Origin of the sequence: Achromobacter sp. ACM03, assembly GCF_014851665.1 — a bacterium.
Classification (GTDB): Bacteria; Pseudomonadota; Gammaproteobacteria; order Burkholderiales; family Burkholderiaceae_B; genus Achromobacter; species Achromobacter aegrifaciens.
Genome location: NZ_JACVAD010000002.1, coordinates 224007 through 1146752, shown reverse-complemented (window position 1 = coordinate 1146752; position 922746 = coordinate 224007). Strand labels below are relative to the sequence as shown.

General features: G+C 66.3%; 818 protein-coding genes, 5 tRNA genes, 2 pseudogenes and 3 riboswitches (2 of these 828 running past the window's edge). Of the genes and pseudogenes, 404 read left to right on the top strand and 421 right to left on the bottom strand.

Annotated features, from left to right (window positions below):
• A protein-coding gene (locus IB257_RS13435; RefSeq protein WP_192492423.1) for a hypothetical protein crosses the window boundary here: on the top strand, positions 1-587 show its 3' portion. Its footprint begins 43 nt before the window's first position; 587 of the gene's 630 nt are visible here — the last part of the coding sequence; its start codon lies off the left edge, out of view; the stop codon is at positions 585-587.
• A gap of 6 nt (positions 588-593) precedes the next feature.
• Here IB257_RS13435 and IB257_RS13430 read toward each other — a convergent pair whose 3' ends face one another.
• Positions 594-995 (bottom strand): hypothetical protein, encoded by a 402-nt coding sequence (locus IB257_RS13430; protein ID WP_054451707.1) that lies wholly within the window; start codon positions 993-995, stop codon positions 594-596.
• Between the two features lie 146 nt (positions 996-1141).
• Here IB257_RS13430 and IB257_RS13425 point away from each other — a divergent pair, with 146 nt between their 5' ends.
• Together IB257_RS13425 and IB257_RS13420 are read left to right on the top strand one after the other, a co-directional pair.
• On the top strand, positions 1142-1723 hold the full coding sequence (locus IB257_RS13425) for a hypothetical protein (RefSeq protein WP_054451708.1): 582 nt from the start codon (positions 1142-1144) through the stop codon (positions 1721-1723).
• A gap of 107 nt (positions 1724-1830) precedes the next feature.
• A complete protein-coding gene (locus IB257_RS13420; protein WP_192492422.1) occupies positions 1831-2874 on the top strand; it encodes a histone deacetylase family protein in 1044 nt (347 codons plus the stop codon).
• A gap of 13 nt (positions 2875-2887) precedes the next feature.
• On the opposite strand, the gene IB257_RS13415 is transcribed toward IB257_RS13420, so the two are convergent.
• Positions 2888-4210, bottom strand: a complete 1323-nt coding sequence (locus IB257_RS13415) for an MFS transporter (protein WP_054451710.1) — start codon at positions 4208-4210, stop codon at positions 2888-2890.
• Between the two features lie 211 nt (positions 4211-4421).
• Here IB257_RS13415 and cyoA point away from each other — a divergent pair, with 211 nt between their 5' ends.
• The 8 genes from cyoA (at position 4422) to IB257_RS13375 (ending at position 12434) form a co-directional block, all read left to right on the top strand.
• A complete protein-coding gene (gene cyoA, locus IB257_RS13410; RefSeq protein ID WP_054452277.1) occupies positions 4422-5462 on the top strand; it encodes a ubiquinol oxidase subunit II in 1041 nt (346 codons plus the stop codon).
• Positions 5463-5517: 55 nt separating this feature from the next.
• Positions 5518-7521: a cytochrome o ubiquinol oxidase subunit I gene (gene cyoB / locus IB257_RS13405; protein WP_054451711.1), complete on the top strand. Its 2004-nt coding sequence runs from the start codon at positions 5518-5520 to the stop codon at positions 7519-7521.
• On the top strand, positions 7514-8155 hold the full coding sequence (cyoC, locus tag IB257_RS13400) for a cytochrome o ubiquinol oxidase subunit III (protein ID WP_054451712.1): 642 nt from the start codon (positions 7514-7516) through the stop codon (positions 8153-8155). The genes cyoB and cyoC overlap by 8 nt, the downstream gene beginning before the upstream one ends.
• Positions 8152-8556 (top strand): cytochrome o ubiquinol oxidase subunit IV, encoded by a 405-nt coding sequence (gene cyoD / locus IB257_RS13395; protein ID WP_054451713.1) that lies wholly within the window; start codon positions 8152-8154, stop codon positions 8554-8556. Before cyoC ends, cyoD begins: the two co-directional genes overlap by 4 nt.
• On the top strand, positions 8556-9335 hold the full coding sequence (locus tag IB257_RS13390; RefSeq protein ID WP_119449462.1) for an SURF1 family protein: 780 nt from the start codon (positions 8556-8558) through the stop codon (positions 9333-9335). Before cyoD ends, IB257_RS13390 begins: the two co-directional genes overlap by 1 nt.
• 113 nt (positions 9336-9448) lie before the next feature.
• Positions 9449-10555, top strand: coding sequence for a porin (locus tag IB257_RS13385; RefSeq protein WP_119449463.1), 1107 nt, complete (start codon positions 9449-9451; stop codon positions 10553-10555).
• A gap of 134 nt (positions 10556-10689) precedes the next feature.
• A complete protein-coding gene (locus IB257_RS13380; RefSeq protein WP_054451716.1) occupies positions 10690-11073 on the top strand; it encodes a hypothetical protein in 384 nt (127 codons plus the stop codon).
• A gap of 35 nt (positions 11074-11108) precedes the next feature.
• A complete protein-coding gene (locus tag IB257_RS13375; RefSeq protein WP_192492421.1) occupies positions 11109-12434 on the top strand; it encodes a ParB/Srx family N-terminal domain-containing protein in 1326 nt (441 codons plus the stop codon).
• Positions 12435-12457: 23 nt separating this feature from the next.
• Here the strand turns inward: IB257_RS13375 and IB257_RS13370 are convergent, their stop codons facing one another.
• Positions 12458-13063 (bottom strand): glutathione S-transferase family protein, encoded by a 606-nt coding sequence (locus IB257_RS13370; RefSeq protein WP_054451718.1) that lies wholly within the window; start codon positions 13061-13063, stop codon positions 12458-12460.
• Between the two features lie 118 nt (positions 13064-13181).
• On the opposite strand from IB257_RS13370, the gene IB257_RS13365 reads away from it, so the two are divergent.
• The 4 genes from IB257_RS13365 (at position 13182) to IB257_RS13350 (ending at position 16234) form a co-directional block, all read left to right on the top strand.
• Complete coding sequence (locus IB257_RS13365; protein ID WP_125471217.1) at positions 13182-14165, top strand: YafY family protein; 984 nt, start codon at positions 13182-13184, stop codon at positions 14163-14165.
• Positions 14166-14264: 99 nt separating this feature from the next.
• Positions 14265-14681 carry a gas vesicle accessory protein GvpU gene (gvpU, locus tag IB257_RS13360; RefSeq protein WP_175160217.1) on the top strand — a complete coding sequence of 139 codons (417 nt, stop codon included), beginning with the start codon at positions 14265-14267 and terminating at the stop codon, positions 14679-14681.
• A 167-nt stretch (positions 14682-14848) separates the two neighbouring features.
• Positions 14849-15499 (top strand): response regulator, encoded by a 651-nt coding sequence (locus IB257_RS13355; RefSeq protein ID WP_054451720.1) that lies wholly within the window; start codon positions 14849-14851, stop codon positions 15497-15499.
• Positions 15500-15538: 39 nt separating this feature from the next.
• Complete coding sequence (locus IB257_RS13350) at positions 15539-16234, top strand: pentapeptide repeat-containing protein (RefSeq protein ID WP_175180701.1); 696 nt, start codon at positions 15539-15541, stop codon at positions 16232-16234.
• Here the strand turns inward: IB257_RS13350 and IB257_RS13345 are convergent.
• From IB257_RS13345 to IB257_RS13335, 3 genes are all read right to left on the bottom strand, one after another.
• Positions 16202-17209: a helix-turn-helix domain-containing GNAT family N-acetyltransferase gene (locus IB257_RS13345; RefSeq protein WP_054451724.1), complete on the bottom strand. Its 1008-nt coding sequence runs from the start codon at positions 17207-17209 to the stop codon at positions 16202-16204. The genes IB257_RS13350 and IB257_RS13345 overlap by 33 nt on opposite strands.
• An 87-nt stretch (positions 17210-17296) precedes the next feature.
• Positions 17297-17941, bottom strand: a complete 645-nt coding sequence (locus IB257_RS13340) for a DNA-3-methyladenine glycosylase I (protein ID WP_054451725.1) — start codon at positions 17939-17941, stop codon at positions 17297-17299.
• A gap of 8 nt (positions 17942-17949) precedes the next feature.
• On the bottom strand, positions 17950-18360 hold the full coding sequence (locus IB257_RS13335) for a lysozyme inhibitor LprI family protein (RefSeq protein ID WP_119449469.1): 411 nt from the start codon (positions 18358-18360) through the stop codon (positions 17950-17952).
• 99 nt (positions 18361-18459) lie between these two features.
• Here IB257_RS13335 and IB257_RS13330 point away from each other — a divergent pair, with 99 nt between their 5' ends.
• Positions 18460-19278, top strand: a complete 819-nt coding sequence (locus IB257_RS13330; RefSeq protein WP_192492420.1) for a metallophosphoesterase — start codon at positions 18460-18462, stop codon at positions 19276-19278.
• Here the strand turns inward: IB257_RS13330 and IB257_RS13325 are convergent.
• The 3 genes from IB257_RS13325 to IB257_RS13315 all read right to left on the bottom strand — a co-directional run bounded on the left by IB257_RS13325 (position 19268) and on the right by IB257_RS13315 (position 23239).
• Positions 19268-21457 carry a TonB-dependent receptor gene (locus tag IB257_RS13325; protein ID WP_192492419.1) on the bottom strand — a complete coding sequence of 730 codons (2190 nt, stop codon included), beginning with the start codon at positions 21455-21457 and terminating at the stop codon, positions 19268-19270. The genes IB257_RS13330 and IB257_RS13325 overlap by 11 nt on opposite strands.
• A gap of 110 nt (positions 21458-21567) precedes the next feature.
• A complete protein-coding gene (locus IB257_RS13320; protein ID WP_054451730.1) occupies positions 21568-21999 on the bottom strand; it encodes a YciI family protein in 432 nt (143 codons plus the stop codon).
• 190 nt (positions 22000-22189) lie between these two features.
• On the bottom strand, positions 22190-23239 hold the full coding sequence (locus IB257_RS13315) for an NADP(H)-dependent aldo-keto reductase (protein ID WP_192492418.1): 1050 nt from the start codon (positions 23237-23239) through the stop codon (positions 22190-22192).
• A 160-nt stretch (positions 23240-23399) separates the two neighbouring features.
• Here IB257_RS13315 and IB257_RS13310 point away from each other — a divergent pair, with 160 nt between their 5' ends.
• Complete coding sequence (locus IB257_RS13310; protein WP_175180698.1) at positions 23400-24176, top strand: hypothetical protein; 777 nt, start codon at positions 23400-23402, stop codon at positions 24174-24176.
• A 35-nt stretch (positions 24177-24211) separates the two neighbouring features.
• Here IB257_RS13310 and fhuE read toward each other — a convergent pair whose 3' ends face one another.
• The 6 genes from fhuE to IB257_RS13280 all read right to left on the bottom strand — a co-directional run bounded on the left by fhuE (position 24212) and on the right by IB257_RS13280 (position 30549).
• Positions 24212-26407, bottom strand: coding sequence for a ferric-rhodotorulic acid/ferric-coprogen receptor FhuE (fhuE, locus tag IB257_RS13305; protein ID WP_192492417.1), 2196 nt, complete (start codon positions 26405-26407; stop codon positions 24212-24214).
• 264 nt (positions 26408-26671) lie between these two features.
• Entirely contained in the window at positions 26672-27682 is a 1011-nt protein-coding gene (locus IB257_RS13300; protein WP_054451736.1) for a Dyp-type peroxidase, read from the bottom strand.
• Between the two features lie 90 nt (positions 27683-27772).
• Positions 27773-28561 (bottom strand): alpha/beta fold hydrolase, encoded by a 789-nt coding sequence (locus IB257_RS13295; protein ID WP_054451738.1) that lies wholly within the window; start codon positions 28559-28561, stop codon positions 27773-27775.
• Positions 28562-28632: 71 nt separating this feature from the next.
• Complete coding sequence (locus IB257_RS13290) at positions 28633-28941, bottom strand: DUF1634 domain-containing protein (protein ID WP_054451740.1); 309 nt, start codon at positions 28939-28941, stop codon at positions 28633-28635.
• Positions 28938-29795, bottom strand: a complete 858-nt coding sequence (locus tag IB257_RS13285) for a sulfite exporter TauE/SafE family protein (RefSeq protein WP_192492416.1) — start codon at positions 29793-29795, stop codon at positions 28938-28940. Before IB257_RS13285 ends, IB257_RS13290 begins: the two co-directional genes overlap by 4 nt.
• A gap of 10 nt (positions 29796-29805) precedes the next feature.
• Positions 29806-30549: a GntR family transcriptional regulator gene (locus IB257_RS13280; protein WP_192492415.1), complete on the bottom strand. Its 744-nt coding sequence runs from the start codon at positions 30547-30549 to the stop codon at positions 29806-29808.
• 137 nt (positions 30550-30686) lie between these two features.
• Between IB257_RS13280 and IB257_RS13275 the strand changes: the two genes are divergently transcribed.
• Positions 30687-31196: a DUF1993 family protein gene (locus IB257_RS13275; protein ID WP_054451745.1), complete on the top strand. Its 510-nt coding sequence runs from the start codon at positions 30687-30689 to the stop codon at positions 31194-31196.
• Between the two features lie 44 nt (positions 31197-31240).
• Here IB257_RS13275 and IB257_RS13270 read toward each other — a convergent pair whose 3' ends face one another.
• The 5 genes from IB257_RS13270 to IB257_RS13250 form a co-directional block, all read right to left on the bottom strand.
• The gene (locus IB257_RS13270) at positions 31241-32002 is read right to left on the bottom strand and encodes a class II aldolase/adducin family protein (RefSeq protein ID WP_054451747.1); all 762 of its coding nucleotides are present in this window, start codon (positions 32000-32002) and stop codon (positions 31241-31243) included.
• A 173-nt stretch (positions 32003-32175) separates the two neighbouring features.
• Positions 32176-33168 (bottom strand): tripartite tricarboxylate transporter substrate binding protein, encoded by a 993-nt coding sequence (locus IB257_RS13265; RefSeq protein WP_192492414.1) that lies wholly within the window; start codon positions 33166-33168, stop codon positions 32176-32178.
• Positions 33169-33282: 114 nt separating this feature from the next.
• Entirely contained in the window at positions 33283-34194 is a 912-nt protein-coding gene (locus IB257_RS13260) for a LysR family transcriptional regulator (RefSeq protein ID WP_192492413.1), read from the bottom strand.
• 39 nt (positions 34195-34233) lie between these two features.
• Positions 34234-35370 carry a CaiB/BaiF CoA-transferase family protein gene (locus IB257_RS13255; RefSeq protein WP_175212522.1) on the bottom strand — a complete coding sequence of 379 codons (1137 nt, stop codon included), beginning with the start codon at positions 35368-35370 and terminating at the stop codon, positions 34234-34236.
• Positions 35370-36164, bottom strand: a complete 795-nt coding sequence (locus tag IB257_RS13250) for an enoyl-CoA hydratase (RefSeq protein ID WP_175212523.1) — start codon at positions 36162-36164, stop codon at positions 35370-35372. Before IB257_RS13250 ends, IB257_RS13255 begins: the two co-directional genes overlap by 1 nt.
• Positions 36165-36314: 150 nt before the next feature.
• Here IB257_RS13250 and IB257_RS13245 point away from each other — a divergent pair, with 150 nt between their 5' ends.
• The 11 genes from IB257_RS13245 (at position 36315) to IB257_RS13195 (ending at position 46031) form a co-directional block, all read left to right on the top strand.
• Positions 36315-37247, top strand: coding sequence for a LysR family transcriptional regulator (locus tag IB257_RS13245; protein ID WP_192353981.1), 933 nt, complete (start codon positions 36315-36317; stop codon positions 37245-37247).
• Between the two features lie 153 nt (positions 37248-37400).
• A complete protein-coding gene (locus tag IB257_RS13240) occupies positions 37401-38363 on the top strand; it encodes a tripartite tricarboxylate transporter substrate binding protein (protein ID WP_192492412.1) in 963 nt (320 codons plus the stop codon).
• A complete protein-coding gene (locus IB257_RS13235; protein WP_013396006.1) occupies positions 38356-38730 on the top strand; it encodes a Zn-ribbon domain-containing OB-fold protein in 375 nt (124 codons plus the stop codon). Before IB257_RS13240 ends, IB257_RS13235 begins: the two co-directional genes overlap by 8 nt.
• Complete coding sequence (locus tag IB257_RS13230; protein WP_192353979.1) at positions 38727-39893, top strand: acetyl-CoA acetyltransferase; 1167 nt, start codon at positions 38727-38729, stop codon at positions 39891-39893. The genes IB257_RS13235 and IB257_RS13230 overlap by 4 nt, the downstream gene beginning before the upstream one ends.
• 12 nt (positions 39894-39905) lie before the next feature.
• Positions 39906-40811, top strand: a complete 906-nt coding sequence (locus IB257_RS13225) for an SDR family NAD(P)-dependent oxidoreductase (RefSeq protein ID WP_192352696.1) — start codon at positions 39906-39908, stop codon at positions 40809-40811.
• 7 nt (positions 40812-40818) lie between these two features.
• Positions 40819-41694 (top strand): MaoC/PaaZ C-terminal domain-containing protein, encoded by an 876-nt coding sequence (locus IB257_RS13220; protein ID WP_192352697.1) that lies wholly within the window; start codon positions 40819-40821, stop codon positions 41692-41694.
• Positions 41691-42359: a 3-oxoacid CoA-transferase subunit A gene (locus IB257_RS13215; protein WP_192492411.1), complete on the top strand. Its 669-nt coding sequence runs from the start codon at positions 41691-41693 to the stop codon at positions 42357-42359. The genes IB257_RS13220 and IB257_RS13215 overlap by 4 nt, the downstream gene beginning before the upstream one ends.
• Positions 42356-43024: a CoA-transferase gene (locus tag IB257_RS13210; RefSeq protein WP_192492410.1), complete on the top strand. Its 669-nt coding sequence runs from the start codon at positions 42356-42358 to the stop codon at positions 43022-43024. Before IB257_RS13215 ends, IB257_RS13210 begins: the two co-directional genes overlap by 4 nt.
• 12 nt (positions 43025-43036) lie before the next feature.
• Positions 43037-44212 (top strand): acyl-CoA dehydrogenase family protein, encoded by a 1176-nt coding sequence (locus IB257_RS13205; RefSeq protein ID WP_192352699.1) that lies wholly within the window; start codon positions 43037-43039, stop codon positions 44210-44212.
• Positions 44205-45161, top strand: a complete 957-nt coding sequence (locus IB257_RS13200) for an acyl-CoA dehydrogenase family protein (RefSeq protein WP_192492409.1) — start codon at positions 44205-44207, stop codon at positions 45159-45161. Before IB257_RS13205 ends, IB257_RS13200 begins: the two co-directional genes overlap by 8 nt.
• A 129-nt stretch (positions 45162-45290) precedes the next feature.
• Entirely contained in the window at positions 45291-46031 is a 741-nt protein-coding gene (locus IB257_RS13195; RefSeq protein ID WP_192492408.1) for a hypothetical protein, read from the top strand.
• 24 nt (positions 46032-46055) lie between these two features.
• On the opposite strand, the gene IB257_RS13190 is transcribed toward IB257_RS13195, so the two are convergent.
• Together IB257_RS13190 and IB257_RS13185 are read right to left on the bottom strand one after the other, a co-directional pair.
• On the bottom strand, positions 46056-46664 hold the full coding sequence (locus IB257_RS13190) for a LysE family translocator (RefSeq protein WP_119449475.1): 609 nt from the start codon (positions 46662-46664) through the stop codon (positions 46056-46058).
• A gap of 135 nt (positions 46665-46799) precedes the next feature.
• Positions 46800-49271, bottom strand: coding sequence for a carbohydrate-binding family V/XII (locus tag IB257_RS13185; protein ID WP_225588899.1), 2472 nt, complete (start codon positions 49269-49271; stop codon positions 46800-46802).
• 511 nt (positions 49272-49782) lie between these two features.
• Between IB257_RS13185 and IB257_RS13180 the strand changes: the two genes are divergently transcribed.
• From IB257_RS13180 to IB257_RS13165, 4 genes are all read left to right on the top strand, one after another.
• Positions 49783-50961 (top strand): phage tail sheath subtilisin-like domain-containing protein, encoded by a 1179-nt coding sequence (locus IB257_RS13180; protein ID WP_192352703.1) that lies wholly within the window; start codon positions 49783-49785, stop codon positions 50959-50961.
• A complete protein-coding gene (locus IB257_RS13175; protein ID WP_192492406.1) occupies positions 50958-51545 on the top strand; it encodes an ATP-binding protein in 588 nt (195 codons plus the stop codon). Before IB257_RS13180 ends, IB257_RS13175 begins: the two co-directional genes overlap by 4 nt.
• Entirely contained in the window at positions 51542-51757 is a 216-nt protein-coding gene (locus IB257_RS13170; RefSeq protein ID WP_147400236.1) for a hypothetical protein, read from the top strand. The genes IB257_RS13175 and IB257_RS13170 overlap by 4 nt, the downstream gene beginning before the upstream one ends.
• A 241-nt stretch (positions 51758-51998) precedes the next feature.
• Entirely contained in the window at positions 51999-52457 is a 459-nt protein-coding gene (locus IB257_RS13165; RefSeq protein WP_225588898.1) for a hypothetical protein, read from the top strand.
• 30 nt (positions 52458-52487) lie between these two features.
• On the opposite strand, the gene IB257_RS13160 is transcribed toward IB257_RS13165, so the two are convergent.
• The gene (locus IB257_RS13160) at positions 52488-53345 is read right to left on the bottom strand and encodes an IclR family transcriptional regulator (RefSeq protein WP_054451768.1); all 858 of its coding nucleotides are present in this window, start codon (positions 53343-53345) and stop codon (positions 52488-52490) included.
• A gap of 327 nt (positions 53346-53672) precedes the next feature.
• Here IB257_RS13160 and IB257_RS13155 point away from each other — a divergent pair, with 327 nt between their 5' ends.
• Genes IB257_RS13155 through IB257_RS13135 form a run of 5 tightly spaced genes read left to right on the top strand, consistent with a single transcriptional unit; the run spans position 53673 to position 58476 of the window.
• The gene (locus IB257_RS13155; RefSeq protein ID WP_125471231.1) at positions 53673-54428 is read left to right on the top strand and encodes an ABC transporter substrate-binding protein; all 756 of its coding nucleotides are present in this window, start codon (positions 53673-53675) and stop codon (positions 54426-54428) included.
• A gap of 54 nt (positions 54429-54482) precedes the next feature.
• The gene (locus IB257_RS13150) at positions 54483-55142 is read left to right on the top strand and encodes an amino acid ABC transporter permease (protein WP_192492405.1); all 660 of its coding nucleotides are present in this window, start codon (positions 54483-54485) and stop codon (positions 55140-55142) included.
• Positions 55139-55870 (top strand): amino acid ABC transporter ATP-binding protein, encoded by a 732-nt coding sequence (locus IB257_RS13145; protein WP_175160240.1) that lies wholly within the window; start codon positions 55139-55141, stop codon positions 55868-55870. The genes IB257_RS13150 and IB257_RS13145 overlap by 4 nt, the downstream gene beginning before the upstream one ends.
• 10 nt (positions 55871-55880) lie before the next feature.
• Positions 55881-57179: an FAD-binding oxidoreductase gene (locus IB257_RS13140; RefSeq protein ID WP_175160243.1), complete on the top strand. Its 1299-nt coding sequence runs from the start codon at positions 55881-55883 to the stop codon at positions 57177-57179.
• A 28-nt stretch (positions 57180-57207) separates the two neighbouring features.
• Positions 57208-58476, top strand: a complete 1269-nt coding sequence (locus IB257_RS13135; RefSeq protein WP_175160245.1) for an FAD-binding oxidoreductase — start codon at positions 57208-57210, stop codon at positions 58474-58476.
• Between the two features lie 43 nt (positions 58477-58519).
• On the opposite strand, the gene trpA is transcribed toward IB257_RS13135, so the two are convergent.
• Positions 58520-59305, bottom strand: coding sequence for a tryptophan synthase subunit alpha (trpA, locus tag IB257_RS13130; protein ID WP_192492404.1), 786 nt, complete (start codon positions 59303-59305; stop codon positions 58520-58522).
• Positions 59302-60510, bottom strand: coding sequence for a tryptophan synthase subunit beta (trpB, locus tag IB257_RS13125; protein ID WP_192492403.1), 1209 nt, complete (start codon positions 60508-60510; stop codon positions 59302-59304). The genes trpA and trpB overlap by 4 nt, the downstream gene beginning before the upstream one ends.
• Positions 60511-60620: 110 nt before the next feature.
• Between trpB and IB257_RS13120 the strand changes: the two genes are divergently transcribed.
• The 7 genes from IB257_RS13120 (at position 60621) to IB257_RS13090 (ending at position 69592) form a co-directional block, all read left to right on the top strand.
• Positions 60621-61499: a LysR substrate-binding domain-containing protein gene (locus IB257_RS13120; RefSeq protein WP_125471236.1), complete on the top strand. Its 879-nt coding sequence runs from the start codon at positions 60621-60623 to the stop codon at positions 61497-61499.
• 67 nt (positions 61500-61566) lie between these two features.
• Positions 61567-62304, top strand: coding sequence for a hypothetical protein (locus tag IB257_RS13115; protein ID WP_192353968.1), 738 nt, complete (start codon positions 61567-61569; stop codon positions 62302-62304).
• Between the two features lie 141 nt (positions 62305-62445).
• Positions 62446-64527: a PIG-L family deacetylase gene (locus IB257_RS13110; RefSeq protein WP_054451785.1), complete on the top strand. Its 2082-nt coding sequence runs from the start codon at positions 62446-62448 to the stop codon at positions 64525-64527.
• A gap of 109 nt (positions 64528-64636) precedes the next feature.
• Entirely contained in the window at positions 64637-65554 is a 918-nt protein-coding gene (locus IB257_RS13105; RefSeq protein WP_233564540.1) for a GAF domain-containing DNA-binding protein, read from the top strand.
• A 138-nt stretch (positions 65555-65692) separates the two neighbouring features.
• Positions 65693-66838 (top strand): D-alanyl-D-alanine-carboxypeptidase/endopeptidase AmpH, encoded by a 1146-nt coding sequence (ampH, locus tag IB257_RS13100; protein WP_054451787.1) that lies wholly within the window; start codon positions 65693-65695, stop codon positions 66836-66838.
• Complete coding sequence (locus IB257_RS13095) at positions 66835-68007, top strand: hypothetical protein (protein ID WP_346546744.1); 1173 nt, start codon at positions 66835-66837, stop codon at positions 68005-68007. The genes ampH and IB257_RS13095 overlap by 4 nt, the downstream gene beginning before the upstream one ends.
• 7 nt (positions 68008-68014) lie before the next feature.
• Positions 68015-69592 (top strand): serine hydrolase, encoded by a 1578-nt coding sequence (locus IB257_RS13090; protein ID WP_192492402.1) that lies wholly within the window; start codon positions 68015-68017, stop codon positions 69590-69592.
• Positions 69593-69617: 25 nt separating this feature from the next.
• Here the strand turns inward: IB257_RS13090 and IB257_RS13085 are convergent, their stop codons facing one another.
• Together IB257_RS13085 and IB257_RS13080 are read right to left on the bottom strand one after the other, a co-directional pair.
• Complete coding sequence (locus tag IB257_RS13085; RefSeq protein WP_192492401.1) at positions 69618-75791, bottom strand: autotransporter outer membrane beta-barrel domain-containing protein; 6174 nt, start codon at positions 75789-75791, stop codon at positions 69618-69620.
• Between the two features lie 113 nt (positions 75792-75904).
• Positions 75905-76324, bottom strand: a complete 420-nt coding sequence (locus IB257_RS13080; RefSeq protein WP_125471240.1) for a RidA family protein — start codon at positions 76322-76324, stop codon at positions 75905-75907.
• Positions 76325-76392: 68 nt separating this feature from the next.
• On the opposite strand from IB257_RS13080, the gene IB257_RS13075 reads away from it, so the two are divergent.
• The 5 genes from IB257_RS13075 (at position 76393) to IB257_RS13055 (ending at position 83318) form a co-directional block, all read left to right on the top strand.
• The gene (locus IB257_RS13075; protein ID WP_119451909.1) at positions 76393-77004 is read left to right on the top strand and encodes a class I SAM-dependent methyltransferase; all 612 of its coding nucleotides are present in this window, start codon (positions 76393-76395) and stop codon (positions 77002-77004) included.
• 153 nt (positions 77005-77157) lie between these two features.
• Positions 77158-78039: a ribose-phosphate pyrophosphokinase gene (locus tag IB257_RS13070; protein ID WP_192492400.1), complete on the top strand. Its 882-nt coding sequence runs from the start codon at positions 77158-77160 to the stop codon at positions 78037-78039.
• A 25-nt stretch (positions 78040-78064) separates the two neighbouring features.
• Entirely contained in the window at positions 78065-80419 is a 2355-nt protein-coding gene (locus tag IB257_RS13065; RefSeq protein WP_192492399.1) for a xylulose 5-phosphate 3-epimerase, read from the top strand.
• A 26-nt stretch (positions 80420-80445) separates the two neighbouring features.
• Positions 80446-81804: an MBL fold metallo-hydrolase RNA specificity domain-containing protein gene (locus IB257_RS13060; RefSeq protein ID WP_054452288.1), complete on the top strand. Its 1359-nt coding sequence runs from the start codon at positions 80446-80448 to the stop codon at positions 81802-81804.
• Positions 81801-83318, top strand: a complete 1518-nt coding sequence (locus tag IB257_RS13055; protein ID WP_370540106.1) for a thymidine phosphorylase family protein — start codon at positions 81801-81803, stop codon at positions 83316-83318. Before IB257_RS13060 ends, IB257_RS13055 begins: the two co-directional genes overlap by 4 nt.
• Positions 83319-83355: 37 nt before the next feature.
• Here the strand turns inward: IB257_RS13055 and IB257_RS13050 are convergent, their stop codons facing one another.
• From IB257_RS13050 to IB257_RS13020, 7 genes are all read right to left on the bottom strand, one after another.
• Complete coding sequence (locus IB257_RS13050) at positions 83356-85563, bottom strand: TonB-dependent siderophore receptor (RefSeq protein ID WP_054451801.1); 2208 nt, start codon at positions 85561-85563, stop codon at positions 83356-83358.
• Positions 85564-85663: 100 nt separating this feature from the next.
• The gene (locus IB257_RS13045) at positions 85664-86668 is read right to left on the bottom strand and encodes a siderophore ABC transporter substrate-binding protein (RefSeq protein ID WP_192492398.1); all 1005 of its coding nucleotides are present in this window, start codon (positions 86666-86668) and stop codon (positions 85664-85666) included.
• Positions 86665-87441, bottom strand: coding sequence for an ABC transporter ATP-binding protein (locus tag IB257_RS13040; protein WP_192492397.1), 777 nt, complete (start codon positions 87439-87441; stop codon positions 86665-86667). The genes IB257_RS13045 and IB257_RS13040 overlap by 4 nt, the downstream gene beginning before the upstream one ends.
• Positions 87438-88385: an iron chelate uptake ABC transporter family permease subunit gene (locus IB257_RS13035; RefSeq protein ID WP_192352718.1), complete on the bottom strand. Its 948-nt coding sequence runs from the start codon at positions 88383-88385 to the stop codon at positions 87438-87440. The genes IB257_RS13040 and IB257_RS13035 overlap by 4 nt, the downstream gene beginning before the upstream one ends.
• The gene (locus IB257_RS13030; RefSeq protein WP_054451809.1) at positions 88385-89326 is read right to left on the bottom strand and encodes an ABC transporter permease; all 942 of its coding nucleotides are present in this window, start codon (positions 89324-89326) and stop codon (positions 88385-88387) included. The genes IB257_RS13035 and IB257_RS13030 overlap by 1 nt, the downstream gene beginning before the upstream one ends.
• Complete coding sequence (locus tag IB257_RS13025; protein ID WP_192492396.1) at positions 89326-91080, bottom strand: ABC transporter ATP-binding protein; 1755 nt, start codon at positions 91078-91080, stop codon at positions 89326-89328. The genes IB257_RS13030 and IB257_RS13025 overlap by 1 nt, the downstream gene beginning before the upstream one ends.
• On the bottom strand, positions 91074-92876 hold the full coding sequence (locus IB257_RS13020) for an ABC transporter ATP-binding protein (RefSeq protein WP_192492395.1): 1803 nt from the start codon (positions 92874-92876) through the stop codon (positions 91074-91076). Before IB257_RS13020 ends, IB257_RS13025 begins: the two co-directional genes overlap by 7 nt.
• A 142-nt stretch (positions 92877-93018) precedes the next feature.
• Between IB257_RS13020 and IB257_RS13015 the strand changes: the two genes are divergently transcribed.
• Entirely contained in the window at positions 93019-93696 is a 678-nt protein-coding gene (locus IB257_RS13015) for a TetR/AcrR family transcriptional regulator (protein WP_175180674.1), read from the top strand.
• 39 nt (positions 93697-93735) lie between these two features.
• On the opposite strand, the gene IB257_RS13010 is transcribed toward IB257_RS13015, so the two are convergent.
• Positions 93736-95178, bottom strand: a complete 1443-nt coding sequence (locus IB257_RS13010) for a M81 family metallopeptidase (RefSeq protein ID WP_175160268.1) — start codon at positions 95176-95178, stop codon at positions 93736-93738.
• A 447-nt stretch (positions 95179-95625) separates the two neighbouring features.
• Between IB257_RS13010 and IB257_RS13005 the strand changes: the two genes are divergently transcribed.
• The 7 genes from IB257_RS13005 to IB257_RS12975 are packed head-to-tail and all read left to right on the top strand — an operon-like array spanning position 95626 to position 104055.
• Positions 95626-97065 (top strand): M81 family metallopeptidase, encoded by a 1440-nt coding sequence (locus IB257_RS13005; protein WP_192492547.1) that lies wholly within the window; start codon positions 95626-95628, stop codon positions 97063-97065.
• Positions 97066-97122: 57 nt separating this feature from the next.
• On the top strand, positions 97123-98706 hold the full coding sequence (locus IB257_RS13000) for an ABC transporter substrate-binding protein (protein WP_175212543.1): 1584 nt from the start codon (positions 97123-97125) through the stop codon (positions 98704-98706).
• Between the two features lie 34 nt (positions 98707-98740).
• Entirely contained in the window at positions 98741-99676 is a 936-nt protein-coding gene (locus tag IB257_RS12995) for an ABC transporter permease (RefSeq protein WP_054451821.1), read from the top strand.
• Positions 99677-99695: 19 nt separating this feature from the next.
• Positions 99696-100589 (top strand): ABC transporter permease, encoded by an 894-nt coding sequence (locus tag IB257_RS12990; protein ID WP_054451823.1) that lies wholly within the window; start codon positions 99696-99698, stop codon positions 100587-100589.
• Between the two features lie 9 nt (positions 100590-100598).
• On the top strand, positions 100599-101669 hold the full coding sequence (locus IB257_RS12985) for an ABC transporter ATP-binding protein (protein ID WP_054451825.1): 1071 nt from the start codon (positions 100599-100601) through the stop codon (positions 101667-101669).
• Positions 101666-102673: an ABC transporter ATP-binding protein gene (locus IB257_RS12980; RefSeq protein ID WP_119451898.1), complete on the top strand. Its 1008-nt coding sequence runs from the start codon at positions 101666-101668 to the stop codon at positions 102671-102673. The genes IB257_RS12985 and IB257_RS12980 overlap by 4 nt, the downstream gene beginning before the upstream one ends.
• Positions 102670-104055 (top strand): amidase, encoded by a 1386-nt coding sequence (locus tag IB257_RS12975; protein WP_175212544.1) that lies wholly within the window; start codon positions 102670-102672, stop codon positions 104053-104055. The genes IB257_RS12980 and IB257_RS12975 overlap by 4 nt, the downstream gene beginning before the upstream one ends.
• 31 nt (positions 104056-104086) lie before the next feature.
• On the opposite strand, the gene IB257_RS12970 is transcribed toward IB257_RS12975, so the two are convergent.
• Complete coding sequence (locus IB257_RS12970; protein WP_054451830.1) at positions 104087-104962, bottom strand: LysR substrate-binding domain-containing protein; 876 nt, start codon at positions 104960-104962, stop codon at positions 104087-104089.
• A 119-nt stretch (positions 104963-105081) separates the two neighbouring features.
• Between IB257_RS12970 and IB257_RS12965 the strand changes: the two genes are divergently transcribed.
• The 3 genes from IB257_RS12965 to IB257_RS12955 all read left to right on the top strand — a co-directional run bounded on the left by IB257_RS12965 (position 105082) and on the right by IB257_RS12955 (position 108033).
• Positions 105082-105705, top strand: coding sequence for a glutathione S-transferase family protein (locus IB257_RS12965; RefSeq protein ID WP_192492394.1), 624 nt, complete (start codon positions 105082-105084; stop codon positions 105703-105705).
• 98 nt (positions 105706-105803) lie between these two features.
• Positions 105804-106763 (top strand): LLM class oxidoreductase, encoded by a 960-nt coding sequence (locus IB257_RS12960; protein WP_225588960.1) that lies wholly within the window; start codon positions 105804-105806, stop codon positions 106761-106763.
• 52 nt (positions 106764-106815) lie between these two features.
• Positions 106816-108033, top strand: coding sequence for a hypothetical protein (locus IB257_RS12955; protein ID WP_192352725.1), 1218 nt, complete (start codon positions 106816-106818; stop codon positions 108031-108033).
• Positions 108034-108045: 12 nt separating this feature from the next.
• On the opposite strand, the gene IB257_RS12950 is transcribed toward IB257_RS12955, so the two are convergent.
• Together IB257_RS12950 and IB257_RS12945 are read right to left on the bottom strand one after the other, a co-directional pair.
• Positions 108046-109266, bottom strand: a complete 1221-nt coding sequence (locus tag IB257_RS12950) for a hypothetical protein (protein ID WP_192492392.1) — start codon at positions 109264-109266, stop codon at positions 108046-108048.
• A gap of 198 nt (positions 109267-109464) precedes the next feature.
• On the bottom strand, positions 109465-110514 hold the full coding sequence (locus IB257_RS12945) for a hypothetical protein (protein ID WP_175212549.1): 1050 nt from the start codon (positions 110512-110514) through the stop codon (positions 109465-109467).
• A gap of 325 nt (positions 110515-110839) precedes the next feature.
• On the opposite strand from IB257_RS12945, the gene IB257_RS12940 reads away from it, so the two are divergent.
• On the top strand, positions 110840-111499 hold the full coding sequence (locus tag IB257_RS12940; RefSeq protein ID WP_192492391.1) for a glutathione S-transferase family protein: 660 nt from the start codon (positions 110840-110842) through the stop codon (positions 111497-111499).
• Between the two features lie 19 nt (positions 111500-111518).
• Here IB257_RS12940 and IB257_RS12935 read toward each other — a convergent pair whose 3' ends face one another.
• From IB257_RS12935 to IB257_RS12905, 7 genes are read right to left on the bottom strand one after another with little or no spacing between them, the layout of a single operon-like run.
• Positions 111519-112265, bottom strand: a complete 747-nt coding sequence (locus IB257_RS12935; RefSeq protein ID WP_054451836.1) for a citryl-CoA lyase — start codon at positions 112263-112265, stop codon at positions 111519-111521.
• 52 nt (positions 112266-112317) lie between these two features.
• A complete protein-coding gene (locus IB257_RS12930) occupies positions 112318-114453 on the bottom strand; it encodes an acetate--CoA ligase family protein (RefSeq protein WP_192492390.1) in 2136 nt (711 codons plus the stop codon).
• A complete protein-coding gene (locus IB257_RS12925) occupies positions 114450-114947 on the bottom strand; it encodes a MaoC/PaaZ C-terminal domain-containing protein (protein ID WP_054451838.1) in 498 nt (165 codons plus the stop codon). Before IB257_RS12925 ends, IB257_RS12930 begins: the two co-directional genes overlap by 4 nt.
• Complete coding sequence (locus IB257_RS12920; protein ID WP_054452294.1) at positions 114944-115693, bottom strand: SDR family NAD(P)-dependent oxidoreductase; 750 nt, start codon at positions 115691-115693, stop codon at positions 114944-114946. Before IB257_RS12920 ends, IB257_RS12925 begins: the two co-directional genes overlap by 4 nt.
• A gap of 60 nt (positions 115694-115753) precedes the next feature.
• The gene (locus tag IB257_RS12915) at positions 115754-116719 is read right to left on the bottom strand and encodes a tripartite tricarboxylate transporter substrate binding protein (RefSeq protein WP_192492389.1); all 966 of its coding nucleotides are present in this window, start codon (positions 116717-116719) and stop codon (positions 115754-115756) included.
• A gap of 22 nt (positions 116720-116741) precedes the next feature.
• On the bottom strand, positions 116742-118205 hold the full coding sequence (locus IB257_RS12910; RefSeq protein WP_175160293.1) for an aldehyde dehydrogenase: 1464 nt from the start codon (positions 118203-118205) through the stop codon (positions 116742-116744).
• Between the two features lie 11 nt (positions 118206-118216).
• Positions 118217-119410 carry an iron-containing alcohol dehydrogenase family protein gene (locus IB257_RS12905; RefSeq protein WP_192492388.1) on the bottom strand — a complete coding sequence of 398 codons (1194 nt, stop codon included), beginning with the start codon at positions 119408-119410 and terminating at the stop codon, positions 118217-118219.
• Between the two features lie 80 nt (positions 119411-119490).
• Between IB257_RS12905 and IB257_RS12900 the strand changes: the two genes are divergently transcribed.
• The 4 genes from IB257_RS12900 (at position 119491) to IB257_RS12885 (ending at position 123713) form a co-directional block, all read left to right on the top strand.
• Positions 119491-120312, top strand: a complete 822-nt coding sequence (locus IB257_RS12900; protein ID WP_054451842.1) for an IclR family transcriptional regulator — start codon at positions 119491-119493, stop codon at positions 120310-120312.
• Complete coding sequence (locus IB257_RS12895; RefSeq protein WP_082400790.1) at positions 120309-121328, top strand: nitronate monooxygenase family protein; 1020 nt, start codon at positions 120309-120311, stop codon at positions 121326-121328. The genes IB257_RS12900 and IB257_RS12895 overlap by 4 nt, the downstream gene beginning before the upstream one ends.
• A 257-nt stretch (positions 121329-121585) precedes the next feature.
• The gene (locus tag IB257_RS12890) at positions 121586-122557 is read left to right on the top strand and encodes a tripartite tricarboxylate transporter substrate binding protein (protein WP_054451843.1); all 972 of its coding nucleotides are present in this window, start codon (positions 121586-121588) and stop codon (positions 122555-122557) included.
• Between the two features lie 4 nt (positions 122558-122561).
• A complete protein-coding gene (locus IB257_RS12885; RefSeq protein WP_192492387.1) occupies positions 122562-123713 on the top strand; it encodes an acyl-CoA dehydrogenase family protein in 1152 nt (383 codons plus the stop codon).
• An 18-nt stretch (positions 123714-123731) separates the two neighbouring features.
• Here the strand turns inward: IB257_RS12885 and IB257_RS12880 are convergent, their stop codons facing one another.
• The 4 genes from IB257_RS12880 to IB257_RS12865 all read right to left on the bottom strand — a co-directional run bounded on the left by IB257_RS12880 (position 123732) and on the right by IB257_RS12865 (position 127730).
• Positions 123732-124670, bottom strand: a complete 939-nt coding sequence (locus tag IB257_RS12880; protein ID WP_225588897.1) for a VOC family protein — start codon at positions 124668-124670, stop codon at positions 123732-123734.
• Positions 124671-124717: 47 nt separating this feature from the next.
• Positions 124718-125704 (bottom strand): tripartite tricarboxylate transporter substrate binding protein, encoded by a 987-nt coding sequence (locus tag IB257_RS12875; protein ID WP_082400792.1) that lies wholly within the window; start codon positions 125702-125704, stop codon positions 124718-124720.
• 69 nt (positions 125705-125773) lie between these two features.
• Entirely contained in the window at positions 125774-126760 is a 987-nt protein-coding gene (locus IB257_RS12870; RefSeq protein WP_158598586.1) for a tripartite tricarboxylate transporter substrate binding protein, read from the bottom strand.
• A 115-nt stretch (positions 126761-126875) separates the two neighbouring features.
• Positions 126876-127730, bottom strand: coding sequence for a fumarylacetoacetate hydrolase family protein (locus IB257_RS12865; protein WP_054451848.1), 855 nt, complete (start codon positions 127728-127730; stop codon positions 126876-126878).
• A 114-nt stretch (positions 127731-127844) separates the two neighbouring features.
• Between IB257_RS12865 and IB257_RS12860 the strand changes: the two genes are divergently transcribed.
• From IB257_RS12860 to IB257_RS12850, 3 genes are all read left to right on the top strand, one after another.
• Entirely contained in the window at positions 127845-128552 is a 708-nt protein-coding gene (locus tag IB257_RS12860) for a GntR family transcriptional regulator (RefSeq protein WP_054451849.1), read from the top strand.
• Between the two features lie 129 nt (positions 128553-128681).
• Complete coding sequence (locus IB257_RS12855) at positions 128682-129305, top strand: NAD(P)H-dependent oxidoreductase (protein WP_119451884.1); 624 nt, start codon at positions 128682-128684, stop codon at positions 129303-129305.
• Positions 129302-129913: a TetR/AcrR family transcriptional regulator gene (locus tag IB257_RS12850; RefSeq protein WP_192492385.1), complete on the top strand. Its 612-nt coding sequence runs from the start codon at positions 129302-129304 to the stop codon at positions 129911-129913. The genes IB257_RS12855 and IB257_RS12850 overlap by 4 nt, the downstream gene beginning before the upstream one ends.
• A 1-nt stretch (position 129914) precedes the next feature.
• Here the strand turns inward: IB257_RS12850 and IB257_RS12845 are convergent, their stop codons facing one another.
• The 4 genes from IB257_RS12845 to IB257_RS12830 form a co-directional block, all read right to left on the bottom strand.
• Positions 129915-130928, bottom strand: coding sequence for a cyclase family protein (locus tag IB257_RS12845; protein ID WP_175212559.1), 1014 nt, complete (start codon positions 130926-130928; stop codon positions 129915-129917).
• Between the two features lie 85 nt (positions 130929-131013).
• On the bottom strand, positions 131014-131694 hold the full coding sequence (locus IB257_RS12840; protein ID WP_225588896.1) for a DsbA family protein: 681 nt from the start codon (positions 131692-131694) through the stop codon (positions 131014-131016).
• An 80-nt stretch (positions 131695-131774) separates the two neighbouring features.
• Positions 131775-132683 (bottom strand): LysR family transcriptional regulator, encoded by a 909-nt coding sequence (locus IB257_RS12835; RefSeq protein ID WP_192492384.1) that lies wholly within the window; start codon positions 132681-132683, stop codon positions 131775-131777.
• 6 nt (positions 132684-132689) lie between these two features.
• On the bottom strand, positions 132690-133154 hold the full coding sequence (locus IB257_RS12830; protein WP_054451854.1) for a MarR family winged helix-turn-helix transcriptional regulator: 465 nt from the start codon (positions 133152-133154) through the stop codon (positions 132690-132692).
• Between the two features lie 189 nt (positions 133155-133343).
• Between IB257_RS12830 and IB257_RS12825 the strand changes: the two genes are divergently transcribed.
• The 3 genes from IB257_RS12825 to IB257_RS12820 are packed head-to-tail and all read left to right on the top strand — an operon-like array spanning position 133344 to position 135692.
• Entirely contained in the window at positions 133344-133796 is a 453-nt protein-coding gene (locus IB257_RS12825) for an Ohr family peroxiredoxin (protein ID WP_175212561.1), read from the top strand.
• Positions 133797-133808: 12 nt separating this feature from the next.
• Positions 133809-133940: a hypothetical protein gene (locus IB257_RS31715; protein ID WP_255423697.1), complete on the top strand. Its 132-nt coding sequence runs from the start codon at positions 133809-133811 to the stop codon at positions 133938-133940.
• A 39-nt stretch (positions 133941-133979) separates the two neighbouring features.
• Positions 133980-135692 (top strand): cytochrome c biogenesis protein CcdA, encoded by a 1713-nt coding sequence (locus IB257_RS12820; RefSeq protein WP_192492383.1) that lies wholly within the window; start codon positions 133980-133982, stop codon positions 135690-135692.
• Here IB257_RS12820 and IB257_RS12815 read toward each other — a convergent pair.
• Complete coding sequence (locus IB257_RS12815) at positions 135679-136599, bottom strand: LysR family transcriptional regulator (RefSeq protein ID WP_175180652.1); 921 nt, start codon at positions 136597-136599, stop codon at positions 135679-135681. The two genes, IB257_RS12820 and IB257_RS12815, sit on opposite strands and share 14 nt — an antisense overlap.
• A 92-nt stretch (positions 136600-136691) precedes the next feature.
• Entirely contained in the window at positions 136692-137441 is a 750-nt protein-coding gene (locus IB257_RS12810) for an SDR family oxidoreductase (RefSeq protein WP_054451858.1), read from the bottom strand.
• A 179-nt stretch (positions 137442-137620) separates the two neighbouring features.
• On the opposite strand from IB257_RS12810, the gene IB257_RS12805 reads away from it, so the two are divergent.
• A complete protein-coding gene (locus IB257_RS12805; RefSeq protein WP_054451859.1) occupies positions 137621-139228 on the top strand; it encodes a winged helix-turn-helix domain-containing tetratricopeptide repeat protein in 1608 nt (535 codons plus the stop codon).
• Positions 139229-139252: 24 nt separating this feature from the next.
• Here IB257_RS12805 and IB257_RS12800 read toward each other — a convergent pair whose 3' ends face one another.
• Genes IB257_RS12800 through IB257_RS12790 form a run of 3 tightly spaced genes read right to left on the bottom strand, consistent with a single transcriptional unit; the run spans position 139253 to position 143313 of the window.
• Positions 139253-140287: an HlyD family secretion protein gene (locus IB257_RS12800; RefSeq protein WP_054451860.1), complete on the bottom strand. Its 1035-nt coding sequence runs from the start codon at positions 140285-140287 to the stop codon at positions 139253-139255.
• 6 nt (positions 140288-140293) lie between these two features.
• On the bottom strand, positions 140294-141856 hold the full coding sequence (locus tag IB257_RS12795; RefSeq protein WP_225588895.1) for an MFS transporter: 1563 nt from the start codon (positions 141854-141856) through the stop codon (positions 140294-140296).
• On the bottom strand, positions 141853-143313 hold the full coding sequence (locus IB257_RS12790) for an efflux transporter outer membrane subunit (protein ID WP_175212564.1): 1461 nt from the start codon (positions 143311-143313) through the stop codon (positions 141853-141855). The genes IB257_RS12795 and IB257_RS12790 overlap by 4 nt, the downstream gene beginning before the upstream one ends.
• Positions 143314-143681: 368 nt before the next feature.
• Here IB257_RS12790 and IB257_RS12785 point away from each other — a divergent pair, with 368 nt between their 5' ends.
• Genes IB257_RS12785 through IB257_RS12770 form a run of 4 tightly spaced genes read left to right on the top strand, consistent with a single transcriptional unit; the run spans position 143682 to position 148221 of the window.
• Entirely contained in the window at positions 143682-144203 is a 522-nt protein-coding gene (locus IB257_RS12785; RefSeq protein ID WP_054451863.1) for a spore coat U domain-containing protein, read from the top strand.
• 12 nt (positions 144204-144215) lie between these two features.
• Positions 144216-144944: a molecular chaperone gene (locus tag IB257_RS12780; RefSeq protein ID WP_192492382.1), complete on the top strand. Its 729-nt coding sequence runs from the start codon at positions 144216-144218 to the stop codon at positions 144942-144944.
• 32 nt (positions 144945-144976) lie between these two features.
• A complete protein-coding gene (locus IB257_RS12775) occupies positions 144977-147256 on the top strand; it encodes a fimbria/pilus outer membrane usher protein (RefSeq protein ID WP_192492545.1) in 2280 nt (759 codons plus the stop codon).
• On the top strand, positions 147253-148221 hold the full coding sequence (locus IB257_RS12770) for a spore coat U domain-containing protein (RefSeq protein WP_158598584.1): 969 nt from the start codon (positions 147253-147255) through the stop codon (positions 148219-148221). The genes IB257_RS12775 and IB257_RS12770 overlap by 4 nt, the downstream gene beginning before the upstream one ends.
• A gap of 3 nt (positions 148222-148224) precedes the next feature.
• On the opposite strand, the gene IB257_RS12765 is transcribed toward IB257_RS12770, so the two are convergent.
• Entirely contained in the window at positions 148225-148458 is a 234-nt protein-coding gene (locus IB257_RS12765; protein WP_192492381.1) for a hypothetical protein, read from the bottom strand.
• Between the two features lie 230 nt (positions 148459-148688).
• On the opposite strand from IB257_RS12765, the gene IB257_RS12760 reads away from it, so the two are divergent.
• On the top strand, positions 148689-151052 hold the full coding sequence (locus IB257_RS12760) for a mechanosensitive ion channel domain-containing protein (protein ID WP_192352742.1): 2364 nt from the start codon (positions 148689-148691) through the stop codon (positions 151050-151052).
• Positions 151053-151261: 209 nt separating this feature from the next.
• The gene (locus tag IB257_RS12755; protein ID WP_054451868.1) at positions 151262-151906 is read left to right on the top strand and encodes a response regulator transcription factor; all 645 of its coding nucleotides are present in this window, start codon (positions 151262-151264) and stop codon (positions 151904-151906) included.
• An 8-nt stretch (positions 151907-151914) separates the two neighbouring features.
• Here the strand turns inward: IB257_RS12755 and tssA (IB257_RS12750) are convergent, their stop codons facing one another.
• From tssA (IB257_RS12750) to IB257_RS12645, 22 genes are all read right to left on the bottom strand, one after another.
• Positions 151915-153069 carry a type VI secretion system protein TssA gene (tssA, locus tag IB257_RS12750; RefSeq protein WP_225588893.1) on the bottom strand — a complete coding sequence of 385 codons (1155 nt, stop codon included), beginning with the start codon at positions 153067-153069 and terminating at the stop codon, positions 151915-151917.
• Positions 153066-157196: a type VI secretion system protein gene (locus IB257_RS12745; protein WP_192492380.1), complete on the bottom strand. Its 4131-nt coding sequence runs from the start codon at positions 157194-157196 to the stop codon at positions 153066-153068. Before IB257_RS12745 ends, tssA (IB257_RS12750) begins: the two co-directional genes overlap by 4 nt.
• A 42-nt stretch (positions 157197-157238) precedes the next feature.
• The gene (locus IB257_RS12740; protein ID WP_054452301.1) at positions 157239-157982 is read right to left on the bottom strand and encodes a DotU family type IV/VI secretion system protein; all 744 of its coding nucleotides are present in this window, start codon (positions 157980-157982) and stop codon (positions 157239-157241) included.
• A 22-nt stretch (positions 157983-158004) separates the two neighbouring features.
• On the bottom strand, positions 158005-159336 hold the full coding sequence (tssK, locus tag IB257_RS12735; RefSeq protein WP_119451871.1) for a type VI secretion system baseplate subunit TssK: 1332 nt from the start codon (positions 159334-159336) through the stop codon (positions 158005-158007).
• 58 nt (positions 159337-159394) lie between these two features.
• Positions 159395-159835 (bottom strand): hypothetical protein, encoded by a 441-nt coding sequence (locus IB257_RS12730; RefSeq protein ID WP_175212569.1) that lies wholly within the window; start codon positions 159833-159835, stop codon positions 159395-159397.
• A 47-nt stretch (positions 159836-159882) separates the two neighbouring features.
• Complete coding sequence (locus IB257_RS12725) at positions 159883-161310, bottom strand: dicarboxylate/amino acid:cation symporter (RefSeq protein WP_192492379.1); 1428 nt, start codon at positions 161308-161310, stop codon at positions 159883-159885.
• Positions 161307-162005 carry an aspartate/glutamate racemase family protein gene (locus IB257_RS12720; protein WP_175180644.1) on the bottom strand — a complete coding sequence of 233 codons (699 nt, stop codon included), beginning with the start codon at positions 162003-162005 and terminating at the stop codon, positions 161307-161309. Before IB257_RS12720 ends, IB257_RS12725 begins: the two co-directional genes overlap by 4 nt.
• A gap of 9 nt (positions 162006-162014) precedes the next feature.
• A complete protein-coding gene (locus IB257_RS12715) occupies positions 162015-163289 on the bottom strand; it encodes a dicarboxylate/amino acid:cation symporter (RefSeq protein ID WP_054451875.1) in 1275 nt (424 codons plus the stop codon).
• A 22-nt stretch (positions 163290-163311) separates the two neighbouring features.
• Positions 163312-164184, bottom strand: coding sequence for an ABC transporter substrate-binding protein (locus IB257_RS12710; protein WP_225588892.1), 873 nt, complete (start codon positions 164182-164184; stop codon positions 163312-163314).
• Positions 164185-164229: 45 nt separating this feature from the next.
• Positions 164230-164430 (bottom strand): hypothetical protein, encoded by a 201-nt coding sequence (locus tag IB257_RS12705; protein WP_119451867.1) that lies wholly within the window; start codon positions 164428-164430, stop codon positions 164230-164232.
• Between the two features lie 12 nt (positions 164431-164442).
• Entirely contained in the window at positions 164443-164829 is a 387-nt protein-coding gene (locus IB257_RS12700; RefSeq protein WP_054451876.1) for a DUF4280 domain-containing protein, read from the bottom strand.
• A gap of 2 nt (positions 164830-164831) precedes the next feature.
• Positions 164832-165521 (bottom strand): toxin-antitoxin system YwqK family antitoxin, encoded by a 690-nt coding sequence (locus tag IB257_RS12695; RefSeq protein ID WP_119451865.1) that lies wholly within the window; start codon positions 165519-165521, stop codon positions 164832-164834.
• 8 nt (positions 165522-165529) lie between these two features.
• Positions 165530-167404 (bottom strand): type VI secretion system Vgr family protein, encoded by a 1875-nt coding sequence (locus IB257_RS12690; RefSeq protein ID WP_125472447.1) that lies wholly within the window; start codon positions 167402-167404, stop codon positions 165530-165532.
• A gap of 4 nt (positions 167405-167408) precedes the next feature.
• Complete coding sequence (tssH, locus tag IB257_RS12685; RefSeq protein ID WP_192492378.1) at positions 167409-170105, bottom strand: type VI secretion system ATPase TssH; 2697 nt, start codon at positions 170103-170105, stop codon at positions 167409-167411.
• Positions 170106-170117: 12 nt separating this feature from the next.
• Positions 170118-171143, bottom strand: coding sequence for a type VI secretion system baseplate subunit TssG (gene tssG, locus IB257_RS12680; RefSeq protein ID WP_225588891.1), 1026 nt, complete (start codon positions 171141-171143; stop codon positions 170118-170120).
• Positions 171140-172903, bottom strand: a complete 1764-nt coding sequence (tssF, locus tag IB257_RS12675) for a type VI secretion system baseplate subunit TssF (RefSeq protein WP_225588890.1) — start codon at positions 172901-172903, stop codon at positions 171140-171142. The genes tssG (IB257_RS12680) and tssF (IB257_RS12675) overlap by 4 nt, the downstream gene beginning before the upstream one ends.
• Positions 172900-173343: a type VI secretion system baseplate subunit TssE gene (gene tssE, locus IB257_RS12670; protein ID WP_054451881.1), complete on the bottom strand. Its 444-nt coding sequence runs from the start codon at positions 173341-173343 to the stop codon at positions 172900-172902. The genes tssF (IB257_RS12675) and tssE (IB257_RS12670) overlap by 4 nt, the downstream gene beginning before the upstream one ends.
• A gap of 63 nt (positions 173344-173406) precedes the next feature.
• A complete protein-coding gene (locus tag IB257_RS12665) occupies positions 173407-173901 on the bottom strand; it encodes a type VI secretion system tube protein Hcp (RefSeq protein ID WP_054451882.1) in 495 nt (164 codons plus the stop codon).
• Between the two features lie 67 nt (positions 173902-173968).
• A complete protein-coding gene (tssC, locus tag IB257_RS12660; RefSeq protein ID WP_054451883.1) occupies positions 173969-175480 on the bottom strand; it encodes a type VI secretion system contractile sheath large subunit in 1512 nt (503 codons plus the stop codon).
• Positions 175481-175563: 83 nt separating this feature from the next.
• Entirely contained in the window at positions 175564-176106 is a 543-nt protein-coding gene (gene tssB / locus IB257_RS12655) for a type VI secretion system contractile sheath small subunit (RefSeq protein ID WP_054451884.1), read from the bottom strand.
• A 190-nt stretch (positions 176107-176296) separates the two neighbouring features.
• On the bottom strand, positions 176297-176926 hold the full coding sequence (locus IB257_RS12650) for a hypothetical protein (RefSeq protein ID WP_119451862.1): 630 nt from the start codon (positions 176924-176926) through the stop codon (positions 176297-176299).
• Positions 176927-177088: 162 nt separating this feature from the next.
• Positions 177089-177793 (bottom strand): glutathione S-transferase family protein, encoded by a 705-nt coding sequence (locus tag IB257_RS12645; protein WP_054451886.1) that lies wholly within the window; start codon positions 177791-177793, stop codon positions 177089-177091.
• A 104-nt stretch (positions 177794-177897) separates the two neighbouring features.
• On the opposite strand from IB257_RS12645, the gene IB257_RS12640 reads away from it, so the two are divergent.
• On the top strand, positions 177898-178227 hold the full coding sequence (locus tag IB257_RS12640; protein WP_054451887.1) for a helix-turn-helix domain-containing protein: 330 nt from the start codon (positions 177898-177900) through the stop codon (positions 178225-178227).
• A gap of 27 nt (positions 178228-178254) precedes the next feature.
• On the opposite strand, the gene fes is transcribed toward IB257_RS12640, so the two are convergent.
• The 5 genes from fes to IB257_RS12615 form a co-directional block, all read right to left on the bottom strand.
• Positions 178255-179850, bottom strand: coding sequence for an enterochelin esterase (gene fes, locus IB257_RS12635; protein WP_225588889.1), 1596 nt, complete (start codon positions 179848-179850; stop codon positions 178255-178257).
• A 42-nt stretch (positions 179851-179892) separates the two neighbouring features.
• A complete protein-coding gene (locus IB257_RS12630) occupies positions 179893-181521 on the bottom strand; it encodes a PepSY domain-containing protein (RefSeq protein WP_192492377.1) in 1629 nt (542 codons plus the stop codon).
• Between the two features lie 15 nt (positions 181522-181536).
• A complete protein-coding gene (locus IB257_RS12625; protein WP_054451890.1) occupies positions 181537-181827 on the bottom strand; it encodes a hypothetical protein in 291 nt (96 codons plus the stop codon).
• Positions 181814-182101 carry a hypothetical protein gene (locus IB257_RS12620; protein WP_054451891.1) on the bottom strand — a complete coding sequence of 96 codons (288 nt, stop codon included), beginning with the start codon at positions 182099-182101 and terminating at the stop codon, positions 181814-181816. The genes IB257_RS12625 and IB257_RS12620 overlap by 14 nt, the downstream gene beginning before the upstream one ends.
• Positions 182102-182192: 91 nt before the next feature.
• Positions 182193-184367, bottom strand: a complete 2175-nt coding sequence (locus IB257_RS12615) for a TonB-dependent siderophore receptor (protein ID WP_175180635.1) — start codon at positions 184365-184367, stop codon at positions 182193-182195.
• Positions 184368-184700: 333 nt separating this feature from the next.
• On the opposite strand from IB257_RS12615, the gene IB257_RS12610 reads away from it, so the two are divergent.
• Positions 184701-185372, top strand: coding sequence for a lysozyme inhibitor LprI family protein (locus tag IB257_RS12610; protein WP_175160400.1), 672 nt, complete (start codon positions 184701-184703; stop codon positions 185370-185372).
• A 61-nt stretch (positions 185373-185433) separates the two neighbouring features.
• Here IB257_RS12610 and IB257_RS12605 read toward each other — a convergent pair whose 3' ends face one another.
• Positions 185434-186333: an arginase family protein gene (locus tag IB257_RS12605; protein ID WP_192492376.1), complete on the bottom strand. Its 900-nt coding sequence runs from the start codon at positions 186331-186333 to the stop codon at positions 185434-185436.
• 147 nt (positions 186334-186480) lie between these two features.
• On the bottom strand, positions 186481-187656 hold the full coding sequence (locus IB257_RS12600; protein ID WP_192492375.1) for an MFS transporter: 1176 nt from the start codon (positions 187654-187656) through the stop codon (positions 186481-186483).
• 331 nt (positions 187657-187987) lie between these two features.
• Between IB257_RS12600 and IB257_RS12595 the strand changes: the two genes are divergently transcribed.
• A complete protein-coding gene (locus tag IB257_RS12595; RefSeq protein ID WP_192492374.1) occupies positions 187988-189196 on the top strand; it encodes a GGDEF domain-containing protein in 1209 nt (402 codons plus the stop codon).
• A 71-nt stretch (positions 189197-189267) separates the two neighbouring features.
• Here the strand turns inward: IB257_RS12595 and IB257_RS12590 are convergent, their stop codons facing one another.
• The 6 genes from IB257_RS12590 to IB257_RS12565 all read right to left on the bottom strand — a co-directional run bounded on the left by IB257_RS12590 (position 189268) and on the right by IB257_RS12565 (position 194225).
• Positions 189268-190284: a hypothetical protein gene (locus tag IB257_RS12590; RefSeq protein ID WP_192492373.1), complete on the bottom strand. Its 1017-nt coding sequence runs from the start codon at positions 190282-190284 to the stop codon at positions 189268-189270.
• Between the two features lies 1 nt (position 190285).
• Positions 190286-190867 (bottom strand): SMI1/KNR4 family protein, encoded by a 582-nt coding sequence (locus IB257_RS12585; protein ID WP_125472459.1) that lies wholly within the window; start codon positions 190865-190867, stop codon positions 190286-190288.
• Between the two features lie 142 nt (positions 190868-191009).
• The gene (locus tag IB257_RS12580; RefSeq protein ID WP_192329320.1) at positions 191010-191618 is read right to left on the bottom strand and encodes a hypothetical protein; all 609 of its coding nucleotides are present in this window, start codon (positions 191616-191618) and stop codon (positions 191010-191012) included.
• A gap of 137 nt (positions 191619-191755) precedes the next feature.
• Positions 191756-192154, bottom strand: a complete 399-nt coding sequence (locus IB257_RS12575) for a hypothetical protein (protein ID WP_054451899.1) — start codon at positions 192152-192154, stop codon at positions 191756-191758.
• 11 nt (positions 192155-192165) lie between these two features.
• On the bottom strand, positions 192166-193095 hold the full coding sequence (locus IB257_RS12570) for a DMT family transporter (protein ID WP_225588888.1): 930 nt from the start codon (positions 193093-193095) through the stop codon (positions 192166-192168).
• A 152-nt stretch (positions 193096-193247) separates the two neighbouring features.
• Positions 193248-194225 (bottom strand): alpha/beta fold hydrolase, encoded by a 978-nt coding sequence (locus tag IB257_RS12565; RefSeq protein WP_175160358.1) that lies wholly within the window; start codon positions 194223-194225, stop codon positions 193248-193250.
• A 71-nt stretch (positions 194226-194296) separates the two neighbouring features.
• Here IB257_RS12565 and IB257_RS12560 point away from each other — a divergent pair, with 71 nt between their 5' ends.
• Positions 194297-194722 (top strand): Rrf2 family transcriptional regulator, encoded by a 426-nt coding sequence (locus tag IB257_RS12560; RefSeq protein WP_054451902.1) that lies wholly within the window; start codon positions 194297-194299, stop codon positions 194720-194722.
• Positions 194723-194773: 51 nt separating this feature from the next.
• On the opposite strand, the gene IB257_RS12555 is transcribed toward IB257_RS12560, so the two are convergent.
• The gene (locus IB257_RS12555) at positions 194774-195757 is read right to left on the bottom strand and encodes a tripartite tricarboxylate transporter substrate-binding protein (protein WP_192492372.1); all 984 of its coding nucleotides are present in this window, start codon (positions 195755-195757) and stop codon (positions 194774-194776) included.
• Between the two features lie 182 nt (positions 195758-195939).
• Positions 195940-196290: a hypothetical protein gene (locus IB257_RS12550; RefSeq protein ID WP_054451904.1), complete on the bottom strand. Its 351-nt coding sequence runs from the start codon at positions 196288-196290 to the stop codon at positions 195940-195942.
• 369 nt (positions 196291-196659) lie between these two features.
• Here IB257_RS12550 and groES point away from each other — a divergent pair, with 369 nt between their 5' ends.
• The 3 genes from groES to IB257_RS12535 all read left to right on the top strand — a co-directional run bounded on the left by groES (position 196660) and on the right by IB257_RS12535 (position 199743).
• The gene (gene groES, locus IB257_RS12545) at positions 196660-196947 is read left to right on the top strand and encodes a co-chaperone GroES (protein ID WP_006221616.1); all 288 of its coding nucleotides are present in this window, start codon (positions 196660-196662) and stop codon (positions 196945-196947) included.
• Between the two features lie 37 nt (positions 196948-196984).
• Positions 196985-198625, top strand: a complete 1641-nt coding sequence (groL, locus tag IB257_RS12540) for a chaperonin GroEL (RefSeq protein WP_054451905.1) — start codon at positions 196985-196987, stop codon at positions 198623-198625.
• Between the two features lie 200 nt (positions 198626-198825).
• Positions 198826-199743: a YihY/virulence factor BrkB family protein gene (locus IB257_RS12535; RefSeq protein WP_192492371.1), complete on the top strand. Its 918-nt coding sequence runs from the start codon at positions 198826-198828 to the stop codon at positions 199741-199743.
• A gap of 11 nt (positions 199744-199754) precedes the next feature.
• Here IB257_RS12535 and IB257_RS12530 read toward each other — a convergent pair whose 3' ends face one another.
• Together IB257_RS12530 and IB257_RS12525 are read right to left on the bottom strand one after the other, a co-directional pair.
• Complete coding sequence (locus IB257_RS12530) at positions 199755-200246, bottom strand: MarR family winged helix-turn-helix transcriptional regulator (RefSeq protein WP_192329326.1); 492 nt, start codon at positions 200244-200246, stop codon at positions 199755-199757.
• Between the two features lie 82 nt (positions 200247-200328).
• On the bottom strand, positions 200329-201165 hold the full coding sequence (locus IB257_RS12525) for an AraC family transcriptional regulator (protein WP_175212584.1): 837 nt from the start codon (positions 201163-201165) through the stop codon (positions 200329-200331).
• A gap of 148 nt (positions 201166-201313) precedes the next feature.
• Here IB257_RS12525 and IB257_RS12520 point away from each other — a divergent pair, with 148 nt between their 5' ends.
• From IB257_RS12520 to IB257_RS12495, 6 genes are all read left to right on the top strand, one after another.
• Entirely contained in the window at positions 201314-201868 is a 555-nt protein-coding gene (locus IB257_RS12520; RefSeq protein WP_225588886.1) for a GNAT family N-acetyltransferase, read from the top strand.
• A gap of 78 nt (positions 201869-201946) precedes the next feature.
• A complete protein-coding gene (locus IB257_RS12515; RefSeq protein WP_192353927.1) occupies positions 201947-203404 on the top strand; it encodes a 2-hydroxymuconic semialdehyde dehydrogenase in 1458 nt (485 codons plus the stop codon).
• Positions 203405-203428: 24 nt separating this feature from the next.
• Positions 203429-203866, top strand: a complete 438-nt coding sequence (locus IB257_RS12510) for a RidA family protein (RefSeq protein ID WP_054451909.1) — start codon at positions 203429-203431, stop codon at positions 203864-203866.
• Between the two features lie 6 nt (positions 203867-203872).
• A complete protein-coding gene (locus IB257_RS12505) occupies positions 203873-204841 on the top strand; it encodes a LysR substrate-binding domain-containing protein (protein ID WP_054451910.1) in 969 nt (322 codons plus the stop codon).
• A 139-nt stretch (positions 204842-204980) separates the two neighbouring features.
• Positions 204981-205532 (top strand): 3-hydroxyanthranilate 3,4-dioxygenase, encoded by a 552-nt coding sequence (locus tag IB257_RS12500; protein WP_119452003.1) that lies wholly within the window; start codon positions 204981-204983, stop codon positions 205530-205532.
• Between the two features lie 68 nt (positions 205533-205600).
• On the top strand, positions 205601-206602 hold the full coding sequence (locus IB257_RS12495) for an amidohydrolase family protein (RefSeq protein ID WP_119452002.1): 1002 nt from the start codon (positions 205601-205603) through the stop codon (positions 206600-206602).
• A 28-nt stretch (positions 206603-206630) separates the two neighbouring features.
• Here the strand turns inward: IB257_RS12495 and IB257_RS12490 are convergent, their stop codons facing one another.
• The 11 genes from IB257_RS12490 to IB257_RS12440 form a co-directional block, all read right to left on the bottom strand.
• Positions 206631-207695: an Ldh family oxidoreductase gene (locus IB257_RS12490; RefSeq protein ID WP_192353926.1), complete on the bottom strand. Its 1065-nt coding sequence runs from the start codon at positions 207693-207695 to the stop codon at positions 206631-206633.
• Between the two features lie 42 nt (positions 207696-207737).
• Positions 207738-209300, bottom strand: a complete 1563-nt coding sequence (locus IB257_RS12485; protein ID WP_192329332.1) for a mannitol dehydrogenase family protein — start codon at positions 209298-209300, stop codon at positions 207738-207740.
• A gap of 3 nt (positions 209301-209303) precedes the next feature.
• Positions 209304-210515 carry a D-mannonate dehydratase ManD gene (gene manD / locus IB257_RS12480; RefSeq protein ID WP_088142648.1) on the bottom strand — a complete coding sequence of 404 codons (1212 nt, stop codon included), beginning with the start codon at positions 210513-210515 and terminating at the stop codon, positions 209304-209306.
• 46 nt (positions 210516-210561) lie between these two features.
• Positions 210562-212097, bottom strand: coding sequence for a UxaA family hydrolase (locus IB257_RS12475; RefSeq protein WP_119451998.1), 1536 nt, complete (start codon positions 212095-212097; stop codon positions 210562-210564).
• Between the two features lie 26 nt (positions 212098-212123).
• A complete protein-coding gene (locus tag IB257_RS12470) occupies positions 212124-212990 on the bottom strand; it encodes a fumarylacetoacetate hydrolase family protein (protein WP_192353924.1) in 867 nt (288 codons plus the stop codon).
• 29 nt (positions 212991-213019) lie between these two features.
• Positions 213020-213766, bottom strand: coding sequence for an SDR family oxidoreductase (locus IB257_RS12465; protein WP_192353923.1), 747 nt, complete (start codon positions 213764-213766; stop codon positions 213020-213022).
• A 13-nt stretch (positions 213767-213779) separates the two neighbouring features.
• Positions 213780-215186 carry a TRAP transporter large permease gene (locus tag IB257_RS12460; protein ID WP_125472474.1) on the bottom strand — a complete coding sequence of 469 codons (1407 nt, stop codon included), beginning with the start codon at positions 215184-215186 and terminating at the stop codon, positions 213780-213782.
• Between the two features lie 44 nt (positions 215187-215230).
• A complete protein-coding gene (locus IB257_RS12455; RefSeq protein ID WP_119451997.1) occupies positions 215231-215857 on the bottom strand; it encodes a TRAP transporter small permease in 627 nt (208 codons plus the stop codon).
• Positions 215858-215920: 63 nt separating this feature from the next.
• The gene (locus IB257_RS12450; RefSeq protein WP_054451920.1) at positions 215921-216895 is read right to left on the bottom strand and encodes a sialic acid TRAP transporter substrate-binding protein SiaP; all 975 of its coding nucleotides are present in this window, start codon (positions 216893-216895) and stop codon (positions 215921-215923) included.
• Positions 216896-216957: 62 nt separating this feature from the next.
• Positions 216958-218028 carry an L-idonate 5-dehydrogenase gene (locus tag IB257_RS12445; protein ID WP_370540105.1) on the bottom strand — a complete coding sequence of 357 codons (1071 nt, stop codon included), beginning with the start codon at positions 218026-218028 and terminating at the stop codon, positions 216958-216960.
• Positions 218029-218041: 13 nt separating this feature from the next.
• Positions 218042-218779, bottom strand: coding sequence for a FadR/GntR family transcriptional regulator (locus IB257_RS12440; protein WP_175160383.1), 738 nt, complete (start codon positions 218777-218779; stop codon positions 218042-218044).
• Between the two features lie 182 nt (positions 218780-218961).
• On the opposite strand from IB257_RS12440, the gene IB257_RS12435 reads away from it, so the two are divergent.
• Genes IB257_RS12435 through pyrF form a run of 3 tightly spaced genes read left to right on the top strand, consistent with a single transcriptional unit; the run spans position 218962 to position 221554 of the window.
• Entirely contained in the window at positions 218962-219360 is a 399-nt protein-coding gene (locus IB257_RS12435; protein WP_054451923.1) for a diacylglycerol kinase, read from the top strand.
• A gap of 49 nt (positions 219361-219409) precedes the next feature.
• Complete coding sequence (locus IB257_RS12430; RefSeq protein WP_054451924.1) at positions 219410-220729, top strand: NAD(P)/FAD-dependent oxidoreductase; 1320 nt, start codon at positions 219410-219412, stop codon at positions 220727-220729.
• A gap of 6 nt (positions 220730-220735) precedes the next feature.
• Positions 220736-221554, top strand: a complete 819-nt coding sequence (gene pyrF / locus IB257_RS12425) for an orotidine-5'-phosphate decarboxylase (protein ID WP_054451925.1) — start codon at positions 220736-220738, stop codon at positions 221552-221554.
• A gap of 45 nt (positions 221555-221599) precedes the next feature.
• Here pyrF and IB257_RS12420 read toward each other — a convergent pair whose 3' ends face one another.
• From IB257_RS12420 to ribBA, 6 genes are all read right to left on the bottom strand, one after another.
• Positions 221600-222166 (bottom strand): CinA family protein, encoded by a 567-nt coding sequence (locus IB257_RS12420; RefSeq protein WP_054451926.1) that lies wholly within the window; start codon positions 222164-222166, stop codon positions 221600-221602.
• Entirely contained in the window at positions 222163-222669 is a 507-nt protein-coding gene (locus IB257_RS12415) for a phosphatidylglycerophosphatase A (RefSeq protein WP_054452311.1), read from the bottom strand. The genes IB257_RS12420 and IB257_RS12415 overlap by 4 nt, the downstream gene beginning before the upstream one ends.
• A 56-nt stretch (positions 222670-222725) precedes the next feature.
• On the bottom strand, positions 222726-223691 hold the full coding sequence (gene thiL / locus IB257_RS12410; protein WP_175212593.1) for a thiamine-phosphate kinase: 966 nt from the start codon (positions 223689-223691) through the stop codon (positions 222726-222728).
• A 227-nt stretch (positions 223692-223918) separates the two neighbouring features.
• Positions 223919-224413: a transcription antitermination factor NusB gene (gene nusB, locus IB257_RS12405; RefSeq protein ID WP_054451928.1), complete on the bottom strand. Its 495-nt coding sequence runs from the start codon at positions 224411-224413 to the stop codon at positions 223919-223921.
• Positions 224382-224912, bottom strand: coding sequence for a 6,7-dimethyl-8-ribityllumazine synthase (gene ribH / locus IB257_RS12400; protein WP_006391339.1), 531 nt, complete (start codon positions 224910-224912; stop codon positions 224382-224384). The genes nusB and ribH overlap by 32 nt, the downstream gene beginning before the upstream one ends.
• A 10-nt stretch (positions 224913-224922) precedes the next feature.
• Positions 224923-226098: a bifunctional 3,4-dihydroxy-2-butanone-4-phosphate synthase/GTP cyclohydrolase II gene (gene ribBA, locus IB257_RS12395; protein WP_054451929.1), complete on the bottom strand. Its 1176-nt coding sequence runs from the start codon at positions 226096-226098 to the stop codon at positions 224923-224925.
• Between the two features lie 151 nt (positions 226099-226249).
• Between ribBA and IB257_RS12390 the strand changes: the two genes are divergently transcribed.
• From IB257_RS12390 to phnE (IB257_RS12365), 6 genes are all read left to right on the top strand, one after another.
• Complete coding sequence (locus IB257_RS12390) at positions 226250-227065, top strand: HAD-IIB family hydrolase (protein ID WP_054451930.1); 816 nt, start codon at positions 226250-226252, stop codon at positions 227063-227065.
• 12 nt (positions 227066-227077) lie between these two features.
• Complete coding sequence (locus IB257_RS12385) at positions 227078-227896, top strand: IclR family transcriptional regulator (RefSeq protein WP_054451931.1); 819 nt, start codon at positions 227078-227080, stop codon at positions 227894-227896.
• Between the two features lie 165 nt (positions 227897-228061).
• The gene (phnD, locus tag IB257_RS12380; protein WP_054451932.1) at positions 228062-229060 is read left to right on the top strand and encodes a phosphate/phosphite/phosphonate ABC transporter substrate-binding protein; all 999 of its coding nucleotides are present in this window, start codon (positions 228062-228064) and stop codon (positions 229058-229060) included.
• Between the two features lie 6 nt (positions 229061-229066).
• Positions 229067-229837, top strand: coding sequence for a phosphonate ABC transporter ATP-binding protein (gene phnC, locus IB257_RS12375; protein ID WP_054451933.1), 771 nt, complete (start codon positions 229067-229069; stop codon positions 229835-229837).
• Positions 229834-230718: a phosphonate ABC transporter, permease protein PhnE gene (gene phnE, locus IB257_RS12370; RefSeq protein ID WP_054451934.1), complete on the top strand. Its 885-nt coding sequence runs from the start codon at positions 229834-229836 to the stop codon at positions 230716-230718. The genes phnC and phnE (IB257_RS12370) overlap by 4 nt, the downstream gene beginning before the upstream one ends.
• Entirely contained in the window at positions 230715-231539 is an 825-nt protein-coding gene (gene phnE / locus IB257_RS12365) for a phosphonate ABC transporter, permease protein PhnE (RefSeq protein ID WP_119449618.1), read from the top strand. The genes phnE (IB257_RS12370) and phnE (IB257_RS12365) overlap by 4 nt, the downstream gene beginning before the upstream one ends.
• Before the next feature lie 72 nt (positions 231540-231611).
• Here the strand turns inward: phnE (IB257_RS12365) and IB257_RS31545 are convergent, their stop codons facing one another.
• A complete protein-coding gene (locus IB257_RS31545) occupies positions 231612-237563 on the bottom strand; it encodes an autotransporter domain-containing protein (protein WP_225588885.1) in 5952 nt (1983 codons plus the stop codon).
• Positions 237564-237903: 340 nt separating this feature from the next.
• On the opposite strand from IB257_RS31545, the gene IB257_RS12325 reads away from it, so the two are divergent.
• Positions 237904-239562 carry a CYTH and CHAD domain-containing protein gene (locus IB257_RS12325; RefSeq protein ID WP_119449619.1) on the top strand — a complete coding sequence of 553 codons (1659 nt, stop codon included), beginning with the start codon at positions 237904-237906 and terminating at the stop codon, positions 239560-239562.
• A 78-nt stretch (positions 239563-239640) separates the two neighbouring features.
• Here the strand turns inward: IB257_RS12325 and ftsY are convergent, their stop codons facing one another.
• Entirely contained in the window at positions 239641-240747 is a 1107-nt protein-coding gene (ftsY, locus tag IB257_RS12320; RefSeq protein ID WP_370540104.1) for a signal recognition particle-docking protein FtsY, read from the bottom strand.
• A gap of 325 nt (positions 240748-241072) precedes the next feature.
• Here ftsY and rsmD point away from each other — a divergent pair, with 325 nt between their 5' ends.
• The 4 genes from rsmD (at position 241073) to IB257_RS12300 (ending at position 243798) form a co-directional block, all read left to right on the top strand.
• Entirely contained in the window at positions 241073-241639 is a 567-nt protein-coding gene (gene rsmD / locus IB257_RS12315; RefSeq protein ID WP_054451938.1) for a 16S rRNA (guanine(966)-N(2))-methyltransferase RsmD, read from the top strand.
• Positions 241640-241697: 58 nt separating this feature from the next.
• Entirely contained in the window at positions 241698-242201 is a 504-nt protein-coding gene (coaD, locus tag IB257_RS12310) for a pantetheine-phosphate adenylyltransferase (protein WP_013396175.1), read from the top strand.
• A gap of 125 nt (positions 242202-242326) precedes the next feature.
• Positions 242327-242578, top strand: coding sequence for a YfhL family 4Fe-4S dicluster ferredoxin (locus IB257_RS12305; RefSeq protein ID WP_042795127.1), 252 nt, complete (start codon positions 242327-242329; stop codon positions 242576-242578).
• Positions 242575-243798, top strand: coding sequence for a benzoate/H(+) symporter BenE family transporter (locus tag IB257_RS12300; RefSeq protein WP_175161370.1), 1224 nt, complete (start codon positions 242575-242577; stop codon positions 243796-243798). Before IB257_RS12305 ends, IB257_RS12300 begins: the two co-directional genes overlap by 4 nt.
• A 22-nt stretch (positions 243799-243820) precedes the next feature.
• On the opposite strand, the gene IB257_RS12295 is transcribed toward IB257_RS12300, so the two are convergent.
• Entirely contained in the window at positions 243821-244207 is a 387-nt protein-coding gene (locus IB257_RS12295) for an MOSC N-terminal beta barrel domain-containing protein (RefSeq protein ID WP_054451940.1), read from the bottom strand.
• Complete coding sequence (locus tag IB257_RS12290) at positions 244204-246723, bottom strand: AsmA family protein (RefSeq protein ID WP_192492369.1); 2520 nt, start codon at positions 246721-246723, stop codon at positions 244204-244206. The genes IB257_RS12295 and IB257_RS12290 overlap by 4 nt, the downstream gene beginning before the upstream one ends.
• A gap of 393 nt (positions 246724-247116) precedes the next feature.
• Here IB257_RS12290 and IB257_RS12285 point away from each other — a divergent pair, with 393 nt between their 5' ends.
• The 4 genes from IB257_RS12285 (at position 247117) to IB257_RS12270 (ending at position 250450) form a co-directional block, all read left to right on the top strand.
• Positions 247117-248715, top strand: coding sequence for an MDR family MFS transporter (locus IB257_RS12285; protein WP_175161366.1), 1599 nt, complete (start codon positions 247117-247119; stop codon positions 248713-248715).
• Between the two features lie 3 nt (positions 248716-248718).
• Complete coding sequence (locus tag IB257_RS12280; protein WP_175212598.1) at positions 248719-249162, top strand: MarR family winged helix-turn-helix transcriptional regulator; 444 nt, start codon at positions 248719-248721, stop codon at positions 249160-249162.
• Between the two features lie 118 nt (positions 249163-249280).
• Positions 249281-250036, top strand: coding sequence for a sulfite exporter TauE/SafE family protein (locus tag IB257_RS12275; RefSeq protein ID WP_175161364.1), 756 nt, complete (start codon positions 249281-249283; stop codon positions 250034-250036).
• Between the two features lie 30 nt (positions 250037-250066).
• Positions 250067-250450, top strand: coding sequence for a ligand-binding protein SH3 (locus IB257_RS12270; protein WP_225588884.1), 384 nt, complete (start codon positions 250067-250069; stop codon positions 250448-250450).
• A gap of 192 nt (positions 250451-250642) precedes the next feature.
• Here the strand turns inward: IB257_RS12270 and ychF are convergent, their stop codons facing one another.
• The 9 genes from ychF to IB257_RS12225 all read right to left on the bottom strand — a co-directional run bounded on the left by ychF (position 250643) and on the right by IB257_RS12225 (position 258713).
• Positions 250643-251734, bottom strand: coding sequence for a redox-regulated ATPase YchF (ychF, locus tag IB257_RS12265; RefSeq protein WP_192492368.1), 1092 nt, complete (start codon positions 251732-251734; stop codon positions 250643-250645).
• A 97-nt stretch (positions 251735-251831) separates the two neighbouring features.
• Positions 251832-252617 carry a type II CAAX prenyl endopeptidase Rce1 family protein gene (locus IB257_RS12260; protein WP_192492367.1) on the bottom strand — a complete coding sequence of 262 codons (786 nt, stop codon included), beginning with the start codon at positions 252615-252617 and terminating at the stop codon, positions 251832-251834.
• Positions 252617-253213, bottom strand: a complete 597-nt coding sequence (pth, locus tag IB257_RS12255) for an aminoacyl-tRNA hydrolase (protein ID WP_054451950.1) — start codon at positions 253211-253213, stop codon at positions 252617-252619. Before pth ends, IB257_RS12260 begins: the two co-directional genes overlap by 1 nt.
• A 98-nt stretch (positions 253214-253311) precedes the next feature.
• Positions 253312-253926: a 50S ribosomal protein L25/general stress protein Ctc gene (locus tag IB257_RS12250; RefSeq protein WP_042797362.1), complete on the bottom strand. Its 615-nt coding sequence runs from the start codon at positions 253924-253926 to the stop codon at positions 253312-253314.
• A gap of 147 nt (positions 253927-254073) precedes the next feature.
• The gene (locus IB257_RS12245) at positions 254074-255024 is read right to left on the bottom strand and encodes a ribose-phosphate pyrophosphokinase (RefSeq protein ID WP_006227587.1); all 951 of its coding nucleotides are present in this window, start codon (positions 255022-255024) and stop codon (positions 254074-254076) included.
• A 140-nt stretch (positions 255025-255164) separates the two neighbouring features.
• A tRNA-Gln gene (locus IB257_RS12240) sits at positions 255165-255241 on the bottom strand.
• Position 255242: 1 nt separating this feature from the next.
• Positions 255243-256154 (bottom strand): 4-(cytidine 5'-diphospho)-2-C-methyl-D-erythritol kinase, encoded by a 912-nt coding sequence (gene ispE / locus IB257_RS12235; protein ID WP_082400801.1) that lies wholly within the window; start codon positions 256152-256154, stop codon positions 255243-255245.
• Between the two features lie 76 nt (positions 256155-256230).
• A complete protein-coding gene (gene lolB / locus IB257_RS12230) occupies positions 256231-256773 on the bottom strand; it encodes a lipoprotein insertase outer membrane protein LolB (RefSeq protein ID WP_192352867.1) in 543 nt (180 codons plus the stop codon).
• A 53-nt stretch (positions 256774-256826) separates the two neighbouring features.
• A complete protein-coding gene (locus tag IB257_RS12225; RefSeq protein WP_054451952.1) occupies positions 256827-258713 on the bottom strand; it encodes a lipopolysaccharide assembly protein LapB in 1887 nt (628 codons plus the stop codon).
• Between IB257_RS12225 and mutM the strand changes: the two genes are divergently transcribed.
• From mutM to IB257_RS12205, 4 genes are all read left to right on the top strand, one after another.
• A complete protein-coding gene (gene mutM / locus IB257_RS12220; protein WP_192492366.1) occupies positions 258712-259539 on the top strand; it encodes a bifunctional DNA-formamidopyrimidine glycosylase/DNA-(apurinic or apyrimidinic site) lyase in 828 nt (275 codons plus the stop codon). The two genes, IB257_RS12225 and mutM, sit on opposite strands and share 2 nt — an antisense overlap.
• A gap of 139 nt (positions 259540-259678) precedes the next feature.
• A complete protein-coding gene (locus tag IB257_RS12215) occupies positions 259679-260632 on the top strand; it encodes an MBL fold metallo-hydrolase (RefSeq protein WP_119449627.1) in 954 nt (317 codons plus the stop codon).
• A gap of 109 nt (positions 260633-260741) precedes the next feature.
• The gene (locus tag IB257_RS12210; RefSeq protein ID WP_192329345.1) at positions 260742-262412 is read left to right on the top strand and encodes an FAD-dependent oxidoreductase; all 1671 of its coding nucleotides are present in this window, start codon (positions 260742-260744) and stop codon (positions 262410-262412) included.
• A gap of 19 nt (positions 262413-262431) precedes the next feature.
• Complete coding sequence (locus IB257_RS12205; RefSeq protein WP_054451956.1) at positions 262432-262626, top strand: DUF2783 domain-containing protein; 195 nt, start codon at positions 262432-262434, stop codon at positions 262624-262626.
• A 6-nt stretch (positions 262627-262632) separates the two neighbouring features.
• Here the strand turns inward: IB257_RS12205 and IB257_RS12200 are convergent, their stop codons facing one another.
• Positions 262633-263541 carry a LysR family transcriptional regulator gene (locus IB257_RS12200; protein ID WP_054451957.1) on the bottom strand — a complete coding sequence of 303 codons (909 nt, stop codon included), beginning with the start codon at positions 263539-263541 and terminating at the stop codon, positions 262633-262635.
• A 165-nt stretch (positions 263542-263706) separates the two neighbouring features.
• Between IB257_RS12200 and hmgA the strand changes: the two genes are divergently transcribed.
• Both hmgA and fahA read left to right on the top strand, forming a co-directional pair.
• Positions 263707-265005, top strand: coding sequence for a homogentisate 1,2-dioxygenase (hmgA, locus tag IB257_RS12195; RefSeq protein WP_054451958.1), 1299 nt, complete (start codon positions 263707-263709; stop codon positions 265003-265005).
• A 124-nt stretch (positions 265006-265129) separates the two neighbouring features.
• Positions 265130-266446 carry a fumarylacetoacetase gene (gene fahA, locus IB257_RS12190; RefSeq protein WP_125472697.1) on the top strand — a complete coding sequence of 439 codons (1317 nt, stop codon included), beginning with the start codon at positions 265130-265132 and terminating at the stop codon, positions 266444-266446.
• A gap of 7 nt (positions 266447-266453) precedes the next feature.
• Here the strand turns inward: fahA and IB257_RS12185 are convergent, their stop codons facing one another.
• From IB257_RS12185 to IB257_RS12150, 8 genes are all read right to left on the bottom strand, one after another.
• Positions 266454-267371: an acyltransferase gene (locus tag IB257_RS12185; RefSeq protein ID WP_225588954.1), complete on the bottom strand. Its 918-nt coding sequence runs from the start codon at positions 267369-267371 to the stop codon at positions 266454-266456.
• A 533-nt stretch (positions 267372-267904) separates the two neighbouring features.
• Entirely contained in the window at positions 267905-269800 is a 1896-nt protein-coding gene (locus tag IB257_RS12180; protein WP_192492365.1) for an LTA synthase family protein, read from the bottom strand.
• A gap of 144 nt (positions 269801-269944) precedes the next feature.
• The gene (locus tag IB257_RS12175) at positions 269945-270673 is read right to left on the bottom strand and encodes a FadR/GntR family transcriptional regulator (protein ID WP_054451961.1); all 729 of its coding nucleotides are present in this window, start codon (positions 270671-270673) and stop codon (positions 269945-269947) included.
• A gap of 155 nt (positions 270674-270828) precedes the next feature.
• Positions 270829-271563 carry a phosphatase PAP2 family protein gene (locus tag IB257_RS12170; protein WP_119450303.1) on the bottom strand — a complete coding sequence of 245 codons (735 nt, stop codon included), beginning with the start codon at positions 271561-271563 and terminating at the stop codon, positions 270829-270831.
• A gap of 62 nt (positions 271564-271625) precedes the next feature.
• Positions 271626-272996: a HAMP domain-containing sensor histidine kinase gene (locus IB257_RS12165; protein WP_175161351.1), complete on the bottom strand. Its 1371-nt coding sequence runs from the start codon at positions 272994-272996 to the stop codon at positions 271626-271628.
• The gene (locus IB257_RS12160; protein WP_119450305.1) at positions 272993-273709 is read right to left on the bottom strand and encodes a response regulator transcription factor; all 717 of its coding nucleotides are present in this window, start codon (positions 273707-273709) and stop codon (positions 272993-272995) included. The genes IB257_RS12165 and IB257_RS12160 overlap by 4 nt, the downstream gene beginning before the upstream one ends.
• Before the next feature lie 29 nt (positions 273710-273738).
• Positions 273739-275154 (bottom strand): FAD-binding oxidoreductase, encoded by a 1416-nt coding sequence (locus tag IB257_RS12155; RefSeq protein ID WP_125470097.1) that lies wholly within the window; start codon positions 275152-275154, stop codon positions 273739-273741.
• A 116-nt stretch (positions 275155-275270) separates the two neighbouring features.
• Entirely contained in the window at positions 275271-275900 is a 630-nt protein-coding gene (locus IB257_RS12150) for a BPTD_3102 family carboxylase-like protein (RefSeq protein WP_119450307.1), read from the bottom strand.
• Positions 275901-276232: 332 nt separating this feature from the next.
• Here IB257_RS12150 and IB257_RS12145 point away from each other — a divergent pair, with 332 nt between their 5' ends.
• Both IB257_RS12145 and pgi read left to right on the top strand, forming a co-directional pair.
• Positions 276233-277624, top strand: a complete 1392-nt coding sequence (locus IB257_RS12145) for a phosphomannomutase/phosphoglucomutase (RefSeq protein ID WP_054451967.1) — start codon at positions 276233-276235, stop codon at positions 277622-277624.
• Between the two features lie 8 nt (positions 277625-277632).
• Complete coding sequence (gene pgi / locus IB257_RS12140) at positions 277633-279186, top strand: glucose-6-phosphate isomerase (RefSeq protein ID WP_175180601.1); 1554 nt, start codon at positions 277633-277635, stop codon at positions 279184-279186.
• 38 nt (positions 279187-279224) lie between these two features.
• On the opposite strand, the gene IB257_RS12135 is transcribed toward pgi, so the two are convergent.
• From IB257_RS12135 to coq7, 10 genes are all read right to left on the bottom strand, one after another.
• On the bottom strand, positions 279225-280358 hold the full coding sequence (locus tag IB257_RS12135) for a glycosyltransferase family 4 protein (protein ID WP_175212604.1): 1134 nt from the start codon (positions 280356-280358) through the stop codon (positions 279225-279227).
• Complete coding sequence (locus tag IB257_RS12130) at positions 280355-281512, bottom strand: glycosyltransferase (protein ID WP_175161342.1); 1158 nt, start codon at positions 281510-281512, stop codon at positions 280355-280357. The genes IB257_RS12135 and IB257_RS12130 overlap by 4 nt, the downstream gene beginning before the upstream one ends.
• Positions 281509-282624: a glycosyltransferase family 4 protein gene (locus IB257_RS12125; protein ID WP_175212605.1), complete on the bottom strand. Its 1116-nt coding sequence runs from the start codon at positions 282622-282624 to the stop codon at positions 281509-281511. The genes IB257_RS12130 and IB257_RS12125 overlap by 4 nt, the downstream gene beginning before the upstream one ends.
• A gap of 3 nt (positions 282625-282627) precedes the next feature.
• Entirely contained in the window at positions 282628-284559 is a 1932-nt protein-coding gene (asnB, locus tag IB257_RS12120; protein WP_192329358.1) for an asparagine synthase (glutamine-hydrolyzing), read from the bottom strand.
• Between the two features lie 45 nt (positions 284560-284604).
• The gene (locus IB257_RS12115) at positions 284605-285747 is read right to left on the bottom strand and encodes a glycosyltransferase family 4 protein (RefSeq protein WP_192353916.1); all 1143 of its coding nucleotides are present in this window, start codon (positions 285745-285747) and stop codon (positions 284605-284607) included.
• On the bottom strand, positions 285748-287097 hold the full coding sequence (murJ, locus tag IB257_RS12110) for a murein biosynthesis integral membrane protein MurJ (RefSeq protein WP_192353915.1): 1350 nt from the start codon (positions 287095-287097) through the stop codon (positions 285748-285750). It lies immediately after the preceding gene.
• Between the two features lies 1 nt (position 287098).
• Positions 287099-288124, bottom strand: coding sequence for an SDR family oxidoreductase (locus tag IB257_RS12105; RefSeq protein ID WP_125470104.1), 1026 nt, complete (start codon positions 288122-288124; stop codon positions 287099-287101).
• Positions 288125-288133: 9 nt separating this feature from the next.
• The gene (tviB, locus tag IB257_RS12100) at positions 288134-289411 is read right to left on the bottom strand and encodes a Vi polysaccharide biosynthesis UDP-N-acetylglucosamine C-6 dehydrogenase TviB (protein ID WP_054451976.1); all 1278 of its coding nucleotides are present in this window, start codon (positions 289409-289411) and stop codon (positions 288134-288136) included.
• Positions 289412-289513: 102 nt separating this feature from the next.
• Positions 289514-290620, bottom strand: a complete 1107-nt coding sequence (locus IB257_RS12095) for a glycosyltransferase (protein ID WP_125470105.1) — start codon at positions 290618-290620, stop codon at positions 289514-289516.
• Between the two features lie 779 nt (positions 290621-291399).
• Positions 291400-292077 carry a 2-polyprenyl-3-methyl-6-methoxy-1,4-benzoquinone monooxygenase gene (coq7, locus tag IB257_RS12090; protein WP_013396216.1) on the bottom strand — a complete coding sequence of 226 codons (678 nt, stop codon included), beginning with the start codon at positions 292075-292077 and terminating at the stop codon, positions 291400-291402.
• A gap of 124 nt (positions 292078-292201) precedes the next feature.
• Between coq7 and IB257_RS12085 the strand changes: the two genes are divergently transcribed.
• The 4 genes from IB257_RS12085 (at position 292202) to IB257_RS12070 (ending at position 296720) form a co-directional block, all read left to right on the top strand.
• The gene (locus IB257_RS12085; RefSeq protein WP_119450316.1) at positions 292202-292645 is read left to right on the top strand and encodes an OsmC family protein; all 444 of its coding nucleotides are present in this window, start codon (positions 292202-292204) and stop codon (positions 292643-292645) included.
• A gap of 110 nt (positions 292646-292755) precedes the next feature.
• On the top strand, positions 292756-293727 hold the full coding sequence (locus tag IB257_RS12080; RefSeq protein WP_054451978.1) for a thymidylate synthase: 972 nt from the start codon (positions 292756-292758) through the stop codon (positions 293725-293727).
• Between the two features lie 359 nt (positions 293728-294086).
• On the top strand, positions 294087-296150 hold the full coding sequence (locus IB257_RS12075) for a bifunctional diguanylate cyclase/phosphodiesterase (protein WP_054451979.1): 2064 nt from the start codon (positions 294087-294089) through the stop codon (positions 296148-296150).
• Positions 296151-296234: 84 nt separating this feature from the next.
• Entirely contained in the window at positions 296235-296720 is a 486-nt protein-coding gene (locus IB257_RS12070) for a dihydrofolate reductase (protein ID WP_054451980.1), read from the top strand.
• 1 nt (position 296721) lies between these two features.
• Here IB257_RS12070 and IB257_RS12065 read toward each other — a convergent pair whose 3' ends face one another.
• Entirely contained in the window at positions 296722-298143 is a 1422-nt protein-coding gene (locus tag IB257_RS12065) for a PLP-dependent aminotransferase family protein (RefSeq protein ID WP_054451981.1), read from the bottom strand.
• A gap of 161 nt (positions 298144-298304) precedes the next feature.
• Here IB257_RS12065 and IB257_RS12060 point away from each other — a divergent pair, with 161 nt between their 5' ends.
• From IB257_RS12060 to IB257_RS12015, 10 genes are all read left to right on the top strand, one after another.
• On the top strand, positions 298305-299630 hold the full coding sequence (locus IB257_RS12060; protein WP_175180591.1) for an aspartate aminotransferase family protein: 1326 nt from the start codon (positions 298305-298307) through the stop codon (positions 299628-299630).
• A gap of 91 nt (positions 299631-299721) precedes the next feature.
• Positions 299722-301215 carry a CoA-acylating methylmalonate-semialdehyde dehydrogenase gene (locus IB257_RS12055; protein ID WP_054451983.1) on the top strand — a complete coding sequence of 498 codons (1494 nt, stop codon included), beginning with the start codon at positions 299722-299724 and terminating at the stop codon, positions 301213-301215.
• Positions 301216-301417: 202 nt separating this feature from the next.
• On the top strand, positions 301418-302926 hold the full coding sequence (locus IB257_RS12050) for a M81 family metallopeptidase (protein ID WP_119450318.1): 1509 nt from the start codon (positions 301418-301420) through the stop codon (positions 302924-302926).
• 82 nt (positions 302927-303008) lie between these two features.
• On the top strand, positions 303009-304574 hold the full coding sequence (locus IB257_RS12045) for an ABC transporter substrate-binding protein (protein WP_054451985.1): 1566 nt from the start codon (positions 303009-303011) through the stop codon (positions 304572-304574).
• A gap of 26 nt (positions 304575-304600) precedes the next feature.
• Complete coding sequence (locus tag IB257_RS12040; RefSeq protein WP_054451986.1) at positions 304601-305542, top strand: ABC transporter permease; 942 nt, start codon at positions 304601-304603, stop codon at positions 305540-305542.
• A 4-nt stretch (positions 305543-305546) separates the two neighbouring features.
• Entirely contained in the window at positions 305547-306452 is a 906-nt protein-coding gene (locus IB257_RS12035; protein WP_054451987.1) for an ABC transporter permease, read from the top strand.
• A 5-nt stretch (positions 306453-306457) separates the two neighbouring features.
• Positions 306458-308149 (top strand): ABC transporter ATP-binding protein, encoded by a 1692-nt coding sequence (locus IB257_RS12030; RefSeq protein WP_192353913.1) that lies wholly within the window; start codon positions 306458-306460, stop codon positions 308147-308149.
• Positions 308150-308181: 32 nt separating this feature from the next.
• The gene (locus IB257_RS12025) at positions 308182-309591 is read left to right on the top strand and encodes an amidase (protein WP_054451989.1); all 1410 of its coding nucleotides are present in this window, start codon (positions 308182-308184) and stop codon (positions 309589-309591) included.
• 33 nt (positions 309592-309624) lie between these two features.
• A complete protein-coding gene (locus IB257_RS12020; RefSeq protein ID WP_119450320.1) occupies positions 309625-311100 on the top strand; it encodes a M81 family metallopeptidase in 1476 nt (491 codons plus the stop codon).
• Between the two features lie 238 nt (positions 311101-311338).
• A complete protein-coding gene (locus tag IB257_RS12015) occupies positions 311339-313312 on the top strand; it encodes a DUF945 family protein (RefSeq protein WP_175180589.1) in 1974 nt (657 codons plus the stop codon).
• A gap of 96 nt (positions 313313-313408) precedes the next feature.
• Here IB257_RS12015 and gcvP read toward each other — a convergent pair whose 3' ends face one another.
• The 8 genes from gcvP to IB257_RS11975 form a co-directional block, all read right to left on the bottom strand.
• Complete coding sequence (gcvP, locus tag IB257_RS12010; protein WP_054451992.1) at positions 313409-316282, bottom strand: aminomethyl-transferring glycine dehydrogenase; 2874 nt, start codon at positions 316280-316282, stop codon at positions 313409-313411.
• Positions 316283-316385: 103 nt separating this feature from the next.
• On the bottom strand, positions 316386-316763 hold the full coding sequence (gcvH, locus tag IB257_RS12005; protein WP_042795177.1) for a glycine cleavage system protein GcvH: 378 nt from the start codon (positions 316761-316763) through the stop codon (positions 316386-316388).
• Positions 316764-316861: 98 nt separating this feature from the next.
• A complete protein-coding gene (gcvT, locus tag IB257_RS12000) occupies positions 316862-317962 on the bottom strand; it encodes a glycine cleavage system aminomethyltransferase GcvT (RefSeq protein ID WP_119450323.1) in 1101 nt (366 codons plus the stop codon).
• Between the two features lie 86 nt (positions 317963-318048).
• A riboswitch (glycine riboswitch) is annotated at positions 318049-318171 on the bottom strand.
• Between the two features lie 35 nt (positions 318172-318206).
• Positions 318207-318302: riboswitch (glycine riboswitch) on the bottom strand.
• Positions 318303-318356: 54 nt separating this feature from the next.
• A complete protein-coding gene (locus IB257_RS11995; protein WP_054451994.1) occupies positions 318357-319250 on the bottom strand; it encodes a ZIP family metal transporter in 894 nt (297 codons plus the stop codon).
• A gap of 30 nt (positions 319251-319280) precedes the next feature.
• Positions 319281-319895 (bottom strand): superoxide dismutase, encoded by a 615-nt coding sequence (locus tag IB257_RS11990; RefSeq protein ID WP_175180588.1) that lies wholly within the window; start codon positions 319893-319895, stop codon positions 319281-319283.
• Positions 319896-320045: 150 nt separating this feature from the next.
• Entirely contained in the window at positions 320046-321248 is a 1203-nt protein-coding gene (locus IB257_RS11985) for an NAD(P)/FAD-dependent oxidoreductase (RefSeq protein ID WP_088154258.1), read from the bottom strand.
• Positions 321248-323509 (bottom strand): arginine/lysine/ornithine decarboxylase, encoded by a 2262-nt coding sequence (locus IB257_RS11980; RefSeq protein ID WP_054451997.1) that lies wholly within the window; start codon positions 323507-323509, stop codon positions 321248-321250. Before IB257_RS11980 ends, IB257_RS11985 begins: the two co-directional genes overlap by 1 nt.
• A 265-nt stretch (positions 323510-323774) precedes the next feature.
• Positions 323775-324227: a hypothetical protein gene (locus tag IB257_RS11975; RefSeq protein ID WP_054451998.1), complete on the bottom strand. Its 453-nt coding sequence runs from the start codon at positions 324225-324227 to the stop codon at positions 323775-323777.
• Positions 324228-324340: 113 nt separating this feature from the next.
• On the opposite strand from IB257_RS11975, the gene IB257_RS11970 reads away from it, so the two are divergent.
• The gene (locus IB257_RS11970) at positions 324341-324859 is read left to right on the top strand and encodes a GNAT family N-acetyltransferase (RefSeq protein ID WP_054452319.1); all 519 of its coding nucleotides are present in this window, start codon (positions 324341-324343) and stop codon (positions 324857-324859) included.
• Between the two features lie 10 nt (positions 324860-324869).
• On the opposite strand, the gene IB257_RS11965 is transcribed toward IB257_RS11970, so the two are convergent.
• Positions 324870-326111, bottom strand: a complete 1242-nt coding sequence (locus IB257_RS11965; RefSeq protein ID WP_054451999.1) for a diguanylate cyclase — start codon at positions 326109-326111, stop codon at positions 324870-324872.
• A gap of 164 nt (positions 326112-326275) precedes the next feature.
• Here IB257_RS11965 and IB257_RS11960 point away from each other — a divergent pair, with 164 nt between their 5' ends.
• On the top strand, positions 326276-327127 hold the full coding sequence (locus IB257_RS11960) for a GNAT family N-acetyltransferase (protein WP_175161313.1): 852 nt from the start codon (positions 326276-326278) through the stop codon (positions 327125-327127).
• 4 nt (positions 327128-327131) lie between these two features.
• Here IB257_RS11960 and dcd read toward each other — a convergent pair whose 3' ends face one another.
• From dcd to apbC, 4 genes are all read right to left on the bottom strand, one after another.
• Positions 327132-327695: a dCTP deaminase gene (gene dcd / locus IB257_RS11955; RefSeq protein WP_041654363.1), complete on the bottom strand. Its 564-nt coding sequence runs from the start codon at positions 327693-327695 to the stop codon at positions 327132-327134.
• 101 nt (positions 327696-327796) lie between these two features.
• Complete coding sequence (locus IB257_RS11950; RefSeq protein ID WP_370540103.1) at positions 327797-331489, bottom strand: translocation/assembly module TamB domain-containing protein; 3693 nt, start codon at positions 331487-331489, stop codon at positions 327797-327799.
• Positions 331486-333378 carry an autotransporter assembly complex family protein gene (locus tag IB257_RS11945; protein WP_119450329.1) on the bottom strand — a complete coding sequence of 631 codons (1893 nt, stop codon included), beginning with the start codon at positions 333376-333378 and terminating at the stop codon, positions 331486-331488. Before IB257_RS11945 ends, IB257_RS11950 begins: the two co-directional genes overlap by 4 nt.
• A gap of 3 nt (positions 333379-333381) precedes the next feature.
• Positions 333382-334470 carry an iron-sulfur cluster carrier protein ApbC gene (gene apbC, locus IB257_RS11940; RefSeq protein WP_054452002.1) on the bottom strand — a complete coding sequence of 363 codons (1089 nt, stop codon included), beginning with the start codon at positions 334468-334470 and terminating at the stop codon, positions 333382-333384.
• 101 nt (positions 334471-334571) lie between these two features.
• Here apbC and IB257_RS11935 point away from each other — a divergent pair, with 101 nt between their 5' ends.
• Both IB257_RS11935 and metG read left to right on the top strand, forming a co-directional pair.
• A complete protein-coding gene (locus tag IB257_RS11935) occupies positions 334572-334847 on the top strand; it encodes a hypothetical protein (RefSeq protein WP_006226181.1) in 276 nt (91 codons plus the stop codon).
• Between the two features lie 237 nt (positions 334848-335084).
• Entirely contained in the window at positions 335085-337151 is a 2067-nt protein-coding gene (gene metG, locus IB257_RS11930) for a methionine--tRNA ligase (RefSeq protein ID WP_054452003.1), read from the top strand.
• A gap of 73 nt (positions 337152-337224) precedes the next feature.
• Here the strand turns inward: metG and IB257_RS11925 are convergent, their stop codons facing one another.
• The 3 genes from IB257_RS11925 to IB257_RS11915 all read right to left on the bottom strand — a co-directional run bounded on the left by IB257_RS11925 (position 337225) and on the right by IB257_RS11915 (position 339505).
• Positions 337225-337962, bottom strand: coding sequence for a sulfurtransferase (locus IB257_RS11925; RefSeq protein ID WP_192492364.1), 738 nt, complete (start codon positions 337960-337962; stop codon positions 337225-337227).
• An 85-nt stretch (positions 337963-338047) separates the two neighbouring features.
• Positions 338048-338845 (bottom strand): META and DUF4377 domain-containing protein, encoded by a 798-nt coding sequence (locus tag IB257_RS11920; RefSeq protein WP_175180584.1) that lies wholly within the window; start codon positions 338843-338845, stop codon positions 338048-338050.
• A 129-nt stretch (positions 338846-338974) separates the two neighbouring features.
• Positions 338975-339505, bottom strand: a complete 531-nt coding sequence (locus IB257_RS11915; RefSeq protein WP_054452006.1) for an META domain-containing protein — start codon at positions 339503-339505, stop codon at positions 338975-338977.
• Positions 339506-339812: 307 nt separating this feature from the next.
• Between IB257_RS11915 and IB257_RS11910 the strand changes: the two genes are divergently transcribed.
• Complete coding sequence (locus IB257_RS11910; RefSeq protein WP_119450331.1) at positions 339813-340961, top strand: acyltransferase; 1149 nt, start codon at positions 339813-339815, stop codon at positions 340959-340961.
• Here IB257_RS11910 and IB257_RS11905 read toward each other — a convergent pair.
• Entirely contained in the window at positions 340942-341337 is a 396-nt protein-coding gene (locus tag IB257_RS11905) for a helix-turn-helix domain-containing protein (RefSeq protein ID WP_119450332.1), read from the bottom strand. The two genes, IB257_RS11910 and IB257_RS11905, sit on opposite strands and share 20 nt — an antisense overlap.
• A 663-nt stretch (positions 341338-342000) precedes the next feature.
• Here IB257_RS11905 and IB257_RS11900 point away from each other — a divergent pair.
• Complete coding sequence (locus IB257_RS11900) at positions 342001-342816, top strand: response regulator transcription factor (protein ID WP_119450333.1); 816 nt, start codon at positions 342001-342003, stop codon at positions 342814-342816.
• Positions 342817-343247: 431 nt separating this feature from the next.
• Complete coding sequence (gene kch, locus IB257_RS11895; protein ID WP_054452010.1) at positions 343248-344459, top strand: voltage-gated potassium channel protein; 1212 nt, start codon at positions 343248-343250, stop codon at positions 344457-344459.
• 3 nt (positions 344460-344462) lie between these two features.
• On the opposite strand, the gene IB257_RS11890 is transcribed toward kch, so the two are convergent.
• Together IB257_RS11890 and IB257_RS11885 are read right to left on the bottom strand one after the other, a co-directional pair.
• Positions 344463-346037, bottom strand: a complete 1575-nt coding sequence (locus IB257_RS11890; RefSeq protein WP_192492363.1) for a cyclic diguanylate phosphodiesterase — start codon at positions 346035-346037, stop codon at positions 344463-344465.
• Between the two features lie 97 nt (positions 346038-346134).
• A complete protein-coding gene (locus tag IB257_RS11885) occupies positions 346135-346752 on the bottom strand; it encodes a TetR/AcrR family transcriptional regulator (RefSeq protein ID WP_054452012.1) in 618 nt (205 codons plus the stop codon).
• Between the two features lie 194 nt (positions 346753-346946).
• On the opposite strand from IB257_RS11885, the gene IB257_RS11880 reads away from it, so the two are divergent.
• Genes IB257_RS11880 through phbB form a run of 6 tightly spaced genes read left to right on the top strand, consistent with a single transcriptional unit; the run spans position 346947 to position 354635 of the window.
• Positions 346947-348425, top strand: coding sequence for an efflux transporter outer membrane subunit (locus IB257_RS11880; protein WP_175180582.1), 1479 nt, complete (start codon positions 346947-346949; stop codon positions 348423-348425).
• 21 nt (positions 348426-348446) lie between these two features.
• A complete protein-coding gene (locus IB257_RS11875) occupies positions 348447-349514 on the top strand; it encodes an HlyD family secretion protein (protein WP_192352778.1) in 1068 nt (355 codons plus the stop codon).
• Positions 349514-352258, top strand: coding sequence for a ribosome-associated ATPase/putative transporter RbbA (gene rbbA / locus IB257_RS11870; RefSeq protein ID WP_119450336.1), 2745 nt, complete (start codon positions 349514-349516; stop codon positions 352256-352258). Before IB257_RS11875 ends, rbbA begins: the two co-directional genes overlap by 1 nt.
• Before the next feature lies 1 nt (position 352259).
• Positions 352260-353384, top strand: a complete 1125-nt coding sequence (locus IB257_RS11865) for an ABC transporter permease (protein ID WP_059371289.1) — start codon at positions 352260-352262, stop codon at positions 353382-353384.
• Positions 353385-353431: 47 nt separating this feature from the next.
• Positions 353432-353899: a hypothetical protein gene (locus IB257_RS11860; protein WP_082400836.1), complete on the top strand. Its 468-nt coding sequence runs from the start codon at positions 353432-353434 to the stop codon at positions 353897-353899.
• Positions 353889-354635, top strand: coding sequence for an acetoacetyl-CoA reductase (gene phbB / locus IB257_RS11855; RefSeq protein ID WP_119450337.1), 747 nt, complete (start codon positions 353889-353891; stop codon positions 354633-354635). The genes IB257_RS11860 and phbB overlap by 11 nt, the downstream gene beginning before the upstream one ends.
• A gap of 22 nt (positions 354636-354657) precedes the next feature.
• Here phbB and IB257_RS11850 read toward each other — a convergent pair whose 3' ends face one another.
• A complete protein-coding gene (locus IB257_RS11850) occupies positions 354658-355554 on the bottom strand; it encodes a LysR family transcriptional regulator (RefSeq protein WP_192492362.1) in 897 nt (298 codons plus the stop codon).
• Positions 355555-355692: 138 nt separating this feature from the next.
• Here IB257_RS11850 and IB257_RS11845 point away from each other — a divergent pair, with 138 nt between their 5' ends.
• The 7 genes from IB257_RS11845 (at position 355693) to IB257_RS11815 (ending at position 362323) form a co-directional block, all read left to right on the top strand.
• A complete protein-coding gene (locus IB257_RS11845) occupies positions 355693-356310 on the top strand; it encodes a nitroreductase family protein (RefSeq protein WP_192352779.1) in 618 nt (205 codons plus the stop codon).
• Positions 356311-356328: 18 nt separating this feature from the next.
• Positions 356329-357207: an EamA family transporter gene (locus IB257_RS11840; RefSeq protein WP_175212619.1), complete on the top strand. Its 879-nt coding sequence runs from the start codon at positions 356329-356331 to the stop codon at positions 357205-357207.
• Between the two features lie 87 nt (positions 357208-357294).
• Positions 357295-357990, top strand: coding sequence for an alpha/beta hydrolase (locus tag IB257_RS11835; RefSeq protein WP_119450340.1), 696 nt, complete (start codon positions 357295-357297; stop codon positions 357988-357990).
• 300 nt (positions 357991-358290) lie between these two features.
• Entirely contained in the window at positions 358291-359727 is a 1437-nt protein-coding gene (locus tag IB257_RS11830) for a cytochrome ubiquinol oxidase subunit I (protein ID WP_054452023.1), read from the top strand.
• 4 nt (positions 359728-359731) lie between these two features.
• The gene (cydB, locus tag IB257_RS11825; RefSeq protein ID WP_125470129.1) at positions 359732-360739 is read left to right on the top strand and encodes a cytochrome d ubiquinol oxidase subunit II; all 1008 of its coding nucleotides are present in this window, start codon (positions 359732-359734) and stop codon (positions 360737-360739) included.
• The gene (locus IB257_RS11820) at positions 360739-360882 is read left to right on the top strand and encodes a DUF2474 domain-containing protein (RefSeq protein ID WP_082400805.1); all 144 of its coding nucleotides are present in this window, start codon (positions 360739-360741) and stop codon (positions 360880-360882) included. Before cydB ends, IB257_RS11820 begins: the two co-directional genes overlap by 1 nt.
• A 28-nt stretch (positions 360883-360910) precedes the next feature.
• Entirely contained in the window at positions 360911-362323 is a 1413-nt protein-coding gene (locus tag IB257_RS11815; protein ID WP_054452025.1) for a PLP-dependent aminotransferase family protein, read from the top strand.
• Positions 362324-362337: 14 nt separating this feature from the next.
• Here IB257_RS11815 and IB257_RS11810 read toward each other — a convergent pair whose 3' ends face one another.
• The 18 genes from IB257_RS11810 to IB257_RS11725 form a co-directional block, all read right to left on the bottom strand.
• Positions 362338-362901, bottom strand: a complete 564-nt coding sequence (locus tag IB257_RS11810; protein ID WP_192492361.1) for a hypothetical protein — start codon at positions 362899-362901, stop codon at positions 362338-362340.
• A gap of 40 nt (positions 362902-362941) precedes the next feature.
• Positions 362942-363916, bottom strand: coding sequence for a tripartite tricarboxylate transporter substrate binding protein (locus IB257_RS11805; RefSeq protein ID WP_192492360.1), 975 nt, complete (start codon positions 363914-363916; stop codon positions 362942-362944).
• 74 nt (positions 363917-363990) lie between these two features.
• Positions 363991-365220 carry a tricarballylate utilization 4Fe-4S protein TcuB gene (gene tcuB, locus IB257_RS11800; protein ID WP_304503454.1) on the bottom strand — a complete coding sequence of 410 codons (1230 nt, stop codon included), beginning with the start codon at positions 365218-365220 and terminating at the stop codon, positions 363991-363993.
• A complete protein-coding gene (gene tcuA / locus IB257_RS11795) occupies positions 365207-366622 on the bottom strand; it encodes an FAD-dependent tricarballylate dehydrogenase TcuA (RefSeq protein WP_125470132.1) in 1416 nt (471 codons plus the stop codon). Before tcuA ends, tcuB begins: the two co-directional genes overlap by 14 nt.
• A gap of 77 nt (positions 366623-366699) precedes the next feature.
• On the bottom strand, positions 366700-367626 hold the full coding sequence (locus IB257_RS11790) for a LysR family transcriptional regulator (RefSeq protein ID WP_175180575.1): 927 nt from the start codon (positions 367624-367626) through the stop codon (positions 366700-366702).
• 63 nt (positions 367627-367689) lie between these two features.
• Positions 367690-368388, bottom strand: a complete 699-nt coding sequence (locus IB257_RS11785) for a glutathione S-transferase N-terminal domain-containing protein (RefSeq protein WP_119450347.1) — start codon at positions 368386-368388, stop codon at positions 367690-367692.
• An 80-nt stretch (positions 368389-368468) separates the two neighbouring features.
• Entirely contained in the window at positions 368469-369380 is a 912-nt protein-coding gene (locus IB257_RS11780; protein WP_225588882.1) for a DUF6708 domain-containing protein, read from the bottom strand.
• 17 nt (positions 369381-369397) lie between these two features.
• Positions 369398-372034, bottom strand: a complete 2637-nt coding sequence (locus IB257_RS11775) for a T6SS effector BTH_I2691 family protein (protein WP_054452035.1) — start codon at positions 372032-372034, stop codon at positions 369398-369400.
• Entirely contained in the window at positions 372024-372869 is an 846-nt protein-coding gene (locus tag IB257_RS11770; RefSeq protein WP_192492359.1) for a DUF4123 domain-containing protein, read from the bottom strand. Before IB257_RS11770 ends, IB257_RS11775 begins: the two co-directional genes overlap by 11 nt.
• A 17-nt stretch (positions 372870-372886) precedes the next feature.
• Positions 372887-375589: a type VI secretion system Vgr family protein gene (locus IB257_RS11765; RefSeq protein ID WP_192492358.1), complete on the bottom strand. Its 2703-nt coding sequence runs from the start codon at positions 375587-375589 to the stop codon at positions 372887-372889.
• A gap of 14 nt (positions 375590-375603) precedes the next feature.
• Positions 375604-378303 (bottom strand): type VI secretion system ATPase TssH, encoded by a 2700-nt coding sequence (tssH, locus tag IB257_RS11760; protein ID WP_119450353.1) that lies wholly within the window; start codon positions 378301-378303, stop codon positions 375604-375606.
• An 18-nt stretch (positions 378304-378321) separates the two neighbouring features.
• A complete protein-coding gene (tssG, locus tag IB257_RS11755; RefSeq protein ID WP_175161300.1) occupies positions 378322-379413 on the bottom strand; it encodes a type VI secretion system baseplate subunit TssG in 1092 nt (363 codons plus the stop codon).
• A complete protein-coding gene (gene tssF, locus IB257_RS11750) occupies positions 379377-381215 on the bottom strand; it encodes a type VI secretion system baseplate subunit TssF (RefSeq protein ID WP_192492536.1) in 1839 nt (612 codons plus the stop codon). Before tssF (IB257_RS11750) ends, tssG (IB257_RS11755) begins: the two co-directional genes overlap by 37 nt.
• A gap of 54 nt (positions 381216-381269) precedes the next feature.
• Complete coding sequence (gene tssE / locus IB257_RS11745; RefSeq protein ID WP_054452040.1) at positions 381270-381755, bottom strand: type VI secretion system baseplate subunit TssE; 486 nt, start codon at positions 381753-381755, stop codon at positions 381270-381272.
• 62 nt (positions 381756-381817) lie between these two features.
• Entirely contained in the window at positions 381818-382321 is a 504-nt protein-coding gene (locus IB257_RS11740) for a type VI secretion system tube protein Hcp (protein WP_006395404.1), read from the bottom strand.
• Between the two features lie 41 nt (positions 382322-382362).
• Positions 382363-383856 carry a type VI secretion system contractile sheath large subunit gene (tssC, locus tag IB257_RS11735; RefSeq protein WP_059371264.1) on the bottom strand — a complete coding sequence of 498 codons (1494 nt, stop codon included), beginning with the start codon at positions 383854-383856 and terminating at the stop codon, positions 382363-382365.
• The gene (gene tssB / locus IB257_RS11730; protein ID WP_013396290.1) at positions 383849-384373 is read right to left on the bottom strand and encodes a type VI secretion system contractile sheath small subunit; all 525 of its coding nucleotides are present in this window, start codon (positions 384371-384373) and stop codon (positions 383849-383851) included. The genes tssC (IB257_RS11735) and tssB (IB257_RS11730) overlap by 8 nt, the downstream gene beginning before the upstream one ends.
• Before the next feature lie 45 nt (positions 384374-384418).
• Positions 384419-385084 (bottom strand): hypothetical protein, encoded by a 666-nt coding sequence (locus IB257_RS11725; RefSeq protein WP_192492357.1) that lies wholly within the window; start codon positions 385082-385084, stop codon positions 384419-384421.
• Between the two features lie 189 nt (positions 385085-385273).
• Here IB257_RS11725 and tssJ point away from each other — a divergent pair, with 189 nt between their 5' ends.
• The 5 genes from tssJ to IB257_RS11700 all read left to right on the top strand — a co-directional run bounded on the left by tssJ (position 385274) and on the right by IB257_RS11700 (position 393929).
• Positions 385274-385891 (top strand): type VI secretion system lipoprotein TssJ, encoded by a 618-nt coding sequence (tssJ, locus tag IB257_RS11720; protein ID WP_225588881.1) that lies wholly within the window; start codon positions 385274-385276, stop codon positions 385889-385891.
• A 65-nt stretch (positions 385892-385956) separates the two neighbouring features.
• Positions 385957-387303, top strand: a complete 1347-nt coding sequence (tssK, locus tag IB257_RS11715; RefSeq protein ID WP_054452043.1) for a type VI secretion system baseplate subunit TssK — start codon at positions 385957-385959, stop codon at positions 387301-387303.
• Positions 387304-387336: 33 nt separating this feature from the next.
• Positions 387337-388092, top strand: coding sequence for a type IVB secretion system protein IcmH/DotU (gene icmH, locus IB257_RS11710; protein ID WP_223283522.1), 756 nt, complete (start codon positions 387337-387339; stop codon positions 388090-388092).
• A 25-nt stretch (positions 388093-388117) separates the two neighbouring features.
• Positions 388118-393322 (top strand): type VI secretion system tip protein TssI/VgrG, encoded by a 5205-nt coding sequence (gene tssI, locus IB257_RS11705; RefSeq protein WP_192492356.1) that lies wholly within the window; start codon positions 388118-388120, stop codon positions 393320-393322.
• Complete coding sequence (locus tag IB257_RS11700) at positions 393303-393929, top strand: hypothetical protein (protein ID WP_192492355.1); 627 nt, start codon at positions 393303-393305, stop codon at positions 393927-393929. Before tssI ends, IB257_RS11700 begins: the two co-directional genes overlap by 20 nt.
• 10 nt (positions 393930-393939) lie before the next feature.
• On the opposite strand, the gene IB257_RS11695 is transcribed toward IB257_RS11700, so the two are convergent.
• The 8 genes from IB257_RS11695 to IB257_RS11660 form a co-directional block, all read right to left on the bottom strand.
• Entirely contained in the window at positions 393940-394299 is a 360-nt protein-coding gene (locus IB257_RS11695) for a hypothetical protein (RefSeq protein WP_175164330.1), read from the bottom strand.
• A gap of 20 nt (positions 394300-394319) precedes the next feature.
• A complete protein-coding gene (locus tag IB257_RS11690) occupies positions 394320-394673 on the bottom strand; it encodes a hypothetical protein (protein ID WP_192492354.1) in 354 nt (117 codons plus the stop codon).
• Between the two features lie 75 nt (positions 394674-394748).
• Entirely contained in the window at positions 394749-395279 is a 531-nt protein-coding gene (locus tag IB257_RS11685; protein WP_147400242.1) for a hypothetical protein, read from the bottom strand.
• Positions 395280-395469: 190 nt separating this feature from the next.
• Positions 395470-397788 (bottom strand): DUF2235 domain-containing protein, encoded by a 2319-nt coding sequence (locus tag IB257_RS11680; protein WP_192492353.1) that lies wholly within the window; start codon positions 397786-397788, stop codon positions 395470-395472.
• Complete coding sequence (locus IB257_RS11675) at positions 397781-398560, bottom strand: DUF3304 domain-containing protein (RefSeq protein ID WP_054452049.1); 780 nt, start codon at positions 398558-398560, stop codon at positions 397781-397783. The genes IB257_RS11680 and IB257_RS11675 overlap by 8 nt, the downstream gene beginning before the upstream one ends.
• Positions 398553-399512: a DUF4123 domain-containing protein gene (locus tag IB257_RS11670; RefSeq protein WP_175180566.1), complete on the bottom strand. Its 960-nt coding sequence runs from the start codon at positions 399510-399512 to the stop codon at positions 398553-398555. Before IB257_RS11670 ends, IB257_RS11675 begins: the two co-directional genes overlap by 8 nt.
• 13 nt (positions 399513-399525) lie before the next feature.
• Entirely contained in the window at positions 399526-402399 is a 2874-nt protein-coding gene (locus IB257_RS11665) for a type VI secretion system Vgr family protein (protein ID WP_192492352.1), read from the bottom strand.
• A 26-nt stretch (positions 402400-402425) separates the two neighbouring features.
• Entirely contained in the window at positions 402426-403175 is a 750-nt protein-coding gene (locus IB257_RS11660) for a hypothetical protein (protein WP_054452052.1), read from the bottom strand.
• A 310-nt stretch (positions 403176-403485) separates the two neighbouring features.
• On the opposite strand from IB257_RS11660, the gene IB257_RS11655 reads away from it, so the two are divergent.
• From IB257_RS11655 to IB257_RS11635, 5 genes are all read left to right on the top strand, one after another.
• On the top strand, positions 403486-404337 hold the full coding sequence (locus IB257_RS11655) for a M15 family metallopeptidase (RefSeq protein WP_054452053.1): 852 nt from the start codon (positions 403486-403488) through the stop codon (positions 404335-404337).
• A gap of 28 nt (positions 404338-404365) precedes the next feature.
• The gene (locus IB257_RS11650) at positions 404366-405754 is read left to right on the top strand and encodes a hypothetical protein (RefSeq protein ID WP_192492351.1); all 1389 of its coding nucleotides are present in this window, start codon (positions 404366-404368) and stop codon (positions 405752-405754) included.
• Between the two features lie 119 nt (positions 405755-405873).
• On the top strand, positions 405874-409578 hold the full coding sequence (gene tssM / locus IB257_RS11645; protein WP_225588949.1) for a type VI secretion system membrane subunit TssM: 3705 nt from the start codon (positions 405874-405876) through the stop codon (positions 409576-409578).
• Positions 409575-410558, top strand: coding sequence for a type VI secretion system-associated protein TagF (tagF, locus tag IB257_RS11640; protein WP_054452055.1), 984 nt, complete (start codon positions 409575-409577; stop codon positions 410556-410558). The genes tssM and tagF overlap by 4 nt, the downstream gene beginning before the upstream one ends.
• Positions 410559-410560: 2 nt before the next feature.
• Positions 410561-411355: an OmpA family protein gene (locus tag IB257_RS11635; protein WP_192492349.1), complete on the top strand. Its 795-nt coding sequence runs from the start codon at positions 410561-410563 to the stop codon at positions 411353-411355.
• 57 nt (positions 411356-411412) lie between these two features.
• Here IB257_RS11635 and tssA (IB257_RS11630) read toward each other — a convergent pair whose 3' ends face one another.
• Positions 411413-412513, bottom strand: a complete 1101-nt coding sequence (gene tssA / locus IB257_RS11630) for a type VI secretion system protein TssA (RefSeq protein ID WP_054452331.1) — start codon at positions 412511-412513, stop codon at positions 411413-411415.
• Between the two features lie 172 nt (positions 412514-412685).
• Here tssA (IB257_RS11630) and IB257_RS11625 point away from each other — a divergent pair, with 172 nt between their 5' ends.
• Together IB257_RS11625 and IB257_RS11620 are read left to right on the top strand one after the other, a co-directional pair.
• On the top strand, positions 412686-412937 hold the full coding sequence (locus IB257_RS11625; RefSeq protein WP_054452057.1) for a hypothetical protein: 252 nt from the start codon (positions 412686-412688) through the stop codon (positions 412935-412937).
• 36 nt (positions 412938-412973) lie between these two features.
• Positions 412974-413243, top strand: coding sequence for a PAAR domain-containing protein (locus IB257_RS11620; RefSeq protein ID WP_192492348.1), 270 nt, complete (start codon positions 412974-412976; stop codon positions 413241-413243).
• Here IB257_RS11620 and IB257_RS11615 read toward each other — a convergent pair.
• Positions 413240-413686: a hypothetical protein gene (locus tag IB257_RS11615; protein ID WP_225588880.1), complete on the bottom strand. Its 447-nt coding sequence runs from the start codon at positions 413684-413686 to the stop codon at positions 413240-413242. The two genes, IB257_RS11620 and IB257_RS11615, sit on opposite strands and share 4 nt — an antisense overlap.
• A gap of 181 nt (positions 413687-413867) precedes the next feature.
• On the opposite strand from IB257_RS11615, the gene IB257_RS11610 reads away from it, so the two are divergent.
• Both IB257_RS11610 and IB257_RS11605 read left to right on the top strand, forming a co-directional pair.
• Positions 413868-415259: a tetratricopeptide repeat protein gene (locus IB257_RS11610; RefSeq protein WP_225588879.1), complete on the top strand. Its 1392-nt coding sequence runs from the start codon at positions 413868-413870 to the stop codon at positions 415257-415259.
• Positions 415260-415315: 56 nt separating this feature from the next.
• Positions 415316-415480, top strand: coding sequence for a hypothetical protein (locus IB257_RS11605; RefSeq protein WP_166738255.1), 165 nt, complete (start codon positions 415316-415318; stop codon positions 415478-415480).
• A gap of 12 nt (positions 415481-415492) precedes the next feature.
• Here IB257_RS11605 and IB257_RS11600 read toward each other — a convergent pair whose 3' ends face one another.
• On the bottom strand, positions 415493-416245 hold the full coding sequence (locus IB257_RS11600; RefSeq protein WP_192352795.1) for a 5'-methylthioadenosine/adenosylhomocysteine nucleosidase: 753 nt from the start codon (positions 416243-416245) through the stop codon (positions 415493-415495).
• Positions 416246-416586: 341 nt separating this feature from the next.
• Here IB257_RS11600 and IB257_RS11595 point away from each other — a divergent pair, with 341 nt between their 5' ends.
• Together IB257_RS11595 and IB257_RS11590 are read left to right on the top strand one after the other, a co-directional pair.
• Entirely contained in the window at positions 416587-417627 is a 1041-nt protein-coding gene (locus IB257_RS11595) for a DUF2235 domain-containing protein (RefSeq protein ID WP_175212641.1), read from the top strand.
• 197 nt (positions 417628-417824) lie between these two features.
• The gene (locus IB257_RS11590) at positions 417825-419591 is read left to right on the top strand and encodes a diguanylate cyclase (protein WP_119450366.1); all 1767 of its coding nucleotides are present in this window, start codon (positions 417825-417827) and stop codon (positions 419589-419591) included.
• A 13-nt stretch (positions 419592-419604) separates the two neighbouring features.
• On the opposite strand, the gene IB257_RS11585 is transcribed toward IB257_RS11590, so the two are convergent.
• Positions 419605-423147 (bottom strand): indolepyruvate ferredoxin oxidoreductase family protein, encoded by a 3543-nt coding sequence (locus tag IB257_RS11585; RefSeq protein WP_192492347.1) that lies wholly within the window; start codon positions 423145-423147, stop codon positions 419605-419607.
• 102 nt (positions 423148-423249) lie between these two features.
• On the opposite strand from IB257_RS11585, the gene IB257_RS11580 reads away from it, so the two are divergent.
• A complete protein-coding gene (locus IB257_RS11580) occupies positions 423250-424155 on the top strand; it encodes a LysR substrate-binding domain-containing protein (protein WP_192492346.1) in 906 nt (301 codons plus the stop codon).
• 20 nt (positions 424156-424175) lie between these two features.
• Here IB257_RS11580 and IB257_RS11575 read toward each other — a convergent pair whose 3' ends face one another.
• Positions 424176-425084: a LysR family transcriptional regulator gene (locus tag IB257_RS11575; protein WP_175159912.1), complete on the bottom strand. Its 909-nt coding sequence runs from the start codon at positions 425082-425084 to the stop codon at positions 424176-424178.
• Positions 425085-425210: 126 nt separating this feature from the next.
• Between IB257_RS11575 and IB257_RS11570 the strand changes: the two genes are divergently transcribed.
• The 8 genes from IB257_RS11570 (at position 425211) to prpF (ending at position 436307) form a co-directional block, all read left to right on the top strand.
• Positions 425211-425804 carry an amino acid synthesis family protein gene (locus tag IB257_RS11570; protein WP_054452076.1) on the top strand — a complete coding sequence of 198 codons (594 nt, stop codon included), beginning with the start codon at positions 425211-425213 and terminating at the stop codon, positions 425802-425804.
• Positions 425801-426589 carry an alpha/beta fold hydrolase gene (locus IB257_RS11565; RefSeq protein ID WP_192492345.1) on the top strand — a complete coding sequence of 263 codons (789 nt, stop codon included), beginning with the start codon at positions 425801-425803 and terminating at the stop codon, positions 426587-426589. The genes IB257_RS11570 and IB257_RS11565 overlap by 4 nt, the downstream gene beginning before the upstream one ends.
• A 31-nt stretch (positions 426590-426620) precedes the next feature.
• Positions 426621-427592 (top strand): tripartite tricarboxylate transporter substrate binding protein, encoded by a 972-nt coding sequence (locus tag IB257_RS11560; RefSeq protein WP_175180557.1) that lies wholly within the window; start codon positions 426621-426623, stop codon positions 427590-427592.
• Positions 427593-427699: 107 nt separating this feature from the next.
• Complete coding sequence (locus IB257_RS11555) at positions 427700-429592, top strand: sigma-54-dependent Fis family transcriptional regulator (RefSeq protein WP_192492344.1); 1893 nt, start codon at positions 427700-427702, stop codon at positions 429590-429592.
• 218 nt (positions 429593-429810) lie between these two features.
• Positions 429811-431613, top strand: a complete 1803-nt coding sequence (locus IB257_RS11550) for an NAD(P)/FAD-dependent oxidoreductase (protein ID WP_175159904.1) — start codon at positions 429811-429813, stop codon at positions 431611-431613.
• Positions 431614-431743: 130 nt separating this feature from the next.
• The gene (locus tag IB257_RS11545) at positions 431744-432454 is read left to right on the top strand and encodes a GntR family transcriptional regulator (protein ID WP_054452081.1); all 711 of its coding nucleotides are present in this window, start codon (positions 431744-431746) and stop codon (positions 432452-432454) included.
• Positions 432451-435060 carry a Fe/S-dependent 2-methylisocitrate dehydratase AcnD gene (gene acnD, locus IB257_RS11540; RefSeq protein WP_192492343.1) on the top strand — a complete coding sequence of 870 codons (2610 nt, stop codon included), beginning with the start codon at positions 432451-432453 and terminating at the stop codon, positions 435058-435060. The genes IB257_RS11545 and acnD overlap by 4 nt, the downstream gene beginning before the upstream one ends.
• 62 nt (positions 435061-435122) lie before the next feature.
• On the top strand, positions 435123-436307 hold the full coding sequence (gene prpF / locus IB257_RS11535) for a 2-methylaconitate cis-trans isomerase PrpF (protein ID WP_192492342.1): 1185 nt from the start codon (positions 435123-435125) through the stop codon (positions 436305-436307).
• A 69-nt stretch (positions 436308-436376) separates the two neighbouring features.
• On the opposite strand, the gene IB257_RS11530 is transcribed toward prpF, so the two are convergent.
• Positions 436377-437048: an ankyrin repeat domain-containing protein gene (locus tag IB257_RS11530; RefSeq protein ID WP_192492341.1), complete on the bottom strand. Its 672-nt coding sequence runs from the start codon at positions 437046-437048 to the stop codon at positions 436377-436379.
• A gap of 129 nt (positions 437049-437177) precedes the next feature.
• On the opposite strand from IB257_RS11530, the gene IB257_RS11525 reads away from it, so the two are divergent.
• Entirely contained in the window at positions 437178-438050 is an 873-nt protein-coding gene (locus IB257_RS11525) for a LysR family transcriptional regulator (protein ID WP_192492340.1), read from the top strand.
• Here the strand turns inward: IB257_RS11525 and IB257_RS11520 are convergent.
• Positions 438034-439236, bottom strand: coding sequence for an amidohydrolase family protein (locus IB257_RS11520; protein WP_192492339.1), 1203 nt, complete (start codon positions 439234-439236; stop codon positions 438034-438036). The genes IB257_RS11525 and IB257_RS11520 overlap by 17 nt on opposite strands.
• 612 nt (positions 439237-439848) lie before the next feature.
• Here IB257_RS11520 and IB257_RS11515 point away from each other — a divergent pair.
• A complete protein-coding gene (locus tag IB257_RS11515; protein ID WP_192353884.1) occupies positions 439849-441540 on the top strand; it encodes a sodium:solute symporter family protein in 1692 nt (563 codons plus the stop codon).
• 28 nt (positions 441541-441568) lie between these two features.
• Positions 441569-441691: a putative transporter small subunit gene (locus IB257_RS31540; RefSeq protein WP_225588878.1), complete on the top strand. Its 123-nt coding sequence runs from the start codon at positions 441569-441571 to the stop codon at positions 441689-441691.
• A gap of 25 nt (positions 441692-441716) precedes the next feature.
• On the opposite strand, the gene IB257_RS11510 is transcribed toward IB257_RS31540, so the two are convergent.
• Positions 441717-442859 carry a glycosyltransferase gene (locus tag IB257_RS11510; protein ID WP_192492338.1) on the bottom strand — a complete coding sequence of 381 codons (1143 nt, stop codon included), beginning with the start codon at positions 442857-442859 and terminating at the stop codon, positions 441717-441719.
• A gap of 286 nt (positions 442860-443145) precedes the next feature.
• Here IB257_RS11510 and IB257_RS11505 point away from each other — a divergent pair, with 286 nt between their 5' ends.
• The 6 genes from IB257_RS11505 to IB257_RS11480 all read left to right on the top strand — a co-directional run bounded on the left by IB257_RS11505 (position 443146) and on the right by IB257_RS11480 (position 451367).
• Entirely contained in the window at positions 443146-443820 is a 675-nt protein-coding gene (locus IB257_RS11505; RefSeq protein ID WP_119450383.1) for a heavy metal response regulator transcription factor, read from the top strand.
• Positions 443817-445199 carry a heavy metal sensor histidine kinase gene (locus IB257_RS11500; protein ID WP_192492337.1) on the top strand — a complete coding sequence of 461 codons (1383 nt, stop codon included), beginning with the start codon at positions 443817-443819 and terminating at the stop codon, positions 445197-445199. Before IB257_RS11505 ends, IB257_RS11500 begins: the two co-directional genes overlap by 4 nt.
• A gap of 78 nt (positions 445200-445277) precedes the next feature.
• Positions 445278-445769: a plastocyanin/azurin family copper-binding protein gene (locus IB257_RS11495; protein ID WP_042795260.1), complete on the top strand. Its 492-nt coding sequence runs from the start codon at positions 445278-445280 to the stop codon at positions 445767-445769.
• 42 nt (positions 445770-445811) lie between these two features.
• Positions 445812-447647, top strand: coding sequence for a copper resistance system multicopper oxidase (locus IB257_RS11490; RefSeq protein ID WP_192492336.1), 1836 nt, complete (start codon positions 445812-445814; stop codon positions 447645-447647).
• A 29-nt stretch (positions 447648-447676) separates the two neighbouring features.
• Positions 447677-448699, top strand: a complete 1023-nt coding sequence (locus tag IB257_RS11485) for a copper resistance protein B (protein ID WP_370540102.1) — start codon at positions 447677-447679, stop codon at positions 448697-448699.
• Between the two features lie 187 nt (positions 448700-448886).
• Positions 448887-451367, top strand: coding sequence for a heavy metal translocating P-type ATPase (locus IB257_RS11480; RefSeq protein WP_192492334.1), 2481 nt, complete (start codon positions 448887-448889; stop codon positions 451365-451367).
• A 45-nt stretch (positions 451368-451412) separates the two neighbouring features.
• On the opposite strand, the gene IB257_RS11475 is transcribed toward IB257_RS11480, so the two are convergent.
• Positions 451413-452939, bottom strand: coding sequence for an argininosuccinate lyase (locus IB257_RS11475; protein WP_175159882.1), 1527 nt, complete (start codon positions 452937-452939; stop codon positions 451413-451415).
• A 135-nt stretch (positions 452940-453074) separates the two neighbouring features.
• On the opposite strand from IB257_RS11475, the gene IB257_RS11470 reads away from it, so the two are divergent.
• Positions 453075-453983 (top strand): LysR family transcriptional regulator, encoded by a 909-nt coding sequence (locus tag IB257_RS11470; protein ID WP_054452101.1) that lies wholly within the window; start codon positions 453075-453077, stop codon positions 453981-453983.
• A gap of 16 nt (positions 453984-453999) precedes the next feature.
• On the opposite strand, the gene IB257_RS11465 is transcribed toward IB257_RS11470, so the two are convergent.
• On the bottom strand, positions 454000-455538 hold the full coding sequence (locus tag IB257_RS11465; RefSeq protein WP_192492333.1) for a class I adenylate-forming enzyme family protein: 1539 nt from the start codon (positions 455536-455538) through the stop codon (positions 454000-454002).
• A gap of 297 nt (positions 455539-455835) precedes the next feature.
• On the opposite strand from IB257_RS11465, the gene IB257_RS11460 reads away from it, so the two are divergent.
• From IB257_RS11460 to IB257_RS11430, 7 genes are all read left to right on the top strand, one after another.
• A complete protein-coding gene (locus IB257_RS11460) occupies positions 455836-456594 on the top strand; it encodes a class II aldolase/adducin family protein (RefSeq protein WP_054452103.1) in 759 nt (252 codons plus the stop codon).
• A gap of 48 nt (positions 456595-456642) precedes the next feature.
• The gene (locus IB257_RS11455; RefSeq protein WP_192492332.1) at positions 456643-457635 is read left to right on the top strand and encodes a ketopantoate reductase family protein; all 993 of its coding nucleotides are present in this window, start codon (positions 456643-456645) and stop codon (positions 457633-457635) included.
• Positions 457636-457669: 34 nt separating this feature from the next.
• Complete coding sequence (locus IB257_RS11450; protein WP_054452105.1) at positions 457670-458635, top strand: tripartite tricarboxylate transporter substrate binding protein; 966 nt, start codon at positions 457670-457672, stop codon at positions 458633-458635.
• A 43-nt stretch (positions 458636-458678) separates the two neighbouring features.
• On the top strand, positions 458679-460676 hold the full coding sequence (locus IB257_RS11445; RefSeq protein ID WP_192492331.1) for an NAD(P)/FAD-dependent oxidoreductase: 1998 nt from the start codon (positions 458679-458681) through the stop codon (positions 460674-460676).
• Positions 460677-461537 carry a patatin-like phospholipase family protein gene (locus tag IB257_RS11440; protein WP_192492330.1) on the top strand — a complete coding sequence of 287 codons (861 nt, stop codon included), beginning with the start codon at positions 460677-460679 and terminating at the stop codon, positions 461535-461537.
• Between the two features lie 157 nt (positions 461538-461694).
• Positions 461695-462894 (top strand): benzoate/H(+) symporter BenE family transporter, encoded by a 1200-nt coding sequence (locus IB257_RS11435; protein ID WP_192492329.1) that lies wholly within the window; start codon positions 461695-461697, stop codon positions 462892-462894.
• Positions 462895-462933: 39 nt separating this feature from the next.
• On the top strand, positions 462934-464232 hold the full coding sequence (locus IB257_RS11430) for a serine hydroxymethyltransferase (RefSeq protein WP_166738380.1): 1299 nt from the start codon (positions 462934-462936) through the stop codon (positions 464230-464232).
• 6 nt (positions 464233-464238) lie between these two features.
• On the opposite strand, the gene IB257_RS11425 is transcribed toward IB257_RS11430, so the two are convergent.
• Positions 464239-465732 carry a PLP-dependent aminotransferase family protein gene (locus IB257_RS11425; protein WP_192353872.1) on the bottom strand — a complete coding sequence of 498 codons (1494 nt, stop codon included), beginning with the start codon at positions 465730-465732 and terminating at the stop codon, positions 464239-464241.
• 131 nt (positions 465733-465863) lie between these two features.
• Between IB257_RS11425 and serC the strand changes: the two genes are divergently transcribed.
• Both serC and IB257_RS11415 read left to right on the top strand, forming a co-directional pair.
• Positions 465864-466946: a 3-phosphoserine/phosphohydroxythreonine transaminase gene (serC, locus tag IB257_RS11420; protein WP_192492328.1), complete on the top strand. Its 1083-nt coding sequence runs from the start codon at positions 465864-465866 to the stop codon at positions 466944-466946.
• Between the two features lie 40 nt (positions 466947-466986).
• Positions 466987-467892 carry a LysR family transcriptional regulator gene (locus IB257_RS11415; RefSeq protein ID WP_192329442.1) on the top strand — a complete coding sequence of 302 codons (906 nt, stop codon included), beginning with the start codon at positions 466987-466989 and terminating at the stop codon, positions 467890-467892.
• Positions 467893-467904: 12 nt separating this feature from the next.
• Here the strand turns inward: IB257_RS11415 and IB257_RS11410 are convergent, their stop codons facing one another.
• The gene (locus tag IB257_RS11410) at positions 467905-468870 is read right to left on the bottom strand and encodes a tripartite tricarboxylate transporter substrate binding protein (protein WP_192492327.1); all 966 of its coding nucleotides are present in this window, start codon (positions 468868-468870) and stop codon (positions 467905-467907) included.
• Complete coding sequence (locus tag IB257_RS11405) at positions 468867-469748, bottom strand: dihydrodipicolinate synthase family protein (protein WP_192492326.1); 882 nt, start codon at positions 469746-469748, stop codon at positions 468867-468869. Before IB257_RS11405 ends, IB257_RS11410 begins: the two co-directional genes overlap by 4 nt.
• A 173-nt stretch (positions 469749-469921) precedes the next feature.
• Between IB257_RS11405 and IB257_RS11400 the strand changes: the two genes are divergently transcribed.
• From IB257_RS11400 to IB257_RS11385, 4 genes are all read left to right on the top strand, one after another.
• Positions 469922-470368 carry a cupin domain-containing protein gene (locus IB257_RS11400; RefSeq protein WP_054452115.1) on the top strand — a complete coding sequence of 149 codons (447 nt, stop codon included), beginning with the start codon at positions 469922-469924 and terminating at the stop codon, positions 470366-470368.
• Positions 470369-470473: 105 nt separating this feature from the next.
• The gene (locus IB257_RS11395) at positions 470474-471439 is read left to right on the top strand and encodes a tripartite tricarboxylate transporter substrate binding protein (protein ID WP_192492325.1); all 966 of its coding nucleotides are present in this window, start codon (positions 470474-470476) and stop codon (positions 471437-471439) included.
• Positions 471440-471484: 45 nt separating this feature from the next.
• Positions 471485-472228 (top strand): GntR family transcriptional regulator, encoded by a 744-nt coding sequence (locus IB257_RS11390; RefSeq protein WP_125472257.1) that lies wholly within the window; start codon positions 471485-471487, stop codon positions 472226-472228.
• Between the two features lie 144 nt (positions 472229-472372).
• Positions 472373-473050: a GntR family transcriptional regulator gene (locus IB257_RS11385; RefSeq protein WP_119450402.1), complete on the top strand. Its 678-nt coding sequence runs from the start codon at positions 472373-472375 to the stop codon at positions 473048-473050.
• On the opposite strand, the gene IB257_RS11380 is transcribed toward IB257_RS11385, so the two are convergent.
• From IB257_RS11380 to IB257_RS11355, 6 genes are all read right to left on the bottom strand, one after another.
• Positions 473022-474368 carry an MFS transporter gene (locus IB257_RS11380; protein WP_225588876.1) on the bottom strand — a complete coding sequence of 449 codons (1347 nt, stop codon included), beginning with the start codon at positions 474366-474368 and terminating at the stop codon, positions 473022-473024. The two genes, IB257_RS11385 and IB257_RS11380, sit on opposite strands and share 29 nt — an antisense overlap.
• 33 nt (positions 474369-474401) lie before the next feature.
• Positions 474402-474887, bottom strand: a complete 486-nt coding sequence (locus IB257_RS11375) for a cupin domain-containing protein (protein WP_054452119.1) — start codon at positions 474885-474887, stop codon at positions 474402-474404.
• A gap of 261 nt (positions 474888-475148) precedes the next feature.
• Complete coding sequence (locus IB257_RS11370; protein ID WP_054452120.1) at positions 475149-475844, bottom strand: glutamine amidotransferase; 696 nt, start codon at positions 475842-475844, stop codon at positions 475149-475151.
• An 11-nt stretch (positions 475845-475855) separates the two neighbouring features.
• Positions 475856-476128 (bottom strand): hypothetical protein, encoded by a 273-nt coding sequence (locus IB257_RS11365; protein ID WP_054452121.1) that lies wholly within the window; start codon positions 476126-476128, stop codon positions 475856-475858.
• A 5-nt stretch (positions 476129-476133) separates the two neighbouring features.
• A complete protein-coding gene (locus tag IB257_RS11360; protein ID WP_054452122.1) occupies positions 476134-476976 on the bottom strand; it encodes a YggS family pyridoxal phosphate-dependent enzyme in 843 nt (280 codons plus the stop codon).
• Positions 476977-477083: 107 nt separating this feature from the next.
• Positions 477084-477950, bottom strand: coding sequence for an AraC family transcriptional regulator (locus IB257_RS11355; protein WP_192492324.1), 867 nt, complete (start codon positions 477948-477950; stop codon positions 477084-477086).
• Between the two features lie 122 nt (positions 477951-478072).
• On the opposite strand from IB257_RS11355, the gene IB257_RS11350 reads away from it, so the two are divergent.
• Together IB257_RS11350 and IB257_RS11345 are read left to right on the top strand one after the other, a co-directional pair.
• A complete protein-coding gene (locus IB257_RS11350) occupies positions 478073-478618 on the top strand; it encodes a carboxymuconolactone decarboxylase family protein (RefSeq protein ID WP_175159855.1) in 546 nt (181 codons plus the stop codon).
• 61 nt (positions 478619-478679) lie between these two features.
• Positions 478680-479252 carry a redoxin domain-containing protein gene (locus IB257_RS11345; RefSeq protein ID WP_125472261.1) on the top strand — a complete coding sequence of 191 codons (573 nt, stop codon included), beginning with the start codon at positions 478680-478682 and terminating at the stop codon, positions 479250-479252.
• A gap of 23 nt (positions 479253-479275) precedes the next feature.
• Here IB257_RS11345 and hisC read toward each other — a convergent pair whose 3' ends face one another.
• Positions 479276-480358: a histidinol-phosphate transaminase gene (gene hisC / locus IB257_RS11340; protein ID WP_192492323.1), complete on the bottom strand. Its 1083-nt coding sequence runs from the start codon at positions 480356-480358 to the stop codon at positions 479276-479278.
• 119 nt (positions 480359-480477) lie between these two features.
• On the opposite strand from hisC, the gene asd reads away from it, so the two are divergent.
• Positions 480478-481323: an archaetidylserine decarboxylase gene (gene asd, locus IB257_RS11335; protein ID WP_192492322.1), complete on the top strand. Its 846-nt coding sequence runs from the start codon at positions 480478-480480 to the stop codon at positions 481321-481323.
• A gap of 12 nt (positions 481324-481335) precedes the next feature.
• Here the strand turns inward: asd and ptsJ are convergent, their stop codons facing one another.
• A complete protein-coding gene (gene ptsJ, locus IB257_RS11330; RefSeq protein ID WP_192492321.1) occupies positions 481336-482631 on the bottom strand; it encodes a transcriptional regulator PtsJ in 1296 nt (431 codons plus the stop codon).
• 95 nt (positions 482632-482726) lie between these two features.
• A complete protein-coding gene (locus tag IB257_RS11325; RefSeq protein WP_192492320.1) occupies positions 482727-484991 on the bottom strand; it encodes an Orn/Lys/Arg decarboxylase N-terminal domain-containing protein in 2265 nt (754 codons plus the stop codon).
• Between the two features lie 82 nt (positions 484992-485073).
• Between IB257_RS11325 and IB257_RS11320 the strand changes: the two genes are divergently transcribed.
• Positions 485074-485148 (top strand) — tRNA-Cys (locus IB257_RS11320).
• A 26-nt stretch (positions 485149-485174) separates the two neighbouring features.
• On the opposite strand, the gene IB257_RS11315 is transcribed toward IB257_RS11320, so the two are convergent.
• Entirely contained in the window at positions 485175-486059 is an 885-nt protein-coding gene (locus IB257_RS11315; protein WP_158598560.1) for a LysR family transcriptional regulator, read from the bottom strand.
• Positions 486060-486169: 110 nt separating this feature from the next.
• Between IB257_RS11315 and IB257_RS11310 the strand changes: the two genes are divergently transcribed.
• From IB257_RS11310 to IB257_RS11285, 6 genes are read left to right on the top strand one after another with little or no spacing between them, the layout of a single operon-like run.
• Positions 486170-487330: a Xaa-Pro peptidase family protein gene (locus IB257_RS11310; RefSeq protein ID WP_192492319.1), complete on the top strand. Its 1161-nt coding sequence runs from the start codon at positions 486170-486172 to the stop codon at positions 487328-487330.
• A gap of 39 nt (positions 487331-487369) precedes the next feature.
• Positions 487370-488140: an ABC transporter permease gene (locus tag IB257_RS11305; RefSeq protein WP_082400822.1), complete on the top strand. Its 771-nt coding sequence runs from the start codon at positions 487370-487372 to the stop codon at positions 488138-488140.
• 23 nt (positions 488141-488163) lie between these two features.
• A complete protein-coding gene (locus IB257_RS11300) occupies positions 488164-489141 on the top strand; it encodes an ABC transporter substrate-binding protein (RefSeq protein ID WP_054452133.1) in 978 nt (325 codons plus the stop codon).
• Between the two features lie 2 nt (positions 489142-489143).
• On the top strand, positions 489144-489947 hold the full coding sequence (locus IB257_RS11295) for an ABC transporter ATP-binding protein (RefSeq protein ID WP_119450411.1): 804 nt from the start codon (positions 489144-489146) through the stop codon (positions 489945-489947).
• Entirely contained in the window at positions 489944-490684 is a 741-nt protein-coding gene (locus tag IB257_RS11290) for an arylmalonate decarboxylase (RefSeq protein WP_192492318.1), read from the top strand. The genes IB257_RS11295 and IB257_RS11290 overlap by 4 nt, the downstream gene beginning before the upstream one ends.
• A gap of 14 nt (positions 490685-490698) precedes the next feature.
• A complete protein-coding gene (locus tag IB257_RS11285) occupies positions 490699-491118 on the top strand; it encodes an Lrp/AsnC family transcriptional regulator (RefSeq protein WP_054452136.1) in 420 nt (139 codons plus the stop codon).
• Positions 491119-491128: 10 nt separating this feature from the next.
• On the opposite strand, the gene IB257_RS11280 is transcribed toward IB257_RS11285, so the two are convergent.
• Complete coding sequence (locus IB257_RS11280; protein WP_054452137.1) at positions 491129-492208, bottom strand: sensor histidine kinase; 1080 nt, start codon at positions 492206-492208, stop codon at positions 491129-491131.
• A gap of 113 nt (positions 492209-492321) precedes the next feature.
• Between IB257_RS11280 and IB257_RS11275 the strand changes: the two genes are divergently transcribed.
• Positions 492322-493008, top strand: a complete 687-nt coding sequence (locus tag IB257_RS11275) for a LytTR family DNA-binding domain-containing protein (RefSeq protein WP_054452138.1) — start codon at positions 492322-492324, stop codon at positions 493006-493008.
• Between the two features lie 160 nt (positions 493009-493168).
• On the opposite strand, the gene IB257_RS11270 is transcribed toward IB257_RS11275, so the two are convergent.
• A complete protein-coding gene (locus tag IB257_RS11270) occupies positions 493169-494773 on the bottom strand; it encodes a gamma-glutamyltransferase family protein (protein WP_217482916.1) in 1605 nt (534 codons plus the stop codon).
• 66 nt (positions 494774-494839) lie between these two features.
• Positions 494840-495859 carry a tripartite tricarboxylate transporter substrate binding protein gene (locus tag IB257_RS11265; RefSeq protein WP_192492317.1) on the bottom strand — a complete coding sequence of 340 codons (1020 nt, stop codon included), beginning with the start codon at positions 495857-495859 and terminating at the stop codon, positions 494840-494842.
• Positions 495860-495997: 138 nt separating this feature from the next.
• On the opposite strand from IB257_RS11265, the gene IB257_RS11260 reads away from it, so the two are divergent.
• Both IB257_RS11260 and IB257_RS11255 read left to right on the top strand, forming a co-directional pair.
• Positions 495998-496912, top strand: coding sequence for a LysR family transcriptional regulator (locus tag IB257_RS11260; RefSeq protein WP_192492316.1), 915 nt, complete (start codon positions 495998-496000; stop codon positions 496910-496912).
• A 123-nt stretch (positions 496913-497035) separates the two neighbouring features.
• Complete coding sequence (locus tag IB257_RS11255; RefSeq protein WP_225588875.1) at positions 497036-498607, top strand: sensor domain-containing diguanylate cyclase; 1572 nt, start codon at positions 497036-497038, stop codon at positions 498605-498607.
• Here IB257_RS11255 and IB257_RS11250 read toward each other — a convergent pair.
• Entirely contained in the window at positions 498604-499389 is a 786-nt protein-coding gene (locus IB257_RS11250) for an IclR family transcriptional regulator (RefSeq protein ID WP_119450418.1), read from the bottom strand. The two genes, IB257_RS11255 and IB257_RS11250, sit on opposite strands and share 4 nt — an antisense overlap.
• 199 nt (positions 499390-499588) lie before the next feature.
• Between IB257_RS11250 and IB257_RS11245 the strand changes: the two genes are divergently transcribed.
• From IB257_RS11245 to IB257_RS11180, 14 genes are all read left to right on the top strand, one after another.
• A complete protein-coding gene (locus tag IB257_RS11245) occupies positions 499589-500731 on the top strand; it encodes an ABC transporter substrate-binding protein (protein WP_054452142.1) in 1143 nt (380 codons plus the stop codon).
• Between the two features lie 28 nt (positions 500732-500759).
• A complete protein-coding gene (locus IB257_RS11240; RefSeq protein WP_054452143.1) occupies positions 500760-501635 on the top strand; it encodes a branched-chain amino acid ABC transporter permease in 876 nt (291 codons plus the stop codon).
• 2 nt (positions 501636-501637) lie between these two features.
• Positions 501638-502618, top strand: coding sequence for a branched-chain amino acid ABC transporter permease (locus IB257_RS11235; RefSeq protein ID WP_192492314.1), 981 nt, complete (start codon positions 501638-501640; stop codon positions 502616-502618).
• The gene (locus tag IB257_RS11230; protein ID WP_054452145.1) at positions 502615-503394 is read left to right on the top strand and encodes an ABC transporter ATP-binding protein; all 780 of its coding nucleotides are present in this window, start codon (positions 502615-502617) and stop codon (positions 503392-503394) included. Before IB257_RS11235 ends, IB257_RS11230 begins: the two co-directional genes overlap by 4 nt.
• Complete coding sequence (locus IB257_RS11225) at positions 503381-504076, top strand: ABC transporter ATP-binding protein (RefSeq protein ID WP_054452146.1); 696 nt, start codon at positions 503381-503383, stop codon at positions 504074-504076. The genes IB257_RS11230 and IB257_RS11225 overlap by 14 nt, the downstream gene beginning before the upstream one ends.
• A gap of 19 nt (positions 504077-504095) precedes the next feature.
• Positions 504096-505424, top strand: a complete 1329-nt coding sequence (locus IB257_RS11220) for an aspartate aminotransferase family protein (protein WP_192352834.1) — start codon at positions 504096-504098, stop codon at positions 505422-505424.
• Entirely contained in the window at positions 505421-507439 is a 2019-nt protein-coding gene (locus IB257_RS11215; RefSeq protein ID WP_119450421.1) for a hydantoinase/oxoprolinase family protein, read from the top strand. The genes IB257_RS11220 and IB257_RS11215 overlap by 4 nt, the downstream gene beginning before the upstream one ends.
• Before the next feature lie 15 nt (positions 507440-507454).
• The gene (locus IB257_RS11210; RefSeq protein ID WP_054452149.1) at positions 507455-509095 is read left to right on the top strand and encodes a hydantoinase B/oxoprolinase family protein; all 1641 of its coding nucleotides are present in this window, start codon (positions 507455-507457) and stop codon (positions 509093-509095) included.
• Between the two features lie 176 nt (positions 509096-509271).
• On the top strand, positions 509272-510255 hold the full coding sequence (locus IB257_RS11205) for a tripartite tricarboxylate transporter substrate binding protein (RefSeq protein ID WP_175159828.1): 984 nt from the start codon (positions 509272-509274) through the stop codon (positions 510253-510255).
• A 47-nt stretch (positions 510256-510302) separates the two neighbouring features.
• Positions 510303-511214: a fumarylacetoacetate hydrolase family protein gene (locus IB257_RS11200; protein WP_054452151.1), complete on the top strand. Its 912-nt coding sequence runs from the start codon at positions 510303-510305 to the stop codon at positions 511212-511214.
• A 44-nt stretch (positions 511215-511258) separates the two neighbouring features.
• Positions 511259-512461: an amino acid aminotransferase gene (locus IB257_RS11195; RefSeq protein ID WP_175180522.1), complete on the top strand. Its 1203-nt coding sequence runs from the start codon at positions 511259-511261 to the stop codon at positions 512459-512461.
• A 54-nt stretch (positions 512462-512515) separates the two neighbouring features.
• Positions 512516-513847, top strand: coding sequence for an amidohydrolase (locus tag IB257_RS11190; protein WP_313387423.1), 1332 nt, complete (start codon positions 512516-512518; stop codon positions 513845-513847).
• 419 nt (positions 513848-514266) lie between these two features.
• Positions 514267-515283, top strand: coding sequence for a cyclase family protein (locus IB257_RS11185; protein WP_125471767.1), 1017 nt, complete (start codon positions 514267-514269; stop codon positions 515281-515283).
• A gap of 53 nt (positions 515284-515336) precedes the next feature.
• On the top strand, positions 515337-516311 hold the full coding sequence (locus IB257_RS11180; protein ID WP_192352836.1) for a tripartite tricarboxylate transporter substrate binding protein: 975 nt from the start codon (positions 515337-515339) through the stop codon (positions 516309-516311).
• A gap of 21 nt (positions 516312-516332) precedes the next feature.
• On the opposite strand, the gene IB257_RS11175 is transcribed toward IB257_RS11180, so the two are convergent.
• The 6 genes from IB257_RS11175 to IB257_RS11150 are packed head-to-tail and all read right to left on the bottom strand — an operon-like array spanning position 516333 to position 521383.
• Positions 516333-517412, bottom strand: coding sequence for an NAD-dependent epimerase/dehydratase family protein (locus IB257_RS11175; RefSeq protein WP_192492313.1), 1080 nt, complete (start codon positions 517410-517412; stop codon positions 516333-516335).
• A complete protein-coding gene (locus tag IB257_RS11170) occupies positions 517409-518278 on the bottom strand; it encodes a MaoC/PaaZ C-terminal domain-containing protein (protein WP_192492312.1) in 870 nt (289 codons plus the stop codon). The genes IB257_RS11175 and IB257_RS11170 overlap by 4 nt, the downstream gene beginning before the upstream one ends.
• Before the next feature lie 7 nt (positions 518279-518285).
• On the bottom strand, positions 518286-519437 hold the full coding sequence (locus tag IB257_RS11165) for a thiolase (protein ID WP_192492311.1): 1152 nt from the start codon (positions 519435-519437) through the stop codon (positions 518286-518288).
• Entirely contained in the window at positions 519434-519760 is a 327-nt protein-coding gene (locus tag IB257_RS11160) for a Zn-ribbon domain-containing OB-fold protein (RefSeq protein WP_233564553.1), read from the bottom strand. The genes IB257_RS11165 and IB257_RS11160 overlap by 4 nt, the downstream gene beginning before the upstream one ends.
• A gap of 60 nt (positions 519761-519820) precedes the next feature.
• Positions 519821-520603, bottom strand: a complete 783-nt coding sequence (locus IB257_RS11155; protein WP_054452160.1) for a crotonase/enoyl-CoA hydratase family protein — start codon at positions 520601-520603, stop codon at positions 519821-519823.
• Positions 520604-520621: 18 nt separating this feature from the next.
• The gene (locus tag IB257_RS11150; protein WP_054452349.1) at positions 520622-521383 is read right to left on the bottom strand and encodes an SDR family NAD(P)-dependent oxidoreductase; all 762 of its coding nucleotides are present in this window, start codon (positions 521381-521383) and stop codon (positions 520622-520624) included.
• Between the two features lie 306 nt (positions 521384-521689).
• Here IB257_RS11150 and IB257_RS11145 point away from each other — a divergent pair, with 306 nt between their 5' ends.
• From IB257_RS11145 to IB257_RS11100, 10 genes are read left to right on the top strand one after another with little or no spacing between them, the layout of a single operon-like run.
• The gene (locus tag IB257_RS11145; protein WP_225588874.1) at positions 521690-522847 is read left to right on the top strand and encodes an ABC transporter substrate-binding protein; all 1158 of its coding nucleotides are present in this window, start codon (positions 521690-521692) and stop codon (positions 522845-522847) included.
• Positions 522844-523602 (top strand): ABC transporter ATP-binding protein, encoded by a 759-nt coding sequence (locus IB257_RS11140; protein ID WP_054452162.1) that lies wholly within the window; start codon positions 522844-522846, stop codon positions 523600-523602. The genes IB257_RS11145 and IB257_RS11140 overlap by 4 nt, the downstream gene beginning before the upstream one ends.
• On the top strand, positions 523599-524339 hold the full coding sequence (locus tag IB257_RS11135) for an ABC transporter ATP-binding protein (RefSeq protein WP_225588873.1): 741 nt from the start codon (positions 523599-523601) through the stop codon (positions 524337-524339). The genes IB257_RS11140 and IB257_RS11135 overlap by 4 nt, the downstream gene beginning before the upstream one ends.
• Complete coding sequence (locus tag IB257_RS11130; RefSeq protein WP_054452164.1) at positions 524336-525208, top strand: branched-chain amino acid ABC transporter permease; 873 nt, start codon at positions 524336-524338, stop codon at positions 525206-525208. The genes IB257_RS11135 and IB257_RS11130 overlap by 4 nt, the downstream gene beginning before the upstream one ends.
• Positions 525208-526191: a branched-chain amino acid ABC transporter permease gene (locus tag IB257_RS11125; RefSeq protein ID WP_192492310.1), complete on the top strand. Its 984-nt coding sequence runs from the start codon at positions 525208-525210 to the stop codon at positions 526189-526191. Before IB257_RS11130 ends, IB257_RS11125 begins: the two co-directional genes overlap by 1 nt.
• Positions 526188-527351 (top strand): acyl-CoA dehydrogenase family protein, encoded by a 1164-nt coding sequence (locus IB257_RS11120; protein ID WP_054452166.1) that lies wholly within the window; start codon positions 526188-526190, stop codon positions 527349-527351. The genes IB257_RS11125 and IB257_RS11120 overlap by 4 nt, the downstream gene beginning before the upstream one ends.
• Positions 527352-527374: 23 nt before the next feature.
• A complete protein-coding gene (locus IB257_RS11115) occupies positions 527375-528058 on the top strand; it encodes a TetR/AcrR family transcriptional regulator (protein ID WP_054452167.1) in 684 nt (227 codons plus the stop codon).
• Positions 528012-529346: a phenylacetate--CoA ligase family protein gene (locus IB257_RS11110; protein WP_054452168.1), complete on the top strand. Its 1335-nt coding sequence runs from the start codon at positions 528012-528014 to the stop codon at positions 529344-529346. The genes IB257_RS11115 and IB257_RS11110 overlap by 47 nt, the downstream gene beginning before the upstream one ends.
• Positions 529339-530424 (top strand): CoA transferase, encoded by a 1086-nt coding sequence (locus tag IB257_RS11105; RefSeq protein ID WP_119450433.1) that lies wholly within the window; start codon positions 529339-529341, stop codon positions 530422-530424. Before IB257_RS11110 ends, IB257_RS11105 begins: the two co-directional genes overlap by 8 nt.
• Before the next feature lie 23 nt (positions 530425-530447).
• Complete coding sequence (locus IB257_RS11100; RefSeq protein WP_082400839.1) at positions 530448-531260, top strand: SDR family NAD(P)-dependent oxidoreductase; 813 nt, start codon at positions 530448-530450, stop codon at positions 531258-531260.
• A 47-nt stretch (positions 531261-531307) separates the two neighbouring features.
• Here IB257_RS11100 and IB257_RS11095 read toward each other — a convergent pair whose 3' ends face one another.
• The 7 genes from IB257_RS11095 to IB257_RS11065 form a co-directional block, all read right to left on the bottom strand.
• Positions 531308-532093, bottom strand: coding sequence for a crotonase/enoyl-CoA hydratase family protein (locus IB257_RS11095; protein ID WP_192492309.1), 786 nt, complete (start codon positions 532091-532093; stop codon positions 531308-531310).
• Between the two features lie 24 nt (positions 532094-532117).
• Positions 532118-533125 (bottom strand): acyl-CoA dehydrogenase family protein, encoded by a 1008-nt coding sequence (locus IB257_RS11090; protein WP_192492308.1) that lies wholly within the window; start codon positions 533123-533125, stop codon positions 532118-532120.
• A gap of 11 nt (positions 533126-533136) precedes the next feature.
• On the bottom strand, positions 533137-534300 hold the full coding sequence (locus IB257_RS11085; protein WP_192492307.1) for an acyl-CoA dehydrogenase family protein: 1164 nt from the start codon (positions 534298-534300) through the stop codon (positions 533137-533139).
• A complete protein-coding gene (locus IB257_RS11080; protein WP_175159804.1) occupies positions 534297-535544 on the bottom strand; it encodes a CaiB/BaiF CoA-transferase family protein in 1248 nt (415 codons plus the stop codon). Before IB257_RS11080 ends, IB257_RS11085 begins: the two co-directional genes overlap by 4 nt.
• A complete protein-coding gene (locus tag IB257_RS11075) occupies positions 535541-536521 on the bottom strand; it encodes a tripartite tricarboxylate transporter substrate binding protein (protein ID WP_054452179.1) in 981 nt (326 codons plus the stop codon). Before IB257_RS11075 ends, IB257_RS11080 begins: the two co-directional genes overlap by 4 nt.
• Before the next feature lie 176 nt (positions 536522-536697).
• The gene (locus IB257_RS11070; RefSeq protein WP_054452181.1) at positions 536698-537681 is read right to left on the bottom strand and encodes a tripartite tricarboxylate transporter substrate binding protein; all 984 of its coding nucleotides are present in this window, start codon (positions 537679-537681) and stop codon (positions 536698-536700) included.
• A 27-nt stretch (positions 537682-537708) separates the two neighbouring features.
• Complete coding sequence (locus IB257_RS11065; RefSeq protein ID WP_192492306.1) at positions 537709-538494, bottom strand: alpha/beta fold hydrolase; 786 nt, start codon at positions 538492-538494, stop codon at positions 537709-537711.
• A 91-nt stretch (positions 538495-538585) separates the two neighbouring features.
• On the opposite strand from IB257_RS11065, the gene IB257_RS11060 reads away from it, so the two are divergent.
• The 3 genes from IB257_RS11060 to IB257_RS11050 all read left to right on the top strand — a co-directional run bounded on the left by IB257_RS11060 (position 538586) and on the right by IB257_RS11050 (position 541302).
• On the top strand, positions 538586-539650 hold the full coding sequence (locus IB257_RS11060) for a GlxA family transcriptional regulator (RefSeq protein WP_125471273.1): 1065 nt from the start codon (positions 538586-538588) through the stop codon (positions 539648-539650).
• A gap of 74 nt (positions 539651-539724) precedes the next feature.
• A complete protein-coding gene (locus tag IB257_RS11055; RefSeq protein ID WP_125471274.1) occupies positions 539725-540243 on the top strand; it encodes a hypothetical protein in 519 nt (172 codons plus the stop codon).
• Positions 540244-540339: 96 nt separating this feature from the next.
• Positions 540340-541302: a bifunctional GNAT family N-acetyltransferase/nucleoside diphosphate kinase regulator gene (locus IB257_RS11050; protein WP_054452190.1), complete on the top strand. Its 963-nt coding sequence runs from the start codon at positions 540340-540342 to the stop codon at positions 541300-541302.
• Between the two features lie 67 nt (positions 541303-541369).
• Here the strand turns inward: IB257_RS11050 and IB257_RS11045 are convergent, their stop codons facing one another.
• Positions 541370-542626, bottom strand: a complete 1257-nt coding sequence (locus tag IB257_RS11045; RefSeq protein WP_192492305.1) for a D-amino acid dehydrogenase — start codon at positions 542624-542626, stop codon at positions 541370-541372.
• 250 nt (positions 542627-542876) lie between these two features.
• On the opposite strand from IB257_RS11045, the gene IB257_RS11040 reads away from it, so the two are divergent.
• The gene (locus IB257_RS11040) at positions 542877-545195 is read left to right on the top strand and encodes a molybdopterin-dependent oxidoreductase (protein ID WP_192492304.1); all 2319 of its coding nucleotides are present in this window, start codon (positions 542877-542879) and stop codon (positions 545193-545195) included.
• An 84-nt stretch (positions 545196-545279) separates the two neighbouring features.
• Here the strand turns inward: IB257_RS11040 and IB257_RS11035 are convergent, their stop codons facing one another.
• From IB257_RS11035 to IB257_RS11015, 5 genes are all read right to left on the bottom strand, one after another.
• Positions 545280-546299 carry a tripartite tricarboxylate transporter substrate binding protein gene (locus IB257_RS11035; RefSeq protein WP_225588872.1) on the bottom strand — a complete coding sequence of 340 codons (1020 nt, stop codon included), beginning with the start codon at positions 546297-546299 and terminating at the stop codon, positions 545280-545282.
• A 110-nt stretch (positions 546300-546409) separates the two neighbouring features.
• The gene (locus tag IB257_RS11030) at positions 546410-547189 is read right to left on the bottom strand and encodes an SDR family NAD(P)-dependent oxidoreductase (RefSeq protein WP_054452198.1); all 780 of its coding nucleotides are present in this window, start codon (positions 547187-547189) and stop codon (positions 546410-546412) included.
• Between the two features lie 130 nt (positions 547190-547319).
• Positions 547320-548255 carry a 4-hydroxy-tetrahydrodipicolinate synthase gene (locus IB257_RS11025; RefSeq protein WP_119450446.1) on the bottom strand — a complete coding sequence of 312 codons (936 nt, stop codon included), beginning with the start codon at positions 548253-548255 and terminating at the stop codon, positions 547320-547322.
• Positions 548256-548295: 40 nt separating this feature from the next.
• The gene (gene metC, locus IB257_RS11020) at positions 548296-549516 is read right to left on the bottom strand and encodes a cystathionine beta-lyase (RefSeq protein ID WP_175180760.1); all 1221 of its coding nucleotides are present in this window, start codon (positions 549514-549516) and stop codon (positions 548296-548298) included.
• 217 nt (positions 549517-549733) lie between these two features.
• Positions 549734-550693 carry a LysR family transcriptional regulator gene (locus tag IB257_RS11015; protein WP_054459354.1) on the bottom strand — a complete coding sequence of 320 codons (960 nt, stop codon included), beginning with the start codon at positions 550691-550693 and terminating at the stop codon, positions 549734-549736.
• 179 nt (positions 550694-550872) lie between these two features.
• Between IB257_RS11015 and IB257_RS11010 the strand changes: the two genes are divergently transcribed.
• On the top strand, positions 550873-551331 hold the full coding sequence (locus IB257_RS11010) for an Lrp/AsnC family transcriptional regulator (protein ID WP_054459352.1): 459 nt from the start codon (positions 550873-550875) through the stop codon (positions 551329-551331).
• A gap of 71 nt (positions 551332-551402) precedes the next feature.
• On the opposite strand, the gene IB257_RS11005 is transcribed toward IB257_RS11010, so the two are convergent.
• Positions 551403-551476: transfer RNA gene (locus tag IB257_RS11005), tRNA-Gly, on the bottom strand.
• Positions 551477-551661: 185 nt separating this feature from the next.
• Between IB257_RS11005 and trmB the strand changes: the two genes are divergently transcribed.
• From trmB to lysM, 5 genes are all read left to right on the top strand, one after another.
• Positions 551662-552486, top strand: coding sequence for a tRNA (guanosine(46)-N7)-methyltransferase TrmB (trmB, locus tag IB257_RS11000; protein ID WP_192492303.1), 825 nt, complete (start codon positions 551662-551664; stop codon positions 552484-552486).
• Positions 552486-553424: a prolyl aminopeptidase gene (gene pip, locus IB257_RS10995; protein WP_054459347.1), complete on the top strand. Its 939-nt coding sequence runs from the start codon at positions 552486-552488 to the stop codon at positions 553422-553424. Before trmB ends, pip begins: the two co-directional genes overlap by 1 nt.
• 14 nt (positions 553425-553438) lie before the next feature.
• Entirely contained in the window at positions 553439-553639 is a 201-nt protein-coding gene (thiS, locus tag IB257_RS10990) for a sulfur carrier protein ThiS (protein WP_054459345.1), read from the top strand.
• Positions 553640-553921: 282 nt separating this feature from the next.
• Positions 553922-554239, top strand: coding sequence for a hypothetical protein (locus IB257_RS10985; protein ID WP_192492302.1), 318 nt, complete (start codon positions 553922-553924; stop codon positions 554237-554239).
• 43 nt (positions 554240-554282) lie between these two features.
• The gene (gene lysM, locus IB257_RS10980) at positions 554283-554729 is read left to right on the top strand and encodes a peptidoglycan-binding protein LysM (RefSeq protein WP_054459342.1); all 447 of its coding nucleotides are present in this window, start codon (positions 554283-554285) and stop codon (positions 554727-554729) included.
• 260 nt (positions 554730-554989) lie between these two features.
• On the opposite strand, the gene ffh is transcribed toward lysM, so the two are convergent.
• Positions 554990-556396, bottom strand: coding sequence for a signal recognition particle protein (gene ffh / locus IB257_RS10975; RefSeq protein WP_054459340.1), 1407 nt, complete (start codon positions 556394-556396; stop codon positions 554990-554992).
• A 106-nt stretch (positions 556397-556502) separates the two neighbouring features.
• Here ffh and IB257_RS10970 point away from each other — a divergent pair, with 106 nt between their 5' ends.
• The 4 genes from IB257_RS10970 to IB257_RS10955 all read left to right on the top strand — a co-directional run bounded on the left by IB257_RS10970 (position 556503) and on the right by IB257_RS10955 (position 558898).
• Complete coding sequence (locus IB257_RS10970; protein ID WP_054459338.1) at positions 556503-557345, top strand: inner membrane protein YpjD; 843 nt, start codon at positions 556503-556505, stop codon at positions 557343-557345.
• A gap of 1 nt (position 557346) precedes the next feature.
• Positions 557347-557610, top strand: coding sequence for a PP0621 family protein (locus IB257_RS10965; protein WP_192492301.1), 264 nt, complete (start codon positions 557347-557349; stop codon positions 557608-557610).
• 72 nt (positions 557611-557682) lie between these two features.
• A complete protein-coding gene (gene ampD, locus IB257_RS10960; protein ID WP_119450465.1) occupies positions 557683-558261 on the top strand; it encodes a 1,6-anhydro-N-acetylmuramyl-L-alanine amidase AmpD in 579 nt (192 codons plus the stop codon).
• A gap of 16 nt (positions 558262-558277) precedes the next feature.
• Positions 558278-558898, top strand: a complete 621-nt coding sequence (locus IB257_RS10955; protein WP_054459332.1) for a glutathione S-transferase family protein — start codon at positions 558278-558280, stop codon at positions 558896-558898.
• 17 nt (positions 558899-558915) lie between these two features.
• On the opposite strand, the gene IB257_RS10950 is transcribed toward IB257_RS10955, so the two are convergent.
• Positions 558916-559734 carry an IclR family transcriptional regulator gene (locus IB257_RS10950; RefSeq protein ID WP_054459330.1) on the bottom strand — a complete coding sequence of 273 codons (819 nt, stop codon included), beginning with the start codon at positions 559732-559734 and terminating at the stop codon, positions 558916-558918.
• Between the two features lie 334 nt (positions 559735-560068).
• Between IB257_RS10950 and IB257_RS10945 the strand changes: the two genes are divergently transcribed.
• The 4 genes and pseudogenes from IB257_RS10945 to IB257_RS10930 all read left to right on the top strand — a co-directional run bounded on the left by IB257_RS10945 (position 560069) and on the right by IB257_RS10930 (position 564230).
• Complete coding sequence (locus IB257_RS10945; RefSeq protein WP_054459328.1) at positions 560069-561070, top strand: 2-dehydro-3-deoxygalactonokinase; 1002 nt, start codon at positions 560069-560071, stop codon at positions 561068-561070.
• Positions 561071-561079: 9 nt separating this feature from the next.
• Positions 561080-561733 carry a 2-dehydro-3-deoxy-6-phosphogalactonate aldolase gene (locus tag IB257_RS10940; RefSeq protein ID WP_054459326.1) on the top strand — a complete coding sequence of 218 codons (654 nt, stop codon included), beginning with the start codon at positions 561080-561082 and terminating at the stop codon, positions 561731-561733.
• Positions 561730-562877: pseudogene (gene dgoD / locus IB257_RS10935) on the top strand (galactonate dehydratase). The gene IB257_RS10940 and the pseudogene dgoD overlap by 4 nt, the downstream one beginning before the upstream one ends.
• A gap of 42 nt (positions 562878-562919) precedes the next feature.
• The gene (locus IB257_RS10930; RefSeq protein WP_119450466.1) at positions 562920-564230 is read left to right on the top strand and encodes an MFS transporter; all 1311 of its coding nucleotides are present in this window, start codon (positions 562920-562922) and stop codon (positions 564228-564230) included.
• A gap of 79 nt (positions 564231-564309) precedes the next feature.
• On the opposite strand, the gene IB257_RS10925 is transcribed toward IB257_RS10930, so the two are convergent.
• The 3 genes from IB257_RS10925 to IB257_RS10915 form a co-directional block, all read right to left on the bottom strand.
• Positions 564310-565509: an MFS transporter gene (locus tag IB257_RS10925; RefSeq protein WP_192353818.1), complete on the bottom strand. Its 1200-nt coding sequence runs from the start codon at positions 565507-565509 to the stop codon at positions 564310-564312.
• 186 nt (positions 565510-565695) lie between these two features.
• On the bottom strand, positions 565696-566469 hold the full coding sequence (locus tag IB257_RS10920) for an IclR family transcriptional regulator (RefSeq protein WP_175180503.1): 774 nt from the start codon (positions 566467-566469) through the stop codon (positions 565696-565698).
• The gene (locus IB257_RS10915) at positions 566459-567256 is read right to left on the bottom strand and encodes an IclR family transcriptional regulator (protein ID WP_119450470.1); all 798 of its coding nucleotides are present in this window, start codon (positions 567254-567256) and stop codon (positions 566459-566461) included. The genes IB257_RS10920 and IB257_RS10915 overlap by 11 nt, the downstream gene beginning before the upstream one ends.
• A gap of 184 nt (positions 567257-567440) precedes the next feature.
• Here IB257_RS10915 and IB257_RS10910 point away from each other — a divergent pair, with 184 nt between their 5' ends.
• The 6 genes from IB257_RS10910 to IB257_RS10885 all read left to right on the top strand — a co-directional run bounded on the left by IB257_RS10910 (position 567441) and on the right by IB257_RS10885 (position 574960).
• The gene (locus IB257_RS10910) at positions 567441-568607 is read left to right on the top strand and encodes an acyl-CoA dehydrogenase family protein (protein ID WP_192492300.1); all 1167 of its coding nucleotides are present in this window, start codon (positions 567441-567443) and stop codon (positions 568605-568607) included.
• A 63-nt stretch (positions 568608-568670) separates the two neighbouring features.
• The gene (locus IB257_RS10905) at positions 568671-569654 is read left to right on the top strand and encodes a tripartite tricarboxylate transporter substrate binding protein (protein WP_054459313.1); all 984 of its coding nucleotides are present in this window, start codon (positions 568671-568673) and stop codon (positions 569652-569654) included.
• An 18-nt stretch (positions 569655-569672) separates the two neighbouring features.
• Complete coding sequence (locus tag IB257_RS10900; RefSeq protein ID WP_192492299.1) at positions 569673-570644, top strand: tripartite tricarboxylate transporter substrate binding protein; 972 nt, start codon at positions 569673-569675, stop codon at positions 570642-570644.
• Between the two features lie 3 nt (positions 570645-570647).
• Positions 570648-571811 (top strand): acyl-CoA dehydrogenase family protein, encoded by a 1164-nt coding sequence (locus tag IB257_RS10895; RefSeq protein WP_192492298.1) that lies wholly within the window; start codon positions 570648-570650, stop codon positions 571809-571811.
• Positions 571812-571829: 18 nt separating this feature from the next.
• Entirely contained in the window at positions 571830-572825 is a 996-nt protein-coding gene (locus tag IB257_RS10890) for an acryloyl-CoA reductase (RefSeq protein ID WP_192492297.1), read from the top strand.
• A 17-nt stretch (positions 572826-572842) separates the two neighbouring features.
• Positions 572843-574960, top strand: a complete 2118-nt coding sequence (locus tag IB257_RS10885) for an acetate--CoA ligase family protein (protein ID WP_192492296.1) — start codon at positions 572843-572845, stop codon at positions 574958-574960.
• 39 nt (positions 574961-574999) lie between these two features.
• Here IB257_RS10885 and IB257_RS10880 read toward each other — a convergent pair whose 3' ends face one another.
• The 4 genes from IB257_RS10880 to IB257_RS10865 all read right to left on the bottom strand — a co-directional run bounded on the left by IB257_RS10880 (position 575000) and on the right by IB257_RS10865 (position 580268).
• The gene (locus IB257_RS10880; RefSeq protein ID WP_054459305.1) at positions 575000-576265 is read right to left on the bottom strand and encodes a type II toxin-antitoxin system HipA family toxin; all 1266 of its coding nucleotides are present in this window, start codon (positions 576263-576265) and stop codon (positions 575000-575002) included.
• Entirely contained in the window at positions 576262-576531 is a 270-nt protein-coding gene (locus IB257_RS10875) for a helix-turn-helix domain-containing protein (RefSeq protein ID WP_192492295.1), read from the bottom strand. Before IB257_RS10875 ends, IB257_RS10880 begins: the two co-directional genes overlap by 4 nt.
• Before the next feature lie 262 nt (positions 576532-576793).
• Positions 576794-578692 carry a molecular chaperone HtpG gene (gene htpG, locus IB257_RS10870; RefSeq protein ID WP_192492294.1) on the bottom strand — a complete coding sequence of 633 codons (1899 nt, stop codon included), beginning with the start codon at positions 578690-578692 and terminating at the stop codon, positions 576794-576796.
• Positions 578693-578864: 172 nt separating this feature from the next.
• Positions 578865-580268: a DKNYY domain-containing protein gene (locus IB257_RS10865; RefSeq protein WP_192492293.1), complete on the bottom strand. Its 1404-nt coding sequence runs from the start codon at positions 580266-580268 to the stop codon at positions 578865-578867.
• Positions 580269-580440: 172 nt separating this feature from the next.
• On the opposite strand from IB257_RS10865, the gene IB257_RS10860 reads away from it, so the two are divergent.
• The 9 genes from IB257_RS10860 to IB257_RS10820 all read left to right on the top strand — a co-directional run bounded on the left by IB257_RS10860 (position 580441) and on the right by IB257_RS10820 (position 589440).
• Positions 580441-581829 (top strand): uracil-xanthine permease family protein, encoded by a 1389-nt coding sequence (locus IB257_RS10860; RefSeq protein WP_192492292.1) that lies wholly within the window; start codon positions 580441-580443, stop codon positions 581827-581829.
• A 169-nt stretch (positions 581830-581998) separates the two neighbouring features.
• Positions 581999-582083, top strand: a tRNA-Leu gene (locus tag IB257_RS10855).
• A 255-nt stretch (positions 582084-582338) separates the two neighbouring features.
• Complete coding sequence (locus IB257_RS10850; RefSeq protein WP_192492291.1) at positions 582339-582968, top strand: HAD family hydrolase; 630 nt, start codon at positions 582339-582341, stop codon at positions 582966-582968.
• Positions 582969-583558: 590 nt separating this feature from the next.
• Positions 583559-583810, top strand: coding sequence for a hypothetical protein (locus IB257_RS31535; protein WP_225588871.1), 252 nt, complete (start codon positions 583559-583561; stop codon positions 583808-583810).
• A 648-nt stretch (positions 583811-584458) separates the two neighbouring features.
• Positions 584459-584692: an antitoxin VbhA family protein gene (locus IB257_RS10840; protein WP_192492290.1), complete on the top strand. Its 234-nt coding sequence runs from the start codon at positions 584459-584461 to the stop codon at positions 584690-584692.
• 130 nt (positions 584693-584822) lie between these two features.
• Positions 584823-586061 (top strand): dsDNA nuclease domain-containing protein, encoded by a 1239-nt coding sequence (locus IB257_RS10835; RefSeq protein WP_192492289.1) that lies wholly within the window; start codon positions 584823-584825, stop codon positions 586059-586061.
• Positions 586058-586606: a hypothetical protein gene (locus IB257_RS10830; protein WP_192492288.1), complete on the top strand. Its 549-nt coding sequence runs from the start codon at positions 586058-586060 to the stop codon at positions 586604-586606. The genes IB257_RS10835 and IB257_RS10830 overlap by 4 nt, the downstream gene beginning before the upstream one ends.
• Complete coding sequence (locus IB257_RS10825) at positions 586603-588537, top strand: AAA family ATPase (RefSeq protein WP_192492287.1); 1935 nt, start codon at positions 586603-586605, stop codon at positions 588535-588537. The genes IB257_RS10830 and IB257_RS10825 overlap by 4 nt, the downstream gene beginning before the upstream one ends.
• 39 nt (positions 588538-588576) lie before the next feature.
• Complete coding sequence (locus IB257_RS10820) at positions 588577-589440, top strand: hypothetical protein (RefSeq protein ID WP_192492286.1); 864 nt, start codon at positions 588577-588579, stop codon at positions 589438-589440.
• Positions 589441-590107: 667 nt separating this feature from the next.
• Here IB257_RS10820 and IB257_RS10815 read toward each other — a convergent pair.
• From IB257_RS10815 to IB257_RS10805, 3 genes are all read right to left on the bottom strand, one after another.
• Positions 590108-591271, bottom strand: coding sequence for a DUF4268 domain-containing protein (locus IB257_RS10815; RefSeq protein ID WP_192353813.1), 1164 nt, complete (start codon positions 591269-591271; stop codon positions 590108-590110).
• Positions 591272-591718: 447 nt separating this feature from the next.
• The gene (locus IB257_RS10810; RefSeq protein ID WP_192492285.1) at positions 591719-592708 is read right to left on the bottom strand and encodes a tripartite tricarboxylate transporter substrate binding protein; all 990 of its coding nucleotides are present in this window, start codon (positions 592706-592708) and stop codon (positions 591719-591721) included.
• 121 nt (positions 592709-592829) lie between these two features.
• Positions 592830-593645 carry a LysR family transcriptional regulator gene (locus IB257_RS10805; protein WP_054458897.1) on the bottom strand — a complete coding sequence of 272 codons (816 nt, stop codon included), beginning with the start codon at positions 593643-593645 and terminating at the stop codon, positions 592830-592832.
• Positions 593646-593757: 112 nt separating this feature from the next.
• On the opposite strand from IB257_RS10805, the gene IB257_RS10800 reads away from it, so the two are divergent.
• Positions 593758-594492, top strand: coding sequence for an SDR family oxidoreductase (locus IB257_RS10800; protein ID WP_054458895.1), 735 nt, complete (start codon positions 593758-593760; stop codon positions 594490-594492).
• 28 nt (positions 594493-594520) lie between these two features.
• On the opposite strand, the gene gstA is transcribed toward IB257_RS10800, so the two are convergent.
• The gene (gene gstA, locus IB257_RS10795) at positions 594521-595126 is read right to left on the bottom strand and encodes a glutathione transferase GstA (protein WP_175159778.1); all 606 of its coding nucleotides are present in this window, start codon (positions 595124-595126) and stop codon (positions 594521-594523) included.
• Positions 595127-595223: 97 nt separating this feature from the next.
• On the opposite strand from gstA, the gene IB257_RS10790 reads away from it, so the two are divergent.
• On the top strand, positions 595224-596132 hold the full coding sequence (locus tag IB257_RS10790; RefSeq protein ID WP_192492284.1) for a LysR family transcriptional regulator: 909 nt from the start codon (positions 595224-595226) through the stop codon (positions 596130-596132).
• 120 nt (positions 596133-596252) lie between these two features.
• Positions 596253-597101, top strand: a complete 849-nt coding sequence (locus tag IB257_RS10785) for a DMT family transporter (protein ID WP_192492283.1) — start codon at positions 596253-596255, stop codon at positions 597099-597101.
• A 6-nt stretch (positions 597102-597107) separates the two neighbouring features.
• Here IB257_RS10785 and IB257_RS10780 read toward each other — a convergent pair whose 3' ends face one another.
• A complete protein-coding gene (locus IB257_RS10780) occupies positions 597108-598238 on the bottom strand; it encodes an FUSC family protein (RefSeq protein WP_054458887.1) in 1131 nt (376 codons plus the stop codon).
• Positions 598239-598427: 189 nt separating this feature from the next.
• On the opposite strand from IB257_RS10780, the gene IB257_RS10775 reads away from it, so the two are divergent.
• Complete coding sequence (locus IB257_RS10775) at positions 598428-598895, top strand: MarR family winged helix-turn-helix transcriptional regulator (protein ID WP_054458885.1); 468 nt, start codon at positions 598428-598430, stop codon at positions 598893-598895.
• Between the two features lie 28 nt (positions 598896-598923).
• On the opposite strand, the gene IB257_RS10770 is transcribed toward IB257_RS10775, so the two are convergent.
• The 4 genes from IB257_RS10770 to IB257_RS10755 all read right to left on the bottom strand — a co-directional run bounded on the left by IB257_RS10770 (position 598924) and on the right by IB257_RS10755 (position 605026).
• Positions 598924-600240: an MFS transporter gene (locus IB257_RS10770; protein WP_119451707.1), complete on the bottom strand. Its 1317-nt coding sequence runs from the start codon at positions 600238-600240 to the stop codon at positions 598924-598926.
• Between the two features lie 60 nt (positions 600241-600300).
• Positions 600301-603258, bottom strand: coding sequence for a cytochrome c (locus IB257_RS10765; protein WP_192492282.1), 2958 nt, complete (start codon positions 603256-603258; stop codon positions 600301-600303).
• Positions 603255-603776 carry a (2Fe-2S)-binding protein gene (locus IB257_RS10760; RefSeq protein WP_119451705.1) on the bottom strand — a complete coding sequence of 174 codons (522 nt, stop codon included), beginning with the start codon at positions 603774-603776 and terminating at the stop codon, positions 603255-603257. Before IB257_RS10760 ends, IB257_RS10765 begins: the two co-directional genes overlap by 4 nt.
• A gap of 92 nt (positions 603777-603868) precedes the next feature.
• Positions 603869-605026: an FAD-dependent monooxygenase gene (locus IB257_RS10755; RefSeq protein WP_054458878.1), complete on the bottom strand. Its 1158-nt coding sequence runs from the start codon at positions 605024-605026 to the stop codon at positions 603869-603871.
• Between the two features lie 322 nt (positions 605027-605348).
• Here IB257_RS10755 and IB257_RS10750 point away from each other — a divergent pair, with 322 nt between their 5' ends.
• The 5 genes from IB257_RS10750 (at position 605349) to IB257_RS10730 (ending at position 611483) form a co-directional block, all read left to right on the top strand.
• The gene (locus IB257_RS10750) at positions 605349-606185 is read left to right on the top strand and encodes an alpha/beta fold hydrolase (protein ID WP_054458877.1); all 837 of its coding nucleotides are present in this window, start codon (positions 605349-605351) and stop codon (positions 606183-606185) included.
• Between the two features lie 51 nt (positions 606186-606236).
• Complete coding sequence (locus IB257_RS10745) at positions 606237-607310, top strand: 2,5-dihydroxypyridine 5,6-dioxygenase (protein WP_192492281.1); 1074 nt, start codon at positions 606237-606239, stop codon at positions 607308-607310.
• Positions 607307-607963 (top strand): isochorismatase family protein, encoded by a 657-nt coding sequence (locus IB257_RS10740; protein WP_054458873.1) that lies wholly within the window; start codon positions 607307-607309, stop codon positions 607961-607963. Before IB257_RS10745 ends, IB257_RS10740 begins: the two co-directional genes overlap by 4 nt.
• A 70-nt stretch (positions 607964-608033) precedes the next feature.
• Positions 608034-610343, top strand: a complete 2310-nt coding sequence (locus IB257_RS10735) for a molybdopterin cofactor-binding domain-containing protein (RefSeq protein ID WP_192492280.1) — start codon at positions 608034-608036, stop codon at positions 610341-610343.
• A gap of 123 nt (positions 610344-610466) precedes the next feature.
• Positions 610467-611483, top strand: coding sequence for an amino acid ABC transporter substrate-binding protein (locus IB257_RS10730; protein WP_054458869.1), 1017 nt, complete (start codon positions 610467-610469; stop codon positions 611481-611483).
• 32 nt (positions 611484-611515) lie between these two features.
• On the opposite strand, the gene IB257_RS10725 is transcribed toward IB257_RS10730, so the two are convergent.
• Positions 611516-612436: a LysR family transcriptional regulator gene (locus tag IB257_RS10725; protein ID WP_175212719.1), complete on the bottom strand. Its 921-nt coding sequence runs from the start codon at positions 612434-612436 to the stop codon at positions 611516-611518.
• Positions 612437-612629: 193 nt separating this feature from the next.
• Between IB257_RS10725 and IB257_RS10720 the strand changes: the two genes are divergently transcribed.
• From IB257_RS10720 to IB257_RS10710, 3 genes are all read left to right on the top strand, one after another.
• A complete protein-coding gene (locus IB257_RS10720) occupies positions 612630-613604 on the top strand; it encodes a tripartite tricarboxylate transporter substrate binding protein (protein ID WP_054458863.1) in 975 nt (324 codons plus the stop codon).
• Between the two features lie 11 nt (positions 613605-613615).
• Entirely contained in the window at positions 613616-615061 is a 1446-nt protein-coding gene (locus tag IB257_RS10715; RefSeq protein ID WP_192492279.1) for a M81 family metallopeptidase, read from the top strand.
• A 160-nt stretch (positions 615062-615221) separates the two neighbouring features.
• The gene (locus IB257_RS10710; RefSeq protein WP_006385706.1) at positions 615222-615503 is read left to right on the top strand and encodes a peptidylprolyl isomerase; all 282 of its coding nucleotides are present in this window, start codon (positions 615222-615224) and stop codon (positions 615501-615503) included.
• 54 nt (positions 615504-615557) lie between these two features.
• On the opposite strand, the gene IB257_RS10705 is transcribed toward IB257_RS10710, so the two are convergent.
• Positions 615558-616463 carry a LysR family transcriptional regulator gene (locus IB257_RS10705; protein WP_192492278.1) on the bottom strand — a complete coding sequence of 302 codons (906 nt, stop codon included), beginning with the start codon at positions 616461-616463 and terminating at the stop codon, positions 615558-615560.
• Positions 616464-616619: 156 nt separating this feature from the next.
• Here IB257_RS10705 and IB257_RS10700 point away from each other — a divergent pair, with 156 nt between their 5' ends.
• A complete protein-coding gene (locus IB257_RS10700) occupies positions 616620-617597 on the top strand; it encodes a tripartite tricarboxylate transporter substrate binding protein (RefSeq protein ID WP_192492277.1) in 978 nt (325 codons plus the stop codon).
• Between the two features lie 18 nt (positions 617598-617615).
• Entirely contained in the window at positions 617616-618821 is a 1206-nt protein-coding gene (locus IB257_RS10695) for an FAD-dependent monooxygenase (RefSeq protein ID WP_192492276.1), read from the top strand.
• A gap of 91 nt (positions 618822-618912) precedes the next feature.
• Here the strand turns inward: IB257_RS10695 and IB257_RS10690 are convergent, their stop codons facing one another.
• The 4 genes from IB257_RS10690 to IB257_RS10675 all read right to left on the bottom strand — a co-directional run bounded on the left by IB257_RS10690 (position 618913) and on the right by IB257_RS10675 (position 623182).
• Positions 618913-619653 carry an ATP-binding cassette domain-containing protein gene (locus IB257_RS10690; RefSeq protein ID WP_054458855.1) on the bottom strand — a complete coding sequence of 247 codons (741 nt, stop codon included), beginning with the start codon at positions 619651-619653 and terminating at the stop codon, positions 618913-618915.
• Positions 619654-619665: 12 nt separating this feature from the next.
• Positions 619666-620628 (bottom strand): substrate-binding domain-containing protein, encoded by a 963-nt coding sequence (locus IB257_RS10685; RefSeq protein WP_192492275.1) that lies wholly within the window; start codon positions 620626-620628, stop codon positions 619666-619668.
• Positions 620629-620647: 19 nt separating this feature from the next.
• Entirely contained in the window at positions 620648-621589 is a 942-nt protein-coding gene (locus IB257_RS10680; RefSeq protein ID WP_054458851.1) for an ABC transporter permease, read from the bottom strand.
• Positions 621590-621673: 84 nt separating this feature from the next.
• A complete protein-coding gene (locus IB257_RS10675; RefSeq protein WP_175180474.1) occupies positions 621674-623182 on the bottom strand; it encodes an FGGY-family carbohydrate kinase in 1509 nt (502 codons plus the stop codon).
• A 338-nt stretch (positions 623183-623520) separates the two neighbouring features.
• Here IB257_RS10675 and IB257_RS10670 point away from each other — a divergent pair, with 338 nt between their 5' ends.
• The 3 genes from IB257_RS10670 to IB257_RS10660 are packed head-to-tail and all read left to right on the top strand — an operon-like array spanning position 623521 to position 626525.
• The gene (locus IB257_RS10670) at positions 623521-624456 is read left to right on the top strand and encodes a 3-keto-5-aminohexanoate cleavage protein (protein ID WP_054458847.1); all 936 of its coding nucleotides are present in this window, start codon (positions 623521-623523) and stop codon (positions 624454-624456) included.
• 28 nt (positions 624457-624484) lie between these two features.
• On the top strand, positions 624485-625684 hold the full coding sequence (locus tag IB257_RS10665; protein ID WP_192492274.1) for an ABC transporter substrate-binding protein: 1200 nt from the start codon (positions 624485-624487) through the stop codon (positions 625682-625684).
• 22 nt (positions 625685-625706) lie between these two features.
• Positions 625707-626525, top strand: a complete 819-nt coding sequence (locus tag IB257_RS10660; RefSeq protein ID WP_054458842.1) for an SDR family oxidoreductase — start codon at positions 625707-625709, stop codon at positions 626523-626525.
• A 9-nt stretch (positions 626526-626534) separates the two neighbouring features.
• Here the strand turns inward: IB257_RS10660 and IB257_RS10655 are convergent, their stop codons facing one another.
• Positions 626535-627464 carry a LysR family transcriptional regulator gene (locus IB257_RS10655; protein WP_054458840.1) on the bottom strand — a complete coding sequence of 310 codons (930 nt, stop codon included), beginning with the start codon at positions 627462-627464 and terminating at the stop codon, positions 626535-626537.
• A gap of 97 nt (positions 627465-627561) precedes the next feature.
• The gene (locus IB257_RS10650) at positions 627562-629091 is read right to left on the bottom strand and encodes a DUF1254 domain-containing protein (RefSeq protein WP_192492273.1); all 1530 of its coding nucleotides are present in this window, start codon (positions 629089-629091) and stop codon (positions 627562-627564) included.
• A 144-nt stretch (positions 629092-629235) separates the two neighbouring features.
• Here IB257_RS10650 and IB257_RS10645 point away from each other — a divergent pair, with 144 nt between their 5' ends.
• Entirely contained in the window at positions 629236-629823 is a 588-nt protein-coding gene (locus IB257_RS10645) for a hypothetical protein (RefSeq protein WP_125470304.1), read from the top strand.
• Between the two features lie 21 nt (positions 629824-629844).
• Here the strand turns inward: IB257_RS10645 and IB257_RS10640 are convergent, their stop codons facing one another.
• The 3 genes from IB257_RS10640 to IB257_RS10630 all read right to left on the bottom strand — a co-directional run bounded on the left by IB257_RS10640 (position 629845) and on the right by IB257_RS10630 (position 632392).
• Positions 629845-631506 (bottom strand): hypothetical protein, encoded by a 1662-nt coding sequence (locus IB257_RS10640; protein ID WP_192492272.1) that lies wholly within the window; start codon positions 631504-631506, stop codon positions 629845-629847.
• 101 nt (positions 631507-631607) lie between these two features.
• On the bottom strand, positions 631608-632156 hold the full coding sequence (locus IB257_RS10635) for an ureidoglycolate lyase (protein ID WP_054458830.1): 549 nt from the start codon (positions 632154-632156) through the stop codon (positions 631608-631610).
• Positions 632153-632392: an Arm DNA-binding domain-containing protein gene (locus tag IB257_RS10630; protein WP_054458828.1), complete on the bottom strand. Its 240-nt coding sequence runs from the start codon at positions 632390-632392 to the stop codon at positions 632153-632155. Before IB257_RS10630 ends, IB257_RS10635 begins: the two co-directional genes overlap by 4 nt.
• An 83-nt stretch (positions 632393-632475) precedes the next feature.
• Here IB257_RS10630 and IB257_RS10625 point away from each other — a divergent pair, with 83 nt between their 5' ends.
• On the top strand, positions 632476-632856 hold the full coding sequence (locus IB257_RS10625; protein ID WP_054458825.1) for a cupin domain-containing protein: 381 nt from the start codon (positions 632476-632478) through the stop codon (positions 632854-632856).
• A gap of 8 nt (positions 632857-632864) precedes the next feature.
• On the opposite strand, the gene IB257_RS10620 is transcribed toward IB257_RS10625, so the two are convergent.
• Positions 632865-634106: an MFS transporter gene (locus IB257_RS10620; protein ID WP_119451691.1), complete on the bottom strand. Its 1242-nt coding sequence runs from the start codon at positions 634104-634106 to the stop codon at positions 632865-632867.
• A gap of 314 nt (positions 634107-634420) precedes the next feature.
• On the opposite strand from IB257_RS10620, the gene IB257_RS10615 reads away from it, so the two are divergent.
• Positions 634421-637510, top strand: a complete 3090-nt coding sequence (locus IB257_RS10615) for a WG repeat-containing protein (RefSeq protein WP_192492271.1) — start codon at positions 634421-634423, stop codon at positions 637508-637510.
• Positions 637507-640377 (top strand): WG repeat-containing protein, encoded by a 2871-nt coding sequence (locus tag IB257_RS10610; RefSeq protein ID WP_192492270.1) that lies wholly within the window; start codon positions 637507-637509, stop codon positions 640375-640377. Before IB257_RS10615 ends, IB257_RS10610 begins: the two co-directional genes overlap by 4 nt.
• A gap of 10 nt (positions 640378-640387) precedes the next feature.
• Here IB257_RS10610 and IB257_RS10605 read toward each other — a convergent pair whose 3' ends face one another.
• Complete coding sequence (locus tag IB257_RS10605) at positions 640388-641248, bottom strand: oxaloacetate decarboxylase (RefSeq protein WP_175180469.1); 861 nt, start codon at positions 641246-641248, stop codon at positions 640388-640390.
• 103 nt (positions 641249-641351) lie between these two features.
• Between IB257_RS10605 and IB257_RS10600 the strand changes: the two genes are divergently transcribed.
• Positions 641352-642230 carry a LysR family transcriptional regulator gene (locus IB257_RS10600; protein ID WP_125470313.1) on the top strand — a complete coding sequence of 293 codons (879 nt, stop codon included), beginning with the start codon at positions 641352-641354 and terminating at the stop codon, positions 642228-642230.
• Between the two features lie 29 nt (positions 642231-642259).
• Here IB257_RS10600 and IB257_RS10595 read toward each other — a convergent pair whose 3' ends face one another.
• The 4 genes from IB257_RS10595 to IB257_RS10580 all read right to left on the bottom strand — a co-directional run bounded on the left by IB257_RS10595 (position 642260) and on the right by IB257_RS10580 (position 645812).
• Entirely contained in the window at positions 642260-643075 is an 816-nt protein-coding gene (locus IB257_RS10595) for a siderophore-interacting protein (RefSeq protein WP_054458815.1), read from the bottom strand.
• 22 nt (positions 643076-643097) lie between these two features.
• Positions 643098-643859, bottom strand: coding sequence for a PadR family transcriptional regulator (locus IB257_RS31530; protein WP_225588870.1), 762 nt, complete (start codon positions 643857-643859; stop codon positions 643098-643100).
• Between the two features lie 77 nt (positions 643860-643936).
• Positions 643937-644830: a DMT family transporter gene (locus IB257_RS10585; RefSeq protein ID WP_192492269.1), complete on the bottom strand. Its 894-nt coding sequence runs from the start codon at positions 644828-644830 to the stop codon at positions 643937-643939.
• 94 nt (positions 644831-644924) lie between these two features.
• Positions 644925-645812: a helix-turn-helix transcriptional regulator gene (locus IB257_RS10580; RefSeq protein WP_192492268.1), complete on the bottom strand. Its 888-nt coding sequence runs from the start codon at positions 645810-645812 to the stop codon at positions 644925-644927.
• Between the two features lie 97 nt (positions 645813-645909).
• Here IB257_RS10580 and IB257_RS10575 point away from each other — a divergent pair, with 97 nt between their 5' ends.
• Positions 645910-647352: an MFS transporter gene (locus IB257_RS10575; RefSeq protein WP_225588869.1), complete on the top strand. Its 1443-nt coding sequence runs from the start codon at positions 645910-645912 to the stop codon at positions 647350-647352.
• On the opposite strand, the gene IB257_RS31850 is transcribed toward IB257_RS10575, so the two are convergent.
• The 7 genes from IB257_RS31850 to IB257_RS10540 form a co-directional block, all read right to left on the bottom strand.
• Positions 647346-647807: a fimbrial protein gene (locus IB257_RS31850; RefSeq protein ID WP_158598578.1), complete on the bottom strand. Its 462-nt coding sequence runs from the start codon at positions 647805-647807 to the stop codon at positions 647346-647348. The two genes, IB257_RS10575 and IB257_RS31850, sit on opposite strands and share 7 nt — an antisense overlap.
• A 575-nt stretch (positions 647808-648382) precedes the next feature.
• Positions 648383-650962 carry a fimbria/pilus outer membrane usher protein gene (locus IB257_RS10565; RefSeq protein WP_175212733.1) on the bottom strand — a complete coding sequence of 860 codons (2580 nt, stop codon included), beginning with the start codon at positions 650960-650962 and terminating at the stop codon, positions 648383-648385.
• Between the two features lie 130 nt (positions 650963-651092).
• The gene (locus IB257_RS10560) at positions 651093-651860 is read right to left on the bottom strand and encodes a molecular chaperone (RefSeq protein ID WP_192353005.1); all 768 of its coding nucleotides are present in this window, start codon (positions 651858-651860) and stop codon (positions 651093-651095) included.
• Between the two features lie 132 nt (positions 651861-651992).
• Positions 651993-652526 carry a fimbrial protein gene (locus IB257_RS10555; RefSeq protein WP_054458801.1) on the bottom strand — a complete coding sequence of 178 codons (534 nt, stop codon included), beginning with the start codon at positions 652524-652526 and terminating at the stop codon, positions 651993-651995.
• Positions 652527-652965: 439 nt separating this feature from the next.
• Positions 652966-653736 carry a phytanoyl-CoA dioxygenase family protein gene (locus tag IB257_RS10550; protein ID WP_156337480.1) on the bottom strand — a complete coding sequence of 257 codons (771 nt, stop codon included), beginning with the start codon at positions 653734-653736 and terminating at the stop codon, positions 652966-652968.
• Positions 653737-653741: 5 nt separating this feature from the next.
• Positions 653742-654842 (bottom strand): AI-2E family transporter, encoded by a 1101-nt coding sequence (locus tag IB257_RS10545; RefSeq protein WP_054458797.1) that lies wholly within the window; start codon positions 654840-654842, stop codon positions 653742-653744.
• A gap of 150 nt (positions 654843-654992) precedes the next feature.
• Positions 654993-656060 (bottom strand): LysR family transcriptional regulator, encoded by a 1068-nt coding sequence (locus IB257_RS10540; RefSeq protein ID WP_054458795.1) that lies wholly within the window; start codon positions 656058-656060, stop codon positions 654993-654995.
• Between the two features lie 384 nt (positions 656061-656444).
• On the opposite strand from IB257_RS10540, the gene IB257_RS10535 reads away from it, so the two are divergent.
• The 3 genes from IB257_RS10535 to IB257_RS10525 all read left to right on the top strand — a co-directional run bounded on the left by IB257_RS10535 (position 656445) and on the right by IB257_RS10525 (position 662434).
• Complete coding sequence (locus IB257_RS10535; RefSeq protein ID WP_175159728.1) at positions 656445-657641, top strand: efflux RND transporter periplasmic adaptor subunit; 1197 nt, start codon at positions 656445-656447, stop codon at positions 657639-657641.
• A gap of 25 nt (positions 657642-657666) precedes the next feature.
• On the top strand, positions 657667-660882 hold the full coding sequence (locus tag IB257_RS10530; protein WP_054458791.1) for an efflux RND transporter permease subunit: 3216 nt from the start codon (positions 657667-657669) through the stop codon (positions 660880-660882).
• 73 nt (positions 660883-660955) lie between these two features.
• The gene (locus IB257_RS10525) at positions 660956-662434 is read left to right on the top strand and encodes an efflux transporter outer membrane subunit (RefSeq protein ID WP_054458788.1); all 1479 of its coding nucleotides are present in this window, start codon (positions 660956-660958) and stop codon (positions 662432-662434) included.
• Positions 662435-662946: 512 nt separating this feature from the next.
• Here the strand turns inward: IB257_RS10525 and IB257_RS10520 are convergent.
• From IB257_RS10520 to IB257_RS10475, 10 genes are all read right to left on the bottom strand, one after another.
• The gene (locus IB257_RS10520) at positions 662947-665523 is read right to left on the bottom strand and encodes an EAL domain-containing protein (protein WP_054459221.1); all 2577 of its coding nucleotides are present in this window, start codon (positions 665521-665523) and stop codon (positions 662947-662949) included.
• Between the two features lie 35 nt (positions 665524-665558).
• Entirely contained in the window at positions 665559-666359 is an 801-nt protein-coding gene (siaD, locus tag IB257_RS10515) for a biofilm regulation diguanylate cyclase SiaD (RefSeq protein WP_192492266.1), read from the bottom strand.
• Positions 666356-666733, bottom strand: coding sequence for a biofilm regulation phosphoprotein SiaC (gene siaC, locus IB257_RS10510; protein ID WP_054459225.1), 378 nt, complete (start codon positions 666731-666733; stop codon positions 666356-666358). Before siaC ends, siaD begins: the two co-directional genes overlap by 4 nt.
• A gap of 36 nt (positions 666734-666769) precedes the next feature.
• Positions 666770-667309 carry a biofilm regulation protein kinase SiaB gene (gene siaB / locus IB257_RS10505; protein WP_054459227.1) on the bottom strand — a complete coding sequence of 180 codons (540 nt, stop codon included), beginning with the start codon at positions 667307-667309 and terminating at the stop codon, positions 666770-666772.
• Positions 667310-667332: 23 nt separating this feature from the next.
• Positions 667333-669315, bottom strand: coding sequence for a biofilm regulation protein phosphatase SiaA (siaA, locus tag IB257_RS10500; RefSeq protein ID WP_199728345.1), 1983 nt, complete (start codon positions 669313-669315; stop codon positions 667333-667335).
• Between the two features lie 308 nt (positions 669316-669623).
• A complete protein-coding gene (locus IB257_RS10495) occupies positions 669624-670328 on the bottom strand; it encodes an ABC transporter ATP-binding protein (protein WP_175159935.1) in 705 nt (234 codons plus the stop codon).
• On the bottom strand, positions 670328-671095 hold the full coding sequence (locus IB257_RS10490) for an ABC transporter ATP-binding protein (RefSeq protein ID WP_175212735.1): 768 nt from the start codon (positions 671093-671095) through the stop codon (positions 670328-670330). Before IB257_RS10490 ends, IB257_RS10495 begins: the two co-directional genes overlap by 1 nt.
• The gene (locus tag IB257_RS10485) at positions 671092-672057 is read right to left on the bottom strand and encodes a branched-chain amino acid ABC transporter permease (protein WP_192492265.1); all 966 of its coding nucleotides are present in this window, start codon (positions 672055-672057) and stop codon (positions 671092-671094) included. The genes IB257_RS10490 and IB257_RS10485 overlap by 4 nt, the downstream gene beginning before the upstream one ends.
• A 2-nt stretch (positions 672058-672059) precedes the next feature.
• Entirely contained in the window at positions 672060-672980 is a 921-nt protein-coding gene (locus IB257_RS10480) for a branched-chain amino acid ABC transporter permease (RefSeq protein WP_013391329.1), read from the bottom strand.
• Positions 672981-673187: 207 nt separating this feature from the next.
• The gene (locus tag IB257_RS10475; RefSeq protein ID WP_054459234.1) at positions 673188-674351 is read right to left on the bottom strand and encodes an ABC transporter substrate-binding protein; all 1164 of its coding nucleotides are present in this window, start codon (positions 674349-674351) and stop codon (positions 673188-673190) included.
• A 359-nt stretch (positions 674352-674710) separates the two neighbouring features.
• Between IB257_RS10475 and IB257_RS10470 the strand changes: the two genes are divergently transcribed.
• The 5 genes from IB257_RS10470 to IB257_RS10450 all read left to right on the top strand — a co-directional run bounded on the left by IB257_RS10470 (position 674711) and on the right by IB257_RS10450 (position 679450).
• On the top strand, positions 674711-675205 hold the full coding sequence (locus IB257_RS10470) for a MarR family winged helix-turn-helix transcriptional regulator (protein ID WP_054459239.1): 495 nt from the start codon (positions 674711-674713) through the stop codon (positions 675203-675205).
• 50 nt (positions 675206-675255) lie between these two features.
• Positions 675256-676278: a hypothetical protein gene (locus IB257_RS10465; protein WP_192492264.1), complete on the top strand. Its 1023-nt coding sequence runs from the start codon at positions 675256-675258 to the stop codon at positions 676276-676278.
• Positions 676279-676377: 99 nt separating this feature from the next.
• The gene (gene argJ, locus IB257_RS10460) at positions 676378-677604 is read left to right on the top strand and encodes a bifunctional glutamate N-acetyltransferase/amino-acid acetyltransferase ArgJ (protein WP_192492263.1); all 1227 of its coding nucleotides are present in this window, start codon (positions 676378-676380) and stop codon (positions 677602-677604) included.
• A 24-nt stretch (positions 677605-677628) separates the two neighbouring features.
• Positions 677629-678495: an ATP-binding protein gene (locus IB257_RS10455; protein WP_054459246.1), complete on the top strand. Its 867-nt coding sequence runs from the start codon at positions 677629-677631 to the stop codon at positions 678493-678495.
• Positions 678488-679450, top strand: a complete 963-nt coding sequence (locus tag IB257_RS10450) for a Nudix family hydrolase (RefSeq protein ID WP_119451845.1) — start codon at positions 678488-678490, stop codon at positions 679448-679450. The genes IB257_RS10455 and IB257_RS10450 overlap by 8 nt, the downstream gene beginning before the upstream one ends.
• A 98-nt stretch (positions 679451-679548) precedes the next feature.
• Here IB257_RS10450 and IB257_RS10445 read toward each other — a convergent pair whose 3' ends face one another.
• Positions 679549-680742, bottom strand: coding sequence for a low temperature requirement protein A (locus IB257_RS10445; RefSeq protein WP_054459250.1), 1194 nt, complete (start codon positions 680740-680742; stop codon positions 679549-679551).
• Positions 680743-681005: 263 nt separating this feature from the next.
• Here IB257_RS10445 and IB257_RS10440 point away from each other — a divergent pair, with 263 nt between their 5' ends.
• Entirely contained in the window at positions 681006-681224 is a 219-nt protein-coding gene (locus IB257_RS10440) for a hypothetical protein (protein WP_192492262.1), read from the top strand.
• Positions 681215-681625, top strand: a complete 411-nt coding sequence (gene vapC, locus IB257_RS10435) for a tRNA(fMet)-specific endonuclease VapC (RefSeq protein WP_192492261.1) — start codon at positions 681215-681217, stop codon at positions 681623-681625. The genes IB257_RS10440 and vapC overlap by 10 nt, the downstream gene beginning before the upstream one ends.
• 135 nt (positions 681626-681760) lie before the next feature.
• Here vapC and IB257_RS10430 read toward each other — a convergent pair whose 3' ends face one another.
• The 5 genes from IB257_RS10430 to IB257_RS10410 form a co-directional block, all read right to left on the bottom strand.
• Positions 681761-682501: an ABC transporter ATP-binding protein gene (locus tag IB257_RS10430; RefSeq protein WP_054459254.1), complete on the bottom strand. Its 741-nt coding sequence runs from the start codon at positions 682499-682501 to the stop codon at positions 681761-681763.
• 1 nt (position 682502) lies between these two features.
• Positions 682503-683210: an ABC transporter ATP-binding protein gene (locus IB257_RS10425; protein ID WP_054459256.1), complete on the bottom strand. Its 708-nt coding sequence runs from the start codon at positions 683208-683210 to the stop codon at positions 682503-682505.
• Between the two features lie 14 nt (positions 683211-683224).
• On the bottom strand, positions 683225-684106 hold the full coding sequence (locus tag IB257_RS10420) for a branched-chain amino acid ABC transporter permease (RefSeq protein ID WP_054459258.1): 882 nt from the start codon (positions 684104-684106) through the stop codon (positions 683225-683227).
• A 9-nt stretch (positions 684107-684115) separates the two neighbouring features.
• Positions 684116-685108: a branched-chain amino acid ABC transporter permease gene (locus IB257_RS10415; protein ID WP_054459260.1), complete on the bottom strand. Its 993-nt coding sequence runs from the start codon at positions 685106-685108 to the stop codon at positions 684116-684118.
• A gap of 89 nt (positions 685109-685197) precedes the next feature.
• Positions 685198-686082 carry a LysR family transcriptional regulator gene (locus IB257_RS10410; protein WP_054459262.1) on the bottom strand — a complete coding sequence of 295 codons (885 nt, stop codon included), beginning with the start codon at positions 686080-686082 and terminating at the stop codon, positions 685198-685200.
• Positions 686083-686243: 161 nt separating this feature from the next.
• Here IB257_RS10410 and IB257_RS10405 point away from each other — a divergent pair, with 161 nt between their 5' ends.
• Positions 686244-687476, top strand: coding sequence for an amino acid ABC transporter substrate-binding protein (locus IB257_RS10405; protein WP_054459264.1), 1233 nt, complete (start codon positions 686244-686246; stop codon positions 687474-687476).
• A gap of 64 nt (positions 687477-687540) precedes the next feature.
• Positions 687541-688959, top strand: coding sequence for an amidase (locus tag IB257_RS10400; protein ID WP_192492260.1), 1419 nt, complete (start codon positions 687541-687543; stop codon positions 688957-688959).
• Positions 688960-688998: 39 nt separating this feature from the next.
• Here IB257_RS10400 and IB257_RS10395 read toward each other — a convergent pair whose 3' ends face one another.
• A complete protein-coding gene (locus IB257_RS10395; protein WP_192492259.1) occupies positions 688999-689937 on the bottom strand; it encodes a LysR family transcriptional regulator in 939 nt (312 codons plus the stop codon).
• A 147-nt stretch (positions 689938-690084) separates the two neighbouring features.
• Here IB257_RS10395 and IB257_RS10390 point away from each other — a divergent pair, with 147 nt between their 5' ends.
• Together IB257_RS10390 and IB257_RS10385 are read left to right on the top strand one after the other, a co-directional pair.
• Complete coding sequence (locus IB257_RS10390) at positions 690085-690858, top strand: SDR family oxidoreductase (RefSeq protein WP_054459269.1); 774 nt, start codon at positions 690085-690087, stop codon at positions 690856-690858.
• 10 nt (positions 690859-690868) lie between these two features.
• Entirely contained in the window at positions 690869-691138 is a 270-nt protein-coding gene (locus IB257_RS10385; protein WP_054459270.1) for a hypothetical protein, read from the top strand.
• Between the two features lie 53 nt (positions 691139-691191).
• Here IB257_RS10385 and IB257_RS10380 read toward each other — a convergent pair whose 3' ends face one another.
• The 7 genes from IB257_RS10380 to IB257_RS10350 all read right to left on the bottom strand — a co-directional run bounded on the left by IB257_RS10380 (position 691192) and on the right by IB257_RS10350 (position 702765).
• The gene (locus IB257_RS10380) at positions 691192-692715 is read right to left on the bottom strand and encodes an efflux transporter outer membrane subunit (protein WP_192492258.1); all 1524 of its coding nucleotides are present in this window, start codon (positions 692713-692715) and stop codon (positions 691192-691194) included.
• Positions 692712-695825, bottom strand: coding sequence for a multidrug efflux RND transporter permease subunit (locus tag IB257_RS10375; protein WP_054459275.1), 3114 nt, complete (start codon positions 695823-695825; stop codon positions 692712-692714). The genes IB257_RS10380 and IB257_RS10375 overlap by 4 nt, the downstream gene beginning before the upstream one ends.
• The gene (locus tag IB257_RS10370) at positions 695822-698920 is read right to left on the bottom strand and encodes an MdtB/MuxB family multidrug efflux RND transporter permease subunit (RefSeq protein ID WP_175212740.1); all 3099 of its coding nucleotides are present in this window, start codon (positions 698918-698920) and stop codon (positions 695822-695824) included. The genes IB257_RS10375 and IB257_RS10370 overlap by 4 nt, the downstream gene beginning before the upstream one ends.
• Positions 698921-698933: 13 nt before the next feature.
• Positions 698934-700208: an MdtA/MuxA family multidrug efflux RND transporter periplasmic adaptor subunit gene (locus tag IB257_RS10365; protein ID WP_054459279.1), complete on the bottom strand. Its 1275-nt coding sequence runs from the start codon at positions 700206-700208 to the stop codon at positions 698934-698936.
• A 233-nt stretch (positions 700209-700441) separates the two neighbouring features.
• The gene (gene zapD, locus IB257_RS10360; protein ID WP_054459281.1) at positions 700442-701194 is read right to left on the bottom strand and encodes a cell division protein ZapD; all 753 of its coding nucleotides are present in this window, start codon (positions 701192-701194) and stop codon (positions 700442-700444) included.
• 61 nt (positions 701195-701255) lie between these two features.
• Positions 701256-701885 (bottom strand): dephospho-CoA kinase, encoded by a 630-nt coding sequence (coaE, locus tag IB257_RS10355; protein ID WP_119451856.1) that lies wholly within the window; start codon positions 701883-701885, stop codon positions 701256-701258.
• Positions 701886-701916: 31 nt separating this feature from the next.
• Entirely contained in the window at positions 701917-702765 is an 849-nt protein-coding gene (locus tag IB257_RS10350) for an A24 family peptidase (RefSeq protein WP_192492257.1), read from the bottom strand.
• A 203-nt stretch (positions 702766-702968) separates the two neighbouring features.
• Here IB257_RS10350 and IB257_RS10345 point away from each other — a divergent pair, with 203 nt between their 5' ends.
• Positions 702969-703757, top strand: coding sequence for a copper resistance protein NlpE N-terminal domain-containing protein (locus IB257_RS10345; protein WP_175212743.1), 789 nt, complete (start codon positions 702969-702971; stop codon positions 703755-703757).
• Between the two features lie 91 nt (positions 703758-703848).
• Here IB257_RS10345 and IB257_RS31710 read toward each other — a convergent pair whose 3' ends face one another.
• The 4 genes from IB257_RS31710 to IB257_RS10325 form a co-directional block, all read right to left on the bottom strand.
• Positions 703849-704265 (bottom strand): response regulator transcription factor, encoded by a 417-nt coding sequence (locus IB257_RS31710; RefSeq protein WP_192492256.1) that lies wholly within the window; start codon positions 704263-704265, stop codon positions 703849-703851.
• Positions 704266-704381: 116 nt separating this feature from the next.
• Entirely contained in the window at positions 704382-705236 is an 855-nt protein-coding gene (gene panC, locus IB257_RS10335) for a pantoate--beta-alanine ligase (protein WP_054459288.1), read from the bottom strand.
• Between the two features lie 36 nt (positions 705237-705272).
• A complete protein-coding gene (locus tag IB257_RS10330) occupies positions 705273-706163 on the bottom strand; it encodes a ScpA family protein (RefSeq protein ID WP_054459290.1) in 891 nt (296 codons plus the stop codon).
• Between the two features lie 16 nt (positions 706164-706179).
• Positions 706180-706368, bottom strand: coding sequence for a DUF3460 family protein (locus tag IB257_RS10325; RefSeq protein ID WP_042796240.1), 189 nt, complete (start codon positions 706366-706368; stop codon positions 706180-706182).
• 98 nt (positions 706369-706466) lie between these two features.
• On the opposite strand from IB257_RS10325, the gene IB257_RS10320 reads away from it, so the two are divergent.
• Positions 706467-707921 carry a DHA2 family efflux MFS transporter permease subunit gene (locus tag IB257_RS10320; protein ID WP_119451859.1) on the top strand — a complete coding sequence of 485 codons (1455 nt, stop codon included), beginning with the start codon at positions 706467-706469 and terminating at the stop codon, positions 707919-707921.
• Positions 707908-709434, top strand: a complete 1527-nt coding sequence (gene glpK, locus IB257_RS10315) for a glycerol kinase GlpK (RefSeq protein ID WP_175159706.1) — start codon at positions 707908-707910, stop codon at positions 709432-709434. The genes IB257_RS10320 and glpK overlap by 14 nt, the downstream gene beginning before the upstream one ends.
• A 327-nt stretch (positions 709435-709761) precedes the next feature.
• Here the strand turns inward: glpK and IB257_RS10310 are convergent, their stop codons facing one another.
• From IB257_RS10310 to IB257_RS10280, 7 genes are all read right to left on the bottom strand, one after another.
• Positions 709762-709992 (bottom strand): hypothetical protein, encoded by a 231-nt coding sequence (locus tag IB257_RS10310; protein WP_125472753.1) that lies wholly within the window; start codon positions 709990-709992, stop codon positions 709762-709764.
• Between the two features lie 71 nt (positions 709993-710063).
• A complete protein-coding gene (locus IB257_RS10305) occupies positions 710064-710804 on the bottom strand; it encodes a 1-acyl-sn-glycerol-3-phosphate acyltransferase (protein ID WP_054459385.1) in 741 nt (246 codons plus the stop codon).
• Positions 710801-712090: a dihydroorotase gene (locus tag IB257_RS10300; RefSeq protein ID WP_192492255.1), complete on the bottom strand. Its 1290-nt coding sequence runs from the start codon at positions 712088-712090 to the stop codon at positions 710801-710803. Before IB257_RS10300 ends, IB257_RS10305 begins: the two co-directional genes overlap by 4 nt.
• Positions 712087-713019 (bottom strand): aspartate carbamoyltransferase, encoded by a 933-nt coding sequence (locus tag IB257_RS10295; protein ID WP_192492254.1) that lies wholly within the window; start codon positions 713017-713019, stop codon positions 712087-712089. Before IB257_RS10295 ends, IB257_RS10300 begins: the two co-directional genes overlap by 4 nt.
• Before the next feature lie 21 nt (positions 713020-713040).
• The gene (ruvX, locus tag IB257_RS10290; RefSeq protein ID WP_054459420.1) at positions 713041-713442 is read right to left on the bottom strand and encodes a Holliday junction resolvase RuvX; all 402 of its coding nucleotides are present in this window, start codon (positions 713440-713442) and stop codon (positions 713041-713043) included.
• Positions 713435-714022: a YqgE/AlgH family protein gene (locus IB257_RS10285; protein WP_054459390.1), complete on the bottom strand. Its 588-nt coding sequence runs from the start codon at positions 714020-714022 to the stop codon at positions 713435-713437. Before IB257_RS10285 ends, ruvX begins: the two co-directional genes overlap by 8 nt.
• A gap of 152 nt (positions 714023-714174) precedes the next feature.
• The gene (locus IB257_RS10280) at positions 714175-714339 is read right to left on the bottom strand and encodes a rubredoxin (protein WP_003814980.1); all 165 of its coding nucleotides are present in this window, start codon (positions 714337-714339) and stop codon (positions 714175-714177) included.
• Positions 714340-714494: 155 nt separating this feature from the next.
• Here IB257_RS10280 and IB257_RS10275 point away from each other — a divergent pair, with 155 nt between their 5' ends.
• Genes IB257_RS10275 through hemL form a run of 3 tightly spaced genes read left to right on the top strand, consistent with a single transcriptional unit; the run spans position 714495 to position 717249 of the window.
• Positions 714495-715304 carry a bifunctional hydroxymethylpyrimidine kinase/phosphomethylpyrimidine kinase gene (locus IB257_RS10275; protein ID WP_119452196.1) on the top strand — a complete coding sequence of 270 codons (810 nt, stop codon included), beginning with the start codon at positions 714495-714497 and terminating at the stop codon, positions 715302-715304.
• Positions 715301-715966 (top strand): thiamine phosphate synthase, encoded by a 666-nt coding sequence (thiE, locus tag IB257_RS10270; RefSeq protein ID WP_054459393.1) that lies wholly within the window; start codon positions 715301-715303, stop codon positions 715964-715966. The genes IB257_RS10275 and thiE overlap by 4 nt, the downstream gene beginning before the upstream one ends.
• Positions 715967-715971: 5 nt before the next feature.
• Complete coding sequence (hemL, locus tag IB257_RS10265) at positions 715972-717249, top strand: glutamate-1-semialdehyde 2,1-aminomutase (RefSeq protein ID WP_054459395.1); 1278 nt, start codon at positions 715972-715974, stop codon at positions 717247-717249.
• Between the two features lie 34 nt (positions 717250-717283).
• Here hemL and IB257_RS10260 read toward each other — a convergent pair whose 3' ends face one another.
• The gene (locus tag IB257_RS10260; RefSeq protein WP_192352992.1) at positions 717284-718036 is read right to left on the bottom strand and encodes a lytic transglycosylase domain-containing protein; all 753 of its coding nucleotides are present in this window, start codon (positions 718034-718036) and stop codon (positions 717284-717286) included.
• A 266-nt stretch (positions 718037-718302) separates the two neighbouring features.
• On the opposite strand from IB257_RS10260, the gene IB257_RS10255 reads away from it, so the two are divergent.
• Complete coding sequence (locus IB257_RS10255) at positions 718303-720045, top strand: DUF342 domain-containing protein (protein ID WP_119452195.1); 1743 nt, start codon at positions 718303-718305, stop codon at positions 720043-720045.
• An 18-nt stretch (positions 720046-720063) separates the two neighbouring features.
• On the opposite strand, the gene IB257_RS10250 is transcribed toward IB257_RS10255, so the two are convergent.
• From IB257_RS10250 to IB257_RS10225, 6 genes are read right to left on the bottom strand one after another with little or no spacing between them, the layout of a single operon-like run.
• Positions 720064-720870 (bottom strand): SDR family oxidoreductase, encoded by an 807-nt coding sequence (locus tag IB257_RS10250; RefSeq protein WP_054459400.1) that lies wholly within the window; start codon positions 720868-720870, stop codon positions 720064-720066.
• Positions 720871-720883: 13 nt separating this feature from the next.
• Positions 720884-721495, bottom strand: a complete 612-nt coding sequence (locus tag IB257_RS10245; protein WP_054459402.1) for a cysteine hydrolase family protein — start codon at positions 721493-721495, stop codon at positions 720884-720886.
• On the bottom strand, positions 721492-722025 hold the full coding sequence (locus tag IB257_RS10240; RefSeq protein WP_192353785.1) for an aromatic-ring-hydroxylating dioxygenase subunit beta: 534 nt from the start codon (positions 722023-722025) through the stop codon (positions 721492-721494). Before IB257_RS10240 ends, IB257_RS10245 begins: the two co-directional genes overlap by 4 nt.
• On the bottom strand, positions 722016-723359 hold the full coding sequence (locus IB257_RS10235; protein WP_054459406.1) for an aromatic ring-hydroxylating dioxygenase subunit alpha: 1344 nt from the start codon (positions 723357-723359) through the stop codon (positions 722016-722018). Before IB257_RS10235 ends, IB257_RS10240 begins: the two co-directional genes overlap by 10 nt.
• A 9-nt stretch (positions 723360-723368) precedes the next feature.
• A complete protein-coding gene (locus IB257_RS10230) occupies positions 723369-724613 on the bottom strand; it encodes a dienelactone hydrolase family protein (RefSeq protein ID WP_192492253.1) in 1245 nt (414 codons plus the stop codon).
• Positions 724614-724641: 28 nt separating this feature from the next.
• Positions 724642-725820, bottom strand: coding sequence for an ABC transporter substrate-binding protein (locus IB257_RS10225; RefSeq protein WP_192492252.1), 1179 nt, complete (start codon positions 725818-725820; stop codon positions 724642-724644).
• 280 nt (positions 725821-726100) lie between these two features.
• Here IB257_RS10225 and IB257_RS10220 point away from each other — a divergent pair, with 280 nt between their 5' ends.
• Positions 726101-727087, top strand: coding sequence for an AraC family transcriptional regulator (locus IB257_RS10220; protein WP_192492251.1), 987 nt, complete (start codon positions 726101-726103; stop codon positions 727085-727087).
• Position 727088: 1 nt separating this feature from the next.
• Here IB257_RS10220 and IB257_RS10215 read toward each other — a convergent pair whose 3' ends face one another.
• Positions 727089-730700 (bottom strand): indolepyruvate ferredoxin oxidoreductase family protein, encoded by a 3612-nt coding sequence (locus IB257_RS10215; RefSeq protein WP_192492250.1) that lies wholly within the window; start codon positions 730698-730700, stop codon positions 727089-727091.
• Positions 730701-730868: 168 nt separating this feature from the next.
• Between IB257_RS10215 and mutY the strand changes: the two genes are divergently transcribed.
• A complete protein-coding gene (gene mutY, locus IB257_RS10210) occupies positions 730869-731939 on the top strand; it encodes an A/G-specific adenine glycosylase (RefSeq protein ID WP_192492249.1) in 1071 nt (356 codons plus the stop codon).
• Between the two features lie 4 nt (positions 731940-731943).
• Here mutY and IB257_RS10205 read toward each other — a convergent pair whose 3' ends face one another.
• Positions 731944-732768 carry a helix-turn-helix transcriptional regulator gene (locus IB257_RS10205; protein WP_054459416.1) on the bottom strand — a complete coding sequence of 275 codons (825 nt, stop codon included), beginning with the start codon at positions 732766-732768 and terminating at the stop codon, positions 731944-731946.
• A 115-nt stretch (positions 732769-732883) separates the two neighbouring features.
• Here IB257_RS10205 and IB257_RS10200 point away from each other — a divergent pair, with 115 nt between their 5' ends.
• Together IB257_RS10200 and iaaH are read left to right on the top strand one after the other, a co-directional pair.
• Positions 732884-733654 (top strand): class I SAM-dependent methyltransferase, encoded by a 771-nt coding sequence (locus IB257_RS10200; protein WP_054459418.1) that lies wholly within the window; start codon positions 732884-732886, stop codon positions 733652-733654.
• Between the two features lie 93 nt (positions 733655-733747).
• Positions 733748-735223: an indoleacetamide hydrolase gene (gene iaaH / locus IB257_RS10195; protein ID WP_192492248.1), complete on the top strand. Its 1476-nt coding sequence runs from the start codon at positions 733748-733750 to the stop codon at positions 735221-735223.
• Positions 735224-735302: 79 nt separating this feature from the next.
• Here iaaH and IB257_RS10190 read toward each other — a convergent pair whose 3' ends face one another.
• Positions 735303-735638: a PsiF family protein gene (locus tag IB257_RS10190; protein WP_192492247.1), complete on the bottom strand. Its 336-nt coding sequence runs from the start codon at positions 735636-735638 to the stop codon at positions 735303-735305.
• A 364-nt stretch (positions 735639-736002) separates the two neighbouring features.
• On the opposite strand from IB257_RS10190, the gene IB257_RS10185 reads away from it, so the two are divergent.
• Both IB257_RS10185 and IB257_RS10180 read left to right on the top strand, forming a co-directional pair.
• A complete protein-coding gene (locus IB257_RS10185) occupies positions 736003-736341 on the top strand; it encodes an FxLYD domain-containing protein (RefSeq protein WP_054454928.1) in 339 nt (112 codons plus the stop codon).
• Positions 736342-736527: 186 nt separating this feature from the next.
• Positions 736528-737181: a carbonic anhydrase gene (locus IB257_RS10180; protein ID WP_054455866.1), complete on the top strand. Its 654-nt coding sequence runs from the start codon at positions 736528-736530 to the stop codon at positions 737179-737181.
• A gap of 20 nt (positions 737182-737201) precedes the next feature.
• On the opposite strand, the gene IB257_RS10175 is transcribed toward IB257_RS10180, so the two are convergent.
• Complete coding sequence (locus IB257_RS10175; RefSeq protein WP_013391284.1) at positions 737202-737879, bottom strand: GntR family transcriptional regulator; 678 nt, start codon at positions 737877-737879, stop codon at positions 737202-737204.
• Positions 737880-738083: 204 nt separating this feature from the next.
• Between IB257_RS10175 and IB257_RS10170 the strand changes: the two genes are divergently transcribed.
• The 11 genes from IB257_RS10170 to IB257_RS10120 all read left to right on the top strand — a co-directional run bounded on the left by IB257_RS10170 (position 738084) and on the right by IB257_RS10120 (position 748168).
• Positions 738084-738878 (top strand): SDR family NAD(P)-dependent oxidoreductase, encoded by a 795-nt coding sequence (locus IB257_RS10170; protein WP_054454930.1) that lies wholly within the window; start codon positions 738084-738086, stop codon positions 738876-738878.
• 83 nt (positions 738879-738961) lie between these two features.
• On the top strand, positions 738962-740176 hold the full coding sequence (locus tag IB257_RS10165; RefSeq protein WP_054454932.1) for an ABC transporter substrate-binding protein: 1215 nt from the start codon (positions 738962-738964) through the stop codon (positions 740174-740176).
• A gap of 67 nt (positions 740177-740243) precedes the next feature.
• Positions 740244-741146 (top strand): branched-chain amino acid ABC transporter permease, encoded by a 903-nt coding sequence (locus tag IB257_RS10160; protein ID WP_054454934.1) that lies wholly within the window; start codon positions 740244-740246, stop codon positions 741144-741146.
• On the top strand, positions 741143-742141 hold the full coding sequence (locus IB257_RS10155) for a branched-chain amino acid ABC transporter permease (protein ID WP_054454937.1): 999 nt from the start codon (positions 741143-741145) through the stop codon (positions 742139-742141). Before IB257_RS10160 ends, IB257_RS10155 begins: the two co-directional genes overlap by 4 nt.
• Positions 742138-742902 (top strand): ABC transporter ATP-binding protein, encoded by a 765-nt coding sequence (locus IB257_RS10150; protein ID WP_054454939.1) that lies wholly within the window; start codon positions 742138-742140, stop codon positions 742900-742902. Before IB257_RS10155 ends, IB257_RS10150 begins: the two co-directional genes overlap by 4 nt.
• Complete coding sequence (locus tag IB257_RS10145) at positions 742895-743614, top strand: ABC transporter ATP-binding protein (protein WP_119452187.1); 720 nt, start codon at positions 742895-742897, stop codon at positions 743612-743614. The genes IB257_RS10150 and IB257_RS10145 overlap by 8 nt, the downstream gene beginning before the upstream one ends.
• A 19-nt stretch (positions 743615-743633) precedes the next feature.
• Complete coding sequence (locus IB257_RS10140) at positions 743634-744386, top strand: SDR family NAD(P)-dependent oxidoreductase (RefSeq protein WP_119452186.1); 753 nt, start codon at positions 743634-743636, stop codon at positions 744384-744386.
• Positions 744387-744395: 9 nt separating this feature from the next.
• The gene (locus tag IB257_RS10135; protein ID WP_192492246.1) at positions 744396-745124 is read left to right on the top strand and encodes an SDR family NAD(P)-dependent oxidoreductase; all 729 of its coding nucleotides are present in this window, start codon (positions 744396-744398) and stop codon (positions 745122-745124) included.
• 5 nt (positions 745125-745129) lie between these two features.
• Positions 745130-746836, top strand: coding sequence for an FAD-binding protein (locus IB257_RS10130; protein ID WP_192492245.1), 1707 nt, complete (start codon positions 745130-745132; stop codon positions 746834-746836).
• Between the two features lie 25 nt (positions 746837-746861).
• On the top strand, positions 746862-747461 hold the full coding sequence (locus IB257_RS10125) for a glutathione S-transferase (protein ID WP_054454949.1): 600 nt from the start codon (positions 746862-746864) through the stop codon (positions 747459-747461).
• A gap of 200 nt (positions 747462-747661) precedes the next feature.
• Positions 747662-748168 (top strand): hypothetical protein, encoded by a 507-nt coding sequence (locus IB257_RS10120; protein ID WP_054454952.1) that lies wholly within the window; start codon positions 747662-747664, stop codon positions 748166-748168.
• Positions 748169-748223: 55 nt separating this feature from the next.
• On the opposite strand, the gene IB257_RS10115 is transcribed toward IB257_RS10120, so the two are convergent.
• Positions 748224-749561 (bottom strand): DUF3100 domain-containing protein, encoded by a 1338-nt coding sequence (locus tag IB257_RS10115; protein ID WP_054454954.1) that lies wholly within the window; start codon positions 749559-749561, stop codon positions 748224-748226.
• A gap of 291 nt (positions 749562-749852) precedes the next feature.
• Here IB257_RS10115 and IB257_RS10110 point away from each other — a divergent pair, with 291 nt between their 5' ends.
• The 4 genes from IB257_RS10110 (at position 749853) to IB257_RS10095 (ending at position 753576) form a co-directional block, all read left to right on the top strand.
• Positions 749853-750788: a LysR family transcriptional regulator gene (locus IB257_RS10110; RefSeq protein ID WP_192492244.1), complete on the top strand. Its 936-nt coding sequence runs from the start codon at positions 749853-749855 to the stop codon at positions 750786-750788.
• 76 nt (positions 750789-750864) lie between these two features.
• Positions 750865-751056, top strand: a complete 192-nt coding sequence (locus tag IB257_RS10105) for a DUF2970 domain-containing protein (protein ID WP_013391270.1) — start codon at positions 750865-750867, stop codon at positions 751054-751056.
• Positions 751057-751295: 239 nt separating this feature from the next.
• Positions 751296-753038, top strand: coding sequence for a nitrite/sulfite reductase (locus IB257_RS10100; protein WP_125472773.1), 1743 nt, complete (start codon positions 751296-751298; stop codon positions 753036-753038).
• The gene (locus IB257_RS10095; protein WP_054454960.1) at positions 753031-753576 is read left to right on the top strand and encodes a DUF934 domain-containing protein; all 546 of its coding nucleotides are present in this window, start codon (positions 753031-753033) and stop codon (positions 753574-753576) included. The genes IB257_RS10100 and IB257_RS10095 overlap by 8 nt, the downstream gene beginning before the upstream one ends.
• On the opposite strand, the gene IB257_RS10090 is transcribed toward IB257_RS10095, so the two are convergent.
• Positions 753573-754370, bottom strand: a complete 798-nt coding sequence (locus tag IB257_RS10090) for an IclR family transcriptional regulator (protein ID WP_054454964.1) — start codon at positions 754368-754370, stop codon at positions 753573-753575. The genes IB257_RS10095 and IB257_RS10090 overlap by 4 nt on opposite strands.
• Before the next feature lie 102 nt (positions 754371-754472).
• Between IB257_RS10090 and IB257_RS10085 the strand changes: the two genes are divergently transcribed.
• The 3 genes from IB257_RS10085 to IB257_RS10075 are packed head-to-tail and all read left to right on the top strand — an operon-like array spanning position 754473 to position 757766.
• On the top strand, positions 754473-755456 hold the full coding sequence (locus tag IB257_RS10085; protein WP_192492243.1) for a tripartite tricarboxylate transporter substrate binding protein: 984 nt from the start codon (positions 754473-754475) through the stop codon (positions 755454-755456).
• 10 nt (positions 755457-755466) lie between these two features.
• Complete coding sequence (locus tag IB257_RS10080; protein WP_192492242.1) at positions 755467-756984, top strand: class I adenylate-forming enzyme family protein; 1518 nt, start codon at positions 755467-755469, stop codon at positions 756982-756984.
• The gene (locus IB257_RS10075; RefSeq protein ID WP_054454971.1) at positions 756981-757766 is read left to right on the top strand and encodes a citryl-CoA lyase; all 786 of its coding nucleotides are present in this window, start codon (positions 756981-756983) and stop codon (positions 757764-757766) included. Before IB257_RS10080 ends, IB257_RS10075 begins: the two co-directional genes overlap by 4 nt.
• Positions 757767-757829: 63 nt before the next feature.
• Here IB257_RS10075 and metH read toward each other — a convergent pair whose 3' ends face one another.
• Positions 757830-761603 carry a methionine synthase gene (gene metH / locus IB257_RS10070; RefSeq protein WP_192492241.1) on the bottom strand — a complete coding sequence of 1258 codons (3774 nt, stop codon included), beginning with the start codon at positions 761601-761603 and terminating at the stop codon, positions 757830-757832.
• 442 nt (positions 761604-762045) lie between these two features.
• On the opposite strand from metH, the gene IB257_RS10065 reads away from it, so the two are divergent.
• From IB257_RS10065 to IB257_RS10040, 6 genes are all read left to right on the top strand, one after another.
• Positions 762046-764091 (top strand): TonB-dependent receptor, encoded by a 2046-nt coding sequence (locus IB257_RS10065; protein ID WP_192492240.1) that lies wholly within the window; start codon positions 762046-762048, stop codon positions 764089-764091.
• 53 nt (positions 764092-764144) lie between these two features.
• Complete coding sequence (locus IB257_RS10060; RefSeq protein WP_175212759.1) at positions 764145-765083, top strand: cobalamin-binding protein; 939 nt, start codon at positions 764145-764147, stop codon at positions 765081-765083.
• A gap of 149 nt (positions 765084-765232) precedes the next feature.
• Positions 765233-766036 carry a thiazole synthase gene (locus IB257_RS10055; RefSeq protein WP_192492239.1) on the top strand — a complete coding sequence of 268 codons (804 nt, stop codon included), beginning with the start codon at positions 765233-765235 and terminating at the stop codon, positions 766034-766036.
• The gene (gene thiD, locus IB257_RS10050; protein ID WP_054454982.1) at positions 766033-766875 is read left to right on the top strand and encodes a bifunctional hydroxymethylpyrimidine kinase/phosphomethylpyrimidine kinase; all 843 of its coding nucleotides are present in this window, start codon (positions 766033-766035) and stop codon (positions 766873-766875) included. Before IB257_RS10055 ends, thiD begins: the two co-directional genes overlap by 4 nt.
• Positions 766876-766973: 98 nt before the next feature.
• On the top strand, positions 766974-767654 hold the full coding sequence (locus IB257_RS10045; RefSeq protein ID WP_054454984.1) for a protein-L-isoaspartate O-methyltransferase: 681 nt from the start codon (positions 766974-766976) through the stop codon (positions 767652-767654).
• A gap of 79 nt (positions 767655-767733) precedes the next feature.
• Entirely contained in the window at positions 767734-769065 is a 1332-nt protein-coding gene (locus IB257_RS10040; RefSeq protein ID WP_175180440.1) for a TolC family outer membrane protein, read from the top strand.
• A gap of 18 nt (positions 769066-769083) precedes the next feature.
• Here IB257_RS10040 and rfaE2 read toward each other — a convergent pair whose 3' ends face one another.
• From rfaE2 to ubiE, 6 genes are all read right to left on the bottom strand, one after another.
• A complete protein-coding gene (gene rfaE2, locus IB257_RS10035; protein WP_175180439.1) occupies positions 769084-769572 on the bottom strand; it encodes a D-glycero-beta-D-manno-heptose 1-phosphate adenylyltransferase in 489 nt (162 codons plus the stop codon).
• Positions 769573-769594: 22 nt separating this feature from the next.
• Entirely contained in the window at positions 769595-770473 is an 879-nt protein-coding gene (locus IB257_RS10030) for a ferritin (RefSeq protein ID WP_054454988.1), read from the bottom strand.
• 184 nt (positions 770474-770657) lie between these two features.
• Positions 770658-772211: a ubiquinone biosynthesis regulatory protein kinase UbiB gene (gene ubiB / locus IB257_RS10025; RefSeq protein WP_054454990.1), complete on the bottom strand. Its 1554-nt coding sequence runs from the start codon at positions 772209-772211 to the stop codon at positions 770658-770660.
• Positions 772212-772214: 3 nt separating this feature from the next.
• On the bottom strand, positions 772215-772853 hold the full coding sequence (locus IB257_RS10020; RefSeq protein WP_054454992.1) for an SCP2 domain-containing protein: 639 nt from the start codon (positions 772851-772853) through the stop codon (positions 772215-772217).
• Between the two features lie 185 nt (positions 772854-773038).
• Positions 773039-774043 (bottom strand): Tim44 domain-containing protein, encoded by a 1005-nt coding sequence (locus IB257_RS10015; protein ID WP_119452176.1) that lies wholly within the window; start codon positions 774041-774043, stop codon positions 773039-773041.
• A gap of 176 nt (positions 774044-774219) precedes the next feature.
• Positions 774220-774996, bottom strand: a complete 777-nt coding sequence (gene ubiE, locus IB257_RS10010; RefSeq protein ID WP_054454995.1) for a bifunctional demethylmenaquinone methyltransferase/2-methoxy-6-polyprenyl-1,4-benzoquinol methylase UbiE — start codon at positions 774994-774996, stop codon at positions 774220-774222.
• Between the two features lie 161 nt (positions 774997-775157).
• Here ubiE and phoB point away from each other — a divergent pair, with 161 nt between their 5' ends.
• The 6 genes from phoB (at position 775158) to serA (ending at position 781211) form a co-directional block, all read left to right on the top strand.
• A complete protein-coding gene (gene phoB / locus IB257_RS10005; protein ID WP_006227196.1) occupies positions 775158-775856 on the top strand; it encodes a phosphate regulon transcriptional regulator PhoB in 699 nt (232 codons plus the stop codon).
• Positions 775857-775869: 13 nt separating this feature from the next.
• The gene (phoR, locus tag IB257_RS10000; RefSeq protein ID WP_054454997.1) at positions 775870-777177 is read left to right on the top strand and encodes a phosphate regulon sensor histidine kinase PhoR; all 1308 of its coding nucleotides are present in this window, start codon (positions 775870-775872) and stop codon (positions 777175-777177) included.
• Positions 777178-777222: 45 nt separating this feature from the next.
• Entirely contained in the window at positions 777223-777912 is a 690-nt protein-coding gene (locus IB257_RS09995) for a heavy metal response regulator transcription factor (RefSeq protein WP_054454998.1), read from the top strand.
• A complete protein-coding gene (locus IB257_RS09990; RefSeq protein ID WP_119452175.1) occupies positions 777909-779309 on the top strand; it encodes a heavy metal sensor histidine kinase in 1401 nt (466 codons plus the stop codon). Before IB257_RS09995 ends, IB257_RS09990 begins: the two co-directional genes overlap by 4 nt.
• Before the next feature lie 75 nt (positions 779310-779384).
• Positions 779385-779843, top strand: coding sequence for a DUF411 domain-containing protein (locus IB257_RS09985; RefSeq protein ID WP_054455004.1), 459 nt, complete (start codon positions 779385-779387; stop codon positions 779841-779843).
• Between the two features lie 168 nt (positions 779844-780011).
• The gene (gene serA, locus IB257_RS09980; protein WP_054455006.1) at positions 780012-781211 is read left to right on the top strand and encodes a phosphoglycerate dehydrogenase; all 1200 of its coding nucleotides are present in this window, start codon (positions 780012-780014) and stop codon (positions 781209-781211) included.
• Positions 781212-781261: 50 nt separating this feature from the next.
• On the opposite strand, the gene IB257_RS09975 is transcribed toward serA, so the two are convergent.
• Entirely contained in the window at positions 781262-782128 is an 867-nt protein-coding gene (locus IB257_RS09975; RefSeq protein WP_054455868.1) for a LysR family transcriptional regulator, read from the bottom strand.
• 150 nt (positions 782129-782278) lie between these two features.
• Between IB257_RS09975 and IB257_RS09970 the strand changes: the two genes are divergently transcribed.
• Genes IB257_RS09970 through IB257_RS09955 form a run of 4 tightly spaced genes read left to right on the top strand, consistent with a single transcriptional unit; the run spans position 782279 to position 785239 of the window.
• A complete protein-coding gene (locus tag IB257_RS09970; protein ID WP_054455008.1) occupies positions 782279-782710 on the top strand; it encodes a VOC family protein in 432 nt (143 codons plus the stop codon).
• A 24-nt stretch (positions 782711-782734) separates the two neighbouring features.
• The gene (gene pxpB / locus IB257_RS09965; RefSeq protein WP_192492238.1) at positions 782735-783466 is read left to right on the top strand and encodes a 5-oxoprolinase subunit PxpB; all 732 of its coding nucleotides are present in this window, start codon (positions 782735-782737) and stop codon (positions 783464-783466) included.
• Entirely contained in the window at positions 783463-784458 is a 996-nt protein-coding gene (locus tag IB257_RS09960) for a biotin-dependent carboxyltransferase family protein (protein WP_192492237.1), read from the top strand. The genes pxpB and IB257_RS09960 overlap by 4 nt, the downstream gene beginning before the upstream one ends.
• Before the next feature lie 13 nt (positions 784459-784471).
• A complete protein-coding gene (locus IB257_RS09955; RefSeq protein ID WP_054455014.1) occupies positions 784472-785239 on the top strand; it encodes a LamB/YcsF family protein in 768 nt (255 codons plus the stop codon).
• A gap of 39 nt (positions 785240-785278) precedes the next feature.
• Here the strand turns inward: IB257_RS09955 and IB257_RS09950 are convergent, their stop codons facing one another.
• Entirely contained in the window at positions 785279-785980 is a 702-nt protein-coding gene (locus tag IB257_RS09950; protein WP_175212763.1) for a GntR family transcriptional regulator, read from the bottom strand.
• A 109-nt stretch (positions 785981-786089) separates the two neighbouring features.
• A complete protein-coding gene (locus tag IB257_RS09945) occupies positions 786090-786728 on the bottom strand; it encodes a trimeric intracellular cation channel family protein (protein ID WP_054455018.1) in 639 nt (212 codons plus the stop codon).
• 222 nt (positions 786729-786950) lie between these two features.
• Here IB257_RS09945 and IB257_RS09940 point away from each other — a divergent pair, with 222 nt between their 5' ends.
• Positions 786951-787820, top strand: coding sequence for a universal stress protein (locus IB257_RS09940; RefSeq protein WP_054455020.1), 870 nt, complete (start codon positions 786951-786953; stop codon positions 787818-787820).
• Between the two features lie 60 nt (positions 787821-787880).
• On the opposite strand, the gene IB257_RS09935 is transcribed toward IB257_RS09940, so the two are convergent.
• From IB257_RS09935 to IB257_RS09920, 4 genes are all read right to left on the bottom strand, one after another.
• Positions 787881-789137 carry a muropeptide transporter gene (locus tag IB257_RS09935; RefSeq protein WP_054455021.1) on the bottom strand — a complete coding sequence of 419 codons (1257 nt, stop codon included), beginning with the start codon at positions 789135-789137 and terminating at the stop codon, positions 787881-787883.
• A gap of 104 nt (positions 789138-789241) precedes the next feature.
• The gene (gene metW, locus IB257_RS09930; RefSeq protein WP_054455023.1) at positions 789242-789856 is read right to left on the bottom strand and encodes a methionine biosynthesis protein MetW; all 615 of its coding nucleotides are present in this window, start codon (positions 789854-789856) and stop codon (positions 789242-789244) included.
• Positions 789853-791112, bottom strand: a complete 1260-nt coding sequence (locus IB257_RS09925) for a homoserine O-acetyltransferase (protein WP_181953334.1) — start codon at positions 791110-791112, stop codon at positions 789853-789855. Before IB257_RS09925 ends, metW begins: the two co-directional genes overlap by 4 nt.
• A riboswitch (SAM riboswitch) is annotated at positions 791102-791183 on the bottom strand. (Overlaps the previous gene by 11 nt.)
• A gap of 87 nt (positions 791184-791270) precedes the next feature.
• Positions 791271-792026, bottom strand: coding sequence for a GntR family transcriptional regulator (locus IB257_RS09920; RefSeq protein ID WP_054455025.1), 756 nt, complete (start codon positions 792024-792026; stop codon positions 791271-791273).
• Between the two features lie 186 nt (positions 792027-792212).
• Here IB257_RS09920 and IB257_RS09915 point away from each other — a divergent pair, with 186 nt between their 5' ends.
• The 5 genes from IB257_RS09915 to IB257_RS09895 all read left to right on the top strand — a co-directional run bounded on the left by IB257_RS09915 (position 792213) and on the right by IB257_RS09895 (position 796889).
• Positions 792213-792494, top strand: a complete 282-nt coding sequence (locus tag IB257_RS09915) for a UxaA family hydrolase (RefSeq protein WP_042795507.1) — start codon at positions 792213-792215, stop codon at positions 792492-792494.
• A gap of 27 nt (positions 792495-792521) precedes the next feature.
• Positions 792522-793697 (top strand): UxaA family hydrolase, encoded by a 1176-nt coding sequence (locus IB257_RS09910; protein ID WP_054455027.1) that lies wholly within the window; start codon positions 792522-792524, stop codon positions 793695-793697.
• A gap of 179 nt (positions 793698-793876) precedes the next feature.
• Positions 793877-794887 (top strand): tripartite tricarboxylate transporter substrate binding protein, encoded by a 1011-nt coding sequence (locus IB257_RS09905; protein WP_054455029.1) that lies wholly within the window; start codon positions 793877-793879, stop codon positions 794885-794887.
• 20 nt (positions 794888-794907) lie between these two features.
• Positions 794908-795843, top strand: a complete 936-nt coding sequence (locus tag IB257_RS09900; protein ID WP_192492236.1) for a hydroxyacid dehydrogenase — start codon at positions 794908-794910, stop codon at positions 795841-795843.
• 38 nt (positions 795844-795881) lie between these two features.
• Positions 795882-796889 (top strand): Ldh family oxidoreductase, encoded by a 1008-nt coding sequence (locus IB257_RS09895; protein WP_054455033.1) that lies wholly within the window; start codon positions 795882-795884, stop codon positions 796887-796889.
• A 1-nt stretch (position 796890) separates the two neighbouring features.
• Here IB257_RS09895 and IB257_RS09890 read toward each other — a convergent pair whose 3' ends face one another.
• A complete protein-coding gene (locus IB257_RS09890) occupies positions 796891-797787 on the bottom strand; it encodes an AEC family transporter (RefSeq protein ID WP_054455035.1) in 897 nt (298 codons plus the stop codon).
• Between the two features lie 199 nt (positions 797788-797986).
• Between IB257_RS09890 and IB257_RS09885 the strand changes: the two genes are divergently transcribed.
• Positions 797987-798226, top strand: a complete 240-nt coding sequence (locus IB257_RS09885; protein ID WP_082401106.1) for a helix-turn-helix transcriptional regulator — start codon at positions 797987-797989, stop codon at positions 798224-798226.
• Here IB257_RS09885 and IB257_RS09880 read toward each other — a convergent pair.
• Complete coding sequence (locus IB257_RS09880) at positions 798216-798755, bottom strand: hypothetical protein (RefSeq protein WP_059377439.1); 540 nt, start codon at positions 798753-798755, stop codon at positions 798216-798218. The genes IB257_RS09885 and IB257_RS09880 overlap by 11 nt on opposite strands.
• Before the next feature lie 60 nt (positions 798756-798815).
• On the opposite strand from IB257_RS09880, the gene IB257_RS09875 reads away from it, so the two are divergent.
• From IB257_RS09875 to IB257_RS09865, 3 genes are all read left to right on the top strand, one after another.
• Positions 798816-799709, top strand: a complete 894-nt coding sequence (locus tag IB257_RS09875) for an alpha/beta hydrolase (protein ID WP_054455043.1) — start codon at positions 798816-798818, stop codon at positions 799707-799709.
• 32 nt (positions 799710-799741) lie between these two features.
• Positions 799742-801313, top strand: coding sequence for a glutamate--cysteine ligase (gene gshA / locus IB257_RS09870; protein ID WP_054455045.1), 1572 nt, complete (start codon positions 799742-799744; stop codon positions 801311-801313).
• Between the two features lie 81 nt (positions 801314-801394).
• Positions 801395-801916, top strand: coding sequence for a lipocalin family protein (locus tag IB257_RS09865; RefSeq protein ID WP_054455046.1), 522 nt, complete (start codon positions 801395-801397; stop codon positions 801914-801916).
• 15 nt (positions 801917-801931) lie between these two features.
• Here IB257_RS09865 and IB257_RS09860 read toward each other — a convergent pair whose 3' ends face one another.
• The 12 genes from IB257_RS09860 to IB257_RS09805 all read right to left on the bottom strand — a co-directional run bounded on the left by IB257_RS09860 (position 801932) and on the right by IB257_RS09805 (position 813429).
• Positions 801932-802876, bottom strand: coding sequence for a succinylglutamate desuccinylase/aspartoacylase family protein (locus IB257_RS09860; RefSeq protein ID WP_175161152.1), 945 nt, complete (start codon positions 802874-802876; stop codon positions 801932-801934).
• 49 nt (positions 802877-802925) lie between these two features.
• On the bottom strand, positions 802926-803915 hold the full coding sequence (locus tag IB257_RS09855; RefSeq protein ID WP_192492235.1) for a tripartite tricarboxylate transporter substrate binding protein: 990 nt from the start codon (positions 803913-803915) through the stop codon (positions 802926-802928).
• Between the two features lie 150 nt (positions 803916-804065).
• On the bottom strand, positions 804066-804980 hold the full coding sequence (locus tag IB257_RS09850; protein ID WP_013391216.1) for a LysR family transcriptional regulator: 915 nt from the start codon (positions 804978-804980) through the stop codon (positions 804066-804068).
• Positions 804981-805011: 31 nt separating this feature from the next.
• Positions 805012-805896, bottom strand: a complete 885-nt coding sequence (locus IB257_RS09845) for an alpha/beta hydrolase (RefSeq protein WP_054455052.1) — start codon at positions 805894-805896, stop codon at positions 805012-805014.
• Positions 805889-806662 carry a GntR family transcriptional regulator gene (locus IB257_RS09840; RefSeq protein WP_119452167.1) on the bottom strand — a complete coding sequence of 258 codons (774 nt, stop codon included), beginning with the start codon at positions 806660-806662 and terminating at the stop codon, positions 805889-805891. Before IB257_RS09840 ends, IB257_RS09845 begins: the two co-directional genes overlap by 8 nt.
• Before the next feature lie 72 nt (positions 806663-806734).
• Positions 806735-807427, bottom strand: a complete 693-nt coding sequence (locus tag IB257_RS09835) for an ABC transporter ATP-binding protein (protein ID WP_175212767.1) — start codon at positions 807425-807427, stop codon at positions 806735-806737.
• Positions 807414-808184: an ABC transporter ATP-binding protein gene (locus IB257_RS09830; protein ID WP_119452166.1), complete on the bottom strand. Its 771-nt coding sequence runs from the start codon at positions 808182-808184 to the stop codon at positions 807414-807416. Before IB257_RS09830 ends, IB257_RS09835 begins: the two co-directional genes overlap by 14 nt.
• Positions 808174-809160, bottom strand: a complete 987-nt coding sequence (locus IB257_RS09825) for a branched-chain amino acid ABC transporter permease (RefSeq protein WP_119452165.1) — start codon at positions 809158-809160, stop codon at positions 808174-808176. Before IB257_RS09825 ends, IB257_RS09830 begins: the two co-directional genes overlap by 11 nt.
• Complete coding sequence (locus IB257_RS09820; RefSeq protein ID WP_054455060.1) at positions 809157-810071, bottom strand: branched-chain amino acid ABC transporter permease; 915 nt, start codon at positions 810069-810071, stop codon at positions 809157-809159. The genes IB257_RS09825 and IB257_RS09820 overlap by 4 nt, the downstream gene beginning before the upstream one ends.
• A complete protein-coding gene (locus tag IB257_RS09815; protein ID WP_192492234.1) occupies positions 810068-811252 on the bottom strand; it encodes an ABC transporter substrate-binding protein in 1185 nt (394 codons plus the stop codon). The genes IB257_RS09820 and IB257_RS09815 overlap by 4 nt, the downstream gene beginning before the upstream one ends.
• 51 nt (positions 811253-811303) lie before the next feature.
• Positions 811304-812215 (bottom strand): fumarylacetoacetate hydrolase family protein, encoded by a 912-nt coding sequence (locus tag IB257_RS09810; protein ID WP_192492233.1) that lies wholly within the window; start codon positions 812213-812215, stop codon positions 811304-811306.
• A gap of 89 nt (positions 812216-812304) precedes the next feature.
• Positions 812305-813429 (bottom strand): cupin domain-containing protein, encoded by a 1125-nt coding sequence (locus tag IB257_RS09805; protein WP_054455064.1) that lies wholly within the window; start codon positions 813427-813429, stop codon positions 812305-812307.
• A gap of 197 nt (positions 813430-813626) precedes the next feature.
• Between IB257_RS09805 and IB257_RS09800 the strand changes: the two genes are divergently transcribed.
• Both IB257_RS09800 and IB257_RS09795 read left to right on the top strand, forming a co-directional pair.
• Positions 813627-813872, top strand: a complete 246-nt coding sequence (locus IB257_RS09800) for a hypothetical protein (RefSeq protein ID WP_054455066.1) — start codon at positions 813627-813629, stop codon at positions 813870-813872.
• 181 nt (positions 813873-814053) lie between these two features.
• The gene (locus IB257_RS09795; RefSeq protein WP_225588865.1) at positions 814054-815046 is read left to right on the top strand and encodes a tripartite tricarboxylate transporter substrate binding protein; all 993 of its coding nucleotides are present in this window, start codon (positions 814054-814056) and stop codon (positions 815044-815046) included.
• A 34-nt stretch (positions 815047-815080) separates the two neighbouring features.
• Here IB257_RS09795 and IB257_RS09790 read toward each other — a convergent pair whose 3' ends face one another.
• From IB257_RS09790 to IB257_RS09775, 4 genes are all read right to left on the bottom strand, one after another.
• On the bottom strand, positions 815081-816001 hold the full coding sequence (locus IB257_RS09790; RefSeq protein ID WP_192353761.1) for a LysR family transcriptional regulator: 921 nt from the start codon (positions 815999-816001) through the stop codon (positions 815081-815083).
• Between the two features lie 680 nt (positions 816002-816681).
• Positions 816682-817431, bottom strand: a complete 750-nt coding sequence (locus IB257_RS09785; RefSeq protein WP_054455070.1) for an SDR family NAD(P)-dependent oxidoreductase — start codon at positions 817429-817431, stop codon at positions 816682-816684.
• A gap of 69 nt (positions 817432-817500) precedes the next feature.
• Positions 817501-818400 (bottom strand): MBL fold metallo-hydrolase, encoded by a 900-nt coding sequence (locus IB257_RS09780; RefSeq protein ID WP_054455072.1) that lies wholly within the window; start codon positions 818398-818400, stop codon positions 817501-817503.
• Positions 818401-818427: 27 nt separating this feature from the next.
• Positions 818428-819261: an alpha/beta fold hydrolase gene (locus IB257_RS09775; protein ID WP_217481772.1), complete on the bottom strand. Its 834-nt coding sequence runs from the start codon at positions 819259-819261 to the stop codon at positions 818428-818430.
• Between the two features lie 438 nt (positions 819262-819699).
• On the opposite strand from IB257_RS09775, the gene IB257_RS09770 reads away from it, so the two are divergent.
• The 4 genes from IB257_RS09770 to IB257_RS09755 all read left to right on the top strand — a co-directional run bounded on the left by IB257_RS09770 (position 819700) and on the right by IB257_RS09755 (position 823413).
• Entirely contained in the window at positions 819700-820701 is a 1002-nt protein-coding gene (locus IB257_RS09770) for a bestrophin family protein (protein WP_175180430.1), read from the top strand.
• A 135-nt stretch (positions 820702-820836) separates the two neighbouring features.
• Entirely contained in the window at positions 820837-821715 is an 879-nt protein-coding gene (locus IB257_RS09765) for an RNA polymerase sigma-70 factor (protein ID WP_054455078.1), read from the top strand.
• A 118-nt stretch (positions 821716-821833) separates the two neighbouring features.
• Positions 821834-822268 carry a cupin domain-containing protein gene (locus IB257_RS09760; RefSeq protein ID WP_054455081.1) on the top strand — a complete coding sequence of 145 codons (435 nt, stop codon included), beginning with the start codon at positions 821834-821836 and terminating at the stop codon, positions 822266-822268.
• Positions 822269-822408: 140 nt separating this feature from the next.
• Positions 822409-823413, top strand: coding sequence for a LysR family transcriptional regulator (locus tag IB257_RS09755; RefSeq protein ID WP_054455083.1), 1005 nt, complete (start codon positions 822409-822411; stop codon positions 823411-823413).
• 3 nt (positions 823414-823416) lie between these two features.
• Here the strand turns inward: IB257_RS09755 and IB257_RS09750 are convergent, their stop codons facing one another.
• The 5 genes from IB257_RS09750 to IB257_RS09730 all read right to left on the bottom strand — a co-directional run bounded on the left by IB257_RS09750 (position 823417) and on the right by IB257_RS09730 (position 828763).
• Positions 823417-823911 carry an Ohr family peroxiredoxin gene (locus IB257_RS09750; RefSeq protein WP_054455086.1) on the bottom strand — a complete coding sequence of 165 codons (495 nt, stop codon included), beginning with the start codon at positions 823909-823911 and terminating at the stop codon, positions 823417-823419.
• Positions 823912-823931: 20 nt separating this feature from the next.
• A complete protein-coding gene (locus IB257_RS09745; protein ID WP_192492232.1) occupies positions 823932-824687 on the bottom strand; it encodes an SDR family oxidoreductase in 756 nt (251 codons plus the stop codon).
• 9 nt (positions 824688-824696) lie between these two features.
• Entirely contained in the window at positions 824697-825176 is a 480-nt protein-coding gene (locus IB257_RS09740; protein ID WP_119452206.1) for a carboxymuconolactone decarboxylase family protein, read from the bottom strand.
• A 135-nt stretch (positions 825177-825311) separates the two neighbouring features.
• A complete protein-coding gene (gene ligD / locus IB257_RS09735; protein WP_192492231.1) occupies positions 825312-827837 on the bottom strand; it encodes a DNA ligase D in 2526 nt (841 codons plus the stop codon).
• A gap of 2 nt (positions 827838-827839) precedes the next feature.
• Positions 827840-828763, bottom strand: coding sequence for a Ku protein (locus IB257_RS09730; RefSeq protein ID WP_054455092.1), 924 nt, complete (start codon positions 828761-828763; stop codon positions 827840-827842).
• A gap of 195 nt (positions 828764-828958) precedes the next feature.
• Between IB257_RS09730 and IB257_RS09725 the strand changes: the two genes are divergently transcribed.
• The gene (locus IB257_RS09725) at positions 828959-830092 is read left to right on the top strand and encodes a DUF3182 family protein (protein WP_054455094.1); all 1134 of its coding nucleotides are present in this window, start codon (positions 828959-828961) and stop codon (positions 830090-830092) included.
• Complete coding sequence (locus tag IB257_RS09720; protein WP_054455097.1) at positions 830079-830837, top strand: S9 family peptidase; 759 nt, start codon at positions 830079-830081, stop codon at positions 830835-830837. Before IB257_RS09725 ends, IB257_RS09720 begins: the two co-directional genes overlap by 14 nt.
• A 147-nt stretch (positions 830838-830984) precedes the next feature.
• Here IB257_RS09720 and IB257_RS09715 read toward each other — a convergent pair whose 3' ends face one another.
• Positions 830985-831611, bottom strand: coding sequence for a response regulator transcription factor (locus tag IB257_RS09715; RefSeq protein ID WP_054455098.1), 627 nt, complete (start codon positions 831609-831611; stop codon positions 830985-830987).
• Entirely contained in the window at positions 831608-833437 is a 1830-nt protein-coding gene (locus IB257_RS09710) for a hybrid sensor histidine kinase/response regulator (protein ID WP_054455100.1), read from the bottom strand. The genes IB257_RS09715 and IB257_RS09710 overlap by 4 nt, the downstream gene beginning before the upstream one ends.
• A 278-nt stretch (positions 833438-833715) precedes the next feature.
• Here IB257_RS09710 and IB257_RS09705 point away from each other — a divergent pair, with 278 nt between their 5' ends.
• Positions 833716-834219: a ClbS/DfsB family four-helix bundle protein gene (locus tag IB257_RS09705; RefSeq protein ID WP_166738351.1), complete on the top strand. Its 504-nt coding sequence runs from the start codon at positions 833716-833718 to the stop codon at positions 834217-834219.
• A gap of 111 nt (positions 834220-834330) precedes the next feature.
• On the opposite strand, the gene IB257_RS09700 is transcribed toward IB257_RS09705, so the two are convergent.
• Genes IB257_RS09700 through IB257_RS09690 form a run of 3 tightly spaced genes read right to left on the bottom strand, consistent with a single transcriptional unit; the run spans position 834331 to position 840061 of the window.
• Positions 834331-835803 carry an efflux transporter outer membrane subunit gene (locus IB257_RS09700; protein WP_192492230.1) on the bottom strand — a complete coding sequence of 491 codons (1473 nt, stop codon included), beginning with the start codon at positions 835801-835803 and terminating at the stop codon, positions 834331-834333.
• Positions 835804-835823: 20 nt separating this feature from the next.
• Positions 835824-839000: an efflux RND transporter permease subunit gene (locus IB257_RS09695; protein ID WP_125471752.1), complete on the bottom strand. Its 3177-nt coding sequence runs from the start codon at positions 838998-839000 to the stop codon at positions 835824-835826.
• Positions 838997-840061, bottom strand: a complete 1065-nt coding sequence (locus tag IB257_RS09690) for an efflux RND transporter periplasmic adaptor subunit (protein WP_280528335.1) — start codon at positions 840059-840061, stop codon at positions 838997-838999. The genes IB257_RS09695 and IB257_RS09690 overlap by 4 nt, the downstream gene beginning before the upstream one ends.
• Before the next feature lie 348 nt (positions 840062-840409).
• Here IB257_RS09690 and IB257_RS09685 point away from each other — a divergent pair, with 348 nt between their 5' ends.
• The 3 genes from IB257_RS09685 to fdx all read left to right on the top strand — a co-directional run bounded on the left by IB257_RS09685 (position 840410) and on the right by fdx (position 842355).
• Positions 840410-841411, top strand: a complete 1002-nt coding sequence (locus IB257_RS09685; RefSeq protein ID WP_192492229.1) for a 2Fe-2S iron-sulfur cluster-binding protein — start codon at positions 840410-840412, stop codon at positions 841409-841411.
• 109 nt (positions 841412-841520) lie between these two features.
• The gene (gene cueR, locus IB257_RS09680; protein WP_054455110.1) at positions 841521-842000 is read left to right on the top strand and encodes a Cu(I)-responsive transcriptional regulator; all 480 of its coding nucleotides are present in this window, start codon (positions 841521-841523) and stop codon (positions 841998-842000) included.
• Positions 842001-842016: 16 nt separating this feature from the next.
• A complete protein-coding gene (fdx, locus tag IB257_RS09675) occupies positions 842017-842355 on the top strand; it encodes an ISC system 2Fe-2S type ferredoxin (protein ID WP_054455112.1) in 339 nt (112 codons plus the stop codon).
• A 15-nt stretch (positions 842356-842370) separates the two neighbouring features.
• On the opposite strand, the gene IB257_RS09670 is transcribed toward fdx, so the two are convergent.
• Genes IB257_RS09670 through IB257_RS09650 form a run of 5 tightly spaced genes read right to left on the bottom strand, consistent with a single transcriptional unit; the run spans position 842371 to position 847822 of the window.
• Positions 842371-843249, bottom strand: a complete 879-nt coding sequence (locus tag IB257_RS09670) for a class I fructose-bisphosphate aldolase (RefSeq protein ID WP_054455113.1) — start codon at positions 843247-843249, stop codon at positions 842371-842373.
• A 13-nt stretch (positions 843250-843262) separates the two neighbouring features.
• Positions 843263-844243 (bottom strand): aldo/keto reductase, encoded by a 981-nt coding sequence (locus IB257_RS09665; RefSeq protein WP_192353756.1) that lies wholly within the window; start codon positions 844241-844243, stop codon positions 843263-843265.
• On the bottom strand, positions 844240-845226 hold the full coding sequence (locus IB257_RS09660) for an ABC transporter permease (RefSeq protein WP_192330731.1): 987 nt from the start codon (positions 845224-845226) through the stop codon (positions 844240-844242). Before IB257_RS09660 ends, IB257_RS09665 begins: the two co-directional genes overlap by 4 nt.
• Before the next feature lie 41 nt (positions 845227-845267).
• Positions 845268-846791: a sugar ABC transporter ATP-binding protein gene (locus tag IB257_RS09655; protein WP_175161184.1), complete on the bottom strand. Its 1524-nt coding sequence runs from the start codon at positions 846789-846791 to the stop codon at positions 845268-845270.
• A complete protein-coding gene (locus tag IB257_RS09650) occupies positions 846788-847822 on the bottom strand; it encodes a substrate-binding domain-containing protein (RefSeq protein ID WP_054455120.1) in 1035 nt (344 codons plus the stop codon). Before IB257_RS09650 ends, IB257_RS09655 begins: the two co-directional genes overlap by 4 nt.
• 179 nt (positions 847823-848001) lie before the next feature.
• On the opposite strand from IB257_RS09650, the gene IB257_RS09645 reads away from it, so the two are divergent.
• The 3 genes from IB257_RS09645 to IB257_RS09635 are packed head-to-tail and all read left to right on the top strand — an operon-like array spanning position 848002 to position 852010.
• Complete coding sequence (locus IB257_RS09645) at positions 848002-849492, top strand: FGGY family carbohydrate kinase (RefSeq protein ID WP_192492228.1); 1491 nt, start codon at positions 848002-848004, stop codon at positions 849490-849492.
• Complete coding sequence (locus IB257_RS09640; RefSeq protein ID WP_192492227.1) at positions 849489-851258, top strand: glycerol-3-phosphate dehydrogenase/oxidase; 1770 nt, start codon at positions 849489-849491, stop codon at positions 851256-851258. The genes IB257_RS09645 and IB257_RS09640 overlap by 4 nt, the downstream gene beginning before the upstream one ends.
• Positions 851255-852010 (top strand): GntR family transcriptional regulator, encoded by a 756-nt coding sequence (locus IB257_RS09635; protein ID WP_175180418.1) that lies wholly within the window; start codon positions 851255-851257, stop codon positions 852008-852010. Before IB257_RS09640 ends, IB257_RS09635 begins: the two co-directional genes overlap by 4 nt.
• A 99-nt stretch (positions 852011-852109) precedes the next feature.
• Here the strand turns inward: IB257_RS09635 and IB257_RS09630 are convergent, their stop codons facing one another.
• From IB257_RS09630 to IB257_RS09620, 3 genes and pseudogenes are all read right to left on the bottom strand, one after another.
• Positions 852110-852424 carry an XRE family transcriptional regulator gene (locus tag IB257_RS09630; protein WP_059377351.1) on the bottom strand — a complete coding sequence of 105 codons (315 nt, stop codon included), beginning with the start codon at positions 852422-852424 and terminating at the stop codon, positions 852110-852112.
• Positions 852417-852719: pseudogene (locus IB257_RS09625) on the bottom strand (type II toxin-antitoxin system RelE/ParE family toxin); the annotation flags it as partial. The gene IB257_RS09630 and the pseudogene IB257_RS09625, both read right to left, overlap by 8 nt.
• Positions 852720-852931: 212 nt before the next feature.
• A tRNA-Arg gene (locus tag IB257_RS09620) sits at positions 852932-853006 on the bottom strand.
• Between the two features lie 233 nt (positions 853007-853239).
• On the opposite strand from IB257_RS09620, the gene IB257_RS09615 reads away from it, so the two are divergent.
• Entirely contained in the window at positions 853240-854151 is a 912-nt protein-coding gene (locus IB257_RS09615; RefSeq protein ID WP_192492226.1) for a cytochrome c5 family protein, read from the top strand.
• A gap of 108 nt (positions 854152-854259) precedes the next feature.
• Here IB257_RS09615 and IB257_RS09610 read toward each other — a convergent pair whose 3' ends face one another.
• The gene (locus tag IB257_RS09610; RefSeq protein WP_054455132.1) at positions 854260-855084 is read right to left on the bottom strand and encodes an IclR family transcriptional regulator; all 825 of its coding nucleotides are present in this window, start codon (positions 855082-855084) and stop codon (positions 854260-854262) included.
• 159 nt (positions 855085-855243) lie between these two features.
• On the opposite strand from IB257_RS09610, the gene IB257_RS09605 reads away from it, so the two are divergent.
• Genes IB257_RS09605 through IB257_RS09595 form a run of 3 tightly spaced genes read left to right on the top strand, consistent with a single transcriptional unit; the run spans position 855244 to position 858729 of the window.
• Positions 855244-856308, top strand: coding sequence for a GTP-binding protein (locus tag IB257_RS09605; RefSeq protein ID WP_192492225.1), 1065 nt, complete (start codon positions 855244-855246; stop codon positions 856306-856308).
• Positions 856289-857722, top strand: a complete 1434-nt coding sequence (locus IB257_RS09600; protein WP_370540109.1) for a dihydroorotase family protein — start codon at positions 856289-856291, stop codon at positions 857720-857722. Before IB257_RS09605 ends, IB257_RS09600 begins: the two co-directional genes overlap by 20 nt.
• 41 nt (positions 857723-857763) lie before the next feature.
• Complete coding sequence (locus IB257_RS09595) at positions 857764-858729, top strand: tripartite tricarboxylate transporter substrate binding protein (protein ID WP_119452137.1); 966 nt, start codon at positions 857764-857766, stop codon at positions 858727-858729.
• 90 nt (positions 858730-858819) lie between these two features.
• Here the strand turns inward: IB257_RS09595 and IB257_RS09590 are convergent, their stop codons facing one another.
• From IB257_RS09590 to IB257_RS09575, 4 genes are all read right to left on the bottom strand, one after another.
• Entirely contained in the window at positions 858820-860346 is a 1527-nt protein-coding gene (locus IB257_RS09590) for a 3-hydroxyacyl-CoA dehydrogenase (RefSeq protein ID WP_054455140.1), read from the bottom strand.
• Between the two features lie 30 nt (positions 860347-860376).
• Positions 860377-861606 carry a CaiB/BaiF CoA-transferase family protein gene (locus tag IB257_RS09585; RefSeq protein ID WP_054455142.1) on the bottom strand — a complete coding sequence of 410 codons (1230 nt, stop codon included), beginning with the start codon at positions 861604-861606 and terminating at the stop codon, positions 860377-860379.
• A gap of 182 nt (positions 861607-861788) precedes the next feature.
• Entirely contained in the window at positions 861789-862937 is a 1149-nt protein-coding gene (locus tag IB257_RS09580; RefSeq protein WP_054455144.1) for an acyl-CoA dehydrogenase family protein, read from the bottom strand.
• 47 nt (positions 862938-862984) lie between these two features.
• Complete coding sequence (locus tag IB257_RS09575) at positions 862985-863608, bottom strand: TetR/AcrR family transcriptional regulator (RefSeq protein ID WP_054455146.1); 624 nt, start codon at positions 863606-863608, stop codon at positions 862985-862987.
• Between the two features lie 194 nt (positions 863609-863802).
• Here IB257_RS09575 and IB257_RS09570 point away from each other — a divergent pair, with 194 nt between their 5' ends.
• Positions 863803-864774, top strand: coding sequence for a nitronate monooxygenase family protein (locus tag IB257_RS09570; RefSeq protein ID WP_054455881.1), 972 nt, complete (start codon positions 863803-863805; stop codon positions 864772-864774).
• Positions 864771-865511: an enoyl-CoA hydratase-related protein gene (locus IB257_RS09565; protein WP_054455148.1), complete on the top strand. Its 741-nt coding sequence runs from the start codon at positions 864771-864773 to the stop codon at positions 865509-865511. The genes IB257_RS09570 and IB257_RS09565 overlap by 4 nt, the downstream gene beginning before the upstream one ends.
• A 46-nt stretch (positions 865512-865557) precedes the next feature.
• On the opposite strand, the gene IB257_RS09560 is transcribed toward IB257_RS09565, so the two are convergent.
• On the bottom strand, positions 865558-866391 hold the full coding sequence (locus tag IB257_RS09560) for an enoyl-CoA hydratase/isomerase family protein (protein WP_054455150.1): 834 nt from the start codon (positions 866389-866391) through the stop codon (positions 865558-865560).
• Positions 866392-866504: 113 nt separating this feature from the next.
• Here IB257_RS09560 and IB257_RS09555 point away from each other — a divergent pair, with 113 nt between their 5' ends.
• From IB257_RS09555 to IB257_RS09545, 3 genes are all read left to right on the top strand, one after another.
• Entirely contained in the window at positions 866505-867365 is an 861-nt protein-coding gene (locus IB257_RS09555) for an NAD(P)H-hydrate dehydratase (RefSeq protein WP_192492223.1), read from the top strand.
• A 120-nt stretch (positions 867366-867485) separates the two neighbouring features.
• On the top strand, positions 867486-867719 hold the full coding sequence (locus IB257_RS09550; protein ID WP_054455155.1) for a hypothetical protein: 234 nt from the start codon (positions 867486-867488) through the stop codon (positions 867717-867719).
• Positions 867720-868105: 386 nt separating this feature from the next.
• A complete protein-coding gene (locus IB257_RS09545; RefSeq protein WP_054455157.1) occupies positions 868106-869719 on the top strand; it encodes an ABC transporter substrate-binding protein in 1614 nt (537 codons plus the stop codon).
• A gap of 82 nt (positions 869720-869801) precedes the next feature.
• On the opposite strand, the gene IB257_RS09540 is transcribed toward IB257_RS09545, so the two are convergent.
• Complete coding sequence (locus IB257_RS09540; RefSeq protein ID WP_054455159.1) at positions 869802-870716, bottom strand: LysR family transcriptional regulator; 915 nt, start codon at positions 870714-870716, stop codon at positions 869802-869804.
• 281 nt (positions 870717-870997) lie between these two features.
• Between IB257_RS09540 and IB257_RS09535 the strand changes: the two genes are divergently transcribed.
• From IB257_RS09535 to dapD, 10 genes are all read left to right on the top strand, one after another.
• Entirely contained in the window at positions 870998-871969 is a 972-nt protein-coding gene (locus tag IB257_RS09535; RefSeq protein WP_054455161.1) for a succinylglutamate desuccinylase/aspartoacylase family protein, read from the top strand.
• A gap of 72 nt (positions 871970-872041) precedes the next feature.
• Complete coding sequence (locus IB257_RS09530; RefSeq protein ID WP_119452134.1) at positions 872042-873673, top strand: ABC transporter substrate-binding protein; 1632 nt, start codon at positions 872042-872044, stop codon at positions 873671-873673.
• A 49-nt stretch (positions 873674-873722) separates the two neighbouring features.
• Positions 873723-874700 (top strand): ABC transporter permease, encoded by a 978-nt coding sequence (locus IB257_RS09525; RefSeq protein WP_054455165.1) that lies wholly within the window; start codon positions 873723-873725, stop codon positions 874698-874700.
• Positions 874701-874706: 6 nt separating this feature from the next.
• Positions 874707-875624: an ABC transporter permease gene (locus tag IB257_RS09520; RefSeq protein ID WP_125473640.1), complete on the top strand. Its 918-nt coding sequence runs from the start codon at positions 874707-874709 to the stop codon at positions 875622-875624.
• Between the two features lie 132 nt (positions 875625-875756).
• On the top strand, positions 875757-876740 hold the full coding sequence (locus IB257_RS09515; protein ID WP_175161204.1) for an ABC transporter ATP-binding protein: 984 nt from the start codon (positions 875757-875759) through the stop codon (positions 876738-876740).
• The gene (locus IB257_RS09510; protein WP_013391145.1) at positions 876737-877747 is read left to right on the top strand and encodes an ABC transporter ATP-binding protein; all 1011 of its coding nucleotides are present in this window, start codon (positions 876737-876739) and stop codon (positions 877745-877747) included. Before IB257_RS09515 ends, IB257_RS09510 begins: the two co-directional genes overlap by 4 nt.
• Positions 877747-878652 (top strand): alpha/beta hydrolase, encoded by a 906-nt coding sequence (locus IB257_RS09505; protein WP_125473301.1) that lies wholly within the window; start codon positions 877747-877749, stop codon positions 878650-878652. The genes IB257_RS09510 and IB257_RS09505 overlap by 1 nt, the downstream gene beginning before the upstream one ends.
• Before the next feature lie 39 nt (positions 878653-878691).
• Positions 878692-879822, top strand: coding sequence for a M20 family metallopeptidase (locus IB257_RS09500; protein ID WP_054455173.1), 1131 nt, complete (start codon positions 878692-878694; stop codon positions 879820-879822).
• Positions 879823-879829: 7 nt separating this feature from the next.
• Entirely contained in the window at positions 879830-880828 is a 999-nt protein-coding gene (locus IB257_RS09495) for an autotransporter outer membrane beta-barrel domain-containing protein (RefSeq protein ID WP_225588864.1), read from the top strand.
• 59 nt (positions 880829-880887) lie between these two features.
• Complete coding sequence (gene dapD / locus IB257_RS09490) at positions 880888-881871, top strand: 2,3,4,5-tetrahydropyridine-2,6-dicarboxylate N-succinyltransferase (RefSeq protein ID WP_054455175.1); 984 nt, start codon at positions 880888-880890, stop codon at positions 881869-881871.
• A gap of 13 nt (positions 881872-881884) precedes the next feature.
• Here dapD and IB257_RS09485 read toward each other — a convergent pair whose 3' ends face one another.
• The 15 genes from IB257_RS09485 to IB257_RS09415 all read right to left on the bottom strand — a co-directional run bounded on the left by IB257_RS09485 (position 881885) and on the right by IB257_RS09415 (position 899166).
• Positions 881885-882739, bottom strand: coding sequence for a class II glutamine amidotransferase (locus IB257_RS09485; RefSeq protein ID WP_192492222.1), 855 nt, complete (start codon positions 882737-882739; stop codon positions 881885-881887).
• A gap of 104 nt (positions 882740-882843) precedes the next feature.
• The gene (locus IB257_RS09480) at positions 882844-884907 is read right to left on the bottom strand and encodes a UvrD-helicase domain-containing protein (protein WP_054455179.1); all 2064 of its coding nucleotides are present in this window, start codon (positions 884905-884907) and stop codon (positions 882844-882846) included.
• Positions 884908-885115: 208 nt separating this feature from the next.
• Positions 885116-887203: a primosomal protein N' gene (locus IB257_RS09475; RefSeq protein ID WP_192492221.1), complete on the bottom strand. Its 2088-nt coding sequence runs from the start codon at positions 887201-887203 to the stop codon at positions 885116-885118.
• Positions 887204-887507: 304 nt separating this feature from the next.
• Positions 887508-888581: a uroporphyrinogen decarboxylase gene (hemE, locus tag IB257_RS09470; RefSeq protein WP_054455182.1), complete on the bottom strand. Its 1074-nt coding sequence runs from the start codon at positions 888579-888581 to the stop codon at positions 887508-887510.
• Between the two features lie 174 nt (positions 888582-888755).
• On the bottom strand, positions 888756-889568 hold the full coding sequence (locus IB257_RS09465) for a helix-turn-helix domain-containing protein (RefSeq protein ID WP_192492532.1): 813 nt from the start codon (positions 889566-889568) through the stop codon (positions 888756-888758).
• Positions 889569-889819: 251 nt separating this feature from the next.
• Positions 889820-890245, bottom strand: coding sequence for a F0F1 ATP synthase subunit epsilon (locus tag IB257_RS09460; RefSeq protein ID WP_013391134.1), 426 nt, complete (start codon positions 890243-890245; stop codon positions 889820-889822).
• Between the two features lie 9 nt (positions 890246-890254).
• Complete coding sequence (gene atpD / locus IB257_RS09455; protein ID WP_054455184.1) at positions 890255-891655, bottom strand: F0F1 ATP synthase subunit beta; 1401 nt, start codon at positions 891653-891655, stop codon at positions 890255-890257.
• 43 nt (positions 891656-891698) lie between these two features.
• Positions 891699-892604, bottom strand: a complete 906-nt coding sequence (gene atpG, locus IB257_RS09450; protein WP_054455186.1) for a F0F1 ATP synthase subunit gamma — start codon at positions 892602-892604, stop codon at positions 891699-891701.
• 98 nt (positions 892605-892702) lie between these two features.
• Positions 892703-894244 carry a F0F1 ATP synthase subunit alpha gene (atpA, locus tag IB257_RS09445; protein WP_054455187.1) on the bottom strand — a complete coding sequence of 514 codons (1542 nt, stop codon included), beginning with the start codon at positions 894242-894244 and terminating at the stop codon, positions 892703-892705.
• Positions 894245-894272: 28 nt separating this feature from the next.
• On the bottom strand, positions 894273-894812 hold the full coding sequence (locus tag IB257_RS09440) for a F0F1 ATP synthase subunit delta (RefSeq protein WP_054455189.1): 540 nt from the start codon (positions 894810-894812) through the stop codon (positions 894273-894275).
• 12 nt (positions 894813-894824) lie between these two features.
• Positions 894825-895295: a F0F1 ATP synthase subunit B gene (locus IB257_RS09435; RefSeq protein WP_013391129.1), complete on the bottom strand. Its 471-nt coding sequence runs from the start codon at positions 895293-895295 to the stop codon at positions 894825-894827.
• A 144-nt stretch (positions 895296-895439) separates the two neighbouring features.
• Positions 895440-895682 (bottom strand): F0F1 ATP synthase subunit C, encoded by a 243-nt coding sequence (gene atpE, locus IB257_RS09430; protein ID WP_003815363.1) that lies wholly within the window; start codon positions 895680-895682, stop codon positions 895440-895442.
• Positions 895683-895800: 118 nt separating this feature from the next.
• A complete protein-coding gene (gene atpB / locus IB257_RS09425; RefSeq protein ID WP_054455191.1) occupies positions 895801-896682 on the bottom strand; it encodes a F0F1 ATP synthase subunit A in 882 nt (293 codons plus the stop codon).
• 82 nt (positions 896683-896764) lie between these two features.
• The gene (locus IB257_RS09420; RefSeq protein ID WP_367648175.1) at positions 896765-897181 is read right to left on the bottom strand and encodes an ATP synthase subunit I; all 417 of its coding nucleotides are present in this window, start codon (positions 897179-897181) and stop codon (positions 896765-896767) included.
• A 434-nt stretch (positions 897182-897615) separates the two neighbouring features.
• A complete protein-coding gene (locus tag IB257_RS09415) occupies positions 897616-899166 on the bottom strand; it encodes a DUF1254 domain-containing protein (RefSeq protein WP_192330511.1) in 1551 nt (516 codons plus the stop codon).
• Between IB257_RS09415 and IB257_RS09410 the strand changes: the two genes are divergently transcribed.
• The gene (locus tag IB257_RS09410; RefSeq protein ID WP_119452131.1) at positions 899165-899425 is read left to right on the top strand and encodes a hypothetical protein; all 261 of its coding nucleotides are present in this window, start codon (positions 899165-899167) and stop codon (positions 899423-899425) included. The two genes, IB257_RS09415 and IB257_RS09410, sit on opposite strands and share 2 nt — an antisense overlap.
• Here the strand turns inward: IB257_RS09410 and IB257_RS09405 are convergent.
• On the bottom strand, positions 899422-900198 hold the full coding sequence (locus tag IB257_RS09405) for an enoyl-CoA hydratase (RefSeq protein WP_054455195.1): 777 nt from the start codon (positions 900196-900198) through the stop codon (positions 899422-899424). The genes IB257_RS09410 and IB257_RS09405 overlap by 4 nt on opposite strands.
• Before the next feature lie 31 nt (positions 900199-900229).
• Between IB257_RS09405 and IB257_RS09400 the strand changes: the two genes are divergently transcribed.
• Positions 900230-902008 (top strand): M61 family metallopeptidase, encoded by a 1779-nt coding sequence (locus IB257_RS09400; RefSeq protein WP_370540100.1) that lies wholly within the window; start codon positions 900230-900232, stop codon positions 902006-902008.
• A 423-nt stretch (positions 902009-902431) separates the two neighbouring features.
• Here IB257_RS09400 and IB257_RS09395 read toward each other — a convergent pair whose 3' ends face one another.
• Positions 902432-903313, bottom strand: coding sequence for a LysR substrate-binding domain-containing protein (locus IB257_RS09395; RefSeq protein ID WP_125473291.1), 882 nt, complete (start codon positions 903311-903313; stop codon positions 902432-902434).
• A 238-nt stretch (positions 903314-903551) separates the two neighbouring features.
• Here IB257_RS09395 and IB257_RS09390 point away from each other — a divergent pair, with 238 nt between their 5' ends.
• A complete protein-coding gene (locus IB257_RS09390; RefSeq protein WP_054455202.1) occupies positions 903552-904313 on the top strand; it encodes an aspartate/glutamate racemase family protein in 762 nt (253 codons plus the stop codon).
• A gap of 16 nt (positions 904314-904329) precedes the next feature.
• Here the strand turns inward: IB257_RS09390 and IB257_RS09385 are convergent, their stop codons facing one another.
• The 11 genes from IB257_RS09385 to IB257_RS09335 all read right to left on the bottom strand — a co-directional run bounded on the left by IB257_RS09385 (position 904330) and on the right by IB257_RS09335 (position 916125).
• On the bottom strand, positions 904330-904959 hold the full coding sequence (locus tag IB257_RS09385) for an ANTAR domain-containing response regulator (protein ID WP_054455204.1): 630 nt from the start codon (positions 904957-904959) through the stop codon (positions 904330-904332).
• On the bottom strand, positions 904959-906113 hold the full coding sequence (locus tag IB257_RS09380; protein ID WP_054455892.1) for a transporter substrate-binding domain-containing protein: 1155 nt from the start codon (positions 906111-906113) through the stop codon (positions 904959-904961). The genes IB257_RS09385 and IB257_RS09380 overlap by 1 nt, the downstream gene beginning before the upstream one ends.
• Positions 906114-906210: 97 nt before the next feature.
• Positions 906211-908190: a nitric oxide reductase activation protein NorD gene (locus IB257_RS09375; RefSeq protein ID WP_225588863.1), complete on the bottom strand. Its 1980-nt coding sequence runs from the start codon at positions 908188-908190 to the stop codon at positions 906211-906213.
• Between the two features lie 2 nt (positions 908191-908192).
• Positions 908193-908999, bottom strand: a complete 807-nt coding sequence (locus tag IB257_RS09370; RefSeq protein WP_192492218.1) for a CbbQ/NirQ/NorQ/GpvN family protein — start codon at positions 908997-908999, stop codon at positions 908193-908195.
• Positions 909000-909068: 69 nt separating this feature from the next.
• On the bottom strand, positions 909069-910106 hold the full coding sequence (locus IB257_RS09365) for an aliphatic amidase (RefSeq protein ID WP_054455211.1): 1038 nt from the start codon (positions 910104-910106) through the stop codon (positions 909069-909071).
• 25 nt (positions 910107-910131) lie between these two features.
• On the bottom strand, positions 910132-910821 hold the full coding sequence (gene urtE / locus IB257_RS09360) for an urea ABC transporter ATP-binding subunit UrtE (RefSeq protein ID WP_192492217.1): 690 nt from the start codon (positions 910819-910821) through the stop codon (positions 910132-910134).
• 14 nt (positions 910822-910835) lie between these two features.
• Positions 910836-911597, bottom strand: coding sequence for an urea ABC transporter ATP-binding protein UrtD (gene urtD / locus IB257_RS09355; RefSeq protein ID WP_082401110.1), 762 nt, complete (start codon positions 911595-911597; stop codon positions 910836-910838).
• Between the two features lie 32 nt (positions 911598-911629).
• Positions 911630-912676 carry an urea ABC transporter permease subunit UrtC gene (urtC, locus tag IB257_RS09350; protein WP_175180407.1) on the bottom strand — a complete coding sequence of 349 codons (1047 nt, stop codon included), beginning with the start codon at positions 912674-912676 and terminating at the stop codon, positions 911630-911632.
• Positions 912677-912680: 4 nt separating this feature from the next.
• Positions 912681-913583, bottom strand: coding sequence for an urea ABC transporter permease subunit UrtB (gene urtB / locus IB257_RS09345; protein WP_054455216.1), 903 nt, complete (start codon positions 913581-913583; stop codon positions 912681-912683).
• Positions 913584-913652: 69 nt separating this feature from the next.
• Positions 913653-914846, bottom strand: a complete 1194-nt coding sequence (gene urtA / locus IB257_RS09340; protein WP_059377226.1) for an urea ABC transporter substrate-binding protein — start codon at positions 914844-914846, stop codon at positions 913653-913655.
• 355 nt (positions 914847-915201) lie between these two features.
• Positions 915202-916125 carry a LysR family transcriptional regulator gene (locus IB257_RS09335; protein ID WP_192492216.1) on the bottom strand — a complete coding sequence of 308 codons (924 nt, stop codon included), beginning with the start codon at positions 916123-916125 and terminating at the stop codon, positions 915202-915204.
• Between the two features lie 100 nt (positions 916126-916225).
• Here IB257_RS09335 and pcaD point away from each other — a divergent pair, with 100 nt between their 5' ends.
• Positions 916226-917023 (top strand): 3-oxoadipate enol-lactonase, encoded by a 798-nt coding sequence (gene pcaD, locus IB257_RS09330; RefSeq protein WP_192492215.1) that lies wholly within the window; start codon positions 916226-916228, stop codon positions 917021-917023.
• 4 nt (positions 917024-917027) lie between these two features.
• On the opposite strand, the gene IB257_RS09325 is transcribed toward pcaD, so the two are convergent.
• Positions 917028-917930, bottom strand: coding sequence for an NAD(P)/FAD-dependent oxidoreductase (locus IB257_RS09325; protein ID WP_192492214.1), 903 nt, complete (start codon positions 917928-917930; stop codon positions 917028-917030).
• Positions 917931-918053: 123 nt separating this feature from the next.
• On the opposite strand from IB257_RS09325, the gene folB reads away from it, so the two are divergent.
• Complete coding sequence (gene folB, locus IB257_RS09320; protein WP_008164827.1) at positions 918054-918413, top strand: dihydroneopterin aldolase; 360 nt, start codon at positions 918054-918056, stop codon at positions 918411-918413.
• Between the two features lie 2 nt (positions 918414-918415).
• On the top strand, positions 918416-919384 hold the full coding sequence (ttcA, locus tag IB257_RS09315; RefSeq protein ID WP_192492213.1) for a tRNA 2-thiocytidine(32) synthetase TtcA: 969 nt from the start codon (positions 918416-918418) through the stop codon (positions 919382-919384).
• A 63-nt stretch (positions 919385-919447) separates the two neighbouring features.
• Here ttcA and IB257_RS09310 read toward each other — a convergent pair whose 3' ends face one another.
• From IB257_RS09310 to IB257_RS09295, 4 genes are all read right to left on the bottom strand, one after another.
• Complete coding sequence (locus IB257_RS09310; RefSeq protein ID WP_125473354.1) at positions 919448-920404, bottom strand: D-2-hydroxyacid dehydrogenase family protein; 957 nt, start codon at positions 920402-920404, stop codon at positions 919448-919450.
• Positions 920405-920465: 61 nt separating this feature from the next.
• Entirely contained in the window at positions 920466-921263 is a 798-nt protein-coding gene (locus tag IB257_RS09305) for a DsbC family protein (RefSeq protein ID WP_125473353.1), read from the bottom strand.
• 142 nt (positions 921264-921405) lie between these two features.
• Positions 921406-922575, bottom strand: coding sequence for a UbiH/UbiF family hydroxylase (locus IB257_RS09300; protein WP_054455232.1), 1170 nt, complete (start codon positions 922573-922575; stop codon positions 921406-921408).
• A protein-coding gene (locus IB257_RS09295; RefSeq protein WP_054455234.1) for a murein transglycosylase A crosses the window boundary here: on the bottom strand, positions 922572-922746 show its final stretch. The gene runs 1127 nt beyond the window's last position; 175 of the gene's 1302 nt are visible here — the last part of the coding sequence; its start codon lies off the right edge, out of view; the stop codon is at positions 922572-922574. Before IB257_RS09295 ends, IB257_RS09300 begins: the two co-directional genes overlap by 4 nt.

Sequence of the window (922746 nt, the reverse complement as noted above, 5' to 3'; positions counted from 1 at the left end):
CCCTGCTGGCCATGGCCGCCACGGCGGCGCAGGCGCACCCCGTGCGCTCCGCCTACGGCGTCGAGGTCTGCACGGTCACGGGCACTTCCGGGGAATACAGCGTGCGCGTGCGCAACACCGGCACGGCGCCCCTGGCCCGCGCCGAAGTCAACGGCGTCAGCCTGGATTCCAGCGGCCACGCGGCCGGTCCTCTCACCGTCAATCTGACCGACATCCCTGCCGGCAAGTACAAGACTGCCGTGCTGGGACGCCCCGGCAATGGCGCCGCGCTGGTCAGCATCGCCACTTATGTCACCGCCAATGGCGCGGAAACCCATCAGCAGGATCTTTTCGCCGGCAAGGTGGCGCACGTTTCGCCGGGCTCAGCCCTGCAATACACCCTGGCTCCGCTGGCCGTACGCGGCTGGACAGTGGCCTATGGCACCAAACAGGATCCCAAGCTGGAAGCCGGGAGCGCCGTGCTGCTGATCTACGCCGTCACCCTGGGCAAGAAGCGCGACGCGACGCGCCCGGATGCCGGCCGCACGCCGGCCGACGTGGTGCCGCTGGCGCCCTGCGGCGCGGCCGCCGGAGCAAAGAAATCCTGAACGCGTTCAGGTGCCGCTGAGCAGGTCGCGCTCGTTCAGGAGCGCATAGACGATCTCGGGCCGGTTATCGAAACCGCGGCGAATGGCGGCGGGAATCGCCGTGCGCGTCTTGCGGCACAACCCCAGCTGGTCCTCCAGCTGGATCGCAATGCCGCGCGAGGTGCGCACCTCGTTCTCGCTGGGCGTGATGTGGATCACGATGCCCAATTGCGCATGGATGCGTCCCTGCATGGCGCGCAGGTCCTCCAGGCTGGAGATGTTCTCCAACCGCGCCACAAGGCGCTTTTCCTCTTCCTTGGTCAGCCGCAACACGCGGACGTCGGCAGACGGATCGGCCAGCAGCCGGTCACGGTCACACATACAGGCGCCCGGCGGACATTCTTGGCGGATGGGAAACGGAAAATTCATGGCGGGCGGAGCGCGTCGCGGCAATCTTGCGTATCTTGGAATTCTACCCAGGATCCTGCGCCGCCCGCCGGGCGGCAAGTCCTGGTTTCCCCGCAAGCCGCTGCGGCATAATGCCTCACCGAGTTCACGGCGCGGAGGGCGCCCGCATGAAAGGATTCCTGTCGCTGGCGGCACTGGCCGCGCTCTTCATGCCCGGCCAGGATGCCGCCGCGCGCGACTACTCGTACGCTGTCCGGCCCGGCCTGCCTGCCGTGGTGACCATTACCGAGCTGCCGCAACAGCGCCTGAGCGTACGCGTGGGGGACGGGTCCGCTCAGCAAATCGCGGACATCTCCGGCGACGAGGAGGTGGACCAGTTCCAGGACGTGGACGTCGACCATGACGGCTACCTCGACTTCGTCATCGGGCAGACTGGCGGCAGTACGCAAGCGATTTCGCGCATCTTCCTGTACCGCCCCCAGGACGGGCGCTACCAGGAGATCCCGTATCCCGATGCAGTGGCCAGCCCATGCCGCGGCTTCGTCAATCCCGAATTCGACGCGGCCAAGCCCATTATTTCCGTGGCGTGCCGCTACAGCGCAGACACCTATGGCTTCGAGCAGTACCGGGTGTGCCCGGACGGCTCGGCGCGGATCATTTCCTGGACCCGGCGCGAAGGCGAATCGGAGCGCAAGATTCCGCATCCCGGCGCCAAGGGCGCGACATGCGCCGCGCGGACTGGCCGCTAAGGCGCCAATCCCCCCCGAATCCCCCCTGCGCCATGGCGCCGCAAACGCCGCGGCCGCTATAGTTGCGCATCCGCCCACCAGGCTCTACGTCCGAGGACACCCCCGCCGTGCTGATTTTCCACAACCCTGTCCACGAAAAACACGCTGGCCGACAGGAAATGTTCCGCGGCAAGCTGGTGCCCTGTCACGAAACCCCGGCGCGCCTGGAGTACGTGCTGCAAGCGCTGAACCAGCGCGGCATCGGCGCATTGCGCACGCCATCGGCGGCGGACCTGGGCTTGGTCAAGCGCGTGCACGCCCCGCGCTACGTGGACTTCCTGGAAACGGCCTGGCGCGACTGGGTGGCGCTGGATCCGGCCAATGCCGGCCTCGACATCCTGCCTTCGGTCTGGCCCGTGCGCGGATTCCGCCACGACATCGAACCGACCAACTTCGCCGCGCGGGTCGGCCTGTTCTCGTTCGACAGCGGCTGCCCGCTGACCGCGGGCACCTGGGAGGCCGCCACCGCAGGCGCCGCCTGCGCCATCGACGCCGCGCGCGCCGTTTCCGCGGCAGGCGGCCCTCGCGTCGCCATGGCGCTCACGCGCCCGCCCGGCCACCACGCGGGCCCTGACTTCTTTGGCGGCTACTGCTTCCTTAACAACGCGGCGCTGGCCGCGCAAGCGCTGCGGGAAGCCGGCGCCGAACGCGTTGCCATCGTGGACGTCGACTACCACCACGGCAACGGCACGCAGAGCATCTTCTATGAACGCGCCGACGTGCTGACCGTATCGGTGCACGGCGACCCGACCACCGAGTACCCCTTCTACCTGGGCTACGCCGATGAGCGCGGCGCAGGCGCTGGCCTGGACGCCAACCTGAACCTGCCGCTGCCCGCCGGCACCGGTTTCGCCGCCTGGACGCGGGCATTGGAACAAGGGCTGTCCGCCGTGCGCGCCTTCAAGGCTGACGCAGTGGTGATCGCGCTGGGCGTGGACACCTACGAAGGCGATCCCATCTCCAAGTTCCAGCTCAAGAGCGCCGATTACCTGCACGTGGGCCGCCTGCTGGCAGGCCTGGGCCTGCCGGCGGTGTTCACGATGGAAGGCGGCTACGCCGTGGCGGACGTGGGCGTCAACGTCGCCAACGTGCTGGAAGGCTACGCAGGCTGAACGGCAGACGCTTTCAGTCGCGCGTTTCGAGCACCTTGTTGATACGCAGCGCCAGCAGCGTGCAGGCAGCCCCCGACAACAGGTAGACGCTGACCGCCACCAGCCCGAAACGCGCGGACAGGCCCAACGCGACCAGCGGCGCAAATGCCGCGCCGATCAGCCATGCCATGTCGGAGGTCAGCGCAGCGCCGGTATAGCGGAAGCGCCGCGTGAAGTTCGCGGTGACAGTGCCCGAAGCCTGGCCATAGGACAGCCCCAGCAGCACGAAGCCCACCAGGATGAACGCATCCTGCGCCTTGGGCCCGCCGCCCAGCAGCCAGGGCGTGAACAGCGCGAACACGGCAATCAGCAGGGCCAGCAGGCCCAGCGTGGTGCGCCGTCCGATGCGGTCGGCCAGCCAGCCCGAGGCAATGGTGCCCAGTATGCCCAGCACCGCGCCGACGATCTGCACGATCAACACGTCCTGGATCTGCTGGGTAGCGCTGACCGCAATCCAGGACAGGGGAAACACCGTGACCAGATGGAACAAGGCATAACTGGCCAGCGCCGCGAATGCGCCGATGAAGAGGTTGTAGCCTTGCTCGCGCACCATCTGCGCAACGCTGATCGGTTCGAGTTCGCCCTCTTCCAGCAGCTGCGTGTATTCCTCGGTGACGACCAGGCGCAGCCGCGCGAACAGCGCCACCACATTGATGGCGAACGCCACGAAGAAGGGATAGCGCCAGCCCCATTCCAGGAAATCGGCTTCGGTCAGCGTCACGTGCAGGAACAGGAACAGCGCGCTGGCCACCATGAAGCCCACGGGCGCGCCCAGCTGCCCCAGCATGGCATACCAGCCGCGGCGGTTGGGCGGCGCATTCAGCGCCAGCAGCGACGGCAAGCCGTCCCATGACCCGCCCAGCGCCAGCCCTTGCAGGCAGCGGAACACCGCCAGCAGCGTGATCGCATGCGCGCCGATGACGTTGTAGCCCGGCAGGAAGGCCATGCCCACCGTAGCCGTTCCCAGCAGGAACAGGGCGATGGTGAGCTTGGTCGCACGCCCCCAGCGCCGCTGCGCCGCCATCGAGAGCGCCGTGCCGATGGGCCGCATGATGAAGGCGAACGAGAAGATGACAAAGGACCAGAGCGTGCCTTCCAGCCGCGGTTCGAAGGGGAAGAAGACCTGCGGAAAAACCAGCACGCAGGCGATGCCGAAGACGAAGAAATCGAAGTATTCGGAAGCGCGCCCCACCACCACGCCCACCGCGATTTCCCCTGGCGCCACCTTGGCGTGGCTACCGCCGCCGGCCGCGGGGAGTGAGGGAGCATGACCGGGATATTGCGTGGTGGTCGCCATGTGAATGCTCGCTGAAAGGAGGTTCGGAACAGATCCTGAAACACACCCGCGCGCCTGCAGCCCATATCGCGCAGAGCCGCTCCGTCATTGGGATGCAGCCCTGGTCTGCGCGCGTCGCCCTGCACATTTTTGTTCTTTTTACCCTAGATTTTTCGCGGCTTCCAGCGTAGTGTTGCGTTTACTTCCCACGGTTACGTTTCGGGGTATGGTCATGCCGTCCTTCCCAAGGTTCCGCGGATTGGTCCTGGTTGCCGCGCTGCCATTGCTCGCCGGATGCAATGCAGTCCTGCTCTCGCCCTCGGGCGACATCGCCTTGCAGCAGCGCAACCTGATCATCATTTCCACCGGCTTGATGCTGCTGATCATCGTGCCGGTGATCCTCCTGACTTTCGTGTTCGCGTGGCGCTACCGGGCCAGCAACAAGGAAGCGCACTATGACCCTGACTGGAATCACTCCACCATGCTGGAGCTCCTGATCTGGGCCGCGCCGCTGCTGATCATCATCGCGCTGGGCGCGCTCACCTGGGTCAGCACGCACCAATTGGATCCTTACCGCCCGCTTGTGCGCCTGTCCGAGGGCCGCGAAGTGCCCGCCGGCACCAAACCGCTGGTCGTGGAGGTCGTGGCGCTGGACTGGAAGTGGCTGTTCATCTATCCCGAACAGGGCATCGCCGCGGTGAACGAAATGGCGGCCCCGGTGGACCGTCCCATCCAGTTCAAGATCACTTCGTCCACCGTGATGAATTCCTTTTTCGTGCCCGCGCTCGCGGGCCAGATCTACGCCATGCCGGGCATGCAGACCACCCTGCACGCGGTGATCAACCATCCCGGCGAATACGAAGGCCTGTCCGCCAACTACAGCGGCTCGGGCTTTTCCGGCATGCGCTTCAAGTTCCACGGCGTGGATCAGCAGGGCTTTGACAAATGGGTGGCTGACGCCCGCGCCTCCAACGCCACGCTCAGCCGCGAAACCTACCTGAAGCTGGAGCAACCCAGCGAACGCAACCCGGTGCAACGCTATGCGTCCAGCGCGCCCGGCCTGTTCGAGGCGATCGTCAACCGCTGCGTGGAACCCAACCGCATGTGCATGCGCGACGCGATGGCGATCGACGCGCAAGGCGGCATGGGCATACCCGGCGCGCTCAATGTCACCACGCTGGACGCCGGAACGCGCGAGCGCCTGGGCCTGACCGGCGCGCCGCGCAAGTATGTGGGCGCGATGTGCACCGCCACCGAAGGACTGGTCCTGTAGCGGATCGCTGGCGCACGGGGCTTCGTGAAATTGCGGTCTTTTTGCTGGAATCGAGATGCCTGATCAACCAGACCTCACCAAGCTGATCTTCGGTAAGTTGACCTGGGAAGCCATTCCCTACCACGAACCGATCCTGCTCTTCACCTTCATCGCGGTCGCCATCGGCGGCATCGCGGTGGTGGGCGCCATCACCTACTTCGGCAAATGGGGCTATCTGTGGCGCGAGTGGTTCACCAGCATCGACCACAAGAAGATCGGCATCATGTACGTCATCCTGGGCATCGTGATGCTGCTGCGCGGCTTCGCCGACGCCATCATGATGCGCCTGCAACAGGCGGTGGCGTTCGGCGATTCCATGGGCTACCTGCCGCCGCACCACTACGACCAGATCTTCACCGCGCACGGCGTGATCATGATCTTCTTCGTGGCCATGCCGCTGGTCACGGGCCTGATGAACTACATCGTGCCCTTGCAGATCGGCGCGCGCGACGTGGCCTTTCCGTTCCTGAACAACTTCAGCTTCTGGATGACCACGGGCGGCGTCATCCTGGTCATGATGTCGCTGTTCGTCGGTGAATTCGCGCGTACCGGCTGGCTGGCGTATCCGCCGTTATCGGGGATCCTCCAGAGCCCCGACGTGGGCGTCGATTACTACATATGGGCCCTGCAGATAGCGGGGGTAGGCACACTGCTTTCCGGCGTCAACCTGCTGGTCACCATCGTCAAGATGCGCGCGCCGGGCATGACCATGATGCGCATGCCCATCTTCACCTGGACCGCGCTGTGCACCAATGTGCTGATCGTGGCGGCTTTCCCGGTGCTGACGGCGGTGCTGGCGCTGCTCTCCATGGACCGCTACGTGGGCACCAATTTCTTCACGGCGGACTTCGGCGGCAACGCCATGATGTACGTGAACCTGATCTGGATCTGGGGCCATCCCGAGGTCTACATCCTGATCCTGCCGGCCTTCGGCATCTTCTCCGAAGTGGTCTCCACCTTCTGCCGCAAGCGCCTCTTCGGCTATGCGTCCATGGTGTACGCCACGGTCGTGATCACGGTGCTGTCGTACCTGGTGTGGCTGCACCACTTCTTCACCATGGGATCAGGGGCAAGCGTGAACTCGTTCTTCGGGATCACCACCATGATCATCTCGATCCCCACGGGCGCCAAGATCTTCAACTGGCTGTTCACCATGTACCACGGCCGCATCCGCTTCGAGGTCCCCATGCTGTGGACCCTGGGGTTCATGGTGACCTTCGTGATCGGCGGCATGACGGGCGTGCTGCTGGCCGTGCCGCCCGCCGACTTCGTCCTGCACAACAGCCTGTTCCTGATCGCGCACTTCCACAACGTGATCATCGGCGGCGTGCTGTTCGGGCTGATGGCCGGCATCACGTACTGGTTTCCCAAGGCCTTTGGCTACAAGCTCGATCCGTTCTGGGGCAAGTGCTCGTTCTGGTTCTGGCTGGTGGGCTTCTACGTCGCCTTCATGCCGCTGTATGTGCTGGGACTGATGGGCGTGACGCGGCGCGTGAATCACTTCGAGGACATGTCCCTGCAGATCTGGTTCCAGGTGGCGGCCTTCGGCGCGCTGCTGATAGCCTGCGGCATCGCCAGCTTCCTGATCCAGCTGGTGGTCAGCTATCGCCGCCGCGAGTCGCTGCGCGACGACACCGGCGACCCCTGGGACGGCCGCACGCTGGAATGGTCGACCTCGTCGCCGCCGCCCAACTACAACTTCGCCTTCACGCCGCGCGTGCATGACCAGGACGCCTGGTGGCAGATGAAGCAGCACGGCTACCTGCGGCCGCAGCAGGGCTTCATTCCCATCCACATGCCCAAGAACACCTGGGCGGGCATCGTCCTGGCGGGTATCAGCGTGGTTATGGGTTTCGCCTTGATCTGGCATATGTGGCCGCTGGCCGTGCTGTCGTTCGCGGCGCTGATACTGGTGTCCATCATTCACACCTTCAACTACAAGCGCGACTACTACGTGCCGGCCGAAGAGGTCGTGCGCGCCGAAGACGCCCGCACAAGGTTGCTAGCGAAAAATGTCTGATACCCTGGCCCCCAACCTGCCCGGCGGCGCCGCGCCGCCCGCGGAGCCCATGTTCCACGTCCCGGGCGAACACCACCCCAAGAACGGGACCCTGCTCGGGTTCTGGGTCTACCTGATGAGCGATTGCCTCATCTTCGCCTGCCTGTTCGCCACCTATGGCGTGCTGGGACGCAACTATGCGGCTGGCCCTTCCGGCGCGGACCTGTTCGACCTGCCGCTGGTAGCGGTGAATACCGCGCTGCTGCTGCTGTCTTCCATCACCTACGGTTTCGCGATGCTGGAAATGCGGCGCAACCGCGTCGGCGCCACCCAGCTCTGGTTGGCCGTGACCGGCATCCTGGGGCTGGGCTTTCTGTCGCTGGAACTGTACGAATTCGCGCACCTGATCCACCAGGGCGCCGGCCCGCAGCGCAGCGCCTTCCTGTCGTCCTTCTTCACCCTGGTCGGCACCCACGGGCTGCACGTCACCTTCGGCATCGTGTGGCTGGTGACGATGATGATCCAGGTCCAGATGCACGGCTTGATCCCCGAAAACCGCCGCCGCCTGATGTGCCTGTCCATGTTCTGGCACTTCCTGGACCTGATCTGGGTGGGCGTCTTCACCTTCGTGTACCTGATGGGAGTGCTGCCATGACCGCGCACCTGGATCATCCGGCCGATCACGGCCACGGCGGCCACGACCACCACGACGACGATGACGGCGCCGCCCATGGCACCTTCAAAAGCTACATGACCGGCTTCGTGCTGGCGGCCATCCTGACCGCCATCCCGTTCTGGCTGGTCATGAACCAGGTCTTCTCTCAGTCCCGGACCACCGCGCTGGTGATCCTGGCGTTCGCCGCGGTGCAGATCGTGGTCCACATCATCTACTTCCTGCACATGGACACCAAGTCCGAAAGCGGCTGGAACATGTTGGCGTTAATATTCACGCTGGTGCTGGTCGTAATCACGCTCAGCGGATCCATCTGGATCATGTACCACCTCGACTCCAATATGATGCCCATGTCCACACACGACATGCGGAAAATGCCCTGATGGCCGCAGTAAACGACTCCACTTCCCGCGACACCTCCTCCCGTAATCCGCGCAGCAAAGTTACCCTGGTCATCCTGGGGGTGCTTGCTGTTGCCATTTTTGCGGGCCTCTGCGCCCTGGGCACCTGGCAGGTGCACCGGCTGGCCTGGAAACGCACCCTGATCGCGCAGGTCGAACAGCGCGCCCATGCGGCGCCCACGCCGGCGCCGGCCCAGGCCGAATGGCCCGCGCTGACTTCCGACAACGCCGAATACCGCCGCGTCACCGCCAAGGGCACCTACCTGTACGACCGCCAGACCCTGGTGCAGGCCGCGACCGAGCTGGGCAGCGGCTACTGGGTCATGACTCCGCTGCAGTTGCCCGAAGGCGGCACGGTGCTGGTCAACCGCGGCTTCGTGCTGCCCGAATGGCGCAAAAGCAAGTCGGCCATACAACAAACGCCCGAAGAAGCCACCGTCACCGGCCTGCTGCGCATGGGCGAGCCCCCTCATGGTTTCCTGCGCAACAACGATCCGGCGACCAACCTCTGGTACTCGCGCGATCTGCCCGCCATCGCTGCGGCGCGCGGCCTGACCGACGTGGCCCCCTACTTCATCGACGCCGATGCGACGGGCAAGGACGGCAGCGGGCGCACCGCTCCCGTCGGCGGCCTGACGGTGCTGAACTTCCCCAACAATCACCTGAGCTACGCCATCACCTGGTACGCCCTGGCAGCCATGGTGCTGGTCGGCGTTTTCATCTTCGTGCGCGAGGAAAAGCGCGCGCGCCGCAAGGGCTGAATCCGCCGGCTGCGGCCGGTGTCCTACAATGAGGGCTGGGAACAGCGCTGAGCTACATGCTCGCGTGCTGTTCCCTTTTGTTTTTTCCACCCCTCAACCAGGAGTCCCCAAGGATGAAAAAGACGCTGCTCGCCGCCGCAATGTTCACGACTTTTGCAGGCGTTGCTCAGGCAGAATCGTCGGTAACTCTCTATGGTGTCATCGACACCGGCATCGGCTACAACAAGATCAAAGGCGATGGATACGACGGTAGCAAGATAGGCATGATCAACGGCATCCAGGCCGGCTCGCGCTGGGGCCTGCGCGGCGCCGAAGATCTGGGCGACGGCCTGCGCGCCACGTTCAAGCTGGAAAGCGGATTCGACTCGGCCAACGGCCAGCGCGGACAGTCCGGCCGCCTGTTCGGCCGCCAGGCCACCATCGGCCTGGCCAACGACGCCTGGGGCTCGCTGGAGTTCGGCCGCCAGGCCACGGTGGGCTCGAACTACCTTGCCGACATCGACCCCTTCTACACCAGCTACACCCAGTCCAACATGGGCCTGGGTTTCAGCGCCGCCAACACCATGCGCTGGGACAACATGGTGATGTACAAGACGCCTTCGGTGAACGGCTTCGAACTTGGCATCGGCTACTCGTTCAATGCGGACGACACGACCGCCGACCAGACGGGTTTTCGCACCGCCGACAATACCCGCGGCATCACCGCCGGCCTGCGCTACGTGCAAGGTCCGCTGAACGTCGCGCTGACCTACGACCAGCTCAACGGCTCCAACCGCGGCTCCATCGACCATGACGCCACGCCGCGCCAGTACGCGCTGGGCGTGTCCTACGACCTGGAGGTCGTGAAGCTCGCCGCCGCCTACGGCCGCACCACCGACGGCTGGTTCGTCGGCCAGGACCTGCCGGCAGGCACGCCCTTCAGCGATGAATTCGGCACCAACCGCTTCGTGGATGGCTTCAAGGCCAACTCCTACATGCTGGGCGCCACTCTGCCCCTGGGCAGCGCAAGCAGCCTGTTCGCGTCGTGGCAACACGTGTCGCCGAACAACGACAAGCTGACCGGCGGCGACACCAACATGAACGTCTGGAGCGTGGGCTACACCTACGACCTGTCCAAGCGCACCAACCTGTACGCCTATGGTTCGTACGGCAAGGACTATGCCTTCATCGACGGCCTGAAGAGCACGGCCGCCGGCGTCGGCGTGCGCCACACGTTCTAAGCAGGTCAGCGGAGCGGCTGCGGGGCCGCTTCCGCTGTCGGCGAATCCGTCCGATTCGAAGCCCCCTGGTATCGGGCTTCTTTAATATCGCCCGAGAGCCTGACGTCATCCGCATGTACGTCCAGGAGGCTCTCATGCACAAACCGCTCCCCCATACTTCTGCTTTCCCCGCCGCGGGTACGCTCGCGGTATACGCCGCGCTGGCGCCGGATCACCGGCAACTGGTCAAGGACACCATGACCCAGGATCTCGATGCGCTGGAGCAAGCCGCCGAGAAACCCGACGCCCTCGCCACCGCCCAGATGCTGCACCGCATACAAGGCGCGCTGCTGGCCCTGCAGATGCGCGCGCCAGCCTCGCACTTCGAGGCGCTGGAAGAAGAACTGGCAGAAGGCCTGTCCGCCGCCGCAGCCGCCAGAATCCGCCGTCAGGCCACCGTCGTGCGCGGCCTGATGGACAGGCTGCATGCGTGGCAACCCGTTCCGGTGCAATCTGCAGGAAACACGCGTCCCTCATGATCGGCTATCTTTGAAACCAGATCCTGAAACGGACCATGCCCTCTACCTCTCTTCCCGCGCGTCGCGCTTTTCCCGCCCGCCGGCAACGTTTGTTGCATGCGTTGGCCGCGGCTTTGCTGCCGCTGGCCCTCGCAGCCTGCAACGGCGGCAGCGACGACCATGACGACGAACCCGTCACCGTCGCGCCGCCTCCCGTCGAAGAAACGCCCCCCGCAGAAACCCAGCCGCCGCGCAATACGGCCTATCTGCAGGCCAAGCCGGGCGACGTCATCCAGGTCCGCATCGAGGAACTGCATCCCACCCAGGCCGCCATCGGCTACGACCAGATCTACTACAAGCTCGGCCGCTGGCAAGGGGACTTCGAACGCCCGACCTGGGCGGACAAGCCGGCACTGCAGCTGGACTACCTGAACCGCACGGTCGGCAAGAAGTTCGACGACTACTGCGAAGACATGGGCGGCGCCGAGCGCGCGCAGGAATTCCAGAGCATCGCCGAGGCGCGCGTCGCCCGCCTGGACCAGCCGGCCACCTATGCCTGCAAGAACGCCCCGGGCACCAACGCGGCCAACCTCAAGACGGTGGTGGTCGGCTGGGACGGCAACCTGTATCTGACCGACGGCCACCATACCTTCTCGTCGCTGCGCGAAATCGCCGATGGCGGCCCCAAGCTGCCGGTCTGGGTCAAGGTCGACGCCAACTACAGCATCCTGCCCAATGCGGCGGCGTTCTGGCAGCGCATGGTCGACGAACGCCGCGCCTGGCTGCGCGACGGCCAGAACCAACCCATCACCGTGGACCAGTTGCCCGCCCGCCTGGGGCTGGCCAGCGCCCAGGAAGCCGGCGGCATGCAAGAGGACCGCTACCGCTCGCTGGTGTACTTCACCCGCGACATCGCCTACAGCAATGGCAACCTGCCGGAGTTCGCGGAGTTCCTGTGGGGCGACTGGCTGCGCCGCCAGGCCGCGGGCGGCCAGCTGCCGGGCCTGGACCAGTACAAGATGATGGCGCCCGCCGCGCCGGCGCAGATCCTCGCTGTCAGCACGCTCGACAAGAGCCTGGCGCCTGCCGGCTCCAATGACAGCTATGCCGCCGCGGTGCGCGACGCCTCCCTGAAGATGAGCGCATTGAAGGACACCGACATCGTCTTCGATGACCGCGACGCTGCCGGCCTGGGACGTATCGCGCTGTCGCCCGACGCCGCCAGCGGCTCGCCCACCAAGAAGGCGCGCGACACCCTGGAAGAACTGCCGCGCAACGACGCCAAGAACGATGGCAGTCCGCGGGGCGCAGGCAAGCTGTGGTTCGCCGTGAACTACCGCAACTGCGGCAAGCCCGCGACCGGCACCTGCTGGGGCTGGTAAGCCGCGGCGCCCGCCCACGCGCGCTAAGCGTCGATCTGCATGGCGGGCCGGGCCTGGACCCGGTCCATCCATGCCCGCACATGCGGATGCGACGCCACTCTGGCGCCCAGATAGGCGCTGTAGCCGACCACCGAACCGACCACCAGGTCGGCCAATGAGTAGGCCGCGCCCAACATCCAGGGCTGCCGCGACAGATGGCCGTCCAGCACAGCCAGCAACGCGTCCACGTCATCCAATACGCGTTCCGCCTCGACGCCGCCGGGCGCGTCTGCGCCCTGCGTGGCGAGATACAGGCGCATCACCGCCGCGCCGTAGCTGACATAGGACCAGGCGCACCACGACATCGCCAGCAGGCGTTCGGGCGTGCCGGCGGCGGGCCACAGGCCGCGCTCCACGCCGTAGCGCTCTCCCAGCCATAGCTGTATCGCCAAGGTTTCGAACAAGGGAGCGCCGTCCACTGTCAGCGTGGGGACCTTCCCGTTGGGATTGAGCGCCAGGAATTCGGGGCGATGCTGTTCCCCCGTCCTGATGTCCACCTTGATGCGTTCATGCGGCACTTGCAGTTCAGCGAGCGCGCTGGCAACCGGGGTTGCGCTGGACATGGGGTGCCAATAGAAGACGATAGACATGGGCAAATCTCCAATTCGATCAAGGGATGTGCGTCGCGGCCCCTGCCGCTGACTACGGGGGCCACTGTAGAATCCATTGAGGACAGATTCCGCCCTCGATACGCGCTATCGTGCCGCCATGCTTACTTCCAGCAACCGCCTCCTGCGCCTGCTGTCGCTGCTGCAGACCCGCCGCCATTGGGCCGGGACCGAACTGGCCGCGACGCTGGCGATCCACCCCCGCACCCTGCGGCGCGACATCGACAAGCTGCGCGAACTGGGCTACCCCGTCCATGCCAGCAGCGGCGTGGCCGGCGGCTACGCCTTTCGCGCGGGAAAGGCGCTGCCACCCCTGTTGTTGGACGACGATGAAGCGCTGGCCGTGGCGCTCACGCTGCGCACGGCGGCCACGGGCACGGTGGGCGGCATCGAGGAAACCGCGCTGCGGGCGCTGGTGAAGCTGGAGCAGGTCATGCCGCAGCGCCTGCGCCACCGGGTCGACGCGCTGCGATCGGCCATCGTGCCGATCCCGCGCGACGGCGCGGCCGTCGACGCCACCCTGCTGGCCACGCTGGCAGCCGCCTGCCGCGACCAGTTGCGGGTCGGCTTCGACTATGCGGACGGCAAGGGCCGGGCAAGCACCCGACTGGTGGAGCCGCAAGGCTTGGCGCATACCGGATACCGCTGGTATCTGGTGGCCTGGGATCCCGCGCGCGAGGACTGGCGCACCTTCCGTATCGACCGCATCGCGGGCGCCCCGGAAGTCGGCGCGCATTTCGCGCCGCGCCCTCCGCCCGAAGGCGGCGATCTGCGCGCCTATGTCTCGCGCTCGGTCAACATGGCGCCGCATCCGGAGCCCGCGCGCGTGATCCTGCACGCGCCGCGCGCCGTCATGGCCACGCGCATCCCGCCGGGCGCCGGCCAGATCGAAGCGCTGGACGAAGCACGTTGCGTACTGCAATGCGCCGTGCCCAGCCTGGACGCGCTGGTGTACTGGCTGATGGCGCTGGACGTCGAATTCGAGGTGCTGGCGCCTGCGGCGCTGCAGGACCGCCTGCGTCTGGCCAGCGAACGGCTGGGGCGCAGCCTGGAAAAAATGGCAGTTCCCAAAGCGCGCGGATAGCGGTCGGATTTGGCTGTTTTTCGGCCTATCCCATTCTGTGTATTTCGCCCGCGATTCGAGTATCTTGGCTGCTTTCCAAACATTTCCAGAAATCACGCCATGAGCAACGTTCCCGACGCCGACGCCTTCCTGCAATTCCTCGTCAACCTGGTGAACAACGGCAGCCAGATCGAGAGCATCGGCGTCACCCTGCAGATGGGCGGCATGCTGGTGTCGGGTTCCATCGTGTCCGGGGCAGAGTACTTCGACAGCTTCGCCGCCAGCTTCACGGGATCCCTGGACAAGGTGGACGACGCCACTCGCAAGGCCGTGCATGCCTCGCTGACGGAACTGGGCGACGTCTTCCGCGTGCCCCAACCCGCTGACCCGCTGCCGAACTACATCCATCTCGCCGACGCCCTGTTCTTCACTGCCGACGGCACCCCCATCGCCGGACAGCCCACGCTGTGGCGCGGCCGCACCAGCGCGGTCGACGGCTTCGTGCTGGGCCGCCTGCAGGAAGAAGCGGCCGGCTGAGGCCGCCGATATCCCTATTGCGCATAGATCCCCGCCCCGGTTCTCGGGCGCGGGGCGCGCCGCTACGCAAAAACCACTACGCTATGGGTTTGCCTCCGCCCCCAACCCTGAGTCCGCCCGCCTTCTCTCCACTTGAAGCAAGGGCTCGCTTGAAGTCACTCCCCCGCATGGAAAGACTCCGCATCGTCCTGGTCGACGACCATCCCCTGGTCTTGATGGGGATGCGCGACCTGCTGGAAAAGGACCTCAACTTCGAGGTCACGGCCACCCTGCCCGGGCCGACCGCGCTGATCCAGCACCTGCAACGCGATATGCCGCACGTGGTCATCACCGACTACTCCATGCCCGGCGACGACACCTATGGCGACGGCATCCGCCTGGTCAAATACCTGACGCGGCATTATCCGGACGTCCAGATCGTGGTGCTGACCATGGTGTCGAACTCCATGATCATCTCGGCGCTCTACGACGCCGGGGTGGCCGCTGTGGTGCTCAAGCGCGACAACCTCACCGAAATCATGACCGCGCTGGAAACGCTGCATGCCGGCCGCAAGTACTATCCGCCCGGCTTCCAGCGCGACGGCGCGGCCGATGAGCGCAGCAAGTTCATCGGCGAACGCATCAACAGCCTGTCGCCCAAGGAATTCGAAGTGCTGCGCCACTTCATCCGCGGCGAATCCATGATGCAGGTGGCCGAGGCCTTGAAGCGCAGCGTCAAGACGGTCAGCGGCCAGAAGATCTCGGCCATGCGCAAGCTCAACGTCCGCACCGACCAGGAACTGATCGCCTTCTGCGTCGAAAGCGAAATCTTCCAGTAGGCTGTCCGTTTTCCGGAAATTCAGGCAGGAACGCGCAGCATGACGCAAAAAGCAATCGAGACGGTGGCGGGCCAGGAAGTGGACCGCAAGCTGATGCAGGGCTTGATCGAACAGTCGGCCGGCCGTCCGCTGTCGTTCCATGACTGCGACTTCCAGGACGCGGATTTTTCGCGCGTGGATCTGCGCGGCGCGCAAATGACCGCGTGCGCGATCGCTGGCGCTTCCTTTCAGGGCGCCACGCTGGCGGACTCCGTCTGGCTGCGCTGCCGCGGCGGCCAGGTGGATTTCGCCTCATGCGACGCCAGCGATGCCGTCTTTGAAAACTGCGACCTCAACAATGCCAACTGGCGCCGCGCCCGGCTGGCCGCCGCCCGTTTCCAGGGCTGCAAGCTCACCGGCAGCGACTTCGACGGCATCGCCTGCCTGGGTTGGTCGCTGGAGGAATGCCTGCTGGTCGGCGCGCTGCTGCGCGGCGTGTCGTTTCGCAAGACCGACGTGCGGCACCTGGACTTCTCCGATGCCGACCTGACCGGCAGCGATTTCCGCGACACCGTGTTCCATGGCGGCAGCCTGCGCAACGCCATCCTGAAGAATGTCCGCTTCGAAGGCGCCGACCTGCGCGAAGCCGACCTGGGCGGCCTGGACCTGAATTCGGCCGCGCGCCTGGCAGGCGCCACCATATCCAAGACTCAGGCGGCAGCCCTACTGGCCGAATTGCGCATCAGCGTGATCTGAAGCGCGCCGGCTGCGGCGGACAAAGCGCTGCTCGACCACCACGCTGCCCCACTGCCGGCCTTCGGACTCCTCGGCCAGCGTGAAGCCGGCAGCCTCGTAGAGATGCCTGGCTGCATCCAGCCCCTTGAAGGTCCACAAGTACGTCTCGTCGTAGTGGGCGTCGACAAACGCCATGGCCCGCTCCAGCAGGACGCGGCCCACGCCCATGCCGCGCAGCGACTCGTCGACGATGAACCAGCGCAGGTGCGCTTCACGGGCGGCAAGATCGCCATCGATGACGATGGAAGCCAGCGTCCTGCCGTTGTCCACGTACAGCCAGATGTTCTTGCCGGTGGCGGGCAGGCCTTCTGCGAACTCGGCCAGCTCGCTCGCGACCTTGCGTTCGAAGTACACGCCGAATCCCGAGGCCTGCGCGTAATAGCGCGCATGCAGGCTGGCCACGTCGCCGATGCAGCCGGGCAGGTAGCCCGCGTGGATCTGCTCTGCGATGCCGCCCGTGACGGCGGGCGCGGTGTTGGGGTTCTCGTGCGACAGGGCGTCGGCGTAAAGGGAAAGAAAGCGGATCAGCGACTGCTGGTCCTCTGGCGCCAGTTGGCGCAATGCCCGCGAAACCTGGTCGGTGGCGAACTGGTCTATCTGCGTACGCAGCCGGGTGCCGGCTTCGCTCAGGTACAGCCGCGACGAGCGCGCATCGTCACTGTCGGCCTCGCGCGTCAGCAGCCCGGCTGACTCCAGCTTGGCGACCTGACGGCTGGTATTGGACTTGTCCAACCTGAGGATGGCCGCCAGATCGCGCGCCTGGATGCCCGGCTGCAGGCCGATCTCGATGATGGCGTGGACGGCGGACGGGGCCAGCTCGCTGCCGGCCAGCGAGCTGCGCATGAAGCCCAGCTCGCGCACCAGTTTGCGTGAGAACTCCCGCAAATCCCGGATCGTCTGATCGCGGGACTGGATGGGGGTATCGATCAGATCCATGGCGCGCCCTTAAAGTTGCGATTCGCAACCAATATACTTGCGGATCGCAACCAATTCAACATTTTTCGCGTCAGTCGCTGCCGCGGCCTATTTCGGCCGCTTGAACCCCGCGCGCGCGGCCTCGACCGTCTGGCGGCAGACGCAGCCGCTCATGTGATCGTTGACCATGCCCACGGCCTGCATGAAGGCGTACATGGTTGTCGGGCCCACGAAGGTCCAGCCGCGCTTCTTCAGGTCACGCGACAGCGCCGCCGACGCCGGCGAGGTCGGATTGCCATTCCAGTAGTCCAGGTCCACGGTCGCGGGACGGTCCTGGGCCGGCGGCTCATGGCTCCAGAGCCAGGCCGACAATGAACCCGTCTCGTCGGCCAGGGCGCGTGCACGCCTGGCATTGTTGATGGCGGACACGATCTTGCTACGGTTGCGCACGATGCCCGCGTCGCCCATCAGGCGCTCGACGTCGCGCTCCGTGTAGCGCGCCACCCGCTCGAAGTCGAAGTCATCGAAGGCCGCGCGGAACGCCTCGCGCTTGCGCAGGATCGTGATCCAGGCCATGCCGGCCTGAAAACCCTCCAGGCAGATCTTCTCGTACAGGCGACGGTCGTCCGCCACCGGCCTGCCCCACTCATGGTCGTGATAGTCGGGCATGGACGGCTGCCAGAAGCAGCGCGCCACGCCCTGCTCGTCCGTGATCAGGCCCGGATCGTTCTTGTTCATCTCATCGGTCTTCATGCGGCGACTTACTGCTTGCCCGGCACCGGGCAGCTCAGGTCGCCTTCCTCGCACTTCAGGTAGGCCTGCAGTTCCTTGGTGCGCGCCTGCGTCAGTTTGTCCAGGCACAGGCTCAGCGTCATGGGATAGGCGCTGCCGCCGGACGTGCTGCTGGACGCGAAGGCGCACTCCGCATCGCGAAAGAACAGCCAGGCCTTCTGGGCGGCATGCAGCTGGGTCGTCGCGTCCCGGTCGTTCTTCAGGCGCGCGGTCACTTCCTTGTAGGCGGCGTTCAAGGCGGCGTCGGACTTGCGGTACGCCTGGTCGGCGCACAGGCTCATGTCCGTCTGCGTGGCCGCGTTGCCGCAATCCAGCGGCTGCGCCTGCGCGCTTGCGGCCAGCGCAAGCGCGGCAGCGGCGGTCATGATGGCGATACGCATGGGATTCCTCCTGTGTGGCTGGTGAACCAGGAAAGTGTCGCATGGAACAATGGCCTCCCGCAGCGGCGGCTGCGCCGCCAGTGGCCTAAGATGGCGGCTATGAAGATCCAATTGCTCTCCGACCTGCATCTTGAAACCGACCCGGATTTCCTGGCCCGGCCCGCGCCCGGCGCCGATCTGCTCGTGCTGGCCGGGGACATAGGCTCATACCGCCGCGGTTCGCTCATGACCGGCGACGACTTCGGCCTGGGCAACTATGCGCCGAACAAGGGCTGGCCCACGCCCGTGGTGTATGTCCCCGGCAACCACGAATACGACAACGTCGATTTCGACGAGACCCACGCACGGCTGCGCCAGCTTTGCGGCGAACTCGGCATCCACTGGCTGGAACGCGAGACGTTGGTCATCGATGGCGTGCGCTTTGTCGGCACCACGCTGTGGACGGATTTCGACGCGCTGGCCGCGCCCGGCGACACCGTCGGCGCGGCCCTGAAAAAGCGCGAAAAAGCGTTTCGCGCGGCGGACTTCTATCTGGAAAAGGCCGAAATGCGCCGCAACGGCGCGCCCTTCATGGCCGAGCAGATGCGCGAGCAGGGGCTGCTATGCCAGCAATGGCTGCAAGACGCCCTGCGCGCGCCCCACGACGGGCCGACCGTGGCCATCACCCACTTCGCCCCCACCTTGGCGAGCGCGGATCCGCGTTACGGCGTCACCCCCGGCACAGCAGGGTTCTGCAATGCGCTGGACGCCCTGCTGCCCCTGGCCGACGTCTGGATGCACGGCCATCTCCACTGTCCGCAGGACTATGTGAAGAATGGCTGCCGCATCGTGGCCAATCCGCTGGGCTACGCCAAGAAGGGCGAACAGCAGGACTTTGCGCCTGACCGCCTGTGGGACGTGACGGCGTCTAGAACTTGAGGCTGGCGCTCAAGGCGTAGGTGCGCGGGTCGCCCGCCTTCACGTAGTCCGGCGACTGGTATAGCCAGTAACGCTTGTCGGCCAGATTGTTGATGCCCGCGCGGAACGTGGTTTCGTAGCCGTAGATGCGCGTGTCGTAGGTGGCGCCGATATTGACGATGGCGTAGTCGGACACCTGGACCGCATTCGAAGCGCCCAGCATGGTGCTGCCGGTGTACTTCACGTCGGCCCTGAGTTTCAGACCCGGCAGTTGCGGCACCGAATACGCAACCTGAGCCGCGGCGACGAACTTGGGCGCGCCCGCCACCCGGTTCCCGGTGAAGCTGGAACCCTTCTTGTATTCCGAATCCAGGAACATCAGGCTGCCGCCCACGTTCCAGTTCGTCGCAATGCGCGTGGAGGCTCCCAGCTCCAGCCCTTGGTAGATCGACTTGCCGTCCTGCACCAGCTCATTGGCGGCGTTGGTGTATTCCGCCTTCTTCTCGATGCGGAACAGCGCCGCCGTGGCAGCCCAGCCGTCCTGGTTGGTCTTGATGCCCAGTTCGTACTGCTTGCTCTTGAGCGGGTCCAGCAGCGCGCCGAAGTTGGCGTAGGTATTGCCCACCGACGACCCCGGCTCCAGCGACTCGATGTAGCTGGCATAGGCCATGGTCTGCGGCGTGATGTTGTACATCAGCGCCACCGTCGGCGTCAGCACGCCGTTCTTGTCGTAGCGCGAATTGCGCACGCCCGCCGCGTCGAAACCGACCTGTTCGTAGTCGGTATAGCGCAGGCCGCCCAGCACGGACCAGCCGCCGGTCAGGTCGATGGTGTCGCTTGCGAACAGCGCCTTCTGCGTGATCTCCGCGGCGCGGTACAGGTCCAGGCTGCCCTCGCTGTAATAGGTGTTGGTGTTCTGCGTGCGCAGATTGCCCGTGCCTTGCAGCTGGTACACGCCGTTGGCGCTGTAGTCGTTCTTCTGCTTTTGCCAGGACGCGCCCGCCACCACCTGGTGTTTCAGCGGGCCGGTGCTGAACCTGCCTTCGAGCATGCCCTGCCATTGGTTGTAGGCATAGGCCTCACCGTAATCCGAGCGATAGTCCTGGTAGTCGCCCGCCTGGTTCTGCAGGAACAGCACCGATTCATTGCGACGGGTGCGAGTGGAGCTGTAGCTGTAGTCGGCGCGCACTGACCAATCGGACGACAGCTGGTACTTCAGCCCGGTCGAATAGAAGCGGAATTTATTGTCGGCATACGGGCCCTGGCCCACCAGCCTGCCGTTGTCGTTGCGCACCGGCGACGGCAGCTCCGAGCCCGCCATCTGGCCAGCGTAGATGGTCGGCTCCTGCCCGATCGCCTTGCGGTTCTGGTAGATGGACTGGAAGTCCCAGGTCAGCTTGTCGGTCAGGCGCGCGTCCAGCGCCAGCGACACCGAATCCCGATACAGCGAGCCGCCGTTATAGGTATTGCCCTCTTCATGCGTGGCGTTCAGGCGATAGCCGAAGCGGCCGTCGCCGCCCACGCGCCCGCCCAGATCGACGTGTTCACGCAGGAGGCCCTTGGACACATAGCCCAGCTCGATGCTGCGCACCGGCTCGTCGGTCGGCTTCTTGGTGACATAGTTGATCAGTCCGCCCGGCGAACCGAAGCCGTACATGAAGCCGGATGCGCCCTTGAGCAGGTCGATCTGTTCGAAGTGCTCGTAAGGCAAGGTGGTGACGTAGCTAAGGAAGGGCTTGCCGTCGATGCGGTAGGAATTCTGCCAATCCAGCGGCAGGCCGCGCACGCTCAGATAACTGGCCCAGGCGCCGTAGGAGGCGCTGTTGTCGGTGACGGATGCGTCCAGGGCGAACGCGTCGCCCAGCTTGCGGACCTGCCGCTCCTCGATATCCGCGGCGGTGACCACGGCCGTGGAAAACGGCGTCTCCAGCTGGCTGCGGTTGCCCAGCGCCCCGCTGTTCACCGGCGCGGACAGATGCTCCAGCGTGTCGTCCAGCGAGGTCGCGTTGACGGTCACTGCCGGCAACTGGGCCACGCCTTGCGCATCCCCCCCGACCGTCGGCGGCGGCGTGCCGGCGGCCTGGGCCTGGACGCCCCCGGAATGAACGATGCCCAGGGTCAGGGCTAGGGCATAGGGTGCAACGGCATGCCGCGCGTGCTTGCGCGCGCGGCACTTCCTGGCGGAAGCGGGACGGACCACGTTGAATTCTCCAGAGCGGGAGGGGAAGAAATGTCGACTTCTTATAAATAAGACTGATTCGCAATTATATTAATAACTGCGAACTTCCCCATGCCGCTCTGGCCCTGCGGTCACTGCTTGGACGCTTTCTCCAACTGATCGCGCAGCCGCTCCTCCTGGGCGCGCAGCTCCGCCGTGAACTCCTCGCCGAAGTCGTCGGCCTCGTACAGCGGGCGGATCTCGATGTCAGACGGGCCGGGCATCGGATTCGGACAGCGCTTGACCCATTCGATGGCCTCCTGCAGCGAGGCGCACTCCCAGAGCCAGTAGCCGGCGATCAGCTCCTTGGTTTCCGCAAAGGGGCCGTCTATCACCTGCCGGCTGCTGCCGGAAAAGTGCACCCGTGCGCCCTTGGAGCTGGGTTTCAGGCCGTCGCCCGCCAGCATCACGCCCGCCTTGACCAGTTCCTCGTTGAACCGCCCCATGTCGGCCAGCAGTTGCTGGGTGGGCATCACCCCTGCTTCGCTATCGGCGGTGGCCCTGACTTGAACCATGAATCGCATCTCGGTCTCCTTGTGTGGATGGTGGAACTTGCATGCTCCATCCACACGACGAACCGCGCCAGTCGAAATCGACAGCCGCCAGGAAAAAAAGTGTATCCGTGGCCGGGTCGGCGTCCTCCATGAAAAAACCCATGACGCCCGGAAAGCGTCATGGGTTCTTGCCGCCATGGCTGACGGGGCGATCAGCGCATCACGGCGCCGGATTCGGCTGGCGGGCGTGGATCTTGTCGATCGCCTCCAGCACCTCGGCCGACAGGGTCACGTCCACGCTGTCGATGTTCTCCTTCAGCTGTTCCAGCGTGGTCGCGCCGATCAGGTTGCTGGTGACGAAGGGGCGCTGGTTGACCCAGGCCAGGGCCAGGTGGGTGGGCGAAATGCCGTGCGTGCGCGCCAGTTCGACGTAGGCGCGGGTGGCGGCCTCGGCCTGCTCATTGCTGTAGCGGGTGAAGCGCGTGTAGAGCGTCAGGCGGGCGCCGGCCGGGCGCGCTCCGTCCAGGTACTTGCCGCAAAGCATGCCCATCGCCAGCGGCGAATAGGCCAACAGGCCCACGCCTTCGTGGTGCGAGTACTCAGACAGGCTGATCTCGTAGACGCGGTTCAGCAGGCTGTAGGCGTTCTGGATGGTTGCGATGCGCGGCAAGCTCTTGTTCTCGGCATGCCGCAGGAACTGGCCGACACCCCAGGGCGTTTCATTGGACACGCCGATGTGGCGCACCTTGCCGGCGCGCACGAAGTCCTGCAGCACCTCCAGCGTTTCCTCGATCGGCACGGTGTACTCGTCCTGGACCCAGGGATAGGACAGCTTGCCGAAGGTGGCCGTCGTGCGGTCGGGCCAATGCAGCTGATACAGGTCCAGGTAGTCCGTTTGCAGGCGCTTCAGGCTGGCATCCAGGGCCGCGGTCAGATTCTTGCGGTCCAGGTGGGTCTTGCCGTCGCGGATGTGGCCCGGACGCTTCGCGTCGCGCACGGGGCCCGCCGCCTTGCTGGCCAGCACGATATCCTGGCGGCGCTTGCTGCGCGCCAGCCAGGTGCCGATATAGGTCTCGGTGAGGCCCTGCGTTTCGGGCTTGGGCGGCACCGGATACATTTCGGCGACGTCAACCAGATTGATGCCACGCTCCAGGGCGTAGTCCAGCTGCTGGTGCGCCTCGGCTTCGGTGTTCTGCTCGCCCCAGGTCATGGTGCCCAGTCCGATCAGGCTGACATCCAGGTCGGTACGGCCGAGTTTGCGGTATTTCAATTTCTGCTCCGTGCGGTGTCGCTTACTAGGGAAGCGACACCTTACTCCAAGAAGCTTTTCAAATACCTGGCAACGATCCGCGGCTGCGGGTTATTCGCCCCTTGCCCGCCGCGCCGCACTCGGCATACGCTCTATCCCCAAATAACCACCGGAAATCAACGTGCTGCGCGAAATTGATGAAACCTACGTGTTTTTCATCTGCGTAATCGCTTGCCTGGCCATCATCGAGCTGGGCTTCCGGTTGGGGCGCAGGCAGCGCCGCGCTTCCGACGACGCCGCCAAGACCCATATCGGCGCGCTCCAGACCGCCTTGCTGGGCCTGCTGGCGCTGCTGCTGGGCTTTACCTTCGCGATGTCGGTGACGCGTTTCGAAACGCGCAAGAACCTGGTGCTGGAAGAGGCCAACGCCATCGGCAACGCCTATTGGCGCTCGCAGCTGCTGCCTCCTGCGGCCCGCGATCCCATCGCGAAGCTCTTGCTGGAATACACGACGACGGCGCTGGAGTTCAGCGACGCCGACAACGACAAGGAGCGCCTGGCCGCGGCCAGCGTGACGTCGCGGCGCATCGAGCGCCAGATCCGGAGCACGGCTGCGAGCGTCCTGGAGAACCCGCCGTCGATATCCACGGTCATGTTCATCCAGGCCATCAACGAAATGGCCCAGGTCAATGAAAAGCGCCGCGTCGCGCTGGAAAACCACGTACCCGAGCCCGTCTTCTATCTGCTCTTCATCGTCACCGGCGGCGCAATGGGCTTCATCGCCTACGGCACCGGGCTGCACAAGCGCAGGCGGCTGATCTCGACCGGCCTGTTCGCCACGCTTATTTCCCTGGTGCTGACCTTCATCCTGGACATCGACCAGCCAGCCAGCGGCGTCATCATGGTCAGCCAGGAGAGCATGGTGCGGATGAAGGCGACGCTGGAGCAGGAGCGCTAGACGCGCGGCGCCTGCGCCCCCGGTCCTGGCACGCGTCAGTACTGGTAGCGCATCGTCAGCATGGCGCTGCGTCCCGCCCCCCACGCGCCCTGGCTGTAGAACCCGATCTGGCTGTAGTACTTGCGATCGAACAGGTTGTTCACATTGAGCTGGGCGCTCAGGTTGCGATTGAAGCGGTAGCGAGCCATCAGATTGGTGATCGCATAGCTGCCCTGACCGACTCGCTCTTCTCCGTTCGGGCCGCTGGCCATCGTGTACACATGGCTTTGCCAGTTGACGCCGCCGCCCACCGTCAGACGGTTCCAATCGCCAGGCAGCGTATAGGTCGTGAACACGCGCACCAGGCTGCGCGGCTGGTCGGTCTGTATGGCATTGCCATCGCCGTCGCGCGCAGTCCAGTGCGACCAGCCCGCGGCAAGGTTCCATCCCGGCATCACTTCACCCGAAACCTCCAGGTCAAAACCGCGGCTGCGCGTGCCCTGCGCAGCGGTGTAGGCCTGGTTGATGGTGCCCGGCACCATGTAGCCCGGATCGACCTGGGCCACATTGTCCTGCTCGATCTGGAACACCGCGGCGCTGGCGTTCAGCTTGCCGTCCAGGAACTCGCCCTTGATGCCCGCTTCGTAAGACTTGCCCTCGAGCGGATCGAGCCAGTTGCCGCTGCGGTCCTGATAGCTCTGCGGATTGAAGATGCCGGTGTAGCTGACGTAGGCCGTGTAGGTCTCGTTGATGTCGTAGAGCAGGCCGGCATAGGGCGTGAATTCGTTCTTCTTGAAAGACTGGCGGCTGCCGCCGCCAAAGCCGACCGAATCCGTTTCCCACGTGCTGTAGCGGCCGCCCACGATGAGCTTGAGCGGATCGGCAAGATTGAAGCGCAAGGCGCCGTACCAGCCCGTTTGCTTGGTGGTGTACCGATTGGCGGTGACCGAATCGCTGCTCCATTCCGGCTCCGGATACGAGCCGTCCCAGTCGAGGAAATTGCCCACGGCCGCGCTCGACAGGGCCGAGCGGTAGTCGAAGTCGCCGTGCTGGCGGTTGAAGCTGGCGCCCACGACAGCCTCGTGGCGGCGGCCGAACAGCGTGAACGGACCGGATGCCTTGACGTCCAGGCTGTTCTGCTTGCGGTCTCCCACGTACCACGCCGGCGATGCGTTCACACCCAGGCCGGTGTCGCGGTCGGGCCAGCCATAGAGATAGAGAAGCTTGGCATCCATCTCGTTCTTTGAATGCGATCCCACCGCGTTGACGGTCCAGCCATTGTCGAAGCGGTGTTCCAGGCTGGCGAAAGCGCCCTGGGTCGTGCTACCCCACGAACTCCAGTCCGCCCCGGTGTTCAGCGAACGGCGCCAGTCCGTGCGGCCGCCGTCGGCGTACCAGAGCGGGAAGCCGCCCCAGCTGCTGCGTTTCGGGTCGTTGTCCTGGTAATTGAAACCCACACTCAGCGTCGTGCGGGAGGTGATGTCCGCGTCCACCACGCCATAGAACACCTTCTTGCGGTTCTGGTAGCCATCCAGGTAGGAGTGATTGTCCTGATAGGCCGAGACGATGCGTCCGCGCACACTGCCGGCGGAGTTGAGCGGCGTGGAAAGATCCACCGTTCCGCGATAGGTGTCCCAGTTGCCAGCGCTGACGCTCATGTCCGCCTTGAACTCGCGGCTGGTGGCGTGCTTGCGTACCAGGTTGATCGACGCGGACGGATTCCCCGCGCCGGTCAGCAGGCCGGTGGCGCCCCGCACCACCTCGACCCGGTCATAGATGATGGGATCGAGCGATGACTCGCCCGCGGCATAGCCGGTGTCGAAGCTCGTCGGAATTCCGTCATACATGTAGTTGCTGACGCTGAAGCCGCGGGAATTGAACGAATACCGCTCGCTGTCATAGTTCTGCACCGAAATACCCGGCGTGCTCGCCATCACGTCAACCAGCGAAAGCATGTTCTCGTCGTCCATGCGTTGCCGCGTGACCACCGTGACCGACTGCGGCGTTTCACGCAATGTCAGCGGCAGCCCCGTACTGGCGGCGGTGGCGCGCGGCGTATACGAACCGGTGCCCTCGGTGGTGGTGCTGTCGGCGTTGCCGATCACCTGTACGGACTGCAAGGTGGCCACGCCCTCGTCCTGAGCCGTGGCAGTACCGCAGGCCAGTGCCATCAGCACCAGGCAAGGCGTGCGCCGCAGGACGAGGCGTGGACGAACGGAACGAGTGCGGCCGGCGGGCCCGGGGTGTTGCATGTTGGCTTCCTTTCCCATGTTGAAACTTCTAATGGGAAGAAAGTGTAATGCAAACAATTCTCAGGTGCGTTATTGAATAACCAAGCATCACCTGCTGGACGTCCGTATCGTTTTGGGGACGCAACCTGGTTGCAGGCAGACCGCCCAGCCGGCCGGGTAGCTTGTCGAATGGCGCGTCAAAATGAAAACTGGCGCGGCCATCGTCGCGGCCGCGCCAGAAATTCCGGCTACCCGGTAGCGGCCAAGGCCGCTCGTGGCTGTGCCTCAGCCCGCCTTGCCCGCCGACGCCAACGCCTGCGCCGCGGGCTCGCCCGCGTCCGCACAGGCCGCCGGGCTGCGCTCGGCAAGCGCTTCCAGCAACTCGGACGACGGCACGAAGAACAGGCCGCCCGTGACCGCGTGGCTGAAGTCGAGCAGGCGGTCGTAATTGCCGGGCGGACGTCCGACGAACATGTTCTCCAGCATCAGCTCGATGGGACGCGGCGAACGCGCGTAGCCGATGAAGTACGTGCCGAATTCCCCGGATCCCGGCCGGCCGAACGGCATGTTGTCGCGCAGGATCTTCAGTTCCTGGCCGTTTTCCTCGATGGTCGTCAGGGCGCTGTGCGAGGACGAGGGCTTGATGTCGTCGTCGAGTTCCACGTTGGACCACTTGTGGCGGCCGATGACCCCTTCCTGGCCTTCGACCGTCAGCGCGTTCCAGGCCTTCATGTCGTGCAGGTACTTCTGCACCAGCACGTAGCTGCCGCCGGCGAACTCGGCGTCCTCGTCGCCGATGACGGTGAAGTCGAATGCTTCCTGCCCTTCCGGATTCTCGGTCCCGTCGACGAAGCCGATGATGGCGCGGCGGTCGAAGTAGCGAAAGCCATGGACCTCATCCACGACCGTCACGGCATCGCCCAATCCGCCCAGCAACAAGGTGGCCAGTTCGAAGCAGAAATCCATCGAGTCCGCGCGGATGTGCAGCAGCAGGTCGCCCGGCGTCGCCATGGCCAGGCGCTCGCCGGAACCGAACTCGCGGAAAGGGTGCAGCGCGGCGGGACGCGGCGCGCCGAAAAGCGTGTCCCAGGCCGTGGAGCCGAAGGCGGTGACACAGGAAAGATTCTGCTCGGGCGCGCGCGTGCCCACCGTGCGGACAACGGCGGCGACATCGGCGCACCAGCCACGCACGGTTTCGGCGGCGGCGGCGCCTTCGTTGAGGGTGGCCACGATGAAAATCGCGTGGCGGGTCGTCGTATTGTGGACGGCTTGGGATAGGGGCTGACGGTCAGACATCGGATCGGGGACCTCAAGAAAGCGAGCGCGGCGGCGCGAAAGGGCTAGTCCGATTCTAAGCGCGGACTGTGTACGTGCGCACCCGATTGGTTACGGCACCGCCCTCAACCACTCGCTCACCACATCCAGCACGATGCGGCTTTGTTCGCGGTGCGGCACATGCCCGCAGTTCTCCAGCAGCACAGGGCGGCCGCCGGCCAGCGCCGCGATCTTTTCCTGGTGTTTGGGGGAACCGTATTCGTCGATTTCGCCATGCAGGGCAAGCACGGGGCAACGCACCTGGCGCAATTGCTCGTCCAGGTTCCAGGCGGCAAACTCGGGCGACAGCCAGGTGTTGATCCACGCGCCCAGCACCCATTCGGCTTTCTCGCCGTGATACTTCTTCAGCCGGTCCAGCTGGCCGGGTTCTGCGAAATTCTGCTTGGCGGCCCGTATGCCTTCCAGTGTGCGGTCTTCGGCAAACATCTGTGCGGACTCGGTGATCAGCGCCCGGCAATCGTCGGCATACACGCCGGCGCAGCAGACAGCCATGCCACCGCCCACGCTATGGCCGAACCCCACGTAGGGGCCGATGCCCAGCGCTGCGCGCAGGCTGCGGAATCCGCCCTGCGCTTCTTCTTCCACAAAGCCGGGTTCGAACACGGCGGTATTGGGATCGGAGCGGCCAAAGCCCAGGCGGTCATAGGCGATGACGCTGCGCCCGGTGGCCTGCGCCAGTTGTTCAGGGAAATCGCGCCACAGCTCCACGCAACCCAGCGAATCATGGAACAGCACGATGGGCGCTGCGGCAGCGGTCTCACCGGCGGGATCCCAGCGCCGCGCGAAAAGGCGGCCCTGGCTGGTGTTCACGTAGACATCCTGGCTGGTAACGGCAAGCATGAAAAGTCCTGGGGAGAGTATGCGACGATGCGCCATCGCACCGCGCTCCGATTATAGGAAAGCCGGCGGCCTCACCGCAGTCCGGACACCACGCCTGCGGCGATGATGAGCAGGACCAGCGCGGAAATCGCCGTGTAGGCGTAGTCGCGCTCGCGCAGGAAAATGGCCAGCATCAGCGCCACCCGCGCCACTGGCAGCAGGATGAACAGGGCCACCCCGACCTTGACGAGTCCAAGGTCCCGCAGGCCGCCATGCGCGGGCAACAGGAAATCCACAGCCATGCCGGCGGCGATGAGGGCCGAGGCGAGCCAGGTTCCGTACCACAGCAAGCCGGCGATGGCGCGGTCGCGCCGCGCCTGTTTGTCCACCGTCTGCGTCATGCCGGGCCTCCCGGGATATGCACGCCCAACGCGCTCAGCAGCATCTGCACCGCCAGCAGGGACAGCACGATCACGAAGAACAGCCGCAGCTTGTCCGCCGGCAGGCCCATCAGCAGGCGGGCGCCGAGCAAAGCGCCCGCGACCGAACCCAGCGCGACCGGTCCGGCGATGCCTATGTCGATGTCGCCGCGCACGAAATAGGCGCCCGCGCTGGCGGCGGCGGTCACGCCGATCATGAAATTGGACGTCGCCGACGAGACCTTGATGGGCAGCTTCAGCGCGGCATCCATGGCCGGAATCTTGAGCACGCCCGAGCCTATTCCGAGCAAGGCCGAAATCAGCCCCGCGCCATACATCAGCGACAAGCCCAGCGGCACGCGGTCCACCTGATAGTGCACCTCCCGGCCCAGCGCGCGGTCGGGGAAGCTTGCGTGCAGGTGCAACGCGGTGGCCCAGCTGGCGGCGCCGGGCGCAATCGCCACGGCCTCGCGCCGGCGCGCCAGCATCTGCTGCGCGGACAGCGCCAGGATCACTGCGAACAGGCCGTAGAGAAATCCGGTCGAGACGATGCCGATGAGGAACACGCCGGTCAGCGCCCCCAACGTGGTGGCCGTCTCCAGGACGATGGCAAGCCTGACGTTGGTCAGCCGCCCTTTCAGGAAAGGCGCGGCGCTGCCGCAGGAACAGGCGATCACCGAGATGATGCTGGCCCCGATGGCGACATGGATGTCCACGCCGAACAGCAGCGTCAGGATGGGCACGATGAAGATGCCGCTGGCCATCCCCAGCACCCCGCCCAGCGCGCTGGCGCCGAAGGCGGCGGCGAACAGCCAGAAGATCGTCGAGGTCTCCATGGCCGCCGCTTCAGGTCGGCTTGCGTGGCTGGCGCGCCAGGCGGGTACTGAAGCGGATCAGGTCGCCGCGGTAGTACAGCTTTTCGTAGTCGACGGGCCGCTGCCGCTCGGTGTAGGACGTGCGCTCGATGAGGAAGATCGGGCTTCCCGTAGCGACGCCCAGCGCCTGCGCGACGCGTTCGTCCGCCGTCACCGCTTCCAGCTGGTACTCGGCCTCGATCAGAGGCAAGTCGTAGCGCAGCTCCAGCAGGTCGAAGATCGGCTCGGCCTCCAGGTCGTTGCTGGCGACTTTTTCGCCCACGTCCAGCGGCAGATAGGTTTCATCAAACGACATGGCCACGCCGTCCGCCAGCCGCACTCGCTCGATCCGATAGACCAGCGCGCCGCGCGCCACGCCCAGTTGGCGGGCGACGTCTTCCGTGGCCGGCACCGGGCGCTTGTCCAGCAGGCGCGCGGTCGCCCGGCGGCCGAGCGCGGTCATGTCCTCGACGAAACCGCTCAGGGCCGTCAGCGGCTGCATCAGCTTGGGCTCCGTGACGAACGTGCCTTTGCCGCGCCGGATTTCCACCAGCCCGCGCGCAACCAGGTTTTCCACCGCCTTGCGCACCGTGCTGCGGCTGACGGCGAAGCGCTCGATCAGTTGATCTTCCGTCGGCAACCGGTCGCCAGGCGACAGGCTGCCGGACGAGATTTCCGCAGCCAGGGCCATTTCCACCCGGGCATAAAGAGGAGCGTATTCGGTGTCGTTTTGCATGAAATCATCATAACATCATGATGTCATGATGACGCAAGGGCGAACATGCATTACGGATGACGACGCCGGCAACTGGTAGTCTTCGCAGGCCTGCCCGGCGCCTTCCGCGCCGGCGCCACTCTCAAGCGAGACACGATATGAGCAATTTCATGCACAGCGCCTCCGTTCCCGTCCTGACGCAAATGCTGTCGGCCCTGTCCGACGTGCTGAAGAAAGCGGAAGCCCACGCCACGGAAAAGAACATCGATCCGGACGCCTACCTGGGCGCCCGCCTGTTCCCCGATATGTTCCCGCTGTCGCGCCAGGTGCAGATCGCCGCGGATTTTGCAAAGGGCATCGCCTCGCGCCTGGCTGGCGCGGAAGTGCCTTCGTGGCCGGATAGCGAAGCCACCTTCGCGGGCCTGCAAGCCTTGATCGCCAAGACGCTGGAGCACCTGGCTTCGTTCGGCCCCGAACAGTTCGCGCAGAGCGAAGCGCGCGAAATCGTGCTGCGCCCCGGCACGCCCAAGGAAAAGAAACTGAGCGGCAGCGCCTATCTGCTGCACTATGGGCTGCCGCAGTTCTTCTTCCATGTGACCACGGCCTACGACCTCCTGCGCCACAACGGCGTGGAAATCGGCAAGCGCGATTACATGGGCAAGTACTGATCCGTGTCAGCGGGCCTCAAGCCATTGAGGCCCGCGCCCGGCGGCTACTCCGCGTAGCCCGGGTTGCGGCGGTCCAGGCGGCGCAGCAGTCCCGGCCAGGCCAGCATGGCCTTGTGCGCGCGGTCGGCCTGCGATTCCACCGTGGCGTTCTTCAGGATGTCAGGCGGGATGTAGGTCAGTTCGCCACCGGCCTGGGCCCGCACCTGCACCATGCAGGCGGCCTCCAGCCGGTGCATGGCCTGGAACGCTTCGGCCATGCTCTGCCCCACGGTCAACAGGCCATGGTTGCGCAGGATGAGATAGCTGTTGCTGCCCAGGTCCCGCACCAGGCGAGGCTGTTCCTCGGGATTGAGCGCCAGGCCTTCGTAGTCGTGGTAGCTGAGCGAACGCAGCACGATGAACGCGAACTGCGACAGCGGCAGCAGGCCGGCCTTCTGCGCCGACACCGCCACGCCGTTGATGGAGTGCGTATGCAGCACGCACATCGCGTCCTTGCGAGCCGCGTGGATACAGCTATGGATGGTGAAGCCGGCTGGATTGATGTCGTACTCCGACTCCATCACCTTGCGCCCGTCCAGATCGATCTTGACCAGGCTCGATGCCGTGATTTCGTCGAACATCATGCCGTAGGGGTTGATCAGGAAATGTTCGGTCCCCGGCACCTTGGCCGTGATGTGGGTGAAGATCAGATCGTCCCAGCCGAACAGCGCCACCAAACGGTATAGCGCCGCCAGATCCTTGCGGACCTCCCATTCCGTCGCGCTGACCTGTTCGCGCACGCTGGCGCCCTTGCCTGCCGTATCCATGTTGTCTCCGTGTCTTGATGATTGCCCGCCGCGATCGGGCGGACGCTGTCTGGCACTTTATTCGTTTTGGCGGCGGCCGGCACGGGGCGCGGCCAAGGAGCGGTCACCCCGTCTCATAAAAAAAGGCGCCCGTCGGACGCCCTGTTCGTTTCCAGCCGTTTATTGCGGTTCGATCACTGCGGTTCGATCTTCGCGTCGATCGCGCGCTGGGTCCAGACCTGGCGCTGCGACTGCGCGAAGGCCTGGTGTTCAGCCACGCTGTTGGGCGAGACCTGCATGCCCAGGGATTCGAAGCGCTGCAGCACGTCCGGCTCGCGCAGGATGGCGGCGACTTCCTGGTTCAGTTTCTGCACGATGGCGTCGGGCGTCCTGGCCGGCACGGCCACGCCGACCCACACGACCAGGTCGAACTTCTGGTAGCCCAGCTCGGCCAGCGTCGGCACGCTGGGGAACTCCTTGGCGCGTTCATGGCCCGTGTAGGCCAGGCCACGCAGCTTGCCGGCCTGCATGAACGAGGTCACGACAGAGAGGTCGGCGAACAGGTAGTCGACGTGGCCGCCCAGCAGGTCGGTCACGGCCGGCGGCTGGCTCTTGTACGGCACGCCGTTGGCCGCGGCGCCCGCCACCGTGTTGAAGGTGGCGCCGGCGATCTGGCTGGTGGGCGAGCCATACGCGTAGTTCAGGGGCTTGGCCTGCGTGGCCTTGACCAGTTCCTGCAGCGACTTGTAGGGCGCGTCCTCGCGCACCACCAGCATCATCGGAATGGTGGCGATGCGCACGACGTGGGTGAAGTCGCCGGTGGGATCGAACGGCAGCTTGCGGAACAACGCCGGCGTGGCCGAGTGCGTCGAACTGCTGGTGAGGATCAGCGTGTAGCCGTCGGGCTGCGCGCGCGCGACGAACGAGGCGCCGATGGTGCCGGACGCGCCGGGCTTGTTCTCGATGACGACAGGCACGTTCAGGCGCGGGCCGAGCTTCTCGGCAATGATGCGCGCGCTGGTGTCGGTGGCGCTGCCCGGAGAGAACGGCACGACGATGGTGATGGGCTTGTCAGGATAGGCGCCCTGCGCCAATGCCACGGACGGCAGTGCGCCAGCCAGCGCGGTCAGGACGGTGAGGCTGCCAGCGGCCAGCAGGCGGCGGCGGACGCCGAACGGTCGGATCATGCTTGTCTCCTGTGAGGGGCCGCGGGTCGGCCTCTTGAACTCTGACCGTATGATGCTTGCGACCCGTTTATCCCAACAAGGGACTAATTTTCATAGACTTATTCCAAACCAGGATTAATTCTCTGAAGCCTGGCGCTGCCGCAGATATTCCTCGGTCGCCTGCAGGAAGGCTGAAGCCGCCAGCGACAGCCGCGCGTTGCGGCGCTGGATGAGCCAGAGTTCGTGCCCGTGCTTGCGAGCGCCGTCTATGGCGAGGATGCGCAGGCCCAACTGCCGCGCCAGATCGCAGGCATAACCGGGCACGACCGTTATCCCCAGGCCCGCACCGACCAGCTTCAACGCCGAGGTCAGCATGCCGGCCTCGATGCGGTAGCGGAATTCCAGGTTCAGGTCGGCCGCCACGCGGTCCAGGCTGCGCCGCACGCTATACACGTTGCGTAGCATGATGTGATCATGGGCGGCCACGTCGGCCCATGACACCGAACGCTTGCGCGTCAACGCATGGCGCGGCGCGCACACCGCGTACATGGTGTCGCGATAGATGACCCGGGTGGCCAGTTCTTCCGAAGGGATCTCGACCGAGACGATGCCGAAGTCGGCGTGGCCGTTGCGCACGTGCTCGATGGTGTCGTCGGTGGAAAGTTCGAACAAATCCAGCTTCACGCTGGGATGGGCGCGGTGATAGTCGGCCACCACCTCGCCCAGCAGGCCAACCATCATCAGCGGCGAAGTGGCCACGCCCACCGTGCCGCGCTCCAGCGTGCGCAGGCCCGACATGCTGCGCTCGGCGGCGCGCACGGTGCCCAGGATTTCCTGGGCATAGGCGTAGAAATCCGCCGCGCCGTCGCAGGGCGTGACGCTGCGGGTGGAGCGCTCGAACAGCGGCTGGCCGACCTCGGCCTCAAGTTCGGCGCAGAGCTTGCTGACGGCCGATTGCGTCACGAAGGCTGCGCGCGCGGCCGCCGTGAAACTGCGCAGTTCGTATAGCGCGCAAAACACGCGCAATTGCTTGAGAGTGATGTTCATGGTCGAAGTCGCCGCCAGGCGCCGCCGGCCATGCCGGCCTCAGCGCGCAGGCTCGAGCATATCGCGATCGGCATCCTGGCGCGGCGCCTGGCGCCTGATCTCGCCCGGCGTGCGCGAGAAGCGCACCGGGATGCCGGCGGCCACCAGCGGCCCTTCGGTCGGATGTTCCACGCGCTGGAAGAAGCCCGTCGCCTTCAGGTGCGGATCCTCGAACAGGGCTTCCGGCGTGTTCACCCGCGAGTGCGGAATGTCCGCGTCCGCCAGCAGCGCCAGCCATTCCTCGGTACCACGCAAGGCGACGATGTCCGCCAGGTCCTGATAGAGCTCGTCGAAGTGCCGCGCGCGCGCGCTTGCGTCGACATAGCGCGCGTCCGCCGCCAGGTCCGCACGTTCGGCCAGGGCGAAGAAGCGCCGCCACTGCGCGTCGGTGTAGGGCAGCAGCGCCAGGTAGCCGTCGCGAGTACGGTAGGGACGCCGCTGCGGCGACAGCACGCGGCTGTAGCCCATGGGTCCCCGCGGCGGCACGAAGCTGTGGCCGCTCATGTGTTCGATCAACGTGAAGGAGACCAGGGTCTCGAACATGGGGACCTCAACCGCCTGCCCCTGACCCGAACGCTCGCGCTCGTACAGCGCCATGGGTATGGCGTAGGCCAGCGTCAGGCCCGCCACCTTGTCCGCAAGGATGGTGTTCACATAGGCCGGCGCGCCGCTGTTGCGCCCCTGCAAATCGGCCAGGCCGCTCATGGCCTGGATGATGTCATCGAAGGCCGGACGCGCCGCATAGGGGCCGTCCTGGCCGAAGCCCACGGCCGAGCAATGGATCAGGCGCGGGTTGCGCGCGCGCAGCGTGTCCGCGTCCAGGCCCAGGCGCGCCAGGGCCGCCGGACGCACGTTGGACACGAACACGTCCGCGCCATCGATCAGGCGCAGCAGGCTTTCGCGATCGGCCGGCGTCTTGGCATCCAGCGTCACGCTGTACTTGTTGCGGTTGAGGTTCAGGTAAGCCGGCCCCATGCCCGGACTCGCGGCCGGAGCCGAGGTGCGGAACACGTCGCCTTCGGGCGCCTCGACCTTGATGACATCCGCGCCCATGTCGGCGAGGATCTGCGTGCCGTACGGCCCCATGGCCACCGACGTCAGGTCGATGACGCGCACGCCCGCGAGCGGACCGGCCATTACTTGGCCTCCTGCTGCTTCTTGCGATTGACGAAGGGCGCCATGTAGCGGCGCGGCTCGTCGGTGGTGAAGGCCTCGCCGAACGCCGCCACGCTGCGATCCAGGCCGGCCTCGACAGTCGACTCGCTCCAGTAGCGCAGCAGGGCCTTCTGCGAACGCACGGCGATCGGACCGCTTTCGGCGATGGGCGCCACGGTGCGCTCGACCAGGGCGTCCAGCGCGCCGGTCTCGCTGACGAATTCCAGGAAGCCCCACTGCCGGGCCTGGGTCGCGTCCACGGTCTCGCCGGTCAGCAGCAGCCAGTTGGTGGGGCCGGGACCGATGATGGCCGGCAGCAGCACGGCGTGGATCACGGACGGAATGCCCACGCGCACCTCGGGCATGCCGAAAACCGCGTCCGCCGAGCCCAGGCGGATGTCGCAGGCCGCGGCCAGCTCCATGCCGGCGCCCAGGCAGAAGCCCGGAATGCGGGCGATGGTGGGCACCGGAATCGCGGCCACGGCGTCGCACAGGTCGCGCAGCCGGGTGATGAACTCGCGCGCGCCCTGCGGGTCGAGTTCGGCCATTTCATAGATGTTGGCGCCGCCCACGAAGGCGCGCTCGCCCGAGCCGCGGATGACGACCGCGCGGGCATCGTCCTGGGCCGCGATCCAACGGGCAGCCTCGGTCAGGCTCAACGTGACCGCCGAGGCCAGGATGTTCAAGCTCTTGGCGTCGTGGATCTGCAGGGTATAGACGCCGCGCTCGTCGCGGGTCACGAGGGCATGGGAAAAGGCGGGAACAGGCGCGGTCATGGAAACTCCAGCTAGGGTTATGGCAACGATGCTAAGGGCGAGGTTTCATCACAACAAACGAGTAATTTTCATGAAATAAGTCTGGAATGGAATAAATACCGAAGCACGGGCGGCTTGGGTACGATAGCCGCCTCTTGCGGGAGTCGCACCATGGGTATCACGCTGCGCCAGCTCCGGGCCTTCTGCGCCGTGTACGAGTTGAAGAACTTCACCCGCGCCGCCGAGGCGCTCAACCTGACGCAGTCCACCGTCAGCAAGCTCTGCTCCGAACTGGAGAAGACGATAGGCATGGCGCTGTTCGAGCGCTCCGCGCGCGGCGTCGAGCTGCTGGAGGGCGCGGCCGAGCTGTATGCCTACGCGCAGGAAACCTTCGGATCGCTGCGCGCGGCCGAACGCAGCCTGAGCAGCCTGGCCGGGCTGGAGCGCGGCGAGGTCTCCGTCGCGGCCTCGCCCATCATGATGCACACGCTGATCGCGCCCGTGGTGGCGCAATTCCATGCGCGTCATCCCAACATCGTCTTCGACCTGCACGAGCTCACCGGCGACGAGGCCACCGAGCATGTCCTGCACGGCAAGGCCGATCTGGGGCTGGTGGCGCTGGAAAGCCAGGATCCGCGGCTGGACTGCCGCGTCGTCTACCGCGGCCCCATGTATGCCGTGGTGCCGGCCAACCACCCGCTGGCGCTGCACGAAGAGGCGCGTTGGCGCGAACTGGCGCGCTACCCGCACATCCTGCTGCGCGGCACCTACACCGTGCGCCGCAAGATGGACCAGATCCTGCGGGACCAGGGGCTGACGGTGCGCAGCGTGGCCCAGACCGGCAGCCTGACCACCGCCTTTGCCATGATCCGCGGCGGCATGGGCATCACGGTCATGCCAGGCTACGTGCGCCATGTCTGCCAGGAAATGGGGCTGAAGGCGCTGTGCATCGCCGACCGGCCCCAGGCGCTGCACGAACTGTCCGTCCTGCGCCGTGCCGACTACCGGCTGTCGCGCGCCGCTGCCGCATTTCTCGCTGCTTTCGAAGCCCATCTTGCAGAGCAGGGGCAGCCCGCTGCCGCCGGCCATTCATCTCTTTCTTGAATGCCTTCATGACAATTAATCAATTGTTTGCATGATGGGCCGCTTCCATCATTAGCGCGTCGAGGCACACCGCCCTACGCGCCATCCGGAAGGTCACCTCGACGCCATAACCAAGCAGGGCAAACCAGCCCGCAGGACGAGGAGACCTCCGACATGAAACTCAAGCCTGGCCTGAAGCAGCTGCTGACGCTGCTGGCCGCCCTTCCCGCCATTGCCGCCGCCGACACCTATCCGGCCAAGCCCGTCACCCTGGTGGTGGCCTATGCCCCGGGCGGCATGACCGACATCCTGACGCGCCGCATCGCGGCCGATCTGCAGACCCGCCTGGGCAAGCCCTTCGTGGTCGAGAACAAGCCGGGCGCAACCGGCCAGATCGCCACCGAGTACGTGTCGCGACAGAAGCCGGACGGCTACACCATCCTGGTGGGTGCGACCAGCCACGTGATCAACCCTGCGATGAAGAAGCTGCCCTACAACGCCCGCAAGGACTTCGCTCCCGTAGCGTTGCTGGCCGTCAGCCCCAACTTCCTGCTGGTCAACGCCAACCAAGGGATCAAGACTTTCGCCGACTTCAAGGCCTATGCGCAGAAGCAGGCCTCGGTGCCCTATGGCACGGCCGGCGCCGGCGGCGCGCCGCACATCGTGGGCGAACTGCTGCGCGCGCAGAGCGGCCTGCCGCTGATGCACGTGTCCTATCGCGGCGCGGGTCCGGCGATGACCGATCTGGTGTCGGGCCAGGTGCCCTTCGGCATGGCCGAGTCCGTGACCGCCAACGCCTATCTGCAGTCTGGCAAGATCGTGCCCCTGGCCATCGCCTCGGCGCAGCGCCAACCGCGCTACCCGGACGTACCCACTCTCAACGAGCTGGGCTACAAGGGTTTCGACCTCAGCACCTGGGTGGGCGTCTATGCTCCGGCCGGCACGCCCGCCGACATCGTGCAGACGCTGAACAGCGAAATCCGAAAGTCGGTGATGCAGCCGGCCACGCAGGACTACATCCGCTCCACCGGGTCCGAGCCCGGCGACATGGATCTGGTCCAGTACCAGAAGTTCGTCAGCGACGAGATGGACAAATGGCAGGCCGTCATCAGCCAGGCCGGAGTCAAGGATGAGTGAGGTCCGCATCGGCTCACTGTCGCCGGAGGCCTATTTTGCCGAGGCGCTGCGCGCGGGACGCCTGGAGGTCCAGGTGTGCCGCAGCTGCGGGCTCTCGTTCTTCTTCCCGCGCACGCACTGCACCCACTGCCGCTCGCAGGAATACGCCTGGCGGCCCATGCGCGCCGGCGCCACGCTCTATTCCTATTCCGAGATTCCGGCCACGCCGCAGGCGCCCGCGCGCAACGTGATCCTGGCTGATATGGACGAAGGCTTCCGCATGATGTCCACGCTGCTGGACGAAGGCGAGCCGCGCATCGGCATGCGGTTGACGGCCCGACCCGACCCGCAGCGCGCCCGCGTGGTATTCGGCAAGGAAGCGCCATGACGGACTGGAACAAGAACCTGCGCGGCGCCATCGCCATCACCGGCTGCGCCACCGCCGGCATCGGCGACGCGGGCGGTCTGAACGACCTGGAGATCACCTCGCTGGCCGTGCACGCCGCCGTGCGCGACGCGGGTTTGCGCATGGAGGACATCGACGGCCTGATGAGCGCCAGCCTGTCTTCGTCGATGTGGCTGAACAAACTTTCCGAGTACCTGGGCCTGTACCCGCGCTTCATGGACAGCACCCAGATCGGCGGCGCGTCCTTCGTCGGCCACCTGCTGACCGCCGCGGCGGCGATCCAGGCCGGCCTGTGCCGCAACATCGTGATCGCATACGGCGCCGCCCCGCGCGGCGGCAACGGCGTCTCGGCGACCTCCGGCGCCCGCGCGCGGCTGGACCCGTTTCCCTACGAGGAACCGTTCCAGCCCTTCAACCCTCCGACGAGCTACGCGCTGGCGACGCGCCGCCACATGCATGAATACGGCACCACCCGCGAGCAACTGGCCGAGGTCGCCGTGGCCGCGCGCGCCTGGGCGCGGCTGAACCCGGAAGCCTATAAGCGCGAACCCTTGTCCATCGACGATGTGCTGGGCGCGCGCGTGATCTCCTCGCCGCTGACCGCGCGCGACTGCTGTCTGGTGACCGACGGCGCGGGCGCCATCGTGGTGACGGCGGCGGACCGCGCCGATGCCGCCCGGCCGGTGTATGTGCAAGGCACGGCCATGGCGCACTCGCACCGGCAGATCGCCTGCATGGCGGACCTGACACGCACCGTCGCCGGCCAAAGCGCCGACCTGGCGCGCGAACGCGCCGGCGTGGCGCTGGCCGACATCGACCTGGTGCAGCTCTACGACGCCTTCACCATCAATCCCATCCTGTTCCTGGAAGACATGGGGTTCTGCGCCAAGGGCGAAGGCGGCGCCTTCGTGTCCGGAGGACGCATCGCTCCCGGCGGCGAGCTGCCTGTCAATACCAACGGCGGCGGGCTGTCCTGCGTGCATCCCGGCATGTACAGCATGTTCGGCCTGGTGGAAGCGGTGCGCCAGCTGCGCGGCGAATGCGGCGAACGGCAAGTTAAACAGGCGCGCACGGCGCTCGTGCACGGCAATGGCGGGGTGTTGAGCGCCCAGGCCACCACCGTGCTGACCAATTGGATGGACTGAAGGAGATTCGACATGCTGGAAGGAAAAGTAGTGGTCGTCACCGGCGCGGCCAACGGCATCGGCCGCGCCGCGGCGGTGGCGCTGGCCGCGCAGGGCGCGCGGGTGGTGGTCAATGACCTGAATGTATCGCTGGACGGCACCAGCGCCTCGCAGAGCACGGCGGCGCAGGTCGTGGAAGAGATCCGCGCCGCCGGCGGCGAGGCCATCGCCAATGGCGAATCGGTGGCCGAGTACGCCAGCGCGCAGCGCATCATCGAGGCCGCCGCGGACACCTATGGCCGCGTGGACGCGGTGGTGAACAACGCCGGCATCGTGCGCGACAAGATGTTCCACAAGCTCACGCCCGAGGATTTCGACGCCGTGGTCAAGGTGCATCTTTACGGCTGCTTCAACCTCAGCCATGCCGCTGCGCGGCACTTCCGCGAGCAGGGCAGTGGCAGCCTGATCAACATGACCTCCAACTCGGCGGTCATCGGCAACCGCGGCCAGGCCAACTATTGCGCGGCCAAGCTCGGCATCGTCGGCCTGTCCAAGGCCATGGCGCTGGACATGGCCGCCTTCAACGTACGCTCGAACTGCATCGCCCCGCTGGCCTGGAGCCGCATGACCGAAACCATCCCGGCCAAGACCGAGGAACAGGCGCGCCACGTCGAGAAAATCCGCCGCATGGGACCCGAAACCATCGCGCCGCTGATCTGCTACCTGGCCTCCGATGCGTCCGCCGATGTCTCCGGACAAGTATTTGCCATCCGTCTGAACGAGATTTTCCTGATGAGCCAGTCGCGCCCGATACGCTCGGTGCATCGCTCGGACGGCTGGACCACCGAGAGCATTGCCGAACACGGCATGGCCGCGCTGCGCGCCTCCTTCATGCCGCTGGACACCTCCGCCCAGGTATTCGCCTGGGATCCGGTCTGAGGCTCCCATGGCGTTGGACTACCGCAGCCTGAAGGCCCATGCCTTCGCGCCGGAACGCCAGGCCTACGGCGAGGACGACTGCATCCTCTATGCCCTGGGCGTGGGCGCGGGCCTGGCCGTAGACGACCCTGTCGGCGACGAAACCCGGTTCATCTACGAACAGGGCCTGCGCGCCCTGCCCGCCATGGCCTGCGTGCTGGCCTATCCCGGCTTCTGGATGCGCGATCCGCGCCACGGCCTGGACTGGAGCCAGGTCGTGCATGGCGAACAGCGCATGCGCTTCCCGCGGCGCCTGCCGCCGCACGGCGAGGTTCTGTGCCAGATGGAAGTCGCGCGCATCGCCGACAAGAGTCCCGGCGCCTTCGTCGTGACGCGGCGCACGCTGTGCGACGCGGCCACCGGACAGGAATTCGCCGTCATCGAGCAACTGAACATCTGTCGCGGCGACGGCGGCTACTCGGGCGGCGACGCCGCGCTCAGCGACGCGCTGGCCGCTCCGATCCCCGCGCCTCCCGCGACGCCGCCGGACAGCATCATCGTCCTGCCCACCAGCCGCAACCAAGGCGCGCTGTACCGCCTGAACGCGGACCGCAATCCGCTGCACGTTGATCCGGCCAGCGCCCGGCGGGCGGGCTATGACCGCCCCATCCTGCACGGCGCGGCGCTGCTGGGCATGGTCAACCGCGCCCTGGAAGCCTGCCTGGGCCAGCTGCCCGGCCTGCGGCTGGGCGAACTGGACCTGCGCTTCATGGCGCCGGCCTATCCCGGCCTGGACGTGGCGGTATCGCTATGGCGTCAGCCTGATGGCATGGCCTTGGCCTGCCATCAGGCCGGCGGCCTGTGCGCCCAGGGCCGCGCAGCCTGGGCCAAGGAGGAACAATGAAAGACAAGACTTGTGCAAGCGTGGAAGAAGCGCTGCGCGGCATCGAATCCGGCGCCGTGATCTTCGTCGGTGGCTTCGGCGGCTCGGGCATTCCCGCGCGCCTGCTTGCCGGCCTGCTGGCCAAGCAAGGCGTGGATAACCTGACCCTGATCAACAACAATGCCGGCGCGGGCGAAGCCAGCTTCCTGGCCCTGGTGGCCTCGGGACGCGTCAGCCGCATCGTGTGCTCCTATCCGCGCATGCCGGGCAATGACGTAATCCGCGAGCGGGCGCAAGCGGGCAGCCTGGCCGTGGAGGTCATGCCCCAAGGCACCTTGGTTGAACGCATCCGTGCGGGTGGAGCGGGCATGGGGCCGTTCTACTCGCCCACGGGCTATGGCACGCCGCTGGCCGAGGGCCGCGAAACCCGCGTATTCGGCGGCCGCGGCTACGTGCTGGAAGAGCCCCTGCGCGCGGACTACGCCTTCATCCGCGCCCATCGGGCTGATCAGTCGGGCAATCTGGTCTATCGCCGCGCACAGCGCAACTTCGGTCCCGTCATGTGCATGGCGGCCCGCCACACCATTGTCGAGGTCGAAGAGATCCTGCCCTGCGGCGCGCTCGATCCCGACGCCATCGTCACGCCCAGCCTGTTCGTGCACCGCCTGTTGGGGAGTCCGCAATGAAACGACTGTCACGCGAGCAACTGGCCGCCTTGGTGGCCGCCGACCTGCCCGCCGGCGCCGTGGTCAACCTGGGCATAGGCATGCCCACCATGGTCACCGACCGCCTCGACCCCGCGCGCGGCGTGCAGCTGCACAGCGAGAATGGCATCCTCGGCATGCGCCTGCTGCAAGACCACGAGACCGCCGACGGCGATCTCATCAACGCCAGCAAGCAGTCGATCGCCCTCACCGAAGGCGCGGCCATCTTCGATCATGTCTATTCCTTTTCCATCATGCGCGGCGGCCACATCGACATCACGGTGCTGGGTGCGTTTGAGGTCTCCTGCCAGGGCGACCTAGCCAACTGGTCGCTGGGCGTGGACGATCCCATGCCGTCCGTGGGCGGGGCCATGGACCTGGCCGTGGGCGCGCGCAACGTCTGGGTCATGATGGAAGCCTTGACCCGCGAGGGCGCGCCGCGCCTTCGCGGCCGCTGCGCCCTGCCCCTGACCGGCGCGGGCGTGGTCGGACGCGTCTATGCAGACATCGGCATCTTCGACGTGCGCGGCGGGGCCTTTGTGCCGCTCGCCCTGGTGGACGGCCTGGCGCCCTCCGAATTGAACCGCTGGATCGATGCGCCCGTCCGCATCGAGGACACGCCGCGCGCCCTCCATCCCAACTTCTGATTGTTCCCAACCATGATACGCACCGAACATTTTCTCGAAGACGCCGAGGCATGGCTGCGCACCGCGCTGGTCCAGCTGCGCGAGCGGTATCCGGTCACCGCCTCGCACACCCAGGAATGCCGCCAGGCCTGGAACCGCATGCTGTGCGAGGCCGACCTCATCGCGCTCACCTGGCCGCGCGAGTACGGCGGGCGCGAACTCAGCACCGCCACGCTGATCGCCTTCCACGAACTGTGCGCGCGCCTGCATGCGCCGCAGCCCATCAACAGCATCGCGCACGCCATCCTCGCCCCCACCCTGTTGCGCTTTGGCACGCCCGCGCAAAAGACGCAATTCCTGCCCGGCATCCGCGACGGCAGCGAGATCTGGTGCCAGGGATACTCCGAACCCCAGACCGGTTCCGATCTCTCGTCCGTGCGCACCCGCGCCAAGCCGGATGCCTCCGGCTGGCGCGTCAGCGGCCGCAAGATCTGGACCACGCAGGCGCACCTGGCCAAGTGGTGCTTCGCGCTGGTGCGCACCGATCCCGATAGCCAGGCTCACCGCGGCCTGAGCTTCATGCTCATCGACATGCAGGCCCAGGGCGTGCGAGTAGAGCCCATACGCCAGATGACGGGCGAGGCCGACTACAACGAAGTGCTGTTCGACGCGACGCCGGTGCCGGAAGGACGCATCCTGGGCGAGTGCGGCGAAGGCTGGCGCATCGCCATGGCCGCCGCCGAGTATGAGCGCGGTATCTACTTTCTGCCGCGCGTCGTCCAGCTGGAAGACGAACTGCGGCAACTGACTGAGGCGCTGGCGCAGACCCCGCTGGACGCAGACGAACGTGCCGTGCAAACGCGCCGCGTGCGCGACTTGGCGGACCAGTGCCAGGTCATACGCTGGCGCGTGGACCGCGTGCTGCGGCAGGTCGCCGCAGGCGACACGCCCGGTATCGACGGCGCCATGCTCAAGCTGCTGTGGAGCGAAACCCGCCAGCGCATCTGGGAACAGCGCCTGGAGCTGCTGGACGAAGCCGCCATCCTGGGCCCGCAAGCCGCGGCGCCGCATGCAGCCACGGCTTGCGTGCTGCGCGAATTTTTGTGGTCGCGCGCCGAGACCATCGTCGCGGGCACCTCGGAAATCCAACGCAATATCGTGGGCGAACGCCTGCTCGGCCTGCCCAAGGACAGGGGACAACATGCATAGCGAAATCAGGACACTGCTGTCCTCCACCTTCGGCCGCCTGCTGGAACAACAGCATCCCGCCGCCTACGCCCGCCGCGCGCTACCTGCGGACGACGCCGCCCAGCGCGCCCTGTGGAAGGAGCTGGCCGAGGGCGGCTGGCTGGAAGCGGGATCGGAAGCCTTCCAGGCCGAATACGGCCCAGGCACACAGCTCATGGGTGAATGGGCGGGACGCGCGCTGCTCACCCTACCCTATGGCGCGTCGGCATTCCTCGCCAGCGCGCTATTGGAAAAGGCGCCTGCCCTGTCGGAAGTCGTGCTGGACCTGGCGGCACATCCTGCCAGCCTCCGCTGCGACCGTGCCGGCGACGAACAAGGCTGGATAGACGCCTACGGGGCCACGGCCCAGTACCTGCGCCTCACCCGTCAGGACGAGGGCTGGCTGCTGGCGCGTTACAACCCGGCAATGCTCGAATCCGTACAGGGCCTGGATCCCACCACGGCATTGGCCCGCCTGTGCGGCCCCGCGGTTGCGCAGGCCGCGCTGCCTTCGACGTTGGCTCTGCCCGCGCTGCAGAATCATCTGGCCTTCCTGCTGGCGCAGCTGGTCGGCACCGCCAGCGCCTCGCTGGACCTGGCTATCGCCTACGCCAAGGAACGCGAACAGTTCGGCCGGCCCATCGGGCAATTCCAGGCGATCAAGCACGCCCTGGTCGACGCCTGGACCGGGCTCGACAACAGCCGCTACGCCGTGGAGGCTTTGCTGGCCACGCGTGGCTCGGCCGATGCCGAGCTGGCCGCATTGGCCGCCCGCCTGGCCGCCGGCGCGGCGCGGCGCGCGGTAAAGCTCTCCATTCAAGTGCACGGCGGCATCGGTTTCTCCTGGGAGCACGACGCTCAGCTTTACCTGAAGCGCGCCTACCGCCTGGCGGTCGAGGTCGAGCGGCTGGCCGCGCTGATGCGGAACTAGGGTGTACGCCCGACGGGGCGCCGATGATGGGCTGTGGGCTACAGGGCCGTTAACATAGCGGCTTTCCACAGCCGCTTCCCTTGCGGGTTCCGGCGCGGCGCATCCCGCCCGCCAGTATCCTCCGGTCCGATGAATCACGTTCCGCACCCGCGCCACACGCCCGGCCGCCTGACATCCTTTTACTGGAGCGGCGACGCCATGCGCAGCCGCTGCGTCAGCGGCACGGTGCTGACCGCCACGTTGGACGTGCCCGCGCCGCCCGCGCGCGTGCAGTCGGATTGGGAGCGCGAGATGGCCACCCGCCTGTATCTGGAACCCGGGGACGTGGAGCAGATGCCGCTGGCGCGCACGCAGGCGCGCTGGCCCGAATACGGACTATGCCTGCAAGCCATGCGCGACTGGACGCACGACCGGGGGCTGTCCGACGTGCTGGCGAGCGCCGACATCGCCCTCATGGCCTGCCGCGGCGCCCGCTACCACCATGACGGCGGCCAATATGGCGGCGCCGCCTTCTGCAATCTGTTCCTGAGCGAAGACCGGGGCCTGGACGTGCACTTCCCGGCCGCCGGCCTGCGCATTCCGCTCGTGCGCGGCACCGCCATGATCTTCGATACCTGCCAGCCGCATGCCGTCATCCCGCGCGACGGCAAGGGTTTTCGCGAGGCCGACTTCGCGGCCGGCCTGGAACTGGCGCAATTGTTCCTGACGTGGGAACTGCCTATTGAAGACGCCCGCATCGCAAGCGCGCTCGGCATCGCCTTCGATGTCGATCCGGCTACCGCCGCGCGGCTGGATGAGGAACAAGTGCGGATGGATGGAGCCCGGGCGGCGATCGATCCGGAATCCGGGCGGTGGCTCGCTGAGGACTGAAGCGGCAACGCAGCACGCCGGCGATCAAGACCCCGGCAGCGCCGCCCCCATGGCGGCAAACAAACCGCCGCACACCTTGTTGAAACGCCGGCCGGCGCGCTCCAGCCAGGGGCGCACGCGATGCGCCAGTCGCGCCAACACGTACTCGACCAGGAACTCCACCACCACGAAGGTCCCGGCCATGATCGCGAACTGCGTGTACAGGCTGCGCGCAGGATCGATGAACTGCGGCAGGAAGGCGCCGTAGAACAGCAGGGCCTTGGGATTGGAAATGGCCGACAGCAGGCCCTGGCTGAACATGCGCATGCCACGTATGCGCGGCATGTCAGGGGCCGGCTGCAACTGCACGCCCGGGGCGCGCCAGAGCTGGATGCCGAGCCAGATCAGATAGGCCCCGCCCGCCCACTTCAATACCGTCAGCGCTGGGCCCCAGGCCTTGAGCAAGGCGCTGATGCCCAGCATCGACAAGGCGATGAGCGCGACAAAGCCCACTGCGCCGCCCGCGATGGTGCACAGGGCCTTGCGGTGCCCATGCAGTGCCCCATGGGTCAGCGCGAGCAGCGTGTTCGGTCCGGGGGTTACCGACAGGCCGATGACCGCGACCAGATAGATGAGCCAGCTATGCAGCGCCATGGCGGAGTGCGTGAAAGAAGGGAAAGCGGCCAGTCTAGACCGCGGCGCCAGAGCTGCGCAAATGCGGCCGGAATGGAAGCGGACCGGCAGGCGCCACTCCCCCCTTCCGCGCCGCCTGCTCTGGCGGCCTGCCGCTCAGCGGCGGAACCCTCCACCATGGAATCCGCCGAAGCCGCCGCCCCAGCCTCCCCGGCCGCCCATGCCGCGCCCCTGCCAGCCGCCGCCTTCCGCCCCCCCCATGCCGCGGTCGCGCCAGCCGCCGCCCTGCATTCCGCGGTCCTGCCAACCGCCGCCCTCCATGCCGCCCATGCGGTCGTCGGAATAGTCGCGCGCCTGGCGCTGGCCGTTCAGGTAATTGCCGCCGGACTGCGCGCTGGGCTGCACGGGCTGCCAGCCCGAACTGGTGTGCTGCTGCCAGCCGTTGTCGTTGTGCTCGTAGACGTTGCCGTTGTGGTCCGCGTACACGTTGCCGTTGTTCCACGCCATGCCGCTGTTCGTGTTGCGGTCGTACGTGGCGCCGCGCCGGTCCACGCTGCTGACGCCGTCGCCCGCCGTGCCGGTCGCCGTGGCCGACGAGATGGTGCTGCGGCCGGTGTTGGCATTGGTGCGCACGTCCTGGCGGCCGGCAGCCCATTGGCCGTCGTCGTTGGCGACCACGCCCGCCCGGCCAGCGCCCGAGGCGCCGGTCGCCGGGTTGGTATAGGCGTCGCGCCGCCCGGCAGCCGCATTGCCGGTGTACTCGTTATAGGCCGCGCCGCGCGTGCCTTCGAAGGCTGCGCCGGTCTGGGGGTTGTAGCCCTCGGCGTGGGTGCCCTGCCATTCGGTGCCGGTCCAGCCGTTCCAGCCGGCCGCGTGCGTGACCACGCCGGAGCCGCCCCAGGCGCCATAGACGTCGACCTGGTTCACGTTGACGCCGCCCCAATAAGGCGCGCCCCAGTATGGCCCCCAATAGGGCGCCGCGCCGCCCCAGGTCTCGCCGGCGACGAAGCCGAAGGCGAAACCGGTCGCGGTGGCGAAGGCCGCGTCGTAGCCATAGCTGGGCGGATAGCCCACCCAGGTGTCCTGCACGATGACCGGCGGATACGCGTAACCCGTGCCGTACACCACGGTGCCGTCGGGACTGGCCACCACGCCCATGTAGCCCGGCGTGTAGCCGAACACCACGCTCTGCGGGGTGGATCCGTACACCTGCACGTAGGTGACGTAGTGCAGCGGCGAGCTGACGGGTATGGCGTAGATGATCGCCGGCACATGGTCAGCCACGCGCCACGGCCCCATGGGCGAATCCGATACGAACCAGACAGCGCGCGACAACGCGTAGTAGCGGCCTTCGGCCTGGATCACCGGCACCTGCGAATTGGCGGCGTAATACAGCGCCGTACCCTCGATGGGCCGCAGCGTCGGGGAGCCGCCGGCATATTCCACCTGCAATTTCGCCGCGCTGCGCGACACCGTGGCGGTCTGCGGAATGGTGGAGGCAATCAGCGCCTCCTTGGCCTGCGGCGTGCCCGGCACCGAAGCCAGCACGCCCGACTGCGGATCCTTTGACGGAATCTTGGCGAAATCGCGCGGCAGCTGCTTGCCCGGCACGTAGGACCAGGGGCCGTCCAGGCTGGCGCCCCGGAACCAGCGGCCGGACACCAGCACGTAGTAGCGGTTGTCGCCCGGATTCATGAACAGGGCATGATCGGCATTGGCCACCGACAGCAGCGAAGTCCCTGGCACCGGCCGCATTTCAGGCTGGCCGACGGTCACCAGCAACTCGGCCGGCGCGGTGGACACCGCAATCGCGGGCGCGCGGTGCGGCGCCTTGCCGCCATGCGGCAGCATCGGGTCCGGCTCGGCCTTGCGGCGCGCCGCAACAGCGGCGGCCTGCAGGGCCTCGGGCGGCTGCGCCAGGTCCGTCCACGGCCCGGTGGCGGTGCGCGCTTCGTACCAATGGCCAGCGGCCTGCAGGAAATAGCGGCCCGCGTTGTCCGCCAGCATCAACGCGCGCGTGTTGACGACCCGGCGCCAGCCTGCGGCATCAGGCACCTCGGCCAATACAGGTCCGCCGTCGATCAGCACCAGCACGGTCGGCACCGTGCGGTAGATGATGCGCGGCGGCGCGTTGTCCACCGGGACGGTTTTCGTGGCCGGGTTGTTCTGGGACAGCGTATAGCTCAGTTGCAGTGCATCAAGCCGCGTGACCACGCCCTTGGCCGGCAGGCGCGCTTCAAGCTGGCTGCGCAGCTTGGCGGCGGCTTCCGGCGAGGTGGGCACCTGCACGCGCTCGATCCGGATGTCCGACAGATGCACCAAACCCGCCGGCTTGTTGACCTCGGCACGGGCGGAAAAGTCTGCCACGCCGTAGGTGGGATTGCCCTTGGCGGCGCCGACCGCCACCGCCATGCGGCCCGTAATGCGGTCGGCAGTCCAGGTATCGATCTGGGGTTGATAGAGCTCCACGCGCGTGCCGTCGGCGGCCTCGAAACTGCGCGGCCATTGCAGCGAACGCGCGGCCTCTTCCTGCGCATCGGATTGGGCGGGCGCCGTTTGCGCCGGGGTCTGTCCCTGGGCTTGCGCCTGCGCCGCGCCGGTTGGCGTCAGGCCCGCGCCGGCAGCCATGCCGGCCACGGCAAGGGCGAGAGCGAGGCGAGAAAGGCGCCCGGGCGGGTCCGCGGGCGCTGACGATGTTGTCGGGAAAACATGCACGCGCCACAGTCGGGTCAGGCTACACATCTCGCGCTCCTCGTTGAGGGCCGCGGCCGCCAGTCGGGCCCCCGGCCACTCTGATTTCCCGCAGCGCCGCCGCTACGGGCCAAGCCTCGACCGGCCTGCCTGCAAGGCGTCCTGCAAGGGCCGGCTTCTGAATAAGCAACAGAACGTTAACACCGCTGAAAAGCTATTGCCCGCTTTTATCAGACCTTCTATAAAACATCTCATCAGGGCTGCTGCTTATGCCCGATTGCCTTTCCGCTGCAATCCAACTAGAAGCGCGGCGCAACGCCCGCCAGACGCCCGCGCTACGGCGTGTCGCGCCCACGCCCGGCCCTCTGTCCGCGGCGCTTCGGCCGTCCCGCGAAGACTCTCCTGCTGCAGGTTCACGCCATCAAGTCGCCGTGGAAAGGAGCAGTTCATGGTCCCTGCCCTGACTCATCCCGGGGTGTATGTCCAGGAAATTCCCGCAGGCGTGCGCACCATTGCCGGCGCGCCGACCTCGGTTGCCGCGTTCCTGGGCACGGCCATGCGCGGACCGCTCAACCATCCCGTCCACATCCAGGATTTCGCCGACTACGAACGCGAGTTCGGCGGGCTGGCCGAGGGCTGCGAACTCGGCTACGCGGTGCTTCAATTCTTCCTGAACGGCGGCGCTCAAGCCTGGGTCGTGCGCGTGGCGCAGCCTGCGCAGAACGATCCGCTGGAGGCGCATGCCGCTTTCATCGGCCAGCGCGCGCAGCGCCGGGGCCTCTACGCGCTGGACGATGCCCATGCCTTCAACCTGCTATGCCTGCCCGGCATCACGCACAGCATCGTGCTGGCCGATGCCGTGTCCTACTGCAAAGAGCTGCACGCCTTCATGATCATCGATGCGCCGCCCGCGGCGGCCGATGCGGCCTCCATGGCGGCCGCAGTCATGGGTGCGGCGCTGCCCAGGTCCGATCATGCCGCGCTGTATTTCCCTTGGACCCGCGCGGCCGACCCGCTGAAGAATGGCCTGCCGCGCCTGACCGCGCCTTGCGGCACGATCGCGGGCCTGTATGCGCGCACCGACGCCGACCTCGGCGTCTGGAAAGCGCCAGCCGGCATCGACGCGGGCCTCGCTGGCGTCCTGTCCCTGGCCGCGGCGGTCAGCGACGACGAGAGCCGCAACCTGAATACCCTGGGCGTCAATTGCCTGCGCACCTTTGCCGGACGCGGCGCGGTCTGCTGGGGCGCGCGGACCCTGCAAGGCACGGACCACTTCGCCTCGGAATACAAGTACGTGCCGGTGCGCCGTCTGGCGCTGCACCTGGAACAATCGCTCTTGCGCGGAACGCAGTGGGCCGCGTTCGAGCCCAACGACGAGCCGCTTTGGGCGCAGATCAGGCTGAACGTCAGCGCCTTCATGAATGCACTGTTCCGCCAGGGCGCCTTCCAGGGCGGCACGCCCCGCGATGCCTATCTGGTCAAGTGCGATGGCGAGACCACCACGCAACAGGACAGGGATCGCGGCATGGTCAACATCCTGGTGGGATTCGCTCCGCTCAGGCCGGCCGAGTTCGTGGTCATCCGGGTCCAGCAACGCGCCGGGCAAACGGAAGGAAGTCCGCCATGAACGCGCCCACGGAACCGCGCATCCTCGCGTTTTGGGACACCGGCGTCCGACATGACCCGCGCGCTCGGGCGCAGGCCTTCGAGGCTGCCGAGGAACTGGCGCGCGATACGGGGCTGGCGCTGCATCGCATCGACCTGTCCAGGATCGTCAGCAAATACATCGCCGAAACCGAGGAAAACCTGAGCCGCCTGTTCGAGTCGGTCGAGCAGCGCGGCGCGGTCCTGTACTTCGACGAAGCCGACGCTCTCTTCGGCAAGCGCGCGAACGTCAAGGACAGCCATGACCGCTACGCCAATATCGAGGTCAGCTACCTGTTGCAACCCATGCAGTCCTACCGCGGCCTGGCGTCGCGGGCCGCCAGCCTGAAGTCCAACCTGGACAGCGCATTCCTGAGGCGGCTGCGCTTCGTGGTCCAGTTTCCGGCGCCCGCGCCGGATCAGCGCGCGCGCCGCTGGAGCCGCGCGCTCTTTACCGCCGACACCGGCGCCGAAGTCACCATGGCGCGCCTGCTGCAAGCCGTCCGCGCCGATGCAAGCCAACACGCCCGGCCCCTGCCTGGCCTCAAGACGAGAGAACATCCATGAAACCCGTGATCAACGAATACGTACGCGAACTCAGCCACCCCGGTTACAACGCGGCCCAACGCAATGCCTTCGTCGCCGCCATGGTGAGCAAACGGCTGATGCGGCGCACGGAGCAACAGCCCGCAGCGGACGAGGCCGCCCCCGCGCTGGCCAGCTCATTGAACGACAGCGCCGGCGCCGCTGACGCGCGCGCCGGCAACGACCCGACTTGAGCGCCGCGCCGCCGCAGAATGGCGCTGCGTGCGATGCGGGCGCGGCGCGCGCAGGAAAACCTGGCCGGCCGCCACGGTATCATCAGGCCTGTTGCGCCGGCTTGCCGCTTTCCCGCGGCAAGCCGGCCATGCCACTCCCGCCCACATTCTGCATGACGCGATGACCCCCTATATCTCGGCCGGCATACTGCTTCTAGGCGCTCTCGCCGCCATCGCTTACCGCCGCAGGCGGCAACACACAATGGGCACTGCCGGCCGGCGCCTGGGCAGCGATCTGGTCGCGGGCGGCGCACTCTACGGCGTGGCCGCGCCGCCCATCGGCGGCGCAGGCGTCATCATCGCGCTGACGGCCGTGACCCGGGATCCCGAGAACCTGCTCATGCTGGTCTACGCCCTGCCCTGGTTTTACATTTTCGGCTTCGTGCCCGCCCTGCTGTGCGGCATCGTGGCCGGCGCGTTGCGGCCGGCGCATCCGTCCTGGCGCGCCTATGCCGCGATGGCGCTGGTCGGCGCCGTCTATGGCTTCGTTTTCCTGACGGGTTTTATCTCCCAGGGCAGGCCCTGGCTGGAAGAGCTGGGCTTCCCCCTGACCGTCGGCGCGGCGCCCGGCGCGCTCAGCGCGTTCCTGTGCGCGCGCCTGCTGTATGGCAAGCCTGGTCGCCGCGGCGAGCCGGGCGCAAAGACGCCGCAAACGGCTTGAAGCCGCAACTGCCTGGAGCGGCCGCCAGCCTCACGGCTTGCGTCCGCTGACGCGCCCTGGCGGCTCGGCGTGCAGGTCGCGCGCAGCGCCGCCGCCGAACGCCGTCAAGGCGCGAGGCGTGGGTGGCGACGTGGAGATTTGCCTGGCCGTTTCCAGCATCATCGGAACGAAGCGCGACACCGCGCGCTTGACCGTCCACTTGGCCGCCGACACGGACAGCTGCAGGCCCGCCACCACACGCTGGTTCAGGTCGTAGACCGGCACCGCCAGCGCCAGATCCCCGCGGTAGTACTCCTCTTTGCAGCAGGCGTAACCCTGCTCGCGCGACAGGCGGATCTGCGCCATCAGTTCATCCAGGCCGGTCAGCGTGTTGGCCGTGTACTTCACGCGCTCGCTGGCCTCCAGGGCCTCGCAAGCTTGCTCGTCGCTCATGCCGGCGAGGTACACGCGCCCGGTGGAGGAGCAGTACATCGGGATGCGCCGGCCCACGGGCATGTGCACCAGTAACCGCAAGGGGCTGGGAAAGCGGCCGATGTAGATCATGTCCTGCCCGGCCGGCTCCGCCAGGTTCACGGTTTCGCCGGCATTGCGATTGAGTTCCAGCAGGAAGGGATTGGCGCGGTCCAGCAGCGGATGCGATTCCAGGTAGCGGCAACCTGCGTCCAGCGTGCGGGACGACAGCGAATAGCGCTTGCTGACAGGGTCCTTGTTGAGCAGCCCCAGCGCTTCCAGCGTGAACGCGAAGCGCTGCGCCGCGCTGCGGGTGATGCCCGCTGCGGCGGCAATGTCCGGCAGGCTCATGGAGGTGTGTTCGGCATCGAAGGCATCGAGCACGGCGATGCCCGTGGCCAGCGATTGGACGTACAGCGTGGAGGTTTCCGGATTCATGGCTGGGCTGGGCGGCGCAGGCCGCCCAGTCTATTAGTGTTCGATACGCAGAGATTGCATTCCAATTCAAATGAATGCAAGAAAAAGCCGCGGTTCTTTTGATGCATTCTACCTTTTTCGCATCAGGTAATCTCGGGAAAACCCTTAAATAAAAAGCGCTTAGCTAAAACCGGAGTTGATTGACAGGCTTTCCTTGGCCGGATTATAAAATCTACATGCGATAGAAGCTTATCGCTATTCGATACGATAATGCGCACCTGACAAGGACGAAATCGGACGTCCGGTACACCGTGCAGGCGCGCGATTCCAGCTTCCAAGGGGATTCCGATGCTGCACAAAGTGTTGAAAACGTTGTTGGCGACGGCGCTGTGCGCCGCCGCCCTGTCGGGCGCGCACGCCCAGACCGTCAAGGTAGGCGCCACGCCGACCGCGGTGCCGTTCAACTTCCTGGATCCGAAGACCAATACCCTGCAGGGCGTGATGATCGACATCGCCCACGCAGTGGGCAAGCAGGCCGGCTTCACTGCGGAAGTCATGCCCATCCCGTTCGCCTCGCTGGTGCCGGCCCTGCAGACCAACAAGATCGACATCATCGCCTCGGCCTTCGCCAAGACGCCGCAGCGCGCCGAAGTGGTCGATTTCACGCAGTTGGTGGTGGAGTACGGCGAGGCCCTGATCGTGCCGGAGAAGGACAAGACCGATTACAAGAGCATTGCCGACCTGAAGGGCAAGACCGTCGGCGTGCAGATCGGCACGCTCTACGTCGAGCCGTTGAAGGCCGCGCCCGGCCTCAAGGAAATCAAGATGTACGAAACCATGTCCGACCTGGTGCGCGACGTGGCGCTCGGACGCCTGGACGCGGCCTTCGGCGACGGACCGGTGATTTCCTACCAGGTCCGCACCCAGGGCGTGCGCAACGTGCGCTACGTCGAAAGCTATCAGCCTGCCATGCCCACCAACATCGCGCTTGCCGTGCGCAAGGGAGACGCCGAACGCGTCAAGCAGCTCAACGCGGCCATCGATGTGCTGCGCCAGGACGGCACCCTTGCCGCCATCATGAAGAAGTGGGGCGTCGCGCCCTGATCCCGAGCGCCGCGGCCCGATCCGCCGCGGCGCGCCGCCTAACAGGTATCCAAGATGTTCCAGTCATTTTTCAGTGACGCCGCGGAGTTCTTCCCGGTGCTGATGCAGGGGGTGCTGACGACCATCGCCATTACTGCGGCGGCGCTGGTCATCGCCACGGCGCTCGGCCTGTTCTGGGCTCTGCTGCGGGTCAGCGGCGTTGCGCCGCTATCGCACGCCAGCCGCATCCTCACCAACATCATCCGCGGCGTTCCCATCATCGTCGTGCTGTTCTACATGTACTTCGTGCTGCCCGAAATCGGTATCAGCCTGACCGCCTTCCAGGCCGGCGCGCTGGGCCTGGGCGTCGCGTACTCCTCGTACATGTCGGAGGTGTTCCGCTCGGGCATCGACGCGGTCGATCCCGGCCAGTTCGAAGCTGCCCAGTCACTGGGCATGTCGCGCGCCAAGCTGATGCGCCGCGTGGTGCTGCCGCAGGCCTTCAAGGTCGCGCTGCCGCCCTACGGCAACAACGTGGTCATGATGCTGAAGGATTCCTCGCAAACAGCGGTCATCACCGTGGTCGAGCTGTCCATGCAGAGCAAGCTGATTGCCTCTTCCACCTTCAAGAGCGCCACCATCTTCACGCTGGTAGCCCTCATGTACCTGGCCATGAGCCTGCCCATGATGTACTTCATCGGCAAACTTGAACGCCGACTGGGGCGCCGCCAATGATCAAGATCGAAAACCTCAGCAAGTCGTTCGGCGCCCACCGCGTGCTGGAAGGCATCGACGCCGAAATCCGGCAAGGCGAAGTGGTCTGCCTGATCGGACCGTCCGGCTCCGGCAAGTCCACACTCCTGCGCTGCATCAATGGCCTGGAGCGCTACGACGGCGGCCGCATCACGATCGACGGCATCACCGTGGACGCGCGCCGCAAGGACATCCAGAACATCCGCCAGCGCGTGGCCATGGTGTTCCAGCGTTTCAACCTGTTCCCGCACCGCACCGCGCTGGAGAATGTCATTGAAGGCCCGGTGCATGTCAAGGGCGAAAGCGTCGAGTCCGCCACCGCCCGCGGCCGCGAGATTCTGGCGTCGGTCGGCCTGGCCGAGAAGATGAACCACTATCCGCAGCAGCTCTCCGGCGGCCAGCAGCAGCGCGTGGCCATCGCCCGTGCGCTGGCGATGGAACCCGAGGCCATCCTGTTCGACGAGCCGACCTCGGCGCTGGATCCGGAACTCGTGGGCGAGGTGCTGTCCGTGATGCGCACGCTGGCCGAGAAGGGCATGACCATGGTCATCGTCACGCACGAAATGGACTTCGCGCGCAACGTCTCTGACCGCGTTCTGTTCCTGGAAAACGGCCGTATCGCCGAACAGGGCCCCTCGCGCGAAGTGCTGACCAATCCCCGCAACGAACGCATGCGTGATTTCCTCAAACGCGTCACCCACGCCCAGTAGCTCCGGCACCATGAACAACGATCTGTTTTCGCCCGCAGCCACGCTGTGGGCCGCGACCGCGCCTGCGCGCGCCGCCTCGCCGGCGTTGGCCGGTCCGCTGCATGTCGACGCCGCCGTGGTCGGCGGCGGCTTCACCGGCCTGTCGGCCGCCTTGCATCTGGCCGAAGCCGGCTTCAAGGTGGCGCTGTTCGAATCCCATGAAGTGGCCCACCGCGCCTCCGGGCGCAACGGCGGCCAAGTGGTGCCGGGATTCAAGCCCGGCCCTGCCGCGCTGATCCGCCGCTTCGGCGCGGACACGGCCACGCGCATGATGCGCTTTGCCTACGGCAATGCCGATTACCTTTTCGAACTGGCCGAACGCCTGCGCATCGATTGCTCGCCCACCCGCAATGGCTGGATCCAGGGCGCGTTCTCGGCGGCGTCGGGCAGCTATCTCAAAAGCCGCGCGCGCGAGCTGAACGCCCACGGCGGCGACGTCGAATACCTGGACGCCGACGCGATGCGCGCGGCCACCGGATCCTCGTTCTGGCCCGCGGGCCTGCGCGAAAAGCGCGCAGGCGCGGTGCAGCCGCTGGCCTTCGCCCGCGGACTGGCGCACGCGGCGCAGGTCGCAGGCGCGGCGGTGCACGACCACTCGCCGGTGTCCGCCATCGCGCCCACGCCGGACGGCGGCGCGACGCTGAGCGTGAACGGCTTTGCGGTCCAGGCACGCCACGTCGTACTGGCGACGGACGCCTACACCGACCGGCTGTGGCCGGCCGTCGCGCAGTCGTATGTCAACGTATCCAGCGCACAGATCGCCACCGATCCCCTGCCGCAAGCGCTGCAGGAGCAATTGTTGCCGCTGCGCGCCGGCATCTCCGAAACGCGCAAGATTACCTACTACTGCCGCATCGACCCGGAAGGTCGCTTCGTCATCGGCGGCCGCGGGCATTCGTCCGAGCGCCTGGATCCGTCCACTGGCGAACAGTTGCGCCGCGCCGCAGTCGCGCGCTTCCCGCAGTTGGCCGACGCCGCGTGGCGCCACGGCTGGGCCTGCCGCGTAGGCATGACCATGGACGACCTGCCTCGCGTGCATCGGCTGGCGCCGGGCATCTGGACCGCCTACGGCTACTGCGGACGCGGCGTGGCCATGGGCACGGCGCTGGGCCGCGTGCTGACCGACGCCATCCGCGGCGTGCCGGCAGGTGAACTCGACTTCCCCGTCACGCCCATCGAGCGCATGCCCTTCTACCCGGCGCGGCAATTCGGCGCCAGGCTGGCCATCAACTGGTACCGCCTGCGCGACGCGCTGGGCTACCCCGCCTGACCCCCTGCCCTGGCGCTTCCATATCGTCATGACGACACAAACGCAATTTCCAGCCACGGTGGACGTGGCCATCATCGGCGGCGGCATCATAGGCGTGAGCACGGCGCTCGCGCTGGCGCGCGCAGGCGTGCGCTGTGCGCTGTTCGAAAAAGGCACGCTGGCCTGCGAGCAGTCCTCGCGCAACTGGGGCTGGGTACGCACCTTGGGACGCGACCTGCCCGAAGTGCCGCTGGCGCTGCGCGCCAACCAGCTCTGGCGCGAGATCCAGGCCCAGGTCGAAGTCGGCTACCGCCGCAACGGGCTGGTCTACCTGCAAGAAAACGAGACGGACGCCGCCGAGCACGAAAGCTGGCTGGCCAAGGCGCGCGCCTATGGCGTAGAGGCCGACATGCTGGGCCGCGAAGCAGCCCTGCGCCTGCTGCCCAGTTCCGCACGCGCCTGGACCGGCGCGCTCTACAGCGCCGCCGACGGCGTGGCGGAGCCGCAGATCGCCACGCAGGGCGTCGCGGCGCTGGCTCGCCAGGCCGGCGCGCTGATATACGAAAACTGCGCCGTGCGCGGCGTGGAGACCAGCGCTGGCCGCGCCGACACCGTCATCACCGAACGCGGTACGCTGCGCGCGCAGGCGGTGCTGGTGGCCGCCGGCGGCTGGTCGCGCCTGTTCTGCGGCAATCTGGGCGTGGACTTTCCGCAGTTGAAGGTGCGCGGTTCGGTGTTGCGCACCGAACCTTTCGACGCCGGCGTTTCGCTGGCAATCAACGGCAAGGACTTCACCTGCCGCAAGCGCGCCGACGGCGGCTATACCGTCTCGCAGTTCTCGGCCTCGCTGGCCGAACTGGTGCCGGACAGTTTCCGCCTGATGGGCAAGTTCCTGCGCGCCTGGATCGCCAACAACTCGCTGGTCCGGATCCGCTTCAGCAAGCGCTTCTTCGAAGAACTGGCGACGCCGCGCCGCTTTCCGGCCGACCGCGAAACGCCTTACGAGCGCTGCCGCGTGCTCGATCCCGCGCCTTACAAACGCGGGATCGACCAGGCCTGGGAGCGCCTGCTGCGCGCCTTCCCCGTGTTCCAGCAGGCCCGCATCGCGCAATCCTGGGGCGGCTACATCGACGTGACGCCGGACGCCATGCCTGTCATCGCGCCGGTCGCCGCCGTGCCGGGGCTTTACTTGGCATCCGGCTTCTCCGGACACGGATTCGGCATCGGTCCCGCGGTGGGTGAAACCTTGGCCGCCCTTATCCAGGGGAACGAAACGCCCGTCGACATCAGGGCGTTCCGGCTGGAGCGGTACGCCTGAGGCATGCGCGCTGCCCGGCCTTCCAGGACGGCGCACGCGCCGTTTACCCCCGCAGCGCCGCCGCCAGCCCCCGCACCTCGTCCAGCGCGCCCGCCACGCCCTGCTCCGCCAGCACTTGCGCAAGCCGCGAGCCGACCACCACCAGATCGGCATGCCGCGCGACGAGCCGGGCTTCATCAGGCGAACGCACGCCGAAGCCCGCAGCCACCGGCAGCCTGGTATGCGAGCGCAGCCGGTCCAGATCCTGCGCGATGCGGCGCTCGTCAGGCAAGTCCGCACCCGTCGTGCCGGCCAGCATGATGTGATAGACAAACCCGCTGGCGTCGCGCAGCAAGCCCGCCAGCCGCGCGTCCTCGGACGTGGGCGCGGACATCCGGATCAGATGCAGGCCATGCGCGCGCGCCGCGCGGCTGATCTCGTCGGCATGTTCGAGCGGCAGGTCAATGAGGATCAGGCCGTCCGCGCCCGCCGCGGCCGCGTCCTCGATGAAGCCTTCAACCCCATGCCGCAGGATGGGATTCAGATAGCCCATCAGCACCAAGGGCGTATGCGCGTCCGCCTCGCGGAAATCGCGCACCAGGGTCAGCGTGCGCTTCAGGGTCTGGCCGCCGGCCAGCGCACGCACGTTGGCCCGCTGCAGCACGGGACCGTCCGCGACCGGATCGCTGAACGGCATGCCGAGTTCGATCACGTCCGCGCCCGCCGCGCGCAAGCCGCACAGCAGCTCCAGGCATGCGGCAGGATCGGGATCGCCCGCCGCAAAATAGGTCACCAGCCCACTGCGTCCAGATTGGCGCAGCTCCGCCAAGGTTCGATCAAGCCGGGTCATGCCGCCACCTCGCCAAATTGAGTCACCGTGTCCATGTCCTTGTCGCCGCGTCCGCTCAGGCACACGACGAGAATCTCGTGGGGCGCCATCCGCGGCGCCAGCTTGCGTACGTAGGCCAGCGCATGCGCGCTTTCCAGCGCGGGCAGGATGCCTTCCTTGCGCGTCAGCCAATGGAAGGCCGACACGGCCTCGGCATCCGTGACCGACACGTAGTCCACGCGCTTGCGGTCATGCAGCAAGGCGTGTTCGGGCCCGACGCCCGGATAGTCGAGGCCGGCCGATATCGAATGCGCGTTGACGATCTGGCCGTCTTCGTCCTGCAGGTAATAGCTGCGGCAGCCGTGCAGCACGCCCTCGTGGCCCGCGCTGATGCTGGCCGCGTGCGCCCCGCTGGCCAGGCCCAGCCCGCCGGCTTCGACGCCGTACAGACGCACGTCTGCCAGTTCCAGAAAGGGGTAGAAAAACCCCATCGCGTTGGAGCCTCCGCCTACGCAGGCCACCATGGCGTCGGGCACGCGGCCGGTCTTGGCCGCGATCTGCTGGCGCGTCTCCTCCCCGATCACCTTCTGGAACTCGCGCACCAGCCAGGGATAAGGATGCGGTCCGGCGCCGGTGCCCAGCAGGTAGTACGTGTCGGCGGGATGGGCGATCCAGTCGCGCAAGGCCTCGTTCATCGCGTCCTTCAGGGTGGCGGTGCCGGCGTGCACCGCGCGCACCTCGGCGCCCAGCATCCGCATGCGGCGCACGTTGATGGACTGGCGCTCCATGTCTTCGGCGCCCATGTAAACCACGCACTGCAGGCCGAACAGGGCGCAGACGGTGGCAGTCGCCACACCATGCTGGCCCGCGCCGGTTTCGGCAATGATGCGGCGCTTGCCCATGCGGCGCGCCAGCAGGATCTGCCCCAGGCAGTTGTTGATCTTGTGCGCGCCGGTGTGGTTGAGGTCTTCGCGCTTGAGGTAGACCTGCGCGCCGCCCAGCTCCCCGGAAACGCCGCGCGCCAGGAACAGCGGGCTCGGCCGGCCCACATAGTCGGCCAGCAGGCCGCGGTAGGTCTGCCAGAAGTCCTCGTCCGCCAGCGCCGCCTTGAACTGGCGTTCAAGTTCGTCCAGGGCGGGGACCAGCGTTTCGGGCATGTAGCGGCCGCCGTAGGGGCCGAATTGGCCTCGGCTGTCGGGCGCGGCCGGATGGATGGCGAGTGGCATGGATAGGTTTTCCGTGACAGGATGAGTAGGATTTTCCTTATGCTATCGTCACAAAATACTTATTTGAATCAATGATTTATTTCCCATATATGTAAGTTCAGCTAACAGCCATGAGACGTCTGCCATCCCTCAATGCCCTGCGATTCTTCGACAGCGCGGCCCGCCAGGCGAGTTTCACGCTGGCCGCCAAGGAACTCTGCGTGACCCATAGCGCAGTCAGCCAGCAGATCCGGCAACTGGAAGAATGGCTGGGCTGCGCCTTGTTCGAGCGGCGCGCGGGGCGCGTCCACCTGACCGCGGCGGGCCTGGACCTGCAGCGCGCGGCGCATGACGCCTTCGACCTGCTGGAGCGCCGCTGCGACGAACTCAGGCGCGGCACGCAGCCGGCCGAATTGGCGGTGGGTGCGCCCGCCAGCTTTCTTTCCAACTGGTTGATCCCGCGGCTTGAACAATTCGAAGCCCTGCATCCGGACATCCGCATCAGGCTGCAGACAGCCGCAGATGCCGCCCTGTTGAACACGCAGCGCGTGGATGCGCTGATCCTGGCCGGGCGCGCCTGGCCGCAAGAATGGGGCGTCACCCCGCTCTTCGCCGAAACCATAGGCCCGGTCTGCACCCCGACCCTGGCCGCGCATATCCGCGATGCGGCCGACGTGCTGGATATGCCGCTGCTGCACACCAGTTCGCGGCCCGACGCCTGGAAGGATTGGGCGGCGCGCCAAGGCATCGCGCTGACGCCACGGCAAGCGGGGCGCGAGTTCGACCATCTGGGCCACATGCTGGAGGCCGCCGCGGCCGGGTTGGGCGTGGCCATCGCGCCGGCGGTGCTGGTGGAGGCCGAACTGCACCGAGGCAGGCTGGCCGCGCCGCTGGGCTTCATCGAAAGCGGCGCGGCCTTCAGCCTGTGCCTGCGCAAGGATGCGGTCCGCGCCGACGCCGCGCATGAACGCCTGCGCGACTGGCTGCTGGCCAGCGCCGGCGCGAACTGACGCCCTCCACGCTGCGCGCGCAAACCGGTTACCCTTGCGCGCCGAACCACACTGCCGCAACGTATCCATGAAAAAACTCTGCGCGATGTTGGGCCTGCTGGTCCCCACGCTGGCCAGCGCCGCCTACAGTCTTTCCGCCACCGAGGCGGCCGTGCTGGAAGCCGTGCTGCGCGACGAGCTCGACACCTACCTGCAAGGCGGCAACAGCCTTATCGGCGCAAGGCTCGGCCTGCCCGCCGCGACCGCCGAAACCGTGTCCCGGGCTTATGCCAACGGCCCGACTGCGCGCTTTCCTGCGTCGCTGGATGTGACCATGCTGATCGCCGGCCCGGTCGATGCCGGCAAGCGCACGAACGGACGGATAGTGTCGTTCGCCACCTCGGGATCGCCGACTGTCCGGGCCCAGTTGCCGGCGGGCCTCCTGCCCGCTCCACGCCTGGCCTTGGCATGCAGCCGCATGGAATTGATCGACGAGTCACCCACCTTCATGGACTGCCGCGACGGCGCGCTTGCCGGCAAAGAGGAGACTGCCCGCCTCAAGCGCGACCTGGACGACTTCTACCTGGGCAAGCCGACCGCCGTCCAGGTGTCCCAGCTGGCCGTCAACATATCGGTGTACGCCAGCCTGCTGGCGCCCGGCCACGGCTGCCCGAAGGACATCGAAACATGCCGCCAGGCCATCCAGGCCGTCGACGGCGCAAGCCAAAGCAAGCAACTGCCGGCAATCGTGCGGCGCTTCCAGCAGGCGGGGCTGGATCTCAGCCCGTACCAGGGCGATAAGGCCATGGCCGCGCCCAACCGCTAGCGCGGGCGGACCGGCCGCGCCATGCCGGAATGAGGGCCACGGGGCCGTCTGTACCGCCCCCATTTACCGCCATCCCGCACCGCTATACTGGTCCCACCTCAATACCCCTTACGCGCCGCGCCTTTTCTGCTGCGCCCCGTTATGCACGTCTTGTTGGCCATGCTGCGCCCCCTTGGCCGGGCGCTACTCTGTACCGTCGCCACTCTGCTCTCCGCCCAAGCGTTCGCCGCTCCGCCGACGCTGGCGCAATGCCATGGCATCAAGGACATGGCTTTCGTCGCCCACCTGGACGACGACCTGCTGTTCATGAACCCGGACATCGCCTCTAACATCCAGGCAGGCGGCTGCGTGCGGCTGGTCTACCTGACCGCAAGCGATGCCGGCGAAGGCGATACCTACATGCTGGGACGCGAGCGCGGCGTGCGCTCCGCCTATGCCTATATGGCGCATCAACCGGACGAATGGAAGGAAGACGCCGGCATCGCGGGCGGACGGCACATCGCGCGCTTTACCCTCAAGGGCAATCCGCGCGTGCAGCTTTGGCACATGCGCCTGAAGGATCCCTGGCTGGGCAAGGGCTGGGGCAGCCTGACGCCGCTGAGCCGCACTGAATCCGTACCCGGCCAGAACGTCGACACGCTCGGCCCCTATGCCGAGTCCTACACGCGCGAACAGTTGATCGACACCCTGGCCGACCTGATCCGCCAGTACGCGCCGACCACGGTACGCCATCTCGACGATACGATCGCCGTGCCTTACACGCAGCTGTGCTGGCGCTGCGCCGGCCATGGCCATCCCGACCATATCGCCAGCGCGCGGCTGGCGCGCGAAGCCATGCTGCGCGCGCCCGGCAACTACGCCGAGATGGGCTACGTCGATTACCCCAGCCAGGAGCGCGCCACCAACCTGACTCAGGCCGAAATCGCCAGCAAGTCGCTGACCTTCCAGCACTACGCCTGGAACGACTACCACTATTGCGCCGGCCCCACCGGCTGCAAGGAGCCCGCCGGCCCCGCGGCCGCCTGGGTGCAGCGCGCCTATTACGTGTCGCGCCAGGACATCGCGCCGCAGCTTTACCCGGACGGGCGCGGCGGCCTGGTGGTGTTCGCTGCCGGCGAAACCAATGGCGCCGTCAACCGCTGGGACGCGGACCAGCGGCGTTGGCAAAGCCTGGGCGGGCGCACCAACGGCCCGCTGGTGTCGTACACCCATACCGACGGCACGGCTGGCCTGATGGCGCGCGACCCGCTGGGCGGCGTGTGGGCCAACAAACAGCGCCACGACGGCACCTGGCAAGGCTGGCAAGCCTTGGGCGGCCTGCGCGTGACCCAGATCCCGGCGGTTGCGCCGCGCGGCGAAGCCGCCGCCGTGGCGCTGGGCTACGACGGCCTGCTGCACTGGATCACGCCCTCCGGCGTCGACGGCAGCTGGGGCGCCTGGCAGGACCTGCCGCCGCTGGAGGGCGTGACCGGCGCCCCCGCTGCGGCGCTGGGCGGCGACGGACGCTACATCATCTTCGCGCTCACCGGGACCGGCGAGCTCCACTACACCCGCCAACTGCCGGCCGCCAAAGGCCAGCTCCCCGAATGGCAGGACTGGCGCCGCGTGCCCGCGCCCCAGGCCGCCGGCGGCCTGGCAGCGATCCGCAATCACCAGGACCGCGTCGAACTCTATTTCCGCCAGCGCGGCAACAACCATCTGACCCGCCTGATGGAGACCGGCGACACCACCGATCTCGACATGGAATGGAGCGCGCCGACCGACATGGGCGTGCCCTATATCGGCCGCCCGGCCATTAGCGCCGACGCCGGCGGCAACGTCATGATTGCCGTGCTGGAGCGCGCCGGCGGACAACTGTGGCTGGTGGAACACGGCAGGCCGTCCAAGCTCGACGCCCAGGCCGCCTCGCCGCCTGCGCTCAATCTGGTCAATGGCACGCTCTACATCGTCGCCCGCGCCACCGGCGCCCCGCAGCGCTACGAGGTGCTGTCGCGCCACGATGGCAACTGGACCCGCGGCGTGACCCTGGAGGGCGTGCCATCGGCCGGCGGCGGCCCCTTCGAAACCGTGGCCGCGCGCCCCATCGACCTGCCCAAGCTCGGCGCCAACGACGCCAACAAGGCGGCGGTGGTGCGCCCGTCTGCAGAGGATCCCGGCACGCTCAGCGTGGGCCGCATGCCGACGCAGGCCTCCCAGGCGGCGACGCCGACCACGGTGCGATGATGATTTCAGATCTTGTCATCCCTCGTTACCAGAGGGAAAATCCAGCCTAGCCGCGGGGCCCGGCCCGCGAGCGCGCCAAGCGCCATGTCGCCGCAGGGGGGAATCGCAAGTGAAGGATGCAGTCCAGTACCAGACTCACCCCGCCACCCTGCTTGAACCCGATCCCTCGTCGGACTGGCTCTACCACTGCGCGATGAGCCTGCTCAAGCTCCCCGCCGACGACGCGATCTCCGAACAGCTGGCCTACATGGGCGAGACCTCGGACGTGGACCGGTCATGGATGATCGAGTACCGCCCGGACATGCTGCGCCTGCGCAATACCCATGAATGGTGTCGCGGCAAGACCGAACCCTTCGTCGCCGAACTCCAGGACGTGCCGACCACGCTGATCGCCTGGCTGCACAAATTCATGGTCAAAGGCCAGGCGGTCGCCATCCACGACGTCAACGACCTGCCCCGCACCGCGCGCGCCATCCAGGTCGAATTCCAGCGCCAGGGCAACAAGAGCGTGCTGAGCGTGCCGGTTTTCCATGACGGGAAGCTCTACGGCATCATCGGCTTCGACACCACCGTGCGGCACCGGGCCTGGTCCGCCGCCGAAGTCCGCGCCCTCTACCAATGCGCCAACCTGATAGGCCAGGCCAAATACGGCAACAGCCGCGAGCGCGGCCGCGCGCCGCGCTACGACAGCGCCACATCGGTGATCTATCTCAGCATGCGAGGCGTGGTCCGCGGCGTGCAGCCTGAAACCATCGTAGGCGTGCGCTCGGCGGGCAACTACAGCGAAATCTGGCTGGAAGACGGGTCGATGGTGTTGGACTCGCGCGCGCTGGGCATATGGTCGACCCTGCTGCCGGAACAGACCTTCTTCCGGGTGCACCGCACCGCCATTGCGAACGCGTTGCATGTCATGGACGTGGACCGCCGCAGCGTGGACAAGTGGCTGATCCGGATGCGGGCCGTGGACGAGACCTGGCCGGTGTCGCGCTCCTACCGCAAGCCGCTGCGCGAACGCATGGGCATCTGAACCCGGCGCACCTCTGAAATATGCAGTTCGTCATGCCGGCATGTTGTTTCGTCCTGCCGCAAGTGGCCGCGCAACGAGTTTTTGGGATCATCGCAGGCGAAGGAACATCCGTTCCCAAAGTCCCGCAGAGAGAACCGCATGCTGACGTCCCGCATACTGCCGCGCATCACCTCCCTAGCCTTGAGCGCCGCCTGCGCACTGGGCGCCAGCCAGGTCCGCGCGGCCGACCTGGCGCTGCAGGATGCCGTCTCCATGGCCGGCATGCAGCTGTACCTGAACTCGGGTGCGCCAGGAATGATCATCGCGGCCGTGCGCGGCGACGAGGTCGTGATTCAGGGCTATGGCGAAACCGCGCCCGGCAGCGGCGTGGAGCCGGATGGCCGCTCCATTTTCAGGATCGCTTCAGTATCCAAGGTGTTCGCTGGCGACGTGTTGGCGGCGTTGGCAGCCAAGGACAAGCTCAAGCTGACGGATCCGCTGGCCAAATATGCGCCGGAAAACGCCAAGGTCGAAACCAACGGCCGCCCGCTGACGCTGCTGGACCTGGCCACGCATTCGGCCGGCCTGCCGCGTGAACTGCCCAACCCTGACGCCAAGCCTTCCGACAATCCGTTCGCCGCGTTCGACCGCGCCTATTACTGGAAATGGATCGGCAGCCATAAGCCGGCCTATGTGCCCGGTACCACAACGCTGTACTCCAACCTGGGCTTCGGCCTGCTGGGCGATGCGCTGGCCAAGGCCGGCGGCGCGGACTATTCCACCGTGCTGGCCAACGAGGTGCTGAAGCCCGCCGGCATGACCGACACCACCAATGCGCTTGACGACGCGCAGAAAAAGCGCCTGATGACCGGGCTGGATCCCTTCGACAAGCCCGATCCCAATGCCCCGGTGCCGGACGTGATGTACGCCAGCGCCGGCATCTACTCCACCGCCGACGACATGGCGCGCTGGATGCGCTGGCACCTGGACGGCGCCAAACAATCGAAGCAGGCGTCGTTGCTGGCGCACACGATGTGGCTGCCCTATGACGGACTGAAGTCCGTCGTAGGCACGGAAGTCACCGACGCCGACGGCATGGGCCTGGGCTGGGTCGTGACCCTGCCGCGCAATGGCGCGCCCTTGCTGCTGGGCAAGAGCGGCGGCCTGGGCGGCTTCATGTCGTATGCCGTGCTGTCGCCCAACCGCGGGCTGGGCGTGTTCGTCGTCGCCAGCCGCGTGAATTTCGCCATGTTCAACAATATCCATTCCCAGGTGCGTGAACTGGCGGCCGAGCTGGCGCGGTGAACGGACCCTGCCGGCCGCTGCGCCAGGCCGCAGCGGCCGCGCTGCTGGCCGTGGCCGCGCAAGGCGCGTGCGCGCAGGAAGCTCGGGACATCTTCAAGACGGAGATCTTCCTCACGCCCTACAGCGAGCTGGGCGAGGGCGGCGAAACCTATCCGCAGCTGAATGGCCGCTTCCTGCTGATGACCGGCTACACCGGCTTCTTCGGCGTGCAGGACGACAACGGCCAGCTTCCCCGCTCGCACTGGAGCAGCGTGCAGCCCACGGCGGAGGCGGCCCTGGTGCTGCAGCTGACGCGGCAGTTTTCGATCCGCACCAAGGCGACCTTCAACTCGTCCACCAACGACACCAAGGACAATGCGTTTTCCGACCTGGGCGTGGACCTGGACAACCTGTTCGCCGCCTATACGGCGGACAACTACGCGCTGTACGGCGGCAAGATGGACCTGGGCTTTGGCGACGCCTGGCACGTGGTCGACGGCTTGTACACGGGTTTCAACGAGAATTCGGAGTTCCGCGGCTCGATCGGGGTGGGCGGACGCTACACCCTGGATACCGCGGGCCGCGGAACGCACTCCGTGGCCGCCATGCTGTTCAAGCGCGACAACACCGCGATGAACCGACGCTTCAGCCTGGATGGCGGCCTCATCGGGCCCGATCAGCCGCCGATCTTCAGCGACCAATTGAAGTCCTTCATCCTCTCCTACGATTTCCGCGATCTGCCCGGACTGGAAGGATGGTCGGGCGGGGTGGACGCGGGCCGGCTGCATCTGGATCCGGATCAAGGAAAAAGCGCCAACACGGTATCGGCCCGCTTGCGCTACGACGCGCCGCTGGGCAACTCGTGGAACCTGAGCTGGTTCAACGAAGCCACCTATTCCAGCGCCTTTCGCGGCGCCCCCGTGTCCAACGGCAACGGCGTGACCTCGGTCTCGTTGTCGCGCGACCGCTGGCAGCTGACCGCGACAGCAGCCGTGCGCAAGCTTTCCGGCAGCGGCCAGAAGCTGGCGCAGTACGGCCTGCTGGACGATACGGATTGGGGCATTTCAGGCGCGGTTACCTACGTCACGCCCATGGGCTTCATCGTGCAGGCCGGGCTCACGCATCAGCGCGACCAGGCCCTGCGCATCAACCAGGGCGTTTTCCGCATCGCTTACCAAGCAGGATTCTGAGGCCATCATGAACCGCAAACACACGCTCGTCACCGGAATCATCCTTCTTGCGCTGGGCGGCGCCACGGCAGCCTGGTCGCAGTCCGTGCCCATTGCCAGCGCACCGAATCCGCCCGCGGACGCCGTCGCCATCCCTGCAGGCAGCAAGGAACGCGCGCTGCGGGAACTGCCGCAAATCATCGCGGACATCATGCAGCGCAGCCGGGTTCCGGGCATGGCCGTGGCCGTGGTCATCGACGGCAAGACCGTGCTGGCGCAGGGCTACGGCACGCGCGAGGCTGGCAAACAGGCGCCGGTGGATGCGCAGACCGTGTTCCAGATCGCATCGATCTCCAAGTCGCTGTCGGCGACGGTGGCGGCCATTGAAGTGTCCAAGGGCCGCGCAGCCTGGGACGATCCGGTCTCGCGCTACCTGCCGGACTTCAAGCTGAGCAATGCCTACGTGTCCGAACGCGCCACGATCGGCGATTTCTTCGCGCACCGCTCCGGCCTGCCGGGCACGGCGGGCGACGATCTCGAAGACCTGGGTTTCAGCCGCGACGACGTGATCGCCCGCCTGCGCCTGCTGCCGCTGGACGCCTTCCGCACGTCCTACCACTATGCCAACTTCAGCACCACCATCGGCGCCCAGGCTGTGGCCAAGGCGGCCGGACGCCCTTGGGAGCAGTTGGCCGACGAACAGCTTTTCAAACCATTGGGCATGAAGTCGACCAGCTACCGCTACGGCGACTTCGAGGCGCGCGGCAATCGCGCCGTGCTGCACGCCTACCAGAACGGCCGCTTCGTTCCCACGGGCCAGCGCGACGCCGACCAGCAGGCGCCCGCGGGCGGCGTGTCCTCCACCGTCGTCGACCTGGCGGAGTGGCTGAAGCTGCTGCTCGCCGACGGGCAATACCAGGGCAAGACCCTGATCGCCCCAGGCGCCCTGCTGCCGGCCCTGTCGCCCCAGGCATACAGCGCCCGTGCGCATGACCTGGACTCGCGCTCCGGCTTCTACGGTTATGGTTTCAACGTCAACACCGAACTGGGCGGACGTCCTTCGATGGGACATTCCGGCGCCTTCCTGATGGGAACGGGAACAACCTTCCGCATCGTCCCTTCCGCCGGCATCGGCATCGTGGTGCTGACCAATGGCGCGCCAGTGGGCGCGGCCGAATCCGTCGCGGCATCGTTCACAGACACTGCGTTGTACGGCAAGCCCACGCGCGACTGGTTCGCGGCCTACAACGGCGCCATGAAGGCGTTCTTCGAACCCCAGGCCGATCTGTCCGGACAGGCCGATCCCGCCAAGCCGGCGGCGTCGAAAGCGCTGTCGCAGTACACCGGCAGGTTCGACAATCCCTACTACGGCCCGGCCGAGATCCAGGAGGCCAACGGCGCGCTGACCCTGGTGCTGGGGCCCAAGGGCATGCGCTTCCCCTTGCGGCACTGGGACGGCGATACCTACGCCTTCTCGCCCGCGGGCGAAGCCGAACTGGTCGCCTCGCTGGCGTCCATCGTGTTCAAGATGGGCCAGGGGCGGGCCCAGGGCTTCGACATCAAGTTCTACGACGACAACGGCCTGGGCCGCTGGGTCCGCAAGTAGCCTTCCACCCTGCCGCGCCGCTTGCTTAGAAGCGGTAGGCGGCGCGCAGGGTCAGGGACTGGTCGCGGTATTCCCCGTTGCCGCGCAAGGCGTATTCCGTCTTCAATTCCACGCCCTTGGGCGTGACGTATTCCAGGCCGGCCGACAGGTTGCCGTAGGTCCTGGGCATGCCCGACCGCAACGTGAAGGGCGTCGCGCCCTGTCCATTGAGCTGCATCGTCGTGACCACGTCGCCGCCGCTCAGAAAGCTCATCCCGCCGGCCACGTATGAGCGCAAAGTCGCGCCGTTGGCCAGGTCCTTGCGCCCGCCCAGCTCGATCATGGGCGAAGCCATGAACGAGGTCGTGTCGTTGCCGCGCACTTTCAGGTTCAAGGCGCCCGCGCCCTGTTCGCTATAGCCGTCCTGCCGGATATGATTCACGTCCAGATCCACATAGGGCCGCAAGTACCAGGACGGCTGGCTGAACTCGTAGGCGGTGCGCAGCCTGGCCGCAAGAAAGGACGACTCCGGCTTGCTCCTGGCCGTGCCGTCCAGCGTGCCGCGCGACATCCTGCTCTTCTCCACACCGCCGTGCACGGCAAGCGAGACCTGCCACGGCGCATTGTTGTACTTCAAGGCCAGGCCGCCCGCGTAGGTATCGCTGTTGCCAGAGAAGTCGGCGGCCGACGTGGTCTTGCCATACGCATAGCTCAACGAACCGCCCAGGAACCAATTGGTGGCGAACTCGCGTTGCGCGCCCAGCGTGAGCGTGCTCTGGCGAACGCGGTACCCCTCGTCGTCCGAGGTGGCCTTGCGCTCGGTCCAGTTCGTGTCCAGGCGGGTCCAGACGCAATCGCCCTCGCGCAGGATCGTGCTTTCGCCGACGAAGGCCGGGCAGCTCATCATCCGGTTCATCGACGCGTAGGAGGCATGCATCTGGTTGGCGGCGCGGGCGAACTGGCCGTCGTGGGCGATGCGGTTCAGGGCGTCGCGGTACTGGTCCGCGTTCTGGACTCCCGTGAACTTGTCGAAGGTGGACGCATCGCTCGCTTTCCCCTGGTCCCACAGCGTCTGCAGGGAATTCGCGATCCGCGCGCGATCCGCGGAAAGCGGCAACGCCGCGGGCGTGAAATTGGCATCCACGGAAACGAGCGGGTCGCGCAGGGAGCCCGCGCCATTGTTCTTCAGCGCGTAGCTGAACAAGGGACTGTCGCTGGCGGTCGCGGGCATGCTGGTTTGCGCAGCGGCGAAATGGCCTATTCCCAGCCATACATTCTTCACGGGATTGTGCAGCACCGGCTTGACGGTGCCTGCGAAGGTCGATGCGCCCGTCACCGAAATGAAGTCGCTGTTATGGCCGCCGAAATTCAGATCGGGCCGGTAGGTTCCCGTATGGTTCAGCGCGCCCGTGATGCGCGTGGTCGTGTACACGCCCGGTCCGCCCGGATTCAGGAGGCCGGCGCTGTCCAGGTTGCCCTGGAAGCGGGCGCCGCTGTACAAGGCGCCGCCCGCGTTGTTGTGGAAGAGGCTGCCGCCGCCCATGAGCACGTCGCCCGCCACGGTTCCGTTGTTGTTGACGACGGCTGCGCCGGCCACGTCTATGGCGGTCTGCGCCTGGATGACCCCGGCGTTGGTGATGGTGGCGCTGGCCAGCGGCGCGATCGCCAGGATGCCCGTGCCGGATGCGCTGCTGGCGCTGACCAGGGCGTTCTGACCCAGGTTGATCGAGATGGCCCGGCCTCCGCCATAGGCGCCATTGCTGATGGCGACCACGGCCGGCGAATTGGCGCCGGTGGCGACCACCTGCGCCGCGTAGCCGATGTCCACGCTTACCGGCCCGCCATAGGCCGGTTCGTTGCCGGGAGTGCTGTACTGATAGAGGCTGCCGTCCTTGAACACGCCGCCCCCGCCCACGCTCATCGCCAGGATCGCAGGCGCGTTCGCGCCCGAGGTCTGGACCGTGCCTCCCGTGCCGATGGCCACGTTGACGGCCCCGCCATTGCCCATGCCGCCAGTGAGGCCGGCGTTCTGTATGAGACCGGTCGTGTAGTGCGCGGCTGACTGGTCGCCCGCCAGCCCGCCGCCGCCGCCCACGCTCTGCGCCAGTATCCCGGCGGCGCCGCTGCCCGAGGTGACGATCCGGCCCGCGATCGACAAGCTGACGACGTTCCCGTCACCGCCTTGCGCGGGAGACGAGACGGGCTTCAAGGTCACCAGCCCGGGCCGCGTTGCCAGGCCGGCGATGCCGCCCCCGCCGCCTATGCTTTGCGCGACGATGCCGTGCGAATTTACGCCAGCGGTGACGATGCTTCCGCCCACGTCCTGCGTCACGCTGACCGTTCCCCCCGGGCCGGCCATCGGCGCGCTGGAACCGAACGTGATGTTCGCCACGCTCGAGGCGGGCCCCGAGCCGTTGTCCATCGTCACCAGGCCGCCGCCGCCGCCCACGCTCTGCGCCAGCACGCCGAAGGAAAGCGCGCCGTGGGTCGCGATGCTGCCGCCCAGGTTCGACACGGCAACCGTGCCGCCCGCGCCGTTCACGCTGCTCGAAAAAGGGCCACCCGTATCGGTCGCCGCGCTTCCCACCCGGATATCGACGCCGCTAAGCGCCGCGCTGGACGACACCGCCGCCATGCCGCCCCCGCCGCCCACGCTTTGCGCCAGAATTCCCGGCGCAAACCACCCTTGCGTGGCGATGCGGCCGATGTTGTTGGCGACGCTGACCGTACCGCCGGCAACTTGGGCCAGGCCGAATCCGCTGCTGTTGTTCGACGGATAATCGCCGCCCAAGGTGATCGACAGGGACGCGTTCTGCTGGATCGCGGCCAGGCTGGCGTTGCGCAAGGCGAGCGTGCTGACGCCGCCCCCTCCCCCCACGCTCTGCGCCATGATCCCGGCGGAGCCGCCCGCGCCAGTCGCCAGCGTCCCGCCATGGCTGACGTTGACCGCGCCGCCCATACTCGTCGTCATGCTCTGCCACGAGTCGCCCGTGGCCCCCAATGCGACGGTGGCGGCGGTCTGGCTCCACAGGAACAAGGGCCGGTCGACCATCGATATGCCGCCGCCTCCGCCCACGCTCTGGGCCAGGATGCCGGGCGCCTGATAGCCCTGCGTGCTGATCCGGCTGGCCGAGGCGCCGGCGTCGACCGTGACCGCGCCGCCCGCGCCGCTGGCCCCGGCCACGCCGCCGTTGCGCACATTGATCAGGGATCCCAGCAGCAATCCGCCCTTGGTTCCCAGGATGCCGACGATGCGGGTGATCTTGTCGATGATCTCGGGCGCCTGGCTGCCGGCGCCCGCGGCCACGACAGCCTGCAGGTCCTGTCCGCTGGCCGCGCTTCTGCCGCCGCCACCGCCGATGCTCTGGGCGACAATGCCTGCCGAGCCGCTGCCTTGCGTGGCGATCGTTCCCGTGTTGGTGACGATGGCCGGATTGGACGCGCTGCCTCCGCCCGCTCCCGCCGCGCCGCCGTTGCCGCCGGTCTGGTGGGTGATGCTGGTCTGCGGCAACGCGACCGTGAACAGGTCCTGCGCGCCGGACTCGGCGGCCTTGATCAGCGCATCGATGCTGGACAGCAGCGTGGACGCCCCAGCCGAATCTATCGCCCCGGCATTGCCGCCACCACCGCCGATGCTCTGCGCCAGGATGCCCGGCGCCTGGTCTCCCGCCGTCGCGATGGCGCCATCGTTGCGCACGTCGAATGCGCTGGCAGCGCTACCCGCGCCGCCGTTGCCGCCGGTCGTGACCCCGACGGACAGGCTGACGGCCTTGCTGAACGCCAACTGCGGCCCTTTTTCCAGCCAGTCCGCCGCCTTCTCCAACAGGCCGGCGAGACTACCCGGCGCGCCCAGGATGTCGTTGAAACTGGCAGCGTCGTGCATCTGGACGATGCCGCCATTGCCCCCGCCCCCGCCTATGCTTTGCGCGACGATGCCCGCCGACCCGGCCCCCGCCGTGGCAATGGCGCCGGTGCCGGCGTTCGCTGCCTGCACCCGGCCGCCGCTGCCGCCTTGCCCACCCTGCCCGCCATGCCGCACGGACAGTTGCAGATCGATCAGCGAATTGCCGATGACCGGCGTCTTGACCGGCGCCAGGACCCCGCCGCCATTGCCCCCGCCCCCGCCTATGCTCTGGGCCACCACGCCATTGCTTTGCGCGGCCGAGGTACGGATGCCTCCTTCATTCGTGACCAGCGCCGTGCCGCCGTCGCCGCCCCCTTGTCCCACGCCGCCGTTGGACACTGCCAGCGTGACCGCGCCGCTCGGGTTGTCGCCCAGCTGCGGCGCGATCGTGACGACGCGGGAATTCGCCAGCCCGCCGCTGCCGCCGCCCCCGCCTATGCTTTGCGCCAGCACGCCATTGCTGTGCGCGCCCATGGCCGTGATCGTGCCCTGGCGGGCTTGCGTGAATGACACGGTGCTGCCGGAACCGCCGCTGCCGCCCTTGCCGCCCGTCGCCACCGTCACGTTCAGCCCCACGCCCACGCCGACCGCATTGGCCGAACCGCCGCTGCCGCCTCCGCCGCCTATGCTCTGGAGGATCACGCCCGAAGCATTGCCCGCGCGGGTCAGAATCCTGCCTTGCGAGGAAAACTGGATCAGGCCGCCGTTGCCCGCCGCGCCGCCGGTGCCGCCAATGGCGACCGACGCGATCACGCCGGTGCTGTTGGCGTCGCCGCCCACGCCGCCGCCTCCGCCTATGCTTTGCAACAGCACCGCCGCGCTGTTGTCGCCCGAGGTGTCGATGCCGCCTCTGTTGGCCATGGCGATGCCGCCTCCCGCGCCGCCCGTGCCGCCATGCCCGCCGCCCACGGCGATGATGCCGTTGCTGGACGAAGCCAGCCCGCCGCCGCCGCCCGCACTGTTGGCAATGACGGCGGCCGCATCGTTGCCGAAGGTGCTGATGACGCCCGCATTGGTGATGGAGATCGCCTGGCCCGCAACCGCGCCCGCGCCGCCGTCCCCGCCCCGTCCAAAAGCGCCGCTGGCGCCCCCGGGGCCGCCTTCTCCGCCCAGCACGCTGGCCACGATGCCTTTCGCGCCGACGCTGCCGTTGCTGCCAGCCGTGATCTTCCCCGTATTGACGATCGAGATGGCGCCAGGCGATCCGCCCGCGCCGCCGTCGTGTCCGCCGGACCACGAACCGTTGCCGCCGTTGCCGCCATTGCCTCCCTGGGTCAGCGCATAGACGCCGATCCCCCGGTTGCCGTCGGTCCTGATGGCGCCGCCGTTGGTCACGCTGACCTGGCCGGCATTGCCGCCCGCCGCGGCCTTGGTGTCAACGCCATTGGACGTCGACGCATTGCCGCCGATGGAACGGGCGATCACGCCGTACACGCCGTCGCCGTGGCCGCTGACTGACGTTCCGGCCGAGGACGTGAACATGACCGTCGAGGCATCGCCGCCCCGGCCCGCATCGCTATGCCCGCCGAAATCGCCCGTGTGCTCGGCCGCGCCCGCGGGTCCGCCCGACGAGATCAGACCCACCGCGGCACTGACATCACCCGGCCCCGGTCCGCGCGCCGTCACCGAACTCGTCCCTTGCAGTATCACGGACGCGAGTCCGGCGCTGCCGCCGTGGCCGGACGTGTAAGCGCCGCTGAAGCCGTCGGCGATGGCGCTGTCAGTCCCCGCGCCGCCCCAGGATTGGACCGCGACGCCGAACCCCGTGCCCATTACCGTAGCGTTGTCGAGCGTGATGCGCGCCTGATGCCCGTCGCCGCCGATGCCGTAACCGCCATTGGGTCCGTCCGCATTGCCCCACAGGCCGCCATTGCCGCCCGCGGAATACAAGTCTATTCCGCGGCCAGCAGCGTTGACCGTGCTGGCCGACAAGATGTAGTCGATGATCCGCCCGCCGCCGCCATTGCCCCCCCAGTGATTTTGGTTGGCATCCCTGCCGTTGCCGCCATGGCCGCCGCTGACGTCGATCAGGATGCCGGTCTGGCCGGCCCCATTGGCGCTGATGCGCTGGTTGCGGTCCGTCTGCACGAAGTCGCGCTGGCCCCATTGGCCGTCATGGCCATTGTTGGGATGATTGCCGCTGGAACAACAGGCGCCGTCGGCGCCGCGCAGTTGATAGGACAGCGGCGCGGTCTGGGAGAACGCCGGCCGCCCGAAGACGTAGAGGACGGAGATTCCCGCATGCAAAAGCAATGCCAGCCTGGAAAGCCGCAGGCCGTTGCGGCCGGGCTTTGGAATATCTTGCGGGGAGATCATGGCTGCAGCGGCGGAATTGGGCAAATTGAGAAATTCGCCGTTCACCGCGCGCCGTACAAGTCCAAGATGACGAATCAACCATCCCGGCTGACGAGTCGCCGCTTCCGGCCCCCCTATTTCGAATCGCGCACCGCCGCGACCACCTTGATCTCCACCGCCAACCCGGGTCGCGCCAGCGCGGCGACGCCGAGTATGGTCCAGGCCGGGAACTCGGACCGTATGTACTTTTCCTTCACCGCGCGGAACCCGGCAAGGTCCGCGCCGATGTCGACGTGATACGAGACCATTTCGACCACGTCGGTAAAATCGAGGCCCAGATGGCCGAGCACCGCGGCGATGCGCCGGAACGCCACGTCGGCTTGCTCCGCAGCCGATTCGGGCACGGAACCGTCAGCGCGCAATCCGATCTGCCCGGCGATGAAAACCAGCCCATTGGCCGTGACCGCAGGCGAGTACTGGAACAGGTCGAAGATCCGGTTGCCGCCAAAGGCGGGATCGTCATCGGGAAGGCGCAGGCGCTCGATCTTGCTCATGGAAGTCCTTGTGCAACGCGGGCGTTGCTCGCTTATCGGGATTTGCAACTCTACTAGGGAACGCCGCGATGTCCACCTCCCCCGCCGACAACGTGATCACGCTGTATCGCGAACATGCCGACGCCTTCGAGAAACTGCGCGGCACGCAGCTGGCCGAACGCGCCTGGCTGGACGCGTTCCTGGATCTGCTGCCCGGCCCCGCTCCCCAGGTGCTGGACATAGGCTGCGGCAACGGCGTCCCCATCGCCCGCCATCTGATCGAACGCGGCTGCAGGCTGACCGGCGTGGATGCCTCGGACGCGATGCTGGCGAGGGCAAGAGCCTCGTTCCCAGGACACAGCTGGATTGAAGCGGACATGCGCAGCCTGCCGCCCTTGCGGCCCTTCCAGGGGCTGATCGCCTGGCACAGCTTCTTTCACCTGCGGCCTGAAGACCAGCGGCCCATGTTCCAGACCTTCGCACGCCTTGCCGCGCCGGGCGCGGCGCTGATGTACACCAGCGGAACGCATCTAGGGGAAGCCATCGGCCGGTTCGAAGGCCAACCGCTCTATCACGGCAGCCTGGACAGCGCGGAGTACCGCGAACTGCTGCGCCAGGCCGGCTTCGAAGTGGTGCGCCACGTGGAAGGCGATACGACCTGCGGCGGCGCCAACATCTGGCTGGCGCGGCGGCATACATAAAACCTTTGAGTTACATCAAGGTTTGACCGGCCGACAACGCCGGCAAACGCCGCCCCTGCGCCATAATCAGAATGCCGCGGCCCCATTGGGGCTGCGCGGGGCCCACCCGGCCTCTTCGGTTTCCCTTACCTCGATCAGGCGGACCCGGCATTCATGCAAAGACTTATCCTCCCGCTCCCCGGCAACGAAGGATTCGCCAAGCGCCTTGCCGCCCTGTGCCAAGGTGAACTCGGCGCCGTCGAGACCCGCCGTTTTCCTGACGGCGAAAGCTACGTACGGCTGCATGGCGACCCGCGCGGACGCGCCGTCGACATCGTCTGCACGCTGGCCCGGCCGGATCCCAGCTTTCTCGGCCTGATCTTCGCGGCCGACACCGCGCGCGACCTGGGCGCCACAGAGGTCAACCTGATCGCGCCCTATCTGGCCTATATGCGCCAGGACAAACGCTTCCAGGACGGAGAAAGCGTGAGTTCGCTGTCGTTCGCGCGCCTGTTGTCGTCGACCTTCGACCGCCTGCTGACGGTCGATCCGCATCTGCACCGGCATCCGTCGCTGGCGGCGCTGTACACCATCCCGACCACCACGCTGCATGCCGCGCCGCGGCTGGCCAGCTGGATCGCCGGCAATGTGCAAGCGCCGCTGATCGTCGGCCCCGACGAGGAAAGCGAGCAATGGGCCGGCTCCATCGCCGCGCGCATTGGCGCGCCACACGTGGTGCTGCGCAAGACCCGTCACGGCGACCGCCAGGTCGACATCGAAGCGCCCGACCTCTCCGCCTGGCGCGACTGCACGCCGGTGCTGGTGGACGACATCGCCTCGTCCGGCCGCACCCTGGTGACGGCCGCCGGCAAGCTGGCGGGCATGCGGCCGCCGCAATGCGTGGTGGTGCATGCGCTCTTCGCCGAGGACGCCTGGTCCCAGGTATCCGCCTGTTTTGAACGCGTCGTTTCCACCGACGCAGTGCCCCATCCCAGCAACCGCATCGAACTCGCGCCCTTGCTGGCCAATGCACTCCTGCGCGACCTGCGCGATTGATCACCCGATTTGAAAGGAACCCGCGATGACGCTACGCGAGCATTGGCTATCTGGCTACGGCCCCATCCAGCACCGCGCTGAAACCGTCGAGCGCATCGATGCGCTGGTGCAACGCCTGGCGGCGAGCGGCCGCATCGCCAGCGCGGACGATGCCTACGCCATGCTGGCCGCGGCCGACCGCCTCAGCTGCGCCGCCATGAACGTGGTGGCGCACATGACCTACGCACGCCGCATCGACCTGAACGGCGCGCCGCTGGCCGCCGAAGACTTCAAGCCCAACCCCGAAGGCCATACGGGCGGTTCGCTGAACATGGCGCCCGCCTTCGTCGCCTACCTGCTGGCCAACGCGTTGAGCGGCAAGACCCGCGGCTGGCTGATGGGCCAGGGCCATTGCGTGGCCGCCATCGAAGCCGTCAACGCCCTGACCGGCGACGTGTCGCCTGCGCAGCGCGGCCGCTATGACCGCAGCGAAGCCGGGCTGGGACGCCTGATCACGGACTTCTATTCCTACGCCATCGACGCCCGGGGTTTGGCAGCCGTGCCGCTGGGCAGCCACGCCGGCCCCAACACGGCGGGCGCCGTGTCGGAAGGCGGCTACCTGGGCTTCGCCGGCCTGCAATACGTGCACATGCCGCTGCCGGGCGAAAGCCTGGTGGCCTTTCTGAGCGACGGCGCGTTCGAAGAACAGCGCGGCTCCGACTGGGCCACGCGCTGGTGGCGCGCCGAGGATTGCGGCCAGGCCGTGCCGGTCATGATCCTCAATGGCCGCCGCATCGAGCAGCGCACGCAGATCGTGCAGGAAGGCGGCGCGCATTGGCTGGCCGAGGACCTGCGCCACAACGGCTTCGATCCGCTCATCGTCGACGGCCGTGATCCGGCGGCCATCGCCTGGGCCATCCTGGCGGCGGAAGACGCGCTGGCCGCAAGCCTCGCGGCGCCAGGCTTCCAGTACCCCGCCCGGCTACCCTACGTCATCGCCGAAACCGAAAAGGGATTCGGCTTTCCCGGCGCCGGCACCAACGCCGCGCACAACCTGCCGCTGGGCGGCAACCCTCATACTGACAGCGCGGCCCGCGAAGCTTTCAACGCCAGCGCGGCCCGGTTGTTCGTCCCGGGGCCGGAACTGGACGCGGCGCTGGCGGCGCTGGCCAATCACGGAGCGCAGCAACGCCCGCTGGAAAGCGGACACCCCATGGCGCACCGGCATCCCGATGCGCCTGCCCTGCCCGAACCCGCCTGGGAAACCGCAGGCGCCCAAGGCAGCGCCATGGCGGCGCTGGACCGCTGGTTCGTCGAACTGGTGCGGGCCAATCCGCGCCTGCGCGTGCGCATCGGCAATCCGGATGAACTGGCCAGCAACAAGATGGGCGGCACGCTGGCCTTGCTGAAGCACCGCGTCGACCATCCGGAGGCCGGCGTGGCCGAAGACCAGCACGGCGCCGTCATCACCGCCCTGAACGAGGAAGCGGTGGCAGCCGCCGCGCTGGCGAACAAGGGCGGCCTGAACCTCATCGTCAGCTACGAGGCCTTCGCGGTGAAGATGCTGGGCCTGCTGCGCCAGGAAATCATCTTCGCGCGCCGCCAGAAGGAACTGGGACAATCCCCTGGCTGGCTGTCAGTGCCGCTGGTGGTCACCTCCCATACGTGGGAGAACGCCAAGAACGAGCAATCGCACCAGGATCCCACCATAGGCGAAGCCCTGCTGGGTGAAATGTCCGATACCTCCCGCGTGCTCTTCCCGGTGGACGGCAACAGCGCCGCGGCGGCGCTGCGCGCGGTCTACGCGCAGCGCGCGCAGGTGGCCTGCATGGTCGTGTCCAAGCGCGAGGGCACGCAGCGCTTCGACGCCCAGGCCGCGCAGACGCTGATCGAACAGGGCGCCGCGCACGTCGCCGGCGACCCGAAGACCAGCGTGCTGCAGTTCGTCGCCATCGGCGCGTACCAGCTCGAAGAGGCGTTGAAAGCCCGCGCCCATCTGGCGCGGCAGGGACGCGAGTGCTGCGTATCCGTGGTGCTGGAACCTGGCCGACTGCGCACACCGCGCGACGAGCTCGAATCCGCTTTTGTCCTGTCCGACGAAGCCGTCCACGCGCTTTTCCCGCCCGGCCTGCCGCGCGTGCTGCTGTGCCATACGCGCCCCGAACCCATGCTGGGCGTGCTGCGCCGGCTGGACGGCGGCCCGGCCCGCACCCGGGCGCTGGGCTACATCAGCCGCGGCGGCACGCTGGACGTGGGCGGCATGCTGTACGCCAACCGCTGCACCTGGGCGCATGCAGTAGATGCGGCCGCTGCCGTCGCGGGCTGGCGCCGCGTAGACGTGCTGGACGCGCCGCGCCTGCAAGCCCTGGACGGCAAGGGCAATCCCGCCGACCTCGCCTGATCATTCTGATGCTGCACAAGGAAACCATGCTCACACTGACCTGCCTGGGTGGAGCCGGCACCGTTACCGGCTCCAAGCACCTCCTGAGCCACGCCGACACGCACCTGCTGATCGACTGCGGCCTGTTCCAGGGCCTGAAGAACCTGCGCGAACTCAATTGGCAGCGGCTGCCGCTGTCGCCCGCCGACATCGATGCGGTGGTGCTTACGCACGCGCATCTGGATCATTGCGGCTATCTGCCGCGGCTGGTGGCCGAAGGCTTCAAAGGCAAGATCCACGCCACGCCCGCAACCCGCGACGTCGCCGAGCTGATCCTGCTGGACAGCGCCAATCTGCAGGAAAAGGACGCCGACTTCGCCAACCGCAAGGGCTTTTCCAAGCACAAACCCGCGCTGCCGCTCTATCGCGTGGTCGACGCCGAACGCGCGCTGACGCATTTTTCCGATGTAGCGCTGCACCAGGAAACCGCCTTGCCCGGCGGCGCGAAGCTGACCTTGCGCCGCGCCGGCCACATCCTGGGCGCAACGACCGCGCAGATCGATATCGGCGGCATGCGCGTGGTGTTCTCGGGCGACCTGGGCCGCTACAACGATCCAGTGATGCACGATCCCGAGCCCGTGCCACGGGCCGACTACATCGTCATCGAGTCCACCTACGGCAATCGGCGTCACGACCCGGCCGATCCCGTCGAAGCCCTGGGCGCCGTGATCGAACGCACGGTGCAGCGCGGCGGCACGGTCGTCATTCCAGCCTTCGCCGTCGGGCGGGCGCAGACCCTGATCCATGCGCTGTGGAAGCTGCGCCAGGCCGGCCGGCTGCAGAACATCCCGGTCTACCTGGACAGCCCGATGGCCACCAGCGCCACCGAACTGCTGGACCGCCATGCCGGCGAGCACAAGCTCTCCCCGCGCGAATACGAGGCCGCCTGCTCGGCCGTGACCTATGTGCGCGACGTCGAAGAATCCAAGGCGCTGTCGGCCAACCGCTATCCCAAGGTCATCATCTCGGCCAGCGGCATGGCCACCGGCGGCCGGGTGCTGCACCATATCGCCGCCTTCGGCAGCGACCATCGCAATACCCTGCTTTTCTCCGGCTTCCAGGCCGCCGGCACGCGCGGCCGCAAGCTGCTCAATGGCGCGACTGAAACCAAGATCTACGGCCAGTGGACGCCCATCAATGCCGAGATCGCCGAACTGCCCATGCTGTCGGCGCATGCCGACAGCGACGAACTGATGCGCTGGCTGTCCGGCTTCCAGGAAGCGCCGCGCCGGGTCTTCATCGTCCATGGCGAACCCGAGGCCTCCGAAGCGCTGCGCGAACGCATCGAGCGCGAACTCAGCTGGCATGTCACCGTCCCGCTGCAAGACCAGAGGTACGAGCTGTGAGCAGCGTGCCGGAACTGAAGCCGCCCGCGCTGCGCGCCACGCGCATGCGCCTGCACGCGCAGCATCAGCCGATAGCGCTGATGCGCGCGGACTGTCACGTCTGCCGTTCCGAAGGCCTGGCGTCGCGTTCGCAAGTGCTGATCACCTCGAACGGCCACGAAGTACAGGCCCAGCTCTACCAGATCGACAGCGACCTGCTCGCGCTCGACGAGGTGGCGCTGTCCGAGGAAGCCTGGGACGCGCTGGACATACGCGACGGCGACAGCGTGCAGGTCCGCCACCCGCCGGTGCTGGAGTCCCTGGCCGGCGTGCGCCAGCGCATCTACGGCCGCCGCCTGGGCGAAGAGGATCTTGCCGCCATCGTCCGCGACGTGGTGCGCGGCCGCTACACCGACGTGCACCTGTCGGCCTTTCTCACCGCCACGGCCACGCTGCCGCTGAGCGTCGACGAGACCATCTTCCTGACCAAAGCCATGGTCGAAGTCGGCGACCGCCTGAGCTGGCAGGCGCCGATCGTGGTGGACAAGCATTGCGTGGGAGGCCTGCCCGGCAACCGCACCACCCCGCTGGTGGTCGCCATCGCCGCGGCCAACGGCTTGGTCATGCCCAAGACCTCGTCGCGCGCGATCACTTCGCCGGCGGGCACGGCCGACACCATGGAAATGCTGGCGCCGGTGGACCTGGGCATCGAGCAGCTGCAACGGGTGGTCCAGGCCGAGGGCGGCTGCATCGCCTGGGGCGGCGCCATGCACCTGAGCCCGGCCGACGACATCTTCGTGCGGGTGGAGCGCGAACTGGACATCGACACCGAGGGCCAGCTGATCGCCTCGGTGCTATCCAAGAAGATCGCCGCCGGGGCGACGCATGTGGTGATCGACATCCCCGTCGGGCCCACCGCCAAGGTCCGCAGCCGCGAGGCTGCGGAACGCCTTGCCGGCCACCTGATAGAAACCGCCGCGCATTTCGGCCTGACCCTGCGCTGCCTGTATACCGACGGCAGCCAGCCCGTCGGCCGCGGCATCGGCCCCGCGCTGGAAGCCCGCGACGTGCTGGCCGTGCTGCGCAACGACGCCGATCAGCCGCAGGACCTGCGCGAACGCGCCGCTCTGGTTGCGGGCGCCGTGCTCGAAATCGGCGGCGCGGCGCCGCCCGGGCAAGGCATTGCGCTGGCGCTACGGACCCTGGACAGCGGCCAGGCCTGGGAGAAGTTCGCCCGCATCTGCGCCGCCCAGGGCGGCCTGCGCGAACCGCCACAGGCCGCGCAGGTCGAACCTCTGGTCGCGTTGCAAGCCGGCCGCGTGACCCATATCGACAACCGCAAGCTGTCGCGCCTGGCCAAGCTGGCCGGCGCGCCGGAACGGCCTGCAGCCGGCGTGTCGCTGCACGCGCGGTTGGGCGATGAAGTCGCGCGCGGGCAGCCCTGGCTCTATCTCCATGCGCAGACCCGCAGCGAAATGGCCTATGCGCTGGAGTATGCGCGGCACGCCGGGGATATCGTGACCATCGAAGCCTGAAGCGGGCGGCAGCGCCGCCCGCCGTTCAGCCGCCCGCCTAGAATTCCATCGAGGCAGACAGCATGAAGGTGCGCGGCGCGCCCAGCGCCAGGCTCGACAACTGCGGCATGCCCCAATAGGCCTTGTTCGTCAGATTGTTGATGGCGGCTCGCAGCACGATCGGGCGCTCAGCCACCTTGGTGGCGTAGCGCGCGCCTACGTCGTAGGTGGTGCGTCCCGCCACCGATAGCGAATTGTCGGCGCTGATGTACTGTTTGGACACGGCGGTTGCATTGGCCGTCAACGTCAGTCCCTGCACCGCCGGCACATCCCATTCCACGCCCAGCTTGCCCTGGAGCTTGGGAACACCGGTCGCCTGCTTGCCCTCGTTGGCGGCGATGGCGGTCTTCGTGACCTTGGGGTCGATGTACGCCACACCGCCCATCAGGCGCACACCACGCATCGGTTCGCCGAAAAAGCCCCACTCCACGCCCTGGTTGCGCTGTTCGCCGCCGAACGAGAAGACGTTGGTGACGGGGTCCGTATAGCTGCTGGGCCGCTTTATCTCGAACAGGCTCACGGTATGGGTGAAATCCCCCAGATCGACCTTGACGCCGACTTCCGTCTGCTTGGTCTTGTAGGGCGGGAACACCTGTCCCGCGTTGGCGGCGGTGACCGGCGCGGTCTGGCCCTTGCTCAAGCCTTCGATGTAATTGGCGTACACCGAAACGTTGTCGGTCGCCCTGATCAGCAGCGCGGCGGCGGGCGTCGTGGCGCTGGCGTCATAGCGGCTGGTCCGCGCCCCGGTCGTGACGCTGTAGCTGTCGGTGCGCACTTCCTGCCGCCGCGCGCCCAGCGTCAGCTGCACCCGGTCCTCTGCGAAGGACAAGGTATCCGCCAGGCCGTAGCTCACCAGGCGCGTCTTGCTGTGCAGGATCGGCGGCCAACTGGTATCGGGGGCCGGCCCCCACACAGGGTGGTAGATGTTGGTGACCCAGTCCGCCCCCGGCACCGTTCTGCGGCCGTAGTCCCGCTGGTTGTCCGAGTAGTACGTGGCATTCAACACCCACTGGTGCTTGATGCCGCCGGTCTGCAATTTGCCGCGCAAACCGGCTTCTCCGGACGTCTTTTTCACGTTCATGTTCAATTGGCCCATCGAGGTGCGATAGTCCCCCGCCTCATTGAACACCTGCGCCACCATGGCGCCGTTGTAGGTGTATTCGGACCGGCTGGTGCCGATGGCGGCGTAGGCCATCAGGTTATCGCTGACATCGAATTCGCCGCGGATCATGGCTGCCTTGTCCTGGTTCTTCACATAGGCCCAGTCCGGATTCAACAGGGTTTCAGGCTTGGGCGGCTTGGGCACGCCTATGCCAGGCGCCAGATTGATCCCTCGGGTCACGCCGTCCACACGCTCATCGCTGTCATACATGTCTATGGAAACGCGCGCGCGTTCGCCGCGCCAATCCAGGCCCAGCGCGGCCAGCTGCGCCTTTTTCTTCTGGTTGTCGACCGGGCCGTCGCCGTCCCTATACACACCATTGAAGCGCAGGCCGAACTGCTGGTTCTCGCCGAAGCGCCGTCCCAGGTCTATGTGCCCGCCGAACTGCGAGTCCGACATGTAGGTCGCCGTCAGGCGCGTCAGGGGATCGGCGCCCGCGCGCTTGGGCACCAGGTTGACGGTACCGCCGACGGAACCGCCTGGCGGCATGCCGTTGAGCAAGGCGGACGGACCTTTCAGGACTTCGATGCGCTCGAACATTTCCGGCGTGGTCCGGTAGTACGGCGCCATGCCGAACAGTCCGCCAAACGAAATATCGGTAGTGCTGGAGCTGAAGCCGCGGATCGAGTAGTTTTCGCTCCAGGCGCCGGTCACGCCGTTGCTGAACACCGAAGGATCGGTCCGGGCGATTACGTCGGTGATGTCCTGCGCCTGCAAGTCCTCGATGTACTTTTCCGTGTAGCTGATGACGGAAAATGGCGTCTCCATCGAATCCTTGTCGCCTAGAAAGCCCACGCGGCCGCCGTAGGTCACCTGTCCGCCGGCATAGGGCGCGGCGGGCGCTTCGGCCTGGCCCGTGACAGTCACTGCCGGCAGTGTTTTCACTCCTGCCTCGGCCGCCTGCTGGGCCCACGCCGGCGATGCCGCGCCGACGCTCAGTCCGAGCAGCGCCGCGGCGAGATGGTTGAGGGAAAAGCCAGAATGCGCGTGCCGCACCCGCGATGGCAGGCGTGCGGCGCGGCCGCTATGGCGACGTTTGCTCATGAAGTGCTCCGTTCGGTTGAGCTTGGGGCCGCCTGCGAAATAAGGCGACTGGGAATCATTTACATATGGACCGGCAATTTCCCCCGATCCCCGGACTGCATCAGTTCTGATAGGCCTTGAGAACGTCGTCGATCATGAGCGCCAGCGACTGTGCGCTGGCAGCCATGACGTACCAGGCTTGCGCATCGGCGAAGACCACGCGGCCGTTCTGCCAGGCGGCGGTCTGGCGCAAGAGCGGATTGCTCAAGCTCTCGGCGTTCAGCGTTGGCCGGCGCTCCATCACGGCAGTGCGATCCACCACGTAGATGATGTCGGGGTTGGCCTGCTGGATGAATTCGCTGGATATCGGCTGGCCATGCAGGCCGGCCTCCGCGTCGGGACTCGCAGGCTTCACGCCCAGGGCCCTGAAGATGAAGCCGTAGCGCGACTGGACGCCGAAGGAACTGAAGGCGCCGTTGTTGTGCAGCACGATGAGCGCTCTTTCGGGGCGGTCCTGGATGAGGCGCTTCGCCTCCTGAACCTTGGCGTCCAGCGCGGCGGCCTTGTCGCGTGCCAGGCTTTCCTTCTCGAAGATCCGTCCCAGCGTGATGAGGTGATCCTTGATGATCTCGATGTGATTGGCTTCGCTGTCGCGGTAGTCCACGTCGAAGTGGATCGTCGGCGCGATCTCGCTCAGCTCCTTGTAGTGGTTCGCCTGCAGCGAGGTGATCAGGATCAGGTCAGGCTTGGCCGCGTGCACCCGTTCCAGATTGGGCTGGACGATCGCGCCCGTGTCCTGCACATCCGCGGCGTTCTTGTATTTCTCCAGAAAGTGAGGCACGAAGTCCTTCGGCATGCCGGCGACCGGAACGTCCAGCTGATCCAGGAAATCCACCTCGTTCATGTCCAGCGCGACCACGCGCTGCGGCAGCTTGCCGATCACCGTGGTTCCCAGCTTGTGCTGCACAGCGACGGGTTGATATGCCCGTTGCGCCGCGGGGCTGGTGGCGGCCGGCTGCGCCGCCTTGGACGATTCCGCCGCCTCCTGCCCGCAGCCCTGCATCACGGCCGTCGTGGCGGCCAGCAGGGCAAGCGCCCATGCCCTGCGCCCGTGCTTGAGGATCATTTCAGTTCTCCTGATGGATTGAAGTAGTTGCACAGGCGTCCGCGTGCGCCTTGCGTGATCTCGAAGTCCAGCCCATAAAGTTCCCGCAACCGGTCCTCGGTCACGACTTCGGGCACACTGCCGGCGCAATGCACCGCCCCGGCCTTCATTGCAACGATGTGGTCGGAATAGCTGGCCGCAAAGTTGATGTCGTGCACCACCAGGATCACGGTGCGGCCGTGCTCGTCGCACAGGCGGCGCAACGCGCGCATGATCTGGACCGCATGCTTGATGTCGAGGTTGTTGAGCGGTTCATCCAGCAGCAGGCAGTCCGTCTGCTGGGCGATCGTCATGGCCAGGAACGCCATCTGGCGCTGCCCGCCGCTGAGTTCGTCGAGATAGGCCGTGCGTAGCGGTTCCAGCGAGAGGAACGCAATCGCCTCGTCGATCACGCGGTGGTCTTCCTGCGTCAACGCGCCGCGGCTATATGGAAACCGCCCGAAGGCGACGAGATCCTCCACCGTCAGGCGCAGATTGAAATCGGGCGATTGACGCAACGTGGCCACGCGCTTGGCGTAATCGCCGATACGGATACCCGATGCCCTGGCGTCCTCGATCAGGATCTCGCCCTCGCTCGGTTCCAGCAGCCGCCCTGCCATCATCAGCAAGGTGGTCTTGCCCGCGCCATTGGGGCCGATGAGCGAGGTCATCCGCCCGGCGGGGAACTGCAAGCAGACATCGCGCAGCACCGTCTTCGGGCCATAGCTCTTCGAGAGATTCTTGATCGTGATCATGCGGTGCCTCGCGAGCGCGCCATCAGCGCCAGGAACCAGGCGCCGCAAACCAGGTTGACCAGGATGCCGACGCTGGTCCGGTAGTTGAAGAGATGTTCGACCGCAAGCTGCGCCAGGATGAAAATGCCGACCGCGATAGCGCAACCGGCCGACAGCGTGGCGCGGTGCCGGCGCGTGCGCGTCAGGGCATAGGCGGTGTTGGCGACGAAGATGCCCATGAAGGCGGTGGGTCCCAGCAGACTGGTCGACACCGCGACCAGCACCGCAATCAGCGCCAGATGCAGCCGCAAGACGCGCTGATAATCCACGCCCAGGGAGATGGCCTGATCGCGTCCCAGCGAGATCACGTCCAGCGCCGGCAACGTCTTGACTCCAGCCAGGCACACGCCCGCGACGACGATCGCGGAAACCAACAACTGGCCCGGCTCCGCCTTGTTGAAGGAAGCCTGGGTGAAGCCGAGCAGAATGGAGAATTCGCCAGGACTGGTCTTCAATTGCACGAACTGCGTGAAGGTGCCGATCACCATCGTCAGCACCAGCCCCACCAGCAGCAGGAAGTACACGTTCTGCCTGCCATCGCGGAACAGCCAGCGGTGGATGATCCACGAATAGCCCAGCATCAGCAGCACGGACAGGAAGAAGTTGCCGTTTGCGCCCAGCAGGACCAGGCTCTGCGCCCCCATGGCCAGGACCATCAGGGATTGCAGCAACAGGTAGACGGCTTCGTAGCCCATGATGGCCGGCGTCAGGATCCGGTTGCCGGTGATGGTCTGGAACACGATGGAAGACCACGCGATGCAGATCCCGCCGACGAGCATGGCCGCAAGCCGGGCAAGCCGCTTGGGAATGATGTAGTCGAAGTCCAGGTTGGAACGGAACAGCAGGAAAGCCAGGGCCAATGCGATGACCGTCACCCATGCCGCCTGCCGGGGAACCGCGCGCATCACCGGTGCCTCCAGAAGATCAGCATAAGGAACAGGATGCCGCCCACGCCGCCCGCGGTCAGGCCGATAGGCACTTCGAACGGATAGATCAGAAGGCGGCCCAGGATGTCGCAGGCCAGCAGCAGCGTCGCGCCTCCCAGCGCGACGACGGGCAAGGTGCGACCCAGGTTGTCGCCGTAGCGCAGCGCGACCAGATTGGGGATGACCAGCCCCACAAAGGGAATAGCCCCAACGGTAATGACCGTGGCGGACACGGTGACGGCCACCAGGATCAGCCCCAGCGCCACGGTGGCCCGATAGTTCAGGCCCAGGCTCGCCGCCATGCCTTCGCCCATGCCCAGGACGGTGAAGCGGTGCGCGTACAGATAGGTCAACACGACGATCGGCAGGATCAGGTAGATGATCTCGTAGTTGCCCTGCACGATCTTGGAAAAGTCGCCCAACATCCAGCCCTGCATGCTCTGCATGATGTTGTTGCGATACGCGTAGAACTCCGCCAGGGCGCTCAGCACGCCGCCATACATCAGGCCGATCACGGGCACGAGCACCGTATTCTTGAACTTGATGCGGCGGACGACTGCGACGAAGAGCAGGCTGGCCGCGAAGCAGAAGCCCAGCGCAAACAGCATCCGCGCCGCCGGCCCGGCGGCAGGCATCGACAGCATCGACACCAGGATGCCCAGCTTGGCGGCATCCAGTCCGCCCGACGTGGCGGGCTCGACGAACTTGTTGCGCACGATGTGCTGCAGGATCACGCCGCAGACGGCCAGCCCGATGCCCGTCAGCACCAGCGCCGCCAGGCGCGGCAGCCGGCTTGCGGTCAAGGTGAGCCAGGCATCGCCCGACAGCGAGTACAGCTGCGGCCAGGCGATCTGGCGCGCGCCCACCAGCAGCGACGCGCCGCAAAGCACGATGAACAGGCCGACCAGGCTGGCACGCATCAGGCGTGCGCCCCTGCAATGCGCCAGCCGCGGGCAGCCTTGCGCTGATCCAGGAACTGCGCGTACCGCCCCTGGCTCTCACGCAGCGCTGCGGGCGTGCCTTGCTCGGCGATCCGTCCGTCCTCCATCACCACGATCTGGTCGGCCATCGCCACGGTGGAAAGCTGGTGCGCGATCACCACCAGCGTGCGCTTCCCGCGCAGCCGCGCCAGCGTCCCGGTGATGATGGCCTGGTTCTCCGCGTCCAGCGCCGCGGTCGCCTCGTCCACCAGCATGATGGGCGCAGGGTTGAGCAGCGCGCGGGCGACGGCGATGCGTTGGCGTTCGCCGCCGGACAGCCGCGCGCCGCCCTCGCCTACCGGCGTGTCCAGCCCTTGCGGCAGGCGCGCGGCGATGCCGTCCACGCCGGCCTGGTTGGCGGCCTCCATCAACTCGGCATCGCTGCAGCCCGGCCTGCCGGCGCGGATGTTTTCGGCGATCGATCCCGTGAACAGATAGTTGTCCTGGAAGACCTGGCTGATCTGGCCGGCCAGCCTCAAGCTGGAAATCTGCCGCACGTCCACGCCGCCGACCAGCACGCCGCCCTGGTTCACGTCGAAGAAACGCGCAATCAGCCGCGCCAGCGTGGTCTTGCCGGAGCCGGACGCGCCAACCAGGGCAACCATGCTGCCCGGTTCGATACGCAGATTCACACCTTGCAGCACCTCGGGCGCGTGATCCGCGTAGCGGAAATGCACGTTGCGCAATTCGATCGAAGCATCGCGCGGTTCCTGCGGCGCATCGGACTCCGGCAGCGGCGGGACGGCATACAGCGCTTCGATGGCGTCGAGTTGCCCGCGCGCGCCGCGCAGCACCTCCCCATAGCCGACCACCTCCAGCAACGCATCGATATAGCGGACCGCAAGCATCAGCGCGACGATCGCGGCCACGATCTGTCCGGTTGCCAGCGGGTTGCCCAGGATGCCGTCGAGCCACCAGGCTGAGGCGGCCAGCAGGACGGCAAAGACGGCCTGCACGGCCCAGACGTTGAGAACGGCCGCCCCGGCCGACAGCCAGATCACCCGCGCCCCGGACGCGCGCTGTTGTTCCACTGCCTGTTCGAGCAGTCGCGTGCCTCCGCCAGCTCCGTTGAACGCGCGCAGCACCGACTGGGCCTGCGCGAATTCGACCATGCGCTGGCTGGCATCGGCAAAGCGCTGCTGGAAAGCCTCATCCGCGCGCCGCGCCAGTCTTGCCGTGAGCGCCAGCAAGCCTGCCAGCAACGGCAGCGCCGCCAATGCGATCAGGCCCAACAGCCAGTGCTGCGCAAACAGTGCGACGACGAGCACCGCTGGCGTCACCACGCCGGCGATGACGGGCGTGAAGACATGCGCGGGGAGCTGGGCCACAGACATCATGCCTTGCGTGACGACGTGCCCGAGACGGGCCGTATTCTGCGGCGTGAACCAACCCACGGGCAGGCTGGCCACATGGTCGCCGAGGCGATGGCGGGCGTCTTGCAGGATGGCGACGCCCACGCGCACGCCGGCCCGCTCCACATGGCGCCGCAGGCCCCAGCAGACCGCTACCCCGGCCAGCAGCGCGGCCAGCCACGGGGCGGCAGCCTTCACGTCCGCTTCAAGCAGATGCGTGAGCAGCGGCGCCAGCGCGGTAATGGTCAGCCCGCAAAGCACTCCATAGGCCACGGCCATCCAGCCGTAGCGGCGCAGGACAGGCGCGTCCTGGCCCAGCAACAGCATGAAGGTCTTCAGCATGCGGCCACCTCTTTGTCATCGGAGTTTTCGTAGCCGCCCTGCGCCCACAGCCGGGCATAACTGCCGCCTTGCGCCAGCAACTGCTCATGCCGGCCTTGTTCGACGACGGCGCCGTCCTCGACGACCAGAATGCGGTCGGCGTGCATCACCGTATCCAGCCGGTGCGCGATCACCATCACCGTGCGCCCCCGGGCGAAGCGCGACAACGCGCCCTGGACCGCCGCCTCGTTGCCGGCGTCGGCCGCCGCCGTGGCCTCGTCCAGCACCAGCACGGGAGGATCCAGCAGCACGGCGCGCGCAATGCTGGCGCGCTGGAGTTCGCCGCCGGAAAGCTGCGCGTCCTCGCCGATTACCGAATCGTAGCCGCGCGGCAGCGCCAGGATGCGCTCATGGATATTGGCGGTGCGGGCGGCGTCCTCGATCTCTTGCTGGGTCGCGGAGGGCCGGCCCAGCGCGATGTTGTCGCGCACGCTGGCATGGATCAGGCGCACTTCCTGCAATACGAAGCCCACGCGCCGGTAGAGCTGCGCGCTCGCGATCCGCCTGAGATCGGCGCCGCCCAGCGTGATGCGCCCTTCGTCGGGGTCGAAGAATCGCAGCAGCAGCCGCGCCAGCGTGGACTTGCCCGCGCCCGAGGGCCCGACGATGGCGGTGACCGTGCCGGGTTCCAGCGTGAAGCTGATGCCCGACAGGGTCCGGCGCTCCCCGCCATAGGAATAACCCACGCTCTCGAACCGGACTTCATGGCCCTCGGGGATTTGTTCCTGGCCGGGCGCCAGCGGTTCCAGCACCGGCGTCTCCAGCAGCGCCTGCACGCGCTGCGCGGCGCCCGCGGCGCTGCCCAGGTCGTGCAGCAGCGTATGCAGCAACAGCACCGGCGCGCATATTCCCGGCGCCACCAGCGCGAACGGCAGCACATCCACCGGCGCCATCCAGTCCAGCCCGACGAACAAGGCGCCAAAACCCAGCACCACGCCCAGCACCGTGACCGGCGCGATCATTGCATGGGCATGCGCCATCGCCGCCACCAGCGGACGGGTAAAACTGGCAAACGCCTCGGCGAAGGCGTCGACGGCCTCGCGATAGCCGCGATGCGCCTTGCCTGCATCGCCGAATGCCTTGACCACGGGGATGCCGCCGACGAACTCGACCGTTGCGCCATTGAGGCGCCCAAGCCGCTCGACGAATTCCTGCATGTTCGCCCCGCCGGCCTTCATGGCCCGGCGCAGGAACAGGAAGAAGCCGGGGAACGGCAGCAACGCCGCCAACGCCATGCGCCAGTCCTGCGCGAACAGGTAGATGACCGAAATCGCAATAGCGCCCGCGGCGCGCCCCACCGCCGTGTAGAAATGCGCGGCCAGGCTGTGCAGCGTGCCGATGTCGTCCTGCATCGCCTGCTTGACCTCGCCCGACGCCCTGCTGGTGAACCAGCCCAGCGGCACCTGCGACAGCCGCTGCGCGGCGGCCAGGCGCAGTCGATGCGTAAGGCGGTTATCGGCCAGATGAGCCGTCAATTCGCCGGCCGAGATCAGCGCCATGCCGGCGAACATGCACGCCAGGCTGGCGACGACAGTCCACCAGATTCCTGGCCAGGCTTGAGCGGTCGCGGAAGGCTCGGCGCCAGCGAGGACGATACGGGCAATGTGCGCGATCCCCGCCAGCGGCGCCAGAGTAAGCATGGTGCCCACCGCGGCCAGCGCTGCGGCGGCCATCAATTGCCCGCGTACGGGGGCCAGCACCAAGCCTAGCGGACCGGGTTTCCCAGGCTTGGCCGCGGCTGCTCCTGAACTGCTCATGAAATCGACTTACCCAGATGTTGGTGATAATTATTTGCATCACTATAAACTAAATTCTCGAATTAGTTTCATGTCAATAAACTAAATAAATCGGGCCGGGTTAAAGTGAAGGCTGAATGACGCCAAGGAACCAGGAACAGCCATGACACCGCCAGAGCGCCGACCAGCGCGGGGACGCCCTCCCACCATCACCCGGGAGCGGATTGCCGATGCCGGCATAGCGATGGGCCTGCCGAACATCACCTTCGTCGGGCTCGCGGCGGCACTGGGCGTCAGCCATATGGCGCTGTACAAGCACGTGCCCAGCCTGGAGGAACTCAAGCGCCTGGTCGCCGAGGAGATCTTCAAGCGCTGGCAGATACCGCAAGCCTGTAGCAACGACCGCGGCGAACTGAAGGAATACCTGACCACTTTCGCCGCGTCCGTGCGCGAGTTCGTCAAGGCGCACCCAGGCGTCACGCCCTACGTGATCCGCAGGCTGGCTGCAACGCCTTCCATGCTCGCCAAGATCGACGACCAACAGCGGCACATCGCCAAGGCCTACGGAATTTCCAGGGAACAGTCCCGCATCCTGCTGGCGACGGTGGCCTTTCACGGCATGGCGGTGGCCGACACGGTGTATTCGGTCGCCGGGCTGGAGCCGGTCGTGGAGGCGGAACGCGCGGCTGAAGAATCCGAGATGGAAGTGGAACTGGACCAGGGCATGCAGGCGCTGATCATCGGCCTGCTCGCCATGCTGGATAACGGCCCCCCGCGGTCCGACGCCGCCGCGCCCAAGAAGCGCGTCCCCGGACAGGAAAGAAAGCCGTCCAAGGGCTGAGGGCCGGCCGCGCGGCCCATTGCCGGAATGGCAATCCCGCTACGCAATCGGCCACTTCGGCAGCCTGGCCTTGCGGTACGGCAAGCTGCTCCAGTCCGGACTGGCGGAACCGGGCGCGGCCACGTACAACACCGCCTTGGCCAAGGGTGCGTACCTGGCGTGGAAGTGGTGCGCGGACTTCACCACGATCAGGCGCTGCGCCGTCAGGTCGCAGCCCAGCTGGGTAAAGAGGTCCGTGTGATAGGCCTGTGTACGCAGCGAGACCAGGACGACCAGGATGCCGTCCACGTCGACCAGCGCGCAGTCGCCCAAGGCGATGCGGGTGTTGGAGTTACCCGTCATGTACATGTCCGCATGCGTCGCCACGACCCGGCAGCGCGCGTCCACGGGGCTGCCGGACAACGGACCGACCTTGCCGCCGATACGCAGGTCCAGCTCCGCGCCGGGGCCGGCGTCGAACGCAATGCGCGCCGCAACCGGATCCCACAAGGGACCGATGGCGGCATTGCGTATGCCGCGCTCGCGCATCCTGGCCAACAGATAAGTGGAGTCTCCGGCTGCGCCGCTGCCGGGATTGTCCGAACGGTCGGCCAATACGATCGGCCCGTCGCCATGGGCCAGCGCTTCATCCAGCGCCTGGTCCACGCTGCGGTAGGACACCATGAGCTGCTCGCGCATGCCGATGAGTTCATCGGCCAGGCGGCGCGCCAGCGCTTGCGCGGCGCTAGCGTCGCCATTGGCGTAGACCAGCACCTTGGTGCCCATTTCCGGCACGTCGCCGGTGGCGAAGCCCTGCGCCGCCGAGATCGACAGGATGCCGTCGCGGCCTTCCAGCGCCTTGATGCGGCTGACGAAGCCCTGCGCCGGTTCGCGCGTGGTGTGCATGGGCACGATCATTTCGCAGTCGACCAACGCCGCGACGGGTCGCGTGCGCCCGGCCTGCGCGTCCAGGCACAAGGCCAGCAGGTCCTCGGCGCGCTCCAGTACATCGGTGTGGGGATATTCCTTGAACAAGACCAGCACCGTGGCCTGCTCCACCATCAGCGGCGTGAGATGCGCGTGCGGATCCAGCTCCGCGCCCACCACCACGTCGGGGCCGACGATCTCGCGCACGCGGCGCAGGATGTCGCCCTCGCAGTCGTCGTAGCCGTCGGCCACCATGGCGCCATGCAGACCCAGCAACACCATGTCCACCGGCAGCGCCGCGCGCAGGTCGGCCAGCAACTCGTCTCGCAAGGTTTCGTAGGCCGCGCGCGTGGTGGTGCCGCCCGGCTGGGCCGAAGCCACCAGCCCTTCGACCAGCGTCCAGCCTCCTGCGCTTGCGCCTTGGCGCGCAACCCATAGCGGTCCGGCGTAGAACGTCATATGGTCGGGATGCGTGCCGCCGGGAAGATACTCGCGCGACTTGAACGCTGCGAGGCCGGTAGGCAAAGGCGAGAACGTATTGGTTTCGGTGGCGAGGGCGCCGGTGAATATGCGCATGGGGCGACTCCAGGGCGCGGCGCGCCGCTAGCGGTTGAAGGGCGACGGCCTTGCGGCTTGCCCGCCGGCCAGGAACAGCTCCAGATTCTGAGCGCCGCCAGACCCGCCCACAAATTCCAAATCATGAACTGTCCATAACCTTTCATATGCGCGTGGAAAGGCTTTCGGCCGGCCTATCGTTTTCCCTTAAAAGCAGCCGATCTGCGCGCTTTTCGCCGCGATTTTCCCCGAAAAAGCGCACACCATAACCTTGGGTTATCCATGGGAACACGTTAGCTATTTGTGCCTCGCTGGTGTGCCGCCGATCATCCGCGATACGGAACGCAGTGCCTCTCTCATGTGGCGGCAATGACGGACATCCGATCCATACAAGGGGAAAACTATGTCGTCGACCTGGACCGCCGCGCGCGCCGCGGCGCATGCAGCAGCCTGTCCGGAGGCCCGGCCATGAAGATCTTCAGCGCCGGCCTGGGCACGGAAACCAACACCTTCGCGCCCATGGCCACCAGCCTCGCCTCCTTCCAGGACCGCGACTACTATCCGGCGGGCACGCATCCGGACTCGGTGACCTTTGCAGGCGCGCCGCTGTACGTGGCACGGCAGCGCGGCCGCGAGGCCGGCTGGACGCTGGCCGAAGGCCTGGTCACGTCCGCGCAGCCGGGCGGCACGACCACCCGCGCCGCCTACGAGACGCTGCGCGACCAGATCCTGGCCGACCTGCGCGCGGCGATGCCGGTGGACATGGTGTTGCTGGGCCTGCACGGCGCCATGGTGGCCGACGGCTACGACGACTGCGAGGGCGACATCCTGCGCCACGTGCGCGAGGTCGTCGGCCCCGATGTGGTGGTGGGCGCCGAACTGGATCCCCATGCGCACCTGAGTCCGTTGATGGTGGAACAGGCCACGGTGCTGGTCCTGTTCAAGGAATATCCCCACACCGACATCCGTGAACGCGCCGAGGACCTGCTGGCCTTGTGCCTGGACGCGCAGGCCGGGCGCACGCGACCCGTCGCGGCGTTGGTCGACTGCGACATGATCGTGCCCATGCACACCACCCGCGAACCGGCGCAGGGCTTCGTCAGCCGCATCAAGGCGCTGGAAGGCCGCGACGGCATCCTGTCGATCTCGGCGGCGCAAGGCTTCGCCACCGGCGACGTGCCGGAAATGGGCACCAAGGTGCTGGTCTACGCCGATGGCGACGCTAGCGCCGCGCAAGCGCTGGCGCGCCGCCTGGCCGATGAACTCATCGGCATGCGCGAGCAGCTCATGGTGCCCTACCGCAGCGTGGACCAGGCGCTGGACGAAGCGCTGGCCTTCGGCGACGGTCCGGTGGTGCTGGCCGACCGGCCCGACAATCCCGGCAGCGGCGCGCCCGGCGACGCCACGTTTGTCCTGAGCCGCATGCTGGAACGCGGCGTGACGAACGCGGCGCTGGGTCCCATGTGGGATCCGGTTTCGGCGCGCATTGCGTTCGACGCCGGTCCCGGCGCGGTGCTGGACCTGCGCATTGGCGGCAAGGTCGGTCCCTTGTCCGGCGACCCTCTGGACCTGCGCTGCACGGTCAAGGCCATCCATGCCGACATGATCATGACGGGCCTGTCCGGCGCGCCGGCAGCGATGGGGGACTGCGCGCTGGTCGAGACCCAGGGCATCGAGATCGTGCTGACCTCACTGCGCAACCAGGCCATCAACATGGACCTGTTCACGCAGCTGGGCTGCGATCTTTCTTCCAGGAAGATCGTGGTGGTCAAGTCCGCGCAGCACTTCCATGCATCGTTCTCGAAAGTCGCGCGCCACATCATCTATGTCGGCGGCAAGGGCGTCGCCACGCCCGACTGGAAAACGCTCACGTACCGCAATATCCGGCTGCCCAAGTGGCCGCTCTAAGAACCTGCCGGCGCGCGGACGCCGGCGCCTCCACCAACAAGATGGGAGCCTAGCGCGATGAAAAAACGCCTGCTTTGCCTGTTCTCGACGGCCACCCTCGGCCTGGCCTTCACCCTTGGCGCCGCGCCGGCGCACGCGCAGCAGGCCAAGACCCTGCGCATCGTGCCGCACGCCGACCTGAAGGTGCTGGATCCGACCTTCACCACCGCCTACATCACGCGCAACTTCGGCTACATGGTGTACGACACGCTGTTCGCGATGGACTCGCACAGCAAGCCGCAGCCGCAGATGGTGGAAAAGTATTCGGCCAGCGACGACAAGAAGACCTGGACCTTCACGCTGCTGCCTGGCCTGAAGTTCAGCGACGGCCAGGCGCTGACCACCGCCGACGTGATCGCGTCGCTGCAGCGCTGGTCCGCGCGCGACAACATCGGCCAGGCCATCACACGCGCCGGCGGCAAGTGGGAAGCCGTGGACGCCAACACCTTCAAGCTGACGCTGGACCAGCCGTTCGACCTGGTGCTCGAAGGCCTGGCGAAGGTGTCCAGCTATCCCGCGTTCATCCTGCCCCAGCGCCTGGCCTCGCAGCCGGCCGACCGCCCGCTGACCGAGGTCGTAGGTTCCGGCCCTTACCTCTTCAAGCGCGCCGAATGGGTGCCCGGCAGCAAGATCGTGTTCGAGCAGAATCCGAACTACGTCGGCCCCAAGGCCCAGGCCGACGGCCTGGCCGGCAACAAGACCCCGCACATCCCGCGCGTGGAATGGCGCGTGCTGCCCGATTCCAACAGCGCCACGGCCGCGCTGACCAACGGCGAAGTCGACATGATCGAACAGGCGCCGGCGGACTACATCGACGCCTTGCGCGGCAACAAGAACGTCAAGATCGGCGTGATGGAGCGCGCCCAGGGCTACATCATCCTGAACCAGTCCATGCCGCCGTTCAACAACGAGAAGGCGCGCCAGGCCGTGGCCCACCTGGTGGACCAGGACAAGTTCACCGCCGCCATGGGCTACCCGGACGACCTGCGCATGAAGTACTGCGCCACGGTCTTCATCTGCGGCGGCCCCAACGACACCACCGCCGGCGCGGCGCCCTACGCCAAGCCCGATCCCGCGCTGGCCAAGAAGTTGCTGGCCGAAGCCGGATACAAGGGCGAGAAGGTCGCGATCCTGCTGCCCACCGACCTGGCCTACCTGAACTCCGCCACGCTGGTCGCCATCCAGGCGCTGCAGGACATCGGCGTCAACCTCGACATCCAGTCCATGGACTGGGCCACGCTGACCGCCCGCCGGGCCCGCAAGGAACCCATCGACAAGGGCGGCTGGAACATCTTCCTGTCGGCCGCTTCCGAGTTCAACGTCGACTCGCCCATCAGCAACACCTACCTGGGCGCGGTGTGCGGCAACAGCCTGCCGGGCTGGCCCTGCGACAAGAAGCTGGACGAACTGCGCGCCCAGTGGATCGCGGCCACCAGCTCGGACGAGCGCAAGCGCGTGCTGGACCAGTTCCAGGAGCGCGCCTATGAAGCTTTCCCCGCAATCTCGGTGGGCCAGTATTCGCGGGCATTCGCCTCGCACAACAGCCTGAAGAATGCGGAAAAGATCTGGAGCCTGCCGAACCTGTGGGTGCTGGACAAGTAATCCGCAGCCAGCCTAATCGATACGCGAGACAACCATGGGTTACATCATCCGGCGAGTGCTTGCCATCGTGCCTGTCATGGCAGTGGTGGCGGTGATCGTCTTCCTGCTGATCCACCTGTCGCCGGGAGACCCGGCGGCGCTCATCGCCGGGGATTTCGCCTCCGCCGACGACATCGCCAAGCTGCGCGTGGCGCTGGGCCTGGACGAGCCGCTCTGGCGGCAGTTCGGGCTGTGGGCGGGCAAGCTGCTGCAAGGCGACCTGGGCACGTCCATCTTCACCCACGTGCCCGTGACGCAGCTGCTGGCGCAGCGGGTGGAACCCACGTTGTCCATTGCCGCGCTCACGATGCTGGTCTCCATCATCGTGGCCGTGCCGCTGGGCGTGCTGGCCGCCTACCGCGCCGGCACCTGGATCGACCGCCTGGTGATGCTGTTCGCCGTGCTGGCGTTCTCGGTGCCGGTGTTCCTGGTCGGCTACCTGCTGATCTACGGCTTCGCCATCAAGCTGCAATGGCTGCCGGTGCAGGGCTATGTCAGCCTGTCCGAGGGCGTGGGCCCGTGGCTGCGCAACCTGACCCTGCCCTGTATCAACCTGGCGCTGGTATACATCGCGCTGATCACCCGCATGACCCGCGCAACCGTGGTGGAAGTGCTGCACGAGGACTACATCCGCACGGCGCGCGCCAAGGGCCTGGCGGTGCTGCCCGTGCTGGAGCACGCGCTGCGCAATGCCGCCATCCCGATTGCCACCACGGTGGGCGTGGGCATCGCGCTGCTGATCGGCGGCGTGGTCGTGACCGAGACTGTGTTCGCCATTCCCGGCATCGGCCGGCTGGTCATCGACGCGGTCCAGCACCATGACTATCCGGTGATCCAGAGCGTGCTGCTGCTATCGGCCGGCACCTACGTGCTGATCAATCTGCTGATCGACCTCAGCTACCGGCTGTTCGATCCTCGCATCCGTTACTGAGCCGCCGCAGGAAAGAATCATGTCAGAAAGCTCGATTTCCACCAGCCCGCCCGTGGTGCTGCACGAGGCGCTCAGCGCCAGCGGCCGCCGCTGGCGCTGGATACGCAAGCACCCCACCCTGATCCTGGGCCTGGCGCTGCTGTTGATCGTGGCGGGCCTGGCCATCGCCGCGCCCTGGATCGCTACGCACAACCCTATCAGCATCAATCCGCTGCAACGCATGAAGCCGCCGTCGGCCGAACATTACTTCGGCACCGACGCGCTGGGCCGCGACGTGTTCAGCCGCGTGGTGTGGGGCGGCCGCGTGTCGCTCGTGGTGGCCATCGTGGTGGCGCTGATCGCGACCGCGGTCGGCGTGGTGCTGGGCCTGATGGCGGGCTTCGTGCGCTGGGCCGACGCGATCATCATGCGCATCATGGACGGCATGATGGCCATTCCCGACATCCTGCTGGCCATCGCCCTGATGGCGGTGATCCGCGCCAGCCTGACCACGGTGATCATCGCGATCGCCATTCCGCAGGTACCCCGCGTGGTGCGCCTGGTGCGTTCGCTGGCGCTGACGCTGCGCGAACAGCTTTACGTCGAAGCCGCCCACGCCGTGGGCACGCGCCTGCCGGTGATCCTGCGGCGCCACGTGCTGCCCAACATGGTCACGCCGCTGGTGGTGCAGGCCACGTTCATTGCCGCCACCGCGGTGCTGACCGAAGCGGTGCTGTCGTTCCTGGGCGTAGGCGTGCCAGCCCAGGTGCCCAGCTGGGGCAACATGATGGCCGACGCCCGCAACTACGTGGCGGTGGCGTTCTACACCATCCTGTATCCGGGCATCCTGCTGGCCGTCACCGTGCTGGCGATCAACCTGATGGGCGACGGCCTGCGCGACGCGCTCGACCCCCGCCTGACCAACCAACGCTAGGAGCACGCCATGGCAATCTCTCCCGCCGCCGTCGCCCCTGGCGATGTGCTGCTCGAAGTCGACAACCTGCGCACCTACTTCGATACCGTGTCCGGCACCGTGCGCTCGGTGGACGGCGTGTCCTACCAGGTGCGGGCAGGCCGCACGCTGGGCGTGGTCGGCGAGTCCGGCTGCGGCAAGAGCGTCACCGCGCTGTCCATCCTGCGGCTGATCCCGACGCCGCCCGGGCGCTATGCCGGCGGCCAGATCCGCTACCGCGGCACCGACCTGCTGGGCCTGACCGAAAAGCAGATGCGCCAGATCCGCGGCAACCGGATCTCGATGATCTTCCAGGAACCGATGACCTCGCTGAACCCCGTGCTGACAGTGGGCCGGCAGATCGCGGAAACGGTGATGCTGCATCAAAAGCTCGGCCGCCGCGAGGCCTACCGCCGCGCCGAGGAAATGCTGCGCCTGGTGCAGATCGCGGAACCCGAACGGCGCGTGCACGAGTACCCCTACCAGCTTTCCGGCGGCATGCGGCAGCGCGTGATGATTGCGCTGGCCCTGGCCTGTAATCCCGAAGTGCTGATCGCCGACGAACCGACCACGGCGCTGGACGTGACCATCCAGGCGCAGATCGTGGACCTGCTGCGCAGCCTGCAGCAGAGCTTGGGCATGGGCATCGTGCTGATCACCCACGACCTGGGCGTGGTGGCCGAATGCTGCGACCGCGTGGCCGTGATGTACGCAGGCCGCAAGGTGGAAGAAGCTCCCGTCACCGAACTGTTCGACCGCCCCCTGCATCCGTACACGCGGGCGCTGATGGCGTCGATGCCGTCGATGAACGCGTCGACGCAACGCCTGGCCGAGATCCCCGGCATGGTGCCCGCGCCCAGCGAGCTGGGCAAAGGCTGCAGCTTCGCGCCGCGCTGCGCCTACGCCACCGACCGCTGCCGGGCCGAAGCGCCGCAATTGCTGGAACATGGCAGCGACCACGTGGTCGCCTGCCACGAAGCGGCGCGCGTCGCCGCGCAACCGGCCCCGCAGGCGGCCGCTTCGACGCCCCCCGGCGCCGCCCTGACTGGAGTCCAAGCATGAGCGCCCGCAACCAGCCCGCCGCCCCGACCACGCCCTTGCTGGAAGTGCGCGACCTGAAGATGCACTATCCCGGCGCGGGCGGCTGGTTCAAGCCGCGCCGCAAGGTCATCCAGGCCGTGGACGGCGTGTCGTTCTCTGTCGCCCGCGGCGAGACCCTGGCGCTGGTGGGCGAATCCGGCTGCGGCAAGACCACCACCGGCAAGTCCGTGCTGCGCCTGATCCAGCCGACCTCGGGATCCGTACGGCTGGAAGGCGAGGAAATCCTGGCGCTGTCGGCCGAGCAGATGCGCAGTCGCCGGCGCGACATGCAGATCATCTTCCAGGATCCGTACGCGTCGCTGAATCCACGGCTGACGGCAGGCGACATCGTCGGCGAACCGCTGCAGAACTTCCCGACCTCGGGCGGCCGGTCACGCGCCGATGAGATCGCCTGGCTGTTCTCCAAGGTCGGCCTGCGTCCGGAGGCGATGAAGAAGTTCCCGCACGAGTTCTCCGGCGGCCAGCGGCAGCGCCTGGGCATCGCGCGGGCGCTGGCCCTGCGGCCCAAGCTGATCGTGTGCGACGAACCGGTGTCCGCGCTGGACGTGTCGGTGCAGGCGCAGGTAATCAACCTGCTGATGGACCTGCAGGAAGAGATGGGCATCGCCTACCTGTTCGTCGCGCATGACCTGGCGGTGGTGCGCCACATCAGCCATCGCGTGGCGGTGATGTACCTGGGCCGCATCGTCGAGGTCGCCGACCGCGACACGCTGTTCTCGCGCCCGCTGCACCCGTACACGGAAATCCTGCTGTCGGCCGTCCCGGTTCCCGATCCGCACAAGCCCGCGCAGCGCAAGCTGCTGCAGGGCGATCCGCCCAGCCCGGCGAATCCTCCCAGCGGCTGCCGCTTCCACACGCGCTGCCCGCTGGCGCAGCCAGTGTGCAAGGAGAAGCAGCCGGTCCTGACCCAGCGGCCAGACGGCTCGGACGCCGGGCAGCACTGGGTGGCGTGCCACTTCCGATGAGCGCGCCGCGCCTGCTGGCGGGTCCTCTGCCGGGCAGCGACCCGGTCTTTGGCCGCGGCATCGCCGAGCTGCGGTCGGCCATGGCAGCGGGCGCGCTCAGCGCCATGGACCTGGTGCGCGCCTACCTGGCGCGCATCGCCGCGCACGACCAGGCCGGGCCAGCGCTCAACGCGGTCATCGCGCTGAACAGCCAGGCGCTGGCCGAGGCCGCCGATCGGGACAGGGAAAGACAGCGCGGGGCGGCGCTGGGGCCGCTGCACGGCATTCCCCTTCTGCTCAAGGACAACATCGATACCGTGGGCATGCCCGCCACCGCTGGCTCGCTCGCGCTGGCCGGCCGCCGCCCGCAGCGCGACGCCGACGTCGTGCGCCGGCTGCGCGAAGCCGGCGCCGTGGTGCTGGGCAAGACCACGATGCACGAACTGGCCTGCGGCATCACCAACGTTTCTTCACTATCCGGCCGCACGCGCAACGCCTACGACGCCGCCCGCGTTCCCGGCGGATCCAGCGGCGGTAGCGCCGTCGCGGTGGCGTCCAGCTTCGCGGCGGCCGCGATAGGCACCGACACCAGCGGCTCGATCCGCATCCCCGCGGCCTTCAACCAGGTCTGGGGCCTGCGGCCCACGGCCGGACGCTACAGCAACGCCGGCGTGGTGCCGCTGTCGCCGACGCTCGACACGGTCGGCCCGATGGCCCGCAGCCTTGCTGATATCTCAGCCCTGTGGTCGGTGATGGCGGGACAAGGCGAAGACGCGCGCGGCGCGGACCGGGCCTGGCGCATCGGCACGCTGGAAGCATTCTTCGGCCCAGCCGGCGCGGAACTGGAGGTGTCGCGCCACGTCCGCGCGGCGCTCGCCGGTTGGCAAGCCGAGGGCGCACAGATCCAGCCAGTCGCGCTGGCGCTGGAAGACGCGCGCCTGACCGCCGCCAACGTCACCGGCCATGAATTCCGCGACGCGCTGGCCCTGTGCCTGCGCGATGCGGGTCTGCCCGTGCGCAGCCTGACCGACATCCTGGACGGCGGCTATCCCCACCCGGAAGTCGCGCCGCTGCTGCGCGAGCGCGATGCGCTGCGCGATCCCGACGGCAGCGCGCGCCTCGCGGTGCTGGCCCGCGCCCAGGTGCTGCGCGACGAATTGTTGACTGCCATGGACCAAGGCCAGCTGGACCTGCTGGCCTATCCCAGCGTGCGTGGCGCGCCGGCACTGCTGGGCCAGGCCCAGCGCGGCGGCAATGGGCTGCTCGCGGCGGTGACGGGGCTGCCGGCCTTGAGCGTGCCCATCGGCTTCACGCCCAGCGGAATACCCGTCGGCCTGGAACTGCTGGGTCGCGCGGGCAGCGAGCGCCAGCTGTTTCAGGCTGCGCGGCGCTTCCAGGCTTGAAAACTCCTTGCCGCGTAAGCAGCCGTAGCGGTCACGCCCTGGCCTCCTCGACGATCCAGTCGATGAAGGCGCGGACTTCCGGACGCTGGACCGCGCCGGGCCTGCTGACGGCGTAGTAGGCGAACCTCGCGGGCCAGGGCTTGTCCAGCGCCTGGACCAGGCGTCCGGCCGCGATCTCTTCCTGCGCGTGCGCGGCGGGCACCAGCGCAAGTCCCTGGCCCGCTTCCGCCGCCCGGATCAGCAGGAAATCGTCATCGAACGCATTGCCGCGCTGCGCCCGGGCATCCTGGGCCACGCCATGCGCGCTTAGCCACAGCGGCCAATCGGCGCGGTCCGCATCGTGCAGCAGCGGGTAATCCAGGCAGTCCGCCGGTTCGGCCAGCGCCGCTGCGAAGCCTGGCGCGGCCACCGGCACGAGCACCGGCGCCATCAGCGGCACCACATCCAGTCCCGGATAGTCGCCCAGCCCGTGGCGCAGGGCGACATCGACGTGGTCGCGCCGCAGATCGACCAGGGCAGGCGTCGCCTCTACCCGGATTTCGATGTGCGGATGCCGTTCCTTGAACCGCCCCAGGCGTGGAACCAGCCAAGACGCCGCGAACGTCGCCACGGTGCTGACGGTCAGGCTTTGCCGCGCCTGCTTCGCGGCCAGCATGTCCACTGCCTTGTCGATCTGCGCGAACGCCGCGCTAAGCATCGGATACGCCTCGGCGCCCGCCTCCGTCATGCGCATGCCGTGGCGTTCGCGCACCAGCAGGGCGATGCCGAGCCGGTCCTCCAGCAGCCGGATCTGCTGGCTGACGGCGCCCGGCGTGACATGCAAGGCCTGCGCCGCCGCGGTGATGCTGCCGCGCTGGCTTACCTCGACAAAAGTGCGCAGCGCCTGCAGGGGAAGCGTTGCCGTCATTTTAGATTTCCTAAATTTAAAAGTGAGAAATGATCGCTGTACCGGATCCCGCTCAACAAAGAAAATTTCAATGCCGCCGCGGATCCTGAATATTTAGCTAATCTTAAATGAGCAAGCCCATGCTGAATCTATACACCGATAGTTCTCCCAATGGCTACAAGGCCACCATCGCGCTGGAAGAACTGGAACTGCCCTACCGCCTGCACCATGTGCGCATCGCGCAGGGCGAGCACCGCCAGCCGGATTTTCTGGCCCTGAATCCGCACGGCCGCATTCCGGTACTGACCGATGATGAAACCGGCGTGGCGCTGTTCGAATCGGCGGCCATACTGCTGTATCTCGCGGAAAAGACCGGGAGGCTGCTGCCCACGGACATCCAAGGCCGCTGGGAAGCGATCAAGTGGCTGCAATTCCATTCCAGCAGCGTCGGTCCCATCATCGGGCAACGCGTGAACTTCGAGGTGTTCGACAAGGCGCGCAACCCCGCCGCGCTCGAACGCTACCAGCGCCTGACCGAGGATGCGCTCGCGGTGCTGGACCGCAGGCTGGCCGATCAGCCCTACCTTGCCGGCGACGCCTACTCCATCGCCGATATCGCGCATTTCGGCTGGAGCCACATCGCACGGATCATCGATTTCGATTTCAGCCATCACCGGCACCTGAGCGCATGGCACGAACGCGTGGCAGCGCGGCCCGCGGTCGCCAAAGGCATCACCCTGCCCACGCCGGCAACGGGCGCTTGAAGGAAACAAGGACAGTCGGAATGGACACCACCCTCTCTCTCCATGGCACGACGGGAGCGTCGTACTTCGCTTTTTCCGCGCACCCCGGCTATCGGCGGATGTTCGCGCCCGACCGCCTGACGCTGGGCATCTTCCTGCCGCTGCGCTTCTATGAAGGCAGCATGGCGGTCCTTGCGGGGCAGGCCGAACTTGTGCGGCAGATCGACCGGCAGGAGTTTGCCGCCGTCTGGGTGCGCGACGTACCCTTGTACTCCCCTTCGTTCGGCGATGCCGGCCAGGTCTTCGATCCGTTCACCTACCTGGCCTTTCTGGCGGCGCAAACGAAGAAGATTGCACTGGCCACGGGCAGCGCGATCTTTTCCCTGCGCCCCCCCATCGATCTGGCCAAGGCGGCGACAACCATCGACCAATTGTCGGGCGGCCGGCTGGTGCTGGGGATTGCGTCGGGAGACCGTCCGGTCGAGTTTCCTGCCTATGGGCTGAATCACGACGAACGCGCTGCGCGTTTCGCCGAGGCGGTTTCGTACTTCCGTCAGTTGATGCGCCCAGGACGCCTGGAGATCGATTCGCCGCTGGGGCGCTTCAGCAACGCGGAATTCCTGCCCAAGCCCGCCGCGGGCGTCATTCCACTCATCGTCACCGGTTCGTCGGGGCAGTCGCTGCCGTGGATCGCCGAACACGCCGATGGCTGGCTGACCTATCCCGACGCCACCGATACGTCGACAGGACCCAAGCGCCTGAGGGCCAAGATCCGCGCCTGGCGCGCCCAGATTCCCGACGGCGGCTTCCGGCCGCACATGACCAATGAATGGCTGGACCTGGCCGAAGACCCCGACCATCCCCGCACGCCCTTGCATAACGGCTTCGTGCTGCGCACGGGCAGGAAAGGCTTGATCGCGTTGCTGGAAGAATGGCAGGAGGCCGGCGTCAATCACGCCGCGCTGGGCATCCAGTTCTCGCAACGGCCCGCGGCGGACGTGCTGCAGGAACTGGCGGAGGAAGTGCTGCCGCATTTCCCCACGCATGAAGGGCCTGGGACTTTGCCGGACGCTTGGTAGCTCACGCAGGCGGCTACGCTATCCTTGACGGTTTTCATCCTCCAACCCCGTCATGGCGCAGCCCTCCGCCCGCATACTCGAAGGAACCATCGACCAGATCCGCCTCGCGGTGCCGCTCGTGCGGCACGATGCGTTCCTGCGCGTAGGAACAGAAAGCGTGATCGCCGCCGGGCTGGAAGCGCCGCAGATCAATCAATTGCAGCGCCTGCATCAGCAGGGCATGCCGGCGCGCCTGGGTGTGATGGACGGCGAAGAGGGGCCGGCCGTCTTCTCCTGGGCGGTTCCGGCGCGTGGAGAGCCCATCCCGCCGCGCTACTACCAAACCCTGAAACGGCGCGGCTGGCGCGAGGTCGTCATCGGCGGCGCGGTCTGCGCGGCGTTCGTGTGGCTGGCTTGGCTGCTCGGCATCGCCAGCCTCACACGCGTGTTCCTGATGGTCTTCTCGCTGGTCGTCGCCCTGGTGGCGCTGGTGGTGGCGGGTTCGGCCATGCACGGCCTCTGGCACAACCGCCGCCACCGCCCGCTGATCCTGGCAACCGAAGCGCTTTTCGATCCCGAGCAAAAGCCGGTTGCCGGCATACCTGCCCCGCCGCCCGAGCCGCCACGCCTGGAGCCGCTATCGACGCAGGACGAGGGCGAACCGCCCATCGGGTACGTGCGGGGCCGCCTTACCGGCCTCACGCATGAGATGCGCCAGGTTCACAAAGGGCCGAACTATGGCATCTACCGCTACACGGTCAACGGCGTGGACTACGCGATGATCGCCCAGGAAGCGTTCGGCGACGCGCTGCCCTTCCTGGCCGAGGGCGACCGCGTCGAATTGGCAGTGCGCACGGCCTCCGTCCACCAGGATGGCCGGCGCGCCGTCTATGCGCTGCGCAATCTGGAAGATGGCCGCTGCTATATGTGCCACCGCTACTACGGCGGCGAGCAAGGCAGGGACACGCCTATCCGCGTGGGCATGAGCCAGCGCGCGCGCCTGCTCAAGCTGATAGGCGCGTTGATGCTGACGGCCTGGCTGTTCGTGGTCGGCCTGCAGTTTTTCGCCGGACCGGACGACGGTTCGTTCCGGGACTTTCCCGAACTGGCCGTCTTCCTGCTGGCGCTCTTCTTCATCGTGTGGCTGGGCTTCGCCCTGCCCCTGCTATGGCTGGACACGCGCTGGCGCATGGGCAGGCCCACGCGGCGGCAGCGTTTCACGCAGCGGATCTACGCCATGCTGGACCTCGGTACGCCCCTTGCGCCCTCGCAGCGCATCGAAGACGTGTAGCGCGCGCAGGCCTCAGTTGCCCAGCAGCTTCACCGTCTGCGGGTTGTAGCCGGAATACGCGCCGCCGCAGCCCGTATAGGCTTGCGCGGCGGCGGGCAGGCCGGTAGCGCGGACGGAGAGTTCGCCGCGCGCGCGGATCTCCCTGTAGCGTTCGGCAGCCACCGTCTCATCCGGCAGGAAGTACAGCCGCACGCGCTGCAGGCCCTTGCCTGGGTCCTTGCCGCTCGCCGCGCTGAAGGCCGGGACGTTCACTGTCGCCTCGCGCCAGGTCCCGGGTTCTTCCAGCGTCTGCCAACGCACCCGCAAGGGCTGCTCCAGATCGAGCAGGACCGGGCTACCGCCACGCACCGGATCGCAAGGCTGCCGCAGCACGCTGCGCGCCGCCTGCGAGCCCATGTCATAGGCCTGGCCGTTGATCTCCACCCGGGCGATGCTCTGCGGCGTCAAGTTCTGCAGGCTGAAAATCGCCACCCCGGGCATCCCGGCCGCCTCCATCCGGTCGTCGGTGGTGCCAGCGAAGCGCGCGATGCCCGGCGCCACCTCGACGTGATCGGCATAGTGGTAATAGTGATAAACCACCAGCTCCGCTTCGCCCTGCGCGGACGCCAAGGGCAGCTTGCCCATATCCGGATACGGCTGGCGTTTCAGCGGCACGGACGCGCCTGGCGTTCCGTCCTGGCTGGAGTACACGTAGCGATCCACGCCGTCCTTCAGGCGCGCGCCGTCGTAGGGGAAATTCTCGCTGGCCGCGGCCCCCTGGTTCGGATAGCGGCGAAAGCGCGAAAACATGTATTGAGCCACCGACCCGGGCTCCAGGTACGGCGACGAGCCCGACGACACGCTCCCGCCGCTCCGGTCCGTCCAGATCGTGCGCCCGCTCAGATTGACATGCGCTTCCTCGATCGCTGGGTGCGACGCCTGGAAACGGTCCCACCTGCCCTGCTCGATGGAGTCGCTGACGGGCACGATGGCAAGTGCCAACACCGTGGGCAGGAACATCAACGCGTGGACGCGCCCCGGCACCTGGCCTTTATCGCGCACCATGTAGATGATCCAGCACAGCGCCAGCACCAGGGCCAGAGGCCCGCCGAACAACACGCCATAGCTCAACAGCGCCTGCGCGCCCCAGCCCAGATTGGGGCTGGAGACGAACACGATGCCCAGGAACGCCAGCAGTCCCGCCAGCAGGAAGGAGACGATGATGCCAAACAGGTAGTGCCGGATTTGCTTCAAGTGCGCAGTCCTCGCCGGTCGCGGCATCGGCGCCATCCCGGTAGGCATGGCAGCCGACGATCTAGTCTGGCGGCAGGATAACGCTAATTCCAGTTCCGCTCTGGATCGGGAAGCGGATTTTGCCTGTCAATCCGCCAGCGCCCGCCCTGTTCTCTACGATGACGGGCGGCCCTTCCAGCGCCCCCCGAGGCTCGTCGCCTACTTGCCCTTGCGCAGCGACAGCGGCACACCCCAGATCGGGTCTTCCATGCCCTGCTTGCCCAAGGGCGTGATCTGCATCGGTGTCATCTTGGCCAGAAGCTGACGGTGTTCCGCGCTTACGTTCTCAAGCCGCTCGATGTACTTCTGCGTGAACTCCATGGGCGCTGGACGCGTGTAGACGGTCAGATCTTCGAGCGGGCATTCGATCATCTTCGGATCGACCGCGCGGCAGGCGGACTGCCGATACTTGTAGCTCGGCGTCTTCAGGTGCATGCGCTGGCTCAGCACCAGTTGGCCGCTCTTGAGCGTGAAACTTGCCAGCGCCTGCTGCGGCGGGATGCGGGCCTGCACCTTGATCGCGGGGATATCGCGGGAATCGGTCTCTTCGCGATAGCCGGCCGCACCGAGCTGCGTGGTCTCGCTGTATTGCTGCTCGCCCCAGCTCACGCAGGCGCCCGAAGCCGCGTGCACGGCGGTGCAGACCGTGCGCGTCTTGGTCTCGGTGCCATAGGTAGCGTCGCGCCAGTTGGTTTCCCGGTAGAACTCGCGATAGAGCTCGGGCGACAGATAGGCGGTGCCGTTGGCGCCGCGGCCCGAACCCTCCTTGCCGCTCGCAGCGCCGACCTGGTCAAGCAAGGCATTCAGCTTGTAGTCGTCGCCACCGGTCAGCAGATATTTGCCCGGCGGCAGGATATGCACCTCGAAGGCCTGGAACAGATAGGTCGTCTTCTTGTCCCGTTGTAGCGAGTTGGTCTGAAAGCCGCGGCTGAAAGTTATGCGCGGATCCTTTTCGTACATCCAGATGACGCGCGAGGTCCATTTAGTCATTTCCAACGCGTCGCTCAGCGAACGATGCGGCATGATGTCGGCCACCAGCACCACGGCCATATCGTCCTTCAGCGCCGCGTCGATCAGATCCAGCAGCTGGGCATAGCGCGGATCGTTCCTGGTGCCTTCGGCGCTCAGGAACGGATGAGGCGCGCAGCCAGACAGGGCCAGCGCGAGCGCCAGGGCGGACAGGGCAAGTCGCGGACGCGTCAGGGTCATGGATCAGTCCTTGGTATGAGCGGGATCGGTCGGTTGAGCGCGCATACTACTGGCTCGGGGCCAGATCGCAATCCTTGCATAGCGGCTGAAACACACGCCGGCCGGCTCCGATCCGGCGTTCATGCGGACCCGCGCAAGCGCCCGGCCATGCATCGCAGCCGCCAGGCCAATAACGGCGGGAGCCGCGGCCCCCCGTACTGCCGCGCCGCCTCGCATGGGCGCTCGGATCGCTGACACAAAAGGTTTGAAATTATTTGTTGCGATTGTTTCTCGTCTCGGCGACGCTAGGCGTCGTTCATCGCGATTCCGCCCGGAGACCCCCGCCATGTCGCTCGCCCTTTACGGCCATCCCTTCTCCTCCTACACGCAGAAGGTGCTGATCGCGCTGTACGAAAACTGCACTCCATTCGAGTTCCGCTGCATCGGCCCCGACACGCCAGAGCACGCGGCCGAATGGCTGCGCCGCTGGCCCCTGCACAAGTTCCCGCTGCTGGAAGACGGCGGCCGCAACATCGCCGAGACCAGCATCATCATCGAGCATCTGCAGCTGGATCATCCCGGGCCGCAGCGCCTGCTGCCCGCCGATCCCAGGACAGCGCTGCAGGTGCGCTTCCTGGATCGGTTCTTCGACCTGCACGTCATGAACTGGACGCAGCATGCGGTAGGTGGCGCGCTCTCGGGCGACGAGAACAAGCGGCGGGAAACCCTGGCCCTGGCGGTGGAAAAGCTGGAAGTCGCCTATGCATGGCTCGAAACGCATCTGGCCGGCAAGACCTGGGCGGCTGGCGAGGACTTTACCCTGGCGGACTGCGCCGCCGCGCCCTCGCTGTTCTATGGCGACTGGACGCACCGCATCGCCGAATCGTATCCGGTACTGCGCGCTTATCGGGCGCGGCTGCTTGCGCGTCCATCGTTCGCGCGGGCCGTGGAAGAAGCGCGGCCGTACCGGCCGCTGTTCCCGCTGGGCACGCCGGACCGGGATTGACCCCGGGCCGGCAGACGCGTCACTCGTTGCCGGCGGCCATGTCCCACACCTTCTGGGCGATGGGATTCTTCTGTTCCTCGATGATGTGCGCCATCAGGCCCACCGAACGGCCGATCATCGTCAAGGCCTTGCCCAACTCCGGCGTCAGGCCCATATCGAGCACGATGGCGCCCTTGGCCCCGGTGGCATTCAGCGGAATCTTGCGGCCCGACTGGCGGGCGGCCGCCGCGGCCAACTCGACGGCAAAGCGCGAGTAATTGCCGTAATAGCCGCAGTCCCTGGCGATCTCGAACATCTTTTCGCAACGGGGATCGCCGTCCACGTGTATGGGATGCCCCACGCCGGGAATCTTGCGCTTGGCCGCCTTGTTGGCCGCGACGCATTCCTCGGCATAGCGGCGCAGTTCCTCGTCCGTGTAGCTATCCTGCTTGGGCAGGGCGTCGCGCAGAAAGCGCGCGGCGTATTCGATCACGCCAAGAAAGCGGCTGCCTGCGCCCAGCAATCCCGCCGCCAGGGCGCCCTGCATGGCCTCGGGCGCGCCGTGCAGGGTCAGCCGCGCCGACAAGGCGCTGGGCGTGAGGCCATGGTCGGTCGCGCTCACCAGGAACAGGTTGAGCATGGTCTTGAGCTGCGGCGTGGGGAACTCGCCCAGCAGCTCCAGGGCCAGCACGTCGATGAAATCGCGCTGGAACAGGTCCTGCACCAGGTCATGGCCTCGCACCAGGATGGTATGGGCGTCGCCGCCTCCGATCTTGCTGTCGAACATCTGAAATCTCCGTGTTTTTTTCCGGGCAGCGGACGGCCGCTGCGCCGGCCTGCTATTCGATGACGGCGTCCAGCGCCACCACGCCGCGCCCTTCGTCCAATACCACCAGCGGGTTGACCTCCAGCGATTGCACGTCGTCTCCCAGCGCCGTGAACAAGGCCGCGATGCGCAGCACGGCATCCACCAGGGCCGCCCTGTCGCGCGCCGGCAGGCCGCGATGGCTGGCCAGGCGGCGCGCGATGCGCGTTTGGTCCAGCGCGCGCTCGATCTGCTTGCGGCTGGCCGGCAGATGGCAGCGCGCCACGTCGGCCTCGACCTCCACCCACACGCCGCCCGCGCCCACGCTCAGCACCGGGCCGAAGACCTCGTCGCGATGCAGGCCCACCAGCATTTCCACGCCGTCGACCACCATCTCCGACACCAGCACGCCGCGGATGGCCGCGACGGGCACCTGATGCCGCGCCGCGTTCGCGACAATGTTCTCGAAAGCCTGCCGCACTTCGGCTTCATCTCGCAGCCGCAGCTGCACGCCGCCGATCTCGCTCTTGTGCAGCACGCCGTCGGCCACCAGCTTGAGCGCCACCGGAAAACCGATGGCGCACGCGGCTGCCGCCGCCTCTTGCGCCGTGGCCGCCTGGGATTCGCGGGGCGCGCGCACGCCGTACTGCGCCAGCAGCGCCTTGGCCTGCGCTTCATTGCAGGGCAGCGTTACGACAGGCGCGGCCGCCGGCAGGCCTGCGGGCGGCGCGTCCGGCGCCTCGTCGGCCCCCAGGTCCGCGTACGCGCTGACGCGCTTGAGCGCCTGCATGGCGTTGCGCAGGCTGTAGACCGGCGCGAATCCTTCCTGGATCAGAAGGTCGTGCGCCGGCCCGCGGCGGCTGCTCATCCAGACGGGCACGAAGGCCTTGGCGCCGCCCTGTGCGACCGCCAGCATGTTGCGCACCAGCCCTTCGGTACTGGCCGAATAATTGGAGGTGATGGGATAGAGCACGGCGTCCACGCCCGGGTCCGCAAACAGCGGCGCCAGGCAGCGCCGCGCCAGATCCGGGTCGGTCAGCGCCTTGGTGGTCAGGTCCACGGGATTGGTCAGGGCCGCGTAGGCGGGCGCGTGCCGCGCCATCTCGGCCACGGTTTCATCCGCCAGCGCGGCCATGGCCAGCCCGGCTTCGCCCACCTTGTCGGCCGATAGCACGCCCGCGCCGCCCGACGATGAATACACGCAGATGTTGCGCAGGCGGCGCACGCCCACGCGCGATATCAGGCTGGCGACGTCCAGCAGTTCGTCCAGGTCTTCGACGCGGATGACGCCGTACTGCGAGAACACCGCGTCGTTGACGGCATCCTCGCCCGCCAGCGAGGCAGTATGCGATTGCGCCGCCTTCTTGCCGAAATCCGAGCGGCCGATCTTCAGCGCGATCAGCGGCTTGCCCGCGCGGCGCGCGGCCGCCGCCGCCGCAATGAAACGCGGGCCGCTGCGTATGCCTTCCATCACGGTGCAGATCAGGTCGGTTCCCGGGTCATGCGCCAGCCAGTTGATGAAGTCCGCGCTGTCCAGGTCCAGTTCGTTGCCGGTGGAGAACCAGCGCGAAAAGCACACGCCGCGCTCGTTGCCCTGCATGAGCGAACGGCCCAGGCCGCCGCCCTGCGTCACCAGGCCGATGCGCGAGAGTTTTCCCGTCCTGCCGTCGTTGCGGAATTCGGTGGAAAAGGTCAGGCCCAGGCGCGGCGCCAGCATGGTCATGCCCGCGCAGTTGGGACCGTACAGGCGCATGCCGCTGCGCTGCGCCAGCGCCAGCATCTCGGCCTCGACCGTGCGCCCCGCTACGCCCAGCTCCGCGAAACCGCCCGTGAACACGATGACGTAGCGCACGCCCTTGGCGGCGCAGGCGCGCAGCGTGGCGACGGCGGATTCGGCCGGCACCAGCAGCAAGGCCACGTCGATACCTTGCACCGGCACCGCGTCCACGCTGGCATGCAAGGGTTTGCCGAAGAGTTCGCCGCCCTTGGGGTTGACCAGGTGCACCTCGCCGTCGAAATCCGAGTGCTCCAGCACGTTGACCACGGTGGTGTGGCCCAGCGTGCCAGGCTTGCTGGAGGCGCCCACGATCATGACCGAACGCGGCCGCGTCAGCTCCACCAGATCGTCGAAGCGGACGTTGGGATCAAACTGGGAAGGACTGGCGCTCATGCGGCCTCCGGTCGGCATTTCATCAGGGTGGTCCATTCCGACTCCACCACGACCTCGCCGTTCTGGTTCTTCACCGTGCGCAGCATGGTCACGCGGCCCGTGCCGGGGCGCTTCTGCGACAGCGTCTTCTCGCCTATGCTCAATTCGACATGGATGGTGTCGCCGATGAGCACGGGCTTGCGCCACACGCAGCGCAGTTCGGTCAGCGCCAGCCGGGTGCCGTCCATCAGGCGGTACACCGGCATGCGGGTGGTCAGGCCCGACGCGATGGCCAGGGTCAGCATGCCGTGCGCGGCGCGCTGGCCGAAGGGATGGCTGGCGGCGAATACGGCATCCGTGTGCAGCGCGTTGTAGTCGCCGGACAGCCCGGCGAACTGCACCACATCCGCTTCGGTGACCGTGCGGCGCGGACTTTCCCAGGACTGCCCGGACGCCAGGTCCTCGAAGTACAGGCGGCGGCCCAGATGTTCGTCCAGATCGAATGGCGTGCTCATGCGTAACGCCCTCCCGTCACGTGCACGGTCTCGCCCGTGGTGAAGCCGGCCAGGCGCGATGCCAGGAAGGCTACCGTCGCGGCCACATCGGCCGGGTCGCCCAGCCGGCCGACCGGCGTGTTGGTCTTGGCGCGTTCGGTCAGCTCTTGGTAGTCGGGGCGCTTCTGCATGCGCGGCGTCGAAATGACGCCCGGGGCGACCGCGTTGGCGGTGATGCCGAACTTGCCGGACTCCAGCGCCAACGAACGGGTAAAGCCGATCAGCCCGGCCTTGGCGGCCGAGTAGTTGGTCTGCCCGGGATTTCCCAGATGGGCGCGCGAGGCGATGTTGATGACGCGGCCGAAGCGCTGTTCCATCATCAGCGGCAGCACTGCGCGCGAGCAATGGAATGCCCCTTGCAGCGTCACGTCCAGCACCGCGTGCCAATCTTCCTCGGACATCTTGGTCAGATAACGGTCGCGCGCGAAGCCCGCGTTGTTGACCAGGATATCCACCTTTTTCCAGCGCTCGACCGCCTGCTGCACGGCGCGGCCGACCTCGTCCTTGTTGGTCACGTCGGCGCGCACGCCCAGGACGTTCCCGCCCAAGGCAGACAATTCGGCGCAGGCGGATTCGATCGCCTCTTCATTGGCGTCGCACACCACCACATTGCAGCCTTCCTGCACGAAGCGCCTGGCCATTGCCATGCCCAGCGTGCCCGCGCCGCCCGTGATGAAAGCGGTGCAACCCTTCAGTTCCAGATCCATGATGCCATTCCATTCGAGTTTCATTGTTCCTGCCGCGCCGGGCCCGCCCGGGCCCGGCGTTCAATCGACCTGCAGCCGCGCCTTCTCCACCAGAGCCTGGGCGCCGGCCCTCTCCTTGGCCCAGAAGACCGCGAAGGCTTCGGGCGTGCTGCCCACCAGCGGCGTGTAGATGCGCGCGAAGCGTTCCTGCACTTCGGGCATCTTCAGGGTGTCGCGCAAGGCCTTGGAGAACTTGTCGACGATGGGTTGGGGCGTGCCCGCCGGCATGACCACGGCCTGCCAGGTCGTCACTTTGAAGCCGGGCACGCCGGACTCGGCCACCGTGGGCACGTCGGGCATGTCCGCCACGCGCTGGTCGCCGCTGACGGCAAGGGCGCGCAGCGCGCCTTCCTTGATGAAGGGCGCGGTGGTGGAGCGGCTGTCCACCATGAAGGACAGGCGCCCGGCGATCAGGTCCTGCAGCGCGGGCGCGCTGCCCTTGTAAGGCACGTGCGTCATGGGCGCGTTCAGGGCCAGCGACAGCGCGGCGCCCGCCACGTGCATGGAACTGCCGTGCCCGGCGGACCCGTACGACAACCCCGCGTCGGGCTTCTTCGCCGCCTGCACCAGGTCCTGCATGGTCTGGAATGGCGACGACTTCGGCACCACCACAACCAGCGGCGAATCGGTCAATTGCGTGACCGGCACAAAGGCCTTGCCCGGATCGACCTGCACGCCCTTGTAGAGATAAGTGTTGATGGCCAGCGGCCCGACGTTGGCCCACAGCGCCGTGTAGCCGTCGGGTTCGGCCGTGGCCACGGCCTGGTTGGCGATGTTGCCGTTGGCGCCGGGCTTGTAGATCGGCACCACGGGCTGGCCGAGCTTTTTGGATAGCTCGTCCTGCACCATCTTGAACGCGATGTCCGAAGCGCCCCCGGGCGCGAAACCGATGACCATGCGCAGCGGACGGTCGGGCCATTCCGCGTGCGCGCCGGCCGCCAGCATGCAGGCGGCCAGGCCCGAGGCCAGCTTGACGATGAACTTCATGTTGTCTCCTGTGGGCGCCACGCTAGATCGTGGTGTCGTACTTGACGTTCTTGAGCTGGGTGTTTTCGTAGATGGCTTCCAGCCCGCGTTCCTTGCCGATGCCAGACTGCTTGTAGCCGCCAAACGGCGCATCGAACGACGTCCGCAGGCCGGTGTTGATGGCCACGCTGCCCGACTGCAGGCCGCGCGCCATGCGCAGGGCGCGGCCGCCGTCGCGCGTGTACAGCACCGCGGCCAGCCCGTAGCGCGTGTCGTTGGCGATGCGCAAGGCGTCGGCTTCGTCGCGAAAGCCGATCACGGATTGCACCGGGCCGAAGATCTCGTCCTGCGCGCTCTGCATGCGCGCATGGGAGTTCAGCAGCAGCGTGGGCGGCACGAAGTAGCCCTTGGCCGTGTCGCCTTCCAGCTTCATGTTGCCGTAATGGACGGGCTGCGCGCCCTCTTCCCGCGCCAGCGCCACGTACTTCTCGACGCGCTGCTTCTGGGCCGCGCTGACCAGGGGGCCCATCTCGGTCGCTGGGTCCGCGGGCGAGCCGATGCGCACGGCGTCCAGGCGCTGCTGCAGCAGGCCAAGGAATTCCTCGCGCACGGAATCCTGTACCAGCAGGCGCGTGCAGGCGATGCAGACCTGGCCGGAATTCTTGATGATGTCGCCCGCGGCCACGGCCGCCGCCTTGTCCAGCGGCGCGTCCTCGAACACGATCAGCGGCGACTTGCCGCCCAGCTCCAGCGTGACGCGCTTGACGTCGGCGGCCGCGGACGCCTGGATACGCGCGCCGGTCACGGTGCCCCCGGTGAACGACACCCGTGATACCAGCGGATGAGTGACCAGCCGTTCGCCCACCGTGGCGCCGGGACCGTTGACCACGTTGATCACGCCGGGCGGAAAGCCGGCTTCCTCGAACAAGCGCGCCAGCGCCATGCTGGACAGCGGCGTCACTTCCGAGGGCTTGAGGATCACCGTATTGCCCGCGGCCAGCGCCGGACCGAGCTTGTTGACGGTCAGCGTCATCGGGTAATTCCACGGCATGATGAGCGCGCACACGCCCAGCGGCTCGCGTATCGTGAAATTGAGCACGTCGGCATTGCCCACCGGTATGGTCTCGCCGCGCAGGGCCGGAATGATGCCCGCGAAGTACTCCAGCGACGCCGGCATGCCCTTGAGCGAATCCAGCGAATGCGTAATGGGCTTGCCCACGTTCAGCGTTTCGATCCAGGCGAGCTTTTCGCGGTCGCGCTCGAACAGGTCGGCCAGGCGCCGCAGCAGCTTGCCGCGCTGCGCCGGCGTGGTCTTGCGCCAGTGCGTTTCAAAGGCGGTGTGCGCAGCCTGCACGGCGGCGTCCACATCTGCCGCCGAGGCTTCGTGCACGCTGGCGAGCACCTGCGCCGTGGCCGGGTTGCAGGTATCGAACGTGCGGCCTTCGGCGCCAGCGCGCCAGTTTTCCCCGATCAGCAGTTCATAGGGGCGGGAATCGATGACATCCATGCGGGCGCTCCTTACGCGGCCATTTGCAGATATAGGGATTGGATTTCTTCCGGCGCGAGTACGCGCGGATTGATGGGCATGGACGCGCTCAGCATGGCCTGGCTGGCCAGCTGAGCGGCGTCCTGCTCAGACAGCGCCAAGCCGGAAAAGCGCAGGGGAATGTCCGCCAGCCGCGCCAGCGACTCGACCGCCTCGATCAGGGCCAGGGCGTCCTGTTGTTCGTCGCTCGTCGCGGCTATGCCCAGCGCGCGGGCGGCCTCGGCGTAAGGCGCGGCGGCGGTCTGCGCCGTGTGGCGCGCCACCACGCTGAAGATCGGACCCAGCACTTCCGCATGCGCCATGTGGACGCGCGACTCCAGCGGCGTGCACATGGCGTGCACGGCGTCCACCTTGCTCATGCCGATGGCCAGGCCCGCCATATATGCGCCCATCTGCATGTCGGCGCGCGCGCGCAGGCTGTCCGGGGCGCGCAGCACGTCGGGCAGCGCCCGCATGCACAGGCGCAGGGCCTGCAAGGCCATGGCCTTGCCGACAGGGGAAGGATCGGTATTGATCCAGGCGCCCAGCGCATGCAGCACGGCGTCGAAGCCGCCCTGCGCGGTGGGGCGCGGCGGCAGGCTGAGCGTAAGCTCGGGCTGCAGCGCCACCAGCGCCGGACGGGCGCGCAAGGAACGGTACAGGCGCTTGCGCCCGTCGTCGCCCTGGATCAGCGCGGCCGAGCTGCTTTCGCTGCCGGTGCCCGAAGTCGTGGGCACGGCGATGAAGAGCGGATCGGCGGGATCGGCGGCGGCGTTCAGCCAGGCTTGCCCACACGGCGCCTGCAATTCGTCGGCATCGAACCCGCCCGCCAGGCAGGCGTAGACCGCCTTGGCCACGTCGATGGCGCTGCCCCCGCCCACCGCCAGCACGCTGGCGCAGCCCTGCTCGCGCGCCACGTGCAGCGCGGCCCGCACCTGGTCCATGGCGGGATTGGGCACCACGCCGTCATAGACATGCCATTGCAGTCCCGGCATGGCGGCAAGCGCCGCTTCGACCGCGGCGCCCGTTGCGCCCCAGGTGCCGGCATCGGTCACCACCAGCGGCAGGCGCAGGCGCGCGCCCGCGGCCGCCAAGGTTCTGGCCAGGGCCTTCCCGCCCCAATGGCAAACGCCAGGCCAGGACATCACGCCCTGGGCCTGTGGCGCACAATCCTGCTGACCGCTCATTCGTCCTCCTGATCTTGCATAATTTGCTATGCGAATTTATAATTCATTTAGTGAATTGATCATAAAAAAGGAGCTTGCCCATGTCAAGAGCCTCGCCTCGCGCGCCCAAGAACGACGCCACCGAAGATTCCGCGGAACCCGACCGCCAATTCGTCACCGCGCTGGCCCGCGGGCTGGACATCCTGCGCTGCTTCAGCGCCGAACGGCGCATGCTGGGCACGACGGAACTGGCCCATCTGACCGGCCTGGCCCAGCCCACGGTCTGGCGGCTGTGCCATACCCTGCAAAAGACGGGATTCCTGGCCGCCGTGCCAGGCAAGGACAAGCTGCAACTTGGTATCGCCGCCATCGCGCTGGGCGGCGCGGCGCTGGCGGGGCAGGAAGCGCTGGACATCATCCGGCCCATGTTGCAGGCGCTGGCCGACCGCTATCAGGTCGCGGTGGCGCTGGGACGGCGCGACGGCGACAGCATCGTCTACCTGCTGCGCTGCCAGGGAAATTCGCCGCTGCTGATGAATCTGCGCGTGGGTTCGCGCATACCGCTGTTCCATAGCGCGATCGGCTGGGCCTACCTGGCCTGCTGCTCGCCCGAGGAACGCGAGGCCCTGCTGCAAGAGGCCCGCGCATCCGGCAAGGCCGGCGATGCCACGGAGCAACAGGCCATTGCCGACGCTATCGCCCGGTATCCGGAGCGCGGCTTCGTCTATCACGAGCGCCCCGCCTATCAGATCAACACCGTCGCCGCCGCCATCGAGCTGCCCGCCGGCGAACGCTACGTGGTCAGCTGCGGCGGCCCGGCGGCGCTGCTGCCCCGGCAACTGATGCTCGATGAAGCCGGGCCCACGCTACGGCAGTTGGCGCATGAACTGCAGCCCATCCTGCTGATGGGGAGGCACGTGTGACCCAGCCTCTTGCTCCGGCCATTCCGCAACGCTGGCCCACCCGCATCACCGAACTGATGGGCATACGCTGGCCGTTGCTGCTGGGCGGCATGATGTGGCTGTCGGATGCGCGGCTGGTCGCCGCCATGGTGCGCGCAGGCGGCATGGGTTTCATGACCGCGCGCAGCTCACGCACGGACCAGGACTTCCGGCAGGCGCTGCGCGATTGCGGCGAACTGACGGGCGGCCTGCCGTTCGGCGTCAACCTCACGCTGTCGCGCCGCGCGGCCAATAACGAGTCCATGCTGACGCGGCTGCGCATCGCGCTCGACGCGGGCGTGCGCCTGTTCGAAACGGCGGGCCTGCCGCCCACGCCGCTGCTGCCCGCGCTGCGCGAGGCTGGCGCCATCGTCATCCACAAGTGCGCGCATGTACGCCATGCCGTCGCGGCGCAGAACATGGGCGTGGACGCAGTCACGCTGGTCGGCATGGAAGAAGGCGGCCACCCCGGCAGCAACCAGCTGCCCACCTTCCTCAACGGCGCCTATGCCCTGGAACAGCTGCGCATTCCGCTGGCGCTGGGCGGCGGCATCGGCCACGGCCGGCAGATCGCCGCGGCGCTGGCCCTGGGCGCCGACGCCGTGGTGATGGGCAGCGTCTTCACGCCAGCGCAGGAGACCCCGGCGCACGCCGCGTACAAGCAGCGCGTGGTCGACACCAGCGAGCACGGCACCCGCGCCGTGCTCGGCAGCCTGGGCGACACCTGGCGCATTCTCGACAACGAAAACGCCCGCAAGGTCGCCGCGCTGGAACAGGCGGGCGCCAGCAGCTACGCGGACTTCGGCGAACTGATCAGCGGCGAACGCACCCAGGCCCTCGCCTATCAGGCGGGCCAGCATGAAGAAGGCATGCTGTCCATGGGCCCGGCGGTGGGCTTTGCCCGCGGCATAGAACCCGTGGAAAGCATCGTCCTGCGGCTGCAGCGGGAATGCGTGCAGGCCAGCGCGCGCTTCATGCGCATGGTCGATTCCGCCTGATTTCCCGCCCGTGCCAACGGGCCGTTCCACACCCCTCGCATCCCTGCCCCGCCCTGCGCGCGGCAGGGATTTTTCATGCGCCTGCGCGAACAGATCTGGCATCGGGCCGCAAGCCCGTTATTGCGGCGCTCCCGAGGCCGCAGTATCATCAATTCATTAAACGAATTATTAATTCGCAATGCGAATAACAAACGGATCACCCAAGAATCCGTCCGCGCAACGCAAGCGCGCTCAACCCAGAAAAACAGGAGACAGGAATGAAGTTCAGCAAGATGGTTGCGGCAGCCCTGCTGGCCGCGGGATTCGCGACGGCGGCCTCGGCCGCGGAATGGCCGGACAAGCCGATACGCGCGGTGATCGGTTTTGCGCCCGGGGGACCTTCCGACATCGCGTTCAAGATGATGCAGGACGAGCTGAGCAAGAAGCTCGGCCAGCCCGTCATCCCGGAATACAAGCCTGGCGCCAACGGCAATCTCTCGCTGCTGGCCGCGGCCAGCGCGCCCGCCGACGGCTACACCATCCTCTGGACCAATGCGGCCACCATCGCCGTCAACCAGTACCTGTACAAGGACCTGAAGATCGACCCGGCCCAGGCCTTCGCGCCCGTCGCGCAACTGACCGATTCGCCGCTGGTGGTGGTGGTGCCCAAGGATTCGCCCTACCAGACCATGGCGGACCTGATCAAGGCGATCAAGGCGGACAAGCAGGCGACGATCACCTACGGATCGCCGGGCTACGGCAGTTCGGCGCACACCGCGGCGTCCTCGCTCGCGCTGGCCTTGAACACCAAGCTCACGCACGTGCCGTACAAGGGCAGCGCGCCCGCGCTGCAGGACCTGGTCGCCGGACGGTTGACCTTCATGATCGACAGCCGCTCCAGTTCCCTGCCCTACATCAAGGACGGCATGCTGCGCCCCCTGGCGGTCAGCGGCGCCACCCGCGTCAAGGATCTGCCGGACCTGCCCACCATCGCCGAGTCCGGCGTCCCGGGCTTCAAGGTCACCACCTGGCAGGCCGTGGTCGTCCCCGCCGGCACGCCCAAGCCCATCATCGACAAGCTGGCCCGGGCGCTGGAAGAAACCGCCGCCATGCCCATCGTGCAGGAACGCTTCGAACGCATCGCCACCCCGCTGGTCAGCAGTTCGCCCGAAGCGTTCGCCAAATTCTGGGCGGAGCACCGCGAGGTCACCCGCGACCTGGTGGAACGCGCCAACCTGAAGCTGGAGTAAACGCATGAGCAACATCGACCTGACGCCCGAACAACAGGAGCTGCAGCACAGCATCCGCCGCTTCATGCTGGCGGAAGTGGCGCCCATCGTCGCGCAGCACGAAAAGGCGCGGACCTTTCCGTTCGAACTCATGCCCAAGCTGGCGGAGCTGGGCTACCTGGGCGGCAACCTGCCCGAAGACCAGGGCGGACACGGCATCGACATGCCCACCTGGGCCATGATGATGGAAGAGCTGGGCTACCACTGGCTGTCGCTGCGCACCATCGTCAACATCACCAACGGCTCCATCAAGCGCCTGGCCGCCCACGGTTCGCCGGCGCAGAAAGAGAAGTACCTCAAGCCGCTCATGGCCGGCCGCCTCAAGGCCTGCACCGGCCTGACGGAGCCGAACACCGGCTCCAACATCGCCGGCATCCAGACGCGGGCCGACCTGGTTGGCGACGAGTGGGTGCTGAACGGCCGCAAGCTGTGGATCACCAACGGCTGCGACGCGGACTTCGCCATGGTGGTGGCGCGCACCTACAGCCCCACCTGCGAAGGCAAGCTGTCGACCTTCATCGTCGAACGTGCGTTGGCCAACTATGACGTGCGCAAGCTCGACACCATGGTGCTGCGCTGCACCGGCACGGCCGAACTGGGCTTCGCCGACGTGCGCATCCCCAAGGAAAACCTGGTCGGCGTCGAAGGCGCGGCCCTCGCCGGCACGCTCAAGGGCCTGGATGCCGCGCGCCTGAACATCGCCATGGGCGCCGTCGGCGCCGCGCAGGCGGCCCTGGACATGTCCATCGACTACGCGAAACAGCGCGAACAGTTCGGCCGCCCCATCGGCAGCTTCCAGCTGGTGCAGAAGCACATCGTAGACATGACGCTCCGCGTCGAAGCGGCGCGCGCCCTGGGCATGCGCGCGGCCCATGCGCTGGAAGCGGGCAAGGACGTGCGCCAGGCCTGCTCCATCGCCAAGCTCTACGCCACCGAGGCCGCCCACGAAGTGGCCAACATGGCGCTGCAAGTGCATGGCGGGCTGGGCTACTCGGAGGAATATCCGATCGAGCGCATCTTCCGGGATACGCGTGGCGGCATGATTCCCGAAGGCACGACGGAGATCCAGACGCTGATCGCGGGGCGGGAGATCCTGGGGATGAACGCGATAGCCTGACGGGCGGAGCGCCAGCCCTCAGCCATCCCGCTCATGATTGGTGATGAAGTCCGGCGGCAACGCCGGGCCCCACACATACAGCGAATCCTCCGGCGGATAATCCCCCGACGGCCACTTCTGCCCTTCGGCGATAAAGTCGATGTCGTACGAATACTCGGCGTAGCTGCCCCAGGGATCGCGCACGTAGCGGAAATAGTTTGAACCCAGCACATGCCGGCCCACGCCCCAGCCGTCCGCATACCCCGCCGCGCCCATCTGCTCCATGCCTTGCCCCACCGCATCGATGGACGGCACGCACCAGCTGCTGTGATGCAGGCCCAGGCCATGCGACTTGGCCAATGCGATCAGGTGATGGTCGCTGCCGTGCGGACTGTGGATGAAGGCGATGGCATCGCCCGAGGTATCCGACACGCGCAGTCCAAGCGCATCCACGTAGAAGCGCGTGGCCCGAACCACGTCGGCGCTGAACAACAGGATGTGCGACAGATACAGCGGCCGCACCTGCCGCACCTGGCTGCGCGCGGGCGCGCGGCCGGCGCCGCCGCTGGCCTGTGGCGGCTCTTGCGGCGCGGGGGCCGACGGTGAAGACTTGGCTGCAATCCGCAATTGCAGAGCCAGCCCGTCGGGCGCCTCAATCCAGAGCCCTGCGGGGTCGGCGTCCTGCGGCGCATCGCGGCGGGCGATACCCAGGCGGTCCAGATGCACGGCGAACCGTTCCAGGTCGTCCGCGTGGATCCCCATGCTCACCCACAGCAGACGCTTGCGTACGCCCTTCAAGATGCGCGCCCAGCGGTGCGGATGGCCATGGGTGTACAACGCCAGGCAGCCGCCTTCATCCCGCACATCCAGGCCGAAACTCGAATAAAAGCGCCTGGCCTCTTCGAGATCGGGAACGCTGAACACGAACTCGTCCACCGAGTGCACGGCGAGCGGCGCTGTCTGCGCATTGGATTGCATGTCTGTCTCCAAGAATCTTGTTCTGGTTGCGGCAGGCTGCCCTGCGCTCATTGCTCGACGGCGACCTTCTGCGCCAGACCCTGGTACAGCGCCGTCTCCGTCTGGTAAAAGTCCCGCATGTCCGCCACCGAGTTCTGCGCCACCAGCTCCATACCCGTGGAAACAACATACTCGCGAAACGCGGCATCTTCCATGGCCTGGACGATCGCGCGGTTCAGGCTGGCAACGGTCGCGTCCGGCGTCTTGGCCGGCACCAGAAAGGCGATCCACGTGCCGTACACGAAATCCCGCAACTTTTCGCTGGATGCGGACAAGGGCGGCACTTGGGGCAGCCTGGGACTAGGTGCGGCGCCGGTCGTTGCGTAGGCCCGTATGCGGCCGGACTCGATCAGGTCCAGCGTCGACCCGCCCAGCGGCAGGAAGCTCAGTTCTATCTGCCCGCCCATCAGGTCCTGCGTGACGGGCGGAACGCCCCGGTAGACGACGTGGTTGAGCTTGAACTGGCTTTGCCGCGCCCATTGCTCGCCCAATAGGTGGATCATCGAGCCCGGACCGATATGTCCGAAGTTCAGTCCCTTGTCTCCCTGGGCCTGCGCCAGTTGGGTCAGTTCGCCCAGGTTCTTGGCCGCGACCGCGTTGCCGCCGGTCAGGATGTAGGGCAGCCGCGCCACCACCGCCACCGCGCGCAGGTTCTCCGCCCGGTACTTCACATGCTGCATCGTGGCCGGGGTCAGGATGGGTTCGGTCTGGGACGCGATCAACAGCATGCGTCCGTCCGCAGGCGCATTCAGCACCCGTTGCGTGCCGATGGAACCGCCCGCCCCGGGTTGGTTCTCGACGATGATGGTCCTGCCCAGCGCGGCCTGCAGCAGCGGCTGCAGCTTGCGCGCCACGCCGTCGGTGGGATTGCCCACCGGCTGCGGAACGACGATGGAGACGGGCGGCGCGTCGGCCTGGGCTTGCGCGTTCGCGCACGCCAGGATGCCGATCAGGAACTGCAGACTCGCGGCCACGCCGCTACGCAGTGCTTTCATTGCAGGCCTTTCTGGTTGGACTCGTTGGAAAGCCAAAGCTGCCGGGGATCTGGAATCCCCGCCACGGCATCACTCAAGTTGCAGGCGCGACACCATGGGGCCGAACTGGACGAACTGACTTTTCAGCAAAGCGCTCATCTGCTCGGGACTGGAACCGCTGGCCTCGGCGCCCAGTTCGGCTAGGCGCTGGCGGATGGCGGGCTGCTGAACGGCCTTGGACACCGCCTGGCCGATACGCGCCACGACGGCGTCGGGCGTCTGCGCCGGGGCGAGCAAGCCGTTCCAGCCCTCGGTATCGATGCCGGTAAAACCCAGTTCGCTGACAGTGGGCGTGTCCGGCAGGGACGGCGAGCGCTGCGGCGAGGTGACCGCCAGCGCGGTCAAGGATCCGGCCCGGATGTCGCTCAGCGACGAAGACAATTGGTCGCCGCCCATCTGGATGCGGCCCGCCAGCATTTCGCCCTTCAAGGGCGCAGCACCCTTGAAGGGCACGTGCGTCATCGACGCGCCCGTCTGTTCCTGGAACCACATGCCGAACACGTGAATGTACGAACCGGGTCCCGTGGAACCGTAGGCGTAGTGGGTCGAAGGATTCTTTTTGAGCAGTTCCGCGAATTCCTTCAGGTTGCGGGCCGGCACCGAAGGCGTGGAAGTGATGACCAGCGGCACGTTGGCCACCACGCTCACGCTGCGCAGGTCGGCCAAGGGATCGAAGTTCAGCCGCTTCGCGCCCTGCGCCACCAGGGCGGCCAACGGATAGGAGATGTTGGCCATCAATACGGTATAGCCGTCGGGCGCCGCCTTGGCGACGGCATCGGCGCCCAGCAGCCCGCCCACGCCCGGACGGTTCTCGACCACCACCGGCTGCCCCAGCTCTTGCGACATGGGCGTTGCGATCAGCCGCGCGATCAGGTCGGTGGTTCCTCCGGCGGCAAACGGCACCACGATCTTCACCGGCCGCGCCGGCCAATCCGCCGCGCTGGCCACGCCCAGGCTGGACGCCAGGCCTGCGGCCAGCAACAGCCTGGCCCAACGACGCCGGGCGGGATTGCTCACGGACGACTTCACAAAAGCAGTTGCGATTCGCATGTCTGGAGTTCCAAGAGTAGATCGTGGCCGTGCGCCCCGGCGCGCGGATGGCGCCGGGGCCGCTGGATGCGTGGTGAGAAACCTAGGCGGACGGCGCCTCGTCGCGGATGCGGTTGCGCAGCGTACCGATGCGCTCGATGTCTACCTCTACCGTGTCGCCGTCCTTCATGTAGAGCTTGGGCGTGCGCCCGAAGCCCACGCCGGCGGGGGTGCCGGAGAAAATGATGTCGCCGGCCTGCAAGGTGATGGCCTCGCTGACGGTCGAGATCACGGTGGCCACGTCGAACAGCATGTCGCTGGTGTTGGACGATTGCATGGTTTCGCCATTGAGGCGGGTCTCGATCCGCAACCCGCTACCGCCCGCCGGCAGTTCGTCAGCCGTGACCACGTATGGCCCCCAGGTGCCCGTGCCGTCGAAGTTCTTGCCCACGGTCCACTGCGGCGACTTGAACTGGTATTCGCGCACCGAGATTTCGTTGCCCACGGCGTAGCCGAACACGTGGTCCAGCGCCTGTTCCTTGGCGATCCGGCGTCCGCCCTTGCCCAGCACCACGACCATTTCGCCCTCGTAGTCCAGCGTATCGCTGATGGCCGGACGCTCCACCACCGCGTCATGCGCGCCCAGGCTGGTCGACACGCGCAGGAACAGCGTCGGGTAATCGGGCTGGTCGTACGGGCTTTCCTTGGTGTGGTCGGCATAGTTCAGGCCGACGCACAGGATCTTGGGAGGTTCGATCGACGGCGACAGAAAGGTCGCGGCAGCCGGATCGATGAACTGCGTGGCCGCGGCTGCCATGCGCTCCAGATCGGCCAGCGTCTTGCCCTGGCGCAGCAGCGTACCCAGATCGACGCCTGGAGCGGACAGCAGCGCCAGGCGGCCCTGCACGAGTGCGGCGGCGCGAGGCGCGCCGTCGATTTGTAGGGTGGCCAGTTTCACGTGATCTCCTGATGGATGAGGGTTGAACGAAGAATATGTAATTCATAAAAATATATATATTCTGGTTTTCCCTGGATAACTTGAGCTTCATAGATAAAAACCTTATCGTTTCGCATGACCTCCGTTTCCACACCTTTCCGGACTGCGGCATCGGCCCTGGCCAATGACATCCGCGCAGACATCATCACGGGCAGCCTGCCCCCGGGGGCACGCCTGCGCATCAAGGATCTCTGCGAACGCTACGACAGCGGCGCGATCCCGCTGCGTGAGGCGCTTTCGCGCCTGGCCACCAGCGGATTCGTGGTCGCGGAAGACCAGCGCGGCTTCCGCGTGGCGGACGTGTCGGCGGAAGAACTGCTGGACATCACCGAAACCCGGATCCACATCGAATGCGAAGCGCTGCGCCGCGCTATCGCGCTCGGCAGTCTGGACTGGGAAGAGCGGCTGGCCGGCGCGCACTACCGTCTGAGCCGCCTGCCCCTGCACGCTACGGACGGCTCCGGCTTGTCGGCTGAATGGGAACAAGCGCATTCCGCTTTCCATTCGGCGCTGATCAGCGGCAGCGATTCAAAGTCGCTCATCGCCATCGCCGAGCTGCTGCGCGACCAGACCGCGCGCTACCGCTACCTGTCGGTGCAGCTGAATTCCGGGACCAAAGCCGCCTCCGGCTCGAAAAAGGGCAAGGAACGCAACGTCGCCGACGAACACCGCAAGCTGCTGGAAGCCGCGCTTGCCCGCGACGCCGATACCGCCGCCAAGTTGCTGGCCCAGCACCTGCGCCAGACCACGCAGCTGGTGCTGGCCCAAATCCCCAGCCATTAGAAAGCTCCCCGCCTTGCGCCGGGCTGTCGGTCTTCCCAGGGAGCCGCCTCGCTACTCACGTCAAAATCACAACCTACCAAAAGTAAGTTACTATCGGTAGGTTAATTATTTTGATGGAGTGTAGACGCCATGCATGCGCTAATCGTTGTTGCACATCCCGATCCCGCGTCGCTGACCCACGCGGTGGCGCGACAGGTCGCTGAAGGAATTTCCGCTGCCGATGCCGGGCATACGTTCGAAGTCGCAGACCTGGCCGCCGAAGGTTTTGACCCTAGGTTCACCCAGCCGGACGTCGCGCTGGCCATGGGCAAGGGGGAGCCCCTGCCGGAAGTCGCCGCGGAACATGCGCGGCTTGAACGCGCCGATGCTCTGGTGCTGGTCTACCCCGTGTACTGGTGGTCCTTCCCGGGCTTGCTCAAGGGCTGGATCGACCGGGTGTTCACCCAAGGCTGGGCCTACGAAGATGCGGACGGCAAGCTGGTCAAGAAGCTGCAACGCCTCAACGTGCATCTGGTCGCTCTGGGCGGCGCCAACCAGCGCACCTATGCGCGGCACGGCTACTTCGGCGCCATGAAGACGCAGATCGACCACGGCATCTTCGGCTACTGCGGCGCCAACGTCGCCACCTCGGAATTGCTGCTGCCCTCCGACGCGGGCTTTCCCGCCGCCCATCTCGACGCCGCCCGGACGATAGGCCAGAAGATTTTCTCCTCGCGTGCTGTAATCCACGAGGAGGAAGTCCAACAATCATGACCGCAAAGATGCCAAGCCCCGCCAGAGCCAACCCGCAGCGCCGCCTGTCGCGCGACGAGCGCCAACGCCAGTTGCTGGACGTCGCCTGGAAGCTGATCAGCGACGAAGGCACGGACGCCCTGACCCTGGGACGGCTGGCCACGGAAGCCGGCATCACCAAGCCCGTGGCCTATGACCACTTCGGCACGCGCAACGGGCTGCTGGTGGCGCTGTACCAAGACTTCGACGTCCGCCAGACCGCGCTCATCGACGCCGCGATCGCCGCCAGCAAGCCGGCCTTGAAGGAAAAGGCCCGGGTCATCGCAGCGGGCTACATCGAATGCGTCATGACGCAGGGCCGCGAGATTCCCGGCGTGCTGGCCGCGCTGGGCGGCTCCCCGGAACTGACTGCAGTAAAGCATCAATACCAGCAGGCCTTCATCAAGAAATGCCAATCCATACTTGCGCCTTACGCCGGATCCACGGGAATATCGCCGGCCAGCATGTGGGCGATGCTGGGCGCGGCTGACGGCCTGGCGCACGCGGCCGTGGCTCAGGACATCAGCGTGGATCAGGCGCGCGACGAGTTGATGGATACCATCATGGCGATGGTCAAACGCAGCAAGTGAATCAGCGCAGCGGCATCGCCACCGGACGCAGCGGCGCCGCATCGCCGCCGCGGATCTTCAGCGGCCCGCCGATGAAGGCGAATTCATAGACCTGGTCGCGCGACAACTCGTCCAGCGCCGCCAGCTCGATGATGGGCACGCCCTTCTGCGCCAGCAGATAGGTATGCAACGGCACATAGTCGTCGGACACCTCTGAAGGGAAGGTCTCGAAACTGAGGTTGTCCGCCCCCAGAATCATGGCGCCGCCCTCCTCGACCAGATAACGCGCCGCGTCCAGGCCCATGCCCGGCGGCTTGGCCATGTAGGCCGCCGGATCGTTGTACAGCTTCATGCGGCCAGTGCGGATCAGGACGATGTCGCCTTCGCGCAGCTCGGTCTTCTGGCGCGCCAGCGCAGCTTTCAGGTCCTGCCGGGTAATGCGGTACTGATCGGGAAGCATCTCCACGCCCTTGAGCGCGGCCACGTCGATCAGCACGCCACGCGCCACCAGCGGCGGGAATTTCTCGATGCCCGTGCGCTTCCAGCCGCGGTCGCCCAGATGCTCGTCGGCCCGGAAGCCGTTCCAGATCTTGCCATGGATGCCGAAGTGGTTGAGCGCATCGATATGCGTGCCGGTGTGGCTGTACATCGAGAACGCCGTGCCGGTGTAGCTGCGCATGGCGTTCATGTCGCGGCCCATGCCCATGGGATCGTCGACTTCGGTGCCGCGCGGCGTGTGCGTCATCCAGAACTGGTAGTGCGGATCGCCCGCGTCCTGCCAGCTGGGCATGCCCACGTAGTATTCCGTGGCCAGGTCATAGACCTTGCCGCCAGCCACGCGCGACATTACCGCGGCGCGCGATTCGGGCGTGATCAGGTTGAGGCGGCCGATCTCATCGTCCGGTCCCCAGGGGCTGATGCCCACCTCCTGTCCGGAGGCCGGCGCCCGGGCGGGCGCGCCGTGCGCGAGCGCGTTGAAGCTGAGGGTGGCGCCCAGCGCCAGGCCGAGCAATTTTTGGGTGTAACGGGTAGTCATGATGCACCTTGTGCGTTTGGCTTCCGTCCCGCGGACGGAAAAATGGAAAGAAGGAAGACGTGGGCGACGCGCCGATACCCGGCGATCAGGCCTCGACCGCGGCGGGCATCAGCGCCCGCAGCCTGTCCCGCAGATCGGCCGTGGACATGGTGTGCAGACGGGCCCGGTGCGGCCCGGCTATCAACGTGGGTATGGAGTCGATGGCCAGCCGCGCGGCGGCGGCGCGATCGGCCTGTACGCGTAGCAGGGCTTCGTCGCCCTGCATGAGGGCGGCGAATTCGGCCCGGTCATGGCCCAGCCCTGCTGCGATGTCCAACAGCACGGCGTGATCGCCGACATTACGATGCTCGCTCAGGTGGGCATGCTGAATCGCGTCGAACATGTCCCAATGGCCCGCGTCGCCGGCCAGCAGATGCGCGGCCTGGCAAGCCAGCGCGCCGGCCATCCCGCTGGGGTAATCGAATGATTCGGCGCGCATGCCCTCGACGTCGATGCGGGGTTGGTCCTCATGGCGGGCGCAGGCTTCCCAATGGCCCAGGATCACCTGCTTGGCGCGCGGCATCGAGCCGAACACCTGGCACATCTGTTCAGGCGATTCCTGCAGCACGAAGCTGCGCTGGCGCACGGCAATGCCCAGTTCGGCCGCGACCTGGCGCAGGCGGGGAGACATGACATAGCACCAGCCGCAAACCACGTCATGGAAGAAGTCCACGGTCAGCGGCGCGGCGGGTGCGTAATTGGAGGTCGAAGTCATGATGGCGTCCATCTCGTTTCAATGGACGCCAGCTTAAGGACGGGCCGGCGCGAGAATAAGGGGTCCGCCGGCAGGACTTTATTCGCTGCGCGTCAACAATCGCCGCGCATGGCCGCCGGCAGATGGTCCGCCATGAAATCCACAAAGGCCTTGACCTTGGGCTGCAAGTGGCGGCTGGTCGGATAGACCGCGTAGACATGGCGAGGCGCGGCGGGCTGTTGGGGTAAAACGCGCACCAGCCTGCCGCTGGCGATGGCGGGCGCGGCCAGGAACGACGGCAAGGCGCCTATGCCCAGCCCCTCTTCCAGCAGGTCCCGCAGCATCAGGCTGTTGTTGACCTGCACCAGCGCGGGTCCGGCCAACGGATCCGCCTGCTGGCCTGCATCCTCGTCCGCAACCGCGCCAGGGCTTTCGGCCAAGGTATAGCTGAGGATGTCATGCCCGCGCAGCGCGTCCACGCTTTCCGGAGTGCCGCGGCCGTCGAGGTAGGACGGCGCCGCGCACAGCACCTGCGTCAGCGACGCCAGCCGGCGCGCAATCAGCGAAGAATCGTCCAGTTGCGCGCGCAGCCGTATGGACACGTCAAAGCCCTGTCCCACCGCATCGACCAGCCGGTCTTCCATCGCCAGGTCCAGGCGCAGTTCCGGATATTGGCGCAGAAAGCGCGCCAGCAGCGGCGTCAGCACGCTCAAGGCAAAGGAGACCGGCGCGTTCACGCGCAGCCGCCCCGACACCAGGCGGGACTCGCGCCTGACGGATTTTTCCAGGGCGTCCAGTTCGTCCAGCAGCCGGCAGCATTCGGCGTAATAGGCCGCGCCCGTGTCGGTCAGGCTCATCTTGCGGGTGGTCCGCTGGATGAGCACGGCCCCCAGGTGGGCTTCCAGCGCCCGCAACTGCTTGCTGAGCCCGGCGGACGACATATCCAGCGCCTCGGCCGCCTTGGCCAGGCTGCCCAGTTCGACGATGCGCCGGAAGGCGCGCATGTAGTTGAAGGTGTCCACCTGCGTTCAACCGCCGTCCGGCCGCGCCGCCTCGACCAGGTTGTCGCGCAGCGCGACAACCTGCTCCCTCAACGCCGCGAACTGATCGCCCGTGAGACCGCAAGCATCGCTCAGGTTGATGCTTGCGGTCTTCTCGCGCAAGCGCCGCCCTTCGTCGGTCACGCGCACCCGGACCAGCCGCTCGTCCACCGAGTCGCGCACGCGTTCCAGATAGCCCATGCCTTCGAGCTTCTTGAGTATCGGCGTGAGGGTGTTGGATTCAAGAAAGAGCTTTTCGCCCAGGCTGCCGACCGTCTGATCGTCCTCTTCGAAGAGGGCAATCATCGTCACGTACTGCGTGTAGGTGAGCCCGAGCGCGTCGAGGATGGGGCGGTACACGCGGCCGAACGCCAGGTTGGTCGAATAAACCGCGAAACAGAGGAATTCCGCCAGCTTTCTCTGGGACGGATCGTTTGGGGTCTTGGGCTTCATGTGCACCTCGGTATCTGGTCTGCCTGATGGCGCCACTTTACATCGCATGCGATGCAGTCGTAAACGATTTGATACGAATTTCCTCGCTTCAGCCTCTTGACGCCGGGACTCGCGCTTCTTACCATGCGCTTCAATCGCATTCGATTTAATCGAATCCGATTTAAATTCCAACTGACAAGGAAGTTCCCCATGCCCGCCCGTATCCAGAAAGTCCTTTTGACCGGCAAGACCCATACGACCCTCTCTCGCAACTATGTCTCGCAGGGCGGCGAGGAACGGCTCGATATCCGTCTTTCGACTCCCAACAACCCGGGCCTGGTCCAGGCTTTCGAAGACATCCAGCCGCATCCGACCGCCGAGCAGCTTTTCGCGGGCGCCTGGTCCGCCTGCTACACCAGTGCGCTGGACGTCATTGCCAAACAGATGAAGGTGCAACTGCCGAACGATCGCGCGGTGGACGTGGAAGTGGATCTGGGCATGGCGGGCAGCGCCTACCTGCTCCAAGCCCGCTTCAACGTGTTCCTGCCCGGATTGGGCCAGGCGCTGGCCGAGCAGATTGCCCACGCGGCCGATGAAATCTGCCCGTACTCGAAAGCCACGCGGGGCAACATCGATGTGACCCTCAACGTCCATGCGGCCTGAAGGGGAACCGACATGCGCAAGCTCCTGCTCGTACTCATCCTGTTTGCCGGCGGACTGGCGCATGAGCTGCGCAACCCGCTGAGCTGCCAGACCATCACGGCGCGCAACGACAGCGGCGCGCGCCGGCAAAAGCGCGAGTCCTGACTCTCGCGCCCCTCTCTCCTTGCGTCGCGGTGCCTACCCATGCTGATCATTCTTGTAGCTTTTCTTGGCGGCGTTCTCACCATCGTGAGCCCCTGCATCCTGCCCATCCTGCCCTTCGTGTTCGCACGCGGATCAGGTTCATTCCGGACCCATGCCTTGCCGCTGCTCGCGAGCATGGCCGTCGCGTTCGCGGCGGTCGCCAGCCTGGCGGCGTTCGGCGGCGCCTGGGTCGTGACGCTCAATGAGGGCGCGCGCTACGCCGCGATGGCACTGTTGGCGCTCTTCGGACTTGCGTTGCTGCTGCCCGCCGTGGGCGACTGGATGAGCCGGCCGCTGGTTGCGCTGGGCAATCGCCTGGCAGGAGCGCCTCCCGGCTCGCCGCGCGCGGCCGGGCTGCTTTCCATCGGGCTGGGCCTGGGCACCGGCCTGCTGTGGGCGCCGTGCGCCGGCCCCATCCTGGGACTGCTGCTTACCAGCGCGGCGCTCAACGGCGCGAACATCCAGACTTCCTTGCTGCTGCTGTCATTCGCCTGCGGCGCGGCGGTGGCGCTGGCCGCGGCGCTCTGGCTCGGACGCGGCATGGCCGCGACGTTGCACCGCTTCCTGCCTGCGGCCCAAGGCCTGCGCAGGGTGGCCGGCGCCGCCGTCATGGCCGCGGTTGCCGTGTCCGCGCTCGGATGGAACCCGGCGCTTCTCTCCAGCGCCTCTGCCTCGGGCGCAGCGCGGCTGGAGCAGCAATTGGTCGAACAGCTACGCCCGAACAATCCGGCCAAGACGTTCGCAGCCGCGAACGGTCCGCTGGCATCCCTGCAGGATGCCAACGGCTGGCTGAATTCCGGACCGTTGGGCGCCGCCGATCTCGATGGCAAGATCGTGCTGGTCGACTTCTGGACCTATTCCTGCATCAACTGCCTGCGCACGCTCCCCTATCTGAAGGCCTGGCACGACAAGTACAAGGATGCCGGGTTGGAAGTGATAGGCGTGCACTCGCCCGAATTCGCATTCGAGAAGAGCGCCTCCAATGTGCGCCGGGCGGTCGCGGACCTGGGCATTCAATACCCCGTCGCCCTGGACAACGGGTTCCGGATTTGGCGAGCGTTCCGCAATCAGTCCTGGCCCGCCTTCTATCTGCTCGATGGCCAGGGCCGCGTGCGGTACACGGTCGCGGGCGAGCACGATTACCAGCAGACGGAACGCGTGATCCAGCGCCTGCTTGCGGAAGCGGGCCGGACGCTGCCCGACGCCGATGCCGCCCGGCCCGCGGCGCGCGGCGTGGAAGCGCCGCCGCAGTGGTCGACGCTGCGTTCGGGCGAAAGCTACCTGGGCTATGGCAAGGCCACGAGCTACGCGCCGGGCGGCACGCCGATCAGGCAGCATAAGGACGCGGTCTACCAGCCCGCGGGCGAACTGGGCGCCAACCAATGGACGCTGGCCGGATCATGGCGGCTGGAACCGGAACTTGCGGTGGCCACAGGCGCCAACGGCCGCGTCATCCAGCGCTTTCATGCGCGCGACCTGCACATGGTGCTGGGCCCTGCGGCGGACGGCCGGCCGGTGCGATTCCGCGTCACGCTGGACGGCCGGCCGCCGCTGGCGGATCACGGGGCCGACATCAATGAGCAGGGAGAGGGCGTCATCGAGGGGCACAAGCTTTATCAGCTGGTGCGGCAACAGACGCCGGACCGCGACCGCGTCTTCCAGATCGAGTTCCTGGAGCCCGGCGTTGAAGCCTACGCCTTTACTTTCGGCTGATGGCGATCTGGGGTTGCTTCGGAACGCCCTGCAGCAACCCCTTGAATGTGTCCAGGAACGCCTGGGCGCGCGCGGAGACCACGCGCGTCTGAGAGAGCGCATACAGGGTCGTGGGAGGCAGTTCCCACTCCGGCAACACACGCTCCAGCGTGCGCCGCGCCCCCCTGTGGTCCAGCAGCAGATCACACGGCATCCATGCGATGCCCGCGCCTGCCATCGCCAGCTGCACATTGAGCAAGGCGCTCTCGGTCACCACCGTCGATGAAACCGGAATGCGGCGACTCTCGCCGTTTCGGCGCAGTTCCCAGTCCGTCTCGGTCGCGACCACAAGCAACTCATGGTTGTGCAAATCCGCCGGGTCCCTGGGGCGCCCCGCGGCGTTCAGGTAGGCGCGCGATGCGATCAGGACGCGCCTGAGCTCCAGCACCGGACGCTGGATAAGCAAAGAATCGCGCTGAGGACCGCCCCGGATCGACAATTCAAAAGGCATCGGATTGTGCCCCGTTTCCCCTCCCCCCACCACGATGTCGAGCCTGACCTTCGGATAATCCCGGCGCATCGCCGCGACCAGGATAGGCAGCAACGCAGTGAGACTGGAAGGAATCGAAACGCGCAGCGTTCCTTCGGGTCGGCCGACATACGATTGAATGACCTCGTGCGCATTGAGCGCGGCCTCGACGTGGCCGACGCATTCCTCGAAATAGCGGACACCGGCCGTCGTGGTGGACACCTTGCGCGTCGTGCGTACCAATAGCTGAGCGCCCAGCTGGCTCTCCAGTATCGACAGCCGCCTGGACACCGTGGAAACAGGCATGTCCAGCATCGCAGCGGCGGATGTGAATCCGCCGTGCTTGACCACTTCCACGAAGATGAGAATGTCCTGCAGGGATATTCCGCGATTTTCCATGAGCGTCCTCGGCGGCCCTTGATTCGAACAGCCCGACGCGCTTCCCCAGTTCGATCCCGCCCGCCTTGCGCCGCAGCTCTTTGCAGCTGCTGTCATGCTGCGGGGCGAGTGAGCCAATTCTGGAAGCGCGTCGGTCCGATGTGCGCATGCGCGCCCGCGACCAGCGAACGGTCGTCCAGCTCGCTGCCGTAGTAGCGCGCGTGCACGTCGGCAACAACGGTGCGGGCATCGCCGCGCGCAGCCAGGAACTTGCGGCCCAGCTCGTCAAGTGGAAAGCGGTCCGGCCCTCCCACTTCGACCGTGCCATTGACCGGAGTCGCGACGGCCAGGTCGGCCAGCACCGCCGATACGTCGTCGGCCGCGATGGGCTGGATCAGGGCGGGAGACAGCCGGATCATGCCATTTTGCGCACCCGCGCTCACGATGCCCTCTACGAACTGGAAGAACTGGGTTGCGCGCAGGATGGTGTAGGGAATCTTCGATTCCCGGATCAGCTTTTCCTGGGCCACCTTGGCGCGCATGTAGCCGCTGTCCGGCAATCGCTCAGCGCCGACCACGGATAGCGCCAGGTAATGTTCCACGCCAGCCCGGGTTGCCGCCGCCAACAGATTGCGCCCAGCGGTTTCGAAGAACGCCATCACTGCCTGATCCTCGAACGACGGAGAATTGGACACGTCCAGCACTGCCTGCGCCCCGGCCAGGGCCTCGGCCAATCCCGCGCCGGTCAAGGTGTCCACGCCCGTCCTGGGCGATGCCGCAACGGTTTCATGACCGTTTGCGCGCAGCCGTTGCACCACATTCGACCCGATCAGGCCGGTACCGCCGATAACCACGATTTTCATGTTCCGCTCCTTGCTTGATTGCCGTCCCGTCGCACATCCCGACCGGGTGCTTGCAGTATGCTTAGCACCCGGGCGGAAGGCTTTGCGGCCGCCTTGTTTTTCCCTTGGATTTGGCTTGCGCATTCGTCCAGCCGACTGACCTGAAGCCAGGCGCACAAGAACGGCACAAGGAGTACGGAATGCAATTCTCTTTTGACAACTGCGTGCTGGACCTGGACCGGCGCGAGCTGCTGCGCGCGTCCAGCGCCGTTGCCACGGCGCCCAAGGTTTTCGACGTACTCGCGTACCTGATGGAGCACCGCGACCGCGTCGTCAGCCGCGACGACCTGGTCAACGCCGTGTGGCAAGGCCGGATCGTGTCGGAGTCGACCTTGGCCACCCACATCAACGCGGTGCGCAAGGCTGTGGGCGACGACGGGCAACAACAGCGCGTGATTCGGACCGTCGCCCGCAAGGGCTTTCGCTTCGTCGCGGCAGTGACAAGCGAACAAGCGCCGCAGGCCGCAAGCCTTCCGACGGCTTCCGCCTCCGCGAGCCAGCCGGTAATGCACGCCACGCCTGCTGAAGTTTCCGCTTCCGCGCCGGCGGTTCTCGCCAAGCCCTCCATCGCCGTGCTGCCGTTCGTCAATCTCAGCGGCGACCCGGAACAGGACTATCTGTCGGACGGCGTGATCGAGGACATCATCTCGGCCTTGTCCCAATACCGCTGGCTTTTCGTCGTCGCCAGGAACTCGAGCTTCGCGTACAAGGGGCACGGCGTGGACGCCAAACAGGTGGGCCGCGAACTGGGGGTACGCTATGTGCTGGAAGGCAGCTGGCGCAAGTCGGCAAACCGCGTGCGCACCTCGGCGCAACTGATCGACGCGACCACGGGAATACTGCATTGGGCGGGCCGCTTCGAGGGCGTGCTGGGGGACATCTTCGAACTGCAGGACCAGATCACCGAAAGCGTGGTGGGCGCCATCGCGCCGCAGCTGGAGCGGGCCGAGATCGACCGCGCCCAGCGCAAGCCTACCGGCAACCTGGACGCCTACGACTACTATCTGCGCGGCATGACCAAACTGCACCAGGGCACCCGCGAATCCGTCGACCAGGCGCTGCAACTCTTCCATACCGCTATCGCGACCGATCCGGATTACGCGTCGGCGTATGCAATGGCGGCGTGGTGCCACTGCTGGCGCAGGGTCAACAACTGGATGACGGATGTCGGGAAGGAGACCGCGGAGGGTATACGCCTGGGTCGCAAGGCCGTCGACCTGGGGCCGGACGACGCGGTTGCGCTGACTCGGGGCGGCCACGCGCTGGGCCAGCTGGGCGGGGACACCTCGGGCGCCATCGCGCTGCTCGACAAGGCGCTCAGCCTCAATCCGAATCTGGCCGCGGCGTGGTTCCTGGGTGCGTTCCTCAGGCTTTGGCGGGGAGAAGTCGAGGACGCCGTGGAGTTCTTGAAGCATGCGATGCGGCTCAGTCCCCGTGACCCGGAGCTCTACCGCATGCAGGCAGGCATGGCCACCGCGCATCTCTTCCTGAAGGATTTTGACGCGGCGGCGTCATGGGCGGAGAAGGCCTACCAGAACCTGCCGAGCTTCCAGATGGCGGTCGCGATAGGCGCGGCCAGCCACGCGTTGGCCGGACGGACGACGGACGCGCAACGCGGGCTGCAGAACCTGCGGCAGCTCAATCCCAGCCTGCGTCTGTCCACGCTTGCGGAATGGGTGCCCATCTGCGCGCCGCAGCATCTCGCAACGTTGACGGAAGGCCTGCGCGCGGCGGGCCTGCCGCAATAGCGGCGGCCGTCCCCCTCGATTCCATCAGTCATCGACCAGGATTTCTGGCGTGACCGACATGCCCACCTTCAGATTGGCGGCTGCAGGCTGATCCGCATTGATGCGAATCCGCACCGGCAGCCGCTGGACGATCTTGGTGAAGTTGCCGGTGGCATTGTGCGGCGCGACTGCGGAATAGCTCACGCCGCTGGCGGGCCCCAGGCTTTCCACCGTTCCCGCCAGCACCTCGCCCGCCAGCGCATCGACCTCGATAGCCACCGCCTGGCCCGGCCGCACGCGCGCCAGCTGCGTTTCCCGGAAGTTTGCCGACACATAGACAGCGTCCAGCGGGACTATCGCGAGCAAAGGCTTGCCGACAGTGACGAAGGCGCCGACACGCACCGATTTCTGCCCCACGGTGCCGTCCACGGGCGCGGTGATGCGGGTGTACGACAACTTGAGTTCCTCCGCGGCCTGCACCGCCTGCGCCTGGGCGAAGGCGGCGCGGGCCTTTTCCAGGTCCGCCTGCAGGACATCCACCTGCTGGCGGGCAGCCAGCAGGCTGGCCTGGGCCTTTTCCAGGCTGGCCTGTTGAACGCTGGCCTGCATTTCGGCTTGCTGGCGCGCCTGGACGGTTCCCGAGCCGTCCGTCGCCAGGTTCCGATAGCGCGTCTGGTTGGCACGGGCCAGCTTCAGCGCGGCCTCGTCCACCGCCACCGCCGCCTGCGCCTGGCGGATGGAGGACTCCTGCTGGACCAGCCGGGCTTGCAGGCCGGCGACGCTGGCCTGGGCGCTGGCCGCCTGGGCCCGGGCGGCATTGGCGGCGGCGACGAAATCACGGTCGTCCACGGTGGCGAGCAGTTGCCCCTGCCTGACGGGCTGGTTGTCCTCGACCAGCACCTTGTCGATCCGGCCCGCGACCTGCGGCGCCACCATCGTGAAATCCGCGTGCACGTAGGCGTCGTCGGTGGACTGGGTGGATGCCCGGGATTCGGAACGGTTGAGATACAGGCCGCCGCCGATCAGCAGCATGAGCAGCAGCGCCGTGGTCGTGATCTTTGCTTTCTTCGGTAATGCCATGATGGACTATCCCTGAATGGAAGATGGAACTGTGGAAGGACGCGTGACCGGGCGCAGATCGGGAGGGGGGATGTAGTTCAGCCTCAACACGATGGGAATCAGCAGCAACGCCAGGACGCCCAATACGCGGTAGGCATCGGCGATCGACAGCACCAGCGACTGCTGGCTGACGATGCGCATGAGCTGCCCGGGCTCCAGGCTGTCCGGGACGTAGTTGCCGACCAGCGCCGCCTGGCCCAGCAACATTTCCGCATGGAAGCGGCCGCGCACGGTCAACAGCTGCCCGACCACGGCGGCGCCCAGCACCGAGCCCAGCGCGCGCAGCGTATTGATTGCCCCCGAGACATAAGGCCCTTCGTGCGGTTGCACCACGCTGGTGATCAGGAACAGCATGGACACCACGGCCATGGGCTGCCCCACGGCTTGCAATGCCTGTGCCAGCACGAACTGCTCGCGGTTCCACGTGACCGTCAACTGCGCGCCTGCCAGGCAGGCGAGCGCGATCAGGACCAGCCCCGCCGAAAACACCATCCGCGCATCCACCCATTTCCGATACAGCAGCAACGCCACCGCAAAGCCCAGGACCAACTGCGGCAGCGCCACGATCAGCCCGATGGATGCCATTTGCGCGGGTCTGTAGTCCTGGATCGGCGCCAGATAGCCGGCCGGCAGCAATGAGCCGGACAACAGCACCACCAGCAGGAAAACGAACAGCGTGAAACCCAACACCAGATTCCGGCGACCCAGAACCTGCAGCTTGATGAACGGCATGGGGTGATACCACTCCGTCAGCAGATAGACGACCAAAAGAATCACGCCCGCTGCCAGCGCAAATGTGACCAGGGGCGAGTTGAACCAGTCCAGCCGGACGCCCTGGTCCAGCGCGACGGCGATCAATCCGAAAGCCGGCACGCCGCAAGCCATGCCGAACCAATTGGCCTGACGAAAGCGCCCTGCGTCCACAGGCTCGCGGTGCAGCCCCCAGCCGACCAGCGCCGCGGCGATCACGGCCAGAGGGATGATCTGCCAATACACCCAACGCCAGTCGAACAGCGCGTCGGTCCACAGGCCAGCCAGCCAGATGGAGAGATTGGGGGCAAAAGTGGCGGTCATCGCATACAACGCCAGGCCGTACAGCCTGATGGGCGGCGGCAGGAACTTCAGCGCCGCCATCATCAACAGGGGAATCGTGGTGCCGCTGGCGAGACCCTGCAGGAACCGCAGGGCCAGCAGCAGATGCAGGTCCTGGACAGCAGGCAGGACCAAGGCCAGCGTCGTGCACGTGCCCAGCATCCAGAGTTCGAAGCGGCGCACCGACAGCGTGATGGCGAACCACGCCGCGAACGGCATGGCAATCAGTTCTCCCGCACTGTATGCCGTCGTGAGCCAGGAACCCCCGTCAAAGCCGGCGCCCAGCGCGCCGCGCAAGTCCGCCAGCGCCAATACGCCGACACGGTTGTTCAAGCCAGCCATCATGGCCGCGAGAAAGATGCCCAGAAGTCCGGCCATGGCGCGCATCGAAGGCTTGGGCTGGCCGTGCGCCGCTTGAGCGGATGGCGTAGCGCTCATGGCGTGGCCTGCTCTTGCGAATTCCAGCCGCCGCCCAGCGACTTGTACAGATTGACCACCGTAAGCGTGCCGTCGGTGGCGCTGGCGTTCAGACGGGTCTGGCTGGCAAGCAGGTTGCGCTGCGCGGTGAGCACGGTGAGATAGTCGGACGCCCCCTGTTCATAGCCGCGCTCGGCGGCCCGCAGCGCCTGCAGGTTCTGCTCATACGACACCAGCAGTTCATCGTGTTCGCGTTGCTGCTCGGCCCAGGCATCCAGTGCATTGTCCACCTCATGCCAGGCCTGCAGGACCGTCTGCCTGTAGGCCAGCGCTGCCGCCTTCTGCCGCGCTTCGTTGAGCGCCAGGCGCTGCACCAGCCTGCCGCCCTGGAAAATGGGCAGGTAGACCGTCGGGCCGATCGAGAAAAAGCGGGAGTCCCAGCTGGCCAGGTCGCTGCCGTCGAACGCTTCCACTCCAAGTTGGCCGACCAGGGCGATGCGCGGATAGAAGTCGGCCTTGGCCACTCCTATCGCCGCCGTGGCGGCATGGAGCCGGGCCTCGGCGCGCTGGATGTCGGGCCGCCTGTGCGCCAGCTGCGAAGACACGCCGACTGGCACGCTGGCGGGCAGGGAGGGCAGCGGCATCGTGCCGCGCAACGTTTCGTCCAATGCGCGCGGCCGCTCACCCAGTAGCAGCGCCAACGCATTCAGCAGCGCATTGCGGCGCTTGTTCAGCTCGGGCAACAAGGCCCGCACCGTCGCCAGCTGCGCGCGGGCCGTAGCGGTTTCGAAACGGGTGGCCACGCCATTGCGTTCCCGGCTCTGCGTCAAGCCCAAAACCCGCTCGGCGACCGCCAGGTTCTGCCGGGCGATGTCGAGCTGGGCCTGGGTGCCGCGCAGTTGCAGGTATGCGCGGGCCACCTCGGCCGCCAACGCCACCTTTGCGGCCTCGCGGTCGTACACGGTGGCTTCCAGGGAAGCCTCGGCGCCTTCGCGCAGGCGCCGGGCGCGGCCCCACAGGTCTATCTCCCACCTGGCGTTGAACCCCAGCCGCCAGAAGTCGTCGGGGGTGCTGGACGCGCCCAACGCGACGAACTTGCCGTTTTCGCTGAGCGCTTCGCGCGCATAACTGGCGCCCGCGTCCAAGCTGGGCAAGAGTTCCGACGAGGCGATCCCCAACTGCGCCCGGCTTTGTTCGATGCGCGCGGCGGCCATCTGCAGATCGAGGTTGCCGGCGGCGGCCTGGGCCTGAAGCCGGGCAAGCACGGGATCTTCGAACAGCAGCCACCATTGCACCGGCACCTCGGCGTCGGACAGCCGCGCGTGACCGGCAGGCTCCTGCCTCGGCGCGAGATCCACCTCGGCCAGTCCATCGGCCGGCCGGACGAAGTCGGGCCCGACCGCGCAGCCCGCCAGCATCGCGGCGCACAACGCCGCGCTGGCGCAACGCCATAGCGGCGAACGGATCGGTGTCAACATCACGGCAGTTCCTTGTAGGTGAGCAACGCATTCGTCGGGACAAGCGACGAGGCCAGTATGCTCAGCCCCTTACGGGAACGCTTCGCGTACACCTTGGATTTCCATTGAGTTTGGCTTGGGGATTCGTCCAATCCACCCGTAATCCTGGACAACCGCTGTCGGCCCGAAGTTGTGTCTTTTCATTTCGGTTTTGGCTAGAGAACGGAACAAAGATCCGCTATGTCTCAGCAACGGCCCAAACCGGCTTCAGCTGGCGCCGAAAATTCGCGCCTGGGACAGCAACCGAAGAAGTTAGAAATAATGCGAAATAAATTGCACTGCCCCCTCCGCTAAGGTCGAGCTAGCCATTGACTTGGAGGAGAGCGAGCATGAAGGCCATCGGTTCTGCTGCGATTCTGTCCGCGACTATCGGCTTATCCCTGCCCGCCGCGGCCCCCGCTCAGGTCTACCAGAACGGGACCGCGACGGCGACTTTCAATGTTTCCCTGACGGTGCAGGCAAACTGCACGATTGCGGCCGATCCGCTGGTCTTTCCCTCTACCGGCCTCTTGAGCGCCGCGGTGAATCAGGAAACTACAGTCAGGGTCACCTGCACCAACACCACGCCCTACAACGTAGGCCTGGACGCCGGCACGGCGGCGGGCTCGACGATCGCGAATCGCCTGCTCGTGGGCACCGCGCCAGGCAACACCACCACCAGCGTGGGTTATCAGCTCTACCAGAATGCAGGCCGCACGACGATCTGGGGCAACACGCAAGGCACGGACACGGTGGGCGGCACCGGCACGGGCGCGGCCCAGACGCTGACCGTCTACGGCAGGGTGCCGCCCCAGGCCGCCCCCAAGCCGGATACGTACCAGTCGACGGTCACGGCCACCGTCTACTTCTGACCGCGGATCGACATGACGACGCTTGGGATCGTACGCCAGGCGGCGGGGGCCTGTTTGTTCGGCATGGCGCTGCAAGCGCATGCCGCCAGCCTGCAGATCTCGCCGGTAATCCTGAACCTGGACGGCGCGGAACGCGCCGCCAGCATGACCTTGCGCAACGAAGGCGCCGAACCCATCTATGGCCAGGTCCGCGTGTACGCATGGAGCCAGACCACGACCGAAGACGTGCTGCAGGAGACCTCGGACCTGGTGGCCAGCCCCCCGATGATCCAGATCGCGCCGGGCGGCACGCAAGTCGTGCGCCTCTTGCAGCCCGAGGCCGCCAAGCGGCCCGGCGAAGCGTCGTACCGCCTGATCATCGACGAAATCGCGCCACCCGATCCTTTGCGCGCAACGGGCGTGCAAGTGCGGCTGCGCTATTCGGTGCCTGTGTTCGTGGGCGCGGCCCCGCAAACTCCCGCGCAGCGGCACCTGACCTGGACCCTGGTGCGCAACGGTCCCGACTGGGCCCTGCGCGTCGACAACAGCGGCACGCACCGCGCGCAGCTCAGCGACGTGGCACTGATCTTCAACGGCCAGCGCCGCAGCCTGCGGGATGGCCTGCTCGGCTACGTCCTGGGCGGCAGCGCGCGCCAGTGGCCCCTGCCCTTCCAGCCCGCCATGCACGGGGCGGTCACGGTCAACGCGCGGGTGAACAGCGTTCCCGTCCAGGCCGACGTGCAAGCCGAAACAGGGAAGTGAAACATTGCACGCGCGCCATGCAGCTGACTCTGATGCTCGCCGCCGCAGCGGTTCATGGCGGCGTGCGTGCACAGGCCGCGCCTGAGACGGCCGTGGGATTGGCGGCCATCGACGTCTATCTGAACGTCAGCATCGGCGGCCAGCCCAGCCATCGGATCGCGCGATTCGAAGACGAGCATGGCCGCCTGTCGGCTCGCGGCGCGGACTTGCGCAGCCTGGGGATCGATACCCATGCCTTGGGAATAGCAGACGATGCACGGATTCCCCTGGAAGAGATCCCCGGCCTGAAGTACCGCTACGACGCGGCCGCGCAAGACGTCGATCTCGACCTGCCGGACCGGTACCGCATCGCGAACCGTATCGATGCGCGGGGCTTGAATCCCGTCGCAGCGGCCACGGCGGATCGCGGCCTGCTCATCAATTACGATCTTTATGCACGCACCGACCGCGACAATCCGCTGGCGATCTGGAGCGAACAACGCTATTTCGACCAATATGGGGTCCTCAGCAATACAGGCACGGCTTACCTGTATCGCGACCTGCGGCGCTATGTCCGCTTCGACTCCAGCTGGACCCACTCCGACCCCGCCACATTGACGGCCACCCAGGTGGGCGACACGATTTCCGGATCGCTGGCCTGGTCGCGCTCCATACGCATGGGCGGCCTGCAATGGCGGCGCAATTTCTCATTGCGGCCCGACCTGGTCACGTTCCCCATGCCGGACTTCGCCGGCAGCGCCGTGGTGCCGTCCTCCGTCGATGTCTATATCAACAACATCCGCCGCTATTCGGGCGACGTCCCCAGCGGCCCCTTCGTGGTCGACAACGTCGCGGGCATCACGGGTTTCGGGCAGGCAAACGTCATCACGCGCGACGCCCTGGGCCGGCCCGTGTCGCAGTCGGTGCCCATCTACATCGATACGCGGCTGCTGGCGCAAGGCATGTCCAGCTATTCGGTCGAAGCGGGCTTTCTGCGCCGCGCGTATGGCTGGCGCTCGTTCGACTACAAGGACGATCCCGCCCTCAGCGGCACCTGGCAATACGGCGTCTCGAATGCACTGACCGTTGAAGCGCATGGCGAAGCCAGCGCCGGCCTGTACAACGCGGGGGCCGGCATGCTGGCCAAGCTGGGCATGGCGGGCGTCGTCAACGCGTCGCTGGCCGGCAGCCTGGGCAGGAACAGCGGCCTGCAGGTGGGCCTGGGCTATCAGTACGTGGACGAGCGCTACTCCATCGACATACAGAGCCTGCGCGCGATTTCCGACTACGCCGATCTGGCGGCCAACGACGGCATCCCCGTATCGCGCGCCAGCGACAGGGCGACGCTGGCCGTGCCCCTGGGTGGCGGGCAGACCGTATCGCTGAGCTATATCGGCCAACGCTATCCGGGCGTCGACGCCGCCCACATCGGTTCAGTGGCCTACACCACGCGGCTGGGCAACCGCGCCACGTTGAGCGTGAGCGCCTACCAGGACTTCAACGACAGCGACAGCCGCGGCGCGTTCCTCAGCCTGGGCATCACCCTGGGCGAAACCTCGTTCAATGCCATGGCCGGACGCCAGGACGGCGGCTCATACACCAACGCCAGCGCAATCCGCAGCCCCGATTACGGCGGCGGATTCGGCTGGGGCGTGCAGGCCGGCACCTACGAGGCGGGCCGCTACGAGCAAGGCTGGGGCCGCTACCTGGGACGCTACGGCGAGATCACGCTGGGCGCGCAGCGCTACGACGGACGCACCACGGGAGAGCTCGACGTGAATGGCGCCTTCGTGTTCATGGATGGCGCGGCGCAAGCGTCCCGGCGCATCGACGACGGCTTCGCGCTGGTCTCCACCGGCGAACCCGGCCTGCCCATCCTGCATCAGAACCGGGTCATCGGCCATACGGGCTCGAACGGCCGCCTGGTGGTGCCGGACCTGAACAGCTACCAGACCAACACGCTGGAACTCGACGGCATGGACCTGCCACCCAACGCGCAGGTGTCGGCCTATGCGCTCGACGTCGTGCCCCAGTCCCGATCCGGCGTGCTGGCGGAGTTCGGCATCACCCACGAGGCCGCGGCCACCGTCGATCTCGTGGACGGCAACGGCAAGCCGCTGCCGGTGGGCGCGCGGGTCGTGCACAGGGAGAGCGGGTCCGAGGGCGTGGTGGGCTACGGCAGCCAGACCTTCGTGCGCAACCTGGGCAAGCGCAATCATCTGGACGTCCAAGGTCCCGATCTTGCCTGCACGGCGCGGTTCGACTTCCAGGCCCCCGCCGACGGCAGCCTGCCGCGCCTGGGGCCGGTGGCATGCGTGGAGGCCCGGCCATGAAAACACTGATGGCCGCATTGCTGCTGGCGGCCCTGTGGCTGGGCGGGAACGGCGCGCATGCGCAAACTTGCACCGTGTCCATGACACCCATCACGTTTCCGAACTTCAATCCGGTGCTCGGCGCATCGGTAACGCAGACCGGCACGCTGACGGCGACCTGCACCTGGGGCCTGCTTACCCCGGGATATGCCCGCGTGTGCGTGAATCTGGGCATCGGCGGCGGATCGACCGTGCAAGACCCGCGGCAGATGGCCAATGGCGTCAATCGCCTGCAATACCGGCTATCGCCGAACTCCTCCATGAGCCCGCTGTGGGGCTCGGCCGCCAACGGATCCACGCCCGTCATCATCGACCTCACCCAGCCCCTGCTAGGCAGCCAGGCCACCGTCAACCAGCCCATTACCGGGCAGATCCTGTCAGGCCAATACACGGTACCCACAGCCAACAACGCCACGACCGCGTACTCGGAAACTTTCACCGGCGTGGCAACCTTCGACTACGGATTCTCCATCCTGGTCCGGCCCGCCTGCTCGTCGCTGACCACTCGCGGCAGCTATAACTTCACGGTACGCGCCAACGTGACCAACAACTGCACCATTTCCGCCTCCCCGTTGAACTTCGGGTCGATGGCTGACTTTCGCTCGGCGCGCCTGGCCAATACGACGCTGGCGGTGCGCTGCACGAACAACGACGCCTACCGAATACGCCTGAATGGCGGCCAGAACGGCACCGTAAGCCAGCGCTACCTGCGAGACGCCACCGGCACGCGGCTGGTAAGGTATGACCTGCACACGTCGGCGGACCGCACGATCCCCTGGGGCGACGGCACCGCGGGCACCGCCTTCGTCACCGGCACGGGAACCGGCAACATCCAGCAGGTGCAAGTCTATGGACGGGTGCCCGCGCAGACGGCGCCACCCCCCGGGCAATACAGCGACGTGGTGACCGCGACCATCGAATTCTGAGGGTCAGAACACCACTGTCCAGTATTGGTCGCCCCCCGTGCGCTGCGCATGCCAGGGAGTTCCCTGGGAACATCGCACCGCGGGACGAGCCGGTCCCTGGCTGACCGTGCAGAGACTGGGAACCGTGAAGCGCACGAGCATCGGCGCAAGCGGCGCGGACTTTGCCTGCTGGGCCGCCAGCCCGATGCTGCCTGCAAGCAAGAGTCCCAACGCCGGGAAGACAAATTTGGAGGTCATGAAAAAGCTCCAGACCAGAGTTGAGCCATCTGCACTAACGGCGACGCGCCGGATTTCTTAAGCGCGGCACGACTTCGCCCCCAATTTTTTGCCCAGATCGCACAGGAGATTCACTAGTGGTTAGATCCGCAACGACAGCATCGGTTCATTTCCCGCCTGCCGTCCTGGCAGCCCCATTGCGGCGGCGCCGACGGCCCAGGCCCTGGCTGGCGGCCCTGCTGCTGGCGACAATGCTGTGTTGCCTTGCCCTTTCCTGGCAAGCCCAGGCCGCGGGGCTGCTACAGCCGCAAGCCGCGGCGGCGTCTTCCTCGGCGCTGACTCCGGCGGCCCTGGCGGACTTGCTGGAGAATCCCGAAGCGCGCAAGGCGCTGGTGGATGAGTTGCGCGCGCAGGCCACCGGCGCAAAGCCTGCCGCTTCCCGTCCCGCAGGCGCGGCCCCTGCGTCCGCGCAGCCCGCCGAACCCGGGTTGCAGGAACGCATGGCCGACAACGTCCAGCGCTTCCTGACCGGCCTTGCGACCGACATGGGGCAGGGCGTGGAAGACATGCGCGCACTGGCCTCGGGCAGCAGCCTGCGCATGGACGGCGACGCCGCGGGCCATGCCCTGAAGCCTCTCGCCCTGGCCGCGGCCGCCACCATCCTCGCCTTCATCCTGCTGCGGATGATCGCCATGTACGTCTACGGACGCATCGACCGCTGGGTCGCCGAACAGCGCCACGCTCCCGAAGCGCCGCCCAAACGCGGCGCGCCTGCCTCCATGCGGGTGCTGTACCGGCGCGCCGGAGCCATCGTGGGCGCGCTGGCCATCGATGCCGGCGTGGTGGTGCTTGCCGCCATGGCAGGCGGCGCCGCAGCCCTGTGGAGCACGCCTGGCCGCGGCACGCTGGACACGCTGGCCGCGGTATTCCTGCGCGCCTTCGTCTCGGTGGAAATCGTCAAGGTGCTGGTCCGCACGGTGTTCGCCGTCAAGCATCCGCACCTGCGCCTCTTGCCCATGACGGATGACAACGCCAGGTACTGGAATGCGTGGCTGCTGCGCATCGCCACCGCGGCCGGCTACGGCACGCTGCTGATCGATCCCGTGGTCTCGGCCTCGCTGTCGCCCGCGCTGGGGCGGCTGGCCAACCTGCTGATCATGCTGGCCGTGTACGTGTATGCGGTGCGCGTCATCTGGCGCAACCGCCAGACCGTGCGCGGGCACCTCGACCGGCGCGCCGCCAGCGCGACGACGTTCATGGGCTCGCGGCTGCACATTCTGGCGCGCGTGTGGCATGTGCTGGGCATAGGCTACTTCACCATCCTGCTGGTCGTCAGCCAGGTAGACCCGACCAACGCCCTGCCCTTCATGGCCCGCGCCACCGCGCAGACCCTGCTGGTCATCGGCGTGGGCAGCCTGCTGATCCTGCTGCTGAACACCGTGCTGGCCAAACCCATCAGACTGCCGGACGACCTGCGCAAGCGCCTGCCGCTGCTGGAGGCGCGCGTCAACGCCTATGTGCCCGCCACCTTGAAGCTGGTCGGCCTGATCATTCGCATCGTGCTGGTGCTGCTGGTCCTGGACGCGTGGCGCGCTTTCGACCTGTCGCGCTGGCTGGCCTCGGATGCCGGCGGCGCCGCCATCCGGATGACGGTGAACATCGTCATCGTGCTGCTGATCGCGGCGCTGGCCTGGACCGTGATCGCCAGCATCATCGAGCATCGCCTCAGCCAGAGCGAAGGTCGCGGCATGCCCAGCGCGCGCGAGCGCACCCTGCTGGCGCTGTTCCGCAACGCGGCGCTGATCGTCATCGTGACGATGACGTTGATGGTGCTGCTGTCGCAGATCGGCATCGACGTCGGACCGCTGATCGCCGGCGCCGGCGTGGTCGGCCTGGCCATCGGTTTCGGCGCGCAGAAGCTGGTCCAGGACATCATCACGGGCGTCTTCATCCAGCTTGAAAACGGCATGAACGAGAACGACGTGGTGCAGGTCGCGGGCGTATTCGGCACGGTGGAGAAGATGACGATACGCTCGGTGGGCATCCGCACGCTGGACGGGGGCTACCATCTGGTGCCATTCTCGTCCGTGGACGTCGTCGCCAACCACATGCGGGACTTCTCGTACCACCTGGGCGAATACACCATCGCGCATCGCGAGAGCGTGGACGACGCCATCGTGCATCTGCGCGCGGCCTTCGCCGAGCTGATGACCGACACGGTGCTTGGGCCCGAGATCCTGGAAGACATCACGGTCGCCGGGGTCACCGCGGTCAACGAGAAGGGCGTGACCATCCGGATCCTGATCAAGACCACGCCGGGCATGCAGTGGGCCGTGCAGCGCGGCTACAACCGCCTGCTGAAGAAGCACTTCGACGCCGCCGGCATCGAACTGCCCTACCCGCACACCGTGGTGTACTTCGGCCAGGACAAGCGGGGCTATGCGCCGCCGGCGAATGTCTTCGTGCAAGCCGAGCGGCCCGACGAAGGCGAGGACGCCCGCGCCGCCGGCCACACCCGGCGCCCGCTGGAACCCGCGCCGCGTGGCGAGGACTCGGCCGAGGTGCTGGGCAACGAGCTGGAGGCGCGCGAGGAAGGCGAAGCGCCGCGCACGTAGCCATACGCCAAGAGCATCCATGGGCCCGGCCAGGCAAGGAGCGTCCGCCCCTTGTCGCGGGCGCGCTTACGCATTGACCGCGACGTCATATTTTGATAATTTCTTAACAAATTATGTCATCGCCGAATTGCCCTGCGCAGGGTGCTCCGCGGCGCTCCGGAGCCAGCACCGCCCCCGCCGGCAGCTGGCCACCCTACCCGGAGATTCCCATGACGGCTGTGCTGATGGTCGACGACCACGCAATGTTTCGCGAGGGTCTGCAACTGACCATTGCACGGCTGGCGCCCTCCCTTGAAATCTGCCTGGCATCGAACGGCAACGAGGCCATCTCGATGCTTGCAGCCCGTGCGGATATCAGTTGCGTGATCATGGATTACTACCTGCCGGACATCGGCGGCAGCGCGCTGCTCAAGCGCCTGCGCCAATTGCGCCCCGGCATACGCATCCTGGTGATGTCCGCCTCCGAAGACCAGAACGACCGCGACCGCGCGCTGATGGCAGGCGCGCGCGGCTTCCTGCACAAGTCCGCAAGCAGCCAGATGCTGCTCGCAGCGCTGGAGGAAATGCAATCGCCGCAAGGAACAGGCGCGCAGCCGCCCACCGCCGCGGCCATACCGTGCGCGGCCATGACCGATGAAATTGCCTTGCTCAGCGAATTGACTCCCAGGCAAAGCGACGTGCTGCGCCTGATATGCGCCGGCATAGGCAACCGCGAGATTGCGCTGCAACTGGACGTGGCCGAGAAAACGGTCAAAACTCACATCACCGCCATCCTGTCTGCGCTCGGCGTGCAAAACCGCACGCAGGCCACACTATTGGCGCGCCGGGGCGGCTTGCTGGGCAAACCCAAGTAACCGTTCCGCTATTCGTTCAACAGCGACAGGTACCGCGCCATTCCCCCCTCTTCCTGCGCGACTTCCTGCATCAGGTCCGCCAATGACATGCCGCCCCAGGCCACTGCCTTTCGCAACAGGTAGGGCGTGGGGCTGTGCGGTTCGATCGCCGCCAGGTAATCGGCGATGCGCGATAGCTGGCGGTAGGCTTGCGCGCGATTGGTCAGCGGACCCAACGACGCCACGACACCGGCGTCCACAGGATCATGAATGGCCGCGGCCTCCTGATCCGCATGCGCCCGGCCGGGCATTGTCAGCGCCGGCGCTTTCCTGGCATCGCCGGCGATGGTTTCGCCCTTTCCCCCTGACCGGATGCTGTGTTCGGCCAGCAGGCCGCCGGCCACGCGCGCCAGCCGGGCCAATACATCGGGAGTACGCCGCAGCCCCGGCGCGTCGCGCCCCAGCCGTTCGTCCAATCTGCGTTCCAGCCCTTCCCATGCGGCTGCGGCCGCGTCGACGAACCTCACCATGGACTGAAGTCCCGCACGGTTGGCCGGTAGCGCCGCATACGGCATCAAGGCATCCCGGCTGAGCGCAGGCTCGGCAGGTTCAGATTCAGATTCCGCATCCGTTTCGATGCTGGAAATCGCACGGGACGTATTGCAGGCGCGCTCCCAATCGTAGAGATTGATCTCGGGCGGCTCCCTGTCTTCGGCGCGCAGCAACGGCAGATGCAGCGTGCAGGCCAGCGACAGGGTGGTGTCCAGCCAGATGAACGGCGCACAACGCGCGTCGGCCGCGTCTTCGTCTTCCATCCGCGGCCAGGCGGTTTCCCAATAACGCTGCAGCAGGCCGTCCAGCACACGGATCCCCGCCGCCAGGCCTTCCAGGCCATGCAAGCGCGTCCAGGCTTCGCATAACCATGCCGCCACCTGCAGGTCCTTGCCCTGCGTTGCCAGAGCCTCCTGGCACAACGCGGCAACCAGCGGCCAATCCGCTTTTTGCAACGGACGGTCCCAGTCGCCCATCGGCAGACTGGCGTCGTCATGCCGGCGCGCATCCTGGATCTGCTGGTACACGGGTGCATAGCGCAGCGCGGCACCCGCGCCGCCTTCCAGCGGCAACGGCGCCAGCAGGGCTTCCAGTACCGCCCCCTCCAGCGGCATTGCTTCGTGCTTGCTCATTGCGCGCTCCATTCCGGCGCGCGCGCCGGAAAACTGTTCGGCCATTGCAGCGGTGTCTTCCTGCCTGCCGGCATCAGGGCGATGCGCAGGAACACCCGCCCCTCTTCCAGGTCCGGCACCCGCGCCATTCCAGCCGCGTTGGCCATTCCCAATGGAAAGTCGAAGCGCAGCAGCGGGCCTGCTCCGCGTGGCCCGGCGTCGGCGGCCTGGTGGCGCTGCATCATGGAGATCAAGGCCCAAGGATCGCTGAATTGCCACGTCAGGATTCGCCCGTCGGTCGTCAGGGCGGGCTGCCGCGGGTCCGCCATCGCGATCAGCGGCGAATCCTTGGCGAACCGCAGCGTCAGCGTGACCGGCGTGCCGTAATTCCAGTGCAGGGTCCTGGACGCGTCGCCCAGAGCCAGGCTCTGCCCCCCTATGTTCAGCGTCCAGTCGATCAATTGGTTGGCGGCCAATTCATCGCTGCGGTTGGCCCGGAACTCCACATTCAGGTCATAGCCGGCCACCCCGGCATCCTCGGACGGGTACAAGGGCGCGAACAGGGCGCGGACCTGCGCGAAATTGTCGATGAACCTCATGACCGATCCGGATGGAGTCGCGCCCCTGGCTTCGCCGTCCGCATCCCGGTATGTTCCGGCCACTCCGTCATAACGCTTCAAGGTCTGGCCAAGTTGCCCGTAATCCGCCGACGCCAGCCCCGCGGAGCCTTGTGCGGCAATGGCTCCCACGCTGGCATACCGCGCAACCGCACCCACCTCGCCCGGATTGAACGGCGCGCGGCCCGCCACCAGCACGTTGAAGGTCGCGGAGAAATCCTCCCACTGCTGGCGCAGGTCGGACACATACCGTTGATTGCAACGCCCCTGCAGCGCGCTGTACAGACGTGCATACACGGCGCCGAAGTAATCGTCGCCGCCGGCCGGCGGCGGACCCGCGGGGCGCGCCCTGCAGCCGCCCGAAGCCGGGTCCGCCACTGCCTGCACGAACTGTTCCAGGCGCAGCAAGCTGCTGTTTGGATTGCGCAACCGATACCGCTCCAGATCCTGATTGATGGCGCGCCACCGTTGAGCCAGCGGCGAGGCCGCGCTGATGGGATCCAGCGCCACCAGGTACACCCCGGCCTCGGCGCCCAAGGTCAGGGCGCGCGCCGACTGATGGTCCAGATAGGGTCCGAGGCCGGCGGCGTCAGCGACGCCGAACATCGCCAGCACGGAAGTGCGCACGGCCGGCGCGGCGGCTTCCGCATCGAACCGGGTCGCGTACAGCTCCGAACGCTGCAGGCGCCGATCCACCTGGCGCAAATGCTCCATCGCGTCGCGGGACACCAGGGCATCCAGCGTGTCCGACTGCCGCGTCGCGCCCAACTCGGCCAACAAGGCGCGGATCCGCAGCAAGCGATTGCGCGCCGCCGTGAAAGCAGCGCTGTCTTCTCCCGCATCGGCCTGCGCCGGCGTGGCCGCTGCCATGGTCTGGTCGAACACCAGCCTGCCGAACTGCACGTCCAGCGTCCGTTCCACCACCGGTGACAAGGTGGGCGGCACGCTCTTCATCCCGTCCGCGAGAAAGCGCTTGCGCACCTCGCCCAACGCCAGGGCCTGATCCAGCTGCACGCGGTTCCAGACGATGACCGCGCCGCCGTCCAGAACGGGCGGCTGCAGGTCGCGTGGCGGGGCCATGAAAGGCTGCGCCAGCAGGCCCGCGAACGCGTCGCGCAACGCCAACCGGGAAGGAGACAACACATAGCGCGCCTCCTTGTCCTGCCACAGCAGGCCGCTGTCCGGCCCGTCCAGACGCAGTGCTCTTTCGCTCTTGAATCCCTCGAAGTCCGCGCGGTCGCGCTCGCGCGCCGCCGCTGCGGCCTCCGGCCCCAGCAGACGGTTCTGGGCAGCGCGAGCCATCGCGCGGTCATAGGCGGCGCCTGGCGTGAACGCGGCCTGACGCATCCATCCTCCCTTGCCGGCCGCCAGCAGATCCTGTTGAGCGGTGATCGCGGTAACCAGCCTGCGATAGCTGCCGCTCACCTGCGCCGCGTCTTCCGCGTTCATGGCGGCATCCGTGATCTGGCGCGTGGACTGAGCCACGGCGCGCTCCGTGAGCAGCAGCGGATTATTCGCAAAGAGGCGCCGGTTCAGCTGCGCCGACGCCTTCTCGAACGCGCAGCCGAATGCCTGCTGCAAGCTGGCCAAGCCCTGCTCTGCCGTCGGCGTCATGCCGTAGAGCACGTTTCGATCGTGGCCGCGGCTGAAGTACGGAAGCACGTTACCCAGATCGCCTTGCAGATCGGCGCCTAGCGCGTAGCGGACCACCTGCCGCAGCGCGTCGGCGTTGCCGCCGCCCGGCTGGCGCAGATGCTGAAACGCCCGCAGCGCCGCATCGAACTGGTCGGCGCCCGCCACGTACCGTTGCAATGCACGCAGTTCGGGCTGTTCATCGATGCTCAGACTGCCGGCGCTGCTTTCATCGCCCTCCAGACTGGCGGACGGAGCGCATATGCCGTCCGACGCCAGCAAGCCGCTCACCGGGTCCAGTCCTACCCCCGTCAGCTGCGACGCGCGCGCGGCCAGCTCACGCTGGATAGCCGTCACGGCAATTTCGCCGAACTCTCGGGCAAAGCGCGCACGCACGCGGGGAGTCAGATCGTCGATGCGCGACCAGGATCCCGGCATGAAGACGGTCCACCCGGAATCCACCTGCAGCCCCTGATCCAGCGTCAGCAAGGCCAGGGCGCGCCGCCGGTACCATTCCGCCGGCAGCTCCTGGCCCTGTTGCAACGCCACGGCGCGCTCGCGCGCATCGCGCCGGGTATCTTCCAGCGCTGCGACCAGAGGCGCGTTGTGCCGTCCCAGTTCTACCGTGGCGATGATCAATCCCCCGCCCCACACCCCGAGCAAGGCGATGCCGCCCCAACGTACCGCCCGGTGCAGCACGGGCCGGGTCAGATGTTGCGAGCGCGAAGGCCGGGTCAGTCCGTACTCCTGGAAGATCTTGCGTTCGAAAAGGTCCCGCAGGAAGGCCGGTTGGCGCAACAGGTCCGCCAGCGCCGGATTCGCGGCCTCACGGCCGTCGCCCAGGTACGGTTCGGCGTCACCGGCATCCACTCGCGGCCCGGACTCGGCTTGCCGCCCGATCGTGCGCGCCGCCAGCTCTCCGCTGTCTCCGGTCAGATAAATGCCGCGAAAGAAAAAAGGCTCGTGATAAGCGCTGGGCCGCAACAGCTCGTCCACGTATAGCTGCAGCTGCGCCTGCATAGCCTGGATGCGCGCCGGCAGCAGCAGGAAGCCGCGCGCGTCCGCGACGCCCGCGTCGACCGCGAACAGTTCCGCGCTGGCGTCCGACACGGCGCCAGTGATGGAGCGCATCGCCGTCTCCACCCAATCCGATTGATATGTGGTGGACAGGTCGTAGGGGGAAGACCAGCCCAGCATGCTGGCCCGCAGCGGTTCCGGCAAAGCTCCCGCGAACTCGCTGAAGCCCTCCAGGGCTTCGCAGTCCGTCACCACCACATAAACGGCAAACCGCATGGCGAACCGGTTCTGCGCCAACCACAGCCGCCGATGCGCCAGCTTGGCCCGCCGGGCAAGTTCCAGCTGGGAGTCCGTATCGGCGGAGAGCAGCATGCCAGCAGGCACCGTGATCACCACCGAATCAAAGGGCCGCTGCGGACGATAATTCCGGCACAAACCCAGGAATTCGTCCCAGGGCTTTTCGTTGCTGTCCTGCCCCGGCGCGTCCAGATAGGCCGCCTTGATATCAATGACAATGCCGCGGTCGAAGAAATTCCATGAAATCCCCTGCGTCGACGTCGGCCCCGCGGCTTCCGAGCCCAGCACGCTGGGTACGCCCGCCTGGGCTATCGGCAGTCCGCCGCTGCCGTCGCCCTCGTTGAGCACCATGATCCACGGTATGCGGTAGCGTTCGCCGCGCGCGGCGATGTTGGCCTCGATCAGCTCGACCGCCTGACGGAAGGCATTGCGCAAGGAATCGGAGCGCAGCCGCACGACCTTGCGGTCCTGCTCGGGTTTCTTATGGGCGCCATGCCTGGCGAAGTACAGGACTATGCCCAGCACGGCAAACACAACCAGGGTCAGCACGACGACCGACAACAGGAACAGATTGCTCGTCAGCATGGCAAGGCTCCCTGGATCACGTCACGGATGATCTGCATGGCGTCAGTCCCGGGCAACATCGGCGTGCAGCGCCTGACGCACCGGCCATGACTGCCAAAGCCAGGCGATCTCCGACACGGCCAGCAGCGACGCCATGCCCAGCAGAAAGATGAAGGTCCATCGGCTGACCGTCGGCAGCTTGCGCGGCGCGACGTGCGACAGGATGTTGGAGTACGCCGCCGGCGCCAGGACCCGGTCCCGGCCTCCCAGGTCCGCCCGCCGCTGATAGACGAATTCGTACAATTCCTCGCGATAGCCGCGCAGCCGTTGCGCCGCATCCGCACCGCGATAGCGGCCCTGAAACCCCACCGCCAGCGCAAACAGGTACAGGCGGGCGATGCTGCGGCGCGATGGCTCGCGCCCCGACAACAATTGCTCGATGCGCTGGAAAACCAGATCGCCCGCCACGTTGGTGCGGAACAAGTTGGATTCGAGCAGATAGGCGGTCCAGCGGTCACGCCCCGCCCACTCGGCATTCAACAGGATCTCATCGGCCAGGACCGCCTTCAGGTAGCGCGCGTCGGCCAGGTTCTCGGCGTCGAACCGGGTGCTGTCACGGCGTGCCTGCAATGTCTGGATCTCAAGCAGGCTCAGCATGTGCCGGCTGAGCTCCTGCGCCGCAGCCTCGGCCGATGGCGCCTCGCCTGCCGACACCCGCATCCGCACTCTCTCCAGTTCGTCCAGAAACCCGCGGAACTGGCTGGTCACCAGGTCGTCTTCGTCCCCATCGGGCCGATTGCGTGTCAGATTCGCCATGATCTCCCTTCCCTCAGCCCTTCACGAACAACAGCATTTCCTGGGGCCGCTGCGCACTTTCGCCCTCGTTGGAATTGGCGATCAGCAATGGCTCATCGCCCTGCACCAGGCCCGAGGCGGCCTGGATCTCGAACAACAGGTATCCCGAGCCCGAACGCAGGCCCAGTTCTTCGGCGTACTCGACATTGCGCCGTACAGCCCCCAGCACGCGACGGCTGCGCAACGATGGATAGACAGGCTGGGACCCGATGACCGCCCCTGCCATCCACGCCAGCAGGTCGCGGTCCGATTGGCCCCGCACGCCGATCACGAGCCGCTCCCCTATCCATTCCGGGCGCAGCTTCAGTGCGAAGGCGCCGTGGTCGAAGTCGAACTTGTACTGGCGGAAATCCTCGTTGATCTCGGAGCTTGCTTCCCGCAGAAAGCGCAGCATGGGCGTAAAGACGGAAAGCGGATCCGCATGGTCGTAGTCGGGTGGCGGCGGCGATATCGCGCCAGGCTTGAGCAGGCATAGCGATCCCGCCAGGGACGCCAGCGCCAGATACAAGGTCCAGGGGTGCAGATGCGGCGTGCGCAGGACGGCCTCGGCCATGGGCAAGCCTGCGAGCAGGCTGCGCAACCTGTCCCTGAGCTCCAATTGGGTCAGCCGGTCATCCACCCGGGACGATGGATTGGCCGTCTGCCGGGCGATGAAGGCAGCCTTGCCGCGCAACTGGCCCAGCAACGCCGAGGCCGCGACCCAGAGCGGGTTGTCGTGTTGCACTTCCAGCAGCGGCGGCAGGCGTTCGCCAACCCTGACGACCTCATTGTCCTTGTAGAGCGATCCCAGGCGCAGCGCCACGAACTGCGCGGCAGGCACGTCCCCGGCGGACAACGCCAGGTTGGGCAGCAGGCGCGAGATATCCGCCGCAGGGGCGTCGGACACCTGGTCCTCTACCGGCGCCCCGGCCACGGAACGGAATCGGCGGACTTGCCCTTCGCGTCGGGCCAGGGTCGCGACGGGCAAGGTCACGTAAAAGTCGATCGGACCGTCGGCCAATTGCGCCGCATGGGAATCCAGCGCCAGTTCCAGTCTTTCCGCCGTGTCCGTTCGCGCGGCATAGGCAATGGCAGTGCCGTCCGGCATGATCGCTTCCAGCTCCAGAACCCGCACGATGCCGGCGGGTAACAGTCCGCTGTCCAGCACCAGCCGGCGCACGCCCCAGCTGAAGGGCGCCGCCGCCAGCGTCTGCCACGCCACCAGCGTGTCGACGCGCGAGGCCAGCAACTGGAAGTGCTGGGGCGCCAGCAGCATGCCTTCATGCCATTCCACGGCATCCGTCACCACAGTTTGAAGGCGGGTCATGCGGCGGCCCTCCTGGCATGCGCACAGGGCGCGCCGGGCAAGAATCGAAACCTATTCATCATTGGCCCGCCGTCACGGTAAATCCCTTGTTCTCCAGGCGGATCAGCAGCCGGCCGCTGAACGCGTCCACCCGCGCCCGATGAGCGCCCGGCGCCGCATAGCGCGCAAACACGAATGCCCCCGCCACGCGCGGGCCTTCGAGTTTGTCTCCGGGTACGCTCAGATGCTGGCCCGGAACCACCTCCCAACCTTCATATCGCAATCCCTGCGGATAGGTGTTGAGCAGGTCGTCCTTCCCGGCGAACCACTTGGCTGCCGTCAGTTCGGCAAAGCGCGCCAAGAGGGCTTCGTCCTTGACCAGCACCAGGTCGACCGCCACCGGACTATCGCCATTCGCGTCCGTGGCCGCGGATACCACCACCTGCTTCCACGCCGGCTTTTCGCCCTTGAAATAGTCCAACCCCAACGCGGAACATCCCGTCAGGGCCGCCATCAGCATCAATACCCCGCCTCGCGCAGCGCGCCATGCCCACCCCGTCGCTCTCATCACCTGGCTCCCAACCCGATACCCAACAATACGATCAGCAATCCCGCCAGCACCATGCAACTTCCCATCAGCATCAGCTGCATGCCGGAAAAGGCCAGTTGCAAAGGAGCGCGCCCCGCCGTCCCGTCGCGCCCGGCCGCCCGTTCGGACGAAAGGCCGTCCGACACCCAGGCCACGACCACGCACACGCATAGCAGGCTGAGCACCGTCCGCAATCCATCGCACAGCAGGTCAATGGCCACGAACAACACGCCTGCAGCTTCCACCGGCAGCTCGAGCAGCCCCAGCGTCAAGCCCGCGAACGCCACGTTCGCCGCCCCGCCATGTCCTGCCGACACGAAGGCCGCCGCCATCGAACCCGCCGCGACCAGCACGAGTTCCGCGCCGCCCAAAGGCCTGCCGTAAAGATTCGCGACGAATAGCGTCACCAGCGCGAAATACAGCGCCGCCCCGCCCCTCAGGAATACCGCACCGAAGGGCAAGGCAAGCTCAGCCACGCCGCGGCTGAATCCCAGGCGCGCGCTCATGACTTCGATGGCATGCGGAACTGGCGCTGTCGCGCTGCCGGAGGCCAGCCCGACCAGCAGCGGTCCTTTCATCTCCGCCAACACGGACAGGAACGGCAGGCCTGCGCGGGCCGATATGACGGCCATCGCCGCGATCGACAGCACGATCGCCGACAACATGAAGCACAACAGGAAGCCGCCCATGGCGCCCAGCGTGGCCGCCTGCGCGTTCGACGTCAGATACGCGCTGGCGCCAAACGCCAGGACCGGAATCAGCAGATTTGCCCGGTCGATGATGATCCCCAACGCCCGGTACGAGCTTTCAAAGATTCCATCGAGCAACGCGGTACGCTCGCGCGACAACGAAGCGAAGGCCAACCCGAACAACAGCGTCGCCACCAGAATTCCCAGCGTGTTCCCCTGCGCCAGCACGCGAAAGAAGTTGTCGGGCAGCAGCCCACGCATCACGCTCTCCCGCCGCGATGCGCCATCGCCCATTGCCGCGCCGGCATCCGGCGATTCCATCAGGCTGACGCTGTTCTCGGACAGCGCATTGCCCTCGTTCCAGACCAGCTCGCCCAACTGGGCATGTTCCTGCGGGCTCAGGTGCTTGCCCGGCATGACGGCCGCGCCCAGCAGGGTGCCGCTCACGGCGCACGCGCCCACCAGCGCCACCGCCAGGGCCGCGGTCAGCGCAATCCGCCTGCCCGGGCGCGGCATATCCAGCACCTGGCGCAAACCGAAGAAGATCGCCACCACCAGCAAGGGCATAGCGGCCATGTTCACCACCACCAGGTAGAGCTTGCCGACCAGGTAGGCGGCGTGCCCCAACGGCTGCGCCATGACGCCCGCCAACGCCCCGGTCGCCATGCAGAAGGCCAGCAATACGGTGCTGCCGGAGAGGCGGTTCAAGGCGCTCATGCGGACACGTTCCAACCGCGCGTCAACGCATAGCGGACGGTTGCCGCCGCCAGCTCCTGCGTGCTGTCGATCAGCGGCATGGGCGCGTGCGCGATCGCCCCCGCAGCCAAGGGAATCTCCGTGCACCCCATCACGGCCGCCGTCGCCCCGCCGGCTTCGAGCTGCCGCAACGCCAGTTCCAGCTGGCTCGCAGCCGCCGTCAGGTCTCCCGCCTTGACCTGCGCGATGCAGGCGGTGATCCGCGCCTGCTCCACGGCGCCCGGCACCAGGAAATCGATACCTCGTTCGCGCAGGCTCGCCTGGTAGAAGCCCGACACCAGCGTGCCGCGCGTGGCCAGCACCGCGACCTTGCCGCCTTGCGGCACGGCGTCGGCGCAAACCTCGCCGATATGCAGCATGGGCGCCGCGCTGCGCCGCTGCATTTGCTGGTACCAGTGGTGTGCCGAGTTGCACGGCACCACCAGCAATCCGACGCCGCTGCGATTGAGCAGGTCTACGCCCGCGTACAACGCCGGCAACGGATCCAGGCCATCCCCCAGGATCGCGGAAGAACGGTCTGGCGTATGCGGCAGGTTCGCCACCACCATGGGCAGATGATCCTGGTCGCGCGCGCCGTGTGTCAGGCGAACAATGCGTCCCATGAAGTCCACCGTCGCCAACGGCCCCATGCCCCCAAGCACTCCGATCATCGTCATCGCGGCCTCCTATACCCGCAGCGGCCGCGGGCAAATGACCGACACCGCCGCCGAGTTGCCGATCACCAGGATCAGGGTGCGCAACATGTCGCATAGCGGATCGATGGCCAGGAAGAGAATGAAGGCGGCCTCGAACGGCAACCCCAGATAGGCGCAGGTGATCCCGATGAGCGACACGGTCACCAAGCCCGTCATGCCGGCCGACGCAAAGCCGGCCAGCACCGACACCAGCAACACCGTGGCCACCTCGCCTACGCCCAGCGGGCGTCCATACAGCTGCGCAATGAACAGCGTCGCGCATACGTAATAGACCATCGGCCCGACCCGCAGCAACGACACGGCCAGAGGCACAAGCAGTTCCACCCGCGCCCGGGCGAATCCGAGCTTGTCGGCCAGGCTTTCGATCATGCTCGGCATGCAGGCCGCGCTGTTGCGCGTCGCCAGCGCCAGCGCGAACGGCGCGCGCAGGGCTTCCAGCGTCACGGACAGCGGCTGGTTCGAACGCTTCCAGATGACTACCACCGCCAGCGACAACAGCAGCACGGCCACCGCAAAAAAGGCCAGAACGAACTGTGTCATCGCCTGCAGCGGCTCGATGCCAGACTTGGCCATCTGCGAGGCGCTCATGCAGAACAGGATCAGAGGCAGGGGCAGGCTGAGCCAGTGCATCAGCTTCTGGCAAGCGCAATACACGGTCTCGAGCACCTGGCTCAAGCCTACCGAAATGCGCTCAGGCACATAGCCCACCGCGATCCCGAACAACAACGCGAACACCAGCGACTTCAAGGCGTCGCCGCTGGCCAGCGCGGCGAAGATATTGGTCGGCACCAGGCTGCCGAGCAGGTCGGCCAGGGTCAACGTCTTGGCGGGCACATCGGCGCCGTACAGATTCATCACAGTGACGCTGGAGGCGGAATCGCTGCCGACGATGAGGCCGAATGCCTGCAACGTCGCGCTGGACAGGTCGGCGCCGGGGTTCAGGATGAGCAGCACGGCCGCCCCGACCAAGGCCACCAGCGCGGCGGTGCCGGCGAAGACCGCCAGCACGCGCAGAAAAAGACGCGATGCGCCGCCGTCGCGAAACAGGCGCTGCAGGCTGAATATCACCGCCGAGATCATGAACGGCAAGGTCGTCATCTTCAGGAAATCGACGTACACCTCGCCGATCAGCGACAGGCTGCGGGAAAATGCCGGCAGGTAAAGCCCGGCAAGGCCGCCCAGCACCAGGCTCCCCAGCACCAGCCAGGGATTGAGGACGATCGCGTAGAGTCGTTTCAGAGTCATGATGGTCCAGCTTGCGCCTGCCTCAGTGATTGGTGGCCTGCAAGACCACGTTGACGTCGAACCGCTCGCTGCGGTCCGCCAGGTACAGGTTGATAAAGCCCAGCAGCGCCTGATCCGACGCATTGACGGCCATGCCGAGCGTGTCCTCCAGATCCTGCAGCGTCACGACCCGCAACCGCAGCGAAGCCGTGGGATCGATCTTCAGCACGCGCTTGACCTCGAATTCGTCACGGTAGGCGGCGGTGACCTCTCCGCTGTCCAGCGCGGCCAGCACGGCCTGCCAGGTGGGGTATTGCCGCACATCGGCCTGCGGAAAGTTGGCCGTCACGTAATCCGCATAAGAGGATTTGGCCACCACGCCGATCGTGCCGGTATAGGCGCGTATCACCTCCGGCACCGAGCGGCCCCGCGCCAGTTGCGCGAACTTGACGCGGTTGAGCAGCAGGGCGCGCTTGAGCGACAGGTATGGCGCGCTGAAGCTGACGACCCGCGCCCGCGATAGCGTGCGCGACAGCTTGCTGATGGCAAGGTCCGCCTGGCCTTCGGCCAGCAGGGTCACCACGCCGTCGAAGGTCTGGGCCTGGCGGTTGAAGCGCACCCGCACTCCCAGCTTCTGCGCGATCTCCCGCGCGAAATCCACGTCAAAGCCACTCAGCTTTCCATTCCGTTCTTCGAAGAACGGCGGCTGGTCCACGCCCAGCAATGCGACCACCAGTTCCCCCCGGTTGATGATCCGGGCAAACTCAGGCGCCAGCAGGGCGCCGTTGTCCATCCGCACCACGCCGGTCTGCGCCTGAGCGGCCGCGCCCCAGGACATGGCCGATGCCGCGCAGAAGAACGTCGCCAGCACGGCGAGACGAACGGACCGGAACAGGGTTTTCAATAGGTGCAACATGCAAGGCTCCGGCCTGTCAGTAGCCAAAAGGAAGAAGCGGGGAACTCAGTCATGGCGGTCCGCCTTGGGCGCCGCGGCCTCTACGGTGGCGGGCGCGGCGGCGGCGATACCCGGCGGCGCGGCTGGCGGTTCCGACAGGCGGGCTCCGATCTGGAAGCCCAGCAAGAACAGCAGCACGCAGAGCAGGACGGCGCAGGCCAGCGTGACGGTCAACATGCGGGGAGTCAGGGAGAATACGTAAGACATGCGTTCACATCCTCAGGGAACCAAAGTCGTGACCTGCGCGGGCGCCGTGATCCGGATCAGTCCGCCCCAGGTGCAGAGCAGCATCGACGCGTCCTGCAAGGCGGGCTTGCCGCCGATCAGCACAGTGGGTGAACCGGGCAGCCAGGGGCCGGGCGTAGCGGGCATGCAGGGCATGGGCGTCAAGGCGCCCAAGGCCGCGGCGGTGGCCGCGGCAACCGCCGGATTGCCCAGGCAACTGCACATGCCGAAAGGCGCCACATTGGCGACTGGCGCATGGTCCATGATGGTGGCAGCGGGCAACGCCCCCGCCAGCACGCCCGCAGGCATTACATTCAGCACGGACGGCGCCGCGCCAAAGCTGCACATCAGGGCCGAACCCGTGGTCACTTGCAGGGCCATGGCTATCCTCTGATCCACTTTTCCAGGCGCGCGCCGAAAGTGGGAGATGACGGTTCGGAGTCTGCCGGCTCCAGGCGGCGCCAAGGTTGCTCCGGCGCACCATTCACGTAACGGCGCTCGGCCAGCGCAGCGCCATCAGGCGCGTAACGGCGGGCGATGCCGTGCAATACCCCCGCGCGGTACGGAGACGCTGCCAACAGCGTGCCGTCCGCAGCGTAGTCACGCGTTTCGCCATCCAGGAGGCCCAGGCGATAGCTTTCGCGGCGGACCACGACACCATCTTGCAGGTATTCGGCCATGCCATCGAGCCTGCCCATCAGGTAGGTCTGCCGCAACGTCTCCAGGCCCGACTGCGCATATGCCACGCAGGGTCCGTGCAATAGCCCGAGCTCATACTGCTGGCGCGACGCCAGCTTGCCATCGCGATAGGACAGCGCTTCGCCATGCAACCTGCCCTCGGCGTAAGACGCGACACGCAGCAACGCGCCAAATTCGTCGTGTATCCGAAGCGAGCCGGACAGGCGGCCCTGCCGGAACTCCGCCTGCAGCAACACTTCTCCGTCAGCGCCATATCGCGTCATCGGGCCTTGCGCCACGCCGGCCTGCCAGGAACTGCGCGCCGAGAGGCGGCCGGCCTCGTCCAGCTCTTCCATGATCTGGATCTCGGGCAAGGAGGTATCGGAGCTATGCATGGCGCGCCTCAGTTGATCTTGACCAGGCCGCCCTTGAGCGCCAGCAGGCCGCCGCCATCGACGGTCTGCGTCGCCGTCGCCTTGTGTTCGATCGTCAGCGCCTTGTTGCTCAGCGTGGTTGCGGCTTGCGCGGTCAACGTCGACGCGCTTTTGATGCTGATGGAGCCTGTGACGTCGATGACAAGATTGCCGCTGACTTTCAGCGTGTAATTGCCGGCCACGTCCTGGGTGAATGCCGCCCGGTTGGCGTGCGTTTCCTCGCCATGGACCTCGACGCTGCGCGCGCCCTGCACCACATGCGATTCCTTACCCTTCTGTACCTCGATGCGGCGGTCTCCCCGCTTGACGATGCGGCTTTCATTACCGCCGACCTCCGTCTCAAGCGCGTCCTCGATGACGACCCGCATGTCCTTCTGCGCATGCAAGTACAGTTCTTCCGCATCGAGTTTGTCCTCCATGCGGATCTCATTGCCCGCCACGCCGCGCTTGGACGAGCGCGACCGCATGACGCTCTGCGTCTGCTCCGCCGGCAGCTGCACGGGCAAGGTCTGCTGCTTGTTGTAGACCGTACCCGTCACCAGAGGCCGGTCGGGGTCGCCATCGACGTAACTCACCACCACCTCCTGGCCGACTCGGGGCAGGAACCAATGCCCCCACCCCTGCCCCGCCACACTCTGCGATACCCGTACCCAGCAGGAGCTGTCCTGGTCTCGCGCGGGGCCGTCATCCCAATGGAACTTCAGCTTCACCCGCCCATGCGCGTCGGTCCATATCTCTTCACCCGCCAGCCCCACCACCTGGGCGGTATGCGTCCCGGTGACCATGGGCCGGGGCGTCACAGGCCTGGGACGGAACGGCACGGCCTCCGGCAGCACGTCAAAGCGGTTCCGGTATCCCTCCTGGGTCGCGTCGTGCGTGACGGCCCGCAGAACGTAGGACACATTCAGAGCGCTGTCCGGGTGACCGGCCAGTTCAAAGCGGGAACCGGCCGACAGGCCATGGCATCCGCTGACGCCGCTGCCCACCTGCCCGTCGGCCTGTTGCGCGGCCAGCCTGATGGCGGCCTTGCGGTCGCCGTCCGCGGCGTCGGCGTACTTGCCGGGATAGACATAGTGCCGGGCGTCGGGCAACAGCGCCGGCTTGCGCGATGCGGCAAGGGAAGTGCTCGCCGTGAGATAGTCATAGTCCGCCAGCACATGCCCCGGCGCCACGATGCCGTGCGCCATCTCGAACGCATGCACGCGGTCCGGGTCCGCCCCATCGTCCTTGTCCAGCGCGCACTGCAGGCGGGCGGCATGCGCATTCACGGAATGCGCGGCGGGGCTGTCGGCCAGCACCAGCGTATGCCTGCCATCGGCGCCGTCGAAGAAATAGAAGATTCCCTCTTCTTCCATCAGGCGGGAAATAAAGTCGAATGGACTTTCGTCGTACTGCACGCAATAGGGACGCCGCGGATAGGCGCCCGCTCCCAGCCGGGTCTCGAATGCCACCTCGTAGCGTCCCAGCGTTTCCTTGACGATGTCCAACGCGGTCTTGTTCTGGTGTATGGCACGGTCCCGCCCCAGCGTCAGCAGCCACAGGCGCGGCTGCAGTTCTGCCAGGTAGTAGGCATGCCCGCGGTCCGCGCCCAGGTGCACGAAGCGCGTGACGATTCCGTTGAAGTGCCGAGGCCGCTGACGCGGGCGCTGCAATGTCACCGTGACGGCCTTGCCGACGATCGCTCTCGCATCCAGCGCCTTGTTGGCCGACCTCATTCTGAGATCAAACCGGAACAGCTCCGACATCGCCTCGCGCCCGCTGAAGGATTCCAGCAACAGGACGTCCTTGCCGAACGGCGTGGATACCGAGGCAAACCAGTGGGCTTGGGTCTGATCGGCGGCCATGGGCTTATCCGGTCTCCGCGTCGCGGAATCGGAAATCGATCGCACCCGCGGGCGTCAGGCCCAGATGGACGCCGCCGAACGGCGCGGCCACGGAAATACGTTCCAGCACCTGGCGCGCCAGCTCCGGCAACACCGCCTGCGTCAGGATATGGTCCACATTGCGCGCCCCGCTGTCCACTTCCTTGCAACGCGCCGCGATCGACTGCGCCACGGCGTCGTCCCAGCTCAGGTTCGCGTGGTGGTTGCGCGCGAAACGCCGGGCCAGGCGTTCCAGCTTCAGATTGACGATGGCATTGATCTGGCTATCCCCCAACGGGTAGTAGGGAACCATCACCAGGCGGCCCAGGAACGCCGGGCTGAACTGCCGCAACAACGGGGCGCGCAAACGCTCGGCCAGGGCCTCTGGAGGGGGCCGCGCCCCGCCCCGGCAGGCATCGGTTATGACGTCCTGCGACGCATTCGACGTCAACAGGATCAGGGTGTTCTTGAAGTCGATGGAAACGCCCTCGCCGTCCTCCATGGTCCCTTTGTCGAACACCTGGAAAAAGAGCTCGAGCACGTCGGGATGCGCCTTCTCCATTTCGTCCAACAGCACGACGCTGTAGGGACGGCGCCGCACCGCTTCGGTCAGCACGCCCCCGCGGCCGTATCCCACATATCCTGGCGGCGCGCCTTTCAGGCCGGAAACGCTATGCGCTTCCTGGAACTCCGACATATTGATGGTGATCATGTTGCGCTCGCCGCCGTACAAGGTATCGGCCAGCGCGCACGCGGTCTCGGTCTTGCCGACGCCGCTGGGACCCAGCAGCAGGAACACGCCCACCGGTTTGCCAGGATCGTCCAGGTCCGCGCGGAAAGTACGGATGCGCCGGGCGATGGCGTCCAGGGCTTCGTCCTGTCCCACGATGCGTCCGGACAGTTTCTCCTGCAGATACAGCACGGTGTGCAGCTCATCGGCCAGCATCCGGCCCACCGGAATGCCGGTCCAGCCGGAAATCACTTTCGCCACGACCGAAGAGTCCACGCACACCGGCACGATGGGCTCGTCGTTCTGCATTGCCTCAAGGCCTTTTTCCAGGCGGGTCAGATTGGCGGTCAACGCGTCCAGGTCCTCTTCGTCCGCCGCCTTGTCGCTGCCGGCCACGACGCGGTCGGCGATACGGCGGCGCCAAGTCAGGATTTCAGCCACCGCGCTGCGTTCGGCTGCCAACTTCTCTCCCAGTCGGCGGTGCTGTTCGCGTTGATCCTCTATCTGACGCTGCGTCGCCGCGATCGCGTCATGACGGTCCGTGCCCGTGGCGGCCTCGTGGCGCAGTATGCGCAGCTGGTTCTCGGCCGCCTCTATAGCGCGCCCAAGGGCCTCGATTTCTTCCGGCTCCGCGCTCTGGCCGATCGCCACCCTGGCGCAAGCCGTATCCAGCACGCTGATCGCCTTGTCCGGCAACTGCCGGCCGGAGATATAGCGGTGCGACAGCTTCACGGCGTCCCTGACCGCGGCATCCAGGATCTCGACGCCATGATGGGCCTCCAGCCGTTGCACCATGCCGCGCAGCATTTCGACGGCCGCCGCCTCGGTGGGTTCTTCCACCTTGACGACCTGAAAGCGCCTTGCCAACGCCGGATCCCGCTCGACGTAACGCTTGTATTCGGCCCAGGTCGTGGCGGCGATGGTGCGCAATTCGCCGCGCGCCAAGGCCGGCTTGAGCAGATTGGCGGCGTCGCCCTGCCCTTCGCTGCCGCCCGCGCCTATCAACTGGTGGGCCTCGTCGATGAACAGGATGACCGGCGTCGCCGACGCCTTCACTTCACTGATCACCGATTTCAGCCGGTTCTCGAATTCGCCGCGCACGCCCGCCCCGGCCTGCAGCAGCGCCAGGTCCAGGGAGCGGACCGATACATTGCACAAGGCCGGAGGCACGTCGCCTTGCACGATGCGCTGCGCAAAGCCCTCGACCACGGCGGTCTTGCCCACGCCGGCCTCGCCCGTAAGAATGGGATTGTTCTGCCGGCGGCGCAGCAGCACGTCGACCAACTGCCGGATTTCCGCATCCCTGCCACGCACCGGGTCGATCGCCCCTTCGCGCGCCAGGGCCGTCAAGTCGATCGTATACAGCTCCAGCGCCGATTGGCGCGTCCCGCCCTCGCCCGGCGTCGGCATGGCAGGCGCGCCGCCGGCGGGCAAGCCCGCGGCTCCCGGCCCGGACGTCGGAGACGAGGTTCCAGCGTCTTCCGCGCTGCCCGCCAGGATGGACGGCAATGCCGCTCGCAAGTCGGCCCGGGAGATGTTCAGCAATCCCGGCGCCGACTCCAGCAGCAATCCGCGCAGGCTGTCGACCTCCAGCAACGCCAGCAGCAGGGTGCCGGACCGGATCTGCTGCTGCCCCAGCAGCATCGAACTGAGCAGCCATGCCTCCTGGAACATGGGAGGGAAATTCGGCGACAAGGACGGAGTGCGGCCGTTGCCCCGCTTGAATTGCTCCTGCGCGCGCTGCAATTGCGCCGACACGTCTTCCGCCCGGATCTGGTAATGATCCAGCACCGCTTTCAGATCGGGAGCGGCGGTTTCCAGCAGCGTCAGCAGCAGGTGCTCGACATCCACGTTGTAATGCGTCTGGCGCACGCACTGCTGCGCCGCCAGTTCCATCGCGTGCTTGCAGACCGGGTTGAGCCGGGCCAGCAGCGTGCGGATGTCGATATCCATGCCGGATTTGCCTTATGTACGGTTGGCCAATGGGGAAGCGGACGCCATGCGCGCCGTCAGGCGCACCGGCGCCGGAGCGAGGGTCTGCCGCTTAGCGGTGGCCCAGCTGGTCCACCCCAGCCGGGCTGCTGCCGCGCCGCCCAGCACGCACGCACCGGCGCGCGGCTGCGCGTGCAGCACGAAATCCACGTTCAGGTCTCTCCGGAGGTGACTGCGGATCAGCCACAGCGCCAGTTCGTGGTCCGCGCCCCCGGGTAACAGGCGCTCGAACCGGGCGGGACTCAGGTCCAGGAATTCGATACGGATCCCGGCCCCCTGGTCCCATACCCGGCGGCCCAGCGCCCGCGACGCATTCAACGCCAACCCCTTTCCGCCCAGGCGCGAATGATCCTTCGCGTCCAGCGTCCGCCATTGCCCGATGAATTGCCGGCCCAGCACCTTCAAGCCCAGACGGTCCGCCAGCAACGCCAGCAGCCCGGTCATCGATCGCGTCGCCACGCCCAGCAGACCGGCGTGCCTGACCCACAGGCGCTGGCCTTGCGGACCGGCCTCGTCGCGGGCATAGCCCAGGTCGCTCAGCGCATCCAGGCAGCCCACCAGCGCCGACGCATGCGGCGCGGACGCGTTAAGGCCCAGCGCGTGCTTCTTGCGGCTTCGGTAGAAGAAGGACAGGAAGCGGTGGTTGAAGATATCCAGGAAATCTGCGGTGGCGTGATCCCGCGACGCCCGCCGCTGCAGCACCAGTTCGGTGTACGCCAAGGGCAACGGACTGCTGGCGCCGGCAAGTGTCATCACCGGCGTAGTCAAGGCGTAGCGTGTCTGCATGGCCTGGCCCCAACGCCCCGCGTCCTGCTTCCGGGCGATGGCACGCACGTCGCTGGCCTCGAACGCGACCGACACATGCCCATGCAGGCGCACAGCCTCGCCGTCGCCATTTCCGCGGCCCAGCGGCGCGGCCGCTGGCGTCGCGCGCTCCAGCAGGGCGATCGCCTGGAACAGGTTGTAGCGTTGCGGGCGGGAGAGCAGCCGGGCGATCATAGCGATTGCTGGTAACCCGTCATGGGCTGCCACTGCTTCCATATTTCGTCGCCCCGGCGCACCGCCAGCCGCACGAACGAATTGACCGATGTATACATCGCGAAGAACCGCGCCAGCACTGCGCCCAGCAGCAGCGGCGATCCTCCCACGAACGCATCGGCGTCGAACTCCACCGTGACTTCCATGCCGTGGCAGAAGCCGCGCCAGGCATCCTTGCCCACATGCGCCGTGACTGGGCGCGCACTGACGCCCTTGAGGCCGCGGATCAGATCCTGCTCACGCGTGCTGCCAGACGCGAACAACTGCAGGATCTGCTGCAGGCGTTTGTGTCCGGTCGATGACTCCACCAGCGACTGCTGATTCAACGTCAGCAGCGACACCAGGCGCCACAGCGCGTCGCCGCCCAAGGGCGGGTTGCGCTGCGCGGTGGGCTCGTACAGGCATTGCACCGATACGTTCTGCGCCACGCGCTCGAACACCATGCGGGCGCCCACTGGCACCTGCTCGGCAAGGCGCCGGTTGGTGCAAAGCAGATTGGCGTAGACCACGGGTTCAACGGGCCGGCGAATCTCGTTGCGGGCATCCACGAAGCTCAGGAACATGTCGGTGCCGCTTACGCGGTCACGCAGGCTGTGTTCCCTTCGGGCAGACCAGAACAACGTACCGCGAGCGGCGTCCGCGTGCTCGACCTCCGCATAGCTGGGCACGGGAATCGAGCGCTCGGCCGCCGGATCGGACAGGATCACGGACAGCACCGAATGCACTTCCGTCGTCTCGTCACGGCGCTTGTCGGCCACCAGGCGATATTCGTAATGGCTATCGTCGATCGTGACCGGTTCGCTGGTCTGCGCGTACAGGTTGATCACCGGCGTGCAACCCAGGCGGAAATGCTGGGCGCCTATCGCGCCCAGGCCGCGAGCCTGCCTGTCCAGGTGCAGCGCGATCTGGCAACGGCGCCCCTTGAACGGCAGCCCCCGCGGCAAATCCAGGTCAAAGAAATGGAACTTGCGCGGAAATGCAAAGTACTCCTGCATCAGGCCGTGCGCCGGCAATCCATTCGGCGGCTGCGGCAATACGCTCTCTTCCGGCGCATATCCCACTTCCCGCCAGGCCGTCAACGGCAGCGGCACAACGCCGCCCCCTTCGGCATAGAGCGATATGCCGGCCACGCCCGCCGCCAGCAACTCGTACAGCGGCATCGTCACCATCCAGTCGCCCTGCAGGTGGATGCGCAGGGTGCGGATTTCCAGCTCCGACAGCTCCACTCCGGAATCGCTTTCCAGCTCCAGGCGCAAAGCCTGGTCTTCAGAGAAGCCGGCGCTTCCTATCCTCAAGGGCCACAGCGTGGCATCCCAGGCGGTGCGGAACCGGCAAAGTTCGCCGGCCTCGGTCCGCGCCGCCAGGCCGCTATGCCGCGGCACGGGCAGTCCGGCCGTCACTTTTCCCTGGCTGCCGTCCAGAGCCAGCTGCACCACGGTCATCGACGGGATGGGCTGCACCAGCGTCGGACAGACGTTGTCCAGCATCGCGGCGGCGATCTGGGGAAACTCCTGATCCAGGTCGCGGTGCACCCGGGCCGCCAGGAACGCAGTGGCTTCTATCAGGCGTTCGGTATGCGGATCTGGCGATTCCGTGCCATGCAGCGCCAGCCTGGATGCCACCTTGGGATAGCGCAGCGCGAAGTCCGCCCCCTGATTGCGCAGATAGGACAGCTCGCGCTTGTAGTACTGCAGGATGCCATCGGACGCCAGATCGGTCATGACCCGCCCCCCGTCCCGCTCTGCGCGCCTGCCAGCAGTTCGAATGCCACGTGGTTCACCGCGCCGCCGATCCGCATGTCGGCCCGGATCTCCAGCCGGCATGGGCCTATCCCGTTCGCGGCGGGCGCCATGTCCACCGACACATTGGACAGGCGGGGTTCATAAAGGGCGATGGCCTGCTTGACTACAGCAGCGACGGCCTCGCGATCCGACGCCGACACCGGCGACCGCGCCGAGTAGTCGGGCACGCCGTAGTCGACCACCGTTGCCGCCGAGCGTGAAAAGGCCTCGAAATCCAGGCGCGAACGCGTGTTCAGCAGGCGCTCCAGGTCCCTGGCCACCGCCAGTCTCTGCGCGTCGGCCCCCGCCAGTTGCGACTCCGCATCAGCCGCCAGGCGGTCAAACAAGGGCACGGGCGAATAAAGGGTATCGGTCGGCATGTTGCGGGCGTTCCTGTACGTGCACCGGCGCCGCGCCCGCACATGCGGGAGCGGCGTCCGGCATTACTTCTTGGGCGCGGCGGTGGACTTGTTCGTCGCCAGGTCCCAGCCGAACGATGCCGTGCCAGCCTTGTTGCCGGCGGTGGCCTGCTGGGTGTATTCGATGGAGAGCTTGCTGAAGCACAACGTGAAGCTGTCGCTGCCGCCGCCCTCGCCCAGCGCGGAGTTGATGGACGAGACCATCGCATTGCCCAGTACGTACTTCACGTGCAACAGGAACGACCCGCTCTCGTTGCGGCCGATGAGTATGGTCGCGTCGTTCAGCTTGGCGCCGGACGCGCACGCGTTGTATAGCGCGGGCGTGGACTGGTCCATTACCTTGGTAAACGCCATTTCCGAGAAGCTGGGCCGGCCCAGGGCGCGCTCGGTGTTGGCCATGTCCATCGACATCGGCAACATCACGCCATGCGAGGCGCCCAAGAGGATGATCGCGTCGGCATGGCCGTCCAGAGTGGAGTTGCCTTTGATGTTGTTGATCTTGAGCAGGATGGTATCCATGGAATTCCGTGTTCGAAGAGGATTCGGTTGGCGCGCGCCGCCGGCTGGCGGCGCGCGGTTCGAAAGTTCAGGCAGCCGCGGCCGGCAGGTCTGCCACCAGGCGGATGGACGCGGTCAGCTCTTCCATCTGGAAATGAGGCTTGATGAAGCAGGTGGCGCGGTACGCGCCGGGCTTTCCGGGCACCTCCGTGACGTCGACGCGCGCCTCGCCCAGCGGATAGCTGGCCTTCTGTTCCTGCGAGGCCGAGGGGTTGATCAGCACGTAGTCCGCAATCCAGTTGTTCAGATAGTTCTCGACGTCCGTACGCGACTGGAAGCTGCCCACCTTGTCGCGCATCATCACCTTGATGTAATGCGCAAACCGCGACGCGGCCAGCACGAACGGCAGGCGTGATGACAGCTGCGCATTGGCATTGGCGGCATCCTTGTTGTAGACCTTGGGCTTGTTTGCCGTCTGGCTGCCGAAGAACGTGGCCTGGTTCGAGCCCTTGGCGTTCACGAACGCAATGAACCCCAGGTCGCTGAGTTCCTTTTCGCGGCGGTCCGTGATCGTCACTTCCGTCGGGCACTTGAGCGCGATGTCGCCTTCATCGGTCTTGTAGGCATGCGCGGCGATGCTCTCCACCTTGCCACCGCCTTCCACCCCGCGGATCGCGGTCGACCAGCTGTACTTGGCGAACGCGTCGGTGATGCGCAGACCCAGCTGGTAGGCGGAATTCGCCCACAGATACTTGCTGTGATCCGAGCCGTCGACGTCCTCTTCGAAGTTGAACGTATCGACCGGCTTGGTCTTGGCGCCGTAGGGCAGGCGCGCCGCATAAGACGGCAGCACCAGCGCCACGTAGCGGGAATCTTCCGACTCGCGGAAGCTGCGCCACATGGCGAGCTCGGCGCTTTCGAAGACCTTGGAGAGATCGCGCGTGACGCCGAGGTCCGTGTACGATTTCAGGTCGAAGAGGCTGGGCGCGGCAGAGGCGATGAACGGCGCGTGCGCGGCGGCCGCGACCTTGGAGATGCGTTCCAGTAGCGCCAGATCCTGCGGATGCCGGCCAAATGCGTAATCGCCTATCAGCACGGAATACGGACTGCCGCCGAACGTGCCGTACTCGTCTTCATAGACCTTTTTGAAGAGCAGGCTCATGTCGTGATCGACGGCCGACTCCAGGTCTTTCAGCAATTCCTTCTTCTTGACGTTCAACAGCCGCAGCTTCAGCCGCGAGCTCGTCTCGGTGCCATGGACCATATCGTGCAAGCCGGTCCACGATGCTTCGAGCGCCTGGAAGTCCGGCGCATGCATGATGGCATTCAGCTGATCCGTCAGCAGACGGTCGATTTCCGCCACGCGCTCATTGATCATCGCCACCACCGACTTGTCCGGGCTGGTGCGCATGCCTTCGTCCAGGATCTGGGACGCCAGCTGCCCGAGCAGTTTCTTCGCGTAGGAATTCTGCGACGGCTCCACCGCCATATTGCCTTCCTGCACGATGCGGTCCAGCAGGCTGAGTTCGCCCGCCTGCGCCGCTTCCTGCGTTGCGTTGCCTCCAACCGCCGCCGTATCGGCCGTCTGTTTGCTTGCCATGTTCGTCACCCTGAGAATTGAAATTGCCCGCGCGCGGCTTCGGCGCCAGGCCTGCCCTGCGCGCGCTGACGTTGCTGTCCGCGTTAGGCCGACGGCGCCGTTGCGGCCGGTTCGGCCACATCGCCGGCCGTCCCGCCAGCCTGCGCTTCGCTCTTGACGGCCTTGAGCTCCTCGGTGCTGCGCACGATGCGCTCAAGGATGGAGTCCAGCTCGTCATTGCCGTCCAGCTTGGCCAGCAGGTCGCGCAGTTGATGCCGCGCCTCCAGCAGCTTGGACAGCCGCGGCACCTGCTCGACCAGGGATTCGGGATGGAAGTCGGCGAACTTCTCGAAGTTCAGCTCAATGCGCAGATTGCCTTCGCCCTTGGCGGTGTCGGGCACGGACAGGTCCAGGCGCGGGCGGATCTTGCCCAGGATTTCGTCGAAATTGTCGCGGTCGATCTCGACGAAGCGGCGCTCTTTCAGCTTGGGCAGCGGCGTGGCCGGCTGACCCGAAAGATCCGCCAGCACGCCCACCACCATCGGCAATTCACGCTTCTCGATCGCGTCGCCGGTTTCAACGTCATACGTGATCTGAACCCGCGGCGGGCGGTTGCGGCCCACCCATTTCTGCAAGCTATTGGACATGACCCTCTCCGAAGAAACCACTCGTACCGCACAGCGAGCGCTGCGCTTTGCTGGTGCGAACAATAGCGCCGGCCTTCGGGGGCCACATCGGACTTTAGTCGTAGTATTTTGAAATTATCAGAAATTTCCATCCTGCTTTTGGATGAGAAATGACTTAGGCGCAACCTTGAAACTGCGGGCCCGACCCGCGTCAGCCCGGCTTCGCGGGGGAGCGTGTCCTTGCCAGAAAATTTCCCGAGGGCTGTGCTGACATCCACTGGATTTTCTCGACAATTTCTTTCGGGTTGCCCGTGGTGGAAACGAATTCATTGGCCTCTGGAGTGGCGGCTGCGGCATTGGCAACAGGTTCCCGCTTCGTCACGAGCAGGCAGGAGCGCGCCATGCCCATGTCCCTCGCAGGTCGTGCCTCGCGCAGAGCTCTCAAGTGGCTGGCCGGCAGAAACTCCCCACGGTGCACCAACTGGCGGCATTCGGCCACAAGCAGCCCGACGCTGGCGGCATAGCAGACTTTCGCCACATTCTTCGCGCCATGCAGGGTCGCGTTCTCGGGCGCGCGCCGGTACTCGAAAAAGGTCGAAACGTAACGCTCTGTGCCCGGAACGGACCCCAGGCTGCCGGGACCGGCACTATCCATCCAGACCATCAAGCCCTGGAGGTTGTACGACCAGAGCAAGAGAGACTGGCCTGGCCTCAGCTTGCCTATGCGCCAACCTACCGGCGGGGCGGGTTTGGAAAAGAACTGCCCCAGCGTCTCCGGCTTGCTCCGCACCCGATTTGTCTCCACCTTGTCCAGTATTGTCCTACCCAGAATCAGACTCATGAGCCACCCCTTCCTGTGCTCTGCCCTTGGCAGCAAGCCCGCAGGATAGCTACCGTCCGCGGGCCGCGCATGGGACTTTGGTCTTACTGGGGCAAAGACCCGAGGACGGCGCACGGACAGCGGCGGGGCATTGCCGCCCGTGCGCCGGATGGGGCCGGCCGTCTACTTTCCATACGTCGCGATCAGCGTTTCCAGCGGCACATGGCCCTGGCACAGTCCCGGATAACCGGGGCTTGCTCCCTCTTCCAACGAGATCGCATATTTGACCGCCGGGTCGCTTTCCAGCCGCTGCCGCAGCGCCGCCAGCCTGGGCCAGCGGGACTGGGCAGCGACCTCATGGAAATCCAGCCAGCGCGCAACGCCCACCAGCACGGCGTCCGCCAGAGTCGGACGATCGCCCATCAGGAACGGCGTCTCGCCCAGCATCGCTTCGAGCTTGTCATGGCGTTCTATGACGCGTTGCGCCCCCCACTCCCGCAGCGTTTTCTGCAAGGCCGGATCAGGCGGATCCATTTCCAGGGCGACCCAATGCGGGGTGAAGGCGGCGGTGAAACCAGTGTTCAGAAAAGCCATGAACTGGTGCATGCGGTCGGATTCCGGCGACAGCGGGTCAAAGCTGATCCTGCGCTCGTCATCACGGTTTTCGATCCAGCGCGCAATCGCCATGGTTTCCGTGAAAACCGCGCCCTGTTCGCTGACGAATGCAGGCGTCTCGTGGCGCGCGTTGATCCGCGCATAGGAGGGCAGACGCATTTCGCTCAGCATGTCCACGCGGCACAGGCGATAGGGTTTGCCCAGCCACTCCAGCGCAGCGACGAGCCCCATGGAACTTCCCAGCGGAAAGCCATAAACAAGAATGGGTTCCAAGATTTCTTTCTCCGTAGATGAGGGTCACGCTGCGCAGCGGATTGAATTCTACGGATCTGCTAGGCTAAGTAAATTACGCACATTTTTGTCACCATGACCCGCCCATGAAAGACCTGGTTTCGCGTTGCCCCATCGAGGAAGTCATGCAGATACTGAGCGGCAGATGGCCGACGCTGCTGGTCTATTACCTCAAGGAAGGCACCAAGCGTTTCAGCGATCTGCGCCGCGACAATCCGACCATCTCGCATCGGATGCTGACGCTGGAGCTGCGCAAGCTGGAGTTGGCCGGGATCGTCCAGCGCACTGATTTCGATGGCTATCCGCGGCGCGTGGAGTACGCGCTCACGCCATCGGGAAAGACGCTGGTGCCGCTGCTGGATGCACTGGGCGACTGGTGGGATGAGCACGGCGAGGCGTCCGAAGACGCCTCCTGAGCAGGCCTGCCAGCTTTCAAGCCGGGACTATCCGCCCCCCTGCTTGCCAGTGCCGATCAGATCCTGCAGGCCATCCGACAAGGTCCCGCGCCAGACCAGGTAATCATGTCCGCCCGCCACCTCGCGGTGCGTAACCAGATAGCCCTTGGCACGCAGCACATCCCGCAGATGCCGGTTGGTCTCCAGGATGCCCGGCTGGCCGCCGCGTCCGGACTCGAACAGGCCGGCGCCAAGGAAGAAGCGCACCGGCAGCTTGCGCACCGCGACGAATTGCCGCGTCAGCCACTGGTCCTCCTCGCCCGCCGGCGACCACCAATAGGAACCTGATTGGCTGAGCACGTTGCCGAACACTTCGGGGTGGCGCAACGCCGCATAGGCCGATGCCAATCCGCCGTAACTGGAACCGCCGATGACCGTGCGCGCGGCAGGCGCGCTGATGCCTTGCTTGCGCGCCCACGGCATCAGCTCTTTCGCCAGGAAGTCCGCAAAGTCCGGGTTGGGCGGCAACTCCTGGCTGCGGGATTCCGCCGTAGGGTTGTCGATGAGCAGCGCCGCCGTCGGAGGAATGACGCCTGCGGCGATCATGTTGTCCAGAATGGTGGGCGTGGGCACGCGGCCCAGATAGGCGCCGGCGTCGAACAGCACCAGCACGTGATTGTCCGCTGCGCCAGACTGCCAGCCAGCAGGACGGTACAGGTGGATCTTGCGCGTGTTGCGCATGAGATCGCTGCGCAGCTCCATTGTCTCCACCGTTCCCTGCCGCACGCCCGCGCGGGGCTCGACCCAGGGCTGCTGCGGCGCGTCCGCCAGTTCCAGCATGGAATAGGTCTGGTACGCGTCGACGCCGCGCGCCGGGTATGCCTTGGGATTGTGCGGATCGGCCTGCGCCGTGGCCAGGATCGCGCGGCGCCGCGCCATGCCGGAGCCTGGAAGCTCGGGCACATCGGGCGCCAGGCGATATGACAGGCGCGTGGACCTGGGGACGACGAAGCTGGCATGCCAGACATCGGAGTTGCCCAGCCGCGCCAACTGAGCATGGTCCGACGACGGCCCGCCGAACAGGCGCACATTGCGTTCGGCGCCGCGCCACAGGAATGTGACGCGGTCATGTCCGGCGTCCACGGCCTCGACCAGCGGCGTGCCTTGCTGCGCCACCTCATCCCAAAAGGCATCCGTCGTGCCGCCCGCGGCCAGCGTCGCCGCCAGCGCGGTCAGGCGCGGGCTGTCGAGCGCCGCCGCGGGCGCACGTTGTTCCGCAAGGGGCAGGCGTTCCGTCACGGCCCAGCGGAACAGGCCCTGGCCCTGCGCGCGAACGGTGTAGAGGCCATCTTCCGGCGCCACCAGCATCAGGGCTCCGGCCGGCTTTTCGCCGTCGCTCAGCCGGCGTACGTGCTGCCCGGCGCTGTCCAGAAGATCCAGGGTCACGCCGGATTCGGCGGCCCAGGTGCCCGCGAGGAACTCTCCCTTCTGTAGCGAAATTCGTTCGTCCACATGGGCCTCGGGTGTGACGGCGCCCTGCCTGGACTGCGCCGCGGCCATGCCCGGCGCCACGCCTATCATCGACACCGCCAGCGCAGCCGACGACATCCAATCCCGCCATTCCAATCTGTTCTTTTTACGCATGTTCATCCATTCGTTTGTTCACGGCCCGTTCGCGGCGGTCCGCTATCCCTCGCGCGCGGCGAGCCTTCTGGGCGCCCATACGCTGTCCGCGTCGCCCCGTCCGATCCTGCGCGCGCTGGCCTTTGCCATCCAGGCAAATCCCAGCCCTGCCGCCAGGGCCGTCGCGTCCACTGCCAGCGCCGCGGCCGACGTGTGCGCCCAAAGCCCGGAGGCAGGAAACAGCCCACCCACGAGCGAGGCCGCGGGTATCGCCAGCGTCAATGCTGCCGCGACCCATAGCAGATGCACCCCTGCCGCCGCGCCTCCGCGCAGGAAGGCCCAGGCCAGGCTGGCGAAGAACGCCATGTAGTACAGCGCCCGCAGCCAGGCATTCAGATCGCCGACGTGCCCGCTCAACCCTTTGGACGCGACCATCATCAACGAAATGCCACACACGCATCCCAGGCAGACGCCCACTGTCGCCGACGCCATCAGCCGCGTGTCCAAGCGCTGCACGGGAATCTCGCCCGTCTGCCGGTTGGCGCGCTTGCGGCGGGTTTCTATCCACAGCAGGTTGCCGCTATAGAACAGCCATGCGCCCGCCAGTCCAAGCAGGAAATAAAGCCACTGCACTGCCGCGCCGCCGAAGGAAGCCATGTGCAGCGCGAAGAAACTGCTGACCCAGAGGTTGGGCGCGTCCTGTCCGCCCGGCAGATAGTCGCGGTTGAGCACCTTCCCGCTGTAGGGATCGAGCGCCACGAAGCCGCCTCGCGCCCGCGGCGATACCGCACTGTCGTCCTTGCCCCAGACGCGTACGATGGCGCGCGGGCTGGCGACCTGTTGATACTGCAACCCATAAGGCTCGAAGCCCGGGGCGAGGGCGCGCGCCTGGGCCAGCAGTTCCGCCGGCGTCAGCATGTCTGCAGGATTCCGGACCTCTCCAGCCGGCGCGCCGCCGCCGGACCGCTGGAAGACGGATTCCAGCTTGCCTTCGTACATGAGCTTGTCCTGCAGATCGTAGATTCCGTCGTGGAACGCGAACACGACGGAACTCAGCGCCATGACGATGTGAAATGGCAGCGAAACAATGCCCACCACGTTATGCGCATCCAGCCACATGCGCTTCAGGTTCTTCCCGACCCGCAACGCGAAAAAGTCCTTGACCAGCGACGGCAGCAGCACGATCACTCCCGACACCAGGGCAATTGCATAGAGCGATGCGACGATGCCCATGAACCAGCGGTTGGGATCGCTGTCGACAGGCAGGCCCACCACGCGGTGAAGCACATCGATGAACGGCATCAGCCCGCTGGGCGCGGTCTCCTCCAACCGCAGCTCGCCGCGCGCATCCAGATAGGCGACATGGTGGCGGATCGACGATTCATCGTGATCGTCGGCCTGCCCGTCACGGACTTCCCAGGACATACGGGCCGGCACGTGCTCGGCGTCCTGCAGATGGATGCTGAACCCCTTGGCCACATCCGGCCGCGCTTGCAGGGTTCTGGCGATAAGGTCGGGCGCGTCTTCCAGCGCCACGGGCGCGACGGCTGCGGGCGGCGTAGCCCAACGGGTCAGCGGCTCTTTGAATACGGTCAGGGCACCGGCGTAGAAGGCGATGAACAGCGCCATGCCTGTCAGGATGCCCGTCCAGGTATGGACGGATTTGTAGATGCGTATGTAGTCGGCTCTCATGATCGCGGACTCCCTTCAGATCGCCTTGACGACAAGCAGTCCGCCATAGAGCAGCACGCAGGCTCCGCCCAGCCAGATCCACGCGCGCAGGCCGCTGGCGAAAAAGTAGACGGTACTCGCGACGCCGAGCCAGACGGGCGGCACCAGCCACATGGCCAGCTGCGAACGCGTCGCCAACGGAATGCCGGCAGTCAATGCGGCCAGCGTTGCGCTGGCGCCCATGGCCAGCGCGAAGCCGAGCAATGCGCCCGCCAGGCTCTTCGATATCCAGTCGCGCCGGATCGGCGCGGGCTTAACGGGCTTCATGCGTATCGCTACCGCGCAGGCCCGCCAGTACGCCCAGGTACGGCATGAGACTGAAGAACAACATCAAGGCGGTGCAGAAAACGAACACGGCCGCGACGGCAGAGAATGCGCGCAGGCAACCCCAGCCGCCCAGCGCGAGCAGCAGAATGCCAGCGACGCGGGCGGGCAGGACCGGCCAGGACGTGGCGCCCCATCGCTGGTTGGGCGAAGCGCGATAGATACAGAAGCTGCCCAGGAACAGGCTCGCCAGGCTGAAAAGAATCAGGACTTCCATGGTCACCCCAGGATGAATTGCCCGAGACCTGCCTGCCAATCCCTGCTCCGAATCGACTGTCCGGAACAGGGACCGGCAAAACATCCCGCATTCAGAAACTGATGCTGGCGGAGGCGGTTACGGTGCGCGCCGGCCCCAGCGTCACGATAGGCGTCGTGTCGCTGAAACTGCCGGCGTAATAGTGCTTGTCGAACACGTTGTTGACATTCAGCCGGTACACGACGTCCCGGCCGTTGATCTGCGTGGCGTAGCGGGCGCCCAGGTCCAGTTGGCCCCAGCCCGGGATCTGCAGTTTGTTGGCCGCATCCGCGTACTGGCTCGAAGTCGCCTGCACGCGCGCGCTCAGCGTCACGCCGGGCACCCACGGCGTGTCCCATTCCAGCCCGGCATTGGCCTGCCAGCGCGGCGCGCCCACCGCGGTATTGCCGTCATAGCGGCCATACGAGGTCTTGACCTGCGTGCCTTGCGTGTAAGTGACGCCGCCCAGCACGCGCACGCCCGCAGCCAACTCGCCGAAGGTATTCCACTCCACGCCGCGGACACGCTTCTCGCCGCCGTCCGCATACGTGGGCTTGGCCGTAGAGCCCTCCGTCACCAGCATGGGTTTGTCTATCTGGAAGAATGCCAGGGTATTGGTGAAAGTGCCGGCATTCCACTTGACGCCCAGCTCCTGCTGCTTGGTCTTGTAGGGCGCGAACACCTGGCCATAGTTGCTGGCGCTGGTGTCCGTGACGCTATCGCCCTTGCTCAGGCCCTGCACGTAGTTGGCATACAGCGAGACGTCCGGTCCCCAAGGTTTGACGACGATGGCGACAGCCGGTGTCACGGCGTCCTCGTCATAGCGGGCCGTCGTCTTGCCGGTCTTGTCGAAGTTCGTCGTCTTCACGCGCTGGTTGCGCAGGCCGCCGGTCAGGAGCAGCTTGTCGTCGAAGAAGGACATGGTATCCACCAGCGCCAGGCTGGACAGCGTGTTCTCCGCCGTCTTGGGCGCGCTGCCCGGCACCGCAGGCATGACCGGCGTGATCGGGTCGTAGATATTCGACTTGAAAGTCGATGCCGGCCCGGTGGCCGACCCGTCCTCCAGCTTCAGCAAGGAAGCCTGGAGCACCAGCTCGTGCCGTACGCTGCCCGTGTTGAACCGCGTGCGCAGCCCGCCCTCGGCCGAGGTGGCATCCGTGTAGGCGCGCTGGCCGATGATGGAGCCGGTGAAATTGCCATTGGCGTCGATCTGCCGCGCGTGGGTGCCATTGATCAGGCCCGATTGATGGCTGTCGCGCCTGCCCACACCGGCAAAGGCCGATACGCTGTCATTAAAGCGGTATTCAGCCCGCGCCATGACGGCGTTGCTCTGGATGCTGCCATAGCCGGTGCTGAACTGGTTGATGCGAGGATCGGGCGCTTCGGGCACGACCGAACCGCCGAACCAGAACATGGCCGGCGTGCCGCCCGAAAACGACTCCTGGCTATGGTAGGCGTCTATCGACGCGCTCAGGGCGCTGCCGCGATAGTCCAGGCCGGCGGACAGGAACTCGCGTTTTCTGGATTGGCCGTCCAGCGTGGTGGCGCCGTCGCTGAAGGAACCGTTGACGCGCGCGCCCCATTCATTGGCGGAGCCGAAACGGCGGCCGGCATCGATGGTCGTGCCCAGCTGGCCGTCGGCCTGCCAGTTCACGCCGAAGGTGGCATTGGGCGTGTCTTCCGCCCGCTTGGGCACCAGGTTGATCGTGCCGCCCACCGCGCCGCTGGGCGCCATCCCGCTGAACAAGGCGTTCGGGCCTTTCAGCACCTCCACCCGCTCGACGAACTCCAGCGGCGTGCGCCCCATGGGCGCCAGGCCATACATGCCGTTGATCGCCACGTCGTTCTGGTTGACGTCGAAGCCGCGGATGCGGAAATTCTCGTAGGCGTGTCCGCTCGACGTCGTGAACCGCACGGAAGGATCGTTGGCCATCACGTCCGCCAACGTGCGCGCCTGCTGGTTCTGGATCAGCTCGGAGGTATAGCTGGTGACGTTGAATGGCGTGTCCATCACATCCTGATTGCCCATCAGGCCCAGGCGTGCGCCCTGCGCCACCTGCCCGCCGGCATAGGGCGCGGGCAAGTCTTCCTCCGAGACCGAACCCGCGGTCACGGTGACGGGCTGCAGCGTCGTGGTTTGCGCCGCGTTCTGGGCGGCGGCGCTGGCGGGAAGAATCAAGGACAGCGCGACTGCCGGGCTAAAGCACTGGACGCACAGCGAGATAGTCAACTGAGTTTTCTTGGCCACAATTCATCGTTCCGATATCTAAATGCGAATGCTTATCAGATGAATTATATATTTAAGAAAGCACCGTTCGCCAAGAAATCAGGAGTCCGCAGCCAGAATCCGCTCGAATTGGCACGCAATTCAATAAGAATCAAAGGCTTATATTTTTTTGATTGACATCCCAACGCAAAATTCTGCGGCCTCGGTTTGGAAGTCGCCAGCGCGGGCGCGCTTGGCAGAAGCGACAAGGCCATCCCGGCGTCCCCAAGCACAGTCCCCGCCGGTAAACTGCGCAGTCCTCTCGGCGCCGACAGGCCCATCGAACGCTTATATAACCCTGGAGAGCTACACAAGATGATCCGTCATCTGGTCCTTGCAGCATCGTTGGCCGTGGCAGGCAGCGCCGTGGCAGCCCCCTCTTTCAACTGCGCCAAGGCCGCGACTCCGGTCGAAAAAGCCATTTGCGCCCACCCGGCGCTGGCCGACCAGGACGCGGCCATCGCGCAGCAGTACAAGGCGGTGCGCGGCAAGCTCGACGCCGAGGCAGTCAAATCACTGACCGCCGACCAACGTTATTTCCTGGGCGTGCGGGACAATATCTATGCCGAGCCCTTTTCGGGCAGCACGCCGGTCAAGGAGATCGGCACCAGCATGCGCTACCGCCTGAATTTTCTGAAGTCCATCGATCCGCAGCCGCCTGCCGGCTTTGTCGGCAAGTGGAAGAACGTCGAAGGTGAAATTGAAATCACCCGCGGCGCCGACGGCCAACTGCTCGTGGCCGCCAATTCGGCCCAGCCCTACAACGGCCGCTGGGTCTGCGATCTGAGCGGCAAGGCTGTCGCCGTAGGCGACAGCATCATCGTCACCTATCAGGACGGGCCGCCGTGGACGCTGGACCTGACGCGCCGCGGCGCTGTGCTGGTGGTGCGAGAAACGCCGCCCGCCGGGGTCGAGAAAGATGGCTTCGGTCCGCCGTTCTGCGGCATGAACGGCAGCCTGGAGGGAGACTGGTTCGCGGTGCGCTGATCAAAGGCATTCCGCAGCCGCACGCAAACTCGATGCGACTGCGTGCCGCCGGACACCACGATTACACCGATGACGCAGCCGTTCCGAGGGCTGCGGCCAGCAAATCGGCCAGGCCACGCCCGGCGCCGCCATCTTCATCAAGATGCGGATTGTAGATAGTGATCTCAAGGCCGACGGCCTTGCCGCTCGACAGGGCAATCCGCAGCGCGGCCGTCAGCTCTTCCCACGACAAGCCGCCAGGCACGCGGAAATCGACGGCCGGCATGATGGCGTCGTCAAGACAGTCTGCGTCGAGGTGGATAAAGAAACCATCCAGCTCTGCTCGCGTCAGATGATCGACTGCCTGCCGCGCAGCAGCCTCGATGCCCATCGAACGCACTGCCGGGAGATCAAGCGTCTTGAGCGCTTCAGGGAGCGGCTGGCTGCCGTACTCTTCCTGGTCCTCATGATCGCGATACGCGAACGCAACAGCGTCTTCAGGGCGGACCAACGGCCCGCGCCCTTCGATGTCGGCCAATAACGGCGGACCATGGCCGGTGACGAAGGCAAGATCCATCGAAGCGCCTTCGCCGTTGGGTTCCGCCTCAGGTTGGAAAAAGTCCGCGTTGCCGTCGATGAAGAGCAGACCGTAACGGCCGCGCCTGCGCAACGCGAGCATGGAACCCAGCAGGATTGTGCAATCGCCGCCTAGCAGCACCGGAAACTCGCCCGCATCAAGCAGCGCGCCCACCGCGTCGGCAAGCTTGGGCGACCACGCCGCAATGGCCTTGGCGTTCAGGGTGCCGGTCTCGGGATCCGGCGTCGGATTCTTGGGAGGCACGGCAAGTCGCCCGGCGCGGCGTGCATGGATGCGCTCAGCAAGGCCGTAGGCCAGCAGCTGATCAGGCAGGCATTCCACACCGTCGGTCGCCAAGCCTAGCGTGGAAGGGGCTTCGAGGATTGCATAGGAGAGAGTCGGCATCAGCGCCTCCGGGGCGGCCATTCCGCAAAAAATATGATGCCAGACTACAAATTGCGGCGCGAAAGCTCAATCCGACACCGTATCTTCCGTTTCCCTACGGAGACGCGGGCGGCTCCCATGACCCGTGCGAGCCCAGGAGCAAGGCCCTCAAGCCTGCGCGCGGCGCGGCAGCCAGCGCCAGAACACGCCGGCCGCCACCAGCCCCAGCGTGCCAACACCGAACGATGCGCCGCCGAGCGACACCAGGGCGGTCAGCACCGACAGCGCCACGGGTCCGCCGCTTGAGCCAAGGTCGGCCATGAAACGCCAGATGCCAAGGAACTGCGTGCGCGCGCCCGCTGGGGCGGCGTCGGCGCCCAACGTCATGACGATGCCCGATCCGATGCCGTTGCCGAAGCCCAGCAGCGCCGACACCAGGATGAAGCTCGCCACCCCGTCGGTAAGCGGGATCGCCATCAGGCTCAGCCCCATCAGCAGCGTGCAAGGCAATGCCACCCACAAGCGGCCGCGCTGGTCCATCACTTTGCCCGCCGGATAGAACACCGACATATCGACTGCGGCGACCAGCCCGTAGATGAGCGAAGTGGTGGCGGCGTCGAGGCCCAGGTGGTCTGCCCACAGGGGAATCACCACCTGGCGCGACGCGCGCAGCGCGCTGATCAGCATCACGCCCACGCCGAGCGTGGCGTACACGCCGCGATGGTCGCGCGCAACCTCGCCCATGCGCGCGCGCGGCGCGCCCGCGCCCGCCGAAGGCTCGATGTCAGGCGCCTTGATGGCGATGAGTCCTGCGCCGAGCATGGCGCAGATGGCAATCCAATAGGCGCCATCCAGCCCCACGAAATGAATCAGGGCCGCACCCGCGAACGGGCCGAAGAAAGTACCGATCCGCGTCGTACCGCCGAGCGTGGACAGGGCGCGCGCCCTGTACGCCAGCGGCACGACCTCGATCATGTAGCTCTGGCGCGCCAGCTGAAACACCGACTGCGCGCACCCTTGCATCAGCATGGCCAACGCCAGCACCCAGAGGTTGGGCACGCCAATCACGAGCAGCAGGCCGACCACGCTCAACACCGCCGCGCCAGCCATGGCGCGCTTCTCGCCGAAGCGATGGGTGATCAGCGCGGACGGAATATTGGAAAGCAGCGAGCCAACCCCGATGAGGGCGGCTATCAGGCCGGCGGTGGCTATCGACGCTCCTTGATCGCGGGCGGTGAGCGCGATCACGGGAAGAATGGCGCCGTTGCTGATGCCATAGAGCAGCGACGGGCCGAACGCCGGCACGGCGAGCTGCTTCAGATTGAACGAATCGGGTTGCGACATGGCGGGAGAATGGGAGACCGGCCGCCTGTCCGCCGCCTTGCCACATGGCACGGGACCGGTCCGGCGGACATTGGCGCGGGATGCCGGAAGTGTAGCTGGCGCCCCTCGCGCCCGCCTGTCAGCCAGCTGACAGCCGCCGCGTCTCTCGCCAGCTGTTCAACGTCCGGCAGATACCGGCTTTCCCTTCCCGGCGAAGCTGGCCGCATCGCTTGACAATCCTTGACTGTTGAGTCCTGGCGATACATTGCAACACACTGTAATCTTTTTCCATACAAATTGTGTCGGCCGAGCATGCGCTCGACTGTGTACCGTTCCACGTATTCGCCTGTCCATGCCCGCAACCCTTCTTGAATGGTCCGTGCCTGCAGCGATCCTGATGTGCGCCATCGGACTCTGTGCTGCACGCTTCATCGGCTTCAATACGCTCCGGTGGGGCTGCGCCCTGGCCAGCCTGGGCACAGGCTACGCCATCATGCTGGTGCAGGCCAGCGCACTTTCCCCATATAAACAGGTTGTCGAGGATGCTTTCATTCTGGGCGGCGTCATCCTCGCCTGTCGCGCCCTCCAGAGCCGCAGGCGCAGCCAGGTTCCCCCCTACTTCGATGCTGCGGTCCTGCTTGCCTCGACGGCGATGGTAGTTGTCTCGGTAGTGCTGTTTGCCAGTGCGAAGCTGGAAACGTTCTTCGTGCAAGCCTGTTGCGCGCTCGTGACCTGGCGGGCCACGCTGTCCTTCGCCAGGCATGCCGTGACCACGTCGGACAGGGTGCTCACCGCCGCGTTCCTCTTCATCTCCCTCGTGTTGACGGGCCAGTGCATCCTGTACATTGCCGCCCCGATTCCGCCGCTCTCAACGGGCGAATGGAGAACGTCGGTCTGGGGCATCCTGATCCAATACACCGGACTGCTCGGGAGCATAGTCCTGACCTTCGCGGTCTTCATCGCGACGAGCTACGACGCCATAGAGAAGTACCGTCGCCACGCCCATACCGACGCCTTGACGGGCCTGCTGAACCGCCAAGGACTCGATAGTCTGCTTGCCTCCGGGCGCGCATTCTCGGATGCGGCAACGCCGACCGCGCTGATCATGGCCGATATCGACAACTTCAAGCGCATCAACGATGTCTTCGGCCACGCGTTTGGCGACATGGTGCTTGCCCGATTCGGCGCCCTGCTCAGGCCGATAGCGGACACCCGCATCCATGCGGCCCGGCTGGGAGGAGAAGAATTCCTGCTGCTGCTGCCCACGGCAAGCCTGGAAAGCGCCACCGCAATCGCCGAAGAGATCCGTGCCAGTTTCGTGGCGCAGCGCTGGACGCCACAGGTTCCAGATTCCTGCTTCACCGCAAGCATGGGAGTGACCGTCGTGCAGGCAGGAGAACCTTTCGCCAGCGCGTTGAAACGGGCAGACGACCTGCTTTACGAGGCGAAGCGACGAGGACGGAACTGCACGGTTGCGGGCATGGCGCCGGCCGAGGCCGGGCATGGCCGCCACGCGCCTGGCGACAACGCAAGCACTCAAGCGTGTTGCGCACAGGCATGAAGTCGCCGGCTCGGCCCGCGCCGCCCGCAGAGATCCCGGCAGGGTTCAATGCGGCGGGCAGCGCGCCGCGCTCATAGCGTCATGACCGGCTCGTCTTCGATTCGAAAGAACAAGGCGCTCGGCCCCATGATGCCCGTTCCGTCGAGATACTCGAAGGCAACGCGCTGGCCCGGCGCGGCAGCTTGCCCTAAATGCTCGACCCGGTACATCACGCCCCCGATGCGATAGTTGTGAACCAGCGTGGAAATGTTCGAGTTGGACGCGCGCACGCGATAGGTCACGACTTCCTCGACCAAGCCGCGTACCCCGTGCTTGTAGCGGGCCCGCTTCAGCCTGGGGCTGCGCATGCCCAGCACGAATCCCGTGAGAACGAAGAATGCGGCCAGCAGGATCAAGGGCCCCAGGAACAGGCTGCCGACCAGCGGGGCCAGGGCGAGCACGTAGAAGAACTTGCGCAGGCTCAATTCTTCCTTGCGCACGGCGTCGCGGTCGGCATTGCTGACTTCCTCGACCGAATTCCAGGCCTGCGCGCTCATCGGGTACTCGGCCAGCAACAGCACGGGTGGCGCATCGGGGTCCAGCGTCAGCAAGTGCAGGCGCACGGGTATGTCCGTCAGCGCCACGGCCGTCACAGGCCGGAAACCTTCTCGAGTGTCCCTGGCGATCTCGTTCCAAAACGGCAGAGCTACGTCCACGCGCTGTTCGCCGAAGACGTAGCAGATGCCGGGACTCCCGGCCGGACCAAAACCCGTCAGGTGTCCGGAAACGATCTGCTTGGGTACACGCCCCTTCAACACCCGATTGAAGCGGCGCCAGGCTTGCGGCAGGCGCAGCAACCTGCGTCCAAGAAAGACCGCGAAGCAAGTCATCGCCACTGTGCACAACAGGATCACCACGCCGTCAGCGCCGCGGCGCAGGCTGCGATCGGACGCGCCAAGCACGACGAACATGATCGCGCTGCTCGCCAGCAGCAGGAACATCAGCCCCGCGAACACGGCCGTCAGGAATCTGCCGCGACGGCCACGGCGCAGCAGCACGATGTCCTCATCGGCCAGGGGTTCTTCCGTGACTTGCAGCATTGCGCTCATGCTACCCCGGCAGCTTGCGCTGCTTGCGCGCCGCGCGTTCGGCCAGCCGCTGCGCCATATCCTGCTGGCGCTGCAGCAGATCGGCTATCTGCTCGGCGTAGAGGTCGGTGAGGTCGCCGGCCAGCGGCTCCACATCGGTCAGGTCATCGATCGCCACGACCGTCCCCGCCTGATCCACGCCCCAGATCCGGCTGCCGTCACCCACGACCTTCAGCACGGGCAGGATGCCGGGCAAACCGGCCTCGGCAAGCTGGCGCTGCTGCGCCGAGATGCTGGCCCATTCGGGCAACTCCGGCGCATCGATGCCCAACAGCACCAGGCCGCGCCAGAAAGTCCAGGCGGGGCCGACTTCGAATTCCTTCGCATGCGGCCAGACTTCCTCGCGCGCCATCACGCACAGGCCGTTGGTACGCTGGCAGAAGGCCGCAAACGCCGAAGGCAGCGGGAAGCCTACAGCGGCTTCCAGCCCGGCGATCGCCTCCGCATCGGGCGCGGGCGCGGCCACGACCTCGAAATGTTCGGTGTCCACGGGATCCAGGATTTCCCACATGCGTTGATGAAACTGTTCGGCGGTCATGGTCATGCAAGCATCCTGAAGCTAAGAAAAGTCCTGGTTCGCCGCGAAAGCGGGAGCCTTGAAAGCGCACCACTATATCTTTGATTGCGGCGGCAAGCGCTTCCACGACCTGCGCACACACCTCGACCTGCCTGGCCGCCATGACCGTTCAGCCCCGCCGGCCAAACAGCATCGCCAATCCGAACAGCGCTCCCAGCCCGCCAACGATAGCCAGCGACATCGACGGTTCGCGCAAGCTCAGCGCCATGACCGCCACACCCGCCCCCAGCACGATGATCAACAGGCCCACCAGGCGTCCTGCCGTGGAACCATAGAAATGTGTGCGGCGCGCCGCCTGCGTACCGGCGGGCTGGCGCGTATGCCACGCCGCCAAGGCCTGCTCAAACTCGCGCAACAGACGTTCACGTGTGGGCCGGTCCACTGCACTGACCAGCAACGTCGGCAGGCCGGGACGGACCAGCTTGAGATAATCGTCGGTGCCCCAGCGGGACAATTGGGCGAAGGCGACGGCGGAGCGGCGCGAAAACTCCAGCCCTTCGGACGTCACCTTGACGGTATTGCGTGTGGGAAAGCCCTTGAACGCCACCAGCGGCGGCGCCAGCAACCCCAGCACCGCCAGCACAACCGCCAGAACAATCGGCCCACGGTTGAACACCACCAGCATGAAGCTGCCCGCCGCCAGGGCGAAGGCCAACGGCACCGACAACTGGTGCCATCGGGTATAGACCGAGACCTGAATCCCGTCGTTGCTAGTCATGTTTGAGCCAATTCCATGTCGACTTCTCCGTGAATGACGCACGTGTCACGATCAGAGTGTAATCATGCGCCTGTGCGGAACCTGACGCGGCATTGCCTCCAAGCGCCAAGAGGCCGCTTTGGATACGGTGGCTCGGATCAGGATTCGCAGATCCAGTCCGCAGGCCGGTCATCCGCCGCGAAGCGTACGGCCGGCCAATAGCCATCCATGAACCAGGTCGCGTCGCGCGGCGCCAGATGCAGCACGTAGCCCCCGTCGGCCGCGACGATCAGGTCGGATGGCGTGAAGTGTTCCAGGAACGTCACAGGGGGATCTTCGGGGTCGCCGGTGTCGCGTCCCGCCTGCCAGAGGAATTGCAACGCGGCGTCGCGGTGCGTCGCCAGCGCTTGAGCGATCGAGCGGGCCCGCGCCAGCAGCGGCGCCGCCGCCTGCGGATCGGCTGCGAGCAGCACCACGCGCAGCCGGCCTCCGTCGGCGGTCGCGCAGTCCAGCCAAGTCTCCTGGGCCGGCATGTGGTCGTGGGTATAGGGCTGCATGTAAGGTCCGCCTATCGGCGCTGTCGCGCCTCGGCGCGACGCCGGCCGACGTGCATGATGGCCATACCCGAGATCGCAAGGGCGGCGCCGATGAACAGATTCGCGGGCGTGGCTTCGCCCAGCCAAAGGCTGGAGAACAGCACGCCGAAGACGGGCACCAGCGTGATGTAGCCCGACGCCGCGCCGGCGCCCAGCGCCTTCACGCCTTCGAAGTACCAGGCGTAGGCGATCGCGGTCGCCCCGAACGCCAAAGCCAGCAGGCTGCCCCAGGCGCTGGCCGGCGCCTGTTCCAGCTTCTGCCAGGCGGGAACGCCTTCCACGATCAGACTGGTGAGCAGCAGCATCAGCGCGCCAATCACGGTGGTCACCGTGGTGGTGGTCAGGGCGTCCACGCCTTTGAGCACCAGCCGGCCGATCAGGGTGTAGGCCACCCAGCAGGCCACGCAACCGAGCAGCAGCAGTTCGCCGATGCCTACGCCGGAGCCGGCGGCTGCTTGTGAAACCCCGCCGCCGATGGCGATATACGCACCGATGGCCGAAAGAACCATGCCGGCCAGGATGGCTGGATTGAGATGTTCGCGGAACAGGATCGCCGCCAGCAACAGCGTCGCGCCTGGATTCAGCGTCACCACGATCGCGGCCTTGCCGGCCGGCACCAGCTGCAGGCTCAACATGAAGAAGCTGGAGTAGCCAAAGACGCCCGCCAACGCGGCGGCGGCCAGGCCAAGCCATTGGTTGCGCGTCAGGGACTTCAGGCCGCGCAGCGCCGAGGCGCGATGCATCCACAGAACCAGCACCACGCTGGCGAACAGGAACCGCAGGCTGGCCGCGGCCAATGGAGCCATGGCCTGGGCGACGACCTTGCCCCAGGACCACGACGCGCCCCAGAGCGCGGCCATGCCGACCAGGCGCAGGTGCGTGGCCATCAGCGTATTTTTCATCTGTGCTTCGAAGGTGAGCTGCGGTGGTCGCGCGGGGCGACGGTGAAAAGCAATGCGTCGAGGTTGTCTATCCGTGACAGCCGTCAGCGCGCATGCGGGATTTTAGCTGGCGCAGTTTCAACGCGATATTGCAGTATGGCTTCTTCGCACGGTCAAAGGCTCCTCAGGAAATCGACGAGCGCCTTGTTGACTGCCTCGGGGGCTTCCTGTTGCAACCAATGCCCCGCGCCGGGAATGACTTCAGCAGCGCGCAGTTGGGGAACGAGGGCCGGCATGGCCGCGATGATCTGGTCCATGCCGGGAATCGCCAGGCCCGTATCCCTTTCCCCTACGAGATAAAGCGCAGGCACATCCACCGTCTTTCCCTCAAAGGCCCCCTGCAGCGCCCAATTGCGGTCCAGATTCCGGTAATAGTTGAGGCCGCCACGAAAACCGCTGGCGGTGTAGCTTTGGACAAAGGTCGCCAGATCCGATGGAGTAAGCCAGGCCGGCAACGTCTGGGGGACAGGCAGCGAATCGAGCAGGCCACGGCCAGCGGCTACCATGCCAAACGGATTGGGCGTGGCGGGGTCGTCACGCGGCCCGGCGTCGCCCGATGCCGCGAAGTAGATGGCGCGCAGGGTCGCGCTGATGTCGCGCTCGAACTCCTCTTCAGCAACTCCCGGCTCGTTGAAGTAATGCGTGTAAAACGCAGCGGACTCGGTTCTGGGGAAGAGGCGGCTGGGTGCAACCGGCGCTCTGCGCATCATGGGAACGCCCAGGGCGACGACGGCCCGAAAACGGTCCGGACGCAGTTGGGCTGCCTGCCATGCGATGCTGGCGCCCCAATCGCCCCCCACGATCACCGCATCATCGGCCCCCTCGCTTTCGATAAGCGCGACCAGGTCGCCGATGACATCCAATGTTGTGAACGCCGCCACATCCGCCGGACTGTCGCTGGCTCCATACCCGCGCAAATCCGGGGCCACGGCGCGGAATCCCGCATGGGCCAGGGCGGGCAGTTGATGGCGCCAGGCATAAGCGGTCTCGGGAAAGCCGTGGCACAGCACGACGAGTGGACCTTCGCCCTGGGCCGTGACGCTGAGCGCGATGCCGTTGACGGTCACATCGCGTGTTTCAAGGTCGATCATCGGGCAAGCTCTCAAGAAGTATCCGGTGCAGCTATAATACCGTAACATTTGTAGTTACGGTAATTGATCCCATGGCCAATGACACCCGCCTTGCCCGTCTGCTGCATGTCTTGATCCACATGCATTTGCGCGGCGGCACGACCACTTCTGGAACGCTGGCCCAGATGCTGCATACGAATGAGGTGGTGGTGCGCCGATCCATGGCGGCGCTGCGTACCGCCGGCATGGTGACCTCCACGGGCGGGCGCAACGGCGGCTGGGTACTGGCCAGGGGACTGGAAACCATCACCGCGCGCGATGTCCATGAAGCCATCGCCCATGGCACGGTCTTTACCATCGGGCCAGCCGACGACAATCCTGCCTGCCCCGTGGAACGAGCCGCGAACCAATTGGTGGCGGATTCCCTGCGCGAAGGCGAGCATGCCTTGCTGCAACGCTTGGGCGCGGTATCGCTTTCCGAGCTTGCCGCGGAGATTGCCTCGCGCGAGGAAGGATGAAGCCGTAGAGTCGAATGAGCTGCGCAGGCAGAGCGTTTATCGTTGTTCTATCTACTGTTCCTTCAGCCCCAACGACTTCATCAACGGGGCGAACAATTTCTTTTCGTCCTGCACGCGCGCGGCATAGTCCGCCACACGCAGCGGTAGCGCCTCGGCGCCCGCATCGAGAAAGCGCGCCTGGATCTCCGGCCTCGCAAGCACTTTATTGATTTCGGCGTTCATGCGATCGACCACGTCATCGCGGGTGCCAGCGGCGGCATACACGCCAAACAGGCTGTCTGCGAAAACACCGTCGATGCCGACCTCGGAAAAGGTTCGTATGTCGGGCGCCACGGCAGCGCGTTGCCGGCTTGCCACCGCAAGTACCTTCAGTTTGCCCGCTTGCACCATGGGAAAGACCGTGGCGGGTCCAAACGCGAAGTCGATCTGGCCCGCTGCCAGGTCTTGTATCGCCGGCGCCACGCCGCGATAAGGCGCATGGGTAGCCTGCATGCCAGTAGCCTGCTTGAGCAGCTCGCCGGCCAGATGCGGCGTCGTGCCGTTTCCGGCCGAACCGTAATTGAGAGGAGCGGGCTGTTTGTGCGCGTATGCCACGAACTCTTCGAGCGTATCGACGCCAAGCGAGGACCGGACAAACAGGAACAACTGGCTATTGGCCAGCAAGGCAACCGGCCGCAGGTCCCGCTGCGGATCGAACGGCATGCTGGCGAACATCAGTGGATTGACCGATTCGGTCGTCGATGGATTGAGCAGGAAGGTATGGTTGTCTCCACCGTTGCGCACAACCTCGGCGCCCGCCAAGTTGCCGCCCGCACCGCCCCGATTCTCCACGATAACGGTCTGCTTCAATGCTTCGGCCAAGTGCGGCTGCACCGTGCGTGCCAGCACGTCGACCAGCCCTCCGGGCGCCAGCCCCACGACCAGGCGCACGGGCTTGACGGGCCAGGCCTGAGATGGTGTTTGCGCATGACTGCCCGTGGCCCAGCCAGTCAGCGCCAGCACCATCATGGCCAGACAACGTCTACGCAACAGCATTCGATTCTCCCTATGGGGGCTCACCCCGCGATCCCGCGTACGGTGCGTCACATGCCGCACCACGGAGAACCGCCTCGATGCCTCATGCGGCGGCGATCCCGCGTCTGCCGCTCATTCTTCACAAAAGTTTAGGCTTAAAGAATCCCGGATTACCCTAATTTTCCAGCGGCACGGGCGGCGTATCACGCTACCTCCCACAACGCCGCTGTCACACCCAGCAACAGCAGCATCGCCGACGTAATGAACCACCGCACGGTTTTCCGGTATTCATTCTCGGCTTCATCCTCCAGACGCAAGGCGCGGTAGAGAGCAATTATCTGCAGCAGGCTGGCGAGCAACAGGGACACGCCGGGCAGCACGGACAGCGCGCTCCAATCGCCCGGCGCGTCGAAGCCCCAGTAGCGCAGGAAACCCAGCGAAAAGCCGAGCAATACCGTGATGGCCGTAATCAATCCAGCCCGAAAACCCTGGGGCAGTGGCCCGTGGTTGCGGGTCCGTACCGCGTCGTCGCCTGGCGTTTCCGGTGTCATCATTGAGATATTCCGCACTGAGTACGCTACGGCCCACCCGCTACCGGTTTATGTGGGAGCCAAAACTGAACTCCTGCCTTCACTCGAGGCCAGGTTGAATTGATTATGGCTGCTATCACAGCGTACTGGGGCTGTTTCCCTCCCCGTGTTTGCACGCCTGTCCCTTGTCGCCGTGCTTGCCGGCTGCTCGTCTAACTTCCGCCTCAATGAAGTTAGACGCCATCCAGCTCCCCAATATGTAACAACCACCCCCCTCCCCCTTGAACCCTAGAACATCATCCCTATAATTAGCACTCGACACCGGTGAGTGCTAACAAGCGTTCCCGGGCCTAACCGATCATTTCCTTCTCTTTTTTGCAACAGGAGTTCCTCATGGCCTTGCGTCCCCTGGGCGATCGCGTGATCGTCAAACGCCTCGAAAACGAGCGCAAGACTGCATCGGGCATCGTTATCCCCGACAGCGCCGCTGAAAAGCCCGACCAGGGTGAAGTCGTGGCCGTCGGCCCCGGCAAGAAGACCGAAGACGGCAAGATCCTGCCGGTCGACCTGAAGGCTGGCGACAAGGTGCTGTTCGGCAAGTACGCCGGCCAGTCCGTGAAGGTTGACGGCGAAGAGCTGCTCGTCATCCGCGAGGACGAAATCCTCGCCGTGGTCCAGTAAACCCCGCCTCAAACGAATTTTCGAAGGAAGCTAAGAAATGGCTGCCAAGCAAGTACTGTTCGGTGACGACGCCCGCGTGCGCATCGTCCGCGGCGTGAATGTTCTCGCCAACGCTGTCAAGACCACCCTGGGCCCCAAGGGTCGCAACGTCGTGCTGGAGCGCTCGTTCGGCGCCCCGACCGTGACCAAGGACGGCGTGTCCGTCGCCAAGGAAATCGAACTGAAGGACAAGTTCGAAAACATCGGCGCCCAGCTGGTCAAGGACGTTGCCTCCAAGACCTCCGACAACGCCGGTGACGGCACCACCACCGCCACCGTGCTGGCCCAGGCCATCGTCATGGAAGGCCTGAAGTACGTTGCCGCCGGTTTCAACCCGATCGACCTGAAGCGCGGCATCGACAAGGCTGTCGCCGCCGCCGTCGCTGAACTGAAGAAGCAATCCAAGCCGGTCACGACCAGCAAGGAAATCGCCCAGGTCGGCTCGATCTCCGCCAACAGCGACACCTCCATCGGCCAGATCATCGCTGACGCGATGGACAAGGTCGGCAAGGAAGGCGTCATCACCGTCGAAGACGGCAAGTCGCTAGAAAACGAGCTGGACGTCGTCGAAGGCATGCAATTCGACCGCGGCTACCTGTCGCCCTACTTCATCAACAACCCGGACAAGCAAGTTGCCGCTCTGGAAGATCCGTTTGTCCTGATTTTCGACAAGAAGATCAGCAACATCCGCGACCTGCTGCCCGTGCTGGAACAAGTTGCCAAGTCGAGCCGTCCGCTGCTGATCATCGCTGAAGACGTCGAAGGCGAAGCCCTGGCTACCCTGGTTGTGAACAACATCCGCGGCATCCTGAAGACGACCGCCGTCAAGGCTCCTGGCTTCGGCGACCGCCGCAAGGCCATGCTGGAAGACATCGCCATCCTGACGGGCGGCACGGTGATCTCCGAAGAAACCGGCATGTCGCTGGAGAAGGCCGGCCTGGCTGAACTGGGCCAAGCCAAGCGCATCGAAGTGGGCAAGGAAAACACGACCATCATCGACGGCGCTGGCGACAGCAAGTCGATCGAAGCTCGCGTCAAGCAAATCCGCGTCCAGATCGAAGAAGCCACGTCCGACTACGACCGTGAAAAGCTGCAAGAACGCGTGGCCAAGCTGGCCGGCGGCGTTGCCGTGATTCGCGTTGGCGCTGCCACCGAAGTCGAAATGAAGGAAAAGAAGGCTCGCGTCGAAGACGCCCTGCACGCCACCCGCGCTGCAGTGGAAGAAGGCGTTGTGGCTGGCGGCGGCGTTGCTCTGCTGCGCGCCAAGCAAGCCATCGCTGACCTGAAGGGCGACACGCCTGACCAGAACGCCGGCATCAAGCTGATCCTGCGTGCTGTGGAAGAGCCGCTGCGCACCATCGTCACCAACGCCGGCGAAGAAGCCAGCGTGGTCGTCAACACCGTGCTGAACGGCAAGGGTAACTACGGCTACAACGCCGCGACCGGCGAGTACACCGACCTGGTCGAGCAAGGCGTGCTGGATCCCACCAAGGTGACCCGCACCGCCCTGCAGAACGCCGCTTCCGTCGCCAGCCTGCTGCTGACCGCCGAAGCTGCCGTGGTCGAACTGGCCGAAGACAAGCCCGCTGCTCCGGCCATGCCCGGCGGCATGGGCGGCATGGGCGGCATGGACTTCTAAGTCCCGCCATCCTTGCAAGGCCTCCCCGGCTCCGGCCGGGGAATGCAGTATCCCGAAAAACCCCCGGTCCTTCGCCCCGGGGGTTTTTCTTTTTTCCGCAACGCGGCCTAGCCAAAGAACACGTTTGCGCACAATCTGCGGGTTTCGCCGCAGCGCATGCGTCCCTACAATGAAGGCTCCCCCAGAACGAGCCGAGTCCCATGCGTTTGCCCCCGACCCTGTTGCGCGCCCTGCGTCCGTCCGAAATCGGCGGGCTGTTGATGGACTCGGCCAAACAGTGGTCCACCCATCGCGCCTCCAGCAAGGGCGCGGCGCTGGCGCTGTACATGGTGTTTTCGCTTGCGCCCATGCTGATCCTGGTGATCGCGGTGGCGGGCGCGTTCTTCGGCGAAGACGCGGTGCGCTCGGAGTTGTTCTCACAACTGCGCGAGCTGACCGGCGAGCGCGGCGCTGAAGTCATCCAGACGGTGCTGGCCAGCGCCCATGAATCAGGCAAGGGCTGGATCGCGGCGCTGATATCGATCTTCGTGCTGATCTTCAGCGCCACCACGGCCTTCGCGGAACTGAAGGCCAGCCTGGACGAACTGTGGGAAGTCTCCGCCAACCAGAAAGGCGGGCTGCACGGCATGGTCCGCAGCCGCATGCTGTCGTTCGGCCTGGTGCTGGTGCTGGCGCTATTCCTCTTGATATCGCTGACGGTGAACGCCGCGCTCGGAGCCGCACGGGGTTATTACGGCGATCTCTGGACGGCTTCGTCCTTCGCCCTGGTGGCGGAGTGGATATCCAGCCTGTTTTCCTTCTCCATCGTGGTGGCGCTGTTCGCGGTCATCTACAAGCTGCTGCCAAGCGCGAAGATCTCGTGGCCGGACGTGATCCCGGGCGCCATCGTGACCGCGGCGCTGTTCCTGGTGGGCAAGTGGGGCATCGGCGTCTATCTCAGCCGGGGCGCGGCGGTGTCGGCCTACGGCGCGGCGGGGTCGCTGATCGCGCTGCTGTTGTGGATCTACTATTCGGCGCAGATCTTCTTCTTCGGTGCGGTGTTCACGCGCCAGTTCGCGCTGCGCTTCGGCAGGAAGAGCACACTCGCGTCGGACTCGGCGCCTGCAGCGGACGCCTGAATCAGACGCGCTCAGGCATCGTCCTGCTGCTCCAGCCCCGCCATCAGGCGCAGGCATTTCAGGAACATGGGCCGCAAATCCTCAGGGATGGGCGCCAGGACCTCCGCCTCCACCGCAGCATCCTGCGGCAGAATGCGCGCCAACAGAGCAATGCCCTCTTCCGTGATCTCCAGCGCATAGGCGCGCCCGTCCTGGGCTGAGCGCTTACGGCGCACGTAGCCCTTTTTGGTCATGCGCGCGATCATTTCAGCGAAGGAATTGCGGTCCAGCGCGATCAGTTCGGCGATGCGATTCTGGGTCGCGCCGGGATTCTGGTAGACGGTGATCAGCAGCGCCTTCTGCCGCGGGGTCAGGTCTTCGTCGGGAAAGGCCTGCGCGAACAGGGCCTCGGCCCGGAAATGGGCCCGGCGCAGCAGATGGGACGCGACCTGGGTCAGGTCGAACGCCTGCAAGGCCTGGGGTGCGGCCGGGTCGGGAGGGATACGTCGGGATCTAGCGGTCATCGGGCTTCCAAGGGATGGATGTCGGCGATCATGGCATTGCTGCGCGGGTCCATAAGATAGCTCACGCCCCTTTCAGACTTCATCATGCCCTGCCTTTCCGGTAGTCGGTCAAGCCCACGCCGGTATGGCGCTTGAAGAACTTGCCCAAATAGGAGGCGTCGGCGAAATGCAGTTCCTCGGCAATCTGCTGCACGGATTTCCTGGGCTGGGTAAGGCGCTTTTTTATCTCCAACACGACCTGCCTGTCGATCAGCGTTTTGGGCGCGTCGTTGAAGAACCTCCTGCTCAACTGCGACAGATAGTATGGAGTGATATGCAGCAGCCCAGCATAGAACGCCACCCCGCGCTGTTGTACGCAGTGCATCGAGATCAGCTCCCAGAATTTCCAGCAGACCGCTTCCGATCTGCTGAAGTCATTCCTCATGCCGGCCCCAAGGCCGTCTGTCTTTTCACAGATCCACAAGAACAGGTTCTGGACGTGGTTGACGATCATGGTCCGCTGGTAGGTGACGCACTGCTCATGGATCAGCGCCGCCTGGCCTTCCCAGGCCTTTGAATACCGCGGCGACAGCTTTTCGGCAGCGAAGAACGGCGAACGGCTCAAGAAGGAAAACAGGCTGTTGGGCAGCGCGTGCGCAATCTCCGCAGCGATGGACCGGTTCATCAAATAGCAGGCACATGAATAGTCATCCGACTTGCGTTTGATGAGCGCGATGGAATCTTCCGCCAGGACCAGGAGATCATTTTTCTTCATCCGGTGCGGCTTGAAGTTCACTTCCCACTCGGCGCTGCCCTCGCGGCAGATCAACACCACCACATACGCCAACGCCAAGGGGTGCCCCACCTGTTCGTCAAAGCTGTTGAGGCCGATGGCCAGGTCTTCGATGCCTGTATCCGAGAGCTGAGAGAGCGTTTTCATTTACGCTGAAATTTTAAATCATCACCCATGAATTCCCGCAATCTTGTTTTCAAAATTACCTAATCTGCTCAACCCTGTCTATTATCAGTTGCGCCCTCGGATCCTAGAATTGCGGCTGCTGTTTTCATTGCTGAAAGGAAGGGAAATCATGCTGCGCACCGAACGCCTCATTTTGCGGCCCTGGCACACCGACGACGCGCCGAGCCTGTTTGCGTATGCAAGCGACGAACGGATCGGCCTCGCCGCGGGCTGGCCTGCTCATACAAGCGTCGAACATAGCCGGGAGATCATCCAGACGGTTTTTTCGCGGCCACTGGCCTATGCCTTGACACAGAAGGGAGACAACACCGCCATAGGCCTGGTGGCGTTGCTCATGGGGAAGGACAGCAATTTCGACATTGCCGACGACGAAGCCGAAATCGCGTATTGGATCGGCGTACCGTTCTGGGGCCAGGGGTTGATTCCTGAAGCCGTCAGGGAACTGATGCGCCATGCGTTTGAAACGTTGAACTTCAACGCGCTATGGTGCGGCTATTTCGCCGACAACGAGAAATCGCGCAGAGCCCAGGAAAAGTGCGGCTTCAAGCACCATCACACCGAGGAGAACAAGTTCAATCAGTTCATGAACGACTACCGGACGGAGCATGTCAGCCGCATCGGCAAGGAAGAATGGCAGACGCTGACGGCTTCGGAATCGCATTGACTTGAGGCGGGGCGCTGTCTATGATCCAAAATATAGTACGTATACGTATTTATTTTGCATCCAGACCGAGCCCTGCACATGACGATCCGACAATTGCGCAACTACATCGACGGCCGCTTCGAAGACGGCGCGTCCACCTTCGACAAGCACAGCCCGGTGGACGGGCGCCTGGTCGCCCAGGTCCACGAAGCCAACCGCGACCAGATCGACCGCGCGGTGGCGGCGGCGCACCGAGCCCTGCCCGCCTGGGCGGGGCTGTCGGTGGCCGAGCGCACCGATCATCTGCTGGCCCTGGCCGACGGCATCACGCGGCGCTTCGACGACTTCCTGCAGGCCGAGATCGGCGACACCGGCAAGCCGGTGGGCTGGGCAGGCAAGATCGACATTCCGCGCGGGGCCGCCAATTTCCGCGCCTTCGCGGAACTGGCGCGCACGCTGGACATGGAAAGCTACATGACGGATACGCCCGATGGCCGCCAGGCGCTGAACTACGCCTACCGCAAGCCGCTGGGCGTGGTGGGCGTGATTTCGCCCTGGAACCTGCCGCTCCTGTTGCTGACCTGGAAGGTGGCGCCGGCGCTGGCATTCGGCAATACGGTGATCATGAAGCCGTCCGAAGTCACGCCCTCCACGGCCACGCTGCTGGCCGAGGTCGCGCATGAAGCCGGGCTGCCGGCCGGCGTGCTGAACCTGGCGCATGGCTTCGGACCTGGCTCGGCGGGCGAATTCATGACCACCCATCCGGACATCGACGGCATCACCTTCACGGGCGAGTCGGCCACGGGCGCGGCCATCATGCGGGCCGTGGCGCCGGGCGTGAAGCCGGTGTCGTTCGAGCTGGGCGGCAAGAACGCGGCGCTGGTGTTCGCCGATGCGGATTTCGATGCCGCGGTGGACGGCGTGACGCAATCGGTGTTCGCCAACTGCGGGCAGGTCTGCCTGTGCACCGAGCGCGTCTACGTCGAACGCCCGATCTATGAGCGCTTCGTCACCGCGCTGGCGGCGCGCGCGGAAGCCCTGCGCATAGGCTGGCCCATGGATCCCGCCACCGAGATGGGACCGCTGGTGTCGCGCGAGCATCGCGAGAAGGTGCTGTCGTACTTCGCCCTGGCGCGCGAGGAAGGCGCGACGGTGGTGGCAGGCGGCGGCGTGCCGGTATTCGGCGATGCGCGCGACGAAGGCGCCTACGTGCAGCCCACGATCTGGACCGGCCTGCCCGAGACCGCCCGCTGCATCAAGGAGGAAGTCTTCGGCCCGGTCTGCCACGTGACGCCCTTCGACACCGAAGAAGAAGCCATCCGACTGGCCAACGACACGCGCTACGGCCTGGCTGCGGCCGTCTGGACGCAGAACCTCACGCGCGGCCACCGCGTGGCGCAGGCCATGAAGGTCGGCCTGGCCTGGGTCAACTGCTGGTTCCTGCGCGACCTGCGCACACCGTTCGGCGGCAGCGGCCTTTCGGGCATCGGCCGTGAAGGCGGACGCCATTCGCTGCATTTCTATACCGAACCCACCAATGTCTGCATTAAGCTCTGACCACCCCACGCAAAGGAAGACGCGATGAACCAACCCCAGCCCGGCGTCAGCGCCACCGTCGTCGCCGGCAAGGCCACGCCCCGCGGCAAGTATCCGCACATCAAGCGCGCCGGCGATTTCCTGTATGTCTCCGGCACCAGCTCCCGCTTGCCCGACAACCGCATCGCGGGCGCCGAGGTCGACGCCATGGGCACCGCCATGCTGGACATCCGGGTGCAGACGCGCGCCGTCATCGAGAACATCCGCGACATCCTGGCCACGGCCGATGCGACGCTGGCCGACGTGGTCGAGATCAGCACCTTCCTCGTCAACATGAATGATTTCGGCGGCTACAACCAGGTGTACGGCGAGTACTTCGACTCCGACGGTCCGGCCCGTACCACCGTCGCCGTGCATCAGCTGCCGCACCCGCAGCTGCTGATCGAGATCAAGGCGGTCGCCTACAAGCCGCAAGTGCGCTAGCGGCGCATGTCGGACTTCCGCATCACGCCCAACGCGCTCAGCCGCAAGCTGAAGCTGCACCAATTGCAGGTGTTCGAGCGCGTGCTGGCATGCCGTTCGCTGTCGCGCGCCGCCAGCGAGCTGCATCTGACCCAGCCCACCGTCACCAAGGCCATCCACGAACTGGAGTCCTTCTTCGGCGCGTCGTTGTTCGACCGTTCCAACCGCGGCGTGACGCCGACGGAGCTGGCCGTGGTGCTGGGCCGCCGGGTCCAGGCCATGATGGCCGAGATCCGCTACATGGCCGACGACATCGACGCGGTGCTGGGCGGGGCCAGCGGCCATGTGGTGGTGGGTACGCTCATCGCTGCGTCGGCCAAGCTGCTGCCCGAGGCGATTGCGCGCCTGATGACCGCGCACCCCGGCATCCAGGTCAGCGTGCGCGAAGGGCCGACCTCCCAGTTGCTGCCGGCGCTGGCCACGGGCGACCTGGACATCGTGGTGGGCCGCCTGCCCGGCGCCGACATGGCATCGATCTCCGGCGTGGCGGTGGACCATCACAAGCTGTACCGCGAGGAGCTGTGCCTGGTGGCGCGCGCCGCCCATCCCCTGGCCGGCGCGCCGTCCGCACCGCTGGCCGCGCTGACCGATCACATCTGGATCCTGCCCGCCGCCAGCTCGCCGCTGCGCGCTTCGATCGAGCGCAGCTTCCTGGACGCCGGCCTGCGCCTGCCGGCCCGGCATGTCGAATCTCTATCGCTCCTGACCAATATCGGCGTGCTCATGCACAGCGACGCGCTGGCGCTGCTGCCTTACGACGCAGCAGCGCCATTCCTGGCCACGGGCATGCTCGCGCGCCTGCCCACCGACGCCTTCGGCGCATTCGGCGACGTGGGCTACTCGGTGCGCGCGGACCGCCCGCTGACGCCGGCCTGCCAGCGCCTGGTGGACCATCTGAAGCAGATCGCGGCGCAGCGCGCTGAAGCCGTCGGTTGACAGACAGGTCAGGGTTATCCCGCCATAGACAAGCCGCATACCCGGCGGCGTAATTTCTATTGTGCAGGCCCGCAAGGTCCCGCCTAGACTGCGGGCTATGGGGCAGCCCCGGTCCGCCCCCAGACTTCCGGAGATCCGCATGCCTGCCTATGGCCCGCCGTTGAACTTCCAGCGCTGGATAGACGACCACGCGCACCTGCTCAAGCCACCGGTCGGCAACCAGCAGATCTGGCAGGACGCCGACTTCATCGTCACCGTGGTCGGCGGCCCGAACCACCGCACCGACTACCACGACGACCCGCTGGAAGAGTTCTTCTACCAATTGCGCGGCAACGCCTGGCTGTCGCTGTGGGTGGACGGCAAGCCCGAGCGCGTGGATCTGAAGGAAGGCGATATTTTCCTTCTGCCGCCGCACGTGCGGCATTCGCCGCAACGACCCGAGACCGACAGCGCCTGCCTGGTCATCGAACGCCAGCGCCCTGAAGGCCTGCTGGACGGCTTCGAATGGTATTGCCCGCAATGCCGCAGCCTGGTGCACCGCGTGGAGGTACAGCTCAAGAGCATCGTGACCGACCTGCCGCCGCTGTTCCAGGCCTTTTATTCCAGCACCGAGAAACGCACCTGTCCCAGCTGCGGCGAGATCCATCCGGGCAAGGGGCATGCGCCCTCCGCGCAGGCGGCCCCGGCCTAGGGGCGTTTCCTTTTGCCCAATCTTGCGCCACACCGCCACGCGCCCGACCGACTTCTTTTCCTTTGCACATGACCCAGAAAATCGACATGCACGCGCACTTCTTCCCGCCGATCACCCGGCAGGAAGCGGCGGCGCTGGACCCCGTCAACGCGCCCTGGCTGCGGCTGGACGGCGACGGTTCGAGCGGCCAGATCATGGCGGGTGACCGCCCGTTCCGCCCGGTGGACGCCACCTTGTGGGCCCCGGCCCTGCGCCTGGAACAGATGGACCGCAACGGCGTAGACCTGCAGATCCTCTGCGCGACGCCCATCATGTTCGGCTACTCCTATCCGGCCCGGGCCGCCGCCGACTGGGCGGCGCGCATGAACGACCTGGCGCTGGAACACTGCGCCCATGCGCCAGCGCGCCTGAAGGCGCTGGCGCAGGTGCCGCTGCAGGATCTGGAGCTGGCCTGCAAGGAAGCGTCGCGCGCCCGCGCCGCCGGCCACCTGGGTGTGCAGATCGGCAACCACGTCGGCCCGCGCGACCTGGACGACGAGACCCTGGTGCAGTTCCTGATCCACTGCGCCAACGATCACATCCCGGTGCTGGTGCATCCCTGGGACATGATGACCGACGGCCGCATGAAGAAATGGATGTTGCCGTGGCTGGTCTCCATGCCCGCTGAAACCCAGCTGGGCATCCTGTCGCTGATCCTGTCCGGCGCGTTCGAGCGCATCCCGCGCAGCCTGAAGCTCTGTTTCGCGCACGGCGGCGGCAGCTTCGCCTTCCTGCTGGGCCGCGTGGACAATGCCTGGCGCCATCGCGACATCATCCGCCAGGACTGTCCGCAGCTGCCCTCTTCGTACACCGACCGCTTCTACACCGACAGCGCGGTGTTCGACCCGCGCGCGCTGCGCCTGCTGATCGACGTAATGGGCGAAGACCGGGTGCTGCTGGGTTCCGACTACCCCTATCCCCTGGGCGAACAGGAAGTGGGCAAGCTGGTGACCCACGCTGGCCTGCTGCCGGACGTGCAGCAGAAGATTCTGAGCCGCAACACGATGGAGTTCTTCGGCCTGGTCCGCTGACGCTTCCTGCGTAGCGGGACGGCTGCGCTCAGGCCTGGCCGTCCAGCGGTGTGAACGGCGGCAGCGCAAGCCCCAACCTGGCGCTCCATTCGGCCATTTCGGCCTTCAAGGCCGGCGGCACCGGAATCCCCGCGGCCTGGCGCTGCGCCTGCGAGGCCAGTTCGGGATCGCCCGGCATGCATGGCGAACCGGGCTGCGCCACCAGTTCGGCCGCCATGCCCGCCACCACGGCGGCCAACGTCGCGCCGCCCGCGAACCGGGCGGGATCGATGACGATGAAGAACGCCCCGAGTTCGCGTGGACGATCCAGCTGCTCGTACATGGGACCGATGTGCGGTCCATGGGGATTGCCGTTGAGCGGCCCGCACAAGAGTTCGACCATCATCGCCAGGCCGTAGCCCTTGTGGCCGTAGTCGCCGCCCAAGGGCGTCAAGGCGCGGACACGCCGCGCGTCGGTCACGCTACGTCCCTCGGCGTCCAGCGCCACGCCTCCGGGCAGTTCTGCGCCGTCGCGGCGCGCGTTCATGACGCGATTCCATGGGATTGAGGTCGTCGCCATGTCCAGGCACAGCGGCTCGCCATCCTGTCTGGGGAAAGCGAAGGAAATGGGGTTGGTGCCGAAATACGGTTGCCGGCCGCCGAACGGCGCGGCAATGGAATCGGAATGCGTGTAGGCCATGCCAATCAGCCCTTGCCGAGCGGCCGCGCGCGTGTACAGGCCGATGGCTCCGCAATGCGAAGAGTCGCTGACGCCGACGGCGCCCACGCCCGCCTCGCGCGCCAGCGCCATGGCCGTCTCGTTGGCCCGGTGCGCCACCACGATGCCATGGCCCCTGCCGCCATGCACCTGCGCACAAGCCGCCCCGCTCTGCTCGATACGGATTTGTGGCCGCGCCAGGATGGAGCCATGGACGACCCGGTTCAGGTAGTGCGGCAGCCGCGCGATGCCATGCGAGTCAATGCCCCACAGGCTGGTCTGCGCCAGGCTGGATGCCAGGCAGTGGCCGTCGTCTTCATTGAAATCCAGGACCCGCAAGCACGCTTCGCCCCATTCCAGCCAATGCGCCGCGCCCACGCCTTCCGACCTTGCCATGCTGCGCTCCTCTTATGGATGCTGGCGGCGCGCCGCCAGCGGTCAAGCGGCCGGCACGGGCTGCGCCGAGTCTTCCCTGGCCGCGTCCTGCTCCAGGGCCTCCAGCGCGCCCAGCACGCCCAGCGTGCGCAGGCGTTCCAGCTGCAGGGCCAGCGCCTCGACAAAAGCGGGCTTGCTGCCCAGATCGCCGAACACAGGCCGGAATCCCGCCATCACAGTGGCTCGCCGATGCGCTGCCTGGGAGGGGGCCGAAGCCGTTGCGGCCACCTCGGCGCGCGCCAGCAGTTTGGCAAGCGCGCCGGCCAGCGGATCCTGGATGGCATAAGTGTTGCCCTGCTCGTCGTATCCGCGCAGGTAATGCAGCCAGGCGGCTACGGACATGGCCAGTCGGCTGAAATCGTCGCCCCGTTGCTTGCGGTCGCGGATGGCGGCCAGCAGGCGCTGCGGCACCTTCTGCGAACCATCCATCGCGACCTGCCGGGTGAGGTGAGGCAGCGCCGGATTGGACACGCGCGCCAGGAAGCGCTGGCGATACTCATCCAGCCCTGATCCCGGAACGCCGCGCAGCGTGGGCGCAAGCTCCAGCCGCATCATGTCGTCGACATAGCGGCGCAGCGCCGGCGTCGCGGCGGCTTCGCTATTGGTGCGCAGACCCAGCATCGAGCCCAGGTACGCGAACGCGGAATGCGGCGCGTTGACCATGCGCAGCTTCAGGCGTTCGTATGGCGCCGCGTTGCGCACGAAGTTCGCGCCGGCCGCGTCCCAGGCAGGCCTGCCGGCCGCGAACTTGTCCTCGATGACCCAGTTGAGGAAGGGTTCACCCACCACCGGCCAGGCGTCCTCGAATCCCAGGCGCTCTGCCACGCGCGCGCGGTCTTCGTCCTGCGTGCCCGGCACGATGCGGTCCACCATGGAATTCGGAAAAGTGCAGTTGTTGTCGATCCATGCGGTCAGGCCCACGTCGACCCGCAAGGCGAAGGCCAGCACCAGGCTGCGCAGCGTGTCACCGTTGGCGTGCAGGTTGTCGCAGGACAGCAGCGTGACGGGGGGCAAGCTGCGTTCGCGCCGCAGCGCCAGGCCGTACACCAGGATGCCGATGGTGCTGCGCGGCCTGACCGGATGCGCAAGGTCGTGCACGATGTCCGGGTCATCCCAGCGCAGGTGGCCGGTGGACGGTTCGTGGCTGTAGCCCTTCTCGGTGACGGTCAGGCTGACGATGCGCGTCTGGGCGGACGCGATGCGCTCCAGCACCGCCTGGGGATCTTCCTCGGCCACCACGACCCGCAACACCGACCCGACCACCCGCAACTGTTCCCGCAACTGCCCATCCGGGCCGGCGTCGCGCAGCGCCAGGGTGTACAGGCCGTCTTGCGGCGTCAGCGCGTCGCGCGTGGCGGGGCTGCGCAGCGAAACGCCCACGATGCCCCAACTCAGGTCCCCGCTGGCGGCCATGGCCAAGTCCGTCACCACCGCCTGGTGGGCGCGGTGGAAAGCGCCTATGCCCAGATGCACGATGCCGGGCGTGACCCGGCTGCGGTCATAGGCGGGAGATTCCACGTCCTCGGGCAGATGCGCCAGGGACTCCGAATTCAAACGTTCGAGCATGGATTACCAGTGCCATAGTGCGCCATCATGCGCCTGCCGGTTGACCGGCAGGTAGGCGCGTTGGTAGGGATATCTGGCGGCGAGCTTTTCGTCGATGTCGACACCATGGCCCGGCGCGTCGCCAGGGTATAGCATGCCCTGATTGAAGCTGTAAGCATGGGGAAACACTGCGTCCGTTTCGTCCGTGTGCCGCATGTACTCCTGGATGCCGAAATTCGGCACCCACAGGTCGAAATGCAGAGCGGCTCCCATGCAGGCTGGCGACAGGTCGGTGGCGCCATGGCAGCCGGTCCGCACCTGATAGAGCGCGGCCAGGTCGGCAATGCGGCGCAGATGCGTGATGCCGCCCGCATGCACCACCGTGGCGCGGATGTAGTCGATCAGCTGGTTTTCGATCAGGTCCTTGCAGTCCCAGATAGTGTTGAAAACTTCGCCCACGGCCAGCGGCGTGACCGTGTGCTGGCGGATCAGCCGGAAGGCTTCCTGGTTTTCCGCGGGCGTGGCGTCCTCCATCCAGAACAGGCGGTAGGGCTCCAGCGACTTGCCCAGGCGGCCGGCCTCGATGGGCGTGAGCCGGTGATGCACATCGTGCAGCAGATGGGTGTCCCAGCCCACTGCGTCGCGCACCCGCTGGAACAGGCGCGGCGCGTGGTCCAGATACTTTTCCGTGGACCAATCGTGCTCGGACGGCAGGGAGCCGTCGGCGGGTTCGTAGAACATGCGGCCGCGCCCCACGCCATAGACCGAGTTCAGGCCCGGCACCCCGCTTTGCGCGCGGATGGCCAGATAGCCCATCTCGCGGTAACGCAGCACCTCGTCCACGGTTTCGTCGATGTCGCGGCCATTGGCGTGGCCGTAGACCATGACGCCCGAACGGCTCTTGCCGCCCAGCAACTGGTACAGCGGCATGCCTGCGGCCTTGGCCTTGATGTCCCACAAGGCCGTGTCCACGGCGGCGATCGCGGACATGGTGACCGGACCGCGCCGCCAATATGCGCCGCGGTACAGGTACTGCCAGATATCCTCGATCTGCTGCGGATCGCGGCCGATGAGGCAGGGAATCACGTGCTCGGTCAGGTAGGCCGCCACGGCCAGCTCACGGCCATTGAGCGTGGCATCGCCGATACCGTACAGGCCTTCATCGGTTTCGATCTTCAAGGTAACGAAATTGCGGCCGGGACTGCAGACGATGACGCGCGCTTGGGTAATCTTCATGGATGGTCCTGTGGAATGCTGGAAACCCCTGGCCGACGCCGGGCGCCTACATCACCGCGCCCAACTGCCAAGGCACGAACTCGTTCTGGCCGTAGCCATGTTCCTCGCTGCGCGTGCGCCGGCCCGAGGCTGTTTCCAGCATCAGACGGAATATGCGCTCGCCCATGCCGGCCACGCTTTGCGCGCCGTCAACCACTTCGCCGCAATTGATGTCGATGTCGTCGGACTGCCGTTGCCACAGCGCCGTGTTGGTCGACAGCTTCAAGGACGGCGCGGGCGCACAGCCGTAGGCCGAGCCGCGGCCGGTGGTGAAGCAGATCAGGTTGGCGCCGCCCGCGACCTGGCCGGTGGCGGACACCGGGTCGTAGCCCGGCGTATCCATGAACACCAACCCGCGCGCCCTCACCGTTTCGGCATATTCGTACACGTCGGCCAGGCGGGTCGTGCCGCTCTTGGCGATGGCGCCCAGGGATTTCTCCAGGATGGTGGTCAGCCCGCCCGCCTTGTTCCCGGCCGAGGGGTTGTTGTCCATTTCCGCATCGTTGCGGGCGCAGTAGTCCTCCCACCAGCGCAGCCGGGCCAACAGCTTGGCCGCGACTTCGGGCGTGGCGGCGCGCCGGGTCAGCAGGTGCTCGCCGCCATAGATCTCCGGCGTCTCCGACAGGATGGCGCTGCCGCCATGGCGTACCAGCAGGTCCACTGCGGCGCCCAGCGCCGGATTGGCGCTGATGCCCGAATAGCCGTCGGACCCGCCGCATTGCAGGCCCACGGTCAACATGCTTGCAGGCACGGGCTGGCGCTGGACGCGGTCGGCCTGGGCCAGCATGGCGCGCACCAGTTCAATGCCATGCTCCACGGTCTTGCGCGTGCCGCCGGTCTCCTGGATGTTGAAGGTATGCAGCAAGCCGCTCTCGCGCAGCCCCTCCTGCTCCATCAGGCCGCCGATCTGGTTGGTTTCGCAGCCCAGGCCCAGCACCAGCAGGCCCGCGAAATTGGGATGGCGGGCGTAGCCGCCCAGCGTGCGGCGCAAGAGGCGCAGCGGTTCGCCCTCGCTGCCCGTGGCGCAGCCGGCGCCATGCGTCAGCGCCACCACTCCGTCCACGTTGGGATAGGCCGCCAGCGCGTCCGGATGGATATCGCGACGGAAATGGTCGGCGATCGCGCGCGCGGCGGTGGCCGAACAGTTCACGCTGGTGAGGATGCCGATGTAGTTGCGCGTGGCGACGCGGCCGTCGGCGCGCACGATGCCGTCGAACTGCGCGGGCGCGTCGACGTAATCGGTGGCGCGCGCGTCGACGCCCACGGCGTAATCGCGCTCGAAGTCGGAGAACTCCAGGTTGTGCGTGTGGACATGCGCGCCGGGCGCGATGTCGCAGCGCGCGACACCGATGATCTGGTTGTAGCGGCGCACCGGCTCGCCCGCGGCGATGGCGCGCGTTGCCACCTTGTGCCCTGGCGGCACCAGGCCGCGCACGACGACGTCTTCGCCAGCCAGGCGCGTGCCGCCGGCCAGCTGGCGCCTGGCGATCACCACATTGTCCGCCGGGTGGATGCGTATGACGGCGGTATCGGTTTCAGACATGAATGCCTCCTGGCGTTCTCGCGCCGCTAACCGTCGATCAGCGCAGGATCCCAGGCGTGGACGCGCTGCTGCTGTTCGCCCAGGCCGGCAATGCCCAGCCGCATCTCGTCGCCGGCCTTCAGGTACACGGGCGCCGGCTTCTGGCCCATGCCCACGCCCGGCGGCGTGCCGGTGCTGATCAGGTCTCCCGGGTACAGGGTCATGAAGCGGCTGACGTAGGACACCAGTTGCGCCACGCCGAACACCATGGTGCGGGTGCTGCCGTTCTGATAGCGCTTGCCATTGACGTCCAGCCACATGTCCAGCGCCTGCGGGTCGGCGATCTCGTCGGCGGTGACCAGCCACGGGCCGACCGGGCCGAAGGTATCGCAGCCCTTGCCCTTGTCCCAGGTACCGCCGCGCTCGATCTGGTATTCACGCTCGGACACGTCGTTGACCACGCAATAACCGGCCACGTGCTTCATGGCGTCCGCCTCGCTGACGTAGCGGGCCCGCTCGCCGATCACCACGCCCAGCTCGACTTCCCAGTCGGTCTTGACGGATTCCTGCGGCAGCACCACAGGATCGTTGCAGCCGACCACGGCCGAGGTGGGCTTCATGAAGACCACAGGCTCGGCCGGCACCGGCAGGCCCGACTCCGCTGCGTGGTCGGCGTAGTTCAGACCGATGCAGATGAACTTGCCCATGCCGCTCCAGGGTGGAGCCAGGCGGCCCGGGCGATCCACCAGCGGCAGGCTGGCCGGGTCCAGCGCGCGCAGCGGCGCAAGGCCGGCGCGCGTGAGCGTGGCGGCGCCTATGTCCGGCAGGACCGCCGACAGGTCCCGCACCTGCCCGCGGGCGTCCAGCATTCCGGGCTTCTCCGCGCCTTTCGCACCATAGCGCAACAGTTTCATCGCATGTTCCTCATGTGTGTAGTAAATGTTCAGTTCGACCAGCCGCCGTCGATGACCTGGGCGGTGCCGGTGGTGAAGGCGGACTCGTCGCTGGCAAGGTACACCGCCAGCAGGGCGATTTCCTCGGCGCTGCCGATGCGGCCCATGGGCTGGCGGGCGACGAAGGCGGCCTCCACCGCAGCCAGCGTCTGCCCGCCGGCGCTGGCCTGCGCCTCGATGCGCTGGCGCAGCGAAGGCGATTCCACCGTGCCCGGGCAGATGGCGTTGCAGCGTATGCCCTGCCCCACGTAGTCCGCGGCCACGGACTTGGTCAGCCCGATCACCGCTGCCTTGGTGGCGCCGTAGACGCAGCGGTTGGGCGCGCCCTTGATGCTGGACGCCACCGAGGCCATGTTGACGATGGAGCCGCCGCCCCGCGCCAGCATGCCGGGCAGGCAGGCGCGGATCATGCGGTACATGGATTTCACGTTCAGTTCGAACGAGAAGTCCCAGGCCTTTTCGTCGCATTCCAGGATGGTTCCGGCATGCACGAAACCGGCGCCGTTCAACAGCACGTCCACCGGCCCCGCCTCGGCGACCAGCGCGCCGATGGCGGCTGCGTCGGTCACGTCCAGCGTGCGGCGCCGGCATCCCGCCAGCGTCTCCAGCGCCCCGCCGTTGATGTCCAGCGCCAGCACGTCGGCGCCTTCGCGGACGTAGGCCTCGGCCACGGCGCGGCCTATGCCTTGACCAGCAGCGGTGACGATGGCGGTCTTGCCTTGCAGCCTTCCAGTCATGACGTCTTCCTTTTTACTTGGCCATGCCCATGGCGGTGGGCAGCCAGAGTGTGATCTGGGGGATATAGGTAATGGCGATCAACGCCAGGAACAGCGGCACCAGCCACGGCAGGATCGCGACCGTGGTCCGTTCCACCGACAGCTTGGACACGCGCGCCAGCACGAACAGCACCATGCCCATGGGCGGATGCAGCAGGCCGATCATCAGGTTCAGCGTCATGATCAGGCCGAAATGGATCGGGTCGATGCCGAGCTTGAGCACGATGGGCAGCAGGATAGGCACCAGGATGGTGATGGCGGCGATAGTGTCGATGAAGCAGCCCACGATCAGGATCAGGACGTTGGCCATCAGCAGGAACACCCATTTGTTCTGGGTCACACTGAGTATGCCGTCGGTCAGCGCCTGGGCCGCCTGGGTGGTGGTCAGCAACCAGGCGAACACCGAGGCTGCGGTGACGATGAACAGCACCGACGCCGTGGTCTCGATGGTGTCGAAAGTCGCCTTGGCCAAGGTCCGCAAGGTCATGGAGCGATAGCGCACCAGTCCCAGGAACAACGCCCATATCACCGCGGCCACCGCGGCCTCCGTGGGCGTGAACCAGCCCAGCGTCATGCCGCCGATCAGGATGACGGGCGCCATCAGCGCCATCACCGCCGAAAAGTTGTAGCGCCAGTCCAGCGCCAGCAACACGGCAAAGGCGATGCCTGCGGCCAGGTTCGCCGACATGCCGGCCTCGGTCATGAGCCAGATCGCCAGCGGGAACGCCAGCACGATGCCGACTTCCAGCCCGGCGGCGCCCAGGCGCTTCCAGTCGAAGGACACGTCGCCGCCCCAGTTGTTGCGGCGCGCGTAATAGGCCACGGTCAGCATCATCAGCACGGTCAGGACCGCGCCGGGAATCAGGCCGGCCAGGAACAGCGAGCCGATCGACACGTTGGCCATCATGCCGTAGATGACGAAGGGCAGCGACGGCGGAATGATGGGACCCAGCGTGGCCGAGGCGGCCGTCACCCCCACCGCGAACTCGGTCTCGTAGCCGTGGTCCTTCATGGCCTTGATTTCGATGGTGCCCAGGCCCGCGGCGTCGGCAATGGCCGTACCCGACATGCCCGCAAACACCACCGAGCCGATGATGTTCACCTGCCCCAGGCCGCCGCGCATCCAGCCCACCAGCGCCACGGCGAAGTTGTAGATGCGGCCGGTAATGCCGGCGATGTTCATCAGGTTGCCGGCCAGGATGAAGAACGGCACGGCCAGCAGAGGGAAGGACTCCACCCCCGCGATCATGCGCTGTGCAACCACCACGTCGGGCACGCTGCCCGAAATCAGCACGAACAGCAGCGATGCGCCTGCCATGGCCACCGCCACCGGCAGGCCGAAGATCATCAACAGCAGAAAGGTTCCGATCAGTATGCCCATGTCTCGCTTCCGGTTGTCGTTGTCGGATTCCGGGGCCGCCCCGGCTAGTCCTGCGACTCGTAGGCCGCGGGGTTTTCCAGGATGGAGTAGCCCTGGCGCCAATTGCAGATCGACACCTGCACCGAGCGCAGGAACATCAGGACGAATCCCGCCAGCGCCATCCAGTAGACATAGGCCTTGTTCCAGAACAGCGTGGTCATGGGCTCGTCGCCCACCAGCGCGATGTAGCGGTAGGTGAGCCACACCGCATAACCGAAGAACGCCGTGCGCAGCAGGTCGATGATGGTGGCCAGCGTGCGGCCGACGGGGCGCGGCAGGTAGCGGTACAGGAAATCCACCTGGATGTGGCGGCAGGCGCGCACGCACATGGCCGAGCCGATGAACACCACGCCGATCAGGCAATAGACGGCCAGTTCCTCGGTCCAGGCGTAGGAGTCGTTAAGCACATAGCGCGAAAAGAACTGCAGGAAGACCAGCAGCGCCATGGTCCAGAAAATACCCAGGCAGATCCAGTCCTCGGGCTGGTAGCCCGCCAGGCTGACCTCGTGATGATCGGCTTCCTCGAAACTCTGGACGATCTCCTGCGCCGTGGCGGGCGGCTGGTGCCCCGCGGGATGGACAGGGTTGTTGCTGGCGGCCGCCATCACGGCGGCCTTGGCATCGGAATGCATGGCGTTCCCCTTGTGCGGAGTCGGACGGGTCGATGCGGGGCCGCGGGGCGGCCCCGGGCGCGCTTACTTCACGGCCTGAATCCGTTCCCAATCCGATTTTTCGTAGCCGTACTGCTTGAACGGCACTTTCTCCAGCACGGTGTCGCGGAAGTCCTGGACGTTCACCTCCGCCACGTTCAGGCCGCGCTTGCGAAACACCTCGACCATCTTCTTCTCGCTTTCGGCGACCTCGGCGGAAGCCTTCTCGGCCGCCTGCTGCGCCACTTCGGCAAAGATCTTCTTGTCCTCGTCGGACAGGCTCTTCCACAGCTTGCCCGAGATCACCGTGTTCAGGTGATCGACGATATGGCCGGTGAGGATGATGTTCTTCTGCACTTCGTAGAACTTCTTGGCCTCGATGGTGGTGAGCGGGTTCTCCTGCGCCTCCACGGTGCCGTTCTGCAACGCCAGGTAGACCTCGGCGAAGGCGATCGGCGCGGTGTTGGCGCCGCAGGCGCGCGGCATGGCCAGATAGGCGGCCACGTCAGGCACACGGATCTTCAGGCCCTTCATTTCGGAACACTTGGTGAAGGGTCGGTTGGACGTGGTCTGGCGCGTACCGTAGTAGGTGGTGGCGACGATGTGGTTGCCGCTCTTCTCGTCGTAGCCGCGCGTGAGCTCCTTGTAGATATCGCTCTTGGTGTAGGCGATCAGGTGCTCGGGATTGCGGAAGATGTAGGGGTAGTACGTGACGCCGATGCGGGGAAAGCTCTTGGCCGCGAAGCTGGAGCCGGAGATGATCATATCCACCGTGCCCAGGGTCAGGCCCTGGTTGATGTCGTTTTCCTTGCCCAGCTGCGAGGCCGGGTATACGTCGATCTGGTAACGGCCGTTGGTGCGCTTGCCGATTTCCTGCGCCGCCCAGACGGAGGCGGTATGGAAGGGTTCGGATGTTTCGTACACGTGGGCCCACTTGAGCTTGGTTTGCGCCACTACGCTGCCGCTGGCGGCGAGCGCCAGGGCGGCAACCAGCGCCTTGACGGCGTTGCCTAGGTTCATGTCGTCTCCTCGTTGTTTTTTGAATGCCCGGCGTGGCGGCCCATGGTGAGCCGCCAGCGGGGTCACGCTTCAACTACAAGTTGCACCTTGGTACTGCGACTGCGATCCGCCGCCAGCTCGAAGGCCTCGAACGCCTGCGACAACGGCAACTGCGCGCTCATCAGGGGCCGCACGTCCAACTTGCGCGTACGCAGGTAGGACACGGCCCAATCGAACTCCACGCCCGCGCGGAACGCGCCGACGTAGTCGAGCTCCCGCGCCATGATGTTGTTGGCCGGAAACGCAATGCCCTCGGCGGGCAACGTTCCCACTTGCACGATGCGGCCGCCGCGCCGCGTCGCCGTCAGGCAGGTCGCCAGCGCCGCCGGGCTGCCGGCGGCCTCGATGCTGATGTCGGCGATATCGGTCAGATCGGCGGGCGCGAGCTGGTCGCTGCGCACGGCCAGGTCGGCGCCGACCTGGCGCGCCATGTCCAGCGGCCGGTCGGCCACGTCCGCCACGGTCACGTGGGCCGCGCCCGCCAGCCTGGCGGCGAGCACGGTCATGCAACCTATGGTGCCGCCGCCCGTCACCAGCACGCGCTTGCCCATCATGGGACCCGCCCGGTTGACGCCATGCAGGCCGATGGACAGCGGCTCGGCACAGGCGATCTCGCCCAGCGTAACGTCTGCTTCCGGCACCGGCGTGAGTTGGCGTTCGCCCATGACGAAGCGCTCGCGGAACATGCCTTGCACGTGCGGATAGATGCTGGCGCTGCCGAGAAAGCGCATGTTGCGGCAAAGATTGTCGCGGCCGGCGCGGCAGTAATCGCAGCCGCCGCAAGGATGGGAAGGATTGATGGCGACCTTCATGCCCGGCGCCACCGACCGCACGGCATCGCCCGTGCGCAGCACGACGCCCGACGCCTCATGACCGGGGATGAGGGGTTCGCGGATGACGAAGGCCCCCACGCGGCCATGCAGGAAATAGTGCAGGTCGGATCCGCAGATGCCCGCGGCGCCCAGCCTCAGCTCCACCTCGTGCGGCGCCAGCGGCGCGACTTCGTCCGGTTCCAGGCGCAAGTCGCGCGCCCCGTGGATGCGACAGGCCAGCGTCATGGCGACTTGCTCCTTGGCGTTCCGAACATCGGGCATCTGCGTGCGATGCTCATGATTCCGTCTGCTCCCGGCTATCCAAGAGCTGACCGGACGCGTCCGCGCCGGGCCAGCTTGCGGTAAGACGGTCGTGCGAGCAGGCCAGATGGTGGTGCATGGCGGCGCGCGCGCCGCGGTCGTCGCCAGCGCGGATGGCGTCGATCACCTTGCGGTGTTCAGCGATGGCGGCAGCCCAGCTGGACGGATTCTCGAAGTAGTCGCCCAGCTTCACGGACAGCGGATTGTGGCGCTCGTCGAACAGTTCGCTCACCACGCGCACCAGCACGGCGTTGTTCGCCATCTCGGCCACGCGCAGATGGAACAGGCGGTCTCCGCGGATCGGCACGTTGCCGGCCAGCGCCTCGTCTTCCATGGTACCGACGGCTTCGGCCAGCCCATCCACCAGCGCGGGCGTATTGCGCAACGCGGCCTGCGCGGCCAGCTCGCCCTCGATCACCTGGCGGGCCCGTATGGTTTCCAGAGGGCTCTCTGCCGTCAAGCTGGCGCGCGGTCCGCCGGCCAGGCTTTGCACATACACGCCCGAACCCATGCGGACTTCCACCCAGCCTTCGACCTCCAGCGCGATCAGCGCCTCGCGCACCGAAGGGCGGGACACGCCGAGCTTGAGCGCCAGATCGCGCTCGGGCGGCAGACGCGCGCCGACGGGGAACTCGCCCGACTCGATCAGCAGGCGCAGCTGGTCGGCGATCTGGCGATACAGGCGGCGGGGTTCGATGGTCTGAATGGGCATGGACTACGGTGGCGCCAGTCGGAAATTCAGGCCAAAAGGTAAAGTGGCCTTACCAATTGACCAAATCTTGCGCCCGCGCCGGATACGTCACAATTAGGGTTTGCCCAAAGATGCGTGCGATGGCTTCGCGGGCAATGCATATCTGTTAAAAAGCCGCCACACCCAGCCCATTTTCCGCACCCATGTCACAGAATCCGCATCATTCGCCCTACAAAAGCACCGGGGGCCTGCGCCGCATCCTGAATGCGCTGCGCTACTCCCTGCAGGGTCTGCAGGCCGCGATCAAATACGAGGCGGCTTTCCGCCAGGAGCTGGCGCTGGCCGTCCTGATGATCCCGGCCGCATTCTTCCTTGGCCGCACGACGGTTGAAGTGTTTTTCCTGGTGGGCACGGTCATCATGGTGCTGGCGGCGGAGCTGCTGAATTCCGCCATCGAGGCGCTGGCCGACGCGCTTTCCGTCGAATCGCACCCGCTCCTGGGGCGGGCCAAGGACCTGGGCAGCGCCGCCGTGATGCTGCTGCTGATCTTCGCCGGGACAGTCTGGGTAGGCGTGGCCATCAGCCGTTTCGTCATGCATTGACACCGCTAGTCATCTCCCGGGAGATGCGCCGCTATTTATACTGGAAGCCATGATGCCTAGATCGACGCCCGACTCCTCTGAGCGCATTGTCATCGTCGGCGGCGGCGCCGGCGGCCTGGAATTGGCGGCCAAGCTGGGCCGCGTGCATGGCCGGCAGCACATCACGCTGGTCGACAGCCGCCCCTTCCATATCTGGAAGCCCTCGCTGCACGAAGCGGCCGCCGGCACGCTGGACATCCACCAGGAAGGCCTGTCCTACCTGATGCTGGCCCACATGAACGGGTTTTCGTTCGCGCAGGGCCGCCTGGAACACATCGACCGCGAGCAGCGCCGCATCACCGTGGACGCGGTGAACGACGCGCAAGGCCAGGAAGTCCTGCCACGCCGCGAGCTCGCCTACGACACGCTGGTCCTGGCTCTGGGCAGCACGTCCAACTTCTTCAATACGCCCGGCGCGGCCGAACATGCGGTCACGCTGGATTCCACCGAAAACGCGGAGCAGTTCCGCCTGACCATGCTCAAGGCCATGGCCCTGGTGGATCAGGCCAAGGTGCGCAATCCCTCGGCCCGCCTGGATCTGGTGATCGTGGGCGGCGGGGCCACCGGCGTCGAGCTGGCCGTGGAGCTGGTCGAGGCCAGCCACGTGGTCAGCGCCTACGGCCTGCCGAATTTCCGCGCCGAACGCGATCTGGCCATCACCCTGGTGGAAGGCGCCCCGCGCATCCTGTCGGCCCTGCCCGAGAAGATCTCGGTCGCGGCCACCAACCGCCTGACGGAACTGGGCATCCGGGTGGAAGCGTCCTGCCGGGTCTCGGAAGTCACCGCCGACAGCGTCAAGACGGCCGACGGCCGCGAGTTCCCGGCCCAGCTCTGCATGTGGGCGGCAGGCATCCAGGGCCCGGCCCTGCTGGCCGGCCTGGACCTGCCGCTGAACAGGGTGGGCCAGGTGGAGGTGAACGAACGGCTGGAAACCGCCGATCCGCACATCCTGGCGCTGGGCGACTGCTGCGCCGCGCCGTGGCGTGACGGCCGCAGCGTGCCGGCCCGCGCGCAAGCCGCGCACCAGCAGGCCGACTATCTGGCCAAGAAACTCACCGCGCGCCTGCGCCATACGCCCGAGCCCACCACGCCCTATGTCTACGAGGACCATGGCTCGCTGGTGTCGCTGGGCCAGGACGCTGGCGTCGGCAGCCTGATGGGCAAGCTGGCCGGACGAGGACTGTTCGTAAGCGGTACACTGGCACGCCTGATGTACATGAGCCTGCACCTGATGCACCACAAAGCGGTGCTCGGCATCTCGCGTACCGCCTCCCTTGCCCTGGCCCGCCTGCTCATGCGGCGCACGCGCCCGCGGGTCAAACTGCACTGAACTCCCATGAATTTCCTGCAAAAACTCGAACACGCCTGGACCACCAGCAACTCGCTCCTGCAAGTCGGGCTGGATCCCGACCCGCAGCGCTTCCCCCGCGAACTGCAGGACAAGCCCGACGCCATCTTCCAGTTCTGCCGCGACATCGTGGACGCCACCGCGCCCTATGCCTGCAGCTTCAAGCCGCAGATCGCCTACTTCGCCGCCCATCGCGCCGAAGACCAGCTGGAAGCGCTGTGCCAGCACATCCGCGAAAAACACCCTGATCTGCCCATCGTGCTGGACGCCAAGCGCGGCGACATCGGCTCCACCGCCGAGAACTACGCCCGCGAAGCCTACGAACGCTACCAGGCGCACGCGCTGACGGTCAGCCCCTACATGGGCCTGGACTCGGTCGAGCCCTATCTGGCGTGGCGCGACCGCGGCGTGATCGTGCTGTGCCGCACCTCCAACCCCGGCGGTTCGGACCTGCAATTCCTGAAGATGGACAATGGCGAGCCGCTGTACCTGCACGTCGCGGGCCTGGTCGCCGACAAGTGGAACGCCAATGGCCAGTGCGGCCTGGTGGTGGGCGCGACCTTCCCGAATGAGCTGGCCGCGGTGCGCGCACGCATCGGCGACGCGGTGCCCCTGCTGGTGCCAGGTATCGGCGCCCAGGGCGGCGACATCACCGCCACCGTGAACGCCGGCGCCAACGCGGCCCGCAGCGGCATGATGATCAACTCGTCCCGCGCCATCATCTACGCCAGCGGCGGCGACGACTGGCGCGAGGCCGCCGGCACGGCGGCCAAGGGCCTGCGCGACGCGATCAACGCAGTGCGCTGATCCGGGGCATGGGGGCCGGCAGCCCCCTGCCGCGCAATCCGTTTCTCAGCGCCGGTTGACCGGCGCGCCCAACAATTCCAGCAACCCGCGCAGCGCGTAGTCCACCGCCGCCTGGCGCACCTGCGCACGGTCGCCGGGGAACACGTGCGTGACGGCGCGACTGCTGATGCCTTCGCCCGAACGCTGCGCAAAGCCGAAGCACACCATGCCCACCGGCTTGCCCGGCGTCGCGCCGCCCGGCCCGGCGATGCCGGTCGTGGACACCGCCACATGCGCGGCGGGAGACGCCAGCAGCACGCCGTTGGCCATCTCCAGCGCCACCGGTTCGCTGACGGCGCCGAAGTGGTGCAAGGCGTCGGGCGATACGTCCAGTTCAGCAACCTTGGCCTCGTTGCTGTAGGTCACGAAGCCGCGCTCGAACCAGTCGCTGGAACCGGCCACCGCCGTCATCGCGCCGGCCAGGAGGCCTCCGGTGCAGGATTCGGCCGTGCCCAGCATCCAGCCCTTGCGCCGCAGCGTTTCGCCCAGCCGTTCAACCAGCGCCAGCGAAGTGGCTTGCGCCAGTTGTTCGGCCGACAGATTGGGCCGGGTGCTTTCTTGTTGTCCGCTCATCCCAAGACTCCTGTGCGCACGACCAGCGCCATGACCAGCAGGGCGTATCCGGCCGCCACGATATCGTCCCACATCACGCCGAAACCGCCTTTGATATGGGCGTCAAAGAACTTGATGGGAGGCGGCTTGACGATGTCGAACGTGCGGAACAGCACGAACGCCAGCGCCTGCGGCAACCAGCCCGCGGGCGTCAGCCAGAGCACCAGCCAGAACGCCACCATCTCGTCCCAGACCATTCCGACATGATCCGACTGCTGGAGTTCACGCCCGACGCGATGGCAGGCCCAGCAGCCATACAAAAAAGCCAGCGCCAGGAATGCACCGATCGCCCAATCCGAGGCTGCGGGCGCGGCGGCGACCCAGATCGCCCAGGCCAGCAGCGTGCCCCAGGTACCGGAGGCCGGCCGGATCAGGCCGCTGCCAAAGCCAAAGGCGATGAGCCGGCCCGGATCGCGGCAGACCCAGGACAGCGGCGGGTATGCGGTCCGGGCTCGGTCGCGCATGGAGGTGGGACGGTTGTCGGTCGACGGCATGGGTATGCGGGTTGGGACGCGGCGGATCAGGCCGCGGGAAAGTGATCGAAACCGGCCGGCAGCTCGGTCAGGGGCTGGCCCTGGCCGTCCAGCACGGACAGGCCCGGCTGCGCCTGGATCTGCCCCACGCGGGTCACGCGCGCGCCGGCCGCAGCCGCCGCCGCAAGCACGGCCTCGCGTCGGGAGGCGGGCGCGGTGAAGCATAGCTGGTAGACGTCGCCGCCGCCCAGCACCGCGCGGCGCAGCGGCGCTTCTTGCAAGCCAGCCAGGGCGGGCGACACGGGCATCGCGGCGTAATGCAGCATGGCGCCCACGCTGCTGGCAGCCAGGATATGACCCAGGTCCTGCAGCAGTCCGTCGGAAATGTCGATGGCGGCATGGGCGATGCCGCGCAAGGCCAGGCCCAGCGCGACCTGAGGCTCCGGCCATTCCAGCGCGCCGCGCGTCGCCGCCAGCAGCGCCGCGTCAGAGGGGTATTGCCCGTCCAGCAGGCGGTAGGCCACGTCGGCCGCCCCCAGCTCGCCGGACACCCAGATGTCGTCGCCAGCCCGGGCGCCATCGCGGCGCAAGGCCTGCCCGGCCGGCACGGCGCCGAACACAGTGACGCTGATGGCAAGGTCATGCGCGCTGCGCGTCGTATCGCCGCCGATCAGCGGGCAACCGTGAGCCGCAGCCAGCGCATGGAAGCCTGCGGCAAAAGCCGCAAGCCAGGGCTCGTCCAGCCGCGGCAAGGCCAGGCCCAGCACGCAGCCGATGGGGCGTGCGCCCATTGCAGCAAGGTCGGAAAGGTTCACCGCCAGGGCCTTATGCCCCAGCGCTTGCGGATCCACATCGGGAAAGAAATGGCGGCCTTCCAGCAGCAGGTCCGTGCTGGTGGCCACCTGTTCGCCGGGCGGGACCGGGAACAGGGCGCAATCATCGCCCACGCCCAGCAGGCCGGCAGGGGCCGCGCGGGTGAAATAGCGCGCGATCAGATCAAATTCGGACGCCAAGGCAACTCCGCAGTCCGGCACGGCAGGCCGGCATTGAAACCTACGGGGGCTTGCCGCCCCCACAAATCATGCGGCGCCCCGCACAACCAGGAAGAAACCCCAACCCACTCCTCACGCGGCAAGAAACAGGTGCCCCCCAAATCCGGGCCGCGCGGATCCGGCTCTGCCGGTCCGCAGCGGCGCCCCCCTGGGGGGGAAGCGCGCAGCGCTTCGGGGGGGAGAGGAAGCTACCTCTTGTTGACTTCGTGGGCGCGGACGTCGGCCGCCAGCTTGTCGAGCACGCCGTTGACGAACTTGAAGCCGTCGGTGCCGCCGAACGACTTGGCCAGTTCGACGGCTTCATTGATGGCGACCTTGTACGGCACTTCGACGTGATGAATCAGTTCGAAGCTGCCGATCAGCAGGATGCCATGCTCGACAGGCGACAGTTCGGCCAGCGGACGGTCGACGTAGGGCGTGAAACGCTCACGCAGCGCTGGCGCTTCGCGCAGCACGCCATGCAGCAAGGTCTTGAACCACTGCGCGTCGGCCTCGGAAAAATCCTCGGTGTCGCGCAGATGGGCGTCGATCTCGCCGGCGTCCTGCGTGCCTTCGCCGCCGCGCAGCAGCCACGCGTACACGCCCTGCAGGGCGAATTCGCGTGCGCGGCGGCGCGCGCTGCGCGCGTTGGCGCGGGCCTGCGCCGCGCTATCAGCGCTGGTCGTCGTCTTCTTCGTCGTCAAAATCTTCGTCCTCGTCTTCGTCGTCTTCGTCTTCTTCCTCGGGTTCCAGGGCCGCCACCAGGTTGGCCATTTCAACGGCCACCTGGGCGCAATCGCGGCCCTTGCCGGCCGCGCGCGCCTGCGCCTGCTCGTCGGTGTCGACGGTCAGCACGCCGTTGGCGACGGGGATGCCGGTTTCCAGGGAAATACGGGTGATTGCAGTGGCCATTTCATTGCTGACCACTTCAAAGTGATAGGTCTCGCCGCGGATGACCGCGCCCAGCGCGATCAGGGCGTCGAATTCAAACGTTTCGGCCATATGGGACAGGGCCACGCCCAGTTCCAGGGCGCCGGGAACGGTGGCGACCATCACGTCGCGCTCGTCCACGCCCAGTTCGGCCAGTTCCTTCAGGCACGCTTCGAGTTCGGCCTGGCCGATTTCTTCATTGAAGCGGGCGCGTACGATGCCGATGTGCAGCCCTTCGCCGTTCAGGTCGGGGGTAAGGATGTAAGGGTTCATAGGTCGGCCTTCAGTGTGTTGCGGGAGTATTCGGAGGGTCGCAATCGTAACCCGTAATGGTGAGCGAGAAGCCCGCCATGCTGGGCATCTTGCGCGGCCGGGCCAGCAGCTTCATCTGGCCCACGTTCAGGTCACGCAGAATCTGGGCGCCAATCCCGTAGGTACGCAGGCCGTAGCGGTCGGCGTTGCCGGGGTTGGCCTGGGCCTTGGAGTCGTTCCAACCGGCGATCTGGCCAAACAGGTGTTCCGTGGACGACTGGCAGTTCATCAGCACCAGCACGCCGGCGGGCGAGGCCGCGATGGCCTGCAAGGCCTGCGCCACGCCCCAGCTGTGCGGGCTGGCGCCGGTGTCCAGCACGTCCAGCACGGAGGCCGGCTCGTGCACGCGCACCAGCGTCTCGGCGTCGGGAGTCACGTTACCATGCACCAGCGCCAAATGGGCGGAGCCGGTGGCGGCGTCTTCATAGGCCACGGCCTCGAATTCGCCCCAGGCGGTCTGCATGGTGCGCTTGCCCACGCGCTTGACGATGGATTCGTGTTCGCTACGGTACTGGATCAGGTCGGCGATGGTGCCGATCTTCAGACCGTGTTCGCGGGCGAACTGCACCAGGTCCGGCAGGCGGGCCATGGTGCCGTCCGGCTTGAGGATTTCACAGATCACGGCGGCGGGCGTCAGGCCGGCCATGGCGGTCAGGTCGCAGCCCGCCTCGGTGTGGCCGGCACGGACCAGCACGCCACCGGGCACGGCGCGCACCGGGAAGATGTGGCCGGGCTGGACCAGGTCCGCGGGCTTGGCGTCGCGCGCCACCGCCACCTGGATGGTGCGGGCGCGGTCGGCGGCCGAGATGCCGGTCTCGACGCCTTCGGCTGCCTCGATCGACTGGGTGAAGTTGGTGCCGTAGCGCGTGCCGTTGCGGGCCGCCATCAGGGGCAGGTCCAGTTGGCGGCAGCGCTCTTCGGTCAAGGTCAGGCACACCAGGCCGCGGCCGTGCGTCACCATGAAGTTGATGGCTTCGGGCGTGACGAATTCGGCGGCCATGACCAGGTCGCCCTCGTTTTCACGGTCTTCTTCGTCAACCAGGATGACGATGCGGCCGGCGCGCAGCTCGGCGATGATTTCGGCAACAGAGGCGATGCCGAAGGATTCCGGCTCGGAGCCGGGCAAAGGGGACAACTGGACGGACATGGCGGGCACGTAAACCAGGCGGGAAAGCCCGGATTTTACCGCCCCTGGAGGCGGAACCCCTATCCGGCCCTGCCAGCCCCGCCGGCCGGGGGTGTCCGGTAAACTTTCGCCCGGAGACCACCCCTAAAAAACCGAGCCAAGGAAACCCCACATGCAAGCCCTTGCGGCCATGCCTTTGACCGTCGCGGCGGCCGTCCGCGTCGTGCTGACCGACATCGACGACACGCTGACCACCGAGGGCCGCCTGCCGGCGGACGCCTATGCGGCGCTGGAGCGCCTGGAACAGGCCGGCATCCAGGTCGTGCCCATTACCGGCCGTCCCGCCGGCTGGTGCGACCACATCGCCCGCATGTGGCCGGTGCGCGCCGTGGTCGGCGAAAACGGCGCCTTCTATTACGCCTATGACCGCCAGGCCCGCCGCATGACCACCCACTACTGGACCGACGCCGCCTCGCGCCAGGCCAGCCGCCGGAAGCTGGACGCCATCCGCGACCGCGTCCTGGCCGAAGTGCCCGGCGCCGCCGTGGCCAGCGACCAGGACTACCGCGTGGCCGACCTGGCCATCGATTTCTGCGAGGACGTGCCCGCCCTGCCCGATACAGCGATCACCCGGATTGTCCAGATCTTCGAGGAAGCCGGCGCCCAGGCCAAGGTCAGTTCCATCCACGTCAACGGCTGGTTCGGCGACTACGACAAACTCACCATGACGCGCACCATGTTCCAGCGCGAGTTCGGCGCGGACGTGGCCGGCGCCCTGGACAGCACCCTGTTCATCGGCGACTCGCCCAACGACGAACCCATGTTCGCCTACTTCCCGATTTCGGTCGGCGTGGCCAACATCCAGGCCCAGCTGCACCGCCTGACGCACCGCCCCGCCTTCGTCGCCGCCTACCATGGCGGCGCGGGCTTCGTAGAAATGGCCGACCGGCTGCTGGCCGCGCGGTCCCCCCAAGCACAGCCGGCCTGAGGTCCGCATACCGTGGCGACATCCCCTTCCGCTTCCTCTCCGGCCGCCAACGACGGCCGCCGCAGCATCCAGTCGATCGAGGTGGGCGTGCCGCTGCTGGCCGCCCTGGTCGACGCCGGCAAGCCCCTGACCCTGCGCGACCTGGCCGCGGGCGCCGGCATGACCTCGGCCAAGGCGCACCCCTACCTGGTCAGCTTCATCCGCGTCGGCCTGGTGCAGCAGGACGCCATCACCGGCCAGTACGAACTGGGCCCCTTCGCTCTGCAGATGGGCCTGGTCAGCCTGCAGCGCCTGGACCCCGTGCGCGTCGCCATGCCGGAAATCGCCAAGCTGCAATCGGAAATCGGCCACACGCTGGGCATTGCCGTGCTCGGTTCGCACGGCCCCACCATGATCCACATGACCGAAGCCAGCTACCCGGTCCACGTGAACATGCGCAAGGGCACGGTGATGTCCATGCTGCACACGGCCACCGGCCTGGTGTTCGCGGCCTGGCTGCCGCCCAAGGTCAGCGAGCACTACATCGCGCGCGAGGAAGGCGACACGGCCGTCATCGCCAGCATGCCACCGCCGCGCAAGGCGTCCCGCGCCAACATCGAGGCGCAACTGGCCGACATCCGCGTGCACGGCATGGCGCGCGCCCTGGGCAACCCGCTGCCAGGCGTGGACGCGCTGTCGGTGCCGGTCTTCGACAACACCGGCAATATCGCCCTGGCCCTGACCAGCCTGGGCCCCACGGGACTGTTCGATGTGGCCTGGGACGGCGCCATCGCCCGGCCGCTGCTGGCCTGCGCGCAGGAAATCTCGCGCAAGCTCGGTTACCGGAGCTGAGCCAAACGGCGAATTTCGCGCAAAAACGAACATAAATCGAACAAATCGAACAAAAGCCGAAAAGAAACACAGGGACTTTCCCGAGTGCGTCCCCTCCTCTTCCATGTTTGAATTCAGGTTGAATTAAGTGACACGTCACACAAACAAAGAAAGAGGAGACACAAGATGCAAGCTCTGCGCCTGCTTCAAGCGGCCACGCTGGCCGCCTTCGCCCTGGGCACGTCCGCCGCGCAAGCCGCCGACGCCTGCACCAACCGCGGCGACCTGGACCAGATGTACTGCGACGCCAACAAGGACCTGGTGGCCGACACGCCCACCGATCCGGCCAAGCTGAAGACCCCGTCCACCCTGGTGTTCACCTACACCCCGGTGGAAGACCCGGCGGTCTACGAAGACATCTTCAAGCCCTTCACCAAGCACCTGTCCGAATGCACGGGCAAGCGCGTGGTGTTCTATCAGGTGCAGAGCAATGCCGCGGAAATCGAGGCCATGCGCTCGGGCCGCCTGCACGTGGGCGGCTTCTCGACCGGCCCCACCGCCTTCGCCGTGAACATCGCGGGCGCCGTGCCGTTCGCGGTCAAGGGCTATGCCGACGGCTTCCAGGGCTACAACCTGATCGTCATCGTCAAGAAGGACAGCCCCTACCAGAAGCTGACCGACCTGAAGGGCAAGAAGCTCGCGCACACCGCCCCCTCGTCGAACTCGGGCCACATGGCGCCGGTCGCGCTGTTCCCCAAGGAAGGCCTGACTCCCGACAAGGACTACAAGGTCATCTTCTCCGGCAAGCACGACCAGTCCGTCATGGGCGTGAACTCCGGCGACTACGACGCCGCTGCCGTGGCCTCGGACGTGTTCAAGCGCATGGTCGAGCGCGGCCAGGTCAAGGAAGCCGACTTCCGCGTGATCTACAAGAGCGAGAAATTCCCGACCTCGTCGTTCGCCTACGCGCATGACCTGGAGCCCAAGTTCCGCGACCAGATGCTCAAGTGCTTCTACGACTACCGCTTCCCCGCGGAAATGTCCAAGGCCTTCGACGGCGCCGACCGCTTCTACCCGGTGACCTACGAGAAGGACTGGGCCATCGTGCGCCAGGTCGCCGAATCCGGCGGCGAGAGTTTCAACCGCGCTGCCTACGACCGCGAATCCGCCAAGAGCAAGAAGTAATTCCGTATGACGACGTCGCTACGCATTTCCGGCCTGGTGAAGGAATACCGGGCCGGCCGGCCGGTACTCAACGGCATCGACCTGCAGATCGCGGGACAGGGGCTTACAGCCATCATCGGCCCCTCGGGCACCGGTAAAAGCACGCTACTGCGTTGCATCAACCGGCTGATCGAACCCACCAAGGGCGAGATCGTGCTGCAGTCGAAGGACGGGTCCGTGGACCTGGCCCGCGTGCGCGGCGCGTCGCTGCGCCGCGCGCGCCGCCGCATCGGCATGGTGTTCCAGGAATACAACCTGGTCGAACGCCTGACGGTCATGGAAAACCTCCTGACCGGACGGCTGGGCTACACCTCAGCCGTGAAGGCCTGGATGCGCCGCTTCGAGCCCGAGGACATCCAGCACGCCTACAAGCTGCTGGACACCGTGGGCCTGGCGGGTTTCGCCGACCAGCGCGCCGATGCGCTGTCGGGCGGCCAGCGCCAGCGCGTGGGCATTGCCCGCGCGCTGATGCAGCGCCCGCAGCTGCTGCTGGCCGACGAGCCCACGTCCTCGCTCGACCCCAAGACCTCCGTCGAGATCATGGAACTGCTGTCCGAACAGGGCAGCGCCACGGGCATTCCCGTCATCGTCAACATCCACGACGTCGAACTCGCCCGCCGCTACGCCACCCGCATCGTCGGCATGTCCGGCGGCCACGTGGTCTATGACGGCGACGGCCAGGGGCTGGACGCCGCCATGCTCAAGACCATCTACGGAGGCGAGTCTTGGCTGGAATGATCCCACCCAAGGGCGCCCGCCCCTTCGCCATGTCCGGGCGCGCCAAGGCCGGCGTGCTGCTGCTGCTGGCCTACACGCTGTATGCCGGCGCGCAGCTGGACTTCAGCTGGGCGCGCTTCGAAACCGGCATGGGGCACGCGTCGACGTTTCTGGCGCGCATGTTTCCGCCCAACTTCGAAAAGCCCGCCACCTTGTGGAAGGGCATCGCGGAAAGCCTGGAGATCGCGGTGCTGGCCTCGGTGCTTGGCATCATCATCGCGCTGCCCATCGGTTTGCTGGGCGCGCGCAACATGATGCCCACCTGGGTATCGTGGCCCGCCCGCGCCATCGTGGCCCTGTGCCGCGCGCTGCATCCCGTCATCGTCGCCATCCTGTTCGTCAAGGCCGTGGGCTTTGGCGCGCTGGCCGGCATCCTGGCGCTGACGGTCGCCTCGGTCGGCTTCATCGGCAAGCTGTTCACCGAGGCCATCGAAGAGATTTCGTTAAAGCAGGTGGAAGCCGTGCGCGCCACGGGCGCCTCGTTCGCCAACGTCATCATCTTCGGCGTGCTGCCGCAGGTATTCGCCCGCTTCATCGGCTTTGCCACCTACCAGTTCGACTCCAACCTGCGCAACTCCACCATGGTGGGGATCGTGGGCGCGGGCGGCGTGGGCGGCACGCTGTTCTCGGCGTTCCAGCGCTTTGACTACGATTTCGTCAGCGCCATCCTGCTGACCCTGATCGCCATCATCATGCTGGGTGAAATCCTGGCCGGCTTCGTGCGCGCCGTGTTCCTGGACAACCTGGGATTCGAACGCATCCTGCAAGGCCGCTTCGCGGGAGCGCGCGGCATCGGCAGCGGCGCAACTCCGGTCAAGCGCCGTGCGGAGGTGGACGAATGAACGCCCACGCATCCACCTTCAATCCACCGGGTTCGCCGCGCGTCTGGCAACGCTACAGCATGGGCCAGCGCCTGCTGCGCTTCGCGCTCTACCTGCTGGTGGTCGCGGCCATCGTGCAGGCGATCCGCGGCGTCGAGATCATTCCGGAGTTCCTGTACGACGCGCCCGAGCAGATGGCCGATCTGTTCCAGCGCATGTGGCCGATAGACTGGGCCTACTACCCGGAAGGCGTGCACGGCGCGCTGATCGAAACGCTGCACATCGCCACGCTGGGCACCATCCTGTCCGTGGTGATGGCGGTGCCGGTGGGCCTGCTGGCGGCCAACAACCTCACGCCCAGCAAGACCGTCAACATGCTGGCCAGGCTGATCCTGGTGTCCAGCCGTTCGGTCAATTCGCTGGTGTGGGCGCTGCTGTTCATCGCCATCTTCGGGCCCGGCGCGCTGGCCGGCACGCTGGCCATTGCGTTCCGCTCCATCGGCTTCGTCGGCAAGCTGGTGGGCGAAGCCATCGAGGAAGCGCAGCGCGGCCCGATCGAGGCCGTCACCGCCACCGGCGCCAGCAAGGCATCCGTGATCTGGTACGCCTACTGGCCGCAGATCCGCCCCGCCTTCTGGTCCATCGTGCTGCTGCGCTGGGACATCAACGTGCGCGAATCGGCGGTACTTGGCCTGGTGGGCGCCGGCGGCATCGGCATGGCACTGGACACGGCTCTGAACCTGTTCCAGTGGGACCGCGTGGCGCTGGTGCTGGCTGCCATCTTCGCGGTGGTGGTCGTGGCCGAAATCATCATCACCCAGGTCCGCAAACGCATCCTCTGACGCGTCCGCGGATCCCTACAGCGTTCCTTTGCTCCGCCCGGAAACGGGCGGTTTTTTTTGGGGGCTGATGAATCAGAACCGCACGCTCACCCCTGCCCTGACGCCGTGATCTTGCGCCCCGCTGGCGAGCTGTCCTTGGTAGGACAGATCGAACGACACCTTGCGCGACACCTGCACGTCCAGCCCCGCTTCCAGCACCGCGCTGTTCTTCGCGATGGGCACGCCGGCCACGGTAAAGGCATCGCCCGCCGCGAAAGCCTGGGTGGCGGCGGGCTTCAAGTCGCCGAAGGCGTAGCGCCAGCCCAGCGATCCGCGAGCCGTGGCTTGCGCGCCGCCCAGTTCGAAGCTGGACATGAGCCGCGAACCCAGTGTCGTGTACGTGGTCTCGGTGGTCTGGCTGTTTGCACGCAGGGCGGCTGCGCCGCCGCTCTCGCTGTAGCCGTCGGTCTTGAGGTTGACGTAGGCCAGGTTGGCGAACGGCTCCAGCGCAGCAACGCGCGTGTCGATGCGATAGCTGAGGTCGGCAAACGCCTGAACGGTGCGGCCGTCGTAGTTGGCCTTGAGGCTGTCGGAGTAGCCGGGCATGGATACCGAGCGCCGAGTCGCGATGTCGTGCCAGCTGTAGGCCAGCCCGCCGCGCAGGCCCACCGCGCCCCACTGGCCGCCGCCGTAGGCCCCGAGATGGTAGTTGTCGCTGTCGCCCGATGACGCGCGATCGCGCACGTCGAAATCCGTGCGGGTGTAGCCCGCCATCAGGCCCAGCCGCCAGGCATCGGACACCGGCGCATCCACGCCCAGCAGAAAGCCGCCGGTCGAGCTCTTGACCTGGGCAGCATTGCCGTCGCCGTCGGTCTGGCGCCAGGAACCCAGGCCCTGTATCCAGCTGGCGGGCCCCATCGCCGTTGCCGGAGCCAGGCGGGCGCCGCCCCCTGCGGACGCCAGCACCGGCGTCGCCGACGCGCCGACCGCGCCCGCGGCCGAGCGCAGGCGCTCGCTGGCGGCGTCGCGCACATAGCGGCTGTCTTCGAGCAGCACGGTCTTGGCCGACGCGTGGATTTCGCCGGATAGCTGGTCGAAGCTGGAACGCAGCAAGCCCTTGTCGTCCGGTAGCACGGCGAACGCGTCGTAAAGCCCATTGCCCGCCGCCATGCCGATGCTGTCGATGGCGCCCGCCGCCGCGCGCTGGTTGCGCGTGTCGGCGGCCGTGGCCATCGCGGTGCCGTTGCGCGCCAATTCCAGCGACACTCGGCCCGCGCCGTAGTCGTAGCCGAGTTTCGGCGTCAGGAAGGCATAGTCGGACGTCACCGTATCGAACCGGCCGGACAAGGCGCCGTCGGCCGCCAGTATCGTGTAGACGGAACGCAGCCCGTAGTCGCCGCCGATACCGATATGCGCGACCGAGCCACCATTGATCGTGGCATTGCCCGTGACATGGATAAGGTCGGCATCGGCGCCCTGCGGATTGGTTTCCACGGCGTAGCGCGCGCCGCTCTCGATGACGAGATCGCCGTCGACGGTCAGTGTGCCGATGGAATTCCCTGGCGCCAGCGTGCCGCCGGCCGCCACGGTCACCACCGAGCCAGCGCCCGAGCCCACTGTGCCGCGGCCTCCGAGCACGCCGCCCTGGCCGATATTGAGCGCGCCGCCAAGTTTGCCGTTCAAGGCCAGCCGGCCGCCCTGAATCGTGGTGCTGCCGGTAAAGCCCGAGCTGTCGCCGCTCAGCGCCAGCGTCCCCGCGCCGCTCTTGACCAGCGCGCCGCCACCGGAGATGGCGCCGCCGAACGTTGCGTTCGCGCCTTGTTCGAACACCAAGGAGCCATTGTTGTCGACATTGCCCCGGATCGACCCGACATCGCCGATTAGCGTGCCTTCCCGGATGACGGTATTGCCGTAGGCGTTGCCCGCGTTGTCCAGTCGCAGCGTGCCGGCTCCGGTCTTGATCAGGTCGGCGTTGCCCAAGACTGTGCCGACCAGCCCCAGCGTTGCGCCGCCAGCCACCTCGAAGCGCCCGGCCTGGGTCAGCGTCATGGCACGCGCGGTATCGAAGGACGCCGATGCCGCCAGTGTGCCGCCACCGAATGCCACGCCGCCAGAAGCCGCGCCCAGGTTCGCATCGCTTGCAACCTGCAACGTGCCCCCGGCGATCGTGGTGCCGCCGCTATAGGTGTTGCTGCCGCTCAGGACCAACGTGCCGGCGCCGGCCTTGAGCAGCGATCGTCCGCTCCAGCCCGTCGCGGCGTTGGCCGCCTGGTCTGCCAGATCCGCGCCGACTACGAACCGGTTGGCGGCATCGCTCAGCGTGAACGTGCCATGCGCCAGATTGTTGCCCGCGGTCCAGCTCAGGTCGTAGCTGGCGAGGTATTGCAGGCCATCGGCCGACTTGCGCGTGTTGACCGTGAGGTAATCCACCGCGCCGCTGAAGCCGCCCACGCGCACCGACCCGAAGTCGCCGCGAATGCCGCCACGGGTGTCGATCAGCACCTTGTCGAGCTGGCTGGCGCTGCCTATGCCGCTGAGGGCGAAGGCGACGCCCTCGCCCAGCGTCAGCCCGCCCGCCTGCAAGGACGGGCCGCCCGCGCCGGCTGCGATATCCAGGGCTGTGCCATCCGCCAGATTGACATTGCCCGCCACCGCCAGCGACGCCGGCCCCTGCACCGACAAGGCGCTGCCCGCTGCGCCGACGTTCAAGTCCCCTGTCAGACTATTGGCTGCGCCGGCTACGCCGTCGCCATATTGCAGGACGCCGCCCGTGACTTCGGCCGAGCCGCCCAGCGAACCTTGCACCACGAGCCTTCCGCCGGACACCGTGGTCTTGCCGAAGTAGGAGGAACTGTTGCCAGCCAGGCTCAGCGTGCCCGCGCCCTTCTTTACGAGCGCGCCGTCGCCCGAGATGGCGCCGGCAAAGCGCGCATCGGCGGTCTGCTCGAACACCAGCCTGCCGATGCTGTTGATGTCGACGTTGCCCGAGATCGAACCGGCATGGCCGACCAGGGTGCCAGCGCGCACCCAGGTATTGCCGTAGGCGTTGGCCCCGTTGTCCAGACGCAGCGTGCCGGCGCCGGACATGAACAGATCGCCGCTGCCCGTGACGGCGCCGAGCAACCCCAGCGTCGTGCCGGCGGCCACGTCAAAACTGCTTGCCTGCGTCAGTGCGACCGCCCGCGCGGTATCGAAGCTGCCCATGGTCGCCAAGGCGCCGCCGTTCAAACTCAGGCCGCCGGACGCGGCGCCGAGATTCGCATCGCTCGACACCTGCAAGCGGCCGCCCGAAATCTGCGTGCCGCCGCCATAGCTGTTGTTGCCGCTCAAGACCAGCGTGCCGCCGCCGCTCTTGGCCAGCGCGCCCGCGCCCGAGACCGCGCCGGTCAGGCCCAGCGTGGCGCCCGCGGCCACATCGAATCGCCCCGACTGCGCCAGGGCGACCCCGCGCGCGATGTCGAAGGTGGTCGTCACCGCAAGCGTGCCGTCGTCGAAGGCCAGGCCGCCGGCCGCGGCCCCCAGGTTGGCATCGCGGTCGATCTGCAGCGTGCCGCTGTCGATCGTCGTACCCCCGCCGTGGCTATTGCTGCCGCTCAAGACCATCGTGCCCGCGCCGCTCTTGACGAGAGCTCCCGCACCCGACACCGCGCCGGTCAGGCCCAGCGTGGTGTCTGCCGCCACGTCGAAACGTCCGCTCTGCGCCAGCGTGACGGCGCGCGCGGTGTCGAAGCTTGCGGTGGTCGCCAACGTGCCGTCGCCAAAATGCAGGCCTCCGACAGCTGCGCCCAGGTTGGCATCGCTATCGACCTGCAACGTGCCGCCCAGGATGGCCGTGCCGCCGCTGTACGTGTTGGCGCCTTGCAGCACCAGCGTTCCGGCGCCGGCCTTGGTCAAGCTCTTGCCGTCCCAACCGGCGGCGGCATTGGCTGCCTGGTCGGAAAGCGGCACTCCCAGCGTGAACCAGTTCGACGCATCGGCCAGCGTGAAAGTGCCATGGGCCAGGTTGTTGTTGGCGGTCCAGCTCAGGCCGTAGGTGGCGAGGTACTGCTTGTTGTCCGCGGACTTGCGTGTGTTGACGGTGAGATAGTCGACCTCTCCGGTAAAGCCGCCCACGTTGACGGCGCCGAAATCACCGTCGATGCCGCCTGTGGGCGCCTCGATCAACACGGTATCGAGCGCGTTCTTGTCGCCGATGCCGCTCAGCCTGAACACCACGCCATCGCCCAGCGTGACCTTGTTTGCCTGCAACAGCGGGCTGCCCGTGCCGGCCATCAAGTCCAGCACGGTGCCATCGGCCATTTCCATGTCGCCCGTGACCGCCAGCGTGGCGCCCCGATGCACCGCCAGTGTGCTGCCGGTGCCTGAGACATTCAGGTTGCCGCTCAGGGTGTTGGCCTCGCCCGTGGCGCCGTCTCCGTACTGCAAGACCCCGCCTGTAACGGCGGCCGAACCTCCCAGCTGGCCCAGCACCACCAGCTTGCCGCCCGACACCGTGGTCCTGCCCTTGAATGCGCTATTCGCGCCCGTCAGCAAGGTGGTGCCGGCGATCTGGTTCAGACTATGTGAACCGGCGCCTGTGCTCAACAGCGGCGTCGAAAACGTGTAGGCGGACTCGGTATGGTTGAAGTTCACGGTGGCAATGCCGGCGCCGAACTGGATTGCGCTGGCGTTGAGCGTGCCGGCGCCTACGGCCGGCTGCCCAGCCGCCGCGCCGATATTGATCGTGCCGGTGGTGGGAAAGAAAAGAAACCGGTCCTGCGCCAGGGACACGGCCCCTCCGCCGCTCGCGCCAACGCTCACTGTGCCGCCTTGCGCGATCGTCAGGCTGCCCGCCCCCGTTCCCACGCCAAATCCCAGGGTCATCGCGCCGCTGTTGTCCCAGATGGAGCCGGCGCCGCGGACAACAACGTTGCCGCTACCGCTCATGCTGCCCACATAGCTGTCTTTGTTCGAGACGAAGCCCCCCGATTCGATGGTCAGTGTGCCCTGACCGGACACATCGCCCACCCTGAGCTCGCCGTTATTGATCCAGGTTGAACCGCGCCCCGACACCAGGAAGGCGCCATTGCCGTTCTGGATGCGCCCGACAACGCCATCGACGCTGGTCGCATATCCCCCCGCCAGGATCGACACGCTGCCCCTCCCGCCTTCCGAACCAACCAGCAGCACCGCGCGATTGCTCCAGAGCGACCCGACATCGGAAACCGTCACTTTCGCCGCGTCGTTCTGCCGGGCATCCACCGTCGCAAACTGGTTCGAGACCGTGCCGCTACTGAAGATGCTCAGCTCTCCGGGTCCGGCGCCGCCGACAAAAAGGTTGTCCGTCAGCGCCCAGGTCGAGCCGGGGCTGAACACGCTGACCCGGGCCGTGGCGCCGGGAGCTTGCCCGGCATCGATACGTCCTTCGGTGGTGCCCAGAATGTTGAGAATCTGCAGGCTCCCACCCGTGACGGTGGTCTTGCCGACGAAGCCTGAACTGTCGCCGACCAGCCGCGTGGAGCCCGCATAGTGATTGAGCTGATGCGTGCCTGCATCCCTGCTGACCAGCGCCGCGCCGAAGTCGTGGAAGTTGTTGGTGTTGAAGTTCAGCGTACCCGTGCCCGCGCCGAACTGGAGTAGCGATGTCGCCAGGAAGCCAGCGCCCACGGGTGCAGCGCCGGGAGCCGCGCCGATGTTGATCGTCCCATCAGCCGAGGCCGAGTCGGCCAGAATCACCGTGTAGCCCGGCGCTATCGTCACCTGGCCGCCGTCGGCGACGGTCAATGTTCCTACACCGGATATGCCCACATATAGCGGGGTGAAGGCCACCAAATTTGGACCTGAGTAGGGTGCGAAAGTAGCATCGCCGGTAAGGGTGACCATCGGCCCCGCCTGCGCTTGGCCGGCCGCGCCCAGGGCCGCCAGCAGCATCGCCATCAAGGGCAGGCGTCTGCGCGCGGATCTGCTTGCATGGCGGCCGCCCTTGCCTTGCCCTCGCACGTGCTCGCTTACAACCTGCCACAAGCCCGCGCTGCGGTTAAAGACAATGCGATACGTACGGTTCATGGCGCTCTTCTGTAATCGTGGCCCGCTCGGGTTGGCACCAGGCGGACGCGTGTGGAATCGGATGGCGCGGGCCGCGTAACCCGCCGATTACAATTAGAAAAGCGATTCGTAACCATGCATATCACTGAAACTGGGTAATTTCAGGGGTCACGAGTGCTCCAGCACAAACGGTCGCTATTGCACCAGTCCTCTGCCTGGACCAAGGATCCGCGCCCTGCACTCCGGTTGTTGATGCGCCGCAAACACGTTTATGCTCCATGTGAAATAAATATGACCGGTCATCAAATCGCCCGCCCCGTTTGATTAAGATCTCGGCTTTTGCCGTTGGACGCCCGCCGCCATGTCGGAACAGGAATTGAAACTGCACGTGCCTGCGGCCTCGCGCCAGGCGGTGCTCCGAGAGGTCAAGCAGCGCGAGGCGACCCGCATCCGCCTGCACGCCATGTATTTCGATACGCCGGAACGCGAACTTGCGCGGGCGCGCATCGCCATCCGGCTGCGCCAGGAAGGCCGCGACTGGGTGCAGACGCTGAAGATGCCTGGCATCAATGCCATCACGCGCATCGAACTCAATCACCCGCGGCCGGGCCCGGTGCTGGACCTGTCGGTGTATGCCGGCACCGAGGTCGAAGCCGCGCTGGCAGCCATCAAGGGCGAACTGGGCCTGCGTTATGAAACCGATGTGCAGCGGCTCCTGCGCAAGGTCCGCACGCGCTACGGCACGGTGGAACTGGCCTATGACACCGGCATTCTGCGCGCCGGCGCGCTGGAGCTGCCCATCTCCGAACTGGAATTCGAACTGGTGTCGGGCCGCCCCGCCGCTATCTTCGCGGCGGCTCGCGGCTGGCAGCAGCGCCACAGCCTGGTGCTGGACCCGCGCAGCAAGTCCGAACGCGGCGATGCGCTGGCCCAGTTGGCTCAGCGCCTGGCAGATGCAGACGCCATTCCGGGCGATGACCTCGAAGCCCGCCGCGCCCAAGCCATCGCCCAGTTCTGGGCGCCGCGCGGCGCCGCATCGGTCAAGCTGCGCGAAGACATGACGGCGCCCCAGGCCATGGCGCGCATCGCGGCGGAATGCCTGGACCAGATCGCGCGCAACGCCTCGGTGCTGGCCGAGGTCGACACCGAGGGCGTCTACCGCGCCGGCAACTCCGAACACGTGCATCAGCTGCGCGTGGGCGTGCGCCGGCTGCGTTCGGCCTGGAAGCTGTTCGACGGCTGGATCGCGCCGATTCCAGACACTCTGCTGCAAGGCGTGCGCACGCACTTCGCCGCCTTCGGCGCCAACCGCGACCAGGACGTGCTGAACGAAACCGTGGCGCCCGCGCTGATGCGCGCAGGCATGCCGGTCATCCCTATGGAAGCCGCGCCCCCGGAACAGGACGCGCGCAGCATCGCCGGCGGCAAGGCCTTCCAGGCCTGGATGCTGGAGCTGCTGGAATGGAGCCTGGACGTGCCGCCGGCCCTGCCGTCCGCGGAAGGCCAGACGATAGCCAACGGCACCCCCAGCGACGCCGCGCCCGAGCCCGCCATCCGGCTGGAAGGCGGCGTGGCGGCGCCCAGCGTCAAGCCCACCATCATTCCGATGCTGGCGCCCGAACCCGATCCGCAGCGCCTGCACAAGCAGCTTGCGCGGCGCCTGCACCGCTGGCACAGCAAGGTGGCCGACCAGGGCACGCAATTCGCGACGCTCGACATTCCCACGCGCCACGAACTGCGCAAGCGCGGCAAACGGCTGCGGTACAGCCTGGCATTCGCCGAGTCGCTGCTGCCCGCGGGCAAACTGCGCGGCTATCGCAAGCTGCTGTCGCGCGTGCAGGACGTGCTGGGCGAAATCAACGACCTGGCAGTGGCCAAGGACTACTACGAGTCGTGTACCGCCACCCATCCGCAAGCCTGGTTCGCCCTGGGCTGGATCAGCGCGCGCCTGGAAGAACTGGCGGACGACGCGCAGCAAGCGTTCGACGATCTGGCCGCCAGCAAGCCATTCTGGAAGTGACGCGGGCTTGAATGCAAAAGGGACGGCATGCGCCGTCCCTTTGTTTTTTCCGGCGCATGCGCGCCGGACCCACGGACCTCAATCCGCCAGCAAAGCCCCGGCGAACTCGTCGGCCACGAAAGGCTGCAGGTCTTCCAGGCTTTCGCCCACGCCGATCCAGTACACCGGGATCGGGCGCACGCCCTGGCTGCCCGCGGCCACGGCTGCCAGCGTGCCGCCCTTGGCGGTGCCGTCCAGCTTGGTCACGACCAGGCCGGTCAGATTGATGGCGGCATCGAAGGCGCGGATCTGCGCCAGGGCGTTCTGGCCGGTATTGCCGTCCACCACCAGCAGCACTTCGTGCGGCGCGGCGGCGTCCGCCTTGCCGATGACGCGGCGGATCTTCTTCAGCTCTTCCATCAGGTGCAGCTGCGTGGGCAGGCGGCCCGCGGTATCCACCATCACCACGCCCATGCCGCGCGCGCGGCCGGCGTTGACCGCATCGAACGCCACAGCCGCCGGATCGCCGCCGTCCTGCGAGATCACCGTCACGTTGTTGCGGCTGCCCCATTCGATGAGCTGCTCGCGCGCGGCGGCGCGGAACGTGTCGCCCGCGGCCAGCAGCACGCTGGCGCCCTGACGTTGGAAGGTGTGGGCCAGCTTGCCGATGGAAGTGGTCTTGCCGGCGCCGTTGACGCCGGCGATCATGACGACCAGGGGTTGCGTGCGCTTCAGGTCGAAGGCGCGCTCCAGCGGGCGCAGGTGGTCGGCCAGCAGTTGGCGCAAGGCCGCCTTGACCTTGGCGGGGTCCTCGATGCGTTCCTTCTTGACCCGCGCGCGCAGCGCCGTCAGGAGCTTTTCCGTGGCCTCCAGGCCCGCATCGGCCATAATGAGCGCCGATTCGAGTTCCTCGAACAGGTTCTCGTCGACCTTCACGCCGATGAAGATCCCGCCGATGCTCTGGCCCGTACGCGACAGGCCTTGCTTCAAGCGGGACAGCCAGGAAGCCTTCTTGGGGGCTTCAGCGGCGGGCTCGGGGGCTGGGGCTGGCGCCGCAGCCGCAGCCACCGGAGCCGCAACCGGCGCGGGAGCGGCAACCGGCGCGGGAGCGGCAACCGGCGCGGGAGCGGCAACCGGCGCGGGAGCGGCGATCGGAGCTTGCGTTGCCACCACCGGCGCGGGCGCCGCGACAGGAGCGGGGGCCAATGCCGGGGCCGGCGCTGGCACCGGAACAGGCGCTGGCGCCGATACCGTAGCGGGTGTCGGCGCAACCGGCGCGGGCGTCACGGCCGGCGCCTCATGCGGCGCAGCAACAGGCGCCACAACGGGCGGTGCCGCCGGTGCGGCGACGCCCGGGTCAATGCTCGGTTCGCGGCGCGGTTCGGCGGCCACAGGCGCCGGCGGCGCGGGAGTGACCGGGACGGCGGCGGGCTCGGCAGGCGCGGCTACGGCGTCTGCAGCCTCCGGCGGCGGCGCGGGTTGAACCGGCGCGGCGGGCGGAGGGGATTTTTTCTTGAAGAAGCGGCTAAACATGGGTAACAAGTATATTCGTATCGTCGGGGGCCAATACAGACGCACCCCCATTGCCGTGCCCGACGTGGAGACGCTGCGCCCCACGCCCGACCGGGTGCGCGAGACGCTGTTCAACTGGCTCAATCACCTGTGGGGCGGCGAGTTCGCCGACAAGCAGGTGCTGGATCTATTCGCCGGCAGCGGCGCCTTGGGCTTCGAGGCGGCCTCGCGCGGCGTGGCGCATGTACAGATGGTCGAGCGGGACAAGACCGCCGCGTCCGCGCTGCGGACACTGCGCGACAAGCTCAAAGCCGACATGATACGCATCCACGTGGGCGACGCCATGCAGGTCGCCGAGCGCATGGATGCGTCCCGATTTGACCTGATCCTGCTGGATCCGCCTTTCGGCCAGGGCTGGCTGCCGCGCCTGTGGCCGATTCTGCCAGGCATTCTGACCGAGCATGGGCTAGTCTACGTAGAGGCGGAAAGCCCCATCGAAGCCCCCGAGGGATTCACGATCTTGCGGCAGGACAAGGCAGGCGCGGTCCACTACCACCTGCTGGAATTTGCTGCATTGCGCAAATAGGTCAATAATCCGAGCTTCGGAGGATGGTGTAAACCACAAATAACGGTACGGAGCTCGTATGATCACCGCTGTATATCCCGGCACTTTCGACCCGCTGACCAGAGGCCACGAGGATCTGGTCCGCCGTGCCGCCACGCTTTTCGACAAAGTCGTGGTCGGGATCGCCATTAGCCGCAACAAGAAGCCCTTCTTCAGCATCGACGAGCGCGTGGAAATCGCGCGCGAAGTGCTGGGACACTATCCCAACGTGGAAGTGCAAAGCTTCGGCGGCCTGCTCAAGGACTTTGTGCGCGACCAGGGCGGGCGCGTGATCGTGCGCGGCCTGCGCGCCGTGTCCGACTTCGAGTACGAATTCCAGATGGCCGGCATGAACCGCCATCTGCTGCCCGACGTCGAAACGCTCTTCATGACGCCCTCGGACCAGTACCAATTCATCTCCGGCACCATCGTGCGCGAGATCGCGCAGTTGGGCGGCGACGTGAGCAAGTTCGTGTTCCCGTCCGTCGAGCGCTGGCTCCAGGAAAAAGCCAAGGAACGCCGCGAACAGTCCTGGCCGGGCTGAGCCCCGCCGCAGGTATTGCTCCACCCTCGAAGGGCGCGCAAAGCGCCCTTCTTGCGCTGCGCGGCCCGGGCGTGCGGCGGCGGTACAATGCGCTTAGCCCTACCCGCCCCATACCGCAGCCCGCCATGGCCCTGACCATCACCGAAGAATGCATCAATTGCGACGTTTGCGAGCCCCAGTGCCCGAACGAAGCAATCTCCATGGGCGAGGACTATTACGTCATCGACCCTGACCGGTGCACCGAATGCGTGGGCCATCACGACGAGCCGCAATGCAAGGTCGTGTGCCCCGTGGAGTGCATCGAGCTGCACCCGCAATGGAATGAAGGCCAGGAACAGCTCATGGCCAAATACCGTCGCCTGACCGGTGCCGCATGAGCGACGCCGCGCAGTCCAGCATCAACCTCCCTCCTTCCCGCCACCACGCCCGCCGCGACCTGTCCGCATCGGCCATCGCCGCCGGCCTCGTCGCCGTGCTGGTCAGCTTCGGCGGCACCGCCGTGCTGATGGTGCAGGCAGGCCATACCGCGGGCCTGGATTCGGCGCACATCGGCTCCTGGATCGGCTCGCTCAGCCTGGCGTTCGGCCTGGGCGGCGCCTTGTACAGCCTGCGCACGGGCCTGCCCATCGTCATGGCCTGGTCCACGCCTGGCGCGGCGCTGCTGGTCACCGCGCTGGCCGGCGTTCCCTTCAATGAGGCAATCGGCGCCTTCATCCTGGCCGCCGCGCTGACGTTGGCCTGCGGCCTGTTCGGCTGGATCGATCCCATCCTGCGCCGCATCCCCGGCGAAATCGCCGCGGCCATGCTGGCGGGCGTGCTGCTCAACTTCGGCATGGGCGTCTTCAGCAACATCAAGCAGCAGCCCGCGCTGGTGCTGGCGATGTGCGTCGCCTATCTGCTGTGCCGGCGCTGGGCGCCGCGCTACGCGGTGCTGGTCGTCATGCTGGTGGCCATCGCCATCGCCTTCGGCCTGAACCTGATCCAGCTGGACCTGCTGGACTGGCGCCTCACCGAATTCGTCTGGACCACGCCCGCCTTCAGCGCGCAGGCCGCGGTCAGCCTGGGCATTCCGCTTTTCGTGGTCGCGATGGCCTCGCAGAACCTTCCCGGCCTGGCCATCCTGCAAGCGGCGGGCTACCAGCCGCCCGCCTCGCGCCTGGTGGCGGCCACCGGCCTGCTGGGCCTGCTGGCCGCGCCCTTCGGCGCGCACAGCGTCACGATGGGCGCCATCAGCGCGGCCATCTGCACCGGTCCCGAAGCGCATCCGGACCCGTCCAAGCGCTACATCGCCGCGGCCACCTACGGCCTGGGCTACGTCGTGCTGAGCGTCGTAGCCGGCGCCGTGGCCGTGTTCTTCCAGGCCTTGCCCGCCGCCCTGCTGGCCGCGCTGGCCGGGCTGGCGCTGCTGGGCACCATCATGGGCGGCATGGCCGCGGCCATGGCCAACCCGCAACGCCGCGAAGCCGCGCTCATCACGCTGCTGGCCACGGCATCTGGCTTCAGTTTCTGGGGTATCGGATCGGCCTTCTGGGGCCTTCTGGCAGGCCTGCTGGCCCACGCGGCTTTCGAATTCAAGCGCTCTGGCGCTCAGGCTTGAACGGCCCTTGCGCCCGGCCCGCTCAGGCCGGCCAGGCGGCCACGGGCGTATCGGGATGCACCTTCATGATGCGGCAAGGCACCTGGACGAAGTTGGAAATCCAGGCCGCGGCCAGTTCCCCTTCGTCGATCACGTCCACCACCTGCTCGCCCACCTTCATGCTGTAGCGCACGCTGTCGTCGTCTTCGATGACGTCCAGCGGAATGTCCATGCGCAGCATGCCAGGCGCCTTCAGCACCAGGTAGCCCAGCCGCAGCTCGACCGAAACGTCGGCCAGCCGCGGACACAGGCTGCGGTTCAGCCACTGCCCGGAATCGTTGGCGACCAGCCATTGCCGGTGATAGCCCGCGGCCTCGGCCTGCGTGGTGACGCCGCACTCGGCCACGGGTTGGAAGTTCTCGGCGTTCATTTGCCCAGCAGTCCCTTCAAAGCCTTGTCGACGGCAGCGCCGCTCTTGCCCTTGCCCGTCACCGCTTCGCGCAGCTTGTTTTCCAGGCTGCGCTGGAGAATGCCGCCGATGGCGTCCTTCCAGAGCACGGTATAGGTCGGCTTGTCGAACGGTCCCTTGACGTGCACGGGGATGGTCACGTCCTTCAGGTCTTGCAGTTCCTTGCCTTCCGGGTCGGCTGCCGGATTGACGACGCGGGCTCGCGCCACCAGGTCCAATTCGCTCTTGACGAAGTCAATGGTGGCCGGATCGCCCTGCGTCACGCGCAACAGGGGCGACACCACGTTCAGGCGCTTGACCGCGGCCACGCCCTTGGTGAAGGCCAGGTCGGCGTCCATCTCGGAGAATTCCGTCTGCTTGCTGGTGTCGGACGCGACGGTTTCGTTCTGCGATTCCGGTTTGAAGGCGGCCTTCAGTTCGCGCAGCGTCTGCGTCAGGTTGATGCCCTTGACCGCGCCATCGCGCAGGCGCAATTGCATGGTGCCGCCCAGGCCGCTCTTCATGGCGTAGGCATTGGCGCCGGCTGTCTTCAGGTCCAGCGCAAGGCTGCCCGTACCGCTCAGCACGTTCTGGCGCGCCAGGTCCATCAGGAACGGTTCGATGGCGATACCGGCCAGCGACATCTTGGTGGCCAGCTGGTTACCCTGCGCGGCGTCCACCGACAAAGTGCCCGCCAGCTTGCCGCCGTACAGGCCGGCAGTCAGGCTGGAGATATCCAGCTTGCCCTTGTCCAGCTTGACCGCGGCGCCGACGTCGTCGGCCTTCAGGCCGCGCACGACCAGCTTGCCAACCTTGATCGTGCCATTGACGCTGGGACCGATCAGCGCAGACAGGTCGATCGTGTCGTCGGCAGGTTTGGCAGGCGCCGCAGGGGCTGCAGGCTGCGCGGGCTTGCCGTCTTCCTTCTTGGCTTCGGCCGGCTGCTTGGGCGCCGGCTGCGCGGGCGTTGCCGCAACCGGCGGCACCAGCTTGTCCAGGTCCAGCGTATCCACCACCAGCGCGAAATTCACCTTGGGCGCATCGCTCAGCTTGGTAATGTCCGCGCTCAGATCGAACTTGCCGCCTTCCAGCACGGCGTTGATCTTGCTCGTGGCCTGATCCTTCAGCAGATCCGCGGTCACGCTGCCGATCACGGGGATCTGCAGGCTGCCCTTGGGCAGTCCGGGATCGGTGATGTTGACGTCGCCCCGCAAGCCAGACAGGCCGCCGCTGCGCTGCAACAGGTTCAAGGACAGCGGCGAGGCGAAGTTCAGCTTGACGATCCGTTCGCCATTCTTGGACGTGCTGTCCAGCTTGGCTTCCTTGATCTCCAGCTCACCGGCGTTGCCGCTGATGCCGTTCAAGCCGAAACTCGCGTCCAGGCCGCTGATGCGCACGCGGCCCGTCAGCGCCTCACCCGTGGCCGACGCCGGAGAGATATTGAGCGCGGGCGCGTCCACGGCGAATTCGAAGGGACCATCGGCCACGCCGCCCTTGGCGCGTATCGCCAGTTTCTCGATCTGCAGCTGGCTCTTATGCGGGTCGATCGCCAGCTTGGGGATGGCCACGCTGGCATCCACATTGGTCGCGCGCGCAGCGGGATCGGTGACGTCGCCCTGGAACACGACTTCCAGGCCGGCGATGTCCAACGCCGACTTCTGGCCGTTGAAGGCCAGATTGCCGCGCATGGCCAGGCTCTTGGCTTCGGCCCCCGGCAGCTTGCCGTCCATGCGCAGGTCCAGCTTCTGCGCGGCGTAGCGCTTGGCCGACGGATCCAGCGTAAGCAGGGCCTGGCCGGTCAAATTGGCGTCCACGCGCGGATCGCCACCCTCGACGCGTGCGGTCATGCGCACATCGAACGGTTGATTGAAGGTGACGCGGCCGGTGTTGGCGTTGATCTTGGTGACCGCCACCGCCATGCCCGTGATCTCGTCCTGCAGCTGCACCTGGCCGTCCTTCAGGTCCAGCCCGGCGATGTCGATCTGCATGTTGTTGCGCGGCTGCGGCAGGTTGCCGTTGGCGATGGCCTGCACCGCGCTCTGCGCCGCGCCCGCCAAGGCTTCAGCCGGATTGGCCGGCGCCGCCGTGATCGGCGCGGTGCCGCCCACGAGATTGCTGAAATTGAAATGGCCCTGCTTGTCCCGCACCACACGGGCCTTGAAACCGGTGATCGCGACGTGGTCCACCACGAAGCTGTTGGACAGCAGCGGCCACACCGCGACCGCCAGACGGGTGCTATCGATGGAGGCGAAGGTTTCGGAGCTGTCTGGCTCGGACAGCGACACGCCCTGCACCGACAGCCCGATGCGCGGGAAGAGCGACAGCTCGATCTCGCCGTCTATCGTCAGCGTGCGTTGGTAGCGTTGCTGGACAAGCTCTTCCAGCTTGTACTTGTACGCGTTGGGGTCGAATGTCAGCAAGAAGATGGCCAGGCCAACGACGGCCACGACAACCAACACTACCAGGCCTATCAAAATGCGCTTGAACCACGTTTTCATTGCTGCCCCGTCGGTACCTCGACTGGAAATCCTTGAATGCCGTCCGCTGCGCCGGGCGCGCGGAAGGTGCTTTAGCTGCGGAAAAACCGCCAGGCCCATGTAGCCACGGCCTTTCAGGGCGTGCCCGCTCTCTTGCCGAGCCTGGGGCTGCGGCGCCGAAAATGGAATCTGCCAAGGAAAGCCTGATGAAGACGCCAGCCGAGCCAGCGTACAGATAGCGCTATCGTAACAAATCGGGCCGACTTCGCGCGGATGGCCGGGCGCGGCCGCGCAAAATCAACACTATCGGTATCGATGCGGAGTCTCGAAATCCGGCCTCGGACCTGACAACTTTCTGTCTCGCGGATTGTAGGGCTAGAATGATTGATACATCAATCATTGATAGATCCAACAATGTCCGCCCCCGCTACAGGCACCCCGCACTCGCCCGGCCAAGTGCTTCCTTTCCGCCAAACCCTGCTTGCCATGCTGGGCATGTGCTTCGTCATGATGATGGTCGCCATCGATCAGACCGTGGTCGGCACCGCGCTGCCGACCATTGTGGCCGAACTCAAAGGCTTCGAACTGTATGCATGGGTAGCGACGTCTTACCTGCTTACCTCCGTCATCACCGTGCCTATCTTCGGCCGCCTGGGCGACTACTACGGGCGCAAGCCGTTCGTAGTGGCAGCCATCGTATTGTTCACCCTGGCCTCGGCGCTATGCGGCGCAGCCGACAGCATGTTCACGCTGGTCCTGGCGCGGGCGCTGCAAGGCATAGGCGGCGGCATGCTGGTAGGCACGGCGTTCGCGTCCATCCCCGACCTGTTTCCCGATCCCCACGTGCGATTGCGGTGGCAAGTCATGCTCAGTTCCGCCTTCGGCATCGCCAACGCCATCGGCCCGACCTTGGGCGGCGCGCTGACCGAGCACTATGGCTGGCGCTCGGTGTTCTACGTCAACCTGCCCATTGGCCTCCTCGGACTCTGGTTCGTCGCCCGCTATCTGCCGCATCTGCGCAACCACACGACCGGCCGCGTGCGGCTGGACTGGCAGGGTGCGCTGCTCATCGCCGTGGCGCTGGGCAGCCTGCAACTGCTGGTCGAACTGTTGCCCAAGGAAGGGCTTAGCGCATCCATCCTGCTGCTGGGCGCGGGCAGCGCGGTAGCCTTCGCCCTGCTGTTCTGGTGGGAACGGCGCTGCCCCCACCCGCTGCTGCCGCTGGACATGTTCCGCAACCGCGGCCTCGCCATGCTCTTCACGCTGGCCCTGCTGGTGGGCGTGACCATGTACTCGCTGCTGTTCTACGCGCCGCTGCTGCTGCAAGGCGGCTTCGGGCTGTCGCCCCAGGACGCCGGCCTGCTGATCACGCCAATGGTGGTTTTCATCACGGTGGGCAGCATCGTCAACGGCCGCATCATCACCCGCATCCGCAATCCCAACCGCATGCTGTATGCGGGCTTCATCCTGATGGCGCTCTCGTGCCTGGGCATTGTTACCACCCATAGCTATACGTCACATGCGCTCATCGCTGCATACATGCTGATGGCCGGGCTGGGCATGGGTTTCATCATGCCCAACCTGACGGTCTTCGCGCAGCAGACCGCCGGCCGCAGCCACCTGGGCATCGCCACGGCGCTGCTGCAATCCCTGCGCATGATCGGCGGCATGTTGGGCACGGCGATCGTCGGCACCATGATCAACCACAGCTATTTCAGCGGCGTCGAATCCACGCTGCGCGGCGCTTCCGCCCGCTGGCTGCCAGAGCTGAATGATCCCCAGATGCTCGTCAATCCCGAGGCCCAGACGCAGTTCCTGGCACAATTGGCGCATCAAGGCCAGGACGGAACCTCGCTGATCGAGATCGCGCGCGTCGCGCTCGTCGGCGCCATCCACGAAGGGCAACTCATAGCCCTGGCGGTTGCGGTGTTCGCGCTCTGGTGCGTGCGCCGCGTGCCGCCGGTCCAGTTGATCCGCCCTTCCACACCAGAGCCGGCCGGCGTCGGAGAATAGCTTTTGCCCAAACAACAACAAGGCTTGCAGGTCATCCAGCACATGGGACAGGCCTACCGCGGCATGCAGAGCGCGTTCAGCAGCACCGTCGGCCACGCCCTGCCCCGTTGGCGCATTTTGCTGGCGCTGCATGAGTGCGGCCAATGTTCGCAGAAGCATCTGGCCGAACGCTGCCGGCTCGATCCCGCGTCGCTCACACGGCAGCTGCAGGCCATGGAAAAAATGGGCTGGATCGCGCGCGCAGTGGATCCGCAGGACAACCGCCTGACCAACGCCAGTCTCACGCCGGCCGGCCAGGCCGTGGTGGATGAAGCCCTGCCCAAGCGGGCGGCGTTCTTCGAGGAGTCGCTCAAGGGGTTGTCGGCCGCGGATATCGACACTTTGAATCGCGTGCTGAGCGTGCTGGAAGCGAATTTCCTGCGGGCGGCGGACAAGGCGCCAAGCTAGCACAGGCTCCGCCGCCATAAGAAGTACGGTATCGGCCCATAGCAAAACACGATTCGCGAGCCATAAGGATCATCCAGAATACAAACCGACTCCCCCACATAAGAACAAAGAGGCGGCAATGGATTCGGTGTATTTGGTGGTGACGCTGGGTGCGGTCATCGCGGGCTTCGTGCAGGGCCTGTCAGGCTTTGCCTTCGGCCTGGTGGCGATGTCGTTCTGGGCCTGGGTGCTGGACCCGCGCCTAGCCGCGACGCTCGCGGTCTTCGGCGCCCTGGTCGGGCAGATCCTCGCCGCCATCACCGTGCGCCGCGGCTTCGATCTGCGGCGATTGCTGCCCTTCGTGATCGGCGGCCTGTTCGGCATTCCGCTGGGCGTGGCGCTGCTGCCGCGCCTGGACATGGACTGGTTCAAGACCATACTCGGCATCCTGCTTGTGATCTGGTGTCCCGCCATGTTGTTGGCCAAGAACCTGCCGAAGATCGCCGCAGGCGGGCGCGCCGCCGATGCGGCCGTCGGCATGGCCGGCGGCGTGCTGGGCGGCATAGGCGGCTTCACAGGCACGCTGCCCACCTTGTGGTGCACCCTGCGCGGATTCGACAAGGACGCGCAACGCGCCATCATCCAGAACTTCAACCTGTCCATGCTGCTGGTGACCATGGGCACATATCTGGCCAGCGGCATCGTCACCCGCGCCATGCTGCCCATGTTCGCCATCGTCGCCGCCGCCATGCTGGTGCCGGTATTGCTGGGCGCGAAGCTTTACATAGGCATCAGCGAGGCGCGCTTCCGGCAGATCGTGCTGGGGCTACTGACGGCTTCCGGAGTCGCGTTGCTGGCCTCGGCGGTGCCGCGGCTGCTGGAACGCATGGCATAGTTCCGTCCGTGACCGCAATACGGACAATCAATGCCCATGAATCCCGACCGCCGCTACCTCGTCATCCAGGCCCACGCCAGCGAGTTCCCCGAACCCATGCTGGTGCGCAAGGGAGATCGCGTCACCGTCGGCGAACGGTACGATGGCCCCGAGGGCTGGCCCGACTGGTATCTGTGCACGCCAGCAGGCCAACAAGCCGGCTTCGTGCCGGCGCAATTCCTGGACCGCCACGCCGACGGCAGCGCCACCATGCTGGAGGATTTCACCAACAAGGAACTGGATGTCGCGCAAGGCGAGTTGCTGCGCGGCGAACGCGAATTGAATGGATGGGTGTGGGCGGTCAGGCTCGTGGATGGCGAGGCGGGCTGGGTGCCGCTTGAAAACCTGCGTCGGTGCGATCACACCATCTGCTGATGCGGTCCAACTCGGCCGCTGCCAGTCATCCCGCTATTCGCCGCAACCGATTGTTTCTCATCCCTCATACCGTTCTCGCAAAGCCCTTCCTGGAGCGGCGCGCATCGCTGTTGACGCCTCACCAAAAAAAACACCCCAAAGATCGGACACAGGTCTGATCTTTGGGGTGCTTCGGGGGATATGCTGTTTCGCTTAGACGTTGAACAAGAAGTTCATCACGTCCCCATCCTGCACGATGTATTCCTTGCCTTCCGCGCGCATCTTGCCCGCTTCCTTGGCGCCCTGCTCACCCTTGTAGGTGATGTAGTCGTCATAGGAGATGGTCTGGGCGCGGATGAAGCCGCGTTCGAAGTCGGTGTGGATGACGCCAGCGGCCTGGGGCGCGGTGGCGCCGATCGGCACGGTCCAGGCGCGCACTTCCTTAACGCCGGCGGTGAAGTAGGTCTGCAGGCCCAGCAGCTTGAAGGCGGCGCGGATCAGGCGGTTCAGGCCGGGCTCTTCCATGCCCATGTCCGACAGGAAAGCCTGGCGGTCGGCGTCGTCGAGGTCGACGATCTCGGATTCAATGGCGGCGCAGATGGCGACCACGGGCGCGTTGCGCGCGGCGGCGAATTCGGTCAGGCGGTCGAGCAGCGGATTGTTGGTGAAGCCGTCGTCCGCCACGTTGCCCACGTACATCGCGCGCTTGGCGGTGATGAAGCAGAGCTGGGCGATGTCGGCCTTTTCCTCGGTGGAGAGGTCCAGCGCACGGATCGGCCTGGCTTCGTTCAGCTGGGCCACGCACTTTTCCAGCACGGCCACGATGCGCTGCGATTCCTTGTCGCCCGAACGCGCGGTCTTCTGGTGGCGTTGCAGGGCCTTTTCAGCGGTCTGCAGGTCGGCCAGGGCCAGTTCGGTTTCGATGACTTCGATGTCGGCGATGGGATCGACCTTGCCGGCCACGTGGATCACGTTGGGATCTTCGAAGCAGCGCACCACGTTGACGATGGCGTCGGTTTCGCGGATGTGCGAGAGGAACTGGTTGCCCAGGCCTTCGCCTTTGCTCGCGCCGGCGACCAGGCCCGCGATGTCGACGAATTCGACGGTGGCGGAAAGAATGCGTTCGGGCTTGACGATTTCAGCCAGCTTCTGCAGACGCTGATCCGGCACTTCGACCACACCGACGTTGGGTTCGATGGTGCAGAACGGATAGTTCTCGGCGGCGATGCCGGCGCGGGTCAGAGCGTTGAAGAGGGTCGATTTGCCTACGTTGGGCAGGCCGACGATGCCGCATTGCAGAGCCATGGGAATCCTGTGTAAGTACGGTATTGATCGTTAACGTTCTAGTTTACCCCGGCTGGGCGCTCAGGCCCCGCCGGCCGGGCCGCCGTTGCGGCCCCGGTCAGGCTGCGGCGGCGGGAACCCAGCGCATGATGATCCAGATCATCAAAATGGGGCCAGCGTTGAAAGCGGAATGCAGCAATATGGCTGCGCCGATTCCGCGACGCACGCGCATCCAGCCCAGCACGAGGCCCGTGAGCCATTGCGGCAGCACCAGCAGGGGCAGCAGCCAGTATGGCGTCTTGCCGTAGACGAAGTTGGTCAGGTGCACCGCGGCAAAGGTCAGCGCGACCAGGTGGAACACCAGGCCGAAATGCTGCAAGTAATAGCGCCGCCAGGCGGTGTCCCAGCCTCGTAGCGGTTCGGTGCGCTGGCGCGCGCCCCAGCAGGCCAGGATGACGAATGCAGCCAGCAGCAGGCCGGTCCAGACCTTGGGCCCCCACAGCACCACGGGCACCATCGCCGGGATCAGCCATAGCGCCTGTCTTGGACGGCGCAGGCCATAGCGGAACAGTATCTCTTCCACCAGCGGCGCCCAGATGACGGCGGTCAGCCAGGGGATGTTGGCGGGATCGAGCCGATGCGTAACGCCGCCGAGCCCGGCGGCGGCCACCGCCACCGGCCCCAGTGCGAACAGGTTCACGGCCCACAGCAGCGCGGCCCAGGCCAGCAGGCGTCCAGGCCCCAGGCCCGGCCACCAGTCGGCCACCAGCCCGCTCGCGGACGCGCGGCCCGGCAGGCGCGAAGCCGGATGCGGGTGCCGGATGAAGCGCCAGAAATCCGCAACTTCGCTGCGAAAGCGAAGTTTTCCGCCAGATAGCGAAGCCGATTGCCGCTGGTCCGTCATCAGGCCTCGTTGCCGCTGTGGAGTTGGCGTGTCGCCAGGGGAAAATCTCCGGCCAGCATCGCCGGCACGACCGCGCGACACCGGTCAATCACCGCTTCGATCTCTTTCTGTTCCTCGCGGCGCGGCGGATGCAGCACGAAGTCCGCCACCTGCTGGGCCAGGCCCAGCGTGCGGGGATGGCCGATGCCGATGCGCAGGCGCCAGAAGTTGGGGCTGCCCAAGGCCGCCTGGATGTCCTTCAAGCCATTGTGGCCGGCGTGCCCGCCGCCCTGCTTCAGTTTCACCTGACCGGGCATCAGGTCCAACTCGTCATGCAGCACCAGCACCTGCTCAGGCACAAGCTTGTAGAAACGAGCCAACGCGCCCACCGCCTGGCCGGAACGATTCATGTAGGTATTGGGCTTCAACAGCAGCACGTTGTCGGCGCCCAGACGGGACTTGGCCACCATTCCGAAAAAGGACTTCTCCAGCGCAAAAGAAGCGCGCAAGTCGTCCGCCAGATGGTCGGCCAGCCAGAAGCCGGCGTTATGCCGGGTCGTTTCGTAGTCAGGGCCGGGATTACCCAGTCCGACGATGAGGCGTATAGGAGTAGACATGATGGGGGGTGTTTAAACCAAAAAACCCTGCGCATGCAAATGCACACGCAGGGTTTCGGGTACCAGCCGAGGAAAGCCCGCGGGCTTTCCGGCGGAACTTAGGCGGCCGGAGCTTCGGCAGCGCCTTCGTCGGCGGCAGCGCCGCCCTTGACCACGGCCGTGGCGGCCAGCAGCGGGTTGGCGTCACCGCCGTGGGGCACGTACGTCACGCCCTTGGGCAGCTTGATGTCGGCCAGGTGGACCGAAGCGCCAGGCAGCAGGTCCTTCAGGTCCACTTCGATGAACTGGGGCAGCGCTGCCGGCAGGCAGGTGATTTCCAGTTCGGTCAGGACGTGGCTGATGATGGCGCCGCCCAGCTTCACGGCCGGCGAGACTTCAGCGTTGATGAAGTGGAACGGGACCTTGGTGTGCAGGGCCTGATTGGCGTCCACGCGCTGGAAGTCCACGTGCAGGACTTGCGGCTTGTAGGCGTGCCATTGAACCGAACGCAGCAGGACTTGCTCTTCCTTGGCTGCGCCTTCCAGCGCCATTTGCAGGATCGACGCGTGGAATTCTTCCTTGCGCAGGGCGTGGTAGATCTCGTTGTGGTCGAGTTCGATGTTCAGGGGGGCAGCCGTACCGCCATAAACGATGGCGGGAACGCGGCCCGCGCGGCGCAGGCGGCGGCTCGCACTCGAACCCTGGACGCTACGCGCAGTGGCATTGAATTTCATGGAAAACTCCAAAAACAATAAATGGCGAAGAGACTTCGCCGATTAGTGCACGGCACGCGAAATGCGCGCCGTGTTTGTTGCGCCTTGCCGCGACCAGCAAGGCGCAAAACTCTGTATCCGGACTACCCGTCCGAGGGCCGCTACGTCTTAATCGACGAACAGCGAGCTGACCGATTCCGCGTTCGAGATACGCAGGATGGTCTCGCCCAGCAGCGCGGCGCACGACAGCTGGCGGATCTTGCCGCTGGCCTGGCCTTGCTCGGAGAGCGGAATGGTGTCGGTGACGACCAGTTCGTCCAGTTCCGACGCTTCGATGCGGTCGATGGCGCCGCCCGACAGCACGGGGTGCGTGCAATAGGCGTAAACGGCGCCGGCGCCGCGGTCCTTCAGGGCCTGGGCCGCCTTGCACAGCGTGCCGGCGGTGTCGACCATGTCGTCCATGATGATGCAGGTGCGGCCGTCGACTTCACCGATGATGTTCATCACTTCCGACACGTTGGCGCGCGGACGGCGCTTGTCGATGATGGCCAGATCGGCTTCCAGCTGTTTGGCCAGCGCGCGGGCCCGCACCACGCCGCCGATGTCCGGGGACACGACGACCAGGTTCGAGAAATTGCGGCGCCAGATGTCGCCCAGCAGGATCGGACCCGCGTAGATGTTGTCCACGGGGATATCGAAGAAACCCTGGATCTGGTCGGCGTGCAGGTCCATCGTCAGGACGCGGTCGACGCCAGCCACTTGCAGCATGTTGGCCACGACCTTCGCCGAGATGGCCACGCGCGCCGAGCGCGGGCGGCGGTCCTGGCGGGCATAGCCGAAATAGGGAATGGCGGCGGTGATGCGGCCAGCGGAAGCGCGGCGCAAGGCATCGACCATCACCATGATTTCCATCAGGTTGTCGTTGGTGGGGGCACAGGTGGGCTGCAGGACGAAGACGTCCTTGCCGCGCACATTCTCGTTGATCTCGACCATCACTTCGCCGTCCGAGAAGCGACCGACGGTCATCTTGCCCAGGGACATATCGAGGTGGTTGACTACGTCCACGGCCAGCCGAGTATTGGCGGTGCCCGTGAAAATCATGAAGCTATCGTTTGCCATGATGGATGATGCGATGGTCGTTTTAAGACACTAACGAGATGATGCGAGGTAATGCACCAGCGGACCCGGAAAATAAAAAAGCTGCTGAACCCGGGCCAGTGTCTTACAGGCGTGTTCAACAGCTTTTTTATGTATTCGGTTGGCTGGGGAGGAAGGATTCGAACCTTCGCATGCCGGAATCAAAATCCGGTGCCTTAACCAGCTTGGCGACTCCCCAACTATCTTGCAATCCAATTCCGCAACGGATGTTCAGCTAACCCAGTACATGCCTGCACTAACCGAAACCGTGGATGCGTTTGGCTGAATGTTTTATCAGCGCCGCGCATTATAGCGGATATTTCTGCTTCTGCCAAAACGGCTTCGGAGAGTTCGGAAAATTCGGCGAATAAACACGCGCCAGATCCCGACATGCGAACTGGAGTTCCACGAAGGACCTCCTGCTCAGCAAGCCACCGCGATGCCCCAAGCACTTCTGGGTAAAGGCGGTAGACCACCGGCTCCAAATCATTCCTGCCGAAGCGGGAAGTAGGCGAAGCAAGAAAGACCGCTATTGTGATGGAAGAAGAATCTCTTGTCAAATCAGGTGCGGAAAATATTTGTGGCGTGGGCACGCTGGCGTCCGGCTGCGCCACCAGATATGCACGATCCGGCAGCGTCACCGCCGTCAGGTCTTCGCCTACACCCTGGGCGAATGCGGATTGACCGAAGACAAACACGGGCACATCGGCGCCCAGAGGCAAGGCCAGCTCCATGAGTTCGCGCCGCGACAGCCCGGTATTCCACAACTTGTTCAGCGCGATCAGCACCGATGCCGCATCGCTGGAGCCGCCGCCCAGGCCGCCGCCTTGCGGGATGCGCTTTTCCAGGCCGATCTGCACGCCCTGCTTCGTACCCGTGGCCCGCTGCAGCGCATGCGCCGCGCGCAGGGTCAGATCCTGCTCTTCGGGCACGCCAGGCAGCTCCGTGGCGCGGCTGATGACGCCGTCGGCGCGCACATCGAAATGCAAGGTGTCGCACAGATCGATAAAGCGGAAGGCGGTTTGCAGCAGGTGATAGCCGTCGGCGCGCCGGCCTACGACGTGCAGGAACAGATTGAGCTTGGCGGGAGCGGGTACGTCGTAGAGAGTCACGGCTGAACAAACAAAAAAAAGCGGTCGCCCGATTTTACCGGGCGACCGCTGATTCCGGGCCAAGACGGCCCGCCATTCAAGGCTGATTGACGACCAGACGCAGCATGATGCGCCGGCCCGGCTCCTGGCGTTCCAACACCAGCAATTGGGGACCTAGCGTGTCGTAACGTGAGAGCCGCGCGCGCCAGCCGCCCTGCTCAAAAGCCGCCAGGCGACCCAGTTCGTCGCGCGACACTTCGGTCGCTTCGGGCGTGGCCGCCAGCTTGCCCCGCAGCCAGTCACGCAGCCCGGACACGGGCATGCTGCTGCCCAGCGCTTCCGCGGCCAGGGCATCGGGATTGTCGGCGACCAGGCGGGTGCCGTCGGCCTTGGTCAGGCTGGCCGCGCCGGGCCGTCCTTCCACCCGAGCCTCGGTCGAACCCAGCGGGTTGGTCAGGTCTAGCACATAGTGGCGGCCATCGTCCGACCACGAGAAGCCGCCCTGCACGGCGTTCTGCTTGCCGCTTTCCTCGTTGACGGTAATGGCGAAGCGGCCGATGCGCGAGAACGCGTCGGCGCTGGCGCCTTCGATCGGTTTGGGCGTGGTGCAGGCCGCCAGCGTCGCCGCCAGCATTGCCATCAGGAACCAGCGCAGCGGCGCGGCGGCGCCGAGCGCACGTTGAAACACTGCGGTCACAGGCTGATCCCCAGGCGCTTGGCCACGTCCTGAACAGTCTTGTTCTTGGGATCCTTGGCCACCGCGGCGCGCAGCAACTCGACGGCCTGGTCGCGCTTGCCCTGGGTCCAGAGAACCTCGGCCAGGTGGGCTGCGATATCTGCTTCCGGACGCACACTGTAGGCGCGCCGCAGGTAGTCGGCAGCAGCTGCGGAATCGCCCATGCGGTACTTGACCCAGCCCATGCTGTCGAGGATGAACGGATCGTTGGGCGCGAGCTCCAGCGCTTGCGTGATCAGATCCAGGGCCTCGGGCAGGCGCTGGTTGTGATCGGCCAGCGTGTAGCCCAGCGCGTTGTAGGCATGCGCATGATCCGGGTCCAGCGCGATGACCTGGCGCAGCATGCGTTCGAGGTCGGCCAGACGGTTCTGGCGTTCGTACAGCATGGCCAGTTCGTACTTGATCTCGACCGTGTCGGGCAGCGCCTGATCGGCCGCTTCCAATACCGACACCGCCTGCTGCACGCGGTCGGCGTCGCGCAGGATCTGGGCCTTGGTCAATACGCCCAGCGTACGCTCTTCCTCGTCCTGCGGGCCGGCGGCGTCGATCATGGCCAGCGCGTCGTCAATGCGACCGCTCTTGGCGCGCAAGGCGGCCTGGCGCATGCGCACCGAGTAGCGCAGCGTCGGATCGTCGATACGGCCCAGTTCAGCAATGGCGTCGTCGTAATGGCCCTGGTCTTCGGCGATGCGGGCCAGCAAGACATGGGCGTCGGCCGCGGCGGCGCCGGCATCGGTTGCGCCCGGGACGGTCGCGCGCTGGCGTTGCTGCTGCACGTCCAGATACTGTTGCAACAGGCTCTTGGCCTGCGGCAATTGCCCGGCCTTGTAGGCCAGTTGCGCCTGCATGAACAGGAGGTCGAAATCTTCCGGCGAACGGCGCGACATGGCCTGCAATTCAGCCAGCGCGCCGTTGTAGTCGCCGCTGTCGGCCAACTGGCCGGCCAGCATCAGGCGCACCTTGCGGGCGTTGGGATTGCGGGCGATATAGGCGCGCGCCTCGGTCTGCGCGCGCTGCGGGTCCACTTTGTAGCCGTATTCCAGCACGCGCAGGGCCGCGGGTTCCGACTTGGGATCCGCCGCCAGGGCCGCGCGCGACTCCTGCGCGGCACGGGTGTAGTCGCCCGAGGCGGAAGCCACGTCAGCCAGCGCCAGGTGCGCTGCCGGCAGCTTGCGCACGCTGTCGCTCAGGGATTCGTCGAGGATGCGCAGGGCCAGGCGGCGGTCGTTCAGGCGGCTCAGCACGGCCAGGGCCTGGCCGATGGCGGCCGGCTTGTCGCGCGAGGAATCGATGCGGTTGCGCAGGGCCTGCGACAGGCCCTTGGTCTGGCCGTTGGCGGCGGCCAGCGCCAGCTCGGTGGAACTGGCCTCGACGTCGTTGGGAGACAGGCGCGCCCAGACCCGCGCGGCGTCCAGGGCGCCGGGCAGGTTGCCGCCGGCCAGTTGGAATTCGAGGGCTCGGCGGGCCAGGCGTGGATCGCCGGTATCCCGCGCCAGGCCCAGCATGGTGGTAGCCGCGGAACCGTACATGCCGCGCTGCGCGGCGATCTCGGAGGCGAGCACGCGATAAAAAATGTCCGCGGTCAGCGAGACATAGGGCAACTGCCCGGGGCGCAGCCGTATGACTTCGGTTTCAGGGTGGCGGCTCTGGGGCGCCATCCTGGGCCCGGTCGCATCGCGCGTCCGGCTGTCGGCGGCCTGGGCCGGCGGGGTCAGTATTGCTGCCAGCGCAAGCGCTAGCGCGGCGATCCCGATGTTTATAGGTTTGAAAGACGACTTCACGCGGCCCGTCCGGTTGATGGCACAATCTTCGTACACGCAATTAATGATCTTACACTGGCTCATGCCGGAACTGCCTGAAGTCGAAACCACGCGTCGGGGAATCGACGCCGTCATCACCGGCCGGACGCTGACGCGCCTGGTCATCCACGAATCCCGCATGCGCTGGCCGATCCCGCAGGATCTGCCGTCGCTGGTCGCCGGCCGCACCGTGCTGGAATGCGCGCGCCGGGGCAAGTACCTGCTGCTGCGATTCGAACACGGCACCCAGATCGTGCATCTGGGCATGTCGGGGTCGCTGCGCAGCGTCGCGCCTGGTGAATTCCTGCGCAAGCACGACCATGTCGAATGGATCTTCGAACAGGCCGTGCTGCGCCTGCATGACCCGCGGCGCTTTGGCGCGGTGCTGTGGCACCCTGAATCCGACGGCCCCATCGAAGCCCACCCCCTGCTGGCCAAGCTGGGCATCGAACCCTTCGATCCACGGTTCGACGGCGCCTGGCTGCACCGCCATTTCAAGAACCACAGCGCCGCCATCAAGCAGGTGCTGCTGGCCGGCATGGCGGTGGTGGGCGTGGGCAATATCTATGCGTCGGAAAGCCTGTTCCGCGCCCGCATCAATCCCAAGACGCCAGCCAACAAACTGTCGCCCGCCCGCTGCGAGCGCCTGGCCGACATGGTGCGCGCCACCCTGGCCGATGCCCTGACCTCCGGCGGCAGCACGCTGCGGGACTACGTCGGAGCCACCGGCGAACCAGGCGCCTACTTCGAGATCCACGCCGCCGTCTACGAACGCGAGGGTCTGCCCTGCCGCGTCTGCGCCACCCCGATACGGCGCATCGTCCAAGGCCAGCGCGCCACCTACTATTGCCCGAAATGCCAAAGGAATTGACCACTGCCGCCCCGGAAATCCGCGGGAAATCCCTGTAAAAACAAGACCATTTGTTTATAGCAAACGTATTGCACGAAAACTAACGTCAAGCTATATTCCTTCCACACACCCTATTCCTATAAAAGTGGAAGGAGCCTCCATGAGCAAGCAATTCGCCTCGCACGCCGACCTGGACGACAAGGTCGTCTCGTTCGAAAAACTGTCCGACAACGCCTATGCCTACACGGCCGAAGGCGATCCCAACACGGGCGTGATCATCGGCGACGAGGCCGTCATGGTGGTCGACACCCAGGCCACCCCTGTCATGGCACAGGACGTGATCCGCCGCATCCGCGAAGTCACGGACAAGCCCATCAAGTACATCCTGCTGTCGCATTACCACGCCGTGCGCGTGTTCGGCGCGTCGGCCTACAACGCCCAGGAAATCCTGGCCAGCCGCGACACCTACGACCTGATCGCCGAACGCGGCGAACAGGACAAGGCCAGCGAAATCGGCCGCTTCCCCCGCCTGTTCCGCAATGCCGAATCGATTCCGCCGGGCCTGGTCTGGCCGACGATGACGTTCAAGGGCGAAATGACGGTCAACCTGGGCAACCTGGAAGTCAAGCTGCTGCAAGTGGGCCGCGGCCACACCAAGGGCGACACCATCGCCTGGTTGCCCGAGCAGAAGATCCTGTTCGCTGGCGACCTGGTCGAATACCAGTCCACCCCCTACTGCGGCGACGCCTACTTCCGCGACTGGCCCAGCACGCTGGACGCGCTGTCTGGCTTCGAAGCCGAGAAAATGGTCCCGGGCCGCGGCCCCGCGCTGAAGAACGCCACCGAAGTCCGCCAGGGCCTGGCCGGCACGCGCGCCTTCCTGACCGACCTGTACGGCGCGGTGAACCGCGGCGTGGCCGAGGGCAAGGACCTGAAGACCATCTACCGCGAGGTCTACGACTTCATGAAGCCGCGCTACAGCGACTGGGTGATCTTCGACCACTGCATGCCGTTCGACGTGTCGCGCGCCTATGACGAGGCCACCGGCTACACCCACCCGCGCATCTGGACCGACAAGCGCGATCTGGAGATGTGGGCGCAGCTGGAAGGCTGATCCCGGCGGGCCGCCAACGGCCCATCCGAGCACCAACCGGAATCGCGCGCCGCAAGGCGGCGCGCGGCTTCGTGACATAAAAACAATATGACCCACACAGGAGACAACCGTGGGAGACATCGACTTTCAGGCGATGGAATTCGCCTATGAAAAACACGCCGACCAGGCCGCCAGCGAGCTGGCGCGCCATCAGGTGGTGGTGGTGGGAGCCGGCCCGGTCGGTCTGACCACGGCGCTGGACCTGGCGCGCCAGGGCGTGCGCGTGGTGGTGCTGGACGACGACTTCCGCCTGTCGACCGGCTCCCGCGCCATCTGTTTCTCCAAGCGCACGCTGGAGATCTGGGACCGCCTGGGCGTGGGTCAACGCATGATCGACAAGGGCGTGTCCTGGAACGTGGGCAAGGTCTTCTTCCGTGAGCAGGAAGTCTGGCGCTTCGACCTGCTGCCCGAACCCGGCCATCGCCGCCCGGCCTTCATCAACCTGCAGCAGTACTACGCCGAAGGCTATCTGTACGAGCAGGCGCGCCAGGAGCCCAACATCGATCTGCGCTGGAAGAACAAAGTTGTCGGCCTGGAGCAGCGCGATGACGGCGTGGTCCTGAACGTGGAAACCCCGGACGGCGCGTATGCCTTGCATGCCGACTGGCTGATCGCCTGCGACGGCGCGCGTTCGCCGGTGCGCAAGCTGATTGGCCAGGAAAGCCACGGCCGCATCTTCCGCGACCGCTTCCTCATCGCCGACGTCAAGATGCAGGCGGACTTCCCGACCGAGCGCTGGTTCTGGTTCGACCCGCCCTTCCATCCCAACCAGTCCGTGCTCTTGCACCGCCAGCCCGACAATGTCTGGCGCATCGACTTCCAGCTGGGCTGGAACGCCGACCCGGTCGAGGCCGTCAAGCCTGAAAACGTGCTGCCGCGCATCCGCGCACTGCTGGGCCCCGACGCTCGCTTCGAGCTGGAATGGGTCAGCGTCTATACCTTCGCGTGCGAACGCATGGACAAGTTCCGCCACGGCCGCGTCGTCTTCGCCGGCGACTCCGCGCACCGCGTATCGCCGTTCGGCGCCCGCGGCGCCAACAGCGGCGTGCAGGACGCGGAGAACCTGGCCTGGAAACTGAAGCTGGTGCTGGCCGGCCAGGCGCCCGAGACACTGATCGACAGCTACGCCGTCGAACGCGAATACGCCGCCGACGAAAACATCCTGAATTCATCGCGCGCCACCGACTTCATCACGCCCAAGAGCGACATCAGCCGCAATTTCCGCAACGCGGTGCTGAACCTGGCCAAGACCCATCCGTTCGCGCGCTCGCTGGTCAACAGCGGCCGCCTGTCGCTGCCCGCGACCTACACCGGTTCGCCGCTGAACACGCCGGACACCGACGCCTTCAGCGGCCGCATGGTGCCGGGCGCGGTGGCGCTGGACGCGCCGGTGAACGCGCAGGATTGGTGGCTGGCGCAATTGGACGGTGAATTCGTGCTGGCGTTCTTCTGTGGCGACGCCCTGCCCGACCGCAACACGCTGCTTGCCCTCCAGGCGCTGCGCATGGCGCCTGTGCCGGTCAAGGCCGTGCTGGTCGCCAGCCCGCAATGCGATCTGTCCGCGCTGCCCAAGGAGCTGGCGTCCGTCACGGACCGCGAAGGCTGCCTGGGCAAGCGCTATGACGCGCAAGCCGGCACGGCCTACCTGATCCGCCCCGACCAGCACATTACCGCCCGCTGGCGCGCCTTCGACGCCGGCGCCGTCACCGCGGCCGTCAGCCGCGCCACGGGCCGGGCCTGAACTTCGAGATCACTCCATCATGCTGATTACCGAAACCAACCTGGTCTCGCCTGACGACTTCTACGAAGCGCTGATCGAGACCCACCGCGACCTCACCAACGAGCAAAGCCAGGAGCTCAACGCGGCGCTGATCCTGTTGCTGGCCAACCACCTGGGCGACATGGAAGTGCTGCGCGAGGCGCTGCGGCAAGCGCGGGCGTCCGTGGCGCCGTAGTTCCCTTCACGCCCCGACCGCGAACGCATTGACGATCAACGCGCGCAGCCACTGGTTGCCGCTGTCGCGGTCCACCCGGCGCTGCCAGTACATGTTGGTCTGCAGCGCCGGCACTCTTATCGGCGGCGTCATGTAGCGCAGGCCGAATGGCGGCGCGGCGCTGGCGGCAAGTTTTTCGGGCACGGTGGCCAGCAGGTCGGTCGCGCTGACGATGTAGGGCACGGCCGAAAAATGCGGCACGCTGAAATGCTCGGCCAGATCGACGCCGGCGCGTTCCATGGACTGGTTGACCTGCCCGTAGGGCGCCGCGCGCGACACGATGAGGTGGCGCTCGGCCCGGAAGGCCTTGAGGCTCATGCCGGCGTGCGCCGTCGGATGCGCCTGCCGGAACAGGGTCGCATAGCCCTGGCGGAACAGCATGCGCTGTAGCGTACCCGCCCCCATTTCATCGAATGCGCCGATCGCCAGATCCACCCGCCCCGCCTCCATTTCCCGAGGCAGATCCGGTCCCTGCACCCGCACCGAATCGATGCGCACCTGCGGCGCCACCTGCACGCAGACTTCCATCAGGCGCGGCATGAAGTGGATCTCGCCCACGTCCGTCATCGCCACCCGGAAGCGGCGGGTGCTGGTGGCGGCATCGAAGACGTCCTGGTCTTTCAGGGCCTGCGACAACATGGTCAACGCCTCGCTGACTGGGCCCGCCAGGCGCTGCGCGCGCGGCGTGGGCAGCATGCCCTGCGCCGTGCGCACGAACAGATCGTCGCCGAATGCTTCGCGCAGGCGGCGCAGCGCGTTGCTGACCGCGGGTTGCGACAGGTCCATGCGCCGCGCCACGGCCGACAGATTGCGGTCCTCCAGCAGATGCTGGAACAACAGCAGCAGATTCAGATCGACATCGCGCAGCTCGGCCATACGCCCCCCTACTATTCACAAAATTTATAGTCTCTATTTTTGCATTCCCATAGCCGTAGCGGGGATTTTTTCCGACAATGCCATATGGGCTCCGGAAACCTTCCGCACGAACCACCCGCACCAGGCCGCGCGGCCAAGCACCGCGCCGCCGCTCAGGAGGAATCCATGGAACTGCAATACCAGACCGGCTTCGGCAACAGTTGCGCTACCGAAGCCCTGCCCGGCGCGCTGCCGCTGGGCCGCAATTCGCCGCAGCAATGCCCCTACGGCCTGTACGCCGAGCAGTTATCCGGCACCGCCTTCACCGCGCCGCGCAGCGAAAACCGCCGCTCCTGGCTCTACCGCATCCGTCCCGGCGCGCAGCACAAGCCGTTCGAGGCCTTTGACGGCGCCGCCGGCTGGCAAAGCACCTTCGGCCAAGGTCCCGTCACGCCCAATCAGTTGCGCTGGAGCCCGTTGCCCATCCCCGCCGCCCCCACCGACTTCCTGGAAGGCGTGAAGACCTGGGGCGGCAACGGCGGCCCCGACGAACTCAGCGGCGTAGGCATCCACCTGTATGCGGCCAACCGTTCGATGCAAGGGCGCTACTTCTACAACGCCGACGGCGAACTGCTGCTGGTGCCGCAGGAAGGCCGCCTGCGCCTGGCCACGGAGCTGGGCCTGATCGACCTGGAACCGCTGGAAATCGCCGTCATCCCGCGCGGTGTGCGCTTCCGCGTTGAACTGCTGGACGGCAACGCGCGCGGCTACATGCTGGAAAACTTCGGCGCGGCCATGCGCCTGCCGGAGCTGGGCCCCATCGGCTCGAACTGCCTGGCCAATGCCCGCGACTTCAAGACCCCGGTGGCCTGGTACGAAGACCTCGAAGGCGACTTCGAACTCATCGCCAAGTTCACGGGCGGCTTCTGGCGCGCTTCCATCGACCATTCGCCGTTGAACGTGGTGGCCTGGCACGGCACGCATGCGCCGTACAAGTACGACCTGCGCAACTTCAACACCGTCGGCTCCATCAGCTACGACCATCCGGATCCCTCGATCTTCACGGTGCTGACCGCGCCGTCGGACACCCCGGGAACGGCCAACATGGATTTCGCGATCTTCCCGCCGCGCATCCTGGCCATGGAGAACACCTTCCGTCCGCCCTGGTTCCACCGCAACATCGCCAGCGAATTCATGGGTCTGATCCAGGGCGTCTACGACGCCAAGGCCGACGGTTTCGCGCCGGGCGGCGCCAGCCTGCACAACTGCATGAGCGGCCACGGCCCCGACGCCGAGACTTTCGAAAAGGCCTCGCACGCCGATACCAGCAAGGCCCACTACATCCGCGACACGATGGCCTTCATGTTCGAGACGCGGCGCGTCATCCGCCCCACGGAGCAGGCGCTGGCCTCGGTAGAATTGCAAGGCGACTACTACCGGTGCTGGCAGGGCATCGCCAAGCATTTCGACCCCAGCAAGGCGTGACGCGCAGGCCTTCTGCCATCCACGCCCGCGGCGATGAGCGCAAGCTCATCGCCGCTTGGCATTTGTAATTTCCGGCGCCTGACGCCCGGCCACCGCATAACCACACTGAAAGAGACACGCAGCCATGACCACCATCAACGAAACCCACGACCCGTCCCTGAAGAGCTGGATCGCCAGCGCCAACACCGGCGAGTCGGATTTCCCGGTGCAGAACCTGCCCTATGCCACCTTCCGCCGCAAGGGTTCGACGGAGTCGTTCCGCCCCGGCGTGGCCATCGGCGACCAGATCCTGGACCTGGCCGCGCTGGCCGCCAAACAGCCCTTCGAGGGCCTGGCAGCGGAAGCCCTGGCCGCGTGCGCCACGGACAGCCTGAACGCCCTGATGGCCCTGGGCCAGGCCCACTGGAGCGCCCTGCGCCTGGCGCTGTCGCGCGCACTGCGCGAAGGCGCTGCCCTGCGCGGCACGGTCGAGCCCCTGCTCGTCGCGCAAGCCGACGCCGAATACACCACGCCCGCCCGCATCGGCGACTACACCGACTTCTACATCTCGGTGCACCACGCCACCGCCGTGGGCAAGCAATTCCGCCCCGACAATCCCCTGTTGCCGAACTACAAGTGGGTGCCCATCGGCTACCACGGCCGCGCCTCCAGCATCGGCGTGGACCAGAAGTTCCCCCGCCCCGTCGGCCAGACCCGTCCCGCCAATGAAGGCGAAGCGCCGCAGTTCGGCCCCTGCGCCCGCCTGGACTACGAACTGGAACTGGGCATCTTCGTCGGCACCGGCAACGCCCAGGGCGACCGCATCCCCCTGGCCGACGCCGAATCGCACGTGTTCGGCCTGTGCATCCTGAACGACTGGTCGGCGCGCGACATCCAGGCCTGGGAATACCAGCCCCTGGGCCCCTTCCTGGCCAAGAACTTCGCCTCCACGATCTCGCCCTGGGTCGTCACCATGGAAGCGCTGGAACCGTTCCGCACGCAGTGGATGCGCGGCCCGTCCGAACCGCAGCCCCTGCCCTACCTGGCATCCGATGCGAACCGCGCCAAGGGCGCCTTCGACGTACAGATGGAAGTCCTGCTGACCACCGAAAAATCGCGCGCCGACAAGCAGCCGCCGGCCTTCCTGTCGCGCAGCAACTTCCGCGATGCCTACTGGAACGTGGCGCAGCTGATCACCCACCACACCGTCAACGGCTGCAACCTGCAACCCGGCGACATGCTGGGCACCGGCACCCTCTCCGGCCCGCAACCCTCGGAAGCCGGCTCGCTGCTGGAACTGTGCAACGGCGGCAAGAACCCCATCGACCTGCCTTGGGGCGAAAAGCGCACCTTCCTGCAGGATGGCGACCAGGTCATCATCCGCGCCGAATGCGTGAAGGCAGGCTATCCGCGCATCGGCTTCGGCGCCTGCTCCGGCACCGTGCTGCCCGCCCGCGCCTGATCCGCGCCTAGTCCGCGCCGGCGCCCGCCCTGGCGGGCGCCGTCAACGCCTCGATCTCATCGTCCTTGGCCTGCCACTGCTGGCCCAGCCAGTGGTGAAAGGTTGTACGGAACGCCTTGTCGCCGGAGTAGTTGCCTTCGCAAAACTCCGGCGGCACCGGCAACTGCCGCATGCGCACCAGCACCTGCCCCGCACGACCGCAGGCCAGATCCCAGAAGCTGGGCGCACCATCCGGATAGACGATCGTCACGTCTATCATCGAACGAAACCGCTTGCCCATCGCATTCAACGCCACCGCCAGTCCGCCCGCCTTGGGCTTGAGCAGATGCCGATACGGCGATCCTTGCGCAGCGCGCTTGGCAGGACTGAAACGCGTCCCTTCAGCAAACACCATCACGCTGGTCGGCACCAGCGAAAACTTAGCGCAAGCCCGCCGCGCGGTCTCCTGATCCTGCCGCCCCAGATCCGGATTGCGGCGCAACGCCGCCTTGCCGTGGCGCTTCATGAACGGAAAATCCAGCGCCCACCACGCCAGCCCGATCACCGGCACATAGATCAGCTGCTGCTTCAGGAAGAACTTCAGCAACGGAATACGCCGGTTCAGCGACTGCTGCAACACGAAGATATCCACCCAGGACTGGTGATTGCAGTTCACCAGATACCAGTCCGCATAGCGCAGGCCGTCATTGCCCTGTACATCCCAGGGCACATCCTGGATCCGCGCCAGCCATCCAGCGTTGCAGGACACCCAGGCCGTGGCAATGCCGTTGAGCACGGGGTCGACACCCCGCCTGACCGCCGCGAATGGCAGCAGCAGCTTCAACAAGGCCAGCGGGAACAGCAGCAGGCACCAGAACACCGTGTTGAGCGCCAGCCAGACGGTGCTGATAACGCCCGTCACCCAGGCGAAACGTCCGCGCGGCAATGGCAGCACGCGACGGCGCGCAGGCGCGCGAGCACTGGATTTGTTTGATTGGGCAGGCGCAGCGCGGCCAGCCCCGGAAGACGATTCAGGAAAAGTCATGCGCCAGTTTCCTACCTTCAGCAAAAACTCGACTTGCGCAGAATCAAGCCACGATCAGCGCGCAGCGCACAGCGCCACCACCCACGGCAACACAGCGCAAGACACCGCGTATGCTCGATCAGGCCGCCCGGGCGGCCTGATCGAGCGGGCACCGCAAAATCTTCCACCGCCCCGCCGCCCGCGGCAAGCACGCCAAGCAAACCACCCACCCCCGCGACGGTAAAGTTTCAAAAACCGAAGTTTGGGGCGTTGGGGGCCTGGGGCGCGCGGGGCGTCGATAAGCCCGAGGGAATCTGAAGGAAAGGCCGAAGGCCTTGACGAAGATGACGACGGGGAAGTCCGGAGCGAAGGCTCCGGACCGCAATCGTTGCCCCGCGCGCCCCAGGCCCCCAACGCCCCAAGCGTCTTAAGAACCAACAACACCACAAAAGAACTCAAGGCAACCGATACCGCTCTTCCCGATAAGCCCAACTAGCCCACAAAGCATGCGCCAAAGCCTCTTCCGAGAGCCGAGGATCCAAAGGTTCCACCGGCGCATAAACCTCATCCCGCCCCACAGGCGCAGCCTCATACCTGAACTGCCGCGGCGCCTTCGAAGGCTCCAGCACCAGCAGCTGATCCCCCCGCAGATACCCGAAATTATCCGCGTACTGCATCATCGCCCGATCAGGATCCCGCTGCGTCAGGTCCACGCCCAGCATCGGATTCACATTGTCCAGGCCCATCAAGGACAGCATGGTAGGCGCCATATCGATCTGGCTGACCAACCGTTCATCCTGCCGAGGCGCAATCCCCGCCCCCAGAATCAGCGCAGGAATCTGGAAATGCCGCACCGGCACCGGAATGGAACCGTAAACACGCGAATCGTGATCTGCAATCACCAGGAACACCGTGTTGTCCCAGTACGGCGCCTTGCGCGCCTTGTCGAAGAACTGCCCCAGCGCCCAGTCCGCATAGCGCACAGTGTTATCCACCGTCGCCGGATCGCCCACCGGCTTGATGCGCCCTTCCGGATACTCCCACGGCGAATGGTTCGTCACCGAGAATGCCAGCGTGAACACCGGCTTGTCGCCATCCGCGCGCAGCAGCCGGTCCACCTGATTGAACATGTCCTCGTCCGACGCTCCCCACGACCCCTCGAACACCGGATTCACGAACTTGGGACGATCCACTATTTCGTCGAAACCGTTGCCCAGGAAAAAGGCCCGCATATTGTCGAAGTGCGACTCGCCCCCGTACACGAAACGCGAATGGTAGCCATGCTTGCCCAACACCTGCGCCAGCGTGAAGAAACCCGTCTGCGAACGCGGCAGCTTCACCACCGCGTCGGCCACGCTGGGCAGGAACCCCGCCGTCACCGCCTCGATGCCCCGCACCGAACGCGTGCCCGTCGCATAGGCACGGTGGAACATCCAGCCTTCCTTGCCCAGCCGGTCGATATTGGGCGTCAGGTCACGCCCGCCCAGGCTGCCCACATACTGCGCGCCCAGGCTTTCCTGCAGGATGATGACCAGATTCAGCGGCTTGTCCCGGCGCACCGTCGCCTTCTGCTCATGCAGGCTGGGATAGCGCGCATCCAGCGGCGCCCCCGTCAGTCCCGCCTTCTCACGCACAATGGCATTCATTTCGTCCACAGCCATCTTGGGATACATCGCGGCCGAGGAACGCTCATCGCGCATGCGGTAGGCGGCATCGAACACGCTATACAGCGAATTCAGCGCCAGCGCGTTGACCATGGCGTCCGAACTGTAGGCAACCTTGGCCGGATTGATCGGACGATGCTCCAGCGTGCCGCGCGCGCCCAGGAACACCAGCGCCAGGATCACGAATGAAGCCACCGGCCGTTTCCACCACGACATGAAGGGATCGCGCGTGCGGGTCGGAAACAGGCGGACCGACAGCCAGGCCGCCAGCACCAGCACCACAAAGGCCGCCAGCAGCACGCCCTTGTAGCCCTGCCACAGCATCGAACCGACTTCCTTCGGATTGAGCAGATAGATGAAATAAAGCCGGTTTGGCCGCGTATCGTATTCCGCGATGAACTGCGGCGTGGAAACCTCCAGCAGCACGAACAGCATCCACCAGGCGCGGAACCACCAGGCGGTGATGCGGGCGGCCAGCGGCCGATGCCCGAACCAGGGCGAAAACACCGCCGGCAGCGCGATCACCATGGACATCAGGCAGACGTCGATGCGCAGGCCGCCCAGCAGCAGCGGCCCCAGCCCCCCTGCCGCCTCCACCCGGTCCCACATCCAGAAGGCCAGCCCCAGCCGCGACAGCGTCAGCAGCGCCAGGACCGCAATGATGAACCGCAGAGTCAGACGGCGCATGCGAGCACCTCCCCCTGGCGCCGCAACGCCTGCTCAGATGAAAGAATGCCGCTGTATATGCCGAGCAGAGCCATGCCGCCTCGTGGTTCGAAATTGGAAAACGCGCAAAGGTTAACGCGGTTTGGGACGATCCCGCGGCCGCTCTTACTGGGCGCGCCGCAGCCGCTCGCGGCTGTTGCTCAGATGCGTGCGCATGGCTGCGCGCGCGGCCTCCGCGTCCTGGCGCTGGATCGCACTGTAGATGTCTTCGTGCTCGAGGTTCACTCGCGCCAGGTAGGCGGCGCGGTCCTCGTGTGCGAACTTCGCCGAATTGATCCGCGTGCGTGGAATGATGGCCGAACCCAGATGCGACATCAGATCCGCGAAATAGCGGTTGTCCGTGGCTTGCGCGACCAGCAGATGGAACTGGAAGTCCGGCGTGACGGTGTCCCCGTCGTTTTCCAGCGCGCTCTTGAAGGCCTCCAGCGCGCGCCGCATCTCATGCAACTGCTCCGGGCTGCGCCTGGCCGCAGCCAGGCCGGCAGCCTCGCTTTCCAGGCAGATGCGCAGCTCCAACAGCACCAGCACATCGCGCACCGTGGCGATGTCGGCAGGATCCACGCGGAAATCCCCGCCGCCGCTGGGCTCCAGCGCATATGTCCCCACGCCGTGATGCGTCTCTACCAGGCCCGAAGCCTGCAGTCGCGACAGGGCTTCGCGCACCACCGTACGGCTGACGCCGAACTGGCGCATGATCTCGGATTCCGTCGGCAATTTTTCGCCGGGCCGGATGTCCCCGCCACGGATACGTTCCGTGATGCTCTCGACCAGCCCCTGAGCCAGGTTCCGGGGACGACGCCGCGGCGTGACGGGAGTATCGGCGGGAACATTCATTGGCTAGGATCCGAAAACAGTTGAGCGCGGCCGGGGACCGAGCGTCGCCGCTCATTGTACTTTGGGCTGGTAGCGAGTCCGCGCTCCAGAATGGCGCCGGCGACGCGCAGCATGCCGCCGTTTCGCCCGGAGCAACCGTCCCGGGAGTCCCACGGCTAATGGTTCAAGCCCGAGACGGCTGGACGCGCAACGATGAGGGGATAGAAAAACAGGGCCGCCAGGAACCACATCAAGGTAGCGGACCAGAGCGTCTGACTGAGAAAATGGGCGCCCTGCAAGATACGCACCGTGGAAAAACCCACTCCTCCCGCGATACCCGCTGCCAGCCCCCACCAGCGCCATGCCGGACGCCCCAGCGCCCAGCCCAGGAAATACAGGGTCAACATCGAATAGCCCGCGCCCGCATGACCGCTGGGCAAAGCGCCGCCCCCTCCTGCCCGCACCCACGTCCACCAGTAAGACGGATAAGGGGTGTAGCCGCCCAGGGAGTCCAGATCATAGGGACGGGGCAGCGTCGTGTAGTGCTTCAGTTGGTTCACCAGCACCTGCCCGGTCAGGCAAGTTGCCGCCAGCACCAGCGCCGGTCCGCGCCACGGCCGCCAGGCCGGAATGCGATAGCTTGCCGCCGCCACGCCCACCGCGGCCAGTCCTATCCCGATAGGCAGGGCCAACACCATGCGATGCCCGATCAGATCCAGCCAACGGTTCAGACGCAGCGGAAAATCGTCCAGCGCCGGATCGAACAGCGCTCGGGCGATGCGCATATCCAATCCTGAGACATTGGCCCACCAAGCCAGGCAGGCCAGCGCAAGCGTGATCGCAAAAACATGGATCGACAGATACGATGCCGGCGTCGGCTTGCGCAACGCGGGCGGCGATAAAGGCGGCATGGTGGCGACAGGATGTCCGTCAGGCAAACGGGCAGCTTAGGCCGCCGACAGTCAAACTTTCGTCAAATTTGACCTTGCGCCCCGCCGGCCGCCGCCATCGCATGCCCCTCAGCGGCCTCAAAACGCAGCGTGAAGCAGGTGCCGCGCTGCTCGCCCTGGCGCGAAGAATCGACCGTCAGCGACCAGCCCTGCATATCGCAGACGCGCTTGGCGATCGCCAGTCCCAGACCGCGCGCCGTCTCGTCGGGGCCGCCCGCGCCCGAATCCCGCATGCGGCCGCTGTAATAGCGGCGGAACAGGAAGGGCAGATCGTCGGCGGCAATGCCTTTGCCATCGTCGCGCAGCTCCAGCGCGCCGTCGGCCGCCATGCTGGCGGTCAGCGTCGCGGGCGCGGCGTGTTCCACCGCGTTGCGGATCAGGTTGCGCAACACGGTCAACAAGGCATAGCGATCCAGCATGCGAACCTGACCGGCGGCGATCCGGTTTTCGAAACCGAGCCCGGTCAACCCCGCCTGGGTTTCGTACCCGCGCCAGGCGTTGTCCATGCATTCGCCGAGATCGACGGACTCCGCCGGGCGCAGTTCGTCCCGCGCCATGGAGCGTGCGCTCTCCAGCGACACGATCACATCGTCCACGTTGTCCACCACGCGAGTCAGCCGCTGGCGTTGGTCCGGAGTCAATACCTGGGTCAGCAGCATCAACTCGCTGTCCGAGCGGATCGCGGCCAAGGGCGTGCGCACCTCGTGGCTGAGATTGCCCGCGAACTCGCGCTCGCGCGCAATCGACCTGTCCACCTGGTTCTGCACCCGGTTGAAGGCCTCTATCAGCCGGCCCGCCTCGTCGTCGCGCGTCACTGCCATATCGGGCGACCCCGGCGCCCAGGTGGCCAGCCGGTCGGTCAGGTCCAGCAACGGACCGACCGCGATGGCCGCCACGCGCCGTGACAACGCATAGGCGCCCACCACGCAAATGGCGCCCACGCCCAGCACGATCAGGCCGAAGTCATGCACCCGCCCTTCGTTCTCGGTGGCGTCGTACAGCAGGTACACCTTGGCCCGTCCTGTTTCGGCCACCATCACGTGCCAGGTGTAGGCGCCCGGCTCCACCAAATGCAGGCCGCTATCCAGAGACTCGATTTCCGGCGGCATGTCGGCGGGCCGATTGCCGTCCAAGCTGACCCAGGCGCGCATCGAACCGCCCAGTTCGCGCACACCTTCGCGCGGCAGGAAACCGTCGCTGACCCGGGCGTGCTGCACCAGCCGGTCCATTTCGGTGTTGAGGATGTCGTTGACCAGATCGTCTTCCATCTGATCGAAGGTCAGGTAGGCCAGCAGGGCCAGCGCCGTCACGAACAACGCCACGGTTCCGGTCAACGCCCAGACCACGCGCTGGGTCAGCGTACCCCCCGCAGACGCCGACGAAATGCCGCTCATCTTGTCGCCCCGGCTTCCAGCGTGAGGCGCCAGCCGGTGCCGTGAATGGTTTCGATACCGTCGAAACCGGCATCGGCCAGCGCACGCCGCAACAAGTGGACCTGGCTGCGCAAAGCATCGGACGAAGGCGGCTCGTTGCCCCACAGCGTGGACTCCAGCTCCTCGCGCGACACCACCCTGCCGGGATCGCGCAGCAGCGCCTCGATGATGAGGCTGGCCTTGCGTGTGAGGTGCACGGGGCTGCCGTTGACCGACACCGCACGGTTGCGGGTATCGTAGGACAGGGGGCCAAAGGCCCGCACCGAGTCCACTGTCGCGCCCTTTGCGCGCTGGATAAGCGCCACCAGGCGCGCTTCCACTTCCAGCAGCGCGAAAGGCTTGGTCAGGTAGTCGTCCGCGCCATGCGAGAACCCGGCCAGCTTGTCTTCCAGGCTGTCGCGCGCCGTCAGCATCAGCACCGGAACATCCGCGCGCATGTCGTTTCGCAGCGTGTGCAGCACTGCGTTTCCGTCCATGCCCGGCAGGCCGATATCCAGGATCAGGGCGTCGAAGCGCTGCTCCTTCAGCCGCTCCAGCGCGGCCGGCCCCGAGTAGGCGGCATCGGGCAGAAAGCCGCGCGCTTCCAGGAAGGTGTACAGATTGCCCGAGATGACCGGATCATCCTCGACGATCAATACCCTGTAATTCGCGCCCGCCGCGGGACTGGTTGCCATGGTTGCGATTCCCTTTCGTGCGCGCCACCTCAGGCCCGCAGTACCTTGCCCGGATTCATCAGCCCTTGCGGGTCCAACGCTCGCTTTATTCTGCGCATCAGATCCAGTTCGATGGCGCTCTTGTAGCGCGGCAGTTCGTCGATCTTGAGCTGCCCGACGCCATGTTCCGCGCTGATCGAACCATGGTGCGCGTGCACGCTGTCGTGCACCACGCCGTAGATGTCGCCTTGCAGCGCCAGCAGCTCGGCCTCGGTCTGCCCCGGCGCATGGGCCACGTTGTAGTGCAGATTGCCGTCGCCCAGGTGCCCGAAGATCACATGGCGCACGCCAGGAAATCGCGCCTGCAGCAAGGCGTTGGTCTTGTGCACGAAGCCGGCGATGGCCGAGATCGGGATCGACACGTCATGCTTGACCGACTTGCCCAGCTCCGCTTCGGCCAGCGGAATACTTTCACGCAAGTGCCACAGCGCCTTGCTTTGCGCCACATTCGCGGCAATGGCTGCATCGTTCACGAGCCCGCTTTCGATGGCCTCGCCTAATACGGTCTCGAAGCGTTCGCGCGCGTGCGCCTCGCTTTCGCTGTCGGACAGCTCAAGCAGGGCGAACCATGGCGATGCGGCGGAATCTCCCTCGAAGGGCAGGCGCTGCTGCGGGAATAGTCGAACGACCGACTGCAGGCAGGCACCGCTCATCAGTTCAAAGCCGGTCAGCGCCGCGCCAAAGCCCGCCCGGGCGCGCGACAGCAGCTCGACGGCCTGATCGATGCCGTCCAGGGTCAGCAATGCCGTGCATGAAGCCACGGGCCTGGGAAACAGTTTCAGCGTGGCTGCGGTGATGATGCCCAGCGTGCCTTCGCTGCCGATGTACAGGTCGCGCAAATCGTAGCCGGTGTTGTCCTTGCGCAGGCCGCGCAGGCCGTGCCAGATCTCGCCTTCGGCGGTCACGACCTCCAGGCCAAGAGTCAGTTCACGCGTGTTGCCGTAGCGCAGCACCTGGGTGCCGCCGGCATTGGTCGCCAGATTGCCGCCTATGGTGCAGCTGCCTTCGGCGGCCAGGCTCAGCGGAAACAGCCGGCCCGCCGCGGCTGCGGCCTCCTGTACGGCCTGCAGCACGCAGCCCGCTTCCACGGTGATCGTGTCGTTGTCGGTATCCAGTGCGCGCACCGCTGTCAGGCGGGTAGTGGACAGGATCACCGCGCTGCCGGACAGGTCAGGCGTGGCGCCTCCGCACAGGCCCGTGTTGCCGCCTTGCGGCACCACCGGCACCCCATGGGTAGCGCACAGTTTCACGGCCGCCGCCACTTCCCCGGTCGAGCCGGGACGGATAACCGCCAGCGCGGCGCCTCGATAACGGCGGCGCCAATCCAGCACATACGTGTCGGCGTCCGTGCCCGTCAGCACGTGGGATGCGCCCAGAAGGGACTGTAGATCGCTCAGCAAGGTCATAGCGCGGCACAAGTAGCGCCTGGGGCGAGCCCAGGCTGGGAGTGTGCGGTCTATTGTAGGGGGTGAGCGCCCGGGTGACAGCACGGCGGGCATGCCGCACCCGCCGGCAGAGCCTTTCAGCCGACGGCCTGATCCAGCCGCGTACCCGTCAGGCCCGAACAATAGGCCCGCGAGGCGATGCGGTTCATCAGGAAGGCCCGGTCCACGCCCGCGGGGCCGGGCATTTCCGACAGCGCGCGGTAGGCGCGGCGCAGGACCTCGCCCCGGGTCGCGCCGCACACCAGCAGCCGCGTGCACGGCAGGCGGCGGTCCACGCAACCATCGATGCGCAGTTCCAGCGCATGGGCGGCGACCGGTTCGCAGTCATGCACGGCCGTGCCCGCATGTGCCTGCGCCTGGGCGTCGATCACGCGGAACACGCCGCTGCGATCGTCCAGCGCGAAAGCGACAGTGCCCATGCCCTGCCAGCCGCGATCTCGCGCCACGTCGGCGGCGACGGCGCGCAACGCGCTTTCCACGGAGGCCGGCAGATGAGGCGCCGGACACTCGGCGATCAGCACGCGGGCGTCGCGCCATACGCAGCGTTCCCAGGCCCGGCCCGTGGCCAGGCCGCCCGCCTCGGAAACGAACACGTGAATGTCGAGCCGGCGCTCGCGGCCTGCGGCCGGCCCGGCGTGATCCGTGGGCGGGCCCCGCCGGTTTGAGGCGCCCCTGGATGACATGACAGTAGAAACTTTGGCGCCCATGGCCCCTCCCGGTCTTTCTGCTTGCATAGCAAGCGTATCACCTTCGGAGGACGAGCAAGTTTTGTGCCATGCCCAGCCCACTGGGCAAACCCCGTAGCGCGGCCTGCCGCCGCACCGGAAACACGCGTGGGAGCCCGTGGGCGCACCAGATCAGGGCGGACGTCCCGCCACGGTGCAAGAAGGGAAAAAGCCCTACGCCGTCTGCCGGATGAAGGGGGAGCGCCAATGGGGGATAATTCCGGTTTAATCCCTAGCCAGGCGCGTTTTGATATGCGGGTTTACCAGAATCCGCTTCAGAACCCGAGCTGGAACCCAACATCCAAGGAACCGTCGTGGGCAACAACACGCAATTTCCGGGCTCGGTCTTCAAGGCCTATGACATCCGTGGCACCGTGCCCGACCTGATCGACGCCCGCTTCGCCCGCGCCTTGGGCGTGGCGCTGGCAGCCCGCGCGCGCGAACAAGGCGTGCAGACCCTGGTCGTCGGCCGCGACGGCCGCCTGAGCAGCGAGATGCTGTCGGTGGCGCTGCAGGAAGGCATGCTGGAAGGCGGAGTGGACACGCTGGACATCGGCATGGTGCCCACGCCGCTGGTCTATTTCGCCGCCAACGTCATGCAAACGGGATCGGGCGTCGCCATCACCGGCAGCCACAACCCGCCGAAGTACAACGGCTTCAAGATGATGATGGGCGGCCGCGCGCTCTACGGCGAGGACGTTCAGGCGCTGGCTGCCAGCATGAACGGCCCTGCCAGCGCCCCGGCGGCCCGGCCCGGCGTGCGCCGCCAGCTGGACTTGGTGGCGTCCTACATCGCGCGCGTCGCGTCCGGCATCAAGCTGGCGCGGCCCATGAAAATCGCCATCGACTGCGGCAACGGCGTGGCCGGCGCGGTCGCCCCGGCGCTGTTCCGCGCCCTGGGCTGCGAGGTCACCGAGCTGTTCTGCGAAGTGGACGGCACTTTCCCCAACCACCACCCCGATCCCGCCGAACCCAAGAACCTGCAGGACCTGATCAAGTGCGTGGCCGAGACCGACTGCGAACTGGGCCTGGCTTTTGACGGCGACGGCGACCGCCTGGGCGTGGTGACGAAATCGGGCCAGATTGTCTGGCCGGACCGCCAACTGGTGCTGTTCGCCCGCGACGTGCTGGACCGCAATCCGGGCGCCACCATCATCTATGACGTGAAGTGCAGCCGCCACGTGGGCCTGTCGGTCGAAGCGGCCGGCGGCGTGCCGCTGATGTGGAAGACCGGCCATTCGCTGGTGAAGGCGAAGCTGGCCGAGACCGGCGCCCCGCTGGCCGGCGAGATGAGCGGCCACATTTTCTTCAAGGAGCGTTGGTACGGCTTCGATGACGGGCTCTACACCGGCGCTCGCCTGCTCGAGATCGTGTCGCGCGACGCCGATCCCTGCGCCGTGCTGGAAGCCCTGCCGCAAGACGTTTCCACCCCCGAACTGAAGCTGGAGATGGAAGAAGGCCAGCCCTTCACCCTGGTCCAGGCCTTGCAGGAGCAAGGGCAATTCCCCGGCGCGAATCGCGTGATCACGATTGACGGCGTGCGCGCGGAATATCCTGACGGCTTCGGCCTGGCGCGCCCCTCGAACACTACGCCGGTGGTCGTGCTGCGTTTCGAAGCGCAAACGCCCGCAGCGCTGGAACGCATACAAGCCGACTTCCGCCGCGAACTGAGCAAACTCGCGCCGCAAGCCGATCTGCCTTTCTAGTTTTGCCTATGTCCTTATCGAACAGCCCAGCCTGGCAACAGTTCCTCGCGGCCACACACGCCGCGCCGCGCAGCGGCGAACAATTGCGTGTCCTCAATGCCCCCGGCCTACGCCTGGACCTGAGCGCGCAGGCGTATTCACCGGACCTGCAAAAGGCCGAGGCAGCCCTACTTGAACAACAGGGGTTCGACGCTGCCCGGTCCTGCCTGTTCGACGGCGGCAACGCAAACTGGACCGAACAACGCGCCGCCTGGCACACCGCGCTGCGCGCCCCCCAACCGCCCGCCAGGGTGGCCAAGTCCGTCCTCGGCGAACGCGAGCGCATGCGCGAATTTGTGCGCCAGGCCGACGCGGCCGGGCGCTATGGCAGCGTGCTGCACCTGGGCATAGGCGGCAGCGACTGGGGGCCCCGGCTGGTCACGCGCGCCCTGCGCCACGGCGGCGCGCGGCGCGAAGTGCGTTTCGCCTCCAACGTGGATTCGCATTCGGTCGCGGACGCGATGAGCCGCCTGGATCCGCACGACACCCTGGTCATTGTCGCCTCCAAGTCGTTCACCACCACTGAGCCGCTGGCCAATGCCGAGGTCGCCATGAACTGGCTGCGCGATGCCGGCGTAGCGGATCCGATCAGACAGGTCGTGGCGGTCACCGCCAACGTCGAGGCGGCCTTGAACCTGGGCATCCTGCCCGATCACATTTTCCAGATCTGGGATTGGGTGGGCGGACGCTATTCGCTATGGTCGGCGATCAGCCTGCCGGTCGCACTGGCGCTGGGCACAGACTCCTTTGACCAACTACTGGCGGGCGCCGCCGCCATGGACGAGCATTTCCGCACCGCGCCCATCGAGGAAAATGCGCCCGTCCAGCTGGCGCTGGCCGGCGTCGTAAACCGCAGCGTGCTGGGCTACGATTCACTGGTGATTGCACCCTACGATTCGCGGCTCTACCACATCGTACCCTGGGCCCAGCAGTTGGAAATGGAATCGCTGGGCAAGGTCGCCACCGCCGACGGCAGCCCGGCCGGCGTGCCCACCGGCCCGGCCGTCTGGGGCATGTCGGGCACCGATTGCCAGCACACCTTCTTCCAGTGGCTGCACCAGGACACCCGGGGCGCTCCCGTCGACTTCATCCTGTGCGAAAAACCCGACCACGCCTACGCGCGCCACCACGAGCTGCTGATCGCCAACTGCCTGGCACAGCGTTCCGCGCTGCTACGCGGCAAGTCCTTCGAGGAAGCGCTGGCCGAAACCTCGGCGATTGAAAGCGATCCCGACCGCGCCCGGCTGCTGGCGCAGCACCGCGTCCATCCGGGCGGACGGCCCTCCTCGCTCATCGTGCTGCCCCACCTGGAGGCCTATACCCTGGGTGCGCTGCTGGCGCTGTACGAGCACAAGGTGTTCACCCAGGGCGTAGTATGGGGCATCAACCCCTTCGACCAATGGGGCGTTGAATTCGGCAAGGCCTTGGCCAAGGGCATCATGCACGAGTTGAATTCGCAGCAAGCCAGCCAGCAGGATCCCTCCACCCGCTACTGGATCGACGCGATCACGCGCCGTCCTTAAGCGCGAACCGGCGCCTTGCCGGCGCCGGTGCTTCCATTTCAGGCGCTGAGCGCGTCGTAGATTTCCACGTGGACGCGCGCCACGCGATCGATGTTGAACTCGCGCTCGGCCAGCGCCCTGCCGGCGGCGCCCATGGACTGCCGCAAGGCCGGATCCTCGGCCAGACGGGCAATGGCGTCCGCCAGCGCCTGCGCATCGCGCACCGGCACCAGCAGTCCGGTTTCGCCCGGTTCGATCGCATCGCGGCAACCCGGCACGTCGGTGGTCACGACCGCGCGCGCGCAGGCCGCGGCCTCGATCAGCGACTTGGGCAGGCCTTCGCGATAGGAAGGCAGCACGGCGATATGCGAGGCTGCGTACAACGCGGCCACGTCGGAACGTTCGCCTAATGCGCGCACGCAGCCTTCCTGCTGCCAGGCGTCCACGTCGTCCTGCGTCGCCGAGGCCGGATTGCCTGCGTCCACGCCGCCAACCAGCTGCATCGTGACAGGCAAGCCGCGCTCGCGCAGCAGCCTTGCCGCCTGCACGAATTCCTGCACGCCCTTGTCGCGCAGCAATCGGGCCACCATGGTGACCACGACCGGCGGCGCCGGCGGTTCGGGTTGGGCCCGATACTCATTCAGGTCCACGCCCGCGCCCCGGATCATGACGACCTGGGCGTCGCGCACCGCTCCCAGCGACTTGAGCAAATCGCGGTCGCTGGCGTTCTGGAAGATCACGCGGCTATTGGGATGGCCCAGCGCCAGCCGATACAGGCGCGCCACCACGGCGCGCACCAGCTTCATCTTCAGCGAATTGGACAGGAACACGAAGCCCAGGCCGGAAATCGCCGCGACCATGCCCGGCACGCGCGTCAGACGGGCAGCGATGCCGCCATAGAGCACGGGCTTGATCGTGACCAGATGCACGATCTGCGGTCGCAGATGCCGGAACAGCCGTATCAGGGCCAGCAGCGTACCCAACTCCTGCAAGGGATGCTTGCCGCTGCGCGTCATCGGTATGGCGTGATGCGTCATGCCCAACGCCTGGATGTCGGCCACGGCCGGACCGTCCATGGTGGCGACATGCACCTCGTAGCCCGCCTGTTGCGCGGCCAGCGCCACGGGCACGCGGTGCGACATGAAGAAGGCCGGATTGTTGACGACAAACAGCAGGCGGCGCCCTGCGCTCATGCTTTGACTCCCGAGATGCGGCGCCACACCGCGATATAGCTTTGCACCATGCGAGCCAGGTCGAAATTTTCCAGCACGCGGGCGCGGCCCGCTTCGCCCGCGCGCATGCGGCCGCGCGAGGCCACTTCGCACAGGGCCGTCTCAATGCCGCGGGCCAGCGCCTCGGGCTGCTCCGGCGGCACAACCACGCCGGCGTCGCCCACGATAAAGGCCGCGTCGCCCACGTCCGTCACGACGCAGTAGACGCCGCAGGCCATGGCCTCGGCCACCACGTTGGGAAAGCCTTCCGCGCAGCTGGACAGGACATGCAGGTCCAGCCCGTTCATTGCGGCGGGCACATCGTCGCTTGGTCCCGCCAGCACCAGCCGGTCGCGCAGGCCCAGCCTGTCGATCAAGGACGCCAGCTCGGTGTTTGCGGGATCCATGCCGCGGCCGATCAGCACGCAGCGCAGTCCCGCGTCGCGTCCGTCGCGCACCAGCGCGGCGACGGCGCGCAGCAGGTTGGCGTGGTCCTTGAGCGGATCCCAACGGGCCACGCAACCAATGGCCGGCAGGTCCTGCGGCAAACCCCATTGCGCGCGCACCCGCTGCCGGGCTTCATCATTCGGCGCATAGCGCGATAAGTCATAGCCATTGGCGATGACCACCATGCGTTCGCGGTCATAGCCTTTGTCGGCATGGCGCTGCGCCGACTTCTGGGCGGCGCACACGATGGCCTTCGGTATGCGGCCCGACAGCAGCGCGCAGGCCCGCAGCACCAGGCGAGCCGAGCGGCTGCTGCGCTCCAGGTGTTCGCCCGAATTGCGGATGCCCCAGGCGATGGCGCGCACGCCCGCCAGGCGCGCCGCCAGGCCGCCGATCAAATCGGCGTGGTACATCCAGGTCTGCACCGCATCGGGACGCGTCGTCGCGATCAGCGAGCGCAGCGCCAGGAAGCCGCCCAGGCTGACTCGTCCGCGCTTCATGGCCAGCGTATGCACGGCGACGCCTGCCGCGCGCAGACGCTCGCCATAGATGCCTTCGTCCGTCAGCGACACGACGACATGCTCCACGTCAGCCCCGGGATAGGTCGCCAGGCGGAACAGCACGGATTCGGCCCCGCCCTGCCCCAGGCCGGTGATGATGTGCAGGACACGCAGCCGCCGGGCGTTCATCGTCCCTCCCGCACGGCATCGAATAATTCATCCCATTCCGCCAGGACGCTGGCCAGCGCATAACGCTGGCGCACCGCGGCAGCACCGCGCATGCCCAGTTGCTGACGCAGGGAGGCATCGCCCAACAAGCGGCGCAAGGCCTCGCGCAGGGCATCGCGATTGCCGGCGGGCGCCAACAGGGCGTCCTCGCCGTTGCGCGTCATCTCGCGCGGTCCGCTGGGACAATCGAACGCCACGCAGGGCAGGCCCAACGACATGGCTTCCAGCAGCACATTGGGGAAGCCTTCCACCAGCGAGCTCAGCACGAATGCCTGACCGCGCGCAAGTTCCTCCCAAGGCGCCTCGGTGCGGCCGGGCAGGCTGATGCGCGACTGCAGGCCCAGGCGTGCGACCTGCTCTTCCAGCGCGCCGCGTTCAGGGCCTTCGCCCCAGATGCGCAGATTCCAATCCGGAAAGTCCGGCGCCAATTGCGCGAACACGTCGATCAACAGGTCGAATTGCTTATCAGTGACCAGGCGTCCCATTGCCAACAGTTCGCGTGGACCACCGTCTTCTCGTTGCGGCACCAGCGGCGCATCCAGCAAGGGCGCGGGCAGAGGATTGGGAATCACGGCCAGACGCTTGATGCCCGGCACCTGCCGCGCGAACGGGCCGGCGGTATCCTCCGCCTGCACCGTCACCATGTCGGCGCGGGGATACAGGACGCGGCGCAGCTTGCGCCACACCGCTCGCGTCGTGGTTTCGGCCACCGGATTGGTGCGCTCGCAAACGATGAGCGGCGCCTTCAATCCCAGGGAAGCCAGTATGGCGGCCACATTGACGTTGGTCAGGAAGGACACCACCACGTCCGGTTTTGAATCGCGGATGTGTTTGCGCAGCGCGAGCAGACGCTTGAATGCGGCCATGGCTCCCGACGCACGCGTGCCTGCCAGATCCGCAAGCCAGGCCAGTTCGACCTTGTCCGACAGCGGATAGAAGCAGCTGCCCTTGGACGAGTAGGTGGGTGTCAGAATGACGGAATCCCCGCGTTCGGCCCATGCGTTGACCAGCGTGGCGGCGACCCGTTCGGCGCCGCCCGCGTGCATGGAACTGACCAGCATCAAGATTTTCATGCGTCAAAGACTCCCAACCGATCCTCCCTGTTCCTTGCCGCCGCGGTAGCGGTCAAGCCAGGCCTGCATCATCAACACGCCCCACAGATGGCTGTCCCAATTGCGATGGCCCGAGCTGTGCTCGCGCCATTTGCGCAGGATGGGCTCGGGCTCGAACCAGCCCTCCTGGCGCAGGCGCGCCGGGTCCAGCAGCGCATCGGCCCATTCACGCAGCGGGCCGCGCAACCACGCGGCCAGCGGCACGGCGAAGCCGCGCTTGGGACGGTCCACCAGCGCTTGCGGCACATGACGGTGCAGCACCTGGCGCAGCAGCCACTTGCCCGTGTTGCCGCGCACCTTGTATTGGTGCGGCAGGCTCCAGGCGAACTCATACACCCGGTGATCGATCAGCGGCACGCGCGTTTCCAGGCTGACGGCCATGGCGGCGCGGTCCACCTTGACCAGGATGTCGTCCGGCAGGTAGGTCACCGTGTCCAGCTTCATCATGGCTTCGAAAGTGGAACCCTGCATCGCCCGGGCGAATTCGGACACCGGCTCCACCCCGCCCTTCACCACGCTGGAAGGATCGGCCCAGTACGACACGAAATGGCGGTAGAACTCGCCGCGCGTATCGGTGCGCAGCAGCTCGCCCAGCTTGCCGACCTTGCCGCGCCAGGCGCCGCGCCCGGGCAGATGGGTGGACGCACTCAACAACGCGCCGGCGGGCTTGCGCAGCAGCGCCGGGACGCGTTCGCATTGCTGCCACCAGTTGTTCACACGGAAATAGCGCGAATAGCCGCCGAAGAGTTCATCGCCGCCATCGCCGGACAGCGCCACGGTGACGTGCTGGCGCGCCATGCGGGTGACCAGCGAGGTCGGGATCTGCGACGAATCCGCGAACGGCTCGTCGTACATGTCGGCCAGCGTGGGCACCACGGCCAGCGCGTCCTCTGCCGTCACGTACAGTTCGGTGTGGTCGGTGCCAAGATGCGTGGCCACCGCCTTGGCATGCTGCGCCTCGTCGTAGCCCTTCTCGTGAAAGCCGATGGCAAAAGTGCGCACGGGCTGCGAGCTTTGCGCCTGCATCAGAGCCACGATGGTGGACGAGTCGATGCCGCCGGACAGGAAGGCGCCCAGGCTCACGTCCGACAGCATCTGGCCGCCGACCGCCTTGGACAGCACGCCTTCCAGCGCGTCAGTGGCCTGCGCGTCGGATTCGAAAGACAGTAGCGATTGCGCGGAAGTGTCCGCGGCTTCGCGGGCCGACCAGTACACACGCGGCTCGGGCATGCGGCGGCTGCGGGTGTCATCGGCCGTAAATTCGACCCAGGTGCCCGGGGGCAACTTGGCGATACCCTGGTAAATCGACTGCGGCGCTGGAATGTAGTTGTGCCGCATGAACGACGCCAGCGCGTTGCGGTTGAGCTCGCGGCCGAAGCCCGGAATCGGCATCAGGCCCTTGAGTTCGGACGCGAACACCAGCTCGGCGCCTGAATAGCCGTAGTACAGCGGCTTTTCACCCATGCGGTCGCGCGCCAGCATCAGCTTGCGCGAGGCGCGGTCCCACAACGCGATGGCGAACATGCCCACCGCGGCCTGCAAGGTGGCCTCGATGCCCAGGGCGGTAAAGCCCGCCAGCAGCGTTTCCGTATCGGAATGGCCGCGCCACGACGGCGCCAGCGCCGATTGTTCGAGCTGCTTGCGGATGTCGAGGTGGTTGTAGATTTCGCCGTTGAACACCATGACATAGCGGCCGCAGGCCGACGTCATGGGTTGGTGGCCGGCCTCGGTCAGGTCGAGGATCGCCAGGCGCACATGCGCCAGCGCCAGCTCGGCCTCGGGATCCTCCCAGAAACCATTGCTGTCCGGCCCGCGGTGGCGGATGCGGCGGCAGCTTTCCGCCAACACCCGCTCCTTGTTCCCGACAGGGCCCCAAATCCCGACTATTCCGCACATGATGAAGTTCTCGTTGTCACTGTAGCAACGGCGCGACGCGCGGCCTCAACGGCCGGTTCCGCGCACACCGTCAAAAAGTTCTTGCCATTTCTGCAGCACGCGAGCGGCCGAAAAACGGTCGCGCACGTCGGTCGCGGCCTGCGCCATGCGTACACGGTCCGCGTCATTGCGCATGACGGCGTCCAGCGCCTTGCATAGCGCGGGCACGTCGCCATTGGGGCGCACCAGCACGCCGTCCACGCCCTCGCGGATGATCTCGCGCGGCCCCGTGTCGCAATCGAACGACACGGCGGCCAGCCCGCTTGCCATGGATTCGAGCAGGGTATTGGACAGCCCTTCGAAGCGCGACGTCAGTACGTACAGATCGGCGCTGTCATACCAGTCGCCGACGTTGCCTGCGCGCCCCGGCATGAAAATCCGCGACGCCAGGCCGGCCTCGCGGACCTGCGCCTCCAAGGCGCGGCGCTCGTCGCCCTCGCCCAGGATAACCAGATCCCAGCCAGGATGCGACGCCGCCAATTTCGCGTAGGCCTGGATCAGCAGGTCGAAACCCTTGTCGGCGTGCAGGCGCCCCACCGCCAGCAGGCGCTTGCGGCCGTCGCCCGACACCGGCGTCAAGACCGGTTCAGCGCGAGGCAGGGGAAAGTGTACAGGGTTGGGAATGACGGCCAGCTTGCTGCCCGGCACGTGCTGCGCCAGCCAGTCGGCGGTGCCGCGGGTCAGCGCCACCACGCTGCCTGCGCGCGGATATGTGAGGCGGCGCAGGCGCTGCCAGAAGCCCGACAGGGTCTGCGAAGGCGGATGGGTATGCTCGGTGGCGATCACCCGGCAGGACAGGCCCGCGCAGGCCAGTACCGACAGTACCGACGCCGTCGTCATCATGCCCAGCACGATGTCCGGGCGGAACGACTTGACCACGCGGCGCAAGGCGCGCACCCGTTGCACATTGCTCCAGATGCCGCGCAGGCCACCGCCCTCGCCCGCCGTATGCAGGACCTCGCGGCGCACCTTGGGGTGCAGCGTGTAGACGTCGCCCTCGGCGCTGGCCTGCGTCACGACCATGACCTCGCGGCCCATGCCCGCCCAGTGCGCGCTCAGGTCCGCGGCCACGCGCTCCGCGCCGCCGCCATGCAGGGAGTGGATGAACAGCAGGACGCGCGGCGCCGGGCCGGTATCGGTCACGGGCATTCAATCGGCCTCTTTGGGTTCAGGCTTGCGCATTGCCACCAGCAGGTAGCACGCGAAGGACAACAGATACATGAGGCTGGTCGCCAGCATGATGCCGGCCGCTCCCATCCTGGGCGCCAGCACGGTATTCAACACCGCCTTCAGGGCGAAATTGGCGACGGCAATGGCCGCCATCACGCGGTAGCGGTTCTGGCTGGCCAGCAATTGCACCAGGATCAGCACGCCGAAGTAGAACGGCAGTTGCAGCAGCCCCCAGCGAAACACATGCGCCACGGCCTGGGTATTCTCGGCGGTGAAGGCGCCACGCTGGAAAAGCACGGAAACGCCCCACGGCGCCAGTATCCAACCCACGGCGACGGCGGCAGCGCCTGCGGCCACCATCAGCACCGACCATTTAAGCGCCATGCCTCGCGCACGAGCGGTATCGCCGCGCGCCTGCACATCGGCCAGCACCGGCAAGGCCGCGCGCCCCACCGACACGGCGCCAATCCCCAGCACCAGCGACAGCAGCCGGCTGGCATAGCCCAGCGTGGCGTTGGCGTTCGCGCCCAGATTGGCGGCGGCGTACTGGTCCAGCGGACCGACGAAACTCATGGCCACCTGGCCGATCAGCATCACGCCCGCGGCGCCCAGCAGTTCGGGCCAGTGCGGCGATTGCAGCGTCAGCCGGGGCGCGCCCCAGAAGCCGCCATCGGCGCGCGCAGCCAGCCACGCGAGCCAGACGGTCTGGATCGCATAACCCACCAGCGTGCCCCACAGCAGCGGCCCGACGCCGTCGGCGCTGGCGGCCAGCATCACCCAGGCCAGCGTCGCCACGGCCGGCACGCTGTCCAGCAGGGTATTGACGTGTCTTTCCTGCGCCCGCAGCCGCGCGGCGCTGATGCCGGCAACCAGCAGCAGCGCCGACACCGGCGCGAAGGCGACAAGCAGCTGGCCCGTCATGTCGCCCACGTGGGCCGACAAACCCTGGCCCAGCACGCCGACGACCTGCGGCCAGGCGAACCAGGTCAGCAGCGCCAGCGCAATGCCCGCGGCGGCCACCCAGCCCTGCAGCTCGCGGATGAACAGATTTCTTTCGGCGACATCGGCGCGGCGCAGCCGCACCAGCACCGGGATCAGGACCACCGACAGCACGCCCACGATGGTGACCGGCAGCCAGGTGGCCATGGTCATCGTGAACTGGTAGGCGTCCACGGCGTCGCTGACGCCGTAGCGGTACGCCACCGCCATCTCCTTGATGGCGCCGGCGGCCTTGCCCAGCAGCAGGAACACCGCCACCCGGAAGGCGCCCTTGAAGATGCGCTGGTGGTCCGGATGGATGCTGCCGAGTTTTCTGACGAGTGCTTTCAAATCAACGCAGGAATTGCGTGTACCAGGGCATGGCCACTTCCAGGCCTTGCAGCACGGTGTGCGTAGGCTCGTAGCCCAGCAACCGGCCCGCCTTGCTGACGTCCGCCTGCGAATGGCGCACGTCGCCCGCGCGGAAGTCGGCGTAGACCGGCTTCTTGCCATAAACCACGTTTTGGTTGCCCAGGGCTTGCACCAGGAAGCCGAACAGCTGGTTCAAGGTGCTGCGGCCGCTGACCGCCACGTTGTAGACCTGGTTGCGGCCTTCCGGCGCGGCCATGGCCGCGAGGATGTTGGCCTGCACGGCATTTTCCACGAAGCAGAAATCGCGGCTGGTCTCGCCGTCGCCGTTGATGGTGACGTCCTCGTTCTGGATCATCGCGGCCGTCCACTTGGGGATCACGGCCGCGTAAGCGCCATTGGGGTTCTGACGCTTGCCGAATACGTTGAAGTAGCGCAGGCCCACCGTTTCGAAGCCATAGCAGCGCGCAAACACGTCGGCATAAAGCTCGTTGACGTACTTGGTAACCGCGTAGGGAGACAGGGGCTTGCCGATGTTTTCCTCGACCTTGGGCAACGCCGGATGGTCGCCGTAGGTCGAGCTGGATGCTGCGTAGACAAAGGATTTGACCTCCGCATCTCGCGCCGCCACCAGCATATTCAAGAAGCCGCCGATGTTCACTTCGTTGGACGTGATCGGATCCTTCAGCGAGCGCGGCACAGAGCCCAGCGCAGCCTGGTGCAGCACTAGCTCCACGCCTTGCATCGCACGGCGGCATGCTTCCAGGTCGCGGATATCGCCTTCGATGAAGGTGAAGCGGGCCCACTGCTCGGGCGTGACGGAATTGCGCACTTCGTCCAGGTTGTGCTGAAAACCCGTCGCGAAGTTGTCCATGCCGGTCACGGTCTGGCCCAGCTTCAGCAGGGTTTCCAGCAGGTTCGAACCGATGAAGCCGGCGCAGCCGGTCACCAGCCACTTGCGCGGCGCGGCCGACAGTTCCTTTTTGATGGTCTCAAAGCGGGTGGTCATGGGCAGTCCTTACAGGCGCAGATCGGATTCGGAAGGCGAAAGCACGTACTTCAGGTCATACAGGATGTGCTGCGGCTTGCCGAGCTTGCGGATGCCTTCCGCACCCAACGCCTTGAACTGGTTGTGCGCCACGCCCAGGATCACGGCGTCATACTTGCCTTCCTCGGGCTTGGCCACCGGGGTCAGGCCGTATTCGTGCATGGCTTCTTCGGAATCGACCCACGGGTCGTACACGTCGACATCGACGTTGTAGTCGCCCAGTTCCTTCACGATGTCCACGATGCGGGTGTTGCGCAGGTCGGGGCAGTTTTCCTTGAAGGCCAGGCCCATGACCAGCACACGGGCGCCCTGCACGTGGATGCGGCGCTTGGTCATGGCCTTGACCAGTTGCGACACCACGTAGCTGCCCATCGAGTCGTTCAGGCGGCGGCCCGCCAGGATGATCTCGGGGTGATAGCCGATGGATTGCGCCTTGTGAGTCAGGTAATAGGGATCAACGCCGATGCAGTGGCCGCCGACCAGGCCCGGACGGAACGGCAGGAAGTTCCATTTGGTGCCGGCCGCCTGCAGTACGGCTTCGGTGTCGATGCCCATCTTGTTGAAGATCAGGGCCAGCTCGTTGATCAACGCGATGTTCACGTCGCGCTGCGTGTTTTCGATGACCTTGGCGGCCTCGGCCACGCGAATGCTGGAGGCCTTGTGGGTGCCAGCGGTGATGATCTGCTTGTAAAGCTGGTCGACCAGTTCGGCCACTTCGGGCGTCGAACCGGAGGTCACCTTCTTGATCGTGCTGACGCGGTGGTCCTTGTCGCCCGGATTGATGCGCTCGGGGCTGTAGCCGGCAAAGAAGTCCACGTTGAACTTCAGGCCCGACACGCGCTCCAGCACCGGCACGCAGTCTTCTTCGGTGGCGCCAGGGTAGACGGTGGATTCGTAGATGACGATGTCGCCACGCTTGAGCACGGCGCCGATGGTCTCGCTGGCCTTGACCAGCGGGGTCAGGTCCGGCTGCTTGTACTCGTCGATGGGGGTCGGCACGGTCACGATGAACACGTTGGCCTGGCCAAGCACGGCGCGGTCCGCCGTGTAGCTCAACTGGGTTGCTTCCTTCAGCTCTTCATCGCTGACTTCCAGCGTATGGTCGTGGCCCGCCTTGAGCGCGTCGATGCGGCGCGTATTGATATCGAACCCGATGACCGAACGCTTCTTGCCGAACTCCACAGCCAGCGGCAGGCCGACATAGCCCAGGCCGACAACAGCGAGTTTCACATCCTGAATTCGCAACATAACTCTCCCTTCACCGTAGAACGATTACGGCATTTCAAATATGGTCGGGTAATTAGAAAAAGATTACCGAGCCCCCGGCGGCAGCCGCCGGGGCGCCCAAAACTAATCGGAAGCCCGTAAAACGGATGGCAGCAGCAGCCAGCCCGGACGACGCCAGGACACAAGCCGCGAATACAGCCAGATATAGACGGCGGCGAACACCACAAGGCTGACGCACAGCGCCCAGGCGTTGTCCCACCAGATGGTCGCGGGCACCAGGCCGATCAGGGCCAGCACCCACATGTAAGGCGAGGCCAGCGCATTGCACAGTGCCGGCACCGCATGCCGCCGGCCGCGGCTGAACGTGACACGCACCAGACGGCGGAACACCAGCTGGTGCAGGTGCAGCGCATCCGGCTGGTCCACCGGCACGCCGCGCTTGAAGCGGCGGCGCCAGATCGAAAAACCGGTTTCGAAGACGGGATAGAACAACACCGCCAGCGCGTAGAACGGCGACACCGAAGGATTGCGCACCACCAGCAGCACGGCCAGCTCGGCCAGCATGAAGCCCAGGAAGTACGCGCCCCCGTCGCCCAGGAACACGCGCCCGAACGGGAAGTTCCAGACCAGGAAGCCCAGCGTGGCCGAGGCCAGCGCCGCCGCCACCAGGAAAATCGGCACGTCGCCCACTTGCAGCGCCACCAGGCTGATCGAGACGGCCATCAGCGTGGCCACCATGCCGGCCAGGCCGTTCATGCCGTCGACGATATTCAGCGCGTGCGTACAGCCGCCCACCGCGAACATGGTGAACAGCAGCGACACCGGCCAGAAGGAAAGCACGTAATCCACCGGCGCCATGCCCACGCGGCTGACGCCGCCCAGCAGCCACCAGGCGATCGCGGCCGACAGGAAGGCCGCCAGCAGGCGCTTGCTGGCGCCGATGTCCTTGGTGATGTCTTCCAGCAGGCCGGCCACGAACACGGGCAGCGCCGCGACGAATAGCGCGGGCCACAGCCAGGTCAGCGTCATGTTGCTGGGTCCAAGAACCAGCAGGCCCGCCAGCGTGCCCGCGAGCACTGCCAGCCCGCCGACGCGGGGCGTGGCGCGGGAATGGTTGGCTTGGGGCTTGTTGAGGTCGCTGTCGCCGGTGAAGGCGCCATGCCAGCGCTCCGACGCCACGATGAGTCCCCCCACCATGAATGCGACCACGCAAATGTACAGCCAGGTCACCGAGTCACCTCTGGTTGGTCTATCGAGACAGGCCCGCCATTATCGGAGGCAGGTGTAACGCCCATATATGGGAGGAATAAGGAAGTGCAATTCACCGGCACAGAACGTAACGCATTGCGCCATGCCGGCAGCACCAGGTTGGAACTGCCATTTGGCTCGATCGCCAAGGCGAAACCGCGCAGGCGCGGAAATAGGGATTTCATGGAACGATTGTAGAACTTTCCGCCCTGGCGCACGCGAAATATCCAAGGGAAAACGCGCAGACCGCCCCCTGGCATAAGTGCCATGAAGGGCTACGGTCGATGCTCTGTTCCAGTTAAATGGGGACACATTTAAAACATCGAAAAAAAAGCCCGAGATCGTGAGATCTCGGGCTAAATCCACCAAAGGAGGAGGGTGGAGGAGACAACCGTGGCATGTTGGGAGCTGGCCTTCTGCTCGCTACGCTTTCGGGGTTTTGCACCGCGCCGACTGCGTTTCAACATCCGATGAATGAATAGTACCGAGGTTTTTTGTGCGATGCAAGAATTTTTTTAGTCTGCCGCACAAGAGATTTTTTGCGTTGCAAATTTGCCGCAACACCCCAGGCATCCCTCTGGAAACCCGCGCCAATCAATGCCTGTTCCAAAAACAGGGTTTTTGCCGAATGGGTAAACCCACCCGGGGCTTACCCTAGCCATCATCGGGTTATCCCGCTCTGGATTTCGCACCAGAACGGTGCGCCTGGCACCAAGTTGCAGCTATTTTTGCGCATTGCAACATTTCGCTTTCCAACTGCTTCAGACCCAGTAAGCGGTAGTCGTCATGACCTTGGACATCGCCCGCATCGCGGCCTTCACTGGCGCCGGCAAGGGCACTCCACCCGCCGCTTCCGCGCTGGCGCGATGCTGCGCCTCGTCCTCTTTCATCTTCTGCACGATCTGGCGCGACCGCTCGTCTTGCACCGGCAAGGTGCGCAGATGTTCTTCCAGATGCGCTTCGACCTGTTTTTCGGTTTCCGCCATGAAACCCAGATTGCGCGGCACGCCGGCGTAGCTGGCCAGCACGCCGAGCGCAAACGAACCCGCGTACCAAACCGGATTCAGCAGGCTGGGGCGGCTGCCCAGTTCCGTCAGCCTTTGATTGCACCAGGCCAGATGATCCACTTCCTCGGAAGCCGCGTTCAGCAGCAATGCCCGCGGCGCGGGTTCGCGGCATACCGAAGCCTGGCCCCGGTACAGCGCCTGGGCGCAGACCTCGCCGACATGATTCACCCGCATCAAGCCGGCCGCGTGGCGCTTTTCCTGGGCCGACAGGGCTTGCGGCGCCTCATCGGCGGTGGCCGGATACGGACGGCCGGCCGTGGCGCTGCCGGACAGCACCCGCAACGCGCGGTCGGCCTCGGCCAGCAGGGCATCCACGGGGCTGATGCGGCGCAGGAAGGAAACGGGGCTGGGGCGTGACAGAGCGGTGGACATAGGGCAACTCCTCGGCAAGGCTGGCGCACACACCCCTGATGCGGGGCGGGGCTCTCATGCCCGGAATTGTACGCAACAGGTATCATCAGCCATTGACAGCGCTCAAGCTCAAGGACACGACAATATGGAATGCACGATCGACTGGGGCGGCCCGAACGGCATGCTCTTCACCGCCAGCACCGGCAGCGGCCACGTGGCCGTGATGGACGGCGCCGTGGACGGCGGCGGGCACAATCTGGCCCCCCGTCCCATGGAAATGCTGCTGGCCGGCACCGGCGGCTGCACCGCCTATGACGTGGTACTGATCCTCAAGCGCGGGCGCCATGCCGTCAGCGGCTGCAGCGTCAAGCTCCAGGCCGACCGCGCCGATACCGACCCCAAGGTCTTCACCCGCATCCATTTCGCCTTCACCGTTACCGGCCACAACCTGCCGCGCGCCGCGGTCGAGCGCGCGGTGCAGCTGTCGCACGAAAAATACTGCTCGGCCTCGGCCATGCTGGAGAAGACTGCGGCGCTGACCTTCTCGGTCGAGATCGTCGACACGCAGGAAACGCCGGCCGCCGCCTGAACCGCGCCCGCGTGGTGTAATTCATCTATTCCTAACTTATAAGAGCCGCCGCGATCCGTTCGCGGCGGCTGTCTGCGTCACCCGCCGGGCGAGCGTGCGCAAGGACCGCCATGAAACAATACCTGGACCTCGTTCAATCCATCCTGGACACCGGCGCGTGGCAGGAGAACCGCACGGGCATACGCACCCTGAGCATGCCGGGCGCATCGCTGCGCTTCGACCTGCAAAAAGGGTTCCCCGCAGTGACCACGAAGAAGTTGGCCTTCAAGTCCGCCATCGGCGAAATGGTGGGTTTTCTGCGCGCCTCGCGCAGCGCAGCGGAATTCCGCGAGCTTGGCTGCAAGGTCTGGGACCAGAATGCCAACGAGAACAGCCAGTGGCTGGCCAACCCGTACCGGGAAGGACCCGACGACCTGGGCCCGGTCTACGGCGTGCAATGGCGCCAGTGGCCGGCCTACAAGATGCTGGACGCCAGCCGCTCGGCGCAGATCGCCGACGCCCTGTCGCGCGGCTACGCCAAGGTCTCCGATCTGGAGGAAGGCGGCGTGCCCAAGGTGCTGCTCTACAAGGCGGTGGACCAGCTGCGGCAATGCCTGGACACCATTCATGAGCGGCCCGGCGACCGCCGCATCCTGTTCCACGGCTGGAACTGGGCGCAGATCGAGGAAATGGCGCTGCCCCCGTGTCACCTGCTCTACCAATTCCTGCCGAACGCGACGACCCGCGAGATATCGCTGTGCCTGTACATCCGTTCCAACGACGTCGGTTTGGGCACGCCATTCAATCTCACCGAAGGTGCGGCCCTGCTGCATCTGGTCGGCCGACTGACTGGCTACACGCCGCGCTGGTTCACCTATTTCATCGGCGACGCGCACATTTACGAAAACCACCTGCCGATGCTGCGTGAGCAACTCACGCGCGAGCCCTACGAAGCGCCCACGCTGGTGCTGTCGGACCGCATTCCCGATTTCGCGGTCACCGGACGCTATGAGCCCGAATGGCTGGAGAAGGTGGAACCCAGCGACTTTTCATTGTCGGGCTACACCCACCACGCCCCCCTCACCGCCGCCATGGCCGTATAGACCGTGGCAGCCTGCGTGCTCATGGCCGCAGGTGAAGATTGGTGAGCATCTGGAAGCGTGTTTTCGGTATAACCCATCCCTTAGCCATGGACGCGCGTCCAGAAATGCCCGCGCGCCATTGCTTCCGACCGGCACCTGCCGCGCCGTGCCTGTCGCTCGCCGCGACCCGGGCAGTCCGCCCGGCAGCGCCGTCCGCAGGCGTTGCTCAGCCGCACTCCCCTTCCCAAAAAGAGAGCACGTGTATCACCAGCGTCGACCGCCGAATTCTGTCTTGCGACCGACTTGCAACCATAGACTACCAATTGAATTGATATGAAGCCCGCGCGGCGGCAGCATGCGCCAAGGACAGGACCCTACAAATGCTCGTCGGAACTTATAACCCTTCGCTCGTCCTCGTATCTCTAGGAGTCGCCATCCTGGCGTCGTACACGGCGTTGGGCATGGCCAACCGCGTCAGGGCCTCGCACGGGTTGCCCAGCGCGCGCTACTGGTTGGCGGGCGGCGCGTTCGCGATGGGCGTGGGCATCTGGTCCATGCACTTCGTGGGCATGCTGGCCTTCAGCCTGCCCATTGCCATGGGTTATGACCTGCCCCTGACCGTCCTGTCGCTGGTCATTGCCATCGGCTGCTCCGCCTTCGCGCTATGGACCGTAAGCAAGGATGAGCTGCCGCGGCGACGGCTGATGATCGGCGCCCTGCTCATGGGAGCCGGCATCGCGGCGATGCACTACCTCGGCATGGCCGCCATGCTCATGGAACCCGGCATCGTCTACGACGCCAAATGGTTCGCGCTGTCCATCGTGATTGCCGTGGCCGCCTCCGGCGCGGCGCTGTGGATCACCTACCGGCTGCGCCACGGCGGCCCCCGCGTGGTCTGGTCGCGGCCGCTGGCGGCAGTGATCATGGGCATCGCCATCGTCGGCATGCACTACACCGGCATGGCCGCCGCCGGATTCCCCGCAGGTAGTATCTGCATGGCAGCCAACAGCGGCATTTCGGCCGGCTGGCTGGCCATCGCCGTGACCGCGGTGACCCTGAGCGTGCTGGCCATCGCCCTGCTGGTCGCGGTGCTGGACAACCGGCTGGAGGCGCGCACCTCGGCCCTGGCTTCTTCGTTGGCCGAGGCCAACGAAGAACTGGTGCAACTGGCGCTGCACGACACGCTGACCAAGCTGCCCAACCGCATTCTGCTGGAAGACCGGCTGGAGCAGGCGATCGAAAGCGCCAGCCGCCGCAAGGGCTACTTCGCGGTCCTGTTCTTCGACCTGGACGGCTTCAAGGCGGTCAATGACGCCTACGGACACCACACCGGCGACGCTTTGCTGATCGACCTGGCGCAGCGCATCCGCCAGGCCCTGCGCACGCAGGACACCGTGGCGCGCCTGGGCGGCGACGAGTTCATCGTGCTGAGCGAAGTGATCGAACCCACCGACGCAGCCAACGTCGCTGACCGCCTCATCGACGCCATCGCACGACCCGTCACTGTCTACGGGCATGAGGTGATGGTGACCTCGAGCGTGGGCATCGCCATCTATCCCAACGACGGCCAGGACACCCACGCCCTGCTGACCAACGCCGATGCGGCGATGTACCACGCCAAGCGCCTGGGCGGCACTGGCTACAGCTTCTTCGAACCGTCCATGAATGCGGACGCGCACGAGCAGATCGAACTGCTGCACGACCTGCGCCTGGCGCAGGAGCGCAACCAGCTCGTCCTGCACTACCAACCCAAGTACGAAGCGCCCGCCGGCCCCATCATCGGCGCCGAGGCGCTGCTGCGCTGGAACCACCCGACCCGCGGCCTGGTGGGCCCGGACCAGTTCATCCCCACGGCGGAAAAGACCGGCCTGATCCTGTCCATCGGCGAATGGGTGATCAACGAGGCCTGCCGCCAGATGCGGGAATGGATCAACGCCGGCCAGGGCCACTGGACCGTCGCCGTCAATATCTCGGCCCTGCAGTTCGCCCACGCCAGCCTGGTGGAAACGGTACGCTCGGCCCTGGACCGCCATGGCGTGCCGCCGGCCTGCCTGACCCTGGAAGTGACCGAGTCCACCGCCATGCGCGACGCCGAGGCCAGCCTGGCGGTGCTCAAGCGCCTGTCGAACCTGGGCGTGACGATTTCGATCGACGACTTCGGCACCGGCTATTCCAGCCTGCTCTATCTGAAGCGGCTGCCGGCCACCGAGCTGAAGATCGACCGCGGCTTCGTCAACCAGCTGGAAAACGACAACGAGGACGCCGCCATCGTGTCGGCCATCGTCGCGCTGGCGCAGCAACTCAACCTGCGCATCGTCGCCGAGGGCGTGGAAACGCCGGCGCAACAGAAGTTCCTGACGGGCCTGGGCTGCGATTCGCTGCAGGGCTTCCTGCTGGGCAAACCCATGCCCGCCACCGAATTCCTGGAACACGCGGTCGACTGAGCGGCCCGCGCGGCGCAAGCCGCCGCGCAAATTTGCTACGCTTGCCGTAGCCAACCGGCCGAACCCCTACCGTCCCGACCCCGCATGCCCGCCAGCCTTACCCTCATCGTCGCCTACTCCACCAATCGCGCCATCGGACGCGACAATGCCCTGCCCTGGAAACTGCCGGGCGATCTGGCGCATTTCAAGCGCAGCACCCTGGGCCACCCCATCATCATGGGCCGCAAGACCTGGGACTCGCTGGGTCGGCCGTTGCCCGGCCGCAGCAACATCGTGATCAGCCGCAACCCCGATTTCAGCGCTGCGGGCGCCATCGTGGTGCCGTCGCTCGAAGCAGCGATCCAGGCCTGCGGCGACATCGATGCGGCCTATGTGATCGGCGGCGCGCAGATCTACGCGCAAGCCCTGCCGCTGGCCCAGCGCGTGCTGGCCACTGAAGTCCGCGCCGAGGTTGAAGGCGACGCCTTCTTCCCCCTGCTGCCCGCCTTCCAATGGAAGGAAACGGCGCGCGAAGCGCAGCCGGCCGAAAACGGCTACGAATACGATTTCGTGACTTACGAGCGCCAGTGACTCAGGCCGCCGCCCCGGCATTTCGCATGAAGCGCCAGAGCGCTGGCGCCTCCGAGTAAGCGACGTTGAAACGCACCCAGGGCGTATCGGCCTCGTCCGCCTCGAAATAGGAACCGGGCGCCAGCCAGATCCCGTCCTTTAGCGCCAGTTCCGCGAGTCCGTTGGCGCCGCGTTCGCGCCACTGCCCGGCCACCTTGGCCCACAGGAAGAGGCCGCCTTGCGGCCTCCCATATATCTCGAAGCCATGCTGCGCCATCAGCTCGCCCACGCCGGCATGGGCCTCTGCCAGCCGTTCGCGGGTGCGGGCGATGTGGGCACGGTAGCGGCCTTCGCGGATGACCTGGTGGACGATGCGCTCCATGATCTCCGGCGAGGTCAGGCCCACCGCCATCTTGGTGCGCGCGATGTCGCGCGCCAGATCGCGATGCGCCACCACGTAGCCCACCCGCACCGATGGACTGATGACCTTGGAGTAGCCGCCCAGGTAGACCACGCGCCGCGCCCCGTCCAGGGCGGCCAGCATGGGCGTTACGCCGGGCGCAAGTTCGCGCGAGATATCGTCTTCCACCACCCACAGGCCATGCCGCTCGGCCGCCTGCAGGATGCGGAAGGCATTGGCCATGCTGATGCTGGCGCCCGACGGGTTCTGCAAGGCGGTGTTGACGACCAGCGCTCTCGGCCGGTGGCGAGCCACCACCGCTTCCAGCGCCTCGCAGTCCAGCCCGTCCGGCGTGCGGGGCACGGACACCGCGCGCAAGCCAGCCAGGCGCAGCATCTGCAGCAGGTTGGCGTAGGCGGGCTGTTCCACCACCACCGTGTCGCCCGGCCGCAGCAGGGTGCGTATCACCATGTCCAGCCCGTGCGTCACGCCCTGGGTCAGCACGACCTGCGAGGCCTCGACCTCCATGCCCTGCGCGCTCAGGCTGGCCGCGATGGTCTCGCGCAGCGGCGCGTAGCCGTAGGGATGGCCGTAGTTCGCGATACGCATGGCCGGCACCCGCCCCATATGGCGCAGGGCCATGTGCAGCCCCTCTTCGTTCAACCATTCGCCCGGCAGCCAGCCGCAGCCCGATTTGATGGGGATGGAATGGTCCGCGAAGATATCCGACAGCAGCCAGCCGGCGTTCAGGCGCGGCGGCTCCCAGGATGGCGGCTGGGCGGGGCGCGCCGGCGCGTCCGGCGTCGCGACCCGATAGCCCGCGCCCGGCCGCGCCGCCAGCCAGCCCAGCGATACCAGCCGGCTGTAGGCGCTGGCCACCGTGAAGGTGCTGACGTCATACAGGCGAGCAAACTCCCGCACCGAGGGTAGGGACATACCCGGACGCAGTGTCTGTTCTTCGATGGCGCGCAGGATGGCGGCGACCAGCTGCTCGACCAGGGTCGGCGCCTGGCCGCGAGCGCGGTTGGGCTGGAAATCGATCACGGAGATAACTGTACAGTTGTGTCGTTCATAACTATACAGTTAGCCGCATTTGCGCGGATCGTATATTTTCATTCCTATCCGGACGCACCAGAATCGTTTCAATCCCGCTGGCTGCACAACCGTCGCCCAAGTCCAGCGCTTGTCCGTCCCCTGGAGCCGCCATGAACGCCCCCGACAAACTGCCCGACCTGTCCCACCTCTGGATGCCCTTCACTGCCAACAAGCAGTTCAAGGCCCACCCTCGCATGCTGGCGACCGCCAAGGGCATGTATTACACCTCGACCGACGGCCGCCAGATCCTGGACGGCACGGCCGGCCTGTGGTGCGTCAACGCCGGCCACGGCCGCGAGGAAATCGTCGCCGCGATCGCCAAACAGGCAGGCGTGATGGACTACGCGCCGGGCTTCCAGCTGGGCCACCCGCTGGCCTTCGAGGCCGCGACCGCCGTCGCCAGCATGATGCCGCAGGGCCTGGACCGGGTTTTCTTCACGAACTCGGGCTCCGAATCCGTCGACACCTGCCTGAAGATCGCCCTGGCCTATCACCGCGCCCGCGGCGAAGGCCAGCGCACCCGCCTGATCGGCCGCGAGCGCGGCTACCACGGCGTAGGCTTCGGCGGCATCTCGGTCGGCGGCATCTCGACCAACCGCAAGACCTTCTCCGGCGCGCTGCTGCCCGCCGTGGATCATCTGCCGCACACCCACAACATCGAGCAGAACGCCTATTCCAAGGGCCAGCCGGCCTGGGGCGCGCACCTTGCCGACGAACTGGAGCGCATCGTCGCCCTGCACGACCCGTCCACCATCGCCGCGGTCATCGTCGAACCCATGGCGGGTTCGACCGGCGTGCTGATCCCGCCCAAGGGCTATCTGGAAAAGTTGCGCGAGATCACCTCCAAGCACGGCATCCTGCTGATATTCGACGAAGTCATCACCGCGTACGGCCGCCTGGGCGCCGCCACGGCCTCCGAGTTCTTCGGCGTCACGCCGGACATCATCGCCATGGCCAAGGGCGTGAGCAACGCCGCCGTGCCGGCTGGCGCGGTCGCGGTCAAGCGCGAAGTGCATGACGCCATCGTCAACGGCCCGGCCGGCGGCATCGAGTTCTTCCACGGCTACACCTATTCGGCGCACCCGCTGGCCGCCGCCGCCATCCTGGCCACGCTGGACATCTACCGCCGCGAAGACCTGTTCGGCCGCGCCCGCAAGCTGTCCGGCGCCTTCCAGGAAGCCGCCCACAGCCTGAAGGGCGCGCCGCACGTCATCGACGTGCGCAACCTGGGTCTGGTCTGCGGCATTGAGCTCGCGCCGCGCGCGGGCGCTCCCGGCGCGCGCGCCGCCGAAGTCTTCCAGAAGTGCTTCGACAGCGGCCTGATGGTGCGGTACACCGGCGACATCATCGCGATCTCGCCCCCGCTCATCATCGAAGAGGCGCAGATCGGCCAGATCTTCGAACAGATCGGCCGCATCCTGAAAGAAGTCGCCTGATCGTCCGCCGCCCCGCGAGGGGCGGTTTTTCGCCTGGGCGGCCGACGGCCGCCCTGTGGCATTTTTCAAAGCCCCAGATTCGAGCGTTCCCATGAAGAAGATCCCGCATTTCATCAATGGCCAGCACTACGACGGCCGCAGCAACCGCTACGCCGACGGCTTCAACCCCGCCACCGGCGAAGTCACCGCGTCCATTCCGCTGGCGTCGAATGACGAAGTCGCGCTGGCCGTGGCCGCTGCCAAGGCCGCGTTTCCGGCCTGGTCCGAAACGCCCGCGCTCAAGCGCGCACGCATCCTGTTCAATTTCAAGGCGCTGCTGGACAAGCATCAGGACGAACTGGCAGAACTGATCACCCGCGAACATGGCAAGGTCTTCTCCGACGCCAAGGGCGAGGTCACGCGTGGCATCGAAATCGTCGAATTCGCCTGCGGCATTCCGCAGTTGATGAAGGGCCAGTACTCCGACCAGATCGGCGGCGGCATCGACAACTGGAGCATGCGCCAGGCCCTGGGCGTAGTGGCCGGCATCACGCCGTTCAACTTCCCCATGATGGTGCCGTGCTGGATGTTCCCGGTGGCCATCGCCTGCGGCAACACTTTCGTGCTCAAGCCTTCCGAGCGCGACCCGTCGGCGTCCGTGCGCCTGGCCGAACTGCTGGCCGAAGCCGGCCTGCCCGAAGGCGTGTTCAACGTCGTGCACGGCGACAAGCAGGCGGTGGACGCGCTGATCGCGCATCCCGACGTCGAGGCCCTGTCCTTCGTCGGCTCGACGCCGATTGCCGAATACATCTACGCCGAAGGCACCCGCCGCGGCAAGCGCGTGCAGGCGCTGGGCGGCGCGAAGAACCACATGGTGGTCATGCCCGATGCCGACCTGGACCAGGTCACCGACGCGCTGATGGGCGCGGCCTACGGCTCGGCCGGCGAACGCTGCATGGCCATCTCGGTGGCGGTGGCGGTGGGCGACGTGGCCGACAAGGTGGTCGAACGCCTGACGCCGCGCGTCAAGGCGCTGGTGGTCAAGGACGGCATGCAAGGCGATGCGGAGATGGGCCCGCTCGTCACCTCGCAGCATCGCGGCAAGGTCGTGGGCTATATCGAAGACGGCATCGCCGCCGGCGCCACGCTGGTGGTCGACGGCCGCGGCTTGAAGGTACCTGGCAACGAAAAGGGCTTCTTCCTCGGCGGCACGCTGTTCGACAACGTCAAGCCTGCCATGAACATCTACCGCGAAGAAATCTTCGGGCCTGTGCTGTGCGTGGTGCGCGTGCCGGACTTCGCCTCGGCAGTCGAACTGATCAACGCCCATGAATTCGGCAACGGCGTGGCCTGCTTCACGTCCGACGGCGGCGTGGCGCGCGCCTTCGCGCGCCAGATCAAGGTCGGCATGGTCGGCATCAACGTGCCGATCCCGGTACCCATGGCCTGGCATTCGTTCGGCGGCTGGAAGCGCTCGCTGTTCGGCGACCATCACGCCTACGGCGAAGAAGGCATCCGCTTCTATTCGCGCTACAAGAGCGTGATGCAGCGCTGGCCTGACAGCATCGCCAAGGGCGCCGAGTTCACCATGCCTGTAGCGAAGTGAGCCCCCCGGAGCGCTGCGCGCTTCCCCCTCAGGCGGGCCCCCCTCAAGGGGGCGTCGCTGCGGACCGGCAAAGCCGGATCCGCGCGACCCCGCTTGGGACGATCTTGCCAGTTAGTTGCGTTGTGCCCGTTTGCAGCGGGAACTGAAACGGGCGCGGCGTAGCCGCGCCTTCCTCATATCAAAAACGACAAGGGGAATCCTGATGCGCATCGGGATAGGCGGCTTTCAGCATGAGACCAATACGTTCGCGCCTTCGCGCGCGGCGTGGGAAGATTTTGCCGAGAAAGGCGGGGGCTGGCCCAAGCTGGTCAGCGGGCCCGCCATGTTCCAGGCGGTGGCGGGCGCCAACATACCGGTGGCGGGCTTCATCGAAGCCATGGGACGGCACACCTTGCTACCTACTACCTGGGCGGCGGCCAGCCCCTCGGGTCCGGTCACCAAGGATGCGTTCGAACGCATCAGCGCGATGATCCTGCAGGGGCTGTCGCAGGCGCTGCCGCTGGATGGCGTCTATCTGGACCTGCACGGCGCCATGGTCACGGAACACCTGGACGACGGCGAAGGCGAACTGCTCAAACGCGTGCGCGAGCTGGTGGGTCCGGACGTGCCTGTCGTGGCCAGCCTGGACCTGCATGCCAACGTCACCCGCGCCATGGTGCGCCACGCGGACGCGCTGGTCTGCTATCGCACCTATCCTCACATCGACATGGCCGAAACCGGGCAGCGCGCAGCCGAACTGCTGGCCGCGCGGCTGGCGGGCGCGCCGCGGCCCTGCGTGGCCCTGCGTGCGCTGCCCTACCTGATTTCGCTGTGCTGGCAGTCCACCGACATCGAACCCTCGCGCAGCCTGTACCAGATGGTGGGCGACATCGAAGCGCGTGGCGCCCTTAGCCTGTCGTTCGCCACGGGTTTTCCCGCAGCCGATTTCCCCGAGTGCGCGCCCACCGTTTGGGCTTATGGCGCCACCCAAGCCGACGCCGACGCCGCTGCCGACGAAATGGCGCGCGCCGTGCTCAACGCCGAACGCGACTTCGGCGGCAGGCTCTACACACCCGACGAAGCCGTGCAGGAAGCCATGCGCCTGGCGCGCGACGCGCACAAACCCGTGGTCATCGCCGACGCGCAGGACAACCCGGGCGCGGGCGGCAGCTCGGACACCACCGGCGTCTTGCGCGCCCTGATCCGGCACGATGCGCGCGACACCGCCATCGGCCTCATCGTCGACCCCGCGGCCGCGCTGGCGGCCCATCGCGCGGGCGCTGGAAACAAGGTACGTATTGCATTGGGTGGACACTCGGGTATTCCCGACGATGAACCGCTGGACACCGAGTTCATCGTCGAGAAAACTTCAGATGGACGCTTCGATACGCACGGCGCCTTCTATCGCGGCTTCCATATGGACCTGGGCCCCAGCGCCTGCCTGCGCGTGGGCGGCGTACGCATCATCGTCGCCTCCAACAAGGTGCAGATGGCCGACCAGGAGATGTTCCGCTTCGCCGGCGTGGAACCGCAACGCGCAGCGATCCTGGTGGTCAAGAGCTCCGCCCACTTCCGCGCGGATTTCACCGGCATCGCGGAAAAGATCCTGGTATGCGCGGCCCCGGGTTCCATGCTGATGGATGCGGCAAAACAACCATGGACACGGTTGCGTCCCGGCATCAGAATGGCGCCTTGCGGACCTGTCTTTTCGGGCGGGCCCGCTACCGCCTGAAGCTCGCACGCCGCCACCGCGCGGCGGACCAACGACGCAGCGGCGCGATGGCGCCGCTCACCACGCATCAAGGGGAACATTCATGCTGAAGTACGTCCGAGCGGCCGCGCTGGCCGGCGCCACCATGATGATGGCTCACGGCGCCTACGCCGAGACCGTCATCAAGTCGGTGATGCACTCGCCTCTGCGCCTGACCGACCCGCATGCCACCACCGCGTACATCACGACGTGGCACGGCTACATGATTTACGACACCCTGCTGGCCACCGACGCCGACAACAAGATCCAGCCGCAGATGCTGGAAAAGTGGGAAGTCTCCCCCGACGGCAAGACCTACACCATGACCTTGCGCGACGGCCAGAAATGGCATGACGGCAAGCCGGTGACGTCCGAGGATTGCGTCGCTTCGATCAAGCGCTGGGCCGCCGGCGACGGCATGGGCCGCACGCTGCTGAAGTTCACCGACAAGATCGAAGTCATCGACGACAAGAATTTCCGCATCGTCATGAAGGAACCCACGGACCTGGCGCTGCGCGCCCTGTCCAAGCCCACCGGCACCGCGCCGTTCATGATGCCCAAGCGCATCGCCGAACAGGCCATCGGTCAGCCCATCACCGACATGACCGGCTCGGGTCCGTTCAAGGTCATCGAATTCAAGCCGGGCGTGAAGACCGTCTACGCCAAGAACGCCGACTACGTGCCGCGCAAGGAACCCGCAAGCGGCCTGGCCGGCGGCAAGGTCGTCAACGTCGACAAGGTCGAATGGGACGTCATGCCGGATGCGCTGACCACCGCCAACGCGCTGCTGGGCGGCGAGATCGACTTCGTCGAACAGTTCCCCTACGACCTGCTGCCGATGATCGAAGGCAACAAGGATCTGAAGGAAGAGTCGCTCAGCCCGGTCGGCTACTTCACGATGTACCGCTTCAACTTCAAGTACCCGCCCTTCAACAATAAGAAGGTGCGCCAGGCCGCGATGTACGCCATCGGCCAGGAAGACGTGATGAAGGCGCTGGTCGGCAATCCGAAGTACTGGAAGACCTGCGCCTCGCTGTGGGGTTGCGGCACGCCGCTGGAAAGCGACATCGGCAAGGACATGGTGGTGCCGTCCAACATCGAAAAGGCCAAGGCGCTGCTGAAGGAAGCGGGCTACGACAACACGCCCATCCTGGTCATGCACGCGACCGACGTCGGTACGCTGTCGGCGCAGCCGGTGGTGATGGCGCAGGCGCTGCGCAAGGCCGGCTTCAACGTCAACCTGGCCGCGATGGACTGGCAAAGCGTCGCAACGCGCCGCGCCTCGAAGGCTGCGCCCGCGGAAGGCGGCTGGAACATCCACAACACCAACTGGTACGCCACCGACGTGATGGACCCGGTCCGTTCCGCCCCGGCCGCGGCCAACGGCGACAACGCCTGGTTCGGCTGGCCCGACTTCCCGCAGATCGAAGAGCTGCGCACCAAGATGGCGCTGACCTCCGACCCCGCGGAACAGAAGAAGATCGCCGAGGAAGTGCAGCGCATCGGCATCGATGAAGGCCTGTACGTGCCGCTGGGCCAGATGTCCGTGCCCACCGTCTACTCGACCAAGCTCTCGGGCCTGGTGCACGCGCCGGTGTTCGCGTTCTGGAACGTCAAGAAAGCCCCTTGATGGGCAAGTAGTTCAGGGGGAAATACATGCTGGCATTTGTCTCACGCCGGCTCCTCGCGACCATCCCCGTTCTGGTGATGGTCGCGGTGGTGGTCTTCGCGATATTGCGTTTCAGCCCGGGAGATCCGGCCATCATCATGGCGGGCGACGGCGCCACGCCCGAGCGCATCGTCCAGATACGCCAGACGATGGGCCTGGACCAGCCGGTCATCAAGCAGTTCTTCATCTGGGGCGGCAAGCTCCTGCAAGGCGACCTGGGCACTTCGCTCATGTCGGGCGTGCCGGTCACCAAGCTGATCGGCCAGCGCCTGGAACCGTCGCTCAGCCTGGCGGTGCTGACCCTGGTGTTCACCCTGCTCGTCGCCATTCCGCTGGGCGTGCTGGCCGCATGGCGCCAAGGCAAGCTGCTGGACCGCGCCGTGATGGGCTTCTCGGTGCTGGGATTCTCGGTGCCGGTCTTCGTCACGGGCTACCTGCTGATCTGGCTCTTCGCCATCAAGCTGGGCTGGTTCAACGTGCAGGGCTACGCGCCGCTGGCCAAGGGCTTCTGGCCGTACCTGCACCGCCTCATCCTGCCGTCGCTGGCCCTGTCCACGGTCTACGTGGCGCTGATCGCGCGCATCACGCGCACCAGCGTCATCGAGGTCATGGGCGAGGACTTCATCCGCACGGCGCGCTCCAAGGGCCTGGGCGAAACCGGCGTGCTGCTGGGCCACGCCCTGCGCAACGCCGCCGTGCCCATCGCCACGGTGGTGGGCCTGGGCATCGCGCTGCTGATCAGCGGCGTGGTCGTGACCGAATCGGTGTTCAACATCCCCGGCCTGGGCCGGCTGGTGGTGGAAGCCGTGCTCGCGCGCGATTACCCCGTCATCCAGGGCCTGACGCTCTTCTTCGCGTTCGTCTACGTGTTCATCAATCTTGTTGTCGATTGCGCCTACACGGTGTTCGACCCTCGGATCAGGTACTAACACCATGCAAACGCCAACCGATGCCGCCGCGCAAGCGGCCGCAGATCTCCCCGGCGGCGGCACGCCCCAAGCCACCGCCTGGCGCCAGATCCGCCAGGGCCTCAAAAGCTGGCCCGTGATGCTGGCGCTGATCGTGCTGGTGGCCGTCGTCGCCATCGCGCTGTTCGCACCGCTGCTGGGTACCGTCGACCCCACCTCGATCAACCCCGGCGCACGCCTGAAGCCGCCCTTCTCCGATTACCTGCTGGGCACCGACGCCTTCGGCCGCGACGTCTGGTCGCGCGTGGCCTACGGCGCGCGCGTCTCGCTGATCGCGGGCCTGGGCGCGGCGCTGGTCAGCGTCGCCATCGGCCTGGTCATCGGCGTGATCGCGGGCTGGTTCCGTTCACTGGACGGGCTGATCATGCGCACCATGGACGCCATCATGGCCATCCCCGGCATCCTGCTGGCGATCGCCCTGGTGTCGGTCACTGGCGCCAGCATCACCACCGTTCTGGTCGCCATCACCATCCCCGAAATTCCACGCGTGGTGCGGCTGGTGCGCGGCCAGATCCTGACCGTGCGCGGCGAACCCTATGTCGAAGCCGCGCTGGCCCTGGGCACGCCGCTGCCGCTGCTGCTGTGGCGCCACATGGTGCCCAGCACCATCGCGCCGCTGACGGTACAGGGCACCTATGTGTTCGCGTCCGCCATGCTCACCGAAGCCATCCTGAGCTTCCTGGGCGCGGGCATCCCGCCCGAGATCGCCTCCTGGGGCAACATCATGTCCGAAGGACGCATGTACTTCCGCATGCTGCCCGGCCTGATCCTGTTCCCCGGCCTGTTCCTGTCGCTGACCGTGCTCAGCGTGAACATCCTGGGCGACGCCTTGCGCGACGCGCTGGACCCGAAAATGGTGCGCAGGATCTGATGCCGATGACCTATTCCCCCACTCCTCCCGCGGGCGATACTTCGACCGCCATCCTGGCCATCCGCAACCTCTCGGTGGAAGTCGCCGGCGCCGGCAACCGCGTCGTGCGCAACCTGAGCCTGGACGTGCATGCCGGCGAAACCGTGTGCGTGGTCGGCGAATCCGGCTCCGGCAAATCCGTCACCTCGCTGGCCGTCATGGGCCTGCTGCCTCCCGGCGTGCTGGGCGTCAGCGCGGGTTCGATCCGCGTGGAAGGCGAAGACGTGGTCACGGCCACGCAGCGCCGCCTGCGCGAGATGCGCGCCACGCGCATGGCCATGGTGTTCCAGGAACCCATGACCGCGCTGAACCCCGTGCACACCGTGGGCAAGCAGGTCGACGAAGTGCTGCGCCTGCACCGCAAGCAGATGTCGGCCGCGGAGCGCCGCGCCAAGGTGCTGGACATGTTCCGGTCGGTGCACCTGCCAGACGTCGAACGCATCTTCGAAGCCTATCCGCACCAGTTGTCGGGCGGCCAGCGCCAGCGCATCGTGATCGCCATGGCGCTGATCCTGGAGCCCAAGCTGCTGATCGCGGACGAGCCGACCACGGCGCTGGACGTCACCACGCAGAAGCAGATTTTGGCGCTCATCAAGGAACTGCAGGTCAAGCACCAGACCGCGGTGCTGTTCATCACCCACGACTTCGGCGTGGTGGCCGAGATCTCCGACCGCATCGTGGTGATGAACCGCGGCGACCTGATCGAAAGCGGCACGCGCAACGAGATCCTGGCCGAGCCCAAGCAGTCCTATACCCGTCGCCTGGTGTCGTCCGTACCCAGCCTGGTGCCCTCGCGCCGCGAGGCGCCGGCCGGCATGCCGGTGCTGCACGTCAAGGGCCTGGGCCGCACCTACGGCACCAAGAGTTCGCTGTTCTCGCGCCAGGCCGCGCGCAACGTGATCGCGGCCGCCGACGTCAACCTGACGCTGCGCAAGGGCGAGATCCTGGGCATCGTGGGCGAGTCCGGTTCAGGCAAGTCGACCGTGGCGCGCTGCATCGTGCGCCTGATCGAACCCACCGCCGGCCACATGATGATGGGCGGCGAAGACCTCAGCACCCTGTCCGGGTCGGCGCTGCGCCCGGTGCGCCGCCGCATCCAGATCGTGTTCCAGGATCCGTACCGTTCGCTGAATCCGCGACGCACCGTCGGTGAGTCCATCATCGAGGGCCTCTTGAACTTCGGCGTGGCCCGCGAGCAGGCATTGAAGCGCGCCGGCGAAACGCTGAGCGTGGTGGGCCTGAGTCCGGACGCAATGAACCGCTACCCGCACCAGTTCTCCGGCGGCCAGCGCCAGCGCATCTGCATCGCGCGCGCCCTGGTCATGGACCCCGAGGTCCTGGTGGCCGACGAAGCCGTGTCCGCATTGGACGTGTCGGTGCAGGCGCAGGTGCTGGAACTGCTGGAACAGGTGCGCCAGCGCACCGGCGTGGGCGTGCTGTTCATCACCCACGACCTGCGCGTGGCGGCACAGATCTGCGACACCATCATGGTCATGCAGCGAGGCAAGGTCGTCGAAACCGGCTCCGCCGAAACCGTGCTGACCGAACCGCGCCACGAATACACGCGGGCCCTGATCGACGCCGCCCCCGGACGCGACTGGGACTTCCGCAACTTCCGGCCGGTCGCCGCCGGCCTGGGCCACGCGGCCGTGCCCTGAAACTCGCAGCCTGTACACACACTGGAACCGAAATGCCGCAACCGCATGAACTGTCCGCCGTGGAGCTGCTCCAGGCCTACCGCGACAAGACGCTCTCGCCCGTCGAAGTCACCCGCTCGGTGCTGGAGCATATCGCCCGCTGGGAGCCCCAGCTGAAGGCCACTTACGCGCTGGATGCGGACGGCGCGCTGGCGCAGGCCCGCGCCTCCGAGGCTCGCTGGATGAAGGGCGAACCGCTGGCGACCGGCGGGCACACGCTGGACGGCGTGCCCGCCACCATCAAGGAAAACATCGCCACGCGCGGCGTGCCGGTGCCGCTGGGCACGGCAGCAACGGAATTGAAGCCTGCCGCCGCCGATGCACCGCCGGCCGCCCGCATGCGCGAGGCGGGCGCCGTGCTGCTGGGCAAGACCACCATGCCCGACTTCGGCATGCTGTCCTCGGGACTGTCCAGCTTCCATGAACTGACCCGCAATCCCTGGGACCTTTCCAAGAACCCCGGAGGCTCCAGCGCCGGCGCGGGCGCCGCGGCAGCCGCAGGCTACGGCCCGCTGCATATCGGCACCGACATCGGCGGTTCCGTGCGTCTGCCGGCGGCCTGGTGCGGCATTGCCACGCTCAAGCCCAGCCTGGGCCGCATCCCCATCGACCCGCCGTTCATGGGCCGCTGCGCCGGCCCCATGACGCGCACCGTCGCCGACTCGGCGCTCATGATGGGCGTGCTGTCGCAGCCCGACGCGCGCGACCACATGAGCCTGCCCTACCAGGACTTCGACTGGCTGGACCTGGAACTCGACCTGCGCGGCCTGCGCATCGGCTTGCTCATGGATGCGGGCTGCGGCCTGCCCCTGGACCCGGAAATCCGCGCCGCGGTCGAGGCCGCTGCCCGCGCCTTCGAGGCCGCCGGCGCCATCGTGACGCCGATGCAGCCCTGGATGACGCCCGACATGCTGGAGGGCGTGGACCGCTTCTGGCGCACGCGCTCGGCCATCGATCTGTCGGCCTTGCCGCAGGCCCGCCGCGACAAGATCCTGCCCTTCATCCGCACCTGGGCGGAAAGCGGCGGCGGCCAGTCCGGCGAAGCCGTATTCCGCAGCTACTACGAGACCATGAACGTGCGCGCCAAGACGGTCGCGGCCTGCGCGCCCTACGACTACGTGCTCTCGCCCGTGGCCCCGGTGGTCGCCTACAACGCCGAATGGCCGTCGCCCACCAACGAGGTCGCGACCACCATGCACCACATCGGATTCACGCTTCCGTACAACATGAGCGAGCAGCCCGCGGCGTCCGTCAATTGCGGCTACACCAAGGCCGGCCTGCCCATCGGCCTGCAGATCGCCGGCGCGCGCTTTGACGACCTGGGGGTGCTGCGCATGGCGCGCGCCTGGGAAGCCATGCGACCCGAACAACACCCCTGGCCCCAGCCGCCCCGGGCGGCCTGACCGATCCTCAACAGCAAACCCACAGGAATTCCCATGCGTTGGCTTTTGGCAATGATCAAGCACGAGACGAATACGTTTTCGCCCGTGCCTACCCCGCTTGAGCGCTTCTTTCGCGGCAACCCGGAGGTCCTGGCCGGCGACCGCGCCATCAAGGCCTACGAGAACACCGACAGCGGGCTGGGCGGCTATATCGAAGTGGCGCGCCGCGAAGGCGCCGAGATGGTCGTGCCCGTGGCGGCCGAATCCTGGCCCAGCGGCCCCGCCAGCGCCGAAACCCATGAACGGCTATGCAAGCTGGTCCTGGACGAGGTCCAGCGCGGCGGCTACGACGCCATCCTGCTCGACCTGCACGGCGCCATGGTCGCCGAAGGCGTGGAGGACGCCGAGGGCGACCTGCTGCGCCGCCTGCGCGAGATCGATCCGCACACGCCCGTGGCGGTGACGCTGGACATGCACGCCAATATCTACGACGACATCGTCAAGCATGCCACGGTCATCACCGGCTTCCATACCTATCCGCACGTGGACATCCGCGCGGCCGGCCTGCGCGCCGCGAACGTGATCGCGCGCACCCTGAAGGGCGAGATCAAGCCTGTCATGTCCTGGGCCAACAAGCCCATGCTGCCGCACATCATGTGCCAAGGCACCCACGCGGCGCCCAACAAGCCGCTGCAGGAACGCTGCAAGGAACTGGAAGCCGGCGGCGTCCTGGCCGCCTCCGTCTTCGTGGGATTCCCCCACGCCGACATCCGCGAAGCCGGCCTGAGCGCCGTGGTCTGTACCGACGGCAATCTGGCCCAGGCGCAGCGCCACCGCGACGAGCTGCTGGACCAGGCCTGGAACGGCCGCGCCGACTGGGTATTCCACCCGGAGCCGCTGGCGCCCACCATAGCCCGCGCCAAGGCCATCGAACAAGGCCCGGTCGTGCTGCTGGACCATTACGACAATACCGGTTCCGGCGGCACCATGGACACCACCGCCGTGCTGGCCGAGGTGCTGCGCCAGGAACTGGAGAACGTGGTCTTCTATGCCATTTGCGACCCGCAGGCCGCACTCGACGCGGCCGCGGCAGGCGTGGGCCAGACAATCACGATCCAGCTCGGCGGCAAGCTCGCCATGCCCGCCATCAAGGAGCCCAGCGAGCCGCTGGAGGTTACCGGCCGCGTCAAGCTGGTGTTCGACGGCGTCTACCTGAACCGCGGCCCCATGTACCGCGGCGTGCGCAACGACACCGGCCTGACGGTCGTGATCGACACAGGCCGCGTGGAAATCGTGGTGGTGTCCCGTCACCAGGAGCCGTTCGACATCAACTGCCTGCTGTCGGCCGGCATCGATCCGCTGCAAAAACGCTATGTCGTGCTCAAGAGCCGCGTGCATTGGCGCGCGGGCTTTTCCGACATGGCAACGCAGGTCATCGAATGCACCGGCGTGGGGGTGACCACCTCGGACTACGGCCAGCTTGATTTCAAGCACGTGCGCCGCCCCATCTATCCCCTCGATCCGATGTAAACCGGACCGCCGTCGCTGTACCCCGGAAAGCCGGCGCAACTGCGCCGGCTTTCATTTTGAAATCTTCTGTAACGGCGAGCGCCCTCAGATGACCATCGGCCTCGGTATACTCGCCGCGGGCCTTACAGGCCGATGAATACGCGTATTCCGATGGCGGGCGTCAGTAACGGCGTCCGGCGGCCAGAAGCAGCCGCCGTTCACCGGATATGACTCGATAATCAACGATACAAGCAGAACGATGAAAAAGAGCGTAGCGATCACCCTGGGCGTGGTCATAGTGGGAGCGGGAAGCTGGGTCGGGGCCACGTGGTACACCGGCAAGCGCATCGAGGAAAGCTCGCAGCGCCACCTGGCGGAAGCCAATGAAAAGCTGGCCAAGATCACGCCCCTGTTCGGTCTGCGCATCGATCAGCTGAAGTACGAGCGTGGCCTGTTCTCGACGCAGGCGCGCTACGGCGTGTCGCTGGTCAAGGGCGACAAGGTCGCCGAAGACATGCCCAAGGGCATGATCGAGTTCGATGCGTCCATCGAACACGGCCCCTTCCCCAAGAGCGCCCTGGCGCGCGGCGCCATCGCACCCAAGCTGGCGTTCACGCACGCCGAGCTCGCCAAGACCGACAACATCAAGGAACTGTTCGAGCTGACCAAGGGCGTCGCGCCCCTGAGCGCCGACACGGTCATCAGTTTCGGCGGCTTCGCCACCTCCACCGCCAATATTGCCCCCGTGCAGATCACGCACGAAGGCAACGCCGTCAATTTCAGCGGCATGGCGATCAACGGCACCTTCGACCGCGCGCTGCAGGCCGTCACGGCGCACGCCCTGGTCGAAACGCTGTCGGTGGACGGCGAAAAGTCGGATGATCCCGTCAAGATGCTGATGTCCGGCCTGACCATGGACGTCGACAGCCGCATGGGCAAGTTCGGCCTCTCCATCGGAGATTCCAGCGTCAAGCTCAAGCGCCTCGACGTGACCCGCGCCGGCGACGACATCAAGGTCTCGGTGGACAATCTGGGCTACGGCGTCAAGCTGGCCGAAGACGACAAGAACGTCAACGTCGAAGCCACCTACCAGACCGGCACCATCACGCTCAACGACGTGGCGCTGGGCAACGGCCAGGCCGTGATCAAGCTCGCCAAGCTGGACGGCGCCGCCATCAAGCAGCTGTCGGACACCTACAACCAGATCGTGCGCCAGTACATGTTGGGCGCCAGCGACGAAGGCCTGAAGGACGAGCAGTTCGACGCCGTGCTGGAAAACGCCGGCAAGCTGCTCAACGGCAACCCCACGTTCAGCATCGACCCGATCAGCTGGAAGACCGACAAGGGCGAAAGCAAGCTGACCTTCGCGCTGGACCTGACCAATCCGCCCAACGTCAAGGACCTGACGCCGCAGGAGATCATGGTCAAGGCCATCAAGCAGATCGATGCGACGCTGGTCATCTCCAAGCCCATGGTGCGCGAACTGATCGTCCAGTACGCCGTCAAGAAGCAGGGCTTGACCGCGGAAAAGGCGGCCGAGGAAGCCGACGACCAGATGCGCTCGATGTCCGGCATGGCTGAAATGCTCAACGTCGGCAAGAACGACGGCGACAACATCATCGGCAAGTTCCACTACGCCGATGGCATGGGCGACCTGAACGGCCAGAAGATCCCCGCCGACGAACTGTTCTCGGGCCTGCTGGGCGCGACCGGAATGGACGACGACATGGATGACATGGACGGCATGGAAGAGGAAGGCGAACCGGCCGAAGGCGCGGAACTTGCCGCGCCCTCCGACACCGCGTCCGTGGCCGGCTACATGCAGGACTTCGACCTGGACACCGTGACGACCATGCTGGACGACATGGTCTACAACCCCCGCAAGCAAGACGGCGACGAAGGTCCCGTCCTGATCCTGGATCCCCGCGACACCGGCGCCAGCGAGCTGCGCGTCGACTTCCTGTGCAACGACTTCACCGAGAAGTGCCATGACCTCGTCGTGACCGCGACCTACAGCAGCAAGAAGCCGGTCTCGCTCAAGGCCATCAACGCCTGGAACCAGGAATACCGCTGGACCCGCGCCTACCTGGACGACAAGAACCGGGCCGTGCTGCAGATGGACATGAACTCGGAAGGCGGCATCGGCAAGGAAAACCTGCAGATCATGCTCAACACGTTCTTCAGCATCGCGGAAGACTTCTCGGTGGCCAGCAAGGCCGCGCCGGCGAAGTAAACCTCGGCTGACGCAAGACAAAAAAATCCCCCATCTTTCGGATGGGGGATTTTTTTTGCCTTGGGCCCGGCTCGCGCCGGGCCTCGCGGCCCGCACTTATGCGTAGGCTTCGATCGGCAAGCAGGCGCACACCAGGTTGCGGTCGCCATAGGCGTTGTCCACGCGGGCAACCGGCGGCCAGTACTTGGCGTCGCGCAGCGAGGCCACCGGGTAGGCGGCCTGCTGGCGCGGGTACGCGTGCAGCCATTCCTCGGCCAGCAGCATCTGCGCGGTGTGCGGCGCGTTCTTCAGGACGTTGTCCTCGGCATCGCGCTCGCCGCGCTCGACCTGGGCGATTTCTTCGCGGATCGAGATCATCGCGTCGATGAAGCGGTCCAGTTCGGCAACGCCTTCCGATTCGGTCGGCTCGACCATCAGCGTGCCGGCCACCGGGAAGCTCATGGTGGGCGCATGGAAGCCGTAGTCCATCAGGCGCTTGGCGATGTCTTCGGCGCTGATGCCGCTGGTTTCCTTGAGCGGACGCACATCGAGGATGCACTCGTGCGCCACGCGGCCGTTGCGGCCCGCGTACAGGACCGGATAGTGGTCACGCAGGCGGGTGGCGATGTAATTGGCGTTCAGGATGGCGACTTCGGTGGCGCGGCGCAGGCCGTCGGCGCCCATCAGCGAGATGTACACGAACGGAATCGGCAAGATGCCCGCGGAACCGAACGGCGCGGCCGACACCGGACCGACCTTGGCGTCGCCAGGCAGCTTGCCCTGCTCGTTCACCACGCCCGGCAGGTAGGGAGCCAGGTGCGCGCGCACCGCCACGGGGCCCACGCCGGGGCCGCCGCCGCCGTGCGGAATGCAGAAGGTCTTGTGCAGGTTCAGGTGGGACACGTCCGAACCGAACTTGCCCGGCTGGGCCACGCCCACCATCGCGTTCATGTTGGCGCCGTCCAGGTAGACCTGGCCGCCGGCCTGGTGCACCAGATCGCAGATCTCGGTGACGGCTTCCTCGAACACGCCGTGGGTCGACGGATACGTGATCATCAAAGCGGCCAGCTTGTCGCCGACCTGTTCGATCTTGGCGCGCAGGTCGGCCAGATCGACGTTGCCGTTGGCATCCGACGCCACCACCACCACGTCCATGCCGGCCAGTTGCGCCGAGGCCGGGTTGGTGCCGTGCGCCGACGACGGGATCAGGCAGATGTTGCGCTGATGCTGGCCGTTGGCCTGATGGTAGCCGCGGATGGCCAGGAGGCCTGCGTACTCGCCCTGCGCGCCCGAGTTGGGCTGCAGGCTGATGTTGTCGTAGCCGGTGATCTCGCACAGCGCGGCCGACAGGCGGTCGATCAGTTCGTTGTAGCCCTGGCTTTGCGAAGCCGGCGCAAATGGGTGGATCAGCGCGAACTCGGGCCAGGTGATGGGGATCATCTCGGCGGTCGCGTTGAGCTTCATGGTGCACGAGCCCAGCGGAATCATGGTGCGGTCCAGCGCCAGATCCTTGTCGGCCAGCTTGCGCAGGTAGCGCAGCATGTCGGTTTCCGACTGCACGCTGGAGAACACCGGGTGCGTCAGGATCGCGCTTTCGCGCGCCACGCCGGCGGGAATGCCGCTGGCGGCGGCCGCGTCCAGCGCGTCGATGTCGAGTTCGACGTCGTCGCGTTCCAGGCCGGCGGCGAAGACGTTGACCAGCGCCTGCAGGTCAGCCGCGGTCACGGTCTCGTCCAGCGACACCGCCAGGCGGGCGCCATCGACGCGGCGCAGGTTGATGTGCGCGCAATCGGCGGCGGTCAGGATGGCGGGCGTGGCCGCCCCGGTTTCCAGCAGCAGCGTGTCGAAGAAGGTGTCGTTGACGACCTTCACGCCCAGCTTGACCAGCTCGGCGCGCAGGATGGCGGTGCTGCGCTGCACGCGCTCGGCGATGCGGCGGATGCCGGCCGGACCGTGCCACACGGCGTACATGCCGGCCATCACGGCCAGCAGCACTTGCGCGGTGCAAATGTTGGAAGTGGCCTTTTCGCGGCGGATGTGCTGTTCGCGCGTCTGCAGCGCCAGGCGCATGGCCGGGTTGCCCTGCGCGTCCTTGGACACGCCGACCAGGCGGCCAGCCATGTTGCGCTTGAAGGCGTCCTTGCAGGCCATGAATCCGGCATGCGGGCCGCCGAAACCGAACGGCACGCCGAAGCGCTGGGCCGAACCGATGGCGATATCCGCGCCCCATTCGCCGGGCGCGGCCAGCAGGGCCAGCGCCAGCAGGTCGGTCGCGACGGCCACGATGGCGCCTTGCGCATGCGCGGCTTCGGCCAGCTTGCGGTAGTCGGCGACGGAGCCGGTGCTGTGCGGGTACTGCAGCAGCACGCCGAAGCACTCGGGCAGGCCTTCGGCCTCGTCGCCGATGGTGATTTCGATGTCCAGGCCTTCGGCGCGCGTGCGCACGACTTCGATGGTCTGGGGATGCACGTGGCGCGAAATGAAGAACACCGGGCTCTTCGACTTGGCGCTGCGGCGCGCCAGCGTCATGGCTTCGGCGGCGGCGGTGCTTTCGTCCAGCAGCGAGGCGTTGGAGATGTCCAGCCCGGTCAGGTCGGCGACCATGGTCTGGTAGTTCAGCAGGGCTTCGAGGCGGCCCTGCGAGATCTCGGGCTGGTAAGGCGTGTAGGCCGTGTACCAGGCGGGATTCTCAAGAATGTTGCGCAACACCACGTTGGGCGTCTGCGTGCCGTAGTACCCCTGGCCGATATAGCTGCGGTAGACCTTGTTGCGGCCGGCGATCTGCTTCAGTTCGGCCAGCACGTCGGTTTCGCTGCGCGAGGCGGGCAGCGCCAGCGGGGCCTGGCTGCGGATCTTGGGCGGCACGACTTCTTCGATCAGGGCGTCCAGGCTGGCGCTGCCGATGACGGCAAGCATGGCGGCCTGGTCGGCGTCGGAAGGGCCGATGTGGCGGGGAATGAAGTCGGTGTGGGTGTCTAGGGCGCGCGACATGGAGAGGTCTCGGGATAGCGGGTGTCGTCGGAGGACGGACGGTATTGCATCTTGCGGAACGGGCGCGTGGCGGGTGCCCTGCGCCCGTTCCAGCCAGGCTGGCTTAGCCGTTGGCGACGGCTTCGTAGCCGGCGGCGTCGAGCAGCTTGTCGGCGTCGGCGGCGTTGACCGGCTTGATCTTGAAGATCCAGGCGGTGAAGGCCGATTCGTTGATCAGGTTGGGATTGTTTTCCAGCTCTTCGTTGAACGCGACGATCTCGCCAGCCACGGGAGCGTAGATGTCCGAAGCGGCCTTGACCGATTCGACCACGCCAGCGGTTTCACCGGCGTTCAGCTTGGCGCCGACCTTCACGTCGCCAACGAAGACCAGGTCGCCCAATTGATCCTGGGCGGTATCGGTGATGCCGACGACGAACACATCGCCTTCGGCTTTGACCCATTCATGGGACTCGGTGTACTTGCGATCGGTGGGCAGACTCATGGGAACTCCTGAGGGAATGCGGGTAGATGAATGGTGTTGCGCGCCTCGCGCGGGCGGCCGTCGCCCCAGGGGCCGGCGGCTCGCGCGAAGCTTCGAGTTTACGAGTGTTCGACCGCTTTGCCGTTACGCACGAACGGCAATTTGCAGGCCAGGGCGGGCACCCACTTACCGCGGATGTCGACCTCGACCGTGTCGCCCGGCTTGACGCCTTGAGGCAGACGGGCAAAGCCGATCGATACGCCCAGCGTGGGCGACATGGTGCCGCTGGTGAGCTCGCCCGTGCCTTCCTTGGTGCGCACGGCCATGTGCGCGCGCATCACGCCGCGTTCTTGCAGCTTCAGGCCGATGAAGGTGGCGGGGGTAGCGAATTGTTCCAGCGCGTCGCGGCCGATGAAGCGGCGCTCGGCGTTCTTCAGGGACACGGTCCAGGTCAGGCCGGCCTGGTCGGGCTGGGTCAGCTCGTCCATGTCCTGGCCGTACAGATTCATGCCGGCTTCCAGGCGCAGCGTGTCGCGCGCGCCCAGGCCGCAGGGCCGCACGCCCTGGGCGACCAGGTCGCGCCACAGCTGCACGACTTCGGCGGCCGGCAGCACGATTTCAAAGCCGTCCTCGCCGGTGTAGCCGGTACGGGCCACCAGGGTGTCGTCGCCCACGCGGGCGGCCACGAAGGGGGTAAGCGGCTCGCTGGCGGCCTGCCAGGCCGGGCGCGCGGCCCAGACCTTGGCGCGGGCGTTGGGGCCTTGCACGGCCACCATGGCCAGATCGCGGCGCGGCGTGATGGCAACGTCGAACTGGCCAGCCTGCTTGACGCGCTGCATCCAGGCGACGTCCTTGTCGGCCGTGCCTGCGTTGACCACGACGCGCCATTCGTCGGCGGCGAAGAAATAGATGATCAGGTCGTCGATCACGCCGCCTTGCGGGTTCAGCATGCAGCTGTACAACGCCTTGCCGGGCACGGTCAGCTTGGACACGTCGTTGGCGACCAGGCGCTGCAGGAAGGCGAACGCGTCGGGACCGGCCACGTCGACGTTCAGCATGTGCGACACATCGAACATGCCGGCGTCCTGGCGCACGGCGTGGTGCTCTTCCAGCTGCGAACCGTAGGCCAGCGGCATGTCCCAGCCGCCGAAGTCGACCATGCGGGCGCCAGAGGCGATGTGTTCTTCGGCCAGCGGGGTGCGTTTGAGGGTTGCGGACATGCGCGGAAACTCCGGGGCGGCAGTGTTGCCAGGGTTACGGAATGCCAGTGGTGCCAAGCGGGGTGCGCTTGTACAACGGCTGAATCTTCCGCCCCTCTGTCCTTTTGCCTGAGAGTTGCCCCGCATGGCGGGTTTGCACCTTCGGCGCCTGGGCTGCTCGCTATGTCCCTAGTTCAGGGTCGGCGCCAGGTCTCTCCAGAGTACTGTTTTGCCGCGTCCGCACGGTGAGAAAACCGGGACAGGGCAAGCATGGGCGGTATGGGTTACCTGAGCGATTCCGGGCGAATTGCGCCTTCGGCGGCGGCCGGACGTACAGGCCGCTCTCTCCCGCAACATGCGTGACAGCGGCGCAAGCATACAACGAAAGCCGCGGCCAGGGAATGCCCGCGGCGGCTCAGCCCAGCGCCGTGTCCAGCAGCATCATCAGCACGAAACCCAGCATCAGGCCGCAGGTCGCGTAGACCTCATGCCCCTTGCGGTGCGATTCTGGGATGATCTCGTGGCTGATCACGAACAGCATGGCGCCTGCGGCAAAACCCAGGCCCCAGGGCAGAAGCGGCTCGGACCAGCCGACCACTGCGGCGCCGAGCACCGCGCCCAGCGGCTCGACCAGGCCGGACAGCATGCCCAGCGCCACCGCGAAGGCGCGCTGATAGCCCGCCGCCAGCAGCGCCACCGCCACCACCAGCCCTTCGGGAATGTCCTGGATCGCAATGCCGGTGGCCAGCGCGGTGCCGCGCATGGCGTCGTTGCCCGCGTAGCCCACGCCTATGGCCAGGCCTTCCGGCAGGTTATGCAGGGTGATGGCGAAGACGAACAGCCAAGTGCGGCGCAGGCGGTGCGCCTCGATGCCTTCCCGGCCCTTGATGAAATGTTCGTGCGGCAGGGTACGGTCCATGAGCAGCAGCACCGCCGCCCCCAGCAGTACGGCCGCGCCCACCGTCAAGCCGGCGCCCCAGGGGCCATAGCCCAGGTCGCGGCCCGCGGCGATGCCCGGCGCCACCAGCGAGAAGGCGCTGGCGGCCAGCATCACGCCGGCGCCGAAGCCGAACATGCTGTCCTGCATTTTCTGGGGGATGGTCCGGGCAAACAGGATGGGCAAAGTACCCAGGGCAGTAGCGCCCGCGGCCACCAGCCCGCCCAGGAGGGCATCGGCCACGTGCGGCGCGCGCACGTCCAGATAGGCCCACAACTGGTGCAGGCCCAGGCATGCCACCAATACGGCCAGGGTCCACACGCTGATGCTGGTGGCCGCCGGCCGCACGCGATGACGGCTGAAGGTATTCATGTGCCGCTGCCCTCCTTGCGAGAGATGCGCTCAGCGCTGGGCTGCCGCGTAGCGGCGCGCCACTTCAGGCCAATTCACGACATTGTAAAAGGCGCCGATGTACTCGGGCCTGCGGTTCTGGTACTTCAGGTAGTAGGCGTGCTCCCACACGTCCAGTCCCAGGATGGGCGTGTTGCCGTGTATCAGGGGGCTGTCCTGGTTGGCGCTGCTTTCCACCGCAAGCTTGCCGGCCGGCGTGACCGAGAGCCAGGCCCAGCCGCTGCCGAAGCGGGTCAGCGCAGCCTTGGTGAACGCGTCGCGGAAGGCGGCCTGCCCGCCCAGTTCGGACTCGATGGCCGCTGCCAATGCGCCGTCCGGCTCACCCCCGCCCTCGGGCGACATGACCGACCAGAACAGGCTGTGGTTGGCGTGGCCCCCGCCGTGGTTGCGCACGGCGCCGCGGATGGCTTCGGGCAACTGCTCCAGCCGCGCCACCAGGGACTCGACCGGCTCGTTGGTGACGATGCCCGCACCTTCCAGCGCGGCGTTCAGGCTGTTGACGTAGGTCTGATGGTGCTTGCTGTAGTGGATCTCCATCGTCATCGCGTCGATGTGAGGTTCCAGGGCGTCGTAGGCATACGGCAGGGGCGGAAGAGTGTAGGCCATGCATGTCTCCGTTGGATCCGCCCCCCGATTCAGGGTTTGGATCAATATCAAAAACATAAATGATAAGTATTTTTATTTGATATAACAATGGCAGGCTTCCAATACCTGCCATAGCGCCGGCCTATCGGCGCCCTGTCCCGCCAGAGGACGCTATAGCGCCTTGCCGCAGGCCACGCCCGAAGCCCAGGCCCACTGGAAGTTGTAGCCGCCCAGCCAGCCCGTGACGTCCACGGCTTCGCCGATGAAATAGAGGCCGGCGACGGTCTTGGCCTGCATGGACTTCTGGTCCAGCCCGCGCGTGTCCACGCCGCCGCGCATGACTTCGGCCTTCTTGTAGCCGGCCGTGCCGCTGGGCACCAGGCTCCATTGATGGATGTCCTGGGCCAGCGTGCGCAAGGTCTTGTCCGGCGCGTCGGCCAGGCGCAGCGCCGCCAGGCCCGGCTTGCCGCCCTGCTCCGCCAGGTGCAGCCAGCGGTCGGCCAGGCGCTTGGGCCAGAGGCCCGCCAGGACGGTATGCAGCTGCTGCCGGTTGCCCGACTTCGACGCCAGCAGTTCTTCCGCCAGATCGCGGCCAGGCGCCAGATCGATCACGATGGGCTCCCCAGGTTTCCAGTAGCTGGAGATCTGCAGAATGGCAGGTCCGGACAGGCCGCGATGGGTAAAGAGCAGGTCCTCGAGGAACTCGCCGCGCGCCTTGCCCTGCCCCGTGTGCAGATTGACCTCCAGCGCCACGCCGGACAATTCGGAAAGGGACCGCCACTGCTCGGCATCGAAGGTCAGCGGCACCAGGGCGGGACGCGGTTCCACGACCTTCAGGCCGAACTGCCGCGCGATCTTCAGGCCAAAATCGGTGGCGCCCAGTTGGGGAATGGCCATGCCGCCGGTCGCGATCACCAGTTTCGCGGCGCGGATCGTGCCCTGGCTGGTGTGCAGCTCGTAACCCTGCTCGCCATGGCCGATCTCGGCCACCGAGCATCCCATGCGCCACTGCACCCTGCCCGCGTCGCACTCCGCGCGCAGCATTTCGATGATGGATTCGCTGGAATCGTCGCAGAACAGCTGGCCGCGATGCTTCTCATGCCAGGCGATGTGGTGGCGCTTCATCAGCGCCAGGAAATCCTGCGGCGTGTAACCGGCCAAGGCCGAACGGCAGAAATGCGGATTGTCGGAGAGGAAGTTGGCGGGGCCGGCGCCGATATTGGTGAAGTTGCAGCGGCCGCCGCCGGAAATGCGGATCTTCTCCGCCAGGCGCTCGGCGTGGTCGACCAGCACCACGCGCAAGCCGCGCTGGCCGGCGACCGCGGCACACATCATGCCCGCGGCGCCGGCGCCGAGTACTGCTACATCGAACATCAGTCTTCGATCAGGCAGTCGACGTAATAGCGCTTTTCGCCATCCGGACCCACTTCGTCGGCCAGGCCGTGGATGTAGGTTTCGAAGCCCGGGAAGCGCTGGTTGAACTCGCGCGCGAACTGCAGGTACTGGACGATGGTGCGGTTGAAGCGTTCGCCCGGGATCAAGAGCGGGATGCCCGGAGGATACGGGGTCAGCAGCACGCCGGTGACGCGGCCTTCGAGCTTGTCGATGTCGACGCGCTCGACCTCGCGGTGCGCCATGCGGGCGAAGGCATCCGACGGCTTGAGGGCCGGCACCATGTCGCTCAGGTACATCTCGGTGGTCAGGCGGGCCACGTCACGCGCGCGATAGGCTTCGTGGATCTCCTGGCACAAGTCGCGCAGGCCCATGCGCTCGTAGCGGCGATGGTCGCGGCAGAATTCCGGCAGGATGCGCCACAGCGGCTGGTTGCGGTCGTAGTCGTCCTTGAATTGCTGCAAGGCGGTCAGCAGCGTGTTCCAGCGGCCCTTGGTGATGCCGATGGTGAACAGGATGAAGAACGAATACAGGCCGGTCTTCTCGACCACCACGCCGTGCTCGGTCAGGTACTTGGAGACCAGCGCGGCGGGAATGCCGGTTTCGCCGAAGCTGCCCGACATATCCAGGCCCGGGGTGATGATGGTGGCCTTGATCGGGTCCAGCATGTTGAAGCCTTCGGCCATTTCGCCGAAGCCATGCCAGTGGTCGTTGGACTCCAGGATCCATTCGTCGCGGTTGCCGATGCCTTCCGAAACCAGGCGGTTCGGCCCCCAGACCTTGAACCACCAGTCGTTCTTGCCGAATTCGGATTCCACCTTGCGCATGGCGCGACGGAAGTCCAGGGCTTCGCGGATGCTTTCCTCGACCAGCGCGGTGCCTCCCGGCGGCTCCATCATGGCGGCGGCCACGTCGCAGGACGCGATGATCGCGTACTGGGGCGAGGTGGACGTGTGCATCAGGTAGGCTTCGTTGAAGACGTTGCGGTCCAGCTTGCGGGTCTCGGACTCCTGCACGATGATCTGCGAGGCCTGCGAAATGCCGGCCAGCAGCTTGTGCGTGGAGTGGGTGGCGAACACCATCGCGTCCTGGCTGCGCGGACGGTCCTGGCCGATGGCGTGCATGTCCTGGTAGTACTCGTGGAACGACGCGTGCGGCAGCCAGGCTTCGTCGAAGTGCAGCGTGTCGACGTAGCTCCCCAGCTGCTTCTTGATCATTTCGACGTTGTAGATGACGCCGTCGTAGGTGCTCTGCGTCAGCGTCAGGATGCGCGGGTTCTTGTTCACCGCTTCGCGCGCGAAGGGGTTGGCCTCGATCTTCTTGCGGATGTTGTCCGGGTGGAATTCTTCCAGCGGAATCGGACCGATGATGCCCAGGTGGTTGCGCGTGGGACGCAGGAACACCGGAATCGCGCCCGTCATCGTGATGGCGTGCAGGATCGACTTGTGGCAGTTGCGGTCCACCACCACCACGTCGCCCGCGGCCACGTTGGCATGCCACACCACCTTGTTGGAGGTGGAGGTGCCGTTGGTCACGAAGAAACAGTGGTCGGCGTGGAAGATGCGCGCGGCGTTCAGTTCGGATTCGGCCACGGGACCGGTGTGGTCCAGCAGCTGGCCCAGTTCGTCCACGGCGTTGCAGACGTCTGCGCGCAGCATGTTCTCGCCGAAGAACTGGTGGAACATCTGGCCCACCGGGCTCTTCAGGAACGCCACGCCGCCGGAGTGGCCGGGGCAGTGCCAGGAGTACGAGCCGTCCTGCGCGTACTTGACCAGTTCACGGAAGAACGGCGGCGGCAGGCTGTCGACGTAGCTGCGGGCTTCGCGGATGATGTGGCGCGCCACGAATTCGGGGGTGTCCTCGAACATGTGGATGAAGCCGTGCAGCTCGCGCAGGATGTCGTTGGGGATGTGCTCGGACGTGCGCGTCTCGCCGTACAGGTAGATGGGGATGTCGGCATTGCGGAAACGCAGCTCGCCGATGAAGGCGCGCAGGTTCTTGATGGCGCTGGCCACGTCCTCGGGCGAATCCACGTCGAATTCTTCGTCGTCGATCGACAGGATGAAGGCGCTGGCCCGGCTCTGCTGCTGGGCGAACGAGCTCAGGTCGCCGTAACTGGTCACCCCGATCACCTCGACGCCCTCGGCCTCGATCGCCGCGGACAAGGCGCGGATACCCAGACCGGACGCGTTCTCGGAACGGTAGTCTTCGTCGATGATGAAAATGGGGAAGCGGAATTTCATGCAGGCGCTCCTGGGGGCAAGGCGGGTTCGGACGCGTAACGCGGCGCGAGTGTACTTCTAGTAAAAATCCGCCTGATGACAGACGGCGCGAGCACCCGCCAGGGCGGCGGGAATGGCCGAATTGTAGGGCTGTTTTTCTTACAGTCCTAAGGGAAATCCCGGAATGGCCCGGACGGCCGTTGTCATCGCGCCAAAAGCGGACGTTTTCAGCACAGAGAGCCGGGCCGCACGGGGAAGCAAACCGGGCGCCCGAAGCGCCGGGACGCTAGCGGATGGTGCGGGCCTCGCCCGCCTGCAAGGCCATCAGGAACTGTTCGAAATAAGGTGGGATGGCCTCGGCGGAGCCGTAACGGATGCGCCTTTCGACCTTGGCGATGGCGCCGAAGCAGACCTCGGAATCGGGCTCGCCGCAGACCAGCACCACTGGGTCCTCGTCATCGCACACTTCGTAGAGGCCGCCATACGCGCGGCGTCCCACCTCGTAGAGGTAGGCGGCGGCGCCGACGGTCTGCATGGGAGTGAGAGGCAAGGTCCCGAGATGGGCGGCCTCCAGCGCTTCGTCCAGCGCATGGACGCTGGATGGCGTGTAATCCAGCACGGCGCCAGCCGAGCCGGCTGCCTGGACGAAGTCCTGCGCAGCACCCGCCACGCGCGCCACGAACTCTTCCTGGACTTCGTCGCGCTTGGCGTCCTGGTTTGTCTTGAGGAAACCGAACATCATTGGCTCCTTTGTGAAAACCGCAAGCGGCGTTAGGACCATTATAGGCAGCGCGTCCCCCTATACTGGCGAATCCACCGCCGAACGTTCCCTATTCCCAACACTTGCCGACCATGTCCCCGATCACCGTCCGACGCCTTGTTCCCGCCGACGCGGCGCCGCTGCGCCAATTGCGCCTGGACGCCCTGGTGGAAACCCCTGAATCGTTCGGATCGAGTTACGAAGAGGAACACACGCTGACATTGGAGGATATCCGCGGCTGGATCCAGCCTTCGGACGACAGCGCAATGTTTGGCGCGTTCTGCGGCGGGGTCCTGGCCGGCATGGTCGGCGTGGGCCGCCAGCGCAAACTGAAGATGCGCCACAAAGCGCACATCTGGAGCATGTACGTGGCGCCGGCGCAGCGCGGTCAGGGCCTGGCCCGGCAACTGATGCAGGCGGCGATCGCCCATGCCTCGGGCATGCGCGGCATCCGCCAGGTGCAGCTGAGCGTGACCGCCAACAATCAGGCGGCCACCGCGCTGTATCTAAGCCTGGGCTTTGCCGAATACGGGCGCGAGCGCGAAGCGCTATGCGTGAACGGCGAACTCTACGACGAAGCGCTGATGGCGCTGCCGCTGGCCGGCAAGTAGCGGCGCCGCATCACGCCGCGCCAGTCCGGCGCCGCGTGCTGAACGCCCGCACCAGATTGCGGCCTTCGTCCTTGGCTTTGTAGAGCGCCTGATCCGCCGCCTTGATCACCGCGTCGGGCGCGCGCAGGGCGTCGCTGCGTTCGGCTACGCCTATGCTGACCGTCACCCGCAGCGGCCGCGCATTGCGCGCGTCGCGCCCGCCGCGGCGGCGCAGGCCGATCTGGTCGGCCTTGGGGCGCACCGGCTTGTCGCGCAGGCGCATCTGGTAGGCCTCGATGGAGCGCCTGACGCTTTCCAGGTGCGGCATGCTTTCCGCCGCGGTCTTGCCCGGGAACACCAGCGTGAATTCCTCGCCGCCGTAGCGGTAGGCCCGGCCGCCGCCCGGCACGCGCCGCAACTGCGCCGCCACCATGCGCAGGACCTGGTCGCCTACGTCATGCCCGTGGGTGTCGTTGAAAGCCTTGAAGTTGTCGACGTCGGCCATCGCCAGCGTATAGACGCGCCCCATGCGCTGCAGACGCTCGTTCAGCGCGCGCCGGCCCGGCAGGCCGGTCAGCTCGTCGCGAAACGCCATGTGGAAACCTTCGTGGGCCAGCGAGATGCACAGGGCCGTCAGCGCGGCGGTAGACATCAGCGCCAGTTCGACGGGATGCTCCGCCCCGCGCGGCAAGGCCCACGCCATGCACACGAATCCTAGCCACTGCCCCGCCTGCTGCGGACGCCCATAGCGCAGCAACAGCAGGGTCAGCGTCAGGCCCGTGGCCAGCAAGGCGATCAATCCTTCGATCGGCACGCTCAGGTGGGCCAACCTGCCCTGCACGGAGAGCATGCCAAGCAGATCATTCACGCCGTCCTTGCCGGCCAGCGCAATCGCCGCCGCGCCGGCGGCGATCATGCCGATGCGGGCGGCCAGGTCCAGCAACATGCTGGAGCGCTCGGACCACAGGGCGTTGATGGTGTAGGCCAGGGACCACCACGCCAGCGCCGGCCCGACGGCCCAGGGCGCTTCCGTGGCCAGCGCCGGCCAGGCCGCCGTGGCGGCCAGCACGCTGAGCATCAGCACCATGGTCTGTGCGCGCTGGTACATCAGGCACACCGCAACGCCGATCAGCGCCATCACCCAAGGCACGAACGGCACGATCTGCGTCAAGGCCGGCGGCCATTCGCGCCACAGCAGCAGCCCCACCGCAGCGGCCACCGGCAGCGCAGGATAGAACAACAAAGGCAGCCAGGGGATATGGGGGTAACGCACGGGTCGGGGCTTTTTTACGCTTGCGGAGATGACGTCGCCAAATCGGCAAACACATGTACTGTCATTTACGGACGCGGCCGCGATGTTCTTTAGCGGCTTTGCAAGTAACACCGCGCGCCGCGGCCATGATATGTTTTTTTCTTCACTCAGCAGACGGCCCCCCAATGCACATCCTGGTCAACATCGACGTGCCCGATCTCGAACACGCCATCGACTTCTATCAACGCGCGTTCGGCCTGACGCTGCGACGCCGGATAGGACCGACGGTGGCCGAGATGGCAGGGGCCGAGGCGCCCATCTATCTGCTGGAAAAGGCGGCGGGTACGCCTGCCGCCGGCGCCACGCGCCAGCCGCGCGACTATGCGCGGCACTGGACGCCGGTGCATCTGGACGTGGTGGTGGAGGACGCGGACCGCGCGGTCGCACAGGCGGTGGCCGCTGGCGCGCGCCTGGAAGACCCGGCCGTCTCGCACAACTGGGGCCGCATCGCCCACCTGAGCGATCCCTACGGTCACGGTATCTGCATCCTGCAGTTCCTGGGCCGGGGCTACGATGAGCTGTCCACGCCGCAGCTGCAATACGCCCCGGTCTCGGAAGCGGATTTCGAAGACCTGCTGGCGCTGCGCATCGAAGCCATGCGCGAAAGCCTGGAGCGCCTGGGGCGCTTCGATCCTGAACGCGCGCGCTCGCGGCTGCGCAGCACATTCCGGCCGGAACACACCTGGTCCATCGAGCAAGATGGCCAGCGGATCGGGTTTTACGCGCTGCGCCCGGAGGGTGACGGCTTGCGCCTGGACCATCTGTACATCCGCCCCGCCGCGCAGGGTTCGGGGCTGGGCGGACAGGTCATGCGCAAGATCCTGCAGGAGGCCGACCGCCTGGGGCTGGCGGTAAGCCTGGGCGCGCTGCGCGACAGCGATTCCAACCGCTTCTACCGCCGGCACGGGTTCGTGCAGACGGGCGAAAGCGAGTGGGATATCGACTACCTGCGTCCGGCGCCGCGGCGCGCGGACTGAGACTTCAGGTGCGCGGCAGGGTCACGCCCCGCTGGCCCTGGTACTTGCCGCCGCGATCGCGGTAAGAGGTCTCGCAGACTTCGTCGCTTTCCAGGAACAGCATCTGCGCGCAGCCTTCGCCCGCGTAGATCTTGGCCGGCAGCGGCGTGGTGTTCGAGAACTCCAGCGTCACGTGGCCCTCCCATTCGGGTTCCAGCGGCGTGACGTTGACGATGATGCCGCAGCGCGCATAGGTGCTCTTGCCCAGGCAAACCGTCAGGACGCTGCGCGGGATGCGGAAGTACTCGACCGTGCGGGCCAGCGCGAAGGAATTGGGCGGGATGATGCAGACGTCGCCCTTGAAATCCACGAACGAACCTTCGTCGAAGTTCTTCGGATCGACGATGGTGGAATTGATGTTGGTGAAGATCTTGAACTCGTCCGCGCAGCGCACGTCGTAGCCGTAGCTGCTGGTGCCGTAGCTGACGATACGCCCGCCATTGGCCGTGCGGACCTGCCCTGCTTCGAAGGGTTCGATCATGCCGGCTTCGGCCTGGCGGCGGATCCAGCGGTCGCTTTTGATGCTCATGGTGGGAATGGTGCTAGGGAATGGAATGGACGCCATTTTATCCCGAGTGCGGATGCGCCACCGGCGAGGGGCCGGGCGGGACCGTGCCGCCCGGTTCCGCCTCAGTTCCCCCAGAAGGTCCGGTAGACCAGCGCGATGCCGTTGACCGCCCCGCCCTTCAGGTCCACCGACAAGCCGCGCGCCAGCCTGTAGCTGGCGCGGCCGACGGTATCGCTTCCCGCCAGCGCCTGTTCCACGCTCAGGGTGATGCCGTTGGCGAAGGTCTTGCTGGCCACCAGGAATTGCGTCGCCAGCTGGCTGTCGCTGTCCCGGTTGACGTCGCCAGCCACCGTGCGGTCCGGCAGGATGCTGCCGGAGCTGCCGATGTTGCCCGTCTTGATGCTGACGTCGTCCAGGCCGAACTGCTTGTAGAACGGCTGCCCGCCGCCCAGCAGCGCGGTACCCACCGACATCAGCAGCGCCGCGTCGCCGCCGCTTTCGTCGGGGCCGCGGCCGAGCAGCAGCCAGGATAGCTTTTCCACGTCGCTGACGTCCGGGTACGACACCAGGTCGATGCGCGGCCGCTGCGCCGTGCCGACCACCTTGACGCCCGCCTCGACCTGTTCGCCCGTGCGCAGCGCCTCGATATCCAGCAAGGGGTTGTCCAGACGGCCCTGGAAGGTCAGCGTGCCGCGGCTCAGGCGCAGCTTCTGGCCGTAGGCTTCGATGCCGCCGCCACGGGTGCGCAGCGCGCCCACGCCGGTCAGGCGTCCATCGTTCAGCATGATCTGAATGGAGCCCAGCAGGCCGGCGTCCAGCCCCATGCCTGTGATGTAGAAGCGCGGCCCCATGTCGAACTTCAGGTTCATGCTGGTCTGCAGCGGCGTGGAGACGGTGCCGGGGTCATCGCCCGGCCGGCGCACCTTGACGTCATCGTCCAGCGACGGCACGCCCTGCAGGATTTCCAGGCTGAACCAGCCGGCGTCCGCCTTCAGGTCGCCCACGATGTCGATGCGCGGCATGGCCGCCTTCACGTCGATGACCCCGGACACCATGGCGTAGCGGTCCGAACGCTGCAGCGCCGGGAAGCGGTACAGGGTCAGCCGGATATCGCCGCCGCCATCGATGAAATTCCACTGCCCCTTGGCTTCGGCGTAGCCGCCCTTTGCCTCGGGATTGGTGGTGATCCATTCCTTGGTGCGCCATTCGGCCGGCATCACCCGCAACGAGGCCGGGAAGCGCAGGCTTTCCAGCACCACCCGGTCGCCGTCCAGGCGCGCGGACAAGGTGCCGTCGATCAGCCGTACGCCGTCGTCGATGCGCACCACGCGCAGCTTGTCGCCGCGGATGCTGCCGCTGGCCGACCATTTGCCCGCCAGGGTGCCCTGGGCTTCCAGATTGGCCTTGACCGTGCCGCCGACTTCCATCGAGTCGCCCACGAACAGGCCAACCCAGGCCAGGTCGGCGATATCCGCGTCCAGCTTGGCGCGCAGCGGCTGGCGCGGGTCCAGCGCCATGCCGCCCTTGGCGTCCACCACCAACACGGCGGTGCCGGTGCCGTTGATGAGGCCCATCTTGTCGGTGGCCAGACTGACCTTGGCGTCCAGGCGGCTGGCGTTGGCGGAGGTCGGCGTGGCGGTCAGGTCCAGCACCAGCGCCTTCAGTCCCAGCGGGATGGGAGGATCGCCCGGTATCAGCAGGTCGCCCTCGCGGCGCGCGATGCGCGCGCGGCCGCCCAGCCGGCCGTCGAACTTCAGGTCCCACAAGACGTCCAGCGCGATGCGGCGCTGGCCCTCGGGCACCATCGCGTTCACGCGGCCGGGCCGCTTGCCCAGCTTGGCCGCGGCCTCGGGATCGAAGGCGCCTATCACCTGGCGCGCCATGGCGGCCGTGATCACCAGGTTGTCGGCCTTGCCCGCCGTTTCCCAACGCTTGCCGCCCCCCCGCGAACCCTGGTGCGCCAGGACCACGCGCTCCTTGCCAGGCAGGGTCAGGCTCAGCGCCGTCTGCCCCACCTGCCACTGCCATTGCGGTTCCACGGCGGAAGGCACGAAAGCCAACGTAACCGGACGGTCCACGGCCACGGTGAAGCCGGCGGTCTCTGCCGTCAGCCTCGAGAACGTGCCGCGCCATCCCGGCAGGGCTGCGTCGGGCGTGCCGGCCGGCCCCTTGCCCCAGGAACCGGCAAAGACGATGTTGGCCTTGGCGGGCGCCTCGCCCAGCACGCCCGGGCGCGGCTTGGGCGGCGTGTAGCCGGCCGCGAGCTCGCCGCGGTGCGCAGCCAGCGTGCCCGCCAGCTTGCCTTTCAACTCCGCGCCGCCGGGGATGCCCGGCCAGAACGCGTCGAGCTGGGGCGCCTGGGCGTCCAGCGACAGCGCGCCGTCCTTGGCGTCCAGCTCGCCCCTGGCCTGGACCCGGTTGCGGCCCAGCTTCAGGTCCACGTCCAGGCCGTGGATGCGCAGCCCGGCCAGAGGATCGGCCTCGGGCAAGGCGGCACCGTTCGGCACGGCGGCGGATTCCGCGCTATTGGTCGCTGCGGCGATATCCACCTGGGCCTTGAGCGCGCCAGTCAGGGGCTGCTTGTTCCAGCGCGTGCCCTCTTCGAAGCGCAGATCGACCGCGGCGTGGCGTAGCCGGCTCAGGTTCTCGATGTCGGCTTGGACGTCGCCGCGCACGGTCAGGACCGCAGGCGGAACATCCTTGCCCAGCCAGGGCGACAAATCCAGGCGCTGGGCGCTTATCGTGCCCGCGATGCGGTCGCGGCCCGTCCCTTGCGTGCTATCGGATTGCAGGTCTAGCTGCGCGGCCAGGGTCGATTTGTCAGGCAGTTGCGCCTGCGCCCGGGCGCTGCGCAGCACCAGCGCCGTGCGCGGCGCAAGGTCGGCGGTCAGGTCCAGCAGCAGGCCGGAGCCCTCGCCCTCCAGCTTGGCCTGGATACCATCCAAGGAACCGGCGGCATCGGCGCGCAGCACCACCTGGCAGGCGGGCCGGGGCGGCTCGGAAGGCGTCGCCTTGGGATCTGTCCTGGCCCCGGCTTTGGATTCATCCTTGGGGTCGGCCTTGGCGCCAGGCTTGGGCTCAGGCTTCTTGGCAGCGCCCGCCTGACGCTCATACACGCCACTCAGCTTGTCGGCTTCGCACAGCGGGGAATCGGAGCCGGTCCCGCGCGCGGTCACGTCCAGGCGAGCGGCGAACGGCCAGGGATCGGCCATGCCTTGCAGTTCGGCCTGCCCGGAGATGTCCGCCTGCGCAGCCTCGTGGCCCACCCGCAGGCTGGCGATGCGCAACTGCGCGCCCTGCTTGCCCGCGGCGAAGGTGGCGTCCAGATTGCCCAGGGTCACGGGCAAGGGTTCGCCGTCCTGGTCCAACTGGAAGTCGCCCAACGCCACCCGGTCGATAGCGATGTCCACCGGCAGTTCGGGCAAGGAGAAAGGCTCGCCGTCGTCCTCGGCAGGCGCCGTCTCGGGTGTTGCGGTCAGGCCGATGTAAACCGAGCCCGCCGATACATCGCGCACGTGCAGCAGACGGTCGCCCAGGGCGCGCCAGTTCACGTCCAGGTGCAGGTCCGTGATGTCGACGCGGGTGCCGCTGACGTCCAGGTCCAGCTTGCCCACGGAGACGCCGCGCAACAGCGAGCCGCTCACGTCCAGCGCCTGGCCATTCAATTGCTGGGCGGCGGTGGTCAGGAGCAGCCGCGTGCCGTTCTGCGAACCGACCAGCCAGAACAGGAAGCCGCCCGCCAGCACGGCCAGCATGGCCAGGCCCGGCAACCACCACACCAGCACATGGCGCAGGAATTTGCGCAAGGCCTTCAAAACGCGATCCCCAAGGAAAAGTGCAGGCGCAGGTCGCGATCGCGCTGGCCGTAGGCCACGTCCAGGAACAAGGGCCCGGCCGGCGTGCGCACGCGGGCGCCTACGCCGTAGCCCACCGCCATCGACATGTCGCCGAACGATTCCGCGGCGTCGCCCGCGTCCACGAACACGCCCATGCCCCAGCGCTCATTGAAATAATGGTCGTACTCGATGCTGCCGACCAGCAGCGTGGGCGCGCCCACCACAGCGTCGTCTTGCTTCACGCCTATGCTCTGGTACTTGTAGCCGCGGATCGAACGCGCGCCGCCTGTGCGGAAACCGAAATCGTCCGGCACGCGCACCTTGCTGTTGGACCAGACCCGGCCGACTTCGCCGCGCACGGTCAGCACGTCCAGCTTGCCGATGGGCCACCATTTCTGGGCCCGCAGCCGGGCGCGGGTGTAGGGTTCGCCGGAGTCCAGCGTCACGCCCACGCCGCCGCCCACCGCGATCAGGTTGCCTTCGCGCGGGTCGTACTTGTTATCGACATCGCGGCGCAGCCATTCGGCCGTGGCGGTCAGGGTCGGCAGCTTGTACTGGTCGCCGCCGTCGATCTTCACGTGATCCTCCGCCAGCAGCAGGCCCCAGCGGGTCTCGTATTCGACCCGGCTATCGCCCGCGCCCTTGCGCTCCTGCAGGCGCGTAGCGCCCAGCGCGTAACGCGTCACGTCCAGCCCCTGGATGTCGGAGTGGTCGTACAGGACCCCGAAGGAATCCTTGTAGCCGCGCTGGTTCGGCGGCAACAGGAAGTCCGCGTAGGCGCGCTGCTGCAGCCGGTCCACGCTGAAGCCCGTCTCCAGGGTGACCGGCTGGCCAAAGACCACGTTCTGCCGGTACAGCGACTCCACGCGCAGGCCGGCCTCGTCGTCCACGCCTATCGATCCGGTGAACCGCTTGGGCGGCGCTTCCACCACCCGTACCTGCACCGGCAAGGTCACTTCGCCGTTCGAGTCGTAGGCGGGCGCAGGCGGCGGCATGCCGCCGGACACGGAAGGATCTCCCGCCGGCGTGGCAGCCGCCAGATCGGTCGAGCCCGGCGCGCGTGCGCGGTCGGCATTGGGCGCAGGAGTCGGCTGCGCCTGGCCCGGCTGCTCCAGCGACACGAACGCGCCGCGGAAGAACGCAGTGGATTGCAGGTCCTGCTGCCAGGTGTCCAGCTTGTTCTGGTCATAGGCGGCGCCCGGCGAGTAGCGCACATAGCGCTCCACCAGCTTCTCGGGCACCCGTTTCAGGCCTTCCGTGGTGAGTTCACCCATGCGCACCTGGGGGCCGCTGTCTATTGTGACGCGCAGGGCGGCCGATGCCGTATCGGCCTCGATTTCCGCCTGCGACGCGGTCATGCGCGCCAGCATGAAGTCACGCGAGGACACCGCGTCCAGCAGGTTCGACTTGGCCTTGTTCCAGTCGCTGTTGATGAAGGGCTGGCCCGTCTTGAGCTGCCAGTCGTCGCGCAGTTTCTGCACCCGCGCCGCGAACTCGGGCCGGGTGATGCGGCCGGTGAAGCTCAGGTCCACGGACGTAACGGTGGTGCGCTCGCCCGAAACGATACTGATGTCCCAGGTTTCTCCGCCGATATCGGTGCCGGCTTCGAGCTTCACCGTGGGCGAGAAATAGCCCTGGGTGGCCAGGGCCGCCAGCGTCGCGTCGCGCGCGCGCCGACGCAGGCGGTTGATTTCACCGCCGTCCTGGTCTTCCGCCAGCCGCGCGATCGCATCGACGGCTTCGGTAATCGCCTGCAGGGCGGCCGGCGGCACGCCGCCGGGGTCCACAATGATTTCCGGGCGCTTGGCCAACGCCTCGCCCGTCATCACAACAAGTCCTGCCAAGAAGGCGCGGGCTGCCCACCGCATGCGTCAGGTCGGTTGCTGCACGACGATGGACGGGAACTTCCCGGCCATGTCGCGGGGAAGCGCCGCCACGCCAGCTGCCAGCTTGCGGGCGATGCCGCGATACAGCGCCGCGGCTTCGCTGCCCGGATCCGACACCACGGTCGGCGAACCGGCATCGGTTTGCTCGCGGATCGCCAGCGTCAGCGGCAGGCTGCCCAGCCAGGGCGTCTGGTATTGCTCCGCCATGCGCTGGCCGCCGCCCTCGCCGAAGATATGCTCGGCATGGCCGCATTGCGAGCAGATGTGGATGGCCATGTTCTCGACCACGCCCAGGATCGGCACATCAACCTTCTGGAACATGCGCAAGCCCTTGCGCGCGTCCAGCAGCGCCACGTCCTGCGGCGTGGTGACGATGACGGCGCCCACCACCGGCACCTTCTGCGCCAGGGTCAGCGCCACGTCGCCCGTGCCGGGAGGCATGTCGACGATGAGGTAATCAAGATCGCGCCAATTGGTCTGGCGCAGCAGTTGCTCCAGCGCCTGCGTCACCATTGGGCCGCGCCAGATGGCGGGCGAGTCGGCGTCGATAAGGAAACCGATGGAGTTGGCCTGCAGGCCGTGGCCCGTGAGCGGCTCCATGCTCTTGTTGTCCAGGCTTTCGGGACGGCCCGAGATGCCCAGCATGGTCGGCACGCTGGGGCCGTAGATGTCGGCGTCCAGCACGCCCACCTTGGCGCCTTCCGCCGCCAGGGCCAGGGCCAGGTTCACGGCCGTGGTGCTCTTGCCCACGCCGCCCTTGCCGGACGCCACCGCAATAATGTTGCGCACATTGGGCAAGGGCTTCAGCCCTTTCTGCACGGCATGGGCGGCGACCTTCCAGCTCACCTCGACCTGGGCGTCGGCCACGCCGGCCGCGGCCAGCGCCGCCACGGCGATATCGCGGACCTGGGTGCGCGCGGCATCGGCCGGATACCCCAGCTCGAGCGCCAGCGAAACCCGTCCGCCTTCCAGCTTGATGTCACGATCTTTTACAGAAACGCCCAAATCCATACCGGTATTCGGGTCCTGCGCGGCGCGCAGCGCGGCGCGAATTTGTTCTATCGTTATACTCATGTCACTATGGTTCCGTAGGCAGCGCGGCTTCTGCGGCCCGCCATCCCCTAAAGGATAGCGGATACCCGGGAACCTTTCCCTGCGTTTTGCATCCGATCTTCATGACCAACACACTTATCCGCTTCTTTCGTGCCGTCCTATTCGCCGCCCTGGCCTTGATCGGCATGGCGATGGCGCTGGTGTTCATGCTTTCCACGGCGATCGCCGTGGCGATCCTGTACGTGGTCGCCAAGGTGCGCGGCAAACCTTTCGGCGTACGCGCCTATTGGAGCCAGCGCCAGGGCGCCCGCCCGGGACCGTTCCAGTCCGCCACCGCCCCCTTCGCCACGCAGCCGCGCGGCGACGTGATCGACGTCGAAGCCCGCGAAATCCGCTGACGGCGGCTTTCCAGCATGCTTGCGCCGCCCGCGGCGCAAGCGGACCGTGGGCTTGTGCGTCCGCGCGGCGGAATTGCCGTGTATTCGCGCCCATCCCCGCATTCTTTCGCAACCCGCCTGATTCGCCTGCCGCGAAGGGCGGGTTGAGCCATTGACGGGCCGCTGTCCGGCAAGTCTGCGCGCTTGCCCTAAAATGGCCGGCCTACCCCTTTTTTCCCTCAACCTCCAAAGACAACCATGTCTCGCACCCTTTTTGTCACCACAGCGCTGCCCTACGCCAACGGATCTTTCCACATCGGCCACATCATGGAGTACATCCAGGCCGATATCTGGGTTCGTTCGATGCGAATGGCGGGCCACACGGTGCACTTCGTGGGTGCGGACGACGCGCACGGCGCGCCGATCATGCTGAAGGCGGAAAAGGAAGGCATCACGCCGCAGGCCCTGGTGGCGCGCTACGCCGCCGAGCGCCCGCAGTACCTGAACGGCTTCCACATCCGCTTCGACCACTGGCACTCGACCGATTCAGCCGAGAACGTCGCGCTATCGCAGGACATCTACCGCGCGCTCAAGGCACAGGACCTGATCGAAACCCGCTCCATCGAGCAGTTCTACGATCCGGTCAAAGGCATGTTCCTGGCCGACCGCTACATCAAGGGCGAATGCCCCAAGTGCCACGCCAAGGACCAGTACGGCGATTCCTGCGAAGTCTGCGGCGCGGTCTACGCGCCCACCGAGCTGATCAACCCGTACTCGGCCCTGACCGGCGCCACGCCGGTGCTGAAGTCCTCGGACCACTTCTTCTTCAAGCTGTCCGATCCGCGCTGCGTGGAATTCCTGCAGCAATGGACCACCGGCTCCAACGCCGCCGGCGGCAAGCATCTGCAGCCTGAAATGCTGGCCAAGACGCGCGAGTGGCTGGGTTCGGACGATGGCGAGGCCAAGCTGGGCGACTGGGACATCTCCCGCGACGCGCCCTACTTCGGCATCGAGATCCCGGACGCGCCGGGCAAGTATTTCTACGTCTGGCTGGACGCGCCCGTCGGCTACCTGGCCTCGCTGAAGTCGTATTGCGCGGTCAAGGGCATGGACTTCGATGCGCTGCTCGATCCTGCCGGCCCCACCGAACAGGTCCACTTCATCGGCAAGGACATCGTGTATTTCCACGCGCTGTTCTGGCCCGCGATGCTGAAGTTCGCCGGCCGCAAGACGCCTGACGCCGTGAATGTGCACGGCTTCATCACCGTCAGCGGCGAAAAGATGTCCAAGAGCCGCGGCACCGGCATTTCGCCGCTGCGTTACCTGGAACTCGGCATGAACGCCGAATGGATGCGCTACTACATCGCCGCCAAGCTGAACGCCCGGGTCGAAGACATGGACTTCAACCCCGAGGACTTCATCGCCCGCGTCAACAGCGACCTGATCGGCAAGTACGTCAACATCGCCAGCCGCGCCGCCAGCTTCATCACCAAGCATTTCGATGGCGTCCTCGGCTATTCGGGCGACACCTCGGCGCTGGCCGCGGAGTACGCCGAACAGGCGGAGTCCATCCGCGCCGCGTTCGAGGCGCGCGAATACAACCGCGCCATCCGCGAAATCATGGCCTACGCCGATCGCATCAACCAGGCGTTCGACACGGCCCAGCCCTGGGTGCTGGCCAAGGGCATCGCCACCGCCGATGACGCTCAGAAGGCCGCCCTGCAGGACATCTGCTCGCGCTCGCTGGCCGGCTTCAAGGCCTTGTCCGTGATGCTGGCGCCGGTGCTGCCGGCGCTGTCCGAACGCGTGGCGCTGGAACTGTTCGGCGCGCAGGCGCCTTTCACCTGGGCCGATGCCTCGGTGCTGCCGCAGCGTGTGGCGCCCTTCAAGCACCTGATGCAGCGCGTCGAACCGCAGATGCTGGAAGACCTGTTCGAGCCGCCGGCCGCCCCCGTGGTGGTGCCTGGCGGCGAGCCCATCGCCGAGACCATCTCCATCGACGACTTCGCGCGCGTCGATCTGCGCATCGCGCAGATCGTCAACTGCGAACACGTGGAAGGCTCGACCAAGCTGCTGCGCCTGACGCTGGACGCGGGCGAAGGCCGTCACCGCAACGTGTTCTCGGGCATCAAGTCGGCCTACAAGCCGGAAGACCTGATCGGCAAGCTGACCGTCCTGGTGGCCAACCTGGCTCCGCGCAAGATGAAGTTCGGCGTATCCGAAGGAATGGTGCTGGCCGCCAGCCATGCGGATGAGTCCGTGGACGCCGGCATCTACGTGCTGGAACCGTTCCCCGGCGCCAAGCCCGGCATGCGCGTGCGCTGATCCCGCGCCCCCGCTGAATGCAAAAAGCCCGCCAGTTCAAATCGGCGGGCTTTTTGTTATTGAGCGCGGTACATCAGGCCTTGCTGGGCGCCAGCGCCGGGTCCAGCGAAACACGTTCGTCAAAGACGAAGCATTTGCCGTCATAGCCGGGACCGCCGGTTTCCTCGAAGTACTTGAGGATGCCGCCATTGAGTTGGTAGACGTGCTCGATGCCGGCCTCGTTCATGTAGATCGCGGCCTTTTCGCAGCGGATCCCGCCGGTGCAGAAACTGACCACGGTCTTGCCTTCCAGTTCGGCCCGGTGCGCCTGCACCGCCGCAGGAAATTGCGTGAAGCGTTCAATGCGCCAATCGATGGCGTTCCTGAAGGTGCCTTCGTCGACCTCGAAGGCGTTGCGCGTGTCCAGCATGACCACGGGCCGTCCGGCGTCGTCCATGCCGGCCTCGAGCCAGCGCGCCAGCGTCTTCGCATCCACGCCGGGCGCGCGTCCCGCTTCCGGGCGGATCGCCGGATGATTCATGCGGATGATCTCGCGCTTGATCTTCACCAACAGCTTGCGGAACGGCACCGCCGCGCTATGGCTGAACTTCACTTCCAGGTCGGCGAAGCGCGGATCGGCGCGCAGGGTGCGCAGAAACGCGTCGATGCCATCCGCCGAACCCGCCAGGAACAGGTTGATCCCCTCTTCGGCCAACAGGATGGTGCCCTTGAGCGCGGCCAGGCCTGCCTCGTCCAGAAGGCGGGCGCGCAACTCGGGCAGAGCATCCAGCGAAACGAATTTGTAAGCGGCGATATTGACGACGGAAGTCATGGAAAAGCGGAAAAAAGCGGGCGGCGAAAGGCGTAATAGTAATCGCTGGGCGGTTTTCCCCGCCCGCCGCCCCGTTTGATCCGGCTCAACGATTGACGATTTCCTGCTCGACCACCGCATCCAGCACCCACTGCAACGTCGACGCGTCGGCCGGCGGATTCGGGTTGCGGACCTCGACCACGCGCAAGCGGTAACGCACGCCAGGCTGGAAGTTGAACCCCGTGATTTCGCCGTACCAGAGCTGCCAGGGCTGTCCGGCGCTGTCGCGCACCTGGTAGCACATGGCGCGGCCCGCGCCGGCGGTGCAAGGCACGCGCTCCGAATTCACGTAGACCAGCTTGGTCGGTCCCTGCTGGCCGCCTGCGATGGGATCGGTGCGGCGTCCGAAGTCCAGCCTGTCGCCCGAGCTGAGCACCCAGGTCATGCGCTGCGGATTGTTGGCGTTGTCCACCGACGTGGCGGTGATGCTGGTCAGCGCAGCCAGGAAATCCTGCTCCAGCTTCATGTTCTGCGGCGCGCAGGCCATCATGGTCGACACCGGGCGCCCCTGCACGATCAGCAGGCCGTTGGCAACGGTATAGGAGCCGTTGTACTGGTTGCAGCCGGAGAAACCGGAAATGCGCGGCGCCCCCTGGTCATGGACGAAGCTCGCCGTAAGCGGGCGCGAATTGGAAGAGGGATGCGGAATCTGCCGCAAGCCGCCGCCGGGCAAGGTCCAGCGCGCCAGATCCCAGCTGGTCTGCGCCAGCATGTCGGAAGCGGAAGCGGGCTGAAAGCGCGGATCCTGACCATCCGCGGCACGCTTGGGCGGCGCCGAGCAGGCGGCCAGGCCGATGGACAACAGGCAAGGCGCCAGCCAGCGCAAAGACGCGGGAAGGGACATGAGGGTCTCCGAAAAAGCGAGGAATGCAGCGCCCGCGCAAGGCGGCGGGCCGGACCACGCCATTGTAGGCGCGGCCTGGCGCCGTTATTCGCGGCTTAACACTCTTTGATACGCGGTCCGCTGGCTACGTCAGGGGGTGGGCGGATCCTGGCGCCGCGCGAACTCCAGCACGTCGCCGCCGCGCAGATTGAAGGTCAGGTGCCGCGGCGCGCCGCCGTTGTCCAGCGTGAACGTGTCGATGGACGCCAGGCCGCGCAGATAGTCCGCTTCGAGGCGGGCGCGTTCCGGCGCGGGGCAGGCCATGCGCGTGGCGGCGGGCGCGTCGATGTAGAGCTTGCCGCCTTCGAGCTTGTAGGTGCCCATGTAGCGGTTGCAGCCGGAAAAGCCATTGACGCGATATTGCTTGCCTTGCGCCAGGAAGGTCAGGCGTACCGGTTCGCCGTTGTCGCCATGGGGAATGTCGCGTAGCGCGCCGCCCGCCTGCGTCCAGCGCACCAGTTCCCAACTGGTCTGGGCCAACGAATCCGCGCTGCTGGCGGCGTTGGCCGCAGCTGCGCCTTGCGGGCGCGCGCCGCCAGTCGATCCGGCGCAACCGGCCAGGGCCGCGGCCAGCAGAGCCGGAGCAATCAAGCGGCAACGCGTGGACAAGAGCTTGGACATGTACGGGACTCCATCAATTACACATCCCTCGACTGTAACCGCCCTTTCGGTCCAGCACGCGTGTTCTAAGCCCATAAGCGGTATCCAAAAGCAGCACGGCAAATGCATGGCCACGCTCCAATTGCATGGCCTTGCTGCATCGAACGCCCCATGGCGGCGGCACACATCGACGCGCAGAATCAGTACAGATCGTCACCCGTGCCTGGCCGGCATGCAAGGCGCGGCAGCCGATCGCAACGACCGCAGGCGCAGGTGTCCGGCTCCTCACGGGGGCCAAAAATAAGATCAATCCGGGGGAGACACGGCGATGGGCTTTTTGAGAACCTTGTTGGCATTGTCGGTGGTGCTGGACCATCTGGGCGCAGGCGCCACCGATCATCTGGTGGGCGGCCGTCTCGCGGTACAGCTGTTCTACGTCATTTCGGGCTTCCTGATTTCCTATGTGCTCACCGCCACCGACCACTATCAAGGCGCGGTGGGCAAGTTCTATGCAAACCGCTTCCTGCGGCTGTTCCCGATCTATCTGGCCGTTGCGGCGCTGACGCTGGCCGCGCACGTGATGAGCGGCGGCGCATTCTTCCGCATCTACGACGCGCTGCCCTTCAGCGCCGAACTGTTCCTGGTGCTCTCCAACATTTTCATCATGGGCCAGGACTGGCTGATGTTCTTCGGCATCGAACATTCCGCGCTCAAGTTCACTGGCAACTTCGCGCACAGCGAAGTCCCGCTTTACGAAGGGCTGCTGGTGCCGCAGGCCTGGACCCTGGGCGTGGAGATGAGCTTCTACCTGGTCGCTCCCTTCATCCTGCATTCGCCGCGCCGGCTGCTCGCATTGCTGGCCGCATCGCTGGCGTTGCGCGGCGTGCTGATCGCCACCGGCATAGGCTTGGGCGATCCCTGGACGTATCGGTTCTTTCCGACCGAACTCGCCCTGTTCCTGCTCGGTTCGCTGTCGCACCAGGTGCTGTTGCCGCGCTATAAGGCCTGGACGCAACGGATCAAGCGCCTGCCGGAAATCGGCACGGCCGTGCTGGCGGTCTACTGTGTGCTGCATTTCTCGATCGCCATGAACCAGACCGTGCGCGACGGCCTGGCCGTGCTGCTGTTCGGGGCGCTGCTGCCGCTGGCCTTCCTGTTCCAGTCGCGCCACAGGCTCGACAAGGCGATCGGCGAGTTGAGCTACCCGATCTACATCTGCCATTCGCTGGTGATCATGTTCTTCAAGTGGCTGCTTGAAGAAGCGCATCTGGACCAGCCGCTGCTCTTCATGGCGCTGGTGATCACGAGCACCATCGCATTCTCGGCCCTGCTCAACAGCGTGATTGCGGATCCCATCGAGCGTCTGCGCAGCCGCCTGCGCACCGACGACCGCGATCCCGCGCCTGCCTCCGACACCCGGCGGCGCCCCGCTGGCGCGCCCGCGCAGCCCCTCGGGTCTATTCGCCGCGTGCCTTGATGTAGGCGGCCAGCACTTGTTCGATCTGCCGTTTTTCCTGGGAGCTCAGGCGCGCATAGGTGGCATAGGAGATGGATTCGAACGGCCAGGCGGCAGGGAGCGCCACACGCTCCGCGCCCGCCTGGATGACGCCCGGCTCCGGGTTCAGCATCGGCCCCTCGCCGGTGCTGAGCCACATGGGATTGACGCATAGCGCGCGGGTCAGCTTGATGAGCGCGTCGCTGGATGGCCGCCGGCGCTGCCCGCTTTCGTAGTTGCCGATAGCGCTTTGCGACAGGTTGCTTGCGACCGCCAAGTCCTTTTGAGTCCATCCCTGAAGCATTCTTGCGTTGCGCAGACGATGGCTAAACGTGTCCAATCGATCAACCTGAGACATTAATAAGAATTTATTTATTTGATTAAAACATCTCAATACTGGCGGCAAATAAACGGATTACACCCGAATTGCGGGGCTAATCCGTAAATCGCGCCACGTAGCCGACTGCGCGCGCTTCAAGCCTGTTCCAGGCGCCTCGAAGCGCGTCGATGCGCCATCAAAAAGACCATATCTATCATTGGCTTGCATTTGCCACATCGGTATTGCCGCGCAGCTGCGGCCCCTGTCATGCAAGCGTGCCGCGGCGGCAAGAGCGTGGCGAGTTTAGGGCGTTTCACGTATTCAAAATCGAAAATAATGTATCGGCGATACATAATGCGTTAACACCCGCTTCCCAAAACAAACAGTATTTCAAGCGTTTCCATAGCGCTGCCCCTGCGCTTTCTGTTACTGTCAGAAACTACAGAAACGTATCTTCACAAAAAAACACGCCCGTGTTTAAATGAAACACGGGCGTGACTTCCAAGCAGCATCGAAGCATGGGCGGCCATCGGCGTAAGCACGAAACCAGGGGCAATCCCCCCGGCCTCGCGCCCATCCGAACAACACCGCCCGGCGCTCTCGCGCCTCGGCGCGCAGCACAGGGAGACGGGTATGACACGCAGCGCCCTGCCTAGGCATCAGGCACAGCCGCCCAGGCCTGTCTCCTCATTGGAAGCATCAATGAACAACACGCTGGATGTCATATTTCTGGGCCACGACGACGCCAGGCATGCCGGACTCATCGAAGCCCTTTCGCACCTGGGTTTCAATGTGCGCCGCTGCCATGACCTGGCCGACGTCTACGACAGATACTCGCGCCGCCCCTGCCCGCTGGTGGTGCTGAAAGCGCCCCTGCCCGACATCCACAATGCCGCCGTCCGGCTGCGCGCCGTGGACCGAGGCCTGGGCATTGTCGCCATTGCCGCATTCGCCGATGCCGAAAGCCGCATCCGTACGCTGCTCTGCGGCGCGGATGCCTGCCTGCCGCCGGACGTATCCGGGCTGGAGCTGGCGGCGGCGCTGCAGGCGCTGGTGCGCCGCGCCGTGGGCCTGGACGGCGCGGACGCCGCATCCGACGGACACACGCTGGATGAATCCATGCACGACACCTGGCGCCTTGCGAACAAGGGTTGGACCCTGATCAGCCCCACGGGCCGCACGCTGGGGCTGACCACCGGCGAGCGCGACTTCCTGTCACGGCTGGTCAACGCGCCCGACCGCAAGGTCAGCCGCGACGCCTTCTACGCGGACGGCGCGGACGAGGCCGACAGCGGCATCTCGCGGCGCCGCTTCGTGGACGTCATGATCAGCCGCTTGCGGCGCAAAGCGGCGGCCAACGAGATGACGCTGCCGATCCGCGCCGTGCATGGCTGGGGCTACATGTTCGCAGCGGACATCACGCTGGACCTGGAATTTCGGGTATCTGGGGAAGAAAGCCGCCTGGAGGCCCAGGGCGACTGGCGCCGAGAAACGGCGGACGCGAACGCGTCCATTTGAGGTCCGGCCCGCAACGGGCCAGGACGAAAAAAACGCGGCGCTGCCTCGAAAGGTAAGACGCCGCGCTAAAACAACACGTGAGCCTGGAGTCATCAGCCGGCACTGATGCCTACTACCTGGATCACGCGATTCCAACATTCGTGCCTCATACTGCTCACGTACGGTCAGACCGTGAACCTGGGCGGGGTCTCTAGTCCCTGCACAGGCTGCAACGTGATCAACGCCAGGCGATTCGTCCGTTTGCTAAAACAGCGGCCGTCCCGCCCTTATCAGCGGCGTTCCTCATGGATAGCCGCTTGATGCACGAAGTTTAGGACCTCGGGCAGGTTTGCAGTAATTCTTTGTTGATAGCCTTCCATACATATCTGGTATAGCGCGGCACGCCCCCTACAATGCCGCCAAAGGACTTGGGATCCGTTCCCGCCAAAGCCATGCCCACACTACCCGTTCCCCTCAAGCACCGCTTGCGCAAGCTGCTGGCGCTGTTTCCGCCCAACTGGTGCCTGGCCATCCTGGTGGCGCTGGACGGGTACGCCTTCATGCATCCGGTGCTGCGCGAGGTGCGGGCGCGCGAATACGGATTCTGGCTCGCCATCGACAACTGGCATGAGGTCATGCGCGTGGTGGGCCTGCTGGAGATACCGCGCCTGGTGTTAGGCGTGGGGCTGCAGGTCATCGCGCTGGGACTGATCCTCAAGGCGCGCATCGCCTGGGCGTTCTCACTGGTGCTGCTGATCGGCGTGGGCACCTTCGCCATCATGGGAGACAGCGGCCGCGCCGGCCTGGGCATCTATACGCTGGTCCTGGTCATCGCGCTGATCGCCTACTGGCGCCGTTTCGACCGCGCCAGCGTGACCGCCGGCTCGCTGTTCGCCCTGGTCAGCATGCTGTCGCTGCTGATCTACGCGGTCTTCGGCACGCTCTATCTGGGCAACGAATTCAATCCGCCCATCACAGACGCCACCACCGCGCTCTACTTCTCCATCGTATCCATGTCCACGGTCGGTTATGGCGACATCACGCCGCACACCGGAACCGCGCGGCTGTTCACCGCGTCGATTATCATCCTGGGCATCACCATCTTCGCCACCTCCATCAGCGCGATCGCCGGGCCGGTGATCGGCGGCAATCTGAAACGGCTGGTCAAAGGCAGGTTCTCCACCGCCATGCGCAAAAATCACATCATCATCGCGGGCGCGACGCCCCTGGCCATGAGCGTTTACGACGGCCTGCGGCGCCGCGGCGACGAAGTCACCGTCATCGTGCCTCCTGGCGTGCCGCAGGAATATCCGGCGGCCACGGACCTGATCGAAGGCGACCCGTCCAGCGTGGATGTGCTGCACAACGCGGGCGTGACCCGCGCGCGCTACGTGCTGGCGCTGCGCGACGACGACGCCGAGAACGCCTTCATCGTGCTGGCCGCGAAAGAAGCTTGCGGCGAAAACGGCGCCAAGACGGTCGCGCTGGTCAACACCAGCAAGCACCTGGAGAAGATCCGCCGGGTGAATCCCGACCTGGTGTTCTCCGTGCAACTGCTGGGCGCCGAGCTGCTGGCCCGCGCCATCAACGGCGAGCCCATGGACAGCCAGAGCATCACCGACCTGTTCTTCGCCAAGGCCGCCCCCAACGGCAAAGCCGCCTGAAGACTACGCGTCGCCGGGCGGTTCATGCCCGGCGTACCAGCGCACGAACTCGGCCGAGGGCATCGGCCGCGCAAACAGATAGCCCTGGATGAACGCCACGCCGCGCGCCTTCAGATAGTCGAACTGATATGGCGTTTCCACGCCTTCCGCCACGACCGACAGCCCCAGACGGTGCGCCAGCGTGATGATGGCGTCCAGCACTGGCGCTTCCTCGCCCGCGGGCCCGATGGCCTGCACGAAGCCCTGGTCGACTTTCAGGTAGTCCACCGGAAATTTCTGCAGGTACGACAACGAACAGTGGCCGGTGCCGAAGTCGTCGATCGCCACGCGCAGGCCCTGGGCGCGCAAGGCATCGATGTTGCGCCGTGCCTGCCCGTTGTCCATGATCAGGCTGCGCTCGGTGATCTCCAGCACCACCAGCGGATGCCGCGCCGCGATCTTGGCCGCGAAGGCCTGGACGTCGGGCAGCAGCTCCACGCTGGATAAGTGTTCGGCCGCGATGTTCACGCCGATGTGGAAATCCGGCGGCGTGGGCCAGGTCCGCATGTCACGTTCGATCAGCGTGAGCAGATGCTGGGTCAGCGGAATGATCATGCCTTCGGCCTCGGCCTCGGCGATGAAGACGTCCGGGCGCACCGGCCCGATGCCCGGCCTCTCCCAGCGCATCAGCGCCTCCACGCCCTCGCAGCGGCCCGTGGCCTGCCCGTACACGGGCTGGTAGTGCACCAGGAACTCGCCAGCCCGCATGGCGCGGCGCAGGCGTTCCTTGAACGAACGCCTGCTGACCTGCAGCCGGTGCGTGGCCACGGCCAGGCCCAGCCCGAGCAGCAGCGCCACCGGCAGATACGTCGTCATGGACCGCGACCACGCGCGCACCAGGGTCTCTGGCGGCGCCAGGACGTTGACTCTCAGGCCCGTCGCGGTGGCATCGTCCTCGTCGCGCAGCGGCACCGCGCGCGCCGCCGCGCCGCCCCAGGAATCGCTGCGTATCGGCGCGCCGTTCCTGCCCACGACCAATTCCAGCTGCAGGTCGTCCATGGTGGCCACGGCATTCACCAGGTCCTGCACGTAGCGGCCATCCACCACCACGATGCCGCCATGGCCGTCGGCGCCGGACTTGCCTATGAGGATGGCCGGCCGCTCCGGCGCCAAGGGCGTGCCGGCCACCGAGATCTGCCAGTGGTCCGACACGATGTTGATTTTCCACTTGCTGAAATCGTCGAGCGAGGCGTCCACGGCGCCTACCGCCGATGAGCAGTAGACGCGCTGGTTACGTACCAGGACCAGGGAACGAAAATACGGATTCAAGGTGCCCCAGCGCTGCAGCATGGGCAGCACCTCGTCACAAGGCTTGCCCGCCTGTTCCGCCACCCGCCCCAGCATGTCCTGGGATTGGATGAGGATGCTCTCGGCCTGGGCGCGCACGATGCGCGCGGCGGTCTCGCCTTCGAGCCGCTGTGCGTTGTGCGCTTGCAGCCATGTCCAGCCAATACAGGCCAGGATGGGAAGCACCAAAGCCAGGGCCACTGGCAGATAACGCCAGGACGGTGTGTCGCCAGTCACTCCCGATGTCGCCATGTCACCTCGCCGCGTAGGTCGTGCATGGCCGCCGCGCGACCAACTCTGGATAGGACACCAAGCCGGGCGCAGCGTCAAGGAACTCCGGGGCCCTCCGTCACGCAGGGCTCTGGCGCAGAAGCTCGCAGATCAGCGCCACATGCGCCTGCCGCCGCTCGGGCAGGTCGATGCGCTCGTCAGGTCCCATCAGCGCAGACATGACCAGGGTATGAACGATGGGCGACAGCAGCAGCCAGGGATGCTTGAGCGCGACGCAATCGGCGCACAGGCCGCGATCGCGCGCGCGCTCCAGCAGCCGCGCGATGTCGGTTTGATGCGCCTGCGCGGTCTCCTGCCGCCAGCGCGCGGCCAGGTGGGGCACGCGCCCGCTTTCGGCCAGCAGCAGCCGCATGGTGCTGATCATGGCCGCGTTTCCGAGGCTGACGTAGAGATGATTGACGATGCGTTCGGCCAGATGGCGCGGCGACTGGGCGCCATCCACCACCGCCTCGATGTCGAGCCGCGAGGGGCTGAGGTGGCGCGTCAGCAGGGCTTCGAAGACCGCTTCCTTGCTGTCGAAATGCGCATAGAGCCCACCCTTGGACAGGCCAGCCCGCAGCGCGATGTCATCCATCCTGGCGCCGGCATAGCCCGCCTGCGAGAACTCCTGGAGCGCGGCATCGAGAATCTGCCCGATCCGCACCACCGGAGGAAGACGACGGCGCTGCATGACCATCCTTCTGCTCCCTGTATATGTGCAATTCATTAAAAACCGACCAGTCAGTCGCTACTTTGATTCTGATCAAGGAATGCGTAGCCGCCGCACTGCACAATATCTGCAAGCATGAACCCGGTATCGGGTCCGCCCCGAAGGCGGCGTCACAAGCCTGCCCTGGGACGCGCCCGGCCCCCGCGCTGGAGAGACCCCGCATGACACTCCGCCCGTTTCCGGCCACGATCGCCACGCGCCTCGTTCCCGCAGCCCTGCTGACGCTGCTGGCCAGCGGTTGCGTGTCCATGGCGCCCGACTACGAGCGCCCCGCGCTGCCCGTGCCTGCCGCCTATACAGCCCCAGGGCCCGAAGCGACCGCGGCCAACGCCGCAGCCGCCGCCGAAATCGGCTGGCGGACCTACTTCCCCGATCCAGCGCTGCAGACGCTGATATCCACCGCTCTGGACAACAACCGCGACCTGCGCCGCGCCCTGCTGCGCGTGGAAGAAGCGCGCGCGTTGTATGGCATCCAGCGCGCCGACCAGTTCCCCACCATAGGCGTGCAAGCGGACGGCTCCCGCGCCCGTGTACCGGGCGACCTGAACCTCACGGGACAGCCGCTGGTCTCCAGCCAATACCAGGTGGGCCTGGGCATGGCCAGCTGGGAGCTGGACTTCTGGGGCCGCGTGCGCAGCCTGAAGGACGCCGCCTTGCAGAATTACCTGGCCTCGGATGCGGCCGCGCGGGCCGCGACGCTGAGCCTGGTCGCCGAAGTGGCGGACAGCTACCTGTCCTTGCGCGAACTGGACGAGCGCCTGGCGCTGACCCGCGAGACCATCGCCTCGCGCGAAGAGTCGCTGCGCATCTTCCGCCGCCGCTTCGAGGAAGGCGCAATCTCCAAACTGGACCTGACCCAGGTCGAAACGCTGTGGCAGCAGGCCAAGGCGCTGGGCGCGGACCTGGAACAGACCCGCGCCGCCCAGGCCAGCGCGCTGGAGCTGCTGGCGGGCGCGCCGCTGAACCTGCCCAAGCTGCCCACGCGCCTGGACGACAACGCCGTCATGCGCGAGTTGCCGGCGGGCCTGCCCTCGGACCTGCTGGTCAACCGCCCCGACATCGTCGCCGCCGAACATCAGCTCCAGGCCGCCAACGCCAACATCGGCGCGGCCCGCGCCGCCTTCCTGCCGACCATCACCCTGACCGGCGCGTTCGGCACCGCCAGCAGCGAGTTGGACGGTCTGTTCTCGGGCGGCAGCCGCGCCTGGAACTTCGCGCCCAGCATCAGCCTGCCGATCTTCGACGGCGGCCGGCGCTCGGCCAACCTGGACCTGACCGAAGCGCGCCGCGACCAGGCCGTGGCCGCCTACGAACAGACCATACAGACCGCCTTCAAGGACGTGTCCGACGCGCTGTCCGCGCGCTACTGGCTGGCGGAACAGGTGGACGTGCTGCGCGCCACCGTGGCGGCGCAGAGCGAACGCGCCCGCCTCGCCCAACTGCGCTACGACCATGGCGCCTCGCCCTATCTGGAGGTGCTGGACGCGCAGCGCGATCTGCTGGCGGCCCAGCAGAAGCTCGCGCAGACGCGCCGCGCCCTGCTGTCCAGCCGCGTGCGGCTGTATGCGGCGCTGGGCGGCGGCACGCAAGCGCCGCCCGCGGCGCAGACCGCCTCCGCGCCAACCGCCAGCCCCCGATAAACCAATAATCAAGGATCCCCGATGCGCCTGCCCACCCGAAAACTGGTCCCTGTCCTGATCGCCCTGGCGGTTGCCGCCGGCGGCTACTACGGCTGGCGGTTGCTGTCCGACAGCGGCCCGGGCGAGGGATTCATCAGCGGCAACGGCCGCATCGAAGCCACCGAAATCGACGTGGCTGCCAAGCTTGCCGGCCGGGTGCAGGAAGTGCTGGCGGTCGAAGGCGATTTCGTCACCGCGGGCCAGCCGCTGGCGCGCATGCAGATCGACACTTTGCAGGCGCAGCGCGAGGAAGCGCGCGCCCAGCATCAGCAGGCCGTCAACGGCGCGGCCAGCGCCAGCGCGCAGGTCGCGCAACGCGAGAGCGACAAGCTGGCTGCAGAGGCCGTGGTGGTGCAACGCGAAAGCGAACTGGACGCCGCGCGCCGCCGCCTGGCCCGCTCTGAGACGCTGTCCAAGGAAGGCGCCTCGTCCATCCAGGAACTGGACGACGACCGCGCCCGCGTGCGCAGCGCACAGGCCTCGGTGCATGCCGCGCGTGCGCAGGTGAAGGCCGCGCAGGCCGCCATCGACGCCGCGCGCGCCGCCGAGGTCGGCGCGCAATCCGCAGTCACCGCCGCACAGGCCACCATCGCCCGCATCGAGGCCGACATCGCCGACAGCGAGCTGCGCGCCCCGCGCGACGGCCGTGTGCAGTACCGCGTGGCACAGCCTGGCGAAGTGCTGGGCGCGGGCGGCAAGGTGCTGAACATGGTGGACCTGGCCGATGTCTACATGACGTTCTTCCTGCCCGAGCAGGCGGCCGGCCGCGTGGCGCTGGGTCAGGACGTACGCATCATCCTCGACGCCGCGCCGCAATACGTCATCCCCGCCAAGGTCTCCTTCGTGGCCAGCACCGCGCAGTTCACGCCCAAGACGGTGGAGACCGCCAGCGAACGGCAGAAGCTGATGTTCCGCGTCAAGGCCCAGATCAGCCCCGAGCTGCTGCAGCGGCACTTGAAGCAGGTCAAGACGGGCCTGCCGGGCGTGGCCTGGCTGAAGCTCGATGCCGACGCGCAATGGCCCGCCAATCTTGAAGTCAAGGTGCCCTGATGACCTCCCCGGACACCGCGCCCGTGGTGACGCTGTCCGGCGTCAGCCTGCGCTACGGCAAGACGGTGGCGCTGGACGGCATCACCCTGGACATTCCCGCCGGCCGCATGGTCGGGCTGATCGGCCCGGACGGCGTCGGCAAGTCCAGCCTGCTGGCCCTGATCGCGGGTTCGCGCGCGGTGCAGGAAGGCAAGGTGGACGTGCTGGATGGCGACATGGCCAGCCGCCGGCACCGCGACGACGTGTGCCCGCGCATCGCCTATATGCCGCAGGGCCTGGGCAAGAATCTCTATCCCACCCTGTCGGTCGAAGAGAACCTGCAGTTCTTCGGCCGCCTGTTCGGCCATGACGAAGCCGAGCGCCGCCGCCGCATCGACAGCCTGACTCGCAGCACCGGCATGTCGGCCTTCCTGTCGCGCCCGGCCGGCAAGCTGTCCGGCGGCATGAAGCAGAAGCTGGGTCTGTGCTGCGCACTGATCCACGACCCCGACCTGCTGATCCTGGACGAGCCCACCACCGGCGTGGATCCGCTGGCGCGCGCGCAGTTCTGGGACCTGATCAACGAGATCCGCCGCGAGCGCAGCGGCATGAGCGTGATCGTGGCCACGGCCTACATGGACGAGGCGCAGCGCTTCGACTGGCTGATCGCCATGGACGAAGGCCGTGTGCTGGCCACCGGCACGCCCGCCGAACTGCAGCAGCGCACCGGCGCGGACTCGCTGGAAGCCGCCTTCATCTCCTTGCTGCCGGAAGAAAAGAAGCGCGGCCACAAGCCGGTGGAGATCGTGCCGCTGGCCATCGACCAAGACGCCGAGATCGCCATCGAGGCGCGCGACCTGACCATGCGCTTCGGCGATTTCGTCGCCGTGGACCACGTGAACTTCCGCATCCGCAAGGGCGAGATCTTCGGTTTCCTGGGTTCCAACGGCTGCGGCAAGTCCACCACCATGAAAATGCTGACCGGCCTGCTGCCGGCAAGCGAAGGACAGGCCTGGCTGTTCGGCGCCGAGGTCGATCCGCGCAACATCGATACCCGCCGCCGCGTGGGCTACATGTCGCAGGCGTTCTCGCTGTATGGCGAACTGACCGTAATGCAGAACCTGGTGCTGCACGCGCGCCTGTTCCACGTTCCGGAAGCCGAGATTCCGGCGCGCGTGGACGAGATGGTGCAGCGCTTCGACCTGGGCGAAGTGCTGGACACCTTGCCCGAGAATCTGCCCATGGGCGTGCGCCAGCGCCTGTCGCTGGCGGTGGCCATGGTGCACAAGCCCGAGTTGCTGATCCTGGATGAACCGACCTCGGGCGTGGACCCCGTCGCGCGAGACAACTTCTGGCGCCTGCTGATCGCGCTGGCGCGCCAGGACCAGGTCACCATCTTCATTTCCACGCACTTCATGAACGAGGCCCAGCGCTGCGACCGCATGTCGCTGATGCATGCGGGCAAGGTGCTGGTCAGCGCGTCGCCCGACGAGATCACGCGCATGCGCGGCGCGCAGACGCTGGAGGAAGCCTTCATCGCCTACCTGATCGACGCGGGCGCCGGCACCAAACCAGAAGACGCTGACGCGCAAGCCGCTCCCCCCTTGGCGTCCGCCTCCGCCGAAACGCCGGAACACCGCGGCTTCAGCCTGCAGCGCATGCTGAGCTACATGTGGCGCGAATCGCTGGAACTGCGCCGCGACCCGGTGCGCGCCACGCTGGCCCTGGCCGGTTCGCTCTTGCTGATGTTCGTGATGGGCTTTGGCATCAGCATGGACGTGGAGGACCTGCGCTATGCGGTCATGGACCGCGACCAGACCGGCCTGAGCCACAACTACAGTCTGAACCTGGCGGGCTCGCGCTACTTCATCGAACATCCGCCCATTTCCAGCTACGAGGAGATGGACGCGCGCATGCGCAGCGGCGAGCTGTCGCTGGCCATCGAGATACCGCAAGGCTTTGCGCGCGACGCGGAGCGCGGCAACGGCGCGCAGATCGGCGTCTGGATCGACGGCGCCATGCCGCAGCGCGCCGAGACCATCCGCGGCTATGTGCTGGGCATGCACCAGGGCTGGCTGATGCAGCAGGCGCGCGAACGCCTGGGCTCGGACGCGACCCTGCCGGTCAGCATAGAGACGCGCTTCCGCTACAACCCGGATGTGCGCAGCCTCCCCGCCATGGTGCCCGCCGTGATCCCGCTGCTGCTCCTGATGATGCCGGCGATGCTGACGGCGCTGGCGGTGGTGCGCGAAAAGGAGCTGGGTTCCATCATCAATCTGTACGTCACGCCCGTGACACGGCTGGAATTCCTGCTGGGCAAGCAGGCGCCCTACGTGGCGCTGGCCATGCTGAATTTCCTGCTGATGACGCTGCTGGCCGTGACGCTGTTCGGCGTGCCCATCACCGGCAGCTTCCTGACCCTGCTTGCCGCCGCGCTGATCTACAACGTGGTGGCCACCGCCATCGGCCTGTTGGCCTCCACGTTCACCCGCAGCCAGATCGCGGCGCTGTTCTTCACCATGATAGGCACCCTGGTGCCCGCGGTGCAGTTCGCCGGCCTGCTCAACCCGGTGTCGTCGCTGGAAGGCGCCGGCCGCCTGATCGGACAGGTCTACCCCGCCACGCACATGCTGACCATCAGCCGCGGCGTCTTCAGCAAGGCCCTGGACTTCTCCAACCTGCAAGGCTCGTTCTGGCCGCTGCTGATCGCCATTCCCGTCATCCTGGGCGCCTCGGCGCTGCTGCTGAAGAAACAGGAGACCTGAGATGCGGCACCTGGCCAATATCTACCGCCTGGGCGTGAAGGAGCTGTGGAGCCTGGCGCGCGACCCGATGATGCTGATCCTGATCCTCGTGTCGTTCACGCTGATGATCTACACCGCCGCCACGGCCGTGCCGGAAACCTTGCACAACGCTCCCATCGCCGTGGTCGACGAGGACGTCTCGCCCCTGTCCGCGCGCATCACGTCGGCCTTCTATCCCCCGCACTTCACACCGCCGGAAGTAACGACTTCGGCCGAGGCCGATGCCGGCATGGACGCGGGGCGCTACACCTTCTCGGTCAACATCCCGCCCAATTTCCAGCGCGACGTGCTGGCTGGCCGGCCCGCTGAAATCCAGCTCAACGTGGACGCGACCCGCATGAGCCAGGCGTTCACGGGCAGCAGCTACATCCAGCAGATCATCAGCGACGAGATCAACGAGTTCGTCAAACGCTACCGCGCGCCCACCGAACTGCCGGTGGAGCTGGCGGTGCGCATGCGCTTCAACCCCAATCTGACCCAGGCCTGGTTCGGCGCGCTGATGGAGATCATCAACAACGTCACCATGCTGTCCATCATCCTGACCGGCGCCGCGCTGATCCGCGAACGCGAGCACGGCACCATCGAGCACCTGCTGGTCATGCCGGTGACGCCGACCGAGATCATGGTCGCGAAGGTCTGGTCGATGGGACTGGTGGTGTTGGCATCTGCTGGGCTATCGTTGACTTTCGTGGTACGCGGCTTGCTGCAAGTGCCGATCGAAGGATCGGTGGCGCTGTTCCTGGTCGGGGCGGCGCTGCACCTGTTCGCGACGACCTCTATGGGCATATTCATGGCCACGCTTGCGCGCAGCATGCCGCAGTTCGGCATGTTGCTTGTACTAGTGCTGCTGCCCCTGCAAATGCTGTCGGGCGGCACCACGCCGCGCGAAAGCATGCCGCAGTTCGTGCAGGACATCATGCTGGCCGCTCCCACCACCCACTTCGTGGAACTCGGCCAGGCCATTCTCTACCGCGGCGCGGGCTTGAGCGTCGTGTGGCAACCCTTCCTGGCGCTGGCGCTCATAGGCTCGGTCCTGTTCGCGTTCTCGCTGGCGCGCTTTCGCAAGACCCTCAGCCAGATGGCTTGAGGCCTGTGTGTTCGTTACCCCTTACCACTCTCTTAAAAGGACGGATGATGAAGAAAACCACTGCCTCCACGCCTCAGGGCCTTGCCAGCGCCAATGCCGCCTATTGCCAGCGCATGGCGCAGCTTGCGCAGGAAAGCCAGCAGCGCTGGGTTGAACTGGGCCGCCGCCTGGCCGGCGGCAACGCGGAACAATACCTGGCCGCACTGGCGCCCTTGCAACAATCCGGCAACTGGCAAGAGATCGCGCCCGCGCTGGGCGAAATGACGCGCAAGCAATGGCAAAGCCAGCTTGAAGCCAGCCAGGCCATCACCCACGCGCTGCTCGAAGAACAGGCCACCCTGGCCGCCGGCATGAGCGAAGCAATGCGAGGCTGGCTGAAGCAGGCCACCGGCGGCGCCATGGGCATCGAAGACACCCCCATGGCGCAGATCTGGAAGACGCTGTCGAACCAGATGGCGTCGGCGTGCTCGGCCATGCGCGACGCAAGCCAACCGGGATCCCATCATGACGGCTGAACGCACTGCGCTCGTCACAGGCGGGGCCGGCTGCCTCGGGCAAGCCATCGCGCGCGCCCTGCACGATGCCGGCCACCAGGTCATCATCACCTACCACTCCAGCGAAGACGCCGCGCGGGCGTGGGTGGACGCGGAGGCGGCCCAGGGCCGCCGCTACGCCATGTACAGGGTGGACGTGGCCGATTACGACTCGTGCCAGGCGCTGGCGCGGCGCCTGGAGGAAGACGGCCGCCAGATCGACATCCTGATCAACAACGCCGGCCTTACCCGCGATGCCAGCCTGCGCAAGATGAGTCACGAAAACTGGACGGACGTGCTGCGCGGCAACCTGGACTCCATGTTCAACATGACGCAGCCGCTATGCGGCGCCATGGCCGACCGGGGCTGGGGCCGCATCGTCAACATCTCGTCCGTCAACGGCAGCAAGGGGTCGTTTGGCCAGACCAACTATGCGGCCTCCAAGGCCGGCATCCACGGCTTCACCAAATCCCTGGCGCTGGAGCTGGCCAGGAAAGGCGTGACGGTGAACACCGTATCGCCGGGCTACCTGGCGACGCGCATGGTGGAGGCCGTGCCCGAAGAGGTGTTGAAGGAGAAGATCCTGCCGCAGATCCCGCTGGGCCGGCTCGGTCGCCCGGAAGAGATCGGCGCGCTGGTCGCCTTCATCTGCAGCGATGCCGCGGCGTTCATGACCGGTAGCAATGTCGCCATGAACGGCGGCCAGCACATGTATTGATGCGGCTACGGGCCGCCGCGGCTCATTCCCGCGGCGCGCCCAGTTCTTCCAGCAGGAAGTCGACGAAGGCGCGCACCTTGGCCACCATGTGGCGGCGCGAGGGATACACCGCATACACGTAGGTCTCGTCGGGTTTCCAATCCTGCAGCACCGCCTGCAGCGCGCCGCTGTCCAGGTCCTGCTGCACGTATACGCGCGGCGCCAGGCTGACGCCAAAACCGGCGCGCAGCGCATCGCGCACCGCCAAGCTGGAACTCACCCTGTAGCGGCCCCGCACCGGCACGCGTTCGGTCTCGCCCGCGCGCTTGAAGGTCCATTCGTCCGCGTGGCCAGACAAGGCGAACTGCACGCGCTCCATGTTGCGCAGCGCCAGGGGCGAGGCCGGCACGCCATGGCGCTCGAAGTAGGCCGGCGCGCCGCAGAGCACGTGGTCCAGCGTCATCAGCTTGCGCGCCACCAGGCTGGAATCCTCCAGGCGGTCGGTGCCGCGGATAGCCAGGTCGTAGCCTTCCTTGACGATGTCGATGCGGCGGTCCTCCAGGTTGAGGTCCAGCGATACCTGCGGATAGCGCTCCAGGAAGCGCGGCATGGCGGCGGACAGCCGGACCAGACTCAGCGACATGGGCGCGCTGACCCGCAAGGTGCCCGACGGCGCCTGCTGCAAGGGCCCCAGCGATTGCTCGGCTTCGCTCAGGTCGTCCAGGATGCGCGCCACCTGTTCGTAGTAGCGCGCGCCGGCTTCGGTCAGGCTCATGCGGCGGGTGGTGCGGTTGAGAAGGCGCGCCGCCAGGTGGGTTTCCAGTTCGGCGATGTTCTTGCTGACCGCGGCGGGCGACAGGCCCATCTGCCGCGACGCGGCTGCGAAGCCGCCCCGCTCCACCACTTGCCTGAACACCCTCAGCGCCGTCAGCTGATCCATAGATTATTCACTATTGGTGAATGATATTGCCATTGAATTGAATATTATCGCCAAACAAGGATTCAATTAGCCTGTGGACATGGAGACGGCGCGCATATGGCGAGCCGGCAATCTCAGCAAATCCCAAGGATGGCAGCCATGAACCACGCCCTGACCGACGCAATCGCGCAACGCGTTTCCGCCAACTTCTTCGATCCCGCCCGCGACGTGGACGACGACATCATCCGTACCCTGGTCTCCTGGGCCACCCGCGCGCCCACCGCCTTCAATCTGCAGAACTGGCGCTTCATCGCCGTGCGCAGCCAGGAGGGCAAGCGCCGGCTGCGCGAGTTGGCGTGGAACCAGCCCAAGGTGAGCGAATCGGCGGTGACCTTCATCGTGCTGGGCGTGCTGCCCCAGGCCGCCTGGATGGCCGACCGCCTGCAACCGTCCGTGGACGCGGGCTTCATGCCCGCGGCCATGGTGCCATCCTGGGAAGCCGCGGCCAGCCGCCTCTATGCCGACTCGCCGCAGACGCAGCGCGACGAGGCCGTGCGCAGCGCCACCTTCGGCGCCTCCACCCTGATGCTGGCAGGACAGGCCCAAGGCCTGGCCGCCAGCCCGATGACCGGCTTTGACGCCGCCGGCGTGACCCAGGCCTTCGGCTTGCGCCAGGAGGAGGTGCCGGTCATGCTGGTCGCCATGGGCTACGCGCAGGACGGCAATTGGCCGCAGAAGCCGCGCCGCCCCGTCCACGACGTGCTTGAACTTGCCTGAGCTAGCCGGAGCATGACAATGAACCGCGGTTCCGATCTGCTGTTGACTGCCCTGGCGCCCGCCATCTGGGGCAGCACCTACGTCGTCACCACCCTGATGCTGCCGCAGGACTATCCGCTGACGGTCGCCATGCTGCGCGCGCTGCCGGCCGGCTTCCTGCTGCTGCTGATCGTGCGCCAACTGCCGCAAGGCATCTGGTGGCTGCGCGCCTTCATCCTGGGCGCGCTGAACTTTTCCGTTTTCTGGGCTCTGCTGTTCGTGGCGGCCTACCGCCTGCCAGGCGGCGTGGCCGCCACGCTGGGCGCGGTCCAGCCGCTGGTGGTGATCCTGCTGGCGCGCAGCCTGCTGGGCACACCCGTGCGCGGCCTGTCGGTGCTGGCGGCGCTGGGCGGCCTGGGCGGAGTGGCGCTGTTGGTGCTGACGCCCAAGGCCGCGCTGGACCCGGTAGGCATTGCGGCCGGATTGATCAGCGCCGCCTCGATGGCCCTGGGCACGGTACTCAGCCGGCGCTGGCAGCCGCCGGTATCCGCGCTCACCTTCACATCGTGGCAGCTGACGGCGGGCGGCATCCTGCTGGCGCCGCTGGCCTTCGCCGCCGAGCCCGCCCTGCCGCCGCTCACCGCGCTGAACGTGGCCGGCATCGCCTACCTGGGCTTGATTGGCGCGGCGCTGACCTATGTGCTCTGGTTCCGGGGCGTGGCGCGGCTGGAGCCCGCGGTGGTCTCCTCGCTGGGCTTTCTCAGCCCCATCACCGCCGTGCTGCTGGGCTGGGGCATGCTGGGCCAGCAGCTGAGCGCCGCGCAGATCGCCGGCATGGTGATCGTGGTCGCCAGCGTGTGGCTGAGCCAGCGCGCCCAGCGTCCGGCCGCCATCACGCCTGCCCCGCGTCCGCTGTAACGGCACTGGCGCCGCCGCAAATAGTTGTGGCGGCGCCGTCCTGGCCGGCGCATGATCGTTGCTCCATCCCGAGGAAGGAGCCGCATCATGAGCAGCAAACCCAGCATCATTCTTGTGCACGGTTTCTGGGGCGGCGCCGCCCACTGGAGCCGCGTCATCCTGGAACTGGCGCGCAAGGGCTATCAAGACCTGCACGCCGTCGACATGCCGCTGGCCTCCCTGGCCGGCGACGCCGAACGCACGCGCAAAATGATCGCGCAGCAGAAGGGCCCCGTGCTGCTGGTGGGCCATTCGTACGGCGGCGCGGTCATTACCGAAGCCGGCAACCAGCCCAACGTGGCCGGCCTGGTGTACATCGCCGCCTTCGCCCCGGACGCGGGAGAAAGCCCGGGCGGCATCACACAAGAAATGCTGCCCGCGGCCGCGCCCAACCTGGCGCCCGACAGCGACGGCTACCTCTGGCTGCGCGCCGACAAGTTCCATGAGAGCTTCTGCCAGGACCTGTCCGCCGACGAGGGCCTGGTCATGGCCGTCACGCAAAAGGCGCCCCTGGCCAGCGCCTTCGGCGAAACGGTGTCCGTCCCCGCATGGCGCAGCAAGCCGTCCTGGTATCAGATATCCAGCCAGGACCGGATGATCGCCCCCGAAAACCAGACGCGCATGGCCGCGCGCCTGAACACCCGCAAGACCATCACGCTGGACGCCAGCCACGCATCGCTTGCGTCGCGCGCCGCCGAGGTGGCCGGCCTGATCGACGAAGCGGCGCGCGCCTGCGCATCCTAGGCGCCGGCCTGGCGGGCTGCGCACTCAAAACCAGCGTATCAGGGGACGCACCCGCCTTTTCTGTGCTGCTTTTTTTGTAACTTCATCGTCTTCGCAAGACTTGCAGCACAGATGCTTTCCCTATGAAAAGCGCATTTTCTTCCGGCAATCCATCCAAACTGATCCGCTTTTTTATTCATGCTCTGAATCTGTACTGATCCAGGCTGCGGCTCTAACTTCACGGTGTAGGTCAAACACCCGTCAGCGCACGCCGTCTTGTGGCGGTTGAGGCGCGCTGGCGAAGAAGTCAGGAATACCGCCATGGATAGCGACGCGCTATTGCTTGCCCGAATACAGTTCGGCTTCACCATCTCGTTTCACATCATCTTCCCCGCCATCACCATCGGCCTGGCCAGCTATCTCGCCGTGCTGGAAGGCCTGTGGCTGCGCACGCGCAACACCGTCTACCGCGACCTCTACCATTTCTGGACCAAGATCTTTGCCGTCAACTTCGGGATGGGCGTGGTGTCCGGCCTCGTGATGGCGTATCAGTTCGGCACCAACTGGAGCTTCTTCTCCGATTTCGCCGGCAGCGTGACCGGGCCCTTGCTGGCCTATGAAGTGCTGACCGCCTTCTTCCTGGAAGCCGGCTTCCTGGGCGTGATGCTGTTCGGCTGGTCGCGCGTCGGGCCGGGCCTGCATTTCTTCTCGACCGTGATGGTGGCGCTGGGCACGCTGGTGTCGGCCACCTGGATCCTGGCCTCCAACAGCTGGATGCAGACGCCCGCCGGCTACGAAATCCTGGACGGGCGCGTGGTGCCCACGGACTGGCTGGCCGTGATCTTCAATCCGTCCTTCCCCTACCGCCTGGCGCACATGGGCATCGCCGCGTTCCTGGCGACCGCGCTGATGGTGGGCGCATCCGGCGCCTGGCACATGTTGCGCGGCGACCGCAGCCCCGCCGTGAAGAAGATGTTCGCGATGGCCATGGGCATGCTGCTGCTGGTGGCCCCGCTGCAAGCCGTGGTGGGCGACTTCCATGGCCTGAACACGCTCAAGCACCAGCCCGCCAAGATCGCGGCCATCGAAGGCCATTGGGAGAACGAGCCTGGCGCTGGCGTGCCGCTGACACTGTTCGGCATCCCCGACATGGAGCGCGAGGAAACGCGCTACGCGGTCAACATTCCGCGCCTGGGCAGCCTGATCCTCACGCATAGCTGGGACGGCCAGTTCCCGGGTCTGAAGTCCTATCCGCCCGAAGACCGTCCCAATGCCACGGCCGTGTTCTGGTCGTTCCGCGTGATGGCGGGCCTGGGCATGCTGATGATCGCGCTCGCCCTCTGGGCCGCGTGGTCGCGCTGGCGTGGCCGGCTGTACGAATCGCGCTGGTTGCACCGGTTTGCGCTGTGGATGGGACCTTCCGGGCTGATCGCCATCCTGGCCGGCTGGTACGTGACGGAAATCGGCCGCCAGCCCTGGGTGGTGTACGGCGTCATGCGCACCGCCGACGCGGCCACGCCGCACGGACTGGGCGAACTGACGCTGACGCTGGCGCTGTTCGTGGTGGTGTACCTGCTGGTGTTCGGCGCCGGCGTCTCGTACATGCTGCGCCTGATCCGCATGGGCCCCAGCCCCGCCCCCGGCCACGCGCCGCTGTCGGGCGGCCCGGGAGAACCGCGCCAGCCCTCGCGGCCGCTGTCGGCCGCCTCCACCCTGGCGGGCATCGAGCCCGCGCAACGCAAGCATTCGGGAGTCTGAGGCCATGGGCATCGACCTTGCACTGGTATGGGCCGTCATCATCCTGTTCGGGGTGATGATGTACGTGATCATGGATGGCTTCGATCTGGGCATCGGCATCCTCTTTCCGCTGATCTCCGATCGCGAGGAACGCGACGTCATGGTCAACACCGTGGCGCCCGTGTGGGACGGCAACGAGACCTGGCTGGTACTGGGCGGCGCCGGCCTGATGGCCGCGTTCCCGCTGGCCTACTCAGTGATCCTGAGCGCGCTGCACCTGCCGCTGGTATTCATGCTGCTGGGCCTGATCTTCCGCGGCGTGGCGTTCGAATTCCGCTTCAAGGCGGACGAGCATCACCGCCCGCTGTGGGACCGCGCCTTTGTGCTCGGTTCCGTGTGCGCCACGTTCTTCCAGGGCGTGACGCTGGGCGCCTACATCGAAGGCATCCCGGTCGTGGACCGCGCCTATCAAGGCGGCGCCTGGGACTGGATCAGCCCGTTCTCGCTCTTCACCGGGGCGGGGCTGGTGGTGGCTTACGCGCTGCTCGGCTGCACCTGGCTCATCATGAAGACCGAAGGCCGCCTGCACCGCCACATGTGCGACATCGCCCGTCCGCTCACGCTGCTGCTGCTGGCCGTGATCGCGGCGCTCAGCGTCTGGACGCCGCTGGCGCAGCCGCAGATCGCACAGCGCTGGTTCAGCCTGCCCAATATGTTCTGGTTCCTGCCGGTGCCGTTGCTGGTCGCCGTGACCGGCTTCGATCTCATTCGCCGCGTCAAGGGCATGCCCAACGCCGGCCCCTTCGTGCTGTCGCTGGCGCTGCTGTTCCTGGGGTACAGCGGCCTGGGCATCAGCATCTGGCCCGCCATCATCCCGCCTGACGTGTCCATCTGGACCGCATCCGCGCCGCCGCAAAGCCTGGGCTTCGCGCTGGTGGGAGCGCTGGCGATCATTCCGATTATTCTCATGTACACCGCCTGGTCGTACTACGTGTTCCGGGGCAAGGTGCGCCTTGGCGAGGAGTTCCACTGATGAACGGCTCCCAATCCTCCCTGCCCTCATGGCGCAGCCGCCTGCTCTGGTTGGCGATGATCTGGGCATGCAGTGTCGCGGCCCTGGGCGTGGCGGCCTATGCGCTGCGCCTGGTGATGAGATCCATCGGCATGTCGACCTGAATACGACCCACGCAAACGGACCCGCCCCATGAAGCGCTATGAACGGCTGACAGAAGAAATCACCGCCTCGATCCGATCGGGCCTGCTGCAGGCGGGCGACCGCCTGCCCTCGGTACGGCAGACCAGCGCCAGCCGCGGGGTCAGCCCGTCGACGGTGTTCAAGGCCTACTACCTGCTGGAAGCCCGCGGCCTGATCCGGGCGCGCGACCGCTCCGGCTATTACGTGCTGCGCGCGCCGCACGCCACGCTGCCGGAGCTGGACGGATTGTCCAGCGCCAGCGCCGGACGCCATCCGGTGGACGTCAGCGACAACGTGCTGCAGGTGCTCAACGCCACCCTGCGCCGCGACATGCTGCCCTTTGGCTCGGCCTTTCCCAACCCGTCGCTGCTGCCCTACGGACGCCTGGCGAAGTTCATGGCGGCCACGGTGCAGCGCCTGGACCCCTGGGGCTCGATCGACGACCTCAGTCCGGGCGACGCGGCGCTGCGCCGCGCCATCGCGCTGCGCTACCTGGCCGACGGCATGTCGGTGCCGGTGGACGACATCATCATCACCAACGGCGCGCTGGACGCGCTGAACCTGAGCCTGGCGGCGGTCACCGAGCCCGGCGACGCGGTCATCGTGGAATCCCCCACCTTCTACGCCGCGCTGCAATCGCTGGAGCGCAACCACCTGCACGCCATCGAAGTGGCCACGCATCCGCGCGAAGGCATAGACCTGCGGGCGCTGGAGCAGGCCATCCTGCGCCACCGCCCCAAAGCCTGCTGGCTCATGACCACCTTCCAGAACCCGCTGGGCAGCCTGATGCCCGACGACAAGAAGGAAGCGCTGGTGCGGTTGCTTGCAAGCCACGACGTGGCGTTGATCGAAGACGACGTCTACGGCGAGCTGTACTTCGGCGAGCAGCGTCCGCGCCCCGCCAAGGCCTACGATCGCGATGGCATCGTCATGCACTGCTCTTCGTTCTCCAAGACCCTGGCGCCGGGCTACCGCGTGGGCTGGGTGGCCGCCGGCCGCTACACGCGGCGCATCATGCGCAACAAGCTCACCACCAGCCTGGCCACCGCCGCGCCCACCCAGGCGGCCATCGCAGCCTATCTGGAAAAAGGCGGTTTCGACCGTCACCTGCGGCAATTCCGCCAGGCGCTGGCCCAGCAGCAAGGGGAACTGCTGCAAGCCATCGCCCGCTACTTCCCCAAGGGCACGCGCGCCACGCGACCGCTGGGCGGCTACTTCGTGTGGGTGGAGCTGCCGGCCCATATCGACACGCTCAAGGTGCACCGCGCCGCGCTGGGACACGGCATCAGCATCGCCCCGGGTCCGCTGTTTTCAGCGTCAGGCGCCTTCGGCAACTTCCTGAGGCTGAACGGCGGCCATCCCTGGAATCCCGAAATGGAGCAAGGCATGGCGACACTGGGCAAGCTGCTGGCGGGCGGCTGATCCGCGAGCGTCGTTCAGCGGCGCCTTCTCGCGGCCTCCAGATCGCTGCGCAAGGACGCAGCGTCCGGCCGCAGGGGCAGCGCCAGGACGCCCTTGCGGTCGATGGCGCCCCAATCGCCGCCGACCATCACGGAATGCTCGCCATCCTGCACGCTGACGCAATGGCTGCACACTGCGGCCAGACCGCTGCTGAAAGGCTCAGCCCACGCATAGGAGGTGGCCAGCGCCAGGTCCAGCTGCTTGTCGTAGTAGGCCATGCCTTCCGGCCTGCGCCCGCGCGCCAGCCCTTCCTCGAACTCGTCCGGGCTGTTGTCGTAGGTAATCACGGACACCGACCGGCCATCCGGCCGCACCCAACGCCAGCCAGCGACGGCCGCGGGCGCCAGGCCATCGGCGCCGAACTGCATGCGGCGCAAGATTTCGGGGTTGAAGACGATGCCGCCGCCGTCCTCGCGGGCGCACTGTTCCGCGTGGCCGAATGCGCCTTCGTCGGTCTTGTCCGCATAGAAGCAGGAAAGTTCGAAGGCAGCCGCGTTGCCCGTTGCCAGGGCCAGCGTGGTGAGCAGGGCAATAAGCATGCGTCATTCTAGGACACTGCCCCGCTCTACGCCCCCGGTATCAGTTCGCCGTGGCGCCCGAATCCTTGACGGCCTTGGCCCAGGCCGCAATCTCGCTCTGGATGAAGGCGCCAAACGCCGCCGTGTTCAGGCTGGAGGCCTGCGCGCCCTCTTCCATCAGGCGCTGCTTGACCGCAGGCGCGGCCAGCGCGCCGCTCAACGCCTGGTTCAGCGTGGCGACCACCGCTTCCGGCGTGCCCGCCGGCGCAACGATGCCGTGCCACGACACGGCCTGAAAGCCCGGCAGGCCCGATTCCGCCATGGTGGGGATATCCGTCATGGCGGGCGAACGCTGCGGCGAGGTAACCGCCAGCGCGCGCAGCGTGCCGGCCTTTACGTGCGGCAGCACGCCGGGAATGGTCGTGAACATGAAGTCGATCTGGCCGCCGATCAGGTCGGTGATGGCCGGACTGCCGCCCTTGTAGGGGATGTGCGTGAACTGGAGCTTCGCGGCGCTCTTGAACATCTCGCCGGCCAGATGGCCAGGCGTGCCCGCGCCGGCCGAGCCCATGTTGATCTTGTCGCCCTGCGAACGGATGTAGGCAACCAGCTCCTGCACATTGGCAGCCTGCACCTGCTTGCCCACCACCAGCACATTGGGCACGGTGGCCAGCAGCGTCACGGGCGTGAAGTCCTTCACCGCATCGTACGAAATCCGCGAGTACAAGGACGGATTGATGCCGTGCGTGCTGGCAGTTGCCAAGAGCAGCGTGTAGCCGTCCGGCGCGGACATCGCCACCTGCTTGGCGGCGATGGTGCCGTTAGCGCCGCCCTTGTTGTCGATGACGATGGTTTGCCCCAGCGTCTTCGCCGCCTCCGCCGCAACGGTGCGCGCCAGGATGTCCGAGGTGCCGCCCGCGGAATGCGGCACCACCAGCGTGATCGGCTTCGAGGGGAAGGACTGGGCTTGCGCCGGCAAGGCCGGCAGCAGACAGGCGGCCAGCGCGGCACGCGCCAGCAAGGAAGTGCGGAACATTGAAGTCTCCTGGTTTGTTGTCGGTCGCGGCGCCGTCGACGGACGCCGTCATGGCCGCGCGGCTGCGCGGTGCTTCAATCCGAGCCCAGTTGCAGCTTGTTGGGCTGGCGTTTCTCGATGGCCCACTTCAACAACGCGGCCGAACGATAGATGCCGTGGGCGAACTTGCCGTACGGCAGCGTCAGGAATAGCGCCATCACCACGCCCAGGTGAATCGCCAGCAGCAGCGCCATCGCGCCGCCGTCGCGGCCGGCCAGCAAGGCCAGGCCCGTGGCGCTGGTCAGGAACAGCAGCGCAATGAAGCCGCGGTCCATGGGCTTTTGCGCCGCGTCGCCCTGCTGCGGATGACGCTTGAGGTTCAACCACAGCAGTCCCGCGGGTCCGATCAACAGGCCGACGCCGCCTGCCGTACCCAGCAGCACAGGCGCGCTCCAGAAGGGATACGGCGCCTGCTGGTCCAGCAGATAGTGATACAGCGTCGCCACGCTGGTGGCGGCGAAACACAGCATGAAGCCGTAGAACGTGAAGTGATGGAAGCGGCGGCGCCACAAGGTGAAGGCGTCGTCCGCGTTGTTGCAGCCCTTGCCATGCCCCCCATCCAGGTAGCGCAGGCGCAGGGCGTCATGCGCCGCTTCCGCCACTGCAGCGCCTGTGGCCGCGCCCGGACTGACATTGCGCCAGAAGCGCGTCACGCCCACGCCCAGCGCCAGCATCGCAAAGCCGAACACCGCGCCGAACATCAGCGCCAGCGTGTTGTGCGGGAATACGGCATAGAAGTTGCCGCCCATGGGCTCATGCAGCAGCCCGCCCCCCATCAGCGCCGCCAGGGCCAGGAACAGCGCCAGGCCTGCGGCCGTCGCCAGCGACAGGGCCAGGCCGTTGCGCTTGTACAGCCTGCCCAACACGGGCGGCCAGGCGTAGTCGGTGTACGTCTGCATCCGCACCCGCGCCATGGATTGCGGCACGTTCACCGCGAACTCGTGCGGCGGCGCGTACTGGCAGGCATGCAGACAGGCGCCGCAGTTGTGGCACAGGTTGGCCAGGTAGTTCAAGTCGGCCTTGCCGAATTCCAGGCGGCGGGTCATGGCGGGAAACACCGCGCAGAATCCTTCGCAATAGCGGCAGGCGTTGCAGATCTGCATGACGCGGGCGACTTCGGTTTCATCGCCCGTCAGCAGATCTGCCTGGCGTTCGGCCTGTTTGCCATGCCAGCGCACCGGCTGCTCTGCCATGACGGGCGCTGCCTCGCCATGCTGCGTGGAAAAGGACTGGGCCTCGCGGGCCAGGGCTTCAAGCTGCTTCATGTCGTGCTTCCGCGTTATGCCGGCCGCGCGCGGCGGCGGCGGCCCGGGTGCCGGCGATGCGGCCGAAGGCCGTGCCGATGGACATCCCCACCCCGGCCGTATAGCCCTTGCCCAGCACATTGCCTGCCATCATTTCGCCCGCGACGAACAGGTTGTCGCTGGGCACGTCGCTGAACCGGACCGCGGCGGTGTCGTCCACCTTCAGGCCCAGGTAGGTAAAGGTGATGCCGGGCCGCAAGGCATAGCCATAGAACGGCGCCGTGTCGATGGGCCGCGCCCAGTGCGTCTTGGCCGGCGCCAGGCCTTCGGTATGGCAGTCGTCCAGCGCCGTATGGTCGAACTTGCCGACGCGGCAGGCCGCGTTGTAGTCGCGCACGGTCTGCTCGAAGACCGCCGGGTCCAGCCCCAGCTTCACCGCCAGTTCCGGCAAGGTGTCGGCCTGCACGCCCGGGAACACCGGCGGCATGAAGCGGCCCACGGCCTTGGCGTCAATGATGGAATAGGCGATCTGGCCCGGCTGCATGGCTGTCAGGCGGCCCCAGATCGCGTAGCGCTTGGGCCAGAAGTCCTCGCCCTCGTCGTAGAAGCGCCTGGCCTCCCGGTTGACCACCACGCCCAGCGACACGCAATCGATGCGCGTGCAGATGCCGCCGTCGTACAGCGGCGCGCGCGCATCGATTGCCACGCAATGCGACTGCGACGGATCGCCGATGCTGTCCGCGCCGGCGTCCAGCATGAACTTCAGCAGCACGCCCATGTTGTAGCGCGTGCCGCGGATCAGGAAATTGTCGGCCGGCCATTCGCCGCGCTCGTTCTGGCCCCAGGCTTCGCGCAGCCATTCGCGGTTGGATTCGAAGCCGCCGGCCGCCAGCACACAGGCGCGCGCCTCGATGCGCTCATGGCCGATGCGCGCCGCCACGAAGCGCCCTTCCTCCAGCTCCAGCGAGTCGACCGGCGCGTCGTAGCGGATCTGCACGCCCAGCGCTTCGGCGCTGCGATAGTAGGCGTTGACCAGGGCCTTGCCGCCGCCCATGAAGAAGGCGTTGGTGCGCGCCACGTGCAGCGCGCCGGACAAGGGCGGCTGGAAGTTCACGCCATGGCGGCGCATCCAGTCGCGACAGGTGGAGGACTCGCGGATGACCAGCCGCGCCAGATGCTCGTTGGTCAGCCCGCCCGTCACCTTGAGCAGATCCTGCCAGTATTCTTCCTCGGGATAGGCCTCGACCAGCACGTCCTGCGGCGCGTCGTGCATGCAGCGCAGATTGCGCGTGTGCTGCGAATTGCCGCCGCGCCATTCGCGCGGCGCCGCTTCCAGCAGCAGCACGCTGGCGCCGGCCTCGCGCGCCATCAGGGCCGCGCACAGCGCCGCGTTGCCCCCTCCCACCACCAAGACGTCGACCATGCCATTGTTCCTCTTCCAAGGAACGGACTGTAGCGAGCGCAAGCGCCCGCCGATATCAGCCAGCCGTCAACAGGTCTTCATGAATCGTGAAGAGCCACCACCGGCCATTTGCCCTCGCGCGCCAGCGTGCGCGACACATCGGCCAGCACCAGGCGGGCGGCCAGCGCCGCAGGCGACAGCTCGTCCTCCGACAGGCTGGCCAGCAGATTGGGGCGGTACAGGTGCGCGTCGTCGATGCGCGCCATATGCAGTTGGCCAGGCGCAATCCGCGCCATGGCGGAACTGGGCTGGATGGTGGCCACGTGGCCCAGTTGCACCACGTCCATCAGCACCGGCAGGCCGTCCACCTCCACCGCCACCAGCGGCGTGCGGCCCGATTGCTGATACGCGTTGTTGACCAGCGCCCGCAGCCCGTGGCGTCCACTGGGCAGGACCAGAGGCAGATGCGCAATGGCCTCGATGCGCGTGGTCTCGCCGGCAGGCAAACCCGCCATGTCCGGCCGCGCCAGCAGGAACAGCGGCTCGTCCAGCAAGGGCGTCACGCTCCAGCGGCGCGCGGATTCGGCCTGGAACACGATGGCCAGGTCCAGCATGCGGCCATTGAGCATGTCGCTCAGATGGCCCGACAGCGCCTCAACCAGATGCAGGCGGATGTCGGGATAGCGCTCGTTCATGGCTTGCACGAAGGGCGCGCCCAGGATGGCGGCGGTGGTGGAAGGCAGGCCCACGCTGACGTGGCCCGCCAGCCTGGCCTGCTGCGCGGCATGTACCGCATCGTCGGCGTGGCGCAACGCCAATTGCGCCTGACGGAAGAACGCCAAGCCCGCGTCGGTGGGCTCCACGCCGCTGGCGCTGCGCCGCAGCAGCCGCGTGGACAGCTCGCCCTCCAGCCGGCTGATCTGTTGGCTGAGCGCCGACGTCACCATTCCTATGGACTGCGCGGCGCGGCCGATGCTGCCCGCCTCCACGACGCGGACGAAGTAACGCAGTTGGCGTAGTTCCATGGGCGGCCCCGGCTTTCCAGAAGGGATGACAGGGCCGATTGTAGAGGCAGGGTACGCGCGGCGTTATCCGGGGATCGTCAGGCCCCTGGCCACCGCAGGACGCGCCACGAAGGCTTCCAGCACCCGGGCGACATTCTTGAAGCGCGAGAACTCCACCAGCTCGCCCGCGCCGTAGAAACCCACCAGGTTGCGCACCCAGGGCAGGATGGCGATGTCGGCGATGGTGTACTCGTCGCCCATCACCCAGTCACGGCCTTCCAGGCGCTGGTCCAGCACGTTCAAGAGGCGCTTGGATTCTTCCGCGTAGCGGTCGCGCGGGCGCTTGTCTTCATAGTCCTTGCCCGCGAACTTGTGGAAGAAGCCCAGCTGGCCGAACATCGGGCCGATGCCGCCCATCTGGAACATGACCCATTGCAGGGTCTCGTAGCGCCCCGCCGTGTCCGCCGGCAGGAACTTGCCCGCCTTGCTGGCCAGGTAGATCAGGATGGCGCCCGACTCGAACAGGCCCAGCGGCTTGCCCTCGGGACCATTGGGATCGAGGATGGCCGGGATCTTGTTGTTCGGGCTGAGCGACAGGAATTCGGGCGAAAACTGGTCTTTGGCGTCGAAGCTGACCCGGTGGACCTCGTAGGGCAGCCCGGTTTCCTCCAGCAGGATCGACACCTTCACGCCATTGGGCGTGGGCAGCGAATACAGCTGGATGCGGTCGGGGTGCCGGGCGGGCCACTTCTTGGTGATGGGAAAGGCGCTGAGGTCGGTCATGCGGGGGCTCCAGGGAGGGGCGGAAAGGTCGGGGTAATCCTAGCGCAAATCCGGTCCGCCGCGCCGCCGGATGAAATCCCCTAGCGCAGGTCTTCGGGATTCATCGACGCATCGCGCACGTACTTGTCGCCCGGCTCAGGTTGCAGCGTGGCCTCGATCTCCGGCGGAAACGCCGGGATCTTGCTGGTCTGCATCACCGCCCAGCGCATGATGGCGTGCAGGTAGTTGAAGGGCACCATGACCAAATACATGAGGCCAGGGCTCTGCGCATCATTGGCGAAGATGCGTTCCTTGCTGAAGGCGAAACTCTCGCGCTTGCCGTCGACGGGCATGCAGTACAGGACCGCATCCAGCACCGCCTGAGGACCCTCTTCCATGTACCGGCGCAGGAACTCCCAGTGGGAATAGGCATTTTCGACGCGGCTGGTGGCGATGCAAAAGGCGAAGGTGTCCTGCACCGTGACGCCGTCCTCGGCCAGGATCAGGCCGCGTATGTCCCAGTTGAGCCAGCCGAACGTGCCCTTGCCTCGGCCCAGCGTGAAGTAAATCTTGTCCCAGGGCGCCGTCAAGACGGTGCCATTCAGCCGGAACACGTGTACCAGCCGGCGCTTGCGATCCAGCGCGATGGGATAGTAGGTCCAACGGAACATCTCCTTGCACGCAATCCAGACGCCAGCCAAGCCCAGCATGGCGAACATCGCCATTCCGATGAAGATCGCTTCCCAGAGACCGTTCTCATTGGGCAGATCGCCCGCTACCAGAATCCAGGCCAGCATCAGGATGCCACCCACACCAAAGGCGATTCCTATGGCGCCGATCAGTGCAATAAAGCCTCGCCAGCCATACCAGCGATCCACCGACAGCAGGCTGTTGGAATTCATCTTCACGACGCAGAGCTGCGCCAGCAGCGGCACATCGAGACGCTTCTTTTGCAGCAAGCGATGCTCGCGGTCGAACTCCGAAAGCGGACGATCGTTAGGGAACCTGGACATCAGTCCCGTAAAGTCCATCACGACCCTCCCAAGGCCACGCGCAGGCTGTTCATCTCTTGCTGCACCCCATAGTAGTAATCGGCCCCGGCCTGTCCCTGCAGTTTCCCCCACAGACAGCGCTTCAGCCATTCATCGATCTTGTTGCCCTTGAACTTCTCTATCAATATCGCCACGATGATCAGGAGCACCGCCGCGATCAGGCCCACGACCGTGGCCGACAGGGCGAACGCTCCGATGACAACCAGGCTGAGGATACCCGAGGCAAGGTAAAGCCCGCCCATCAAGCCGTTCTTTTCAATCGTGAATTGGTCCGCGGCAGATTTGAAATCGAACACGGCCATGATGACGCCAGTGACGACGCCTATGCGGCCGCCCCATCGCACCAGCAGAGAACCGGTGGTTTCAAGTCCCACCCCAATCCCCAGCCGCATACCCGCGGCCTGCCGGCTCTTGAGCGCCACGCCCAGTACGTCGGCCACCGAGCCGCCCGCCGACGCGATGCCGACCACGAACTTCCAGCTCGCGTCGCTGCGTTCGTGAGGCATGGCCGATTCCAGGTCGCTCCAGAGCTTGTACACCGCCACAGTCTGGAACAGGCAGCCGACGACGCCGACACGGACGTCCGTGTTGATCGCGGTGCGCCAGCGCGACAGTTCCCGGGCTTCGTATTCCTCGACCGTCATGGTGGTCTGCGCCAAGGCCCTGGCCCTATCCGCGGCCCGCAGGTCCGTTGACACATTGGCGGCAGCGTCCCTGTCCACCAGCATGAACCAGCGCTTCTTGTCGGTGCCCTCCAGCTGTTCGCCGCGCACCTCCAACCGCCGCAGCTCGTCCGCCACCGCCTGCTCCATCTGGCGCATGCTCACCTGGCTGCCATGCTGGCGCAGTACCTCGCGGATCAGCGCGGCGCGGAAAGCCTTCTTGCCGCCCTCGACTTCCACGATCGCCACGTTCTGCCGCGCCAGCAGGCCCACGTACATCGCCAGCTTGCGCGCGATGCCGCTATCCACGCCCAGCCTGAGCACATGCACAACCGGCCCCATGACCTGCTCCAGCAGGCGCGCGGTCTTGTCCATCTGACCTTCGCTCAGCACCTTGAGCCCGGTCTTGTAGGCCTCGTGCAGATTGCCCCAGGGGATGGCCTTCCAGTCGAGCGCCGCTTCGTGCGCCTCGACCACCTTCTTGACCACGAAATCCTGGTTGTGGAACATGGCGCGCAGCAACAGGTTGCGCGTGTCGTCCGGTTCCCCCTGTAGCCAGTCCGCATACTGCTTGAAGCAAATGCGCTTGTCCTGGGTTCCGTCGATGCACAACGCAAGAACCGTCTGGTAAACCGCACCGCTATCCGCGTTATTGGAGTCGTAGTTGCATTCGAACGAATCGAGCGTTTTCTGGCAGGTGATCCACGCCACGTGCGCCTTCGCCAAGGGCACGATGGTCGCCGCGTCGAATTGCGCCAAGCGCTCGTCGAATCCCTTCTGCCATGCCCTGCGCGCGTTCTCGTCGTAATTGTCGAAGTACTTCGACCAGGCTTCCCAGCGCACCTTGCCGCGCTCGGCCTCGGTCGGATGGCGATAGTCCTCCGCCTCGGCCATGCGCTGCTTCTTGTTCTCCGGCATCAGCCAGTCCGCCAGCATCTGGCCTACCGCCAGCCCCCCGGCCCCCGACCCTCCCGGGCCGGCTCCCATACTCGGAGTCGTGGTCCCATAGACCGTATGGTTGGTGGCATCCCGGCCTCTTTGCTCCAGGAACTCGCTCTCGGCCGACTGCATGATGATTTCGCTAAGAGACTCGATGGACTTCGACACGGTCAGGGGACGCAGGTCCTCCTTGTTCGATACGAAGTCGTCGAAGCGTATGCGCATCAGCCGCGCGAGATCCTGCAGGATTCCGGTGCTGTCCGGCAGCGCCAGCATCAGGCCCTTGCCGGGCAGGAAGGCCTCCGCGGCGTTCTCGATCATTTCCCCCATCCAGCCCTTCACGTCGTAATAGCCGACGGTGCTCCAACCCAGCAACTGCTGCTTCTGATGTTGATCCAGGTCGCGCTTGCGATGCACCTGGTAGTCCGCGGCCGTATCCTTCAGGGTGTTGATGCTCTTGGCATTGGCGTGCTTGCCGCTGCTGAGCCAAGCCTGCACATCGAACTTGAACATGTGCCGCTCGCGCATATCGGCGCCCTTCTTGCCCTTGTGCGCCTTGCACACGTCCTTGGTCCACTGCACGTCCGAAAACGCCAACCATACGAATGTCGCTTTTTTGGCGTTCGGAATGGTCAGCAGCGAAGCCTTGGCTTCGTGGTCCATCGTGCAAGTAAAGGTCCGGTCGCAGTCCTGCACCGGCTTGTCGAGATCAAAGTTGTACAGCGTGGCGTTTTCGTTGACGTAGTAGCCCTTCAGCTCAGAGCGCGCCTCGTCATAGACGTACAGATAGCCCGGACGCAGCAGCCGCACGCCATAGCGCGCGCTGTCACCCAGGGGCCGCTCTGCCAGCTGCGGCGTGTTCAGGTCGCCGTCCAGCGCCGCAAAGGCACCGTCGTTCTTCAGCACCGCGTAGCGCAGCGGCATGATGGGCAGGCCGATCCGGTGAAACGGGCAATCCTCTCCGCAATCCAGCGACGAGCGCTTCTTCCCGCAGTTCTTTGCATCATCGGCCATCGGGCTCTCCAGTTCGTTCCATATCCGCGCGCACGCTGGACCAGTCCTCATCGGACAGGTCCTGGACCGCAGCAAGGTAGGGGTAATCATCTTCGGGCTGCATTGCTGCCAGGCAGGCGCGGACCCGCTCGTGGCGGTGGAAGGCGGGGTGCACGTCCAGGGCATGCCGTGCAAACGCCTTGCGTTCCTGCGCGGTCGCCAGGCCCAGTTCGCGGGCCGTGCGGAAATGCGCCATCACCTTCTGGCCCAAGGCGACGCGCCCTTCGGGCTCCAGCGTATCCAGGTCCGACAGCACTTCATTCAGGGCCTGCACCTGGGTCAAGGCGAAGGACTGATCCACGCTCAGCTTCGGACGCGCCGCCCCCTCGGCGTCGGGGCGCGCCACCGCACGCCATGCGCCATCCAGGTGGAACACGAAGCGCTGCACCGGCCCGCAAAGCCAGACCAGCTGCGCCGGGTCCAACATCCATGGCAGCTGGACCAAAACGCGCGGATCAAAAAAGCGGAAAAAGCACGGCCCCTGTCCCGCGATGTCGACGATCATCCGCGAGCGCAGATGCGCGGCGACGGCATCGGCGGGTTGATCGGACTGCAACAGCAGCCCCAGCCAGAGATCCTCGCCATCGAGCAAGGCCTGGTTCAGGCTAGCCAGCGCCTGCGCCTTGTCCGCCGCTGGCATTGCGGTCAGGTCCACCAACCGGGGCATGAGTCCCGGCATTTTCCGTAGCGCCGGCGGCACCAGGGCTTCGGCCTGGACGCAGGCCGGCACGCCGGCCGTCCGCTCGTGCTGGATGAGGCCAAAGCCATGGGCGCTGAAAGCCTGGTAATCGAGCATGCCGCCTTCCTCCCGCCTCAACCCAGCGGCACCACGGCGCCGCCGCGCTGGGCCGCGCCGCGCACGCGCGCTTCGCACAAGGGGCTGGCTTCGTTGAAGACCAGGTTCGCCTGGCTGCTTTCCGGGCCGACCCAGTTATGCACGCCGGCCTTCAGCTCGACCTTCCCCGGCGCATGGAGCTGAATGCCGCCGCCTTCCACCCGCACATAGGCGCCACCGGCCGTCGCCAGCACGCGCTTGGCGGCCTGCACCGTCACGCCGGCCTGCGCCGACGCGAAGGTCACCGCCTTTTCCGCGGACAGAGTCATCTTGGCATCCTGGCTGTGCAGGCGCAGCTTGCCGCCCGCCGCATGCAGCAGCAGCCCCTGGCCCTGCACCGGGCTGCCGCCGGACGCCTTGCGGCCAAGCGTGAACAACACCGCGCCGCCGGCCACGCCCACCGCCAGGTTGGCGCTGCTGACCCAGTTCACGTCCGGCGCCACCTGCGCCAACGACGCCCCGGCCGCCAGGAAGGCGTCGGCCGGCGTGTATTGGCCGATGCCGCTGGGCGCGCTCACCTGCAACTGTGGTTCGCTATAGGCGGCAACGGGCTCGCCCTCGGGCGCGTCCTGCTTCGCGTCGATCACCTCCAGGACGTGCTTCAATGCATCCTGCGCCGGCAGTGTTTCCGGATCGTCTTCCAGCACCGCCTTCTGTCGCGCTGCCGCCTGCGCCAACTCCTCCGCTGAACGCGCCGCCCGCTCGATCTGCTTGGCCGCTTCCGAGCTGTCCAGCAACGCACCCTCGGCGTTCCCGCGCAGGTCCGCGCTGATCAGCAGCCCGGAGCCGCCGCGCAGCGCCACGGCCTCGCGGGTCGACAGTTCCGCGCCGTGGCCCAGGTCCTGCAGTCTTTCGTTGTCGCGCTGCTGCTTGATATGACCGAGGTTCAAGCGGCTCTCTGCCTGCGTGGTCGAAGCCGTCAGGCGCGACTGTCCGGGCGTGTCATCGTGCACCAGCTGGTTGTAGCCGCCAGTGCCCTGCCCGCTGCTGGCAAGCGCCTGTGTCTTGAAGCCTGACATCACCACATTGTGCGCATGGCCGTCGGCGCCGCCCGCGAACCAGGCGGGCGCGTTGCCGGTGGCGTTGGCGGCGCCGCCTTGCACCTGGTTATGCGCGGCGTCCTCGGCGCCTGCGCCGTTGTAGAGCGCGCCCACCACCACGGGGCGGTCGATGTCGCCGTGCAGGAACTCGACCAGCACTTCCTGGCCGACGCGCGGCACGAAGTTCCCGCCCCAGTCGCCGCCCGCCACGGACTCCGCCACCCGCACCCACGTGCCAAGTTCGTCCTTGGCCGGCGCGTTCTCGTCGCCCGAAGGATGCTCCAGGCGGCTGCTGGAAGCCTTGCCGCGTTGCCAATGGAACTGCACCTTGACGCGGTGATCGCGGTCGGTGTGCACCGGCGCCTCGGCGCCCACCACCAGCGCGGTCTGCGCGCCGTACACGGTGGGCCGCGGATGCAGGCGTTCGCCGTGCCCGTCGCGCGTGGCCTTGCGGAATTCCGTATCGATGCCGATGCAGGTAAAGGTATTGCGGTAGAAGTCGGCCTCGGCTGCCTGCGGACCGGTCTCGCCCAGCGCCTCGCGCACGGCGCGGCCCAGGTCCTCGTCGAAGTTGTTGCGGGCCTCGTGCCGCACGGCGATCGCCACATAGGCGGCCCCGCCCTGCTGATAATGCCCGGTCAGCTCAAAGCGCTGGCCCGGCGCCAGCGTGCGCACCGTGCCCGCGCCTTCGCAGCTGTCCTGGCCCACGCGCAGCGCGGCCAGCGCGATGTGCGCCAGGCGTTCGCCCTGCGCACTGTCCTCGTAGGCGTACTGGCCGGGATAGTCATTGACGACCAGATCCATCGCGCCCTTCGCGCCGCCGCCATCGACCTGGGCCGCCACCGGCCTGGCCTGGGCGCTGCGGTAGTCCCAGCTGGCCATGCGCACCGCATTGGTTTGCCAGCGTGCGCGTCGGCTCCATTGCTGGATGCTGTCCTCGGTCTCCGTCACGTCGGCGCGCGCGAAGCGCACGCTGGCCTGCGGGCCGGGCTGAAAGGCGCCGTTGTGGTCGGCAATGATCAGCGTGTGGCTGCCCTCGCCTTCGCCGGCCTCATGCTCCACCCAGTAAAACAGGCCTTCTTCGGCCAGCAGGCGCTCGACGAAGGCATGATCGGTTTCGCGATACTGCACGGTGAGGCTGCGCTTGGCGTAGGCGGCGCGGTCCTTCACCACCCAACGCCATTGCGGCGCCAGCCCCCCCTGGTCCTTGTAATCGCCGAAGATGCTGTCGACGATTTCAATGACTGTCTTGTCCTGATAGGCAAAGCTGTCGCGGCGCGCGCGCAGAAACGCGAGCCAGGGCTCCAGCGTCAATCCATAGCGCGCCAGCCCGCCGTTGGCGCCCTGGAACTCGGCCGCCATGATGTAGCCATTCCAGACACGGGGCTGTTCGCGGCCCAGCGCGGTCTGCAGGCGCAGCGTCGCCGGCTTGCCCAGCAGTTCGGACAAGGGGATACCAGCATCGTCGGACAGGGCCGTCAGTTCCAGCCGGAACGCGCCGTCCGACAGGGTCTCCGTGGCGGACAGCGTTTCCGCGACGAGCCGGTTGGCGCCCAGCGGCGTGCGCAGGTCCAGCAAACGGTTGGCCTGGTCGACCGACGCGATCGACATTCGGGAAAGGCCGGCATTATCCATCGGCATGTCAGGCTCCGGCGTCAGGCAAGGCGGTAACGGAAATCGCCGTTCTTGCCGGCGGTAACGCGGATGCGGGCGATGGCCTCGCCCTGCGCCATGCGGCCCAGCACCTGCTCCGCGATTTGCGGCAACAGCGTGCCATTCAGGATGTGGTCGACGTTGCGCGCCCCCGTATCCACCTCGGTGCAGCGCGCCAGCACGGCCTCCACCAGCGCCTCGTCCCATTCGAAGACGGCGCGGTGATTGGCCTGGACCCGCTGCGCGATGCGGCCGAGCTTCAGCCCGATGATGCGGGCCAGCGCGTCGTCGTCCACCGGGTAATAGGCGATGGTCTTCATGCGGCCCAGGAAGGCGGGCTTGAAGGCCTTGTACAGCTGCGGCGCCAGCAGTTCCTGCAAGGCCTCGGGATCGGGCCGTTCCTCCGCGCTCTTGTTCAGGCACGCCTGCATGATGGCCGAGGACCCGACATTGGAGGTCAGGATGATGAGCGTGTTGCGGAAATCGATTTCGCGGCCTTCGGCGTCGTCCATCACGCCCTTGTCGAACACCTGGAAGAACAGCTCCAGCACGTCCGGATGAGCCTTCTCGATTTCGTCCAGCAGCACCACGCTGTAGGGCTGGCGGCGCACCGCCTCGGTCAGAACGCCGCCCTCGCCGTAGCCCACGTAGCCCGGCGGCGAGCCCTTCAGGCCCGATACGCTGTGGGCTTCCTGGTACTCGCTCATGTTGATGGTGACCAGCTTGCGTTCGCCGCCATACAGCACGTCGGCCACGGCCAGCGCGGTCTCGGTCTTGCCCACGCCCGAGGGGCCGATGAAGAGGAACACGCCCTTGGGTTTGTTCGGGTCCTCCAGGCCGGCGCGCGCGGTGCGCACGCGCTGCGCGATGGCGTGCAAGGCATGGTCCTGGCCGATGACGCGTTCGGCCAGCAGGGGCTGCAGTTCCAGCACCGTGCGAATTTCGTCATTGACCATGCGGCCCAGCGGAATGCCAGTCCAGGCCGACACGATCTCGGCGATGACCTGCGCGTCCACGAAGGCCGGCACCAACGGCGCCTCGCCCTGCAAGGCGCGCAGTTGCTGCTGCAGTTCGGCCAGTTGCGCCTGGCCGGGCGTGGCGACGGGTTCGGCCGCCTTACCCGAGCGGCGCTTGCCGGCGGGTTCCGGCGTCACGTCCGTTCCCGCCGCTTCCAGTTCCTCGCGCAGCGCGTGGATCTGCCTGACCAGCTCGCTTTCCTGCTCCAGCCGCGCTTCCGCGTCCGTCAACGCGGCGCGCGTGGCGTCCATTTCCTGATCCAGTTCGCGCAGGCGCGCGGATTGCGCCGCGCCCGCCGCGGCTTCGCGGCGCAGGGCGGCGCGTTCGGTCTCCAGGCGCGCCAGGCGGTGGCGCGCGTCATCGATCAGTGCCGGCGTGGCGCTGCGGCCCAAGGCCACGCGCGCGCAGGCCGTGTCCAGCACACTGACGGCCTTGTCCGGCAGCTGGCGGCCGCTGATATAGCGGTGCGACAGACGCGCGGCGGCCACGATGGCCTCGTCCAGCACGCGCACGCCGAAGTGCTGCTCCATCAGCGGCGCCATGCCGCGCAGCATGCTGGCGGCCAGTTCCTCGCTGGGTTCTTCCACCTTCACGACCTGGAAGCGGCGCGCCAGCGCGGCGTCCTTCTCAAAGTACTTCTTGTATTCGCTCCAGGTGGTGGCGGCGATGGTGCGCAGTTCACCGCGCGCCAGCGCCGGCTTGAGCAGGTTGGCTGCGTCGTTCTGTCCGGCCTGCCCGCCCGCGCCTATCATGGTGTGGGCTTCGTCGATGAACAGGATGATGGGCGTGGAGCTTTGCTTGACCTCGTCGATCACATTCTTCAGACGGTTCTCGAATTCGCCCTTGACGCTGGCGCCGGCCTGCAACAGGCCCATGTCCAGCGTGCGCAGGGCCACGCCCGCCAGCGCTGGCGGCACGTCGCCCGCCACGATGCGCAGCGCCAGCCCCTCGACCACCGCGGTCTTGCCCACGCCGGCCTCACCCGTCAGGATGGGATTGTTCTGGCGGCGACGCGTCAGGATGTCGATCATCTGGCGGATTTCGGCATCGCGCCCGATCACCGGATCGATCTTGCCTTCGCGCGCGCGCTCGGTCAGGTTGGCGGTGTATTGGTCGAGCGCCGGCGTCTTGGACAGGCCGGCAGCAGGGGCCGCGCCGTCCTGGGCAGCGTCCGCCGCCGGACTGTCGCCCAGCGCCACCGACTGGCCCGCCTCTTCGGAGCCCGCCGTCAGCGCGGCGAAATCGTGCTTCAGTTCATCCAGCCTGAACGATTCGAACAGGCGCGAACCGCGGCGCGCCAACTGGGCCAGGTCGGGCTCGGTCAGCAAGGCCAGCAGCAGATGGCCGGAGCGGATGCGCGTGGTCTGCGTGTCCAGCGAAGCGATCAGCCAGGCATGTTCGAACAGCCGCGGCAGATGCGGCGAAAACACCGGCGTGCGCGTGTTGCCATTCTTGAAGCCGCGGATCTCGGCATTCAGGTCCGCTTCCAGCACCGAAGCCTCGATACCGCTGCGCCGCGCCACGATGCTGAAATCGCTGGCCGGCTTTTCCAGCAGCGCCAAAAACAGGTGTTCCAGGTCCACCTCATAGTGCCCCTGGGCCATGCACAGGCTGGCGGCGCGCTCGGCCGCCTGGCGGCAGGTCTGGTTGAGCTTTCCAATCAGGGTCTTCAAGGGTGTGGCCATATTCCAGGTCGTCTAGTCTCAATGTATGGTGTGCAATTCGTAGCTGGCGTCATCGCGGTCCGATGCCACCGCTTCGGTGCAAAGAAAGGAGTTCCAGCCCAGACGCGCGCCGCCGCCTTCGCCCAGCACGCTGCCGCCCACGTCTTCCTTGGCCATCACCAGCCGCACTTCGTATTCGAAGCTCATGCCGCCGAACATGGTCAGGAGTTTCTCCAGCGCCTGGGCGCGCGCGCCGCCGGGCAGGAAGTCGGTGAACGCGTCCTTGGACAAGGGGCCGATCCACAGCCGGATGCGCATGTCGCGCTGCCAGATGCGGTCGCCGGCCATGGCCGACACGCCTAGCACCGCGCCAGGCATGCCCAGCTGCGTGCGGTTCTGCGGCGGCACGTGATACCAGCGCCCGACGAACTGCTCCACCCGCAGCGGCACCTGGAAGTAGTCCGCCAGCACCCGTTGCAGGTAGGCCGCCGATACCGGCCGTTGGCGCGCGGCCGCGGCGTAGTGCGCCAGCGATTCGTCGAACACCCGACCCTGCCCCGACTGCAGGCGGTCGCGCAGCGCCGGATGGCCGATGCCGCCCAGCGCCAGCAGCAGCGGCAGGTAATGGTGGTCCTGTTCGGTCTCGTGCCGCACCGGCATGCGGTACTTCTTCCAGGCCGCGTAGAACAGCGCCGCCGCCCGGTTGGAGAAGATATCGAAGAAGGCGCGGGCGCCGCGGTCGCGCCGCGAGCTCTCGCGCGTGCTCAGGATCTCGGTGTAATGCAGCGGCATGGCGCCCTGTGCGCCCAACAGGCCAAAGAAGGCCGGTTCGATCTCCACTCGTCCCAGGTTGCCCGCTGCCAGCGCCGCCAGCCGCGCTTCGGTGTCTTCCAGCGCCTGGCCCTGCTTGTCATAGGCTGTCAGCGCGGCGATCTCGCTGGCGGGAAAGCCCAGCGAAGACGAGTTCAGGAAGCGCAGGTGCGCGGGCACGGCATTGCGCGCGCGGCTGCCTTCCTGCCGCGCGAACCACGACTCCAGCACGCGCACGGCCTGGAAAAACTTGAAGCGCTGCGGCTCGGCCAGCAGCGATTCGATTACGCTAGGATCGCGTCGCCGTTGCATGGAGCGCACCGTAGGATTTCTTCCGCGCCGCGGCGCGACAGCACAACCAGCTGCACGAAGCTGTTGGCATGCACGTATAGGCCGAAAAAGCGGTTGATCACCGCCACGAAGGCATGCAGGCTGGTGCCGACGAAGTTGTCTTCGTTGATCGTCAGCCGGATCTCGATGCCGCGCACGAAGGTCGCGAACGGCTCGCCGGGCATCCAGTGCGTGGCAGGCTTGTAGTCCAGGCCGACCAGCCCTTCTATCTGGCGCGCCGCCACCGCGGAGTGCGACAGGTCATACAGCCGCAGCGTCTCTTTCAACGCAGGCAGACCGCTGTGGACCAGCGACAGGTGGTTCAGAGCCAGATGCGAAATAAGGCGCCAGTGCGCCGCCCGCCCCTGCTGGAAACGATGCGTGTGCGTCGGCCGGCGCAACATGCGGATCTCACGCGCGATCGAGCCGCCCTCCAGGAACAGGTCCCCGCCCGGCTGCCCCACCGCCAGATGCGCGGGCAGGTCACGGTTGGTGCAGGTCAGTTCCAGGCTGAGGGTCTCGGTCTGCGGCAGCGAGGGATCGAAATCGATGTCGACGATGGACAACTCCATTTCGTAGCCCGGACTGCGCTCGGCCACCATGGCATTGCGTCGCGCCGTCCAGTAGTGACCGGCGCCCTCGGGCGTTTCGCCATGATGCAGCGAATAGAAGGGTCGGAATTCCACCACCGAATCGCCCTGCATGTTCTGCCGCACCTGGCGCACGCGGTCGATCGAATAGATCTCGTAGCCATAGGCGCGGCGCGCGTCGGCCACCACCGGATAGGACGCCTGCGCATGGGTGACGCGGATGGGATCGGCGCGTTGCGCGAACAGGTTGACCACGGGCGTGCAGCCCAGCCGGAAATTGTCCGCGGAGGCCGACTCCAGCAGGCGCGCCGTGTTCGAATCCGCGCGCACGCCCTTCAATGCCAGATGCAGGGTGATTTCACGCACCGGCCCTGCCGCGCGCCTGAGCGCCGCGAGGTCGATGTCCACGAAGTTGAATTTCTCGGAGAACGCGAAGTACTCCGCCAGCAGCCGGTAGGCGGGATGCGAGCTGGCCGGGAAGTCGATCAGGGCTTCGTCCTCGGACAGCCCCACCTCCGCCAGCGGCACATCCTGCATGCGGTTCCAGCGGCCCGGCTGTGTTTCAAGATAGGCCGCGGCGGTGCGCAGGAACAGGCAGTCTCGCAGCGCGGCTACGAATGAGGGCTCGCCATGCAGGTATACGCGCAGGCGGTCCACCGCCAGGGTGGAAAAATTCTGGGTTTCTGCCAGGCAGGCCAGCGTCAGCGACAACCGGCCCGTCACGCCCGCCGGCAGGCTGGCTGCAGACGGTGCATTGGCCGTGGCCGCGAACACCGCCTGGCGTACGCTCACCGGCGCCAGGGTCACGTCATACGCCGTGCGGAAACGGCACGCCACGCCGCGCACGGGATGCGACTTCAATTCCGTGCCGCGCGCCATGCGCACCGGCGCGGTCAGCTGCGAGGCCATGCCGCCCATGTCGAACTGCACCACCGAGCACGAAGGGAACGGGCGCAGGTAATGCGGGTACATGACCTCGAACAACGCTTCCGTGAATTCCGGATAGTCGTCCTCCAGTTTCTTGTTGATGCGTGCGCCCAGCAGCGCGAACGATTCGATCATCCGCTCGACGTGCGGATCCTCGCAAGTTTCGCCGGATAGCCCGAGCCGCGCGGCGATCTTGGGATAGCGCTGCGCAAAATCGCGCGACGAACCGCGCAGAAAGCCCAGTTCGCGTTCGTAGTAAGGCAGCAGTTCTTCCATCTTTCCCTTCTTCGCCGGCGGCGTGCCGCCGGCGCCCGCGTGCATGGTTTGTTATCAGGCGGCCGCCGCGGCCTTGGCCCGGCCCTTGCTCACCGAGTACTGCAAGGTGGACGGCTGCAGCGTCGCGTCGAACGTGACCGGCTCATGCGCAGGCCCCACGTCCAGCATCGCGGTAATCGCGAAATACAGCACCGAGGTCGCGCGGCTGTCCACCTGCAGCAACACCCGCACATGCGTCAGGCGCGGCTCATGGCGGGCGATCGCCTGCTCCAGCGACCGGCAGATGAACTCGCGGTCGTAGTGACTGGCCAGGCTCAGGCCGGAAAAATCCGACAAGCCGTAGGTCAGGATGGACCGCTGGCAGTTCGGAAAGCGCTTGAGCGAGTCTTCTGTGAAGACCATGCGCGTATTGAGCAGGGCCTCGATGTCGCGCGCGACCGTTTCCTTGATTTCTTCCACCGACAGGCGTCGCAACGCATGCGGTGTCTGCCCGTCGCCGTCGAACAACTTGTCGAACAGGCTGGGTTCGAATCCCTTCATCGCGGCCTCATTGAGCAAAGGCGCCGGACCGGCCGGGGCCTTTGCCGTTCATGCGGTCAGGTTCAGACCGAGTACGTCTTGTCGTTCTTGGTGAGGCTCCATGCGCCCTGGGCGTTGCCGCCCTGGTTGCCGCCCACCTTCTGCTGCGTGTACTTCCACTGCACGGCGGCGTACTTCAGCGAGAACGATTCGTGCGGCAGGCCTTCGCTGACGACTTCCGGCGCCACGCGCGAGATGATCACGTACTTGAGCTTGATTTCCAGGTACTTGACGCGGTTGCCTTCGCCGTCGGCGCGCAGGAAATCGATGGTCACTTCGTCGAACGTCGTGCCGCCGGAAGCGTGCTGATACAGCAGCGGGCTGACCACGTCCAGGTCCTTGGTGAAGACCATCTCGCCATGCTCGGTGCGCTCGGCGGTGTGGCCGCCGGAGGTGGAGGCGGTAGCCGAACGCGGCTGGATGATTTCATGGCGCCACGATCCGACTTCGATCCAGTCCGGATGGTCCTTGTCCTGCGACTCGCCCTTGAGTGCGGGGTTGCCGAATTTGACGTAGATGTCCTTCATTAATAGCCTCTCTGGTTAAAAATCGTCGAATCCGACGGTGGTCACGACTTCTGGGCTTGGGCGGGGAGTTCCGCGACCAGGCGCAACGAAATCGAAAGCTCATCGAGCTGGAAGTGAGGCCGTAGGAACGCCACGGCCCGGAACACGCCGGGACGCCCCGGCACCTCGGCAACCTGCACCGATGCTTCCCGCAAGGGGAACTGCGCCTTCTGCTCCTGGCTCGCGTTGTCATCCAGCAGCACGTACTGCGAGACCCAGCGGTTCAGGAAGCTCTCGACAGATTGCGCGGAGGCAAAGCTGCCGATCTTGTCTCGCATCATGGCCTTCAGGTAGTGCGCCACGCGCGATACCGAAAAGATGTATTGCAGCTGGGCCGACAGCACCGCGTTGGCGTTGGCGCTGTCGGTGTTGTACTTCTTGGCCTTCTGCACCGACTGCGCGCCGAAGAACGCGGCGTAGTCCGAGTTCTTGCAATGCACCAGCGGAATCAGGCCCAGGTCGCTCAATTCCTTTTCGCGCCGGTCGGTGATGGCGATCTCCGTCGGGCACTTCAGGGCGATTTCGCCGTCGTCGGTCTTGAAGGTATGGGTCGGCAGGTTCTCGACCAGGCCGCCGCCTTCCACGCCGCGGATCGCCGCGCACCAGCCGAAGTCGGCAAAGGCCGCGGTCAGGCGCGCGCCGAAGGCCCAGGCGGCGTTGCACCACAGGTACTTGGCATGGTCGGTGCCGTCCACTTCCTCGACGAAATTGAAGCCCTCTACCGAAGTGCCTTCCTTCGGGTCATAGGGCAGGCGGCCCAGGAAGCGCGGCATGGTCAGGCCCACGTAACGCGAGTCTTCCGAATCGCGGAAGCTGCGCCACTTGGTGTATTCGACGGTGTCGAACACCTTGGCCAGGTCGCGCGGGCGGCCCAGGTCGGCAAAGCTGTCCAGGCCCAGCAGCTCGGGCGAGGCCGAGGCGATGAAGGGCGCATGCGAAGCGGCCGCCACGTGCGACATCTGTTCGATGAAGTACATGTCCTCGGGCTGGCGCGTGATCTCGAAGTTGCCCAGCAGCGCGCCGAACGGCGAACCGCCGAAGGTCCCGAACTCTTCTTCGTAGACCTTCTTGAACATCAGGCTCTGGTCGAAGTCGATGGCGGTCTGGAAGTCGCGCACCAGATCGCGCTTGGTGACGTTGAGCACCTTGATCTTCAGCATCGGGCCGGTGTTGCTCTCCTGGCACAGGTAATGCAGGCCGCGCCAGGTGCTTTCCAGCTTCTGGAACTCGGCGCCGTGCATTACTTCGCTCAGCTGGGCCGAGATCAGGCGGTCCAGCTCGGCCACGCGGGCGTCGAGCATCGCGGACAGGTTGTCCGAGACCACGACGGTGCCCTTCATGACTTCACGGGCCAGCTCGCCGATGAGATCCTTGGCGCGGTCGTGCTCGGCCGTGGACTTGGCCACGCGGCTCTGTTCGACGATCTGGTCCAGCAGGCCCGAGTCGGCCTCGGCGGCGGGCGCGGATACGTTCTGCGCGGCGGCGGAATTACTCATTGCTGCCTCCCTTGCCGTTCTTGCCGGCTTCGCTGGTCAGTTGCTGCAGTTTTTCAGTGCTGCTGAGCACTTCGCCCAACAGGTCTTCCAGCTTGTCGTTGCCCGCCAGCTTGTTGCGCAGGTCGGCCAGCTTGGTGCGGATGTCCAGGAGTTCCTTCAGCGGCTCGATCTGCTGCACCACGGCCTCGGGCCGGAAGTCCTCGACCGAGCGGAACTTCAGGTCCACGCCGAAGGTGCCGCCTTCGTCGGTCAGGCGGTTCTTCACGCGGTACGCGGCGCGCGGCTCCAGGCCGCGCATCACGTCGTCGAAGTTGTCGACGTCGATGTTGACGAACTTGCGGTCTTTCAGGCGCGGCAGCTCGGCTTCGGACTGCGCGCTGAAGTCGCCGACCACGCCCACGACAAACGGCAGTTCCTTCTGCTCGATCGCGTCGCCCTTCTCGACGTCATAGGTCAGCTGCACGCGCGGCGGACGTACTTTCTGGAGTCTTTTCTGAACGCTTTCTTTCTTAGCCATGGGGGCTCCAAGCGAAGTGCATAGTGAAGAGGCCGTGGGGCCCGATCAGGGTTTGAGGAGGTTGCCGAACGGATCCGGCGCGCGGCCGGCCGGCGCGGCGCCGGAAGCAGCCGGGGCCACAGGCGGCTTTGCGGCGGGAGCCGCAGCGGAATTCGCCGCGGGGGCCGCAGGCGTAGCGGGCGGCGTCGCCACCGCCGCGTTGGCGGCAGGCTTGGCCTGTTGCGCGGCGGCCGCGCCCTGCGCATCGTTGCGCCGCGGCTGGCGCGGGCGCGGGGGCTTGTAACCCTCGGGGAACAGCACGTCCTGGCCCAGGGTTTCACGCATGGCGGCAGCCAGCGCCACCGCATCAGTGCGGGCGTTGCCCGCCAACAGCGCGTTGGCGCGCAGATCGGCCAGCGACTGCATGGCCACGCGCAGGCCGCCCACGGCCCGCACGGTCTTGGCGGTGAAGTCTTCGGGGTCGCGGTTCAGCGCTTCATCGGCCGCGACGATGGCCTCGCCGTACTTCTGCTCGTCGAAGCGGATCTTGGCGATGTACGACCACGGCTCGCCGCGTGCGGGATTGAGCAAGGCTATTTCCTGGAACTCGGCAACCGCCTGATCGTTGCCCTTGGCAGCCAGCGTCTGCGTGGCGTGCGTCATCGACTGCTTGTACTCGGCGTCGGTCTGCGGCTTGGGGGACGTGGCGCAGCCCGCGAGGAAGGCCATCATTGCGCCGATGAGGAGAACCCGGGATATGTGCATTTTTTTGGTATGTAGGAGGGTGTAACCAAGGCCGCGTATTTCAACAACCTTTTGTTAGCGCAGCACTACAGTGCATTACTTCATGTAACTCGCGCAGAAACTTCGCTCATCGTGCCGTGATCTGTATGTTGTCGCAGGCTTCCGGTATAAAGAGCCATGTCAAAACATCTCTATTTTTCTCGGTGCATGGCAGCAGCGGCCATCATCGCGGCAAGCCCCGTAATCAGCGGTTGCGCAGCGGTTTCAGCGATCGGAGCGGTGGCCGGAATGACCGGCGGCATGATGGATATGGCGGGCCTGAAAAAAGACCCGAATGCGCCAATCGATGTGAAATTGGCGATACATGCCGGAGAAAATTTGAATGCGAGTAGCGGACAGCCAATGGCTGTGGTTACGAAAATATACTATTTGAAGAATGCCGAGGCATTTCAGCGCGCACCGCTCACGCAATTGGTTGATACTGACGCCGAAAAGGCGGCGTTGGGTGACAGCATCATCGCTGCACGCGAAGTCACACTGACGCCGGGACAGCGCTACGAACACCTGGAAAAAGTGCCTAAAACCGCTGCCTACATCGCTGTCGCGGGCTTGTTCTACGCGCCCGCGCCGCAGCGTTGGAAATACGTATTCGAAGTGAAGACCGCCGAGGACACCGGCATCGTCATGGGCGCCCATGCCTGCGCGATGACCGTGGTCACCGGACAGATAGTGTTGCCACCGGGCGTGCCCGGCTTCGACCCGGCCCGCCTCGGCTCGGTGCAATGCCCGAACTGAACGCAAGCCGCGCCTAGCCGCCGTCATCGACGCCCTCTATATATAAGAAGCAAGAGCCAGCAAACGTGAGCCATTCAGCGAAGATACTGTGGGGAGAGGGGCTGTTCCTGCGGCCCCAACATTTTCAACGCCAAGACGCGTACCACGAGGCCCGCCTCGCGGAAATGAGCCGCGCGCTGCATCCCTATGCATGGGGCCTGCGCGCGGCGCGCTTCGACGCGGCGGCGCTTGCCAACGGCATGCTGCGCGCCACCGAGCTCTCCGCGATATTTCCCGACGGCGAAATCTACAGCGCCCCCCATAACGACGACCTGCCGCCCGCGGTCGCGCTGGACGGCCTGGACGGCGCCAGCACGGCGGTGTTCTACCTGGCGCTGCACCCGATGAAGGACATCGGCGGCAACTATCGGGACACGCGCCAGGAACAGGGCTTCGATGCGCGCTATGCGCACCAGGACAGCCCCGCGCCGGATCTGTACACCAACGCCAGCACGGCCGAACTTGCCTTCCTGCGCAAGAACGTGCGCCTGCTGTCGGAACACGAGCCACGCGACGCGCTGCTGACCATTCCCGTAGCGCGCGTGCGCCGCACGGCCAGCGCCGGCTACGAGCTGGACACCAGCTTCATCGCCCCCAGCGTCACGGTGCAGGCGTGCAGCGCGCTGTTCGAACAGCTGCGCCGGCTGCTGGACGCACTGCAGGCCAAGGTCAACGCGCTCTATGGCTTTCACCGCGAACCGAACAAGAACATCATCGAGTTCCGCTCGGGCGATGTGGCCTCGTTCTGGCTGCTGCACACCTGCAACGAAGCCTATTCCGCGCTGTCGCACCTGTTCCACAACCCGCAGCTGCATCCCGAGCGCCTGTTCCAGGAAATGCTGCGGCTGGCCGGCGCGCTCATGACCTTCTCCAAGGTGCACACCCTGGCGGACCTGCCGGCCTACCAGCATGACGCGCCGGGCGCGGCCTTCGCGCAGCTGGACGAAATCCTGCGCGACCTGCTCGACACCGTCATCTCCACCCGCTACTTCTCCATCGTGCTGGAAGAACTGCGCCCCTCGTTCCACGTCGGCCGGCTGGATTCCGGCAAGCTCGACGAGACCACCGCGCTCTACCTGTCGGTATCCGCCGCCACGCCGGCCAGCGAACTGGCCGAGACCGTGCCGTTGCGCTTCAAGGTGGGCGCGCCCGACGACGTGGAAAAGCTGGTGCTCTCGGCCATGCCCGGCGTGCAGCTCGTCTACACGCCGCAGGTTCCGCCCGCCGTGCCCGTCAAGCCGGGCGCCTGCTACTTCACCCTGCAAACACGCGGCTCGCTGTATGACCGCATGCTGCAGGCACGCAGCATCGCCATCTATGCCCCCTCGGGCATACCTGAACTGAAACTGGACCTCATCGCCGTCACCCGCTAGAGCCTGCCCATGACCGCCGCCGCGCCTACCCTGATGCCCGGAGCCTCGCTCCCTCCCCGAGCCGCCGATTTCTATGGCTCGCGCCCCGCGAAGTCCCTGCTGGACCTGCTGTACGACGGCTTCCTGATGCTGTTCCTGCTGAAAAGCGGCCAGGAACCCGTGGACGCCGCCTCGTTCTCGGCGCGCGTGCAGCAGTTCCTGGCAGACTTCGAGCGCAGCGCGAAGAAGATGGACATTCCTGCCGAGGACGTCTACGCCACCAAGTACGCATTTTGCGCCGCGGTGGACGAGACCGTGCTGAATTCGGGCTTTTCCATCCGCGACGCCTGGATGCTGCAGCCGCTGCAGCTGACCCTGTTTGGCGAACAGCTCGCGGGCGAGAATTTCTTTGCGCGCCTGGAAGACCTGCGCGCGCAGGGCGCGCCGCGCCTGCAATCGCTGGAAGTGTTCTACATGTGCCTGCTGCTGGGCTTCCAGGGCAAGTACATGATCGAAGGCCAGGAGAAGCTGGGCTATCTCACGGCGCGGCTTGGCGATGAAATCACGTTGCTGCGCGGCAAGCGCGCGGGCTTCGCGCCGCACTGGCCCCTGCCCGACAAGATCGCCCACACGCTCAAGCGCGACGTGCCGCTGTGGAGCATCGGCGCGTTGTTCGCGCTGCTGGGGCTGCTGGCCTATCTGGGCATGAGCCACTTCCTGAACCGCGACATGCAGACCGCCATGGCTCCGTACCATGACATCGTCAAGATCGGCCCGCGCGCCGCGCACCTGACCATCTCGCTACCCTGAAGGCCTCAGGCCACCGCTCAGCACCATGACCGACCGTTCCCAAGCGCCCGCCGGATTCAGCAGCCTGGATGTTGCCGCCCTCTCCCAGAACGCCCGCATGCTACAGGTGCGCACGCCCCTGGATGCGGCGCTCGCAGTGGAACGCATGGTCCTGCGCGAAAGCGTCTCCGAACTGTTTGCCCTGACGCTGGACTGCCTGGCGTCCTCGGCCGAACTGGATGTGCAAGCCCTGCTGGGCCGCGAGATCAGCGTCAGCCTGCTGCTGGCCGACGGCAACAGGCGCCAATGGCATGCAGTGGTGGAAGGCGTGGACGCGCTGGGCGCAGACGGCGGCCTGGCGCGCTACCGGCTGCACGCCGCGCCCTGGCTGGCAGCCCTGGGCTTGCGCCGCGACAGCTTTCTGTACCAGGACAAGTCGGTCACTGACATCCTGAGCGAGATCTTCGCCGACTATCCGCAGGCGGCCTATTCGTTCGACATCGCCGAACCGCCCGCGCCGCGTCCACTGCGCACGCAGTACCGCGAGACCGACCTGGCCTTCGTACTGCGCCTGATGGCCGAAGCCGGCTTGAGCTTCCGTTTCGACCACCAGCAGGGCGAACAGCAGGACGAAGCCTCGGGCGGCGCGCGGCACCGGCTGGTCGTGTTCGACACGCGCGCGGCGCGGCCCGTCTGCCCCGATGCCACGCTGCGCTTTCACCGCAGCGACGCAACGGAAACCGAGGACAGCATCACGCGCTTTGGCGCGTCCCGGGCGGTACGGCCTAATGCCGTGACGCGCCTGGCCTGGGACGACCGCAAGCTGCTCGCGCATGCGGCGCATGCGCAGTCCGACGTCCAGGCCGGCGCGGTGCCGCGCCTTGAAGACTATGACTACGACGGCCACGGCCGCCATGCCGACGGCGACAGCGCGGAGCTTGCCGCCGCGCGCAGCCTGCAGGCGCATGAAGCCCGCATGGTGCGCTTCGACGGCGGCGGCACGGCCCGCCAGATGATGCCCGGCCATGACTTCACGCTGACGCAGCACAGCCGCTACGCCGGGGGCTCGGGCCAGGCCGTCGATGAGATGGGCGGCAACCGCTACACGCTGCTGCACGTCGAACACGAAGCCGCCAACAACCTGGGCAGCCAGGCCGCCCAGGCGCTGGGCGATTCCGATCTGGAACATGGCTCTTACCGCAATACCTTCGGCGCCCTGCCGGCAGCCGCGCCGCTTATGCCCGGCTGGCGCGCCAAGCCCACGGCGCCCGAAGGCCTGGCGGCCGTAGTGGTGGCTGCGCAGGACGCGCCCATTTCCTCGGGCCGCGACCTGCGCATCAAGGTGCAATTCCCCTGGCAGCGCGGCGCGCGTCCGCTACCGGGTGGCCTGGCGCACCGCAGCCATGGCGACGACACCGGCAATGCGCCGGGCGACGACAGTTCCGGCACCTGGCTGCGCGTTGCGGGCGCGCAGGCCGGTCCCAATTGGGGCGCGCACCATCTGCCGCGCAAAGGCACCGAGGTCCTGGTCGAATTCCTGGACGGCGACATCGACCAGCCCGTGGCCTCGGCCCAGTTGTACAACGACGCCGACCTGCCGCCCTGGTCCGCCGGCGAGGACGCTGAAGCCAATCATCCCGGCAGGCTCAGCGGCTGGCATAGCAAGGGCCTGGACGGCGAGGGCCACAGCCAATGGCTGTTCGACGACACGCCGCGGCAGATGCGCACGCGCCTGTCGAGTTCCATCGGCGCCACGCAGCTGGGCCTGGGCTATCTGGTCGCACAGGGCGCGGATGAATCCAGTCGCGGCGCATGGCGCGGCACCGGCTTCGAGCTGCGCTCGGATGCCTGGACCGTGGTGCGCTCAGGACAAGGCATGCTGCTGTCCGCCAACGCACGCGAGGACGCGCGCTCCACCCAGGCCGACGCGCAGGAAGCGCTGGCGCTGCTGCGCGGGGCGCAGAATGCGGCGCAACGCCTGGATGCCGCCGGCGCGCAGCGCCAGGCGCGCGCGCTCGCGGCCACCAGCCAATACGACACGCTGACCCGCGCCATCGATCCCAAGGGCGATGGCCGCTATCCGGGCAGCGTAGGCGGCCAGCAGGCGGTCAAGGCCAGCGGCGGCGAACGCACCGGCACGGACGCAGTGGAGCGCATCGACGGCGCCCGCATGCTGATCGACGCGCCGTCCTCCCTGAACTTCGCCACGCCCGCCTCGGCCATCCTGCACGCCAGCGAAAACCTGCACGTCACCGCGCAGGCCGACGGCCACGTGGCAGCGCGCCAGACCTTTGCCACGGCCTCCGGCCGCTCCACCAGTCTGTTCGTGCAGGACGGCGGCATCCGCGCCGTCGCCGCCGAATCTCCTGTGTCGATCCACGCGCATACCGACATGCTGGAAATGCTGGCCGGCCAGGACATCACCGTCACCTCCACTACCGACAGCATCGAGATCCTGGCGAACCAGAGCATCACCCTGCAGGCCGCCGGCGCCAGCATCGTCATGAATGGCGGCGACATCCTGTTCAAGGGGCCGGGGATGTTCTCGGTCAAGGGCGCATCCCACAATCTGATCGGGCCTGCCAGCGACGCGGCCGCGCTGCCGGCGCTGCCGTCCTCGCAAGTGGGAGATCCGATGCTGGTCACGGCCGAACTGGTGCACCGTCCCAAGGCCAAGCTGCAGGCGCAAGCCGGCTCCGGCCAGGCGCTGAATGCGGCCGGCGCGACGGGCGCGGTCGCCTCGGCTCCAGCGGCTGGAGGCCCCACAGCAGCTGCAGCCAGCGGATCGCAAAGCTCGCTGCTGGGTAGCGCGGGCGCGGCGCTTGCAAGCGGCGCAACCGCCGTATCCAAGGGCCTGTCCGCCGCGGCCGATGGCGCCTCCGGCATGCTGAACCAGGCCAAGAGCATGGCCGGCGAAGCGCTCAAGCCCGTGCAGGAATTCGGCGCGATGGCCGGCAAGACCATGCAGGCAGCGGGCAAGGCGGGCTCGGAACTGATGTCGGGCGCCATGGCAAAGGCCGGCGGCATGGCGCAAACGGCCATGCAGAATGTGGCTCCGTCGCTGACTGGCGGCGCCACGTCCTCACTGGCTAACGGCGCCACGCAGTCCTTGGCCAGCATGGCAACGCCGTCGCTGATGGACGGCGGCCTCTCCACCATGAAGATTCCACAGGGCGCTGGCGACGCGCTGGCCGGCGCGGTTTCCATGCCCCAGGCGCTGACTGACGCGGCAGGCGCCGTGTCCAAGGCCGGCGGCATGGCTACGCAGGCGTCGGCCTTGGCCTCGCAGGCGTCCACCGTCGCCTCGCCGGCCGCAGGCGCCGGCCCGTCGGCCTCGGGCATGCTGTCGGGCGCTTCCAGCGCCGCCACGGCAATGGGCAACGCCACGGCGGCATCCGCCCTGGGCGCCGCCTCCAACCTGACCGCCGCCGGCAGCGGCGGCGTGGGGTCCGCCATCGGCCCGGTCATGACGCAGGCCATGGGCGCCATGGGCGGCCGCCCCGCCGCGCTGAGCTCGGCGGTGAACACGCTGCTGACCATGCCCGACGTCAACCAGGGCAATCTGCCCGCGGTGGCGGGCGCCATACTCAGCACGCCGGGCCTGACCGACTCCGCGATTCCGTCCGTGGTCGGCGCCATCCTGCAATCGCCCACGATATCCAACGTCACGCTGCCCAAGGTGGCGGAGGCGATCATGAACATTCCCGCGGTGGCGAACTCGCCTTATCCGGCGATGGCCAAGCGGGTCATGGAAATGGCCGGCGTCGGCCTGCCCGGCCCTGTGGCGAGGCCCGCTGGCGCGCCCGGCGGCCAGGACGCGGGCGGCTCCGCAGCGGCCGGGACGCCGGATGCCGGCGCACCCACGCCGTCCGCCTACCGGGCCAGGAGCGGCGCCAAGCTCCAGTACGTCAACCTGAAGGAAGAGGACGAGGTCTGGAACGATGGCCAGGCGCTGGACAGCCTGGACCGCCAGACCAACAAGCCCAGGATCCGCGTGCGCTTCAACAAGGCCGGCCAGCATCGCTTCAGCGTCAAGGTCAGCCCGCGTCCGGGCAACGCGGTGTACTCCGCGCGTGAGCAAAGCCGCCAGCCGCTGTACCGCGAGCCCAACCAGCGCTCCTACAGCTACGTGACCGATGCCGACGGCACCAAGGTGGTCGACAACATCACGCTGCCGGCCGCGGGCCTGAACACCTATATGTTCGAGGTGGTGAACGACAAGAACCAGATCATCTCCACGGAGCAAGTCGAGACCGCAAGGCGGCTGTACATCCAGGAGATCATGCTGCCCGGCCCGGAGACGCTGGCGCGACGCCATGGCTTCCAGCCGACCGCGACGGAATACGCGCGGCATGGTGTGGACGTCGTGCAATTGCCGCCGGTCAGCACGCGCGGCGACGCCAACATGGACGTGTTCACGGACGACGGCTATGAACGCCTGCGCCGGCTGGCCGCCTCCGTCTATCCAGGGTCGCAGGGCCCCGATCACGAGCCCTATACGCTCGTCGTCTGCCACATCGACCGGCTAGCCTCGATGCTGCCCGTCCAGCCCATTTACGTGCAAGCCTCGGCCGGTCCCGGCGCGGCCGACAAGCAGGTGCAGTTCGTCAACGCCGACGGCACCCTCAGCTTCCTGTGGTATCACATCGAACCTGGCGTGGACTGGTACGTCGAATGCCTGTTCGAGTACACCGACCCTGCGGCCGGCATCAGGCAGGTCCCCATCCCCAAGGATCGCATGACCCCGGTGCCTTACGACCCTGCGAATCCCAAGGCCTGCGACACCCTGAACATCCGCATGGCGGGCCTGGTGCCCGTGCCGACCTCGGGCAAGATCATCCTGAAGGTCCGGTTGCTGGAAAGCTCCGCAGGCGGCGTGGCGTTCCCTGGCACCAACCTCCTTGGCGTGGCGGCGATGAGCCCCTGGGAGCCCAACACGCTGGATTATCTGCAGCAGACGCTGGTGCACGAGATCGGCCACCTGATCGGCATGACGCCCAGCGGACCCGAGTGGGTACGCGCCCATCCCGATGAAGCCGACATGGACTCGTCCAAACTCGACAAGGGTCCGTATTTCTACTCCCAGTTCGGCAACCACTGCCACTTCGGCCTGCCCGCCAGCCAGGCCGATCCCAGCCACACCGGCTCCTGCGTCATGTTCGGCGGCGACTGCGTCAGCATCCGCTTCTGCGCCAGCTGCGCCCAGGCCGTACGCAAGACGGACATGTCCAATGGCTGGCCCTCGTTCTGACGCGCGGCGCCGCGTGGCGCCGGCGCTGGCCCTCCTGCTCGCGGCCGCGATGGCCATGGCCGCGCCTGGCGCCGCCACCGCCGCGCGCCCCACCCCACATACCCAGAAGACCACGATGAACAGCGACTGGATCGACCCGCCCTCGTTCGCCACCGCCCCCATCGGCACGGTGCGCGACCACGCCTGCATTCCGCCCAACCATGGCAGCGACGACCAGCTCAACATCGCCGCGCCCGCGCGCGTGCGTCCGCAGGCGTCCGGCGCGCTGGTGATCCCGGTCTGCGCGCAAGGCATCATTCCCGTATCGCAGAACCAGAAGCTGCCGCGCTTCGTCGCCATCAATACGCAGACCAAGGCGGTCTATGAAGGCGTGGCCTACGAATACAAGCCGCGCAAACGCCCCGGCATGGAAGTGGACGAGATCCCCAGCTCGCGTCCGCCCAAGGGCATCCCCATCAGCCCGGGCATCAGCGTCGGCACGCAGTTCAGCACCGACCTTGCTGCGCAGGTGCAGCTGCCCAAGGATCCGGCGGTCTACGAGGTGTATATCGAATCGAACGGCGTGCGCTCGAATACGGTGAAGATCGAAGTGCAGGCGGCGAAGTAGGCGCTTTTCTTCAGGAGCCCCGGCCGATCATGCGCAGCGCGCGGTCCCGGATCGACCGCCCGTAGGCCCAGCACCAGACGGCCAGCGCCAGCATCGCGACAGTGAAGTAGGCCCTGGCCTCGATCGGCACTGGATTCATCGCCGAGATCGTCAGAAAGGGTTCATAGCCCACGAAATCGCTGGCGGCCAGGGTGCTGAAGACCAGCGCCAGCACCGGCCCCGTGAAATGCGGCCGATCGCCGCGCGTGGTCTTGTCGGCCCAGAAGGACCAATGGATGAAACGGCTCAGCTGGATCGTCACCGCGAACAGCGGGATGACGACGGCAAGCATCAGGACGATGAGGGCGACGAGGACTTGAGGCGGAAGCATGGCGGGATTTTAGCGGCACATCAGGCATTGCCCTTCCCCCCCTTGCACAACCGGTACCCGACCCACAGGCCGGTCACGGACAAAATCAGCGCCGGTCCCAGATAGTAGGGAAAAAAGAACAGGAAATACCCATACCAACGGTCATAGTTCCGGGCGACGTAATAGACGAGCAGGGCACCCACGGCCGCAAACTCCCAGACGGCTACCATGGACACGGCAAACCATTTGCGCGATGCCGCGGAGCCCAGGGCTCCGAAACGGTTTGGGCGCACGTGGACTGCGATCCCGAGGAGATAGAGTAGGGGCAGCGCAAAACCCAGGGCTTTTGTGGCGTAGAGCATCATGTCGGTGGACCACATGACGAATTCACGCAAAACCGTCTCCTACGGATCAAGCTCTCCGATGACCCGCTTCATCAAGGTTTATCTCTATCCGGACTTCTGACGTGATCATCGATTCGACACCCAATCGCTTCCCGGAAGCTCAGGGGCCACGTTGCTGAAATCCGATACCAGCGGACGCGTGACATAGCGCGCAGCAGCCTTGCCATCGGGATAGATACGCAATTCCAGCACCACGGCGCCCGCTGGCCGCTGTGGCTGTGGAAGCATCACGACAAATGGATAGTCTCCCTCTCCCGTTGCTTGAGGACCAGAGTCATAGCGCCACGATATCTGCATCGGAGCATCAGGCGCAGCTGGCCTGTAACCGAATGACTGCACATTATTTCCTGTGGCCGAATTCGCTCTGGCGATCCATCGCAGACCAGGCATCAACGAATACGCCACGTCGTACTGCGTAAAGTTGTACGAGTAGACCGCCACCGATCCTTCCAACGCGCTTCGTTGAAAATTTTGCGTCTGGCTTCGCTCTACGTAGACATAAGCCCCCGCCGCCACGGCGATCACCGCCAGTACACCGAGTGCGACCAACCGCCCGAGTTGCGAGCGCCCTGTCTTTCCCTGATTCCGCTCAGACATCCTCGACATCCCACTTTGATCATAGGCTTGCCCAGTCGCCACTGGTTCCACACCGATTCCTGCGCATCCACGGACTCTGGCATTTCTGTTGCTGTCGCAAAGCGAGCTGGCTAGAGTCCCCGACGCTCTCGCGGCATGCTCATCCCCTATGCTCTATCACCCAAGCCGGATGCTTCCGACGCCGACACAGCTACGGACGAACCGGAGCCATTCCATCCAGATTGGCACGCATCTGATCAACCCGCGATGCCGACTCATTGTCCGACTTGAACTTGGCTTGTTCCGCCTTGAAGTCGGTCTTGCCAAAAATATCCTTGTCCCTCACTCGGAAGTACAGTGAAGTGCTGGCCAGCAAATGATCGGGCCAGCTGCTCAACATGGCGTCATGCACCAGGAAGTCGAACAGCGCCATGACCTTGGGAGGTAAAGGGTTGGTCCCGGCGCTCGCCTCGCGCCATACGGTGAGCAGACGCTTTTGCACTTCACGCTTGGCTTTCATATCAGCGAAAGGATCTTTCGGCTTGTCCTCTTCGGTCAGCGTGCCGCCGCCGCGTGTGATGAGCTCGTTGCGCATTCTTTGCATATCCTTGAGATTCTGTTCCCACGCCTCCATGGCATGCACCGAATTCGGATTTCTCCTGCGAAATTCTTCCTTGCGCTGTTCATTCGCAATGTCCTGGCGCTCCCCCTCTTCGAGCGCACGGTACTCTTCTTCCAGCCGCTGCCATAGTGGCTTGAAACGCTGCGGCGGCAATTCTCCACGGCTCGCGACGGCACGATTCCAACGTTCGTCCTTGAGCGCTTCCAGCTCTTTCAGGCGAGCCGTGTTCTCGGGCTTGTTGCGTTCCTCGCGCGGCAGCATGGATACGCGCCTGAACTCTTCGTTGTATTCCTGCTCCGGAGTGAAGAAATCGCGATCCTGGATCCATTTTTCGGCAGGATCCGACATATCAGCCTTGAAGACGGGATCCTGGTAGCGCACTGCGAGCCACCGCAGGAATACTTCCATGTGTGGAATGAAGTCCATGCCTTTCTCATACTTCACCACGCCGCGATATGCGTCCACCAGTTCAGCGATGCCATAGCTCTGCGCCCCCTCCCCCACGCGTGACGCCAGGGAAAATTTGATGGCGATCAGCGGCCGAACCTTGAAGAGCTGTTCCATGCTGTACATCGCTGCGCCGCTTGCCAGGGCTTGGTGCAACATATCGCGCAAGGGCACCCGAGAGAGTTCCGTGCGAGCACCCAAGGAGCCTGCCGGACTCACTCCAGTGACATCGCCGCTGGAACCTGGATAGAGATACTGCTCGCCCCGAGTCTTCTCCAGACTGTCGATGCGCTGATTGGCGCGCAGTTCATGGCCTGCTGCGAAGTGAACGCACTTCTCCACGGCGGCCGGCACCGTCAAGGCACGGTCCTTGTGGGTTTGCTTCAGCAAGTCGGTAAATGGCATGAATCCCAGGAAGGTGCTCTCGTCCATGATGGAGGAAACGGAGTCCAGCAGGCCAAGAAACCGGATCCGGATCTCCGCAGCGGGAGCCCCCTCCTTCCCCGGCATCACCAGGTCTTGATCGTTCCGACGCCGATACTTCTTGACCAAGTCGTTGATGAATTGGCGAGCCATCACACCGCCACGGTCGGCGCCAAACACGGAGATCTCTATGCGCCGCACATTGTTCATCTCGGCGCTGACCGCGTCATGGGCTGCCTTGAGCTGACGTAGAGCGGCGTCGACCCGAGTGTCGACTCCTGTTCCCATGAGATAGGCGACCGTCTCATTGTCCCGGATCACGGGTACCCCTTCCATCGCGGTGGTCTTGACGACCTCTTTTCCCGCAGTCCATGCGACCTTCAAGGGGTTTCTCTTGAAGCCGGACCAGAACCCCTGTACCGTGGCTTTCGCACGATTTGCCAGGCGTTCGGGATCCCAGGCATTCCATATCCGCACAGCCTTGTCGGGAAGCGTTTTGACGTCCTTCACTACGTCGTTGTAGGCCTTTACCATAGGCTGGAAGGAGCCTTCCTTGATCATCTTCTGCGTCGCGGCTCGTAAGCGCTTCAGAACGTCATGCTCAGGAATCTCATCCAGCCGGGCGATGTTCTGGCCCGCCTTGCCAAGATTCTTGGCGCTTTCGCTCAGCGCCTTGCTGCCCGCGACGGTAGCCGCATAGATCAGGGCGTCTTGCTTTTCTTTTGCATCCTCGTTCAACTCGGTTCCCAGTCCCGAGTAATAGAAGCGAAACCAGAATTGCTTCTCGGGACGCCCCAGATCCGTCTGAATGTAGTGTGCCTCCCAAAGCCTGCAAATGTTCGAATAGAACGTCGGATCATTCCGGTCCACGTCCCGGCTGCGCCCGAAACCATCAAAGAAGAACCCGATCCGAATGACCGCACCGCACTCCAGGCAATCGTCCTTGGGATACGCAGCTTCGTTCTCGGCCATCTTCTTCAATACGGAAGCCGGCGTACGATCTTCCGGCGGCAGGCCACCCGAGGTTTTGTCAACCATTCTTCTCTCCTGAAGCCTTCTCTTCCGCCCTCAGACGTGCAATCTCTCCTTCAGGCATAGCCTCGACAGCCTTGGCAAAGTCGCCCGGTTGGCGGCCCGGCTTGGCCAGCATTGCGGCAATCTTCGGATCTCGATCAAAATTTGGCGAAACCGTAAAATACAGCAGCATGTATTGCTGCATGTCGCGCTTGTCTTCAATACGGTATTCAATCCAAGCCGTCCTCGCTACCTTTCCCACGGCCCTCAATACCGCATAGCCATCCCTGTACCCCTGAAGCGCATCTCGATGAGCGGCATAAAGCCAATCCGTGACGGAAACCAGCGGCAGACGCGTTTGCCCAAGCAACTTTCGGCTCAATGCGATTTCCATGTGCTCGTCGGGATAGATGTGCAACTCCATGTACAACGGACCGTCACCCGAAGGAATCTGCGCCGCAGGGAAATGCACCTTCGTTTCCTTATGAAAGATCACCTCGTCGAGCTTGCCGTCGTACAAATGTTTGATCGCTTCTTCGCCGTCGGCGCCGCTCCATTTCACGACGAAATCGGTGCCTTTCAGCGTGTAGCAACACGTACCCGACCCTTCTCCGCCGCCAACGCCGACCGCACCCGAGCTGGCGCTGCGGCCTGCGTTGTCGGTCAGTTGAATGGTGTCAAGGTCCCAAGGTGTGTAGTTGAAGGCAACCAAGGTCACGCCTTGGTACGTAGGCTCGCCATTGCAGCCCGCCAGCAAGCCCAGCCACATCAGAACGACAATCAGGCCCTTACGCATTTCCCGTCCTCTCCCGCAACAATCCATCCCACACGTCGTCAGGCACATCCTCCAGCGCCTGCGACAGCCCAGAGCCCTTGAATGCGCGCAGCGCGGACTGAATCACCTCGTGTTCATCAAAACGCGGCGATATTGTGATACCCCACGCCACATAGTCCAGCATGTCCCGCTCGCTTTCTATCCCGTAGGCACGCGCCCGCGCCATCTGCTCCAGCACCTGCTCATGCAATTCGTCCTGCCGCAGGTCGCTGCCCAGAACTCCCATATAGATGCGGCGGATTTGTTGGGTCAGCTTGTCCGGATAATCCATATCCAGCAGCGCCTGATGCTGCGCCAACGTAAACGGCTGTGGCGCCGGCAGCGCCGCAGCGCTCAATTCACGTTCTCCACCGCCCTTCCACTCGGCGATGGAACCGTCGCGGCGCAGGTAGCGCATGAGCGTCAGCGGCGCCAGGAAACGCTCGCGCTCGGCTTCGCTCCAGACCTGAAAAGCGCGGTCCAGAATGCGGCTGTCGTAGAAGTGCAGGTAATACTCGCGACCGTCCGGCAAGCCATAGTCGCCGTAGTACGCGCAATGTGCCATTAGTTCGGCCAGGGCCATGGGCGACAGGATATGGGTGACCGCAAACTGCCCACCGTCCGCCTCGTACACCCTGCGCAGCAGCCGCAATAGTTCAGAGGTGTATGGCCCGTCCGTGTCGCGCCCCAGTTCAAAACGCGTCAGATCGTCTATTTCGATCAGCAGGGGCGCGATTTCACCGTATACGGCCAGATCCGTTCCCAGCCAGACCGAACCGTGGCTGACTTGAGCGCTGCTCTTGATCGGCGCGGCCAGCTCCGCGCGGTTGCGGAAATCCACGAGCAGATAGGCATGCATTGCCTCGCCCGTTTCGATGCGGCTGATTTCAGCATGCCGCAACGTCTCGCCAAGCAGGGATTGCCAATCCGTCATGCGCTTGCCCGCCTCATGCCTTGTCCGTGATGGACTGCACGCCATCGTGCGCGTCCAGCACGCATTGTTTGCAGACCGTGAACTGGGGAAAAGCGTAAGGCATGCGGTCCGGCCCCGCAAACTGCTTGTTCCCCGTCTTCACATCGATCCGCCCCGGCGCGGTCACCGTGATGTTGCCGCCTTCCAGCACGATGCTGGCGCCGGCCGCGGTGGCGATGCGGATGCGTTTGGGCGCGGCATACTCGACGTTGGTCTGCGCGCTGCCGATGGTGATGTCCTTCTGCGCCTGCACGCGCAGGATGTCGTGCTGGGCCTGAACATGCACGTCGCCCGTGGCGGAGATCAGGTCCAGGCCGGAGTCCGCGCCGCCCTGCTGCAGGCCGGCGACGATGCCCAGGCCCTGTCCGGTGTGCACGCGCAGCGCGCCCATCACCGCCAGGTTCTGGTCCTTGCCGGCCGACCAGTGCACGGTCTCGCCGGCGGTGTATTGCATGTGTTGGCCAGCGACCTGCGCCAGTCCCGCGCGCGCGGCCATGAACACGACCGGATCGGTCAGGTGCGGCACCTTGCCCTCGGCCGCCTGGGTGTGCTTGGCCGAAGCGTCGCTACGCGCACCATCCAGGCTTTCGCCTGCGACGGTGCCGGACACGGCGCGATGCATGGCGGCCAAGGGCGCCTTGCCGTCATCCAGCACGCTCGCTTCCGCTCCCTTGGAGCCCAGCGCGCTCGCCAGACGCAGACCCTGGTGCGCGCCGACCACGCCATCCAGCGAACGCGCCATCTGGTCGGCCTGGCTGGCCAGCGCCTGCAAGCCCGCAGCCTCGCCTGCGGGGCCGGCGCTGGCGCCAGTGCCGGCGTAGGTGCTGAGCAGCACGCCCGCGCCGCCGCGCACGGCGCCGTAGGCGTCGGTGCGCAGCTCGGCGCCCAGGCCGCGCAGTCCGCCGCGGTAGTTGCCGGCCTGATGAATCAGGTGGCCCAGGTTCAGTTCGCTGGCTTCCTGGCTGCTCTTGATCTGCAGGCGCAGTTGTCCGTCGCTGTCGTCGAACACGATCTGGTTGTAGCCCGAGCCGCCGAACTCCTTGCTCTTGAAGCCGCTCAGCGCGGCGGCGTTGCGGTGGTTCTCGTCGCCGCCCGCGGCGCCATGCCAGGCAGGCGCGTTGCCTCCCGCCAGGTTGGCCTGGGCGCTGGGTGCGGCATCGCGCGCGGCGGTGTAGACCTGGGTGTCGGCTTTACCGCCGTCCCGGCCGCCCGGCGTGGCGGGCGTGCCGCCCTCGCCGCGGCCGTTGTACAGCGCGCCCACGACGATGGGCTGGTCAACGTCGTCGTCCAGGAAGCGCACCAGCACCTCCTGGCCGATGCGCGGCACGAAACTCATGCCCATGCCTGCGCCCGATTGGCGCTGCGCCACGCGGGCCCAGCGGCTCTTGGCCACCCCCTCGGCATCGTCTGCCTGCCAATGGAATCGGATGCGCACGTCGCCGCGCTTGTTGCGCAGGATCTCGTCCTCGCCCTGCGCCTGCACTGCGCCGTCGGCGCCCGTGACGATGGCCGTGTGCACGCCATGGACCGAAGGCGCGCCGCTCAGGCGCGCGCCGCGTGTCTGCGACAACGCTGGCCGCCAGGGGCGGTCGCAACGCACCGCCTGGAAGCGGTTGGCGTAGCCGACCTCGCGCGCTTTCGCCAACACCGCGGCGTCGGGCCGCGACGGATCGGCGTTCGAACCCGCCGCGCCAGGCGCCGCGGGCGCCTCGGTATCCAAGGCCAAATGTGCGTCCAGCCCGCCCAAGCGCTGCGACAGCGAGGCTCGGGTTTCTGGCGGCAGGTTGTTGATGCCGACGTGCTCGACCCGGTCCAGCGCAAAGGCGGGCTCGAAGCCTTCTTCGCCGGCAGGCCCCAGTGGAGACATGTTCTGCAGCGTGAAACGCGTGCCGGAACGGAAGGTACGCACCCCGCCCTGGCCGACAAAAGTCTCAGCGCCGGCTTGTACGGCTTCCATCGCGAGCGTGGCCTGGCGCCGCGCCTCGGCCTCATCAGCAAAGCTGCCGTGGCCTGCCACCTCGTACCATTCCAGGCCCGCGTCGTCAGTGCCGTCTGCCGGACGCGCCAGCGCCTCTGCCGCCACGGCGCGTTTGCCGCCGCCGTGCCAGCCCAGGACGGTGACGCGGTCAGGACCGCGCCGCCACTGGCGCGACATGGCCTGCACGGTGTCGCGCGACTCGGTCGCGCCGGCGCGGTGAAAGCGCACGCCGCCGCCTGCCGACTCGGCATCCTCGGCCAGGCCGCGGCTGTCGGCGAAGATCAGCGCGACGTGGCGCGCGGGAACCTCCGGATCTTCGACCGTCGTCCAGCCCAGGCCTGCTTCGGCCAGCAGGCGGCTGATGAAGTCATAGTCGGTCTCGCGGTACTGCGTGGTGTAGGGGCGCGGCGCCACGCCGGCCTGCGCTTCGGCCGCATCGGGAGCCACGCGATGCACATAGCCTTCGTAGCCGCCCAACACATGGCTGACAATGTCCAGCACGGAACGCGCTTCGAACACGCGGCTGTTGCGCTGCTGCGTGGCCAGCCACAGCCAGGGCGCGACCGTCAGGCGGTAGCGCGCCAGACCCGCGTTGCCCGACAGCAGCTCGGCTTCGCGGACCAGACCGCTGCGGCTCGCGCGGCTGCCGTCGGCGCGCGTGGTCCACAGTGTCACGGGGCGGCCGATCATGTCGCGCAATTCCAGGCCGGCGTCGTCGGATAGCGCGACCACGCGCGTCTGCGAAACGCCCGACAAGGCTTCGCGCGCGATCCAGCCCTCGACCTGCAGCGAGGCGAGCGCGCCCTCGCCTTCCAGGCTGTAGAGGCGGGCGTCGGAACTGAACAGGCCAGGCGTTGCAGTCGGATCCATTGCGGAAAAAAACCTTCTCTGAAGACTCAGGGTTCGACCTGGGCTTGCGGATTGGGGCATTCGGGCGCCGTGCCCCAATAGCCCGAACACACCCGCAAGCGGCATTGCTCGCTTTCCAGGAAGCCCAGCTTGCGGCATTGCTCCAACCGGGCCGCCAGGGGCGAGCCCGGCAGTTCGCGGACGAAGACGCCGTCGTTCTTGTAGACCTTGGTACCGGGCGGCGACGCCGGCGGCAGGCCATAGGACATCAGTGCGGCCAGCAATGCCGCGTCGGAATCGTTGCGCGGCGTCTTGGCGCGCTGCGGCGCGGCCTGGGGCGACGCTTTGGGCGAGCCTTGCGAAGTGATCGCGCGCGGCACCGTGGGCCCGGCTGCCTTGGGCGCAGCGGCCTGCGCCTGCAACGCAGCGCGAGGCTGCGGCGGCGCGGCGGTGACGGCCAACGCAGACAAGGGGTTCTCGGGCGCGCGGTCCTCATCGGCATTGGGAAGTCCCAATTGCGCGAGAGGATGGTCTTCGATGACGGCCGCGGAAGAAGGCTGCGGGTCGGGATCGGCAGCGGCCACGCGCGCACCCGCTGTTGGAGCGGCTGGCGCGGCGGCGGGCTGCGCTGGCGGCGTAACCGGAGGAGTCGATTCAGCAACCACAGGCAGCGGCGGCGTATCGAACACGCTATATAGCACCGCGCCCGCAGCACCCGTCAGCAATAGCAGCAGCAAGGCCAGCGGCAAGCGGGAACGGCGCTTGGGCGCCAGGTGTTTGACTTCGGCGTCCGGCACTCGCCCCTCTAGCGCGGCGAGGATGCGCGACGCTGCGCGTTCATCCGGTGACGGTGAGCGTCCTGCGAGCAAGCTGGGAACAGAGGTCGGTGATCGCGATCTTTTTTCGTCTTCTGCCATGCGAAGTCCCGTGTCTGCAGAGGTCGTCTAAACCCCTGTAACCAAGGGGTTCGAGAATACCTGATGACTTCTTTCGCATCATCGATTCTTGTTACGAGTTCTAAGCCACAGACGCGTTTTGCAACGTCCAAGCGCTTGCCTGAATCCCGAATAGAACAAAAGATTACGCCTTCGTAACTGAGGGACCTCCTTGCTTCTCCTGCTGCCTCTCTACTTTCTGCTCGCCATCGGCGTTTCCGCGTTGCTTGTCTTTCCGTCCTTGCGGGAGGCCACGGCAAGGGGAGCGCGCGCGCTTGCCCAGGGAATACGCCAGGGCATGGCGCGCGGCGCGGGACACGCAGGAGGGGCGATGGGCGACTCCGCGCAGGCGCTGCGCACGGGCTTTGGAAAGGCTGGCGGCGCGTTTTCGGCATACCGCTGGCACATCGCTGCGGGCCTGCTGGTTGTGTTGCTTCCGTCACTTTTCGCTTTCGTCATGCGACACAATCACACATTTGTTTACGAGGATCGAACCGCGGGCCCGGACCCTCGCATCCAGGCTTTGCTGACCGGCGAAAGACTGGTCCCGCCGCCTCCGCTGCCGCCCGAAGCGTTCACCACGCGCGAAGTGGAATTGGTGCGTCCCAACCTGGGCGGCGCCAGCCGCGACTGGAACCTGCTGGACGCCGATTACCGCCAGCGCCTGCTGGCCGCGTACCGCGTGATGCGTGAAGAGCACGGCTACGAGATGGTGCTGATCGAAGGCTATCGCAGCCCCGACCGCCAGGCGGAGCTTGCCAAGATGGGCTCGCACGTGACCAATGCCGGCGCCTACCAGAGCTATCACCAGTTCGGCCTGGCCGCGGACAGCGCCTTCCTGCGCGACGGCAAGGTGGTCGTGTCCGAAAAGGATCCCTGGGCCATGCGCGGCTACGAACTGTTCGGCGAAACCGCCGAGCGCGTCGGCCTGACCTGGGGCGGCCGCTGGAAGATGATGGACTTCGGCCACACCGAGCTGCGCCGCCCCGGCGTCATGCGGCGCAATGGCGGAGCCGCGCAATGATCAACTCCGAAAGCGTCATATCGCATCCATGAGCCGCATACTCAAAACCGGGCTGTTGCTGGCCCTCGTCTTCGGCGTGGTCTGGCTCGCCGTCATCATCTGGTGGCAGGAGTCGCGCACGCTGCCTACGGGCGTGGACATCGGCCTTTATCTGTTCGCGCTGCCGCTGGCGTTGATCGCCGCCGCCTGGAGCGGCGCGCGCATCGTGCGTGCGCGCCGCGAGGCCCGCGCCGCGCCGGCGCAGCCCGCGCAGGACGACGCCGCCCAGACCGCCGAACCCGCTCCCCAGGCCGCGAGTCTGCGCGTGCTGGCCAGCGCTGCCAGCGCCGCCGTAGGCAGCGAGGCCGCCGCGATCCATGCCGCACTGGCCGCGCAGCAGCGTCCGGATCTGGACCCTTCCTTCAAGAACACGCAAGGCTTTCCTGTCTTCAGCGCGCGCGCGCCGCAGCTCGATACCGATGCGCTGCGCGCCGCGGCGCGCGAGGCCCGCGCCCCGGCCGCCGCGCTCGAAGAAGAACGCGTGCGCGCAACCGCCCTGCTGGCAGAGGTGGTGGAGGCGCTGGCGCTGGAAGCGCGCGCCATCGTGCTGAAGCAAGGCGAACCGCAACATGACGAAGCATGGCCGCTGCTGCAGCTGGAACTGCTGCTGCCCGCCGACTGGTCCGACGCCGTGCGCGACCATGCCGTGGACCAGGCACTCGCGGCGGCGGCGTGGCCTGCCAGCCGCATGGTCCAGCGCCTGCACGCCGCGCCAGACGCGCTCACCAGCGACGGACTGCTGCGCCAGCTGGCGCAGGAACCCCTGACCGCGCGCAGCGCCACGCTACGCCTGGTTGCTGTCGCCGACTCCCACATCGATGCGACGCGCGTCGAGCAATGGGACGCGGCCGGCCGGCTCATGTCGAACGCCAATCCCCAAGGCCAGGTGCCTGGCGAAGCCGCGGCGGGCCTGTTGCTGGACCTGGGCGCCCATGCGCCTGGCGGCGAGCCCGCACGCAGCGACTCCGCGCTGACCCTGACCCTGTCCGCACAAACACAGCGCGCGGTCGACGCCGACGCGCGCGGCGCGCTGCATGAGCCACGCGTGACCGAGTTGGCCACGCAATTCCTGGCCGAACAAGGCCAACCCGCTGATGGCGTGGCCGCGCTGATCAGCGATGCCGACCACCGCGGCAGCCGCCCGCTGGAGGCCGCCGGCCTGGCGGCTGCGCTGTTTCCGGCGCTGGACCCCAACCAGGACTGCCTGGCAGTAGGTTCCGGCTGCGGCCATACCGGCGCGGCCGCGCATCTGCTGACCGTGGCCGTCGCGGGCGCCGCCTGCGCCCAGGCCGGCGCGCCCGTGCTCGCCCTCATGACCCAGGACCCGGCGCTGCGGACGCTGGCGCTGGTGTCGCCTTCCGAAACCCTCCCCGCCTGACCCACAAGAACATAGCTCAAACCATGCGCAGCCCCTCCGATCTCCTATCCGGCGCCTCCCGCGCCATCAGCGAAGGCCGACATTGGTCCTCGCGCGCGCTGGCCAATCCGCGCACCTTCATGGCGCTCGGGCTGCTGGCCCTGGTGGTCTTCCTGTTCCTGTTCGCCGACACGGTGGAGATCGGCCTGGTCTGGGCGGGCATCGCCCTGGGCGTATGCGTGCTGCTGTGGCTGTGCGCCTATCTGTGGCGCCGGCGGCGTACCCGCAAGGCCAACAAGAACCTGGGCGACATGCTGGAGCAGCAGGTGCAGACGGGCGCCGCCGCCAACCGCAACGACGTGGAAGCGCTGCGCACGCGGCTGATCCAGGCGGTGCGCACCATCAAGACCTCGAAGATCGGCCAGACCTCGGGCAACGAGGCCCTGTACGAGCTGCCCTGGTACATCGTCATCGGCAACCCCGCGGCCGGCAAGAGCAGCGCCGTGATCAATTCCGGCCTGCAGTTCCCCTTTGCGGACAAGAACGGCGCGGCGGTCCGCGGCGTGGGCGGCACGCGCAACTGCGACTGGTTCTTCACCACCGAAGGCATCCTGCTGGACACCGCCGGACGCTACTCGGTGCATGAAGAGGACCGCAATGAATGGATGGGCTTCCTGGACCTGCTCAAGCGGCACCGTCCCAAGGCGCCCATCAACGGCATCATCGTGGCCGCCAGCATCGACGAGCTGACGGGCGCGGGTCCGGAGTTCGCGATCAACCTGGCCAAGAACCTGCGCCAGCGCGTGCAGGAGCTGACCGACCGCCTGGAAGTGTTCGCGCCGGTCTACATCATCTTCACCAAGGCCGACCTGATCTCGGGCTTCAGCGAGTTCTTCTCCGACAGCGACCAGAGCGAGCGCGACCGTGTCTGGGGCGCGACCCTGCCCTACGGCGCCGAGGAAAACCGCGACGTGCTGGCGCTGTTCGACAGCCGCTTCGACGAACTGTATGAAGGCCTCAAGGAAATGGGCACGGCGCAGATCTCCCTGCGCAACAGTCGCGACCTGCCGCCAGGCCTGCTGACGTTCCCGCTGGAATTCGCCGGCATCAAGCCGGCGCTGCGCACGTTCCTGTCCACGCTGTTCGAGACCAATCCGTTCCAGTACAAACCGGTGTTCCGCGGCTTCTACTTCACCAGCGCGCTGCAGGAAGGCATCACGCAAAGCACTTCCACCGAGCGCCTGGCCGAACGCTTCGAACTGCGTCCCGCCGCGCGCGCGCAGTCGCGCAGCGTCACCTCCAACAATGGCTTCTTCCTGCGCGACCTGTTCTCCAGCGTGATCTTCGCGGACAAGAAACTGGTGCGCCAGCACGCCAGTCCCGCCAAGACGCGCATGCGCTACCTGGCCTTCTTCGGCCTGGTGCTGGCGCTGGGGCTGGTACTGGGCGGCTGGAGCTGGTCCTACCTGGGCAACCGGCAACTGGCGCAGAACGTGCAAGCCGACCTGGACAAGGTGGTGCGCCTGCAAAGCGAGCGCACCGACCTGCAAAGCAGGCTCGAAGCAATGGAAATCCTGCAGGACCGCATCGAACAGCTGGATCGCTATTCCTCCAGCCGTCCGTGGTCCCTGGGGCTGGGCCTGTACCAGGGCGATGTGCTGAAGGAGCGGTTGCTGGCCGAGTACTACAACGGCGCGCGCCAGTTCATGCTGACGCCGGTGAAGGCCAGCCTGGAAGACTTCCTGGCCAAGGTCGACACCTCCGCCGCAGCAGCCAGTGGCAACGCGCCGCAACCGGCGCCGCAGCAGGCCCGCGCCGCGCACGCGGGCAATGGCGACACGCTGTTCCAGGACGCCTCGCCCACCAACGCGGACGACGCCTACAACGCGCTCAAGACCTACCTGATGATGGCCAACCATCAGCACGTGGACCCCACGCACCTGTCCGACCAGATCACGCGCTTCTGGCGCGGCTGGCTGGAAACCAACCGCGGCGCCATGCCGCGCGACCAGTTGATCCGCAGCGCCGAGCGGCTGATTTCGTTCTATGTCGGCCGCGCGCAGGACGAAGGCTGGCCGCAGATCGACACCAATCTGGCGCTGGTCGAAAAGACCCGCGGCAGCCTGCGCGCCGTGATGCAGGGCATGCCGGCGCGCGAACGCGCCTATGCCACGCTCAAGGCGCGCGCCGCGACGCGCTTCCAGGCCATGACGGTGGCGCGCATCGTGGGCGAGAACGACGCGGGCGTGGTCGCCGGCAGCTACGCCATCCCCGGCACGTTCACGCGCGAAGCCTGGGAACAGTACATTCAGCCCGCCATTGGTGAGGCCGCCAAGAAGGAAGTGCAGACCAGCGACTGGGTGCTGGGCGTGAACGCGCGCGACGACCTGACGCTGGAAGGCAGCCCGGAGCAGATCCAGAAAAGCCTGGCGACGATGTACAAGACCGAGTACGCCGAGGAGTGGCAGAAATTCCTGCGCGGCGTGACGATCAAGCCCTTCACCAGCTTCGAGCAATCGGTGGGCGCGATGAACCGCCTGGGCGATCCGCAGACCTCGCCCATCGCCAAGCTCATCAATACCACCTATGAGCAGACCTCCTGGGACAACCCTTCGCTGATCAACGCCGGGCTGCAGCAGGCCCAGAGCGGCGTGGTCGGCTGGTTCAAGCGCGTCATCCTGCGCCAGACGCCGCCGTCCGCCGCGCCCGCCACCGCCGCCAACGGCGAGGCGATTCCAATGGGTCCGGTGGGACGCGAATTCTCCGACGTGGCGCGCCTGGTGGTCACGCGCGACAACCAGTCGCTGCTGGGCAACTACATGGGCGCGCTGTCCAAGATCCGCACCCGCTTCAACCTGCTGAACAACCAGGGCGATCCCGGCCCCGGCGCGCTGACGCTGATGCGCCAGACCCTGGAAGGCAAGGACTCGGAACTGGCCGACGCGCTGAAGCTGGTGGACGAGCAGATGCTGGCAGGCATGTCGGCGACGCAACGCGAGACCCTGCGCCCGTTGCTGGTGCGCCCGCTGATCCAGGCCTACGCCGTGACCATGCAGCCGGCGGAATCCGAGTTGAACAAGGTCTGGAACGCGCAGGTCTACCGCCCGTTCAACCAGACCCTGGCGGAGAAGTACCCCTTTGCCAGCCGCGCCAGCGTCGAAGCCAGCAGCGATGAGATCGGCCAGGTGTTCGGCCCGCAGGGCAGCATCGCCAAGTACGTCAACGACACGCTGGGTCCGCTGACGGTGCGCCGCGGCGACATCCTCACGGCACGCACCTGGGGCGACATGGGCGTGAGCCTGCAGCCCACCTTCACGGCCAATTTCGCGCAGTGGGTGGCGCCGCTCTCGGGAGGCGCGGCCGGCAGCGGCGCGGCCAGCCAGCCGCAGACGCTGTTCCAGATCCAGCCCAAGCCCGCGGCCGGCGTGACCGAGTACACCATCGAGATCGACGGCCAGCAGCTGCGCTACCGCAATACCCCGCCGCAGTGGGTCAATTTCGTGTGGCCCAACGCCCAGGGCGCCCCCGGCGCGCGCATCACCGCCACCACCTTCGATGGCAGCGTGGTCGAGATCGTCAACGAACCCGGCCGCTTCGGCCTGGAACGCCTGATCTCCACGGCCCAGCGCACCGCCAACGCCGACGGCAGCTTCAACATGAGTTGGGGCAAATCCAACGTGACGGTGCCGGTGAAGCTGCGCATCATCAGCAACGCCCAGGCGCCCGGCGCCGGCGGCAGCGAGCCCGGCGGCAGCCAGGGCCTGCGCAACCTGCGCCTGCCCTCGTCCGTGATCGGCGCCTCTCCCGAATCCTCCGCCCAGACGCAACCCGGAGCGCCGCAATGAGCAGCCCGCAGTCCCCCTTGTTCCGCACGGCCTACTTCGGCAAGATTCCCAGCCGCGGCGATTTCGTGAAGAACACTTCACATCCGCAGCTGATGGCCACGCTGGATGCCTGGGTCGCCAGCACCATGGAGATGCTGGCGCAGGAACCGCACTGGAAGGCGCTTTACGACGAAGCCGAGCCCATGCCGTTCGCCATCCTGGGGTCGCGCGGCAAGCTGGCCATCGCCGGGCATCTGCAGCCCAGCCAGGACCTGTCGGGCCGCCGCTACCCTTTCCTTTCCGCCACCTCGGTGGAAGTGCAGAAGCCGTTGGCCTTCATTGCCCGCAGCCCCATTGCCTTCAGCCGCATGTGGAACCGCATGAGCGGCGCCGCCGCCCTGCTGATGCAGGACGGCGATCCCGCCTCGGCGCTGCAAACGCTCAACGAACTGGAAGGCGAAATCCGCACGGCGGCCGACGACGGCTTCGACGCCTTCGTCGACCTGCAGACCGTGGAGCGGCTGGAGGCGATGCTGCGCGGCAACGGCCACGCCGCGCGCGTGCACGACATCATCCTGGCGCTGGGCATCCTGCTGGAGCCGGTGATGTCCAGCGGCTCCTCGCAGCTGGACAAGGGACTGTCGCTGCCGCTGCCGGACGACCCGCTCTACATCAACCTGGTGGCCGCCTACTGGATGACGCTGATCTCGCCCTTCCTGTCGCGCGCGGACTTCGAGATCACCCTCTTCATCGGCCGCATCGCCGGCAAGCACCGGCTGGCCGTGGATTTCCGCGGCGCCTCGCCGCAGACGCTGGCCAGCCTGCTGTCCACGCCGCAGGCGTATGCCGAACAGCACATCGTGCTGGAGGACGCGCCCTGGGTCCGCAACCACGTATCGGCCAGCCACGGCCTGGCAAAGCTGTCCAGCTACCTGGACCAGCCGCGCCTGTCCTTGCGCCTGGCGCTCGACACCTTTCTTGAAGTCTTTACCGGAGCCTGACCATGCGCCTTTCCTTCATGCTCATGGCGGCGCTGTATGCCTGCACGGCCTCAGCCCAGGACGCGGCCACGGTGGTGCCCGCCAACGTCATCCCCCAGCCCGGCCAGGTCGTGGCCAGCGGCGCCGTGCCGGACGAAGCCGCCAAGGCCGATGTGCTGGCCCGGCTGCAGCAGGTGTATGGCGTGGGCAACGTGATCGACCAGATCGATGTGGGCGGCGTGGTCGCGCCGCCGAACTGGTCGGAGCACGTCGGCAAGCTCATCGGCCAGCCATTGAAACAGATCAACCGCGGCCAGCTGGAGATCGACGGCACCCAGATCCGCCTGCGCGGCGAGGTGCAGAATGAAGCCTCGCGCCAGCAGATAGCCAGCGCCTTCGCGACCTCGCTCAATCCCACCTACAAGATCGTCAACGGCCTGCGCGTATCCGCCAGCAAGGACGAACAGGGCTTGCTGGACCAGGTACTGACCAACCGTGTGGTGGAATTCGAGACCGGCAGCGCCACGCTCACCGCGCGCGGCCGCGAGCTGCTGGACAAGGTGGCGGACGTGGTGCCCAAGCTGCATAGCGACAAGGTGCAGATCATCGGCCACACCGACAGCTCCGGCAGCCGCAGCACCAACCTGGCGCTGAGCCAGGCGCGCGCCGATGCCGTCAAAACCTACCTGGTGGACAAGGGCCTGCCGCCCGCGCGCTTTGAGACGCTGGGCGCGGGGCCTGACCAGCCGGTCGCCACCAACGCCACGGCCGAAGGCCGCGCCAAGAACCGCCGCATCGAGTTCCGCGCCAGCCGCTAGGCGCCTGGCGCTTGGCCGGCCCGCGCGGGCCGGCTTGTGCAAACAGTGACTTTGCGTTCAGCCGTTGTGGTCCGGCGGCTTGGGCACGCCCAGCAGCTCTTCCAGGCCGGACAGCGCATCGCCGTTCTTGAGGACGGTGCGCAGCCACAGGTGCAGCGACATCTCGCCCCAGCTGGCGGCCTTGTCGGCCAGATAGGCCACGGGGCTGTGAGGCTCGGTGCGGCGGAAGAACTCCGCCACTTCGCGCAGCTGCGCCAGCGCCTGCTCGCGCGTTTGCAGCGGGCCGCGCGCGGCTGCGGGCGCGGCGGAAACAGGGTCGGCAGCGGACAAGGTCGGCTCCATCCGGGCAGCTGCGGGCGCAGCGGTGGGAGCGGCCGGCGCCGCGGTATCCGCGCGCACCAGCAGCCCGGCGTCGCGGGCGAAGCGGCGGGTCAGCTCGGTCACGTCGCGCAGCGCGTCACGCACCGGCGAGAAGGCCGGGCCCTCGTCGCCCAGGCGTTGCGCCAGGGTCTGTTCCAGCGTATCCAGCGCCGCGAAGCAGCTTTGCAGATTGCCTTCCAGTTCGGAATAGAAAGCGGGCGGCGTGTCGCGCCGCGCCGCGTCGAACTGGTCCAGCGTGAGCTTGCCGCGCGTGATCTCGGCCGCGTTCTGCGGCGCGCGCTTGACCGCGTTGGCCAGTTGCGAGGCGCTGTCCCACAGCGCCGCGCCATAGCGCCCGCCCTCCGACTGGGTCAGCGGCAGCTCGCGGATCAGCTGTTGCGAGCGTGCCAGCAGCCAGGCCAGGTTGCCCACGCGCTGCTGCACATCGCCCTCGTCCGGCACGGGATGCAGGCCGTCCCAGTAGTGGCGGCACAGGCCGTCCACCAGCAGATAACCGTCGCGCAGGCCGGCGAAGCCGCGCGTCTTGGCCCAGGCCTCGGCCAGCCAGGCGGCCACGCGCACGTCCTTGCTCTGTTCGCGCAGCACCGTGGTGCAAATGCGGATGACTTCCGGCCAGTCGGCCTCCTTGATGTCGATAACCCAGTCGCCCTGGTCCAGGTTCGGATCATCGTGGCGGCGGGCTTCGCGGATGGCGTCAAATTCGGCTGAGAACACCATGTCGACGCCGCAGGGCGCCTCGCCCGCAATGGGCTGCAGCAATGTGTCGATATCGCTCATATAGATCTGGTCGGATGGCAGGATCGCTGCCGCCGGGCCAGCGGCGGGCAGCGACAAGAGGACCGATCCTCCCATATCTGTAACGACGGCGCGTTTGAAGATGACACGTCCTATTACAAAACGCATCACGGACCCTGGATATCATGCGGGTTCCCCAGGACAAGGATGCGCGATGAACAAGTCATTCCACATGATGCCCGACGGCCGCTTCATCATTGGCAAGCCGCGCCGTTGCCCCGACGGCACCTACGTCGGCGACGGCGGACCCATCACCCGCGCGCCGGATGGCACTTACGTTGCCGGCAAGCCGCAGCGCGCGCCTGACGGCCGCTATCTGGGCGGCGACGGTCCGGTGCGCATGGCGCCCGACGGCAGCTTCGTCACCGGCACGCCGCGGCAGGCGCCGGACGGCACCTATCTGTAAGCACACATAACCAAACTGACAGGGCAACAGGCAGCCATGGCGCAGCTATCGGTGATACGCAAGGGCGACCGCACCTCGCATGGCGGAGTGGTCGTCACGGGCGACGAAACAGTAATGATCTTCGGCCAGCCCATGGCCCGGCTTGGCGACCGCGTCACCTGCCCCAAGTGCAGCGGCGCGCATACCATCGTCGAAGGCGCGGCCGCCGTCAGTTCGGACCGACGCACCGCGCTGGAAGGCATGAAGACATCCTGCGGCGCCACGCTGATCGCAAGCCAGCAGTTCTACCGGCTGGAGCAGGGCTAGACCCCGGACCGCGCAAGCAGGCGCCTCAATCCCAGGCGCAGCGCCAGCACGGTGAACGCAATAGGCAGCACCATGCGCCACTGCGCCACGAACAATTCCATCGTGGCCTCGCCCGGCGCCCAGGTGTTGCCGAACACCTGGGCCTCGGGCGGCGCCAGATAGAGCGCAACCAGCGCGGCGGCCAGCGTCGCCGCGGCCCGCCATGCGGCCGAACGGCGCACCCGCGCCGCGCGCTCGGCCAGCGCCAGCGCCAGCAGGCCGGCCAGCCCCGCCAAGGCGGCATCGACGTAGAAGTCGAACGGCCCGTACATGAACGGCGCATCCGGAATCATCCAGCCGTAGGCATCGGTCTTCAGCACTGAAGTCAGGCAAGCGCCGAACAGCGCCGCCGCAGCAGAGAGCAGCAGGAAATCACAGAACCGCAGGAAGAATTTCGGCATCATGGAACGGGAATGCGCCGCGTGCGGCGGCGGGGTGCGGGCGCAAGAATGCCACAGGAGGAATCCCGCTGCATCCGATACGCACCGCCCGGCGCGATTGCTCGCCAGGCAGCGGCGCGCCGCGTTCTCTGAGAGAATGCCGCCTGTCTCTCAGGCTCCACCGCTCAGACCTCAAGCAGCACCCATGACGCTTCCGCAATCCAGGCTGTACCCGTTGCTGTTGTCCGGCGCGCTCGCGCTTGCCCTGGCGGCTTTGCCGGCATATGCCTCCGCCGGCTCGTCCTCCCGGAAAGCCGCCACCCGCAACACGCCCGCGACGCCGCCCCAAGGCATGCCGCAGTACGGCAAGGGTGAACATGGCCGCTACCTGATCCTGAGGCTGGACAACAGCCGCGGCGGCGGCATCGCTCCCAATACGCCATACCGCCTGTTCCTGACAGGCGAGGACAAGGCCATCGAGGGTACGCCCGACCACGACGGCATCGTGCACGGCGTCACCGACGCGCTGGGCCGCAGCGCCTGGATCTGGACCCGCGAGGCGCATTCCGCCGAAGACTTCACCTTGATCCGGCGCATAGGGAGCGGCGCCTGGGGCAGTGTTTTCCAGCTGCAGAGCGGCGGGGATAATGGTCCGCTGGGGGGGTGGCCTTACATCACCACCATGCATGTGCGCTGGGGTGAGCAATGGGTAGACCTTGGGTACAGCACCGCGCAGGGCAATACCGCCTACTTCAGCCACGCCCGGCCGGCGGCCTCCCTTTCGATCTCGGTCGAGGCCAATGCGGCAGAGAACCGCCGCTGCTTCGACGAGCTGGACGCCATCAACCGCAAGTTCAGCCAGGGCGATGCCGAGGGCGCGCTGCAACTGGTGGATACCGCCGCCTGCGGCGCAGAGCCGCAGCAACAGCTGGACATGGCCAACCTGCTGCTGATGGCCGGCCGCGCCGACCTGGCGCGCCTATGGCTGGAACGCGCCCGCTCAGGATCCGAGCCCGTGGATCATGACGTGCTGCGCGCAAGATTCAAGCTGGAACGCCTGCTGGGCCTGCCCGCCCTGGCGCTGGAAGACGCGCTGGAATTGCAGCGGCGCCAGGCCGACGTCCCGCTGCGGGACGATCCCGACTGGGCCAACAGCATCGCCTACTATCTGGCGGATTTTCCCGACTACCTGGCGCAAGCCGAGGCGCAAGCGCACAAATCGATAGCCACGGCCGGCGCCCTTCCCTACAACCTGGGAACGCTGGGCTGGATCCTCGTCCTGAGGGGCGACGTCGACGGCGGGCTGGACCTGCTGAAGCAGTCCTACCGCGAGATTCCGCGCGACGAGGAAATCGTGGCCGATTACGGCCTGGCGCTGTGGCGCCACGGCCAAAAAGACCTGGCCACTGGGCTTTGGAAACAAGCCGAGGCCCAATGCGTGTGGGGCGGGCGCATGTACGACGCGCTGCGCGAGGCCGGTCATCCGCACCCCTACTTCCAGGCCGCGAATTCCCGAGCGGTGCAGGCCTATCAGCAGCGCTGCGCGGCGCCGCAGACCAAACGCAAGATCAGGACTGGCGCTGCCGTCAAAGCGTAAAATAACGAAGACAGACCAGCAGCGCCCCGCAGCAGCGGTACGCGCAGGAGACCACCATGAAATCCGCCCTGATCCGCTTGCTTACTCTCATGGCCACGGCCCTGGTCCTGGCCGGTTGCGCGCAGGGCAATGGCGGCCCGCCCCATCCCGGCGCGGTCAATCCCTACAGCCAGGGCGGCTTCCACGACGCCGGCCCCAACTACCCCGACACCGGCCGCTGACCAGCGCCGGCCTCAGGCTTCCCGCAGCGCGCCCGACTTCAGCAGGGGCGCCAGGATGCCGGCGGTGTAGACCCGCGCCAGGTTCACCAGGAAGTCAGTGAAGTCCGCCTTCGCGGCATGATCGGCCTGATCCGAAATCACCCTCAGCACAGCGAAGGGCACGCCGAATTCGTAGCAGACCTGCGCCATCGCCCCGCCTTCCATTTCCAGGCAGAGCGCATCGGGCAGGCGCTGGCGTAGCTGGTGCGCATAGTCATTGCTGTTGACGAAGACGTCGCCGGTGGCGATGAGCCCATGGTGCACCCGCGGCGGCTGTCCGCCTGGTCCCGCCGGCAAGCCGCCCTGGCGCACGAACTGTCCCGCGCTTTCCAGCAGCCGTTCGCTCAGGACCGGATCCGCATCGAAGCGTTCGCGCCCCAACAGGGGAATCTCATGCTGTCCAAACAGCGGGCGCGCGTCCATGTCGTGCTGCATCAACGCACTGGCCACGACCACATCGCCCACCGCCACATCCTCATGCAAGCCGCCCGCCAGTCCGGTGAAGACCACCCGCGACGCCTTGAACTCCTGGATCACGATGGATGCCGTCGCAGCCGCGGCCACCTTGCCAATCCGGCTCAACGCAATCACGCAAGGCGTGCCCCACAAGGTGCCGACGTGGAAGTCGCGCATGGCAATGCGGTGAATGGCGGCGCCCGGATCCATCGCCGCCAGCAGGTCGGCGATCTCTTCGTGCAAGGCGCCCAATATGGCTAAACGTCCCATGTACATCTACTCGATTGATGCGCGGCCCGCGGCCGCCCTGCCCCGCAACATACTCCATGCCCGGCGCGGCCGCCAACGCGTGCGGGCCTCCCCGCGCTTGCCTGGAGGATTGCTACTTTTGATGTAGTGAAGTTTTCCTCCTGCGCCCGCGCCGCCGTGCGAACCCAGACAACGCGCTGGATTGCGACCAATTAGCTAGTCAAAAAAGCGGTGTACGTCCATGCAGCAGGGAAACCATGCACCCGGCGGCGTCCGAACGCCGTGCTAGCTTACCGTCGCGCACGACGCGGACCATGCCAGCAAACAGATTCATTGCAAGACTCAATCTGTGGAGAACGATCATGGTGAAGAATCTGGCCGTATTCTTCGACGGGACCTGGAACGAACCCAATGACCGCACCAACGTCTACGAACTCTACAAGGCGGCGCCCGAGACCTCCACGCAAGAGACGTTCTATATCGAAGGCGTAGGCACGCAGGGCCAGGGCCTGTGGGCGGCCATCGACAAGTTCGCCGGCGGCGCCTTTGGGGCAGGACTGTCGGCCAATATCCGCACGGGCTACCGCTGGCTTTGCCAGCGCTACCAACCGCGCGACCGCATCTTCCTGTTCGGGTTCAGCCGTGGCGCCTACTCCGCCCGCAGCCTGGCCGGCATGGTGCGCAAATGCGGCCTGCTGAACGATCCCTCCGACAACAACGTGGAGCAAGCCTATGCGCTCTACCGCGACGACTGCATCCCCTCCTCGCTGGAAGCCGCGACCTTCCGCGTGAATTTCTCGCGCGAGACCGACGTGCATTTCGTCGGCGTCTGGGACACGGTCGGCAGCCTGGGCATACCGGTAGGCGGCATCCCTTTTCCGGGTTTCTCCAGGTTCTACAACTTCCACGACACCGAACTCAGCAACCACGTCCATCACGCCTATCACGCAATCGCCACCAACGAATTCCGCGAACCGTATGCGCCTACCCTGTGGACCCGGCTGGCTGACTCCGAGCCGCGTCCAGCCGACCATCCGGTCGAGCAGCGCTGGTTCATCGGCGCCCATTCGGACGTCGGCGGCGGCTACCGGGACGGCAGCCTGCAGACGCTGCCCGCCTCGTGGCTGCAGGAGAAGGCGCGCCAGGTCGGCCTGGAGGCCGGACTGGCGCAACGCGTCGCCACGGACTACGACCAATGCGAGCCGCACGACTCCTACCGCGAGTTCACGGAGAAGGTGCTGATCCATGTAAAAAAACGCCCCAGGCTGTGGGATGGCGCAACCGTGCTCAATCTGACGGTGGACGACCAACTCCTGAAGCGGTTCGGGCGCAGCCTGGATTTCCTGAAGGAGTATCCCGACTTCAAGAACGCGCTGGAAAAGCTGCCCGTCTCACGGCCATGATGGGCCCGCCGCGCATGTTGGAAGAAGCCCTGAAAGCGCTCGCAATAGAGTGATGCAATGCGCTGGCAAATGAGACTTTACGACTTAAAGCGATACAAACTTCGTTCCGTCGGACTGTGGCGGGAAAACCATGCATTGGGCGGCCCATTTCAAGTAACCTCCGGCCACCAGTCATTGTTCCGAGCCGATGTTTACGCATGTTCCGCAATGTCTTTGCTCTCAAATCCCTTGAAAGGTATTTCCTGACACTGGCAGCCGGCGTAGCGCTGCCGGTCTCCATGCTGACCGTGATCGTGGTGCAGCAGAACTGGCGGTCGCTGGCCGCCACCGACGACGCCATGCGGGGCTTCATCGTAGTCCGCACGACCCTGATGACGATGGAAGCGGTATCCGCCGAACGCGGCCCAATGAACTCGGCGCTGGGCTCCGACCTGCCGGTCCCCGAAAACATCCTGCGCGCGCTGGCCGAAGCCCGCCAGCGCACCAATGCGCAAGTCGCCGACCTGCTTGCGCTCTACCGCGCACCTCTCAATCCCAACGGCGCCCGCGAATTCACCAACATCCAGCGCATCCGCGAATCCCTGTTGAACGCCCGCGCCAGCGCCGACGCGGCCATCGCCGCGCCCCGCGCCAACACGTCCGGCCACAACCTGTGGACAGTGGTCGGCGACATGGTGGCGGTGGTTCCCGAACTGCGCGCCGCGATGTCCGACGGCATCGGCCTGGTCGCCCGGAACCAGGGCGAAGACTTCGACCTGCTGTCCCTGGCGCTGCTGGCCGGCGAACTGCGCGAACAGGCGGGACTGGTCGGCTCCACGTTCGCGCCGGCCCTCAGCAAGCGCCGCACGCTGACCGCCAGCGATCAGCTGAGGATAGAACGCGTGATCGGCCGCATCGACGAACTGCGCGCCCTGATCGACGCCAACATCGCCAGCATGCCGCGATACGCATCCTCCCTCGCCTACCGCGAACTGCAGCAGCAGTACTTCGGCGATGGCATGAGCTACCTCGACAGCGTGCGCGCCATTGCCGAACGGGCGCCGGAGGAGTCATTGGTGTCGATGTACGAACTCGGCGCGAACTATGTGCCGCGCATGAAGTCCATCGTCCGGTTTCGCGACCTGATGCTCAACGAAGTGGAGCGACGCATCGGAGAAAACCGCCAGGCCGCGATCCGCGTGCTGCTGACCACCCTGGCGGCCGCGGCGATGCTCACGGCCGCGTTGATAATCGGCCTGACCATGTTCCGCAAGCGCGTCATCCGGCCTTTCGTCCGCGCCACCAACATCATCGGCGCGATCGCGAAAGGCGGCGATGTGCCACCCATTCCCGCCGACCAGTACCGGGGCGAAGTCAACGGCATGTTCAAGGCGCTGAACGTGCTCAACGACAACGCCACCGCCGTGCGTAAGCTGGAACTCGAACGCGACCGCCTGATTCAAGACCTCGCCATCATGGCCGAAACGGATTTCCTGACCGGCCTGCTGAACCGCCGCGCCTTCGAAAAGCGCCTGGAAGCTTCGCTGGACGATATCCGCAACGATCCGCAGAGCGGTCTGGGCTTCATCCTGTTCGACATCGACCACTTCAAGTCCATCAATGACACGCACGGCCACGCTACAGGCGACGAAGCGCTCAAGACCGTGGCCGATCTGTGCCGCAAGACCTTCCGCGAATCCGACGTGGTCGCGCGCGTGGGCGGCGAAGAGTTCGCGGTGCTGTGCCGCAGCCGCAACCCCGACCGCGTCCGGGACATCGCGGAACGCATGCGGCTGAGCATCGCGCAAACGCGGCTCAGTGCCGGCGCAGGCGCCAGCTTCAGCATGACCGCCAGTTTCGGCGTGGCCCACGCCCGCGGCAGCGATACGGCAGCGCTGGAAAACCTGTCGCGTCGCGCCGACGAATTGCTATATAAGGCCAAGCTGACCGGCCGCAACTGCGTGCTGCTCGAACAGATGGCCTGACGCCACGAGCCCCTCAAGCCGCCAGCGTTTCCCGCGCCGGCGCGCGGTATTGCTCCCACAGCCCGGCTTCCCGCGCGCGCGCCCGTTCGACGTTCTGCTCCTTGACATGGCCATAGCCGCGGATCGTGTCAGGCAGCGCGGCCAGTTCCAGCGCCGTGGCGCGATTGGCCGCGTCCAGCGTGCGGGAGAACTCCTCGGCCAGCGCCAGGTAGTCGGCCGCCAGTTGTCGCTCCATGCGGCGTTCGGCGGTCTTGCCGAACACGTCCAGCCAGGTGCCGCGCCACCGCTTCATGGGCGCCAGCGCGCGAAACGCCAGTCCCATCCACGAACCGTAGGCGCGCTTCTGCAAGCGTCCGCGCGCGTCGCGGCGCGCCAGCGCGGGTGGCGCCAAGTGATAGCGCAGCTGGTAGTCGCGGCCGGGTTCTCCTTCGAACTGCTCGCGCAGCCGGGCCTTGAAGGCCGGATCCACGTACAGGCGCGCCACCTCGTACTCGTCCTTGTAAGTCATGAGTTTGGCGAGGTTGCGCGCGACCGCCTGCGTGACCTCGAAACGCTGCGGATCCGCCAGCGCGGCTTCGCGCGCCCGCACCGCTGCCACCGCATCCAGGAAGCGCGCGGCGTAGGCCTCGTCCTGATAGGCGCGTACGTGTTGCGCCAGCCGCTGGATCTGGCCGTCCAGGGACTCCGGCAAGGCCATCACCTGCGCCCGCGGCGCCGGCTTGAGCGCGGCGGCGCCATGATGCGCGGCTTGCCGGCCCAGTTCAAAGGCGGCCAGGTTCTCTTCGACCGAGACGCCGTTCAGTTCGATGGCGCGCCGCAGGCTGTCCAGCGCCAGCGGCAGGCCGCCCTGCTGCCAGGCATAGCCCAGCAGCAGCGGATTGGCGTAGATGGTGTCGCCGAGCAGGGCCTCGGCCAGCGGGCCGGCGTCGATGAAATCGCAGTTGCCGCCCGTGCTGCGCGCCAGCGCGGCTTCGGCTTGCGCGCCGGGGAAGCGCCAGCTCGGCTGCGACAGGAAGGCTGCCGTCGGCGCGGCGCTGCTGTTCACCACGGCGCGGCCATGGTCCGGGCGCAGGCGCGACAGCACTTCGGGCGACGCCGACACCAGCGCGTCACAGCCGATGACCAGGTCGGCCTCGCCCAGCGCCACGCGCGTGGCATGCAGGTCCGCGGGGCGATTGGCCAGCTGCACGTGGCTGAGCACGGCGCCGCCTTTCTGCGCCAGCCCGGCCATGTCCAGCACGGTCACGCCCTTGCCTTCAAGATGCGCGGCCGCGCCCAGCAGCGCGCCTATGGTCACGACGCCGGTTCCGCCCACGCCCGCGATCACCACGCGGTAGGCCCCAAGCGGACGGATCCCTGCCAGGTCGGGCTGCGGCGGTTCGGCCAACGCGGGGAGATTCCTGCCCGTGCCCGGCTTGCGCAGCGTCGCGCCTTCCGCCGTGACGAAGCTGGGGCAAAAGCCCTCCACGCAGGAAAAGTCCTTGTTGCAGGACGACTGGTTGATGCGGCGTTTCGTGCCCAGCGGCGTATCCAGCGGCTCGACCGACAGGCAATTGGATTGCACCGAGCAGTCGCCGCAACCTTCGCAGACCGACTCGTTGATGAAGGCGCGGCGCGGCGGATCGGGATACTCGCCGCGCTTGCGGCGGCGGCGCTTCTCGGTGGCGCAGGTCTGGTCGTAGATCAGCACCGTCGTGCCAGCGATGTCGCGCAAGGCGCGCTGCACGTCGTCGAGCGCCTTGCGGTGGTGCACCTCCACGCCCTGCGGCAACGCGGTAGCGCCGGCGTACTTTTCCGGCTCGTCGGTCACCACCACGGTCTTGACCACGCCTTCGGCCTGCATCTGGGCGGCGATCTGCGGCACCGTGAGCACGCCATCCACCGGCTGCCCGCCCGTCATCGCGACGGCGTCGTTGTAGAGAATCTTGTAGGTGATGCTGGCGTGCGCGGCGACTGCCGCGCGTATGGCCAGCAACCCCGAATGGAAATAGGTGCCGTCGCCCAGGTTGGCGAAGATGTGACGCTCAGCGGTGAAATCCTTCTGCCCCAGCCAGGCGACGCCCTCGCCGCCCATCTGGCTGAAGGTGTCGGTCTTGCGGTCCATCCACATCGCCATGTAATGGCAACCTATGCCGGCCACGGCGCGCGAGCCTTCGGGCACGCGGGTGGAGGTGTTGTGCGGACAGCCGGAACAGAACCAGGGTTTGCGCTCTTCCACCAGCGTGGGACGGGAAGCCTCGCGCTCCTTGGCGTCGATGACAGCCAGCCGCGCCGCGATGCGCGCTCTCAGCGCATCCGACAGGTCGGCCTTTTCCAGCCGCGCGGCGATGGCGCGGGCGATCAGCGCGGGCGACAGCTCGTGACGCGCGGGCAGCAGCCAGCCGCCGCGCGGCGTGGACCATTCGCCGCCGCCGTTGTCGCGTTCGTCGAACTTGCCGTAGACGCGTGGCCGTACATCGTCGCGCCAGTTGTAGAGTTCTTCCTTCAGCGCGTATTCCAGGATCTGGCGCTTTTCCTCCACCACCAGGATCTCTTTCAGGCCGGTGGCGAACTCGCGCGCATCCTGCGCGTCCAGCGGCCAGATGCAGCCCACCTTCAGCACGCGTATGCCGGCCTCGCTACAGGCCGCCTCGTCCAGGCCCAGGTCGTTGAGCGCCTGGCGCACGTCCAGATACGCCTTGCCCGCGGTCATGATACCGAAATGCGCTTGCGGGGAATCCAGCACCACGCGGTTCAGCTTGTTGGCGCGCACATAGGCCAGCGCCGCATACCACTTGTGGTCCAGCAGCCGCGCCTCCTGCGCCAGCGGCGTGTCGGGCCAGCGGATGTTCAGACCGCCTTCGGGCAAGACGTCTTCGGGCAGCACCACCTGCACCCGGTCCGGATCCACTTCCACCGAAGCGCTGGACTCGACCACGTCGGTCACGCACTTCATCGCCACCCACAGGCCGGTGTAGCGGCTCATGGCCCAGCCATGCAAGCCGTAGTCCAGGTACTCCTGCACGTTGGACGGATACAGCACTGGGATGCCGCTGGCGATCAGCACGTGCTCGGACTGGTGCGCCACCGACGAGGACTTGGCGGCATGGTCGTCGCCCGCCAGCATCAGCACGCCGCCATGCGCCGAACTGCCGGCGGAATTGGCGTGCTTGAGCACGTCCACCGACCGGTCCACGCCCGGCCCCTTGCCGTACCACATGCCGAATACGCCGTCGCGCGCCGCCCCCGGAAACAGGTTCAGCTGCTGCGAGCCCCATACCGCTGTGGCGGCCAGATCTTCGTTCACGCCGGGCTGGAACACCACGTCGTTGGCCTGCAGGTGGCGCTTGGCCTTCCACAGGGCCTGGTCCAGCCCGCCCAGCGGCGAGCCGCGGTAGCCAGAGATGTAGCCGCCGGTGTTCAGTCCGGCCTGCAGGTCGCGCTGCTTTTGCAACAGCGGCAGCCGCACCAGGGCCTGGGTGCCACTCAGATAGATGCGCCCGTGGCTGCGGGTGTACTTGTCGTCCAGCGTCAGGCCATGGGTATCGGCCGCGCCTGCGGAAAGGGGGGTGTCCACGCTTGTCTCCTGCGTTCCGGTTCTTGGTGTTTTGCCGCAGTGTAGGAAGCAGGCTGGTTATCGTATATTCATATATTCATGTATCAGATATTCGCTAAACAGATGGCTAACGATGTCACCCTGCGCCAACTGCGCTACTTCGCGGCTGCCGCCCGGACCGGCCGGTTTTCCATGGCCGCCGCCGACGAGCATGTCTCCCAATCCGCGGTCACCAACGCCGTCCTGGCGCTGGAGGCGCAACTGGGCGTGCGGCTGTTCGACCGGCATCCGCATGGCGTCACCCTGACGCCCGAAGGGCATAACTTCCACCAGCGGGCGCGTGAAGTGCTCGACTCGCTGGACGACGCCCTGCGTGAACCCGGCTTCCAGCGCTATGCGCTGCGCGGCGCAGTGAGGATCGCCGCGTCCTACACGGTGCTGGGCTACTTCCTGCCCGACCTGCTGGCGCGCTTCCGGCGGCGCTATCCCGACGTGGAGCTGGACCTTGTCGACCTCGACCGGCCCGAGATCGAAGCCGCCGTAACCTGCGGCGAGGTCGAGCTGGGCGTGGCGCTGCTGTCCAACGTGGAACGGCGCGAGCGCTTCGGCCACCAGGTGCTGGTACGCTCGCGGCGGCAGCTATGGACCGCGTCCGGCCATCCGCTGGCGCAGGCATCGGCGCCGTCGCTGGCCGACATTGCCGACTATCCCTACATCCTGTTGGAAATGGACGAAGGCGAACGCTCCGCACTGGCCTACTGGCGCGCCCACGGCCTGCAGCCCGACATCGCCTTCCGCACGCGCTCGATGGAGGCGCTTCGCGGGCTGGTTGCGCATGGCTTCGGCGTCACGATGCTGTCGGACATGGTCTACCGTCCGTGGTCGCTGGAGGGCCGCAAGATCGAGGCCGTACCCATTACCGATGCCGTCCCGCCCATGGAGGCCGGGCTGCTGTGGCATCCGCAAGCGCGGCTGGCCAAGCCCGCCGAAGCCTTCCGCCAGTTCATGATCTACGCCTGCGGCGTCTAGCGCCGCAGCACGCCTGGCCGCTATACCAGGATCGCGCCCTTGCGGCGCGTGAACTGGGCCAGGGAACGCAGGGCCAATGCATGCATGGCAGCCACCGACGGCAGCAGCGTTTCTTCCTTGCGGGTCAGCACGCCGACGATGCGCTCGACCGTGGGTTCGGCCAGCGGCACGAAGGCCAGTCCGGTCGCGGCGGCCGGCCGCGCCAGCACCGGCAGCACCGTCACGCCCAGCCCGCTGACCACGCTGGCCAGGAGCGACGCGCGGTTCGACACCACCATGAACGGGTCCTCGATGGCGCTGCCCAGTTGCCGGTTCTTCAGCGTGTCGAAGGTGGCATTGCCTATCAGGCGCTCGCCCGCCAACGCCGACCAGGGCACGGGGCCGCGCCGCCGCGCCAGCGGATGGCTCTTGCGGCACACCAGGCCGAACGCGTCGCGCGCCACCGGCGCGAATGCTACTTCCGCCGTGCGCGGCACCTGCCCTGCCACCCCTACCTGCACCTCACCGCTCAGCACCAGCCGGTGCACATCCTGCGAGGACTCGTCGACGGCGCGGATGCGGATCGCGGGGTGGCTGCGCGCATAGCGCTCCAGCAAACGCGGCAGCCACTCGTCGGCCAGCGACGGCATCACCGCCAGCGATACCGGTCCCTGGCTGCCCAGGCCGAACTGACGCGCCGCGTCCAGCACCCGGTCGTGGGTGGACAGCAGTTCGCGGAATAACGGAGCCACGGCGATACCCAGGGGCGTGAGCTGCGCGCGCTTGCCGGGTTCGAACAGCGGCGCGCCCAGCTGCTGCTCAAGATCCTGCATGGCCGCCGACACGGCCGCCTGCGAACGGAATGTGCCTTCGGCCGCCAGACGGAAACTGCCGTGGTCGGCCGCCAACAGAAACTGGCGCAGATGCTGGATCTTCAAGGGCGCGGACATGGCTTCAGGCCTGCAAAAAATTCGGATTTTCCGAAATTAACTTGAGTTAATTTGGATTGTCAAAACTCCGCCTTGCCTTCAACAATGGCCGCGTCTTTCATTCCTACAGGTACTGGAGCAGCGGTTATGTCTTTGCAAGTGCGCAAGGTAGTCAGCTATGTGGAAAAAACCCTGATCGAAGGCGGTCGCGCCGCCGAGCGCCCGCTGGTGATGGTCATCGCCGCGGCCGTGATCCGCAATCCCTGGGCCGGCCAGCCGTTCCAGGAAGACCTGCGACCCAAGATCCTGGAGGCCGCGCCGCCGCTGGGCGAGCTGCTGGTCGCGGAAATCCTGCGTCAGGCCGGCTCGGCCGACCAGGTTGAAGCCTATGGCAAGGCCGCGGTCGTGGGCACGGCCGGCGAAGTCGAACACGCCTCGGCGCTGATCCACACCCTGCGCTTCGGCAACGCCTATCGCGGCGCGGTTGGCGGCACCAGCTACCTGAGCTTTACCAATATGCGCGGCGGCCCCGGCTGCGTGATCACCGTGCCGCTGATGCACAAGCTCGACGAAGGCCTGCGCTCGCACTATCTGACCGTGCAGACAACCATCAACGACGCGCCCGCCCCCGACGAAATCGTGATCGCCCTGGGCGCGGCGACCTCGGGCCGTCCGCATCATCGGATCGGCAACCGCTATTCCGACCTGCAGGAACTGGAACGCGAGGCGCAGGCCAAATGAGCGCGCATTTTCGCCGTTCGGGCCGCGGCGTACCGCTGGTGCTGCTGCATGGCGTCGGCCTGGACCACACCTTGTGGGACGATCTGGCGCCGCTGCTGGAGCCGCATTTCGAGGTGCTGCGCTACGACATGCTGGGCCATGGCCGCGCCCCCGCCGTCGCCGATGGAGTGACGGTGCAGGACTACATCGCGCAGCTGGACGCGGAACTGGATCGCGCCGGCTGGCAAAGCGCCAATCTGCTGGGCTATTCCATGGGCGGCCTGATCGCGGGCGCCTATGCCGCCGCACGCCCGCAACGCGTCACGCGCCTGGCCTTGCTGAGCACGGTGTTCCGCCGCAGCGCGGACGAAACGCGCGCCGTGCTGGCGCGGCTGGAAGCAGCTGCCACGCAGGATCCCGCAGCCGCGGCCCAGGTCTCGTTGCAGCGCTGGTTCACGCCCGCGTTCCAGGCCCGGCGTCCCGAGCGCGTGGCCAGCATCGGCCAGCGCCTGCTGGACAACGACCGCGCCAGCTTCCTGGCCGCTTACCGCGTGTTCGCGCAGGGCGATCCGATCCTGGCGCACGCCGCGCCAGACATCGCCTGCCCCGCGCTGGCGCTGACCGGCGAACTGGACGTCGGCTCGACCCCGCGCATGACACGGGAACTGGCCGAAGCGCTGCCCCATGCGCAGGCGCAGGTGGTGCCTGGCCAGCGACACATGCTGCCGGTGGAGGAACCGGCCATCGTGGCGGCGGCGCTGCATGGATTTTTTCTGCCGGCTGCCGGCGCGCCAAGCGCGGCCTAGCCCGCGTAGAGTGGATACGGAGACAAACAATATGAATCGCAGAACCATCCTGAAGAACATGGCGGCCCTGGCGCTCACGCCGCTGGGCGCCGCGCTCGGCGGCGCCGCCAGCGCGCGCGAAGCCCCTTTGCGCGTCATCGTGCCCTTCCCGCCCGGCGGCGGCACCGACGTGCTGGGCCGAGTGATCGCCGCCACGCTGGAAGGCGCGCTGGACCGCCCGGTGGTGGTCGAGAACAAACCCGGCGCCAGCGGCATGCTGGGCGCCGACTACACCGCCAACGGCGCCAAGGATGGCAGCGTGCTGCTGTTTGCCGGCCTGGTGCCGTCGGTGCGCTACTACGCCAAGCCGCCCGAGGACGTGCTCAAGCAACTGGCGCCGGTCTGCCCGATTGCGCGTTCGCCCTACATGGTGGCGGTCAATGCGGACCTGCCTGCCAAGACCCTGGGCGAACTCGTCGCCCAGGCCAAGCGCGAGCCCAAGGGGCTGACCTTCGGCTCCCCCGGCAACGCCACGCCGCAACACCTGGCCACCGAATTGCTGCAGGCCGCCTGCGGCATCGACATGCTGCACGTGCCCTACCGCGGCACGGGTCCGATGATGACGGACCTGCTGGGCGGACAGATCCAGGTGGTGGTCGCCACCGTCGCAGCGGTGGAACCGTATCTGCAAGGCGGACGCCTGCGCGTGCTGGCCGTGACCAGCCCGGAACGCCTGCCCAAGTACCCCGACATTCCCACGGTGGCGGAAGGCGGTTACCCCGGCTTCTCGGCGCAGATCCAGTTCGGCACCTATTGCGCGGCGGGCACTCCGGAAGCCACCATCGCGGCGCTGAACCAGGGCATCAACCGCGCGCTGCAGACCGAGACGGTGCGCGCCAAGCTGGGCGAACAGGGCTTCCAGCCCACCGGCGGCACGCCCGCGCAGCTGCAACAGGCGTTGCTGGCGGAAATCCGCGACGTGGCGGGGCTGGTGCAGGCCGGCAAGGTCAAGGTCGACCTGTAGCGTCCCCCATACGTCCCGATGCTGGATAACCAGCATTTACAGGCGTGTCGTCCTCTGTGCATGCTGGCCGTTGATCCGGCGCAGATCGGGCGCAACATGGAGACGACATGCCTAGTCAGGAATCCCTGCACTCCGCCCATATCCGCGAGATCGAACAAGTCGGCCAGGGCCGCCCCACCCAGCGCGACGCGCACGTGGTCAGCAGCTGGCTGCGCTGCCTGGACCAGTACCGGCTGGATCCCGCCCAGGCCTGCGAGGCCTATATCGTGCCGGATGGCCGGCTGCGCGAACACCGCCAGCAGTCCGAAGCGCTGATTTCCATTGCAAGGTCCGGCCTGGACCATCTGTTCCGCCAGGTCGCCGGCCAGAACTACGTGCTGCTGCTGGCCGATCGCCAGGGCGTCACTGTGGAATTCCTGGGCGACGCGCAACAGACCGCCAGCCTGCGCAAGGCCGGACTGTATCTGGGGTCGGAATGGTCGGAGCGTCGCGCCGGCACCTGCGCCGTCGGCGCCTGCCTGGAAAGCGGCGAAGCCCTTACCATCCACCAGACCGACCACTTCGACAACACCCATACGCCGCTGTCCTGCACCGCCGCGCCGATCTACAACGCCGACGGCGAACTCGCGGCCGTGCTGGACATCTCGCTGCTGAGCTCGCCCATCCTGAAAGCCAGCCAGAACCTGGCGCTGCATCTGGTCACCAGCACCACGCGGCGCATCGAGATGGCCAATCTGATGGCGCGCACCAGCAACGAATGGGTGCTGCGCTTCGCGCGCTCGCCGGAATTCCTGGACGTGGACCCGGAGGCCGCGATATCGCTGGACGGCTCCGGCCGCATCCTGGGCATGACGCATACCGGCGCCAAACTGCTGGCGCGCGCCGCCGGCCTGGACTGGCGCAATCCCGCCAGCCTGATCGGCCAGCCCGTCACCCGTTTCTTCGACGTGCAGCTCGATGACCTGCCGCGCTACACCCGCGCCCATGCGCCGCAGCAACGCCTGATCGCGGCCCGCGACGGCAACGCGCTGTTCGCGCACGCCATCGAGCCCAACCGGCACGCGCGCGGAACCTCGGTCGCCGTGCGCGGCGCGCCGTCCGCGCTGCGCGGTCTGGATGGCGGCGATGCTCGCATGGCGGCCATGCTGACGCGCGCAGCCAAACTGGCCCGGCAGGGGCTGCCCCTCCTGCTGCAAGGCGAAACCGGAGTCGGCAAGGAATACCTGGCCCGCGCCATCCACGACAGCAGCCAGCGCGCCGGGCGCTTTGTCGCCGTGAATTGCGCGGCGATTCCCGAATCGCTGATCGAAAGCGAGCTGTTCGGCTACCTGCCCGGCGCCTACACCGGCGCGGCGGCCAAGGGCCGCAAGGGCCTGATCGAGGAATCCGACGGCGGCACCCTGTTCCTGGACGAGATCGGCGACATGCCGCTGGCGCTGCAAAGCCGCCTCTTGCGCGTGCTGGCCGAATCCGAGGTCACACCCATCGGCGCCAACGCCCCGCGCGCCGTGCGCCTGTGCCTGGTGTCGGCCTCGCACCGCGACCTGGCCGCCCTGGTGCGCGAGGGGCGCTTCCGCGAAGACCTCTATTACCGCATCAATGCCGCCACGCTGACCGTGCCGCCGCTGCGCGAACGTGCGGACCTGGAATGGCTCATCGCCCGCCTGCTGGCGCGCCACCAGGACGAGTCCGGCGCCCCCGTGCTGGCGCCCGCCGCGCTGATGGCGTTGAAGGCGCATGCCTGGCCCGGCAATATCCGTGAACTCGCCAACGCCATCGCGGTCGCCGCCGCGCTGTGCGAGAACGGCGTGATCGAACCCGCCGACCTGCCCGACGCACTGGCGCCCGAGGCAGCCGTCGCCAGCCCGGCAGAAGCCGCCTTGCGCGCCATGCTGGCCAGTTGCGGCGGCAACGTCTCCGAAGCGGCGCGGCGCCTGGGCGTGGACCGCTCCACCGTGCATCGCCAGATGCGGCGCCACGGCGTCTCCTCGCGCTCCTGAGGCCCACGGCCGGGCGCCACCCCAGGCGCCACACCCTTGCGCCACAGGTGTGGCGCGGCGCCACGGCATCCAGTCCAGCTCTCCTGCGCGCCAGGGCTGGCATGCCGATTGCTTGATCGTTATCGACGTCCACCGGCCGGCACAGGCCGGGGCCGCCAGCGGACCATGTCCCGGTCCGCCACGACAACGATCGCCCGCCACGGGCAAGGAGACTAGACATGCAGACCGATCAAGCCGGCGCCGCCCTGGACGCCGTGCTCACGCGCCTGAACACGGCGCTGGGCAACAAGGACATCGACGGCGTCGCGGCCCTGTTCCAGGATGACTGCTACTGGCGCGACCTGGTGCTGTTCACCTGGAACATCCGCACGCTCGAAGGCCATGGCCAGATCCGCGACATGCTGCAACACCAGCTGTCGCAGGTGGAGCCGGTGCGCTTCAGCCTGGATCCGAAGGAAACCGTGTCGCAGGAGGCCGGCCTGCTGCAAGGCTGGATCGAGATCGAGACCAACCGCGCGCGCGGCTACGGCCACATCCGCGTCCAGGACGGCAAGATCTGGACGCTGCTGACCACCATGTCCGAACTCAAGGGGCACGAGGAACCCAGCGGCCTGCGCCGTCCCAAGGGCGCCGAACACGGCAGCAGCCGCACGCGCCAGACCTGGCTGGAAAAACGCGAGCAGGAAGCCGCCGAACTGGGCTACCAGACCCAGCCCTACGTGCTCATCATCGGCGGCGGCCAAGGCGGCATCGCGCTGGGCGCACGCCTGCGCCAACTGGACGTGCCGACCATCATCATCGAAAAGAACGAACGCGCCGGCGACAGCTGGAGAAAGCGCTACAAGTCCCTGTGCCTGCACGACCCGGTCTGGTACGACCATCTGCCCTACATCCCCTTTCCCGAGAACTGGCCCGTCTTCGCGCCCAAGGACAAGATCGGCGACTGGCTGGAGATGTACACCAAGATCATGGAGCTCAACTACTGGACCTCCAGCGTCTGCCAGTCGGCCCGTTACGACGAGCAGAAACAGGAATGGGAGGTCACGGTGCTGCGCGAGGGCAAGCCCGTGGTACTGCGGCCCAAGCAGCTGGTGCTGGCCACCGGCATGTCCGGCAAGCCCAATGTCCCCTCCTTCCCCGGCCAGGACGAATTCCAGGGCGAACAGCAGCATTCCTCGCAACACCCCGGCCCGGACGCCTACCGCGGCAAGAACGTGGTCGTCATCGGCGCCAACAACTCCGCGCACGACATCTGCGCGGCGCTGTGGGAAGGCGGGGCCAACGTCACCATGGTGCAGCGCTCGTCCACCCACATCGTGCGTTCCGACACGCTGATGGACATCGGCCTGGGCGGCCTGTATTCAGAGCAGGCGCTGGCCAATGGCATGACCACCCGCAAGGCCGACCTGACTTTCGCGTCCCTGCCCTACAAGATCATGGCGCAGTTCCAGATCCCGCTCTACGACCAGATGCGCGAACGCGACGCCGGGTTCTACGCCAAGCTCGAAGAGGCCGGCTTCATGCTGGACTGGGGTGATGACGGTTCGGGCCTGTTCATGAAGTACCTGCGGCGCGGCTCCGGCTACTACATCGACGTCGGCGCCTGCGATCTGATCATCGACGGCAGCGTCAAGCTGCAGTCACGCACCGACGTCAGCCACCTGACACGCGACGCCGTGGTGCTGAAGTCCGGCGTCAGCCTGCCGGCGGACCTGGTGGTCTATGCCACCGGCTACGGCTCGATGAACGGCTGGGCCGCCGACCTGATCAACCGCGAGGTCGCGGACAAGGTCGGCAAGTGCTGGGGCCTGGGCTCGGACACCACCAAGGACCCCGGCCCCTGGGAGGGCGAGCAGCGCAACATGTGGAAGCCCACGCAGCAGGAAGCGCTCTGGTTCCATGGCGGCAACCTGCACCAGTCGCGGCACTACTCGCAGTACCTGTCCTTGCAGCTGAAGGCGCGGCAGGTGGGCGTGCCGGTGCAGGTCTATGGCTTGCAGGAAGTGCACCACAAGCGCTAGGCGCCCGCCCTGCGTCCCATTGGGGCGGGCTTGCGCCCGCCCCGCCGCCGGGGTAAATTGTTGACAATCTTGCGTCATACGGCGCTTTTTTCCGAATTTTTCTTCCCATAGCGGAAAGATTGTCAACACAATGAGCAAGGTGCTGACCCTGCCCGGCGCCGCCCCCGGCGACAACGAGACGCTTGCGGAACACATATTCCGCAAGATCCAGTCCGCCATCGTCAAGGGTGAAATCGCCCCCGGCAGCAAGATTTCCGAGCCCGAGCTGGCCCGCATCCATGGCGTCAGCCGCGGCCCGCTGCGCGAGGCCCTGCACCGCCTGGAAGGCCAGAAGCTGCTGGTGCGCGTGCCCCACGCCGGCGCCCGCGTGGTGTCGCTGTCGCAGCAGGAACTGTCCGAACTCTATGAAATCCGCGAATCGCTGGAAGGCATGGCCTGCCGCCTGGCCGCCGAACGCATGCCGCCCTCGGAAATCGCCGAGCTGCGCGCCGTGCTGGAAGCGCATGAACGCGATGAAGCCTTCCAGGCCGGGCTGGGCTATTACCAGCAGGAAGGCGACTACGATTTCCACTACCGCATCGTCAAGGGCAGCGGCAACCAGATGCTGTTCCGCATGCTGTGCGACGAGCTCTACCAGCTGGCGCGCATGTACCGCATCCAGTATTCGACCACCCCCAACCGCCCCCGGCAGGCCTACGCCGAACACCACCGCATTCTGGATGCCATCGCCGACGGCGATGGCGAGTTGGCTGAAATCCTGATGCGCCGCCACATCCGCGCATCCCGTATCAACATCGAACAGCAGATCGCGCAGGGCAACCTGCAGCGCACCGAGGCATGAACCAAAACTACCGCAAGCCCCTGCCCGGCACCCGCCTGGACTACTTCGACACCCGCGCCGCCGTCGAGGCGATCTCGCCCGGGGCCTACGACCGCCTGCCCTACACCTCGCGCGTGCTGGCGGAAAACCTGGTGCGCCGTTGCGATCCGGCCATGCTGACCGACGCGTTGAAGCAGCTGATCGAGCGCCGCCGCGATCTGGACTTCCCGTGGTTCCCGGCGCGCGTGGTCTGTCACGACATTCTCGGCCAGACCGCGCTGGTCGACCTGGCCGGCCTGCGCGACGCCATTGCCGACAAGGGCGGCGACCCCGCCAAGGTCAATCCGGTGGTGCCGGTGCAGCTGATCGTCGACCACTCGCTGGCCGTGGAATACGGCGGCGACGACCCCGACGCCTTCGCCAAGAACCGCGCCGTGGAAGACCGCCGCAACGAAGACCGCTTCCATTTCATCGACTGGACCAAGCAGGCCTTCCGCAACATCGAAGTCGTGCCGCCGGGCAATGGCATCATGCACCAGATCAACCTGGAACGCATGTCGCCCGTCATCTACACGCAGGACGGCGTGGCATTCCCCGACACGCTGGTCGGCACCGACAGCCACACGCCGCACGTGGACGCGCTGGGCGTGATCGCCATCGGCGTGGGCGGCCTGGAAGCCGAGAACGTCATGCTGGGCCGCGCCTCGTGGATGCGCCTGCCCGACATCATCGGCGTGGAACTCACCGGCCGCGCGCAGCCCGGCATCACCGCCACCGACATCGTGCTGACCCTGACCGAATTCCTGCGCAAGGAGAAGGTCGTGGGCGCCTACCTGGAGTTCTACGGCGCAGGCGCCGCCAGCCTCACGCTGGGCGACCGCGCCACCATCTCGAACATGGCGCCCGAGTACGGCGCCACCGCCGCGATGTTCTCGATTGACCAGCAGACCATCGACTACCTGCGCCTGACCGGCCGCGAGGACGAGCAGATCGCCTTGGTCGAGAACTACGCCAAGACCACGGGCCTGTGGTCCGACAGCCTGAAGCAGGCCGAATACGAACGCGTGCTGCGCTTCGACCTGTCCAGCGTGGTGCGCACCCTGGCCGGTCCGTCCAATCCGCACCGCCGCCTGCCGGTCAGCGACCTGGCCGAGCGCGGCATCTCCGGCGTGGTGGAAAACAATCCCGGCCAGATGCCCGACGGCGCCGTGATCATCGCCGCCATCACCAGCTGCACCAACACCAGCAATCCGCGCAACGTCATCGCCGCCGGCCTGTTGGCGCGCAACGCCAACCGCGCGGGCCTGACCCGCAAGCCCTGGGTCAAGAGCTCGCTGGCGCCGGGATCCAAGGCCGTCTCGCTGTACCTGGGCGAAGCCGGCCTGACGCCGGAACTGGAACAGCTGGGCTTCGGCGTCGTGGCCTTCGCCTGTACCACTTGCAACGGCATGTCGGGCGCGCTGGACCCGGTCATCCAGCAGGAAATCATCGATCGCGACCTCTACGCCACCGCCGTGCTGTCCGGTAACCGCAACTTCGACGGTCGCATCCATCCCTATGCCAAGCAGGCCTTCCTGGCCTCGCCGCCGCTGGTCGTGGCCTATGCCATTGCCGGCACCATCCGCTTCGACATCGAGCGCGACGTGCTCGGCACGGACGCCGCCGGCCGCGAGATCCGTCTCAAGGATATCTGGCCCAGCGACGAAGAGATCGACGCCGTGGTGAAGTCGGCGGTCAAGCCCGAGCAGTTCCGCAAGGTCTACGCCCCCATGTTCGGCATCCAGGACGACCGCAAGGCCGCCGTCAGCCCGTTGTACGACTGGCGTGCGCAGAGCACCTACATCCGCCGCCCGCCATACTGGGAAGGCGCGCTGGCAGGCGAGCGCACGCTGCGCGGCATGCTGCCGCTGGCCGTGCTGGGCGACAACATCACCACCGACCACCTGTCGCCATCCAACGCCATCCTGATGGACAGCGCCGCGGGCGAATACCTGCACAAGATGGGCCTGCCCGAAGAGGACTTCAACTCCTACGCCACCCACCGCGGCGACCACCTCACCGCGCAACGCGCCACCTTTGCCAACCCCAAGCTCTTCAACGAAATGGTGAAGAACGCGGACGGCACGGTGAAGCAAGGCTCGCTGGCCCGCGTGGAACCTGAAGGCAAGGTCATGCGCATGTGGGAAGCCATCGAAACCTACATGGACCGCAAGCAGCCGCTGATCATCGTGGCCGGCGCCGACTACGGCCAGGGCTCGTCGCGCGACTGGGCCGCCAAGGGCGTGCGCCTGGCTGGCGTGGAAGCCATCGTCGCCGAAGGCTTCGAACGCATCCACCGCACCAACCTCATCGGCATGGGCGTGCTGCCCCTGGAATTCAAGGCGGGCGTGAACCGCAAGACGCTGGCCCTGGACGGCACCGAAAGCTATGACGTCATCGGCGAGCGCAAGCCGCGCGCCGACCTGACGCTGGTGATCCACCGCCGCAACGGCGAAACCGTCGAAGTCCCCGTGACCTGCCGCCTGGACACGGCCGAAGAGGTCTCGATCTACGAAGCCGGCGGCGTGCTGCAGCGCTTTGCCCAGGACTTCCTGGAAGCTTCCGGCGCCGACAAGAAAGCCGGCTGATCCGCCATAGGCGGGACGGGCGCCGCGGCGCCCGCCCCAACACCCATCATCAGGACTGCCCCATGACCCATGCTCCCCAGACCAAGATAGCCGCCACCTACATGCGCGGCGGCACCAGCAAAGGCGTGTTCTTCAAGCTCGACGACCTGCCCGAGTCCGCGCGCGTGCCCGGCGCCGCGCGCGACGCGCTGCTCATGCGCGTGATCGGCAGCCCCGATCCCTACGGCAAGCAGATCGACGGCATGGGCGCGGCCACCTCCAGCACCAGCAAGACCGTCATCATCGGCAAAAGCACGCGCCCCGACCATGACGTGGACTACCTGTTCGGCCAGGTCTCCATCGACCAGCCCTTCGTGGACTGGAGCGGCAATTGCGGCAACCTGTCCGCCGCCGTCGGCCCGTTCGCCATCACCAACGGCCTGGTCGACCCCGCCCGCGTGCCGCAGGACGGCGTCGCCGTCGTGCGCATCTGGCAGGCCAACATCCAGAAAACCATCATCGCGCACGTCCCCATGACGGGCGGCGCGGTGCAGGAAACCGGCGACTTCGAACTGGACGGCGTGACCTTCCCGGCGGCTGAACTGCGCCTGGAATTCATGGACCCGGCCGAGGAAGGCGACGGCGGTTCCATGTTCCCCACCGGCAAGCTGGTGGACGACCTGGAAGTGCCTGGCATCGGCACGTTCAAGGCCACCATGATCAACTCCGGCATCCCCACGATCTTCCTGGACGCCGAAGCCTTGGGCTACCGCGGCACCGAACTGCAGGACGACATCAACGGCGACGCCGCCGCGCTGGCGCGCTTCGAGACCATCCGCGCCCACGGCGCGCTGCGCATGGGCCTGATCAAGACGCTGGAAGAGGCCGCCAGCCGCCAGCACACGCCCAAGGTCGCCTTCGTGGCGGCGCCCAAGGAATACGTGTCCTCCAGCGGCAAGAAGATCGGCGCGGGCGACATCGACGTGCTGGTGCGCGCGCTCTCCATGGGCAAGCTGCACCACGCCATGATGGGCACCGCGTCCGTCGCCATTGCCACCGCGGCGGCGGTGCCGGGCACGCTGGTCAACCTGGCCGCGGGCGGCGGCGAACGCGACAATGTCTGCTTCGGCCATCCGTCCGGCACCTTGCGCGTCGGCGCCGAAGCCCAGCTCGTGGACGGCGAATGGAAGGTCACCAAGGCCATCATGAGCCGCAGCGCCCGCGTGCTGATGGAAGGCCGCGTGCACGTGCCGCGCGAGGGGTTCTGATCCGGCTTGCCGTTTCCAGCATGAAGAACGGGGCTTGCAAGCCCCGTTTTTTTTCGAAGCGCCAGCGCCTCAGCCCTTCGCTCCCGCCGCCTCCAGCAGGCGCACGACTTCGGTCTGTCCGCGCTCACGCGCATGACGCAGTGGCGTCACGCCCTTGCCGTCCGCCAGGTTGACGTCGGCGCCGGCTTCGATCAGCAGCTTGACGATCGCCTGGTGACGCGCGCCGCCATCGCCCAGGATCACGGCTTCCAGCAGGCCGGTCCAACCCAGGTTGTTCACATGATCCGCGTCCACGCCGGCGCGCAGCAGCATGTCCACCACTTCGACGTGGCCGCGCTCGCATGCGGGAATGAGGGCAGTGCCGCCGTAGCGGTTGGTGCTTTTCAGGTCAGCGCCGTGCGCCAGCGTCAGCGCCAGGATCTCGCGATAGCCGCGGGCGCCGGCCAGCAGGTAGGCGCTGTCGCGGATCGAGTTCTGCGCATTGACGTTGGCGCCGGCCTCGATCAGGGCGCGTGCCGCTTCGACATGATTGCCCTGCGTCGCGCGCAGCAGCGGCGTATTGCCGTCCGCGTCGCGCGTATCCACGGCAGCGCCCTGCCCCAGCAGCTGCTTGACGCGGGCCGCGTCGCCATTGCCCGCGGCGGCCAACAGCGCGGTGTCCGGGCCCGCGGCCGCGGCCACGCCCCCCATGCCCAACAGGAATGCCGCCAGCCAAAGACGGCCCGCACGAAAGATAGACATTGGTATTTCCTCCAGATCAACAGCTTGAGGCAAGCCGAATCGACTCGCGGCCTCGTGAGATTCCAAGTATGGCGGCCGGCCCAAGTATTATGAAATTAATTGGCTTGATAGATTCGAGTGGACATCCCAATGCTAGATCCCGTCCTGCTGCGCAGTTTTCTTACCGTCGTGGACACGGGCAACTTCACCCGCGCCAGCGAACACCTGCACCTGACGCAATCCACCGTCAGCCAGCACGTCATCCGGCTGGAAGAGAACCTGGGCTGCCGCCTGCTGGACCGCACGCAGCGCCATGTCCTGCCCACCGAGGAGGGCGAGCGCCTGCTGGGCTATGCGCGCAGCATCCTGCGGCTGGCTGAGGAGGCGCGCGAAAACGTGGCCGCCGCCCAGGCCAGCGCCGTGGTGCGCGTGGGCGCGCCCGAGGATTTCATGGGCGCCACGCTGATGCCTACCCTGGCCGCCGTGGAAGCGGCCTATCCGCGCCTGCGCGTGGAAGTCGAAGGCGGCCTCAGTCATCAGCTGCTGCGGCGCTACCGCGATGGCGAACTGGACCTGCTGCTGGTCAAGCAATGGGAAGTGGACGCCGATTGCGATGCGCACTGGCCCGAACCCCTGTGCTGGATCACCGCCCGCGATGCGCCGCCGCCCGCGCCCGACACCGCCGTGCCGCTGGTGGCCTTTCCGTCCGGCGCGCTGTACCGCCAGGAAATGACCGCCATGCTGGAAACCTGCGGCAAGCCCTGGCATGTGCGCTTTTCCAGCCCCAGCCTGCCCAGCCTGGGCGCTGCCGTCGCTGCGGGACTGGGGATCAGCCTGCTGCCTGCCGCCTGCGCCAGCGCCGAACACCGGCTGCTCACGCCCGAAGAAGGATTTCCGGCGCCGCGCGGCCTGCACTTGTCGCTGTATGCGCGCTCGCGGCTCAGCGACGCGGGTCACGCGCTGCGGCGCGCATTGCAGGACTTCTGCACGCAACGCGCCGCGCAGGTCACGCCGCCGGCGTGACGCCAGCGTATGCCCGAGCCGCCTCGCCCACGGGTTCGCCCTTGCGGAACAAAGCGCGCTGGCTCGGCACCGCGGCAACCGCGGCGGCGCCGTTGGGCACGGGCAGCACCACGAAGGTCGCCTCATTGCCCACCTGCAGGCCGTACCCGCCCAGGCCCAGTACCGCCGCGCCCGCATGCGACGCCATGTGCAAGGCCGTCAACAAATCGTCGTCCGTGTAGAAGCCCGAGCGGTAGCCGATCAGCATCGCACGCTGCAGCATGTCGCCATTGCCATAGGGCCACCAGCAATCCTGGATGTTGTCATTGCCCGTGAATACGCGCACGCCCGCCGCGCGCAGCGCCAATACCGGCGGAAAGGCCCGGTCGCCTGGCGCGTTCGTCATGATCGCCACGCCGGCGTCGGCCAGCTTGCGCGCCACGTCCTGCAGCGCCCCCTGGCCGACGTCGCCCAGTGCATAGGCGTGGCTGATGGCGACTCGACCCGCCAGGCCCAGCGCCTGCGCGCGCGCGGCAATGCGCGCAATCTGCGCAACGCCCTGCTCGCCCGGCTCATGCAGGTGGATATCGATCTTGGCGCCCAGCCGCTCAGCGATGCCGAACACGCAATCCAGCTGGCCTTCGGCATCGCCGTCCAGCGTGGAGGGATCGATGCCGCCCACTACCCCGGCGCCTTCGCGCACGGCCGCTTCCAGCCATTGCGGCGTACCCGGACAGGACATCACGCCGGCCTGCGGGAACGCCACCAGTTCGATATCGACAATGCCGCGCCATTTCTCGCGCGCCGCCATGACGGCATGCAGATTCGCCAAGCCGGTCGTGGCGTCCACGTCCACGTGGCAGCGCATCGCCACCGTGCCGAACGCCGCGGCTTGCGCGATAAGGACATCGGCGCGCCCCTCGATGGGCGGCGCGGCCGCAAGCTCTTCTTTCTCGATGGCCAGCCGTTCGCGCAGGCTGTCCGCGGGCCGGTGCGGCCGCCAGCGGTCGCCGACGAAACTCTTGTCCAGATGGATATGGCCGTCGACAAAGCCCGGCAGCACCAGGTGTCCGCGCAGGTCGGTCACCTGCGCCGCGCCCAGGACGGGCGGCTCGGCGCCCAGCGCCAGGATGCGGCCATCGCGCACGTGCATGTATAGGGGATTGCCGTCTGCTCCCACGGCATTGAGGTATACGCGGTCTGTCATGTGTCGTCTCGGTCTTGCGCGGCCACGCCGTACGCATGGCCCGGGCTTGCGTACACCTTATCGGATGGCGCGCACGGCGGCCAATTAAGTGTTGCGATACCCGCCAATGCGATTCGCGATACCCGCGCATGCACGCCTGGCGGACGCAAGCTGGACTAGCGCGGGGTATGTCCCTATACTTGGCGCCTGTTGTAGTTCATTACGCATGCAGCCAGGCGATGCACATCGCTGGAAGCATCCATCACACGGCCGCGCACAGCGGCCCGGCGTGTAACGCCGAAACACCCACACCCAGCCGTAAAGGCTGCGGAACAAAACTCCTGCTTACCAGGCAGGACCATCGCTCGCCGCATCGGGCAACGTAAAAAAGCAACCAGCGTTCTGCGCTATGCGGCAGCAAGACACCTATACGGTGTGCCTTATTGCTGTCCGTCCGCGGGCGTGTCCAGTCACGTCCGCGCCGGGCAGGCATGCGATCGCGCCTACGGCCGCTCGCCTGGTGTTTCGGCTGCGTCAAAGGGGTTTGCCGCCCATCGCATCCCGCGGAAACGGCCTTCATGCAGCCATGACTGTCCGTCATGAACACGCTGTCAAGGAGAAAGGACGAAGACGATGCAAGAGACAGAATTCTTTCAGCTATCCGCCACCACCGCCATCCTGCTGCTGGTCGGGTTCTATGGCGCGACGTTCCTCATGTCGCTGCTTATCGGCCAGAAGAACGAGAACGTCGATGGCTACATGGTGTCGAACAACGCGGTCGGCTTCGGCCTGTCCACCGCCAGCATGATCGCAACCTGGATCTGGGCCGCATCGTTCTACGCCAGCGCCACCTCGGGCTACAAGTACGGCCTGTCAGGCCCCTTGCACTACGGCTTCTGGGGCGCGCTGATGATTCTCTTCATCTATCCCTTCGGCAAGCGCTTCCGCAAGCTGGCGCCCAAGGCGCACACGCTGGCCGAAGTCATACACGCGCGCCACGGCACCTCCAGCCAGATGATCATGGCGGTGTCGAACATCGTGGGCAGCTGCATCAGCCTGATGGTGAACTTCACGGCGGCGGGCGCGCTGGTCTCGATCCTGAGCCCGCTCACCTTCATCCAGGGCGTGCTCATCGCCGGCCTGGGCGTGCTGTCGTACACGCTGTGGTCGGGATTCCGCACTTCCGTAATGACGGATTTTGCGCAGCTGGCCGCCATGATCATCGCCGCGGTCGTCATCATCCCGCTCATCTTCTTCAACGCGGGCGGACCCGACGTGCTGTCGGAAAACATGTGGCGCCTGAGCGCCGACCAGGCGGACTTCTATTCCACCCGCGCCATCCTGGAACAGGGCGCGCCCTATTTCGTGGCCGTGCTGGCCTACGCCATCGGCAACCAGACCATCGCCCAGCGCCTGTTCGCGGTGCGCGAAGACCTGATAAAGCCCACGTTCCTGACGGCCACGGCGGGATATGGCGCCGTCGTGATCGGACTGGGCATGCTGGGGCTGCTGGCGCTTTTCGTCGGCCTGGAGCCCGCCAACGGCGACATGAACAACATCATCCCGCAGATGGCCTCGACCTACCTGCCGCCCTTCGGCATTGCGCTGTTCTTCCTGCTGGTGGTGGGCTCGCTGTCTTCGACCGCCGACTCCGACCTGGCCGCGCTGTCCGCCATCGTCATGACTGATGTTTACGCCAAGAACCTGGCCGGCGGCCGCCCCGATCCGCGCCGCATGCTGTGGTGGGGCCGTATCACCATGATCGTCGCCACGATGATAGGCGTGATATTCGCCAGCCTGCGCCTGGATATCCTGGTCATGCTGGTGTTCGTCGGCGCGCTGTGGGGCGCCATCGTTTTCCCCGTCATCGCCAGCTTCTACTGGGACCGCGTCGACAACCGCGCCTTCGTCAGCGCCGTGCTCAGCGCCGTGATCCTGTTCACCGTCGTGCGCTTTGAATTGCTACCCATCACCGGCGCGGTCGCCGTGTTCTTCGAGATCTGCTCGGCCATCGGCGGCGGCGTGGTGCTGGGCCTCATGACGTTCGGCTTCTTCGGCCGCCCCGCGGCGCTCGCGGTGGGCGCCCTGGGCATGCTGGTCATGCTGCCCGTGTTCGTAGGCACCTTGCGCGAGTACATCGTCCTGATGGGCTCGCTGACCGCCTACGGCGTCAGCGCCACGGTCTGCGCCGGTCTCAGCCTGCGCAACCAGCAGCGCTTCGATTTCAGCCTGTTGGCGGACCGCGTGACTTCCTTCCAGGAAGCGCAGGACGCCCTTTCCGCACCCGCCGTGCAACGCCCCGAAATCCAGCCGGCGCAAGGCTGAGCATCCATCAAGCAACAAGGAGACTGATATGTGGTTGACGTTCTACTTCCTGGTGTGGCCCGGCATTTCCGCCCTCATCCTGGCGCTGCTGTGCGTGACGCTGTGGCGGGACATCCGCGCTGCCAGGCGCAGCGGCAAAGCGATGGTCTGAGGCCGTACGCTGGGGGCCGTTGCATTCACGCCAGCCGCAACGGACGCTGGGCCTGCGACTGCGCTTCAAGGTAGACCGCGTGCGTGTCCGCCACGAAGCGGGACAGGGCGAAGTCCCGCACTGCCTTTTCCCGCGCCGCGCGCCCCATGGGACCCAGTAGCTGCGGTTGCGCCAGGATCTCGCGCAGCACGCCTGCCACGGCCTCGGGCGTGCGCGCCGGGACCACCCAGCCGTCCAGCCCGGGATACACATTCTCGGCCAGCCCGCCGGCATTGCTGACGATGACCGGCACACCCATGGCCATCATCTCGCGGCACGCGAACGAGATGGTCTCCATCTCCGAGGACAGCACAAAGCCCACGTCCAGCGCGTCCACGAACGACCGCACGTCGTCCAGCAGGCCCGAGAAGATCACCTGGTCTTCCATGCCCAGTTCGCGCACCCGCCGGCGCTGAGGTTCGCCGGGAGGCTCGCCAGCGATCATGATGACGATACGCGCCCGCAGCTCGACAGGCAGCAAGGACAGGGCCTCGACCATGTCCGGCCAGCGCTTGTAGTCCGCGGTGCCCGCATTGCTGCCGACCACCAGCCGGCCCGCGTGCGCAGCCGGCAGCCAACGGCGGCGGGCTTCAGCCCTCGCCTGCGGCGCGGGGGGCATGAACCGCTCCACGTCCACGCCATTGCGCACGGTGCGCAGGCCGCAGCGCCCGAATGCGCTGCCCGCCAGCTTGCGGCGTGTGTGCTCGCACACGCAGATGACGCGGTCCGTCGCCAGCCGGGCGCGCAGCGTCGCGCCCAGGCTGCTGGCGATCCGGTCGTTGTGCTGCGTATACACCACCGCAGGGCTGTCCGCCCCCAGCCCCAAGCCTGCCAGCATGCACACACGATGGTCGGCAGAACCGTTGACGTGCGCGATGTCGAAGCGTTCCTGCACCAGCAGTCGCCGCAGGCGCCGTGCATTGGGCAGCGCGGCCAGCAGGCCGCCGCGGAAATCCAGCGCTTCGACCCGCACGCCCGGCATCGCCAGGGCCGTCTTGAACAGCCGGCTGTCTGGCGGCGCCGCCACGACGATATCGTGCGCGCCGCGCAGCGCGCCGGCCAGCGACAGCACATACGTGGTATGCCCGCCGCCATCGCCGCGATGGAAATTGGTGTACAGGATCTTCATCGAGCAACGCCGGTTCAGGCCCTGGACGGACCGGTCCCTGCGGCCGGCATCCGCGCATATCCCCGTGCACGTTTCGGCGCGCAAGGTGCATAATGCGCCGCAACGGCAATTTCATCGTTGGCCGTTTCAAAGCTCTTCGAGACAGATTTTCGAGCACTCACGGATCGCTCCTTGTGTTTCAGCGCCGCCAAGCGGGAACTTGGCAGACACGCTGAACTCTACGCAGTCGGCAATTACAGAAGCCGGACCGACTCATTACATTTGTGCAAGGAATGCGAGGCGCCCCATGCGTATCCTCTTGATCGAAGATGAAAGAAAGCTCGCGGACTACGTCCGCAAAGGATTGACCGAGCACAACTACGTGGTCGACATCGCCCGCGACGGTATCGACGGACGGCACGCCGCCATCGAGGGCGACTACGACGTGGTGGTGCTGGACGTGATGCTGCCCGGCGTCGACGGTTTCGGCGTGCTGGCGGACCTGCGCAAGCACAAGGAAACGCCGGTCCTGATGCTGACCGCCCGCGACAAGGTGGAAGACCGCGTGCGCGGCCTGGAAGGCGGCGCGGACGATTACCTCGTCAAGCCTTTCGCCTTTTCCGAGCTGCTGGCGCGGATCCAGGCCCTGCTGCGCCGCGGCCGCGGGCAGGAGTCGACGCTGCTCAAGCTTGCCGACCTGGAGATGGACCTGGCGCGGCGCAAGGCGCAACGCGGCGGCATGCGCCTGGACCTGACCGCCAAGGAATTCACGCTGCTGACGCTGATGCTGCGCCGCCACGGCCAGGTGCTGTCCCGGACGGTGCTGGCCGAGCAAGTCTGGGACATGAACTTCGACAGCGACACCAACGTCATCGAAGTCGCCGTGCGGCGCCTGCGGGCCAAAATAGACGACCCGTTCGAAACCAAGCTGCTGCATACCGTGCGCGGCATGGGCTACGTGCTGGAGCTGCGCGAAAAATGAAGCTGCCGCGCATCGCGTCGATGGAAATCCGCCTCACGCTGCTGCTCGGCGTCATTGCGCTGGTGGTGTCCAGCATCGCCGGCTACACCTTGTTCTGGGCCTTGAAGCGCGAGGTGCAACGCCAGGAGATCACCGAGGTGGCCGGCAAGCTGGAGCTCATCAACCACCTCATCGGCATGCAGACCACGCTGGCGCAGATGCAGGATCTGCGTGGCGCCCTGGACAACATCATGGTCGGTCACGGCAACCTCAAGACCTGGATCACGCTCGCCGACGGCAGCGTGTTCTACGGCGAGGCGCCGCCCGTGGACGTGCGGCCGCTGTCCGGGCGCGAGATCAGGCTGCACTCGCAGGACGGCTGGAACATGCGCGGGCTGCGCGTGCCGCTGGAAGGCACGCTGCTGCCGGGGGCCGAGCTCACCGTGGCCGTTAACCTGCGCCCTGGCACGCAGTTCCTGTATGCCTTCGCCACCGCGCTGGTCCTGATCTGCGCCACCTGGGTCGGCGCCACGCTGGTGCTGTCGGCATGGGCGGTGCGGCGCTCACTGTCGCCCATCCGCCGCCTGTCCCAGCAGGCCGCCCGGATCCAGCCGGACAATCTTGCCGTGCGCCTGCCGGAACAGGGCATAGACCGCGAGCTGCGCGAATTCACCCATACCTTCAACGGCATGCTGGGCCGGGTGCAAACGGCCTACCAGCAGATGGAAGGCTTCAACGCCGACGTGGCGCACGAACTGCGCACGCCCCTGGCCACGCTGATCAGCGGCGCCGAGGTCATCCTGTCGTCCCCCCGTTCCGAGCAGGAGCTGCGAGAGGTGCTGGAATCCAACCTGGAGGAGCTGGAAGGGCTGAAGGCGCTGGTCAACGACATGCTGTTCCTGGCCCGCGCCGACGGCGGCGAACCAGCGGGGGACCTGCAGGAAGTGGACGTGCGCCGCGAGGTCGCCCGCGTGGCCGAGTACTACGAAGCCGCGCTGGACGAAGCCGGCGTGTCCCTGACCGCGCACGGCGCCGCCATCCTGATGGCCAACCCGCGGCTGTTGCGGCGCGCCATCGCCAACCTGCTCAGCAACGCCATCCGGGCCACGCCGCGGGGACGCGCCATCGACCTCTATTGCATCACCCGGCAAGAGGAGATCGAGATCAGGGTCAGGAACCCCGGCGCGCCGATCGCAGCCGAGGCGCTGCCGCGCATCTTCGACCGCTTCTATCGCGGCGACGATGCCCGCAGCCGGCGCGCCGACGGGCACGGCCTGGGCCTGGCCATCGTCCGCGCCATTGCCCGCATGCACGGCGGCAACGCGTTCGCGCGCTGCGGCGGTCAGGGCACCGAGGTCGGCTTCACGCTGTCCCGGACGCCGAACATTACAGGAAAGTAATCCTCCCGACAGGTTGCGGTGTGGAGCGCGTCACTAAAGTGGCGCCTCCTACCCCCAATTCGAGTCTAGAGGATACGCATGAAGAAACTGGTGAAACTCGCACAAGGCGCCGTGGCCGCGGGCGTCTTTTTGCTTTCCTTCGGCGCCATGGCTGCCCCCGGCCACGGCGCGGGCCACGGCGGCGGCCATGACGCCGCCGCCCCCATCGGCAAGCCCGGCAACCCCGCCAAGGTCTCGCGCACGATCGTGGTCGACATGACGGATGCAATGCGCTTCACGCCGGACAAGATCGACGTCAAGGCGGGCGAGACCATCCGTTTCAAGGTCACCAACTCCGGCAAGATCCGCCACGAAATGGTGCTGGGCACCACGGCAGACCTGAACAGCCACTACCAGATGATGCTCAAGGACCCGGGCATGCGCCACGAGGAGCCGAACTCCGTGTCCCTGGAAGCGGGCAAGGCCGGCGACATCGTCTGGACCTTCGACAAGGCGGGAACCGTCGCCTTCGCCTGCCTGGAGCCCGGACACTATCCCGCCGGCATGAAGGGCGCGGTTTCCGTCAAGTAATCCACTGCCGGGATGCCGGTCCGGCTACCGGGGAGATAGAGCATGAGTAGAGCAGTTTCGAATCCGCGCCGCCGGTTTGTGCAGGGCCTGGCCACGGGCGGCGCGCTGGCCGGCATGGGTCTGTGGAGCCCGTCTTCTTGGGCGCAGGCCGGCGCCGCCCGGCAGAGCGTGCTGTCGGGCACCGAGTTCAACCTGGAGATCGGCGAGAGCCCCGCCAATTTCACTGGCGCTCCCCGCATCGCAACCACGGTCAACGGCATGCTGCCCGCGCCCACGCTGCGCTGGCGCGAAGGCGACCGCGTCACGCTGCGCGTCACCAACCGCCTGCGCGAAGACACCTCGATCCACTGGCACGGCATCATCCTGCCCACCGGCATGGACGGCGTGCCCGGTCTAAGCTTTCCCGGCATCGCGCCCGGCGAAACCTTCACGTACCAGTTCGACGTGGGGCAAAGCGGCACGTACTGGTATCACAGCCATTCCGGCTTCCAGGAACAAACGGGACTGTACGGCGCCATCGTCATCGACCCCAAGCGCCCGGACCCGGTGCGCGCGGACCGCGACTATGTGGTGCTGTTGTCCGACTGGACCGACGAGGATCCCATGAGCGTGTTCCGCAAGCTCAAGGTGATGCCCGACTACTACAACTACATCCAGCCCACCGTCGGCAGCCTGATCGACGACGCCGAAAAATCCGGCTGGAAGTATGCGCTGAACGAGCGGCTCATGTGGCAGAAGATGCGCATGAACCAGACCGACCTGGCCGACGTCTCGGGCGCAACCTATACCTTCCTTACCAACGGCAAATCGCCGGCCGGCAACTGGACCGGCCTGTTCCGTCCGGGCGAACGGATCCGCCTGCGCTTCATCAACGGGTCGGCCATGACCTACTTCGACGTGCGCATCCCCGGCCTGAAGATGACGGTGGTGGCCGCCGACGGCCTGGCCGTGCGGCCCGTGGAGGTGGAAGAGTTCCGCATCGCCGTGGCCGAGACCTATGACGTCATCGTCGAACCGCAGGACGAGCGCGCCTACACCATCTTTTCGCAGGCCATGGACCGCTCCGGCTATGCGCGCGGCACGCTGGCCCCGCGCGAGGGCATGCAGGCCGAGATCCCGGCGCTGGACCCGGTGCAGGTGCTGACCATGATGGACATGGGCATGGCGCACGACATGCCCGGCATGGACATGGGCGGCTCGCAAGCGGGGGGAATGGACCACGGCGCTCAGGGTGCGATGAACCATGGTGCTCAGGGCGGCATGAATCACGGCTCCATGGCCGGCATGGACCACGCCGGCATGGCAGGAATGGCAGGCATGAACCATGGCGCGGGCGGCAACGAAGGCGGCATGGTCGAGGTCAAGCATCCCTACCCCGCCGAGTACAGTCCCGCCAACTCCATGGTGCCTGACATCGTTTCGACCCGGCTGGACGATCCAGGCGTGGGCCTGCGCAACAACGGCCGCCGCGTGCTGACCTATGCGGACCTGCACTCCATGGTCGAACCCGCGGACAACCGCCCGCCGACCCGCGAGATCGAACTGCACCTGACCGGCAACATGGACCGCTACATGTGGTCGTTCAACGGGCTGAAGTTCACCGAGGCCAAGCCCATCGTGCTCAAGTATGGCGAGCGCGTGCGCTTCGTGCTGGTCAACGACACCATGATGACGCACCCCATCCACCTGCATGGCTTGTGGAGCGACCTCGAATCCGCCGACGGCAATTTCCAGGTGCGCAAGCACACGATCAGCCTGAACCCGGCGCAGCGCCTCACTTACCGCGTCAGCGCGGACGCGCGCGGCAACTGGGCCTATCACTGCCACTTGCTGTTCCACATGGAGGCCGGCATGTTCCGCGCGGTCGTCGTGGAATAGGGGGAATAATGAGAACAACGACATCCAGAATGCACTGGTCCGGGCTCGTCGCGGGCGCCGCCCTTCTTGCGGCCGCATCCGGACTGGCCCAGGCGCAGGCGCCGGCCGGAACGATGGACGGCATGGACCATGGCTCGATGCAAGGCATGGACCACAGCTCGATGCCTGGCATGAACCATGGATCGACGCAGGGTCAGAATCCGACCTCGACGAAGAGCATGGCCCCCGGTTCAATGAAAGGCATGGACCACGGCTCGATGCAAGACATGGATCACAGTTCGATGCCGGGCATGGATCACGGCGCCATGCCCGGCATGGACGAATCCCCGCCCAAAGGCCCGCCGGTGGGATCCCTGCCCTCCAGCGACGGCAGCACGGAGCAGCGCTACGCCGCCTACCGCATCCATCCGCACATGATGGACAACGTCGTCACCAGCCACCTGCTGTTCGACAAGCTCGGCGTCGCCTACGACCGCAACGAACAGACCAGCCTGCAATGGGACGGCCAGTTCTGGATCGGCCGCGATCTGAACAAGCTGTGGATAAAAAGCGAAGGCGATCGCCTGAACGGCAGCACGGACGCCAAGATCGAAGCCTTCTGGAGCCACACGATCTCGCCGTTCTGGGACGTGCAACTCGGTGCGCGGCGCGATTTCGGCACGGGACCGAAGCGCAACTGGGCGGCGTTCGGCGTGCAAGGCGTGGCGCCCTACGGCATCGAAACCGAAATCACCGGCTACGTCGGCGGATCCGGCAGAACCGCGCTGGCGTTGAAGGCGGAATACGACCTGCTGCTCACGCAGCGCCTGATCCTGACGCCTGAAATCGAAGCCAGCCTGAACGGCAAGAATGACGAGGCGCGCGGCGTGGGTTCCGGGCTGTCGGACGCATCGTTCTCCTTGCGGCTGCGCTACGAGGTCACGCGCGAATTCGCCCCGTATGTCGGCGTGTCGTTCGGACGCAAGTTCGGCAAGACTGCAAGCTATGCCAGCGAAGCCGGAGAAAGCCGTTCCGAACGCGCCATCCTGGCGGGCGTGCGCATCTGGTTCTAAGCCTGACCGGCGCCCGCTGGCGCCGGTCAAATGCGTCCCCTATTTATCAAACCCACCGCCCGCGCCGCCGGCGGCGGTCATTTCTCCCAAGAAGGACTCACCACCGCCAAACGCTTGACCTTGACATCATTGGAATCTTTATAGTGACACCCATCAGCAGGAAATTCCAAGTTTTCAAGGAGCGGATATGAGTGCCATCCCAGCAGACAGCGTCGCGGTCAGCCTGCCTATCGAAGGCATGACCTGCGCCTCGTGCGTGGGCCGGGTCGAAAAGGCCTTGAAGGCCGTGCCGGGCGTCAACCAGGCCAGCGTCAACCTGGCGACCGAACGCGCCGACATCACGTTTGCAGGGGCGCCGGACGTCGCCGCCGCCGTGCAGGCGGTGCAGAAGGCGGGTTACGCCGTCGCCGAAACCACGATCGAACTGTCGGTCACCGGCATGACCTGCGCCTCCTGCGTGGGCCGCGTCGAAAAAGCCCTGAAGGCGGTGCCCGGCGTCAGCAGCGCCAGCGTCAACCTCGCCACCGAGCGCGCCAGCATCACCGCGGCCGGCGGCGTGCCCGCCAGCGCCCTGATCCAGGCGGTGGCCAAGGCCGGCTACGAAGCCAAGCCCCTGGCCGCCGAAGCCAGCGACACCGACGCCGTGGCCGAACGCCAGGCCGCCGAGCTGAAGTCACTGAAGCGCGCGCTGACCGTCGCCACGATCTTCGCGCTGCCGGTGTTCATCCTGGAAATGGGCGCGCACATCGTGCCGGCGTTCCACCACGTCATCGCCGAAACCATCGGCACGCAGAACAGCTGGTACCTGCAATTCGTGCTGGCCAGCATCGTGCTGTTCGGCCCCGGCCTGCGCTTCTTCAAGAAAGGTATCCCCGCGCTGCTGCGCGGCGCGCCCGACATGAACTCGCTGGTGGCGGTGGGCACGTCCGCCGCCTATGCCTATTCGGTGGTCGCCACCTTCGCGGCCGCACTGCTGCCCGCCGGCACCGTCAACGTCTATTACGAGGCCGCCGCGGTCATCGTGGCGCTGATCCTGCTGGGCCGCTACATGGAGGCACGCGCCAAGGGCAATACGTCCGAGGCCATCAAGCGCCTGCTCGGCCTGCAGGCCAAGACCGCGCGCGTCGTGCGCAACGGCGCGACGCTGGAACTCGCCATCGAGGAAGTGGTGGCGGGCGACCTGATCGAAGTCCGCCCCGGCGAACGCATCCCGGTGGATGGCGAGGTGGTGGAAGGCAACAGCTTCATCGACGAGTCCATGATCAGCGGCGAGCCCGTGCCCGTCGAAAAGCAGCCCGGCTCCGAAGTGGTCGGCGGCACCGTCAACCAGAACGGCGCGCTGACGTTCCGCGCCACCAAGGTCGGCGGCGACACGCTGCTGGCGCAGATCATCCGCATGGTCGAACAGGCGCAAGGCTCCAAGCTGCCGATCCAGGCCCTGGTGGACCGCATCACCATGTGGTTCGTGCCTGCCGTCATGGCGGCGGCCGTCGTGACCTTCATCATCTGGCTGACGTTCGGCCCCGAACCCGCCCTGACCTTCGCGCTGGTCAATGCCGTGGCCGTGCTGATCATCGCCTGCCCCTGCGCCATGGGCCTGGCCACGCCGACCTCCATCATGGTGGGCACGGGCCGCGCCGCGCAGATGGGCGTGCTGTTCCGCAAGGGCGAAGCGCTGCAATCGCTGAAGGACGCGCAGGTCGTGGCCGTGGACAAGACCGGCACGCTGACCAAGGGCCGTCCCGAGCTGACCGACCTGATCGTTGCACAGGGCTTCGAACGCGCTGCGGTGCTGGGCAAGGTTGCCACCGTCGAGGCCAAGTCGGAACACCCGATCGCCCAAGCCATCGTGGATGCGGCGCGCGCCGAGAACATTGCGCTGGGCACGATTTCGCAATTCGAATCGATCACCGGCTTTGGCGTCAGCGCCCGGGTCGACGGCGACCTGGTCGAGATCGGCGCCGACCGCTTCATGCGCGAACTGGGCCTGAGCGTCGAGTCCTTCGGTTCGGACGCCGCGCGCCTGGGCGACGAAGGCAAGACGCCGCTGTACGCCGCCATCAATGGCCAGCTGGCCGCCATGATCGCCGTGGCTGACCCCATCAAGGAAACCACGGCCGCCGCGATCCGCGCCCTGCATGACCTGGGTCTGAAGGTCGCGATGATCACCGGCGACAACCGCCGCACCGGCGAGGCCATCGCCCGCCAGCTCGGCATCGACGAAGTCGTCGCCGAAGTGCTGCCCGACGGCAAGGTCGCGGCGGTGCAGCGCCTGAAGCAGCAGTACGGTCCCATCGCCTACGTGGGCGACGGCATCAACGATGCGCCGGCCCTGGCCGAAGCGGACGTGGGCCTGGCCATCGGCACCGGCACGGACATCGCCATCGAAGCCGCCGACGTGGTGCTGATGTCGGGAGACCTGGGCGGTGTGCCCAACGCCATCGCGCTGTCCAAGGCCACCATCCGCAACATCAAGCAGAACCTGTTCTGGGCGTTTGCCTACAACGTGGCGCTGATCCCGGTAGCGGCTGGCTTGCTGTATCCGGTCAACGGCAGCCTGCTGTCTCCGGTGTTCGCGGCGGGCGCGATGGCCTTGTCCAGCGTGTTCGTGCTGAGCAACGCGTTGCGGCTGCGCCGCTTCGCCGCGCCCTTCCCGGCCCGCGGCTGAGCGGCGCTTCCCGGCAGCCGCCGGGAAGCGCTCTTCCCGCAGGTTCTACTGCTTCGGCGCGCTGGCCACCAGCGCGCCGAATTTCTTGTCCAGCTCCGCCAGCGCATCGTTGATGTGGGCGCGGCGCGCCTTGATCCAGGCGTCCTGCTCAGCCAGCTGCGCGCGCGCTTCCTTCAGCATGCGCTCCATTTCCGCCGGCTGCGGACCGCCCGAAGTGGCGCGGTTCTTGACGATGGCCACGGGATCCAGCGTGGAGCGGAACTCCGCCTCGCTCATCGGCAGTTCGTTGCCGTACTTCGAGTCCTTCATGGCGTCCGCATAGATACGGCGCGCCTGCTCATACGGGAAGTCCAGCGGCTTGATGTTGTTGGCCTTGGCGTAGCTGACGACCTCGGACGCAAAGTGGTGGCCGTCGCGGAACGGCAGCTTGTACTTGCGCATCAGCACGTCGGCCAGTTCCTGCGAGGCCGTCCAGTCGCTGTTCAGTTCTTCCAGCGCGCGGTCGGGGCTGAGGACCATGGCCTTCAACACCCGGTCCCAGCGCTTGAGCGCCGAAATCCCCGCATCCACCATGGCGGAATTCTGCTTCACGTCCTTCGGATCGCTCATGCCCGGCGTGATGTTGTGCGTCTGCACCACCGGCCCCATGGCCAGCGTCACGGCCGTGGAAGCATCGCTGCGGGTATCGTTGAGCAGGCCGGGATTGCGCTTCTGCGGCATCGCGCTGGACACGTAGGTGTTGCCGCCCCCCTCTTCCAGCAGGATCCAGGGACGCGGCTGGGCGTACTGGGTCATTACGTCCTCGACGAAATTGCCGGTGCGCAGCGCAATGCTGGTGACGATGGAGGCGACTTCCACCGGCTGATCCATGGACGAGATCTGCGAGGCGTCATAGGCGTTGTCCACCAGTGCGGCGAAGCCCAGGTACTGCGCCATGCGCTTGCGGTCCAGCGGCCAGCTGGTGCCGTTGAGCACCGTCGTGCCCATCGGCGAACGGTCGATGCGCACGTAGGCCTCACGGATGCGCTGGGCGTCGCGGGCCAGGCCGGCGGCCTGCCCCAGCAGATAGTGTCCATAGCTGTTAGGCTGCGCCGCCACGCCATTGGTGTAGTTCGGCACGATGGTAGCTGCATGCTTGCCCGCCAGTTCCACCAGCGTGGTGGAGGTGGCGTTCAGCTGGGCCGCCAGGTCCAGCAGCTTGTCGCGCAGGATGGCGCTGCGGTAGGTCGCGTGCATGTCCTGGCTGGAGCGCCCCGCGTGCAGCAGCGTCACATCCTCGCCCGCCGCCTTGATCAGCAGCGGCTCGAAGGTGATGACGCTGGCCGGGCGCTTGGCGCCCGGCTGGTTGCCGTCGTTGATCACCTTGGCCACGCCGGCCGCCAGTCGCGGCGCCATGGACTTGTCCAGCAGCCCCTCGTCCGTGTTGATGACGGCAGTGGCCTTGTTGATCTCGCCCAGCCAGAAGAACGGATCGCGCGGCACGGAGGCCGCGGGCTGGGCTTGCTGGGCCGATGCCTGCGCGCCGAGCGTGAAGGCAAGCGCGGCGCCCAGGGCGGGAAGTAGATGTCTCATGGCTGTCTCGTTAGGATGGCGAGCGGCCAGTTTATCGGCGGGCCTGGCGGGGGGAAATGGCGGATTTCACCGAGCCAGGCGGGATTTCCTGACGATTTCCTTTAACATACCGCGCAAAAACCACGACATTCGCCCATGCCCCGTCCGAATCTGACCAACGCCGAAACCCTGTGCCAGATCGCCAAGCTGGGCAGCTTCCGCGCTGCGGCCGAACGGCTGCACACTTCCCAACCCGCCGTCTCGGCGCGCATGAAAGAGCTGGAGCAGTCGCTGGGCTTTCCGCTCTTCGAAAAGCGCGGCCGCCGGCTGGAACTGACGGTGCCCGCGCGCCGTTTCGTCGAACGCGTGGAACCGCTGCTGCTGGCGGTGGAAGACGCCTTCACCGACGCGGAGGCCGTCAACAACGCGGCCGGCACGGTGCGCATCGGCATGGGCGAGATTTCCATGACCTGGTTTTCACGCGTGGTGCCCGAGCTGCGCCGCGCCCTGCCGCGCGTTTCCTACGAGATCGAGCTGGACCTGGCGATCAAGCTGCAGGAGCACCTGACGTCCGGCGCGCTGGACATTGCCATCATGGCCAATCATCTGCGCGACGACCAGTTCATCTGCGAATCGCTGGGCACGACCCGCATGTCGTGGATGGTCTCGTCCCGGCTGCTCAGCGACGCGGAAGGCAAGCCCCGCAGCATGCAATCGCTACTGCAAACCGAGCCGCTGTGGTGCGTATCGCGTCCGTCGGGCTTCTTTGGCCCGGCGCAGGACGAGTTGCGCGACATGGGTGCCAACCTGGACAACATCTGCAGCTGCAATCGCCTGAACAGCCTGATCGAAGTCGTCGAGGCGGGCGGCGGCATCGCGCAGTTGCCGGAAATGATGGTGGCCGAACAAGTTCGCGCCGGCACCCTGGTGCTGGTGGACCCGGCGCTGACGCCGCTGACGCTGGAGTTCACCATCGCCATCCACCGCAACCAGGGCCAGTCCGTCGTCCATCAGGTCGCCGAAGCCCTAGCCCGGCTGGGCAAGGCGGCTACCGGCCACGCCTGAGAACTCGCGGCCGCGTTCAGGCGTCGAGCAGCGCGCGCTTCTGCACCTTGCCGCTGGCGTTGCGCGGCAGCTCAGCCATGAACTGCACGTGCTCGGGCACCTTGAAGTACGCCAGCCGCCCGGCGCAATAGGTCTTGATGGCATCCGCATCCGCCTGGTGCCCTGCGTGCAGCACGACGAAAGCCTTGACCGACTGGTCGCGCACCGGATCGGGTATGCCCACCACGGCCACGTCGCGCACGGCCGGATGCCCCATCAGGGCCTCTTCCACTTCCGCGGCCGAGATATTCTCGCCGGCCCGCTTGATCACTTCTTTCTTGCGGCCGAAGAAAAAGAAGTTGCCCTTGGCGTCCTGGTAGCCGAGATCCCCCGTGTGCAGCCAGCCGCCCTCGAACACGGCCTGCGTCGCAGCCGGGTCGCGGTAGTAGCCCAGGGTCAGCGTGCGCCCAGGACGTCCGCGCACCACGATCTCGCCCACTGCGCCTACGGCGACTGGCCGGTTGTCGTCGTCGACCACGAACACTTCGCGGTCGGGCGTGGCGCGCCCGATGGACGGATAGGCGGACGGCGAGGCATGCGGCTGCAAGGTGATGTAGAGCATGGTCTCCGACTGCCCATAGCCATTGCGCAGCGGGATGCGGAAACGCTCGATGAACGCCGCGATCTCGGCTTCCGAAATATTGATGGCATAGCCCGCATACCGCACCTGATGCGCCGTATCGAAAGGCGTGGGCGGCTGGTTCAACAAGGTTCGGCACAGCATGCCGGACAGGCTGCAGATCGTGATGCGGTGTTCGATGAGCTGGCGCAGGTAGCGCGTGGCGCTATAGCGTTCCCCGATCACCGCGGTGGCGCCCGCGGTCAGGCAGGACAGCACGGTTTCCTGGCAGTTGGCGTGGAACAGCGGCTTGTTGTTGAACACGCGGTCAGCGCGGCCAATGCCGCTGTTGGCTGCGCCCGCCTGGCCACACCAGAGCAGATTGGCGTGGGTGAGCATCACGCCCTTGGGCCGCGCCGACGTGCCCGAGGTGTACAGGATCTGGGCAAGGTCGTCGCTGCACAGCTCGGGAGCCCGGTAATCCGCGGATTCCGCAGCCAGCGCACCGCTCAATCCTTCCTGCCCCAGGCTGCCGCGCGCCACCGGCACGATATCCGGCGCCTGGTCCATCCCGGCGCACACTTCGCGAACCAGCGCTTCATGCGCAGGCTCGACCAGCGCCAGCGCGGGCTGGCAATGCTCAAGCTGATAGGCCACTTCCGGCGCAGTGAGATGGATGTTGCCCGCCACGATGACGGCGCCCGCCAGCATCAGGCCCATCCACAGCGGCACGTACTCCGCCGTGTTGCCCATGAATACGAATACGCGGTCGCCCGGCTTCACGCCGCGCGCCTGCAAGCCCGCGGCAAATGCGCGGGCCGCTTCGCGTAATTGGATGAAACTCAACTGGCTGATGTCGCCGTTGTGGTACTCATGCACGATCGCCAGCTTATGCCCGTGGCACAGCGCCTGTTCATCGAGCAAATCCGTGATCCCGCGGTTTCCTGCAGCGTCCATCCAGCCTCCGGCTATTCTGATTTTTCAAGGGCGCGCCGGCTCCTTGCCGCCGCGCCCATGGGTAGGAAAATCAGTATAGGTAGCGGAATTTCGCCGCACTAGCTAAACGTTTTTATGCATATCCATCAAGGTTTTTCATGCCTGCCGGCATGGCCGAATGATTGATGGAATTTATGCGTTTCCATCAAAACGTTTGCTTAGTCGACAGCGGCTGGAAAACCTATACTCCGTTTGAAAGAGGCCACGCAGCAGAGGCGCCGGCCAGACCAAGAAGAATGCAAAACCGGAGGAGCTGCCGTGCAAGAGGCATCGATCAAGGACCAGGTTTCGGCCGAGGAATGGGCAGTGCGCGTGGATCTCGCCGCGGCCTACAACCTGGCTGTCGAAATGCGCATGACCGACCACATCTATACGCATATCTCGGCCCGGGTTCCCGGCGCCCAGCCGCACTTCCTGATCAATGCCTACGGCCTGATGTTCAACGAGATCACCGCGTCCAACCTGGTCAAGGTGGACATCGACGGCGGCATCCTGCTGGACCAGACCGGCCTGGGCATCAACCCCGCCGGCTTCGTCATCCATAGCGCCATCCATCGCGTCCGCCACGACGCGGCCTGCGTCATGCATACGCATACCGCGGCCGGCATCGCGGTGTCCGCGCAAGAGGCTGGCCTGCTCATGATTTCGCAGCATGCCATGCGCTTTCACAACCGCATCGGCTATCACGACTACGAAGGCGTCGCGCTCGACATGGACGAGCAGCAGCGCCTGATCGCCGATCTCGGCTCCCACAGCGCGATGATCCTGCGCAACCACGGCCTGCTGGTCTGCGGCGCCAGCGTGCCGGACGCCTTCGACGCCATGTTCTATCTGGAGCGCGCCTGCCAGGCGCAGGTCGCGGCGCTGGCCGGCGGCCTGCCGCTGGTTGTGCCCGGAGCCGAAGTTGCCGAGAAGGTCGGCCGCCAGTTCGACCGTCTGGACCGCCCGTCCCGCCACAAGCACTGGCCCCCCCTGCTCCGGCTGCTGCAACGCATCCGGCCCGAATACCAGGAATAGCGGCAACCGCGCCGCCATCCCGGCGGCCCTTTTTTTCGCAGAGTAGAAATGAAAGATGCTCATCAATGCCGCGTCGCGGTATATGGTGCGGGCGCGATCGGCTGTCTGCTCGCCGCGCGCCTGGCCCAGGCAGGCTGCGAGGTGACCATGATCGCCCGCGGAAAGACGCTGGCCGCCTTGCGCCAGCACGGCGTCGGCTTGACGGTCGACGGCGTCACGCGCCACTACCCGGTGCGCGCCACCGACGAACCGCGCCAGGTGCGCGACGCGGACTACCTTATTCTTGCGGTCAAGCAACAGGCGCTGGACGATATCTCCGCGCACCTGGCGCCGATGCTCGCGCCGCAGGGCGCCGTGGTGCCAGCCGTAAACGGCATCCCCTGGTGGTATCTGCCCACGCTGGCCAGCCCGCTGGGCGACACGCCGCTGCAATCGGTGGATGGCCGCGGCGCCCTCAGGCGAGCGCTGCCTTTGGAGCGGGTGCTGGGCGCCGTGGTGTACATCGCGGCGAACGCCACCGCGCCTGGCATCGCGGCCCAGAACGCCCGCAACAATCTCATCCTCGGCGAACCGGACGGCTCCATGTCTGCGCGGGCCAATCGGCTCGCCGGGCTGTTGCAAGCTTCAGGCCTGCAATGCGAGGTCAGCGGCGACATCCACCAAGCCGTCTGGATCAAGGCGATGGGCAACGCCACCTTCAATCCCTTGAGCGTGCTGGCCCGCGCCACCATGGAAGCCATGGTCCAGGATCCATATCTCGGAAAACTGGCGCGCGCCATGCTCGGCGAGTACCTGGCGCTGGGCCAGGCGCTCGGGCTCGAGCTGCCGGTCACCGTGGAACAACGCATGCAGGCAGCCGCCAGCGCCGGCGCCGCCCAGACCTCGATGCTGCAGGACGCGCTGCAAGGCAAGCCGCTGGAAACCGACGCCCTGGTCGGCGCCATGATCGAGATCGCAGCAAAGCTGAACCTGGACATGCCCCACGCCAACACGGTCTGGGGCTTGATCCGGCACCGGAGCCTCAGCGCAGGCTCCATCTGAACGCCACACCTAGAAAACCACAGGAGACAAACTCATGAAATGGCTATCGCATTGCCTGGCCGCAACCCTGATCTGCACGGGCGCAGCCGCCCACGCCCAGGACTATCCCAACAAGCCCATCAACATCGTGGTGCCCTTCACGCCCGGCGGCGTCACGGACGTGATGACCCGACAGGTCGCGGCCAAGCTGCAGGCAGATCTGGGCCAGCCGGTGGTGGTGGTCAACAAGCCCGGCGCCGGCACCATGATCGCCTCGGCCTACGTGGCCAAGGCGCCGGCCGACGGCTACACGCTGTTGATGGCGGCATCGTCCCTGGGCATCGCTCCCAGCCTGTACAAGAACACCGCGAACTACGACCCGGTCAAGGACTTCCAGCCCGTTTCACTCATCGCCAGCGTGCCGCACGTACTGGTGACGGGCAAGCAGGTGCAGGCGTCCAGCGTCAAGGAACTGATCGCCGCGCTCAAGAAGGACGGCAAGTCGGCGACCTTCGCCTCTTCCGGCAACGGCACGTCCAACCACCTGGAGGGCGAGCTGTTCGCCGCGCTGACCGGTCTGAAGATGACCCACATCCCCTACAAGGGCAGCGTTCCGGCGTTGACCTCCCTGGCTGGCGGCGAAGTCGACATGCTGTTCGTGGACATCGCGGCCGCCCAGCCTTTCCTCGATAGCGGCAAGGTACGGCCGCTCGCCGTCACCACCAAGACGCGGTCCTCGGTGCTGCCCGACCTGCCCACGGTCGAGGAGTCCGGCCTGCCCGGCTACGACGCCATGCCCTGGCTGGGCATTGTGGCCCCGGCCGGCACGCCGTCCGCGGTCGTCGAAAGGCTGCAGGCATCCCTGCAGAAGATGAAGACGGCGCCCGACGTGCAGGAGCAGTTCAAGAAAATGGGCCTGGACGCCCTGTTCACCAAGCCGGGCGATTTCGGCGCCTTCATCGTCAGCGACAGCGCCAAATGGGCCGAGCTGATCAAGAAGTCCGGCGCAACCGCCGAGTAGGCCGCAACCCAACCCCCCACGCCACTCCTGGAAGGACCCTTACATGCATCGCGATACCCCGGCTCCGGCAACACCGTTCGGCAACGACCTGTGGGAGGCCACGCTCAAGCGCGCGCTGGCCAGCGCCAACATCCCCACCTTGCTCATGGTGCTGGTGCACCTGACGGGCGACACGCAATGGCTGTCCGAGCGCTACCAGTGCTCGCGCATTCGCGGCCTGGAAGACAACGACCCAGGCGGGTTGCCGGACGCCGTGCAGGAAGAGATCCGCGAGGCCGCGTACTCGGCCATCCTGCTGACCCGCCGCGGCCAGCAGCCCAAGCTGCCGGCGCCTGCGCATGAACAGCTGGTCGCCATGCTGCGCACCAGCATCGGGGAAGATGTTCCCGACTCGTACGGCCCCATGATCGCCGCCTGGCTGGGCCTGGACCCGGACTTCGCGCTGGAGCAACACGATGCGTTCCAGGTGCCGCAAGGCTATCGGGTGCTGGTCATCGGCGCCGGCGTGGCAGGCCTGTGCGCCGCGATCCGCCTGCAAGGCGCGGGCATTCCGTATGTGGTGATCGAGAAGAACGCCGAAGTCGGCGGCACCTGGTACGAGAACCGCTACCCTGGCGCGGGCGTGGACACCCCTAACCACATCTACTCGTACTCGTTCGCCAAGCACGACTGGTCCCGCTACTTCGCCCTGCAAGGCGAGATCCAGGGCTATTTCGAAAGCGTCGCCGACCAGCATTGCGTGCGCCCCAACATCCGCTTCAACACGCGCGTGGAGTCCGCCCGCTACGACGAAGACGCGCTGTGCTGGAACATACGCACGGTCGGGCAGGACGGCCAGGTCCAGGACTATGTGGCGGACATCCTCATTAGCGCGGTGGGCCTGCTGAACGTGCCCAAGCTGCCCCCCATACCCGGCCTGGAGAGTTTCAAGGGCCCCTGCTTCCATACGGCCAACTGGCCGGAAGGCCTGGACCTGCGCGGCAAGAACGTGGGCATCATCGGCAACGGCGCCAGCTCCATGCAGGTCGTTCCCGCAATCGCCGACCAGGTCCGCTCCCTGACCGTGTTCCAGCGCTCCAAGCAATGGGCCGCGCCCTTCGAGAAATTCCAGAAGCCGGTGCCGGAGGACGTCCGCTTCCTGCTGCGCGAGGTGCCGTACTACCAGGAGTGGTATCGCCAACGGCTAGCCTGGATCTTCAACGACCGCGTCCACGCCACGCTGCAGATCGATCCGCAATGGCCGCACCCCGAGCGCGCCATCAATCAGATCAACGACAGGCACCGCGAACACTTCACCAGCTACATCAAGGCGGAACTCGGCGACCGCCAGGACCTGCTGCCGGACGTTCTGCCCGACTACCCTCCCTTCGGCAAACGCATGCTGATGGACAACGGCTGGTTCCGAACCATGGCCCGGGACCACGTCGAACTGGTCACGGGCGGCATCGCCCGGGTCACGGAAAACGCGGTGGTGAGCGACAACGGCCGGGCGCACGAACTGGACGTGCTGGTGGTCGCCACCGGTTTCGACGCGATCCACCTGTTGTCCTCGTTCAAGCTCTATGGCCGCGGCGGGCGCTCGATCCGCGAAGCCTGGGACGAAAAAGGGGCCGAGGCCTTCATGGGCGTCGCGGCGCCGGGCTTCCCCAACCTGTTCATCCTGGCCGGTCCCAATACCGCCCTGGGCCACGGCGGTAGCGTCGTCGCCCTGCTGGAGACGCAGGTGCGCTATGTCATGGGACTGTTGCAGCAAGGTCTGGACAAAGCCGGCGGACGCTTCGAGATCGAAGTCCGCAAGGATCGGCACGACGCCTATAACGCCCGCGTCCAGGCCGCCCATGACCGCATGATCTGGACCCACAAGGGCATGAGCAACTGGTACCGAAATGCGCATGGCAAGGTAGTGGCGCCCACCCCCTTCCGCAACGACGACTACTGGCACATGCTGCGCAAGACGGACATGGGCGACTACCACTACCGTCCGGCGTCCGGCGCAACCGATACCGAGTCGGCCGCCGCTACCCGCGTCGAGATTGCCTGAATGCCGCACCCGCAGAAGAAGCGCTGCCTGGTACTGGGCTGCGGCGGCGTGACCGGGCTGGCCTGGGAGATCGGCGTCCTGGCGGGCCTGGCGCGCCAGGGCGTCGACCTCACCGCGGCGGACCTGTTCATCGGTTGCTCCGCAGGCTCCGTCGCCGGCGCGCAGCTGGCGCTGGGCGTCCCGCCCATGCAGCTGCTGGCGACGCAACTGGGAGGGACGGGCGCCGAACAATATCGTCCGTACTCGCAACAGGCCGCGGACGAAGAGAACCGCGAGCTGTACGGCAAAGTGGGCGCGGACCTGCAGCAAGCGCGGCAGCGCATCGGCGCCTATGCGCGGCGTTCGGCCACGCCCACACTGGCGGAACGCCGCGCCATCATCGCCGCCCGTCTGGGCGCAAGCGACTGGCCTTCCCGTCCATTGCTGGTGGTCGCGGTCGACACGACCACCGGCGAAGGGCGCAGTTTCAGCGCCGCCGACCAGGTCGATTTCGTCGATGCCATCGCCGCCAGCTGCGCCGTGCCGGGCGCCTGGCCGGCCGTGCCCATCGGCGGCGCGACCTACATGGACGGCGGCATCCGCTCCATGAGCAATGCCGATATGGCGGCCGGCTATCAGCAGGTCGTGGTGCTGGCGCCGCTGGGTTATCGGGAAGGGAATCCGGTCAGCGGCCATCTGCGGCGCGAACTGCAGGCCCTGCGCGACGCCGGCAGCCAGGTCCATGCCGTGCTGCCGGACGCGACCAGCGAACAGGCCATCGGCGACAACGTGCTGGACCCGGCGCGCCGCGCCGACGCCGCCGAGGCCGGGCTGCGCCAGGCATCGGCGCTTGCGCAAACCCTGCGGCAAGCGTGGCGCTGAGCCTGTCCCGCATTCCGCCCAGCGCTGTTCCCGTCAGGAAAGCGGTCTGCCCACTTTCATGAATGTGGCAGGTATCGACATACCGCCAGCACCCTAGACTCCCCGTTCAAGCCCGGCCGCCGCGCGGCCTGGCCCCACCACGAACGCGGAGTTGATCATGAACGCATCACCGGCTGGCCTCAGACCCGCCGACTTCTTTTCCCCCACCGTCGCCGCCCTGATCTCGGTGCTGGTGAACTACGGCGGCACCTTCGTGCTGGTGTTCCAGGCGGCGGAGCTGGCCAGGCTGACTCCTGCCCAGACCGCGTCCTGGGTATGGGCGGTTTCCATCGGCGTCGGCATCACCGGCACACTGTTGAGCTGGCGCTACAAGGCACCCGTCATTACGGCCTGGTCCACGCCCGGCGTGGCGTTTCTGGCGACCGTGATGCCCTTCACGCCCTACGGCGAGGTCATCGGCGCGTACGTCCTGTCGGCGCTGGGCTTCGTCGTGCTCGGCCTGTCCGGCGCGTTCGAGAAGCTGGTGCGCATGATTCCGGGCGGCATTGCCGCCGGCCTGCTGGCCGGCATCCTGCTGCAATTCGGCGTCAATGCCTTCGGCGGGGCCAGCGCCGATCCACTGCTGGTAATCGTGCTGGTCATCTCCTATGCGCTGCTCAAGCGCTATACCTCGCGCTTTGCGGTGGTCGGCATTCTGGTCATCGGCCTTGCGCTGCTCATCGCGCAAGGCCGCATCGACTTCTCGGCAGTCCACCTCAGCCTCGCAGCGCCGGTCTTCGAAATGCCGCAGTTCTCGCTGCAGGCCTTGCTGGGCGTCGCCCTGCCGCTCTTCATCATCACGCTGACGGGGCAATACATGCCCGGCATGCTGGTGCTGCGCAACGACGGCTATCAGACCAGCGCGAACCCGATCCTCACCGTGACGGGCCTGGGTTCGCTCCTCATGGCGCCCTTCGGCGCGCACGCCTTTAACGTGGCGGCGATCACCGCCGCGATCTGCACCGGCCGGGATGCGCATCCGGATCCCGCCAAACGCTACCTCGCGGGCCTGGCCTGCGGCGTGTTCTACATCCTGGTGGGCACCTTCGGCGTCACGCTGGCGACCTTGTTCATGGTGCTGCCCAAGGCATTCATCACCACGCTGGCCGGCCTTGCCTTGCTGGGTGCGATCGGCGGCAGCCTGGCCAATGCGATGGCCGACGCCCGCACCCGGGAGACCGCGCTCATCACCTTTCTGGCCACCGCCTCCAACGTCACCCTGCTGGGCGTGGGCGGCGCGTTCTGGGGGCTGGTCGCCGGCCTGACCGCGCACCTGCTCATCCATGGCGGCCAGCGGGCGCTGGCCGCCAATTCCTGACCTCTTCATCTCCATACGTCCATCGAAACAGGAACCACCGTGACGAACCCCAACCTTCCCGACAGCCTCGCACTGCCTTGCGTCAGCGCCCTGCCCTTGGCGCAGGCCGACCCCGGCATCTGGGGCGCCATCGACGCCGAACGGCGCCGGCAGAGGCACTCGATAGAACTCATCGCTTCCGAAAACTTCGTCAGCCGCGCGGTGCTGGAAGTCCAGGGCTCCGTGCTGACGAACAAGTACGCAGAGGGCTACCCTGGCCGCCGCTACTATGGCGGCTGCGTCAACGTGGACGTGACCGAGGAGATCGCCATCGAGCGCGCCACGCGTCTGTTCGGCGCCCGCTACGCCAACGTACAGCCCCACTCGGGCAGCCAGGCCAACCAGGCGGTCTACCTGGCGCTGCTGGCCCCCGGCGACAAGATCCTGGGCCTGGACCTGAGGGCGGGCGGACACCTGACCCATGGCTCCAAGGTCAACATGTCGGGACGCTGGCTGCAGGCGCTGAGCTACAGCGTCGATCCGGCTACGCATCGGGTGGACATGGACGAGGTCGAGCGCATCGCGCGGCAGGAAAGACCCAAGCTCATCATCGCCGGCGGCTCGGCCTACTCGCGCACGTTGGACTTCGCGCGTTTTCGCGCCATTGCCGATGAGACGGGCGCGATCTTCATGGCGGACATGGCGCATTTCGCCGGCCTGGCCGCGGCCGGCGCGTATCCCTCGCCGGTGCCGCATGCGCACGTCACGACCACCACCACCCACAAGACCTTGCGCGGCCCGCGCGGGGGCATGATCCTGACCGATGACGCCGAACTCGCCCGCAAGATCGATTCGGCCGTATTCCCGGGCCTGCAGGGCGGTCCGCTGATGCACATCATCGCCGCCAAGGCCGTGGCCCTGGGCGAAGCGCTGCAGCCCGCCTTCCGCACCTACGCCCACGCCGTGGTCGAGAATGCGCGCGTCCTGTGCCGCCGGCTGGCCGAAGGCGGCCTGTCCATCGTGTCGGGCGGCACCGACTGCCATCTGGGCGTGGTCGATCTGCGACCCTGGGGACTGGCCGGTAATACGGCGGAGCAAGCGCTGGAACAGGTTGGCATCACCTTGAACAAGAACGCCGTCCCCAACGACCCCGCCAAGCCGGCCGTTACCTCCGGCATACGCGTGGGCAGCGCCGCCTGCACGTCGCGCGGCATGGGACCCGCCGAATTCCAGGAAATCGGCGACATGATCCTGGCCTTGCTGGGCGGCTTGCGCGCCGGGGCCGTCGACGCCCGCACGGAAAGCGCCATCCGCGAAGGCGTGGCCGGGCTGGCCAGGCGCTTCCCGCTGCCGTACTGAAGCGCCCTAGCGCTTCAACGCATTCGACAGCCGCAGCACCGCGGCGTCGATCTCGTAGGCCGTCAGCGAGGCATAGCCCAGCAGCCAGCCCTGCTGCTTGTGATCGCCCGCATAGAGCCGGCTCAGTCCAGGCAGCCGAAGGCCCGCGGCCTCGGCTTGGCGGATGGTCTGCTCCTCGGACCATCCGCGCTCAAGCAGGCATGGGATCTGCAACCCGCCGGGAGGCCTGTAGGCCTGAACGACGCCGTCCAGCTGCTTGCCCAGCGACTCCAGCAACACCTGCCGCCGTCCCGCGTACAGCTTGCGCATGGATCGCACGTGCGAGTTGTAATGGCCGTCGTCCATGAAGCGCGCCAGCGTCAGCTGCAGGATCTGCGGCGTATGCCCGTCCATGATGCTGCGCGCACGGGCAAAGGCATCGACCAGGCCGGGCGGCAGCGCCATATATCCCATCCTGAGACCCGGATAAAGCGTCTTGCTGAACGTACCCAGGTAGAGCGTGCGCTGGTGCATGTCCAGCCCCTGCACGCAGGCCGTAGGCAGGCCGTCGTAGTGGAATTCGCTGTCGTAGTCGTCTTCGATGATCCATTTGCCGTGCTCCGCCGCCCAGCCGATCAGATCCAGCCTGCGCTCAAGCGATAGCGTCACGCCGGTGGGGTATTGGTGCGACGGCGTCACGTACACGCAGTTGGCGCCGCTGCGGTCCGCGCGCAGCAGGTCCGTGCGTATGCCCTGCGCGTCGACGTCGATGGGCACGATCCGCGCTTCCGCGGATTCGAAGGCCTTGCGGGCGCCGAAGTAGCCGGGGTTTTCCATCAGAATGGGCTTGCCGGCGTCCGTCAGCAATTGCGCGCATAGAAACAGGGCCTGGCGGGTGCTGCTCAACACCAGCACCTGCTCAGGCAAGACCTTGGCCCCGCGCTCCAGGTTCAGGTAGGCGGCGATGGCGCGGCGCAAGGGCTCGGCGCCCTGCGGGTCGCCATGCAGCAGCACATGGCTGCGGTAGTCCTTCAAGACCTGGCGCTGCAGCCGTTCCCAGACGTCGGTGGGAAAGCTGCGGGTTTCCGGCAGGCCCGTGGCGAACGCCTTGATGGCCTGCTGGTCCGCGACCCCGCCGCTGTCCAGGATCATGCGCCCGCGCCGGCTCAGGCCTGCCCCCGGCGGTAGTGCGCCCAGCTTGTTATCCAGCTTCGCGCGCCTACGCGCGGCGCCGCGCAGTTCGGTGCTCACGGTCTGCGACACGTAGCTGCCCGAGCCCTCGCGCCGCACGATGTAGCCGTCGCGGTGCAAATGCACATAGGCATTCTCCACCGTATCTCGCGCCACCCCCAGCGACTTGGCCAGTCCGCGGGTGGCGGGCAGCCTGAGGCCAGGCCCCAGCGCACCGTCGAGGATCAGGGCGCGCAGCGCCCGCTGAATTCTCTGATGCAGCTCCAGGCGCTGGAGCTCCGCATCGTTCATGCGCATCCTCAGCGTATCCAGCTCGAAGGTCTTAGGCATGTGGTCTGCTCACAAGAAGAAAACTGGCCTGTCCGGGCCGGCCATTCTATCCGTAGACTCACCCGATCGCCACGGCAACCGCGGGCGTAACCATGCAGGAGCCCGCGCCAGGCGGGGCAGAATCGGAAAATATGGCAAGGTCATACAACTTCAGCGCTGGTCCGGCCGCGCTGCCGCTGGAAGTGCTGCAGGAGGCGCACGAAGAGTTCTTCGATTTCGCGGGCACCGGCATGTCGGTAATGGAAATCAGCCATCGCTCGCGCGTGTTCATCGATATCGCACGCCAGGCGGAATCGGACCTGCGGGCCATCCTGCAGATCCCCGACCGCTACAAGGTGCTGTTCCTGCAAGGTGGTGCTTCATTGCAGTTCTCGCAGGTGCCGATGAACCTGCTGCGCGGCAAGGCGTCGGCGGATTACCTTCACACGGGGCTCTGGTCCGGCAAGGCCATCGATGCGGCCCGGCGCTACTGCAAGGTCCGCGTCGCGGCCAGCAGCGAGGCATCGGGCTTCGACCGCATTCCTGCGCCCGGCGAATGGCAGCTCGACGCCGATGCGGCCTATCTGCACTACACGGAGAACGAGACGGTGCATGGCGTGCAGTTCTCCGCCGCGCCGGACGCGTCCGTCCCGCTGGTGTGCGATGCCTGCTCCAGCCTGCTGTCCAAGCCCATCGACGTGTCCCGGCACGGTCTGATCTACGCCGCGGCGCAGAAAAACATGGGGCCCGCCGGCGTCACGGTCGTGGTGGTGGACGAAGCCCTGCTGGACGGCGCGCTGCCCATCACGCCCGACGTGCTGAACTATGCGCACGCGGCGCGGGCGGACTCGATGCTCAACACGCCCGCCACCTTCTCCTGGTATCTGACCGGACTGACGCTGCGTTGGATCCGCCGGACCGGCGGCGTGGAACGCATCCATCAGGCCAACCAGGCCAAGGCCGGGCTGCTGTACCACGCCATCGACGCCAGCGACGGCTTCTACTTCAACAAGGTCCGGCCGGAATTCCGGTCCATCAACAACGTGCCGTTCTTCCTGGCCGATTCCGCCCTGGAGCCCTTGTTTCTGCGCCAGGCCGAGAGCGCCGGGCTCATGGGGTTGAAAGGACACGCCCACACCGGCGGCATCCGAGCCAGTCTGTACAACGCGGTGGAGCTGCCCGCTGCGGCCGCGCTGGCCGATTTCATGACAGACTTCCAGCGCACGCGAGGCTGAAGCCGGCGCGACGGCCCTAAGAAAGCACGGGGAGACCAGCATGGATTTCAGGCAGCTCAGGCAGTTCGTGGTTCTGGCCACGGAATTGAACTATCGCAAGGCGGCCGCCCGGCTGCACATGACCCAGCCTCCGCTCAGCGTCGCAATCAAACGGCTCGAAACCGAGATTGGTGCAGACCTCTTCGAACGGGACCGCCTGGGCGTGCGCCTCACGGTCGCCGGCGGCGCCTTTCTGCGCGAAGCGAAGCGCCTGCTGGAAGGCGCCGATGCCGCGCTGCAGACTGCACGCGATGCGGCCGAAGGACGTATGGGCGCGCTGCGGGTATGCGCGGTGCCCAGCGCCGCGTTGAACCTGCTGCCGCGCATCCTGCCCGAGTTTACGCAGCGCTTTCCGCACATACGCCTGCGACTGACCAGCGGCAGCACCGTCGGCATCCTGGCAGGATTGCAGCGCGGCGAGCTGGACGCGGCATTCCTGGTGCCGCCCGCGTCCGGGGTGCCGGGCATCGCAATCACGGGCTTGCAGCGCGAACGGCTGGCGCTGGCCGTGCCTGCGGGCCATCGGGTGGCAGGCATGAAAAGCGCCAGGCTCTCGGACCTGTCGGATGAAACGCTGGTGACCCTGGCGCACTCCGACAGCCCCGGGTTCGCGGGAGAGATCGTCGCGGCCTGCCAGCGCGCGGGGTTTCATCCCCGGGTTCTGCAGGAATCGTCCCACGCCCTCATCAGCCTGCCGCTCATCGCCGCGGGCCTGGGGGTCGCCATCGTGCCGGCGGCGCTGCGCCGGATCGCCATCGACAACGTGGCATATGTGGACCTCATGGACGTGGAGGGCGCGCCCCTGACCTACGCCATGGCGTTGGCAGCGCCCGCCCAGTCCATGAATCCGGCAGTCCGCTGGTTCATCGACACGGCGCGCGAGGTGCTGGGCGCGCAAGCCGCCTGACGCCCCTGGGGCTTACGGCGCCGGACGCGAAAGAATGTCCGCCCATTTTTTCTGTTCGGCCACGACCCGCTGCTCGAACGCCGCTTGCGATCCATCCACGGGTTCGCTGCCACGCGCGTAGATCTTGTCCTGCACCGATGGGCTTTTTGCCACCGCGGCAATGGCCATGTTCAGGCGCTCAACCACATCGGCCGGCGTGCCTTTGGGAACGGCAATACCCGACAGCGACCCGCCTTCCACGTCCTTGCCCAGCACTTCCTTGACCGTGGGAATGTCAGGCAGATTGGCCAGGCGTCGCGACGACGTCACCGCGTAAGGACGAATCTGCTTGGCCTCGACGAAACCCACCGCGGTGACGGCGGAAACGGCCGTCAGATCCGTGTTGCGGCTCATCACGGCCGTCATGGACTCCGATCCGCTCTTGTAAGGCACGTGCAGCATCTTCACGCCGGTCGCCTGTTGCAGCAGCTCCAGAACTTGATAGTTGTCGGAGCCCTCGCCGGCCGTGGAGAACGCGATATTGTCAGCCTTGGCCGAGGCGGCCTTGATGATTTCCGGCAACGATGCATATGGACTGTCCGCACCCACCGCCAGCACCGTCGGCGTATTGGCCAGCATCGCGACGTAGGTGAAGTCCTTGTTCGGATCATAGGGCAGCTTCTTGTAGATCAGCGGATTGACCGCGACCATGCCGTTGGTGATCACCAGCAGCGTATAGCCGTCGGCCGGCGACTTCGCCACCGCGCCCGCGGCGATCGAGCCGCCCGCGCCGCCGCGGTTCTCCACCACCACCGGCTGGCCCAGCTCGCGCGTGAGGCCCTCGGCGAACACCCGCGCCGTGGTGTCGGTCACGCCGCCGGCGCCGAACGGCACGATCAGGCGTATGGGCTGGTCGGGATACGACCCCGCCCATGCCGCCGCAGCGGGAAGCACTACACCCAACAAAGCCGCCATGCAGCGGCGCAATCCCTTGTTCATCGCGCGATCTCCATTTTTTTGAGGATTTCAAGAAGCCGTTGTTCCAGGTCCGGGGCCAACGGCGCGAGAGGCGCGCGCAGATGGCCGCTGTCCAGGCCGCGCAAGCGCAAGCCCGCGGCCACGGTCCGCGGCAAGCCATGGTCCATGAGAAAGTTCAAGAGATCGATCTGGCGGCCGAACCATTCGTCCGCGCCGCGCGCGTCGCCGGCCATGGCGCAGCGATACAGGTTCAGGGCAAACGACGCGCTGACGTTGGCCGACGCCGTGCACCAACCCGCCGCCCCTTCCGCAAACCCGGTCCGCGCCATGCAATTCAGGCCGATGTACACCGCGGTCCGGTCCGGGCAGGCCGCGCGCAGCCGCGCGATCTTCGTCGGGTCCGGACTGCTTTCCTTGATCATGGTGACGTTGGGCAGCTCGGCCAGCCGGGCCAGGAACTCGACGGGCAGGTCCATGCCCGTCGTGAACGGGTTGTTGTAGACCATCACCGGTGTGGAGACCGACTGGCAGACCTCGCGGTAGTAGGCGTGGATTTCGTCTTGGGTCAACTTCCAGTAGGTGCTAGGCAATAGCTGCAAGGCTGCGGCGCCCGCCCGTTCGGCGTAGCGCGCGTGACGCACCGTGCTGGCGGTACTCAGGCTGGACACGCCCGCGAGCACGGGCAGCCGCCCGCTTGCCGCGCGGATGACGGTGTCGATGACGGCCTCGCGCTCGCCGTCGTCCAGGTAAGGCAGGCAGCCGACGCTGCCCAGCGGCGCCAGCGCATGCACGCCCTCGCCGATCAGCCGCTCGACGTGCGCTTCCAAGAGCGCATGCTCCACCCGCCCGCGTTCATCGCAAGGCGTCAGCAGATAGCCGATGATTCCCTTCAAGTGCATCGCTCGTTCTCCATGTTGGCTTGCAGTCTAGGGACGCCGCCCAGGCCGGTCCAATACCTATTTCCAGAGCGCCTGATACCTCCCGCCCACACTGCCGTACAGGCAAATCTTGTATCCAGTAATTCCCGCGCAAGGCCGATAGACTTTCCCGGTCTATCACCAAGGAGCAAGCCATGAGCAGCAATGACGTTCTCGACCAGGCGCAGACCCACCACATGCCCGAGTACCGCAGGCCGGAGGACATGGAATGGGAAATGGGCCGGTTCAAGAACAAGACGAAGTTCCTTTTCCATACGCGGGCGGAACGCCTCACCGAGCCCAACGCAGGATTTCTCCGCTATGAACCCGGCGCGGGCTTCCGCCTGCACAAGCACGACTTCGCCCAGGTCTGGTACGTGATCGAAGGGGAATTCAACATGGGCGGAAAGATGTACGGCCCCGGCACCGTGGTGTTCCATCCGGACCCGCACATCGAGGAAGCGCTCAGCACCGAAACGGGCGGCACCTTGTTCTTCGTCCAGTACCAAGGCCCAACGACCGGCGGCCGGCCGGTGTACGAAGGCCGCATGAACATCAAGGGCGAGCCGCCCGCGATCACCGAGCAGGACCTCGAACACTGATACGTGGTTCCCCGGGGCGGCAGCCAGGATTGGCAGCCGTCCACGGCAGGCAGTCGAAACCGACCTGCCCACCAAGAAATAGAACATTCCAAGGAGACAACCATCATGCACGCACGATTTCTGCGCGCCTGCCTCGCGTCGTTGACGTTTTCGCTTGCCGCCCAGGCCCAGGCTGCAACGGACTGGCCTGAGCGCCCCATCACGCTGGTCGTGCCGTTCGGCGCCGGCGGCATCACCGACCTCACCGCCCGCACCGTGGCCAAACAGCTTCAAGCCGAGCTCGGCAAGCCGGTGGTCGTAGAGAACAAGCCGGGCGCCGGCGGCAATATCGCCGCCGACATCGTGGCCCGTGCCAAGCCCGACGGCTACACGTTGATGGTGATCACCAACGGCATGGTCGCGGTCAATCCGCTCATCCACAAGCAGCTGAACTACGACGCGCTCAAGGATTTCGCCTACGTCTCCATGATCGCCAACACGCCGCTGGCCCTGGTCGTGCCGCAAGACTCCCCGATCCAGGACCTGCCGGCGCTGGTGACGCGGGCCCGCAGCAAGCCGGATGCCGTCTCCTTCGCCAGCTCCGGACAAGGCACCTCGATACACCAGGTATTCGCCCTGATGCAGCGACAGACCGGCGCCACGCTCATGCATGTGCCCTACAAGAGCGGCGCGGAAGCCGCCACCGCCCTGCTTTCGGGCGTGGTGGACGTGACGGCGGTAGAGACCGTGGTGGTCGGACCATTCATACAGTCCGGACGGATGCGGGCGCTGGGCGTAACCTCGGCACAGCGGGTGTCAAATTTGGCTGACGTTCCCGCGGCCCGCGAAGCCCTGGGCAGCGATTTCGATGTGGGCTCGATATCCGGACTCGTAGCGCCTGCCGCCACGCCCCGGAGCATCCTCGACAAGCTGGAACATGCGATGCAGGCGGTGGCGCAGAGCGAGGGCATGGCGCAGCTCCATGCGCAAGGCAGCCAGCCCATGCCCGCGGGGTCGCAGGTCTTTCTGGAGCGCATGCGCCAGGAACAGCAGAAGTGGCGACTGGTATTCTCCGCGGAGCCGGGAAAATAGCCCGCGGAGGATCGCCGCAGCCGTCAAGAACAGGGGAGTCAGGCCATGGATCGCATTTATCCCGCCGCGGAAGAGCTGGTGCAGCATCTGGTGGAGTCGATCTCCGCCAAGATCTTCAATGGCGCATATGCGCCCGGACAGAAGCTGCGGCAGGAGACCCTGGCCGAAGAATACGACGTCAGCCGCACGCCGGTGCGCGAAGCGTTCCGGCAGCTGGAGACCAAGGGCCTGATCGTGCAGCAGCCGCGCTACGGCGCCACGGTGGTGGCGCCGACCCTCAAGGACATAGGCGCGAACTACTGGCTGCGCGGCGAGCTGGAAGGCATGGCGGCGGAACTGGCGGCACGCTGGATCTCCGACGCCGACCTGCAAAGACTGCAGGCCGCGCACGCCGAATGCGCCGAGGCGGTCGCCGCGCTCTACGCCGAGGTCAACGCGGGCGGCTCGGCCGCGCCGCGCCAGGCCGCCGCGCCCATGCGGCATTGGGTCGTCAAGAACCAGGAGTTTCATGCCCTGATCTTCCGCGCCGCCGGCAATCCGTCGCTGGAGCGCATCATCAAGGACCTGCACACGGACTACACCAAGAACATTCTCAACATGACCGTGCTGGGCATGTACGAGGCCCGCATGAAGAAGAACATCGAACATCATGCGGCCGTCGTCGAAGCGCTGACGGCGCGCGACACCGCGGCGTCGCGCGCCGCCATGCGCGCGCATATCCATGAGTCCGGGGAGTTCGTGGTGGACTGGCTGCAAAAGCGTCCTGAAGGCCGCAAGCCGCCACGGTAGCCGCGGCCCCGATTCGGCCGAAAGCCACGTGCTACCATGCCGGCGGAAGGGCGCAACGCAGACGCCAGGGACATGGATCAGCCTGGCCACTCGCAAGCCGTGGAGCGCCTGCCGACCCGCACAGGAAGCGACACGGATTCGAGCATGAGCGAGACCAGGAACACGTCTAGATCCTCGATCGAGATTTCGGAAGAAATCCTGCGACGGATCAGGAACGGGCAATACCTGCCCGGCGATGCCTTGAGCCAGTACGAGCTGGCGACCGAGTTCGAAACCAGCCGCACGCCCATCCGCGAGGCCTTGCGGTTTCTCGAAGCGCGGCGCGCCATTACGCTGACCAGTACCGGCCGCGCCGTGGTCACCGTGCCATCCATCCGCGCCATCCGCGAAGCCTTCCAGATCCGCGCCGAACTCGAAGGGCTGGCCGCGCAACTGGCGGTGGACTGGATCGACGACCATGACCTGGAACTGCTGGCGCAGCACCAGAAGCACTACGCCGACGCCCTGCGCTCGCGCGTGCGCAGCGAAAGCGGTTCCGACTGGCTGAAGTTCAACGCCAAATTCCACAGCCTGATCACCCAGGCCAGCCACAACGAACGTCTGCACGAGCTGGTCGCCGAGTTGCAGGGCAGCATCGTTTCCAACGTGCTGGGGTTCGCCTCCAAGATGCCACCCCGCCTGATGGAAGAGAACATCAAACAGCACGAGGACATCATCACGGCGCTGACCTTGCGCAATGGCCCCGCCGCTCGCGAAGCGATGGCCACGCACATATCCCGGACGACTGAACTCGTCATCGAATGGATGGAGTCGCGGCGCTAGCCAGCTTTGCGCCGCTCGCGCCTTGCGGCTTCCCATAGGGACGCATCAACACGCCGCAGGCTGCCGCGATCAATCCCAGCCCCGCCAGATACAGCACGATGAACCGCGGCGACCCTCCGCCCTGGGACAGCAGGTACGTCGCCACCAGCGGCGCGGTGCCGCCGCCTATCGCCCCGCCTATCTGCACGGCCAGCGAGATGCCGGTATAGCGGACGTCCGGCGGGAACATGCTGGAAAAGAGGCTGGATTCCTGCGCATACATCGCGGCGTATACCAAGCCGAACGCCACCAGCATCGCGATGTTCGTGTGATAAGCCGTCTTCTCATCCAGCAGCGAGAAGAATGTCGCGCTGAACAGCGAGATCCCCAGCGCGCCGGCGATGAATATCGCCCGCTTGCTGATCATGTCGCCCAGCAACCCGAACAGCGGGATGGTGAACAATGCACCGACCGCTCCCCAAATGACACCCGTCAATATGGTTTCACGCGGCAGCCCCAACGTACCCACGGCATAGGTCAATGAAAACGTCGCCAGCGTATAGAACCAGGTCTTTTCGGAGATGCAGGCCACCAGTGCGGTCAACACGGGAACCTTGTGCTCTCGGAGCACCGTCTTCAAGGGCAGCGCGTCCGGTTTCGGCTGGGCCTGCGCCTGCTTGAATTCCGGCGATTCGCTGACCTTGGCCCGGATGTACCAACCGACCAGCAGCAGGAACACGCTTGCAAGGAATGGCAGCCGCCAGCCCCAGCTCAGCATATCCGCCTCCGGCAGCCTGGAGACCGCGCCCATCGCCAGCGACGACAGGATCAGGCCGGGCGCGACCCCGACTTGCGGCAGGCTGCCGAACAGGCCCTTCTTGCCTTCGGGGGCATGCTCTACCGCCATCAACACGGCTCCGCCCCACTCGCCGCCCACCGCCAGGCCTTGCAGGAAACGGAAGAAGACCAGGGCCACTGCGCCCCAGTAGCCGATCGTCTCGTAGCTGGGCGTCAGTCCGATCAGGATGGTGGGCACGCCCATCAGCATCAGGCTGATCATCAGCATCGACTTGCGGCCGACGCGGTCGCCGAAATGGCCGAACACGATGCCGCCCAGCGGCCGCGCAATGAAACCGACCGCATAGGTGCCGAAGGCCGCCAGCGTCCCGCTGATGGGATCGATCGCGGGAAAGTAGATCTTGTTGAAAATCAGCGCTGCCGCAATGCCGTATAGAAAGAAGTCATACCACTCGATGGTGGTCCCGATCATGCTGGACAGTCCCGCGGTCACGTAATGCTTCTTCGAGCGCGAGGACGGCTGTTGTGAGATGGCGTTCATCCCGGTCTCCCTTGTTTTCTTTTTTTCGCCCGACTACACGGCGGTGGTCTCTTCCGCCAGGCTCTTGCGCTCGCTGACGTTGAAGCGGCCTTCGTAGATCGCGCCCTGGCGGGTGTGCGGGCCGACGTACTGCACATACAGAATCGTGCCGGCCTCGATGGTTTCTAGCTTGCTTTCAAAATGGGGATCCGGATGGAAGATCATCGAACCCTTGCCGTGGAGCTTGCCTTCGATGAGGAACTTGCCGTCCAGGATGTACCAGATCTGCGCGAAGTAATGGTTGTGCAGCGGGTGTCCCGAACCCTTTTCGTAGCGCACGATGCCGGCGTTCGGAATGGTCGGATCCTCCGCCGTCGGATGGAACATCATCTTTGCGAACTGGCCTTCGTAGCGCAGGTTGGTCCACTCGAGGTCGTCCTCGTGGCGGGCGCGCATGCCCTGGTGGTCCTCGGTCAGCGGACCGCCGCGGCCGCCCTCGTTGATGATCTTCTTGCCTGTGATGGTGTCGATGCTGGTCATGTGCTGTCCGTCCTGAAGAAAGAAAAGTGACAAACACAAATAGGATCCCATTTGTGTAAAACGGGATCCTATTCATCGGACATCGAAGCGGCTACTGGGTTTAACCCTTAGATTCAGCGGTAGAGATGGCGAGCGGAAGAAGCGCCGAGAGCCGCAGGCCGCGGCGAATTGGAACGGGGCGCAGCGCGCCCCTTGCGCCTATGCAAGGCTATGGTTGCGCAGCGTCCTCGTCGCCAGGACGCGCCAGGGCATAGGACAGACTCAGATCTGGTCCAGCCATTGCTCGATCGCCTGGCGCGCGACGTGTTCAAGCTGGGGACCATAACGCCGCGCGTCCTCGCGGATCACCGCGGGATCAATCTGGCGCAGGCTCAGTTCGCAGGCATGGCCGATGAGCCAACGTTCGATCTGTGCGGAATCCGCCTCCAGATGGAACTGCAGGCCCAGTATCCTGGGTCCCAGCGCAAACGCCTGGTTCGGGAAGCCCGGCGTTTCGGCCAGGCGCGCCGCGCCTTCGGGGATGGCGAACTGGTCCCCATGCCAATGCAGCACCGGCACCGACCCGACCGCGCTCAGCACGGAATCCTGCCCTTGTTGCGTAAGGGTCAACGGCGCATAGCCGATCTCGGCGCGGCCGGTGGACACCACGTCCGCGCCCAACGCTGCCGCCATTAGTTGCGCGCCCAGACATATGCCCAGGGTCGGTTTGTCCTGGCGCAGGCGTTGCGCGATGGCGCGCAGCTCCGGCTCCAGGAAGGGATAGCGGCCGGTTTCATAGACGCCGATGGGGCCGCCCAGGATCACGACGAGGTCGGCGTTAGCCACGGTGGCGGAGTCGATGGCGTCGACGCCGGCCTCCAGGTATCGCACGCTGTAGCCGCGATCGGCCAAGACCGGCGCCAATATGCCCAGGTCTTCAAAGGGAACGTGGCGGATCGCCAAAGCGCTGAGGCTCATTCCAGGGACTCCTATTGCGGGCTCGGATGGCGGTCCAATCCGCCCAGTAAGCCTTCGGGGGTTGAGACGAACAGGTTTTCCGATGCCAGCAACCGTATGCCTTGCGGCGTGCTTTCCAGCAGGCGCCGTTCGCCCTCGGCGACCTGCAGGCTGAGCTGATAGCCGTCCTTGGCCGGCAGGCGCGCCGCGATGTCGCGGCTGTCGTCCAGCGCGGACGCCGCAGTGGATTCGAAATGACCGATCAGGCGGCCGTCGCGCTTGATGATGAGTCGGTACACCGGCATGCGCGCTACTCCTGAGAGCCGGACGCGCGCGATTCCGCGCCGTTGTCGGTCGGCCAGTAGTAGGAATCCGGCGTGTTGCGCGCGCCGAAGATGGCTTGACCGACGCGGACCACGGTGGCCCCTTCCTCGATGGCGATCTCGTAGTCGCCCGACATGCCCATGGACAAATCATCCAGGCCGATGCCCGCGGGCGCGTCCTGGCGCAATTGGTCGCGCAGCGTGCGCAACAGCACGAAGCACTCGCGCACGCGCGCGGCTTCGGCCGAAAACAGCGCCAGGGTCATCAGACCGCGCACCCGCAGTCCCGAAAACGCGGGCAATTCGCGCAGAAAGGCCGCCGTCTCGTCCGGCTGCAGCCCATACTTGCTGGCTTCGCCCGAGGTGTTGACCTGCACGAAAACGTCCAGCTGGCGCCCTTCCGCTTGCAGCCGGCGGTCCAGCGCCTCAGCGACCCGCAGGCTGTCGAGCGCCTGGAACTCGGCCGCATAGCGGGCCACGAGCTTGGCCTTGTTGGTCTGCAGGTGGCCGATGACCGACCATCGCAGATCGGTCAGGTCGGCCATGGCTTCCCATTTCCTCGAAACTTCCTGCAGCTTGTTCTCGCCCAGGTAGCGGCAGCCAGCCTCGTAGGCCAGCCGGATGCGCGCTTCCTCCACCGTCTTGCTCACGGGCAGCAGGCGCACCGTGGCCGGATCGCGCCCGGCGCGGCGCGCGGCATCGGCGATGCGTCCGTTGACCGTGGCCAGGTTGTGGCGGAAGTCTTCGACCGACTGCGCCTGCGGCCAGCGGCCATGCTGGTCATGCTGTGTCTGGGTGCCCTTGTCTTGCCCTGGGTCTTGCTCGCTCATGCCTGAACCTCGCGGAGGAACAACGGCGGGCGCTTTCCATTACGCTTATGCCGTCTGAAGTTTTGTCATAGGTCAATATTATCACGCCGGCGCGCAGGCGGCCGATGCTACGCGTTGGCCGCCTGCCACTCGCGCGGCGAAACACCCATCCGCTGCCGGAACGCTTTGGACAAGGACGAGGCGCTGGCAAATCCCAGCTCCGCCGCCACCAGCTTGACCGCGCGGCCGGACCGCATCATGGACGCCGCCAGGCTCAAGCGCCAATCGGTCAGGTAGGCCGCGGGCGTGGCGCCGGTAGCATCCTTGAAGGCCGCTGCAAAGGCGCTGCGCGACATGCCCGCCATCGCCGCCATCCGGGCAAGCGACCAGTCTTCATACGGCGAGCGGTGCAGCGCCACCAACGCCCTGGCCAGACGCGGATCGGACAGGCCCATCACCAGACCGCTGGTCACACCCACTTCCTCCGGATGGTCGAGTATCCACCTGAGCAGCTGGATCAAGACCACCTCGAACAGGCGGTCGGCCAACAGGCGTGAACCGCAGCGCACCTGATCCGCCTCGGCGAACAGCAGGTCCAGCGCCGGCCGCAAGCCTTCGACCGCGTCCAGCGGGATCCGCACCACGGACGGCAGCGACTGGACGATGGGATTGCGTTCGCCGCCATCGAAATCCAACGCCGCGCAGGTGAAATCCGAGCCGTCCCGCGGCGGGTTCACGAATTCGTGATGCACGGCGCGCGGGTAGAACAGCAGGGTCGGCTCGGCCAGGCGCAGGCGCGGCGTGGCGGTCTCGCCCGGGCGATGCCGCACTTCCATTTCGCCCCGGCGCAACACGTGCAGGAAGCCGCGCCCAGGCACGGCTTCGAAAGCCTGGGTGCCGCATAGCGCACCCGTGTGGAACAGCGTGGCGCGCACCCGGAAACGGTCCAGCAGCGCCGACAGCCGGTCAACCTGAATGGGAAGAGGATTGCTCATATCTTGGACGAAATGACAATTTTAATGGATTAAACAACACCTTGCGTCCAGACATTCTACGTACGATTCCTCCAGCCCGTTCGATATCGGCGGCCTTTTTTTCATTTCCAGGAGTTACCGACATGTCCCGAGTTCCTCTTATCGATGCCAGCAGCGCCAGCGCGGACCGCAAGGCGCTGCTCACGCAGATCCACGGCGCCTTTGGCGCAACACCGAACATGTTCAAGGCCGTGGCCAATTCGCCGGCTGCGCTGCAGAGCATGTGGGGCGCCTTCGGCGCGCTGGGCGGCGGGGTCATTCCCGCCAAGCTGGGCGAACAGATCGCGGTGGCGGTGGCCGACCGCAACGCTTGCGAATACTGCCTTGCGGCCCACACGGCCCTGGGCCGCAAGGCAGGCGCCAGCGCCGAAGAAATGGCGGCCGCGCAAGGCGGCGACGCCGCCGATCCCAAGACAGCTGCGGCGCTGCGCTTTGCGCTCAAGCTGGTGGAAGCGCGCGGGCAAGTGAGCGAAGCCGACGTGCAGGCCGTACGCGCGGCTGGCTACAGCGACCAGGAGATCGTCGAGATCCTGGCGCACGTCGCGCTCAACCTGTTCACCAACTACGTCAACGTGGCGTTTGCCGTGCCGGTGGATTTCCCGGCCGTGAAGCTGCGCCGCGCCGCATAGCACGACCACAGCGGCCGGCGGGGCGTCATCGCCCCGCCGGCCGCATCAGAGGAGCATTCAGATGTCCCGATCAGACACCCTGGCCGACGCACTGCCCCCGCCCTTGCTGGCGGACGAATGGCTGAATGCGGACGGTCCCATCGAACTCGCCGCCCTGCGCGGCAAGGTCGTGCTGCTGCATGCGTTCCAGATGCTATGCCCCGGGTGCCTGTCGCATGGGTTGCCGCAGGCCGAACGCGTGCACAGACTGTTCCGCGGCCAGGAGGTCGCGGTCATCGGCCTGCACACCGTGTTCGAACACCACGACGTCATGGGGCCCGCCGCGCTGCGGGCCTTCAATCACGAGTACCGGTGGAGTTTTCCCATCGGCATAGACCGGCCAGCGGCGACGGGCGCCATCCCGATGACCATGCAAGCCTACGGTTTGCGCGGCACGCCCAGCCTGGTCTTGTTGGACCGCCAGGGACGCGTGCGCCTGCAGCACTTTGGCAGCATCGACGACCTGGCCCTGGGCGCAACCATTGGGAGGCTGCTGGCGGAGAACGATGTTCCTGCGGCACACGCGGCCGCATCCGATGATCCCGCCCGCGACGAGTGCGACGCGCTAAGCTGCCCCGCGCCGCGTCCGCGCTAGACGCCGCGGGTCCTCCGGTGCCGCTATGGCTGAACCAGGGCGCGCAGCGCGCGCACCAGGCAGGCCGCCTGCTCCTCGGTGCCCACGGAAATGCGCAGGTATTGCTCCACGCGTGGCCGCGCGAAATGGCGCACCAGTATTTTCGCGTCTCGCAGGCCGGCGGCGAGCAAGCGCGCGTCGAAGCGCGGATGACGGACAAACAGGAAGTTCGCCTGTGACGGTAAGACGTCAAAGCCCATCAGGCGCAAATGCGCGCAGAGCAAGGTACGGGTGCCGATGATGGCCTGCCGCGTCTCCTCGAAATAGGCGCGGTCCTGAAAGGCCGCTGCAGCGCCTGCCTGGGCCAGTCGCCCGAGCGGATAGGAGTTGAAGCTGTTCTTCACCCGCTCCAGCGTGGCGATCAACGACGTCTGCCCGATTGCAAACCCCACGCGCAGGCCGGCCAACGCCCTGGACTTCGACAGCGTCTGGACCACCAGCAGGTTCGGATACTGCTCGACCAACGCAATGGCGGAGCGCCCGCCGAAGTCCACGTAGGCCTCGTCCACCAGCACCAGCCGGCGAGGCTGGATCTCCAGCAGCCGCTGCACGCGGTCCAGCGGCAGGCACTCTCCCGTGGGCGCGTTCGGGTTGGCGATCACGATGCCGGCTATGCCCGCATCCGCGGCGCCCAGCGCCGCGAATCCGTCCAGGTCCAGCCTCAAGCGCTCGTCCACGGAGATCTGCGCGCAGCGTATGCCGAACAGGCGGCAATACACCTCATAAAAGCCGTAGGTCACATCCGCCATCAGCAAGGGTTGGACGCCGTGCTGGAAGAACGCGCAGAACGCCAGCGCCAGCACTTCGTCGGAGCCGTTGCCAGCAAAGACCTGCGCTACCGGCACCCCGTGATACTGCGCGATGACCTCGCGCAAATGCCCGGCCTGCGGGTCCGGATAACGCTCCAGACCGTCAGCAGCCGCAGCGGCGATGGCTGCTATCGCGGCGGAGGACGGCGGATAGGGATTCTCGTTGGTGTTGAGCTTGATCCATCCATTGCCGGGAGCCTGCTCTCCAGGCATATAGGGCGACAAGGTTTCAACGCGCGGGCTATGTAGGGAAACCATGTTGTTGCGGCTGCGGCCTCTCGGTAAGCAATCTACGGTATGTGTATCGTAAATTTTGTCCTATGCCATACTACACTATGATTCAGGACAATAACCGCCATCACGCGAACGCGAGTGTCATGTCTACCTCTCTTTCCCTGTTTATCCACCGCATTACGCCCAGGCGCTGGTTGACACGTTGCGCCGGCTGGCTGGCCGCATGCCGCCAGCCATGGGTGGCCCAGCCGCTGATACGCGGCTATGCCAAGTGGTACGGCATCGATCTCGCCGAAGCCCTGCACGCCGACCCCAGGGCCTATGACAGTTTCAATGCCTTCTTCACGCGCGCCCTGCGCCCTGGCGCCCGCAAGCTGGCCGATGCGGACTGGACCAGTCCTGCCGACGGCATCGTCAGCCAGTTCGGCCGCATCAGCCTGGGGCAGATGATCCAGGCCAAGCAGCGTCGGTACAGCGGGGCCGCACTGCTGGCCGATGCGGACCTGGCGCGCGCATTGGAAGGCGGCTGGTTCACCACGATCTATCTCAGTCCGCGCGATTACCATCGGGTGCACATGCCCTGCGAGGGACGCCTGCTGGGCATGCGCCATGTGCCGGGGACTCTGTATTCCGTCCGGCCGGAGATCGTGCAGCACATGGATGGCCTGCTGGCGCGCAATGAGCGGCTGGTCTGCTGGTTCGAGCATCCACTCCATGGCGTCTACGCCATGGTGCTGGTGGGCGCCGCCATCGTTGGCAGCATAGCCACGGCCTGGCATGGCCAGGTGGCGCCGCGGGGCCGGCGTATCCAGCAATGGGACTACGGCGGCCAGGCCCCCTTGCGCTTGCCGCAAGGCGCCGAAATGGGACATTTCCAGTTGGGGTCGACCGTGGTGTTGCTGATGCCGGGCAACGCCTGGCGGTTCCATCCCGGCTGGAAGACAGGGCGCGCCGTCAGATTGGGACAAGCCATGGCCGACCGGCGTTGACGCCGGCCGTGGCTAGACCATGCTTTCCCGGATATCCCGCGCCAGCTTGCGGCACTGCCCGGGTTCGATCGCAGAGACGGTGATGCGCAGGCCCCTGACCGGCTCCTGGACCCCGAAGGCATCTCCATGGCGCACCAACCAGCCGCGATGGGCCAGGGCCAGCGCGACCGCCTGGTCGTCGGTATCCAGCGGTACCCACAGGTTCAGGCCGTCGCCGTCCGCGGCGTATGGCACGCCTTGCTCGGACAAGGCGCCTTCCAAGGCCTTGCGCCGCTGGGCGTAGTCCTTGCGGGCCTGGGCCATCTGCTTGGCCACCTCGGGCCGGCCCAGCGTGACCTCGACCATGTCCTGCAACAGATGGCTGACCCAGCTGGTGCCGGAAGCCAGGCGCAGGCGCAACTGGCGCGAGGTCGCGGCATCGCTGGCCACCATGGCCAGGCGCACGTCGGGACCCAGCGTCTTGGAGAAAGACCGCACCAGCGCCCACCGCTGCGTGCCCGAAGGCAGCACCGAGTGGTACTCCTTGGCCGACAGCAAAGCGTAGTGGTCGTCCACGATGACCATGGCATGGGGATACTTGGCCAGCACCCGCGCCAACGCCTTCGCCCGTTTTTCGCTCAGGCTGCAGCCCGTGGGGTTGTGGGCGCGCGGCGTCAGGATTACGGCCTGCGCGCCCTTGGCCAGCGCCGCTTCCAGGGCTGCCGCCTGCATGCCTTCGGCGTCGACCGGCACGCCCAGCGCCTGCAGGCCGGCGATGCGCAGCATGTTGATGCTGCTCAGGAAGCAGGGATTTTCGACCGCCACCTTATCCCCAGCCACCAGGTGCGAGCTGAGCAGCCGTTCGATGGCGTCCACTGCGCCGTGGGTCAGGTTGATCTCGAAAGGCGCCGGACAGTCCCGCGCGAACCAGGCGCGGGCATAGCTTTCCAATCCCGCGTTGACCGTGGGTTCACCGTAGAGCCGCGGCTGATAGGGCCGGATCGCGAGGGCCGCGCTCAGGTCCGGCAGCCAGGCCGGATTGGGATTGCCGCTGGCCAGGTCGGCCAAGGGCGAATCCGATAGCGCGCCTTCCTGTTCGCCCGGACCGGACTGGTCGCGAATGATGGTGCCCAGGCGCCCCTGGGTCAGCGCGATGCCGGCCGTCACCAAGCGCTTATAGGCGGCGGCGACCGTATTGCGGTTGATATCCAGTTCGACCGCCAGATCGCGCACCGGCGGCAACGCCTGGCCCGGCGGCAACTGGCCCGACTGAGCCAGCCCGCGCACGCAATCGAAGATCTCAGCGGCGGTCTTTCCTTGTATTTTCATAGCGTCCTAAGACAATTCCGTTCCTGGCATGGGCAGCGGCCGCGCCGACTCCCGGCGTAAGTTTGACATGGATTTCCAGTCCGCATAAAGCGGGCTTACCGCACGCAATCCACGTAGTAACGCAGGTTTCCGTCCGCGTCGCGCAGCTCCACGAAGCCATGGATGTCCGTGCCGAACCCGGGACACTCGCGGTTCAGCTCGCGCGAGAACTTCAGGTAATCGACGATGGTCCGGTTGAACGCCTCGCCCGGGACCAGCAACGGTATGCCCGGGGGATAGGGCGTGATCAGGCTGGTGGTGATGCGGCCTTCCAGATGGTCGATCTCCACCCTCTCGGTGCGGCGTTGGGCGATGCAGGCATAGGCATCGCAGGGCTTCATCGCGGGGGTGACGTCAGTCAGGTACATGTCCGTGGTCAGCCGGGCGATGTCATGCCTGGCATAGGTCGCATGGACATGCTGGCACAGGTCGCGCAAGCCCATGTTCTCGTAGCGAGGATGCTTGCGGCAGAACTCCGGCAGGATCCGCCACATGGGCTGGTTGCGTTCGTAGTCGTCCTTGAACTGCTGCAACGCGGTCAAGAGCGAACTCCAGCGGCCCTTGGTGATCCCTATCGTGAACATGATGAAGAAGCTGTACAGCCCGGTCTTCTCCACGATCACGCCATGCTCCGCCAGGAACTTGGTGACGATGGAGGCCGGAATGCCGCCGTCCGCGAAATTGCCGTCCAGATCCAGCCCTGGCGTCACGATGGTGGACTTGATCGGATCCAGCATGTTGAAGCCGTCCGCCAGCGCCCCGAATCCGTGCCAGGACGATTCGCCGTCGCCGCCGCGGATGATCCAGTCCTCGGGCGAGCCTATGCCCTCCGGCGCCAGCGTCTCCGGCCCCCAGACCTTGAACCACCAGTCGCCATCGGCGAAATGCGTGCCGACCTCCTTCATCGCGCGCCGGAAGTCCAGGGCCTCGGCGATGCTCTCCTCCACCAGCACCGTGCCGCCGGGCGGCTCCATCATGGCCGCGGCCACGTCGCAGCTGGCGATGATGGCGTACTGGGGACTGGTACTGGTGTGCATCAGATAGGCTTCGTTGAAGAGATGCCGATCCAGCCGCCGCGTCATGGAGTCCTGCGCCAGCACGTGGCTGGCCTGGCTGATTCCGGCCAGCAGCTTGTGCGTCGATTGCGTAGAGAAAACCAGCGATTCCCTGGGCCGCGCGCGCTGCTTGCCCATGCAGTGGTAGGCGCCATAGAACGGGTGGAACACCGCGTGCGGCATCCAGGCCTCGTCAAAGTGCAAGGCGTCCACGTAGCCATCCAGCGCTGCCTTGATCTCCTCGGTCTGGTAGATGATGCCGTCGTAGGTCGACTGCGTCAGCGCCATCACCCGCGGGCGGACCGCGTCGGCGTCCAGGTGCTTGAGCAGCGGATGGGCGCGGATCTTCTCCCGGATGGCCTGGATATCGAACTCGCTGCGCGGAATCGGGCCGATGATGCCGAAATGGTTGCGTGTCGGGCGTAGAAAGACGGGTATCGCTCCCGTCATGACGATGCTGTGCAGGATGGACTTGTGGCAGTTGCGGTCCACCAGCACCACATCGCCCGGCGCCACCATGTGGTGCCACACGATCTTGTTGCTGGTGCTGGTACCGTTCGTCACGAAATAGCAGTGGTCCGCATTGAAAATGCGCGCGGCGTTGCGCTCGCTCGCGCCGATGGCGCCGTTGTGATCCAGCAGTTGCCCCAGCTCCTCCACAGCGTTGCAGACGTCCGCGCGCAACATGTTCTCGCCGAAGAACTGATGGAACATCTGACCCACGGGACTCTTCAGGAACGCCACGCCGCCCGAATGGCCCGGGCAGTGCCAGGAATAGGATCCGTCCTCGGCGTAGTCCAGCAACGCCTTCAGGAACGGTGGCTTGACGCCCTCCAGATAGGCCCGGGCCTCGCGGATCAAGTGTCGCGCCACGAATTCGGGCGTGTCCTCGTACATATGGATAACACCCTGGAGTTCGCGCAGGATGTCGTTCGGAATGTGCCGCGCGGTCTTGGTTTCGCCGTACACATAGATCGGCACGTCGGCATTGCGCCGCCGAACTTCACTGATGAATTCCCGCAATGCCAGCAGCGCGGGCGCGACGCCCTCGCCGTGCGCGAGTTCCTCGTCGTCGATGGACAGGATAAAGGCGCTGGCGCGGCTTTGCTGCTGCGCGAACAGGCTGAGATCGCCGTAGCTGGTCGTTCCCAGCACATCGAAGCCTTCGGCCTTGATGGCCTCGGCCAATACCCGGATGCTCAGGCCGGACGTGTTTTCCGAGCGGAAGTCCTCGTCGATGATGACGATGGGAAACTGGAACTGCATTGCTGTCCTCTGTCTATGGGTTGCCGCTTGCGTTTTAGTTTGTACTCGAACATAATTATATATGTCCTAGGACAAAATAAACGGCGCGGTGGCAGAGTGGCTATGCAGCAGGATTGCAAATCCGCGAAGGTTGGTTCGATTCCAGCCCGCGCCTCCAGTTTTCCTGGCCGCGGGCGCGGTGCGCTAGGTTGCGTGGTCGCGCAGATGCTCGCGCAACGCGTCAGCGAATGAAAGCGCGATGACCGACGACGGCCAATGCTCTGGCCATACCAGGCTGAGATCGAACGAGGCGCCCGGCTCCAGCGGCCGCAGCTGATCCAGCCCGCCCGGGATGCGCGCGGCGGTCAGCCGGTCTACCAGCGCGATGCCCACGCCACGCATCACCAGTTCCATCGCCACCGAGGTCCAGAACACCTGCACGCGACGTCGCGCGTAGACCTTCTGCTGCTCCAGCAGCGCTTCCAGCCAGAAGCGGGTGTGGTCCAGGTTGTCGTAGATGATGAGGTCGCGGCCAGCCAGTTGTTCCACACGGATGGTGTCGAACTTTTCCAGCGGGTCGCCGGGAGGAATGGCGCAATATAGCTGCAGGCTCACCAGCGGCTCGGCCACCACGCCCGGGTGCTGCCCCCCGTAGAAGCACACCCCCATATCCACCTGGCGCGCTGCCACCCATTCGACGATGCGCGCCGAACTGCGCGTCTGCAAAGCCACGGAGATATTGGGCCGGTCCGCCATGAAACTGGCCAGCACGTCCGGCATGACGGTCAAGGACAGCAAGGGCAAGGACGCCACGGTCAGGTGGCCTTGCTTTTCGCTGCCCAGGTCCTTGATGAAGCTATCCAGTTGCGAAAGGCCGGAGAACAGCCGGTCGACCTGGCCATAAAGCGCCCTGCCTTCGGGCGTAGGCAGCAGACGCCCTCCCTTGCGCACGAACAGCGCCACGCCCACGCGGCGCTCCAGCTGGGCGATGTACTTGCTGGCGGCAGGCTGTGAAATCAGCAGCACCTGCGCCGCCCGGGACACCGAGCCTTCGCGCATCACCGCCCTGAAGATTTCTATCTCTCTCACGTTCATGCGCCGACTATAACTATTTAGCTATAGGGATGGCAATTATTGGTATTAGGCAGTTATGCAGATTGTTCCTAGGATGAACGCTCGACTTTCATCCAGGACCCATCGTGTCGGAAAACTACGCAACCATGGAATTGCCGTTCGGCCCGGAAACCTATGCCGCGAACCTCTCGCTGCTGGCACAGGACATCCAGGCTCAGGGCCTGTCAGCCGCCATCCTGTTCGACCCCGAGAATATCTACTGGCTGACCGGCTACCGTTCCATTGGCTACTTCACCTTCCAGTGCCTGGTGGTCTCGCCCGACGGCGGCATCGCCATGGTCTCGCGCCAGGTCAACCACGCCGTGGCGACCGGCAACCGCAACATCGCACGCTTTGTCGCCATCGATGACATCAGCGACCCGGTCGATGTATTGGCGAGCTACCTGAAGGACATCCTGCCCAGCGGCCGCATTGGCCTGGAAACGGCTTCTGGCTACCTCAGCGTGGCCGCCTACAAGCAGCTGCAAGCCCGCATGGGCCCACGGCTGGCCGACTGGCAAGGCCCGATGGAAGAGGCGCGCAAGATCAAGACCCCGGCGCAGCTGGGCTTCATGCGCCAGGCCGCGCACGCGGCGGTCGCCGGCATCGACGCCGCAGTGCGCGCGATCGCAGTCGGCGCCACCGAAAACGATCTCGCCGCCGCCATGCTGCACGGCGCCACCAAGGCGGGCAGCGAATACACCCGCGTGCCGCTGGTGGCCGTGGGGCGCGCCAGCGGCGTCTGCTTCACCACCTGGCAGCGCCGGGAGCTCAAGCGGGGCGACCTGGTGTTCCTGGAGGCCGCGGCCAACATCAACCGCTATCACGCCATGATCTCCCGCAATTGCGTGGTCGGGCGCGCCACCGAGCGGCAGCGCTTCCTGGCCGGCACCGTCATCGCCGCGCTGGACGCCGCCATCGACGCCATCCGCCCCGGCGTCACCTCCGCCCAGGTGGACCAGGCCTGCCGCGCGGTCTTCGAGCGGGCCGGGCTGGGGCATTACTTCGATCACCGCACGGCCTACGGCATAGGCATCGGCTTTCCGCCCAACTGGGCCGAGGGCCGCTTCCTCGCGCTGCGTCCGGACGACCCCACGGTGCTTGAGCCCGGCATGACCTTTCACCTGGTGCCTTCCCTCTTCATGCCCGAAGGCGGCTTCATGGCCAGCGAAAGCGTGGCCGTCTCCGAGGACGGCTGCGAAGTGCTCACCCGCTATCCGCGCGAGCTGATCGAAATCGACGTCTGACAACAAGACCGGCTCCAACAACATACAAGGGGAATTGCCGTGTTGAAGAACTGGATGTATCCAACCATCGCGGTCATGGGAGTGCTGCTTCTGTGGCATTTCGCGATACCGCTGTTCGGCCTGCCAGCCTACCTGTTGCCGCCGCCGCTAAGCGTGCTCGAACGGCTGTGGACCGACTCGGCGTTCCTGGGACATCACTCCTGGGTCACGTCCGTCGAGACGCTGGGCGGCTTCCTGCTGAGCATCGCCGTCGGCATACCGCTGGGCATCCTGCTGGTGTGGTCGCGTCCGCTGGAGCGCGCCATCATGCCGCTGCTGGTGGTGTCGCAGGCGTTTCCCAAGGTAGCGGTCGCGCCGCTCATCATCATCTGGTTCGGCCTGGGCCTGTTTCCCAAGATCCTGATCGCATTCTCGGTGGCCTTCTTCCCCATCGTGGTCAGCACGGTGGCGGGCATGCGTTCCGTGGACGCGGACCTCAACGACCTGGCCCGCTCGATGCGGGCGGGCGCCCTGCGGACCTTTCTGCGCATCCGGCTGCCGTATGCGTTGCCGCAGATCTTCTCCGGCCTGAAGGTCGCCATTGCTTTCGCCACGGTCGGCGCGGTGGTGGGGGAATGGGTGGGCGCCGAAAGCGGCCTGGGCTACGTGCTGCTGTCCGCCAACGCCAACCTAGACACGACGTTGCTGTTCGCGGTGCTGGTCGCGCTCATGCTCATCGGCCTGGTCTTCTACTACCTGGTCGAGTTTTCCGAACGATTCCTGATTCCCTGGCACATCAGCGTGCGCAGCGACGCCCTGCCCTCTGTCTGACCCCGCCCTCCGGAGACTCCATCATGAAATTCACGACTCGACTTGGCTGGACCCTGGCTTGCCTGCTGGCCGCAGGCGCGGCCGGCGCGCAGGAGAAGCTGAGCCTGCGCCTGGACTACAGCATCTACGGCACGCACGCGCCGCTGTACTACGGCATAGACAAAGGCCTCTACAAGGCCGAAGGCATAGACCTGAGCATCGGCGAAGGCAGCGGCTCCAGCAACACCGCGAAACTGGTGGCGCAGGGCATCGATCCCATCGGCTTCATGGACTACGGCACCATGCTCAAGGGCGTCGCCGCGGGCATGCCGCTGAAGGCCGTCTTCGCCGTGCACCAACGCTCTCCCATGGTCATCATCAGCCACGCGGACGCTCCGGTGCGCGCGCCCAAGGACCTGGAAGGCAAGGTGCTGGGCATGAGCGCATCCGAGTCGACGGCTCAGATGTTCCCAGTGCTGGCCGCCCTGAACGGCGTGGACCAGAAGAAGATCAATGTCATCGCGCCCGCCGTGGGCACCAAGACCGCCCTGTTCCTGCAACGCCGCGCGGACGCCATCACGGGCGTCACCTACTTCCATATCCCGCCGCTGGAAGCGCAGGGCGCAAAGGTGCATTACTTTTTCTATGCCGACTTCGGCGTCAACGCGCTGGAAGGCGGGCTGGCGGCCAATACCAAATGGCTGGAGGCCAATCCCGAAACGGCTCGGCGCTTCCTGCGCGCCACGCGCAAGGCCTACGAGGCGGCCCTGGCCGACCCGGCCGCCTCGGTCGACGCCCTGGTGCGCCAACGTCCGGAACAGGCGCGCAATCGCGAGCAACTGGTGCGCCAGCTGCAGCTTTCGCTGCAGGCCGCCGGCACGCCCAACACCAAGGGATTGCCGTTCGGCGTCTCTGCGGAGAAGGACTGGCAGGCCATGGTCGACCAGTTCGTGCAATCGAATCAGATCGCCAGCCCGGTCCCGACCAGCACGCTCTACACCAACGACTACAACAGGGACTAGATATGGCACAGCACGCAGCCTTGACGCTCGCTCCCGCAGCGGGCGCGCCCGATACGGCGATCGACATCCGCGGCATGGTCCAGCGCTTCGGTTCCTATGTCGCGGTCGACGGCATCGACCTTGCCATACCCGAAGGCCAGTTCCTCTCCGTGCTCGGCCCTTCCGGCTGCGGCAAGAGCACCTTGATGCGGGCAGTCGCCGGCCTGACGCCGCCCACCGCCGGCGAGATCCGCGTGCTTGGCGAGCGCGTGACCGAGCCGGGCGCCAACGTGGGGATCGTGTTCCAGCGTGCGGCGCTCCTGCCATGGCGCGACGTCGTCGGGAACATCTCGCTGCAGCTGGAGATGCGCAAACTGCCCGCGGCGCGTCATGAGGCCCGGCTGCGAGAACTGATCAAGCTGAGCGGACTGGAAGGTTTTGAAAAATGCCTGCCGCACCAATTGTCCGGCGGCATGCAGCAACGCGTGGCGCTATGCCGCGCGCTGATCCACGACCCCGACATCCTGCTGATGGACGAACCCTTCGGCGCCCTGGACGCGATGACGCGCGAAGCCATGAACCTGGAGCTGCAACGGGTATGGCTGGAAAGCAAGAAGACCGTCATGTTCATTACCCACAGCATCTCCGAAGCGGTGTTCCTGTCCGACCGCGTGGTGGTGATGAGCAAGCGGCCGGGCCGCGTGGCGCTGACCGTCGACATCGATCTGCCGCGTCCGCGCAACTACGCCATGGTCGGGCACCCCAACTTCGTCAAGGCGGCCACGGTCATACGCGAGTGCTTCGACGCCGCGGGGATGACGGAATGAATCCCGTCCGCTACGACGCCGGCCCCTACCCCCGGGCCCGCCTGGCTTTCCTGTGCGTGGCAAATGCCGGCCTGACCGAGGGCGAAATGCACGCCATGGCTCCCGACGGCGTGGGCCTGAGCTTTGCCCGCGTGCCCATGGCAACGGCCTGCACCGTGCAAAGCCTGGCCGGCATGGAGGGCGGACTGCTTCAGGCCCTGGACAGCCTGGCGCCAGGGCGTCGCGATATCGACGTGGTCTGCTACAACTGCACCGCGGGCAGCTTCGTGATCGGCAACGACAAGGTACGAGCGCTACTCGCGCAGGCCCGCCCCGGCGCGGCCGTGGCCACGCTGCTGGACGGCGTCACGCAGGCGCTGGACGCGGTCGGCGCGCGCCGCCTGGCGGTTGCCACCGCCTATGACGATGCCGTCAACGAACTGGAGCGCGCTTACTTCGAAAGCAGCGGCCACGAAGTCGTCTCGCTGCAGGGCCTGGGTCTGCCCGACGACGAAACCATGAACCGGGTCTCGGCCGACTATCTGTACGAATTCGCCTGTGCCGTGGACCGGCCCGATGCCGATGCCGTCTTCATCAGCTGCGGCGCGCTGCGCTCCACCGCCATCCTCGGACGTCTGGAGGACAGGCTGGGCAAGCCCGTGATCGGCAGCAATCAGGCCAGCATGTGGCATTGCCTGCGGCTGGCGGGGATCCACGACCGGATGGACGGCTATGGCCGGCTGTTCCGGGAATATTGAAATCCGGACCCGTCATGGATGAAATCGATACCCGACTGATCGGCATTCTGCGGCGCGACGCGCGCACGCCGCTTTCCGTTTTGGCCAGCAAGGCCGGCGTGTCGCGCGGCACGGTCTCCAACCGCCTGCGCAAGCTGGAGGAGGACGGGCTCATCGCCGGGTATACGCTCAAGCTGCGCCCTGACTCCGACCAGGACGGCCTGCGCGCCTGGATGGGCATTACCGTCGACGGCAACCAGACGCGCGCCGTGCTGGCCAGCCTGCTGGGCGAGCCGAGCGTCGAGCAGCTGCACGACACCAACGGCCGTTGGGACTTGCTGGCCGAAATACGCGCAGATTCCACTGCAGATCTGTCCAAGGTGCTGGAACGCGTGCGCCTGATCAAGGGCATCGCGGCCACCGAAACCAGCATCCTGCTCGCGACGTACCGCTGAAACCGGCGCGCTAGGCCGGCAGCGGCTCGCCCCGCAGCCTTATCTGCGCGACGGTTCTTTCCCCGCGCTGCTCCAGCACGAACTGATGCCTGTCCGGATACCTCAGCGTCAACCGCCTGCACAGATTCCCTAGTCCGCCCCCGCCGCTGGCCAGATCGAAGGGCGCGTGCAGCCGGCCGGGATTGTCCACTTCGATGAGCAGTTCATCGCCCTGCAAACGCGTGCGTATGCTGATCGGGAAATGCGCGTGTTCCGAACGCATGCCGTGCTTGATCGCGTTTTCCACCAGTCCCTGCAGCGTCATGCGCGGAACACTGATCCGTAGCGTGGCCGGATCGATCTGGCTGCGCAATTCAAGCCGCTTGTCAAAGCGCAGCGCCTGGATGCGCACATAGGCTTCGGCGGCCTCGATCTCCTCCTCCAGCCTGGACAAGCCTCGTCCGCGCCGGTCCAGCGAATAGCGCAGGTACTCGGCCAGGCTGCGCGTCATTTCCTCTGCGATGGCAGGCCGATCGGCGATCTCGGCCACGATGGTGTTCAGCGAGTTGAACAGGAAGTGCGGCTCGATCTGCAGCTGCAGATGCTCAAGCTCCAGTCTCAAGGAGCGCGTCTCCGCCTTCATCTTGGACAGGCGCTCGCTGCGTGCGTTCAGCTCGGCCGAGACGCCGAAATAGATCAGCGTCCAGATCGAGAGCATGCCCATGTAGTAGAGAAAGCCCAGCCGGTACTGGTTGCCCGGCAGCACGCGGATTGCGCCAGGCAGAAACAGGCTGTGGATGCCATAGGCGATCGACGCCAGCAAGGCCGAGGCGGTCAGGCAGAACAACACCGCGCAGACCAGCACCAGCAAGGGCGGATCGCCTTTGCCCGCACGGCGGCCATGCAGCACGGCCGCCCCGCTGGTCAGGACGAATGCCAGCGGTTCCAGCGCCACGGTAAGCCAGAAGGCTGCGGTGGCATTGCCGAACACCGCCAACCGGATGAAGAAGCCCACGATCGCGAGAAAGAGCCATCCCAGCGTCTGCGCCCGCCAGAAGCCAAGCGAGGACTCCCCTGGACTCAAACCCTGGCCGATCGATGCGAACTTCATGGATGCGCCCCCCGGACGGGCAAAGGGTTCTCTGGAAACTGCATAGGCCTTATATTTACCCGCGTGCCAGACCGGACGACTATACCCGCCACACCATGGCGCCAGGGAGGAAAATGCTGCGTGTGCTTGTCATCGACGATGAAGCCCCGGCGCGGCGCTACCTGCGCCGGCTGCTCGAAGCCTCGCCCGACGTCCATGTCGCGGGCGAAGCCGACTGCCTGGAATTGGCGCGAACGCTGATCCGCGAGCATCGTCCGGATGCCCTGTTCCTGGACATCGAACTCACTGCCGCCACGGGTTTCGACCTGCTGGACCAGCTGGAAGTCCCACCCGCCGTCGTCTTCGTCACCGCGCACAGCGACTACGCCGCCCGCGCCTTCGACGTACAGGCCGTCGACTACCTGCTCAAGCCCGTGCGTCCGGGCCGGCTTGAACAGGCGCTGGCGCGGCTGCGCCCGCGCGCTGGCGGCCACCTGACGCTGCGAACGCGCAACGGCACCAAGATCATCAAGATCCATGAACTGACCATGGCGCAGGCGCAAGGCGACTACGTGATGCTTTGCAGCGCCGCGCACGCCAACGAGCTGATGCACATCACCTTCAAGCGCCTGGCGGCCCAGCTGCCCAGTCCGCCCTTCTGCGCCTTGTCGCGGTCGGTCATCATGAATCTGGAACATGTCTCCCACCTGTCGCAGCTGCCCGGCGCGCAGACCGAGGTCGCGTTCAACAACGGCGTTGCGCCCGTGGTGCTGGGACGGGTCGCGTCGCAGCGCCTGCGGCGCGCGGTGGCGCAGCGCTGACGCGACGGGTCGGCCATTGTGGCCAGCGTCGGGATAGGACCGTTGCCGCATCGGTTCGGGCCGGAAATGTGCCGATTGTCATCGGCCGGCCACGAGACATCACGCAGTTTTCGACGAAACGGGGATTTTCCTCGACCAAACATGCCCCAGGAAGACGGCGTCAATAGCCTATGGGGTAGCCGTCCTTGCGATGATCCGACGCCGCCAGATAGCCTCCCTGCTCCAGCCGGTAGGCCATCTGCGCACTGCCGAACTCCAGATCAAAGCGCGGCGCCACATCGACCTTGTGGCCGCATGCGCGCAGGTGCTCGACAGCATCCGGCGGGACGTTCCACTCCACCGCCACGCCCACGTTGTCATCCTTGATGCGCCAGCGCGGCGCGTCGCTCGCTGCCTGGGGATTCTGGCCGAAGTCGGCCAGCCGGCTCGTCACTTGAAGATGGCCCTGCGCCTGCATGGAGCCGCCCATGACGCCAAAGCTCATCAAAGGCTGCCCGCCCTTCATCAGGAAGCCTGGAATGATGGTGTGGAACGGCCGCTTGCCTGGCGCCACCACATTGGGATGCCCGGCCTTCGTTGAAAAGCCCCAGCCCCGGTTCTGCATGGCGATGCCCGTTCCCGGCACCACCACGCCGGAACCGAATCCCTTGAAGTTGGATTGGATGAACGACACCATGGTGCCGTGCCGGTCTGCCGCGGTCAGATACACCGTCCCGCCGCTGTGCGGATTGCCGGCCCGGGGTTCGCCCGCGCGATCCGGATCGATGAGTTTTGCCCGTTCCGCCAGATAGGCGGGTTCCAGCAGCTGCGCGCTCGACACCTGCATGTGGGCCGGATCGCCCACATGTTCGTACAGGTCCGCGAACGCCAGGCGCATGGCCTCGATCTGCAGATGCAGCGCGCGGCCGCTGTCGCGCCCGCAATCCGCCAGGTCGAAACGTTCCAGCATGCCCAAGGCCATCAATGCGCCGATGCCCTGGCCATTGGGACCAATCTCGTAGAGCTCCAGGTCGCGGTAGCGCATGCCTATCGGCTCCACCCAGTCAGCCGTATGGCCCGCCATGTCGGCCTCGGTGATATAGCCGCCCGTGTTGCGCGCGTGGGCGGCTATCGCCGCGGCCAGCTCGCCGCGGTAGAAGCTCTCGCCCTTGCTGCGGGCGATGCTCTCCAGCGTGGCGGCCTGGCCAGGGCTGGAGAAGCGCTCGCCGGGCAAGGGCGCGCGGCCCCCGGGCGCAAAGGACTCGGCAAAGCCCGGCTGCCCGCTCAGGCGCGGCACCTGCTTCTGCCACTGGCGATGCACCGTGGGCGAAACCAGATAGCCGTCCCGCGCATAGCGTATGGCGGGCTCGAACAAGTCCTCGAACGGCAGCGAACCGAATTTCTCCCAGATCGCGCGCCAACCCGACACGACACCGGGTACCGTCACGCTGCCCCAGCCTATCGGGTCCATGCCATCCAGATGCGCGAACCTGGCCGTTTCCCAGGCGGCCGGCGCGCGCCCCGACGCATTCAGCCCATGCAGGCGCCCGCCATGCCAGACGATGGCGAACATGTCGCCGCCGATCCCGTTCATGCATGGCTCCACGACGGTCAGCGCAATGGCAGTGGCGAGTGCCGCGTCGATCGCGTTGCCGCCCCGCGCGTACATCTGCAGGCCGGCAGCGCTGGCCAGTGGCTGCGACGTGCTGACCACGTTGTCCGCAAGCAGGGGCATGCGTTGCGATGCATAAGGAAGCTGCCAGAAGGGATCGTTCGGAATGGGCATGGAAGTCGGGTCGGAAGTTAGGGGCTGGCCGCCCGCGGGCGGCCAGCAAGAAAGCCGGGACGGCCGCTATTTGCCCGCAGTAATGTTCAGGGCCTTGACCTTGTCGCGCCAGAACGCCTGCTGGTCCAGGATGAACTTGGGCAGGGTCTGAGCCGGAATCTCGCTGATCTGGAAGCCCTGCGCCTCGATGGCCTTGCGGAATCCCGCGTCGCCCTGCGCCTTGGCCAGCGCGCGGGCCACGATGTCCAGGCGGTCCTTGGGCGTTCCCTTGGGCGCCATCAACGCGAACAGGTTCTCCGCCTCCAGGCCCTGCACGCCCAGCTCCTTGAGCGTGGGTACGTCAGGCATGACCGGCAGACGCTTGGCCGAGGCCACGCCCAGCACGTCGATGCGGCCGCCCTGTTTATGCGGCAGCGAGCTGGTCACGCTGTCGAACATGAAGACCGACGCGCCCGAGATGACTTCGGGCAAGGCCTGGCTGCTGCCCTTGTACGGGATCTGCAATGCGTCCACGCCCGCCTGCTCCTTGAAGATCTCGCCCTCCAGGTTGGACAGGGTGCCCGCGCCCATCGACGCGTAGTTGTACTTGCCCGGCGCTGCCTTCAGATAGGCCACCAGGCTGGCATAGTCCTTGATGCCCAGCGTCGCGGGGGTGACCAGGATGTGCGGGGCGCTGGCGATCGCGCCCACCGCATCGAAGTCGCCGTCCAGCGACACCTGCTGCTTGCCATTGAGCGCTTCGTAAATGGAGTTGGACATCACCGACGAGATGTACAGCGTGTAGCCGTCGGCTTCGGAACGCGCCGCCGCCTGCATGCCGATCAAGCCGCCAGCGCCGGGGCGGTTCAACACCACCACCGACTGGCCCAGCGTGTCGCCCAGCTTCTGGCTGAGCTCGCGAGCGAGCACGTCCGTCGCTCCGCCCGGTGGAAACGACAGGATCAGCTGAAGCGAACGCTGCGGAAAATCAGCCGCCCCCGCGCCGGTAGCCGCCGACAACGCCAGCGCGGCAAAGGCGCGCTTCAGAATGCCGAGTCCCTGCGGGCGCGCGGCGGCGCGGTCCGATTTACATACAACACTAGCCATGCGATTCCCCTTGGTTGAAGCGCCGTAGGCGGGTCTGTTGCCTATCCTGGCGGCCCTGGTCGGCCCATTCTATGAATTGCTTTTGCGGCAATCAATATCAATAATTAGCATGCCAATTGCTATTTTGAGAATCACGACATGCTCAGCACCGCGCACCGCTACTTCCTCGAGGTCGTACGCGCAGGCAGCATCAAGGACGCGGCCACGAGCCTCCACGTAGCGCCCTCCGCCATCAGCCGGCAGATCGCCAAACTGGAGGATGACTGCGGCGCGGCCCTGTTTGAACGGCGCCCGCATGGCATGGAGCTGACCCGGGCCGGCGAAATGCTGGCCGACTATGCGCGCCGCGTCGCCATGGATGCCGAACACGTGCTGCGCGATATCCGCAGCCTGCGTCATGCGGAGCTGACGACCATCCGCATAGGCTCCAACGAAGCCGTGGCGCGCAACGTGCTGCCGCCCATCCTGGGCGCGTACCGCGCCCTGCATCCCGATGTAGCGTTCCAGGTGCACATCGGCTCGCCCGGCGTCGTGACGCAGCGCCTGCGCGACAACAGCATCGACGTGGGCCTGGCCTTCAGCCTGAACGCGGGCAACGGCATCGCCGTGCGCTACGAAATCGTCTCGCCCGTTCGCGCCATCATGGTCCCGGACCATCCTCTCGCCAAACGCGCCAGCGTGTCCTTGGACGACCTGCGCCGCTACCCGATCGCGCTGACCGACTCGGGCACCACCGTGCGCCTGTTGTTCGACAGCTCGGCGGCGGGCGGCGACGGGCCGCCTTTCGACATCGCCTATTCGAGCAACTCGTCATCGGTCATTCGCGCCATCGTCGAGGCCGGCCATGCCGTCACGCTGGCCGGCGAGATCACGCTCGCCGAACCGCTGCGCAGCGGCGCGCTGGTGGCCGTGTCCTTGCAGCAAGCCGTCTTCGCCGAACGCACGCTGCAAGTGCAGACCGCCAGCCACGCCCGGTTGCCCGAAGCGACGGCCGCGTTCATCGAGCACCTGATCGAAGCGCTATCCACAGGCGCCCGTTCACGCGATTCTTGACTTGGCGCAGGCTTGCCGCAAAACTGAAGTTCTACACGCGCGCAGGCTCGGCCAGGCGCGGAAGGCCCCGATTCAATGGTCAGAGTGAATGATTGAAGGAGCTCCGCATTGACCACTGCCGCGATGCCCAGACTGAAACTGCGCCGCCTTGTCACCGTGCTGGCGCTCGCGAGCGGAATCATCGCCTTCGTCAACACCCTGTACGCGGCCTACCTGGTGCAGCGCGAGCAGTTGATTGCCAACACCCTCGAGGCCAACCGGGCCTATGCGGTCAAGCTGGCGGAAGTCACCGACATCTACATCGAATCCATACAGCGGCAATTGCTCCTGTCAGCCGAGCGAGCGCCTGGCCTGCTGGGTTCGAAACCCGCCATGGAAGACGAACTCGCGCGCCTCGTCCATCAGAGCGACGGCGTCATGACGGCCGCCATCGCCGACAGTAGCGGCACCATCCTCGCCACCGCTCCCTCCGACGCGGGCTTCGAAGGCAGGACGCTGGTGCGCCAACAATTGGCGACGGGCGCCCAACATCTGAAGGGCCAGATATCGACCCCCTACGTGGGTATGGAGGGCCAGCTGATACTGGCGTTTTCCGAGCCTTTTCGTGATGCCAAGGGCAACTATGCCGGCACGATTCTCACGGCCATCCACCTTCGGCAAGGCAACGAGTTCGACAAACTGGTAGGCGAGCACTTCTACCGCGACGGATCCTACCTGTATGTCGTCGACGGCAACGGCACCATCATTTACCACAAGGACAAGGATCGCATCGGCACCAGCGAAAGAAGCAACGCCGTGGTCGAAGCCGTGCTGCGCGGCGAGACGGGTGCGATGCCCGTGGTCAACACCCGCGGCGCGCACCTCCTGGCCGGCTACGCCGCGCTCAAGAACGGCGGATGGGGCGTCGTGGCGCAACGCCCGCTGGACGAAACGCTGCGCCCGCTGCGGAGCCTGACCGACAGGATCGTGCTCTACGCTTTGCCGGTGGGGCTGATCATGTTCCTGGTCATCTATCTGTTGGGCCGCTGGATCTCGCGGCCGCTGGAGGAACTGGCGCAGATCATCGAACGGGACCAGCCCGGCGCATCCGCTGGAGATCTGGACAGGGTCAAGGGCTGGTACTACGAAGCTGCCCGCCTGCGGAACGCCGTGACGATGAGCCAGAGCTCCCAAACCCGGCGGCTCGACAAGCTGAACACGGACACCATCACCGATCCGATGACGGGCCTCTTCAACCGCAGGGGCCTGGCGCTGCAGATCGCCACCCTGCGCCAGACCCAGCAGCCTTTCGCGGCGCTCGCGCTGGACCTGGACCACTTCAAGCGCGTGAACGACACCTACGGGCACGCGGCCGGCGATCAGGTGCTGATCGCGCTGGCCGCCATCCTCAAGACCTGTGTGCGAGGGGAAGACGCGCCGTGCCGCGTCGGCGGCGAAGAGTTCCTGATCGTGATGCCCAACGCCTCGCGTGACACGGCGGAGATGGTCGCCGGACGCATCCGGGCTGCGACGGCAAGCCATGCCGTGCCGCAAGCGGTGGGGCGTGTCACGGTGTCCATCGGCATCGCGCTGTGGCCGGCGGATGATGCCGACATCGACAAGGTCATGGCGAAGGCGGATGAGGCCTTGTACCGGGCGAAGAATGCGGGACGTGATCGGGTGGAGGTCTGGTCGGCGGCGAGTCCGCAGGCCTAGCCTTCGTCCGCAGGACGCCGCGTATACCCCGCGGCCAAAGCATGCGCGACCCTTTCTGCGTAGCGCTGCATGATGGCCGCCAACGCCTCGAGGTTCTTCGACTTCAGGCGTTGCAAAGGTCCCGTAACGCCAAGGCTGTAGATCACGCCCAGATGCGGCAGATGCACCGGCACGCCCAACGCCGCCAGGCCCTCATCGATTTCGCCGATGCAGGTCGCGTAGCCCTGCTGACGGACCTGGGCGTACTCGTCTCTGATGCGGCGGCTATCCACGCAGGTATGCGCGGTCAAGCGCGGTAGCGGTTCCGCCAGCGCGGCATCGATGACCTTGGGCGCTTGAAACGCAAGAATGGCTTTGGCCGATGCGGCCGCATGCGGCGCCATGCCCTTGCCGGGCAATACGAATCCGCGCCAGGGTGTATCGGGCGCTTCCATCAGCACGGATGACACCTGGTGACCGCTGTGCAGCTTCGCCAGGTAGCAGGTTTCATCGGTCTCGGCCGCCAGGTCGGCCAGGTGCGGGCGCACCACCGCGCCTATCCACTCCGTATCTGCGCTGGCGTATGCCAGCCGCTTCACCCGCGCACCCAGCACATAGGTGCTTGCGGCCAGATCCACCAGTTGTGAGTCCTGCATGGTGCCCAGCAGTCGATGCGCGCTGGTCTTGGGTAAAGCCAGCATGCGCGCGATTTCCGTGAGGGCCAGGCCGTCGGGAAAGGAGGCGAGCAGTTCGAGGATGCGGGTGTAGCGCTCTAGGGGGGGGAGTTTGGAATCTTGGCTCATAGGCGTTCCTTGGACGCGCATTGTAGGGCGGCCGAACGCCCATGCCGGGAAAACCCGGTCTTGCTGTCCTTGCCGGCTGTTTTTTATTATACCGAAAAAAGGAACGTTGTACCGATTTTCGGAACGACGAGAAAGCCATCAAAAACCCTGGGGAAAGCCGCCCCGCCTTCAACGTTGATCGTTACAGGAGCGCAGCATCATGTCTTTCAAGAACATCCTCACCCTTGCCCGCCGCGTTCTACCGGCCGTCGCCCTGGCAAGCCTTGCCAACGCGGCCTACGCCCAGAACGTGGTGGTAGGCGCCACCGTGCCCCTCACCGGCCCCTTGTCGCTGACCGGCAAGCAATACTTCAATTCCCTCAAGCTGGCCGAGGACGACATCAACAAGGCGGGCGGCCTGCAAGGCAAGCCGGTCAAGTTCGTGTTCGAGGACGCCCAGGCGTCCAACGGCACGGCCGTCAATGCCTACGTGAAGCTGGCGCAGGAGAACAAGCCCGCCTTCACCTTTCTCACCAGCTACAGCACCCAGAACATGGCCGTCGCGCCGGAAGTGGCGAAGGCCGGCATTCCTGCGATGTACGCCGGCGGCGCCGATGCCGTCGCGGATCTGCGCAATCCCTGGCTGTTCCGCATCCGCCCGCAGGACAGCACGGCGGCCGTCGCCATGGCGCGCTTCGTCAAGGATGAGCTCAAGCTGTCCAAGCCCGGCATCCTCTACATCCAGAATGATTTCGGCCAGGGCGGCGCCAATGCCGCGGCGGCCTTCCTGAAGGATCAGGGCATCACCCCCGTCGGCACGGAAGCCTATGGCCAGAACGACAAGGACATGTCGGCGCAGATTCTCAGCCTGAAGAACAAGGGCGCCGACGTCATCCTCGCCTTCGTCTACCCGCAGGACGGCGCGATGGTGCTGCGCCAGATCAAGATGCTGGGTCTGAAGCAGCCCGTGGTGGCCTCGTCGGCTGCCTTTGTCCCGGCCGCCATGCAACTGTTGTCGCCAGCCGATCTGGACAACGTCTGGGGCGTGATCGACACCTATCTGCCCGCGACCGACAAGGGCAAGAACTACGCGGAACGCTTCAAGCAACGCTTCTCCATGGACGCCGATCCCTATGGCGCCGCGTACTACGACGGCGCGATGCTGATGGCCCAGGCCATCAACGCCGTCGGCGCCGACCCGCAAAAGCTCCAGGCCTATCTCAAGGACCTGAAGGGTTATCAGGGCGTTTCGCACGTCTACAGCTTCGATGCCAAAGGCAACGGCGTGCACGATGTCGCGATCGTGAAGTTCGCCAAGGGAAGCAAGGACATGCAGTTCATCAGCACCATCAAGGTCGACTGAGCATGGCCGGCGCCACAAGGGGAACTCCATGCAGGAAATGATCCAACTGCTGGTCAACGGCGTCGCGCTCGGCAGCGTCTACGCCCTGGCCGCGCTGGGCTTCGTCATCGTGTATTCGGCCACCAGCGTGGTGAACTTCGCCGCCGGCCAGTTCGTCATGCTGGGCACTTTCTTCGGGGTCAGCACCATCATCCAGGCCCAGTGGCCCGCAGCCCTGGCCTATCCCGTGGCCATCGCGATGATGGCGGTCTTCGGCCTGTTGTTCTATGCCCTGGTCCACTTGCCGCTGCAGAACCGTCCCGTCGTGACGGTCATCATCGGCACGGTGGCCGCCGGCATCGCCATGCAGAACGGCGCGTTGCTGATCTGGGACGCCTGGCCCTTCCGCATGCCGTCGCCTTTCGGCGACGGCACCATCAGCCTGGCCGGCGGCGTCATCACGGTGCACGCCCTGGCCACCATCATCATCACGCTGCTGTTGATCGCCGGTCTCTATGCGCTGCTGCACCGTACTTCCATCGGCCGTTCGATGCGAGCGGTGGCGCAGGACGTCGAGACCGCGAGGCTGATGGGCCTGCCGGTGCGCCTGCTGCTGGGCTTCGCCTGGCTGCTGGCGGCCGTGTTCGCGGGCTTTGCCGGCCTGCTGGTGGGGCCCATGTGGTTCGCCGACGTCAACATGGGCGATGCCGTCGCGCTGAAGGCCTTCGCCGCCACCATCATCGGCGGATTCGGCAGCGTACCCGGCGCGATCGCGGGCGGGCTGGTGGTGGGCTTGATAGAAATTCTTGGCGCGGCATACCTGTCCTCCACCTACAAGGACCTGCTGGCCTTTGGAATCATGATTCTCTTCCTGCTGCTGCGGCCGCAGGGCATCTTCGGCGAACGCATCGCCGATCGGGGCTGACCATGAAACGATCCCATCTGCTCTGCGGTCTGGCCGTCCTGGCGTTGGCCGCCGCCCTGCCCCTCTATACCCAGGGCTACGGCAACCGTCTTGCCAATACCGCCGTCATCTCGGCCATTGCCGTCATCGGCTTGAACTTCGTGTTCGGTTATGCCGGCCTCATCTCGCTTGCGCACGCCGCCTTCATGGGCGTGGCCGCGTACCTGGTGGCCGTCCTGACCACGTCCCACGGCTGGAATCCCTGGCTGGCGGCGCTGCTCGCCATTGCCGCCACCTGCCTGACCGCCTATGTCACCGGCCGTATCCTGCTGCGCCTGAAGGGGCATTACCTGGCGCTGGCAACCTTGGGGCTGAACGTCAGCTTCACCATCGTCGTTTCCAACTGGATCGACGTCACAGGGGGCACGAACGGCATCTCCGGCATTGCGCCGCTCTCGCTGGGCGCCATCAAGCTCGACGACGAACCCAGCTTCTACCTGTTCTCGCTGGCGGTGCTGACCTTGCTGGCCCTGCTGGCCGCGCGCATCCGCCATTCGCATGCGGGCCGCACGCTGATGGCGGTGCGCGACGATGAGCTGGCCTCGGCCATGACGGGACTGCCGGTCACCGAGGTCAAGGTGGCGGCCTTCACGCTGGGCGCCGCCTACGCGGCCGTGGCCGGCTGCCTGTTCGCCTTCCACATACGCTTTGTCTCGCCCGAGGACTTCAACTTCTCCCACTCCATCATCTACCTGGCCATGCTGGTCGTGGGCGGCGAAGGCAGCATCGTCGGCGCGATCCTGGGCGCGGTAAGCGTGACCCTGCTGCCCGAACTGCTGCGCGGCGTCGGCAACGCCTATCTGCTGGTTTTCGGCGTTCTGGTGCTGGTCATCCTGATCGTGCTGCCCCGCGGCCTGATCAGCCTTGTCGACCCGGCCACCTACCGCCGGCGCGCCAAACGCAGCGGCCGGCGCGGCGTGGTCCATGGAAGCAGCCTGTCATGAGCCTCATGCAAGTACAGAACATCAGCAAGCATTACGGCGGCGTGCAGGCGCTGTCGAACGTCAGCCTGGAGATCGGCGCCAACCAGTTCTACGCCATCATCGGCCCGAACGGCGCCGGCAAAAGCACCCTGCTCAATGTGATGACCGGCCTGGTTCCCCCCACATCCGGACAGGTCAGCTTCGACGGCAAAGTGCTGACCGGACTGCCCACGCACGCGATCATCCACGCGGGCATAGGCCGGATTTTCCAAAGCGGCCGACTGTTCACGCGCCTCAGCGTCCTGGAAAACGTCATGCTGGGCGCCGCCATGCGCGACCCGCGCTCGCTGAGCGCGCTGCTGCTGCGCCCCCGATCCACGCGGGAGCGCGAACGCGCCGCCCGTGATGCCGCCTACGACACCCTGCGCCAGTTCGACCTGCACACGCTGGCCGACCGCAGCATAGGTTCGCTGTCCTACGGCAACCGCCGACTGGTCGAGATGGCCAGAGTCATGGTCGCGCGGCCGCGGCTGTTGCTGCTGGACGAGCCTGCGGCCGGTCTGAATTCCGGCGAGGTCGAACAACTGATGGACCTGTTGCGGCGCCTGCGCGAACAGCACCGGCTATCGGTCGTGCTGATCGAGCACAACATGGGCATGGTGATGCGGCTGGCCGAGAACGTGGCGGTGCTCAACTTCGGCGCCAAGCTGGCCGAAGGCACCCCCGCCGAGGTGCAGTCCGATCCCGCGGTGCTCGAAGCCTATCTTGGAGGAGGCTACCAGCATGTTGCAGTGTAGAAACCTGGGTGCGGCCTACGGCGACATCGTCGCATTGCGCGGCATCGATCTGGATGTGCGCGCTGGCGAGGCCGTGGCGCTGATTGGCGTCAACGGCGCCGGAAAAACCACGCTGCTGCGCGCGATCTCCGGCTTGCTTCCCACCACGGGTGAACTGAACTTCGACGGCAGTTCCCTGGACACGCTGCCGATCCAGCGCCGCGTAAAGGCGGGCATCGCCCATGTCCCGGAAGGCCGCAGAATATTTCCGGGCCTAACCGTGAAGGAGAACCTGGAAGTCGGGGGCTCGGTGCGCGGTGGCGGCAGCAGCGATGACTTCGACCGCGTCTACGACCTCTTCCCCCGGCTGAAGGAGCGCGCAAGCCAGCTGGGCTGGTCCCTGTCTGGCGGCGAACAGCAAATGCTGGCGATCGGCCGCGCCTTGATGGCGCGCCCCCGCCTGCTCCTGCTCGATGAGCCTTCGCTTGGCCTGGCGCCGCGCCTGGCCGAAGAAGTCTATGCCCGCATCGCCCGCATCAATGAGGGCGGCATGACCGTCCTGCTGGTCGAACAAAACACCGTGCTCGCACTCGGCGTGGCCGACCGCGGTTATGTCATCGAAAACGGCAGCATCGTCTTGACCGACACGGCCGAGACCTTACGTCTGCACCCGCGGGTCCGGGACGCCTACCTGGGCCGCTAATTCCTGCTTGAGAGAAACCATGTATCCCGATCCTTCCTCCCGTTCACAGGCGCTGCACACGCGCGCCAAGCGCAGCCTGCCCGGCGGCAACACGCGCACGACCGTCTATCTTTCGCCCTACCCCGTCTACGCGGCGCAGGGCGCCGGCTGCCGCGTCCGCGACGTCGACGGCAACGAGCTGATCGACTGCATCAACAACTTCACGGCACTCATCCACGGCCATGCGCACCCGGCGCTGGCCGCGGCGGCGCACCGCCAGATCGACCTGGGCACCGCCTTCGGCATGCCGACCGAGAGCGAAATCGCGCTGGCCGAATTGCTGGCCGAACGCGTGCCGGGCATTGAACACATCCGCTTCACCAACTCCGGCACCGAAGCCGTGATGATGGCGCTGAAGGCCGCTCGCGCCTATACCGGTCGCCCCAAGATCGCCAAGGTCGAGGGGGCCTACCACGGCTCCTATGACCATGCCGAAACCAGCCTGGACGCCAGCCCCGCGAACTGGGGTGAGGCAACCGCGCCCGCCTCGGTGGCGCACTCGCAGGGAACGCCGGCAGGCGTGACGGCGGACGTCGTGATCCTGCCCTTCAACGACTGCCAGGCCACCGAAGCCCTGCTGCGCGCGCACGCCGCCAGCCTGGCCGGCGTGCTGATCGACCTGCTGCCCAACCGGGTTGGGTTGATTCCCGCCAGCCCCGAGTATCTGCGCATGCTGCGGCGAGTCACGACGGAGCTGGGCATCCTGCTGATCGTCGACGAAGTCATTACGCTGCGCCTGGCGCCAGGCGGTGCGCAAGCGCGGCTGGGCGTCACGCCGGACCTGACTACCGTCGGCAAGATCATGGGCGGCGGCTTTCCCGTCGGAGGCGTGGCCGGACGCGCGGACGTGATGGCGGTATTCGATCCCAGCGCCGGCCGTCCGGCGGTACCCCACGGCGGCACCTTCTCGGCCAACCCCGTCAGCATGGTGAGCGGACTGGCCGCCATGCAATTGTTGGATAACGCAGCCTATGCCCAGCTCGACCGTCACGGCGACATGCTGCGGCAGGGATTGAACCAGGCCTTTGCCGACGCCGGCATCGCAGGCCAGGCCACCGGGCTGGGATCGCTCGTCAAGCTGCATCTGAAGGCGCAGACGCTGACCAGCTACCGCGATGCCTATCCCAGTCCGGAACAGGCTCAGGCCATGGCACGCTTCAATCGCGAAATGCTGAACCGCGGCGTGCTGATGGCCAGCTATGGACTCATCGCCCTGTCCACGCCCATGCGGGATCAGGACATCGCCCAGATCGTCGAGACCGCGCATGCAGCGCTCAACGTCTTGCGCCGCGAAGAGGTGTTGGCATGACTGTCACCGTAGGCATAGACGTAGGCGGCACCTTCACCGATCTGATTCTGGTCGATGACGAATCCGGCGCCGTGCGCATCTCCAAGGTCCCCAGCACGCTGGAGAATCAGGCTTTCGGCGTGCTCGAGGCATTGCGCCGCACCGAGGTCCCCCTGGAACGGGTGGACAGCATCGTCCACGGCACTACCACCACCACCAACGCCGTACTCGAACGCAAGCTCGCCAAGGTCGGGCTGATCACTACCGACGGCTTCCGCGACGTGCTCGAACTCGGCCGGCGCACCCGGCCGCACGCCTACGGACTGACGGGCAGTTTCGTGCCGCTCATCCCCCGCGAGCTGCGGCGTGAAGTTCCCGAGCGCATGGACGCCCAAGGCAAGGTGCTGACTGCGCTGGACGAGGAGGCATTCGTAGCCCGGGTCCGGGAACTGGCACAGACCGGCGCGGAAGCCCTGGTCATACATTTCCTGCACAGCTACGCCAATCCCGCCCACGAGCTGCGCGCCCTGGAACTGGCGCGCCAACACTGGCCGAACGACTACATCACCGCCGGCCACACCATCATTTCCGAGTTCCGCGAGTTCGAGCGCGGCACCGCCGCCGCCGTCAACGCCTCAGTCCAGCCCATCCTGGACCGCTACATCGACCGCTTGCAGAGCAGCCTCACCGCGGCGGGCTTTCGCAACGACCTGCTGGTGATGCAAGGCAACGGCGGCACCGTATCGGCGCGCACCATCGCGCGCGCCGCCATCAACACCGTCATGTCCGGGCCGGCGTCGGGCGTCATGGCCGCGGCCTATTCCGGCCGGATGTCCGGGTACCCGAATCTGATCACCTATGACATGGGCGGCACGTCTTCCGACGTCGCGCTCATCGAGAACAGCGTGCCCAAGGTATCCAGCGAGCTGGAGCTGGAGTACGGCATGCCCCTGCACGTGCCGATGGTCGATGTGCATACCGTCGGCGCGGGCGGCGGCTCCATCGCCCGGGTGCAGGCCGGCGGCATGCTGCGCGTCGGCCCCGACAGCGCGGGCGCGCGCCCCGGCCCCATCTGCTACGGACGCGGCGGCGAACTGCCGACGCTGACCGACGCCAATCTGGTGCTGGGGCGGCTCGACCCCGATCGCCTGCTCTCCGTGGATCGCGCGGTCACCGTGGACGAAGTGGCCGCGCGCATCGAGGAGCACATCGGTCGCCCGCTGGGCCTGGACGCGGTGCAGGCTGCGGCGGCCATTCTGCAGATCGGCAACAACAACATGGCCGGCGCCGTGCGCTTGGTCAGCCTGGCCCGCGGCTACGATCCCCGCGATTTCGCGCTCTTCGCCTTCGGCGGCGCGGGGCCGCTGCACGCCGTCGCGCTGGCGCGCGAACTCGCCATACCGACCGTCCTCATTCCGGTGCGCCCCGGACTGACCAACGCCCTGGGTTGCCTGGTGGCGGATGTGCGGCATGACTTCGTAAAGTCTTTCAACCGGCCGCTCAAGGATCTGACGGACGCCGATCTGCAGGCCTGCCTGCATGACCAGATCGCCCTGGGGCATGCCGCCATCGAGCGCGACGGCATCGCCGTCTCCGACATCGAAATCTTCCATCACGCGCAGATGCAGTTCCAGGGCCAAAGCCATCTGTTGACAGTGGCCGTCGAAACCGGCGCCGCCACCGTCGCGCAGCTGCAGGAGGCTTTCGCCCGCGCCTATTGGCAACGGTTCCAGGTCGAACTCTCCGAGTTGCGACCGGTTCTGGTGACGCTGGACACCAGCCTCGTCGGCAAGCGCCACGCCATATCGCTGGACTCGCTGCGCAGCACAGGAACGGCCGCTGCGCCGCCACGGCGGCGTCCGGTGTGGTTCGCGGAAACGGGCTGGACCGACACGCCCATCTACCCACGCGAGCACATCCCCGCCGAAGGCCTGAACGGGCCCGCGATCATCGAACAACTGGACGCCACCACCGTCATCGACCCCGGCGCGCATGCCCGCGGCGACGGCTATGGCAACCTCATCATCACTCTCTAGGGCAGATGCACTCCCATGACCCACATCGACCCCGTCACGCTGACCGTCATCCAGAGCGGGCTGCATCAGGTATGCAATGAAATGGACCTGGCGCATTGCCGCGCGGCGTTCTCACCCATCATTTCGGAATCTCAGGACCGCTCCAACGGCATCTACCACCGCGACAGCGGCGAACTGATCGCCCAGGGAGAGCTGGGCCTGCCCATCTTCGTGGGCACCATGCAGTTCTCCACCCAGGCCGTGATCGAACGGGCCAAGGACATCGCCCCCGGCGATATCTTCATGGTCAACGATCCCTACCTGGGCGGTACCCACCTGATGGACGTGCGCTTCGTCAAACCCTACTTCTATCGCGGCAAGCTGTACGCCTGGCTCGCCAACACCGGCCACTGGCCCGATATGGGCGGCATGGTGCCCGGCGGATTCTCTGCCCACGCCACCGAAATCGAGCAGGAAGGACTGCGTCTTCCTCCAGTCAAGCTCTACAAGAAGGGGGAGCTGGATCCGGAAATCCTGTCCATCCTGATGTCGAACATCCGCATCTCCGAGCAACGCATCGGCGACATCAAGGCCCAGGCGGCCGCGCTGGCCATCGGCGAACGACGGCTGACCCAGCTGTTGGACCGCTACGGTCAGGACACCGTCGACACCGCCATCGAAGAACTCAAACGCCAGGCCTCCGTCCAGACCCGCGCCGTGATCGCCGCGATTCCTGACGGTGAGTATCTTGGACAAGCCTTCCTGGATTCCGACGGCGTGCAGGACCAGCCGCTGAAGGTGGCGGTGCGCATCCGCAAGGAAGGCGAGCTCATGCACTTCGACCTCAGCGAATCCAGCCCGCCCTGCGCCGGCCCGATGAACAGCGTCATCGCCACGACGCGCTCATCCATCTACCTGGCGATCAAGCATGTTTTCCCCGAACTGCCCATCAATGCGGGCCTGTTCGAACCGCTGCGCATCGAGGATCCCGACGGCACCTTCCTTTATGCGAAGTATCCCCGGCCGGTATCGGGCTGCGCCGCGGAGGTCAGCCAGCGCATCGCCGAAGCCGTATTCGACGCCTTGCAGAAAGCAATCCCCCAGCGCCTGTTCGCGGCGCCCGCCGGCACCACCGCCAATCTTGCCATCGGCGGCGATGACCCCATGCATGGGCGCTCCTATGTCATGTACGTCATCTCGGGCGGCGGCTACGGCGGCCATCCCGCAGGCGATGGACTGACCAACGGCTGCTCCACCATCGGCATCTCCAAGGCCGCGCCGGTGGAGGTCCAGGAACAGTTGTATCCGGTGCTCTTCGAGCGCTACGCCATCCACGAAGGATCCGGCGGACTGGGCGAGTTCCGCGGCGGCATGGGCATCCATTACCGGATCCGTCTCAGGGCAGGCTCGGCGCGCGCTTCCATGGTCATGGACCACGGAAAATTCGGTCCGCCCGGCGCGGCGGGTGGGCAGGAAGGCGGCCGTACCCGCGTCACTGTCTATCGCGACGGCGCAGCCTATGTGCCAGCCCATGTATCCAAGGATCAGGGGATCGTCATGCAGGCCGGCGACGTCATCGAGGTCTACACGCCCGGCGGCGGCGGCTATGGCGATCCCGCGCGGCGCTCGACACTCGCCCGCGAGAACGATATACGGCAGGGCTACTACCCCGGCTGACGCGCCGTCCCGCACGGGACGGCCGTGGCGCCCACGGACTTCGGTCCGCGGCGCCGTTCCTACTTCGGTAATTCCTGCTGGCTTTCATCCGATGACTAATCTTCATTAGACGGTTTTCACCACCCGCCTACAATCCTCGCCAGGGTCAACTCAAATAAAAAGACCGTGGAGACAAGATGAAGACAGCCGTTCCTGGCGGGGCCTCCCTTCTCACCCGACTCAAGTACCTGGCATTGGCCGGCCTGTTCATGGCGGCCTCCGGCCACGCGCAGCAGCCGGCAAAGCTGGTCGTCGGCTTGCCGGCCGGCGGATCGTTCGATACCGTGGCCAGGATCGTGGCGGAGAAGCTTCCCAATCATCTGGAGCGGCCCGTGGTGGTGGAGAACCGCCCCGGCGCGCAGACGCGCATTGCCATTCAGGCGGTCAAGGGCGCCGCGCCCGACGGAAGCAGCTTGCTGGTGGCGCCGGGCGTGGCCATCTTCCTCTACCCGCACCTGTTCCGACAGCTCAATTACGATCCCTTCGCCGACCTTAAGCCGGTGACGCAGCTGGTGAGCTGGGACATCGTGCTCGCCGTCGCGGCCGATAGCCCCGTCACCTCGTTCAACGAGTTCCAGACCTGGGCCAGGCAGAATCCGGACAAGGCGTTCTACGGTACATCCGGCACCGGCAGCCTGCAGCATTTCCTGGGCGTTTCACTGGCCAGGCGCCTAGGTACGCCGCTGGAGCACATCGCGTTCAAGGGCGGCAAGGACGCCGTGACCGCGCTCCTGGGCGGACACATCAATGCCATCGTTATGGATGCGGGCGAAGTGGTCCCGCTGGCGCAGGCTGGCAAGCTGCGCGTTCTGGCGACCTTCAGCGCACAACGCGAACCGGCGCTGCCGCAAACGCCGACCATGCGCGAACTCGGGCTGGGCGAACTCGAGACCTCGGGCTGGGCTGGGCTGTATGCACCGGCCGGCACCCCAGAGCCAGCCATCCGCAAGCTGAATTCGGCGGTAAACGACATCCTCGCCCTTCCCGACGTCGCCAAGCGTCTTTCCGAGCTGGGCATGCGACCGGCCGGCGGCACACCGCAGGCGGTCGACGCGCTGGCGCGCCAGCAGCTCGAGCAGTGGCGCGATACCGTGGCCCAGTCCGGCTTCGTGGTCGATTGAGCTGCGCCGCCCGCCACCCATTTTCTGATCTCACTGGATCAAGTCCCATGTTCGCATTGACCACCCTCGACATCGCCTCTCGTCCCGTTGCCTGCCTGGAAATCGAAGGGCGGAATTATCCGCTGGCCACCTGTGCCCAGGTGTTGGACCAGCCCGCCCTGGATACCTCCGTCCGCGATCTCTTCGAAGACTGGCCGCGCTCGCTGGCGCTGCTTGAGCAGGCAGCCGCCCGCCGCTCCGCGCTCGACGGCCATGAGGTCTCCGGACCGGTGCGCCACATGGCTCCGCTGCAGTATCCGGGCAAGGTGCTTTGCGCCGGGGCCAACTACCATGACCACCTGGCGGAAATGAACGTCCCGAACGCCGAGGACAAGTCCGCACAGCGCCTGTTCTTTTTCTTCAAGCCGCCCCGCCAGGCCGTGGTCGGCGAGGGTGCCACGGTACACATGCCCATAGGCTGCCAGCGCCTGGACTGGGAGATCGAACTGGCGCTGGTGATAGGAAAGACGGCCAGGAATGTGCTGCCGGAAAATGCGCTGGACCACGTGGCGGCGTACACCGTCGCGGTCGACATGTCGGCGCGCGACCTCAACAAGGCGCCCGACACCTTCTACAAGCTGGACTGGGTGGCCGGCAAGGCGCATGACACCAGCTGCCCGCTCGGACCCAGGCTGGTGCCGGCGGCGTTCATCCGCGACCCCATGGACCTGGGTCTGAAGCTCAGCGTCAACGGCCAGATCAAGCAAAACGCCCGTACCAGCGGCATGGTCTTCGACATCCGTGAGCAGCTGGCAATCCTGAGTCGCATCATGACGCTGGAACCCGGAGATCTAGTACTGACGGGCACGCCCGCCGGCGTGGGCGCGCCACAAGGCACGTTCCTCAAGATCGGTGACGAAATCAGCGCAACGATCGAGGACATCGGCACGCTGGCGGTACAGATCCAGGCATCGCGCTGACATCCTGGCCGGCCACGGCCGCACCTTTCCAATGAGGCAGTTCCATGCAGTCTCTTTTCTCTCCCCTGCCCGCCACAGCCGGCGACACCATCTTCGCGCTGGTTGAAGCCTTTCAGAACGACCCTGCGCCCCACAAAGTCAGTCTCAGCATCGGCACCTACTTTGCCGAAGACGGCAGCATCCCTGTGATGCGCGCCGTGCGCCAGGCCCGCGACATGCTCGTGCAGGCGGGAAAGCCGCATCCCTACTTGCCCATCCCCGGCTCGGCCTCATACCGCAACGCAGCCAGATCGCTGATCTTCGGAGCCAATGGCCCCGAGCCTGAGCGCGTGGTGACGACCCAAAGTGTCGGCGGCACCGGCGCCTTGAAGCTGGGCGCGGACTTGCTGCGCCATATCTGCCCCAAAGCGACGGTCTGGGTCAGCGATCCGACATGGGAGAACCATGCTCAGATCTTCCGCCAGGCGGGCTTCGCGGTGCATGAGTATCCCTACTACGACGCCCAAACTGCCACCGTGCGCTTTGCGCAGATGCATGACGCGTTGCAGGCTCTGCCGGCAGGGTCCATCGTCGTGCTGCACGCCAGCTGCCACAACCCAACTGGCGTGGACCTGTCTGCAGATCAGTGGGAGGCACTGACCGAACTGTTTGCGCGCCAGGGCCTGATTCCCTTTTTTGACCTGGCGTACCAGGGGTTCGGACTAGGTCTGGATGCGGACGCCGAACCAATCCGGGCAATGGCGCGGGCGGGCGTGGAATGCCTGGTCGCCAGTTCCTTCTCGAAGAACTTCTCCCTGTACGGCGAACGCTGCGGCGCCCTGAATATCGTGTGCCGCGACCAAACCGCCGCGGACCGCGCGCTGGGCCAGCTCAAGCTGCTGATACGTGGAAACTACTCCACGCCTCCCACGTTTGGCGCCGCCCTGGTTGCCGCCATTCTGAGCGATGACGCGTTGCGGCAAGTCTGGACCGATGAACTGGAGCAGATGCGGACACGGCTCGTCAGCCTGCGCGCCCGCTTGTCCAACGCGCTGACGCAATTGACCGGCGCGCGCGAAGCCTGGGACTATATCGAGCGACAGCAAGGACTGTTCTCCTACATGCGGTTGAGCCCCCAGCAGGTCGAATCGCTGCGCCGCGAACATGCCGTGTATCTGCTGAAGTCCGGCAGACTCTGCGTTGCCGGCCTGACCGACGGCAACATCGATTATGTCGCACGCGCCATCGCCGCTTGCGCGCAGCGCTGAACATTTCTCCCTGCGCCCGCAAGTCCGAGGCGCCCCACTGATAGGAGCAAGGCAATGGCCCTACCCAACCGGCTTATGGCCGCGAGTTCCGGATTGATGCTGGCCCTGGGACTGACACTGCCGGTGGCCAAGGCCGCCTCCGATGCCGGCCTGCTGCAGGAGGCCCTGCAACGGGCGGACCAGACCGAGTCTGAAGTGATCGCATGGAGACGCCACATACACCAGCATCCTGAGCTGTCGTACCAGGAGACCGAAACCGCGAAGTACATCGCCGACGCCTTGCGCGCCATGCCCGGCATCACCGTCGAGACCGGGATAGCGCGCACAGGCGTCAAGGCCGTGCTCAAGGGCGGCAAGCCAGGACCGGTGGTGGCGTTGCGCGCCGACATGGACGCCCTGCCCGTCGAGGAACGCAATGACCTGCCATTCCGCTCGCAGGCCAAGGCCGTCTGGCGCGGAGAGCAGGTATCGGTTTCCCACGCCTGCGGCCACGACACTCATGTCGCAATGCTGCTGGGCGCGGCCAAGGCCTTGTCGGCGATGCAGGACGAACTGCCCGGCACGATAGTCTTCCTATTCCAGCCCGCCGAAGAATGGGGACCCGACAAAGAGCCCAGCGGCGCCAGGGCCATGATCGCGCAGGGAGTGCTGGAGAATCCCAAAGTGGACGTGGTCTTCGGCCAGCACATCAGCGCCGGCGCCCCCTCCGGCACCATCGCCTATCGCGCCGGCCCTACCATGGCCAGCGGCGACCGCTTCGAGATCTCACTGCACGGCAAGGGCGGACACGGCGGACGCCCATGGACCGCGAATCCCGCGCTCGTACCCGCGGCAGAACTGACATTGGCGCTGCAGGGCATCACCAGCAGCAAGGTGGATCAATCCGACGGCGTCACCGTACTGTCCATCGGCATGTTGCAGAGCGGACGGCGCGCAAACATCCTGCCCGAAAGCGCCGAACTGGCGGGCACGGTACGCTCGCTATCGTCGCACAACCAACGCATCGTCCACGAGGCCATCCGCACACGCGCCGAGCATATTGCGCAGGCCTACGGCCTGAGCTCCAAGGTGAACATCTACACCGGCTACGAGGTCGTCGACAACGATAAATCCCTGACCGGCAGCTTGATACCTGCATGGCAGGAAGCGGCCGGCGCCGGCAAGACAGTTGAAATGCCCGCGCCATCCACCGGCAGCGAGGACTTCGGCGCATATGGCGTCAGCGGCAAGGTGCCCTCGGTCTTCTGGTTCATTAATGCCTCGCCATTGGGCGACAAAAGCGGCGCGCCCAACCATTCGCCGGAGTTCGCCATCGACGAAAGCGCGCTGCGCGTGGGTGTACGCGCGCTGGTGGCTTCCGCGCTGACGTACATGGACAAGCAGTAGGCCGCCCCCCCCACATCCCGATCCCGCCCAGCGCCGCTACGCGCACCGGGCGTTCCTTCCAATGCCCCCGATACGGGGAGCTGATCGTGCCCTGTTCGTTCTGTTCCCGAACGGACCATGTCTTCCATCCCAGCCTTCCGACCGTCCCCTAGCACGCTCGTGCTCGCACGAGCGTGGCGCGGCAGGGTCTTTCCTTGCTCCCAACCCCCATAAAGATACCTATTGGTATTTTTCATTGCTCATAAAAAACAAAAATCTCAGCATTAAAAACCGGGATTTTTTATATGGGAAAACGCGATTGACATAAAAACATACCGAATGGTATGTTTGCCCAAAGAATGCAGCCCGCCGCTGAAGGAGACAATCGGCGGACGGTCTGCACGCAGGCTCACCAACCCATGGCAAGGATGTCTAAGAATATGGATACCCCACGTTGGAAGCAGCGCCCGGAAGGATCGAATTGGGGAGACTTCGGCCCTGACGATCAGATCGGGCGCATGAATCTGCTAACCCCGCAAACGCGCTTGCGCGCGTTCCGCGAGGTGCAGGAAGGCCGGGCGTTCTGCCTCAGCCTGCCGCTGGACTACCCAGGCGGGAACACTTTGTTCCAGCATCGCCGGGAACCGCAGTTCTCCTACGACAAGCGCGGCGACGGCCACAACTACAACTATCGGCTGTCGCAGGTCTGCCCCTGCTTCAACGACGTCGTTTCGGACGACGCCGTCCTCATGTTCCTGCAGTACTCGACCCAATGGGACGGACTGGGGCATGTTGGACAGATGTTCGATGCGAACGGCGACGGGCTGCCCGAAAAGGTCTACTACAACGGCTATCGCGGCGGCCTGGACGTGATCGGGCCCGATGACGCAAAGAGCGGCCTGGGCGCCAAGGCCATCGGTATCGAACGCATGGCCACCGCCGGCGTCCAGGGGCGTGGCGTGCTGGTCGACCTGGAACGCCGCTACGGGCGCGAACGCGCACTGATCGGCTATGACGAGCTGATGGCAGCCCTGGACGGCGTCGCGGTACTGCCCGGCGATTTTCTCTGCCTCTATACGGGCTTTGCCGACCTGATCCTGGAAATGAACAAGCAGCCGGACGGCGACGTCCTGGCGCGCTCGTGCGCCGTGCTGGACGGCCGCGACGAACGCCTGCTGCAATGGATCACCGACTCCGGCATCGTGGCAATCTGCGCCGACAACTTCGCGGTGGAAGCCTATCCGGCCACGCCAGGCAAGGGTGAGCACTATCCCGGCCTGCCCCTGCACGCGCATTGCCTCTTCAAGCTTGGGCTGCATCTCGGCGAACTCTGGTACTTCGCAGAGTTGGCGCAATGGCTGCGCGAGCATGGCCGCAGCACTTTCCTGCTGACGGCGCCGCCGCTGCGCCTGCCCGGCGCGGTAGGTTCGCCCGTCACTCCCGTCGCCACCGTCTGAAGCCGGCCGCGGGCGCTACGCCCGCGGCTCTCACCTCTTTGCCGGAGACCGCAATGCTGAATCGCATTCCGGCCTGGGCCGCCTTGGCCCTGGCCAGCCTCGCCCCACTTGCGCAGGCCGCCTCACCCAACTACCCAGACAAGCCCGTCACGCTCGTCATTCCCTTTCCCCCCGGCGGCACCAGCGATGTGGTGGGCCGGCAACTCGCCATGCAGTTGGGCGAGGAGCTGGGAGGGACCTTTGTCGTCAACAACAAGGCCGGCGCATCCAGCATGATAGGCGCCACCTTCGTGGCGCGCGCACCCAAGGACGGATACACCCTGCTGCTTTCCTCCGGCAGCACCTTCACCGTCACGCCTCATTTGATGACCCAGATGTCGTACACGCTGGACGACTTCGCGCCGGTTTCCGCTATCGCCACCGTGCCGTTCGCCTTTGTAGTGAAGAAGGACTTTCCCGCAAAAAACGTGGCCGAATACGCCGCCTATGCCAAAGCTCATCCCGGCAAGGTCAACAACGCCACCAACGGTCTCGGCAGCATGGTCCATTTGCTGGGCGAGCTGGCTGCAGCTGGCATGGGCGTGGACGTGACGCAGGTGCATTACAAGGGCGCGGCGCCCGCCACCGTGGACATGATAGGCGGCGTGGTCGACTCCAACGTGGAGGCGCTTACCAGCGCCGTTCCCAATGTGCGCGCCGGGCAGTACCGCGCGCTGGCCGTGCTGAGTCCGCAGCGTCAACCGCTGTTGCCCGACGTGCCCACATTCGCCGAGCTGGGCTATCCGGACGTGGTCGGCGAAACCTGGTACGCCGTGTTCGCTCCGGCCGGGACCCCGGCGCCAGTGGTCGACAAGCTCAACGCCGCACTGCGCAAGATCACGGCTTCGCCACAGTTCGTGCGCACCATGCAGCAGATCGGCAATGAACCGCGCAGCAGCAGTCCGGCGGAACTGCGCGATATCACGTTGCGGGAGAGTCAGCGCTGGGGCGCGCTGATCGAGAAGTTGAAGATCCCGCCCGTGCAATAGGCGGGATCGCGGGCGCCCGGCTCAGCGCGGCAAGTAGCCGAGCGCCTGCATCCTGTGCAGATTTTCCAGCACCGACAGCTCGCTGTCGATGCAATCGCCGAAGCCGGCCTGGCGCAGCTTGATGGTGGATACCAGCGGCGGGAACGGCAAGGGGTGTTGCGCCGACCAGGTCGCGTCCGCGTACTGCCATGACAGCCCGATCAGGTCCGACAGCTCGTTCACATGCAAGCCCTCCCGCCGCGCCATCTCGCGCCAGACCTGGGCTTCGGCGGGCATGGCCTGCCGCATACGGGTCTGCACCAACTCCCCTGCTGGCATGCCGAAGAATTCGGCCAGGCGCTCAAACAGATGGCGCCAGGCCATCACATCGCCATTGGCGATATTGAAGATCTCACCCCAGGCTTGCGGCGCATCCCAGGCCCACTCGACCGCGCGAGCGATCAGACGCGCATCCGTGCATTCCGTCAACAGCTCCGGATGTCCGGGATAGGCCAGCGGCTGGCCCGATTCCCGCAACAGCGCGGCGTAGGCGCCCAGCGTCGCCACCGGATTCATGGCGCTACCCAGGGCAACGCCAAGCACGATCTGCGGGCGGAATATGGTCCATCCGAACCCTTGCCGCCGCGCCTGTTGTTCCAGCATGTCTTGCTGGTCGAAATAGAAATTGGCATGGTCGCGCACGGCGTCCTGCTCGCGCGCGGGGATGCGCATGGCCCGTCCCGTATGCACGCCGTAGGCCTTGGTGCCTTGCATCAGGGTCACATGCGCCAGCGGTGCGCCGTCCAATGCCGCCAACGTATTGGCCAGCATCCGCGTATTGATGGCGACGTTCTCCGGATCCCGCCACCCCTTGAGCAAATCCGGCTGCTCGTTCAAGGCGGCATAGACCAGATGCGTCACATCGCCGTGCTCGGCCAAGGCCTGCCGCGTTGCCTGCGCATCGCGCAGGTCGGCCGCAATCCATATCGCATCCCTGGCAAAGTCGGCCGACCGTCGCGACAAGCCTGCGCACAGCACGTCCGGCCGGCCATGCAGGTGCTCCATCACCGCCCGCCCCACCACGCCCAACGCGCCCACCACCAGCACCTTTTTTGTTGTCATTGCGACTCTCCGAACTCGAATGCGCCGTTGTCGATGGCGATCTCGCCGCGCTCCACAACCACGGCGCGAAAGCGCGCCAGTCCCGGCTGCTCCCGCCAGACATCGACTCGCAGCCTCTCGCCCGGATAGACCGGCGCGCGAAAACGCCCGCTCATGGAGCGCACCCGCTCGGGCTCTCCCGGACAGCAAAGGCGCGCCAGGCCCAGACCGGCCACGCCAAAGCTGGCCATGCCATGCAGGATCGGCCGCTTGAAGCCCGCCAGCCGCGCGGCCGCGGGATCGATATGCAGCGGGTTCAGGTCTGCCGACAACCGGTAGACCAGGGCGGCCTGCGGCGAAGTAGGGCAATCGACAGCCGCATCGGGTTCGCGCGCCGGCATCGCCGGCGGCGCCGGCCGCGCCGACGCCCGCCCGCCGAAACCGCCATCGCCACGGCAGAACACGGTCTGCTGCAGGGTGGCCAGCAAGGCACCGTCCGCGGCATCGAACAGTTCACGCTCGACGTACAGCAAGGCGCCCTTGCCGGCGCCCTTGTCCGCCAGGTCGACGATGCGAGTCACGCCTCTTACCCGCCCCTTGGGGGCAAGGGGCCGGTGCAGGCGTATGGACTGTTCGCCATGCACCGTGCGGCGCCAATCCAGCCCCAGCGGCAGATCGCGCAGCCAGAAGCCCGGGTCCGCCAACACGTTGACCAGGGTCGGCTGGACCTTCAGCCGGGTTTCATCGACGTAGGACAGCTCCTCCTCGTCGACGGGATTCATGCCCGCGCCGAGCGCGAGGGCGTAGAGCGCGCAGTCGCGCCAGTCGTATTCCTGGATGCGCTCGGGGATGCGCGCAGCCAACAGTGTTGCCGGATCGATGGGCATGCGAACCTCACAAAACGTCGGCGGTGCCGAGTATGGCCGTGGCCTGGCTGGACAGCACGCCGCCATTGGCATGGGCGAGCGACACCTGCACGTCGGGCACCTGCCGCTCGCCCGCCTCGCCCCGCAACTGCTGCACCGACTCCAGCAAGGTGTACAGGCCGTACATGCCAGGATGGTTGCAGGACAGCCCGCCGCCGTTGGTATTGACCGGCAGCGAGCCCCCAGGCGCGATGGCGCCGCTGGCGACGAAGGCGCCCCCTTCCCCCTTGGCGCAGAAGCCCAGGTCCTCCAGGAACAGGATCGTGTTGATGGTGAACGCGTCATAGACCATGAGATGGCCGATGTCGCGCGGCGACAGCCCGGCCATGGCGTAGGCGCGTTGCCCTGACTCGACCGCGCAGGTGGTAGCCAGATCCGGCATGCAGGATATCTGCCTGTGGCTCGTCGCCACGCCGGTGCCCAGCACATAGACCGGCGGCCTGCGCAGGTCGCGCGCGCGATCCGCGCTGACCAGCACCACGGCGGCGCCGCCGTCGGTCACCAGGCAGCAATCCGCCTTGCTGAGCGGGTCGCTGACCATGCGCGAGGCCAGCACATCCACGCGCGTCAACTCGCCGCGCACATAGGCATCCGGATTGCGCTGCGCCCACAGGCGCGCCGCCACCGCCACGTCCGCCAGCTGCTCGCGCGTGGTCCCATACCGATGCATGTGCCGCGCCGCGGCCAACGCATAGCTCGAAATCGGATAACGCGGCGCGAACGGCGTCTCGTAGGGCTGCGGGTCAGGCATGGATGCCAGCTTGCCGCCTGCGGTCAACTGGTTCGACCCGTAGCAGATCAGCGCGACATCGCAAAGCCCGGTTTCCAGCGCAGCCATCGCCGATTGCAGATGGAACAGGAACGACGCACCGCCGACCATCGTGCCATCGGCCTGGCGCGGCTGTATGCCCAGCCGTTCCGCCACGTTCAGCACCGGCAGGCCGGATGTGGACATGGCGCAGTACAGACCATCTACATCCTTCATCCCCAGGCCGCAATCTTCCAGCGCAAGGATCGCCGCCTCCTGCAGCTGATCGAAGGGAGAACGGCCGGGCGCATTCCAGCGCCGCGTATTGCCTATGCCGGCAATGGCGCAACGGCCTCGCAAGCGGGCGCTCATGAGCGTTCTCCCGGGGCGTCGAATACGACGTAGGCCCCGTCATCGCCCGCGACGATGCGCGCGCGCACTTTTGAACCGATGGCAGGCGCGTCCACGCCCTCGACGCGGGTCATCATCCGCGCCCCGCCTTCCACTTCGACCAGCGAGACGTTGTAGTCTCCGGCGCGGTCGCGCACCGTCGTGGTTGAATAGACCACGCCCGCGCCCGGCGACTCGCGCCAGGTCAGCCGTGGGCTGCCGCAGGCCCGGCAGACCAGCGCCGGAGGAAAGCGCACGCTGGCGCAGTCGTCGCAGTGCTGCAACAGGATACGGCCCTCCCGCAAACCCGCCTGATGGCGGACGTCGGGTCCGGGCCCGTCAAAACGCGCATCGCCAGCCATACCTCACCTCCCCTGCCAGACGGGCGCGCGCTTCTCGGCAAACGCCGCGGAACCTTCGCGGGCATCGGCCGACGTGAAGACATGCTCGGTCAGTTCGGCCTGGCGGCTCCAGATCTCGTCGGCCGGCCAGCCTTGCGACTCGGCGACGACGCGTTTGCTGGCTGCCACGGCCAGGGGCCCATTGGCGACGATGCGGCGCGCCAGCTCCCGCGCGCCCTGCAGGGCCTCTCCGGGCGCAGTCACCTGGTTGATCAGGCCGTAGCTCAAGGCACGCGCTGCGGGAAACATGTCGCCGGTCAACGCCAGCTCCATCGCCACCCGGCACGGCAACTGCCGCGGCAGGCGGACCAGGCCGCCGGCTGTGGCCGCGAGCCCGCGCTTGACCTCCGGAACGCCGAACTGCGCATTCTCGGCCGCCACCACCAGATCGCAAGCCAGCACCAGCTCGAAGCCGCCCGCCAGCGCATATCCCTCGACCGCCGCGATAAGCGGCTTTTTCGGCGGGCGCATGGTCAGCCCGCCGAATCCTCGCCCTTCTATGCTGGGCCGTTCGCCGCGTAGAAAGCCTTTCAGGTCCATGCCGGCGCAGAACGAACCGCCGGCGCCGGTCAGGATGCCTATGCGCAGGTCCTCGCGGTCATCCAGTTCATCCACGGCTGCGGCGATGGCCCGCGCCACGGCAAGGGTCACCGCATTGCGCGCTTGCGGCCGGTTGATGGTGATCGTCAGGATTCCGTCGCTGCTCTCCAGCAATACCTCGTCGCTTTCCGTCTTGTTCTCGGTCATCGTTATCTCCTCTACACGTCAGCGTGGGGCCATGCGCAAGGCACCATCCAGACGGATGGTTTCGCCGTTGAGCATGGGGTTGGCAATGATGTGTTCTGCCAGCAGGGCGTATTCCGCGGGCATGCCCAGGCGCGCCGGGTGCGGCACCGAGGCTGACAAGGTCTTGCGGGCATCGTCAGAAACGCGAGCCAGCATGGGCGTATCGAAAATTCCAGGCGCGATGGTGCAGACGCGTATCGCCTTGCTGGCCAGGTCGCGCGCGGCCACGATGGTCATGCCCACCACGCCGGCCTTGGAAGAGGCATAGCCGATCTGGCCGATCTGGCCTTCGTACGCCGCCACCGAAGCGGTCAGGATGCAGACGCCCCGTTCGCCCTCGTCGTCCACCGGGTTGCGCGCCATATGGGCCGCCGCCACGCGCAGGGTGTTGAAAGTGCCGATCAGATTGATGCGGACGATGTCCGTATAGGTTTCCAGCGAGCCGGGATTTCCTTCTTTGTCGATGAGACGTACCGGCCCGCCGCGGCCCGCGCAATGCACCAGCACCCGCAAGGGGCCGAGCGTGGCCGCCAGTTCACACGCGGCCTGCACGTCGGCCTCCCGGGTGACATCCGTGGGAGCGAACAGCGCCCCGATATCGCGGGCGGCTGTCTCCCCCGCTGAACCAGGCAGATCCGCGATCACCACCTTCATGCCCTGCGCGACCAGGCGTTGCGCCGTCGCCAGGCCCAGCCCGGATGCGCCGCCTGTCACCAGCGCGCTGTTGCCTTCTGTCTTCATGCCAAAGCCCTCAGTGACGAAAAAGGAAATTTCATAGTACATACCAATGAGTATCTGATCAATAAAAACCAAAGAACTGATTTTTTACCTAGGGAAAATGCCTAGAATCAAACTTTATTTACGCCGTTGACCTATCAAAATACCGAATGGTATGTTTACTCCGACAGCCGATTCAGAGTGCCGGAGACCTACCGGCCCGCGGCCTCCGTCAACCGTTGCACCACGCAGTCCCCATTTATGCAGCACGGCGGCCATGGCCGCCGCAGCGCCGGCGCAGACCGGTGTCACAAAAATCAGGAGACAGGCATGAAGCGGATACAACAGTTGTTGCGCATGGCGCCGCCCCTGGCGCTGGCGGCCTCGATGGCCTTGTGCGCACCCGTCGGGGCGGCCCCCGCGCCCATCAAGGTAGGCGTCATCTTCCCGTTGTCGGGCGGCGCGGGTCCGCAAGGCCAGCACGTCACGCAAGCGATTCAGGCCATGGCGGCGGTGATCAATGAAGACGGCGGCGTGCTCGGCCGTCCGATCGAGATCGTGTCGCGCGACGACGAATCCACGCCGGCGGTCGGCGTGTCACGCGCCACCGAACTCATCAGCGCCGGCGTGTCGGTCATCATCGAAGGCTGGAACAGCCCGGTGACGTTGGCGATGCAGCCCGTGATCGCCCGCGCCGGCGTGCTGGACATCACCGCAATCTCCAAGGCAGACCCCATTCTTTCCGGCGAAGGCAATCCGCTGGCGATCCGGCTGAACAGCTCGAACGCACAGGACGGCACGGTCATCGCCGAATACATCGCCAAGACCGCCGGCGCCAAGCGCGTCGCCTTTCTTACCGAGAACGACGCCTACGGCAACGGTGCGCAGGAATCCATCGAGAAGGCGCTGAAGGCTCTCGGGCACACCTATGAAAAAGTGGCCGAGGAGAAATTCCCCTTCACCCAAGCCGACTTCCGCGTCGCCATGACCAACGTGCGCGCCGCCAAGCCAGACATCACCGTCGCCATTAACGCCAACGAAGGCCTGGGCATGCCCGCCATCATCCGCCAGGCCCGCCAATCACGCCTGCCGGGCCAACTGGTGAGCGCGGTCGGCACCGTGGCCCCCAGCGTCATCAACGTAGCGGGCGATGCCTCGGACGGCCTGATAGGCGCGGACATCTACTTCCCCGACGTCGAGCCCTTCGCCTCGAACAGCGCCAACAAGCGTTTCGTCGCCAAGACGCAGGAGATGTTCAAGTACACGCCGGACAAGTTCATGGCGCTGGGCGCGACCTCGCTGCAGGTTTGGGCCCAGGCGGTCAACGAGCTCAAGACGCTCGATCGCGAACCTGTGGCCAAGCGCATACGCGGCGGCAGTTTCAAGGGCACGCTCATGGGCGACGTCACGTTCGAGCCCAACGGCCAGCTGCAGTCGCACTATTACCTGTTCACGGTCAAAGACCGAAAGATCGTGGTCAAGCCATGACTGCCGCCTTGCGCGTGGACAGCCTGGCCGTGCGCTACGGCGCGCTGGTCGCCCTGGAAGACGTCAGCTGGGAAGTCAGCGCCGGCGAATTGCTGGGCATCATCGGCCCCAACGGCGCCGGCAAGAGCTCGTGCTACGACGCCGTGTCTGCGCTGGTCCCCCGCGGCGGCAGCGTGCATCTGCGCGGGCGCAACATCAGCGCCGTGCCGGCCCACGGGCTGGCGCGGCTGGGCATCAAACGCGCGTTCCAGCAAAACGCCTTCTTTGACCAGTTGAGCGTGCGCGACAACATGGTGGCGGCGTTGGGCGGCACGGCCGGCCTCGGCGCCTGCATCCTGCGCCCGCTGACGGCGGGCCGGCAGGCGCAGGCCCTGCGCGACCAGGCCGCCAAGCGCCTGGAGCGCTTCGGCCTGCCGCCCGATTGCCACGATCTGAAGCCGCATGAAATCTCGTACGGCATGCAGCGCATGCTGTCCATCGCGCTGGCCTACGGCTCGGGCGCCGACGTGCTGCTGCTGGACGAACCCGCCGCGGGGCTGGGCGGCGCCGACATGGCAGCCCTGACCTCGCTGTTGCGCTCGCTCAAGGCCGAGGGCGTGGCCGTGGTGGTGATCGAGCATCACATGGACCTCATCATGTCCGTCGCCGACCGCATCTGCGTCCTCAACCTCGGCAAGACTTTGGCCTGCGGCACGCCGGCAGAGATCCAGCGCGACCCGCGCGTGCTCCAGGCCTATCTCGGAGGCGATTCATGATGTCCACGCCACACGTACTCAGCGCGCGGCGTCTCGATGTCGCCTATGCCGGCAATCGCGTGCTCCAGCTTGACCAGCTGGACCTGCGGGCCGGAGAGATCGTCGGGGTGATAGGCGCCAATGGAGCAGGCAAGTCGACGCTGGTCAACGCCCTGCTGGGCTGGTCGCGCGGTCAGCCCGCGGTCAGCGGCGAGGTCCAGCTTTCGGGACGGCCCATCGACGGCCTGCCGACACATGAGCGCGTACGCGCGGGACTGTTGCTGGTGCCGGAGTCTCGCCTGGTTTTTTCACGCATGACGGTGGAAGAGAATCTCGCCCCCGCCATCACGCCCGCCGAGGACTCGTCGCGCCGCTATTACGAGCGCGACGATGTCTACGATCTATTCCCCCGTCTGCGCGAACGCCGCCTGCACCTGGGCGGTCAGCTCTCCGGCGGCGAGCGGCAGATGCTGGGCATCGGCCGCTCGCTCATGATGGGGCCGCGCGCCCTGCTGCTGGATGAACCTTCCATCGGGCTCGCGCCCATGCTGGTGACGCAAGTGCTGCAAAGCCTGCGCTCGCTCGCCAGCGCCGGCCTGGCCATCCTGCTGGTGGAACAGAACGTACGCGCCGCCTTGCAGGTGGTCGATCGTCTGCTGCTGCTCGAGCGCGGCCGGCTGGTGCTGCAAGGCCCCGCAGCAGAGGTCGGCGCGGATCCACGCATCGCGCAAGCCTATCTGGGAGCACATACGACATGAGCCTGCTGCAACAGTTGATAAATGGCCTGGTGCTGGGCCATGCCTACGCGCTGATCGCCATCGGCTGGACCTTGTTGCTGGGCGTTGCCCGGCTGGTCAACTTCGGCCACGGCCAGATGTACATGCTGGGCGCCTTCGTCACCTGGTGGGCGACCACCACCGCCGGCCTGCCCTATCTGCTGGCCTTGCCGCTGGCCATGGCGGCCGGCGCGCTGATCGGCATCATCATGCAGCGCATCATGCTGCGCGCCACGTTCGAACAGAACCTGGTGTCGATCATGATCATGACGCTCGGCTTCGGCTATGTCATGCACGGCGCAGCGTCGTTGGCCTTCGGCTCGACAGGACAAATTCTGGATACCGCCTGGTCGCAACGCGATATCGAGATCGGCGACCTGTGGCTGACCTGGCAGGATGCCGCCATCGTCGCCGCGGCCATCCTGCTGTTCCTGCTGCTCAAACGCGTGCTCGACGGCAGCCGCGCCGGAAGGCTGGTGCGCATGGTGGCCGAGGATCCCAAGCTGGCCCAACTGGCGGGTATCAATGTGCGGCAGGTCTACTACGGCGTGTTCGCCTTCGAAGGCGCGGCGGTCGCCCTGGCCGCCGGGCTGGTGGCCCCGCGCACGCCGATCCTGACCTCCATGGGTTTCGAAGAGGTGATCATCACTTTCGTCGTGGTCGTGCTGGGGGGCATCGGCAGCGTGACCGGCAGTTACGTCGCGGGCGTCGCACTGGGCGTCTTTACCGCGCTGTTCAGCGCCCTGGTGTCGCCCGCATACGCAACCGCCGCGGCCTTCGTCGTACTGATTGGCGTGCTGGTGCTGCGCCCTGGCGGCCTGACCGCCGGCTCGATGAAAGGAGTCCATTGATGGCCACGCTTTCCGCCTCGCGTCTCGCGCTGCTGCCGGGCGCCGTCATCGTATTCTTCCTGCCTTCCTGGCTGGGCGGCAGCCAGGCTCTCTACAGCGCCGCCGTGCTGATCGCCATCATGGCCGTCATGGCCTACGGGCTGGATGTCATCGTCTCGGACCTGGGCGAGGTGAGCCTGGGACATACTGTCTTCTTCGCCGCGGGAGCTTATGTGACGGCGTTGCTGGCTACCCGCTCCGGCGCTAGCGCCTGGTTGACGCTGGCCGCGTCGATTGCGGTCGCCCTGGGATTGGCGGCAGTAATCGGATTGGCCACCCTGCGTTTGCGCGAGTTCGTCTTTTCGCTGGTGACGTACGCGGTCGCCGTGGTCGCCATGACCCTGGCAGCCAACTGGGCCTTCCTGGGCGGCTCGGATGGCATCCGCGGTCTGCCCACGCTGGACTTGTCCATTGGCGGCTGGACGCTCAGTGCCGGCAATGACCAGACGCTTTGGCCCTACGCGTTCACGCTGCTGGCGATCACGCTCTACCTGGCGGACCGCTTCCGCCACTCGCGCCTGGGCCAGGCGGCGCTGATGGTGCACCTGAATCCCCGCCTGGCCACCATGAACGGCATCGATCCGCTCAGGGTGCGCCTGCAGGTCTTCCTGTTCTCGGCGCCCATCACGGCCTGCGCGGGCTGGCTGTATGCCTATCAGCGCGCCTACGTCAGCGCCGACATCCTTGAAACCTATTTCCTCATCCTGATGCTGACCGCCGTCGTACTGGTCGGCCGCCGCCAGTTGCTCGGGCCGCTGTTGGCCACCGCGCTGATCCTGATCCAGGAAAAGTTTTTCTCGTTCGGAGGCTATGTCGACAAAATCGTGCTCGGCAGCCTGCTGATCCTTGTTCTGGCTTTCTTTCCGCAAGGGCTGATGGGCCTGCTGGCGACACGTCGCAAGCGTCCCAAGGCCATGGCGACCACACTGGAGAACTCGAAGTGACTGTTATCTGGAATCCCACGCTGGACGATACCGCCACCCGCTGGCAGGCCCTGGCCCATAAGCTGGGCTCCGAGCGCTTCGCGCCGCTCGCCCCCGAACTGGACCGTGAACAACGCTATCCCTGGGAGACCATCGCCGCCCTGGTGGAAAACAAGTTCACCGGCCTGTTCCTACCCACGCAATGGGGCGGCCAGGGCGCCAACCTGGTCGCCACCGTGGCGGCGGTCGAAGCCCTGGGCACGCACTGCGCTTCGACCGCCGCCATCATGTGCGCCTATCAGTTGGGCGCGTTCCCCCTGCTGCTGGCCGGCACGGACGAGCAGAAATCCTTCTATCTGCGCGAAATGGCCGAGGGCCGCGCCACCAGCTTTGCACTTTCCGAGCGCATCGCCGGTTCGGATGCCGCGGCCATCGAGGCCACGGCCGTGCGCGAAGGCGGCGGCTGGCGCCTGCGCGGGGAGAAATACTGGATCGGCAATGGCGGCGCGTCTCGTTACTACGTGGTCTTTGCCAAGACCGACCCGGCGGCAGGAGGACGCGGCATCAGCGCCTTCATGGTCGACAAGGAGCAGCCGGGCGCGGTCATTGACGAACTCTCCGACAAGATGGGCATCCGCGGCACCCAGACCTCGAACCTGAAACTCGACCTGGTCGTGCCCGAAAGCGCCCAGGTCGGTGAACTCAACCGCGCGCTGCGCCTGGCGTTGCAGACGTTGAATGTCGGCCGCATCATGGTCGCCGCCCAGTCCCTGGGCGTGGCGCTGGCGAGCTACCGCGAGGCCGCGGCCCGCGCCGTGGCGCGCCGGACCTTCGGCCAACCCATCGGGGACAACCAGGCCATCGGCTTTCGCCTTGCCGACATGGCCACGGAAATCTCGGCTGCCCGCATGATGCTGTACCAGGCTGCCCAAGCCTATGACCGCCAGGAAGACGTCTCCAACCTGGGCGCCATGACCAAGCTGTTCGCCTCGGAGGTTTCGCACCGGGTAGTGGACAATACCGTTCAGATCTGGGGCGGGCTGGGCTACTGCAAGCCTACGGTGGCCGAGCGGCTGTACCGCGACCAGCGCATACTCGAGATCTATGAGGGCTCTTCCGAAATCCAGCGGCTGGTCTTGTCGCGCGCGGTACGCAAGGAGGCGGAAGAGCTGGCTATTTGACCCGATTCCGAAAAGAGGTAGCAATGGTGAGTGCACAACAGAACCCGGCAGAAGTGGGCGGCGGCGAGTCGCGCGAGGAAATCCTGCAGGCGGCCGCGGAACTCTTCATGGAGTTCGGCTATGCGGCCACTTCCATCGACGCGGTCGCCCAACGCCTGGGCGCCACCAAGGGCCGCATCTATCACCACTACCGGAGCAAGGCCGACCTGTTCTTCGACGTGCAGGTGGCGGCAATGACCCGGCTGACGGACGAGATCGACCCCATCGCCCGCGGCGGCGGCAAGGCGGTCGAACGCCTGTCGGCCATGGCGCTGCGCCATACCCAGATCCTGCTCAAGGAATTGCCGATGCAGAAGGTGGCGGTGCAGGGGCTGGAGCGTCACCTGCTCGAGGCGTCCGCGGCCGCCAAGCGGCTGCGGTCCGTGGTGAAGATGCGCGATGACTACGAGCAGATGTTCGTCGAGGTGATCGATGACGGCATCCGCGAACGTGACTTCGTGGACCTTCCCGCCAGGATGTTGAGCAAACCCTTCTTTGGCGCGCTGAACTGGGCCACCGTGTGGTACAGCCAGCGGCGTCTGCAGAGCGACGCGGCGATAGACGATATCGCGCACACCCTCGCGGCCTATGCGCTGCGGGGGCTACTCAAGGACTCCAACAATGAAGCAGCAAGAGCAACTCCCCTATTCCAGTACCATCTGGGATGAGGTCGAAACCTGGTCGCGCGACCGCATCGAGACCTTCCAGCTCGAAGCCTTGCGCCGGCAGTTGCGGCGCGTCGCGGATACCAGCGAGCACTACCGCAAGGTGTTCGCGGACGCGGGCTTCGTTCCAGAAGACCTCAAGACCCTGGCAGACCTGAGACGCCTGCCTTTCACCCACAAGCGCGACTATCTCGAAGGCCTGCGCGCCGCGCCGCCCTTCGGCACGCTGGCCGCGGTCCAGCCCGGCGAGGCCGTGCGGGTGCACTTTTCCTCCGGCACCACGGCGCAGCCCGCTCCCGTGCTCTGGACCCAGCATGACGTGGACCGCTGGGCCGAGCTGTACGCACGCTATCTCTACGGCCAGGGGCTGCGCCGCGGCGATGTCTTCCAATGCATGTTCAATTACGCCTGGTTCGTCGGCGGCCTGGGCGCCACCCTGGCCGCGCAGCGGGTCGGCGCGCTGGTGATTCCGGGCTCCTCCGGCGACACGCAACGCCAGGTGGAAACCATCTTCCAGTACGGCACGGACTGCGTCATCGGCACCCCGTCCTTCATGGCCCACATGGCCGAGACCGCCCAATCCATGGGACGCGACCTGCGCGAATCCCGCGTGCGCATGGTCTGCGTCGGCGGCGAGCCCGGCGCCAGCGTGGCCGGCACGCGCGAACGCATCGAGCGCCTGTGGGGCGCCAAGATGTTCGACTGCTACGGCGCCCTGGAATGCCAACCCATAGGCTGGGATACCGCCGCGCAGCTCGGCCCCACGCTGGCCGAGGATTTCATCTACGTCGAAATCCTGCACCCCGACACGCATGAGCCGGTGGCCGACGGCGAACGCGGCGTGCTGGTGCTCACCCATCTGGACAAGCAGGCCTGCCCGCTGGTGCGCTGGTGGACTGGAGACATCGTGGTGCGCGACAGCCGCCCGGGCCCCGATGGCCGCACCCATGCCCGCCTGCCTGGCGGCGTGCTCGGCCGCGCCGATGACATGCTGATCGTGCGCGGCGTGAATCTGTTCCCGTCCGCCATCGAAGACGTGGTCCGTGGCTTTGCCGGCGTCAGCAATGAATACGTGATCATCATCGACGACAGCGTCAAGGATCCGAGCACGGGCTTCCTGACCGGCGTGAAGCTGCGCGTCGAACGCGAACCCGGCGCCAGCGCCGACCTCGGCGAAAGGCTGTCGCAACTGCTGCGCGATCGCCTGCAGGTGCGCTTTCACGTGGAAGTGGTGGAAAACGGCACCCTGCCGCGCACCGTCCACAAAGCCAAGCGGGTGATCCATGCCTGAGGCCGACACTCCACGCCCCCTTGCCGGCAAGCGCGTCATCGAGCTGTCGCAGTTCATCGCCGGCCCTACCGCCGCGCAGTACCTGGCGGATTTCGGCGCCGACGTGGTCAAGGTGGAGCCGCCGCGCGGCGATGGCGTGCGTACCTTGCCGGGAAATAGCTTCGGCAGCTTCTACGCTCGCAGCTTCAACACCGGCAAGCGGAGCCAGGTGCTGGACCTGGCCGCGCCGGACGGACGAGAAGCACTGGAGACGCTGCTGGCGCAGGCCGACGCCTTCATCTGCAATCTGGCGCCAGGATCGCTCGCCCGTCTGGACCTGCAAGGCCCGGCGTTATGCGCACGCCATCCCCGCCTGACCGTCGTGCTCATCTCCGGCTATGGACAGCAGGACGACCGCATCTGCATGGACACCATTGCGCAATGCGAATCCGGCTTCGCCCTCTTGAACGGCGACGAGGACGGCTCGCCGCGCCTGACCACGAGCTGGCCCGTGGACATGTTCAGCGGCATGTACGCGGGACTGTCCTGCGCGATGGCGATGCTCGAAGGCCGCGGGCGCTTGATCGATCTCTCCATGATGGAGGTGGCGTCCGCAATGCTGCTGGGGCCGGCGGCGCTGGCGCTAAGCGAAGGCGAAACACTGGATCCGCCCATGGGCAACCGCGACCGCGCGTCGGCGCCTTCCAGCATATATCGCTGCGCAGACGGCCATGTCTACATTCTGGGCGGGCTGGACAGCTATTGGGCGCGCCTGCGCCCGCTGATCGGCGCGGACGATGCACCCATCAAGGAACGCATCCGCCGCGCGGCGCACTTCGACGCCCAGGTGGAAGCCTGGACCCTGCCGCAGACCCGCGAAGCCGTGCTCCGGCAGATGCGGGACATGCAGATCCCGGCCGGCAACGTCCGGGCGCCGGCCGAAGCGCTGACGCTCATCCGCGGCCTGCGGCCTGGGGCCGTATCGCAGGAACTCGCCAACGGCGAACACGTGCCGGCCTTTCCCGCCCTGTTCGACGGTCAACGCATCCCCCGCAGCCCCACGCCGGCCATCGGCGGCGGGCGGCGGCAGGTCTCTTGAATTCCTACTTCCAGGTGAACCTCATGAAATCTGAAACTTGCATGGAATCCACCCAGGTCATGCGGCCCGGCGTTCTGGTCGGCCGCAGCGCACTGGTCACTGGCGCCGGCTCTGGCATCGGTCGTGGCATCGCCCTGCGTTTGCTGGCGCTGGGCATGGACGTGTTCGGGGTGGGACGGCGCGAAGATCCCTTGGCGGAGACCGCCGGAATGGCCGAAAAACTGACCGGCGACTTCAGCTATGCCTGCGCCAACATCCGCGACACCGCCGCCATCGAGGCGCTGATCGCCGAAGTGGGCGAACGCCAGGGCATCGACCTGCTGGTGAATAATGCCGGCGGCCAATTCTTCGCGCCCGCCGCGCAGATCAGCCGCAAAGGTTGGGATGCGGTGATCGACACCAATCTGAACGCCGTGTTTGTCGTAACCAAGGCAGCTTATCCCTTCCTCAAGGCTCGCCAGGGCACGGTGGTGAACATCTCGCTCTCGGGCGTGGACCGCGGCTCCATGGGAATTGCCCATTCCATCGCCGCACGCGCCGGCGTGCTGGGCCTGACTCGGACCCTGGCCCTGGAATGGGCTGCTGACGACATCGCGCTCAATTGCATCGGCCCCGGAGCGGTGATCACGCCAGGATTGGCCGGCGAGGCTGCGCAGGCCATGCTGGACCGCCTGGTCGCCGCCACGCCCATGGGCCGGGCCACATCGATCGAAGAAGTCGCGGAGCTGGTTGCCTTCCTGGCCACGCCGGCTGGCCACCTGATGACGGGCCAGCTGCTCCAGATCGATGGCGCTGCGCATCTGGGCAGCGGCCTGCACATGATGGACGCGCACTGACGCCATCCGGCGCTGCCGATGCGCAAATGCATCGGCGGCGCCGCCCTTCAAAACTTCGGCGCGCGCTTCTCGATGAACGCGGTGACCGCCTCGCGATGTTCAGCAGTCTTGTGGGCCAGCGCCTGATAACTGGCCGACAGCTCCAGCAGGGACGCCAGGCTGCTGTGCTGGCCTTCGCGCAGCAGGCGCTTGGTCATGCGCATGACGCCGCCGGGATTGGCGGCGATCTTTGCGGCCAGGGTCCTGGCGGTCGGCAGCAGGTCCGCCGCCGGCACCACCCGGCTGACCAGGCCCCACGCCAGCGCGTCCTGCGCGCTGATGGCCTCGCCCGTGTAGGCCATTTCGCTGGCGCGGGCCATGCCCACGGCGCGCGGCAGCAGCCAGGCGCCGCCGTCGCCCGGCACGATGCCCACACGCACGAAGCTCTCGGCGAACGTGGCCGTGTCGGCCGCGATGCGGATGTCGCACATGCAGGCTATGTCCAGTCCCGCCCCGATGGCCGGACCGTTGACGGCGCAGATGACGGGCACGTCCAGGCCATGCAGCGCAAGTGGAATGCGCTGGATGCCCTGCCGGTACTCCTCGCAGATGTGCTCGGGGGTCAGCGCATCGTCGAAAAAGCGGCGCATGTCCTTGACGTTGCCGCCCGAGCTGAAGATCGGCCCGGCGGCGGTCAGGATCAGCACCTTCACGCTGGCGTCCTGGCGGATGTCCGCGCATAGCTGCACGATCTCTTCGATGGCGGTGTTGCCGGTCAGCGCATTGCGTGTCTCCGGCTGGTTCATGGTGGCGACGACGATGCCGCCCTCGCGCTCTATCTGCAGAAATGCCATGCAAGTTTCTCCTGAGAGCCCGGCTTAGGCCGGGACGTCGGTAATCTTACGCACCAGGTCCAGCGTCGGCCCTGCATGCGCGAGCAGCGCCTCGCCCGCCACGTCATGCCAGTAGGCTTCGCTGCCCGCGGTCTGACGCCAGGCATGCAGGCGGCGCGTGTAGAGTTGCAAATCGTATTCTTCCGTAAAGCCGATCGCGCCATGCACGGCGTGCGCCAGCTCGGACACCACCAGCGCCGCCTCGCTGCAGCGCGCCTTGGCGACCGCCACCCGCAGCCGGTCCGGCGTCACGCCGTCGGCATGGCAGCCAAGCTGCGCCGCCATGCGGGCGGCGCAGACATGCTCGCTCATGACGGCCAGCTGATGCTGGATGGCCTGGAACTTGCCGATGGGCCGGCCGAACTGCTGGCGCTCATTGGCGTATTGCAGGGTACGCTCCAGCACGCTGCCCAGCGCGCCCGCCATCTGCGGCGCGACCACGCTGGCCTGCAAGGTGCGGAAGTCGATAGCCGCGTCCATCGGCGCCAGCGGCGCAGCCGCGACCTGGGCCGGGGTCCAGCTCAGGGCGGCGTCCAATGCCAGCGCCTGCCGCTCCCTATGCGCCTGCGCGGCGTCCAGCAGGCGCCAGGCATCGCCCGTCTGCACAAGCACGCTGTCAGCCACCGCGCCGCCGCGCACCAGCGCGCAATGCCAGGCGCCATCCGCCTGTTGCACGCCGCGTGCCAATGCAATGCTGCCAGCATGCCGCTGCGCCGCCGGCAGCAGCGCGCGCGCGATCATGGTCTCGCCCAGCAACAAGGGCAGCGCATGAGCGCCGCATTGCTCCAGCACGCCGAACACCTGCTCCAGGCTCAGCCCGGAACCGCCCTCTTCCTCGCCTACCAGCGCGTCGGCCAGACCGGTGTCCTCCAGCTGTTGCCAGAGCCTGCCGGCGGCGTCGCCGCCCGCTTCGATATCGCGCACCGCCTGCGGCGTGCAATGGTCCGCCAGCACCTGGCGCGCGGCATCGGCGTAAAGATCGTTATCGCTCATGTCATGCTCCTTCAGCGCAGGCCCAGGCCGCGCGCGATCATGCCGCGCAGAATCTCGCGGGTGCCGCCCCGCAGGGAAAACGAGGGCGAGGCCTCCGTCACGTACTTCAAGGTCATCAGCAGTTCCACCGGAATGTCCTCGGCCTCGCGCGAGTACAGGTCTTCCGCAATCCAGGCCGGAATCATCTGCTCCAGCGTGGTGCCCAATTCCTTGACCAGCGCCGCCTCCACGATGGGGCTGGCGCCGCGCGTCAGCTTCTCTTGCACCGACACCGACATGGCCCGCAACGGCGTCAGCTGGCCGAGCACCTTGCCGGCCAGCCGCCGGGACGAAGGCGTGCGATTGGCGGGCAGGCGCGCATAGTCCAGCCATTGATCGAACAGCACGATGCTGGAGTACAGCCGTTCCGGACCGCTGCGCTCGAACGCCAGCTCGGCCGTGACCTGCTCCCAGCCCTGCCCTTCGTCGCCCACCAGCGCATCGGCGTCCAACTGCACGTTATCGAAGAACACTTCGCAGAAATGGCTGTCGCCCGACAGGTCCTCGATCGGACGCACCGTCACGCCGGGCAGGGACAGGTCGACGATCACCTGCGACAGGCCTTTATGGCGATCCTCCGGTCCGCCCGAGGTCCGCACCAGCGCAATCATGTATTGGCAGTGATGGGCATTGGTGGTCCAGATCTTCTGGCCGTTGAGCAACCAACCGCGGTCGTTAGGCACCGCCCGCGTGCGCACGCTGGCCAGATCCGAACCCGAGTTGGGCTCGCTCATGCCTATGCAGAAGAAAGACTCGCCGCGGCAGATGCGGGGAACGTGGAAGCGCTTCTGCGCTTCCGTGCCGTATTTGAGGATGAGCGGCGCGCTCTGCCGGTCTGCGATCCAGTGCGACCCGACCGGCGCGCCGGCATTGAGGAATTCCTCTACCAGCACATAGCGCGCGAAGGCGCTGCGCCCGCCGCCGCCATACTCGCGCGGCAGTGTCAGGCCGATCCAGCCGCGCTCGCCCACGCGGCGACTGAACGCGGTGTCGTAGCCGCCCCAGGAACGCGCCCGGATATGCGCCGGCATGTCGCGCACCGCTTCCTGCAGGAAGGCGCGCACGGCGGGACGCAGGGCCTCGTCCTCGGGAGGAATGCGCGTCAGCGGCAACGCCAGTGAATTCAAACTGCTCATCCCAGGACTCCATTGATTCGATGTGTATGCAGGGTCTCCGCACTCAAGCCCAGCAGGCGGGCCAGGACTGCGTCGGTATGCTGGCCCAGTTGCGGCGGCGCGTGGCGGTAGCTCACCGGCGTGTCCGACAGGCGGATGGGGCTGGCGACCAGCGGCACTTCGCCCGCCTGCGGGTGCTGCATGCTCATGCGCAGGCCGCGCGCCTGGACCTGCGGATCTTCGAATACGTCCGCGACGGTGTTGATGGGTCCGCAAGGCACGCCGTGCTGCTCCAGCAGCGCGACCCAGTCGCGCGTGCTGCGGGTGACGGTGATGGCGCGCAAGCCTTCGATCAGTTCCTCACGATGGGCAATCCGCGCCGCATTGCGCGCAAAGCGCTCGTCCTCGGCCCATTGCGGCCGTTCTATGGCGACGCACAGCCGGGCGAATTGCCCATCGTTGCCGACGGCCAGGATCATATGCCCGTCGGCGGTCGGAAAATCCTGATACGGCAGCGTATTCGGATGCGCGTTGCCCATGCGGCGCGGCGCCTGCTGGCCGTACAGATAGTTCATCGCCTGATTGCCCAGGCAGGCGACGCCCACGTCAAGCAAGGCCAGATCAATATGCTGGCCGCGCCCGGTGTGCGCACGCGCCTGCAGCGCGGCCAGGATGGCGGTGCTGGCATACAGTCCCGTCAGGATGTCGGTCAACGCCACGCCCACTTTCATGGGACCGCCGCCGGGCATGCCGTCGGGATGCCCCGTGATGCTCATCAAGCCGCCCATGCCCTGGATCAAAAAGTCGTAGCCGGCGCGATGCGCATACGGACCGTCCTGGCCGAAGCCGGTGACCGAGCAATACACCAGCCTGGGATTCAGCTCGCTCAGCGACGCATAGTCCAGCCCGTATTGCGCAAGGCCCCCGGTCTTGAAGTTCTCGATCAGCACATCGCATTGCCGCGCCAGCTGCCGCACCAGTTCCTGCCCCTCGGGCTTGGTGAAATCGATGCTGACCGACTGCTTGTTGCGGTTGGCGCACATGTAATAAGCGGACTCGCCCGTGGGCTGCCCCGCCGGATCGGTCACGTAGGGCGGCCCCCAGGCGCGCGTATCGTCGCCCGTGCCCGGCCGCTCCACCTTGATCACTTCAGCGCCCAGGTCGCCCAGCGTCTGGGCGGCCCAGGGGCCGGCCAGCACGCGCGACAGATCGAGCACCTTCACATTCTGCAGGGCTTGCGACGTCATGCTCGCCTCTTCCTTCATTGTTGGGGAACGTTCGCCTTCTTGACGATGCGCTGCCACAGCGCGATTTCCTTCTGCTGGAATTCGTGCATCTGCGCAGGACCGCCCGTCATCGGCGTGGCGCCCAGGCGTTCATAGAAGGCGCGGGTTTCGGGCATCTTGGAGATGCGCGTGAACAGCTCGGCCAGGCGCTCGGTCTGTTCGGCCGGCGTCTTGGCGCTGACCATCGCGCCCACCCAGGTATAGGCTTCGAATCCGGGCAGGCCGGCCTCGGTCGCCGTCGGCACATCGGGTGAAGTCCCGACACGCTGGTCCGACGCCACCGCCACCACCTTCACGCGGCCGTCCTTGGCCAGCTCCTGCACCGCTGTCACCTCGGCGAACGTGTAGTCCACCGTGCCGCCGGCCACAGCCATGATGGCATCGCCGGCGCCCTTGAACGGCACATGTACCGTCTTCAGACCTGCGCTGTCGTTCAGCAACTCCCCCATCAATTGGTAGCCGGCAGAGCCCGCGCCGAAATTCACCTTGCCGGGATTGGCCTGGGCGTAGGCGATCAGATCCTTCAGGGTGCCGTACGGCGCCTGCGGACTGACTGCCAGCATGGCGGGTGAGCGCATCATCATGGTCAGCGGCGCGAAATCCTTGACGGGATCGTAAGGCAGCGCCTTGAACAGCGCCGCATTGACCGCCAGCGTCGAATTGCTGCCGATGAACACCGTGTAGCCATCCGCCGGCGCCGACAACACGTTCTTCACCGCGATGAAACCATTGGCGCCCGGCTTGTTCTCCACTACTACCGGCTGGCCGGTAAGTTCCTGCAGCTGGCGGGCGAAATAGCGGGCCGAGGTATCGGTGCCGCTGCCTGGGCCGAACGGCACCACGAACTTGATCGGGCGGGAGGGGAAGGTCTCGGCGTGCGCGACGGCCTGATGGCCGGCGGCGCCAAGCAAGGCCACGGCCAACATGGCCGTCAGCATCTTTCTGCGGTGTTGCATGGAAGTCTCCTTTGCGTGGATGGCCGGCCGCTCTAGGCGGCGGTCCTGGCCATATGGTCCAGCGGATGACTTTAGGCGTGCTTGATGGGGCTGTCTAATATTAAGAATTTGAGATTTGATATCGAATGAATATCAGGAACCATCGATTTCCACCCGCCATCAAATAAGCCCGCTGATCAATGCGCCGCCACGCCCAGCTCCTTGATCAGCCCCGGCACGACCGAATACTCCTCCCGGTACTCCTTCAGGAACTCCTCCGGCGTATTGCCCACCGCGTCGAAGCCGATGTTCTCCAGATACTTGCCGAACTCCGGATCCCGCACCACCTGCTGAGCCGCCGCCGCAAGCTTCCGCACTACGTCCGCGGGCATGCCGGCGGGGCCGCTCAGGCCGACCCAGGCCTTGTTCTTGAATATGAAGGCGTCGTATCCCGCTTCGGCGAAGGTCTGGACCCCAGGCAGCAGCGCCGAGCGCTTGTCGCCGATAACGGCGATGGCCTTGACCTTGCCGTCCGCGATCATGGGCGCCGCAATGCTGGTTGATGTGAAGGTAAATGCCAACTGCCCGCCCAGCAGGTCGGTCATCGCCGGCGGAGATCCCTTGTAGGGGACTTCGATGAACTTCACCGAAGACTGCGTGGCCAGGCTCTCCATGATCAGTTGCGGGTACGAGCCCGGACCATACGACCCATAGGCCAGAGGAACCTGCGCCGCCCGGGCCTCCTTGACCGCCCCGGCCAGGTCGCCGGCCGGCATCGACTTGTTTGCGATGAGCACGGGACCTGACGCGGCTATCTTGCTGATCAACGTGAAGTCGCGCTGCGGGTCATAAGGCACCTTCATGGTCACGACCGAAGAGATGAGCGCGTCGCCCACGCTCAGCATCAAGGTATAGCCGTCGGGCTTGGCCCGCGCGACCTCGGTGGCGCCGATGGTGCTGCCGGCGCCGGGCTTGTTTTCTATCACGACGGGCGCGCCGAGCCGCGCGGACATGAGTTCGCCCAGCTTGCGTCCGATGGCGTCGATAGGCGCGCCCGCCGGCGAGGGAACGATCCAGCGGATGGGCCGGTTCGGATAATCGGTTTGCGCCATGGCGGCGACGCTGGCCAGCGCCATGACGCCAGCCAGCCCGAACGCCAGTGTTTTTTTGATGGCAGCCATGTTGTCTCCTTCTTGCAGGATCAGGAACTAGTTGTGCGCGTCCAGGAACTCAAGCACCACGCGGTTGAATTCGTCCGGCGTTTCGAAATAAGGAGAATGGCCCGAATCTTCAAAGGTGTACTTGAGGCTGCCCGGCAGCAGCTTCGCGACCAGATGGTGGCTTTCCGGGGTCAGGAAATCGTCGTGGCTGCCGCCGGTCATCAAGGTCGGCACGCGGTAGCCCTCGAACTCGGCGGGATGGATCTTGACGTCGTCGGCCTGCATGGTCAGCGCCAGGAAGCCCTTGGGATTGAGCGCTTTGATGCAGCCGTACAGATGCAGCATCTCGGGCCGGGCTTCGACGTTCTTGCGGTTCCAGCCGATGCTCTTGCTGCGCAGATCGTGGTGGCCGTCATCGAAGGTCTTGCCGGCCTTGCGCAGAATTTCCCAGGTCTCGGGCGAATAGGCCGGCGTCGGCGAGCCGCTGATGAAGAGCGTCTGGACGCGCTCCGGATGCTTCACGGCCAGCGGCAAGCCTGCCCATGCGCCCAGCGACTGGCACACGAGGTTTACTTTTCCTATGCCTTCCTGTTCCAGTATGGCCAGCACATCGGCGGGGTAGTGGCGCGGATGGTTGCGTTCCGGCACGCAGGGAGAGTTCTTGAAGCCCCTCAAGTCCATCACGATGACCTTGTACTTGCTGGCGAAGAAAGGCACCTGCTGATACCAGCATATGGTGTTGCCGCCGCCGCCATGGATGAACAGGACGGGCGCGCCGTCGCCATAGGTTTCGTAGTAGATGCGGGTATCGTCGGACGCGGTTGCGTATGGCACGGATGGCTCCTTGGAGGGCGCGGTTGATCTAATATTTGCGTGTTGATTTTGTTCGATCCTCTGCGGAAAGACCGCGCTCCAAACAGACATCATGGGTGCCGCTCCAGACAACTACCCTCTGCATGTGGAACTGCTGCAGCCCGCCGGCAGGTTGAACGGCCCCATCCATGCCGCGATCGATACTTTCCGCACCGCCAACGGCATTGCCCGCAGCCGCAGCGGGCAAGCGAGCGGCCATGTGGTGACGTGGCGCTGCGTGGGCGCAGCCCTTTCGGCGGAAACGGACTCGGCGTCCGAACATCTGAGCTTCATGCCGCCGGGCGCGCCGGATTCGGCAATGGAGCGCGCCGTCTTTGTGCCGCCCCTGGAAACGGTCTCGGTGCCGCAACTGCGCGCCAGCGTGGCAAACAACGACGCCGTGCTGCACGAAATCCGCAGCGCGGTGGCGGACGGGCGCTACGTCTGCGCGGTGGGCACCGGCGTCTGGCTGGTCGCGGCGGCAGGCGTACTGGACAAGATGCGGACGCCGGTGCAATGGGCGTACCAGTCGGGCTTCGCGCGGACCCATCCGGACCTGGCCATCGCCAACGATCCGATTGTCTGGGCCAGCGAGCGCATCCTGCTTGCCGGGACGCCTTCATTGGCCTATGACTGCGTGCTCGATCTGATGGACCGCACGGGCATCGCCGGACTGGCCGGCGCATCGCGCGACAAGCTCGTCTTCGATCCCGCGCGGCAGATCATCGCGTCGACGCTGCCCATAGAGAAGGTCAGCGGTCTCACACGCGACAGCCCGCTGTACAGGGCCGTCCAGTGGTTGCTGGCACATGCCCAGGAAGCGATAACGATAGGCGACGCCGCACAGCATGCGGCCGTCAGCGAAAGAACCTTGGCACGCCTTTTCCGGACGCACTTGGCGATCACACCGCATGAATTCCTCACCGATATACGGATGAGAAAGAGCCAGATGTGGCTGGAAGTGACGCTGCGCTCCGTGGAGGACATAGCCAATGACTGCGGCTATCTGGACGTGGCGGCCTTCCGTCGCGCCTTCAAGCGGAAGTTCGGCGTAACGCCGGCGGATTACCGGCGCGAGTACACGCAGCGGGGGCCGCGGGCTCGGTGGAAAATGGAGCAGTATGGAAGAGAGGTTTAGAGACTGGCTGCCGAGAACGCCAGGAACATGCGTGGAATACTCAGGGAACTTCGAGCGCGATGGGAATTACTGCAATGGCTAGCCACAAGCTGCGTATGCTGTTCGGCGCAGCAGCTTCGATCATCTTTGCCTGGTATTGCTTCCACGGATTGTCGTGGCTTGCACGCGGTGTCGGAATCATTCCGATCGCGCACTACGATCCGCCGGTAGACCAGTGGATTCTGATCGGCGACCCGATACTTCAAAGCTGGCACAAGGTCCGCGTATCCGAAGACTTTACGCTTGCTGGCATCGCACTCATTTTCCTGACCCTAGTGCTGTCCTATTACGTGGCACGCGCGGCCTATCACCTCAGTTTCACGAAGGTCTTTACCCGCCACGATTGTTGGTTTGTCGCGGGATGGTTGATCGGCGCGCCATTGATGGCCGCGCTGGGGCACATGTTTGTCCTCCTGGTATTCGAGCAAGCCTGGGCTGATCGATGGCCCACGCTTGCTGGCGCGGCCGTGCTGATCGCTTTTTCCGTGTCAGCAAAACTGTTCGCGGATTTCTGGCAGTGGCTCATGCGCAGGCGCAGGGTTCATCCGATCTGACACGGCCCCGGGCCTTGCAAGCGGCGCCCGTTCCCGGCCTGCCCTGCACTCATCCGCATTCCGTCCTAAAATGCGCGGTTTGCCGAAAGAACCGTCATGGCCATCGCCATGAAGGGCTTTCATCCTTTACGAATGAGTGTGGTGAAGATGAACAAGCCTTTCATTTCGCTGTGCCCGGAAATCACCCGGACGCACGCGCTGACGCTGATGGATTGGTTGGAAGATGAGCGCGTGACCTGCTATCTGAGCGATTCGCGCAATGTCTCCCGTTTCATCGAGCAAGCCATCGATCGGACCCAGCTGCCGATCCTGACCCATCTGTTCAACCAGGGCGGCCGGTTCTTCATGGCCTATGACAGGCATGACGCCCCGGTGGGCTTCGTGCGCCTCGTCAAGACCGGCCCGGATTGCGAGATCGTCCTGGTGATCGGAGACTGCGACAACTGGGGCCGGAACCTGGGCGCCAGCACGATCCGCGAAGGCATGAAGCTGGCCTTCCTCGACATGCGGGCCGAAAAGCTCATCGCCAAGATCCACCCGGACAACGCGCGTTCGCTGAAGACCTTTCTGCGCAGCGGCTTTCTGCTTGAAAACGAAACACCGACGCTGAAGTCGTTTTCCATGACTGCGGGGCGTTATCTACGACTGTTGCGCGAAGGCGCCGTTGTCGACTCCACCGATATCTACATCACTGAAATCGACAAGGCCCGGCTCAAGAGCCTGATAGAACTCGAGCAGGGTCCGACTATTGTCGAGCTCGAGCACGAGCTGGAGCGCGCCATCGTCGTCAAGCCGCAGCAAGTGGCGCGGGACGTGGTCACGATGAACTCCCGTGCCTTGCTGCAGCTGGACGACGAAGAGATGGAAGTGGCCCTGGTCTACCCTGAAGACGCCGACAGCAGCGCAGGAAAGCTCTCTGTCTGTTCCGATGTCGGGGCCGCCATCCTGGGCTACCAGGAGGGGGATTCCATCGATTGGCGGATTTCGGACCGGACCCGCCGGATCGGGATCAGGAAAGTGCTTTACCAGCCGGAAGCCGCGGGCGATTTCCATCTGTAGATCGGCGTTCGTCTGTCTGGCGCGAACAACCTCGACAGGGATGGCGAAACTTCGCGTGCCGTCAATGCTACCTTCGAAAACGCTCGATCGTGAGTCCCTCGAGGTCGATTTCAGGCTTGCGGCCGCAGACCAGATCCGCCACGATCCGGGACGTTCCGCAAGCCTGGGTCCAGCCGTTCGAGCCATGCCCGCTGTTGAGAAACAGCCCGCCCCAACCAGAGACTCCGAGAATGGGGGGGCCGTCTGGCGTCATGGGGCGCAGACCCGTCCAGAAGGTAGCGTTGGCGTAGTCGATACCATGTGGGAACAGGCTGCGCACCGCCCGGACCAGCACATCCTTACGGGCCGCCTTCAATGACAAGTCGTGGCCGACCAGTTCGGCCATGCCCGCCGCGCGGATTCTATTGCCCAGCCGTGAAATCATGACCTTGTTGTGTTCATCCATGACCGACATATTGGGCGCTTGATCGGCATTGGTCACCCGCGCGGTAATCGAATAGCCCTTGAGCGGATATACGGGAAGCTTGATCCCCAGCGGCGCAAGCAGTGCCGGAGCCTGGTTGCCCAAGGCGACAACCGTGGCATCGCCCTTCAGTATGCCGCCAGAGGTCTCTGCGCCCACCACCCGACCGCCCTCATGCAGCAATCGCCGCACATCGGTGTCGAATCGAAACTTCACGCCCGCACGCTGAAGCCAGGCGGTCAATGCCTGGCAGAAAATGTGGCTATCGCCCGAGGCATCGGACGGCAAATGAAGGCCGCCCGCGATCCTGGCGGTGGCGTCTCGCAAGGCCGGCTCGACCGCCAGCGCATCGCGCCCGTTCAACACACTGTGGCGAATGCCGAATTCCCTCAGTGCGCTGGCGGCAATATCGCCATACCGGCACTCCGCTACGGTCTGGAACAGCTGCAACACGCCGCCCGCATGAAAATCGAACGCGATCGGCGTCTCGGCCATGAGCTGCTTCAGGCAAGCGAGACTGTAGTGAGCCACGCGCTGCATGCGCAGTTTGTTGACGCGAAACCGCGGCGCATTGCATTCCATCAGCCATCGCCTGGTCCAACGGAGCCTTTCAAATTCGGGCCAAAGCGAAAAGCGCACCGGGGCATCGGCTTGCAACGCCATCTTCAATACCTTGATCGGCATTCCCGGCGCGGCCCATGGCGCCGCAAAGCTCGGGCACAGACCGCCCGCATTGCCGAAGCTGGTTCCCATTCCCGCCGCCGAGTGGCGTTCCACAACTTCGACGTCATGGCCTTCGCGGCAGAGATAGTAGGCCGTTGTGGCGCCGACTACGCCGGATCCGAGGATGAGAACTTTCATGGGCGTGGTTGTCTTGGTCGATCGTGATGTCTGCGGCGTAGCCGGAAGGCGCTGCCCGGCGATGCCAGGCCAGACCGGATTCAAGAATAAAGGGTGCCGGAGTGAAATTTATTTCATTGTTTTGACGCCAATCCGCGCGAATGGAAAGAAAATTCACCAGCTGTATTGCTAGCATTAATGGCGTGCTGAACATTCGCAATCGGTCCGCGCCTTTGATATGCGCGGCCTTGGGCCGGAACCTCGTCAAATCATGTCTGAACAGATTCGCCGCTTCCCCTCGCTCTCTCATTGGGGCGCATTCACTGCGGTCACGCAAGGCGGCCGGCTGATCGATTGCGAACCGTTCGCCCGCGACATCGCTCCCTCGGGCATCCTGCAATCGATGCCTGCCATGGTCCACTCGCCGCTACGGGTGAACCGGCCAGCCATCCGGAAGGGATGGCTGCGCGACCGGCACTTGTGCGACGGGAGCGAGCGCGGACGTGACGACTACGTTGAGGTCAGTTGGGACGAGGCCCTTGCAGCGGTCCATTCGGAACTCCAGCGAGTGAGGACAGAGCATGGCAGCGAGGCCATCTTTGGCGGCTCGTATGGCTGGTCATCGGCGGGCCGTTTGCACCATGCGCGCACCCAGACGCACCGTTTCCTGAACGCCGGCGGCGGCTTTACGAATCAGGCGGGCAACTATAGCTGGGGCACCGCGCAGTTCCTGCTTCCCCATGTGATCGGCACCTATACGCCGGTTACCGGCCGTGTGACGGACTGGAACAGTGTCACCAGTCATACGCGGCTGCTGATCGCATTCGGCGGCATGCCGTTGCGCAACACGCAGATCACATCGGGCGGCGCCGGGGACCATCCCGTGCCCGGGCAGCTCGAACGGGCGGTAGCCGCTGGCATGGAGCTTGTGGTCATCAGCCCGACCCGGGGAGATGTCCCTGCCGGCGTGCGTGCGCGCTGGATTCCCATTCGTCCCAACACGGACGCGGCCTTGATGCTTGCAATGATCCAGGCGCTGATCGTTGATGGCGTCCACGACGAAGCGTTCCTCCAGACCCACTGCGTTGGATTTCCGGCCTTGCGCGATTATCTCGAAGGCAGTACGGACGGAATCCCGAAGACGCCGGAATGGGCCCAGGCGATCTGCGATGTGCCGGCCGAGACTATCCGCGCACTCGCGCGTCAGGCACGCAACACTCGCACGATGCTGACTTGCGCGTGGTCGTTGCAACGGGCTCATCGCGGCGAACAACCGTATTGGGCAAGCATTGCGCTAGCCGCTGCGTTGGGGCATATCGGGCTGCCTGGCGGGGGCTTTGCGTTTGGGCATGCGTCCATGAATGGCGCGGGAAACCCGCGCATGGAGATCGCGGGACCGGCCATGGAATCGGGACGCAACCCGACCGGCTCGGTGATTCCTGTTGCCCGGGTCACCGACATGCTGCTGCATCCTGGCCAGCACTATGAATTCAATGGGCGGGAAGGTACTTATCCAGACATCAAGATGGTGTACTGGGCCGGCGGCAACCCCTTCCATCACCAGCAGGACCTGAACCGCTTCAGCCGGGCGTGGAGCCGGCCGCAAACGATAGTCGCCCATGAGATCTGGTGGACACCCATGGCGCGGCGCTCGGACATTGTGCTGCCGGCCACCACCACGCTGGAAAGAAATGACATCGGCGGATCGACGCGCGATCGTCACGTGTTCGCCATGCATCAGGCCCTGGCGCCGATCGGCTCCAGCCGCAATGACTTCGACATATACCGGGAACTGGCCGCGCTGGGCGGCTACGAGCATGGTTTTACCGAAGGCCGAGGCGAGATGGAGTGGGTACGGCATATCTACGAATCAATGGCCAAGGAATGGCGCGACTGCGGCCATATGGCCCCTGATTTCGATGCATTCTGGAGCCGCGGGTTCGTGGAAATTCCCGAGCCTGAAAAGCCATTCGTGCTGTTCGAAGAGTTCCGTCGCGACCCCGAGGAACATCCACTGCGTACACCGTCCGGACGCATCGAGCTGTATTCGGAAAAAATCGCCGGATTCGGTTACGCCGATTGCCCGCCCCACCCCAGCTGGCTGACGCCGGACGAATGGCTTGGATCACCCAAGGCTGCAAGGTGGCCGCTGCATCTGCTCACACCGCAGCCCGCGGGCAAGCTCCATTCCCAAATGGATGGCGGCAAGGCATCGGTGGACCTCAAGGTCAATGGCCGGGAGGCCCTGCGCATTTCGCCGTTGGATGCGCAAGCGCGCCGCATCGGCCAGCATGATCTCGTCAAGATTTACAACGACCGTGGCGCGTGCCTTGCAACCGCGCTTATCGACGCCGACCTCAAGCCTGGCGTGGTGGCGCTGCCTACGGGAGCATGGTTTGACGCTGCCGACGAGGAGCTGGAGATACACGGCAACCCCAACGTATTGACGATAGACGTGGGCACTTCCCGCTTGACTCAGGGAAGCAGTGCCCAGTCCGCGCTGGTGGAGGTAATGCGCTGGGAAGAAGCCGCGCCTTCGGTCCGGGCCCTGGAGGTGCCGGCAATTGCCAAATTGGATCGTGCCGCATAGCCGTCTGGCCCGGGTCCGGACACGGCTTTTCCCAAGCGCCCGGAGCGCCCCTCGATGGGGCGCTCTGGTTCTTGGGAAAACGCCTTATTCCGCGGTGATATTGGCCTGCTTGATGATGGCGCTGTATTTGTCCGTCTCGGCCTGGATGTACTGCGCGAAGTCCGCGCTGTTCCGGTAGGAGCTTTCAAAGCCGAGGTTGTCGAGTTGCTCCTTCATGCTGGCGGACGTCATGACTTTCTGCGTGGCGACTTCCAGCTTCTTGAGTATCGGCTCCGGCAACTTGGCTGGCGCCCACAAGCCATACCAGGAATAAAACTCGAAATTCTTCAGCCCGGCTTCGCGCATCGTGGGAACGTCCGGAAGCAAGGGGCTGCGCTTGTCGCCGGTTACCGCCAACGCGCGTATCTTGCCTGACTTGACCATCGGCAGCGAGGAGAGCATTGGATCGGCCAGCGCGTGAACCTGTCCGCCGATCAGATCGGTCAAGGCGGGACCGCCGCCTTTGTAGAGGACGATCGGGATCTTCAGATCGGAAAGACCGCCTTCATATGCAAACTGCGCGATGGCGAGGTGCCCCGCCGAGCCAAAGCCCGTGGTTGCAAAATTGTATTTGTTGGGAGCTGCCTTCACCACACCGACGAACTCCTGCACGGTCTTCGCGGGGACATCGTTGTTCACGCTGAATATCAATGCGCCTTGCGCCAGACCGCTGATGGGGGTGAAATCCTTCACCGCATCGAAGGTCATCTTCTTCCCATAGAGCAGCGGGTTGATGTTGTGGATCGAGGCATTCAGGTACAACGTATAGCCATCTGCCGCCGAACGGGCGACCACGCCTGCGCCCACCATCCCGGACGCGCCTGCCCTGTTGTCGATGATGACCGATTGCTTCAGCTCCTCGCCCAGCTTCACGGCAAATATGCGGGCGAGGCCGTCGACGGAGCCGCCAGGAGGATGAGGCACCACGATGGTAATCGGGCGGCTGGGATAGGAGGCATCCGCCTTCGACTGCGCCTGTACCGAACCCAGCACGGCCAATCCACCGACAACTGCCGCAATGCCTTTCATGCAAAGGCGGCGAGAACGAATAGGGGTATTACGCATGACGAACGATCTCATTGAAAATGGTTGGGCAACGAATACCGCCCCCCCTCTTCGGCCCCGCAATACATGAAAAAAGGCCGGCGTGGAAAGCGGGGATGATCGTAGGCGAATCAGTAGGTGCCTGGATAGGCTGCGCCGTCTATTAAGATATTCTGGCCGCATATATAGCCGGATTGGGCCGCGCAGACATATGCGCAAAGCGCGCCCAATTCCTCGGGCTCGCCGTAGCGGCCGGCAGGATTGTTGGATCCGCGCTCCGTCCACAGCTGTTCAAAACTCTTGCCGCCTGGCTCCAGCATTCCTTCTATGTGATGCCGCTGCGCATCGGTGGCGAAGACGCCCGGAAGCAGGTTGTTGATGGTGACGTTGTGCCGCACCGTCTGGCGGGCCAGGCCCGCAACAAAGCCCACCAGGCAGGAGCGCGCACCATTGGAAAGGCCGAGTTCAAGCTGCGGGGTTTTGACGCTGCGTGAAACGATGTTCACGATGCGGCCGAAGCGGCGTTCCATCATGCCGTCGACGACCCGCCGGATCATGTCGATCGGCCCGAGGGCCATGGCATCAAGGGCCGCATGCCAGTCGGACTGGGTCCACTGGCGGAAGTCGCCGGGCGGCGCGCCGTCTGCGTTATTGACCAGAATATCGGGCGCGGGACACGCTGCAAGCGCCGCCTCCCGCCCTTCATCCGTGGTGATATTGGCAACTGCGTATCGGACCCGGGTTCCCGTGGCCGCCGTGATTTCCTCAGCGGCCTGGGCCAGCGTGCTTTCCGTGCGCGCCGCGATGGTCACGTTGACGCCTTCGCTTGCCAACTGATGGGCGCAGGCGCGGCCCATTCCCTTGCTGCCGCCGAAAACCAGCGCGTGGCGGCCTCGAATTCCCAAATCCATAGCGTTTCCTATTGCAAAGGCGCAGCCCGATCCATGACATGAAATGGCCGGAAAGGAATTCAGTCAGCAGGAAGCCGCAAGGCGGACAATCTCCCAACGCGCGTTCTTTCCGGCCCCATCCTGCAAGGGATCAGGCGGCCTTCAGTTGCAGCGAATTCCAGCCGTACTTCTTGTCCAGCCCCAGCGCCTTGACCGCGCGCAGGCCCTTGAGCAGAGGCTCTCCTTCCAGTGCGCGCAGCGGCTTGCGCAGTTCGCCTGCCGGCAGGCCCACGGCCTTCATCAGCGATTTGATGGCCACGGGGTTGATGGCCGAGTACGAGTAGTGCAGCAATTGCAGATTGCGCAAATAGGATTCGCGGAAGCTGAAGCTGACCTCGGGCGAGGTCCAGGGCTGGGAAATTTCCGTCAACTCTGCCGGCGCGATATTGCCGGTCATGTTGGCCGTGCCATGGCCACCCAGGCTCATGGTCGGCACGACCAGGCCCAGATTGGGCGAATCGCAGCACATTACGGATACGTCGGGCGCGCCGTATAGCACCTGCGCCACCTGGCCCACGCGCGTGGTGGATTCCTTGTGGACCACGTAGTTCGGGTGCTTGAAGATGCGCAGCAGCTGATCCCAGTGCAGATCGCTCTTGACCCGCGGCGGATTGTTGTAGATGCCCAGCGGCAGATCGGTGGCGTCGGCTATCTCGAGGAAATAGCTTTCGATGTCCGCTTCGGAGGCGCAGATGTAGGCAGGCGCTGCCAGAATGGCGCCATCGGCGCCGTTGGCCCGCGCAAAGCGCAGGTAATCCATGGTGGCCTCGGTGTTGTTGCCGGTGCAGCCATAGAAGAGCTTCATCTTGCCGGTCTTCATCTTCGCGGTTTCCACGATGATGTCCTGGCGCTCTTTTTGCGACAGCATGGAAACCTCGCCCGTGGATCCCATGATGAGCACGGCGCTGGTGCCGTTGTCTTCCTGGAACTTCAGCAGTTCGCGGAAGGCTTCGTAATCGGGACTGCCATCCTTGTTGAAGGGCGTAATCAGGGCCACGAAGGACCCGGTGATCTTCATCTTGCTCATGTGTATCTCCAGTAATGGACGAGTCAAAAATGGTGGAAGCTCAAACCGAGCGGGCGACTTCTTTCTGAGTATCTTGCTGCTGCGCGTCCTGGCAGGCAACCATCGCAGCCAAACCTTGCTTCAAGTCGGCGATCAGGTCTTCCGGGTCTTCCAGTCCCACATGCATGCGTACTGCCTTGCCCTTGTGAGGCCAGCGATCACCATGGTGCTTTCCCGGAGTGAACGGTATCGCCAGGCTTTCATATCCGCCCCAGGACACGCCGATTCCGAAATGATGCAAGGCATCGACAAAGGCGGCGACTGATTCGTCGTCGCTGGCGCGCAGGACTACCGTGAACAGGCCGCTTGCCCCCTTGAAATCACGCTTCCAGATGGCATGGCCCGGATGCGACGGCAGCGCGGGATGCACCACGGCCTCGACCTCGGCTTGTTGTTCCAGCCACTGGGCCACGCGGATTCCCGACGCCATATGCTTCTGCAGCCGCACGTCCATGGTGCGCAGCCCGCGCAATGCCAGGAAGATATCGTCGGGACTGGCCGTCTGGCCCATTTCCTGCGTCGTCTCCCTGACCTTGGGCCAGGTGGCTTGGTTGCAGGTCACCACGCCCAGCATGGCATCCGAATGACCCACGATGTACTTGGTCGCGGCATGGATGGACACATCGACGCCATGCTCAAAAGCCTTGAAGAACAATGGCGTGGCCCAGGTGTTGTCCATGACGACAAAGGCGCCGTGCGCGTGTGCGGCCGCCGCGATGGCGGGAATATCCTGGATTTCGAGCGTTTCGGAACCCGGCGATTCGACAAATACGACGCGCGTATTGGGCTGCATGAGCGATTCGATGCGCTTGCCGCAAGCAGGGTCGTAGACCTGTACCTCAACCCCGAAGCGGCTGAGCACGCGATCGAGGAAGGAGCGGGTCGGGGAATAGGCGCTATACGAAACCAGGATATGGTCGCCGGCCTTGAGCAAAGCGGTGAGCGTCGTGGCGATGGCCGCCAGGCCCGAGGGAAAGACCAGGGAGCGGTGTCCGCCTTCCAGGGTGGCCATGGCCTCCTCGAACGCGTGGGTGGTGGCGGTTCCATAGCGGCCATAGGTGGTGGCGCCCGGCTCTTGCGCGGCGCGGGCGCGCTTCATGCCTTCCCATTCCGCCATGCTGCCCGCGAGTATCGTCGATGCCCTGCAGATGGGGGTATTCACCAGGCCGCCAAAACGTTCCGGATGCCGGCCTGCGCTGACGAGTTGAGTGCTTTGCCTCATGAACTTCAATCTCCGTGGATGCACGGCCAGCGCTTCCAGGGGAAGTCGATGACCACTGATGACGTGATCAAGTCTATGAGGAGAGTGGGTGAAAACTCTTCGATTTTTTACCCCTTCCGGAGGCAAAAAGAGAAAAATAATCACCGCCGAATCCTGACAATCTGGCGAAGGCGGACTGGCTAAGCCGGGTCAGCTCAGACCCGGGGGAGGAAAGGCCTCAGCTTCGGGCAGCGGCGCGAGCGCGTCTCGGCCTGCTTGCGTCAAGGGAATTCCACCGGCCCGCGCGTTCTTCGATGGTGGAGGGAAAAATCTCCAGGCAAAGCTTGTGAAGCGAACGCACGAATGGATTCGATTTCAGGAACATGGCTTCGCCGAAATAGATGGGAATCCTCGGCGCATTGGGAAGCGCGATGCAGCTCAGGCGCCGATCCGACTCGTCGATGCACCACGTGGGAAGCAATGCGAAACCCAGGCCTTCATCGACGCAACGCTTGACGCTCATGCTGGTCGAAGTAGACACCGCGACCTTGGGCTGCTCGTTGCCGACCGACAAATAGTCCAGTGCGATATTGCGGAGCATCTGGCCCGGTTCATATGTCACCAGCGGCCGTCCAAGCGCCCATTCCGGAACAGCCGTCTCATCGGCTGGCGCCGGCCAGCTCGACGGGAACGCCAGCGCCGGCTGGTAGTGGCAGATAACGCGCTGCGGAATCACGGTGTCGCCGAAATAGCGCTCGCTCAAACAGACATCCAGCGAGCCGTTGCGAATCAGCTCCGGCAGCGAGACGTCCTTTTCGTAGCCGACGATCTCGACGTTGGGATACATGCGCCGAAACTTCGTCAGCACCGGCGGCAGCAGGTAGTAGAAGATCGCGTGCGGCATCCCGATACGGATGACTGGCCGTTCCTTGTCGATCAGGTTGCCCAGGCGCGTCAGCATGACGTCGAATTCCGGCGCCAGCAGCCGGTAAAGGCTGGTGCCGCGCGGAGTGAGCTTGATCGACTTGGCGCCGCGCCCAGCCACCACCAGCTTCTCGCCGACGCGCTGCTCGAGGCGCCGGATGTGATTGGCCACCGACTGGTAGGTGATGTTCAGCCGGCGCGCCGCGGCGGAATACGTGCCCTCCTGTGCGACAAGGAAAAAAGTCTGCGTGAGAGTAAGGTCCACCTCTTGCATCGCGCCTCCGGCTCGCCGGCTCAAATATAAAATTTCTTGTAGGTTTGGCTCGATGAATTGTATCGCCCCCGGGGGTAGCGGCCTATAACATCGACCTCAGGTTTGGCCTCCGAACCGCGCGGCGGCAACGGCATACAGGTATGTACGCTGCGCAAAAGGGAGGGTAAGTTGAGTGAGCCATGGACAAGAAAGATCGCTGCATCCTCGCGTTGCTTCAGACTGATGCGCGCCTCTCGAACAATGAAATCGCCGAACGGGTCCACCTGTCCCCGACCGCGTGCTGGAAGCGGATTCAGCATCTGCAAGCGTCCGGCCTTATTCGCCGCCAGGTTTGCCTGTTGGACAACAACAAGGCGGGGCTGGGCGTGACTGTGTTCGTGTCGATAAAGACGAACCGCCATGACCTGAATTGGCTCGAGAAATTCTCGCTCGGCGTCAAGGATATGCCGGAGGTCATGGAGTTCTATCGGATGACCGGCGACACCGACTACCTTCTCAAGGTGGTGGTGCCCGATATCGCCGGGTTCGATTTCGTCTACAAGAAGCTCATCCAGGTCGCCGAACTGTTTGACGTCAGTTCGAGTTTTGCGATGGAGGAACTCAAGTACACCACGGCGTTGCCGCTTGACCATCTTTGATGCGCAGGCGCGGCAAGCCCCAGTCTGAGGGAATTGCATCCCAAACCGAGGAATTGGACGTGGCGCGTAATTGGAGCGGGTGATGGGAATCGAACCCACGCTTGAGGCTTGGGAAGCCGCCGTTCTACCATTGAACTACACCCGCTCGGGTGTCGTGCCCTCGGCGCAAAGCCGGAGCAGAGGCGGCGATTATAGCGCGCCTTTTTTCATCGCTGCTGGCCGCCGCCGCCCTGCTGCAACAGGCCCTCAGCCTCAAGGTTGTAAATATGTCCCCAATTTAGTGCATCTGGGCGACAGCGGCATGCCGGGCCTGCCACTACAATTCGGGCTATGAATACGAACACCCCCGAAAACAACCCCGCAGCCACCTCGGCCCCGGCTGCCGCAAGCGCCCCCGCGACGCCTGGCGGCGAGCCCTCGGCTGCCGCCGTCTCCCCGGAAACGCAGGCGGCGCTGGCCAGTACCGCCCACGCGCCCAACAGCCCGGGCGCGACCCATATCCGCAGTTTCGTGCACCGCCGCGGCCACATCACCCAGGGCCAGTTGGCCGCGCTCGAGCGCCTGATGGGCCAATGGTCCATTCCCTATGCGCCGCGCCGCCTGGATCCCGCCGCCGCCTTCGGCCGGCAGGCCCCGACGGTGCTGGAAATCGGCTTCGGCATGGGCGAGACCACCGAGAAGATCGCGCTGGCGCGCCCGGACGACAATTTCCTGGGCGTGGAGGTGTTCAACGCTGGCGTGGGCTCGCTGCTGCGCCGCATTGAAGACTCCAATATCCCGAACCTGCGCATCATCCAGCACGACGCGGTGGAAGTGGTGCGCGACATGATCGCCCCCGATTCGCTGGCCGGCGTGCATATCTATTTCCCCGATCCGTGGCCGAAGAAGCGCCATCACAAGCGCCGCCTGATCCAGCCCGCGTTCATCGCGCTCCTGGCCAGCCGCATCGCGCCGGGCGGCTACATCCATTGCGCCACCGATTGGGAAGACTACGCGGTGCAGATGCTGGAAGTGCTGGGCAATGAGCCGCAGCTTGCGAATACCGCGGACGGCTACGCTCCGCGCCCCGATTACCGCCCTCTGACCAAATTCGAGAACCGCGGCCTGCGACTGGGCCACGGCGTCTGGGACCTGATCTTCAAGCGAGTCGCCTGATGCTATACCCGCCCATCGAACCCTACCGCCAAGGCACGCTGGACACCGGCGACGGCCACCAGATCTACTGGGAACTCTGCGGCAATCCGCAGGGCAAGCCCGCCGTGTTCCTGCATGGCGGCCCCGGCAGCGGCTGCTCGCCCGTGCACCGGCAGCTGTTCGATCCGCAGCGCTACAACGTGCTGCTGTTCGATCAGCGCGGTTGCGGCCGTTCGCAGCCCCACGCCAGCCTGGAGAACAACACGACCTGGCATCTGGTGTCCGACATCGAACGTCTGCGCACCGAGGTCATGGGCGCGGAAAAGTGGCTGGTGTTCGGCGGGTCCTGGGGTTCGACGCTGGCGCTGGCCTATGCGGAAACGCACGTGTCCCACGTCAGCGAACTGGTGCTGCGCGGCATTTTCGGGCTGCGGCGCGCGGAGATCCACTGGTTCTACCAGGAAGGCGCGTCGTGGCTGTTCCCCGACCGCTGGGAAGAGTACCTGGCGCCGATTCCGGAAGACGAGCGCGGCGACCTGGTCGCGGCGTATCACAAGCGCCTGACGGGCGACGACCCGGCCGAGCAGTTGCGCGCCGCCAAGGCCTGGAGCAAATGGGAAGACAGCACCATCACGCTGCTGCCCAGCCCGCGCCACCAGCAAAGCCATGCCGCCGACCGCGCCGCGCTGGCGTTCGCGCGCATCGAGAACCACTACTTCGTGAACCGCGGCTTCATGGAAGAAGGCCAGCTGATACGCGATGCGCACAAGCTGCGCGGCATTCCGGGCACCATCGTGCAGGGGCGCTACGACGTCTGCACGCCCGCGCGCACCGCCTGGGACCTGCACCGCGCCTGGCCCGAAGCCGAATTCCACCTGGTCCCGGATGCGGGCCATGCGTTTGACGAACCCGGCACGTTGGCGCGGCTGATCGCCGCCACCGACGGCTATGCGCGATAACTGAGGAGACCTGCATGCACATCACCCTGAACGGAGACGCACGGGAGTTTCCCCTGGACACGACCGTGAACGAGCTGCTGGAAGCCCTGGGCTATGCCGGCAAGCGCGTGGCCGTGGAACGCAACGGCGAAATCGTGCCCAAGAGCCAGCACGCGCAGACTGCGCTGACGGACGGCGACCAGATCGAAATCGTGGTGGCCGTGGGCGGCGGCTGACACCGGCGCCGCGCTGAAACACTGCCAAGACAAGGGCCGCTGCGATAGCGGCCCTTGTCGCATGTAGCCGCGCGCCCGATGCGGTTTAGACCGATCGCGGCGCATTCCCTGCAAACTGACCAGCATTCTTGCGTAGTCTGCCGACAGGCTAGCAACCTGTTACACGTTAACCCCTCGTCGCCCGGGGAATGTGCGAGTCATAATCGTTCCTGCTGGTTTCGTACGTTCGTCTTGCTGTTGTTCTAGCGTTGCACATCGCCCTCGCGGGGCAGAGGAGGCATCATGAACACCGCAGTCATCATCAACCTGATCATCCAGCTTGTCGCCGGCGCTGCCGCAGGCAATGGCTTGGGAAAGATGCTCCAGCAGTTCAATCTGGGCCCGTTGGGCAATACCATCGCAGGCGCCATCGGCGGCCTGGCAGGGGGTTCCTGGCTGGCTCCGATGATCACCGCCGGAGCGAACGCGGTTGCAGCAGGCAATACGGGACTGGATCTTTCCGCGATCGTCAGCAGCGTGGTCGGCGGCGGCGTCGGTGGCGCCGTGCTGACCTTGATCGCCGGCATCGTGCGCAAAATGTTCATGGGCCAAAAGCCCTGATGGCACTTGTTTCTCTCACCGCAACATAGATAAAGGAAACACTATGGGTCTGCTCAATTTCATCAAGGACGTTGGAGAAAAGCTCTTCGGCGCCAGCGAGGCCAAGGCCGCGACGGCGGACGAATTGAAGAAAGAGCTCGATAAGCACGGCCTGAATGCCGACGGCTTGCAGATCTCGGTCGATGGCGACAAGGTCACGGTGGCGGGCGAGGCCCTCAGCACTGAAGCGGCGGAGAAAATCACTCTGGCGCTGGGCAACACCGTGGGCGTGGCCCAGGTGGACAACCAACTGAAGGTGAAGCAGGCCACCCCGGAAGCCAAGATGTACACGGTGCAGAAGGGCGACAACCTGTGGAAGATTGCCGAAGCGCAATACGGCAAGGGCCAGGGCGCGAAGAACAACCTGATCTTCGAAGCCAACAAGCCCATGCTGACCAGCCCTGACAAGATCTACCCGGGCCAGGTGCTGCGTATCCCGCCCCTGTCCTGATCATTGCCGTAAATCGGACAGGCTGGAAGGCACCCATGCGCTTTCCGGCTTGCATCGCGGCAGGCGCCCCCTGCTAGCCGCGATTACTTGGCCAGACGCAATGTCTGGCCATTTTTTTTGCCTGCGTCTCCAATGAAAAATGCCCCTTTCGGGGCATTCCTGTCCGATGCAAGAAGGCCTTTTTCCGCCGGGCCGCCCCAAGGAAAAAGACCCCCTCGGGGGGGGGCAGGAAGCGCACGCAGTGCGCGCGCCGTGGGGCATCATTTCATTCCAAAGCGGCCCAGGCCCTTCATGCCGCCCATGGCGCGCATCATCTTGGCCATGCCGCCCTTCTTCATCTGCTTCATCATGCCCTGCATCTGGTCGAACTGCGCGAGCAGGCGGTTGACTTCCTGCACCGGCACGCCGGAACCAGCCGCGATGCGACGCTTGCGCGAGGCCTTGATGAGCTCGGGCTTGGCGCGTTCGGCCGCCGTCATGGAGTTCAGGATGCCTTCGGTGCGGCGCAGCTGCTTTTCAGCCTGGCCGCCCTGCAATTGGCCGGCAGCCTGTTGAAACTGGGCGGGCAGCTTTTCCAGCAGCGAGCCCATGTCGCCCAGCTTCTTCACCTGGCCCAGCTGGTCGCGAAAGTCGTTCAGGTCGAACTTGTTGCCCGACTTGATCTTCGCGGCGAGCTTCTGGGCTTCGGCGATGTCGATGTTCTTCTGGGCCTGTTCGACCAGCGAGACGATGTCGCCCATGCCCAGCACGCGCTGCGCCATGCGCTCGGGATAGAACGGCTCCAGGCCATCGAGCTTTTCCGAGACGCCGACGAACTTCAGGGGCTTGCCGGTAACGTGGCGCACCGACAGGGCCGCGCCGCCGCGGGCGTCGCCGTCCAGCTTGGTCAGCACCACGCCGGTCAGGGGCAGCGCTTCGGCAAAGGCGCGCGCGGTGTTGACCGCGTCCTGGCCCTGCATGGCGTCGACCACGAACAGCGTTTCCACCGGCTTGACCAGGTCATGCAGCGCGCGGATTTCGCGCATCATGGCTTCGTCGATGCCCAAACGGCCGGCCGTGTCCAGGATCAGCACGTCATAGTGATGGCGGCGCGCGTGGTCCACCGCGTTGCGGGCGATGTCCTCGGGCTTCTGGCTGGGGTCGGACGGCAGGAAGTCCACGCCCACCTGTGCTGCCACGCTCTTCAGCTGATCGATAGCGGCCGGGCGGTAGACGTCGGCGGACACCACCAGCACTTTCTTCTTGCCGGTCTTGCGGCCGTGCTGGGTGTGCTGGCCTTCGCTGAGCCAGCGCGCCAGCTTGCCGGTGGTGGTGGTCTTGCCGGCGCCCTGCAGGCCTGCCATCAGGATGACGGCAGGCGGCTGCACCGCCAGCGACAGTTCGCCGGAGTCGGCGCCCAGGTCGCCGCCCATCAGGGCGGTCAGTTCCTTGTGGACCACGCCCACCAGGGCCTGGCCCGGGCTGAGGCTGCTGGCGACTTCTTCGCCCAGCGCCTTTTCCTTCACGCGCGCGACGAACTCGCGCACGACGGGCAGTGCCACGTCGGCTTCCAGCAGCGCCATGCGCACTTCGCGCAGCATCTCCTGGGTGTTGGCCTCGGTCAGGCGGGCTTCCCCGCGCAGCGTCTTGACGACGCGCGACAGGCGTTGAGTTAGGTTATCGAGCATGAGAGGCGTTTCCGCTTAAACTAGTTGATTGAACGGTGGCCGCAGGCGCGGATTCTGCGCTTTCGGGCGGCATGCGCCCCAAGGCCCCATCCAGACAACGGTTTCTATGTCACTAGGCATTGTATTTCACACGGCGGCTGCCTTGGCGTACGCGGTGCTGGGAGGGTCGCTTTGGATCCGCCTGGCCCGTGGCGGCGGCGTGGAACAGACCGGCAAAATCGCCCGCCTGTGCCTGCTGGGTGCCCTGGTTCTCCATGGAATCGGGCTGCAACAATCGATGCTGGGGGCCCAGCATCTGTTCATCGGGTGGGCGTTGGCCCTGTCCGCGGCCATCTGGCTGGGCATGGTGGTGTTCTGGCTGGAAAGCCTGCTGGTGCGCATAGACGGCCTGCAATTGCTGCTGCTGCCGGCAGCCACCATCGCCAGCGGCCTGGCCGCAATCTTTCCCCAGGGCCAATTCGTGCCCCATGCCAACGACGCGTGGCTGCGCGTCCACCTGCTGATCGCCCTGGCGGCCTACGGCCTGATCACCATCGCCGCGCTGCACGCCATGATGATGGCGCTGCTGGACCGCCATCTGCATCGCCCGCTGGAAGCTCCCGCCGAACGCAGCATCGTCGGCCGCGTGCTGGACTCCCAGCCGCCGCTGCTGGTGCAGGAACAGCTGCTGTTCCGCATCATCTGGATCGGCTTCATCGTGCTGACGCTGGCCGTGGGCACGGGTTCGGTGGCGTCCATGAAGCTGACGGGCAAGATCCTGCCCTTCGACCACAAGACCGTGTTCACGCTGCTGTCATGGCTGACCTTCGGCGTGCTGCTGGCCGGCCGCCACGTCTGGGGCTGGCGCGGCCGCGTCGCCCTGCGCTGGACGCTTACGGGTTTCGGGTTCCTGATTCTGGCCTATACCGGCAGCCGGTTCGTGCTGGAAATGATTCTGCATCGAGGTTGAAGTGGGCAAGTTGCTGTTCTGGATTGTTCTGATCATCCTGGTGCTGTTCGTGGCCCGTCTGGCGGGCCGCATGGCCGCGGCGCGGCAAGCCGGCCAGCCGGGCGCGAAAAAGCCCAAGGCCGATGCGCGCGGCCCCAAGCCGCTGGAGTCCATGGTGCGCTGCGCCCACTGTGGCATCCATCTGCCCCGGTCCGAAGCCTTGCAGCAGAACGGCCAGACCTGGTGCAGCTCGGAACACGCGCGCCTGGGCCCGGCCCGACACTGATCCGCCTGATTAGAGGCTTGCCGCCCTGCACGGCATAATGCGTGTTGGAAACCACACGCATGCTCTCTTCCCATGGCCTTGCTTCTGGATCGTCATGGCTGGCTGGCGCCAGCCCCGGGTGTTTCGCTCATGCCCTCCCCCAACTGCGACGCGCGCCCTGCCGGCGCGCAGGCGTCGCTGCTGGTGCTGCACAACATCAGCCTGCCGCCGGGGCGATTCGGCGGCCCTGAAGTCGCGGGGCTGTTCCTGAATACGCTGGACTACGGTTCGCATCCCTGGCTGGAACGGCTGCGCGGCCTGCGCGTGTCGGCGCATTTCTTCATCCGCCGCGACGGCAGCATCATCCAGTTCGTATCCACCGACGAACGCGCCTGGCATGCGGGCGTGTCGCGTTTTGCCGGCCGCGAACGCTGCAATGACTTTTCCATCGGCATCGAGCTCGAGGGCACGGATACCCTGCCCTATGCCGAAGAGCAATACCTGGCGCTGCGCAAGCTGACGCCGGCTCTGCGCGCGCGCCATCCGCTGGCCGCCGCCTGGGGCCATGAACACATCGCCCCGGGCCGCAAGACCGATCCCGGACCCGCTTTCAACTGGACGCGCTTCTCGCGCGACAGCGGCTTTGCACGGCGGCAGTTGCCGCCCGTCTGACACTAAAGGAATGGTTATGTTGAAGATCTGGGGACGCCTGACTTCCGTCAACGTTCAGAAAGTCATGCTGGCGGTGCGCGAACTGGCCCTGCCGCACTCCTTCACGCAGGCTGGCGGTCCGTTCGGCGTGGTCGACACGCCCGAATTCGCCAAGCTGAATCCCAACCGTACGGTCCCCGTCATCGACGACGGCGGCTTCGTGCTGTGGGAATCGAACGCCATCGTGCGCTATCTGTCCGCGCGCTACGGCGTGGGCAGCCTGTGGCCGGAAGACGTGTGCCTGCGCGCCGACGCCGACCGCTGGATGGACTGGCAGGCCACCGAATGGCAGGGCGTCATGGGTCCGGCGTTCCTGGGCCTGATCCGCACGCCCGAGGAAAAGCGCGACCGCGCCGCCATCGAGAACTCGGTCAAGCGTTCGAATGCCCGAGCCCTGATCCTGGACCAGGCCCTGCAGGGCCGCGAGTTCATCGCCGGCCGCCAACTGACCATGGGTGATATCGCCCTGGTCTGCTCCGCCCACCGCTGGCTGGCCCTGCCGATCGAACGACCGGACACGCCAGCGCTGTCGGCCTGGTACCGCCGCGTCATGATGCGTCCGGCCCCGCAGGGCGTGCTGACGCTGCCGCTGGAATAAGACACAGGGCCGCGGCCTCAGCCGCGGTCCACCTTCCATCCCAGTTCCGCTGAAATCCCCGCTGCGGCGCCCTGCACCACGGCGACCATGTCGCGCATGCGATCCAGCGACATATAGGGCACCGTGCTGGACACACTGATGGCGGCGACGATGCCGCTGGACGCGTCGCGCACGGGCGCCGCCACGCAGCGGATCGACGGTTCGTTGTCTTCCAGGTCGAACGCGTAGCCGTGGGCGGCATAGTCGCGCATACGGTCGCGGAAGGCCTCCCAGGTCTGGCTGCCGCCTCCCGCGCGCGACGACACCGGCGCGCCGACACGGTACAGCGCTTTCCACTGCGGTTCTTCGGTATCCAGCAGCAAGGCCTTGCCCACGCCCGTGGCGGCCAGCGGCATGCGGTGCCCCACGCGCGAGCGCATCTCCAGCCCCTTCTTGCCGGGGATCTTTTCCAGGTACAGGACTTCGTCGTTGTCGCGCACGGCCAGGTGGATGGTGTCGCCCGTCTGTTCCGCCAGGCTGTCCAGATAAGGACGCGCCAGCGTCGCCATCGGAAAGGCTTCGCGCGCCTGGAAACCCAGTTCGATCAGCTTCGGCCCCAGCACATAGCCCACGCCGGGCAGGGACCGCAGATAGCGTTCCTGCACCAGGCAGCTGGCCAGCCGGTGCGTGGTGCTGCGCGCCACGCCGATGCGGGCGCAGATTTCCTTCAGGTCGCGCGCGCCGCCGGACACGGCCTGCACCACCGCCAGGCCGCGCATCAGCGTCTGCGTGCCGGCGGGCGCGGCGCCATCGGGGTCCAGGGTGGGCGTACGGTCGGGAGTCTGCGTAGAGGTCATGAAAGCGGGGCCGGGCGACAAAGAGAACGATTGCAAGCATAACCGCCACCATCGCGGCGAGATGCGGGGAAAAGGCGCGCTTTCCGGGCGATATGCCCGGAGGATGCTCCAGGCGCAGGGAGCGCGCCTCATCACCGTTCTTTCCCTGTATGTGGGATTTAATTCTATATTTTGAGATTTTTCAAGCGCTGATCTAGAATTTTTCCCATCGCCCGCCGCGTGCTCACGAACATCCGGCAGGCCTGAGACAACAAGGTCCGCAGAGCCCTGCCCCCGCGCCAGCCTCACCGCGCGTCCGCAGCCCGGTTTGCGGCCGGAAACGAGACAGCTTCTGATGACTACCGGATCTCCCGCCCGCGCGGCGCTTATCGCGCTGGATTGGGGCACCTCCTCGCTGCGCGCCTACCGTCTGGACGCCGCCGGCCGCACGCTGGATACGCGCCATCTGCCCTGGGGCATCATGCGCCTGCCGCAGCCGCTGCAGGACGGCGCCGCCACCACCGCCCTGTCGGGCTTCGAGCTGGCCTTCGAACAGGCTTGCGGCGATTGGCTGCGCGCCGAACCGGCCCTGCCTGTGATCGCCTGCGGCATGGTCGGCAGCGCCCAGGGCTGGAAGGAAGCCGCCTACCTGGACGTGCCGGTCGACCTGCAGCGCATCGGCACGCTGCTGACCAAGGTCGAACGCGAGGACGGCCCTGCCCTGCACATCGTGCCCGGCCTGATCCAGCGCCATGGCCTGCCCAACGTCATACGCGGCGAAGAAACCCAGGTCGTCGGCGTGATGGCGGACCAGGCGACCCGCAGCGCCGACAGCGTCCTGATAGGCCTGCCCGGCACGCATTCGAAGTGGGTCAGCGCCCGCCGCGGCCGCGTCACCCACTTCGACACCTTCATGACCGGCGAGGTCTACGCGGCGCTGCGCGGCCACACCATCCTGGGCCGGACCATGGCCGACGCCGCCAGCGCCGACATGGCCGCCTTCGAGCGCGGCCTGAAAGTTGCCGGAGCGCCCGCCGGCCGCGCGGGCGTGCTGTCCACCATCTTCAGCACGCGCGCGCTCGGCCTGACCGGCGAACTGGCGCCCGAATCGCAGGCTGACTATCTGTCGGGCCTGCTCATCGGCCATGAAATCGCGGCGCTTGCCGACATGCTGCAGCAGCAGGGCGAACTGCCCCGCATCGTGCTTTGCGGCGACCCCGCGCTGTGCCGGCGCTACATCCAGGCCATGCAGCACTACGGCCTGGGCACGCCCGAACAGGCGCAGAACGCCACCGAGCGCGGCCTGTGGCACCTGGCCATCTGCGCCGGGCTGATCGCCTCGCCCCCCACGGAATAGGAACCAAACATGAACCATCCCGGTCTGCAAACCGCCATGGCCCACTGCGGCCTGATCGCCATCCTGCGCGGCATCAAGCCCGCCGAGGCCGAAGCCATAGGGCAGGAACTCTATGCCGCGGGCTTTCGCCTGATCGAAGTGCCGCTGAATTCGCCCGATCCGCTGGACAGCATCCGCGCCATGCGCGCGGCGCTGCCCACCGACTGCCTGATCGGCGCGGGCACCGTGCTGGATCCCGAGGACTGCGCCCGCGTGCAGCAGGCCGGCGGCGAACTGATCGTCATGCCGCACAGCGACGCCGCAGTGATCCGCGCGGCCAAGGCGCTAGGCATGGCCTCCTGCCCCGGCGTGGCCACGCCCACCGAAGCCTACGCCGCACTGGCGGCCGGCGCCGACGTGCTGAAGATGTTTCCGGCCGAACAACTCGGCCCCGTCGTGCTGAAGGCCTGGCGCGCCGTGCTGCGCCCGCCGATCGCGCTGGCGCCCGTGGGCGGCATCACGCCCGACAACATCGCGATTTACGCCCAGGCGGGCGCCAGCGGCTTCGGCCTGGGCTCCGCCTTGTACAAACCCGGCCTGTCGGCCGCCCAAGTCGGCCAGAACGCGCGCGCATTCATCGCGGCCTGGCAACGCGCCTATCCCGCCCAGGAGACCCAAGCATGAAGATCACCAAGCTCACCACCTACATCGTGCCGCCGCGGTGGTGCTTCCTGAAGATTGAAACGGACGCCGGCATCGTAGGGTGGGGCGAACCGGTCGTCGAAGGCCGCGCCCATTCGGTCGCCGCCGCCGTCGAGGAACTATCCGACTACCTGATCGGCAAAGACCCCCGCAACATCGAAGACCACTGGACCGTGCTGTACCGCGGCGGCTTCTACCGCGGCGGCGCCGTCCACATGAGCGCGCTGGCCGGCATCGACCAGGCCCTGTGGGACATCAAGGGCAAGCACCTGGGCGTACCCGTGTCGCAGCTGCTGGGCGGCAACGTGCGCGACCGCATCCGCGTGTACTCGTGGATCGGCGGCGACCGCCCGGCCGACACCGCCGCGGCCGCCAAGAGCGCCGTGGAGCGTGGCTTCACCGCCGTGAAGATGAACGGCACCGAGGAACTGCAGTACATCGATTCCTTCGACAAGGTCGAGAAGTGCCTGGAGAACGTGGCCGCCGTGCGCGACGCGGTCGGCCCCAACGTGGGCATAGGCGTGGACTTCCATGGCCGCGTGCACAAGCCCATGGCCAAGGTGCTGATGAAGGAGCTGGATCCGTTCAAGCTCATGTTCATCGAAGAACCCGTGCTGAGCGAACACTACGAAGCATTGAAGGAACTGGCCCCGCTGACCTCCACCCCGATCGCGCTGGGCGAACGCCTGTTCTCGCGCTGGGACTTCAAGCGCGTGCTGTCCGAAGGCTATGTGGACATTATCCAGCCTGACCCGTCGCACGCCGGCGGCATCACCGAGACCCGCAAGATCGCGGCCATGGCCGAAGCCTATGACGTGGCGCTGGCGCTGCACTGCCCGCTGGGCCCGATCGCGCTGGCCACCTGCCTGCAGATCGACGCCGGTTGCTACAACGCCTTCATCCAGGACAAAGCCTGGGCATCCACTACAACGCCGCCAATGACCTGCTGGACTACGTCAGCAACCGCGAAGTCTTCGCGTACGAAGACGGCATGGTCGCGATTCCGCAAGGCCCGGGCCTGGGCATCGAGGTCAACGAGGAATACGTGAAGGAACGCGCCGCCGTGGGCCACCGCTGGCGCAACCCGATCTGGCGCCACGCCGACGGCAGCTTCGCCGAATGGTAAGCCGATAAAAATCAGCCGATAGAGAGAAAGAGGAGACATCCCTTGTCCACTGCCACCCACGCCGGCCTGCAGGGCGCCCAGCGCCCCACGCGCAGCCGGTACCTCATCATGGTGATGCTGTTCATCACCGTCGTCATCAACTACCTGGACCGCAGCAACCTGTCGATCGCAGCACCCGCGCTCAAGGACGAGTTCGGCCTGGACACCGTGCATGAAGGCCTGATCCTGTCGGCCTTCGGCTGGACTTACGCCGCCATGCAGATCCCCGGCGGCTGGCTGGTGGACCGCGTGTCGCCGCGCGTGCTGTACGCGGCCGCGCTGATCCTGTGGTCGGCAGCCACGTTCTTCATGGGCTTTGCCGGCAGCTTTGTCATCCTGTTCGTGCTGCGCCTGGCCGTGGGCGCGCTGGAAGCGCCCGCCTATCCGATCAACAACCGCGTCGTCACCACCTGGTTCCCGGAACGCGAACGCGCCACCGCCATCGGCTTCTATACCTCGGGCCAGTTCGTCGGCCTGGCGTTCCTGACGCCGGTGCTGGCCTGGCTGCAGCACCATTACGGCTGGCATATGGTGTTCGTCAGCACCGGCCTGCTGGGCATCGTGTGGGGCGTGCTGTGGTTCATGATCTACCGCGAGCCGCGGCAGTTCAAGGGCGCGAACGCGGCGGAAATCGAGCTGATCCAGCAGGGCGGCGGCGTGGTCGACCTGGACCGCAGCGTCAAGGAAAAGAAGGCCCCGTTCAACTGGAACGACCTGGGCCTGGTCATGAGCAAGCGCAAGCTGTGGGGCGTGTACCTGGGCCAGTTCTGCCTGACGTCCACGCTGTGGTTCTTCCTGACCTGGTTCCCCACTTACCTGGTCAAGTACCGCGGCATGGACTTCATCAAGTCCGGCTTCCTGGCGTCGGTGCCCTTCCTGGCGGCCTTCATCGGCGTGCTGTGCTCGGGCGTGCTGTCCGACTTCCTGATCCGCCGCGGCGCCACCGTCGGCCTGGCGCGCAAGCTGCCCATCATCCTGGGCCTGCTGATATCCACGTCCATGATCGGCGCCAACTTCACCGACTCCACGCCTTGGGTGATCTTCTTCCTGGCCGTAGCCTTCTTCGGCAACGGCCTGGCGTCGATCACCTGGTCGCTGGTGTCCACGCTGGCGCCGGTGCGCCTCCTGGGCCTGACGGGCGGGGTGTTCAATTTCGTCGGCAACCTGTCGTCGATCTGCACGCCCATCGTCATCGGCTTCCTGGTGACGAAGGACAGCTTCGCGCCCGCCATCGTGTACGTGTCGTCGCTGGCCCTGCTGGGTGCGCTGTCGTACATCCTGCTGGTGGGGAAGGTGGAACGGATCGAGGCCTGAGCGACGCCGCGATTTCCCTGCATGAAGAAAGGGCGCCTGCATGCACAGGCGCCCTGTTTACTTGCTGCGCGTCGCGGCTTCAACAGCCCTGCATCGCCAGCTTGCGTTGGCGCTGGTTGCTGGCGCGCTGCCACAGCACCAGGCCCAGACCCGCTGCGGCGATGATTGCGCCGGCGACCGGCACCGCGGCATAGCCCATGCCCGCCGAGATCACGCCCCCGCCCGCTGCGGCGCCTACCGCGTTACCCAGGTTGAAGGCGCCCACGTTCACTGACGACGCCAGCCCCGGCGCATCGGTGGCGGCGCGCATGACGCGCATCTGCAGCGGCGGCACCACCGCAAACGTGCCGAAACCGAAGATCAGCAGCGCAATCGCGGCGCCGGTCTGCGTCGTAGCGAGCCACGGGAATGCCAGCAGGTCGGCGATGATCAGCACCAGGAAGGCGATCAGGCTGCCATCCAGCGAACGGTCGGCAAAACGCCCGCCCATCGTATTGCCGATAGTGAAGCCGATGCCGATCAGCACCAGCATCGCCGTGACGAAGTTGGGCGATGCGCCCGTCAGTTCGGCCAGGGTCGGCGCCACGTAGGTGTAAAGCGTGAACATCGCGCCCGCGCCCAGCACCGTGGTGAGCAGGGCCACCAGCACCACCGGGCTCTTCAGCACGGCCAGCTCGCGGCGGATGTCGGGACGGCGTCCGGCCTCGCCGGCCGGCAGCGCGAACCACAGCGACAGCATCGCGATCAGGCCCAGCACCGAGGTCGCGGCGAATGACATGCGCCAGCCTATGACCTGGCCCAGCCACGTGGCTGCGGGCACCCCGCCGACGTTGGCGATGGTCAGCCCCAGGAACATGGTGGCCACGGCGCTGGCCTGCTTGTGGCGCGGCACCACGCTGGCCGCCACCAGCGAACCCAGGCCGAAGAAGGCGCCGTGGTTCAGGCTGGTGACCAGGCGCGCCAACAGCAGCGTCGTGTAGTTGGGCGACAGCGCGGACAGCACGTTGCCCACCGTGAAGATCGCCATCAGCACCAGCAAGGCGTTGCGGCGCGACCAGCGCGACAGCGCCAGCGTCATCAGCGGCGCGCCCACCATCACGCCGATGGCGTAGGCGCTGATCAGCATGCCGGCGCTGGGTATGGACACGTCCACCCCTTCGGCGATGACGGGCAACAGGCCCATGGGAGAAAACTCGGTCACGCCGATGCCGAAGGCACCGACGGCGAGCGCCAGCAATGGCAGGCCGGCCTTCACCGGCTGGGAGTCCTGGGGATTCATCTGGTTTCCTTGGGTTCGATTGCGCCGACCGGGAGAGCGGGCCGGCGCAAAGGGGCCGGAACGCGGGAAAACCCGGATCGGAAGACAGGCGTCCAGTATGCCGCCGTCATCCTTGCGAAAAAAGGCAGGAAACAGCGAAACACTTTTGACCTGGAGTCATGAATCGCGAAAAGGGGCCGATTCGTCTCAGGCCAGTCCCAGCAACCTTTCCGTCTCGCGCGCCAGGGCGACCAGGCGCGGGCCGATGTCGGCCGCGCGCTCGCGGTAAGGCCCGTCCTGCGCCGGCACGCCGCAATTGAAGACGTACAGCAACGACTGATAGGGCCTGCCCAGCGGCGCGGCAAAGCCATAGGCGTCCGGCCGCCACTCCAGGTTGTTGCCGCAATATCCCTTGCGCTCCAGATCGCGGCGCGCGGCCGCCAGGCTGGGGAAGTGGGCCTCGTAGTGCCGGGGATCCGCCACGCGCAGCTGGTTCAGGACGACCGCCCGCTCCTCATCCGAAACCCGCGCCAGCCAAGCCTTGCCGGCGGCGCTGGACAACAGCGGCAGCGCCGCGCCTATGTCGGGCCGCGTCTGCAAGGCTTCGTTGGAGCGGGCAGTCTCCACGTACACCATCTGGAGGCGGTCACGTACCACCAGCGACACGGCGCCGCGCGCGTGGTCGGCCAGCTGCTTCATCAGCGGCCGCGCCAATTGCCGGATCTGCATGCTGGCGAGCAAGGGATAGCTCAGCGCCAGCACCGAGGCGCCCAGCCGGTAGCGCGCCGGCTCGCCCTCGCGTTGCAGAAAACCCAATTCAACCAGCGTATGCGTCAAGCGCGCCACGGCGCTGCGCGACAGGCCGGTCTGCTGCGCGAAGTCCTTGTTCGCCAGCACCGGGCGGTCGGCGCGAAAGCACGCCAGGATATCGATGCCGCGCGCCAGCGTGGTGGTGAATTCCCGGTCCTGGTCATGCGTCATTCTGGCGCTCCAGCATTTTTTCCACGCGCGCCACCAGCGTCAGCAGACGCGGCGCGATGCGGCCGCGCAGGTCGCCCGGCCGCAGCCGCGTCACGGGCACGCCGCAGTTGAACACCAGCGCCTGGCCGTCGACCCGCGTGCGCATGGGTACCGCCACCGCGTGCACGTCCGAGTGCCAGTCGCCCTGGCCCACGCAATAGCCATGCTCCGCGTAGTCGCGCTGAGCCTGCTCCCAGTCCGGCGCGTGACGCCGCCAGACGGCGGGATCCTGGCGCCGCAGCGCCGCCAGCAAGGGCTCAGCCTCGTCCGCCGGCGCCTGCGCGAGCCAGGCGCGCCCCATGGCCGAAGGCAGCAGCGGCAGCAAGGCGCCGATGTCCGGCCGGAACGACACGGCGTCATGGCCGCGACAGGTTTCCACGTACACCATGTTCAGGCCGTGATGCATGCCCAGCGAGGCCGAGCCGCCCGCCGCATCGGCCAGGCGCTTCATCAGCGGGCGCGCCAATTGGCGAACCTTGATGCTGGCCAGAAGCGGATAGCTCAGCGACAACACCGCCGTACCAAGCCGGTACCGCCGCAAGCCCCCGTCGTAGCGCAGCAAGCCGCGCTGCATCAGCGTGGTGGTCAAGCGTGAAATCGTGGCCTTGGACAGGCCGGTGCGGTCCGCCAGTTCGCGGTTGCTGAGCGCGGGTTCGCCATGCCGGAACGCCTGCAGCACTGACAAGCCGTGCGCCAGCGTGGTGGCGAAGGCGGGGTCGGCATGGCGCTCGCCGGGGCGGGTGGTCATGGTGGAGGTCCTGGGCGCGGCGCGCGCGGAATGCGCGGTCTGTCCCTGCCGATCATAGAGCAGCGACGGCCCGCCATGCGTTCAAGATATCAAAATACTTGTCTCAAATCCCGCGGCCTTTTGCTAGCCTGGATTCAACACGGCGCGGCACGCATCAGCGCCCATGATGAAACGGAGACTAGCCATGATCAGGGACCCTGACGGATTCCCGCAATTCCTCGAATCGCTGCGCCGCTACGTGCGAGAGCAACTGGCGCCGCGCGAAGCCGAGGTCGCCCGCCTGGACGAGGTGCCGCAGGACCTGGTCGCCAGCATGGCCGCGCAGGGACTGTTCGGCTATTCCATCCCGGAGCAATACGGCGGCGCCGGCATGACGACCGAGGAGCTGATCCTGGCGGCCATGGAACTGTCGCAATGCTCGGTGGCGTTTCGCGCCCGGGTCGGCACCAACACGGGCATCGGCTCCGAGGCGCTGGTGGCGGACGGCACCGACGCGCAGAAGGCCCGCTACCTGCCGCGGCTGGCCTCCGGGGAACTGACCGGCTGCTTCGCCCTGACCGAGCCGCAGGCGGGTTCCGACGCCACTGCGCTGCGCACCACCGCCGTGCGCGACGGCGACCACTACGTGCTGAACGGCGAGAAGTGCTTCATCACCAATGCCCCGCTGGCGGGCCTGTTCACCGTCATGGCGCGCACCGATCCCGATGCGCCTGGCGCCAAGGGCATCACCGCATTCATCGTGGAGCGCGGCACGCCGGGCCTGTCCACCGGCCAGCCCTACGACAAGATGGGCCAGGCCGGATCGCCGGTTTCCGCCGTGCATTTCGAGGACTGCCGCGTGTCGGCAGACTGCATCATCGGCGGCCAGGAAGGCGTGGGCTTCAAGACGGCCATGAAGGTGCTGAACAAGCAGCGCATCCATCTGGCCGCGCTGTGCATCGGCCCGGCGATCCGCATGCTGGACGACACGTTGCGCTTCGTGGCCGAGCGCCAGCAGTTCGGCAAGCCGCTGATGGACTTCCAGTTGATCCAGGCCATGCTGGCCGACTGCCAGACCGAGATCCAGGCCGCCCGCGCGCTGGTTCTGCAAACCGCCCGCGAGCGCGATGCGGGCGAGGACGTGACGCTGAACGCCTCGATCTGCAAGTACTTCGCGTCCGAGATGTGTGGCCGCGTGGCGGACCGATGTGTGCAGATGCATGGCGGGTACGGCTACATCGCCGATCACGGCATCGAACGCTTCTACCGCGACGTGCGCCTGTTCCGCCTGTACGAGGGCACCAGCCAGATCCATCAATTGAACATCGCCCGCCATACGCTGAGCCAGGCGGGCTACACGCCCGGCCGCTAGGGCAATACAGGGACCGCAGCCGCAAGAAGCCGGCGGCCCGCCAAACCAAAGGAGACTTCCATCATGCTGCACAAGCACCTGCCGAAGTGGATCGGCGCCATGGCCGCCGCCTTCGCCTGCGCGGCGCTGCCGCCGCAAGCCGCGGCCGCCTATCCCGACAAGCCCGTGAGGCTGATCGTGCCCTTCGCCCCGGGCGGCTCGACCGACATCCTGGGCCGCCTGCTGGCCGAGGCGCTGCATCCCATCCTGGGCCAGCCGGTCATTGTGGAGAACAAGCCCGGCGCTGGCGGCAACATCGGCGGCGACTTCGTGGCCCGCGCCGCGCCCGACGGCTACACGCTGCTGCTGGCCGCTGCCGGTCCCACCGTCATCAATCCCAGCCTGTACGCCAACATGCCGTTCAACCCGGCCAAGGACCTGGCGCCCATCACCTGCCTGGAACGCGAACACAACCTGATGGTGGTGACGAAGTCCATGCCGGTGAAGACGCTGCAGGAGTTCCTGCAGTACGCGCGCAACAACCCCGGCAAACTGTCGTTCGGCTCTCCCGGCAACGGTTCGCCCGCGCAACTGGCTGGCGAACTGCTCAAGCAGCAGACCGGCATCCAGGCCGAGCATGTGCCCTACAAAGGCACCGGCCCCGCCATCACCGACCTGGTGGCCGGCCACATCGATTTCATGATCGACAACATGCCGGCGCTGCTGCCGCAGGTCAAGGCGGGCGGCCTGCGCGCGCTGGCGGTCCCCAGCGACCAGCGCGCCACCGCCGCCCCTGACATTCCCACCTTCGATGAAGCGGGCCAGAAGGGCTTTGTGGTGATGGCCTGGAAGGGTTTGATGGCGCCCGCCGGCACCGATCCGGCGGTGATCGAACGGCTGCACGCGGCGGTGGTCAAGGCGCTGCAAGACCCGCAGCTGCGCACCCGCTTCCAGGAGCTGGGCGCGGAACCGCTGGCCAGCACGCCCGCCGAGTTCGCCAAGCAGATCGCCGACGAAACCGCCTGGTGGGGCAAGCTGGTGCAGTCCACCGGCACCCGCATCCAGTAAACCCGCCGGGAGACCGCCATGCAAGCCTTGATCCGAACGCTGCGCGCACTGTGCGCCGTGGCCCTGCTGGGCGCGGCCGGGGCGGCGCAGGCCGCCGCCTACCCCGACAAACCGGTGCGCCTGATCGTGCCCTACGCGGCCGGCGGCGGCACCGACACCGCGGCGCGCATGATCGCCCGCAAGCTGGCGCCCTTGCTGGGCCAGCCCGTGGTGGTCGAAAACAAGCCCGGCGGCGCCACGCAGATCGGCACCGCTTTTGTCGCCAGCGCCGCGCCCGACGGCTACACCTTGCTGATGGGCACCGCCAACCTGGCGACCAACAGTGTGCTGTACGCCAAGCTGCCCTTTGACGTGAAGAAGAACCTGACGCCCGTGGTCTGGGCCACGGACGTACCGGTCTACCTGCTGCTTCCCGCAGCCAGCCCGATACGCAGCCTGGAAGACTTGAAACGCGCCGCCGCGCAACAGCAGGGGCTGACCTTCGCCACCGCGGGAACGGGCAGCATCCCCCATCTGGCGGGCGAACAGTTCGCGCACCAGACCGGTATCGCGCTGCGGCACATTCCGTACAAGGGCAGCAGCGAAGCCGCCACCGCACTGGTCGGCGGCCAGGTCCAGATGAGCTTCGACAACCTGCCGCCGGTGTATGCGCAGGTCAAGGCGGGACGTCTGCGCGCCGTCGCCATTGCCTCGCAAACGCGCAATCCCGAGCTGCCCGACGTGCCCACGCTGGCTGAACTGGGCGTGCCGATGTCGGCCTCGTCCTGGTGGGGCGTGATGGCGCCCGCCGGTACGCCCAAGGACGTGGTCGCCCTGCTGAACCGGCAGATCAACGCCGTGCTGGCCGATCCGGAAGTGCGCAGTTACTTCAGCGGGCTGGGCATGCAAGCCACGGGCGGCACGGCCGAAGCGTTCGGCCGACACATCGCCGACGAAACCGACAGATGGCGCGCCGTGGTCAAGCAGGCCGGCGTCAAGATCGAGGAATAAACCATGCAGTCCAAGCCAGAACGCAACGGCGGCGACGCCCTGCAAGACCTGTGCGCGCGCGTGCGCCGCTTCGTCGACGAGGTGGCGATACCGGCCGAGTCCCCCGCCATTGCCCGCGACGTGGCCGCGCTGGATCGCTGCGTCGCCCAATTGCGCGTACAGGCCCGCGAGGCCGGCCTGTATGCGCCCCAGTTGCCGCAGGAATGGGGCGGACTGGGCTTGGGCTGGCGCGCCCTGGCACAGGTGCTGGAAGAAGCGGGGCGCGGCTTCCTGGGTCCCGCCGCGCTGAACTGCGCCGCGCCCGACCAGCCCAACATGCTGACGCTGCTGCGCCTGGGCAACACCGCCCAGCAGGAGCGCTTCCTCGCGCCGCTGGTGCGCGGCGAACAGCGCGCCTGCTTCGCCATGACCGAGCCCGCCCCCGGTGCCGGCTCCGATCCGTCCATGCTGCGCACGCGCGCCGAAAGGCGCAACGGACGCTGGGTGCTCAACGGCCACAAGCAATTCATCAGCGGCGGCGTGGGTGCGGATTTCGCGCTGGTGCTGGCGCGCACCGATACCGGCGCCACGCTGTTCCTGGTTCCGGTGGACACGCCGGGCTACCAGGTGGTGCGCGACATCGGCATGGTGACGGGCTACCAGATCGGCGGCCACGCCGAAATCCTGCTGCAAGACTGCGAGGTCGGTGACGAGGCCGTGCTGGGCGAGCCCGGCCGCGGCCTGGAATATGCGCAGCTGCGGCTGGAGCCTGCCCGCCTGTCCCATTGCATGCGCTACATCGGCCGCGCCCGGCGCGCGCTGGAGACGGCGCAGGCCTATGTGGTGCGGCGCGAATCCTTCGGCGCGCGCCTGGCGGACCTGCAACAGATCCAGGCCATGGTCGCGGACTCCCACATCGACCTGCATGCCAGCCGCCTCATGACGCTGGACTGCGCAGCCCGCATGGACGAAGGCCTGTCGGTGAAACAGCACAGCGCCATGGCCAAGGTCTTCGTGTCCGAGGCCGTGAACCGCGTGGCCGACCGCGCCGTACAGATGATGGGCGCATCGGGCCTGTCGGACGACACGCCCGTATCCATGGTCTGGCAGGAGATGCGCCCCTTCCGCATTTATGACGGCGCCAACGAACTGCACCGCGCCACGCTGGCGCGCCGGCTGCTGGCCTGATCCCTTAAGGAGACGAACATGGAAAACCCCGAATTCCAGGCCTACCGCCTGCACGCAGGCGCGGCGGGCGAACCGCCGCAGGGCCGTTTCGACACGCTGACCGCGGACCAGTTGTCCGCGGGCGACACGCTCATCAAGGTGGCCTATGCCGGCCTGAACTACAAGGACGCGCTGGCCCAGGCCGGCCGCGGTGGCATCATCCGCGAGTATCCGCGCATCGGCGGCATTGACCTTTCTGGCACCGTTGTGCATTCCGCCGACCCTGCGCTCGCGCCCGGCCAGGAGGTCGTGGTGCATGGCTTCGGCATCGGTGTGGATTGCGACGGCGGCTATGCCGAGTATGCGCGGGTGCGCCACGACTGGGTGCTGCCGCTGCCCGCCGGCATTGGACTGCGCGATGCGGCCGTGCTGGGCGCTGCGGGCTACACCGCGGCGCTCTCGCTGCACTGGATGGAGCATTGCGGACTGACGCCGGAACAAGGCGAGGTCCTGGTCACCGGCGCAACCGGCGGCGTTGCCGGCGTCGCCATCGACATCCTGGGCCAGCGCGGCTATCGCGTCTGCGCCATGTCCGGCAAGCCGGATGCGGCGGACTATCTGCGCTCGTTGGGCGCGCAAGAGGTGATTGCCCCGCCCGACCTGTCGGCCGGCATCAAGCCGCTCATGAGCGCGCGCTGGGCCGGCGTGGTCGACTCCGTGGGCGGGCCGCTGCTGGCCCACGCGTTGGCCAGCCTGAAGCCGGACGGCGTGGCCGCCGCCTTCGGCAACGCCGGCGGCGCGGAACTGCCCACCACCGTCATCCCTTTCATTTTGCGCGGCGTCAAGCTGCTGGGCATCAACGCCAACAGCCCCATGCCGCTGCGGCGCCACGTATGGAACAAGCTCGCCGCCGAATACCGCCCCGCGCACCTGGACCTGATCGCGCGCGTCATCGAACCCCGCCAGCTGCCGCAAGCGCTGGCCGCCATGCTCGAACGCGGCAGCACGGGCCGCAGCGTCGTGCGCTACTCCTGATTTTTCATCGCCACATCATGACTGACTCTTCCCTGTCCCGCCTCTTCAATCCCCAAGGCATCGCCATCGTCGGCGCCTCGGCCACGCCCGGCAAGATCGGCGCGATGCCGGTGAAGCTGCTGCTCCAGCACGGCTACGGCGGCCGCATCATCCCCGTCAACCCGCGCGCAGACGCCATCGCCGGCCTGCCAGCCGTACCCGGCCTGGACGCGCTGGACGCGGAGGTGGACCTGGCCATTCTGGCCGTGCCGGCCGCTCATGCCGCGCAGGCGCTGGAACGCGCCCGGCCCGGGCAGGTAGGCGCCGCCGTGGTGTTCACCTCGGGTTTTTCCGAGACCGGCGCGCAAGGGGCCGCGCAACAGGAACGGCTCTGCGCCATCGCGCGCGAGCGCGGCATCCGCCTGCTGGGGCCGAATTGCCTGGGCTTCATGAACGTGCGGCGCAATGTCTACGCAACGTTCTCGCCCGCCCCCGCCAACGGCATCGTCGCCGCCGGCGGCATTGGCATGGTGTCGCAGAGCGGCGCATTCGGCGCCTACGCCTACAGCATGGCGCGCGAGCGCGCCCTGGGCCTGTCGCACTGGATCAGCACCGGCAACGAGGCCGACATCGACGTGGCCGACTGCATCGAATGGCTGGCTCGTGACGCCGATACGCGCGTCATCATGGCCTACATGGAAGGCTGCCGCGACGGCGCCAAGCTGCGCCTCGCCCTGACCGCGGCGCGCGCGGCCGGCAAACCCGTCGTCGTCACGAAGATCGGCCGTACCCAGGCCGGCGCGCAAGCCGCAGCTTCGCATACCGCTGCGCTGGCCGGCGATGATGCCGTCTACGACGCGCTATTCCGCCAATACGGCGCCCTGCGCGCGCGCACCATCGAGGAATTCTTCAACCTGGGCTATGCGCTGGACACCTGGAAACAGCCGCCGCAGGGCCGCCGGCTGGGGATCTTCACCATCTCTGGAGGCGTGGGCGCCTTGATGGCCGACGAGGCCGACGACACTGGCCTGGCGCTGCCCGAGCCCGCCGCCGAAGCGCAAGCCCGCCTGCTGGAGCGCGTGCCCTTCGCCAGCGGCCGCAATCCCGTCGACGTCACCGGCCAGGCCGTGTCCGAACCCGGGCTGCTGCTGGCCACCGCCGACGACATGCTGGCCGGTGGACGCTACGACGCGCTGGCCGTCTTCCTGGCCGCCGCTGGATCCTCCGAAGCCTTGTGGCCTACCTTCGAGGCTTTCGCAAGGCAGATGCAGGCCCGCCATCCGGACGTGCCGTTGGCCATCAGCGCGCTGTTTCCGCCCGCGCGCCGCCGGGAACTGGAGCAACTGGGCTGCCTGGTGTTCACTGATCCCAGCGCCGCCATCCGCACGATAGGCGCGGTGGCCGGGCTGGCTGCTCATACGGGTAGCGACGTTGTTGACGATGCTCCCACGATGCCCGCGGCGCACACACCGCCATTGCTGGACGCCTACAACGAAGTCCAGGCCATGGCGCTGCTGCGCCAGGCCGGCTTGCCGGCCTCGCCCTGCACGCTGGCCGCCGACGTGGACGCGGCAGTGCGCGCCGTCGCCGAGCTGGCTGCTACGGACGGCGACGCCGCTCCCGTCGTGCTCAAGGTGGTATCGCCCGACATCACGCACAAGAGCGACGTAGGCGGCGTGAAGCTCAACATTCGCGGCGAAGCCGCCGTGCGGCAGGCCTATGCCGACATCATGGCCGCCGTGCGCCAGCACCGGCCCGACGCCCGCATCGACGGCGTGCTCGTCGCGCCCATGGCGCCCAAGGGCGTGGAATGCATCGCCGGCGTGCATTGCGACCCGGTGTTCGGCCCGGTCGTCATGTTCGGGTTGGGCGGCGTCTTCGTCGAAGTGCTCAAGGATGTGAGCTTCCGCCTGGCCCCCTTCGGTCGCGAGGAAGCCCTGGCGATGATCCGCGAGATCAAGGGCTACGCGCTGCTGCAAGGCGCGCGCGGCGCGCCTCCTTGCGACGTCGATGCGCTGGCTGACGCGCTGGCGGCGCTATCCCGCTACGCCCACGCGCGGCGGGAGGACTTCAGTTCAATGGAGATCAATCCCTTGCTGGCGCTGCCCGAGGGACAAGGGGTGGTGGCACTGGATGCGGTGGTGATGCGGGGCTAGGTGCCACCCAGACGGTGGCGCCGATGCGGCCGCGGGCGGCTACGCGTCCATCCCCCACCGCCTGGCATGCTTGCGGGTGTTGGTCTTGATCCAACGCCCCAAGCGCTCGATCAACGTGCGCTCCGCGCCCCCCGGCGCCTGCGCCAGCAGTCCTGCCTGCACCTCATCCAAGGCGACGGGAAGCGCATCCACCAGCGACTCCCCTGCTGCCCTGACGTAGCGCAGGGCAAAACCCAACTCCTTAGCCATGGTCGCGATATGTTCCGCGCCGATGCTGCCCGGCTTCACTTCACCGCCGATCGCAAACGCGAAATTGCGAGCAAGCCCGGAGTACATGCCCGTGCACATCAGGTCATAAAAGGGCGCCAGCCGGTATCGGCCATCTTGCGTCTGCAGCACGGACAGGTTCTTGGCATGGCTATCGTTGTTGCCGACGCACAAGTTGAAGAATATCCATTGCAGGAATCGCTTCAAATCCGCCGCGCCGATGCCCATGCTTCCCAACAGCTCCCGACATTGCTGCAGCGACGGACCGCCATCGGACTCATACTTCACGTCGGACGGTTTGCCAGCCAGCTGGCAGAGATCCAACTGATGCAGCCGCAGCAAACCACCCTTGCCGTCAGGCTTGCGGTCATACCGGGTAATCAGGCATGCGCGCGTATCGGGCTGATAGCGGACTTCCGCCACGCCCAGGCCCATTCTGGCGGCCAACTGCATGACCAGCGTTTCGTTCAGGGCCGATGACCATACGCCATCGAGGCCGCGAATATCCGGCTTCAGAATATGCGTGGACGGTGCAGCCCCCTCGGGTATCGCTGGCGAACCATCGGGCATGACCGTCAATAGAAGCTTGTCCTGCGCCCCGGCCAGAGAAATGCGGGCGCCCTCGGCGTTCTCCGCCGCCAGCGCGGGCACGGCCACGTTTTGCAGGCGCTTTGTCACGTCCTGCCATGTAGCAACCCGGTGGCGCGCCGGCGCGGGCCGCTCCCCTTGCGGCAGTATCGTCAACCCGCTGGCGGTATCCCCGCCCACGCTGCGCAGCAGACCGAAGACCGTGGTGGCATGGCGGCTGACCTGCAGAAACTTGCGTACATGCCCTTCGGGCAACAGGTTTTCAAAAAAAGCATGCACGGCATCGCCCGCATGATCGCCGCTGCGCAGAGGCACCGACGGCGAAATGGCATGCGCGCCAGACCAATTCAGCCAGGCATCTTCGTACACGAAGCGCAACGGCCGCTCGTCGAACAAGCGGCCGACCTTGCGGTCAGCGTGATAGAGGTCCAGCGCGTCAGCGACGGTCATGGCAGCCTCGGGCGTTTGGGCGCTACCTTCACTTCCAGGCCCAGCAGATCCAGCATGTCCAGCACCTTCTGCAATTGCAGCGTGGGCTTGCCGCGCTCCAGATCCACCACATAGCGGTTGCCGGTGCCAGACAGGCCAGCCAAGTCCGCTTGCAGCAAGCCCTGCGAGCGCCGCACGGCCTTCACCAATTCGCCCAGTTCGGTCGATGTGCGGATCGTTACGCCGGCCCCGCCTGCGAGCTCGGCAGGAATATCTTGCGAGGGCATGGCCGCCTCCAAAATTACCGATCGGTAATTTTAGGATAAAAATTTGATTGGCGCAGGAAAAAAATTACCGAGCGGGAAAAATTTGTCGCGGCACATTTTTCTACGGTGAAAAAATTACCGAACGGGAATAATTTTTTCTATCCAAGCGGATTTTTTGTACAAAATTACCGATCGGTAATTTTTTAATCACTGCTTGTGAAACGTCTCCCAAAAGAAAAAAGGCGCCAAGGGGCGCCTTTCTTCCTTCAAGCGGATGCGCCGCTTACTTCAGCAGCAACGCATTCAAGCGCTTCACGAACGCGGCCGGGTCGGCGATCTGCGCGCCTTCGGCCAGCAGCGCCTGGTCCAGCAGCAGGCGCGCCCACTGGTCGAATTCGCCGTCTTCGGCAGCGCGGATGCGGGCCAGCAGCGGGTGCTCCGGGTTGATTTCCAGCACCGGCTTGACGTTGGGCGCTTCCTGGCCGGCGGCCTTGAGCATGCGCAGCAGGTGCGGGCTGAGTTCGTTCTGGCCCACCACCACGCACGCCGGCGAGTCCACCAGGCGCAGCGTCACGCGCACTTCCTTGACCTGGTCTTCCAACGTCTTCTGCAGGCGCTCGACCAGCGGCTTGAAGTCCTCGGCCACTTCGGCCTGGTGCTTCTTTTCTTCCTCGTCGGCCAGCTCGGCCAGGTCCAGGCCGCCCTTGGCCACCGACACCAGCGACTTGCCGTCGAATTCACGCAGATAGGACAGCATCCATTCGTCCACGCGGTCCGACAACAGCAGGACTTCGATGCCCTTCTTGCGGAAGATTTCCAGATGCGGGCTGTTGCTGGCCGCGGCGAAGGTATCCGCCGTGACGTAGTAGATCTTGTCCTGGCCTTCCTTCATGCGCGACACGTAGTCGGCGAACGACATGGTCTGGGCCTGGTCGCCCGTGTGGGTCGAGGCGAAACGCATGAGCTTGGCGATGCGTTCCAGGTTGGCCGAGTCCTCGCCCGCGCCTTCCTTCAGCACCTGGCCGAACTCCGACCAGAACGTGGCGTAGTCTTCCGGCTTGTTCTCCGCCATGTCTTCCAGCAGCGACAGGATGCGCTTGGCCGAACCTTCGCGGATGGCGCGCACGTCGCGGCTTTCCTGCAGGATTTCACGCGACACGTTCAGCGGCAGGTCGGCCGAGTCGATCACGCCGCGCACGAAGCGCAGGTACGACGGCAGCAGCTGGTCGGCGTCGTCCATGATGAAGACGCGCTTGACGTACAGCTTCACGCCGTGGCGGCCGTCGCGGTCCCACATGTCCATGGGCGCATGCTTGGGCACGTACAGCAGCTGCGTGTATTCGCTGCGGCCTTCGACGCGGTTGTGGGTCCAGGCCAGCGGGTCGTCGTAGTCGTGCGACACCGTCTTGTAGAACTCGCGATACTGCTCTTCCGTGACGTCCGACTTGCTGCGGGCCCACAGCGCGTTGGCCTGGTTCACCGTTTCCAGTTCTTCGGTCTTGACCTGCTCGCCCTTTTCCTGGTCCCACTCTTCCTTGGCCATGCGGATGGGCAGGGAGATGTGGTCCGAGTAGCGGCGCAGGATCTCGCGCAGCTTCCAGCCGTTGAGCAATTCGTCTTCGTCGGCGCGCAGGTGCAGCGTCACGTCCGTGCCGCGCGTGGCCTTCTCGGCAGCGGCGATGGTGAATTCGCCCTGGCCGTCGGATTCCCACTGGATCGCGTCCGTGGCGCCGGCGCGGCGGCTGACCACCGTGACCTTGTCGGCCACGATGAACGACGAATAGAAGCCCACGCCGAACTGGCCGATCAGCTGCGCGTCCTTCTGCTTGTCGCCGGTCAACTGCGAGAAGAATTCCCGCGTGCCGGAGCGCGCGATCGTGCCCAGGTTGGCCACGGCTTCTTCACGCGACAGGCCGATGCCGTTGTCGGAAATCGTGATGGTGCGGGCGGCCTTGTCGTAGCTGACCGTGATGGCCAGTTCGCCATTGCCTTCCAGCAGTTCGGGCTGGTCGATGGCCTCGAAGCGCAGCTTGTCGCAGGCGTCCGATGCGTTCGACACCAGCTCGCGCAGGAAGATTTCCTTGTTGCTGTACAGCGAATGGATCATCAGGTGCAGCAGCTGCTTCACCTCTGCCTGGAACCCCAGGGTTTCGGACGTGGAAGGCGTGGCGGTTTGGCTCATAGTTCTACGTGGCTAGGTAAAAATTAGGGACGGTTATTGGCTGCCGGGACATCTGGCCCGCGCGGCCGCCGGGAAACCCTACTGATGTGGGGGCCAATGGCGCACTTTCAAGGGCGGGCAAAAAAACCCCCGCAGGTTCTAGCCTCCCCTTTTGGGGAGTGGCGGCAGCGCCTCAGAAAATCGAGAACACCTTGCGGTAACGTGTCTTCGCTTCCAGCACGGCTTCATACTGCGGCACCGCCAGCTTGCCGGCCCGGACCAGCTTGCGTATGTCGGCAGCCGTGATCTGCCGTGTTTCTTGCGAACTCAGCAGGAAATCCGCCGCGCCGCGGTCCATGATCTGATAGATCGAATGGGAAATCAGCTGCGAGGGTCCAAGCTCATCCAGGTAAAAGAGCTTCTCTCCCTTCTGCCAGACCGTGCCGAAGTTGTGATAAACCACGCCGCGCTTGATCCATTCCCCAGCCGGCGCATCCGCCAGCTGGTTGACCAGCGTGGAACGGGACACCAGCCCACCGCCCCCGCCCCGCGAGTTGCGGGCCCAAACTTCCTGCGCCTGCAGGAACAACGTCTGTTTGCCATCCGTGTACACGTATGGCGACAGCGCGGTGTATGTGCCCGAAGCCAACGGGTCGTCACCCGCCCGTTCCACCTGCCGCGTCTGCGTGTTGTAGAAAAAGATACCGTCCTTGCTGCGGAACAGCGCCTGGTACACATGCCGGCCGTGCTCGTTGAGCAGGCGGTACGGCGCATGCGCCGCGTCGAAGGGCTGCGCGCCCACATACACCATGCCGTCGCGGGGGTCTTGCAGATAGGGCTGGCGGTACAGGTCGCCCACCATGAAGGTGTACAGCGCGGGATCATCCGACAGCGGCAGCAACTGTTCGTGGAAATAGACGCGGCGGCCATCGGCGAAGAAATCGTCGCTGGAACGCACGTCGCCATCCCGGCCTGCAGGCAGGCGGCGCAGCGAAGCGGGCGCCGCCTGCGGCATTTCGCGGCCGCGGTAGTACACGCGTACATCGTCGGTGGCCAGCTCGCGGTCCAGCAACGGCCGGTAGGGCCGGGCGCTGGCCGGCAGGACGACGAACGGATACAGGTAGGTCTGCGGCTTGGGGCCGGCATCCGCCTGGTACTGGATCTTCTGCCAGAACTCGTCCAGCATGCCCAGTTTCTCGTTGCGCACACTGTGCATCGAACAGAAAACCGTAACCGCGCCGTCGCTGAAATAGCTGTTGCCCAGGTAGCGTGCCGACGCCGGCTTCATGTCCGGCAGGACCTGGTTGCCGCAATACACGTGCCGCTGGTCCCTGGCCGCCTGCCTGCCATCGAAAGCCCCGGTATCGAAGGCCGCGAAACTGGCTGGATCGGCCTCGTCCATGCGGTAATAGCCGTTGCTGGGGACCGCGGCGTAAACGCCGCCCTGATAATTCTTATAGATGCTGTTGCCGTAAGACTGCCCACGGTCGACGGCCGCGAAGTCGTCGCCGTCCATCAACCAGAACAACAGGAACATCGGCAGCGCGGCGATGATCAGAACCAGCGTGATCAAGGCCCATTTGGCGCGTTTTTGCATGGAGTGGCGGGGCTGACCTGCCGTTGATTGGCGACCAGGGATTCTAACCAGCGGCGGAGATCCCGGCCCGCGCCTGCGCCCCCCTCCCGGTCCGTCCCCGGACGGCACGGGGCCTTCCCCGCTAAAATCCCGCACTTTCCTCCCCTACCCATCCCTGGCCGGCCCATCCGCCATGCAACCCGCCTCCCTGACCCAACCCGCCCCCCACGGCTCATCCGACGCCGACCCCAGCCCTGACCTGGTCTACGGCCCCGACGACCGTCCCGCGCCTCCCGTGGCCTTTGTCGCCGCCCTGCAGCACCTGCTGGCCATCCTGGTTCCCATCGTCACCCCCGGCCTGCTGATCTGCCAGGCCCTGGGCGTGAGCACCCGCGACACCACCCTGATCGTGTCCATGTCGCTGGTCATCTCCGGCATCGCCACCTACGTCCAGTGCAAGCGCTTCGGCCCCCTGGGCGCCGGACTGCTGATCGTGCAGGGCACCAGTTTCAACTTCGTCGGCCCGCTGATCGCTGGCGGCTCGGTCATGGTCAAGCAAGGCACCCCGGTCGAAGCCGTCATGGCCGCCATCTTCGGCGTGGTCATCGCCGGCTCCTTCGTTGAAATGGGCATCAGCCGCATCCTGCCCTTCGTCAAGCGCCTGATCACCCCGCTGGTCACCGGCATCGTGGTGCTGCTGATCGGCCTGACGCTGATCAAGGTCGGCCTCATCAGCATGGGCGGCGGCTACAGCGCCATGGGCAACGGCACCTTCGCCAGCGCCGAGAACCTGACGCTGTCCGGCCTGGTCCTGGGCACCATCATCCTGCTGAACTGCGTGCCGGTCGTGTGGGTGCGCAGCACCGCCCTGGTGCTGGCGCTGGCCGTCGGCTACATCGCAGCCGCCTACATGGGCCGCCTGGACTTCACCGGCGCCCGCGAAGCCGCCCTGTTCCAGATCCCCACCCCGCTGCACTTCGGCCTGGGTTTCTCGTGGGCGCTGTTCGTGCCCATGCTGATCATCTACCTGGTCACGTCCCTGGAAGCCATCGGCGACGTCACCGCCACCAGCAAGGTCTCCAAGCAGCCCGTCGAAGGCCCGCTGTGGATGCAGCGCATCAAGGGCGGCGTCCTGGTCAACGGCGCGAATTCGCTCCTGGCCGGGGTCTTCAACACCTTCCCCAGCTCGGTCTTCGCGCAGAACAACGGTGTGATCCAGCTGACCGGCATCGCCAGCCGCCACGTCGGCGTATGGATCGCCGGCATGCTGATCCTGCTGGGCCTGTTCCCGGCCGTGGCCGGCATCCTGCAGGCCGTGCCCGAACCCGTCCTGGGCGGCGCCGCCATGGTCATGTTCGGCGCGGTCGCCGCGTCCGGCATCAACATCCTGGCCGGCATCCACCTGGACCGCCGCGCCCTGCTGATCATCGCCGTGTCCCTGGCCCTGGGCCTGGGCGTGTCGCAAGTGCCGGAAATCCTGTCGCACCTGCCCCATGCCGTGAAGAACGTGCTGGAGTCGGGCGTCGCCACCGGCGGCATCTGCGCGCTGGTGATGAACTGGTTTTTGCCTGAGAAGAAGTAAGGCAGCGGATTCCTCGGAAAGCCGGTCCCGGCCTGCGCCTGTGTGCGGAGGGACTGGCCCCCGTCAGATGGCAGGATCCAGGGCCGCCTGACAATTTTTCCCAGACCGCATATAATCACCGTCTTCGCTTCTCCCGCGACCGTCATCTGGACGTGTCCGCGACCTCCTAGCCCGGGTGGTGAAATTGGTAGACGCAGGGGACTCAAAATCCCCCGCCGCAAGGCGTGCCGGTTCGATTCCGGCCCCGGGCACCAGAATTCAAAAAGCCGTTGACGTTTACCGTCAGCGGCTTTTTTCATGGCAGATTGCCGCAAGCGGCCCTCGCACCTGTTCATTTCGACGCTCCGCACACAACGGGCGCTCTCAAATGCGAGCAACGTGTACGCCCCAAGCTAGCGGACGATATCGGGACCTGGACCAAATTGCGGCCGTTAGAATTTCCTCGCAACAAGGTTGGTTCCGCCCCCCGACCGCGCAGTGCAAGCCTACTCTGACAAGCTGGAGGTTCGATGGCAATCAAGGCCGTAGCATTCGACGTTTTTGGAACATTGGTCCGCATAGAACGGCCCACTCGCCCATTCCGAAAGCTGGTCCGCCTGCTGCATGAGGCAGGCCGCCGCCGCCAGAGCGACGACGGCATCAGGGCGATGAGCAATGCGGTAGACCTGAGACAGACAGCCAGCTTGTTCGGCGGCATGGTCAGCGAAGAGAACTTGCGCTCTCTGGAAGCCGAACTGCATGAAGAAATCCAATCAATCACTCTGTTCGCTGATGCAGCCCCAACTCTGGCCGCCTTGAAAGATCAAGGAATCAAAATAGCGCTTTGCTCCAACCTCGCAGCGCCATATGGGCCTCCGGTACTGGAATTACTGCCCATTCGACCGGACTTTTGCGCTTGGTCATACGAAGCCGGCGCCGTGAAGCCACAGCCTGAAATCTACCGATACCTCTGCGGTGGTATTGGGTGCCGGCCCGAAGAAATAATTATGATCGGCGACACCATTGAAGCCGATATGGTCGGGCCCCGGAAATTTGGCATACATGGGTACCACTTGGACAGACACGCGACGGCGACGAGTTCAACTGAATCTGTGGGCTCACTGAGTGACGTGCTCACGATATTGTCTGCTCGCTATTGAAGGGTTGCCCGCGATAGAAAGAGAAAGCAGGCTCCAAGATGGAATTCAGGATTCGCCGATGGCTCTTCTGCTGATATTGGAGTTATGTGCGCAGGTTCAATCATAAACATCTGCCCGCTATTTCTTGCGGCTTTGACTACTCATTCCGACAGGGTCTAGATGCCGGCAAAAAAAACGATGCCCTAGTCTCCTTGCCGCGCTATTCCACAAAAATGGTTTCAGGCTACAAGGCAAGGTTGTGAAATTGTAGTCTGACACTTTTTATCGATCCTGGCTGCTCGCCATTGATAATTGCCCGCGACAGATAGAGAAAGCGGATTCTGACGATGGCATTCGGGATTTGCCGATAGCTCTTCTGGGAAATTGAAGCCTGACGCATTTAATCCTGGTTCGACAAATGGTTCCAGCAGGCACTGGCCTACATCCTTGAAATTGCCATCACAATGGTTGTTGTGTCTGTCGGTTTGGCGCTATTCAAGGCGCTGTCCGACCGAGTAGTAAGCACACGGACAATCCCATCAGCTCGTTTATGCAAATCATCGTTCTTGCCTTGATCATCTTCTTCGCGCAGAGAAAAACGAGTGGTGTAGTTGGCAAGACTAGCTGGCGGCATCGCCTTTGACGCTGTGACATTCAGGAGCATGGCGCAGGGTATTGGCAACGTGGTGAATCCTAAGACGACTCGCCGCGATATGCAGTCGGGCATGATGGTTACTGCTGGCCGAACCAACCACATGATTGCAGGCAACACCATGTGGAACCCAGCCTATCGGCAACACGTCTTGCACAACATGGGCAAGAACTGGGGACCGGCAACGGGCGGCTCCGTCAACGGTAAGTGATGTGCATGTTGCGTCCGCATCGGCCTCGCCATCAGCGAGGCCTTTTCATTTATGGCCGCACATATCTCCGCGCTACGCTTGGGCAACCCCTTCGGTTGCATCCCGCGTCCGTTCTTGCCGGACTGGCCGCGGGGGCAGGCCCAGCGGCTTCGCCTTGTTCCTCCCCCCGGCCGACAGGCTGCATGGCTTCCAGAGGCATCAAGGGTGAAGGCTTCGCCCGGGATCCTCACCCGTTCCCTGCGCTGCGCTTCGGGCTGCGGCTTCCGGTCCCGCCCTTGACACCTCTTCCGGCCAAACGACGTCAGTAGCAATGCCGTCGAGCGGATGACGGGTCAAGGGGTTGGTGCGGCCCGCAGCCCACAGGGCGAGGACACGGCCCCTTGACGCGGCAGCAGCGCCCCACGCTATGCCCGGGGGCAGGAGTTCGGGCCAGAGCCCGCAACCCCTGCTCCCGAGGCTCCCGCCGGCGAGGGTGGAGAGTCCAGAGAGGCAAAGCCTCTTTGGAAACTACGGCTAATACGCAGCCGATATTGGCGTCCATAGCAGGTAAAACAAGACACTCAGTGCACCACCTCTGTGGCTGCGCGTATTTAAACCAGATTACCCATACTTCTTGTAAGATCGAGTTACCTACGGCAAGGAGACACCATGGCTGGCAAGGGTAAATACAGGCAACAGCCCCAAAAAATCATATCGGGTACCGAACGCAGCCGCCGGCAACCGGCAGCTAACTATGTGCGGGCCTCCGTCGGTCTAGAAGGTTTCTCGCTCAGTGAAGCAGATGAGGCCCACGCTCAGCGTTTCATAGATGGTCAGATCAGCCTGCAAGAGTTTGTGCAACCGCGCGCTGACGCGTTAACGCTCCCAAAGTCTTCGTCATGACGAAGAAATTTAGGATTTGGGGACTAGTGCAGGATAGGCTGTCGCCGGGATTTGTCACACCCCAAGAATATTGTTTGAACACCAATGACCATTCATAAGCCAATGTGGTTACGTCTCTAAGAGGAAATTAATGCACAGCCCGCTTAGCCCTGACACCGTGCTCGCACAGAATGACCCAGGTGATGAGATCGCTCGAAGATTTCGGTATCAATGGACGTGGGCTGCAATAATGTGCTGCGCGCTACTCGATGAGACTCAAGAAGTAGCGGAGATCTTCTGTGAGCATCATGAAGACATCTTGCTCAAGCGAGTAGATGGAAAATTCATTGGGTTGCAGGTTAAAACAAGGGACGGAGAGCAAGGGACTTGGAGTACCTCAGATAAGGCGGTCAAGAAATCATGCGCACGTTTTTGCGAGTTAGAACATTTATTCCCAGGACGGTTTTCTTCATACCACTTCCAGACTAACCACCAAATTCAACGCAGTAAGAATGGTAAGGATCTGCGGTTTGTTCTAGGTGAGATTCGTAGAGCCAATGGAACGACTACACTTGCCCGGCCAGTCCAGTCTTTCCTGAACGCGGTGGCCAAAGAAGCAAAGTGCGATGCGGCAACAGCGCGCCAAGCCCTCCAAAAAACTGAGGCAGACGACCGCCTTCCAAAACTCACAGATATTGAAATGCGGCTGATTAGCACGCTTACCGGTGGAAATTGGCCTCGTGCTCAAGAACTGGTTCATGCGTCTGTAGTCCGCGCTGCCCAACATTTGGCGAATGAATGCGCGCGGGCCTCTTCCCTGGCACATGCCGACGTGCTGCCCGCTTATCTGCCTAGCCTATCCAGCCATGCGGACGAAATTAAAAGCCGTATCGAAGGAAAGCGATTTGATAAAAGGCGTTTGTTGAGTGTTCTCGAAGCAGGGCTCAATGATGAGCTTCCCTTGAACGGTTCACCTAGTCGCCTAACTCAACCTGGCTCAGGAAATGAAGATCTCCTTCTCAAGAAATTAGATGCCGGGGGCTTTTCCGCAGTTTCAAGAAACTCCGCCGTAGACCTAAGAGATGCAGCAGATTATCTCGGCGTGATGTGGACACAAAAGCTTGGCAATGAAAGAGGTTTGCAACGGTATAGCCATATACGATCATTAGTTCTAAGCGACGCGGCGCGCGCTTTCGAAACAGCAAAACTTGAAAAGCAACCCATGGGGCTAAGTATGCTCGACAAGCTAAGATCGCGTTTTGAAATGCGTAGAGCACAAAACGCCAAGCTATATGAATGCTCTGACGAGCACCTCGAAGGCGTGGCCTATTCCTTAACATCAGAATGCAAGATTCAATGGAGCATAGATCGGCCATGGGAGGATGAATGAACCTCGTCCAAACCATCGTTGACTTGGATCAAGCAACCGATCTACACCTCGCTCGTATTCTAATTCTATTGAACGCTTTTTATGACACGCCGGGTGGCGGTCCAATTGAAGGCATAACAAAACTAGCAAAGCTCGACTTCCTATTACGTTATCCCGTTATGCTTCAAAAAGCGCTTGAGGCACGAGGTCGATCTACTCAAGATGTGAAACTTGAGGAGCACGAAAAATCGAGTGTCGAGTCGGCAATGGTCAGGTATCGCTTTGGCCCGTGGGACCATCGCTATAGAGAGTTCTTGAATATCTTGACAGCAAAGAACTTAGCCTTTGTTACCTTAGAAGGCCGAAAAGTGGTCATTGCACCAACGGCCGAGGGGCAAAAAATTGCAAAAACTCTCGGCGCCGACCCATTGTTCGAAGCACACGCGCGAAGGGCAATTGCGTTGAAACGACACTTGGATTTGGGAGCGACAAACTTGATGAAATTTGTATACAACACGTTTCCAGAAATATTATCGCTCAGGTCAAATTCGACAATACCGACATGAAAATTCAGCTCACCAGCCTAACGGTCAGAACCAAAAGAAGCATCGAGAGAATTGACTTTTCCAAGGGAGTTACTTTTCTACACGGACCGATAGGGAAAGGAAAATCAACTGTCGCCAGGCTGATAGATTACTGCTTGGGCGGAGATTTAGAGCGCACGCCAGCAATACAAAAAGAATTTCTGGCTGCCGAGTTATCGGCAACGCTTGGAGACTTTAAATGCATTCTCGAACGCACCTCTGAAGATACACAGTCGGTCAGAGTAACTTGGTCACATAATGAGAATACCATCCAATCAGTGAGTGCGCCTCTAGATGCCGGCGACCAACCCATTGTCGGTGAAGATATTTTCAACTTAAGCGATCTAATATTTTTCTTGTGCGACGTAATACCCATTAAAGTTCGAAAAAGAAGTAGAGATCCTGAATCACCTTTAATCCGCCTCAGCATTCGAGATATATGGAGATACTGTTATCTCGACCAAACCCACCTGGACTCATCATTCTTTCGATTAGAGGATCCATTTCGTGGCAGGAAGAGTCAAGACGCAATGCGATTCTTCACCGGCCTCCACTCAGAACGGTTGAATCAACTCGAAGGAGAGTTATTTCAAGCAATTGACGATCAGCGCGCCAAACGAGCAGCGGTGCAACAAATCCGCGCATTCATGGCGCAATTCGGCTGGAGTACAGATCTAGACATCGGAGCCGAGTTAGCTACAGCCCGTGCAGCCCTTGATGAGTCGAAGCATGCCCTATCCGCGCTTGACGAGACTCGACACGCTGAAACTCATCCGACAGATACTCTCAAGGAAAAGTTAAGAAGCTTAGGCTCCAGTATTGATGATCTTAGGACGGCCATCACCGATTCCGAAGAGTCTATCGCCGAACAGCATGCGTTACGAGCTGAACTCATAACAGCAAAAACCAAGGCGAGCAGAGCTGCACACGCAGGGAAGATCCTCGAAGGAGTCGCATATCACCGTTGCCCCGAGTGCGGATCAGATATAACCGATCGCCCTCATTCCCATGACCACTGTCGTTTATGCGGTACCCATACATCTAACGAAGAATTATCCTCATTAGAGCTAGAAGCACTCTATAGGGACCTTAACGATCGCATAGATCAGATTGCTGACTCTATTGAGCGAAGAAACCGAGAAGTAGATCGGATGAAACGTCAGCTTAAAATTCTTGAAAAGGAAAAAAGCGAGCTCGACGATCGACTTCAACTTGAGTTAGCTAGGTATGATTCGGCACTCATAGAGTCTATGCGTGCGAGTGAACGTGATATTGCGACCCTCACCGAGCGGATGCGCTCATTAGAACGCCTACAAAAAATGCCGGAGGCCATTGACTCACTTGAAGAGGAAGCCGGATCACTGCAAGGGAAGATTGATTTACTTCGATCCACATGCAATTCAGAAAGAGATCGATTGAAGGCGGCTGACGATAACGTCGGGGCAATTTCCAGCGAGTTTAAACGCATACTTTCCGATGTTGCTTTTCCCGGGATATCAGCGGTTGACGATATCGAAATAAGCCCTAGAAACTGGAATCCGGTTGTCATTCATGATGATCAACAGTGGGGATTTTGGGATACAGGTAGCGGCGGGAAAAAAACCCTCTTTAACGTCTGCTATGCACTGGCAATCCATTCAGTTGCGCTGAGCAATAACTTACCCGTTCCAAACATACTTATCATCGACAGCCCCACAAAGAATATCAGTGACGATGAAAATCCCGAGCTGATAATCTCCCTCTATGATGAGATTTATAAACTTGCACGAGGCATAAACGGGAAAAAAGTTCAATTTGTTCTCATAGATTCAGATCTAGTCACCCCTGCAACTCCGCTGAACGAGTTCAAAGATATACGAATGGCCGGAGAACCTAACGCGCCCGCCCTAATCTCGTATTATACGGGACCATAAATAATCTGGGCCATTCAAAATCTAATAGAGGGACTGGAAGTGGACGAGAACATAACCGAACTTATCAGCAAAGATCAGTTTGAACTTGATTTATATGAAGCAGCAGTTCGCAACCTATCTGATTTAAGCAATAAACTCCGATTTAATAACTTCGCTTATGCGATGAGAGAGCTTAGCCGCCACGTCTTACATCGGCTCGCCCCTAGCGAAGGAGTGTTGAAATGCAGCTGGTACAAAAACCTTACCCAAAATGAGAATGGGATAACCAGGGTGCAGCGGGCAATCTATGCAACTCAAGGCGGCCTCTCTGATAAATTCGTGCGTGACACCCTCAACATTGACCCGTCCGATGCACACAGATCGCTTAGAGATGCTATAGACCGACTTAGCCGATTCACTCATGTTGAAAGAGAAGTCTTCGACCTTTCTGCCGATACCGTCGATAAACTTTCTGGTGAAATAACCAGTGCGTTTTCCGGCTTCGCCGCAGTCATTCGGGACTGTCGCTCGCTGATAATTGAACGTTTAGAAGAGGCAATTCATGAGAGTACGGTCAGTGAGGTTCTCAGTGACTCTTTGCCCGCCGTAGACGAGATCGCAACCCACTTTTCTCTGGAAGAGGTTTACGTTGGCTCTGCGGAGGTCACAGATATAACCCACGACACAATTCATTTGCTCGCACGTGGAACTCTAGGCGTTACTCTGCAATGGGGTTCCAATAGCGACATTAGACGCGGCGAAGGCGCTGAGCTTGACGAGTCGTTCCCCTTCACTTGTGCGCTTACCTGTACGATCAATGACGATTTATCGCCAGAGGACCTTGAGGTATTGGAAGACTCCTTAATGGTGGACACAAGAGAATGGTATGGTGCCGAAGATGGGGAAGACGAGTACGGCGACTAGCTGACCTAAACGCTTTGAGAATTGGCAGTGTAAACCTACACAAGAGATACGACTGTAGGAAGGTTTGGGCAACGACAAACCGGTCTCCGGACATCTAGATTGTGGCCTCTCGTTGAGAAAAGTCGTACCGGAATTTCAGTACAGTACAGGTACAGCGACCAGTTTTCCCGAATTTAGGTAGAATGCGCCAATCTACTGATTTAAAAGTTGTTTTACCTATTTCAACCTACGCTAGAATTCGCCCCATTTCCCTATAGAAACACTGTAAATCGCCAACTCAAAATCCCCCGCCGCAAGGCGTGCCGGTTCGATTCCGGCCCCGGGCACCAGAATTCAAAAAGCCGTTCCTGCAAATGCAGGGACGGCTTTTTGCTTTGAAAGACGGTGAGCGTCGCCGTTAGCGAAATATCCCAACTCAGGCTACGAATATCGGCAATCCCCGTGGACCCCTATCATGCACCTTGGCTCTACAGCGAACGGAAACGCACGCCTCAGAGCGCCTACTTTGAGGCCAGACCGAGGCATCGCTGAGCATTCTGGGCTTGTCCGGGCTATCGCCAATGCTGGCATTTGTGCGCAGCCGCCTCTGCCGGTATCTTGTCGGCACCGTCAGCCGCCAAAGCTCGGCTTTGGGCGCCCCTGACTGTCCGCACCGGCTCGAGCATTTTCATGAAAGTGCCATCTCTTCGACTGTGGCCTCCTTCGAGAACTGCGTTTTCGCGAGGTGCCGAAGTGCAGGAATCTCCTTGTCGAATGCATTCTCCATTCTTCTCACATGTTCGACGAGCCACTTAATCATGCTTGGCCAGCTCTCTCGGTTGTGTCCGTCGAAGGAAGCAGCGCATTCGATCAGTGACACCTTTTTGTCGTCCATGCGCCGCCAGGACAGCGGACCTTCGAAAGCCACCTCAAGCTCCTCCCGGCGTGCGTAGAGGTAGTCGAACAGCGCTTTGTTCGCCTCCTTCGATCGTGTGCCTAGGGCGAACTCTACCCGCGCCTCGTCTCTGTTGAAGATCATCGAATAGTAGATGCCGCTGGCGCCGGAGCCCGCATTGAGCCAATGGTCTCGGCTGGGACTGACGTTGGCGTAGAGTTCCACATTCGCTGTCCGAAGCGCCTCTAGGGCCGCATGCCAGAAATCCGTGCGCAACTGATACCGTGTCGCCTGGCCGCGCTCCGAGGACTGTTCCTCGTCTTCCTTTTCGGAAATGCCAATCATGAGTTCTTCGGCTTCTGGAAGCGGAATGACCTGTTCGACAGTGAGGAACAGATCGTCTCCGTCCTTGAACGGCGTCGCTCGAAAGCACTTCACGAACACCCGATGCTTCAATAGCCACAAAACAGTGGATGTCACTTCCTTTCGGAACTGCGCCGCCACCATGATGAGACGCTGATCGTTGCCGGGGTTCAGCACGACCTCCGCAAATTCTTCCTGTCCCAAAAAGTCGCAGATGAGCGCCTTCGCATCCTGGCCCGGTCCGGACTTGTCCAGATACTTCTGAAAGACCTCGGCGATCTGTGACTTCGACAAGGTTGAGCAGTAGGAGGCGTATTTGAGAGCTTGCCAAACGACGTCTTTTCCCGAGTCGTCAAGCTTGTTCTCGATGATGACTAAGTCACCGTTCTTATCGATGGCCAGCAGGTCGAGTCGCTCCCGGGTGTCGTCGAAGCCGTCGAATTCCTTTTGGATGATGAGAAGCTCTTCGCCCAGAGCATCTGGCTGATTAGCCAGCCATTCCTGAAGATGGTGCCGTTCGGTGAATCCCAGTTCCGAAAAACTCACCTCCTTCAGCTTGATGATGCGATTCGATGCATGGTCAATTCGGAACATGTATGGTCAATCCGGTTTCCGTTGTTGGGACGCATGTGGGCAATGCGGGCACGCCCGGTAGGAGCAGTGCTAGAGGCCACTATGTTACAAAATCATACTTCATCAAGCCTTGTGGTGCAGTCGCGGCCCCCGGGGGAGGTAGGCGGCTTTACAGACAGAGGATCTTCGATGGCCAAGTTATTTTTCTCTTATTCGCATGATGACGAGCAATATCGCGATCAGCTCGAAAAACACCTCGCGCCCTTGCAACACTAGGGACTCATCGAGTCTTGGCATGACCGCCGTATTGTCGCGGGCTGCCGCTTGGAAGCGGAGATTGATCAGCAGATCAACGCGGCGGATGTGATCCTTCTGCTTGTGAGTTCAAGCTTTTTGGCGTCCGACCACTCGGCACAGACTGTTGTAGACGGATGTTGACAGTCCTGTGCCCAGTTCCCCGCAAGACGATCAATTAACCGTCACGCCCGCCTCGCGCACCACATCGCCCCACAAAGAAATCTCCTTCACGATCTGATCGCGAAAATCCTGCGGGCTACCCGGCGCAGCCTCTTCCCCGGTCGCCTTCAAACGATCGGCCATCTCGGGCTTCACGACGGCCGCATTGATCGCCGCGTTCAGCTTGACCTGCACCTGCGGCGGCACGCCCTTGGGCGCGATGATGCCGTACCACACCGTCACGTCATACGGCACGCCAGCCTCGCGCACCGTCGGGATGTCCGGCGCCGAGGATACGCGCTGCGGCAAGGTCACGGCCAGCACCTTCAGGCGCTTGTCCTCGCGGTAAGGCAGGGTCGAGCCGGCCGTGGTCAGCATCGCGTTGACCTGGCCTGAGACCGTGTCCGTTAGAGCCGGCGCGGACCCTTTGTACGGGATATGGACCATGGTGATACCGGCCGTCTTCAAGAAGGCCTCCATCGCCAGATGCGATATGCCACCCGTGCCGGACGATGCATAAGTCAACCCGCCGGGCTTCTTCTTGGCCAGAGCCACCAGATCGCCCAAGCTATCCGCCGGCACGCTGGGATTGACCGATACGAAGAACGGCGCACGCGCGATCATGCCGATCGGCGTCATGTCCTCGACCGGATCGAACGGCAGCTTGTACAGGCTGGGGTTGACGGAATAGCTGTTGGAAATCAAGGTCAGGGTGTAGCCATCGGGCGCTGCCTTCAGGCCCTGCTCCACACCCAGCTTGCCGCCCGCGCCGGGGCGGTTCTCCACCACCACGGGCTGCTTCAGGCCATCGGACAGCAGCTGCCCCAGAAGACGCGCGATCCCGTCATTGCCGCCTCCGGCGGCAAAAGGCACGATCAGCTTGATCGGCTGCGAAGGGTAGTCATCCGCCTGCGCATTAGAAACCGATGCGGTAAACGCCACGGCAGCCAGCGTTATCCCCAGTACCGCCTTGCCCAGCTTGGCGCCGGATCGCGTTGTCATAGTTATCTCCTCCCTGATCGGCCGCAGCGCGGCCATGTTTATTGGCGAAAGGCGCAAGACTACAACTTAACGAGTGAAGTTGCAGGCTGGCCCAGCCTATCGATGGCGTTGAAAGGTTTCTCTATGTTGTATGCCTGGCCCGGACCGCAGGATCCCCGAGCCGCTCCACCAGCGTTGCCACCACCGACTTGTCCAACGATTGCACTGCATAGCAAAGTCCGATGCGCCGCGACATCTCCAGTCCTTCCAGCGGCCTGATCGCCACGCCGGCTTGGCTACGGGCGAGGGATTCCGGCGCCACGCACATGCCCGCGCCGGCGGCCGTCAACGCCAAGGCCAGGCGCAACGATCCGGCGTGCGCGGCCGGCGTATTTGCACCGGCGCCATAGAAGGGCAGCAGGCGCTGATGCGTCGGGTGGCTCGGGCACACAATCCACGGCAATGCCGCGTCGGCGCCGCTGCCTGCGGGCAGGGCCAGCACATAGGGGTCGACGGACAGCGGCAAGAACAGCTCGTCCTCGCAACGCTCGTCTTCAGTCGCCAGTCGGGCATCGCCCTGGCATCCTTCAAGCAGATTCACGAAAAGCCCCGGCACGACTTCCTGTGCCGCGCGCATGAAGGCCGCGATGTCCGGCCCTGCGATATCCGCCTCCACGCCGATCTCGATGCGCGACGCAGACGAACCATGGCGGAACTGATGCGTCATCGAGTCCGTCTGCGACAGGATGCGCCGCGCCTGTGGATACAGGATGCGGGCGTCCTCCGTCACGGCCACGCCCCGCGCCTGGCGTGCGAACAATTGCGTGCCCAGCAAGTCCTCCAGGCTCTTGATCGTGCCGGACAGAGCCGGCTGGCTCAGGTGCAGGCGACGGGCGGCGGCCGTGATGTTGCGCTCTTCGAAGACAGCGACAAAGGCCTTGAGCTGGCGGCTATCCATAAGATTTTCCGATTTCTTCCAAAGGAATAAACCATTTCTCAGGGCGAATTCCCGGGAATAGAATGATTTCCGATCACTCAAGCATACATAAAACCGATATCAGGAATCCACCATGTCTACCTTGAAAAAACCCCTTGTCATCATCACGGGCGCCAGCTCCGGCATCGGCCTGGCCACCGCCCGCCTGTTCTCGGCTCACGGCCACCCGCTACTGCTGCTGGCCCGCCGGCTGGAAAAAATGCAGGCGCTGAACCTGCCCGACACCCTGGCGCTGTCCGTGGACGTGACCGACCGCGCCGCGCTGGCCGCCGCCGTGCAGGAAGGCGAAGCGCGCTTCGGGCCGGCCGATGCGCTCATCAACAATGCGGGCGTCATGCTGTTGGGCGACATCACGCGCCAGGACCCGGACCAATGGGACCGGATGCTGGACGTGAACGTCAAAGGCGTGCTGAACGGCGTGCATGCGGTCGCGGCGGGCATGGTCCAACGCAAGCGCGGCAGCATCATCAACATCAGTTCAGTGGCCGGGCGCAAGACCTTTCCCAATCACGTGGCTTACGTGGGCACCAAGTTCGCCGTGCACGGCCTCTCGGAAAACCTGCGCGAGGAACTGTCGGCGCACAACGTGCGCGTGACCACCATCGCGCCGGGCGCCGTGGAAACCGAGCTGCTGGGCCATACCACCGATGCGGACATCAAGACGGGCTACGAGGCCTGGAAGGCCGAGATGGGCGGCAAGGTGCTGGCCGCCGAGGACGTGGCCAACGCCATCCACTACGCCTATGCGCAGCCGGACGGGGTTTGCGTGCGGGAAATCGTGCTGGCGGCCACGCGCCAACAGGCCTAATGCATCCGTTGCCGTGGCCGCATGACGTTCAGCCCTGCGCCTCCGCGCGCAGCGCGGCCCGCACCGCAGGGCGCTCTCCGATGCGGGCCGCGTATGCCGCCAGGGATGGCCAGCGATCCAGGTCGATCGCAAAGAACCTGCACCATCCCAGCACGGTAAACAGATAGGCATCGGCCACGCTGAACTGCTGGCCCATCAAGTAGGTGCTTTCGGCCAGGATGCCGTCCAAGTAGTCGAAGCGCTTGAAGAGCCGTTCGCGGAAATGCGCCTTGGCGGCTTCGGGCAAGGCCGACTGGAACAAGGGCGCCGATCCTGCGTGGATCTCGCTGGTTAGGAAGTTCAGCCATTCCTGCAGCCGCGTGCGTTCGCGCGTGCCATTGGGTGGCGCCAGCTGCATGCCAGGACGCAGGTCGGCCAGGTACTGGACGATGGCCGGCCCTTCAGTGAGCACATCGCCATCTACCAGCTCCAGCGCGGCGACATAGCCTTTGGGATTGATGGTGCGGAAATCGCGGCCGTCCGCGGTCTGCTTGGTCTGGTTGTTCACCTTGACCAGTTCGAAGGGCAATTCAAGTTCGCGCAAGACGATATGCGGCGATAGCGAGCAGGTATGCGGGGCGTAGTAGAGTTTCATGACATCTCCAGGGAACAACAGGGGAGCAGTCTCTCGCGCCGCGACACACAGGTAAAATTAATGCTCCATTCTCTTATCATTAGCTCAGCTACTTAATATGTTGAACCTGGGGCATTGGCGCCTGCTCGTCGCGACGGCCGACACAGGCAACATCTCCCGCGCCGCCGAGCGCGTGGGCATCACCCAGTCCGGCGCCAGCCAGGCCATTGCGCAGCTGGAAGCGTCGCTGGGGCTCCAGGTCTTCACCCGTTCCCGCAAGGAAGTGGCGGTAACGGCGCTGGGCGAACAGGTCATCGATCACGCCCGCGCGATGCTGTCTCACCTGGAGTCCATCCGCGCCCTGGCCGACGACAGCCAGGGACTGAGCCGGGGCCGCATTCGGCTGGGCAGCTTTCCCTCGGTCATCTCGACGCTGCTGCCGCCCCTGCTGCACGGCTTCCGGCTGCGCCACCCCGGCATCGAGGTGGTGGCCTTGGAGGGCACGGATGAAGAGGTCGAGGAATGGCTGTCGCGCGGCGCCATCGATCTGGGCGTGGTGATGAACCCCGCAACGCAAAGGCAAGCCCTGATCCTGGGCCGCGATCGCTGGATGGCGCTGCTGCCCGGCATGCATGCGCTCAGCCGCCGCGCGTCGTCGCGGGGCGTCGCACTGGCCGAGCTGGCCGATGAACCGTTCATTCTCGCGACCGGCGGCTGCGCCGTGAATGGCCTGAGCCTGGCGCGCAAGGCCGGACTGGAACTCAACGACATCCGCGTCACGGTCCGCGACTGGGCCAGCGCCTGCGCGCTGGTGCGCGAGGGCATGGGGGTCGCGGTGGTTCCCGAGTCCACGCTGCCCGCGGACATGCGCCAGTTGCGCGCCTTGCCGCTGAGCCCGGCGGCGCGCCGGGAGTTTGGGCTGGTGCGCTCTGCCGCTGGACGGCAATCCGCGGCAGTGGGCGCGCTGTGGCAGCATGCCGCCCATGCCCTCAGCTCAAAAGCTTCGGCCAAAGTACGTACCCACTGAGACGAATCGCACGCGTATCCCAACCGCCAGCCGAAACTCCGCGCTACGATCTGATCATCGTTCCATCCCGCTTTTTCCGGACACGATCGCCGAAGCGCTGCCCAAGGGAAACACCGCGCCATGACACCCCGCCTGTACGCGCTCACCCTGCTCTCCATGCTTGCCTTCGCCGGCAATTCGCTGCTGTGCCGCCTTGCGCTCAAGCACACCGCCATCGATCCTGCCACCTTCGTGGCCATCCGCATCGCTTCCGGCGCATTGGTGCTGTGGCTGGTATTACGCATGCGCAAGCCGGCCAAACAGCTGGAAGGCAATTGGCATGGTGCGTTGGCGCTGCTGGCCTATGCCGTGGCCTTCGCCTATGCCTACACCCAGATCCCGGCAGGAACCGGCGCCTTGCTGCTGTTCGCGTCGATCCAGATCAGCATGATCCTGTACGGATTCTTCATCGGCGAGAGGCTAAGCATCACGCAGGGGCTGGGCATAGGCCTGGCGGTGGCCGGCCTGGTGATCCTGATGCTGCCCAGCATCAGCGCGCCGCCGTTGTTCCATGCCTTGCTGATGATCGCGGCGGGCGTCGCGTGGGGCGCCTATTCGCTGCTGGGCCGCAGCGCCAGGGACGCGGCGTCCGCGACGGCGGGCAACTTCATCCGCGCCACGCCTGTCGCATTGTTGCTATTCCTGCTGCACGGGCTGAGCTCACGCGTGGGCTACGACGCTGCGGGCGTGGCATATGCCGTGGCTTCCGGCGCGGTGACCTCGGGCCTGGGCTATGTCTTCTGGTATGCGGCGCTCAAAGGCCTGAAAGTGACTCACGCCGCCACCGTGCAGCTCAGCGTGCCGGTGTTGACGGCATTTGGCGGGACCCTGTTCCTGGATGAGCCTGTGACCGGAATCCTGGTAACGGCGTCGGTGCTGATCCTGCTCGGCATCGCGTTGGTGGTGCTGGTCAAGCGGCCGGCTCGATAGCCCTTTTCAGTTCACGCGCTTGGGCAGCACCGCCCGCATCCAGCGCGACAGGCGCGGCCGGATGCGCTGGTTGTGCAGCAGCACGGCGCCCACGGCGCCGATGAATGCGCCGACCACCGTGTCCAGGAAGCGCGCCTCGATGACGGCGGCGGGATAGCCTTGGCCCAGGTGCGGCGCCTCGGCCAGGAAGATCGTCAAGGGCGTGATCAGCACCACCGCGCTGGCGTAATGGCGCACCACCAGCGTTTCTATGCCGAACGACAGCGCCATCATCACCAGGCTCAGGGTCCATACGTTCAGCGGCAGGCTCAACAAGGCCCATGCCACGCACAAGCCCACGGCGGTGCCCAGGATGCGATGCAATTGACGGTTCCAGGCCGCCATCAACGTCGCGCCCTGGATGATGGCCAGGCAACTGACGGGCACCCAGTAGGGGCGCGGCAGTTGCAGCAACTCGGCCACCAACAGGGACACACCCACGAACAGGCCGATGATCACGGAGTCGTAGACCACGAAATCGAACGTGGGCCTGGGCAACGCGGTTTCGGGCGGCGGCGGCGCGACTCGCGTCATGTGCAGGGAATACACAAACGCCACCAGGCACGCGACCAGGCTGCCCAAGGCCACCATGCCGACGCGTGTGGGGATTTCTTCCACGCTCCCCGGCGTGTAGGCCGCGATCGCAGTCGCCATGATGTAGAACAGGCTGCCCGGCGGCCCCAGCCGGTAGCAGCGGCAGACCATGTTCACCACCATGGCGATGAAGGTCAACGCCACCAGCATGACAGCAGGCCAGAACTGCGTCAGCGCGCCCACCGCATAGCAGGCCACCATGCCGAAGGACGCCGCCAACAGCATCATCATGCGGTGCTGCAGCGATGAATTGGGCAGGCTCAGGAACACCATGCCGCCCAGGCTCGACATCAGGCCGTAGTCCATGCGGCCGAAATAGGCACCCACCAGCAAGGGCAGCCCAGAGGACAGGGCCGCGGCCAAGGGCATTTCCCAGGGCCGGTCGCTGGCGTTGACCCGGATCAGTTCGCGCCACACGCCCAAAAGGCGCGCTTTTGCAAAGGCGAATGAACGCCAGGAATCGGGACGGCCGCCGCCGCCCTGCGGCTCATCGCTATTGTTCATGTACAGGCCCGATCGGAAATTCCATGCTTGCCATTGTCGCCGCCTGGCTGCAATGTGGATAGAGGCGGCAAGGACGCCCAACCGGCGGCATCACAGTAAAATCCGTGCTCAGTCCGTACGTTCAGCACGTCCAATGCGTGTGCCGTTGACAAAAATCATGATGCTCATTGCATTGCTTCGGATAGGCTTATGCGCAATATAAAAGGCAAGTCCTCGTCCAATACGGATGGCTATTTGTTTTCTGATCAAGTCGGTCACCTGCTGCGGCGCGTGTACCAGCGGCATACCGCCCTATTCCAGCAGTACATTCCCGATTCCCAACTCACCGCGGCGCAATTCGTCGTGCTGTGTTCGGTGCGGGACAAGGGCGCGAGCTCGCTGGCCGATCTGGTCAAGGCCACGGTCATCGACCAGGCCACTGTGCGCGGCGTGGTCGACAGGCTCAAGCAGCGTGAACTGGTCCAGGTGGACCATGACCCCGTCGACCGCCGCAAAGTCGTCATCAACCTGACGCCCATCGGCCAGGAACTGGTGCAGCAGATGGAGCCGTTCGCCAAGCAGATCACGGAAAGCACGTACGGCAACCTGAATCCTGCCGAACGCCTGGCGCTGAACTATCTATTGACGAAAATGCTGAACGGCGACGAACAGGGTTGACTGTTCGCCGCCGTTCGTCAGGTGAAGGTCAGTCCAGCGCGCGGTTACGCGATTCCACGTCGACCGACCAGATCGCGATGGCGCCTGCGACCAGCATGCTGGACAGCACGGCCAAGGACAGCGTGAAGTGACTGGCCATGATGGGCGCGATGATGGCCGGCGCGAAAAGTCCGCCGAAACGCGCCACGGCTCCCGCCATGCCCATGCCGCTGGCACGCAGGTCGGTCGGATACACCTCCGGCGTGAACGCGTACAAGGCGCCCCACGTTCCCAGCAGCGAGAAACTCATCAGCAGGGTAGATCCGATCACCACGAACGGCGACGTGCCCAGGCTGTACAGCATGCATCCCACCGCGCTCAGCAACAGGAATCCGACCAGCGTGGGCTTGCGTCCCCAGCGCTCCACGCCGTAGGCGGACAGCGCGAAGCCGGGCAGTTGCACCAGCGCCAGCACCACCAGGAACTCCTGCCCGCGCATGAATGCGAAGCCTTCAGTGCTGAGCTTCACCGGCAGATAGACAAAAACGCCGTAGTACGCGATGGAGATCAGCGCCCATGCAAGGAACAGCCCGATACTGCGGCGCCGATAGTTGCCCGAGAACAGCGCGAACATGGACTTATGCACCGGCGTCTCGGGCTGCAAGTGGGGCATGTCCACATCGCGGCGGTTGACCCGCGCCACCCTTTCCAGCACCTTGCGCGCCCGGTCCGACTTGCCGTTGCGGTTCAAGTACATGGGAGATTCGGGGATATAGAAGCGCAAGGCCACCCCGACCAGCGCCGGCAGGCCGGTCACGAAGAAGATCACGCGCCATGCGTCGTCGCCCCACGACGTCGCCGCCAGCGCCAGCAGCGCGAGAAGAATGGTGCCCACGGCCCAGAACGATTCCAGCAGCACCAGCCAGCGGCCGCGGCGGTCGCTGGGCAGGAACTCGGCCATCATCGTGTAGTCCACCGGTAGCGTGCCGCCCACGCCGATGCCGGTCAGGAAGCGCAGGAACAGCAGCCAGGTGAATTCAGGCGCAAAGGCCGACGCCACGCCGGCGCAAGCGTCGATGATCACCGCAATCATCAGGACAGGGCGGCGGCCAATGCGGTCGGCCATGCGTCCGAACACGAACGCGCCAATCAGCATGCCGATGAAGAAGAACGTGCCGCTTTGCAGTGCCTGCGGCACGGTAATGCCAAAGGTCTTGGCGATCGACGGCGCGCTGAAGCCGATCGACAGCACCTGCATGGCATCGGCCATCCAGACCAGGCCAAAAATCACGAATAGCCGATACTGGAACTTGCCGACGCCGGCCACCAGGATGGCCTTGTCCACTGAAACCAATGAAGCTGACATAGATGAAACCCCTTGTTGTGATCAACACAAACTGCCGCACGCGTTGTGGCCGCGCTTCCTTTAGTTCAGCTCCGCGTGCTCGCGCAGCTTGCTAATCGTGTTCGTCGTGTCTGGCCAGGCGTCTTTCCCTGGCGCGTAGCGTTCCCGCAAATAGCCGACCAGGTCCGCGATCTGTCTGTCGTCAAGGCTGTCCTTGAATCCCGGCATGTAGCCCAGCTCGTCATTGGCCGGATTCTGGATGCCGTTGAGAATCACCTGGATCAGGTTGTCGGGCGTAGCGGCGTGCAGATTGGTGTTCGCGTTCAATTGGGGTTTCACGCCAAACAGCGTCGGGCCGCTGCCCGCCTCGTGGCAGACCGCGCATGCGTTCTGGTAGACGCGTTCGCCGTTTGCCCGCCGGCCCTGTAGGGATTGGATCGTGGCTGCGGCCGGCGCTGGAGCCGGCGAGGCCTCAGCAGCTTTGGCCCCGGCAGAGCCCGCCGCTTGCGGCAGATCCAGCAAATACGTGGTGATGGCCCTTACGTCGCTGTCCGGCAGCTCGGCCAACCCCTGGATCACCGGCGCCATCGGACCCGCCGCCACACCGTGGCGGGGCGAGTACCCCGTACGCAGATACTGGAACAGTTCCTCTCCCGTCCAGGCCCGCGAGCCCGCAGCCAATTGGTTCAGTGCCGGCGCGGTCCAGCCCTCGGCCTCGCCGCCAGCCAGGTAAAGCACGCCCGTCTTTTCCGCCCCCAGGCGGTTGCGCGGCGAGTGGCATGCCGCGCAGTGTCCGGCCCCCTGCACCAGATAGGCTCCCCGCAGCCACTCCGCGCTGCGCGACGCATCGGGCGTGAACGGCGTGGCGTCGTGAAACAACGCATTCCAGCCTGCCAGCAAGGGACGGAAACTGAAGGGGAAGGCCAGCTGCGTCTTTGGCGGCTCGGCGCGCACGGCGGGCTGCGACATCAGATAGCCGTACAGCGCCTGCATGTCGGCGTCGCTCAGCTTGGCGTAGGCCGTGTACGGAAAGGCCGGGTACAGCTGGCGCCCGTCCTGATGCACGCCTTGGCGCACGGCGCGCTCGAACGCCGTGTATGACCACCGGCCGATGCCTGTCTCGTTGTCAGGCGTGATGTTGGTGGTGTAGATCGTGCCGAATGGCGTGTCCAGCGCCAGGCCGCCGGCATTGGCCTTGCCGCCCGGCGCGGTGTGGCAGGCAATGCAATCGCCCGCGGCCGCCACCAGGCGACCGCGCTCGATCGCGCGTGACGAATACAGCGACACGTCGGGACCGGCCGTCAACGGCAGCGCCGGTTTGACAGGCCAGAGCGCGGCGGCCATGCCGGCGACGCCCGCCATGCCTGTCGCCAGCCAGACCCAGCCGCGCCTCAGCGGATTGCGCATGCGCTCGCGGCGACGGCTGGCGAGCGCCAGCCGCAACTGCTCGGAATCGAAAGGCGCCTGCCGCAGGCGCACGCCCGTTGCGTCCTGGATCGCGTTGGCAATGGCGGCTGCGGCGGGCAGCGTAACCACGCCATCCATGCCCAATTGTCCCTGGACCAACACGCCGTCCTCGGTTGCATCACGGCGCGACAGGCCATCGTGTCCTTCGTATAGGCTCAATGCGCCGAGCTGTTCGTCTTCGGCATCCAGCGCTGGACTGCGCCAGTCATCGAAGACTGGCGGCCCCGCCAGCAGGCGACGGGCATTGGCCAGCAGCCGGGGCGTCTGATGCTCGATTGCCGCACGTATCGGCGCGCCTTGGGCCTGCTGCAAGTGCTGGCTGTCATGCCCGGCGACCACCCGCGTCACATCGACCTGACCGGTAAGAGGCTGTACGGTGACCTCGGCCACCCAGGCGCTCCATACCGTCCGCGCGGCACCCGTCTCGTCCTCGCACTGCACCTGCGCCGTGGCGAAGCCTGTGCCGCGCAACGCGCCGATGCGCGGCGCGTCGTTGTCGTCCCTGGACAGCTCCGCCCGCTCCACCACCTGGCGCGCGAGTTCCAGCCCCGGTCCTTCGGGCAAATGCCGCAGGCGCCACGCGAGCGGTTCCTCGCCGCGGGCCAAAGCCTGCTCATGCCACAGGCTTTCCTGGGCAAACACTTGCGCCGCATTCAACTCGTCAACGCTGGCGCGCAGGGGAAGCGCCGCCCGAGTACCGGCCTGCACGGCGAAATCGCTGCGCACCGTCGCTTGGGCGGACGCGCGCGCGTGCGCGGGCTGGCTCAACAAGCGCGCCAGGCTCGGGCGCATGGCCCAGGATGCGTCCGCCCACAGGATCGCGGGCTGATCGCGAGTGCTCTCGACGCCAGGCGTCGTTGCATGCGGGTTCGAGGCAGGTTCCGGCGCTACCGCTGGTTGAGGGGCTTGCAACACCAGTTCGTCCGCAGCCTCTGCGCGGCAGGCCACGCAGACAGGCCGGCCCACGGCCTGCGACAGCACGGCAGCGTCCGCAGCCGCATCCATCAGATCCAGCGGATGCGGCATGTTCTGGTGGACTGCGCTCGCACCATTGGCGTCAACAATGTTCAGCCGTATCGCGGCCTCGGGCAGCTCTAGCAAGGCCGCGAGCTCACGCCGCAGAATATGCTGCACGCCAGGCGCACACGGCGGCAGCCATACGCCTGCATACCCATCGACGCTCCAAGCCGTGACGCGAACGCCGGCTTGCGGCTCGGCCGACGGCAGGCGCAAGCCGTAACGGATCTGCTCCGAGCCGGATGTGGACATGCGTGTTGTCTCGCCCGCATCAGTCGATTGCCACACGGGGGCCAACTCTGCCGCGGCTTGCCGGGCATACAGCAGGGTCACCGCAACCACGCCGATGAACTGCGCACGCTGCGTCGTCGCCACCACGCCAGCCAGGGCTCCGGCCTCTGCCAGTCTCGCGCTCAGCAGCCGGCTCCCGCGGTAGCGCAGGCCGTCCCACGCCAGTTCAGGCGGCCGCAGCGCAATGCCATGCAATACGTCGGCGGGCAAAACCGTCGGCAGGCCGCCATTTGCCGGCGGGGCCCCGAAAACGTGCGCGCTCATGGGGCGGGATCGTCCGCGACGCCAGCCGTGCGCAATTGCACGGCGCGCACGGCCGCCTGCATGATCTCTACATGGGTGCCGCAGCGGCACAGGTTGTGGTGCAACTCGCTGCGCAATGCCGCTTCAGTGGGGCAGGGATTGCGCCGCAGCAGCGCCTCCACCGTCATGATCATCCCGTTCAGGCAGTAACCGCATTGCGCCGCCTGACACTCGATGAAGGCTTGCTGGGTTGGCCCGGGCCGTTGCCGCGTACCCAGGCCCTCCAGCGTGGTGATCGCACGTCCAAGCGCGGCCTTGACTGGAATCACGCAGGACCGCGCCGCCACGCCATCTATCAACACTGTGCAGGCCCCGCACTCACCCAGGCCACAGCCGTACTTCGGGCCATTGAGTTCGAGATCATTGCGCAGCACGTGCAGCAGCGCCGTGCCGGGCGCAGCCGGCACATCGTGCGCGCATCCATTCACCATCAGGCGGATCGGCTGCGGGGCGCTGCTTGGATAGACGGTGGATCCCATGGGCGTGGCACGTGGCTGAGTTTGAAAGGTAGGAAGGTTGCCGCTACGCAGGCCGGGGATCAAGTCCATTTTTCCCCACGCAGCGCAAACCCTTACGCCACGGCTCGCGCCTTGGGTTCGACCAACGGTTCGTTGAACACGTCATAGCCGAAGCACCACGAAGGGTCTTCATTGGTGCGCAGCCAGGTGTTGTCGTGCGAAATGCGCTGCACCTTGCTGGCGCGTTCCGCGCGGTTCGCCTCATACAGTGCAAACGCCAGTTCATGCTTATCTACGCCTACTTCCCGGAAGCAGCGCGCCAGCATTGCGCCGTCCTCGATCGCCATGGCTGCGCCCTGCGCCATGTGCGGCTTCATCGGATGGCAGGCGTCGCCCAACAGCACCATGCGCCCGCGGCTCCACAGCGGCAGCGGATCGCGTTCCAGCAACGACCATTTGGTCACTTCGACGGTGGCGTCGATCAGCGCCTGCACCGTGGGATGCCAGCCGTTGAAAGCCTCGCGCATTTCATCCTTGCTGCTGGGCAGCCAGCGGTCGTTCAAGTCCCAGTGTTCTACCGGCACGCCGGTCACGTAATAGAGCTCGTCGGCCTTTCCTGTCACGAAATAGACCATCATGTGGCGGTCGTCGCTCCACCACTTGACGCAGGAATCGAAGGGCAGCATGCCGTTCTTGACCGGCGGCGTGGGGAACACCGCGCGGTGCGCCAGATAGCCCGCGTACTTAGGCAGTTCCGGCCCCAGCAACTCTTCGCGGATGCGGGAGTTCACGCCGTCGGCGCCGATCACGATATCGGCCTCTTCGGACGTACCGTCGGCAAAGTGCATCACCACCACATCGCCCCGGTCCTCGACCTTGGTCAGCGATTTGCCGTAGGCGACGGCGCTTTTCGGCAAGGCATCGATCAGCAGCGCGTGGAAGTCGCCCCGATGCACGGTGAGATAGGACGCGCCGTAGTTCTTGACGGCGTAGTCGCCCAGCGGGATCTGCGCCAGGATATCGCCCGTCTCCCAATGGCGGCTATACCAGTAGTCCGGGTGGGAGCCTTGCGCGTTCAGCGCATCTTCGACGCCGATCCGCCGCAGGATCTTCATGACGTTCGGCCCCACATGGATGCCAGCCCCTAGCCGCGAAAACCCCGACGCCTGCTCGTAGACACGGACGTTCAGTCCTTCCTTGAGCAGCAGCGCAGCGGTTGCGGCGCCGCCAAGACCGGCGCCAACAATGGCGATACGAGGGGATTTGGACACGGGGGCTACTCCTTGCTGAATGATGAATGACTGGACAAGTGATTGCGCGAACGCGTTGCCGGCCGGCTTACGAAGATGCTGCCGCCAGGCGCTGGAGTTGAAAATTTATGAAGTACACACTTCATTTTTTGATATCAAGAATTTCAACTTGCTCGCAATTCCGAAAATCGAAATCAAAAATATCGTATGTTTTTCACCTTATTAGGTGAAAACCACTACTAAAACCAGGTTGGCTACCGGCCTCACTCTTTGCAAGAATAGAGCGTATACACTTTATTTTGAATTTATCGGAAACCCTAGGTCCGATTCTCAAGGCACCCCCATGACGACGAACTCCAGCACCTATCTCTACGGCGGCCAGGTCCATGCGAACGGCATCCGCCAGCACTACCTGCGCTATGGCGGCCCTGAGGGCGAACGCGCCGAACGCCTCGCGGTCATCATCATTCCCGGCATCACCAGCCCCGCCGTCACCTGGGGCTTCGTGGCCGAACGCCTGGGCCGCCAATTCGACACCTATGTGCTGGACGTGCGCGGACGCGGGCTGTCGGCGTCCGGGCCTGACCTGGACTATGGCCTGGACGCGCAAGCGGCCGACGTGACGGCGTTCGCGCAGGCGCTGGGACTGGAGCGCTATGCGCTGGTCGGCCACTCCATGGGCGGCCGCATCGCCGTGCGCGCCGCGGGCAAGAAGCCGCAGGGGCTGGCGCGCCTGGTCATCGTCGACCCGCCCGTCTCGGGCCCGGGCCGCCGCGCCTACCCCGCCAACCTGGCGTGGTACGTGGACTCCATCCGGCAAGCGACGCGCGGCATGACCGCCGAAGACATGCGGGCGTTCTGCCCGACCTGGACCGAACCGCAACGCCAGTTGCGCGCCCAGTGGCTGCACACCTGCCATGAACCCGCCATCGTCCAGAGCTTCGAGGATTTCGGCCGCGACGACATACACGCCGACCTGCCTGGCATCGCCTTGCCCCTGCTGCTGATGACCGCCGAACGGGGCGGCGTCGTGAGCGATGAGGACGTCGCCGAATGGCAAGGCCTGGCGCCGCAGACGCAGCACGTCCGGGTGTCGGGCGCCGGCCACATGATTCCGTGGGACAACGAAGCCGGCTTCTACGCCGCCTTCGGCGATTTCCTCGGCCACGCCGTGGACTGATACCGCGCACGGGACCTGCACGCCTCCATTCAGCCGCTTCAAGGAACCCTCATGTCCGTCAGCGATACCGATCTGATCCATGCCTGGAAACAGGTGCTCGCCCTCTCCCGGCTGGAAGCCGGCCAGATTGTCACCGTGCTTACCGGCGCCGACACGCATCCGCAGACCCTGCGTTGCGCCATCGCCGCAGCCACCGACATGGGCGCGCGCGTCACCCGGCTGGACCTGCCGCCCGTCAACGCCGACAAGTCCATCAGCCGCGACGCCCTGGCGTATCTGGGCGCTACGCCACTGACCGGCAATGCCGCGGCCATCGCGGCACTGACCGCCAGCGACCTGGTGCTGGACCTGATGACACTGCTGTTCTCCCCCGAACAACACGAGATCCTGCAGACCGGCACCAAGATCCTGCTGGCGATCGAGCCGCCCGAAGTGCTGTGCCGGCTGGTGCCGAGCGAGGCGGACCGCGCCCGCGTGCAGGCCGCCGCCAGCCTGATCGAAGCATCGCGCCAAATGCACATCACGTCGGCGGCCGGCACCGATCTGCGCTGCCAGTTGGGCGACTTCCCCGCCATTTCCGAATATGGTTTCGTGGACCAGCCCGGCCGTTGGGATCATTGGCCCAGCGGCTTCGTGCTGACCTGGCCCAACGAGGGCCATAGCCAAGGCCGCGTAGTACTGGACCGCGGAGACATCCTGCTGCCTATGAAGGATTACGTGACCGATCCGATCGAGCTCGTGGTCGAAAATGGCTACGTCACCCGCATCAATGGCGGGCTGCAGGCCGACATTCTCAAGGAATACATGGCCGCGTATGAAGATCCCGAGGCCTATGCCGTATCCCACATAGGCTGGGGCCTGCAGCCGCGCGCCCAGTGGTCCATGCTGGCCCACTACAACAAGGAAGCCCATATCGGCATGGACGCCCGCGCCTTCGAAGGCAATTTCCTGTGGTCCATGGGCCCCAACAACGAAGCTGGCGGCAGCCGTACTACCGCCTGCCACATCGACATCCCGATGCGCCGCTGCAGCGTCGCCCTGGACGGCCAGCCAGTCGTAATTAACGGAGTCGTGCAGGATGCACCGGGACTGGCCCGCGCTGCGCGCCGAGGAGAGCTCAAATGAACGCGCCCCAGCAACCCGCCCGCATCGATGACACAGCCGGCGACATCTCCGCTTATGCGCGGCAGGGTTTCGGCACTCCGCTGCCGCTCAAAGCCCCCTATGGGCTGCTGATCATCGACTTCGTCAACGGCTTCGCCGACCCGGCCGTTCTGGGCGGCGGCAACATCCCCGAAGCCATCTCGCAGACGCGCCATCTGTTGGCCCACGCCCGCGCGCAAGGCTGGCCGGTAGCGCACAGCCGCATCGTGTTCTCGGACGACGATGCCGACAGCAATATCTTCTGCCTGAAGGTACCGGCCATGCTGGCGCTGAAAGAACACAGCCACAACAGCGCCATCGTGCCGGAACTGGCCCCTGCCGCCGGCGAGTATGTGGTGCGCAAGAGCACCCCGTCCGCCTTCTTCGGCACCATGCTGGCGCCATGGCTGGCGCAGCGCGGCGTTCAGACCCTGCTGGTTGCGGGCTGCGTCACCAGCGGCTGCGTGCGGGCCAGCGTGGTGGACGCCATGCAGGCGGGGTTCCGGCCGCTGGTCGTGTCCGATTGCTGCGGCGACCGCGCGCTGGGGCCGCACGAGGCCAACCTGTTCGACATGGCGCAGAAGTACGCCGCCGTCATGCCCATGGACCAGGCGATAACCGACACGCGGCCATGAACGGCGGCCCAGCCCTTGGCGTCCGGTAATGCCGGCATAATCATCCACCGGCCCGGACTCTGTCAGCCCCATGAACCTGCCTCAACCTGAAGAAATGCCTGGCGCGCTGCTCGCCCATACCGACGCCTTGCTGGTCGTGCGCGAACCCACGGCCCCGCCGCGCCCCGCGCCCGGCCAGCCCGGTGTCGCGTCGGACTATGTCCAGGCTACGCCGGAGATCTTCATTGCGTTGCTGGGCGACAGCGGCCAGCCATCCCAGGACACCGCGTCCGCCGGCTGGCGCGTGCTCGCCTTCAACGGCCACGTGGACCTGGGCACCGGCATCCGCACTTCGCTGGCCCAGATCGTCGCGGAAGAACTCGAGGTTCCCTTGTCGCGCCTGGAGATGGTGCTGGGGCACACCAATGCCGCCCCGAACCAGGGACCCACCATCGCCAGCGCCAGCATCCAGATATCGGCGGTACCGCTGCGACGCGCCGCGGCCCAGGCCCGCGAACATCTGCTGATGCTCGCGGCTCGGCAATGGGACATCCCGCGCGATGCCTTGCGGGTGCGCGAGGGCGTCATCCAGCCCGCCGACGCCAACGACCCGCGGCAGCTGCACTATGGACAGCTGCTGCGCGGCCAGCACATACGGCTGCTCCTGGCGCCCCCTGACCAGGAGGTCCGCCTCAAGCCCGCCCACGAATACAAGATCGTGGGACAGGGCGTCGCCCGCGTCGACATTCCCGCCAAGGCCACCGGCGAACTCAGCTTCGTGCACGACGTGCGCGTGCCCGGCATGCGCCATGGCCGCGTGATCCGCCCTCCCCATCCGGGGCGTGACGCCGGCAGCTTCATCGGCCGTTGCCTGGCCGATCTGGACCGCGACTCCGTCGCCCACCTGCCGGGCAACGTGCAGGTGGTGGCGCAGGGTGATTTCATCGGCGTGGTCGCGGATCGCGAGGAACAGGCGATCGCCGCCATGCGTGCGCTGAAAGTACGCTGGAAGCCTGTTCCGCCCGCGCCGCGCCTGGATGATCTCGAGCAAGCCATCCGCGCCAATCCATCGACGGCCCGGCCGCTGATCGAGGAAGGCGACATCGATACGGCCTGCGCCCGCGCCGCCACGCATCTGCGCCGCAGCTATGTCTGGCCCTATCAAATGCATGCCTCCATCGGCCCGTCTTGCGCTGTCGCCGACTTCAGCGGCGGCCGCCTGACGGTCTGGACCGGCACGCAGAATCCCCACATGCTGCGCGCCGACTTGAACCGCTTGCTCAAGCTGGGCGAGGATCGGATAGACCTGATCCGCCTGGAGGCCGCGGGCTGCTATGGCCGCAACTGCGCGGACGACGTCTGCGCCGACGCAGCGCTGCTGTCGATCGCCGTCGGCGCCCCGGTCCGCGTACAGCTCACGCGCGAACAGGAACATCAGTGGGAACCCAAGGGCACAGGCCAATTGATGGACGTGAGCGCCGCGATCGATGCCGACGGCGAACTGCTGGCCTATGACTTCGGCGTCCGCTACCCCTCCAACGACGCGCCATTGCTGGCCCTGCTGCTGACTGGCGCCATTCCCGCCGAACCTCGCACGCTCGAAATGGGCGACCGCACGGCCGCGCCGCCCTATCGTTATCCCAACCGGCGCATCGTCTGCCACGACATGGCGCCGCTGGTACGCGCATCGTGGTTGCGCGGGGTGTCGGCCCTGCCCAACTCCTTTGCCCATGAGTGCATGATCGACGAACTGGCGCACGCGGCCGGCGCTGATCCTGTCGAATACCGACTGCGCCATCTGGAGGATCCACGCGCCATCGCGTTGCTGCAAGCCACGGCCGCCCGCGCGCAGTGGCGCCCGATGACGCCAGGCAGCCGGGGCCGCCCCGGCGCCGATGGCCGCTTGCATGGCCGGGGCGTCGCCTATGCGCGCTACGTGCATAGCAAGTTCCCCGGTTTCGGCGCCGCCTGGGCCGCATGGGTCATCGACCTGAGCGTGGATCCGGCAAGCGGGCGCATCGAGGTCGAGCGCATCGTCGTCGGCCAGGATACCGGCATGGTCGTCAATCCCGACGGCGTCCGCCACCAGATCCATGGCAACGTCAATCAGACGCTAAGCCGCAGCCTGTTGGAGAAGGTCGTTTTCGACGACGCCGGCGTGGCCTGCCGGGAATGGGGCGGATACCCCATCATCGGCTTCAAGAACCTGCCTGCCATCGACGTGCTGTTGATGCCGCGCCAGGACGAGCCGCCCATGGGCGCCGGCGAATCCGCGTCGGTTCCCGGCCCCGCGGCGATTGCCAATGCGCTATTCGACGCGACGGGGCTGCGCTTCTACGAAGCGCCTTTCACTCCTGAAGCCGTGCATGCCGCGCTATTCCCGGCGGCTCGCGACGCGTAAATTCCGCCTCATGGATTTAACGGGAATTCCCTGATACTCCCGCCCCGGCCCGCTGGCTACCATTCGCCGCACCTCAGCCTTCGGCTGATCGCTACAAATGCGCCGGATGGCGCGGAGACACCCATGAAAGCACTCAAACTGGCCGCGGCAGGCACCGCCTTACTCATTTCGTCCTTGACCGCCCACGCCGGCGCGACTTTCGAGGCGGTCAAGAACAAGGGCTTCGTCCAATGCGGCGTGTCCACCGGCGTCGCCGGCTTCTCGGTGAACGACAGCAAGGGCGGCTGGATCGGCCTGGACGTGGACCTGTGCCGCGCACTGGCCATCACCATGTTCGGCGATGCCTCCAAGGCCAAGATCATGGCGGTCAGCGCGCTGCAACGCTTCACCGCCCTGCAGTCCGGCGAAGTCGACGTGCTGCCCCGCAACACCACGCTCTCGCTGACGCGCGACACCACGCTGGGCCTGATCGGCGTGGGCGTGAACTACTACGACAGCCAGGGCATCATGGTGAACAAGTCCCTGAACGTGAAAAGCGCCAAGGAGCTGGACGGCGCCACGGTCTGCGTGCAGCCCGGCACCACCACCGAACTGAACCTGGCCGACTGGTTCCGCTCGCAGAACATCGTCTTCAAGCCCGTGGTCGTCGAGCGCCTGGACGAGATCATCCGCGCTTTCGCAGTGGGCCGTTGCGACGCCTTCACCGGCGACAAGTCGCAGCTAGCCGCGGCGCGCAGCAACCTGGAGAACCCGGAAAAGTACGACATCCTGCCGGAGAACTTCTCCAAGGAGCCGCTGGGCCCCATGGTCCGCCAAGGCGACGAACAATGGTTCAACGTCGTGCGCTGGACCATGTTCGCCATGCTGGAAGCCGAGGAATACGGCATCACGTCCAAGAACGTCGACGAAATGCTCAAGAGCACCAACCCCAACGTGCAGCGCCTCTTGGGCGTGACGCCGGGCATGGGCAAGAACCTGGGCGTGGACGACAAGTGGGCCTACAACATCATCAAGAACATCGGCAACTACGGCGAAAGCTTTGAGAAGAACCTCGGCCCCAGCAGCCCGCTGAAGCTGCCGCGCGGCCTGAACGCTTCGTACCGCGATGGCGGGCTGATGTACGGCTGGCCGGTGCGCTAAAGTCACAGCAGGACCACGCCAGGCATCGCCCGCTACGGCTTCGCGCCGTGGAACAGCGGCGATGCCTGGATTCTTTCCAGCATGCCTCTAGCCGCGCTGGTCAACGGCCGATTCGCCCGCACGATCAGCCGCGTCTGCGCCGCCTCGAAGATGGGATTGGTGGTGCGCAGCGCCACCAACTCACCCCGAGCCACCTCCTTCACCACCGAGTTCGCCGACGTGAAGGTCAGCCCCAGGCGGCTCTCCACATAGCGCTTCAAGGTCACCACCGAGTTGGCGATGAAGCTGGGCGACAGCACGATGTTCTCCGATAGTTCCGCCATCTCGATCAGCTGGCGCAAGCCGAAGCCCGGCCCCATCAGCGCAATCGGATAGCGCTCCACGTCCTTCAGCGTCGGCCGCTTGCGCTGCCGCGCCAGCGGATGATCCGGCCACGCGATCACGCACAACGGATGGTTGCGCGTGTGAACCACGCGTATGCCGGGGTCCGCCGGCGCGCCGAACACCACGCCAATATGGGCGTCGTCGTGCACCACGGCGCGCACCGCGTCGGAAGCGCCGGCCACTTTCAGCGAAACCCGCACGCCAGGATGCTGCCGGCAGAATTCATCCACCACGCCGCTCATCAGGATATCGACGAAGCCCTCGCTGGTGACGATCTGGATATCGCCGCGTTGCAAACCATTGACCTCGTCCAGCCGGGCCCGCAAGGCCTGCTCGCTGGCCTGCCGGTCGCGGCAGTGGTCCATCACAATCGAGGCCATGTCGGTGGGCACGATGCCCCGGCCCTTGCGCTCCAGCAGCGCCACGCCCAGCTCCGTCTCCAGCAACTGGATCTGACGGCTGACGATGGAAGGCTCCACCCCCAGGCGCTCGGCGGCGCCGCGCACCGATCCGGTCGTCACCGCCTCGAAGAAGTATTGCAGGCGCCGCGCGCTCAGTCCTCCGTCCATGCTTGTCCCCTTTTTCTACGATTTCTCTAAATCGTTGCCTTTTTAGCAACAAAATCCCTCGCAGCTTACATTGATTTACAGGCCTGCGATTGCGAATAATGCGCGTACTTTCAAATCCGCTCGGTTGCGAGCCGCAAGCTGGAAGCCAGCGGCGGCGGCAATGCGAGGTAACGCCCATTTCGAGCCTTTAAGCATGAAACTCTTCGCTTCGATCCTCGCTGCCGCAACCCTGAGCGTATTCAGTCAACAGGCCGCTTTCGCCTCGCCGGAAGCTGCCTACCCGAGCAAGCCCGTCAAGGTCGTGGTCGGCTACGCGCCGGGCGGCTCGTCCGACGCCGTGGCGCGGCTGATCGCCGGCCGCCTGTCGGACAAGCTGGGCCAGACCTTCGTGGTCGAGAACCGTCCCGGCGCCGCCAGCAACATCGCCGCCGCGACCGTGGCGCGCTCGCCCAACGACGGCTACACCATCCTGCTGGGCTCGAACGCCAGCACCATCAACGTGTCGCTGTACAAGGAACTGTCCTTCGACTTCCAGAAGGACTTCGCGCCGGTGGCGCTGCTGACGCGCTTTCCCAACATCATGGTGGTGAACAACACCGTGCCGGCCAAGACGGTGCAGGAGTTCATCACCTACGCCAAAGCCAACCCCAAGAACATTTTCTTCGCCTCGTCCGGCGCAGGCTCGTCGACCCGCCTGTCGGCTGAACTGTTCAAGATGATGACGGGCGTGGAAATGGAACACGTGCAGTACAAGGGCAGCGCACCCGCCCTCACCGACCTGATGGCCGGCCGCATCCAGGTGATGTTCGACACCGCGCCTTCGGTCATGCAGCTCATCCAGGGCGGCAAGCTGCGCGCACTGGGCGTCACCAGCGCTACCGTCCAGCCCTTTGCGCCCGAGATCCCCACCATCGACGCCACCGTCAAGGGTTACGAGATGACGTCCTGGTACGCGCTGTTCACGCCTGCCGGCACGCCCGCCGGCATCGTGGAAAAGCTGAACAAGGAAGTCAACGCGATCCTGGCAGAGAAGGAAATCCAGGAGAAGCTCGCCGGCATGGTCGCCACGCCCGGCGGCGGCACGACGGAAGAACTGCGCCAGCACGTCGCCTCCGAAATCGCCAAGTACGCCGACGTCGTCAAGGCCTCTGGCGCCACCGCAGACTAAGCACTCGTACCATGCGCGTTTTCACCGGTTCGCTGTCCACGGAAACCAATACGTTCGCTCCGCTGCCCACCTCGCTGGATGATTTTTCCGACCGGGGCTACTACCCCGCAGGCACCCATCCTCCCGAGATGACCATCTTCAGCGGACCTCTGTGGGCAGCGCGCCAGCGCGGCGCGCAACACGGCTGGACCGTGATCGAAGGCATGGCCGCCGGCGCCCAACCCGGCGGCATTACTACGCGCCATGCCTACGAGACTTTGCGCGATGAACTGCTGCGCGACCTGCGACAGGCCTTGCCCGTCGACATGGTGGTGCTGGGCCTGCATGGAGCCATGGTGGCCGACGGCTACGAAGACTGCGAAGGCGATCTGCTGGCGCGCGTCCGCGGCATCGTCGGCCCCGAGGTTGTCGTGGGCGCGGAGCTGGATCCGCATTGCCATCTGTCGGACGCCATGGTCGCCAACGCCGACATGCTGGTCGCCTACAAGGAATATCCCCACACCGACATCCGCGAACGCGCGCTGGAACTGGTGGACTTCTGCGCGGCAATCGTCGATCGGCGCATCGCCCCGGTTGCCGCCGTGGCCGACTGCGAGATGGTCGTCACCATCCGCACGCCACAGGAACCGGCGCGCAGCTATATCGACCGCATCAGCGCGCTGGAAGGCAGCAACGGCATACTCTCCATTTCCGTGGTGCACAGCTTCGCCTGGGGCGACGTGCCCGACATGGGGACCAAGCTGCTGGTCTATGCCGACGGCAACGCCCAGGCCGCCCAGCAGCTTGCGCGGCGCCTGGCTGACGAGCTCATAGGCATGCGCGAAGTGTTGACGCCCGTCTACCCCAAACCGGACGAAGCTATCGACCAGGCTCTGGCATATGGCGCAACGCCTGTCGTCATTGCCGATGCCGCTGACAATCCCGGCGGCGGGGGTGCGGGCGACTCCACCTTCCTGCTGCGGCGCCTGCTGCAACGGGGCGTGCGCAATGCGGCGATAGGCCCCATGTGGGATCCCATCGCCGTCCGCATCGCTTTCAGCGCTGGCGTCGGCGCGCGCTTGCCCTTGCGCATCGGGGGCAAGATCAGCCCCCTGTCAGGGGAACCGCTGGACTTGATGTGTACGGTCAAGGCGCTGGTGCCGGACATGGTCATGACGGGGTTGTCCGGATCGCCGGCTGTCGTGGGGAATTCCGCCCTGGTCGAAGCAGATGGTATCGAGATCGTGCTGATCACGGTGCGGGCCCAGGCCATGGATATCGATGTGTTCACGCAGTTGGGGTGCCGGCTGGAGGAGAAGGCGCTGATCGTGGTGAAGTCGGCGCAGCATTTCCAGGCGTCGTTCTCGAAAGTAGCGCGGCATGTGATCTTTGCGGATGCGCCGGGGTCGGCGACGCTGGACCAGAGGAACCTGCCGTATAAACATATTCCTAGGCCAAAGTGGCCGATCGATATGTGACAAAATTTCCGGAACGCTGGCCCCCGGACGTCTTGTATTGAAGGGATACACAACAGTCGTCAGTGGTTCATCATCCGCGAGTTACCCTAGCCTGGCCAGCGCCAGTCCGCTGAATGCGTTACTCTCCCCCTCCCCAATTCAAGTCCGCAAGGAGCCCCAAATGGCACAAGCCTCCGCCCGCCACATCCTCGTCTCCACCGAAGCCAAGGCCAACGAACTGAAGACCGCCATCGAGAACGGCGCCGACTTCGCTCAGCTGGCCAAGGAAAACTCCAGCTGCCCGTCCTCGCGCGACGGCGGCAACCTGGGTACGTTCGGTCCGGGCCAGATGGTCAAGGAATTCGACACCGTGGTGTTCAGCGCCCCGGTCGGCGAGGTCCAGGGTCCGGTGAAGACCCAGTTCGGCTACCACCTGGTTGAAGTGACCAGCCGCAAGGACTAAGTCCAGCAGCAGTCTCAAAGAAAGCCGCCGCCAGGCAACTGGCGGCGGCTTTCTTTATGGCTCGCGCATCTGGGCCGCCGCTCTCAGGCAGTCCACGAACGCGGTCAATCCGGCGCTGTCACGGCGGCCACTGCGGGTGACGATGGCGTAGTCCAGCGCCACGCGAGGCGTAAGGGCCCGGAGCTGCACGCGCCAGCGCGTGCCGGTCAAGGCGGCAAACGAGGGCACGACGGCTTGGCCCAGCCCGGACTCGACCATGGCCAGGATAGTTTCCAGGTGGCTGTAGACGCGGCGCGGCGGGAGGTTCGCGACATCGGGCATGCGAGGAACGTGCCGGTCTATCAGTTGCTGGATGGGGTTGCTGGAAGGCAGCACGATGAGACTGGCGGGATCGAGCCGCTGCCAGGGCAAGGGAGCACGGCGGGTCCGGGCGATATGTTCGGCCGATTGCGCCAGCACCAGTTCGGCGGGGAGCAACCCGCGGCGGCGCAGGCCAGCCGCTTTCTGGAAGAAGGCGCCGAAACCGGCGTCCAGGGTTCCGTCTTCGACACCCTGTTGGATCAGGCTGCGGTCCATGTCGGCCACTTCGACACGCCATTCCGGCTGTGCTGCCGAGCAGGCGCGCAGCACCTGCGGCAGGATGCTGCTGGCGATGAGCGGGGTGACGCCCACGCGCAGCACGCGCGCCTGCGGCGTACTGGCGGCGGCCAGTTGACGCAGCGTGCCGCCCAGTTCATCGACCATGCGCTGGGCGACGGGCAGGAGCGTTCGTCCCGCATCGGTGAGCAACACGGCGCGGGTGCTGCGTTCGAACAGGCGGCTGCCTATGCTCTGTTCGAATTCGCGCACCATGGCGCTCAGGCCGGCCTGCGTCAGGTGCAGTTGGGCCGCGGCCTTGGTGAAGCTGGCATGTTCGGCTACGGCAAGGAAGCCGCGCAGTTGGCGCAGGGAGAAATTCACGCGTGGACTACCAGATAATTAATAAAACTTCTTTGTTAATAGACAAGATAACGCAGTTTTACTTGTTTATCCGTTTGCGTTGCAATTGCGAAATGCGCTGCCTTCCGTCCGGATGGGCCCAGAACAAAAGCGCAAATGCGCCTACAGGAGACAAGCATGTTCCGATTCCCCCTGCGAATTGCCTCGGCATTCGCCATCGCGTGCGCGGCCCTTGCGCCGGCGCACGCCGTCCAGGCTGCGGACTTCCCCGAGAAGCCGATCAGGCTAGTGGTGCCATTTCCGCCCGGTGGCCCGACCGACACGAGCGCGCGCCTCTTCAGCAAGACCATGGCCGAACAGCTGGGCCAACCGGTCATCGTGGAGAACCGTGCAGGCGCGGGCGGCTCGGTGGGCACCACGTCGGTAACGCGCGAACAGCCTGACGGCTACACGCTGCTATGGGGCGGCACCAGCAGCATGGTGGTGGCGCCCGCGCTCTATCCCAAGCTGGACTATGACCCCATCGCCTCCTTCACCCCCATCGGCATGGCGGTGCGCGGCCCGCTAATCCTGGTGAGCCGCCCCGCCCTGCCCAGTGCTGACCTCAAGGCGCTGCTCGACCTTGCTCGGCGCCAGCCGCTGACGGTGGCCTCGGCCGGCACGGGTTCGGTCGGCCATCTCACGGCCGAACTGTTCGATCGCAGCGCGAACGTGGACATTCTGCACATTCCTTACCGCGGCGGCGCGCCGGCGCTCAGCGACGTGCTTGGGGGCCAAGTTGATCTGTTGTTCGACACGGTGACTCTGCTGTATCCGCAGATCGCGGCGCAGAAGCTACGCGCCTATGCCGTTACCGGCGCGCAGCGCTACCCGCAACTGCCCAACGTTCCCACCGTGGCTGAAGTGCTGGGCAAACCTTTCGAAGCCTATTCCTGGTTCGGTCTCATGGCGCCCGCCCACACGCCGCAGCCGGTGATCGAGCGCCTGACCAAGGCGCTGGCCGCCGCAGCGCGCGATCCCGAGGTCAAGCGCCAGCTGGCCGACCTGGGCCTGGAGCCTGTGGGCGATACGCCGGAGCAATTCGCGCAATCGATCCGCACGGACCTGGACAAATGGACCCAGGTCGTCAAGCAAGCCGGCATCAAGCCTGACTAACCCACACCCCCGCAACATATGTCTCACAACGCCTCCCCCCTATATCTCATCGCCGGCGCCGGCCTGGGCGGCCTGACCGCCGCGCTGGCCCTGCAGCGGCGCGGCTTGCGCGTGCGCGTGCTGGAGCAGGCACAGGAGCTGCGCGAAGTCGGCGCGGGCATCCAACTTAGCGCCAACGCCAACCGCGTGCTGTATCAACTGGGTCTGGAACACGCGCTGACGGAGGTCGCACGCCCGACGGCCGGAAAGCGTATCCGCTTGTGGTCCAGCGGACGAACCTGGCCGCTGTTCGACCTGGGTGCGGAATCGGTGGCCCGCTATGGTTATCCGTACCTGACGATCTATCGCGCCGACCTGCACCGGATTCTGGCGCAGGCGGTGCAGTCCAATGACCCGCGGGCCATCACCCTGGGCGCCAAGGTCACCAGGTTCACGCAGGACGACACAGGCGTCACCGCCGTACTGGAGTCGGGCGAAAAAATCGAAGGCGCGGCACTCATCGGCGCCGACGGCGTGCACTCGCGCGTGCGCGCCGCGCTGTTCGGCGCGGACGCCGCGGCGTTTTCTGGCACCGTCGCCTGGCGCGGCGTGATCCCGGCCGAAAAGTTGCCCGCGCATCTGCGCGAGCCCTATGCCTGCAACTGGGTAGGCCCGGGCGCCCACGTCATCCACTATCCGCTGCGGCAGGGAAAACTGGTGAACTTCGTGGGCATCCTGGAGCGCGACGATTGGCAGGTGGAGTCCTGGACCGAGCGCGGTAGCGTAGCGGAATGCGCGCGGGATTTCGCGGGCTGGCATGAGGATGTGCAGACACTGATCCAGGCGCTGGACGAACCCTACAAATGGGCGTTGATGCTGCGCGAACCGCTGCCTGAGTGGTCGCAGGGCCGCGTGACCCTGCTGGGAGACGCCTGCCATCCGACGCTGCCCATGCTGGCCTCGGGCGCGGCAATGGCGATCGAGGACGGCTATGTACTGGCGCGCGCATTGGAGGCGCGGCCGGACGATGTTCCCCAGGCATTCAAACGCTACGAAGCGGCGCGCGTGGAACGGGCATCTCGCGTGGTGCGCGGTTCGGCCGAGAACGCTCGGCGCTTCCACAATCCGGCACTGGCACACGCGCAAGGCGCCGCCGACTACGTGGACCGCGAGTGGAACGAAACGCGCGTGCGTGAACGCTATGAATGGCTGTTCAGCTATAACGCGGATGAAGCGCCGGTCTGACTCTGCCGCCACATGAAAAAAAGGCCGCCGCTGGGTCTATCGCTGGCGGCGGCCTTTTTCATTCGCATGGCCGCTGGGGCCAAGCGCGGCCTTACTCTTTGCCCGTCATCACCATATGCGCCAACGCGTCCGCATCCAGCCCGGCCACGTCGCGCTCGATGACCTTGGTTCCGCTCTTCAGGATCGCCACCCTGTCCGCCAGCGCCACCACGTCGGCCATGTTGTGGCTGATGAGGATCACAGTGCGGCCCTCTTCGCGCAGCTTGCGCACCAGGTTCAGAACCAGCGCCGTTTCCTTGACGCCCAGCGCGGCGGTGGGTTCATCCATGATGACGACGCGGGCGTCCCAGCGCAGGGCGCGGGCGATGGCGACGGCCTGGCGCTGGCCGCCGGACATGCGCTCCACGGGCCGGTCCATGTCATCGATGGGCACGGACAGGCGTTGCAGGTAGCCGCGCGCATCCTCGGCCATGCGGCGTTTATCCAGGATGCTGAGCGGCCCCACGCGCCGCACCAGTTCGGCGCCCATGAAGATGTTTTCCCAGATCGACAAGCGCGGAGCCAGCGCCAGATCCTGGTAGATGGTGGCGATGCCTTGCACCAGGGCGTCGTGGGGCGATCCGAACGCGACCTGCTGCCCGTTCAGGCTCATCGCGCCGGCGCTGGGTTCCTGCGCGCCTGAGATGATGCGGATGAGCGTGGACTTGCCCGCGCCGTTGTCGCCGCAGATGGCCATGACCTTGCCCTGGGGCACGTCCAGGTCCACGCCCTTCAGAGCTTCGACGGCGCCATACGACTTCTTGATCTGGCGTAGCGACAACGCGGCGGTCATGGCTCTTGGCTCTTACTTGGCGGTTTGCAGGAATTTCTGGACATTGCTGGCGTCGACCAGGACGGAGTCCATGAAGAGGTAGGGCCCGGCGGCGATGCTTTCCCTGGGTTCCTTCTTTACGACGATCCGGTCGATGGCGTAGATGGCCTTGGTGCCCATCTGCTCGAAGGGAATCATCATGGTCGCTGTGATGATACTGTTGGGATCGGCGATGCGGCGGTAGGTCTCCGGGCTGCCGTCGACGGACACGAGCGTGATGTCGCCCTTTTTCATGCCCTGGGCCTGCAGCAGATCGTCGATGACATAGGCCTGGCCGTCGAACGAGGCCCAGATACCCTTGAACTGGCCCTGATGGCGCAGCAACAGCGCCTGCATGCCGTTGCGCACATCGTCGCGCCAGCTCTGGGTGCGGGCCATGCTGAACTTGGCCAGGTCCTTGACGGCGGTGTTCTCGGTCAGGACGGCGTCCAGCATCTTGCCGCGGATGCGGGTGCCGGAGTTGCCGTCGAAGCGGGCGGACAGAATGTTGCCCTGGTAGCCCATCTTGCCCAGCATGTAGAGGACGGACTGGGCGCCAGTGGCGTATTCGTTGACCTCGACGTCGAACAGCATGTGGGGGCTGGCGCCGGACATCACGCCGACGACGGGTATGCCCTTCTCCTTGGCGGCCTGCAGCTGCGCGTCGGTTTCCACGGGCTTGCCCATGGCGATGACGATGGCGTCGACCTTCTTGTTGACCAGGGTGTCGAGCTGTTCGGCCAGCTTGGGCAGCGAGCCTTCGGCGTTCAGCTGGGTCACGGTCCAGCCCTTGGAGCGGGCGGCTTCGGCAGCGGCGTTGGCGACGCGCGCGTGGGTTTCCGAAGACATCTGGAACGCGACGATGCCCACGTCGAAGGCGTGCGCCGCCGCGCCCATGGCCAGGGCCGGCACCGAAAACACGGCCAACAGCAGATTGCGCATCAAGGATTTACGCATGGTTCTCTTCCCCTTCCGATCAGAATTTGAAGGCCGCTTTCTTCAGCACGGCCGATGACACCGCGACGGACGCGATGATGATGAAGCCCAGAACGATGTCCTGCACGTAATACGGCGCACCCATGAGGACCAGGCCGTTGCCCAGCACCTTGAGGATCAGCGCGGCGACCAGCGTGCCGGGTATGTTGGCATGGCCGGGGTTGAACATGGTCATGCCCAGCAGCACCGCGGCGATGGCGTACAGGAAGTAGTCGCCGGCCATATTCGGCGCGGCCGAAGACAGGCTGGACGTGAGCAGCACGGCCGCCAGCCCCGCGCACAGGCCGGAAAGCGCCAGGCCTATGCTTTTCATGGCACGTATGTTGATGCCGGCCAGCCGCGCGGATTCGCCGGCCTCGCCGGTGGCGGTCATGCGGGCCCCGGTGCGGGTCCATTTCACCAGGAAGAACGCAAGCAGCACGGCGCCCAGCATCCACAGCACCAGGGCAGGAATGCCGAAGGGCTTGCCGCGCGCCAGGTCGGTGAAGGCCGCGGGCCAACGGCCCACATAGGACACGCCGTCGGTCAGCATGAAGGCGAAACCGCGCGCCATGGCTGCCATGCCCAGCGTCGCGATCAGCGAGGGCACGCGCAGCCGCGTGACGGCGATGCCGTTCACGAGGCCGCACAGCAGGCCTACGCCCAGGCCCGCGCCTATGGCCAGGAGCACCGGCTGGCCGGTATGCACCAGGGCGCCCGTGACGACCGCCGCGAGGCTGGCGACGTCGGCCACCGACAGGTCCAGTTCGGCCGTGACCAGCGCCAGCGTGAAGCCGATGGCAATGATGGCCAGGAAGCTGGTTTCCTTGGCGATGTTCAGAAGATTATTGGGCGCCGCGAAATTCGGGGCTGCCAACGCGAAGAAAACCACCAGGACCAATCCCGCGATTGCCGTGCCGTACTTTTCCAGGATGCCGCGCATCGACTCAACCCTTGCTGCGTTTTGCTTGTTATGTGGGCGCGTCACTGCGCCCCGCTGATGGCGAGGTAGTTTATACCTGGGCCATCAGCCCATGTCGATGCCGGCCAGCGCGCGCGATACTGGCGCCAGCGCGGCTTCCGCGGCGCGGAACTGGCGATACATGCGGCGATAGGCGTGCGCCCGCTCGGCCTGGGGTTCATAGCGTTGCGCCACGCGCACCAGCGCGTCCTGGGCGGCCGCGAAGCTGCCGTAGCGTCCCAGGCCCGTCCAGGCGGCGACCGCCGCGCCCAGTACGCCGGGCTGTTCGGCCTGGCCGACCACCAGAGCGCGTTCGCAGATGTCGGCCTTGACCTGGCACCACTGGGCATTGGACGCCGCGCCGCCGCCGAAGCGGATCTCTTCCACAGGACTGCCCAGTGCGCTTTCGGCGCGCTCCAGCACGATGCGGTTGAGAAAGGCCACGCCTTCCAGCACGGCCCAGGCCAAGTCGCCGGGGCCGTGGCGACGGTTCAAGCCCAGAAAAGCGCCGCGCAGGTGCGGATCCCAATACGGCACCCGTTCGCCTTGCAGATAGGGCAGGAACAGCGCCGGTTGCGGATCGCGCGGCGCATCGAGCAAGGCGTCCATGGCCTCGCCCACCCCGGCCATGCCTTCGTCGCCCAGGCGGCCCAGCAGCGGCAAGAGCCACGCCACCGTATCCGCGCCATTCTGGCCTGGCCCGCCGATCTGATGATGTCCGCCGCCCCAGTCCACCGTCATCAGGCCTTGCGCCTGCACCGGCTCGGCGCCCACGGCGCCGAAAACTTCGGTGGTGCCGGAGATGTTGTAGGCGTAACCCGGCCGCAGTGCGCCCAGGCCGGCCACGGCCGCCCAGGTGTCGTTGGCGCAAGCCACGACAGGACGTCCCGACAGACGCGCCAACGCGCCCGATAGACCCTTTTGCACGACGCCGACGACCTCCAGCGGATCGAGCAGGCGCGGTACCCAGGCCGGATTGGCCCCCACCGCCGTCAGCAGGTCGGCGCAGTCCGGTCCGGCCGTGGCGGCCGCCGCCAGGCGCGCCATCGACACGGTGTCGCTCACGGTGCGTCCGGTCAGGCGGAAATTCAGATAATCCTTGGGTTCCAGCACCAGCCGCACCCGCGCCGCGTGCTCTGGCTCTGCGTGCAACAGCCAGGCCACGCGCGCCCAGGGATGGAAGGCGTTGATCTGTCCATGCTCGGGATGGGAGGACGGCATGGACGCGAGCCACGCGCCCACGTCCGCCGCCGCGCGCGTATCGCGCCAGGTGATCGCCGGCCGGATGGCAGCGCCGTGCGCATCGATGAAGACCTGCGTGCGCGTGACGCCGCAGATCGCGATGGCCTCTACCGCACTGAAAGCGGCGTCCGCCTGCGCCGCCAGCGCATCGGTCAGGGCTTGCAGCCCGTTCCACCAGGCATCGGCGTCGATCTCGTCCCAGCCAGGATGAGCGGCGGGGTTGGCACGCGCCGGACTTTCGATGAAGCACGAATGCGCGATGCCGCCGCGATCGTCCACCAACGCGGCGCGAAAGCGCGTGCCACCCAGATCCACCGCCAGGACGTAGCTCATGCCGGCACCTGCATCAGGCGGATCTGGCCGCGCCCGGGCTGCATGGCCCGCAGCGGGCGGAGGGTCTGGATATCAAGCATGGGAGGCGGCTTCTGCGTGATCGGATGGCCGTCGGAACGGGCGTTCCGGCATAGGCAAATTGTAGTCCTGTCAGGGCTCGCGCGCAGCGCTGGCATCCAGCGTCGCTGCACCGCAGCACCGGAAATCCTATCAATTGATTATTTCTGTTCAGGTGACACGGGCAGCGGGCGTGGGACAGAATGGCCCACACCCGGAGGAGACAACCGGGGCCATGAAAACCATCAAGAACGCATGCGCAAGCGCGCAGCCCGAGGCCCATGAAAAAGTCCAGGAACAAGGTCATCATTACCTGCGCCATCACCGGATCGGTCCATACGCCGTCGATGTCGCCCCATCTGCCCGTCACACCCGATGAGATCGCGCAGTCCGCGTTGGATGCGGCCAAGGCCGGCGCCGCCATCGTGCATCTGCATGCGCGCCAGCCCGATACCGGGCAGCCTACCCAGGACCCCGCGCTGTATGCGCAGTTCCTGCCCCGCATCAAGAACGCTTCGGACGTGGTGATCAACATCACCACGGGCGGCTCGCCCGTGCTGCCGCTTGCCGACCGCATGGCGCCCGCGCTGCAATTCAAGCCCGAGGTGGCCTCGCTGAACATGGGTTCGATGAACTTCGGCATGTATGAACTGCTGGAGCGATTCAAGGAGTTCAAGCACGCCTGGGAACGTCCGTATCTCGAAGGCAGCAATGACCTGATCTTCAAGAACACCTTCAAGGACATCGAGCGCATCCTGACCTCGTGCGGCGACAACGGCACGCGCTTCGAGATCGAGTGCTACGACATCGGGCACCTGTATACGGCGGCGCATTTCGTCGACCGCAAGCTGCTCAAGCCGCCCTTCCTGATCCAGTCCGTGTTCGGCATACGCGGCGGCATCGGCACGCATCCCGAAGACGTAATGATGATGAAGCGCACCGCGGACCGCCTGTTCGGCGACGACTACATCTGGTCGGTGCTGGCCGCCGGACGCAAGCAGACGCCGCTGGCGACCATGGCGGCCACCCTGGGCGGCAACGTGCGCGTGGGCCTGGAGGACTCGCTTTGGGACGGGCCGGGAGAATTGGCGCACTCGAACGCGGACCAGGTGCGGCGCATCCGCCGCATCCTGGAAGACCTTTCGCTACAGATTGCCACGCCCGACGAGGCGCGCGAAACGCTGCAATTGAAGGGCCGCGACAACGTCGCGTTCTGAACCAGATCCATTCAGTGGGGAGACAGACATGAAAAAGACATTGTTCGCAGCCGCGCTCGCGACGCTGTTGGGGACGGCCGGCATGGCGCAGGCCGACGACGGCGTGATCCGCATCGGCTTCATCACCGACATGTCCGGCCTGTCGGCGGATGCCGACGGCCCGGGCGGAGCAGAGGCGATCAAAATGGCGGTGGCGGACCTGGGCGGCGTGGTGGCGGGGAGAAAGGTCGAGGTGCTGGTGGCAGACCACCAGAACCGGGCCGACATCGCCTCGTCCAGGGCGCGCGAATGGCTGGACCAGAAGGGCGTGAACATGCTGATTGCGGGCGCCAATTCCGCGGCAGCGCTGGCGATGGCGAAAGTGGCCGAAGAAAAGAAGACGCCGTTCTTCGTGGTGAGCGCGGGCGCCTCCGAGCTGACGAATTCGCAATGCACGCCCTACACCGTGCACTATGTGTACGACACGGTTTCGCTGGCGCGCGGCACGGCCCGCGCGATGATGAAGGAAGGCAACAAGGACTGGTACTTCCTGACGGTGGACCACGCCTTTGGACACGCGCTGGAGCGCGATGCCTCAGCGGTGGTGCAGGCCGACGGCGGCAACGTCAAGGGGCGGGTCCGGCACCCGCTGAACGCGGCGGATTTCTCTTCCTTCATCCTGCAGGCGCAGGCATCCGGCGCATCGGTGCTGGGGCTGGCGAACTCGGCCAGCGACACCAGCAATGCCGTCAAGGCAGCCAATGAATTCGGCCTGACGCCCAAGATGAAGATCGCGGGCCTGCTGGTATTGATTACGGACGTGCACGCGCTGGGACTGCAAGCCGCGCAGAACATGTATCTGACCACGGCCTGGTACTGGGACCAGGACGACGCCTCGCGCAAGTGGGCCGCGCGCTTCGAAGCCGCCATGAAGAAAAAGCCGTCGATGCTGCAAGCCGGCGACTATTCCGCCGCCACGACCTATCTGAAGGCAGTGGAAGCCACCAAGAGCACCGATGGCGACACCATCATGAAATGGCTGAAGGCGAATCCGGTCAACGACTTCTTCGTAAAGGACGGAAAGATCCGCGCCGACGGCCTGATGGTGCACGACATGTTCCTGATGCAGGTGAAGAGCCCGTCGGAGTCGAAGGCGCCCTGGGACTACTACAAGCTGGTGGCCCGCGTGCCGGGCGATCAGGTCTATACCTCGCCGGCGGAATCGACCTGCCGTTTGATGAAGCCCTGAGCCGTAACGGCAAGGATCTGGCATGACTATGAAGAACGTTGTTCCGGGGGACATTTCCGCGTTGCCCGTGGATCTGTCCGGCAAGCGCGTCATCGTGACCGCGGGCGCCGCCGGTATCGGCGCGGCAATCGCCGCCGCATTCGCGGACCGCGGCGCCAAGGTGCACGTCTGCGATGTGGATGAGCAGGCGCTGGCGGCCTGCCCTCACCCCTGGTCACGCGCCGACGTGAGCCGGCGCGAAGAGATCGACCGCTATATGCAGGAAGCGCTGGCGCAGCTGGGCGGCCTGGACGTGCTGGTCAACAACGCTGGCATCGCCGGCCCCACGGCAGGGATCGCGGACATCCAGCCGCAGGAACTGGACGCCACGCTGGACATCAACCTGGCATCGCAATTCCACACGGTGCGGCATGCGCTGCCGGCGCTGCGTACGTCGGGCGGCGGCAGCATCATCAACATCAGTTCGGTGGCGGGCCGCATGGGCATCCCCATGCGCACGCCCTACGCAGCGACCAAATGGGGCGTGGTGGGCTTGACGCGTTCGCTCGCGGTCGAACTGGGCGGCCATGGCATCCGCGTCAACGCGCTGCTGCCCGGACTGGTGGCGGGGCCGCGGATCGACCGCGTGATCGAGGCGCGTGCCCGGAACATGGGCCTGACCGTGGAAGAAGAGACCCGGCTGGAGCTGGCCGGCGTCAGCCTGCGGCAGTTCGTGCGGGCCGCCGACATCGCCAACATGGCTTTGTTCCTGGCCAGCCCGTTCGGAGCGATGATCAGCGGGCAGGCGATCAGCATAGACGGCGACCTGCAATCGCTGCCCTGGCAGCCGCCGGCGGAGTAGGACCGGCGTCTACTCCAGCAACTGGACCGTATGCGCATAGACGCCCTGGCGGCGGTCCTGAGCCGTGGCGCGCAGGGCGTCCAGCAGCCGCTCGGCCAGGTCCTGCCCGCGCTCTTCCTTGCGGGTGATGAGGTAGAAATCGAACCACTGCCGCGACGCCAGGGGCCGGGCGACCAGATCGGGATAGGCCGCCACGATGTCCCAGGCGGAGAGCGCATTGACCAGGCTGATGCCCCGGACCGCCCGCACCGTGCCGGGCAGCAGCGACATGTGCGCCCGCATGCCCGAGCTAAGCAGCAGCGTATCCGCGATGTCGCCCTGGGCCACTACATAGTCGGACCACAAGGGCTTCACATAGGTGTCTGGCGGTATATCGGCCGCCGCGATGGTGTCGCGCCCGGCCAAGGGGTGGTCGCGATGCGCGATGGCCATGACGTCGGCGCGCAGAAACGGCGTGAACGCCAGGCGGGCGCTGTCGCGCTCCACCGCGCCCAGGCCGAAGTCCGCGCGCATGGTTTCGACCGCGCTGATGGCCTGCACGGATGATTCGATGTCGATGGAAAAAGGCCGGGTGCCGTTGGCGTCCAGATAGCGCCGCACCGCGTCGGGCGCGTAGCCCAGCGCCAGCGCGGGCGAAGACGCGATGCGCAGGCCGCGCCCGCCGAATTGTTCGATGCTGTGCAGGGCCTCGTCGATGCGGACCAGCTCGTCCAGCACGAACTTGGCCTCGCTGTACAGGTACTGTCCGGCCTCGGTCGGACGCAAGGTCTTGTGGGACCGGTCAAACAGCTGCACGCCGGTCGCGCCTTCCAGGCGGGATATCGCGTGGCTGACCGCCGGCTGCGTCAGGTGCATGGACTGCGCGGCCTGCCGGGTCGATCCGGTCATGACCACCGCGTAGAAAATGCGCAGGTCGTGAATATTGAAATTGCGCTTCATGCGGCGCGAGCCTCCCTGGGTGGTCGGTTGCCCGACTGCGCCCGGCCGGACGTCGATGGCCGGCCTGCGCGAGGCCTTCTTGTAGCCCAGACCGCCGCTAGTGTCGAACCTGGAGCGGGGAAGGCGCGGACCGCGCCTGCGGCGCCTGTCTGGCCCGCTCAATCTGCGGCGAAGTCCACTTTCCTTCCAGCAGCGCGGGCTTGGGCCAGTAGTACCGCAACGTGACCATGAAGGGCCCCGCCGGCGCGGGCAGCCAGTTGGACTCCTTGCCCTTGCCGGGCGACTCCGACTGGATGTAGATCGTCATGCCGCCATCGCGATCGCGTTTGAGCGACGGCAGCATGGACGAATTGATCAGGTACCGCTTGAGCGGATTGGACGCCAGCAGCTGTTCGGGCAGGCGATACATGGTCATGGACCAGAATGCGTTGACGGGCGGCAGGCTGCGCGGGGCGAAGCGCAAGGTGTATTTGTTGCGGCCGTCCAGCGGCTGGCCTGTGCTGTCGTTTTCCAGCACGGGATAGAGCGCTTCCTCGCGGCTGTTGCCGCCGATGCCGACCTGCGTGCCGGTGGCGCGTGCGAGGTAATCGTTCTTCAGCGTATTGCGGTCGCCGAAGAGCCGATCGGTCTTGCCATTCAGGGCCTCGCGGTTCTTGTCGATATCGTTCTGGCCGTCGTGCATGCCTTCCTGCAAGGCGCGGCGCAACGCGGGGTTCATGCTGTTGAAGTCGAACTCCCGGCCGGGTTCCAGGCCGATGCTGGCAAAGCGTTCGCGCAATGATTGTTCCGAAGAATGGGTCGGCGCGAACTGCAGCAGGAAGGCAAGCTGGTTGTAGAACTCCAGCGAACTGCGCATCTGCGCGGGCGGCTCGGGCGCTATCCAGTCCACCGCCGGCGCCGGTTCCGGCGCGCGCTGCTTGCGGTAGGCGGACAGCGCCTGGATCTTGTAGCGTGACTGGATGCGCTTGACGTTGGGCAGGTCGCCCGCATTAAAGAGCTGGGTGCGCCCGACCAGATTGACCAGATCGGTCTCCGACCGGATTACCTTGGTGATGCCTGCCGGCGCCTTGCCCCTCCAGCGCGGGCCGGCCACCAGGAACCGGCCGCCGCCATTGCCCGTGCTGCGGCTGCCGATGTAGGCGAAGTTGTAGGTGTACAGGTCCATCAGCTGCAGCACGAAGTAGCGGCGCGGCTCCATGGCGGGCACGGTGATGACCACGGGTTCGGCGCGCAGGTCCAGCACCGCGAAGGTGTACGGCGTGTCGGCGTTGGGCGTGACGAAGGCGGTGTCTTCGGGCGTGAAGACGCGCGCGACGTTGTTGACCGTATTGAACGGACCTTTGTACTGGGGGTTGTTCTTGTCGATGCTGAAGGCATGCATGGTCTGGTAGCTTGCGACCATGGGCGTGCCGTAGAGATAGGCTTCGCGGGCGATGGCGCGCGCCTGCTGCGCGGTGACGCCGTCGATGCCTACCGATTGCGAACCGCTCGAATCATGGGAGTTGAAGGCGCATCCCGCCAGTCCGCCCGCCAGCGCGGCCGCGACCATCAGGCGCGCCGCCATCAGCGCGGGACCGCTGCCGCGGACCTTGGAGGAAAATCCAGTGCTACTCTGGCTATCGCGCATCCGGTGCTCCAACACAACACTGCGTGAGGTTGGCGACGCCCATGCGGCCGGCATCGCATTCAAAGCGTAAAGTCCGGGGAATTCTGGCATATTTCCTGGCGATGTAGAAGAAACAGCGAGCGAGAACAGGAACAGCACCAGCCCATGCATACGCAAGATCCGGCCGCGGAATACCCGCAGATGAACATACGCGCGTCCTCTTACTTCGTGCTGCAGGCGACGCATGCGTGCACGCGCTGCGGCGAAGAAACGCCGGTGCACGCCCTGGCGGTGCCGCCCGGCCATCAATGCACGGAAGCCGACATCGAGCTGGACGAAGCCGATGCCGACAGCCCCGGGCTGAGCCCCACGGATTTCAGCACGTGGCTGTTCAGCCCGCCGCAATGGCTGGATATTGCCGATCCCGCGCTGATTTCCCAGACCGGGCTGCTGTCGCCCGCGGTGGCGCAGGCCATGCAGGCACTGTCTCCCCACTACCGCCAGAACCCCGACAACCAAGGGCAATGGACCAACTTTTGCGCCCACTGCGGCAAGCCGATATGGGAGGGCGATCTATACCCGACACCGGGCCAGGCTTTCAGCCCCGCGGACGCCGAGGCGGCCGCGCGAATCCAGGTCCACAAGGTGGAAGAGCCATTCGGGGCCTACTACGGCATGTGCTGGACAGCCAACTACCGCAACAAGTGGCCGCTGTTCGCCCGCCTGGGCTACGAATACAGCGAAGCGGATTGACGGCGAGGGTGGCTCCGCACTCTAGCGGGACGCCTTGCCCGCCACGAATTCCAGCCCCTGCCTGGCCACGTCGAACACGGGGTAGGCCAGCGACTGCATCTTGATCATGGTGTCCAGCACCGCCGTCAACACCGACTGCCCGCCCGCGGCTTGCGTCCACGCCTGGTAGGTGGGATGCGAGGTCAGCGGCGTGCTGATGGCCGCGCGCGCCAGCAGGCAGACCAGCAGCACCGCGGCCAATAGCGCCCCCGCCTTGACCAGCGGACTCCTGAAGCGCCAGCCGCTCGCAAGCTGCGCCAGCAGCAGGCTGGTCTTGCCGATGTGGACCAGGGCGCCCAGCAGCGACAGCGTCAGGGCGAACACGGGCGCGATCATGGCTTCATAGGCCTTTTTTCCTTCGGCCTCGCGCTTGCCGCCGGCGCCGTAGTCGCGGGCCTGGCTGCGGTAGTCCTGCAGGCGGTCCATGGTGCGGCCGGCGAGCACCGGCTGGTAGTAGCGCTTGTTGAATTCGTCCGCCGAGATCACGGCCAGCGTCAGGCGCGCCACCTTGTCCGGATAGCCCAGGCTTATGCGCCATTTCTTCTGCACGACCGGATGCGCGGCAAACGCCTCCAGCCCCAGGTTGGGCGGCATGCCTTCCAGTTCGCGTTGCAGCGCCTCGTCCATCTGCTTGCGGTACTTCTGCTGCGCCAGGCGCACGAAGTAGGCTTTGTCGCCGGTGCGCCAGGAATCGGGCACCTCCAGCCCCATCTTGCGCACTTCGTCCCGCACGCGCGGCGCCACGAAGCCGGGTACCAGCTCGCCGCTGCGGTCGCGCAGGCGGGCGCGGCCCCACTTGCGGTTCTTGGCGTCCAGCCGGTCCAGGTAGTGTTCCCAATCGCGCTCGGCGCGCGCCGGGATTCGCGCCAGTTCTTTCTGGTGGTTCTGGATGCCGCGCTCGTAGAAGTATTTGTGGCGGCCGCGGATATCTTCCTGGCTGTCGACGAAACGCTGGTACTCCGCGTCCCGCCCGCCCACGTTCTGTTCGATCACGGCGCGCACCACCTCGGGCGCGATCGCCATGGTCTGCCGGCGCGCCGCGTCGGATTGCGCGGCCATGTAGGACACCACGCCCACGAAAGCCTTGCCGGCCACCGACTGTGCGTTCTCGTCGGCCCATAGCCCATCGAGCATGCTGGCGCTTACGGTGCCGGTGGCCAGCCCTTGACGCAGCAAGGCGCCAGTGACGGCGGCGGCGCGGCTTTCAGCGGTGGAGCTGTCCACCAGGGAGTCGATCAGCTTGCGCTCCCCCTGATACACCGCGGTGATGATGGCCAGCGACACAACGATCAACAACGGCACCGTGATCCGCCATCGGCGGGTGCGCGCGAAAATGACGGGCCAGACCAGCAGGGCCACGGCAAAGCCCGAAATCAAGCGTCCCCATGCCTCGGCCGTGTCCACGCGGTTGCTGGCGTTTTCAGACATCACGTCCAGCAGCCAGGCGCTGAAGCTGAATTCGATGTAGAGATACAGCAGCGTGACCACGGTCAGGACACGCAGGCCGCGGGCCTTGGGATCGCGAGTCAGGAAGCGCTGGCGCAGGCGCTGCCAGCGGGTGGGCGGCGGATTGGGTGTTTGGGTGGCCTGCTTTATCTTGGCTGCGAGATTTCGTCTCAGCGCCTCGATCGATACTTCACTCATGGGGGAATTCTTGGGTTGCTATGACCGGAGGCGGCAGTCTGCCATCCCGCCTGCCTGCCGGTAAGCGGGAATACGCCGCGACTAGCGGCGAAGATCAGCGTTTAGGCGGCCTGGGCCTGGGCTTCGAGCCGTTGGACCGGAATCGCGACAATGGCGCTTTCGCTGGCGGAAGCATCCGTGGTCAGGTGCTGGATCAGGTCCACTGTGGTGGAACGGCGGGTCAGCATCAGGCAGGTGACTTCCTCGTCCGTGACGCGCGTGGCGTGCCAGCAGCCCGGGCGCATGCAGACGCCCTGCCCCTGCGGCACGCGGAATGCCGCGAGCGTGGCCAGGTCCGGACTGCCGTCAGCCGCGCTGCGCGCCACGACCTGGATGATCTCGCCCGTCAGCGGCACGATGGCCTGCTGCGTCAGCAGATGCTTTTCCAGGCTGGAGATTTCAAAGGACTGGCTGCGGTAGTTGACCCACAGCAGCTCGGCGTCGCCGCCGGCGCCGGTGTTGAACAGATGCTCCTGCCAGAAGTCAGTATCCGGATTGGAGAACAGCGGCACGCCATTGCCGTCCGGCATGGGCTTGCCCAGCATCCAACCGTAGGCCCTGAAGGCGTCCGGCGTCAGATCGTTGATGTCCAGCTGCTTGTCGCTCGTCATGCGGAACCCTGTGGTGGCTTGGTCGCGCCGCCGCGCTTGGGAAACTCGGCGTCGTAGTCGAATTCGCCGCGCGCGATGGCCTCGAGAATGGCGGCCCGCCTGTCGGCGGCGCGCTTGAGGTTGGCGGCGGTGGGCTTGGCCCGGATGCGTTCGACGCAATGCCGGCCTTCATAGAAGAAGCCGATCTCGATGGAAGACTCGGACGCGGGCCTGACCCCGTCGAATCCCTGGCGCATCGCCCTCTCCTGTTATAGCCGATGAAGATGCACATGATATCGCTTTACACTGGCCCGACACTCCTCACCCCAGGAAGCGCAACATGACTACCAATCTGTCGTCGCACTATCTCCTGCTGGACGCCTCAGGCGCCTGTAGTGCCGTCGAAGGCGGCAACGCCTTCTGGTCGCAGCCCGAAGAGGAACTGGAGCGGTTCGGCCGCGGCTGGCTGGTGTCCGAATACGCCTTCGAAAAGGACTGGCCGCAATGGGAAATGCACCCGCAGGCCGACGAGGTCTTGCGCCTGATCGAAGGCGCCGCGGAATTGCGGCTGGAATGGCCGACGGGCGAGCAGGCCGTGCGGATGCAGGCGGGCGACGCCTATGTGGTCCCCAAGGGCATCTGGCACACGCTCAAGGTGGCCGGTCCCTGCCGCATGCTGCACATCACCATGGGCGCGGGCACGCAGCACCGGCCGCTGTAGGCCACCCGCTATCCGGGCGCGCCCGCGGTGCGGACGCGGGGAATCTCGCGGTCGTCTATCGGCCAATGCAGCGCCGCCGACAGCACGCCCAGCGCCATCGCGCCCAGCCAGATCAGGTCGTAGGACCCCGTGGCCTCGAACACCACGCCGCCCAGCCACACGCCCAGGAAGGAACCGAGCTGGTGGCCGAAGAACACGAAGCCGAACAGGGTCGTGATGTAGCGCACGCCGAACACCTGGGATATCAGCCCGTTGGTGAGCGGCACCGTGCCCAGCCAGACAAAGCCCATGACCGCCGCGAACACATATACGGTCCACGACGACAGCGGCAGCAGCACGAACAGCGCGATAGCGGCCGTGCGCAGCAGGTAGATGCCGGCCAGCAGGTACTTGCGGCGGTGGCGTCCGCCCAGCACGCCGCAGACATAAGTGCCCATGACGTTGGTCAGCGCGATGATGGCCAACGCCGCCACCGCGTCGGACGCGCGCAGGCCTTTGTCCATCAGGTAGGCGGGCAAATGCGTGCCGATGAAGGCCAGCTGGAAACCGCAGGCCAGGAAACCCAGGTTCAGCAACCAGAAGCCGGGCTGGGCGAAGGCCTCGCGTATGGCCGCGGACATGGACAGCCCCGCCTCGCCCGCGGACGCGCCCTGCTCCCGGCCGGGAGACTCCCGCAGCGGCCAAGCCAGGGGCAGCAGCACGGCCAACGCCAGCGCGAACGACAGCAGGGCCGCGACCCAGCCCCAGCCGCTGATCAGCCATTGGGCGGCCGGCACCATGGTGAACTGGCCCAGGCCGCCCACGGCGCCCGCCACGCCCAGCGCCCAGCTGCGGCGCTCGGGCGCCACCAGCCGGCTGAGCGCGCCGTAGATCGCGGCAAATGCAGTGCCGGACAGCGCGATGCCTATGCATACCCCGGCGGTCCACAGGAACCCGGCGGGCGTAGTGGCGTGCGCCATGCCTACCAACCCCAGCGCATAGAACACCAGCCCGCCCGCGATCACCTTGGCCGAGCCGTAGCGGTCGGCAATCATGCCGGTAAAGGGTTGGACCACGCCCCAGGTCAGGTTCTGCACCGCCATCGCCATGGCGAAGGTCTCGCGGCTCCAGCCCCGGTCCATCGTGACGGGCAGGAGGAACAGGCCCTGCACGTGGCGCACGCCCAGCGCCAGGCCCATGATGACGCCGCCGGCCAGCACCAGCAGCAACAGCTGAGAAGCATCGAGTGAAGACTTGCGCAGGACGGGCATGGCGGACCTCGGCAGTGGAACGTCGCCTGCGTGCGAGCAGGCACCGGCGTCCATTACAGGGCCGCAGGACGCGCGCATCAACCGATTATTTTTTGTTCGCTGCATGCATGGCGGGAATGCCAGCGCTGCCCCTTTCCGGACAGCGGCGGCAGTGTTGTTAACGGTTTGTTTTCTAAAGTTACATTTGCCGCGCAATTGCCCGCTGACGCTGGTTACAGTGCTGCCTTTCCCATCATTCTTGGCAGGCATACGACCATGTGGCACGCCCAGCCCGGCCTTTACGCTTGCGCGGTTGCAGCCCGCGCCGCTGCACAATGAAGACCCCGCTCGCCCTCAAACCCCTGGCGCTGGCAGTGGCGCTGGCCGCCCTGCCCGCCGTGCCCGGCGCGGCGCAGGCCAGGTCCAACTGGATCGACCAGTGCGCCCCTGGCTACAACGAATACAACGGCGCCAACCTGGAATGCCAGCAGGCCTTCCACGAAGGGCTGGCCGCCGTGCTGACCGGATCGGCCGATGACGACGCCGGCCGCTGGGGCTATCTCGACAAGCGAGGCCGCATGGCCATCGCGCCGTCCTTCCAGGAGGCCAAGTCCTTTCAGAACGGCCTGGCCGCCGTGAACCAGGATGGGCTATGGGGCTATATCGATACGCAAGGGCAATGGGCGATCAAGCCGCGCTTTTCCGAGGCAACGGGCTTTAACGCCGAGGGTTCCGCACTGGCCGAGGAAGACGGGCACGATGTGCTGATCGACCGCAAGGGCAACATCATCAAGATCTTCGAGCTGGGCACGCGCTCGTGGGGCTTCCAGCGGGGGCAGAAGCTGGCATCGATGGAGATGCCCATGCCGCCGCGCCTGTTCAATACCGCAACCGGCAAGGCGGCGACGCTGCCTGCCGGCGTCATGGCGCTGGCCGCGCCCAGCGGCGGCTACCTGCCCGCCCAGTTGCGCGATTCGCGCTACAGCGGCTGGTGGGGGCTGCTGGACGAGCAGGCCCGCTGGGCGATCGCGCCGGACGTGTTGCGCGCCCGCGAGCCCGCATTGCGCGACGGCGACGTGCTGGCGGTGAGCCGCGACGCAGGCTGGACGTTCGTGGATCCGCGCGGCAAGACCATCCACAAGCAGCGCTATGAGCACGTGCAACTGGCGGGGCCTGGGCTATGGCTGGTCAAGCAGAAAGGCGCGGGCAAGGCGCTGCTGTTGAACGCCAAGCTCGGCGTCCAGCATGCATTCAAGGGCAATTACATCGGCCTGGATGAACGCGAGGGCTGGCGCGTCATGATCGATGACGAAGCCGTGCTGCTGATCGATCCCGCCGGCAATTTCCGCAAGATAGACGCGCGCCATGGCCGCGTGCAGCTGAGCAACGGGCAGGCCTGGGTGACGGCTTCCCTGCCACCGCGCGCCGTGGATATGGCGGTCGACGCGGCCGAGGCCGCGGCAGTGGCAGCCGATGCCGCAGCGGCCGGCGCCGCCGCGGTCCCGGATGACGGTCCCGGAGAGGCGGTGGAGGCCTCGGCCGACGCCGCAATTGCGGCGCAGGAGGCGGTCGCCGCGGCAGCCGCGGCCTCGGAAGCCGAGACCGTGGCCGTCGACGTCGCCACGCCTGCCGCAATGGACGTGGCCGCCGCCGCAGTGGACGCCGCCGCGCAAGCGACGAGCGCGGATGCCGCGCCCGACACCGGCGGCGGCCTGCTGCAGATCTATACGCGCGAAGGCAAGCCGCTGCTGGACGCCGACACCGTCGCACGCCTGCAGGACTACGACATCAGGGCCTTTTCCGCGCGCGAGTCCGCACACGGCCGGGCCTTCGCGGACAGCTTGCCGCTGGCCCTGTTGCGGCCCCTGGACTATACGCAGCCTCTCGGCATACTGACGTCCAAGGGCAAGATCGTGACCAACCCGGACTGGGAGGACATGTCCAGCTACGACGTGACCATGCCCTTGCCGGTGCGCGCCGCCAACGGCAAGTATGGCGCCATCGACGCCGACGGCAACTGGGCTGTGCAGCCGCGCTACAGCGTCATCCATCCGTTCCGCGGCGGCTACGCGCAGGCGGGCGCGGGGCGCAGCCGCAGCGACGGCGACCAGTTGATCGACGCCCGAGGCAAGGCCGTCGCGGTCCCTGCCGAGATACTGGACGGCGCCAGGTACTTCGATGGCGAACTGATCCAGTACCGCGCGCCGGACGAAAACCGCGAGAACCGCTGGGGCATCTGGAATGTCGCCAAGGGTGCGCCCGCCGTCAAGCCGGTGTACGAAAGCATGGAGAAGTTCGAAGACGATTGGACCAAGGTCCAGCACCAGGACCGCTGGGGCGTCATGAACCGCGAGGGCAAATGGGTGGTGCCCGCCACGCAGGACAGCTCGTACAAACTCGAATATCTGGGCAACGGCCTCATGCTGGTCGAGGACAACGCTCCCGGACAACGCTCCCGCAGCTCGTTCGACACCACCTACCGCCTGGTGAACCTGCGCACCGGCAAGCCCAGCGAGCCCGTGACCGGCAAACCTGAGCGCCTGAAGGACGGACGCTACCTGGCCGCGCTGGCGGGCGGCGGAACCATGTTGTTCGACGCCAAGGGCGGCGCCACGCGAGTCTCCGACGGCCGAGCCAAGCGCACGGAGCTCTACCAGCACTGGCTCTACATCGAACATGACGACCGCGAGGGCGCCATCGATGCCCGCGGCAACATGAAGGTTCCCGCCATCTACGGCGAGTTCAATCCCTTCTTCGCGCAGCCCGAGGGACTGGCGCGCGCCTACAACGGCTCCGACTACCGCGTGATCGACCAGGAAGGCAAGACCGTGCTGGGCAAGCTGGGCGACGGCTCGCCGCTGGCAACCATGCAGCGCATCGTGTTCCACGACTCGGAAAATTCCGTCAGCATCATGACGGACCTGCAGGGCCGCGAGATCACGCGCATCGACGGCACCTACAGCGTGGAAGACCGCAGCGCCAACGAAGGCGTAGCCCCCTATCGCAGCCGCTCGGGCAACGGCAGGCACGGCTTCATCGATGCCAACGGCAAGCGCATCGTGGGACCGCACTTCGACACGCTGGGCCCGCTGAACAACGGCCTGGCGGTGGCGCGCCGCCTGCAGTATTCCGGCACGCTATATGGCTACATCGACCTGACGGGACGCTATGCGATTCCGCCCGTCTTTACCTGGGCCGGAAACTTCAGCGAAGAACGCGCGCTGGTCCGCAGCAACCATCAGGGCCGGAACACGCAGTACATCGATACCAAGGGCGTGCCCATCGCCACGTTCACCGAGGTATGCGACACGGTGACCATCCTGGACGACCAGGGCAGGATCACCTGGCCGCAGCAGAAAATGGATTGCCCCGTGGCCGACAAGTTCGAACTCGCCCCCGACAACGCCAAAGCGAAACAACCATGAAGTCACGCGCGATACGCACCACCCGCCTTGCCTGCGCCCTGGCCGCGCTGGGCGCGTCCCTGTCGACGCATGCGCAATACTCGTACTGCATCGAGGAAAAGCCCTACAGCGTCGCAGCCGACGACGACATCAGTCCCTACGCCAACGGCTGCATCCGCACGCTGGCGGACCAACGCGCCGCAGTGCTGCTGCCGTCCGCGCTGGTGAACATCGACCGCGTGCCGCGCGATCATTCGCTGCGCCGCCATGCCTGGGGTTTCCTGGACCAGAACGGCCGGCTGGCGATTTCGCCCATCTTCGAAGCGGTGGGCGATTTCCGTCACGGCCTGGCCGCGGTGAAATGGAAAGGCAGGTGGGGCTTCATCGACACCAAAGGCCGGATGGCGGTGCCGCCGCGCTATGACGCCGTGCAGGACTATGCCGAGATCGGCCTGACCGTGGCCATACTGGACGGCCGCTATCTATTGATAGACCGCAAGGGCCAGCCGGTGGGCGCACCGTTGGACGAAGGCGTGCAGTCCTTGCACGTGGGCGCGGGCGTGCCGGCGCTGGCGACGGTGGAATACAAGCCGGAGTACCGCTCCAGCACCGGCGAACGCCGTTACAGCGATGCCGGCGTCAGCATCATCAAGTCCTATGGCAACGGCCTGTACATCGCCACCAACAAGGAAGGCCGGCACGGTCTGGTGGACCGGGACTGGAAGTGGGTGCTCGAGCCCGACTATCAGGACATCTCGGTGCCGGGCGAAGACGGCTCGATGGCCGTCGCCTATGGCGACGGCGATGCGCTGCTGCTGGACCTCGATGGCAAGCCCGTGGGCGCTGACCAGGGCTATCGCAGCCTGATGCCCGTGACCAAGGCATTCTGGAGCGCCGAGCTCGGCCGCGGTTCCTATGTGGTGCTGGATAGCGGCGGCAAGCCCGTCGTTACGCTCAAGTCCGCCGAAGCGCAGGAATCGCAGCGCCACGGCGACGCCATCGTCTACCCCTCGGGCGGCAAGCAGATGGCGCTGGTTCCGGGGCGCGCGGAGCCGCTGACGCTGGGCGCGGGCCTGTTCGTGGCCGAGGACCAGAACGGCTACGTGCTGTTCTCGAACGAGGAACGCGTACCGGTTGGCCTGCTGACGCCGATGGGCAACTGGCTGCACGGCGAAACGGCGCCCGCCTGGCTCAAGGACACCGGCAGGATGGTGGTCAGCCAGGGCAAGCTGTGGCTCTTCAAGCAGGAAGGCGAACTGCTCAACGTGCTGGACGATGAAGGCCGCCTGCTGCTCAAGCCCGAAACGGTGGAAGCCGCCAAGAGCCGCTCGCTCAAGGAGCTGCCGCTGGACATACCCGGCAGCGCACTGGGCCTGCTGGCCCAGGACCACTGCCAATGCACCGAGGACGGCGCTGGCCTGCTGCTGGCCGACGGCGGCATTGCCTCCGACCCGGCCTGGCGCAGCATCATCCCGCTGGACGGATCCGACGAGGATTACGGCGCGCAGGCGGATGCGGAAGCCGCCGGACTCAAGGCGGAGCAGCTGCGCTACGCAGCCCAGACCGCCGCAGGCCTGCTGCTGCTCGATGCCGTGGGCAAGCCCATGGATCTGCCCGCGCAGCAGCACATCGGGCCGTTCCGCCATGGTTACGCACCGGCCTACGCCGATGGCGTGAGCCGCATGCTGGACCGCAGCGGCAAGACCTACGACCTGCCCCGCGACTTCTTCGAAGCGCAGATCGTCGCCCCCGGCGTGGTCCGTTTCCTCAAGACCGCAGCCGAGGGCTCGCCCTGGGGCCTGTACGACTTCGTCGCCGGCAAGGAAATCGCCGCGCCCGCGTTCCAGGACATCGGCCTCTTCCAGGACGGCCAGGCGGTCGCCTCGCTGGGCCAGGATCGCGTCGGCATCATCGACCTTAAGGGCAAGTGGATCGTGCCGCCCAGCCACCACAGCGCGGAACGCATCACCGCCAAGATCTGGAAGCTGCGCCAGGCCGGCCCGCAGCAGGAAGAGTACGAACGTCCCGCGGCCGTCTTCAACGCCGAGGGCCGCGCGCTGACCGCCTTCCGGCCCAAGCTCTCGGTCGGCGTGGACAGCGAAGGCTCAATCGCAGCCAGCGACGACAAACACCGCTGGACCATTGCGCCTGACGGCTCGCAAGCGGTGGACATGGAAGATGCGGACTACGTGCGCATGGGCGACTGGACGGTGTTGCGCCGCCAGCCGCGCCAAGGCTATCTGGACAGCCAGGGGCAATGGCAGATCGCGCCGTCCTCGGCCGTCGCCGGCGCCTTCCGCGGTGCCCCCGCCCGCGCCCTGCTGACGGGCGAAGACGGTCCGCGCCTGATCGACGACCAAGGCAAGACCGTGACCGCGTTGCCCGCCGGCGAATGGCGCTGGCCGCTGGGCTCCGACATGCTGCTGCGGCATTACTACGCGGGCAACCGGGAGATGACCGACTACACCGGCCTGGACGGCAAGAAGCGGCTTTCCGTCGAGGGCCTTGCGTCAGCCTATTCCGAAGGGCGCGCGGTAACGCGCGTGTCCAACCGCGGCATGCGCGCGCTGGACGGCAAGGGCGCGCTGTCCGGCCCGGCATTCGACGCGCTGGGCCCGCTGCGCGAAGGCCTGGCGCCGGTCGGCATCGATAGCGGCTACGGCTACGTGGATGCGCAGGGCAAGGTCGCGATCGCCGCGGATTACCGGGTGGTCGCGCCATTCAGCAAGGGCCGCGCGGTGGTATCCACGCTGGAGCAATCGATGATCATCGATCCCTCCGGCAAACAGGTGGCGCGCGTGGAAATGGAATGCGGCATGCGCACGCTGTACGGCTCGCACAACCAGCGGCTGTGGCCGCTGAGCCTGCCGAGCCGCTGCCCCCGCTAGCGTCGCGCGCTTACTGCGTGTCCAGCGCCAGGTAGCGGCGCGTCTGCACGATCTCCTCCCGCTCCTTGAAGCTGGTGAGCTGATCGGCCAGCGCGCTGCTGTCGCCTGTCTGCTTGATGGCCGCAAGCGTGGCCTGCATGGCGTGGATAGCGGCACGCTGCAGGTCCGATGGGATGATCGCCAGGCGGTAGCCCATGGCCGCCAGGTCGGCCAGCGGCGTGAGCGGCGTCTTGCCGCCGTAGAACATGTTGATCAGCTTCAGGCCCGGCAGGCGTTCGGCGATGGCGCGGATCTGCTCCAGCGTCTCGGGCGCTTCCACGAAGATCATGTCCGCGCCCGCCTTCAGATAGCGCTCGGCGCGCGAAAGCGCGGCCTCGAAACCTTCGACCGCAATGGCGTCGGTGCGCGCGATCACCAGCGCATCGGGGTCGCTCAGCGTCTGGCGCGCGATGTGCACCTTGCGGCACATTTCCTCGGCGTCCACCAGGCTCTTGTCGTCCAGGTGGCCGCAGCGCTTGGGGAAGGACTGGTCTTCGATATGGAAGGCCGCCACGCCGGCGCGTTCCATGATGCGCACGGTGCGCTCCACGTTGGCCGAACCGCCAAAGCCGGTGTCGGCATCGGCCACCACCGGCAGGCCGCTGGCGTCCACGATCTTTTCCACGCGGTCCATGACCTCGGTGAAGCTGAGCAGGCCGATGTCCGGATAGCCGGCTGCGCGCGCGATGGCGCCGCCGCTGGCGTAGACGGCGGAAAAGCCGGCCGCGGCCACCAGCCGGGCCGACATGCCGTCATAGGCGCCGGGCGCCACGACGATGTCGCGGGCCAGGTGCTGGCGCAACAGGGTGCTGGGTTTGATGGGGGCAGTCATGCGGATTCCTTTGCGGGTGTCGTCGATGTATGCATGATCGGCCCGTCGCAATAGAATGTCCAATATATGGAAAATTCATAATCAATACTTTCAAAGTACCAATATGGAACTGCGTCACCTGCGTTACTTCGTCGCCACAGCCGAGGCCCAGCACTTCACACGCGCGGCCGAGCAGCTGGGCATGGCGCAGCCGCCGCTGTCGCAGCAGATCCGCCAACTGGAGCAGGAAGTCGGCACGCCGCTGTTCGATCGCACCGGGCGTGGCGTTGCGCTGAACGATGCCGGACGCGCCTTCCTGGTCTGCGCGCAAGACATCCTGCAGCGGGCAGACGCCGCTGTGCGCACGGCGCAGCGGGCCGCGCGCGGCGAAGTCGGCGAACTGACATTGGGATTCACGGAATCCGCGTCCTTCAGCGGCGTGGTGACGGAATTGATACGGCAGTACCGGCAGCGCTATCCGGACGTGGAGATGACGCTGTCGCAGGGCGATAGCGAAACGCTGGTGACGCAACTGCGCAGCGGCGCGATCGACGCGGCCTTCGTGCGCCCGCCCTTCGCGCTGGACGGCGGCCTGGCATTCACGCAACTGGCGCAGGAACCGCTGGTGGTGGCGCTGCCGCTGGGCCACGCGCTGGCGCGGCGCAAGCGGCTGGCACCCTCCGATCTGGAGCAGGAACGCTTCATCCTGTATTCGCGCAAATCCGGCTATGGACTCAGCGCCGACATCATGGCCGCCTGCCGCCAGCATGGACTGAATCCGCAGATCGGCCAGCGCGCGCCGCAACTGTCGTCGGCGGTGAACCTGGTAGCGGCGGGCATGGGGGTGGCCATCGTACCGGAATCACTGCGCCATCTGCGCCCCGACGGCGTGGTGTACCGCCCTTTCGCGCTGGACTGGCCGCGCGCGGTGCTGGGCCTGGCTGTGCGCGAAGAAGGCGCGGGCGGGCGGGTGCGCAATCTGCTGGCGTTGGCCGGCGGCTGAAGATCTTTACTCCATCGCCAGCCGACGATTCAGCCTTCGTGCGATTCGTGCACAGCCACGGCGCCGCGTTTCCAGTAGCTGGCCGCACGGATGCGGCTCTTGTCGACGCCGTGCTGCGCAACCATGATTTCCCGCACGGCCTTGGCCGCGGCCGATTCCGCGGCCACCCAGGCATAGCCTTCGCCCGGCGGCAGTGTCAGCTCGCGCGCGGCTTCCAGCAACAGAGTGCTGTAGCCCGCCGCGGTGCCGTTGCGGTGCAGCCAGCGCACCGAGGCTTGCGCTGCGGTAGCCAGCGGGATTTCGTTGGAAGCATCCGGCACTTCGATCAGCACCAGCGCCTGCGCGCTGGCCGGCAGCTCTTCCAGTCGGCGGGCGATGGCGGGCAAGGCGGTTTCATCTCCGATCAGCACATGCCAGTCGAAGCCCGTGGGTACGACGAAGGAGCCGCGCGGCCCGCCTATGCCCAGCAGTTGGCCCGGCTTGGCCTGTTCGGCCCAGGTGGACGCGGGGCCGTCGCCGTGCAGCACGAAGTCGATGACGAGCTCCTTGCGCGCCGCGTCGAAAAAGCGCGGCGTGTAGTCGCGGGCGGCGGGCTTGGGCATGTCCTCCGGGAACTTGATGCCGTCCGGTGTCACCGCCGGCAGCGCTGGCGGCAGGGAAGGATCGGCGGGAAAGAACAGTTTGACGTGGTCGTCGAACGAGGCGGACACGAAGTCCTGCAGTTCGTCGCCGGTGAAGGTGACGCGGGCCATCAGGCCTGCGACGCGTTCGACGCTGGCCACGGTCAGCGTGCGCATCTTCAGGTTGTGGCGGACGCGTTCGACATTCAGGTCGTTGCGGGTCATGGATACTCCAGGAATGAGGTCTTCAGGAACAGCTCTGTTCCGTGATGTCGGCAGTGGCGCGGGCCAGGATGGCCGCGATGCGCCGCTGCTCGGCGGGCGAGGCGTCGGTGCGGTCCAGCAGCGCGCGCTTGAGCGCCTGGCGCGCGGCCACGAACTCCGGCAGCCAGCCGGTGGCGGTGTCTTCGCCTTCGGGGCCGACGTTGCGCGGCTGGCCGCTCCAGGCCTGGCGCATCCAGTCCATCTTGCGCGCCACGTGCTTGAGCTTGTTGAACATCAGCGCCAGGCGTTCGCGATTGCCGTCCAGGTGCGCACGGCCCGGTTCCGCCAGGTGATAGCGCTTCTTCGCGCCCTCTTGCTCGACGGTGGCGTAGCCCAGTTCTTCCAGGTAGGTCAGCGCGGGATACACCATGCCGGGGCTGGGCGTGTAAAAGCCGTTGCTGAGCGCACCCAGCGCCTTGATCAGCTCGTAGCCATGGCTGGGATTCTTTTCCAGCAGGCCCAGCAGCATCAGCTGCAGGTCGTCGGCGCTGACTTTGCGGCTGCGGGTCCAGCCGCGGCCGTCGTCGCCGAAACCGCCGCCGAAGCCGCCGCCTTCGCCGCGCTCGTCGGCCGGACCGGAGAACCAGTCCCCGCCCGCGGCGGCGTGGCGCTGGCGGTGGCCATGGCCTTCGCCGTGGTGGCGATGGTGCCCATGGGGATGATGGGAATGGGAATGATCGTGGCGGCCCTGCGGCTTCTGGCGGGCTCGGCGCACGAATGCGGTAAGGAATTGGGCATCACGCATGGTTTACCTCCGATATCTATCGTACGAGTTATATCTTACGATATATATCTTACGATATACCTGCGATAGTCCAGCCGTCAAGCGCGACGTTCGATCACCCCTGCCGCGATCCCGCCCACGATGAGTGCCATGCCCGCCAGCAGCGAGGCGCTGACCGGCTCATGCAGGAACAGGGCCGCGCACAGCAGGCCGAACACGGGCACCCCCAGGAGCCCGATGGCAGTCACGCCTGCGGGCAATGCACGATTTACATTCACGGCAGCCCAGTGCGCCACCGCGATGCCGAACACGCCGGCATAGCCCAGCAGCCATGCCAGGTCGGCGCTCCACGCCACTTGCGGCGGACCTTCGGTTGCGTACGCCACGGCCGACAGTACGGCCGAAGCCAACAGGGCCTGCCACAGCGCGAGTTCGAAGGGCGGCGTAACCCAGCGGTGTGCGCGCACGTAGACGATATTGGCCGCCCAGCACAGCGCCGCCAGCAGGATCAGGCCATTGCCCAACAGGGCATCGCGATTGGTCCAGTCGAAGGCCAGCGGATTGAAGATGACGACCAGCCCCAGGAGGCCCAGCGCCAGCCCGGCCCGCCGGGCTGGCCCCACTGACTCCCTCAGGAACAGCCAGGCGCCCGGTATCACCCACAAAGGCGTGGTGTAGGCCAGCACGGCCGAGCGGCCCGCCGGCACGTACAGCATGCCCAGGCTGACCAGCGCGGCAAACGCCCCCATGTGCAGCAGCCCCACGCTGAAAATCACCGGAAGGTCGGCCTTGACCGGCCGGGCCACGCGGCGCAGCGCGAGACCCAGCAACAGCAATGCGGCGGTGCCCGCAATGCTGCGCGCGGCCGCTGCCCAGATAGGCGTCATGTACTGCAACAGCAGCTTGTTGACGATCCAGGTGAAGCCCCAGGCAAGCACCACCACGCCCAGCAGCAGCAAGGCGTGGCGGCGGGAAAGCGCAGTGGTGGACATGGCCGGCGGAAGCATCCGCGAGGACGCGGCGGTATGAAGATGCCGCGACTATAGGAGCCGCCCGCCACGGCTCCGTAGACCCACGGCGCGCCTATTACCTGGTGCCACGTGCGGGCTTGGATCGGGCCGCTACGCGCCCCGCGAGCCAACGCTCGAACGCCGCCGCCTTGGGTTCGTCGGGCGCGGGCGCGTAGACCACCAGCCGCAGGTGCCGGCTCTCGTCCACCGACAAGGTGGAATGCTCGAACGCCAGCGCGCCCAGGGCTGGCAGGCAGAGGCTGCGCAGGCCCATGCAGGACCCGTGCACATCGTGTTCGCGCCACCAGCTCTTGAAGTCCGGCGATACGCGCTCCAGTTCATCCACCAGCTCTCCGACGTCCGGCGCCTGGCCCGCGCTGGCGAAGTCGCGCCGGAACGTGGACAGCATGGCGGGCGCTTGCGCTGGCCAGTCCACGAACAGTTCGCGCATCGCCGGATCCGCGAACAGCATCCACAACAGGTTCCTGCGGCCCGGCGCCTGCGTTGAAAAATTGAACACGCGGTCCGCGGCCGCATTCCACGCCACTACGTCCCAGCGCAGATTGAGGATGTAGGCCGGGCGCGCGGGCAGGTCGTCCATCAGGCGGCGCACCTGTGCGGGCACCGTGCACCAGGTGCGCCCCGGTTCCGATGGCGGACGCTGGTGCGCCAGCAGGTAGAGATGACGGCGTTCGGCGGCGTCCAGCTTCAGCACGCGCGCCAGGTTTTCCAGGAAGCCTGCCGACACGCTGATGTTGCGCCCTTGTTCGAACCAGGTGTACCAGGCCAGGCCCACGCCGGCCAACGCGGCCACTTCCTCGCGCCGCAATCCCGGCGTGCGCCGGCGCCCCCCCGCGGGCAGCCCCAGCTCGGCAGGACTGAGCCGTTCGCGGCGCAGCCGCAGAAATTCCGACAGATCGGCGCGGGTGCGCTCCAGGCGCTTGGGGGCTGCGGTTGCGGTCATGAGTCTATTGCACCTGGTAATAGCATAAACAGCTAAATTGTATAAGGCTAAAAGCCTCTCCAGAATAGCGCCCATCCTGACTCCGATGGCGCTTTCCATGTCTTCTTCCACACTCCCCTGCCCTGGCGCGCACGCCGCGCCGCAGCCCGCCCTGGGCCGCCTGGGCCTGGCCGTGCTGCTGTCTGGCGGCTTCATCACGATCTTCGATCTGTTCGTGGTGAACGTCGCCATTCCCAGCATGCAATCCACCTTGTCCGCCAGCTTCGCGCAGATCAGCTTCATCATCGCCGCCTACGAGCTGGCCTATGGCGTGCTGCTGATCGCGGGCAGCCGGCTGGGCGACCGCCATGGCCGGCGGCGCCTGTTCATGCTGGGCATGGCGGGGTTTGCGCTGGCCTCGGCGCTGTGCGGCCTGGCGCCCACGGCCGACACGCTGATCGCCGCGCGCATCCTGCAAGGCATGGCCGCGGCCATGCTGTTTCCGCAGGTGTATGCGTTGATCCGAGTCAGCTATCAGGGCCAGGAACGGCAGCGCGCCTTCGGCTTGCTGGGCATGACGCTGGGACTGGCGGCCATCGCCGGACAGGTGCTGGGCGGCTGGATCGTGCATGCCGACCTGTTCGGGCTGGCATGGCGCAGCATATTCCTGCTCAACGTGCCGCTGGGCCTGCTGGCGTGGCGGCTGGCACGCCATATCCCGGAATCACGCGAGCCCTCGGCCGCCAGCATGGACTGGCCCGGTTCGGCGCTGGTGGGCGCAGGACTGGCCCTGCTGCTGCTGGCGCTGATAGAAGGTCCCGCGCGCCGCTGGCCCGCGTGGACGGTGGCCTGCGGCGTGGCGGCGCTGATCGCGCTGGCGCTGTTCGTGCGCATGCAGCGGCGTGTCGCGGCCCGCGGCGGCGCGCCGCTCGTTGACATGGCCTTGCTGGCGCAGCCGCGCTTCGCGGCGGGTTGTCTGCTGGTCATGCTGGTGTTCTCCACCGCCAGCGCCATGTTCCTCTGCTATGCGCTGCTGGTGCAGACTGGCTTCGGCCTGGACGCGCTGACGGCCGGCCTGATCTTCGCCCCCGCCAGCGTGGGCTTCGTGGCCGGATCGATGGCGGCGCCGCGGCTGGTGGCGCGCTTCGGCACGCTCGCCATCGCACTGGCCGCCCTGCTGTATGGCGGCGCCACGGCAACCTTGATGCTGCAGGTGGACGTGGCCGGCGCGAGCCTGGCGCCGTGGTCGCTGTTGCCGGCGCTGGTGTGGCTGGGCGCGGCCCAGGGCGCCGTCAACACGCCGCTGGTGAATCTGGCGCTGGGCTTCGTCGACGACCGCCACGCTGGCATGGCGGCCGGCGTGGTGTCGACCTTGCAGCAGGTGGGCGCGGCGCTGGGCGTGTCGGCGGCGGGCATGCTGTACGCCGGCGCACTCGATGCGCATGCCGCTGCAAGCGGGGCCGAACGTCACGCCAGTGCCTTTGCCAGCGCCATGCAGTTCAATGTCGCCGCGATCCTGATCGCGACGATTCTGTTGTGGCGGCTGGGGCGCCGCTACTGATAGCTCATCGTGAACGTGGCCCGCGCATTGGCGGTTCCGACAGTCACGACCTCGTCGGTTTGCACGTAGCGCGCCGTCAACGGGATGGAAAAGACACTGGCTCCGGGCGACACGGTGCCTGCCTTCCATTGGCCAGGGTTGCCAAGCACGTTCGAGTCCGCGCCATATCCCAGCACCGTGGTGCCATTCAATATTTCGACCCCGACGCCCGTGGCACCGGACCCGGGCGACAAGTTCAGCACCTTGGAGCGGTTGCCTGGCTTGGTGGCGTCCGTCAACGTGGCGTACACATCCAGCGAGCTCAGGCCATCCCCTCCCTTGCAACTCAGATCGATCTTGAAAGGGCGCTCAGCCGACGTCGAGCCGATACCCTTGAAAACCGTCTTGGAAACCACGCCCAGCGAGGTATGGATGGTGTCATTCGACGAAAAGGAACAAGTCGGCGGCCTTCTCACTCGTACGGTGGTCGTCCCGGCGTACCGGAACCGAGCATAGGTGTTCTGGGTACTTCCGAAGGTCCAAAAGGCGATATCCTCGCAACACCCAAAGGATCCAGAACCCACATTCCCAGTCTTGATCAGTTCATACTCGATCGTTACCTTCGGAGGGGTCCCTTCCACTACGGTCTCGCATTCCGTCGGCCAATAATTGGAGACGCAGGACCTGTACCGGGACTTGATGCGAGCGCCTACCCCGGGAATGCCAGTATTAAAGACCCCATTCTGTTCATATACGTCTAGGTAGATAAGCAAAGCGCCCGGGGGAGACTCTTCGGACGCACATCTACCAGGTATAAGCGCTCGGGTGCCCACCGTACCGGACCACATCACCTGACCGACACCCACGTCGGCATTAAGCTCGATCGTGGCAGGAAGGACGATCCCCAAAAAATGGGGTTGCTCACACGGAAATTGATCGCCGGCAGCGTTGGCGGGGGAGTAGACCAGCGACAGCAACGTCGCGCCAAGCAAAAACAGTATTCGAAACGTATTCATCTTGCGATTCCGGTCGAAGGTAAATTGAGAGATATCTAGCTGCAGCGGGTTTCGATCTGCCGATAGCTGTCCGGACCCATGCCTTTTTCCGTGGCCGGAAGTTCATAATCCATGCGGCATACATCGCCAGGCAGTTCGCCCCACTTGACGGTCAATTGGCCGCGGTCCTGCAGGCCGCGCGCCAGTACACGGCTTGCCTGCCCGACCAGACCGACTTCCACACCATGCTCATCCACCACGCTGGCGCCGAACGGCAGCGGCTTGCCATCGGCTTTCAGCACCTGCAGCATGGCCGACCGCCCCGAGACCGTGGCGTACCGCAGCATCGCGACCGCACCGGCGCGCGGCGCCACCTGCTGGCTGGTGACCTGCAGTTCCACATCGGTGGACAGCCCCTTGGGATCGATTTCCACCGTGTTCATGCGATACGGCGTCAGATGCGGCACGACGGCATATCCACGGCTGTTGACGCGCACGCCCGAGGCATTGAGCAGACGCGCGCCTTCGGCGTCGGGCGCTTCAACGATGCCGAAGGTTTCCGAAAGCGGCTGCGACAGCGTAAGGCCGCCCGGATGCGCGACGAGCGCCCCGCGCACGCCTACCGAGCTTTGCGAATAGCCCGTACCCACGCCTGCGCTGCCCGTGAATTCGGCGACCGGCGCGCGGTAAAGTACGCTGGCGCTGCCGCCGTTCATGCTGTCGCCCGAACCGCCGGAAGCATGGTCGGCGCTAAGGCTGTAGGACAGATCATTGTCCTCGCCCGTGGAGCCGGACAACGTGCTTTGCACCCGCAAGCGGCCGTCGGAATCGCGTCCGGCATTGGTCGACAGGCTGAGGGGATTGCTCTTGCCCAGCGGAATGCTGATGGTCGCGTAGACCGCGGTGCCCATCTGCTGTCGGCTGTCGCGCTGACGCTGGACGCTGATGTTGTAGCCCACGGTCTTGTACCGGTTCGCATAGGCGATGCTGTAGTTCACGTCGCGGCCGTCGCGGTTCCAATGGTCCACGCCCGAGGCGGTCAGGTTGATGCTGCCGCGCTGCCCGCCCAACTGCTGGCTCAGCATGATCGAGGCGCGGTTGCGCTCGCGCACCATGCTGCCGGTATAACGGTACTGGCCATAGCCGTAGAGCGAATTCATGGCTTCGTTCAGGCCGTAGAAGCCGCTGGTGGAATAGCGGTACGCCGCGATGGAGACGTTGGTGCCAGTGTTGGGCAGGTTCTTTGCATAGCTGGCGCGCATGCTGGTGCCGGTATGCGTAGCGTCTGCCTGCGACAGGCGCGACTGGGTCGCGTCCAGGCCGAACGCTCCGGCCGACGTATTCAGGGCCCCGCCCAACAAGACCGAGGTGTAGTTTTGCGCCACCGTGGCGCCGGCATAACCCGTGACCAGATTGGACAGGCCGCGTTGGTAGGTAGCCTGCAGGAAATGCGGGCTTTTCGACAATTGCTTGTTGCGCACGGCGCCGCCGACCACGCTATAGCGGCTCACGCCCGGGCGCAGCGACATCGGCACGGCGGCGTAGGGCACCGAAAACCTGCGCACGCTACCGTCGGCTTCCTGCACCGACACATCCAGGTCTCCGCCGTAGCCGGTGGCGTACAGGTCGGTGATTTCAAAGGCCCCCGGCGCCACCGTGGTTTCGTAGATGACGACCGAGTTCTGCCGGATGGTGACCCGCGCGTTACTGTTGGCCATGCCGCGCACCACGGGCGCGTAGCCGCGCATCGAGTCGGGCAGCATGCGATCGTCGCTGGCCAGGCGCACGCCCTTGAAGGGCGTGGATTCAAACAGTTCGCCGCTGGTATAGGCTTCGCCCAAGGTGAGTTGGGACGACAGCGCAACGATTTCGCGCTGCGCGTAAGTCGAGATGTTCTGGTACTGGCGCTGGCCCTGGGAATCGAAAGAATAGGAGCCATTGTGGCGCAGACGCCAATCACCCAGGTTGACGCCCGCGCGCAAGCCCAGATAGCCCTGCCGCTGCGTGCCGCCGAACGCTTTGTTGCGGTAGTTGTACAGGTTGAAGTCGTAATCGACCATGGCCGCGTTGACGCCCGAGTCCCATAGTTCCGGACTGACGTAACCGCGGGCGTGGCGGCTCATGGAGGCCTGGGGAATGCTGAGGTCCAGGCGCTGGTCGCCGAAGTCGAAATCGCTGCCGGCGTCCGCGGCGATCTCGGCCAGGCGCAGGCTGGCGTCTTGCGCCAACTTTGCGGTCGCCTCGGCGGGCAGCTTGCCCAGGTCGACGCCGATGCGCTGCAACAGCTGACGGTCGAACACGGGCTGCGCCGCCGCCTCGCCGGCAACCGCCGCGAACGGCACATCGACGCGGCCGACATAGCCCTGGTTGATGAACAAGTCCACCGAATAGCTGCCGGGCGCGGCCATGTTTCCCTTGGCGAAGCGCGACAGGTCGGTGCGCGGGCCCGAGCCGCCCATCAGGAAGGCATCCTCGAATTCCACCGAAGCCACCATCGTTCCGGATGCGTCGGCCTCGGCGGCCTGCGCCACCCGCTCATGCGCAACCAGGGCCACCAGCAGTGCCGCGCAAAGAGGGGTCAGACGCAGGCTGACGCTATCTCGCGTATGCAGGAGCTTTGAAAGGGTTTTCTTCATAACGGCGGAGCTGAAAGAGTGGATTCGATGAAAACGCTGGACAACACTCTCCCCGGGGATACCGTTACCGGCATCCCTCACAAGAGGAGTTTGGCGAGATGAGGGCCGCGCGCGTGCGCGGCTTAGCGTCCTAGCGCAGGGACGAGGCGGGTCCCGACATCAGCGGCAGGGAGCCTTCGACGTTCGCGCCCCAGTCGTTGATGCTGTTGAACTTGACCTGGGCACCGCCTGCCGGCGCCGATGTCATTCCCGCGAGGGGAAACAACGTGGAGTCGCCCGGCTTGACGTAACCGGCTCCGGCATCGAAGGTCTGGCCGCCAGACTGCAGGCTGATCTTGCCCAGGTTCACGACATAGGGCGTGGGATTGCTGGCCTTCAGCGCATAGCCTTTGCCGGCCGCGGCGGGAGCGACCTCCCAACGCAGCTGCGCCGGCGCCTCGTCTGCCTGGCCCGGCAGGCCTTGCGGGCGATACATCACCTTGATGCGCGTGCGAAAGGCAAGCTGCAGGCGATTGGCGTCTTCGCCGGCCTGAGCCTTGGGCGGGACTTCCAGCACGTTAAGCCAGTACATGCTTTCCTTATCCTGCGGCATCGATTCCTTGGTGTGGATCAGACGCAGGGTCTGCCCCTTGCCGGGATCCACGCGGAAGATGGCGGGCGTCAGCACGAAGGGGACCTTCAGCGTTTCCGGCGCGTCGGTGATGCTGCCGTCGTCCAGCCACGACTGAACCAGGGCAGGCGTACGGCCGTCATTGCTCAGCTTGATGGTGACTTCGCGCTCCTGCGCCGGATAGATCACGCGCGTGCTGGAAATAACGACGCTGGCCTGCGCCTGGAGTGCAAAACAGCCCGCGGCAAGCGTTGCGGCGGCCATCAGGGTGCGGCGTAGAGTTTTCATGATGTAGCCCTTGGTGGTGGATGCTGCGTCTATGGTCGGTTTCCTTCCAAGCCGTCTCGGGGAGCGGGTGAGACGGCTTGCAGGGAAACACCTGCCTCGGCGGCCCCGGGAGGCGGCCGCCGAGTCGGCGCATTACTCGTAGGAGATCGAGTACTGCACGCGCGAGTTGGCGGCGCCGGCGGTGGCGTTGCCCAGCGAGTGGTACTCGACGAAGTAGTCCAGGTCAGCCTTGCCGCCGGACAGCGTCACCGTCTGCGAGTTCTGCTGGCCGATGGCCGCGCCGGCCATGATTTCGCCGAACGAGTTGTTCAGCAGGCCCAGTTCGACTTTCTCGGCGCCGCCGGCGTCAACGATCAGACGGCCGGTGGTTTGCGAAACGGTGGGGCCGCCTTCGAAGTGGACCGAAACCGGCTGGTCGGTGGTGCAGCTGCTCAGCGCGATCTTGAACGGCGTACGGCCGGCGGTGGCGCCTGCGGTTTCCAGCGTCTTGGCCGACACGGTGGGCAGGGCCACGGTGAAGTTCTCGCCGCCGTTGCCGCCGTTGATGACGCAGGTGTTGGCGGTGATGTTGCCGGTGAATTCGATGGTGCCGTCGGCGGCGTGGGCGCTGGCGAAGGAGGCGAGGCCGGCGATGGCCAGAGCAGCGGTCAGGAGGGTCTTTTTCATGATGAGTCTTTTGAGTTGGGTTTTGAGGTGAGGGAAATCGCCTTTGCGGGCGGATCTTTGCTGCGTGCGCTAGTGCATGAGGGACCGTTGGGGACAGGTCTTTTTCAGCTCGCGTACTCAACAACTGCATCGTAGATTTCGCAGCGCAGGCCGCCCATCGGGCTAGTCCTCTCCGATCCGGGCAAGACATAGGACTAGGCCCATTTTTTGGCGCAGGCCCTCTCAGCACCGGAAAAAGCGCCCGCAGCCGAGCCCGCCAGCGAGCGGGCGCAGTGGTCGACAATCAAGGGGAAAGATCCCGTCAGGACACGAACCCGGACCGGGAAAGTCGGCGCATGCGGGGCCGCGCCCGGAAAGATTTCAGGCGGACAGCACGGGCCGCAGTAGCGGCTGATCGAGAAAGGAACAGCGCCGCAGAATGCGGCGCTGACTCAGAGCATCAGGCGGCCGGGACCGTCAGCGGCACGCCCGGCTGGCTGGCCGAGCGCGTGCCCGGCAGCGGATGACAGGACTGTGGATGGTAGGTATGCACCAGCGACAGCTTCACGCGGTCGCTGGCGTTGCCCTGGGCGGCATGCAGGGTGCGGCAATGGAAGAACACCACGTCGCCCGCCTGCAGTTCGGGGCAGACCGCGCGGGCGATCCACGCGGCGTTCTGGGGCGCGTCGTCGCGGAAGAACTTCTGCTGGTCGAACTGTTCCGGCGCGAAGGCGGCCGCGTGCGAACCCGGGATGAAGGACAGGCCGCCGTTGGCGCGCGTTTCCGGGCCCAGCGCCAGCCAGGTGGACACCAGATCGGTGTCGGAAAACGACCAATAGCGGATGTCCTGGTGCCAGCCGGTCAGGCTGCCATAGGCCGGATGCTTGGTCATCACGCAGTTGTGATGCACGGTGGACAGCACCGGCGTTTCGCCGAAGTAGCGTCCCAGCCACTGGCCGATGCGGGAATCGGCGGCCCATTGCGCGAACAAGGGGTCGCGGCCATAGGCGCCGAGCAGGCGCCGCACGGTCAGCCCGCCTTCGGCCGCGCGCGACTCGGGCGCGCCGGGATAGCGCAGGTCGGCTTCGTATTCGATGGGCGCGACGTGGTCGCGCAAATGGCGTTCGGCAACGGCGCGCAGCGCCGCCACCTGTTCCGGGCTGGCGAACTGGCGCGCCACCACGAAGCCCTGCTCGCGCAGGACGGCTATTTGGTCATCAGGCAACAACATGGCATTCAAGCAGCAGGGGGTTGGGCGGGAGGATTGATGCGAGCGGCATCGCGTTCCTGCACCTCATGGTGCACCCATTCGCGCCACACCGCCACCAGCAGGGCCATCAGCACGGGGCCGACGAACAGCCCGACGATGCCCATCGTCTTCACGCCCCCCACCAACCCGAAGAAGGTCGGCAGGAAAGGCAGCTTGACCGGCCCGCCCACCAGCCGCGGACGCAGAGTCTTGTCGACGATGAAGAGTTCCACGCTGCCCCACACCATCAGCGCGATGCCCGCCACCAGATGGCCCGAGCCGACCAGATAGAGCGACACCAGCGTGAACGACAGCGGCGCGCCGCCGGGTATCAGCGCCATGAAGCCGGTGACCACGCCCAGCAGCACGGGCGACGGCACGCCCGCCACCCAGTAGGCGATGCCCAGCACCACGCCCTCGCCCAGGGCGATCAGGCCCATGCCGGTGACGGTGGAGTTGATGGTGGCCGGCACCACGCGCGAAAAGCGCTGCCAGCGGGCAGGCAGGATGCGTTCGCCCAGCACGTCCAGCTGGGCCACCATGCGGATGCCGTCCTTGTAGACGAAGAACAGCGTGATCAGCATGAACAGCACGGTCAGCAGCAACTGGAACACATTGCCCGTGGCCGCCAGGACCATGCGGTAGATATTGCCCAGATGCTCGCCGCTGACGGCCTCGACCAGGGCGCCCAGCGCATGGGGCTGGCCGATATAGGATTCCCAGTACTGGCTCAGGCGCTCGCCCACTACAGGCATGGAGGTGATCCAGTTGGGCACGGCCACGCCATGGCGGTTGGCGGCGATGGCCCAGGCGAAGAAGGTACTGGCTTCCTTGATGGCGTAGGACAGCGCGAACGACATCGGCACGATCAGCACGACGATCACCACCAGCAGCGCCAGCGAGGCTGCCAGCGCGTTGCGGCCGCCGCAGCGCGCGACCAGCCGCTGGTACAAGGGCCAGCTGGCCAGGCCGATGATGAGTGCGGCGAGCGCGGGGACCAGGAAACCGCTGAGGAAGTACACCCCCGCCAACAGCACGAGCAACAAAAGCCAACGGGCGATCAGGTAAGCGGGTAGTACAGGCTGCATGGAGCGGATCGACAGTAAGGACGTTGTAGGCTTTGACTGTCGGACTATACAGACGTTTCATGCAATTCGAGGGACGCAAGGTCTGTATTTACTACGGGGTTTCCCGTGATTCCCCAGGTGGAGGGCGGATCCGCCCCCCACGCCATGCGCTTACAACGCGTACTCCGCGGCCTCTTCGCGCGCGGTACGGCGGCGCGGCGGCAGGTATTCCTCCAGCGCAGGCCTGGGCGCGGCGGACGGCGCGGCGTTCGCCTGGCCAGCCCCGCGGGCGTAGACGCTGCAGCTGGCCGCGGCCGGATCGGTCTCGTCGCGGCCGCTCAGTAGCGGGCAGCTGGCGAACAATTCAGCGGCCCAGTCGGTGAAGGCGCGCACCTTGGGCGACAGCTGGCGGCTTTGCGGATACAGCACCGAAATCGCGGTGGGGCTGGGCTTCCATTGCGGCAGCACCTCGATGAGTTCGCCCGATTGCAGGTGCGGCAGCGCCATGTAACGCGGTGTCTGGATCAAGCCGAAGCCCTTGAGCCCGCAATCCAGGTAGGCGCCGGATTCGTTCACCGACACCACGCCCTTCATTTCGACTTCCTGGTGCTTGCCGTCGACCCGGAAATCCCAGGCGCAATTGCGGCCGGTACGGCTGGAGAAATAGTGCACAGCGTGATGGTCGCGCAGTTCGTCGATGCTCTGCGGCAAGCCATGGCGCGCCACATAGGTGGGCGAGGCGCAGGTCACGCTCTGCAGCGTGCCGATGCGGCGCGCGACCAGGCTGGAATCCTCCAGGTCGCCGGCGCGGATCACGCAATCCACGGCCTCCTGCACCATGTCGACCGGGCGGTCGCCCAGGCCCAGCACCAGCTCCACGTCGGGGTATTTGTCGTGGAAATCACACAATGAGGGGATCAGGATCAGCCGCCCGATGCAGGTTGGGGCATCGATGCGCAGCCTGCCCTTCAGGCGCAGGGCCGCTTCCTGGAAGCAGGCCTCGGTTTCCTCGACGTCGGCCAGAATGCGCACGCAGTGCTGGTAATAGCCCGCGCCGTCGGGCGTCAGGCCGATACGGCGCGTGGTGCGGTTGAGCAGGCGCACGCCCAAGAGGCGTTCGAGGTTCTGGATGATGGTGGTGACGGTGGTGCGCGGAAGCGAGAGGCTGTCGGCCGCCCGGGTGAAGCTATTGGCGTCCACGACGCGCACAAACACCTGCATAGCCTGAAAACGGTCCATGGCGACGGTGTCCTTTAGGGGAAATAGTCGGTGTGGACGGAGCATAACCCGATTTCGGCGTTGATTAGTCGATCCTTACGACTAGTGTTGCCGAAACATCAGGGTTTATCCGACCCCCTAAACCGCTCAGAATGCAAACCATCTTGAAGTGCCCTTGCCGCCAGGCGCCATCAAAGGGCAAGCCTATCCTCAGATTCCGGCACCCGCAAAGACCCGCCCCGATCAGGCGCCTTTGCCTGGGATGCGCAGCAGCATTGTATGTTGCATTGCAGCATTTCCGCCGGATCCCGAGGACAGGCCTGCCCCAGGCCGCCGCAGCCGCCTCCGCCCCCAGGCTCATCCAGGCAAGCGCGCTTTCGCCCCATCATCTCTCAAGGAAACACCATGGTTTCGCGCAATCGTATTGCTGTGCTCGCCGTCTTTGCCGCCATCGTCGCCGCTGGCGGCGGTTATGCCCTCTTCCGCGCTCCCGCTGGCGCCAATGCGGCGCAGGCGCAGACTGCCCCCACGGCGCCGCCAGTCGAAGTGGCCGAGGTCCTGAACAAGACCATCGTGGACTGGCAGCGCTACTCCGGCCGCCTGGAAGCCATCGACCGCGTCGACATCCGTCCCCTGGTGTCGGGCACCCTGACCGCCGTGCACTTCCAGGACGGCAGCATCGTCAAGAAGGGCGACGTGCTCTTCACCATCGACCCGCGTCCCTACGCGGCCGAGGTGGACCGCGCCGCCGCCGCCCTGACCGCCGCGAAGGCCCGCGCCTCGTATACCGCCAGCGAACTGGCCCGCGGCCAGCGCCTGCTGACGGACAACGCCATCGCCCGCCGCGATTTCGAGGAAAAGCAGAACGCCGCACGCGAAGCCGCCGCCAACCTGCAAGGCGCCCAGGCGGCGCTGGACTATGCCAAGCTGAACCTCGGCTACACCCGCATCGAAGCCCCGGTGGACGGCCGCGTGTCGCGCGCCGAGGTCACGGTGGGCAACGTGGTGGCGGCTGGCGCCGGCTCCGTGCCGCTGACCCGCCTGGTGTCGGTGTCCAAGATGTACGCATCGTTCGACGTGGATGAACAAACCTTCCTGCGCTATGTGAACCCTGCGCGCGGCGGCCGCGCCAGCGCCGTGCCGGTGGAGCTGGGCCTGGCCAACGAGGAAGGCTATTCGCGCACCGGCGTCGTGCAGTCCGTGGACAACCGCCTGGACACCACCTCCGGCACGATCCGCGTGCGCGCCGAGTTCGACAACGCCGACGGCCAGCTGCTGCCCGGCCTGTACGCCCGCGTCCGCCTGGGCGGCAGCGAACCGCGCCAGGCCGTGCTGATCGACGAAAAGGCCATCGGCACCGACCAGGACAAGCGCTACGTGCTGGTGCTGGACGACAAGAACCATGCCGTCTACCGCCAGGTCAAGCTGGGCGCCAACCAGGAAGGCCTGCGCGTGGTCGATTCGGGCCTGGCCGCCGGCGAACGCATCGTCGTCAACGGCCTGCAGCGCATCCGTCCCGGCGATGCCGTGACCCCCACCGTCGTCCCCATGGTTGCGGCCCAACGCAACCCGGTCAAGACCGCCTCGGCCACCCTGAACTGAGCCGGCGCGTCTAACGAGAACGTCCATGAATATCTCGAAATTCTTCATCGACCGGCCGATCTTCGCCGGCGTGCTGTCGGTCCTGGTGCTGCTGGCGGGCCTGCTGGCCATGTTCCAGCTGCCCATCTCCGAGTATCCGGAAGTGGTGCCGCCGTCCGTGGTCGTGCGCGCGCAGTATCCAGGCGCCAACCCCAAGGTCATCGCCGAAACCGTGGCCTCGCCGCTGGAGGAATCCATCAACGGCGTCGAGGACATGCTGTACATGCAGTCGCAGGCCAACAGCGACGGCAACCTGACCCTGACGGTCAACTTCAAGCTGGGCGTGGACCCGGACAAGGCGCAGCAGCTGGTGCAGAACCGCGTGTCGCAAGCGCTGCCGCGCCTGCCGCCGGACGTGCAGCGCCTGGGCGTGACCACGGCCAAGAGCTCGCCCACGCTGACGCTGGTGGTGCACCTGATCTCGCCCAATGACCGCTACGACATCACCTACCTGCGCAACTATGCGATCCTGAACGTCAAGGACCGTCTCGCCCGCATCACCGGCGTGGGCGAAGTGACGGTGTGGGGCTCGGGCAACTATTCCATGCGCGTCTGGCTGGACCCGCAGAAAGTCGCCCAGCGCGGCATGACCGCGAGCGAAGTTGTCGCCGCCATCCGCGAACAGAACGTGCAGGTCGCCGCCGGCGTCATCGGCGCGTCCCCCACGCTGGGCGACGTGCCGCTGCAACTGAACGTGAATGCCCGCGGCCGCCTGCAGACCGAAGAGGAATTCCGCGACATCATCCTGAAGACCTCGCCCGATGGCGCCGTGACCTACCTGTCGGACGTGGCCCGCGTGGAACTGGACGCGCAGGAATACGGCTTGCGGTCGCTGCTGGACAACAAGCAGGCGGTGGGCATGGGCATCATGCAGTCGCCCGGCGCCAACGCGCTGGACGTGTCCAGCCAGGTGCGCGCCGCCATGGCCGAGTTGTCGCAGGACTTCCCGCCGGGCGTGGAATACCGCATCGAATACGACCCCACCCAATTCGTGCGCGCCAGCATCAAAGCCGTGGTGACCACGCTGCTGGAAGCGATCGCCCTGGTGGTGCTGGTGGTGATCCTGTTCCTGCAGACCTGGCGCGCGTCCATCATCCCGCTGCTGGCGGTGCCCGTGTCCATCGTGGGGACCTTCGCCCTGCTGCTGATGTTCGGCTATTCCATCAACGCGCTGTCGCTGTTCGGCATGGTGCTGGCCATCGGCATCGTGGTGGACGACGCCATCGTGGTGGTGGAAAACGTGGAGCGCAACATCGCCGCGGGCCTGAGTCCGCGCGACGCGACCTATCGCGCCATGCGTGAGGTCAGCGGCCCCATCATCGCCATTGCGCTGACGCTGTGCGCGGTGTTCGTGCCGCTGGCCTTCATGACGGGCCTGACCGGCCAGTTCTACAAGCAGTTCGCCATGACCATCGCCATCTCGACGGTGATCTCGGCCTTCAACTCGCTGACCCTGTCGCCCGCGCTGTCGGCCATCCTGCTCAAGAGCCACCACGACAAGCCCGACTGGCTGACCCGTGGCATGAACCGCGTCTTCGGCCGCTTCTTCAACTGGTTCAACAATATGTTCGGCCGCGCGTCCGAGTCGTACGGCACGGGCGTCACCAAAGTGATCCGCCGCAAGGCCAGCGCCATGGGCGTGTACGCCGTGCTGGTGGCCGCCACCGTCGGCGTCTCCTATCTGGTGCCCGGCGGCTTCGTGCCCGCGCAGGACAAGCAGTACCTGATCGCCTTCACGCAGCTGCCCAACGGCGCCTCGCTGGACCGCACGGACGCGGTGATCCGCCGCATGAGCGACATCGCCCTGAAGGAACCCGGCGTACAGAGCACCATCGCCTTCCCCGGCCTGTCGATCAACGGCTTCACCAATAGTTCGAGCGCCGGCATCGTGTTCGTCATGCTCAAGCCCTTCGAAGAGCGCAAGAACGCCGCGCTGTCGGGCGACGCCATCGCGGGCTCGCTCAACCAGAAGTTCGCGGCCATCCAGGACTCGTTCATCGCCGTGTTCCCGCCCCCGCCCGTGATGGGCCTGGGCACGCTGGGCGGTTTCAAGTTCCAGATCGAAGACCGCAGCGCCGCCGGCTACGCCGCACTGGACAAGGCCAAGCAAGCCTTCCTGGAAAAGGCGCGCCAGACGCCGGAACTGGGCCCCGCCTTCTCCAGCTACGAGATCAACGTGCCGCAGCTGGACGTGGACCTGGACCGCGTCAAGGCCAAGCAACTGGGCGTGCCGGTGACGGAAGTCTTCGACACCATGCAGATCTACCTGGGCTCGATGTATGTCAACGACTTCAACCGTTTCGGCCGCGTCTTCCAGGTGCGGGCGCAAGCCGACGCGCAATTCCGCGCGCACGCCGACGACATCCTGCAACTGAAGACCCGCAACGTCGCCGGCGAAATGGTGCCGCTGTCCTCGCTCGTCACCGTCAACCAGACCTTCGGCCCGGAAATGGTGGTGCGCTACAACGGCTACACCGCCGCCGACATCAACGGCGGTCCGGCGCCCGGCTACTCGTCCGACCAGGCCCAGGCCGCGGCCGAGCGCATCGCCGCCGAGACCCTGCCGCGCGGCATGAAGATGGAGTGGACCGACCTGACCTACCAGCAGATCCTGGCGGGCAACGCGGGCCTGTGGGTGTTCCCGATCAGCGTGCTGCTGGTGTTCCTGGTGCTGGCCGCGTTGTACGAAAGCCTGACCCTGCCGCTGGCCGTGATCCTGATCGTGCCGATGAGCATCCTGGCCGCGCTGACGGGCGTCTACCTGACCGGCAACGACAACAACATCTTCACGCAGATCGGCCTGATGGTGCTGGTGGGCCTGTCGGCGAAGAACGCGATCCTGATCGTGGAATTCGCCCGCGAACTGGAAATGAACGGCCGCAGTCCGCTGGACGCCGCCATCGAGGCCAGCCGCCTGCGCCTGCGCCCCATCCTGATGACGTCCATCGCGTTCATCATGGGCGTGGTGCCGCTGGTGCTGTCCTCGGGCGCGGGTTCTGAAATGCGCCAGGCCATGGGCATCGCGGTGTTCTTCGGCATGCTGGGCGTGACCCTGTTCGGCCTGTTCCTGACCCCCGTGTTCTACGTGCTGCTGCGCACGCTGGGCGGCAAGACGCTGCACTCCGCCGCGCCGCACGAGGCTCCTGTGTGCGTCCCGCACGTGGCCCCGAACGCGCAACCCGCCCAGCAACATCACGCCTGAGCCGGCTCACCACAGTAGCTAGACAGCGCCTTCCGCCCCCTAGGCGGAAGGCGCCCACAAGAGAATAGTCATCATGATCAAAAGACTGACCCGCGGTTCCGCCCTGCTTGCCGTCCTGCTCGTGCTGGCCGGCTGCGCGGTGGGCCCCACCTACGAACGCCCCTCGGCCGCGGTGCCCGCGGCCTTCAAGGAAGCCGCCCTGCCCGCTTCCGAGGCCGGCACCTGGAAGACCGCCGAACCGTCGGAAGACGCGCTGCGCGGCGCCTGGTGGAAAGTGTTCGGCGACGAAGGGCTGAACCAGCTGCAGGAAGAAGCCCAAAAGGCCAACCAGAACCTGCAGGCCGCCGCCGCCCGCCTGACCCAATCGCGCGCGCTGCAACGCGAAGCCCGCGCCGGCTTCTTCCCCAACCTGGACGCCGCCTTCGGCCCCAACCGCCAGCGCCCCTCGGCCGTGTCGCAGGGCCTGCCCGACGGCACCTCGACCAGCCCGGTCACGACTTGGCGCGCCCAAGGCGCCGTTTCCTACGAAGCCGACCTGTTCGGCCGCGTCGCCTCCACCTACGACGCCGCCAGCGCCGACGCCCAGCAAAGCGAGGCCCTGTACCGTTCCGTGCTGCTGGCCCTGCAGGCCGACGTCGCCACCACCTACTTCCTGGTGCGCGAACAGGACGCCGAATCGCAGCTCTACCGCCAGACGGTCAAGCTGCGCACCGACACCCTGCAACTGATCCAGCGCCGCTACGACGCCGGCGACATCAGCGAACTGGACCTGGCCCGCGCCAAGGCCGAACTTGCCAGCGCGCAATCCGAAGCCCTGGGCATCGACCGCCGCCGCGCCGCCTCCGAGCACGCGCTGGCCGTGCTGCTGGGGCGCGCCCCGTCAGACTTCGCCATGCCCGAGCAGCCCATCCAGAAGGTCGCGCTGTCGATCCCCGCCGGCCTGCCATCCACGCTGCTGGAACGCCGCCCCGACATCGCCGCCGCCGAACGCGCCATGGCCGCCGCCAACGCCCGCATCGGCGCTGCCAAGTCCGCGTTCTTCCCGCGCCTGGACATCACCGGCGCCTTCGGCTACGAGTCCTCGGACCTGGGCAACCTGTTCCAGTGGTCCAGCCGCACCTTCCTGCTGGGCCCGCTGGTCGGCGCCGCGCTGTCCATGCCCATCTTCGACGGCGGCCGCCGCCAGGCCGGCCTGGACCGCGCCCGCGCCGTCTACGAGGAAGACGTCGCCGTCTACCGCCAGACCGTGCTGAACGCGTTCCGCGAAGTGGAAGACAACCTGGCCAACCTGCGCATCCTGGCCGACCAGACCAAGGCGCAAGACGCAGCCGTCGACGCAGCCGCCCGCGCCGCCAAGCTCTCGCACACGCAGTACCGCGAAGGCTCCATCAGCTACCTGGACGTCATCGAAGCCGACCGCAGCGTCCTGCTGCAGCAACGCGTCGCCGTGCAGCTCAGCGGTGAACAAGCGCGCTCGGCCGTAGGCCTGATCCGCGCAATTGGCGGCGGCTGGGAGAACCCGGTGCCGCCGGAAACGGTGGCATCGAAGTAAGAGGCAGGCGCGCCACTGGCAAGACACGGCAGCCCGTTGGCACCAGTTCGGAGCGACCGCGGCAGCAACCGCAATCGCTGTCGGTGTCACGGGCGCAGTAGCAGTAGCAGTAGCAGTAGCAGTAGCAAGACCAAGCGTAAGCCCCAGATCGGCCGCCCGCGCGGCCGATCTGGGGCGGGCCCCGCAAGATCTTCCGCCAACCGCTACCGGCGCCAAGAACGCCAAGCAAACCACCCGCCCCAGCGCCCGTAAAGATCCAACCAGCCGAGCCAGTCGCGTCGGGGGCCGGCGGGGCGCGGGGCGTCGATAAGCCCGACGGAATCCGAAGGAACCGCCGCAGGCGGTGACGAGGATGAGGATGGGGAAGTCCGGAGCGAACGCTCCGGACTGCAATCGTTGCCCCGCGTCCCGCCGGCCCCCGACGCGACTGGCGTCTTAAGAACCAACAGAAGCCACAGAAGCAGCAGCAGCAGCAGCAGCAGCAGCAGCAGCAGCAAAAGCAACCAGAAAACCTACGGCCGCCCCCGCAGCCACTCCTCAAGATCAGCAGCCGGCAACGGCGGCGAAAACAAAAACCCCTGCCCCGCCGCACACCCCTGCTCGATCAAAAACCGCCGCTGCTCTTCGTTCTCGACGCCTTCAGCCACCACAGGCAGGCTCAGGCTCTCGCCGATACGAATCACAGCGCTGGTCAACGCCCGAGCCGCGTCATCGCTCTCCAGCCCCTGCACGAAACTGCGATCCAGCTTCAGTTCATCCACGATCAGTCGCCGCAAATGCCCCAGGCTGGAATAGCCAGTCCCGAAATCGTCCATCGACAACCGCACCCCCAAGCGATGCAGCTCCGCGATCGTCCGCAACGTACCCGCCGTCGCATCCAGCACCACGCCTTCCGTGATCTCCAGCATCAGATCCGCCGCCGCCAGCCCGAACTCGGCCAGCGTCGCCTCGATCAACCGCGGCAGATTCAGATTGTGGAAATTCGTCGCAGACAGGTTCACCGACACCGACGGCACCCGCAGGCCCTTCGCCCGCCAGACCGCCAACTGCGAACAAGCCTCGTGCACCGCCCAGTCGCCCAGGTCGCCGATCAACCCGCATTCCTCGGCCAGCGGCACAAAGCGCGCCGGCGAGATATCGCCCAGCGTGGGATGACGCCAGCGCGCCAACGCCTCGACCCCGTACAGCTGCCCGTTCTTCAGCCCCACCTGCGGTTGATAGTGCAACCGCAAAGCCTTCGCCTCCAGCGCATCGCGCAAGGCGGCCTCCAGCGCCAGGCGCTCCTGCGCCTGCCGGTTCATCTCGGCGCTGAAGAAAGAGATGCGGTTGCGCCCTGCCGTCTTGGCCTGGTACATCGCCATGTCGGCATGGCGCAGCAGCGTATCCATGTCGCGCCCGTTCTCCGGGAACACGCTGATGCCGATGCTGACCGAGGGATTGAGCGTGATACCGCCCACCGAGAACGGCTGAGCCAAGGCGACCAGCACATGCTCCGCCGCCGTCGTCAGTCGACCGTGTTCAAAGTCCGGCATCAGCATCACGAACTCGTCGCCCGACAAGCGGCCCACGATGTCGGTCGCGCGCGCCAGGCGGCGCAAGCGCTGCGCCACGTCGCGCAGCAACGCATCGCCTATGGGATGGCCCAGCGTATCGTTGACCTGCTTGAAGCGATCCAGGTCCAGGAACAGAATGGCGACACGCTTGCGCTCGGGTTCAGCGCGCGCGATGGCCTGCTCGGCCTGCGCCAGCAGCAGGTTGCGGTTGGGCAAGCCGGTCAGTTCGTCATAGAACGCCAACTGGCGGATACGCGCGCGGGCCTCCTCGCGCTCCAGCGCCAGCGCGCACAAGTACACGCACACGTCCACCAGCCGGTGATGGAAATCGTCGGGCAGACGCCGCTCGCGGAAATAAAAACCGAAGGTGCCTATGACCCGGCCATCGCTGGACTTGATCGGCGACGACCAGCAGGCCTTCACGTCGTCCGGCAGCGGCAGGTGTCGATAGTCGTCCCACAGCGGATCGGTGGAGATGTCCGGCACGATCACCGGCCGGCCCAGGAAGGCAGAGGTGCCGCAAGCGCCCGCCTGCGGCCCGATGGCCACGCCGTCCAAGGCGTCGGTGTAGGCCTGCGGCAGGCTGGGCGCGGCCAGCGGCCGCAGCAGCCCGGCATCGTCCACCCGCAGGACGCTGGCCGCGACTTCGGGCGCCAGACGTTCGACCTCGCGGCACACCATGTTCATGACCTCGACCACCGAGGCCTCATTGACCATGGCTTGCAGCACGCGGCGCTGCAAGACTTCGTGCACCTTGGTGGGCGTGATGTCCGTCAGCACGTCCACGATATTGACCAGGGCGCCGCGTTCGTCGAACACGGAGTTGGCCATCACCGACACCCACAGCGGGCGGCCGGCGCGATCGTAGACCAGCACGTCCTTGTGGTAGCCCTCGCGGCAGGCGATGCGGCGGCCCAGCTCTTCGCGCGTGCCGCCGTCCGGCCTGCCTCCGGCCAGCAGTTCGCCCAGCTCCTGGTTGACGGCGTCGCCGCGGGAAAAGCCCAGCATGCGCTGGAAGCCGTCGTTCACGTAGAGGATGCGGCCGTCCTTGCCCGACACCGCGACGGCATTGCCGGTTTCGTTGATGCCCAGCAACAGGAGCCGGATCTCTTCCTGGCGGTCGGCATCCGCGATGGATTTGCGGGAGATGACGGAAATGCGTACGACATCGCCGGCTTCGCCGGCGATGGGCATGTAGGTGGCTTCGATCCAGACGAAGCCGCCGTCCTTCTTGCGATAGCGGCAGGTGCCGGTGAAGTGCTTGCCGCCCAGCAGCCTGGCCCAGACCTGCTCGCCGCCGACGATGCCCTTGCCTTCGTCCATGCTGTCGCAAAGCATGTCATGGCGCAGCTCCAGGGCCTCTTCGCGGGCATGGCCGACCAGGGCGAGAAAATTCGCGTTGGCGTTCAACAAGGAGCCAGCCGGATCAAAATCGAACAGCAGCAGCGCCCGATCCATGGACGCCAGATAGGTGGCGGAGTGCCACGCGGCGCCTTGAGGGCGCTCGTCGGTAACGCCTGGATAAGAATCAAGCATATGGGGCTCCATGCCGGATAACAGCTGATCCGGTTTCATCTGCGCTTCGGAAACCCGAGTTCGACGCGGTCGCGTCCGTCCTGCTTGGCCAGGTACAAGGCCTGGTCCGCACGGCTGAGCGTTTCAGAGAAGGTTTCTCCCAACTGGTGATATGCCATGCCTATGCTGACCGTCAATCTCAACACGTCATCTCCCACCGTGATTGCCAAGGCGCGCACCGCGCCCACCAGCCGGTCCATGACGCGCTGGGCGTCCTCGGGCTGGGTGCTGGGCAGCAGCACCAGGAATTCCTCGCCGCCCCAGCGGCCGCATAGATCGTATTCGCGCAAGTTGTCGCCCAACGCGCCGGCCAGCTCGACCAGCGCGCGGTCGCCTGTTTCATGGCCATAGCGGTCGTTGACCGACTTGAAATGGTCCACGTCCAGCATCGCCACCACGAAGGTCGATCCGCCGCGAGACACGCGCAAGACCTCCTGCTTGATCATTTCCATCAAGGCGCGCCGGTTCAAGAGGCCGGTCAAGGGATCGCGATTGGAGGTTTCCTGCAATGCGGAGTTCAGGTCCCGCATCATGTTCTGGTAGTGGTCCGAGATGCGCGCGATGCGGGTCAGCCGGCGCAGTTGCCGGTCGAAACGGTCGCACAGGCCCAGCTCGCGTTCGTGCGCCATGCTCTGGTAGGCGTCCGACAGTTGAGTCACGCGCTCGATGCGCGCCATCTGTTCGGCCGTATGCCGCCAGAGCGCGTCCAGCGCTTCATGCAACGGATGGCCCTGATAGACCGGATCCGCCAGCAATTCGGCGATGCGCTTGTCCAGCTGGGCGGCGTCGGATTTCATTGGCGGCCGACAACGGAAAAGGGAAACGTGCAGTCTTCCTTGAATTCCTCGGCCAGTTCGCCGACGCGCTCATTGCGCATGTCGTAGAACCATGTGACGCTGACCTCGCGGCCCTTGTTGTGGGCAGCCTCCAGCAGATCGAAGATGTCCATGACGGACTTGATGCTGCTGGTGTTCAGGTAGAGCAGTTCCAGCTCCAGCTTCAGGGGCGCGGCGCTGCTCAGCAGATAGGCTTCGACCCATTCGATGACGGGACCGAACAGCTCGAAGGAATTCTCGGGATAGGAGTCGCCGCGCATCGCCAGCACGCCGGCAGCGGTGTCGGCGGTGATGGCGGGCGTGGACTGGGTCCCGGGAATGTTCAAATCGTTCATTAGTTGCTCCAAATATATTCTTGGCCCGGCACGCCTTCAGATCACGACGCTCAGGCTGAAGAAGGCCTGCCCGGGCGCTGCGGCGGGCGTCAGGCTGGCCTCCAGCGGCGCGCCAGCGCGGCGGGCGATATCGATCAGCCCCAGGCCGGCGCCCGAGGCGACGCCCTGGGCGCGCGGCTTGTGCAGCTGCGCCTTGTACTCGGCCTTCAGCGCCGCCTTGTCCAGCGCGGCCAGTTCCTGGATGCGGGCGACCAGCGCCTCGCCGTCCTCCGCCTTAACCAGGTTGCCCGCCGACACCACGTAGCGGCTTTCATCGCGGCGGCCGATCACCACGGTGGCCGAGGCGTCCAGGTCGTCGTGCAGCGCGGCGTACTGGCGGATGTTCTGGATCATCTCTATGTAGACGGAGAAAACGTCCATGGCCTCGGCCGGTCGCGCGTGCTCCGCGTTCAGATAGTTCTTGAGCGCATTGCCGATTTCCTCGATCAGGCTGCGGGAAGTCGGTCCGTTGAAGCACAACAGAGTGCGATTCTGGTTGAACCGTTCGCCCAATGCGTAAAGATCGGAGGCATTCATGGGGGTAACCGCCCTGATAACGTTTATTCGAAACGGAACGACAGCAAGGTGATGTCATCACGCTGCGGCCGCCCGCCTTGGTACTCTGCCAGCGCCTGGGTAAAGGCGGCCGCCTGTTCGGTTAACGGCCGGCGCGCGTGCGTCTTGAGCATTTCCGCGAACCGGGTATTGCCAAAGCCAAAGCCGTGTTCGCCTCCCGCCTGGTCCAGGAACCCGTCCGTGACCAGGTAGTAGGTCCAGCCGGACTCCATTCGCAGTTCGATGTTTTCGTAGGTCTCGGTGCGCTTGTCGCCCAGCGCCCGCTTGCCGCCGGGCACCTCGCGCAGTTCCTCGCCGTTGCTCGCGTACAGGCTGATCTTGGCGCCCGCATAGCGCAACCGGCCGCCCTGGCGGTCAATATAAACCAGGGCCGCATCCGTGTTCGTGGCCAGCGCACGGGGCAATTGCGCGTCGGCAAGCATGGCGCGGATGGCGTTGTCGGTGCGGGTCAGGATGGCGGCGGGGTCGGCCGGGCCGGCCTCGGTGATCGCCAGATCTATGGCGGCGCGGGCCAGCATGGTCATCAATGCGCCGGGCACGCCGTGGCCGGCGCAATCCATGATACCCAGCAGGCAGTTGGCGCCGTCGGAGCGGAATACGTAGAAGTCGCCGCCCACCACGTCGCGCGGCTTCCACAGCACGAAATGGTGCGCGCCCAGGGACTGGGTAAGCTGGCGATCCGGCAGAATGGCGCGCTGGATCAGGCTGGCGTAATCGATGGAGTCGTCGATTTTCTTGTGCGCGGCGGCCATGGCGCGATTGGCGTCCTCGAGTTCGGAGGTGCGCTCGCGCACCTTGGTTTCGAGTTCAGCCGTGTGCTGGCGCACCTTGTCCGCCATCACGCCGAAGGCGCGGCTGAGGTCGCCGATTTCGTCCTGGCCGCCCGGAGGCAGGCGCACGTCGTAGCTGCCGTCGGCGATGGCGCGCGCCGACTGCTGCAGGCGGCGCAAGGGGCGCAGCATCAGGCGCTCGATGGCGTAGCCGAAGCACAGCAACATGGCCGCGAACAGCACCACCAGGCCGATCGCCGCGGGCCAGAGCCAATCCGTGTCCAGTACCCGGGCCGCGCCCAGGTCCACCACCGTCAGCACGTGCCAATGCAGTTCCGGCATGTAGGCTACGGACACCAGCTGCCGGATGCCGTCCATCTTGACCCAGGCGGATTGCACCGACTGCGGGTCGGTCCGCGCCGCCTTCATGGCCGCGGCCAGCTCGGCGCGGCCCTCGCCGCCGTCCAGCAGGTTGAACACCGTGCCGCGGGCAGCGCCGCCCGCGCCCGAGTTGTAGGCAATGAGCGAGGCGTCCATGTGGGCCTGGATCGCGCCTTCCTCGTCGACGATGATCGGCGTGACCCCGGGCTGGCCGCTGTTGACGAATTCACGCAGGAATCCGCCTACGTCCAGACCGGAACCGGTCAGGCCGATGACCCGGTCGCCGTCGCGCACCTGGACGTTGATCCAGACCTTGGTGGTCTTGAGCTTCAGGTCCGGGTTGACGTTGATGTTGTATTTGGCGGGAGACGCCAGCGTCAGGTAGAACCAGGCGTCGTCGGCCGCGCTTTTGCTCAGCGTGTAGCGCGGCGTCTCGGACAGGGGCTGGTCGTCGTTGAAGTAATAATTGCCCGAGGCGGCGCTGGCGATGAAGTAGGCGCGTCCCAGCAGATCGCGGCGGTAGCCGTCGGCTTCGCGAAAGAACAGCTCGCGCGCGGCCGGATCGCTTTCGTGCCGCAGCCAGCGGCGAGTGACCTCGCTATCCGCCAACCGCTGCGACAGGGCCAGTTCACGGGACACCGGCGCCAGGATGCGCTGGCGGTTCAATTGCGTGAAGTTGTCGGAGAAAGCCCGTCCGAAGTGCTCCCTGACCCCGTCCAGCACCTGCCAGCCGATCAGGGCCGCCGGCGCCAGGGCAACCAGGCACGCCAGCAACAGCGCCATCAACGATTTTCTGCGCAAACCCCATTTCGCCATGCAAAGTCTTCCTTACTGCCTGATAAGACGTAACGTGCGTGAAGGGGACGCATGGGCAGACTTTCGTTGTGTAACGATGTTTCGCCGCGCGCTTGCCCCGCTTGTCCAGCCATGAGCCTGTTGCAGGCGTACCCTCGAGGCACGTCCGGCGCGACAAGTGTAGAGAACAGTGGATCCAATTGAAACAGGAGCAAACGCTTGTAAGACGCTCGGGCGTCCTAAGTTGCACTACTGCAATGTAAATATCGATTTATTGCTTTTTATTTCACGACCGGCAGCGTTTGCCTGTTTACATTGCAGCTTTCTTGCTACACGCCCAGATAGCGTTCCCAGAGGCCGCGATCCGCGTCCAGGGCCTGGGAGTCCCCCGTCCAGACGACCTTGCCGCGCTCCAGGATCACGTGGCGGTCCGCCAGGCTCAGCAGCCGTTCGACGTATTTGTCGATGACCAGGATGGTCTGCCCGGCCTGGCGCAGGCGCGCCAGGCAATTCCAGATTTCCTCGCGGATCTTGGGCGCCAGGCCTTCGGTGGCCTCGTCCAGGATCAGCAGCCGCGGATTGGTGACCAGCGCCCGGCCGATGGCCAGCATCTGCTGCTCGCCGCCCGAGAGCTGATTGCCCATGTTTCGGGCGCGTTCGTGCAGGCGCGGAAACAATTCAAAGACGCGCTCGGGCGTCCAGGGTTCGCCGATGTCCGGGTTGCGGGAGGCGACGAAGGCTGTCAGGTGTTCGCGCACCGTCAGATTCGGGAAGCACTGCCGCCCTTCCGGCACGATGGCCATGCCGACCCGCGCGATGCGGTCCGGACTCCAGCCGCTGATGTCCTGGCCCGCGAACTGGATCTTGCCGCCGCGCAGGGGCAACTGGCCGAACAAGGTGCGCAGCAGCGTGGTCTTGCCCATGCCATTGCGGCCCAGCAAGGTCACGACCTGGCCCGCGCCGATTTGCAGGTCCACGCCGAACAGCACCTGGCTGGCGCCGTAACCGCTCTTGGCGGATTCGATGGTCAGCATCATGCGGTCTCCTCGTCGCCCAGGTAGGCTTGCCGCACTTCCGGGTTGGCGCGGATTTCGTCGGGGGTGCCGGTCGCGATGACGCGGCCGTAGACCAGCACCGACAGGCGGTCGGCCAGGCGGAACACCGCCTGCATGTCGTGTTCGACCAGCAGCATGGCGGCTCGGCCCCGCATGGATTCGATCAATTCGGTCAGGCGCACGGTTTCGTCGGGCCCCATGCCCGCCATGGGTTCGTCCAGCAGCAGGACGGCAGGCCGTGCGGCCAGGGCCAGCGCGAATTCGACCTTGCGCTGTTCGCCGTGCGGCAGGGTGCCGGCCGGGCGTTCCAGCAGGCTGGCGTCGATGGCGCATTCCCGGGCCAGCTCGCGCGCCTGCTCGTACAGGGTTGATTCAGCGGCGCGCGGCTTCCAGAAGCGGAAGCTGCTGCCGGCATGCGCCTGCACCGCCAGCACCAGGTTGTCCAGCACGGAGGATTGCTTGAAGATGTTGGTGATCTGGTACGACCGCGACAGCCCGGCAGCCACTCGCTGATGGGCGTTCATGCTGGTGACGTCGCGTCCGCCTACCGTCAGCTTGCCCGAGTCAGCCGTCAACGTGCCGGACAGCAGATGGATCAGCGTCGACTTGCCCGCGCCATTGGGGCCGATGAGGGCATGGATCTCGCCCGGGTTCAGGGACAGCGACACATTGTCGGTGGCGACCAGCGCGCCGAAGCGGCGCACCAGTCCCGTGGCCTGCAGGGCCGGCGTTACAGCTGCGTTCATGATCCCGCCTTGCCGGATTGGGTGGCAGCGGCGCGGCCGCTGAACAAGGGGCCGAACAGCCCGACCAGACCGCGCGGCGCGCCGAACACCACGCACAGCAGCAGCACGCCCAGGGGCAGGTGCCAATATTCGGTCCACAGGCGCAGCACTTCCTCCAGGGTCAGCATGACCACGGCGCCCGCCACGCCGCCATAGCGCAGGCCGATGCCGCCCACCAGCACCATAATCAGCAGGTTGGCCGACTGGGTCCAGTGCATCAGGCTGGGCGAGATGAAGAGATTATGGTTGGCCAGCAGCGCGCCCGCCAGGCCGGCCACCGCGCCGCTCAGCGTGAAGGCCATCAGCTTGATGCGATAGACCGGATAACCCATGGATTCCATGCGCGATTCGTTTTCGCGTATGCCTTGCAGGGCGGTGCCAAAGCGCGAGCTCACCACGCGGCCGAACACCCACATGATCAGCGCGAACAGCGCTAGCACCAGGTAATAGAAGCTGACGTCATTGGCCAGGTCGATGCCCGGCAGGCTGGAGTAGCCCGGCAGGTTCAGCCCGTCCTCGCCGCCGTACTGCCGCAGCGAGATGAAGATGTAGAACAGCATCTGCGCGAAGGCCAGCGTGATCATGATGAAGTACACGCCGCGGGTGCGCAGCGAAATCGCCCCCGTGATGCAGGCCAGCACCGCCGCCAGCAGCATGGCCACGGGCCAGACGATCAGGGCGGACGTCACGCCCGACATGGCCAGGATGCCGACCGCGTACGCGCCCGCGCCGAAGAACGCCGCGTGTCCCAGCGCCACCATGCCGCCATAGCCCAGGATCAGGTTCAGGCTGGTCGCGGCCAGCGCATAGATCAGCACGCGCCGCACGAAGGAAATGTAAAAGTCCAGGCCCAACGCCGGCGCGACCAGGGGGAATACGGCCAGCGCGGCCAGCAGGACCACGGTCCAGATCATGGATTTCATGCTCAACCCCGCGCCGGAAACAAGCCGGAGGGCCGGAACACCAGCACTGCCGCCATCAATACATAAATGGCAATGGCGGCCAGCGTCGGTCCGACGCTGGAGGCCACGGCCGGGGAAAAGACCTGGCGCAGCAGCATGGGCAGGAAGGCCCGCCCCGCCGTATCCACCATGCCCACCAACAGCGCGCCGACAAAGGCGCCGCGAATCGATCCGATGCCGCCGATCACGATGCATACCAGCACCAGGATCAGGATTTCCTCGCCCATGCCCACCTGTACCGACGTGATCGGGCCGAGCAAGGCGCCGGCCACGGCGGCCAGCATGGCGCCCAGCACGAACACGCCCAGGAACAGCAGCGGCACGCGCACGCCCATCAGGGTGGCCATCTGGCGGTTGGACGCCCCTGCCCGCACCAGCACGCCCGCACGGGTGCGCGTCACGAACCAGTACAGGCCCGCGGCGGCGGCCACACCGAACACGATGATCATCAGGCGGTAGGCGGGATAGAGCAGATCGGGCAGCAGCCGGACCGGGCCGGACAGCGCGGCCGGCATGTTCAGCATGACGGGGGCCGGCCCCCAGATCATCTTGACCAGATCGTTGGCGATGAGGATGACGGCATAGGTGCCCAGCACCTGGGCCAGGTGGTCGCGCAGCGCCAGGCGGCGGATCAGCGTGAGTTCCAGCACCACGCCGACGATGCCGGTGGCGACTGCCGCCACCAGGACGGCAGCGGTGAATGAACCTGTGCGCTGCATGGTTTCGGCGGCGACATAGGCGCCGGCCATGTAGAGCGAGCCGTGAGCCAGATTCATGATGTCCATGATGCCGAACACCAGGGTCAGCCCGGCCGCGATCAGAAACAACATCAACCCAAACTGCAGACCGTTCAGCAATTGCTCGACGATCAGCGTAAACGTCATGAAGACTTCCCCCTGCCGCGAAGTGCCGATGGCCTGGTTCGCGGCCTAATCAATAGAGCCATCTGATTGCGCATCGCGTCCGCGCACCAGGCACGGCGCATGCAGCGGTGTCACCCGACCCGGATGCCGCGGAGCCGGCTTCGCCGGTCCGCAGGCATGCCCCCTTGAGGGGGAAGCGCGCAGCGCTTCGGGGGTGGGTCTTTCCCTCTACAGCTTACATTCGCCGACGTAGACGTCCTGGTACTTGTCGAACACCTTGCCCACCAGCTTGTTGGTAATGCGGCCGCTGCCGTCCTTGTCGACGACACGCAGGTAATAAGACTGGATGGGATAGTGGTTCTTGCCGTAAGTGAAGCTGCCGCGCACCGAGGGGTAGTCGGCTTTTTCAAGCGCGCGCACGATGGCTTCGCGGTCGGAGGCCTTGCCGCCGGCCTGCTTGACGGCAGCGTCCATGGCCATGATCACGTCGTAGGCCTGGGCAGCGTACACCGAGGGGTAGCGGCCGTTGTATTCCTTGCGGAAGGCTTCGACGAAGGCCTTGTTCTGCGGCACGTCCAGGTCATGCGCCCACTGCGCCGTGTTGTACATGCCCAGCATGGGTTCGCCCACGGCCTGGATCACGTCCTCGTCGGCCGAGAAGCCCGGGCCGATCAGCTTGACGCTTTGCGACAGGCCGGTCGAGACGAACTGCTTGACGAAGTTGATGCCCATGCCGCCCGGCAGGAAGATATAGACGGCGTCCGGCTTGGCGGCGCGGATCTGCGCCAATTCTGCGGCGTAGTCGATCTGGCCGAGCTTGGTGTAGACCTCGTCGCCCGGGGCGGTCTTGTAGCCGCGCTTGAAGCCGTTGAGCGCATCCTTGCCGGCCGGATAGTCCGGGGCCATGATGAACATCTTCTTGAAGCCGCGATCCGCCGCAACCTTGCCGGCCGCTTCGTGGAAGGCGTCGTTCTGGTAGGACGTGCCGAACCAGTACGCATTGCACTGCGCGCCGGCGAACTGGCTGGGGCCGGGGTTGTTCGACAGGTACGGCACCTTGGCCGCGAACAGCGCGGGGCCCACGGCCAGCGCCACGTTCGAGCCGATGGGGCCGGTGAAGAAATCGACCTTGTCGCGCTGGATGTAGCGCGTCACCAGTTGGCGGGCCTGGTCGGGGTTGCCGCCCATGTCGGTCTGCACGAATTCGGCGGGCTGCCCGCCCAGCTTGCTGCCCAGTTGCTTGATGGCCAGGTTGAAGCCGTCGCGGGCTTCGGCGCCCAGGGCGGAGAACGGACCGGAGATGTCGTTGGCGATGCCGACCTTGATGGTGTCGGCGCCGGCCAGTGCCGGCACCAGGGCGGCGGCGGCCAGAAGGGAAGTGATCAAACGCATGGTGGTGTGCTCCGTGCGCGAGCCCGCGCAGAGGGTGTTCTTTTTTGAAATCGCGATTCGAAAAACTTCGTGCAGCACAGCCAAGGCTGGCGTGCTTCATAGTTTAGGTTTAAAGTATTCGGCAAAACAAGTCTAGGGTTTTTACCAAAGGGTTTTTACTAATAAGCTACCGCCATGGTTACCCTCCACCCAAACTATGAACGCGCCGTGCCGGATACCCGGCGCGACGTTCGCGCGACAGTACCCGACATCCCGCCGATACTCAAGAAGCGCGCCGCCGGCAACGCCGCGGCCCGCCTGACGATCCTCGATCGACAGCATCTGGCGCCCGCCCCTCATTCCCGGTAATTTCCATAGCCATGACCGACACCCCCGACCTGGAATCCCGCGCAGCGCCCGACGATCACCATGCGCTGCGCCTGTGGCTGCGCATGCTGACCTGCGCCAATCTCGTCGAGAGCGAGATCCGCAGCCGCCTGCGCAATGAGTTCGACACGACCTTGCCGCGCTTTGACCTGATGGCGCAATTGCAGCGCGCGCCCAAGGGCATGAAGATGGGCGAACTGTCGCGCCACATGATGGTCACCAACGGCAATATCACCGGCATCACCGACCAGCTCGAAAAAGAAGGCCTGGTGGTGCGCACCAAGGTCGAATCCGACCGCCGCAGCTCGCTCATCAAACTTACGCCGCTGGGCAAGAAGAGCTTCTCCCGCATGGCCCGCGCCCACGAATCCTGGGTCAAGTCCATGTTCGGCGACCTGCCCGAAAGCACCCGCAACGCGCTGTTCCAGGCCCTGGGCGAACTCAAGCTGCAAGTGGTGGCGACCCGCTCCGAATCCGCCAAGAACTGAACGCCCGCAGGCGCCCATGTCCGCCTGCGGATTGGCGCATAATTGCCGCCATGATTCCGGTTTCTCTTCCTGGCGGTAATTTCTACGTGCTGATGGCAGCTTCGCTGGCCTGCCTGGCCACGCTGCTGACCTGGCTGGCCGTGCTGGCCACCACCTCCAGCGCCCGGGAATGGCTTGGCGGCCACCGGCGCGGCGGCGCCGTCCTGATGGCCCTGCTTGCCATCGTCGGCGCCATCTTTCCCTATCAGCAGTTCAGCCTGTGGTTCTCGGCCCGGCAAAGCGCCCAGGCCGACGCCGGCCGCAAGACCGTGCTGGCCCAGTCCACCCAATTGGCGGGAGTGGAGATGCCGGCCGGCACCGTGCTCAGCCTGGCCAAGCCAGGCGATCTGGCATCGTTCGATCTCGCCGTCTTCCCCGAAAGCCACCCCGCCTCCATCCAGGGCGTCGCGGCCACGCGCATGTTCCGCTACCCGGCCAGCAGCAAGCAGGCCGAGACCCTGTCGGTGGAGATCGCGCGCGACCAGGCGCAGGACGGCTGGCTGTGCGCGCATGGGCACCGCCTTGAATTCGTGCTGCACGATGGCCGCCCGCGCTTTGCCAGTTGCCATCTGGCCATCGGCAATACCCTGAACCAGCAGCCCGTGCCGCCCGGCGCCTGGCTGAAGGTCATCAATGGCGGCAGCGCCGCCGACGCGCCGCGCTGGCTGCTGCGCACCGAAGGCAGCGAGGCGCTGGAGGTGGGGCGCATGCCCATGCTGAAGGTGGACATGCAGCTGGACAGCCAGCGCCGCATGCTGGATTTCGAAGGCCTGCTGGCGCGCGAGACCGTACTGGGCGACATGACCTACCAGCCCGGCACCCGGGTGCTGGCCGCCAACCCCCGCCTGCCCGGCGCCCAGCCCGGCGACCTGCTGTTCTCGCCGTCGCGCGGACGTTCGGCGCGGCGCGCGGGCGGCGAGGACGTGCCGGCGGGCAAGTCGGTGCTGCAGTCCCCGGACGGCGCCGTGCGCAGCGTGCTGGGCAACCGCGAGGCCGGCGTGCTGGACGTCGCGGCCATGCGGATCGGCCCCTGACCGGACGCTGTCCCAATCCGGTGGGATAATACGAAGCTTTCCCCCGCGCGCCGCCTCGCCTGGCGGCGATTCCGTCCTGCTCATACATGAGACGAAGTCATGGCCGTTAATCTGCAGATCCCCTCCGAGTCCGAAATTTTTCCTGTTGCCGGCGTTGAAATCGGCGTTACCGAGGCCGGCATCCGCAAAGCCAACCGACGCGACCTGACCGTGTTCCGCTTCGCGCAGGGCACCAGCGTGGCCGGCGTGTTCACGCGCAACCGCTTCTGCGCCGCGCCGGTGCAGGTCTGCCAGGCCCACCTGGCCGCCGGCGGCCCGATCAGCGCGCTGGTCATCAACACCGGCAACGCCAACGCCGGCACCGGCGAAGAAGGCCTGCAAAAAGCCAAGGACACCTGCGCCGCGCTCGGCAAGCTGCTGGGCGTACCCGCGGCCGAAGTCCTGCCCTTCTCCACCGGCGTCATCCTGGAGCCGCTGCCGCTGGAACGCCTGGTGGCCGGCCTGCCCGCCGCCATCGCCGACCTGGGCGCCGACCACTGGTTCAGCGCCGCCCACGGCATCATGACGACCGACACCCTGCCGAAGATCTCGTCCGCCAAGGTGCAGATCGACGGCAAGACCGTCACCTTCACCGGTATCAGCAAGGGCGCCGGCATGATCCGGCCCAACATGGCCACCATGCTGAGCTTCCTGGCGACCGACGCCGGCATCGCCCAGCCGCTGCTGTCCAAGCTGGCCGGCGAAATCGCCGACGCCTCGTTCAACCGCATCACGGTCGACGGCGACACATCCACCAACGACTCCTTCATCATCGCCGCCACCGGCAAGTCGGGCGTCGAAGTGAACGCCGAATCCGATCCGGCCTACGCCGCCGTGCGCGCAGCCCTGACGGCCGCCGCGCTGGAACTGGCGACCAAGATCGTGCGCGACGCCGAAGGCGCCACCAAGTTCATGACCATCCGCGTCGAAGAGGCCGGCACCACCGAGGAAGCGCTGAAGGTGGCGTACGCCGTCGCCCACTCGCCGCTGGTCAAGACCGCCTTCTTCGCCTCGGACCCCAACCTGGGCCGCATCCTGGCCGCAGTGGGCTACGCCGGGATCGACGACCTGGACGTGTCCAACATCCGCCTGTGGCTGGACGATGTGCTGGTGGCCAAGGACGGCGGCCGTAACCCCGCCTACCAGGAAGCCGACGGCCAGCGCGTGATGAAGCAGGCCGAGATCCAGGTGCGCATCGCCCTGGGCCGCGGCCAGGTCAGCGACACGGTCTACACCTGCGACTTCTCGCACGAATACGTGTCGATCAACGCCGACTACCGCTCCTGATCCGAAACTTCCGGGACTTCAGACGTGACCGCAACCGAGTTCTCCACCCTTATCCAGCGCGCCGAGCGCGTGCTGGCGCAGCTGGAAGCCTGGCTTCCGCCCGCAACGCCCGAAATCGACTGGACCGCCCACGCCTACCGCTGGCGCAAGCGCGGCGCGCGCGGTTGGCTGGACGCCGTACGCCACGTCGCGCGCATCGACATGGCGGACCTGCAGCACATCGAGCGCCAGAAGGGCATCATCGATCGCAACACCCTGCAGTTCCTGGAAAAGAAGCCGGCCAACAACGTGCTCATGACCGGCGCCCGCGGCACTGGCAAGAGTTCGCTGGTCAAGGCCATGCTGGCCGCCTATGGCGACCGCGGGCTGCGCCTGATCGAAGTGGACAAGTCCGACCTCGGCGACCTGGCCGACATCGTCGAACTGGTCGCCTCCCGTCCCGAACGCTTTATTGTGTTCTGCGACGACCTGTCGTTCGAGGAAGGCGAGGCCGGCTACAAGGCGCTGAAGTCGGTGCTGGACGGGTCGGTGTCGGCCTCGGGCGACAACGTGCTGATCTATGCAACGTCCAACCGGCGCCACCTGATGCCGGAATACATGAGCGAGAACCTGGCGGCCAAGCATCAGCCCGACGGCGAGATCCACCCCGGCGAAACCGTCGAGGAAAAGATCTCGCTGTCCGAACGCTTCGGCCTGTGGCTGTCGTTCTACCCCTTCAAGCAGGACGACTACCTGGACATCGTCTACCACTGGCTGCGCGAGCTGGGCTGCCCGGAAGCGCAGATCGAACCCTCGCGCACCGAGGCGCTGCAATGGACGATCGAGCGCGGCTCGCGTTCTGGCCGCGTGGCGTACCAGTTCGCGCGCGACTGGGCAGCCCGTCATGTCTGAAAAGATCGTCGACGTCGCCGCCGGCCTGATCCTGCGTCCGGACGGCATGCTGCTGCTGGGACAGCGCCCCGAAGGCAAGCCCTGGGCGGGCTGGTGGGAGCTGCCCGGCGGCAAGCTCGAACCCGGCGAAACCGTGCTGGAAGCCCTGGCGCGCGAACTGCAGGAAGAAATCGGCATCCGCGTCACGCAGTCGCGCCCCTGGGTCACCTACGTGCATGCCTACCCCCACACCACGGTGCGCCTGGCGTTCTGCCACGTCACCGGCTGGGAGGGCGAACCGCGCAGCCTGGAAAACCAGCGCCTGGAATGGGTCGCCCCTGCGCAGGCCGCATCGGTGGGAGATCTGTTGCCCGCCACCCTGCCCCCGCTGCGCTGGCTGCAGTTGCCCACGTCCTACGGCATCAGCTCCGTGGGTTCGCGTGCCGGCGTGGCCGCTTTCCTGGGCCGTCTGGAAGCGGCTCTGGCGCGCGGCGTCAAGCTGGTGCAGCTGCGCGAACCGCAATGGCCGGACGGCGTGGCCTCGCCTTCGCTGCATGAAGTGCTGCAACAGGTGCAGAAGCGCTGCCGCGCCGCGGGCGCCCGGCTGCTGGTCAACAGCATCCATCCCGCCGCCTGGTGGCGCGAGGCCGACGGCGTGCATCTGCGCGCGGCCGATGCCGCCAAGCTCACGGCGCGCCCTGAACTCCCCGCGGGCGCGCTGGTCGGCGTGTCGGCCCACGACAACGCCCAGGTCGTCCACGCACGCGAACTCGGCGCCGACTTCGCGGTACTGGGTCCCGTGCTGGACACGCCCAGCCACCCCGGCGCGGCGACGCTGGGTTGGGAAGGCTTCGTCGCGGGCAATCGCGACGCCGGCATCCCGGTGTTCGCGCTGGGCGGCCAGTCGACCCAGACCGTATCGCAGGCGCTGCGCCACGGCGCGCACGGCATTGCAGGGATACGCGGCCTGATCTGAGCCGCGCGGCGGCTTTGCTGAAAGCCGCCGCCTGCCAGCTCCACGGGGGCATCCAACGGCTCCCTCTGGGGCAGCCTCCGGCCCTCACGGGATTGACGCTACTCCGCGATTCCTTGCGGAACGCCGGCATGCGCCCTGCGCCGCGACACGCTCTCCCACGCCGCCACCAGAATCATGATCAACGTGGTCAAACCGCCCACCATGAGGTTGTCGGTCACAAAGGCCACGGGTGCCAGCACGGCCAGCAGCACCAGTCCCACTACGTGCGACAGCGGGAAGCGGCCGTAGACCACTGTCTTGTAAATACCGTTGCCCGCCAGGTATAGCGCCGGGCCACCGATCAGCGCGGCGGCCGCCGGCATGGCGATGCGCCCATCCGGATGCAATATGACGAGCTCGTTGGCCACGGCGGACACGATCACGCCGGCGATCAGGATGACGTGCACATAGTGGAACCAGGCGCCGATGCGGCCTGGATCGTCGCTATGCACGATGGCCTCGCTGCCGTCACGGCTGCTGGTGTCGAAGTACACCCACCACATGGCGGCCGTGCCCAGGAAAGCCGCCAGCAACGCGATCAGCGCGGGCGCGTTCCAGCGCTCCAGGCCGGCCAGCGTGGCGCCGGTGATGAGCAGGGTTTCGCCCAGCGCCACGATGACGAACAGCTGGCAGCGCTCGGCCAGGTGGCCGCCCTCGATCGTCCATTCGCTGGTCGCGGAACGCCCCAGGCCGGGAAACCGAAAGCCGATCATGGGCGACAGATACTCGCAGGCCACCGCCAGCGCCCACAGCGCCAGCCGCGTGCCGTCCTGGGACAGTCCGCCCGCAATCCACAAGACTGCCGACACGCACAGCCACGCCAGCATGCGGCGGAAGTTGGGCGCCAGCGGATGCGCAGGCCCCAGGTGCAGCACGATGAATAGCGTGCGTCCCACCTGGATCAGCGCGTAGCTGACGGCGAACACCAGCCCCGTGGCGCCGAACGCGCCCGGCAGGGCGGCGCCAAAGACCAGGCCGGCCAGCATCACGGCAAACAGCATGATGCGCATGGGCACGGCGTCGGGATCGAACCAATTCGTGACCCAGCAGGTGTATTGCCAACCCAGCCAGACGGCGAACCACAGCACCAGGGAGTGGAGCGCGCCCAACAAGGTCAGATCATGCAGCAGACCGTGGGAGATCTGGGTGACCGCGAAGACGTACACCAGATCGAAGAACAGCTCGACGAAAGTGACGCGGGCTTCGTGCCCGTCGCGGCGGCGCAGCAGGTTGGCGCTTGCGAGAAAGGTCATGGCGTGGGCCTCGCCTTGGGGATGATGGCGCAGCCAGATTAGCGCAAGGCGGGTCGTGCCGGATCGTCAAAAAATGCAAAGCCCGGCGGGCGTGGCGGCGATGCCACGGGCCGGATCTGCGCGGCCTTGCCGCCACCCGCAACAGCACGGAACCCAGCCGAAGCCGCACTAGGCTCGCAGCGACCTGCGGTAAGCCGTCATAGGCGGGAGACATGCGGCGCGCTATAAAAGGCGGGCGCCATACATCAGTCGAGGAGAGCGCCATGAAATCAGAATCCATCTATAAAACTTCCCATGGCCGGCCAGCCAGTCCGGCACTGGGGTACATCGTCGCCATCAACCAACGGCAAACGCCGGCGCCGGCGCCCGCACCCGCCGACAGGTCCTGGGACTCCTGGTTCGCAGGCGAGTCCGTCACTGCCGACTTTCTCAACGACCGCGATCAACCCGTGGACAGGGCAGGAGGCCGCTCATGCCGCTGAAGCTCGTGCTGGACACGAATACCTGCATCTTTGCCATCAAGAACAAGCCCGACGCAGTGCAGCAGGCGTTCAACCGACGGCAGGGCCAGTTATGTATCAGCGCGATCACCGCCATGGAGCTCGCTTATGGCGCGGAAAAGTCCGCCGCCCCCACCCGCAATCACGCCGTGGTCGACGGCTTCCTGAAGCGCCTGGAAGTGCTCGACTATGACCATGACGCGGCAGCAGATTCCGGTCAGCTTCGCGCGGAACTGGCGCGCGCCGGAACGCCCATCGGCCCCTACGACGCCATGATCGCCGGCCACACCCACTCGCGCGGCCTGGTACTTGTTACGAACAACACGCGTGAATTTTCCCGCGTGCCCGGGTTGCGGCTGGACGATTGGACGCTGAAACACTGAGCCTGGGTGTCCGTCGCCCCGCTGTCGTGCCCCTGTCGTATCGCTGCGCCGTCCTATCGGCTACCTTGGTGACTCCGAACCAATGGAAAAAGCGCCAGGTCGAAAAGCGGCTGGGGCGACCGCTCTGACCCGCAGTCAATCAATCTTGTAATCCATCCAGGACGCAACCATCTCGCGCAACCCGCCGCCGTCGTCGAAGGCTTCGCGCCCGCCCTCGGCCTTGTTGCGGCCCAGTTCCAGGATGTACATATAGTCGGACACCTCGGCGCAGCGGCGCACGTTCTGGTCCACCAGCACCACCGTCATGCCCTCGTCGGCAAAGCCGCGGATCAGCGTGTAGATCTCCTTGGAGATCTTGGGCGCCAGCATGGCGGTGGGCTCGTCCAGCAGGATGACGGACGGTTCGATCAACAAGGCCCGCCCGAACTCCACGAAACGCTGCTGTCCGCCGCTCATGCTGGAGACGGGGTCGTCGCGCTTCTGCGCCAGGATCGGGAAGCGGTCATAGACGGAGTCGATGCGCTGGCGCACGCGAGCCTTGTCCTTGCGGAACGGCCAGCAGCCCAGCAGCAGGTTGTCGTGCACCGACAATTCGCCAAACAGGCTGCGGTGCTGCGGCACGAAGGCCACGCCGTTGCTGGCGCGCTCGTGCGAGGGCTGGGCGCTGATGTCCGCACCGCGCAGCGTGATGCGGCCGGTGCGCGGCGGCAGGAAGCCGAACATGGTCTTCAACACCGTGGACTTGCCGGCGCCATTGGGGCCGATGACGCCCGTCACCTTGCCCGCGCGCGCCTGGATGTTGACGTGGTTCAGGATGGTGATGTCGCCGTGGTAGGCCACGGTCACGTCTTCCAGCGCGAGTATCGACGTGCTCATGTCAGGCTCCCAGATAGGCTTCGACCACGCGGGGGTCGGCGCGCACTTGCTCGGCGTTGCCCTGGCTCAGGATGGCGCCTTCGTTCATGACGATGATGTGGTGGGACAGCTGGTAGATCGAGGTCAGGTCGTGCGACACCAGCACCACCGAGCAGTCGTGCTCGCCCGGCAGTTCGCGGATGACCGAGATCAGCAGTTGCGCCAGCGCCGGATTGACGCCCGCGAAAGGCTCGTCCAGCAACACCACCTTAGGTCGCGCCACCATGATGCGCGCCAGTTCCACCAGCTTCTGCTGTCCGCCGGACAGCTCCTCGGCGTAGTTGTGGCGCAGCCGGTGCAGCTCTACTTTGTGCAGCCAGTATTCGGATTGGGCGTAACGCTCGTCGGCGCTGCGGCCGGTCTGCTGCTGCGCGACCTCCAGATTGTCCAGCAGGGTCAGCTGCCGGAAGATGCGCGGCACCTGGAAGGTGCGGCCCACGCCCAGCCGCGCGACTTCGTGGATCTGCTTGCCGGCGATGTTCTGGCCGTCGAGCTCGATACGGCCCTCGTCCGGCGTGTAGATGCCGTTGATGCAGTTGAGCATGGTGGTCTTGCCTGACCCGTTCATGCCGATGACGCCCAGGATGGAGCCGCGCGGCACGTCCAGGTCCACGCCCTGCAAGGCGACCAGCCCGCCGAAGCGCTTCTTGAGATTGCTGACTTTCAACATGTGTCCGGCTCCTGTTAGCGCAGCGCCTGGCGGCCGAAGAGTCCGCTGGGCCGGATGAAGATGGTGGCGACCATGAGCGCAAAGCCGCAGATGGTGGCAATGGAAGGATTGAAGAACACCACCGAGACTTGCTCCGTGACGCCGAACAGCAGCGCGCCGACCAGGGCGCCCACCGGATGGCCCAGCCCGCCCAGCACGATGACGATGAAGCCGATCAGCGTGTAGTCGTTGCCCATGAACGGCGAGAACGCTGGAAACACCATCGCCACCAGCACGCCGCTGGCGGCGGCCAGGCCGATGCCCAGGCCGAAGGCCACGGCCGACAGGCGTTCGGCGTTGATGCCCACGATGCGCACCGCGTCGCGGTTCATGATGATGGCGCGCAGCGCCTTGCCCAGCTGGCTGCGGTACAGGAACACCGTCAGCGCTCCGATGATGGCCAGGGCGATCACCAGCGCCAGGAGGCGCACGGTCGGGATCAGCACCGGCCCGAATTTCAGGAACACGGGCTCGATCTCATAGGGCAACGAACGCGCGTCGGCGTCGAACACCAGCAGCATGATGGCGCCCAGCATGATGGACACGCCGAACATCAGCAGCAGCGAGCTGATCTCGGGATCGTCCGCCTTGGACAAGCGCGGAATCAGCACGAAGTACAGCAAGTAGCCCGCCAGGAAGAATGCGGCGAAGGCCAGCGGCAGCGCCACCAGCGGATTGATGCCGGCGTACTCCATCAGATAGAAGGCGAAGTACGCGCCCAGCACCAGGAATTCGCCGTGCGCGAAGTTGACCACGCGCAGCACGCCGAAGATCACGTTCAGCCCCACGCCGATCAGGCCGTAGATGGCGCCCAGGATCAGGCCGTTGATCAGCCCTTGGATAATCAGTCCGGTCATGGCGGTTCCTCAGGCGATGTAGCGGCGCAATTGCGGCTTGCGTTTGATCAGGCTGCCGACGATGCCACGCGGCAGGAACAGCATCAGCAGCACGATGATCAGGCCCAGCAGCAGCAGGTTCACCACCGGGAATTTCTGCCAGATCATGTGGTCGATGCCCAGTAGCGCCAGCGTGCCGACGACTGGTCCGAGGATGGTGCCGAAGCCGCCCGCCATCGCATAGATGATGCTCTTGGCGGTGATCAACACGTGGAAGGCGTACTCCGGATCCACCACGTTCGTGTACCAGGCCTCGATGCCGCCAGCCAGCGCCGGGAACAGCGCGGCCAGCAGCCAGGCCTTGAGGCGGGTGTTGGGCACGTGGATGCCGACGCAGGCGGCCGCGCCGTCGTCGTCGCGAATGGCCTTGAGCGCGCGGCCCAGGCTGGACACCGACAGCCAGGTGACGGTGGCAAGGGTGGCGCCCATCACCGCCAGCATGGCGTAGTAGCTATGCGTGGGGTTGTTGGCATTGGACAGGATGATGCCCATGCTGCCGCCGGTGAAGGACTGCGGCAGGTTGGAGATGATCAGCTTGACGATGGTGGCCAGCGCCAGGCTCACGATGCCGAAGTACACCCCGCGCAAGCGCAGCGTGGGCGCCAGCAGCAGCGCGATCGCCACGCCCACGCCGCCCGCCGCCAGCAGCGACGGCAGGATGGGCCAGCCCAGGATCTTGTAGCAAATGCCGGTGGCGTACGAACCCACGCCGTAGAACACCACGTAGCCGAACGGCAGATAGCCGGTGAAGCCGACGCAGATGTTCATGGCGCTGGCCATGGTGATCCACAACATCAGGTAGAACGCGAACGAGATGTTCGACGTGGCCATCGGAATCAGAGCCAGGCCCGCGGCCAGGCCGGCAAAGACGATGATGGCGATGCGGGTGCGCAACCGCATTGCGCGCTGATCCTGCGCGCGATGCGAGGCGGCGCCCGCCGCCAGGACGGGACTGCTGCTCATATGTCTTCCTCCGGGCCGTTTCCGGGTTGGACGGCCGCTTTATTTGGAGGCGATTATGAACAGTTCAAACCATAACTGCAAGTTAAGGACTAACCCTTATTTTCGGCAGGAAAGGCCTCGACAAGCACCCCGCGCAGCTCCTTGATGAACTCCAGGGCGATGGCCGAGGGCTCGCGGTTGCTGGCATAGACGGCCGAGATATTCAGGGGAATGCGCTCGGCCAGCGGCACGATGACCACGTCCGGCATGGTGTTCTGCATGACCGTGAACTCATCCACGATGGCAATGCCTACCCCGGCATTCACCAGGGCGCAGGCCAGCTGGCTCCATGGCACGTCGGCGCACATGCGGCACGGCAGGCCCGCCTGCTCGAAGGCGCCCAGCACCAGCATGCCGAAGGGCATGCGCGTCCCCACCACGATGTGCGGATGCGGCGACAGATCGGCCAAGCTCACCTCGGCACGAGCTGCCAGCGGATGCGCCTTGGGTATGGCGGCCACCATCTTCCCCACATGCAACGGCTGGGACGTCAGGAAAGGGTGGTCTGCCTGCATCACCACCAAGCCCAGCTCGGCCTCGCCCTGCAACACGTCGGTGATCAGCGTGGGCAGCGCCGTCGTGTTCAGGCGCAACAGCAGCTCGGGATGGCGCTGCTGGAAACGCGCCACGGCGCGCGGCACCAGGAACTGAGCCAAGCTGGGAATGGAGGCCAACCGCAGCACCCCCGTGCCGTGCTCCGCCAGCGCGTCGGCCAGATCGTTGACGCGCTGCATCATGCGCTGCGTTTTCTCGATTTCCTCAAACAGGCTCTGCACTTGCGAGGTCGGCCTGAGCTTGCCGCGAACCCGCTCGAAGAGCGTCACCCCCATGGCTTTTTCCGTATGCGCCAGCATCCGGCTGACCGCCGGCTGGGAAATATTCAGCAGCCGCGCGGCGCCGCTGATGGACCCGGCCATGACGATGGCCCACAACATTTCGGTCTGTCGGTAATTCAATTTATTCAAGGCGTGCGCTCCATGCCTATTTGTTATACGCTATCTCGCATGTTGAGCAAACATTGCTCAACATATGGCCTGTGTCCGATGGTCCGCCACGGAACGCGGGGCCGCATACCAAAAACGATAGGAGACCTCCCATGCACGCTAGACCCTGGCTGTCCCGCATACCGGCGCTGGCCCTCGCCGTCGCCGCCCTGACCCCTGCCCTGGGCGCCGCCCAGACCTCGGACAAGATCCGCGTCGGCATGACCGTATCGTCGACCGGCAGTTTCGCGCTCGCCTCGCAGTCGGGCGTGCGCGGCGTCGAACTGTGGGTCGACGACGTCAACCGCCGCGGCGGCATCGAAGTCAAAGGCAAGAAATACCCCGTCGAGCTGGTCAAGCTGGACGACCGCAGCGACAAGCAGATGGTGACCCGCGTTTACGAACGCCTGATTGTCGATGAAAAAGTGGATCTGGTGTTCGCGCCCTTCGGCTCCACCCTGACCGCCGCGGCCGCCACGGTGACCGAACGCCTGGGCAAGTACATGATGGTCTGGTCCGCCGCCAGCGACGACCTGTACAAGCAAGGCTTCAAGAACATGGTGTCGGGTACGCAGATGCCGGTGTCGGCGATGCTGCGCGCGAACATGGAACTGGCCGCCAAGCAGGGCGTGAAGAAGGTCGCGCTGCTGTATTCGGACGAACCGTTCCCGGCGGGCCTGGCCGAAGGCGGCAAGGAGCAGGCCGCCAAGAACGGCATGGAAGTGGTGCTGTTCGAGAAGTACCCCAAGGGCCAGAAGGACTTCAGCACGATCCTGCAGAAGGCCCGTGCGGCCGGAGCCGAGGCGCTGGTGCCCACCTCCTACGAGGGCGATCTGATCAGCATGACGCGCCAGATGAAGCAGCTGGATATCAACTTCCCGTATGTCTTCATGGTGTATGCGTCGACGCCGCAATTCCAGGCCATCGGCGCGGACTCCAACTACATCTACAGCCACACCAACTACCACCCCGCGATCAACTGGAAGGTCAACGCCGGCCTGACGCGCGAGCAGTTCGCCGCCGCCTATGACCAGCGCTTCCCCAAGGCCGAGTTCCCGCCCGATTTCCAGACTGCTCTGGCCTATGGCGCGGGCGCGCTGACCGAGGAGATCGTCAAGCAAGCCGGCAGCACCGACGCCGCCGCGCTGAAGAAGGCATCGCTGGACCTGTCGGGCAAGCTCACCGTCATGGCCGGCCCCTACGCCATCGACGAGACGGGCAAGCAGCTCTTGATGCCCTTCCCCGTGGTGCAGCTGCTGCCGGGCAAGGGCATGGTCCCGGTCTGGCCGGCCGACGTGGCCACGCAAAAACCCGTCTACCCCGCCCCCGACTGGAACAAGCGCTGATCGCGCAAGCAGGAAGGCGGCGCGCGGCAGCCCGCGCGCCGCGCTGACATCACCCGAGGAAAACATGTCTGACATTGCATTTGCCACGCTCGGCGAACTTGCGCAGGGCCTGGCCGAAGGCCGCTACAGTTCGGTGGAGCTGGCGCGGCATTACCTGGACCGCATCGACCGCGCCAACCCGGCGCTGGGCGCCTACGTCAGCGTCGACCGCGAGGGCGCGCTGCGCCTGGCCGAAGCCGCCGACGCGCGCCGCCGCGCCGGCTATGGCCTGCTCGGTCCGCTGGACGGCCTGCCCGTCGCGGTCAAGGATCTGTGCGACATCGAAGGCCAGGTCACCACCGCCGGCTCGCAAGCCTGGCGCGAGCGCCGCAGCGCCACCACCGCCACCGCCGTGACCCGCCTGATCGACGCCGGCATGGTGGTGCTGGGCAAGACCCACATGGTCGAATTCGCCTTCGGCGGCTGGGGCACCAACCCCGTCATGGGCACGCCGCGCAACCCCTGGGACCTGGTGCGCGCCCGCATTCCCGGCGGTTCGTCCAGCGGCTCGGGCGTGGCGGTGGCCGCGGGCCTGGCGCCCGCCGCGCTGGGTTCGGACACAGGCGGCTCGGTACGCATTCCCGCCGCGCTCAACGGCATCACCGGCCTGAAAACCACGCGCGGCCTCATCAGCCTGTACGGCGCGGTGGCGCTGTCCCACACACTGGATTCCATCGGCCCGCTGACCCGCGACACCCGCGACTCGCTACTGCTGACCGCAGCCATGTCCGGACCCGACCCGCGCGATCCCGTGACGCGAGGCATACCCGCCTACCGCTACCGCGATCTGCGCGCGGGCGCCAAGCCGCTGGCCGGCACGCGCATCGCCGTCATGCCGCAGGCGCAGTACCCGATCGCCATCGACGCGGCGGTGCAAGGCGCGCTGGACGACACGCGGCGCGCGCTGACCGACCTGGGCGCGGAATGCGTGGAAGCCCCCTTCCCCTTCGATTTCCACGACATGATGCTGCGCAACGGCCTGATCATCGCCGCTGAAGCCTACGCCCAGCACCGCGACTACATCGAGGACGACAGCCTGCCGCTGGGCCGCTACGTGCGCTCCCGCGTGCTGGGCGGCAAGCAGACCAGCGCCGCCGACTACGTGCTGGCGCTGCAAGCCCACGCCCGCGCCTGCCAGGCCTGGCTGGACTGGATGCGCGACTACGACGCGGTCCTCGCGCCCTGCCTGCCGTTTGCCGCCTGCCCGCTGGAAGACGTGGACGAGGCCGCCACGCCGCTGGCCGCCTTCACCCGTCCCGGCAATTACGTCAACGCCTCGGGCCTGGCGCTACCCGCCGGCTTTGCCGCGGACGGCATGCCCATCGGCGTGCAGCTGCTGGGCAAGCCCAATGGCGAAGACGCGCTGGGCCGCATCGGCATGGCATTCCAGGCGGCCACCGACTGGCACCTGCGGCGTCCGGATCTGTCTGCGATCCAGTTGTAGACCGACGGTTGTAGACCCCAGGCCACCAAGGCCGGCCCCTCAGCAAGACGGGCCGGCCTTTTTTTGCGTTCCACCCAGTCCGCAAGCCGGCCGCAGCAGCGCCTCCAGCCAGTCCGCGAACACCTGCACCCGCCGCGATGGAGATCGCCGCTGCGGATAAAGCAGCGTCATCGGCATGGGCGCGGGGCGGTGGTCGGGCATGACTTCGACCAGCTCGCCCGCGGCGATCTGCGGCTGCACGTCGTAGGCCGGAATCTGGATCAGACCCAGACCCGCGACGCAGCTGGCAATATAGGCTTCGGCGCTATTGACCGTGACCCGCCCACGCAGAGGCGCGGTCCGGGACACGCCGCCATCCAGCCATTCCCAGAGCGCAAGCCGGCCGGTGGACGGCGAAGCGTAGTTCACGCAAGCATGCCCCGCCTCCAGATCGTCCGGCGTCAACGGCACGCCATGGCGCGCCAGGTAGGCCGGGCTGGCGACGTTGATCAAGCCCAGCATGCCTATCGGCCGCGCCACCAGGCCCGAATCCGGCAACACGCCGACTCGCAACACGCAATCCACGCCCTCTTCGATCAGGTTCACGGCACGGTCCGTCACGCCCAGCGTGACGTCGATCTGCGGATAGGCCGCCAGAAAAGACGGCAACGCTGGCGCCACGATGAGGCGGCCCACGCGTCCGGGCACGTCCACGCGCAGCATGCCGCTGGGACCCACCGAACTGTGGCGAAAGAGGTTCTCGGCCTCTTCCATGTCAGCCACCAGGCGCAGACAGCGCTCATAGAAGGCCGCGCCTTCCTGCGTGGGCGCCACCTGCCGCGTGGTGCGGTTCAGCAGCCGCGCGCCCAGCCGGCCCTCCAATTCCTGCACGGCGGCAGACACGGTGGAGCGCGGCAGGCCCAGCGTGTCCGCCGCGCGCGAGAAGTTCGCGCATTCGACGACGCGGGCGTAAACCCGGAACAGATCTATGCGGTCCATGGGGCGGATGGCTCCTGCGAGGCCTGGCCTCACTGTTCGTGATTTCTGGATAGAGATGCCAGAAATATCAGTTTTGTGCGGATTTTTTGGAATATATCATCGTCGGCACAAGGGCTCGCATTCGGCAGCCCGATAGCGGAGAGGACCATGGCAGACCACGGAATCAAAGGCAAAACCGTCATCATCGCGGGCGGCGCGAAGAACCTGGGCGGCTTGATCGCGCGGGACCTGGCGCAGCAAGGCGCGCGCGCGGTGGCGGTGCATTACAACAGCGCGGCCACCAAGGCCGACGCCGACGCGACGGTCGCCGCCGTCAAGGCCGCCGGCGCGCAGGCCGTCGCCTTGCAGGCCGACCTGAGTTCGGCCGGCGCAATGGAAAAGTTGTTCGCCGACGCGGTGGCCGCGGTAGGCCGGCCGGACATTGCGATCAATACCGTCGGCAAAGTGCTGAAGAAGCCCTTCACAGAAATCACGGAAGCGGAATACGACGAGATGGCTGCGGTGAACTCGAAGTCCGCCTTCTTCTTCCTGAAGGAAGCCGGCCGCCACGTCAACGACAACGGCAAGATCTGCACGCTGGTGACCTCGCTGCTGGGCGCCTACACGCCCTTTTACGCGGCCTACGCCGGCACCAAGGCGCCGGTGGAGCACTACACCCGCGCCGCGTCCAAGGAGTACGGCGCACGCGGCATTTCCGTGACGGCGGTAGGCCCCGGTCCCATGGACACGCCGTTCTTCTATCCGGCCGAAGGCGCCGACGCGGTGGCGTACCATAAGACCGCGGCCGCCTTGTCGCCGTTCTCGAAAACCGGGCTGACCGATATCGAGGACGTGGTGCCCTTCATCCGCTTCCTGGTGTCGGACGGCTGGTGGATCACCGGCCAGACGGTGCTGATCAACGGCGGCTACACCACCAAATAGGAGCGGCGCCATGCACGTACTGTTGACCATCGTCGGAGGCCTGCTGCTGCTGGCCGTGTTCGCGCTGTTCGGCAAGCAATGGGGCGGCGACGCCGCAGGCTCGATCGCCGCGGCCAAACTGTTCCTGCCCGCGTGGCTGCTGATGGCTATCGTCAACATGTGGGTCGGCGTCACGCGCGCCGGCTACACGGTGCGCGAAGAACTGCCCATCCTGCTGCTGGTGTTCGCGGTACCCGCCGCGGCGGCCTGGCTGGTCATCGCCTTCCTGCCGCGCGGGTGAAACGCTGGCATTGACCGCGCCAGCGCTCCATTCCGCATCCGCGCGGCCCGACCTCAGGGCTGCGCGGGAGCCGCCGCCGCAGGCGCGACGGGATTGTCCACGCGCGCTTGCGCCCCCGCGGCAGGCAGTCCTTCCCATCCGCCGCCCAGCGCCACGATCAGATTGACGCTGGCCGCGAAGCGATTGCCCAGCAGGCTCAGCGCATTGCGTTCGCTGTTGAGCGCGGTGGCGTCCACCACCGCCACGCTCAGGTAATCGACCAGACCCGCCTTGTACTGGTTCTGCGTCAGGCGCAGCGATTCACGCGCCGCTTCGAGCGCGCGGCGCTGCACCACCTGTTCGTTCTCCATGACGCGCAACTGGATCAGGTAGTCCTCGACCTCGCGCAATCCGGTCAGCGCCGTCTGACGGTAGGCGGCCGCTTGCGCGTCATAGGACGCGCGCGCCTGTTCCACCTGCGCCTCGCGCGCGCCGCCATCGAATATCGTCAGCGCCAGCGCCGGTCCCAGCGACCAGAAACGCGCCGGCGCCGTCAACAGTTCCGCGAACTGGCCGTTGCGAAAACCGCCATCGGCCGACAGCGTCAGGCTGGGGAACCACGCGGCCTGCGCCACGCCGATCTGCGCATTGGCGGCGGCGGCGCGGCGTTCGGCCGCCGCCACGTCAGGACGGCGTTCCAGCAGCTCGGAAGGCAGGCCCACCGGGATCTGCGGCAGTTGCAGCGCGAACACCGTGGGCGGCAGGCTGAATTGCGACGGCGCCTGGCCCATCAGTACGGCGATGGCGTGTTCGAGCTGGCCGCGCTGCCAATCCAGGTCGATGGATTGCGCGCGCGTGCTTTCCACCTGCGTGCGCGCCACGGCCACGTCGGCCTGCCCCGCCACGCCCACGGCGTAGCGGTTCTGCGTCAGCTGCAGGGATTTTTCATAGGCCGCCACGGTGGCGTCCAGCAGGCGTTTCTGTTCATCCAGCACGCGCAATTGCAGATAGGCCTGCACCAGCGCGGCCTGCGCGCTCAGGCGCGTGGCGCCCAGGTCGGCCAGGCTGGCCGCGGCGCTGGCCTCCGAGGATTCCACGCTGCGCCGCACGCGGCCCCACAGGTCCACTTCCCAGCTGACGCTGCCGGTCAGTGAATACTGGTTCGAAACATTGCTGCCGGACGAAGTCGAAGAACCATTCTGCCCGCCGCCGCTGCCCGAGCGCGTCATGCCCGCGCCCGCGCCCACCGTGGGGAAGAAGCCGGCGCGCGCGCCGCGCACCAGGCCCAGCGCCTGCCGGTAGTTGGCCTCGGCCTGGGCCACGGTCTGGTTGGACGCGTTCAGGCGCTCCACCAGGCCGTTCAAGGTCGCATCGTCGTAGACCTGCCACCATGCGCCGCGCTCGGCCTGGTCCAGCGGCCGGGCGGGCTTCCAGCCTTCGACCTGGTCCTGCCCTTCCTTGTAGGCCGTGCCCACGTCCAGCGCCGGGCGCTGGTAATCGGGGCCGACCGCGCAAGCGCCCAGCAGCGCGCACAGCGCGGCCGCGGCGATGCTGCGGGGAAAGAACAGGTTGGGAACAGACTTGGCGTTGCGCATCATGTGGGTTCTATGGAAGCGGAGGACCCGTTCCTGGAAGCGCGCTTGCGCGCGGCCCAGAGACGGAAGCGGTCCAGGTAAAGATAGACCACGGGCGTGGTGTACAGCGTGAGGATCTGGCTCAGGACCAGGCCGCCGACGATGGTAATGCCCAGCGGCTGGCGCATTTCCACCCCGGCGCCAGTGGCGAGCACCAGCGGCAGCGCGCCGAAGATGGCGGCCATGGTTGTCATCATGATGGGGCGAAAGCGCGTCAGGCACGCCTGGAAAATGGCCTCGCGCGGATTCATCCCCTGGGTGCGCTCGGCGTCCAGGGCGAAGTCCACCATCATGATGGCGTTCTTCTTGACGATGCCGATCAGCAGGAACACCCCGATCAGCGCAATCAGCGTGAAGTCATAGCGCACCAGCAGCAGTGCCAGCAGCGCGCCCAAACCGGCCGACGGCAGGGTCGACAGGATGGTCAGGGGATGCACGAAGCTTTCATACAGGATGCCCAGCACGATGTACATGGTGACCAGCGCCGCCAGGATCAGCCAGGGCTGCTGCGCCAGCGTCTGCTGCAGGGCCGCGGCGGTGCCCTGGAAGCCGGCCTGGATCTGGTCTGACGGCAGCCCGATGCGCGCCACCGCCGCATCGATGGCGCTGGTGGCCTGGCCCAGCGACACGCCGGGCGCCAGGCTGAACGAGATGGTATCGGCCACGAACAGCCCCTGATGCTGCACGCTGAGCGGCGCGTTGGCGTTTTCCAGGCGGGTGAAGGCCGACAGCGGCACCCGCGCGCCGGCCGTGGTGATGACTTCGACCTGCCTGAGCGATTCGATGTCCTGCGCGAACTTCGGGTCCACGCCCAGCACCACGTGGTACTGGTTCAACGGCCCGTACATCACCGACACCTGGCGCTGGCTGAAGGAGTTGTTCAGCACCGTGGAAATGGTGGACATGCTGACGCCCAGGCGGGTCGCGGCCTCGCGGTCGATCACCAGGTTGATCTGGCGGCCCTTGTCCTCGACGTCGGTGTCCACATCGGTGATTTCGGGAATCTGCGCCATGGCCTGCTGCACCTTGGGCATCCAGGTGCGCAGCAATTGCAGGTCGCCCGCCATCAGCGTGTAGTCGTAAGAGCCCTGGCTCTGGCGCCCGCCGATGCGTATGTCCTGCTGCGACACCAGGAACATGCGCGCGCCTGGCATGTTCTGCAGCTTGCCGCGCAGCCGGTTGATGACCACGTCCGCCGAAACTTTGCGCTCTTCCAGGGGCTTTAACTGGATCTGCATGAAGCTGCTGTTGCTGCCGCCGCGTCCGCCCGCGTAACCCGTCATGCTCTGCACGGCCGGATCCGCCAGCACCACCTTGCGCAGCGCTTCCAGCTTGGGCAGCGTGGCCTGGAACGAGGTGCCCTGGTCGACCCGGAAAAAACCCAGCAGCTGGCCCGTGTCCTGCTGTGGGAAGAAGCCCTTGGGCACCACGGTGTACAGATAGACGTTCAGGCCAACGGCCACCGCCAGGATCAGCATCATCAGGCGGCTGTGCGTCAACGCCCAGCGCAGGCTGCGGCGGTAGCCGTCCAGCATGGCGTCGAAGCCACGCTCCGACCAGCGCGCGAGCCGGCCCGGCGGCTTCTCTTCCGGGGCTTCCTGACGCAACAGGCGCGCACACATCATGGGCGTCAAGGTCAGCGACACCACCAGCGACACCATGATGGCGGCCGACAGCGTCACCGCGAACTCGCGGAACAGCCGCCCGACCACGCCGCCCATCAGCAGGATGGGGATGAACACCGCCACCAGCGACAGGCTCATCGACAGCACCGTGAAGCCCACTTCGCGCGAACCGCGCAGCGCCGCACGCATGGGCGACATGCCTCGTTCCACGTGGCGCATGATGTTCTCCAGCACCACGATGGCGTCATCCACCACGAAGCCGGTCGCCACGATCAGCGCCATCAGCGAAATGGTGTTCAGCGTGAAGCCGCTGAGGTACATGATGCAGAAGGTGCCGATCAGCGACACCGGCACCGCCACGCTGGGGATGATGGCCGCGCGCCAGCGCCGCAGGAACAGCAGCACTACCAGCACCACCAGGCCCACCGCGATGATCAGGGTCAGCTCGGCTTCGTGCAGCGAGGCCCGGATGCTGGGCGTGCGGTCCTGCGCCACCGTCATGTGCGCGTCCGCCGGCATCAGCGCCTGCAGGATGGGCAGCTGGGCGCGCACCGCGTCCACGGTTTCGATGATGTTGGCGTCGGCCTGGCGCCGCACGATCATCAGGATGGCCTTGCGCTCGTTGAAGAAGCCTGTCTGGTACAGGTCTTCGACCGAGTCCTCGACGCGGGCCACGTCGGACACGCGCACCGGCGCGCCGTCCTTCCAGGCGACGATCAGCGGCCGGTATTGCTCGGCGCGGCTGAGCTGGTCGCTGGCCATGATCTGCCAGTGGTAGCGGTCATTCTCCAGCACGCCCTTGGGACGGTTGGCGTTGGCATTGGCCAGCGTGGTGCGCAGCTGGTCCAGCGACACGCCGCGGTTGGCCAGCGCGCCCGGCAGCACGGTGACGCGCACCGCCGGCAGCGAACTGCCGCCCACCGTCACCTCGCCCACGCCGTCCACCTGCGACAGCTTCTGCGCCACGATGGTCGAGGCGATGTCGTAGAGCTGGCCCTGACTGAGCGTGTCGGACGTCAACGCCAGGGTCATGATGGGCGCGTCGGACGGATTGGACTTATGGTACGTGGGATTGCTGCGCAGGCCGGTCGGCAGGAGCGAGCGCGCCGCGTTGATGGCGGCCTGCACGTCGCGGGCCGCGCCATTGATGTCGCGCGACAGATCGAACTGCAGCGTGATGCGGGTGGAGCCCTGCGAACTGCTGGAGGTCATCTCGGTCACGCCGGCGATGCTGCCCAGTGAACGCTCCAGCGGCGTGGCCACGCTGGACGCCATGGTTTCCGGACTGGCGCCCGGCAGGCTGGCCGACACCGAAATGGTGGGGATGTCCACCTGCGGCAACGGCGCCACGGGCAAGAGGAAGAACGACAGCAGACCTGCCAGCACGACCGCCAGGCTCAGCAGCGTGGTCGCCACCGGCCGGACGATGAAGGGTGCCGACAGGATCATGACGCATCCTCCGCCCGCGCCTGGTCCACGCCGCGCCAGCGGCGCGACATGCGGTCGAACATCAGGTAGATGACCGGCGTGGTGAACAGCGTCAGCACCTGCGACAGCAGCAGTCCGCCCACCATCACCAGGCCCAGCGGCTGACGCAGCTCCGCGCCGGTGCCAGTCGACAGCATCAGCGGCAGCGCGCCGAACAGCGCGGCCAGCGTGGTCATCAGGATGGGCCGAAAGCGCAGCAGCGCCGCTTCATGGATGGCCGCGCGCGGACTCAGCCCGCGCTTGCGCTCCGCGTCCAGCGCGAAGTCGATCATCATGATGGCGTTCTTCTTGACGATGCCGATCAGCAGGATGATGCCGATGATGCCTATCATGTCCAGCTCGGTGCCGCTGATCAGGAGCGCCAGCAGCGCCCCCACGCCGGCCGAAGGCAAGGTCGACAGGATGGTGATGGGGTGGATATAGCTTTCGTACAGCACGCCCAGCACGATGTACATCGTCACGATGGCGGCCAGGATCAGCCACAGGGTGCTGGACAGCGAATTCTGGAACGCCAGCGCCGCGCCCTGGAAGCGCGTCTCGACGCCGGTGGGCAGGCCGATATCGGCCTCGGCCGCGATGATGTCCTCCACCGCGCCGGACAAGGACGCGCCCGGCGCCAGGTTGAAGGACACCGTCACCATCGGGAACTGGTCCAGCCGGTTCACCGCCAGCACCGTCTTGCCTTCGCTGATATGCGCCACTGACGACAGCGGCACCTGCGCCCCGGTCGAGGTAGGCACGTGGATCTGGCCCAGCGAGGCCGGCGTGACCTGGAACTGCGGCTCGACCTCCAGCACCACGCGGTACTGGTTGGATTGCGTGAAGATGGTGGAAATCAACCGCTGGCCGAAGGCGTTGTAGAGCGCCTCGTCAATTACCGCCGCCGTGATGCCCAGCCGCGACGCGGCGTCGCGGTCGATCTCGACCCAGGTCTGCAGGCCGTCGTCCTGCAGGTCGTCGGTCACGTCCTTCAGGCCGGGCACCTGCCGCAGGCGGTTCACCAGCTTGGGCGTCCATTCGCTCAACACCTTCAGGTCGGGATTGGACAGCGTCATCTGGTACTGCGTGCGGCTCACGCGGTCCTCGATGGTCAGGTCCTGCACCGGCTGCATGTAGACGGTCAGGCCATCCTGCTTGGCCAGCGCCTGCTCCAGGCGTCCCATCACCGTGCGCAGGTCGCCGTTGCGCTCGGCTTGCGGCTTGAGCGCGATCTGCATGCGTCCGGCGCTGAGCGTGGCGTTGCTGCCGTCCACGCCGATGAAGGACGATACGGCCTGCACGTCGGGATCTTCCAGCACCAGGCGCGCGGCCTCGCGCTGACGCTCCGCCATGGCGGGGAAGGAAATCGATTGCGGCGCCTGGGTGATGGCCTGGATCAGCCCGGTGTCCTGCTGCGGGAAGAAGCCCTTGGGGATCACCAGGTACAGCAGCACGGTCAGCGCGAAGGTTGCCAGCGCCACCAGCAGCGTCAGCGGCTGATGCCGCAGCACGACCTGCAGCCAGCGGTCGTAGCCGGCGATCACGCGGTCGATGAAGGCGCCCGTAACCTGATGGAAGCGGCCGTGCTTCTGCTCGGATTCGGCGCGCAAGAGGCGCGCGCACATCATGGGCGTCAGCGTCAGCGACACCACCAGCGATATCAGGATGGAAACGGCCAGCGTGATGGCGAACTCGCGGAACAGCCGCCCCACCACTTCGGTCATGAAGAGCAGCGGGATCAGCACGGCGATCAGCGAAAAGGTCAGCGAGATCAGCGTGAAGCCGATCTGCGAGGCGCCCTTGAGCGCGGCTTGCAGCGGCGTCTCGCCTTCCTCGATGTGGCGGGCGATGTTCTCGATCATGACGATGGCGTCGTCCACCACGAAGCCGGTGGCTATGGTCAACGCCATCAAGGTCAGGTTGTTGATGGAGAAGCCGGCCAGGTACATGATGCCGAAGGTACCCACCAGAGACAGCGGCACCACCACGCTGGGGATCAGCGTCGCCGTCAGGCTGCGCAGGAACACGAAGGTCACCATGACCACCAGGGCCACGGCCAGCATCATCTCGAACTGCACGTCGGCCACCGAATCGCGGATGGTCTGGGTGCGGTCGGACACCACGCTCACGTCCAGGGTCGCGGGCAAGGCGGCGCGCAGCTGGGGCAGCAGCGCCTGGATCCGGTTGACCACGTCGATCACGTTGGCGCCCGGCTGGCGCTGGATGTTCAGGAGGATGGCGGGCTTGTCGCCGGCCCAGGCCGCCTGGCGCGTGTCCTCGGCGCCTTCGACGGCGCGCGCCACGTCGGACAGGCGCAGCGGCGCATTGTTCTTGTACGCGATGATCAGGTCGTTGTAGTCGGTGGGCGTCTTGAGCTGATCGTTGGCGTTGATGGTGGTGGACCGCTGCGGTCCGTCCAGATTGCCCTTCGGCTGGTTGACGTTGGCGCCAACGATGGCCGTGCGCAGGTCCGACAGCGACAGGCCGTTGGCCGCCAGCGCCTGCGGATTGACCTGTACCCGCACCGCCGGACGCTGGCCGCCCGCCACGCTGACCAGGCCCACGCCGGGAATCTGCGACAGCTTCTGCGCCACCCGCGTATCCACCAGGTCGCGCACCTGCGGCAAGGGCATGGTGGGGGACGTGATCGCCAGCGTCAGGACCGCGGCGTCCGCCGGGTTCACCTTGTTGTAGGTCGGCGGCACCGGCAGGTCGCTGGGCAGCAGGTTCGAAGCGGCGTTGATCGCCGCCTGCACCTGCTGTTCAGCCACGTCCAGGGGCAGCGTCAAATTGAACTGCAGCGTGATGACCGAGGCCCCGCCCGAACTGGTGGACGACATCTGGTTCAGGCCCGGCATCTGTCCGAACTGCCGTTCCAGTGGCGACGTCACCAGCGAAGTCATCACATCGGGACTGGCGCCGGGGTACAGCGTCACCACCTGGATCGTCGGATAGTCCACTTCCGGCAGGGCCGAAACGGGCAGCAGCCGGTAGGCGATGAAACCGGCGATCAGGATCGCCACCATCGACAGCGTGGTGGCTACCGGACGCAGGATGAACAGGCGCGACGGGCTCACGATGTTTCCCGGCTTACTTCGACGGCGGCGTGGTGCCGGCCGGCGCGCCCGCGCCCAGGGTCTTGTCGCGGGTGGCGGGGATCACGTCCGAGCCGCCCACCACTTCCACCTTGGCGCCCGCGCGCAGACGGTCGGTGCCTTCGACGACCACCCGGTCGCCGGGCTGCAGGCCTTCGTTGACGGCCACCATGCCGTTGTTGACGGCGCCCAGCTTCAGCTGGCGCACCTGCACGGTGTTGTCCTGCTGCACCAGGAACACGAAGGCGCCGGCCGAGCCTTGCTGGATGGCGGCGGTGGGGATCGCGGTCACGTCCTTGCGCGTGAGCACGTGCAGGCGCACGTTGACGAACTGGTTGGGAAAAAGCGCGTCGTCGGCGTTTTCAAAACGCGCCTTCAGCTTCAGGGTGCCGGTGGTGACGTCGATCTGGTTGTCCATCGTTTCCAGCTGGCCCGTGGCGATGCGCCGGGTGTCGGCGCGGTCATAGGCATCCACCGCCAGCGTCTTGCCGGCGGCGATCTCGGCGCGCACTTCGGGCAGCTGGGTCTCGGGCAGCGTGAACACCACGGAAATCGGCTGGGTCTGGGTGATCACCACCAGTCCGTTGGTGTCCGAGCTGGACACCAGATTGCCGCGGTCCACCTGGCGCAAGCCCAAACGGCCGCTGATGGGCGCGGTGATACGCGCGTATTCCAGTTGCAGGCGGGCGTTGTCCACGTTGGCCTGGTCGCTCTTGACGGTGCCTTCGTACTGCCGCACCAGGGCGGCCTGCGTGTCGACCTGCTGCTTCGCGATCGAGTCCTGCTTGTACAGCGCCTGATAACGCTGCAGGTCGCGCCGGGCGTTCTCCAGCTGGGCCAGGTTCTGCATCTGCGTGCCGCGCGCCTGGTCCAGGGCCACCTGGAACGCCCGCGGGTCCACCTGCGCCAACAGGTCGCCGGCCTTCACTTGCTGGCCCTCCTGGAAGGCCACTTCCACCAGTTCGCCGCTGACCCGGCTGCGCACGGTAACGGTGTTGTAGGCGGTGACCGTGCCCAGCGACTTCAGGAAGATATCGATGTCCTGCTTGGCGGCCGTGGCGATGCGCACCGGCACCGCGGGGGTCATCATGGCGCCCGCTGGCGGCCGGCCCCCGGGACGCCCCCCCGGGGCGCCCGCCCCGCCCGGCTTGGCCGCGGGCCGCAGCACCAGCCAGGCTATGCCCGCCACAACGAGCAATACCAGCGCCAGCCCAAGCAGGCGGCGGCGGGTCCAACGGGTGGGCGGAGATACGGGACGGCTATCAGGCATGGAACAGTTCCGGCACGGGCGGAGGAAAGCCGTATTGTGTACCAGACCGTCCCGGTTTCCAGCGCCGCGATCCCTGGTTGAAACTGGGAGCAACAGGAATCTGGGCGGAAGGCAAAGTGGGCCGCCTGGCCCCGCAGGCTTGGTCCGCCTTGCCCCATTCAAGCGCTGCTTGGTGGGTTACGCGCGTCGGACAACGGGCGGAGTTGCGCGAGGATGCTCGCGCTCCACCCATCCTATGAGGTGCAGAGCGTCATCTGGAAGGGGACGTCGCGGGCGACCTGCTGGGGCTTGAATTCGCCGTCCTGGGTGGAAAAACGTATCCAGATCATGTACTTATTGGCACTGATCTCGGGAAACACGCCCTGGGCGGGGTCCAGCCAGACCCGCAGCAGCTGGAACTGCTTGCCGCCCAGCATCTGCTGGTAGGCGCCCTGCTCGCCCACGATGTCCGACTTGCGGCCCGATTCGCGCAGCAGGCGCAGGGCCAGGGTCAGGCCGTCATACAAAGGAATGAAGGGTGCCACCCAGGCCTGCAGGTCGGCGCAGCGGGCGGCCTCGGATTTGTTCTGCCAGGCGAAATACGAGGGCATGTCGACCTGCGTGGCGCTGCCCGGCACCGACAGGCGTCCGCGCAGGCTGGTCAGCCATTCGTTTTCGCGCAGGGACTGGCCGGTCTTGCCAGGCGCGGCCAGCGCCGTGGTCACCTTTTCCATTTCGCGCAGCATGGCTTCAAGCGCATCCTGTGCAACGCCGGGATGATCGCGCAGCCCGACCAGCGCCATGCGCTGGCGTTCCAGGTCTTGCAGGACCGCGCCTTTTACATCGGTGCGTTCGCAGGCATCGAGCAGGTCGAACAGGGAGGTGACGGCGACCTGATGCAGGCGCGAGTCCCCCTCGCGGGCAAAGAAGAACAGCCTGTCGAACAGGTATTCCAGCCGCAGATAAGCGCGGATGCGCTCATTGAAGGGGTATTCGTAAACGATCACGCTTCTTTACAGGCCCATCTGTGTTTGGCCGGCTGGGCCAATGTTATTCAGGGGTGCCGGCCTAGCGCGGAGCTTGCCGGCCCGTCGTGCTCGCCAGCGCCAGCCAGCGGTCATGCAGGATCTTCGCCTGCGCGCGCAGTTGTTCCGGCGTAGTGCCTGCGTCATTGACGATGACGTCGTCGGCGACTTCCAGACGGCTTGCCCGCGCAGCCTGTGCCGCCATGATACGCCGTATGGCAGGCTCCGTCAGCCCGCTGCGTTGGCGCACCCGCGCCACCTGCGTCTCCGGGTCGCAATCCACCACGCAGATGCGGTCCAGGCGCGAGCGCCAACGCGGCAACGATTCAACCAGCAGCGGCACCACGAAGACCAGATACGCACCGGTCGCAGCCGCGGCCTGGCGCTCGGTCTCCTGCCCGATGGCGGGATGCAGCACGGCCTCCAGCCGCAAGCGCACCTGCGGATCCGAGAACGCCTGATCCCGCATCCACGCGCGGTCCAGCGCCCCGTCCGGCGTCAATGCCCGCGGGCCGAACTCGCGTTCTATCGCAGGCATGGCAGCACCGCCCGCGGCGGTCAGCTCACGCGCGATCTCGTCGGTATCGACCAGCGTCGCCCCCCACTCTGCAAGCATGTCCGCCACCCGGGTCTTGCCCGATCCGATGCCGCCCGTCAGACCTATCTTCAACATACCGCCCATCCCATGGAGGACATGAACCGCCCTATTGCAAAAACTGCCCCAAGCCGTGCTCGCCGCCCACCAGCAGCGTCACGACGCCCGCCAGCGCAAGATAGGGACCAAAGGGCAATGGCTGCCCGCGACTGGCGCGGCCGCTCAAGGTCAGCGCGCCGCCGATCAGCACGCCCAGCAACGATGCGCTCAGCAGCAGCGTCGGCAGGGCTTCCACGCCAAACCATGCGCCCAGCGCGGCGAGCAGTTTGAAATCACCATAGCCCATGCCCTCGCGCCCCGTCAGCAGGCGGAACACATGAAAGATAACCCACAGGAAGACGTAGCCCGCCACCGCCCCCACCACCGCCATCTGCAGGCTGGCATAGGCATCGAACAGATTGACCAGCAGCCCGGCCCAGAGCAGCGGCTGGGTCAATGCGTCGGGCAGCAGTGTGGACTCGAAGTCGATCCAGGCCAGCGCCACCAGCATGGCCGACAAGCCCATGGCGGACAGCGCCAGCGGCGTGGCGCCGAACCGCCAGGCGCATGCAGCGAACAGCGCGCAGGTCAGCAGTTCGATGGCCGGGTAGCGCCACCCGATGGCCACGCCGCAAGCGCCGCAGCGACCTCGCAACAGCAGCCAACCCAGCAGCGGCAGCCGCCGCCAGCCCGCCACGGGGGTGTCGCAGGCGGGGCAGTGCGATGCCGGCAACCACAGGCCATAGCGCCCCGCCGCAAGCGGCTTGCCCGAGGCTTCCTGGCAGTGCGCCTGCCATTCCTGCTCCATCATGCGTGGCAGCCGGTGGGTCAGCACCGTCAGCCAGTTGCCGACGAACAAACCCGCCAGCGCCGCCAGGCCGATGAACAGGCCCAGAGGCAGATCGAAGACATGCCGCATCGCCGTCATCCACACGCGCGGCACTGGGCCGCAACGGCGCCACGCCAGGAGCTGGCGATAGTGCGCGGGGCAGGCTGGCGGCGGCCGTGTCGTAAATAGTGCATAAAGTGTTGAGGATGCCCAAGTGCGGCTAAGGGGAACGTATCGAATCTTCGCATAAGTGCGTAAAATCGGAGACAGACTCACCACACGGATAAGCTGCCATGACCGCGCGCGTAGAAATCGGTACCCGCTCCCGCAAACTCAGCGTCATGGGGCTGCTGCTCGCAGGCACCGCATTGGGCGCAGCTGGCTGTGCCCAACAGAAAACCGAAGGCTACTACGACCCTCCCGCCGAAAGCACCGTGACCGACGCCCAGTACCAGGGGTCGGGCGCGGGATATCGCAGCGTCATCCGTGCGCCGTCGCAAGTGCAGATCGCGCTCAAGCCGGATGCCCCCCGCAAGAACCAGAATCAGGCCGCCCAGGCCGCCGCCGGCGGTCAGACCACGGAAGACGGCCAGGCAGTCCCGGCAGACACCGAACACACCACCTCGGCATCCGCCGCAAGCGCGCCGGCCGCCGCCAGCCCGGCAAATGCCAGCGCGCCCAACCCGGCGGTGCAGAGCCTGGTGCCGCAGCCGCAGACCTACATGGGCACCCTGCCGTGCTTCTCGCCCGCCATGCAGTGCACCGCACAGCGCGTGACGCTTACGCTGGCGCCCAATGGCCGTTGGCGCGGCCGCGTGGCCTACCTGGAAAACGATCCCAAGAAAGGCCCGCCGGTTACCGAGCAAGGCTGCTGGGATGCCACCGACGAGCGCCCGCCGCGCGTCATCCTGATGGACAGCAAGGGCAATGGCCGCGCGGAATTCGTGGTGGCTGCCAACAACGTGCTGCGCGTGCGCTCCATTGACGGCCAGACGCCCAACCTGAACTACAACCTGACCCGCCAGCCTGATCTGGACCCGATCGACGAATTGGCCAAGGCGGCCGCGCCCCAGTGTCCTTGAGGCCCGCCGGCGGCCATTGAGTACGCCGCCTGCGCAGCCTTCCTACCCGGGTCCGACGAACATCACGTTCGCCGGGCCCGGTGCTTTTGGACTACCCAGACTGGCTGTCTGGGTCGGCGCCAAGATCGGAACGGCGTGCAGCGGGACTTGCCAGGCATGGGCTGTACGCTGGCGTCGGCGGCTCATGCAGCACATAGCTCGGACTGACGCTGCCGGGCGGGCGCATGGAAACCAGCGCATGCCGGCGGTCCGGCCCAGCCGCCCCAGGCACGGGCGAGGCGCCGGAACGGCCGTGCTCGCACAGCCGGCACGCCAGTTGCATGGCGTTGCGCACTTGCAGCTTGGTGAAGATGCGGGAGCGGTGGGCCTCGACCGTGCGCAGCGAAATGCCCAGGTCTATGGCGATGACTTTATTGGGGCGGCCGGCGGCCACATAGGTGACGATTTGCCGTTCGCGGGGAGTGAGGGAAGAAAGAACGGCTTCCAGATCGGGACGGGGAGCTTGCATGGGGCGGCTCGCTTGCAATGTAGGATTGCACCGAGTCTGACCCGCCTCCCGCCACCACGTAAGCTGGTAGTTCTTTCAGGGGTGGACATGGACGCCACCCCCGCGGCCTTGCCGTCTCAGGCCGTGTAGGCCAGTTCCAGATTGTCGATCAGGCGGGTCGTGCCCAGCTTGGCCGCCGCCAGCGCCACCAACGGTTCGCCGGCCTGCAGGTCGGCGGCTTCGGGACGCTTGAGGTCGCGTTGGCGGCGCAGAGCCACGTAGTCCACCTGCCAGCCGCGCCGGGTCAGGGTCTCGACGGCTTCGCGCTCCAGGGCGGCGGCATCGCGTTCGCCCTGGGCCAGGCGCTCGTTGGCGTGCCGCAACGCGGCATACAACGCAGGCGCCTCGGCGCGGTCGGCGTCGCTGAGGTAACGGTTGCGCGAGGACAAGGCCAGGCCATCTTCGGCGCGCACGGTCTCGTGCGCCAACACTTCGACGGGCAATTGGAATTGGCGACACATGTTGCGCACCACCATCAGCTGCTGGTAGTCCTTCTTGCCGAACACCGCCACGCGCGGCTGCACGCAGGAGAACAGCTTCAGCACCACGGTGCTGACGCCTTCGAAGAAGCCGGGGCGGAACTCGCCTTCCAGGATATCGCCCAGGTCGTCCGGGGGCTGCACACGGAAGTTCTGCGGCTCCGGATACATCTCGCGCTCGTTCGGCGCGAACAGCACGTAGACGTCGCGCTCGCGCTCGAGCTTCTCGATGTCGGCGGCGAGCGTGCGGGGATACTGGTCGAAGTCTTCGTTGGGACCGAACTGCAGGCGGTTCACGAAGATGCTGGCCACCACCGGATCGCCATGCTGGCGCGCCAGCTTCATCAGGGACAGGTGGCCTTCGTGCAGATTGCCCATCGTGGGCACGAAGGACACGCGATTCTGGCCGCGCAGGTGATCGCGCAATTCCTGGATGGTGTGTACGACTTTCAAGGAGTTTCTCCGGGGTTGGGGGCAGCCCGGTGAGGATCAGGCCGCGACCGCCGACACGCTGGTGTAGGCCAGGCGCACGTAGATGGGAGCATAGGGCTCGGCCTGCGTAATTTCCAGCAGGGACTCGCGCGCCAGCTCCAGCATGGCGATGAAATGCACGACGACCACCGCCGCGGGCGCGCCTTCGCGGACGCGCTCCATGAACAGGTCGCCGAATTCCATGAAGCGCACGTCGTTCAGGCGCCGCAGGATATGCGTCATGTGATCGCGCACGGACAACTGTTCGCGCGTGATGTGGTGATGCTGGTTCAGCTTGGCCCGCTTCATGATGTCGGCCCACGCCGCGCGCAAGTCGTCCACGCTGACCTCGGGCAGCATGCGCTCGACGCTCAGGTCGGCCACCGCCTGGCTGCTGACGAAGTCGCGGCCCAACTGCGGCATCGCGTCCAGCTTCTGGGCGGCCAGCTTCATCTGCTCGTATTCGAGCAGGCGGCGCACGAGTTCGGCGCGTGGATCTTCCGGCTCTTCGCCGGTGTCGGTCTTCTTGACCGGCAGCAGCATGCGCGACTTGATCTCGATAAGCATCGCCGCCATCAGCAGGTACTCTGCGGCCAGCTCCAGGTTGTGGATGCGGATCTGCTCCACATACGACAGATACTGCCGCGTGACATCCGCCATGGGGATGTCCAGCACATTGAAGTTCTGCTTGCGGATCAGGTAGAGCAGCAGGTCGAGCGGCCCTTCAAACGCTTCCAGAAACACTTCCAGCGCATCCGGCGGGATGTACAGGTCCGTGGGCATCTGGAACAGCGGCTCGCCATACAGGCGCGCGAACGCCACGCTGTCGATCGTGTCAGGGGTGCTGTCGACGGGCGGTTCCACTAGCGCGGCCAGGGCGTCGCCCGGGACGGAAGCGTTTTGGGCCATGATTGCCGCAATGGGCTCAGTCGGCCTGGTAGACGTACGGCTTTTGCGGCACGCGGGCCGCGCGGAAGCCTTCCAGCAGCTCCGAGTCCTGCGGTTTGTCCCAAAGGCGGGCGCGGCCCTCGCGCTGGCGCTCTTCGGTGCCAGGATGCGATTTCTTGTAGTCCTTCAGGAAAAGGGTGATCTCGGATTCGTAGTTGGTCGCCATGGCACCAATTTCAATGGGTTTCGGATGTAGGGAGTTTACTTCACGGCGGCCCACCCCCCGGCGTTACAATCTCGCGGCACCCATCGCCCCCGCCCGCCATGTCCGCAGAAACCGCAGCAGCAGCCCGCCCCGCTCCTCTTTCCAGTGAGCAAGCCGCGCGCGCGGCGCGCATGATTCCCTTCATCGTGGGCTGTGCGCTGTTCATGCAGATGCTGGACGCCACCGTGGTGGCCACTGCCCTGCCAGCCATGGCCCACGCCCTGGGTTCGACCCCGGTACGGCTGAACGTGGCCATTACTTCCTACCTGCTGTCGGTGGCGGTATTCGTGCCCGTCAGCGGCTGGGCGGCCGACCGCTACGGCGCGCGGCGGGTGTTCGTGGCGGCGATCGGCCTGTTCACGCTCAGCTCGGTGGCCTGTGCGCTGTCCCAGGATCTGCCGCAACTGGTCCTGGCCCGCATCGTCCAGGGGATGGCGGGCGCAATGATGGTGCCGGTGGGGCGCATCATCCTGCTGCGCACCGTGCCCAAGCAGGACTTGCTGAAGGCCATGTCCTTCCTTTCCATTCCGGCCCTGCTGGGCCCCGTGATCGGACCGCCGTTGGGCGGCTTCATGGTCACCTACATGTCCTGGCACTGGATCTTCCTGATCAATATCCCTATCGGTATCCTGGGAATTTTCCTGGTGCTGCGCTACGTCGCGGAAATCCGCGAGGAAGCCGCCCCGCGCCTGGACTGGCCGGGCTTCCTGCTCAGCGCGATCTGCCTGGCGACCCTGGTCAGCGGTTTCGAGGCCATCGGCCGCGACGTCATGCCGCCGTCCGTGCTGCTGGGGCTGATCGCGGTCGGCACGATCTGCGGCCTGCTCTATGGCTGGCATGCCAAGCGCACCGAACACCCCATCATCGACCTGTCGCTGATGCGGATCCCCACCTTTGCCATCTCCACGCTGGGCGGCAACCTGTGCCGTTTCGCCGTGGGCGCCACGCCCTTCCTGCTGGCCATGCTGCTGCAGGTGGGTTTTGGCCTCACGCCGTTCGCGGCCGGCCTGATCACCTTCGCCAGCGCCGCGGGCGCGCTGCTGATGAAGTTCGTGGCCACCCCCATCGTCAAGCACTTCGGCTTTCGCCGGGTCCTGACCGTGAACGCCGTGCTGGCGGGCGCGTTCATCGTGGTCTGCGGCGCCTTCACGCCCACCACGCCGGTGTGGCTGATGATCGCGATCCTGCTGGTCGGCGGCTTTTTCCGTTCGCTGCAGTTCACCGGGGTAAATACGCTAACCTATGCCGACATCCCCCCGTCCAAGATGAGCCGCGCCAGCAGTTTCGCCGCGATGGCGCAGCAGCTGGGCATCAGCCTGGGCGTGGGCGTGGCCGCGGTGACGCTGAACATCAGCATGTCCCTGCGCGGCGCGGAAACGCTGGCGATCCGCGATGTCGTCGCGGGCTTCATCGTCGTCGGCGTGCTGTGCATGGCTTCGACCTTCTCCTTTAGACGCCTCGACCCTCTGGCCGGGGCACACCTGAACGGCGCCAAACAAAGTGACGACGAATGAATTTGTCCTAGCCCTGGACCAGGGCACGACCAGCTCCCGCGCAATCGTGTTCGACCGTGAGGGCGTGGTGCGCGGCGTGGGCCAGCGCGAATTCCGCCAGCACTATCCGCGGCCGGGCTGGGTCGAGCACGACGCCAGCGAGATCTGGCATAGCCAGCTGGACGTGGCGCGCGAAGCCCTGCGCAATGCCGGCGCCACCGCCGCCGACATCGCCGCCATTGGCATCACCAATCAGCGCGAAACCACCCTGATCTGGGAACGCGCCACCGGCCGCCCGCTGGCGCGCGCCATCGTCTGGCAGGACCGCCGCACGGCGCCCATGTGCGACCAGCTGCGCCAGGACGGCCACGCCGATTTCCTGCAATCGCGCACCGGCCTGGTGCTGGACGCCTATTTTTCCGGCACCAAGCTTGCCTGGCTGCTGGATCACGTGCCGGGCGCACGCCAGATGGCCGATCGCGGCGAACTGGCCTTTGGCACGGTGGACACCTGGCTGATCTGGCAACTGACGGGCGGCGCGGTGCACAGCACCGACCCGAGCAACGCCTCGCGCACCATGCTGTTCGACCTGCACACGCAGGACTGGAACGACGAGATCCTGGCGCTGCTGAAGATCCCGCGCAGCGTGCTGCCCACCATCGCGCCCAGCAGCGCGGTGGTGGGTGAAGCCCTGCCCGAATGGTTGGGCGGTTCGATCCCGATTGCCGGCAACGCCGGCGACCAGCAGGCCGCCACCTTCGGCCAGGCCTGCTTCACGCCGGGCATGGCAAAGAACACCTACGGCACCGGCTGCTTCATGCTGATGAACGTGGGCGAAAAACCTGTGCAGTCCCACAACAACCTGCTGTCCACGGTAGGCTGGGGCCTGCCGCAGGCCGGCGACAGCGGCTGGCGCCCGACCTACATGCTGGAAGGCGGCGTGTTCGTGGCCGGCGCGGCGGTGCAATGGCTGCGCGACGGCCTGGGCATCATCCAGCGTTCGGAAGAAATCGAATCCCTGGCCGCCAGCGTGGCCGACACCGACGACGTATTCATGGTCCCGGCCTTCGCCGGCCTGGGTGCGCCGCACTGGGATCCGTATGCGCGCGGCACGCTGGTGGGCCTGACCCGCGGCACCACCCGCGCCCACATCGCCCGCGCCACGCTGGAATCCATCGCTCTGCAAAGCGCCGAACTGCTGACCTGCATGAACGGCGACAGCGGCATCGCGCTGACCGAGCTGCGCGTGGACGGCGGCGCCGCCCGCAACGACCTGCTGATGCAGATGCAGGCGGATTTGCTGGGCGTCCCGGTGGTCCGCCCGCGCGTATCGGAATCGACGGCGCTGGGGGCCGCGGGGTTGGCGGGGCTGGCGGTAGGGTTCTGGTCGGGGCTGGAGGAGTTTGCCTCGAAGTGGCAGGCTGAGCGGACGTTCGAACCGACTTGGCCGGAGTCCGTGCGGGCTGCGCGGATGAAGCGGTGGCGGCAGGCGGTGGAGTTGTCCAAGGGGTGGTCGGATAGTGCTGGGAAGTAGGCGGGCTTTGTCGCTTCTGGCGATGTTGCTTCGTGGTATTAAGCTCGGCCGAGGCTGCGTTTGCATGGTTTCGAGGCGCCGTTCCAGTGCTTCGTAGGCCGCCCATCGGCGCGGGCGCCTGAGTGGCGGGCGCCCACGATTGCGGTCCGGAGCCTTCGCTCCGGACTGCCCCGTCGTCATCTTCGTCCAGGCCTTCGGCCTTCCCTTCAGATTCCCTCGGGCGCATCGAGGTTGCCCGCCACTCAGGCGCCCGCGCCGATGGGCTACTTGAATCTTGGACTGATGCGCTGCTAGAGCTGTGGTCAGGGACGATTCTTGGGCTGCCCGTCATTCTCGGCCGCGCGGGCGGCCGAGAATGACATACGTGATTTCTTGAATCTCGATTGTGTTCGCTTGCGCGAATGCGGCGAGTGGTTTGCTAATGGTCGCCAGCTCATGAGGGATGGGCGGTGATGGATGGCGCGCGGTGGCGAACTGCTTGCGCATGCTGACCGTCACGCGCGCCACCCATCCGGCACCCGCGTTAGGTCGACGACGGCCCGCGCGCAGCGTCATCATGCGACGCAAGACACCGAGTAAGCCCCAAAAGGCCGCCCGCGACGACGGACGACCTACGAAGCGCTTATGCGCTACAGCACACTCGAAATCGCATCCCGCGCCTGATGAGACAACTCCAGCCGCGTAGGCAAACTCCCGTCCGGATGCCGCGCCGCCAACGGCGGCAGGAACACCACTTCGACGGCCAGTCCGGTCACCCCCAGCACCCGCCAGAGATTCGCGACCAAGGACTCTTCGCCAACGAACGCCGCGTAACCGCTGCGCTTGCCATGCTGCAGGAAGCGCAAGGCCACGGGCTGGATCTCGACGGCGGCCGAACGCGCCGGCTCGAACAGGCTGGCGTGGAAGGGCAGCAGTTCGAAACCCTCGCTCGTCGTGCCTTCGGGGAACAGCCCCACCGCGTCGCCCTGCTTGAAGCGGGCTTGCATGGATTCACCCATGGCGTGCACCGCGTGGCGCTGGCCGCGTTCGATGAAGAGCGTGCCGGCGCCGGCCACCAGCCAGCCGATGATCGGCCAACTGCGGATTTCGCTTTTGGCGACGAAGGACGTGGCGCGCGCCGAGTTCAGCACGAAGATGTCGATCCAGGACACGTGGTTGGCCACCAGCAGCACCGGACCGGTCAGGCGCGGCTCGCCCTTGAGGACGACCCGCAGGCCACAGAAAGCCATCAGGCAGCGCGACCAGCGGCGGTTCAGCCAGGCACGTGATTTGGGGCCGATCAGGGGATATACCAGGCCTACACACAAGAGGCCGAAGAGAATCCAGGGCACCACGAGGAACAGCCTAAGGACAAAGCGCAGCAGCTTCAAACCGGAGTCTCCCAGGCCAGGCTGCCACCTACCACGGTGGCGCGTACGCGGCCGGGCAGCATCATACCCGCGAACGGGGTATGGCCGCTGCGGCTTTGCAGCGCGCCGGGCATCGCCAGCCATTCGGCTTCCAGATCGGCCAGGCACAGGTCCGCTGACGCTCCCACGCCCAGATGGCCGGCGGATGCGGCCAGCGGAGAAACGCTGGCCAGCACCGCGGCGGGGCCGCAAGTGACCCGCGCCAGTGCTTCGGGCAGAGGTCGGCGGTGGTCGCGCGCCCACTTCAGGGCCAGGGACAGCAGCAGCTCCAGTCCGGTAGCGCCGGGCTCGGCCAACGGGAACGGCACGGCTTTGGCGGCGTCGTCGATCGGATTGTGATCGGAGCACAGCGCATCGACAGTGCCGTCGGCCAACGCGGCCTGGATCGCGTCGCGATCGCGCTGGCCGCGCAGCGGCGGGTTCAGGCGGAAGTCCGTGTTGAAGAAGCCGATGTCCACGTCAGTCAGGTGCAGACTGTGGACGGACACGTCGGCCGTGACCGGCAGGCCCTCGCGCCGGGCGGCGCGCAGCAGTTCCAGGCCAGCGGCCGAGGACAGCCGCGTCAGGTGCACGCGCGCGCCGGTGGCGCGCTGCAGTTCAAAAATGGTGTGCAGGGCCACGGTTTCCGCCTGCGGCGGCAGCCCTTCGAGGCCCAGGCGCTCGGCGTAGGCGCCGCTTGCGGCGACCGCGCCGCGCGCAAGCCACGGATCCTGTGGTCGCAGCCACAGCGCCAGGCCCATGCCGCTGGCGTAGCGCATCGCGCCCCAGAGCACGCGCGTATCGGCGATGCCTTGTTCGCCGTGCGTGTAGGCGAGGCAGCCCGCCTGCGCCAGCAGGCCCATCTCGGCCAGCGTTTCGCCGGCCAGTCCCACCGTCATCGCGCCCAAGGGATGGACGCGGCATTGCCCGGCCTCGGCGTGGCGCATCAAGGCCTCGGCCTTGCCGGGTTCATCCAGCGGCGCGCCAGGGTCCGGTGGCAGCACCAGCCGGGTGACGCCACCGGCAAGCGCCGCGCGCAGTTCGGCAGCGGCGAAGGCCGCCGCGCCCGGTTGCGTGACGCGCGCGGACAGATCGATCAGGCCCGGCAACACCGCCAGCCCGCTGGCGTCCAGCGAGCGATCCGCTTGAAAACCGTCGGGCGCGCGGCCCACGGCGACGACGTGGCCGTCGGCGATGTAGAGGTCGTGCTGTCCGTCCACCGCGTTGGCGGGATCGATCAGCCGGCCATTGGCGATATGCAGCCTCACGACGCGTCTCCGGTCAGCAATTCCAAGGCGGCCAGACGCAGATGCTGCTCGATGTCCTCCAGCCGCGCCTCGATGGGCGCCAGGCTGGCCGACACATCGCCGTCGACCTCGATGGCGGGCGTCAACACGCCCGCCGGCAGCAGCAGGGCATCGGAGCGGGCCGCGGCCAGGGCATCCGGCGTCAGGCCGTAGGCCTGCGCGTATTCGCGTGCGGAAGGGAGTTGCGCGCCGCTGATGCCTTCCACTTGCAAGGGCAGCGCGATGATGACGTCTGCATCCTGCAAGCCCTCGCGCAGCGAGGCGCAGGCGCGCACGCCAAGCTGCGGCAGTCCGTCGGGCAACAGGGTGCGCGGCGCGGCGGCGCGGACTTCGGGCACGCCCAGCGTGGTCATGGCATGGATGACGGAACGCGCCACGCGCGAGTGGCGGATGTCGCCCACCAGCGTCACAGCCAGGTTGGTCAGGTCCTGCCGCGCGTCGAGCATGGCTTGCACCAGCGCCAGCGCGGGCAAGGGATCGGCGTGGCAGCCGTCGCCTGCGTTGAGGATGCGCAGGCCCGGCGCCGCGTGCGCGGCCGCGCAATGCGCCGCGCCGCTGGCGCCATGGCGCAGCACCAGCAGGCCCGGGGCCAGGCGCGAGACGGTTGCGGCCAGCGCGTCGCCGGCCTGCGGATCCAGCATGACCGCAGACAGCGACACGCGCTGCGCGGCGGCGGCAAAGGCATCGCGGTCTTGCGTGGACTCATCGGGCAGGCACAGGAATACCGGCATCGCGGACGACGGGCCGGCTGGCGCCTCTCCCGTTGTATCGCCGCGCGCCGCCCACGCGCGCGCCGCGTCCAGCAGCCGTTCGACGTGCCTGCGGGGCAGCCCTTCGGTGGTCAACAGGTGTATCAGTTCGCCGCGGCGATCGAGTTGCGGATTGAGCATAGGCAGTCCGGACCGCGTGCATCAAGCCGCAGGCAGGGTGTCCAGGTATCGTTGCAGGATAACAGCCGCCGCCATCGCGTCGTCCGCCGCATGGGTGCCCAGCAGGCGCTGCGCCTCCATGCTGGAACCGCGTTCGTCGACCAGTTCGACGGCGAGGCCGAAGCGGCCGTGCAATTGATTGGCAAAGCGGCGGCAGCGCGCGGTGGCGGGTTGCTCGCCGCCGTCGGCGTCCAGGGCCAGACCCACCACGACACGGTGGGGCTGCCACTCCTGCAAGAGCGCCGCGATGCGGCCGAAGCGCGCCTCGCGGACTTCGCTGAAGATGATTTCCAGCGGACGCGCCTGGCGCGTCAGCGTATTGCCGATGGCGATGCCGATCTTCTTCTCGCCGAAATCGAAGGCAAGCAGGGTCTCTTCAGGCATGTCCGGCATCGCCCGCCAGCATCACCGGATCGATGCCCAGCAGCTTCAGCGCGGCCGGATAGCGTTCCTCGGGGGGCACGTCGAAAATGATGTCGTCGTCAGCGCCCACGCTGAGCCAGGCGTTCTGCGCCATCTCGCTCTCGAGCTGGCCCGCGCCCCAACCGGCATAACCCAGCGTGACCAGCATGCGGGCCGGCCCCTTGCCGTCGGCCACGGCCTGCAGCACGTCGCGCGAGGTGGTCAGCGCCATGTCGCCCAGCTTGATGCTGGAGCTGTAGTCGCCGGCCGGCGCGTGCAGCACGAAACCGCGGTCGGTCTGCACCGGACCGCCAAAGAAGACCAGGGTGTCCTTCACGGGACCGATTTCGAGTGTCAGGTCGATGCGCTCGAACAAGGTGCCCAGCGTCAGGTCGGTGGGCCGGTTGATGACCAGGCCCAGCGCGCCACGTTCGGTGTGTTCGCAGACATAGATGACCGAACCCGCCAGGCTGCCTTCCACCATGCCGGGCATGGCGATCAGGAACTGGTTGGCAAAATTGGCTGCCTGCGTCGCGGCGTCTTCGTGATGTTTTTCCGTCATGGCAACCCCTACATGGGTAATCTGAAAGAACCGTGGGGAGGCCGCGCGTATCCAGCAAGCATCATGCCTGGCGGCAGTCGGGTCCACGGTTGCGAGGGATGGGGCCTAGCCCCATCTTACGAGCCTTGGCGGAATATGTCGGCGCTATGGCCTCAGATTTCCATCAATTCGAAGTCCTCTTTGCGGGCGCCGCATTCAGGACAGACCCAGTTCGGGGGCACGTCTTCCCAGCGGGTGCCGGGCGCAATGCCTTCGTCGGGCAGGCCGGCCTCTTCGTCATAGACCCAGCCGCAAATCAAACACATCCAAGTACGCATAGTTCTCTCTTACATCAATCCAGGCCCTTGCCCGGCATCAGGGCAAAGGTGAGGGGCTTCCATTAGAATGGGGACAATCTTACCGAAACCCAATAGGGGTTCCCCTGATTCACCGCAAATGAGTCCGGGCGCCCCCCCACTCTAACGCTGTCCAAGTGGCCCCCGTTACTCCCCCTCTCGTTTTGGTCTTCGGTCCGCTCGATCCCTCGGGTTCCGACGGCTTGCCGGCAGATGCCGTCACTTGTGCCGGCCTGGGTTGCCATGGCCTCGCGGCCGTGACCGCGCTGACCGTGCGGGATACCGCCGGCATCGAAGAAATCCATCCCGTTACACCCGACCTGCTGGACGATCAGGCGCGCTGCCTGCTCGAAGACATGTCCGTGCAGGCCATCAAGGTGGGCGGACTATACACCGCGGAAACCGCCAGCGTCGCAGCGCAGATCGCCGCCGATTACAGCCAGGTGCCGCTGGTCCTGCATCTGGGCCAGCGCGCCCAGCCGCCGGCCGACGCCGCCGACGAGGACGATGCCGACGACCTGCTGGCCGCCACCCTGGAGCTGGTGCTGCCGCAGACGGACCTGCTGATCATCGAGCACCTGCGCCTGGCGCAGTGGCACGCCGACGGCGACATTGATATCGGGGACGCACCGACACCCATGCACGCCCTGCTGGCGGCGGGCGCGGAATGGGTCCTGGTTCTGGGCAGCCCGCAGCGGCCCGGCCACTACGCCAACATGCTGCTAGGCCCCAACGGTCAGACCGCCACCCTGCCCTGGCAGGCGCCCCCGGACCGCAACGGCGACGCCGGCGGCGTGGCCGCCACTGCCATCGCGGCCATGCTGGCTCGCGGCCTGGAAATGCCGGAAGCCGTGCGCCAGGGGCTGGCGCACGCCGACGCGGCAGTCGCCGCCAGCTTCCTGCCGGGCATGGGCCGGCGCATTCCCAACCGGATTCCCTCCCAATGAAAGCGCTGCGCTTCCCCACTGGCCTGTATGGCGTCACCCCCGAATGGGACGACACCGATCGCCTGCTGCTGGCGGTGCGCCAGGCCGCCGCGGGCGGCATGCGCTCGCTGCAGCTGCGCCGCAAGAATGTGCCTGACGCCGTGCGCGCCGCCCAGGCCCGAGCGCTGGCGCCGCTGTGCCGCGAGCTGGGCGTAGTCTTCCTGATCAACGACGACTGGCGCCTGGCGCTGGAAGTGGGCGCCGACGGCGCGCACGTCGGCCGCGAGGACGAAAGCCTGGCGCGCATCCGCGCCGAGGCCGGTCCCGACCTGATCCTGGGCGGCTCCAGCTACGACGACCTGGGCCGCGCGCAGGAACTGCTGGCCGCGGGCGCCGATTACATCGCCTTCGGCGCCATGTATGCCTCCACCGTCAAGCCCGACACCGTGCGCGCGCCGCTGTCGGTGCTGACCGAAGCCCGCCGCCTGACGGACACCTGCGACGCCCCCCGGCCCGCGGTCGTCGCCATCGGCGGCATCACGCCCGACAACGCGCCGTTGGTGGCCCAAGCGGGCGCCGACGCCATCGCCGTCATCACCGCGCTATTCGAAGCGCCCAGCATCCGCGCCGCCGCGGCCGCATGCTCCGCGCCCTATTCCGCAAACCCCAACCGCAAGCCTTGAACGCCATGTCCAGTAACGCTCAGCTTTTCGAACGCGCCTGCCGCAGCATCCCCGGCGGCGTCAACTCGCCCGTGCGCGCCTTCCGCTCCGTGGGCGGCACGCCGCGCTTCATCAAGCGCGCGCAGGGCCCGTACGTGTGGGACGCGGAAGACAAGCAGTACATCGACTACGTCGGTTCCTGGGGCCCGGCCATCCTCGGCCATTCGCATCCTGAAGTGGTGCGCGCCGTGCAGGACGCGGCGGTCAACGGCCTGTCCTTCGGCGCTCCCACCGAAGCGGAAATCGAGCTGGCCGAAGTGCTGATCTCGCGCCTGCCCTCGCTGGAGCAGGTGCGCCTGGTCAGCTCGGGCACCGAAGCGACCATGACGGCCATCCGCCTGGCCCGCGGCGCCACCGGCCGCGCCAAGATCGTGAAGTTCGAAGGCTGCTACCACGGCCATTCGGACAGCCTGCTGGTGAAGGCGGGCTCGGGCCTGCTGACCTTCGGCAACCCCAGCTCGGCCGGCGTGCCGCCGGAATTCGTTTCGCACACGCTGACCCTGGAATACAACAACCTGGACGCCGTGCGCGAGGCTTTCGCCCAGCATGGCGCCGACATCGCCTGCATCATCGTCGAGCCGGTCGCCGGCAACATGAACCTGATCAAGCCGGCCCCTGGCTTCCTGGAAGGCCTGCGCGAGGTCTGCACGCAGCACGGCGCGCTGCTGATCTTCGACGAAGTCATGACCGGTTTCCGCGTCGGCCCGCAAGGCGTGCAAGGCCTGACCGGCGTCAAGCCCGACATCACCACGCTGGCCAAGGTGATCGGCGGCGGCATGCCGGTGGGCGCCTTCGGCGGCAGCGCCGAGATCATGAAGCACATCGCCCCGCTGGGCGGCGTCTATCAGGCCGGCACGCTGTCGGGCAACCCGGTGGCCGTGGCCGCGGGCCTGGCCACGATGCGCCTGATTGCCGCGCCGGGTTTCTACGACAAACTGTCGGCCCAGACCGCCAAGCTGGCCCAGGGCCTGCAGGAACGCGCCCGCGCCGCGGGCCTGGCCTTCTCGGCCGACTCGGTGGGCGGCATGTTCGGCATCTACTTCAGCGATAAGGTCCCGACCTCGTTCGCCGAAGTCTCGGCCTGCGACACGGCGGCGTTCAATCGCTTCTTCCATGCCATGCTGGACCACGGCGTGCACTTCGCGCCGTCCGCCTTCGAAGCGGGCTTTGTCTCGGCCACGCACGACGACGCGGTGATCAAGTCCACCCTGGACATCGCCGAAAAGGTCTTCGCGTCCATGTAACGACGCCGGGGAGCCGGCCCGCGGCCGCTCCCCTTCAAGGCGCCTTGTAGTGCTCGTACAAGGCGGTCACATCCCGCACGTACGCCTGGGTTTCCGCATAGGGAGGCACGGCGTCATATTTGCGCACCGCCCCTTCCCCCGCGTTATAGGCCGCCAGCGCCAGATCCAGCCGGCCCGGATACTGGTCGATCAGCCGGCGCAGATGGCGCGAGCCCGCGTTCACATTGGTCGCCGGATCCACCAGCGCCGTCTCCACGTCAGCCACTGAAAGCAGCGGCGCCGCGGTGGCAGGCATCAACTGCATCAGGCCCAACGCCCCCTTGGGCGAACGCGCATCGCTGCGAAAGCCCGATTCGATTGCGATCACGGCCCTGAGCAAGGCCTGGTCCACGCCCGACTCCCGGGCCGCCCGGGCAATCAGCCCGTCATGCGCCTGCGGCACCTTCAGGTCTTCCCAACGCTGCGCGCGCGAGGCAGAGGCCAGCGTCACCAGGCGCGCGCCATCGCCGGACTTGGGCTCGCAGTCCAGACAGACCTTCATGCCGCTGCCGCGCCAGGCGGTCCTGGCCTGCGCCCGCTTGTAATACTTGGCGTAACCCGTGGGCACCTTCATCGACCGCCACACGCCATACGGATCCTTGTAGCGATAGATGTCGGCCGCCTGGGCGGAACCGGCGGGCGCCAGGGCCAGAACGCCGCTCACCAGGGCCGCCAGCGCCGCCATGCCCGCGGCGCGCGCCGCGAAGGCGCGCAGGGCCGGCAGGACGGGACAGGGATGGCGGTGCATGGGCGGCTCCGGCGGCGTCCGAAGACGCGGAATCGAGCTCCTATGCTGCTGCGGCAACGCCCTTTTGTCGCTAGTACCGACGCCCTAGTCCTGCCCGGACGGTCCCCATCCCAGGGGCAAACAGGGGCAGAACTAGGGCATGCGGCGGAATTTGCCCCACCTACTTTCCAGTAGCCTATAACGCTTGGGATAGAATATGACTTAATATTTCCTATGATTACCAAATAATTTCACCTGGCAGAAACACCAGGCTGGAGAGAGGCAAGATGGACGCAGAAAACACGCTCCGGCTGACGCTGGACGCCACGACCAACGTCCTGACGGCGGTCTACACGCCGCCCGCGCGTCCCGACTCGGCGGATTCCGCCCTGGCGCCCGCCTCGCCAGCCGAGACAGACGGCGCAACCGCCCTGGACACCGAGGTCAGCGTCGCGGTCGACGACGACGAACCGCGTCCCAACGTCAATGCCGACCTGCCCAGCTGGGACACCCTGGCAGCGGCGGCCGTCGCTCAGGGCTGGGGTGCCGAGGCGCTGGACAGCCAGGCCGTCCTGACCTTCATCGACCTGTGCCGCCACGCCAACGAAACCGTGAAGGCCCCGGTCGGCCAGGTCATCGACGGCTCACTAGAGCTGGAACTGGACGCCGAGCGCATGTCCGCCCTGCTAACCCTGCTCCCGCCCAAGGGCGGCAAGCCCGTCACGTTGGAAGCCGTGCGCCAGGTGCTGGCCGAACGCGGCATTGTCCACGGCATCCTGGAACAGGAGCTGATCGACGCCGTCACGCAGGGCCGGCGCGAAACCACGCAGATCGCCCGCGGCACGCCGCCCACCCGCGGCACCCCGACGCGCTTCGAAAGCCTGCTGGACCGCCTCAAGCCCCGCGGCCAGGATATCGACGAACTGGCCCAGGTCGACTACCGCGACCTCGGCAGCCTGCTGCTGGTCACGCCCGGCATGCCACTGATGCGGCGCACGCCGCCCCTGCCCGGCGTGGACGGCAGCACCGTGCTGGGCGAACCGATCCTGCCCAACGAACTGCCTGACACGCCGTTCGCCAGCGACCTGTCCGGCGCCGCCGTCGACCCGGAAGATCCGCTGCTGCTGCGCGCCACCATCGCCGGTACGCCCACCCTGGTCAGCCACGGCGTGCAGGTCAATCCGCTGGTCGAAGTCGACGCCGTCAACCTCAGCACCGGCAACATCCATTTCGAAGGCTCGCTGCTGGTGCGCGGCGACATCGCCGCCACCATGGAAGTCCACGTGACGGGCGACGTGATGGTCAACGGCACCATGGAAGCTGCGCTGGTCGAGGCCGGCGGCAACGTCACGGTCAAGGGTGGCATCATCGGCCTGGCCGAAGCCCTGCAAGACGCCACCGCCGCCGCGCGCACCGCGCGCGTCGTCTGTGGCGGCGCACTGCGCGCCAAGTTCATCGAAAACGCCGTCATCAGTGCAGGCAAGGATGTAGACGTGGAGCGCGAAATCCGCCAGAGCAGCATCGCGGCCGGCGGCAGCGTCAACGTCGGCCCGCCCAACACCCAGCAAAGCGCCATCACCGGCGGCCAGACCCGCGCCATGCAGGCCGTACGCGCCGGCACCATTGGTTCGCCCTCGGGCATCCCGACGCTGGTGCAGGCCGGCCTGGATCCGCATGCCGACATCAAGCGTTCGGCATTGGCGCGCAAGCGCCAGAAGATGCACGAGGAAAAATCCAAGCTGGAGCAACTGCTGATGTTCCTGAAGGCCAATCCTCAACGCGCCCCGGGCGACGTAGCCGACCGCGCCCGCAACACCCACGTCAAGCTCAGCCAGGACCTGCTGGCGCTGGACGCGGAGGAAGCCCAGCTGGTGCTGGACCTGCAGCCCCTGGCCAGCGCCACCATCCAGGCCGCGCGCCGCTTCTGCGGCGGCGCGACGATCCAGGTGGGCAACAAGGTGCAGGAATTCCTGGAAGACCAGATCGGCGGCAAGGCCGCCGTCGAAGAGGGGCAGATCGTCATCCGCTGATCCTGCCCGCTGGCGCCCTCAGGGCGCCAGCTCCTTGAACCAGGCGCGCGGCGAAATGCCGCGGTCCGGCCCCAGGATGGAAAAGCCGCCGTCCACGGGTATGTCCACACCCGTCATCCACGAGGCCGCGTCGGAGCAGGCGAAGCACACGGCCGCGGCGATCTCCTCGCCCGACCCTACCCGCCCCAGCGGATGGAAATGCGCGCCCACCGCGTCCGCCGCCGGACGCGAACCGCCCGACAACTGTTCCACCGACGGCGACCAGGTCCAGGCCGGCGACACCGCCAGCACGCGCACGCCGGCCGGCGCCAGCTCCACCGCGAAGTTCTTGGTGATCTGCAGCAGCGCCGCCTTGGACGCCGGATAAAGCGCGCGCCCGGCCGCGCCGAACTTGCCGCCGGTGCTGCCCATGTTCACCACCACGCCGCCGCGCGGCAGCAGCGGCGCAGCCAGTTGCGTGAAGATGGCCGCCGACACCAGGTTGGTGTCCAGCGTGTTGTGCCATTCCTCGCGCGACGAGGCCAGGCCCCGGTCCGCGTACTGGCAAGCGTTGTTGACCAGGATATCCAGCCGTCCGAAACGCGCCACGGCAGCATCGATGCAGCGCTGTATCTGCGCGTCCTGCCCGATGTCGGTTTCGCAATACAGCGCACGGCCGTCCAGCTCGTCTTCGAGCTTGCGGCCGGCCTCGGCGTTGCGCCCGACCAGCACCACGTTGACGCCAGCCGCGGCCAGGCCGCGCGCGATGTCCGCGCCCAGTCCCTGGGTGCTGCCAGTGACGATGGCGGTCTTGCCGGCCAGCCCGGGAAAGCCTGTGAAATCCATGATGAATCCTTGATCAATGAGGCGCGGCGGCCCAGCGCACAGCTTCCGCCACCGGCCCGGTTTGCGCAATCAGGCGCATGCTGGCCAGCGACGCGTCGTGCACCGCCGGGTCGGCGGACGCGCATGCGTCCTGCGCCACCATGACCTCGAAGCCGATGTCGGCCGCATGGCGCACCGTGCCCTCCACCACCGAATGCGTGGCGACGCCTGCCACCACCAGCCGACGCGCGCCCAAGAGCCGCAGGGTCTCTTCCAGCGGCGTGCCGTAGAAGGCGCTGATGCGGGTGTGCTTCACCACGAACTCGCGCGCGCTGCCGGCCAGCGGCTGCAGCCCCTCGTAAAACGCGCTGCCCCACTGCCCCTCCGGCACCGCGCCGATGGCGGCCACGTTGCGGAAGATGGGGCAATTGGCCATCAGGTCGGCGTAATCCGGCCGGAATGCGATGCGCACGTGCACGATGGGCAGATCATGCGCCCGCGCCCCCGCCAGCAGGGCCGCCGCGTTGTCCAGCAGGCGCTGACGCGCCCCGCTGTCCGCATCCAGGCCGACACGGATCTTGCCCTCGGGGTGCAGCACGTCGTTCTGGAAGTGCAGCGCCAGCACCGCGGCGTCGGTCGCAGTCACACGAACACCTCGAACACGTCGTGCACGTCGTCGCAATTGACCAGATCCACCCGCTTCATGCGGATACGCCAGCTGTCGCCCTCGGCGGCCAGCTTATGGGTATAGCGGCCCGCCAATTGGCGCGGCTGGCGCTTGCGCCATTCGGTCATCTGGAAGGTGGAATGCACCACCAGATTACCGCCGGCGTCCACGCCCTCGATCTCCACCGCGCCCACCAGCCGCGCGCTGCGCGTGGGCGGCTGCTGCGACCAGTTGCGCGGATGCTCCAGCCGGCGGATGCGCACGTCGCGCAGCATGCGGTCTTCCCAGAACAGCGAGATGTGGTCGTAGGGGCTCTGCTGGCCCGCCGTGCGCGGCATCCAGTACATGCCGTCGGCGGTCCACAGCGCCTGCCAGTCCTCGTAGCGGCGTTCGTCCAGCAGGCGGGCCTCGCGGTACAGGAACTGCGCGATGCGGTGATAGGCGTCGGCCGGGACCTCGGCCGGCGACAGGCCTTCCGTGCTCACGTCGAAATCAAGGTCTAGCAGCATGAGCGGTCTCCGGTGGCGGCTTCGGCGGCGGCGGGGCCGGCTTCCATATAGGTCTTCCAGGCGTCGAACTGGTTGCGCATGGGCAGCTCGCTGGTGCCGTTGACCGACACCAGGCCTTCGCTATCGCTGCGGTCGCTGCCGTGGTAGCGGTGCATGCTGACCCATTCACCGCCTCTCGTGGCGTTGCCTTCCTGGCAGCGGTTGTAGAGTTCGATGTCGTCCGGCATGACGTTGGACGAAGGCGAGTTAATGACGTTGGCGTACAGCATGGCGCGCTTGAAAACGCCGTCCGGCGCGCCCTTGCAGCGGAAGGTCTGGATCTCGATCATGGTGCGGTCGACGGCGATGGGTCGGATCACGCGGAACTGCTGGAACACCGTGTGGGGCGAGCCGCTGCCGTAGATCACCGTGTTGTGGCGGTTCATGCCCAGGATCTCGCGGGCGCGCGTCTCGCCATAGGCGGCGGTCAGGGTTTCGAAATGCGCGCGCGACACCGGGTCGCGCTCGGCCGCGCCCGGATTGAAGATGCCTTCCATGTAGCCGTGGCCGTTGGGATAGGCGCGCAGCTCCAGCTTTTCCCAGAATTCGTAGGGTTCGCCGTTGCCGTCCATGATGTGCAGCTCCAGCGGCATCTCGCCCATTTCCTTGGCTTCGTCGCGGGCCGCGGCATACGACGATTCATGCGTGACGCGGGCATGCATGGTGTCGTGCAGGTTCTCGTAGAACACCTTCCAGTTGGAACGCTGCATGACGCGGAAGATGCCACCGGCCACTTCCACCTCGCCCACCGGCGAACGGTCGCAGAGATTGTCGATCGACGAGCGCACGCCGCCCAGGAAGTCTTCCAGCGCCGGGCCGTCCTTGGCCTGGCTGGCGAACACGAAGCCGCGATAGCTTTCCACGCGCGCCACCCGGCGCATCGAAAAGGACGGATCGGCGGGATCGTAGGCCGTACCCTCCAGCCCCTGCTTCAACGGCACGCCCAGATGGCTGCCATCCAGCTTGAAGGTCCAGGCGTGGTAGGGGCAGCGGAAGAACTTGCCGACGCAGCCCTCGCCGTCCGCCACTACCTTGGCGCCCTTGTGCGGGCAGCGGTTGTACAGCACATGCACGCGGCCGTCGGTGGCGCGCACCATCAGCACGTCCTGGTCGCCCAGGCGCGTGGTGTGGTAGTCGCCCGTCTTGGGCACCTGGCTTTCGTGCCCCACGTAGATCCAGGCGCGGCCATAGATCCGCTGCATCTCCAGGTCGAAGATGGCGGGGTCGGTGTAGACGCCGCGGTGCACGCTGTCGCCGCGCACCATCGCGGCCAATTGCTCTTCGGTGTATGACATGTCCGGCTCCTACTTGTTCTCGCTTTCTTTCCAGCGCGCCATCAACGTGTTCGACGGCAGGGTCTCGTCCAGCAGCTTGGCCGCGGTCTCGCGACCGGCCACGGGCAGGCCCTTGGGGTCCAGCAGGCCCACCTGCACCAGCACGCTGGCCTGGTCCCAATAGATGTGCTCGTGATAGAGCTTGTCGCCGCGGAACTTGACGATGGCGATCAGCGGAATCTCCACGTACTTGCCCGTGGGCTTCACGCCCGGCAGCAGCCAGTCGATCTCGGTGGTGTGCGTGAAGCAGAACAGCAGCTCGTCCACGATCTGCGTCGCGCCCACCGTGCGCGACAGCGGCACCAGGCGCGTATCCGGCGGATTGCTGTTGACGAAGTGATGCTGGTAGAAGCGGCTGAGCTCCTTGTGGCCCACGCCCCCGGTCATGGTGGGGATGTGGTTAACGTAGGGTTCGGCGACCATGGTCGCCATGGTCGCCGCCACATCGCGCGTGCCGAATTCGTACTCGCAGTGCTTGTCCCACAAGTACGAATAGTCGAACTCCGGCCCGATGGCGCGCTGCAAGGCCGCCATGCTGCGCTGATGCGCCATCAGCGCCGAAGGCTTGTCGTAATGGTCCCCGCCCGTGCGCGCGAACGCATGGTCCATGCCCGGGTAGACGTAGATCTGCACCCCGGGCTTGTTGCCCAGCGCTTCCAGGATGCGCTGACGCGCCTCGGGCGGACAGAAGCCGTCCTGCTCGGCGATGTGCAGCACCAGCCGGCCGCACAGTTGCGCCGCTTCGTCCAGGCTGTTCTCGATGCCTACGCCGTAGTAGCCGATGGCCACGTCCACGTCGGTGCGGCAGGCGGCCAGGTAGGCCAGCTTGCCGCCCAGGCAGTAGCCCAGCACGCCCACCCCGCCCTGCTGTTCAGGCAGCCCGCGCAGCGCGGCGATGGTGGACGCGATGTCCTTCAGGCCCAGCTCTACGTCGAATTTCTGGTAAAGCTCGAAGGCGCGCGGCATGTCGGCCGGGCCATCGGTCAGCTGGATGCCCGGCTGCTGGCGCCAGAACAGGTCCGGCACCAGCACCACATAACCTTCCTCGGCCAGCAGCTGCGCCGCGCGGCGCATGAAATCGTTCACGCCGAAGATCTCCTGGCACAGCACCAGGCCCGGGCCATGCCCGGACGCCGGCACGGCCAGATAGGCGCCGAAGGACTTGCCGTCATGCGAGGCCACCGTCACTTCGCGCGTCGTAATGTTCTGGGTCATACGTATCTCCTTGTTGCGGATGTCCGCCCTACTTCATCTGGCAGGCTGCGGCGAAAGGGTCCTGATACTGGGTCAGCACCGTGCCCGACAGCTTATTGGACAACTTGCCCCCCGCCCCGGCCTCGACGATGCGCAGGTAATAGTTCTGCACCGGATATTGGTTGCGGTTGAACTTGAAATCGCCGCGCACCGACTTGAAGTCCGCGCGCCGCAGCGCCGGACGCAGCGCGTCCGCCTCCAGCTTGCCGCCGGTCTGGCGCACCGCGCTGTCCAGCAGCATGGCCGCGTCATAGCCCTGCGAGGCATACAGCGTGGGGCTGCGGTTGTAGGTCTTCCGGAAGTCCTCGACGAACTTGCGGTTGGCGGGGTTGTCCAGGTCCGAGGCCCACTGCGAGGTATTGCGCATGCCCTCGATGGGCGCGCCCACCGCCGCGATGGTGTCCTCGTCGCCCGAGAAGCCCGGCGCCAGCAGCGCGATCTCCTTGGACAGGCCGGCGCCGTTGAACTGCTTGATGAAATTCACGCCCATGCCGCCGGGCAGGAAGAAGAACACCGCGTCCGGCTTGCTGGCGCGCAGGCGCGTGATCTCCACGCCATAATCCAACTGCCCCAGCTGGGTGTAGATCTCTTCGGACAGCCCGCCCTTGTACAGGCGCTTGAAACCGTTGAGCGATTCGCGTCCGCCCGGATAATCCGGCGCGATCAGCGCCACGCTCTTGTAGCCCTGGTCTGTGGCGTACTTGCCCATCGCGGCCGGGATGTCCTCGTTCTGCCATGCCACCGCGAAGAAATTCGGATTACAGCCTGCACCCGCATAGTTCTCCGGGCCAGTATTGGTGCTCAGGTAGATGGTGCCCGACTGCAGGATGGCCGGCATCACCGGCAGCAGCACATTCGAGAACACGACGCCCGTCATGACGTTCACGCGGTCGCGCTTCAACAGCCGCTCCACCGCCTGGCGGCCCGTGTCCGCCTTCTGCTGGTCGTCCGCCACCACGACTTCCGCCGGCAGGCCGCCGAGCTTGCCGCCCGTATGTTGCAGCGCCAGATTGAAGCCGTCGCGGATCTCGTTGCCCAGCGCCGCGCCCGGCCCCGACAGCGTGGTCAGCAAGCCGACCTTGACCTTGTCCGCCGCCGTCGCGCCCGCCGCCGCCGTCATGCACACCAGCGCAGCCAGCGCGCGCCGGCTCCATAGATTCCGATTCATGAGCCACCCCGTTATCCCCGCCTGGCCATGCCGGCGGAAAGCTGACAGAACCCGTCTGCCGTCGGTTAACGCATGCTGCCGAACAACGCCGCCAGCTTACGCGCCGCGGCGGCGCCCTCCAACCTGCACGCGAAGGGCCTGCCGGCTAGATTAGGCCGCGCCAGGGGGCCGCTCTATCCGGATTCCGTCAGCCTTATCCGGGAATCACTTAATTCCAAGTCCTTGACGTTTAAATTACCCTCGGCAGTGACACGGGAGCGTTCCCGTCCCGGAGGCATCCATGCACGGCTGGTCCCGACTTACGCTTGCGCCGCTGTTCAAGCGGCGCGTCTTCAGCTCCACCCAGCAGGACGAGACGCGCACCCTCGTATCTGAAGCCCTGAAGGAACACCGTCTCACCTGGAAGGGTGGCCGCGTCGATGCCGAACTGAACCGGGGCCGCTTCGGGTCGCTGACGGTCTGTACGCTGCGCTACGGCGCCGAAGTCCACATCGAACCCGACCGCCTGCAGGATTTCATGCTGGTCCAGGTCCCCCTGAGCGGCCGCGCCTGTATCGAATGCGGCAACGACCGCGTCGACGCCGACCCCGACTGCGCCGCGGTCATCGCCCCCAACCGCCCGCTCAAGCTGCACTGGGAAGCCGGCTGCGAACAACTGCTGCTCAAGATCCCCCGCGGCAAGCTCGAAGCCATCGGGCAGCGCGCATTCGGCGAGGCCGCCACCAGGCCGCTGGATTTCAGCCCCGCCCTGCGCCTGGATAATCCCGTGGGCGCCGTCTGGCGCAGCATGGTCGAAAGCCTGATCCACCTGCTGCCCACCCTGGATGACGGCGCCCCCCGTCCGCCCGCGGCCTGGCTGGAGCACCTGGAAGACACGCTGGTGCTGCACCTGCTCTACAACCAGCCCAACAGCTGGCAGGCGCACGCCGGCATCGCCCCCGCCGTCCCGCGCCGCCTGAGCGCCGCCGAAGCCTATATGCGCGACCGCCTCGCTGCTCCGCTCACCCTGGCCGACATCGCCCGTCACGCCGGCGCCAGCGCCAGCGCGCTGACGCGCCTGTTCCAGGAACACCGCAACACCACGCCCATGAATGCGCTGCGGGCGCTGCGGCTGGACGAAGCCAGAAACCGGTTGCGCACGCAGACAGGCGCCAGCGTCACCGAAGTGGCGCTGGGCGTAGGGTTCGGACATCTGGGGAGGTTCTCGGAGTATTACCGGGAACGTTTCGGGGAACTGCCGCGCGAGACGCGGCGGATCATGGAGTAACTCAAGCCACCCGCGCTCCTCCGATGGAAACCACCGTCGCGCTGAAGTCCTTCAGCAACGTCTCCCTGCGCGCCGCCACGCTCTCCATCGCGGCCTCCTTCACATGCCCGTACCCTCGGATGTCCTCGGGCAAGCTCGCCAGCGCCACCGCACGATCCAGATTCCCGCGATTCAATTTCGACAGGATCGCCGTGATCGTCTCCCGGTACTCGCGGATCAGTTCGCGTTCGGCGCGGCGCTCGGCCGTGTAGCCGAACGGGTCCAGTTTCGTGCCGCGCAATCTCCGCATCCGCGCCAGCACCCGGAACACGCGCAACATCCCCGGGCCATAGCTGCGCTTGATCAGGCGGCCTTCCTGGTCGCGCCGCGCGAACAGCGGCGGCGCCAGGTGGAAACGCAGCTTCCAGTCGCCTTCGAACTGCGATTGCACCCGTTTGAGGAACTCTCCGTCCGAATACAGCCGCGCGACTTCGTATTCGTCCTTGTAGGCCATCAGCTTGAAGTAGTAGCGTGCCACCGCCAGCGCCAGCCGGTTGGTGCCCGTAGCCTCGCGCTCGGCGCGCGCCACCTTGTCCACCAGTTCGGTGTATTGCAGGGCGTAAGCCTGGTTCTGGTAGTCGGTCAGGAAAGCCTTGCGCACCGCCACCACCCGCTCCAGTTCGCCGGTCGGCTTCTTCAGTTCCATCACCGGACTGGCGGCGCGCGGACGCTTGAGTTCGATGATGCCTTCCGGCCGCGACGGCGCGCCGCCGTTGGCGATCAGGCGCTTCACGTCCGCCAGGTCGTGCGCGGCGCGGCGGCCCCAGGCAAAGGCTGCCAGGTTGTTCGGCACCTGCTGGCCGTTCAGTTCGATGGCGCGCAAGAGCGCCTGCTGCGACAGCGGGATCCAGCCCTTCTGGTAGGCGTAGCCCATCATCAGCGGATTCGAGTAGATCGCGTCGCCCAGCAAGCCCAGGGCCAATGCGGCGGCATCGACGGTGGCCAGGTGCTCCTTGCCGCAGGCGGACGCCAGGTCTGCGGTCAGGTTGGCGCCCGGCAGCGTCCAGTCCGGATTGCCGACGAAGGCCGCGGTCGGCGCGGTGTCGCTGTTGAGCAGCACGCGGGTGCGCTCCGGATTCACCCGCGCCATGGATTCGGCGCTGGTGGCCACGACCAGATCGCCTGCCAGCAGCAGGTCGGCCTCGCCCATGGCGACCCGCGTATTCAGCAGGCGGTCCGGCGTCTGCGCCAGCACCACGTGCGAGTACACCGCGCCGCCCTTTTGCGCCAGGCCCGCCATGTCCAGCACCGAACAGCCCTTGCCTTCCAGGTGCGCGGCCATGCCCAGCAACTGGCCTATGGTGACCACGCCCGTGCCGCCCACGCCAGCGATGAAGACGCCGTAGGGCTGATGCAGTTCGCGCGCCGCCGGATGCGGCACGTCGTCGTCGATGGCGCCGTCCTGCGCCAGGGCGTCCGGCTTCTTGAGCTTGCCGCCTTCCACCGTCACGAAGCTGGGGCAAAAACCCTTCAGACAGGAGAAATCCTTGTTGCAGCTGGACTGGTTGATCGTGCGCTTGCGGCCGAACTCGGTGTCCAGCGGTTCCACCGACAGGCAGTGCGATTTCTGTGAACAATCGCCGCAGCCTTCGCACACGCGCTCGTTGATGAGCACGCGGCGGGCCGGATCCGGGTAGGCATTGCGCTTGCGGCGGCGGCGCTTCTCGGTGGCGCAGGTCTGGTCATAGATCAGCACCGATACCGCGGGATGCTCGCGCAGTTCGCGCATGACCGCGTCGAGTTCGTCGCGATGCCGCACCGGCACGCCTGGGGCCAGTCCCTCGACATGCTTGTACTTGTCGGGATCGTCGGTGACGACGATGATTTTCTCGATGCCCTCGGCCGCCACCTGGCTGCTGATCATGGGCACGCTCAAGGGGCCGTCCACCGGCTGCCCGCCCGTCATCGCCACCGCGTCGTTGAACAGGATCTTGTAGGTAATGGGCACCTTGGCCGCCACCGCCGCGCGTATGGCCAGCAAGCCCGAATGGAAGTAGGTACCGTCGCCCAGGTTGGCGAACACGTGCTTTTCCTCGGTGAACGGAGCCTGTCCCACCCAGGGCACGCCCTCGCCGCCCATCTGTGTAAAGACATCGGTGCTGCGGTCCATCCAGCGGACCATGTAGTGGCAGCCTATGCCTGCCATCCCGCGCGAACCTTCCGGCAGGCGGGTCGAGGTGTTGTGCGGACAGCCCGAACAGAACCAGGGCTTGCGCTCTTCGACCACGCGCGGGCGCGCCAGCGCCTGTTCGCGGCCGCTGATGAAGGCCAGGCGCGCCTCGATGCCGGCGCGCACGTCCTCGGGCAGTTCGAAGCGCAGCAGGCGCGCGGCGATGGCGCGCGCGACCATCGCGGGCGAGAACTCGTAGTGCGCCGGCAGCAGCCAGTTGCCCTGCGGCACCGACCATTCGCCGCCGTCCTTGTCGTCGAACTTGCCGACCACGCGCGGAATCTTCTTGCCGCTGCCGATCCAGCTGAACAGTTCTTCCTTCAGCTGGTACTCCAGCACCTGGCGCTTTTCCTCGACCACCAGGATCTCGTCCAGGCCTTCGGCGAAATGCTGCATGCCGGTGGATTCCAGCGGCCAGACCATGCCGACCTTGAACAACCGCAGGCCGATGCGCTGGCATACGGACTCGGACAGCCCCAGGTCGGACAGCGCCTGGCGCGTGTCCAGATAAGCCTTGCCCGAGGTCATGATGCCGAAGCGCGCATCGCGCTGCGGCACGTGCCAGAGTTCGCGGTTGAGCTTGTTGGCGCGGGCATAGGCCAGCGCGGCATAGAGCTTGTAGTCCAGCAGGCGGGCTTCCTGCTGTAGCGGCGTGTCGGGCAGCCGGATGTTCAGGCCGTCGGCCGGCAGCAAAAAGTCCTGCGGCAGCAGGATCTCCACGCGATGGGGATCCACGTCCACGGAAGCCGAGACTTCGACGATGTCGGTGATGCACTTCATGCCCACCCAGACGCCCGCGTAGCGGCTCATCGCCCATCCATGCAGGCCGTAGTCCAGCACTTCCTGCACGCTGGACGGAAACAGCGCGGGAATCATGCAGGCCTTGAGGATGTGGTCGCTCTGGTGCGGCAGGGTCGAAGACTTTGCGGGGTGGTCATCGCCCGCCACCACCAGCACGCCGCCGTGGCGCGAGGTGCCGGCCGCGTTCGCGTGCTTGAAGACATCGCCGCAGCGGTCCACGCCAGGTCCCTTGCCGTACCACATGCCAAACACGCCGTCGTACTTGGCGCCGGGGAACAGGTTGACCTGCTGCGAACCCCACACCGCGGTGGCGGCCAGGTCTTCGTTGATGCCCGGCTGGAACTCGACGTGATGCGCCTTCAGGTACTTGGCCGCCTTCCACATGTTCTGGTCCACGCCGCCCAGCGGAGAGCCGCGATAACCCGACACGAAGCCCGCCGTGTTCAGGCCGGCGCGCGCATCGCGCACGCGTTGCATCATGGGCAGGCGGACCAGGGCATGGATGCCGCTCATCCAGGCGCGCCCGGATTCCAGGGTGTACTTGTCGTCCAGCTGGACGGATTCAAGCGCGGCACGCAAGGCGGGCGAAACAGGAGCGTTCATGTCGACTCCAAGGGATCCAGGAACCCCGGCCGGCTACGCGCGACACCCTCTTGAAGCGCACGCGGGCGAGCAAGGGACGTGAATTGCGGGCGCTGGCGCGCTTCTGTTTCCATTGTTTGTAACCGCTAGCCCCAACCCGGGCAATAGGGCGATGCGATAATTGCCGCCATGGACTTCGCCCCTCGTATCGTCGACTGGCAGCGCCGCCACGGCCGCCACGATCTCCCCTGGCAAAACACCCGGGATCCTTACCGCATCTGGCTCTCCGAGATCATGCTGCAGCAGACGCAGGTGGCGACGGTCATTCCCTACTACGAACGCTTCCTGCAGCGCTTTCCGGACGTCGCCGCGCTGGCGGCGGCCGCGCAGGAAGACGTGATGCCCTACTGGGCCGGACTGGGCTACTACGCCCGCGCCCGCAACCTGCACCGCTGCGCGCAAGAAATCGCGCGCGACTGGGGCGGACGTTTCCCGCCCACGGCCGAAGCCATCGCCACGCTGCCCGGCATCGGCCGTTCCACCGCCGCCGCCATCGCCGCGTTCGCTTACGGCGAGCGCTCGCCCATCCTGGACGGCAACGTCAAACGCGTATTCACGCGGCACTTCGGCATCGCCGGCGATCCCGCCAAGCGTGAAGTCGAACAGAGGCTGTGGGCGCTGGCCGATGCGCAGGTCGAGGCCGCGCCCGGCCTGGACATGGCCGCCTACACGCAGGGGCTGATGGACCTGGGCGCCACGCTATGCACGCGCGGCAAGCCCGCGTGCGAGGCCTGTCCCGTGGCGGACAGCTGCGTGGCCAAGCGCGAGGGCCGCCAGGCCGAACTGCCCACGCCCAAGGCGCGCAAGGCGATCCCCGAACGCGAGACCTGTATGCTGGTCCTGCGGCACCAAGGCGCCTTCCTGCTGCAGCAGCGGCCCGAACCCGGCATCTGGGGCGGACTGTGGAGCCTGCCCGAATTCGACGTGTCGCAAGACCCCGACAGCGCTTCCCGCGCGCTGGGCCTGGAGCCCGAACACCGCTTCGAGCTGGCGGCCTTCGCCCACACCTTCACGCACTACCGCCTGCACATCCGGCCCTGGCTGGTGCCGGTGCGCGCAGCCGGGCTGCGCGAGTCCGCAAGGCCGGAGCGCTGGGTGCCGGCGGATGAACTGCCGTCGATGGCGCTGCCGGCGCCGGTGAAAAAACTGCTGCAAGGACTGGTCGAAGCCGGGATGCAGGACAGCCTGTTCAAGGGCTGATCTTTCAGGGCTGCGCGCCCCCGCCCAACAAGATCACCAGCTTCAGGTCCGGATGCGTCGCCAGCCGGAACGTGATCTGCTGGTAAGCCAGCTTGCCGCGGCCCGGATGCTGGAACTCACGCAGGCCGCCTTCGCGCTCGACCACCGCGTGGCGCGTCCACCAGTGGGCGAACACCGGGCTTTGCCGGTTCAGGTTGTCCAAGAGCGCCAGCACGGCCGGCTCGTCCAGATGCGCGCCGGCGTCGGCGCGGAATTCCGCCACCACGCGGCGAGCGCGCTGGTCCCAATCCACCACCAGCTCGCGGGCGGCGGGGTCCAGGAAGATATAGCGCAGCAGGTTGGGCTCGGCATCGCGCGCCGGCCAGTTGTCGAACAGGTCGCGCAGGGGCTCGTTGTAGGCCAGCACATTCCAGGCGCGGTCCAGCACGTAGGCCGGGGCGTTGATCGCGTTCACGCATTCCTGCAAGGGACCCGGCGCGCCGGCGTCGTCGCGGGCATGCTGAGGGTCGGCGCAGTCGGCCAGGTCGAACAGATAGGCGCGTTCGGCGCGGGCCAGTTGCAGCACGCCCGCGATGCGCGACCAGACCGAGGGCGATACCGACACTTCCCGCCCCTGTTCGATCCAGGTGTACCAGGTGACGCTGATGCCGCAAAGCTGGGCGACTTCCTCGCGCCGCAGTCCGGGGGTGCGGCGGCGCATGCCTTCGGGCAGGCCGGCCATCTGGGGCGTGATGCGGGAGCGGGCGCTGCGCACGAATTCGCCCAGCGCCTGGCGGCGCAGGGGGGAGCCTTCGTGACCGGCGGCGCCGGCTTGGGGGGAAGTAGTCATACCAGGATGAGCAATGGACTTGTACGTGTATGGGCGGCCGCCTATCTTAGCGCCTGGGCCGCCGCTTCCAAATGCTTTCCGCCCCTGTACCGGCCCCAGCCACCCAAGGATTCCCATGACCGCCAGTACCCATGACGCCGCCGTCGATCGCCAATTCAGCCCGCGCGCGACCGCCTATCTGACCAGCGCCGTACACGCGCAGGGCGAAGACCTGCTGCAGATGGCCGACATCGCCGCGCAGCATCCCGAAGCCCGGCTGCTGGACCTGGGCTGTGGCGGCGGCCACGTGAGCTTTCACGTGGCGCCGCAGGTCAAACACGTCACCGCCTATGACCTGTCGCAGCAGATGCTGGACGTGGTCGCCGGCGAGGCCGCCAAGCGCGGGCTGGCCAATCTGGCCACCCGCCAGGGCAAGGCGGAGTACCTGCCCTTCGGCGACGGCGAGTTCGACCTGGTGATGTCGCGCTACTCCACCCACCACTGGCAGGACGCCGGGCGCGGCCTGCGGGAAGCCTTCCGCGTGCTGAAGCCGGGCGGCATCGCCGTGTTCGCCGACGTGGTGTCGCCGGGCGAGCCGCTCCTGGATACGTGGCTGCAGACCATCGAGGTGCTGCGCGACACTTCGCACGTGCGCGACTACTCGGTCGCCGAGTGGACCCGCATGCTGACCGAGGCCGGCTTCACCCTGCAGGGTCTGACGCCGCGCCGCCTGCCGCTGGAGTTCCAGTCCTGGGTTGTGCGCATGCGCACCCCGGAGACGCTGGTGGCGGCGCTGCGCCACATGTTCGGCATCGCGCCGGACGTGGTGCGCGCGCACTTCGAGGTGCAGGACGACGCATCCTTCACCAGCGACACGGCGACCATCGTGGTGAGAAAACCGGGCTGATTCCTGCAGCGGCGGCGGGACCTGCTCGACAGCGCCCGCTTCCCCCTGTATAGGTACGGATTCGACAGAATCCCGCACAGGTAAGGAAGCGTCATGTCCGATACGTCCAAACAGTCATTGCCCGCCGCGTCCCCTGCGGACCTGACCGTCACCGAGGCCGCGGCCCTGATCCGGCAGGGCCGCCTCACCAGCGTTGCGCTGACCCAGGCCTGCCTGGACCGCATCGAGGCGCGCGCCGATCTCAACGCCTTCATCACCGTGGACCGCGCAGGCGCGCTGGCCCAGGCCCGCGCCCAGGATGCCGCCCGCGGCCAGGCGGACCAGGCCGCGCTGCCGCTGGCGGGCGTGCCCATCGCCATCAAGGACAACATCCACGTTGCCGGCCTGCCCAACACGGCCGGCACGCCCGCTTTGAAGAATTTCCGTCCGGCCGAGGACGCGCCGGTGGTGCGCCGCCTGCGCGAGGCGGGCGCCGTCATCGTGGGCAAGACCAACATGCACGAACTGGCCTTCGGCGTGTCGGGGTACAACACCGCCTTTCCCGGCGCGCACGGCGAAGGCACGCGCAATGCCTATGACGCGCGCCTGATCGCTGGCGGCTCGTCCTCGGGCAGCGGCGCGGCGGTGGGCGCGCGCCTGACGCCGGCCGCGCTGGGTACGGACACGGGCGCCTCGGTGCGCCTGCCTGCCGCGGTGAACGGCGCGGTGGGCTTTCGCCCGTCGGTGGGCCGCTACGACGGCGCCGGCATCACGCCGATCTCGCACACCCGCGATACGCCGGGGCCCATCGCCAACAGCATGGACGACATCGTGCTGCTGGACGCGGTGCTGACGGGCGACCGCCAGCCCTTGTCCGCCCTGCCTCCTGCCGGCATGCGCCTGGGCCTGTGCGACTACTTCTGGAAGGACCTGGATCCGCAGGTGCAGGCCGTCACGGATGCCGCGCTGGCCAAGCTGCGCGCGGCCGGCGTGCAACTGGTCGAACTGGAAATGCCGGGCCTGGAAGCCAGCAACGCCGCGGTCGGCATGCCGGTCTGCCTGTACGAACAGAAGGGCGACCTGACCGACTATCTCAGCCGCTACGGCACGGGCCTCAGCTTCGAACAGGTGGTGGCGCAAATTTCCAGCCCGGACGTCAAAGGAATTTTCGACGGCCTCATCGTGCCTGGCGTGCTGCCCCTGCCCTCCGGCGAGGCGCTGCCGCTGCAGCCGCTTTATGAACGCGCCATGACGACGCACCGCGACGAGCTCATCGGCGTGTACCGCCGCGCGTTCCAGGAGCATGCGCTGGACGGCCTGCTGTTTCCCACCGTGCCGATCCCGCCGATGGCCGCCACGCCCGAGGCCAGCAGCTTCGAGAGCTTCGGCCGCCTGGCGCGCAACGTCGATCCGGGCAGCAACGCCGGCCTGCCGGGGCTGAGCGTGCCTGCGGGCTTGGCAGCGGACGGACTGCCGGTGGGATTGGAAGTCGACGGGCTGCCGGGCGAGGACCGCAAGGTGCTGGCGGTCGGGTTGGCGCTGGAAAGCGTGCTGGGACGCTTGCAGGGGCCGGGACGTTCCGGCGGCTGAGAGGCGCTTCATGCAAAAAAATCGCCAGCCGGTTCACGGGCTGGCGATTTTCTTCGCGAGATGACGCGTTGCGTCGGCATCAGCCTTTCAGGCAGGTGCTCATGAAGGTCTTGCGCTTGTCGCCGGTCAGTTGCTGCGAGGTGGCCTTGGCGTTGCAGTCCTTCATCTTCTGCTGCTGCGGCGTGAGCTCCTTGGCGGGCGCGGCGGTTTCGCCCTTCAGGCAGCTGCTCATGTAGGCCTTGCGGTCGTCGCCCTTCTTGCCTTCAGCGGACTTGTTGCAGTCGGCCATGCGCTGCTGTTGCGGCGTAGGCGTCTTGGCGGTGGCGGGAGCTGCGGGGGTCTGGGCAAGGGCTGCGCCAGCAAAACAAGCGGTCAACAGAAAGGCCGAGGCCAACAGGCTGGTACGGGAAAGCATGGGTTCCTCCCTTGGCGCCCGCGCGCCTGGACTCAGTCGCAAAGGCGGGCCGCACGATCCGCCGGCCCAATCGCCGGCCCGGTCATGATCGAACAAACCCGAACCCTGCGCAAGAGTGCGGAAAGTCAAGAATCGCCAAGGCCTTACATGCCCCTGAAACCACCGGCCGCTTCCCTCGTGGACAGGCCATCCACGCAGGCGAATTTGCGACCAATCCAAGCACCCTGTTACCCATTCATCCCTTTGCCCCGTTGTGTACACGGCGGGAAAGGTGTGAGATAAGCATGCCCCCAAGGTAGAGGAGGCATTGACCGCCCTGCGGACCCGAACGGCATCCGACTGCGCGGCTGCACAGGAGACCATGATGAAACTTGCCCTTGCTTCGTTCGCGCTGCTTGCCGGCCTGTCCGGCGCCGCCGGCGCGCAGAGCCTGGTCTACGGCGTCACGCTGGGCAATGTCCAGGCCGTGCGCGACGTCAACCAGAACGTCTCGGCCATCACCGGCCTGCTGTCCAACCAGTCGGCGCGGCACATCAACAGCGCCATGCTGACCTTCGTGCTGTACGACTCGCAGGGCCGCGAGATCGGCCGCGTTCGCGACGACGTCATCGGCCCGCTGGCGCCCGGCCAGATCAAGCAGATCCGGGCCGTCACGCCGCTGCAATTCACCCGCGTCACCGCGCTGGACGTCGACGCCCGCTAGGCGCCCGTTATGGCCCGCCTACCGGAAAAAACCCTGATTACTTCAGGGTTTAGACAGCGTGGCGCAAGGTCAAATATGGGAAAATTCCGTTCGTCGACTCAATAAAAGGGGCTTCCACACGAAGCCCCTTGTTGCGTGCGCCGACGCGCCAGCACGCCTGGCTCCAGCTACGAGGAAGAAAAGATCATGTTTCCAAAAAGACTTACCGAAGGCTATCAATCTTTCCTGGGGGGCCGTTTCCCTTCGGAAAGCAGCCGATACCAGAAGCTGGCCGAATCGGGGCAAAACCCGGAAATCCTGATCATCGGGTGCTGCGACTCCCGCGTGTCGCCTGAAGTCATCTTCGACGCCGGCCCCGGCGAAATGTTTGTCGTGCGCAACGTCGCGAACCTGGTCCCGCCCTGTGACCCTGACTCGGAATCCTCGTACCACGGCACCAGCGCCGCGATCGAATTCGCGGTCAACGGCCTGAACGTCAAGCACATCGTGGTGCTGGGCCATGCTTCCTGCGGCGGCATCCGCTCATTCTTCGACGACGCCAAGCCCCTGACCAAAGGCGATTTCATCGGCAAGTGGATGTCGCAGATCGAACCCGTGGCCGAACGCCTGGGCCCCGGCACCGGCGACCGCCAGGCCAACCTGAAGCGCCTGGAACTGGCCGTGGTCGAGCACAGCCTGAACAACCTGATGACCTTCCCCTCCATCCGCCGCCGCGTCGAAAAGGGCGAACTGGAACTGCACGGCACCTACTTCGGCGTGGCCACCGGCCTGCTGTACCTGCGCGACCCCGCCACCGGCGAATTCAATCCCTGCCTCGAGGCGCCTGCGGCCGCAGCCTGAGGTTGGACCGCGGGCGGGCCTTACACCCGGTACGCCTGCGCCAGCCTCTCGTAGTTGTTCTTCAGGATGATGCCCGCGTAGTACACGTGTTCGCGCATCAGATCCTCGGCCCGCGCGCCGTCGCGGGCGATGATCGCATTGACGATGCGGTGATGGTCGTCATGCGATCGCAGGATGATCCCGTGGTCTTCCCACAGGATGATCCGGTCCGAGGCGTAGGGGATAGCCTGCGCCTGCGTCGCGAAGCGCCGCACCCAGGGGTTGCCCGCCGCTTCCAGGATGCCGTTGTGCAAGGTGATGTTCACCTGCTGATACGGCAGATGGTCCTCGGCCAGCAAGACCCCCTTGCCCAGGATCCGGTCCCCTTCGTCCAGGCAATTCTTCAGCACCGCCACGGCGTCGTTCGATAGCCCGCGCAAGGCCGCCTGCCGGCAGGCCAGCCCTTCCAGCGCCGCGCGCACCTCGTAGGCCGCCACGATTTCGCCGATGTCGTAGGCGCGCACCGTGTAGCCGCGCTTGGGCAGATGCTCCAGCAAACCTTCATTGCCCAGCGTCGCCAGCGCCGCGCGCACCGGCGTGCGCGACACCCCCAGTTTTTCCGCCAGCGGGATTTCTTCCAGGCGGGCGCCAGGGCTGAACTTGCCGTGCAGCACCCAGTCCCGCAGCGTGTCGGTAACGTGTTGAGATAGCGTGTCCATAGCCGCATTGTATACATGAAGAATACATAGGGCGTCATACGCCTTATTAGTTTTCGGAACATCTCCGTAAAACACGATGTAAATCAAGCAACACTCCGGGTAAGCCCCTATACCTGCGAATCATCCATGTATACATAATCGCAAAAAATTCAAACCAGCGGCCAGGTCCCACCCTAGGCGGACAGCACGCTACCAGGAGACAGCATGTCCAATGTATCCACGCCGGCCGGCAAGGGCCCGGCTCCCCGTCTTGCGCTCGTCACGGGCGGCGGCGGCGGCATAGGCGCCCGCATCTGCCAGGAACTGGCCAGCGCCGGCTTGCGCGTCGTCGTCTCGGACGTGGACGCCGGGCGCGCCCGCCGCGTGGCCGACGAGCTGGGCGCGCCGCACGCGTCGCTCGCCTTCGACGTCAGCGATGAGTCCTCGGTCGAAAACGCGTTCGAACAGATCGAAGCGCAGCACGGCCCCATCGCCGTGCTCGTCAGCGCCGCCGGCCTGCTGCTGTTCCAGGAAAACGGCGAACGCCCGCTCATCAAGGACACCTCGCTGGACATCTGGGAACGCAGCTTCGCCGTCAACGCCCGCGGCGTGTTCCTGTGCGGCCGCGCCTACCTGCGCCGGCGCGAGGCCGCGCCGCTGGCGCACGGCCGCATCGTCACGTTCACCTCGGTTGCGGCGCAGCTGGGCGGCTACCGCTCCAGCGCGTCTTACATCGCGGCCAAGTCCGCGGTGCTGGGCCTGACCAAGGCCATGGCGCGCGAATCCGCGCACCTGGGCGTGACGGTCAACGGCATTGCCCCCGGCCTAATCGACACCGACATGCTGCGCAGCACCGTCACAAGCAGCGGCGCGCTGGCCGCCGCGGCGCAGGCCATTCCGCTGGGCCGCATCGGCACCGTGGACGATGTCGCGGCCGCCGTGCGCTTCCTGGCGTCCGAAGAAGCCGGCTACATCACCGGCAGCGTCATCGACGTCAACGGCGGCTACCGCATGCAGTAAGGCATTCCGGCGGCCAGGCCGGCAACGCAGCAAAGCGCCACACCCAAACAAAGGCGCGCAACAAAAAAGAACGGGAGACAAAGATGAAGAAAAGCAGTCGCTACGCAGCCGCCGCCGCGCTATGCGCATGGGCGCTGAGCACGGGCGCGCAGGCGCAGCAGGAACCGGGCATCACCGACAAGACCATCAAGATCGGTCTGTTCGCGCCCTTGTCCGGCAGCGGCATGGCCTACGGCTTTGACGTGCTGAACGCCGCCAAGATGTGGTACGCCAAGGTCAACAAGGAAGGCGGCGTGCACGGCCGCCAGATCGAACTGGTGATCGAGGACGACCGCTGCAACGCCAACGACCTGGTCGCCGCGGTGAAGAAGCTGAACGAACAGGACAAGGTGTTCCTGCTGAACGGCGGTTCCTGCTCGGCCGCGGTGGTGGCCTCGCGCGAATACGTGGAACGCGAAAAGGTGCCGCTGGTCATGCTCAACGCCTCGGGCGACGGCGCGCTGTATCCGCCGTCCAAGTACATCTACGGCGCCTTCTCCATCTCCCAGCACGCCGTGGGCGGCTCGATGGTGCAGTTCGCCGCCGAGCACCTTAAGGCCAAGAAGATCGGCTACATCAACCATGACGACGCCTACGGCGGCTGGAACCTGGAGGCCGCGCAGGCCCAGGTCAAGCAGCTGGGCGACGCATCGCTGCAAGTCCAGTCGGTGAACCCGAACATCACCGACGTGACCGCGCCCATGCTGAAGATCCGCGCCGCCAACGCCGACGTGCTTCTGCTGACGACATACGCCCGCCCCGCCGCGCTCATCATCAAGAAGGCACAGGAACTGGGCTGGAACAAGCCTATCGTCCTGGCGGTGAACGGCACGGCCGACCTGAAGCAACTGGTGGAAAACGTGGGCAACAAGGACGCCTTCAAGAACGTCTACATCCAGGAAGTGCTGTCCGACGTGCCGGGCGGCGCCAAGCTGACCTGGGTGTACGACATGTACAAGCAGGCCTACCCAGACCTGGCCGCCAAGCCGGGCCATCCGCAGACCTACATGCCTTACGGCCTGCCGCCCGCGATGGCGGTGGTCAACGCGCTCAAGGCCGCCGGCCCGCAGCCCACCCGCGAAAAAGTGCTGCAGGCGCTGGAAACCATGAAGTTCGACTCCGGCGTCATGGCCGGTCCGATCGAGTTCGGCCCGAACGACCGCGCGGCGCAGGAATCCGCCATCTACATCAAGTTCGACGGCACCAACATGTCGCTCGTGCCCGGCGCCTTCAAGAGCGTCTGGCAGTACCAGAAGTAAATCAGCGGCCCGCCTTGGGCCTGGCCCGCGCGCTGGCGCAGCAGCGCGCGGGCTGCCGGAGAACATCATGAGCTTTGCCGATATCTGGCTGTTCCTGCAGCAGGGGGTGCTGTCGGGACTGGTGACGGGCAGCGTGTACGCGCTGCTGGCGGTCGCCGTAGTGATCATTTTCAAGACCACCGACGTGCCCAATTTCGCCCAGGGCGAGATCTTCATGGTCGGCGGCTACATCGCCCTGTTCCTCACCCTGGTGATGGGCTGGCCTTATCTCGTCGTCATTCCCATCACGCTCGCCGCCGTGGCCATCCTGTCCGGCCTGTTCCAGCGCGTCGTGATGGAGCGCGTCATCGCCTCCAAGGGCGTGGGCGTGCAGATGGTGATCGCCACGCTGGGCCTGGCCTATGCGCTCAAGGGCCTGGTGCGCCAGACCGGCCTGGGCGACACGCCGCGCTCGTTGCCGCCGCTGGCATCAACCGACGCCATCATCATCGGCGACGCGGTGCTGACCCAGCTGGACCTGGTGATCTTCGCGGTCGCCGTGACGGTGATGCTGCTGCTTTTCGGCATGTTCACCTATACCCGGGTCGGCCGCGCCATGCGCGCCGTGGGTATGAATCCCAAGGCCGCCCGGCTGGTGGGCGTGAACCTGACCCGCATCCGCATGCTGGTGTGGGCGCTGGCCGGCCTGATATCGGCGGTCGCGGCGCTGCTCATCACGCCCAAGATCCTTATCACCCCCGACATCGGCCACATCGCCATCCTGGCCTACGCCGCGGCCATCGTGGGCGGCATCACCAGCCTGCCTGGCGCGGTGGTCGGCGGCTTCGTGATCGGTGTGGCCGAGAACCTGGTGGGGCTGTTCATTTCGACCAATGCCATCGTGGTTGCGCCTTTCGTGGCCATCATGGTCGTGCTGCTGCTGCGTCCGCAAGGGCTCTTGGGCGGCAAACTGCAGGTGAAGAAAGTATGAGCAAGAAAATAGACCATGCGCTGCTGGCGCTGATGGCCATCGTGCTGGCGATCCTGCCCTTCGCGGCCAGCGGCTATGTCATCTACGTGGTGAACCTGCTGATGGTGTTCGTGGTGTTGGCGCTGGGCCTGCATCTGGTCATCGGCGAAACCGGGCAGTTCGCGCTATCGCACGCCGCCTTCTACGGCGTGGGCATCTATACCGCGGGCCTCATCAACAATCTGTGGCATCCGCCCTTCTTCATTTCGATCATCGCGGGCGGGCTGCTGGCCGCCGTGCTCGGCTATGTGATCGGCGCGCTGGCGCTGCGCATGCGCGACATCTACCTGGCGCTTTCCACCTTCGCCTTCGGCGAAGCGATGCAGTGGGTGTTCCTGAACTGGCAATCGGTCACCAACGGCTCGAACGGCTTCCGGATCTCGCCGGCCACGCTGTTCGGCTACGAACTGGTGTCGGACGCCAAGGCCTATCCCTTCGTGGTGCTGATCGCCGCGCTGTTGCTGTGGGCCACCATTGCGCTGTCGCGCTCGCAACTGGGCTCGGCCTTTCGCGCCGTGCGCGAGAGCGACGTGGCGGCCCAGGCCATGGGCGTGAACGTCAACGCCATCAAGCGCACGGCCTTCACGTTGTCCGCGGCCTATGCCGGCATCGCCGGCGGCATGTACACGACCTTCGCCTCGTTCATCCACCCGGAGAGCCTGGGCTTTCAGACCACCATCCTGATCCTGACGATGGTGGTGGTTGGCGGCATCGGGTCGGTGCGCGGCGCCATCGCGGGCGCGTTGGCCTTCGGCCTGATCTCCGAGCTGCTGCGCCAGGCCCTGTCGTTCCAGGAAATCATCTACGGCGTCATTCTGATGGGCTTCATGATGTTCGCGCCCAAGGGCTTGTTCGCCGGCCGCGGCGCGCGCGGGCGGGCACCGGCGCCGGCTGCGCCCTTGCCTTCCGCCACGCGCCCGGCTGCGGCCAAACCGACCCAAAGGAGCGCCGCATGAGCAGCCATCCCTATCTGGACGTGCAAGGCCTGACCGTCAAGTTCGGCGGCCTCACCGCCATCAACGGCCTGTCCATGCAGGTCGAGCGCGGCCGCATCCACGCGCTGATCGGCCCCAACGGCGCGGGCAAGTCCACCACCTTCAATTGCATCTCGCGCTATTACCGTCCCAGCAGCGGCAGCATCCGGTTCGACGGCGCGGACATCACCCGCAAGAAGCCGCATGAAATGGCGGCGCTGGGCGTGGCCCGCACCTTCCAGAACCTGGAGCTGTTCGGCGCGCTCAGCGTGCGCGAAAACGCCCTGCTGGGCACCTATGCGCATGGCGCCGACAGCGCAGGCAAGCTGCTGCGCCCCGCTGCCGCGCAGACGCGCGAGCGCGTCGAGCACCTGCTGGAGCGCGTCGGACTGGCCGACTTCCTGGACACGCCGGCGTGCAGCCTGGACTTCGGCCGCCAGAAGATGCTGGAGCTGGCGCGCGCCCTGGCCATATCGCCCAAGCTGCTGTTGCTGGACGAACCGGCGGCCGGCCTGCGCAACCGCGAAATCGAAACGCTGGACCGCCTGCTGACCGAACTGTGCGAACGCGACGGCATCACGGTGCTGCTGGTGGAGCACGTCATGCAGCTGGTGATGTCGATCTCGCATCGCATCACCGTCATGTCCTTTGGCGAGAAGATCGCCGAAGGCACGCCCGCCGAGGTGCGCAGCAACCCGCGGGTCATTGAAGCCTATCTGGGCAAGGGAGCGGCCGGTGGCTGATTATTTGCTTGAAGTCGATGCGGTATCGGCCGCCTACGGCAATATCCGCGCGCTGCAGGACGTATCGCTGAAAGTGCCACAGGGCGCCATCGTGGCGCTGCTGGGCGCCAACGGCGCCGGCAAGTCCACCACGCTGAACGTGATCTCGCGCCTGGTTGCGCCCACCGCGGGCAGCGTGCGCTTTGCGGGCGAACCCATACACCGCCTGGCGGCGGACGCCATCGTCGGACGCGGCATCGTGCAGGTGCCGGAAGGCCGCGAGATCTTCCGCGAAATGAGCGTGCGCGAGAACCTGGAGATGGGCGCCTACCTGCGCACCGACCGGGCCGCGGTGCGGCAGGACCTGGACATGGTGTGCGACACCTTCCCGCGCCTGCGCGAACGCTACGAACAGAAAGCCGCGACGCTGTCCGGCGGCGAACAGCAGATGCTGGCCACGGGCCGCGCCATGATGGCGCGCCCGCGCATGATCCTGCTGGACGAACCCTCGATGGGTCTGTCGCCGCTGGTGGTCGAACAGATCTTCGACATCGTGCTGCGGCTGAACCGCGAGCAAGGCATCACCATCCTGCTGGTGGAGCAGAACGTGAAGCTGGCGCTGTCGGTGTCCAGCTACGCGTACATCCTCGAAAACGGCGAGATCGCGCTGGAAGGCGAGTCCGCCGCGCTCGCCAGCGACGAAGGCGTGCAGCGCGCCTATCTGGGCGCCTGACGCGCCGAAAGGACCGACCATGATATCGATGCAAGACAAGCGGGTGCTCGTGACGGGCGCGGGCCGCGGCCTGGGCGCGGCCATCGCACAAGGCTTCGCCAGGCAAGGCGCTGCCGTCATCGTCGCAGATGTGGATGCGGCGCTGGCCGCAGCCACGGTGCAAGCCATCCGCGCCGCGGGCGGCAAGGCCGCTGACGCGGTGCTGGACGTGACGGATGCCGCCGCCGTGCGCGACTTTGCGCAACGGTCCGCCACCGAACACGGCAATCTGGACATCCTGATCAACAACGCCGGGATTTCGGCGCGCGCCCCGTTCGACGATCCCAAGACGCCCGAGATCTGGGACCGTCTGATGAGCGTGAACCTGCAAGGCACGTTCAACGTCACCCACGCCTTCGTCGAACAGCTGAAAGCCACGCGCGGCGCCATCGTCAATCTGTGCTCCATCGTGGCCTACGGCTGCAGCATCTCGACCGCCGGCTATGTGGTGTCCAAGGGCGGCGTGCGCTCGTTCACCGAGGTACTGGCGCGCGACCTCGCGCCGCATGGCGTGCGCGTGAACGCCGTGGCTCCCGGCCTGATGGAAACCGAGATGACGGCGGGCCAGCGCGCGCAGGCGCAGGGCACGGACTGGTACATGCAGCGCGCGCCCATGGCCCGCGCGGGGCGGGCCGACGAGATCGTGGGTCCGGTCCTTTTCCTGGCCTCGGACATGGCCAGCTACGTGAACGGCGTGGTGCTGCCCGTGGACGGCGGCTACCTGGCCGTGTGAGGAAACATCATGAATCTGGGCACGGCATTGGTTACGGGCGGCGCTAGCGGCATGGGTCTTGCCATCGTGGAGCGGCTGGCGCGCGATGGCTTTCGCGTCGTGATGGCCGACCGCAACGCGGAACTGGCCGAAAAGGAGGCCGACGCGCTGCGGGCGCAAGGGCTGGACGTGGAACACCGCGTGGTGGACCTGAGGGACGAAGCCGCCACGCGCGCGCTGGCGCGTTCGCTTGCGCCGCTGGCCGCGCTGGTCAACAACGCGGGGCTCTTCGACGAGCGCAAGTTCTTTGAGGTGGACAGCGCCGACTACCGCCGCGCCTTTGACGTCAACCTGCTGGCGGTCGCGACCTTGACGCAGGAGGCCGCGCGCGACATGGCGCCGGGCGCCAAGATCGTCAACATCGCCTCGCGCGCCTACCTGGGCGCAAAGAACCACCCGCACTACGTGGCCTCGAAAGCGGCCTTGGTCGGCTACACGCGCGCTTCGGCCATGGAACTGGCCCCGCGCGGCATCCTGGTCAACGCCATCGCCCCCGGCCTCATCGACACCCCGCTCTTGCGCAACCTCACGCCCGAACGCCTTGCGGCGCAACTGGCCCTGCAGCCCACCGGCCGCGCGGGCCAGCCGCAAGACATCGCCTATGCCGTGTCCTTCCTGGCCGCGCCGCACATGGACTTCATCACCGGCCAGGTCATCTTCGTGGACGGCGGAAAATCGCTGGGCGGCTCGGGAGCATAGGCAGCATGGAAGGCATTACTTGGGACAAGGAAGTCGACGCGCTGGTCGTCGGCTCGGGCGCGGGCGGCATGGCCGCGGCGCTGACGGCGCGCGAGGAAGGACTGGACGTGCTGCTGGTGGAAAAGACCGGCCGCATCGGCGGTTCCACCGCGATCTCAGGCGGCGCGCTGTGGATACCGCTGAACGCGCAGACAGACGCCGCCGGCCATCCGGACAGTTTTGAAAAGGTCTGGACCTATCTGGAACAGACCGTGGGCGCGGCGGCCCCCGATGACATGAAGCGCGCCTATCTCGAAGCCGGCCCGCGCATGATGGATTACCTGGTGTCGCGCGGCATCCTGGATCTGGCGGCGCGCACGGCCTCGCCCGATTACTACCCCGACCTGCCCGGCGCCGCGATGGGCGGCCGTTCGCTCGACCCGCTGGAGTTCGACGGCCGCAAGCTCGGCGGCGATTTCCGTTTCCTGCGGGATCCTCTGAAGGAATTCACGGTGCTGGGCGGCATGATGGTCAACATCACCGACGTGCGCCATCTGCTGCGCGCCACGCGTTCGTTCGCGGCCTGGCGCCACAGCATGAAGCTGGTGCTGCGCTATGCCGCCGACCGCGCGCGCGGCTATCGCCGCGGCACCCGGCTGCTGCTGGGCAATGCGCTGGCCGCGCAGCTGTTCCACGGCATGCTGGCTCGCAAGATCGAATACTGGCTGGACACGCCGGCGCTGGCGCTGCACCGCGATGCAGCGGGCCGCGTGCTGGGCGCCGCGGTCCGGCGCAATGGCAAGTCGTTGAACATCCGCGCGCGCCGCGGCGTGGTGATGGCCACGGGCGGCTTTCCCTGGGATCCGGCGCGCCGCGCGCAGAGCTATCCTCAGCCCACGGGTCTGTGGTCCATGTCGCCGCGAGACAACGCCGGCGACGGCATCCGCCTGTCGGAAGCCGCCGGCGCCGCGCTCGGCTCGGGCCACGCCAGCCCCGCGTTCTGGGCGCCGGTCTCGCTGCTGGAATCCGCGGACGGCAAGCCCCTGCATTACCCGCACCTGGTGTGGGACCGGGCCAAGCCGGGCCTCATCGCGGTCAATGGCGCGGGCCGGCGTTTCGTGAACGAATCCGCCTCGTACCATGAGTTCGTGCAGGCCATGTACCGCAGCCATGGCACGACGCCCAGCATTCCCGCTTTCCTGATCTGCGACCAGCGCTTCATCGACACCTGGGGCCTGGGCCTGGCGCTGCCAGGGGGCCGGCCGCGCCAGCATCTGATCGACGCCGGCTACCTGCTGCAAGCCGAGACGCTGGCGGCCCTGGCGGCCCGGCTGGGCGTGCCCGCCGATGCGCTGCAGGCCACGGTGGAACGCTACAACACCCACGCCGCCCAGGGCCTGGACCCGGACTTCGGCAAGGGATCGACCGCCTACAACCGCTACCTGGGCGATCCGGAACACGCTCCCAATCCCTGCCTCGCGCCGCTGGCGGCGGGCCCCTACTACGCCGTCAAGGTCTATCCCGGCGACATCGGCACCGCTTGCGGCATCGCCGCCAATCCGCATGCCCAGGCCCTGGACGCCACGGGCGCGCCCATTGCTGGCCTCTACGTGGCCGGCAACGACATGCAGTCGGTGATGGGCGGCGCCTATCCCGGCCCCGGCATCACGCTTGGTCCCGCCCTGACCTTCGGCTGGATCGCTGGACAACATCTGGCCCATGCACAACACTGACGCCTCTCCACCGACAAGGATCCCCATGAAAATCTTCTACTCGCCCGCCTCGCCCTTCGTGCGCAAATGCATGGTCATCGCCCATGAGCTCGGCCTGGCCGACCGCATCGAGAAGCTGCCGAGCGCAGCCGGCCCCGTGGCCCGCGACCAGACCATCATCCCCACCAATCCGCTGGGCCAGGTGCCCACCTTCATCACGGATGACGGCCAGGCGCTGTACGACAGCCGCGTGGTCTGCGAATACCTGAACGACCTGGGCGGCGGTTCGCTGTTCCCGTCGGGCAAGACCCGCTGGCAGGTGCTGACGGAACAGTCCATGGCCGACGGCATGCTGGGCGCGGCACTGCTGGCCCGCTACGAAACCGTGCTGCGTCCGGAAGCGCTGCGCTGGGACGGCTGGGTCGAGGGCCAGCTGGGCAAGGTCCGCGACGGCCTCGCGCTGGTGGAAAAGAACGCCGCCGCGCTGGCAGGCCGCCTGGACATCGGCACCATCACCATCGGCTGCGCGCTGGGCTATCTGGACTTCCGCTTCCCCGACCTGGACTGGCGCGCCGAACATCCGGCCACCGCCGCCTGGTACGAGACCTTCAGCCAGCGTCCGTCCATGCAGGCCACCAAGCCCTGATCCGGTTTGGGCAGGCGCAGGGCCGGGAGAACCCGCCGGGCTCCCTGGCCATCACCTGCCCTGGTACGGCGCGGCCCCGAGCCGCGTCGCTAGGCCCCTGACGCGTGCAGGGGCCTTTTTTTCGCCCGGATCGCCCCCAGCTGTTACAGTGAAGTCGGCAGGCGGGCCGATCCGCCGGCCATCACCAGAAGGGGCCCAGCATGAACGTCGCTGCGATCTCCGCCATCCACCGGGCTGATGCGCCCTATCCCGCGCGCTCGGCCGCGCTGGACGCCACCCGCGCATTTCCCGAAACCCAACGCGTGGCCCACGTCCACGCGGCCCGGGCAACGGCTGCCGCCCACGCGCTGCGCGTCGAACGCGACCGCGACAGTCTGCCATTGGCGCTGGCCGTCTTTGACGCCTCGAATGCGGACGCGCTACGCGACCTGCACGCAGCATCGCGCATGCGCCGCGCCGTTGAGGATTTTGCCGCGCAGCCCGACCCCGCGGCCCAGCGCGCCGGCTCCGCCAACGACCTGGGCACCATCGAAGGCCTGATGCCGCTGCAGGCCTACCGCGTCGCGATGGGCAATCCGCAAGTGCAGGAACTGCAGACCGCAGTCGCCATGAAGGCGGCGGGCCTGGGCGTTCCCAAGGTCGCCAACATCGGCGCGACCGAGAACGTCACGGACAACGCGCGCTACCGGCCGGGTTTCGCGCCCTGACCAAAAAAAACCGCCTGACGCATCAGGCGGTTCTTGATTCGGGAACGAACGGCGATCAGTGGAAGAATTCCGCGATCATGGTCGCGCCCAGGAAGGTGCCGGCGTTGGCGGCCAGGGACACCACCACGATCTTCCAGCCCAGCTTGCGGAACGCCGGCAGGTCCTTGAGGATCGACAGGCCGGCCATGGCCAGGATCACGGTCGTGAACGGCAGGAAGTTCACCTTGCCTACCATGGCGATGATCTGGTCCGAGTACGGCAGCACGCCGGGGCAGCCCGCGGTCATGGCGATCAGCGACAGCACGAACACGGCGGGCAACTTGGGCACCACGCGCAGCACCAGGTCGGTGATGACGACCAGCAGGATGATGATGCCCATGCCCGGCAAGGCGTCGGCAAACGGCACGTTGTAGCCCAGGCGGTTGCCCACCAGCGCGAACAGGCCGCAGATGACATAGGCGGTCAGGCGATCGCCGAAGCCCATCTTGACGCCGTGCGCGGGCGCGTCCTGCGTGACCTCGTCATCAGCGGCGACGGTCTCGGCCTTGCCGCGCGAGAAGCGGCCCAGCACCGGTTCCAGCTTGCCGTACAGGAAGATGGTGGTCGGCAGCGAAATGAACAGCGTGAAGTACACGCCCACCACCGTGGTCAGCAGATTGGCGGCGGCGGCCAGCGCGGCCACCTGGTGCGCGACTTCGGGCGTCTGCTGGGATGCGATCGCGCCCACGCCGGCGGCCATCATGCTGCCCGAGCCCACCCCGGCGCCCATGGCGAGCGAGCGCGGATCGAAGATGTTCAGGCTGGTGATGAAGCCGGCCATCAACGCCACGAACAGCGCGCCGATCACGGTGCCGGTGATGTACTCGGCCATCACGCCGCGGCCTTCGGGCGAGTTCATGCCGTAGCGTTCGCCGATGATGGCCAGGCTGGGCTCGCGGCCCACCGAGAAAGTGGCGCCGATGGCCTCGCGCTTGATGCCCAGCAGCAGCGCCAGCGGCAGGCCGACGGCCATGGTGCCGAAGAAGTGGCCGAATTCCTGGAACACCAGGGCCCAGCCGGCTTCGCGCACCTGCGGCAAGGCGCCGCCCACCATCAGGCCCAGCTTGGCCAGGAAGGGCAGCAGCGCGTATTGCAGATAGCCGCTGATGCGGGTCTGCATGGCGGTGTCGATGTTCAGGCCCGCCGGCAGGCGCTGGCCCAAGGCGGCCACGATGGCGCCGATGAAGATGGCCCACAGCATCGGCTGCAGGATGATCTTGCCCGGGCCTACGTTGAAGGTGGCGCTGCCGATCGCCTCCGAAACGACAACCACCAGCAAGATGGCGGCGAGCATGCGGATGCGCCCGGATAGCGGCATGGAAGGCGCGGCCAGGCTGGCGCTGGCGTGTGACATCGGATTCCCCTGAGTACGTGAATAGTCGTCGTGGCTGCCCGCCGCGATCCCGGCCGGCCGGCGCCCGCAATGGGCGTCGCAGCGCGGCGGCGGCGACGGCGCGCGCAGCAGGGCCGATTTTCGCCGGGGGCCCGGCGCGCAACCATGACAGGGCTGGCGCATAAACGTTGCGTAAAATGCAACGGACAGGCTTTTCCAGGGAAAATTTTGCATGATCTCGATTCATGCAAGGGTAAACCCTAGATTGTATCTGTGGATCTGCCGCCGCACTCTCCGCCACGGAGCCCCGCCATGGACGAAAAACTCGACGCCCGCCGCACCCACTATTTCATGCAGGTCATGAGCCGCGGCTCGGTGCGCGGCGCCGCCGAAGTGCTGGACATGGACCCGTCCGCCGTCAGCCGCGCCATAGCCGCCCTGGAACGCGACTGCGGCATCGCCCTGTTCGAGCGCCGCGGACGGGGCGTAGTGCCGACCGACGCGGGCCACATCCTGGCGCGCTACATCAAGCGCCAGCAGGACATCCAGGAGAGCTTCTTCTCCGAGATCGACAGCTTGCGCAAGGCCGAACGGGGACACATAGACCTGGTGCTGGGCGAGGGCTTCGTGGAGCTGATGTTCGAGCGCGTGCTGCCGGGCTACTGGCGCAGCCACCCTGAGGTCACGCTGGACATCGACGTCGCGCGCACGTCCGAGATCGTGCAGCGCATCGTCGATGACCGCGCCTATATCGGACTGGTGTTCCAGCCGCCCAACGACGCCCGCCTGCGCACCCATTATTCGCGGCCCGAACCCATCCGCGCCATCGTGCGCGAGGACCACCCGCTGACCCTGCTGAGCCGTCCCCTGCTGCTGACCGACCTGGCCGAGTATCCCGGCGCGTCCATGCAGGAGGGGTTCGGCGTGCGCCAGCACATCCAGGCCGCCGAAATCAGCGAACAGGTCAGGCTGCGCAACGTGCTCACCACTTCGTCCTTCAAGGCACTGTGGCAATTCGCCGCCGCCGGCATCGGCTATGCGCTGACGCCGCCCATCGCGGTCACGGCCGACCTGCGCGCCCAGCGCCTGGCCAGCCTGCCGCTGGCCAACCCCATCCTCAACCAGGGCAGCCTGCATGTGCTGAGCCGCGCCGGCCGCCATGTGTCCCCCGCCGCGCGCGAACTGCTGGACCACATCGTGCGCGGCATCGGCGCCCCGGCCGGTCCGGCGTCTGATACGGTCAGGTAAGGCGGATCTGCATCTGTTTCCCCGACGCCCGGCAGCCTACATTGGCGCTATCCGCCACGACGCCAGGAGAGACAACATGCTGAGTTTCTTGCGCACGGTCAAATCCGTGCTGTGGGGATTCTTCGGCGTGCGCCGCGGACGGGGCTACGATGCCGACATCGCCAACAACAAGCCGGCGCCATTGATATTGACCGGGCTGCTGATGGCGGCTTGTCTGGTGGTCATTCTGGTGCTGGTCGCGCGCTGGGCGGTGAACGCCGCGTTGTAAATCCACCGTCCCGCAAGAATGCCCGTCCCGCCGCCGGGCCGCCCCAAGGCGGGATAGCCCCCTCGGGGGGCAGCAAGCGCGCGCAAGCGCGTGCAGCGTGGGGGCCCCATTATCTTATTACCAGAATGACTTAGACGGTCGCTACAGCTGCCTGTTACGGTTATGAACCCCTTTCTCCTGCCGCATTGCGCCGGGCGACCGCCGGGATCCAGACCGAGAAGACTTCAAGGGCAGTAGACATGTACGTGTATGACCCCGTCGACCAGCAGCTAGTCGAGCAACGCGTGGCGCAATTCTCCGACCAGACGCGCCGCTTCCTCGATGGCCAACTAACGGAAGATGAATTCCGCGTTTTGCGCCTGCAGAACGGCCTGTACATCCAGCGCCACGCGCCCATGCTGCGCGTCGCCATTCCCTACGGCATCCTGGCGTCGCGCCAATTGCGCACGCTGGCGCACATCGCCCGCAAATGGGACCGCGGCTACGGCCATTTCAGCACCCGCCAGAACATCCAGTTCAACTGGCCCAAGCTGGAAGACGTGCCGGCCATCCTGGCCGAACTTGCCACGGTGCAGATGCATGCCATCCAGACCAGCGGCAACTGCATCCGCAACACCACCACCGACCACTTCGCCGGCGTCGCGCCGGACGAGCTGGTGGATCCGCTGGTTTGGTGCGAGATCATCCGCCAGTGGTCCACGCTGCACCCGGAGTTCGCCTTCCTGCCGCGCAAGTTCAAGATCGCGGTCAGCGGCGCCGTGCAGGACCGCGCGGCCGTGGGCGTGCACGACATCGGCCTGCAAGCCGTCGAACGCGACGGCAAGCTGGGCTTTCGCGTCTGGGTGGGCGGCGGGCTGGGCCGCACGCCCATCGTCGGCAAGCTGATCAATCCCTTCGTCGAATGGCAGGACCTGCTGACCTATCTGCAGGCCGCGCTGCGGGTCTACAACCTGCACGGCCGCCGCGACAACAAGTACAAGGCGCGCATCAAGATCCTGGTCAAGGACCTGACGCCGGAAGTCTATGCGCAGCAGGTGGATGAACAGTGGCAGCTCATCAAGGGCGGCCCGGACACCATCACCCAGGAATTCGTCGACAGCATCAAGGCCCGTTTCGTCTGGCCGCAATACGATGCCGCTGCCGCGCAGGACGTGGACAACACCGCCGCGCTGGCCGCCGCCGATCCGCGCTTTGCGCGCTGGCTGCGCACCAACGTGCATCCGCACAAGGTGGCCGGCTATGCCGCCGTCACCGTGTCGCTCAAGCCCACCGGCGTGCCGCCGGGCGACATCACCGCCGACCAGATGGACGCGGTGGCCAACCTGGCCGACGACTACGGCTTCGGCGAACTGCGCGTCTCGCACGAGCAGAACCTGATCCTGGCCGACGTGCGCCGCGCGCGCCTGCACGAGCTCTGGACCACGTTGCAGGCGCTGAACCTGGCCACGCCCAACATCGGCCTGCTGACCAACATCATCGCCTGTCCGGGCGGGGATTTCTGCGCGCTGGCCAATGCCGTCTCCATCCCCGTGGCCGAAGCCATCCAGCGCCAGTTCGACAATCTCGACTATCTCTTCGAGATCGGCGAGCTGGACCTGAACATCTCGGGCTGCATCAACTCCTGCGGCCACCATCACGTGGGCCACATCGGCATCCTCGGGGTCGATAAGGCCGGCGAAGAGTGGTATCAGGTCACCATCGGCGGACGCCAGAACGGCGCCGCCAAGCCGTTGCCCGATATCGAATCCACGCGCGGCGGCGGCGCCGCCATCGGCCGCATCATCGGCCCGTCGTTCGCGCGCGAGCAGGTCGCTGGCGTGGTGGACCGCCTGATCCGCACTTACCTGGGCCTGCGCGACAGCGAAGAGGAACGCTTCATCGACGTGGTGGACCGGGTCGGCATCGACCCCTTCAAGCAGGACGTCTACTCCGATCCCGCCTTCGCCAAACCCGCGCAGCAAGCCGAGGCCGCCCATGTCTGAAATCTATCCGCACGACGCCCCCGGCCCGCACCTGATCCGCAACGGCCGCCTGGAAGCCGACGCCTCGCGCGTCTTCACGCCTGAACCCGAGGTCCCCGCCGAAGGCCAAGTGCCTGGCGACGCGCCGGGCTGGATCGTGCCGCTTTCCGTCTGGAAGACCTCGCGCGCCACCTTGCGCCGCCACCAGCATCCGGTCGCGGTACTGCTTGACCCCGACGCCGACCTGCGCGACCTGGCAGAAGCCGACGGCACGCTGGACCCCGCCGGCATCGCCTTCATCGCCGTCGACTTCCCGGTCTACACCGATGGCCGAGGCTATTCGCTGGCGCAGCTGCTGCGCACGCGCTACCAATGGCAAGGCGAACTGCGCGCGGTCGGCGACGTGATGATCGATACCATCCACTACCAGGCGCGCGTCGGCTTCGACAGCTTCCTGGTCAAGCCCGGCCACGATCCGCACAAGGCCCTGGACGCGTTCAAGACCTTCACGGTGCATTACCAGAAGACCTACCGCGTGCCGACGCCGGCAGCCGCCTAAGCCGCGGGAAACCCCGGCAGCGCCCAGCGCTGCGTCCTGACCTCATCCTGCGCCAACTGGGCGCGGATCAGGTCGGCGATATTGCGCTGGCGCGCCGCCTGCATGCGGCCGATCAGGCTGGACACGCTGACGGCCAGGCGCGGATATCCGCCCGCGTCGCACAAGGCCACGCCCACCCCCAACACGCCCGGCACCGCCGCGTTGCCCACCACCGACCAGCCGCGCCCGCGCGTGTTCTCCACCAGGCGCCGCATCTGCGCCACCGTCATGCCGCCGTAGGCGCGCAGCGCCTGCTCGTTCTGCGCAATCACCTCTTCCGACTCGTCCGGCGGCAGCGCGGCCAATAGCGCCAGCCCGGCCGCCCCCACGCCCAGCGGCTGGCGGTGACCCACCGTGACCGCCAGCACCTGCACGGGATAGTTGCCCACTTCACGGTGCAGGCAAAGCGAATCGTTGCCCGCGCGGCAGATGAGAAAAGCGGAATCGCCGCTGACATCGCTGATCTGGCGCAGCACCGGCCGCAGGTCGCGCACAGCCTGCGCATGCGGATCGCCCGCCATCATCACGCCCAGCTCGGCCACGCGCCAACGCGGCGCCTCGGACTCGCGCAAGGCGTAGCCCTCCTGCACCAGCACGTCGAGATAGCGATAGGCCGTGGTCCGCTGCATGCCCGCAGCGCGCGCGATGTCGACCACGTGCATGCCCGCCGCCCCCGCCTGCCGCAGCACGCCCAGCACGCGCAGCCCGCGGCGCAATACGCGCGGCCCCGAGCCTTCGGATTCTGGTTTGTTCATTTTTTGGACAGCTTGCGTTGATGAGGCCCCTATCAAAGCCCAATATGGATCCGGGCAGACGCAGAGCTGTCCAAATATTAGACAAACAGGACGGAGACAACAATGAAGATGCAAAGCAAGCGGTGGGCCGCCGCGGCGGCCGCCCTGGGTGCGCTGCTCGCGGCCCCGGCCCTGGCGGCCAAGCCCTATCCCGAGCGTCCCGTGACGCTGGTCGTCGGCTACGCGGCGGGCGGCGCCACCGACATCGTGGCGCGCCTGATGGCGAAGTCCCTCTCGGAAGAATTGGGCCAGACCATCGTGGTGGAGAACAAGACCGGCGCCAACAGCAACATAGGCGCGGAAATCGTCTCGCGCGCCGCGCCAGACGGCTACACGCTGTATGTGGGTTCCATCGCCAACACCATCAACCGCACGCTGTACAGCCAGCTCAACTATGACTTCGTGAAGGGCTTCGAGCCCGTGGGCCTGCTGGCGACCATTCCGAACATCCTGGTCGTCAACCCCAAGCTGCCGGTCAAGACCGTGCAGGAATACGTGGCCTACGCGAAGAAAAATCCGGGCAAGCTGACCTGCGCCTCTTCCGGCAGCGGCTCGTCCATCCACCTGTCGTGCGAGCTGTTCAAGATGCAGACCGGCACCGACATCCTGCACGTGCCGTACCGCGGCAGCGGCCCGGCCGTGGCCGACCTGCTGGGCGGCCAGGTGGATTCCATGTTCGACAACCTGCCCTCGTCGCTGCCGCACGTGCAGGCCGGCAAGCTGCGCGCCATCGGCGTGACCTCGCCGCAGCGCCTGCCCACCGCGCCCGACACGCCCACGCTGGCCGAATCCGGCCTGCCCGGCTTCGAGGTGGAATCCTGGTTCGGCGTGATGGCGCCGGCCGGCACCCCCAAGCCCGTCGTCGAGCGCTTGAACCAGGCCATCAACAAGGCGCTGGCCAGCCCGGCGCTGCAGGCGTCCTACCAGCAATCCGGCTTCTACGCGCCGCAGCAGCCCAACACCCCCGAGACCTACGCCCAGAAGATCGCCAGCGAGATCGACAAATGGGGCAAGGTCGTCAAGAGCGCCAACCTCAAAGCCAACTAGGAACACCAGGATGTACCCGATAGATTTCTTCTTCCGCGCCGCCGAGCAGTATCCGGAGCGCATCGCGCTGGACGGTCCCGAAGGCCAGGTCACTTACTCGCAATTGGCCGCCGATACGCGGGCGCTGGCCACGGCCTTGCAAGAACTGGATCCCGCGCCGCAGACGCGGGTGGCGATCTGCGCCGGCAACTCCGCGCGGCACATCCTGGCGCTGCTGGCCGTGCTGGCCAGCGGCAAGGTGTGGGTGCCGCTCAACTACCGCAGCACGGAGCGCGAGATCGGGCGCATCCTGGACGCCACCGAGCCGTCCATCGTGATCGTGGACGGCGTGGGCGCGCCGCTGGCGCCTCCGGCCCTGGCGCCGCAAGGCCGCCGCCACATCCATCTGGACGACGCATCGGCGCCGCTGGCGCTGGATGAGCTGCTGGCCCGCTGCGCCGGACGCGAGCCGCAGCGCCACGCGCTACCGCGCGACGCCACCCAGGCCATCAAGTTCACAGGCGGCACCACCGGCCTGCCCAAGGGCGTGATGCAGCCGTACCACGCGTGGAACGCGGGCATCATCAACCAGATCATGAGCTGGGGCCTGACCCACGAAGACCGCTATGTCGTGGCCGCCCCCATCACGCACGGCACCGGCACATACCTCTTGCCGGTGCTGGCGCGCGGCGGCGCCCATCTGCTGTTGGATGGCGTCACGCCGGCCAGCATCACCGCCGCCTTCCGCGAGCGCGGCGGCACGCTGAGCTTCATGCCGCCTACCCTGATCTACATGATCATGGCGCAGCCCGGCGTCTCGCGCACCGACTTCCCGCGGCTGCGCAACCTGATCTACGGCGGCGCGCCCATGCCCGTGGAAAAGATCGATCGGGCGCGCGAATTCTTCGGCCCTGTGCTGGGCACCACCTACGGCCAGACCGAGGCGCCGCAGATCATGACGGTGCTGCGCCCCGCCGACCTGGAAGCGCCGGAGAACCGCGCCTCAGTCGGACGCGTCACCTGGCTCAGCGACGTGGCCATCATGTCGCCCGACGGCGCGCTGCTGCCGCGCGGCGAGATCGGCGAGGTCGTGGTGCAGGGCGACCTGGTCATGTCGGGCTACTGGCGCCTGCCCGAAAAAACCGCCGAAACGGTGGTGGACGGCTGGCTGCATACCGGCGACACCGGCCTGATCGATGCGCGCGGCTATCTGTTCCTGAAGGACCGGCTGCGCGACGTGATCATCACCGGCGGCTTCAACATCTACCCGGTGGACGTGGAGAACGCGCTGTCCGCGCATCCCGCCGTCTACGAGTGCTCGGTGTTCGGACTGCCCGACGACAAGTGGGGCGAAGCGGTCCACGCCGCCGTGCAGTTCCATCCCGGCGCGCAGGCCAGCGCGGACGAGTTGAAGGCGCACGTGCGCGCCCTGCTCGGCCCCGTGGCCACGCCCAAGCAATTCCACATCCATGACAGCCTGCCGCGCTCCAGCGTGGGCAAGGTACTGAAAAACGCCGTGCGCGACGCGGCCCTGAAGGAGACCTCATGAAAACGCCCGAAACCCGCCTCTGCGCGCATCACCTTACCGGCATGTCCTACCGCGACGTGGATCTGGTCGAAGACCTGATCGGCAAGAAGACCTTCACCGAAGTCATGATCATGCAGATCCTGGGCCGCGAGGCGCGCCCAGTGGACCTGCGCATCGTCGACGCGGTGCTGGTCACGCTGATGGAGCATGGCCTGACGCCCAGCGCCATCGCCACCCGGCTGATCTACATGAGCGCGCCGGAAAACCTGCAGGGCGCGGTGGCGTCCGGCCTCATGGCGGTAGGCAGCCAGTTCGTCGGCACCATGGAAAACTGCTCGCGCCTGCTGGACCGCATCCGCCAGGCCGACGACGGCCGCGCAGAAGCCCTGGCGATCGCCCGCGAGTTCCGCGAATCGCGCAGCGCCCTGCCGGGCTTCGGCCACCATCTGCACAAGCCCGACGACCCGCGCTCGATCAAGCTGCTGGCGCTGGCCGAGGCCGAACCGGAACTCAAGGGCGACTCGCTCAAGGCGCTGCGCCTGCTCTCGGCCGCGATCGACGAGACCTACGGCAAGCACATCACCATCAACGCCACCGGCGCGGTGGCCGCGTTGCTCAGCGAGATCGGCGTGCCGACCGAACTGATGCGCGGCTTCGCCGTCATTTCGCGCGCGGCCGGCCTGGTGTCGCACGTGGCCGAGGAACAGCAAAGTCCATCGGGACGCTACATCTGGGAAACCATAGACCAGGCCATTCCCTATGTGGGCAAAGGCAAGACGCATCAAGACGGAGAGCAGGCGTAACGGCGCAGCCGCATGGACGGGGGAATGGCCAGCGAGTACGCCTGACCGCTCCCCCCGCAGCGCTCAACCCAGGTTCGGCGCCAGGGTACGCTTCAGGTCTTCGATGCTGCGGCCACTGCGGGCGGCGTAGTCCTGCAACTGGTCTTCGCCGATCACGCCCACGTTGAAGTACTGCGACTGCGGGTGGCTGAAGTAGAAGCCGGACACGCTGGAGGCCGGGTACATGGCATAGCTGTCGGTCAGCATCATGCCGATATCGGCGCCGTCCAGCACGCGGAACATGTCGGTCTTGATGACGTGTTCGGGGCAGGCCGGGTAGCCGGGCGCGGGGCGGATGCCCACGTACTTCTCGGCGATCATGTCGTCATTGGACAGGGCTTCGTCGGGCGCATAGCCCCACAGATCCTGGCGCACGCGGGCATGCAGGCATTCGGCGAAGCCTTCGGCCAGGCGGTCGGCCAGCGACTTCAGCATGATGCTGGAGTAGTCGTCCAGCGCCTTTTCGAATTCCGCTTCCTTCTTTTCGATGCCCAGGCCCGCCGTGACGGCGAACATGCCGATGTAGTCCAGCTTGCCGCTGGACTTGGGCGCGATGAAATCGGACAGGCACTTGTTGCTGACGCCTTCGCGCTTGGCGCCCTGCTGGCGCAGATTGCGGTAGGTGAACAGCACCTCGCTGCGGGTCTCGTCCTTGTAGACCTCGATGTCTTCGTCGTTGATGCTGTTGGCCGGATAGAAGCCCACCACGCCGTTGGCGGTGAGCCAGCGGCCTTCAATGATGCGCTTCATCATGGCCAGGCCGTCGGCGTAGACCTTGCGCGCCTGCTCGCCCACGACCTTGTCGTCCAGGATGGCGGGGAACGGGCCGAACAGGCTCCAGGTCTGGAAGAACGGGCCCCAGTCCACGTACTTGGCGATTTCGGCCAGGTCGTAGCTCTTGAATGTGCGGCGGCCGATGAACTTCGGGCGCGGCGGCGTGTAGTTGTCCCAGTCGATCGCGGGACGCGAGGCGCGCGCTTCCGCCAGCGGCAGGATGGGCGTGGCCTTGCGATTGGCGTGGCGGCGGCGCACCTCTTCGTATTCCTCGGCCAACTCCGCCAGATACGTTGCGGACTGGTCCGACATCAGGTTCGTCGCCACGCCCACGGAACGGCTGGCATCCGGCACGTAGATCACCGGGCCTTCGTAGTTGGGCGCGATCTTGACGGCGGTGTGCACGCGGCTGGTGGTGGCGCCGCCTATCATCAGCGGCAGCTTGCGGCTGCGGAAGTACTCGTCGCGCTGCATTTCGCTGGCCACGTAGGCCATTTCTTCCAGGCTGGGCGTGATCAGGCCGGACAGGCCGACGATGTCGGCGTTCTCTTCCTTGGCCTTTTCCAGGATCTGGGCGCAGGGCACCATCACGCCCATGTTCACGACTTCGAAGTTATTGCACTGCAGGACCACCGATACGATGTTCTTGCCGATGTCGTGCACGTCGCCCTTGACGGTGGCGATGACGATCTTGCCCTTGGCGCGCACGTCGCCGCCCGCGGCCGCGATCTGGCGCTTTTCTTCCTCGATGAAGGGAATCAGGTGGGCCACGGCCTGCTTCATGACCCGGGCCGACTTCACCACCTGCGGCAGGAACATCTTGCCTTCGCCGAACAGGTCGCCCACCACGTTCATGCCGTCCATCAGCGGGCCTTCGATCACTTCGATCGGACGGCCGCCGCGCGCGGCGATCTTCTGGCGCACTTCCTCGGTGTCCTCGACGATGAAGGCGGTGATGCCGTGCACCAGCGCATGCGACAGGCGCGCCTCGACCTCGGCATTACGCCAGGTCAGGTCCTCTTCCTTCTTGGCGCCAGAGCCCTTCACGCTGTCGGCGAACTGCACCAGGCGCTCGGTCGGGGTGCGCTCGTCGTCGGCTTCCGTCTTGCCCACGGGCTCGGCGCGGTCCAGCACCACGTCCTCGACCAGGTCGCGCAGCTTGGGATCCAGGTCGGCGTACACGCCCAGCTGGCCGGCGTTGACGATGCCCATCGTCATGCCTTCCTTGACGGCGTAATAGAGGAACACCGTGTGGATGGCCTCGCGCATGGGCTCATTGCCGCGGAACGAGAAGCTGACGTTGGACACGCCGCCCGAGATGCGGGCGTAGGGCAGGTTCTCGCGGATCCAGCGCGTGCCTTCGATGAAGTCCACGGCGTAGTGGTTGTGTTCGTCGATGCCGGTGGCGACCGCGAAGACGTTGGGATCGAAGATGATGTCTTCCGGCGGGAAGCCTTCTTCCTCGACCAGGATCTTGTAGGCGCGGCCGCAGATTTCCTTGCGGCGCTCCAGCGTGTCGGCCTGGCCCTGTTCGTCGAACGCCATCACCACCACGGCCGCGCCGTAGCGGCGGCACAGGCGCGCATGGTGGCGGAAGGGCTCCAGCCCTTCCTTCATGGAGATCGAGTTCACCACGGGCTTGCCCTGCACGCACTTCAGGCCTTCTTCGATGACTTCCCACTTGGAGCTGTCGATCATGATCGGCACGCGCGCGATGTCGGGCTCGGAGGCGATCAGGTTGAGGAAGCGCCGCATGCAGGCCACCGAATCCAGCATGGCCTCGTCCATGTTGATGTCGATGATCTGCGCGCCATTCTCGACCTGCTGGCGGGCCACGGCCAGCGCCTCGTCGTATTTCTCTTCGCGGATCAGGCGGGCGAACATCTTGCTGCCCGTCACGTTGGTGCGTTCACCGACGTTGACGTACAGCGTGTCTTCGTCGATGTTCAGCGGCTCCAGGCCCGACAGGCGGGTCTTGACCGGAATGTCCGGCACGGCGCGCGGAGTCAGCGACATGACCTTGGCCGCGATCTCGCGGATGTGGTCCGGGGTGGTGCCGCAACAGCCGCCCGACATGTTGACCAGCCCGGCGCGGGCGAATTCCTCCAGCAGCGCCGAGGTATCGGCCGGGGTTTCGTCAAAGCCGGTCTCGGCCATGGGATTGGGCAGGCCGGCGTTCGGATAGACGCAGACGTAGGTGTCGCAGATGCGGGCAAGCTCGGCCACGTAGGGCCGCATCAGCGCCGCGCCCAGCGCGCAGTTCAGGCCGATGGTGATGGGGCGCGCGTGGCGCACCGAATTCCAGAAGGCTTCCACGGTCTGGCCGGAAAGGATGCGCCCGGACGCGTCGGTCACCGTGCCCGAGATCATCACGGGCAGGCGCACGCCGCGCGCCTCGAACACTTCCTCGGTGGCGAAGATGGCCGCCTTGGCGTTCAGGGTGTCGAAGATGGTTTCGATCAGGACGATGTCGATGCCGCCGTCCAGCAGGCCGTTGAGCTGCTCCACATAGGCGACGCGCAGTTCCTCGAAGGTGACGTTGCGCGCGCCCGGATCGTTCACGTCCGGCGAGATCGACGCGGTCTTGGGCTGCGGTCCCAGCGCGCCGGCCACGAAACGCGGCCGCTCGGGCGTGCTGTAGGCGTCACAGGCCTCGCGCGCCAGGCGCGCGGACACCAGGTTCAGTTCGTAGGCCAGTTCCGGCAGTTCATAGTCGCCCTGCGCGATGGTGGTGGCGCCGAAGGTGTTGGTCTCGATGACGTCGGCGCCGGCTTCCAGGTACTGGCGATGGATCTCGGAGATCACGTCCGGACGCACCAGCGACAGCAGCTCGTTGTTGCCCTTGACGTCCTTGCCGTGGTCGGCGAAGCGCTCGCCGCGGAAATCCGCCTCGCCCAGCTTGTAGCGCTGGATCATGGTGCCCATGGCGCCATCCAGGATCAGGATGCGCTTGCCCAGCAGGCGGGCGAATTCGCTGCCGTGGGTATAGGCTTCGGGCGGGTAAGGCAGGCGGGGATACGACACGGGCAGGTCCGGATGGAGTTGGCGATGGCGGCGCTATGTGGCGAAAAAGCGAAAAACGCCGCAAAAACAAGCCCTGATCGTAACAAAATGGGCCTATCCGCGCCTCCCGGTGATACAGTTTCGGCCCCGAACCGGTGCTTTCGGCGCACTGGGCAGGCAAGAACGCAACACTTGCCAGCCGCGCGCGAAAGGTAAACGGGAAACAGGAAGAACCTCCCAGGACTGCCGCCCCACAAGGCGCCGGCAAACCCTGGCTCCAGCCTGTGCTGCCCCCGCAACGGTCCCCATGCGCGCAATGCGCCCATGGCAGCCCGATACCGGCCTGTTCGATCGCCAGGAAGTCCATGCATTGCCGCCAGGCCTACACCGGCCCGCCGCGGCTTGGGCATCCTCCCCATCGTGAATGGCCTGCGGGGTCGCGGGTCGCATCGAGGTTACGTAGATGAAAACCCGCTCCATCCGGCGCTATGCCGGCGCCCTGCTCTGCTCCGCCCCGGCCATCGCCGCCGCCCAGCAAGCCGCCCCCGACACTCCCCAGTTCGACGCCATCACGGTCACCGCCCAGCGCGTGCCGACCGACGGCCGCACGCTGCCGGTGTCGATCTCGATCATCACCGCCGAGGACATCGCCGCGTCCAGCGCCCGCACCATGCAGGACGTGCTGTCGACCCAGGCCGGCATCCATCTGATCAACACCAGCAGCTCCAGCGACAACTCCATCGTCGACCTGCGCGGCTTCGGCATCACCGGCGCCAGCAACACGCTGATCCTGATCGACGGCGTGAAGCAGAACACCAACGACCTGTCGGCCCCGAGCCTGGGCGTGGTGCCGCTGGACCAGGTCGAGCGCATTGAAATCGTGCGCGGCAGCGGTTCGGTGCAATATGGCGGCGGCACCACCGGCGGCGTGATCAACATCATCACGCGCCCTGATTTCGCCAAGGAACCGGTAAGCGCCCGCGCCACCGCCACCTTCGGCAGCTACGGCCTGCGCCAGTATGACGCCGCCGTGGCCATGAACAATGAAAAGGTCGGCATCGACGCCTACATGCAGTCGCTGCACAGCGACGGCTACCGCGATCACAGCGGCGAGCGGCGCGAGGGCGGCGGCGGCGGCATCACCTTCCGCCATGACGACGGCTCGATCCGCCTGTACGGCCGCACCACCACCCAGAAGCTGGAACTGCCCGGCCCGCGCACGATCAACCCCAAGACCGGCCTGAACGAATACCAGGACGATCCGCGCGGCTCGAAGAACGACGTCGATTACGTCAAGACCACCACCACCACCTTCGGCCTGCAGCTCGAGCAGGCCATCGGCGCCGGCACCTTGTACGCCGACCTGTCGACCCGCGAAAAGAAGCTCGACGGCCTGACCTACGACGGCTTCGGCGACATCCTGCGCGACCAGAAGCTGGAAGAGAACATCGCCAGCGTGCGCTACCGCCTGCCGATCAACGGCGGCCACAGCATCGTCTTCGGCGCCGACGGCCAGGAAGCCAAGACCACCGCCAACCAGAACGCCTACTACGACTTCCAGCCCTCGAAGTGGCAGTCGCGCCAGCACCAGTACGGCCTGTTCGCCGAAGGCCAGGTACGCGCCACCGATACCACCTACGTGACGGCCGGCGTGCGCCGCCAGTACGCCTCCGACGACCTCGACGTGATTTCCGGCTCGGGCACGGCGTCGGACCGCAGCAACCACCTGACCGCCTGGCAGCTGGGCGTGCGCCAGGACCTGCCCGCCGGCTTCGGCGTGTATGGCAAGGTCGGCCGCAGCTTCCGCCTGCCCAACGCCGATGAACTGCTGTCGGTGCAGACCCCGCTGGCGCCGCAGACCTCCACCGACAAGGAAATCGGCGTGACCTGGCAATCGGCCAGCAGCAGCGCCCGCCTGTCGTACTTCCGCTATGACCTGACCAACGAGATCCAGTACAACCCGCTGGCCGACGGCATCTGGGGCCCGGGCACGGGCGCCAACACCAACCTGGATCCGACCCGCCGCCAAGGCATCGAACTGGAAGGCCACACCGCCATTTCCAGCAGCGTGTCGCTGGACGCCAACCTGACCTGGATGGAAGCGCAATTCCGCTCCGGCACCTACGCCGGCGTGGACCTGGCTGGCAAGACCGTGCCGCTGGCGCCCAAGTGGCTGGCCAACGCCGGCGTGACCTGGCGTCCCACCGATGCGTTCCTGTGGAACGTGACGGCGCAATACGTGGGCAAGTCGCGCATGGACAACGACCAGGCCAACCAGTTCGCCAAGGAACTGGACGCCTACGTACTGTTCAACACCAAGGTGGCGTACAAGTTCACGCGCAACATCGAAGGCGCCATCGGCGTGAACAACATCTTCGACCGCCAGTACGCCACGTACGGCATCCGCGGCGGCAATGCTTCGTTCGAGATGCTGGGCCCGGTCGCCAACTACAGCCTGTACCCCGCGCCTGGCCGCAACTTCTACGCGTCGCTCACGCTGCGCTACTGATCGCGGCATTCCGATATAGTCGGCGTTCCCCGCTGGCTATATCGGTCTCCTGCATGACCCGCGCACGCACCCTCCCTCGCATCGCTCCGGGGCTGTTCCTGGCCCTGGGCGCGCTGCTGTCTGCGGGACCCGCCGCGGCAAGTTCCCTGGCAGGTCCGGCAACCCGTGCCGCGGCCGGCGCGGCCATCCAGGTCCGCGACGACCAGGGACGCCAGGTCTCGCTGGCCGCCCCCGCGCAACGCGCCGTCACCCTGGCCCCGCACGCCACCGAACTCGTCTTTGCCGCCGGCGCGGGCGACCGGCTCATCGCCACCATCCGCGGCAGCGACTATCCGCCCGCCGCTCGCCAGCTGCCCGTCATCGGCGACGGCACCCAGCCCGATCCCGAACGCGTGGCGGCCGTGCGTCCGGACCTGCTGATCGCCTGGCAGCCCGCCGCCGCCGCGCCGCTGGCGCGGGTGATGGACAAGCTGGGCGTGCCGGTGTTCTACAGCGATCCGCAGACCCTGGCCGCCATCCCCGATGCAGTCGAACGCATGGGTGCCCTGTTCGGCACCGAAGCGCAGGCGCGGCCCGCGGCCCAGGCCCTGCGCGCGCGGCTGGACGCCCTGGCCGCCCGCTATGCCGGCCGCCGCCCCGTGCGCGTCTTCGTGCAGGCGGGGCTGGATCCCATCTACACCCTGAACGACAGCAGCATCGTCAGTGACGCCCTGCGCGTCTGCGGCGGCGTCAATGTCTTCGGCCAGGCCCCCGTGGTGGCGCCCCAGGTCACGCTGGAAAGCGTGCTGGCGGCGCGGCCCGAGGCCGTGCTGGCCGGCACGTCCCGACCCGAGGACGGCGCCCGCAACCTGGCAGCCTGGCAGGCGCTGGGGCTGCCCGCCGCGCGGCTGGGGCACGTGTACGGCGTGGACGCCGACGCCCTGTACCGCCCGGGTCCGCGCCTGATCGACGCCGCCGAGGCGATCTGCGCCGATCTGGACCGCCTGCGCTGAACCGCGTCCGCGCCGCGATCTGCAAATAGTGGAACGCTACATTTCACCGGACGGGTCTGCCGCGCGGCGCCGTGCTTTATCATTCGTCCAACGAATCGCCAGTCCCCGCGGGTCTCGCATCGTGCGCACCCGCCCTTTGAACCTCCGCCATGACCACTCAAGACACCCTCACCATCGCCGGCCGCGCCTACTCGTCGCGCCTGCTCGTCGGCACCGGCAAGTACAAGGACTTCGAACAGACCCGCGCGGCGTTGGACGCCAGCGGCACCGAGATCGTCACCGTCGCCATCCGCCGCACCAATATCGGCCAGAACGCCGGTGAACCGAATCTGCTGGACTACGTCCCGCCGTCCAAATTCACGCTGCTGCCCAACACCGCCGGCTGCTACAGCGCCGACGAGGCCGTGCGCACGCTGCGCCTGGCGCGCGAACTGCTGGACGGCCATGACCTCGTGAAGCTGGAGGTGCTGGGCGACCCGCAGACCCTGTTCCCCAACATGCCGGAGACGCTCAAGGCCACCAAGACCCTGGTGGACGAAGGCTTCAAGGTCATGGTGTATTGCACCGACGATCCCATCCAGTGCCGCATGCTGGAAGACCTGGGCGCGGTCGCCGTGATGCCGCTGGCCTCGCTGATCGGCTCGGGCATGGGTATCCTGAATCCCTGGAACCTGCGCCTGATCATCGAACAGGCCCGCGTGCCCATCGTGGTGGACGCCGGCGTGGGTACCGCGTCGGACGCCACCATCGCCATGGAACTGGGCTGCGACGCCGTCCTGATGAACACCGCCATCGCCGGCGCGCGCGATCCCATCCTGATGGCCAGCGCCATGAAGAAAGGCGTGGAAGCCGGCCGCGAGGCCTTCCTGGCCGGCCGCATGCCCAAGAAGCTGTACAGCGGCGCTCCCAGCTCGCCCAACGAAGGCCTGATCACGGCAGGCGCCCCCAAATGAACGGTCGCCAGCAGGCCGCCAGCGGCCGTCCCATCCCCAACGCGTTGACCATCGCCGGCGTCGACCCGTCCGGCGGCGCCGGCATCCTGGCCGACGTGAAGGCCATGAGCGCGCTGGGCGCCTACGGCTGCGCGGTGATCGCCGCGCTGACGGCGCAGAACACCCAGGGCGTCACCGGCATCTCTGCGGTGCCGCCCGCTTTCGTTGGCCAGCAGATCGACACGCTGTTCGCGGACGTGCGCATCGACGCGGTCAAGATCGGCATGCTGGGCCAGCAGCCGGTGATCCAGGTGGTGGCCGAGAAGCTCGCCAAGTGGACCCCCGCCCACGTGGTGCTGGACCCGGTCATGGTGGCCAAGAGCGGCGACCTGCTCCTGGAGCGCGACGCCGTGGGCGCCATGCGCGAAGCCCTGCTGCCGCAGTCCACCCTGCTGACGCCCAACCTGCCCGAAGCCGGCGTGCTGCTGGAAGAGCGCCCGGTCGAGACGGTCAAGGAAATGCGGCGCGTGGCCGAACGCCTGCGCAACAAGCTGGCCCATTCGGGCGAGCGCTGGGTGCTGGTCAAGGGCGGCCACCTGCCCGGCAACGAGACCATCGACCTGCTGCACGACGGCGACCGCATGATCGAGCTGCCCGGCCACCGCATCGAAACCGCCAATACCCACGGCACCGGCTGCACGCTGTCGGCGGCGCTGGCCGCCCTGCTGCCGCAAACCGGGGACGTGCCCGAGGCGGCGCGTCGCGCCAAGGCCTACCTCACGGAGGCCATCCGCCACGCCGAGCGCCTGTCGGTGGGGTCGGGCCACGGCCCGGTGCACCACTTCCACGCCTGGTGGTAGATCCGGACGTCTGAAACATCTGTCGGCGGGGCCGGGCGTCACAGTACGCTACGAATCGGTACAATGGTCTGTTGATTCCTCTGTTTTTTCTGACCGTCATGAACGCTTCGACCCTGCCCGACGTAGAACAAGCCCGCTTCAACATGGTGGAACAGCAGATCCGCCCGTGGGACGTTCTGGACGCCAACGTGCTGCAAGCGCTGTTCGATGTGCGCCGCGAACAATTCGTTCCGCCGGCCCTGCGCGCGCTGGCGTTTTCCGACCTGGAACTGCCGCTTGAGATCAACGCGGTCAACACCCGCCAGAACATGCTGGCGCCCAAGGTGGAAGCCCGCCTGGCGCAAGAGCTGCAGCTGACCAAGTCCGACTGCGTGCTGGAGATCGGCACCGGCTCCGGCTACCAGGCCGCGCTGCTGGGCTACCTGGCGCAGCAGGTCACCTCGGTCGAAATCGACAGCCGCCTGGTGACGTTCGCGCAGCAGAACCTGCAGATGAACAACGTCACCAACGTCAAGGTCGAAACCGGCGACGCCCGCAACGGCTGGGGCTCCACCGAATACGACGCCATCCTCGTCACGGGTTCCGTGCCGACCGTCCCCGACGCGCTGAAGTACCAGCTGCGCGTGGGTGGCCGCCTGGTCGTGATCGTGGGCCAGGCCCCCGTCATGACGGCCTGTCGCATCACCCGCACCACCGCGGCCAGCTTCGAAACGGTGAACCTGTTCGAAACCGTCATCAAGCCGCTGCGCGGCGTCACGGTCTCCCAGTTCAAGTTCTGATCCCCAACCCTGCCGCCCGGCGCCTGCCTCCTTGACGGGGCCGCCGCGCCCCGGGCGGCCCGGCGTATCGTTGACCAACATGCGTTTCCGATTGCTAACGGCTTTACTGGTTTTTACCTGCGCCGCAAGCGTCGGCCCGACGCTTGCCCGCGCGCAGAACCTGATCCAGATCTGGCAATCGGCGCTGGGCAATGACCCGATCTACGCCGCAGCGCGCGCCAACTATCGCGCCGGCCTGGAAAAAGAGCCCCAGGCCCGTTCGCTGCTCCTGCCCTTGATTTCCGCCGAAGCCGGCGGCGCCTACCAGGAAACCCGCAGCACTCGCGGCATGGGCATCGCCTATAGCGGCGGCCGCGGCGTCTGGGATTTGTCCCTGACCCAGCCGCTGTTCGACTGGGGCCGCTGGCAGAACTTCGAGCAGTCCAAGCTGATCGTCGCCGACGTCGAAGTGCAGCTGCAACAGGCTTACCAGGACTTGCTGCTGCGCGTGGCCGACGCCTATTTCAACGTGCTCTACGCCCAGGACACGCTGACCGCCACCGAGGCCGAGAAGGCCGCCGTGGCCGGGCAGCTGGAATCCGCCAAGCGCAACTTCGAACTCGGCAACGCCACCATCACCGACACCTACGAAGCGCAGGCGCGCTACGACCTGGTGGTGGCGCAGGAGCTGCGCCTGCAGAACGACCTGGAAGTCCGCCGCGACGAACTGGCCAAGATCATCGGCACGCCGCCCGGCGCCTTGTCCGAACTGCCCTATGGCGTGCAACTGCCCGCGCCGCAGCCCGCCCGCGTGGCCGACTGGAGCAACCAGGCCGAGTCCTCCAGCCTGGACGTGCTGCGCGCGCAGCTCCTGACGCGCATCGCCGGCCGCGAGATCCAGATCGCCAAAAGCGGCCACTATCCCACCCTGAACCTGCGCGCCAGCAGCGGCAGCGCCAGCGACGCCGTGATGCGCAATGCCGCGCCCGGCAAGCCCATCGACAGCACCATCGGCGTGGTGCTGTCGATCCCGCTGTACTCGGGCGGCGGGGTGTCGTCGCAAGTGACCGAAAAGGTCCAGCTGGAACAGAAGGCGCGCCATGACTATGAGGCAGCGCGCCGCCAGGCCGTGCAGGCCGCGCGCCAGTACTACACCGGCGTCACCAGCGGCCTGGCCCGCATCCAGGCGCTGGAGGCAGGCGAAAAATCCAGCCGCGCCGCGGTCGAGGCCAACCGCACCGGCTACGAGGTCGGCGTGCGCATCAACCTGGACGTGCTCAACGCCCAGCAGCAGCTCTATGCCACCCAGCGCGACCTGGCGCTGGCGCGCTACAGCACGGTGCTCGCCAGCCTGCGCCTGAAGGCCACCAGCGGCATCCTGGCCGAAGCGGACCTGGAAGCAATCAACCGCCTGCTGCGGGAACCGCGCTGAGCCGCTACGGGGCCCGGTTTACTTGTTCTGGATTTTCTTCACGAGCGCCGTGGTCGAGCGCTCGAACTCGAATGGAATCGCCACCGCGCGGCCGCCCCAGCTATTGACCAGGGCGGTCTCGGGCAGCTTTTCCATGTCGTAGTCGCCGCCCTTGACGATCAGGTCCGGCTTGAGCTGGCCGATCAGGGCTTCGGGCGTGTCTTCATGGAAGGACGTGACCACGGTCACGAAGCCCAGCGCCGCCAGCAAGGCGGCGCGGTCTTCCATGCGATTCAGCGGACGCTCGGCGCCCTTGCCCAGGCGCCGCACCGACTCGTCGGTGTTCACCGCCACCACCAGGGTCGCGCCCAGTTGGGCGGCCTGGTCGAGGTAGGTCGCGTGGCCCCGGTGCAGGATGTCGAAGACGCCGTTGGTGAACACCAGCGGCCGCGGATAGCGGCCGTCGGCGACGGCAGCGACGCATTCGTCGCGGGACAGGACCTTGGATTCGAAACGGGCGGCAGGCATGCGGCGATTGTATCGCCCCGGCTCAGGCGCCGCCCAGGATGATCTGCTTTTCCTTGGGCACGATCAGGGCCGTCATTTCCTTGCGGTAGCGGTTCAGGTCCTTCACCGTTTCGAAGCTGCGGTCCATCAGCTTGGACAGGATGTGCAGGATACGGGTGGCGACCTTCTGCTCCCACACGCCGTCAAAGCGGATCTGCGTGTCCAGCCAGTGCTCCAGCCAGCCGGGTTCCGGCAGGCGCGACTGCACCGTGTCGTTGGGGAACAGGTCCTTGTTCACGTGCAGGTTGGTCGGATGCAGGGCCTGCTGCGTGCGGCCGGCCGACGCCATCAGCACGCCGATCTTGGAGAACGCCAGGCGCGCCTGCTCGCTCGTGTCCTGGCCGCGGTCGTGCAGCGCGCGGCGCATGTACTGCAGGTAGGCGCCGGCGTGGCGGGCCTCGTCCTGGGCCACGGTCTTGTAGATGGCCTTGATGACCGGTTCCGTGTGCCATTCGGCGGCGCGGCGGTACCAGTGGTTCAAACGGACTTCGCCGCAGAAATGCAGCATCAGGGTTTCGAGTTCGGGCGCGGCGTCGAACTCGAAGCGCACGTTGTGCAGCTCTTCCTCGGTGGGCACCAGGTCCGGACGGAAGCGGCGCAGGTATTCGATCAGCACCAGCGAATGCTTCTGCTCTTCAAAGAACCACACCGACATGAACGCGCAGAAATCGCTGTCGCCGCGGTTGTCGCGCAGGAACATTTCGGTGGCCGGCAAGGCGGCCCATTCCGTGATGGCGTTCATCTTGATCGTGTGTGCCTGCTCGTCCGAGAGCTTGCTGCGATCGAAGTCGCCCCAGGGAATGTCATGCGCCATGTTCCAGCGCACGGCTTCCATGGTCTTGAAGAGTTCAGGATAAAGCATGGTCTGCCCTTGTATTCGTCCCGCTAGTGGGGCTATAGATATAGAGATTAAGAATGGCGCGCGCGCTGCCGGCGAGGGCGCTGCATTCATCCACCGCAGCGCTATTTTTCGCCGTGTACCGCGAAGCTATGATGACCGTTTCATGAATGAAACATGACAGATACCGTCTAGATCATCGCGCCGCCTATCGGGTCAAGGCCCATATCGCGACCCCGATGGCAACCGCGGCCACCCCAACCAGCGCTGCAACCAGCCGGTTGTTCTGTTCCTGGGCCCGCCGCAACTGGATCATCTCGGCCAGCAAGGCGGGCGAGACGTTGGGACGGCTCAGGTGGTCATGGACCAGCCTGGGCAAAGCAGGCAGCATTTGCGACCACTGCGCGGCTTCTTTTTCCAGGCTCTGCCGCAGCCCCTTGAATCCGACGCGCTGACGCATCCAGCGTTCCAGATAGGGCTTGGCGGTCTTCCAGAGATCCAGGTTGGGATCGAGCTGGCGGCCCAATCCTTCAACGTTCAGCAGGGTCTTCTGCAACAGGACCAGCTGCGGCTGGATCTCCACATTGAACCGGCGCGAGGTCTGGAACAGCCGCAAGAGCACCTGCCCCAGCGAGATCTCCGACAATGGCCGGTCAAAGTACGGTTCGCAGACGGCGCGCACGGCGCCTTCCAGTTCTTCTTCGCGCGTATCGGGCGGCACCCAGCCCGATTCAATGTGCAGTTGCGCCACGCGGCGGTAATCGCGGTGGAAGAAGGCCAGGAAATTCTGCGCCAGGTAATTCTTGTCGAACTCGGACAGCGAGCCCACGATGCCGAAGTCCAGGGCAATGTAGCTGCCCAGCGTTTCCGGACGGTCGGACACGTAGATGTTGCCCGGGTGCATGTCGGCGTGGAAGAAGCCGTCGGTGAAGACCTGGGTGAAGAAGATCTCCACGCCGGTGCGCGCCAGCGTCGGGATGTCGATGCCGGCCTCGCGCATGCGCTCCACCTGGCCCACCGGCATGCCGTACATGCGCTGCATGGTGAAGACCGTGGATGCCGTGTATTCCCAGATCACCTCGGGCACGATCAGCATGTCGCCGCGGCCGGACTCGGGGCCGAAGTTGCGGCGCAACTGGCTGCAATTGGACGCTTCTCGCACCAGGTCCAGCTCGTCGTGCAGGTACTTGTCGAACTCGGCCACCACTTCGCGCGGCTTCAGGCGGCGGCCGTCGGCGCCCAGGCGCTCGATGATGCGCGCCACCACTTTCAGCAGCGACAGGTCTTTCTCGATGATGCTGAGCATGCCCGGGCGCAGCACCTTGACCGCGACCTCGCGGCCGTCGTGCAGCACGGCAAAGTGCACCTGCGCGATCGAGGCCGAGGCCACCGGATCCACTTCGAACTGCGCGAACAGCTTCTCGGGCGGCGCGCCCAGCGCCGCCTCGATGCAGGCCGCGGCCTGCGCCGAGGGGAACGGCGGCACGCGGTCCTGCAAGAGCGCCAGTTCGTCGGCGATATCGGCGGGGATCAGGTCGCGGCGGGTGGACAGCACCTGTCCGAACTTCACGAAGATGGGGCCCAGCGACTCCAGCGCCAGGCGCAGCCTCAAGCCGCGCGGCTTGCGCGGACGCGTGCCCAGGCGGATGACGCGCAACAGGCAGGTGGCCAGCGGATGGTTCAGGCTGGAGAGCACCAGCTCATCCAGGCCGTAGCGCAGCGAAACCAGAATGATGCGGAAAAGGCGCAGCAAGGGAAACATGTATCAGGCGCCCCGCTTTGCGCTGGCGGATGCCAGGCGGGTTTGCAGCGCGGCGGCCGAGCGGGCCAGCGCCTCGGCGCGGGCGTTCAGCTCGGCCAGGTCCAGCCGCCACTGCTCCAGCGCCGGTCGGCTGGCCAGCATGCCGCTTTCCTCGGACAGGTACTCGGACACGTTCTCGGCCAGTCTCAGGCTGGCCGTGCGCGCGCCGCCGGCGGCCGCGCGCGCCCCGCCCACCAGGCGCAGCGCGGCGATGTCGCCCACCACCCGGGCCAGCGCGTCCTCCGGATCCCAGCGCAGCTGCTTGGACAGGTCCGACACCACCTGCGCCAGCGCCGCGTCGCCTGAGATATGGGTGGCCTCGGCGAAATCGGGGCGTTCGCGGTCCGCGCCCAGGCGCGGCAGCGGCAGTTTTTCAGGCGCGACCGTCAGGGTCACGTCGGGCACCACGGCCGCATCGGCCTGGGCCGCCAGGCCTTCGCTATCGATGGTAAGGCCCAGGCTGAAGCCGCCCAGCGCGAAACGCACCGTCTTGCCCGCATGCCGGACCAGGCGCGCACGCGCCCAGTCCTCGCGCCGCAACAGGGCGTTGAGCGCGCTTACAGCCAGTCGCGAGGGGGTGGGCAGGAACGGAAGAGGCAGCATGGCGGTCTGCAACGGCCCCGATTGCGGGGGTTGCGGAAGTTAATGGGTAAATCGGGAGTGTAACGGGTTAGATGGCTGGGTGTTTTGCGCAAGCACATGGAAAAACCGGCCCTGTAAGGGCCGGTTCAAACAGATGCCTTGCGGCATCCGCAACGGAGGTGGGGATCGGCCCCGGCCGGCCAGGCTTAGCTGGCGAGATCCACCGGGATCTGCTGGATGCCTGCCAGCAGCCAGCCGCCATTGGCGGGCTTGAACAGGTTCCAGACTTCCTCGAAGCGGAAGGCCTCGGCGCCCGGCGCTTCGCGCAGCATGCCGGAGAAGCGCACGCTGGCCAGGTGGCCGTCGGACACGGTTTCGATGCCCAGCATTTCAGCGTTCAGCAGGACCACTTCGGTCTTGTTGGGCGCCGCGCCGCGCTCGGCCAGCTGCGGCTTGAGCTCGGTGATCAGGTCGTCGGTCAGGAACTCGCGCAGGCCATCGGTGCTACCGCTGTCCCAGACGGCCTGGATGCGCACGAACTGCTCCTTGGCCTGCTTCAGGAAGTTGGGCGTATCGAAGTCACCCGGCACGAACCAGTTGTTGTCGTCGCCCATCTTGGGCATCGCGGCCGGCGCCGCGGCGGCGGCAACCGGAGCCGCTGCAGCAGGAGCCGCCGGCTTCAGCGTTTCACGCCACATCGGCTGCTGTTGCTGCTGGCCCGGCGCGTTGTTGGCGCCACCGAACGCGCCCTGCGTGGCAGTGCGCGGACCGGCGCCGCGCAGGCGGCGGATGATGAACATGACGGCGAACACGACCGCGGCGATCAGCAGCGCGGAACCGAGGAACTCGGCGAAAGCGCCCGACAGGCCCATGCTGGAGAGCAGCGCGGCGATACCCAGGCCAGCGGCGATGCCGGCGATGGGGCCGAGCCAGCGCGAAGCGCCGCTCTTGGCGGCGGCGCCCGCAGTGGCAGCGCCGGCCGTGGCCGCGCCGGCGGCTGCCGGAGCGGCGGTAGCGCCCGCCGTGTTGCTGGCGGCGGTCGGCGGCGTGGTCGCCTGGCGCTGCTGGGTCACGTTGGAGGATTGTCGGCCGACGCTGCTGCCGCCGCCCGCACGGCGGGCTTCGGCGTCAAAAGACGCCGTCACCAGTGCCGCGCCGGAAACGGCGATCAGCGCCGCGGCGACAAACCGCGAAAGACAGAATTTGGACATAGGTTTGCTCCCTCGTACTCGCGCTCCTGCCGCCCCGAGCAGCAGGAAGTCCCACGGACCGCGGGACCTTCGTCGCGACTTTTCTTACATTAATCTGAATACCGTAAGAATAACGGACAAGACGCCGCCCCACAAGTTCCCGCAGGGCGGCGAAAAATCCGGATGGCCGGGGCGGATCAGCCCAGCTTCACGCCTTCGTGCAGAGCGGCGATGCCGGCGGTCAGGTTGAAGTACTGCACCCGTTCCAGCCCGGCCGTGCGCAGCATGTCCGCCAGGGTTTCCTGGTCGGGGTGCATGCGGATGGATTCGGCCAGATAGCGGTAGCTGGCTTCGTCCTTGGCGACCTTCTTGCCCAGCCAGGGCAGCACATTGAAGGAATACCAGTCGTAGGCGGGGGCCAGCGGCTTGGCCACGCGCGAAAATTCCAGCACCAGCAGTTTGCCGCCCGGCTTCAGCACCCGGGTCATTTCAGCCAGGGCGCGGTCCTTGTGGGTCATGTTGCGCAGACCGAAAGCCACGCTGACGCGGTCGAAATGGCCGGTGGGGAACGGCAGGCGCTCGGCGTCGCACACGGCGGTGGGGACCAGCAGGCCGGCATCGGTCAGGCGGTCGCGGCCCACGCGCAGCATGGAGTCGTTGATGTCCGTGAGCCAGACCTCGCCCGTGGGGCCGGCGCGCTTGGCGAAGGCCTTTGCCAGATCGCCCGTGCCGCCGGCAATGTCCAGCACCTTCATGCCGGGGCGGATGGCGGCGCGGCCAATGGTGAACGCCTTCCAGACGCGGTGCAGCCCGGCCGACATGAAATCGTTCATGACGTCGTAGCGCTGGGCGACCGAATGGAATACTTCGGCGACTTTGCGGGCCTTTTCGCCTTCCGGCACCGTCTGGAAGCCGAAATGGGTCGATTGCGAGGCGGAATCCGCGGAATGTTGCGATTCGGAGGGGTTTTGCATGGTGAATTCCCGATATATCGTTCAATGGTAGCCTATCGGGCTCCCGCGGGCGGCCGGCGGACGCGGACAATGACGCCCGGCGGTCACATACCTGAAATATTGCGGCCATACTATCGCAATGTTCGCGCCGCGCCGGCGCTCAGAAGTGTGCCCAATCCGCCATGTCCAGCACCATCCTCGTCGTCGAAGACGAACCCGCCATCCAGGAACTGATCGCCGTCAACCTGTCCTTCGCCGGACACAAGGTGCTGCGCGCCTTCGACGCCGACCAGGCCCAGACCCTGATCCGCGCCGAACTTCCCGACCTGATCCTGCTGGACTGGATGCTGCCCGGCACCTCCGGCCTGGCCATGGCGCGCAAACTGCGCAACGACGAGCGCACCCGCGCCGTGCCGGTGATCATGCTGACCGCCAAGGGTTCCGAGCAGGACAAAGTCGACGGCCTGGAAGCCGGCGCCGACGACTACATTACCAAGCCCTTCTCGCCCAAGGAGCTGATGGCACGCATCAAGGCCGTGCTGCGCCGCCGCGCCCCCCAGCTGACCGACGACGTGATCGACGTGGGCGGCCTGAAGCTGGATCCGGTGACGCATCGCCTGTCGGGCAACAGCCAGTCGCTGCAGATCGGCCCCACCGAATTCCGCCTGCTGCACTTTTTCATGACGCACCCCGAACGCGTGTTCTCGCGTTCCCAGCTGCTGGATCAGGTCTGGGGCGACCACGTCTTCGTGGAAGAGCGCACGGTCGACGTACACATCCGCCGCCTGCGCAAAGCGCTGGAACCCAGCGGCCACGACGCGCACGTGGAAACGGTCCGCGGCAGCGGCTACCGGTTTACTGCCCAGCTCCCGACGCGGTAAAAACTCCCGCACGATGATCTGGCTGCGCACTCTTTTCCTGGTCGCCCTGTGGGCGGTTGCCGCATTACTGGCCCAATGGCTCATAGGAGACCCGGCGGGCTGGATACTGTTTTCCTTCGCGCTGGCCGCCATGCTGCTCTGGCGCAGCTGGCGCCTGCACCTGGTGTCCCACTGGGCCAACCACCCCGATACCTCGCCGCCCGCTTCGGTCGGTCCCTGGGACGACATCCTCGCGCCGCTGTACCGCTACACCCGCGCCCGGGCCCGCGAACTGAACGAAACCCAGAACACCATGCAGGGCATGCTGGCCGCGGCGCAAGCGCTGCCGGACGGCGCGGTGACGCTGAACGAGGATTTCCAGATCGACTGGTGCAACCGCATGGCGCGCCAGCACCTGGGCCTGCGCCTGCCGGCCGACCGCGGCCATAACCTGCTGAACCTGCTGCGCGCGCCCGAATTCGTCGAATATGCGCACCGTCCGTCCTGGCCCGAGCCCATACTGGTGCGCCTGGGCCAGCAAGGCCAGGAGCGGCTGATGATGATGCAGCTGACGGCCTACGCCAGCAACCAGCGCCTGCTGATCACGCGCGACGTCACCCAGATCGAACGCCTGGAAACCACGCGCCGCGACTTCGTGGCCAATGTCTCGCACGAATTGCGCACGCCTCTGACGGTACTGGCGGGTTTTCTGGAAACCCTGCGCGACATGCCCGCCGACGCCCTGCCCGCCGAACAACGCGAGCAGTACATCGACATGATGCACGAGCAGGCCCAGCGCATGCAGGCCATCGTCGAAGACTTGCTGACCCTGTCCACGCTGGAATCCTCGCCGGGCAGCGACCCGCGCGCGGTCAACATGGGCGCGCTGCTGCAGAAGGCGCGCCAGCAGATCGAGGCCCTGTCGGGCGGCCGCCACGTGCTGGAGTGGCACATCGATGAATCCCTGGACGTGCTGGGCGCCGAAACCGAACTGACCTCGGCCCTGTCCAACCTGCTGACCAACGCGGTGCGCTACACGCCGGACGGCGGCACCATCACCGTGCGCTGGGAGCGCGAGGAAGACGGCGGCGCGCGCTACAGCGTGCAGGACACCGGCATCGGCATCCCCGCGCGCCACCTGCCCCGCCTGACCGAGCGTTTCTACCGCGTGGACCGCGGCCGTTCGCGCGCGGTGGGCGGCACCGGCCTGGGCCTGGCGATCACCAAGCACATCGCCATGCGCCACGACGCCGAACTGCTGATCACCAGCGAACCCGGCAAGGGCAGCGTGTTCGCCCTGCGCTTTCCGCCCGACCGCATCGCCATCGACAGCCCGGCCTGAGCCGTCCGCCGGACCTGACGCAGCGCGGATGGTAAATTTCCTGCCATGCGCATCCTGGTCATCGAAGACGAACCCAAACTGGCCGACTACCTCAAGAAGGGCCTGTCGGAGCAAAGCCACGTCGTGGACCTGGCTCGCGACGGCGTGGACGGCCTGCATCTGGCGCTGGAAGGCGTCTACGACCTGATTGTGCTGGACGTGATGCTGCCGGGCGTGGATGGCTTCGGCGTGCTGGCCGCGGTGCGCGAACAGAAGGACACGCCCATCCTGATGCTGACCGCGCGCGACGCCGTCGAGGACCGCGTGCGCGGATTGGAAGGCGGCGCCGACGACTACCTGGTCAAGCCTTTCGCCTTTTCGGAACTGCTGGCGCGGGTGCAGGCGCTGCTACGCCGCGGACGTTCTCAGGAACCCACCCTGCTGCGCCTGGCGGACCTGGAACTGGACCTGGCCCGCCGGCGCGCCCAACGCGGCGGCCGCCGCCTGGACCTGACCGCCAAGGAATTCAATCTGCTGGCCCTGCTGCTGCGCCGCCAGGGCCAGGTGCTGTCGCGCACCACCCTGGCCGAGCAGGTCTGGGACATGAACTTCGACAGCGACACCAACGTCATCGACGTGGCGGTGCGGCGGCTGCGCAGCAAGCTGGACGACCCCTACGACACCAAGTTGCTGCATACAGTGCGCGGCATGGGCTACGTGCTGGAATCGCGCCCCGCGGATAGCCGCCCGGCATGAAGCCGCTGCGCATGCGTTCCATGCAGGCGCGGCTGACGCTGCTCCTGGGCGCCATCGCCCTGCTTGTGTCCAGCCTGGCGGGAGCCACGCTGTTCTGGGCGCTCAAGCGCGAAGTGGAACGGCAGGAAATCACCGAAGTCAGCGGCAAGCTGGAATTGATCGATCACCTGATCGACATGCAGAACAACGCCCGCGGCCTGAAAGACCTGGCCGCCACCTTCGACGAGATGCGCGCGGGCGAAGGCCAGCTGGGCATCTGGATCGTGGATGCGCACGGCCACTCCGTGTACGGCGGCCCCGCTCCCGAAACGCTGGCGACCGGCGACGGCAGGCAGGTCGTGCTGCAGACCGCCGACGGCGGCCGCATGCGCGGCCTGCGGGTCGCCATGAACGACCGCATCCTGCCCGGCGCGCAACTGACCGTGGCGGTCAGCACGCGCACCAGTTCGCAGTTCCTGTATGCCTATGGCACCGCGCTGGTGCTGATCTGCGCGCTGTGGGTCGGCGCGACCGTGGTGTTGGCGGCCTGGGCCGTCAGGCGCAGCATGGCGCCGGCGCGCAGGCTGTCCGAGCAGGCGGCCAGCATCCAGCCCGACAATCTGGCGCGGCGCCTGCCGCTGGAAGACACCGACCGCGAATTGCACGAGCTGGTCCGTTCCTTCAACCGCACGCTGGAACGCCTGCAGGCCGCCTACCAGCAGATGGAAGGCTTCAATGCCGACGTGGCGCACGAGCTGCGCACGCCGCTGGCCACGCTGATCAACGGCACGCAGGTCATGCTGTCGTCGCCGCGCGACGCGGCAGAACTGCGCGATGCGCTGGAATCCAACCTTGAAGAGCTGGAAGACCTGAAGACCCTGGTCAACGACATGCTGTTCCTGGCGCGCGCCGACCGCGGCGAACGGGCCGCGGACCTGGCGCCAGTATCGCTGGCCGCCGAAGCGCGACGCGTGGCCGAATACTACGAAGCCACGCTGGAAGAAAGCGGCGTGCATCTGCGCTGCGCAGGCGACGCCACCGTGGCCGCCAACGCCGGGTTGGTGCGGCGCGCGCTGGCGAACCTGATTTCCAACGCCATCAAGGCCACGCCCCGGGGCGGCGAAATCGTGCTGACCTGCTCGGCTTCGCCCGCGGGCGCGCGGGTGGAAGTGCGCAACCCAGGCCCGCCCATCCCGCCGACGGACCTGCCCCGCATCTTCGACCGCTTCTTCCGCTCCAGCCAGGCGCGCGCGCCGCGCAGCGAAGGCCACGGCCTGGGCCTGGCCATCGTGCGCGCCATCGCGCGCATGCATGGCGGCGAGGTCGACGCGGCCTCGGGCGCGCATGGCACCGTGGTCGGCATCACGCTGCGCGCGCCGGAGGGCCATGCCACCGCGGACAACATTACAAAATCGTAATGTGCGGGACAGAATGGGGTCACCCCCGTTCCTCTACAGTACGCTTGCAATCACATCGTCCCGCAACGGAGCATCATGAACCTTTCCCGTCTTACGCGCCGCCTGGCCCTTGCCGCGGCCCTGTGCGCGCCCGTTTTCGCCACCGCCCAGACGCCCGTCAAGGTCGAGGTCTGGAAGACCCCGACCTGCGGCTGCTGTGAAGACTGGGTCAAGCACATGCGCGACAACGGCTTCGCCGTCACCACCCACGACGTCCAGGACACTGGCCCCATCCGCCGCAACGCCGGCATGGCCAACTACGGTTCGTGCCACACCGCGGCCGTCGAAGGCTACGCGATCGAAGGCCACGTCCCGGCCAGCGACGTGCGCCGCCTGCTGCTCGAAAAGCCCGACGCAGCCGGCCTGGCCGCGCCAGGCATGCCGCTGGGCTCCCCCGGCATGGACGGCCCCGAATACGGCGGCCGCAAGACGCCGCATGACGTGGTCCTGGTGGACAAGCAGGGCGGCGCCAAGGTGTTCCAGGCCTACCGTTAACGCGCGAACCTTCAGGTTCTGTCCGGGCATCGCTCTTTGTGGCGATGCCCGTATCGTTTGTGCGCCTGAAACAATTCATCCATGCCGCCTCAATGGCTACTCCTTGCACTGCAGCAAAAATGGGCCACAATCAATAAAACGGATTCCTCACCCACCCCTCAGGCTGTCATGGCACAAATCGTCCTGTTCGAGAACATCCACCCGAGCGCCCGCGCTGTTTTTGAAGCCGCCGGCTACTCCGACATCGTCACGCATGCGGCCGCCTTGCCGGCGTCGCAATTGAGCGACGCCCTGCGCGGCGCTCAGGTGGCGGGGATCCGTTCTCGCACGCACCTGGATGCCGCCCTGCTGTCCGGCAACCCCGACCTGCGCGTCGTGGGCTGCTTCTGCATCGGCACCAACCAGGTCGACCTGGACGCGGCCATGCAGCGCGGCATCCCGGTGTTCAACGCACCGTTCTCGAACACCCGCTCGGTGGCCGAACTGGTGCTGGGCGAAGCCATCCTGCTGCTGCGCCGCATTCCCGAAAAGAACGCCCGCGTGCACCTGGGCCACTGGGACAAGAGCGCTGCCGGCGCATTCGAGACCCGCGGCAAGACGCTGGGCATCGTGGGCTACGGCAACATCGGCTCGCAGATCAGCACGCTGGCCGAAGGCCTGGGCATGCGCGTCGTCTATCACGACGTCGAAGCCAAGCTGCCGCTGGGCAACGCCCGGCCCGCGGCCACGCTCAACGAACTGCTGGAGCAGGCCGACGTGGTGACCCTGCATGTGCCGGGCGGCAAGACCACCGAAAAGATCATGAACGCGGAAACCATCGGCCGCATGCGCCGTGGCGCCATCCTGATCAACGCCTCGCGCGGCACGGTGGTGGATATCGACGCGCTGCATGCGGCGCTGAAATCCGGCCATCTGGCCGGCGCCGCGCTGGACGTGTTCCCGACCGAGCCCAAGGGCGCGGACGAGCCGCTGGCCAGCCCGCTGATCGGCCTGCCCAACGTGATCCTGACGCCGCACATCGGCGGCAGCACGCAGGAATCGCAAGAGAACATCGGCCGGGAAGTGGCCGAGAAGCTGGTGCGCTTCCTGCAGGCCGGCACCACCAAGGGCGCGGTCAACTTCCCCGAGCTGCCGTATCTGGAGCCCGCCGGCGGCACGCGCATCCTGCACGTGCACCGCAACGCCCCGGGCGCGCTGGGCACGCTGGACAACCTGATGGCGCAGCACGGCCTGAACATCGTCAGCCAGACCCTGCAGACCCGCGGCCAGATCGGCTATGTGATCACCGACGTGGAAGGCGAAGTCAACGACGTCGTGATGTCCACGCTGCGCAGCCACCCCATCACGGTCCGCTGCGACCGGCTGTAAGCCACCGCCGCCGTGGCGGGCAGCGCGTCATGCGCCGCCCGCCAAACGGCTCAAGACTCTGCCGCGGCGGCCGCCAGGCATTCCGCCATCTTCTCCTGCACGCTGCCGGCATCGAACGGCAGCCGGCCTATCAGGCCGATCTCGCGGTGGAACGCCGCCTCCCCCAGCGGCAACAGCCGCAAGCCGGTCATGTCCAGCCGCCGCAGCTGCGGCAACAGCGCCACGCCCAGCCCCAACCGCACCATGTTGGCGATGGCGTCGATCTCGTCCAGCTCCACAGCCTCGCGCACCGGGATGCGCTGCTTCTTCAGGAACAGGTCCACCACGCGCCCGCCGAATGACGCGCGGTCGTAGCGGATGAAGGGCTGGCTTGCCAGCAGTTCGCGCCAGGGCGCGATGGGCATGGAAGCGGGCATGGCCAACATCACCGGTTCACGCAGCAGGGGCTGCCAGCCGAGTTCGGGCGGCAGAGCGAAGGGCGGCTTGATCAGCATGGCCATGTCCACCTCGCCCGCATCCACCTGCCCCAGGAGCGACAGCGACACGCCTGGCACGATGCGCACCCGCACATCCGGATAGACCGCGCGAAATCCGCCCAGCGCGCGCGCCAGCAGGTCCTGCTGCACCGACGCGATGGCGCCGATGCGCAGCAAGCCGCTGACATGGCCCGCCCCGCCAGCTGTAATCATCCGCTCGGCCATGGCGACCAGTTCTTCCGCCTGCGGCAGCACTTCGCGGCCGTGCGCATTCAGCACCGCGGCGCGCGCGCTACGGTCGAACAGCGGCCCGCCCAGGTAATCCTCCAGGCGCTTGATCTGGGCGCTGACGGCAGACTGGGTCAGGCCCAGCCGGGCGCCGGCGCCGGTAAAGGTGCCGTCCCGCGCCACGGCGATGAAGGTCTTGAACTCTTTGATCACGATCAATTATTTCGATGCTAAGTAGCAAAAAATATCGTTTTTCAATCAAAAAAACAATACCTAAACTACCCATCGATGCTAGGCCGTCCAAGCTTGCGATGGCTCGCAATCTGACTGATCATTTTTTCTTTGCCTGACCCGGAGCCTTCCATGACCGCTCAAACCAACCTGCCGCCGTTCCACCTCGCCTTCCCGGTCCGCGACCTGGCCGAAGCCCGCGCCTTCTATGGCGAAAAACTGGGCTGTCCGGAGGGCCGCAGCTCGCCCGAATGGATCGACTTCAACTTCTACGGCCACCAGATCGTCGCCCACCTGGCTCCCGGCGAATGCGGCCACAAGGCCACCAGCGCCGTGGACTCGCACAATGTGCCGGTGCGCCATTTCGGCGCGGTGCTTTCCATGGAACAATGGGAAGCGATGGCGAAGCGTCTGACCGACGCCGGCACCGAATTCGTCATCGAGCCCTACATCCGCTTCAAGGGTGAAGTGGGCGAACAAGCCACCATGTTCTTCCTGGATCCGTCGGGCAACGCGCTGGAATTCAAGGCGTTCAAGAACCTGGATTCCCTGTTCGCCAAGTAATCCGTCTCTACAGGTTTCGTGTCGTTGAACGCAAATTCAGAACCTCCTTCTCCGGCCGAAACCTCCTGGCGCATCCTGCCCCAGGGTGACCGCTGCCTGATCGTTTCCTTTGGCGACCAGATCGACGCCGATGTCGGCAGGACCTGTCTGGCCGCGGCCGGCAAGCTGCGCGACGCGCGGCTTGCCGGCGTGACCGATGTGGTGCCTTCCTTCGTCGCGGTGGCGGTGCATTACCGCCCCGGCGCCAACGGCGGCCCCACCTACCCGCAACTGGCCGAGCGCATCGGACAACTATTGTCCGAAGGCATCGCCGCGGACGCCCTGGGCGGACGCGAGATCGACATCCCGGTCTGCTACGGCGGCGAACATGGCCCCGACCTCGCCGAAGTGGCCGACGCCGCCGGCCTCACTCCCGAAGGCGTCATCCAGATGCACAGCCAGCCGCGCAGCATGGTCTTCATGCTGGGCTTCGCGCCCGGCCACGCCTATCTGGGCGTGCACGACGAAAAACTGAATATCCCGCGCCGCGCCTCGCCGCGCACCGCGGTGCCGCCCGGCGCCGTGGCGGTCGCCAACCGGCAGACCGTGATCTACCCGAACCGCCTGCCCGGCGGCTGGAACATCATCGGCGCCACGCCGCTCACCATGTTCGACCCGGCCCGCGAACCCGCCGCCCTGCTGCAACCCGGCGACTCGGTCCGCTTCGTGCCCATCAGCCCCGAGGAATTCAACCGCATCCGGGGAGCCCGGCCATGAGCGTGACCGTGATCAAGCCCGGCATGCTGTCCAGCTTCCAGGACCGCGGCCGCGAGGGCTACCAGCATCAGGGCATCCCCGCCGCGGGCGCCATGGACGAGCGCGCGCACCGGCTGGCCAACGCGCTGGCCGGCAATCAAGACGAACACGCCACGCTGGAAATGACCCTGACGGGTCCTACCCTGCGCTTTGACGCCGCGGCCTGCTTCGCGCTGGCTGGCGCCGACCTTGGCGCCACGCTCAACGGCCAGGACATTCCCGTCCACCGCCCGCTGGTGGCGCGGACGGGCGACACCCTGGCCTTCGGCGCCAGGCCGGCCGTGGGCGTGCGCGGCTATCTCGCGGTGCACGGCGGCTTTGCGCTGCCGCGCGTCATGGGCAGCGAAAGCACCTACCTGCGCAGCGGCTTCGGCGGCTTCCAGGGACGCGCGCTGGCCAAGGGCGACCAGGTGCCATTGCATGCGCCGCTGGCCGCTGGCCGCGACCTCGACGCCTTGCAGGAAGCGCTGTGGAACCAGCGCGTCTACCTGCCGGCGGCGCTGGGCGCCAAGCGCCGCGAGTTCATCCGTTTCCTGCCCGGCATGCACTGGGAGGAATTCTCCGATGCCACCCGCCAGGCCTTTGGCGGCGGCGCGGAGTTCCGCATCAGCCCGCAGTCCGACCGCATGGGCTACCGCCTGCTGGGCCCCGCGCTGGCCATGAGCCAGCCGCGTCAGATGCTGTCGGAAGCCGCGTGTTTCGGCACCGTGCAGGTGCCTTCGGGCGGCGAGGCCATCATCCTCATGGCCGACCGGCAGACCACCGGCGGCTACCCCAAGATCGCGCAGATCGCCACGGTGGACCTGCCCGTCCTGGCGCAGTGCGCACCGGGCCAGACGCTGCGCTTCCAGCTGATCGAACTGGAAGAAGCGCAGCGCCTGGACGGCGAACGCGAGCGCGCCTTCACGCAATTGCAGGACGCGCTGGCGCCGTTGCGCGCGCTCCTCGCCTAGAAAGGAATTTGCCATGACCACCCGCATCGACATGAACTGCGACATGGGCGAAAGCTATGGCGCCTGGACCATGGGCAACGACGCCGCGGTGCTGCAGTTCGTCAGCTCCGCCAACATTGCCTGTGGCTTCCATGGCGGCGACCCGGCCACCATGCGCAAGACCGTGGCGGCCGCGCTGGCGCGCGGCGTGGCGCTGGGCGCGCACCCCAGCCTGCAGGATCTGGCCGGATTCGGACGCCGCGTCATCCAGATCAGCCCCGACGAAGCCTACGACATCGTGGTCTACCAGATCGGCGCCTTGGCCGGCGTGGCCGCCTCGCAAGGCGCGCGGCTGCACCATGTGAAAGCGCACGGCGCGCTTTACAACATGGCCGCCAAGGACGAAGGGCTGGCGCGCGCGATCTGCCAGGCCGTCAAGGACGTGGACGCCTCGCTGATCCTGTACGGACTGGCCGGCAGCAAACTGATCGACGCGGCCCGTTCCATCGGCCTGGCCGCCGCCAACGAGGTCTTCGCCGACCGCTCCTACCAGGACGACGGCTCGCTCACGCCGCGCAGCCGCGCCGGCGCGATGATCGAAGACCTGGATCAGGCGGTGGCGCAGGTAGTACGCATGGTGCGCGAAGGCAAGGTGCGTTCGGTGGACGGCAAGGACGTGGCGGTGCAGGCCGACACGCTGTGCATCCATGGCGACCAGCCGAACGCGCTGATCTTCGCCGACGGCATCCGCAAGGCGCTGGAACAGGCCGGCATAGAAGTCCGCACCCCACCGAGGGAATAGGCGCGGCCGGCTAGGCGCGGCCGGCGAGGCGCGGCCGGCTCAGGCGCGTGCGTAGCGCGGCTGCGGTTCTTCCGCGTCCTGCAGCGCGGCATGGCGATACGCCTGCGCCACGCTGGGCAGCACGTCCGCCAGATAGCTGCGCGTCAGGTTGGCAGCGCGCTCGACGTCGCGGCCGGCCAACGCTTCGATGACGCCGCTGGTGCAGGCCTGGATGCCGGTGAACGGCAGCGCCTGCCTGGCCAACAGGTAGCGCAACGGTTCGATCTGCTCGTAAAGCTTGCTGAGCATGCCCGCAAGCGGGGTATTGCCCGTGCTGCGGGCCGCAGCCAGATAGAACGCGCAGGCCGAGGCAATGGCGGCGCGTCCATCGCCCGACGCCAATGCCGCCCCGATGGCGGCGTCATGAAGGCGCAGCTCGGCCAGCAGCGGCGCCTGGTCGGCCGCTTCCGCCGCCTGGCGGATGCAATAGGCCTCGAGTTCGGCGCGCAGTTGGTACAGATGACGGATCTGCGCCTCGGTGTACAGGGTGACCCTGAAGCCCTTGCGCTGGATATGGGTGACCAGGCCGCTCAGCTCCAGCAGGCGCAGCGCTTCGCGGATCGGGCTGCGGCTGGTGCCGAAACGCTGCTCCAGCTCCTGTTCGCGCAGCGGCTGGCCGGGACGGATGGTGCCGTCCACGATCAATTCACGAATCTGTTCCTGCAGGAAATACGGAATCGTGGCGGGCGCTTTGACGTCCAATCGGCTCCCCTTGTACTGCGCAATGCATGGTATGAGACTTCGTGAAGATACTAGAAATCTCTTGAAACATAAATAAGAAAATTGTTGCAGAGCGCCCTGCCGCCCTGCTTCAGTCCCAGTCGTCCCGATACACGAACTTCGGCATCTGCCAATTGAAGCGCAGGGCCAGCAGGCGCACCGCCAGGCCCGCGGCCAGCGCAATCGGCACCGCGGCGTTGGCGGACAGGCCCAAGGCCTGCGAGCCCAGGTACAGCCCGCCGGTCACGAAGGACACGCTGGCATAGAGCTCCTTGCGGAACAGCAGCGGCACCTCGTTGCACAGCACATCGCGCAGCACCCCGCCGGCGCAGCCGGTGATCATGCCGCTGATCAGCACCACGGTGATCGGCAGCTGCATCAGCTGCGCCACCTGGCAGCCGATGACCGTGAACGCCACCAGGCCCAGCGCATCGGCCAGCAGGAACAGGCTGCGCAGGCGCCGCATGACGGGCGCGATCAGGGCCGTAAAGATCGCCGCGCCCGCTGTCATCCAGAGATACTCGGGATGGACCACCCAGGTCAGCGGGTAATGCCCCAGCAGCACGTCGCGCAGGGAACCGCCGCCCAGGGCCGTCACGCAGGCAATGATGCAGACGCCCATCCAGTCCATGTCGCGCCTGCCGGCCGAAAGCGCCGCGGTCATCGCTTCCGCCACGATGGCGACAAGATACAGCGTGTGCAGCAAGGCGGGAGACAGATCCGGAAACATGGGCAGGCAGGGAGTTGAACTGGCCCCATTGTATTAAGGCGGCGGGGTAGCGGACGGCCATTGCCTGCGCGCCCGCCATCCCTTACCCTCGACTTTGCGTTGATATCTATCAAGTCCCCTTCCGCGCAGCCGCGCGAGAATGGGGATAAGGCCCGCGAGGGCGGAACGGCTGGAGCGACGCACGCGGGAGTCGGCGGTCCAACCACAACCGGGAGAGAACGTATGACACAGCAAACTGGCCCCATCCTGTTGGCGACCGACCTGAGCGCGCGCGGCGACCGCGCCCTGGACCGCGCGCTGCAGCTGGCCAAGGAACTCAACACCAAGCTCATCGTCCTGCATGTCATGGAATCCCATGCCACGCCGGCTCGCCTGACCACGCCCGTGTGGCGGCGCCTGTCGACGGACCACAAGGCGCTGGCCGAGCGCGAGCTGGCCGAGGACCTGGCCGCCGCCGACGTGGCGACCGAAGTGGTGGTGGTCAGCGGCGATCCGCTGGTCCGCATCATGGAAACCGCCGACAGCTACGGCTGCTCGCTGATCGTCACCGGCACCGCGCGCGATGAAACCCTGGGCCGCCTGCTGCTGGGCACCACGGTCGAAAAGCTGGCCCGCCAGGCACGCCAGCCCGTACTGGTGGTCAAGACCCGTCCGCGCCGGCCCTACCGCGACGTGCTGGTCGCCACGGACTTCTCCGCCGGCTCGCGCCAGGCGCTGCGCGCCGCGCTGCACCTGGTGCCGAACGCGGACCTGACCTTGTTCCACTCCTACGACGTCCCCTTCCAGGGCAAGAACACGCCGGATGACGCCATCACGCGCAGCTTCTACAAGGCGGCCGAGCAGAGCGCCCAGGACTTCATCGCCGAAACGCCCGAACTCGCCCAGGTCGCCGCACCCAAGGTGGTGCTGGAATGCGGCCAGCCGGAAACCGTGCTGTCGGAATACTCCTTCAACCACCGTTCCGATCTGGTCGTGACGGGCACCCATGGCCGCACCGGCATCCTGCGCACCGCCATCGGCAGCGTGGCCGAACGGCTGCTGGAGTCGCTGCCCAGCGACGTGCTGATCGTCAGGTTGCTCGGCGAGGAATAAACCCCGGTCCGGCCATGAAAAAACGGCGCCTCGGCGCCGTTTTTTTTGGACCCGCCGGCTTCAAGCCGGGGCCTGATCGCCCTGCTTCTCCATGGTTTCTATCGTGCCGCGCAGCAGATGCAGCAGCACCAGGCCCGGCAACGCGATGGCCACGGTCAGCAGGAAGAAACCCGGCCAGCCCATGGCTTCCACCAGCGGCGGCGTGAGAGGGCCGGCCAGGTAGGTCCGGCCCACCGCCGACAGCGCCGACAGCAGCGCGAACTGGGTCGCCGAAAACTGCTGGCGGCACAACGCCATAAGCAGGCCAACGAAGGACGCCGTGCCCAGGCCGCCGCACAGGTTCTCGATCCCCACGCCCGCGGCCATCAGCCAGAGGTTCTTGGGACTGACGGCGATCAGCCAGTACGCCAGATTCGACACCGCCTGCAGCAGCCCGAACGCCATCAGCGACCGGTACAGGCCCCAGCGCGACATGAGCGACCCGCCCGCCAGTGCGCCGATGATGGTGGCGGCCAGCCCCAGCACCTTGTTCACCGTACCCACTTCCGTCGGCGTGAAGCCCGCGCCGCGGATCAGGAAGGTGGTGGACAAAGCCCCCGCGAACGCGTCGCCCAGTTTGTACAGCACGATCAGCAGCAACACCGCCAGCGCGCCGCGCCGCGTGAAGAATTCCCGCAAAGGCTCGCCCACGGCCTCGCCCAGCGTACGCGGCGGTCGGGCGACGTGCTCGGGTTCGGGCGCCCAGAAGGTCGCCAACGCGCACAACAGCATCAGCCCGCCCATCAGCACATAGGTGTTGCCCCAGCCTATCCACTGGTCCGCCAGGATCAGCGCCAGCCCGCCCGACACGATCATCGCCAGCCGGTAGCCCATGACCTTGATGGCCGCGCCGGCGCCGCGCTCATCCTTGCGCAGCACGTCCGTGCAATAGGCGTCGAAAGCAATGTCCTGCGTGGCCGACAGAAACGCCACCAGCACGGCCAGCAGAGCCAGCGTCTGCAAGGCGGACGAAGGCGACAAGGCGCCCATCGCCATGATGGCCACGGCCAGCAGCAACTGCGTCAGCAGCATCCAGCCGCGCCGCCGCCCCAGCAAGGGCGGCGCGTAGCGGTCCACCAAGGGAGCCCACAGGAACTTGAGGGTATAGGCGCTGCCCACCAGGGTCAGGAAACCGATCTGCTGCAGCGGCACGTTTTCCACCGTGGCCCAGGCCTGCAAGGTGCCGCTGGTCAGGGCCAGAGGCAATCCGCTGGCGAATCCCAGGACCAGCAAGGGGGCCACGCGGGGGCTGGTATAGACGTTGGATGCAGCGGTAATGACGGTCTCCTAAAACAACGCGCCAGCGCACCGCTGGCGGCCGCAGGCTTGCGGCATTTTAGGGCCTATGCGCCCGCGCCGCAGGCAGCAGGCGTGTCGGAATGTCAGGGCGACGCGAAGCGGTACACCGCCAGGGTGCTGCGCCAGCTGGGCAGCAGCTTGACCTCGCGTCCTTCGTTGAAGGTGGCGCGTTCCAGGATGGACAGGCGCAATTCGCCGGCCAGCTGCTCGAAGTCGCGCAGCGTGCACAAGTGAATGTTCGGCGTGTTGTACCACTGGTAGGGCATCTGGCCCGTCACCGGCATGCGGCCGCGCAGGATGGCCCAGCCGTGCGGCCAGTAACCGAAGTTGGGAAACGACACCACGCCGTAGCGCGCCACCCGCGCCATTTCGCGCAGGATGTGCTCGGTGCGGTGCATCGATTGCAGGGTCTGCGACAGCACCACGGTATCGAACTGCTTGTCGTCGAACAGCGCCAGCCCATCTTCCAGGTTCTGCTGGATCACTTCAACGCCGCGCCGCACGCAGGCGATGACGCAGTTGTCGTCCAGTTCCACGCCCGCGCCCCGCACCTGCCGGTGGTCGCGCAGATGCGCCAGCAGCGCGCCGTCGCCGCAGCCCAGGTCCAGGACGCGGCTGCCGGGCTCGATCCAGCTGGCGATGCGCGCCAGGTCGGGCCGCAAGACGCTGTGCGCGGGTCGGGGAGTCACGGGAGTCATGCGGAACGTCCTTCGGTCTGGGCGGCAACGCCGAGCCCGAGCTCGCGCGCGATGCGTTCGTAATAGCCGCGAACCACGGCATGGTAGCGCGCGTCTTCCAGCAGGAAGGCGTCGTGGCCGTGCGGCGCGTCGATCTCGGCGTAGGTCACGGGGCTGGCATTCTTCAGCAACGCACGCACGATTTCGCGCGAACGCTCCGGCGGGAAGCGCCAGTCGGTCGAGAACGACACCAGCAGGAAATCGGCCTTGGCCGGAGCCAGCGCGCGGGCCAAATCGCCGCCGGTGGTGCGCGCCGGGTCGAAGTAGTCCAGCGCGCGCGTAATCAGCAGATAGGTGTTGGCGTCGAAATAACGGGTGAATTTCTCGCCCTGATAGCGCAGGTACGACTCCACCTCGAACTCGACGTCGTAGCCGTAGTGGTACGCGCCGTTCTCGGCCGGCGCGCGCTGGGCGCGGCCGAACTTCTCGGCCATGTCGTCGTCGGACAGGTAGGTGATGTGGCCAAGCATGCGCGCCACCGACAGGCCGCGGCGCGGCACGGTATCCTGCGCGTAGTAGTCGCCGCCGTGGAAATCCGGATCGGTGATGATGGCGCGGCGCGCCACCTCGTTAAAGCCGATGTTCTGCGCCGACAGGCGCGGCGTGCTGGCGATGACCACGCAATTGGCCACGCGGTCGGGCAACGTAATGGCCCAGCTGAGCGCCTGCATGCCGCCCAGCGATCCGCCCATCACGGCGGCGAAACGTTCGATGCCGAAGTGGTCCGCGACCCTGGCCTGCGCCCTTACCCAGTCCTCGACGGTCAGCACCGGAAAAGCGGCGCCCCAGGGCTTGCCGGTTTCCGGATTGATACTGGCCGGGCCGGTCGAGCCGAAGCAGGAGCCCAGGTTGTTGACGCCGATGACGAAGAAGACGTTGGTGTCCACCGCTTTGCCGGGCCCCACCATGTTGTCCCACCACCCCACGTCGCTGGGATTGTCGGCCGCCTGCCCCGCCACGTGGTGCGAAGCGTTCAGCGCGTGGCAGATCAGCACCGCGTTGCTGCGCTGGGCATTGAGCGTGCCGTAGGTTTCGACCGCCAGTTCGTAGGCAGCCAACGACTGGCCGCTCTGCAAGGACAGGGGCTCATCGAAACGGATGAAGGTGGGGGCAACGAGACCGACCGAACCGGGATCAGCGGAAGCGGAAGTCGTGACGGTTGCGGGTACGAACCCGCTGGCCGAATCACCGGCCAAATTTTGGGCAGGAGTGGTCATACGGACCTCTTTAGCTGGATTTATTGGAAGGCGCCCGCAAGCGGATCAGGCAAATCGGCGCCGAAAAATTTTGTACTGCGGCAGGAATTCTAGCACTGCTGACGCGCGCCGCAACGGCGGGCGACCCATCCGGCCCGCCTGGCGCGCGCGGCGGCCATTCAGGCGCCGGCCTCCCAGGGCTCCTGGCCCAGGTACTCGTAGCGTTCGGTGTTGACGCGCGAGATGCGCCATTCCACCGCCTGCCGCTTGTAGGAAAACGCCACGCGGCGGATCTCCAGCAAGGGGCTGCCTTCGGCCACGCCCAGCGCCCGCGCCTGCGTGCGTTCGGCCACGCAGGTGCGCAGCCGCTCGTCGGTGGCGATCACATTGACGCCGAATACGTCCTGGTACAGCGCATACAGCGTGCTGGCGCGGTCGCGCAGGTGCGCTTCGGTCATGCCCGGAAAGCATGCTTCCGGCAGGCAGATCTCATCCATCATCACCACGTCGCCGTTGAGCGACAACAGGTTGAGGAACTCGAACACCATGGCGCCAGCGGGCAGGTTCAGCTTCTCGCGCGCGATGGCCGAGGCCCGCACGCGGCGAAATCGCAGCAGCTCGGTCGCGGGATAGGACTTGTCGCCGTCCTGCCGCACGATGCGGAAGAACTTGAAGAAATGGTGGTTGCGAGTGTGCACGGCCACAAAGGTGCCGCGGCCCTGATGCCGCACCAGGATGTTCTCCGCAGCCAGTTCGTCGATGGCCTTGCGCAAGGTACCGATGGAGACGCCGAAGCGTTCCGCCAGCAGCTTCTCGGGCGGGATCGCCTCGCCCTGCTTCCATTCGCCCTGCGCCAGCGCGGCCAGCACGGCCTGCTTGACCTGCGCGTACAGAGGACTGCCCAAAGGCACGGTCGAGGACAGGCTGGTGTTCATGGGTGCATCGCAAAAATCAGGAGCCCACAGTGTAGCGGCGGGGACGGAACCTGCTCAAGTCATACAATTCATATATATGATTTAGTTGACACGCATGAAGCGCGGTCCTAAGATTTCCTGGCCGTAGCGATCCGCGCCCTGCCGCCGCACCAGCCGGGCGCCCCCAAGCCCAAGAGAGGAAGACAAATGATTCACGCCGTATTGCACGATGCCAAGGACACGGTGGCGGTCGCCGTCGTGGAAGGAGTCACCGCCGGAACGGAACTGAACGCCTGGATCATGGATGAAGACAAGATCATCCACGTGCGCGCATCGCAGGACATCCCCATCGGACACAAGGTGGCGATGAAGGACATGGCCGTGGGCGACACCGTCTTCAAGTACGGCGTCGACATCGGCCGCGTGGTGGAGCCCATCAAGGCCGGCCAGCACGCCCATGTGCACAACATCAAGACCAAGCGCTGGTAAGCCCCCCACCCCGCACAGGAATCCGCCATGTCCATCATCACCGCCTCGACCACCTTCCAGGGCTACCGCCGCGACAACGGCCGCGTCGGCGTCCGCAACCACGTCATCGTCCTGCCCGTGGACGATATTTCGAATGCCGCAGCCGAAGCCGTGGCCAACAACATCAAGGGCACGATGGCCCTGCCTCATCCCTATGGCCGACTGCAATTCGGCGAGGACCTGGAGCTGCACTTCCGCACCCTGATCGGCACCGGCTGCAATCCCAACGTCGCCGCAGTGGTGGTAATCGGTATCGAGGAAGGCTGGACCAAGCGCGTGGTGGACGGCATCGCCGCCACCGGCAAGCCGGTCATGGGCTTCAGCATCGAACTGCACGGCGACCACGACACCATCATGCGCGCCTCGCGCTGCGCCAAGGAATTCGTGCACTACGCCACGGCCCTGACGCGCAGCGAATGCCCCATCGCCGACCTGTGGGTGTCGACCAAATGCGGCGAATCCGACACCACCTCCGGCTGTGGCGCCAACCCCACCGTGGGCAACGCTTTCGACAAGCTGTACGCGCTGGGCTCCACGCTGGTCTTCGGTGAAACCTCGGAACTCACCGGCGGCGAACACATCGTGGCCGAGCGCTGCGCCAACGACGCGGTGCGCGAGCGCTTCATGTTCATGTTCAACCGCTACCAGGCCATGATCGACCGCTGGAAGACCAGCGACCTGTCCGAATCCCAGCCCACCAAGGGCAACATCGCGGGCGGACTGACCACCATCGAGGAAAAGGCGCTGGGCAACATCCAGAAGATCGGCAAGCAATGCCGCGTGGACGGCGTGATCGACAAGGCCGAGATCCCGGACGGCCCGGGCCTGTGGTTCATGGACTCGTCCTCCGCCGCGGCCGAAATGGTGACCTTGTGCGCGGCCTCGGGCTACGCCGTGCACTTCTTCCCCACCGGCCAGGGCAACGTCATCGGCAACCCGATACTGCCGGTCATCAAGATCTGCGCCAATCCGCGCACGGTGCGCACCATGTCCGAACACATCGACGTGGACACCAGCGGCCTGCTGCAGCGTGAAATCGACCTGAACCAGGCCGGCGACAAGCTGCTGGAATGCATGCTGGCCACCGCCAACGGCCGCTGGACCGCGGCCGAAGCGCTGGGCCACCGCGAATTCGTCCTGACCCGCATCTTCGAAAGCGCTTAATCGCGCCTGTCGTCCCTGGCAACGGCGCGTCCGCGAGCAGGATTGCGGACGCGCCGTCCTGCCGCCAGCATTTCCCCGCAGCATCGTCTCAGAACCACACCAGCAGACCCGGGCGACATCCGCCACGGCAGCACAGGCGGTTGCATTCCTACCCGGGCGTCCCCCAAGGAGGAAGACAGATGAACAGCGAACACGATCACCATCCCGACGCCGCGCAACGCCGGCGCCTGCTTGCCGCCCTGGGCGCCGCCGGCCTCTGTGCCCTGGCGCCGTGGCAGCGCGCGCTGGCGCAGAAAGCCTGGCCCGAACGTCCGATCAATTACGTGGTGCCCTTTCCGCCCGGCGGCCTGACCGACGTGGCCGCGCGCCAGGTCGGCAAAGCGCTAAGCGACGCCGAGCGCTGGAACGTGGTGGTGGAAAACAAGCCCGGCGGCAGCGCCAACATCGGCGCCGCCCACGTTTCCCATGCCGCTCCGGACGGCTACACCTGGCTGGCGATCACGCTGTCGCATGCCGCCAACGCGACGCTCTTTGCCGGCAAGGCGGGCTACGACCTGACGCGCGACCTCACGCCGCTGGCCGGCCTGGCTTCCTCGCCCATCATGGTGGTGGTCAACGCCAAGAGCGACATCAAGAGCATGGCCGATCTGGCCAAGGCCGCCCGCTCGAAATCGCTGTCGGCCGGCTCCAGCGGCAACGGCACGCCGCCGCACCTCACCCTGGCGCTGTACCAGAAGCTCACCGGCGTACCGATGATGCACATTCCCTACAAGGGCGGCGCGCCGTCCCTCACCGACCTGATAGGCGGCCACCTGGACGTGGTGTTCTCCAACTATCCGGAATCGCTCTCGCACGTGAAGAACGGCTCGTTGCGGGCGCTGGCCATCACCACCCGCGAACGCAGCGCGGACCTGCCCGACGTGCCCACCGTGAAGGAAGCCGGCCTGCCGGACCTGATCGTCGAGAACTTCACCGGCGTGCTGGCACCCGCGGGCACGCCGCCGGAGCTGGTGCAGCGCATCGGCGACGCCATCGTGCGCCAGGTCTCGCAGCCCGCCATGAAGCAGGCGCTGCTGCAGTTGGGCTTCGTGCCGCAGCCGCGCGGCCCCGCGGAGTTCGGCGCCTACCTGAAGTCCGAGGTCGACCGCTGGGCCAAGATCATCCGCGACGCCAACATCCAGATCGCCTGAGCACCGTGGAGTCCCAACCGATGCATATCCTCATTTCCGAGTTCATGGACGCGCCCGCGGTCGACGCGCTGCGCCAGCGGTTCAAGGTGCGGTACGAGCCCGAACTGGTGGAGCAGCGCGATGCCTTTCTGGCCGCGGCGGCCGACGCCGACGCCCTCATCGTGCGCAACCGCAGCAAGGTCGACGCCGCCCTGCTGCAGGCGGCCTCGCGGCTGCGGGCCGTGGGCCGCCTGGGCGTAGGGCTGGACAACATCGACCTGGACGGTTGCGCCGCGCGCAACATCGCGGTGATACCGGCCACCGGCGCCAACGCGCGCGCTGTCGCCGAGTACGTCGTGGGCGCCATGCTGATGCTGCTGCGCGGCGCCTACGGGTCGACGGCCGAGGTCGCGGCGGGCGCATGGCCGCGCAACGCGCTCTCGCAGGGGTTGGAGGCGCACAACCGCATGCTGGGCATCGTGGGCTTCGGCGGCATAGGCCGGCTGACCGCAAGCCTGGCGCAAGGACTGGGCATGCGCGTGGCCGGCTGCGACGCCGCGCTGCCGCCAGACCATCCCGCGTGGGGGGAGACCGGCGTCACCGCCCTGCCGCTGGACGAGCTGCTGGCCCAGGCCGATGCCATCACCCTGCACCTGCCGCTCACGCCCGGCACGCGGCGGTTGATGGACGCCGGCCGCATCGCGCGCATGCGGCCCGGCGCCGTGTTGATCAACACCTCGCGCGGCGGCATCGTGGACGAGGCCGCGCTGGCGGATGCCCTGCGCACGGGCCATCTGCGCGGCGCGGCGCTGGACGTGTTCGAACAGGAACCCCTGCCCGCCGGCAGCCCGCTGGCGGGCGCGCCCAACCTGATCCTGACGCCGCATATCGCCGGGCTGACGCAGGAAGCCAACACCCGGGTTTCCGACATGGTGGCCGCCGGGGTGACAATGGCGCTTACCGGCGGCGACCGATGAAGCCACACGGCCCGGCGCGCGCCCTTGAAGAGAAGGATATGGCTCACATCTATCTGGACGAACTGCAACTCCTGGCCGCGGCCGGCCTGGCCGCCGCCGGCGCCAACCCGGCCATGGCCGACAGCACGGCGCGTGCGCTGGTCTTCGCCGAAAGCCAGGGACTCAGCTCCCACGGCCTGTCGCGCGTGCCTTTCTATGCCGGACACCTGCGCGCCGGCCGCGCCATCGGTACGGCGGTGCCGCGCATCGTGCATGAGCGCGGCGGCGCCGCGCTGATCGATGCCGGGTCCGGCCTGGCCTTTCCCGCCTGCGCCATGGCGATCGAACAGGCCGGCCTGCGCGCCCGCGAGCATGGCGTAGCCTTCATCGGCGTGGCCAACAGCCACCACTTCGGCGAAGCCGGCTACCACCTGGAAGCCCTGGCCGACCTCGGGCTGGTGGGACTGGCGCTGAGCAACTCGCCCGCCGCCATGCCCGCCTGGGGCGGCAAGCGTCCGTTATTCGGCACCAACCCCATCGCCGCGGTCTTTCCGCGACGCGGCGGCGCGCGCCTGGTGATCGATCTGTCGCTGTCGCAGGTCGCGCGCGGCAAGCTCATGATCGCGGCCCGCGACAACCAGCCCATCCCCCTGGGCTGGGCGCTGGACGCCGACGGCCAGCCGACCACCGATCCCAAGGCCGGCCTGGCTGGCAGCATGCTGCCCGCGGGCGGCGTCAAGGGCGCGATGCTGGCGCTGATCATCGAACTGCTGGCTTGCGCGCTGACCGGCTCGCACTTCGGTTTCGAGACCGAGTCCTTCTTTGTCGACGAAGGCGGCCCGGCGCGGCTGGGCCAGGCCTTCATGGCGATCGACCCAGGCGCCCTGGCGGGCAACAACGCCTATCTGGATCGCGTCGAGGTCCTGGTCGACGCCATGCTGGAAGATGAAGGCGTGCGCCTGCCGGGTGATCGCCGCCGCAAGCTGCGCGACGAAGCGCTCAAGCATGGCGTGGAGATTCCCGATGCGTTGATGGCGCAATTGCGCGCGATGTCGGGCGCGGGGTAGGTCAAACCCCGCGGCTGAACCAAAGTATCACCGGCGCCAGCAACAGGAACGCCACGGTCGACACCAGCACCGCGCCAGCCGCGGTATCGCCCTGCGTCGTGTAGCGCTTGACGTACATGTAGCTCACCACGGCGCAGGGCATGGCCATCTGCAGGCTCAGCGCCCCGGCGAGCACCGGTTCCAGATCCAGCGCCCACACCACCGCCAGCCCCGCGCCCAGGCCCACGGCCAGGCGGATGGCGGCGACCTTGGCGCCGTCGCGCAAGCCGTTGGACGGAATCAAGGCCAGCGCGTGACCCAGGCTCAGCAGCATCAGCGGCACGGTTACCGCGCCCAGCATGCGCGAGGTCTCGATCAGCCATGCGGGCACCGGCACGTGCATGAGACGCAGGGCCACGGCGACCAGCGAAGCCAGCAAAATCGGACTCTTCCAGCTGCCCTTGGTGTTGACGCCCGGCAACAGGCGCACCGCGATGGTGTGCATGACAAAGGAACTGACCGCGAAGAACGCGACCGCCACCGACAGGCCCGCGTCGCCAAAGGCCATCTGCGAAATCGGCAGCCCGAGGTTTCCGGCGTTGGGCAGGAAGGCCGTGGGCAGCAGCGTACGCACGGGCAGCTTCCATGCCTTCAGCAACAACGCGCACACCAGGGCGCACAGCAGCAGCGCCAGCAGGGTCGCCACCGCCACGTCGGCCAGCGCGCGGTCGTCCAGGTGGGTGGTGACGAAAGTGTGGAACACCAGGGCCGGCGTGGTCACCGACGTCACCAGCATGGTGATGAAGGAACCGCCGAACGGCAGGTCCCGCTTGCCCCAATACACCCCTATACCCGCGCAAAAGAGCAAAGGCAGCATCAGCACGATCGATGAAAAATAGAACTGCACGACGGCAGACATGCGCTTATTCCGTTAGAGATAAGAGGTTTGATGCATGAAGGCATCATCGCTTGCCGGGCAACGCGCCCGGGCGGCAGCATGGAGCAACTCGTCAATCGCCGGGCTTCTGCCCCCAACCGCCATGTCAGCCACCGCACATTCCGCCACGCCCCCGCATCTGGCCACACACGTGGCCACAAACCCGGCCGCGAATCCCACCTTGAACGCCGCGTCTGGTCCGGCCCGGCCCATCAAACCCCTGTCGGAACGCCAGGCCAGCTGCCTGCACTGGGCCGCCATGGGCAAGACCAGCTGGGAAACCGCCCGCATCCTGGGCGTCAGCGAAAGCACGGTGAATTTCCATCTGTGCAACGCCTGCGAAAAGCTCGGCGTGCGCGGCCGCCGCGCCGCAGTGGTCGCGGCATTGAGACTGGGCCTGATCGCGCCCGTCACGGCTTGATGACAACGGAACGCAGGAACTCATGCGCCCGCTCGGCCGGCAGGCTTTCCACGGTGCCGGCTGCCACGGCCTCGATCAACATGGTGTCGGTCACCCAGACCCTGGCGCGCAGCCAGCCCGGCTTGCCCATGGCCTTGCCCTGGACCTCGATGTCCTGCCCGTAGGCAGGCCATTCATTGGGCGGCGGCGATTGCATGTTGGCGTAGAGCGAATGCATCAGCGCCATGCCCAGCGCCTGCCTGGCGGCCGGATCCTTCGCGATGTCGGGCGGCAGCGGCGCCGATCCCACGGCGAAGACCGCCTCGCCCACGGTGGCGCTGGCCAGGGTAAAACGCAAGGTATGGGTATCCAGCTTCAGGTCGCGGGTGTCGGTCGTGACCCGGTCCGGAAACGCGGCGCGCGCGTGGCCGTCGGCCACGTCGACTTCGCGCCAGTTGTAACTGGGCGAGCAGGCCGTGATCAGCAGGGCCAGCGCGACAATTGCGCCGGCTTTCTTGAACATGAAACGAAACAGCGATGAAATCGTCATTACCCGAGGACCTGGACTGTCTATTCATTTCGAGGAAGCCAGAAATTGTCGCCGATTTCGATGACCCCCGCGCCCGACGGCACGCCACTGGCCAACTATGTGTGGCCAGCCGCGCCCAACGTGCCCCCGCCGATCGCCGGCCTGGGCACCCCCAGTATCTACCTGCTGCACGGACTTAGCGAGCATGCCGGGCGCTATGACCGCCTGGCGCGCTGGCTGACCGCGCGCGGCTGGACGGTGGGCGCCCATGACCACCGCGGCCATGGCCGCTCCGGCGGGCGGCCCGCCACCCTGAACCATGAGGACGATCTGGTCGTCGATGCGGTCGACCGCCTGCGGGCCTGGACCGCGGCCCATGGACGCCCGCCCATCCTGCTGGGCCACAGCCTGGGCGCGCTGGTCGCGGTGCGGATCGCCCTGCGCCGCCTGGCCGAGATCGACGGCCTGGTGCTCAGTTCGCCGCCGTTCGTGGTGCACGTGCCGCCGTGGGTGCGGCGCACCCTGACCTGGATGTCGCTGCATGCGCCCGACCTGCGCGTGCCCCACGGCCTGGCGCCCGCCCGCATTTCCCACGACCCGGCCGTGGTCAAGGCCTACCGCAGCGATCCGCTGGTGCGGCGCCAAATGACAGGACGCCTGGCGCGCTTCGTGGACGAAGGCGGCCGCGAGTCCCTGCGTGAAGCCCCGCTGCTGGCCTGCCGCACCCTGCTGATGGTAGCGGGCGACGATTCCATCGTCGCTGCCGAAGGCAGCCGCCAGTTCGCCCAGCGCGCACCCGCCGAACTGCTGACGCTGCGCTGGTACGACACCGCCTGGCACGAGATTTTCAATGAAACCGCCCCCATCGCCGACCCGGTCTACGCAGACCTGGATGAGTGGCTGGCGCGCACCGCTCAGGCATTGTCCCTGTCCCCAGTATTGACTCCCTCGGCACAGGAGGCCGGCACCCCGTAAAATCCGGCGACAGACCCAAACGAGAAGAACCCGTGACTGATACTGCCGCCAACCGCCTCTCCCGCCTGGAGGCCAACCGATCGCTGCTGACCCAGACCCTGCGGGGCATCGAAAAGGAAGGCCTGCGCGTGGACGAACAGGGTGTCCTGTCCCGCAAGCCGCACCCCGCCGGCCTGGGATCGGCGCTGACCAACGAACACGTCACCACCGACTACTCCGAATCCCTGCTTGAACTCATCACAGGCACGCACAAGGACGTCGACGCGCTGCTGGCCGAACTGACCAACACCCATCGCCACGTCTACAGCGTGCTGGACCATGAACTGATCTGGAATCAGTCCATGCCCGCCACGCTGCCGCCCGAAGCCGACATCCCCATCGCCTGGTACGGCAAGTCCAACACCGGCATGCTCAAGCACGTGTACCGCCGCGGCCTGGCCGTGCGCTACGGCAAGACCATGCAATGCATCGCCGGCGTGCACTACAACTTCTCGCTGGCCGAAGACCTGTGGTCCGTGCTGGACACGCAGCCGGGTAGCCCCCAGGACCGCCGTTCGCGCGGCTACATCGGCCTGATCCGCAATTTCACGCGCTATTCCTGGCTGCTGATGTACCTGTTCGGCGCCGCCCCGGCCTTGTCCAGCGACTTCCTGCGCGGGCGCGAACATCCGCTGAAAAAGCTGGATGACAGCACGCTGTACCTGCCCTACGCCACCAGCCTGCGCATGAGCGACCTGGGTTACCAGAACAAGGCGCAGTCGCAGCTCAAGCTCTGCTACAACGACCTGGACACGTTCCTGGGCCGCTTGTACGACGCCGTCAGCCAGCCCTGGCCCGACTACCAGAAGATCGGCACGCACCGCGACGGCGAATGGATCCAGCTCAACACCAACGTGCTGCAGATCGAAAACGAGTACTACTCCAGCATCCGCCCCAAGCGCGCCACCGGCCGCTGCGAACGCCCGATCACGGCGCTGGCAGAACGCGGCGTGCAGTACGTTGAAGTGCGCTGCCTGGATATCGACCCGAACTCGCCGGTCGGCATCGACGCCAGCACCAGCCGCTTCGTCGATGCCTTCCTGCTGTTCTGCACCGCGTCCGACAGCCCCTTCTTCCCCGCCAATGGCTACTGTCAGCGCAGCGCCGACAACTTCTCGACCGTGGTCAAGGAAGGTCGCAAGCCCGGCCTCATGCTGGATCGCGAAGGCCAGCCCATCGGGCTGGCGCAATGGGGCCACGAACTGCTGGACCAGATCGCGCCCTACGCCGCGCTGTTCGACTCGGCCATGGGCGGCAGCGCCTATGCCGAGGCCCTGGCGGCCCAGCGCGCCAAGCTCGATCAGCCCGACTCCACGCCGTCGGCGCGCCTGCTGGCTTCGCTGACCGACAGCGGCCTGTCGTTCCATGACTATTCGCTGGACCTCAGCCGCAAGCATGCCGACGCGCTGCGCGCCCAGGCCTTGCCCGCCGACCTGGCGGCAGCCTATGAACAGGCCGCCGCGCAGTCCACGGCGGAACAGCTGCGCCTGGAGCAATCGGACACCGAGGATTTCGATACCTATGTGGCCCGCTACCACGCCGCGCTGAAGGCCCCGCGCAAATAAGGCGTATCGTTAGGGTTTTGATCCGCGCCGCCGGCCCTCCGGCCGGCGCGGACCGCTCTGTCACATCAGGAGGTTTCCCCCATGCGCCGCACCGCAACATTCCTGTTGGCCTTGGCCACCAGCGTGGCGGGGATAGTCCATGCCGCGCCGCCGCCCATGCAAACCGTGGAATCGGTGGACCTGAAGCGTTACGCAGGCATGTGGTACGAAATCGCAAATTTCCCCATGTTCTTCCAGCGCGACTGCGTGGGAGACACCACCGCCGAATACACCGCACATGCCGATGGCACGGTCGGCGTGAACAACCGCTGCCGCACCAAGGATGGCGACATCGATTCGGCCTCGGGCACCGCCACCGTGGTGGAAGGCAGCAACAACGCCAAGCTCGAAGTTTCGTTCTTCAAGCCGTTCAAGGGCGATTACTGGGTGATCGGCCTGGACCCCGAATACCGCTGGTCGGTGGTCGGCACCCCGGACCGGAAATACCTGTGGATCCTGTCGCGCTCGCCGCAGTTGCCCAAGGAAGAACTGGACAAGGCCCTGGATGCGGCCAAGGCCCAAGGCTATCAGCTGGATGAATTGCGGTTCACGCCGCAGAAATAAGACGCGCCGCAGCGCTTAGCCGGCGTAGTCCCGCGCCAGCCGCACCACCGTCACGCCCGGCTTCAGCTGGCGCAAGGACGGCATGACCAGCGTGCACTGATCGTACGGCGTCACGATGGGTTGGCCGTCGGCCCAGCCTATCGTCGATCCGGCGTGCTCGAACGTTTCCAACCCGGTCCAGGGCTGCGCGAAGCGCAGGTCCATGGATGGCGCGACCACCGCGTCCGTCACTTCCAGCACGCGCTGGTTTTCGGCATCCGGCAACAGCCAGCCCGCCGGCACGTCCGCCGCATCCGCCACGCCCGACTCCAGCAGCATGCGCGCCACCATGTCGCGCGCCACGTCGCGCGCAGCCAGCTCGCCATGGAAACCGCATTCGATCAGCAAGGCGCAGGCGTCTTCTCGGGCGGGATCGCCGAACTGGCCGAAGTCGCGCATGCGCACGCCGTCCTTATGCCCCGCGTCCACGATCACGTGCTGCGGCGCCTTCAGGCGGCGCGCCAGCGCAATGTTGCGCGGCAGGACGCCGGTCAGCAGCAAGGGCGCACCCGGCTCATGCATGGAATGCAGGTCCAGCAGCCAGTCCGCGCGCTCCACCCAGGGACGCAGCTCGGCGCCGCGCCGGCGGTCCGGCGTCGTGGGATTGTCCAGGCGTTCGGCACTCCAGACGCGGTTCATGTCTTCGGCGACGAAGCGCGAGGCGTCGTGGTTGGCGTGGTCAAAGCGGTCGAACGCATCCAGATTGCAGAATGCCAGCGTCAGGCTGCCGCGGCGCGGCCGCACGCCCGCCGCCAGCAGGTCCTTCAAGGCCCAGGCGCCGCACAACTCGTTGCCGTGCACCAGCGCGGACACCATCAACGCGCGCCCCGGAAGGCCTGAATCGAAATGCCACACGCCAGGGGTGCCGGTATTGCCGGCGCGCTCGGCGCTCAGGTCGGGTACGGGAAGCTTGAATTCCATGGATGTCGTCCGCTGCGGTACTAGGGTGTTGCGATGATCCGGTTTCGGATCACTGGGCTTCGATCTTGGCGGCCTTGACCAGCGCGCCGTATTTCCTGGTTTCCTCGGCCTGATAGGCCGCCGGGTCCAGGCCCGGTTGCGACAGCACGCCGCCGGCTTCCTGCATCTTGGCGCGGAACTGCTCCGACTTCAGCGTGTCGGCCAGCGCGCTGCGCAGCTTGGCGGCCACCGGCTCCGGCAAGCCGGCCGGGCCATAGAGCGCGAACCAGACGCTGATGTCCACGGACTCGAACCCCGGGGTTTCCGCCAGGGCCGGCAGGTCCGGCGCCACCGGCGAACGCTTCTTCTCGGTCACGCCCAGCGCCACGATCTTGTCGGCGCGCACTTGCGGCAGGCCCGAGGACAGCACCAGCATGCCGTAGTCCAGTTGACCGCTCATCAAGTCCGTCACCAGCGGCGCCACGCCGCGGTACGGCACGTGCTCGGCGCGCGTGCCGGTCGACTGGTTGATCATCTCGCCGGCCAGGTGCAGGGTCGTGCCCACGCCGGAAGAACCGTAGTTGAAGCTGCCGGGCGCGGAGGCGCGCAGCTTCTGCAGGTATTCGGCGGCGGTCTTCACGCCGGAATTCTTGCTGGCGGCCAGCAGCATGGGCTGCGAGGCGATCACGCCCAGCGGCGAAAAGTCCTTCACGCTGTCGTACTTGACCGCGTTGTTGATCATGCTGGCGATGACCATCTCATTGGTCGAGCCCAGCAGCAGCGTGTAGCCGTCGGGCGCGGCGCGCGCCACGCGCTGCGCGCCGATGGTGCCGCCGGCGCCGCCCACGTTCTCGACCACCACGCTCTGGCCCAGGCGCTTGGCCAGTTCTTCGCCAAACAGGCGCGCGGTCAGGTCCACGCTGCCGCCCGCCGGGTAGCCGACCACCAGAGAAATGGCGCGTTCGGGATACCCGGCGTGGGCGGAAGGCGCCGCGGCCAGCGCCGAGACGGCACAGATAGCGGCGAGCGCGCCGCGCAATGGATGCAGGACGGATTTCATGTTTTCTCCCTGGGGTGCTGAGGCGGACGGCGGCGCCGTCTCATTTAATGTTTCGGGAGCTATTCTCGGGCGTACACCAGGGATATTTCGTGCTGAATCGACACATGGCCGTGCGGATTCGGCACACGCCGGACGCGCGACTGACGGATTTCACGCCTTGCGACTGGCGGTCGCTTCCCAGGCCGCTTCGGCCAGGTCCGCCAGGCGCGCCCGCGAACGGTACAGCCGCACCTCGAACGAGATTTCCTCGCTACGGCCGCCCAGGGCTGCCAGCGCGCCGCGGCGGCAGTCCGCCGCCACCATGGACCACGGCAGCCAAGCCACGCCCAGCCCCTTGGCGACCGCGCCATGCGCCGCGTCCAGCGAGTCGCTGCGCAAGAATGGCGCCAGGGCGTACGGCGTGGCCTCCAGGCGGTCGCCCACAATGCGTTCCATCGCGAGGCCGCCCGCATAGGTGATCAAGGGCACGGACGGACCGCCTTCCTGCAGCACGTAACGGGGCCGGCCGCGGGAATCCGCCTGGCTGACGGGCACGAGCTTGTCTGTGCCCAGGGTCATGTAACGGTAGCGCCCCGGGCTCAGCTGCACCGACAGGGCCGGATGCTCGTAGCAGCACAGCAGGTCCACCCGGCCCTGCTCCAGCCGCGCCGCCATGTCCTGCATCATGCCGGTGGACAATTCGACCTGCGTGCCCTCGGTCAACACCTTGGGCGTGCGGTGGCGCAGGCGCGCGATCCAGTCGGCCACCAACGTGCGGGCCAGGCTGCGGCCGGTGGCGATGCGCAGCACCGCCTCCCCGCCTGCGCCGAAACTGCGGATGCGATGGCGCACCTGCCCCATCTGCTCCACCACCTGCGTCGCGGTCTTGAGCAAGGCCTCGCCTTCGGCGGTCAGGACCACCGGCAGGCGCTGGCGTTCGATCAACGGCGCGCCGGCCCAGGCCTCCAGCGCGCGGATGCGTCGGCCGAACGCCGGATGAGTGACGTGGCGCAGCTCGGCCGCGCGCACGAAGCTGCCGGTCTGCGCCAGGGCAATCAGGTCTTCAAGGAGTTTCAGGTCGGCCATGGACGTCAAGCTTACGCCATCGGCCGGCCGTTCACTTGGCGCCCAGCCCCATCATCGCCAGGGTGGCGCGGGTCAGATCGCTGTCCGGATTTTCCAGTTCATTGACCAGGTCAAAATGATTGCAGTGCGGCGTCGGAATACGGGTGGAGGCCAGCCCCGCAGCATTCCACGCCGCTTCGTACGCCGCCGTCTGGTTCTTGAAACCCTGCGTCTCCAACCCGCCCACGGCCAGCAGCATCGGGCCAGCACGTTCCGGCAGATGGAAGATCGGGCTTTGGTGCGCGGCCTGCTCTGGCGTCAGCTGCAGCCAGGTGTTGGGCAGGATATCGCACAGCGGCCGCAGATCGAACAGCCCGCTCAATGCCAGCGTGCCCTTGATCACGTCGTCCGGCACGCCGTAGCGTGCCTGCCATTCGGGCGCGACCAGCATGCCGGCCAGATGGCCGCCCGCCGAGCTGCCGCTGACGTAGATCCGTTCAGGGTCCACGCCATAGGCCGCCACGTTGCGGTACAGCCAGGCCACGGCGGAGCGCACTTCGCGCACCACTTCGCCCAGGGTCGCCTCGGGCACCAGCGTGTATTCCAGGGTAGCCACGGCGGCGCCCGCGGCGTTGAAGGCCTCTGCCATCACGGGCGCGTCTTCCTTGCGCTGCGCGCGCCAATAGCCGCCATGGATGAACACGAACAGCGGCGCCCGCGCCTGCGAGGCGGCGGGCAGGAACAGGTCCAGCCTTTCATCCTGGCCCATGCCGTAGCGCAGGTCCAGCACGCCCGGGCGGCGCGTGCGCACCCGCGCCGAGGACTCGGCATAGCGGCGCACGCAGGCGTCGAAATCCGGCACCGATTCGCGCGCGTTGTATTGCACCTCGCGCTCGGCGATGGTGGGAAAGAAGAGATCGATGTCGCTGTTATGCATGCCTGGCCTGCGATGTTGGCTGCGATTGGGGCTGGGAGATGATGCGTTCGATGAACTGCGCGGTCTTGCGGTAGTGCGCGGCGAGCATGGCGACCGAGCCTTCCACGTCGCGCGAGATGGCGGCGTCCAACAGCTGGCGGTGCTCGTCGTCGACGTTGCGTTCAGGCCCGTAGGCGGTCGCGCCGGCGCGCGCCGGACGGCGGTAGCGCTCGGTCTGCGCGTAGAGCTGGGTGGACAGGTCCAGCAGCCAGTTGGAACGGCACGCGCCGATCAGCGCGTGGTGGAACTCCAGGTGGCGCGCCTCCAGCAGCTCGTCCAATTCTTCCGACGGCTCGGCGGCCTGGTCGGCCCGCTGCGCGGCCAGCGTCAGCGCATGGTACGCGCCGACCAGGCGCGTTTCCCAGGCGTCGTCGGCATTGGCCAGCGAGCGGCGCAGCGCGTCGCAGTCGATCAGGATGCGGGTTTCACAGGCGTCCCACATTTCTTCGACCGACAAGGGCGCGATGCTGAAGCCGCGCGACGTGGTGCTGATGACCATGCGCTCGCTGCGCAGGCGGTTGAGGGCTTCGCGGATGGGAGAGAAGCTGCTGCCGTAGCGCTGCTTCAGCAATTCCAGCCGCAAGGACTGGCCCGGCGCGAAGGCGCCGCGCATGATGTCGCGCCGAAGCAGGCGGTAAACCTGCTCGGACAGCGTGATTTCCTCAATGCCGGCGCTCCCGTCCGATCCGGGATCGTCCTGGCGGGAAGCTTTTATTCTAGGCTTCAAGATGGTCTCCAGATGTCAGCGGCCGGGGCGCGTATCCGCGCACAGGCGGCTCATTCTACCCGCGCGGCCTGTTCATATGCCCAGGTAGCGCTGCGCCAGCTCGGGCTGGGCGGACAGCTCGGCGGGCTGCCCCGACCAGGCCACCCGGCCCTTGTCCACGATGTAGTGGCGGTCCACCAGCGTCGCCATTTCGGGCAGGTTCTTGTCGATCACCAGGATGGTCTGGCCTTCGGCCTTCAGCGCCCGCAGGCAACGCCAGATCTCCTGGCGGATGAGCGGCGCCAGCCCCTCGGTGGCTTCGTCCAGGATCAGGAGCTTGGGGTTGGTCATGAGGGCGCGCCCCACCACCAGCATCTGCTGTTCGCCGCCCGACAGCGTGCGCGACGACTGGCCGCGGCGCTCTTTCAAACGCGGGAACAGCGTGTAGACCCGCTCCAGATCCCATCCGCCCGGCGCGGTGCGCGAGGTCGCCACCAGGTTTTCCTGCACCGTCAGCGAACCGAACACGCGCCGGCCCTCCGGCACCAGCCCCACGCCCAGCCGCGCCACGCTGCTGGGCGCGGAGCGGCCCAGCGTGCGGCCGCGAAACTGCACCGCGCCGCCGGTGGCTGGCAGCATGCCCATCAGGGTCTTGATCGTGGTGGTCTTGCCCATGCCGTTGCGCCCGATCAGCGAGATCACCTCGCCTTCACTGGCCTCGAACGACATGCCGAACAGGACCTTGCTGGACCCGTAGCCGCCAGTCAGCCCTTCAACCTTCAACATGTTCTTCTCCCAGATACGCCGCGCGCACCTCCGGATGGCGGCGCACCTCCTCTGGCGAACCACTGAACACCACGCGGCCGTAGACCAGCACGCTGATGCGGTCGGCCAGCGCGAAGACCGCGTCCATGTCGTGTTCCACCAGCAGGATGCCGTAGTCGCCCTTCATGCCTTGCAAGAGCCGGGTCATGCGCGCCGATTCCTCCGGCCCCATGCCGGCCATGGGCTCGTCCAGCAGCAACAGCCGCGGCGAACGCGCCAGCGCCACCGCCAGCTCCAGCTGCCGTTTCTCGCCGTGCGCCAGGTCCGACGAACGCACGTGGCGGCGGTCCTCCAGCCCCACGTGCGTCAGCCACTGCATGGCCTCGGTCTTCAAGGCCGCGTCATGACGCGGATTGGACCAGGCCTGGAAGGCGCGGCCGCCCTTGAGCATGCGCGACAGGATCACGTTCTCCAGTGCGGTGTACTCCTGGCACAGCTCGGTGATCTGGAACGAGCGGCCCAGCCCCAGGCGCGCACGCTCGAAGGCGCGCAGCGCGGTCACGTCCTGCCCATCCAAATGGATGGTCCCGGAGTCCGGCCGGATCTCGCCGCAGATCTGCGCGATCAGGGTGGACTTGCCCGCGCCGTTGGGGCCGATGATGGCGTGGATCTCGCCGGCGCGCACGTCCAGGTCCACGCCGTTGGTGGCCACCACCGCGTCGAAAGCCTTGCGCAGCTGCGTCAGGCGCAACAGGCTGGCGCTTGCGTCAGTCGGCATGGCGCGTCTCCAGCAGCTTTCCGAACAGGCCCTTCTGGCCCCACAGCACCACCAGCACCAGGATGGGCCCCATGTACAGCAGCCAGTGCTCGGTCAGGGACGACAGCATCTGCTCCAGCCCCAGGAATACCGCCGCGCCCGCGATCGGCCCGAGCAAGGTGCCCACGCCGCCCAGGATGACGATGGCCATGAGTTCGCCGGACTTGGTCCAGGCCGCCATGTCGGGCGTCACCAGCCCGGCATAGTTGGCCCACAGCACGCCGGCCAGCCCCGTGCCCACCGCCGACAGCACGAAGGCGCTGAGCCGGTACGGCGTGGGCGCCACGCCCAGGTTGATGGCGCGCCGCTCGCTCTGGCGCAGCGCCTGCAGCACCATGCCGAAGCGCGAGTTGGTCACGCGGATGCACAGCAGCGTCCAAAGGGTCAGCAGCGCCAGGCACAGGTAGTAGAAAACCATGGGGCTTTCCAGATTGATGCCCGGCAGCTCATTGCGCTGCGGAATCATCAGGCCATCGTCCCCGCCGTAGAACTGCAGCGACACCAGCACGAAGTACACCATCTGGCCGAACGCCAGCGTGATCATGATGAACTGCACGCCGCGCGTGCGCAGCGCCAGATAGCCGAACAGCCAGCCGGCCAACGCGCACACGATGAGCGCTATCGGCCACACCACCAGCGCCGCGTTGCTGCCAGCCCAGCCGAAGATCGGACCGGCTTCCGAAGTATGGAAGGCGATGATGCCGACCGCATAGCCGCCCAGCCCGAAGAACATGGCATGGCCGAAACTGACCATGGCGCCGTAGCCGATCACCAGGTCCAGGCTGACCGCGGCCAGGCCGTAGATCAGAAAGCGCGTCACCACGCCGATCAGGAACGGCGAACCCGAGGCCAGCGCCGCAGCCGGCAGCAGGATCAGCACCGCCAGGCCGCCCAGCCCCCAGCGGGCGCGGTTCGTAAGTGTGTATGCCATCGTCATCCTCGCGCCGGGAACAGCCCGCCCGGCTTGGCGATCAGCACGATCGCCATCAGTACATAAATGCTTGCCGAAGCCATGCCTGCGGCCAGCGGGTCCGCGGTGGCGGGCGAGAACATCGTCGACAGCAGCTGCGGCAGGAACGCGCGCCCCAGGCTGTCCACCATGCCCACCAGCAAGGCGCCTGCCAGGGCGCCGCGCACCGAACCGACCCCGCCGATCACGATGACCACGAAGGTGGTGATCAGGATGCGTTCGCCCATGCCGATTTCCACCGCCAGCAAGGGCGCGGCCATCACGCCGGCCAGCCCGCACAGCAAGGCGCCCAGGCCAAACACCAGCGTGTAGAGCTTGCGGATGTCTATGCCCAACGCGTCGACCATCTCGCGGTCGTCGGCGCCCGCGCGGATCAGCATGCCGATGCGCGTGCGGTTGACCAGCCACCACAGGCCCACCGCCACCAGCGCGCCAATGGCGATGAACGACAGGCGGATCAGCGGATACTGGAATCCCGGCGCCAACGTCACCGCGCCTTCCAGGAAGCTTGGGATGCCCACCAGCGGCGGACGCCGGCCGAAGATCAGGCTGACCGCTTCGTTCGAGAACAGCAGCAGGCCGAAGGTGGCCAGGACCTGGTACAGGTGATCCCGCTTGTACAGCTTGCGTATCACCACCACTTCGACCGAAATGCCGTACAGGCCCGCCCCCAGCAGCGCCGCCAGCACGCCCGCGAGGAACGAGCCGGTGGTGCCGATGGCGTACGCCGCGCAGTAGGCGCCCACCATGTAGAACGAGCCATGCGTCAGGTTGACCACGCCCATGATGCCGAAGATCAGCGTCAGTCCGGCTGCCAGCATGAACAGCATGGCGCCGAACTGCAGCCCGTTGAGCAGCTGTTCAAACAGGAGCGTCATGACGGCATCTTGCAGAGTTGCGCGTAGGCGTCCTTGTCATCGGACACCAGCTTGCGGACCAGCTTCGGCGACAGGCTGCCGTCGCTGCCTTTCTCGATGCGCATCAGGTACAGATCCTGGATCGGATGCTGGTTGGTGTTCATGCTGAACTTGCCGCGCAGCGACGTGAACTCGGGCTTGCGCAGCGCGGCTCGGAACTCGGCCGCCTTGGACAGGTCGCCGCCGGTGGCCTTCAGGCCCGCGCCAATCAGCTGCGCGGTGTCGTAGGCCTGCATGGCGTAGTCCGTCGGCACACGGCCATAGGCGTCCTTGAACGCTTGCACGAAGGCCTTGGATTGCGCGTTGTCGAAGTCCTGCGACCAGATGCCGGTGATGTAGGCGCCGGCCGACGCGTCACCCGTGGCCTGGATCATGCGCGCATCCATCGAGAAGCTGGGCATCAGCATCGGGATGCTCTTGTTCAGCCCGGCCGCCGCGTACTGCTTGACGAAGTTGATGCCCGTGCCGCCCGGATGGAACTGATAGATGGCGTCGGGCGCCAGCGAACGCAGGCGCGCCAGCTCGACCGAGAAGTCCGACTGGTCGAGCTTGGTGTAGATTTCGGCGACCACTTCGCCCTTGTAGGTGCGCTTGAAGCCTTCGATGGCGTCGCGGCCCGCCTGGTAGTTGGGCGCCAGCAGCACGACCTTCTTGTATCCCAGTTCGTTGGCCGCCACGCCGCCAGCCGTATGGAAGGCGTCGTTCTGGTAGGACGCCACGAAGTAATTGGGATCGCACTTTTCGCCCGCGAAGTTCGACGGGCCGGGATTCAGGCTGACATAGAAGGCGCCGGACTTCACCACGCTGGGCACGACCGCTGCCAGCACGTTGGAGAAGTTCACGCCGGTATAGAGCTTGACGCCCGATTGCAGCAGGCGGTCGGCCGCCTGCTTGGCGTTGGCGGGCTTCAGGCCGTCGTCCTCGATCACCAGCTGCACGGGCACGCCGCCCAGCTTGCCGCCGCCCTGCTTGATGGCCAGGTTGAACGCATCGCGCTCGTCCTCGCCGATATAGCCCGCCGGCGTGGACAAGGTGGCGATAAAGCCGATCTTGACCGGTTCCGCGGCATAGGCCGCTCCCATGGACGCCGCGGCGCCCAGCGCGACGGACAACGCGCCGCCCAGTATCTGTTTCTTGATCATGTTTTTCCCCTTGGAGACTGCGTTGCCCGCCGCGGCGCGGCCAGGCGTTTTTTAGACCGCCACCACCGGATGGCGCAGCGTGCCGATGCCTTCGACGCAGGCCACCACCACGTCGCCCGGCCACAGCCATTCCTGCGGCTTGCGGCCCGCGCCCACGCCTTCAGGCGTGCCGGTGGCGATGATGTCGCCCGGCTCCAGCGTGATGCCCGCGCTGATGTCCGAGATCAGGAACGGCACCTTGAACAGCATGTGGCGCGTGTTCGAGCCCTGCTTCTTCTCGCCATTGACCGTCAGCCACAGATCCAGCACCTGCGGATCCGGGATCTCGTCGGCGGTCACGATGCACGGGCCGAAGGGCGCATAGGTGTCCTGGCCCTTGGAATAGATCCACTGGCCGGCGCGGCGGCAATCGCGCGCGCTCATGTCCAGCATCACGCTGTAGCCGAACACATAGGACAGCGCATCGGCTTCGGCCACGCGCGAGGCGCGGCGGCCCATGATCACGGCCAGCTCCACTTCCCAATCCAGCTGTTGCGTGATCTTGGCGTTGTGCTCGATGGCGTCGCCCGGGCCGATGACGGTGGTGGGCGGCTTGGAGAAGATCACCGGCTGCTTGGGCAGGTCGGCCGAGGTATCCAGCGTACGGCTGGATTCCGCCACGTGCTCCACGTAATTCAGCCCGATGCCGAAGATGTTCTTGCGCGGACGCGGAATCGGCGCCAGCAGCTTGACGTTTTCCTGCGGCAGCGCGCTGCCCACGGGCCAGTTGCCGCGATAAGCCTCCATCAGCTTGCTGGCCTGCGCCACCGCCACGGGGCCCAGGTCGATGAAAGCCAGCATGTCGTCGGGCAGGTCCACGCCGCCTGCGTGGCCCAGCAGGGCCAGGTCAATCACATAGCCTTCGGCCAGCGCGCCCAGGCGGGCAGCGGCGGTGGGATGGGCGCGAAAAGTTACCAAGCGCATAAGAACTCCATAAATTCAGGACGAGTTGAGTCAGGCGCGCGGGCCCGGCCCGCGCGGCGGATGAAAAATTCAAGAGGGATCGGGCAGCGCTAGATCAGCACTTGATGGCCGTCGTTTTCCTTGACCGCTTCTTCGCGGTAAAGCGCCAGCGCGCGCATCACGGGCAGGTCGTTGAAGCTGAACAGGCAGGCGTCGTCGTTCGATGAAAGATTGACGTGTTCATGGATGGCCCACGAGGGCACGCAGAAGATGTCGCGTTCGGTCCAGTCGTAGCGCTTGCCGTCGATGATGGAATAGCCGCTGCCCTTGGCCACCTGGTAGATGAAGCTGCCGGTATGGCGGTGGGCCTTGGTGTGCTCGCCGGGCCGCAGCAGCTGCATGCTGGCGCCGATGGTGGGCATGACCGGGCCGCCCGTGGCCGGGTTGACGTATTCGAGCAGGATGCCGTCGTAGGGGCTGCCGGCGGTAGTGCGCGCATAGCGGCGCAGCGCCTCGTAGGTGGGCTCCCATTCGTACTTGAAGAGCGGCGAATACGGCTTGGTCCAACCGGACACCTGAGGCCGTAGCGCCGGGTTGGCCCAGGCGGCGGTGGTGTCGTCCACCGGATAGGTCACAGTCTGGTTCAGGTCCGGATGCACGGCATAGAAACCGGCCTCCATGGCGTTGACCAGCGGAATGTCCAGGCCGTCCTGCCAGATGCAGGTAGTGCCGTCTTCGGCCACGCCGTGCTCGTGCCAGGTGCCATTGGGCGTCAGCACGAAATCGTTCGCGCCCAGTGTCATCTTGTGGCCGTCGACCACGGTGAAGGCGCCCCGCCCTTCCATGATGAAGCGCAGCGCCGAATGCGAATGCTTGTGGGCGGAAGCCAGTTCGCCCGGCTTCATGACCTGCAGGCCCGAATACAGCCAGCCCACGGCGGCGGCCACGTCGCGCCGGCCCGGGTTGTTCAGGTAGATCACGCGCCGGCCAGCCTCTTCGGGCGAAACCAGCTCGGAAGAACGCAGCACGTGGCCGCGCAGGTCCTGGTAGCGCCACACCACCGGCACCGAGGCCGACCGCGGCGCCCACGGTTCGATCTTGTTCGCCACCGTCCACAGGGCGCCGGTCTCCAGGCGGGCCAGCTCCTGGTAGTAGGCGATGAGCTCGGGCGAGTCGGCCACATTGGCGCGGCCTATGGTGTCCTCGCGGTACGCGTCATAGCGGTTCGCTTCCATCCCTTGCCTCTTTTTATAAAAATTTAAATATTTTCGAAAATAATAGAGGCCGGCGGAAAATCGGGCAATGAATGCGCGCTAGGGGTTTTCCCAGGCTGATTGAAAATTGTTGGCGCGGCGTCAAACAATACTGTACAAAAACACAGTACAACGTGATACATTTCGCTCGCCCAAAAACTGTCGTCCAGGAGAACCCTGTGTCAGAAGCTGCCCATCTCGTTCAGTACATCGTCGTTCCCTACCGCGCCGCCGCCGATGGCGTCGCGCCTGGTGAAATCCGCGCCGCCAGCAGCGAGTTCGGCGCCATCCGCATCGCCAACTCCATGGCCTCCAAGTTCGCCGGCGTTGCCGCCTACGAAGTGCTGGTGGACAAGGAAACCGGCGACATGGAATCGCCGCGCATCCTCGCCCAGATCGGGACCGTACCGGCGTTGGACGATTGAACGCGTATCCACCGTGCCGGGCCCAATTCGGCCCGGCGACGACGCCTGCTCGTCAACGAGTCAGGTTATGAATTTTCTTTGATTTGAATAAGTATTTTCTAGCTTCATTAACGCAAGGATGTCCGGCAGCATGCGGGGTTGCGCGCAATTCGCCCACCCACTCTTGCCACCAAGAAGCAGCATGATCCGCCGACTCCCCTTGCACGGTTCCGCCATTGCCGCACTCCTGTTCCTTGCTTGCGCGCTGACGCCCGCTGCGCACGCGGCCGAATCCCCCGACTGGCCAAGCAGACCCGTGACGCTGGTGGTGCCTTTCCCCCCCGGCGGCGGCAATGATGCAGTGGCCCGGCAGATCGCCGGCCCGGTGGGCCAGGCACTGGGCCAGCCGCTGGTCATCGAAAACCGGCCGGGCGCGGGAGGCACCATAGGCTCGGCGGCCGTCGCCCGGGCACGCCCCGATGGATATACCCTGCTGCTCTGCTCCACCAGCAGCCTGGTCATGGCGACAGCGCTTTATCCCGGCTTGCCGTACCGCGTCGAGGATCTGGCTCCCGTCGTCCACATCGCCGATACGCCGACGATCTGGGTGGCCGATCCGGCCGTATCTGCCAACAATCTCCAGGAATTCATCGCGGCGGCCAAACAGGCGCCCGGCAAATACGGCTACGCCTCGGGCGGCAAGAACACCATGCCCCACCTTGCGGGCCAGACAGTCAGCGCGCGCAATGGCCTGGACATGCTGCATGTGCCCTACCGCGGATCCACGCCGGCTTATGCGGATCTCGCCACGGGGCGCGTGAACGTGATGATGGACAGCATCATTTCAGCGTTGCCCTTTATCGAGTCTGGCCGTGTCAAGGGATTGGCCGTCAGCACGGATCAGCGCCTGCCGCAGATGCCGTCCGTACCGACCTTGGCCGAACAGGGCCTGGACGATTTGGGCTTCGAAGGCTGGGTCGGCATTTGCGCGCCGCGCGACACCCCGCCCGAGATCAGCGCCAAGGTCGCCCGCAGCGCGCAGCTGGCCTTGGCCCAACTCGCGTTGCGGGAAACATTCGCCAGGCAGATTGCGGAACCGGTAGGAGACGGCCCCGAAGCGTTTGCGCAGACGATACAGCGCGATGCCATCGCGTGGCGGCAGATCATCGCGGCGTCCCCCAACGAACCGGACTGAGAGGCAGACAGCGCAGACCGAAGCGCGGCTGCGCTCAGGCGGCAAAAGTTGTCTCGTCCGCCACGCCATCTGAGACCAGCCGCGCTACCTCGCAAATGCAGTCGGCCATGGCTGCGCGCAACGGAATCGCAGGCTGGTCGACATAGGCGGCGAAGTAGGTCTGCTTCGGAAAGGGCCTGGGAAATGGCAGCCGCACCAGCTTTTCCGAATCGAGTTCGCCGCGGATGAGTTCGAGCGGCAGTACCGCGTAGCCCGCACCCGCAACGGCCAGCCGCAGCATGACCGTCAGCGACCTCACGACGATCAACTTGAAGCCTTGCATCTGCGGAGATGAGAAATAGCTGGCAATCGAGGAGTACAGCAGCGAATCCACCGGATAGGACAGCAGAGGCAGCCGCTTCAACTGATTCATCGACGGCTCGACCTCGCCGCGCATCAGGCTCGGGCTGCAGACCCAGACGTAATCCAGCCCCAGCAATTGCCGGTTGACCACCGTCGGCTCTTCGATGCTGCCCAGCAACAGTCCGATGTCGAGCGCCCCCCCAAGCAATTGCTGTCGTATATCCGTACTGGTCAACGATTGCAGGTGCACGGTGACGTTCGGCCATTGTCTGCTCAAGGCGGCGGCCATAGGCTCGAGTATGGCTTCCGCGACGGTTCCGCTCAGGCCGATGCTGATCTGGGTAAGCCGTACGTCCGTGGTCGCGAACCGGCTGGTGAAGGCTCTCGCATGAGCCAGCAGTTCTTCCGCGGGCCCAAGCATTTCAGCGCCGACTGGCGTCAAGCTCAGTTGCTTGCCCTTCTCCCGCACAAAGACCCTCACCCCCAGTTCTTCCTCGAAGGCTGCGATGCGGGCAGAGATGGCCGCCTGGGACGCGTGCAGTTCTTCCGCGGCCAAGGTCATTTTCTTGAGCCTGGCGGCTCGGACAAACGTTTCCAGAAACCGGAGATTCATGCGTGGATATCCTAAGCCTGAGACGCAACCCAAGCCCCCGGCCGGCATCAGGACAATCCGCCAGGAATGGGATAGGCCATCAGAATCAGAATCTGCAGGGAGCTGGGCTTCGTTGTTGCGATGCTGCAATGCATCAAAATGCTGACTGGATTAGCCAGCAAACGCTGATTCCAGAAAAAAATACGGCCGGTCAACCCATTTTTTTCGTGGACCGCAGACGCGGGTGGCGACCTGCGGATCTGAACACAAAGCGGGAGACAAGGCTCCCGCTCATAATCCCAAGCAATTGATTTTAACGAATTTTCCGAGATTTCCACATAAATGGACCCTATCAGAACTTCGTGTTTTTTTGTGTGCTTCAACCTTGTAAGAGTTTGCCAATCGACGCGGGATCAGGATGCTGGATAATCGAAATATTCCGCGTATTTCACTGCAACAAAATTAATCCACATTGCCGTCGCCCAGACGGGCGCATACCTGGTCAGATCCAGTACCTGCGGGTAGACAGCCGCGTATGGCGCTGGAACGTCTGCACAGGATCGGTTGTTCAAATCATGAAGAATCGGCAATAAACAATCGTTGCCTGAATTTGAAATCCGCCACGCGCAGAGGCAATCAAACGTTTCCGATCCAGCGCCTGCCATCGTCCGCCCGCGTTCTGCCAGGCAGTGAAGATCCAGTTAAGTCAGCGCGATGCCGCCGTCGACGCGCAGATTGACCCCGGTAATGAACCCGCCGTCGTCCGAAGCGAGAAACAATGCGGCGCGCGCCAATTCCGCAGATTGCGCCAGCCGCCCAAGCGGAATCAATGAGGCCATGCCCTGTTCGAATGCGGGCCGATGCGCCGCGCCCACGCCCAGCTTTTCCAGAATGGGCGTATCCGTAGGACCGGGGCTCAATACGTTGAAACGAATCTTGCGCGACTTGAATTCCAGCGCCCAGGCGCGCGCAAACGCCTCGATGGCGGCTTTGGAGCCGGCATAGACCGCATGGTTTTCCAGCACTTTGGCGCTGGCGATGGAGCCAGTGATGATGATGGAACCACCGTCGCGCACCAGCGGCAGGACCTTGGTGACGCCGAAGAACACGGCGCGCGTGTTGGTGTCGAACTGGACGTCATAGCTGTCCACGCTTACCGCGGTCGAAGGCTCGATGTTATTCATGCCGGCGTTGGCCATGTAGATGTCGACGGCGCCGAACCGTTCACGGACTTCTGCCGCCACGCGGTCATGCGTGGCCAGGTCGGCAACGTCCCCAACCATGCCGAAGGCGGACGCTCCAAGTTGCGCCACCGCCGCGTCGACGGCATCTTTCCTGCGCCCGAGGATGGCCACGCGCGCGCCTTCGGCAATGAAGGCCTCGGCCGCGGCATAGCCTATGCCGCTGTTGCCGCCGGTGACGACGGCAGTCTTGCCCAACAGTTTTTTCATGATGATGTTCCTTCGTACAGGTAAGACGCCGGCCGACGCGACAGGCCTCGTCGGCCGGCATCGGCGCGCTTAAAAGTCCCAGATGACCGGCACCCAGCGGAACGCGTCGCCGTCGACCGCCACACGTCCCAGGGACGGGAACGGCAGATGGGCGGCGACCAACAGCCCGCGGTTCTGCGCCAGCTCCTGGAACAGACCGAGGCGGACGCGGGCCGATTCCTCGGGGTCGTGCTCGAAACCGTTTTGCCATTCGGGATGGTCGAACGCGACCGGGAACATGGCGTCGCCAGCAAACGTCAGCCTTTCGCCGCCCGAGACCAAGTCGACCACGCTGTGCCCGGGAGTATGGCCGCCGGTCATGCGCACGATGACGCCCGGCGCCACCTCATGCCGATCGTCGAAGAGGCGCAGCCGGTCGCGGTACTCGTTGTAGAAGCTGGTAGCCGTCGACTTCAATACCGCAGGCACAGGCTTGGGCATGACGGTGTGCGAGAAATCCGGCGAGGTCCAGAACGCCACTTCGGTCGCGGACACGTGGATGCGCACGTCGGGACGCAAGCGCTCCTTGACGTCCGGCACGAGCAGCCCGCCCACGTGGTCCATGTGCATGTGCGTGATGATCACGTCGGTCACGGATTCCAGCGCGATGCCGGCGGACTCCAATCTCTGCGGGAACATCCCGGCGCGCGGAAAGCCCGCGAACTGCCCGCCCAGCCCCGCATCGATGAGGATGGTCTGGTCGCCGCTGCGCGCCACCATCACGTTCAGCGGCCAGTCGAACGCGTCCGGAGGCATGAACATGTGTTCCAGCCAGGCAGCGAGATCGGCAGGATCGGCATTGGTGGCCATGGTCGAAGTCGGCAGCGGCAGCACGCCGTCGCTCACGACCAGGGCGTCGATGTCGCCGATCTGCAGCGCGTAGCGCGACGGGACCAGGTCGAGGGATTCGGTGTTTTCAATGGCAAACATGGCGGTAACTCCAGGTAGGTGCGCCGTTCAGGCGGTGGCGCGGATGAAGGCGAGCAGGTCGTCGTTGATGCGGTCCTGCATGGTGGCGGTCAGGCCATGCGGCGCGCCGGGGTAATAGATTTCCCTGGCGTTCTTGACCAGGCGCGCGGCCTTCTTCGCCGAGTCGTGCACCGGCACGATCTGATCGTCTTCGCCGTGCATGAACAGGGTCGGGACGTCGATCTTCTTCAGGTCCTCGGTGAAGTCGGTCTCGGAAAACGCCTTGACGCATTCGTAGGCGTTCTTCTGGCCGCTTTGCATGCTCCACAACCAGAACTGGTCCAGCATGCCTTGCGAGACCTTGGCATCGGGGCGGTTGGCGCCGTAGAAGGGAACCGCCAGCTCCTTGTAGAACTGTGAGCGGTCTCCCGCCACGCCCGCGCGGATGCCGTCGAAGACCTCGACAGGCAGGCCTTCGGGATTGGCGGCGGACTTCAACATCACCGGCGGCACCGCGCCGATAAGCACCGCGCGGGCCACGCGCTTGCTGCCGTGGCGGCCGATATAGCGCGCCACTTCGCCGCCGCCGGTGGAATGGCCAACCATGGTGATGTTCTTCAGATCGAGCGCCTCGATCAACTGCGCCAGGTCATCGGCATAGCCGTTCATGTCGTTGCCGGCAGACGGCTGCGAAGAACGGCCATGGCCGCGCCGATCATGCGCGATGACGCGAAAGCCATTGCGCGCCAGGTAGTGCATCTGCCCGTCCCAGGCATCCGCGTTCAGCGGCCAGCCATGCGAAAAGGTGACCACGGGGCCCTGGCCCCAATCCTTGAAGTAGATCTGCGTACCGTCGTTGGTGGTGAAGGTATTGCGGGTCATGGTCGTGCTCCGGTTGGATTGCGCGTTGCTCTGCGCGGCTGCTTCGGCGCGGATGGCGAATGCCCCCGTCGCCAGGACGGCGCTGCCGGCAAGAAGACTGCGGCGGGCCGGGTTGTGCGAGTCGTTCATGGGAACTCCTGTTTCGGCAAAGTGAGTGAGGGCATGGTAGGTATGCGGTCTGGTCCGCGGTAGGCACGCGGCGGGAAGCACGCTGTTGCGCGACGGGCACCAATGCGCCGCGGCATGGACATGACGCGCGCCACACAGGCCCACGTCACGCGGGCCGCACTTATTCGGAAGGAGAAACGATGATTGGTGTCGCGCCGGCAACACCATGCGTCCTTGCATGGCCCTACCGCGTCACGCGCGACGCTCTTAGGATGAGCGCACCCATACACACCAGACGCGCCGCTGCGCGCCGACCGGGGGGCCGACATCATGCATCTGGGAAAATCCTATCGCCTGGGCGAGTTCATCATCTGGACCCGCAGGAAGATCTACGTCCTGCTGGCGCTGGGCTTCGCGCCAGTGCTGCTCCATCAGCTGGCTGGCCTGAAATGGCTGACCTTGCCCTTGTCGGTGGTTTCGCTACTGGGCACCGCCACCACCTTTGTCGTCGGCTTCAAGAACGTGCAGACCTACGCGCGCACGGTCGAAGCGCAGAAGGTCTGGATGAGCATTGTCAGCGCCAGCCGCTACTGGGGCGTGATCAGCCGCAACTACGTCGGCGACGCCGAACGCGGCACGGCCTTGGTGCAGCGGCATCTGGCCTGGTTGACGGCGTTGCGCTACCAGCTGCGCGAGGCCCGCCTATGGGAGACCGTCGGCAACCGTCCCAATGCCGAATACCGCAGGCAGTACGTGATCCCGGAACGCGCCGAGCCCCTGGAGTCCGCGCTTTCCCGCTACCTGCCGGCACAGGACATTGCCGGTTTGATGCAGACCGATGACAAGGCCGCGCAAATGCTGGCAATGCAAGGCCGGGCGGTCCGCGGACTGCTGGATGCAGGCGCCATCACCGCGGCGGAATACGCCGAGCTCAACAGCCGCATCCGGGAACTGCTGGATCTGCAGGGACAGGCCGAGCGCATCAAGAATTTTCCGTATCCACGCCAGTACGCCATCATCAACACCTTGTTCGTGCGCTCTTTCTGCGTGGCGCTGCCGTTCGGACTGACGGGCCAATTCGCCCAGCTGGGCCAGGATATCGGCGGCTACATGCAAGGCCAGATGGCGTGGCTGGCGGTGCCGTTCAGCGTGATCATCTCGTGGATCTACACCTCGCTCGAGCAGGTGGGCGAAAGTACGGAGAATCCCTTCGAGGGCAGCGCCAACGACGTACCCATCAGCCGCCTGAGCGTCATGATCGAAAGGGATCTGAAGCAGATGGCAGGCAGCGCCAACCTGCCCGCGCTGCCTGCCTCGGTGATCGCGCTGTAGCGCGCGCGGCACGCGGCGCGCCCCTCCGCCCGCGACTGGCTGGCAGAGGCTTGCGCAGCTTGTCCTGCCCGGGCCGCTGCGGCAAAATACCCTGCCCTCCCGCCCCCCCATTTCCGCTAGGCATTGGCCCATTCCATGACCGGCTCCGTGACCCTGTTCGACCGCCATCGCCCGCGCCTCTACGCGATCGCCTATCGCATGCTGGGCTCGGTGGCCGAGGCGGAAGACGTGGTGCAGGATGCGTGGCTGCGCTGGCATGGCGCCGACCGCTCCACGCTGGAGAACCCCGAGGCCTGGCTCGTCACCGTCACCACCCGTCTGGCGATCGACCGCCTGCGCGCTGCCCGCACGGAACGGGAAAACTACGTGGGCGTCTGGCTGCCGGAACCGATGCTGATGGCCGCGCCTTCCACGCCCGAACAGATCCATGAACTGGCCGACGATGTGTCAGTGGCATTTCTGTTCATGCTGGAGCGCCTGTCGCCGGACGCCCGCGCGGCCTTCCTGATGCGCGAAGTGTTCGACGCCGACTACGAGGACATCGCGCAGACCCTGGACAAGACCCAGGCCGCGGTCCGCCAGCTGGTGCGGCGCGCCAAGCAGCAATTGCGCCAAGGCACCCCGCGCGAGGCCGTGCCGCGCGCGACGCTGCACCGGCTGCTGCTGACCTTTGCCGATGCGATGGACCGCAGCGACTTCCACGGCCTGCATGCGCTGCTGAGCGACGATGCCGAACTTATCGGCGACGGCGGCGACAAGGTCACCGCCTTTGCCAGCCTGGTGGGCGGCAAGCGGCTGGCGCAGCTGTTCTACGCCGGCAAGCGCCGCTACCGCGACGCGTTGCGCACCGAGGTGGTCCAGGTGAACGGCCAGTGGACCTTGCTGCGCTTCATCGATGGCGATCTCGAATCGGTGCAGTCCTACGAAACGGACGGCAAGCGCCTGACCCGGGTGCTGGTGCAGCGCAATCCGGACAAGCTGGCCCGCATCGCGGCCGCCCTGGCGCAACGCTGAGACCGCCCGCACCGGCGTTGGTGCATCGCGGGCAACATGGTGGTCCCTTGCGCGGACCTACCGCCGCGCCGCCCTCGCTTCTACGATGGACCTGTCACCACTCCACTCAGGACAGGCCATGCCGAAACTCACCAAACTCGCGTTGTCTTTCATCGCCGCCGGCGCGCTGCTGGGCCAGCCCGCCCATGCTGCATCGCACCACGGCGCGCCCGCCGGCAAGCCGGCCGATCCCATCGTCACGGAAGTAATGAGCAAGGACCTGCCCGACATTCCCGGCCGGGATGCCGTCATGCTCGTCGTCGACTACCCGCCCGGGGCCGCCGACCCCTTGCACCGCCATGACGCCTCGGCCTTCGTCTATGTGCTGGAGGGCAGCATCGTCATGCAGGTCAAAGGCGGCAAGGAAGTGACGCTGACCCCTGGCCAGACCTTCTACGAAGGGCCGGACGACATCCACACCGTGGGCCGCAACGCCAGCCAGACCAAGCCGGCCAAGTTCGTGGTCGTGCTGATCAAGAAAAAGGGCGCTCCCGCCCTGATCCCCGTTCAATAAGGGACGGATATTTATCCCTTCCTGGCCATCCCCGGGTGTCTCCCCGCCCGGGGATGGCCATTTTTTTCAAGGAGGCGTCACAAAACCGTCCAGCGCAACGTCTTAGCAGGTAGGATCAACCAACTTGCGGCGCTGCCACCATGCCTACCCCTATCCCAGCCTCCCCGGTCACCCCTCCCGCGAACGGCCCGGACTCCCTGGCCGACAGCTTTGCCACCAGCTATGCCGGCGTCATGGCCTTCCTGGCGGTCGCCGCCGAGGGCAACTTCGCCAAGGCCGGCGACCGGCTGGGCATAGGGCGTTCGGCAGTCAGCCGCAGCGTGCAGAAACTCGAAGACCAGCTGGGCGTGCGGCTCTTCGTGCGCACCACGCGCAGCACCTCGCTGACCGCGGAGGGGCAGCGCTTCTACGAGCAATGCCATCCCGGCGTGGAACGGATCATCCAGGCACTGGACAACATGCGCGACCTGCGCGAGGGCCCGCCTTCCGGCCTGGTGCGCGTCTGCTCCACCGTGGGTTTCGGCCGCAAGGTCGTGGCGCCCCTGCTGAAGGCGTTCCGCGAAGCGCATCCGAACATCTCGGTAGAGCTGTTGCTGGATGACGGCCCGACCGACTTCACCACGGACCGCGTCGACGTGTCGTTTCGCAATGGCCGCATGGAAGACAGCCAGGTGATCGCCAAGAAAGTCATTCCCATGCAGATGATCCTGTGCGCCTCGCCCGACTATGCCGCCAGGCACGGGCTGCCGCTAAGCGTCGACGAGCTGTCCGGCCATAGCTGCGTGAACTTCCTGCTGGCGTCCGGCCGCGTATTCGAATGGGAATTCAAGGTCGGCGGCCATCTGCGCAAGTTCGCGCCGCCCGCCATGCTGACCTTCAACGATGCCGACCTGGTCCTGCAGGCCGTGCTGGACGGCCATGGCATCGCGCAGATGGCGGCGTACCAGGTCTGCGAGCATCTGCGCGCAGGCACGCTGGTCGCCTGCATGCCGCAGTACTCGCCCGACGACCGCGGGCACTACCTGTGCTTTCTCAGCCGCCAGCACCTGCCCGCCCGCATGCGGGTCTTCATCGATTTCATGACCGAGAGCATCCGCGCGCAGGACCTGCTGATCATCGACAGCCTGCTGCCAAAACAGGCCTGAGCGCTATTGGGTCAGGGCCACGACGCTCTGGATCCCGCCCTGGGCCATCTTGGCGTAAGGACACAGGCGTTCCGTATTGCGCACCAGCTCTTCCGCGATGGGCGTGGGCACGCCCGGAAGGTGGATATTGACGTCCGCCGTCAGCGCGAAAAAGCCATCGACGGGGTCCCGGCCGAACGAGATGGTGGCCGTCACGGAAGCGTCCGGGATGGCCAGGCCGGCGCGTTCGGCCAGCATGCTGAGCGCGCCGTGGAAGCACGCCGCATAGCCGGCGGCGAATAGCTGTTCGGGGTTGGTGCCCCCGCCCGTGCCGCCCAGCTCCACCGGCAGGCGCAGTTCCACGATCAGCTCGCCATCGTCCGAAATGGCCATGCCGGAGGCGCGTCCATGCGCGGCCTCCCCGCCGCGCACCGTCACGCTGGTGGTGTACAGGGGATGGAAATCCTTCCCCCGGTACTTGTCCAGGAGACTCTGGGGAGGAGGCCGCAGTTTGCTCATGAGGGTCCTTGCGCCTGCCGCTACTTTCTTGCGCCCGAACGGCTGAACCAGGTTTCGAAGCCGATCTGGCCCAGGCGCGGGCCGGCTCCCGGAACCAGCGTGTCGTCATCGAGCAGCGCGCCGAAATAGCGCGCGCCGGTGTCCGCCCGCACGGGGCGCGCGTCACCGATCTTGGCCATGTAGCGCTGCACCAGCTCGGCCAGGCGTACCCGCTCGGGGCCGGCGATTTCGACGATGCCGTTCACCGGCGGCGCCAGCGTGGCGTCGGCCATGGCCAGGGCGACGTCGTCCGACGCAATGGGCTGGACGTAGGCGGGCGACAGCCGCACTTCCGCCCCTTCGGTCCCCGACTGCACGATACCGCCCAGGAATTCGAAGAACTGGGTGCTATGCACGATGGTGTACGGGATTCCAGCAGCCACGATCAGCGCTTCCTGCGCGATCTTGCCGCGGAAGTAGCCGCTTTCGGCCAGGCGCTGCGTGCCGACCACCGACAGCGCGACGTGGTGGCGCACGCCGGCGCGGGCCTCCGCCGCCAACAGGTTGCGCCCCGAGGCCTGGAAGAACTCCAGCACGGCGCGGTCTTCGAACGACGGCGAGTTGGCGACGTCGACCACCGTGTCGACGCCGGCGAGCGCGGCGTCCAGGCCCTCGCCAGTCATGGTGTTGACGCCCGTGGCGGGCGATGCGGCAATCGCCTCATGGCCGCGCTCAGTCAGCAGTTTGACGAGTTTGGAGCCGATCAGGCCCGTGCCGCCGATAACCAGGATTTTCATGGTAGTCCCTTAGTTGAACTTGGCCTTATCCAGGCCATATGCCTTGTCGGCAGAACCCGGCACGGTGCGGAAGCCCACGTTCAGGCGGTTCCAGCCATTGATCGCCATGACGGCGAAGCTGAGGTCCGAGATTTCCTTTTCGGACAGTTGCGTGCGGACGCGTTCATAGATCTCGTCGGGCACGCCCTGCGCGCCCAGCGTGGTCAGCGCTTCGGTCCAGGCCAGGCAGGCGCGTTCACGCGGCGAAAACTCGGTCGATTCGCGCCAGATCGCCACGTGATGCAGGCGCAGTTCGCCTTCGCCGTGGATCTTGGCATCCTTCACATGCATGTCCAGGCAGAAGCCGCAGCCGTTGATCTGCGAAGCGCGGATTTCGACCAGGCGCAGGATCGATTGCTCGATCGCGCCGGACTTCAGGAGCATGCCGAACTCGACGAATTTCTTGAACAGTTCGGGCGATTGCGCAAAGGCATTCAGACGTTGACTCATGGTGACTTCCTCGATGGGTTGAACGACGCCCAAATCGTAGGTCTGCCGGCAAAACGGCAGTAGGCCCGCGGAGGGGACCATGATGTTGCCGCGGCGGCAACAATCGTCAGCGCGCGCTGACGGCCATGTTCAGGTTCAGGATTTCGGTTCGATCCCGAGTTGTTTCATGGCCCGGCCGATGGCCTGGGGCGCGTAATCGTCCCAAGGCTCGTTGCCCGCATCCAGGCGGGTGTGGATGTTGGCGATGGTCCATTGCGCCGAGCCTTTCAGCCCGTCCAGTTCGTCCCAGCGGACCGGTACGGACACGCCCAGGCCGGGCCGGGCGCGGGCCGACCAGGCCGCCACGGTCGTGGCGCCGAAGCCGTTGCGCAGGTAATCGGCGAATATCTTGCCCACGCGGTTCTTGGGCCCGCTTTTGGCGACGAACAGCTTCGGCAGCGTTTGCGCCAGATGGCGCACCATGGCTTCGGAAAAGTCCTTCACGGCGTCCCAGCCGTATTGCTTGCGGATCGGCACGACCACATGCAGGCCCTTGCCGCCGCTGGTCTTCAGCCAGCCGCGCAGGCCTAGCTCCTGAAGCAGCACGCGCACCAGCTCCGCGCCCTGCTGCACGGCAGGCCAATCCACCCCTTCTCCAGGGTCCAGGTCGAACAGCATCCGGTCCGGCTTGGCGATCGAGGTCTTGATCGCATTCCAGGTATGGAACTCCACCACGTTCAGCTGGGCGGCAGCGAGTATCGCTGCTTCGTTCGAGATTTCCATGAGCGGCGGATGTTCTGGGTACAGGCGTTCAGGCAGCGCCAGCACCCCCGCGATGGGGGATTCCGAGTGCCGCTGGAAGAAGTGCTGACCCTGGATCCCCGCGGGCGCCCTGACGAAGGAAACCGGGCGGCCGCGCAGGTGCGGCATCATCAGTGGCGCCACCAACCCGTAATAGCGCGCCAGATCGAGCTTGGTCGCTCCCGAAGAGGGATCTATGACGCGGTCGGGATTGGACAGTTTCATTCCCTTCGGCGGCGTTGCCGCGCCCTCTTTCAAGGCCTTGGCGGGGCGTTCGCGGGTGGATATCTTTTCAGCCGGCATGGCAACCTCGCGCGTGATCTTCTTGGGGGGTTTGTCGGTCCGCAGCCCGCGGAAGGTCGAATGGCGCACATGGCCGTCGCCAGTCCATTCGCCGAACGAAACCTCTCCCACCAGCGTAGGATGGACCCAGTGGACCTGCTTGAGGGCGCGCGGCTTGCCCTGGGTCAACGCGCTGGTTTCTTGTTCAATGCCGGCCAGCTTGCGATGCAGGTCCAGCAGCGTCCTGTCGTCGAAACCCGTGCCCACATTGCCGGCGTAGCGCAGCCCGCCATCCGGCTCGTGCACCGCCAGCAGCAGCGCGCCAAAGCCCTGGCGGCTGCCCTTGGGCTCGGTGTAGCCCACGATGACGAATTCCTGGCGCTTGGTGCACTTGAGCTTGATCCAGTCGTCCGTGCGGCGCGACACATAGGGCGCGGACAGACGCTTGCCGATGATCCCCTCCAGGCCCAGCTTGCAGGCCGAAGCGACCAGGTCTGCCGGCGGCTTATCGAAGGCCTCGCTGAACTTCACGTGCTGGCCCTTGCACCTGGCGATGACCTGCCGCAGCAGGTCCCGCCGCAGCCTGAGAGGCTCGTCGCGCAGGTCGCGTCCCGCGACGTAGGGCAGGTCGAAGGCGTAGAAGACGATATCCGCCGTGCTCGCGGCATCGAAGGCGTTCTGCAAGGCCTGGAAGCTGGGCACGCCTTCGCGCGTCAGCACCACGATCTCGCCGTCGATCCAGGCATTGGCGATCTCCAGTGCCGCCAGCTCCTGGGCCAGCCGCGGAATCCTGGCTGTCCAATCGTGGCCGTTGCGCGTGTACAGCTTCGCGCTGCCGCCATCCAGCCTGGCCAGGATCCGGTAGCCGTCGAACTTCATTTCATAGGACCAGTCGTCCGCGCCCCGCGGCACGCCGTCGACCAGGGTGGCCAGCTGAGGCTTGAGCGACGCGGGCAAGGGAGCGGCCTTGCCCGGCAAGGCCGCGGCGGATTCTGTTGCATTCACGGCGCGGGCTTGCGGTTTGCTGCGCGCAGCCGCCTTCTTCTTCGTGCGCAGCGGCACCACGCTGTCCGGCATCTCATCCACGACGCTGAAATCCCGGTCTGGCCGCGCGTACTCGTCGTTTTCCTTGATCAGCAGCCAGGACGGCTGGCGATCGCTCTCTTTGCCCTTCATGCGGATCAGCGCCCAGCGCCCGCGCAGCTTCACGCCGTCGAGCGTGAACTTCAGATGGCCTGTCTTGTATCCCTTGCGCGGATCGCCTATAGGCGTCCAGCGCCCCTCGTCCCAGATGATCACCTTGCCGGCCCCGTACTGCCCCTCGGGGATGGTGCCTTCGAACTGGTTGTACGCGATGGGATGGTCTTCGACCTGCACCGCCATGCGCTTGACGGAGGGATCGAACGACGGCCCTTTCGGCACCGCCCAGCTTTTCATCGCGCCATCGAGCTCCAGGCGGAAGTCATAGTGCAGGCGGCTGGCCCAGTGCTTTTGTATGACGAACACCAGGTCTGCGCCGCCTGATTCACCGCCTTCCGCCGGTTCCGGCGTGACGGCGAAATTGCGCTTCTCGCGGTATTTCTTCAGGCTGTCCGCCATTTTCAGGCCGCCTTTTTCGCCTGCCTGGCGCTCTTGGCGGCCTTCTTCGCGGGCGCCTTTTTCACAGCGGAACTACGCGGCGCGGCTTTCTTGGCGGGCTTGGCCTCGGCCTTGGCGCGCCCCTTGGACGCGCCGCCGCGCAAGCTGCGCTGCAACAGGTCGGTCAGATCGATCACGTTATCCGCATACGCAGGCGCTTCCTCCTGCGGCGCGATTACGGTTTCGGTCTTGCCCGCCTGGGCCTTCTGTTCCACCAGCCCCATGATGGCCGCCTTGAATTCGTCCTGGTACTCGGCCGGATCCCACTCTGCCGACATTTCGTCCACCAGCATCTTGGCCATCTTCAATTCGGACGCGCTGGGCGACATGCTCTTGGCGCCTGCCTTGGGCAGATCCAGTCCCTCAACGGACTTCACCTCGTCGCCCCAACGCATCAGATTCAGAACCAGCGCGTCTCCCATGGGAATCAATGCCGCCAGATGCTGCTTGGTCTGGATCACGACCTTGGCGATGCCTATCTTGCCGCTTTTCACCAGCGTGTCGCGCAGCAGCGCGTACACCTTCTGCCCCTTGTTGATCGGGGCGATGTAATACGGCCGCTCCAGGTAGACGAACGAGACTTCGGCCGATTCGACAAATTGCTGGATTTCGATGGTTTGCGTCGTGCGCGGATAGGCCTCCGCGATCTCCTCGGGGGAGATGATGACGTACTGGCCGTCCTCATATTCGACCCCTTTGACGATGTCCTTGGATTCGATCTCCTTGCCCGTGCGCTTGTTGATGCGCTTGTAGCCGACGGGGTCCATCGACCGGCGGTCCAGCCAATCGAAATCCACGCCCGATTCCGTCGTGGCGGTATGCAAGCCCACGGGGATGTGGACCAGGCCGAAGGTGATCGCGCCCTTCCAGATGGTTCGCGTGGCCATGAGAATTTCTCCTAGGTGATGTGCACGCGCTCTCGCCGCGGCTTCGGATGCCACAACAACGGCAGCCATCGCCACGGCGGAAAACGCAGAGCAGCAACTTCCATGCCCGACGCCCGGCCCGCGCCTGACTGCGCCGCCGCCGGCTCCCCGGACCGCGATTCCTGCACAGGCACGCCGCTTGCTGAGTTGCCTGCCATGACATCCCTACCCGATTCCCGCTCGGAAGGCATCGTGGCGGCTTTTCCCCGGCGCGCGCGGGCCTCCGAACACGAGGTGGCATCACTCGATGCCCAAGCCGCCCGACTGGCCGCGTTGCTGGGCAGACGCTACGTGCCCGATTACCGACCCAGCCGCCACGGCGGCGGGGTGGTTCCCTATTATGTGCCTGATCGCACCATCATAGGCGCCAGGCGCGCCGCCGTGCTGGGCATCGTCAGCGAGACAGACCTTTACGGCGGCGTGGCGCCGCATGCGTTCGTGGCCACCAAATCCATCAGCCACGGACTGGTGGGGCCGCAGGCCTCCCGCCCTGCCAGCTGGTCCATGGCACTGGCGGACATGCTGGGCGACGCCGTGCTGGAAGGCTATACCGCCTTTTGCCCCGAAGACGCCCTAGCCGCAGGACGACGCTTGCTCGCACGCGGCACGGTACGCGTGAAGCCCGCGGACGCCACGGCGGGTCGCGGACAGGTCGTGGTCAGGAGCCTGGATGCGCTGCGGGCTGCCCTGGCCGAGCAATCCCCGCGCTTGATGCAGCGCCTGGGTCTGGTGCTGGAAGAAGACCTGGAAGAAATCGAAACGTATAGCGTGGGCTGGTCGAAAGTGGGCCAGATGGAGATCGCCTATGTGGGCACCCAATCGCTGACCGACGACAATCAGGGCTGCCAGGTGTACGGCGGGTCCGAGCTGCGCGTGGCGCGCGGCGGTTTTGACGCCCTGCGCGCGCTGGATCTTCGCGCGGATGAGCGACGCGCCATCGAGCTGGCGTGCCGTTATGACACGGCGGCCTGGGCCGCCTATCCGCAATTGATCGCATCGCGGCGCAACTACGACGTGGCGATCGGGCGCGCGGCGGACGGCGGCGCGCGCGCCGGCGTGCTGGAGCAATCCTGGCGCGCTGGCGGCGCCAGTCTGGCCGAACTGGCCGCCATGCAGGCCTTCGCGCTGTCACCGGCGCTGATGGAAGTGCGCGCCGAGACCCGCGAACGCTACGGCGCCGGCGAACCCGTGCCAATCGCGCAACGGCTGGTGTTCCACGGGGTCGACAGCGCCATCGGCCAGATCAGCAAATCGGGAGGCATCCTGGAGGCGCAAGATGGCGGCGCATAGCACCCCTACCGCTCTGGAAGTCGACGACGTGTCGCTCGAGGCGACCTTTCTCACTCCCCAGGACAAGGTCCCTGGCGTGCTGTTTATCCACGGCTGGGGCGGCAGCCAGGAATTTGACCTGTCCCGGGCCAAGGGGATCGCCGCGCTGGGATGTGTCTGCCTGACCTTCGACCTGCGCGGTCATGCGGGCACCCGGGCCCAGCAACTACAGGTGACCCGCGAGGACAATCTGCGCGACGTGGTGGCGGCCTACGACAGGCTGTCGCTCCACCCCGCGCTGGACTCCGGTTCCATCGCCGTAGTGGGCAGCAGCTACGGCGGCTATCTGGCCGCCCTGCTCTGCACGCTGCGCCGGGTGCGCTGGCTTGCGTTGCATGTCCCCGCCTTGTATCGCGACGACGAATGGCTGGTGCCCAAGAACCAGCTCAACCGCGACACGCTGCGCGCCTACCGCAGCGCCTACGTGCCGCCGGAAGAAAACCGCGCGCTGAAGGCTTGCACGGAATTCTCCGGCGACGTGCTGCTGGTGGAAGCGGAGCACGACATCTATATCCCGCACTCCACCATCATGAGCTACCGATCGGCCTTCCGCCGTTCGCACTCATTGACCCACCGCATCATCGACGGCGCCGATCACGCGCTGACGGAAAAGCCGGCGCAACGCGCGTATACCTCGATCCTGGTCAACTGGGTGACGGAGATGGTGACGGGCGCGCGCATGGGCGAGGGCCGGGCGAGCTTCTGAGCGCAAGCGCAATCTCCCTGCCGGCCAAAGACCGATGCGCACGCACCGCGCGCGTGATCGTGGCGCATCGCCCCGACACGATTGCGACGGCCGGGCGCGAGATCTCGCTGGTAGCCGGCAAGGTGGCCAGCGACAGCGGGCTGCCGCCTATGCCGGCTTCCCGAACACGCCGCCGCGCCGCGCCACTAGCGTCGCCTGCGTACGATTGAGCACGCCCAGGGTGCCCAGAATGGCCGACACATGCGTCTTGACGGTCTTCTCGGTCATGTTCAGCCGTTCCGAGATTTCCTTGTTGCGCAGTCCGTCGCACATCAGGCATAGCACCTCGACCTGGCGAGGCGTCAGCGCGCGCAGCAAGGCTGCTTCGTCCTGGTCGCCTGCGGACAGCGCGCGGCGCTGCGGCGGCGCCGCCTCGTTGACCGCTTCCAGCGCGGCGGCCAGCTCCTGGCAGCTGGCGGACTTGTTCAGGAAGCCCTGCGCGCCGGCCTCCAGCGCGCGGCGCATGTCCTCGGGATCTTGCGAGGCCGACAGCACCAGGATGCGCAACTTCGACCGGCGCTGACGCAAGCGTTTGAGCAAGTCGGCGCCAGCCATGTCGGGCAGGTAGAAATCCATGATGACGTGCTGGATCGCCGTATGCCGATCCAGTATCTCCAGCGCTTCCTGGCCGCTGGCCGCGGGATGGATCTCCAGGCCGGCCACGCCCTGGCCCAACGCCATCACCAGCGCTTCGCGGAACATGGCGTGGTCGTCGACCAATAACACTGCCGTCATTCGGCATCTCCGGGAAGGGGCGCTGCTTCCCTGGCATGCAGCAGGCCCGTCACGTGCTCGCGCAAAGCCTGGACTTGCACGGGCTTGTGCAAGAGCGGCACGCCGCGCGCGGCAGCCTCGGTCAGGCGCGCCGGATCGGTATCGCCGCTGACCAGCAAGGCAGGCAGATCGGGATCGTTGTATTCCTCGCGCAGCCTTTCGATTACGTGAATGCCGGTCTCGTGTTCGCGCAGCCGGTAATCCGTGACGATCAGGGCCGGCGTTTCGGCCAGCGGCAGCACGCGCTCGAACAGCGCATTGCCGCTGGTCGCGGCGATGACGCGGCAGCCCCAGCTTTCGAACAGCATCGACAGGCCCGCCAGGTTCTGCGCGTCGTCGTCCACCAGCAGCGCCAGCTTGCCGCGCAGGCTGTCTTCACTTGCAGGCGCCCGGGGCAGTCCCACATTGGCATCCGTGATCGAAAGGCCTGCCGCGGCCGGATCCGACAGCGGCGCCGTGACCGCGAACACCGTGCTGCGGCCTTCTTCCGAGCGCAGCGCCAGTTCGTGGGCCAGCAGCCTGGCGGTGCGGCGCACGATGGCCAGGCCCAAGCCCAGGCCCTTGCTGCGGTCGCGCTCGGGATTGGCCAGTTGATGGAACTCCCAGAAGACGCGCTCCTGCTCGGCCTTGGGAATCCCCGGGCCGTTGTCCCAGACCTCGATGCGCAATCGGCTTCCGCGCCTGCGGCAGCCCACCAGGACGCGGCCGCCGTCGGAGTGCACGATGGCATTGCTGATCAGATTGCGCAGCATGCGCTCCAGCAGCACGGGATCCGAACGCACGCTGGCCGCGCACGCGCGCACCCGCAGCCGTATCCCCTTCTCGCTGGCCTGCGGCGCGTATTCGGCCTTGAGCTGGTCCAGCAGCGGCTGCATCCTGAACGTCTCGAAACGAGGTTCGATGACGCCGGCGTCCAGCCGCGACAGATTCAACAGCGCGTCGAACAGATGGCCCATCGCCGACAGCGCGCTGGTGATGTTGTCGACCAGATAGCGCCCGTGCCGGGACAGGGGTTCGTTCGCCAGCAAGCCCAGGAACAAGTTCACCGCATGCACGGGCTGGCGCAGGTCGTGGCTGGCCGCAGCAAGAAAGCGGGACTTCTCCAGATCGCTGCGTTCGGCCGCTATCTTCTCCTGGCGCACCTGTTCCAGCAGCGCCAGGTTTTCATAACCCAGCCGCAACGCGTCCAGGTGGGTGCGGTTCATGCGATGGATGAACGCCAGGGTCGCGACCAGATATGCCAGGCCGCCCGTCACCAGCGCCAGATGGATGGCGGAAGGCTGCGCCGCCAGCGCGATGAACATCGGCGCGAAAGCCGGCACTTCGAACGCGTACATCACCGGCAGCATCATGTAGTTCGAATAGATGGCGCCCGTACCCAGTCCGAACAGGATGACGATGAAGAACAGCTGATACTCCAGCGGGACGAAAAACGTCCAGTAGGCCAGGGGCAGTCCCCACAGGATGCCGGAGCACAGATTCCCCGCCAGCATGCGGCGCACCCAGCGCTGCGCCGCTGACGGATCGGCGCGATGGCGGTCGTACGCCACCACGGCGGCCCAGCGCAGCACACCCACGGCCAACGTGGCGCCCAGCCACAGCAGGATCTCGTGGTGGGGCAGCACGCCGACCAAGGCGAATGCGGAAAAACAGGCGCTGATCAGCGACCCGGCCAGGGCGAACGGAAAGCTTCGGCGCAATGCGTCGACCTGCACCTGATGGATGCGGGCGGCATAGGACGAACTTGGCGGCGTGGAAGCGGAAGTCTGACCGATGGTTGGCTGCAATGGCGTGGGGATGTTACGTGCGAGGGACCTGCCGCTTGCGCAGGGGCGGATCGAAACGTGTGCGGATTTTAGACCCATCGTGCGGATTTCCGCAGGCGCTGCGCGATTTTCGTTCGGCATTGACATTCCAACGGTGGAAAACCCCAGGATTTCCGCCTTGGCCCCGGGCGTATGCGCTCCCTGCCCGCTTTCCTGCGGCCGGCACCACGCCCGAGGCGCGCCAACCCGTCAGACTCAATCCGACGGCCCGATCCGCGACGACTTGGTGGAAAGATCCGATGAAACTACCCGCATCCAGGCAAGAGCTGCTGTGTAACCTCCGCGACCGGCACAGGCAATTCCGCGTCGAGGCGGCCACCATACGCGCGAGCCTCTACCGAAGGACGGCCGAGGTGGGACATGCTCATCGCATGCCTATCGATGCCGCCACCGTGTTGGTCGACCTCATTCTCTGGAACACGATGATCCTGCAGTTCGCCGCCGCGGGGGCAGGGGATGCCGGCTCCCCCTTCTACAGCAGGGAAGCGATGCTGGACAGATTCTGCCGCCTGACCCACGGCTTCCGACGCGACTTCAACGGCAGCAGCCTGCACAGGCTGCATGAACTGACCCGTCTGGGGCAGGAACGCGTGGTCAGCAGCGTAGCGCGGCACACGGACGCCGCCCTCTTCGCGCCCTCGGGCGCAGGAACTGGAACCTTGGGCGGCCAACTTCAGATTCTGACTTGCATGGCTTATGCCAATGGGCTGTCGAAATTGCGCGCCTGGAAGCAGGCCGTGTAGCAGCATCGCTGCCCGGTCGCCGCGGACAAGGCTTGGGCCGCCGCTTTGACGCGGCGGCCCAAGCCCGGGGACTGGCTATGTCCTCCAGGGCCTGGCGACATTTGGCGGACCCTATGCCCCGGCGGGCATGCGCGCCGAATGCTCGGACCAACCTCCACCCAACGCCTTGTAGAGGTCGATCAGGTTGTTCAGGCGCGTCAGGCGCGTGCGCACCAGGATCTGTTGCGCGCCGTATAGCGAGCGATAGGCCTCAAGCAAGGTGAGATAGTCGTCCACGCCCTCCTGAAACCGCAGTTCCGCCAGCTCATAAGCGCTGCGGCTTGCCGTCACCGCCAACTGCTCCGAACGGATTTGGTCGTCAAGCGTGCGCTTGCCCGCCAAGCCATCGGCCACCTCGCGGAATGCCACCTGAATGGCCTGCTCGTAGTTGGCGATTTCCACCCGCTTCTTTACATGCGCCACGTCCAGGTTGGCCAACAAGGCGCCTCCCCGAAAAATGGGCAGCGTGATGTGCGGCAGGAACGCCCAGGCCCGCGACCCGGAGTCGAACAAGCCGTCCAGAGAGGCGCTGGCGGTTCCCGCCGAGCCCGTCAGGCTGATCGCCGGCAGGAAAGCGGCGCGCGCCGCGCCGATATTGGCATTGGCGCCGCGCAGCATCTGCTCCGCCGCGCGTATGTCGGGCCGTCGGACCAACAACTCGGAGGGTAGTCCGGTCGGCAAATCCGATGGAACGATACCGTCTGGCAGCGTCGTTGCCGCGTCCAGCTGGCTGGACAACTCGGGCGTCAGCGGCTGTCCCAGGAGCAGCACCAGCGCGTTGCGGTCCCTGGCTACTTGTCGCGTGTAGGCGGACCGGTTGGCCTCCGCATTACGCAACGCAATCTCGGCCAGACGCAGGTCGAGCTGCGTCGAGTTGCCGGCCGCAGCCAGATCGGCCGTCAGATCATACGAACGCTTTTGCGTGGCCAGCGTGTCTTCCGTCAGCCGCAACAGCTCCTGGTCGGCGCGCAGCGTGAGGTAGGCATTGGCCACTTCGGCAACCAGGCTCAGCTGCGTGGCGATCCGGTTCTCCTCCAGTGCCAGATATGTGGCCAGGGCCTGATCGCTGAGGCTGCGGATACGGCCCCAAAGGTCCAGTTCCCAGGCGCTCGTCACGCCGGCCACGTCATAGCGCTTCGAGACCTGGCCGTCCTGCGTGGCGCCAAGGTCGCCCGGAATGCGCTCGGATGCGCCACTGGCCGAGACGCTCAGGTTCGGCAGCATCGCGGCGCGCTGGATTCGGTACAACGCCTGCGCCGCTTCGACGTTGAGCGCGGCGCGGCGCATGTCCCGATTGTTGTGCAGCGAGATTTCTATCAATTGCTGCAAGAGCGGATCCCGGAAAAATTCGCGCCATCCTATGTCGGCCGCGGCCATCGCATCGGGCTTGTGCCGCGCATCCTCGGCATCCGAAGAATAGGTCGCGTCGACAGGCGCAGCGGGGCGTTCGTACTTCGGCGCCAGGGAGCAGCCGGCCAACGCGGCCGCAAGCGTCAGCGGCGCGAGCTTCAGGCAGCGCCGGGAGCGGGTGTAAAGATGCTTCATGTCGTTATTCCTCCTGGCCATCATGCGTGTTGCTTGGCCGAGCGGGTCGCGGCCCGGCGGGCTTCCCGTCGCAGCGCCAATTTGCGCACCACGACGTAGAACACGGGCGTGAGCAACAGGCCGAACAGGGTCACGCCAACCATTCCCGCAAACACTGCGATACCCATGGCATGGCGCATCTCCGCCCCGGCGCCTGTAGCCAGCACCAACGGCACCACGCCGGCGATGAAAGCGAACGAGGTCATCAGGATGGGGCGCAGGCGCAACCGGGCAGCCTCCAGCACTGCCGCCAGCGGATCGGCGCCTTCGTCCTCCTTGGTGCGGGCGAATTCCACGATCAGGATGGCATTCTTGGCGGCCAAGCCGACCAGCACCACAAAGCCGATCTGCGTGAAGATGTTGTTATCGCCGTTGGACAGCCAGACCCCGCCTATCGCCGAAAGCAATGCCATGGGCGCGATGAGCAGCACGGCGAACGGCAACGACCAGCTGTTGTACTGGGCAGCAAGAATGAGGAAGGCCAACAGCACCGCCAATGGGAAGATGTACAACGCCGAATTCCCAGCCTGCTTCTCCTGGTAGACGAGGTCCGTCCACTCGTAGACCATGCCTTCGGGCAAGGTCTCGCGGACGATGCGTTCTATCGCGTCCGTCGCCTGCCCCGAGGAATATCCCGGCGCGGGACCGCCGCTGATATCCGCCGACGGAAAGCCGTTGTAGCGGATGACCCTGTCCGGCCCGGACCCGCGCGTCAGCGTCACAAAGGCGCTCAGGGGAATCATTTCGCCACTGTCGTTACGCACCTTGAGCATCCCGATGTCGTCGGCCTGCATGCGGAACGGCGCGTCGGCCTGCGCCATGACCCGGTAGGTGCGCCCGAAGCGGTTGAAGTCATTGACGTAGAGCGATCCCAGATTGATTTGCAGAGTCTCGAACACGTCCGTCAGCGATACCCCCAGGGACTTGGCCTTGACGCGGTCGATGTCCACCTGCAACTGCGGCGCGTTGGTCTGGAAGCTGGCCAGCATGTTCGCCAGTTCGGGAGCCTGCATGGCCTTCGCCATGATCTGCCCCTGCGCCTGGGCCAGCGCTTCGAACCCCAATCCGGCGCGGTCCTCGATCTGCAGCTTGAAGCCGCCCATGGCCCCCAGGCCCGGCACGGGAGGCGGCGGGAAGATACCGAGGAACCCGTCCGGAATCTGACTGAACTTGCCCATCAGCTTTCCGGCGATGGCGTTGGCGGAAAGCGAAGGATCCTGGCGTTCATCGAAGGGTTTGAGCATGGCGAACATCAGCGCCGAGTTCGGCACGTTCACCGGACCGTTGACCGAAAGCCCGGGGAAGGCAACCACGCTCTCCACGCCCGGTTCGGCCAGCGCGATCTCGGACATCTGCTTCACCGCCGCCTCCGTCCTGTCGAGCGAAGCGCCGCTGGGCAACTGTGCGATACCCACCAGGAAGTACTTGTCCTGGGCCGGCACGAATCCGTTCGGCACCTGGTGAAAGCCCAGCCAGGTCAGGCCGACGAAGCCGGCGTACAGCAGCAGCACGATGGCACTGCCGCGCACCGCCCGGCGCACCGTTCCGACGTAGGCATTCGAGGCGCTGTCGAAGAAGACATTGAAGCGCCGGAAGAAGCCGCCCAGCGCCCGGCCCATGATGCGCGTAAGCCAGTCGGCCTTGGCCGCGTCGTGATGCGGCTTGAGCAGGATGGCCGCAAGCGCGGGCGACAGGGTGAGCGAGTTGATGGCGGAGAGTATGGTCGAAATTGCGATGGTCAGCGCGAACTGGCGATAGAACTCGCCCTGCAGCCCGGACAGGAAGGCCGACGGAATGAAGACTGCCGCCAGCACCGAGGTGATCGCAATAATCGGCCCCGTCACCTCGTCCATGGCCTTGATCGCGGCCTGCCTTGGGGATTCGCCCAGGGCCATGTGCCGCTCCACGTTTTCGACCACCACGATGGCGTCGTCCACCACGATGCCGATCGACAGGACCAGGCCGAACAGCGACAGCGTGTTGAGCGAAAAGCCGAACATGTGCATCAGCGCAAAGGTCCCCACCAGCGACACGGGCACGGCCACCAGGGGAATGATGGACGCGCGCCAGGTCTGCAGGAACAGCACCACCACGATGACGACGAGAAGGATGGCCTCCAGCAGCGTGACCGCCACCGATTGCAGCGAGGCGCGCACGAACACGGTGGGGTCGTAGGCGATCCGGTATTCCACATCCTGCGGGAAGCTCTGCTGCAGCTCCTGCATCTTGCCGCGCACCGCATTGGAGACGTCGATGGCGTTGGCGCCGGGACTCTGGATGATCTGCAGAGCGGGCGCCGATTCGCCATCGATCAGGCTGCGCAAGGTGTAGGCATCCGCCCCCAGCGAAACGCGGGCAACGTCGCGCAGCCGGGTAACCTGGCCATCCGCGCCCGTCTTCACCACGATGTCGCCGAACTGCTCCGCGCTGGTCAGACGCCCCAGCGTGTTGACCGTCACCTGGTAGGCCGCCGTGGTATCCGGCTGCTGGCCCACCGACCCCGCGGCGACCTGCACGTTCTGCTCCCGCAGGGCCGCAACCACGTCGCTGGCGGTCAGGCCGCGCGCGGCGACGCTGGTGGGGTCTAGCCAGACGCGCATCGAGTACTCGCCGGCGCCCCAGACCAGCACGTCGCCCACGCCGGGCAGGCGCGCGAGTTCGTCGCGCACCTGCCGGATGGCGAAGTTCGATAGATAGAGCGAGTCGTAGCGTTTTTCCGGCGAAACCAGGTGCACCACCATCAACACGTCGGGTGAGGTCTTCTGCGTGACCACCCCGATGCGCTGCACTTCCTGCGGCAAGCGCGGCAAGGCGCGCGAGACCCGGTTCTGCACCTGGATCTGCGCCATGTCCGGGTCCGTTCCCTGCTTGAAGGCAATGGTGAGCACCATCTGGCCGTCGACGGCCATCTGGGAACTCATGTACAGCATGCCTTCCACGCCGTTGATCACCTGTTCCAGCGGGGCCGCCACGGTATCGGCGATCACTTCCGGATTGGCGCCGGGATAGCTTGCCGTCACCTGTACCGTGGGCGGGGTGACGGCGGGATACTCGCTCAGCGGCAACTGCCAGAACGCAATGCCGCCCGCCAACAGCATCAGCAACGACAGGACGATGGCGAAGATTGGCCGCGCAATGAAGAAATGAGGGAACTTCATGGGCGGGCCTCCGCAGCGGCTACCTGCTGCATGGGCACCATACGCGGCGTGACGCTCATGCCGGGGCGTACCAGCCCCTTGATGATGATCCTCTCACCAGCCTGCAAGCCGGAACTGATCATGCGCAGCCCATCCACCATCTGGCCCAGCTGCACCGCGCGGTACTGGGCCTGATTGTCGGCACCCACGACCAGGACGTAGTTTTTCCCCTGGTCCGTACCCACCGCCAGATCATCGACCAGAATGGCTGCGCGCTCGGCGCCGGTCGTCAGCCTGGCACGCGCGAACAGCCCCGGGGCCAACAGGCCATCGGGATTCGGCACGACGGCGCGGGCGCGGATGGTGCCTGTGCCGCGGTCGATCTGGTTGCCCACGAAATCCAGCGTGCCCTTGTGGGGAAAGCCCTGGTCCGTCGCGAGCGCCACGGCGACCGGCAGCGACGCCTTTCCGCCCTGGGAGTCTGGCCGGGCCAGCCTCACGGCGTTGAGGTAGGTCGCTTCGTCTATGTCGAAGTACACGTGCACCGGGTCGATCGAAACGATCGTGGTCAGCAGGTTGGCCGCGCCCCCCGCCCCGCCGTTGACCAGATTGCCTTCGGTCACCATGATCCGGTCGACGCGACCTGATATCGGGGCCGTGATGCGCGCGTAGGACAGATCGAGCCGCGCCGCCGCCACGGCTGCCTTGGCCACCAGGATCTCCGCCTGGCGGGCGTTGCGCGCGGACACGGCGTCGTCATAGGTCTTGCGCGACACCGCGCCGGTCGCCACCAGCCGCTGGGCGCGGTCGAAGTCAGCCTGGGCCTGGCTGGCCAGCGCCTCGGCCTGGCGCAACTGCGCCGCGGCCGTGTCGAGCGCCACCTGGAATGGCCGCGGATCGATCTGGAACAGCTGCTGTCCTTTGCGCACCAGGCTGCCCTCGGGAACGCTGACGGCATCTACCGCGCCGCTGACCCGCGAGCGTAATTCGACGGATTCCGGAGCCGCCAGATATCCGGTGAAGTCGGTCGATGGCGCGATGACACGCTGGATCACTTCGGCGACCGGAACCTGAGGCGCCATCGGCGCGCCCGCGGAAGGCGGCGGCTTGCTTTCATCTCCGGACGCATCACCGGCCGCCCACGCAATGGTTCCGGCCGCCGCGATGGCTCCAGCCACGACAACGATTCTGAATTTTCGACGCATCGACATGCCCCTTCTGTACGGCAGGGCTTCGGCCCTTCCGAAGCGCTCTGCAGAAATTCGGCAAGGCTAGGGATTCCAACGACAGGAAGGTCAAGCATGCGCTGGCGGATGCGGCGGGCTATTGACCTTGCAACTGTTGGAAGCAATAGATTGGGACCGCCGTCTGAACGGCAGAGGGCATCTCGATGCCGTTCCATACCAACCCGAAGTATCTGGAGCAACCCAATGAGCAGTAGAACGGTGGACATCCGGCAGGCGCGAGCCAGGCTGCCGGTTCCGGACGGCCAGACCATACTCGAAGCAGCACTGCAGAATGGCGTTGCCTATCCGCACGGCTGCCGATCGGGCCGCTGCGGCAGCTGCAAATCGCGCCTGATCGAAGGCGCGGTGGAAATGCTGCCGCACTCGCGCTACGCGTTGACGGAAGAAGAAACGCGCTGCGGCTTCATCCTGGCGTGCCGCGCGGTTCCGAAGAGCGATGTGGCGGTGGCATGGCTGGGCAACGACGAAGCAGCCGCGGCGCCAATCCAGAATGTGGAAGGGACCGTCGTTGCCATGGACGAACTGACGCACGACATCATGCGCGTAAGGATCCGACCTGAAGCAACGAATACCTTGCCGTTCGCCGCCGGGCAGTATGCCGACATCAGGTTCGGGCCGTCGCCGGCGCGCAGCTACTCGATGGCCAACAGGCCAGGCGATCGCGAACTGGAATTCCACATCCGCCGTGTTCCGGGCGGGGTCGCGTCGGGCTATGTCCACGCCACGCTGCAATCTGGTGAACGCGTGGCGCTGCGCGCACCGCTCGGCTCCTCGCATCTGCGCGATGAACATTCCGGACCGATGCTCTGCATCGCGGGAGGTTCGGGATTGGCCCCCATCAACTCAATTGTCGAAACCGCGCTCGCGCACGGCATGAGCCAGCCGATTCATGTCTACTTCGGCGCGCGCACGGAACGGGATCTTTACTTCGTCCAGCATTTCGAGGCGTTGGCACGCCGCCACGCCAACCTGAGCTTTGTGCCCGTGTTGTCCGAGGCGCATGCCACGCCATACCGGACCGGCTTCGTCACGCAAGCCGCCGGCGCAGACCTCGCGGACTTGAAAAGCTGGAAAGCCTATGTCGCCGGCCCGCCGGCGATGGTGGAAGCGGCGATGGCTCTGGCGTTCGAGCGCGGACTGAACGTCCAGGACATGCACGCCGATGTTTTTTTTACGCCACAGTAACCAGCCGGACCGGCCCCTCCCCGGCCGGCGGCATGCTTGACCTTCCCATGTTGGAAAGCTCTAGTCTTCTCTCATGCCTCTACCCATTCCTTTGAGCGAGGAGACTCCCATGAACATCGGCGAAGCGTCCAAGACCTCCAAGGTATCGGCAAAAATGATCCGCTATTACGAGCAGATCGGCCTGATACCCGTGGCGCAGCGGAACTCGTCCGGCTACCGCGCCTACAGCCGGATCGATGTTCACCGGCTGCACTTCATCCGCCGTGCTCGCAACCTGGGCTTTTCAGTCGCCGAGACCAAGGATCTGCTGAGCCTCTGGCACGACCAGTCGCGCCAGAGCGCGGACGTCAAGCACGTAGCCCAGGAACACCTGGCTGAACTGGACCGGCGCATCGAAAGCATGCGGCAGATGGCCGACACGCTCGAGGCGCTGATCCGCTGTTGCGCGGGCGACGATCGGCCGAATTGCCCCATCCTGCACACCCTTGAGCAGCCGGACGAAAAAGAACAGGAGCCCGCCGCGCGCGGCGGCGCCGTGCTGCGGAGCGCTCGCAAGGAATCGCCGGCAAAACCCGCATCAGCTTGTTGAGCGCCTGGAATCCGATATGCCAAAAATCACCGTACTCCCGCATGCCGAGCTGGCGCCCGAAGGCGCCGAGCTGGAGGTGCGGGCTGGCACCACAATTTGCGAGGCCCTGCTGGCCAACGGCATTGAAATAGAACATGCATGCGACATGAGCGCCGCCTGCACCACCTGCCACTGCATCGTGCGCAAGGGTTTCGAATCCTTGAACGAAGCGAACGAGTCCGAGGACGACCTGCTCGACCGCGCCTGGGGGCTGGAAGCCCAATCCCGCCTGAGCTGCCAGGCGATCGTCGCGGAAGAGGACCTTACCGTCGCCATCCCCAAATACACGATCAACCATGCGAAGGAAGAGCATTAGGATCTGGCTGAGGTGTCAGGAACTTCGGCCGATGAGCCTTGCATCCTGTCGGCCGCCTGCCTCGTAGATGTCCCATGCCTGTCCGGCGCTGGCGTCATCATGGATCATGGCCATCAGCGCCCGCACCACCGATGACGGATCGGCGTGTTGGTAGACATTGCGGCCATACACCAGCCCCACCGCCCCTTCATCGAGCAACTCGCGCGACCGCTCGAAGACCTGCCGCAGGTCCTCCCGGCCACCGCCGCGCACCAGCACCGGGCAGCGCGCCGCCTGCACCACGCGGTGGAAATCGCGCGTGGCGGTCGTGGGGTCGGCCTTGACGATGTCGGCGCCCATTTCGCGCGCCAGCCTGACCAGCGTGACGATCTTCTCCGCATCGCCATCGACCATATAGCCGCCGCGCGCGGAATGCGGCGCCATGACCAGGGGTTCGATCATCAGCGGCATGCCGTAGCGGTCGCAGTCCGCGCGTACCCGCGCGATGTTGGCGACGCACTGGCGGAACAGGTCGGGCTCGTCCGGCAGCATGAACAGGTTGACCACCACGCAGGCCGCGTCCATCTGGACCGCAGGCAGCACCGGGTCTTGCTCGTTCTGCAGCACGGCCCACATGACGCGGTGGGTCGTGGCGTTGTAGGGATTGCCCATGTCCAGCCGCATGACCAGCGCGGGCTTGTCGCGGCCGGGGCGTTGCTGGAGCAGGTCGGCCTGGCCATAGTTCAGCTGGATGGCGTCGGGGCGCGCGGCGGCCAGTTGTTCCATCACGGCCGGCATGTCCTCCAGTCCGGACAGGAAGCTGGGTTCATTGCAGACGCCGTGGTCGACGGCGATGTCCAGGCAGCGGCCGCCGTTCAGCAGGCGGTTCAGGCGCGCTTCTTTTCTGTGCAGCATGGAGATTCCTTGTTCAATCCAGTGTTTGCAGATGACGCCCGGCTGCCAGGTCGATGGCGGCAATGTCTTCAGGCGTAAGTTCCAGCGCGGCAGCGCCGGCGTTCTGCCTGGCCTGCTGCGGCGTGCGGGCGCCGCATAGCGCCACGGTGACCCCGCCTGGGCGCGTGGTCCAGGCGATCATCAGTTGCGAAGCCGAGCAGTCCAGCCGCTGGCGCAGCGGTTCCAGTTCTGCGAAGAAGCCTTGCAGCCGGCTGCGATTGGCGACGCTGAAACGGGGGTTGCCGGCGCGCTGGTCGTCGCCGGTAAAGCGGCGCTCCGGATCGATGGGTCCGGCCAGCAGGCCGAGCGCCAACGAGGAATACCCGAGGATGCCGACGTTGTGGCGGCGGCATAGCGGCATCAGCGTGGCTTCGATCTCGCGGTCGATCAGGCTGTAGCGTTCCTGAATGGCGTCCACCGGGCCATGGCGCAGGTATTCGGCCAAAGTGCCGGGATCCACGTTGCTGACGCCGATGGCGCGGATCTTGCCTTGCCGCTTCAGATCCAGCAGGGCGTCCATGGTCTCGGCGACGGGCGTGCCGGCGTCCTGCCAATGCGTGATGTAGAGGTCGATGTAGTCCGTCTGCAGCCGCGCCAGGCTTTGCTCTACTTCGTGGAAGATGGAAGCGCGGCCCAGGTGGCGGTGCACGGCCTGGCCTTCCTCGTCGAAGAAATGCTCGCCTTGGCGTGTATGCCAGACCAGCCCGCATTTGGTGGCGATGACGGCCTGCTGGCGGCGCCCCTTGAGCGCCTGGCCGACCAGGCTTTCGGCGTGCCCCAGGCCATAGGCAGGCGCGGTATCGATGAGCCGTACGCCCGCGTCCAGGGACGCCTGGATGGCGGCAACGGCAGCCGCATCGTCCCCGCCGCCCCACATCCAGCCGCCCATGGCCCAGGTGCCCAGGCCGACGGATTCGCAGGCGATGCCGGACGCGCCCAGTGTTGTTGTCTTCATCGTGAAACCTTTTTGACGTTCATGAGATGGTCGACGGTGACCGCGGCCAGCAGGATCAGCCCCTTGACGACGTCTTGCCAGTAGGGCGACACGTCCAGCAGGATGAGCGAGCTGGTGACGACCGACAGCAAGGCCAAGCCCAGCACCGCGCCCAGCACGGTGCCCGAGCCGCCCTTGAGACTGGCGCCCCCGATCACCACCGCCGCGATGACGTTGAGCTCCATGCCCACGCCGAAGTTGGGCGTGGCAGCGCCGAAGCGGGCCGTGTAGACCACCCCTGCGACGCCGGCCAAGGTCGAGCACAGCACAGTGACCCAGAACTTCACGCGGCCGGTGCGGATGCCGGCATAGAGCGCCGCCTTTTCATTGCTGCCGGTGTAGAACACCTTGCGCAACAGGGCGGCGCGGCGCAACGCGAAATCGCTGATGACGACGATGGCGGCGAAGATCAGGATGACGGCGGGTATGCCCGCGATGGATCCCTGCCCGATGAACTTGAACTGCGGCGGCAAGGAGAACAGCGATTGCGGCGTGCCCTGGGTGATGGCCAGGCACAGGCCGCGCACGATCACCATGAACGCCAGCGACGCGATGAAATGGCTGAGGCCGATGCGGGTGACGCAGCCGCCGATGAGCGCGCCCACCATCGTGCAGACGGCGATCGCGGCCAGGCTGGCGGTCCATGGGTCCAGTCCCATCAGGAAGAGCTTGCCGGTGATGACCATGGCCAGGCAGACCACCGAGCCCACCGACAAGTCGATGCCGCCGACGATGACCAGTATGGTCATGCCGACCACCACGATGCCTTCGATGGAAAACGACAGCAGCATGGCGCGCACGTTTTCCCAGGTCAGGAAATGCGGCGACGCGAAGCTCATGACGACGCACAGCGCGGCAATGATCAGCAGCAGCCCCGCTTCGCGGAAGCTGCCCAGCCGGCGTCCCGGGCGGGCCCCCGTCGGCAGGCCGGCGGCCGGAGGCATCAGGACTGCTTGCGCCGCCGGTTGGGTTTTCAGGTCGCTCGTCATGTCGCCTCCTCGGCGGACAGGCCGGAGGCCAGCCGCAGCAATTTTTCTTCCGTCATTTCGCTGGCCGCAAGCTCTCCGGCGAGCCTGCCATTGCGTATCACCAAGGCCCGGTCGCACAGGCCGATGATTTCCGGCAGCTCGGACGAGATCACCACCACGCCCACGCCCTGGTTGGCCAGGTCGCGCAGCAGGTGATGGATCTCGGATTTGGCGCCGACGTCCACGCCGCGCGTCGGTTCGTCCATCAGCAGCACCGAGGGGCGGGTCGCCAGCAGTTTGGCGATGGCCACCTTTTGCTGGTTGCCGCCCGACAGGCAGCTGGCGTCGATCGCCACGCCGTCCGACTTGAGCCTGAGCCGGGCGCCCAGCTCGACGGCCAGGCTGCGTTCCGCCGTGCGTTTGAGCAGGCCGAAGCGCGAGCTGATGCGGCGCAGCGCCATCGAAGACACGTTCTGTTCGATAGGCATGTCCAGGAACAGGCCGGCTGCCTTGCGGTCTTCGCTCAGGTAGGCGATGCCGTGGCGCAGGGCGTCGGCATAGCGGCGCAGCCGCAGGGGCTGGCCGCGCAGCCGCACGGCGCCTCGCCGCGCGCGCCGCAGGCCGCACACGGTTTCGGCCAGCTCGCTGCGGCCCGCGCCCATCAGGCCGGAGATGCCCAGGATTTCGCCTCGGCGCAGCGTGAACGAGATGCCGTGGACTGCGGCGCCGTCGGCAAGGTCCTCCACTTCCAGCAGGGTCTCGGCTAGCGCATCGCCAGCCGCCTGCCGGGGTGGGTAGTAGTTGCCCAGATCGCGCCCCACCATGCAGCGCACCAGCGCATCCGGAGAAAGCGCCGCAATATCGCCGCTGTGCACATCGCGGCCGTCACGCAACACCGTGACGCGGTCGCAGTGCTCGAAGATCTCTGCCATGCGGTGGCTGATGTAGACGATGCCGATGCCCTGGGCCTTGAGGTCATGCAGGACGCGGAACAGCGCCACGGACTCCACTTCCGTCAACGCGGCGGTGGGTTCGTCCAGGATCAGCACCTTGCAGTCCAGCGTCAAGGCGCGGGCGATCTCGACCAGCTGCTGGCTCGATATGCCCAGCGCATCCACCCGCAGGCCCGGGTCGATGTCCTGGCCCAGCCGCCGCAGCACGGCCGCAGCGCGCTCTTGCAGGCCGGCATAGTCCATCCAGGCCTGTGCACCCGCGCTGATCATGGGCATGAAGATGTTCTCGGCCACGGTCGCATCGCCGCATAGCGAGATTTCCTGGTGCACCAGGCCGATGCCCAGGCGCATCGCATGGGCCGGCCCGTTGATGACCACGCGCTCGCCTTCCAGGTAGATGTCGCCGCTGTCGGGCTGGTGGATGCCGTCGATGATCTTCATCAGCGTCGACTTGCCAGCGCCGTTCTCGCCGCACAAGGCATGGATTTCGCCCCGGCGCAGCGTGAAGCGCACGTCGGCCAGGGCTTTGGACGCGCCGAACTGCTTGCTGATGCCCTGCAGTTCCAGCAGCGCTGCGGGCGCCTTCATTCGTTGATGCCCTTGGTGCCGCGACGCGCCAGGTACTTGTCCCAATAGAAGTCGTCGGCGTTCGCCTTGCTGACGATGGACAGGCCGTTGTCCAGGAACGGCACGGCCATGGGGTTGGTGCCGTTGCGCTTGGCGTCATTCATCGGGTCGATCAGTTGCTGGTTGCGCGCCAGGAACAGCAGCATCATGCCCATATAGCCCTGCACGCCCTGGTTCGGGTTGACGGAACCGAAGACCTCGCCCGACTTGATCATGTCCAGGATCTTGGCGTTCACGTCGCAGCACAGGACCTTGATGTTCTTCTTGGTCTCGATGGAGGCCTGCGCCGCGCCCAGCGCCGAGTTGGCTTCGGGCATGAACAGGGCGCCCAGGCCGGGGTTGGCCTGCGCCAGGCTCAGCGTGGCCTGGTAGGCCTTGTTCGGATCCTGGTTGCTGGCCGCGCGGCCCACCAGCTTCATGCCGGGATGCTGGGTCTTCATGCGGTTGATGAAGGCGGCAACGCGGCGGTCATGGTTGTCCTGGCCGGGGTTTTCCAGCACCGCGTATTCGCCCTTGCCATTGAGCGAGGCCGCGATGGCGTCGGCGGCCTGCGCGCCTTCGCGGTCGTTGTCGGACGTGACAAAGGACACGCGCTTGGAATTGGGCGAGTCGGCCGCAAAGGTCACCACCGGGATGCCCATGGCCGCGGCGCGGTTGATGGGTTCGATGAAGGGGTCGGGGTTCATGGGATGCAGCAGGATGCCGGCCGGCTTGCGCGCCAGTTCCTGCTCGAACGAGGCCAGTTGCTTATTGACGTCGTACTCGGGCGTGCCCGAATAGCGGGTGCGCACGCCGAGCGAATGGCCCAGCTGCTTCATCATTTCGTAGACAGGGAACCAGTACTCCACCCCGGACACCATCACGTTCATCACGTAGACGTCGTTGGCGTTGCCGCGCAGCCCGGGGGCTTGCGGAGTGTTCTGCGCAAAGGCGTTGACGCTCGCCAGGCCGGCGCCCGCCGCCGCTACGGTCTTCAAGAAATCTCGTCTCATGTTCCGCTCCTTTTTTCGCATCGTTCCAAGAACCCTGCAGCCCTCGGTGCCTGTTGTTCAACCTTGTTTTGGTCGAATCGTTGTTATGACATCGACGAACTATATTGCAGCCGGATTTTTTAGATTACTAGGGGAAACACTGCTATTCTGCGGGAAATATCTGTAGACAATGTTATGACATGAAAACAGACATCTACCTGGGCATAGACATGGGCTCCACGGGCTTGAAGGCGGTTGCCTTCGAGGCCGGGAGCGGGACCACACTGGCCGCATCGGGCGGCGCGCTGCCCTATCGGCAACTGGCGCAAGGCGGTTGCGAACTGCCCGCGGACGCCATCCAGACGGCGCTGGCGCGGGCCTTGCAAGGCGTGGCAACCCAGTTGGGTCCGCGCGTGGCCCACCTGCGCGCGCTGTGCTGCACCGGCCATGGCGCCGGCCTGTATGCGCTGGATGCAAGCGGCCAATTGCTGGAAGGCCGCGCGGTGGCATCGACCGACCAGCGCGCCGCCGCGCGCGCCCGGGCGCTGGGCCGCGACATGGGGGACGCGCTGTATCACGAAGTCGGCTGCCGGCCGTGGTCAGGACAGTCGTCGCTTATCGCTGCAGAACTCTACGGCGCGGACGCCGCTCAACTCCGCCGCATCCGCCACCTGCTGTTCGCCAAGGACTATCTGGGATTCCTGTTGACCGGCGAAATCGCCACGGACGCCAGCGACGCCAGCACGGCCGGCCTGCTGTCGCTCAACACGGGGACTTGGTCCACGATGGCTTTCGAGGCCGCCGGCCTGTCCGGCCTGGCCGCCACGGCGCTGGCGCCCATCGCGCCCAGCGGCGCCGTGATCGGCCGGCTGCGGCCGGCCCAGGCGGCCGCTTTCGGTTTGCCCGCCGGCCTGCCCGTGGCGCTCGGCGCAATCGATCTGCTCGCCTCGCTGAAGGCGGTGAACGCGGAGCGCCAGGGGCACGCCGTGGCCGTGCTCGGCACCTGGTGCGTGAATGCCGTGGTGGCGCCGGCCCGCGAACCGAAGCCGGAGGTGGGCGCCATTGTCAGCTTCGGCGATCCGGACCGCAGGCTTTATCTGGAAAACAGCCCCTCATCGATGGCGAACGTGGCCTGGCTGGCGCGCACCTTGCAGTTCCAGGATGCGGCCGCGGCGGTGGATTGCGCGATGGGCGTGCCCCTGGGCGCCGACGGTCTGCGTTTTCTGCCCTTCATCAATGGCGGCAGCTGGCCGGCGGGAGCCTGCGCGGGTTACGTCGGCCTGCAAGGCCATCACACCCGCGCGCACATGGCGCGTGCCGTGGTGGACGCCGTGGTAGCGCTGCACGCGCGGCACCTGAAGCGCCTGGCGGCGCTTGGACTGGGCGTGCCAGACAAGGTCGCCGCGCTGGGCGGCGGCGCCCGGGACTTGCGTTTGGCGCGCCTGCTGGCGGGCTTTCTGGGCCACGCCGTGGAACGCTGCGGCGACGACGAAACCGGTGCGCGCGGCGCTGCGCTGTATGCCGCGCTGTCGCAGAACCCTGGCGGCGGCGACTTGCTGCCCGCCCCATGCGAACGGGTCGAACCCCTGGCCACCGAAGCGCAGGCGCACGCAGATTTCTACGCCAGCTTCCATGGCCTGGTGGACAGCATGGCCCCGGCTTTCGGCCATCTTGCGGGATCCGCGCGATGACTCCTCGCACATCCGCTTTCATGCGCCCGGCTTCGTTGGCGGGACGCCATTTTTCGACGGTGATCGTAGGCGCGGGCATCAACGGGGCTGGCGTGTTCCGCGACCTGTCGCTGCAGGGCGTGGATTGCCTGATCGTGGACAAGGACGATGTGGCCGCCGGCGCCAGCAGCGCGCCATCGCGCATGATCCACGGCGGCTTGCGCTACCTGGAAAGCGGATCATTTTCCCTGGTGGCGGAGGCCACGCGCGAACGCAATCTGCTGCTGCGCAATGCGGCGCATCTGGTGCAGCCGCTGGAAACCGTGGTGCCGCTATCCAGCCGCTTCGGCGGACTGTGGGGCAGCATGCTGCGCTTTGCCGGCCTGAACGCCTCACCTGGCGCGCGGGGACTGTGCGTGGTGGGACTGGGCTTGCGCCTCTATGACAAGCTGGGCCGCAACCAGCGCGTCATGCCGGAACATCGCATCGAGCGCCTGCCGGCGGCGGACAACGCGCTGTTCGGCGCGGCGGTGCGCTGGACGGCCACGTATTACGACGCCTGGATACGGCATCCGGAATGGCTGGTGCTGGAGCTGATCGACGATGCGCATCGCGGCCACCCGGCCTCGGTCGCGTCGAACTATTGCAGCGTGACGGCTTGCCAGGGCCGCGCCATTACCCTGCGCGATGCGCTGACCGGCGAATCCGTGCAAGTGACTGCCGACACGGTGGTCAACGCAACGGGCGCCTGGCTGGACCGCGCGGCTGGCGCCCTGGAAGGCGACGGCTCGCGCGTCATGGGCACCAAAGGATCACACCTGATCCTGGATCACCCCGCACTGCGCACCGCGCTCCAGGGACGCATGGCGTACTTCGAGGCGTCCGACGGCCGGGTGTGCATCGTCTACCCGTTCCTGGACCGAGTGCTGGTGGGATCCACCGACATTCCGGTGGATGATCCCGACCTCGCCGCGACCGAACCGGCGGAGATCGACTACCTGCTCGATGTATTGCATGAGGTGTTTCCCCGCCTGGACTTCAGCCGGAAGGACGTGGTCTACACTTACGTGGGCGTCAGGCCGCTGGCCCAGTCGGATGCCGACAAACCCGGGCAGATATCGCGCGACCACGCGGTGGTGATCGACCCGCCCAACTCGCGCCGCGAGGTGCCGATGGTGTGCCTGGTCGGCGGAAAATGGACGACGTTCCGTTCGCTAGCGCAACTGGCGGCCGACGCGGTGCTGCAGCAACTGGGTCGCGCGCGGCGGCAGTCGACCGAGCAGGTGGCGATCGGTGGAGGCGCGGGCATGCCCGCCGATGCGGCGGGACGGCAACGCTTTCTGGACAGCATTCAGGCCGCCACCGCGCTGGACCGCGGGCGCGTCGCCGAACTGTTCATGCGCTATGGTGCGCGGGCGGGCGCCGTGGCGGCGGATTTCGCCGCGGCGGGCGATAAGCCCTTGCGCCACGCGCCAGATCATTCAACGGCCGAGATCCGCTATCTGTGCCGCGAAACGTCTGTGCAGCACTTGGCCGACCTGGCGATCCGGCGCACCTTGCTGGCCATTCGCGGCCATGTCACGCCGGCACTGCTTGCGGAACTGGCGGATATCGCCGCAGCCGAGCTGGGCTGGAGCCCGGCGCGCCGGCAAGACGAGTTACGAGCCTGCACCGCGACGCTGCGGGACCGGCACTGTGTTCAACTTCCTCCAGACGAGGCGCCCTGGGCAGAGCCCGCCGATTCCGCCTTGGCTACAGGTTCGATTTCAAACTCTTTGACGACATGAGCAGCCCCATCTCCACCGAAGCCATATTGGACCGCAGCGCCGGCGCCCCGCTCTGGACACAGTTCCGCGACGTGGTGCGCGGCAAGATCCTGCAAGGCGAACTGGCCGTGGGCGACAAGCTGCCCACCGAGGCCGAGTTCGGCGAGCAATATGGCATTTCGCGCATCGTCGTGCGCGAAGCGCTGGCGGACCTGGTCCGCAACGGCCTGATCTACAAGATACGCGGCCAGGGCGCCTTCGTGTCGGCGCGCGAGCGCGACGAAGACTTCGTGTCCACCGTGCTGGGCTTTTCGGACGAAATGGAGCGCAAGGGCCGCACGGTACGCACCCAGGTGCTGCTGCAGGAACTGCGCGCGCCCACGGCGCACGAAGCCAGTTCGCTAGGGCTGACCGAAGACAGCCAGGTCGTGGCGCTCAAGCGGTTGCGCAGCGTCGACGGCGAACTGCAATTGCTGGTGGAAACGGCCGTGCCCGCGGATCTGGTGCCGGGCCTGCACCGCACCCGCCTGGAAAACCGTTCGCTCTACGACGTGCTGCGCAGACAGTACGGCCTGCGCATCGTGCGCGCGGAACGTTGGATAGACGCGGTGCAACCGGACGCCCAGACCTGCGAATTGCTGGGCATGAAAGATCCCGAACCCATGCTGCGCATCGAGTCCATCGCCTATGGCGCCAACGGGCGGGCGCTGGAGCACTACCGCGCCTTGCACCGCTGCAAGTCCAGCCGGCTGCATGTGCAGACTACTACCTGAGACGGCAGGAGGCTTGCAGATTTGGCGATCGGATCAAGAGCGTTGGCTGTCCGCGCAAGGATCCGCGGCGACTGGACTGCTCTCCTATGACCCCAGACTCTACGCGGCCAGATCAGAAAAATTGGTGATCTTGACAGCGCCATCCGGGAAACGAGCGACCACTTCAAGCTTGCCACCCATTGCCTCAATGTGGCTTCGTAACGTCGATATATACATGTCCGTCCGCTTCTCCATTTTTGCAATGGACGGCTGTTGAACATGCAACACCTCTGCCAGAACTTTCTGCGACAAACCTCGTGCCTGTCGCAGTTCCTGAAGCGGCATCTCTTGAAGCATCTGCTCTGTGGCAGCCTTGGCGCGAAGCTGTGATTCCGGCGACATGGCGGCGCGGAGCGTCCCAAATTTCTTAGCCATTTATCTGCCCTTCCTTTCGCAATAATCTCAAATGATCGTCATATAGTTTGTCTGCCAGCGGCACAAACTCTTCATACCAACGATCGTTGCCCGTCTTGTCCCCGCCTATCAACAAAATTGCCGCTCGCCTTGGATCAAAGGCATACAACGTGCGCAGCGGGCGGCCTCCGGCTTGAGTCCTAAGTTCCCGCATGTACTCATGCTTGGAACCGTTGATGCCGCTGGAATGCGGGAAGCCGAGGGTGGTGCCACGAGCTTCCAGAAGACCAACGGTAGCGGCGACAGACTCTTGTTCTCCACATTCGGGAGCGCATACGCGAGGAGCTGCTCTTCGAGGCCTACTCGAAGTGGATCGACAAGATCGCAAATCAGCCAGGGGAGAGACACGATGCGGCGGCTTGCTGCGCGGCACCTTCGGGCGAGGCAATCAGGCCTTCTGAACCGGAGTCGGAATAGCCACATTCAGGCCCAGTGCGGACCCAAGCCATTCCTTAGTCTTGGATTTGGTGGCGCGCCCGACAGGAATCGAACCTGTATCAAGAGCTTCGGAAACTCTCATTCTATCCATTGAACTACGGGCGCAGCGCAAGGAGGCGGTATTGTACCCAGTTTTCGCTGAACTGCATGAACGGGATCAAATCTTCCGGCAAACTCAGCGAAAACCCCGTCGGTTGCATTGGACTCGTGTCTATGACACCGTTATATAATCCAGCGTTTGCTTGCAAGGCGGGCTCCTTCATGCCGCCGACTTGTGCAGTACTGATTTTCTGTTGCCGCCGCCAGGCGCCCCCGGTACCCGTTAGCAGGATTTGGTCATGAGCAACGAGCAGGAACACATAGAAGAGCACTCCTCCCCCATCAAGACCCCGAAGCAACTGATCGTCACGATCGTCCTGTCTTTCGTGATCCCGATCGCCATCATCATCCTATTGGTGAACATGGTGGTCTCGGGCACCAAAACAGGAGCGGGTTCGGACACGCTGTCCCAAGAAGCTGTCGCCAAGCGCATTGCCCCGGTCGCGGGTTTCCAGCTGGTCGATGCAAATGCCCCCAAGGTCTTCAAGACCGGCGAACAGGTCTTCGCCGCCGTCTGTACGGCCTGTCATACCGCCGGCGTGGCTGGCGCACCCAAGGTGGGCGATAACGCCGCCTGGGCGCCCTTCATCACTGCGGGCTACGACGCCATGATGAACGTGGCCCTGCACGGCAAGGGCGGCATGCCCGCCAAGGGTGGCAACCCCACGCTGTCCGACTACGAAGTCGCGCGCGCCGTGGTGTACATGGCAAACAAGTCGGGCGCTTCGCTGCCCGAACCCGCCGCTCCGGCCGCGGAAGGCGACAAGAAGGAAGCCGCTGCCGCTCCCGCCGCAGCGCCTGCAGCGCCCGCCGCTGCCGCCCCCGCTGCGGCAGCCCCGGCACCGGCCGCCGCCGCGCCTGCTCCCGCTCCGGCAGCCCAAGCCGCCGCGCCGCAAGTAGCGGCAGTCAATCCGGCCGGCGAAAAGCTGTACAAGAGCGTCTGTTTCGCCTGCCATGCCACCGGCGTGGCCAACGCCCCCAAGTTCGGCGACAAGGCCGCCTGGGAGCCCTACATCAAGACCGGCATGGACGCCATGGTGAAGGTCGCCATGCAAGGCAAGCCGCCGATGCCCCCGAAGGGCGGCGCGGCCAACGCCTCGGAAGACGACATCCGCGCAGCGGTGCAGTACATGGTGGATGCGGCCAAGTGAAGTAAGGCTCGCGGCCCATGATGAATAAAGCCCCTTGATCTGATCAAGGGGCTTTTTCTTTGCGCCAGACCGCGGGCGCGACTCGATTGCGAAGTCTTGTGCTGGCGCTCAGGCGCGCGCCACCCAGGCGCCTTCCACCTCGGCCAACTGGCTGCTGATCTGGCCGGCGGCCTCGATGACCGCCGCGCGGAACGGCTCGAGACGGCAATGCTCGGCGCGCACGATCAGGCTCAGCCCGGCCACCACGCGTTGCTCCAGAAAAATCGGCGCTGCAATGCCTATGGTCCCCGGCGTGATCTCGGAATCGCTGACGGCGACGCCCGCCTCGCGGATGGCATCGAGTTCCAGGCACAGGTCCTTCAGGCTCTTCCAGTGCGAAATGGCGCGCACTTCCTCTTCGTGGGCCAGGTACATGCGCTCCAGGGCGCGGCGGCTCTGGTGCGCCAGGATGACTTTGGAGGTCGCGCCGCGGAACATCGGCATGGTGGCGCCGCGTTCGTAGCGGCCCACGCGCGCGGCCGGGTCGCCGATTTCCTGGTGGATGCACATGACCTTGTCCTGGTAGCTGCGCGTGAGCACCGAGGCCGACGAGGGCGTGGTGGCCTCCACCAGCCGCCGCATCAGCGGCTCCGCCACCTTGAGCAAGGGGTCGCCATGGCGCATCAGCAGGTCGAAATGGGCAAACGTGGGCCCCAGCACGTAGCGCGCGCCCATCACCGGGGTCAGGAAATCCGCGCGCACCAGTTCCTGCACGTCGCGATAGGCCGAGCTGACGGACACATCCATTTCAACGGCGATTTCCTCCACCGACCATGCGGCGCTCCTGTCATAGAGCTGCAGGATGTGCAGTATCCGGTTGCGCGTCCTGATTTCACCCGCCACGTCGCCCTCTCTTTGTTGTTGCGCCTTTACGGCCCGCAATTTCGCATCCATTGCGAAATTTAATTTCTCCGCGATTCTAGCAGCGTCATCCCTCCCTCTGCCCCGGGGCTGTGGCGCGAAATCGCGGGGGCTTGCCAAAGCGTCAACTCGATGCAAAAATTCATTTAATCGCAATGGTTGCGAATTTAATGTTTTTTGCAAAGGCGCATCATGGCAATCGATGAAACCTCCGAAACACGCATTCCGGTCACCTTGCTGACGGGATTCCTGGGCAGCGGCAAGACCACTCTGCTGAATCACTGGCTGCGCGATCCGGCGCTGGCCGATGCGGCGGTCATCGTCAACGAGTTTGGCGAGATCGGCATCGATCACGCGCTGATCGCCAGCAGTAACGACAACACCATCGAACTGAGCACGGGATGCCTGTGCTGCACCGTGCAGGGCGATCTGGTCGAGACGCTGCGCGATTTGCGCGCCAAGCGCAGCGCTGGCCAGATTCCGGCCTTCGACCGCGTCCTGATCGAGACCACGGGCATGGCCGACGTGGTGCCGGTCATCCAGGCCTTGATGACGTTTCCGGTGGCGCGCTCGTTTCGCCTGAACCGCGTGCTGACCGTGGTGGATGCCGTCAACGGGCCAGGCACCCTGGCGGCACACCCGGAAGCCATCAAGCAGGTGGCTGTGGCCGATGCCTTGATCGTCACCAAGACCGACCTGCCGGACGCGCGCGCCACGGCGCTTGTGGACACGCTTGCGCAAGTCAACCCCGGCGCCACGCGCCTGGTCTGCGACCCCGCCGCCCGGCCGGACGCCACCGTGCTGGACGGACCCGACGTCTATGACGTGGATGTGCGCCCGGAGCAGGCGCGGCAATGGCTCAATGCCGCGCCCTACGCGGACGGGCATGGGCATGGGCACCACCATGAACACACGCATGCGCATGACCATGCGCGCATCGACAGCTTCTGCCTGGACTTCGCCGACCCCTTGCACTGGTCCCAGGTCAGCGCCTGGCTGGATGCGCTGGTCATGGCGCATCCCGACGAGCTGCTGCGCGTCAAGGGCATCCTGCACATCGCCGGCCACGAACGGCCCATCGTGCTGCAAGCGGTGCAGCGCCTGTTCCATCCGCCTGTCGAGTTGCCGCAATGGCCGGACGCGGACCGGCAATCCCGCATGGTTTTCATTACCAAAGGCCTGAGCAAGGACTACGTCATGCAGGTCTGGGACACGGTGCGCGAGCGCGCCCTCCCGCCTGCCGCCCGCGCGGCCTGATCGTTTCGGCATTCCCCATCACAAGGAAAACAGCATGGACACTTTGATCAAGAACGGCCTGGTGGTCACTCCCCAGGGACAGGTGCGCGCCGCTATCGGCATCCGCGACGGCAAGATCGCCGGCTTGTACGAGGCAGGCAGCGAACCCGAGGCGCGCAACGTCATCGACGCCAGCGGCCTGGCCGTATTGCCGGGCGCGATCGACATGCACTCGCACCACCGCCAGGGCTCGCAGAAGGGGTTCGAGTACAAGGACACCATCCTCACCGCCACGCAGCAATGCGCCGCTGGCGGCGTTACCACCAGCGTGGGCATGCCCAACGTCAATCCGCCGCCCAACTCGCTGGACCTGCTGGAAAAGCAGTTCGCCATCTACCGCAGCGATGCCGTGGTCGACTGGAACTTCAACCCGGCGCCAACGATAGAGTCGGAAATGGAAGCCATGACCGCCACGGGTATCGCCGCGTTCAAGATCTTCATGGTGGTGGACACGGGCCGAGACTACCCGCACATGCCCGGCATCGGCGTGCATGATCACGGCAAGCTGCTGCGCATCATGCAGCGCTGCGCCGAACTGGACGTGCCCTTGATGGTGCATCCCCACGACCAGGCCCTGATGGACGTGATCGAACAGACCTACTGGGACCGAGGCGAACGCGACGCTCTCGCCTATGCGCGCGCCTACGCCGCCCACGATGGCGTGATCTGGGAAACCGCCATTGCCACGCTGCTGCGGCTGCAGAAGGCGGCCGGCTGCCACCTGCACATCCTGCACACCCAGACCGCCGGCAGCGTGCAGCTCATCCGCGAGGCCAAGGCGGCAGGCCAGAAGGTCACCTGCGAAATCAATCCCTGGGCCCTGTTCCTGGGTTGCGAATGGTCGGCCATCCAGCGCCTGGGCTCGTATGCGCTGTCGTACTGGGTGCCGGAGAAGAACGTGCCCGGCTTGTGGGAAGGCCTGAACGACGGAACGATCGACATCATCGCCACCGACCATGCGCCGCACACGCGCGAAGAAAAGGAAGTGGGCTGGACCGATGGCTGGAAAGCCCATACCGGCACGCCATCGACGCAGTTCTACCTGAGCATGTTCCTGACGGCGGCCCAGGAAGGCAAGATCAGCCTGGAGCGCGTGGCCGAGGCATGTTCGGCCAAGCCCGCGGAATTGTTCCGACTGCGCAGCAAGGGTGAAATCCGCGCGGGCCTGGACGCCGATCTGGTGCTGGTCGATCTGGAGACGGAATACGAGGTGCGTGACGAGGACGTGCTCAGCCTGGTGGGCTGGAGCCCCTATGCCGGCCGCCGCCTCAAGGGCAAGCCGGTGCACACCATGGTGCGCGGCGCCACGGTATATGCGGACGGTAAAGTGGTCGGCGCCAAGGGCGGCGGCCAGATGGCTGCCGCGGTACGCTGAAGCCCAGGCCGCGCATCACTACGACACAAGGGGAAAACATCATGAATCGTCGTCAGTTCTCGCGGCTGCTGGCTTCTGCGCCATTGCTGCTGCCCACGTTGGTCCGCGCCCAGGATGGGACCGCCATCACGTTGATCGTGCCGTATCCGCCTGGCGGCAATACCGACTACGTGGCGCGCATTACCTCCGATTCGCTACGCCGCACCCTGGGTTCATCGGTCGTGGTGAAGAACCAGGCCGGCGCAGGCGGCACTATTGCCACCGATGCGCTGATACGCTCGCGCAACGACGGCAACACGCTGATGGTGGGCTCCATCGGCCAGGTTTCGCTGGTGCGGTTTTTGTTCAATGTGCGTTACGACCCGTTGAACGATCTGGTGCCGGTCGCCAACATCGCCAGCAATCCGCTGGTGCTCACGGTGCCGTCCAGTTCGCGTTTCCAGAGCCTGGCGCAACTGATCGAGTATGGCCGGGCCAAGCCGGGCGCGCTGACCGTCGCGCACGGCGGCGAAGGGTCGATGTCGCACATGTCGGTGCTGGTGTTTCTCAAGCGCGCGGGTGTCGAGGCGACACTGATCGGCTACCGGGGCGGCGCGCCCGCCCTGCTCGACACCATGGGCGGCACGACCGATCTGTACTCGGCCAACATCTCCGAAATCCTGCCGTACAAGGACAGCGGCCGCATTCGTTTCCTGGGCGTGTCCAGCCGCCAGCCCGTGCCTCAGTTGCCCGGCGTGCCGGCCATCGCCGACACCATCTCCGGACACGAGATCGAAACCTGGAACGGCCTGTTCGCGCCCCCTGGCACGCCCGCCGAAGTGGTGGACAGGCTGGCCGACGCCGTGCAGGTCATGCTGCGCGACCCGGAGGTGCTCAGCAAATTCGACGCGTCCGGCAGCCAGCCGCGGGCAGGCGAAGTAAAGGAGAAGTTCGCCCGGCGCATCCGCGACGACATCGCGCTATGGACGCCGCTGGTGTCCCTGATCGGGGTCAAGCCGGCGAACTGAGGCGGCCGGCGTCGCGAAAAAAAGCCCGCAAGACATGATGTCTTGCGGGCTTTTTCGCATGCCAGGGCGGCGCCTGCCATGCTCATCGCGTCACTCTTCGCCAGCCGCCTTGGTCAGCGACATGCCCAGCTGCACGCGGCGCTGCAGCCACAGGCTGGGGCGATAGCGTGGATCGCCGGTCACGCGCTGCATGCTCTTGAGGATTTCCAGGATGCGGTCGGCGCCGAGCTTGTCGCCCAGGGCCAGCGGGCCCACCGGATAACCCAGGCCCAGCGTCACCGCCAGGTCGATGTCCTTGGGCGTGGCGATCTGCTGCTGCGCGATGTCGCTGGCGATGTTGACGATGGTGGCGACGATGCGCTGGGCGATGAAGCCAGGCGAATCCTCGATCACCGTGACGGGCACGCCGTCCGCAGCCAGCAGCGCGTGCGCGGCGTCGCGCCACTTGGCTTCGGTGGCGGGCGACACCATGATGGTGCGGCGCTTGGCGCTGTCGAAGGCGTAGAGCGTGTCCAGGCCGACCGTGCGGGCCGCGTTCAGGCCTTGCGCGGAAACGGTGGTGGAGACGTCTTCGCCGTAGGGCGTGACCAGGATGAGCGCGTCGGCGTCGGGCGTGGAACCGGTCACCAGCGTGGCGCCCAGCTTTTCGACCAGCGCGGCGGCGCGGGCGTAGCCTTCACCGTGCTTGGGGCTGACCCAGACCTTCAGGTTTTCGGGCAGCGCCGGCACGGGCGGCTCGGCCGGCACCTGCTTCTGGCCGTCGGCGTAGACGTAGAAACCTTCGCCGGCCTTGCGGCCGATCAGCCCGCCTGCCAGGCGCACGGTGGTGATGGGCGAAGGACGGAAGCGCGGCTCGTCGAAGAACTGGCGGTAGATGGACTCCATGACGGGGTGCGACACGTCCAGCGCCGTCAGGTCCAGCAGTTCGAACGGACCCATGCGGAAACCGGCCTGCTCGCGCATCACGGCGTCGACCTGGGCGAAGGTCGCCACGGCTTCCTGCGCCACGCGTAGGCCTTCGGTATTCATGCCGCGGCCAGCGTGGTTGACGATGAAGCCCGGCATGTCCTTGGCGCGCACGGGCGTGTGGCCCATGCGGCGCGCCAGCTCGGCCAGCGCGTCGCCGACTTCGGGCGCGCTGCGCAGGCCGTCGATGACTTCGACCACCTTCATCAGCGCGACCGGGTTGAAGAAGTGGTAGCCGGCCACGCGCTGCGGCCGCTTGCAGGCGGCGGCGATGGCGGTGATCGACAGCGACGAGGTGTTCGACGCCAGGATGCAATCTTCGGCCACCACGCCTTCCAGCGCGGCAAACAGGTCACGCTTGACGTCCAGGCGTTCGACGATGGCTTCCACCACCAGCTGGCAGTTGGACATGTCGGTCAGCGCGGTGGCGGATTCCACGCGTTCCAGCGCGGCCTGCGCGTCGGCCGCGCTCAGCTTGCCCTTCTGGGCCAGCTTGTCCCATGTCTGGCGCAACGATTCGCGCGCAGCCGCCACGGCATCGGCGCTGGTGTCGTACAGGCGCACGCGCAGCCCGGCCTGCGCCGCGATCTGCGCGATGCCGCGCCCCATGGCCCCGGCGCCGACGACGCCGATGGTTTGAATCTCCTTCATCAACACTCTCCTGCCTTTATTGGATGGGGTTCAGGCCCGGCTTTGCGCCAGCGCCAGGATTTCTTCGGCCGACAGGCCCAGCTTCTCGGACAGCACCTGTTCGGTGTGCTCGCCCAGCATGGGCGGCGGACGACGGTACTCGACCGGGCTGTCGGAAAACTTCAGCGGGCTGGAGGCAATGGGCACTGTGCCCGCGGTCGGATGCGGCATTTCGCGCTTCATGCCGCGCGCCAGGACCTGCGGGTCTTCGTAGACCTGGTCCAGCGTGTTGATGGGGCCGGCGGGAACGCCCACGCCTTCCAGCGCGGCCAGCCAGTGGTCGCGCGCGCCGGTGGCCATGCGTTCGGCCAGGAGCGGCACCAGTTCGGCGCGGTTCTTCACGCGCTGCGGATTGGTGGCAAAGCGCGGATCGGCCGACAGCTCGGGCAGGCCGATCGCGCCGCAGTAGTTGCGGAACTGGCTGTCGTTGCCGACCGCCACGATCAGGTGGCCGTCGCTGGCCGCGAAGACCTGGTAAGGCACCAGATTCTGGTGCGCATTGCCGGCGCGCTTGGGCGCCACGCCCGAGGTCATGTAATTGAGGTTCTGGTTGGCCAGCATGCTGACCTGGCAGTCCAGCAGCGCCATGTCGATGTGCTGGCCCAGGCCGCTGCGCGAGCGCTCGTGCAGCGCGGCCAGGATGCCCACCGTGGAGTACATGCCGGTCATCAGGTCGGTCACCGCCACGCCCGCTTTCTGCGGCCCGCCGCCGGGCAGGTCATCGCGTTCGCCGGTGATGCTCATCAGCCCGCCCATGCCCTGGATCATGAAGTCATAGCCGGGGCGGCTGGCGTAAGGGCCGGTCTGGCCGAAGCCGGTGATGGAGCAGTAGATCAGGCGCGGGTTGAGCTCCTTCAGGCTTTCGTAGTCCAGGCCGTACTTGGACAGGCCGCCCACCTTGAAGTTTTCAACCAGGATGTCGCTTTGCAGCGCCAGTTCGCGCACCAGCTCGGCGCCGCGCGGCGAGGCGATGTCCAGCGCCACCGACAGCTTGTTGCGGTTGGCGGACAGGTAATACGCAGCTTCGGTGGTGTCGTTGCCCGCCTCGTCCTTCAGGTACGGAGGCCCCCAGGCCCGCGTGTCGTCGCCCGCGCCGGGGCGTTCGATCTTGATGACCTCGGCGCCGAGGTCGGCGAGGTTCTGGGTGCACCAGGGACCCGCCAGGACGCGGGTGAGATCCAGCACGCGTATGCCGGTAAGGGGAGCGGGACGTTGCGACATTAGTCTTTTCGCTAGAAGAGAAATGAAAACGTCCGGCTTGCGGCGGCGCGCAAGCCAGACTGGAATTCCGTCATGCCGGCGGCGCGCGGCCGCTGGCGCGTCATATGCCGGCGCGGCCATGGGCCGTGCGCCGGATCACCGTCAGTCATGCAGGATATTAGCCTCTTGCGCCGGGTCCGCGCTCAGGAATGCGCCTTGATGGTTTCGCGGGCGATCACCAGCTGCTGGATCTGCGAAGTGCCTTCGAAGATGCGGAACAGACGCACGTCGCGGTAGAAGCGCTCGACCGCGTACTCCGACATGTAGCCGGCGCCGCCGTGGATCTGCACCGCACGGTCAGCCACGCGGCCCACCATTTCGGTGGCGTACAGCTTGCAGCAAGCGGCCTGCATGGTGGTGTTCTCGCCGCGGTCGCGCATGCGGGCGGCGTCCAGCACCATGCAGCGCGCGGCGTAGAGTTCGGCCTGGCTGTCGGCGATCATGGCCTGGATCAGCTGGAATTCGGCGATGGGTTGGCCGAATTGCTTACGCTCAATGGCGTACTTCACGGCATCGCTCAGCAGGCGGTCGGCGATGCCCACGCACAGCGCCGAGATATGCAGGCGGCCCTTGTCCAGCACCCGCATCGAGGTGCGGAAACCGTTGCCCTCTTCGCCGCCCAGCAGCGCGCTGGCCGGGACGCGGCAGTTGTCGAACACCACGTCGCTGGTCAGGGCGCCGGCCTGGCCCATCTTCTTGTCGGGCTTGCCGATGGTCAGGCCCGGCGTGCCTGCTTCGACCAGGAAGCACGAAATGGAATTGGCGCGGCGTTCCGGCGCGGTGCGGGCCATGACAGAGAACAGGCCGGCGATGGGCGCGTTGGTGATGTAGCGCTTGGTGCCGTTGAGCACATAGCTGTCGCCGTCGCGCACCGCGGACAGGCGCAGCGCCATCGCGTCGGAACCTGCGTCGGGTTCGGTCAGCGCGAACGAGCCGATCAATTCGCCGCTGGCCAGCTTGGGCAGGTAGCGGGCGCGCTGCTCGTCGGTACCGGCCAGCACGATGGCCTGCGAGCCGATGCCGATGTTGGTGCCGGCCAGCGAACGGAACGCGGGCGAGGTCTGCCCCAGTTCGAAGACTACTCGCACTTCCTCTTCCATGGTGAGGCCCAGGCCGCCATGGTCGGGCGAGATGGACAGGCCGAACAGGCCCAGGTCGCGCATCTCGTTGACGATGTCGGGCGGCACCTGGCCGCTTTCGGCGAGTTCGTCTTCGGCGGGGATCAGGCGTTCGTGCACGAAACGGCGCACGGCGTCCAGCAACAGGTTCAGGGTTTCGGTATCAAGGGCCATGGTGGGAGTCTCAAGAAGATACGGGGCAAGCCGGGGACAGCCGCGCTTCAGGCGCGCATGCCTCCGACCAATAGATCGAAATAGCCGGCGGCGATGGCTTCGGCGCTGTCGCCCTGGCCGGGCTTGTACCAGCGCACCATCCAGTTCAGCATGGACAACACGGCGCGGCCCGCCGCGGCCACGTCCAGCGCGCGGAACTCGCCGGCGGCGACGCCTTGCGCGATCAGTTCGCGCAGGCGCTTCTCGTAGCCGTCGCGCAGCCGGGCGGCGTCTTCGCGTTCGGTCAGGGCCATGCCGGAATAGCCGATCAGCATGGTGACGAATTCGGCGTGGTGCTGCTCGAAGTAGCGCGCGTGGCCCACCATGAAGGCGCGCAGCCGGGCCGTGGCGCCCTCCGCCCGCGCCACATCCTGGGCGACGGCCTGCGTCAGGCCGCTGAGCACGGCCAGGATGATGGCGTCGTAGATGTCTTGCTTGGTGGTGTAGTAGTGGTAGATGGCCGCCTTGGACACGCCGAGCGCGCCGGCCAGGTCGGATACCGAGCTGCCGTCGTAGCCGCTTTGGGCGAAGAGCTTGGCGGCTTCTTCCAGGATGCGTTCGCGCGGGGCCGCCACGGTGGGCGGCCGGCCGGCGCGGGCGCGTTTCTGGGCGGGAGGGGCGGAGGTCGCCATGGCAGCCTTTGCAAGGGCCGCGCCGCAGCTGCCGGAGGGACTCGCGTACCTCCATTGACAGCGCTTCAGCGCATGCCGTTTAATAAGGATTAATTAATTACCGGACGGTCGGTAGGTAATTATAGGCACACCCGCCAACGGTGTTCAAGTCCTGATGTTCAAGTTCTCCCGTGACCTTTTTCCGCGACGAAGCCATGCCCCACTCTCTCGTGACTGATTTGTACGGCCAGATGTCCCTGCCGGTCATCTGCGCCCCGATGTTCATCGTGTCCAATCCCAAGCTGGTGGTGGCGCAGTGCACCAGCGGCATCGTGGGGTCGTTCCCCGCGCTGAACGCGCGTCCGCAGAGCCTGCTGACCGACTGGCTGGACGAAGTCCAGGCCGGCCTGGCGTCGCACCGCGAGGCCAACCCCGGCGCGACGGTGGCGCCGTTTGCGGTCAACCAGATCATCCATCAGTCCAACGACCGGTTGGAGCAGGACCTGGCCGTGTGCGCCAGCCACCGCGTGCCGCTCATCATCACCAGCCTGCGCGCCCCCGGCGACCTGGTCAAAGGCATCCATGACTGGGGCGGCAAGGTGTTCCATGACGTGACCACCATCCGCCACGCCGAAAAGGCGCTGGAAGCCGGCGTGGACGGCCTGATCCTGGTGTGCGCCGGCGCTGGCGGCCATGCGGGCACGCTCAGCCCCTTCGCGCTGGTGTCCGAAGTGCGCCGCTTCTATGACGGCCCGCTGATCCTGTCGGGCGCGATCACCTCGGGTGCGCACATCCTGGCCGCGCAGGCCATGGGCGCGGACTTCGCCTATATGGGTACGCGCTTCATCGCCAGCGAGGAAGCCAACGCCAGCGAAGGCTACAAGTCCGCCATCGTGGACGCCAGCGCCTCGGACATCCTGTATACCCCGTTCTTCACCGGCATTCCCGGCAACTACCTGAAGGCCAGCATCGCCGCTGCCGGCCTGGACCCGGCCAACCTGCCGCAGCCAGACAGCGGCGCGTCCAATTTCGGCTCCACCCGGGTCAAGCCCTGGAAGGACATCTGGGGCGCGGGCCAGGGCGTAGGCGGCATCGCCAGCGTGCTGCCGACCCGCCAGATCGTGGACACGCTGCGCAGCGAATACGCGGACGCCAAGTCCCGCCTGGCCGACGGTTTCGGCGCATGAGCGCCGGCCTGCAGGTCAGCCGCGACGGCGCGGTGCTGACGCTGACCATCAATCGCCCGGACCGCCGCAACGCGCTGGATACGGCCACTTATGCCGCCCTGACCGAGCAGATCACTCTGGCATGCGCCGACACGGCGCTGGCGGCAGTGGTCCTGACCGGCGCGGGCGAGCATTTCACGGCGGGCAATGATTTGCGCGACTTCCAGGCGGAACGCGGCGCAGGCGACAGCGCCGCCTTGACCTTCCTGCGGGCGCTGGTCATGGCGGACGTGCCGGTCATCGCCGCAGTCGAAGGCTATGCCATCGGCATCGGTGTGACCCTGTTGCAGCACTGCGATTTCGTCCACATCGGCGAAGGCGCCACCTTGCGCATGCCGTTCGTGGCGCTGGGGCTGTGCCCGGAAGGCGCTTCCAGCCTGCTGATGCCGCGCCTGGCCGGCGCCCGCCGCGCCGCTGAATGGCTGTTGCAGGGCAAGGCCTTCACGGCGCAGGACGCCTGCGACGCCGGGCTGGCCACTTCGGTCACGCCCAAGGGCCAGGCGCTGGCGGCGGCGCAAGCCACCGCCGCCGACCTGGCGCGCCAGCCGCCGGCCGCGCTGCGCCTGACCAAGGCCATGCTGCGCCGCCCGGACCGCCAGGCGATCCAGGACACGCTGGACTATGAAGCCCAGCAATTCCGCATCCGCCTGCAATCCGAGGAAGCGCAGGCGGCGTTCGCGAAGTTCTTCAAGAAGTAGGAAAGCCGGATTGCGCGCCCTAGCCTGGCGCGCGTAATCCGTCGCCTCAGAACGGCGAATCCGGCCGGAAGTTCGGGGCGCGGCGTTCGCGCAGGGACTGGATCCCTTCGCGCACGTCCGGACCGCCAAAGCCCATGAATTCCAGCGCCAGCGACGTATCGAAGCTGGGTCCGGCCATGCGCAGCCAGTTGTTCAGCGAGTACTTGGTCCAGCGGATGGCGGTCTGGGAACCGGCGGCCAGCTTGTTGGCGACCTCGAAGGCGCGGCCGATGAGTTCGGCCTCGTCCACGCACAGCGACACCAGGCCGATGCGCTCGGCTTCCTCGCCGGTCACGGTTTCGCACAGCATCAGGTAGTACTTGGCGCGCGCCATGCCGCAAAGCAGCGGCCAGACGATTGCGGCGTGGTCGCCGGCCGTCACGCCCAGGCGGGTATGGCCGTCGATGATGCGCGCGTCGCGCGCCGCGATTGAGATGTCGGCCAGCAGGCCGGCCACCAGGCCCGCGCCCACGGCCGCGCCATGCATGGCGGACACGATGGGCTTGTTGCAGTTGATGATGTTGTAGACCAGGTCGCGAGCCTCGCGCCAGACGCGGGTGCGCACGTCGAAGTCGTCGGCCATCTGCTGCACCAGGTCCAGGTCGCCCCCGCCCGAAAAGCCCTTGCCCTCGCCGCGGATCACCACCACCCGGGTGTCCGGGTCGGTGTCGATATCGCGCCAGATGTCGGCCAATTCGCGGTGCATGCGGTCATCGGCGGTGGACAGCTTGCCCGGCATGCCGCCCTTGGCGCCCATGATCACCTCCAGCACCCCGCCGGGGTGCCGGCGCAGTTTCAGGGACTCATAGGCGGAATAGTGTTCCAGCGTGATGTCGCTCATGTTCGTCTCCACGTAATCTTGTCTTGAGGCCGGGCCGAATGCCGGCCGGTTTGGGCGCACTATAGTAGATACGCGCTTTCGCGCCACGCCGCCATCCCCAGGAGCCTCAGCCCATGAACACTACCGCCCCGTCCGCCGGCGGCGCCATCGACCGCGCCGCCCTGCCCGCCCTGTTCGCGCCGCGCGGCCAGGACACCCACAAGGGCAGTTTCGGCACAGTGGGCGTGGTGGGCGGCGGCCCGGGCATGACGGGCGCGGCGCTGCTGGCCGCGCGCGCCGCCCTGAAGACCGGCGCCGGCAAGGTGCTGGTCGGCTTCGCCCAGGACGCCGCGCCGCTGGCCTGCGATCCGCTGCAGCCCGAACTGATGCTGCGCGACGCCCGCTCGCTGCTGGAACAAGACTGGGGCGTCACCGCCTGGGTGGCGGGCTGCGGCATCGGCACGGACGCCCTGGCGGCCAACGCCTTGTCCGAACTATTCGTGCTGCGCCGCGGCTCGCCCCTGGTGCTGGACGCGGACGGCCTGAATCTGCTGGCCCGCGGCGACATCCAGCCCAACTGGGGCGAGGGCGCCGTGGTGCTGACGCCCCATCCGGCCGAGGCCGGGCGGCTGCTCGGCATGGACACGGCCGAGGTGCAGGCCGACCGGCCGGCCGCCGCCAGGAAACTGGCCCAGCGCTACCGCGCCTGGATCGTGCTGAAGGGCGCGGGCACCGTGGTCTGCTCCCCGGATGGCGATCTGCGGGTCAATACCAGCGGCAATCCGGGGCTCGCCACCGCCGGAACCGGGGACGTATTAGCGGGCATGCTGGGCTCGTTGATCGCCCAGAAGCTGCCGCTGGAGCAGGCGGTCGCCGGGGCAGTCTGGCTGCACGGCGCGGCCGCCGACGCGCTGGTCGCCCAGGGTGTCGGCCCCATCGGACTGACCGCCGGCGAGCTGGCGGATGCCGTCCGCGCCCTGCGCAATGGCGGCTAAGTCCCTGCGGCATAAACATTTTTACAACATATAGGGGTTTACCCTAGAAATGGCATTGCTTTTATTCTAGGGTTATCCCTATAATGGTTTACCCCAAGACGAAACGGACTGGAGCAAACCATGAGCGAACTGACCCTGAACCACACTGCCCGCCTGACCGACGCGCTGGAGCGTGACCTGCTCCGCGGCGCCCTCGAGAACCAACCGAATTCCCATCCGCTGACCAGCCTGAAGAAGGCCGGCCAAGCCGTAGTGGCAGCTGTTGCCGCCGTGTTTTCCTTCATCGACGAAGTGAACGAGTCGATGAACAAGGCCCGCGCCGCCAGCTCGCGCTTCTCCGGTTCGCAGTGGTAAGCCCTGCCGCGCCGGCCTGAGTCGCGATCGATCTCCCGCGATTCAGCCCGGCGCGACCCCGCCGCAACGCCCGCCGGTTTCCCGGCGCCCCTTGCGGCGGTTCTTCGGCGCCCAGCCCCTCACCCGGGCGCCATCGCGCCGCGCAGGCCTCCAGACGAGGCAGCGCGGCGCCCTCTTTCCCCCTCCCTCTCCGCGTTTTCCCTAGCGCCGCGCTTGCCATTGCGCATTGACAGTGCGCGAAGCCCCTACCGATAATCGGCCCCTTGCCGTCGTGCCCGGCGCCAAAACCCCCTGAGCCCCTTCCAGGCGAGGCCGCCCGCGCGGCTGGCGCAGGCCGGTTTACACGCAGGCGCGATCCGGTTCGTTCCCCATCCGGAGTTGTCACCATGAAGTTGCGTACCACCCTGGCCCTTGCGGCCGCCGCCATTCCCCTGGCCGCCGCCCAAGCCCAGACGCTGAAGATCGGCCTGTCGGCCGAGCCCACCTCGGCGGATCCCCACTACCACAAGATGACGCAGAACGACGCCTTCTCTGCGCACGTCTACAGTTCCCTGGTGGGCCGCAGCGCCGACATGAAGCTGGTTCCGGCCCTGGCCACCTCCTGGAAAACGCTGGACGACCAGACCTGGGAATTCAAGCTGCGCGACGACGTCAAGTTCTCCAACGGCAAGCCGTTCACGTCCGAAGACGTGCTGTTCACCATCTGCCGCACGCTGAACAACGAAACCAACGTGTCGCAGTCCTATATGGACATGACCAAGCGCATCACCGACGTGCAGACGCCGGACGCGCACACCGTCATCATCAAGACCGGCGAACCCTTCCCGCTGATGCCCGCCGAACTGGCGCGTTCGCTGCCCATCGTCTGGAACGGCATCGTCGAACACGGCAAGCTCACGTTCGACCCCAAGAAGGGTTGCGGCGTGACCGGCCCCTGGCCCACCGTGGCCGACTTCAACAACGGCAAGGACGCCATCGGCACCGGCCCGTACACCCTGAAGTCCTACGTCAAGGGCACCGGCATCGAGCTGGTCCGCAATGAAAACTACTGGGGTCCCAAGCCGTACTGGAAGGAAGTGAAGTTCGTGCCGGTGCCGTCGGCCGGCCCGCGCCTGACCGGCCTCTTGTCCGGCGACTTCGACATGATCGAAAACCCCGCCGCCCGCGACCTGCCGCGCCTGAAGGACAACCCCAAGTTCGGTTTCGTCGCCACCCCGTCGACCCGCCTGGTGTTCTTCCAGCCTGACGTGGGCCGCAACCCGAGCCCCTTCGTCAAGAGCGCCGACGGCAAGAACCCGCTGCAGGACCTGCGCGTGCGCAAGGCGATTTCGATGGCCATCGACCGCAAGACCATCACCGCCCGCATCATGGACGGCATGGCCACGCCCGCCTTCCAGTACATGCCCGACGGCATGTTCGGCGCGCTGCCCCAGGCGCCGGAAATCAAGTTCGACCCGGAAGGCGCCAAGAAGCTGCTGGCCGAAGCCGGCTACCCGAACGGCTTTGAACTGACCCTGTCGTCGACCAACGACCGCTACGTCAACGACGGCCAGGTGGCGCAAGCCGTGGCCCAGTACCTGGCCCGCGTCGGCATCAAGACCAATGTGGACGCCATGACGGCCTCCATCTATTTCCCCAAGCGCGCCAAGCGCGAGTTCAGCTTCTCGATGGGCGGCTGGCCGGCGGAAACGGGTGAAGCCTCGGCCCTGTTCCAGCTGTGGGTGGCATCCCTGGATTCCCCCAACAGCCTGGGCACCAGCAACTACGGCGGCTTCAGCAATGCCGACTTCGACAAGGTCTACAAGGAAGCCATCGTGACGGTGGACGCGCCCAAGCGCGAGAAGCTGCTGCAGCAATCCACCCAGATCGCGCTGGACAACGTGCCGCTGATCCCGCTGCACTTCGAAAGCAGCATCTGGGCCTTCCGCAAGGGCATCACCTACGAAGGCCGCCGCGACCAGTACACGCTGGCCACTTCGGTCACGCCCGAAAAGAAGTAATCAGGTCCGCTTGAACGAAGAACGGCTGCCCCAGGGCAGCCGTTTTTTTGCCTGGGCGGAGGACTTCTGCGTCCTTGGCGGACTATGCGGCCGCCCTGCCTTGCAGCGCGTCGTCCAGCTCCCGCGCCAGCAATTCGACAAAGGCCTCGGCCGCTGGCGGCAACACCCGGCCCGGCATGACCTGGATCTGCAGGGTGCGCGATTGCAGCTCGGCATTGGAAATCGGCACGGCGATCAGCTCGTCGCGCCGCAGGCTCCAGGCCACCGAGATATAGCCGCTGAGCATGATGGCGTCCGACCCGAAGACGAAGCCGTGCAGGGGTGAGGAATCGTTGCAGGTCAGCGCTGGCTCCAGCTGCACCGACTCCAGCGCGCAGCCCATCTCGAACAGCTGGCGCGTGGTGGTGCCCGGCCCGGTCAGCGCCAGCGGATACTGGCTGAGATCCTGCAGGCTGACGCTGGCGCGCCCCGCCAGCGGATGGTCGGCCGCCATCACCGCATGCACCGGCGCGCGGCGCGAATAGCGCGGACTGACCCCGCCGATGCGTTCGGCAATGAAGACCATGCCCAGTTCCACGCTGCCTTCGGCCACCCGGCGGCTGACTTCGGCCGGCGACCCCACGTGCAGGTCGAAGCGGATGTTGGGCCAGTCGCGACGAAAACGCGCCATCACCGAGGGCAGGAAGATCCGCGCCACGCCCTCGACCGAGGCCACCCGGATCTCGTTGCGCGCGGCGCCCTTGATGGCGGCGATTTCCTGCAGCACGGAATCGGCTTCCAGCATGGTGCGGCGGGCATGCGCCAGCAGCAGCTGGCCCGCTTCGCTCAGGACCATGCCGCGCGCGGCGCGCTCGAACAGCGGCGCGCCCGCCTCTTCCTCCAGCTTGGCGATCTGCCGGCTGATGGCCGACACCGCCACATGCAGGCGCTCGGACGCGCCGCTCAGGCTGCCCGCCTGGGCTACCTCCAGAAAATACTTCAAGGCGATGCCGTGCACGTCAGCCCTCGCGGTTCTCAGAGAAGGGGAATGGGGAACAAGCTTTGCCTTTTCTGCAAAGCTCGAGATAAATATTCTAATTGTAGAGAAAGCAGCCAAGCTCCTAGAATTCGCCCAATACTCAAAGGCGGCGCGCGCCTGACGCGCCCTATATATAAGGGAAAACCCGTGCTAGCAGCCTGTTTCAGCGCCCGTCGCGCCGCGGCGCCCGCTCATGCCGGCCGCTAGCCGCCCCCCCAGCGCCATCGCCTATACAATCCCGTCGCTTCATCGGAGTTCCCATGCCCACGTCCGCCCCCGCGTCCACACCGCGTCCATTTCTACTTGCCTGTCCGAACTTGTCGGCAGAGCGGGTGGGCAACACGGATACCCCGGGGGTCTGGCATTTCGATTCGGGCGTGCCGGGCAAACGCGTCATGCTGAGCGCGCTGATCCACGGCAATGAACTCTGCGGCGCCTGGGCGCTGAAGGACGCGCTGGCGGCGGGCCTGCGCCCGCGCCGCGGTTCGCTGACGCTGGCGTTCTGCAACCTGGCGGCATTCGATCGCTTCGACCCTGCCAATTACGCGCCCGCGCGCTTCGTCGACGAAGACATGAACCGCGTCTGGAGCGACGACAAGCTGAGCGTGCCGACCAGCCAGGAACGCCGCCGCGCCGCCGAGATCCAGCCCTGGGTCGAGCAGGCCGACTGGCTGCTGGATTTCCATTCGATGAGCAATTCCGACGTGCCGCTGCAGCTGACCGGCATGGAGCAACGCAATATCGACCTGGCGCTGGCCCTGGGCAACCCCGCCACCATCATCGCCGACGCCGGCCACGCCGCGGGCGTGCGCATGCGCGACTATGGCCGCTTCGGCGAAGCCGGCGACAACGGCACCCGTTCCCTGCTGATCGAATGCGGCTTCCATGGCGCGCCCGAAGCGCGCGGCGTGGCTGTCGACCAGATGGCGCGCTTCCTGGTGGAAGCGGGCACGGTGGACCGCGGCGACCTGCCCGCGGATTGGTTCGCCCCCGCCGCGTCCACGCAGCGCGCACTGCGCGTGACGCATGCGATCGCCGCCAAGAGCGCCGATTTCCGCTTCGCCCAACCCTGGAAGGGCCTGGAAACGCTGGCCCGCGCCGGCGACCTGATCGGCTGGTCCGAGGGCGAGCCCGTCGTCACGCCTTATGACGATTGCGTGCTGATCATGCCTTCCACCGCCAATCTGCGGCCCGGCGTGACCGTCGTCCGGCTGGCGCAGCCCATCGCCTGAAGACCCGCGGCGGCCCGCCAGGAACGCCGCCCCGCAAAACACCATAACCAATACAACAAAGGGACAAAATCCATGTCTGCCCAGACGCTCTACCGCAGCATGCTCACGGCCTTCGCCATGGCCGCCTGTACCACCGCGGCCATCGCCCAGGATGCCGCCGGCGTTCTGCGGATCGGCCTGTCGTCCGAGCCGACGTCGATGGATCCGCACTACCACCAGGCCACGCCGAACGATGCGATGACCTCGCACATGTTCGAGACGCTGGTGGGGCAGGATGCCAAGATGAACCTGATCCCGCGCCTGGCCACGGCCTGGAAGCCGGTGGACGACACGACCTGGGAATTCACGCTGCGCGATGGCGTCAAGTTTTCCAACGGCCAGCCCTTCACGGCGCAGGACGTGCTGTTCACTTTCTGTCGCGTGGTCAACAACGAGCAGTCCATCAGCAGCTCGTACCCCTCCATCGTGCAGAAGTTCGCCGACGTGCAGGTGCGCGACGGCAACACGCTGGTGATCAAGACGCGCCAGCCCTATCCGCTGCTGCCCAACGACCTGACCCGCATGGGCATGCTGTGGAACGGCATCGCAGAACATGGCCCGATCAGCTTCGACCTGAAGAACAAGTGCGGCGTCACCGGCTCCTGGCCTACCGTGGCCGACTTCAACACCGGCCGCTCCGTGATCGGCACCGGGCCCTACACGCTCAAGAGCTACGTCAAGGGCACCGCCATCGAACTGACGCGCAACGACGCCTACTGGGGCGCTAAGCCGGCATGGAAGGACGTAAAGCTGGTGCCGGTGCCTGCCGCTGGCCCGCGCCTGACCGGCCTCTTGGCGGGCGACTTCGACCTGATCGAAAATCCCGCCGCGCGCGACGTGAAGCGCATTTCGGAAACGCCGGGTTTCGGCCACGTCATCACCCCGTCGGTGCGCGTGGTGTATTTCCAGCCCGACGTGGCGCGCAATCCCAGCCCTGGCGTGAAAGCCGCGGACGGCAAGAACCCGCTGCAGGACGTGCGCGTGCGCCGCGCCATTTCCATGGCCATCGACCGCAAGACCATCGCCGACCGCATCATGGACGGCGCCGCCACGCCGGCCAACCAGTTCCTGCCTGACGGCATGTTCGGCACCCTGCCCAACCCGCCCGCGCTGAAGTACGACCCGGCCGCCGCCAAGAAGCTGCTGGCCGAAGCCGGCTACCCGAATGGCTTCGAGCTGACCGTCTCATCCACCAACGACCGCTACATCAACGATGCGCAGGTCACGCAGGCAGTGGCGCAATACCTGTCGCGCGTGGGCATCAAGACCACCGTCGACACCATGACGCGCTCGGTCTACTTCCCCAAGCGCGCCAAGCGCGAGTTCAGCTTCGCCATGGGCGGCTGGTCGTCGGAAACCGGCGAGGCCTCGTCCTTCCTGCAATACTGGGTCAGCGCGTTCGACAAGGAACACGGCCTGGGCACCAGCAACTACGGCGGCTATGACAACCCCGAGTTCGACCGCGTGTTCAAGCGCGCCCTCGTCACCGTGGACCCGGCCGCGCGCGAAAAGCTGCTGCAGGAATCGCTGACGCTGGCGTTGGCCGACCTGCCCAGCATTCCCCTGCATTTCGAAAGCAGCATCTGGGCGTTCCGCAAGGGACTGACCTATGAAGGCCGCGCCGACCAGTACACCCTGGCCATGTCGGCCAAGCCCGCCAAGTAAGACCCTACGCGGCGCCCGCAAACCCTGAGCCCACCAAGGAAATAATCTCGTGGCCTTGTTCATCCTACGCAGACTGATACAGAGTCTGTTCGTGCTGCTGGCCGTTTCGGTCGTGGTCTTCTTCGCGGTCTATGCCGTGGGCGATCCGATCGAACTGCTGGTCAGCCCCGAAGCCAGCCAGGCCGCACGCGAGGCGATGATCGCCCGCCTGGGCCTGGACCTGCCGGTATGGCAGCAATACACAGGATTCCTGTGGCGCGCGCTGCACGGCGACCTGGGCACATCCTTCGTGCACGGCATCCCCGCCATCGAGCTGATCGTGCAGCGCATCCCCGCCACGTTCGAGCTGGTGGTGGTCGCCATCATGCTGACCTGTGTGTTCGGCATTCCGCTGGGGCTGATCGCGGGCCTGTACCGCGACCAGCCGCTGGGCCGCGGCATCATGGCCACTTCGGTGCTGGGCTTTTCGCTGCCGAACTTCTGGCAAGGCATGATGCTGATCCTGCTGTTCGCGGTATGGCTGGGCTGGCTGCCCGCCACCGGCCGCGGCGACACGGTCACCGTGCTGGGCGTGCCGCTGTCCATCCTGACTGCCGATGGCTGGTCGCACCTGATCATGCCGGCCATCAACCTGGCGCTGGCCAACATCGCCCTGGTGCTGCGCCTGACCGCGTCCGGCGTGGTCGAGGCCCGCAGCCAGGACTACGTGAAGTTCGCGCGCGCCAAGGGCGTCAAGCCCGGCCGCATCGTGCGCCGCCACATCCTGCGCAACATCCTGATCCCCGTGGTCACCGTGATCGGCATGGAGTTCGGCACCCTCATCGCCTACTCCACCATCACCGAAACCGTGTTCGCCTGGCCGGGCATGGGCAAGCTGCTGATCGACAGCGTCTACCAGCTGGACCGCCCGGTCGTGGTGGCCTACGTGATGCTGGTCACCCTGATCTTCGTGATCATCAACCTGGTTGTGGACATCCTGTACGCCACGCTCGATCCGCGCGTGCAGCTCGTGACTCCCGCTCAATAATCCGCCATGGCTCAAACTCCGAATCCCGGCCGCACCCGCACCGTCCAGCCCCTGGCTGAGACGCCCCAGCGCGCCTCCATCCTGAAGAAACTGCACGCGCGCCCGACGGTGCGCGGCTCCGTCATCGCGCTGACCATCCTGATCGTCCTGGTGGTCTTCGCGCCTTTCTTCGCGCCGCAGAATCCCTACGACCTCGCCAACCTTTCGCTGATGGACGGCCGCCTGGCGCCGCGCCAGGCGCTGATGGACGGCAGCATCGCCTGGCTCGGCACCGACGACCAGGGCCGCGACATGCTCAGCGCCATCCTGTATGGCCTGCGCATCAGCCTGATGGTGGGCCTGTCCGCCGTGGTCCTGGCCACCGCCGTGGGCGGCGCCATCGGCCTGGTGGCCGCTTATGTCGGCGGCGTGGTCGATACCGTGCTCATGCGCATCGTCGACTTCATCCTGGGCTTTCCGACCATCCTGGTGGCGCTGGTGCTGCTGGTGGTGCTGGGGCGAGGGGTCGACAAGGTGATCCTGGCGTTGGTGCTGGTGCAGTGGGGGCATTACGCCCGCATCATGCGCAGCCGCGCCCTGCAGGAACGCCGCAAGGAATACGTGGAAGCCGCCGCCAACCTGGGCTTCCCCGCCTGGCGCATCATGCTGTTCCACCTGCTGCCCAACTGCCTGGGCCCCGTCATGGTGTTCGCCACCATCCAGATCGCGACCGCGATCGCGCTGGAAGCCACGCTGTCGTTCCTGGGCGTGGGCGTGCCCATCACCGAACCGTCGCTGGGCCTGCTGATTTCCAACGGTTTCCAGTACCTGCTGTCGGGCGACTACTGGATCAGCCTGTTCCCGGGCATCGCCCTGCTGGTGCTGATCCTCTCCATCAACATCGTGGGCGACCGCCTGCGCGAAAGCCTGGACCCGAAGAGATGAGGCCCACCCCCGAAGCGCTGCGCGCTTCCCCCTCAAGGGGGCATGCCTGCGGACCGGCAAAGCCGGCTCCGCGGCATCCCGATGGAGCTATCTCCATTACATGCGCCGCGGTTGGCGCAATGGGCAACTGAAATGAGCGAAAACATTCTTGAGGTGCGCGGCCTGCGCACCGCATTCCATACCGAAGCCGGCGCGTGGCTGGCAGTCGACGGCGTCGACCTGACCGTGCGCCGCGGCGAGATCGTCGGCCTGGTCGGCGAATCGGGTTCCGGCAAATCCGTCACCGGCTTTTCGCTCCTGGGCCTGATCGACCCGCCCGGGGAAGTGGTGGACGGCGAAGTGAAGTTCAAGGGCACGGACCTGCGCAAGCTGAGCGAAGAGCAGATGCGCCAGTTGCGCGGCAACCGCATCGCCATGATCTTCCAGGATCCCCTGATGACGCTCAATCCGGTGCTGCGCATCGGCGAGCAGATGATGGAAGCCATCCTGACCCACGAAGACGTGCCGCGCGCCGAAGCCGAGGAACGCTGCCGCGAGGCGCTGGCCATGGTCGGCATTCCTTCGCCCGAAAAGCGCCTGAAGAGCTATCCGCACGAATTCTCGGGCGGCATGCGCCAGCGCGTGGCGATCGCGATCGCCATGCTGAACAAGCCCGACCTGATCATCTGCGACGAGCCGACCACGGCGCTGGACGTCACCATCCAGGGCCAGATCCTCTACCGCATGCAGGAGATCTGCCGCGAGCACAACACCGCGCTGATCTGGATCACCCACGACCTGGGCGTGGTGGCTGAACTGGCCGACCGCGTGGCCGTGATGTACGCAGGCCGCATCGTCGAAAGCGGCCCGGTCGAAGAAGTGCTGGACGCGCCGCGCCACCCCTACACCAAGGGCCTGCTGGATTCGATGCCCGGCGCCACCCAGCCCGGCGCGCGCCTGCACCAGATCAACGGCATGGCGCCCAGCCTCGCCGGCCGCCCCTCGGGCTGTCCGTTCCGCCCGCGCTGCACCAGCGCGGTCACGCGTTGCACCGAACAAGCCCCCACTGTCACCACCGAAGGCGCGCGCAACTACCGCTGCTACGTGCCGATTACCCGCGAGGCCCAGCCGGTATGAGCCAAGCCGATACTCCCGTCATCGAGCTCAAGAACGTCCACAAGCGCTTCGAGCAGCGGCCCGACCTGGCCCAGCGCATCCTGGCCCTGACCGGCCGTCCCATCGACCGCCGCACCGTGTATGCGGTCAACGGCGTGGACCTGTCCATCAAGCGCGGCGAAGTCGTGGGCCTGGTCGGCGAATCCGGCTGCGGCAAGTCCACGCTGGGCCGCGTCGTTGCCGGCCTGCATGGCCAGACTGAAGGCCAGCTGCTGTACCAGGGCCAGGAAGCCCGCCGCCTGCGCGGCGCCGACAAGCTGGCCTATACGCTGGGCGTGCAGATGATCTTCCAGGATCCGCAGGCCTCGCTGAATCCGCGCCAGCGCCTGCGCCAGATCCTGGGCGAATCGCTCAAGGTCCACAAACTGGCGCCCGCCGCCCAGATTCCCGCGCGCATCGACCAGGCGCTGAAGGAAGTGGGCCTGGACCCCGAGTACCGCGACCGCTTCCCGCACCAGATCTCGGGCGGCCAGCGCCAGCGCATCGGCATCGCGCGTGCGCTGATGGTGGCGCCGAAGTTCCTGGTCTGCGACGAGCCCGTGGCCGCGCTGGACGTGTCGATCCAGGCGCAGGTGATCAACCTGTTCATGGACCTGCGCGAACAGCACGGCTTCACCTACCTGTTCATCAGCCATGACCTGGGCGTGGTCAAGCACATCTCCGACCGCGTGGCGATCATGTACCTGGGCAAGATCGTGGAAATCTCCACGTCGGCCGAGATCTTCGCGCGCGCCAACCATCCCTACACCCAGGCCCTGATGGCCGAGGTGCCGGACGTGGGCCGCCGCGGCCGCAAGTTCACGCCGATCAAGGGCGAGATCCCGTCGCCGCTGAATCCGCCGCCGGGCTGTACCTTCAATCCCCGCTGCCCCCACGCCATGCCGCGCTGCCGCGAGCAGGCGCCGGTCCTGAAAGAAATCTCGGCAGGCCATTGGTCGGCCTGCCACCTGAATGAGGCGAACGCCTGATGAAACCCTCCGAGATGTCCAACGTCGACCGCATCGCCATCGAACTGGGCCATGCCGGCCGCAACGCCATCCTGTATGTGGACGAGGACCGCAACTCCGACCGCCCCTTCAAGCTGCAGACCTACCGCCCCTACGGCTACACGCCCGACATGCCGGTGGTCATCGTGCAGCACGGCGTGCTGCGCAACGGCGACGAGTACCGCGATTTCTGGGTGGAAGCCGCCGACAAGCACAAGCTGCTGATCGTGGCCCTGACCTTCTCCAACGAGATCTGGCCCGGCGTGGAAAGCTACAACAACGGCCGCGTGTTCTCGGCCGGCGGCAATCCGCGCCACATCGACGGCTGGACCTACGCGTTGGTGGGCAATGTCATCAAGGACCTGATCGCCGGCGAAATCACCGACGGCCAGAACGTCTACCTGTTCGGCCACTCCGCCGGCGGCCAGTTCGTGCACCGCCTGATGAGCAGCCAGTCGCACGCGCCGTTCAAGGCCGTGACTGCCGGCAACCCGGGCTGGTACACGCTGCCCACGTTCGACTATCCCTTCCCCGAAGGCATGGACGGCGTAGGCATGACGGAAGACCACCTGGTGAAGCTGCTGGCCTACCCGATGACCATCCTGGCGGGCGACCAGGACATCGCCACCGACGACCCCAACCTGCCGTCCGAGCCCGCCGCCATGCGCCAGGGCCCGCACCGTTTCGCACGCGCGCAGAACTACTTCGAGTTCGGGCGCAAGGAAGCCGAGCGCCGCGGCGTGCCGTTCGGCTGGAAGCTGCAGGTCGTACCGGGCATCGGCCACGACGGCCGCGCCATGTCCGCCGTCTGCGCCAGCCTCTGGTTCGACGGCAAGATGCCCGACGCCGCCGAACTGGCCCGCCTGGCCGGCCAGCAGGTCGCCTGACCGCCCCCACTTTCTTCGTTGCAGATATCCGATACCGTCATGTCCAACACCCAGAGCACTGAACAGATCGTCGCCGGCATCAAGAGCTGGCTGCAATGCGAATCGCCCTCGAACTTCCCCGAGGGCATCGCCGCCATGGCGCGCATCATCGCCGACTACGCCGCGGCCGCCGGCCTGACGGTGGAGCTATCGTCCCTGGGCCCGACCACGGGTCCGCTGCTGTACGCGACCAACCGCGCCCCCGGCGACACGCGCCCCGGCATCCTGATCCTGGCGCACATGGACACGGTGCATCCGGTGGGCACGCTGCTGGAGAACCCGGTGCGCATCGAAGGCGACCGCCTCTATGGGCCGGGCGGCTACGACATGAAGGCCGGCATCTACCTGGCGCTGACGGCGCTGTCCGGCCTGGCGCGCCCCGGCGCGACCCAGCTGCCGGTGGACTTTCTGGTGGTGCCCGACGAAGAAACCGGCAGCCACGCGTCGCGCGCGCACATCGAGCGCTTTGCCGCCAACGCCAAGTACGCGCTGGTCTGCGAACCCGCCCGCCCCAACGGCGGCAAGTGCGTCACAGCGCGCAAGGGCACCGGCATGCTGAACCTGAACGTCAAGGGCCGTCCGGCCCATGCCGGCATGCAGCATGAGAAGGGCCGCAGCGCCATCCGCGAAATGGCCCATCAGGTGCTGGCGCTGGAAGCCATGACCGACTATGACCGCGGCATCACCGTGAGCGTCGGCACCATCGCCGGCGGCACCGTGACCAACACCGTGCCAGCGCTGTGCCGCTGCGTGGTCGACTTCCGCGTGCCCGACATGGGCGCCGCCGAAGACGTGCTGCGCCGCATGCGCGAGCTGTGCGCCGTGGGTCCGGACGTGGAACTGGACATCGATGTGGAGCTGAACCGTCCGCCCATGGTGAAGACCGAAGCCGCCGCCGATCTGCTGGCGCTGGTGCAGGGCTATGCCGAACGCGCCGGCTTCCTGCTGGAAGACGCGCCCATGACGGGCGGCGGCAGCGACGCCAACTTCACGTCCGCCATGGGCATCCCGACGCTGGACGGCCTGGGCGCCGACGGCGACGGCGCGCACACCTTGAACGAGTACATCCTGGTTTCGACGCTGGAACAGCGCATGAAATTCTGGGAACTGCTGCTGAAAGAACTGGCGTAAACAGTCCTTGCCGCCACCGATAGCCGTGCGCCGGCGGCTGCTGGCGCCGGCGTTCGCCATGCAGGTCCTGTTCGCGGCTGGCGCAGCGCACGCGCACGCCGGACAGGCCGAACCGGACCGCAGCCTGCTGGCCGACCGTCCGGCCCGTCCCGCGCCGGCCCAGCCGGGCTGGCTCGTCGTCGTCGACAATTGGCAAACGCTGGAAGGCGGCGCCAACACGGCCCGCATCAAGCAACGCACCACCGGCCTGTATGGCGGCGGCGAATTCGACGCGGGCGCCGGCTGGCGGCTGGGCGGCGCGCTGGGCGCCACCCGCAGCCGCGTCCGCATCGACGCGGCCGATGCGCGGGTGGACGTATACAGCTATACCGCGGGGCTCTACGGCAAGAAGTCGTTCGACGCCGGCCCCGGCAAGCTGAACCTGCTGACGGCCGCCTCCTACACCTGGCACGACATCGACACCCGGCGGCATTTCGAGATGCCCGGCATCGCCCGGCAGACCTTGACCGCCGACTTCAGTGCCTACACCGCGCAGGCCTTTTCGGAACTGGGCTACGAGCTGGCGCTGTCGGAAAGCGCGACCATCGAGCCATTCGCGGGCCTGGCGGTGCGCAACGTGCGCACGCGCAGCTTCAGCGAATCGGGCGGATTCACCGCGCTCTCGGCCGACGCGGGACGGATCCGGCAGACCACCACCACGCTGGGCCTGCGCGGCCAGACCGGCTTCGCGGTCGGCCCCACCTTCGGCAGACTGCACGCGACACTGGGCTGGCGCCGCGCCTTTGGCGACGTACAACCGGAAACCACCCTGGTGCTGGACGGCGGCAGCGTGCTGACGGTCGCCGGCGCGCCCATCGCCCGGTCCGCCGCGCTGGCGGGCGCCGGCCTGGAAATCGCCGTGTCGCGCTCGGCCGTCATCGGCCTGGCCTACGGCGGCCAGTATGGCGGCGGCAACCGCGAACACACCGGGTCGCTGAGCCTGCGCTGGGCCTTCGGCAGCCTCTGAAAACCGCGGCCCTTTCGCCTTAGAATTACGCACCCAGACTGCGCACTTCCTCTTTCATCATGGCCGATTCCCCCAAGCCCCTCAGCGCCATCGCCTATGGCGTCGCCACGCTGGCCGCCGACGGCGCCATCCTGGATACCTGGTATCCGCGTCCCTCGCTGGCCGACAACTCGCCGGCCACCGGCACCCGCCACCTGTCGCCCGAGGAAGCCCGCGCCGCGCTGGGCGAACATGTGCCCACCGCCCTGGTCCGCGACACCCGCCGCAAGGTCGACATCGTCGCCGTGCGTACCGCGATCTCGTCGCTGGACGAACCGCCGGTCGATGCGCACGACGCCTATCTGCGCCTGCACCTGCTCAGCCACCGGCTGATCCGTCCGCACGACGCCAACCTGGACGGCCTGTTCAACGTGCTGGCCAACGTCGCCTGGACGTCGGCCGGGCCCTGCGCGGTGGATCAGGTGGATGCGCTGCGCTGGCATCTGCGCGCCTCCGGACAGATCCTGGAAATCCGCGGCGTGGACAAGATTCCCCGCATGACCGACTACGTCATGCCCAGCGGCGTGCGCATCGCCGACACCGCGCGCGTGCGCCTGGGCGCGCATCTGTCGCCCGGCACCACGGTGCTGCATGAAGGTTTCTGCAATTTCAACGCCGGCACGCTGGGCGCGTCCATGGTCGAAGGCCGCATCAGCGCCGGCGTCATCGTCGACGACGGCAGCGACATCGGCGGCGGCGCATCCATCATGGGCACCATGTCCGGCGGCGGCAAGCAGGTGGTATCCATCGGCAAGCGCTGCCTGCTGGGCGCCAACTCGGGCATAGGAATTTCGCTGGGCGACGACTGCGTGGTGGAAGCCGGCTGCTACGTCACCGCCGGCACGCGCGTGCTGACGCCGGAAGGCGCGGTGGTGAAGGCCACCTCGCTGGCGGGTCAGCAAGGCCTGCTGTTCCGCCGCAATTCGCAGACCGGCGCCGTGGAGTGCCTGGTGCGCACCGCCGCCTGGGGCACGCTGAATCCGGCCCTGCATACGGGCCACTGAAGCCCGGCCCGGCTCAGGCCCCCGGCGGCACCGGCACGAACGGATAGTGCGCCACCGTGCCGCCGCCCGCGATGATGGCGGTGGCTTCGGGCACTTCCTCCCAGGCGCCGGGCATCTCGGTCAAGGGCTCCGACAGCAGCAGGAATGCGTCGTCATCCAGCGCCGCGATCTGCGGATTGTCGGGATATAGCTGGCGCAGATGGCGCACGCAGGTGTTGTGGAACAGCGTGCGTGAATCGGCCTCGCTGGAATAGCGCACGGCGATCAGCCGCTGGCCGTCCAGCGCGCACACCGTCATGTTGATGGGCTGCGCCACGCCATGCCGCCTGCCCGTCTCTTCCACCGCGCCCACCATGCGGGCCAGCGCCGCCAGCGGGTCTTCCTCCAGGCCGAAGCTCAAAGCCAGCAGGAACATCACCTCGGAATCCGTCGACCCTTCCAGCGAGCCGAAATAGGCCGGCGCGATCATCAGCATCAGGTCGCGCCTGAGCAACGGATAGTCGCGGATGACGCCGTTGTGCACGAACAGCCACTGGCCGTGGCGAAACGGATGGCAGTTGGTTTCCTGCGCGGGCGTGTCGGTGGCGGCGCGGATGTGCGCCACGAACAGCGGCGCGTGGATCGCGCGCGCCGCTTCCCGCAGATTGCGGTCGTTCCAGGCCGGATGCACGCTGCGGTAGCGGAACGGCGGCTCCAGCGGCCGGCCTTCGTGCTGACGGCCATACCAGCCCAGCCCGAAGCCGTCGCCATTGGTAGTGGTAGCGCCCAGCCGCGAGTGCAGGCTCTGGTCGATCAGGGAGTGCTTGGCCTTGAACAGCACGCTCTCCATCTGTATGGGACTACCGGTATAAGCCAGCCAGCGACACATGGCGCGCTCCTTCGATCCACGGAATTGCCGCGCCCCGGACGGCGGGGCGGGCGCAGTCCAGTGTAGGAGCAGGCCGCGGCTTTCCACAAGCCGCCGCCCCGCCCCTATTTCTTCAGCAACGCCTTGAGCATGGCCATGCGCTCCTTGGGATTCATTGCGGCGGTGGCCGCGTCTTCCTGCATGCGCACATCGCCCAGGCCCATTTCCTCGATGAAGCGCGAAGGCTCGCGCACCAGGTCTTCGCGCGCGCGGCGGCGGCGCTTGCACCAGCTCAGGTTCAGGCTGCGCTGCGCGCGCGTGATGCCCACGTACATGAGCCGGCGCTCTTCCTGGATGCGCGAAGCCAGGTTCTCGGCCGCGCGCGCCGGATCGCCGACTTCGTCATCCTTGCCCAGGTGCGGCAGCAAGCCTTCCTCGACGCCCGCGAGGTACACGTGCGGATACTCCAGCCCCTTGGAAGCATGCAGGGTGGACATCTTCACCGCATCGGGCTCTTCTTCCTCGCCGCGCTCCAGCATGGTGACCAGCGCCACATGCTGCACCAGGTCGAAGAGCGTCATGTTGTCTTCTTCGGCCTTGCGCTTGAGCCATCCGGTCAGCTCCAGCACGTTCTGCCAGCGCGTCTGCGCGGGCCGCTCTTCGAACAGCTCGTACAGATGGCGTTCGTACTGGATGGCTTCCAGCAGATCGTCCAGCAGCACGCCCGCGGGCTCGGACGGCGCGGCGTCCTTCGCATCGGCCGCGCCACGGCCCGCGCGCCATTGCATGCGGCGGATGAACTCGGTGAAGGTGCGCAGCGGCTCCAGCTGCCGTGGCGCCAGCAGGCTTTCCAGGCCGGTCTCGGCCACTGCCGCCAGCAGCGACAGCTCGCGGCTTGCGGCGTACTGCCCCAGCGTCTGCAAGGTGGCCTGGCCGATGCCGCGCTTGGGCGTGGTGGCCGCGCGGATGAAGGCCGGATCGTCGTCGTCGTTGGCCAGGATGCGCAGATAGGCCAGCACGTCGCGCACTTCGGTCTTGTCGAAGAAACTCTGCCCGCCCGAGATCGTGTACGGGATCTTCAGGTTGCGCAGCGCCTGTTCCAGGATGCGCGACTGATGATTGCTGCGGTACAGGATGGCAAAATCCTTCCACTGCGCCTGGCGCTCGAAGCGCGAAGCCGACACCTTCATGGCGATGGATTCGGCCTCCTGCTCCTCGCCGTCCATGGCCGATACCAGGATGGGTTCGCCCACGCCCAGATCGGACCACAGCTTCTTGTCGAACAGCTTGGGGTTCTTTTCAATCACCTGGTTTGCGGCCGCCAGGATGCGCTGCACCGACCGGTAGTTCTGCTCCAGCTTGATGAGCTTGATGTTGGGGTAGTCGGTGGTCAGCTTGGCCAGGTTCTCGATGGTTGCGCCACGCCAGGCGTAGATCGCCTGGTCGTCATCGCCCACCGCCGTGAACATGGCGCGCGAACCCGTCAGGAGCTGCACCAGGCGGTACTGGCACACGTTGGTGTCCTGGTATTCGTCCACCAGCAGATAACGCACGCGGTTCTGCCAGCGGGTGCGCACTTCTTCGTTGTTGGCCAGCAGCAGCGCGGGGATGCGGATCAGGTCGTCGAAGTCCACCGCCTGGTAGGCGGCCAGCGTGGCGGCGTAGCTGCGGTAGACGTTGGCCGCCTCCACGTCGGCCGGCGTGATGGCTTCACGCGCGGCATCGTCCGGCTCCATCAAGCCGTTCTTCCACAGCGAGATGATGCCCTGCACGTGGCGCAGGCGAGCCTTGTCGGTCGTGTTCAAGAGTTCCTGGATGATGGCCATCGCATCGTCGGCGTCCAGGATCGAAAACGTCGGCTTCAGGCCCGCGTTGCGCGCCTCCTCGCGCAGCATCTTCACGCCCAGCGAATGGAAGGTGCTGATGATCAGGCCCTTGGACAGCTTGCGATCCACCAGGGTCTTCACGCGTTCGTCCATCTCGCGCGCGGCCTTGTTGGTGAAGGTCAGCGCCACCACGTTGCGCCCCATATAGCCGCACTCGCGCAGCAGGTAGGCGATCTTCTGCGTGATCACGCGCGTCTTGCCGCTGCCGGCGCCGGCCAGCACCAGGCAGGGGCCGTCCAGGTACAGCACCGCTTCGCGTTGAGCGGGGTTCATGCCTTGGGCTATAGGTTCGCTGGCGGACATTCGAGTCAGGTGATCATGCATCGCGGCGGCCGCATTGAAGCTGCGGCCAGCAAGCACGAAGCTTGCGGCCGCCCGTCAGCGGGCCGGTAACACGCGAGAAAAAGGGGACGGGCGCAGCCGCCACGGCGGGCCTGCCGCGCCGGCGCGATAGAGGAGAAAGATCATAGAACAATCGGATCGACGGCGCATTGGCCCCGGCCGCAGCCGATCAGATTTCCAGCGGATCGACTTCCAGTTGCCAGCGCACGCGGGCCTCGTTGGCCAGGTACGGCAGGTGGTGCGACCAGGACGCCAGGAAGGCCTGCAAAGCCGGCCGGCTGCTGCTTTCCGCCAGCAACTGGGCGCGCTCGATATTGGCCACGCGCACCACGCGCAGCGGCACCGGGTCGTACAGCATGATGGCGTCCAGGCCTGGAAAATCGGCCGCCCATTCACCCTCGGGCAAGGCCCGCGCCCGCTCCAGGAATTCCAGCGCCACCTTCAGCTCGCGCGCCTCCGCGGTCAGCAGGGCCTGGTAAACGAAAGGCGGCAGGCCGGTGCTTTCCCGCTCGTGCAGGGCATGGCGGGCAAAGCCCGCGTAGTCATGCCGCAGCAGCGCCTGATAGACCGGCTGCTCGGGGTAGTTGGTCTGTATCAGCACCTCGCCGTTGCCTTGATGGCGGCCGGCGCGGCCCGCCACCTGCATCAACTGCGCGAACAGGCGCTCGGGCGCGCGGAAGTCATGCGCGAACAACATGGAATCCGCATTCAGCACGCCCACCAATCCCAGGCGCGCGAAGTCGTGGCCCTTGGCCACCATCTGCGTGCCCACCAGGATGTCCACCTCGCCGGCATGCACCGAGGCGAACAGCGCTTCGGCGCTGCCCTTCTTGCGCGTGCTGTCGGCGTCGATGCGCAGGATGCGCGCCTCGGGAAACAATTCCGCCAGATGTTCTTCCACCCGCTGCGTGCCGCGCCCCATGGGCGCCAGGTCCTGGTCGCCGCATTCGGGACAAGCGCGCGGCACCGGGGCCTGGTAGCCGCAGTGATGGCACTGCAGGCGATGGCCGCGGCCGTCGGTACGGTGCAGGACGGTAAATGCAGTGCAGCGCGGGCAATTGCTGACCCACGCGCAGGACTGGCAATGCAGCACCGGCGAATAGCCGCGGCGGTTCAGGAAGATGAGGGACTGTTCCTTGCGTTCCAGGCGCTGTCCGATGGCATCCAGCAGTTGCGGCGACATGCCCTGCGTCAGTTGCAGGCGCCGCGTGTCGATCAGGCGCATGGACGGCAGGCTGCTGGCGCGCGCCCGGCCCGGCAGGGTCAGGCGCAGGTAGCGCCCGCGCTCGGCATGCTGCCAAGTCTCCAGGGACGGCGTGGCCGACCCCAGCACTACTGGAATATTCAGGTCATGGGCGCGCCACACCGCCAGGTCGCGCGCCGAATAGCGCAAGCCGTCCTGCTGCTTGTAGGACGCGTCGTGCTCCTCGTCCACCACGATCAGGCCCAGCTGGCTCAAGGGCGCGAACACCGACATGCGCGTGCCCAGCAGCATGCGGGCCTCGCCGCGCTGGGCGCGGGTCCAGGCCTGCAAGCGTTCGCCATCGGACAGGCCGCTATGCATGACGGCCAGACCGTCCGGTCCAACGAGTGCCTCCAGGCGCGCGCGCAGCGCGCCTTCGAGCTGCGGCGTCAGGTTGATTTCGGGCACCATCAGCAACACCTGGCGTCCCGCCGCCAGCACCCTTTCGGCCGCGCGCAGGTACACCTCGGTCTTGCCGCTGCCCGTCACCCCGTGCAGCAACACGGGCTTGAACCCGTCCAGCGCGCCTATGGCGTCCACCGCCTCGCGCTGGGCGTCGTTGAGCTCCGGCGGCTGGTCGGCCTGGGCCGGCGCGCGCGCCGTCTTGCGCTTGCGCCCGTCCAGGCGCGCCACGGGTCCGCCCGCCGAGCGCTTGCCCTGGTAGGCCGTGGGCTTGCGCAGCGGCGGCGGCAGCGTGGGCAGCATCACCTCGCCCAGCGGCCGCTGGTAGTAGTCAGCGGCAAAGCGGGCCAGGCGCAGCCAGTCCTCGTCGAAGGGCGGCAGGTCATCCAGCACCTCTTCGATCGGCCGGATCTGCTTGGGGTCGAAGGACGGCTCCGCCGGGTTGTCCACCACAACGCCGATCAGCTTGCGGCGGCCGAACGGCACGATGACCCGCAGGCCCACCGTCACCGGCGCGTCGCTGCGGTAGTCGAACGGACCCGGCAGGGGCACGTCCAGCGCCACCCGCACCCAGCAGACCGCGGGGGTCGTGTTCGACAGCGTTTCAGACATGGGTGCTAGGACGGAGCATGTAGAAGGATGATCCCGGATGATGCCGGCGCGCTCCATTTTCCGCCTGTGGATAACTTTGGGGAAAAGGCAGGAGCAACATCGGAAATTGGAATTTGACAAGATTGCGCAAACTTGCGAAATCTTGTTGAAAACTCTCATTTCACCATTTAAAACAATGACTTATGATAGCTTCCGAGATTGTAAACTAGCATCTAAAGGGTTTTCCCCGAGGGCAATCTTGCTGTGCACAAGTGTCATCAGGGACCCTCCTGCTCCGGCCCTGTAGACCGAAGCGTCCACTCACTTACCCTCGCAGCGAACGGCTGTGCTGGTGGACTTCATCAACCAATTCGGCTACGGCTTCTGGCGGAGTAAAGCGGGATATGCCGTGGCCCAGGTTGAACACGTGGCCGCCCTTGCCGACCGGTCCGAACGCGTCCAGCACGCGCCGCGCCTCGGCACGGATGGCGGGTCCGCCACCGAACAAGGCCATGGGGTCGAGGTTGCCCTGGAACGCGACCGAGTCCCCGGTGCGGCGCCGCGCGGCGGCCAGATCCACCGTCCAGTCCAGGCCCACGGCATCGGCGCCGCAAGCAGCGATCTGTTCCAGCCACTGGCCGCCGCCCTTGGTGAAGACAATGGCCGGCACGCGGCGGCCTTCGTGTTCGCGGGTCAGCCCGGCCACGACCTTGCGGGTGTAGGCCAGCGAGAACTGCTGGAACAGCCCGTCGGCCAGCACGCCGCCCCAGCTGTCGAACAGCATCACGGCTTGGGCGCCGGCGGCGATCTGCGCGTTCAAGTACTGCAACGTGGCTTCGGCGTTGATTTCGAGGATGCGGTGCAGCAGGTCGGGACGCGCATACAGCATCGTCTTGATCAGGCGATAGTCGTCGCTGCCCTGGCCTTCCACCATGTAGCAAGCGATGGTCCAGGGGCTGCCGGCAAAGCCGATCAGCGGCACCTTGCCGTCCAGGTCGCGCCGGATCGTACGCACGGCATCGAATACATAGCGCAGCTTGTCCATGTCCGGCACTTCCAGGCGCGCCACGTCTTCTTCGGTACGCACCGGACGGGCGAAGCGCGGACCCTCGCCTTCGGCGAAGTCCAGGCCCAGGCCCATGGCGTGCGGCACCGTCAGGATGTCCGAGAACAGAATGGCCGCATCCAGGTCGAAACGCTCCAGCGGCTGCAGCGTGACTTCCGAGGCGTAGTCCGGGTTCTGAGCGAGGCCCATGAAGGAACCTGCGCGGGCCCGCGTCTGGCGGTATTCAGGCAGGTAGCGGCCGGCCTGGCGCATCAGCCAGATCGGGGTATAGGGCACGGGCTCGCGCAGCAGCGAGCGCAAGAACACATCGTTCTTCAGTACGGAAGCAGACACGACTATCCTCGATGATCGGAAGCCGTGATTTTACTTCCCCTGGCTGACAAGTCGCAGCCAGGCTCTGCGCCGGCCTTGCCGGCGCGCAAGCGGGGCGCTTTCAGGGGCAAGGCGGCGCGCGCGGCGCCCCGCCCGCTGGCCGTGCGTCGACCGACCGCCGGCAGGTCCGTCGCTTCAGGCCCCCCGCTCCTGCGCGGCCTGCCGGTACGGCGCCGCCTCGATGCCGTGCTTGCGCATCAGCGCCCAGAACGCCCGCCGGTGCTTGCAGCAAGCCCGCGCCGCCTGCGCCACGTTGCCGCCATGGCGCGACAGCGCAAGCCGGATATAGTCGCGCTCGAAGCCGTCCACCACCCGCGCCTTCGCGATGCGGAAGGATTCATGCGCAGGCCGCGGATGCGGTTTGCGCATGCCCGACAAGGTTTGCTCTACCAGATCCTGTGGCACCCGGGCGTGCAACGCAGCGAGCCTCGGCGCCCCGTCCGCGCCCAGTTCCATCCGCGCCTCGCGATAAGCCGTCGTGGGCTCGCGGATATCCGCCCGCGCCGCGCCACGCCCGTGCGCCGCGCCGGCCAGGCGGCCAAGCCGCACCCGCATGCTTTCCAGGCAGGCCGGCTGCATGATGAAATCCGACGCGCCCAGGCTCAGCAGGTCTTCGATCGCGGGCGCCTTCACATCGGAGATCAGCAACAGCACCGGCGTGCTCAATGCGCTGCCCGCCTGTTGCAGCGCCATGCGCGTCCAGGCGAGCGATGACGGCGCCACCGGCAGAATGCAGCAGTCGTAGCGCCTGAGCGCCACCGCCAGCCGGGCCAGCGCCTGCACGTCCGCTTCCTGGCTGTCGGCATGCGCGTCGGCGTCGGTCTGCGCGCCTGACACGGCATCGCGCGCCGCCATGCCCGCGGTCGCATAGCGCACCGGACTCAGCGACACCAGATGGAGCCGCACGCGCGTCTGCCTGGCCGGGTGCAGCGCGACCAGATCGCGCATCGGCCCATCATGGCCGGGCGCCAGCAATACCCCGCAATCCAGGACTTCTCGCACGCTTCCCCCTACGCTTGACTAGGAAGATTGAAGGCTACTGTTGCAACCGGCGTGCAGCTATTCGTAGTGATCGCATTGCGGCCCGCCCAAAGGACGGCGGACCTTCACTCGGCAATGACAAAAACAGGCATGAAAAAAGCGGCCCTGAGGCCGCTTCTTTCGATTCCGGGGCGAACCCCGGGGCACAGCTTCGCCGCTTAGTGCGAACGGCCGCCTTGGCGCAGCTTGCGCGCCGCGATGGCTTGCGCAGCCAGCATGGCGAGTTCCGCTTCGACCACGGCGATGTCCGCCTTGTCCTTGGCGTTGGCCAGGGCCTGTTCGGCCTTCTGGCGCGCTTCCAGGGCGCGGGCTTCGTCCAGGTCGGCGGCACGGATAGCCGTGTCGGCCAGAACCGTCACGCTGCCCGGCTGCACTTCCAGAATGCCCCCGGCGACGAAGATGTTTTCCTCGCCTTGGTCGGCACGAACGATCTTGACCGTCCCGGGGCGTATGCGCGAAATCAGCGGGGTGTGGCCGGGCAGAATGCCCAGTTCACCCGCTTCGCCAGGCAGCACCACGAACTTCGCCTCACCGGAGAAGATCGCTTCCTCTGCGCTGACGACATCCACATGCAGGGTAGCCATATCGGTTCCTTATTGCAGTTTCTTGGCCTTCTCGAAGGCCTCGTCGATCGAGCCGACCATGTAGAAGGCCTGTTCCGGCAGCGCATCGCACTCGCCGTTCACGATCATCTTGAAACCACGGATGGTTTCGGCCAGCGGAACGTACTTGCCGGGCGAACCGGTGAACACTTCTGCAACGTGGAACGGCTGCGACAGGAAGCGCTGGATCTTACGGGCGCGGGCCACGGCCTGCTTGTCTTCCGGCGACAGTTCGTCCATGCCCAGAATCGCGATGATGTCGCGCAGTTCCTTGTAGCGCTGCAGCGTTTGCTGCACGCCACGGGCCACGGCGTAGTGCTCTTCGCCCACGACTTGCGGGTCGAGCTGGCGGCTGGACGAATCCAGCGGGTCCACGGCCGGGTAGATACCCAGGGCGGCGATGTCACGCGACAGCACGACGGTGGAGTCCAAATGCTGGAAGGTCGTGGCAGGCGACGGGTCGGTCAAGTCGTCCGCAGGGACGTACACGGCCTGGATCGAGGTGATCGAGCCGGTCTTGGTCGACGTGATGCGCTCTTGCAGCTTGCCCATTTCTTCGGCCAGCGTGGGCTGGTAGCCCACTGCCGACGGCATACGGCCCAGCAGTGCCGACACTTCGGTACCGGCCAGGGTGTAGCGGTAGATGTTGTCCACGAAGAACAGGATGTCGCGGCCTTCGTCGCGGAACTTCTCGGCCATGGTCAGGCCGGTCAGCGCCACGCGCAGACGGTTGCCCGGGGGTTCGTTCATCTGACCGAACACCATCGCAACCTTGTCCAGAACGTTCGACTCTTCCATTTCGTGGTAGAAGTCGTTGCCTTCGCGGGTACGCTCGCCCACGCCGGCGAACACCGACAAGCCGCTGTGCTGCTTGGCGATGTTGTTGATCAGTTCCATCATGTTGACGGTCTTGCCCACGCCGGCGCCGCCGAACAGGCCGACCTTGCCGCCCTTGGCGAACGGGCAAACCAGGTCAATAACCTTGATGCCGGTTTCCAGCAGTTCCACCGACGGCGACAGCTCGTCGAAACGGGGAGCCGCTTGGTGAATGCCACGCTTTTCGTCGTGCTGGATCGGGCCGGCTTCGTCGATGGGACGACCCAGCACGTCCATGATGCGGCCCAGCGTGCCGGTGCCGACGGGCACCGAGATCGGGGCGCCCGTGCCGGTGACCTTCATGCCGCGGCGCAGGCCGTCGCTGGAGCCCAGCGCAATGGTACGCACCACGCCGTCGCCCAGCTGTTGCTGCACTTCCAGCGTCAGACCCTTTTCGGCGAACGAGGAACCCTCGTCGGCCAGGGTAAGCGCTTCGTAGATCTTGGGCATTTGATCGCGGGGGAACTGAATATCCACCACGGCGCCGATGCACTGAACGATGGTTCCGTTGCTCATGTCGATTCCTTGCTTGATAGCTTTTGACGGGATGCTGCCTGCCTCAAACGGCGGCAGCGCCCCCTACGATTTCCGAAATTTCTTTGGTGATCGCGGCCTGACGGGTCTTGTTGTAGACCAGTTGCAGATCGCCGATGACCTTCTTGGCGTTGTCCGACGCCGCCTTCATGGCGACCATCCGGGCCGACTGCTCCGAAGCCATGTTCTCGGCCACGGCTTGGTACAGCAGGCCTTCAACGTAACGCTGCAGCAGGTCGTCGATCACGCTACGGGCGTCGGGTTCGTAGATGTAATCCCAGCTGTAGTCCGACTTCACTTCCGAGGTCTTGGCCAGGCTATCAGCGCCCGTCTGGTACGGATCATCCAAACCGCTGGCCAGAGGCAGCAGGCGCAAGAACAACGGCTCCTGCTTCATCGTGTTGACGAAGCGGGTCGAGGCCACGTACAGCGCGTCGATGCGGCCTTCCAGGTAGGCGTCCAGCTGCACCTTGATCGCGCCCAGCAGGCGGTCGAGTTGCGGCTTGTCGCCCAGTTGCACTTCCTGGGAAACCAGTTTGGCGCCGATGCGGGTCAGCACGCCCACGCCCTTGTTGCCGAAAGCGGTCGCTTGCACGGCGATGCCGTTCTTCTCGAACTCTTTCAGCTTGCCCAACGTCACGCGGGTGATGTTGGTGTTCAAGCCGCCGCACAGGCCCTTGTCGGTCGTGACCATGATCACGCCGACCGCCTTGACTTCGCGTTCGACCAGGTACGGGTGGCTGTACTCGGGGTTGGCCTGCATCAGGTGCGCAGCAATCTCGCGCACCTTGGTGGCATACGGACGGCCAGCACGCATCCGCTCCTGCGCCTTGCGCATCTTGGATGCGGCGACCATTTCCATCGCCTTGGTGATCTTGCGCGTGTTTTGCACGCTCTTGATCTTGGTTCGGATTTCCTTAATTCCGGGCATTGCGCTTTCCTGTGAAGACTGGCCGATGGGTTCCGCTGGCGCCTCATCCATCCGGGAAGGATGGGTGAGGCGTCGCGGACGCCTAACCCATCACTTTCTTAAAAAGCACCGTGCTTCTTGAATTCCTGGATGGCGGCGGCCAATTCGGCTTCGTCATCCTTGGACAGTTCCTTGGTGTCTTCGATGCGCTGGATCAGGGCCGCATGCTTGGCCTTCAGTTGATCCTTCAGCGACTTCTCGAACGACAGCACTTGGGCCACGTCCACTTCATCCAGGTAGCCGTTGTTGACCGTGTACAGCGTGACGGCCAGTTCCCACACTTGCAGCGGCTGGTATTGCGGCTGCTTGAGCAGTTCCACCACGCGCTTGCCGCGTTCCAGCTGGCGACGGGTCGCGTCGTCCAGGTCGGAAGCGAACTGCGCGAAGGCGGCCAGTTCACGGTACTGCGCCAAGTCGGTACGGATACCGCCGGACAGCTTCTTGACGACCTTGGTCTGAGCAGCGCCACCCACACGCGACACCGAGATACCGGCGTTGATTGCGGGGCGGACACCGGCGTTGAACAGGTCGGTTTCCAGGAAGATCTGGCCGTCGGTGATCGAGATCACGTTGGTCGGAACGAAGGCCGACACGTCGCCTGCCTGGGTTTCGATGATCGGCAGCGCGGTCAGCGAGCCGGTCTTGCCCTTGACGGCGCCGTTGGTGAACTTCTCGACGTACTCTTCGTTCACGCGGGCAGCGCGTTCCAGCAGGCGCGAGTGCAGGTAGAACACGTCGCCCGGATAGGCTTCACGGCCCGGCGGACGGCGCAGCAGCAGCGACACTTGGCGATAGGCCCAGGCTTGCTTGGTCAGGTCGTCATAAACGATCAGGGCGTCTTCGCCGCGGTCGCGGAAGTATTCGCCCATCGTGCAGCCGGCGTAGGCGGCCAGGTACTGCATGGCGGCCGAGTCGGAGGCCGAAGCGGCCACGACGATGGTGTATTCCATCGCGCCGTGCTCTTCCAGCTTGCGCACCACGTTGTTGATCGTCGAAGCCTTCTGGCCGATAGCGACGTACACGCAGGTGACGCCCTTGCCCTTCTGGCTGATGATCGTGTCGACAGCGACGGCGGTCTTGCCGGTCTGGCGGTCGCCAATGATCAGTTCGCGCTGGCCGCGGCCGATCGGCACCATCGAGTCGATAGCCTTGATGCCGGTTTGCAGCGGCTGCGACACCGAGCGGCGGGCGATAACGCCAGGCGCCACTTTTTCGATGATGTCGGTGGCCTTGGCGTTGACCGGGCCCTTGCCGTCGATCGGCTCGCCCAGCGTGTTGACCACGCGGCCTTTCAGTTCGGGACCGACCGGAACTTCCAGAATGCGGCCGGTCGTCTTGACCTGGTCGCCTTCGGAAACGCCGGTGTAGTCGCCGAGAATAACGGCGCCGACGGAATCACGCTCGAGGTTGAGCGCCAGACCGAAAACGTTGTTGGGGAATTCGAGCATTTCGCCCTGCATCACGTCGGACAAGCCGTGGATGCGGGTAATACCGTCGGTCACGGACACGACGGTGCCCTGAGTACGGACATCAGCCGAAGCGCCCAGGCCCTCGATGCGGCTCTTGAGCAGTTCGCTGATCTCGGAGGGATTGAGTTGCATATTGACTCCTGGAATCCTGTTAGTTGCCTTAAGCGGCGAGCTGATCGCGCATGCGGGCCAATTGGGCTTGTACGGAAGTATCGAGCACCTGGTCACCGACGGCCACGCGCACGCCGCCGATCAGCGACGGATCAACGGTGACGCTGGGCTTGAGCTTGAGGCCGAATTTTTGTTCGAGCGCGCTGACCAGTTCTTTGACCTGGGCATCGCTCATTTCGAACGCGCTGGTAATTTCCGCCTGCGCCGTGCCGTCGTGACGATTCCGCAGCACCGCGAATTGCGCGGCGATGTCGGGCAGCAGCAGCAGCCGGTCGTTTTCGACCAGCAGCTCGATGAAATTGCGGGCGGCTTGAGGCAGTTCGGCCTTTACCAGGCCGGAGAACAGCTCGACGCGCTGCTTGTCGCCCAGACGCGGGTCGGCCATGGCCTCGCGCACGTCGGGGTTGGAGGCGACCTGAGCCAGTTCGCTGACCAGATCGGACCAGGCCGGCAAGCCGGCGCGGTCGTCGCGCGCCGCGCTGAAGAGCGCTTCAGCGTAGGGCCGGGCAACAGTGGAAAGTTCAGCCATGACGGTCCCGGATTAAAGCTGCGCGCGGAGCTGGTTGAGCAGCTCGGCGTGTGCGCGGGCGTCAACCTCGCGCTTGAGGATCTGTTCAGCACCCTTGACGGCCAGCGCAGCGACGTCGTCGCGCAGCAGGTCGCGGGCGCGCTGGACTTCCTGCGCGGCATCCTGGGCAGCCTGCGCCACGATGCGGGCGCGTTCGGCTTCCGCTTCACGGCGGGCCTGCTCGATCAGGGAGGCGGCTTGCTTCTCGGCCTCGATGATGCGGGCGTGGTTTTCGGACTTGGCAGAAGCCTCGATCAGACTGACGCGCGCCTGGGCTTGAGCCAAATCGGCTTTGCCCTTCTCGGCGGCGGCCAGGCCGTCGGCGATTTTCTGGCGGCGCTCGTCCATCGCCTTCGTCAGGGGAGGCCACACGAATTTCATCGTGAACCAGCCAAGAACGAAGAACACGAGCATCTGGAAAATGATCGTCGCGTTCAGATTCACGGTCGTTCCTTTAACACCTTGCGGCTCCGACCGCACCCGGAAAGGGGCGTCACGGAGCACTCGATACTTTGCTAGTCGGCGACGGAGCTTGCACCCACATCGCCGCCAGCGTCATGACCCGCCTTTTCGCCGGCGGGCGGTGCCTTAGCCGACGAACGGGTTGGCGAAGGCGAACAGCATGGCGATACCCACGCCGATCAGGAATGCCGCGTCGATCAGGCCAGCCAGCAGGAACATCTTCGTTTGCAGAGCGTTCATCAGTTCAGGCTGACGAGCCGAGGCTTCCAGATACTTGCCGCCCATCAGTGCGATGCCGATGCAAGCGCCGATAGCGCCCAGACCGATGATAAGACCGCAAGCGAGGGCAACGAAAGCGACGTTGGTCATGACAACTCCTTGGTTAGAAATCTGAAGTCAAAAATTGAAAAATAAGGGGTACTGCTCAATGCAAGATAATCTTGCTATCCCATGCTGGCCGGGTGGCCAGCACGGGAAATTCGGGGGATCAGTGGCCTTCGTGAGCCTGGCCGAGGTACACCAGCGTCAGCATCATGAAGATGAAGGCCTGCAGCAGAACGATCAGGATGTGGAAGATCGCCCAGATGGAGCCGGCCAGGATGTGGCCGATGCCCAGGCCGATGCTGGCGCCGTTGAAGCCGGTCCAGGCGCCGCCCAGCAGGGCGATCAGCATGAAAATCAGTTCGCCGGCGAACATGTTGCCGAACAACCGCATGCCCAGCGACACGGACTTGGCGGCGTATTCGATCAGGTTCAGCAGCAGGTTGAACGGGGCCAGCACGATGGCGCCGATGCCGTGCGCGTGGAACGGCGCGGTGAACAGTTCCTTGACGAAGCCGCCCGGGTGCTTGATCTTGATGCCGTAGTAGAACATCAGCAGCAGCACGCCCAGCGACATGCCCATCGGCACGTTCAGGTCGGCGGTCGGCAGAATGCGGTGGTAGTAGAGCGGATCGCCGTGCTCAGCGCCCAGGCCGGTCAGGCGCCAGATGGAGGGCAGCAGGTCGACGGGCAGCAGGTCCAGCGCGTTCATCAGGATGATCCAGAGGAACACGGTGAGCGCCAGCGGGGCAATGAAAAGACGGCTCTTGGCGTTGTGGACGATGCCCTTGGCCTGGTCGTCGACCATGTCGACGATCATTTCCACGAAGGCCTGGAAACGGCCCGGCACGCCACTGGTGGCGCGGCGCGCAGCGCGCCACAGGAAGAAAATGACGATCAGACCCATCAGGCCCGACCAGAACAACGAGTCGTAGTTGATGATGTCGAACTGAGCGATAGCGCTCTGTTTCTCACCCGTATTGTTCAGATGCACCAGGTGGTGCTGAATATACGCGGACTGAGGCGACACGTCGCTGGCAGCAGCCATTTGAATCCTACCCTATTTGCTGTGCCCGGCCCTTGCGAACCGGACGATTCCACGATTTCGTTTGCCGTAAACCTGCTCGGCGCTATGACAACTTGCGGAACATCAAGAGCAGGAGATAGCCCTTCAATGTGAGTATCAGACCGAGCAACGCGGCAGGCCATACGAGGCTATCCTGCGTCACACGCGAAAGCAGCCACAACAGCAGCGCCGTTGCGAACAACTTGATCAACTCACCAGAGAGAAAGGTAAAGGGACTGGCCTTACCGGCCCGTACGCTGACAGCCAGGCGCAATGCGAACAACGCATTGGGAATGAAATACGCTCCCGCCCCCGCCAGCGCCGACCAACCTGCCGCCGCCCCTCCGACAACCCCCGCAATTACTGCTGCTGCGAGCCCCATGGCACCTTGCGCTGCCAATGCCAACAGGAGCCCGCGGCTAGCTTGAGCATTCAGCGCCGCGCGATCCGCGTCACTGAGAACCAGAACTTTATCCGTCATGTCGTGGTCAAACATTGCTTGCTGCTGACCCTGACCGTCAACCGGACCCTGCCGCACTTCATGCTGCATGGAGTTCTGTTGCATCAAACTTCCTCGCTTTGCTTCTTTGCCCCTATCAGAACCGGCGCGTCTCGCTGCCCGTAGCTGCCCCCATAGCCGGCGCCAAGTCGTTGATTTCAAAAGGCTCATCAACACCGTGCCCGCTACTTGTCAGCCGCTACGTGTTCTTATCCCGCAAGCGTCAAACCCGCAGAGTATAGCGTGATTCTTTTTACCCTAGCAAATGAACTTTCGGCCGTTTGTAAGGCGCAAACAACGCTTGGATCGGCCGAAATTAGGGACGCGAATCACCCCTCGCAGCATGCTGCGCAAACCCTGCTCAATGAACCGCGGCCTCCGTCATGGAGGCCGCGCTTTATACCATCAAACCAGGATCAATCCTCCTTGACCGGCGGCGGCGCCCACAGTCCGTCCAACGCCGTATCCTGCGGCGAGTACAGGCGCATGCTGAGCAGGAACGGCGCATCGGCGGCCGGCGTGGCGATCCAGTTCGAGCGCTTGCGCTCGCCGGGATCGCGGCGCTGGATGTAGATGTCCAGCGAACCGTCGGCGTTGTACTTCAGGCCATCGGTGCTGCGCAGTACGTAGCGGTTGGCCGGATTGTCGGCGAAGCCGTGCTTGTCGTCATAGACGTGCAGCGACCAGAATGCGTTGACCGGCGGCAACTGCCCCTTGTCGAAGTGCAATACATAGTCTTCATCGGAATTCAGCGCGCGGCCCTTGGAGTCGGACACCGTGACCGGGTACAGCACGTCTTCCGGCGTCGGCGCGCCCAGGCCGGCATAGGCGATGGCGGCGCGGCGCGTGTAGTCGGTGCCATAAGTACCGATGCCGGACAGCACGGTGCTCCAGCCGTTCATGGGCGTACCCAGGCGCGACACGCCATCAGCGATGCGCCGGCCGGCCAACGGCTGGGCCTGCGCCAGCGCCTGCTGCACGGCCGGACTCAGGCGGCCATACGAGAACGGCTGGCGGCTGTCCAGGCCGATGCGGCGCATGCGGTCCAGAATGGGCGTGTCGTTGGCGTGCGGCGGGTTGTTGCGCATCACGTCGAAGAACAGCGTGAAGAACGAGGCGGCGTCCATGCCGGCCGCCTGTTCGGCCGGCGTGCCGTCGGGCACCGTCACGGGCATAGGCGGCGGCAGGTCGCTGCCGATCGGCGCCGAACCCACGCCGGGCCCCGTTTGCGGATAGGCGCTGCGGGAACCGCGGTTGGCAGCAGGCCTGGCGAGCACGGGCGCGGCCATCGGGCTGGCGGTCATGCCGGCCTGGATCTGATTGACGGCCGCGTAGTCCTGCGGACCGCCCGCCTGGGTCCAGCCGATCAACCAGCCGGTGGCCGTAGGGCTGTGGATCACGTCCATGCCGGGGGGCACGCTGCCCTGCCAGCCTGGGCCGACGATGGCGAACGACTGAGCGCCGTTGCCGTTGGTGCGCGTGCCGCGCGAGGCGAATACGTCGCTCCACATGTCCAACGCCGACAACACCATATAGCGGTCGCCGGTCGCGGGCAGGTTCACGATCAGCGGGGCGCGCGACACGTCGAACCAGAGGCTGGAATAGAGCGCGTCGGCGCTGGGCCAGGGCACGTCGCCCGCGCGCGGATCGGGGAAGGCGGCCTTGTGGCCGAACTGGTTCACCGGCGCCTTGCCGTCCAGCGGCGTCTGCACGGCGGTGGCCTTGCGGCGGGCCAACTCCATCAGCACCATCGGATAAGCATAGACATAGGCGTCGATGGCGATGTCGCGCAGCTCTTGCTCGCTCATCTGCGCCGCGGGCGCGGAGGCGGCCGGGTACGGCGTCTCGGACACCAGGCGCAAAGTAGGCCGCGGCGATTGCGCCTGGGCGGCGGTGACGAAGCAGGCGCTCAGTGCGCCAGCAAGGACCGCGGCGGACCAGCGGCGGGTAGCGATGGATGTACGCATGCAAGGCTCCTTATTGATTTTGTCTGCAAGCGAGCCGCCGCGCCGGGCTTGCCAGTTCGGGCAAGCCTCTCTGGCGCGGCACCTCGCGGTGACGCTTTTTCAGGATAGGGCCGAACTCTGCAACAAGGTGCTGCCGAACCGTTTCAAGGCGCAACTCCGCTCATGGGCCTGGAAGCGCGCAAAAAAACGCGCCCTGGGAGGGCGCGCGGGGCGGATCCTGGTGCACCCGGACAGGCCGCCCGGGCGTAACAAGGATTAACGGTGTTTGAAGTCCGGTTTGCGCTTCTCGGTGAAGGCGGCCATGCCTTCCTTCTGGTCTTCGGTCGCAAACAGCGAATGGAACACGCGGCGCTCGAACAGCAGGCCTTCGTTGAGCGAGCCTTCGAAGGCGCGGTTGACGCATTCCTTGGCCATCATGACCGACGGCAGGGACATGGAGGCGATGACGGTGGCCGCGTCCATGGCTTCTTCCATGAGCTTGTCGGCCGGAACCACGCGCGACACCAGGCCGGCGCGTTCCGCTTCCTCGGCGCCCATCATGCGGGCGGTCAGCGCCAGGTCCATGGCCTTGGCCTTGCCCACCGCGCGCGGCAGGCGCTGGGTGCCGCCCGCGCCCGGAATCACGCCCAGCTTGATTTCGGGCTGGCCGAACTTGGCGGTGTCGGCGGCGATGATGATGTCGCACATCATGGCCAGTTCGCAGCCGCCGCCCAGGGCGTAGCCGGCCACGGCCGCGATCACGGGTTTACGGATGCGCTTGAGGGTTTCCCAGTTGCGCGTGATGTATTCGCTGCCATACACGTCCATGTAGGACCAGTCTTTCATGGCGCCGATGTCGGCGCCCGCGGCGAAGGCTTTTTCGCTGCCGGTGATGACCACGGCGCCGATATCGGCGTCCGCTTCGAACGCCAGCAGGGCCGCGCCGAGCTCATCCATCAGTTGATCGTTCAAGGCGTTCAGGGCCTTGGGACGGTTCAGCGTCAGCAGGCCGACGCGGCCCCGGGTTTCGACCAGCACAAACGACTCGCTCATTGATGTCTCCGAATAAGTATGAAAGTAAGATATGGCCATGGAAAAAGACTACGCTTTGCCGCTACTTTACCGCCTCGCGCCCCATGATCCGGCCGGACACCGCTACCGGATAACCCTAAGCATCGCCGCGCCCTCCCCCGACGGCCAGCGCCTGTCGCTGCCGGCCTGGATTCCGGGCAGCTACCTGATCCGCGATTTCTCGCGCCAGATCGAATCGCTGGCGGCCTATTCGGGCACGCGGCGCGTGCCTGTCGAGAAGATCGACAACCATACCTGGCAGGCCGCGCCCTGCGAGGGTCCGCTGCGGGTGGAGTACGAGGTCTATGCCTGGGACCTGTCGGTGCGCGGCGCGCATCTGGACGAAACCCACGGCTTTTTCAACGGCACCAGCGTGTTCCTGCGCGTGCATGGCCAGGACCATCTGCCCTGCCTGGTGGACCTGGCGCCGCCGCGCTCGATCCAGGGCTGGAAGGTCTACACCAGCCTGCCTGAAGCGCGCGGCCACAAGGGCGCCGCGCGCCGCCACGGTTTCGGGCTGTACCTGGCGCCGGACTATGACGCGCTGATCGACCATCCGGTGGAGATGGGCACGCCACAGGTTTCGAGCTTCGTGGCGCATGGCGCCGAACACGAACTGGTGTTCACGGGCGTTGCACCCAATCTGGACCTGGCACGAATCACGGAAGACGTGCGCAAGATCTGCGAAGCGCAGATTGCGTTCTTCGAGCCCCGCAGCAAGCGCGCGCCGTTCCTGGACAGCTCGGACCGCTATGTGTTCATGACCATGGTGACGGGCGACGGCTATGGCGGCCTGGAGCATCGCGCCAGCACCGCGCTGATGACGGCCCGCAAGGATCTGCCGGTGATGGGCCAGCAAGGCCAGGGCGAAGGCTATCGCGGCTTTCTGGGCCTGGTAAGCCATGAGTACTTCCATACCTGGAACGTGAAGCGGATCAAGCCGGAAGCCTTCGTGCCCTACGATCTTTCGCAGCCCGATCTGACGCGTCTGCTGTGGGTATTCGAAGGCTTCACGTCCTATTACGACGATCTGCTGCTGTTGCGCTCGGGCGCGATCACGCAGCCTGACTATCTGCGGCTGCTGGCCAAGACCATCACCAGCGTGGCGCGTACGCCGGGCCGGTTGAAGCAGTCGGTGGCGGAGAGTTCGTTCGATGCCTGGACGCGCTATTACAAGCAGGATGAAAATTCGCCGAACGCGCTGGTCAGCTATTACACCAAGGGCGCGTTGGTGGCACTGGGACTGGATCTGCTGATCCGCCGGGAAACGGGTGGCGCGCACTCGCTGGATGATGTGATGCGCTTGCTTTGGAGCCGCTATGGACGCGATTTCTATCAGGGCAAGCCGCAAGGGTTGCCGGAAGATGGACTGCCGGCGCTGATTCGTGAAGCCACTGGCGTGGATACGCGGCGCTTCATCGCGCGCCATGCCTATGGGACGGCGGATGTGCCGCTGGCGGAACTACTGGAGCCGCAGGGCATCAAGCTGCAATGGAAGACGGCGGCCAATATTCCTTCGCTGGATGTGCGTACGCGCAAGCAGGGGGAATCGCTGGTGCTGGCGACAGTGCTGGAGGGCGGCGCGGGGCATAAGGGCGGGTTGTCCGCCGGGGATGTGCTGGTGGCGGTGGACGGCTTGCGGGTGGATGCGCCGGCGGGGCTGGAACTGTTGCTGGCGCAGTACCGGGTGGGGGATCGGGTGACTGTGCATGTGTTCCGGCGGGATGAGTTGAGGGAGTTCCGGGTGCGGTTGGGTGCGCCGGAGGCTTTGGATTGTGTGTTGACGGGCTGAGTTATTTTGCTTTGCTTGGTTTTTTGGGGCCGTCTTTTTGTGGGACGGCCTCTTGTTTTTGGGGCCGGTCTTTGTGTTCTTAAGACCGCCTGGCGCGGCGGCCCGGCCGGTGGCGCGGGGCAACGATTGCGGTCCGGAGCGTTCGCTCCGGACTTCCCCTGCGTCATCCTCGTCACCGCCTACGGCGGTTCCTTCGGATTCCCTTGGGCTTATCGACGCCCCGCGCCACCGGCCGGGCCGCCGCGCCAGGCTGTGCTGTTTGAATCTTGACGCGACCTGGGGCGAGCTGTGTTCTTGGCGTTCTCGCCTCGGTCGGGGATGGTGGCGAGGATCTTGTAATGCCCGCCCCCGGCCGGCCGCGCGGGCGGCCTTTGGGGGCTTACGCGATGTCTTGCAGTTTCGGGGGATGCTGCGCGGTTGCCATCATGCCTCCTGCATCTGGGCAGCGGTTTGCAGGAACGTGTCCAGTGCGCGCCTGCGTCCTTGCCGGCGTGTGACGGCGTAGACCATGGCGCGCGCGATGTCGGCGGGCAGCGTGCAAACGGCAATGCGGTCGGTTGCATGGCGGCATGTGGAACGCGGCACCAAGGCCACGCCCAGGCCCGCGGCGACCAGAGCCAGCTGGGCCGGGACTTCGGCGACGGTTTGGGCGGCGGACAGGGGCAGGCCGGCGCGCGCGCAGGTTTCGGCCAGCGCGCGGGCGAAGGCGGAGGTGTCCTGGCGCAGCATGACGAAGGCCTCGCCGGCGAGGTCGCCGAGCGCCAGCCGCTTGCGGGCGGACAGAGGGTGGCCCTTGGGGAGCACGGCCACGACGGGATCGGGCCATAGGGGCATGGACTGTAGTTCCTCGTCGTCGACGGCGGTGCGGGAGATGCTGACGTCGATGCGGTGGCCGCGCAGCGCGTCCAGTTGCGCGGCGGGGTTCATTTCGTTGAGCAGGACTGAGACCTGGGGGTGGGAGGCCTTGTAGCGGGCGATCAGCGCGGGTACCGGGCCCATGAAGTGCGAGCCGGACAGGCCGACCTCGATGCGGCCGGCCAGGCCCTGGTCCACGGCGCGGGCTCGGACGGTGGCGTCCTTCAGGCTGGCGAGGAGCGCACGCACGTCGTTGAGAAAGGCTTCGCCGGCTTCGGTCAGGGTGACGCGGCGGTTGTTGCGGTCGAACAGCTTGACCTCGAGTTCGCGCTCCAGCTGCGCGATCTGCAGGCTGAGCGGCGGTTGCGAGATGTGCAGGCGCGCGGCGGCCCGGGTGAAGTTCAGCTCTTCGGCCAGCACGGCGAAATAACGGAGTTGGCGGATTTCCATGGCGGCCAGTTATTTGGGAAAGATATCAAACAAGATAAAAACTATATTGGAAAATATCGTTCCCGGCGACCAGAATAAGCCTTGCCGATAGAGCACACGACAAACATCCGGGGACCTGCCATGAGACCAGCGCTCACCGCCGCAGGCACTGCCACCGGCTGACATCCGTATTCCGCATTGCCGGGTTCCCGCGCGCCGCCGCGGGCCGGCCCTCTTACGCCATTCGAGGAGCATCGCCATGACCGCATCCCCCCGCGCCCTGCGCATCGGCCAGATCGTCCCCAGTTCCAACACCACCATGGAAACGGAAATCCCGGCCATGCTGCGCCTGCGCGAGACCATCGCGCCGGAGCGTTTCACTTTCCATTCCAGCCGCATGCGCATGAAGCAGGTGACGGCGGCGGAACTGGCGTCGATGGACCGGGAGTCGGACCGTTGCGCGCAGGAGCTGTCCGATGCACGCGTGGACGTGCTGGGCTATGCCTGCCTGGTGGCGATCATGAGCCAGGGCCTGGGCTATCACCGCGTCTCGCAGGAACGCCTGCACCAGGCCACGGTGGACAACGGCGCGCCGGCACCGGTGATCTCCAGCGCAGGCGCGCTGGTGGAGGGCCTGCACGCCATCGGCGCGCGCAAGGTCGCTATCCTGACGCCCTACATGAAGCCGCTGACCAAGCTGGTGGTGGACTACATCGAGAACGAAGGCATCGAGGTGCAGGACAGCCTGTCGCTGGAGATTCCCGACAACCTGAAGGTTGGCGCGCAGGATCCGATGGCGCCCGCCAGCCACGTGGAACGCCTGAACACGCGCGGCGTGGATGCGGTGGTGCTGTCCGCCTGCGTGCAGATGCCGTCCCTGGCGTCGATTCAGCCGGTGCAGGACCGCCTGGGTCTGCCGGTGGTGACGGCGGCCGCGGCCACCGTCTATCGCATGCTGAAGGTGCTGGACCTGGAAGCGCGCGTGCCCAACGCGGGCGAGTTGCTGACGGGCAAGTACTGAAGCTGCGCGGCGCGCCCTACTTGCCCAGCGAAAGGATTTCGTTGGCGTTGACGATGGCGCCCGCGATTTCTTCAGTAGTGACGCGCTTGTTCATGGCCTGCTCGCGGATCAGGTCGTAGGCCTGGTCCTCGGTGACGTTGCGCGTGCGCATGAGGATGCTCTTGGCTTCCGCGATGCGGCGCACGCCCAGGAGTTTTCCCTCCAGCTTGCGCAGGCGCCGGGCATGCGACTTGATGTCGTCGTAGACCTGGCGCGCCACCACCAATGAAGACAACAGGCCGAACGAGCGCACGGGCGAAGGCAGCACTGCTTTCGCGCCGATGCGCAACACGGCCTCGACGATGGTCGGATTTTCGTAGGTGACGATGGCGATGACCATGGGCGCGTCTTCGCTCTTGGCCCATTCGAAGCCCAGGTCGATCACATCTGGCCGCACGGCCAGGAACACCGCGTCCAGCCCTTCGGGCAACGTGGGCGCCGGAGGCCAGAAGGTCTGCACCTGACAGCCGATCCGTTGCAGCTGCTGCGTCAGTTGGCGGCCGTCGGCGTCGTCGGGATGATAGACGGCGATCCGCAGCGTACGCAGGTCCTTGAGCAGGGATGGCGTCGCGCGCTCCGCGCGCTGGCGGCTGGCGGTATCGCCCATCAGATATCCAGCGAACTCAGGGTGGCCGTCCAGTCGCCCAACGAATGGGTGACCAGGTACGGATCGGGATGCACGGGCCGCGTGGCCTCGCGCACGATGGTGAACTGGCCTTTGCCGTTGACCCGGCCGACGCGCGGATACAGGCAGGTGTGGTGGTTGGTAGGGTCGATGCGCACGCGGCCCTGGGGCGCCTGGAATTCGCTTTGCAGCACGCGCGGCAGGATCTGCGCGATCTCGTCGGTGCCGGTGTCGCGGAAAGCGTTGGCGAAGATGTGCATCTGGAAGTACGCCGCTTCCCAGCAGAGATTGGGCACGCAGTCATGCCCGAAGCGCCGCCGCAATCGTTCCAGGCAGCGCCGGTTGATGTCGGAATCGATGGATTGGAAATACGGCGCGGAAGTGAAGTGGCCGGCGGCGACCTCGGGCTCCATCTGGGAGATCTCCGCTTCGGAGGTCGTCAGGCTGGCGATGGGCATGGTCTTCGGATCGAAGCCCGCGTCCGCGTAGGCACGGTACAGGCAGGCCGTGGAATTGCCCACCACCGTGGAGAAAATGAAGTCCGGACGCTTGTTGCGGATGTCGTCCAGGATCTCCCGGTAGTCGCGTTCCGTCGCGGTCAAAGGCACATAGCGTTCGCCCAGCTTGGCGCTGTCCTGCCGCTGCAGCACGAGTTCGCCCATGATGCGGTTGGACTCGTAGGGATAGATGTAGTCCGAACCGATCAGGTAGACCCGCGCGCCGAAGTTGGCGGTCATGAATTCGGCCAGTTGCACGCTGTTCTGGTTGGGCGCGGCGCCGGTGTAGATGATGTTGTTCGAAAACTCGAACCCTTCGTACAGCGTCGGGTAGAACAGCAAGCGGTTCCATTTCTCGACCACCGGCAGCACGGCCTTGCGGCTGCTGGACATGTAGCAGCCGAATATGACGTTGACGCGGTCTTGCGTGATGAGTCTTTCAGCCAGCACGCTGTAGGTGGCGGGGTCCGATCTCGGGTCGTAGCGCACCGGCACGATCTCGCGGCCGTCGACCCCGCCCGCCTCGTTGATCTCGTCGATGGCCAGCAAGGTGCCATGCAGCTGGGACCGGCCTATGGTCGATGTGGCACCTGTTTCGGAAAACAGCACGCCTACGCGGATAGGATCTTTGTTTGCCATGATCGGGAGGCCCGCTGGCGCGGACATCCATCCTTTGTCGAGTTCATCAGTTTCAGCACAGCCGCAGCCGCCGTCAACACGTGGATTCCTGGGGTGGTCATGGCGCGGTCCTGGCATAGGCGCGAACCAGCGCCTGCGGCAATGCCGCCGGGTTCGTCACGATCCGGTAACCGCGAAAGCCGAACATCGCGCGCAACTGCGGTTCGGCCTGCGCGTCCAACGCGACGCAATGCACGCTGACGCCTCGCCCGCGCAGTTCCAGCACCGCCTCGCGCGCATCGTCCACCAGATAGCGCGGGTCATGCACGTCGACATCGGAGGGTTCACCGTCGGTGACGACGATGATGGCGCGCCGCTCTCCCGGCGCCTGCAGCGCCAGCGCGCCGGCATGCCGCAGCGCCGCGCCCAGGCGCGTTGAATAACGGGCCTGGGCGCCGCCTATGCGGCCCAACGCCGCCGCAACCGGGGCGCCGGATTCAAGCAGGCGGTAGTAGTACACCGCCGCCCGCGTGTCCGAACAAAAGCCGTGCACGGCGATCAGGTCGCCTTCGCCTGATGTGGCCTGCGCCAGCAGCATCGCCGCCCGCTTCTCCAATTCCAGCACTGTCGCCCCTGCGTCGGACGCCAGGTCGTTGGCCGAGGCCGACAGGTCCAGCAGCACCAGCGTGCTGCTAGCGCAGGGCTGGCTGCCCGGGCGCATGAAGAAGCGGGCGTCGGGCGCCAGGTCCAGGCGCCGGTCGATCAGGACCTCGATCGCGGCGTTCAGGTCGATGTCATCGCCCTCCCATTGGCGCCTCAGACGGCGCGTGCGGCTCAGGCGGCGCGACTGCGGCAGGGCCAGGCGCTGCGCGGGTCCGGCGAGCGCGGGCAGCGGCATGCCGGTCCAACCCGGCAGCTTCTCGATCACGGTGCACCAGTCCGGCCGGCTTCGGTCCAGCTTGTAGTCCCATTCGGGATAACGGTAGCGTCCCATTTCCGTTTCGCTGGCCGCTGGCGCGGGCTGCTCCTGGCCTTGCGGCGCGGCGTCGCGCCGCTCGGGCGCCACACCCTGCGACCCCAGGGTCAGCTCAGGCGGCGGCTCTGCCGCGTCGCCGTAGTCCCACAGATAGGCGTTGTCGTCACGGTAGGGCACGGGTACGGCGTACTGCTGTGGATTGAAGCGCACCCGCATCTGGCCCAGGTCATTCGCCAGCACCGACGCCAGGCGACGGAAGGCCGCCGTGTCACGCAGGTCGGCGGCCTGCGCCTCGAATAACGTGCGCGCCTTGTTCACCCAATGGTTGTCGTCGTGCAGCGACGGATCCATCAACAGCCGGCTCATGCGCTGGATCAGGGCCGCGAATCCCAAGTCCGCCGGATCGGGCGGCGGCGGCACGAAGGACAGGAACCAGCGCCGCACGCCGGGATAGTCGGCCGCCAGCAGCCGCTCCACCCGCGCATCCTCTATGGCGGATACCACCGCCACGCCCATGGGCTTGAGGCTCAGTACCGGCTGCGCCGCTGGCGAGTAACGCAGATGGGCGGCCGCATGCGCCACCGCCGCGCGGTACAGCGCCCAGCGGTCGGCGCCGTCCAGCACGGTGTAGCTGTCCGGCACCAGCAGGTGCGAGGGCGCGAGGATGGGGCGCGACGGCGGGCCGTCCAGCGCCGGACGCCGCAAGGCTTCGACCGCCATGCCCCTGCCCGACAGGCCGCACAAGAGCCACGCCAGCCTGGCCTGCGCGGCTTCCAGTTCCGGCGCGCCTGCTTCGCCGTTCAAGGCCTCGCGGGCGTAGGCGTCGCGCAGTTGGAAATATGCGCGCAGAGGACCGGGCTGGCGCTCGTAGCGCCGCAGGCCCGCCAGCATCCAGCGCCCCAGCCCGCCGGCCGTCAACTTCGCCATCAACTGGTCGAACCGCTCTGCCACCGCGGCAGCGCAATCGGGGTCTTCGCCGTGCAGCGCGTCGATCCAGCGCCGCGCTTGAACCGCCTGGTCCTCGCCGCTGCGCGCAGCCAGCCGGCGCAGTTTGTCATCCAGCGTCCCGGCCAGGCCTGCGCCGGCGCCAGCCCCTTCCCCCGCGGACAGGACGGCTCGCATGTTCATTCCAGGTTCGCGTCGACCAGCGCCCGCAACGCCGCGGCCATGTCGGGGTCGTCGGTCAGCGCGCGCGTCATCGTCATGTCGCAGCTCTCGGCGGGGCTGACGCCGTCGCGGATGAGGATGCCGGCGTAGATCAGCATGCGGGTGGACACGCCCTCGTCCAACCCATGGCGCTTGAGTTCGCGCGAACTGTGCGCGATGCGCACCAGCCGCTGCGCCAAGCCGGCGTCTATGCCGGCCTCATGCGCCACGATCTCGGCTTCGCGCCCGGGCTCCGGATAGTCGAAATCCAGCGCCACGAAGCGCTGCCGGGTAGAGGGCTTGAGATCCTTGGCGCTGCTCTGGTAGCCGGGGTTGTAGGACACCACCAGTTGGAAGTCGGGATGGGCCCGCACCACCTCGCCCTTCTTGTCCAGGGGCAGGATGCGCCTCGCGTCGGTCAGCGGATGGATGACCACCGTAGTGTCCTGGCGCGCTTCGACGATCTCGTCCAGGTAGCAGATGCCGCCATGGCGCACGGCCTGCGTCAGCGGGCCGTCATGCCATGCGGTGCCGTCAGCGTCCAGCAGGTAGCGGCCCACCAGGTCGGAAGCCGTCATGTCCTCGTTGCACGCCAGCGTGACCAGCGGGCGTCCCAGCTTCCAGGCCATGTACTCCACGAAGCGCGTCTTGCCGCAACCGGTGGGGCCCTTCAGGATCATGGGCAGCCGGTGCGCGTACGCATGTTCGTACAGCGCGGTTTCCCGCCCGGAGGGACGGTAGAAGGGTTCTTGCGCAATCCGGTAGGTTTCGAGCGGAGACGGCACGGTTCATGTCCTCGGGAATCGTCCGTCCGGCGCGGCGGGCCGGACGGACCGGATGGTCGGCAGGCACGCCTAGCGGTGCTTGGCGTCCTCGTTGGGGATGCCGTCCATGGGGCACTCCGGCGTACCCACGGTGGACCGCGTGAAGGATTCGACCATCTTGCGTGTGCCCTCCGGATCGTTGATCCAGTTGGCGTAGAAGTTGTACGGGCATGCCGCGACGCCGGTGGCCTCTTCGCCGGAATTGATCTTGCCGGTGTAGCCGCGGTGCACCAGCTTGAACAAATGGTTCTGCGACTGCATGTTCTTGCGCGCGTCGCGGATCAGGCTGGTGGAGAGCTCGGCGTACTGCACGCCCATGTCTTCTTCACCGCATTCGCCCAGCGTGCGGCCGTCGAAGCCGATGATGGCCGAATGGCCGAAGTAGGAATACACGCCGTCGAAGCCCGCGGCATTGGCCACCGCCACGTAGACGTTGTTCATCCACGCCATGGCCTTGGACACCATGACCTGCTGGTCCTTGGCCGGGTACATGTATCCCTGGCAACGCACGATCAGCTCGGCGCCGCGCATGGCGCAATCGCGCCAGATCTCGGGGTAATTGCCGTCGTCGCAGATGATGAGGCTGATCTTCAGTCCCTTGGGGCCTTCCGACACATAGGTGCAATCGCCCGGATACCAGCCTTCGATCGGCACCCAGGGCATGATCTTGCGGTACTTCTGCACGATCTCGCCCTTGTTGTTCATCAGGATGAGCGTGTTGTACGGCGCCTTGTTCGGGTGCTCTTCGTGGCGCTCGCCCGTCAGCGAAAACACGCCCCATACGTTGGCCTTGCGGCAGGCGTCGGCGAACACAGCGGTCTCTTCGCCCGGAATGGCCGAAGCGGTTTCGTACATTTCCTTGGCGTCGTACATGATGCCGTGGGTGGAGTACTCGGGGAAGATGACCAGATCCATGCCGGGCAGGCCGCGCTTCATGCCCACGACCATGTCGGCGATCTTGCGGGCGTTCTCCATCACCTCCGCGCGGGTATGCAGCCGCGGCATCTTGTAGTTCACGACGGCCACGCCCACGCAATCGTTGCTGCTGGAGATATCTCCGTGTCTCATGACAATGCTCCTCGGTGGTTGACGGTCATACCGTCAGGAAAGATCTGACTTTGTCCTGGTCCAGGCTCTCGCGGCAGGCCTCGTGCACGATGCGGCCCCGGTCTATCACCAGGAAGCGGTCGGCCAGGTCCAGCGCGAAGCTCAGCATCTGTTCCGACACGACGATGGCGAAGCCGCGCTCCTCGCGCAGCGCGTTCAGGACCCGTGCGATGTCCTTGATGATGGAAGGCTGGATGCCTTCGGTGGGCTCGTCCAGGATCAGCACGCGCGGATCGGAAATCAGCGCGCGGGCGATCGCCAGTTGCTGCTGCTGCCCGCCGGACAGGTTGCCGCCCTTGCGCCGGCGCATCTCGTGCAGCACCGGGAAAAAGCGGTACAGGTATTCCGGCACGGCCTTCAGGCCGCTGCGCTCCGCGCCGGCCAGGATGTTCTGCTCCACGGTCAGGAAGGGAAAGATCATCCTGCCTTGCGGCACGAAGGCCAGCCCGTTGCGCACGCGCTGGTAGCTCTCCATGCCGGCCAGCTCCACGCCGTCCAGCCGGATGCTGCCCGAGCCCGACCGCAGCATGCCGATCAGCGCCTTGAGCAAGGTTGTCTTGCCCATGCCATTGCGGCCCATGATGGCCACGGATTCCCGGGGCGCAACTTCGAAGCACACATCGTGGACGACGTGCGATTCGCCGTAACTCACGTTCAACCTGTCGATCCGGAACATGGCGCGTCCTCCTCTCAATGGCCCAGGTACACGTCCAGCACACGCGGGTCGGCCTGCACTTCGCCCACCGTGCCTTCGCTCAGCAAACGTCCCTGGTGCAACACCGTGACCTTGTGCGCGATGCGCTTGACGAAATCCATGTCGTGCTCGATGACCACCATCGACTTGCCGCGCGAGATGCGCGCCAGGAGCTCGGCCGTCTGTTCACGTTCGCGCGGACTCATGCCGGCCACGGGTTCATCCAGCAACAGCAGCTGCGGGTTCTGCATCAGCAGCATGCCGATCTCCAGCCATTGCTTCTGTCCATGGCTCAGGCGGCCAGCCTTCTCCGCCAGGCGGTCCTGCAGGAACACCTGCGCGGCCATGTCCTGGATGCGCTCGCGGATTTCCGCCGTGCGCCGGAACCGCAGCGAGCGGACCACCCCGTGCGCGTTCGGCAGCGAGATCTCGAAGTTCTCCAGCACCGTCAGGTCTTCATAAACCGACGGTGTCTGGAACTTGCGCCCGACGCCGGCCCGCACGATATCGAATTCCGCCATGCGCACCAGATCGCGGCCCTGGAACATAACGCGGCCCGCCGATGGCCGGGTCTTGCCGCAGATGATGTCCAGCAGCGTGGTCTTGCCCGCGCCATTCGGGCCGATGATGACGCGCAGCTCATCCTGCGCCACGCGCAGGCTCAGGCCGTCCACTGCGCGAAAGCCATCGAACGAGACCGTCAGGTCCTCGACGCTCAGGATGGCGCCGGGCGCCGGGCGGTCGCTGCTCATTTCCATGCTGGCGGGCTCCTGCAGGTCCAGGGTGGCACTCATCGCGCGCTCCCCGCGGCGCGGCGCGCCTGAATCTGGCCGAACACGCCGGCCAGGCCGTTGGGCATGACCACGACGACCGCGATGAAGATGGCCCCCAGGAAATACAGCCAGACTTCCGGAAACGTCTCTGACAGGTAGGACTTGAGAAAGCCGATCAGCAAGGCCCCGACCACGGCCCCGGGAATCGACAGCCGGCCGCCGACGGCCGCATAGATCACCATCTCGATCGACGCCACCACGCCAATGGCGCCCGGAGAGATCAGGCCTACCTGCAGGGTGAAGAAGGCGCCGCCGATGGAGGACAGGACCGCCGCCACGCAAAAGATGCAGGCCTTTACGTGCGCGGTGTCGTAACCCGAGAACCGCACGCGATCTTCGCGGTCTCGGATGGCGATCAGGATCTTGCCCAGCCGGCTGCGCACGATGGCCAGCGCCGCCAGCATCGCCACGACCAGTGCGCCGGCTTCGATGAAGTACAGCGCCTGCTTGCCTTCGTCGCCGACGATGTCCCAGCCCAGCAGCGTGCGGAAGTCGGTAATGCCGTTGGCGCCGCCCGTGTCCCCCTGCTGGCCGATGATGAGCACGGTCAGCGTCATCGCCAGGGCCAGGGTCACGATGGCGAAATACACGCCGCTGACCCGCTTGCGGAAGATCGCCAACGAAAACAGATAGGCCGCCAGTCCCGGCAGGACCACGATCAGCAGCAGCGTCAAAGTCAGCGAGTGGAACGGTTGCCACCAGACAGGCAGGCTCTCCACGCTGCTCCACACCATGAAGTCGGGCAGCTCCGGCGCGGACGCCTCCAGCTTCAGGAACATGGCCATCATGTACCCGCCCAACCCAAAGAAAATGCCTTGCCCCAGGCTCAGCACGCCGCTATAGCCCCAGGTCAGCACGATGCCTATCGCCACGAAGGCGAACGCCATGTACTTGCCGACCAGATTCAGCCGGAACGGATCCAGCGACAGGGGCAGGACGGCCAGGATCAGCGCCGCGACCAGCAGGATCGCGATCTCTTCGGTTTTCCGGTGCAGGGTCTTCATCGCATCATCCCCGAGTCTTGTTGGCGAACAGCCCGTTCGGGCGGAAATAGAGGACCAGGATCACCAGGACGAGGATCGTGACCTTGGCCATCGAACCGCTCATCAGGTACTCCAGCGTGGTCTGCGACTGTGCGATCGCAAGGCCGGAGAACGCCGTTCCCAGCAAGCTCTGCACGCCGCCGAACACCACGACGATGAATGAATCCACGATGTAGAGCTGGCCCGTGCCGGGGTTGGTCGATCCGATCATGGTGAAGACGCAGCCCGCGATGCCCGCCAGGCCGGAGCCCAGCGCGAAGGTCAGCGCATCCACGCGCCGCGTGTTGATGCCGACGGCGCCCGCCATCGCGCGATTCTGGGTGACGGCGCGCACGCGCAGTCCCCACGCGCTGCGGTAAAGCAGCAGATACACGCCCACCGCCACCAGCAGCGTCAGGCCCAGGATGAAGATGCGATTCAGCGGGAACTGCAGGTCGGGCGTGGGCTCCCACGCGCCGCTGAGCCAGGAGGCCAGCGGCACGCTGACCTCCTGCGCGCCGAACAGCGAGCGATAGGCCTGCTGCAGGATCAGGCTCAGGCCCCAGGTCGCCAGCAGCGTGTCCAGCGGACGGTTGTAGAACCAGCGGATGAAGCCGCGCTCCAGCCCATAGCCGAATGCGAAGGTGACCAGGAACGCCAACGGAATGGCCGCGAACAGGTAGACGTCCATCCAGCCGGGCGCCCAATGCTGGAACGCCACCGAGACCAGATAGGTGGTGTAGGCGCCCATGGCCATCAGCTCGCCGTGCGCCATGTTGATGACGCCCATCAGGCCGAACACGACGGCCAGGCCGATCGCCATCAGCAGAAGGATGCTGAACAGGCTGATCCCGTTGAATAGCTGCATTGCCGCGATGTCGATATTCATGGTCACGTTCCTGGCTGCGCCGGCGGCAAGGCCGCCGGCCAAGGGCTTGCGCGCATTGGCAAGCGCGGGCTACAGCTTCGGGAAGGGATTGGGCTCGATCAGGTCGGCCGATTCCCAGACGATGTCGAACTGCCCGTCCGGCCTCGCCCGGCCCACCCGCACCTTCTTCCAGACGTGATGGTTGGTCTCGTGCACGCGCACGGTCCCCTCCGGCGCCTGCAACGTCAGCCCGGCGGACGCCGCGATCACCTTGTCGGGATCGAACGAACCGGCCTTCTCCACGCCGAGCTTCCACAGATACACGCTGTTGTAGGCAACCTCCATCGGGTCGCCGATGACCCGGTCCTGGCCGTACTTGGCCTTGAAGGCCTTGACGAATTTTTCGTTGGCCGGATTCTGCAGGCTCTGGAAGTAGCCCATGCAGGCGTAGTAGCCCGCCGCGTTGTCCTTGCCGATGCCTTCGATCTCGTTTTCGGACACCACGGTGGACAGCAGCACGACGCGCGTGCCGTCCAGGCCGGCCGCGCGCAGCTGCTTGTAGAACGCCACATTCGAGCCGCCCACCACGGTGCTGTAGATGCACTCGGGCTTGGCGGCCTTGATCTTGTTGATGATGGAAGAGAACTCGGTGTGGCCCAGCGGCGCGTACTCCTCGCCCACCACCTTGGCATTCATGCGGGCGATGGCCGGCTTGGCGATCTTGTTGCAGGTGCGCGGATAGATGTAGTCGGAGCCGACCAGGAAAAAGGTCTTGCCCTTCTCCCGCGCCATCCACTCCACCGCCGCGATCACGGACTGCGTGGCTTCCTGCGACGGATAGAACACCCGCGCGTCCTGTTCCTGGCCTTCGTAATAGGTGGGGTAGTAGAGCAAGCCTTTGCTGCGCGCGAGCACCGGCAACAGCGCCTTGCGCGAAGCCGAGGTATAGCAGCCCACGATGGCGGCCACCTTGTCGCGGTCGAGCAGCTTGCGCGCCTTCTCGGCAAACACGGCATTCTCGCTCGCGCCGTCTTCGACCACGGGTTCGATCTTGCGCCCCATCACGCCGCCCGAGGCGTTGATCTCTTCGATCGCCAGCTTCTCCGCGTCCACCAGCGACGCCTCGGCGATGGCGATGGTGCCGGACAGCGAATGCAGCAGGCCCAGTTTGACTGTGTCTTGGGCATAGGCCTGGCGGGGCAAGGCTGCCATCCCCGACGCGGCGCTCAGTAGGACCATGGAGCCGCTGTGCTGCAGAAAGCGGCGGCGGTTGTATACGCTCATCGTTGCGCTCCTGTGCGTTTCTGAAGGCAAGCCTCCGGCTGGGGCTTGCACGCAAGCCCTGAACTGCCCGGGATTGGGCAGGCGCCTTTGCCCACCACATCACGACGACTGCCGTCCGCCCGCTGCCTGCCACGTTTCTTCAGGCAAAGCTGCGCCCACGGCGCAGCGAAACGCCATTCGAAGAAAAGCGATGGACAAACGGAAAACGAAAAGGCCCGAGCCGGAAATTCCGGCTCGGGCCTTTTTGCCCTACGCCTGACTGGCAACACTGGCAGTCGGCGAAAATTTGAAGACGAACTTGCGTCTGGAAGGCATTCTGAAGAAGCGTGTGGCGCTATGCCATGCGTATTTTCCCTTAGCGGCTGCGGCTCGCTGCCAAGGCGCGGCGCAAAGCTGGCCCGGCATTCTGCAGGTAGCGCCACAAGCGGTTCGAGACCGGACCCTGCGCGCGGTCCGTGCGCCGCGCCGCGACCAGTTCTTCGACGCTGCCCGGCAGATGGCGGTTGGCAATCGAGATCAGGCGACCGTCGCGCAGTTCCTCATCGACGAGAAAGCGCGGCATGTGGCCCCAGCCCATGCCTTGCAGGATGATTTCCTTCTTCATCAGCTGGTCCGCCACCGTGCACTGGCGCGCGCCTTCCACGGTGAAGTAATCCTGCGGCGGCGTATGCCTGGCGGTGTCGCGCATGACGCATTGCGTGTAGTCGCGCATCAGCGCGGGCTTGATAGCACGCGGCACGGGCTCACGCAGAAAGCCGGGCGCCACCACGGGCACGAAAGGCACCTTGGCCAGGTCGACCCATTCAATGCGGGCATCGTTCTTGTCGACGCGATGCAGGATGAGGTCGGCCTCGCCGTCGTAAAGGCGTTCCAGCGGCCCGGACACGGCCTCGAAGTGCAGGTCCAGGCGCGTGGCCTGACAGTCGGCGAAAAAGCGGCTCAAGAGACCCAGCACATAAGGGCGCGGACAGAAGTCGCCGATCACGATGCGCAGTTCGGTTTCCTCGCCCATGGCCAGTTGCTCGGCGTGCGCGCGCAAGGCGGTCAGCTCGCGCAGCAGCGATTGCGCGCGCGCATGGAACGACTGCCCCGCGGCCGTCAGGCTCACGCGGTAGCCGCTGCGGTCCAGCAAGGCCAGACCCAGCTGCCGCTCCAGCTTGGCCACGGCGGCGAACACCGCCGGGTGCGAGCGGTGCAGCGTTGCCGCGGCCGCCTGGAAGCCGCCCTCGCGCGCCACCGCGTCGAAGCATTGGAGATCGTGCAGCGTGAATTCGCTCATGTCTATTTTTCCGACAATGATTGTGCGAACTTTGTAATTTTTTCTTTAACGACGCGCAACTACGATTTGCCTTACACCCATCACCCAGAGGCGAATCATCATGCAAGACATCTCCTACTACACCGCCGGCGACGGCGCCCGCATCGCCTACCGCTACGATGGCCGCGCGGACCTGCCCACGCTGGTGCTGGCGAACTCCATCGGCACCACCCTGCACATGTGGGACGCGCAGATTCCCGCGCTGACCCGCCACTTCCGCGTGCTGCGCTACGACTACCGCGGCCATGGCGCGTCCAGCGTGCCGCAAGGCCCCTACTCTCTGGACCGCCTGGGCCGCGACGTGCTGGAGCTGATGGACGGGCTGGGCGTCGAGCACGCGCATTTCCTGGGCTTGTCGCTGGGCGGCATCGTCGGACTATGGCTGGGCGTGCACGCGCCGCAGCGCATCGACCGCCTGGTCCTCAGCAATACCTCGGCCTATCTGGGACCGGCGCCGCAATGGGACGAGCGCATCGCCGCCACGCTGCGGGCAGAGAACATGTCGGAAACGGCCGAGACCTTCCTGAAGAACTGGTTTCCCGCGGCCTGGCTGCAGCAGAGCAATCCCGCCGTCGAACCGTTCCGCGCCATGCTGCTGGACACCGACAAGCATGGCCTGGCGGGCGCATTCGCCGCGGTGCGGGACTTCGACCTGCGCCGCACCATGGCGCTGATCCCCAATCCGACGCTGGTCATCGCCGGCCAGCACGACACGGTCACCGCGGCCAGCCACGGCGAGCAGATCGCCGCAACCATCCCCGGCGCCAGGCTGCTGACGCTGCCGGCCGTCCATTTGGCGAACATCGAACTGCCCCAGGCCTTCGAGGCCGCGGTGCTGGAGTTCCTGCTCGAAGGCTGAAGAGCTAGTCCGCGCCGCGCTCCCAACGGCGCTGGATGGCCTTGGCCGCGACCACGCCGTCGGCCATGGAGGTCACCACGCAGGGATGCATGCGGTGCGCCACCTCGCCCACGGCGTAGATGTCGGGCACGCTGGTCTCGGCGGTGGCGAAGTCCGTGCGGATGTAGCCGCGCTCGTCGCGGGCCAGGTGCAGGCTGTCGGCAAAGCCGGCCTGAGGCTCCCAGCCGTAGAAGACCAGGATCAGGTCGTACTGCTTGCCGTCCACGCTGCGGGTGGCGGGGTCCACCTTGTATGGGCCGATATGCACGCCTTCGCGGCCGGCGCGCGTCACCCATTGCTGTTGGGCGCGGACGCTGCGGGCATAGAGATGCACGCTGCGGGCGCCGCGGTTGCGCACGTAGACGTAGTTTTCGAAGGCGTTGTCGCCCCCGCCCAGCACCGCCACCGACAGGCCCGAATAGTCCTGCGCCACGATGGGCGAGCCCGGGCCGATCAGCACGCCGGGCCAGGATGCGCCCGGCGGGTGGTCCGGCAGCCCCTTGGCGCGCACGCCCGAGGCGATCACCAGGGTGCGCCCGCGCACCAGGGATTCGGCGCCGTCTGCGTCTGCCAGCGTCGCCTCGATGCCGCCTTTGCAGGGACGCACCCCGGTTACGCGGGTTTCCAGGCGCACCGGCACGCCGGCCGCGCGCACGCTGGCGTCGATGTTGGCAGCCACCTGCTGTCCGGTCACGCCCGGCAGCACGGCGATCCAGTCGTCGGCGAAGGGATTGTCATTGCCCAACCCGCCCAGCCGGGGGCCAGCCTCGACCAATAGCGGGGACAGGCCCAGGCGCGCCAACCACAGGGCGCAGGAAGCGCCGGCCGGGCCGCCGCCTACAATGACCGAATCGTGCATCTGTTGCATTTCACCCCTTATTGACTGCGCCGGCGCCTCACGGACGCCCGGCATGGCCGGATTGTAGCCAGCGCGCCGCCCCCGTTCCGCTGTCGCCTTACAATTCCGGGCTACCCCACCCAGGTTTTCATCATGCCTACACGCCGCATCATTCTTTCCGGGCTTGCGCTCGACGCCCGCATCGGCATCCTCGAGCACGAGCGCCGCGCCACCCAGCCCCTGCATGTCGACGCCGACTTCGACGTGGACATCCAACGCTCGGTCGACGACCACGACATCCACAGCGTGCTGGACTACCGCCGGCTGCGCGAGGCCATCGTGGAAGAATGCACGCAGGCGCACGTGAACCTGATCGAAACCCTGTCGGAGCAGGTCGCGGCGCGCCTGCTGGCCGACTTCCAGGAAATCCGCGCGCTGCGCCTGCGCATCAGCAAGCCCATGGCCTTTTCCGACTGCGCGGCGGTAGGCGTGGAAATCCAGATCACGCGTTGACCATGAACGATATCGCTACCCCTGAGGTGCGCTTTCGCACCGAGGCCGAAGAAAAGGCCCGCCACGAAGGCAACAAGCTGACCAAGCGCCTGGCCCGCGAAACCACGCGCGCCCTGTCCGACTACAACATGATCGAAGCAGGCGACCGCGTCATGGTCTGCCTGTCGGGCGGCAAGGATTCCTACGCGCTCCTGGACATCCTGCTGCAGCTGCAGAAGCGCGCCCCCTTCAAGTTCGAGCTGATCGCGGTCAACCTGGACCAGAAGCAGCCGGGCTTTCCCGACCACATACTGCCGCAGTACCTGACGGAACTGGGCGTGCCCTTCCACATCGAGACGCAGGATACGTATTCCATCGTCACGCGCGTGCTGGAAGAGGGCAAGACCATGTGCTCGCTCTGTTCGCGCCTGCGCCGCGGCATCCTGTACCGCGTCGCCTCTGAACTGGGCGCGACCAAGATCGCGCTGGGCCATCACCGCGACGACATCCTGGGCACGTTCTTCCTGAACCTGTTCTACGGCGGCAAGGCCAAGGGCATGCCGCCCAAGCTGGTGTCCGACGACGGCCGCCACACGGTGATCCGCCCCCTGGCCTATGTGCCGGAAACCGACCTGATCGCCTACGCGGAGCTCAAGCAGTTCCCCATCATTCCCTGCAATCTCTGCGGTTCGCAAGAGAACCTGAAGCGCAAGGAAGTGGGCCGCATGATCAAGGAATGGGACAAGCAGCATCCGGGCCGCTCGTGGAACGTGTTCAACGCGCTGTCGCGCGTGGTGCCTTCGCACTTGATGGACCGCGACCTGTTCGACTTCGTGGGTTTGAAGCCTACTGGCCAGCCGGACGTCAATGGCGACACGGCGTTCGACGCCGAGGATCCGCAGGAAGATGCTGGCGAAGCCTGTGGCGATACGCCGCAACCGCTGGAGCCCGGCGCCATTGTCGAAAAGAAGGTGACGTTCACGCGCAGCTGAAAACTGCGCGCAGAAATGAAAAAGGCTGCCCTGCGCAGCCTTTTTCATTTGCAGGCGCTACGCCTACGCGTTCAGCACGCGGATGGGCTTGCCGGCTTTCCACGCCTTCACCGCTTCCAGCGCATTCTGATAGAAGGCTTCGAAGTTCTCGCGGCTGACGTAGCCCAGGTGCGGCGTCAGGATCACGTTGTCCAGGTCCCGCACGGAATCCGTGGGCGACAGCGGCTCTTCGGGATAGACGTCCAGGCCGGCGCCGGCGATGCGGAACTTCACCAGCGCGTCCATCAAGGCTTCCTGGTCCACCAGGCCGGCGCGCGAAGTGTTGACCAGGTACGCGGTCGGTTTCATCGCGGCCAGCGCGGCCGCGTCGACCACATGGCGGCTGCGCTCGGACAGGATCAGATGCAGGCTGACCACGTCGGACGTGGCGAAGAGTTCGTGCTTGTCCACCCGCTTCACGCCCGCCGCCTCGGCGCGCTCGTCGGTCAGGTTGGGGCTCCAGGCCACCACGTCCATGCCGAAGGCCAGGCCTACCTTGGCGACCGCCGCGCCCAGCTTGCCCAGGCCCAGCACGCCCAGGCGCTTGCCTGCCAATGGTTCAGGCATGGCCGTCTGCCACATGCCGCGGCGCATGGCCGCGTCTTCGGCCGGCAGGTGCTTGAACAGGCCCAGGATGTGCGCCCAGGCCAGTTCGGCCGTGGCGGTGTTGGCGTCGGCGCTGCCGGGCGCGCCGCAGACGATGATGCCCTGCCCGGCGCAGGCCTGCATGTCGATAGCGTTGTTGCGCATGCCGGTGGTGACCAGCAGACGCAGGTTCGGCAGGGCGCGGATCCGCTCCGCGGGGAACGGCGTGCGCTCGCGCATGGCGACAATCACGTCGTAGGGTTCAAGCGTGGGCTCGACCTGTTCTTCGGGAATGAAGTTGTTGAAGATCTGCACCTCGGCGTCACCGCCCAGCGAGGTCCAATCCGCATAGCGCTTGGCTACGTCATGGTAATCGTCGAGTATTGCGATTTTCAAAAGCTGTCTCCGGGGGCTTGGCGCCTGTGGCGCCAGCCTCCCGGCCGGCGCCGCGCGCCGGTCAGTTCAAGCGGGCTTTGAATTGCTCCAGCGGCAAGGCGCCGCTGACGCGCGAGCCGTCTGCAAAGAACGTGGTCGGCGTGCCGCGCACCATCAGCTTCTGGCCCAAGGCCAACAGCTTGTCCTCGGGCACGTCGCAATTGGCGGTGGCGGGCTTCTTGCCGCGCAGCATCCAGTCATCCCAGGTGGCGCCCGGGTCCTTCGAGCACCACACATCGCGCACCTTGTCCTTGGAATCGGGCGACAGGATGGGATAGAGGAAGGTGTAGACGGTGATGTTGTCGACGTTTTCCAGCGTCTTGCGCAATTGCTTGCAGTAGCCGCAGTTGGGGTCTTCGAAGATCGCGACCTTGCGCGAACCGTCGCCCTTGACCTGCTTGATGGCGAGATCCAGCGGCAACTGGTCGAACGACACGGCGCTCAGGCGTTCCTGCGTTTCGCGGGTGACGTCGCGGCGCGTCATGGCGTCGATCAGCGGACCTTCCATGACCCACGTCACTTTTTCATCCGTGTAGATGAGGTCCATGCCCAGCTGCACTTCGAACAGGCCGTAGGGCGTGCGGCGCACGGCCGTGACGTCCATGCCGTCGAAACGCTGGCGGAAACGCTCCTTGACCGCGTCCGCCACGGGATCGGCCGGCGCCACCTGGGTGGTGGAGTAGCTCTTGTCGCCCTTGGCGGGCTGCCCCACGGACTGGGTGGAGACAGACTTGTCGCCCTGGGCCGCCGCGCCGGCGGACATGCCCAGGCCCGCGGCCAGGAAACAAGCCGCCAAGGTGGCGGATATGCGGAAATTCATCGGTACTCCTGTACTCATCTATCGTGTTCTTGTGCGGAAAGGGTAACCGATCCGCGCCTGGGCGAATCCGGTCTGCGGGCAGGCGCCCCCTAAGGATCAGACAATCCGCCCGCGGGCGAGGTTCCGCGGGACGGATCCGGCCCTAGTTGGCCGAGGCCCCGGTTATCAGGCGGCGCTTGATCAAAGGCGCCCGCTCTACCCAGTGCATGCCGGCATTGCGCAGCCAGACCAGCGGCGTCGCCCGCGACGCGAACAGCTTGTGCAAGCCGTCAGTGGCCAGGCGCATGGCCAGCACCGGCTCGGCGCGCGCGCGCTGGTAGCGGTGCAGCACGCGCAGGTCGCCCGCCGAGCGATAGGCTTCGCGGCCCGCGACCACGCGGGCCAGCGCCTCGACGTCGCCCAGGCCCAGGTTCAGCCCCTGGCCCGCCAGCGGGTGCAGGCGGTGGGCCGCGTCGCCCGCCAGCGCGATACCCGGCGCAACCATCTGGGCGCGCTCCAGCGTCAAGGGAAAGCCATGCAGCTTGCTGCGGACCTTCAGCGCGCCCAGGCGGCCTTCGGCGGCGTCGGCCAGCAGGGTTTCGAGGCGAGCGGCCTGCTCCTCGGGCGGCAGGGCCAGCAGTGCCTGGGCCAGCTCGGTGCGCATGGACCAGACCATGGAAACCTGCGGACCGGCAGAGGTATCGGGCAGCGGCAGCAGGGCCAGCACGCCGTCGTCTCGGAACCACTGGAAAGCGGTGCCCTGGTGCGGACGCTCAGCGTCCAGGTGCACCACCAGGCCCGTGTCGTCGTAGGACACGGATTCATGCTTCAGGCCGGCGGCCTCGCGCAGCGGCGACGCCGCGCCATCGGCGCCCACGAACAGCTCGGCCTCGATGCGCGCGCCGCTTTCGGTGTCGATGGCGCCGTCGCGGTAACCCGTGCAGCGGTCCTCCAGCCACGGGATGCCGAACATGCGGACCGCCTGGATCAGCACGCGCTCGATTTCGCCGGACTCGACGATCCAGGCCAGCTGCGGCAGCGCCGCCTGCCAGGCGCTCAGGTTCACCTGGCCGTCGGCGTCGCCGTGGATTTCCATGGCGTTGACCGGCGTCAGCCGGGACGCGGGCATGGCGTCCCACACGCCGAGCTCGGCCAGGAAACGCTGGCTGGCGGGTGAAATGGCGTAGACGCGCGGGTGGTAGCGGTCGGGATCGGCCGGCGGCACGCTGGCGCGCGGCGCCAGCACGGCCACGCGCTGGCCGCGGCGGGCCAGCGCCAGGGCAGTGGACAGGCCGACGATGCCGGCCCCGCAAACGACGATCTGATGGCTCATCTTGCGCTCGGCTCCCCGGCCTGTTTCGGCCACAGCACCCACATCTGGCCGCGTTGCTTCATGCGGCCGGCCTGCTGGCCGGCGTCGTCGCCGTAGCCCCAGTAGAAGTCGGCGCGCGCGGCGCCGCGGATGGCCGTGCCCGTGTCCTGGGCCAGCACCAGGCGCTGCAGC

Coding starts and splice junctions, on each gene's coding strand:
- IB257_RS13430 (WP_054451707.1), bottom strand. CDS start 995: ATGAATTTTCCGTTTCCCATCCGCCAAGAATGTCCGCCGGGCGCCTGT.
- IB257_RS13425 (WP_054451708.1), top strand. CDS start 1,142: ATGAAAGGATTCCTGTCGCTGGCGGCACTGGCCGCGCTCTTCATGCCC.
- IB257_RS13415 (WP_054451710.1), bottom strand. CDS start 4,210: ATGGCGACCACCACGCAATATCCCGGTCATGCTCCCTCACTCCCCGCG.
- cyoA (WP_054452277.1), top strand. CDS start 4,422: ATGCCGTCCTTCCCAAGGTTCCGCGGATTGGTCCTGGTTGCCGCGCTG.
- cyoB (WP_054451711.1), top strand. CDS start 5,518: ATGCCTGATCAACCAGACCTCACCAAGCTGATCTTCGGTAAGTTGACC.
- cyoC (WP_054451712.1), top strand. CDS start 7,514: ATGTCTGATACCCTGGCCCCCAACCTGCCCGGCGGCGCCGCGCCGCCC.
- cyoD (WP_054451713.1), top strand. CDS start 8,152: ATGACCGCGCACCTGGATCATCCGGCCGATCACGGCCACGGCGGCCAC.
- IB257_RS13390 (WP_119449462.1), top strand. CDS start 8,556: ATGGCCGCAGTAAACGACTCCACTTCCCGCGACACCTCCTCCCGTAAT.
- IB257_RS13385 (WP_119449463.1), top strand. CDS start 9,449: ATGAAAAAGACGCTGCTCGCCGCCGCAATGTTCACGACTTTTGCAGGC.
- IB257_RS13380 (WP_054451716.1), top strand. CDS start 10,690: ATGCACAAACCGCTCCCCCATACTTCTGCTTTCCCCGCCGCGGGTACG.
- IB257_RS13375 (WP_192492421.1), top strand. CDS start 11,109: ATGCCCTCTACCTCTCTTCCCGCGCGTCGCGCTTTTCCCGCCCGCCGG.
- IB257_RS13370 (WP_054451718.1), bottom strand. CDS start 13,063: ATGTCTATCGTCTTCTATTGGCACCCCATGTCCAGCGCAACCCCGGTT.
- IB257_RS13365 (WP_125471217.1), top strand. CDS start 13,182: ATGCTTACTTCCAGCAACCGCCTCCTGCGCCTGCTGTCGCTGCTGCAG.
- gvpU (WP_175160217.1), top strand. CDS start 14,265: ATGAGCAACGTTCCCGACGCCGACGCCTTCCTGCAATTCCTCGTCAAC.
- IB257_RS13355 (WP_054451720.1), top strand. CDS start 14,849: ATGGAAAGACTCCGCATCGTCCTGGTCGACGACCATCCCCTGGTCTTG.
- IB257_RS13350 (WP_175180701.1), top strand. CDS start 15,539: ATGACGCAAAAAGCAATCGAGACGGTGGCGGGCCAGGAAGTGGACCGC.
- IB257_RS13345 (WP_054451724.1), bottom strand. CDS start 17,209: ATGGATCTGATCGATACCCCCATCCAGTCCCGCGATCAGACGATCCGG.
- IB257_RS13340 (WP_054451725.1), bottom strand. CDS start 17,941: ATGAAGACCGATGAGATGAACAAGAACGATCCGGGCCTGATCACGGAC.
- IB257_RS13335 (WP_119449469.1), bottom strand. CDS start 18,360: ATGCGTATCGCCATCATGACCGCCGCTGCCGCGCTTGCGCTGGCCGCA.
- IB257_RS13330 (WP_192492420.1), top strand. CDS start 18,460: ATGAAGATCCAATTGCTCTCCGACCTGCATCTTGAAACCGACCCGGAT.
- IB257_RS13320 (WP_054451730.1), bottom strand. CDS start 21,999: ATGCGATTCATGGTTCAAGTCAGGGCCACCGCCGATAGCGAAGCAGGG.
- fhuE (WP_192492417.1), bottom strand. CDS start 26,407: ATGCAACACCCCGGGCCCGCCGGCCGCACTCGTTCCGTTCGTCCACGC.
- IB257_RS13300 (WP_054451736.1), bottom strand. CDS start 27,682: ATGTCTGACCGTCAGCCCCTATCCCAAGCCGTCCACAATACGACGACC.
- IB257_RS13295 (WP_054451738.1), bottom strand. CDS start 28,561: ATGCTTGCCGTTACCAGCCAGGATGTCTACGTGAACACCAGCCAGGGC.
- IB257_RS13290 (WP_054451740.1), bottom strand. CDS start 28,941: ATGACGCAGACGGTGGACAAACAGGCGCGGCGCGACCGCGCCATCGCC.
- IB257_RS13285 (WP_192492416.1), bottom strand. CDS start 29,795: ATGGAGACCTCGACGATCTTCTGGCTGTTCGCCGCCGCCTTCGGCGCC.
- IB257_RS13280 (WP_192492415.1), bottom strand. CDS start 30,549: ATGCAAAACGACACCGAATACGCTCCTCTTTATGCCCGGGTGGAAATG.
- IB257_RS13275 (WP_054451745.1), top strand. CDS start 30,687: ATGAGCAATTTCATGCACAGCGCCTCCGTTCCCGTCCTGACGCAAATG.
- IB257_RS13270 (WP_054451747.1), bottom strand. CDS start 32,002: ATGGATACGGCAGGCAAGGGCGCCAGCGTGCGCGAACAGGTCAGCGCG.
- IB257_RS13265 (WP_192492414.1), bottom strand. CDS start 33,168: ATGATCCGACCGTTCGGCGTCCGCCGCCGCCTGCTGGCCGCTGGCAGC.
- IB257_RS13260 (WP_192492413.1), bottom strand. CDS start 34,194: ATGAACATCACTCTCAAGCAATTGCGCGTGTTTTGCGCGCTATACGAA.
- IB257_RS13255 (WP_175212522.1), bottom strand. CDS start 35,370: ATGGCCGGTCCGCTCGCGGGCGTGCGCGTCATCGACCTGACGTCGGTG.
- IB257_RS13250 (WP_175212523.1), bottom strand. CDS start 36,164: ATGACCGCGCCTGTTCCCGCCTTTTCCCATGCCCTCGTGACCCGCGAC.
- IB257_RS13245 (WP_192353981.1), top strand. CDS start 36,315: ATGGGTATCACGCTGCGCCAGCTCCGGGCCTTCTGCGCCGTGTACGAG.
- IB257_RS13240 (WP_192492412.1), top strand. CDS start 37,401: ATGAAACTCAAGCCTGGCCTGAAGCAGCTGCTGACGCTGCTGGCCGCC.
- IB257_RS13235 (WP_013396006.1), top strand. CDS start 38,356: ATGAGTGAGGTCCGCATCGGCTCACTGTCGCCGGAGGCCTATTTTGCC.
- IB257_RS13230 (WP_192353979.1), top strand. CDS start 38,727: ATGACGGACTGGAACAAGAACCTGCGCGGCGCCATCGCCATCACCGGC.
- IB257_RS13225 (WP_192352696.1), top strand. CDS start 39,906: ATGCTGGAAGGAAAAGTAGTGGTCGTCACCGGCGCGGCCAACGGCATC.
- IB257_RS13220 (WP_192352697.1), top strand. CDS start 40,819: ATGGCGTTGGACTACCGCAGCCTGAAGGCCCATGCCTTCGCGCCGGAA.
- IB257_RS13215 (WP_192492411.1), top strand. CDS start 41,691: ATGAAAGACAAGACTTGTGCAAGCGTGGAAGAAGCGCTGCGCGGCATC.
- IB257_RS13210 (WP_192492410.1), top strand. CDS start 42,356: ATGAAACGACTGTCACGCGAGCAACTGGCCGCCTTGGTGGCCGCCGAC.
- IB257_RS13205 (WP_192352699.1), top strand. CDS start 43,037: ATGATACGCACCGAACATTTTCTCGAAGACGCCGAGGCATGGCTGCGC.
- IB257_RS13200 (WP_192492409.1), top strand. CDS start 44,205: ATGCATAGCGAAATCAGGACACTGCTGTCCTCCACCTTCGGCCGCCTG.
- IB257_RS13195 (WP_192492408.1), top strand. CDS start 45,291: ATGAATCACGTTCCGCACCCGCGCCACACGCCCGGCCGCCTGACATCC.
- IB257_RS13190 (WP_119449475.1), bottom strand. CDS start 46,664: ATGGCGCTGCATAGCTGGCTCATCTATCTGGTCGCGGTCATCGGCCTG.
- IB257_RS13185 (WP_225588899.1), bottom strand. CDS start 49,271: ATGGCTGCCGGCGCGGGCCTGACGCCAACCGGCGCGGCGCAGGCGCAA.
- IB257_RS13180 (WP_192352703.1), top strand. CDS start 49,783: ATGGTCCCTGCCCTGACTCATCCCGGGGTGTATGTCCAGGAAATTCCC.
- IB257_RS13175 (WP_192492406.1), top strand. CDS start 50,958: ATGAACGCGCCCACGGAACCGCGCATCCTCGCGTTTTGGGACACCGGC.
- IB257_RS13170 (WP_147400236.1), top strand. CDS start 51,542: ATGAAACCCGTGATCAACGAATACGTACGCGAACTCAGCCACCCCGGT.
- IB257_RS13165 (WP_225588898.1), top strand. CDS start 51,999: ATGGGCACTGCCGGCCGGCGCCTGGGCAGCGATCTGGTCGCGGGCGGC.
- IB257_RS13160 (WP_054451768.1), bottom strand. CDS start 53,345: ATGAATCCGGAAACCTCCACGCTGTACGTCCAATCGCTGGCCACGGGC.
- IB257_RS13155 (WP_125471231.1), top strand. CDS start 53,673: ATGCTGCACAAAGTGTTGAAAACGTTGTTGGCGACGGCGCTGTGCGCC.
- IB257_RS13150 (WP_192492405.1), top strand. CDS start 54,483: ATGTTCCAGTCATTTTTCAGTGACGCCGCGGAGTTCTTCCCGGTGCTG.
- IB257_RS13145 (WP_175160240.1), top strand. CDS start 55,139: ATGATCAAGATCGAAAACCTCAGCAAGTCGTTCGGCGCCCACCGCGTG.
- IB257_RS13140 (WP_175160243.1), top strand. CDS start 55,881: ATGAACAACGATCTGTTTTCGCCCGCAGCCACGCTGTGGGCCGCGACC.
- IB257_RS13135 (WP_175160245.1), top strand. CDS start 57,208: ATGACGACACAAACGCAATTTCCAGCCACGGTGGACGTGGCCATCATC.
- trpA (WP_192492404.1), bottom strand. CDS start 59,305: ATGACCCGGCTTGATCGAACCTTGGCGGAGCTGCGCCAATCTGGACGC.
- trpB (WP_192492403.1), bottom strand. CDS start 60,510: ATGCCACTCGCCATCCATCCGGCCGCGCCCGACAGCCGAGGCCAATTC.
- IB257_RS13120 (WP_125471236.1), top strand. CDS start 60,621: ATGAGACGTCTGCCATCCCTCAATGCCCTGCGATTCTTCGACAGCGCG.
- IB257_RS13115 (WP_192353968.1), top strand. CDS start 61,567: ATGAAAAAACTCTGCGCGATGTTGGGCCTGCTGGTCCCCACGCTGGCC.
- IB257_RS13110 (WP_054451785.1), top strand. CDS start 62,446: ATGCACGTCTTGTTGGCCATGCTGCGCCCCCTTGGCCGGGCGCTACTC.
- ampH (WP_054451787.1), top strand. CDS start 65,693: ATGCTGACGTCCCGCATACTGCCGCGCATCACCTCCCTAGCCTTGAGC.
- IB257_RS13090 (WP_192492402.1), top strand. CDS start 68,015: ATGAACCGCAAACACACGCTCGTCACCGGAATCATCCTTCTTGCGCTG.
- IB257_RS13085 (WP_192492401.1), bottom strand. CDS start 75,791: ATGATCTCCCCGCAAGATATTCCAAAGCCCGGCCGCAACGGCCTGCGG.
- IB257_RS13080 (WP_125471240.1), bottom strand. CDS start 76,324: ATGAGCAAGATCGAGCGCCTGCGCCTTCCCGATGACGATCCCGCCTTT.
- IB257_RS13075 (WP_119451909.1), top strand. CDS start 76,393: ATGTCCACCTCCCCCGCCGACAACGTGATCACGCTGTATCGCGAACAT.
- IB257_RS13070 (WP_192492400.1), top strand. CDS start 77,158: ATGCAAAGACTTATCCTCCCGCTCCCCGGCAACGAAGGATTCGCCAAG.
- IB257_RS13065 (WP_192492399.1), top strand. CDS start 78,065: ATGACGCTACGCGAGCATTGGCTATCTGGCTACGGCCCCATCCAGCAC.
- IB257_RS13060 (WP_054452288.1), top strand. CDS start 80,446: ATGCTCACACTGACCTGCCTGGGTGGAGCCGGCACCGTTACCGGCTCC.
- IB257_RS13050 (WP_054451801.1), bottom strand. CDS start 85,563: ATGAGCAAACGTCGCCATAGCGGCCGCGCCGCACGCCTGCCATCGCGG.
- IB257_RS13045 (WP_192492398.1), bottom strand. CDS start 86,668: ATGATCCTCAAGCACGGGCGCAGGGCATGGGCGCTTGCCCTGCTGGCC.
- IB257_RS13040 (WP_192492397.1), bottom strand. CDS start 87,441: ATGATCACGATCAAGAATCTCTCGAAGAGCTATGGCCCGAAGACGGTG.
- IB257_RS13035 (WP_192352718.1), bottom strand. CDS start 88,385: ATGCGCGCGGTTCCCCGGCAGGCGGCATGGGTGACGGTCATCGCATTG.
- IB257_RS13030 (WP_054451809.1), bottom strand. CDS start 89,326: ATGCGTGCCAGCCTGGTCGGCCTGTTCATCGTGCTTTGCGGCGCGTCG.
- IB257_RS13025 (WP_192492396.1), bottom strand. CDS start 91,080: ATGCTGAAGACCTTCATGCTGTTGCTGGGCCAGGACGCGCCTGTCCTG.
- IB257_RS13020 (WP_192492395.1), bottom strand. CDS start 92,876: ATGAGCAGTTCAGGAGCAGCCGCGGCCAAGCCTGGGAAACCCGGTCCG.
- IB257_RS13015 (WP_175180674.1), top strand. CDS start 93,019: ATGACACCGCCAGAGCGCCGACCAGCGCGGGGACGCCCTCCCACCATC.
- IB257_RS13010 (WP_175160268.1), bottom strand. CDS start 95,178: ATGCGCATATTCACCGGCGCCCTCGCCACCGAAACCAATACGTTCTCG.
- IB257_RS13005 (WP_192492547.1), top strand. CDS start 95,626: ATGAAGATCTTCAGCGCCGGCCTGGGCACGGAAACCAACACCTTCGCG.
- IB257_RS13000 (WP_175212543.1), top strand. CDS start 97,123: ATGAAAAAACGCCTGCTTTGCCTGTTCTCGACGGCCACCCTCGGCCTG.
- IB257_RS12995 (WP_054451821.1), top strand. CDS start 98,741: ATGGGTTACATCATCCGGCGAGTGCTTGCCATCGTGCCTGTCATGGCA.
- IB257_RS12990 (WP_054451823.1), top strand. CDS start 99,696: ATGTCAGAAAGCTCGATTTCCACCAGCCCGCCCGTGGTGCTGCACGAG.
- IB257_RS12985 (WP_054451825.1), top strand. CDS start 100,599: ATGGCAATCTCTCCCGCCGCCGTCGCCCCTGGCGATGTGCTGCTCGAA.
- IB257_RS12980 (WP_119451898.1), top strand. CDS start 101,666: ATGAGCGCCCGCAACCAGCCCGCCGCCCCGACCACGCCCTTGCTGGAA.
- IB257_RS12975 (WP_175212544.1), top strand. CDS start 102,670: ATGAGCGCGCCGCGCCTGCTGGCGGGTCCTCTGCCGGGCAGCGACCCG.
- IB257_RS12970 (WP_054451830.1), bottom strand. CDS start 104,962: ATGACGGCAACGCTTCCCCTGCAGGCGCTGCGCACTTTTGTCGAGGTA.
- IB257_RS12965 (WP_192492394.1), top strand. CDS start 105,082: ATGCTGAATCTATACACCGATAGTTCTCCCAATGGCTACAAGGCCACC.
- IB257_RS12960 (WP_225588960.1), top strand. CDS start 105,804: ATGTTCGCGCCCGACCGCCTGACGCTGGGCATCTTCCTGCCGCTGCGC.
- IB257_RS12955 (WP_192352725.1), top strand. CDS start 106,816: ATGGCGCAGCCCTCCGCCCGCATACTCGAAGGAACCATCGACCAGATC.
- IB257_RS12945 (WP_175212549.1), bottom strand. CDS start 110,514: ATGACCCTGACGCGTCCGCGACTTGCCCTGTCCGCCCTGGCGCTCGCG.
- IB257_RS12940 (WP_192492391.1), top strand. CDS start 110,840: ATGTCGCTCGCCCTTTACGGCCATCCCTTCTCCTCCTACACGCAGAAG.
- IB257_RS12935 (WP_054451836.1), bottom strand. CDS start 112,265: ATGTTCGACAGCAAGATCGGAGGCGGCGACGCCCATACCATCCTGGTG.
- IB257_RS12930 (WP_192492390.1), bottom strand. CDS start 114,453: ATGAGCGCCAGTCCTTCCCAGTTTGATCCCAACGTCCGCTTCGACGAT.
- IB257_RS12925 (WP_054451838.1), bottom strand. CDS start 114,947: ATGAGCACGCCATTCGATCTGGACGAACATCTGGGCCGCCGCCTGTAC.
- IB257_RS12920 (WP_054452294.1), bottom strand. CDS start 115,693: ATGGATCTGGAACTGAAGGGTTGCACCGCTTTCATCACGGGCGGCGCG.
- IB257_RS12915 (WP_192492389.1), bottom strand. CDS start 116,719: ATGAAGTTCATCGTCAAGCTGGCCTCGGGCCTGGCCGCCTGCATGCTG.
- IB257_RS12910 (WP_175160293.1), bottom strand. CDS start 118,205: ATGGATGTCATCGATTCCCGCCCCTATGAACTGCTGATCGGGGAAAAC.
- IB257_RS12905 (WP_192492388.1), bottom strand. CDS start 119,410: ATGAGCGGTCAGCAGGATTGTGCGCCACAGGCCCAGGGCGTGATGTCC.
- IB257_RS12900 (WP_054451842.1), top strand. CDS start 119,491: ATGTCAAGAGCCTCGCCTCGCGCGCCCAAGAACGACGCCACCGAAGAT.
- IB257_RS12890 (WP_054451843.1), top strand. CDS start 121,586: ATGAAGTTCAGCAAGATGGTTGCGGCAGCCCTGCTGGCCGCGGGATTC.
- IB257_RS12885 (WP_192492387.1), top strand. CDS start 122,562: ATGAGCAACATCGACCTGACGCCCGAACAACAGGAGCTGCAGCACAGC.
- IB257_RS12880 (WP_225588897.1), bottom strand. CDS start 124,670: ATGCAATCCAATGCGCAGACAGCGCCGCTCGCCGTGCACTCGGTGGAC.
- IB257_RS12875 (WP_082400792.1), bottom strand. CDS start 125,704: ATGAAAGCACTGCGTAGCGGCGTGGCCGCGAGTCTGCAGTTCCTGATC.
- IB257_RS12860 (WP_054451849.1), top strand. CDS start 127,845: ATGACCTCCGTTTCCACACCTTTCCGGACTGCGGCATCGGCCCTGGCC.
- IB257_RS12855 (WP_119451884.1), top strand. CDS start 128,682: ATGCATGCGCTAATCGTTGTTGCACATCCCGATCCCGCGTCGCTGACC.
- IB257_RS12850 (WP_192492385.1), top strand. CDS start 129,302: ATGACCGCAAAGATGCCAAGCCCCGCCAGAGCCAACCCGCAGCGCCGC.
- IB257_RS12845 (WP_175212559.1), bottom strand. CDS start 130,928: ATGACTACCCGTTACACCCAAAAATTGCTCGGCCTGGCGCTGGGCGCC.
- IB257_RS12840 (WP_225588896.1), bottom strand. CDS start 131,694: ATGGACGCCATCATGACTTCGACCTCCAATTACGCACCCGCCGCGCCG.
- IB257_RS12830 (WP_054451854.1), bottom strand. CDS start 133,154: ATGAAGCCCAAGACCCCAAACGATCCGTCCCAGAGAAAGCTGGCGGAA.
- IB257_RS12825 (WP_175212561.1), top strand. CDS start 133,344: ATGCCCGCCCGTATCCAGAAAGTCCTTTTGACCGGCAAGACCCATACG.
- IB257_RS31715 (WP_255423697.1), top strand. CDS start 133,809: ATGCGCAAGCTCCTGCTCGTACTCATCCTGTTTGCCGGCGGACTGGCG.
- IB257_RS12820 (WP_192492383.1), top strand. CDS start 133,980: ATGCTGATCATTCTTGTAGCTTTTCTTGGCGGCGTTCTCACCATCGTG.
- IB257_RS12815 (WP_175180652.1), bottom strand. CDS start 136,599: ATGGAAAATCGCGGAATATCCCTGCAGGACATTCTCATCTTCGTGGAA.
- IB257_RS12810 (WP_054451858.1), bottom strand. CDS start 137,441: ATGAAAATCGTGGTTATCGGCGGTACCGGCCTGATCGGGTCGAATGTG.
- IB257_RS12805 (WP_054451859.1), top strand. CDS start 137,621: ATGCAATTCTCTTTTGACAACTGCGTGCTGGACCTGGACCGGCGCGAG.
- IB257_RS12800 (WP_054451860.1), bottom strand. CDS start 140,287: ATGGCATTACCGAAGAAAGCAAAGATCACGACCACGGCGCTGCTGCTC.
- IB257_RS12795 (WP_225588895.1), bottom strand. CDS start 141,856: ATGAGCGCTACGCCATCCGCTCAAGCGGCGCACGGCCAGCCCAAGCCT.
- IB257_RS12790 (WP_175212564.1), bottom strand. CDS start 143,313: ATGTTGACACCGATCCGTTCGCCGCTATGGCGTTGCGCCAGCGCGGCG.
- IB257_RS12785 (WP_054451863.1), top strand. CDS start 143,682: ATGAAGGCCATCGGTTCTGCTGCGATTCTGTCCGCGACTATCGGCTTA.
- IB257_RS12780 (WP_192492382.1), top strand. CDS start 144,216: ATGACGACGCTTGGGATCGTACGCCAGGCGGCGGGGGCCTGTTTGTTC.
- IB257_RS12775 (WP_192492545.1), top strand. CDS start 144,977: ATGCTCGCCGCCGCAGCGGTTCATGGCGGCGTGCGTGCACAGGCCGCG.
- IB257_RS12770 (WP_158598584.1), top strand. CDS start 147,253: ATGAAAACACTGATGGCCGCATTGCTGCTGGCGGCCCTGTGGCTGGGC.
- IB257_RS12765 (WP_192492381.1), bottom strand. CDS start 148,458: ATGACCTCCAAATTTGTCTTCCCGGCGTTGGGACTCTTGCTTGCAGGC.
- IB257_RS12760 (WP_192352742.1), top strand. CDS start 148,689: ATGCTGTGTTGCCTTGCCCTTTCCTGGCAAGCCCAGGCCGCGGGGCTG.
- IB257_RS12755 (WP_054451868.1), top strand. CDS start 151,262: ATGACGGCTGTGCTGATGGTCGACGACCACGCAATGTTTCGCGAGGGT.
- tssA (WP_225588893.1), bottom strand. CDS start 153,069: ATGAGCAAGCACGAAGCAATGCCGCTGGAGGGGGCGGTACTGGAAGCC.
- IB257_RS12745 (WP_192492380.1), bottom strand. CDS start 157,196: ATGCTGACGAGCAATCTGTTCCTGTTGTCGGTCGTCGTGCTGACCCTG.
- tssK (WP_119451871.1), bottom strand. CDS start 159,336: ATGACCCGCCTTCAAACTGTGGTGACGGATGCCGTGGAATGGCATGAA.
- IB257_RS12730 (WP_175212569.1), bottom strand. CDS start 159,835: ATGCTGATGGCGGCCCTGACGGGATGTTCCGCGTTGGGGTTGGACTAT.
- IB257_RS12725 (WP_192492379.1), bottom strand. CDS start 161,310: ATGAGCGCCTTGAACCGCCTCTCCGGCAGCACCGTATTGCTGGCCTTC.
- IB257_RS12720 (WP_175180644.1), bottom strand. CDS start 162,005: ATGACGATGATCGGAGTGCTTGGGGGCATGGGGCCGTTGGCGACGGTG.
- IB257_RS12715 (WP_054451875.1), bottom strand. CDS start 163,289: ATGACTCTGAAACGACTCTACGCGATCGTCCTCAATCCCTGGCTGGTG.
- IB257_RS12710 (WP_225588892.1), bottom strand. CDS start 164,184: ATGTTGCACCTATTGAAAACCCTGTTCCGGTCCGTTCGTCTCGCCGTG.
- IB257_RS12705 (WP_119451867.1), bottom strand. CDS start 164,430: ATGTCTTACGTATTCTCCCTGACTCCCCGCATGTTGACCGTCACGCTG.
- IB257_RS12700 (WP_054451876.1), bottom strand. CDS start 164,829: ATGGCCCTGCAAGTGACCACGGGTTCGGCCCTGATGTGCAGCTTTGGC.
- IB257_RS12695 (WP_119451865.1), bottom strand. CDS start 165,521: ATGCATAGCTCCGATACCTCCTTGCCCGAGATCCAGATCATGGAAGAG.
- IB257_RS12690 (WP_125472447.1), bottom strand. CDS start 167,404: ATGGCCGCCGATCAGACCCAAGCCCACTGGTTTGCCTCGGTATCCACG.
- tssH (WP_192492378.1), bottom strand. CDS start 170,105: ATGGATATCGACATCCGCACGCTGCTGGCCCGGCTCAACCCGGTCTGC.
- tssG (WP_225588891.1), bottom strand. CDS start 171,143: ATGATCGCCCGGCTGCTCTCCCGCCCGCAACGCTACAACCTGTTCCAG.
- tssF (WP_225588890.1), bottom strand. CDS start 172,903: ATGACCGATCTGGCGTCCGATGGCATCCTGCAGTACTACAAGCGCGAG.
- tssE (WP_054451881.1), bottom strand. CDS start 173,343: ATGCCGACCGATACCCTTTATTCGCCCGTGCCCTTGTTTGACCGCCTG.
- IB257_RS12665 (WP_054451882.1), bottom strand. CDS start 173,901: ATGGATACCATCCTGCTCAAGATCAACAACATCAAAGGCAACTCCACT.
- tssC (WP_054451883.1), bottom strand. CDS start 175,480: ATGGCAAGCAAACAGACGGCCGATACGGCGGCGGTTGGAGGCAACGCA.
- tssB (WP_054451884.1), bottom strand. CDS start 176,106: ATGTCCAATAGCTTGCAGAAATGGGTGGGCCGCAACCGCCCGCCGCGG.
- IB257_RS12650 (WP_119451862.1), bottom strand. CDS start 176,926: ATGAGTCTGATTCTGGGTAGGACAATACTGGACAAGGTGGAGACAAAT.
- IB257_RS12640 (WP_054451887.1), top strand. CDS start 177,898: ATGAAAGACCTGGTTTCGCGTTGCCCCATCGAGGAAGTCATGCAGATA.
- fes (WP_225588889.1), bottom strand. CDS start 179,850: ATGCGTAAAAAGAACAGATTGGAATGGCGGGATTGGATGTCGTCGGCT.
- IB257_RS12630 (WP_192492377.1), bottom strand. CDS start 181,521: ATGAGAGCCGACTACATACGCATCTACAAATCCGTCCATACCTGGACG.
- IB257_RS12625 (WP_054451890.1), bottom strand. CDS start 181,827: ATGAAGCCCGTTAAGCCCGCGCCGATCCGGCGCGACTGGATATCGAAG.
- IB257_RS12620 (WP_054451891.1), bottom strand. CDS start 182,101: ATGGAAGTCCTGATTCTTTTCAGCCTGGCGAGCCTGTTCCTGGGCAGC.
- IB257_RS12610 (WP_175160400.1), top strand. CDS start 184,701: ATGATCCGTCATCTGGTCCTTGCAGCATCGTTGGCCGTGGCAGGCAGC.
- IB257_RS12605 (WP_192492376.1), bottom strand. CDS start 186,333: ATGCCGACTCTCTCCTATGCAATCCTCGAAGCCCCTTCCACGCTAGGC.
- IB257_RS12600 (WP_192492375.1), bottom strand. CDS start 187,656: ATGTCGCAACCCGATTCGTTCAATCTGAAGCAGCTCGCCGTGCCGGCG.
- IB257_RS12595 (WP_192492374.1), top strand. CDS start 187,988: ATGCCCGCAACCCTTCTTGAATGGTCCGTGCCTGCAGCGATCCTGATG.
- IB257_RS12590 (WP_192492373.1), bottom strand. CDS start 190,284: ATGAGCGCAATGCTGCAAGTCACGGAAGAACCCCTGGCCGATGAGGAC.
- IB257_RS12585 (WP_125472459.1), bottom strand. CDS start 190,867: ATGACCATGACCGCCGAACAGTTTCATCAACGCATGTGGGAAATCCTG.
- IB257_RS12580 (WP_192329320.1), bottom strand. CDS start 191,618: ATGACTAGCAACGACGGGATTCAGGTCTCGGTCTATACCCGATGGCAC.
- IB257_RS12575 (WP_054451899.1), bottom strand. CDS start 192,154: ATGCAGCCCTATACCCACGACCACATGCCGGCCCAGGAGACTTGGCTG.
- IB257_RS12570 (WP_225588888.1), bottom strand. CDS start 193,095: ATGAAAAATACGCTGATGGCCACGCACCTGCGCCTGGTCGGCATGGCC.
- IB257_RS12565 (WP_175160358.1), bottom strand. CDS start 194,225: ATGATCGACCTTGAAACACGCGATGTGACCGTCAACGGCATCGCGCTC.
- IB257_RS12560 (WP_054451902.1), top strand. CDS start 194,297: ATGGCCAATGACACCCGCCTTGCCCGTCTGCTGCATGTCTTGATCCAC.
- IB257_RS12555 (WP_192492372.1), bottom strand. CDS start 195,757: ATGCTGTTGCGTAGACGTTGTCTGGCCATGATGGTGCTGGCGCTGACT.
- IB257_RS12550 (WP_054451904.1), bottom strand. CDS start 196,290: ATGATGACACCGGAAACGCCAGGCGACGACGCGGTACGGACCCGCAAC.
- groES (WP_006221616.1), top strand. CDS start 196,660: ATGGCCTTGCGTCCCCTGGGCGATCGCGTGATCGTCAAACGCCTCGAA.
- groL (WP_054451905.1), top strand. CDS start 196,985: ATGGCTGCCAAGCAAGTACTGTTCGGTGACGACGCCCGCGTGCGCATC.
- IB257_RS12535 (WP_192492371.1), top strand. CDS start 198,826: ATGCGTTTGCCCCCGACCCTGTTGCGCGCCCTGCGTCCGTCCGAAATC.
- IB257_RS12530 (WP_192329326.1), bottom strand. CDS start 200,246: ATGACCGCTAGATCCCGACGTATCCCTCCCGACCCGGCCGCACCCCAG.
- IB257_RS12525 (WP_175212584.1), bottom strand. CDS start 201,165: ATGAAAACGCTCTCTCAGCTCTCGGATACAGGCATCGAAGACCTGGCC.
- IB257_RS12520 (WP_225588886.1), top strand. CDS start 201,314: ATGCTGCGCACCGAACGCCTCATTTTGCGGCCCTGGCACACCGACGAC.
- IB257_RS12515 (WP_192353927.1), top strand. CDS start 201,947: ATGACGATCCGACAATTGCGCAACTACATCGACGGCCGCTTCGAAGAC.
- IB257_RS12510 (WP_054451909.1), top strand. CDS start 203,429: ATGAACCAACCCCAGCCCGGCGTCAGCGCCACCGTCGTCGCCGGCAAG.
- IB257_RS12505 (WP_054451910.1), top strand. CDS start 203,873: ATGTCGGACTTCCGCATCACGCCCAACGCGCTCAGCCGCAAGCTGAAG.
- IB257_RS12500 (WP_119452003.1), top strand. CDS start 204,981: ATGCCTGCCTATGGCCCGCCGTTGAACTTCCAGCGCTGGATAGACGAC.
- IB257_RS12495 (WP_119452002.1), top strand. CDS start 205,601: ATGACCCAGAAAATCGACATGCACGCGCACTTCTTCCCGCCGATCACC.
- IB257_RS12490 (WP_192353926.1), bottom strand. CDS start 207,695: ATGGCAAGGTCGGAAGGCGTGGGCGCGGCGCATTGGCTGGAATGGGGC.
- IB257_RS12485 (WP_192329332.1), bottom strand. CDS start 209,300: ATGCTCGAACGTTTGAATTCGGAGTCCCTGGCGCATCTGCCCGAGGAC.
- manD (WP_088142648.1), bottom strand. CDS start 210,515: ATGAAGATTACCCAAGCGCGCGTCATCGTCTGCAGTCCCGGCCGCAAT.
- IB257_RS12475 (WP_119451998.1), bottom strand. CDS start 212,097: ATGTCTGAAACCGATACCGCCGTCATACGCATCCACCCGGCGGACAAT.
- IB257_RS12470 (WP_192353924.1), bottom strand. CDS start 212,990: ATGAAACTGTTGCGCTATGGTGCGAAAGGCGCGGAGAAGCCCGGAATG.
- IB257_RS12465 (WP_192353923.1), bottom strand. CDS start 213,766: ATGACTGGAAGGCTGCAAGGCAAGACCGCCATCGTCACCGCTGCTGGT.
- IB257_RS12460 (WP_125472474.1), bottom strand. CDS start 215,186: ATGGGCATACTGATCGGAACCTTTCTGCTGTTGATGATCTTCGGCCTG.
- IB257_RS12455 (WP_119451997.1), bottom strand. CDS start 215,857: ATGCATTCCGATGCCAAGGCCGCCGTGATGGCGGCCGCCAGCAACAAC.
- IB257_RS12450 (WP_054451920.1), bottom strand. CDS start 216,895: ATGAACCTAGGCAACGCCGTCAAGGCGCTGGTTGCCGCCCTGGCGCTC.
- IB257_RS12445 (WP_370540105.1), bottom strand. CDS start 218,028: ATGCCCGATGTTCGGAACGCCAAGGAGCAAGTCGCCATGACGCTGGCC.
- IB257_RS12440 (WP_175160383.1), bottom strand. CDS start 218,779: ATGCCCATTCAGACCATCGAACCCCGCCGCCTGTATCGCCAGATCGCC.
- IB257_RS12435 (WP_054451923.1), top strand. CDS start 218,962: ATGTCACAGAATCCGCATCATTCGCCCTACAAAAGCACCGGGGGCCTG.
- IB257_RS12430 (WP_054451924.1), top strand. CDS start 219,410: ATGATGCCTAGATCGACGCCCGACTCCTCTGAGCGCATTGTCATCGTC.
- pyrF (WP_054451925.1), top strand. CDS start 220,736: ATGAATTTCCTGCAAAAACTCGAACACGCCTGGACCACCAGCAACTCG.
- IB257_RS12420 (WP_054451926.1), bottom strand. CDS start 222,166: ATGAGCGGACAACAAGAAAGCACCCGGCCCAATCTGTCGGCCGAACAA.
- IB257_RS12415 (WP_054452311.1), bottom strand. CDS start 222,669: ATGCGCGACCGAGCCCGGACCGCATACCCGCCGCTGTCCTGGGTCTGC.
- ribH (WP_006391339.1), bottom strand. CDS start 224,912: ATGAACCCTTACATCCTTACCCCCGACCTGAACGGCGAAGGGCTGCAC.
- ribBA (WP_054451929.1), bottom strand. CDS start 226,098: ATGTCCGTCCAGTTGTCCCCTTTGCCCGGCTCCGAGCCGGAATCCTTC.
- IB257_RS12390 (WP_054451930.1), top strand. CDS start 226,250: ATGCAAGCCCTTGCGGCCATGCCTTTGACCGTCGCGGCGGCCGTCCGC.
- phnD (WP_054451932.1), top strand. CDS start 228,062: ATGCAAGCTCTGCGCCTGCTTCAAGCGGCCACGCTGGCCGCCTTCGCC.
- phnC (WP_054451933.1), top strand. CDS start 229,067: ATGACGACGTCGCTACGCATTTCCGGCCTGGTGAAGGAATACCGGGCC.
- phnE (WP_054451934.1), top strand. CDS start 229,834: ATGATCCCACCCAAGGGCGCCCGCCCCTTCGCCATGTCCGGGCGCGCC.
- phnE (WP_119449618.1), top strand. CDS start 230,715: ATGAACGCCCACGCATCCACCTTCAATCCACCGGGTTCGCCGCGCGTC.
- IB257_RS31545 (WP_225588885.1), bottom strand. CDS start 237,563: ATGAACCGTACGTATCGCATTGTCTTTAACCGCAGCGCGGGCTTGTGG.
- IB257_RS12325 (WP_119449619.1), top strand. CDS start 237,904: ATGTCGGAACAGGAATTGAAACTGCACGTGCCTGCGGCCTCGCGCCAG.
- rsmD (WP_054451938.1), top strand. CDS start 241,073: ATGGGTAACAAGTATATTCGTATCGTCGGGGGCCAATACAGACGCACC.
- coaD (WP_013396175.1), top strand. CDS start 241,698: ATGATCACCGCTGTATATCCCGGCACTTTCGACCCGCTGACCAGAGGC.
- IB257_RS12305 (WP_042795127.1), top strand. CDS start 242,327: ATGGCCCTGACCATCACCGAAGAATGCATCAATTGCGACGTTTGCGAG.
- IB257_RS12300 (WP_175161370.1), top strand. CDS start 242,575: ATGAGCGACGCCGCGCAGTCCAGCATCAACCTCCCTCCTTCCCGCCAC.
- IB257_RS12295 (WP_054451940.1), bottom strand. CDS start 244,207: ATGAACGCCGAGAACTTCCAACCCGTGGCCGAGTGCGGCGTCACCACG.
- IB257_RS12290 (WP_192492369.1), bottom strand. CDS start 246,723: ATGAAAACGTGGTTCAAGCGCATTTTGATAGGCCTGGTAGTGTTGGTT.
- IB257_RS12285 (WP_175161366.1), top strand. CDS start 247,117: ATGTCCGCCCCCGCTACAGGCACCCCGCACTCGCCCGGCCAAGTGCTT.
- IB257_RS12275 (WP_175161364.1), top strand. CDS start 249,281: ATGGATTCGGTGTATTTGGTGGTGACGCTGGGTGCGGTCATCGCGGGC.
- IB257_RS12270 (WP_225588884.1), top strand. CDS start 250,067: ATGCCCATGAATCCCGACCGCCGCTACCTCGTCATCCAGGCCCACGCC.
- ychF (WP_192492368.1), bottom strand. CDS start 251,734: ATGGCTCTGCAATGCGGCATCGTCGGCCTGCCCAACGTAGGCAAATCG.
- IB257_RS12260 (WP_192492367.1), bottom strand. CDS start 252,617: ATGACGGACCAGCGGCAATCGGCTTCGCTATCTGGCGGAAAACTTCGC.
- pth (WP_054451950.1), bottom strand. CDS start 253,213: ATGTCTACTCCTATACGCCTCATCGTCGGACTGGGTAATCCCGGCCCT.
- IB257_RS12250 (WP_042797362.1), bottom strand. CDS start 253,926: ATGAAATTCAATGCCACTGCGCGTAGCGTCCAGGGTTCGAGTGCGAGC.
- IB257_RS12245 (WP_006227587.1), bottom strand. CDS start 255,024: ATGGCAAACGATAGCTTCATGATTTTCACGGGCACCGCCAATACTCGG.
- lolB (WP_192352867.1), bottom strand. CDS start 256,773: ATGGCAATGCTGGCGGCGACGCTGGCGGCCTGCACCACGCCCAAACCG.
- mutM (WP_192492366.1), top strand. CDS start 258,712: ATGCCGGAACTGCCTGAAGTCGAAACCACGCGTCGGGGAATCGACGCC.
- IB257_RS12225 (WP_054451952.1), bottom strand. CDS start 258,713: ATGAGCCAGTGTAAGATCATTAATTGCGTGTACGAAGATTGTGCCATC.
- IB257_RS12215 (WP_119449627.1), top strand. CDS start 259,679: ATGAGCAAGCAATTCGCCTCGCACGCCGACCTGGACGACAAGGTCGTC.
- IB257_RS12205 (WP_054451956.1), top strand. CDS start 262,432: ATGCTGATTACCGAAACCAACCTGGTCTCGCCTGACGACTTCTACGAA.
- IB257_RS12200 (WP_054451957.1), bottom strand. CDS start 263,541: ATGGCCGAGCTGCGCGATGTCGATCTGAATCTGCTGCTGTTGTTCCAG.
- hmgA (WP_054451958.1), top strand. CDS start 263,707: ATGGAACTGCAATACCAGACCGGCTTCGGCAACAGTTGCGCTACCGAA.
- fahA (WP_125472697.1), top strand. CDS start 265,130: ATGACCACCATCAACGAAACCCACGACCCGTCCCTGAAGAGCTGGATC.
- IB257_RS12180 (WP_192492365.1), bottom strand. CDS start 269,800: ATGCGCCGTCTGACTCTGCGGTTCATCATTGCGGTCCTGGCGCTGCTG.
- IB257_RS12175 (WP_054451961.1), bottom strand. CDS start 270,673: ATGAATGTTCCCGCCGATACTCCCGTCACGCCGCGGCGTCGTCCCCGG.
- IB257_RS12170 (WP_119450303.1), bottom strand. CDS start 271,563: ATGCCGCCTTTATCGCCGCCCGCGTTGCGCAAGCCGACGCCGGCATCG.
- IB257_RS12165 (WP_175161351.1), bottom strand. CDS start 272,996: ATGAGCGGCATTTCGTCGGCGTCTGCGGGGGGTACGCTGACCCAGCGC.
- IB257_RS12160 (WP_119450305.1), bottom strand. CDS start 273,709: ATGGCAACCAGTCCCGCGGCGGGCGCGAATTACAGGGTATTGATCGTC.
- IB257_RS12155 (WP_125470097.1), bottom strand. CDS start 275,154: ATGACCTTGCTGAGCGATCTACAGTCCCTTCTGGGCGCATCCCACGTG.
- IB257_RS12150 (WP_119450307.1), bottom strand. CDS start 275,900: ATGGGCGCCAAAGTTTCTACTGTCATGTCATCCAGGGGCGCCTCAAAC.
- pgi (WP_175180601.1), top strand. CDS start 277,633: ATGTCCTTATCGAACAGCCCAGCCTGGCAACAGTTCCTCGCGGCCACA.
- IB257_RS12135 (WP_175212604.1), bottom strand. CDS start 280,358: ATGAGCGCAGGGCGCCGCCTGCTGTTTGTCGTCAACAATCCGGCCTTC.
- IB257_RS12130 (WP_175161342.1), bottom strand. CDS start 281,512: ATGAACGCCCGGCGGCTGCGTGTCCTGCACATCATCACCGGCCTGGGG.
- IB257_RS12125 (WP_175212605.1), bottom strand. CDS start 282,624: ATGAAAATCTTGATGCTGGTCAGTTCCATGCACGCGGGCGGCGCCGAA.
- asnB (WP_192329358.1), bottom strand. CDS start 284,559: ATGTGCGGAATAGTCGGGATTTGGGGCCCTGTCGGGAACAAGGAGCGG.
- IB257_RS12115 (WP_192353916.1), bottom strand. CDS start 285,747: ATGCCCGTGACCGATACCGGCCCGGCGCCGCGCGTCCTGCTGTTCATC.
- IB257_RS12105 (WP_125470104.1), bottom strand. CDS start 288,124: ATGACCACCCGCTTTGAGACCATCAAAAAGGAACTGTCGGCCGCGCCG.
- tviB (WP_054451976.1), bottom strand. CDS start 289,411: ATGTTGCGAATTCAGGATGTGAAACTCGCTGTTGTCGGCCTGGGCTAT.
- coq7 (WP_013396216.1), bottom strand. CDS start 292,077: ATGTCCACCGCTCTGTCACGCCCCAGCCCCGTTTCCTTCCTGCGCCGC.
- IB257_RS12085 (WP_119450316.1), top strand. CDS start 292,202: ATGGAATGCACGATCGACTGGGGCGGCCCGAACGGCATGCTCTTCACC.
- IB257_RS12080 (WP_054451978.1), top strand. CDS start 292,756: ATGAAACAATACCTGGACCTCGTTCAATCCATCCTGGACACCGGCGCG.
- IB257_RS12075 (WP_054451979.1), top strand. CDS start 294,087: ATGCTCGTCGGAACTTATAACCCTTCGCTCGTCCTCGTATCTCTAGGA.
- IB257_RS12070 (WP_054451980.1), top strand. CDS start 296,235: ATGCCCGCCAGCCTTACCCTCATCGTCGCCTACTCCACCAATCGCGCC.
- IB257_RS12060 (WP_175180591.1), top strand. CDS start 298,305: ATGAACGCCCCCGACAAACTGCCCGACCTGTCCCACCTCTGGATGCCC.
- IB257_RS12055 (WP_054451983.1), top strand. CDS start 299,722: ATGAAGAAGATCCCGCATTTCATCAATGGCCAGCACTACGACGGCCGC.
- IB257_RS12050 (WP_119450318.1), top strand. CDS start 301,418: ATGCGCATCGGGATAGGCGGCTTTCAGCATGAGACCAATACGTTCGCG.
- IB257_RS12045 (WP_054451985.1), top strand. CDS start 303,009: ATGCTGAAGTACGTCCGAGCGGCCGCGCTGGCCGGCGCCACCATGATG.
- IB257_RS12040 (WP_054451986.1), top strand. CDS start 304,601: ATGCTGGCATTTGTCTCACGCCGGCTCCTCGCGACCATCCCCGTTCTG.
- IB257_RS12035 (WP_054451987.1), top strand. CDS start 305,547: ATGCAAACGCCAACCGATGCCGCCGCGCAAGCGGCCGCAGATCTCCCC.
- IB257_RS12030 (WP_192353913.1), top strand. CDS start 306,458: ATGACCTATTCCCCCACTCCTCCCGCGGGCGATACTTCGACCGCCATC.
- IB257_RS12025 (WP_054451989.1), top strand. CDS start 308,182: ATGCCGCAACCGCATGAACTGTCCGCCGTGGAGCTGCTCCAGGCCTAC.
- IB257_RS12020 (WP_119450320.1), top strand. CDS start 309,625: ATGCGTTGGCTTTTGGCAATGATCAAGCACGAGACGAATACGTTTTCG.
- IB257_RS12015 (WP_175180589.1), top strand. CDS start 311,339: ATGAAAAAGAGCGTAGCGATCACCCTGGGCGTGGTCATAGTGGGAGCG.
- gcvP (WP_054451992.1), bottom strand. CDS start 316,282: ATGTCGCGCGCCCTAGACACCCACACCGACTTCATTCCCCGCCACATC.
- gcvH (WP_042795177.1), bottom strand. CDS start 316,763: ATGAGTCTGCCCACCGATCGCAAGTACACCGAGTCCCATGAATGGGTC.
- gcvT (WP_119450323.1), bottom strand. CDS start 317,962: ATGTCCGCAACCCTCAAACGCACCCCGCTGGCCGAAGAACACATCGCC.
- IB257_RS11995 (WP_054451994.1), bottom strand. CDS start 319,250: ATGAATACCTTCAGCCGTCATCGCGTGCGGCCGGCGGCCACCAGCATC.
- IB257_RS11990 (WP_175180588.1), bottom strand. CDS start 319,895: ATGGCCTACACTCTTCCGCCCCTGCCGTATGCCTACGACGCCCTGGAA.
- IB257_RS11985 (WP_088154258.1), bottom strand. CDS start 321,248: ATGTTCGATGTAGCAGTACTCGGCGCCGGCGCCGCGGGCATGATGTGT.
- IB257_RS11980 (WP_054451997.1), bottom strand. CDS start 323,509: ATGAAATTCCGCTTCCCCATTTTCATCATCGACGAAGACTACCGTTCC.
- IB257_RS11975 (WP_054451998.1), bottom strand. CDS start 324,227: ATGTTCGGTTTCCTCAAGACAAACCAGGACGCCAAGCGCGACGAAGTC.
- IB257_RS11970 (WP_054452319.1), top strand. CDS start 324,341: ATGTCCCCGATCACCGTCCGACGCCTTGTTCCCGCCGACGCGGCGCCG.
- IB257_RS11960 (WP_175161313.1), top strand. CDS start 326,276: ATGCACATCCTGGTCAACATCGACGTGCCCGATCTCGAACACGCCATC.
- dcd (WP_041654363.1), bottom strand. CDS start 327,695: ATGAGCATCAAAAGCGACCGCTGGATCCGCCGCCAGGCCGAAGCCGGC.
- IB257_RS11945 (WP_119450329.1), bottom strand. CDS start 333,378: ATGCGGTGGGCAGCCCGCGCCTTCTTGGCAGGACTTGTTGTGATGACG.
- apbC (WP_054452002.1), bottom strand. CDS start 334,470: ATGAGTATAACGATAGAACAAATTCGCGCCGCGCTGCGCGCCGCGCAG.
- IB257_RS11935 (WP_006226181.1), top strand. CDS start 334,572: ATGACCAACACACTTATCCGCTTCTTTCGTGCCGTCCTATTCGCCGCC.
- metG (WP_054452003.1), top strand. CDS start 335,085: ATGTCTCGCACCCTTTTTGTCACCACAGCGCTGCCCTACGCCAACGGA.
- IB257_RS11925 (WP_192492364.1), bottom strand. CDS start 337,962: ATGACTTCCGTCGTCAATATCGCCGCTTACAAATTCGTTTCGCTGGAT.
- IB257_RS11920 (WP_175180584.1), bottom strand. CDS start 338,845: ATGTCCCTTCCCGCGTCTTTGCGCTGGCTGGCGCCTTGCCTGTTGTCC.
- IB257_RS11915 (WP_054452006.1), bottom strand. CDS start 339,505: ATGTCCAAGCTCTTGTCCACGCGTTGCCGCTTGATTGCTCCGGCTCTG.
- IB257_RS11910 (WP_119450331.1), top strand. CDS start 339,813: ATGGGCTTTTTGAGAACCTTGTTGGCATTGTCGGTGGTGCTGGACCAT.
- IB257_RS11905 (WP_119450332.1), bottom strand. CDS start 341,337: ATGTCTCAGGTTGATCGATTGGACACGTTTAGCCATCGTCTGCGCAAC.
- IB257_RS11900 (WP_119450333.1), top strand. CDS start 342,001: ATGAACAACACGCTGGATGTCATATTTCTGGGCCACGACGACGCCAGG.
- kch (WP_054452010.1), top strand. CDS start 343,248: ATGCCCACACTACCCGTTCCCCTCAAGCACCGCTTGCGCAAGCTGCTG.
- IB257_RS11890 (WP_192492363.1), bottom strand. CDS start 346,037: ATGGCGACATCGGGAGTGACTGGCGACACACCGTCCTGGCGTTATCTG.
- IB257_RS11885 (WP_054452012.1), bottom strand. CDS start 346,752: ATGGTCATGCAGCGCCGTCGTCTTCCTCCGGTGGTGCGGATCGGGCAG.
- IB257_RS11880 (WP_175180582.1), top strand. CDS start 346,947: ATGACACTCCGCCCGTTTCCGGCCACGATCGCCACGCGCCTCGTTCCC.
- IB257_RS11875 (WP_192352778.1), top strand. CDS start 348,447: ATGCGCCTGCCCACCCGAAAACTGGTCCCTGTCCTGATCGCCCTGGCG.
- rbbA (WP_119450336.1), top strand. CDS start 349,514: ATGACCTCCCCGGACACCGCGCCCGTGGTGACGCTGTCCGGCGTCAGC.
- IB257_RS11865 (WP_059371289.1), top strand. CDS start 352,260: ATGCGGCACCTGGCCAATATCTACCGCCTGGGCGTGAAGGAGCTGTGG.
- IB257_RS11860 (WP_082400836.1), top strand. CDS start 353,432: ATGAAGAAAACCACTGCCTCCACGCCTCAGGGCCTTGCCAGCGCCAAT.
- phbB (WP_119450337.1), top strand. CDS start 353,889: ATGACGGCTGAACGCACTGCGCTCGTCACAGGCGGGGCCGGCTGCCTC.
- IB257_RS11850 (WP_192492362.1), bottom strand. CDS start 355,554: ATGGATCAGCTGACGGCGCTGAGGGTGTTCAGGCAAGTGGTGGAGCGG.
- IB257_RS11845 (WP_192352779.1), top strand. CDS start 355,693: ATGAACCACGCCCTGACCGACGCAATCGCGCAACGCGTTTCCGCCAAC.
- IB257_RS11840 (WP_175212619.1), top strand. CDS start 356,329: ATGAACCGCGGTTCCGATCTGCTGTTGACTGCCCTGGCGCCCGCCATC.
- IB257_RS11835 (WP_119450340.1), top strand. CDS start 357,295: ATGAGCAGCAAACCCAGCATCATTCTTGTGCACGGTTTCTGGGGCGGC.
- IB257_RS11830 (WP_054452023.1), top strand. CDS start 358,291: ATGGATAGCGACGCGCTATTGCTTGCCCGAATACAGTTCGGCTTCACC.
- cydB (WP_125470129.1), top strand. CDS start 359,732: ATGGGCATCGACCTTGCACTGGTATGGGCCGTCATCATCCTGTTCGGG.
- IB257_RS11820 (WP_082400805.1), top strand. CDS start 360,739: ATGAACGGCTCCCAATCCTCCCTGCCCTCATGGCGCAGCCGCCTGCTC.
- IB257_RS11815 (WP_054452025.1), top strand. CDS start 360,911: ATGAAGCGCTATGAACGGCTGACAGAAGAAATCACCGCCTCGATCCGA.
- IB257_RS11810 (WP_192492361.1), bottom strand. CDS start 362,901: ATGCTTATTGCCCTGCTCACCACGCTGGCCCTGGCAACGGGCAACGCG.
- IB257_RS11805 (WP_192492360.1), bottom strand. CDS start 363,916: ATGTTCCGCACTTCCTTGCTGGCGCGTGCCGCGCTGGCCGCCTGTCTG.
- tcuB (WP_304503454.1), bottom strand. CDS start 365,220: ATGAAGCAGCTTGAAGCCCTGGCCCGCGAGGCCCAGTCCTTTTCCACG.
- tcuA (WP_125470132.1), bottom strand. CDS start 366,622: ATGGTCGACGTCTTGGTGGTGGGAGGGGGCAACGCGGCGCTGTGCGCG.
- IB257_RS11790 (WP_175180575.1), bottom strand. CDS start 367,626: ATGGAACTACGCCAACTGCGTTACTTCGTCCGCGTCGTGGAGGCGGGC.
- IB257_RS11785 (WP_119450347.1), bottom strand. CDS start 368,388: ATGACCGACCTCAGCGCCTTTCCCATCACCAAGAAGTGGCCCGCCCGG.
- IB257_RS11780 (WP_225588882.1), bottom strand. CDS start 369,380: ATGTCCAGGTTCCCTAACGATCGTCCGCTTTCGGAGTTCGACCGCGAG.
- IB257_RS11775 (WP_054452035.1), bottom strand. CDS start 372,034: ATGGCCGATGATGCAAAGAACTGCGGGAAGAAGCGCTCGTCGCTGGAT.
- IB257_RS11770 (WP_192492359.1), bottom strand. CDS start 372,869: ATGCTCGATTACCAGGCTTTCAGCGCCCATGGCTTTGGCCTCATCCAG.
- IB257_RS11765 (WP_192492358.1), bottom strand. CDS start 375,589: ATGCCGATGGATAATGCCGGCCTTTCCCGAATGTCGATCGCGTCGGTC.
- tssH (WP_119450353.1), bottom strand. CDS start 378,303: ATGGCCACACCCTTGAAGACCCTGATTGGAAAGCTCAACCAGACCTGC.
- tssF (WP_192492536.1), bottom strand. CDS start 381,215: ATGGAAGAACTGCTGCCTTACTACGAACGCGAACTGGGCTTTCTGCGC.
- tssE (WP_054452040.1), bottom strand. CDS start 381,755: ATGAAGGGATTCGAACCCAGCCTGTTCGACAAGTTGTTCGACGGCGAC.
- IB257_RS11740 (WP_006395404.1), bottom strand. CDS start 382,321: ATGAAGGACATCTACGTCAAATTCGGCAACCCCGCACTCAAGGGCGAG.
- tssC (WP_059371264.1), bottom strand. CDS start 383,856: ATGAGTAATTCCGCCGCCGCGCAGAACGTATCCGCGCCCGCCGCCGAG.
- tssB (WP_013396290.1), bottom strand. CDS start 384,373: ATGGCTAAGAAAGAAAGCGTTCAGAAAAGACTCCAGAAAGTACGTCCG.
- IB257_RS11725 (WP_192492357.1), bottom strand. CDS start 385,084: ATGATGGCCTTCCTCGCGGGCTGCGCCACGTCCCCCAAGCCGCAGACC.
- tssJ (WP_225588881.1), top strand. CDS start 385,274: ATGTCAAAACATCTCTATTTTTCTCGGTGCATGGCAGCAGCGGCCATC.
- icmH (WP_223283522.1), top strand. CDS start 387,337: ATGCCCGGAGCCTCGCTCCCTCCCCGAGCCGCCGATTTCTATGGCTCG.
- tssI (WP_192492356.1), top strand. CDS start 388,118: ATGACCGACCGTTCCCAAGCGCCCGCCGGATTCAGCAGCCTGGATGTT.
- IB257_RS11700 (WP_192492355.1), top strand. CDS start 393,303: ATGGCTGGCCCTCGTTCTGACGCGCGGCGCCGCGTGGCGCCGGCGCTG.
- IB257_RS11695 (WP_175164330.1), bottom strand. CDS start 394,299: ATGCTTCCGCCTCAAGTCCTCGTCGCCCTCATCGTCCTGATGCTTGCC.
- IB257_RS11685 (WP_147400242.1), bottom strand. CDS start 395,279: ATGTCTGAGCGGAATCAGGGAAAGACAGGGCGCTCGCAACTCGGGCGG.
- IB257_RS11680 (WP_192492353.1), bottom strand. CDS start 397,788: ATGGTTGACAAAACCTCGGGTGGCCTGCCGCCGGAAGATCGTACGCCG.
- IB257_RS11675 (WP_054452049.1), bottom strand. CDS start 398,560: ATGCGTAAGGGCCTGATTGTCGTTCTGATGTGGCTGGGCTTGCTGGCG.
- IB257_RS11670 (WP_175180566.1), bottom strand. CDS start 399,512: ATGACGGATTGGCAATCCCTGCTTGGCGAGACGTTGCGGCATGCTGAA.
- IB257_RS11665 (WP_192492352.1), bottom strand. CDS start 402,399: ATGGATCCGACTGCAACGCCTGGCCTGTTCAGTTCCGACGCCCGCCTC.
- IB257_RS11650 (WP_192492351.1), top strand. CDS start 404,366: ATGAGCCGCATACTCAAAACCGGGCTGTTGCTGGCCCTCGTCTTCGGC.
- tssM (WP_225588949.1), top strand. CDS start 405,874: ATGGCGCTCGGGCTGCTGGCCCTGGTGGTCTTCCTGTTCCTGTTCGCC.
- tagF (WP_054452055.1), top strand. CDS start 409,575: ATGAGCAGCCCGCAGTCCCCCTTGTTCCGCACGGCCTACTTCGGCAAG.
- IB257_RS11635 (WP_192492349.1), top strand. CDS start 410,561: ATGCGCCTTTCCTTCATGCTCATGGCGGCGCTGTATGCCTGCACGGCC.
- tssA (WP_054452331.1), bottom strand. CDS start 412,513: ATGAGCGATATCGACACATTGCTGCAGCCCATTGCGGGCGAGGCGCCC.
- IB257_RS11625 (WP_054452057.1), top strand. CDS start 412,686: ATGAACAAGTCATTCCACATGATGCCCGACGGCCGCTTCATCATTGGC.
- IB257_RS11620 (WP_192492348.1), top strand. CDS start 412,974: ATGGCGCAGCTATCGGTGATACGCAAGGGCGACCGCACCTCGCATGGC.
- IB257_RS11615 (WP_225588880.1), bottom strand. CDS start 413,686: ATGATGCCGAAATTCTTCCTGCGGTTCTGTGATTTCCTGCTGCTCTCT.
- IB257_RS11610 (WP_225588879.1), top strand. CDS start 413,868: ATGACGCTTCCGCAATCCAGGCTGTACCCGTTGCTGTTGTCCGGCGCG.
- IB257_RS11605 (WP_166738255.1), top strand. CDS start 415,316: ATGAAATCCGCCCTGATCCGCTTGCTTACTCTCATGGCCACGGCCCTG.
- IB257_RS11600 (WP_192352795.1), bottom strand. CDS start 416,245: ATGGGACGTTTAGCCATATTGGGCGCCTTGCACGAAGAGATCGCCGAC.
- IB257_RS11595 (WP_175212641.1), top strand. CDS start 416,587: ATGGTGAAGAATCTGGCCGTATTCTTCGACGGGACCTGGAACGAACCC.
- IB257_RS11590 (WP_119450366.1), top strand. CDS start 417,825: ATGTTCCGCAATGTCTTTGCTCTCAAATCCCTTGAAAGGTATTTCCTG.
- IB257_RS11580 (WP_192492346.1), top strand. CDS start 423,250: ATGGCTAACGATGTCACCCTGCGCCAACTGCGCTACTTCGCGGCTGCC.
- IB257_RS11575 (WP_175159912.1), bottom strand. CDS start 425,084: ATGTCCGCGCCCTTGAAGATCCAGCATCTGCGCCAGTTTCTGTTGGCG.
- IB257_RS11570 (WP_054452076.1), top strand. CDS start 425,211: ATGTCTTTGCAAGTGCGCAAGGTAGTCAGCTATGTGGAAAAAACCCTG.
- IB257_RS11565 (WP_192492345.1), top strand. CDS start 425,801: ATGAGCGCGCATTTTCGCCGTTCGGGCCGCGGCGTACCGCTGGTGCTG.
- IB257_RS11560 (WP_175180557.1), top strand. CDS start 426,621: ATGAATCGCAGAACCATCCTGAAGAACATGGCGGCCCTGGCGCTCACG.
- IB257_RS11555 (WP_192492344.1), top strand. CDS start 427,700: ATGCCTAGTCAGGAATCCCTGCACTCCGCCCATATCCGCGAGATCGAA.
- IB257_RS11550 (WP_175159904.1), top strand. CDS start 429,811: ATGCAGACCGATCAAGCCGGCGCCGCCCTGGACGCCGTGCTCACGCGC.
- IB257_RS11545 (WP_054452081.1), top strand. CDS start 431,744: ATGAGCAAGGTGCTGACCCTGCCCGGCGCCGCCCCCGGCGACAACGAG.
- acnD (WP_192492343.1), top strand. CDS start 432,451: ATGAACCAAAACTACCGCAAGCCCCTGCCCGGCACCCGCCTGGACTAC.
- prpF (WP_192492342.1), top strand. CDS start 435,123: ATGACCCATGCTCCCCAGACCAAGATAGCCGCCACCTACATGCGCGGC.
- IB257_RS11530 (WP_192492341.1), bottom strand. CDS start 437,048: ATGTCTATCTTTCGTGCGGGCCGTCTTTGGCTGGCGGCATTCCTGTTG.
- IB257_RS11525 (WP_192492340.1), top strand. CDS start 437,178: ATGCTAGATCCCGTCCTGCTGCGCAGTTTTCTTACCGTCGTGGACACG.
- IB257_RS11520 (WP_192492339.1), bottom strand. CDS start 439,236: ATGACAGACCGCGTATACCTCAATGCCGTGGGAGCAGACGGCAATCCC.
- IB257_RS11515 (WP_192353884.1), top strand. CDS start 439,849: ATGCAAGAGACAGAATTCTTTCAGCTATCCGCCACCACCGCCATCCTG.
- IB257_RS31540 (WP_225588878.1), top strand. CDS start 441,569: ATGTGGTTGACGTTCTACTTCCTGGTGTGGCCCGGCATTTCCGCCCTC.
- IB257_RS11510 (WP_192492338.1), bottom strand. CDS start 442,859: ATGAAGATCCTGTACACCAATTTCCATCGCGGCGATGGCGGCGGGCAT.
- IB257_RS11505 (WP_119450383.1), top strand. CDS start 443,146: ATGCGTATCCTCTTGATCGAAGATGAAAGAAAGCTCGCGGACTACGTC.
- IB257_RS11500 (WP_192492337.1), top strand. CDS start 443,817: ATGAAGCTGCCGCGCATCGCGTCGATGGAAATCCGCCTCACGCTGCTG.
- IB257_RS11495 (WP_042795260.1), top strand. CDS start 445,278: ATGAAGAAACTGGTGAAACTCGCACAAGGCGCCGTGGCCGCGGGCGTC.
- IB257_RS11490 (WP_192492336.1), top strand. CDS start 445,812: ATGAGTAGAGCAGTTTCGAATCCGCGCCGCCGGTTTGTGCAGGGCCTG.
- IB257_RS11485 (WP_370540102.1), top strand. CDS start 447,677: ATGCACTGGTCCGGGCTCGTCGCGGGCGCCGCCCTTCTTGCGGCCGCA.
- IB257_RS11480 (WP_192492334.1), top strand. CDS start 448,887: ATGAGTGCCATCCCAGCAGACAGCGTCGCGGTCAGCCTGCCTATCGAA.
- IB257_RS11475 (WP_175159882.1), bottom strand. CDS start 452,939: ATGAGACATCTACTTCCCGCCCTGGGCGCCGCGCTTGCCTTCACGCTC.
- IB257_RS11470 (WP_054452101.1), top strand. CDS start 453,075: ATGCCCCGTCCGAATCTGACCAACGCCGAAACCCTGTGCCAGATCGCC.
- IB257_RS11465 (WP_192492333.1), bottom strand. CDS start 455,538: ATGGACGCTGCAGGAAACCGCGGGATCACGGATTTGCTCGATGAACAG.
- IB257_RS11455 (WP_192492332.1), top strand. CDS start 456,643: ATGAAAGATGCTCATCAATGCCGCGTCGCGGTATATGGTGCGGGCGCG.
- IB257_RS11450 (WP_054452105.1), top strand. CDS start 457,670: ATGAAATGGCTATCGCATTGCCTGGCCGCAACCCTGATCTGCACGGGC.
- IB257_RS11445 (WP_192492331.1), top strand. CDS start 458,679: ATGCATCGCGATACCCCGGCTCCGGCAACACCGTTCGGCAACGACCTG.
- IB257_RS11440 (WP_192492330.1), top strand. CDS start 460,677: ATGCCGCACCCGCAGAAGAAGCGCTGCCTGGTACTGGGCTGCGGCGGC.
- IB257_RS11435 (WP_192492329.1), top strand. CDS start 461,695: ATGAACGCATCACCGGCTGGCCTCAGACCCGCCGACTTCTTTTCCCCC.
- IB257_RS11425 (WP_192353872.1), bottom strand. CDS start 465,732: ATGCCTAAGACCTTCGAGCTGGATACGCTGAGGATGCGCATGAACGAT.
- serC (WP_192492328.1), top strand. CDS start 465,864: ATGGCAAGGTCATACAACTTCAGCGCTGGTCCGGCCGCGCTGCCGCTG.
- IB257_RS11415 (WP_192329442.1), top strand. CDS start 466,987: ATGGATTTCAGGCAGCTCAGGCAGTTCGTGGTTCTGGCCACGGAATTG.
- IB257_RS11410 (WP_192492327.1), bottom strand. CDS start 468,870: ATGAACAAGGGATTGCGCCGCTGCATGGCGGCTTTGTTGGGTGTAGTG.
- IB257_RS11405 (WP_192492326.1), bottom strand. CDS start 469,748: ATGCACTTGAAGGGAATCATCGGCTATCTGCTGACGCCTTGCGATGAA.
- IB257_RS11400 (WP_054452115.1), top strand. CDS start 469,922: ATGAGCAGCAATGACGTTCTCGACCAGGCGCAGACCCACCACATGCCC.
- IB257_RS11395 (WP_192492325.1), top strand. CDS start 470,474: ATGCACGCACGATTTCTGCGCGCCTGCCTCGCGTCGTTGACGTTTTCG.
- IB257_RS11390 (WP_125472257.1), top strand. CDS start 471,485: ATGGATCGCATTTATCCCGCCGCGGAAGAGCTGGTGCAGCATCTGGTG.
- IB257_RS11385 (WP_119450402.1), top strand. CDS start 472,373: ATGAGCGAGACCAGGAACACGTCTAGATCCTCGATCGAGATTTCGGAA.
- IB257_RS11380 (WP_225588876.1), bottom strand. CDS start 474,368: ATGAACGCCATCTCACAACAGCCGTCCTCGCGCTCGAAGAAGCATTAC.
- IB257_RS11375 (WP_054452119.1), bottom strand. CDS start 474,887: ATGACCAGCATCGACACCATCACAGGCAAGAAGATCATCAACGAGGGC.
- IB257_RS11370 (WP_054452120.1), bottom strand. CDS start 475,844: ATGAGCCTCAGCGCTTTGGCGATCCGCCACGTTCCCTTTGAAGACCTG.
- IB257_RS11365 (WP_054452121.1), bottom strand. CDS start 476,128: ATGCCGGTGTACCGACTCATCATCAAGCGCGACGGCCGCCTGATCGGT.
- IB257_RS11360 (WP_054452122.1), bottom strand. CDS start 476,976: ATGAGCGAGCAAGACCCAGGGCAAGACAAGGGCACCCAGACACAGCAT.
- IB257_RS11355 (WP_192492324.1), bottom strand. CDS start 477,950: ATGAGCAATCCTCTTCCCATTCAGGTTGACCGGCTGTCGGCGCTGCTG.
- IB257_RS11350 (WP_175159855.1), top strand. CDS start 478,073: ATGTCCCGAGTTCCTCTTATCGATGCCAGCAGCGCCAGCGCGGACCGC.
- IB257_RS11345 (WP_125472261.1), top strand. CDS start 478,680: ATGTCCCGATCAGACACCCTGGCCGACGCACTGCCCCCGCCCTTGCTG.
- hisC (WP_192492323.1), bottom strand. CDS start 480,358: ATGGTTTCCCTACATAGCCCGCGCGTTGAAACCTTGTCGCCCTATATG.
- asd (WP_192492322.1), top strand. CDS start 480,478: ATGTCTACCTCTCTTTCCCTGTTTATCCACCGCATTACGCCCAGGCGC.
- ptsJ (WP_192492321.1), bottom strand. CDS start 482,631: ATGAAAATACAAGGAAAGACCGCCGCTGAGATCTTCGATTGCGTGCGC.
- IB257_RS11325 (WP_192492320.1), bottom strand. CDS start 484,991: ATGCAGTTCCAGTTTCCCATCGTCATCATCGACGAGGACTTCCGCTCG.
- IB257_RS11300 (WP_054452133.1), top strand. CDS start 488,164: ATGAAATTCACGACTCGACTTGGCTGGACCCTGGCTTGCCTGCTGGCC.
- IB257_RS11295 (WP_119450411.1), top strand. CDS start 489,144: ATGGCACAGCACGCAGCCTTGACGCTCGCTCCCGCAGCGGGCGCGCCC.
- IB257_RS11290 (WP_192492318.1), top strand. CDS start 489,944: ATGAATCCCGTCCGCTACGACGCCGGCCCCTACCCCCGGGCCCGCCTG.
- IB257_RS11285 (WP_054452136.1), top strand. CDS start 490,699: ATGGATGAAATCGATACCCGACTGATCGGCATTCTGCGGCGCGACGCG.
- IB257_RS11280 (WP_054452137.1), bottom strand. CDS start 492,208: ATGAAGTTCGCATCGATCGGCCAGGGTTTGAGTCCAGGGGAGTCCTCG.
- IB257_RS11275 (WP_054452138.1), top strand. CDS start 492,322: ATGCTGCGTGTGCTTGTCATCGACGATGAAGCCCCGGCGCGGCGCTAC.
- IB257_RS11270 (WP_217482916.1), bottom strand. CDS start 494,773: ATGCCCATTCCGAACGATCCCTTCTGGCAGCTTCCTTATGCATCGCAA.
- IB257_RS11265 (WP_192492317.1), bottom strand. CDS start 495,859: ATGGCTAGTGTTGTATGTAAATCGGACCGCGCCGCCGCGCGCCCGCAG.
- IB257_RS11260 (WP_192492316.1), top strand. CDS start 495,998: ATGCTCAGCACCGCGCACCGCTACTTCCTCGAGGTCGTACGCGCAGGC.
- IB257_RS11255 (WP_225588875.1), top strand. CDS start 497,036: ATGCCCAGACTGAAACTGCGCCGCCTTGTCACCGTGCTGGCGCTCGCG.
- IB257_RS11250 (WP_119450418.1), bottom strand. CDS start 499,389: ATGAGCCAAGATTCCAAACTCCCCCCCCTAGAGCGCTACACCCGCATC.
- IB257_RS11245 (WP_054452142.1), top strand. CDS start 499,589: ATGTCTTTCAAGAACATCCTCACCCTTGCCCGCCGCGTTCTACCGGCC.
- IB257_RS11240 (WP_054452143.1), top strand. CDS start 500,760: ATGCAGGAAATGATCCAACTGCTGGTCAACGGCGTCGCGCTCGGCAGC.
- IB257_RS11235 (WP_192492314.1), top strand. CDS start 501,638: ATGAAACGATCCCATCTGCTCTGCGGTCTGGCCGTCCTGGCGTTGGCC.
- IB257_RS11230 (WP_054452145.1), top strand. CDS start 502,615: ATGAGCCTCATGCAAGTACAGAACATCAGCAAGCATTACGGCGGCGTG.
- IB257_RS11225 (WP_054452146.1), top strand. CDS start 503,381: ATGTTGCAGTGTAGAAACCTGGGTGCGGCCTACGGCGACATCGTCGCA.
- IB257_RS11220 (WP_192352834.1), top strand. CDS start 504,096: ATGTATCCCGATCCTTCCTCCCGTTCACAGGCGCTGCACACGCGCGCC.
- IB257_RS11215 (WP_119450421.1), top strand. CDS start 505,421: ATGACTGTCACCGTAGGCATAGACGTAGGCGGCACCTTCACCGATCTG.
- IB257_RS11210 (WP_054452149.1), top strand. CDS start 507,455: ATGACCCACATCGACCCCGTCACGCTGACCGTCATCCAGAGCGGGCTG.
- IB257_RS11205 (WP_175159828.1), top strand. CDS start 509,272: ATGAAGACAGCCGTTCCTGGCGGGGCCTCCCTTCTCACCCGACTCAAG.
- IB257_RS11200 (WP_054452151.1), top strand. CDS start 510,303: ATGTTCGCATTGACCACCCTCGACATCGCCTCTCGTCCCGTTGCCTGC.
- IB257_RS11195 (WP_175180522.1), top strand. CDS start 511,259: ATGCAGTCTCTTTTCTCTCCCCTGCCCGCCACAGCCGGCGACACCATC.
- IB257_RS11190 (WP_313387423.1), top strand. CDS start 512,516: ATGGCCCTACCCAACCGGCTTATGGCCGCGAGTTCCGGATTGATGCTG.
- IB257_RS11185 (WP_125471767.1), top strand. CDS start 514,267: ATGGATACCCCACGTTGGAAGCAGCGCCCGGAAGGATCGAATTGGGGA.
- IB257_RS11180 (WP_192352836.1), top strand. CDS start 515,337: ATGCTGAATCGCATTCCGGCCTGGGCCGCCTTGGCCCTGGCCAGCCTC.
- IB257_RS11175 (WP_192492313.1), bottom strand. CDS start 517,412: ATGACAACAAAAAAGGTGCTGGTGGTGGGCGCGTTGGGCGTGGTGGGG.
- IB257_RS11170 (WP_192492312.1), bottom strand. CDS start 518,278: ATGCCCATCGATCCGGCAACACTGTTGGCTGCGCGCATCCCCGAGCGC.
- IB257_RS11165 (WP_192492311.1), bottom strand. CDS start 519,437: ATGAGCGCCCGCTTGCGAGGCCGTTGCGCCATTGCCGGCATAGGCAAT.
- IB257_RS11155 (WP_054452160.1), bottom strand. CDS start 520,603: ATGACCGAGAACAAGACGGAAAGCGACGAGGTATTGCTGGAGAGCAGC.
- IB257_RS11150 (WP_054452349.1), bottom strand. CDS start 521,383: ATGAAGACAGAAGGCAACAGCGCGCTGGTGACAGGCGGCGCATCCGGG.
- IB257_RS11145 (WP_225588874.1), top strand. CDS start 521,690: ATGAAGCGGATACAACAGTTGTTGCGCATGGCGCCGCCCCTGGCGCTG.
- IB257_RS11140 (WP_054452162.1), top strand. CDS start 522,844: ATGACTGCCGCCTTGCGCGTGGACAGCCTGGCCGTGCGCTACGGCGCG.
- IB257_RS11135 (WP_225588873.1), top strand. CDS start 523,599: ATGATGTCCACGCCACACGTACTCAGCGCGCGGCGTCTCGATGTCGCC.
- IB257_RS11130 (WP_054452164.1), top strand. CDS start 524,336: ATGAGCCTGCTGCAACAGTTGATAAATGGCCTGGTGCTGGGCCATGCC.
- IB257_RS11125 (WP_192492310.1), top strand. CDS start 525,208: ATGGCCACGCTTTCCGCCTCGCGTCTCGCGCTGCTGCCGGGCGCCGTC.
- IB257_RS11115 (WP_054452167.1), top strand. CDS start 527,375: ATGGTGAGTGCACAACAGAACCCGGCAGAAGTGGGCGGCGGCGAGTCG.
- IB257_RS11110 (WP_054452168.1), top strand. CDS start 528,012: ATGAAGCAGCAAGAGCAACTCCCCTATTCCAGTACCATCTGGGATGAG.
- IB257_RS11105 (WP_119450433.1), top strand. CDS start 529,339: ATGCCTGAGGCCGACACTCCACGCCCCCTTGCCGGCAAGCGCGTCATC.
- IB257_RS11100 (WP_082400839.1), top strand. CDS start 530,448: ATGAAATCTGAAACTTGCATGGAATCCACCCAGGTCATGCGGCCCGGC.
- IB257_RS11095 (WP_192492309.1), bottom strand. CDS start 532,093: ATGGCATTTCTGCAGATAGAGCGCGAGGGCGGCATCGTCGTCGCCACC.
- IB257_RS11090 (WP_192492308.1), bottom strand. CDS start 533,125: ATGAGCGATAACGATCTTTACGCCGATGCCGCGCGCCAGGTGCTGGCG.
- IB257_RS11085 (WP_192492307.1), bottom strand. CDS start 534,300: ATGAGCAGTTTGAATTCACTGGCGTTGCCGCTGACGCGCATTCCTCCC.
- IB257_RS11080 (WP_175159804.1), bottom strand. CDS start 535,544: ATGAAGGAAGAGGCGAGCATGACGTCGCAAGCCCTGCAGAATGTGAAG.
- IB257_RS11075 (WP_054452179.1), bottom strand. CDS start 536,521: ATGCAACACCGCAGAAAGATGCTGACGGCCATGTTGGCCGTGGCCTTG.
- IB257_RS11070 (WP_054452181.1), bottom strand. CDS start 537,681: ATGGCTGCCATCAAAAAAACACTGGCGTTCGGGCTGGCTGGCGTCATG.
- IB257_RS11060 (WP_125471273.1), top strand. CDS start 538,586: ATGGGTGCCGCTCCAGACAACTACCCTCTGCATGTGGAACTGCTGCAG.
- IB257_RS11055 (WP_125471274.1), top strand. CDS start 539,725: ATGGCTAGCCACAAGCTGCGTATGCTGTTCGGCGCAGCAGCTTCGATC.
- IB257_RS11050 (WP_054452190.1), top strand. CDS start 540,340: ATGGCCATCGCCATGAAGGGCTTTCATCCTTTACGAATGAGTGTGGTG.
- IB257_RS11045 (WP_192492305.1), bottom strand. CDS start 542,626: ATGAAAGTTCTCATCCTCGGATCCGGCGTAGTCGGCGCCACAACGGCC.
- IB257_RS11040 (WP_192492304.1), top strand. CDS start 542,877: ATGTCTGAACAGATTCGCCGCTTCCCCTCGCTCTCTCATTGGGGCGCA.
- IB257_RS11035 (WP_225588872.1), bottom strand. CDS start 546,299: ATGCGTAATACCCCTATTCGTTCTCGCCGCCTTTGCATGAAAGGCATT.
- IB257_RS11030 (WP_054452198.1), bottom strand. CDS start 547,189: ATGGATTTGGGAATTCGAGGCCGCCACGCGCTGGTTTTCGGCGGCAGC.
- IB257_RS11025 (WP_119450446.1), bottom strand. CDS start 548,255: ATGAGCAAGATGAAGATCACCGGGTCCTTCGTGGCCCTGATTACGCCC.
- metC (WP_175180760.1), bottom strand. CDS start 549,516: ATGAGGCAAAGCACTCAACTCGTCAGCGCAGGCCGGCATCCGGAACGT.
- IB257_RS11015 (WP_054459354.1), bottom strand. CDS start 550,693: ATGCAAGAGGTGGACCTTACTCTCACGCAGACTTTTTTCCTTGTCGCA.
- IB257_RS11010 (WP_054459352.1), top strand. CDS start 550,873: ATGGACAAGAAAGATCGCTGCATCCTCGCGTTGCTTCAGACTGATGCG.
- trmB (WP_192492303.1), top strand. CDS start 551,662: ATGAATACGAACACCCCCGAAAACAACCCCGCAGCCACCTCGGCCCCG.
- pip (WP_054459347.1), top strand. CDS start 552,486: ATGCTATACCCGCCCATCGAACCCTACCGCCAAGGCACGCTGGACACC.
- thiS (WP_054459345.1), top strand. CDS start 553,439: ATGCACATCACCCTGAACGGAGACGCACGGGAGTTTCCCCTGGACACG.
- IB257_RS10985 (WP_192492302.1), top strand. CDS start 553,922: ATGAACACCGCAGTCATCATCAACCTGATCATCCAGCTTGTCGCCGGC.
- lysM (WP_054459342.1), top strand. CDS start 554,283: ATGGGTCTGCTCAATTTCATCAAGGACGTTGGAGAAAAGCTCTTCGGC.
- ffh (WP_054459340.1), bottom strand. CDS start 556,396: ATGCTCGATAACCTAACTCAACGCCTGTCGCGCGTCGTCAAGACGCTG.
- IB257_RS10970 (WP_054459338.1), top strand. CDS start 556,503: ATGTCACTAGGCATTGTATTTCACACGGCGGCTGCCTTGGCGTACGCG.
- ampD (WP_119450465.1), top strand. CDS start 557,683: ATGGCCTTGCTTCTGGATCGTCATGGCTGGCTGGCGCCAGCCCCGGGT.
- IB257_RS10955 (WP_054459332.1), top strand. CDS start 558,278: ATGTTGAAGATCTGGGGACGCCTGACTTCCGTCAACGTTCAGAAAGTC.
- IB257_RS10950 (WP_054459330.1), bottom strand. CDS start 559,734: ATGACCTCTACGCAGACTCCCGACCGTACGCCCACCCTGGACCCCGAT.
- IB257_RS10945 (WP_054459328.1), top strand. CDS start 560,069: ATGACTACCGGATCTCCCGCCCGCGCGGCGCTTATCGCGCTGGATTGG.
- IB257_RS10940 (WP_054459326.1), top strand. CDS start 561,080: ATGAACCATCCCGGTCTGCAAACCGCCATGGCCCACTGCGGCCTGATC.
- IB257_RS10925 (WP_192353818.1), bottom strand. CDS start 565,509: ATGAATCCCCAGGACTCCCAGCCGGTGAAGGCCGGCCTGCCATTGCTG.
- IB257_RS10920 (WP_175180503.1), bottom strand. CDS start 566,469: ATGACGCATGACCAGGACCGGGAATTCACCACCACGCTGGCGCGCGGC.
- IB257_RS10915 (WP_119450470.1), bottom strand. CDS start 567,256: ATGACCACCCGCCCCGGCGAGCGCCATGCCGACCCCGCCTTCGCCACC.
- IB257_RS10910 (WP_192492300.1), top strand. CDS start 567,441: ATGATCAGGGACCCTGACGGATTCCCGCAATTCCTCGAATCGCTGCGC.
- IB257_RS10905 (WP_054459313.1), top strand. CDS start 568,671: ATGCTGCACAAGCACCTGCCGAAGTGGATCGGCGCCATGGCCGCCGCC.
- IB257_RS10900 (WP_192492299.1), top strand. CDS start 569,673: ATGCAAGCCTTGATCCGAACGCTGCGCGCACTGTGCGCCGTGGCCCTG.
- IB257_RS10895 (WP_192492298.1), top strand. CDS start 570,648: ATGCAGTCCAAGCCAGAACGCAACGGCGGCGACGCCCTGCAAGACCTG.
- IB257_RS10890 (WP_192492297.1), top strand. CDS start 571,830: ATGGAAAACCCCGAATTCCAGGCCTACCGCCTGCACGCAGGCGCGGCG.
- IB257_RS10885 (WP_192492296.1), top strand. CDS start 572,843: ATGACTGACTCTTCCCTGTCCCGCCTCTTCAATCCCCAAGGCATCGCC.
- IB257_RS10880 (WP_054459305.1), bottom strand. CDS start 576,265: ATGACCGTCGCTGACGCGCTGGACCTCTATCACGCTGACCGCAAGGTC.
- IB257_RS10875 (WP_192492295.1), bottom strand. CDS start 576,531: ATGCCCTCGCAAGATATTCCTGCCGAGCTCGCAGGCGGGGCCGGCGTA.
- htpG (WP_192492294.1), bottom strand. CDS start 578,692: ATGAGCCAAACCGCCACGCCTTCCACGTCCGAAACCCTGGGGTTCCAG.
- IB257_RS10865 (WP_192492293.1), bottom strand. CDS start 580,268: ATGCAAAAACGCGCCAAATGGGCCTTGATCACGCTGGTTCTGATCATC.
- IB257_RS10860 (WP_192492292.1), top strand. CDS start 580,441: ATGCAACCCGCCTCCCTGACCCAACCCGCCCCCCACGGCTCATCCGAC.
- IB257_RS10850 (WP_192492291.1), top strand. CDS start 582,339: ATGGCAATCAAGGCCGTAGCATTCGACGTTTTTGGAACATTGGTCCGC.
- IB257_RS10840 (WP_192492290.1), top strand. CDS start 584,459: ATGGCTGGCAAGGGTAAATACAGGCAACAGCCCCAAAAAATCATATCG.
- IB257_RS10835 (WP_192492289.1), top strand. CDS start 584,823: ATGCACAGCCCGCTTAGCCCTGACACCGTGCTCGCACAGAATGACCCA.
- IB257_RS10830 (WP_192492288.1), top strand. CDS start 586,058: ATGAACCTCGTCCAAACCATCGTTGACTTGGATCAAGCAACCGATCTA.
- IB257_RS10825 (WP_192492287.1), top strand. CDS start 586,603: ATGAAAATTCAGCTCACCAGCCTAACGGTCAGAACCAAAAGAAGCATC.
- IB257_RS10815 (WP_192353813.1), bottom strand. CDS start 591,271: ATGTTCCGAATTGACCATGCATCGAATCGCATCATCAAGCTGAAGGAG.
- IB257_RS10810 (WP_192492285.1), bottom strand. CDS start 592,708: ATGACAACGCGATCCGGCGCCAAGCTGGGCAAGGCGGTACTGGGGATA.
- IB257_RS10805 (WP_054458897.1), bottom strand. CDS start 593,645: ATGGATAGCCGCCAGCTCAAGGCCTTTGTCGCTGTCTTCGAAGAGCGC.
- IB257_RS10800 (WP_054458895.1), top strand. CDS start 593,758: ATGTCTACCTTGAAAAAACCCCTTGTCATCATCACGGGCGCCAGCTCC.
- gstA (WP_175159778.1), bottom strand. CDS start 595,126: ATGAAACTCTACTACGCCCCGCATACCTGCTCGCTATCGCCGCATATC.
- IB257_RS10790 (WP_192492284.1), top strand. CDS start 595,224: ATGTTGAACCTGGGGCATTGGCGCCTGCTCGTCGCGACGGCCGACACA.
- IB257_RS10785 (WP_192492283.1), top strand. CDS start 596,253: ATGACACCCCGCCTGTACGCGCTCACCCTGCTCTCCATGCTTGCCTTC.
- IB257_RS10780 (WP_054458887.1), bottom strand. CDS start 598,238: ATGAACAATAGCGATGAGCCGCAGGGCGGCGGCGGCCGTCCCGATTCC.
- IB257_RS10775 (WP_054458885.1), top strand. CDS start 598,428: ATGCGCAATATAAAAGGCAAGTCCTCGTCCAATACGGATGGCTATTTG.
- IB257_RS10770 (WP_119451707.1), bottom strand. CDS start 600,240: ATGTCAGCTTCATTGGTTTCAGTGGACAAGGCCATCCTGGTGGCCGGC.
- IB257_RS10765 (WP_192492282.1), bottom strand. CDS start 603,258: ATGAGCGCGCACGTTTTCGGGGCCCCGCCGGCAAATGGCGGCCTGCCG.
- IB257_RS10760 (WP_119451705.1), bottom strand. CDS start 603,776: ATGGGATCCACCGTCTATCCAAGCAGCGCCCCGCAGCCGATCCGCCTG.
- IB257_RS10750 (WP_054458877.1), top strand. CDS start 605,349: ATGACGACGAACTCCAGCACCTATCTCTACGGCGGCCAGGTCCATGCG.
- IB257_RS10745 (WP_192492281.1), top strand. CDS start 606,237: ATGTCCGTCAGCGATACCGATCTGATCCATGCCTGGAAACAGGTGCTC.
- IB257_RS10740 (WP_054458873.1), top strand. CDS start 607,307: ATGAACGCGCCCCAGCAACCCGCCCGCATCGATGACACAGCCGGCGAC.
- IB257_RS10735 (WP_192492280.1), top strand. CDS start 608,034: ATGAACCTGCCTCAACCTGAAGAAATGCCTGGCGCGCTGCTCGCCCAT.
- IB257_RS10730 (WP_054458869.1), top strand. CDS start 610,467: ATGAAAGCACTCAAACTGGCCGCGGCAGGCACCGCCTTACTCATTTCG.
- IB257_RS10725 (WP_175212719.1), bottom strand. CDS start 612,436: ATGGACGGAGGACTGAGCGCGCGGCGCCTGCAATACTTCTTCGAGGCG.
- IB257_RS10720 (WP_054458863.1), top strand. CDS start 612,630: ATGAAACTCTTCGCTTCGATCCTCGCTGCCGCAACCCTGAGCGTATTC.
- IB257_RS10715 (WP_192492279.1), top strand. CDS start 613,616: ATGCGCGTTTTCACCGGTTCGCTGTCCACGGAAACCAATACGTTCGCT.
- IB257_RS10710 (WP_006385706.1), top strand. CDS start 615,222: ATGGCACAAGCCTCCGCCCGCCACATCCTCGTCTCCACCGAAGCCAAG.
- IB257_RS10700 (WP_192492277.1), top strand. CDS start 616,620: ATGTTCCGATTCCCCCTGCGAATTGCCTCGGCATTCGCCATCGCGTGC.
- IB257_RS10695 (WP_192492276.1), top strand. CDS start 617,616: ATGTCTCACAACGCCTCCCCCCTATATCTCATCGCCGGCGCCGGCCTG.
- IB257_RS10690 (WP_054458855.1), bottom strand. CDS start 619,653: ATGACCGCCGCGTTGTCGCTACGCCAGATCAAGAAGTCGTATGGCGCC.
- IB257_RS10685 (WP_192492275.1), bottom strand. CDS start 620,628: ATGCGTAAATCCTTGATGCGCAATCTGCTGTTGGCCGTGTTTTCGGTG.
- IB257_RS10680 (WP_054458851.1), bottom strand. CDS start 621,589: ATGCGCGGCATCCTGGAAAAGTACGGCACGGCAATCGCGGGATTGGTC.
- IB257_RS10675 (WP_175180474.1), bottom strand. CDS start 623,182: ATGAGCTACGTCCTGGCGGTGGATCTGGGTGGCACGCGCTTTCGCGCC.
- IB257_RS10670 (WP_054458847.1), top strand. CDS start 623,521: ATGAAAAAGTCCAGGAACAAGGTCATCATTACCTGCGCCATCACCGGA.
- IB257_RS10665 (WP_192492274.1), top strand. CDS start 624,485: ATGAAAAAGACATTGTTCGCAGCCGCGCTCGCGACGCTGTTGGGGACG.
- IB257_RS10660 (WP_054458842.1), top strand. CDS start 625,707: ATGACTATGAAGAACGTTGTTCCGGGGGACATTTCCGCGTTGCCCGTG.
- IB257_RS10655 (WP_054458840.1), bottom strand. CDS start 627,464: ATGAAGCGCAATTTCAATATTCACGACCTGCGCATTTTCTACGCGGTG.
- IB257_RS10650 (WP_192492273.1), bottom strand. CDS start 629,091: ATGCGCGATAGCCAGAGTAGCACTGGATTTTCCTCCAAGGTCCGCGGC.
- IB257_RS10645 (WP_125470304.1), top strand. CDS start 629,236: ATGCATACGCAAGATCCGGCCGCGGAATACCCGCAGATGAACATACGC.
- IB257_RS10640 (WP_192492272.1), bottom strand. CDS start 631,506: ATGAGTGAAGTATCGATCGAGGCGCTGAGACGAAATCTCGCAGCCAAG.
- IB257_RS10635 (WP_054458830.1), bottom strand. CDS start 632,156: ATGACGAGCGACAAGCAGCTGGACATCAACGATCTGACGCCGGACGCC.
- IB257_RS10630 (WP_054458828.1), bottom strand. CDS start 632,392: ATGCGCCAGGGATTCGACGGGGTCAGGCCCGCGTCCGAGTCTTCCATC.
- IB257_RS10625 (WP_054458825.1), top strand. CDS start 632,476: ATGACTACCAATCTGTCGTCGCACTATCTCCTGCTGGACGCCTCAGGC.
- IB257_RS10620 (WP_119451691.1), bottom strand. CDS start 634,106: ATGCCCGTCCTGCGCAAGTCTTCACTCGATGCTTCTCAGCTGTTGCTG.
- IB257_RS10615 (WP_192492271.1), top strand. CDS start 634,421: ATGAAGACCCCGCTCGCCCTCAAACCCCTGGCGCTGGCAGTGGCGCTG.
- IB257_RS10610 (WP_192492270.1), top strand. CDS start 637,507: ATGAAGTCACGCGCGATACGCACCACCCGCCTTGCCTGCGCCCTGGCC.
- IB257_RS10605 (WP_175180469.1), bottom strand. CDS start 641,248: ATGACTGCCCCCATCAAACCCAGCACCCTGTTGCGCCAGCACCTGGCC.
- IB257_RS10600 (WP_125470313.1), top strand. CDS start 641,352: ATGGAACTGCGTCACCTGCGTTACTTCGTCGCCACAGCCGAGGCCCAG.
- IB257_RS10595 (WP_054458815.1), bottom strand. CDS start 643,075: ATGACCCGCAACGACCTGAATGTCGAACGCGTCCGCCACAACCTGAAG.
- IB257_RS31530 (WP_225588870.1), bottom strand. CDS start 643,859: ATGCGTGATGCCCAATTCCTTACCGCATTCGTGCGCCGAGCCCGCCAG.
- IB257_RS10585 (WP_192492269.1), bottom strand. CDS start 644,830: ATGTCCACCACTGCGCTTTCCCGCCGCCACGCCTTGCTGCTGCTGGGC.
- IB257_RS10580 (WP_192492268.1), bottom strand. CDS start 645,812: ATGACCGCAACCGCAGCCCCCAAGCGCCTGGAGCGCACCCGCGCCGAT.
- IB257_RS10575 (WP_225588869.1), top strand. CDS start 645,910: ATGTCTTCTTCCACACTCCCCTGCCCTGGCGCGCACGCCGCGCCGCAG.
- IB257_RS10565 (WP_175212733.1), bottom strand. CDS start 650,962: ATGAAGAAAACCCTTTCAAAGCTCCTGCATACGCGAGATAGCGTCAGC.
- IB257_RS10560 (WP_192353005.1), bottom strand. CDS start 651,860: ATGAAAACTCTACGCCGCACCCTGATGGCCGCCGCAACGCTTGCCGCG.
- IB257_RS10555 (WP_054458801.1), bottom strand. CDS start 652,526: ATGAAAAAGACCCTCCTGACCGCTGCTCTGGCCATCGCCGGCCTCGCC.
- IB257_RS10550 (WP_156337480.1), bottom strand. CDS start 653,736: ATGTTGTTGCCTGATGACCAAATAGCCGTCCTGCGCGAGCAGGGCTTC.
- IB257_RS10545 (WP_054458797.1), bottom strand. CDS start 654,842: ATGCAGCCTGTACTACCCGCTTACCTGATCGCCCGTTGGCTTTTGTTG.
- IB257_RS10540 (WP_054458795.1), bottom strand. CDS start 656,060: ATGGACCGTTTTCAGGCTATGCAGGTGTTTGTGCGCGTCGTGGACGCC.
- IB257_RS10535 (WP_175159728.1), top strand. CDS start 656,445: ATGGTTTCGCGCAATCGTATTGCTGTGCTCGCCGTCTTTGCCGCCATC.
- IB257_RS10530 (WP_054458791.1), top strand. CDS start 657,667: ATGAATATCTCGAAATTCTTCATCGACCGGCCGATCTTCGCCGGCGTG.
- IB257_RS10525 (WP_054458788.1), top strand. CDS start 660,956: ATGATCAAAAGACTGACCCGCGGTTCCGCCCTGCTTGCCGTCCTGCTC.
- IB257_RS10520 (WP_054459221.1), bottom strand. CDS start 665,523: ATGCTTGATTCTTATCCAGGCGTTACCGACGAGCGCCCTCAAGGCGCC.
- siaD (WP_192492266.1), bottom strand. CDS start 666,359: ATGAAATCCGACGCCGCCCAGCTGGACAAGCGCATCGCCGAATTGCTG.
- siaC (WP_054459225.1), bottom strand. CDS start 666,733: ATGAACGATTTGAACATTCCCGGGACCCAGTCCACGCCCGCCATCACC.
- siaB (WP_054459227.1), bottom strand. CDS start 667,309: ATGAATGCCTCCGATCTTTACGCATTGGGCGAACGGTTCAACCAGAAT.
- siaA (WP_199728345.1), bottom strand. CDS start 669,315: ATGGCGAAATGGGGTTTGCGCAGAAAATCGTTGATGGCGCTGTTGCTG.
- IB257_RS10495 (WP_175159935.1), bottom strand. CDS start 670,328: ATGCTGACCATCGAATCCGCCAAGAGCGGTTACGGCGCCAGCCAGGTG.
- IB257_RS10490 (WP_175212735.1), bottom strand. CDS start 671,095: ATGAACGCAGCTGTAACGCCGGCCCTGCAGGCCACGGGACTGGTGCGC.
- IB257_RS10485 (WP_192492265.1), bottom strand. CDS start 672,057: ATGAAATCCATGATCTGGACCGTGGTCCTGCTGGCCGCGCTGGCCGTA.
- IB257_RS10480 (WP_013391329.1), bottom strand. CDS start 672,980: ATGACGTTTACGCTGATCGTCGAGCAATTGCTGAACGGTCTGCAGTTT.
- IB257_RS10475 (WP_054459234.1), bottom strand. CDS start 674,351: ATGCGTTTGATCACTTCCCTTCTGGCCGCCGCCGCCCTGGTGCCGGCA.
- IB257_RS10470 (WP_054459239.1), top strand. CDS start 674,711: ATGACCGACACCCCCGACCTGGAATCCCGCGCAGCGCCCGACGATCAC.
- IB257_RS10465 (WP_192492264.1), top strand. CDS start 675,256: ATGATTCCGGTTTCTCTTCCTGGCGGTAATTTCTACGTGCTGATGGCA.
- argJ (WP_192492263.1), top strand. CDS start 676,378: ATGGCCGTTAATCTGCAGATCCCCTCCGAGTCCGAAATTTTTCCTGTT.
- IB257_RS10450 (WP_119451845.1), top strand. CDS start 678,488: ATGTCTGAAAAGATCGTCGACGTCGCCGCCGGCCTGATCCTGCGTCCG.
- IB257_RS10445 (WP_054459250.1), bottom strand. CDS start 680,742: ATGACCTTTCTCGCAAGCGCCAACCTGCTGCGCCGCCGCGACGGGCAC.
- IB257_RS10440 (WP_192492262.1), top strand. CDS start 681,006: ATGAAATCAGAATCCATCTATAAAACTTCCCATGGCCGGCCAGCCAGT.
- vapC (WP_192492261.1), top strand. CDS start 681,215: ATGCCGCTGAAGCTCGTGCTGGACACGAATACCTGCATCTTTGCCATC.
- IB257_RS10430 (WP_054459254.1), bottom strand. CDS start 682,501: ATGAGCACGTCGATACTCGCGCTGGAAGACGTGACCGTGGCCTACCAC.
- IB257_RS10425 (WP_054459256.1), bottom strand. CDS start 683,210: ATGTTGAAAGTCAGCAATCTCAAGAAGCGCTTCGGCGGGCTGGTCGCC.
- IB257_RS10420 (WP_054459258.1), bottom strand. CDS start 684,106: ATGACCGGACTGATTATCCAAGGGCTGATCAACGGCCTGATCCTGGGC.
- IB257_RS10415 (WP_054459260.1), bottom strand. CDS start 685,108: ATGAGCAGCAGTCCCGTCCTGGCGGCGGGCGCCGCCTCGCATCGCGCG.
- IB257_RS10410 (WP_054459262.1), bottom strand. CDS start 686,082: ATGTTGTGGGCCATCGTCATGGCCGGGTCCATCAGCGGCGCCGCGCGG.
- IB257_RS10405 (WP_054459264.1), top strand. CDS start 686,244: ATGCACGCTAGACCCTGGCTGTCCCGCATACCGGCGCTGGCCCTCGCC.
- IB257_RS10400 (WP_192492260.1), top strand. CDS start 687,541: ATGTCTGACATTGCATTTGCCACGCTCGGCGAACTTGCGCAGGGCCTG.
- IB257_RS10395 (WP_192492259.1), bottom strand. CDS start 689,937: ATGGACCGCATAGATCTGTTCCGGGTTTACGCCCGCGTCGTCGAATGC.
- IB257_RS10390 (WP_054459269.1), top strand. CDS start 690,085: ATGGCAGACCACGGAATCAAAGGCAAAACCGTCATCATCGCGGGCGGC.
- IB257_RS10385 (WP_054459270.1), top strand. CDS start 690,869: ATGCACGTACTGTTGACCATCGTCGGAGGCCTGCTGCTGCTGGCCGTG.
- IB257_RS10380 (WP_192492258.1), bottom strand. CDS start 692,715: ATGATGCGCAACGCCAAGTCTGTTCCCAACCTGTTCTTTCCCCGCAGC.
- IB257_RS10375 (WP_054459275.1), bottom strand. CDS start 695,825: ATGATCCTGTCGGCACCCTTCATCGTCCGGCCGGTGGCGACCACGCTG.
- IB257_RS10365 (WP_054459279.1), bottom strand. CDS start 700,208: ATGCCTGATAGCCGTCCCGTATCTCCGCCCACCCGTTGGACCCGCCGC.
- coaE (WP_119451856.1), bottom strand. CDS start 701,885: ATGTTGAAGATAGGTCTGACGGGCGGCATCGGATCGGGCAAGACCCGG.
- IB257_RS10350 (WP_192492257.1), bottom strand. CDS start 702,765: ATGCGGCATGTCTTCGATCTGCCTCTGGGCCTGTTCATCGGCCTGGCG.
- IB257_RS10345 (WP_175212743.1), top strand. CDS start 702,969: ATGACCGCGCGCGTAGAAATCGGTACCCGCTCCCGCAAACTCAGCGTC.
- IB257_RS31710 (WP_192492256.1), bottom strand. CDS start 704,265: ATGCAAGCTCCCCGTCCCGATCTGGAAGCCGTTCTTTCTTCCCTCACT.
- IB257_RS10330 (WP_054459290.1), bottom strand. CDS start 706,163: ATGGCCCAAAACGCTTCCGTCCCGGGCGACGCCCTGGCCGCGCTAGTG.
- IB257_RS10325 (WP_042796240.1), bottom strand. CDS start 706,368: ATGGCGACCAACTACGAATCCGAGATCACCCTTTTCCTGAAGGACTAC.
- IB257_RS10320 (WP_119451859.1), top strand. CDS start 706,467: ATGTCCGCAGAAACCGCAGCAGCAGCCCGCCCCGCTCCTCTTTCCAGT.
- IB257_RS10310 (WP_125472753.1), bottom strand. CDS start 709,992: ATGATGACGCTGCGCGCGGGCCGTCGTCGACCTAACGCGGGTGCCGGA.
- IB257_RS10295 (WP_192492254.1), bottom strand. CDS start 713,019: ATGCTCAATCCGCAACTCGATCGCCGCGGCGAACTGATACACCTGTTG.
- ruvX (WP_054459420.1), bottom strand. CDS start 713,442: ATGCCTGAAGAGACCCTGCTTGCCTTCGATTTCGGCGAGAAGAAGATC.
- IB257_RS10285 (WP_054459390.1), bottom strand. CDS start 714,022: ATGACGGAAAAACATCACGAAGACGCCGCGACGCAGGCAGCCAATTTT.
- IB257_RS10280 (WP_003814980.1), bottom strand. CDS start 714,339: ATGCGTACTTGGATGTGTTTGATTTGCGGCTGGGTCTATGACGAAGAG.
- thiE (WP_054459393.1), top strand. CDS start 715,301: ATGAAAGCGCTGCGCTTCCCCACTGGCCTGTATGGCGTCACCCCCGAA.
- hemL (WP_054459395.1), top strand. CDS start 715,972: ATGTCCAGTAACGCTCAGCTTTTCGAACGCGCCTGCCGCAGCATCCCC.
- IB257_RS10260 (WP_192352992.1), bottom strand. CDS start 718,036: ATGCACCGCCATCCCTGTCCCGTCCTGCCGGCCCTGCGCGCCTTCGCG.
- IB257_RS10255 (WP_119452195.1), top strand. CDS start 718,303: ATGGACGCAGAAAACACGCTCCGGCTGACGCTGGACGCCACGACCAAC.
- IB257_RS10250 (WP_054459400.1), bottom strand. CDS start 720,870: ATGGATTTCACAGGCTTTCCCGGGCTGGCCGGCAAGACCGCCATCGTC.
- IB257_RS10240 (WP_192353785.1), bottom strand. CDS start 722,025: ATGCTGCTAGACCTTGATTTCGACGTGAGCACGGAAGGCCTGTCGCCG.
- IB257_RS10235 (WP_054459406.1), bottom strand. CDS start 723,359: ATGTCATACACCGAAGAGCAATTGGCCGCGATGGTGCGCGGCGACAGC.
- IB257_RS10230 (WP_192492253.1), bottom strand. CDS start 724,613: ATGACCCAGAACATTACGACGCGCGAAGTGACGGTGGCCTCGCATGAC.
- IB257_RS10225 (WP_192492252.1), bottom strand. CDS start 725,820: ATGAATCGGAATCTATGGAGCCGGCGCGCGCTGGCTGCGCTGGTGTGC.
- IB257_RS10220 (WP_192492251.1), top strand. CDS start 726,101: ATGCACGGCTGGTCCCGACTTACGCTTGCGCCGCTGTTCAAGCGGCGC.
- IB257_RS10215 (WP_192492250.1), bottom strand. CDS start 730,700: ATGAACGCTCCTGTTTCGCCCGCCTTGCGTGCCGCGCTTGAATCCGTC.
- mutY (WP_192492249.1), top strand. CDS start 730,869: ATGGACTTCGCCCCTCGTATCGTCGACTGGCAGCGCCGCCACGGCCGC.
- IB257_RS10205 (WP_054459416.1), bottom strand. CDS start 732,768: ATGACTACTTCCCCCCAAGCCGGCGCCGCCGGTCACGAAGGCTCCCCC.
- IB257_RS10200 (WP_054459418.1), top strand. CDS start 732,884: ATGACCGCCAGTACCCATGACGCCGCCGTCGATCGCCAATTCAGCCCG.
- iaaH (WP_192492248.1), top strand. CDS start 733,748: ATGTCCGATACGTCCAAACAGTCATTGCCCGCCGCGTCCCCTGCGGAC.
- IB257_RS10190 (WP_192492247.1), bottom strand. CDS start 735,638: ATGCTTTCCCGTACCAGCCTGTTGGCCTCGGCCTTTCTGTTGACCGCT.
- IB257_RS10185 (WP_054454928.1), top strand. CDS start 736,003: ATGAAACTTGCCCTTGCTTCGTTCGCGCTGCTTGCCGGCCTGTCCGGC.
- IB257_RS10180 (WP_054455866.1), top strand. CDS start 736,528: ATGTTTCCAAAAAGACTTACCGAAGGCTATCAATCTTTCCTGGGGGGC.
- IB257_RS10175 (WP_013391284.1), bottom strand. CDS start 737,879: ATGGACACGCTATCTCAACACGTTACCGACACGCTGCGGGACTGGGTG.
- IB257_RS10170 (WP_054454930.1), top strand. CDS start 738,084: ATGTCCAATGTATCCACGCCGGCCGGCAAGGGCCCGGCTCCCCGTCTT.
- IB257_RS10165 (WP_054454932.1), top strand. CDS start 738,962: ATGAAGAAAAGCAGTCGCTACGCAGCCGCCGCCGCGCTATGCGCATGG.
- IB257_RS10160 (WP_054454934.1), top strand. CDS start 740,244: ATGAGCTTTGCCGATATCTGGCTGTTCCTGCAGCAGGGGGTGCTGTCG.
- IB257_RS10155 (WP_054454937.1), top strand. CDS start 741,143: ATGAGCAAGAAAATAGACCATGCGCTGCTGGCGCTGATGGCCATCGTG.
- IB257_RS10150 (WP_054454939.1), top strand. CDS start 742,138: ATGAGCAGCCATCCCTATCTGGACGTGCAAGGCCTGACCGTCAAGTTC.
- IB257_RS10140 (WP_119452186.1), top strand. CDS start 743,634: ATGATATCGATGCAAGACAAGCGGGTGCTCGTGACGGGCGCGGGCCGC.
- IB257_RS10135 (WP_192492246.1), top strand. CDS start 744,396: ATGAATCTGGGCACGGCATTGGTTACGGGCGGCGCTAGCGGCATGGGT.
- IB257_RS10130 (WP_192492245.1), top strand. CDS start 745,130: ATGGAAGGCATTACTTGGGACAAGGAAGTCGACGCGCTGGTCGTCGGC.
- IB257_RS10125 (WP_054454949.1), top strand. CDS start 746,862: ATGAAAATCTTCTACTCGCCCGCCTCGCCCTTCGTGCGCAAATGCATG.
- IB257_RS10120 (WP_054454952.1), top strand. CDS start 747,662: ATGAACGTCGCTGCGATCTCCGCCATCCACCGGGCTGATGCGCCCTAT.
- IB257_RS10115 (WP_054454954.1), bottom strand. CDS start 749,561: ATGTCACACGCCAGCGCCAGCCTGGCCGCGCCTTCCATGCCGCTATCC.
- IB257_RS10110 (WP_192492244.1), top strand. CDS start 749,853: ATGGACGAAAAACTCGACGCCCGCCGCACCCACTATTTCATGCAGGTC.
- IB257_RS10105 (WP_013391270.1), top strand. CDS start 750,865: ATGCTGAGTTTCTTGCGCACGGTCAAATCCGTGCTGTGGGGATTCTTC.
- IB257_RS10100 (WP_125472773.1), top strand. CDS start 751,296: ATGTACGTGTATGACCCCGTCGACCAGCAGCTAGTCGAGCAACGCGTG.
- IB257_RS10095 (WP_054454960.1), top strand. CDS start 753,031: ATGTCTGAAATCTATCCGCACGACGCCCCCGGCCCGCACCTGATCCGC.
- IB257_RS10090 (WP_054454964.1), bottom strand. CDS start 754,370: ATGAACAAACCAGAATCCGAAGGCTCGGGGCCGCGCGTATTGCGCCGC.
- IB257_RS10085 (WP_192492243.1), top strand. CDS start 754,473: ATGAAGATGCAAAGCAAGCGGTGGGCCGCCGCGGCGGCCGCCCTGGGT.
- IB257_RS10080 (WP_192492242.1), top strand. CDS start 755,467: ATGTACCCGATAGATTTCTTCTTCCGCGCCGCCGAGCAGTATCCGGAG.
- IB257_RS10075 (WP_054454971.1), top strand. CDS start 756,981: ATGAAAACGCCCGAAACCCGCCTCTGCGCGCATCACCTTACCGGCATG.
- IB257_RS10065 (WP_192492240.1), top strand. CDS start 762,046: ATGAAAACCCGCTCCATCCGGCGCTATGCCGGCGCCCTGCTCTGCTCC.
- IB257_RS10060 (WP_175212759.1), top strand. CDS start 764,145: ATGACCCGCGCACGCACCCTCCCTCGCATCGCTCCGGGGCTGTTCCTG.
- IB257_RS10055 (WP_192492239.1), top strand. CDS start 765,233: ATGACCACTCAAGACACCCTCACCATCGCCGGCCGCGCCTACTCGTCG.
- thiD (WP_054454982.1), top strand. CDS start 766,033: ATGAACGGTCGCCAGCAGGCCGCCAGCGGCCGTCCCATCCCCAACGCG.
- IB257_RS10045 (WP_054454984.1), top strand. CDS start 766,974: ATGAACGCTTCGACCCTGCCCGACGTAGAACAAGCCCGCTTCAACATG.
- IB257_RS10040 (WP_175180440.1), top strand. CDS start 767,734: ATGCGTTTCCGATTGCTAACGGCTTTACTGGTTTTTACCTGCGCCGCA.
- rfaE2 (WP_175180439.1), bottom strand. CDS start 769,572: ATGCCTGCCGCCCGTTTCGAATCCAAGGTCCTGTCCCGCGACGAATGC.
- IB257_RS10030 (WP_054454988.1), bottom strand. CDS start 770,473: ATGCTTTATCCTGAACTCTTCAAGACCATGGAAGCCGTGCGCTGGAAC.
- ubiB (WP_054454990.1), bottom strand. CDS start 772,211: ATGTTTCCCTTGCTGCGCCTTTTCCGCATCATTCTGGTTTCGCTGCGC.
- IB257_RS10020 (WP_054454992.1), bottom strand. CDS start 772,853: ATGCTGCCTCTTCCGTTCCTGCCCACCCCCTCGCGACTGGCTGTAAGC.
- IB257_RS10015 (WP_119452176.1), bottom strand. CDS start 774,043: ATGTCCAAATTCTGTCTTTCGCGGTTTGTCGCCGCGGCGCTGATCGCC.
- ubiE (WP_054454995.1), bottom strand. CDS start 774,996: ATGCAAAACCCCTCCGAATCGCAACATTCCGCGGATTCCGCCTCGCAA.
- phoB (WP_006227196.1), top strand. CDS start 775,158: ATGTCCAGCACCATCCTCGTCGTCGAAGACGAACCCGCCATCCAGGAA.
- phoR (WP_054454997.1), top strand. CDS start 775,870: ATGATCTGGCTGCGCACTCTTTTCCTGGTCGCCCTGTGGGCGGTTGCC.
- IB257_RS09995 (WP_054454998.1), top strand. CDS start 777,223: ATGCGCATCCTGGTCATCGAAGACGAACCCAAACTGGCCGACTACCTC.
- IB257_RS09990 (WP_119452175.1), top strand. CDS start 777,909: ATGAAGCCGCTGCGCATGCGTTCCATGCAGGCGCGGCTGACGCTGCTC.
- IB257_RS09985 (WP_054455004.1), top strand. CDS start 779,385: ATGAACCTTTCCCGTCTTACGCGCCGCCTGGCCCTTGCCGCGGCCCTG.
- serA (WP_054455006.1), top strand. CDS start 780,012: ATGGCACAAATCGTCCTGTTCGAGAACATCCACCCGAGCGCCCGCGCT.
- IB257_RS09970 (WP_054455008.1), top strand. CDS start 782,279: ATGACCGCTCAAACCAACCTGCCGCCGTTCCACCTCGCCTTCCCGGTC.
- IB257_RS09960 (WP_192492237.1), top strand. CDS start 783,463: ATGAGCGTGACCGTGATCAAGCCCGGCATGCTGTCCAGCTTCCAGGAC.
- IB257_RS09955 (WP_054455014.1), top strand. CDS start 784,472: ATGACCACCCGCATCGACATGAACTGCGACATGGGCGAAAGCTATGGC.
- IB257_RS09945 (WP_054455018.1), bottom strand. CDS start 786,728: ATGTTTCCGGATCTGTCTCCCGCCTTGCTGCACACGCTGTATCTTGTC.
- IB257_RS09940 (WP_054455020.1), top strand. CDS start 786,951: ATGACACAGCAAACTGGCCCCATCCTGTTGGCGACCGACCTGAGCGCG.
- metW (WP_054455023.1), bottom strand. CDS start 789,856: ATGACTCCCGTGACTCCCCGACCCGCGCACAGCGTCTTGCGGCCCGAC.
- IB257_RS09925 (WP_181953334.1), bottom strand. CDS start 791,112: ATGACCACTCCTGCCCAAAATTTGGCCGGTGATTCGGCCAGCGGGTTC.
- IB257_RS09920 (WP_054455025.1), bottom strand. CDS start 792,026: ATGAACACCAGCCTGTCCTCGACCGTGCCTTTGGGCAGTCCTCTGTAC.
- IB257_RS09915 (WP_042795507.1), top strand. CDS start 792,213: ATGATTCACGCCGTATTGCACGATGCCAAGGACACGGTGGCGGTCGCC.
- IB257_RS09910 (WP_054455027.1), top strand. CDS start 792,522: ATGTCCATCATCACCGCCTCGACCACCTTCCAGGGCTACCGCCGCGAC.
- IB257_RS09905 (WP_054455029.1), top strand. CDS start 793,877: ATGAACAGCGAACACGATCACCATCCCGACGCCGCGCAACGCCGGCGC.
- IB257_RS09900 (WP_192492236.1), top strand. CDS start 794,908: ATGCATATCCTCATTTCCGAGTTCATGGACGCGCCCGCGGTCGACGCG.
- IB257_RS09895 (WP_054455033.1), top strand. CDS start 795,882: ATGGCTCACATCTATCTGGACGAACTGCAACTCCTGGCCGCGGCCGGC.
- IB257_RS09890 (WP_054455035.1), bottom strand. CDS start 797,787: ATGTCTGCCGTCGTGCAGTTCTATTTTTCATCGATCGTGCTGATGCTG.
- IB257_RS09880 (WP_059377439.1), bottom strand. CDS start 798,755: ATGACGATTTCATCGCTGTTTCGTTTCATGTTCAAGAAAGCCGGCGCA.
- IB257_RS09875 (WP_054455043.1), top strand. CDS start 798,816: ATGACCCCCGCGCCCGACGGCACGCCACTGGCCAACTATGTGTGGCCA.
- IB257_RS09865 (WP_054455046.1), top strand. CDS start 801,395: ATGCGCCGCACCGCAACATTCCTGTTGGCCTTGGCCACCAGCGTGGCG.
- IB257_RS09860 (WP_175161152.1), bottom strand. CDS start 802,876: ATGGAATTCAAGCTTCCCGTACCCGACCTGAGCGCCGAGCGCGCCGGC.
- IB257_RS09855 (WP_192492235.1), bottom strand. CDS start 803,915: ATGAAATCCGTCCTGCATCCATTGCGCGGCGCGCTCGCCGCTATCTGT.
- IB257_RS09850 (WP_013391216.1), bottom strand. CDS start 804,980: ATGGCCGACCTGAAACTCCTTGAAGACCTGATTGCCCTGGCGCAGACC.
- IB257_RS09845 (WP_054455052.1), bottom strand. CDS start 805,896: ATGCATAACAGCGACATCGATCTCTTCTTTCCCACCATCGCCGAGCGC.
- IB257_RS09835 (WP_175212767.1), bottom strand. CDS start 807,427: ATGTTGAAGGTTGAAGGGCTGACTGGCGGCTACGGGTCCAGCAAGGTC.
- IB257_RS09830 (WP_119452166.1), bottom strand. CDS start 808,184: ATGCCGACTGACGCAAGCGCCAGCCTGTTGCGCCTGACGCAGCTGCGC.
- IB257_RS09825 (WP_119452165.1), bottom strand. CDS start 809,160: ATGACGATGGCATACACACTTACGAACCGCGCCCGCTGGGGGCTGGGC.
- IB257_RS09820 (WP_054455060.1), bottom strand. CDS start 810,071: ATGACGCTCCTGTTTGAACAGCTGCTCAACGGGCTGCAGTTCGGCGCC.
- IB257_RS09815 (WP_192492234.1), bottom strand. CDS start 811,252: ATGATCAAGAAACAGATACTGGGCGGCGCGTTGTCCGTCGCGCTGGGC.
- IB257_RS09810 (WP_192492233.1), bottom strand. CDS start 812,215: ATGCGCTTGGTAACTTTTCGCGCCCATCCCACCGCCGCTGCCCGCCTG.
- IB257_RS09805 (WP_054455064.1), bottom strand. CDS start 813,429: ATGGAAGCGAACCGCTATGACGCGTACCGCGAGGACACCATAGGCCGC.
- IB257_RS09795 (WP_225588865.1), top strand. CDS start 814,054: ATGATCCGCCGACTCCCCTTGCACGGTTCCGCCATTGCCGCACTCCTG.
- IB257_RS09790 (WP_192353761.1), bottom strand. CDS start 816,001: ATGAATCTCCGGTTTCTGGAAACGTTTGTCCGAGCCGCCAGGCTCAAG.
- IB257_RS09785 (WP_054455070.1), bottom strand. CDS start 817,431: ATGAAAAAACTGTTGGGCAAGACTGCCGTCGTCACCGGCGGCAACAGC.
- IB257_RS09780 (WP_054455072.1), bottom strand. CDS start 818,400: ATGTTTGCCATTGAAAACACCGAATCCCTCGACCTGGTCCCGTCGCGC.
- IB257_RS09775 (WP_217481772.1), bottom strand. CDS start 819,261: ATGACCCGCAATACCTTCACCACCAACGACGGTACGCAGATCTACTTC.
- IB257_RS09770 (WP_175180430.1), top strand. CDS start 819,700: ATGCATCTGGGAAAATCCTATCGCCTGGGCGAGTTCATCATCTGGACC.
- IB257_RS09765 (WP_054455078.1), top strand. CDS start 820,837: ATGACCGGCTCCGTGACCCTGTTCGACCGCCATCGCCCGCGCCTCTAC.
- IB257_RS09760 (WP_054455081.1), top strand. CDS start 821,834: ATGCCGAAACTCACCAAACTCGCGTTGTCTTTCATCGCCGCCGGCGCG.
- IB257_RS09755 (WP_054455083.1), top strand. CDS start 822,409: ATGCCTACCCCTATCCCAGCCTCCCCGGTCACCCCTCCCGCGAACGGC.
- IB257_RS09750 (WP_054455086.1), bottom strand. CDS start 823,911: ATGAGCAAACTGCGGCCTCCTCCCCAGAGTCTCCTGGACAAGTACCGG.
- IB257_RS09745 (WP_192492232.1), bottom strand. CDS start 824,687: ATGAAAATCCTGGTTATCGGCGGCACGGGCCTGATCGGCTCCAAACTC.
- IB257_RS09740 (WP_119452206.1), bottom strand. CDS start 825,176: ATGAGTCAACGTCTGAATGCCTTTGCGCAATCGCCCGAACTGTTCAAG.
- ligD (WP_192492231.1), bottom strand. CDS start 827,837: ATGGCGGACAGCCTGAAGAAATACCGCGAGAAGCGCAATTTCGCCGTC.
- IB257_RS09730 (WP_054455092.1), bottom strand. CDS start 828,763: ATGGCCACGCGAACCATCTGGAAGGGCGCGATCACCTTCGGCCTGGTC.
- IB257_RS09725 (WP_054455094.1), top strand. CDS start 828,959: ATGACATCCCTACCCGATTCCCGCTCGGAAGGCATCGTGGCGGCTTTT.
- IB257_RS09720 (WP_054455097.1), top strand. CDS start 830,079: ATGGCGGCGCATAGCACCCCTACCGCTCTGGAAGTCGACGACGTGTCG.
- IB257_RS09715 (WP_054455098.1), bottom strand. CDS start 831,611: ATGACGGCAGTGTTATTGGTCGACGACCACGCCATGTTCCGCGAAGCG.
- IB257_RS09705 (WP_166738351.1), top strand. CDS start 833,716: ATGAAACTACCCGCATCCAGGCAAGAGCTGCTGTGTAACCTCCGCGAC.
- IB257_RS09700 (WP_192492230.1), bottom strand. CDS start 835,803: ATGAAGCATCTTTACACCCGCTCCCGGCGCTGCCTGAAGCTCGCGCCG.
- IB257_RS09695 (WP_125471752.1), bottom strand. CDS start 839,000: ATGAAGTTCCCTCATTTCTTCATTGCGCGGCCAATCTTCGCCATCGTC.
- IB257_RS09690 (WP_280528335.1), bottom strand. CDS start 840,061: ATGGCGCCTCAGGTTCCGGTCGCCGAAGTGATCCAGCGTGTCATCGCG.
- IB257_RS09685 (WP_192492229.1), top strand. CDS start 840,410: ATGAGCAGTAGAACGGTGGACATCCGGCAGGCGCGAGCCAGGCTGCCG.
- cueR (WP_054455110.1), top strand. CDS start 841,521: ATGAACATCGGCGAAGCGTCCAAGACCTCCAAGGTATCGGCAAAAATG.
- fdx (WP_054455112.1), top strand. CDS start 842,017: ATGCCAAAAATCACCGTACTCCCGCATGCCGAGCTGGCGCCCGAAGGC.
- IB257_RS09670 (WP_054455113.1), bottom strand. CDS start 843,249: ATGCTGCACAGAAAAGAAGCGCGCCTGAACCGCCTGCTGAACGGCGGC.
- IB257_RS09665 (WP_192353756.1), bottom strand. CDS start 844,243: ATGAAGACAACAACACTGGGCGCGTCCGGCATCGCCTGCGAATCCGTC.
- IB257_RS09660 (WP_192330731.1), bottom strand. CDS start 845,226: ATGCCTCCGGCCGCCGGCCTGCCGACGGGGGCCCGCCCGGGACGCCGG.
- IB257_RS09655 (WP_175161184.1), bottom strand. CDS start 846,791: ATGAAGGCGCCCGCAGCGCTGCTGGAACTGCAGGGCATCAGCAAGCAG.
- IB257_RS09650 (WP_054455120.1), bottom strand. CDS start 847,822: ATGAGACGAGATTTCTTGAAGACCGTAGCGGCGGCGGGCGCCGGCCTG.
- IB257_RS09645 (WP_192492228.1), top strand. CDS start 848,002: ATGAAAACAGACATCTACCTGGGCATAGACATGGGCTCCACGGGCTTG.
- IB257_RS09640 (WP_192492227.1), top strand. CDS start 849,489: ATGACTCCTCGCACATCCGCTTTCATGCGCCCGGCTTCGTTGGCGGGA.
- IB257_RS09635 (WP_175180418.1), top strand. CDS start 851,255: ATGAGCAGCCCCATCTCCACCGAAGCCATATTGGACCGCAGCGCCGGC.
- IB257_RS09630 (WP_059377351.1), bottom strand. CDS start 852,424: ATGGCTAAGAAATTTGGGACGCTCCGCGCCGCCATGTCGCCGGAATCA.
- IB257_RS09615 (WP_192492226.1), top strand. CDS start 853,240: ATGAGCAACGAGCAGGAACACATAGAAGAGCACTCCTCCCCCATCAAG.
- IB257_RS09610 (WP_054455132.1), bottom strand. CDS start 855,084: ATGGATGCGAAATTGCGGGCCGTAAAGGCGCAACAACAAAGAGAGGGC.
- IB257_RS09605 (WP_192492225.1), top strand. CDS start 855,244: ATGGCAATCGATGAAACCTCCGAAACACGCATTCCGGTCACCTTGCTG.
- IB257_RS09595 (WP_119452137.1), top strand. CDS start 857,764: ATGAATCGTCGTCAGTTCTCGCGGCTGCTGGCTTCTGCGCCATTGCTG.
- IB257_RS09590 (WP_054455140.1), bottom strand. CDS start 860,346: ATGAAGGAGATTCAAACCATCGGCGTCGTCGGCGCCGGGGCCATGGGG.
- IB257_RS09585 (WP_054455142.1), bottom strand. CDS start 861,606: ATGTCGCAACGTCCCGCTCCCCTTACCGGCATACGCGTGCTGGATCTC.
- IB257_RS09580 (WP_054455144.1), bottom strand. CDS start 862,937: ATGGCCCTTGATACCGAAACCCTGAACCTGTTGCTGGACGCCGTGCGC.
- IB257_RS09575 (WP_054455146.1), bottom strand. CDS start 863,608: ATGGCGACCTCCGCCCCTCCCGCCCAGAAACGCGCCCGCGCCGGCCGG.
- IB257_RS09570 (WP_054455881.1), top strand. CDS start 863,803: ATGCCCCACTCTCTCGTGACTGATTTGTACGGCCAGATGTCCCTGCCG.
- IB257_RS09565 (WP_054455148.1), top strand. CDS start 864,771: ATGAGCGCCGGCCTGCAGGTCAGCCGCGACGGCGCGGTGCTGACGCTG.
- IB257_RS09560 (WP_054455150.1), bottom strand. CDS start 866,391: ATGAGCGACATCACGCTGGAACACTATTCCGCCTATGAGTCCCTGAAA.
- IB257_RS09555 (WP_192492223.1), top strand. CDS start 866,505: ATGAACACTACCGCCCCGTCCGCCGGCGGCGCCATCGACCGCGCCGCC.
- IB257_RS09550 (WP_054455155.1), top strand. CDS start 867,486: ATGAGCGAACTGACCCTGAACCACACTGCCCGCCTGACCGACGCGCTG.
- IB257_RS09545 (WP_054455157.1), top strand. CDS start 868,106: ATGAAGTTGCGTACCACCCTGGCCCTTGCGGCCGCCGCCATTCCCCTG.
- IB257_RS09535 (WP_054455161.1), top strand. CDS start 870,998: ATGCCCACGTCCGCCCCCGCGTCCACACCGCGTCCATTTCTACTTGCC.
- IB257_RS09530 (WP_119452134.1), top strand. CDS start 872,042: ATGTCTGCCCAGACGCTCTACCGCAGCATGCTCACGGCCTTCGCCATG.
- IB257_RS09520 (WP_125473640.1), top strand. CDS start 874,707: ATGGCTCAAACTCCGAATCCCGGCCGCACCCGCACCGTCCAGCCCCTG.
- IB257_RS09515 (WP_175161204.1), top strand. CDS start 875,757: ATGAGCGAAAACATTCTTGAGGTGCGCGGCCTGCGCACCGCATTCCAT.
- IB257_RS09510 (WP_013391145.1), top strand. CDS start 876,737: ATGAGCCAAGCCGATACTCCCGTCATCGAGCTCAAGAACGTCCACAAG.
- IB257_RS09505 (WP_125473301.1), top strand. CDS start 877,747: ATGAAACCCTCCGAGATGTCCAACGTCGACCGCATCGCCATCGAACTG.
- IB257_RS09500 (WP_054455173.1), top strand. CDS start 878,692: ATGTCCAACACCCAGAGCACTGAACAGATCGTCGCCGGCATCAAGAGC.
- dapD (WP_054455175.1), top strand. CDS start 880,888: ATGGCCGATTCCCCCAAGCCCCTCAGCGCCATCGCCTATGGCGTCGCC.
- IB257_RS09485 (WP_192492222.1), bottom strand. CDS start 882,739: ATGTGTCGCTGGCTGGCTTATACCGGTAGTCCCATACAGATGGAGAGC.
- IB257_RS09480 (WP_054455179.1), bottom strand. CDS start 884,907: ATGTCCGCCAGCGAACCTATAGCCCAAGGCATGAACCCCGCTCAACGC.
- IB257_RS09475 (WP_192492221.1), bottom strand. CDS start 887,203: ATGTCTGAAACGCTGTCGAACACGACCCCCGCGGTCTGCTGGGTGCGG.
- IB257_RS09465 (WP_192492532.1), bottom strand. CDS start 889,568: ATGCGCGATCTGGTCGCGCTGCACCCGGCCAGGCAGACGCGCGTGCGG.
- IB257_RS09460 (WP_013391134.1), bottom strand. CDS start 890,245: ATGGCTACCCTGCATGTGGATGTCGTCAGCGCAGAGGAAGCGATCTTC.
- atpD (WP_054455184.1), bottom strand. CDS start 891,655: ATGAGCAACGGAACCATCGTTCAGTGCATCGGCGCCGTGGTGGATATT.
- atpG (WP_054455186.1), bottom strand. CDS start 892,604: ATGCCCGGAATTAAGGAAATCCGAACCAAGATCAAGAGCGTGCAAAAC.
- atpA (WP_054455187.1), bottom strand. CDS start 894,244: ATGCAACTCAATCCCTCCGAGATCAGCGAACTGCTCAAGAGCCGCATC.
- IB257_RS09440 (WP_054455189.1), bottom strand. CDS start 894,812: ATGGCTGAACTTTCCACTGTTGCCCGGCCCTACGCTGAAGCGCTCTTC.
- atpE (WP_003815363.1), bottom strand. CDS start 895,682: ATGACCAACGTCGCTTTCGTTGCCCTCGCTTGCGGTCTTATCATCGGT.
- atpB (WP_054455191.1), bottom strand. CDS start 896,682: ATGGCTGCTGCCAGCGACGTGTCGCCTCAGTCCGCGTATATTCAGCAC.
- IB257_RS09420 (WP_367648175.1), bottom strand. CDS start 897,181: ATGACGGATAAAGTTCTGGTTCTCAGTGACGCGGATCGCGCGGCGCTG.
- IB257_RS09410 (WP_119452131.1), top strand. CDS start 899,165: ATGCAAGGCTCCTTATTGATTTTGTCTGCAAGCGAGCCGCCGCGCCGG.
- IB257_RS09415 (WP_192330511.1), bottom strand. CDS start 899,166: ATGCGTACATCCATCGCTACCCGCCGCTGGTCCGCCGCGGTCCTTGCT.
- IB257_RS09405 (WP_054455195.1), bottom strand. CDS start 900,198: ATGAGCGAGTCGTTTGTGCTGGTCGAAACCCGGGGCCGCGTCGGCCTG.
- IB257_RS09400 (WP_370540100.1), top strand. CDS start 900,230: ATGGCCATGGAAAAAGACTACGCTTTGCCGCTACTTTACCGCCTCGCG.
- IB257_RS09395 (WP_125473291.1), bottom strand. CDS start 903,313: ATGGAAATCCGCCAACTCCGTTATTTCGCCGTGCTGGCCGAAGAGCTG.
- IB257_RS09390 (WP_054455202.1), top strand. CDS start 903,552: ATGACCGCATCCCCCCGCGCCCTGCGCATCGGCCAGATCGTCCCCAGT.
- IB257_RS09385 (WP_054455204.1), bottom strand. CDS start 904,959: ATGGGCGATACCGCCAGCCGCCAGCGCGCGGAGCGCGCGACGCCATCC.
- IB257_RS09380 (WP_054455892.1), bottom strand. CDS start 906,113: ATGGCAAACAAAGATCCTATCCGCGTAGGCGTGCTGTTTTCCGAAACA.
- IB257_RS09375 (WP_225588863.1), bottom strand. CDS start 908,190: ATGCGAGCCGTCCTGTCCGCGGGGGAAGGGGCTGGCGCCGGCGCAGGC.
- IB257_RS09365 (WP_054455211.1), bottom strand. CDS start 910,106: ATGAGACACGGAGATATCTCCAGCAGCAACGATTGCGTGGGCGTGGCC.
- urtE (WP_192492217.1), bottom strand. CDS start 910,821: ATGTTCCGGATCGACAGGTTGAACGTGAGTTACGGCGAATCGCACGTC.
- urtD (WP_082401110.1), bottom strand. CDS start 911,597: ATGGAAATGAGCAGCGACCGCCCGGCGCCCGGCGCCATCCTGAGCGTC.
- urtC (WP_175180407.1), bottom strand. CDS start 912,676: ATGAAGACCCTGCACCGGAAAACCGAAGAGATCGCGATCCTGCTGGTC.
- urtB (WP_054455216.1), bottom strand. CDS start 913,583: ATGAATATCGACATCGCGGCAATGCAGCTATTCAACGGGATCAGCCTG.
- urtA (WP_059377226.1), bottom strand. CDS start 914,846: ATGAGCGTATACAACCGCCGCCGCTTTCTGCAGCACAGCGGCTCCATG.
- IB257_RS09335 (WP_192492216.1), bottom strand. CDS start 916,125: ATGAGCGAATTCACGCTGCACGATCTCCAATGCTTCGACGCGGTGGCG.
- pcaD (WP_192492215.1), top strand. CDS start 916,226: ATGCAAGACATCTCCTACTACACCGCCGGCGACGGCGCCCGCATCGCC.
- IB257_RS09325 (WP_192492214.1), bottom strand. CDS start 917,930: ATGCAACAGATGCACGATTCGGTCATTGTAGGCGGCGGCCCGGCCGGC.
- folB (WP_008164827.1), top strand. CDS start 918,054: ATGCCTACACGCCGCATCATTCTTTCCGGGCTTGCGCTCGACGCCCGC.
- ttcA (WP_192492213.1), top strand. CDS start 918,416: ATGAACGATATCGCTACCCCTGAGGTGCGCTTTCGCACCGAGGCCGAA.
- IB257_RS09305 (WP_125473353.1), bottom strand. CDS start 921,263: ATGAATTTCCGCATATCCGCCACCTTGGCGGCTTGTTTCCTGGCCGCG.
- IB257_RS09300 (WP_054455232.1), bottom strand. CDS start 922,575: ATGAGCCATCAGATCGTCGTTTGCGGGGCCGGCATCGTCGGCCTGTCC.